Raw genomic sequence first — 922,746 nt, forward strand, 5'->3', positions numbered from 1 at the left:
ATAAGCCTGCTGAGCATAAGGCTGGCTTTTTGTGTTGGCAGATAAACAAAGCAAAAGAGTTGTTTAAGATAAAAACAGATAAAAATAGCCTATCATGTTATTTCACAAAAGCATCACTGTATTTTAAATTGATTTTACGTTCTTAACATGAGGTCAACACCATGACGATGAAATCGATCCGTTTTAACAGTGGAGAGCTTGCATGGCAATGCTAGTTTGTATCAATCACCAAAAACAGCGCACTTATCTTGGTTTAGGGGAGGCATTAAACCAAGATGAGCAATGAAAACGACAAACCCAAGCAATTCAAATATCTAATACCAAAAAAACTGTAAAGCCCCTAATACTTGGGGCTTTTTTTATTTTAGTCGGTGATGGTCTGATTAACTGCATCACGAACTTCTTTGGGTTCAATGTGACTAATTTTATGCCCAAAACTACGTAACCACCACACCAGTTGATTGGTAAAAGGGACGGTCGCATGAACCAAGATTTGCCCATTTCCAAGCGGTTCTAAAACCTGATTGGTACTGAGTTTGGTTTCTTCCAAATACAGTGCATCTATTTCAGTTATGGTCAGGGTAAGTGCAACGGTTTTTGTAGGTTTTGAAAAGTCTACACGGAAACCTAATGCACCCGATTCGATGTATTCATCGATATCAAAATTGACTGGGTGTAAGGCACGAGTGGTTAAAACCGTCGCTGATTTGAAACGGTGCAGTGCAAAGGTTTGAATATCAGTTTTGTCGTGGCGGGTACAAATCAGATAAATAATTGCACCTTTTTGAACCAGTGCCAGAGGGTTGAGGGTATAGGTTTTTGCTTCAGCCGCTTGGTTTAAACCTTGATAAACGCATTCCAGTTGTTTGTCTTGGAGCAGTCCTTCATAGATGGCTTGCTGTGCTGTTTTCTCCACAATTGGGGGAATCAGCGGTTGTGTCGCAGGGACAATGCGTACGCGGTTAATCCATTGGCGCACATTGTTTTGAGTAGAGAGGCTACGACGTGCTAAGTCAAACCACGGGTTCATTTCTTCAATTAAGCTGGGAGGAAGAAGATGTTTAAGGTGTTCTTCAACCATCATAAACGTCACCGCCTGAGAGCTGGTCATGTGCGGTAAGCTTTGAATCGGAGCATCAGAACGCCAACGCCAACCTTGAGGTACAGCGCCATTGTTTTCAATCGGAAAGCGTTGAGAGATTTGATTTAAATCACGTTGAATGGTTCGCAAAGTAATATCGATGCCTTCACGTTGTAAAATCTCTTGCAGCTCTCGAGTTCCCATCCATTTTCCAGTGGAAAGACGAGACAAAATTTGCCATTGGCGATAGAGACTATTGGACGTTTCTTTTTCTTGTATAGACATAGTTTAATAAAATATAGGAGTCGAAATTACTTACTTGAATGTGAACACAATAAGAAAACTCATTCGTTTAAGCAAGCTTTGCTTGAAATTTTTCAGTTATATTTTTTGACACAACTTAATGCGAAATAGAATTGAAGCAATGCGTTTTTTATCGATTAATAAACAAAGCATCTTTAGAAATCCATGGCATAGATATTGCTACGTATGGGTTACATATCGATAACAATTGAGAGGTTTGTATGTTTAAAGAAGATAAAGATACAAATGTAAATACGATGTTGGACGGATATAAGCTTAACTCTCCTGTATTAAATCCGATTCACTCTCATGATCGTCTATCGAGCCAGTCTGTTGGATTGTTTCATCAAATGACCTCGAATTTCTTTAATGAAATGACAGATGACCAAGCGATGTCGGGTGAGGTTTGTACGCGTATTGAGCACTGGTTGTCACAGCATAGTGTAGAAGAACTCGAAGAACTGAACCAAATTGCCAAACAGCATTTTTTATATGAAGGTATTACGTTTACTGTATATGGTGAATCTGAGGGCATTGAGCGCACCATTCCTTATGATTTAATTCCACGTGTGATTGCCAAACAACAATGGAATAAAATCTCCCTTGGCTCTGCACAACGTGTGCGAGCTTTAAATCTATTTTTACATGATATTTACCATCAACAAGACATTCTCAAAGCGAAAATTATTCCAGAACTGCAAGTGTTGACGCATGAGGCTTATCAACCGCATATGTATGAGCACCGTTTAAAAGGTCAGATTTATAGCCAAATTAGTGGAATTGATATTATCCGTGATGGGCAGGGAGAGTTTTATGTACTTGAAGATAATTTAAGAACGCCATCGGGCGTATCTTATATGCTTGAAAGTCGTAAGATTAGTGAAAAACTTATGCCTGATTTGATGCAGAAGAACCATATTTTAGGCATAGAACAATACCCACAATTACTCAAAGAAATCTTGGCTGAAAATGCTTATGTCGATCAGCCTTTCATCGTGGTGTTGACACCGGGACGTTTTAATAGTGCCTATTATGAACATGCTTTTTTAGCCCGTGAAATGGATGTGCCTTTGGTGACATCGCGTGATTTGTTTGTAGAGCATGATAAGGTCTATGTCAAAACCATTCGTGGCCGTCAACGAGTAGACGTAATTTACCGCCGTTTGGATGATGCTTATCTTGATCCGCTGTGCTTTATGCCGAATAGCACTTTAGGTGTCGCAGGGTTGATGTCGGCTTATTTGAGTCATAACGTGGTTATTGCGAATGCACCAGGCACAGGGGTTGCGGATGATAAATCGATTTATCCTTATGTCGATAAAATGATTCAGTTTTATTTAGGTGAAAAACCTATCTTAAAAAATGTTCCGACATATCAATGCCGTGACAAGCAAGACTTGGCTTATGTACTGGAGAACCTTGAGCAGTTAGTGGTCAAAGAGGCGCAAGGTTCGGGTGGGTATGGTATGCTGATTGGACCACAAGCCTGTAAAAGCCAAATTGAGCAATTTAGAGATAAGCTCATGGCGACACCGCATTTATATATTGCCCAGCCCACATTAGAACTTTCTGTCAGTCCAACCATGACTGAATCGGGTGTGTCTGAGCGTCATATTGACCTTAGACCGTTTGTGCTCAGTTCACCGTATCGTACCGAAATTGTCCCTGGCGGTTTAACACGTGTTGCGATGAAAGAAGGTTCGTTGGTGGTCAACTCATCCCAAGGAGGAGGAATTAAAGACACTTGGGTCGTGGAAAACTTACATTCATAAAATAAACAAATATGAGGGTAGAACTATGATTTTATTAAGCACCAATGCTGAAAATATTTTTTGGTTAGGGCGTTATTTAACACGTACTCAATATTTGTGTGCTCAGTTTCCGTTTACCCAAGACCAGCCTGCAATGGATTATGCGCATGCATTTTGTTTGCCTGCTTTTGATGCGTGCTCACTGAATGAGCTGATTTTAAACCCAAACAATCCTGCTTCATTTAACCAGCAATTTCAAAGCGCCAAGAGTAATGTTCAAGACTTGCGCGGGATTTTATCTGCAAAGGCATATGCGGAACTGAATCAATTTATTAAAAATGCCACTGAAAACACCGCCTATATTTGTGATGTGGTTGGGGAGTGTCAGGATGTGCTTGAGTCTGAAGCCAGTGATGTCTTTTTATTCTTTAGTTTGGGGCAAATGATTGAGCAGCTTGACCGTCAAATTCGCCTGAAACAAGATGCACAAAATACTTTAGTTGAAATAGAAAACATCGTCATGTTGTTAAAAGAAATGGGCTGGCTAAATTTGGCACAGGCTTGGCTAGAGCTCAAATCACAACCTGATGCGATGAATTTTTATCATTTTAGTGATTATATTCAACAATTGTTTGAGGTTGATGTATGAAACTTATGATCAATCATCAAACGCATTATCAATATAGTGAATTGGCCCTGAATAGCATTCAATATATTAAAATGACACCCACGAATAATTCACACCAAAAGGTATGTCATTGGCATGTGAGTGTGCCAGGAGAGCGTGAAGAAAAACGGGATGCCTTCCAAAATATTTGGATTACCAGTTCGCAACGTGAAGCCTATCAACAGCTGACCATAATGGCGCAGGGCATTGTTGAAATTAATAGCTTGGCAGAACATGGCATCCAAGATCGTCTGAATCCCAATTTATTTTTACAACCGACGCCCAATACTCAGTGCAATGCCGAAATGAAGGCATTTGCACATCAGTATGTGCCTGAGCTGAATCGGGAAAATTTGATGAAACTGTCAGAAGCAGTTTTAGCGCATATTCCCTATGTACCTGCTGAAACCTCGGTACTCACTTCGGCAATCGATGCATTCAATGGTCAGCAAGGCGTATGTCAGGACCATAGTCATGTTTTTATTGCCATGTGTAAGCATCTTGGCTTACCGGTACGTTATGTATCGGGGTATTTGCATGTGCCTGAAACTTCACACCTCGCCAGTCACGCGTGGGCCGAGGTGTATATTGATGATGCATGGTATTGTTTTGATACCAGTAATCAATTGTTCAAACCACAGTCACATATCTATGTAGCTATTGGGCGCGATTATTGGGATGTGGCTCCCGTTCGTGGCGTACGTGAAAAAGGTGGGGTGGAATCGATGCATTCCATGGTACAAGTTTTAAGTTGTTAAGGTTTAGCTGAAAAAGGATGTTCTATGACCTATTGTTGTGCACTTCGTCTGCAAGATGGTTTGGTTTTTATAAGTGATACGCGTACGAATGCAGGTGTAGACCATATATCCGTGTTTAGGAAACTGTATACCTTTGGTGTGGAGGGTGAACGCTTTATTGCGATTCAAACCTCAGGAAACTTAGCAACGACCCAAGCGGTGATTGGGCATTTAAAAAATCATCTGGAGTTAAGCCAAGAACCGAATTTATATAGTGTCAATACCATGTTCGAAGCGGCTGAGTTGGTCGGGCACACTTTGAAAAAAGTCTTGGCGGATATGGCACCAGACACGCAAGAACAGAGTAATTACTACTGTAGCTTATTGGTCGGTGGACAAATTAAAGGGGCAGAAATGCAACTTTATAATATTTATCCGCAGGGGAATTTTATTTGTGCGACCAAAGATACGCCGTATTTTCAAATTGGTGAAAGTAAATATGGAAAGCCGATTCTAGATCGTGCATTACGGTATGACATGCCCTTAGCCGAAGCGGTGAAGTGTAGTTTGATTTCTTTTGATTCAACCTTACGTTCCAATGTTTCTGTCGGTTTGCCCTTAGATGCTTTGGTGTATGCAAGAGATAGTTTACACATTCCAGTGGGTAAGCGGATTGATGAAGAAGATCCGTATTTTTCAAGCATCAGTAAGCAATGGTCGGATACCTTAAGAAAAGGATTACAAGAATTGGCAAAGCCGACGGATGACTATTTAGTATAAACGTGTTAGATGCTAAAAATAATGAAATCAATCAATTGGGGAAGTCTATGCGGCAAATTTGCTATGCAAGTACTTCAACTTCGGATCATGTACAGCTTCTTCAAGATGTTCGGGACATTTTAAGCGAAGCATGTGATTTTAATACAGTACATAATATTTCAGGCGTTCTTTATTATGCTGATCAGCATTATTTCCAGTGCTTAGAAGGGGATGAAGCTGCTTTAGAATTATTAATGTCGAAATTATTGAAAGACCCTAGACATAAAGATATCAAAGTCTTTGAGGCGAAAACGATTCACGCGGCACATTTTAGAGCTTGGGGCATGAAGTATGTGCAACGTATGAGTAGCGTACATACCAAAATGCGTGAGATGGGTTTTGCAAAATTTGAACCGCAGAGTATGAGTCAACAACAAATTGATCAGTTGTTACAAGACCTTTACGATGCCCAGTCTGATGAGAGTTTGTGTTGAAAAAAGCCCAAGTAGAACTTGGGCTTTTTTTGTTAGATTTGCTTACGTATAGGGCGATTACTTAACCGGCAAAGTAGCTCATAACCAATGGTTCCATTGGCTTCCGCAACATCGTCAACTAAGCGGTTTTCACCCCAGAGCTCAACCTTTGTACCGAGTTTGGCGTTTAAACCCGTCACATCGATCGCAATCATGTCCATTGCTACTCGGCCCACAACAGCTACTGCCTGACCATTTATAGCAACATAGTTTTGCTTTGAAAATGCACGTGGATAGCCATCTCCATAACCAATCGAAACAATGGCCAGTTCAGTTTCTTGGTTTGCGACAAAATGTGAACCATAGCCGACACCTTCACCTGCTTGAATGGTATTTAATGCAATAATTTCCGCCGTGAAGGTCATAACTGGCTTTAAGTCTAAGTCGTGTGCATTTTTATCGGCAAAAGGTGATGCACCGTAAAGCATGATGCCAGGACGAACAAAATCAAAATGAAGTTCAGGCCATTTAAAAATAGCAGCTGAGTTACAACATGAGGCTAGAATTGGTGAGCACGCTTCTTTGATGTGTAGGAATTGCGCACGTTGCTGCTCATTGAGTGGGTGATCCGCATCGGCATTGGCAAAGTGCATTGCTAGGACACATGTAAAGCCTTCTGCTTTCAATGTGTTGATGACAGCAATGATTTCAGCAATTTTAAAGCCTAAACGGTTCATACCGCTATTGAGTTTTACCCATACTTTAAGCTTTTGTGCGATATACGTGGTTTTATGTGCGATCAGCCAATCGACTTGTTGTTGCTGATGAACCACACACTCGATATTTTGCTCAATGACGGTTGGCATTTCATCTGCTGAGAAAACACCTTCAATCAGTGTAATCGGTTGTGTAAAGCCGAGATCACGAATCTCTAGTGCTTCTTCTAAACAGGCGACGCCAAAGGCATCGGTTTCACTTAAGGCTGCTAAACAGTCTTTGACTCCGTGTCCATAAGCATTGGCTTTGACCATGCTGACGATTTTCGCGTTTGGGGCAAGTTGTTTGACACGGTTTAAATTATATTGCAGCGCTTGGCTATCAATATAAACTGTTGCTTGACGCACCCTAATTACTCCTACAGGGTCATGGAAGGGCGACGATGAGGTTTTAATTATTCCTCATCATCGTACTGAGCATAAAACTCAGGGGATAAGTTACTAAAGCGGGTGTATTGGCCTTCAAAAGCAAGTCGAACGGTACCAATAGGGCCGTTACGTTGTTTACCAATAATAATTTCGGCAGTGCCCGCTTCTTTGGATTCTTTGTTATAGACTTCATCACGGTAAATAAACATGATCAAGTCGGCGTCCTGCTCGATCGCACCAGATTCACGTAAGTCTGACATCACGGGACGCTTGTTGGGACGGTTCTCGAGGGAACGGTTAAGCTGCGATAGTGCAATTACAGGGCACATCATTTCTTTGGCAAGAGCTTTTAGGCTTCGCGAAATTTCCGAAATCTCACCGACACGGTTATCACCCATACCTGGCACTTTCATCAGCTGTAAGTAATCGACCATAATGCAGCCGAGTTTACCATCGTGCTGTTTGGCAATACGACGTGCACGTGCTCGAACTTCTGTAGGTGGAAGAGCAGAGGAGTCATCGATATAGAGCTTTTTCTCTTGCAGTTGCAAAATGGTGCCCGTCACTTTTGACCATTCATCGCCATCGAGTTTACCCGAACGTAAATGGCCCTGATGGACTTTCCCGTAAGAGGAGATCAAACGCATAGCGATGGAGTCGGCTGGCATCTCCATGGAGTAAACCAAGGCAGGTAGGTCATTATTAAACAGCACGCTTTCAACCAAATTCATGGCAAAGGTGGTTTTACCCATCGATGGACGCGCTGCAACAATAATCAAATCACCTGCTTGCATGCCCGAGGTTTTATTGTCGAGTTCAAGAAAGCCTGTGGTTAAGCCTGTAATGCTGCCTTCCATTTGTGATAATTCATTTAGCTTATCAAAGACATCGGCCACAACTGTATTGATGGCTTTAGGCCCTTGAGCTTTGGCGTTGTTATTGTGTTGTTCTGCCAAAGAGAAAATATTGGTTTCGGCCAAATCTAAAATTTCACTGACGTTACGACCTTTGGTGTCATAGGCATTTTGTAAAATTTCAGAGCTGACCTTAATCATACTGCGCAAAGTCGAAAATTCTTTGATCTTAGTAGCATAAGTTTCCATGTTATAGAAACTAGACGGGGAGTCTGCCATCAATTGCATCAGGTACTCTTCACCACCAACCGCATCGAGTAGGTTTTGTGTGGTGAGCCAGTCATGAACTAAAACCGCATCATAGGGTGAGCTGTCTTTGGAGAGTTGCGCAATGGCGCGAAAAATATATTTATGGCGCGTCGCATAAAAGTCATTTTCAGTCAGTACATCGCCAACTTGTTCAAAGGATTCAGCAACCGTCATTAAAGCGGCAAGTACAGCTTGTTCCAATGCTAAGTTATGCGGAGGTGTACGGAATTCTTTCAGTTGCCCTGACTCATTTGGTTTATTGTCTTGTTTCGATGAGCTCTTTTGAGCAGTGGCATTCGCCTGTGACATATAACGCCCTGATTTTTAATACAGTAAGAGGGATAACTTAAGATAAATTTCACTGTAAATTTGGAAAAAATTACAGCCATTTAACTCTATGCACTTTATCAAAAAATGCAGCTGCTGTGTGCTGAATTCAAGGCTTATGGATAAAACCCATAATATTCAAATTTGGCATTTTGAGGGGCAGGCTGATGAAGTTTTAAGCTGAGCGAAGAAACTACTTTTTCATAGAGATAAAAAAAGAGCATGCAAAAGCATGCTCTTTTTTTTGCAAGAAATTACTCAGATACGATAGTAACGAGAACTTCAGCAACAACATCATGGTGCAATTGGATTGCGATGTTGAATTCGCCAGTGTGACGAAGTGCACCGTTCGGTAAACGAACTTCTGCACGGTCAACTTCAAGACCAGCATTTGTTAACGCGTCAGCGATATCACGAGTACCGATAGAACCGAATAGTTTACCTTCGTCACCAGCTTTCGCAGTGATTACGATGTTAACTTCGTCTAATTGGCTAGCACGTGCTTGAGCTGCAGCTAAAACATCAGCTTCAGCTTTCTCAAGTTCAGCGCGACGAGCTTCAAAAGCAGCAGTGTTAGCTTCAGTAGCTGCTACTGCTTGACCTTGAGGGATAAGGTAGTTGCGGCCGTAACCAGCTTTAACTGAAACTTTATCGCCTAATTTACCAAGGTTTTTAATGCGTTGTAATAAGATAATATCCACAGCTCAACCTCACTTATGATTGTCAGTGTAAGGGATCAAAGACAAGTAGCGAGCTTGTTTAATAGCAAGCGCTAATTGACGTTGGTAACGAGCTTTAGTACCTGTAATACGGCTAGGAACAATCTTGCCGTTTTCAGTGATGTACTGTTTTAAAGTGTCGATATCTTTGTAGTCGATGTACGTAACGTTCTCAGCTGTAAAGCGGCAGAACTTGCGACGACGGTAAAAACGTGCCATTGATGTTCTCCTTATGCTTCAGCAGAGTCTTGAGCTTGTTGTGCTTCTTCACGTTGAGCTTTACGCGCACGTTTTTCTTCAGCACTCTTAGCCAATAGTGACTCTTCAGTGATAGCGTTCTCACGACGGATGATAAGGCTACGAATAATTGCATCGTTGTAACGGAACAATTCTTCTAACTCATCAAGAGTAGTTTGACCACACTCAACATTCATAAGAATGTAGTGAGCTTTGTGGATCTTGTTAATTGGGTAAGCCAATTGACGACGGCCCCAGTCTTCAAGACGGTGAATTTGACCTTCAGCTTCTTTGATGTGAGTTAGGTAGCGTTCTACCATACCAACGACTTGATCGCTTTGATCAGGGTGTACTAAAAGTACGATTTCGTAATGACGCATTGTCAGCTCCTTACGGTTTAAACAGCCCCTAACAAAAAAGTTGTTAGAAGCAAGGAGTCACAACCAAGGTTGTGTCGCATTAGATGCGAAGGGGGAATTTTAGAGACTTTGCTCGCCAAATTCAAGAACTTCTCTTAAAAAGCCCTAATTATTTTGAGGTTTTGAGCGTAAAAGGAAGACGACATAGCCTTTAAAGTTTGTATCATTTTCAAGCTTAGGCAGTCTATGCCACTCACCGTGTTGAACAATGCCAATTTTATAAGGCAGTTTTAGTGCTGAAACTTTTTTTAGATAAGCTGCATAGTTGGGTAATGTAGTTGAACCTTGATAGGTTTGAATGACCAACTCATCGATGGTGTTATTCAGGAGGTTTAAAGTCTCTTGGTTTGTCACATTGGTCCAGTCCATTAAACCCGTGATACTGAGTTGATAGTGCTGCGGTAATTGTTTTCTTAATTGACTTAAGAATAGGGCATATTGGTGGATATGTCTGGTTTTGGCATCGAAATCAATTTGTATGCCTTGAATATGATTCCCTGCATTTTCCCATTGCTGAACGCGTTTTAAAATTTGTGTAAGCTCTTGGCCTTGCCAGTCTAAATGATAATTACGAAAAACCAGCCACACCTTTTGCTGAGGAATTGTTAATACGCTTACGCCTTGCGGTATGAGCTTAGAGTGATGTGTTTGGGAATCTAAACGGATTTCACCTTGTAAAATATAAAGTTCTTTAGCCGCTTTGAGATAAGGGGCAGATGAAATATTGCCCCAAATCCAAAATGCATCATAGTCTTCGGCATTTACCCGACTAGATGTTGAAGCTGACTGACTCGGCTGACAGGCCATGATGCTCAGCATACAGATCAACGTTATAACAACTGAAAAAATCTGCTTCAACATATATGTCTTACCAGTAATACTTTAAAGATTGTGCCCAAGAGGTACTTGGATAGTCACGTTTAATGTGGTCGAACCATTGTTTACGTGTAGATTTTTCAACCTCTGCATCCTGACAGTCATTCATCCCGCTTGGTGAGTAACACATGATTGAGCGATAAAGAGCATAAGCTTTTAAATCGGGTACAGAACTGGATTTGATGATGTCTTTATACACTTGGCCACGGGTAAAAATTGCACCTTGGAAGCTAGCAGTTTCTTTTTCTAAAGCAGTGACATAGCTTATGTTGTAGCCTTGAGGCGAGCGTGCATATTCTCCCAAACAAAGTCGGAGCTTTAAATCTTGAGGTGAATTTTCAAGTTTTTGAGTCAGGCTGAATAAGTCAGGGCATTGCATTTGTGGCGTGATTTTTGTTCCTGCCCAAATGAAATCACTGAAAGGCGGTTGGTTTTTATAATTTTTATATGTTTCTGAGTCATATTTATACTTCGCGGCATCTTGTGGTAGCAGTACAAAGGCTTGATTAAACAGTTTAAAGTTCTGATGCACCAATGATTTTTGCAAAGTTTTATACAAAGCTAAATTTTTTTGATCTGTATTTGATGCTTTGCTCTGTACAATTTGCATTAAGCTTTTTTCATTAGCTTCATTTTCAATAAAGCTTTTTTGCAATGAAGCTTGTTTGATTTTAGCATCTGAACCGATAAAGGCGCTGGCATTTTGCTGTTGGGTATAATGTGGATATAGCATCAGTTCAAATAAGCCACGCTGTTCAATGGATTTTGATTGACTCATCCAACCTTCCCAGTATTGCTGCGCATTTTGAGTTTGTCCGAGTTTCTCTAGAATACGACCTTTTAACAAGATTTGACTGAGTTGAAGGTAACTATTAATTGAAGTAGAGGAATGTTCTGGCAAATATTTTAAAGCTTCGGCTGGTTTGTTCTGCACAAAGAATAAGTGATTGGCTTGTAGGTATTGGAACAGTTCTGGCTGACTCTTAAATAGTGTTTTTTGGTTGTTGAGTTCAGACCAGCTTAAGACTTTATCTTCTGCTGATGTTGCCTGACGCATTTGCATTAAATCTGAAATGGTCAGAAAGAATGGATCTTTTAGATTTTTTGGATTGAATGAGCGGCTTTGAAAAACATGGCGATCTATTTCAAAGACTAGATTATCGAGCTCTAAATTATAGTATTTGGAATCGGGATGATTGATTTGCCATGCGAGTTCGCTGGTCAGGAGTTCGGTATTTCCACTCAGCCAATAACAACGACGTAGTAAACCGCGTGCGCTTGCCGCATATTTTCCCTCAGGGAAGCGTTTGAAGTAGGTAGTGATATGCTCATAGGTATTTTTGAGTAAAGTCTGATTTACTTTATCGATTTTTAAATCACCATATTCACCGATACCCGACTGATAGCTTTCATTGAGGCTGCTACGGATCAACATATATTGCGATGTTTCTTTGATCCAAGACTGATCAACCGTAGTTAATACTGAGTAAATTTTAGTAGCTGTGGAAAAGTTACTATTATAAAAGGCAATGGTTGCATTTAAATAAGACGCATACTGACGTGCTTGTATAGACCAGTTTGGATTGACTTGGATGAGGGCAAGATCACGGTCACAGGCCGAGATATTTTGTCTTTCTTGAATCAGTAAATCTTTTTCCACTTTGCTGAGATTTTTGTCGGCTTTCACCTGTTGGGTAAATTGATCCGCACCATTGTCTAGACTACTGCAATGTTCTTGGTAAGGAGTCTTTTGATTGTTTGGTTTTAATCGGGCATTCGGTCGTTTATTGGTTGCGCTTTCAAACAATGTTTTAGCCGCAAATGGTACGTTGCTATATTCAGTTTCCCAAAGCGGACTATTTGGCTGATTAAAATTCAATTTGGCCAAGCCCATGTCGCTCAGGAGTAGGAGCATATTGGTTTGATTGTCATTGGCGGGCGTGAGCGCAGGCAAATTGTCACAGGCTGTATAGGCATTGGTTTGAATGTTGGTCGATGGGTAGCAAGTAACATCAAAACCAGAAAAACTGTGCGTGCTATAAGCAAGAGTGATAGGGAATAGACTAATAAAAATAGATTTTTTAAAAAATTGTGATGGCATTTTCATTGCAGAGCATGAGTTATTGTTGTGTCTGCTATGGTAACAATTTAAAGACTAGACTTAAATATTGAATAAGTTGAAATAAAAAAAAGATAGAGAGAACTCTATCTTTTTAAAACAGCGGCAAATGTGGAGCAGGTGAGACATAGCTAAAACTAAAACTAAAACTTAATGCAGTAATTAAAATCACTGAATATAAGAAATAGCGTTTTGCCCAAACCTGATCATTTTCAGCTTTAAAACCAATGATTGATAAATATACCCAATAAGCACAGAGTGCGTTAAAGGTGATAAGAAAAAACATATTGGTATAGCCAAAACAATACAAACCATTTAACACCGCAGCAAACAGCAAGACATAAATCAAGCTTTCAACTTTCGTGCGAAAAATTGAACGTGCTACAGGTAAAATTGGAATGCCTGCATTTTTATAGTCGTCAAAGCGGTATACCGCAATTCCCCATGAATGAGGCATTTGCCAAAGTGCATATGCTAAGAAAAGCAACAGTGCGGCAACATCAAATTCATTGGTCACAGCTGTATAGCCGATCACTGGTGGACTAGCACCAGAAATACTTCCAATCACGGTTTGGTGAATGGATGTGCGTTTGCTCCATAGACTATAAAAAATCACATAAACCACAAAACCAAGTACAGCAAAGCCAAAGGCATAAGCATTAACAAAGAACCAGAGTAGGGCGAAACCTAATATTCCAAGCGCAGCAGAAAATGCCAAAGCAACGGAAGGCCTGATGGTTTTTTTAACTAATGCACGGTTCATCGTCCGTTCCATCTTTTGATCAATATCTTGATCAATGACGTTATTGACGACACAGCCAGAAGCAACAACCAGTGTTGTACCGAGTAGAGTGATGAGAAGGAGGAGGAAATCTACAGACCCCTGAGCGGCTAAAAAGAAGCCGCCCAGAGTGGTAACGAAGTTACCAAAGAGAATTCCTGGTTTAGTCAGGAATAAATACTTTTTCAACATGACGATCAGTTTAGATCATCATGTTGTAGTGTAAGTAGTTCATAATCCATACAGAGCCGACTAGAAGTACAGCAATACAAAGTACTGTATAGATAAATGCAATCACGTTCCAACGTTGCTCTGAAGATGAGTTCATGTGCAAGAAGTAAACTAATTGAACTAGAACCTGAGCAACCGCTGTAATTGCGATAACCGCCATAACAATACCGCGACCAAAACCACCAGCCATTACCATACCGAATGGAATTACGGTCAGGATAACTGAAAGGATAAAGCCGATCGTGTATTGCTTGGTGTTACCGTGTGAAGCACCAGCTGAGTTATGATCGTGACTCATTATAGAACTCCCATCAAGTAAACTACGCTGAATACACAGATCCAAACGATGTCAAGGAAGTGCCAGAACAAGCTTAGGCAAGCAAGACGACGAGTGTTTGGAAGAGTCAAACCATTTTTCTTGATCTGAATCATCAAAATGATCATCCATACCAAACCTGAAGTTACGTGAATACCGTGCGTACCTACTAAAGTAAAGAACGACGATAAAAACGCACTTACGCTTGGACCGTGGCCAGCATGAACTAAGTGATTAAACTCATATAGTTCCATGCCGATGAATGAAGCACCGAATAACCAAGTGATCGCTAACCAAGTTAAAACTTGGTTGACGTTCTTTTTGTATGCAGCAAGAACCGCAAAACCAAAAGTTACAGAAGAGATCAAGAGAGCGAAAGTTTCAGTTAAAACGAAACCTAAAGACTCACCGAATAATTCTTTTGCACTTGGTGTGCCCATAGGCACATGGCTACTTAAAACAGCGAATGCAATGAAGAGTGTACCGAATAGGATCAAGTCACTCATCAAATAAGTCCAAAAACCAAAGACGGTGATGTCAGTATCATCGTGGTGATGATGCTCATCGTGTCCGTGGTTTTCGTGATGAAGTACGTCAGCCATTGTCTTAGTCCTTCTTCAAATGTTTTTCAAGAATCGCGTAACGTTCATTTTCAATACGCTCAACTTCAGCAGCAGGAACATAGTAGTCCACTTTCTTCGTGAACGAAGACGCGATGAAGCTGATAATAGAAGCGATGAACATCACAACAACTAACCACCAGATATGCCAGATTAAACCAAAGCCCATAACAGTAATGAACATGGCAATCACAACACCAGCAGCACGATTCGTTGGCATATGAATGTCTTCGTATGAAGTAGGTTTCGCATATGCTACGCCATTCTCTTTGTCATTCCAGAACGTATCAATACCATTGATTGTTGGAAGATGAGCAAAGTTGTAGAACGGAGCAGGAGACGAAGTCGCCCATTCAAGTGTACGACCATCCCATGGATCGCCTGTAAGGTCGAGGTTGTCGTTGCGTTGTAAGTAACCAACAACAATCTGCATAACGAAACATGCAATACCAATCGCGACTAACACAGAACCGAAGAATGCAATAGCAATGTACGGATCCCATTCAGGGTTGTCATATGTATTCAAACGACGAGTCATACCCATGAAACCAAGGATATAAAGTGGCATGAATGCAAAGTAGAAACCGAAGAACCAGAACCAGAACGCAGCTTTACCCCATGCTTCATTGAGCTTCCAACCAAACATTTTCGGCCAGTAGAAGATGATGCCGGCAAACATACCAAACACCACACCACCGATAATTACGTTATGGAAGTGAGCAATCAAGAACAATGAGTTGTGTACAAGGAAGTCCGCAGGTGGAACCGCCATTAATACACCAGTTAAACCGCCAATACCGAATGTTACAAGGAAGCCAAGCGTCCATAACATAGGAGTAGTGAAGGTGATACGACCCTTATACATCGTGAATAACCAAGAGAAGATTTTCACACCTGTAGGAATCGCAATAACCATGGTCATGATACCGAAGAACGCATTCACGTTCGCACCAGCACCCATGGTGAAGAAGTGGTGAAGCCATACTACGAACGCAAGTACTGTGATCGCAATTGTTGCATACACCATTGATTTGTAACCGAACAACGTTTTACGAGAGAACGTTGATACAACTTCAGAGTAAATACCAAATGCTGGTAATACTAAGATGTAAACTTCTGGGTGACCCCATGTCCAAATCAAGTTTACATACAACATTGGGCTACCACCCATGTCATTTGTAAAGAAGTGGAAACCGAAGTAACGGTCAAGCGTTAACATCGCAATTGTTGCTGTTAACACTGGGAATGACGCAATGATCAATACAGCTGTACACAAAGATGTCCAAGTAAAGATCGGCATGTCCATAAGTGACATACCAGGCGCGCGCATTTTAATGATGGTAACGAAGAAGTTAACACCCGTTAATAGCGTACCTAAACCTGAAATCTGAAGTGCCCAGATATAGTAGTCCACACCCACGCCTGGAGAGTATTCGATACCTGAAAGAGGAGGATAAGCCATCCAACCTGTTGCAGCGAATTCACCAATTGCAAGAGATGCCATCATTAAGCCCGCAGCACCAGCAAATAACCAGAAGCTTAGAGAGTTTAATAATGGGAAGGCAACGTCACGTGCACCAATTTGAAGTGGTACAGAGATGTTCATTAAGCCAACAACTAGACCCATTGCTACGAAGAAGATCATGATTACACCGTGTGCGGTGAAGATCTGATCGTAGTGTTCTGGGTGTAAATAACCTTCACCGCCACCTTTTGCAAGGAACAGTTGAAGACGCATCATAATCGCATCGGCGAAACCACGCAAAAGCATGATGATCGATACGAAAAGATACATGATACCAATTTTTTTATGGTCGACTGATGTGAACCATTCGTTCCACAAGTAGCCCCATTTTTTAAAGTAGGTAATACCAGCAACAACTGCGATACCACCTAAGATCATCATTGCAACTGTGACCAGTACAATTGGATCGTGCGGAATAACGTCCGGACCTAACTTACCTAAGAAGCTCATGTCTTATTCCCCTACAACTGATGAAGCAGGTTCAACAGCGGCATGTGCTTCAGATGAAGCAGCCCCGTGAGCACCCGCAGTCGCTGAGTGATCAGCACCGTGATAGTTGCTCATATATTTGCTGATGACTGACTTAAACAAGCCTTCCTCTACAGAAGAGTAGTAAGTCACAGGGTGTGGCTTAGTTGGATAAGGCTTCATTGCCTCAGCAGCAGCCTTCTCTTCAGGAGTTTTTGCTTTTGAAATCAAAACTTCAATTTGGTGTTTACCACGGTTACCGTCACGTAAAGACTCAAATTCAGCTTGATCTAAAATTGTTTTTTGTACAGCTTTAGGATTAATGCTTGTACCGTTACCTGCTTTAACTGCAGCAACCCATTCAGCGAATTGAGCGTCAGTTACAGAGTGAGCACGGAAGCGCATTTGCGAGAAGCCGTAGCCTGAATAGTTCGAAGAGAAACCGCGGTAGCCTTCAGCTGGGCTAGTTCCATCTGCTAACAAATTCAAGTGCGTTTGCATGCCTGCCATTGCATAAATTTGACCACCTAACGCAGGGATGAAGAACGAGTTCATCGTGAAGTTAGAGGTAATTTTAAGTGCAACTGGAGTTTTTTCAGGGAAACGAATTTCGTTAACCGTCGCAATGTTAAGATCAGGGTAAATGAAGATCCATTTAAACTGTTCTGCAATGACTTGAATATTTACAGGTGCTTTATCAGATTCGATCGGGCGGTAAGGGTCATACTTGTGTGAACCCCACCAAGTTAACCAAGCCAGAATACCAATAATAATGACAGGAATACCCCAAACTACAATTTCAATTGCAGTAGAGTGTGCCCATGTAGGTTTATAGTCTGCATCTTTATTCGACGCGCGATATTTCCAACCAAACCATAATGCCATTATGACTGATGGAATAACCACCAATAGCATTAAATAGATCGCAGTCATCATTAAGTCAGATTGACCTTGTGCAACTGGACCTTTTGAGTTTAGAAGTACCATATCACCACCACACCCAGTTAAGAGCGCGGCGATCGCAGATAAAGACAATACAGCTAAAATCGTTTGTCTCATTTTACAACCTCGGTGAAGAGTCCCATTCCCTAATAAAATTGGGATAGCGATTAAAGTGTCGCATGATTGAAAAGTTTCTTTTTAAGTCTAAAAACACTTCTCAATCATAAGACACCGCTACGTTGTAGGGCATTATGCCTCATATCGACAAACTAAGCTATACGTAAAGATGCTTTAAATGACTGTTATAAAAACCGATTTTTTCACTCGGAATTTTATAATTTCTTTGTGGATTTATTTTGAATATCAATAAACTGCGGAAAACTGAGGTGAGCCAAACCTCAGCTTAAATATGGTCAAATTACTGCTTAATGACCTTGGTTTTCGCTAGTTTATCGTGCAAAGTTTGACGCTTTGCAGTTAAACCAAAGACGTGATCGGCGATGGTAATAAACGGCATGAACAGCATATTGAGCACAATAAAGACAACACTGCGCAATGTGAATACACGCAAAAGGCTGACTTTTTCGTTCGTTTCTACGTCTACAATTTTAATTTTGGTGATTTTTTTACCAATGCTTTGGCCACTTTTGGCTAAGAAAAAGGCCTGTATGCCGAGCATAATCAGCAGGTAAATTCCCATGGTGGTCCATGCTTCAGTAGGAATCAAACTGAACAGTTGTGCTTGCAGTTCACTGGCCTGAGTGGCTGTAGTAGCCGCTTGCATTTTTTGCTGAATTTCAGTCAGTTCACCAAACTGGTTGGCTTGTAAAAAGAACGAGGGAATCGCAGCGGCAGGGAGCCAAAGAAGTAAATCAATGACTTTGGCTAAGACACGTGTGCCTATTGATGCCAGTTCAGGTTGAGCAACTTTCGCCACTTTGCGGTTTGGCTGTGAAAATTGATTTGGCGTATGCATTAGCTCAGGAATAGGGGGCTGAGGCTGATACCCTACAGGTTCATACGCCAGTTTTCCTTGGGTGAGTTCACCTAAAGCTTTCCATTCAGGCATACCCTGATGCCAAACTAAATCCGTCAATAAAACTTGTTGGCTTGCGAGCATCTGATTCAACTGCTCTAAGGTATATGGACCGGCTTGTTGATTATTTCGTGCCAAGTAAATCTGCATATAAACTTAATCTCAAAATATAAGTTGGGATATTCAAATAATAAATGTATTTGTTTTTAGATTAAAAACAAATAAAAAATCTATGGTAAAACATGCGGATAGTCTAGAGAATTTCAAGCTGAAATTAACCAAAACTACACAAAATCCAGGACAGTGTAGCAAGGATTATGCTGCTTCTTCTAGCTTTATCGTAATGCGATTTCTTCTCAATCAAGATGTTGATGCATGAATGCCAGACTTAGTCTAAGTTTTTGTATAAAAAAGTTTGTTTCAATGCGGATACGTTGAAAGAGTGGGTATAAAAAAAGACCCACAAAAGGGTCTTTTTTTTAGGATCAAAAAGTTAAACTTTTTCTTCTGCAAGGAAGAACCAAGTGTCTAATACTGAGTCAGGGTTAAGTGATACAGACTCGATACCTTGTTCCATAAGCCATTGCGCAAGATCTGGATGATCTGATGGGCCTTGACCACAGATACCGACGTATTTACCTGCTTTACGGCATGCATGAATTGCCATAGAAAGAAGCGCTTTTACTGCTGGATCACGTTCATCAAATAGGTGAGAAACAATTCCAGAGTCACGGTCTAGACCAAGCGTTAACTGGGTTAAGTCGTTTGAACCGATAGAGAAGCCATCGAAGTGTTCAAGGAACTGTTCAGCCAATAATGCGTTTGTTGGTAACTCACACATCATGATCACTTTCAGACCATTTTCACCACGTTTCAAACCATTTAACGCCAATAATTCAATTACACGTTTCGCTTCATGTACAGTACGTACGAAAGGAATCATGATTTGAATATTGGTTAAGCCCATTTCGTCACGTGCTTTTTTCAACGCGCGGCATTCTAATTCGAAGCAGTCACGGAAGTTGTCAGACACATAACGGCTTGCACCACGGAAGCCCAACATTGGGTTTTCTTCTTCAGGTTCGTATAACTTACCACCGATCAAGTTTGCGTATTCATTTGACTTAAAGTCAGACATACGAACGATCACAGGTTTGTCTGCAAATGCTGCAGCAAGGGTAGAAATACCTTCAACCAGTTTTTCAACATAGAATTCGATTGGCGATGCATAACCCGCTGTACGCGCCATCACCGCAGCACGTGTTTCACGTGGCAAGCTGTCAATGTTCAACAATGCTTTAGGGTGGACACCGATCATACGGTTAATGATGAACTCAAGACGTGCAAGACCAATCCCTTCATTTGGAATTTGTGCAAAGTCAAATGCGCGGTCAGGGTTACCGACGTTCATCATTACTTTGAACGGAAGCTCTGGCATTGATTCGATTGAATTGGTTTGAATCTCGAAATCTAAAGAACCTTCGTAGATGAAACCTGTATCACCTTCAGCACATGAAACAGTTACATCTTGGCCGTCTACTAGAACTTCAGTTGCATTACCACAACCGACGATTGCTGGAACACCCAATTCACGCGCAATAATCGCTGCGTGACAAGTACGACCACCACGGTTAGTGACAATTGCAGCGGCACGCTTCATTACTGGTTCCCAGTCTGGGTCAGTCATGTCAGATACAAGCACGTCACCGTCTTGTACTTTGTCCATTTCTTTAATAGACGTAACAATACGTACTTTACCAGAACCGATACGTTGACCGATTGAACGACCTTCACAAATCACAGTGCCTTTTTGTTTTAAAAGGTAGCGTTCCATGGTGCCGACGTTTTCACGGCTCTTCACTGTTTCAGGGCGCGCTTGAACGATATAAATTTGACCGTCATCGCCATCTTTTGCCCACTCGATGTCCATTGGAGAACCATAATGGTTTTCAATAATCAGCGCTTGTTTTGCAAGTTCTTGTAGTTCGTGGTCGTTTAATGCGAATTGTTGACGCTCTTGTTTTTCAACATCAACCACAACAACTGATTTACCTGCAGAAGCTTCTTCACCATAAATCATTTTTTGGTGTTTAGAACCCAGATTACGACGGAGTACAGCGTGCTTGCCTGCATTTAAAAGAGGTTTAGAAAGGTAGAATTCGTCAGGGTTTACAGCACCTTGAACAACCATTTCACCCAAACCATAAGATGCAGTGATGAAGACTACGTCACGGAAACCTGATTCAGTGTCGAGTGTAAACATTACACCTGCTGCACCAGTTTCAGAGCGAACCATACGCTGAATACCAGCAGATAAAGCCACAACATCATGCGCAAAGTTTTGGTGTACGCGGTAAGAGATTGCACGGTCGTTATACAGTGATGCAAAGACTTCTTTGATCGCGATCAATACGTTGTCGATACCGCGAATGTTTAAGAAGGTTTCTTGTTGACCTGCAAAAGAAGCATCTGGTAAATCTTCTGCTGTCGCTGAAGAACGAACGGCAACCGCGATATCTGGGTTGCCGTTTGAAAGCTCTGCAAATGCTTTACGAACTTCTTGTTCGAGTTCTGCCGTAAGTGGGGTATCTACAATCCATTGGCGAATTTTCGCGCCTGTTTCAGCAAGAGCATTTACATCATCAACATTGAGGACTTTTAACTCTGCATTGATTTTAGCGTTTAGGCCACTTTGCTCGAGAAATTCACGATATGCTTGAGCTGTAGTAGCAAAGCCACCTGGTACAGATACACCTGCATTTGATAGGTGGCTGATCATTTCACCTAAAGATGAGTTTTTCCCACCTACAAGTTCAACGTCGTGTTTCCCTAATTTTTCTAGACCAATTACGCGCGCTTCCAAAGTTGTTACTCCACTTTTGCAGTATTTAATCACTATCTTGGCATCAGATTATAACAAATCTACTTAGCTTTTTGATTTTACTAAGCGACAGTCATGTAAGATCGGTTTACTATAAAGATTATATAGCACTAAGACAAATTTTTGAGGAGAATTTTAATGTCAGGAAGTAAACAATTTAAGCGGAGTGTTTTTTTTGTATCTGATGGTACTGCGATTACCGCTGAAACCCTTGGGCACTCGCTATTGGCGCAGTTTCCAAATGTTGACTTTGACATTCATATTATTCCTTATATTAGCTCTGAAGAAGCTGCTACAAATGTCGTTGCTGAGATCAATTTAAGGGCACAACAAGACGGACAAAAGCCACTGGTTTTTGACACTTTAGTCGACCCGTACGTGCGTGACATTATTAATACTGCAAATGCTATAAATCTTGATGTATTTGAAGGGCTTATTAGTAAATTATCTGAAGAGTTGGGAACACCGCCTACAACTTTAGTCGGACAGACCCATGCGGTGACCGATTCGGAGTCTTATAAAGCACGTATTGATGCGGTGCATTTTGCTTTAGATAACGATGACGGTGCACGTACACGCCATTATGACAAGGCCGATCTGATTCTGATTGGGGTGTCACGTTCGGGTAAAACACCGACGTCAATTTATTTGTCATTACAGTTTGGTATTCGTGTTGCAAACTATCCTTTAACGGAAGAAGACTTAGATGACAACCGTTTACCTGCGGTACTTCGCGCGCATAAACAGAAGCTTTTTGGTTTGATGATTGATGCTGAACGTCTGGTTGCTATTCGCTCTGAACGTAAAGCCAATAGCCGTTATGCAAGCTTCAGCCAGTGCCAAATGGAGCTTCGCGCAATTGAAGGGATTTATATCTCTGAAGGGATTAAATACTTAAATGTCTCGGAAATGTCGATTGAAGAAATTTCAACTCGTGTACTCCAAATGACGGGTTTAAAACGTCGCATTGGTTGATATTGTCATTACATTATAAAGCGTCATATTGATGATGCTTTATAATGTTGATCAATATAAAAATACAGATTAGACCAAATGAAAATAATATCAAAATGTCTGTTGGGTTTATGTTGTTTTGTTCATTTTAATATGGCTTTATATGCGCAAAATATATCAATTCAACAGGCTGAGCAGGCGCTTGATCAAAAATACACAGCGCTAGATTTTTATGCGGTGAATCAACAGATCGAAAATGATGTGGTTGATTTAATCCGTGAAAATGCAGAAAGTTATGCTTATTCTTTCCCCAAATTGGCTGAAAATCTTAGACTAAAGATTAATGCCTCACCGGACCAACTGCTTAAATTCTATACCTTTGATGTAGGTGGTGGCGGTACTATGGGTGAATTTTCATCCTATGTGCAGATGAAATCGAGCAAGTCCACTAAACTTCAGCCTTTAGAAACAGGCTATATTTTAAAGATTGACCAAGTAAAATTGGGTGCACAGCCGATTTATCTGATTCAAAGTTATTACAAAGGCGATAGTTGTCACGGTCTTTATCAAATTCAAGCCTTTAAAATGCATGCCCAAGCTTTGAGAGCAACACCAGTTTTCCAGACCAAAAACCAGCAACTAAGTTCGATTGAAGTAGATTATGACTGTCACTATGACGAGGAGCGGCGCGGTTCATATATTCGTGTTTCAAAAGACTTAAACAAGATTGATATCACTTTATTAGATCAAAACAGCCGCCCGACTGGAAAATACTTACGTTATCAGCGTTCAAATACAGGCTATCAGTATACAGGTGTGACGAAATAAACAACGGGTAAGTGGGTAAAACTTACCCTATACGGTTAATGGCTATAGGTGGTAATGATCACATCGACGGGATATTCGGCGCCATCTAAACTTTGAATGTCATGTTCTCGGATTTTGACGATTGGCCAAGTGATTAGCTTACAGTTGTCGCGCTGTAAGGCGTGATAATAATGATCGGACTTGAAAAATTTAAGTTTATCGGCAGCGGAGTTAGGTTTGAGTTGGTGTCTAAGCCATGGGTCTTGAACTTGGGTTTCTAAAAAGCGTAGGGCCAGTAGGCATTTGATCCGTGTATTAAATAGACGTCGGTTCTTAATAACCAACGGATGTTGGATTAAGCGTTGAATTCCGCGTTCCGTTTTCGGCAAGATGAATTGCGGTGCGTTTTGAAAAACATAGACCGATTGAGCGACCTGACAAATCGATTCGAGGGCAGTTACTGTATGCTGGTTTGTACCAATAATTGCGACACGTTGTTCAGTAAAAGTATGTTGTTTAATTTCTGAAGCAGCAATCAGTTGCCCTTTAAAATGCTGAAAATATTCGGGATGATTTTGAAATAAACCAGATACGTTGTCTGTTGAATGTAAATTGACCATGCTCGATCCTTAATTGTTTTTTATCGTCTTTCCTTAATTTATTATTTTTAGTGCTTTTGCTCTAAAAAGGCAAAGTGATAAATTGTCTGAGCAGTCACGCTAACTTTAGTCTAGACATAGCAGCAGTTTTTGCAGGGTTTTAAGGATTTTTTAGATATCGGCTGAGATTTTAGTTATTCATTTATGTATGTCGCCTTATGGGTATGCATTAATACGCATAAGGCGATTCACTTCATTTGTACTTAACTGTTTTTGATCTGCATGAGACGTTCAAAGTTTTCTAAACGTTTGTCCGTGTCATAGATGTCACAGGTGAAAATAAACTCATCAACATCATATTCCAAAAGAAGCTGTTTCAAGCCTTCTTTCACCGTGCCATTGGAGCCGATTTGCGCCATGGCATAAAAACTGTCTACTGACATTTTTTCCGCAGGTGACCATAGAACGTCCATGCTGGCAATTGGTGCTTTTAACTTTAAACTTTGACCGCGCATGAGACCTAAAACTCGTTGGTAGGCACTGGTCGCTAGATATTCAGCTTCAGCATCGGTTTCAGCAACGACCGTCGGGACACCCATAGATACATAAGGTTTCGATAAGTATTCAGAGGGTTCAAAGTTTTCACGGTAAAGCTGAATCGCTTGTTTCAGCATACGTGGTGCAAAGTGTGATGCGAAAGAGTAGGGAAGTCCGAGTTTTGCTGCCAGTTGTGCACTAAATAAACTTGAACCGAGTAGCCATACAGGCACATGTGTCCCTTGCCCCGGAGTTGCAATGATGCGCTGATTTGGCTCAGCGTCTTTAAAGTAATGCAAAATTTCTAAGACATCTTGTGGGAACTGATCTTCAGTTTCTTGACGGCCACGGCGAAGTGCGCGCATGGTCATTTGGTCTGTACCTGGTGCTCGACCTAAGCCTAATTCGATCCGGTTTGGATAGAGTGTCGCAAGCGTACCGAATTGCTCCGCTACGATCAGTGGTGCATGGTTTGGGAGCATGATACCGCCAGAACCCACTTTTAAGGTTGAGGTATTCGCGAGTAAATAGCCGAGTAGCACCGCAGTTGCAGAGCTGGCAATACCATCCATATTATGATGTTCTGCAAGCCAAAGTCGGCTATAGCCTAAACGCTCAGCTTGTTGGGCCAACTTTAAGCTATGCTGTAGGGTGAGTTGTACAGTTTGATCTTCGCGGACAGGAGCTAATTCTAAAATAGAAAATTGAGTCTCGGACAACGTGCGCATTCTACTTCTCAGTTTTGTTTTATATATCGAAATAATACGATATAACTGTTATTTTGTATATCGATTTTATACGATATTCTGGTCGTATTGTATAAGGTGTTGATTTAAAAATGAAACAAAATTTATATTCAACATCGCTGAACAGCACCAGCCACACATGCGTTTAAAACCAAAGTGGTAAGCTGCCGCATTCAGTAGAAACGATGCAGTGTCTTTTTTGAGTGTAGTTGTCAGATAAATAAAAAAGCACCCGAAGGTGCTATTTTATTTGAAAATGTTTTATGCGGTACTTAGCGTTTACCGTTTTTATACCAGCCCAAGTGACGGCCATTGTCACCACGATAGTCACGACCATTATATTTATAATTGCTATTACGGTAGCCGCGGCTGTCATAACGACGATCATAACGGTCGTCGTAACGGCGGTCATATTCATCATCATAACGACGGTCTTCAGAGACTTTTTTACCTAGAACTGCACCACCCGCTGAACCGAGACCTGCACCAATATACCCACCATTGGTACCGCCCATGTTTTTACCTACGGTATAACCACCAGCACCACCGAGTGCTCCACCAATGATTGCACCATTACGGTCACGTTTGTTGGCTGAAGCAGCTGCACCTGCACCACCACCAATGGCAGAACCAATCATCGCGCCTGTTTGCCCACCCATTTGGTTACCAATCGCGGCACCGACAACACCACCTAACGCAGACGTCAGTGCAGTATTGGTCGTATTACCCGCATATGTCGTGGTCATCGTTAATGCAGAAGCTGCAATTACGGTACTCATTAAAATTGATTTAATTTTCATTTTTAAACTCCTAAGAGCATGTCTATTTTGTCTTGATTTCACTTTAGCGAAACAAGTGGGAAGAATAATGAAGAGAAATTTTATCGAAACCGTTGCTTTGGTAAGTGCTGTGTAACGACTCTTCGTATTTTCTACCAGTTTGGCTGATGTGTTGTTGCGTCTAAATCTGTGCCATAAAAAAGCACCCGAAGGTGCTTTCAATGACATCTTTACGATGCAGCTAATTAATGGTGTTTATGTTTTTTCTTCCATTTTTTACCATGGTAAGAGTCATACTGTTTATCTTTTGAGATTTTGTTGCCGAGTGCTGCACCGCCCGCTGCACCTAATGCAGAACCCACATAGCCACCATTGGTGCCGCCCATGCTTTTACCTACGGTATAGCCCGCACCACCACCGATCGCACCACCAATAGCAGATTCAGTACGATGACGTTTGTCACTTGCAACTGCTGCACCACCTGCACCACCGAGTGCTGCACCGATGGTTGCACCAGTTGTGCCGCCCATGTTTTTACCAATTGCTGTCCCTGCAACACTACCTAAAGCACTGGCTGCTGCAACGCGAGTTGTGCTGTCTGCATACGCAGTTGCAGTAAACATAGATGCCGTTGCTAATGTTGCTGACATTAAGAGTGTATTAAGTTTCATGTGTTTCTCCATGTCCAACATTGGTTGAACTGTCTTACTTTTTTCGATGTGGCTAATGTAACAAAAAGATTCCAGTTAATTGTGGAGAGTTAAAACTAAATTGAAACCCGTTGGTTTCTTGTTTGTATCAGTTTTATTACAAATGTGAATAAGCAGAATGAAATTTATCCAAAATCATGCAAATGTGGATAAACCTAGGAGTGATGCAGTTCACACTCTGAATTTTGAGCTGAAATGACCTATTTAAAAGATGTATATGAAATAAGCTGTTTTGCATTTTTTAAGCGTTAGAAAGTGCATAAACACGCTTTAAAAGTGTATCAATCCACTGCGGCGTATAAAGTAAACGTCGCTCAGGATTGAATAAAGATGTTCTTTGCGTGATAGAGCCGTTAAACTAAGCGCAAATTTTTTGGTGCTGTGAAACTGTATTGCAGCCTTTATATTGAGATATTTTCCTAATGAAAGAATCGTTACGTTTACGATTAGATCAACTTTCTGACCGTCACGAAGAATTAACAGCATTACTTGCAGATGTAGAAGTCATTTCGGATAACAAACGCTTTCGTCAGTTGTCACGTGAACATAGTGATTTAAGTGAAATCACAGAAGTTTGGACCAAGTACAAACAAGCAGAAGCTGATATTGAAACGGCTGAAGCGATGCTGTCAGATCCTGATTTTAAGGAAATGGCTGTTGAAGAAATTAAAGAAAATAAAGCTATTATTGCGTCTTTAGAAGCTGATTTAAATATCTTAATGATTCCGAAAGATCCAAATGATGCGAACTCTGCATATTTGGAAATTCGAGCGGGAACAGGTGGTGATGAAGCCGCTATTTTCTCGGGTGACTTATACCGCATGTATACCAAGTACGCTGAATCACAAGGCTGGCGTATTGAAGTGTTGTCTGAAAATGAAGGCGAACACGGTGGTTATAAAGAAATCATTTGTTTGGTGAATGGTGAAGGCGTTTACGGTCGCTTGAAGTTTGAAAGTGGCGCGCACCGTGTACAACGTGTACCTGCAACGGAGTCTCAGGGTCGTGTACATACTTCGGCGTGTACCGTTGCGATTTTGCCTGAAATTGATGTCGATACAACGGTCGAGATTAATGCATCAGACTTACGTATTGATACCTACCGTGCCTCAGGTGCGGGTGGTCAGCACATCAACAAAACCGATTCTGCTGTGCGTATTACCCACATTCCAACAGGAACGGTGGTGGAATGTCAGGAAGAGCGTTCGCAGCATAAAAACAAAGCCAAAGCGATGGCTTTGCTTGCTTCACGTTTGGAAAATGCAAAACGTGCAGCAGCTGATGCAGCAACTTCTGAAATGCGCCGTGACTTGGTCGGCTCGGGTGATCGTTCAGAGCGTATCCGTACCTATAACTACCCGCAAGGTCGTATGACCGATCACCGTATTAACTTAACTTTATACAAGTTAGACGCGGTTATGGAAGGCGATTTAACTGAACTATTAGATAGCTTACATCGTGAATATCAAGCAGATCAGCTTGCGATGCTTGCACAGCAGAATGGTGGATAATGAATATTGCCCAAGCTTTGGCTTTACGTGGTGAAGCCGAGAGTTACGAACGTCAAGAGAACGCATGGTTGCTGGAACACATCACCAAAATTGATTCTTTTGATTTGTTTATGAAAAAAGATCAAGTGCTGACCGATGAACAAGAGCAAGCCTATGTTGCTGCCTTGGCGCGAATTGAAGCAGGTGAACCTTTGGCCTATGTGACAGGTTCACAGCCGTTTTGGACATTGGATCTGATTGTCACTCCTGACACCTTAGTGCCACGTCCAGATACCGAAGTATTGGTTGAAACTGTACTACGTTTAGACTTACCTGAAGATGCCCGCATTGTCGATTTAGGTACGGGGACGGGTGCGGTTGCGCTTTCATTGGCCACTGAACGGGACACGTGGGACATCACGGCTACCGATATTTATGAGCCAACTTTAGCTGTTGCGCAGCAAAATGCAGAAAAGCATGACTTAAATGATGTGACTTTTGTGTGTGGCAGTTGGTTTGCACCGCTAAATCGAAAGTTTTTTGATGTGATTGTCTCGAACCCACCGTACATCGATGCCGATGACGCCCACATGCAAGACTTAGCAACTGAGCCTGAACGTGCCCTAGTTGCGGCAGATCATGGTTTGGCTGATTTAAAAGTCATTATCCAGCAAGGTAAAAAGCATTTAACTCTTGATGGCTGGGTGGTACTTGAGCATGGTTATGATCAAGCTGACGCTGTACAGAAAATCTTTAAAGAAGCGGGCTATAAACAAGTCCGTACGGTGAAAGATTATGGTGGAAATGACCGCGTCACTTTAGGGCAGTGGACACAATAATTTCATTGTTCCCTCCAAAATAAAAGCGCATTCGATGCGCTTTTATTTTTTCTACCTTATGTTCCAAATACGTCACGCCAACGTAGTAGCCAAGTCTCGATGGCTTTCATGATGCTATCACTGAATTTTCCGAGCACGGCTAAAAGAATAATCGCTAAGATCACAATATCAGGACGTGAAGTTTCTCGGCCATCACTCAGTAAGTAGCCTATGCCTTGTGTCGCTGCAATGAGTTCTGCTGCAATCATAAACATCCATGCCAAACTTAAACTGTTGCGCAGTCCCGTTAAGATCCCCGGAGATGCCGCAGGCAAAATAATCTGTTGCACTTGCTGCCAGTACTTCAGTCGATAGACTCGTGCGACTTCGATGAGCTTGCGATCAACCCCTTTAATCGCTGCGACAGTGTTGGTATAGGTCGGAAAAAATGCGCCAATCGCAATTAGGGTAATTTTCGATGCTTCATCAATTCCCAACCACAGTAAAAGTAGAGGAATCCACGCTAAGCTCGGGATGGATTTAATCGCTGAAAAACTGGGTTCTAAAAACGCTTCAACCTGTTTATTGAGTCCCACCAAAATCGCAAACATTAAAGCCAGAGCACTCCCAATAAGAAATCCTAAAAACACCCGCCATGTACTGGTCCAGACATGCATCCATAAATCTGCCTGCCATAAATCTAGAAAGGTTTGCCATAGACTACTGGGAGCAGGCAATAAATAAGGTTCAATAAAACCAGCACGGACTAGATATTCACAAGCAATCAGTAAGAGCGCTGGAAGGGTGATCGCTTTGAGAACACTCTTCAATTTCAACTGAAATGAGGAACTCTTTTTCACTACAATAGGGCTGAAAGAGCTCGCGACTGACTTGGTCATTATTTGCTTACAACCTTTTGTGGATATTGTGGTTTAAACAACTGAGTCACGACTTGATTAACATTGGTGCCTTTACGAACTAAGTTTTCTTCATTCAAAATACCGCCAGACTTTTGTAATGCGACAATCTGTTTGGCTGACGGAATGTTTTGATCAAAGTTGGTACGGCTTAATTGTAATTTTGCGACATTCAACGGAAGTTTGGACTCGCGTGCCAATAACTCCGCCAGTTTCTCTGGATTGGCTTTTGCCCATTTACGTGCTTGCTCATAAGCTTTAATCACTGCTTCAATGGCTTCGGGACTTTGCTGAGTAAAAGACTCTTTGACACTGAGTACGCTATAACTGTTAAACCCAATATTTCGATACAGCAGTTTTGCGCCAGATTGCACTTGTGCGGATGCCATCAAGGGATCTAAGCCTGCCCAAGCATCGACTTGACCACGTTCTAAAGCTGTTTTGCCATCTGGATGTTGTAAATGAACCAGTTGAACATCACGTTTATTTAGACCCACTGTATCCAGCGCTTGTAAGGTAAACAGAAAAGGGTCTGTGCCTTTGGTCGCGGCAATTTTCTTTCCTTTTAAGTCTTTTAAACTTTTAATTTGGGAGTTTTTAGCAACCACCAAAGCGGTCCATTCGGGTTGGCTTTGGATATAAACGGTGTTTATCGGACTGCCGTTGGCACGACTGAGTACGGCTGCAAGTCCTGCGGTTGAAGCAAAATCGACACTGCCGCTATTTAAATATTCCAACGAGCGGTTACTTCCTTGGCTAAATACCCATTTAATTTCAGTTTTAGGTAAGGCCTTTTCTAAGAGCTTTTGTTCTTTGACTACGAGGCTGGTTGGTGCGTAGTAGGCATAATCAAGTTTGAGCGTGTTTGGAATAGCGGCATTGGCATAAGAACCGATCAGACTTAAAATCAGTGAAGTGCTCAGTAGTTTAAAGTTTTTCATGTTGTATCATTTAAATAAGTTCATTTGTGGGTTCTTTTAACCTTATGGATGCGAAAAATAAAAAAAGAAAAATGGATAACAAAATATTAAATTGAAATAAACGGGTGGTCTTGGTTTAACTATCTGAATTTTAATAACTTGGTTGAGCTATGTGCAGTTTTTGGAGTATAGAATAACTTCCAAAAAGCATAGAATAATTTCTTCTTATATGAAAATTGCATAACTAAATCATTCATTTTGAATGTAAAAAAGCGACTGTAATAGTCGCTTTTTTAAGGGGGGTGCAAGCTTACATTGGATAGTCTTGTAAACTGTCAAACACTTCAACTTGCTCTAAAGCATCAGTTTCAAGTGCAAGACAAAGTGTCACAATTTTCTTTAGATCAGCTAAATATTGTTCATCTTTAAACGATGCACCTAACTGAAGGGCTTGAATACGGTCAGCGCTAATATCCAACGCTTGAGCAGCTTCAATCGCATTAACTTCATTAAAAAATGCAGTAACAGCATGATTTAATTCAAGGTCTGATGCATTGAGAATACCTTGACCCAGTTGCTCTTCAAATTGTGGGGTAGGAGACTGCAAAGCTTGAGTAAAGTTTTGCACCAGACGTTGATCGAGAACATCAATCATTTTAAGCATGTCATAACCTTTAAAAGAAATAAGGTGATTAAACAGGGGGAGTACAGCCGAAAATAAGCATTAAAAATGCTTTAAAAGTGGGTGAAAAGTAATCTATTTTGGAATATTTTGCAAATAGATTCCGATAAATGAAAGATGGATTTGTTAAGTGAATGAAAAGCTTAAATTTATTAAATCGAGTGCCTGTTTACATTTTACACTATTGTTCCAATGGACTCGGATCGATCAAAAAGAAGTATTCAATGTGAAATATTGTGGAGTTTTAATCAAAAAGTTCTTTTATTTTTATTTAAGATGTTGAATTATAATAATTTATTAATATTATCGTTGCAATGGTCTTTATTTTACGCATCACTGATGCGAACTCAAAACATTGTGGAATTGCAATTTATAAGGACATGCTAAAGCAACATGAGGTATATCACCTTGCTTTAGCTGTCTTTGTTTGATGTGGAGAATGATGAACGTTTAAGCCACTAGTTAAAGTGTTTTTGCCTCAGTTGTTCTAGACGGAGTTGATATTGCTGCTGCCATGCACTTTCAGCTAAGTTTTGTTTTTGCTGGTTCATTTCTTGGTTGAGAGCAGCAAGCTCAGATTGATAACTGGCGATCTGTTGTTGTTGTCGAGCGACTTGTTGTTCGCGTTCAGCCAACTGCGCTGCTTCTTTGCCTGAAAAGTAGCTGTTACGAATTTGTTGGGTAATTTCTTGTTGCTGCATTGGGTCGGTGACGCCAATTAAAGCCAATTTAAGGGCTTTATCGTAACTACCACTTTGACCATCAATATTTTTGCTCGGGTTTTTGTATTGTTGCTGTAATTGCGCAAGTTCACTCAGTCGTTGTTGTAAGGTCATGTGCGGTGCTAAGCAAACTGATAGCTGGCAAACTCTTTTTCTTCAGCAAAGCCGAGTTGGGTTTCTTGCTTACCTAAAGTCTGCTCACGTAAGTTCCAAATCTCCTGATAACGCTGTTGCGGTGTCATTTGTGTGGACATGGTTTTAGCTTGCATTTCTTTTTCGTACAGTGGTAGGCGTTCTATCAATTGTTTTAAAGTTTGAGCAAACTGTTGATCTGGATATTCGTCCAATACCTGTTTTAATAATGCCTGACAGTTGGTATCAGGGCAGTTTTGTTGTAACTGGTTTAATAATTGTGTGATATTGCCCGGGTTTTTTTGAAAGTGTTGAATCATTTTTTGGATGGATTCTTGTTGCTGTTGTTGCTGCATTCTTGACTCGTCATTGTTTGCAGCGGCAAGCTTCTCTTGCAAACTGCTGGGTTGAGCAGTCTCTGTAAGGGACGGTGAGGATGCCTGAGTTTGACCCGATGTGGCATATGATGAGCCAAGGCCCAACCATATCACCACACCGATTACCAATACACTCAGCACCAAAGCGATAAGCCCAAAGCGCTTCATTATTCCTCCTTATGGGTTGTATTGGAATTGACCCATTACTGGGAAGTGGTCAGATAAGTCCCAAGTCATAAATACGGGGGCGGCAGCCGAGCGAAGAATACGGACATCATTACGTGCTTGCATAGGCTGACGGTGGTTATTGGATGACACTACATAGTCTAAATATTCTACGGTAGAGCCGCCCGTGAGTCCTGCACCTGCGAGTTTATTCACTCGTGGATCGAAGGTCGATTCGGTATATCCAGTGCTGACTGGTACCGTACCATTCAAGTTGATTTGCATTTGCGCATAATCTTGCGGCCACAGTAGTTTATTGACATTAAAGTCACCGCCCATGAGTACCGCATCAAATAACGGGATATTTTGCTTATCGACCAAAGCGCGGATTTGCTTAAATTGTTGCTGGCGCATATCACGTGCCGCGTCGGTATCAAACGATGCGGTATGCGTGGAGGTCACATGATAGGCTTTGCCATTCTTGAGGATTTCAACATAAATCACGCCTTTATCGGCAAAACAGTCAATCCCTGTACAGCTCGGGTAAATAAAATGATCCGTTTTTACAATAGGATGACGACTTGCAACCAATATGCCGCTGTCATAGATATTGAAACCTGAACCGATTGGAATATAAGTTTGGTACGGATATTCCTGCGCTAATTTGGCCAACATGGCAGTACGACCAGAAGCAAAGGTTTCTTGGAACAAGATCGCGTCGTAGCCTTTTAGGTTTTGCGGCAGTTGTTCTAAACGTGAATCAATTTTACTTGCTACTAAAGGAAGAGCATAAATATTGTAGGTTAAAACTTTAAACTCATCGGCACTACTGGCAACGGGTTCTGGCACGGTATTTTGATGGATAGTGTAGTGGAAGTCGTCATAACCACCAGTGTATTCAGCTTTAAAAGCGGTCTGCGCCGCTTTTCCTGCATAATTGGTGTTGAAACGCTGAATGTTCCGATCGTTAAACCATGGTGCAGAAAAATCACTACCAGATGCAGAGTGTTTAATATCACTGCCAGACCAAGTGCCGGTCATAGATTGCTTCAGGGTGACACTTGAACCACCGCCTGTAATCACGGTATCAAAATTATAAGTTTGACCTGACTTTACCCCAGTATAACGGTTAAAACGCAGTACACGTTTGGTTTCATAAGGTGCAATTTGGGTGGCTTCTTGAGCCCATTGACTCCCTTGAGTTAAGGTGCGTGTACCGTGATGATTAATATTGACGGATACCGTTTCAGGGGTGGTATTGGTCACATAAATGTATGAGTCTGCTATCGCTTGCTGACTGCACAGCAATAATGATAACCATCCGATATTTTTCATTAAGTTTTTATTTAATTGGGTGCTCATGTGTTCCCTCCATGATGTTTTTATTCAATATTGTGTAAAACAATATGACGAGATCACTATGGCAGGTAATTTTTTTAAGTCAGTGACAAAGTGCGACAGCACCCTGATTTTCCGATGAGTGAGCATCAAAAATTCAATTTAATTTATAAGCTCTGTTGACATTTCATTTGGCCAATCAAAACCGAACCCAGAACAATAGAATGTTGAGGTTTCCTTTAACGAGAGAATGGTATGGGTGGGTTATTTGTTATGTGGAAAGAGCATGCGCGTCTCATTGTCACCTATATCAATCGGTCTAAGTTAAGCGTCCTTATTTTGACGATAAGCGCCAGGGCTGACCCCAGTCCACTTTTTAAAAGCACGATGGAAAGCACTCGGATCATGAAAATTGAGTTCAGTGCTAATGTCTTGTAATGATACTTGGCTGTTACTGAGCAGCTCAATCGCCATATCACGGCGTATATCATTTTTGAGCTGTTGATAACTGAAACCTTCACTTTTCAGTCGCCGTTGAATAGTCGCCTCAGACATATTGAAATGATGGGCAATTTCAGACAGTTCAAGCCACTGTATCGGGGGTTCTTGCATTAAATAGCGACGAATTTGGGCACTGGTTGAATGTGGGTTTTTATAACGAGTCAGTAAAATATGTGGGGTTTGTTGAATAAATTGATACCACGATTTACTGTCCTGTTTTATGGGCATTTTTAAATAATTTGCATCGAACTGAATATAATTTTCAGCCATTTGATACTGGATATTTTCACAAAAACGAACTTTGTAATCGATGTCATCTGTAGGTGTATCACATTTGAGTTGAATTTGATTCAAAATCACTCGTTGCCCAACCAGCCAACACATTAGGGCATGAATTAGCATGATGTAAGTTGCGTAACTAAACATGCGCTTGGGCTGTAGTCGTTCATAAATCACAATATAGGCATAATGTTCTTGCACCATGAGCTGACTGCTAAAGTCGTCTAACACCAAATTCATAAACTGCAAAATATGTTGAATGGCTTGGTCTAGCTGGGTGGTGTGTAACAGTGATTTAGATAAAAACTGAAAGCTGCCACGGCGCATAGCATGGCGATCCATCCCAAAAAATTCATCATTCATCACATTGGCCAGTTCAGTCCAGAGCTGTGCATATTGATTGACTGAGACCCGTGCTTTTGTCGCACTTAACAATTCGCTATTGATGCCTGCATTTTTCAAAATATCAGCAACTGCATATCCCTGCTTTTCAGCTTCAAACAATGCTTCGTGTACCAAAGCAATTGAAATGGAATCTTTCTGGGCGTTTGCATGTTCCGATGCAGTCATAGTGGCTTCCATATTTTTAGTGTGCATTTTGAGCATTGTCCAAAACCATCATGGAAGATGCAATATTTGGAAATTGTACTCAAGTGCTTCTGTGTTTACATTTCTTCTTAAGTCGTAGCATTCAATCATACAAGGAAAAATAAATGAAGATTCAAGGAAAGGTTTTTGTCGTCACGGGTGGAGCATCGGGTTTAGGCGCAGCAACAGCACGTCATTTGATTGGGCAAGGTGCGAAAGTCATTTTGGTGGATATGAACCAAGCTTTAGGTGCAGAGCTACAGCATGAGTTGGGTGAAAATGCTCAGTTTAAAAGCCTTGATGTTACTGATGAGCACGCTGTGCAAAGTTTCTTCCAAGAAGTCGAGGTGGAATATGCACAGTTGAATGGTTTGGTGAACTGTGCAGGTGTAGCACCTTCAGCCAAAGTGTTGGGTCGTGATGGTATTCATGAGCTGGCGTTATTCCAAAAAGTATTAAACATCAATGTCTCAGGTACTTTTAATATGCTGCGTTTTGCTGCGCAGTTAATCGCGAAATATGAACTTCAAGCTGGTGAAGAAGAACGCGGAGTGATTGTGAATACAGCTTCGGTTGCAGCCTATGACGGACAAATTGGCCAGACCGCTTATGCAGCCTCTAAGGGCGCTGTGGTTTCAATGACTTTACCGCTGGCACGTGAACTAGCACGTGCGAAAATTCGAGTGATGACCATTGCTCCAGGCATTATGGAAACGCCAATGTTGAAGGCGATGCCGCAAAATGTACAAGATGCGTTGGGTGAAATGGTGCCATTTCCGAAGCGGTTGGCAAAACCTCAAGAGTTTGCTCAGCTTGTGGGGCATATTTTTGAAAATAGTTATTTGAATGGTGAAGTGATTCGTTTAGATGGCGCGATTCGTATGCAGCCTAAATAAGTTAGATTTTTATAGAAAATGATGATCTGTACAGAGCTACAAATTTCTAATCGAATTAAAATAGCGTTGTGTCCGTATTCATTTTCTTTTGAAGGATCAAAAGAAACAAAAATCCTTTTCGAAACTGAAGATACATCCTTGTATCTCAGTTTCGGAGGCGACATCCATGTCGCCGTCACATCTATCCAAATGCTGTAAATAGTAGAAATTTTGAACTGAATATAATTGATATAGAAAAGGATATCTAATGCTTTTAAATGAAGAACAAAAAATGGTTCAGGATATGCTGCGTAGTTATTCGCAGGAAAAACTGAAGCCAACTGCAGCTGAACGTGACAAAACCGCACAGTTTCCTGCGCAAGAACTTAAAGAGCTGGGTGAGTTAGGTGCTTTGGGTATGACTGTTTCACCTGAGTGGGGTGGTGCAGGCTTAGATTATATTTCACTGGTGGTGGCACTTGAGGAGATTGCAGCAGGTGACGGTGCGATTTCGACCATTGTCAGTGTGCAAAACTCACTGCCGTGTGGCATTACCCAGCGTTATGGAACTGATGCGCAAAAGCAGAAATATTTAAGCAAGCTTGCCACAGGTGAGTGGTTGGGGTGCTTTTGTCTCACTGAACCACAAGCAGGATCAGATGCAGGTGCGTTGGAGTGTAAAGCTGTTCGTGAGGGCGATGAGTGGGTGCTGAATGGAACCAAACAATTTATTACCACAGGAAAGCATGCACAAGTCGCTTTGGTTTTTGCAGTCACAGACAAAGCTGCGGGGAAGAAAGGTATTTCTTGCTTTTTAGTCCCAACCGATACCGAAGGCTATATTGTCTCTCGTATAGAAGAAAAGATGGGGCAGCACTGTTCGGATACGGCAACCATTGTTTTGGAGAACTGCCGCATTCCGGCAGATCATTTGCTAGGTGCTGAAGGCGAAGGCTATAAAATTGCGCTTTCAAATTTGGAGTCGGGACGTATCGGTATTGCAGCCCAATCAGTGGGTATGGCTCGTGCCGCTTTAGATGCTGCGGTTGAATATGCCAATGACCGTAAAGCCTTTGGTGTTGAAATTGTACAACATCAGGCAGTTGCTTTTCGTTTAGCCGATATGGCGACGCAAATTGAAGCGGCACGTCAGTTAATTTTCCATGCAGCCGCTTTGAAGGATGCAGGATTGCCATGTTTAAAAGAAGCCTCTATGGCCAAACTGTTTGCCTCAACCATGGCAGAGCGTGTTTGTTCTGATGCTATTCAAATTTATGGTGGCTATGGCTATGTTTCAGATTTTCCTGTTGAACGAATTTATAGGGACGTCCGTGTGAGCCAGATTTATGAAGGGGCATCTGATATCCAGCGTCTTGTCATTGCACGTGAAGTCACCAAGGTTTAAGTCGACTCAGTTTTAGACCTTGGTCGATGTTCAAAGCCTGCACTTTCATTGAGGGATTTGGAAATTGTAGGTGCATTTAAAACATGGTTATCTAGGTACAGCGGTTAAGTACAGTCATTAAATAGAGCAGCTGAGCTGCTCTAGGTTTTCAAATAATATAGAACTGACAATGAGGTCAGTTCAACGCTTAAAACGATAAAGAACATGGACGGCCAAAGTGGATTTGGCCTTAAAAAAATGGATAATACGAGGTTGTCGTGATGAAGACATTAGAACAAGCCCACCAAGAATTTAACTATGAGCAACTGATTCAGGAACAATTGGTCGGCCAACCCAATGCAATAAATGCCTATATTGAGTGCTGTCAGCGTTATGTCGGGTTACAAAAAACAGCACTCATCTGGGAAGGAAAAAATGGTGAGTCAGAGCAATGGAGTTTTGAACAGCTCGATGTTGCCTCAGCACAGTTGGCAAATTATTTTAAAAAGATCGGGATTCAAGTGGGGGACTGTATCGCAGGGCTGTTACCGCGTACGCCTGAACTGCTGATTACGATTTTAGCAACATGGCGGATCGGTGCGATTTATCAGCCTTTGTTTACTGCTTTTGAGTCGAAGGCGATTGAACATCGAGTTTTAACTGCGAACACCAAGTTGATTGTGATCAATGCAGAGCAACGTCCAAAATTAAATCACGTTGAAGTCAAACATATCCTTACAGTAAATGCGGGAACAAACTTAACTAGTAATGAAGCTGATTTTTGGCAAGAGGTCAAACAACAGTCCGATCAGTGTGAAGCTGTTTTGCGTAGCTTTGATGATGATTTCCTGATGATGTTTACCTCAGGCACCACAGGTTTGGCCAAATCAGTGCCTGTCCCTTTAAAAGCGGTTTTGGCTTTTAAGGGCTATATGCAACATGCAGTCGATTTAAGAGAAGATGATTCTTTCTGGAACTTAGCCGATCCGGGCTGGGCTTATGGGTTGTACTACGGCATTACAGGCCCGCTCAGTTTGGGGCATAGCATCATTATGGATGAGCGTACATTTAGCGTCGATCATGCAGTTGAAGTCATTAAAAAGTATCGCGTCAGTAACTTAACGGGTTCGCCTACAGCTTTTCGGATGTTCTTTGGTTTTAAAGAAAAGTTTGATCCTTCCATTAAGACCCATTTACGCGCCGTCAGTAGTGCGGGTGAGCCTTTGACCCCAGAAGTGATTCATTGGTTCAATAATGATCTGAACGTCAACATCTATGACCAATATGGACAAACTGAATTGGGCATGGTGATTGCCAACCATCATGCATTGGAGCATGAGAAAAAAGTCGGGTCGGCAGGCTTTGCCAATCCCGGACACCGCTTTGCTGTACTTGATGCGAATCACCAAGAAGTGAAGTGCGGTGAAATTGGAACATTAGCGATAGACTTTAGCCAGTCACCACTGACATGGTTTAAGGGCTATGGTGGCAATAATCGAAAGTCCTTTGTGGGACAGTATTATTTAACAGGTGATACGGTCAAGCTCAATGAAATTGGTGGTATCGACTTTGTTGGACGTGCTGACGATGTCATTACAACGTCAGGCTATCGAGTCGGACCTTTTGATGTCGAAAGTACTTTGCTTGAGTGTGCGGAAGTACTCGAGTCAGCTGTGATTGGTAAGCCTGATCCAGAGCGTACGGAAGTGGTGAAAGCTTTTGTGGTGCTGAAACCACAGTACCAAGCATCTAAGGAATTGGATGGCAAACTCCAAGCCTATGTGCGCTCACGTTTATCTAAACATACGTATCCGAAAGAAATAGAGTTTGTTGAAAGTTTGCCGAAAACGTCGAGTGGCAAAATTCAACGTAATTTACTGAAACAGCAAGAAGTGGCAAAGATACAAACCTTACAAGCTGCCATTTAATTTACAAATAAAAGGGTCTTAAGGGGAACTCGAATTCGACGTAATTGTTGATCTAACCGATTGAAGAAAATTATCTTGGCGGAGTTTTATCAAATTTTCATCCAATTTCATCATTAGCCTGCGGCTCGCCCTACTTGTGTTTCGGCAAAAGTAGGCAAAACCATGGTCACCTGCAAAACCTGTTCTTTTCTTGGATTTATTAAAAGATATCGAAGAAACATTATCTTGCTTAGATCATGCAGGTTGCAGATGACATTTTCGCGTATCATATTTTTTGTTGAAATCTAGTTCGAGTTAAAGCCAGTCAGTTCTAAATAGGCTGGCTTTTCTTTGATCCATTTATAGTGACCTGTGGGAACACTGCTCTAAACATAGTTAGATGTATAAATAGCCTAAGTAAATTTAACTAGGCAACTACTATGATTCAATCTCTGTAATTTAAAAGTGAAAAAGTTGAGCCATCTAAAGCACATCGCATTTATTGAATTTGTGCATAGCTAACGTTGGTTTCATGGGTATAATTCGCCATCAACATTTTCTTTAGCAAAAGGCTGAATCATGGACGAGTTAGATGAAAGTCTAGAACTCAGTAATGCTGAAATGCATCTCTATAGTCGTCAGATTTTATTGGACGGTTGGGATATAGAGGCACAAGAAAAATTAAAGTTGGCCAATGTACTCATTGTTGGCTGTGGTGGTATTGGTTGTATGACTGCGGAGTTATTGGCACGTGCTGGTGTAGGGCAAATCACTCTGATTGATGCTGATACCATCGAAGTAAGCAATCTTCAAAGACAGATTGCCTATGTAGAAAACAATGTCGGTTTTTATAAAGCAGAGGTTTTGGCCCAGCGTTTAAAGCAGATCAATCCCTACATCCAAGTCCATGCGCATGCCGTAAAACTTGATTCAGCCAATGCAGCCAGTTTAATTGCAGGTCAAGACTTAGTCCTTGATGGTTGTGATAATTTTACGACACGGTATTTGGTCAATCAGCAGTGTAAAGAGGCCAATGTTCCACTCATCAGTGCATCGGCCATTGGTTTTCAAGGGCAACTGTTTATGGTGGAAGGTGAGTCCGCTTGCTATGAATGTCTGTTCCCGAAAGAAGAACATGCGAATGAAAGCCTGCGCTGTGCAGATTCAGGTGTTTTGGCTACCACGCCGAACGTGATGGCCAGTCTTCAAGCGCATCATGCACTTTTATACTTGGGTTTAAATGTCACCGCACTCAAACAACGCCTGTTGCTTTGGGATGGCTTAAGTATGAAACAACGTTTGCTTGCTTTCGAAAAAGATACAGATTGTCCCGTTTGTCAGGCAAGATAAGCCTACAATTTTTTCATTCTTTGATACACTCAATACAATTTATTTTTGACCGATATTATGAAGAACAATATCTTTTTAGATGGACTGCGCTCTGTTGCCCGTGTTGGGGAAACAGCAGTCATTGCAGCACGTGCGGGTATTAAGTACGCGACTGAAAAACCAAGTAATGCCAAACTGATGCGTGAAACCTTTGAGTCTTTGGGTTCAACCTATATCAAGTTGGGTCAGTTTATTGCAAGTACACCTTCACTTTTTCCACGTGAATATGTTGAAGAGTTTCAAGGCTGTTTAGACCAAACTCCATCTTTGCCGTTTAGTTATGTACAAGGGGTTTTGGCGTCTGAGTTTGAAGGCCGAAACCTGTCTGAGATTTTTGCATCGATTGATGAAACGCCGTTAGCTTCAGCGTCTATTGCCCAAGTCCATGCCGCAAAGCTGGTGACGGGCGAAGATGTGGTGATTAAAGTACAAAAGCCGGGTGTAGAAACCATTCTCTATACCGACTTAAATGTTCTGCACTGGGCAACCAAGGTTTTAGAAAAAGCAGTGCCTAAAGTCAAATTTGCATCTCTTGCAGACATTGTGGAAGAAATCAAAACCCGCATGGTTCGAGAAGTCGATTTTATTGAAGAAGCCAGTAATCTGGATGACTTTGTGAACTATCTCAATATCACGCAAAACCATAAGGCGATGGCACCTAAGGTCTATCACCAATATTCGACTCGCCGTGTACTCACCATGCAGCGTCTTTACGGTGTGCCATTAACCGATTTCAATGTGGTGAAACAGCGCTGTAAAGATCCATCCCAAGTCCTGATTACCGCCATGAATACATGGTTTGGTAGTTTGATGATGTGTAATAGCTTCCATGCTGACTTACATGCTGGAAACCTAATGTTGCTTGATGATGGTCGTGTGGGTTTTATTGACTTTGGAATTGTGGGGCAGTTGAAACCTGAAGTGTGGACAGCTTGTATCGCCTTTATGGATGCCTTACAAAAAACGGATTATGTACTCATGGCGGAAAACATGCTGAAAATGGGCATGACCGCGGTACAGATTGATACACAAGTGTTGGCTGCAGATCTTGAGCGTTTATTCAGTGGTGTGTTATTGGCAGATCCGCAAGAATTGCTGAGTTCAAACCCAGCAGATTTGAATGACATCATGATGGATATGGTCGTAGTGGGCGAGCGTCACGGTATTCGCTTCCCACGTGATTTTGCATTGTTATTTAAACAGATGCTGTATTTCGATCGTTTCATGCGCATCCTTGCACCGTATACCGACATCTATGCTGACCAGCGTTTGCAAATGGTGCAAACTATGGATCCAAATGTGTTGTTAAAAAACTAAGTTCTTTTGAAGCACACTCACCAAAAAATCCCTTTCAGTCCTTCTTTTAAAAGAGGGACTGAAAAATGCTTTCCTGTTTAAGCGGTGAGAAACATGGTTTCGTAAGTCAGGGATTAAAATGTCAAAATCTGTTAAAGGTAATAATGTGGACGCAATTATCATTGAAGGCTTAAAGGTTGAAACAGTGGTTGGCTGCTTTAACTGGGAACGTCAGATTATTCAGCCTTTAATGTTGGATATGATTATTCAAACAGATTTGGAACAAGCTTCAAACTCAGATGACTTAGACCATACCTTAAATTATGCTGAAATTTGTGAAATTGCAGCAAAGGTCATTCAAGATGCTAAGCCTGAGCTGATTGAACATGCAGCAAAATTGGTCATCAACGCACTTTTTTCTACCTTTCATGCGATTGAATCGATTAATATTACCATCCGTAAGCCTGCCATTATCGCGCAAGCAAATTCTGTAGGAATTCGTCTTGAACGCCACCGAAACGATTTTCGCCCTAGCTCTGGCGAGTAATAATAATCCAAAGCAACATTTTTTATATGCCTCTGAGCAACTTGCTAAAATTGGGCAACTGCAATTTTCGAATATTTATTTAATTCCATGCCGTGATGGGGTTGGGGCAGATTATTGGAATGCAGCCTGTTTGCTGAAATCGTCTTTGTCTGTTACCGATATTTCAGTATTGCTGAAAAATATGGAAGCTACATCTGGGCGTATTCGTCCATCGCATCAGATTTCACTAGATGTCGATTTGATTGCATGGGGTGAAAACTTAGAACATATGCAGTTCAATCCCAAAAAATTACCTTTAGCTTTAGACGTTAAAATTCCAATGTTTGATGTGTGGAAGGATGCTGCATTTCAGCATCAAACACATGCATTTCCAACGGTGAGCTGCTTGGAAGCCAAGTAACATATCGAAGTGTGATTGACACTTGAACTGGCTTAACATGCTTATAAAATATAATTCGCAGCGAGCTATTTTCATGAAAATACAAATTTTGAGTGCTCTTTCTTTAGCCATGTTTTTAGCGGGCTGTCATTCAACTCCGTCCAAAACGACAGCGACACCTGCTATGGATATAACGAGTGTATCTCAAACGACTGAAAAACAAGGGTTAAAACTAGCTGTTCATGCCTATACCCAAGATCAATCGGATTATCAAACTAGCCTATATGATTTAAACCAAGACGGAATCGATGACGCCGTGGTGCTATTAAGTGGGATGGAGTGGTGTGGTTCAGGTGGCTGTACGTTGCTGGTCTTTAAAGGTCTTGCAGATGGGAGTTTCCAACCGCATAGCAAAATGACTGTTTCATCTACACCGATTTATGCCTTAAGTACCCAAACCCAAGGTTGGCGTGATTTGTCGGTTTATACCCGAGGTTTAGGACAGGTCATACTGAAGTACAATGGGAAAAGCTATCCATCCAACCCATCACTAGCATCAAAATATACGGCGAATTTAAAGCAAGTAGGTAATACTTTATTACTGCCGATATCAGCGGAATAAGCAAATTAGAGTCAATAACAAAGCAGTGGCATAACCACTGCTTTGTTATAAGAGTAAGGCATATTTGCTTAAATAAAATAACTGGTCTTGGTCATGAGTTTTGAAATAGCCGTCATGGTAATTTTGACAGGAATCGGTAAATCGACACCGCCAGCATTCAGGGCTGTATCACGGTGATGCAATTCATCTTCATTCATTTGCACAAGGATATTACGAGAACGGTCATCTTGAGCAGGGAGTTGGCTGATGTGATGCTGTAAGTGCAGGCTCACTTGGCGTTCAGTTTCTGCAACAAAACCTAAGCTATATTTATCACCTGCGATGCCTGCGATTGCACCCATACCAAAGGATAAACCGTACCAAATTGGATTAAGCAGACTGGTATGGCTGTCTAGCTCTTTTAAGCGATCTTCACACCATGCAAGATGGTCTTGTTCTTCAATCGCGGCTTGTTCCATTTCGCGGCGTACATTTGGCAATTTTGCGGTTAATGCTTGCCCATGATAAAGCGCTTGCGCACAGACTTCACCACTATGGTTGACCCGCATTAAACCTGCAACATGACGCGCTTCACTCACTGCGAGTTGAGTTTCGACCGCCTTGCCTGGGTTTTCACGTTGAGCAGACGTTGTGCCTGGAACTAAGCTACGCAGGGCTTGATCAAAAGAATTGATAAATTTATCGATGCCAGTGTAATGACGCATAACTTTAGTCCTCTAACTCAGGTTGTACAGTTTTTAGCATGGGTTTGAGTCGATATAACAACCACAGCGTAAAGCCCGCACTTAATACAGCAGTAATGCTGAAAAGTATTTTAATATCAATCTTCAAAACACTTAAAATGATAATCGAAAATATAGCAGAAGACACCATAAACACCGCATTTAATATGTTGTTTGCGGCAACAACGCGTGCACGGTGTGAACGCGGTGAATAGGCTTGCATCATGGCGTATAGCGGCACAATATAAAAACCACCACTGATGCCGAGCAAGGTCACCGCAAGCATGACATGGTAGTAAATTGCACCGTGGTTAAACATATCCGCGACATTCATCATCGCGCCTGTACGCTCAGGTACAAAAGCTAGACTCAAAGCCAAGTAAAAGGCAAATAGGGTGAGCCCAATCGCACCGATTGGCACCATTTTAATATTCACTTCAGAGCCACCAATTCTACGACACAGCAGGGAGCCGACTCCAATCCCGACAGAAAAGAACGTGAGTAAAAGACTGACGACATTTTCTGATGCATGTAAGTTTTGTTGAGTCAGCTGTGGAATTTGGGTGAGATAGGTTGCACCGTAAAACCAATACCATGAATTTCCCAGTAAAATCATAAAGATTAGGGGGAGGCTTTTGGCATATTTGAGTGTTTGAAAACTGGTTCTAAAGAAATTCCAGTCAATTTTTAAGTCGGGTGAGCTGACTTGTTGTTTTAAGATAAATCGGCTGGAGAGATAACCCAAAACGGCAATAATGACGACAGTCAGGCTGATCCAAATAAGATTGCCTTGAGAAACCGAAATAACTGCGCCACCCAAAATCATCCCGATTAAAATAGCAATGGAGGTGCCCGACTGAAATAGCGCATTGCCTGACATGAGTTCATTCGGTTTTAGAATCTCAGGTAAAATGGCGTATTTAATGGGGCCAAAGAAGGTGGAATGTGTGCCCATCATAAATAGAGCCAAGAGCAGTAGCCATAAATTGCCCAATAAGAAACCCGCGGAACCGATGAGCATAATCACAATTTCTAGAACTTTGATGCCACGAATGAGTTGTGAGCGCTCAAACTTATCGGCAATTTGTCCTGCGGTTGCAGAAAAAATGAAGTAAGGCAAAATAAATAACAGCGCGGCCAAATTATTTAAGGTACTGACATCTGTAGCTTGTTGATTAATCCATCCATAAGTAATGACTAAAAGCAAAGCTTGTTTATAGACATTGTCGTTTAAAGCACCAAAAAATTGGGTAATAAACATGGGAAGAAAACGACGGGTACTTAATAGATGTTCATTGTTTTTCATGCTTTTTGCACTGCATTAAGTTTTATTAAGAAATGTGACTAATTGCTCAAACGTCCAATAAAATCATGTAAGATATTTAAAACCTGAAATTGGGTAAAATAATCAATAGATTTCAGTTCTTTTGTGACAATTCATTAGAGCAAATCCATAACGATTAAATAAATTTAGAGTTTTCTATGCTTGCCAAAACACAATTTAAAAAGTCGACTCTTTCATTGAGTATGAATTCTTTCATACCGTGGCATCATAACAATAAATATTTGTGTCTGAGTATCTTTTTAACGCTTTTGTCACAAGCGGCTTTGGCTGAAACCTCCGTTGCGATTGAACCAAGTAATGCACAAGTCGAGCCACAAACTTCTACGCAACTCACTGAAGACATTAAAAAAGAAGCAATTCGCCAAGGTATGGGCAGCGCGGACGAATTAAAAAAAGTTGAAAATTCTGTAGTTCAGCCAAGTGTTCCGGACAGTATGCAAATGTTGCAACAGCAACAGGCAGCTTTAAAAAATTTACCCGAATTTGCACCGATTGAGTTTGATAGCCTTGAGGACTTGCCAACTGTCCAAGTTGACCAAGGTATGGCCAATGATATTTATCAGATGGCTGAGCAAGCGAAAGCAGAAGCTCAAGCTTACCGAAGTGGTAAAACGACCGAGTTGGTGCTGAGCGATGCAACTCAGCAGGAAATGGCGGAAATTAATCAAGCTCCGGTCAATGTTGATCAACTGATGCAAAGTATTCAAGCAGACAGTAAAATTTCAGTAGAAGCCAACACGGAAGGAAATACTTTAGATTTTGGCATGAGTGCTGAAGAGCAAATTGCCAAAGAACCTAATTTCTTTAAACGCATGCTTTATAAAATTCGACCACCAAGAGAATTGGATACTGCAAAAGTTCCGCGGATCAGTGCGGATGTCGAAATCATTAATGCTAAATATGAAGGCGAGATATCCAATAAAGCGTATCAGGCTGCTTTGGTCAATCTAAAAGAAAATATCAAAGGCAAGGTTTCTAGCTTTACCGAAGAGTCTTTTGAAGACTTTCCTTCTGCACTGCCACAGTTGCGTTCACTTTCCAACCAAGCCGCTCAAGCCGTCGGGTTTTATAATGCTGAGTTTAAGTTTGAAAAAACCAGCAGTAACCGTGTGCGCATTCAAGTGGTACCGAATACACCTGTACGGATTGAAGAACAAAATATCGAATTTAGTGGTGCAGGTCAGTACTTACCGCAGTTCCAAGTGATTAAAGTCTTACCGGAGCAAGACATCGGTGATGTATTGCACCACGGCTTATACGAGTCGACCAAAGCACGAATTAATGAAGCGGCCAGCAATAACGGTTTTTTTGATAGTTACTGGCGTTTACATGATGTGAAAGTTGAGCAGCCGCAAAATACGGCAGACATTAACTTACGTTATGAAACAGGTCAACGTTATAAACTCGGCGGTGTTGAGTTTGTGATGAGTGATCCAAGCAAACCACTGCCTATTGATTTAGATGTTTTACAAAGTTTAGTGACTTGGGAGCCTGGCGCGGACTATACCTTTTGGCGTGTTAATGGTTTGGCCAATAATTTGACCAACTCACGTTACTTCAACTACAGTTTGGTAGATGCTGTTCGACCTGATCCGGTTGAAGGAATCCGTGAGTTACCGCCTGATTTACAGCAGTTGGTCGATGATCAACAACTTTCTCGTCAGGATGTTTTGGTTCAAGAGAAAAAGAAGGTTGCTTCGAATCGTGAAGTGACACAGTCTGTGGTCAGTGAGGCACAGTTTGCCGGTGTCAATGATGCCGAGCAAAATCAAGCACAAGCAGCGCTTCGCACCGCACAAGAAACCAAACAAAGTGAAGAAGAGCGTTTAAAACTTGAAGCTCGGGAAACAAAAGTAATTCCTGTTAAAGTTACTTTAAATGCAGACCAGTTAAATAGTGTAGAAGTCGGGGCAGGTTATGGTAGTGACTCAGGTGCTCGTTTACGTACACAGTATCGCCGTGCGATTGTGAACCAGCGTGGACACTCTTTTGATGCCAACTTAGAACTTTCAGAAATTCGTCAATCTATCGATGGTCGCTATAATATTCCATATAAACATCCACTAAATGATTATATCAGTCTCGTGGGGGGGTATGAGCGTGAAGAACGAGATGACATCGGACAAGGCGTAAACTTGCTTACTGAATCTGCTGTTGCAGGGGCTGACCGTGTCATTAAAAATCCAATGGGAAATTGGCAACATACCTATGGGGTGCGTTACCGTTTAGATCGATTAACGCAAAAGGGTTCGGCGAATGTAGATGATTTGCCGGATGCATTTATTGCAAATAATGACCCTGAGCAAGAGTCGCTTTTATTGGGCTATGAAATTTCTAGAATCGATAGCGATAAGCGTGTAAACCCAAGTAAGGGAATTAAACAAACTTATAAAATTGAACTGGGAAGCGAAAGCTTGCTTTCAGATGCAGATATGGCCATCGTAAATGCGGGTTGGCGTTTTATCTATTCATTGGGTGAAAATGATAATCACCAGTTTGTTGGGCGTGGTGATCTCGGTTATATCTTTACCTCAGACTTTAATAAAGTCCCTTATAACTTACGTTATTTCACGGGTGGAGACCAAGGCATTCGTGGTTTTGACTACAAGAGTTTGTCACCTGTGGTCGATGGTTTTAAAGTGGGTGGTCAAGCCTTAGCTGTCGGCTCCATGGAATACAATTACCAATTTAAAGAAGGCTGGCGTGCAGCAGTATTCAGCGACTTTGGTAATGCTTATGATACAGATTTTAGCAATGACACCGAATACAGTATTGGTCTTGGTGTGCGTTGGGCATCACCGATAGGCCCCATTCGGATTGATGTAGCTTCAGGTATTTCTGATGATAGTCATCCGATACGTGTGCATTTCTTTATTGGCTCATTATTATAATATTTAACACTTTTTTGGGAAGACTATGGCTGAAGTAGAACAGCAGCAAGAACCAACACCACCTGCGCCGCTTATCAAACAGCGACGTATTTTTAGAAGTGTCATTTTGACACTATTGTTGACGCTCATTTTGTTGGTGATATCGCTTGCAGTCATGTTTTCTACTGACAAAGGCAGTAAGTTTTTACTCGACCAAGTTTTACAACGTCAGCAGATTATCCAATATGAGTATGAAGGCGGTAACTTGTGGAAAGGTATTATCCTTAAAAATGTGGTGGTTACCTTAAAGCCTGTCGATGTCAAAATTGACCGTGCTGACGTGATTTTGGGTTGGCGTGCCATCTTAGATAAGGAGATTCATCTACGTGAAGCTGATGTACGCAATTTGCGCATCATTACCAAAGGTGAACCGAGTGATGAACCCTTTAAGTTCAGCGAAATTAAATTACCCTTTGTTTTACGTTTAGATACAGCAGATATTGATCATTTAAATATCCGGACTGCATCCGATGCCCAAGTAGATTTTTATGATGTGCATTTAAATAATGCCCTCTGGTCGGGGACGGAACTTGAGTTTGAAGACTCTCGCATGGACATGGGCTATTTAGCAGTTCGTAATGCAACTGGGAAAATGAAATTCTCAGGGAAATATCCACTTGAGGCGACTGCTATTGCCAACCTACCGTCACTGCGTGATAGTTTAAATGTGCATGATATTGCTGTACACGCAACAGGGGCATTGGATACTATTCAAGCGGGTTTTGCAACGCGGACACCTGACCTGTTGACAGGTTGGGCTATTTTGCACCCTGTACGTAAGCATGTACCGATGCAAGGTCAGCTTAAATTTAATCATTACAACTCACCGCTCCTGACCGATTACAAACTCTATGCTGAAAAAGGCGTTGCTAAATTTTCAGGTGATATAGAACGTTTAAATATCGACTTAAATACAGATCTGAGTGGTAAAGATATTCCAAAAGGTCAATATACAGCCTTGATGCATACCGACTTGGTTCATCAACTTGACATTGATAACCTAAATGCTCAGTTGATGAAAGGTTCGGTCAATCTGGGTGGTGTGGTAAGTTGGAAGGATCATGTCACTTGGGACATACAAGGTCGTTTAGATAAAATCAATCCTAAAGACGATGTACTGCCACAAGTAGTTTCTGACTTTCTACCACCAAGTTTGGATGCAAAAATTGCATCCAAAGGTACGCTTGAAAAGGGTTTACACTTAACTGCAGATCTAGACTTTGATCGTTATGAAGCATGGCATCTCGCACTAGACCAAAACCCAGAGAAAAATAACAAAGTCCAGCCAATGTTGATGGATGTCTCTTGGAAAAATATTGATCGTGCCGTGCCTTATATCGGCTGGTTAAGTAGTGCTTCAGGGGATGTAAAACTGGCGTTGGTTGAAGGTCAGCAAGATATTCATGTTGCTACTGTTGTGAGTCAACACGAAAAAGCGACGTTACCTGCGGGTAATTACCTCGCGCAGTTAAATTTTAAAAATAATAATTTAAATGTGCCGAGTTTTAGTTATGTAGCAGGTAAGGGAAGCTTAAGTGGTAATGCTGTGGTAGAGCTGCCAGATGAGAAACGTCAACTGAAGTGGAAAGCTGCTTTAAACGCGAAAGATTTTAACCCGCAAATGGTAGCAGAAGCTTCACCAGTTAATCTATTGAATGGAAAGCTCCAAGCAAGTGGCTATGCCAAACCGAATCAGCAAATCATTCAGCTACAGGGCATTGATCTGACTGGAAAACTGGTGGGCAATAATGAAACGGTTCACTTAACGGGTCAGTCAACCGCGGCACTCCTGTTTAATGATGAAAAAGCTGGTGGTGCTTTCAAAGGCTATGCAGTGAACTATGATGGCGCTTTAAAAGCCAGCCAGTTTGAAGCGAGTCAGGGTGCGTTAAACCTAAAACTTTCAGGAACGCCTGAGTTTATTAAAGTAACTGAGTTGAAACACAATGGTGTGGCAGGTCAAATTAATGCCAGTGGTTTGGTGCATTTTATTCACGGTATCACTTGGGATGTGAATGCAGCATTCATTCGTTTTAAACCACAATATTTTGCATCTAGTGTTAAAGGCGAATTGTCTGGTGTAGTGAAAACTAAAGGCACATGGTCGGATGCTTTAAAACGCATTAACATTGAGAGCTTAAACCTCGCAGGCATGCTCAATAATAAACCACTGCGTGGTACAGGTAATTTAGCTTTGGTGCTCAACTCCAGTGAAAAGGGCTTTTTACCGCAACAGTTTGAAGCGAATAATCTACTGTTGGCTTATGCCAAAAACCAAGTGCAAGCGACGGGTAATGCGCAAAATTTAAGACTGAATATTAATGCGCCTGCACTGTATGAAATTTATGCGGGTTTACGTGGCCGTGCCTACGGTTATTTAAATATTCAATCTCAACCACGTTTAAGGGCTACGGCAAACTTAGCAGTGGATAATTTTGGCTTTAAAGATCTGATTGATATGCGTAAATTACGCATTGTCGGGCAATTGCCGACATCGGAAACAACGCCATCATTATTGACTGCAAAAATGGAAAGCTTAAGAAGTGGTAATCGTGAAATTCAACAAGGTGAAATTTCACTGGCAGGTATTCGCAAAGCTCATTTATTAAAAGTTTCTGCACAAAACGAAAAGTCGAAATTTTATGTGCAATTGGCAGGTGGTTTTAATGCGCAAAATGATTGGTTAGGTCAGATCCAAAAAGGTGATTTTGACTCTTTACGTGCACGTTTGGTACAGCGCCAAAGTGCAGCCGTGGTCTATAACAGTGCCAAAGCAGATTTGTTGATTGGTGCGCATTGTTGGATGAGTCAACAAAGTCAGTTGTGTTTTGACCAACCGATTCGAGTCAGTAAAACACGTGGCAATATTTCATTCTTGACTCAAAACCTCGACCTAAACGACTTTGCTGCCTTTATGCCTGAAGGATTAGCGATTACAGGTAAGTTAAATGGACATGCTAAAGCGGTTTGGGCACAAGGATCTAAACCAAAAATTGATGCGCGCTTAGTCACCCGTGATGGTGTGATTGGCTTGGCGGCGGATGACCCACAAGATATGGGCTCAACCTTAAAATATGAACAAGTGGCTTTGGTTGCCAAAAGCATCGCAGAAGGATTACAAATCCGTTTGGATGTCAAAACACCTGAAATTGGTGTGGGCTATGCTAATGTGGTTATTGATCCGTATCGGGACAATATGCCTATGCGCGGTGAAATTGCATTTGATCAGGTACAACTTAAAGTCTTTAAACCTTTCATTGCGGATGTACGTTCGATGGGTGGAACAATTTCGTATGCAGGTAAGATTAATGGAACGCTAAAAGCACCACTACTTACAGGCGATGTCCGTCTGAAAGACGGTTCGATTAGTATGATTTCATTGCCAGTCAACTTGACCAATATTCAGCTGTATTCGGCTATACGCCAAGACCAAGCCACCATCAATGGTGCTTTTAACAGTGGTCGTGGTGTGGGCACACTTACAGGGACGGTAGATTGGAAAAATGATCCACGCATTCAGCTTCAGTTGAATGGAGAAAATCTACTGATTCGCCAAGCGCCATTAATTACCGCGCTAGTGACACCGAAAATCACACTGGATGTTTTACCGTTGAGTAAGAAATTAACCTTAAACGGTGAAATTCAAGTTCCTCGTGCGCTTATTTCGATGCCTGAAGCATCTGTACCTGTGGTGAATGTATCGTCTGACGTACGCGTGGTCAGAGAAGGTCAAAACCAATTGGTGATTTTAAATAGCGCAAAACCTTGGGATATTCGTGCTGATCTGATGGTTGGACTAGGTAATCAAGTTGTGTTCCAAGGGTTTAATAGCCGTATTCCATTGTTAGGACGTTTATATCTATCGCAGCGCGGTGCTGAAACCGCAATGCGTGCCAATGGTGCAATTGGGGTAAGTCAGAAAGTTAAAATTGAAGCTTATGGGCAGAGTTTGGATTTAAACCGTGCCATTGCGCGTTTTAACGGTGTGTTGAGCAACCCAACACTGGATGTCGATGCAAATAAAAATGTACAAGGCAGTACGGTGGGTTTCCGTGTGACGGGAACGGCAACGTCACCAAATATTCAAGTCTATAACGATGCAGGGCTGTCTGAGCAAGAGGCTTTGAATGCGTTAATTACAGGCCGCATTAACGAAGGTACAAGCGGTTTAAGTCAAACTGAAGGCTTTAAGTCAGATGTCAATAACACCATTGCTGCCGCAGGGATTAGTTTAGGTTTAGGCGGTACACGTGCCTTTACTAACCAAATTGGACGTACTTTTGGCTTAAGTGGTTTAGCATTGGATGCGCAAGGCACAGGGGATGACACACAAGTCAGCTTGACTGGTTATATTACACCTGACTTATATATCCGTTATGGCGTGGGTGTCTTTACACCAGTCAATAAACTGACTCTACGCTATCAAATGAACAAACGTTTGTACTTAGAAGCGAGTCAGTCATTAGAGCGAGCCATCGACGTCTTCTATAACTGGAAGTTCTAAAGCACTCTTCTGCTAAATAAAGCCTACATCATGTAGGCTTTATTTTTTAGCTGCTTATTTAAGTGTAATTCGACATTTGTTAAAACTTTTTATTTGATAGATGAAGAAAACCTATGAATAACAGACACTAGATACTTAAAATCAATTAAACCATAATGAAAGTAGGTGTATAGTAAATGGACTTGCTAAATTTAGAGTGATGATCCCTATGCCGATCAATTTTGTAATACGCTTTGCAGCGATTTTATTTTCAGTTTTAATTTTAGTGGCGCTTGCTATTCAGTTTTTCTTTGATCCGCACTATACCGTGGTCTTTTGGATCTTTGCTATGCCGTTCATTTTAGGTACTCCAATTCTAGCATCTGTAGTTTTAGCGAAAAATGAAGAACTTGATATTCACTCAGTCAATTAAAAATGACCTGAAAATATAGCCTTTCAGCATACAAAAGTCCGTCAAATGATGGGCTTTTTATGCAATCTTAAATTTTGCAAAACTCGCACAATTTTTTTCAAACATATTTGCTATGTTGATCTTTTATCTAAAGAAATATTTTTTATGAAAAAAATCGTAATGCTTGGATTAATGGTTGCTGCTATTTCGGGTTGTAGTACTGCGCAAAAAAATGAAACTGAAAAGCCAACTTTAGGTATGGCTAATCCTGCCAGTACATACTGTGTTGAACAGGGGGGTAAATTAGAGATTCGAAAAGAGGCCGATGGTGAAGTAGGCTATTGCCATTTGCCGCATGGTCAAGTCATTGATGAATGGGCGCTTTTCCGTGCTAGTCAAAGCAAATGTGTTGCTGAGCAAGCGACAGCCTTGATTGGTCAGTCAAATTTAACTGAAGCACAGATTAAGCAAAAAACCAGTGCGAAGATGGTACGCTTAGTACAACCAGGGCAGCCTGTGAATATGGATTATCGCGAAGACCGTGTGACAGTAACAGTCGATCCGAAAACCAATAAAGTGGTTCAAGCAAGCTGCGGTTAATTGTTCTAAGAATAAAAGCCCAAATTTGGGCTTTTATACTATTTAAAGTGGGTAATGGTTCTTCATTTGAAAAAGTTTGATTATGATAGGGCGAATAGGAGAGTTGTAATGAAAAAGTTATTCGCTTTGGCTGCTGTGATTGCACTGGTGGGTTGTGCTGAAAAAAAACCGTTAACACCAGAAGAGCAATGGCATGGCTATTGTAAAAGTATTGGTAATGCAGCACGTTCAATTATGTTAGACCGTCAAAATGCCATTGAAAAAGATAAAGCGATTGAGCATGCCAATAAAGTTGAAGACGAAATGACTAAGGCATTTGCGTTAGAAATTATTGAAGATGTTTATGCTTTACCTGAGGCTGAAATTAAATCCGATATTGAAGGTGCGCGTGAAAAAATTCGTGTGAAATATACTGAAAAATGTATTGCAACACCGCATACTGAAATGCCAGATTACAAACCGTTCTAAGGAACGGTTTTTTATTTTTTGCATGGAACTTTTTGTGACAAAACTCTAAATCATATATATAGCAAAGCATATAAAAATAAAGAATAATGAACCTAGAATAAAAAAACGAGAGGAGCAGAAAATGGAAGTTGTTGGCTATTTAAATCACGCAGATTTACTCTTGGAAGATGAAAATGGTGTGGCCGTAATTGGCGGTGGTCATTATGTCCTTAGCTTGGGTGACCATGTATACTTCAAACACGCACTTGACCATGAACCTACACGAATTTCAGTACAAATTTCTTTTGCAAGCTCTGCACATCAAAATTTACATGAGGACGAAATTCAGATGAAATTTGAAGGCTGTCGTGAAAGTTTCAAACAATATATTCAAGCGACAACGGTACACTAAGGTTGAATATTTATATTGCGTAAAAAGAGGCAACATAGGTTGCCTTTTTTGTTTTTAAATGGCAGTTCAAAGTTAATGTGAAACATTTCCAAACGATCTGACTATATTGCTGTTTTTATGTTCAATCGATATGAACATCATTTAGTTAGAAAATAATGGGCATCACGAAGAAACACTTGTAGCGCATTAACTTTTAACTGGAATTTTAGTAAAATTAAGCAGTCCATATTATTTACGTAGCTTTATTTAAAGCAGGAATACGCAAATAATTTTTTAAAAAAGAGGAATAACACCGTGCTAGAAGCTTACCGCCAACACGTTGCAGAACGTGCCGCACTCGGAGTCCCACCGAAGCCACTTGACGATGCTCAAACAGCTGCATTAGTTGAATTATTAAAAAACCCACCAGCTGGCGAAGAAGCATTTTTAGTTGATTTACTAGAAAACCGTGTTCCAGCGGGTGTTGACCAAGCTGCATATGTTAAAGCTGCATTCTTAGCTGCTTTGGCTAAAGGCGAGGCGACTTCTCCATTAGTTTCTAAAGAACGTGCGGTTTACTTACTAGGCACTATGCTTGGTGGTTATAACGTTGCTCCTTTAGTTGCTCTTCTTGACGATGCTGCACTTGCTGAATTAGCTGCTGAAGCATTAAAGAAAACGCTTCTAGTATTTGATGCATTCCATGACGTTGCAGACAAAGCAAAAGCGGGTAACGCGAATGCACAAGCGGTTATGCAGTCTTGGGCTGATGCTGAATGGTTCACGACTCGTAAAGACGTTCCGACTGAAATCAAACTGACTGTTTTCAAAGTAACTGGCGAAACTAACACTGACGACTTGTCACCTGCACAAGACGCATGGAGCCGCCCAGACATTCCATTGCACGCAAATGCAATGTTGAAAAACGTACGTGACGGTATCAACCCAGAAGTTCCTGGTGAAGTTGGTCCACTTAACCAAATCAAAGACTTAATCGCGAAAGGCAACCAAGTTGCTTACGTAGGTGACGTTGTTGGTACTGGTTCAAGCCGTAAATCAGCAACTAACTCTGTACTTTGGTTCTTCGGTGACGAAATTGCTCACATCCCGAACAAAAAAGACGGTGGTTACTGCTTAGGTTCTAAAATCGCTCCGATTTTCTTCAACACAATGGAAGATGCTGGCGCGTTGCCAATCGAGATTGATGTTGCCAACATGAACATGGGCGATGAAATCGTTCTTAACATTGATCATGCTGCTGCAAAAGTAACTGCAACTAAAGACGGCGCAGTCATTGCTGAAGCTGAACTTAAAACTCCTGTACTTCTAGACGAAGTACGTGCTGGTGGTCGTATTAACCTGATCGTAGGTCGTGGTTTGACGGCTAAAGCGCGTGAAGCTCTTGGTCTTGCTCCATCGACTTTATTCCGTGCTCCAGTTCAACCTGCTGCTACTGGCAAAGGTTTTACTCAAGCACAGAAAATGGTTGGTCGCGCATGTGGTCTTCCTGAAGGTCAAGGCGTACTTCCAGGTACTTACTGTGAACCTAAAATGACGACTGTTGGTTCGCAAGATACCACTGGTCCAATGACGCGTGACGAATTGAAAGACTTGGCTTGCCTAGGTTTCTCTGCTGATCTAGTTATGCAATCTTTCTGTCACACCGCTGCATATCCAAAACCAGTTGACGTTCAAATGCAACACTCGCTTCCTGATTTCATCATGAACCGTGGTGGTGTATCTCTACGTCCAGGCGACGGTATTATTCACTCTTGGTTAAACCGTATGCTTCTTCCAGATACAGTTGGTACTGGTGGTGACTCACATACACGTTTCCCAATTGGTATTTCATTCCCTGCGGGTTCTGGACTTGTAGCGTTCGCTGCTGCGACTGGTGTTATGCCATTAGACATGCCTGAATCTGTACTTGTTAAATTCAAAGGTAAAATGCAACCTGGTATCACACTACGTGACCTTGTACATGCAATTCCTTACGTTGCGATTCAGCAAGGTGACTTAACTGTAGAGAAGAAAGGTAAGAAAAACATCTTCTCTGGTCGTATCCTTGAGATCGACTTAACAGAAATGGAAACTGACCTTACTGTTGAGCAAGCATTCGAACTTTCTGATGCGTCTGCTGAACGTTCTGCTGCTGGTTGTTCTATCACACTTTCTGAAGAGAAAGTTGCTGAATACCTCAAATCAAACATCACAATGTTGAAGTGGATGATTTCTGAAGGTTATGGCGATGCGCGTACTATGGCTCGTCGTGTCGAGAACATGGAAAAATGGTTAGCGAACCCATCACTTCTTAAAGCTGATGCTGACGCTGAATACACGAAAGTGTATGAAATTGATCTTGCGACAATTACTGAACCAGTTCTTTGCTGCCCGAATGACCCAGATGACGCTAAATTGCTTTCTGACGTTCAAGGCGTGAAAATTGACGAAGTATTCGTTGGTTCATGTATGACGAACATTGGTCACTTCCGCGCAACTGGTAAGTTGTTAGAGAAAGTTCCTGGTGGCGTACTTTCAACTCGTTTGTGGATTGCTCCACCTACGCGTATGGACGAACGTCAATTGATGGAAGAAGGTTTCTACAATACTTATGGTAAAGCTGGCGCGCGTACTGAAATGCCAGGTTGTTCATTATGTATGGGTAACCAAGCACGTGTAGCTCCGAACACAACGTGTGTATCGACTTCTACGCGTAACTTCCCGAACCGTTTAGGTCAAGGTGCGAACGTTTACTTAGCGTCTGCTGAACTTGCATCTGTTGCTGCTGTACTTGGTAAATTACCAACTCCAGAAGAATACCAACAGTATGCAGCTCAAATTGATAGCATGTCTGCTGACATCTACCAATACTTAAGCTTCGACAAAATGGGCGACTATACTGACGCTGCTGCGAATGTTGATACCAAGAAAATTGCTGCTGCTCAGTTGACTTAATTGATTGATAATTAAGATACAGTAGTTTATAAAAGCTTCACTTAGGTGGGGCTTTTTTTATGAAACTAACAAAATTTACAATTAAAAATTTCAGAAGTATTACTGATGGTGGACAAATTAATTTAAAAGATCAATCTGTCTTAGTTGGTAGGAATAATGAAGGTAAAACTACAGTTTTACTTGCTTTGAGGGGCTTTGTTGCACAAACCTATCTCTAAAGGCTTATTCCACAATATAATTCTCAAATGAATAAGCCCACACCTAAAATCTATCGTACAACCAATTGGTCTTCTTATAACAGTGCATTAATAAATCGAGGAAATCTCTCAATTTGGTTTGATCCCAAGACGCAATGGTACGCTCAACCCAAAGGTAAACATGGTCGAAATCAAACTTATTCAGATACAGCCATCCAATGCTGTTTAATGATCAAATCCTTATTTCGTCTTTCTTTACGCATGGTCACTGGCTTTGTGCAAAGTCTCATTCATCTTTGTAGATTAGATTGGACAGCACCAGACTATTCCACCATTTGCAGAAGACAAAAGCATATTGATATTGCAATTAACTATCAAAAAAGCAGTAATGGTCTCCAGCTACTCGTCGATTCTACTGGCTTAAAGTTTCTAGGCGAAGGTGAATGGAAGCGTAAGAAACACCAACCTGAATATCGTCGCCAATGGCGTAAACTTCATATTGGTATAGATGCTGAAACCCTTCAAATACGCGCTATTCAACTCACTACAAATAATGTGAGTGATTCACAAGTGCTTGGTGATTTACTCGATCAGATTCCACAAGATGAGCAGATTGACTCTGTCTATACTGATGGGGCTTATGACACCAAGCAATGCCGTCAAGTAATTGCAGACCGACAAGCACATGCGGTGATTCCGCCAAGAAAAAATGCCAAACCTTGGAAAGATACAAAGACCAGCTCGCTAGAGCGAAATGAATTACTTCGAACAGTTAAACGTTTAGGGAGAACAATATGGAAAAATTGGTCAGGCTATCATCGCAGAAGTCTGATAGAAACCAAGATGCATTGCATCAAATTATTAGGCGATAAACTCCGTGCGAGAAACTTTCAAAGTCAAGTCAATGAGATTCATGCACGTGTGGCCGTATTAAATAAATTTACAGATTTAGGCCGACCTCACACCCAAGTTGCCACTTAAATTTAGATAACTTGGAAGAAGTTTAGCTTTTGAATGTTTGTGCAACAAAGCCTATCTAAAATATCAGAAATATAAAATCTATAGACATTAAAAAGCCCCATGGTTAGGGGCTAGTCGTATGCACATCTAAGGCACATACTGTAAGAGGCTCATCTCATACTGAGTGTATTAAACCACATTTACACAATATTTGCAGCAATCACTCAATCATAATGAGGTCGGATTTATTTTCGAGTTTTAAAGGGCGTAAGGCAAAAATGGAGCGTGTATGACGTACACCTTTCATTGAGTATAAGTTTTTACGCAAAAAGCGTTCATAGTGTTCTGCATTTTTCACGGCAACTTTGAGTAAATAGTCGTAATCGCCAGTTACTAAATGCGCTTCAACCACTTCAGGCATGTAAGCCAGTGCTTCACTAAATTGCTCTAAGATTTCATCATCATGGCGTTCAAGCGTAATTTCAATAAAAAACAGCTCATTAATACCAATGGCTTTTGAATTAATCTTCGCTGTATAGCCTTCAATGATATTGAGATTTTCTAGGCGTTTTACACGTGTCCAGCACGGAGAAGAGGACAACCCAACTTTCTCAGCCAACTGGGTAACGGTCAGGCGGCCGTCTTGGCGAAGTTCAGACAAAATACGGCGGTCAATTTTATCTAAAACGTAGTGAGCGTCATTCATAACGTATTCCTGCGTATAATTTTCTTTATAAACTATTTTATATGAAAATATTTCTCAATAAATACTCAAAATAAGCAACTAAAAGAGAAACACTCTACATCGGTCATAACTACAATAAAGTGATTCAATCAAAGTCATTTGGGAAATTGGCTTTGATTTGCAAACAGCGTCTTTAAAGGGAAGGGTGCCTTTTAACGGCGCTGTTTGCTGACTTATTATTGTATTTTTTGCGTTTTTGATCTTTGTTTAAACCAATACGTTAGAGTTAAGCAGCCAATCCAAAGAGGAATGAGCATCACTGCAATTCGCATATCAGGTGTGAGCCACATCACCACTAAAATACCGAGCATAAATACAATACAGATATAGTTGCTGATAGGGTAAATCAAAGTTGGAAACAAGGTTGATTTTTTCAATGCCAGCATATGTTGCTTGAATTTTAAATGGGTCAACGCCAACATCATCCAGTTAATCACAATGGCTGAAACTACAAGACTCATCAGTAGTTTAAAGGCTATTTCTGGGAAGATATAATTCAAGACGACACACAGTAAGGTCACCAACGCAGAGCATAAAATGGCTGCATAAGGAATACCACGCTGGTTAATTTTCTTTAAAAATTGTGGAGCATTGCCTTGTTCTGCCAGACCTAGCAGCATACGACTCGTGCCATAGCTAGTACCGTTATACACCGATATAGCTGCGGTTAAGACCACAAAATTCAGCACAGTTGCGACGCCCTGACTACCTAAGGAGTCAAAAATCAAGACAAAAGGACTACCGCCTTCTGCGATTTGATTCCATGGAAACAAAGAGAGCAGAACGATGATCGTAAGCACGTAAAACAGCAACACACGATAGACAATTTGATTGACTGCTTTAGGAATAGTTGTGGTTGGATTTTTAGTTTCCGCAGCTGCAATACCAACGAGTTCAATCCCGCCAAAGGAAAACATAATGATGGCCATCGCCATGATTAAGCCAGAAATCCCATTGGGAAAGAAACCGCCTAGAGCCCAGAGGTTTGAAATAGAAGCATGTGCACCACCGTGACCACTTGCCAGTAACCAAGCGCCGTATCCAATCATGCCAATGATCGCGAGAATTTTAATCATGGAGAATAAAAATTCTGTTTCACCAAAGACTTTGACATGCAGCAGGTTGATGGCATTGATCAGTACAAAGAAACCAAGCGCTGAGATCCATGTGGGAATTTCAGGCCACCAATACTGGACATAGAGGCCTATGGCACTTAGTTCCGCCATGCAGACCAAGACATTGAGCACCCAATAGTTCCAACCCGACATAAAGCCCGCAAAAGGGCTCCAAAACTTATAGGCAAAATAACTAAAAGAGCCACTTACTGGTTCTTCAACCACCATTTCACCCAACTGGCGCATCATGAAAAATGCAATTAAGCCCGCCAGTGCGTAGCCTAAAATAACTGAAGGACCAGCCAGTTTAATGGTTTGCGAAATGCCTAAAAATAGACCTGTACCAATAGAGCCGCCTAAAGCAATCAGCTGAATATGGCGGTTGCTCAGCCCATGCTTAAGCTGGGGGTGCTGTTGTGCAGACATGATTCATCCATCTCTAGCACATGCGATAGACATCACATGAACTATGACTTAATAAAAATTCGTGGTGGAAATATAATATTTATTTATCGATTAATGAAATTAAATTTATCAATAGCGTTGGTTTTTATCTGACAGCTGCAATTTTGCGGTGAAAATAAAGCCAGTCAAGCAAGTGCTGCTTGAACTGGCGACAGGCTTGGCTTGATATGTACCGCTTTAAGATGAAAGCTGTGCTGCAATTTCAGGCCATATGTTTTGATGGGAACGCTTAAACATCGCCATATGACCAATGGCTTTGTGGCCATAAGCCTGTGGTTTGAGTTCAATTTGATCTGTTTGTGCATTTGGGTAAAGGCTGAGTAAGCCTTTGACATTCACTTGCGTGGCAATTTCATCATCCGATGCCCAAATGGCTGTGATTGGACAGCGAATATCACGGTGGAAGTCATCTTGTACTGTTTTGCCTAAGGCATTGATTACATAACCTGGTTTGCTGCAAAACTGTGCCCAATCACGTGCCACATCTTTGGGTAGGTTTTCGCCCATGCCAATGGCATTGGTCGGTCCGTAACCTAAGGTATAACGTGCAATAGGAAAGATCAGTTTAAACATCACAGGAGCCAGCAATTTGGTACGACCTTTCAAATCTTTTACGTGGCCTGTTGATCCTGCAACAGCAACGACTTTTGCGACTTTTTCATAGTTTGGATTAATACCTAAAAGTTGCCCACCTGCACTATGACCGAGCAAGATCACTTGTGTCGCTTGGGTCTTATTCAATAACACCTCCATCGCCGCTGGGATATCCAATTGTCCCCATTGCACGATGCTGGCTTTCGACTTTTTAAGTGGTTCATGCAGAGACTCACCAATGCCGCGAAAATCAAAAACCAAAACGGCATAGCCTTGTTCGGCAAGCCATGATGCAAAATGGTGGTAAAACTGTTGAGTAATACCTGTGGCAGGGCAGATTAAAATAGGTAGGGCTTGTTGTGTACCTTGGGCTGCATAAAAGCGTCCACTGAGTGAATAATGGTCAGAGCAGGTAATAGCTAAAGTTTCGTAATTTTGCATAATCGGTTAAGCATAGAATTTTTTCTACTCTACCTAAGTTCCAAAAAGAAACTTGTCTAATCTATGACTTTGAAGTCAAGTAGATCTGTATAGAATAGAGTGAAAATAAAAAAGGAAAACACATGCAGTTTGTTGAATTAGATATGTCGGTAAAATTTTCACTTTTGTTTAGTGGGATTTTTCTGTTTGTTGGGATGCTGACAGGGGTATGGAAATATGCGCAAATTCGCCATTCGCCACAGTTTCGCGCGCACTATTATGTTGATATCGCACACCGCAGCAGTTTGTTATATGCACCTGCAAGTTTAATTGTTGCGGTAATGGCCGCAATTTCTGTCTGGCCTGAACCTGTGAATATGCTGTTTGTGGGAGTCAATTTATTCTTTTTTAGTTTCTCTATACTGAGCTATATTGTGCATGGGCTATTGCAAGACACCAATAACCAATTTCGTAGTCCGCATGTTTTAGGTAAATGGACTTTACCTAAATCAATTATGTTGATGGCAATGATGGCATTGGTTGTGGGGGAAATTGTGGCGACGTTAGGCTTGTTGTGGGGAATGTTTTTAGGTTTATTTTAAGTTGTTCTTATAGTTTTTCTAATTTTTATACTTTTACAAAGGTGGATGACTAATCATCCACCTGTTTGCTAGTCAATTGACTGTGTGGCCTTTCGGAATTTTTGATCGACGACTGCCCATAAATAAAAGGCAAATGATACGACGATAGCGTAAGCAAAATATTCAGCTTTAAGGTTACCTTGAATTAAGCCATGCATGATCATAATGACCATCAGGGCAATGGTGGTACTTAAATACGTCACCATATTCTTGTTTGCCTTCAGAGCGTTAATGAAGACTTGCTTGTTGAAATGTAATGATAACATCTCCATCCCTCCTTGAGTTTTTGACTAAAAACCAATGTGTTTAGTCGGATTAGTTCTTAATGTTGTACTGCTAAAACTTGCGTTGATCAAGAGCAAAAACAACTATTTTTCAGAGAAATTATGCTATACCAATCAGAAAATATGTATGTAGCATTTTTTTAGTGAATAAATAGTATTTCGTTACGGTATAAGAGGACAAATAAATGATGCATGTAAGCTTATACATAGATTGTATAAAGCAATATTGATACCATGAATGGCTTGCTAGGACAGGCTTTAAAGAATTTTTTATTTTCTAATATTAAATTTATAAGAGATATGAAGGTGTTGATATACGACTTTAGCGGTGTATATAAAATGTGTCAGTATGTACAAAACCTGATGTAGAAAGAAATGAAACAATATGTGTCCATTTGGATAAAATGTGACAAATATTGATCATGCTTAAAATCAGGTTTGGGTAAAACCAGACTTTAACAACATCAGTTTTTGCTTACTTTTTCACTTTGTCGATTACAATGGCAATTACAAAAACCACTAATGATGGAATAAGCCATGCAAGGTTTTGTTCTGCAAGAGGTAAGTGAGTCAGCGCATAAGGCAGTTCAAAGTTTGCAACTTTTAAACCGTCTAGAATACCAAAGACCAAAGACACTGCTGTAACAGGTGCAATCACTCGGCGAGGATGATTAAAGAATTTCCAGCCAAAGCTCAGCATAATCACCACAATTGCAGGTGGATAAATTGCACTTAAAACAGGCACAGAAAAGGCGATGAGTTTGGTTAAACCTAAGTTTGAAATAATGAAAGAGAAACCAATCAGAATGAAGACCCAAACTTTATAGCCAATTTTAGTGATTGAACTAAAATATTCAGCACAAGCACAGGTCAGGCCAATGGCAGTGACCATACACGCAATAAAAATCATGGCAGAAAGGAAGATAGAACCTAAGTCACCAAATGCATGTTGAACATATGCATGCAGGATCACTGCACCATTGCTCGCATTTGCTGCGACTTCATGGCTTCCAAGGCCAAGTTTAAATAAGCTGAGATAAACTACAGTTAAACCAATACCAGAAATGATACTCGCAATAACCGCATAACGTGTAATCAGTTTAGGATTGCTTACACCGCGTGAACGAATGGCTTGAATAATCACAATACCAAAAACCAAAGCACCTAAAGTGTCCATGGTTAAATAACCATTTACAAAACCTTCAGAAACAGGGCTGTCGATATAATTGTTGATGGCTGGCGGAACGAAACCCGTTGGAATCATCATCGCCGCAATGCCAAGGATGGTCAAAGATAAAATCTTTAGTGGCGAGAGTACATAGCCAACCGTGTCTAAAATCTTGTTTGGATACAGTGAAATGAGGGTGACTACACTAAAGTAGATTGCACTGTAGATCAGCAAGCTGCTGCTTGATGTTCCAAGATAAGATGAAAAACCAATTTCATAAGAAACGGTTGCAGTACGTGGTGTCGCAAAGAGTGGTCCGACAGTTAGGTAACACGTAATGGTTAAAATGAGACTGGCTATTTTACCCAAAGGTGAACTTAAAATTTGAATCGAACCTTCGACACGTGACAGCGCAATAATGGTGATTACAGGTAAGCCTACAGCAGTGATCAAGAAACCAAAAGCTGCTAGCCATACATGCTCACCCGCTTGTTGAGCCACAATCGGTGGAAAGATAATGTTGCCCGCACCAATGAAGAGTGCGAAAGTCATGAAACCCAAAGCAACAATATCCCGAGTACGCAGACTTGTCATAAAAGGGAGATCGAGTTGAACAAAGGGGACGATTTTAGTGCATAAGTGTTTTTTTGGCTAATTTATTTCATGGGTAGTATTAAATTTTTTTATAAGATGAAAAGTGAATATATCAACTTGTAAAAAATAGGTTGATATATGTGATTGATTATCCATTTTAAAATAGAAAAATTATAAATATTAAAAGCTTGAGGCGCTATTTTTCCTAAATTAAAAGTTGTAGTGCAAATGCTTTAAAATTACACAAATTTTTTAAAGGCTGGTTGTTGGAGGCCACCCTAAGATTTAAGTTTGAACAAAAATATTGAGAAAAGGTCTATACTTGCGACTTCATAATTGAGGATATTTCAATGCGTGGCTTAAATGTGAGCATAAAAACTGAGCAAGATGTAGAAAAACTTCGTATATCTGGTCGTTTGGCTGCCGAAGTTTTAGCGATGATTGGTGAACATGTAAAGCCGGGTGTTACGACTGAATATCTGGATGATATTTGTCATGACTTCATTGTAAATACCTTAAAAGTGACGCCTGCCAATATTGGTTATCATGGCTATACCAAAACCACTTGTATTTCTCCAAATGAAGTGGTCTGTCACGGTATTCCATCGCCGAATGTTGTACTTAAAGATGGCGATATTATTAATATTGATGTGGCGATTATTAAAGATGGCTACTTTGGTGATACCAGTCGTATGTACTATGTGGGTACAGTGAAACCGGAAGCCAAAAAGCTAGTCGATACGACTTATGAGGCGATGGTTGCAGGTATTCATGCTGTGAAGCAAGGTGCGACGCTTGGTGATATTGGTTATGCCATTCAAACTGTTGCGCACCGTGAAGGTTATAGTGTGGTACGCGAGTATTGTGGTCATGGTATTGGCAAAGTTTATCACGAACAGCCAAGCGTATTGCACTATGGTCAACCAGGTAAGGGGATGCAGCTTAAAGCGGGCATGGTGTTTACGATTGAGCCGATGATTAATATGGGCAAAGCGCATGTCAAAGAGCTCAAGGACGGTTGGACAGTCGTGACTGCTGATAAGTCTTTAACTGCGCAGTGGGAGCATATGGTACTCGTGACTGAAACCGGTTTTGAGTTACTATCACCTTGGCCTGAAGGTACGGGCACTTATCCAGAAATTTAAGTTGATGTTTTGTAGGTGATTAAATTTTAGACTTTGGTCTAGCTTTGTGACTTAAAAGCTAAATTAAGTCTTAAAAGCAATCACTGATATTTCTGAACCCCTTTATTTATCGTATTTTTGCTATTTTTTGATTAAAACTTATACATGTAAGCTATTGGTCTAGACTTCATTTTGTCACTAAAATTGTTTCCAAGATACTCGCTGTAGTTTCTTATTTTGAAAGTTTATGAGCTTATCCACCTCGGTTAAGCTCTTTTTTTTGCCTCATGGATTTGCTCAATGTGATTGAGCATGCGTGGGGTTTAAAGTGATTTATTTGAGCTAAGGTGTTCAATTAAATAGTCAATAAACACGCGGACAGCAGGCAATAAACCACGACGTGAAGGATACACCGCATGAAAAATACCGTGTGGTGCTTTCCAGTCGGGTAGGACACGAACCAGCTCACCACTTTTCACCATATCTTGTACGATGCTGTCTGGAAGTAAGGCAATGCCGCAGTTCTTACGGACCAGTTGAGCCAACATACTCAAATCAGAGCCCATCACTACAGGATTGACGCGTATTTTCTTTTGTTGCTGCGCATCATTATGCACGATGATATGTTGATCTAAATGCTCATCAACCATACTCAGTATATGATGTTGGCTTAAATCTTCAGGTTGTTTCAGTTTGCCAAATTCATTTAAGTAGGCTTGGCTGGCAAATAAATGCTGCTCGATATTTTCAAATTTACGAATTACCAAACTTGGATCATCGTCTAGATTGGAGCGGACGCGAAGGGCAATATCAAAACCTTCGTTGATAATATCCACACGGCGATTGGTTACCATCATTTGCACTTTAATTTCGGGATAGGTTTTTAAGAAACTTGGTAAAATGCGTGCAATTTCGTTTTGTGCAATCGATACTGGCAGGCTGAGTTTAATGACGCCACGCGGTTGTAAACTGAGATGATCGACCAAATCGTGTGCGGCTTGTGCAGCATTCATCATCACTTGCGCATGACGGTAAATATTCATACCAATATCGGTCACTGCGAAATGGCGAGAGCTGCGTTGAATTAGGCGTACACCCAAGCGCTCTTCGAGGTTATACACGCGTCGACTGAGCTTGGATTTAGGAATATCTGTTGCGCGTTCGGCTGCGCTAAAACCACCATGTTCAACCACTTGAGCAAAACAATAAAAATCATCTAAATCGCTTAACATTCACCATGTCCATTTGTGCAACGATAGGCTTAATTAAAAAGTGATCGTTGCAGTTTGTCAATTTTGAAATTGTAGAGATTTAATTGAAAATACTCAGCTATTTTAAGGGTTTCGCTGAGTTTTCGCTTGTTTGAGTATTTCAAGCACCACTTTATATTCTTCAAGTCGTGCAAAGTCGTGTGCTGTTGGATTGTTTATGCGCGTAAGGTTCATATTATCGAGTACATCAACATATTTCACTTGGGTTGCAAGAGGGTTTAATACAGTGCGCTTAGCCGCTTCCAAACGTGATTCACCTGTTTGTTTGGTCAGTGCTTGTATGGATTGAATGATCTCGGCACTAAAGCCAAGCGCTTTTAAGTCTTCAGCAGTCGTTGCGGTGTCTTCCAAAATGTCATGCAACACCGCAATGATTTGTAGGGTGGGATTGGAAAATTGCAACATGAGGCGAAGTGGATGCAAGATGTAAGGTTGTCCGCCCTTATCGAGTTGCCCCGCATGTTGGGTTGCAGCCAGTGCAATGGCTTTTTCTAAAGTCGACATGATTATTCTAGGTACTTTATCCTATGCTAAACTTCGCAGCATCTTTGTTTAAAAACTAAATTATGACTTATCAATTGATCCCACTAGACTGTGAAGCGACAGATCCCGTAGCGTGTCCACACTGCCAACAACAGGTAATTGATTGGTCTCAGGAACAATACGTTCAGCCTTGTGAGCATACCTTATTTATTGCGATGGACATTGGTTTTGAATATATCACAGATGAATTTGAAGCGACCATGCAGCGCAGTGTTGATGATCTCCATGCACATGATGATCAAGTGATTATGTTTGAAGAGTTAACTCAAGCCAGTTACCCAAAATTTATCATGTTAAAAGCACCACTTGGTGTTGAAGGCTATTCACGCTATTTAGGCTTTACGGCTTAATAAATAAAAGCGCCATTGCGGCGCTTTTATTTGAATCTGTCTTAGTTTTCTAAAGCTTCTTCTTCACTTTCATCATCTGCGGTATCCATACCTAGCTCTTTAAGTTTACGCGTAAGGGTGTTACGCCCCCAACCGAGTAACTCAGCCGCATGCCGTTTACGGCCACGGGTTTGTTGCAGCGCAGCAATGATCAATGTACGTTCGAACATTGGGGTTGCGATATCGAGGATTTTCATCTCGCCATTTTTCAGCTTTTGCACAGCCCATTGACCCAACAACTCATCCCAATGGTGGACTGCAATCCGATCTAAGTTTTGCGCGGCTTGCGCATCTTCACCTGAGCGGGTAATTGGAATTTGCTTCAGCTCTGATGGTAAGTCTTCAGGATAAACTTCACGTCCTGTAATCATGACCGTTAACCAGCGGCAAGTGTTCTCGAGCTGACGTACGTTTCCTTGCCAAGGCAGCTGTTGCATATATTCTTGCGTTTCAGGACGAAGGATTTTAGGGCTTACACCTAATTCTTTGCCTGCACGTGCCAAGAAGTGTTGCGCTAACATTGGGATGTCTTCGCTACGATGCGCCAGTTTTGGAATGTGAATGCGAATCACGTTCAGACGGTGATATAAGTCTTCACGGAAGCGACCATCATGTACCAATTTTTCTAAGTCTTGGTGCGTTGCCGCGACAATACGTACATCTACTTTTACTGGGATATGCCCACCAACACGGTAAAACTCGCCATCAGCCAAGACACGCAGTAAACGCGTTTGTGTTTCAAAAGGCATATCGCCAATTTCATCTAAAAACAGCGTTCCACCATTGGCCTGTTCAAAGCGACCTTGGCGCTGGGTATTGGCGCCAGTAAATGCACCTTTCTCATGACCAAAAAGCTCTGTTTCAATTAGGTCTTTGGGAATCGCGGCCATGTTGAGTGCAATAAAAGGTTTGCTGCTCCGTGGTGAGTGGCGGTGTAGCGCATGCGCAACTAACTCTTTACCTGTACCAGATTCACCATTAATTAACACTGTAATGTGTGATTGAGACAAACGACCAATCGCGCGGAAGACTTCCTGCATAGCAGGAGACTCGCCAATGATTTCGGTCGATTGAATCGGTGGTACCGTTTTTGCCGATTCTTGCTGCTGCATTTTGGTGATGTGCAAAATCGCACGATTCACTAAAGCTAAGGCTTCATCAATATCAAAAGGCTTGGGTAAATACTCAAATGCGCCTGTTTGATAACTTGAAACAGCAGACTCTAGGTCAGAGTGAGCCGTCATAATAATGACAGGTAGATCAGGATAGTTGGCTTTAACTTTCGCTAAAAAAGTTAAGCCATCTATGCCGGGCATACGAATATCGGTCAAGATCACATCGGGTGCATCTAAACTGAGTTGGTCTAAAGCAGATTGAGCTTCTTCAAAACTTGTGACGTCAAAACCTTCTTCTTTGAACGTTTTTTCCAGCACCCAGCGCATGGCGCGATCGTCATCAATTACCCATATTTTATTTCGCGACATGGTTTAACTCCCAAGGTATATATAAGCTAAAAGTTGTTTTTCCGGGAACAGATTGGCATTCAATCATTCCGTTATGTTGATGCATAATATTTTGCGCAATACTTAAACCCAGTCCTGTGCCTTTAGCACGACCCGTGACCAGTGGGTAAAACACGGATTCTAAAATTTCTTCTGGAACGCCCGGACCATTGTCTTCGATATCAATCCGTACCACAGAGCGTTGCAGTACACCATTGATGGTCACTAAACGTTGAATACGGGTGCGTAACATTAGTTCAGGTTGGTGGTCGACAAAGAACTCTTTATTTTCAGTCATGGCTTGCACTGCATTGACGCTAATGTTCAGCATAACTTGTATCAGTTGATCACGATCGGCCATCACTTCAGGTAATGACAAATCATAATCACGGGTGATCTTAATTTTCTTTTTGGTTTGGTTGGTAATGAGTGAGCGAACACGCTCTAAAGGCTCATGTACATTGACCAACTCATAACTTGGGAGCTGACGTGAACCAAGCATGGTGTCTGCTAAATTACGTAAGCGATCGACTTCACTAATAATAATGTCGGTGAACTCGCTATATTGAGGATCATTGAGGCTACGTGCTAAAAGTTGTGTAGCACCGCGAATTCCGCCTAGCGGATTTTTAATTTCATGTGCAACACCGCGAATCAGTTGGCGTGCAACCTGATGTTGTTGTAAGAAGTTTTCTTCCTTGGAAATTTTGAGCATCCGATCAATCGGATTGATCTCAATTAAAAGCAAAGGATGATAGGGTTTATTTGAATTCAACTGTGACACGGTATAGTCAACATGAATATCTTTAAAGTTGACCTTAATGATGGCTTCACGACGGGTGTAGTGTTGTCCCGAATTTAGAGTATTGAGAAGTGCTTCTTCTGTATTGAACTCATCATTGGGTGCATGGAGTAAATTAAGCGCAGGTTGGCCAGAGGCACGTAAAAGACTGATATCAAATAATGCTTCGCAAGAGGAATTTAAGTAAAAAATATTTAATTTACTGTCGACCAATAGAATCGCAGTGGTCAAATTGTCCACTAAAAGGCGATAGTCGATAGAAATAGGGTGATCCATTAGCGAATGTATCCTGTATTAAAATAGCGCAATGGCATCTTGATAAAGCATTAACCGTTCCAAATAGCGGACTGAATTGATGCAAATAAAGCAAAATGCACGCCAACTTTGATTTTGTATAGTGAAATGAGCACACTTTTTTTGCAGAATGCGCTGTAAATGAACGATTAGCTAAAGATATAGCGGATTCTAAAAATCAAGTAAACTGAAAGTGACTTAAAATGGTGCGTTATACTGATTCTACTACAGTGATGGTTTTATTTTGGTGCATTAAACAAAGAGTGTGGAATCGATCTGTTTTTATAAACAGAAAAGACATACAATACGCGCATTCTAGTGGAGCGCAGATTCATGAAATCCCCCAAAGTCGGTTTTGTTTCTTTAGGTTGTCCTAAGGCATTGGTTGATTCCGAACGAATTTTAACTCAGTTGAAGACTGAAGGTTATGATGTAGCATCAGATTATGATGGTGCGGATTTAGTTGTTGTAAATACCTGTGGTTTTATTGAATCTGCAGTGCAAGAGTCTTTAGATGCCATTGGCGAAGCCATGAGTGCGAACGGTCGTGTAATCGTTACGGGCTGCCTAGGTAAAGACGAAGACAAAATTCGCCAAATGCACCCAAATGTCTTAAAAGTGACAGGGGCGGCTGCATATCAAGAAGTGATGGAAGCTGTGCACCAATACGTGCCTGAGCCACCAAAACACAACCCATTTATTGACCTTGTTCCAGAACAAGGGATTCGTTTAACGCCGAAGCATTATGCGTACTTAAAAATCTCAGAAGGATGCAACCATCGTTGTACCTTCTGCATTATTCCAAGTATGCGTGGTGACTTAGTGTCTCGCCCAGTCGGTTCTGTTTTAGAAGAAGCGGCTGCGCTTAAACGTGCCGGTGTAAAAGAAGTACTCGTTATCTCCCAAGATACTTCTGCTTACGGCCTCGATACCAAATACAAATTAGACTTTTGGAATGGTCAACCTGTTAAGACGAAGTTCTATGACATGTGTGAGGCCTTAGGTCAACTCGGTATTTGGGTGCGTTTGCACTATGTATATCCATATCCACATGTGGATGCAGTGATTGACTTGATGGCACAAGGCAAAATTTTGCCTTATTTGGATATTCCATTCCAACATGCCAGCCCAAAAGTTCTAAAACTGATGAAACGACCTGCGCATAGTGAAAATACACTTGAGCGTTTAAAGCTGTGGCGTGAAAAATGTCCTGAATTGGTGATTCGTTCAACCTTCGTTGTGGGTTTCCCTGGTGAAACTGAAGAAGATTTTGAAATCTTGCTTGAGTGGCTAAAAGAAGCACAACTTGATCGCGTAGGCTGCTTTACCTATTCACCTGTTGAAGGTGCGACAGCAAACGACTTACCAGATCACGTGCCAGAAGAGATTAAGCAACAGCGTTATGAGCGCTTTATGGAAGTGCAACAGGCGATTTCTGCTGCAAAACTTCAAAAGCGTGTTGGTCAGAAAATGACGGTGCTGGTCGATGAGCTTGATGAAGAATTCCCAGTTGCGATTGCACGTTCATACGCAGATGCTCCTGAAATTGATGGCAATGTCTTTGTGGAAGATATTGATAAAAGCCAGATTAAATCAGGCGATTTGTTAGAAGTCGAAATTACCGATGCAGATGAATATGATCTGTATGCACAGTTGATTTCGATTAAATCGAATTAAGACACAAATAAAATTTTAAAATTTAGATATTGGAGTTATTGCGATGTTGGATTCTAAAAAACCACGTTTTGAACGCATCTTACTGAAACTTTCTGGCGAAGCATTGGCTGGAAATAAAGATATGGGTATTGATGCTCAAGTCCTTGATCAAATGTCTTTGGCAATTGCGCACTTAGTGGGTTTGGGTGTGCAAGTCGGGATTGTTGTGGGTGGTGGTAACTTATATCGCGGTAGTCAATTGCAAAAAGATGGTTTGGTTGGTCGTGTAACGGGTGACCAAATGGGTATGCTTGCAACCGTGATGAATGGCTTGGCATTACGTGATGCTTTGGTACGCCGTAACATCAAAACGCGTTTGATGTCAGCATTGCCAATCGGTGCTGTGGTTGAATCATACTCAAGCCGTGATGCGATTCGTCACCTAACACAAGGTGAAGTTTGTGTGTTTGTCGCAGGTACAGGTAACCCGTTCTTTACCACAGATACAGCAGCATGCTTACGTGGTATCGAGATTGAAGCCAACCTGATCCTAAAAGCAACGAAAGTTGATGGTGTCTACAACAAAGACCCAAGCAAATATGATGATGCCGTTAAATATGACACCTTAACTTTTGACCAAGTGTTAGATGAGAAATTGGGTGTGATGGATTTAACAGCGATTTGCTTATGTCGTGACCACAATGTACCACTTCAAGTCTTTGACATGAATAAAGCAGGTTCATTGCTTTCAGTGGTTATGGGCGAAAAAGAGGGTACTCACGTAACGAACTAATGTACGTGACCTCGAAAGCTCTTTATACTACACGCTATTTTAGAATTTATATCTTTTCGAATTAAGTAAGGAAGATCACATGATTAACGATCTTAAAAAAGACGCAGAAGACCGTATGAACAAGTCACTTGACTCGTTAGAACACGGTTTTGCCAAGGTTCGTACAGGACGTGCGCATCCATCTATCTTAAACGGGGTAATGGTTCCTTACTATGGCTCAGATGTGCCATTAAACCAAGTGGCAAACGTGGGTGTTGAAGACTCGCGTACATTGTTGGTTCAGCCATTTGAGCGTACGATGGTTGCAGCAATTGATAAAGCGATTCGTGAGTCAGATTTGGGTTTAAACCCAATTACAGCTGATGCGATTCGTGTTCCAATGGCTGCATTGACGGAAGAAACACGCCGTGACATGCAAAAAGTTGCGCGTAACGAAGCTGAAAATGCAAAAGTTGCAGTACGTAATATTCGCCGTGATGTACTGGGCGACATCAAAGCATTGTTGAAAGAAAAAGAAATTTCTGAAGATGATGAGCGTCGTGCATCTGATGATATTCAAAAAATCACAGATAAGTTTGTTGCTGAAATCGACAAACGTCTTGCGAATAAAGAAGCTGAGTTGTTGAAGGTCTAATTTGTATAATGACCGATTCAGAAGATAAGCTTACTCTTCCAAAACATGTTGCCATCATCATGGATGGCAACAATCGTTTTGCCAAAAAAAATGCAATGCAAAAGGGCGACGGTCACCGTGAAGGAAAAAATGTCCTTGACCCGATTGTAGAGCATTGTCGAAAAAAAAATATTCAAGCATTAACCGTTTTTGCTTTTTCGAGTGAAAATTGGAAGCGCCCTCAAGCTGAAGTTGATTTGCTCATGAAACTGTTGGAAGACACGATTCATGAACAGCTGCCTCGTATGCATCAATATCAAATGTCCTTACGTTTTATTGGTGATCGTTCTAAATTATCTCCGCAATTGCGTGACTTAATGTTGCATGCTGAACAAGACACTGCTAATTTCGACAAGATGACTTTGACCATCGCAATTAGTTACGGTGGGATGTGGGATATGGCGCATGCGGCTAAGCAGATTGCACTTGCTGTTCAATCTCAAGCGTTAGATCCTGAGCAAATTGATGAACATATTTTTGGCCAATACGTTAGTTTGAGTGATTTACCCGCTGTGGATCTATTGATTCGTACAGGCGGGGATTTTCGTTTATCGAACTTTATGTTGTGGCAAGCAGCTTATGCAGAGCTTTACTTCACTCCAACTCTTTGGCCAGAGTTCAGTGTAGAAGAGTTTGATGACGCCTTGGCTGTATTTGGTGGGCGTGAACGTCGTTTCGGGAAAACGACGGAACAAATTCTACAAGATAAAATTGAGAACTAATAAATGTTAGAGCGGATTATAACCGCATTGGTTTTGGTGGCCGTTGTACTGAGTTGTATGTTTGCAACCCAGTCACACTATCCAATGTTTGTGCTGATGATTATTGCGGCAGGGGTTGCAGGCTATGAGTGGTTTAAACTCATGCCCCGTACAACAAAAAATGTTAATAAACCTCTAGCATGGGGTTTTGGTTTACTCAGTGCTGGCCTTGCTACACTTGCTTTATACTTTAATGATATTGCGCTTCTACTTTGGGCTGCCTCTATCCTATGTTGGCTGCTCAGCCTGTATTGGGTTAAATCCTATCCAAATTATGATGCTTGGTATAATTCAACCCTTAAGGTGGTTGGTATTGTTCTGATATCTTCAGCTGTGACCGCTATTTTTGCACTCTGGAAGATGTCTCCATGGTGGCTAATGTACCTGTTTTTATTGGTTTGGGGTGCTGACAGCGGAGCATATTTTGTTGGGCGTAAACTAGGTAAGCGTAAACTTGCACCTGAAGTGAGTCCAAATAAATCGTTGGAAGGGCTTTATGGTGGTGTGATTACGGCCATGATCATCGTGGTTGCTGTTGAAATCCTCTATTTAGACTTAACATACGCGCAGCATTTATTATTTCTTATTTTATCTGTAGTGACTGTATTTAGCTCAGTTTTAGGTGATTTGTTTGAGTCTATGATTAAACGTCGTGCTGTAATTAAAGACTCAGGTCGTATTTTGCCGGGGCATGGTGGAGTACTGGATCGCATTGACTCGCTACTGGCTGCTGCACCTATCTTTGCTGCGGGTGTATATGTGTTAAAACTTATTGGCGTAGATTTGTAAATGTCTCAATCTGTTTGTATTTTGGGTGTTACGGGTTCGATTGGGCAGAGCACCTTAAAAATATTGCAACAACATGCTGAACGCTATTCTGTGTTTGCTGTTACGGCACATAGTCGGATGCAAGAACTTGTTGATATTTGTCAGCAGTTTCAACCTAAAATTGCAGTTGTACCTCAAGTTAAAGTGGATGAACTGCGCCAGCTCCTAGTCGCAGCCAATTTACAAAACATTGAAATTTTGGCGGATGAGGCAGGCCTCATCGCGGTTGCTGAACATCCAGAAGTGGATGTGGTGATGGCGGCGATTGTGGGCGCTGCAGGTTTAATGCCGACGTTAGCTGCGGTAAAAGCAGGAAAGCGTGTTCTTTTGGCAAATAAAGAAGCGCTGGTGATGTCGGGTGACATCATGATGCAAGCTGCTCATGATCATCAGGCTCTTTTACTTCCTGTAGATTCTGAGCATAATGCAATCTTCCAATGCTTGCCGCAGACCTATTTACAAGCTGAGCGTCACGGACAGCCGAAACTCGGCGTCTCTGGTATTCTTCTGACCGCATCCGGTGGGCCATTTCTAAAACATAGTTTAGATGAATTACACAATGTAACGCCTGCACAGGCGTGCAAACACCCGAATTGGTCCATGGGACAGAAGATTTCGGTTGATTCGGCGACCCTTATGAACAAAGGGTTAGAGCTAATTGAAGCTTGTCATCTTTTTTCAATCGAAGAACATTTTGTTACAGTAGTTGTGCATCCGCAGAGTATTATTCATTCCATGGTGCAATATGTGGATGGTTCAACATTGGCGCAAATGGGAAATCCTGATATGTGTACGCCGATTGCACATGCTTTGGCATGGCCTGAGCGTATTCAAACCCATGTTCCAGCTTTAGATTTATTTAAAAATCATCAGTTGGATTTTCAAGCGCCAGATACGCATAGATTCCCTGCATTAAGCTTGGCACGTCAAGCGATGAAAACTGGGGGTACAGCCCCTGCGATTTTAAATGCTGCCAATGAAATTGCGGTTGCTGCATTTTTAAATCAACAGGTGGGGTTTATGGATATTCCTGCTATTGTTGAACACACTTTGAATACCATCCCACATCAAGCAGCAACACAACTTGATGTTATTTTAGAAGCCGATCGAAACGCACGTCATGTTGCTCAGCAATATGTGGTGAATATAGGAATTTAAGCATGAGCGCCTTGTTTATGATTGTTGCGGCAATTTTGCTTTTAGGCCCACTTATTGCAATACATGAGTTTGGGCACTATTTTGTTGCGCGTAAATTGGGCGTAAAAGTTTTAGTTTATTCCATTGGTTTTGGACCAACGGTTTTAAAGTGGACGTCTAAAAAGTCTGGTATTCAATATCAGCTTTCAGCATTGCCCTTAGGGGGGTATGTCAAAATGCTGGATGAGCGTGAAGGCGATGTTGCTGAAGAGGATGTGCCCAAAGCATTTAATCGTCAATCACCTTGGAAGCGTATCGCAATTGTTGCGGCTGGCCCATTGATTAACTTGGTATTTGCAATCTTTCTGTTTTGGATTTTGTTTTTGCCTGCACAAGAGCAGTTGAATACACGTGTGGGTAAAGTGCTACCTAATACATCTGCAGCACAAGTTCAAATGCAAGTGGGCGATAAAATTACCGCTGTTGATGGCTTAACGACACCCACTTGGGAAAAGTTGAATTTTGCCTTGGTTGATCGTGTAGGTGAAACGGGATCAATCCAAATTCAGGCCGAACGTGCGGGACAAGTTAAGACATTTAGTTTGCCTATTCAAAACTTCTTGAAAGATCAAACACAGTCTCCGCTTGATGTTCTGGGTTTTACGCCTTATCGACCTAAAATTCCTGCGGTCGTGACTAAGTTGAGCGAAGATGGCGCAGCCATTCGTCAGGGTATGCAACAAGGTGACAAAATTGTCGCGATTGATGGCATCAAGATGAATGATTGGTTTGATGTGGTACAAGTGGTTCAAGCTTCACCTGAGAAATTGTTAAAAATTGATGTGCTTCGCCAAAATCAATTGGTACAACTTGAAGTGATGCCACAAGGTAAACGCGACAATATGGGCAAGGTTTCTGGTGTCTTAGGTGTACAAAGTGACCCTGGGAAAATCAGTATTCCTACAGAATATAAACAAACGATACAATATAATCCTGCCGAAGCCTTCATGATGGCGGTGGATAAAACCGGTCAACTGTCGAGTATGATTTTGAACTCGATTGTGAAAATGGTGCGCGGTTTGATTGGTCTAGACAACCTATCAGGACCGATCACGATTGCCAAAGTCGCAGGACAAAGTGCGGAAATGGGTTGGCAAACTTTTATCTCATTTATGGCACTGATGAGTGTAAGTTTAGGGATATTAAATTTATTGCCTATTCCTATGCTTGATGGTGGACATTTGGTCTATTATTTTATAGAACTAATACGTGGTAAACCTGTTTCTGAACAAATACAATTGGTTGGTTTAAAAATTGGTATGGTATTGCTCGGAAGTATGATGCTTTTGGCACTATTCAATGATTTTATGCGTTTGTAAAAAAGCGTAGATACGGAATTAAATTTTACATCGGAAAAAACTGGCATGCAGCACACACATTTATTTATGCCTTTGGCGCTCATCAGTGCTATGGCAACAGTACAACAAGTATATGCAGCAGAAGATTATATAGTACGTGATATTAAGGTTGATGGACTTGTTCGTTTAACGCCAGCAAATGTCTATGGAATGATTCCGTTGAATAGTGGGGATCGTGTGAGCGATGCAGCACTTGCCAATGCCATTCGTAGTTTATATGCAACAGGTTTGTTTGATGACATTAAAACAGAAAAGCAGGGTGATACGCTGGTTTTCAAAGTTGTCGAACGCCCACTAATTTCTAAAGTTGAATTTAAAGGTAATAAACTCATTCCTAAAGAGGCCTTAGAAGAAGGCTTGAAGAAGATGGGGATTACCGAAGGTGAAGTGCTGAAAAAATCAGCGCTACAAATGGTTGAGTCTGAGCTTGAACAGCAGTACATGCAGCAAGGTCGTTATGATGCTGATGTAAAAGTTGTGACAACAGCGAAGCCGAACAACCGTGTAGACCTTACTATTGAGTTTGTTGAAGGTAAGGCTGCAAAAGTTGTAGATATCAATATTATTGGTAATACCGTATTTAAAGAAAGCGAAATTGAACAAGCGTTTGCGGTAAAAGAAAGTGGTTGGACGTCCATTATTTCACGTAGTGACCGTTATGCACGTGAAAAGATGGCTGCAAGCTTAGAGTCTTTACGTGCGCTTTATTTAAACAAAGGCTATATCAACTTTAATATTAATCACTCAAGCTTAAATTTAAGTGAAGATAAAAAGAATATTTTTGTTGAAGTTTCAGTGGATGAAGGCGAACAGTTTAAATTTGGCGAAACCAAATTTTTGGGCGATGCTTTATACACCCCAGCAGAGCTGAAAGCTTTACAAATTTATAAAGATGGCGATATCTATTCACAAGAAAAAGTGAATGCGGTTAAGCAGTTGCTTCTGCGTAAATACGGTAATGCAGGTTATTACTATGCAGAAGTGAACGTCGTACCTCAGATTGATAAAGAAACTCATCTGGTGGATTTAAATTATTATGTGAATCCAGGCCAGCAAGTGACTGTGCGTCGTATTAACTTTACTGGCAACACGAAAACTGCGGATGAAGTATTACGTCGTGAAATGCGCCAAATGGAAGGTGCGCTGGCAAGTAATGAGAAAATTGATTTATCGAAAGTTCGTTTAGAGCGTACAGGTTTCTTTAAAACTGTAGATATCAAGCCTGCACGTGTTCCGAACACAGCCGATCAGGTTGATTTAAACATTAATGTTGAAGAGCAGCACTCAGGTACCAGTACCTTAGCAGTTGGTTTCTCGCAAAGCGGTGGTGTAACCTTCCAAGCGGGTTTAAGTCAAACCAATTTCATGGGTACAGGTAACTCAGTTGCAATTGATTTATCCCGCTCAGAAACGCAAGACTATTATAACCTAAGTGTGACGGATCCATACTTTACGATTGATGGTGTACGTCGTGGTTATAACATGTACTACCGTAAAACCAAGTTGGATGAAGACTATAACGTCAACAACTATGTGACGGATAGTTTTGGTGGGGGTATCAATTTCGGTTATCCAATTGATGAAAACCAAAGCGTCAGTGCGGGTTTAAACATCGACCAAACTGAAGTAACCACAGGTCCATATGTATCGACCTATGTACGTGATTACTTGCTGGCGCATGGTGGTAAAGCTACTGCAACATCTACTTATTGTTTAGATGAAAATATTCCAGTAGGAGAGACTTGTGCTAATCCATCGGCACCGTTTGGTTCTGAGTTTACTGGAGACTTCTTAACGTATAACTTAAACTTGGGTTGGTCATATAACACCTTAAACCGTCCAGTATTCCCTACATCAGGGATGTCGCACCGTGTGAATGGCGAAATTGCATTGCCAGGCAGTGATGTTGAATATCAAAAACTGACTTATGATGCTCAGGCGTACTTCCCACTTGCGAAAGACTTTGTGTTACGAGGCTACGGTAAGTTGGGCTATGGTAATGACTTACCATTCTATAAAAACTTCTATGCAGGTGGTTTTGGTTCGGTACGTGGTTATGATAACAGTACCTTAGGTCCAAAATACCCAGGTGTGACTTATAGTGAATCAAGATCTAAAGATTATGATTTTGAGGAAGTAGGTGGTAACGCACTGATCCAATTTGGTACAGAATTGGCTTTACCTTTACCATTTAAAGGGGACTGGACGCGTCAGGTTCGCCCAGTTATCTTTGCTGAAGGTGCGCAAGTATTTGATACACAGTGTGATGTTCCATCTGGTCAATTATATATGACTGGAAGTAAAACTGATGCTGGTGTGGATGCGAAGCAATACTGTAAAGACAACTTCGGTTTCGAGCTTGATAACATGCGCTATAGCGTGGGTGTAGGCTTTACTTGGATTACGATGATTGGTCCATTGTCTCTCAGCTATGCATATCCATTGAATGATAAAGAAGGCGACGAGACAAAGAACATTCAATTTGAAATCGGTCGTACCTTCTAAGGTCGACCTTTTCTCTACATGAAAGATATAAATATGAAAAAACTTCTTACAGCTTTAACACTTACAGCATTAACTTCTACAGTGGTGAATGCTGCTGGCTATGGTGTGGTGGATCTTGAGCGTGTTGTTGAAAATAGCACCTATTTAAAACAACAAAATTCGAGTTTTCAACAAAAAATTCAACCGCAAAGCACCAAGCTTGATCAACTCAGTAAAGAGCTTCAAGACTTACAACAGCGTTTACAAACAGGTGATAAGCTGAGCGCTGCGGATAAGCAAAAAATGGTGACTCAGTACCAAACCAAAATGAATGAGTTCAATACTTTACAACAAACCATGCAAAGCAGTGTGCAAAGCTCTATTCAGCAAGTACGTACTGTATTTGATGGTCGTGTAAAGCAAGTTGCTGAACAATTGCGTAAAGAAAATCAATTAGATGTTGTTTTGAATAAAAACTCAGCACTTGCCTATGACGCTAAGTATGATTTAACTGATAAAATGATTCAAAAGGTTAACGCAATTAAGTAATCAATGAATCCTCAACAGTACCGCTTAGAAGATCTTGCTCGTTTAGTCCAAGGTGAGTGTGTAGGTCAAGCTGATTTAATCCTTAAGGGATTAGCAAGTCTAGATTCGGCAGAATCTAGACATCTTGCATTTGTAAATGGTGAAAAGTATTTAGAGCAAGCACTGCAGTCTAAAGCTGGTGCATTCATTGTTACAGCTGATCTGAAAGATCTCTTGGTTGAACATCAAAACTTTATTGTTGTTGCCAATCCTTATTTAGCCTTTGCGATTTTGACCCATGCTTTTGAGGTTAAACACACTGAGCAGGGCATTGAAAGCACTGCACAGATACATCCTTCTGCAATCATCTCAGATACTGCTTATATTGGTCATTATGTAGTCATTGGTGAAAATTGCGTTGTTGGCGATGATACGATTATCCATTCCCATGTCAGCATACATGATGGTGTTGAAATTGGCCGCGGTGGTTTAATTGAATCACATGTAAATCTGATGTCATGCAAAATTGGTGATCGTGTCCGTATTCATGCCAATACTGTGATTGGTAGTGAAGGTTTTGGTTTTGCCCCTTATCAAGGGAAATGGCATCGAATTGCTCAATTGGGTTCGGTCATCATCGGTAATGATGTACGGATTGGTTCAAATTGTAGTATTGATCGCGGTGCATTGGATGACACAATTTTGGAAGATGGTGTCATTATTGATAACCTTGTGCAAATCGCCCATAACGCTAAAATTGGTGCCAATTCTGCTTTTGCTGCCAATACCGCAATTGCGGGTAGTACAACCATTGGCAAAAATTGCATCGTAGGTGGTGGGTCTGCAATTGCAGGGCACCTAAATATTGTTGATAATGTCACTTTAACTGGAATGTCAATGGTCACAAATAATATTTCTGTGGCTGGAACGTATTCTTCAGGAATTGGACTGTTTGAAAATCAAAAGTGGAAACGCACCGTTGTTCGTTTAAGACAATTAGCAGATGTGCCATTGACCCAAATGGTAAAAAAACTTGATCATATGCAGGCTCAAATCGAGTCCCTTGAATCAACAATTAAATTGCGTAAATAGAAATATGATGACTGAGTCGAATTCTACTAGTTTCACGAAACCTGAATTGCCAATGACGATTCAAACTATTCGTGAGTACTTACCCCACCGCTATCCTTTTTTATTGGTCGATCGTGTTGTTGATGTGACTGAAAATGGAATTGTGGCGTATAAAAATGTGTCTATTAATGAAGAGTTCCTTCAAGGCCATTTCCCTAATTATCCAATTATGCCTGGTGTTTTGATTGTCGAAGCATTAGCACAAGTTTCAGGTATTCTTGGTTTCATCATGAACAATGAGAAACCAAGTGAAGGTTCTTTGTTCTTGTTCGCTGGTGCAGAGAAAGTTCGCTTTAAAAAGCAAGTCGTTGCAGGCGACCAATTGGTGTTAAAATCAGAATTGGTCATGCAGAAACGTGGTATTTACAAATATAATTGTATTGCCACCGTTGACGGTGTAGTAGCAGCATCTGCGGAAATTATGGTTTCGCATCAGAAAATAGAGCAATCATGAGCAATAACGAATTTATTCACCCAACAGCAATCATCGATGCATCTGCCGTGATTGCAGCAGATGCAAAGATTGGACCGTATTGTATTATTGGTCCAAATGTCACTATTGGTGCAGGTACGCAGTTACATTCGCATGTGGTGGTCGGTGGTTATACACGTATTGGAGAACACAATGAAATTTTCCAATTCGCAAGTGTGGGTGAGGTCTGCCAAGATCTAAAATATGCAGGCGAAGAAACCTGGTTAGAAATTGGTGACCATAATAAAATTCGTGAACATTGTAGTTTACACCGTGGCACGGTTCAGGATCACGGTATAACCAAGATTGGTAGCCATAATTTATTGATGGTGAATACGCATATTGCGCACGACTGCGTGGTCGGTGATCATAATATTTTTGCAAACAATGTCGGCGTGGCTGGTCATGTTCACGTAGGTGACTATGTGATTGTCGGCGGTAACTCGGGTATACACCAATTCTGTAAGATTGATTCTTATAGCATGATTGGTGGTGCATCATTGATTGTAAAAGATGTCCCTGCTTATGTGATGGTTTCTGGTAATCCTGCACATGCTTTTGCGATGAATGTTGAAGGCATGCGTCGTAAAGGTTGGTCTAAAAATGTGATTCAAGGTTTACGTACTGCATTTAAACTGATCTATAAAGAAGGTTTAACGACAGAGCAGGCTTTAGAACGTATCCGTGCAGAAATTTTGCCTGAAGTTGCTGAAGCACAGTTGCTCATTGACTCGTTAGAACAGTCAGAGCGTGGCATTGTGCGTTAAGCTTATTCCAAAGATAAAAAAGACACTTCGCGTGTCTTTTTTTATATCTATAGGAAAATTATTTCTTAAAGAAAGAGGCTTCTTCAGACTTAGGATATTGCTTAAGGAGTTTGGCTTTGTATTGGTTGGCCTGAGTCGAGTTTTTATCCACTTCTTTTGCAATATTATAGAGTTGATAGACTGCTCGAGGCGCACGCGAAGAGTTTGGGTATTGGTTTGCCACAATCCCGTAGTTCTTTTTCGCTTCTGCATAGTTGGTAGGTTCAATCGCTAAATTAAATTCCGCTAACCAGAAATATGCATTGCTGATGTAAACACTGTTGGGGTTGTTTTTAATAAAATTTTGCATGGGTGCAATCGCTTTCTTCGCACCACCTTGCTTATAGGCATCCAATGCGACAGTATACGCGGCTTTTTCTAGCTCAGATGGCTCTGATGTGTTTTGCGTACTGACCACTACAGGTGCTTTGTTTACTGCGACCGTGGTTGTGCTACTGCTGGCGTTGGTGATTGTGGTGTTACTGGGAGGAGTATCCTGTTGGTTATCCTCCGTTGTCTTGCTCGCTTCAGGGTCTACTTTTTGTTGAAGTAACTCTAAGCGTTGATCTAGGTCAGCGTAACGGTTTTCCAACTCATGTTTGAGTTGAGCGATCTCGTTGTCTTGCTCTTCAAGTTTACCGCGTAAGCTACGCAAATCATTTTCTAATTGTTGGTTCTTTTGCATGATTTGCCAATTAATATTGGTTGCTGTTGCACTCGCACCTGTGTCTACTGCGACGCTGGTTGGATTGACACTATTGTTCGTTGCTTGACTTAAGCCGCGAGATTCAATTGGAATATTGGCGAAAACAGGCGTTGTGCAAAGTAGGGTGAGGGCACATAGGCTATGCTTCTTTAGCATCATAAAATATCCGTGTTATAAGGCTTTGATGGGGAAAACATCAAACGAAATTCATTTACCCCATTAAAAACGGCAACGTTATGAATTGCAATAAGCTTTTACATTGTTGTCGTATATTTAGGTAAATGAATGTAGCCTAGTCGTTACCAATAATTGAGCGATTTTTCTTAAGTTTGTTTTATAAATAGTCAATTGAATGAAATGCTTATTGAAAAGTCGTTTATAGGCTTGCAACTTAGGGAAAAATCTCTATACTCTGTTCTTGCAATGGTAGCCCTGCCGGTTACTTCGCAATTGTACTCTACGAACCCCGCCAGGACCGGAAGGTAGCAACGGTAGTAGAAATATGATGTGCCGAAGGTTTGCTGGTAGGGTTGCCACCATATTTATAAATATATAAGAATAAAAATGAAAGATTACTATGGCATTGATGCAGGTCTAGTCGTAAGTATTGAATCACTCTAAGAAAGTGAAAAGTATTCTGCTTTTTCTTCTATTTTTTACAATGACCACTATTTTTATCTATTTCTCAATTCTATATTTTATTTCAAATGGTTTTTTAAATTATATTGCCATAGGCTTTGTTGTATCTTGTCTCTGTGTTTTATTCTGCATTTTTTATTTGTTGCTTGAAAGCATAAATACCGAAATTGTTTTTAATGAAGATCATCTTCTCTATCGTAAAGTTTTCACTGTTAAAAAAGTGCTATATAGTGAAATAAAAGGCTATGAAATTTTATCTTTTAGAAAAAGAAGTCGTTTGCTACTGATTGATCAGCATCATCAAATCGTTAATATTAGTTCAGATTTTGAGTCATATAAAAGAATTTGTAATATGTTCATGGCACATTTTGAAGATATTGAGGTTGTTAATAAACGAGAACAAGAACAAAATTTTATACAATAACATACAAAAAATATTTCCAGTGAACAGCAACACAAATATTTAAAATATGCATTAAGATTTAGAAAAATTTTAGATGTATTGACGGTTATTATTTTCTTTTTAGCCCCTATATTTGATTGGTCAGATCTTTTATTTCATGGTATGGCTTTGGTTTATCTATACCTTAGTTATCCAAAGCATCATAATTTTTATATTATTTATATGCAAAAGGCTAAAATCTCTACAGAAGTGCTGTCTTTTCTGATTATGCTTGTATGCAATTATTTATTTCTTAGGGGTATTATCCAGCATTACGATTTAGCTTTTTTATTTTATTCATTGATATGCATGAGCTTTCTATTATCCGCTCTATATATTGTATTTAAAAAGAAGTTTGCTCAGAAAATGAAGCGGCAAATGATCATGGTGATCGCACTTGCTATACCTGTTGTTGGTATTTATTCTGCGAGTTTGGTGCGTATTGTGAATAGCATAAATGATAATAGTATTTTAAGTTCTCAAGATGTGCAGATCGTAAATAAGGAGAAGAGCGAGGGTGTTTGGAGAGTAGGCGCGCGTCGTCATTCGCTTTCGCATTATTATTTAGATGTGCAGATGCCTAATGACAGGAACCAGAGGGTCGAGGTCAGATCGGGTGTGTACAATCATGCCAATATTGATGGCACCTATACCATGATCTTGCATCAAGGGAATTTAGGCATCACTTGGTCAGCTTATGAGCTGCAGTAAATCAGATTTTTAGCATTTAAGGTTTAATAGATGATAAGTCTGTTTACGTTTTCTTGATATAGCTAGATGATAGATCAATCATGTGTAGGGTAGTGCAGGTAAATAGCCGTTTAATCTTTAATTTTTCTCGAAATCGCTTTCATAATCGCATCCATTTCAAAGCCACGATACATTAAAAAACGGATTTGTTTGGCTTTTAGTTTTGGATCTGTTGCGACCTCAGTTCCATACTTTCTAACTTTGAGTTGATAGGCTTGTTCGACCCAATCTGTTTCTTTCAGTTCTTCTAAAATTAAACCAGTGTCAATCTTTTTGGTTTTTAGCGCCATTTTAATGCGATTAGGGCCTTTGCCTTTACGCTTTTGGCTCGATAAAGTGATCTCAGCTACTCGTTGATCACTCTGATAGTTTTGTGCTGAAAGCTCTTCAACCAGTGTAATCACTTCTTCACGGTGCATTGCCCATGTGGCCAATTTTTCAATCAATTCTGCTTTTGAATATTCCTTACGTGTTAATACAGCAAAGGCATAAGAACGTAGACGGGAACCTGTTAAACCTGTGGGTTTGGGCTGATTCTCTTCATCAAAATCTAAAGCATCATCAGTTTCTTGTGTTACCTGCGTGTGGCCGTATTGAGTAGCAGGGGATTCCTCCTCACCAAATTGTTGTTTGAGAGCATCATAGTCAAGGAGTTTGGGGAATTTTGAATTAGGCATAATCGGCTATGAAATAGATCTGAATAAACAAAACGCCCCGTAGGGCGTTTCTTAGTGTAAGCCTAAATGTCGTGTAATAACATTTAATCTTTTTAGATACTTTTAATAATTAAGCATCTAAAAAGTCTGGCTCTTCTTCATTCTCTTCTACAGGCGCAGCATTTGCAGTCGTCAGTAGTTTTTCTCGAATGATTTTCTCAATGGTTTCAGCCAACTGAGGGTTTTCTTCAAGGTGACGGATCACATTGTTTTTACCTTGACCAATTTTATCACCTTGGTATGAATACCAAGCACCTGCTTTTTGTACGATTTCTTGTTGAACAGCCAAGTCTACGAGTTCGCCCAAGTGGTTGACGCCTTTACCATATAAAATTTGGAAGAGCGCTTCACGGAATGGAGGTGCCATTTTGTTTTTGACAACTTTCACTTTGGTTTCAGAACCAACGATTTCATCGCCTTCTTTGACCTGACCTACGCGGCGAATGTCTAAACGCACAGACGCATAGAATTTCAACGCATTACCACCAGTCGTGGTTTCAGGGCTACCAAACATTACACCAATTTTCATACGAATTTGGTTAATGAAAATTACCATACAGTTTGAACGTTTTGCATTACCTGTAATTTTACGTAATGCTTGGCTCATTAAACGCGCTTGGAGGCCCATGTGCGAGTCGCCCATTTCGCCTTCAATTTCAGCACGTGGTGTCAATGCTGCAACAGAATCGACAACGATGAGGTCAATAGCACCAGAGCGAACCAGCATGTCTGCAATTTCAAGTGCTTGCTCACCATGGTCAGGCTGAGAAACCAGTAGATTGTCAATATCAACGCCAAGTTTACGCGCATACTGTGGGTCTAAAGCGTGTTCTGCATCGATAAATGCACATGTACCACCTGCTTTTTGACATTCGGCAATCGCTTGTAAAGTCATGGTTGTTTTACCTGAAGATTCAGGACCATAAATCTCAACGATACGACCCTTCGGTAAGCCGCCTATGCCTAGAGCAATATCAAGTGTCAAAGAACCCGTTGATACCGCTTCAACAGCTTGTACGGTGTTATCGCCAAGACGCATTACTGTGTTTTTACCAAACTGCTTTTCAATTTGGCTTAGCGCAGCATTGAGCGCCTTGCTTTTATTATCATCCATCTTACAACCTCAAAACGATGTCACGGATATTTACTGAATATGCTCAGTATAGTGACAGATTTAGTCTGTATCTTCTATAAAAGTCAGATCGTGTGCGACACAATATGACGCATGTCATTCATCATCATTATAAGACCAATATTGGTCAAATTGTTGATCATTTTCTTGTCTAAACTTACTGATATCGCGTCGGTCTTTTTTACTTGGACGATGATCAGGTCGAGCTAGATTATGCAACTTTCTTTGGCTTGCAATCAATTCCCGTCGTGTAATACTGACTTCAGTTTCTTCATATAATTTTTGTGCAACAGGAGCGGGGCCACGCACGTCAGAGAGTTCTTTGATCACTACGGTTTTCTTGTCAATACCTTGTTGTATGGTGAGTTCCATTCCAACCCGAACTTCTCTCGACACTTTGACACGTTCGCCATTGTGGTGAACTTTGCCACCCTCAATTGCATTTTTGGCAATGGAGCGCGTTTTAAAAAAACGTGCTGCCCATAACCATTTGTCAATGCGCATGCCGACAGCATCTTCAGCTAAAGTGGATTTACGCATATTTGGCCGTGACCTCAGCTTGCTCTAAATAAGGAATTAAATCGGTGAGCTGATTTAAGATCGGATAAGGGCCGGATGTCTTGCTTTGACCTAGTGATGAGGGTTGAGCAATGGTAAATAGGTTTTGAATACCATAACTTTCAGCACCTTTTAATACTTTTTCAGTGTCATCGATAAAGTAACACTGTGTGGCTGCAAAAGGATGGCGTTCATGGAGATGTTGCCAAAACTCAGTAAACTCCTTGGCATGACCGAGGGTTTCGCTGCTAATGATGACATCGAAATATGAGGCCAGCTTCGTGTGTTCGAGTTTGAACTTGAGTCCCTCACAGTCCGCATTGGTGGCAAGCCAGCAAGGGTAGCCGTTACTTTTTAAATAGTCGAGAAGTTCAAGACAGCCTTCACGTAGGCTAACTTTATGCTTAAATTCCTGCTGTAAGGCGAGTGTATCTACGCCGACTTTGGCTGTCCAAAAGCGCGTAGAATACCAATTGAGTGTGTGATTATGGGTTTGATAAAACTGAAACAGGGCCTGAGTACTTTGTTCTAAAGAGCACTGGTGTTGTTCAGCATAACGGATAGGAAGCTGATGATTCCAAATAAAATCATCATAGGCAAGATCCAGTAATGTACCGTCCATATCAAAAATGATAATTGGCTTTTCCACTCAAAAAATCTCCAATGTTTCAAAGTTCAGCAATGGCTATAGAAAACAGTTAGCAGCCGATCTAGCCATTTTACTTTATGCAAATATGGCGTAATTATAGCGTATAGCTGCATAAGATGACGGATTTGCATAGCCCATTGTCAAAAATTGAAGAATATGGGATCTCAATTTTTTAAGTAAGAGCATATAAGATGTGTTAATCGCACATTGATCCACAACAATATTGAACTTCAGCATAAGAAATGATTCACCTTATGGAGAAGGAAGAGTTTTTGTAAACATCCGATGAGAACACTTAGAGCTGTCATTATTATCGAAAACCTCTACTGTTGCTGCTGACCTAAATCAGCCATGGATTACAACGGACAGCATCATTGGTTTTGTCAGCTTTTCAGTACTACTTAGCTATTCGGCTCTCATGTCTATTTCATCAAATGTTCATTTTATATTGATACCATAAAAACCACCTGAGGGTAGTTTTTATGTTTGAAGCTAAAGTTAAACCACTTCAGCTGACAGAGAAAGATTCGTTGTATCCAGCGCAATAATGCAATAAAAGTAAGTTTTCTGACAAAAAATGAAAATAAAGTGGTTTTGCTGGTTATTTATACAAGAATCGGTTAAAAAAGATGTGGCGAATGAGAATAAAATAGAGAGGAATGGATGAGTGAGTTAAATTTAGATTTTTTAGATGAAACCTTAGATAAATATGAAGCAAAAGGTAAGAAAAAGGCCATTAAAAAAATCCGTATTGGTTATATGCTCTATGCAAAATTTATGTCGAATAAAAAATTTGCAGAAAATGTAATGAGTTCATCTTTAGATCCAAATAAGCGGACTTATCGCAATACCAAGATTAAAATTACGCATGATGAATATGAGTTAACCTTTTTACGTAATGATGATTAAGTATTCAATTGTGTTAAAAACCCTAAGGTTTCATTTATTTGAAATATTTGGGCTGTAAAGTGTGCGACATAAAGCAATGAAAATATAATGATTAGATGATGTTTGTGCAGTTAAGCCTGTTTATTTGGAGAGAGGTAAACAGGTTTTTTATTATAATAACTTTCTGGTCTGAGTGATTACAGACAAAAAGCCCGATTTGTTTTTATACTGATCGGGCTTTTATTTTTCTATTGAAATGAAAATAGTGAGAAAGATGATTTCTGACATCTTTTGATCATATTGTTCATGGATAATCTTTTTTATTTTGAGTTGCTTCGATATGTCAATTATTACTGCAAATGAACTAGACGATATTCTAAAAGAATTAGTTTCCAAAAATAAAAAGCCTGAAAAGATTATGATTGGTTATAAAGCATATAGCGAGCTTATGAATGATCGAAAGTTTTTGCAAGAAGTCGCTAGCTCGGCTATGGATCCGAATAAAAGAAAGTATCAAAAGATTAAGATCAAAGTCACACAGGATGAATATCAATTAGAAGTGAAGTGTTCAGATAAAAATGAGTAGGTGTACCGTAATTTAAAAAAACTAGAGGAATGCCGCATTTTTTAATTGATGTATTTGAAATACAGGTTTATACTACACTCGAAATTAAAGCGCTGTAGCTTTTCTTGTTTTATATCCCACGCTCCCATGCGTGGGATTTTTTTGCTCGATGATTTTTCCTAAAGAAATCACTTGGATGTATAAGGCTGAAAAGAAGTTAAGCGTAAGCACAAATTAGAAACGGTCAGCTTGAGACTTTCTCTAGTCTCAATATTTAAGGTGTGGGTAAAGGTAAAGTCAGGTTAATTGGACTACTCAACCTAAAGTCAAAAGAAGAATTGGAATTGAGTGATATTTCCTGAGTGTCTTAGGCGTATAATATTTTTAAGGCAGTGTTTAAAAGTGTTCGCGTGTTCTCACTCTGAGGTGACAGCATACCGTTGAATACGAGGCGATCAGCATGCTGCTATCCCAATAGATGAACTTCTCGATCTATAACTTAATGAATAAAAAGGCGGTCTCATGTTTAAGCCCACAACTGCACCTCAAGATGCACTGATATTGCAACTTGTACCGATTGTGACTCAGGCATGTGAGATTTTACGAGCAGAGTATCAAGCTTATGTTGCAGGTGGTGATTTTACAGTTGAACGAAAATTCGATCATTCACCCGTCACGCAAGCGGACTATCGTGTCAATCAATTTATTACCGAAGCTTTAAACAATACCTTTCCTCATTTGCCTGTTCTTTCTGAAGAAGGGCAGCATGCGTATAGACAGCAGTGGCAGTCTTTTTGGATGCTTGATCCTTTAGATGGTACCAAAGAATTTTTGCATCAACGTCCTGAATTCACCATTAATCTCAGTCTTATTGAGGGTGCGTATACAACTTTTGCTGTGCTGGCTATTCCTTGTGAACAGCAAATTTACTTCTGTCCACTACAAGGTCAGCCTTTAAAATACAATATTGAAAAAGACGTATGGTCTGTATATGTTCCAGTTGAAAACTACAGTGCTGTTCAAGTCGGCTTAAGCCAAAGTAGTCAGAGTAAACCGCAGTACCAAGTGTATTTAGAGCAGTTAGAAAAACTTACGCCTATTCAAGAGTATCGAGCAGGGAGTGCATATAAGTTCTGTATGGTGTTGGAAGATCGAGTCGATATTTACCCGCGCTTTCACCCAACGAGTGAGTGGGATACCAGTGCTGGACAGTGTTTATTGGAGCGGATCGGTGGTGGTTTGGTTGATTTTCAGGGACGACCATTCGTATATAACCAAAGATTGAGTTTACTGAATGGCGGTTTTATTGCATATCGAAATAACGATATGAAAAAACTGGCATTACAAGCACTTGAACTAATGCCTTCGTCGGCTTGAGCTAAAAACTGAGCGTGCTATAGTGTTTTTTGAATTATTGAGTTGCTAGTGATTATGGCCTTAGAGTTACTCCCGCCTAGTATGTTGAAGGCAATCGATTTATTGCCAGATGCAAAAACGCCAGTGACGTTGTTTACACGTCATTCCATTCGTGAAGTTGTTACGGGTCAGGGGCTTGCAGGCTATGATTTACAGTTGACGCATCAAGGGCGAGATTTGGCGGAGGCTTGGGGTTCTTATCTGATCGATAATACGGATCGAGTGATACAACACTGTATTTCTAGCCCAATTCAACGTTGTATTGATACCGCTGCGCTAATGATTCAAGGGGCAGATGGACAAACCCTTGAGCCAAATACCCACCGTATTGAAATTATCGAACAAGGTTTATTGGTTGAGCCAGGCAGTTTTGTTTTGGATATTAAGCAAGCTGGGCCTTATTTTCAGCGTCAAGGTGCTCTAGGATTTATTAATAGCTTTGTTAATAATGCCTTACCCGGTATGAAGCATCCGATTCATGGCGTCGTAGATGTATTGGAACTCATATATAACACGCATCCGAACAATCCTTATGGTCTGAGCCTTGCGGTCAGTCATGACACGATTTTAGCCGCGATTTTGGCGGTTATTTCAGGGCGCACGATTGTGACCAAAGAAGACTGGCCGAAAATGATGGAAGGTCTTTTCGTATGGTTTGAGGGAGATGTGTTTTTGGAATCAAAATTGAAATGGATTTGGCGTGGGGAAATGAATGAACTGAATATTCATGAATTTCAAAATCTGTAAGTGCTTTGTTTATTAATAAAAAATCAGCTATAAATCTCGTTCATTCATTTAGGCGTTCGTTTGAAAGTGAAAAAGAATATATGAGATTTATAGATCGATCATTCGTCAACCTTATTAAATGCTATATCGCATAAGTTTAAATTTTGGCTTTGAGTCGATTGGGAAAATCGAGCAAGTCGATACTCAGGCCTGCATCATTTAAAGGCCATAATGAGGTATTCACTGCTACGCTGTGCTGATGAATGCGATTGTATTTATCTGCAGCAATGAGCGTGGCAATCTCATGATTCGAAAGAGTATATGCATTGACAACATCGGCTGGATATTGAGTACGGTCATAAAACTCAGCTTCCGTTTCCCCTTGGTGCAGTGCAAAAATACGTTCAATTGCAGGTAAATAGACGCCATAGCCTAACCACGCGTCAACGCCCTGAGAGGCCTGAATTTCTGCGGTTCCGCGCATATTTGAGATGACTTTGGCGAGTATGTCTTTTTCACCTTTGGCATAAAAATACTCAATATATTGTTGTTCTGTCGGTTGGAATTTTTCAAGTGTTGGAAGAAATTTATTAATCATGCTATTCCCCAGTAGAACATTCTATGTGGTTTCATTATAAGAAAACAGAATACCATAATTTATTTATGGGATTTTAATCATTTTGGATCTAAAAATTAAAATAAGCTACGTGCTTACAAAGAAAATTAATTGAAATATCTATTTTTTAAAAAATTGACTGACAAATTTTGGCACTATATTGGTGCAAATTCAACTGTATAACTCATCATTATTTTTCATAAATTCAAGCCTTGTCACAGAACTATTATTTTTCGGACATTAGTTTCAAGACCGATAAAAAAATATGTCCTGAAGTGACAAATTATGTAAATTGAATATGAATAGAAAATAGTGTTAAATTCTTAAGCATTTGATTTATATAAATTATTAATGATTTTTAATTTTATTTGTGACTATTTTTGGGGAAGATGTGAAAAGTGTGAATGAGTTCTTGTATTGCAAGCTAGGTCTTTGTGTTGTAACGCTGATGCTTGCTGCGTGTTGTGGTGGAGAGAGTGGAACCGAAAACTCTACAACGCCTGTAGTGAAAACCTATGCTGAGCCTACACAGGATGTGGCTGATGTAAATACATTGGGTTATTTTGATTACGATGCAAACTCCAATACGCGTGTGATACGAAATGACTTAACTGGTAACTTCGAAGCAATGCTGCAATTTGGTCAGAGTCATGTGGTTGATCCAAATGGTAATGAAAGTAAAAAAATGCCGCGGCTGACGATGGAAAAAGAAGCGCTATTGTTAGTTACGCCAACTGATAGCATGGGGAAAATTGATGGTCTGAGTGCTGATATTTACATGAATAATCAGTTGCTCCGCACAGTTACATTTAACGATCCAACTCAGATTCCTCAGTCTGATCAAACCAATACCGATGAGCGTGCGCGTGTGCAATATAGTAAGCGTGCGTGGAGTGCTCGACTCAATTGGGATGAAATACGTCCAGGTTTGCGTATTCAGCTCAAAGATTCTCTTGGACGTCAGGGACAAATTACAGAAGATAAAATTGATTTTGCCTCTCCTGGAGAGTTGGTCTTAAATAATATTCGTATCGGCATGTTAACTGCTCCCCCTGTTTCCAATGGTCACTATATGCTGAATGATCCTGTTCGGGCAGGTTCAGATTACTTTCAAACGATTCCAGCTGCTGAAATGACCGTTGCAAAATATGATGATATTCAGTTAGATCGCGTCATGATTGCCGACGGGACGATTTACGATACGGCAAGTGCCAGCCAAGGCGGAGTTTATGAGGGTGACATGCGTGAAAACGTGGGTAAGTCGACATTTAGCGTAGGCATTAATCTAGCAAACTGGGGCATTACCAGTGCTTCGATGGCAAGTCAAAATCAACCACAATTAACCCAAACCGTAGTTGCACACCATAGCCGTGGAAAATATGCCAATGGCGAAAGTAATCATGGTTTAAGTGGTGGTAACGGCATGCTGACGTTGTATGATTCGGTTGGAAACGAGTTTAGTCATGAAATTGGACACCACTATGGACTGGGGCATTATCCTGGGCAGGAGGGTGATAACCAGTTCTGGACTTCACATCATGCGGATAGTGGTTGGAGTTACATTCCGTATCGCAATATGATGCGGGGTAATTTGATTTGGAATAATAAGGATTTATGGGCTACTTCTACAGGAATTGCAAACTTCTTAGCTTTATATCCACATAGCCGAGATGCAATGTCTGGTGGTTATGCATCAAGCTCAGTTTCACGTTATACCCACTATACGGGCTATAGCACTTATTTAAAAATTCAACCGCATTTTAACCGCTATGTGTGGGACAAGACTTCACCTACAGGCTATAAAAAATGGAATGAAGTCACACGGCAGATGGAAGTGGTTCAGCCTACTATGCCAGATTCTGCTGCACCTGTTTGGTATCAACCAAAGCAAAACTATTTACGCCCACGTGTCTTTGGTGAGCCTGTAGTGACCATTTTGGGTGGCTATGACCCTGTTGCAAAGGTTGGGCTACTATATCCTGCAGCACGTTCAAATTGGGGTAATGTCTATGATTTACCCGCTGCAAATACTGCGTTAAATCAGGATACATGTTGGTTAAATGTACAGTATCCAAATACGGTGACTAATATTGCACTGGCTCCAACACGATTAGGTAGTAATGCCAATAAATTACATGTCAATTTAGCGCTTGCAGATTATCCTCAAAAAGTTGATTTATATTGTAAGCAGGCCAATGCTGCTGCCAAATTATTATCGACGACAGTGATTCCCCAATATGCTACGGCTATTACACCTGCAGTTAAGATTGGTAAAGCACAGGGTTATAAAACCTTACGCGATGTAGAGTTGCCTCTACTTGAGCAAGAGCTACTGAATCAAGCGGCGAACAATATTATTGTTTTGTCACCAAATGGTTCAATGCTTTATCTGTCTTATAAATCGTATAAAAATGAGATGAGTTTAGCTGCACAGCAGGTACTTGAGCGTTATGAAGAGCAAGAAACTAGGTGGATGCGTTTAAATCGTTGGGTAAATGTTTATTATGATGATTTGGCCAAAGATGTACCTGCTGCGATTGATGCACTCAATGCTTTTATCAAACAGCTAGGTTTACAACAAGATGACCCACTTGCACAAAGTGGATTGTTGAAAAATAACAAGAATTGCTTGAAAACAGAGCTGGCATCTAACCAAAAAATGGATGTTTACATTAGTGGCCCATCGGCTTGTACTGCTGATGATACTGAGCAGTGGGTTTATGACAGTTTAGGACGTATCCATAGCAAAGCGGCTATGGGGCAATGTTTAACAGGTAATGGAGGAAGTGCTAAAGTCACCTTGACTGACTGTGTGGCGAATAATGCAGCACAAGTGTGGTCAATGGATGCGACGACGTCTGCTATTAAACAATCAGGACAGTGCTTAGATCTAAACTCGGGTAATTTGGTAAATAACCGTCAAATTGCAATTCGATATAGTTGCTCTGGAAATAATAATCAACGATGGACAATGCTGAACCAAAATACAAGCTTGATTCTAGCTGGGGCAACATCAAGAAACATTGGTATTTTAGTGAAAAACCTGAAAACTCAATCTTTGAATTAAACCACTGCTCATCTGGCAAATGGTTAACATGAAATGAAACGAGCTCCCTAAAAGGGGGCTTTTTTTGTAAGTAGATGTTCTCGTGGGTGCGAGAGAAGGCTGCTGGATTCTATTTAGGTTTTAAGCTGTATTTTTAGGTAGCAGATGTATTAGAAAAGGTATAGGCGTTAGAAAGTTCAAAAAATAGATACAAAAAAAGCCCTTTAAAAAGGGCTTTTTTTAATGCATAAATTAGTTAGCTAAAGCTTTAACTTGTGCATTTAAACGGCTCTTATGACGAGCAGCTTTGTTCTTATGGATGATGCCTTTATCAGCCATACGGTCGATTACTGGTACAGCAGTTTTGTATGCTTCAGAAGCAACTGCGTAATCACCAGCAGCGATAGCAGCTACTGTACGTTTGATGTAAGTACGAACCATAGAACGTAAGCTTGCGTTGTGTTTGCGTGCTTTAACGTTTTGACGAGCACGTTTTTTAGCTTGAGCAGAGTTTGCCACTCGTGCACTCCTTGAAATAGATTGGTCTGGGCGGGCTGAAATTCAAACTGAAAACCACATCAGAAGAACAATCACCAGCCCGTAAACAAGTGGCATATTTTGATTAATATACGCAGTGAAGTCAAGTCTTGACATGCTTTGACTATATTTAAGATACATAAAAATTCTAAAGAAAAGGTAAGATTAGCCATCTGCATGGGAGTTTGTATAAAAATGACACAAAATATAGAACAAGCCATTGTGATTGGAGCGACGGGTTTGGTGGGCTTAAACCTGATTCAACAATTACAACAACTGCCAAGTTGTAGCAAAATTTTGGCTGTGGTCAGAAAGCATAATGTGCAGCTCGATCACTATGACAAAGTTCAGCAACTGGAGCTGGATGATTTTTTATTACTCAACCATGAGGATGTTCAGGGCTACAGTCATGCTTTTAGTTGTTTGGGGACGACTTTAAAGAAAGCTGGCTCAAAAGAGCAGTTTTATGCCATCGACTATGTGGTGAATGCACATTTTGCGGAATTGTTTGTTTTGACCAAAACGCATTATGTGTTGATCAGTGCCTTGGGTGCGCAAGCCAATTCAAAAATTTTCTATAATCGCGTCAAAGGTGAGCTTGAAGAGACCATTCGTGGACTCGATTTATATAAGGTCAGTATTTTGCAGCCATCCTTACTCATCGGACAGCGTAATGAAGATCGCATGCTGGAAGATATATTTCAAAAGACCTATACCAAATTATCGCATTTTATACCAAAGCATTTTAAATATAAGCCAGTGACAGCAGAACAAGTGGCTCATACTATGGTCGAGGCTGCCCAAACGCAGACCGAGAAATTTGAAATATATGATAATTTACGCATACAAAAGACAAAATGAGGGGAAGTGTGGTGACGACAGCATTTGTGACATGCGATTTATTGGATGATCATCCTGAACTTGATTTACAAGTGGTCAGCCCATCGATGGATGGTAAGTTCTTTAAGAGCTATGGTGCGCGTAAAACTTTTGGTGGTGAGGTGGTTACGGTTAAATGCTTTGAAGATAACTCTCGGGTGAAAGAGCTGTTAGCAACAGATGGTACGGGTAAAGTATTGGTTGTGGATGGTGGCGCTTCGATGCGCTGTGCCTTGATGGGAGACTTAATTGCAGAGTCAGCAGTCAAAAATCACTGGAATGGTGTGGTGATTTATGGCTGTGTCCGTGATGTAGATGCCATTGCTGAACTAGATTTAGGTGTGCATGCTTTAGCCGCCATTCCACAAAAAAGTAATCGTAAGGGTGTAGGAGAAGTTGATATCAGCCTGCATTTTGGTGGTGTCACCATTCAATCAGGTGATTATCTCTATGCGGATAATAACGGCATTGTCATTGCAAAAGAAAAACTGGTCGATGAATAAGTACCAACCAGACTCATAACAACATCAACAAAAGATATGGACGTGTAATATGGTGAAGCATCAAATTAAAGTGATTCAGGCTCTTTTTTCTGGGCTTGCGCAAGGTGGACGTGGTGTAACAGGAACGCCGCATCCTAAACAACCTGAGCAACCTTTAAAGCTCTATGAGTTTGAAGGCTCGCCATATTGTCGTCGTGTGCGTGAAGTATTGACTTTGTTGAACTTGGATTATGAAGTGTATCCATGTCCTAAGGGTGGAACTAAATATCGCCCTTTGGTGAAACAGTTGGGTGGGAAAACCCAATTTCCTTTTTTACTTGATGAAAATACAGACACCAAGCTGTACGAATCTGAAGATATTATTCACTACTTATTTGAACAGTATGGCCGCAGTGGTAAAACACCGAAAAAGTATGCACATTATCCAAAAACACCTTATGTTGCTTATGTTGGGACATTGGTAAATGGAGCGAGTGGAGTGTGGATCAATAAGAACATTAAAGATCGCGTAGCGCCAGAACAGCTGTTACAACTTTGGGGATTTGAAGCCAGTCCTTATACTCGGATTGTCCGTGGTTTGCTGACCGAGTTGGAGCTGCCTTTTAAGTTTCATAATGTGCCTAAAGAACGTTGGCAAGATCAAGGCCCAGCAGTACTGCGTTTGAAGCCGGGCAAGTATGTACCTTTGGCAGGTGGAAAGCGTGAGCAAGTTATGCAGGTGATGGGGCGTGATATTCAAGTGCCATATTTGGTTGATCCGAACACTGAAACGGCTTTGTTTGAGTCGGCGGATATTGTTGCTTATCTCAAGCAGACCTATGCAGCATAAGAAAAAGGCACCTCTTAGAGATGCCTTTTTTAATTCCTAAACATTGGTGTTTTATCGGGTTGTTATGATTTTTTGTCATTACAATGGAATGATGAATTGTATTTATCTTCAGCTGTTATAAAAATATTCATTATTTGGTTGATAATACGACACACATTCAAACATCCGTAGCATTGAGGAAACGTGTAATTTCTTGAGAGAATTTGAGTGGTTCACTCAATAAAGGCGTATGCCCGGATTTTTTAAAGACCACTGTTTTTGCATGCGGTACGCTTGAGGCAATCAGCTTTTGTCCTTGAGCAGGATAAAGTTTTGAGTCTTCACCAATAAAAAATGTAGCCGGTCGGTCAAGCTGACGGAGGGCACTGCGATAGTCTTCTTGATGATCAAGATAATTTTGCATATACCAAGCCATATAGTCTAAACGCTGGATCGGGAGCATGAATTTTTGCAAGTATGGCTGTTGAAATGCTTTTTGAAATAAGGCCGCAGTTCGAGATGGCGTGGCTTGTAGTTGAATAAAAGCCAACCATTGCTTAACCAGTTCTGTACGTATAGACGCTGTTAAGTCTGAGACCAAACGATACTGTGCATTTTGGGCCAATAGGTCTGCAATGTTTTGTAGGATGACTTTGAAGTCAGCATGCTTTTCAGCAAATAAACCATGTGGCCAGTCTGCATCTACGCTAATCTTGGGAGTTTGGTCAATGTGTAAATAGTTGCTGATATGGTCTTGAAAGCGACCATATTGTATACCATGCATGGCTGTCGTGGCGCCCATAGAGTAGGCAATCACATGGAATGCTGTATCAGCATATTGATTTAGAAAGCAGTTTAAATCTTGCCAGTGGCTGGAAATTGCATCCAGTGTGGGAATTTTGTACTGTGCTGAACCACCAAAACCCCGCCAGTCAGGAATGTAAAAGCGGTACTTTTTACGGTGTTGATATAAAAAAGGCAGCCATTGCCAACTTTGCATCCCTAAGCCAGATAAAACCAGTACAGGTGTGCCTTGTCCAAATTCTCGAACATAGAGTTTTTCGCCATCTGGTATTAAATAATGTGGCATGGTCCATCCTTTGCGTGGCTTATTATTTTTCGAAGTTTTTAAGTGCTGGAATCATGGTCTCTAGCCACTCAATCCAACCACATTCTAAATTAATTCCAAGTTGTAAAATCATTCTATGTATGTATAAGGTACGATCATTTTCTTCAGCATGACCAAAGTCTTTGGCAAAAATGCTTTGGTAAATTTGTAGTTTTTCTTTGTGTAAGATGAGATGTCGTTCAAGTTCAGGCAAAACTGTATTGCCACCAAGCTGAGCTTCAACACGCAGCCTCACCATTAGTTCTTCGCGGAGCTGAGCAGGTGGGCTCTGCTTTACCAGCCAGTCGGCAAGTTCTGTACGTCCAAGCTGTTCTGCCTGATAGGTTTTTTTACGCGAGGTTGCACCATCATCTTCTATTGTTGAAATCCAGCCTTTGCTCTGCATAGCGCTGAGTTCTCTATATATCTGTTGATGTGTCGCATTCCAAAAGAAGCCCATTGAACGGTCAAAACGACGCGCTAACTCAATACCTGTGCTTGGTTTTTCAATCAAACTGGTCAATAAAACATGAGCTAATGACATTTCGGTAATATTTCGCAATTAAAATGGACGTAGAGTCATTATGCAACATGTTGCATAAAAAACAAATCTCGATTATAAAGATAAACATTATGCAACTTGTTGCATTAAATAATTTGATCTAACCTTGTATTTAAAATACCAGCCAGCGAAAGCACGCCAAGGAGTACACATGTCTAATTACCCGCATTTACTTGCGCCTTTAGATTTAGGCTTTACCACATTAAAAAACCGCGTATTAATGGGATCTATGCACGTTGGACTTGAAGAAGTTGAAGGTGGTTATGATCGCATGGCGGCATTTTATGCAGAGCGTGTCGCTGGCGGTGTAGGGCTAATCGTAACAGGGGGTATTTCACCGAATGATCATGGTGTGACTTTTCACGGTGGTTCTAAGTTAGATACTTTAGAAGAAGCGGAAAAGCATAAAGTCATCACACAAGCCGTACATGATGCGGGTGGTAAAATTGCATTACAGATTTTACATACTGGTCGTTATTCTTATCAGGCTGAAAACGTTGCACCTTCTGCAATTCAAGCACCGATTAACCCTGTAAAACCACATGCTCTTACTTCTGCTGAAGTGAATCAGACTATTGCGGACTTTGTGAATTGTGCAAAATTGTCACAAGTTGCTGGCTATGATGGTGTTGAAATCATGGGTTCAGAAGGCTACTTAATTAATGAGTTCATCGCGGCACGTACCAACCATCGTGATGATGAATGGGGCGGAAGCTATGAAAACCGTATTCGTTTCCCGATTGAAATCGTAAAACGCACTCGTGCGGAAGTTGGTGAAAACTTTATTATTATTTACCGTCTTTCAATGTTGGATTTGGTTGAAGGTGGTTCGACTTTAGAAGAAGTGATTCAGCTTGCCAAAGAAATTGAAAAGGCGGGTGCAACCATTATCAACACAGGTATTGGTTGGCATGAAGCACGTATTCCAACGATTGCAACCAAAGTGCCACGTGCGGCATTTACATGGGTGACCAAGAAGCTAAAAGGTTCGGTTCAGATTCCTTTGGTGACATCTAACCGTATTAATACACCAGAAATGGCTGAACATGTTTTGGCTCAGGGTGATGCGGATATGGTGTCGATGGCACGTCCAATGCTTGCAGATGCTGAGTTTGTACTCAAAGCAGAACAAGGTCGTAGTGATGAAATCAATACCTGTATTGGTTGTAACCAAGCCTGTTTAGATCAAATTTTCTCCATGCAAATTGCGACGTGTTTAGTCAACCCGCGTGCATGCTATGAAACTGAACTGATTTTTAAAGAAAGTGCGGCTAAGAAAAATATTGCGGTGATTGGTGCTGGGCCTGCAGGTTTGAGTTTTGCGACTTATGCTGCTGACCGTGGGCATCAAGTAACTGTTTTTGATACAGCTAGTCAGATTGGTGGTCAGTTTAATATTGCGAAGACTATTCCTGGTAAAGAAGAGTTTTACGAAACACTGCGTTATTTCAAACGTAAAATTGAATTACAACCGAATATCAAATTGGTACTGAATCATACCGCAACTTATGAGGAACTGAGCGCTGAAAACTATGATGACATCGTGGTTGCAACAGGCGTTACTCCACGTGAGCTGACTATAGAAGGGATTGATCACCCGAAAGTGTTGAGCTATATCGAAGTTCTACGTGAGCGTAAGCCTGTTGGTAAAAAAGTCGCGATTATTGGTGCGGGCGGTATTGGTTTCGATACGGCAGAATACTTAAGCCATGAAGGTGAAAGCGGTAGTTTAAACCCACAAAAATTCTATGATGAGTGGGGCATCGACACTAGTTATGCACATGTCGGTGGCTTAAAACAGCCAGTCTTGGAGCAGTCAGATCGTGAAATTTACCTTCTACAGCGTAAAGCGAAGGCAGTCGGTGCAAGCTTAGGTAAAACCACGGGTTGGATTCACCGTACAGGGCTAAAACATCGCGATGTAAAAATGATTGCAGGTGCAAGCTACGATAAAATTGATGATCAAGGTCTCCACATTACAGTGAATGATCAGCCAACGGTTTTAGAGGTAGATCACGTGATTATCTGTGCAGGACAAGAGCCTTATACTGCAATGTACGACCAATTAAAAGCCGATGGTAAAAATGTGCATTTGATTGGTGGTGCGAAAGAAGCAGGTGAGTTGGATGCGAAGCGTGCGATTCGTCAAGGCGCTGAACTGGCTGCGACCATTTAATCGATAACAATCATTTATCCGCTTAAAATTTGTAATAAAGCTCCCTCTCCTATACGGAGAGGGGTTGGGAGAGGTGTTTTCTAAAATCTTATCTTTTCCCTCGAGTTGCCTTTTCCTTGAAACGTAAGTGATGCAAGAGAAGGTGCCTTTATTGCATTGTATTTGAGTGAATTCACTTTCATAAGGACATAAGAATGAGTTTAGCAATAACAAAACAAGCCTTGGTACGCTGGCATGATATGGTCACGACACGTGATATGAGCATCTTAAATGAGCTTTTAGCAGAAGATGTCGTGTTCCGTTCACCGGTGGCGTTTAATCCTTATCCGGGTAAGCAAGTGGTTTTTTTTATTTTAAGTAATGTGATTCAGGTTTTTGAAAACTTTACTTACCATCGTGAATTTTTTACAGAAGATGATTTAAGTGTCGTCCTTGAGTTTTCTGCCAATGTCGGCGAAAAAAAGCTCAAAGGGATTGACATGATTCGTTTTAATGAGCAAGGTCAAATTGTAGATTTTGAAGTGATGATCCGTCCTAAATCGGGGCTAGAGGCCTTAGCTGTACAAATGGGACAGCGAATGGCAGCTTTTGCACCTCAAGCTGGATGATAAAGGTGTGACTTGTTATTTATAGTTAGGCACGAAAATTGATGCATCACCAAGAAAGATAGGAAAAAGAAGGTACTGATATGAATGCTGTGTTCAGTTTGCTAAACCAATTAAGCCAAACGGCGTGGGATCGAGTGACTGGTGCGGAACAACCGAAGCTCTATATTAACCCGAAAGGGCAAATTCAAGTGACTGTTGGGGCGCTTACACAGCTTCAAGAGAAGTACCGACCAACGCCGTGGTTATCCAACACGCATGCCCATCTTTTGTATTTTGATGTGATTCGAAAGCGTCAGATTCAATTGGAATATGATCATTTTGATCAGTTAGAGATGCAAGACGGTGGGGTCACTGGCATCATGTGGTTTGGTTATGACTTACCTGAAGCGACGCCAACGGTTGTGGTTATGCATACGATTACAGGCTCTCCTGAAAGTATGCGTGAGGTGGTGCGTGACTTAAATCGCTATACGGGTTGGCGTGTTGCACTGTGCTTACGCCGTGGACATGCAGACCTTCCAATGCCTGTACCCAAAATGAATCTTTTCGGTTCAACCGATGATTTACGTGAACAAATTGCGTTTATTCAAAGCACATTTCCAAGTTCAACGTTGTATGCGGTAGGCTCTTCTGCGGGAACGGGGCTTTTGGTGCGTTACTTAGGTGAAGAAGGGAGTCAAACCCCTTTTAAGGCGGCCTTTGCCCTGTGTCCGGGCTATAACACTGAGTTGGGTTTTGTAAATGTGCATCCCTTTTACAGTAAAGTCATGACCAAGAAACTGTTTAAGAAATTTATTTTTCCTTACCAGCAAACGTGGCAACAAACAGCGTCTGTATCGCAAGTCTTAATGACCAAAACCTTGGCTGAGTTTGAGTCGAGTTATTATGAAATGGCGGGTTATGTGGACTATGATAGTTATAACCAAGCCACAAACCCAATCTATGTATTTGAAAATGTCACCATTCCATTGCTGATTTTAAATGCAGAGGATGATCCCGTCTGTCACATTAAAAATTTTGAACCGTATAAAGACATGATCCGTCAAATGCCGAATATTGCGGTAGTGACCACCAAAAAAGGCAGCCATTGTGGCTTCTATGAAGGGGCACTTAATACAGAGTCTTGGGCAACCAAGCTGATTGCGGATTTTTTGAAACTGGAACAACAAAAACACTAAGTATAAAAAAGACCTACAGCTGTGTAGGTCTTTTTTTGATTGGTTCAGTCGTGTAAGGCTTAAACCGCTTCACAGGCTTTCTTGCTAAGACCGAACTTCATTTGCAGTAAGACCAAGATCAAGGCCATAAAGCTGAGTGCGGCACCTGCATACGAAACCGCTGCATAGCTGAGTTGCATACTCAGTACTGTTGCACCTGCAAAGGCACCTAAGGCATTGCCTAAGTTAAAGGCACCAATGTTAACTGAAGAGGCAAGCCCAGGCGCATCTGCTGCGACCGACATGACGCGCATTTGCAGTGGCGGTACTACCGCAAATGCCGCCGCACCCCAAATCACCAAGCCAATCGCTGCACCAACGGTTGTTTGTGCTAATACTGGGAAAACAAGCATCATCACCATCAAAAGTACAAGGAAGCCAATCAGGGTTTTCTCTAGGGATAGATCGGCAAACTTTCCACCCAAATGATTACCAATGGAGAAACCAATTCCGATTAACACCAACATCAAGGTGATGGTTTGCGGTGATGCCTGCATAAATACGTGTAGGCTCGGAGCAATGTAGGTATATAACGCAAACATTGCGCCCGCGCTCATGACTGTGGTTAATAAAGCAAGGACGACAGGCGCACGTGTTAAAACGCGCAATTCTTTTGCTACATTCGGTTTAACCACATCGTGATCTTGCGGGAGCGCTTTCCATAGCGCCAACATGGTCATAATGCCTAAGATTGAAATAGCAGCAAAGGCCATGCGCCAACTGGTATTTTGACTGAGCCACGTCGCAAGTGGCACACCGCCAATATTGGCAATGGTGAGCCCCATAAACATCATGGCGACCGCACTGGCTTGTTTGTCTTTAGGCACAACACTGGCTGCCACCACCGAACCTAAGCCAAAGAATGCACCATGGTTTAAACTGGTAATTAAACGTGCACTCATTAAGCTCATATAATCAGGTGCAACGGTTGCCAACACATTCCCAATCGTGAAAATAGCCATCAATAGGATTAAAGCTGTTTTCTTAGGAAAGCGTGCCAGCCATAAGGTCATGAGCGGAGCCCCAATCATGACACCTACTGCATAGGCACTAATCAGTAGTCCGGCTTGTGGAATTGAAACGGACAAATCGTTGGCAATTTCAGGCAAAAATCCCATGGGTGAAAACTCGGTGGTTCCAATGGCAAAAGCACCCACCGCAAGCGCCAAAAGTGGAAAATTAATTTTCATAGCGATGCTCAATCCCAAATCGGTGCTAATCCTTCAGGATTAACTTCACGTTGATTTCGGTCTAATTGCGTAATTGCCATCATTTCTTCACTCGACAGTTGAATCTCTTGTGCCTTTAAGTTGGACATCAAGTGTTCACGTTTGGTTGAAGATGGTATGACTGCAAAACCACGTTGTAAGGCCCAAGCTAGGCTAATTTGTGCCATCGATACTTGATGTTGCTGCGCGATGTGCATTAAAACAGGATCATTCAAAACCTTACCGTAAGCCAGTGTCATATATGAAGTGACATCAATGTTTTGCGCTTGGAGAAAATCAACCAACTTATGGTTTTGTAGGTAAGGACTGAGTTCAATTTGGTTGGTTGCGATGTTTTCTAGCCCAATACTCTCAATCGCCTGTTGAGTCAGCTCAATATTAAAGTTAGAAATACCAATGTGTTCGGTCAAACCTTGTTGTTTCGCTTCCAATAAGTTCTGCATGAGTTCTGTAATGTTTACACCTGTACTTGGGGCAGGCCAGTGGATCAAGGTTAGATTCACTGCATCGGTTTTTAGTTTATGCAAACTTTCTTTTAAGCTTGGAATCAATTTTTCTGCTGAATAATTTTCCGTCCAGATTTTTGTGGTGAGAAACAGATCTTGACGATTGATACCACTGAGTTCAATGGCTTGACCAACTTCGGCTTCATTACCGTAGATTTGAGCAGTATCGACCGCACGATAACCGACTTCTAGTGCAGTTTTCACAGACTCAATGACAGTGTCACCTGTTAAACGGAAAGTGCCTAGGCCGAATTGAGGAACGATATTCATTTTTTGCTTGATAACTTGTTTCATGGAATGAGGCTATTTTGTAGAAAAAAGACTTGCTTAAAAACTGGGTAATTTGCAAAATATTATTGACTATTAATCAATAATTACACATGAAATCAACCATAGAAGAATTAACGGCTTTTGTGAGCATTGTTGATAGTGGCTCTATCGTCAAAGCTGCGCAGCAGTTGGGTCAAACCACATCGGGTGTCAGCCGTGCCTTGCAACGTTTAGAGTCAAAGTTGAATGTGACGTTGCTGGAACGAACGACACGGAAGCTCAAGCTGACCTATGAAGGACAGCAATTTTTGGCAAAGGCGCGTAAAATTTTACTTGATCTGACCGAAGCTGAAGAAAGTCTGCAAAATAATGATGCTGAGTCATCTGGTTTAATCCGGATTGATTCGGCAACGCCTTTTGTACTGCATGTGATTGTGCCGCTGATTGAAGAGTTTATGCAGCGCTATCCAAAAATTGATATAGAAATTACCAATCACGATCAGGTTATAGACTTACTTGAACATAAAACCGATGTCGCGATTCGGTTTGGTGAGTTGGCGGATTCAAGCTTACATGCCAAGCTGCTTTGCAAAAGTCGTTTATATATTGTGGCAAGTCCGATTTATGCACAAAAACATGGTCTACCTAAAAATGCAGCAGAATTAAGCTCACATACTTTGCTTGGTTTTAGTCAGCCTGCACATTTAAATACGTGGCCTATTCAGTTGGAGGATGAACCTTTAACTATTCAGGCCAAAATTAAATGCTCAAATGGTGAAACGGTTCGTCAGTTGGCATTGCAAGGAGCAGGGATTGCGTGTTTGTCACGTTTTATGGTCGAGCAAGATATTCAAGATGGGCGGTTTATTGCTTTGTTGGAAGACCAAATTCAGATCAAAGAGCAGAAAATACATGCAGTCTACTATCAACAGAACTATGTGCCAAAGCGTATTCGTTTATTTATTGATTTTCTTGTAGAAAAATTAAAAGACTACTTATAAATCAGCAATAAAAAACCCGATATCAATCGGGTTTTTTTTAATCATCTAAATAGTGATAATTAGTTTTCTAAAGCTGGTGTCGCTGCTGCAATGGCTGCTGCAACGGCATCGTCTTCAGTTTGTGCATTTGGGTTTGTATTACTTGGACGTGCTTGCGTTGGTTTTTCTTCAGCTTTTGGTGCTTCTGCTTTAGGTGCAGGCTGAGCTGCTGGAGCAGGTGCTGGCGTTTCACGACGGATCTCGGTAGTTGTATTCGGTGTTTCTTCGCGAATCACTTCAACTTGCGCTGGAATCTCAGGCTCAGACGCTGCTAAAGGTTGAAGTTCAACAGTTTGTTGTTGCTCTGTAGTAACGACTTCAACTTGTTCTTGTTCATCTTCTTTAGGTGCTTCTTTCTTTACACATGCTGTTAATAGTAAGCCTGCTGCAATGGCACCACAAATTAAAAGTTTTTTATTCATAATTACATAAAATCGAGTGTTTGAAGGATCGTGCCATTATAACAGCAAAATGCAAGATGAAAATCCTATGAACTTAGCTTAATTTTATCTGCCAAATGCTGATAGAATATCCAATTGTTTATTGTTCTATGAATTGATGCGGATTGACTTTGCTTTATTGGTACAAGGTAAAGTAAAATTGCGCAACATTGCAGGCCGAATTAGGCTCGATTGTACGAGAAACCCAATGACCCATTTTATTTTCGTGACTGGTGGTGTAGTTTCATCACTAGGTAAAGGTATTTCAGCTGCTTCAGTTGCTGCGCTTTTAGAAGCCCGTGGATTAAAAGTAACCATGGTAAAAATGGATCCATACATTAATGTCGATCCAGGGACTATGAGCCCGTTCCAACATGGTGAAGTTTTTGTCACAGAGGATGGTGCAGAAACCGATTTAGACTTGGGTTATTACGAACGTTTCTTGCGTCGTGCGAAAATGACCAAGTTAAATAACTTTACTTCTGGTCGCGTATACCAAGACGTTTTAAATAAAGAACGCCGTGGTGACTACCTTGGTGGAACTGTTCAAGTTATTCCACATATTACAGACAACATCAAAGAACGTGTACTTCGCGCAGGCGAAGGTTATGACGTTGCGATTGTTGAAATTGGCGGCACAGTAGGTGACATTGAATCTCTCCCATTCATGGAATCTGTACGTCAACTTATGGTTGAACTAGGTCATAAGCGCACTATGCTTATGCACTTAACTTTACTTCCATATATCAAATCTGCGGCAGAGTTGAAAACTAAACCAACTCAGCACTCGGTAAAAGAATTGTTATCGATTGGTATTCAACCAGACATTTTAATTTGTCGCACTGAATATGATGTTGATGCAGACACGACCCGCAAAATTGCCTTGTTCACAAACGTTGAAGCACGTGCAGTTGTGGTGTGTAAAGATGCGCGCAGCATTTACCAAATTCCACGTACGTTCTATGAACAAAATGTTGATGACCTGATCTGTGAACGTTTTGGTTTCAATGATTTGCCTGAAGCTGATTTAACAGATTGGGACAATGTTGTAGAAGCACTACTAAACCCTGAATACACGGTACGTGTTGCAATGGTGGGTAAGTATGTTGAACTTCCAGATGCGTATAAGTCTGTGAATGAAGCGCTTTTACATGCGGGCATTCAAAATCGCGTTAAAGTTCAAATTGACTATGTCAATGCTGAAGAACTTGAAAGCCAAGATGTCAATGAAGTATTGAAAGATATGGATGCAATCTTGGTACCGGGTGGTTTTGGTGAACGTGGTACTGAAGGGAAAATGCAAGCGATTAAATTCGCACGTGAAAACGGTGTTCCATTCTTGGGTATTTGTTTAGGTATGCAGTTGGCTGTGATCGAATATGCACGTAATGTCGTGGGTATTAGTGACGCGAGTTCGACTGAATTCAACCGTTCGACTAAGTCTCCATTGATTGGTCTAATCACTGAATGGTTAGATGAGCGTGGTGAAGTTCAACAGCGTAATGTAGACTCTGATCTTGGCGGTACGATGCGTCTTGGTGCTCAAAAATCAGAATTGGTTGAAGGGACTAAAACACGTGAAGTGTATGGTTCAGCAGATATTATTGAACGTCACCGTCACCGTTATGAGATGAATAACCGTTTTATTCCAGCGCTTGAAGAAGCTGGCATGAAAATTTCGGGCTATTCACCTGTACAGCACTTAGTAGAAACAGTTGAAATTCCTCAACATCCTTGGTTTATTGCTGTACAATTCCACCCGGAATTTACAAGTTCACCACGTGATGGACACCCATTATTTGCTAGTTTTATTGATGCTGCAAAAGCACAGTACAAAAAAGCGAAGTAATTTGGGTTAAGCAATAAACTAGGAAGTTTAAATGTCACAATTAAAACCACAAGAAATTGTACGTTTAGGCGATATACAAATGGCAAACCACTTGCCATTTGTACTATTCGGCGGCATGAACGTACTTGAGTCTAAAGATTTGGCTTTTGAAATTGCAGAGACTTATGTCGATATCTGCAAGCGTTTGGAGATTCCTTACGTATTTAAAGCCAGTTTTGATAAAGCCAACCGTTCAAGCTTGAACTCGTTTCGAGGGCCGGGCCTAGAAAAAGGGATTGAGTGGTTAGCTGACATTAAAAAACATTTTAATGTACCCATTATTACTGATGTACATGAACCTTACCAAGCTGCACCTGTAGCGGAAGTTGCGGATATTATTCAACTTCCTGCTTTTCTAAGTCGTCAGACGGATTTGGTTGAAGCGATGGCCAAAACGGATGCCATCATTAACATCAAAAAAGCACAATTCCTTGCACCTCATGAAATGCGCCATATTTTGCATAAGTGTTTAGAGGCAGGGAATGACAAGCTCATTATTTGTGAACGTGGTTCGGCATTTGGTTACAACAATTTGGTTGTAGACATGTTGGGCTTCGACATCATGAAAGAAATGAATGTTCCTGTGTTTTTTGATGTGACCCATGCGCTTCAAACTCCGGGTGGTCGTGCGGATTCTGCGGGCGGTCGCCGTGCGCAAATCACGACACTTGCTCGCGCGGGAATGGCAACAGGTCTAGCAGGTTTATTCTTGGAAGCGCATCCAGACCCAGAAAAAGCCAAGTGTGATGGACCATGCGCGTTGCGTATGTCTCAGCTTGAGCCTTTCTTGGCGCAGCTAAAAGAATTGGATACCTTGGTTAAAGGCTTCCAAAAGCTAGATACACACTAAATTATAAACTCATTGATGCCATCTAAAGCATCTCGTTATTAATCAACTGAGGAATTGTTCATGAGCCAAATCGTTGACATTCGTGCACGTGAAATTTTGGACTCTCGTGGTAACCCAACCATCGAAGCAGACGTAATCTTAGCATCTGGCGTAGTTGGCCGTGCATGTGCACCATCTGGTGCTTCAACTGGTTCTCGTGAAGCTTTAGAACTTCGTGATGGCGACAAAGCACGCTATTTGGGTAAAGGTGTTAAAACTGCGGTTAACAACGTAAACACGATTATCCGTGATGCTTTAGTGGGCAAATCAGTATTTGAACAAAAAGACATCGATAACACCATGATTGCGCTTGATGGTACTGAAAACAAAGAAAAATTGGGTGCGAATGCAACTTTAGCGGTATCACTAGCTGCTGCACGTGCTGCTGCTGATGAAAAGAAAATTCCTCTATTTCAATACATTGCAGACTTACGCGGTCAAACCATTTTGACTATGCCTGTACCAATGATGAACATCATCAATGGTGGTTCGCATGCAGACAACAACGTAGACATTCAAGAGTTTATGATTGAGCCTGTAGGCTTCACCTCATTCTCTGAAGCATTACGTGCGGGTGCTGAAATCTTCCATTCTCTTAAGTCAGTTTTAAACAAAAAAGGTTTAAACACTGCTGTAGGTGATGAAGGTGGTTTTGCACCGAACTTACGTTCAAACGAAGAAGCAATCACAGTTATTCTTGAAGCGATTGGCCAAACGGGTTACAAAGCGGGTTCTGATATTATGCTTGCGCTTGACTGTGCATCTTCAGAATTTTACAAAAATGGTCAGTACATCCTTGCTGGTGAAGGCAATAAAGCATTCACAAGCAACCAGTTCTCTGACTATTTAGCTGGACTTGTAAACCAATATCCAATTATCTCTATTGAAGATGGTCTAGATGAGTCAGATTGGGAAGGTTGGTCTTACTTGACATCAATCCTTGGTGACAAAATCCAGTTGGTGGGTGATGACTTGTTCGTTACAAACCCGAAAATTCTTCAACGTGGTATTAATGAGAAAGTAGGTAACTCTATCTTAATTAAGTACAACCAAATTGGTACGTTGACTGAAACTCTAGATGCAATCTATCTTGCGAAAGAAAATGGTTACTCTACAGTGATTTCACACCGTTCTGGCGAAACTGAAGATTCTACTATTGCGGATCTTGCGGTGGGTACTGCGGCTGGTCAAATTAAGACAGGTTCACTGTGCCGTTCTGACCGTGTTGCGAAATACAACCAATTGCTTCGTATTGAAGAATTGACAAATGCTGCTTACCGCGGTAAAGCTGAGTTTAAAGGTTTAAACTAAGCGACTGATGTCAATGTTCAATGTATTCGACTCGTTGATGAGTAAAGTACTACTAGGCCTTGCGATCATTTTGATCGCAGGGTTTCAGTATTTATACTGGTTTGGTGAGGGTGGTTATCAAGACCATTTACAACTCACACAAAAAATCCAACAACAAACTGAAATTAATAACGACTTAAAAGAACGTAATCGTGTCTTGGCGGCAGAAGTGTATGATTTGAAAAATGGTATTGAAGCCATTGAAGAGCATGCGCGTCTAGATTTGGGTTTAATCAAACCCCGAGAAACGTTTATTCAAATGAGTACCATCAGTACTCAATATAAGCCTGTTTATATTAATCCTAACGCCCAAATTGATTTGCGAACCAATGAAGACGATGAGCCTGAAACCCCTCCAGCTACCCCATAAATTGTGGGCTATTATTCCTGCTGCTGGCTCGGGTAGTCGCTTTTCTAAAACTGAACTAAAACAATATCAAATGATTGGACAAAAGACCGTACTTGAACATACGGTTTCACGCCTTAATCAATTGCCATTGCAGGGCTATGTTTTGGTGATTGGTTCAGATGATGATGTCGCTCAAAGTTTGCCTTTTACCAACATGGAAAAAGCACATTTTTGTGAAGGTGGTGCTGAGCGTGTAGACTCAGTGCTTAATGCGCTCAATTATCTTTCCACAATCGCTGATGCGGACGACTGGGTCTTTGTCCATGATGCAGCTCGTCCATGTGTCACGCAGGATTGTTTGGTGAGACTGGTTGATACTGCTATTCAGTCCAATACAGGGGCAATTTTAGCTATTCCTGTTAGAGATACTTTAAAGCGTGTGATCTCAGCGCAAGATATTCAAGAAACCGTTGATCGTTCAGAGCTTTGGCAGGCACAAACCCCACAGATTGCTAAACTGGGGATACTAAAAAAAGCAATTGAACATGCGCTAGAGGCACAAGCTTTAATTACTGATGAAGCAAGTGCTTTAGAGTTTGTTGGTGAAAAAGTTCAAGTCGTACAAGGGCGCTCCGATAATATTAAAATTACCTATCCAGATGACCTTGAGCTTGCGCGCCTGATTTTGGCGGCACAATAAGAATTATTTAGATTTATTGAGCTAAAACTACAGAAATATGGGTTTGAATGATGTTATCTAAAACACTTTGAACTTATAATTTGCTCTGTCTTTAGCTCATTCAATTTACGCAAATGATACCATCACAGCAGTATCGTTTTTTACGTCAGTCTTTACGTGACGGTAGAAGCATTAAACATGACTCATCTCGCTGGGCTAAATTACATTTAGATCCATGGCTTTTATGCTTTCTGATTTTAAATGCCGTGTTGGGATTGTTGGTCATTTATAGTGCGTCAGCACAAGATATGGGTATGGTGTTTCGCCAAGCCACGAGTTTTGCTGTGGGCTTCATTGTGATGATGATCTGTGCGCAAATCCCACCCAAAGTCTATCAGGCCATTAGTCCTTATTTTTTCATCTTCGCTGTGATTTTAATGGTATTGGTCTTGGTGGTGGGCGAAACCCGCATGGGAGCCAGACGTTGGATTAGTCTACCCGGTATTGGTAGCATGCAGCCTTCTGAGTTTATGAAGTTTGCCATGCCTTTGATGATGGCGTGGTACTTTGCAGGCCGCGCATTCCCGCCTAAGTTTATGCATATTGTGATTTCGTTGGGTATCATGATGTTGCCGTTTTTATTGGCAGCTTTACAGCCCGACTTAAACCTAGGTCTCTTGATTCCTGGTGTGTGCGTCATTTTCCTCAGCGGTATCTCTTGGCGGCTCATTGCTTTGGCCTGTGGAGCATTGGCTGTTGTCGCTCCCTTACTTTGGATGTTCTTTTTGCAAGAGTACCAAAAAAAGCGAGTACTCACTTTATTTGACCCAGAGTCGGATGCATTGGGTGCCGGTTGGAATATTATCCAATCCAAAATTGCCATTGGTTCAGGTGGTTTAATGGGGAAGGGTTTCACGGAAGGCACGCAGTCACATTTAGGGTATTTGCCTGAGCACCATACCGACTTCATTATGTCGACGTATGCGGAAGAGTTTGGCTTTATTGGGGTGTTCTTGCTGTTTAGTTTGTTTGCGGCCATTATCATTCGTTGTTTGATTATTGGTATGAACAGCTTCCATAATTTTGGGCGTTTATACGCGGGTGCTGTGGGCTTAACATTCTTCTTCTTTGTGTTGTTAAACTCGGGGATGGTAAGTGGGATTTTACCTGTAACAGGTGATCCATTGCCACTGATGAGTTATGGTGGAACCGCGGTGATTACCATGCTGGCGAGCATGGGCATTGTGATGTCGATTCATACTCATCGCTAAAGTTTAAAAGAATCAAGCCAGCGGTATTGCTGGCTTTTTTGTGTTTAAAATAAGAGAAAAACTCTAACGTTTTTTTGATCTTTATAAAGCACCATATTGTTGCCATGTTTCGCCTGTATGCAGGCTGTCATAATAGTTTTGCAGAGTGTTTAAGTCATGGTGTTGCGTATAAGCTAGTACTAAAAACCCAAAAATTAAAGCTGCCTTCAATCGGTTTAAACGCGAATGTTGCTGTGAAAAATAGCCTAAGCTAAGTAAGGTGAGTATGACTGAGGGAAGAATGGCAATACTCTCAGGCTGAGAAAGAAACCTCCAATGATTGAAATAAACCAGACTTAAAATGAGTCCAATCAATCCCATATAGTTATAGATCTTTTTATTTACCGATGCTTTAAAAACATTAATGGTTTGAAATATTAAAATTAGACTACTGAAAAGGTATGCGCTTTTTCCACCAATAATCACACCATAGATTGCATTGAATAGGCAATAAGCCAACAACACGGATAGTACGAAAGAATAGAGTTTGGTATAGAGAATGTGTGAAAAGGGGAGAATCTGTTTCATAATTTGCTCTATTGAAAACTCACATCGTATTAAAAGAGAATTTGAAGCTTAACATGCTATTCATTTTTTGCCACTGTGGCATGTTTTTTTAGTGTTGGAGATGGCTTGAATAAATGTCGCGTACGAGTAGAACTTAGACCGCAGATTATTAAACACAGCGTCCCGCCAATAAGTACTGCTGGCACTACCGAAAAATAGCGCATCATTAGGCTGGTGTGTAAGGCACCGAGTTGATTGCCTGAAGTGACTAAGATGCCATTTAAAGCGGCTACACGTCCTAATAGTACTTTTGGGGGGAGTTGCTGTAATAAAGTTTGTCGAATGACCATGCTGATACTATCAAAGACGCCAATCAAAACAAGGAGGATGACTGAGAGCCAAACATGGGAGGATAGTGCGAAAGCTAAAGTACACAAAGCAATTGCAAAACTACTATAGAGCATGTTTCTCCATGCATTTTGCATTGGAGAATAACAGGTCAACATCAACATCATGATACAGGCGCCAATGGCTGGGGCCGCTCTGAGTATACCTAAGCCTTCAACGCCTAGATGAAGGATATCGTGTGCAAAAATAGGCAGTAAGATAATGACACTACAAAAAAGCATAGCGCTGAGATCCAGCAACATACTCCAAAACATCAGTGGATGTTTAAAGATAAATAAATAGGCCTCTTTTAAGCTTTTGCTTAAATGTTGTTTATGCGTGCTAGGGAAGTCACGAGTGCTTAATCCGAATAAGCAGATGCTACCCACGCAACACAAGAAAAAAACAATCAAGAGGGTTTTTTCAAGCCCAAGTTGGCCGAGTAAAAGTCCTGCGCATAAGGGCGCTAAAATGCCGCCCATTTGCCAAATGAGGGCAGTCCATGTGGCTGCATTGCTATAGGCTGACTTTGGGGTTAGAAAAGGGCGTAATGAATTAAAAGATGGGCTGTAAATACCTCTAAGTATGCCTAAGCAAAAAATGAGGCTATAAATGCCGCATAAAAGTGTATTTTGTTGAATGTGCTGTTGTTGGTACTGAGAAAAAAGAACAATAAATAATAATGGAATTAAAGTGCTACAGCTAAAACTCCACTGCACAATTTTTTGTCGGTTATAGCGGTCAGCCCAGTCGCCACTAATCAGGGAGAGGCAAATAAAGGGAAGTAACTCAATTAATGCAATCATGCCAAGGCTGAGTGGATTTTGAGTGAGTTGGTAGACGCTGTAGGCAATGACGACTTCTTGAATCATGATGGCTAGAATTAAGCACAACTGATTGATACTCAGAAGTGAAAAATCACGTGAACGAAAAGCCAAAAAAGCGTCGGAATGGAAAAGCGACATAAACAGAATGGTTTCAAATATGAATTAAAAAAAGGATGGCGCAAAGTCCATCCTTTTTAGGGTTTAAAGCAAATTACTGTGCTTTTGCTACCGCAACAGTTTCGTCATTTGCAGCCTTAGCCATAGGTGTATATTTCAAACCCAAGGTTGTACTGGTGTATTGGCGAACTTGATCAAGAAGAACAGGATTGGTGCTGAGTTCTTGTTGGTACGATTTTACAATTTCATGTAATTTCGGATTCCATTTACCTTCTACTTGTTGTGGGAATGCTTTCTCAAGCAAGCTCAACATAATATAAGGAGAAGTTGAAGCACCTGGTGAAGCACCTAATAGGGCAGTCACAGCACCGTCTTGAGATGCAAAAATCTCGGTACCAAATTGCAAGCTTGCAGGTTTGCCTGGTTCTTTCTTGATGATTTGAACACGTTGACCACCTTGATTCATGCGCCAGTCTTCTGGTTTTGCATCAGGGTAGTATTTTTTCAATTCATTGAAACGGTCGGCATCGGTCATCATTACTTGGCTAACTAAGTATTTCACCAAATCAAGATTTTCTATACCCACAGCAGTCATTGGTAAAACGTTGTTCTTAGTGGTTGATTTCAATAAATCAAGCTGAGAACCTTGTTTTAAGAACTTGTTTGAATAAGTCGCAAATGGGCCAAATAATACATATTTTTTACCGTCGATATAACGTGTATCAATATGTGGAACAGACATTGGAGGCGCGCCTAATTCAGCACGACCATAAACTTTTGCAGTATGACCTTCAGTGACTTTCGGGTTGTCGGTCATTAAGAACACGCCACCTACAGGGAAGCCAGCATATTGCTTCGCTTCTGGTAAGCCTGTCATTTGTAAAAGCTTAACCGCTGCACCGCCTGCACCAATAAAGACAAAGCGCGTTTTCACGTGATCTGTTTTACCTGTAGTAAGGTTTTTAAATGCAACCGTCCAAGTTTTATCATCGTTTTGGCTAATGCCAGTCACTTCAGTCGATGTTTGTAGTTTGAAGTTAGATTGTTTTTTAAGGTGATCGACCAATTGAGTGGTGATCGAGCCATAGTTCACATCCGAACCGACATCCATGCGTGTTGCAGCTACTTTCTGTGCAGCATCACGGCCATTCATTACCAATGGTGCCCATTGTTTAATTTCAGCAGGATTCTCAGAGAATTTCATGCCATAGAACATTGGGTTTTTAACCATTGCAGCATAACGTTTTTCTAGGAAATTTACGTTATCGCCCCAAACAAAGGCAATGTGTGGTACAGGATTGATAAAGCTATTTGGTTGACCTAAAACGCCTTCTTTCACCTGATAAGACCAGAACTGTTTTGCAACTTCAAATTGTTCCGCAACGTTCACCGCTTTAGAAATGTCCATTTTTCCATCTTTTTCAGAGGTATAGTTCATTTCCATAAAGCCAGAGTGGCCTGTACCAGCATTGTTGAAGCCGTTTGAGCTTTCTTGTGCAACATTGTCTAGGCGTTCATACATGCGAATTTGCCAGTTTGGCTCAAGCTCGCTTAGATATGTGCCTAAAGTTGCACTCATGATCCCACCGCCGACTAAGACTGCGTCAACAACAGGCTCATTGCTGGTGGTTTGAATTTTTTTAGACGTGACGGGTCTAAATAAGAAAATTACGACTGCAATAATAAGCAGTACGATCAATACCAAAAGGTATTTTAAAAATTTGTTCATGCGATTATGACCTTGGGGAGCAGGTTTTGGATCGCTTTATAGCGAATAGAATAAAAATAAGAAGAATGATAGAGCTACTTATAAATGATCAGCTTGGTATAGTTGAAGTAATACTTAAAAGCTGAAAAGCGCACAAAAAATATAACTTTTGAGCCTATCACACAGTCCTGATTTATGAATATTTTAGACTAAATATGTATTGACTTAGTAATTTTTATTGTAAATGGGTTGGATTTAACTATAAATATGAGTGATGTGTAATATTAATCATTGTTTTTATTGGTTTTTATTTTTGTTAAGATTTGATAATTAAGATGCTGATGTTGAATATATATACAGGCATTCAATTTTTTAAAAGCTAAAATGTATAAATTGGATTCTAATAGAAATAGCATTGTCTGTACAAAACGCAGCACTGTTGTTTAAGAAAAAATGAACAATCACCTGACTTTATTATTTTAAAGCTAATTAAAGTCAGGTGCTGAGCTATTAAAACTTATTCAGTTTCAGCTTGATAAAAAGGTGCATGAGAACGAGGTAGGGCTGTGCGGCCACGGATTTGATCCGCGATTTTTTCAGCCATCATAATGGTGGTTGCATTTAAGTTACCTGTGATAATCAGCGGCATAATCGATGCATCCACCACACGTAAACTTTGCAGGCCATGCACACGACCTTGTCCATCGACTACCGCCATATCATCTTCACCCATTTTACAACTACAGGATGGATGATAAGCCGTTTCAGCGTGATTACGTACAAATTCGTCTAATTCAGCATCGCTACTCACATCTTTTCCAGGGCTAATTTCTTCGCCACGGTAAGGATCAAGTGCAGGTTGCTGCATAATTTCACGAGTAATACGGATGGCATCGCGAAATTCTTGCCAGTCTTGTTCTGTCGACATGTAGTTAAATAAAATACTTGGATGGTCGAAAGGGTTTTTAGATGTCACATGTACTCGACCGCGTGAAGGTGAGCGCATCGAACCGACATGGGCTTGGAAGCCATGCTCTTTGACGGCATTGCTGCCATTATAGTTAATTGCAACAGGCAAGAAGTGGTATTGAATATTTGGCCAAGCAAACTCTTTGGAGGATCGAATAAAGCCACCTGCTTCAAACTGGTTGCTTGCTCCAATCCCTGTTCCGTTAAACAACCACTCTGCACCAATTGCAGGTTGATTTTGCCATTTTAAAGCAGGGTAGAGAGAAACAGGTTGTTTGCACTTATATTGTAAGTACATTTCTAAATGGTCTTGCAGGTTTTCACCAACACCCGGTAAGTCGTGCACGACTGGAATGTCGAGAGACTGAAGTAAAGTACTTGAACCAACACCCGAACGTTGCAAAATTTGCGGTGATGCAATCGCTCCAGCACAGAGCAGAACTTCCTTATCGGCATAGACCTGAAGCAAGTTGTTTTGATTAGCACCTTGAATATATTCAACACCAATTGCTTGTTTGCCATTGAACAAAATTTGATTGGTCATGGCGTGGGTAATAATAGTTAGATTCGCGCGACCTTTGGCCATATCCAAATAGCCACGTGCGGTGCTTGAACGTCGACCTTTAGGGGTTACGGTTCGATCCATTGGACCGAAACCTTCTTGTTGATAACCATTTAAGTCATCGGTGCGTGGATAGCCTGCTTGCACACCAGCTTCAACCATGGCGTGGAATAAAAAATTATTGTTTGCTTTAGGTGTGGCAACAGAAACAGGGCCAGCATCGCCATGATAGTCATTGCCACCAATATCACGGGTTTCGGCTTTTTTGTAATAAGGTAGACAGTCTGCATAACTCCAATCTTCAAGGCCTTTAAGGGTTGCCCACTGTTCTAAATCCATGGCATTTCCACGGATATAACACATGCCATTAATGAGGGATGAACCGCCTAAGCCTTTGCCGCGACCACATTCCATACGGCGGTTGTTCATGTGGGGTTCAGGGTCGGTTAAATATGCCCAGTTATAACGACGCCCTTGCAGAGGATAAGCCAAAGCTGCAGGCATTTGAGTGCGAAAGTCGAGGCGATAATCAGGTCCGCCTGCTTCGAGTAACAGTACCGAAACATCGGGGTCTTCAGTTAAGCGAGCAGCTAGTACATTACCTGCTGAGCCTGCGCCAATAATAATATAATCGTAGTGTTGAGAATGCATAATGATCCTTTTTCTATGGCAGGACCACGTTGCATGAGAACGTGGCCACATGTTGAGTTGAGGATGAAAGAAGAATAAATAAAAATGGAGTAAGGATTTAGATAGTTAAAATTCAGATTTTAAAAAATACTTTGGTATTGACCCAGTTCGACTTGAACCGATTTGATGCGAGTATAGTGTTCAAGTGTGGTGATGCCATTTTCACGTCCGACCCCTGACTGTTTATAACCACCTACAGGCATTTCAGCAGGGGATTCGCCCCATGTATTGATCCAACAAATACCTGCCTCAAGTTGATGAATAATGCGATGTGCTTGGGAAATATCTTGTGTGACCACACCTGCGGCTAAACCATAACTGGTGTTGTTGGCACGTTGAATGGCTTCTTCAATATTGTCATAGCTTAAAATGCTCATAACCGGACCAAAGATTTCATCTTGCACAATGTGCATGTCGTCATGACAGTCGGTGAACACGGTTGGTAATACATATGCGCCCTGAGCAAGTGCTGCTTCGGTGGCACGTTGTCCACCAATCAATAAGGTCGCACCTTGTTGTTTGCCTGACTCAATATAAGACAAGACTTTTTCCATATGCGGAAAGCTGACTAAAGGTCCAAAGTTGGTTTCAGCCTGCATCGGGTCACCTATGCGGATACGTTTTACACGCTCAATCACTGCTTGTTCAAATGCAGCCTTGAGGGTTTGTGGTACAAACACACGGGTGCCATTGGTACATACTTGACCTGAGCTAAAGAAGTTCGCCATCACCGCAATATCGGCTGCGCGATCAAGGTTGGCATCGGCACAAATAATCAGAGGTGATTTGCCACCGAGCTCCATGGTAACTTCTTTGAGACTAGAAGCCGCAGCACTGGCCATGACCTTTTTACCCGTTGCCACACCACCTGTGAATGAAATTTTTTGAATATCTGGGTGTTCAGTCAACCATTGACCCACTTCAGCACCAAAACCTTGTACCACGTTGAAAACCCCAGCAGGTACGCCTGCTTCAGTATAGATCTCTGCCAACTTTAAGGCGGTAAGAGGGGTCACTTCGCTAGGTTTAAAAATCATGGCATTCCCAGCAGCGAGGGCCGGAGCTGATTTCCAAAGTGCTATTTGGATTGGATAATTCCAAGCACCAATGCCTGCCACCACACCTAAAGGTTCACGGCGCGTGTAGAAAAAACTACTTTCACGTAGCGGCACTTGTTCACCTTGAATGGCAGTTGCAAGTCCCGCGTAGTACTCTAAAACGTCTGCACCAGTGACAATATCGACGGTAGAGGTTTCACTGAACGCTTTACCTGTATCCAGTGTTTCTAGGCGTGCTAATTCGTCATTACGAGCGCGTAAAATATCGACGGCACGACGTAAAATACGGACACGTTCGACCGCTGTTTTGGCAGCCCATTCACGCTGCCCTTGTACAGCACTTTGCACAGCTGAATCGACATCAGCTTTGGATGCTTTTTGAATGGTGGCAATGACTTGACCTGTGGCAGGATTAATACTGTCAAAGGTTTGACCACTGGTGGCATTGAAATATTGTCCGTGAATATAAAGCGAGTGAAGCTGTACATCATTCATTTTGTTGTTCCTGCCGTATCTGTTGAATTAAGCGAAGTTGCATATCGACATAGTCGTATGCAATAGAACGTGCCAAATCACGATCAAATGCTTGATGACCACTTAAACTTCCACGTAACCATAAGCCATCAATCAGTGCTGCTAGCCCTTTAGCGGCTTGGCTTGCTTGGGCCTTTGGCATGAGCTGCAAGAAATGAAACTTCAAATTTGAATAAAGCCGTTGGTCATTAATTCGTTGCAGTCGACCTAAGTCGGGTAGGTGCATACTGGCAGACCAGAAATCGAGCCAAACCCGCATAGCAGTGTTGTTGACCTGGCTGATGTCAAAGTTGGCATCAATAATGGCTTTGAGCGAATGTTCTGGACTGGGCTGCACCACCTTTGCCTTATAGCTTGCCGTGGTCTCGGCTAAGACATTGAGCATTTGACGCATGCAACTGTGAATGAGGCCTTGTTTATCGCCAAAATAATGACTCACAATGCCCGTAGAAAGCTGTGCTTTTTTCGCAATTTGAGCAATGGTGGTGTTGGATAAGCCCACTTCATAAATGACTGCATAGGCAGCATTAATGATTTCTTCACGGCGCTCATGCTCAGGTTTTACTCTACGTTTATTCATGACAATCCAGAACAATTTGCCTTAAATTTAAAGGCGTTAGATTCAATAACTTACATGGAAAGCATCATAGCATTTTTTTATGATACTTTTTATTGATTGAACGTTCAATCAATAAAAAGTACACTTATGGTTAAATTCAAAGCAAAATATTGCTAAATTGCTTTGAGTATTCGACATAACTTTTTATTTATCAAAAGGATGTGTCATAAGGGTTTAATCTCAGGACATCTTTCAGAAAAGTGAGCTGATGAGCTATAGGCTTACGGTTTTATACTTTTTTTGAGCTGAGAAAACTCTTATAGTCATGTTGAAGGGAGATATGTGAAGGATTCCTATCAAAATATCGATGAACAAGGGTGGCTCACATTTTAAGCCTGTGTAGCAAATGCACCTCATAAATGATTTAGACCTTCAGGTTTAAAGAAGATAGCGTTTTTATTCCTGATAAAAATACTGTCGTTTTTCGTTAGTCGATTTTTAAGCTCTCGACCACGAGAAGTTTAAAAATTGGCTTTTGTCTTTTTTTATTTACTTTCTTGAGGATTGTATGGCAACAGATAATCCAAGAGCAGTTGATGATCAAACATTAGCGCCTAAAGACCGTTTAAATGGTGTGGTCTTTTATATTTCAGCTCTCATTATTTTAATTTTTTCTATTACCACCATTTTGTTTAATGACTTTGCTAACCGAACCTTAAATATAGTCTTGGCGTGGGTGAGTTCAACTTTTAGCTGGTATTACTTACTCGCAGCGACTTTGTATATGGTCTTTGTGATTTTCATTGCCTGTTCTCGCTATGGCAACATTAAATTAGGCCCCAAACATTCCAAGCCAGAATTTAGCCTTTTAAGTTGGTCTGCAATGCTGTTCTCAGCTGGGATCGGCATCGATTTGATGTTTTTCTCGGTAGCGGAACCTTTATCCCACTATATGCATCCACCCGTGGGTGAGGGGCAGACCCTAGAGGCTGCACGTCAAGGCATGGTGTGGACCCTGTTTCACTATGGTCTAACTGGGTGGTGTATGTATGCCTTGATTGGCATGGCATTGGGATATTTTAGTTATCGCTATAATCTACCACTGACTATTCGCTCTGCTTTATATCCGATCTTTGGCAATAAGATTCATGGGCCGATCGGTCATAGTGTCGATACGGCAGCGGTCATCGGTACTATCTTTGGTATTGCGACAACCTGCGGGATTGGGGTAGTACAGCTGAACTATGGCTTGCATGTGTTGTTCGATTTACCTGAAAACCTCTGGATGCAAACCGCATTAATTGTGGTCGCGGTGGCAATGACCATTATTTCAGTGACTTCAGGGGTGAATAAGGGACTGCGAGTTCTCTCCGAGATCAATATTTATGTTTCTGTCGGGTTGATGCTGTTTATTTTGTTTTTAGGCAATACCGAATTTTTACTGAATGCTTTTGTGCAAAATATTGGGGACTACATTAACCGTTTTCCAAGTATGACTTTGGAAAGTTTTGCCTTTCAACAACCGAAAGAATGGATGAACAGTTGGACATTGTTCTTTTGGGCATGGTGGGTGGCTTGGTCACCATTTGTAGGTTTGTTTTTAGCACGGATTTCACGTGGTCGAACCATTCGTGAGTTTGTTAGCGGAACGCTCATTATTCCTTTATTTTTCACACTCACGTGGTTATCAATATTTGGAAATAGTGCACTACATAGTGTGATTTTTGATGGTAATTTAGCCCTTGCACAAAGTGTCATTGCCAACCCAGCGCATGGTTTTTATGACTTACTGGCTCAGTATCCGTGGTTTCCGTTTATTGCAGGTGTAGCCACAATTACTGGTTTACTCTTTTATGTGACCTCAGCGGACTCTGGTGCACTGGTATTGGGTAATTTCACTACTCAATTTACCAATGTCGATCATGATGCACCGCGATGGTTGAGTGTATTCTGGGCCATAGCGATTGGTTTATTGACCCTTGCAATGTTGATGGCTAACGGAGTAACGGCACTACAAAATGCCACGATTATTATGGGGTTGCCGTTTAGTTTTGTGATGTTCTTGGTGATGGCAGGTTTGTATAAATCACTGCGGTTAGAAGACTATCGACAAGCCAGTAGCAGTTTAAATGCTGCACCCGTGGTGGGCAATGTCGACATCCTCAACTGGAAAAAGCGTTTGTCCCGAGTCATGCACCATCCAGGAACAACTGATACTCGGCGTATGCTCGATGATATTTGCCGACCTGCGGTGATGGCGGTTGCAGAGGAAATGCAAAAACGCGGTATCGATATCAGTGTTCAAGAAAGTGCGCTTGAAGAAGACCCAAATCTGTATCATTTAGATTTGATGATTCATTTGGAAGAAGAACAAAACTTTGTCTATCAAATTTGGCCAGTACGCTATATCGCCCCGACCTTTAGTGAGCGTGGCAAACTGGGTAAACGCTTCTACTACCGTCTTGAAACCTATTTGTATGAAGGTTCTCAAGGCAACGACCTTGTTGGTTATACCAAAGAGCAAGTGATTAATGATGTGCTGGATCGTTATGAGCGTCACATGACCTTCTTACATATCAATCGAATCAGTCCAGGGAATCGTCCCTTATTTCCAGACCCTCAAGGATAATTAGGAGGAACCATGTTGACCTCATATTTACATGCTTTTGCTTTGTTTTTCTCATTGCTGAATCCGTTTTTAATGAGTATTTACATGATTGGCATGATTCGGAACTCCGAAGCTAAAGTGTTTAATAAGGCCTTGATTCAGGGCTGTCTCATTGCTTTTATAGTATTTATGCTGTTTGCATGGGGTGGAGAAGCGATTTTTAGTAAATATTTAAATGTACGCTTTGAAGCCTTTCAAATATTTGGTGGTCTGATCTTCTTGGTGATTGGTTATCGTTACGTGTTTCAGGGAGCAGATACCATTGGTGAAATGCGTGGTGCGCCTGAGCATTTGGCAGGAACCATTGCGATGCCTTTTATGATTGGTCCAGGAACCATCAGTGCTGCTGTGGTGACAGGTATGGCACTGCCAATCAGTGGTGCGGCCATGATTATTTTCCTGACTTTGGCGTTGACCTGTGGCTTGATGATTTTAATGAAATTTGCGCATGACCATTTACGTTATAAGCATGCCAAATATATTGACCGTTATGTTGATATTGTCGGGCGACTGTCGGCCTTACTGATTGGGACTATTGCGGTAGATATGATTATTAATGGCATTATTGGCGTCATGGCTGAAATGTAGAATCCAAGAAAAACGAACTATAAAAAAGCCCTCAGTCAATGAGGGCTTTTTTATTTAACTGAAGAACCAGGTGTAATAACCCCAGATCATCAGTGGCCACGATAGAAACGGGCTAAACAGCCATTTCCAAATCCAGTGGCGTGGCACGAAGCCAACACCGTGGATAAAGCCACCTGAGATACCAATCATGATATACATCAGTGCACTGTGGCTATAGTGACCATTGTCATCCAACATAGCAGCAGGATGCACTAACAACACCGCTGCAAGTGGAAAGGCCAATAGGCAGGAAATTAGCATCGCAAATTTGTTCGGCTTTTTATCTACAGTTTGGTTTTCCATAGCAACGTCTGTCATGGTTTATTCCTCATCAAGGTCTTGATGATGTTCGATATACAGAGCACTGAGTACACCTGCAAAGCAAGCCATCAAAATGCCGAGAATCCATGCAAAATACCACATAATTTGATCTCCTTAGACACAGCCTTAGTAAAGGCTGTGTGAATTCTCTTTAATGTGTGTGTTGGTAATAACACCCCACATTTTGTAGTAACACCAAGTGGTATAGCACAAAATGAGTGGGACAAAGATACATGCCGCAACTGTCATTACAGTTAACGTCGTTTTACTTGAAACTGCATCCCACATGGTCAAGCTTGCAACAGGTTGAATGCTTGATGGCATTAAGAATGGGAACAGCGCAAAACCAGCAGTTAAAATTGCACCCACGACCGCTAAACTCGAACCTAAGAAGCTAAAGCCCGCTTTGTTTTTGCCTGCTGCAAGCACCACAATTAAACCACCTAAGATACCAGCGATAGGCGCAATCATGGTCATTGGGTAAGTCGAGTAGTTGTTCATCCAGCCATGGTTGGCATTGGTCAACACTTCTTTTGCCAATGGGTTAGCAACACCGTTGGTGTCAAATGGAGTGACTAAGGTATAACCTTCGATTCCACCAAAGTACAACCAAGCACCAGCACCTAAGAAACAGATGAGATAAACAATGCCCATAAGTTTCGTTGCTTGTGCTGAGCGTCTGCGTAAGTCACCATCGGTACGAAGCATGAGCCATGCACCGCCGTGTGCACACAGCATTGATAAACTAACTAGGCCGCAGACTAAAGCAAATGGGTTAAGCAGGGCGAAAAAGCTTCCTGTATAAGTTGAACGGACAGTGTCATCTAAACTAAACGGCACGCCTAAGAACATGTTCCCAAAAGCCACACCGAAGACCAGTGCAGGCACAGCACCACCAATTGCTAAACCCCAGTCCCATGACGTACGCCATTTGGTATTTTGTAGTTTAGAGCGGTAGTCAAAACCTACAGGTCGTAAGAATAGGGCAAACAATACTAAAAGTAGCGCCCAATACATGCCTGAGAATGCTGTTGCATAAACCATTGGCCATGCGGCAAACAATGCACCGCCAGCAGTAATGAACCAAACTTGGTTACCGTCCCAGTGCGGAGCAATGGTGTTGATAGCCGCACGGCGTTCTTCATCTGTTTTGCCCACAAATGGCATGATCGCCATAGAGCCCATATCGAAGCCATCGGTGAGGGCAAAGCCAATCAGCAAGACGCCGACTAAAACCCACCAAATGATTTTGAGTAATTCATATTCGATCATGCTTGAGTCTCCTCATTACGAGCTGCTTCAAGTTTTTCAAAATGGTATTTACCAGTGTGAAGCGAACTTGGACCAAGACGTGAGAATTTGATCATTAAATACATTTCAATAATCAAAAGAACGGTATAGAACGCAGCTAAGGCAGCGATAGAACCCCACACATCACCTGTGCTTAAGCTCGATGCTGACAAGTGTGTAGGTAGAACTTCACCAATCGTCCACGGCTGACGACCTACTTCTGCAACATACCAACCTGTTTGTGCAGCAATCCATGGCAGAGGCAGAGCGAAAAGCGCAAACTTCAGTAACCATGGTTTGTTTTCTGCATTGCGTTTTGCCACAGCAAAGGTTGCTAGAGCAAATAACAACAGCATAAGGAAACCAGATACAACCATGGCACGGAATGCCCAGAATAAGCTTGGTACGTGTGGAATCGTGTCTTTTGCAGCAGATTTAATTTGATCTTCAGATGCATCAACTACATTTGGTGTGTATTTTTTCAGCAGTAAGCCATAGCCCAAGTCTTTTTGAGTTTCAGCAAAGGCAGCTTTTAGCTCTGGAGAAGTATCACCCGCGCGTAGTTTTTCCAGTTGTGAGTAAGCCACCATACCGTTACGAATACGATCTTCGTGTTGAACGATCAAATCTTTAATGCCAGTCACTTCTTTGTCTAAAGAACGTGTTGCAATAAGACCCATCACATATGGAATTTTCACTGCATAATCTGTAGTCATAGTTTCTTTATTTGGAATACCAAACAAAGTAAAGGGTGCCGGTGCAGGGTGAGTATCCCATTCTGCTTCAATGGCTGCAAGTTTAGTTTTTTGAACATCACCCAGTTCATAACCTGACTCATCGCCCAGTAAAATCACTGAAAGTGTTGAAGCTAAACCAAAAATTGCGGCAATGGCAAATGAACGACGCGCAAACGGAATATCGCGTTTTTTCAGTAAGTAGTAGCTTGAAATAGCCAGAACGAAAATAGCACCTGTCACATAACCCGCAGACACGGTATGTACAAATTTTACCTGTGCAACTGGGTTAAAAATGAGAGCACCAAAATCTACCAGTTCCATGCGCATGGTTTCATAGTTAAATACAGAACCGACAGGGTTTTGCATCCAACCATTTGCAACCAAAATCCATAAGGCAGACATATTAGAACCGAGTGCAACCAGCCATGTCACACATAAGTGCTGCACTTTGGATAAGCGATCCCATCCAAAGAAGAACAGACCGATGAATGTCGATTCTAAGAAGAATGCCATTAATCCTTCAATGGCTAATGGAGCACCGAAAATATCCCCCACATAGTGTGAGTAATATGCCCAGTTAGTCCCGAACTGGAACTCCATGGTTAAGCCAGTAGTGACCCCTAAAGCGAAGTTAATACCGAAGAGTTTCCCCCAAAACTTGGTCATGTCTTTATAAATTTCTTTACCTGAAATCACATAGGTGGTTTCCATAATGGCAAGAATAAAGGCAAGCCCCAGTGTAAGTGGAACAAAAATAAAGTGATACATCGCGGTCATAGCGAACTGGAACCGCGAAAGATCGACCACGCTTTCAGATATCATCAACGTGTCTCCTTGATTGGGGATGGATTGCCTGCAATACGCTCAGCAACTTGATTGTCAAAATTTTTAGGAATAGTCGGGGCGTCAAACCAGATGTTCTTAATGACCATTAAAATAATCACCTTAATGATTAAAATGGCCACAATCTCTCTGGTGACTTTTTGATTGAGATTTTTGGGGACTAAGCTCATTTCACAAAGCCTATTTTTTTAACTTGCTTTATATTATTAAACAAAAACATACAAAAGATAAATAGTCTTTAAACTTAAATAGAAAATATATTATTAAGTCTTTTAAATACATATACTTAAAATAATGATGTGATGAAAAATAAACTAATATTTTTGTATTTTAAAGTTGACCAAATTACTTATGTTTATATTTAAATACCTGACTAAAATACTTGTATATATTTATTTTAAATCCGACTAAAACGCTTATATTTAACGTTCATCGTTATTTTATTGATAATTCGTCTTAAGATAATAAAAGTGATAGGGCTTTTAAATGATGGATTTTAACGAATATGAATCATGGATGATTTGATCTGTCGCATACATCACAAGGAAATTAGGAATTGAAAGTCGAATTAATATTTAAAAAGTCTTTTATTGTGTCATATGAGCTTGAAGGCAGAGGCGGAGAGTAAAATTCTCATTCTGATCTTATTTTGCGCAAATATTTTTAAATTGTAGAAAGCTGGATTGTGAATGAAAGATTACTTTAAAAAGATTGAGCAAGAAGATGAGGCAAGGGTTCGATTTAAACAGCGCGTTGTGAGGCGTTTGTTGGAGGCTGACGCTGTATCAATATCTTGGTAGGGGTAGTAGCCATGGCAAAGGATAAACATGCTCATACAGACGTACAGCGTTGAAATGGGATTTGATTGAGTGTTTGTTTAGCGCGTACTTTCGCCGCTAAAAAGTTGATTGGATTTTGAAATTTTCTTTGCTATGTAATGCGACTTTTTTAGACGAATGAGAATAATTTGTGATTGAAATTCAAGTTCACCAAACTCAGGTTCAACTTGCACATAGTGGAGTTGACCATATTCATCGCGAACGCGTGCTTGAGCCGAAAAACCAGGACGTGCATTCCCGCTGGAGATGGTTGCCAGACGGCCCAGTAAGTTGGTTTGCTTTTTATCTGGTCTTGGTTTAATGACTTGATCCAAACAGTGGATCATAAAAACGGTAAAGAAAATTGCAATAATCAGCGCAGGGAAAATCAGGTAGTAAGCCGAAGTAAAGGCCTGTTCTTTGGCGTAGATGCAGAACTGAAGGAAATAACCTGCAACACTAAAATTAAGTAAGAGAAAAACTACAATCAGTACTTTAGAAAACTTAACGTCCAGCAGCGGAGATTCAGTCAGTTTTTGTGGCGAGAGCCTTTTAAGGAAATGACTTGGGCGAGATTTAAAAAAGTAGCCTAAGGTTTCCACCATGCTGAGTATGACTAAAGTCAATAAGCTGAAATGAAAGAGCATCAAATCAGGGTGATGTAGCAACTCATACATGGTGAACGTCCAATTTCATTATTCTTCTGTGAGATAAATCCCACCGTCAGAATGCACGGTAATCGCTACTTTTTCAAGTGCTTCGCCTTGGCAGGGGCCAGAAATGCATTCACCTGTTTCCACCATAAACAACGCACCATGGGTCGAACATTCAATAAATTCTTGGTCGCGGTCTAAGAACTGGTTTTCCAAAAATTCAAGTTCAACTTGCAAATGTGGGCAAATGTTTTGGTAAGCAAAGAAAGCACCGTCACGTTGGGTGATAAAAATCGTATCCCCTTTAGGTGTTTCAAAAGAACGCGCTTCGCGTTCTGGGATGTCTTCCGTCATGCAAATTTTTTGCATCATGCACATTCCTTTTGCAGTTGTTGGAACAATTCAGCGTAATCTGCCACAGCTAAACGAGGGCCAAACTGAGACACCACTTCACTTGAAATCAAAATTGCAAGTTGCGCAGCTATATGCAAGCCTAAGCCAGCATTCACAGCATAGAGGAAGGCACCAGCAAAGGCATCACCTGCGCCATTGGCATCAATAGCGTGTACTTTACGACCCGCGACATTAAATGTTTCCTGTGCATTTGAAATAAGTGCACCTTCAGCGGAAAGCGTAATCACCACATGCTGGCTCATTGTTTTAAGTTTTGCTAAAGCCGCCTCAACTGTTTCGGTTTCGGTGTACATCATGGCTTCTTGCTGGTTACAGAACAATAAGTCCACACCATCCGCTATCATTTCGTCTAGACCATGACGCGCGTATTGCACCATCGCAGGGTCAGATAGGGTTAATGCAATTTTAACGCCATGAGCTTTGGCAATTTCACGCGCTTGTTTAACCGCTAAACGTGCGCTATCGCTGGTTGAAAGATAACCTTCGATATAGAGCCATTTCGCTGTTTTTAAGGGTTCAAAGTCAATCTGTTGTTCAGTTAACTCGGCCGTGATCCCCAAATAGGTATGCATAGTCCGTTCAGAGTCTTCGCTGACTAGAACCATACACGTGCCTGTTAGGCCTTCACTGATTGATTTTTCAGTGTTTTTAATGCCTGCTTCGTGCAAACCGTTGAGGTAAGTTTGTCCTAGCTCATCATTACCCACGCGGCATGCGTAAAATGCTGAACCACCCAAGGCACTAAAGGCAACGGTGGTGTTGGCTGCTGAACCACCTGAAGCTTGACCTTTATAGCTTTGTGTTTCTTTTAATTTTTTATAAAGATCTGCTTGTGTTTCACCATCAGTTAACTGCATAGTGCCTTTTTGCAAATGTTGTTGAATAAGGAAGTCGTCAGAGACTTTAAATTCTTGGTCGATTAGTGCATTACCAATTGCAAAAAGATCAACAGTTGCCATGTCTTTTTTCGTCACGTATTGAAAATAAAGCGACATTTTACACCAATGCTCAAGATTGCTGTAGTTTGTTGAGGAAAATTCATTTTATTTACGTGGCAAATGTAGTGAAATGGCTTTGCTCATATTCAAGGAAGTTTAGATGGAAATTTTAATTCAAGCGGCAGAACAATTACCTCCTCAAATACAAGCTTTGGCACAACTCGCAGCAAAAGAAGGATATGAACCGTTAACCCGCTTGATCGAAGAATATCAAAGCGGAAAAAATCGTTTTGATCAAAAGGGTGAAGTGTTGTTATTGGCCTACGATCAAGACCAATTGATTGCCTGTGGCGGTTTAAATCAGCAATGGGGTGAAAATGAAATCGAGGCGCGTATTGGGCGCGTACGCCGTTTTTATGTACATCCTAAATACCGTAAGAGCGGTGTGGGTCGTCAGTTGTTGGCGCATCTAGAAAAATGTGCGCGTCCAAACTTTTCTGCACTGTGTTTAAATACCGCAGATTTGTCCGCAGCCAGTTTTTATCAAAAGCAAAACTATGTTTTTGTGGAAAATCACCCGAACTATAATTATTTTAAATATCTCATCTAGTTTTACTTTCTGAGAACGCTTCCCTCAAAAAGACTGAAATTTGGAAAGCAGTGACATGCTTTTCAAATTTCCAGCAAATTACTCAGGTTTTCAGCGTGAAATCTTTTGACAACTACAGCTATAATGCAGGCAGTGTATTAATTATTGTTAGGAGATCACATGACTGTAGATGTCACTGAAACCATTTCTCAAACTGTACATCCTGCGTTTCAGTTGGTACGTCAACACCATGTTGAAGCTTTAGACATTTTAGTGTCTGAATATAAACATAAAGTCACTGGGGCAGTGCATTATCACTTGGCCACCAATCATGATGAAAATGTATTCTTGGTTGCATTTCGCACCCAACCTATGGATTCAAAAGGCGAAGCGCATATTTTAGAGCACACAGCACTGTGTGGTTCGGAAAAATTTCCTGTTCGTGATCCGTTCTTCTTAATGATTCGTCGTTCACTGAATACTTTTATGAACGCCTTTACTGCGGCGGATTGGACAGCGTATCCATTTGCGACTCAGAATAAAAAAGATTTCCAAAATTTACTTGAAGTGTATTTAGATGCTGCTTTTGCAGCCAATTTGAATCCGCTGGATTTTGCCCAAGAAGGGATCCGCATTGAGCTTGAAAACGGTGAGCCTGTTTATAAAGGTGTGGTTTTCAACGAAATGAAAGGGGCAATGAGTTCGCCTTCAGACCAGTTGTATCATCAGTTAGCGCACCACTTATTCCCTGAAACCACTTATCACTACAACTCTGGTGGCGACCCTAAAGATATTCCAGACTTGACTTACCCTGAGTTAGTGGATTTCTACAAGTCGCATTATCACCCAAGTAACGCAGTTTTCATGACCTTTGGTAATGAGCCTGCTTACAATCTACAAGAGCAGTTTGAAACTTTAGCCTTGGCCAAGTTTTCAAAAGGTGAAACGCTCTTTTCTAAAGAAGAGCGCCGTTTGACTGCGCCGCTAGAAGTGACTGAAACCTATGCGGTAGATGCAGAAGATTTAAAAGACAAAACTTATCACATCATTTCGTGGTTATTGCCTAAAGCCAGTGAGATCAAACTACACTTAGGTATGCGCCTTGTCGAAGGTGTATTGTTAGAAGATTCGGCTTCTCCGTTACGTCATTACCTTGAGACCTGTGGTTATGCACAGTCTACTGGCCCGATTATGGGAGTAGATGATTCAAATTATGAAATGACTTTCTACTGTGGCGTACAGGGTTCAAACCCTGAACATACAGCTGAGTTTAAAGCAGGCGTGTTTAAGGTTTTAGAAGACGTCGCTTCAAAACCTGTTGATCAGAACATGGTCGATGCGATTTTACATCAAATTGAATTGCACCAACGTGAAATCAATGGCGATGGCATGCCTTATGGTCTAAGCCTGATTTTAAATGGTTTGGGTAGTGCGATTCACCACAGCGACCCAGTCACTGTATGGGATGTAGACTCAGCCATTGCTGCGGTGAAAGAAGAACTGAAAGATCCAATGTGGTTGTCAAACTTAATCAAAACTTATTTGATTGATAACCCGCACCGTGTACAAATGACTTTGGTGCCTGATGCCAATAAATCTGCAGTAGAAGCGGCGGCAGAAAAAGCACGTTTAGCCGAAATTGGTGCGCAGCTAACAGACGCTGAAAAAGCAGAAATTGAAGCACAAACTGAATCACTTAAAGTCCGTCAAGATACCCCAGATGACCTTAATCTTTTGCCGAAAGTGGGCTTGGAAGATGTGCCTGCTGAACTGCAAATTGTACAAGGGCAGTTGCGCGAGATTATCTCAAATCGTATCGATTATCCGTTGAATCTTTATCATGCAGGTACGAATGGTATTTACTACAACCAAGTCCTGATCCAGATTCCGCAAGATGTAGTGCAGTCACCTTACTTTAACTTGCTGTCCATTTTGATGGGTGAAGTTGGTGCAGGTCAGTATGACTATCTAGAACTACAACAACTGCAGACTGCGGTGAGTGGTGGTTTAGGTATGGGCGCTTCTTTACGTTCGCAAGTGAATGATAAAAATCAAATCAGTGCATGGTTAACGCTGACCACAAAATCGTTGGTGAGTAATTTTGACAGTATTGCTTTGTTGAAATTGGCGTTTGAACAACTCCGTTTTGACGAAAAAGATCGCATTATCGAGTTATTGCAACAACGCAAAACACGTTGGGCATCCCGTCTTTCAGGTTCGGGTCACAGTTATGCGATGCAAATTGCGGGACGTAACCACAGTGCCTTGGCAAAACGTGATTATCACAACACGGGCTTGGGTGCATTAAACTGGTTAGGCGATCTGGTCAGCCGTATTGAAAATGATGCAACAGCTTATGATGATTTGATTAATGAATTAAAAGCGATTCATTTAAAACTTTTACAAGCACCAAAACAGTTCTTACTGGTTTGTGAAGAACATCAGTCAGACCGTTTGGTTGAAGAAGTTCAAAATGTGTGGGACAAATTAGCTATTCCTGAACACACTGTGTGTTTGAAAACGGCTGAGCAGATCGATAGCGATGCCGATGAAGCATGGCTAATTCAAGCCAATGTTCAATTCTGCTCATCAGCTTATCAAGCCGTTGAGGTGTCACATCCAGATGCTGCCCCGCTGATGGTGCTGGCAGCGTACTTACGTAATGGTTTCTTACACAGTGCAATTCGTGAAAAAGGTGGGGCTTATGGTGGTGGCGCAAGCTATGACGGCAATGCATGTTCATTCCGCTTCTATAGCTATCGTGACCCGCGTTTGGCTGAAACCTTCAATGACTTTGAAGCCAGTGTGCAATGGTTGCTCAATACTGAGCAAAAACCCCATCAGCTTGAAGAAGCAATTTTAGGTTTGATTGCGGGTATGGACAAACCAGGTTCACCAGCGGGTGAAGCGATTACGGCATGTTATGCACTTTTACATGCACGTACACCAGCCTTCCGTAAGCAGTTACGCAGCCGTCTTTTGGCTGTGGGTTTAGAGGACTTGCAACGTGTGGCGGTACAATACTTGCTTGAACAAAAACCAACGAAAGCCGTGGTTGCACCTATGGCGAAGCGTGATACTTTAATTGAGTTAGGTTTTAGTATTCAACAAGTTCAGTAAAACAATAAGAGGGTCGTATGGCGTTCAAATCATTTGAGCGTTCAACTTTAGTACTGAGCATGACTGTGCTCAGTACTTTGGGTGTCGCTAAAACACATGCACAAATTTCCGAAATACCTGCAGCTCCTGCAACAGCCGAGGCATGTGTTGCATTGGCATCGAATGCAGACCGTTTGGCTTGTTATGATGCATTATTTAAAATTCCTGAAGCGGTAAAACCACATATTGTTTCTGAGCAACGTGCAGCCATGGAAATTGCACCAGAACCTGAAAATATCACAGGGAAAATTGCACAAAGTGTAAGCTCTGTCTTTGCTTCGGAAGGCCCTAAAATATCCCCAAATTTATCTTTAATGGATAGTCGTTGGGAGCTTTCACCAGAAAGCAAACTGGGAACTTGGAATATTCGTGCCTATCAGCCTGTGTATTTAATGCCTGGTTTTTGGACGACAGATAAAAATGAATATCCACAAAGTCCAAATCCGACCAATACGGTGGATGAAGATCAGAACCTAAAGTCAATGGAAGCGAAATTCCAATTGTCTTTAAAAACTAAAGCTGTGGAAAACCTATTTGGGGACAATGGTGATGTTTGGTTGGGTTATACCCAGTCTTCTCGTTGGCAGCTTTATAATAGTGATGAATCACGTCCGTTCCGTGAAACGAACTATGAGCCTGAAGCCAGTTTGGTTTTCCGCACCAATTATGAATTGTTGGGTTTAAATGGTCGCTTACTGGGATTAACTTTCAACCACCAGTCTAATGGTCGTTCCGATCCGCTGTCGCGTAGTTGGAACCGTGTCATGTTGAATGTGGGTTTTGAAAGAGACAACTTTGCGCTCATGCTGCGCCCTTGGTACCGTCTAGATGAAGATGCAGGTGATGATAATAACCCTGACATTAAGGATTATGTCGGACGGGGTGACTTAACAGCATTCTACCGTTGGAATGAACATGACTTTTCACTCATGCTACGCCATAGTTTAAAAGGTGGTGATGATTCACGTGGTGCTGCACAGTTTGACTGGGCTTTTCCTATTTCAGGGAAGTTGCGTGGCCATTTCCAGTTGTTTGATGGTTATGGCGAAAGCTTAATTGATTATAACCACCGAGCAGCTTATGTGGGCTTGGGCGTGTCCTTAATGAATTGGTACTAATTTAAAAACATAAAAAAACCACGTTTGATACGTGGTTTTTTTATGTTTAAGTGTTAGGTGTTTTAACCAATTTGAATATCGGCCGTTGGGTGTTTTAGGCGGCTCTTTTTCGGCGTCGCAATCAGGTAGGCCAGAGTTAAAGGACCTAAACGACCTGCAAACATCAAGAGCATCAGGATAAATAAACTTGCAGGTTGAAGTTCACCCGTGATGCCACGTGACAAACCGACAGTACAAGCAGCGGAAATAGCTTCAAATAACAAATCCATAAACTGATGATTAGGTTCGATTAAAGATAAACTAAAGATGCCTAAGAAAATAAGTGCTGCGGTAATAGAGACGACAGCCATCGCCTTAAAAGAGGTTTTTTGAGAAACAGAGTGATTGAACACACGAATTTCATCTTCGCGTCGAAGGAAGCTAATCACGCTGAGTAAAACAATAATAAAAGTACCTACTTTAATCCCGCCTGCGGTACTCATCGAGCCGCCCCCAATGAACATCAGTAACATGGTCACGAGGGTCGAGGCATCTTTCATTTGTGCCAAATCAAGACTGTTAAAGCCTGATGAACGAGGCACGGTGGCATGGAACCATGCATTTAAAGCTTGGTCACCTAAGCTCATTGGCGCTAAGGTGAGGGGATTGTTCGATTCAATTGCCCATAAAAGAACAAAAGCTATCAGGTTCAAGCCTGCAATGGTGGATAAAATCAGTTTGCTATTGGTACTTAAGCCTTTCCAGCGCTTGCTGCGCTTAATGTCCATTAACACCACAAAACCTGTCCCACCAATGATATATAGCATACTGATGGTAAAGGTAATGAGATACTGACCCGAGAAGTTCATTAGACTGTTGGGAAACAGTGAAAAGCCACCATTGTTAAATGCGGATACACTATAAAAAGCCGCATAAAACAGAGCTTGATTGAAATTGTAATCTTCTAACCATGCGATGGTCAAAATAACCGTGCCGATCGCCTCAAAAAATAAGGAATATAGCAGTACACCTTTAATGGTGAAGGATACTTTGGATAAGCTGGTTTGACCAATGGTCTCTTGCGCCATGATTTGTTGCTTTAAACCGAGTTTGGTCGACAGACTCAGTGCGGCTAAAATTGCAAAAGTCATAAAGCCTAAGCCACCAATTTGAATCAGTAGCATGATGATGATTTTACCTGTTACGGTAAAAGTTTCACCGACATTCACCACAGACAGTCCCGTAATGGTGACTGCTGAGCTGGCGGTGAACAAAGAGTTAATCCAACTGAGTTCACCGTAGTGTGAAATGGGTAACTTTAATAATAGAGTCCCAATAATAATAAAGCTCAAAAAACCCAAAGCCAGCAGGCTGGGCGGGCTTAAATTAATGGTGCTGTTTTTTGGGGTTTGCCATTCTTTGACTTTTTTCATGATTTGAACCGTGCTGAAAGACGACGTAATGTTTCAACTAAACCTTCAACAACTAGAATATCACCCACTTGTAAAATTAAATTGGGGTCAATGCTGTACAAAATGTCTTTGCCACGTTTATGGAGTAATGTTTTCAAATCAGGTGCTTGATCCATCAGTTGGCGGAAGCGAGTCCCTTGTAGTTTTTCATCAATTTCAATTTTGACGATATAGTGATTATCTTCAAGCGCCATATAGCGACTGACCATGGGATAGCATAAAGACTGCGCAATCCGCACGCCCATGTCTTCTTCAGGGTGAATAATTTTACTAATCCCTAAATGGCTTAAAATCATATGGTGTGACTTTGATTTGGCTTTGACCCAAATTTTTTCAACCCCAATATTTTTGAGGTGCAGCACACACAAAATACTGGCTTCAATATTTTCACCAATTGCGACCACCACGGCATCGCAGTTTTTAATATTTAATTCATCGAGGACATGTTCATCTGTTGCGTCGGCGATGACAGCATGGGTCACCTGCTCAGAAATATTTTCAACATATTTTTTTTCACTATCGATACCAATGACATCATGTCCCAGTTCAATGAGTTGAGTTGCAACTGTGGCTCCAAAGCTTCCTAAACCAATCACTGCAAATTGTGCCATGTCATCTTTCCTTTAAATTTTTTTATACGTCGATTGTTAACGAATGTTGTGCCAAATTTCACAAGATGTCATCTTTATACAGACACGCTATTTTCGATCAACCGCGCTTTGCCTTATACCAATATATCACTCATCCAAAGGAGTATATAAATGCGGAAGACACTGTATGAATCCCTGAGGGTCGCGTTTCCAGAATTGAATGATACCGCAATTCCAGAAGAACAAGATGAGTTCGAGCACTTTGTACGTTGGTTGAATAGCTATTATTCAAACATTCAAAAAATAGAACTCGATGATTTTCGACAAAATGGTATTGATGAATGCCATCGACTTCAACAATTAGGTATTGACTTAGACGAGCTGAAAAACCAAATTAATGATGATATGGCGTCTTTTTATCAAATGTATGACAGTGAGGAAGAAGAAACCTCAGACATGCATGGTTATGATTTTGAATTTAGTTTTGATGTTATTTTTAATCACATTAAAATTTTTATTGAGCCTTATGAACTCAGTTTACTGGTTATCGAGCGGGAAAACCCTTATTGGCTATTGGTACCGCATAATGATGAGCTGATCGATAGAATTATTGTTACGTATAACCACACGTTTGGTGATGAAGAGCCGATGCAGCTCATAGAATAAAACCGCCTCGAAGGGCGGTTTTATGTATGTATTGAATCTTTTATTTTAAGAACCGTTGATAACCTAGGTTATTGGTAATTTCTTCATATGGATACGAAATACTTTCTAAGGTTTCAATCAAACCATCTGGATTTTGTTTAGCATCACTTGCTTCTAAACCAACGAGGACACGACCTTCAGCCGCGCCGTGGTTACGGTAGTGGAACAGGGTAATGTTATGGGTAGGGCCAAGGCGCTCGAGGAACATTAACAGTGCACCTGGACGTTCAGGGAACTCAACACGGAACAGACGCTCATTTTCAAGGTCTGCATGCCCACCAATCAGATAGCGAATATGCAATTTTGCCACTTCATCATCAGACAAGTCATCGACATCGAACTGAGTTTTGAGTGCTTCAAAAATATCGTGACGCTCTTTTTCGCCGCCTTTTAAGCTAATCCCGACAAAGACTTGTGCTGCACTGGCATCGCTCGCACGGTAGTTAAACTCGGTGATATTACGGCCCTGTAGCGCTCGGCAGAAATTCAGGAATGAACCTTTTTTCTCTGGAATGGTCACAGCAAAAATAGCTTCTTTACGTTCACCCAATTCAGTACGTTCTGCAATATAGCGTAAACGGTCAAAGTTCATGTTTGCACCACATACAATTGAGACGATGTTTTGCCCAATCAGCTCGTGTTTTTCAACATATTTTTTGATTCCTGCCAAGGCCATTGCACCTGATGGTTCAACAATGCTACGACATTCATCATAGGTGTCTTTAATTGCAGCACAAATTTCATCGGTATTGACTAAAACCACTTCACGTTCAACGATCGGGCCTGAGTTATCCGACTTTTGTAGTTGAATCACTTCAAATGGTTTTTCACCAATTTGTGCTACAGCTGTGCCATCAGCAAATAGACCGACTTGAGGCAGTACTACACGTTCACCCGCCTCAAATGCGGCTTTTAAACAAGCAGATTCGTCATATTCAACAGGAATGACTTTGACATGTGGTGCAACATCGCCTAAGTAGGCTGCTACGCCAGCAATTAAACCGCCGCCACCAACAGCGACGAAGACATAGTTGACATCACGCCATTGGCGCAAAATTTCATTGCCAATCGTGCCTTGACCTGCCATAACCAGTTCATCGTCATAGGGTGGAATAAAGCTCATACCGTCTTCTACGGCACGTTGAATTGCGTATTTGTTTGCAACGTCAAAAGAGTCGCCGTGGAGAACCACTTCACCGCCTAAACGCTTGACTGCCTGAACCTTAATATCTGGCGTAGTTTTCGGCATCACAATAATGGCGCGAATCCCGAGTTTTTTACCTGACAGTGCTACACCTTGGGCATGGTTGCCAGCAGATGCAGTAATTACGCCACGTTCAAGTTGAGCTCTAGGGAGTTGGCTAATGCGGTTATAGGCACCGCGCAGCTTAAATGAAAAGACTGGTTGTAAGTCTTCACGTTTAAAACGAATGTTGTTATTGAGTTTCTCACTAATTCGAGGTGCCGCTTCGAGTGGAGTTTCGATTGCAACATCGTAGACTGTTGCTTGTAATATTTGTCGAACCAAACGAGACAGCATGTTAATTTCCCATTTAACAGTTTAAAATAGAGGATCATTGTAACAAACCCCTGTACATTTGGGCTGTAAAATCAGCAACAAATGTCAAAAAATAGTTGAGCCAAATTATGAGTCTGTATGCTACCCAAGATGAAAAAAAGCAAGCTGCTGCAAAAGCTGCCTTAAAGCACTTACCTAAAGGTGGCATTTTAGGGGTGGGTACAGGCAGCACCGTCAATTTCTTAATTGAACTTTTACCTGAGCTTCAGCTTGAAGCGGCTGTGGCAAGTTCAAAAGCAACGGCTGAGCGCTTAAAAAAATTAGGCATTGAAGTGGTTGATATGAACTCTGTGGGCGGTTTAGATGCCTATGTAGATGGTGCAGATGAAATTGACCGTCATATGCATATGATTAAAGGTGGTGGGGCTGCACTTACTCGCGAGAAAATTGTAGCTTCAATTGCGAGAAAATTTGTTTGTATCGTTGATGACTCTAAGTGGGTCGATCAATTAGGCCGTGACTTCCCACTTCCGATTGAAGTGATTCCTATGGCACGTTCGGCTGTGGCACGTAAAATTGTAGCGCTCGGTGGTGATCCTGCTTACCGTGAAGGCGTGGTGACGGATAACGGTAATGTGATTTTAGATGTTTATAACCTGAATATTTTAAATGCGCTTGAGCTTGAAAAAACCATTAACGACATTCCAGGTGTGGTGTGTAATGGTATTTTTGCAATCAATAAAGCAGATGTGGCAGTTGTTGCAACAGACAGTGGTATTGAAGAGCGTACCGCGGTTTAATTTTAAATCTTCCCTGAGCTCTTCTTTGAAAAAGAGGGGCTAAAAGCAAAAACATTTTTATCTTATGTTTTTCTCCCTCCTTTCAAAAGGAGGGTCGGGAGGATGATTCAATAAAAGAATAATATTAATGACCTTAGCAGACCTACCTGAAATTCAAATCACCCATCATGCACGTGCGACCCGGTTACGACTTCGTGTTGAACCAACTCAAATTCGTTTAACCGTGCCTAAATTTTGTAGCAAACGGCAAATTCAGGATTTTTTAAATCAATCTGAACAATGGATGGTTGAAACTTGGCAGAAGCAACAAGCCAGTCTGCTACAGATAGATCAAACCCTTCCCACAGAATTACGGTTATTTAATCGCCAAAATGCTTTAACGGTGAGCTATCAAACACAAAAAAATGCGTATATTTTGGATGAGCACAATCACCAGCTTTGGATCAGTGACCGTCAGCCTGAAAGTTATTTAAAATCTTTTGTGATTGTATATGCCAAACAGCACTTGCCTATTTATTTGCAACAGATTAGTCATGAAACTGGTTTAAAATTTGCACAATGTTCAATTCGTCAGCCCAAAACACGTTGGGGGAGTTGTAGTGCCAAACACGACATTATGCTTAACAGTGCTTTAGTGTTGTTTCCTGAAGCCATTACGCGTTATGTCTGTGTGCATGAACTCGCACATACGCAACATTTTGATCATAGTGCACGCTTTTGGGCGGAAGTTGCCAAATATGATGCTGCTTTTCAACAGCATCGAAAAACTTTAAAAACAATCGCATTGCCGCATTGGTGGGCAGGCGTTTAAAGTTAATTTTACGTACAAAATTGAAAAATAATTTCTTCTGATTGATTGAGGGTGAGTCAAAAAATGCTCTAAACTTCATGATCTAAGGTAAACATTCCTCAATTTCAGTCCAAAGACCTCAAATGTGAATTTTACAGATATCCACTATTTTATATTAATCGTTCCAGCTTGCCTGATTTTAATGGGAAGCTTACTTTTAATATGTCATTTTGCTTTTAGGGCTCCCTCATATTTATTGTGGCTCGGGCTTGGATATATTGTGCCTTCGTTTTCTGTGGCCGCGCAAAGTTTTATGTCGAATAAGCAGTTGGCTTTGTCGGCACCCATTTTAGGCAGTATGTATTTGTTTGGCGCATGGGCCAGCGCTTATGCCATGGGCTTAAGAAAGAACGCGAATGCACGTCCATATTGGTGTCTGGCCTTGGTCGTGATGGCTTTACTTTCACTCAGTTATTATTCCTACGTAGATGATCAACTGTGGATCAGAATGCTGATTTTAAACATTTCAATTGCATTGGTTGAGTCTTTGGTTTTGTTTTCAATGTTTAAACATTATCAAGGGATTGATTTGCTCAATAAAATAGTCGACTTTTCCTACTTGTTTATTGTGCTGTATAACTTTGTTCGCGGAATCATTATTTTTCTCTTTTTAAGAAATATCGAAGCAGACATGCTGGCAAATTCAGTTTGGTGGCTGATGATGCTTGCTGCGAGCATTATCTTAAGTATGTGGTTTGCAATAGTGCTGCTCGGAACCTTGGTGCGCGATATTATCCATCAACTTAATGATGAGCGACTAAGAGATCCGCTAACGCATTTATTCAATCGACGTGGTTTTAACGAAGCGGCTAAACGGAAGTTGCATCAGCTCTCTAAACAGTCTTATTTCTTGCTCATGTGTGATATTGATCATTTTAAGAAAATAAATGATACCTATGGGCATTTGGTGGGTGATCAAATTTTACAACAAGTCGGTCAAATTATTGGGCAAAACGTCCGTGCGCACGACTTAGTGGGGCGTTTTGGTGGAGAGGAGTTCATTGTCTTATTGCAAATTGATGACGCCACGCTGGCTTATAATATTGCCAATCGTATTCGTTTAGGTATTGCCGATGCACGACTATCCTCCAAAAGTATTGCCGTGACAGCAAGTTTCGGACTGGCTGCGGTACATCAGCCTAACTTAAAATATGCCATACATACTGCCGATCAATTGTTATATCAGGCGAAACATTCGGGACGAAATCAGATTGGTTTTGAGCCTGCACAGAGTATATTGGATGTGTCTCATTAGGTGTCGATAGCACTAAAAACGCATAAATTCCAAGTAAAACAGTTTAGAAAGCAGAAACTTCCTGTCATACTAGGCAGTTACGAAATGGACAGTTTAAGTTTGAGGTAATACACGTGATTTCAGTTGGTATTGTCGGCGGTACAGGTTATACAGGCGTTGAATTGTTGCGTCTTTTACTACGACACCCAAATGTGCAAGTAAGCGTATTAACATCGCGTACAGAAGACGGTCGCCGTGTAGATGATATGTTCCCAAGCCTACGTGGACATACCGAACTCAAATATTCAGATTTGAATATTGATGAACTGAAAAAATGTGATGTGGTGTTCTTTGCGACACCGCATGGCGTTGCCATGAAGCATGCCGAAGAGTTGGTGGCTGCAAATACTAAAGTGATTGACCTTGCCGCAGACTTTCGTTTACAAGACTTAGAACAGTTTGAAAAATGGTATGGTATGCAGCATGCGTGCCCTGAACTACTGAAAGACTCGGTTTATGGTTTGTCAGAATTAAACCGTGAGCAGATTAAACAAGCCAATGTCATTGGTAACCCTGGTTGTTATCCAACAACAGTACAACTGGGTTTAGCGCCGTTATTTAAGCAAAACGACACATTAGTTAAACCTGAAAGCATTATTATTGATGCAAAATCGGGTGTGTCTGGTGCAGGCCGTAAAGCCAGCCTTGGGATGATCTATTCTGAAAATGCAGATAATTTCAAAGCTTATGGCGTTGCAGGTCACCGTCATCATCCTGAAATTGTGGAAGCGTTGGAAAATATTTCAGGCTTAAAAGAGGTGTTTAACCACATTTTATTTGTCCCGCATTTGGTGCCAATGATTCGTGGCATGCTGAGCACGATTTATGTGGACTTAACCGATGCAGGTGAAGCTGCTGATGTGCAAAGTTTATATGAACAGTTTTATGCCAATGAAGCTTTTGTCGATGTGATGCCTGCGGGAAGTTCACCAGAGACACGTTCTGTGCGGGGTGCAAATCAACTACGTATTGCGCTGTATAAACCACAACCGAAAAAATTAGTGGTCATTTCAGTACAAGACAATTTGGTTAAAGGTGCAGCAGGTCAGGCCGTTCAAAACATGAACTTAATGTTTGGATTTACTGAAACAGCGGGCCTAGACGGAATTGGTTTATTACCATAAAAAACGTTTTAAAACTTCACACACATTTAGATTTCGATTTAAATGTGTGTTTTGAATTGAATCAAAATAAGAGATGACGATGCCGAACACTGACACAAATATGACGTCACAACAGCCTGAACCTGCAAAGCCGTTTTTACAGACCAATAAGCCCTTGGCAATTGGTGCTGCAATATTGATGCTTGCAAGTGGGGGATTGGGCTATACCGTCGGACATCGTCAGGGTTTAACGGTGGTAGGTTTTGATGCAGATGCTGAGCAACTGGTCGAAGTGGTACAAAAGCAAAAGACCAGTCTGGATGCTTTAAATAAAAACTATAACGCTGCTGTTCAGGAGCGTGACGTTGCTGTGACCAATTCAAATGAGCTGTATTTGTCGTTGCAAAAAGCGCTAGATCAACAAGCGCAATCTGAAACCACTGCGGTGATTTACCGTGAGGTTTTGCGTCAACGCGGTGGTATTCCACTGGCTGTGCAGCATATTGCGATTAAACCTTTGCCTGAAAATGCATTTGAATATCAACTCGACTTGGTTCAAGTCAGTCCATCTAAACGTGCAGCTTCAGGTACAGTTGAACTCCGACTCATTCGTGGTACAGAGGTTTTAGTTGTGCCTCTTGAAGACAAAAACTTTAACTTTGAAAACTATGAGCGTTTAACAGGGCGTTGGACAATGCCTAAAGGCTTTACGCCTCAGTTTATCGAAGTCCGTTTAACAGGTAGCACACCAGTGACACGACGCTTTAGTTGGTCACGTGGTGAAGCCGTAGAAAGTCAATCAGCATTTGTCTCTGAAATTCCTCAGGCTGAGGCGAATGCACAATAATTGTGAATTGTAAGTTTATGGGTATCTCTAAGCGTTCAACGTGTTTAAATGAAATCAAGCAGTCTTTTCATGAATCTGGCTATGTCGATTGGCATATCAGCCCGCGCTTGAGCAATGATGAACCGCATGAAGAAGAAAATGGGGATGTCGCTGTCCAAACCGCGCCACCAGAACTTAAGCGTCCGCCACTCTATGCTGTCGTTTTAATGAACGATGACTACACCCCAATGGACTTTGTTATTGAAATTTTACAACAATACTTTGCTTTGAATCTTGACCAAGCCACTCAAGTAATGCTAACTGTACATTATGAAGGAAAAGGTGTTGCAGGCGTTTACCCGAGAGACATCGCGGAAACAAAAGCAAACCAAGTCAATAATTACGCTCGGTCTCAAGGTCATCCTTTACTTTGTCAGATTGAGCCGAAAGATTAAGGGGGTTCCATGCTCAGTCGTCAATTAGAAGTATCCTTACGTTTGGCTGTTAGTATGGCTCGACAAAAGAGACATGAATTCCTAACCGTTGAACATTTATTATTGGCTTTACTCGATAATGATTCGGCCGTAAATGCATTGAAAGCCTGCGGTGCAGATATTATTGTGCTTCGCAAAGAGCTTGAAGAATATGTAGAGCAGCACACTCCTAAGCTGGGCGAAAACAGTGACCAAGCTCCGCATCCAACTGAAAGTTTTGACCGTATCTTACAACGTGCAATTTTTCATGTGCAATCAAGCGGTGGTGATCGTACAGTTGAAGGCGCAGACATTTTAGTGGCGATGTACTCTGAGCGTGACTCTTTTGCAGTCTACCTCTTGAAACGCCATCAAATTAACCGTTTAACTCTGACACAATACTTGGCCCACGGCACACGTAAAGACGAAGTGCAAGTGGAAGAAGAAATTGAAGATCTCGATGGTGAATCGACCAGTTCAAGCAACGCAGGCCCTTTAGAGCTGTATACAACCAACTTAAATGTTGAGGCACAAAAGGGCAAAACGGATCCTTTAATTGGTCGTGAAAAAGAAATTGAACGTGCTGCGCAAATTTTGTGCCGTCGTCGTAAAAACAACCCGTTATTGGTCGGTGATCCTGGCGTCGGTAAAACATCGATTGCTGAAGGCTTAGCTTGGCTCATTGTTAATGGTAAAGCACCGAAACCATTGGCAAATGCTCAAGTGTATAGTTTGGACATTGGTGCTTTGGTAGCAGGAACCAAATACCGGGGTGACTTTGAAAAACGTTTAAAACAGCTTTTGAACGCGTTGAAAAAGAAACCAGAAGCAGTTTTGTTTATTGATGAAATCCACATGATTATTGGTGCGGGCTCAAGTATGGGCAGTACGATGGATGCATCAAACTTGATTAAACCCGCTTTGGCCAATGGCTCATTGCGCTGCATTGGTTCAACCACATTCCAAGAATACCGCCAAGTCTTTGAAAAAGATCATGCATTGTCACGCCGTTTCCAAAAAATTGATGTCAATGAGCCATCTATTTCAGAAACGATTGATATTCTACGTGGTTTGAAGAGCAAGTTTGAGGATTTCCATCATGTTAAATATGATGACAAAGCTTTAATTTCTGCGGTTGAGTTGTCTGCGAAGTTCATTAATGACCGATTCTTGCCGGATAAAGCCATTGATGTCATTGATGAAGCAGGGGCACAACGTCGTCTGAAAGCTGAACAAGATGACACCTTGATTACCGTGGAAAATATTGAAGATATCGTGTCGAAAATTGCTCGCATTCCACCAAAAACAGTATCTAAAGATGACAAGACCGTTCTTGAAAATCTTGAACGTGATTTAAAACGTGTGGTCTTTGGCCAAGATGAAGCCATCGAAGCTTTAGGCTCAGCAATTAAACTGTCGCGTGCAGGCTTAAAATCACCAGATAAACCTGTGGGTAGTTTTGTTTTTGCAGGCCCAACGGGGGTAGGTAAAACAGAAGTCACCAAGCAGCTTGCGAAATTACTGGGTGTTGAGCTGGTTCGCTTCGATATGTCAGAGTATATGGAACGCCATGCGGTTTCACGTTTGATCGGTGCGCCTCCAGGTTATGTCGGCTTTGATCAAGGTGGTCTGTTGACCGATGCGATTCATAAAAATCCGCACTGTGTATTATTGCTAGATGAGATTGAAAAAGCGCATCCAGACGTGTTCAACTTATTGCTACAAATCATGGATCATGGTTCATTGACCGATAACAATGGTCGTAAATCAGACTTCCGTAATGTGGTGTTGGTCCTGACCACAAATATTGGCGCGGAAAGTATTTCTCGCGTGAGTATTGGTTTTATGGATCAAGACAATAGCAATGATAACCAAGATGCGATGAAAAAAGCATTTTCTCCAGAGTTCCGTAACCGTTTAGACAGCGTGATTCAGTTTAAAGCTTTACCAACGACAGTAATTGAAAATGTAGTGGATAAATTCTTAACTGAACTCCAAGCGCAACTGGATGAGAAAAAAGTCATTCTAGAAGTGGATCAAAGTGCACGTGAGTGGATGGCTGAAAATGGCTATGACCGTTTAATGGGCGCTCGCCCAATGCAACGACTCATCCAAGAGCATTTGAAAAAGCCACTGGCTGAAATGATTCTATTTGGTGAGCTTGCAGAACATGGTGGTAATGTTGCGGTCTCTGTGAAGAACGAAAATGGTAAAGCGGTTGGCTTAAAACTTGAAGTTTTTGAAGACCAAACGGCTGAACCTGCTTAAAGATCGCTACATAATAAAAAACCCGTGTTTGCACGGGTTTTTTATTGAAAAAGTATTTAACAGTTAGAAGTCATAAAAGTAGGTTGCATGGACATTCAATTGACGAAAGTCTTAAGTACATTTGTACTATTTTTGGTAACCGCTGTGATGGAAATATTAGGCTGTTATTTCCCTTATTTGATTTTAAATCAGGGAAGAAGTCATTGGTTGTGGATTCCTACAGCTTTAGCGCTAGGCGCTTTTGTGTGGTTGTTGACTTTACATCCGGCTGCGTCAGGACGTATTTATGCCGCTTATGGCGGAATTTATATTTTTACCGCATTGCTATGGTTGCGTTATGTCGATCAAGTTTATTTGTCCCGTTGGGATATAATGGGCGGGGCAGTGGTATTGATTGGTGCGGCCATGATTATCTTACAACCGCAAGGATTGGTTCGCTAAAGTAGGGAACCAATCGCTAAAAAGGTACTATTTGATGCCACAATCTTTTTGCTTTAATTCTAAATCGTAGCTATTTTTCTCAGAGCTGAGCTGTAATTTGACAATGTAGGGGTTATGGCGTTGATATTGATGCTCGAAGAAAGTATTACAGTTTTGCACAACATTCTTTTTAATCACTTTTTGAACTTCTTTTGTGCCTAAATCTTGTTCAAACTGCGCGAAATCAGGGGTAATGATCAAACCCTTAAGCTCGGTACGGTCTGCATATAGATTAAATTGTTCAATGATGGTGTTGTTATCAATTTCAATTGGGAGAGTTCGTGAGTCTTCTGCGGTTAATACAGTTAAAATCTCGTTCAGAGTTTCAGGCTGTTTAATTTTAAAATTTTGATCAATAATTTGTTTGGACTGTAAGTAGTCATCAAACTCTGAGGCTTGAACCTGAAAAAAAGTAGAGCTTAGGATTGTAGCAAGGCACAGGCCTGTTTTTTTGAAATGCATGGAAAGTGTCGCTTATAAAAATTATGTTCTGATTATAGCTTTGCCCGTATAAAAAAAGCACCCTTAGGTGCTTTTCGTTGGGAAAATTAATCAATCTTTCTTGGTATTTTCATTGATTAAAAACTCAACCAATGCTTTTTGTGCATGTAAGCGGTTTTCAGCTTCATCCCAAACCACGGCATTTTTATGGTCGAGCATCTTTTCAGAAATTTCTTCGCCGCGATGTGCTGGTAAACAATGCATAAATAAACAATCAGGATGAGCAAGATCCATAAGACGTTCATTCACTTGATAGTCTGCAAACGCAGCTTCACGAATTTTTTGCTCTTCTTCTTGGCCCATGCTTGCCCATACATCGGTCACGATAAGGTCTGCATTTACGGCAGCATCTTCAGCTGAGTTCACCAGTTCTGCACAATGTGCAAATTCACTTAAAAATTCTGCTTTGGGTTCATAACCTTTAGGCGCAGCAATTTTTAACTTAAAGCCCCACATATGCGCAGCTTCAATATATGAATTACACATATTGTTGCCATCACCAATCCACGCTACCGTTTTGCCTGCAATAGGCCCACGGTGTTCAACAAAAGTTTGAACATCTGCAAGTAGTTGGCAAGGGTGGTGATCATCGGTTAAAGCATTAATCACAGGAACTTTTGAATAAGAGGCAAAACGTTCAACAATGTCATGTCCAAAAGTACGGATCATCACAATATCCAACATGCTTGAAATCACGCGTGCTGAATCTTCAATCGGTTCACCACGACCCAATTGGGTGTCTCGTGGAGAGAGGAAAATTGCACTGCCACCAAACTGGCTCATGCCTGCTTCGAACGATACACGGGTACGGGTGCTCGATTTTTCAAAAATCATACCCATGACTTTACCAACAAACGGTTGGAATACTTCGCTGTTGTGCTGTTTACGCTTTAGTTCGATACCGCGTTGCACAACTTGGTTCAGTTCTAAAGTAGATAAATCGCGTAAGGTAAGAAAGTGACGTAGAGCCATTGTTACTCCACAATAATTGCTGAAAACCGAAATAGGTACAGAACAACAATTAGTTGTTGGTTGGTGAAAAGAAAAAAGAGAGTCGATTAATATACTATATGCAAAGGAAATTGCAAAAAAACTAGACTTTTTGATGACCTGCTAAGAAGCGATCTACACAATAATGAACATATTCTAGATTTTCTTGTTCATTTTCTTCAACATAGATGTTCATGAGTACTCGCCACTCTAATTCGCGCACAATGCCAAAAAAAAGCTGCGCAGAATAATTCGGATGTTCACATCGAATAATACCTATTTCATCTGCTTTGGTTAAAACACAAGCCACAGCATCTTCAATATGTTTAGGCCCTTGTTTGTGAATATGAAAGGCCAACTGCGGATTACGTTGTACTTGTTCCATAATGAGTCTTAAAAAAGAGGCATTTTCTGGAAGCACAAGATGTGTTTGAATATTTAAAATGGTTTGTATTAAATAAACGCGCAAATTGTCCTTAGTGAAATCAAAAGGCATACAAATATCTTTAAAAAACAGCTCACGACGGTAGTCACAAATGGCTGTAAAAAGACCGTCTTTATTTCCAAAATATTTGTAAATCGATGCTTTTGAACCACCCGCATGGTTGACAATATCATCAAGTGAAACCGCATCGTAGCCATGTTGCAAAAACAACTCGTTTGCACTTAATAAAAATGCAAGACAGCGTTCATGACCTCGTTTTGTGTGAGGTATGTCACGTGTAAGGGGTTCTAGTTGAACTGAGTCGTGCATATAACTAACAACAGCCTAATAAATGTGGATCTCTAGTTGCTATCATAGCAAAAATATGTACACATTGTTGTTTTGGGGCTTATCTGTTTACCACTAAACCTCAGTGCGTGGAAGAAAATTACATAATAAAAGCGTGAACCATGGGACTAAAGTTTTAGAGTTTTCATTCTAAAATGTCATAGCCAATTCAGTCATTATGGCTATACTCAAAACTCGAAAATTAAAGTAAATGCCGTGGAAAGGACGATGACAGAACAAAAATCTGCAGGCTTAAGATTTAGACAAGCACTAGAAGTGGAAAAACCATTACAAATTATCGGTACAGTCAATGCTTATGCAGCAATGATGGCGAAACAGGTGGGCTACAAGGCCATCTACCTTTCGGGTGCTGGTGTAGCCAACTACTCTTATGGATTGCCTGACTTAGGCATGACCAGTCTGGATAATGTTTTGGAAGATGTACGCCGCATTACCGAACGTGTAGATACACCATTACTGGTCGATATCGACACCGGTTGGGGTGGGGCATTTAACATTGCCCGCACTGTGAAACAAATGATTGCCGCAGGTGCAGCCGCAGTTCACATCGAAGACCAAGTAGCACAAAAACGCTGTGGCCACCGTCCCAACAAAGAAATCGTCACCCAACAAGAAATGGTCGACCGGGTAAAAGCCGCAGTTGATGCCAAAACTGATGCAAACTTTGTGGTGATGGCACGTACCGATGCCCTACAAAAAGAAGGCCTACAAGCGGTGATTGACCGTGCTTGTGCTTGTGTAGAAGCCGGTGCTGATGCGATCTTTGCTGAAGCAATGACTGACATTACCATGTACAAAACCGTCTGTGATGCAGTCGGTGTTCCAGTACTGGCCAACATTACCGAATTTGGCGATACCCCGTACTACACCAAAGAACAACTGGCAGAACAAGGCATCTCGATGGTGCTGTACCCACTGTCACCCACCCGTGCCATGCAAAAGGCAGCACTGGAAGTCATGCATGCCATTCGTAACGACGGAACCCAAGTCAACGTCCTCGACAAAATGCAACAGCGCAAAGAACTCTACGAATTTCTGGATTACCACACCTTTGAAAACACATTAGACAAGCTGTTTAAACAGGAGAATTAAAAATGGCTGAAGGAAAAGTCCTCACAGGCGCAGGATTGCGCGGACAAGTCGCAGGAAAGACAGCACTATCAACCGTAGGCAAAAGCGGAGCAGGTCTAACCTACCGTGGTTATGACGTCCAAGACCTCGCTGAAAACTGCCAGTTTGAAGAAGTGGCTTACCTGATCTTCTTTGGTGAACTACCAACAGCAGAACAGCTCACCGCTTACAAAGCTAAACTCAAATCACTGCGTCAATTGCCACAAGCACTCAAAGAAGTCTTAGAGCGTATCCCAGCAGACTCACACCCAATGGATGTGATGCGCACAGGCGTATCAATGCTGGGCAACCTAGAAACAGAACAATCTTTTGCCGAACAACAAGATGTTGCAGACCGTATTCTCGCAACCCTTCCAGCGATCATTTGCTACTGGTACCGTTTTAGCCATGATGGCGTACGCATTGAAGAAAATACCAATGACGATTCAATCGGTGCTCAATTCCTACACCTACTTCGTGGTGAAAAACCAAATGAACTGCATGAACAAGTGATGAATGTCTCACTGATCCTCTATGCAGAGCATGAATTCAACGCATCGACTTTCACCGCACGTGTATGCGCATCCACCTTATCCGATATGCATTCATGCATTACCGGTGCAATTGGTTCACTGCGTGGTCCACTACATGGTGGAGCAAACGAAGCAGCGATGGAAATGATTGAAAACTGGACGTCACCTGAAGAGGCTGAGCGAGAAATGCTGGGCAAATTGGAACGTAAAGAAAAGATCATGGGCTTTGGTCATGCAATCTACAAAGACAATGATCCACGTAACGGCATCATTAAAATCTGGTCAGAGCGCTTAGCCAAAGATGTGGGTGATACGGTACTGTATCCAGTTTCAGTACGTTGTGAAGAAGTGATGTGGCGTGAGAAGAAATTATTCTGTAACGCAGACTTCTTCCATGCATCGGCTTACCATTTCATGGATATTGCGACCAAACTCTTCACACCAATCTTTGTGATGAGCCGTGTGACAGGTTGGGCGGCGCATGTGATGGAACAACGTGCGGACAACCGTATTATTCGCCCAAGTGCGGACTATACTGGGCCTGAGCTGCGTAAAGTGGTGCCAATTGAAGAACGTTCAGCGGCTTAAATTGAAAAATTTGTAATAAAGCCTCTTCGGAGGCTTTTTTTATATGTAATTTTTTTGTTGATTTTTCTCACGGGTTAATTCATATTAATATTTAATTTTAATGAAATAATAGATAATTAAAAGAATAGAATTGCTATAATCGCGACCGTTTATTTCTTCATTTTTATTGTAATTTACTTTATGAAACATAAGTTTTTGTGTGCATCAGCACTGTTTTTGGGGTTGTCTCATTCTGCTTTCGCCATGCCATTTGATCCACTTATTGGAACATGGAAAGTGATTGATGATCGGACAGGGTATTATATTTCAGATATTGTGATTCGTAAGAATTCTAAAACATCACAATATAGCGCAGTGGTGACCAAGTACTATCCTTTGGCTGGAGCGCCTGTGAGTGATGTATGTAGTAAGTGTCAGGGTGGACTCAAGGATAAACCGATTTTTGGTATGCAAGTGCTGAATGGCTTAATGGGTGATGCAACAGGTCAAAAATTCGCAAAAGGCCAATGGCTGAATCCTCAAGATGGCCGTGTGTATAACATCAATACTGCGCAGTTAAATGCAGGTAAAGATCAGATGAAGGTACAAGCCTCAGCAAAAGATGCGAAAGGTTTGAGCAGCATGACATGGAAAAAGCTTTAAGTCTTTTGATTGTGTCGATAAAGCCATTGCACTTTCATAGTGCGGTGGCTTTTTTATGGATAAAAAAGCTGGAAGGGTATTTGCTAGATTTGCTTAATCCGTATAAAAAGGAAAAATCATCTTTCTTAGTGAGTATTCAAATAAAATTTTGTCTATACAATGAAGAGAGATGATTAAGAATTACTTAATTAATAATGATTATTATTATCATGTGTTAAGATTCAGTATTTCATGGCTGTGTATACGAAAAATGACTCATCTTTATAGAAAGATTTTTACTTCTCTGCTTTCGCGAATTTTTAGCTCGTTGTTGATCTTGGGTGCCAGTTTAAGTATTTATGCGAAACCTGAAATGAAACCTTTACCTGCCAATATTGCAGAAATCGGTTCGGCTTATTACAGCTTTAAAGTCAAAGAGTTTGCAACTACAGATCCAAATAAAACTTATAGCGTTTGGTTGGGTATTCCAAAGACAGTACAGAAGACGAAGGATGCTTATGCATCGGTCTTTATGCTGGATGGGAACGCTGCGATGTCCTATCTGAATGAAGAAATACTTAAGTCTTTGTATGAAAATGATGCCCCTGTATTGGTTGCTATTGGTTATAAAACCAATTTGCCATTTGCCACAGCTCTTCGTTCACTTGACTATACTCCAGCAGATTTATTAACTGGAAAACCCGCCCAAGATCCACGAAATCCAGAGCGAATGAGCGGGGGAAGTGCTGATTTTAGAAATGTGATTTTGAAGGACATCGCTCCTTGGGTTGAGCAGAATGTAAAGCTGGATGCGCAAAAAAGAGCGTTATGGGGGCATTCCTATGGAGGGCTTTTTGTGCTTGATAGCTTGCTCGATGGTCGTTATTTCAGCCATTTCTTTGCTGCAAGTCCATCACTTTCTTGGGCGGATGAGCGCATGATGCAAAAAATTAGAGCTGTAAAATTAGTCAAAGAGCCACAAAAACATGTATGGCTGATGGAAGGTGATCTTTTAATACATACTGGAGCACAGCAAAGCGCTAATTTTGATGCAAATGGCATCAATAAAAATAGAGAAATTTTGTCTATATTCGATCAGCAGGGCATAGAGTCTAAATTTTTAATCTATCCAAATCTAAAGCATGGTGAGGTCTTTAAAGCGTCTTTATTAGACGTGCTTTCAAATAAATTGTATTGATGGTATTTAAACTATCCGAACATAAAGAAAAGCCTGACCATATGATCAGGCTTTTTATTTTAAACAACGTTAAACAGGATTTTGTTCCAGTAGTACTTGGCCATATTGAGCACGGAGTTCACGTTTTAGCATTTTACCCGTACCGCTCAGTGGAATACTGTCGACAAAGATCACACGGTCAGGGATCTGCCATTTCGCAATTTTGTCCGTATAGTAGTCTAAGACACCTTGTTCAGTGACCGTGCTATCGGGTTTCTTCACAGCGATGACAATAGGACGCTCATCCCATTTTGGATGTTCAGCTGCAATAACGGCTGCCATAAGAATGTCTGAATGTCCCATCGCAAGGTTCTCAAGTTCAACCGATGAAATCCATTCGCCGCCAGACTTAATTAAATCTTTAGAGCGGTCACTGATGCATAAGAAGCCGTCTTCATCTAAGGTTGCAATATCACCTGTGTCAAACCAGCCATCGGTCGTGAGGGCAGATTCATCTTTACCAAAGTAACTGTCAATAATCCAGTGGCCCTTAATTTGTAGATTTCCAATCTGCTCACCATCGCGGACAATTTCATGGTTGCCTTTTTCTTCATCGGTAAGACGTAAATCTACGCCAAAAGGCGGACGGCCTTGAGAAAGACGTAGCTTGAAACGCTCTTGTTCAGAGAGCTGTTGATGTTTGGCTTTAAGTTGGTTGGCAGAGCCTAAAGGACTGGTTTCGGTCATGCCCCATGCATGGATGGTGTCACAGTTATAGTCATTTTTAAAGGCCGCTAACATGGATGGTGGGCAGGCTGAACCACCGACAACGTTACGGTTCATACTTGCTAGCTGGCTGCCTGTTTGTTTGGCTGCTGCCAGTAAACCTTGCCAAATGGTTGGTACACCCAAAGCCACAGTGACTTTATATGTGTCAATCATATTCACTAAACTTGGCCCATCTAAGCCTGGCCCTGGTAATACAACCGTACAACCGACCATAGCTGCTGCATAAGGTGTACCCCAAGCATTAACATGGAACATTGGCACTACAGGCAACATAATGTCATTTGCAGACAGATTGAGAGAATCGGGTAGGCTGATAGCAAAACTATGCAATATGGTAGAGCGGTGGCTATATAGTACACCTTTTGGATTTCCAGTTGTGCCTGAGGTATAGCACAAAGAGCTTGCAGTTTGCTCATCAAAGCTTGGCCAAGTGAACTGTTCAGACTCTTTACTGACCAAGTCATCATAAAATTTCACATCGGCAATTTTTTCTGTAATAGCCTCATCTGCGGCATCTAGGCAAATAAAGTGTTCTACATGGGGTAAGTGTGCTTTTACTGCAGCAATAAGTGGCGCAAAGGTTTTATCAAATAACACCACGCGGTCTTGGGCATCATTGATAATAAAAATCAGTTGTTCTGGAAATAAACGTGGGTTGATAGTATGGCAAATATAACCACTGCCAGAGATCGCATACCAAGATTCTAGGTGACGATGGTTGTTCCATGCGATGGTCGCCACGCGGTCACTTTGCGAAAGCCCTAAATCTTTGAGTACATTGGCAAATCGCTTAGAATTGGCTGCGACGTTGGCCCAGTTGGTTTCAGTGATACTGCCGTCTGTATTTTTAGAAATAATGGCTGTATCCGCATGGTAGCGTTCTGCGTGATCAATAAGATTGCTAATTAATAGCGGTTGAAACATCATACGTCCAAGCATGTATAAATATCCTTATCGTTGCTTTTTTATCAAACTCTTTTTTGGTTGCTCGAAACATCTGTTTTGAGCATTGATTGTATTTTTATCCTAGCTTGATCCAAATTTAAATCAAGCATTGTTTCATTCTCAGCCGCATTTTTAAAAGCGATGTGAAGCAGAACAATAAGTAAATAAAAAGCATCATTTAAAAAAGCAAATGACCATTTATCACTTTATGCTGTTATTCGACAAAAGGCACTTGAAATTTATAAAAAGTATGTTTAAAACTGTGTATAGCTCATGAGATATGAGTTGTGGGTATTTCAGGAAGATATACCTATTTTAAGAAGCGAATTTTTAAAAAATCATTTACAGGAGTTAAAAATGCTTCAGTTGTTTAAAAAATTATTTTGCATCCACGTTTATGAATATGAACAAATGACTGAAATAGGGGAGCATATGGAATGCCGAAAGTGTGGTGATTCTAAAACCGACTAATCATCTTAAGGAAAAGTGAGCGTAGGCTCACTTTTTAATGCCTGTATTTTTTTATGGCTTAGTTCGACTGAATTGACGCAGAACGGCTTACAATAGCCGAATAACAGTGTTTAGCGTATACAGATAATGACTAAAAATTTTCAAGCACAAACTTATATTGTCGATGATAATCTGAGTGATACCTTAAGCTGGCTGTGTCACCATCAAGAATGTTTCGAATCTTTTCACTATGACGCGATTCGCCAAACGTTAACTGTCCGTCATGCCAATGGTGAAGATGAGATATTCCAAGGTGATTATCTGAATGCCAGTTATGGTATTTTAATTACTGCGCATAATTTTGCTCAGTCGCCTGAAGGTTAAATAGATAGACATTAAAAAAGCCCCATACTGAATAAGGGGCTTTTTTTGTGCTTAGCAAATCTTGGGAATTAGCTTGCCATGGCATCTAGACTAAGGTCTGCCACCGTTGGTTTTGGCTTTTCTGCCACTAAACCTAATTTGGTGAACAGTTGACGGTCTTTACCTTCACCTGCATTTGGTGTGGTTAATAGTTTCTCACCAGAGAACAACGAATTTGCACCCGCCATAAATGCAAGTGCTTGGTCTGAGTCAGAAAGTGCTTCACGACCCGCAGATAGGCGGATATAGCTGTGCGGCATGATAATGCGCGCAACAGCAATGGTACGAATCCATTCCGTCACATCGAGTTTTTCAACATCTGCCAGTGGTGTGCCTTCAATTGGAACCAACATGTTGATTGGCACAGATTCTGGGTGAATTGGCATCGTTGCAAGTTCTTGCAATAAACCAATACGGTCTTCTTTCTTTTCACCTAGACCAACAATACCACCGCTACACACTTTCATGCCTGCTTGACGGACATATTCTAAGGTATTTAAACGGTCGTCAAAGGTACGTGTACTAATAATATGTGAATAATACTCGCGTGAAGTGTCGAGGTTATGGTTGTAATAATCTAAACCTGCATCTTTTAAACGTCCAGCTTGAGACTCATTCAGCATCCCTAAAGTCATGCAAGTCTCTAAACCAAGTGCTTTCACCTCTTTAACCATTTCTAGTACATAAGGCATGTCACGTTCATGTGGGTTACGCCAAGCCGCGCCCATACAAAAACGGGATGAGCCTGAGGCTAAAGCTTCTTTAGCTTCTGAAATCACTTTGTCTACAGCAATTCGCTTTTCGGCTTCAAGTTTTGAGTCATAACGTGCTGACTGAGAGCAGTACTTACAGTCTTCAGGACATTTTCCTGTTTTAATTGACAATAAAGTACTGACTTGAATGGTGTTGGCTTGGAAATGTTGGCGATGTACGGTCTGCGCTTGAAAGACGAGATCAAGAAAGGGCTGATCATACAAAGCTTCGATTTCTTCACGCGTCCAATCATTGCGTAGGTTCATAATGGCGATCCATTTTTAATTCTAACTTGTATACATCATACATTTAACGTGCCAACTTAAAAGGCATTATTGCTCAGTTTTGATAGTATCTCCCGATTATATTTTTAATTTTATCTTTTTATGAGATTGTAAAAATAGTTGCAAAGTTGAGCATTTTTTCGGAAATTTGGCCGCAAAATTCTATTTATTTAGATTTTTAGTTACACTGAAAATGCAGCTAAATAGATAAAATAAATAAAATTATGCAAGCAAATGGCTATTTGATTGAACTTTTATTGATTGAGTCTGTTTGAAGTAAGTTTTAGTGCTTTTTCATCAGTTGCTCTTGGATGGCCCAGTCAATATGGACTTGCACAATATCGTTAAGCTCTGGGCGAGAAGCTTGTAATTGCTGCAATATTTCATCTGAAAATGGTGCATTACCTAGACCAATCGCGACGTTACGCATAAAGCTTTGGTAGCCTGTACGACGTAGGGGACTCCCTTCTGTATTTGCCATAAAGGTGTTTTCATCCCATTGCCAAAGGTCAATTAGTTGAATGTCATCCAAACCATGACGTGGGTTAAAATCATCAATTGGTGTGGTTTTGGCAAAGCTATTCCACGGGCAAATGAGCTGGCAATCATCGCAACCAAACACACGGTTACCAATACCGCGGCGCAGCTCTAGAGGAATAATGCCTTGAAACTCAATAGTTAAATAGGCAATGCATTTACGCGCATCTAATAAATAAGGCTCAACAATGGCTTGGGTAGGGCAAATATCAATACACGCGCTACATGAACCACAGTGTTTGGTGGTGGCTTGGTCAAAAGGTAGCTCTAAAGAGGTAAACAGCTCACCCAAAACAAAAAATGAGCCTGATGTTTTATGAATGAGTAAGGTGTGTTTACCGACCCATCCCATCCCTGCATTTTCAGCCAATGATTTTTCAAAAATGGGTGCTGAGTCTGCAAATGGGCGAGATTCAAAATCACCAACTTTGGCTTTGATTTTCTGAGAAAGGGTCTTTAAACGCCCACGCATGACTTTGTGATAGTCACGTCCGCGTGCATAACGCGCAATGATGGCGCTATTTGGTGCAAAAGGCACAAGACGTGGTTCAGGAACGGCAACCAAATAATCCATACGCACACAAATAATGCTTTTGGTGCCCGGAACAAGCAAGGTTGGATCTGCGCGTTTTTCTAAGTTTTCAGCAAGAAAATGCATGTCACCATGATAACCAAGTTCTAAATATTTTTTAAAACGCGGCAATTCAGCTTGAGCATCTGGTTTGGCGATGACACAATCAGAAAACCCCAAAGCCAGTGCTTCAGCTTTAATCCAAGCCTTAAGCTGCTCTTGATCATATTGATCTACAGGGATTTTTGAGGAAGATGTGGATGTTGTCATAACCAAGAACAAAGGAAAAATCATGCATCAGCAAGTGTACCACAGCAGCGAGATTCAAGCATGGGAAGGGCGTTGGTTCGCGCAGCAAAATAGTGCTTATGGGTTGATGCAACAAGTCGCATGGGCAACAACTGAACAGATGCTGCCTAGGCTTAAACAGGACCAGGTCAAAAGCGTTGCGGTGTGTTGTGGTCAAGGCAACAATGCAGGTGACGGTTACTTGATTGCATCGTATCTAGCCGCGCAAGGTTATGACGTTGAAATTTATGTAGCAGCTTTGGGAGAGTCTACTTCACTGCAACAAGCACATGCAGCAGCTGTGCAACAGGGGATAATGATTCATACCGGTTTTGCTTTTCAACATTCATATGATGCCTATATTGATGCTTTGTTTGGCATTGGGTTAAACCGTGAACTCAGTTCAGACTGGCAAGCGGTCATTCGACAGATCAATAGACAAACAGGCTTAAAAATTGCGGTTGATATTCCAAGTGGTTTACAGGCCAACACGGGGCAAGTTTTACCTTGTGCAGTTGTCGCCGATTATACCTTTACGGCTCTGGGCTTGAAGGCTGGTTTATTTACTGGGCAGGGTAAAGCTTATGCAGGAGTCGTTGAGCTTATTTCGGTACTTCCCGTAGACAGTGCTTTAAAACCTTTAGCTTCACTTGCTCCACAGTATGTGCAGCTTGTACCACGTCAAGCCTTTGGACATAAAGGAAGTTATGGGCATGTACTGGTGATTGGGGGAGATGCGCAGATGGGTGGTGCGGTGATGTTAGCCGCTGAAGCTGCCTTTCACGCGGGTGCTGGCAAGGTGACGGTGGTGTGTGATGCAAAACACCATACTGCGATTTTATCCCGTGCACCCAATATTATGCTGCGCGATATTAACCAAATGTCGCTCCAAGAGCGTGAAGCGTTGGTGGCACATGTGGATGCAGTTAGTTTTGGTATGGGCTTGGGAAGAGACTCGTGGGCTCAGCAGCAGTTTGATGCATGGTTTCCACTCATTCAGACCAATGGTTTACAGGTGGTGTTGGATGCGGATGCTTTATGGTTTTTGGCTGAGAAGCCAGTAAAGCTTGGTAAACAGGTGTACGCAACACCGCATCCTGGTGAGGCCGCAACTTTACTCGGTATCAGTACCTCAGCGGTGGAGTTCGACCGTATTGCAGCTATTTATGCCTTACAAGAAAAATATGCAGGGCAATGGGTGCTGAAAGGTTCGGGAAGCTTGATTTTAGATACGCAACTTTGGATTTGTACCGCAGGTAATCCTGGGATGGGGACAGGTGGTATGGGAGATGTATTGGCAGGCATGATTGCCAGTTTAAAAGCACAGTTGCAAGATGACATTGCGTTACATCAAATTGTGACCTTACATGCCCAAGCAGGCGATCTTTTGGCTCAACAAGGTGAGCGTGGTTTACAAGCGCAGCAAATGAGTCAGGCTATTTATACGGTCGTGAACCGAGAGCATACAGTATGAAAGCAGTAAAACTGACCATATCGGGAAAAGTTCAGGGTGTTGGATATCGATGCTGGTTTGCACAACAGGCTGTTGTTTTAGGTTTAAAGGGTTATGTACAGAATCTGGCTTCAGGTGCAGTTGAAGCGCTGCTTTTGGGTGATGATGGTATGGTTGCCGAACTGGTGAATCGCGCTAAAGTCGGGCCAACTCATGCGGTAGTCACGGATGTGTTCATCGTAGAACTGGCTTCAGAACAGCAAACATTTACAGATTTTCAAATACGTCGCGAATGACCAAGTATGCAAAAAATAAAAAAAAGGGCGAAAGTTTAACTTTCGCCCTTTTTTAAGATGTTAAATCTTAGTGGTGGTGACCACCAGCACCGTGCGCATGGCCGTGCTGTAATTCTTCTTCAGTTGCATCGCGGATTTCTACGATTTCAACTTCGAAAGTTAAGTCTTGACCAGCAAGTGGGAAGTTCGCATCAACAATTACGTTTTCGCCTTCAACTGCTTTTACAGTTACGATTTGAACGCCATCATCAGTTTGAGCTTGGAACTGCATACCCGCTTGGATGTTGTCTACGCCTTGGAACATTTGCGCTGGAACTTCTTGAACGAGTTCAGGGTTGTATTCGCCATAACCTTCAGCAGCAGGAACAGTAACAGTGAATTTTTCACCTACAGTTTTGCCTAGCAATGCATTTTCTAAACCTGGGATGATGTTACCTGCGCCGTGCAAATATGCAAGTGGTTCACCTTGTGATTGGTCTAGCGTTTCGCCTTCAGCGTTAGTCAATTTGTAGTTGAAAGAAACCACGTGATCATTTGCGATAGCAGTCATGTTTTTCGTCCATTCATTTAGAATTTAAGGGGTATATCATAAAGTGAAAAGCAGCTTTTGTAGACTAAATTTAGCAAAAAAACTGCATTTTCCACGTTCTTATGGCGTTTTTTTATTAGTGGGGACGCATTTTTGGATTTCAATGCAATTTTATTTTCGGACCGACTTTTTTATTCATCAGGTCTTTTGCGGTCATCAGCCCAGCTTGGGTATAGCCATGTAAGGTGGCCTGATGGAGTCGATATAAAGAAACATACATGGTTTTTGCCAGCACGCCTTGTACATTAACTTGGCCCAGTAGCTCGCCGACAGCTTTGTATTGACTGAGGGAAACCAAAGAGCCTTTGTCAGAAAATTTAAACATCGGCAAAGACTGACCACGAATGCGCACTTTAAGCGCTCGAACCAAAAAGGCCGCTTGTTGACTGGCCACTTGAGCGCGTGGGCCAAGGACTGGTTCATCGGCCGCAGGTTGGCAGTGGGCGCAATCACCAAAGGCAAAAATGTTGGGGTCGGAACGGGTTTGCAAAGTTGCATAGACTTTAAGACGGCCAATCGTATCTTTTTGAAAGCCTTCAAGCGCGTTTAAAACGACAGGCGCTTTGATGCCCGCTGCCCAAACTTTAAGATCGGCATCGATTTGTGAGCCATTGGCAAAATAGACATGGTCTTTATCTAACTTGGCAACACGGTGATGGGTGAGGACTTCAACGCCAAGCTTTTCCAATTGAGTATGTGTGTGTGTTGCCATTTTAGTGGATAGGGCGGGAAGAATACGATCCGCTGCTTCAATCAAGGTCACTTTGACTTTATTTGGGTCAATTTTATTGAGACCGTATTTAAAAAAAGTACTTTTCGCATGGACCAATTCGGCTGCAAGCTCGACTCCTGTGGCACCTGCACCAATAATCGCAATATTGAGTGCGCGTGTTTCGGGGCGGTTTTGTGCATCCAAATACAAATGTAGAAGGTCTTGCTGGAAAATTTCAGCTTGCTGGCGACTGTCGAGGAAGTGGCAGTAATGTTTAGCGCCTTCGGTCGCAAAGTCGTTAGAAGTCGAGCCGACGGCTAGGACTAAGGTGTCGTAGTTGAGTTCAAACTGTGTGGTTTCAGTGCTTTGTTTGGCATATTGGCGTGCTTCAAGTTTTACTTGTTTATGTTCTTGGTCTAAGCCGACAAAACGACCTAAAACAAACTCATAGTGATGTTTAGACGCATGTGCAAAATAATTAATTTCTTCAACACTTGGATTGAGTGTACCTGCCGCAATTTCGTGGAGTAAGGGTTTCCAGATGTGAGTGAGGTTTTGATCGACGAGGGTGATTTTCACCCACTTGGATTTTGCGAAGCTGTCACCGAGTTGCGTTGCTAACTCTAGACCACCAGCACCACCGCCAATAATAACAATATGGTGTGGCACTTGTTCTGTTTGTACAGCCATATGAAGCAACCTATTTATTATTAAAAAAAGAAGATGACATTGAATATGCCATCTTCTTGATTTATTGATAATTAGATTGTCTTACAAGTTACATAAAGTATAAAACTCGGGATACTGCTCGAACTTAACCGAGTGTATAGGTTTTTACTTTAGGTTCATCGCTTGATAAAAATGGAAACAAGCTTTTGAACCAAAACATTAGTCGCTGGAAAATATTGGCTTCTTCAATTTGTACATCTTCTTCAATGGTAAACGTTTGAATGAGCTGATTGTTTTGATAGACCTGCACTTTCGCCAGTTGCATCACTTCAGCCAGCGGAGCGGTCAGCTTGTTTTGCAACACTTCAATATTGAAATGCGTTTTTGTAGACTCTAATGGATCAATGCGTTGAAGAGTGCCATTGCCTGTATTGAGCATAATGCGTTGGTTGGTCTGGTCGAAGGCATGTAAGTCAATGGCATAGGGTTGCTCGTACAATGATGTGGTCACAATTTTCGGTTGCTTACTTTCCACTTTGAACATTTTCAATGTCGATTTGACTACAGGCAGTTCTGCGATAATTTGCTTATCTTTCAGCGCAACTTCGTTACGAGTATAGGTATAAGACAAATTCATGAGGTTATGTGCAACTTCAGCACGCTTAGCTGCACTTTCTGTACCCAAAACAATGACCACCAAGCGACGGTTTGGATTATCTGGATTCATGGTCGGGCGGTTTGCTGTCAGCGCTAAATTGTATCCCGCTGCTTTGGTATAACCTGTTTTTAAGCCATCAACTGTCGGGTCTTTTTTTAACAGAATATTGGTTGCACGGTGAAAGTGTTGGTTGTAGCTAAAACTTTGCTGTTTTGAATAGTATAAATAGTCTGGCGTTTCATTCACCAAGGCTTGGCCTAATAGCGCTAAATCATGTGCAGTCGAATAGTGCTCTGGCATGGTGATACCCGCAGGGTTTTGAAAATGCGTTTCAGTCATTCCCAGTGCTTTGGCTTCTTGGTTCATTCGTGCAACAAAGTTTGGAATATCACCAGAGATGCGTTCCGCTAAAGTCACTGCTGCGTCGTTGGCAGACATGACCACTAAACCCGCTAAAAGCTGATCCACAGAAATCTGTTCACCTTGTTTTAAGTACATTTGGGACTCATCCCACATCACCGTACTGACCACAGGTGTTGCGGTAAGAATTTCGCTCTTATTGAGCTTCCCTGCATTAATTTCTTTGAGTGCAATATAAGCCACCATCATTTTGGTGAGCGAAGCGGGCGCACGTTGAACATGACTATTATGCTCTGCAATGACTTGCCCCGATTGGCTGTCAAAAACTGTCCAAGCTTGAGCTTCAACTGTTTCAGGAACAATGTTGAGCAATGCCGCTTGAGTGAAACTTGAACATAAGGCGAAGAGTGTAGCGATGAAGTAGATGACAGCTTTCAATGAAATTCCCTAACCAAGCCATTCCGTGACTTTTAAACCTAAAACAGCTGCAAATGCTATGCCTTTTTTTCCTCAATGACCAGTCAAAAATGCAGACAAATGTGACTGCGACGCAAAACTGGCGTAAATAATGCTAAGCTAAGTTATAACTCATTTCATTTTATTTTGTATCGCCCATTATGTTGCATTATCAGATCGAATTTGACGATTATCGTCAGCACCTTATACACGTGACTTTACGCTTTGTAGCAGACCCAACACAGGTACTTTCATTACCAACTTGGATTCCGGGTAGTTACCTCATTCGCGAGTTTTCAAAGCATATAGAGTCGGTTCGTGCTTATGATGAAGAAGGGCGTTTGTTAGAAATTCAAAAATTTGAAAAGAATAAATGGCGTCTTTTTAATACTGACCATGAATTGATTACGGTTGAGTATGATGTCTATGCCTATGATCTGTCGGTGCGCGGTGCGTATGTAGATCAAACCCGTTTATATGTAAACCCCGCATGTGCTTGCTTAGGTTTAGAGGGTCAAGAGGACAAAGCAGTTGAAGTTGAACTGTTCCTTCCTGATGAGCTAAAACACTTCCAATTGGCTACCGGTATGGCTTCTAAAAGCCTCGTTAAAGGTCGTTTTACTTTAAAAGCCAAAAACTATGCCGAGTTGATTGATGCACCATTTGAGTTGGCAGAGCAGACTCGTTTTGGTTTTGAAGCCAATGGCATCCCACACGAGTTTGTGGTGTCAGGTAAACATGCCATGAATGCTGCACGTATGCAGCAAGACATTGAAAAAATCTGTGCAACAGAAATTTCAATGTTTGGCTCAGCACCATTTTCAAACTACACCTTTATGACGATGGCAACAGCAAATAGCTATGGTGGTTTGGAGCATCCAAATTCAACCAGTTTGATTAGTCCACGTGAAGACTTACCAAAAGCCAATGAGCCTGAAGAGCCGTCTGAAGACTATCAACGTTTCTTAGGTTTATGTAGTCATGAATACTTCCACTCATGGTTGGTTAAATTCATTCGTCCTGAAAACTTTGTCAATTACGATCTAAATAAAGAAGGCTATACTTCTTTGCTTTGGATTTTTGAAGGTTTCACGTCTTATTATGATGACTTGATTTTGATACGTAGTGGTGTGATTTCCCAAGCCTCATATATCAAACTACTCAAAACTCAGATTGATCGTTATTTGCAAAATCCAGGTCGTTTTGTACAGTCTGTGTCTGAGTCTAGCTTCGATGCATGGGTGAAATTTTACCGTCAAGATGAAAACTCGAACAATGCAGGCACCAGCTATTACAACAAAGGTTGTTTGGTTGCCCTATGTTTAGACTTAGGTTTGCGCTTACGTGGTTCAAGCCTAGACGCGCTTATGCGTAAACTTTATGAGAACGCGCAAAAGGGCATACAAGTACATGAGCGTACGATTGTTGAGTTGTGTAATGAGCTGACGGGTGATAACTGGATTGAGCAAATCAATCACTTAATTAACACCACAGATGAGTTGCCGCTGGATCAACTTTTCCCTGAGTTTGGTTTAAGTTATAGCCTGAAAAATGATAAGTCATTGCCGTTAGGTTTAAAGCTTGTAGATAAGCCAGAAGGCGTGTTGGTGCAAAGCGCACGTCGTGATGGTGCTGCTGCTCAAGCTGGCCTTTCTGCCCATGATGTGATCATTGCGATTGATGGTCTCAAAGCAACGATGAAACTGGTAGAAAAGTATGCCAAACAAGAAGGCTCGTATAGCATATTGGCATTCCGCCGTGATGAGTTGATGAGCTTTGACGTAAAAGCTGCTGGCTCAGAGCTGACTGAAGTGGAATTGAAAGTCGAAGATCAAGCGAAAGCAGAGAAGTGGTTCAAGGCTTAGTCCCTAGGCCACTTTATTTGATTCTGTACAGACAAAAACCGATGCTTAGGCATCGGTTTTTTATGCGCTTATTTATGTGCATTAACTACCACGGTAAGTGGAATAGCCATATGGGCTAATTAATAGCGGAATATGGTAATGATCTAATGAGCCATCAATTACAAACACCACGGGCACTTCAGGAAAGAATGAGCGCTGATTTTTTTGGCGAAACCAATCACCTGTTTTAAAGGTAACTTTGTATACACCTTTTTGTAAGGCCGCATCTTTGGGATATAAATCATTGATTCGACCTTGGTCATCGGTCGTGCTTGAGCTGATTTCTGTCCATTTATCATTTTGTTGGGCTTCAAGTGTCACTTTGACATTGGCAGAAGGGAGACCATTTTCCAAATTCAGCACATGGACGCTCAATGGATTTTGAGCAAAACACCAAGAAGAAAAACCAAGTCCAATGAGCGGAAGCAGCATTTTTAGCATTAAATTGACCCTTACCGTTGCAGGAAAAAGATTCAGTTTAACCAACCATATAAAAATCATAGGTTTAAAAATGTAAAAATGGAGGAGTACGCGTAGAGGGATTATGTATCAATATTTAAGCTTCTGCATGATGAATGGCTCTGCCGATTTAAATTTAGTGCTGAAAAAAGTCATTCTGATGCATGTAGGGCTACAAGACTGTAAAACGATTTGAAGACTGTATTATGTGAAAAGTATCTGTTGTTGTGGCTTAAATGAGGTAAATAACACATTTCGCTAAAAAATTTGTATATTTGCTAAGCAAAAGCTAAAGCCTTGTGGAAAGGCGTGATTTTGAAAAACGAAGGCTGTAGTGGTATTTTCTGGCGAAATGTCGTTATCACTGGATATTACGTTGACTGTAAAGCCCTGAGGGACGATACTTTCAGGGTTTTATTCAAGCACATCGGTTCGCAGGGGTTGAGCCAGAAGCTCATCACCCTAAAAAACTCAATCTAACGCAAGGGGCTATATATGGCTGGTGGAAAGTCAACCATCATTTACACACTGACCGACGAGGCGCCATTGCTAGCGACTTATTCGCTACTGCCGATCATTGAGACCTTTACTAAACCTGCTGGTGTAGAGATCGTTAAAACTGATATCTCTGTTGCCGCACGTGTTCTCGCAGAATTCTCTGAATACCTAAAAGAAGAGCAAAAAGTCCCAGACAATCTTGCAGAACTAGGTCGTCTTACCCAAGATCCAGATACTAATATCATCAAACTCCCGAATATTAGTGCCTCTGTTGCTCAGTTAACAGCATGTATCAAAGAGCTTCAATCAAAAGGCTACGCGATTCCTGACTATCCTGAAAACCCAACCACTGAAGACGAAAAAGCGCTTAAAGCACGCTATGGCAAATGTCTTGGTTCAGCTGTAAACCCTGTATTGCGTGAAGGTAACTCTGACCGTCGTGCACCAGCTGCAGTGAAAAACTATGCGAAAAAACACCCGCACTCTATGAGCGAGTGGAAGCAATGGTCTCAAACTCACGTTTCTCACATGGATGAAGGCGACTTCTACCACGGTGAAAAGTCGATGACTTTAGACCGTGCACGTAATGTGAAAATGGAACTCATCACCAAGTCTGGTGAAACGATTGTTCTGAAGTCAAAAGTTGCACTTCAAGACGGCGAAATCATCGACTCAATGTTCATGAGCAAGAAAGCGCTTTGCGATTTCTATGAAAAAGAACTTGATGATTGTAAAGAAGCGGGCATTTTGTTCTCTTTACACGTTAAAGCAACCATGATGAAAGTTTCACACCCGATCGTTTTCGGTCACTGTGTGAAAATTTACTACAAAGATGCTTTTGAAAAACACGGTAAATTGTTCGATGAGCTAGGCATTAACGTAAACAACGGTATGGTTGGTCTTTACGAGAAGATCGCAACTTTACCGACATCTTTACGTGAAGAAATCATCGAAGACTTACATGCTTGCCAAGAACACCGTCCTGCACTTGCAATGGTTGATTCGGCGAAAGGCATCACAAACTTCCATTCACCAAACGACGTAATTGTAGATGCTTCAATGCCTGCAATGATCCGTGGTGGCGGTAAAATGTGGGGCGCTGACGGCAAACCTTATGACTGTAAAGCAGTAATGCCTGAGTCAACTTTTGCGCGTATCTACCAAGAAATGATCAATTTCTGTAAGTGGAACGGTAACTTCGATCCACGTACGATGGGTACTGTGCCTAACGTTGGTTTGATGGCGCAAAAAGCTGAAGAATACGGTTCGCACGACAAAACTTTCGAAATGTCTGAAGCGGGTGTTGCAAACATCACTGACCTAGAAACTGGCGAAGTGTTGATGACTCAAAATGTTGAGGAAGGCGACATCTGGCGTATGTGTCAGGTGAAAGATGCACCGATTCAAGATTGGGTAAAACTTGCAGTAAACCGTGCTCGTAACTCGGGTATGCCAGCAATCTTCTGGTTAGACCCATACCGTCCGCACGAAAATGAAGTGATCAAGAAAGTACAAAAATACTTGAAAGACCACGACACTGCTGGTTTAGATATTCAGATCATGTCTCAAGTACGTGCAATGCGTTATACACTTGAACGTGTAGCGCGTGGCCTAGATACGATTTCTGTAACGGGTAACATCCTACGTGACTACCTGACTGACTTGTTCCCAATTATGGAACTTGGTACTTCAGCGAAAATGTTGTCTATCGTTCCGTTAATGGCGGGCGGTGGTATGTACGAAACTGGTGCGGGTGGTTCAGCGCCTAAACACGTACAACAGCTTGTTGAAGAAAACCACTTACGTTGGGATTCTTTAGGTGAGTTCTTGGCGCTTGCTGTTTCTTTAGAAGAGCTAGGCATTAAAGAAGATAACGCTCAGGCGAAACTTCTTGCGAAGACTTTAGACCAAGCGACTGGAAAATTACTTGATAACGACAAGTCTCCATCACGTCGTACTGGCGAGTTAGATAACCGTGGCAGCCACTTCTATTTAGCGAAGTTCTGGGCTGAAGCGCTTACTGCACAAGATGAAGATGCTGAGTTGAAAGCGAAGTTTGCTCCACTTGCGAAAGTACTTGCTGAAAACGAAGACAAGATCATTGCTGAACTTGCTCAAGTTCAAGGTCAAGCTGCTGACATCGGTGGTTACTATGCTGTAGATACAGCTAAAGTAAATGCTGTAATGCGTCCAAGCGAGACTTTGAATGCTGCACTTGAAGCGATCTAAGTCAAAACTAAATCGGTAAATTTACCGATGAAGTGAAAAAAGCCGATGCATATGCGTCGGCTTTTTTTCATAAATATATAATTAACCTGAGTTCGATATAAAAAAGAGTAGAAAAAAAGCCCTGAATTTATAACATATAGTCAAATCATTATAAAACCAATACAATGGTGCAATGAGTTATTCAGAACATTTTAGACGTAAAATTTTAGCTAAGCTTGAGGAAGGTTATTCTATTCGAGCGGTAGCTACACAATTTGAAATTAATAAAAATACCATTGTTGAATGGAAGAAACGTATAGAGATTAAAAAAACTCGTGTACGTAAACCTTCTAAAATTAACGATGATGCTTTACGTGAAGATGTTGAAAAGTATCCTGATGCTTATCAATATGAACGTGCTGCACGTTTTAATTGTGGTGTTTCATCTATTGGTGCTGCATTAAAGCGCTTAAATATTACAGTTAAAAAAAGACGTTAAGCCATCCTAAAGCAGATACAAAGCTCAGGGATAAATTTATTCAGCAAGTGAATGAATTAGAAAAAAACCATCCGATTATTTATCTGGATGAAAGTGGTTTTAAGTCACATGATTACAGACCTCATGGCTACTCACGAAAAGGAGTACCCTGTTTAGGGCAATATAATTGGCAATTAAAGAATCAGACCAATGCTATTGGAGCAATCCATAAAGGGTATTTATTTTCAGTCGGTTTATTTGACTGCAAAATCAATTCAGATGTTTTTCATTTTTGGATTGAGCAATTCCTCATACCAGCATTACCTGAAAATAGTGTAGTGGTTATGGATAATGCAGCATTTCATAAAAGAGCAGATATTCAGGAGTTATTGGAACAACAAGGGCATAAAATTCTTTGGCTTCCTGCATACAGCCCTGATTTAAATCCTATAGAACAGATGTGGGCATGGGTTAAACGTAAGCGTAAAGAATGGTTGATCGATTCAGTCGATGAGTTATTTCAAGTTTTTTTCGAATCCTGTATGAATAATAAAGTAGTTTGACTATAATAATTTGATGCAATGCATCTTAGTTTCAACCAAACTTCGCCGATGATAGCCTGACCATTTTTTCCATAGTGTCCTGCCTAAACGTTTAATTGTTCGAAGTAATTCATTTCGCTCTAGCGAGCTACTCTTTGTATCTTTCCATTGTTTCGCATTTTTTCTAGGTGGAATCACCGCATGCCCTTGCCGATCTGCAATGACCTGACGGCATTGCTTGGTGTCATAAGCTCCATCGGTATAAACAGAGTTAATCTGCTCATCTTGTGGAATCTGATTAAGTAAATCACCAAGCACCTGTGAATCACTGACATTATTGGTTGTAAGCTGAACTGCTCGTATTTGTAGGGTTTTAGCATCTATACCAATATGAAGTTTACGCCATTGGCGACGATATTCAGGTCCATGTTTCTTGCGTTTCCATTCGCCCTCACCTAGAAACTTCATGCCTGTAGAGTCCATGAGTAGATGCAGCCCATCGCTACTTTTTTGGTAGCTGATTACAATATCAATATGCTTTTGTCTTCTACAAAGCGTGGTGTAATCTGGAGCTATCCAATTTAATCCGCAAAGTTTAATCAGACTTTGCACAAAGCCAGTGACCATACGTAAAGACAGACGGAATAAGGATTTAATCATTAAGCAGCATTGGATGGCTGCGTCGGAGTAGGTTTGATTTCGCCCTTGTTTGCCTTTTGATGGCGCATACCATTGCGTAGCAGGATCAAACCAAATGGCAATATTTCCGCGACTCATGAGTGCTCGGTTATATGCGGGCCAATTGGTTATGCGGTAGATTTTGTGTGTAGGCTTCTTCATTTGAAAATTATATCGCTGAAAAACCCTTTACAGATAGGTTTGTGCAACAAAGCCCTTTTCAACAACAATGGCCAATTTTGGCACATGCCAATGGTGATGCCGCGATTGATCAATACCTTAATGTGATTGCCAATGCGCGCCTCACAGCGACGAGATGTGATTATTCATGCGCAAACCATGCGAGAGGATCAACTGGATCGGGCGAAACAGCTTCACCTGATTCCCTCATTTTTTTCTTTACATACTTACTACTGGGGTGACTGGCATGTAGCACAAACCTTAGGGGAAAAGCGTGCTGAACACATCTCACCAACAGGTTCGGCCTTAAGAAAAGGCATGATTTTCACCGAGCATCATGATGCCCCTGTTATCCCACCGAAAAGCATGATGGTGCTGGATGCAACCGTTAATCGCACCACGCGAACAGGCAAAGTTTTGGGTGAGGCACAAAAAGTCAGCCCGTATATCGCACTTAAAACGATGACGGACTGGGCTGCATATCAGTATTTTGAAGAAGATATCAAAGGCACATTAAGTACTGGGAAATACGGTGACTTTGTTGTTTTAAGTGACAATCCAATCACAATTGATCCGTCTAAGATCAAAGACATCAACGTTCTTGCAACCTATAAGCAAGGACAGTTGGTTTATCAAAGATAAAGTTGTTTAGCGGCTTGTAAACTTGCGACTGAAAAGGTCATGAGATGTTTGACTAAAAGCGCCGGTTCAAGCTTGGAGACATTTTTAAGTGGGCTTGGCCCATTTGCATCTGCCAAAATCAGCATCATACAGGGCGCGACTGTACTGAGTACACAAGGCAAAAGTGCAGGGTGATTTTCATCGATACCTGAAACTTGGCTAATAATTTTTTTAACCAAAAGAAACTTTCGCGCACCATCATTTTGCATAAACGTGTATAGGTGGGTGGTCGGTGAAAAAAGTTCACGAACAAACACTTTGCTATGCCAGACATCGGTTTCAACCAGCTTACCGATTAGGCTTTCAAAAAAAGCTTCCAGTTTTTCAGTAGGCGTTTTAGAGCTGTTAAGCAAGGTCAAGAGTTCTTGTTCATCAATATAATGCGTATGTGCTTCGGCAAGTACGGCACGATATAGGCCATCACGACCATCGAAGTGATAGTTAATGGCAGCCAAATCGACTTCGGCCAGCTTGGCAATCGCTTTACTCGTGGTTTTTGCAAAACCATCCTGAGCAATTAGGCGGCCAGCAGCATCCAAAATTTTCGATTTGGTTAAATCACCATCTCTACGTCCAGCTCTAGACATTATTTACTCTGCATCAAAATTTAGACTTGAAGTATATCTTTCTTAACTGAATTGTTATAGTTTAAATTAAATTTAAACTTGTATTAAAACTAAGCGAAGGTTTGGTGTACATGAACAAAAGTAAGTTCATACTGCTGGTTGGGGTGTTGCTCATTGCTATAGCGGCTGCATTTTTGTGGCTCAGTCGAGAAAAAGATGATCCCGATCATCTGGTGCTATATGGCAATGTTGATATTCGACAAGTCTCGCTGGCATTTGAAACGGCTGGGCGTATTCAAAGCTTATCTGTTCAAGAAGGCGATCGCGTTCAAAAAGGTCAGGTTCTTGCAGAACTGAATACGGACTCGCTGACTATACAAGCACAGCAAGCCCAAGCACAGTTACAAGTTCAACAGCAAACCTTAAATGAGCAAGCTGCGGGCAATCGACCTGAAGAGATTACCCAAGCGAAAGCGAAAGTACAGTCTGCCCAAGCCCAATTTGAAAATGCCGATAAACAATACCAGCGTTTAAATGTCTTAAATCGGAGTACTGCGGGTCAAGCAGTGAGTAAGCAAGAGGTTGATGCTGCAAAAAGCAATATGAAAATGGCGGAAGCGGCCGTAGGTGAAACCAAAGCCAACCTAGAGCTACTTTTGAAAGGTGCACGCACAGAAGATCGTGAAGCGGCTAAAGCACAATATGATTCGACCAAGGCCAATCTTGATTTGATTGATTATCAAATTACACAAAGTCAGCTGCTGGCACCTGTTAATGGCGTAATTCGTGCACGTTTACAAGAAGTTGGTGACATGACGACTTCAAACAAGTCCGTCTATACCATTGCCCTGATCCATCCTAAATGGGTGCGTGTTTATGCCAGTGAAATGGATCTTGGACATATCAACATGGGTGCAGCAGCACAAGTCATTCGTGACTCACAACCGAATCAGCCCATCACAGGAAAAATTGGTTATATCTCATCTGTCGCGGAATTTACCCCGAAAACGGTACAGACCGAAGATATTCGCACGACTTTGGTTTATGAAGTCCGAATTTATGTCGATGACCCGAATGACCAGTTGAAGATGGGACAACCTGTGACAGTGAACATAGCCAAATCATCGCGTCCAACTGCCAAGAATAATCCTTAAGGCAGGGGAGTATGTCGATGTCAGTAGAGAGCATTGTGATTGCCACGGATTTAAATAAAACCTTTAAGGCAGAACAAAAAGGTTTGGATGATGTGCAGGCTTTGCAAGGCATAAATATGCAGATCAAAACAGGAAAACTGACGGCTTTGGTCGGGCCTGATGGTGCTGGTAAAACCACATTTTTAAGATTGATCGCAGGTTTATATAAGCCAACCACTGGAAGCTTAAAAGTCTTAGGAATGGATGTCGCCAAAGATCCACAATCTGTGCAAGATCGTATCAGCTACATGCCGCAAAAGTTTGGTTTGTACGAAGACCTCAGTATTCAAGAAAATTTAGAGTTGTATGCGGATTTGCATGGCGTGCCAATGGACGTTCGCAAGGAACGTTTTGCACGTTTGCTCAAGATTACCGACTTGGCGCGCTTTACTGAACGTCCCGCAGGAAAACTCTCTGGAGGCATGAAGCAGAAGTTAGGTTTGGCCTGCACTTTAGTCCGTTCACCTGAACTATTGCTGTTGGATGAACCAAGTGTCGGTGTCGATCCACTCTCACGCCGTGATCTGTGGATCATCATTGAACAATTGGTGAGGGAGGAGAACTTAAGTGTCATCCTCAGTACTGCGTATATGGATGAAGCTGAACGCTGTCATCATGTTTATGTCATGTTGGATGGACAAGTCTTAAAGCAAGGTACACCCGACGAACTGACGGCTCAGGCACAGGGACAAACATGGCAAGTAAAACCCAGTCCTGACATGAAGGCACGGGTATTACAAGCACATTTACTCGATAATCAACATTATATTGCCGATGCAGTTCCCAAAGGAGATGTAGTGCGTTTTATTACGCGAACTGAAAGCCCATCACTCCCAGCAGATCTTTTGCCCAAAGGCGTTGTTGCAGAACCGAGAGCAGCAGATCTAGAAGATGCATTTATGTTGCTTTTACATGAGGCGAAACATATTCAAAAAACGGTATTGGCACAGGAAAATTTAGCTTTAGACCCTTCAATAACTTTGATAGAAAACTCTGATCCACCACAAGTGAAAACAGAGCAGAATGTAAAACAGCAGCTCGAAAAACCTGTGATTGTGGTGAAGGATTTGGTACGCACTTTTGGCGACTTTACCGCCGTAGCCAGTACCTCGTTTGATGTATCTCGAGGCGAAATTTTTGGTTTACTTGGCCCCAATGGTGCAGGTAAGACCACGACGTTTCGTATGCTCTGTGGTTTACTGCCCGCCAGTAGTGGTGTGTTGGAAGTGGCAGGCATGAATTTGCGTACAGCTCGTGCGCAGGCAAGGGCAAAAATTGGTTATGTATCGCAGAAGTTTGCCCTGTATGGCAATTTGAGTGTGCTGGATAATTTAAAGTTTTTTGGTGGGGCGTATGGCTTATCGGGCAAACAGTTAAAGCAGCAAATTGATAAAGCATTGCTTCAGTTTGAACTTAAACCACATGCTAAAAGCGGTGATCTACCAAATGGTTTTAAACAGCGTTTGTCGATGGCAGCAGCACTGTTACATCAGCCTGAAATTGTATTTTTGGATGAACCAACCAGTGGTATTGATCCGTTAGCAAGGCGCTCTTTTTGGTACACCATTGGAGAGTTGGCGAACCAAGGCATGACCATTATTGTGACTACACACTTTATGGAAGAAGCTGAATACTGTGATCGGATTGCGATTCAAGATGCAGGGAAATTGTTGGCGATTGGTACACCTCAACAGATTCGTGGGATGGCACAGTTAGAGGATGTAAACGATATGAATAGTGCTTTTATTGCCATCGTTGAACAGTCCCGTGCAGACATGCAGGCTCACTGAGGAACGTCAAATGAATCATTTCTCAGCTTTCTGGACACGACTGTTTGCCTTAACACGTAAAGAATCCAAACAGCTGCTTCGTGATAAAAGTAGTATGGCGATTGGTTTCATTCTACCGATTATTTTAATTTTGTTGTTTGGTTATGGACTGTCTTTCGACTTAACCAACGGACGCGTTGGGGTGGTGGAGCAACAGCCCACGCCACAGAGTCAGCAACTGATCAGTGGGCTAAACGGCTCTAAATACATTACCGTCAAGTATTATACAAGCTTTAGCCAAGCTGAAGCCGCAATGGGCAATGCTGAAATTGATGCTATCGTTAATATACCCAGCAACTTTGCGGAGCAATATGCAAAGGGGACTGGTACTGTTCAAGTCATTACCAATGGCCGTGCCACCAGTATTGCTTCGGCTTTGCAGGGTTATATTACCAGTGCGCTTAATACCACCAGTTTGATACAAGCAGACCGAACAAATGCAGCTTCGGTGGGTGGCATTATCAGGGTTGAACAACGTATGTGGTTTAACGAGTCTGCAAATAGCACATGGTTTTTAGTACCGGGTTTAATTGTCTTAATTTTGACCTTGGTCGGAGCATTTTTAACAGGTTTGCTTATTGCACGTGAGCGCGAGCGCGGCACTTTAGAAGCATTATATGTTACGCCCGTACGTCCTCTAGAAATTGTACTTTCAAAACTGGCGCCCTATATCGTGATTGGGATGATCGATATTGTGATGTGCTTAGTTGCAGCACATGTTCTGTTTGATGTACCCATTCGCGCATCACTGCTCTCTGTCATGAGCGCTTCTTTTTTATATTTAATGGTGTCGTTACTGCTGGGTCTGATGATTTCAGGCCTATCAAAAAGTCAGTTTCAAGCCAGTCAAATGGCACTCCTTGCCAGCTTCATGCCCGCTTTGATGCTTTCAGGTTTTGTGTTCGATACACGGAACTTACCGCTAATTGTGCAAATCATCAGCAATGTTTTACCTGCAACGCACTATATGACTTTGATTAAAACATTATTACTCGGTGGTGATGATTGGTCTTTGTGGTTCAAAGAATGTGGCATTTTATTGATTTATATCGTGCTATTCACGGTAATGACCGCGCGTACACTGAAAAAGCGCTTGGGCTAACGAAAGGAAGAATGGTGTTATGGCAACGTTAATGCACTGGTTTGGTTATCTTTGGGTACTGATTCGAAAAGAGTTTTTAGCCATTTTAGTCGATCCTGCCAATCGAGTGACCTTAATCGCGCCTGTATTTATCCAAGCGGTCTTGTTTGGTTATGCCGCAAGTTATGATGTCAATCATGTTGATTATGCTGTGCTGGATCAAAGCCGAAGCCAAAGCTCACACCAATTCCTAGCACATTTAGATGGTTCAGGAATTTTTAAACGAACGTCAGATTTGCAGAATAATCAGCAAATCCAACAGGTGATTAATGATCGAACAGCCTTGGCAGTCATCACCATTCCTGCTGATTTTGAGGATAAGCTAAATAATCAAGAGTCTTCGCCGATTCAAGTGATTTTAGATGGGCGAAACTCATCAACTGCAAGTATGGCGGGCTCCTACATCAGCAGTGTGGTGGGGCAGGTCAATCAAGAGCGTTTGGGAACCAACTCCGCGATCACGGTACAAGCGCGAACATGGTATAACCCGAATGTCGAGTCGAGATGGGGCATCATGCCATCTCTGATTGCAACTTTAAGTATGATGCAGACACTGTTACTTTCGGCACTTTCAGTAGCACGCGAGCGTGAACAAGGGACTTTTGATCAGCTCTTGGTTACACCTTATACCCCGACGCAGATTATGATTGGGAAGGCCATGCCGCCGATTATTATTGGAGTTATTCAATCTTCCATCATTTTGGCAATTATTCTGTTCTGGTTCCAGATCCCGATGAATGGCTCCTTGACCTTACTTTATTTTGGATTATTTGCCTTTAATATTGCCGTTGTGGGGGTGGGACTATCGATTTCAGCGATTGCACTGAATATGCAACAAGCCATGCTGTATACTTTCTTTTTGATCATGCCTTTGACACTTTTATCTGGTTTACTAACTCCTGTACAAAATATGCCTGAAGTATTGAATTGGCTGACTTATGCCAACCCGCTACGCTTTGGAATAGATTTGGTACAACGGGTGTATTTGGAAGGTGCGAGTTTTGCGCAAGTGAAATGGGACTTTGTACCGATGTTGGTATTAGCCATAATTACCTTGCCTTTGGCTGCGTGGTTATTTAGAAATCGTTTGTCATAAGAGAGTGATATCTCTTATGTCTCATTTATGGATACAGACTGTGATTCGGCGTTTGACGTTAAATAATGCAATCAATATCGGTTCATGATTAAAAAAAACGATTTTTGCATTGTATTTCTGGCTTAAGCTTTTTATTATTGCCCGCTTGTTTTCGCGATCAGCTTGGAATGGAACCTTGAGTAATTTTCTAACCGAACACCTGATTCATCGAGATGAAGACTTTATGGTCATCCATAAGCCTGCAGGTATACTCACCGTTCCGGGGAAGACAGAAGACTTACAAGATTGTATGATCAATCGTTTAGTCAAACTAGAACCTAAAACTCTACTAATCCACCGTCTTGATCGCGATACCTCGGGTATCTTGGTTTTTGGTCTCAGCCGTTGGGGACAAAAATCCATTTCTCGTCAGTTTCAAGAACGCCAAACCGATAAAACCTATCAAGCGATTGTGGCTGGTCATTTAGATGGTCAGGGCACTGTTGATGTGCCTGTGATTTATGATCCATCCCGTCCGCCGTTACATATTGCAGAGCTCAGTCATAACAAGCCTGCTGTGACTGAGTGGAAAGCCTTAGAACATTTTGAAATACAGGGTCAGCCCGTGACTCGTGTGGCGCTCACCCCTATTACAGGACGCTCGCACCAGCTTCGTGTGCACATGCAGTTTTTAGGTCATCCTATCGTCGGAGATACGCTCTATGCTGCGCCTGACCAGCAAGATTTGATGCCGCGTTTGTGTTTACATGCAGAGCGTTTGAGTTTTCATCATCCCCAAACCAATGAACGTATCGAATTTATTTGTCCAGTACCATTTTAAGTACGTGGAATCATCAAATTTGCTCACTTTTTTAGTGAGCTTCATGTCAAAATATATTGCTTAAAGGTGTATAATTTTGCTCAAATATCAAACAATGTTTGAGCATTAAATTTGCAGTCCTAACTTGTAGATAAAGGTGGAAAAATTGCAGCAGTTTGCTATTGGTCAACGTTGGTTATCAGATACTGAAACGGAACTAGGTCTAGGAGTTCTTATTGATGTAGATGAGCGATCTGTCAGCATCTTATTTCCTAAAAGTGATGAAACACGTGTATATGCACGGAATAATGCACCTTTATCACGTATCATTTTTAACGTGAACGATGAATTACAAGATCAAGAAGGCACCAAGTGGACGGTTGAATCACATGAAGACCGTCATGGTGTAGTGCGTTATAACGTTGTTCGTCGCTTAGAAGATGGCACGGAAGAGCGTAAATCACTGAATGAGACTCGCATTGGTGCTCAAATTCAGCTGTCTAAACCGCTTGATCGCTTATTGGCAAGTCAAATTGACTATAAAGAATGGTACGACTTACGTATTGAAGCGATGCTGATGCAAGCCAATATGAAATCGAGCCCTTTACGCGGTATGGTTGGTTCACGTGTCGGTCTGATTCCTCATCAGTTGTATATTGCACACGAAGTGGGTCAACGTTTTGCACCCCGTGTCCTTTTAGCCGATGAAGTCGGCTTAGGTAAAACCATTGAAGCTGGATTAATTATTCATCAACAACTTAAAACGGGCCGTTCAGAACGCATCCTAATTTTGGTGCCTGATTCACTGCAATATCAGTGGATGATTGAAATGCGTCGTCGTTTCAATTTGAACTTCTCATTATTTGATTTAACCCGTACGGCTTCAATCAAAGAACATGATCCTGAACTTAATCCATTCCTGACTGAACAATGCATTATTGCGTCAATTGATTTGATGATTGACCATGATGACTTGCGTGAACAAGCTTTAGAAGCGGGTTTTGACCTGTTAGTGGTCGATGAAGCACATCACTTGATGTGGAATGAAGAAGACGGTGGTAATGACCGCTATGACTTGATCGAAGAGTTAGCAGAAAAAACACCAGGTGTTTTACTGTTAACGGCAACTCCAGAACAGCTGGGTGTGGAAAGTCACTTTGCGCGTTTACGTTTACTTGACCCACAGCGTTTTAGTTCGCTGGATCGTTTCTTGGATGAAGAAACCCAATATCAACAAACTGCAAAAATTGCTGAAGTACTGATGTCAGATATGCCACTTGAAGAAGGGCATTTGGCTGCATTGGAAGGTTTGCTAGGGCATCGCATTGAAGATGCACCCGAACAACGTTTCCGTGCCATTCATGAGCTTTTAGACCGTCATGGTACAGGGCGTATTTTGTTCCGTAATACCCGTGAGGCCATTCAAGGCTTCCCAGGTCGTGACTGTCAACCTGCACCTTTGCCTGCACCAGAAAACTGGTCTAAAGACGGTAAATTGCGTGAACAAATGTGGCCAGAAGAAGCGCAGCTTGACGGTGCGTGGATGGAAGCTGACCCGCGTGTCATGTGGCTCATGGAAAAACTACGTACAGACTTAAAACATAAAAAAGTGTTGCTTATTGCACGTACTGGTCCCGTGGTTGAAGCACTTGAAAACGTACTCCGTTTACATGCGGGTATTCGTACTGCAATGTTCCATGAAGGCATGAGTTTGCTTGAGCGTGACCAAGCGTCGGCTTACTTTGCTGAAGAATCTTATGGCGCACAAATTTTACTGTGCTCTGAAATTGGTTCTGAAGGTCGTAACTTCCAATTTGCATCAGATTTGATTTTATTTGATTTGCCTGCAAACCCTGATGTACTTGAACAACGTATTGGCCGTTTAGACCGTATTGGTCAAGAAAATCGGATTCAAATTCATGTGCCGTATTTGATTGGTACAGCGCAAGAACGTATGTTCCGTTGGTATAACGAAGCATTAAATATTTTCAGTAATATCTCGCCAACTGCGCAAACTTTACAAGAAAACTTTATTGTTGAATTGAAAGATTGTTTACTGACAGATAAAGGTCAGCAGTTTGATGACTTACTCGAAGCGGTCAGCGTACAACGTGAAGCCTTAGAAGCAGAGTTGCAATCAGGTCGTGACCGTTTGCTTGAATACAACTCATGCCGTCCAATTGTGGCGCAAGAAATCGTGCAAGCGCTTGAAGAATATGATGACAATACCACTTTGCCAATGTTTATGAAGCGCTTTATGGCGTCGACAAATATTGATTTTGACGAGCAAAGCAACGGTACAGTCATCATTAAACCAACCGATCAAATGCAAGTTCAAGGTTTAACCTTGGACGAAGAAGGCATGACTGCGACCTTCTATCGCGATCAAGCTCAGATACGTGAAGATGCTCAGTATTTAACCCTTGAGCATCCGTTTACTGAAAGCGTAATGGAAATGATCAACACTCAAGGTTTTGGTAGTACCAACGTTGCAGTGTTGAAGTCAGCTGCTTTACCACAAGGTTCGGTATTGTTGGAAGTGTGGTTTAAGGTCGATGTGGTTGCACCGAAAGCATTGAATTTGCCTTCAAGCTTACCGCAGCAGCTGGTTCGCGTTTTGTTAAGTGAAAAGGGTCAAGACCTGTCGCAGAAAATTGCGCCTGAAATCTTAAAACCGTACTTGCATCATTTGGATGGTAATAGCTGTCGCCAAGTCGTGAAAGCACGCCGTGAAGTGATCGAGCAGCGTTATGTACAAGCATTGGAGCTTGCGCGTGCGGCTTTACCAAGCTTTGTGCAACAGGCGAAAGAAGTTTATGGTAGCAAGTGGCAATACGAAATTGACCGCCTGACTTACTTAAAGCAGTTTAATCCGAGTATTCGTGAAGATGAAATTTCACGCCTACAAAAACTGCAAAAAGAAGGTCTCGGTTTGCTCGATGGCCTATCGGTTACACCAGAAGCAATTCAAGTGATGGTTGTGGTTAAACCATAATTGGAATTGCTGTATGAAAAGCACCTTCGGGTGCTTTTTTAATGAATTTTAAAAAAGGGATGTCTAAGTTGTATTTGAAAAGTAATTCATTGAAATTTTAAGCGCTTGCTTATGCTAGAATTTTCGCCATTAAAACTCTAACGTTTCGAACAATAAATTATGTCTAAAGCTCTAGTAACAATGGGTTCAAAAACAACACATGGTGGCATCGTCACTGAGTGTGAAAATAGTTTTGTGATCAATGGCATTGCTGTGCATTTAAATGGAATGAAGCACTTTTGTCCTAAGTGTCGAATGGTGGTTTCTGCGATTGCAGCAGATCAGAGTACAACGGTCTTGGGGCGTGCTGTGGTGATTGCAGGAGACAAAACCAACTGTGGCGCTACTTTTTTAGCTAATCAGAACTTAACTGTTTCTGCAAAGTGATCTCAGATCTATCCCAGAATATTTTTAAAAATTGGCCGAAGTGATCAAAGTCCATGACTTAGGATTCATCCTGCGCCATTTCGTTTAGTTTGAAAAACGATTATGGTAAATAGGCTATAAAACAATAGATTTGAATGACATGAGCAAATCAGCCTTACACTTTACCCATGCAAACGGCATTCCCTCGGGCAGCTATCAAAAATTTTTCCAGTTTTTGAATAAAGATTTTGATGTCAAAGCGATCCCGATGATTGGCCTAGATCCGCACTATCCTGTGGAATACCGTTGGGAAGCGTTGGTGGACCAAGTTATTTCAGATATTGAACAGCAGTTTCCACGGCAACAAGTGATTGGTTTAGGGCATTCTTTTGGCTCTTTACTTACACTTATGGCGGCTTATAAAAAACCACAGTTGTTTTCGCAAGTGATTATCATGGACCCACCGTTTGTGATTGGTTCTAAGGCCTTTTTATTTGAAGCGTTACAAAAGCTGGGATCAAAGTCCATTGAAAAACTCACCCCAGCCGCGGTGACCGTCAAGCGTCGTGATCATTGGGAGAGTGTTGAACAGGCCAGTCAGGCGCTCAGACCGAATCGTATTTTTAAAGACTTTGATGAACAGTGTTTTGCAGACTTTATAGCGTGTGGTTTAAAAAGTGATCCGACTCGAAATGGGGTGACGCTAACCATTCCGAAACATACTGAAGCTGAGATCTTCAGGACAGTGCCTGCATGGTGGTGGCGTACCCCACGCAAAGCACCTGCTATGCCGATTCATGTGTTGACTGCAAAAGATAGCCATTTCTATAAGCAAGGTTTACCCCAAGGGATGAAAAAAACCTATGCGATCGACTATAGTGTGCTTGAAGGTGGGCATATGTTTCCGCTAGAACAACCGAAACAGACCGCAGAATTTGTGCACCAGCTCATTAAAGAGCAACAGCGAAACAAATAAGAAGATATTTCAGCGAATCTGTTGGGTGTAATCACAGATTAGCGAATCATCGCTTCATCCAAATGACGTGAACCTTCCAAAATCATGCGAATCATGATCATGGTTTGTTCAGCCATTTTTTTACGCTCTACGCTTGGCATATCAATCACTTTGGCACCCATATTGAAAACCAATTGGGTGATTGCCATGGACACCAATTCAGGGTGGAAGAGTTTGCTATTATTTAAACGTTCTAAACGAATTAAATCATCTTTGAGTTCTTGTTGGAAATAATTTAACTGTCTTTCGACCGCATTTTTATAAGATGCCGAACCCGTATATGCTTCGCGTAAAAGCAGGCTTAAGTTGCCATCATCAGCATCTAGTTGTTCAATAAAAACTTCGACTGAGCTACGAATAATACTTTCTTGGCGAATGGCCTTAATCCGTGCTTCATGCAAAATTTGGCGTAGCACAACACCTGCACGTTCAATCAACTCAATAGCAAGTTCATCGGTATCTTTAAAATGACGATAAAAACTATTCGGCGCAATGCCTGCTTCACGTGCAACTTCGCGCAAACTTAAGGATGCAATACTTTTTTCAGGACCAATCAAATTTAAAGCAGCTTGAAACAGTTCATCTTTTGTAATCGTTGCTTTTCGACCAACACTACGTGCAAGCACTGGTGCATGTTTTTTTGAAGCTTCATGCTCTGTGTTGGTTGTATGGGTTTGAATGGTGGTCGGTGTCATATTTATCAAGCAATTAAATCAATCGGTTCATTATAGCCCCACTGGTCGGCATTGTGAAACTAAACGAAACAATCAGAGTATATATACAAATATATATACATGTGTATAATAATTAAAAATCTATGGCGTGGTCCTTTACTATGCAGATCCTTGAAAAAACTAAATCTCCTTTAACTGAGTATGCTGAGAGTGTTATAGACCGACACACTGCTAACTTTTGGCTTCAAAAAATCAACCCACTTTGGTCGATACACCAAGCTTTGGGTAAAGTGGTAAAAAAAGAGCAAGTTGCACACGATATGGTGAGTTTGACGCTGCAAACCAACCGTCATTTTCAAATGGGGCAAGCGGGGCAACACCATCCTGTATATGTCGTGGTTCAAGGCGTACGTTATGAACGTACCTATAGTTTGACCCAAATTGATGCGCAACATGTCTTACTGAATGTAAAAATGGTAGACCAAGGTAAGGCAAGTCATTGGCTATGTGAGCAGGCTCAAATCGGCGATGTTTTAGAGTTCGGCCAGCCTTATGGCGATATGCAATTGACTGTAAATGATCAACAGTTAATTTTACTTGCTGCGGGCAGTGGTATTACCCCCATGCTGAGTTTACTGAAACGTTTGGAGAAGACAGGGAAGCTTAAAAAGCAGCCTGTACATTTGATGTATTGGGTGAAAAAGCATACTGATGCAGCTTTCAAAGCATATTTTGAACCGTTGGCAGCGCAATACTCAAACTTCACATTCAGCATGTTTTATACCCAAGAGTCAGATGAAGGTGAGCGTTTAAATCAAAACCATATGTCTGGGCTGGATCAGATTGAAAATGCAACGGTATATGCATGCGGCCCTTCAGGTTTTGTGGCTACGGTTGAGCAGCTTTTTGCTCATGCCAACACCTTAAAAACTGAAGCGTTTAGCATGAGTCCATTTGCAAATGATGATGTTGGTTTCGTGAATATTACCTTAACAAAGTCGAAAAAGATTTTAAGCATTCCAAAAGGTCAATCCATTCTTGCAAGTTTAGAACAGCAAAATGTGAAACCTCAACATGGCTGCCGTATGGGAATCTGTAATAAATGTGCCTGTAACAAAGTGGAAGGTTCGACCAAAAACTTGGTCAATGGTGCACAAAATTCTGAGCCTGGAAATTTTCTAAAAATCTGTGTCAATACGGCACAAACCGATCTTATTGTCGATTTATAAGGGGAATAAATACAATGAATATGCCTGTTAAAGTTGAATATTTTAAAAACCCGAAGAATCGTGAGTTAACGACATTTGAGTTAGATGAACTTGCACGTGAGCTAGATGCCATCAAGCAAGAAGTACTGGATGATATTGGCGAGAAAGATGCGCAATATATTCGTCGAGTCTATGCAGCGGTGCGTTATGCATCTATCGCAGGTCGTGCATGTTTATTTGCAGGTTGGTTTCCACCTGCATGGGTGCTGGGCACGGGTTTACTGAGTTTTGCCAAAATCATGGAAAACATGGAATTAGGTCATAACGTGATGCACGGTCAATATGACTGGATGAATGACCCTAAGTTTAATGGTCAAAACTATGAGTGGGACATCGTAGGTACAGCAGACAATTGGCGTCAGACTCATAACTACAAGCATCATACCTATACCAATATTAAAGGGATGGATGATGACATTGGCTATGGTCTGCTTCGATTATTCCCAGAACAACGTTGGAAACCGGGCTTTTTATTGCAACCGATTTATAGCATTCCATTTTGTTTGTTGTTCCAATGGGGCGTTGCGATCCAAAACTTGGAATTAGGCAAATACTTCAAGGGGCGTAAAAGCAAAGCGCAGACTTTAGCCGAATGGAAACCTATGCAGCGCAAAATTGGTAAACAATTGTTTAAAGATTATGTGTTTTTCCCACTCATTGCAGGACCTGCGGCGTTGCCTGTCTTTACAGGGAATTTGGTTGCAAATGGTATCCGTAATATGTGGACATTTAGTGTAATTTTCTGTGGTCACTTCACCAAAGATGTCGAAGTTTTCCCGAAAAAAGTACTGGAAAATGAAAGCCGTGGTCACTGGTACATGCGCCAAATTCGTGGTTCGTCGAATTTAACCGGTTCAGAAGCATTCCATATTTTGACAGGGCACTTAAGTCATCAAATTGAGCATCACTTATATCCAGATGTACCTGCGCGTCGTTACCGTAAAATGGCACCGAAAGTACAAGCGGTGTGTGAAAAGTATGGCATTAACTATAACAATGCCAGTCTAGTAAAACAGTATGGTAGCGTCATCAAACGTATTGTGAAATATGCGTTTCCCTTTAAAAAGTAAGTAAAAAAGCCACTTCATTTGAAGTGGCTTTTTTTGTTATTTACTAAATTGACGTAATGTCTTTACCAGATGATGGTAATCACCTTGTTTGGCGATATTGAGCACATGTTCAATTTCGTGTTTTAACCATTTTTGTTTTGAAGCATTAAAAGCGAACTGCGCCAATAATACAAAGGGACTTTCACCGAATTTGATCGAAAGACCTTTGACATACTTGGGTGGAGATAACTGTTCCATACTGATGCCTTTTTATAATTTAAGTGGAATGGTTCTCAAAATATTTTTATTAGGCAAAATTTATCATAAATATATTTTTTGGTAAATAAAACACACTGAATTTTAATAATAAATATTTTTAAAAATTTAATATGGCTAATTATTAATCTATTCTTAATAATTAGCTTATTTGGCGATGATTTGATGTTTCTGACAAGTCGGGAAGACTTAGATCTGTCCCTACCAAATAGCTAAAATCAGCCAAAGACAGCATTTGTTTATCTTCAATACTGTTTCCATAAGCATAAACGGCATGGTAACTGTCTAGCTCATATTTTTCTTGGATACGTTGAGCTTTGTACTCACAACTACAGTCCGCAGTCAGATAACGCCCTGTATAGCGTTGCTGGTCTTGTTCAACTTGGGTACAGATCAGATCGATTGAGAGGATTTCACACACATATTTTAAATAGATATCAATCGAGGCAGAGACCAAAACGACATCATCACCTAAACTTTGGTGTTGCTTCAGTTGGCTATAGAGTGCTGGGTTGAGTCCTTTGATTAAAAGTTCTGCATAGCGTTTTGCATAAGCGTCAATTTCGCTCACTTCAGCTTGCTTAAACATCGCATGGAAGAGTTTAGAGCGCATATGATGGGCAGGATAAAAACCTAAATAATAACTTTGAATATAAGGCAGGACTTTGAAGCCTTGTAGGGCAATATGTCGTTTTGAATGTACGTAGAAGATGAACCCCGTAAAACTGTCTTTGTCATACAAGGTGCCATCAAAGTCAAATAAGGCTAGATTTTTATGCGCTTTGCACGTTGCATGCATGTTTGATAACGTCCATTGACACGAGTGGCAAACCAATTGGTATTGTAGTCACGGCTGAGCTTTGGACCAGAAATGACGACTTCTGGCATCATGGCATAGAAAGGTTCTTTTTTAGTGACTTCTTGATAAAGCTTAGCCACAGCGCGATAGGTTGCTGTATCTTCAAATTTCTTCTCTTTCTCTTTTTTCAGGTCAGAGCGAATTTGACGTGGAGTAACCAAAATATTGTGCTGAGCGAAAACGCTGATGAGTTCACGTTCTGATTGACTCTTTGCAGATTTAGGTGAGCCATCTTTGCCATAAAGCAACAAGTCACCGTCTAAATCAAGTTCAGCTTCAGTTAAGTCATTTAACATACTTTGGAAAGCTGCATTTCGACTTGAGTACATACCTGAGTTATAGTCGGCAAAACGGTAGAGCGGTTTGTCATAGTCAGCAGGGTACATCATCAGTCGGTGAATGCCATAGTACAGACCACCATATTGGCTATAAAGGTCTGTACGTAGGTCAGCCATGCTGCCACCTTCACGTTTATTATCTTTGGCATAACCGATATGCACTTGCATTGAACCCAACGTGGTAATCGGGTTCATTTTTTCGCCTACGTCCTGACCGACAAGTTTGGCTGCACCTGTGAGTGCACTGACGTGATAGTGCTTTGACATATAGTCAAAAATTTCACGGTACAGTTCATCCAGTTCGCGTTCTGTTTTAACGCGGCGCATTTGGCTTAAATAGTTATCTTCAGGGCTTGGCTGCTCTTTTAAAACCTGTTGGAAATAGCCTGCAATGGTGCCACCAATGGCATCGCCGAGCTTATCTTTAAATTTTTCATCTAAGCGATCTTGGACTTCTTTAACCGCTTTTTCACCTAAACCATAAACTTGTGGATCTGCAACAAAGTTAGACTCTTGATCAACCACGGCAATGATCGAACACATATTTTCTTTGTTTTGCGGAATACCAAACTGCTCTGAAATGTCATAAATATCTTCAGCCCATGAACGGCGGTCATTTACGCGTCCGGGAATGATGCGTGCGATTTGTTCAGCATTGAGCTTAGGCTCATCATCTGTCCACCATGAACGATCACCGCAAGCAGTTAAGCCTATAGATATGGCCAAGACACTCAGTGTTTTTAAACCAGAAGAAAGAAACAGCTTTTTATTCATAAACAGAGAACACATGATAAAAGGTGAGCCGAAACAGCAGGTGCAGTATACTATGTCGGTCGAAAAAGTGATGAATTTATATGTATATTGGTCGGTATCAACTGTCAAATCATTTGATTGTTGTTCCGATGGCAAGTGGGTTGGGTTATTAAGAAGAATGAATAGTATTCAGTCTGTTATCGGTTTTATTGTGGTGCAAAATTTGTGCAATGGATTGAGGGGAGCATAACTCATGACGCTTCCATTTCTTTGAAGTTTTTTTTAATAAATCAAACAGAAAATAGTTCAATGAATAGACTGTAATGACATTCTAAAAACAAATTTAAATTAATATTTGAAAAATAAAGTAAAAGGGTTAAGATCTAAAATTAGATCAAAAAATATACTTGAAATAATAATGAGGGGAATATGGAAAATTTTATTAATAGACTAAGAAGCCATATTGAGCATGTGAAAAAAGTAGGGGGCCACTGTACTACAGAAGAAACAACTAAACAGGCTTTAATCCTTCCTCTATTAGATATTTTAGGTTTTAGCCCTTATGACCCGACCAAGGTGCTTGCAGAATTTGCAGCTGATTTTCCAGGTGTGAAATCTACAGAAAGAGTTGATTATGCCCTTTACTGTAATGGGCAACCTGTAATGTTTATTGAAGCAAAACCTTATGTTGCTAATTTAACGAATCATGCTCCGCAGCTATCTAGATATTTTAATAGTAGTTTAGGAGTGACGATTGGCGCGATCACAAATGGTAAAGAATGGAGATTTTTTACTGATTTAATTAATCCAAATGTGATGGATGATAAGCCATTTTTAACAGTTGATTTTACGAAGAATAAAGCCGAGGATTTGACACAGCTAGCTGAGTTTAAACATGATAATTTTCATGTAGAAAAGCTACGCTTTTTTGCTGAAGAAAATCAATATATCCAGCAGTTTAAAACTGTAATAAAAAGAAGTATTAATGAAGTTGATATTGATTTTGTTCGCTATGTGGCTCAACAAGCAAGTATTCCTCGTCAATTAAACACTAAATTTTTAGAGTCAATTCAGCCTTTTGTAAAACAAGCTGTTGAGCAGTCAATTAGTGATACCGTTGTTAAAGGACTATCTTCGCCTACAATTATTACTGCCCAGCCAGTTGAACAAAAAGTAGAAGTAGAGGAGACTATTGAGATTGTGTCTGAAAGCTCAGCGCTAGCTGACATTGTTAACTCTGAAAATGAAAGAATTGTGACTACTGTTGATGAACAGGAATTAAGTCGTATTGTGACAGAGCTCTTTCCTGAAGTTGAGTTGGTTGCTAAAGACACAGAAAGCTATTTTAGCGTGCTGTTTCAGAATAAAAATAATCGCTGGTTATTTAGATATGATGTAAATCGTAAGAGACCAACCATTCAGTTTGCAGTAGCAATTGATGACTATCGAAAAAAAGAGTTAGAGCGGGCAGGATTGGAAGTGCAAAATAACGGTCAAGTTTTTTTAGATAAACCTGAACACATATATAGAGCCGTAGGCATTTTAAAAGATTGCTTGGATTACTGTAGTAACGATGACAACTTTAAAAGAGCATCTAATTCCTAATAGAAAAAGCCACTTTATAAGTGGCTTTTTCATAGCACAGGGCTTTGTTGCACAAAGATTTCATAACTATATGATTTTAAAAGTTTTGATTATTTTTTGATCCAAAATTAAATTTATTTAAATCAGATGCTTACATATTTATGCAACAAAGCCATAGCACAGTAAAACTTCATACTTGAGAGATAGGATAGATCTTATTTTGTCATTACAAGTCATCCTTGGACGTGACCGTCGTGCAAAGATATCAAAATGATGTTTCTAATTTTCGATGAACTATGAATAAGAGTTATGGAGTACAGCCAAAGGCTCGATAACAATCCTCAAAAGCTTATCAAAGAGTAGGCTTTTTTATTTGTGCTATAGTTTAATTGTTACTTAGCAGGCAGAACAATATGAATATCTGTATTGGTGGTGACTTGGATGGTCAAGTAGTGATTTTAAATAAGATGCGATTTAATGCAAAAGAGATAGATCAAAATAAATCATCGAGCTATATCAAGCAAAAGTACGTTAAGGGCGATCAAGTCTTTAATTTTTGGCGACATGCAGAAATGAAAATATGGGATGTTACTCATCAAGTTGAGTTGATTTTAGGAAAGAAAAATTAGCTAGAAGTGGGCAAATAAGCTTTATTCGCTTTTAGTGAAGATTTTCTTATCAATATGGATGAAAAAGCATTTCATATGGGGTTGGGTGGTAGCAATAAAATAATATGTTAAGGTCTATCTATTGCGCGCTAAAAAGCTTATAGTGATAGTGTATTAGAATTATTTATTTTATTGTATTTACTAAAGTTATTTCGCAATTGATTCAACTCTGCGGTTTATCCGATGTATATGATTTAAAAGATTAATTCTTATATTTTTCAAAATTTAAGAGAATATTTATGTCAAACATTACAACTGGTACCGTTAAGTGGTTTAATGAAACTAAAGGCTTTGGTTTTATTTCTAGCGATACTGGAGAAGACGTTTTTGCACACTTTAGCGAAATCCAATCAAACGGTTTCAAAGTGTTGAATGAAGGTCAACGTGTTCAGTTTACGATTGTAGCTGGCAAAAAAGGCCCTCAAGCAAGCTCTATCACAGTAATCTAAGAATATTGTGAATTAAAAAACCCGCTTCAGTTAGCGGGTTTTTTAATGGCAGCTTGTTTACTACTCAGTTGTTAAGGCGTCGTACGCTCACTATCTTTAAGCGGTGAATGGCTTATTTAAAAAATATATGAACAAATATTAATTTATCTATAAGAAATCTTTTGAAGGACTGATTAAGAATAGTAGAAAAATCCCTAGATAAAGGGATTTCAATGCCAAGTAATCAATATGAGAATAGGAATGAGGTGAAATTGTGATATTTGCTATGACACCGTAAAAGACTCTAGGAACGAGTTTAGTGATGAAAGTGTAAAAGCTGACTCGGAAAAATGGAGTGATCTATGAGTATTGTTGAATTACATGAAGTGAAGTGCCACTTACACTATGCCGATGATAGCAATGATGTTTCATTAAAAAGCTTTATTGTTGCTGGTGACGCTATAATTAAAAACTACATTACAGATAATTTTGGATCGGAATATCCATCTGCCATTAAACAAGCTGCTTTATTATTAATCGAATACTGGGAACAGCACAGAAAAGATGGGGGTGAGGTGTCTGTGAATGGTAACTACCTTCCGATACCCGTGCTCTCTTTGCTTAATCTATATCGTAAGCCCACTGTTTGATAGGTGATGTAGATAATTGTATATATCTTTAGGTAGGTATATTTGAAATTATGATAATTGCAATTGAGAATTATTTGCATTTATTGGGTTTGTGCGTTAGAATCAATTTCAAGAATAAAATTTGACAATGATGTTTCATTAACCCAGCTCTATTGATTCTCCAGAGGCTGGGTTTTTTATCTGCTTTAACAAAAAATAAAATTAGGTTAAATTATACCGATTGTTAAAATAAATATGAGAAGAATAGACCATGAACAAAAAATTTGAATTACATGTACTCAGCCAAATCTATGACTTTCTAATTGAAAGAGAAGGATTCACTGCTCTGAATCTTCATTTTAAAGTTATGGAATTCTTTAGGGAGTTACATGTAGGAGATAAGAGGGATTTTGTTGTTTTGGCACCGAATAAAATTTCAGGTAATTTCGGTGAGGTTACTCATATTCATTTATTAAATATTCCACATTTCCATGAAAAGGACAAATTCATTCATTGGGCACATAAAGCTCTAAATCGCTAAGCGTCTCATCTGTAAAGAAAGAGAATGGGGTTGTTTCATAAATTAAACATTGAAATCTTTAGATTTTGATAAGTTATATTTTTAAATCGGGCTAGGCAAAAATGATGAAAATATTTGCAATAGTAAGTTTAGTTTTAATGCTGGGATTAACGGCATGCCAAAAAAGAGATACAGATACGAAAGAGCAGGATAAAACTACAACGCCACATTCCATGGATAAAGATCAGTAAGAAAAAGCTCGCCAAATGGTGGGCTTTTTCAAGAGTTAAAATGGTATAGTAGCGCTGTCATTTAAGTACTTTTTTCTATGTCTGAAACCTATAAATACATTTACACCCAAATTAGTACATTTGGATCATTACCTACACATAAAGTTCTTATAAGTAGTGTAGGAAGGAAGACAAAATTAGTTTTCGCTGATAATACTTTTGTTTATAGTACTGTTTCTAATTGGGCTTTAAGTCATTCGGGTCTTGATTCTAGGAAATCAATATGGTCTGAAGAGCCTAAATCATTTTTAGACAGTGAAAAAACAAGATTAAGCATCTATAGAGCCTCACATCCTGCTTTTATCACTGAAGCAAGCATTGGTTAAGCACTAGAATTTGTATGTTGCTCATGTAATAACTGCTTATATTACAAATAAAGTTTGCTTTGTGGGTGCTTAGGGCGTATAAAGCTAACTCGTTGATGCGGGATGGAGCAGTCTGGTAGCTCGTCGGGCTCATAACCCGAAGGTCGTTGGTTCAAATCCAGCTCCCGCTACCAACGAAAAAGATTCAAAGTTTATAGCCTAGTCTTCACAGATTAGGCTTTTTTTATGGCTGGTTAATTTTATACATAGCGGTTTTTAAGAACGTGCTTTTATACAAGTTACTGGAATGGTGTGTAAGCAGTGAAAGCACAGTATTTCTAGAAAATATCAGAGTTGTAAGTGACGTAAAACAGGTTTAAGTTTTATTCTGATTCTAAAGGCATAATGGGTTTTCCAAATAAACCAATATTTTTATCCCCCCATTGTTTTAATGCAACCAAAATAGGTGCTAAAGAAGTGCCTAGTGTTGATAATCGGTATTCTACTTTAGGAGGAACAACGGCATAAACCTTTCGTAGAATCAGTTGATCCTCTTCAAGTTCACGTAATTGTCTAGTGAGCATTTTTTGAGTGACATTTGGAATTTTCTTCCTCAGTTCATTAAACCTTAAAACATCATCTTCTAATAAATGCCATAAGATAATACTCTTCCATTTACCATCAAGTAAGCCTATGGCAGCTTCAACAGAACATCCTGGTGTGCAATCAAAACGCGAATTTTTTAGCTTACCCATTTCAATAGTATCCTTTTGGTAACTATAAGACGAATTTGTCTGTATAACTTAAAAAACAATATTAAGTAAACTCAAATAACAAAACAAGAGGACAAGTGAATGAAGGCTATTTCTTATATTGACGGCATGGATCATGGATTTCAAAATCCATTGGTAGATATTGAAAAAGCGATGCCGAACTTAAAAGATCGGGATTTGTTGGTTAGAATCAAAGCGATCTCGGTTAATCCTGTCGATACTAAGGTTAGACGAAATCCTGTCGTAGCAGGCAATACGCGTATTTTGGGGTGGGATGCAGTGGGTGAGATTGTTGAAGTCGGTTCTGGCGTGCAACACTTTAAAGTCGGAGATCAGGTCTGGTATGCGGGTGATTTAACTCGGGATGGGAGTAATGCTGAATATCAAGCAGTCGATGAGCGTATTGTTAGTTTAAAACCTCAAAGTCTTAGTGATGCTGAAGCTGCTGCACTGCCATTAACCGCTATTACAGCGTGGGAAATGTTATTTGATCGTTTCAATGTTGATTTAGACAAATCTGATAATATTTTAGTGATTGGAGGGGCTGGCGGCGTAGGGTCTATTGCAATTCAATTACTCAAAGCTAAGACAAATTTAAAAGTTATTGCTACAGCATCTAGGGAAGAGACTAAAGCATGGGTTAAGTCTTTAGGGGCTGACTATGTCATCGATCATACCGAAGATTTAAATACGCAAATCAAAGCATTGGGCTTAGATGCACCTCAATATATTTTTTCAACCAATCAAACAGAAACGTATCTTACTCAAATCTCTAAGCTTATTGCTCCACAAGGAAAGTTTGGCTTAATCGATGATCCGAAATCACTAGATATCGGTGAGTTTAAGTCTAAGTCGGTTTCTGTACATTGGGAGTTCATGTTTACACGTTCAATGTTCAATACAACAGATATTGAACAACAATCTCAGCTATTACATCAGGTTGCAGAACTGGTAGATAACCACAGAATTAAAACCACGCTGAATCAGACTTTAGGTAAAATTAATGCGCAAAATTTAAAACTTGCTCATGAGCTGATTGAATCTGGTCGAGCGAAAGGAAAAATTGTTTTGGAAGGCTTTTAATTAGTTTTAAGCTCAGCTTAAATAAGTGGGTTGATTCTTAAGTTAAATACTTGAAATTATACATATAGGATCAATATTCTGAGCAAGGCCATTCTCGGGTTCAGCGCACTAGGGTGGCTTTCCTCTTTTTGAAATCAGTTTCGTTCTTACACATATAACAAAGAGCCTTTAGAATAATTTTTTCAATCCACTAATAGTTATGTTATAGCATTTCTTTTTTCATGGGGTGAAGAATGAAACACACAACTTTGATTTAATATATTATCCTCAGCATAAGTCTAGATAGAGCGCCGTGTGGCGCTTTATCTTTATTTGAGTTAAATCAAAACAGTGCTTTGCGAGTATTAAAAATCTTAGATGCGGGGGATTTCGCATAATTGTGATTATTTGAACACCCAAGAGCTATTTCACTGTTCCTGCTTTTTGCATTTCTTGGTAAAGCTGATCAAGATAATGTTGTTGTTGGACGTTATCTTTAAAGTATCGTTGGTAATTCACACTACAACTATCTACATCGGCGATATTATTGAGATTGAATGTCCAATCATCCGTATTTTTAACACGAATGCCTAAGTCATCACGGCTTTGTTGCACAAAGATTTGAAATGCAAAGCGCCCCTAATTGAGCTAAATTTAAGGCGTAACCTGGGTAAGTGGTCGACCTAATTCCGTAAATCTGTTAAGGACTGCTACACGTGCATGGATTTCATTCACTTGGCTATCAAAACTCCTTGCACTGAGTTTATCTCCTAATAATTTGATGCAATGCATCTTAGTTTCAACCAAACTTCGCCGATGATAGCCTGACCATTTTTTCCATAGTGTCCTGCCTAAACGTTTAATTGTTCGAAGTAATTCATTTCGCTCTAGCGAGCTACTCTTTGTATCTTTCCATTGTTTCGCATTTTTTCTAGGTGGAATCACCGCATGCCCTTGCCGATCTGCAATGACCTGACGGCATTGCTTGGTGTCATAAGCTCCATCGGTATAAACAGAGTCAATCCGCTCATCTTGTGGAATCTGATTAAGTAAATCACCAAGCACCTGTGAATCACTGACATTATTGGTTGTAAGCTGAACTGCTCGTATTTGTAGGGTTTTAGCATCTATACCAATATGAAGTTTACGCCATTGGCGACGATATTCAGGTCCATGTTTCTTGCGTTTCCATTCGCCCTCACCTAGAAACTTCATGCCTGTAGAGTCCATGAGTAGATGCAGCCCATCGCTACTTTTTTGGTAGCTGATTACAATATCAATATGCTTTTGTCTTCTACAAAGCGTGGTGTAATCTGGAGCTATCCAATTTAATCCGCAAAGTTTAATCAGACTTTGCACAAAGCCAGTGACCATACGTAAAGACAGACGGAATAAGGATTTAATCATTAAGCAGCATTGGATGGCTGCGTCGGAGTAGGTTTGATTTCGCCCTTGTTTGCCTTTTGATGGCGCATACCATTGCGTAGCAGGATCAAACCAAATGGCAATATTTCCGCGACTCATGAGTGCTCGGTTATATGCGGGCCAATTGGTTGTGCGGTAGATTTTGTGTGTAGGCTTCTTCATTTGAAAATTATATCGCTGAAAAACCCTTTACAGATAGGTTTGTGCAACAAAGCCTTTCTGAGTTAAAATATTTGTGAATAAAACCAATGGGTACACCAGCCCAATTCATTGATTGATCTTCTGGAAAGGAAATCCTGATGAGTTTTTTTTCGTTCAGTAATGAATCTTGTTGGCCTGATTTAAAATGTTGTTCTTCATATTCTAGTTTTGTGCCTATAGGTACATTGATCTTTTTCACGATCATTGGTTGTGTCGTGATGTAATAGGGATAATTAGGCCTACCATTGCCGCCTGTAGGGTTCATATTGCCAACACATGCTCCCAAATTTGAGAGTAGGGCGATGCAAAAGATTAATCTAACTTTATTATTCATTATTGATCCTAAGAAACTGTATTTAAAGGCTATTTTATTTATCTAGAATACACACATAGTACACCTTATGCGAAACGTTTGAAATTTCACCTCTAGCCTCAATATTTTGGTTCAAGCTATTCTAAGGCTCAGCACACGACTAGGGCTTTTTTTAGATGCTACACTACTATTTTTAAGGACGTTTCAATTGATTGCAGGAAACACCTAATATAATTAAAATTTATGACAGCTATAAATAACTTGAATATTTATTTTTTTCATGTATACTTGGCCTAACTAGAAAAAAGTAATGTTTAGTAAATCTTCTTTAAGTATCGCAGTTTTAGTCATAATCCTCCGTTGTTTCAGATATTAAGCTCCACTTTTATTATTTTCAAAGTTACATCTAGTCATTTATTTTTGACTAAAATTATTAAAATTCAGCAGGATATATTATGTCTACTACAGTTACCGGTACAGTTAAATGGTTTAATGAAACTAAAGGCTTTGGTTTCATTCAACAAGAATCTGGTCCAGATGTTTTTGCTCACTTTCGCGAAATCGCTAGTTCAGGCTTCAAAACATTGCATGAAGGCCAACAAGTGTCATTCAGCATAGAGCAAGGTCAAAAAGGCCCAAATGCTGTAAATATTGTTGCTTTATAAGAAGCATTAAATATAAAAAAGCACTGAACAGTGCTTTTTTAATGACTAAAAATTATTAATTAAATATTTATTCCTTGGTGGAATATATGAAAAAAACTGGTGAAAATTGAAAAAACTTAATACCTTAATTGCTAAATCTTCAAATGGTACTGAAATTATAGTCTCGCTAATTCCTCTGAATAAAATGCAAAATACCCGTGATGGATTGAAATCTATTGAAGTGGGTAAGCGTGTGCTGCTTCAGTCTGGAATCGAAGTAGACTTAAATTTAGATGGTAGAACATTCTATACCGCTTTAAATCAATTATTTAAATTTAACTATAAAGTTGCCTAACTAAATATTTGATTATATTGTTTTTTAAATGAATTAATATTATAGGTATAGAAAAAATGTTAAAGAAAAATGTTACTGTCAAAGATCAATTCGGTACTGAATACTCTATTCAGGCAACTGTAGATAAAAACTCTTGCAGCACAATGTTGCATTCAAATTTAAGATATATTACTGTTGATGGCGAAGACATTCGTCCTGGTTTTGAAATGTTCTTCCAAAGTCTAAATAGCGGTAAAATTTTCAAGTTGATCTGAACGTTATTAGTTTTAATTTGGTCGTGACGACTAATACTACAATATCCTAAACAACCCAAATCATTCCTTCTCAAATCTATTTAAATTATAGAACAGTTATTTTAGATAATTTGCAGAGGCTATGTCACACAGAACACGTTTATTAATAAATAGTTTAATGACATAGCTAAAATGTCTTTTTAGCAAAAATATTTTGTAAAAATATGGATTTAGGCACTTTTACTATATGAAGGCTATTGATTTATGGATTGTTAGCTTGTCCACGAGGAATTCTTAATCTCCAAATTTCTTCCAATAATTGGTTTTTCAAAGCAGCCCTTTGCCTATTATTCGTTATATTGCTAGCTCAATTCGCTCCTAAATGAGTTCCAAAAGCGTCTTCCGCAAATAAGTATTTATAAACCAAATCCATAGCTGGTTTCTGCCGTATGACAATAATAGCTATATCATATTTGAGCTCTTTGAAAGTAAGTATAGAAATACTAGCGTATGACGATCAACACCTGTTTGAACTGAAGGCTGCTTTTTCGTATTAAAGATAGAATTTACTGCATTAAAAAATATAATAAAAAGTTTTACATTGAAATTAATAATAATTATCATTCTCAAAAATATTTTACAAAAGAGGAATAAAAATGCGCTTGTCTCACTTTAGTCTTTGTTTGCTCACTACGGCTATTTGTACTCAACTTTATGCAAACGATATGACTTCAGCATTAACTGAAGCAAAAAAAACAGAGACTAAACTTCCAACTATCGTGATGACAGCAACACGTACACCCAAAACTATTGCTGAAATTGCAGGAACTGTCCAAACCATTTCTGCTGATGAAATTGCTCAACAGGCGGGTACTGGTCGTAAAGTTGCAGATATTCTGGCTCAACTTGTACCATCTTTAGCACCAAGTAGTGGAACAAGTAGTAATTATGGTCAAACCATGCGTGGTCGTAATGTACTTGTGATGATTGATGGGGTATCACAAACAGGTTCTCGTGATGTGTCGCGTCAGTTAAATAGTATTAGCCCAAATATGATTGATCACATTGAAGTGGTTTCTGGTGCGACCAGTATTCATGGTTCAGGTGCGACAGGCGGGATTATTAATATTATTACTAAACGTGCTGATAAATCAGAACCAGGCAGTTTTCAAACCAAATTGGGTGTGACATCGGCAGATAACTTCCGAGGTGATAGTTTGGCTTATCAAGTTGGACAAACAGCTTCATTTGCAAATGACAAAGTTGATGGTTTTTTTGGCTTAGACTATACCAATCGTGGCTCACAATTTGATGGTAATGGGGATCGTATTTCATTAAGTCCTTGGCAGGGCAGCACCATGGATACTGATACTATTGATGTGAATGGTCGTTTAAACTTTAATTTAACTGACAACCAAAGTTTAAGTTTTGGTGCTCAGTACTATAAAGATGAACAAGATACAGAATATGGGCCTGATTATTCTTATTTACTCACAAAAACAGATCCATCTTACAAAGCGGTCAAAGGTTGGAGCTTAGATAATCAGCCTTTTACTGAACGTTATGCTTTTAATACGCAGTACCAAAATCAGGATTTTTTAGGTCAAGTTCTGAATGTTGAGGCATACTATCGAAATGAGAAGTCACGCTTCGTACCTTATGGTTATTCAGCTGACGGTGTTAGTGTAAAGCAAAGTCAATCCAATGTGGATTACGCAGGTATTCGTTCAACTTTACAGTCTGATCTTGTAGTTGCTGACCGTGATTTAAAACTAACTTATGGTTTAGACTATGACTGGGAAAAAGATCATCAGTGGGCGGACTACTACACGCCAAGCAATAATGGTTTAGTTTATACCCCAACTGGAGAAAAACAAGGCTCAGGACCAGATACTGAAATTCAGAATATTGGTACATTTGTGCAAGGGGACTATGCCGTAACTGATCAGCTTAATATTCAAGCTGGGGTACGTTACCAATATGTTCAGGCAGACACAGACAGCTATTTAACTGCACGTAAGCCATATACATTAATGGCGGCAGACTCTACAGATTCAGACAAATTTCTGTTTAATCTAGGTGCTGTTTATAAGCTAAATGATGTACAACAAATTTATGCTAACTTCTCTCAAGGCTATAGTTATCCAGATGTACAACGCGTATTGCGTGACGTTGCAGCATATACTTTAACCACGTCTGGTATCGCTCCAATCACTGTGAATAGCTATGAACTAGGCTGGCGCTTAAATCAAGACACAGGCTTAAATTTGGGCTTAACAGGTTTCTATAATAACTCTGATAAAGTCGTTCAATTTAACTCGAATCGTTCTGTAAATGTTGTCGACACAGATCAGCGAGTTTATGGTGCGGAGGCAACAGTAAGTTACCCATTTATGGAAAATTATAAGGTGGGTGGAACTTTGGGGTATACAAGAGGCCAGTATAAGGATGTGGCCAATAACTGGCATGAGTTAAATGCTTTTGCAGTTTCACCAATGAAAGGCACATTGTTTGCAGAATGGAATAATGAAGATGGCTATGGTGTACGTGCTCAAATGCTTGCAATCAAAGGAACTGACAAAGCCTATAAAGATGACCTAGAGTTAAAAGCAGCTGGATTGAGTGATAGTAACAGTGCAGCAGAGATTAAAGGTTATACGACTATGGATGTATTAGCACATTTTCCAGTAGCGAAAGGCCGTATGGACTTTGGTGTTTATAATCTATGGGGTAATCAATATAAAACTGTATTCGCCCAACAAGCAGCAGTGACCAATGCTAACTCATTGTTAGCGATCCCAGCGGAAGGTCGTACTTTTGCACTAAGTTATACCATTAATTACTAATGGTGCCTGAAGCATGTTATGTAGAACTTTTTAATTCTATCTAAAAGAATCGGGATAACATTTTTAGTTAAATTCCTAAGATTTAACATATAGCATCAACATTTTATGCAAGGCCATTCTAGAGCTCATGGAACTAGAATGGCCTTCATGTAATTTTACTCATCTGAATTATTTGTATGATTAATACCTCAAACTAACTTCTCGTCGAATTACACGCGACGAGAAGGCAACTTACAAGACCTGATTGTAAACTTCGAATCTACAAATTTTTAGGGGACTTGAGAGAATACGCATGATCTGTCCTCATAACCTATAAATGTAGAACATGCGCATAAACACTCAATTATTTTGTGTAAATATTCTATTTGTGCAGAATATATAAATGATAATTAGTATACAATGATTCTCATTTGCAAATGGTAACTTGTGGTATGCAGTATTTCCCACCTAATAAAATTTGGCTTATCGTTCTTTCAACTCCTTTATTTAGTTCATATCTTTATGCAGCAGCATCTGAGCCAGTAGCAAGTTTAGCTCCTATAGTGGTGCAGGCTGAAGACGGGGAGGATGCTACGGAAAACAGTAAAAAATATAAAAAGAGTAAGTCTTCTCAAGCAACCAAAATGAATATTGCATTGAAGGAAACACCTCAGACAGTGACTGTTTTTACACAGCAAAGAATGCAGGATCAAGGCTTAGCGACTGTTGCAGACGTGATGCAACAAGTACCCGGAGTAAGTATTGGATATAACGATAGCGAACGCCCAAATTACAACATTCGTGGGTTTGCAGTCGATAATATTCAAATTGATGGTATTGCATCATCTTATTCAGGTGTTAGTGGTTCCGTAATTGCCATGCCTGTGTTTGATACAGCAATTTATGATCACATTGAAGTTTTAAAGGGGGTAAACGGCCTAAACACTGGGCTGGGTGAGCCTTCTGCATCAATTAATATGGTCCATAAAAAACCAACACAAGAGTTTAATGCACAGCTTGGAGCAAGTTACGATACTTTCGATGGGCGAAGATTTACTGGAGATATTAGTGGCGGGCTGTTAGCTGATGACAAACTTAACGCACGTTTGATTGTTGCAACATCTGACGGTGGAACAGGGAAACATTATTATGAAAAGAATACAACAACGATTTCAGGATCATTAACGTCTAAACTCACTGATCAAACTCAACTTACTTTGGGTATTGATCACCAAGATGATGACCCTCATGGTCTTGGTGGCGGTGTACCAATTTTTTATAGCGATGGGAGTCAAACTAACTTTTCATCAGAAGATAACTTTGGTTCGATGAACTGGGTGAGATGGCAACGTGAATTACAAAATAGTTATGTATATTTAGACCATAATTTTAATGACAGATGGAAGGCTAAACTTTCATTCAGTCGACAGGATCTGGATGCATTTGCTAAAACATCATATGCATACAATGGAAATTTAAACAAAGATGGCACGGGTTTAAGTTATTCACATTGGGCATCTGAAGGGGATTTGAATCAAAATACATATGATTTAACAGTCAATGGACTATTCGACTTATTTAACCGAGAACATCAAGTGGTCTTTGGTTTTAATGGTTGGGATAGAGAAGCTAATGAATATGGACTCACTTACCCTATTTACTCAGCAGGAAATACAATTAATGATATTGAACATTTCTACGGAAATGCATCTCCTGATTTCAAACCAGAAAGAACGGGTGTAGACAAAACAACAGACACCAAAATGTTTGGAACTTTTATTAATACACGATGGAACATCGCAGACAAGTTCAAGATTTTCACCGGTGGACGTATGTCTGACTGGGAGACTATAGTCAAATCATTATAAAACTAATACAATGGTGCAATGAGTTATTCAGAACATTTTAGACGTAAAATTTTAGCTAAGCTTGAGGAAGGTTATTCTATTCGAGCGGTAGCTGCACAATTTGAAATTAATAAAAATACCATTGTTGAATGGAAGAAACGTATAGAGATTAAAAAAACTCGTGTACGTAAACCTTCTAAAATTAACGATGATGCTTTACGTGAAGATGTTGAAAAGTATCCTGATGCTTATCAATATGAACGTGCTGCACGTTTTAATTGTGGTGTTTCATCTATTGGTGCTGCATTAAAGCGCTTAAATATTACAGTTAAAAAAAGACGTTAAGCCATCCTAAAGCAGATACAAAGCTTAGGGATAAATTTATTCTGCAAGTGAATGAATTAGAAAAAAACCATCCGATTATTTATCTGGATGAAAGTGGTTTTAAGTCACATGATTATAGACCTCATGGCTACTCACGAAAAGGAGTACCCTGTTTATGGCAATATAATTGGCAATTAAAGAATCAGACCAATGCCATTGGAGCAATCCATGAGGGTAAGTTATTTTCAGTCGGTTTATTTGACTGCAAAATCAATTCAGATGTTTTTCATTTTTGGATTGAGCAATTCCTCATACCAGCATTACCAGAAAATAGTGTAGTGGTTATGGATAATGCAGCATTTCATAAAAGAGCAGATATTCAGGAGTTATTGGAACAACAAGGGCATAAAATTCTTTGGCTTCCTGCATACAGCCCTGATTTAAATCCTATAGAACAGATGTGGGCATGGGTTAAACGTAAGCGTAAAGAATGGTTGATCGACTCAGTCGATGAGTTATTTCGAGTTTTTTTCGAATCCTGTATGAATAATAAAGTAGTTTGACTATAAAACCCGTAACTTCAATCAAGGCCAACTCATCAGTACGACTTCAAAGCAAAAGCAATCTAGTATTTTTGTGCCTTATGTGGCTGCTACGTATAACATTTTTCCAACTAGCACTATTTATGCAAGTTATACCGAAATCTTTAAACCACAGTCGAGTTTAGATGCTAATGATAATTTCTTGGATCCTGTTACTGGCAGTAATACAGAGCTAGGTTTAAAAAATAGCTTCTTTGATGATCATCTAGACGTCAATGCGGCAGTTTTCTATGCTCAAAAAGACAATGTCGCTGAACAAATTGCTGGTACTGGATTAAATGGCATTGAAGCGCGTTATAGAGCTGTGAAAGGTGCTAAAACGAAAGGCTTTGAAGTTGAAGCATTAGGTCAACTTACGGATGCATGGACGCTTACATTTGGATATGCATACAATGACACAGAGGATGCGAAAGGCAAAAAAATTAATATCGCAAATCCAAAGCAGACAGCTAAATTCAATACAAACTACCAGTTTAGTGGTGATCTTTCTGGATTGAGAGTTGGTGGGAGTCTAAACTGGTATGGTTCAAGCTATGATTATATCAATATGGGAACACGAGCTCAGCCTAACCTAATAAAAGCGGAACAAAAAGATTATGTTGTAGCAAGCTTGTATGGTGCTTATGATCTTAATGAGAAAACCCGCGTGTCGCTAAATATTAATAATTTATTTGATGAGCAGTACTACACCCGCATCATTGCAAACTACAAAACTGGCTATATGGGAGACGGCAGGTCTGCTGTAGTTGCGTTAAATTATAAATTTTAAAATGTATGAAGTCGCATTTTTTAATCAAGGTTAGAAAATGCGACTTTTAGGATCTAGAGTTTTAATATCGAGCTTAGAAAGTTTTAACTGGGGCAATTTATCGATTTATAAGGGGTTTAGCTTAAAGTACTGAGTGTGGAAATATACAGTTACGACCATTTGCTTTAGCAAGATATAATTGCTCGTCTGCTCTTCGTAGAACACTTGTTTTAAGCTCTTTCCTTTTCCAAGTCACTACTCCAAAGGACATAGTCACTTCTTCAATCCTCGGAAACTTACAAGATTCAATGACTGTGCGTAGTCGATCAGCCATTTTCAAAGCTGAATCTAGTTTGATACTTGGTAATACGATTAATATTTCGTCTCCTCCCCAACGAATGAGAGTGTCCTTGCTACGCAAATTTTTGGAGAGCTCATGCATGATTTGTTGTAAGACCTTATCTCCTAATGCATGACCATGAGTATCATTAATGGTTTTAAAGTAATCGATATCAGCCAATAACACGCAGCAAGAGTTATCTTCATTGCACATGTCTTTTTGAATGGTATCTAGAAGATGTTCACCATATCGACGATTAAAAATGCTCGTCAAACTGTCGTAATTGGCCCACTCTTCAAGTTGACTCTTGATCTCGATATGATGATTAATATTTCTACCGATACTCACATTGTGTGTAATTGTGCCATTACGGTCTTTTAGAGGGGATGAAACGAGCTCTAAGAAATGCTTTTCATATACGTGGTCTTTATTTTCAATATCCTGATTTTTTATTCTTTGTAGTTCTATCAGCTTTTGATCATGTGGATATAATTTTGTGATAGGTTCATCTTTTAAATCTGCTAGGGTGTAGCCCGAGAGTTCCTCTGCGGCATGATTCATAAATTTAATTTTAGCTTGATCATCCGTGATCACTATCGTATCGGGTGTTGTATTGATTGCTGCAACCAGCATCGCTTGATATTTAAGACTTTCGTTTTTTTCCGTGATATCTCGTTGAACGGATACAAAATGGGTGATTTCACCTGTTTCAGTTTTAATCGGGGAGATGTTCCACTCTACATCGTACGGTGTTTTATCTTTGCGATAATTAATCGTATGGTTATGGAAAAATAGTCCATTAGATATGCAATCTTTTAATTCCTGAATCACGGTTAGATCTGTCTCAGGCCCTTGTAAGATACGGGGCGATTGTCCAATAACTCTTCTTCGCTATAACCTGTCATTTCACAAAATGCTGGATTGCAGAAAAGGATGTGTGGGCCATTATTCTCAAAGCAGGCATTTGTAATGACAATCGCATTAAATGATTGCTGAATAGCCATAGTCATTAAACTATTGAATTCAGTCGCTGTTAATTTTTTGTGTTCAGAATATTGAGGCATATTGGAGTGAATCACTATGTTTCTTTATTGTTTTCCCTGTTCTTCTTAATATCATAAATTAGACTTTAAATTAATGAATAATGCTGGTTTATGATTTATACAATATAATCAATAGTCTATAAAATTATTTATATGGTTACCTTTGCCATGTACTGGAAGATGTAATTATCGATGAATTTATGGAACACTCTAAAGGATATTAGGGCTATCTACATACATCATAATAAATTAAAGGTAGCAGAGCATAGTGTTTAGAAAAGATGATGTAGCACAAATGTTCAACCAGAAGTTTTACAAAGGATGTAAGGAATACTTGAAGCGATGAAGGATGTTGTATTTAAAAGTACTCTAATCTTCAAGATGTTGGAAATAGTGGATAGGCAGGCAATTTATTTTTAAGGTTTAAGTCAAGCCTAGCCTGAATAAAAAGCAGAGCATTCTATTTTTCTTTACATTTTTCGTTTAAGCTTTTTTTTAACAGCTCCGTTTTATAAAAATATTTAAAACTTAGGAAAAGCGATGAAGAATAACTATCCAAAACCTATAATAATCATGCATTGGATTACCTTTGCTTTAGTTGCAATGGTATATCTGACTGCAGGTGATCCCACAATAACAGACTGGAAAGGCCAGATTCATGTTGCAGGTGGGATTTTAATATTTATTTTATTTTTCTTGAGATTGAGTTTTGTTTTTCTGTATAGAAAAAGTATTCCTAAAACTGAAATAATTAATTCTTACCAGATAATGTTATTTAAAACGGTCAGATTTTTCCTTTACTTAAGCTTATGTATTGTTCCAATTGCGGGGTGGATGACATTATCGAGTTTTACTGATAATTTCAAAGTTTTATCGTTAAATTTACCGCTTTTGAGCACTGTTTGGGGGAGTGACTCTATTGCAGATGCGCATCAATTTTTAGGGAATCTCTTTATTGTACTCGTGGGTTTACATGCCTGCGCGGCATTGATTCACCACTTCATTTTCAAAGATAATGTCTTAAAAAGTATGCTTTTTAAAAAATGATGTGATTTAGAGGTTATCTGATGGTTACCTCTTAGATTCGTCTGGCTTTTTTATATTATGAGTATTTCATAGTCACAGAACACATGATAAAAGATGAGCCGAAAGTGTAGATGCAGTATACTGGGCCGGTCGAAAAAGTGATGAATTCATATGTATATTGGTCCGTATCAATTGTCAAATAATTTGATTGTGGCTCCTATGGTAGGTGGGACAGATAGTTTTTGAATAATTATAATAAACAATAATTTAGGACATTTTGAGTGATGCAAGGTGCAAATGCGGTGCAACCACTCATGATTTTAATCAATAATTTAGCGTTTTAGCTATGCATTGCTGTCCAATCTTTTTTACCCTCTTGCTGAATGCTTGTCAACCATAATGCAACATCGCTCAGGTGGGCGCACCAAGGTGAATATTTACCATCTGGCTTAAAGACAGGAAAAGGTAAATCCCATTTATTTGCACGCTTATTTGCTTGAACCAGTGATAGATGAGGTAAGTAGTCAGGAAGCAATTCTTCGATGGCTACCACTGGCTTTCGGTACTTCATTTGGAGCAACAAAAGCGTGTCAAAAGGGTCTTCTATTTTTTTGCTGCTCCCATTTATGGCATCTCCTTTATTCCGTCTATGGACTGCCACCACTCTCCTAGGCAAATTTAGTCCATCCTATAACATTACTTTTGTTTTCAGCATTGTTCACCATCATAATTAATCGTGAATACAGTCTATATTCGATTTTTGTGGTTTTTGTAGGGCGTAGTCTTTTTTATTCTTATGGGATGGGGGTATACGGGAGAAATTTCGAAAGAGTGGTGGAAGATGTATACAGATATTTGGACTATCTTTATGGCCGTATTTCCAGACTTATGTTATGGGCTATTTCTGATTAGCTTAAAAGATAAGAAGTCAAAAAATATTAAATAGGACTAAACATTATTGATGACTAAAAACCTATACTACTTTTCACTATTTCTAGATAACTGACTTACTAAAGTTCTTGAAAATGTGGTATATAGTTGCTTATTATTTTGTTTTTCAATAACCATTAATATGAAAAAGACAGACCAATTAATTCAAAAAAATATTGATTTTGAGAAAAAAACAATCAATACCGCTGAGAAGTTTGCAACTATAGGTGTTAAGGCATTAGGTATATTACTTATATTCATGGGCATTCTTTTTTGTATAACACTTGTGGGGATCCCTCTCGGTATAATATTGATTACTCTTTGAACCGTACCGACTATATCGGAGACAGTTTATTTAAGTTATGCAACACAATCTAAGGTGTTGATTTTATCATAGTACATATTTTCAAACTCAAATGGTGAAACATAGCCAATAGAACTATGTAGCCGCTTTTTGTTAAACCAGTCTACCCAATTCAATGTAGCTAATTCAACATCAGCTAAGCCTAACCAATCAGATTTCAAATATTCAATCACCTCCGTTTTATATAAACCATTCACTGTTTCAGCCAGTGCATTATCATACGAGTCTCCCGTTGTTCCTACAGAGGCTCTTAAGTTCGCAGTTTCCAATCGCTGAGTATAGCGGATTGAAAGATACTGCACCCCTCGGTCACTATGATGAATCACATTCTTAGGCATACCCCGACTATTGAGTGCATGCTCAAGGGCATGAAGTACCATATCGGTATTCATTCGGGTGGAAACTTTCCAACCAACGATTGCTCGTGAGAACACATCAATGATAAATGCCGTATATACCCACCCAGAATGAGTCTGAATATAGGTAAAGTCAGCGACCCAAAGGTTGTTGGGATGTTGAGCTGTGAAATCACGCTTAACTAAATCATCAGCTCTTTTTTGCTGATCATCATGATGTGTCGTACGCTTATTCTTACCACGCCATACACCTTGTATTTCAAGTTGTTTCATCAAGCGTGTTACCGTGCAGAGGGCAATAGAATATCCTTCTTGTTTAAGTTGTTGCCAAACTTTACGAATGCCATAACGCCCATGGCTCTCTTGCCAAATTAACTTAATTTGCTCAGCATAATGTTGATCGTGTAAATCTCGTTTCGAACGCTTTTCAGGGTTCTGTACTAGATCAAGCTGGCGATAGTAAGTGGATGAGGCAATTGGCAATATTTGACAAATCGCTTCAACACCATACAGGGCTTTATGATCACGAATGAAATCAACCATTATTTGTGTGGGCGGCCTAACTCCGCCTGTGCGAAAAAAGCAGCTGCCTTACGAAGAATTTCATTGGCTCGTTGTAGCTCTTTGTTTTCACGTTCTAGTTGTTTGATACGCTGTTGATCTGACAGAAGTTGCACTACGGCTGGATTCTGTAGTTGTTTATGTTTTTGATGCCAAGCACGCAAAGTTTCAGGGGTACAACCGATTTTAGGAGCAATAGCTGTAATTGCAGCCCAAGTAGAAGGATAATCTTGTTCAGATTCAAGCAGCAAACGTACTGCTCGTTCTTTGATTTCTGCGGTGTATTTTAATCTTGTCATAGCGACATTCTCTCAAGAAAATGTGTCTCCTACAATCTCGGTACGGTTCACTTGGATTTTTGAAATTAAAATTTGCAGTTAAAGGAATAAGGTCTGTTTTTGAGAATGAAAGATTAAAACAAGAGATAAGAGAGTCTCATTTGGAAGATAGAAAAAATTAATATTAAGAATAAAGATAGATAAGTTGCTAACCTTCATCTTATTGCCAAATTCGATGGGTAATACTTCTAGCTAACCTCACAGAGAGAAATGGCTTTGTTGCACAAAGATTTAAAAGTTAAGATTTCCCATATCCACACAAATTTAAGTGACAACTCGGGTATGTGGTCTGCCTAAGTCCGTAAATTTATTTAATACTGCCACACGTGCATGAATCTCATTGACTTGGCTTTGAAAGTTTCTCGCACTGAGTTTATCCCCCAATAATTTAATGCAATGCATCTTGGTTTCAACTAAACTTCGGCGATGATAGCCTGACCATTTCTTCCAAATAGTTCTTCCTAAATGCTTAACTGTTCGAAGCAACTCATTGCGTTCTAGCGAGCCTATTTTTTTATCTTTCCATGGCTTCGCATTTTTTCTTGGTGGAATCACTGCTTGTGCTTGCCGATCCGCAATGGCCTGTCTGCACTGCTTGGTATCATAAGCTCCATCGGTATATACGGAATGCAGTTGTTCATCTTGTGGAATCTGATCGAGTAAATCACTAAGCATCTGTGAATCACTCACATTGTTGGTTGTGAGTTGAACTGCCCGTATTTGAAGTGTTTCAGCATCAATGCCAATATGAAGCTTGCGCCATTGTCGACGATATTCAGGCTGATGTTTTTTACGCTTCCATTCACCTTCACCTAAAAACTTCAAGCCCGTGGAATCGACGAGTAGATGCAGTCCATTACAACTCTTTTCATAGCTAATTTGAATATCAATATGCTTTTGTCTTCTACAAATGGTGGAATAATCTGGAGCTGTCCAATCTAGACCACACAGATGAATGAGACTTTGAACAAAGCCAGTGACCATACGCAAAGATAATCGAAATAAAGATTTGATCATCAAACAACACTGAATAGCTACATCAGAATAGGTTTGATTTCGACCTTGTTTACTTTTTGGTTGAGCATACCATTGCGTAGTAGGATCAAACCAAATGGCAATATTTCCACGATTAATGAGTGCTCGGTTATATGAAGACCAATTGGTTGTACGATAAATTTTAGGTGTAGGCTTATTCATTTGAAAATTATATTGTGGAATAAGCCTTTAGAGATAGGTTTGTGCAACAAAGCCCAGAGAAATTAGAAAAAATGAAATTCCGAGTGTTTTTAAATCGGTTTTATTATCAAAAAGTGAAAATTGTGCTTAAAAAGCAGCCGACTTGTTTCTAAGTCGGCTTTTTGCTATTTTTGAGGATAGTTAAATCTTTTTAACTGCATGAAAAAACAAAAAAAATTCAAAATAAGTTTCGTATAAGCACCATTATGTTAAATAGACTCAAAATTAGAAGAAATTTCCTTAAATTCTAGGATTGAATTTTGAGTATTTGGTACATGGCCAATAATGTATTCATTCTTCGCTTGAAAAAAGAAATCAAAGCTCTGACTCATCAGTAAATCTTGCTGGCTTTGCTTTTGGTAAATCGGAGCTAGACGGTTGATATAGTAATTGATCCATTCTGCTTGATTAGAAAATGCTGCGTAGTCCTTTAAATCAGTATAAAGATTCTGGAGATCTGTGGAAATCAATTCAATATTGGGGTCAAACATCCATACCGTGATATCCATCGGTTCAATAGCTGTGAATGTATAAGGTTGTGCGTTATCAAAACGCTCTATCTTATAAAGTTGGGCTCCATTTTCACTATAGCTGCTACAAAGGATTTTGGTATTCTCGACCTGATAATGATACCTCCCTATTTCTAACTCCTTGATTTGTCTTGATATCTCTAAGCATTGAGGTAGTTTGTGAATATTTGAATGAGCTACTTTTTTGAAAAGGGCTATGGAACGATGAATTACAGAGCTTTCCCCTGTCCCAGTAATCACTCCATTATCCCAAGCATGAAGTTTTAATGTATGATGTTCGTTAAAACTGTCTATTTCTTCTTCATTTATGACAACCTCTTTTTTATCTGCCGTAATAACGATGCTATCCTTCAGCTGAAGGGAAATGATGAAAGTCATATCTAAATTAAAAAACATTGAAGTATTCGTTTTTTATATTAAGCCAATTTTGAGCTTAATTTCTTTGATTAACTAATTAAATAATATAGGTCAACTTATGGCGGGCGGTTCGCAAATCATTATTAATAAAAATGGTATTACAGTCATTACGCCAGGAAAGTTTGAGGCAAAAGCTGGACAGCACCTTTTTAAAAGTGGGGCCGAAGTAGGAGTAAATATTAAGGGGCTACCAGCTTACGAGCCTTATAACGAAAAATTTCAAATGTTATTACCTTCTGGTGAGCCATTTAAAAGTGCTGATTATAAAATTTCCAATGGTTCTGATGAACTGACAGCCATAGCGGATAATAAAGGTCGATCTAAACGAATAAACTCTTTACAAGAAGAAAGCTTAAAGCTTGATTTAAATTGGATGAAGTTAGACATTGAACCGAATGAAGGTGATGAATAGTGGGAAGTTTGGATTGGGAAAGTAATACAAATACAACAGAAAATAGTTGTAAATCAGCACAGTGTGATTGTTTAACTTTTTGGGAAGTTCAACAACAAGAAGCTATGATGCGTGTTTCTAATTTACAAGATAAAAGAAAAAATTTATATAAATTAGAACCAGGATACGAGGCTAGGGCAAGACGCATTGCTTCAGTCTATGCCAAAATTTATCTTGAACAAGAAAATCATGGAAAAAAAGATTTAATTGGTCGTTATTATTGGATGGGCTTGGGTGCATTTGCTTCCAAAACAGTGGCTGCCATATTTAAACATGGATTGACAGCATGGGGATATAAATGGATTCCATTAGGTGTAATTCGTGATCCTGTACATACTTTTGCAAAAGGTAACTTATGGTTATTTATGGATATTGCACCGTGGCATTATGCTTGGAGCATGTCTTCAGCATCTTTTCGTCAGTGTAGAGCGCAGCGTAATGTATCAAACTTTACGCATATCAAAGAAGAAGTTAGAAATGTGCCTTGGTCAAGTTGTTTACCGATTATTAAACACTTACAAAGTACGCCTGAAATAACACGAGCTTTTGGGTATTTGCCAAAAATTGAAAATGTATTTAAAAAAAAGAATGAATCAAGACAAAATAGATTTAGATTGTCTAGGAGTAATCTTTTTGATCACCTTCTGGAGATAGCAGTACAAGAGCAAAGAAATATTTTACAAGAGTTGGTATGGAAAGACTGGAAGGTACAAGCTCAAGCAACTGTACAAAGTTTTACACGCTTACCTGATAGTACTTTAGTACTATCGAGCGATTATTTCGTTGAGAGCGTTAAGCCTGTTAGAAAATCGAAAAGTATTTTGCCGAGTTCTTATAATATAAAAAGCATGGAAGAAAGAGAATATCAGGGGCGACATGCAGGTGTACTCGGTAATTTACCCGAAACAGTATACAGTGAACCCTTAGCAAACACTAAAGTCGAAAATTATGATAGCCGTATGGAGTGGATTCAGAAAGCAGCAGAAAAATACCATCGTTTGATGCTTAGTGACAAAGGACGTCAATTCTTGGAAAAAGAGTTGGGGGTTATTGCAGAATGGGGCAAGAGTAAGGCAGATTTTACTGTTGGCAAGGATAGTAATGATGGAAAAATTTAACTATTTCAATTTTGTCCTCGCCTTAACTTTCGGATGGCTACTTTTAGGATGCCAACCAAACACAAAAAATACAGAGAAAAAAGCCATGAATCAACAGCCTTATATTTTACACTTTGGTCAACAAGGTTTTAAAGATTTTGCTCAATATAATGAAGGACAGGTTGATCAACATCCTTCTGGTGCTGGTTTTCGAGAATTAGATTTTACACCACCCAACTTAGGTAAGATTAAAGTTGAAAATGGTGAAAATATTTTAGTCATAGAGCATGTTTTCTCGGTTTTAGGTACGTCTTTTCATAAAGAAGATGGCATTCAAGGCCTTGATATTAATGCAGGATTAAATAAAGAGGAATTTGTTAATCCAGAACAAGCCTACCAAGCCTATGTTGATCTAATGAAACGAATAAATCAGGCAGGGTGGAAAAATTATTTTTATCGTTTTTCTGCACGAATAGCAAAAGAAGACAATATTCGATATTTAATGGAAGGACATGATGTAATTGACCCAAGTTACATCTTCACTTATGACGAATGGCGAAAAATAATTAGTACAACTGGTGGAAACTCGATCGGCTATCGGTTATATGCCAATGGTATCCTTTTGGATCTAAGCATAAAACAAACCCTAAAAACTGAAGACGGTAAAGAGCAATATATAGTTCGTTATGCTTTAAATACAATTCGCTATGATGAAAGAAATTCAATGGATGATTCAGAGAATAATATTGATACTTATAAAATGACATCAAAAGAGTTAGAGCAAGCATTTAAAAATGAGTTGATAAGAAATAAAAAATCAAGAGAAATTGATGAAAAAGAAGCCATGGCACAGGGCTATCATATCAATGAGAACTATATTGATCCTGATGTTTGGCAGTATGTGAAATAATTAAGTTAAGAATTCCTAAAATTAATATAATACACCTCATACGAAATGCGTGAAGCTTTACGTTGGGCATTACTTAAACCAAGGTTGAATGTCACGGTTTGTATGAGGTGTGTGAATTGAGAAAGCCTTTAGGTGAGGGCTTTCGTATAAGCTCAATTATGTTAAATAGATGATCGAAAGGCCAATGAATCTGGTCTTGCCAAATAAATTTTGAAGGATAACTTTGTACAATAAAGGGCTTTGTTGCACAAACCTATCTGTAAAGGGTTTTTCAGCGATATAATTTTCAAATGAAGAAGCCTACACACAAAATCTACCGCACAACCAATTGGCCCGCATATAACCGAGCACTCATGAGTCGCGGAAATATTGCCATTTGGTTTGATCCTGCTACGCAATGGTATGCGCCATCAAAAGGCAAACAAGGGCGAAATCAAACCTACTCCGACGCAGCCATCCAATGCTGCTTAATGATTAAATCCTTATTCCGTCTGTCTTTACGTATGGTCACTGGCTTTGTGCAAAGTCTGATTAAACTTTGCGGATTAAATTGGATAGCTCCAGATTACACCACGCTTTGTAGAAGACAAAAGCATATTGATATTGTAATCAGCTACCAAAAAAGTAGCGATGGGCTGCATCTACTCATGGACTCTACAGGCATGAAGTTTCTAGGTGAGGGCGAATGGAAACGCAAGAAACATGGACCTGAATATCGTCGCCAATGGCGTAAACTTCATATTGGTATAGATGCTAAAACCCTGCAAATACGAGCAGTTCAGCTTACAACCAATAATGTCAGTGATTCACAGGTGCTTGGTGATTTACTTAATCAGATTCCACAAGATGAGCGGATTGACTCTGTTTATACCGATGGAGCTTATGACACCAAGCAATGCCGTCAGGTCATTGCAGATCGGCAAGGGCATGCGGTGATTCCACCTAGAAAAAATGCGAAACAATGGAAAGATACAAAGAGTAGCTCGCTAGAGCGAAATGAATTACTTCGAACAATTAAACGTTTAGGCAGGACACTATGGAAAAAATGGTCAGGCTATCATCGGCGAAGTTTGGTTGAAACTAAGATGCATTGCATCAAATTATTAGGAGATAAACTCAGTGCAAGGAGTTTTGATAGCCAAGTGAATGAGATCCATGCACGTGTAGCAGTCCTTAACAGATTTACGGAATTAGGTCGACCACTTACCCAAGTTACGCCTTAAATTTGGCTCAATTAGGGGCGCTTTGCATTTCAAATCTTTGTGCAACAAAGCCCCTTCGTGATGTGATTTAAATTTAACAATTTGGGCTTTAATTCTCCTATCAAATTCGCTATTTGATGTCTTTTCACCCAACTTATTGTGTGAAATATAATCAATATCAAAATCCTCCCATCCTAAATCATTTTTAGGAAAGTAAAGTGTTTGTTTAGCTTGTGCTAAATTTGATATTGAAAAAAATACGACTAGAATCGTTATGAATTTACTAATCTTGAGCATTATTTCCTCTTGTTGTAGTTGTTTTTTCAATATGGTAATGATCATCAAAATAATAATTATCTGAAATGTCCAGCCATGCATTTAATTCTTGATCAAACTCTAATACACGATTTTTATAAAGTAGAATCACCTTATTTTGCTTAAAGCTAAAATGAGAAGACTCAGCTGGAAGTTCAAACCAATTGACATCGCCATTTTCCACAAACCAATCTTCCCATGCAATTTGAATTTCAGAAATATAGAATTCCTGCTTGTCTGTGTTCCATAAAAAAGGGTGAGGGGTTTGTAATTTTTTTACATGCTTTCGAATAAAAAATTTGCTTTGTTTATGATGCTCAATAAATTGATTAAGCTGAGTGTAAATAAATGTGAAAGGTACTTTAATTTCGCTATTCTGGCTTAAGTCGTGCGCTTCGAATACATCCATCTCTGAAAGATTACGTTGTTTCTTATTCCATTCTCTATAATGATTACCATAGTCAGATTCAGCATTTGCCATAGCTTCAGCAAAATCTAATCTATATTCACCTCGTTTTTTGAGATTCACATACCTTTATAATGTGTTCCAAGACTCATGAAGAGTAATGGTTTGAAGTTTTGGAATAGAAAATCCATCTTCAGCATATCGCGTTGCAGCCTTGTGCCTTAAGTCATGAAAGCGTAACCCCTCAATACCAAGATGAGAGCATGCTCTTGTAAAGTAAGTTGAAACCGTAGCTGTATTTATTGGTACAAGTAATGCTTCACTACGCCCAAGGCCTAACATTCTTAATCTGGTTTCTTTATCCAAGAATTTATTTACTAAATCGATTGCTTTAGTTTCAAGGTGCGCGTACTTATGGTTACCCTCAGACCCTTCGGGGGGGTAGCATCTCGAACCAACCATTGTGTATTGTGACGATCGTAATCAGCTAATCGCAAAGAACAAATTTCATCTTCCTGAAGTCCTGAGTAGATTGCAAACCAAATGATCAGATGCATAGGTACAGATTTAGTTTATGCTTCCAGTTTTTGTAAAAATGCGTTGTTAATGCCTGAAGCTCTTCAAAGGTTGGTAATCGGTCACGAGTCTTAGACTTAGTGACGATTCTTGATTTTCGTAAACCTGTTAGCGCTTTGTCATATTCAACAACGTCTTCTTCTAAAGGCGCACCCCAAACATGTTCAACATGGATCAACACTGCCTTAATATGGCTTAAATCTTTTAATGCTGTGGAAGGAGCAACCCCTTCAGTACCTTTTAAAGGATCACCTTTACGTCGAGTAATTGCAAAATCAGCAAAATCTTGGCGAGTTAATGAATAGATATTTTTCTCTGAAATCTCTAAACTAGCGATGTTATTTAGTGACCATGTTTTTGTTCGAGCAAAATTATCTGCCTCTTCAAGGTATCTCTTAATAAAGTCAGCCAAAGTTGCATGCTTTAACTTCTCTTGAGGATTGAGCATCTTTTTTGGATTCAGCTCTATTTCAGCTTCAGTACGTTTAATCCATTCGTCTGCTAATGATTTTTTGCTAAAAGTTTTTGAGACTTTATAAATAGGGTAGCTTTCTCGTTGCACACGTACTTGAGCACGATAACGTATAGTTCCATCTTTTATTGACGTTTAGTAACCGTACCCATGTGATTTGCACCATAACTTTTAAGCGGTGCAAATAGGAAGCTGCTAGAAGTCAATAAAAAGCGATTCAAAGAAGTTAAACGAGGTTAAAGAAATTGAGTCAAAACAATGTAATTAAAGAATTGTTTGATAAACCAATAGGTAAGAAACTTTGGGTCGCTCCGATGGCAGGCGTAACAGATCGTCCATTTCGCACACTCTGTAAATACTTTGGTGCAGGCCATGCTGTCAGTGAAATGATGACATCAGATCAAACATTACGGATGAGTAAAAAAAGCTTATATCGTGCTAACTTTGATGGTGAATTGGCACCGATTTCAGCACAAATTGCAGGATCAGATCCCAAAGAGTTAGCGGAAGCTGCACGATATCAGGTTTCAAATGGTGCTCAAATTGTGGACATCAATATGGGGTGCCCTGCCAAGAAAGTCTGTAATAAGCTGGCGGGTTCTGCACTTTTAAAAGACGAAGACTTGGTGGCTCGAATTTTGGATGAAGTTGTTGCTGCAGTTGATGTACCTGTAACACTTAAAACGCGTTTGGGTTTTTTGAATGGCCATGAAAATATCTTGCGTGTAGCGAAACGAGCGGAAGAGGCGGGTATTGCTGCGTTAGCATTGCATGGGCGGACCCGTGAAGACATGTATTTGAATACGGCTCGTTATGATTTGATTAAAGAAGTAAAACAGCTGATTCGTATACCAGTGGTTGCCAATGGGGATATTGATAGTCCAGAAAAAGCCAAATACGTGCTCGATTATACTGGTGCAGATGCAATTATGATTGGTCGCGCTGCGCAAGGGCGTCCATGGATTTTTCGTGAAATCGCACATTATTTGGAGACAGGTGAACATTTGACAGCGCCAAGCATTCAAGAAGTAAAAGAAATTCTACTTGGACATCTTGCTGAACTGTACACATTTTACGGGGAATACTCTGGCTGCCGAATTGCACGTAAACATATTGCTTGGTACACCAAAGGTTTACGTTCAAGTAATGAATTTCGCCAGAACATGTACAAAGTGGAAAGTACAACTGAACAATTTAAAGTGGTCGCTGACTACTTTGACCAATTACTCATACATGGTGAAACCATGAATGACGTACAGGTTGAACAGGTCAATTTGTTAGAAACCAAATAAACAAAGCTCCACGTATGGAGCTTTGAGTGAATAATGAGACTTAATAACTGACTTGTTGCATTTCAACCAACAATTGGTTAATTAAGTCAGGTGCTTCCATGGCACGAATTTGCGAAACATTCGTACCTGCCCAAAATGCACCAAAGCCTTGATCGCCTTGTTTACTTGCTGCGGCATGTAATTGTTTTCCAAGATCATAACAGTAGGGATATGCAGCAACAGCAGGGCGGTTCGGTAGATCAATCTGGGTATGCCAGTGACCCAGTAAGCCGCGAGCTGGGCGACCTGAAATACTGGCACTTATTTGTGTGATGTGCTCATGGAAAAGTGCATGACGGTAGGCATCATTGGCATTCGACGTTTTGCATTGTACGAAAGCTGTTCCCAACTGTACCGCACTCGCGCCGAGGCTTAACATCTGCTGAGCCTGTGTACCATTCATAATGCCACCCGCAGCAATAATAGGGCACCGACAGTGCTGCGTCAGAAGTTGTACGAGGTCGATCGTACGTATTGCACTATCAAAATGTTCATTAAAAATCCCGCGGTGTCCACCTGCTTCTATGCCTTGAGCAATAATAAAATCAATCCCTGCTGCTTCAATGGCCCGTGCTTCCGCTAAGTTGGTTGCAGAAACCATGGTTAAAATGCCAGCGTCTTTTAGCGCCTGTATTTGGTGCGGATGCGGAACACCGAAGTGAAAACTGACGGCTTTAGGGCGAGTTTCAAGTACGACATTTAAAAAGTCATCATTGTCCAAAAAGCTAGGATAAATACAGTGCAGTTGCGTGGGTGGTTCTGCATCGTATTGTTCAAAATTAGGTCTTACAAAATCAATCCATGTTTGTGCGATAGCTGGATCAAGTTCGACACTTTGATGACAGAAAAAATTAACTTGAAAAGGTTGTTCGGTCAGTGCTTGGGTTTTTAAAATTTGGCTACGTGCGGTTTCTGCGGTGTTTGCACCTAATCCAAGTGAGCCTAGCCCGCCTTGATTTGAAACCTCCGCCGCAAGCTCTGGTGTAGAAACACCAGCCATCGGTGCAAGGAAGATAGGATGTTTAATTTCAAGACGTTCTAATAATAAAGACATGTACTTGCTCCTTTAACATATAGACACTTTGCCCAAGCACTGCAAAATTGGCAAATAATATTCAGTATTTTCTCGAAAAATATCTAAATCAATCACGTTTATTTTTCGGTTTTTAGCGACAAGCCATGTCGTTGGGTATGTGTATTGGCAATGCTTTTAGTCTGAAATTTTTTATACTTTTATTTTAGATTTTACCGAGGATCGTCATGACCGATCGTATCCGTGAAAAGCTACAGATTCTAGCTGATGCAGCTAAATATGACGTGTCCTGTTCGTCCAGTGGTAGCAATCGTAAAAACAAAAAACAAGGTTTGGGAAATACAGGGAACGGTATCTGTCATAGTTATACAGAAGATGGTCGTTGTGTTTCATTACTTAAAATTCTATTTTCAAATGTCTGTATTTTTGATTGTTCCTACTGTGTTTCTAGACGCTCTAACGATGTCAAGCGAGCCGCTTTTACTGTACAAGAAGTGGTGGATTTAACCATCAACTTTTACCGCCGCAATTATATTGAAGGTTTATTTCTCAGTTCAGGTATTTTTAAATCAGCTGATTTCACTATGGAGCGAATGCTACAAGTGGTGAAAAAGTTACGCCTTGAAGAAAATTTTAATGGTTATATTCACCTAAAAACGATACCAGGTGCCTCCCAAGAAATTATTACCGAGGCGGGCTTATATGTAGACCGCATGAGTATTAACTTGGAAATGCCAACGGAAGTTGGTTTAAAACAGTTTGCACCTGAGAAATCACATGCAGAAGTACAAAAGGACTTAGGCATTGTACGCGATCGCTTAATTCAGTTGACGGATGAGCGGCGTGTGATTCAGCATGTACCGAAGTTTGTACCAGCGGGACAAACCACTCAGATGGTGGTGGGCGCACATCAAGAAACAGACAAAGATATTATTTTAATGGCAGATCATCATTACAAAGTGTATCAGCTCAAACGGGTGTATTTTTCAGGCTATATCCCAATCAATGAACAGGAAAAAATGCTTCCTGTTGTGGGTTCTGCTCCGCCATTATTAAGAGAAAATCGGCTGTACCAGTCGGATTGGCTCATGCGTTTCTATGGTTTTGATGCGCAGGAAATCGTGAATGATCAGCATCCGAATTTAGATTTGGACATCGACCCGAAGCTAAGTTGGGCATTACGTAACCCTGAGCATTTTCCTGTTGATATTCAACATGCAGATTATCGTATGATTTTACGTGTCCCGGGTATAGGTGTTCAATCGGCTAAAAAAATTGTGCAAGCTCGTCGTTTTGGGCAGATTCATATCGATCAACTAAAGCATATGGGCATTGCTTACAATCGGGCACAGTATTTTATTCGCTGTGCAGATACGCCAAAGTTTAAAAAAGAACAACAAGCGAACCAGATTCGGCAGCACATTTTGCAATCGGGGCAATCCAAATATCAAAAACAGCTTTCGCCTCAACTGGGCTTCGGTTTTTAGTATGTCGATATATCGCTTTGATCGAACCATGACTGGACTACTGAGTTGTGTATATAGAAGCTTTCAGTTTAAAGATTTTGACGTCAAGCTTTCATCTAACAATTCCCAAGCCAGCTTGTTTGATGAGTGTATTGAGGTTGCTTCAAATGACGAACACGCAGAGCGAGTTTGGCGCGGGTTAAAGCAAAAAATTACGGCTGAGAGTCTACGATCTTTTTATTATTGCTTTCTGTCTGAGCAGGAACAGGTACATCAACATCTTTTTAATTTCTGTAGCTATGTATTTAAAAATACACATGCGGTAGATCGTAACTATGCGCATGCGGATGTATTGGCTGTTTCGCAGTGGGCCAAACAAGTGGGCAGGGAAAAGCATCGTATGGAAGCTTTTGTCCGCTTTAAAAAATGTCAGGATGGATTGTTTTTAAGTCTGGTACAGCCGGATTTTAATGTTTTACCGCTGATAGAACGGCATTTTAGAAACCGATATCAAGATCAAAGATGGTTGATTTATGATGAAAAAAGGAATTTCGGACTTTATTATGATTTGACAGCCGTCCATCAGGTGGAAATGGATGTGGATCAAATTGATCTTGCACACAAAGTCGGACGCAGTCAGTCCTTTAGTGTTGAATTAGATGATGATGAGCTGCTGTATGACCAGTTATGGAAAGATTATTTTAAAAGTATCAACATCGAGGCAAGAGCAAATATCAAACTACATGTGCAATATGTTCCTAAACGCTACTGGCGTTATATGAATGAAAAAACAATCTAGCGAGATGTAAGTAAGGCATTGACTCATCATTTTCTATGATGTTTTGGGCTGTTATGGGAAGGAGAACAGACGTTAAGCAATTCATGCTAATTAAAAAATAAGCTGTTGCACCTGTAGAATGGAACTTCAGTCATCAGTAATAGTGCATCTGAGTAGTGGCTCAGAGAAAAATGTGCAAGCTTAAAGTTGATGATAAATGATGCTGTAAATAGTAAAAAGCCCATTCAATCCATGGACTTTTTACTATTTAAATAGGTAGATTGTTAACGCTTATCCTGTTGTTAACGTTAAACATGCACATTAAATAGGGAACCAATCCAACTGGCAAACAGCATCGCGAAAATCCCCCATAGCGTCACGCGAAATGCACCTGTCCACATGGAAGTCCCAGAAAAGTAACTTGATAAAGCGCCTAAACCGAACAACGATAGTACCCCTGTAAGAGCAACTGACTGAGTCAGATAACCTTGAGGGCTTAATAGAATGGCCAGCATGGGAAACAGAGCACCTAGTGAAAAGGCGAGGGCAGAAGAACCCGCAGCTTCAAGTGGCTTGGCACTGGTATTTTCATGGATGCCTATTTCATCACGGGCATGTGCAGACAGTGCATCATGTGCGCTGAGTTGCACTGCGACTTCATGCGCCAGTTCAGGCTCTAGTCCACGTTGTATATAAATTTGAGTCAGTTCTTTGAGTTCTAAGTGCGGGTTTTTATCCAGTTCTCTGGCTTCATGTTTTAAGTCGGCTTCTTCAATATCTGATTGTGACTTCACCGAAATATACTCACCCGCAGCCATAGAGCTCGCACCTGAAATAAGCCCTGCAATACACGTGATGAGTAAGGTATGGCTGGTTGCGCCACTGGCTGCCATCCCCATAATCAAACTGGTCACTGAAATGATGCCGTCATTGGCACCCAAGACCGCTGCACGTAGCCAACCAGTACGATGAATTAAATGAGGTTCAACATGGTGAGAATAGGACATGACGATAGATCATCCTCAAATTTTAAAGTTATGATTTATTTAATAATGCATGTTTCATCTACTATAACACAGCCCATAAAAAAGCCTCCGAGTGGGAGGCTTTTTTAAGCTTAGAAATATTATTGCGCTTTTTCTTTTACATCAGCAGCGCCTTGTTCTACTGCACCAGCAACATGAGCTGTTGCTTCTTTAGAGGCATTTTTAACATCTTCAGCAGCAGCTTCTGTTTTCGCAGCAGCTTCGTCAGCGGCAGCGCCAATTTTTGCAGATGCTTTATCTGCAGCTTTTTGAGTGTCAGATACGGCTTCACTCGTCGCGCTATTAATATCATGACCTGCTTGTTCAGCAGCATTTTCAAGGTGTTCACCTGTCGTTGCACCTGTTTCAGGTGCTTTTTCTTTTGAACAACCCACTAAAACAACAGCAGCAGCAAGACCTAAAGCAATAAGTAATTTATTCATTTTCATATCCTTTTCGTTTTATACCCAAAAGTAGGGGTTGGGCAAAATATAATCTACTTTGAATGTAAAACAGACTGCATTATTGTTAAAAAAATGTAATTTTTTATAAAAAACAGCGTGATAAAAGGCCTATAATTGACAAGGAGTTATAGGCCCTCAAATGTTTTAACTATAGGCGAGGTTACAGCCCAGAACGAATAATATAATCAAAAGCAGACAGAGCTGCTTTTGCACCTTCACCTGTGGCAATGATGATTTGCTTGTAAGGTACTGTCGTACAGTCACCTGCGGCAAATACACCTTTGACATTGGTTTCGTTGCGATCGTTAATCACAATCTCACCACGGTTTGAAAGCTCAACCGTTGTTTCTTTTAAGAAATCGGTGTTTGGTAATAAACCAATTTGTACAAAGATTCCTGCAAGCTCTACCGTATGTTCTACATCAGTTGCACGGTCTTTATATTTCAATGCTGTCACTTGCTGACCATCACCCACAACTTCAGTCGAGAGTGCATTTAGGATCTCTGTGGTATTAGGTAAGCTATGCAATTTGTCTTGCAACACTTGGTCAGCACGTAATTTGCTATCAAACTCAACCAAATTCACATGTTCAACAATCCCCGCAAGATCAATCGCAGCTTCGACACCTGAGTTACCCCCACCAATTACTGCAACACGTTTGCCTTTAAACAGTGGACCATCACAGTGTGGGCAGTAGGCAACACCACGAGTACGATATTCTGCTTCGCCTGGCACATTCATTTCTCTCCAACGTGCACCTGTTGAAAGAATTACCGTTTTAGATTCAAGCTTCGCACCATTTTCTAAGGTGACTTCAACTAAGCCATTCGCGGTCTCATCTGCACCTTTGATGTGAGAAACACGTTGTAAGTTCATAATGTCCACACCATACTCACGTACATGTGCTTCCATTTCAGCAGCAAACTTCGGCCCTTGGGTCTTTTGAATCGAGGTATAGTTTTCAATGTCCATGGTATCCATGACTTGACCACCCATACGTTCAGCCACAATCCCGGTTTTAATGCCTTTACGCGCAGCATAAATGGCTGAGGTATTTCCCGCAGGACCACCACCAATCACTAAAACATCAAAAGCATCTTTGGCATTGAGTTTTTCAGCTTCTTTGGCAGCGGAATTGGTATCCAGTTTGGCAACAATCTCTTCCAAGGTCATACGGCCTTGACCGATATGGTTATTGTCTTGGAACACCATTGGTACAGCCATGATTTTGCGTTCTTCAACTTCGTCTTGGAAGAATGCCCCATCAATCATGGTGGCTGTCGTACCCGGATTGTAAATAGCAATCAGGTTCAACGCTTGTACGACGTCTGGGCAGTTATGACAGCTTAAAGAGACAAATACGTCAAAGTCAGACTGGATGCCCAAACCTTTGATTGAAGCTAAAACTTCATCCGATACTTTAGGTGCATAACCTGAGGTTTGTAACAATGCCAAAATCAAAGAGGTGAACTCATGTCCCATCGGTAAACCCGCAAAGAACACACGAGGCTCTTCACCGGCTTTTGCCACACCAAAGCTAGGTGCACGTGAGTTTTGACCATCAAAACGTGCAGTCACCAGTGGGGACAGTGCTGCAACCTCTTCAACCAATTCTTTAATTTTGTCTGATTTCTCAGAACCATTCAAAGTCGCAACCAATTCAATCGGAGCTTCAAGGCGTTCAAGAAGTGTTTTTAATTGAGCTGAAGTATTTTGATCTAACATTGTTAAGCTCTCCAAAGCAGTCTATAAATTTATTTGATAGAAGAATCATAGAGTAAACCTAAAAACAGATAAAACAGTTTGTTTTTATTCTAGTAATCGGTTTTATAGATTTTAAGATATTTTCTTCAATCATTTCATAAAGCTATATGGGGGATTTAAATGATTCTTCAAGTGATTTGCAGTTTAAGCCGTATAAATTAGGTATGATCGAGACAGTTAAAAAATAGGGAAGCAAGTGATGCAACTACAGCGTGGTATCTATCAGCATTATAAAGGGCAACTGTATCAAGTTTTACATGTGGCGACGCATAGTGAAACCGAAGAAAAACTGGTGGTTTATCAGTGTTTATATGGTGATTATTCGATTTGGGTACGTCCACTTGTCATGTTTACTGAAACGGTAATGCTAGAAGATGATCGTGAAGTTGAGCGCTTTAAACTGATTCAAGAAGTATAAAAAAAAATAGCAAAGAACTACAAAGGGGAATTTGATGATGCATGCAGAATTTTTGAGTAAAGTATCGGCCTTATATCATCGCTTTCAAGAACATGATAGTGAGCAAACAGATCGTATTGCACGCTTTCGCAATATTGAGCCTGAGTCTGCACAATTTTTGGCGCAACTGGTTCATATTCAGCAGCCTGAGCAGATATTAGAAATAGGTACATCCACAGGTTACTCAACCTTATGGTTAGCTTATGCAGCACAGCAAGTGAATGCTCGATTAACCACTTTGGAAATTGATGCTGACAGAAGTCAACAAGCCGCTAGTCATCTTGCGGATTTCAATTTATCCAATGGCGTTGAGTTTTGGGTCGGTGATGCAGCTAAATATTTGAAGCAGTCGCAAGCCATCTTTGATTTTATATTGCTGGATGCAGAGCGTGATGCTTATATCGACTATTGGCCAGATTTGAAACGATTGATATGTGCTAAGCGTGGCGTTTTGGTGGTTGATAATGTTCTATCGCATGCAGATCAAGTCACGGACTTTATCGCGCTTATTCAGCAGGACGAACAGTTTAGTTTGTCTACACTGGCGATTGGTGCGGGCTTGTTGGTGGTGACGTGCGATCATGAAAAACAATCAGGATAAATCCTGATTGTTTGAGCTTCAAAAATTAATGAATACTTAAGCGCGTAAAGTGCAAATCATATTCTAAATATTTATGAACAAAGGCTGTTTTATTATTACATCGAACTAAGTTGTTATAAATAAATTCAGGCACAGGGTGGTACAGCTCGCCTGAACCATCGGCATAGAAAATTTTTAAATAGCGTGTGGAAGCGTTGTATTTCCAAGATGTTACCGCAATTGTCCCCATAAGCGACTCCCCATCATGTACATGGAATCACAGCAATGTGGCTGCTTAATTTAAACTTATGCCAAACTTAAAAAGTGAAGTATTACAGTTTTGTAAATAAAAAAACCGTACATAAAGTACGGCTTTTTTTAAGTGATCAATTAACGCATTTTCGCAAGGAAACGACCTACTCGGGTAATGGCTTCACGTAGTTCATTTTCAGCAGGTAAGAACACCACACGGAAGTGATCTGGTGTTGGCCAGTTAAAGCCTGTGCCTTGAACCAGAAGTACTTTTTCCGCACGAAGTAGATCAAGCATCAGTTTTTCATCATCCTGAACGGGATAGATTTCTGGGTCCAATTTCGGGAAGCAATACATTGCACCTTCAGGCTTAACACAAGATACACCCGGAATATCATTCAACATTTGCCAAGCAATATTACGCTGTTCGTATAAACGACCGCCTGGACGAATTAAATCATTGATTGACTGGTAGCCGCCTAAAGCAGTTTGAATGGCATACTGTGCTTGGTGGTTGGCACACAAACGCATAGAAGCGAGCATATCTAAACCTTCAATATAGTCGACTGCACGAGACTTATCGCCTGTGATGGCCATCCAGCCTGAACGGTAACCCGCAATACGGTATGCTTTAGATAAGCCATTGAAAGAGATACAGAGTTGGTCACCCGCTAATGCTGCGACAGAAACATGCTCAATACCGTCATAAACGATTTTGTCGTAAATTTCATCTGCAAACAAAATCAAATCATGCTTTTTAGCCAATGCGACAATTTGCTCAAGTACATGACGTGGATAAACTGCACCTGTTGGGTTGTTTGGATTGATAATCACGATACCGCGGGTACGTGGTGTGATTTTACTCTCCATATCAGCAATGTCGGGATACCAAAAGTTTTCTTCATCACATTTATAATGAATAGCTGTACCGCCTGAAAGATTTACCGCAGCCGTCCAAAGGGGATAGTCAGGCATCGGCACGAGCATCTCGTCACCATCATCTAACAAGCCTTGCATGGCCATCACGATTAATTCAGAGACACCATTTCCGATATACACGTCATTAACGTGCATATCTAAAATGCCTTTTTGTTGGTAGTACTGACAGATGGCTTTACGCGCAGGGAAAATCCCTTTTGAGTCGGTATAGCCCACTGCATTTGGCAGGTTTAAAGCTACATCATTAATAATCTCTTGAGGAGCCTCAAAACCAAACGGTGCAGGGTTACCAATATTGAGTTTGATAATCTTATGGCCGGCTTCTTCCATTTCATTGGCCGCTCGTAACACTGGTCCACGGATGTCGTAGCATACATGCTCGAGCTTAGACGATTTTTTTATTTCGCGTGGGGTTTGGAGAGTGTTCGGCATTTTGATGTTCTCGGAAAGAGTGGAGGTCACTTTTGCATAACGGTATAAATAGCTTTTAAATGTTTCAGTTGTCACTAGATCGAGATCATGTTCATCTCTGAGTAAAGCAACAATTTTTTCATGCGTAAAACCCACCTGTTGATATTGTTTAATCACAGGTAGTAGATGTTTAAAAATAACGCTCTTTTTTTGCGACATTTTTTAATCCTGAGCAAGAATGTCAATAAGACTAACATTAAATTTGCTCACAAAAAAGCATTTAAGAAAATAAATTGCTTACCGTTTTTATTAATTGCTTTCTTTTTGCTTTTATTGGAATTATAGGTCTTTTGTAAATTGTGAACTAAACACTAGAAATTTTAAGTTGAATCACGTAAATATAGGATTATCCTATTTTAAATAGCAAGATAGAAAGGGACGTAATCATGGGAAAACTCAATAAAACAGACCGAGAATGGCAAAGAGAGTTATCACCTGACGAATTTCGCATTACGCGACAAAAGGGGACGGAACCAGCCTTTACGGGGAAATATTGGAATACTAAACAAGCCGGCACTTATGTATGCCGTTGCTGTGGTACGCCATTATTTAATTCTGAAAATAAATATGACAGTGGTTGCGGCTGGCCAAGTTTTTATAAGCCACTCAATACGACTGTGATAGAAGAGCATCAAGATACAACACATGGCATGGTGCGTACAGAAATTGTATGTCATCACTGTGATGCTCATTTAGGCCATGTTTTTACAGATGGACCTGAGCCTACAGGTTTACGTTACTGTGTAAACTCGGCTTCATTAGAACTAGAAACACAAGAAAAAAGTGATGAGGATACTTATCCATGACCAACATTTATCAGTTTGAAGCGGAATTGTTAGATGGAAAAAATAAATCCTTTGCTGACTATGAGGGCGAAGTGCTGCTCATCGTCAATACGGCCAGTAAATGTGGTTTTACACCACAATTTGCTGGACTAGAAAAAATTTATGAGCAATATCATGCACAAGGGTTTGAGGTGTTGGGCTTTCCTTGTAATCAGTTTGGGGGGCAAGATCCGGGTAGCAACGAACAAATAGGAACGTATTGTCAGAAAAACTATGGGGTGACTTTTCCCATGTTTTCCAAAGTCGATGTTAAAGGCCCTGAAGCCCACGCCATATTCCGTTATTTAACCAATAACAGCAAAGGGATTCTCGGCAGCGGCATTAAGTGGAATTTTACCAAATTTTTGATTGGTAAAGATGGCAAAGTAATTAATCGTTATGCGCCAACCACCAAGCCTGAAGCGATTCAGGCAGATATTGAAAAAGCATTACAACAATAATCTGTTGATGTGTTGTCAGTGATGAAAGAGCAAGGCGCTTCAGTTGAATTTTGGAGTGATCCGCGCATGCCTTATGTGGAAACACGTCGGGCATGTGCAAGTCGTGCTTGTTATAAAGCTCATAGTCATCCGACATTTTCAATTGGAGCAGTGGATCAAGGCAACAGTATTTTCACTAGCCACTTCGGTGGAACGCAACAAATAGACGCTCGTACTTTGGTATTGGTTCCTGCACATGTAGAACATGCGTGTAATCCTGTTCCAGATCAGGCTTGGAGCTACCAAATGATGCATTTAGATGCACATTGGTTGAATCAGTTATTACAAGAAACTGCACATAAAGATGCTTATCAAGACATACCGCAGTTCAAACCCGTGCTGTATAAACAGCCTAAGATGTATCATGACTTCAGTTGTCTTAACAGTCAATTATTTGATACTGCACTGTCTTATTGGGAAAAAGAACAAAGCTTAATCACAACACTTACTGAGCTTTTATTTCCATATATTCAGCTAGAATTTCTTGCTCCTCAACACTATGCACAGCAAGAGTTTAAGCAGCTTTTATCGATGATTCAGGATGCTGATGTGTTTTTATCATTAGAGCAAATGTCGCAAGAAGTCCAGTTGAGTCGGTATGCCATTATTCGGCTATTTAAATCGTCTTTAGGTATGACGCCGCACGCTTATCAATTGAATTATAAAATTAATGATGCACGTACCTTTTTAAAACAAGGTATGGATATAGCGCAACTGAGTTATACGCTGGGCTTTAGTGACCAAAGTCATTTTCATCGTGTTTTTAAAAATTTAACGGGCACTACGCCTAAGCTCTATCAAAAGCAACATCGCGCAATTTTATCCAAGAGTTGATCTTCATCCATCGTTAGGCTTGTCTCACTTTTAAAGAGAGATAAGTGATGGAGTTTTTTATTGTTATTGCTGTGACGCATTTTGTGGCTTTGCTTTCTCCTGGCCCTGATTTTTTCCTGATTCTGATGACGGCATTAAACAGTGGTCAAAGAAGGGCTCGATATACAGTTTTCGGTATAGTGGCTGGGAATGCTTTTATTCTAGCGCTGATTTTTACTTTACTGGGGTGGCTTGGGCATATTCATGCTTTTGTTCTGATGTTGCTACAAGGATTAGGTGTTGCGTATTTGTTGTATTTGTCTATGCAGTGTTTCCGCTATAAGCATCATGAAAATGTTGAAGTTCAAGCGCATGACTCCACGCCTCATCAAAATAGAATTCTATGTTTTACTCAAGGTTTACAGTCAAGTTTGCTGAATCCTAAAAATATGATGTTCTATAGTAGTTTGATATTGCTGGTTTATGCAAAATTTGATTTTTATACTTTGCTTTTAATGAGTCTCTGGATGGTGACTGTGGTTCTGATATGGAATCTGTTGGTGCTTAAGTTATTGAGTTGGAAGTGCTGGAATCATTTTTTAACTCAGCGCCTCAATTGGCTTTATAAGATGTCAGGGACTTGTTTTCTTGGGTTTGCAATCATGCTCATGGTATCTGGATGATTAAAAATAAGGGACATAGATTAGGCCTCTTATTTTTTAGAATTGATTAAAAGAAAACCTCCGTTATGGGAGGTTTTCTTTTTAGATGAGCTTATTTATAAAATTGCTTTAAGGCGAGCAATGACTTGTTCACACTGTGCAAGATCTGCAACTAGCGCAAGACGTACATGGTTTTCGCCTGGGTTACCTTGCTCAGTATCGCGTGACAAATAACGTCCAGGAAGCACTTTGACATGTGCTTTTTCCATGAGCATTTTTGCAAAAGTTTCGTCATTATCTACTTTCAACCAGTAGTAAAAGCCCGCATCTGGTTTTTGTAAGGGCAGTACATGGCCCAATTCCTTTTGAAATAAATCAAATTTTGCACGATATTGCACACGATTTTCTTCAACATGCGCTTCGTCATCCCATGCCGCTATCGAAGCCAGTTGGTGCTGTACAGGCATCGCTGCACCATGGTAGGTACGGTATTGTAAATAAGGCTTGAGTAAAGCTGTATCACCAGCGACAAAGCCAGAACGCATACCCGGTAAGTTTGAGCGTTTAGACAATGAGTGGAATACGACACAGTTTTTGTAGTCGTCTCGACCTATTTCAGCACAAACTTCGAGTAGGCCCACAGGTGCAGTATCAAACCAAAGCTCTGAATAGCATTCATCCGATGCAATGACAAAACCATATTGGTCTGAAAGTGCGATTAATTTTTTGAATTGTTCTTTTGATAACACCGCACCAGTTGGATTGCCCGGTGTACAGACAAATAACAGAGCTGTTTTCTCCCAGACTTCAGCAGGCACAGCATCAAAGTCACCGAGATAACCATTTTCTTCGGTGCAATTTACAAAATACGGTTTTGCCCCAGCAAGTAAAGCGGCACCTTCATAAATTTGGTAGAACGGATTAGGCATAACCACATAAGGCGCGTTTTCACGATTCACTAATGCTTGAACAAAAGAAAAGATTGCTTCACGAGTGCCAGAAACAGGCAATATATTGTTTTCTGCACTAATCTGATTGAGCCGAAAACGACGGGTTAGCCAGTTTGCAATACTGGTGCGTAACTCGGGTACACCTTTACTGTTTGGGTAGGTCGATAAATGCTGAAAATTATCGATAATGGCTTGTTTCACAAACTCGGGTGCAGGATGCTTAGGCTCACCAATCGAGAGTGGAATGAGGGGTAAGTCTGCGGGAGTAATATCCTGAAATAGTTTATTCAACTTTTCAAAAGGATAAGGATGTAAAAGGGATAAACTCGAGTTCATGAAACAAAATACCAGTGTGTATTGTTAATGTTGACCACAGACCTGACTAGAGGCTTCATCTAAGGCTGATTTTAGTTGTGCAGCAAAAGTTTCAGCTTCAGTTTCGGTCATGGGTTGACCATCTTTTTTGGTGACAAAGAAAATATCTTCGGCACGCTCACCTAGGGTGGCAATTTTAGCAGAGTGAATATCTAGACCTTGCATCATAAACAGCCCGCCCACTTTGGCAAGTAAACCAGGATGGTCAAGTGTTGCAATTTCAACCATGTTTTGTTGCAGTGCTTCATTCAGCGTAATATCAACGGTGTTTTCTATGTCGAAATGGCGTAGCTGACGTGGAATGCGACGTTGCATGAGCCCTGGATATTTATCTGAATTGGCTAAGGCATCTTTTAACGCTGACAGCACTTTGGCTTCACGTTCAGGGTCGGTTAGCAGCGTACCAAAACGGTCAAGAACGACATAAGTGTCTAAGCTAAATGCTTTGGTCGCGGTAATAATACGCGCATCTTGTACGTCCAAATTCATACGATCGAGAATAGCAACCGTTGTTGCAAACAGATTGGGCTGATCTTGGGTATAAATAAAGATTTGTACCGCATCTTGAGCAAATTTACGCTGTGCACGCATCAAAACCAGCGGTTCAGGGTTGTCACCGTGCTGTAAAATAGCACGTGTGTGCCAAGCAATTTCATCAGCAGATTCTTTGAGGAAATACTCATCCCCCAGTTCTTGCCAGACTTTTTCGACATCATCTAGTGCAAACTCTTCGACCAGTTGTTCGCTGGCAGAAAACTTAGTGTCCTCGATGAGCATTTGATAGTCCACAGGACGGCCTAAACCTGAGCGAATCACGTCACGTGCATGGGTATAGAGCTGACGCATGAGAGATGCGCGCCACGTATTCCAAAGTGAAGGATTGGTTGCATTGATATCCGAAACTGTCAACGTATATAGATAATCGAGATGTTCCATGTCGCCCATTTTCTCAGCAAAAGCTTTAACCACATCGGGGTCAGAAATGTCTTTCTTTTGAGAAGTGACAGACATGAGTAAATGGTTTTGGATGAGCCATGCTACGAGATTGCATTCACGTTCGGTAAAACCATGACTACGACAGAATTCGATCGCATCGGTTGCACCTAGCTCACTATGGTCTCCGCCACGGCCTTTAGCAATATCATGGAAAATGGCAGCCAAATAGACAATGTCCCGACGTGCTAGACGTTGGAACACCGAACTGACGACAGGGAAGTCTTTGGCAAACTCAGGCTCTTTGAAACGGTTTAAGTTGCGCAGTAATAATAAAGTATGTGCATCAACGGTATAGATATGGAACAAGTCATACTGCATCAACCCCATAATCTGCCCAAACGCAGGAATATAGTTGCCTAAAACGCCATAACGTTTCATTGCCACCATGGTTTCGTATAAGCGATGCGGCGAGCGAATGATGGCCATAAACAGGGCTTGATGCGCTGGATTATCTCTGTATTTTTGGTCAATGCGTTTAGCCGCCAAAATTAACAGCCGTAGCGTACGCGCGCGAATGCCTGTAATTTCAGGTCGATTAGCCAATATATAGAAAATTTCTAAAATAGCACTTGGGTTTTCAGAGAAAATCTTATGGTTTTGAACTGCTAGTTTGCCGTCAACCAGTTTAAAATTTTCATTGATTTCTTCAATGTTACGCTCATAGTTCGGTAGGCGTGGGGTAATCACAGATTCATTGAAATAAGCCAACAGCATTTCATTCAGCGTGGTGACTTGTTGAGCGCTTCGATAATAACGTTTCATGAATTGTTCAATTGGGTAATTCGGTGATTTACCTTCTTCACGCACATAGCCAAACTTTGCGGCAATGTCACGTTGATAGTCGAACAGTAAACGGTTTTCATCACGTTTAGTGAGGCGGTGTAGGTGATGACGAATTTCCCAGAGGAAGCTTTCGGCTTCTTCTAATACACCTAACTCAAACTCCGAAATGAAGCCTAAATGCACCAAGTCATAAATACGGTTGACGCGGAAATGCCGTTTAGCAATCCAACCAACTTGGTTAATGTCCCGAATGCCACCCGGCGCATTTTTAATATCGGGTTCTAGATTACTTTCCGTAAAGTTATGCTGTGCATAGCGTTTGGCCTGTTCTTCCATTTTTGCATCATAGAAGGTTTTGTCTGTCCATGTTTGTGAAACAATGCGTCGTGGCCATTTGGCTAAGTGTTCATTGCCTGTAATTAAACGGGACTCAATGAGGGCAGTAGCAACAGTTAAGTCGGAGGTTGCTTGTTCAACACAGTTGGCAATGGTACGTACACTAATGCCGGGCTTGAAATTGCCGACATCCCAAAGTGAGGAAATAAAGACAGAAATGAGCTTTTCTTGTTCTTCGCTAAACTCATCCTCAGACAAAATCATGATGTCTACATCTGAGTAAGGTAGCATCTCTCGGCGACCGTAACCACCGACAGCAAATAAACTTAAGTCTGTCTGATCGAGTTTTGCATATTTCCATAGGAAAATAAGCGCTTCATCGGTCATATTTGAACGCGTTAAAATGACATCGCGGATGGATTGGCCATGATCAAAACTTTCTTGTAATTGATTTTCGACATCACTACGCCATTGATTAATCGCTTTGATGTCGTGATTGCTGCTGACATAGTTAAGCAGTGGAGAAGTATTGATCATGAACCGTATCCGTATATTTTAACAACGCTTAATTTTGATGAACGCTAACCAGTCCAGCAGCTTGTACTGCTAGTTCACGCGCTTGGTCAGTTGTTTCAGCACGTGCTGTCGCAACGCCCATACGGCGACGTGTAAAGCCTTCTGGTTTTCCAAAAATGCGCAAATCAGTATTTGGGTTTGCCAAAGCAAGATTTAAGCCAGAAAAAGATAAGTTATTATCATCTACGCCTGCATAGATCACGGCACTCGCAGCAACGCTATGACGTGCTGTATTGACAGGCAGACCCAAAATCGCACGTGCATGTAGTTCAAATTCACTTTGGAACTGAGAGGCAAGCGTCACAAGACCTGTGTCATGTGGGCGTGGTGATACTTCACTAAACCACACTTTATCGCCTTTGACAAAGAGTTCTACACCGAAAATACCACAGCCACCCAATGCGATGGTGACTTTATTGGCAATACGCTTTGCTTCGTCGAGGGCCACTGGCGACATGGCTTGAGGCTGCCAGCTTTCCACATAGTCGCCCGCGTCTTGGCGGTGACCAATTGGGTCGCAGTACGAAGTTTCAATTTCACCTGTTTCTGGGTTTTTTGAACGTACTGTTAATAGCGTAATTTCAAAATCAAAATCAATTTGAGATTCTACAATGACAGTCCCTTGATTTACACGACCACCTGTTTGAGCATATTCCCACGCAGCATCTACTTCTGAGAATTCTTTTACGCGGGATTGACCTTTACCAGAAGAGGACATGACTGGTTTAACAAAGTTTGGATAACCAATGTCATCACATGCAGCACGGAAAGATTCTAAAGTATCTGCAAAACGGTAAGCCGATGTCGGTAAGCCCAGTTCTTCCGCAGCTAAACGACGGATGCCTTCACGGTTCATGGTTAAATTGACCGCTTTTGCAGAGGGGATGACTGTGGCAATATTTTCTTGTTCGATTTCAACCAATACTTGTGTCGCAATGGCTTCAATTTCAGGGATAATTAAATTCGGCTTAACGTCCTGAATGAGTTGTTTAAGCGCAGTCGCATCTGCCATATTTAAGGTATAGGCATAGTGTGCCACTTGCATTGCAGGAGCATGATCGTAACGGTCAGCAGCATGAACTTCTACACCTAAACGTTGTAAAGAAATCACAACTTCTTTCCCAAGCTCTCCAGAACCTAATAGCAGAACTTTAAATGCTGAAGGCTGAAGTGGAGTACCAATAGTAACGCTCATGTAAATCATCCATGCTTGATTTTATGGGCTTTTAGCATAGCAGAACTCTTAAAAGTGTTCAGGGTTCATTCACATAAATTAATGATATTGTCCAACAATTTTTTTTATAAAGCGGTGTATTCCAAAGTCAAAATTTTCATGCAAAATGTTGCTAAACAAAATTTTCCAATCAAGCTGGAAATGACTTGCATAGCTGAGCGCTTCAAATAGCACATCAGGTTTTGATGGATGCAAAATATGGGTTAAAAAGGCATAGGAATATAGGTATAAACCAAACCATAGCTCAGTGCTGCGGTGAGTGTAGCGGGGACAATTTGCTTAAACTTGAAATAAAGTCCGGCTAATACGACGAAGCCGACTAACATGGCAAAGCTTTTATTGGGTGTATCTAATAGTGGTGGCAAAGTTGCAACCACAAGCATTGAACTAATCGCCGCAATACCAATCGAACCCAATGCAATCTTTAACCATAAAGCACCGCGCTTTTGTGAACCTTGTTGGAACTTTTGAATGACGAAGAATGGGCCAAAGCGTGAAGCAAAATTTGCAATACCCACTACAATGCCGACCAAGATAATTTCAATATTCATGCTTGATCTCCCATATGTTCAGGGTCTGGTTTTTTCAGTACATAGTGTTTAAACAAACCTGCAAATATACCTGAACTGATACCAATAAAAATCGCAGCAGATAAGTCAATAAAATAGCAGGCAATGGCAGATACAAGAATAGTCACAGCCACCACAAAAGTGTGTTTCTTTTCAAATGCCGCCAATAAGAAACTTAAGAACAGTGCAGGTAATAGAAAGTCTAGAGCGGCTTGTAAAAACTGGGGTAAATGACTGACTTGGTCTGCAAACATTCCACCTAGAAAAGAACCTGTAGCCCATGCGAGCCAACTAAACAGACTTAAACCGAGCATCCAAGACTCAGACCACTCTTGACGGCGTTGTGACAGTTTAATCATACCTGAGGCAAAGACTTCGTCGGTTAGCCCCCATGACCAAATAGCGGTTTTCTTTAAGTTCAGTTTATCTTGAATTAAGTTTTGTAGTGCAGGGCCATAGAGTAAGTGACGAATATCTAAGGCAATCACAGTGAGGGCAGTCATCCAAATAGATGTTCCACTACCCAATAGGGCAACCACTAAAAACTGACTGGCCCCTGCATACATTGAGCAGGATAAAAATAAAGCCTCCCATGCATTAAAGCCAAACTGGGTTGCAGATACACCAAAGGCAAAAGAAACAGGCAGATAGGTAAAGATAATCGCTTGGCTATCCTTAGCCCCTTGCCAAAAGCCAGCAGCTTGTGCAGGAGTGGGATTAAGTTCGGACACAACACACCTTGAAGAAGACTTTATCAATAGGTCAAAATTGATTGTGTATTGTAACTGAATTCACTAGCATAGTGCCCAATTGTTTGTTGAGGCGTTTAACCATGTTGAAGCTCGAATTACGTACTTTAGGGCTGACTGCAATCATTGTAAGCAGTTTACTTTTGCAAGCTTGTGGGCAGTCAGAACAAGCTCCTGAACAAAAAGTAGAAATTAAGGCTGCGCCAAAAATTACCAATGACGCTACGGAATATGCCCAGCGTGCTTGGGTGTTTATCAATGAAGTAGATGGCTTGGTCTATAACAAGCAACTGGATCAGATTGAAGCTAAAGTCCGTCATCCTGCACGTAAACTCAGTACAGACTGGCGTATTAATGTCAAAATGACAGACTCGGTGACTGAGGGGAAATACGCCCTGTGTCGTAAAGCCTTGACCAGTTTAGAAGTGTGGGCACGTGAGACCTTAGATGGTTCTTCGAGTGTTGCACAGAAACAGAGCGATTATGAGCGTGATAAAGCACAATGTCGGAGCGCAATTGATAATCCAAGTTTAGGCAATACAGACCCTAAAATGTGGGGGTCTAAGACCGATATAGTGTGACCAAAAGCGAGTTTTTAAAACTCGCTTTTTTATGGTTGCAGCTTTAATAACATAATAAAAATAGTAAAAACTTCCTATACAGTAAAATATAGGAATTGAGTCGAATTTTAAGGGTTAATTTAAAAAATTAGTTGTTTTGATGTTTACATTAATTATTGGTCAAATGCTGCCACAGCAGTCCAATGTCGTTGAGAAAAATAGTCAAGACGTTAGGCCGTGTAGCAATATTTTTATACATCTTTTTTATATGAATTGCGCTCTTAAGGCGCACGCTTGATTGTCTATTCTGAGCTATGTGCCATTTTATGCAGCATTGCAGGATCTAAAATCTTAATCTTTTTAAAAGCAATTGCCAGTATTCCTTGTTTTTCTAAGTTTTGAAGTTCTTGGTTGATGGTTTGGCGTGAACACATCAGCATTTGAGCCAGTTGCTCCTGTGACAAATGGATTTCATCATTGGTAATCGACAGATGGTTGCCATAACCGCTTAAAATAAACAGTAAGCGTTGAGCCAGTCGTTGACTGATATTTTGACTTTGGATTGCGATTAGTTCTAAAAAGGCGAGACGTAACTTCTGTGAAGCAAGCTGTGCAATATGAAACCAAAATTCTGGGGTAGCTTGGATAAACGCCTCAACATCGCGTTTAGGCAGATGGAGCAGGGTGCTTTTTTGAATAGCAATCGCATCGTGCGAACGCGGTTGCTGATCTATTAATGAAATTTCTCCAAACCACATAATCGGTTCTGCGATTGCTGCAACTGCTTCTTTACCTTCAATGTCGACATGACCTAAGCGAATTGCGCCGTTCAAGACTGCATAGATGCCATCAAATAAATCTCCAGAGTGAAAAACAGCTTGGTCTTTTGCAACCTCAATATATTTGGCATGTTGCACAATATACTGTTGATAGGCGTGTGGTAGTTTGGCGAACCAATTGTTATTGAGTAATTGTTGTTGATGTTGAACTTCCAGCATTCCGCGTCCTTTCGTGATTGATCGAGCAACTTGTCAGGTCGACGACAACTTGATGGGCTGTTTTCCTTTAAAGTTATTCTATATCGTGATCAATATCATGCAATAAGGAAATACAGTATGAGTAAATTAGAAAAATTATTAAGTCAGTATGCAGCTTATCATCTTGATCATAAAAATATCGTGACCCACTTTGTGGGTATTCCGCTGATTGTGTTTTCAATTATGTGCTTAACCGCGAGAGCTGGCATGACTGTGGGCAGTTTTGAAATTACCTTGGCGATGGTTTTGATCTTAGCGAGTATTGTTTACTACCTGAGCTTAGATCGAATTTTTGGTGTGATCATGCTAGCGATCTACGCCATGGCTTATCAATTGGCTTATAAAATTGCACAGTTTGATTTGGGACTTTGGTTAAGTCTCAGTATTGGTATTTTTGTTGTTGGCTGGGTGTTCCAGTTTGTCGGGCACTTCTATGAGAAGAAAAAACCGGCCTTTATGGATGATGTGATTGGCCTCGCCATCGGTCCATTATTTGTTTTGGCGGAAATGGTATTTATGCTTGGTTTTAGAAAAGACATTGAACAACGCATGTTAGATGAAGCGCGCAAACAGCGTGCTGCAATGGATAATAAACATGTCTCTGTGACATCACATTAACTGAATTATTTTATCGAGAAAAAAGCCAGTGAATTTCACTGGCTTTTTTTATGCTGTTTTAAGATGTCTTCGCGACTTTATGTGTATCTGGTTGAGCTTTGGGTGTATTCGGGTTTGGAGCATGAGCATCTTTATGGGATTTATGGGTCATAGCATTGGCTTTCATTGAATCATGTTTCACCATTTTATCTTGCTTCATGGCTTGATCGTGTTTGGCCGTTTTGGCTTGTTTCATTGCCTGATCATGTTTCGTCACGTTCATGGTTGCGACGCACTTACCACCTTTATGATTTGCACCTGTACCACCCGACAGTGTTGCTCCTTGTGGGCATGCAAATGCTGTAGCGCTAAGCGTTGTGAATAAACCTGCTGCAATAAATGTGCTGATCTTTTTCATTTTCGTTTGTTCAATGAAGGCATTAGTGCCTGTGATTAAATTAGCGATAATGTAAAAGAATAGAAGTTAGAATATTGTGTGAGATCCAAACGGATCAGGTGTTCATATGTTATTTAATGCTATTTTTAAGCTTGATTTAAGCTTATAAAAAAACCCGATTGGTATCGGGTTTTTTTATACTCGGAACGACTTATACGTTAAAGCGGAAGTGTAGAACATCACCGTCTTGAACGATGTACGTTTTACCTTCTAAACGCCATTTACCTGCTTCTTTCGCGCCTGCTTCACCGTTGTATTGAACGAAGTCGTTATAAGCAACACATTCAGCACGGATAAAGCCTTTTTCGAAGTCAGTGTGGATCACGCCGGCCGCTTGTGGTGCGGTTGCACCCACTTTAACGGTCCAAGCACGAACTTCTTGTACACCCGCCGTGAAGTAAGTCTGTAAACCTAAAAGACCATAGCCCGCGCGAATTACCACGTTTAGACCCGGCTCTTCCATGCCTAAAGCTTCAAGGAACTCAGCACGGTCTTCATCTTCAAGCAGTGAAATTTCAGCTTCGATTTGGTTGCAAAGCGGAACCACGATTGCATTTTCTTCAGCTGCCAGTTTTTTCACAGCATCTAAATGTGGGTTGTTTTCAAAACCATCTTCAGCAACGTTCGCAATATACATGGTTGGTTTTAAAGTCATTAAACCAAAACCACGAACCAGTTTACGTTCGTCGTCGTCTAGGTCAGCTGCGCGAGCAGGTTTACCTTCATCAAGTAAAGGTAAAATTTTGTCTAAAACCGCTTTGGTTGCGAGCGCTTCTTTGTCGCCACCTTTTGCAGATTTTGCTAAACGAGTCACTGCTTTTGTCACAGTTTCTAAGTCAGCAAGTGCAAGTTCCGTGTTGATGGTTGCGATGTCATCAAGCGGGTCAATTTTACCGTTAACGTGAATGACGTTTTCATCTTCAAAACAGCGTACAACGTGAGCAATCGCATCCGTTTCACGGATATTTGCAAGGAATTGGTTCCCCAAGCCTTCTCCTTTAGATGCACCAGCAACTAAACCTGCGATGTCTACAAATTCCATCGTCGTTGGAATCACACGCTGAGGTTTTACAATCGCGGTAAGTTTGTCTAAACGTGGATCTGGCACAGGAACGATGCCTGTGTTTGGTTCAATGGTACAGAATGGGAAGTTTTCAGCAGCAATAGCAGCTTTAGTCAATGCATTGAAAAGTGTAGATTTACCAACGTTCGGCAAGCCGACAATACCGCAATTAAAACCCATGAAATAACTCACAACGTGTTATATAAAAATTGCCAGTGATTTTACATGAAAGCCATGACAAAGTCAGGTCTCAGGGGAGAAGAATCAAAGTTGTAAATCATGTTGTGGGCAGAACTTCCTCATTTAGGCCCTATGTACGAGCCTTTTAAGCCTTTTCTTTTAATAAAGGAACTAGATTTAAGAGGTCAGTTGCATGTAGATTATTGTCTATGCAAGGACTAGAGTCTTTCAATTGAGCTGCACCATATTCAAAGGGGCGTTCAATATAAGCTGTCCGTAGTCCACAGCCACGCGCTGCGGCAAGGTCATCTTGATGGGTGGCCACCATCATCACTTGACTCGGTGCGACATTGAGAAAGTCTGCGACACCTAAATAGGTTTTGGGAGAAGGTTTGTAGGCTTTGAAATTTTCAGCAGAGAAAATAGTGTCCCAAGGCAATTTTGCGTACTTTGCCAGATCGACCAATAAGCGAATGTTGCCATTTGAAAGGGTGCAAATAATATAATCTTGTTTTAATTGATTGAGTGCTGCGACTGTATCTGGCCAAGGGTTGAGACGATGCCAAATAAAGTTTAAATCCATTTTTTGAGCTTCGGTCAGTGTGGAGATTTGATATTTCGCTAAAAGCTCATCCAAAATGAGACGGTGAATATCATCAATGGAGGTCCACGGCTGCTGACCTGATAAAACCTGATCCATTGCAGGTCGATAGCCTGCTCGCCAGTCTAATGCAAATTGGTTAGCATCGATGTTCAAGGCTAGACGTTCCAATTCTTGAACGATTGAAGAATGCCAGTCCACGACAGTTCCAAAGATGTCGAAAGCGAGTACTTTAATTTTAGGGGAATGATGCATATTGAGGTGGTTATTCTTATTTAGTCTTGAGGATACGTTATAGCTTATTCATTTCTATCTGTATATTGAGAGCTATATTTTCTATGTGAATTTGAAAGAAAAAAATGTTGATTCAGTTGATTAGATTGCTGTCATAAAGCAAAGGTGATTATAACTGGGTAGTGAATTTCATATTGAAATACCCTCCTTAGAAAAAGGAGGGGCTAAAAAACTTAAGTGGACAGTATAGTGCTCTACTTTATGTGGAGATGGGATTAAACTTTCCTCTTATCGAGTTGAGTTGCCAGATTGTCTCCAATCGCTTGCACACACATCACCAAAATCACGAGCACGACAATCACGGCCAACATGATCTGCATATCAAAACGCTGATAACCATAACGATAGGCGATATCACCTAAACCGCCAGCACCAATTGCGCCTGCAATGGCAGAGGAGTTAATCATGGTCACAATGGTTACGGTAAAACCTGCGACAATTCCAGGAAGAGCTTCAGGTAACAACACATGCCAAATGATTTGAGTACGGTTACAGCCGATGGCTTGCGCAGCCTCAATCAACCCTTGATCTACTTCGCGTAAACTGACTTCTGCAATTCGTGCAAAAAAGGGTGTTGCTGCTAAGGTTAAAGGGACAACTGCTGCCCAAACACCATAACTGGTGCCTACAATCCAACGGGTGAGTGGAATGAGGGCCACCATCAAAATCAGGAAGGGAACGGAACGAGTGATATTTACCAACCAGCCTAAGCTATGGTTAATACTTTTGGAAGGATAAATGCCATGCTCAGAGGTGCTGACTAGAACCACTGCCATTGGAAGACCAATGAGCAAGGCAAAAAATGCGGATGCGCCGACCATGATCAAGGTATCGATGGTGCCTGTCAGTAATAAATCAATGAGTTGGTCGTGCATAGCCAAGTACCTCTACATGTGTCACATGCGCTTTTAGTTTTTGTAGTAGCGATTGAATTTCTAAGTTCTGTGTAGGAACAGCAATAACCAATGTTCCTATTAAATGGTTCTGGATGGTGTCGACCTGACTTTGATATAAATGCAAAGTTTGTGGAAAGTGTTCTAAAATTTGTTTTAGGTCAGGAGGATGATGCGCATCTGACGTCGAGCGAATTTTGAAAATGGCATGTGTATCGAGCTGCGTAGGTTCAGCATTTAAACGAAAAGGCAAATCGAGTTGTTCTAGATTTAGTAGTTCTTGCGTAATGCCTTGTTGGGGTTGAGAGAACACCGACCAAACTTCGCCTGATTCCACAATTTCACCACCATCAATGACCACGACCTGATCGCAGATTTCCCGAATCACTTGCATTTCATGGGTAATCAATACAATGGTGATACCCAGCTTTTGATTAATCTCTTTGAGTAGGGACAGCACTACAGAGGTGCTTTCTGGATCAAGTGCAGATGTCGCTTCATCACAGAGTAAAATTTCAGGATGGTGGACCAATGCACGGGCAATGCCCACGCGTTGCTTTTGACCGCCAGACAGTTGTGATGGGTAATGTTGAGTTTTATCGCTTAGCCCAACCAACTGGAGAACTTCGTTGACACGTTGTTCGATGTCTTGTTTAGGATAATTGGCAACTTTGAGGGGCAGTGCGACATTTTCATAGACCGTTTTGGCAGACATTAAATTGAAATGCTGGAAAATCATACCAATGCGTTGGCGGAGCTGAATCAGCTCAGCATGGCTCAATGCGGCCAAGTCTTGCTGATGAATATGAATATGACCTTCACTGATACTTTCTAAACCATTTAAGGTGCGGAGCAGGGAGGATTTACCTGCACCACTTTTACCAATAATGCCAAACACTTTTCCTGTCGGGATGTCGAGGTCAATATTTTTGAGAGCATGCACGCTATGACCTTGTACAGCATAGTGTTTGTTTAAATTACGAATTTTGATATGTGGAATTGAAAAATCCACATGAGAACCAAAGCTGACCATTCTTTTTCTCCTTATTTCCAGCCTTCAAACCACAGACCTTGGCCAAAATCACGATCTAAAATCTCTTGAACGTGTTTTGAGTTTTGGAATGCTTGCACAAAAGTCGCAAGTTTTTGGTTTTGGTCTGGATAGTCTTTACGTGTCACAAATAAGATGGCGTATTTCTTGTCTATCGGGTCAAGAAAAAGGGCATGATGCGGATCTGTGACCTTGGCCATTTTTAAATAATGCGGGAAGCCAAAAATTAAATCGGCATCATTAAACGCATGGGCAGTTTGTGGGCCTTCTACTTCAATAAACTGAAGTTGTTTAGGATTGCTCACAATATCTTTTACGGTAGACAGTTCATTGTTGAGGTCTTTGAGCTGAATCAAACCCGCACGATGCAGTAAAATTAGGGCACGCGCCGAATTCACTGGGTCATTGGGGATGACCACACGTGCTTGAGTTGGTAGTGCATCTAAGGACTTATATTTTTTAGAATACAGTCCGACATGACTTCCTGTTCCTGTGGCGAAAGCGTGCAAATCATAATTTGTTTCGCGAATTGCATTGCTCAGAAAGACACTTTGCTGAAAAAAGTTGGCATCAATGTCACCATTTTGCACAGCAACATTTGGCGCATGGCAGTCCGAGAATTCAACCAGTTTGACTTGAATGCCTTGCTTTTTTACATCATCTGCCACGCTTTGCAGCAGTTCGGCATAAGGTGGGCTAATACCAATTGTTAAGACATCATCTTGTGCATGGCTTTTGCTATAGCGGTAACCCGCTAGAGCAAAAATTGCCACGATGACGCTTAAGCCAATCAGCCATTTTTTTCGATTTTGAGTGAAAGATTGCGTCATGGCTTATACTCACTTCCAACCTGGGAACCAAAGTTTTTCACCAATTTCACTATTCAAAGTCTGTTTAACTTTGTCTGATGTTTGATAAATCTTGATAAATTTTTCAAGTTGCGCTGCTTTCTCTGGATGTTGCTGTTGGTAGTCGTCACGCACCACAAATAAAATCGAATACAGGGTGTTGGTGTTGTCATCTAAGATCAGTGCATCATTTGGGTCGATGGTTTTTGCAAGACGTAAATAATGTGGATAGCTAAAGACCAAGTCAGCATCATCAACGGCTCGGGCAGTTTGTGGACCTTCAACTTCAATAAACTGGAGCTTTTTAGGATTGCTGACAATATCTTGCAGGTTAGATAGATGATTGTTTGGGTCTTTTAAGCTAATTAATTTAGCCTGTTGTAACAGTAAAAGCGCACGACCTTGGTTCACAGGATCATTTGGAATAACTGTACGTGCATTTTCAGGAATCGCAGCAATCGAGTCATACTTTTTTGAATATAAACCGACGTGTGTGGTGACGCCTTTATCCAGTGCTTTGAGTTTAAATTGAGTTTCTTTGATGGCGTTATCTAAGAAGGGCTGATGCTGAAAATAGTTGGCATCAATATCACCATGGTTGAGTGTGATATTCGGGGTATTCCAATCCGAAAACTCGACCAGTTTGACATTAATGCCTTGTTGTTTCGCCTCTTCCACAGCCACCTTTAATGGACTGGCAAAGGGTGGGCTGATCCCAATCACCAGTTCAGAGTTACTCGATTTTTTATGATAAGACCACGCCACCAGTGCAATGACGATGGCAGCGACAATTACCCCAATAACGGTAAATTTTGTTTTTGCAGTTTGAGCCATGATATTTCTCGTATTTTAAAATTTATGCGGTTTGTTTTTGCGGTGTTTTAGGATGAGAGCACGAGCTTTGACATCGATACTGCTGTACAGGGTGGTTTGCGGCCAGTCGGTCACCTTGAGCGAATAATTTGTGGCGTAAACTACCTGTTTCATAGGCGGTTTTATAACGGCTACGCTCTTGTAACTCTGGGATGACCCAACGAATAAAGTCTTGATGTGACTCTGGGGCAACGGTTCGTGTGAGATTAAAGCCATCTACGCCAGTTTCATCTAAGAGCTGAATGAGTTTTTCTGCTACAGTTTTTCCACTCCCGACAATCAGTGGATAGCGTCCACCGAGTACATGCTGGGCTTTTAAATCCGCTCGCGTAACTTTTTGCTCTTTAAATTTGTTATTGACCGAGGCAATGCTATTGGTTTGTTTATAAGGAATCGCTTCATCATCTGCAAACTGTGATAAATCTATTCCAACTGAACTTGAAAAATGTGCCAAACCTGCTTCTGGACTGGCATAGCGAATATATTCGGCGAGTTTTTCTTGTGCGAGTTCATCCGTTTCTGCAGTCACTACACTAATGCCAACAAAGAGTTTAATGGCTTGTTCATCACGCCCATGGCTTAATGCAAGCGCACGAATCTTATCGACTTGCTGTTTCAGTTTTTCAGGCGTGTCAGCACCAATAAACATGGCTTCAGCATGTTGAGTTGCGAAGGCTAAGCCTTTACTTGAAGCGCCCGCTTGATAAAGTACAGGTGTCCGCTGTATAGATGGGGAAACCTGAAAAATGCCCTGACTTTGGAAGAATTTGCCTTGATGCTGTATGGCATGAACTTTTGAAGGATCGGTAAAGACACGGTTTAATTTATCTTTTTGTATGGCATCGTCTTCCCAAGAACCTTCCCAAAATTTATAGCAAAGTTCGAGAAACTCTTCAGCTTGTTCATAACGTAAGTCGTGATCTTTTAAACCTTTTTGACCAATTAATCGTTCTGCGCTGTCTAAGTAACCCGTGACAATGTTCCAACCAATACGACCGTGGGTTAAATGATCGAGGCTCGCAAAGCGTCGTGCAAACTGATAAGGCGACTCATAGCTCAGATTTACAGTGACACCAAAACCTAAGTGCTGTGTAACGGCAGCCATAGCAGAAACGAGTGTACTTGGGTCATGGCTTGGAAGCTGAATCGACTCTTTTAGGGTTAAATCAAGACCATTTTGATAAACGTCGTAGACACCCGTAATGTCGGCGATAAACAAACCATCAAATAAACCTTGCTCTAAGGTCTGCGCCAAATCTGTCCAATAGCTGAGCTCATTAAAGCGATGTGACTCATCGCGTGGATGTGTCCACAAACCGTGATTGATATGACCTACGCTGTTCATATCAAAAGCATTCAGGATGATTCGCTTCGCCTTGTTATTTTGAGATGATAGTGTCATTACAATGTCCCTCTGCGTGGCGGAAGTACACCGTTAAGAAGATAATTGGCAATGAAGTAATATTTCCAACGTGACGCATCATGTAGCGTGTGAACACGGGCATTACGCCAAAAACGGTCTAAGCCATCTTCACGCTGACTACCACGACTGCCTGCTAGTTCAATTAATTTCGAAGCGGCTTTTAAAGCGGTTTCTGTGCTGTGTGCACGAACTTTCGCTACATCGAGTGATGCTTTAGCAATGTTCTCTATGGTTGGATGGGTACGTGCTGCATCGATTGAGCGAGCCGCTTGTTTGAGTAGGACTTCACTGGCACGTACATCGGCAATTACTCGTCCCAGTTCAAACTGTGTTAGAGGATCATTGGTTGCCTGTTCAACAGCAGAGTCAATCCATGGACGAGCCTGACGCACACGAACCAGTGTTTCCTCAAAAGCAGCACGCGCGATGCCTGTTTCAATGGCAGCATGCATAATTTGAGCAAAAGGCCCAACTAGAGTTGGTCTAGAAAAAGCGGTATCGAAAGGAACAATATCTTCAGCATCTACAGCGACATGATTGATTTTGACTGTACCGCTGCCTGTGGTACGTTGACCAAAACCCGACCAATCATCAATTAATTCTAGCCCTGTACTACTACGCGGGATAAAGACCAGAAACTCTTTGTCATCGGCATCTTTGACTAAGGTGGGGATGCGGTCTGCAAACAGACTGCCTGTGCAATAAAACTTTTCACCATTGACCACATAGCCTTGTTCAGTTTGGCTGAGTGCAGTTTGTTTTTGCGTTGCATTTTTAGTTTTGAACTCAGCCAAGGCATTACCAAAGCGTGCACCTTTTAGCACTTCTGCATAGAGTTTACGCTTTTGTTGTTCAGTGCCGTTGTTACGTAAAACCTCTAAGGCATAGAAATGGTTCTGGGGAATTTGTCCAATCGAACCATCTACACCACTCATCAGTGCGATAATTTGCGCGACCGTATAGCTTGAAACATCTGCGCCCCCGAATTCCTTCGGAACAGTAATAGCCCAAAGCCCAGATTGGCTATAGGCTTCGATTTCCTCAAAAGGCAAAATTCGTTCAGCATCACGTTGGATGGCCTGATGTTTAAACTGCTCAGCCAAATTTTTGGCAATCTCTAAGGCTTCGGCATCGCTTTGAATAATATGTGCATACGCTGCATTTTTGGATTGAAGTGGAAGAATAGGTTGAAATGAAGTCATAATGTTCTCCTTAAATCCAGGCGTGGCGAGCAGGGAAAGTGTTGTTCAAATAGTAGTTACCCAGTGCATGCAGCTTCCAGCGGATCGGGTCGTGTAAGGTATGCACACGTGCATTGCGCCAATGTTGATCTAAATTATGTTGGCTTAGGCTCGAACGACTGCCGCCAAGCTCTAGGAGTTTTTCAGAAATTTGTAGTGCCGCGTCATTGGCATAGACCTTAGCTTCGGCGACTAAGATAGAGGCTTTAGCTGCTTGTTCGGCACTGACAACGCTCAGTTGGTCGAGCTCATCTAAATATTCAGCAGCTTCATCGAGCAGTAGGATAGCGGCATCCAACAGGACAGCGGATTTGCCGACTTCTTGTAAGGTGTAATGTTCAAAACTGGCTTTCTCAACTTGCGCATCGACAATTGGTCGGGCTTTTTTCACTGCTGACAAAGTGTCTTCAAATGCGGCTTCTGCAATACCGACATCAATTGCAACTTGCATTAACTGCGAGAAAGCACCACGATAATTAACGTCTTCAGCCAGTTTCCGCTCATCAAAAATAAGTAGTGGATCGACTTCAACCCGTTGTAATTTTACTGTGCCACTTGAAGTTGTACGCTGACCAAAACCGTTCCAGTTATCGATGACTTCAACACCTAGTGCTGTGGCATCAACAAGCGTCAGTACCACATATCCTTCAGGGTGAATGGCTTTAATAGCTAACCAATGGGCAAAGCTACTGCCTGTAGAGTAGAACTTTTCACCATCGACATAGTAATGACCATTTTCAATGCTTAATGTTGTACTCAGCGTTTTAGTGTCTTTAGTATTTCGTTCGGGGCCGCCATTGGCAAGGCGTTTGCCGTTTAATATTTCATTAAAAATAAACTGTTTTTGTTGTTCGTTGCCCAAGATATCAATCATGTTGAGCAGCGTAATTTGGTTTTGTGGAATTTGACCGACACTTGAGTCGGCTTTATTAATAATGCGAAAAACCTGAGCTAAGGTTTTGTTGGAAACAAATGCGCCTCCAAAAGCTTGAGGAATACGAATACCACCTAATCCTTTTTGGCTAAATAACTCGACTTCAGCGAAAGGAAGTTGACGGTTCTGATCACGTTGATCCCGACCTTCTAAGGCAAAGTCAGCGACATGATAGGCTGCATTAATTGCGTCCTGATCATTTTGTATCACGTGAATATTTTTAGAGAGTGTATGAGACATAAAAGCACCTTTACTTAATGCCTATACGCTACTTGGGATTGCTTGAATGATTAAATGAAGGATTTTGAATTACTTAGCAGCTAAAAATTTAAATATAAAATATGCTAAGTTTAATCATTTAGATGATATGTTAAGAATTTGAAAAATAAGGAATAACTAATTTAACTGAGGACTGAATGGGATGATCAAAGTCTTACTTATCAAGATTTGAGATATTGTAGAGAAAAAAACGTATAAATTTGATAAAGGCTGTTGAACATTTGCTAGCAGTTTTGAGTAAAAAGTACATTGTAAATCCTAAATACAGTGACTAAAGTATCCAACTGAAATAGATGGCTTTTCTGAAAAGCCAAAATAGAAAAATAAATGTGGAGCATTTATGAGAACTTTATACCAGTTTCCTTTATCTCATTTTTGTGAGAAAGCTCGCTGGTTGCTCGATCATAAAGAGCTAGATTTTGTCGCACAAAATGTGGTGCCTGGGGTTCATCGGGCTTTTGCACAGTTAAAGACTGGTCAAAATAAACTGCCTATTTTGCGTGATCAGGACAAATGGGTCGCTGATACTACCGAGATTGCGTTATATCTTGATGAGCGTTATCCAGAACATCGACTGTTACGTAATGAAGCACAGCTTCGTAAAGAGGCTTTAGATGTTAATGCGTTAGCTAATGATTTGGGATTGCATGTCCGTCGTTGGGGGTTGGCCCATGCATTGTCCGATAACGATCAATCATTACAGATTATGTTGGGCGAAAAGGGGTATTTACGTAAATTTGAAAAATACACCAAACCTTTAATAAAAACTTTGATGTCGAAAGGCTATGAGTTGAATGCAGAGAAAATAGAGCATTCCAAAGCTGAAATGCAGCGGTTAATTGAAGTATTAAATGAGAAGTTAATTGCTAATCATGGACGCTACTTTGTCGGGGATCGTTTAGGTTTGGCGGATATTGCTGTGTGTTCGATGTTAGCGCCTGTGCTGGAAATTAAAGGGACACCTTGGGAGAAAGACCATGAGGAAAGTCTATCTGAAGAATTTAGTGCTTATAAAACTTATTTAACCAATTTACCTTTGGGGCAGTATGTTTTAAGAGTCTATCAAACCGAGCGCAATGCTCGAGTCGACTGGCGCGGCGTTTAAATAAGCTCAAGCCAAACAAGGCAAAGGTGGTATGTGATACATACAGCCTTTGCCTTTCTTGTATTTTCAATATCATTATTTTGAGAAACTGAATAGAAATTTTCTCAGTCTATTTAACACGTTGTAAAAGATCATGGCACTCTTTGTCTAAAAAAGCTGATATCTTTTTATTAATCTGAAAATATATGAAAAAAACTGCAAATAAGCTTTATCTTTCATTTGAAATGCTTAATATGAAATAAACACCTATAAACATAAGTTGTCATGAGAGTTAAATAATGGAATTAGATCGTTTTGATAAGCAAATTTTAGAAATTTTAAGTAATGAAGATATCAATCTAAACGAATTATCAGAGCGTATTAATCTATCGGTCAGTTCAGTACATCGTCGTATTAAGCACCTCATTGATAACGATATTATGACCAAAGTTAAGCGTGATATTAACTATCAAAAGCTCGGTTTTAGTCTACATGTTTTGCTACAAGTATCTTTGAGCAAGCACGATACCGATACTTTTTCCAAGTTTTTAGAAGAGCTAGAAAATATTCCTGAAGTGACCAATGCCTTTTTAGTGACAGGGCAGTCGGCAGACTTTATTGTTGAAGTTGTGGCAAGAGATATGGAAAACTATAGTGATATTTTACTCAAACGCATTGGTAAAATCGAACATGTGGTGGCACTGCACTCAAGCTTTGTTATTAAAGAGTATAACGTTTTTAACTGTAGTGGCTTGTTGAGCAAAGTCTAAGTCACGCTGAACTTGTATGAGTCTAATGAGTATTAGGCTTCCTACTTTCAAAAGTTTGCATAATATCAGCGACAATAAGAGCACATGAGCTGTGTATGTTAGAGGTGCTACAGCAGGATGATGTTACTATTCAATTGGTCGTGAAAAACGCTCGGTGGTAAAGTTTTCTGATCTTTCGTGATCGCTTGTTGAAAAATCAGAATTTAGTTATGGCTTAAAATCAATTAAAACACGACAGCCAGCATTTAAGCATGGATAAATATCATTGTAAAAAAGCAAAATTTATTGAAAGGGTATTCAATCAGACATAAAAAATGCGCTCCCAAAACTATATTCGAGAACGCATTTTTTAAAGCAGTAGATTAAGCGTCTAATTCTGCCAATACTGCGTCAGAGAATTCAACGTTGGTATATACGTTTTGTACATCATCTAAATCTTCAAGCATATCAATCATTTTCATAATCTTTTTGGCTTGATCGATATCGGTGATTTCGGCTTTAGTTGAAGGGCTCATGACCACTTCAGCATTGTCCGATTTTAAACCTGCAGCAGTTAAAGCATCTTGTACATCACCAAAAGATTCAGGTGTAGTAATGACTAAGATTTCATCTTCATCGACTTCGATATCTTCAGCACCTGCTTCAAGTGCCACGTCCATGATTTTATCTTCTAAAGACACATCTTCAAAAGTGATCTCACCACGTTTTGTGAACAAGAAAGCAACTGAACCGTTTGTGCCTAAGTTGCCATCTGTTTTTGAGAAACAGTGACGGACATCCGGTACAGTACGGTTTAAGTTGTCAGTCATGGTTTCCACAATAACTGCAACACCACCAACACCATAACCTTCGTAAGTAATTTCTTTTAAATCATCGTTATCTTCGCCACCAGCACCACGTTGGATTGCACGGTTGATAACGTCACGTGTCATATTTACAGAAAGTGCTTTTTCTACAACTGCACGAAGACGTGGGTTGCTTGCAGCATCACCACCGCCAAGCTTTGCAGCAGTTGTTAATTCACGAATAAATTTGGTAAAAAGTTTACCACGGCTAGCATCTTGTTTTGCTTTACGATGCTTAATATTGGCCCACTTGGAATGACCCGCCATGCGAAATATGCTCCTTGTAGATTGGCTTTGTGCCTATCAAATTGTGCAAATTCTACCATAAGCACTTTTTTATGCGAAAGTAGGTGTTTTTCTGAAAATCGCCTGAACAAACAAAAAAAGAATTAAAATTGTTTGAAATAAAGCCAGTTATTTAAAATTTACCTTGTGAGGCAGTTCACTTTAAAAATTAACTGTTGGGAAACACCCACAGAGACCTAAAAGAATAGCGTCTTCACATTCTTTTAGGTTAATTAAACGACCTTATTGTGCAGCAGTTTTAGGTTCTGGAATCTCAATATCTAAACCAACATGCTCTTTATAAAGTGCTTTAATAAGCGTTAAGTCATGATCTAGGTCTGTTGGGTAGATTTTTCCAAAAATACCGCCTTGCTTGGTTTTTGAGTTCGCGTACATGAGTACAATAGGGACATTTGCTGCTTTAGCAATATGCCAAAACCCAGTACGAATAGGTTTACGTACTTCACCTGTTTTGGCACGTGTTGCTTCAGGCGCAATCACTAAATTGAATTTTTTATTTTGGGTAAAGTGTTCAACCATTTGAGACACAATGTCTTTATTTGACTTGCGATCAACTGCAATACCGCCAAGGGCTTCGAGCACTAGCTTCATTGGCCCTTTGAATAATTCTTTTTTAATCAGGGTATGAATTTTCATATCATAGATTTGAAAAATTGCCAGTGACAAGACAGCATCCATCATAGAAGTATGTTCAAATCCAATAATGACTTGCTTGTCTTCCAAAACATTTGGTTCTACATGATATTTCCAGCCTGCGAGTTTAAAAGCAGACTCACCAATGAATTTTTTTAACATGACCATAAAAATACAAGTGTTTTTTAAAGAGGCTAATGTCTGCTTGTTTGCGGTTTGAGTCAAGTCCTACTTGATTGCACTTACCACTTTTATGAATCGGCTTGAATCCTAAGTAGTTGAATAAGGAGAGGGCAAGAATTGAACACTAAGATGTTTTAAATCTAATCAAATAGAAAATAAATATGGTGAAAATGAAAATACCACTATTCATAATCGAAATGAAAGATTAGACTTTGGTCTAAGATTAAAGTGTGCATTTTCACACTTTAACTTTGGTTTAACAAAGTTCAGGATTGTTAAAATGGCTTATCTTTCGACTTTTTTATGTGCAATCGTTCTCTTTTCTTTGGTGGTTATTTGGTCAATTGTTGAGTTTTTCATTGAGTCACGAAAAAAAGAAAAAGCCGGTATTTAGTTTTTATCCAATTTAATTAAATTTTATTATTGTAGTGTTTATAAGTGCTTTTGAGTCTTAGTATGTAACTCAAACATCGTGAAAGACCTGATATGTCAGTTTGATGATGTAAATTTCCCTGATTGTTTGGATAGTGTACAACCATGTATGAAAAAGCTTGTCTTTTGAAAAAATCTTCGCTAGTATTCATTTCGCCTGAACTTGTTGATATATAACAAATTCAGCATATTAGGGCCTATAGCTCAGTTGGTTAGAGCAGCGGACTCATAATCCGTTGGTCGACAGTTCAAGTCTGTCTGGGCCCACCATATAAAACAACCACTTAGGTGCATTAATCCTAAGTGGTTTTTTTGTTTTTAGATTCTGGTAAGCAAATGGTAAGCAGCTTAAATCAACATTATTTTTAACAGGCTTTGTTGTATAAAGACTTTAAAGATAGAATTTACTGTAATTACTCAAATTCAAGTGAAAACGTGGGTATGGGGGCGATCTAATTCTGTAAATTTATTTAAGACGGCTATACGTGCATTAATCTCATTGATCTGACTGTCAAAATTCCTTGTGCTGAGTTTATCGCCTAATAATTTGATGCAATGCATCTCGGTTTCGACCAAGTTATCGCCGTTGATGCCATAGACCACTTTTTCCAAATGCTTATCACTAGACGCTTGACCATTTCAATAATTTATTCCTCTCTATATATTTCGTTCACTTGCCTTTCCAAAACTTTAAACTTTTCCTTAGTAGAATCACCGTATGTGTTTTTAGGTCTAAAATCACGTGTTGGGAGTGTTTAATGTCATAAGCCTGTCTGTATAGGCAGAGTCGATATCTATAGGAATTTGAGCAAGTAAGTTTCTAAATGCTTGTGAATCACTGACATCGTTGGCAGTTACTGTACAGTACTTGTTTCCAGGATTTTAGCATCTATATCGATATGTAGCTTAAGCCACTGCCGCTGATATTAAGGCTGATGCTTCGTACGTTTCCAATTGCTTTTACTTAAAAATTTCAAGTCAGTACAATCGACAATTAGATGCAGTCCATTGCTGCTTTTTTAATAGTTAATTGCAATATCAATATGCTTTTGTTTTCTACATAGGGTGGAGTATCTTGCGTTGAAAAATTCAAGCTAGATAGCCTAATAAGCTTTGAACCAAACCCAATTGAGATATTCCCTAAACCGATTCAGAGGAGATTATAAGAGTGTCAATTGCTTGTATGATAAATTTTAGGTGTGAGCTTATTCATTGTAAGCGTCCGCTGAACACACCTTATGAATTCATCCTATAAGCCTTAATTTAGTCCCCACTTAAAAACAAGTGGGGACTAAAATTTATGACTACAAATCACCAGACATCCATCGCATCTCTTGCGAAAAAACGAAGAACATACAGTGCTGAATTTAAACAGCAGATCGTTCAGGCTTGTAAAGCACCGGACGTTTCAATTGCTTCGGTCGCTTTGCAACATGGATTGAATACAAATCTTGTATCCAAATGGATTCGCTTAATTGATGCTAAGCCAGGGAATGATCGCTCACCACTACCGAATAAACCTGCATTTATTGCCTTATCTTGCTCTGCACCATTAGATCCTACTCCTACTGACATGTTAACGGTTCAAATTACTTTACCCCACTCAAAAGCAGAAATTGGCTTGAAATGGCAAGTATCAGAAATATCTGCTTTAGCAGAATTACTCAAGGCACTTGCAACATGATCCGCATTGATGAAATCTGGCTTTCTACCCAACCTCTGGATATGCGAGCAGGGATGGATACTGTCATGGCTCAGGTGGTGAGAGCCTTTGGCTACATTAAACCGCATTGTGCTTACCTGTTCTGTAATAAACGTGGCCATCGCATGAAAGTGCTGGTACATGATGGACTGGGCATCTGGCTGTGTGCCCGGCGGTTGGAACAGGGAAAATTTCACTGGGCTAAAGTTCACCAGGGTGAAAGCGTAGCCCTCAGCCCAGAACAGTTACAGGCACTGATCCAGGGTTTGCCTTGGCAGCGCATTGGACGACAGCAGGTGGTGACGATGCTCTAAACTAGCTTGGTCCATTCTGCTATTCTCCAAACGTTCTATTTCATTCTTCTCATGACCTCAGGCATACTGCGGTCATGAATACACTGCCTGATTTAAGCCAACTGACCCATGAACAACTGCTGGAATTTACCAGACAGTTGGCGCTGCAGCATCAGTCTCTAGCACAATCAAACCAGCAATTAGATGCCAGAGTTCAACATCTTGAAGTCACCAATCAGCAATTAGATACCAAAGTTCAGCATCTTTCCATTCTCAATCAAAAATACGAGCATGAACTGGCGCTGTTTAAACAGCACAAATTCGGCAGTAAAAACGAACATCTCACTGCAAAACAAATCCATCTCTGGGATGAAGCGGTCGAAGAAGATATTGCCGCGGTTGATCTAGAACTGGAACGGCTAAATGCAGATAAAACCAATGCAGCGACACACAAAGCCACAGTCAACAAACCTAAACGTCGACTGCTGCCAGATCATCTACACACCATTCGTATTGAGCATGAACCTGCATCAACCCAATGCAGTTGTGGCTGCCAACTCCGTCGTATCGGCGAAGATGTCAGTGAAAAACTGCATTTCAGACCGGCACAGTTCTATAAGGAACAGCATGTGCGTGGCAAATGGGTCTGTGATCAGTGTGACACCCTGACTCAGCAAGCGATGCCCGCCTATGTGATTGATAAAGGCATTGCTTCACCTGAACTGCTCAGCCATGTGCTGGTATCGAAGTATGCCGATCATTTGCCGCTGTACCGTCAGCGCCTGATCTATCAGCGGGCGGGCATTGATCTGTCCAGATCTACTTTATCTGACTGGATAGGTCGCTGCGGTGTAGAACTGGAACCTCTGGCCAATGCCTTAAAAGAGGTGGTACTACAACAGCAGGTGCTGCATGCAGATGAAACACCGGTCACCATCATGCGGATGGGTGAGAATGATAAAAAACCGAAGAAAGGTTATGTCTGGGCCTATGCCACTACACAGTACAATCCAGTTCAGGCGGTGATCTATGACTTTCAGGATAGTCGTTCAGGCCAGCATGCTGCAGAGTTCTTGAAAGGCTGGCAGGGTTATCTGGTCTGTGATGATTACAGTGGTTATAAAGCACGCTTTAAATCAGGCGATGTCATTGAGGTGGGCTGCATGGCGCATGCACGTCGTAAATTCCATGAACTGCATGTGACCGGGAAAAGTCAGATCGCTGAACAGGCATTACTGATGATTCAGAGACTGTATGCGATAGAAGCAGAGCTCAGGAAAAAGACCGATGGTACAGCGGAAGACCGCCGCGAATACCGACAACAGCATAGTCAACCAGTGATGCAACAACTATATGAATGGCTCAACCAACATCATCTGACAGTGCCATCGAGTTCTCCCACCGCCAAGGCCATCAATTACACTCTGAAGCGTTGGCCAGCTTTAAGCCGCTATCTGGATGATGGCAATCTACCTATTTGCAATAATTGGGTCGAGAATCAGATGCGTCCCTGGGCGTTGGGGCGCAAGAACTGGCTGTTTGCAGGTTCGCTGCGCAGTGGTCAGCGAGCGGCAAACATCATGACATTAATCCAGTCAGCAAAGCTGAATGGGCTGGATCCGTATGCCTATTTAAGTGATGTGCTGAAAAGGCTGCCGACACATAAAGTGACCCAGATTGAAGAATTGCTGCCACATCGTTGGAAACCTGAACCGAATTAAAAAATAGCTATGGGGTTCAGCGCACGCTTACTATTCATTTGGAAATAGTATTGTTGAATAAGCTCCCAGAATGAGTTTATGCGATAAAGCCACTCTATCCTAGAATCTGTTTATATAGATTTACAAGGTTCTCATCTATGCAAGGAATTAAATGATTGATTTTAGGGTGAGCAATAAGATCAGCTTCAGTTCTTTTAGATTTTTCTCGAATTTCAATAGTCCAATTCCTATCTCTGTATTGTCGCCAATTTAATTTAATTTTAAGAGGACGATTATAGCCCTTTAACTCCATAATGAATATCTGATCACATATTTCATCGAATAAAAATATGTGTGAGCGCTCAAGATAATCATGTCTTTTTAGCAGCAATTCCAAAGTATTTATAATAAATGAACAGCAATCATTTACTAGACTTGTACTGCCAATACTATAACCCCATTGATGTAATAAATATAATGCACACAGGCTATCTAAAGATCCATATTGAGCTAATTTTTCTAAATCAGATTTATTAAAATCTTTTATATGTCCATTTATTATTAAATTTTCAAATATATAATTAGGAAGATTATTTAACTCTATTAAAATTAACTTTTCTTCTGTAGTTCGATATTTTAAATTTTTCCATATTGAGTGATTGATGATATTGGATGAGCCAATACATTTCGAATCAATAATATCAATCCATTCTTGCTGTGGGGTAGATAATCCAAACTTATATTTTTTAAATAAATTTGATTCATGACTTTTTTCAGTATCTTTACATAATAACTTTGCTAAACCGAAATCATTCTTAATTTTCCCAAAAGCTATTAATTGATTATGAAAGAAATCATACCAACTCAATGTTTTAGCGAAATCTATCCTAGTTCTTAGTGGGCGTCCCATATATCTCTCTTTTTTATTTAAGCTCATAAATATCTTAACCCAAATTCTGGTAAAGAAAAAATAGATTTTAAGACAATTTCATTACCAATTTATTTATGTTTTTATAAGTTGAAATCAACTGGAATTACAAAATATGGTACTTAAGCACAAACAAAAGCCCATTACAGATGATCGGCTTTTGTTAACAACTAAGGAAACAGCTAGGTTGCTGGGATATGCAGAACAAACATTGCGTAAATGGGCACTGTATGAAAATGGACCAATAAATCCTATTAGACATGGTCGTAGTCTTCGATGGAGTAAAGCAGAAGTCTACAAATTTGCTTGCTCACAAGAAGACTAAATTTGAAGATGATATGAGCTAGTTGCTCATATCTATTCATTAGACTGCTAGGCGAGTTAGGTAATGTAATAACGAATTATCTACAAGCCAGCAGAAAGTTTATTTGGGTTGTATAAATTTTATTTAAAGAGAACAATTACTTGAAGCTTTTAATTTGTGATTGATTGGGTGGGGTTAGAAGGCTTTAAAGCTTAACTCTGAATAATTTTCACTTTTGAAAAAATTCAATGCTTTCAGACTGTATGAGCACAAACTTCAAAGCTATCATCCTGCAGGTAAAAAAGTTAATCACAAATATACTTATAAATAATTGTCCTACGTTAAAGGATCAATAGTGTTAAAAATGCCAGTAGATGAAAATAAAATAGAATCTAGATTAAGAAGTCTTTCTGAAAGTATTGCTCTTATGCATATCGATTTTGCAGGATTTTTTGAGGAGTATAGCCTTAAAGAATCAATAGACAGTATAATGTTAAATTATGAAAGTGGTTCTTATACTAGTGCGATAAAATCATGTTCAGAACAATCATTTTTAATAAAAAATAATAAATTAATTGATCTATATAAAGCTGAATATGGTAAATCCTATTTTTCAAATTTAATCATTGAAAGCAAAATTGTATTTGAGTTGAATGTTGTTATTTCATATATTGCTCATAATTTACAAAAAAAAGGTTATAGTGAAAGCCATATTTCAACACTTTACTATTACTTTTATTTGTTACTAAAATTGATTTCACCGAAAAATTGTGAATATCGTGATGAAGATGGTTTTAGTGAGATTTTGGAATCGATTAATATATTTTTAATAAAATCATGTGAATCAATAGTTGATGATTTAGATGAAAAATTTGTTTCAGATTATAATAAAAAATTTAATAAATTATTTTTCTCGGTTACTAATATTGATAAAATAACTATAGTAAAAAAGATTTTTGAATATTTAAAAATATTCATTGTAAAAATAAAAAATATCGAAAATTTAAAAAACAATAAGAAAAGCACAAAGGCTAAATCAAAATTCAAAAGAATTAAAGTTAGTGACCCTAGTCCACAAGAGGCTATAAGTATTTGTGTTCCAGAAGGATCTTATGATTCTATTGAGGATGAAATATCTGAAGACGATACTCAAACAATCCTTAATGTTAAAGCTGATAGTGTTGCTGGTAGAGTAAGTGGGTATGTACAATCAGATAAAAAAATAGCTGAAATTATAATCAGGAGAAATTATCCTACAGTATCAAATCCTTCGTTTTTAGAACAAATTCTATTACGAAAAGTATTTCAGGTACTGATAGATAAATTTCAAGCTCAGCCAGACTCACAAGAAAGTGCTATTGCTGCAATGTTCTTAATGTCGTTATTTACTGGGGTGTCAGCGACACATTTTCTTAATATAGACCTTCTCTTAGAAGATCAGCGAATTTCTAAAGCTAAGGATGCAGATGGTTATCTTTTTAGATATTACGTTGGTTTAGATAATACTGAAAAAAGTAAGAATAGAACGCTAATCAACCAACTTTGTCTTACTACAGCACAGAATTGGGATATTCATGTTCCAGCTTCGTGGGTAGACACTATTTTAAATCATCAAAATTTGTTAATAGTGGATTTGAATTTGAAAATTAAAGACTGGTTCTCCAGATATTGTTTAGGTGTAATAAATATTGGTTCTATAGCGCAGCAACTACATTTCCATATGGCACGCATTGATCCTAAAGGCCTTTTGAAAGAATTTATTAAAAATAAAAAAATTCATCATGAACCTGAATTAGCCTATGCTGTTTTCAATGCCATTGAAATGAATAAATATTATCAAAAATATCTTGAGAACGTCACTGACGTACAATTCCAGTCTAGTGATGATTCTAGCTCCGATAAAGCAATAGATTATCCTGTCATTTGGGAGCGAAACGAAAGAAAAATTGGGAGTAGGAAACTATGGAATACAAAAGATGCTCGGAATTTTATTCATAGATTAAAAAGTGATTTGGAGTCAACTCTCAATAATGAAAAAAAATCGCTTTATGAAAAGGTGAATAGTTATGCCATATGGATGTGGACAATTTGTTTATTAACTCTTGGTATCCGCCCTAATTCAGGTGCTCCAGGACCATTGAAGTATTACGATGCAACAAATGGCTTTTATTACGTTCATGATAAAAAAAGCGAAAGTCGTCCTTTTGGTCGTTATATACCGATAACCAGTTTTTTGAAAGAAGAAATATCGAAATACCAAAATTTCTTAATGGAACAGGGTTTAGCTAATAAGGTTGAAAAAGATACAGATTTATCCCTCATTTATATCATGGATAAAAGGAAAAAATTGCAGGAAATCACGGCAGATTTCGTCCAATGTAATTTAGAGTCAATGAATTTTTATTTGTATAAAAATTGGGCTAGACATTTTTTAATCAATTCTGTGAAGTTACCGATAGATATTCAAAAGACATTGTATGCACACGATAGTCTAGATCTTGGATTTAGTTATGGGTCTTCACTTAGTTTTTATGCATATAAAACGAAAATTCTCAATGCTGTTGACGGAATGTTGATTGAGCTTGGCTTGGTGATAAAAGTATGAGTAAATTATCATTAGAACTTCAGACTGACTTAAAAAATAAAGCAATAAATTTATGTTGTGATATCACTAAGTTATTTGATGAATTTAATTCTAAAAAGCGAAAAACTGATAAGTCATGGCGTAATCTTAATGTTAATACTCAAAAATTAATTGGAGTTATGCAACATGAACTTAACGCTCAACTTAAGTTAATGAGTGAAATACAGTTAAAAAATGAATATTTAACGTATTGGCGCGAATTGTGGTTTGTAGAAAAAACAAAAATTATTGATAAATATTATGATATTACGAAAGTGGTAGATTTATCGATACCTGATTATTTTATATCTAATAGTGCAAAAAAGGAAATTAATGCTACTCCACACAAATTAATAGAGGGTTCGCAATTAAATAATTTTAAGAATCAATTAGAGAAATTTTGGATAGAAAAAGAAGTTTTTAACTATGATTCAGAATATTTTAAAGATATAGAAAGTAAAGAAAATTTATCTACTAATCATTGTCTGTTGAGGATTCTATTTGCTCAGTTGACATTAAGTTTAATTTTTCACTCAAATTGTCCATTTGAAAATCATCTAGTTAGTATAGTTAAAACAGTCTTTAAAAACTTTACTGAATATGGTGTATGTGATCTCAGCCCTATTGATGGATTAGAATATATTTATGATGTTAAGGACGCATCAAAATTACAAGCAAATGGTTTTTTATTGAGTTATCTAATTCCAAATAAAAGATATGCAAATTTGTTTTTGGATGGGAATACGTACCAGAGTTGTCAGGTCAGTCTTGAACCTATTACATTGATTATTTTGAATAGATTAGTTGCCGAGATACCTAAAACACATTATTTGAGTTTAGATCAAATTTTAGGATTTGATATAAATGATACTAATAAATTTAAAAATTGGATGTTAAATGAGTTAAGAAAAATTTCTCAGAATAATGAAGTTGTTAAAAAATTTAAAGCTAAAGGGTTTATGGCATTTAACCATATTGATTATATTGCATGGAATAAGAGAAAGGTATCAATAGATGGGTTTTTATCCGCATTAAATGTAGGGAAGTATGCTACGTCAGCAATTTCAATAAATTACTTAAATCAGCTAGAGCAAAGATTAAAAATTCCTTTAGAGGAGTTAAGGATTCAATATGTCCAAAACAAACTAATTAAGAGTGAAAAAGTAAATCAGTTATCTTTTCAAGCCATTAAGTGTACGGATAATTTTTCTAATACTATGCCCAAAGAAGTAAAGAGAATTTTAAGGATAGGATCTAAAAGCAATGATCAAAAACGGTTCAAAAGATCTTTAAAATTTAATTTGGCAAAGGTAAGAAATGAATATGATTTAGAGTTTATTAAGGGCGAAAGTGATCCAGATATAGCATCATTAAGTGTTCAAATTTGTTTGCTAAGTTGGTTTGAAATGAATTTGACAAATGGTATTAAATTATCTTCTCTTCAAACCTACAAGTCGGTGTTTTCAGTAGAGCTTTATTGCTATGCTGTTGAACATTCAATTAATTTATTAGATGCAGATCAAAGTGATTTTGAAGATATGTATGAGTACATATTAAGCGTGAAGATAAAAAATGATAAAAATACCACACTTGAGGAAACTAACTTAGAGAGTTATGAAAAAAAGCATGATACATATTCAGCTGCTTTAAAGCAGCTTAAGGCATTTCATAAACATATTTCTAGTGTGTTCAATGCTCCAAATTTGGATGATTGGTTTTCATATTATAAAACAGAGAATACTCAAGTTTGTCGTAGCGGATATATATCAAAAGATATGTTTAAATACATTATTGATAAATTATTGCCTAACTCAAAAAGACTTTTTAACCTAAAGATGGATTGTCATGACTTACGAATGGTAAGAATGATATGTATTTTGGGATATCGTTGTGGTCTGAGAATAAGTGAAATTTTAGGGCTTAAACTAAGTGACTTAACGACGTTAAGCTTAGAAAAACATGAAAATAATTCTAATAAAATTGAATATTGGTTATTTGATGAAAAAATAGAGTTTTTGAAAATACAAATTAGAAATAATTATGATCGACAGCTTAAAACTAGAAATGCACAACGTGCTTTGTGTTTAAGTGAATTACTGACTGAAGAAGAATTGCTAGAATTTTGTCATCTGCTCAAAATGATAGTTATAAATAAAAAAGAAAATCGTATTTGTTTAGGTGCTAACCGGTTCATCTTTGAAAAAAATGGTGCTGGACTTATTAAAGCAAGTTCAGTTAGACAAGTATTCAAATGTTGTTTGGATTTAATTTTTGGTGATGAACAATATAATTTCTCTTTTCATACATTGAGACACAGTGCAGCGAATAATCTTGCTATTGTGTTGAAGGGTAGTGATCAACTCAGAATAGCTTGGACAGATTATTCAGATAATCATGTTAAAAATATTCGAAACTATATTTTAGCTGAATCGACTTCTTTGGAAGATAGAGCCGATGTTTGGAAACATTTGGCTTATATGTTAGGTCATTCATCGATAGAAATGACAGCAAACCACTATTTGCATGTTGGAATGATTTTGTATGCCGATGCATGTAATCGACAAGAAAATTACATACCTAGAAAGTTGTTACAGCATTTGCTACCTAAGCATACTAAAGCGGGAGTAGGTCGTAGTAAAAAGTTTATTATTGATATTAATATTTTGAATTACAGAAAAATATTATGTGATTATTTGAGAAATAGGGTAGGTTATAAAAATGAATTGACCCCTGATTATAAAATGAATGGTCACCAGTCACACTTTTTGGGAGGGGATCATACATTGAGCTTAGACCAAGATGTTTTTTTAGAAGAGCTAAATACAATACAAAATCCTATAGTTTTTAGTTCAGACTCCGAACTAAGAAAATTTTTTTTAGAATATATAGAATTGATATATAGCAATCGGTATTACACCCAAAAACGTGGGAATCATAAAAGATCCTCTGAAGAATTATTGGAGTTTCTTGCAGAATATGCTCAGCATGATAATTATCAAGCAATGCGTTTGATAAAACAGGCTTATGGTAAAGCTCAAGATCAAATAAGATTTCAGGATCAACTGACTCGGTTATCAAATCTTTTTCTCGATCATGTTTTGATTGTAGATGCTAAAATTAAATTTTATATTAGAGATGAAATAAGTTATGCAAATTATTTGGAGTTTTTAGTAAATCTAAAGGCAATTGTAGGTAATGATTTTTTTCGCAATATCTATTATAGAGAGCATGAATGGGAAGAATTTAGTAAAGTGATGAAGATTCGGAAAAATAAAAAATATGAAGTACTAGTTTTAAAGAATATTAATCCTAAAGCTAAGTATATGCAGATATTGATTTCTATTCTTTTTTATAGTTTGTCTTTGAAGATTGTAAATAAACATTTAGATACAGTTACTTAAGCTGCATATTGAGCAAGTATTTTTATATGTTGTACTTTAAATAAAAATATTTATACGTGCGTTAAATAATTTAACAGGTTTAAGAGTGCGATTTCAAAAAATGGAGGCGGACTAAATGAAGCATACGTATATAGATGTAGATCATTGTATTCAAGAAGCTTTACAAGGGAATATTGTCCACTTAAACGATAATTTATATTTTTTAAGTGCTGAAACAGCCTTACAGCAAGTCCTTATACCTGAGCATGTTTGCTGTACAGCACCATACTGGATCATTGGATATGAGTTGCCTAAACCGATTCAAAATAAACAGGAATTAGAGTCATTATTTGCATGGCATAACTTTTTTGTTAAATTTGCTAGCAATGCTGATGAATTTAAAGAGTTTAACCCTAGGGGCGAGTAATGAAACTTTATAGTGTCAGCCCTTATAGTTTTTAAATTCATCTTCATGAGTACATGATAACTTCAGTATTGACTGAATATTAAAGGATTATTTGTGAGTCGAAGTGTAAAGAGGCAACTCAGTTTCTTTTTAATCGTACTTTGCGGAGTAATTGCCTATAATTATGTGGCTACTCGTCAAATAGAACATACGGTGGTGAATTCTAGCGTTCAAGAGCGAGAGCGAGCATTTATGCAAAAACGAGCTGAATACATAAAAAATCACGGTGAGACCAGTATGGCTGATCAAGAAATTAAGCAAGAATTGGCATTCAGAAGAGCACATTTTTTAATTAATAGTTCGTCTTCGTATCAGAGTGCTAAAGAGCAAGATCTTGAAAAATTTGTAAAGTGAGGTACATATTATGGTAGATCAAATTATTTCTAAAGATAATGCGAAAATATTCGCTGAATCCGCAGCAAAAAATTAGTAAGATGAAATAATAAAGTGTGACGATCTCAGGTCTATACTAAACGCAACTAATCAACCTCCTATGAAAATCGTCAGAACTGGTAAAAATGTCATGGAGTTTTTAGAGGATTGATTTTTAAGACATTGTTTTATTTTTATTTGATCGCTGTGATTTTAATGAAGTATTGCGGGATCATTACTCAATTTTAATTTATGTCATAATTTATTAATCTTAATTTCAGATAAAAATCAAGGAAAAAATTAATGTCGAGAAAGGTAATAATGACTACAAATGAAAGACATCTTCAAGCATTAAATCAAATGCGTGCTAGCTACCGTGGTGTACAGCTTTTAAGGCAAGATAGAACTAGATTTATGCAAGATGGGTCTATTGTTCAATCCAGCTTTTCTTCCACAAGCGATAGTAGGTATCCTGCATGTGATGAACTATCAATGGAAACGGATGAGAGTGATGTGTTGAAAGAAACTGCTGAAGCTATGTACGCATCTACAGGTGATACAATTTGGTTAAGCTTTTAAATATAAAATTCAAGCGCTTTATATCGTTTCAATGAGCAGAGTTCAAAATTGCTTGAGTACGTCGTCAATTGATATTTCCTCTTCCACATAGAAAATACCATTTTGATCTGCTTTCATTTTTTTAATAGTCATACCTTCAAGCTTGGCAATCTCGATTAAATCGTCAAGTATTTGATCTGCAATTTTATTTTTCCAATCATTTTCTGGGTCTAAAGGATTCGACATGAGTTTCTCCTAGTTCATGGTGTAGAAGCTAAATCAACAGTTCTATAGGATGTATGATATTAGAGTTGGTTTAAATTGCTTCAATACGAGTATGACTACTTAAACTTCGATGATCAAATTTTCTCTAAACCCATTTTTACCTTGCTCTGGCGGATAACCCAATGGATTGATCACTAATCTACATCCATCGACTACAGTATCCACTGATGTATGCGTATGTCCTGCAATCCATAATTTAAAGCCTTTTATATCTAAGTCATTAATAAAATAGGGATTGAGTGCTGCTGCAACAGGATGCGTACCCCAATATGGATCAAGACAAGCTGTTCGGCGACAATTAGGATGACCGGTTGACGACAATTATCTTGGCCGGTTGGGTGTCACAATAGGTACCTTGTTTTCTGTTCGGAGTTCAAGGTGCCTGGACAACATATCACCCACCGACAAGAGGAGCTGTATATGCAGCATCGCCAACAAGGCATGACTCAAGAAATCGCTGCTGCGAAGTCTGCCATTTCCCCCCGCACTGCCCGACGTATTGAGCAGTCCAACACCTTACCCCGCGCTAAAGCTGATAGAGATTGGCGCACCCGCTAAGATCCACTGGAAGCCGTATGGGAAACCGATCTAGTTGTTCTTTTAAACGCTAAACCAGAGCTTACGCCTATTACTTTGCTGGAGCATTTGCAGGCGCTCTATCCAAACCAATATGACCAGCGAATTCTGAGAACATTGCAGCGTCGGGTTAAGAAATGGAAAGCACTACATGGCCCGGAGAAAGATGTCATCTTCCGCCAGCAAGCTCAACCCGGTTTACAGGGCTTCTCTGATTTTACTCATCCTGATAGCCCGATCACCATTAAGCAGCAACCCTTTGCTCATTTGCTGTATCAGTTCCGCCTCGCTTATAGCGGCTGGCGTTCCATCACTGTGGTTCAGGGTGGTGAGAGCTATTCTGCCTTATCTACCGGTTTACAGCGTGCGCTGACGCAGGCTGGTGGCTGTCCGGTGGAGCATCGCACCGATAGCCTCAGTGCCGCCAGGAACAATACGCAAAATGTCTGGACAGATGCCTATCAGGACTTGTGCGAGCATTACAACATGACGCCAACGCGCAATAACCTGGGGCAATCGCATGAGAACGGCGTAGTGGAGTGCGCTAATGGCTCATTTAAACGCCGTCTGGCGCAGCACCTGCTACTTCGCGGCCACAGTGACTTTGACAGTATCGAAGCCTACCAGGCCTTTATTGATCAAATCGTCGGCAAGCTAAACCAGCGCTCACGCAGCCGCTTTTTAGAAGAACAGCAAACCCTGCAAGCCTTACCGGAATATGATGCTGTTGATTACACCTTGCTGAGCATTAAAGTCACCCGTAGTGCCACCATTGAAGTGCGCCGGGTGGTGTACAGCGTGCCATCACGACTGATTGGCGAACGCCTGCAAGTACGGCTGTATCATAACAAACTGGTGCTCTATGTGGGCCAGCAAGTGGCGCTGACCTTGCCACGAATTTACCCGGCCCTCGGCCAAAGCCGTGCACGTTGTATCAACTACCGGCATATTATCCGCTCACTGGCCGCTAAACCGCAGGCGTTTCGTTACTCGCAACTGCGGGATGATATCTTACCTGACGACAATTACCGGCAGTTGTGGCAGTTAGTGGATGATGCGTTACCAGCACAGGATGCCTGTAAATGGATAGTCACGGTGTTATGGCTGGCGAGCGAATACGATAGCGAACAAGAGCTGGGAGAGACCTTGTTGCAAGAGGCCAGAGCCGGTCTGTTTGAAAGTGCCAAAACCATTCAGGAGCGCTTTTACACCCCGCAAAGCGCACCAGACATTAAGACAAAGCAACATAACCTGCAAAGTTATGATGCACTGCTAACGTCATTAAAGGCACAGGCGAAACACGATGTGGAGGTGCCATTTTGACTTCCTCCGTTGCATTACTGCTCAAAGAATTAAGGCTGCCGGCGTTCGTCAGGCACTATGAAAAACTCTGGCAAACCGCGGTAGAAAAAGGCTGGTCGCACAGTGACTACCTTGCGGCATTATGCGAATACGAGCTCGCAGAGCGCTTTACACGGCGCACACAAAGCTGGGTACGCGAAGGGAGGCTGGCACCGGGAAAAACCTTAAGCACTCTGGATAACAGCGTGCTCAGCCGGACAAATCAAGCGCTCATCGCCAAGTTGCACCAAGACCTGTCCTGGGCACATCACGCCGATAATATCCTGCTGATTGGCCCCAGTGGCACCGGCAAAACACACATAGCCAATGCATTGGGTTACCGGCTGATTGAGCAAGGCATACGCTGCAAACTGTTTCCAGCCATTGGCTTGGTACAACAGTTACAACAAGCCAAGCGCGAACTGGATCTGATGAGCGAGATGAGCAAGCTGGATAAGTATCAGGTGATCATCATTGATGACATTGGTTATGTGAAAAAAACCGATGCAGAAACCCAGGTACTGTTTGAATTTATCGCGCATCGATATGAAAGCGGTAGCCTGATCATCACAGCCAATCACCCGTTTAGTGCATGGGATCAGATCTTCCCAGACAGCATGATGACGGTAGCGGCCATAGATCGGCTGATCCACCACGCGACAATTATAGAATTAGAAGGAGAAAGCTATCGAAAACAACATCAGTTAAAACAAGCTGGAAGTAGGAAAAATGAGAAAACCTAACCGGCCATCATAATTGACGCGAACCGGCCAAGATAGTTGACGCCGAACAACAAGCTAAATGAGGCGGGAAGTGAGTAATGACAATCACATTATCTTGATCCTTAAATTTCATAATATTTTCATGATATTTTTTAAATAATTCTATGTAGTCATTAGCAGTTATCGTTCGATGATCACTGTCAATCATGATTTGATCGAAATCATAAATCGATTGTTCAGCATCTTTTTGGGACTGTAAAAGTACCTCAGGAGATGTAAGTGGTGAATTGGAGCGAAAGTTCGTAAACAGCGTGCCACCTACAAATATTTTATCTTGAATTTTGATATGGTTGTCATCAAGTAGTGCATTTTTTGGGTAGTTTTCTTTCAAGAAATTCACGACTGAACTGTAGTTAGAGCTGTAGTAATCATGATTACCTAAAACAAAGATAAATTTTTTATTCAGAGATTTACATTTTTCGGCAAACTCAATTGCACCACTTAAGCGATTAGAAAAATCGCCAGCGTGAATAATGACATCAGCTTGCTCTGATATTGAATATTTAGAATTGTGAGTATCCGATAAAATTTGCAGTTTCAATCTACTTCCTTTATTAAATCACGCTGCTTAAATATATAGAGTTTCATTGCGATCAGTTTACATCAACTAAATATTAGAAATTATAAGATACTCATCTGTATCTTTAAGCCTATAAAAATATAGGTAATTATTTTTGAATCAATTGATTAAATATTAATCATAAAATTTGACCAATTGAATTTATGCACATAAGATAAAGATGTTACAGCAAATTCTGTGACCAGGCGTGGAAACCTGTTACTCAACGAACTAGAGAGTCGCTTTTAGTGGCTCTTTTGTGTCTACATGGCGCTTTTATGGTAAGCCAGGTAGGGCAGTCTTTGACTGGCCGTTTCGTTGAGCGGTATTTCCACACCCTATTTGGTTTGCCTCCATCTCGTGGAAAGGATGTTGGCAAACGACAATCTATCAACGAGGTTTAAAATGCGTCTTTATACTATTTCTATCTGTTTTTTCTCTAGCAAAAAGATACTTCTGAATTAATGAATATTTAATTCATTAATCGCTAACTTTAATTTTAATTACTTCTAATTTCGTAATCTTACGAGATATAGAGAAGTATTGCCTAGAGAAAATAAAATGGCCCGTACTAAGCTTTTAACCAATATTATTCAAAGAAAAATGATGGTGCCTGACGAAATGTCGCACTCAAATCTGCACCATAACTTTGAAATATCACTTTATGACTTCGCCAACCATGAGATTCTAGAAAAACTATATAAAGCAGACAATCAACGCTCCACAGAGTGCTGGAGCCCTGCTGAAATTCAGGAGTTTATTCTAAACTGTTTGAATGATCGTAATGTCAATTTATGCGTTCGCTATTGGAAAGATGCTGCTGGTAATATTTATATCATCGATGGTGGGCACAGGATTTCAATTATCTATGCTTGGATCAAAAGATACTTTATTGATGAGCAAGTAATAGGAGCCCCAAAATTCACGGCACCACAAAAACGAGATATTCGTCAGATTCGTAATCGATTAGGTGGATTAGCTGATTTTCAAGAGTTATGTAGCGATTCTGATTTTCAGCAAAAATTAAAATCAACCAAAATTAATTTTATTGAAGTGATTGGGACACCTGAGGAAGCTCGAAAAGCCTTTTGTTCAATCAATTCGGATACGAAACGATTAGATCCAGATGAAGAATATCATTTACAAAATAGGGGAAGTGATGCTTTTTATGTGATTTATGCGTGTTGTTATATAAACGATAATAAATCCAACTTGGCTGAACTGAATTACGAGCGGATAAATGAAGTGATCACTTTGGGTGAGCAAATTCATGATCATCTTTTTAAGATAATACTTTTAGAGCCAGATTTAACACACGGTAAAAAAATCGGCTTGGTCAATGAACTCCTGAATATCATGTTTGGTGATACTAGCCAGAATACTGTGAATATAGACCAAGGTCAGCGTGTAGAAAATTTAATGCTAAAACTTAGAGTTGTGCTGTGTCGTATCGCAACACCACCAATTAGTATTCGGATTCCAAGTTTGGGCTTACACCCAAAACTATATTTTTATAAAGATAATCGTTTTCAAGTGACATCCTTTTTGGCCTGGTTCTCTATCGTCTGTGAAATTGAACAAGACTGTTTTGAAATACAGAATAAAAAGTTAGATTTTATTGGATTTACTCGAGCACGCCGTGGTGTTGAAAGTTTAATTGAAAAAATTCCTGTGGCCATCAAAGAAACTGTCGGTAAGTTTGGTAGCGGGATCAGATCACATGAGCGATTGAAGAACGTGTATCAAGCCTTTATCTGTATTGGACTCAATATGGATTTAGATTTTGAAGATGAAGTTTGTTTGAACACCGTCATTCTTTCGATGAGTCAATCATTTGATTATATTAATTTTAATGATTTTTACCTTGAACGTTTTGATGGTGATTATGATGAGAGCGTTGTGGATGATGTTGTGAGCTTTGTGAAATCAGTAAGACTAACAAAGAAGAAAAAACCTCTAAATTTTTCACTCGCGACCAAAAGAAATCTTTATCAACGTGAGGAAAGGAAAACATGGAGCTATTGCGAAGTATGTGATAGCGCTTTATACCTTGAATCGACTGAAGTAGATCATCGAGAATCGAAAGCAGAAGGTGGTTACGGTGTTTTAGAAAATGGAGCAATTATTCATCCGATATGTAATCGTTTTAAGTCAGATCGTGCTTTGGAAGAAGTAAGAGCAGATTTATTTGACTAAAAAGATAAGGGAGCAAATGCTCCCTTATTTTTTTGTTTTTTAGTAGACTGGGGTTAGTATTTAGCCTAAGCAACCAATATGAAAACAATAGACTATTACAACCAATACGCAGATCAATTTTTACAAGCCACGTTGTATGTGGATATGGAAAGCCTATACCAACCATTTTTAGCTGAGTTGCCAGATTCAGCACGCATCCTGGATTTAGGCTGTGGCTCAGGGCGTGACACTTTGGCTTTTAAAAATAAAGGCTATCAAGTTGATGCTATCGACTATTCTGAAGTATTGGTCGAACGAGCGAGCCAACTGACTGGTATCGCTGTTCAGCAGCTAAGTTTTTATGAGCTTGATATGCACGATGTTTATGATGGGGTATGGGCATGTGCCTCTTTACTACATTGTGCTCGTAACAGTCTCCCTGATGTTTTAAAACGTATTCATGCTGCATTACGCCGTGGCGGTGTGTGCTATATGTCTTTTAAATATGGAACAGCAGATAGAGTAAAAGGCGGTAGGGCGTTTACTGACTTAAATGAAGAGCAGGCTCAGGAATTGTTAGACCAGTTGAATGGGGTTAGGGTATTAAAACAGTGGATTACAGTAGATCAGCGACCTGATCGACAAGAAAAATGGCTGAATGTACTTTGGAAAAAACATGCCTGATTTTATTCTTACAGCTCAAAAAAATTGAAATTCCTAAAAAATATCAAACTGGTTCTATAGTCGGAGAGTTTTAGTGGTCATTATAAATTTGCACTATTGATTATTCTCAAACGATTAGCTATTGAAAAATGGCAGGACACAAGGATTACATAACTGATTGGGTGTGGCATTCGAATCATGAAAGACCACACCAAGCTAACAAAGGAAGATCACCTTTAATGGCTGCTTAACCTCTACTTATAACCTCGGTTATTTATAGGCTACCGAGGATTCCATGGTTTTTAATCCGCGTCTGTTTATGAAGTCATTTTACTGTACAAGTTTCCAAGTTATATAGAAAATTATGGTTATCAATATGATTTAATTACCCCCATAATATCAAGATATGTGTGGCGATTTAAGAAATCTCTAAATAACTTATATTTACATTCTTAATTAAAAAAAATATGATCAAAGTTCAGACAGAGGATTTTGATATTTAATAAATATAAAAATATCTCTTAGTGCCAACTTTGTCATGGATAAAACTTAATGCAATTAAATAACAACGGTTCTAGTACTGAACTCAGTACACTCGCACCTAAAATAATTCTTTCCCCTTTATTAAAAGCTATGGTGGGGACTCTGAAAAACCATCAATCAGATCATTTCTTCAATTATTATGGGCCTTCTCATAATTTGCATTTTGATGCCACCGCTTTTGTGTCTGCAGTATTTAAGCAGATCGGGACTAAAAACGATTCAAAGCCAATTTATAACATCATCAAAGATATTCAATTATTACCTGAAGATTCAAAACTCAGAATAAGCACTTTATTTGATAAGGAATCTGAAGCTAAAACTGCCCAGACCTATCGTGATTTAGACCAAGTGATGTCTGAAATTGTTCAGCAAGTACTTCAAAATGCTCCGACAGGTATGGCACTGAATTCTCTCAACCAATTCTTAGGCGATCTCAAATATTCTGATCCAGTGATTGCCAAAAATTCTCAGTATCCTATGCAAGTCAAAGGACAATCCAAAGTAGCTTCTTTGCAATATACAAACGACTTAAAAGCAAAAGATGGCGAATTACGACTTTTCACTGTCACTGAAGAAATCAGCAAACCTCAATGGGTGAAAGAGGTTTGTGAGGCAATCAAAGCCATTGTGAAGCAGTCCTACTCAGCTAGTGAAAAGATGCCATTAGAGGTTGCTGAACGTATGCAGGAAATTCTTGATGATGAATGTTCTGCTGAAAATAATGATATCCAAAATCTACTTCATTTCGTAGAAATCAAAGCACTATCACGAGCTCGTATCCGAAATTGCTTCAAAATTATGGAGATCATTGCGGATCACATTGAGAAGACTGAGCGTAACGATTTCAAGCGTGAGTCCGCTGTTTCTTATATCCGTAAAGCGATTGCTTTCTTTGAGATTTTTGGTAATCGAATTGCTCCATGGAATGAGGAAACAACGGAAAGCATTAAGGACTATAGTATTGACTTTAGTGCTATCTATGGCGCTGTAGGTAAAGTTGATTTTAATGGTTTGCTGGCCTATGTTGGAGCAACAGATGCTTTGCCAATCTGGGTAAAACCAAAAATTGAAATGAATGATATTCGTCATGAGGATAAGGACGGGCTATCTCTAAAACGTGAAGTCACTTATGCCTTTCGGGTGAATGGGGAGTTTGTTAAAGAGGAAAAAGTAAGTTCATTTAATTCTAAGTTGCAGATCAATTATAAGACAAGCAAAGGCAACCGTTCGGGTACAGATACCATGCTGACTGCTTATGAAGCTCGTCTGCATACTATCAATAAAGCATTGCTGCTGAAGGATATTGTGGATGATAAAGGTCAGCCGATTTCTGAAGAGCGATTAAGCAAAGAGTGCTCAGATCGCGTTGCTCAAGTAGAGATGTTCCAGCTCATTATGATGTACTTCGTCCTATCCGGGGCAGATATGAAGATTTCAGATTTTGAAGGGGCATTCAATAAACTGGTTGATGCATTCAAGAATCCTCAAAAAATCCGACTTAACCTTACTCGTATCTTAGACGAAAAGCTCAATACCGAAAAAATGCATGAGCGAATGGAGGCGATCACGTCTACGATCACTACAGCGCTCAAAGCGAATCTGGATTCCATCATTAGTGAGATGGAAAAGGATAGTAGTCTTAAAACTGTACTCTACATCCTTCCAAGTATTGTGAATCTAGATGTATTCAAGAGTTCAATTGGTGAAGATGCTGAACAGTTCTTTAGTATATTTAAGGGTAAAGAATCGAACTTTTACAGCTACATCTCGATGGTGGATGCTAGCCGTAAAAAGTTGGCGAAAATGAGCCAAGACGAAATCATTCGAAAGAATGATTATGCTCGTAAAGCCCTAAGCGAGATTGAGTTTAATTCCACACTGAAAATTCGAACGTTGGTACCGATTGAGAATCCTAATACCGACCTAGATCAATTTGATGTCGCTCGTAATCTGAATATTCCTTGTTTACCAGTATTGATGGTGCCGACCAACAAGAAGGTCAGCGACAATGGGCTGCCACATTTTTATCATCCTGAGAGCTTAAGTTATGACAACTTGTTATCTAAATACAAGGTCATGATTCATTATTCATCTAAGCTATTTCGATTGAGTGACCTAAAAGGCGGCCATGCTCAATTATGTTTGGATGAAAAAGAAAATGCTTTGATCATCAGTACGTCATGTTTTTCGATTGCGATTCATCTATTCCTTAAACATCTGGTTAAAGAAGTAAAAAATCAACTGGGTATTGAAGAGCGCTTATATGTACCTCTAATGCGAATTGACTCAGTTGATGAACATGAGAATGAAGAAAAAGCCCAATTTCAAAGGAAATCAAAAAAGATCCAAAAAGGTGGGTTTAATCCTGAGTGTAAACGAGCGTATGCCACCGCTTATACCCTTGAGAAGTTGCTGAACAATGATGATGCTATTGTGAAGGTACAGGGCCTTAAGTATCAACCAGATCCTATGCCTTATGATAATCAAAATGGTGAGCGAGTTTGTGCCCCGGTGAACCTCGCAATGGATAAAACCGTGACTTACCGTATTCAGGCTGCAATTGAAGCACTGTCAGGATATTCAGAAATCATCATCCCATTTGAGGGCACTAAGGATAAAATTGCCTGTATTAGCTATAACTCTCGACCTGAGAATGATGTGGAATTTAAGTATCAGCATCAGAAGGATTTGCTACTGCTTAAACCAGATTATGGCTACATCTGCTACGTCTATACACTTGAGCGTATCAACGATAAACAGGGGCGCTTATCACTACAGAAGGTCAGTCATGCCCCAGTTGCTGAAGACCATCTGAGAACAAGTAAGGCGATGCACCGTATCATCGAAAAACTGCGGTCAGATGGTTTTGAAGATGTTGTATTGCTTTCACACCATTTTGCACAGCGTAAGATCGGTAAGACTGAAACCAGCAACTTGATTCATGAAAGTGAAAGCGCTTTGGATCAACTTGATCAATTGTTCCCGGATATGAATTTCTATCCATTCCAGTCTGATACGATCCCAGCACTGAGCTTAAAAACCAGTGATAACAGTCGTGTCTATGAGGTACCGCACCATCAGTACCATACGGCGATTATCAATCAAAAAGAATATAAACAATCCTTGTCCGTATATAGCTTTGCGACTAAACGTACTGTGGGTGTTCGTACTCAGAATGGTATTTGTTCGTATTTCTATATGCTAACCAGTCAGGAGCATTCGATTCATAACGATAAGCGAATCAGATTGCACAGTAAAATTATTGATGTGAATGATTCCAATGAAATGAAATCAATTCGCTCTGTATTGCGTGGTCTGCATTACTTTGAGTCTGAACGTCCTACAGCTGGCAAAAACTTCACTCCGGTACTTGAGCCTTCCCATATTCGTGGCACCACTGGCATTCAAGAGCTTGGTGAAGTCATCGTGTCGAGTCGTCTAAATAAAGGCGAAGTCGTCATGAGTCTGCCAGCCTTAATCGGCAAGCTCGAAGAATACGTTATTCTGAAGAATGAAGACTTGATTGATCCAATCGAGCCGATTCCAGAGGGAGCTGAAGAAATTTTAGCGACTGATGTGGAGTAAGCGTCGTGGTGAACAATGAAGCCAAAGTTTGGGGCGAGGTTTATGAGATCGCTGTTAAACGTGGTTCGATTATGGCTTTGCTTGATGCAAAGCTATTATCAGCCAGCCATCCTGTAGTAGCAGAATGGAATAGTAAACAGATTGCTGATGTCTTTCAGGAAATGAAGGAAGCGCTATATAGCGATGTCATTAATGCCGCTATCCATGAAAATATCGAAAGCTATTTTCAGCAATTGATAAAAACTGGATTCGGGCATGGTTATACCAATACTCGTGAGTTTCTAAGAAAGATCAAGCCAAAAGGTATTGCAAGGGCTAAAACGGCGAATGCAAGACCAAATTGGAGCTTATCTGGCATTTGGTGTCCACTGACAATGCCAAATGATATAACCCAGACCATTGTAGATGACTACACAACTGAGGAAGAACATATTGCTATTAAAGCCTTCAAGGAGAAGGCGTTGGAAACATGGAATCAACAATTCAGTCTTACCCACGCTAAAATGTTTGGTAAGGGTATGTTTGGTCGTGCTGATTTCCTGGCGGTAATCAAAGTCAAATCCAACTATCATGTGCTGGTTCAGGAATATTCATTATTTTACGTTTTAGGTGAACCAGAACAATTCAACGCCAAGGATTCTTGTACCTATTTGCAAGAGTACAAGCGTTACATCAAACATTTTGAATCCCAAAGTGTTTTCTCATACGTGAATGCAGAAGCTCAAGAGATCCCATTTAAGTTCTCAAAAAAACTACGTGAATACTTGAGAGCCTATGTTCGTAAGGAAAAAGTCCTATTTAAGATGGCGCAAGGCTGCTCGTATGCAACCACTTTTGTTGATTCTTTTAAATGGAAGTTTGAACAAGATGACATGCCAAATATTCGTCTGAGTGTGATGGCGATTACCAGCCGGGGAAGTGAATACATTTCTGCTGAATTTGCGGATAAAGATAAATCCCCAGAGCTGGAAATTATGTATCAGCTGGGCAAGGAGTATCAGGATAACGTTCTGAGTCTGGACGATATGGATGAACGTACGAAACTGCAAGTTGAGATTCTGAATTATCTGGTGAATGAACCTGTCAAAAACATCTCGGAAATCGTGTCCAAAAATATTAGCGATATTTCCTACGGTCAGGATCTTACTTTCACTATTACCGAAAGGCTTAAGGATTTTGTGAATCCTAACCAGCCACTGGCTTTAGAGTGGGTTTTTGACTTGATAGATCGGCAAGTCGATGACGAAGACCATAACCAAAAACTTAAAGAGATGGTGCTGGCTGAGTTTAAAACAATTCGTAAGGGAAGAATTGAGAATAAAACTTCATTCACCTTACGTGATTTGCATAAATGCGCCGTAGTACTGGCACTGAAGGAAAGTAAACAAGGTCGGGTGAATTTCATCTGTTTGACTGGTACGCCGGGGATTGGGAAAACATCGAGCGTTAAGACTTTGCTGGCAGATTTGGAAGGCTTTTTTTTCTTTTATACCAGTCCGCGAGTGTTGATTAACGATGATGTGGTGGGTGATTTATCTAAAATCTCAGCCACGATTACCAGTAACAGTGATGTGGTGACACAGGCACAGCAAATCTATTCGAAGATTCACAACAAGGATTGTAAGGTGAATGCTCGTGGTGCCGCTATTGTGGGTGGTGTTGAAAATCTGAAGATAGATCATGGCTCAAGTGTTCTATTGTTCAAACAAGATGAATACCGGAAGCTCAAAGACCTGGAACAGAATGCAAATGCCAATAGACGCTATGCCAATACCTCAGAATCTAAAATTACGGCAACCAATAAGAAGTTTGCTAGAGTGTTTGATTCATTAGGGGAAGCGACCCAGCAATTGCTTGGGTTCCATCCAGAGCTCAATAAGCTGACGATGACTGTAGCAAGTCAGGCATTCATGCCATATAACACCACCCCAGCTGGACCACGAAACCCAAGGGAAACCCAAAATAAAATTGTGGCAGCTTCCAGTTTGGATGGGTTGGAAAAAATGTTCCAATACAAAATCGATAAGAAGCCGACAGAGGCCAAAATCGAACGTAGAGAGTTTGCCAAAAAGTTCCCTAACATTGTGGTGATGTTTGATGAAATTACAGGGGATTCAGGCACACGTACTTTTATCAATGAGATGCTGAAATTCCTTTCCAAAAACTTCATTGAACCGTTTCAAGGTAATTCACCATTTACGGTGACTGTGATTCTTGCTGATGCATCCCTCAGTAATGTGAATGCAATCCAGAACTACATGAAGAAACAGGATCAGTTACCAGCAAAAATGTTCATCTCTCCATCTTTGGGTAATTTCCCATTCAAGATGCAGACTGCAGATCTGGATGATGGTAACTGTGTTCGCTCTAGTATCCATATCATGGCGAACTGTTACCCGGCAAGTGATCTTAAAATCCAATATATGCTCAAGCAATACGCCGTAGTCCCTGAAACAGATGATTTTGGCTTGGATAAGAACCTGACTCATTTATTTCGCCAGAAAGCTGGGGAAAGGACTCAACAGACTGCTATCGAGCTTATCCAAAAGAATCTTGAAGATGGTAAAAAGCAAGTTATCTACTTTGCTCAGGATAAAAATGCATTGGCCGCACTCAGAGATGCATTAGTCGATGAAGGAGTGGTTGAACGCTCCAAGATTGGCATTTTTGATAGCCAGTTAATGGGATACCACCGTTCAGAGTTGCTGGATCGCAAAGAGAAATTGCAAGTCGTACTGATTACTTCGACTGCGGCTAGGGGGATTTCATTCCCAAACTGTGATTCAATCATTGCTGCCATGCCTCGTTTCGCAATTGAAGCCTCTTTAATGGAAATCGCCCAGCTTGTTTACCGGGGACGTGGTGGATATTTGGATAAAGAGAAAAATGAGTGGGTCAACGGCGATGAACGTGATCGTCTGCTGACGATTCTGGTAGAAGATTTCTACTTGGTATCTAATGATGAAACTCAGACAGAGCTTGAATATAAAGTTAAGAGCTCACTGGATATGCTCTCAATTTTCATGCTTATTCGTGGGACTTTATACACTCGTATCACTGGGGATGCTGGCTTCAAAAAAACTCAAATTGCCATGATCCCAATTGGTGAGGTGAAGAATAAGGCCAGTGATAAACCGGGGCTGGCTTCTTTGATCAGGGATTTTATGAAGGACGTGAATAGTGTTCTTTATAAGATTGCTGCAACCGAGGGTGAATTGGTTGGAAGGCTTAAGGCTGTAGTAGAGAAGGCCCAAACGGTTTACTCAGCAAATAAGCTCAGTTCTACCTATAGCACTAAGACCAACAAATACCGAAGTTTTTACACGCCGACATTAACGCCTGAGTTAAAAGAACTTCAGTTCTACGAGAAATGGTGCCGGGACCATCATTCGCTTAAGTCTAGACTACTCACCATTAGCGATCAGGAAGATGCTTTGACCATTCCTGAAAATATCTATATCTGTGGTCCTGTGATTATGGAAGATCGCTCGAACTTCGGTAACAAGGAGTCGTTTGATATTGCCAATGACAATTTCTCACAGGATTCATTAAGGACATTCCTGAATGAGTTGATCGCCGTGCAGATGAGATTCCCTCAGTTGAATGCCTATAAGAACATTCAAAAGCATATCAGAGAGATCACAAATATGATTTCTGCTGTTCTTGAATCAGAAACAGATAGCTACACGAAAGAAGTTGAACAACAGGGCATGATGCGTAAGCTCTGGGTGACGTACCCGATAGCAGCAAATGAGCTGGTTAAACTTCAAGACAAGAGCTTTGATAAAGACTGGTTTGATGCATTGAGCTTTGAGCTGAGAGTGAGGAATGCAGAGTTTCCGGTAATGCCAGAATATCGGGATCATCCATTTCGGGGTACTCAGCAATTATCGGGACATCCTGTGTTTGAAAGGTTATTCGAGCAGACGAATTTCATGCTTTGTCGGGAATTAAACTTGGTGAATACTTTGACTATGTTTAATGAATGATCCAAATTATATTATCTATTTAGTAGAGGATTAATGTGCATATACCTACTGCACAAGAACAACTTAAATTTCTAAAAAATATTCAGCTGATTTTACAGTCGGGTAGTTTTAGTAGCACCTATAAATTTGCATTGCTGATTAGCCTAAGCCGATTAGCTATTGAAAAAGGTGAAGATTCAGGTGAGAGTCTATTACTCGAATATACGGATATCGCTGAGAAGTTTATCGAGCTGTATTGGAAGCAAGCAGTACCCTATACCTTTAATGATGAAGGGCAGCTGATTTTAAATCAGAATAATGGTAAGCAAGCAGCGATTGTAAATCGAATCATTGGGCTTCGTCAGAGTTACTCATCCCTTGGACTGTTAAGACGAGATTCATTTGTGTGGTTAAAGCTCGTTAAAGATGTGGCTCGTACTGTAAAAGACATGCCAGTCCGTTATCTACAAAACATAAATGGTCAAAATTTTGAGTTTTTATATCAGCTTGATCGGTGTGGAAAGCAACTTATTCTTCTACCGCAAGTCATGTTTTGCTTACGACAGTTCAGTGAAATCATCGAAGAGCTTTGCCAGAAACGTTGGATTGACTATATCCGTAAGAACAGCAGCAATGCATCTATTTTGAATCAGTTGCCGAATCTTGAACAATTCATGTTTGAGCCGAGTAGAAACCAGTTGAATGCGGTAGCAAATGTATTGGTCGACCTACAAGACTATAAATGCTTCTACTGCAATAAACCGATGCGCAATGGCAATTACGCCGTTGATCATTTCATTCCATGGTCTATGTATCCATCTGACACAGGGCACAACTTTGTACTTGCTGATTCAAGTTGTAATTCTAAGAAAAGTAATTTACTGGCATCAGATGAGTTTTTGCATAAGTGGCAAGAGCGTAATGAAGAACAGGATTTGATTATTGTGGATCGAATTTCTGTGTTGGGATTTCTGACCGATAAAGAACGCTCACATAAGGTGGCTGAGTGGGCGTACGTTCAAGCAAAAAATAATGGATATATTTACTTCAGCTCATAATTGAAGTTGTTAAGTTAAGGTTACTGCTTACTCGACATTTCAATATTTAAGCTATCGATTAAGAAGTTTTCTTGCTTTAATTAAAAAAAGTTTTAATAAAACTATTTACAAAGTGGTTTGCGAGAGCTACTATTTGCTTAAGGAAATTTAAAAATAGTTTTGTTAAAACTATATTTGGAGTAATTGTGAAACTAAATGAAATATGTTCAAGTATTACAGTTGGAATCAATAAATTCAATGATACTCATGAAGAGAATTTAATCCAAGTCAGTTTATTGACAGGTCAAAGCCTAAACGATAAAGGTTCTCTGGATGTAAATACTCGTACAAAGAAAACAGTATTTGTCGATGAGGAGCTTATTGAAAAAAAGAAATTAAAAGAAGGTGACATTGTTTTTTTATCAAAGGGCACAAATCTACGAGCTTCAATTGTGACTGCGGAACAGGAAAAATTAAATTTATTTGCTCCTGCAACATGTCTAGTCATCAAGGTAGATTCGGAAGTTGCTTTACCAGAATTTTTAACTGTTTTCTTAAACAGTGAATATGGTCAAGCAGTACTCAATAGTCTGAATAAAGGTACGACGATTATGAATATTCCTGTGAGTAGTCTAAAGGATATTGAAATTTCAGTACCAGACTTAGGCATACAGCATAAATTGGCAGAAGTATTTCACAAAAATAATCAAGTCTTGCATGCAATAGAGCAACTGAAAGTTCAACAAATTAAAGCAACCAATGCCGCTTTTCAAAAGTTGATGGCCTAAATAGGAAATTAAAAATGAAAAATACAGTCGAATATTTAGATGCCTTATCGACTATGACAGGCACGATGACACGTAGTGATGCATTAGAGCTATTTACTTTGATTGCTTATCTTGTAAAACAGCATAAAGATGAAAGTGAAAATATTCTGTTATCCACACAAGATAACATCTCAACTTTTATTTCTGATTTTGTAGCGGAAAAAGAATTACACTGGTTTTCAAAGGATGTAATTCGTTGGAACGCCAATCAGCTTGTGAATATTGTTCAGGTGTTTTTAAGCCTGCGGGAAGAGTGTCCGAATAATCAAAATTATGGTGAAAAAGCTTTTGAAGTATTAAAAGCTTTTGCACTTAATTCAAATAAAAATTGGGACATGTTTAATATTGATTCACAAAATATCCTCAATGTTTTTAAAGTGGTCGTTGGCTCAGTAGAGGATAAAAAACTTTACGATGGGGCATGTGGTCTAGGATTATTAGCACACGAGCTTAATACTCAAAAGCCCATATTACGTGATATCAATGAAGCAACGGTAGGGATGGCAAAACTGCTTTATGCGTTAAGTGAGAAAGAGGCAGATATTCAGCAGTCAGATTCATTAAGTGATGGTACTTCAAGCCTTGGGGTCGATGTGGTAGTTAGTACGCCACCGATTAACATGAGGGTGTCTGAATCCTTTGTAGCTGGACAAAATTATTTAAAAGAATTGTTTATTGCTGCTCGTATTCCTAGTAGTGCATCTGAAAGTTTATGGATTCAGCAAGCTCTGTACAACCTAAATGCACATGGTAAAGCATATCTTCAGATTATCCCTGGCTGGCTATTCAGAGGTGGGTATGATGCAGAACTTCGAGAAAAATTGGTTCAATTGAACTGGGTGGAGGCTGTTGTTTTACTACCGGCTGGTATGTTGGCTGATTCAAATATTGAAATGAGTTTACTTATTTTGAATAAAGCCAAAGTTAAAGAGACCATTCGTTTAGTCGATGCTCGAAGTTTTGGTGAGCGTCAGCGTAGAAAGCTTCATTTAAGCCTGAATGATGCAGAGAAAATAAAGGAACTGCTCTCGGTTGATCAAGAGACTGAGTGGTCAAAAGATGTCAGTATCCAACAGGTCAAAGCCAATAAATATAGCTTACACTGTGCCGAATATTTTGATGTCCATATTGAAGTTGAGCAGTTAGATCTTGAGCGTGAGCTCGCATTACTGCAAGAAAAGCAAATGCAATATTTGAAAGTTAAAGATGAATTTAATCAGCTCTTAAACAACATTTGAATGAGTAATCTTACTTAAATAAATGTTACTCATATGTGTGATTCATAGACATCATTTCAATATAATAGGTGTCTATGAATCACACAACTTCCGGGAGGTTAAATCACCTATTACATCCGACAGCTGTTCCCCTTTAACACGTTGAATCAAGCGTGCATTCATTCCTAATGAAATCGGTTTTTCCACATCTAAAACTGGGTGATCTCCAATAAATAACATTTCTGACATTACACAGTCGAAATGTGCCTTAATCACCTCGTAAATTTGCTGCTCAGGCTTTATCGCTGCGACTTCTGATCCTAGACAGTATTGTGGACAGTCGGTCCCTCTAAACTCTTAAAATATTTCTGTTCAAAGGCTTCTGGGCTTAACCAGCCGTTTGCGGAATGCCTTCTGACCCGATTGTAATAAATCTCAATATAGTCAAACAAGACAGCATTCGCCTCTTTTCGAGTGGCAAACACACTGCCATGTATCACATGACCTTTCAATGTATGAAAGAAGCTTTCGGTCACTGCATTATCCCAACAGTTCCCCCTGCGTGACATACTTTGAATACAGTTATTCGTTAATAATAGCGCCCTAAAATCACGACTACAGTACTGTGAGCCTTGATCCGAATGCACCATGACACCCGTTGGATAACCCTGACGAGCCATTGCATAATTAAATGCATCACACACCAATTGACGGTCTATTCGATGGCTGGTTTGCCAACCCACAATACGACGACTAAATAGATCCAGCATCACACATAAATACAGCCAACCTTGCGTGGTACGGATGTAGGTGATATCCGTTGTCCAAACCTTGTTAGGCTGAATGACTGTAAATTGACGCTCCAACAGATTTGGTGCTGTAGGCAAACGATGGTTTGAATCTGTCGTATGCTTGTATCTACGTGCAATCCTGCTACGTAAACCAAGCTTTTTAAGCATTCTTCCAACGGTTCGTTCACTCATGCTGTAACCTAAATCATGCATGTCATGTGCCAATGAAGGTGCACCCAATCGTGCATGATGCTGCCAATATACGGCTTTTAAATCATTATATTTTTGCGCTGTATTGGCCTGGCGTTTTCGCCAGGCATAATAGCCTGAAGTGCTGACACCCAGGCATTTACAGACAGAAGATACAGTGACTCCATTCACAGCTAGATCTTGAATTACCGTGTACTTTTCTTGGCATGATCTGTCAGAAAGTACACATGCGCTTTTTTTAAGATGTCATTGGCTTCCCTGAGCTGTTTGACTTCTTTCTCTAATTCTAGGATCCGCTGTTGTTCTGGTGAAAGTTGACGTTTGCTTGAACCTGCCGGATTGGTTTCACGAATCCATTTATCTAATGTTGAATAACCCACACCTAATTTCTGGGCGATTGCAGCTACAGACTCGTGTGAGTTTGAAAGTGCATAATCAATTGCTTGCTGTTTAAATTCAGGACTAAAACGTTTGGCCATTTCTTGTATCTCCAAAGTTAACGTTACGTTATCTTTAGAGGGAAGTACTGTCCATTATTTTGGCTAGGATCATTCATAACTAAAAACAACGACATCAAATAGGCTAGGCAAAAGTGTTTTAAGTCGTTCACCGTAAGGCAGTGCTAAATTGGAACAAAGCGCAATTTTAAAACCATGTTTTTTTTAAATTTGTAGCGTAGGTATCGTATCTTCAAAGAGTTCAATCGTATTTAACTTAAATTGAAGATCATCATTGATCTCATTTAAAAGATGTTTAGGAATTACTTGTCCAAAATGCAGAGCTAATTGTGCAATATCGACAGCTTTTGACATGATGATACTTGCATCGTTAGGGCTTGGTTTTCTCCCATTAGTTTTTAGCCATTTCATTAATTTACGATATGGTGATCGGCTTGTACCAATTTTTACAAGCGTACCAAAAGCATCAAATATTATTATCTTAGGTTCAATCTTCATACTAGACCTCTTTCATAAATCATTTTTTGCTCAGTTCCAAGTTGTAAATTCCAGCGATTAAATTGAATCTCAAACCAAGCCTTTTACCTCTATTTCGATAACGCTCAGCAAGGATTTTGAAGGTTTTCAGGCTGCCAAATACATTCTCAATTCCGATTCTTCTTTTATTGATTTCTTGATTATAGATTTTCAATTCAGGATCCAATTTACAGTGTCTTTTGGCTTTTAATGGCAACAGGCTATTCGGATACAACACATAAATCCCCTGATAGCCTTTATCTGCAAGGATAAAAGCCCCAAAAGGAATCTGGTTTAAATTGCGTTTGAACAACTCGAAATCATGCACTGCACCGCGACTGGTACATAAACTCAGAATTTGCTGAGTTTTGTAGTGAATCATGGCCTGTACTTTAAAGGTATGGGTCTTTTTCTTGCCGCTATAGCTTTTCTTCTGTTTTTTTAGGCCTTTGGATTGGAATTTCCGTGGCATCCACGATCACAACATTCCAGTCGATGCCTTCGCCCTCGGGTAAATCTTTGGGTAAATTAAACAGATTGGACCGAATCAGGCAGTCTTCAACATGACGGACAATTCTTGAGGCTGTGGGCTCTGAAACCCCGTAACTCGTCGCAACGTGAAATAAGGTTCGGTATTCCCGCCAATAGCTCAGACAGAGCAGAACCTGATCCTCCAGGCTTAACTTGGGCGGTCTGCCTTTGGCAGGGACATGCTTTTGCAATTGCTCAACCATCAAATAGAAAGTTGACCATGAGATGCCTGTGTATCGCTTGAACTGAGGATCAGAAAGCTTGTTTGAATCGATGTATTTCATCCGCAGATTATGCACGAATGCTAAGAAATCTGGAGTGCAAATATTAACCAAAAAGAAGATCGTTTTTTGATTTATGAAAGAGATCTACTATTTCAAAATCAACTTTTTAGATTATTCAGTTTAATATTTTTTACCTAAGAATAAACATCTGCGAAGGTCAAATGATGTCGTATCCCATTATTTCCCCATAGCATTTCTCATTCAAATCCAACACAATAGATATCAAAGAGATTCGGGAGTCTTCTAAGTGATTACAGGCGAAATTAAAAGCAAAATTGACCAAGTTTGGAATGCATTTATGAATGGTGGTATTTCCAATCTCGTAGCTACTCAACACTTTAATTGATATAAATTTTTTTACTAATTTATGGTACTTAAAATTTTAATCCATGAACAAAATTTTTAGTGAATTGACAAAATTATAAGTATTTTTTTTGCAAAATATTATTGGGTAAAATAGGTAAAATAATGGGAAATGCAGATTTAGTTAGAGCAAGTAGAGATGGTGATTATTTTCATTATTTATGGGCTGCTAGAAAAGCTCTTCTTCTTTTAAATCCACTATCAGGATTAGACGTTCTAACTATTGAAGGTCCCAGTAAGTCTGAGTTTCAAAAAGAAATTGAGGAGGGTGAAGAAATTGTAGATGTAGGTGAATACTATGGATCAAACAAGTTTTCAGAAGCCTCTAAGATTATTTACTCTCAACTCAAACACACTACTGTACATGAGGAAGATAGATTTCAACCAAGTGACTTAGAGAAAACTCTAAAAGGTTTTGCAAAAAGATATCAAAAATTTTTAACTATTGAAAATAAACAGGAGGTTTTAAAAAAATTAGAATTCCATTTCATTTCTAATAGAGCAATAAGTAAAGACTTTTACAAGTCAATTTGCGAACTACAAGAAATTGGAAAAGTTACTAAACCAACTAATTTGGAAAAATTAGAGCTGTACACTAATTTAAAGGGCAAAGATTTAGAAGATTTTATTAAGCTAGTAAAATTTCCATCACAAGAGCCCAACTATATAGCTCAGAGGGAGATTCTTGCTCAAGATATTGCCTACTATCTACCTGGAGATGATGTTAATGCTCCTAATGAATTAAAAGAACTAATCCATCGCAAAGCACTTAGTGAAAACAAAGACACACCTGAAATTACACGATACGATGTACTCCGGGCACTTAAAACAAATCCAGATGATTTATTCCCTGTAAAAAACTTAATCAAACAGTTAGAAAATATCGTAGATAGACCTATCGTAAGAACACTAATAGATACTATTAATGAATCACATAGTCAAAAATTTATTATTCAGGCTGAAGGTGGTGTAGGTAAATCAATATTAAGTACACAAATACACAACTATATCCCTTCTGGATCATTGTCGATTGTCTATGACTGCTTTGGTAATGGTGACTACAGACAATCTTCATCAGCGAGACATACACATAAAATCGCGTTAGTTCAAATTGCAAATGAATTAGCTGGATTAGGCTTATGTCATCCACTAATACCAACAACCAGTGCTGGTCCTAGCGAGTATATAAAGGCATTTTTGTTTAGATTAAAGCAGGTTTCTGAAAGGTTCTCTAATGAAAATAAGCAGCTATTCATTGTTATTGATGCTGCAGATAACTCACAAATGGCAGCAGATGAATTTAATTATGGTCGATCTTTTATAACTGATTTATTGCAAGAAACCCTACCGCAAAATATTAAAATAATTGCTTTAGCGAGACCTTATAGAGTTGGGCTTTTAATGCCTAAACAAGATATCGAAATTCTTTATTTAGAAGGCTTTAGTGAAAATGAAACAAAACAACATCTATTAAACTATTATCCTGATGTTTCGACACAAGACGTGATCGAATTTCATCGGCTTACCAGTGGCAATCCACGAGTCCAAAGTATTGCTTTAGAACAAAATTTGACTTTGCATGAGATTCTTTCATTTTTCGGTGGAACGCCTAAAAGCGTAGAAGACACAATTAAGGATTTGTTAAATAAGGCAATTTCCATTTTTAAAGAACAAAACTATTCCGAATCAGCAGAAATTGATTTACTCCTTACTTCAATTGCTATTTTACGTCCATTAATTCCCCTGCAGATTTTATCTGACTTAACGAATATCAGAGCTGATCAAATAAGAAGTATTATTTCTGATATAGGTGGCCATCCAATTCGTCTTAGTGACAATAATATTCAATTTGTTGATGAGCCAACTGAATCTTGGTTCCGTGAAATTTACAAGCCAAAAGATATTAATATACTGAATGAGTTTATTCAGAAGCTTAAACCTCTCTCTGTAAATTCTGTATATGCTGCAACTGTACTACCTCAAATCTTGATGGATGCAGGTAAGTTTGAGGAATTAGTTGAACTCTCTTTAAATTCTGAAATGTTACCAAGTGATTCACCCTTAGAAAAAAGAAAGGTCGAATTACAACGTCTGCAATTTGCAATTAAAGCTGGTCTAAAACTTGGTAAATATACAGAGGTTGCTAAATTATCATTAAAAGCTGGTGGAGAAGTTGCCGCAGAGGCTAGGCAACACCAATTACTTGAAGAAAATATAGACTTAGTTGGTACAACTTTTAGTGATCATCAAATTTTAGATTTAATCTCTGAAAAAATATTTAAAGGAGGTTCATGGCATGGCTCGAAATATATTACTGAGGCTAAACTTCTCTCATATCGAGAAGAGTTCCATGGAGAATCACGTAGTAAGCTTCGTATTGCAAATCAATGGTTAACTAGTTGGTTTAAACTTCCAAAAAAACAACGACACAATCAAAATGTAGAATATAAAGAACTCAGTGATTATTTTATTACTCTAATAACTTTAGAAGGTGTTGACTATGCAATTAATTGGCTACGTAGATGGCGTCCAAAAGGTGTAAGTTATAAAGTAGCTAAACTTGCAACTAACGAGTTGATTAAACTTAATAAACATGAAGTTATACAACAAATATTAGATAAATCAGGTAATAACCTATTTTTTACTTTAGGTACTCTACAGATACTTAAATTAAAGAACTGCGTTATCCATTCTGAGAATTTTTCACGAATTTTAAAACTACTGAGTTACGATAAAGTAAAACTGGATATTGGTATAACTCCCATTCTTTGTTTTTTAGAAGTAGCTTTTAAGCAAGAACTTTGTTCAGCTACTGAGGCATATCAAATTTTATCAAAATATTTGCCTTCTCAAATACCATATGAGATTACAGATCGTTTTGGAAACTCAGATAGAATCATTTACATGAAAGCTTATGCTTTACATAAAGCCATAGGTATCTACACAATTTCCGAGCTTTGCGTTAAATTGAAGAGCATGCTCTTCAATTTAACATCTCTGGTCTGGATCAGCGTCTTGTCAAACGTTATAACAGCCTTGTAAAACTCAATATGAATCCTCTTGCTTCACTTGCTCCCGCAATCAAAGACCTGGCCTCTACCCAAAAGTCGAGTTTCTCAACTACACAGGCTGTTTGGCGATTCCTGAATAATAATAAAATCTCTTTTAGTCAATTAAACCAGCCGATTAAGCTTCTTGCATGCGAACAGATCAAGACATCACCGCATCAGTATGCATTAATCGTTCATGACTGGTCTCAACTGCAGTATGTGAAGCACAGTCATAAGGTTCGGCGTCTTCAAAGAACAGAGGCGAATTCAGGCTATGAATTGCAAAGCAGTTTACTTGTCGATGCGTCATCAGGGCTCCCAATTGCGCCATTAGCTCAGACGCTAACAGATGCATCCGGCTGTTATTCCACATTCAGTGAACAATACAGCGAGCGCAAGTCCCATTTGGACTCACTCGCAGAACAAATCAAAACGATTGAACAGTATCCGATTGAGAAAACAAAAGTCCATATCATTGACCGTGAAGGAGACTCGATTGCCCACTTGAGGGAAATCAGCAGCCATGGTTTCAAATGGTTGATTCGGGCCAAAGAAAGCCATCGGATTGAGCATCAAGGGGAAACCTACAAAGTTGCAGAAGTCGCAGAAAAAGTAGTAACTCAGCAAGTTAAGCCGATTGCTTATAAAGGAAACAGGCATATGCTGCATGTTGGAGAAACCGATATTCGGATAACGCGTGCAGCAAAACCGAAGAGAAAAGATGATTTAGGCCAACGGGTTGCTCCCCAGCCAGGCAAGGCAGTTACAGCCAGATTAATTGTTGCTGTGGTGAAAGATGCTCAAGGTAAAACAGTCGCGAGATGGTCGCTGATCAGCAATGTTTCTTCAGAGATTGATGCGGTAGAATTAACCACCTGGTATTACTGGCGCTGGACAATTGAGTGCTATTTCAAGCTTCTGAAGCAGGCAGGCCATGACGTTGAATCATGGCTTCAGACCACACCTGCAGCGATTTTAAGACGGCTCCTGATCAGCAGTATGGCGTGTGTACTGACTTGGCGAATACAGCGTTCTGAAGATGAACAAAATCAGAAAATTCGTATATTTCTGGCCCGTCTTTCAGGCCGACAGCAGAAGAGAGGTAAGTTGGAAAGTGCACCTGCAATATTGGCAGGACTTTCGATTTTACTGAACACTCTTCAACTGCTCTCAGAATATTCAATAGATGAACTGAATGAAATCGCAACAATTGCATTAGGTACATCAAGATGTGTAGATACCTATGACATAAAGCATGGGATAATAAGACATTAGAACTACTTGATTTAGTACCAGAGAGATTAAAAGATGAGTTTATAAAGGATACGTCTTATAGCCCATCAGAAGAAATCACCACGCTAAAACGAGATGTTGCAGCAGTTTTGCCATGGTACAAATTGTATGCTCGTTCAATCACACAGAAGATTTGCATTAAGGAACTCGATCAACTAATAGCACAAGCGAAATTAGACTCTCAGAAAGCTCAAGGATATTCATATCGGGAATATGGTAATCATCTAGAAAATGAAATTGCAAAAGTTTGGTTTGATATTTTAATTTTAAATAATCATCTTAACCAAGAAACATATCTAGAGATAGAAAGTCATTTTCGGGAAAAAATTTATCCCAATACACGTAATCATTTCACGCTTATTTTGGCTTTGCAAGAACCATGTGAATTAGAAGAGTGCTGCTATCAAAATATAGAAAAAAACTTAAAAAATCTTGAAACTAGTGATGATCATGCAGAAACATTGGTGAGTGACTATATGTCTATTGCTCAATCAATTTTCCCTCTAGATCAAGAAGAAGCTACTGCAATATTAAATAAAGCAATTAAGGTAAGTAGTAAACTAGGCGAAGAAAATCTACAACGATGGAATGCATTACTTTGCTATGGCGTAAGAGCTGGACAGGAGCAAGATAATAGAAAACCACAGCTATGCTATCGTTTTAGTCAATGTGCTGAATTGACATATAAATATGTGTATAGAGATAAACATTTTCCATGGGATTATACAGTTGATGCAATTTATGATTTAGATCCTAATTCAGCATTTGCTATTGCTAGCCGTTGGCGTGATCGTAGATTTGGAGATGAAGATCGAATATTGGGCAATTTGGTGGATAAGTTACTTAAAGAACAACTTTTATCACCATTGATACCACTGGCTTTCAAAGCGATGGGGGCTACATATGACTTAGAGAATCTAGTAAGCTCTATTAAATCATTAGCTTTAAGTGATGAACTCAAAAGAAAGGTTTTACAAAGCTTCTATCTTTATATTGTTGTACCTCATCCATCAGAAAAACATATTAGTCGCCTTAGAGATTTGGTCGAAGCATTTCATATAACAGTTCAAACTGTTCAGGATTTTTGCTTATCCCTCAGTAATTCAGAAGTTTATGTTCAACTAGAAGAAGCAACTGACTCATCAACCTACGACCAAGAAAAGTTTGATTGGGATATGTTTTTTGAAAATTATACTGATTCAAATCGAAGTGTAGACTTTGATTCAGCTTCTAATGATTTTCAGAAATTGGAAAAGAAGTATTGGATTAGAAAAGCCTTCTATTTACAGCTTTTAAAAAGAATAAGTGCTCCACAAGCGATACCACTGATTAATTGGTGGTTCGATGATCCTAGAAATGGAATGTATGATTTAGATGATCTTCTAAAAGCTATACCATCTCGCTTTAAAAGAAGAATATCATTTTTAGCAGTTTTAGATTCGAGAATAAAACAATTTTTGAGAACACATCATGCTGATTTTTATATAGATACTTATGGAAGTAATCTGAAATTACATATTTTAAGTGACTTAACAGGAAAACCTAAGACTGATTATATTCAATCTCTCTTAGAGGGTATGAGTGAAAGCTCTATTACTCTAGAAAGTGAAAGCTTATTTAGGATTGCTCATTTACTTACACCTATGATTGCACCAAATCAATCCTGTGAGGTTTTAGAGTATGGTTTAGACTTATTGGAAAGCGATTTGAGATCAGATATCGCTGATGGGCAATGGCGTGAGGAATTAGCACCGCCAGAGAACATAATAGAATCTATCTCAGGTTACATTTGGTCTAGCCTAGCATCTCCTTTCAATACTGTTAAATGGCAAGCAGCTCATGCCGTTAAGTTACTTTGTGATTTTGAGCAAAGAGAATTATTGTCTAATCTAATTAACTTTGTGGGTGATAAAAATTACCGGAGTTTTTATGATCACAAATTTGAATTTTATCAATACTCTGCTACTCAATGGTTACTTAATGCTTTATTAAAGGTGTCATATAACCCTAATAACTTTTTGGCTGAATATGTTGACATATTTAAGCAGCTGGTAGATAAAAATCGACCACATTTGATGATTCGACTTCTTGCTTCAAAAATTCTTCTAAATTTATTTAATTCAAAACTTATAACGCTAAATGAAGAAGAAATTAAAGTTTACGAAGGCGTTGATCAATCGGCTTTTAGTAAATTAGAAAGAGATGCTATTGATCTTTCAAAATATGCAGCTGTAGCTAAAGATGAAATTGATTCATTCGGTATTGATTTTGGTCCTTACTGGCTTGATCCATTGGGTGAAATGTTTGGTTTACACCCTACACATATATACTTTGAAACAACCCAAACATTAAAAAATGAAATTGGATTTACAGATAAGCGTAAAGCCAATGATGCACGTCATAAAATGGAAATTTATGATTGGAAGCAAACGAGTCATGATCATGGTTCAAGTCCTAAAGTTGAAGATTTAGATTTCTATTTGTCTTACCATGCAATGATGATCACGGCAGATAAACTACTTCAAACGCGTCCATTACTTGAAAGTGAATATTCATGGAGAGAGTTTGATGATTGGATTAAACGACATGATTTATCCTCTCTCGAACCGTATTGGTTAAGTGATTATAGAGATCCATCTCCTCGAATAACGACAGAATGGCCCAAAGAAGATAGAAAACAATCTTTGAACTGGTCTTATAGTTGTTCTTCCGTTGATTATAATGATGCTATTTATCACAGCGATTTAGAACTTTGTTTATGGGGTGTATGGTCTGAAGTACATAACTATGATCAAGCAAAAGACATTCGTATCCGCTCAAGTTTAGTGAATCCAAAAACATCTGAGGCTCTTTGGAGAAGTTTACAAAGTGCCGAGTCAAGCTACTCTTATCATTTACCTAGTGCTAATAATGAACAGTTTGAAATTGATGAAGATAATTTCAAATTAAAAGGATGGATTACTGAGACAGAAATTGATCTATCAAATTTTGATGATGATTTATGGGGCGCTTCATTAAGATATGAGATGACCCAACCATCTAAAGAGATTATTGCTTTAATGAACCTATCCTCCGATTCATTAGGAAAAAATTGGTTTCATGAAAATGAAAAAGTTATGAATCTTAAAATTTGGGGGCAGTATAAAAATGAACACTATGAGTACTCCAATGGTTATAAGCTAAAAGTAGATAGAAAATTTATTCTTGAACTTCTTGAGAAACTTGATATGGATATGATTATTTCTGTAGATATTGATCGTAGATATAAATATGGTAGTTATCAATCAAAACAAGATTCAAAGAGACTAGATGAGTATTTACCAAGCAGTAAAAGAATTTATTTAATGAAAAAGAATGGAGATATGTATGTCTACTGAAAATCTGATCGGACTAGGGAAAAGACTAGTAGAAGAATTTAAGTTAGAGGATAAAACCGATACATTATCTCAATGGATGCTTCACTATTTAGCAGAATTATTTGAACGATATAACGTACCTATTTCTCCTGAAGAAAAGCGTATAGCAGCTTTAGAAATAAAAGATACTATTTTCAAGTTATGGGATTTTCGACATCAACAGTCCCATTCTCAGAGTAGTTTCAAAAATACAGAGTCTTTAATTTCAACATTAAAGAAATTGAATTTAGATAATGATGATGTTTTCTACTCAGGATTAAGGGATTTTAGAAATGCAGAAAATACTTTAGATCAGAGTAATCCTGACTATTGGTACAGGTATGCACTAAAGTTCGATAAAGCATCACGTTTCTTGATAAGAAATTGTATACTCAAAGGTTATGCTATCACTGAAGCTGATAATAAAGAAATTGCTGATCTTATTAAAGAGTTTGATACATTAGACTTATATGAGAATTTATTAAGTCAGTTTTATAATGATCAATCTAGCGAAGATAAAGAAATTAGAAATATTAAAAATAACATTTCTAAAATAGAGGAGTTGATGGATGCTTTAGCTTTGTTAAAAAATGATTATGAGGAAAAGCTAAAATTCTATCCTGAAGCTGTCCAAGTTAGACAAGAATAGGTGTCCAACTTCTATTGACTTTCTGTGTCCAAGTAAATAGGAATATGCACTTAGTTCAATTGTCACCACCTTTAAATGAAATTAGCGCGTTAACTGTTTATTTTATCGCTAGGATCAATCCATAAGCCTTGAAGTTAAAGAATTATAGGGCTTTGTTGTAAAAAAATACCCAAATATATGATTTTATTATATTTATTTTTTAAATTTTCGCAAACCCCTTGAAAATCAGTATCTTGCAAAATATTTATGCAACAAAGCCATTCTGAATTAGACTTATGTACAAAAGATTTTTCTTAATAAAAATAACGTGAACTGATATGCTACGTTGAAGGGGTAGCTTTTTATAAAAGCATAATAAAATACAGATAGTTGCAAAAATATGATGAATTTGGCTGAGTCTCAGTTTGATTTCTTAAAGGATGTAGATCCTTTGATGCATGCTTTATTGGTCAGTGCAGAAGCGGCATATTACACAGCACCAGCACATACACTTGTACAGACCCGAAAATTTGCTGAAACGCTAGTAAATAAAGTAGCTCAAGCAAATCAGCTTGAAGTGCCTGAGCAGGCGGATTTTCTCTCCCGTATTCGTTTAGTGGAAAATAGACTCAAGCTAAAAGCGGACTTTATCTCTGTTTTACATACCTTGCGTGTTAACGGTAATAAAGGTGCACATGAAGCTGAAACTGATCATAGTGATGCTTTGACTTCACTAAGGTTGTCGTATCGAATGGCACAGTGGTTATATATTCTGACCACTCAAAAAACCAAATTGTTCCCTGAGTTTGAAGCACCTGTCGACCCAACGCTTGAAGCACGGCGCATGCGTTTTGAATTGATGGAGCTACAGCAGCAGTTGCGTACGGCACAGGACAAGCAAACTGTTCACTCAGATATTCAACATAAATTGGCAGAACTAGAAGCAGAGAATCTACAGCTTAAGCACCAGCAGCAAGTAGAAGAACAAACCCTACAGGCTCAACTCGCTGCCTATGAAGCAAAAGTAAAAGAGCTGGAACAGCAGGCAACCATGCCTACTTTAGAGACACCTATTGAAGATGAGCAATTGGATATAGCCAATGCTTCATTTGAATTGTCCGAGGCTGAAACACGAGAGCTCATTGACCGTCAGCTTCAGCTCGCAGGTTGGCAGGCAGATACACAGCTTTTAAGGTATAGCAACGGCGTTCGCCCGCAAAAAGGTTTAAACCTTGCAATAGCAGAATATCCGACGTTACTGGATGGTGAAGAGGGTTTTGCGGATTATGTACTTTTTGAAGGCTTGATGCCTGTTGCAGTGGTCGAGGCAAAAAAGCAGAACAAAACCGTCAGTCAGTATATTCGTCAGGCGGAGCGTTACTCACAAGGCTTTCAATTTGCGTCTGATTTAGACAAGCCATACAAGAATACGCCGTGGACATCTGAGGAGAAGGTCTACCACATTCCTTTTGTGTATGCATGTAATGGTCAAAAGCAGTCTAAGCGTTTAGCTGATGAGGGCGGAATCTGGTTCCGTGATGTACGACATCCATCCAATATTTCTAAGGTATTACAAGGTTTCCATTCCCCAGAAGGGTTGAAGTGGAAACTTGAGCAGGATATTGAACGTGCAGATGAATATTTAGAACAGACCGAGATCCTGCCATTCAATGATCGTTCCTATCAGCGTGAAGGAATTAAAGCGGTTGAGCAAGCAATTGCCAAAGACAAGCAACGTATTTTACTGGCTATGGCAACAGGCACAGGTAAAACGCGTTTAGCGACTGGCCTAATGTATCGATTAATCAAAAGCCAGCGTTTTAAGCATATATTGTTCCTAGTTGATCGTTCTACTTTAGGCACACAGGCATTTGATGCATTTGGTGCTGAAGTCATTGAGCAAGGCCAAACCTTGGCACAAATCTATACTGTTGCCGATTTAGGTGTAGATACTACTGAACGTCCTGAAGTTCAAGTTGCTACAGTGCAAAGCTTGGTACATCGTCTGTTTAACAGTGATGCACCACTGCCAATCGATTTTTATGACTGTATCATCATTGATGAAGCACACCGTGGTTATACCCTGGATAAGGAAATGACTGAAGGTGAGGAAACGATTCGTGATGAAGCACAGTATCTGTCTACCTATAAGCGTGTAATCGACTATTTTGATGCCACCCTGATAGGTTTGACTGCAACACCTGCACTACATACAACAGAGATTTTTGGTAAGCCTGTCTTCACCTACAGTTTTACTCGTGCTGTAGAAGAAGGGTATCTAGTTAACTATGATAAACCGATTCGCTACATCACCAAACTTAGTCAGGCAGGTATTGAAATACCTAAAGGGACAAGCGTTCAGGTGATGACTAATGCCACCGGACAAAAGACCACGGCGCTGATACCCGATGATATGGATTTTGATGTCGCAGACTTTAACCGTCGTGTGATCAATGAAAACTTCAATAAAGTTATTTGTCAGGCATTGGTTGAAGACCTCAATCCACTCGGTGATGAAAAGACCATGATTTTCTGTGTGACGGATCGTCATGCGGATCAGGTGGTAGCATTGTTAAATGAGCTTTTCAAAGAGAAATATGGGAAAGACTGGAATAATGATGCTGTGGTGAAAATTACAGGCAATGCAGATCAGCCAAGCAAACTGGTAGAGAGTTATAAAAAGAATAAGTTTCCGAATATCGCCGTCACCGTAGATTTGCTTACCACGGGTATTGATGTACCTAAAATCTGTAATCTGGTGTTTATGCGTAAAGTTCGTTCACGTGTGCTGTTTGAACAGATGCTCGGTCGTGCAACTCGGTTATGTCCTGATATTGGTAAAACAGAATTCCGTATATACGACGCCGTAGATATTTTTTCGACCTTGCAAGCGGTGAATACCATGCAACCGATTGTCGTGCGTCCAAATATCAGCATTGATCAGTTGATTCGTGAGTTAAGTGATCCTGAATTGATGCAGAAAGCTAAAGCAATCAATGTTCCTTGTATTGATGAAGTCAAGCGTACGCAAGCGGATATCGTTCTCGATGAATTTATTCAGAAAGTGACCCGTATTTTAGGTAAGGCTGAGAAGTTTAAGCATCATCCTGATCAAGGCAAATTGCGTGAAGCACTTGGAAAAATCAAAGAAAACTTCGGGGTTGAGTCCTTTAAGCTACCTCAGATGCTGCGTGCTAAAGGTATTGATGATCTTGGTACTTGGCTACAGCAAAACAGTGCGATTTTAGAAGCACGTTTGGCTGAGGTTCGTAGTGCTCTCGGCACCTTGGATTTACCGATTATCTCGGATGAGAAAGATGAACTGATTGAACGTGTCGTAGATACGGCACATCAACAGCCTGAAGATTATCTGGAATATTTCGATAGCTTCGTTAAAACAGCCGTGAATCACAATGCCGCTATCAAAGCGGTTGTTACACGACCATCAGATCTGACTCGTGAGCAGTTGCGAGAACTGGAAAACTTGTTGACTAGCAAGGGCTTTACCCAAAGCAAGCTAACCCAGGCACTAGGTGGCAATGAGTCCAATCAGACTTATGCATCACAGATCATCTCTATGATTCGCCGTTCAACATTGGGTGAAGAAATCTCATCGGTGGAGGAGCGTTATCAGCGGGGCCTGAACAAGATTCTACAGCAGCGTGCATGGACGGAAGATCAAAAGCAATGGTTGGCACGTTTAACCCTGTTTATTGCCAAAGAGGTGGTGGTTGACAAGAATATGATTCACCATCAATTCGCCAAAGATGGTGGTGTAAAACGCCTGAGCAAGTTGCTTGATAGTGACGTTGAAAAACTGGTCGATGATATCCATGACGGGTTGTGGCAGGCCTCTTAACTGCTACAATTCACCTGTAATAAAATTTCTATATTTTTCACATTTTCTGATGAAGTGCAGCACATGACACAAAATGATATTGTCCAAAAACTCTGGAATCTTTGCGACGTATTAAAAGATGACGGGATTAACTATAGCGATTATGTGTCTGAACTGGTGATGCTGCTCTTTGTCAAAATGGTCGATGAGCTGGATGACGAGTTTTCTACGCTTGCCAAGATTTATCCTGAACAATATAAATGGACGCACTTTAAAGATCATAACGGCATTGAGCTATTAAACTTCTATAAGCAAATGCTCTTGGACTTGTCTCAAAATCAAAATGAGTTGATTGCATCAATCTATGCCAATGCTCAAACCCGCTTGCGTGAACCACGCCATTTACAGCAGTTGATCAATGAGTTTGACAAACTGGACTGGTTCAGCATTAAAGCGGATGGACTAGGTGATTTGTATGAGGGCTTGCTTGAGAAGAATGCGACCGAAACCAAGTCAGGTGCAGGTCAGTACTTTACTCCGCGCCCACTCATCAATAGTATCGTGCGTTGTATGCAACCCAAACCAAGTGAAGTGATTCAAGATCCTGCATGTGGTACAGCAGGCTTCCTGATTGCTGCGGATGCGTATATACGACAGCACCATGATTTATATGCACTGACTGAACAAGAAACTCAATTCTATACTTTAGATGCTTTTGTTGGTGTAGAGCTTGTACCGAATACGCGCCGTTTAGCACAAATGAACTGTTTGTTGCATGATATTGGTGGTGAGCAGGGGGCAATTAAACTGGGTAACTCGCTTGGTCCTGTAGGGCAGGCTTTGCCAAAAGCTGATGTGATTTTAGCCAATCCTCCATTTGGTACGTCTAAAGGTGGTGAAGCAAGTATTACCCGTGATGATTTGCCATTTAACACTTCAAATAAGCAATTGGCATTCTTGCAGCATATTTATAAGAACTTAAAACCAGGTGGTCGTGCCGCCGTGGTCTTACCTGATAACGTGCTGTTTGAAGCTGGACAGGGTACAGCAATTCGTCAGGACCTGATGAATAAGTGTAATGTACATACCATTTTGCGTTTACCAACAGGGATTTTCTATGCGCAAGGTGTAAAAACCAATGTGCTATTTTTCACTAAAGGGACAGAAGCGAATCCGCTTCAAGATGAAAATTGCACCTCAGAAACTTGGGTATATGACCTGCGTACCAATATGCCAAGTTTTGGTAAGCGTACGCCATTTACCGAAAGTCATTTAAAAGGTTTTGAAGCTGTTTATGGCACAGACCCTAAAGGTTTATCAGCTCGTACAGAGGGTGAGTGGTCACTTACAGAAGAAAGCCAAGAGCAGACTTTAGAAAATAGTCGTTGGCGTAAGTTTAGCCGTGAATGGATTAAAGAGCAGAAGGGCGATTCTTTAGATATTTCATGGTTAAAAGACAATGACGCCGTGGATGCAGCGAACTTACCTGAACCGCATGTGTTGGCAAGTGAAGCAATGTCTGAACTGACTCAGGCTTTGGTTGAGTTAGATGCCTTAATGAAAGCATTAGGTCAAACTGATGAAGCCAATACACAAAAACAGCTATTAGCAGATGCACTAGGTTTGAACGCTGAGGAACAGGCATGAGTTTAGATAATTTGCCTGTTGAGTGGTCTGTTACTGGTTTAGAAAGCTTATCTGAATTTATTATTGGTGGTGATTGGGGGAAAGATCTCTCATTTGCTGACGAGAGTTATATTGACGCTTTCTGTATAAGAGGTTCAGAGTTTAAAAATTGGAAAACCGATAAAGGTAAAACAGCTGTACCAAGGAAATTAAAAATATCTAGTTTAAATACAAGGAGATTAAAGGTAGGTGATATCCTCGTAGAAATTTCAGGAGGAGGGCCTGATCAGCCTGTTGGTCGTACAGTTTATATTGAAGAATTGGTATTTAATAATCTTGATTCTGAAGATATTGTTTGTACAAATTTTTTGAGACTATTCCGTCCAATTAGTTCTATAAATGCTAAGTATTTAAATTTTTATTTAAGTTTTTTCTATAAGACACCTGAAATTGTAAACTATCAATCAGGTAGTAATAATCTGAGAAATCTTCAATTCAAAGATTATTTGAAATTAGAAATACCAATGGCACCTTTAGCCGAACAACAAGAAATCGTTCGTCAGCTTGATATGATGCTTGCGCAAGTCGAGCAAATTAAAGCCCGTTTGGATGTGATTCCTGCCATTCTTAAAAAATTCCGTCAGTCGGTTTTGGCGGATGCGGTGAGTGGAAAGTTGACAGAGGAATGGCGTGAGCAGAATAATTTACCTTTAGCTAATATTGAAAAGCTTGAACGGGTAGTGGATAGTTCGTTTTATGGTCCTAGATTCAGTAAAGATGATTATACAGATGATCTGCAAAATGGTATTCCTACCATTCGAACAACAGATATGTCTGATGGGAAAATTATAGTCACACCTACCACACCAAGGATTATTGTTCCACCTGAAAAAATTGAGCAGTTTAAGGTTAAGCCTTCTGATCTTCTGATCACAAGGACCGGTAGCATTGGTGTTATGGCATTGGTACGAGAGGAATATTTAGCTATTCCAAGTGCCTATTTAATCAGATTTAGATTTAAGCAAAATTTAGTTTCTTCAGATTATATTTACTATGCTTTAACATCGCCAAACGGTCAAAACCAAATGGGATTAAGTACTACTGCCATTACACAACCAAATATTAATGCAAACTCAATTCGAGCTCTTGAAATATATTTACCTTCTATAGAAGAGCAAAAAGAGATTGTTAAAAGAGTGGATACTTTATTTGGCTACGCTGCAAGAATTGAAGAAACTATCCAATCAGCTCAAAAACGAGTGAATTTACTGACTCAATCTATTTTAGCCAAAGCCTTTAGTGGTGAATTGACAGCAGAGTGGCGTGAACAGCATCAAGACCTCATTACAGGGGTAAATAGTGCAGAAGCCTTGCTTGCTAAAATTCAGGCAGAACGGGAAGCGAGTAAGCCTGTGAAAAAAACACGGGCAAAAAAAGAAGCTTAAAAATTGAAATGTGCTCATTCGTGGGCACGTTTTTTTGTCGTATATTGGATTAAAATAAGGGGAAAATATAATGCAACCACTAAAAAAAACATATAAACCAGCATATTTGGATTATGTATATAAAGAATTGCTTATCTTTAAAGATTTAGAAGAACTACCACCTGCTTTTCATGCAGTAGTAAAAGCGAATCTTGCATTTAAAACTAAACTAGAAAACTTTAAACAATTTATTGATTGTTTAAGTGGAGATCGTTGTTTTTCACTATGGATATGGGAAACAGAACAGTTGCTTCAAAAGTCCGGAGATTGTTTGCGAGATTTTGCACATAATGGCATCACAGAACAACAATTTGTTGAAGAACATATTGCTTTGGCAGATCGAATGCTAGAGTTGGCCAATGCTCGGGTTTACGAAGGGCATTGGGAATATGCTGGATCAAGAGAAGCAGACCAGCAATTTCATGATCTGACTGAGTTATGTCGTCGCATTTGGTCCAAAGAAAGTAAGGCTTGGATAACATTGGCAAGGGTATGGAAAAGTTGTAACCCCCAACAGGGGTGTGATTGACAGGCTCTAATAAGCGATCAAAACAATTAGCCATTCCATTATCCTGATGACTGCCGCTGCTTAATTATGTGTAATTAATCTACCCATTTGATTAGCTTATAGATCACCGATCATTAATGACGATGATCTAAAAACGAAAATAAGGCTTAAAAAATCCTAGCGATCAAATGAGTGCTGAAAATAAAAAGGTCTCTTCCTTTCTAAACTTTTCAATCGCTTGATCGAGTTGACTAAACTGCTGTTCATTGAGTGTGAGATATTGAATATTTTGATTGGTATTGAATTTTTCCCAAACATTTGGTTGCATGTTTAAGCGCTGATGGTGATCTAGCTTCAAACGTACAGTTGTTCCAGTGTTTAAAGGCAACTCAATATGTATATCATCCACTTTCCACACGTGTTCAATATCCTCGACAGAAAATACCGTTAAATCTTCTAAGAATGGAACAAAGCTGAGTGGAAAATAAATATTGGTCGGTGAGTTTTTAAATAATGGGCCAATTTGATTTACGCTGAAATTGGCAAACCCACAGCCAATCTCAGTGAGATAGAACTCAAGATGAGGATTGCTTTTGGCATATTGCTTAAAGTTATTGATATAGTTTTGAATAAGCTTTAAATCCAATACTTCCCCATTTTTAGCAATGGTTGGAATGCCATAAGACTGGCCTTGTCTTCCTTCGCCTTGACCTAGTTTTGCACCAAAATGATGTAAAGCCGTTTGTGCATATCCAGAGTAATGCTTACCTAACTCATGACAGCCAAATACTAAGATTTGATCTTCGGAAAAGTTATAGTCTTTAATTTTTTGATAATACTGATAAATCATAAAAAGCCTACTTGAAAAACGTTTCGTTGAAGAATGCATGTATATGTATGAGTCAAATCCAATCCAGATCTGAAAAGTACATAAATATCTAGCGAATAAGTGAAGTAAAGTGTTTAAAAGATTTGTTTAATTCTCCATTAAATGTTAACACAGAATGACTTCAACTGAAGGGCAGTAGGTTCAATAAACAATAGTTGGGCGACAACTAATGTCGCAAAGATGCTCGATAGGTTTGCTAATTGAATATATAAACCGTAGAGTAAGTTGTGAAATTAATCCTTATAAACCAAATAACTATAATTCGCTTAACGTGAGGAAAATATGGGTGTACATCAAACTGAAAAAACAGTTCAAGATTTAGATCTTATCAATCAACTGATATTGGGCGATACCTCTAATGAAAAAGCAGGAATCTATATTCTTCCAGTCTTCACTAATAAAGTTGAAATTGCAGCTGCTTTATTTGGTTTAAAATATGCGTTTGAACAGCTGAGTCTGCATTATTCAAATGCTAATGGAAAAGAAAATGGGAAATTGTTTTTTTGGGTGAAACAACCTAGGGATTGTGAGGATTCAGTCTTTAATCAAAATATTCTAAAAATTTGTCACTACTTCCAAATCACATCGAAATGTCTAGTCAGCATTCAAGATGATGACGCCAATATTAGACTTTACGTCAAAGAAGAAGCTTCACAAACAACCGTTAAAGTAAAAGATGCCGCAGAATGGTTAATGACTTTATACTGGGAGAAATTTCAAAATGAATCTCTAGAAACATTTGTTATCACTCCGGCAAATGAATATGTAGCCGTAGCTGAACCACAAACCAATATGGGCAGAATGGCAAGGAAGTTGAAAGCTGATCAGCTTGTAAAAGAATTAGATTTAACCCAAATAAATTTGCCTAATGAGACGACATAAATTGACGTAATAGCTATGATTGAACTTTATTTATTTGCTGTAATTGATTAATATAATTGAATAAAATTTGATTAAATATAAAGGGAATATCATATCGCTACTTTAGAAAAAGCAATTTCCTTCGCAACTGAACGGCATTTGGGGCAAATAGATAAAGCAGGGCAACCCTACATCCATCACCCCTTGCGTGTCATGCAAAATGCACAACATCCTGATGCCAAAATTGTCGCTGTTCTGCATGATATTTTGGAAGATACAGCAACATCGGTAACTGATTTAAGATCACTAGGGTTTAATGAAAAAATTATTCATGCAGTTTTAGCCGTCACAAAACAAGATGGTGAAAGTCGTTTTCAGGCAGTGCAAAGAACAGTAAGAAATCCGATTGCTTGCGAAGTTAAACTTGCTGATCTGAGCGACAATATGGATTTATCGCGCCTTCCCAAAATATCTATCAAAGATTTGATTCGCTATAAACAATATCAAAAGGTTCAGAAAATACTAAAAGAGGCTTATGCAATTCATCAGCATATAAATACTTTAGATCTGGATGCTGAATATCCGGAGTTTGAATACGGCTGTATGCAGTTTAATTTTCAATATTTATTGAATGCTCTATTTGATCAATTGCATCCGATGGGTGGAAACCAAATTGGTAGTCCTCAGGAGTGGTGGATTTTATTCGAAGATGCTAGTGAATATTTTGCCTATTGTAAGCGTAAAAAATTAAGACCTTCTGCAAAACACTTTATTCAATTATTTAATTCAACTGATCGTGATTTTTTCGGCAGTTCATTCCAAACAGCACAAACTCAAGATATTTTGATGGGGATATACACTAATCATATTCATCATCATTTTACGAAGGATATCGTATGATTTTGAAAGAAGACTTAATGATTGATGGATTACACTACATACTCAAATTTGATCATTACAGTTTTTCCTTTTCTTTAAATAGACCACCCCGTGCCCGAGTTCAGATCAATTACCGTAAACATCCAGAATTAGCCTTATTTAGAGATGAACCCATATATGAGGATCTCAACTTGAAGTTACCTGCCTTGAAAGTTTTTAATGCGATTAGTCAGAGAGTTGAGGAGCTAATTTATAAACATGGTATTCATTATTGGTCTTTTAGTGCGACCTCAACTAAAAAAGCCAATGTCTACGAAAAACTTTTAAGGCGATGGATGAGTCGTAACACCATGGCCTTTAAATATGATCGTGTGGGAAATGATTTTTATGTATATGTAGAGAATAATTTTAATGATTAATACCGCTAAAATAGCGGATAATTTAATGCAGATACTTATTTGTCAGTTTGAGTAGATGTGGATGGTGTGAAATTAAAATATAGGGAAGTTGTAAGTGTATTTATGTCGTATATACAAAAAAATGAGAGAGCATTCTTGATTAAAAGAAAGTAAAGCTTGGGTAGCCTTGCTAAGACTGGGCAGAATTTAAAACCGAGTGAAATCATTTATTAAAGCGTAAAGAAATAGATTTTGAGTTTGGGGGAAATGATGAATTTTTGGGTTGCTGGTGCTGATTGGGATGGTGAAGATAAAACACCTGAGTTTATTGAAAAAGGCATTTGGCAGAATGGCTATACAGATAAATATCTGGATCGCGTAAATGCTATTCAAGCAGGGGATCGAATTGCAATAAAAGCAATTTATGGCCAAAAATATAATATGCCGTTTAATAATTACGGTTGTCTTGTAAGCTGCATGAAAGTCAAAGCCATTGGTACCGTAAAGAAAAACTTAAATGATGGACGCACCTTAGAAGTCGAATGGGAGCAACAATTTGAACCTGAAAAAATAATTTACTTTTATACTTATCGTCAAACAATCACCCGTATAAAAAGAAAAGATGTCCAAGACTGTATCTTTTCAGGCCATACTCAGGATTTAACTGAACTTGAAAACCTTTATAAAAAACGATCAGAGAGTAGAAAAGAAAAGCTAACGGATGAATTTATTCTAAAGCAGTTTAAAAATGTTCCGAATTTTAATCACATTGAACAAAATACTGAGCATCGAAAGCTTTTTCTAGAGTTAGCAAGATATATCCATGAAACACCTATGGATTGGTGGGTTGCACCTTCAGAGCGGCCTCCGGTTAGATTCGGCACAAACAATAAATTCAATGGGCGAAATAGTACAGTGAGCTATGTGGCTGCTGTTGGTTTCGATCAAGATGGCACATTCTATATTCCAAATGAAAATGAATCAGAGTTTTCAATAGATGAGTTAGGAACAATTCGATTAACGGCCTCCAAATTAGAAGAACTCAAAAGCATGTCCTTGAACAAAATGGAAACTGATCGAGATCCTTTTGTGGGTTACTGGCCGGAAAACTATAACAATATTGATATAATAGAGACTAACATGAATCCATCAGAACAGATAAAACAGCCCCTAAACCGTATTTTATTTGGTGCAGCGGGTACAGGTAAAACTTACCATACGATTAACCATGCCTTATCCATTATTGAAAACAAACCTCTCGAAATTTTAGAACAAGAAGATCGCACGGCGCTAAAATTACGTTTTGATCAGTACAAAGAACAATGTCAAATTAAGTTTGTCACTTTCCATCAAAGTTTTAGTTATGAAGATTTTGTGGAAGGGATTCGGGCTGAAACGGATGATAATGGGCAGTTAAGCTATGATGTAAAAGCAGGCGTATTTAAAGAGATTTGTGAAGATGCCCAAATAGAAATTGATGCTAAGCAAAATAATGTATCAGCACCGATTGAAGCAAGCATCAATAGTGCGATTGATCAACTCATTACTCAGGCTAAAACAGAGGAAATGATTTTTCATACTAAACGTGGTGCGGAAATTAAAGTATCAAGTAATTCAGCAGGTACGTTATTCGCTCTTACATCTACAGGAAGTAATATCACTTTATCTATTAGGCATATTCGTAACTATTTGAAGACACAAAGTGACATTATTGTTGATCAAAAAAGTTATGAATGGGCTATCGCTAATTCATTACGTTCAGAAGTTGAATATGCAAAGTCTATTGAAAAGGTAAAACCTTATGTACTCATCATTGATGAAATTAACCGAGGTAACATTTCCCGTATCTTTGGTGAATTGATTACGCTAATTGAAGATTCAAAACGCCAAGGCGCAGACGATGCATTGTCGGTGACACTTCCATATTCTAAAGATGACTTCTCTGTACCTGATAATGTTTACATTATTGGTACCATGAATTCGTCTGACAGATCTTTAACAGGTTTAGATATTGCCTTGCGCCGTCGCTTTACTTTTATCGAAATGCCACCAAAGCCTGAGTTTCTAACTGGCGTTGAGGTTATGGGTTTGGATATTAGAAAGTTATTAGAAGTCATCAATCAGCGTATTGAGGTGTTATTAGACCGAGATCACTGTATTGGGCATGCCAACTTTATGACTTTGCAGAAAGATCCATCTCTTACTAACTTAGCGCAAATATTTAAGCAAAAAATCATTCCTCAGCTTCAAGAGTATTTCTTTGATGATTGGTCTAAGATCAATATGGTGCTCAATGCAAATGGCATGCTGCGATCGAATGGTATAGATAAATCAGTATTATTCCCAAATGTAGCACATGAATCGGAGAGCTATTTTGAGGAGCAGAAAACATGGGAAGTCGTCGATGATGTATTTAATTCAATAGAGAGCTTTACTAAGATTATTAAGCACTAATTGGGGATCGTGATGCCTGATTTTACCGTCCGAGAATATGCCTTCATTAGCATTGCTTATGAAGGCTGTCCTGATCCAACTTTAGACCATGCTTATATATCTGGGAAAGCATTTGAGCATCTATGTGGGCTCTCAGCATCATTTTCAAAGCACGGTGCGAAAGTATTTGAGTTGGCAGGGCGAAGAAAGCTTAAGCTTGATCAATATGTGGGAGTGATAGAAACCCCATGTGGTACACGGATTGAAATCCTCCCTAAACATGTGGAGCTTAATGGCACTGATGATCAAGATATTATTCAGCAAGAACGTAAACTGCTTCAGAAAATGCTGAGTGTTTCACTACATTTACCATATAGAGAAGCAGGAAGTGCCAATTTAAACCGCTTTAAACAACCTTTGCATGAATGGATTATGACGCAGTTCCTTGCCTCGTTTGAGCGTTTGGTACAACGTGGTTTACGTTTTGATTATAACCGTGTGCAAGAGGAACAAAATTTTTTACGTGGACAATTACAGCATGTGAAATATATGCGTCAGCCACTTACAAAGAAACATATCTTTCCGATTGAGCATGATGTTTATGAGGTGAATCGACCTGAAAATAGATTGATACGTACAGCCTTAGAAGTGGTGTGTAAAAAGAGCAAAGACGCAAGTAATTGGAAATTGGCGCAAGAGCTGAGACTTATGACCAATGAGATCCCTCGATGCCAAAAGATTAAGCAGGATTTTAGACAATGGCAGTCAGGACGTTTACTCGCTTTGTATGCTGAGATTAAACCTTGGACGGAGTTAATCTTAGGTGAATATATGCCTGTATCTACTCAGGGGGAGTGGCGTGGCATGAGTTTACTCTTCCCAATGGAGAAGCTATTTGAGCACTATGTTGCTTATCATCTACGCCGTAACTTACCTGAATATACTGTGAAGACACAGTATGCGACGGAGCATATTTGTCAGCATCAAGAACGTCGTATTTTTAAGCTTAAGCCTGATATTTTCATTGAATGTCTGAATGCAAAACCGATTGTGATGGATACCAAGTGGAAGTTGATTGATCAAAGTGATCGAGCTGGGCGTTATGGTTTGAAAGATAGTGATATTCAGCAAATGTTTGCTTATAGCCACTATTACCTCAAGCATGACAGTGATGTTGTACTTGTCTATCCATATCGGAAGGACAAGTTCACGCAGCCATTGGATGACTTTAAGTTTAGGCTTCCCTCTAGTGCAAAACTACGTGTAGTACCTTTCAATGTAGATGATCCAAAAAACTTCAAAATTATTTAGTCTTTTATCTTGTGAGGTCAGTCCCATATTTGGGACTAAAATCTACTTTTTAGCTAGATCAGTCCCAGTTTAGGTACTTTTCGTTTGGCAGAAATAGGCAAGTATTTATGGGTAATGTAGTTTTATTCATTAAGTTCTTTTAGTCTTTGTAAAACCTGTTCCGAAAATGGTAGCCAATAGTTCCAAGATTTATATTTAGGATTATAGGAGCCAATCCCTTCACGTTTCCATTCTTTGAGCATTGCAATGATTTCAGGGTTATATGCGCTATTCACTGAAACCATACCACTCGCAAAATGGCGAACATTAAGATGCATGCCTTTCACTTTAAATTTATAGTCCTGCCAATTCGGACTGGTGTTCTGTAGTTCAGACGTTATGGGTAGAGTGGTTGTGATTTTGTAGGAAGTAGATGTTATTTGTTGCCCAGTGGATTGTTTTTGAGGAAATGGGTAAATCCATCTTCTATTGTCCAGGTTCTCGAGGATTTGCTGTGTGGCTTCTGTACTTGGAATTGCAATATCACTGTTAAGAAGTGGTGATAAATCGATTTCAATACATTTTGATTTAAATGCCTCAATGCGTTTTAGTTTTTCAGCATCAATAAAATGAGTGACTGCGATCTCAATTAAAATAGGTTCGCCATCAAAATAACCAATAAGGTCAGGGCGAATTAAACCGAGAGAAAATTCAGGTAATAATTTTTCGAAGGTCCACCATGCAGCTTCACTATCTGAATCAGGTAGGGCAGGAAGCATAAGTCCCATAGATTCAAGAATAACTTCTTTGGCATATTTATGGAGTACAGATTCAGGGTTAATCGTACAGCTTTCTTTATTGCTTGCGTGTGCAAAATGATGTTCTTTAATTTCCCCTTTACGAGCGATCACAGCTTCACCACATTCAAAGCAAGTGCATTGGCATGCGAGTCCACGTTCAACCTGCTCAATATTAACCAATTTATTATTTTCGTTTAATGCAATATACATCGTCATGATTAAAATCCTTTAGGAAGTTGATTTACTCATTCACTATGCTTGTGATCTAATTGTCCTAACACCGTATAAAGGGGAAATACGGGTAAAATGGGGGTTTAAGTGTCTGAATTAAAATTAAAAGTTTTTGTTGTGTTAGATGATATTTTAAAGAAGGACTTAGCAGATAACAGAGCATACGATTGCTTAAAAGTAATCTGTAGCGCATCGATTGATGCTTTAAATACTCAAAATGAAGAGCTAATAACGTATACCAGGTATCAACTAAAACTCATTCTTGATGGTCAGCAATCTGTTGCATCGATGGATTCAAAAGATCTAGGGAAGTGGATGAGTGACAAAAAATTAAGTGCATTCCTTGATCGTGTCATCACAAAACATACTAAAAAATTCAAAGAGATTGGTTATATTCCTGTTGTAAAAACCAACGATACAATTGGAGGAAAAGGAAATGAGCGCCGTTATTGGTTGGATATTACAGAATACGCTCAGACCCAAAATGAAGAAGATCAAAAGCTTGATGAGAATGAAATTTCTTATGAGCGGGTTGATCCTTCTGAAATTAAATTGTCTTGGTTTTACCGATTTATATTTAAAAAAGGAGAGATTAGAAATAAAAGCTTTAGAGGTTTGATGATGCTGATCGTTCTTTTAGGCGGTTTTATTTCGTGGGCTTTATATGTTTGTGCATTTTCATTGGTTTTAGTACGTGAAGGACAAAACTTCACGACACTTGATTTGTTGTTTATAGCCTGTTTAATTGGATTTTCTTACCTATCATTCAAATATTGGTTCACTCCGTTATGGAATTTACCAGAGCATCGAGTCATTAAGGCACCTATGACGTTTATTTCACTTAATGAGGATCATGCTGATATTGAGATGTATCGTGATAGAGAGCGTAATCAATTAACACGTATAACTCGGTTTAAAGGGATATGTCCGATTTGTTCAGCAGAGGTTGTACTTAGAATTGGTCAACCTGATCATAATTTGCCATTAGTTGGACGTTGTGTAGAAAGTCCTTTTGCGCATGTGTATAGCTTTGATCGGGTGTTAATGAGTGGAAAGCTGTTAAGTCGGTAATCATATTGAAATTAAGGGGGGATCATTTAAGACAATGAGCTATTCTCCTATTTTGACAATCAATACAAATCAAACGAATCATATATATGTGGTTGGTGAGTTGCATGGCTGTTATAGCCTTTTGATGCAAGAACTCCAAAATATTAATTTTGATTTTCAAAATGATGTGCTTATTTGTACAGGTGATCTTGTAGATCGAGGCGCAGAAAATTTAGTCTGTATCTCCTTATTGGATGAAGCTTGGTTTTATACCGTGCGTGGTAATCATGAAGAAATGTGTATCAAGTCAGCTCATGATCCTAAAATAAAAGAGATTCACGCACGTAATGGAGGTGAATGGTTTTATCAGTTATCTCAAATACAGCGGCTAGAAATTATTGAACGTTTTAAGCAATTGCCTTTAGTGATCGAAGTCCAATTGAAAAATAAAAAGATTGGTGTTGTACATCCGCTAAACCTTGCCAATCTGCTTTTAAATATTCAATCACCTCTGTTTTGTATAAGCCATTCACTGTTTCAGCCAAAGCATTATCGTATGAATCACCAGTTGTACCGACTGACGCTCGTAAATTTGCTGCTTCTATGCATCAATCGAGCAACTGTACAACGTGCGATAACATAACCTTCACGTTTCAATTGTTGCCAGACCTTACGCACACCATATCGACCAGAACTTTCTTTCCAAATTCGTTTAATTTGTTAAGCATGATGCAAGTCATGTAAATCTCGTTTCGCTCGATGTTCTGGATTATCAAAGAGATCTAAAATTCGATAATAGGTCGAAGCCGCGATCGGTAAAATCCTGCAAATCGCCTCAACACCATATAACGCCTTATTGTTATGGATAAAATCCACCATTATTTGTGTGGGCGGTCGAGCTCCGCCTGGGCGAAAAAAGCGGCTGCTTTACGTAGAATTTCGTTAGCACGTTGCAGTTCTTTATTTTCGCGTTCCAGTTGTTTGATACGTTCTTGGTCTGAAAGCTGCTGTACTTTAACTGGATTTTGTTTATCTAAATATTTTTGATACCAAACACGTAGTGTTTCAGGAGTACAGCCAATCTTAGGAGCAATTGCTGTGATTGCAGACCAATACGATGGATAGTCTCTCAGAATATTGACTCTCCGACAAACACGGTACGGTTCACTATCGGGATGTTGAGCAGATAAGAAAAGTTGGGTTCAGCGGATGCTTACTTTAAAATCAGGAACAGCCCGTCTAGCTGCTATTTATTTTGATTACCAGGAAAGTGTGGAGTGGCATAAAAAGCAACTTGAATTGAGATAGTTTTATAAATTGTGTCCTAACTAAAGATTACAGTAGTAATCTTTAGTTGTGTGATTCATAGACATCATTTCAATTTAATGCTCTACATGGCTTTGTTGCACAAATACCTAACACTATAATTTTATTATGTTTATTTTTATTGAAATTCAACAAAAACATTAAAAATCAGTAGCTTCAAAAATATTTATGCAATAAAGCCTAAGGAAGTTACCATACTTTTTTATATGTTTAACTTCCTAAGCCCCTTATTTAATTATTTTATGTTGTTCGGACAAGTTTACGTGAAGTGATGTGTGATTGAATTTTTTTCCCTAATAAATGCACCATCAAACCCAGCATAACAATACAAGAACCCAGCCACTGCAAAGTATTTAATTGTTCATCGGCTTTGTTGCATAAATATGTAAGCATCTGATTTAAATAAATTTAATTTTGGATCAAAAAATAATCAAAACTTTTAAAATCATATAGTTATGAAATCTTTGTGCAACAAAGCCCATTGGGTTGAACAAGGGGCATGTATTTATCTCTGTGGTAGTTTAAATATGGCCCAAGGTATTGATGATGCTTTAGTAGAAATTTTAGGTGCTAAACAAATTAATGCCTTACGTAAGGCCGGTCACTACCGACGAGATGTGTATTAATGCTTAGCTAGATTGGCATAAATTCTATTTCTACAATCCTCCATCGATGGGGGGATTTTTTTATGGCCATCTGAATAATTATCGGCAATCACATATTTTTTAATAATTAAGATGTCTTGCACGAAGCAAATTTCAAAATAATTAGATAGACACGGCAAAAATAAAACGCTTGGCAAAATAAGATTGGCATGAATAGTGCATTATTTTAATGCAAATCATTCATTTAATGCTGAATTTAGCATCAATTTAGTTCACGAATCACGATAAAAGAAATTGAGATTGGGTATTTATGAAAATCTATACGGAAAGACTTGAGGGTAATGTCGTACAAGAAAATGTTGAGATAGTTGAACTGACATTTGATACACGACAAAAGAGCCGTTTTCGTGCAACTTTAGCTAACGGGCACGATATTGGTGCAGATTTACCCCGTACCGGCATTTTAAGGCACGGTTCATATATCGCAACTCAAGAGGGTGATGTACTGCGTGTCGATGCCAAAGCAGAAAAACTCATGAAAGTAGAAGCACCAAGCAGCTTTGATTTATTAAAAGCAGCGTATCACTTAGGTAATCGTCACGTCCCTTTAATGCTCACACCAACGGCGCTGTATTTTGAGCCAGATCATGTATTGGCTGAAATGATAATTGGACTTGGTTTAACGGTATATGAAACCATGCATCCATTTGAGCCTGAAAGCGGTGCTTATGCACAGCATCAGCATGATCACAGATTAAGCCCAATTAAGGCTTTGCATCATGTTCACACCTAATGCTTCACAGCTTTTAAGTCTGTTGACTTTGTCCTCAACGGCACTACCAATTGGGGCGTACTGTTATTCTCAAGGGGTAGAAAGTGCGATTGATCAGAGCTTAATTTTTGATGAAACCTCGAGCATTACTTATTTTGAAGAAGTGCTTGAAATGCTTTTGGTACGGTTTGAGCTGCCCGTTTTGAAACGCCTAATAATATCTTTTGATCAGCCTGAGCAGTTTGAATACTGGGCGCAGTTATATAGAGCAAGTCGAGAAAGCAAAGAGTTATTGGCTGAATCACAGCAATTGGCATTTTCATTAAATGCGTGGATTCGTGATGTGCTGAAAAAGCCTGTGAAATTAAAAAAGCAGATCGGTTTCGTACCCATCTATGCGCATCTTTGTGGGCAACTCGAACTTGATGTTGCAGAGGTTTTGACTGCTTATACCTTTACCGTACTTGAAAATCAGGTGTTGGCTGCCGTGAAAACTGTACCACTTGGACAGATGAGTGGACAACGGATTTTATGGCATGTGCATGGGCTGATTCCAGAGGCAATTGAACGTGCTTTAGCACTGCAAGATGCTGAACTCAGTAGCGCCTTACCTAATTACGCCATGCTCAGTATGGCACACGAAACACAATATTCACGATTATTTAGATCTTAAAAATAAAGGACATTTCACATGACAGAACGTAGCCCATTACGCGTAGGTATTGGCGGTCCAGTTGGTTCAGGTAAAACAGCGCTTACTTTAAATTTATGTCAGGCACTGCGTGAAAAATACAATATGGCGGTGGTGACCAATGATATTTATACCAAAGAAGATTCCAACTTTTTAACACGCCATGAAGCTATGTCACCTGAGCGTATTGTTGGTGTAGAAACAGGTGGTTGCCCGCATACCGCAATTCGTGAGGACGCCTCCATTAACCTAGCGGCTATTGATGACCTGTGCGAAAAATTTGATGGCCTTGAACTGATCATTATTGAAAGTGGCGGTGATAATTTGGCAGCAACATTTAGCCCGGAACTTTCAGATTTAACCCTGTATGTAATTGATGTGGCGGGTGGGGAGAAAATTCCGCGTAAAGGTGGCCCCGGTATTACCAAATCTGATTTGTTAATCATAAACAAAACCGACCTTGCACCAATGGTTGGAGCAAATTTAGATGTGATGGATCAAGACGCGAAACGTATGCGCGGTGAAAAACCTTTTCTATTTTCCAATATGAAAACTAAAGATGGCTTAAATGACATCATCAGCTTTATTGAGAAACAAGGTTTGTTTAAAGCATAAGGGGCATCCACTATGAAGTTATTATTGCAAAGAATTACCTTCACATCGTTGGCATTCTTTCCCTTGGTAGCAATGGCGCATCCAGGCCATGAGCATAGCCATAATAGTTTTATCAGCGGTTTTGTGCATCCATTTACAGGGCTTGATCATCTAATGATGGCGTTAGCATTTGGCGTATTGATTTGGACTGCACACCAGCGCTGGAAATGGGCCGGATTATTCGGTTTATCTGCCGCAATGATTGTCGGTTTTATGATCGGTGCACAATTCAACTTAGCAACAGCAATTGCTGAAAACGGCATTATTGCGTCGTTAATTGTATTGGCTGTTGCTCTTTGGACCAAAACCAATAAAGCCGTTCCTTTTATTGCTGCACTTTTGGCCGGTTTTCATGGCATCGCACATGGTACGGAACTTGGCCAAAGCGGTCAGGCAGTTTTACTGGTCGTTGGTATGGTTACAGCGATGGCATCTATATACGTATTCGGTTTGCTCGTCGGCGCATTTATTCAAAAATATGTGCCTTATGGTAAGCAAATGATTGGTGCTTTGACAGCTATTGTTGCTGTAATTGGTTTAGCTTGATGCCTCATTCATCTCAAATAATAGGGAGATGCAAATGAATGATCTGGTATTAAGCGAAACAAAATTTATATCGACACAACAGCAGCATAACAGCCAACTGTGGTATGCCTGTTTGGAACTTGGTTTTGCCTATCAAGTACAGTCAAATCGAACCGTATTACAGCATCGCAAGCATCATGGGCCTGTACGCGTTCAGAAGATGTTGTGGCCTGAAAAAACTGGTATTTGCCATGCAATTATTGTGCATCCACCAGCAGGAATTGCTGGCGGAGACCATCTGACTTTTGATATGAAAGTTGAGGCGAATGCGCATGCGTTAGTTACCACGCCCGGTGCAGGAAAATGGTACAAAACCAATGGCAAGCAAGCCTATCAGCATATTCATATACATGTCGCAGCACAGGCGACATTTGAATGGTTACCGCAAGAAACCATGCTTTTTGATGGTGCCAATGCAGACTCTGAAACACATATTCATCTAGATGAAATGGCCAGTTTTATTGGGTGGGATATGTTGGTCATCGGTCGACAAGCACGTGGTGAAATTTTTCAGCAAGGGCAATACCAAAGCAAATTTAGGCTGTATCGTGCAGACAAATTATTGGTTGCAGATAGTTTAAATTTTAAGGGGCAGGATCGGTGGCTTACATCCTGTTTAGGTATGAATGGACATGCTGTGATGGGAAGTTTCTGGGCAGTAGCACCATCGCGTTTAAGGCAAACAACATTACTGGCTGAACATATCGAATTAATCCGTGAATTGATTATGCGGATGAATCTAGCGGTGACTTTAACCCTGTTAGATGATGTGATTTGTGCACGTTATTTAGGCGATGATGTACGTGAATGCCATGATGCTTTTGCAGCAGTCCGTGCCCGTTTAAGACGCTATTGGTATGACCTAGCAGAAGAATTCCCACGGATTTGGCGCACTTAAGTTTTGCCATCATTGGAAAGTAGATAGGTCTAGCAAGATTAATAGATTAAGTGTTCATTTTACCTTTGGGTTAGGACACTAAAAATCAAAACGTGCGAGAGCGAAAGAAGAATTTGCACGCATTTTGCATTCTACATTTTAGAAGATTAGGAAATTGTTATGGAACTTAATCCAACTGAAAAAGATAAATTATTAATTTTTACCGCAGGCCTTGTTGCTGAGCGTCGTAAAGCGCGTGGATTAAAATTGAATTATCCAGAATCAATTGCATTTATTTCAGCAGCACTGCTTGAGGGCGCACGCGATGGCATGTCCGTGAGCGAGTTAATGCATTACGGCACAACCTTGTTAAGTCGTGAAGATGTCATGGATGGTGTCGCGGAAATGATTGCAGAAGTGCAGGTCGAAGCTACTTTTCCAGATGGTTCAAAGTTAGTCACAGTTCATCAACCCATTGTCTAATAAAAATAAGGAGTAAGCCATGATTCCTGGTGAAATTATTACGCCTGATTCAGACATTGAAATGAATGTCGGACGAGAAACACTGAAAATGCGTGTTGCTAATGCAGGCGATCGACCAATTCAAGTCGGTTCTCATTTTCACTTTGCTGAAGCCAATGATGCTTTGCAATTTAATCGAGAGCAAGCTAGAGGCTATCGACTCAACATCGCTGCTGGAACAGCAGTTCGTTTTGAACCGGGCCAAAGTCGAGATATCGAATTGGTTGCACTTGCAGGTAAACGTGAGGTGTATGGGTTTGCAGGGCGTGTTATGGGTAAATTGGATTAACTATTTTTATGCTCAAGTGTCTTGTTGAACAATTAAATTATTGTTAGTAATAAGTTCAATAAGTACATGAAAAAGCATAAGAGAATTAAATGTTAATAATGAAAATACGCCCAGCAACTGTTGATGATGTTGAAGCCATCGCTGCTGTTATTGAACCTTTTGTCGATTATGTTGTCGTGACTGAAGAAGGACGTGAACGCTTTAAACCTGATATGTTGAAAAACATCTTCCAACAACCACTTATTCATTATTTTGTGGCAGAAATTAATGAAGAAATCGTTGGGAATTTGGCGTATATCGCTCCATCTCATGTCATGCATTATTTCTTAAAAGCTGAATATCACGGTCAAGGTTATGGTCGACAAATGTGGGACTTTTTAGAGCAAGAAATACTTAAAAATGATCCCGATATAATCACAATAAATTCAAGTCATTATGCACTCGATATTTATAAAAAATATGGATTTGAAGTGGTCGGTGCGCTAACGGAGAAATGGGGTATTCAATTTATTCCGATGCAAAAGCTGCTAAAGCCAAAAAATCTAGAATAGGAAATATATTAATGAAAATGTCTCGCCGTGCTTATGCGGAAATGTTTGGCCCTACAGTAGGTGATAGAGTTCGCTTAGCTGATACAGAATTGTTTATTCAAGTTGAACAAGACCTCACGACTTATGGTGAAGAAGTTAAATTTGGCGGTGGCAAGGTCATTCGCGATGGTATGGGACAGTCACAATTATTGTCTGATGAGGTCGCTGATACCGTCATTACCAATGCTTTAATTGTCGATTGGTGGGGTATTGTCAAAGCCGATGTTGGACTTAAAAATGGTCGTATCTGGAAAATAGGTAAAGCAGGTAACCCTGATATTCAACCTGACATTACAATTCCTTTAGGTGCAGCAACTGAAGTCATCGCAGGTGAAGGACAAATCTTAACGGCGGGAGGGATTGATACTCACATTCATTGGATTTGCCCACAACAAGTTGAAACAGCACTAATGTCAGGCACAACTACAATGATTGGTGGTGGTACAGGCCCCGCCGCAGGAACATCTGCAACCACAGTAACTCCAGGCCCATGGCATATTGCGACCATGCTACAAGCTATTGATGATTTACCTATGAATATTGGTCTGTTAGGTAAAGGCAACTTGAGTCAGCCAGAACCAATCGCTGAACAAATCAAAGCCGGTGTGGTGGGTTTAAAATTACATGAAGACTGGGGATCGACGCCAGCCGCGATTGATAACTGTCTAAGTGTGGCGGATCAATACGATGTACAAGTTGCCATTCACACAGACACACTAAATGAAAGTGGCTTTCTAGAAGAAACCTTAGCAGCATTTAATAACCGGACCATCCACACTTACCATACTGAGGGTGCGGGCGGTGGTCACGCACCAGATATTTTAAAAGCAATTGGTCAACCCAATGTTTTACCATCTTCAACCAATCCCACACGTCCATATACCGTCAATACCATTGATGAACATTTAGATATGTTGATGGTTTGCCACCATTTAGACCCTGCAATTTCTGAAGATGTTGCTTTTGCTGAAAGTCGGATTCGCCGTGAAACTATTGCTGCAGAAGATATCTTGCAGGATATGGGCGCAATTGCCATGATGTCTTCCGACTCGCAAGCGATGGGGCGTGTGGGTGAAGTAATATTACGTACTTGGCAGACAGCACATAAAATGAAAGTGCAACGCGGCCCACTCGAAGGTGATAATCAAAATCACGATAACAATCGTGTGAAGCGCTATATTGCTAAATATACGATTAATCCTGCCATTACCCATGGATTAAGCCATGAAGTTGGTTCGATTGAAGTGGGTAAATTAGCCGATATTGTTTTATGGAAGCCTGCATTTTTTGGTGTTAAGCCCTCGATGATTATTAAAGGCGGAATGATTGCAGCTGCGCCGATGGGTGATATTAATGCTTCAATTCCAACGCCACAGCCTGTGCATTATCGTCCGATGTTTGGCGCTTACCCTCGTGGCGTACATAACACCTGCATTACCTTTTTATCGCAAGTGGCAATAGAGCAAGGCGTACATGAACAATTGGCTTTAAAGAAGTTGATTAGTCCTTGTAAAGCCACGCGTAATATCTCGAAAGCAGATATGAAGTTAAATACTTATTGTCCTGTAATGGAGGTTGACCCTGAGATTTATGAAGTACGTGCAGATGGTGTGCATTTGACTTGTGAGCCTGCGGAAGTGTTACCAATGGCGCAGCGTTACTTCTTATTTTAATCATTTCCAAAACACTATTTCACAAAGCCTTTCTGAATATGAAAGGCTTCTCTTTTTTAAATTTTAGTATTTTTGAAAAGTAAATAATCTTTAAAATAGGCTTTGTTGCATAAATATGTAAGCATCTGATTTAAATAAATTTAATTTTGGATCAAAAAATAATCAAAACTTTTAAAATCATATAGTTATGAAATCGTTGTGCAACAAAGCCATTCTAAAGTAAAAATATTAATAATTTTTTTATGTTTTGTATTCATTAGACAGTCCAAAGAAAAAATATTTTTTAGATATTAAATTTATAAAGTTAGATGCTCAATATACACGCGTCATCAGTTGTCGTTCCTTTAGAAAGGAAATAAAACTTGTATACTAAGTTTTGGCGCACTAATTGCTTAATTCATTCTATTTTTTGACTGTTTGATATAACAAATTAGGAAGTGGATGTGACAGCAACATATTTACGTGGGCAAGATCTGATAGACCAGATTCAACAACAAGACTATTCCAGAGATCTGATTGGCTATCATGGAGAACCACCCAAAGTGGAATGGCCAAATGGTGCTCGTGTCGCGGTTCAGTTTGTATTGAACTATGAAGAAGGCGGTGAAAACCATGTAGAACATGGTGATGCAGGTTCAGAACAGTTTTTGTCAGATATTATTGGCGCGGCCAGTTTTCCAGACAAACACATGTCGATGGATTCCATGTACGAATATGGCTCACGAGCGGGCTTTTGGCGCATTCACCAAGAGTTTAAAAAACGCCAACTCCCCATGACCATTTTCGGTGTGGGTATGGCTTTGGCACGCAATCCTTACATTGTGGAAGCGATTAAAGCAGCCAATTATGATGTCGTATCGCATGGTCAACGTTGGTTGCATTATCAAGATATGCCAATCGAACAAGAACGCCAACATATGGATCAAGCTATTAGCGTGCTTGAAACGCTATTTGGTAAAACACCAATCGGTTGGTATACCGGACGTGATAGCCCGAATACTCGAAAATTACTTGCTGAATTTCCTCAGATTCAATATGACTGTGACTATTATGGCGATGACTTACCATTTTGGAGCACAGTGACGAATGTAGATGGTGCAACACGTCCGCATTTAATCATTCCATATACACTTGAAAGTAATGATATGAAGTTTTGCTCGCCGGGTGGTTTTAATAGTGGTGAGCAATTTTATCAATACCTTAAAGATGCCTTTGATGTGTTATATGCCGAAGGTGAAACTGCGCCAAAAATGCTATCTATTGGTATGCACTGTCGTATTTTAGGGCGACCAGGACGCTTTAAAGCACTACAAAGATTCTTAGATTATGTGCAATCGCATGAAAAAGTATGGGTTTGTCGTCGTGCCGATATTGCAGAACATTGGATAAAACACCATGCACCGTAATAAAAAAAATAAAGAAGAAAGAGAGGCTTAGCGCCTCTTTTTTTGTGCCTATAAAAAGCAATTTGTCTAAGAAATAAGGGATTGGCATTGATATTGCAAAACATGTTTTGAACGAACATTAAATATTTTTAGGCGATTTAATAGTGCAACTTGTTGAATTTAATCAAGCATCCGAAGCCGATGTAAAAACATTTTTAAAGCACTGTGTGCAAATTGAAAGCTGGGCGAATGAGCTGCTCAGTCAGCGTCCGTATGCATCATTAGACAGTATTTTGGAATACGCGGCTCAAGCTGCTCGTACATGGTCGTGGGAAGAAATTAAATCTGCTTTAGATAATCACCCGCGTATTGGTGAAAAAAAAGCCCAAGCTGAACTTTCTGAATTAGAAAAGAATTTTTCCAACCGTGAACAATCCGCTATTTCAGCCGATGAAGAAACACAAATGGCATTGCTCAAAGGCAACATCGCTTATGAAAAAAAGTACGGCTATATCTTCTTAATTAAAGCTTCAGGCTTAAGCAGTGAAAATGTATTACAAGCATTGCAGTACCGTCTGCTGAATGATCCAGAAACTGAAAAGCGTATTGTCCATCATCAATTGGCTGAAATTGCCTTATTAAGATTAAAACAGGAGCTAAGTGCATGATCAGCTCACATATTTTAGATACAAATCTGGGGAAACCTGCTGCCAATGTCTTGATTAAATTATTCAATGCAGACGGTATGTTACTTGGTGAAGGGCAAACCAATGCAGATGGCCGTGTGACCGACTTTGGTTTAAGCGAATTTTCTACGGGTAGCTATAGCTTAGAGTTTGCCACAGCGGACTATTTTGAAAGTCTTAATACCGAAACTTTTTTCCCAAAAGCAGTGATTCATTTCTTAGTAAAAGATGCCTCACAGCATTTTCATATTCCTTTGTTGATTAGCCCTTTTGCCTATTCAACATATCGCGGTAGCTAAAAACAGCATCATAAAACGGATCGGGGGATATAAAAATGACAGAACAAAATCAAACAGTTTCACCAGAACATGAATATTTAGGTGCAGGGAAAAGCCTAGCTTATGGCTTACAACATGTATTGACGATGTATGGCGGTATTATTGCGCCGCCACTGATTATTGGTACAGCCGCAGGACTTGAACCTGCACAAATTGGTTTATTAATTGCAGCAGCATTATTTGTCGGTGGTTTAGCCACGATTTTACAAACGGTCGGTGTGAAATACATCGGTGCAAAATTACCCCTAGTTCAAGGCGTATCCTTTGCTGGTGTGGCAACGATGATTGCCATAGTCACTGCAGGTGGTGGGCTTTCGGCAGTATATGGTGCGGTTATTGTTGCTTCATTAATCGGTTTCTTTTTAGCACCATATTTTTCAAAAATTATTCGTTTTTTCCCGCCAATCGTGACCGGCTGCGTGATTACCGTGATTGGTTTGTCATTGCTACCTGTCGCAGTACGTTGGATGATGGGTGGAAATAGCAAAGCGCCTGATTGGGGCAGTGCTGAAAATATTAGTTTGGCTTTTCTAACTTTAGCCATTGTCATTGTGCTGAATATTACTCGAAACGCTACAATTCGTCGTTTATCCATCTTATTAGCAATTGTGCTAGGTACAGTGCTGGCATATGCGATGGGCTTTGGCGATTTCTCAAAAGTCGCAAATGGCAATTGGATTCAATTCCCAAGTTTCTTTGCCTTTGGTATGCCAACATTTGAACTGAGTGCCATTATTGCCATGCTAATTGTGACATTGGTGATTATGACTGAAACTACAGCTGATATTATCGCTGTTGGTGAAATTGTCGGTACCAAAGTCGACGCTGAACGTATTACCAATGGGCTACGTGCCGATATGCTTTCAAGTGCAGCAGCACCAATATTTGGCTCATTCATGCAAAGTGCCTTTGCACAAAATGTAGGCTTGGTCGCGATTACTGGTGTAAAAAGCCGTTTTGTTGTTGCAGCGGGTGGCTTAATTTTAGTTGTATTGGGTATTTTACCAATTATGGGCCGTTTGATTGCTGCAATTCCTGTACCGGTATTGGGTGGCGCAGGTTTGGTATTGTTCGGTACAGTGGCTGCAAGTGGTATTCGTACTTTAGCTAAAATTGATTATAGTGAGCAAAAGAACCTAATCATTGTTGCTACAGCAATTGCCGCAGGTATGATTCCAATTATTGATCACTCATTCTATGCGAACTTCCCAAAATGGGTACAAACCCTGTTCCATTCAGGTATTAGTTCAACGTGCCTCATGGCCATCGTATTAAATATTGTGTTTAACCATCTAAACTTTTTTAAAAGTAAAGAAGTGAATAAAACCAGCAATATTGTTATAGATAGTCATCACTAAGCTATTCAAAATAAATAAAAAAAGCTCACATTAATGTGGGTTTTTTTTATTAAAAAATCTAATATTGGCTTTGTTTTTGCTAAATAAATTACTCAAAACGTATTTATCGCTAGGAAAAACAATTTAATGAAATTTATGCCTCTTTCAGCTGCAATTCTATGCACTATTTCAGCCAACTCTATCTTTGCAGCCCCAATCTGGCAAGACTTCAGCATTACCGGTCTATATGGCACCGACTATCAGCTCATTGCAAAAGAAGACAAACAAACCACTGTGACATTTGAATACGCGTCAAAGCTTAAATATGGTGATTTCTTCATTTTTGCCGACCGTACACATAATGACGTCGGCGATCAAACCTATTTTGAAGCATCACCACGATTGAGTTTAGGCGCTGTAACGGGTAAAGAACTTAAATTTGGCCCTGTAAAAGATGTATTGCTTGCAACCACTTGGGAAGCGGGTAGCAACATGGATAATTTTCTCTATGGTATTGGCTTAGACTTTGATGTGCCATATTTTCAATATGCAAAATTAAATTTATATAAAGTGAATAATGATACTAAAGCTGATGACTATCAAATGACGCTTACCTATGCCATACCTTTTAAAATTGGCTCAGAATCTTTCTTAGCAGATGCTTTTCTGGATTGGTCAACTGCGGAAAAAGGCTCAGCCAGTGAGATGAACTGGACCAGTCAATATAAATGGAATGTGGGGCAACATATTTCCCCAGATACACGCCTGTATGTAGGCGTTGAGCATTCAGTTTGGAATAATAAATATAATATTAAAGGTAAAGATGAAAATAACGTCAGTGCGCTAGTGAAATATCACTTCTAATTGATTCGTTAAAACCGTACATCGTTACACAACATACTGCACAAGACTTAAAAGCCCCACGGATGGGGCTTTTAATTTCTGAGACAATTTTAAATTGAGGTTTCAATTTCAATGATAGTTTAAATTTATGCCACGATATTGAGTACTTCATTAAACTGATAAACATCACAATTATGTCCAATACCAATACGATCAACCACGGCAAAGTTACTTGGCGCCTCTAAAGTTAATAGAGGGTGATGCCATGTACCTGCATGGTAGTTAACACCTTGTGTACCATCTGAAATAAAAGCACAGAGTTTTGAAATATCAGGCGTTTGATCATCCAATGCAGGTGCCACCACAATTAAAAAAGCCTGACCTTGCATCGGGATAAAAGCTTGTGAGCCATTCGGATGTCGCTCAAGCATCGAAACCGAAAAAGGAATTTCTGTCTGTTTAATATTACGAAAAATACTAATACCTGCATGTGCTTCACCGAAGATTTCAGTGGTTACAAGGGCATGATAACGCTCGGTATGTGCATCATTGATATGAAAAAAATCCTGTCCTCCGCAGCAAATCACCTCACCAAAAGGGGCAAAGTTTTCAATGCTCAGGGGCTGTAGCTGAATTGTTTGAACCATGTGTAATTCTTTTATTGTCTATATCAAGTGTAGGAGAAGAAGGATAAAACCACAGTACTTATCCTTCTCGATGTAGAAAGTATTCAAGCTTTCAATTTAGCTTTTGGTTTTACCCCACAAACGAATACGGCTGATACCACCATCTGGAATCATATTAATGCGAATATGCGAGATCTTTTCATGTTGCAAAATTTCGTTTACAAAGCTATGAATATGATCCATTTGCATGTCTTGTGCTTCAAGCAAAAATGGCCAGAACATACTTTGTGGAATTAATTGTGGATCAGTTGCATCTTTAACATATACGGCTTGAATAGAGACTTGGGCTGGAAAGTTGCCTTTAAAGTGTGCCGTATCGATATCAATTTTTTCAATTGCACCAGTTTGACCCAAAGCCAAAATACACCAATCAAAGCCCGGTGCACGACGACGTTTGGTTTCCCAACCATCACCCATATTAATTCCGCGACCTGGGTTAATCAGATTACGTGGATGACCAAAATGTGCATCGCTATAAGCAATTACACGTCCACCATTTTCTAAAGCAACTAAATCAATTGTTGCAGTGTGATCTTGTTGTTGAACGCTCACTTCACCATACACTTTAAAACGAGCAACACCACCATCAGGAAAAATATTTAAACGCACATGAGTAAAAACTTGGTCAGCTGTAATCGGCAAAACATGATGCTGACTTGGGCCAAGTACGTTGTTCTCTAATATGTTCAACCATTCAGCTTGAGCAAGATCGCCATCAGGGGCGTAGCAGGCTTCAACTGAAGCTGAAGCAGGGTAATTCCCAGTGAAGAAGGTAGTGTCAATATCTAAAGCCTTAATATGCCCAGCTACGCCCAATTGAATAATTGCCCAGTCATAACCTGTGTGACGTTTACGGCGCGTTTCCCAACCATCCATCCATTTACCATGGTCATCGAATTTATCTTCAACAAAAATTGGCGCGTCAAATTGAAGCATACGTTTTGCTTCTGCGAAAAATTCATCTGAACATTCAATAATTTTTGCACCAATACGGTCATCTGCCAAATTGGTAAGTGTCTGTAATTGTGCAGGAATATCAAAATCGGGTGCTAATAAAGTCGCCATATATTAAATCCATTCGCTATTTTCTTTCAAAATTCATGCTTTGCGCTATCGTGCTACAAAAAATTTAACAAACGATAAAAACAAGCATTTACACGCGTTTAGATGCACAGCGTGTGCCAACTTTAGATTTTTTTCAGGGCGCTTTATAAAAAATGGCACGCTTTTAGCATTTTATGACTTAGAAACTTATAAAACACAGGGGAATTATAGATGGAAATTACAATTATTGGTGCAGGTATGGCGGGTCTAACTACAGGCATCGCACTAAAAAAATTCGGACACCAAGTAACCATCTATGAACAGGCAGAACAAATTTTACCGGTGGGTGCTGCTATTTCGTTATGGTCTAACGGTGTGAAATGTCTAAATTATTTGGGTTTGACAGAGCAAGTTGAAAAGCTTGGCGGCAAAATGGATAACCTTGCTTATATTGATGGTCTGACGGGCGATGTGATGACCCAGTTTAGCCTTTATCCATTGATTGAAGAAGTCGGGCAACGACCATATCCGGTATCACGTGCGGAACTTCAGAATATGTTAATGGATGAATTTGGTCGTGAAGATATTCATCTAGCTAAGAAAATGATTTCTTTTGTTGAAGAAGGAGAGCGTGTAAAAATTCAATTTGCAGATGGTAGCGAAATAGAATCTGATCTATTGGTGGGTGCAGACGGTACACACTCAATTACTCGTGCCTATGTTTTAGGTGAGCAAGTTGAGCGACGCTATGCAGGCTATGTCAATTGGAATGGTCTCGTTGATGTCTCAGACGATTATGCCGCAGCAGATCAATGGACAACGTTTGTAGGTGAAGGCAAACGTGTTTCACTGATGCCAGTGGCGAATAATCGTTTCTATTTCTTTTTTGATGTGCCGTTAGCTGTTGGTCTTGAAAATGATCGTAGCCAATACAAAGCTTTATTCAAACAATACTTTAAAGGATGGTGTGAGCCTGTCCAAAAGTTAATTGATGCAGTCGATGTGCAAAAGACCAATCGTGTAGAAATTCACGATATCGAACCATTTGCCAATTTTTACAAAGGTCGAGTGGTGATTGTAGGTGATGCAGCGCACAGTACAACACCTGATATTGGTCAAGGCGGCTGCCAAGCGATGGAAGATGCTATCTATTTGGCACGTTCATTGCAAATTAATACCTTAGGTTTACAAGATTCTTTACGTCGCTATCAGAACAAGCGTAATGAACGTGCCAATGAGTTGGTACTTCGTGCCCGTAAGCGCTGTGATGTGACACATATGAAAGATGAAGCGGTGACCCGAGAGTGGTATGAAGAGTTACGTAAAGAACAAGGCAATCATATTATGAAGGGAATTATTAGTAACATTGTCGGTAATCCACTCGACTAAGCTGTAAGACACAAAAAGAAATGTAAAACTAAAAGGTTAGCTTTCAGCAGCCAGTGTGAATATTCACACTGGCTTTTTTTAGCTATTTAGAAACATTAGATTGAAGAGCAAAGGATTAAATGTTTAAGGAAGTTGCTTTAATTGCAATTTGATTTCTTCCGTAAGCGTCCGCTGAACACACCTTATGAATTCATCCTATAAGCCTTAATTTAGTCCCCACTTAAAAACAAGTGGGGACTAAAATTTATGACTACAAATCACCAGACATCCATCGCATCTCTTGCGAAAAAACGAAGAACATACAGTGCTGAATTTAAACAGCAGATCGTTCAGGCTTGTAAAGCACCGGACGTTTCAATTGCTTCGGTCGCTTTGCAACATGGATTGAATACAAATCTTGTATCCAAATGGATTCGCTTAATTGATGCTAAGCCAGGGAATGATCGCTCACCACTACCGAATAAACCTGCATTTATTGCCTTATCTTGCTCTGCACCATTAGATCCTACTCCTACTGACATGTTAACGGTTCAAATTACTTTACCCCACTCAAAAGCAGAAATTGGCTTGAAATGGCAAGTATCAGAAATATCTGCTTTAGCAGAATTACTCAAGGCACTTGCAACATGATCCGCATTGATGAAATCTGGCTTTCTACCCAACCTCTGGATATGCGAGCAGGGATGGATACTGTCATGGCTCAGGTGGTGAGAGCCTTTGGCTACATTAAACCGCATTGTGCTTACCTGTTCTGTAATAAACGTGGCCATCGCATGAAAGTGCTGGTACATGATGGACTGGGCATCTGGCTGTGTGCCCGGCGGTTGGAACAGGGAAAATTTCACTGGGCTAAAGTTCACCAGGGTGAAAGCGTAGCCCTCAGCCCAGAACAGTTACAGGCACTGATCCAGGGTTTGCCTTGGCAGCGCATTGGACGACAGCAGGTGGTGACGATGCTCTAAACTAGCTTGGTCCATTCTGCTATTCTCCAAACGTTCTATTTCATTCTTCTCATGACCTCAGGCATACTGCGGTCATGAATACACTGCCTGATTTAAGCCAACTGACCCATGAACAACTGCTGGAATTTACCAGACAGTTGGCGCTGCAGCATCAGTCTCTAGCACAATCAAACCAGCAATTAGATGCCAGAGTTCAACATCTTGAAGTCACCAATCAGCAATTAGATACCAAAGTTCAGCATCTTTCCATTCTCAATCAAAAATACGAGCATGAACTGGCGCTGTTTAAACAGCACAAATTCGGCAGTAAAAACGAACATCTCACTGCAAAACAAATCCATCTCTGGGATGAAGCGGTCGAAGAAGATATTGCCGCGGTTGATCTAGAACTGGAACGGCTAAATGCAGATAAAACCAATGCAGCGACACACAAAGCCACAGTCAACAAACCTAAACGTCGACTGCTGCCAGATCATCTACACACCATTCGTATTGAGCATGAACCTGCATCAACCCAATGCAGTTGTGGCTGCCAACTCCGTCGTATCGGCGAAGATGTCAGTGAAAAACTGCATTTCAGACCGGCACAGTTCTATAAGGAACAGCATGTGCGTGGCAAATGGGTCTGTGATCAGTGTGACACCCTGACTCAGCAAGCGATGCCCGCCTATGTGATTGATAAAGGCATTGCTTCACCTGAACTGCTCAGCCATGTGCTGGTATCGAAGTATGCCGATCATTTGCCGCTGTACCGTCAGCGCCTGATCTATCAGCGGGCGGGCATTGATCTGTCCAGATCTACTTTATCTGACTGGATAGGTCGCTGCGGTGTAGAACTGGAACCTCTGGCCAATGCCTTAAAAGAGGTGGTACTACAACAGCAGGTGCTGCATGCAGATGAAACACCGGTCACCATCATGCGGATGGGTGAGAATGATAAAAAACCGAAGAAAGGTTATGTCTGGGCCTATGCCACTACACAGTACAATCCAGTTCAGGCGGTGATCTATGACTTTCAGGATAGTCGTTCAGGCCAGCATGCTGCAGAGTTCTTGAAAGGCTGGCAGGGTTATCTGGTCTGTGATGATTACAGTGGTTATAAAGCACGCTTTAAATCAGGCGATGTCATTGAGGTGGGCTGCATGGCGCATGCACGTCGTAAATTCCATGAACTGCATGTGACCGGGAAAAGTCAGATCGCTGAACAGGCATTACTGATGATTCAGAGACTGTATGCGATAGAAGCAGAGCTCAGGAAAAAGACCGATGGTACAGCGGAAGACCGCCGCGAATACCGACAACAGCATAGTCAACCAGTGATGCAACAACTATATGAATGGCTCAACCAACATCATCTGACAGTGCCATCGAGTTCTCCCACCGCCAAGGCCATCAATTACACTCTGAAGCGTTGGCCAGCTTTAAGCCGCTATCTGGATGATGGCAATCTACCTATTTGCAATAATTGGGTCGAGAATCAGATGCGTCCCTGGGCGTTGGGGCGCAAGAACTGGCTGTTTGCAGGTTCGCTGCGCAGTGGTCAGCGAGCGGCAAACATCATGACATTAATCCAGTCAGCAAAGCTGAATGGGCTGGATCCGTATGCCTATTTAAGTGATGTGCTGAAAAGGCTGCCGACACATAAAGTGACCCAGATTGAAGAATTGCTGCCACATCGTTGGAAACCTGAACCGAATTAAAAAATAGCTATGGGGTTCAGCGCACGCTTACTTTCTTCCATTTTTTCGACCAATAAATTTACCATTATTTGTGAAAGACGAGATGTTTGACGTTTTGAAGCGACGCACAGTGCAATGGTTAAACGATGCATACCTTTTTCACGAATGGGCTTAAATACGATCTTTTTTGAGTTTAAAAGTGGTAATGCATCCATATATGACATTAAGCCAATGCCTAATTGTTGTTGAATTAATGATGTTATCATTCTAATGTCATTACATTCTATCTTTTGTATAGGATTAAATTTGTGATGTTTATAGAGTGTATGTACATAATCACTGATGACTAAGGGCTCACTTGGCATGATATGACGCTCATTTAAAGTGTCAGATAAATAGATTTTATCCATGCCGGCTAAGGTGTGATGTGGTGATAAAACATAGCCTAAAGGAATTTCAATAAAGGATAAGATTTCTAATTGATTGTGACTTTTAGGATTTAAGATAATGCCAAAATCTAATTCTGCATCAATGATTTTTCTCGATATTTCTTCACTGCTATTCATACTGATATTGAGATTAATCCATGGATAGCTTTCAGCCATGCGTTGAATACAATCCACGACAAAACCATCATTTAGGGCAGAAATAAAACCCATTTCAATATTGCCGCGACTTAATCCTTGAATTTCATCAAATCGAATTCGAGTCAGCTGATATTCTTTTTGCCATTTAAGCAAATCAGCATAAAGTAATTCACCTGCTAACGTTAGCTTCAGCCCCTGCGGTAAACGCTCAAATAAAGCAACGCCTAACTCTTCTTCAGCAAGAACAATTTGCCGATGCACTGCAGAGACTGAAATAAAAAGCTGTTCTGCGGCTTTACGTAAACTGCCAGTACGGGCAACAGCCATAAAATATTCAGAAAATCGGGAAAAGGTAATCGACATACAGCTATTCAATCTCACGGGCAGTTTACAAAGTACTTATCCATGCTTAAGCGATTTTCATGCCATAACTTTTGATTTTTTCAATTCATTCTGCTTTTGTGTTCTAAAAAGCAGAACATTGTATGCAAATCATTCTAATAGACAGAAATGCTATCCAAACGTATTTTTGACTTAGAAAAGAACGAATTAGCCCTAGTTACATGGCATAAAAGTTCTGCAAATAATGCGAATGTAGAGATTTAAAAATGAATGCGATTCCTGTACTGAATTTATTTACCCAACCACAATGCAGTTCATTTGATGCAAACGATTGGAATATTTTAGCGCAGCATTGGTACCCAGTTGCACGTACACAGGACGTTTCAGAACAACCGCAACAAGTACAATTACTTGATGTGAAAATGGCATTGTATAAAACTGAAAGTGGAAAAATTCATCTCGTGCGTGATATTTGCCCGCATCGTGGTGTGCCATTAACCAAAGGCTGGGTGAAAGGCGAAGAAATTATTTGCCCATACCACGGCCTACATTATAACGGTGAAGGAAAGTGTGTAAAAATTCCTGCACAGCCGGAACTTACACAAATTTCAGATCGTTTTTCACTGACCAAATTTCCAGTTGTAGAAAAATATGGACTTATTTGGACCAGTTTATTTAACCGCGATGTATCGAAAGCCAATTTTCCAGATTTAGACACGTGGGACAGTGAAGAACATCAGTCAATTCTCCCTCCATTTGTCGATATTGCTGGATCAAGTGGCCGTCAGCTTGAAGGCTTTATTGATGTTGCGCACTTTGCATGGGTACATAACCAAAGTTTTGCTGATCGTGAAAATCCTAAAGTACAAAAATATTCGACCGTTCGAACGGATTATGGCTTACATACAGAGTATGTGAGTGATGTCAGTAACTATCCGCATGGCTTACAACATTTAGCACCAGATGATTTTTTATGGAAACGTACTTTCGATGTCTATCCACCATTTTCAGCTATTTTGACTATCGACTTTCCTGAAAATGGCTTACTTAAAATTTTAAATGCGTGCTGTCCAGTTTCGCACAATAAAACGCGATTATTCGTTCCCTTAACTCGTAACTTTGATACTACAGGAGACTTACAGGCAGTTTATGATTTCAATGCACAAATCTTCGCTGAAGATCAGGACATGGTGGAAAGCCAAAAACCAGAAGAACTTCCTTTAGATATTTCAATGGAGGCACATTTTGAGGCAGATCGTTCATCAACCACTTACCGCCGAATTTTGGCAGAGTGGGGATTGAGCAAACGCTATACAGTTTAAAATGGCTTTGTTGCACAAAGATTTAAAAGATAACACTCTGCTCATTTGAACAGAATTCAAGTGACAACTTGGGTATGAGGACGACCTAATTCTGTAAATTTGTTCAATACGGCTATGCGTGCATGAATCTCATTCACCTGACTAGAAAAACTCCTTGCTGTTAATTTATCACCTAATAGTTTGATGCAATGCATCTTGGTTTCAACTAAACTTCGACGATGATAACCAGACCATTTTTTCCAAAGCGTTCTTCCTAAACGTTTAACTGTTTTCAGTAACTCATTCCGCTCTAAAGATCTCAATTTCTGATCTTTCCATGGTTTTGCATTTTTTCTTGGCGGAATGAGCGCATGTGCATCTCGATCTAGAATGACTTGTCTGCAGTGCTTCGTGTCATAAGCACCATCGGTATAGACCGAATCAATTCGTTCATCTAAGGGAATTTGAGCAAGTAAATCACCGAGTACTTGCGAATCGCTTACATTATTTGTAGTAAGCTGTACTGCACGTATTTGCAAGGTTTCAGCATCGATGCCAATATGAAGCTTACGCCATTGGCGACGATATTCAGGTCCATGTTTCTTACGTTTCCACTCACCTTCACCTAGAAACTTTAAGCCAGTTGAGTCGACGAGTAGATGTAGCCCATCACTACTTTTTTGATAGCTAATCGCAATATCAATATGTTTTTGTCTTCGACAAAGCGTACTGTAATCTGGTGCGGTCCAATTTAATCCACAAAGTTTAATCAGACTTTGAACAAAACCTGTGACCATGCGTAAAGAGAGTCTAAATAAAGATTTGATCATTTTGAAATTATAGGACTGAATAAACCTTATAGGCTAGGTTTGTGCAACAAAGCCCTGTGTATCTGATATTTATGCATCTTTCAATTTCTGAAGATACTATTCATCCAATATCCGCTGTTTTCGATTGAGAACAGCATTCAAAATCACAGCACAAAAAGCCGTTAGCAAAATTGGGCTGTTTAACAGAGGTGAAAGATAAGATGGTAGTTGTGAGAAAATAGTAGGTGAGAATACAGGCAACATACCTATGCCGGCACTGACTGCAATGATGTAGAGATTATTCACATTTTGAAAGTCGACACGCTGCAGTACTTTGATACCATTAGATGTCACCATCCCAAACATAAACAATGCGGCTCCACCTAGAACACATGAGGGTATAGACGCAACAAAGTAAGCTATTTTAGGAAATAGACCTAAAAGGATTAAAAACACACCAGCTAAAGCACATACACTGCGATTCTTAACACCTGTGATCGCTAGCAAACCGATGTTCTGAGCATAGGATGTATACGGGAAGATATTAAAAATCCCACCAATCATTGTGCCAAGGCTGTCAGCTCTAAAACCGCGAGTCAATTTTTCCTGATCCACCTCTTCTTCAACAATTTCACCTACAGCCATGAACATCCCAGCTGTTTCAATGAAAATAACCAGCATGACTACGCACATAGTCAAGACAGCCCAAAAGTTAAACTCTGGAATACCGAAGTGAAATGGCATCACCCAACCTAACCATGGGCTTTCATCTATCTTGTCTAAAGAGATGAGGCCAGAAAATGCAGCGATGATATAACCAATTCCCATCCCGATTAGAACTGAAATGTTGCCCAAAAAGCCTTTAACATAACGGCTGATGATAATAATGCTTAATAGAACACAGGCAGCGATAGATAAGTACAATGGATTTCCAAAGTCTTTTACCCCATATCCGCCAGCGGACCATGTGCCTGCAATACCAATGAGAGATAGACCAATCACAAGAATTTGAGTTCCTGTCACCACAGGAGGGAAGAATCGTATTAACTTTCCAATAAATGGTGAAATCAGGAAGCCAAAGATCCCTGCGATAATGATTGCCCCAAATACACTTAGTAGTCCCATATCTGGATTAGTCCCAATTGCAATCATTGGGCCTACTGCAGTAAAGGTAACTCCCATCATAATGGGAAAGCGAATACCTACATTTTTAAAACCAATAGTTTGAATGAGGGTGGCAATGCCACAAACAAATAGATCTGCAGTAATTAAGAAAGCAATTTCTGCAGTGCTTAACCCTAAAGCTCCTCCAACAATTAGGGGAATTGAAACAGCACCTGCATACATTACCAAGACGTGCTGGATACTGAGAAAAATCATGGAGCTTGGTTTTAAGTTATTGGCTGTGATTGTGTTAGTCATATATGTTTTTCTCCTTCAGCCTAAAAGGTATATTTGACGATGAAACTAGTAGCATTTTGATTAGTTTTAAAATATGGAGTGTCTTCGATTAAGAATTTGTTTTTCCAATAGTCGTATTCAATACCTGCTGCTAATTTTTTTGGGCTTAAGCCTAGATGAGGGCTAAGGTCATATTTGATTTGTGGGTTAAAGTGAAAGTCGGAAGAGTTATTACCTTTGGAATTGACTACCCAATCAATGTATCCATCAAAAATGATTGATGATTTAAGAAATGGGACGGTATATGACCAGGAAGGAGTGATTTGCCATTGTCCACTTGGGGTGTTTCCATCGTCTGGAATGCGATAGTAAAAATTAAGGGTGAAATAATCAAAGCCTTTGATATCTAGGTCAAAACCTGGACCAACTAAATAAGTCCACATATCGTCATAGCCAGGCTGATCTTGAATACTTAAGTCAAAACTCGTAGCTATTAGGACATCTTTCACTGGCCCAAAGCTCAAATTCGTATTGGTTAGTTTTCCTATTGAAAAGCGTGGGGCTATTTCTGTATAGACAGTATTATGTCCTTGGGAAGCAGTCTTTTCACCGTCAAACCAATAAGTGTCGACGAATAGAAAGAGATCTCCCCATCTCCAACTGCTCGCATGTTCAAAAGTAATCGTTTCATGTGTATCCGGCTCTACTTCGAAACCTTTACCATAAAGTGCAGAAATACTATTGGATTGCCAATATAACCAAGGTTTTTCTGCAAAAGAGTAAGTGCTGACTGCACAGGTACTTAATAGTAATGAAGTGATAATTTTTTTCATTTGAATGTCCCCGATATTTAAACGTCAGCACGATGTTTGTAAGTAGCATCAAAGCGTGACTGTAGATATTCCATGCTAGTAATTGGTGAATATTTAGGTGGATTGGATTCGCTGTAACAGTTAGGCAGGCAACGGATTACAGTTTTTGGGCTCGGCTGGATGAAGAATGGGAAAGAAAAACGTTGTTTGCCTTTAGGACTTGAAACACGATGTGGTGTAGATTTGTAGATGTCATTGGACCAACGGGCCATCATGTCGCCGATATTGATAACATAAGTATCAGGAATAGGCGGAGCATCGATCCAATTCCCATTCACATCCTGAACCTGCAATCCCCCTACATCGTCTTGAGCAAGAATAGTCACGCAGCCATAATCAGTGTGTGCTCCAGCATTGAAACTCTCTGATTGCGTATTGTCTAATGCAGGTGGGTAATGAATGAGGCGGAGTGCACACAGACTTTCTTGTAGGCAGTAATCAAAATAATTTTGTGGAAGACCAATGGCATGAGACATGGCATTTAGAAGAACTTTTCCTAAGTCCAACATCTCTTCAAAGTAGCCATCCATTACAGTTTTCCAGTCCTCGATATTCGGATATACATTAGGACCACGTAATGGTTCTTTATTGATTACATCAGGATGATCTGCTTCTAGGTGAACACCCATGTCATATACTTCTTTAAAGTCATTGGGCAGGTCAGGATTAAGTTGTTCAACACCCAATGCACCATATCCTCTGTGAGAGGCTTTGTGTTTTTGGATGTCTATTTCTAGTTTTTCAAGCAGTGGTTTACTAAAAAACTCTTTAGCTAAACTTTGAACTTCTGCAAGGTGATTCGGTTTATAACCACTGATATAGAAGAACCCCCATTCACGACATGCTTGGTCAATTTGGTTGCATATATCTGCATAATCAGGATGGTTAACGTCATAAAGAGGTGCAATGTCGATAACTGGTAATTTTTTCATGGGAAACTCCTTATTATTAGATATATGTTTTTTTGAACATGTCACGATAATGCTGTTCAACACTGATTGGTGGATATAGCGGTTCTGAGTTTTCCTCCAAACACTCTCGAATACATTCAATCTGATACTGGTGATTACCGCTGTAGAAGAATGGAACAGAATATCGTTCCCCACCTGAGATGTTGATGACGCGATGGAGGGTGGATCTATATGTATTGTTCGTCCACATAGAGATTAGGTCACCTAGGTTAACGACATAACTATCTTCAATTGGCTCTGCCCAAATCCATTGCTTTTGAGTTTGATCCCACACTTGTAAACCGCGGTTATGATCCTGAAGTAATAGGGTTAACCCTCCAAAATCAGTATGTGCCCCGCATCCTTTTTCATTTGGTTGAGCATTAGAGGGTTGTGGAGGATAGTGCAATAAACGCAAGGTGACTAAATCTGCATCCTTGCAGAACTCTGAGAAATAATCTTCTTCCAGACCTAGTGACGAACCGATAGCATGCATGAGCCTTTCTGAGACTTTGATCATTTCTAGTTGGTATTCCTCCATAACCTCTTTGAATCCATCAATATCTGGCCATTGGTTTGGGCCTTGGTTAAAAGCTTTATGGATGACAACAGGATCTGAAGCTGAGCGTTCCTTCCCGATATAAAAGCCTTCCTTGATATCAGGTGGAGAATCAGGTTCAAGGGTTTGTGCTCTTAATTGTTCATAACCTCGGTTTGCTTCAGAAAGCTCGATGGTCCATTGCATTTTCTGTTCTAGGGGAAGACTGAAAAATAATTTGGAATATTCAAAAACCTTATCTTGTAATGCTTTAGAAACTCCATGTCCCGTAATGTAAAAAAAACCTTTATCTAAGCATGCTTTCCGAATATTTGAAGCAATGTTTTGGTGCGTTTGTATGTCATTATCCAAAAGTCCAGAAATATCGATGATGGGTATAGAGGTAATGTTTTGATTGTTTTCCAGCGCAGTCATGTAGCAATCTCTCAAAAATAATGTTTTCTTTTTTTTATAAAATAATCATGAGACCGCATAGCAATGAATATCGATCAAGCTGATGCCAAAAAGAGAGCTATTCTTAATTAATTAAATAAAAACAATTGCTTAAACTTTTTTAATGAGTGATGATGCTGAAAAAGCAACGGGATGCACTGAAAATAATGCTTTAGGTCCAAAAAATGGCTGCTACTTAATGGCAAGTTTTTTGCTTCTATTTCAATAGCTCATTCAAATTTATAAATGGATTGGGGCTTTAAAATTGGAATAGGATGTGATGTTAAAATGAGTACACGTGGTCTTCGCTTTCACTCAGCAGCAATTCATTATTTTGATGCTGTACGCCGGTGCGGTTCAATCAGGGAAGCAGCCAGACAATTAAATGTCGTATCTTCTGCTGTAAACAGGCAAATTTTAAAACTCGAAGATGAAATTGGAGCACCATTATTCAATCGGGTGCCTTCGGGTATGGTGCTTACTCATGCAGGTGAGTTGTTTTCAAGACATATCAGTTTAGTACTGAGAGATACTAAGCGATTGCAGAATGAATTGGATGCACTGAAAGGGCTTTATAAAGGTCATGTTGAAATTGCGAGTGTTGAAACACTAGCGATTAATTTCCTGCCAGAGATTATTGAAAAATTCCAGGTCAAATATCCTAATATAACTGTAGGGGTTACAATTTTAGGCTCAAAAGATATCCCTAATGAAATCATTGAAAATCGGGTGGATCTAGGCTTGGCTTTTGCCTTGCCAAAGCATAATGATTTGCACCAAATAGCAATATCCCATTTTAAATTAGGTGCAATTGTATCGACTGACCATCCGCTGGCTTCTCAAAAGACGGTGTCATTCCATCAGTGCCTCGACTATGATGTGATTATGCCAAAACCTAATTTGTCTATTTATCAACAGTTGGCGCCATTATTTGCGGGTGCACAACATGCTATTCCAAATTTTAAAATGCAAACGAGTTCTTTGGAATTAATGAAACAGTTAATACTCAGGAATAAGGGAATTGGTTTTCAGACATTCTTTGGGTTGGAAAATGAAATAATTAATAATCGCCTTCGCTATATTCCGCTTAATGATAACAATGGTATCTACTGTGATTTAGGTCTGTATGCACGTAAAGGTCATTATCTTTCTACAGCAACAGACGCTCTCTCCAGGCTTATTACAGATGAAATCCTACAAAGAGGCGAAGCTGGACAATAAACATAACCTGAAAAGTACAACTAAAAAGCTAAGCCCTTATCGAAATCCCTCAATAAAGGCTTAGCTTTGTTTATTTTGGATAAGCAGCATCCACGCCTTTAACGAAATAATTCATACTCATCAATTGCGTATTTGAGAGATGTTTACCTTTTCCCAAAAGTAATGTTCCATCTTGTTTGTAAAGTGGTCCACTAAACACAATATATTGACCGTTACGAATTTTATCTCGGACTGCCAAAACCTTCATTTTTTCATTGTTAGAGACCATTGGACCAAAACCTGCTATATCGATGGCACCTTCCTTGACACCATACCATGTCGATCCCGACTTCCATATTTTGTTATGCACTTGCTGCAAAACAGGAGTATAGATTTTTTCCCAATATAACACTGATGCAGCTAGGTGACCTTTAGGAGCAAACTTACTCATATCTGAGTTCCAGCCAAAGCCAAATTTCCCTTTTTCCTGAGCAGCTTTAACTACAGCGGGTGAGTTGGTGACTTGTGATAATATATCAGCATTTTGCGATATTAATGCAAGTGCAGCCTCATGCTCTTTTCCTGAATCAAACCAAATGTTAATCCAGACTATCTTGGTCTTAATTTTTGGATTTACAGATTGAGCCCCAAGTGTATAGGCATTGATGTCTCTAATGACTTCAGGAATTGGGAATGGTGCTACAACACCCAAACATTACTTTTAGTCTTATAGCCTGCCAATACCCCTTGCAAGTAAGAGCCTTCATAGGTTCGGATATCATAGACTCCCACATTTTTTGCAGTTTTATATCCGTTCGCATGCATAAAAATGGTGTTCGGGAACTGTTTAGCTACCTTTTCAATGGCATTCATATACCCGAAGGTAGTAGCAAATATAACCTTATTTCCTTGTTGTGCGAGTCTCCGAAATGTACGTTCAGAGTCGGCATTATCTAGAATATTCTCGATATAAGAGGTCTTAAATTTACCCTGTAAGGACTTTTCTGCTTTCAGACGACCTATATCGTGTGAATAAGACCAACCATAATCGTTTTTATGAGCGACATAGACAAAAGCCGCTTGATCAGCGGCCAATGCTGGATTGGCCCCACTGATGAGTAAAAGTCCTAAAAGACTGGCATTTACGAAAATATTTTTTAAATTAAGTAGGTTATTCATGCTGATTCTCTTTGAAGAGTATCAGTTGAATTTTGTTTTGCCATAAATATTGCCAGTCGCTCCTCATAAATCTCACGAATATAATGGGCAACACTGCAACTGTCGGCAAACATGTTGTATTTCCAATTTAAACCATACGACTCTAAATTGATATTATCAACAGTCATAAGTTGAACTTTAGAATTTGGATTGTTCAAGTAGCTATCAATGATTTTACGAATGACTTCTTTGGTTGGTGCAAGCTTATATGCATGCCAGAAGTCTGTATGCCATTCACCTTCCGTAGGTTGATTAAATGGATACTGAATTCCTCGGCCAGGACGATTTGTTCCTAAGCCATTATATGGTCCTGTTTCAAATGCTAACCAGTTAACTGGATTATTCGGGACTGCAGGACGGATCTGCCCCCATGTAACTAAATTTCGATTCAGCCAATCATCTGCAAAACTATCATTATTAAAAGGATCTAACTTTCTGATAGCTTCAGGATCATCACGCATTTGTGATACAGCAAGCTCAATTTCATTTTCAATTTTAAAAATACAATGGCTGTAATCCATTGCAAACTCAAACGGCACACCTTCTTTTTCTATAAGATCTGCCACCGGAATTACTCGACGATAATCTTCAGACCAGTTATCAACGTGGCACTCTAAGGTAACCGTTATTCCTTTACTTTGAGCGTAGGTGTAGAAATCGATATAAGTTTTAGCAACTTCTTCGTTCGTTACATAATGACCATCTGCATGTTTTGCCCAAATCATCATGTTGTGGAATTTGGCCCCTACAGCGGCACTACGATTAATATCCTGTTTGAATGCTTCCTCATCCTTGCCAATGACATATAAGCCACAACCAGAATAAATAGGGATATTTGTTTTCTGACTTGCCTTGATGTAAGCATCTATTTGACTATCTTCAAGAGGGATACGATCCAGAAAATCAAAGACCTCCGCAGCTTTTAGCATTTCGAACTGTTCGAGAATAGTAGGCTCATTCAGGCTTACTGGTCGTTCTTTTGATGAGTTTTGAATGCCTAAACCAGCACAACCTAGAGGAAACATTTTTTTCATAATTTTGATACCAACTGTTGAATAAATTAAACGGCTTCTTTTTTCGATGCGTAAGTTTTTTGATACATATAGGCTAGGTACTCACCTACAGTCATTTCTTTAGGTTCAGCCTTAAATTGATCACCTAAATTTTGCAGCGTTTTGATTTTGTATTCGTAATCCAAGTCAAAGAAGGTTGGAACCGAATAACGTGAGACACCTGCTTTACTATTGAAAACACGGTGCATATTTGAGAGGTAGAGTCCATTAGTCATGAATTGGACTAAATCACCGAGGTTTACGATAAAAGTATCTGGTATGTGAGGTGCACGTATCCATTCACCCTCACTATTGCGTACTTCTAGTCCACCTACTTCATCTTGCAATAAGAGCGTCAGTAACCCCCAATCAGTGTGCGCACCGCACCCTAGCTGATTGTTTACAATTTTTTCAGATTGAGGAGGATAGTGAAGCATACGGGTAATAATGACAGTTTCATCATAGCCTGCCTCGAAGTAGTTTTCTTCAAGCCCAAGAGAAAGTGCCAATAGGCCAGCTAGATGCTTACCCAGTTTTAAAGTCTGTTGAATATAGGTTTCGGTCTGGGTCTTCATTTCAGGAAGATCTTCAGGCCACTGATTCTGCCCATGTTGTGGATAGCTTTTTTGGACATATGGGTGACTTGAATCTAGATTTTTCCCTGACATGAACCCTTCTTTTAAGTCAGGAGGAGAGCCTTCATCAAGTGTTTGAGCTGCCATTGGTTCATAACCACGAAGGCATTTGGAGTTTTTGAAATCAACTTCTAGTTTCTTTTCAATCGGAAGGTCAAAAAACTGTTTTGCAATGTCTAATTGTTTTTGGAGAACTTCAGAAGCGATACCATGATTTTTAATATAGAAGAAACCTGTTGTTCTGCATGCTTTATGGATTTCCCACGCAACAGATTTCCGGTTTTCCAGGTTATCGGAAAAACTGTCGCTTAAGTCGATTACTGGAATACTTTTAGCCGTAGAAGGTGGTGTGTATGTCAACATTTTTGTGGCTCTTTGAACTTTGTTGTTATCAACTTAATGACAATTTAATTCCGTGCATAGCAGAGAATCTCGCTCAACTCGTTGCCAAAAAGGCAACACTAAATAAAGTCAGAGTAGTAATAGGAGTCCAAGTAATTCAGCATCAATTAAGAATTGTGATGAGTTATAAAATGCTAGTTATTCGTTAAGTTTAGATAAGAAGAATAATAATAAGAAAAGTGTTCTAAAAATTAGAAATACCATTCCTAAAGTCTTTAATAGACAGATAGAAAAGAAAAAGTCATGATGCAGCAATGCTAAGAAGTTTGAATTAATCAATAACTTATAAGAGGGGCAGCGCTAAAATGAATGCAATACCAGTTCTCAATTTATTCACTCATCCACAATGTAGTCAATTTGACCCAAATGACTGGAATATTCTAGCGCAGCATTGGTATCCGGTAGTTCAAATCCAGGATGTAACGACTCAACCGCAGCAAGTTCAGCTTCTTGATGTCAAAATGGCTATTTATAAAACTGAAAGTGGAGAAATTCATCTGGTAAGAGATATCTGTCCACATCGAGGAGTGCCATTAAGTAAAGGATGGGTAGAAGGTGAAAATATTGTTTGTCCCTATCATGGGCTCAACTATAACGCACAAGGTAAGTGCGTAAAAATCCCTGCTCAACCAGAACTTACCCAAATTTCAGATCGGTTCACCTTAACTAAATTCCCTGTAGTTGAGAAATATGGACTAGTTTGGACCAGCTTATTTAGCCGTGATGAAAGTGAAGCTAATTTTCCAGTTCTTGAAACTTGGGATTCAGATGAACATCAATCAATACTCCCACCATTTGTTGATATAGCAGGTTCTAGTGGTCGTCAGCTTGAAGGTTTTATCGATGTGGCACATTTTGCCTGGGTGCATAACAAGGCATTCGCTGATCGTGATAATCCAGTAGTGCCAAAATATGAAACTGAAAGAACAGATTATGGACTTAAAACGATTTATATCTCTACAGTAAGTAACTTTCCTCATAGTTTGAGACATTTAGAGCCAGAGAAATTCTTATGGAAACGAGAATTTGATGTATATCCTCCATTCTCGGCAACACTTACTGTCTATTTTCCTAACAATGGGATTTTAAAAATTTTGAATGCTTGTTGTCCTGTTTCGCATAATCAAACCAGGCTATTTGTTCCGTTGACACGTAATTTTGATACGACGGGTGACCTACAGGCTGTATATGACTTCAATGCACAAATTTTTGCAGAGGATCAGGATATTGTTGAGAGTCAAAAACCGGAAGAACTTCCATTAGATGTTTCAATGGAGGCGCACTTTGCAGCAGACAAATCTTCAACGACATATAGACGGATATTGGCAGAATGGGGATTAAGTAAAAGATATGTGGTCTAGGGATATAAGATAACCTGATTCTCACGATTGGTTGAAATATAAGGGAAATAGTTTCCCTTATATTTTTAGAGATTGATTTCGCAGAAATACTAATATAAAAGTGACTAACCATTTATCGTAATTTCATTGTCTTAGCTTCTTCTAATTAATAAACTTGATTTTGTTACAATATCAAGTTTATACAGGGAGAGACATAGATGGTAAACCAGTATGGTGGAAGTAGAGAAGGGGCAGGACGTAAAGCTCTTTATGATGAACCTACAAAAGTTTTGCGTGTTCCAGAATCTCGTGTAGTTGAAATCAAGAACTATCTCGCAAACTCAAAGAAAGCCAAGTTCGACGATGTAGCTTCTATTACCTTGGTCAATCCAAGTACCGTTATGCATATCCCCTTGAACCGTACCGGGTTTGTCGGAGACTTTTTTATTTAAGTTAGGCCACCTGACCTAACGGGTTAATCTTATCATAGTACATTGCTTCAAACTCAAAAGGCGATACATAACCCAGTGCACTGTGTACACGCTTTTTATTGAACCAATCTACCCAGTTTAGTGTCGCAAGTTGTACATCTGCTAAACCTTGCCAATCTGCTTTTAAATATTCAATCACCTCTGTTTTGTATAAGCCATTCACCGTTTCAGCCAGAGCATTATCGTATGAATCACCAGTTGTACCGACTGATGCTCGTAAATTTGCAGCTTCTAAACGATTGGTATAGCGAATAGAAAGATATTGAACACCTCTATCCGGGTTTGTCGGAGACTTTTTTATTTAAGTTAGGCCACCTGACCTAACGGGTTAATCTTATCATAGTACATTGCTTCAAACTCAAAAGGCGATACATAACCCAGTGCACTGTGTACACGCTTTTATTGAACCAATCTACCCAGTTTAGTGTCGCAAGTTGTACATCCGCTAAACCTTGCCAATCTGCTTTTAAATATTCAATCACCTCTGTTTTGTATAAGCCATTCACCGTTTCAGCCAAAGCATTATCGTATGAATCACCAGTCGTACCGACTGATGCTCGTAAATTTGCTGCTTCTAAACGATTGGTATAGCGAATAGAAAGATATTGCACACCTCTGTCGGAATGATGAATCACATTCTTTGGCATGCCTCGATCGTGCAATGCTTGCTCAAGTGCATCGAGCACCATATCTGTATTCATCCGTGTAGATACTTTCCATCCAACAATTGCTCGTGAGAACACATCAATAATAAAGGCGGTATAGACCCAGCCTGAGTGAGTTTGAATATACGTAAAGTCACTTACCCACAGTTGGTCAGGATGATCAGCATTATTTAAATCAAGTTGCCATGTCACTGAATACTCGTCCTAGAAAAGCGTTAGATTGGCTTACACCATTAGAGAAGTTTGCTCAGCTTGTTGATTATCATAAGGCTTTTGAAACTGTCGCACCTCATGTTTGAATTCGCCCTGGATTTTAGACAATAGTGTAAATTGGTAAATCGCTGAGCTAAAGTGTTGTAGTCCAAACTCGATATGACAGTTACCCATTTTATAATGTGTCTGTCAGATTAAATTTGAACTAAATTATTCTCAGCCCAAATCCGCTTCCAATCAAATAATGATTCAAGTGGCGTGCGGCCACTGCTGAATCTAATTCACAGTACCTAAAACAGGTATCAACTTCGGTCCAGCCATTCTCGCTTTGCTAATGATCTCCACCAGTTCAGCATAAGTCAGTTCAAACTTATCCTCGCTATCAAAAACATAAACCATGTTCTTTCCTTCATGTTCAACTGGAGTAGGTGGTACAAAACGTTTCGGGATAAGAAGCTGTGCGAGTTGTTCATCAGTTAATTTAAATAAGTGCATGTTTTTATCCTACTCTTGGTAAGTCTGACCATTTGGTTAAATACGATGGTGATCTAAGCTTTTGATTCATGTGCCATGAGGCTTCTTGATTGTTGGCAATTCCCAATGTGACGAGATTCTTCCCAAACCTTTCACTGATGGCTTCGATTGCATCTGAAAGTTTTTCGCGTTCATGCCTATGTGAATAGTCCGTGAATAGATCGGGTACAAATTTGGATTTATCTGTAATTTCGAGCAGCACGATTCCCGCCTTTTTATACTTAAAACCCTTCTTAAATATCTTATCGATACCCTTCATTGCTGCCTTGGTGATGAGTAATAAGTCGTCTGTATGCTCATGCATCTGAACCACGATATATGGCGAGTAGCGCTCGGACTTATCAAAGCGACTGGTTTGGATATAGACCCCAATCATTTTGCAGATTGAGCCATCTTCCCGCATTCGCTTTACGGCTCGAGCAACATAAAGCCGGACAGATGCTTTGATGTCATCCATTTCATAGACTGGGTTCCCATATGAACGACTGCTGATGATTTGCTTCTTCGCTACCGCATCATCACTCAGGTCAATACAAGAAAGGCCTTGTAGCTCAAGCACCGTCTTTTCCATCACGATACTGAACTGCTTTTTGATTTCTTTAGGATTGGCATTGATCAGATCTAGAACAGATTGAATACCCATGGCATTGAGCTTCTTGCAGTTCTGCCTGCCAACGCCCCAAACTTCGGATACATTCACTTGTGCGAGTAGCATCTCTGTAGAGCACGGGTCCATATGGGCCAGATTACAGACCCCATTGAAGAACTTGTTCTTTTTGGCGAGATGATTGGCAATCTTGGCTTCAGTTTTTGAGCGGCCGATTCCAATGCAGCAGGGTAGTCCTAACCAACGCCAAGCTTTAACTCTCATATCTTGCGCATAATCGGTCAGGTCAAATAGATGCTCATAAGCTGTGAGCTTTAGGAAACATTCATCAATGGAATAGACCTCTTGGTCTCCTGATGCAACATAGTCCCCAAGCAGCTCCATAAAGCGCTTGGACATTTCGCCATATAAGGAGAAATTACTTGATAGCACCTGAATGTCATGTTGCTTGATCAGGTCCTGAATTTGGAATACAGGAACACCCATCTTGATGCCGAGATCTTTCGCTTCCTGACTTCTGGCCACGGCACAGCCGTCATTGTTACTGAGCACAATAGTAGGGCGATCATTCAAGGCAGGATTAAACACACGTTCACACGAGACGTAGCAATTATTCACGTCGACTAACGCGAATATTTCATTTTCACTTTGCATGGTTATTCTTCTTTTTATGAGCGGTGATAAATACGTTTTAAATTAAAAGTCACCACACCCCAGATTGAGATGGTCTGACTGTCATCAGGGATGATGTGATTGTAGTTAGGATTTTCAGCCTTCAACCAAAGTTCTGGAAGCGGATAATCTTCATCGCCAAATATCTCTTTGGTTTCGGACTTTGACATCTTATTGGTGATCATCAGCCGCTTAATTGTCGAGGCATTGTTATCAATCAGGGCAATAACAATATCGTAATGCTTGGCTTCAATACTGCGATCAATAATGATTGGATCATTAATCTCTAGGCCAGCATCAAGCATGGATTCACTGTCTACATAAGCAATGAACGTAGAAATCGGGTTGTGAATCAGGAACTCATTCAGATCGAGCGCTTTGTCTTGCTCATCCTTGGTACTAAAGGCTGGACCTGCAGGGATGCGCTCTAGAGAGACGGGAATTGAGACTTTGGATTTGGGTAGAACTGCAGTAAGCCCTAACTGCGCAACCAGTTCATTTTGAACAGCGATTTGTTCAAGCACGGTATTGATGGTAGGGCTTGGCTTACCCTCTGGACCCATGAGCTCTTGTAAAGATGACCATGCGTCGTCAGAGAAGTAGATAGGCAACTTCTTAGACATGTGATACTCCTACGCTACGAGGCGTGTTTGGAAGTAGAATTTGTCTAAATAGGATATTACTAACAACGTTTGAAAATCAAATTTAAAAAGTTGTGGATAAACAAGGATGCGTCAGAATAAGACGTTTTGTTTCTGCTTATCGCGTGGAAAAGTGATGAATTCATCGGGCATTTGAAAAAAATATTCATGCGCGTGTTCATGATCTGCAGTCAGCCAGTCTTTTCTGTACTGCTCTGGAATAACGATGATGGAGCGTTTTTCATCCTTCGGTGCATGGAATTGCTTCATGAAGGGGTGATGATCCGAATTGATGGTCAACATTGAAAAGGAACGTACCTTATTGCCATCAATCACCACATCATCATAGATCCCTGCAACAGTGAAAGGCTGATCATCTTTACGCTTGATGGTGTACCAGTATGGCTTGCCATTGATGTATTTGGGTTCGTAGAACTCTTGCACAGGGACTAGGCAGAACTTGCTGTATTTCCATGCGTGTCGAAAGCTGGGCTTATCAGCTACAGACTCGGTACGTGCATTATAAGTGTGGCTGCTAAATTTCAATTCTTTCGCCCAACTCGGAAGTAATCCAAACTTTGCGATATCAAGTTCCAAATGTTCTGAGCCATTCAAGATGATTGGAGCGTGATAAGAAGGAAAGACATGATCCTTAAGTTCAAGATCGAACTGGCTAGTATCGACACCCAAAAGCATCAAATTTCTTTTACTTGGAAATGGCTTTGTTGCACAAACCTATCTCTAAAGGCTTATTCCACAATATAATTCTCAAATGAATAAGCCCACACCTAAAATCTATCGTACAACCAATTGGTCTTCTTATAACAGTGCATTAATAAATCGAGGAAATCTCTCAATTTGGTTTGATCCCAAGACGCAATGGTACGCTCAACCCAAAGGTAAAATGGTCGAAATCAAACTTATTCAGATACAGCCATCCAATGCTGTTTAATGATCAAATCCTTATTTCGTCTTTCTTTACGCATGGTCACTGGCTTTGTGCAAAGTCTCATTCATCTTTGTAGATTAGATTGGACAGCACCAGACTATTCCACCATCTGCAGAAGACAAAAGCATATTGATATTGCAATTAACTATCAAAAAAGCAGTAATGGTCTCCAGCTACTCGTCGATTCTACTGGCTTAAAGTTTCTAGGCGAAGGTGAATGGAAGCGTAAGAAACACCAACCTGAATATCGTCGCCAATGGCGTAAACTTCATATTGGTATAGATGCTGAAACCCTTCAAATACGCGCTATTCAACTCACTACAAATAATGTGAGTGATTCACAAGTGCTTGGTGATTTACTCGATCAGATTCCACAAGATGAGCAGATTGACTCTGTCTATACTGATGGGGCTTATGACACCAAGCAATGCCGTCAAGTAATTGCAGACCGACAAGCACATGCGGTGATTCCGCCAAGAAAAAATGCGAAACCTTGGAAAGATACAAAGACCAGCTCGCTAGAGCGAAATGAATTACTTCGAACAGTTAAACGTTTAGGAAGAACAATATGGAAAAATTGGTCAGGCTATCATCGCAGAAGTCTGATAGAAACCAAGATGCATTGCATCAAATTATTAGGCGATAAACTCCGTGCGAGAAACTTTCAAAGCCAAGTCAATGAGATTCATGCACGTGTGGCCGTATTAAATAAATTTACAGATTTAGGCCGACCTCACACCCAAGTTGCCACTTAAATTTAGATAACTTGGAAGAAGTTTAGCTTTTGAATGTTTGTGCAACAAAGCCCCAAAAAAGTAAAATCAAATTTTCCGATATTATTAACTTATTGTTCCTTAAATGTCTCATTCAAAGCCTGTTGAACTGCATCCACACGTGTTTTACAGGCTTTGTATGCAACCATAGACTCTTCAACGATTTTCATTAAATTGTCGATGTCTGGTTCTTCCTGCGACTCCAATAGCTCCGCATTCTTTTTAAGGACTTCATAGCCTTCCTTGAAAGAGAGTTCTTTTTTAATCATTACTAATTACCTTCGTTACATTTGCTTGAATGGTGCCATCCTGTAATTCTACTTGGACTTTATCACCTGAAATCTGTTGAATAGAGCGAATAGCTTTTCCTTCATTACGAACAATTCCGTAGCCTTTAGCCATCACGTTTCTTGGATTCTGAATTAAGGTTTCACGCAGCAGTGATTCGACTTGATTCGTTGCCAGTTTGATCTGTTGCTGGGCTAAGTAATGTAGGGTGCTTCTCATCAAATCTACGCTCTTATTTGCTTCATTGATTTGCCCATGCGCAAGCGTCTTAATCATCCTCATGTATTGATCATTTTGGCTTTGGTACGCTGTGATTTGATGTTGGGATAATAGCTTAATGGTTTGGAATGAATCTAAGACATCCTGAGTCCGATCAGCAATTAGATTACGAATCCCACCAATTACCTTACTAGGTGTGTCAAATGAACGGTTTGCAACTTCATCTAGTATCGTACGATCTTTTTCGTGACCAATACCGACCCAAATTGGAACAGTTCGTTTGGCCAACAATGCTGCCAGTTCATAATCATTTAAATAGGCAAGGTCGTTTACAGCACCACCGCCGCGGATAATCACAATGAGATCAGGTGGTGTATTGAAATCGGTAGCCCATTGTCTGAGGCCATTACTGAGAGAGGTGATAATGCTTTGCGCAGCTGTGTTCCCTTGGAATGTTGCTGAGTAGTACTTGAAATGACATACACCAGATTTTTCTAAAGCATCAGCATCTTTTTTGAAGTCACCTAGACCTGCAGCATTTTCAGGAGCAATTACCAGGACATTCTGAATATCAAAAGGGGTAGGGATGAGCTTGTTCTTGTTTAAAAGGCCTTCAGAGGTAAGTCTTTCTAAAATTTGTTGATAGCGCCGTGCAATGTCTCCAAGCGTATAGCTTGAATCAATATCTTCAACATTCACTGAAAAGCCATACTGAGGATCAAACTTGGCTCTGACTTTTACCAAGACATTTAAATCCTTTGAAAGCTCTACACCGCTTTCTCTTTCAAACTTAAGCACCATTTTCTGAGCTATAAATTTCCAGATGGTGCCTTTACAACTCGCTATAACTTTGTCGGTACTTTCATCCTTTTCAGCTAACTCAAGATAGTAATGTCCGCCCTTAATATTTAGATTACGGATCTCAGCTTTCACCCATACAGGCTCATTGAAAGTAATTTGAATTACTTCCTGTACTGTGGATAGATAATCACTAAGAGAAAACTGAGGTTCAGACATTAGGTCAATTATTTTAAGTGCTTAGATGAATAGTATTAAAGCAAAGCTATAAGTGCAAATTGAGAATATGCTCACTTGACCTTGATCAAGGTATATGGCATATTTCTTCTATAGTGGACGTACATATGGAAATTCACTTAATTACCGTAAAAAGCTCATCATTTGATGGGCTTTTTTTGTTACTAGATAATTTGATATAAAAAATGTGAATGAGATCTCAATATAAACCAAGTATATTATTTGATATTAAGTTCTCCATGGTAGTTAATATCAGTTTATACCTGCACCTTCCCCAAGTTGCAGGTTTTTTTTCTTCATTTTTTATTCGATTAATGATTTAATTATTTTGTTGTAAATAAAAACAACGATTCCTTGTTTCGGCGCAAAAGACCAAGGGGAAAGCCTTACAGAAATGTAGGGCTTTTTTAATAGACTTCCGTCATAAATCAAAAAACGTACAATTTATTTGATCTTAAATTAATCAGCAAAATTATTTAATCCAAGGGATAATCCTTGGATGAAATTCAAAGATATTCAAAAATTATCAGACGTTAAGTTTCGTAGGCTTACCGGTGTTAGTTGGGCTACATTTAACCTCATGTTGGCCGAGCTAAATAAGGAGTTACCTTGTCATATTGGTAAAGGACGACCGCATAAATTACCGTTGGAAGATCGTTTGCTCTTATGTATAGAATATTGGAGAGAATATCGAACATTTTTCCATCTTGGTATGAGTTACGGTGTATCTGAAACGAGTGCAATTCGTATCACACGCGTTATTGAAGATACCTTAATCCGTTCTGGAAAATTTAACTTGCCAAAACAACTTCCTAATCGAGATGAAGTGGATTGGGAAGTTGTTGTGATTGATGCAACTGAAATATTAGTTCAACGTCCAAAAAAAACAGAAGAAATGGTATAGCGGTAAAAAAAAGCGACATACGTTTAAATTTCAGCTATCTATGCACTATACAACAGGTGAAATACTGAGTGTATGTGGAAGTCATGGAAGCATGCATGATTTTAAAATATTTAAAAAAAGCATGAGGAAATTAAAATTTAAGCCTTTTTTTATCGTTGATAAGGGGTATTTAGAGATAAAGAAATTGGGTTTTGGATGCCTCATGCCATCTAAAGCAAAGAAAACTGAAAAACTAGATTCTGAATTAAAAAAGTTAAATAAAGAGATTGGTCGTAGACGAATTCAAGTAGAGCCTGTATTTGGAAGGATGAAATGTTTTAAGATTTTATCTTGTGTATATAGAAATCGTCGTAAACGATTAAACCTGTGGTTTAATTTACTTGCTGGCATATAGAATTTAGATTGGGTGAAAGATAAACAATTAAATTGGTTGAAAAATGATTTATGAAGGAAGTCTAATAGCAGCTTAACTTAAATCGTATTGGTATAAATTTTAATTTTTTATCAGATGCTTAGTCGATAAAGTGCGTTCAAATAATTGCGCTTTTTTGTTGTGATATATTTTAATCATTACTTACAACAAGAAGAATAGAAATGAATATTTGTATCGGTGGTGATTTAGACGGCAGGGTAATAGTGCTTGATAAACCATGTTTTAATGCTAAAAAAGTAAACAAGACAAAAGCAGCAAACTACATTAAGCAAATGTATGTCATACATGGTGACGTCTATTATTTTTGGCTTGATGCTGAGCTTAAATTGTTGGAAGTTACTCAACGTATAGAGATCTTACTGGCAAAGACTAAGCGAAAATCTATTTAACTGTCCCTGATAGTAAGTTTTTTATTGTCTTTATCCGTAAAAGAAATTAGTTTAAATTGAACCAATTGTTAAAATAATTATGAGAACGGAAAAAATGAATAGAAAATTTGAACTACATGTGGTTAGCCAGATCTATGACTTTTTAGTTGAAAGAGAGGCGTTTACCTCACTAAACCTTGATCGGAAAGTTACGGAGTTTTTTCGGGAAGTACATGTAGGACGAGAAGAAGATTTTACAATTCTTGAATCAAATAAAATCTCAGGAAACTTTGGTGAAGTTTCCTATATCAATTTATTGAATGTCCCTAATTTCAACGATAAAGATAAATTTCTGAAATGGGCACATAAAGTTTTAAATTTATAAGTTGTAATAAATCAGTGTAATTTAATAGGAATTATTTCATTGTTTAACAAATTCAATTACATAAATAATAATGTGGTTACATTATGAACAGTAATTCATCAGAAGGCGGTTAGATAAATACAAATCACAGTGATATGTTTGAATCAAAAGTTCTACATGGATGGAATTAAAGATGAAATTCTTAACTTTGGTGAGCATAGGTGCGGTAGCAAGTTTCTGTTTATTGTTAAAGAGTCACACTACTGAAAATTCATTTCATTCAAACTTCGATAAAGTTGTTCGAAATGCTGTCTTACATGGATTCATATAAATATAGATGCCTAAGATATATAGCTTTTAAGTACTTAAAGGAGAAATAAGATGATCAGATTATTAATGTGTATATTTGGCTTTCATGGTGCTAGAGAGATTGATTACACCAATGACCAAAAAGAAATTTGTGTATGCCGAGAGTGCTTGAAGAAAGTCAAGAGTCCTTATAAACAGGTATAATTTCTTTTGGCGGTGTTTCAAAAAGTATGCTGAAAAAAACAATATGGCTTTTGATAAAATAGAGGTATGAAAATAACGCTACAAATCAAATGTCCTACCTGTCTAAGTAACAATATAAAGAGAAATGGCATCAAAGTAGATGGGAAACAAAACCATCAGTGCAAAGATTGCAAACGTCAGTTTATTGGTGATCATGCATTAAGCTATCAAGGGTGTAACTCAGGTATTACCGGCAAGATATTACATTTAATGGTCAGAGGAAGCGGTGTAAGAGATATTGCTGAAGTCGAGCGTATCAGCATTGGCAAGGTATTACGAACCTTAAGTGAATCGATCTATCAGATTCAGCCTAAACAAAGCCACTACGAATGTCTTGAAGTCGATGAACTTTGGACTTTTGTAGGGAATAAGCAAAATAAACAATGGCTTATTTATGCCTACCATCGAGAATCTGGAGAAATTATTGCTTATGTTTGGGGTAAGCGGGATTTAGCAACGGTTCAACGTCTTAAAGCTAGACTTAAAAAGCTTGGGGTTCAATATGCTCGAATTACGAGTGATCACTGGGATAGTTTTATCACAGCATTTCAATGTTGCAAGCAAGTGATCGGTAAGTTTTTTACCGTCGGTATTGAAGGTAACAATTGTAGAATTCGTCATCGAATTAGGCGTGGATTTAGGAGAAGTTGCAACTTTTCTAAAAAGCTCGAAAATCATTTTAAAGCCTTTGATTTGACTTTCTTTTACCTTAATAACGGATTTGTTTAACGCCAGCATACTTTTTGAAACACCACCCAATACTTTTGCCAATAGCAGATCGTGATAAACCTAAATGCTTCGCTGCATGAGTATAACTGCCATATTTGACTGAAGCTACAAAAGCTGAAATATCCCCAATTCTATTGATTTCCATGGCTTTATCCCAATGTGATTATTCATTTGATGGTAAGGTATTGAATATCCATTAATATTTAATACCTAATTTCTTTAATTTTGAAATCAGTGTCGTTGGATTAATACCTAACTGCTTAGCTGCACCTTCATCACCAAAAATTTTACCCTCACATTGTTTGATTGCAAGTTGGAGGTTTGTCATTTCTAACTGTTTAAGCTGTTGTATTGTCAGGACTTGCTCGATTGCTACGGCTTGATTGTGCTGTATGGTTTGAGAGGGTTCTTGTTCGAGCAAATATTGGAAAGAAACAGCACCGTGTTTGGCAGTGATTAATGCACGTTCCAACACATTCTGTAATTCACGAATATTACCGGGCCAGTCATAGTGTTGCAGTTCGAGGATATGCTTTTGTGAAAAAGGTAAATAAGGCACTTTACGATTTTCACTGATCAGCTTGGTAAAGTGCGAGACCAGTAAAGGAATGTCCTGTTTACGCTCGCGTAATGCAGGAGAATGGATCGGGAAAACATTCAGACGGAAATATAAGTCTTCACGGAAGTTTTTAAGCTTCACTTCTTCTTTTAATTTTCGATTGGTGGCTGCAATAATCCTGACATCAACGTGTCGTGTTTTCTCTTCCCCAATTCTTTCAAAAGTCCCTTCCTGCAATACGCGGAGCAACTTGCTTTGTAATTCGAGTGGAATTTCGCCAATCTCATCTAAAAATAAAGTTCCTTGATCAGCAAGTTCAAAGCGTCCAGCTCGATCACGAACTGCACCTGTAAAAGCCCCTTTTACATGTCCGAAGAATTCACTTTCAAATAATTCAGAGGGGATCGCCGCACAGTTCACACGAATGAGCGGATGCTGTTTGCGGTGACTTGACTGGTGGATAGCGCGTGCAATCAGCTCTTTGCCTGTTCCTGATTCTCCATAGATCATGACATTGGCATCAGTGGGTGCAACCACTTTAATTTTTTCAATGATTTGCAGGATGGCTGGGCTATTGCCCACGATTTCATGATATTGATTTTCTTGTAAAATTTCTTCTTGTAGATATTCATTTTGTTGCTCTAGGCGACTTTTTAAATCTTGTAATTCTTCAAGTGCATGAGTGAGTTGTTTTTCTGTATTTAAACGGTCAGTAATATCTCGGAAAACCACCACAGCACCAATGATTTCACTGTCACGGATAATCGGCGTACTGGTAAATTCAACTGGAAAATAGCTGCCATCATGTCGCCAGAAAACTTCTTGGATGCCTTCATGAACAATTCCATCTTGTACGGCAGCATAGATGGGACATTCTTCTACAGGGTAATGTTCTCCAGTTTCATGGGTATGATGGTGGATTTTATGAATATTTTTACCCAATACAGCATCGGACTCCAAACCTAACATTTTTGCGCCGACAGGATTGATAAAGGTACATAATCCTTGCTTATTAATACTATAGATTCCATCACCAACTGAGCTAAGAAGTAGATGCTTGCCTGTATCTGAGTCAATAAAAAGTTCCTGTAAGGCTTGCCATTCTTTTAGTCCTGCACGGATGACTTTGTCTGCATCTTTATTAAGTTGGCGTAATTCTAGATCTTTGACATCGACCAATGACCAAATAAGTAAATTTTTATTTTTATAAGGCAGACGAATGGCAGTGACATCCAATTGTATTTTTTCACCCTCTTTATCAAAAGCATATAGCTCATTATTCCAAGCATAACCCTTACTGAGTGCTTCATCTGTAAACGCCATAAGATGTGGCAATTGATTGATGTGTCCAAAAACAGAAGTGACTGTTTTTGCAATCAATTCATGTCGTTCATAGCGTAATAATTGAGACGCGCTAATATTAAAATCAATAAAGCGATTTTGATGTGGGTCGATCACGATTAATGCTTGAGATGTATGCTCAAAAGCAAGTGGACGAATCGAATCTTCAAAAGATGCCCAATCAGAAATAAAGTCAATATTATTCATGCTATGAAAAATCGTAATCTTAACTATGAACTTTCATAATACTACGAAAAATCGTAGATATTCAACACATTCTTATTTTTATAAATCGCTATTGAATAAATAATAAAAATATATTTTTCAAGAATATAAGAATTTTAAAACAGCATTTTAATCATGTTGGCATGGCTCTCGCAATAACACGTATAGACCAAAACAGTTGGTTGAATCGAAACCGTAGATATGAGGAACGGCTATGCCTAAAGTAGATATTGAACAATACAAAGATGGTGATTTTCTTGTCGATTATGAAGAAAAAGTATTTGAGGATGTAAAAGCTCAGCCGGGTGAAAAAGCATTGGTGACTTTCCACACCGTTGCCTTTGAAGGTTCTATTGGCTTGGTCAATGTCTTACAAGCAAAACGATTATTACGCAAAGGTTTTGAAACCAAAATTTTGCTCTACGGTCCAGGTGTTCAGTTGGGGGTACAACGTGGTTTTCCAACATTGGGAGCAGAAGCATTCCCGGGACATTTGGCGGTCAATAATCAATTAAAAGCTTTTATGGCAGAAGGCGGTGAAGTCTATGCATGTCGTTTCGCCTTGCAAGCACTTTATGGACAGACTGAAAAAGCTTTAATGGAGGGAATTCGTCCGATTAATCCTCTTGATGTGATGGATCTCAAACTTTTGATGCGTCGTGACAATGCATTAATTATTGATACGTGGACCGTTTAAGTCTTTAAGAAAAAAGGGGAATAAGTCATGAGCCAAATTATTAAAGCGGCGGCAGTTCAATGTAGCCCTGTGTTGTATAGCCAAGCGGGTACAGTCAAGAAAATCTGTGACACGATTTTGGAGTTGGGGCAGCAAGGTGTGCAATTTGCCGTATTTCCTGAAACTGTTGTGCCTTATTACCCTTATTTTTCTTTTGTGCAACCACCGTTTGCTATGGGTAAAGAACATTTAAAGCTATTGCATGAATCGGTTGTCGTGCCATCGGCAGCAACAACTTTGATTGGAGAGGCATGCAAAGAAGCGAACATGGTGGTTTCTATTGGTATTAATGAGCGTGCAGGCGGCACGATTTATAACGCTCAATTGTTGTTTGATGCGGATGGTTCGATTATTCAGCATCGTCGTAAGATTACCCCAACGTATCATGAACGTATGGTGTGGGGACAAGGCGATGGCAGTGGGTTGCGTGCGATTGATTCTGCTGTCGGGCGTATTGGGTCACTGGCATGCTGGGAGCATTATAACCCTTTGGCTCGGTTTGCTTTGATGGCGGATGGTGAGCAAATTCATGCAGCGATGTTTCCGGGTTCACTCGTGGGGCAGATTTTTGCAGATCAGATCAGTGCCACCATTCAGCACCACGCTTTAGAGTCGGGCTGTTTTGTGGTGAATGCCACAGCATGGCTTGATCCAGAGCAACAACAACAAATTATGCAAGACACTGGTTGTGAACTGGGTCCAATTTCTGGGGGATGTTTTACGGCCATTGTTTCTCCAGAAGGTAAATTTTTGTCTGAACCGATCACACAAGGCGAAGGCTATGTGATTGCCGATTTAGATTTTGCCTTAATCGAAAAACGTAAACGGATGATGGATTCTGTTGGGCATTATAGTCGTCCAGAATTACTTAGTTTATTGATTGATCGTCGTCCTACCTCAGTTTTGCATGAGTTAAAGCTAGAGAATCCATCGAATAACAGCATCGAAAAAGTTTCTGAATTTGCCGAAGTACAAGCATAGACACCCCGTTTACAAAATAACAGGAGAAGATCATGTCTGCGATTGAATTACTCAGTGATTTGCAATGTAACGGGTTGAAATGGGAAGGTGAGGTTGGACTTTCTCGCAAAGGTGGCGCTGGTCCAAGCGATCATAAAGCCATGACCTTGAGTGGTCAGACGCTCATGATCCCGGTGTTAAACCTTGCCTCACAGGATTCTCCTTATACGGGTAAAAAAGATGCTGCAACAGGTGAGGTGATTGTCTTTAAAAACCGCATGCCTGTTGCAACGCTCACTACGCCAACGCGACCACGATTTTATGATTTAAGCACAGCAGAGGGCATTCCGTATGAACAGATTGCCACGCTGCATAGCCATGATGTGTTGGCAACAACGGTGTTGCAACATTGTATTCGCATGAATGATAAAGCAACGGCATGTCAGTTTTGTTCGATTGATCAGTCTTTAAAAGATGGGCGCTCCATTGTTCGCAAGCGCCCCGACCAATTGGCTGAAGTGGCGAAGGCAGCCGTAGAACTGGATGGGGTGACTCAGATGGTGCTGACCACAGGAACACCGAATACGCCTGATCGCGGTGCAGCCATTTTATATGATTCAGTTGTTGCGATTAATGCGAAAGTTGATTTACCGATTCAAGTGCAGTGTGAACCGCCTGATGATTTTGCTTGGTTTCGAAAATTAAAAGATGCAGGAGCGGTATCCATCGGGATGCATCTAGAAGCCGTAAGTGATCGGGTACGCAAGCAAATTATGCCAGGTAAGGCAGAAGTATCACTTGCGTTCTATTTTTCTGCTTTTGAAGCAGCAGTGAAAGTCTTTGGACGAGGGCAAGTCAGTACTTATATCTTGGCTGGTTTAGGAGATACCGAACAAGAAATTATCAGCATGACGAAACGTCTAGCAAAAATAGGGGTTTATCCCTTTGTAGTTCCTTTTGTGCCGATACAGGGAACGGCTTTAGAGCATCACCCCAAACCTGATTCAGCATTTATGCAAATGCTTTATCCCCAAATTGGCACGCAGCTTCGCCAGTATGGTTTGAATTCACAGGATACGCAGGCAGGTTGTGCAAAATGTGGGGCTTGTTCTTCACTCAGAGCTTATGAATAAGGAGTTGATGATGAAATTATCTAACTATGCATGGTTGATTGAGCTCAATGAAGAGCTGAAGCAATTTGTCACGGATGACATCATTATCAAAGTTGTAGCAGAAGATTGGGAGCGTCGCCAATATTTTCAATTGCGTGAAGCAACGTTCCGTGATGAGCAGAAAATTTTAAAAGAAGATCGTGATGAACATGATTTCAAAGCTCTAGCGATTGTGGCGATTGGACAAATATTTGGGGAACATGATCGTGTCATTGGTGCTGTTCGTATTTTCCCTGAAGCTGAACAGACATGGTGGGGCGGGCGTTTGTGTGTTGATCCTGTATACCGTCATCAACATGCAATTGGTAAAGCGTTGATTAATGCAGCCGTATCCACTGCCAAAAATTTAGGCTGTACCACATTCCTTGCGACGGTTCAGCAACAGAACGAACGTTATTTTCAAAAGTTGTGTTGGGACACTGTACATGAGCTGAATGTTGCAAATCTTCCGCATGTGCTCATGCAGGCTCAAGTTGAAAATTACCCATTACAACATGTGGTGATGCAAGCTTATAGCTATAGGGAGGTCTGCTGATGAGACTTTCAGAACTACTACCACAACTGCAAATCACGCCAGCAATGCAGTCTAAGCAAGATATTCATGCGATTAAATCGCAGTTGAATCTGAACATTCACACTCTACAAGATTTATATGCATTACCTGCGGATGATGCTGCTGCGATGCAATTCGGTGAACAATATTTATTGCATGCTTGCGAAGGAATGCTACCAAGTTTTGTGGCTAAGCACCCTTATTTTGCAGGATGGTCTGCGGTGATGGCAAATGTGAGCGACATTGCTGCAATGGGTGGGCGAGCTTTAACTGTGGTGAATAGTTATTGGCATACCGATACACAAAGTGGTCAACAGTTATTCGCTGGTATGCAAGCAGCTTGTGATGCCTATGGCGTAAAGCTTGTGGGTGGACACACCAATATTCATACAGATTTTCAACCTACGCTCTCCGTTGCCATACAAGGATTGGCGAATCATTTGCTCTCGGTCTTTCATGTTCAAGCGGGGCAGAAAATCTTAATTGCGCTGAATATGCAGGGCAAATTCCATGATCAAACCACCTATTGGAAATGTTTTGAACATGTTCCTGCTGCGGTTTTAAGAACACAGTTGGAAGTATTGCCCGAAATTGCAGAACAGCATCTCGCGTATGCGGCACGCGACATCAGTAATGCAGGAATCTTAGGCAGTTTGTTAATGCTACTTGAGGCAACGGGATCAGGAGCGAATCTTTGGCTAGATAAGATTCCGAAACCGCAACATACAGATTGGTTGAAATGGCTTCAAATTTTCCCAAGTTATGGCTTCTTACTGACTGCCGATAGCAAACAATGTGAGGACATCATTGAATTATTTGCTTCACAAGATATTGATTGTGCGGTGATTGGTGAGGTCACAAATTCTGGCAAGGTACAGATTCAGCAGCAGAATGAGCAACAGATTTTTTGGGATTTTCAAAAACAGGCTTTTACTGGGCTGAATTATCAAAAAGTCCTTGCACAAGCTCCATTTTCCCATTTTTCCCTACATGTACAGCAACAGGAGCCAACATTATGCCAAGTGTAAATTTTACCGTGAAATGGCCAAATGGTGAGCTGATTCAATATTACTCTCCATCCACGGTGATTTATGAATATCTATCTAAAGGACATTCATATCCAGCAATACAGTTTTTAACGTTGGCTGAAGATGGGTTATCTGCTGCATCAGAACGAGTACGAGTACGTTATGGCTTTGCATGTAGTTCAGCCATGGACAGCCTATCCACGATTAAGCGCCAAGCTAACTTATTCGCCTTAAAAGACGAAGACCAAATTGAAATTACTGAAATGCACAATGAATAAGGGGAAAAAGATGCTTAATATGCAAATTCAAGATTTACAACCAAATTATGACGTCGTGATTGTTGGTGGTGGTCAGGCAGGGTTATGTATCAGTCATTATTTAAAAAAAGCAGGGATTGATCATGTGATTCTAGAAAAAGAATCAGAGTTGACCCATAGCTGGCGTAGTAAACGGTGGGATAATTTCACTTTGGTTACCCCCAATTGGCAATGTTTGCTTCCAGAGCATCCATATAACGGTAATGATCCTGACGGATTTATGAAAAAAAATGAAATTGTTGAGTATCTCGACGACTTCATTGAAAAATTGAATCCACCAGTTTTATTAAATGTTCAGGTTAACCATGTTGCAAAAATTGCACCTCAACACTTTGAAATTGAAACCAGTTTAGGCACAACTACTGCTAAACAATTAGTTGTAGCGGCTGGTGGGTATCACACCCCAATTTATCCAAAACTAAGTGATCAAGTACCTGAACAAGTGTTGGTAATGCATTCAGAACAATATTTTAATGTGGAACAGTTACCTGAAGGTAATGTTTTGGTTGTCGGTTCAGGACAATCAGGTGCCCAAATTGCAGAAGATCTACATTTGGCAGGTAAAAAGGTCTATCTTTCTACGGGAGATGCACCACGCTGTGCGCGTTTTTATCGTGGTAAAGACGTAGTGAAGTGGCTTTATGAAATGGGTTATTACGAAACAACTGTCAAAGATCACCGATATAGTGAAGAGGTTCGTAACAGCACTAATCATTATGTGACTGGGCGAGATGGTGGTCGTGATATTGATCTACGTAAATTTGCATTAGAAGGTATGCGATTGCTTGGACGATTTGAGGACTATAAGGAAGGTCAGTTTGTCTTCCGTCCAGATTTAATCCAGAACTTAGACATGGCAGATGCAACTTACAATCGTATTAATGCCTCTATTGATGACTATATAGAGAAAAATAATATTGTGACTGAAGAGCCAGCATCTGTATATCAGCCACTTTGGCAGCCAGAACAGGAAATTACCCATATTGATTTAGTTGAAGAGAACATCACTTCGATCATTTGGTGTATCGGATTTAGACCAGACTATTCTTGGATTGATTTAGACATATTCCAGACAAATGGATATCCAAAACATGATCGCGGTATTACCGTTGACCCTGAAGTAAGCTTTATTGGTTTACCTTGGTTAAACACATGGGGTTCAGGACGTTTTATGGATGTTGCTAAAGATGCTGAGTTTATTGCTGATCATCTCATTCAACAATTAAATGTTGCACCTCTGCATATATCCTCAACATTATCATCATTGGCTTAATTATCAGGTAGCTGAATAGTCTCAACTTCGGCTGCATCAAATCTCCAATATTGTTAAAAAACATAGGATAGCCAAAATGAATCAACAACCTTTTGTAATTAATACTAATACTGCACCATGGGAATTTCTTCATGTTCCATTTTTAAATAGTGAACTTCCCGTTAAAACCTGCTTAGCATGTCCTGATACAGGAATGATGATTTGGAAACGGCTTTGTTGCACAATGATTTGAAATGCAAAGCGCCCTAATTAAGCCAAATTTAAGGCGTAACTTAGGTAAGTGGTCGACCTAATTACGTGTCGAGGTATTTCAATTAATGCCATTTCGCACTTGTTGCAAAATCCAATCCTCATATTCTTGTAGCGTTTCTCGTAGCATATCCATAGGTCGTACGATATAGTGTCTTTCAACTAATGCACTTGGTTTATGACCTGAGATCTGGGCTAAAGATCCTTCATTGATTTTTGCCCATATAGCTAATGTTTTATATGACCTTCTCAATCCATGGGGTGTAAGTTCAATATTTAGTTTTTTACATATTTTCTCTAAGCTATCGTAAGGATTGACAATATGACCACATTTAGCACCCTTACTGCTAAATATGAATTTAGAATCAGAATTTTTCCTTAGTTCTAAAAATAGGCTTTCAACATATGCCGTCAGAGGAATTAGGCGACCTTCATCTTCAATTTTATCTCTAACTTTTGCTGTTTTCCATCGAAAATCGACATCAGTCCATTTTAATGAAAGTAGCTCATTCTTTCGGCAACCAGTGATTAAACTACATATTAAAAAAATCGCAATTTTTCTACTAGTTAACTTATTTACCTCTTCAAACCATGGTTTTAGATGTTGTTTCATCAAACAATCATTTTTGGCTTTGGGAGAAGGGACTTTATCTTTAACTTTTTTAGAGTTGTATGATTTTAGAGGAACTAAGTTTTCATAATCCTCATGTTCCTCACACCAATTTAGGAAAGCTCGTGTAAGTCGGTATGCTTTAGCTGATGTTGTTGGACGGAAGTCATTGTGATCAAGCCAATCGCAAAATACACCTGCAGTCAATTCAGAAAGTTTATACTCAAACAGTTGAAAAATAGGTTGACTAGTATAAACACTATTATTTTCAGGATCGTAACCACCTCTAGATAATTCGATGTGATCCTGATAACTTCTTGGTCGCCAATTAGGTTGTCTTGCTTTTAAGTATTCAAACCATACATCTTTAAATTTAATAGTTTTGCGTTTTTCTTGTTTTAACAGTTCTTTATTATCAGCTAAAGCTTTCTTGCGCTCGATCAATGGATCAATCCCTTTATGGCACATAATAGCTAATTCTTGTGCATACTTACGAGCGTCATCTAATTTCCATACATCAACGTCACCAATTTTGATACGGCGATTTTGGAGTCCAATACGCCCTTGGAAAATATAGCTTTTATTATTTTTAGGTGTAACTTTAACACCAAATCCAGGTGTTTTCTCATCCCAAAAAAAAGTTGGCTTATCTTTGTCTGAGCAATCAATTCTATCAATAGCAGGTTTTGTTAACTTCATTCTAGTAAGCGTCTGGTAAGCAAGTAGTAAGCAAAATCAATATATATTAATCAACAAAAAGAGTGAATAATAAAATTTTAAAATTATATAAATATCTGATAGTATTGATTTTATATCTGAGGATTGTTGATTTTTAATTGCTATGTTAACGGACTCATAATCCGTTGGTCGACAGTTCAAGTCTGTCTGGGCCCACCAGTTTTTTGTAATCATATGCACAGCTTTGCAATGATTTAATATATAAACCCATGAATTATAATGATTCATGGGTTTTTTATTTTTGCTTTTTGCACAACTATGTTTAGTTATGCACAGCTTTATTTACCCCTCTTGTGTATCCAATCTTGTATCCGATACTCTGTTTGCATTACTCGGATACAAGAGATTTTGCTATGAAAAGAGCCGCTTTAGATAACATCAAACAAATCAAAGATACCCATCTTCTTAATCTTGAACCTGAGGGTAAGGAGTATCGTATTTCATGTGATGCTGGGCTTTATTTTCGTGTATCACCAAAAGGGAAAAAAACTTGGCAAGTCCGCTTTAAGGATGAGGCAGGGAAGTGGAAATGGCACAGTATTGGAAGTTATCCGCAGTTATCGCTTGTAGCAGCTAAACTTGAAGCTTCAACTATTTTTCTTAAGTTACAGCAAAATGAAAAAGTATTAACAAAAAAAGAAATTGAATTGCAAAAGATTGAGGAGCAACAACTTAATTTAAAAAGCTTGATGTATGACTGGCTTGATACTAAGAAAACAACTTGGGCTGCAATAACAATAAAGAAAGAAACTCAATCAATTGAAAAACGTATCTTATCTGTTTTTGGTGAATTGGATTTCACCAAAATTTCACCTCAACAATGGCTGACATTTTTTCAGGATATGCTTAGAAGTGAAAGTATTTACAATCGTGTAGAGAAATTAGTTTCACATTGTCGCAATGCCTATGATCTTGCAAAGTTTCATGGACAAATAGAGTCGAACCCTTTGGATGGCATTTTGAAGTATCTTGATAAAGGTAGTAAAGGGAATATGAAGCATGTCAGTCTTCAGGAACTGCCTGAGTTGGTGCAGTCTATTCGAAGCTATAGAAATTCGCATACAGCAATTGCTTTAGAGTTACTCGTTATTCTTTTCCCGCGACCACAAGAATTGCGCTATGCAAAATGGCAAGATTTTGACTTTGAGAAAAAAATCTGGATAAAGCCTGCCGAAACAATGAAATGTGGTATTACCCATGTTGTACCTTTACCAAAACAGGCAATAGAACGGCTTTGTTGCACAAAGATTTGAAATGCAAAGCGCCCCTAATTGAGCCAAATTTAAGGCGTAACTTGGGTAAGTGGTCGACCTAATTCCGTAAATCTGTTAAGGACTGCTACACGTGCATGGATCTCATTCACTTGGCTATCAAAACTCCTTGCACTGAGTTTATCTCCTAATAATTTGATGCAATGCATCTTAGTTTCAACCAAACTTCGCCGATGATAGCCTGACCATTTTTTCCATAGTGTCCTGCCTAAACGTTTAATTGTTCGAAGTAATTCATTTCGCTCTAGCGAGCTACTCTTTGTATCTTTCCATGGTTTCGCATTTTTTCTAGGTGGAATCACCGCATGCGCTTGCCGATCTGCAATGACCTGACGGCATTGCTTGGTGTCATAAGCTCCATCGGTATAAACAGAGTCAATCCGCTCATCTTGTGGAATCTGATTAAGTAAATCACCAAGCACCTGTGAATCACTGACATTATTGGTTGTAAGCTGAACTGCTCGTATTTGCAGGGTTTTAGCATCTATACCAATATGAAGTTTACGCCATTGGCGACGATATTCAGGTCCATGTTTCTTGCGTTTCCATTCGCCCTCACCTAGAAACTTCATGCCTGTAGAGTCCATGAGTAGATGCAGCCCATCGCTACTTTTTTGGTAGCTGATTACAATATCAATATGCTTTTGTCTTCTACAAAGCGTGGTGTAATCTGGAGCTATCCAATTTAATCCGCAAAGTTTAATCAGACTTTGCACAAAGCCAGTGACCATACGTAAAGACAGACGGAATAAGGATTTAATCATTAAGCAGCATTGGATGGCTGCGTCGGAGTAGGTTTGATTTCGCCCTTGTTTGCCTTTTGATGGCGCATACCATTGCGTAGCAGGATCAAACCAAATGGCAATATTTCCGCGACTCATGAGTGCTCGGTTATATGCGGGCCAATTGGTTGTGCGGTAGATTTTGTGTGTAGGCTTCTTCATTTGAAAATTATATCGCTGAAAAACCCTTTACAGATAGGTTTGTGCAACAAAGCCAATGTGTTGCATAAATTAAAATAAAAGTTTTACTTATATTATTAAAATCAAATATTTAAATTATTTATGAGGCTCATTCTAAAATGTTATAGATTTGATGATTTGTCATCAAATGATAAGCCATTGTCGCCCTATGTATATCGAATTGGCGACCATCCCTCTATGTTGGATACAACAATGCGCCGCATTGATTAAAAAGCATCAGGCTTAAATAGGTGTATCCATGGAAAAAATATTTACACAGGCAACGGTCCTCATTATTCCGGGTTTGCGCGATCACGTTGCTGCACATTGGCAAACATTGCTTGAGTCGAAACTCGTAAAAGTTCGCGCCGTCCCGCCAGCAGAAACGGACAAATTGAATTGTGCAAACCGCGTTGCTCGCATTGAAGCAGAGCTGAAAAAAATTGAAGGGCCGGTTATTTTGGTGGCACATAGCGCAGGTGTGTTGATGACTGTGCATTGGGCTGCGTTGCATCAGCATGATATCCAAGGGGCGTTGCTGGTTACACCGCCCGACTTGGCAGAAAGCTGGCCTGAGCATTATCCAAGTCCTGAGATTCTTAGAAACGAAGGATGGAGCCCATTACCGACGCAAAAACTGCCATTTCCAAGCATTGTGGTGGCGAGTACCAATGACCATTTAGCGCAGTATCAAGCCGTTGCAGCAATGGCAGAAACATGGGGCAGTCAGTTGGTCAATGCAGGTGCTGTAGGGCATTTGAACCCAGCAGCAGGTTTTGGCGATTGGCCGCAGGCGGAACAATTGATCTTGCAGTTGGATACTTTGTCTATAGAGCAAGTTTCCTAGTCGAGAGACAGACTTCACCTTTGAATTTCAATCTCGAAAACTCAATCCATGCAAATGACCTAAAGACTAATTTGCATGACCAAAAGACAAATTTGAACATTTTAAAACAGTTAATTTAAATCCCGAGCCAAAGGATGGCTTTACAGAATAAATAGAGATATGGAGAGAAGATGTTGAATTTAGTGAAACGTTATTTGTGGCATATGAAGGTGTAATCGCCAGTAATTTTTAGCGTTTGTATGGAAATAAAACACAGTATTTAAAAATAAATCATATCGATATGGAGATGATATGGTCGGTCAATTTGTGTCTTTAAACAGACAAAATCATCATATTTCATTGATGAAAAAAACGGTTCTTTGTTTAAGCCTTGCTTTAGTGATCTCGGAAGTTTCAGCAGCGAGTTTTGATCTCAATGAGGAATGGAAGCTTGAAACCAAAACCGTTCTTAGCTTTGGGACAAACTGGAGTACCCAAGAGGCGTCTAGTTCACTGGTCTATAAACCTGATGCAAACCATATTGGAAAAGAAGGCCATAGCATTGATATCAATGGTGATGACGGTCGCGTGAACTTTAATGAAGGCGATGTGATTTCACAAGTGGTGAAAGGTTTTACCGAGCTGAACTTAAAAGGAAAACAGCAGGGTGCAGTGGTCAGTGCGAAGTATTGGTATGACCATGCTTATGAAACAGGTGAAGGCGATTTAAAAGCTTTTGATGATTCAGCGTGGCCCCGACTGGCGAAATTTAAGGGCATCGACCTGTGGGATGCCTATGTTTGGAAAAACTTTGCTTTAGATAATGGGCAAAGTGCCAATATTAAACTGGGCAAACATACCTTACAGTGGGGCAAGTCACAATTCTTCCAAAATGGACTCAATAGTGTCAGTGCTTTTGATTATGCTGCGATGAATCGCCCCGGTGGTGATGCACGAGAGCGTGTGATTCCAACCGAAATGTTTTCCTTTGAAGCTGGGATCAATGAACATTTAAAATTTGAAGGTTTCTATCAATTTAAGTTTAGACCGTCTGTGGTCGATGGTTGTGGGACATTCTTTGCAATTTCAGACTTTGTGCCAGAAAACGGTGGGCCAATCGTCATTACCGTGATGCCGGGCGATAAACTTACCGATACGGCTTTAGATGCCAAATCTTATATTCCACGTAGTGAAAGCCGTTATGCCAAAGACAGCGGACAGTATGGTTTTTCCTTAAAGCAAACGTTGCCCAAGTTGAAGGACATGCAATCTACAAAGACAATGACCCACGTAATGGCATCATTAAAATTTGGTCAGAGCGCTTAGCGAAAGATGTCGGTGACACGGTACTGTATCCAGTATCAGTACGTTGTGAAGAAGTGATGTGGCGTGAGAAGAAATTATTCTGTAATGCAGACTTCTTCCATGCATCGGCATACCACTTCATGGATATCGCGACCAAACTATTCACACCAATCTTCGTGATGAGCCGTGTCACAGGTTGGGCTGCTCATGTGATGGAACAACGTGCAGACAACCGTATCATTCGCCCAAGTGCGGACTATACGGGGCCTGAACTGCGTAAAGTGGTGCCGATTGAGGAGCGTTCAGCGGCTTAATATGAAGCTCTGATACATTATAAAAAAGCCTCTTCGGAGTAATGCCAGTCAGTAAAGGGTTTTAGAAGTAAAGCCCTTAGCTTTTTAGTTATGCACGACGGAGTCTTATATTTTTAAATCATATACTTGGAGCTCATCTATTACTTTGGATAAGCCCAAAGTAATCAAAAGCATTTGTCATCCGCAAAACTCGCCAAATCCATTTTATTGATTAATTAATCGCAGAAAACTTACTTTTTTAAAATAGTTTTGCCTCGAACAGTTGCGGATGACGTTTCCGTGTATCGAATAACATTATGAATTTAAAAATAAAATCCCAGTCAGTTTCTTCACTGACTGTCATTACCTCTTCTGAGGCTTTATTTTTTAGGCATCAATAAAACAGGATCTTCAATGTTATAACCTGTTTCAAAAGGAATCCCGAGATATTGAGCAGTCACTAACGCTTTTTGTTGATTAGGAACTTTATAACTTTGTGAAATGCGCAGCCCATTTTTATAGTCCACCGCCTTGTGTATGGGACTTTTCAAATTGTTGTATTTCACTTGATATTGATAGCTAAACTTCGGGATGGAGATTTTAGGATCATACCAAGAGGGTTCTTTTGAAGTCTTTTTACTAATGACTCGAATTTTAACCTGCTTGGGTGGAATTGGCGTTAAAGCTTTGAGTCGTTTTTTTATTTTTGCAATGTCACGGTCAAACTTTTGACTGTCTTGATCATAGTCAATTTTTTGAGTTTTTGGATTGATATATAAAGATTTTACTTCAATCAGTTTGGAGGGAGTTTTGCTGTTAAGTTGATAATAATACAATTGTGGCAAACGACCACGACCATCTAAATAATGTCGCATCACATAAATTTTTTGATCAGCTTGGTCGAGTCCTAAAACTTCAATATTTTGTGGTCCACCTACAGTTGCAAAACTGTGGCTTGAAAAAAGTAAGGTGCTGAAAACTAGCGGATGGATTATTTTCATCATCACGAGGCGCTTCACATTTTTATTGATTATGGTTCAGTTTAAGGGTTCTAAATGTAGAAAAATCAAATTTAGTGTAAAGATTTAAGTATTTTGAATACGTTCAATGACCATTTGAGCGACGTTTTTCGTAAGTTGATCAAGTCGCTCGAGTGCACTGCCTAGCAGTAAATAATGGTAAGTACTTAAACTGTTTTGATAATGAATGGTAATATAAAAGGTGCCTTCTGGTTTTTCAGGCGTTGCACTTCCACCAGGTTTGAGCAACCCTGTACAGGAGACAATAATATCGGCATGACGAAATAGTCGATGCCCGTGAAGTGCCATAGCTTCAGTGACTTCAATTGACTCCGCTGTATATTGCTGAATAAGTGCAGGATCAATCTTTAAAATTTCACATTTGATGCTGGGGTCATAACTGACCAGTCCACCGAGTAAAATGTCTGCTCCGCTATGTTTATAAATCGAAAACTGACTGGATAGATAACCTGAACTGGCACTTTCGATAAAAGCAATGGTCAATTTTTTTTGTTCTAGGAGGTTGCAGCATTGCTTGAGTACTTGCACGACTTTAGCCTCCCGATGTTCATTATTTTGATCTGTTTGACAGCTTAGTCATAAATACGGTAAACACCGACAAAACGATTACATGCTTTACTTTCACTTTTTACAGAAAGAATGGCTTTTTGAAAGTTGAACTGGTAGTGGCAGTTGTTTTCATTATCCGTAATGTCTTGCTTTTGATCGGGTGTAGTGTAGGCCAAAAATGAAATGGTTTGGGTTTCTATGCGGTTATTGGGGCTACGATATGCAACGCCTTCGATCTTAATTTTATCTTTGGATAGCTGATGCACTTGTAGGTGCACAGGTTGTTTGGCAATGGCCCCATGTTCAAACTTTAAATAGTGTTGCGTCAAACTTTGATTTAATGATGTGTAGAAGTTCAGATCATCAATTCTAAAATCGATCTGCTGTTGATAGCATGCTAAGGATTTACACTGCTGTAGGCGGTTTAACCATAGCTGATGGGTATCGACCAATAAACGCTGAGGGGCGTCACTGATTAAAAAAGCAGTCATTGATTGCGTGTCTAATTTTTGTCGAATGTCTTTGAATTGATCGCTACAGATCTTTTTAAAGCTAGACGAAGTCGGATCATCACAGTCAATGACTTGAGCATAACTAAAGCTGGTACAAAGACAACTTAGACACACTAAAATACTAAATTTTTTCATAAGTTTTATGTCGGTTTTCAACAGCATGATCGCTTATACTTTCACTATGTTGCGCTGCTTGTAACTATAGCGAAAGAGAAAGCGTGAATACAAGATTTCAATCATTTATTTCTTAAAGGAAACTGAGCATGGTTGCACATATTCGAATTGGACAGGGACTTGATGTACATGCTTTTGAAGAGGGTGAATTTGTCACACTGGCAGGTATTCAAATTCCACATACACACGGCTTAAAAGCACATTCAGATGGTGATGTGGTTTTGCATGCTTTAACAGATGCATTATTGGGTGCGTTGGCTTTAGGGGATATTGGTCAGCATTTTCCCGATACCGATCCTCGCTTTAAAGGAGCAGACAGTCGAGTATTACTCAAACATGTCTATCAGCTCATTCTAGATCGTGGTTATCAGTTAAATAATGCAGACATTACTGTGGCATGCGAACGACCGAAGTTGGCACCGCATAATTTAGCGATGCGCCAAAGCATTGCAGACGTTCTTGATGTTGAAATCACGCAGATTAGCATCAAAGCAACGACCACGGAAAAACTGGGCTTTACGGGTCGTCAGGAAGGTATTTTATCTACAGCTACAGTGCTGATTTCTCACGCAAAATGATCAGGATTGATCATAGCCAGCTTTAATTCTTGTGTTGCTTTACGACCTTGAAGTTGTAAGGCAACAGCATGCGCCAAACCTGTCCATGTGTCATTCGGTTCCCAAATTTGATGCATGGCTTCATGTGCGGTTGGCATATCGATATTCATATAATATTGACGATATAAATACATCAAACTACTGACGCGATAATTTTCTGAACAATGAACCCAAATGGTTTGTTCTTGCACCAAATGATCAATCATATCTAAGACCAATAAGCATTGATCATCAGATGGTGTATCCCATGAAATCGGTACATGTATATAGTTCAAACCGAGCTCTAAACAGATTTGATCTTCATTCGCTAAATAGTTATTGCTATTACTGAGCGCAAGATTGATGACCGTGTTTACACCATACTCTTTAATTTGCTGTAATTGCTCAGCAGTCGGTTGTCCAGAAGTAAACAAATGCTCGTGGATAAATTGAAAATTAAGTGTTTGGGTTAAGTGTGTTTCAATAGCGTTCATAATTATTTCTTAATCTTAGAATGAAAAACGCCATCCGAAGATGGCGTTTTAAAAACTTAACGGTTCGGTAAAACGTCTTTGAGTGCTTCGTGCATCTCTAGTAATACCTTTTCTGTGGTATCCCAGTCAATACAACCATCGGTTACTGACTTGCCGTATTCAAGATCGCATAGGTTTTCAGGAATTTCCTGACGACCACCTTTCAGGTGACTTTCAACCATAATGCCGATAATAGATTTATTTCCATCAATAATTTGTTCGGTAATATTTTTCAGAACAAGCGGTTGAAGGAACGGGTCTTTATTCGAGTTTGCATGACTGGTGTCAATCATGATTTTGGTGCTGACTTTCGCTTTAGCCAATGCTGCTTCTGCTTCTGCTACAGAACCAGCATCGTAGTTTGGCTTACCGTTACCACCACGAAGTACCACGTGTGCATACGGGTTACCTGAAGTACGAATCACAGAGACTTGGCCTTGGTTGTTTAGGCCTAAGAAGTGGTGTCCATGTTTAACAGACTGCATTGCATTCGTTGCAACAGTTAAACCGCCGTCTGTACCATTTTTGAAACCTACAGGTGAAGATAAACCTGAAGACATTTCACGGTGTGTTTGGCTTTCAGTGGTACGTGCACCAATCGCTGACCAAGAGATTAAGTCTTGGTAGTACTGTGGTGAGTTTGGATCGAGTGCTTCAGTCGCACATGGCAAGCCTTTTTCATTTAACTCAACCAAAAGTTTACGACCAATGCGTAAACCTTTTTCAATGTTGAATGAGTCATTCATGTCAGGGTCATTGATCAGACCTTTCCAACCCACTGTGGTACGTGGTTTTTCAAAATAAACACGCATTACGATATAGATTGAGTCTTTAATTTTATCGCTTAAAACTTTTAAACGGTCTGCGTATTCGTGAGCAGCAACTGGGTCATGAATTGAACATGGGCCAATCACAACAAAAATGCGTTTGTCTTTACCATCTAAAATATTGCGAATCGTTTCACGACCGTGAAGTACAGTTTGATATGCAGACTCAGTGAGAGGCAATTCAGTTTTTAATTCCGCTGGGGTAACTAGCGGATGAATGCTTTGTAAATTCACGTCATCGATGTCGTTTTGGGTAATAGAGTTTGACTGTAGAGTATTCATTGCCGTCACTGGTTCGATCGTATTAAGTTGCTTTATAAGCTGAATATAACACGGTTTAGCTGATAAAAGGTTATAAAAAAGTCGAATGAATCTTTGAAAAAAAAGTGATGAATCTTAGGTTTATTTTAAATCAGAATGCCTACACTGAGGCATTCTTAACTGTTGAAATTTGAATGACTTGAGCGGTTTCAGCTGGCTTCACTGGTTTGACTTTGATCGGATTCAACATGAAGTTGACACCCAGCGCAAACAGAGTAATACCCAACACTTTACGGATGATTTTTTCAGGAAGGCGTGAACTAATCAGTGTTCCAATAATAATTGCTGGAATAGACCCCACCAATAACCACATAAGGAGGTGGAAGTCGACGTTGCCTGAAGTCATATGACCCATACCTGCAACGAACGTAAGTAACACCGCATGCACAACATCAGAACCAATAATACGAATCATCGGTAGGTTGGGGAACATAATCACCAAAGCCATGATTCCGAAAGCACCTGCACCAACTGATGATAGTGTCACGAAGACCCCAAGAACCACACCCATCATCACAATGTACTTACGTTTATTGCTGGTTTGAAGCTGAACTTTTTCTAAGTTTTCAGTCATGTCTGGGAGTTCATCTTTACGTAATTTGTTGAAAAATTTTTCAATTTGATTACGGAAGACAATGGATAAACCTGTAATGGTCAACATGAAGCCTAAAACCATGGTGAGCACGGCTTTATAGTGGGTAGATTGGCTCAAATAGTTGTCGAGTACCCAGTGTGTTGCAAAGGAAGCAGGAATACTGCCAATTGCAAGCCAAAGCACAATCGGCCACACAATATTTAGCTTTTTGGCATGTACAAATGAACCACAGAATTTTGAAATTGCGGCATAGAGCAAGTCTGTACCAATGGCAATGTGAGGTTCAATTCTGAAAAGGCTAATGAGGATCGGTGTCATTAAAGAACCGCCACCCACACCAGTAATTCCCACACAAAAACCGACTAAAACACCTGCGAGAATAAATTCGAGTGGACCAAACATTGTTATATGCCAAAATATCAAAAAACGTGCATATCTTATGACGTTTTCATATAAGTCGTTGTCTTGATTGTTGATTTACTTATTCTAAAAAGAGATATAGGAGTTATTATTTGAGCTGTATCCGTGCTTTTATTTTTAAGCCTGCAATTGTCAGCAACCACCATAGATTGAGACTTATGAGTGTTCGTAGAACATAAAGAGGGGCTAGCTGATGCTTTTTCCATTGCTCAAAATCCGCTGCGGTCGAGCTATAGGCCATATCTAAGTGCTGCTGACATGGATTAGCTAATGTGATCTGTTGAATAAACACCTCCTTTTTGGTGTTTTTTAGATTCCAAAAAATGCGCTCCAAATAGTAAACCTCGACCTGCTTTGCCGTAAATTGGTGACGATGTGATGACTGGTCACATAGTGTTTGAACAGGTTCTCCCATCAATGCGCAGTTTGCGATCCATAAATGATGCTGTTGTTTAAATTTCAACGTGCTGATTCGTCCTTTACCAACTTCAACGGTGATTTCATCAAAGGTTTTACTCTGAATCTGAGTGGGGATCCAGCTGCTTGGGAAACAAATAAATACAAGCAAATTGAAAATGAGGGAAATAAAAAGTGTCCAGCCAAAATGATGCTTCGACCAACTGCAGAGCTGTTGAAAGGGGGTGATGATTTCTTGTTGTAACCAATCTAAAGCTGAGTGCAATGTTTGTCCCGTGAAAAAAGGTTTAAAAGTGCTTATTATTGAGCGTGTTATAACTAAAAAATCACGATGCTTCAACTTAAATGATTTTGATTAGGCTCTAAAATTCTGTTGCAATGGTTCTGGTTCATATATTTACACACCTTTTTATTTGGCTCATGAACCAAATATAAAGGCATGTGAGTTGAAATGTAAGTGATTATTTGGATTGAGTTTTTTTTGGTTTTAAATCGTTGATGTTCAGAATCAGTATAAAAAGTATCGGGGTTGCAAATACAAATAAACTGACACTTCCCACACCGCGGCCCGTGAATTGAATCAATAAAATTAATGTCGCGGCCAGTACACCAAAAGCCAGATATCGGCAGATTTGATAATGTTCTGCACACTTGGCCCAACGTGACTTTTGAGTTTTTGGACGTTGCTTATCGCTCACCAGAAATAATACATAGCACGCGAAAGTGATGAGAAGTCCTGCAATCAAGTAGATCATGAATTGGGCTCCTGAACTGCAGTATTGGCATATTTTTTCTGAATTTTTTGTACTGCTTTTTGTTGAATGGGCTGGATTTTTTGATGTAAAAAAATAGCCAATATCGCAAGGATGATGATCATAAGATCAACTCGCAAGAATAACCAATATTCATGTAAGTCATGTACATATTGGTGGCTGATTAAATAGTAAAGATTGAAAATAGGCAAAGATACAGCCAGTAAAATGAAGACCTTCAATTGAGTTTTCCAAAGGTGTTGCTGTGGAGTGAGCAATGCAATGACTAAACTAAGTAACCAAGTGCCGAAAAATGCGTAAATTTCGTAGTTGGGTTGACCAGCTTCTAACTGAAGTAAACGGTTTGCACAAAGATAACTGAGCATAGCAATCGGCAAGCCAATGATGGCAGCCGTATTTAGGCGGTTAACCACATAATGTCCAAAGTGGAAACTTTGTTTTTTATTTTGTAGCTGACGTTTTAAGCTCCAGAGTAAAAGCCCAGACGCAATCATGGCACACCCTAAAAGCCCTGAGAAGAATAACGAAAAGCGTAATAAGGGCTGCGCAAAGTGTGCCATATGTAAACCATAGACTCCATTATTGAGCGTGGCAATTGCACTCTTATTTCGAGTGTCTCCAAGCAGGGCACCAGATTCGCCGTTAAAGCTGAGTTGGGCTTTGTTTCGTGTGATGCTTCGGTCAGTTGACTCAACCAAGTTCACCTGAGCGATATTGGTATTGGGGTGTTTGACCGTAATATTGTCAATTTCTGTTTTACCCCAACGCTGCTCAGATTGTTGTATGAAGTATTCAATTGGTCGCATCGTAGCAGGTGTCGGTTTAGCCTCAGAGCTGATACTAATATTTCTAATTTCATCAAAATACTGGAACGGTTGCTCTGGATAGAGTTTCTTCATGCCATTGGGAAGAATGAGATAAAAGAAAATGGCTAAACCAGTGAATGTAATGGTCAGGAAAAAGGGCAAAGCAATGACAGAGGTGACATTGTGAAAGTCTAGATACGAGCGTTGCCCCTTGAAGGCTCTTAGGGTAAAGAATTCGGTGAATATCTTTTTGTGTGTGATGACGCCTGAAATGAGGATGATCAACATTAAGAAGGCCGCAATCGTGACTAATAGCCTACCGATAAAATAGGGCACACCATACAGCTGATAGTGAAAGCCATAGAAAAACTCACCTCCTTGGGTTGCTGACAAGGTGACTTCTTTACCTGTGTTCGCATCCAAAGTCTTATTTTCGTAGCCACCATCGGCCTTTTGCCAGTAGATTTTATTAACAGGTGAACTAGGACTAGCTACGTCGATATACCAACTTTGCGCATCTGCGGCATTTTTTTGTAAGTATTGATATGCCGATTTCATCGCAGTGTCTTGTTTGACTTGCATGGTGGCAAATTGAGGTTGCATCCACAAATTTATTTCATGACGGTAATAGGTCGCAGCACCTGTTAAAAAAATGGCAAATAATAACCATCCCAGTGTTAGTCCAAGCCAAGAGTGTAGCCATGCCATTGACTGGCGAACAGATTTTTGCATGGTTTAACCTACGAACTTCAGCAATAGAAAAAAGCAAAGGGAAAGAGAAATAGTTGAAGCGCTTAACTTTTTCAGGGATTGAACACAAAAGCTCAAAATGACAAAAATGATAAAGAAAATAAGAGATAGAAAAGCCGCCAAATAAATGGATTCTGCTTTAGCTAAGTGAGGGTAAAAACTAAGGGTAAGCAGTTCTGATAACATGAATGTACATAAATAGCCTAAGCCAAATGCGATCAAAAACCGGAACATAACGGCTATAGGGTATTTAAGCTGACTTAGGGACATAAAGATCACATGAATGAAGTCATAAAGGGGGCTTAACGTTGTACTCACTAAGCATTGAACCTAAATTTAATATTTAAGCAAAACACAATCATTTCTATTATGCGTATGAGCAATCTACGTAGCCCAAATACTGGGATTAAGCAGCGTGAGTTGAGCAACAGAGTACATCTGAATTAACGATAATGATTCTCAGTAATTTTATGTTCTAATAGGCATCTTATGCAATATTTAAATGATCGAAAATTGAAATTAACTCGACTTTTTTTGTGCTCTTCATATGAATCAAATAGGTCACTCATTTTATATCTAGACCATAAAATAGAAAGACTCGACCAATACCCATCCCAAAAGACGCTATGTTATGATGCATGGGTTGAGAAATAAGGAATAATGCTTTGCAAAATCGGAAACTTAAAATTGGAATCGTAGTGGGTGAAGTATCAGGTGATACTTTAGGTGCTAAACTTATTCGCAGTTTTCGTGAGCAAGGAATTGATGCAGAATTTGAGGGTATTGGTGGCCCGCAAATGATTGCAGAGGGTTTCAAGAGCTTTTATCCGATGGATATTTTGTCTGTCATGGGGCTGGTTGAGGTTCTTAAAGACATTAAAAAGCTTTTTGCTGTACGTGATGGACTGGTAGAGAAGTGGACAGCCCATCCTGTCGATGTATTTATTGGCATCGATGCGCCAGACTTTAATCTGCGCCTTTCAAAAAGTTTAAAACAAAAACAATTGCCAATAAAAACCGTGCAGTATGTTAGTCCTTCCGTTTGGGCATGGCGTCAGGGACGGGTTCATGGCATCAAAGCTTCAATTGATTTGGTATTGTGTTTATTTCCGTTTGAAAAAGCATTTTATAAAAAATGGGATGTTCCTGCTGCGTTTGTAGGACACCCCTTGGCGAGCCAATTGCCTTTGGAAAACCCAATTTTACAAGCCAAAGAAGAACTGGGTTTAGATCTGACCCAAAAGCATATTGCCTTATTGCCGGGAAGCCGACGTGGTGAAATTGAAAAGCTCGGTCCACTGGTTTTAGATGCTGCAAAATTGCTCTACGCCAAATATCCAAACTATCGCTTTGTGATACCAGCAATCAATGATGCACGTAAGCAACAAATCGAAGCTTTGCTTACTCAGTATCCAAAAGCATTGGTCGATCAAATTGACTTGCTTGAAAACTCAGGCACCGAGTCGAAGATTGGCCGCCAAGTTATGAATGCCGCTAATATTGTAGCTTTGGCTTCAGGTACAGCAACTTTAGAAGCTATGCTGTTACACCGACCAATGGTGACCTTCTATAAGTTGAACTGGCTCACCTATCATGTGGTGAAATTCTTGATCAAGATTCAATATTATTCATTGCCGAATATTATTGCGGGCAAGAAAGTGATACAAGAATTAATTCAAAAAGATGCAACAGCTGAGAAATTGGCGGCTGAAATTGAAAAATTAATGAATATTGAAACCGCACAGATTCAGGCTATGCAGCACATTACCATGCATAAACAGTTACTTGCAGGTAATAGTGAAAACCCTGTTGAGGCGATTTTAAATATTTTAGATTAATTCTCTTTAAGACATCGTGATAGTGCAGTGAGAAACAACCCAAACGTATTTGGGTTGTTTCTTTTTATTTTAAGGTTTTAGTCCAACAGCCTTGGCACGTGCAGCGTGTAACTTTTTATAACTGTCGATTAAACGTAAGTGACGGTCTAAACCTTCAAGCTTCATACTGGTTTCTGTTAAACCATAGAAACGAATACGACCTTCAACTGTGCCTATTACCGCATCCATACGTTCATCACCGAACATACGGCGGAAGTTGGCTTCATATTCTTCCAGTTCCATGTCGTCATCCAGCATTACTTCGAGCACGACATTCATACACTGGTAGAACAGACCACGTTCAACGGTGTTGGTGTTGTATTGTAAGAATGCTTCAACCAAGTCTTTAGCTTCCTCAAACTGCTCTAATGCAAGATAGATGAGTAGTTTAAGTTCAAGCAGAGTCAATTGACCCCATTCGGTATTGTCATCAAACTCAATCCCGATCAAAGTCTTGATTTCAGTATAGTCGTCTAGCTCACATTCTTCTAAACGTTCAACCAGTACTTCGAGCTGATCGTCGTCTAAACGGTGTAAGTTGAGGATATCTTCACGATAAAGCAGTGCTTTGTTGGTGTTGTCCCAAACCAAGTCTTCAACCAAGTAAATTTCTGAGTAACCCGGTACCAAGATACGGCACGCCGTGGCACCTAAATGTTGGTAAATGGCCATATAGACTTCTTTGCCCATATTTTCCAAAATACCGAACAGTGCATCAGCTTCATCAGCATTTGAGTTTTGGCCTTGATTGGTAAAGTCCCACTCGACAAAGTCATAGTCCGATTTGGCACTAAAGAAACGCCATGACACCACACCACTTGAGTCAATGAAGTGCTCAACAAAGTTATTGGGTTCAGTGACCGCATTTGAGCTAAATGTTGGGCGAGGTAAGTCGTTCAGACCTTCAAAGCTACGGCCTTGAAGTAGCTCAGTTAAGCTGCGCTCAAGCGCAACTTCAAAGCTTGGGTGTGCGCCGAAAGAGGCGAATACACCACCTGTACGCGGGTTCATTAACGTCACACACATTACAGGGTATTGACCGCCTAGAGAAGCATCCTTCACCAGTACAGGGAAACCTTGCTCTTCTAAACCTTGGATGCCCGCTAAAATGCTAGGATATTTCGCTAAAACCTCTTGAGGTACATCTGGCAGGGTCAGTTCACCTTCCAAAATTTCACGTTTTACCGCACGCTCAAAAATTTCAGATAAGCACTGTACTTGTGCCTCAGCTAAGGTGTTTCCTGCACTCATGCCGTTACTAAGGTACAAGTTTTCAATCAAGTTTGATGGGAAGTAAACCACCTCAGCATCAGACTGGCGAACAAAAGGTAAAGCGCAAATACCGCGCTCAGTTTTCCCTGAGTTGGTGTCGTATAAATGCGTACCTAGCAGTTCTTCTTCAGGGTCATAAATTTCAAGGGTGTACTCATCCAGTACACCTTCAGGCATTTCACCATTTGGACCTGGCATGAACCATTTTTCATCTGGATAATGCACAAACTCGGCATTGGCAATGTCTTCACCCCAGAACTGGTCGTTATAGAAGAAGTTACAGTTCAGACGTTCAATGAACTCACCCAGCGCAGAAGCTAAAGCACTTTCTTTGCTTGACCCTTTACCGTTGGTAAAACACATTGGCGATTGAGCATCACGAATATGTAAAGACCACACATTTGGTACAATGTTACGCCAAGAAGCAATCTCAATTTTCATGCCTAGACCAGCCAAAATACCTGACATATTGGCAATGGTTTCTTCTAAAGGCAGATCCTTACCTGCAATGATGGTGCTGGTTTCAGAAGCAAGGCTTGGAATAAGTAGGGCTTGTGCATCGGCATCAATGCTTTCTACTTCTTCAATAATAAACTCAGGACCTGTTTGAATCACTTTTTTAACAGTACAACGGTCGATAGAGCGCAAAATACCTTGGCGATCTTTTTCTGAAATATCCGCTGGTAGCTCAACTTGAATTTTGAAGATTTGTTTATAGCGGTTTTCAGGGTCAACAATGTTGTTTTGTGACAAACGAATGTTGTCGGTTGGAATGTCACGTGCCAAACAATACACTTTGACAAAGTAAGCTGCACAAAGCGCAGAAGATGCTAAAAAGTAGTCAAATGGACCGGGTGCAGAGCCATCACCTTTGTAGCGAATCGGTTGATCGGCAATGACTGTAAAATCATCGAACTTCGCTTCTTGGCGAAGATTATCGAGATAATTAACCTTGATTTCCATGCTGGCACCTAAATTTTCTTATATGTCAGCATGGACATACAAGAGATAAAATATTGAAAAATAAGCCGAATCACGGATGGAAATTGGACTTAAAAAAGTGTGGCTAGAGCGAAAAAGAACAAACAAGCAGTGGTTTGAAGCCATCTCTAGCAAGGATGCGGGATATTATAGTGTGATTTTCACAAGATGCTAATCTTTGTCTGCAAGTTCAGGGTATTTATCTTGATGGACAAAGACATAAGCTTAGAGAAGATTGCTATTAAACCATTAAGGACGGGCACTTTAAGTTGGGTTTGGATTATTTCTATATTGGCTTGGGCTCATTTGATACTGTCGTTTAAAGCTTTGGCTAAAAGCCGTTTCTGAGTTGTATCCGACCCTATGTGCTATTTGCTGAATGCTACCTTGTCCATTACGCAGGTATTGGGCGGCTAAACGCAGACGGTGTTGTTGCAAATAAGCCAAAGGGCTAGTACCTAAAATTTGGCTAAACAATGTGGCAAATTTAGAACGTGACATACAACACTGTTCTGCAAGGGACTCAACGGTCCAAGGCTGTGCGGGTTCCGCATGAATTTTTGCAAGTGCATTGGAGAGTTCAGTGTGAGACAAAGCACTCAGCCAATTGTTCGAGTCTTGCAGCGCATCAATATAATCACGTACACATTCAATTAATAAAATACTTACCAAATGATCCAAAATTTTGTCACGACCCGGGCGTATGCGTTGCACTTCTAGAGCGAGAAATTGCAGTCCAATTTGCAACCATTCAGGAACCGTGCTGAGATCTTTGTGCTGAAGGTGAATAAACGCGGGTAAGGCCTGTACTAAAGGACGCGCCATAATGGGGTCCATATGTGCATGTAAGGCCAAGATCACAGTTTTTTGTTGTGTCGCATCACTGCCAAAAGAGACTTCTTTGTGTTGGTTTTGGGCAAATGAGTCAGAAATATCGAATACTTCTAACAGTTGGTCGGTAGTTGAGGAGCGACACTCATGACTTGGCCCCGAAGGGAGTAAGATCAAGTCTCCGACTTCAGCAACAATAATTTGTTTAGCATCTAAACAAATAGTGAGTTGTCCTTGAAGTACCGCATAGGCCATCATGGTTGATTGTTCAGTATAGCGAAAAGCCCACTCACCATGAGGTTTAAGGTAGAGGTACTCAGATTGGTTGAGGTGTATATCTTCAAAAATTTTACTTAAAGCATCCATACTTTACGATTTCTAGTCTTTATATCTTAGGCTTAATATTTGATTTAGGGTCAATTTAAGTCATTTCAGGCCAAGGACGATTACGCTGTTTTCTTGGACGTTAGCAACTGTTCTTTATGTCCCATTTCTAGAAATATAAAGGCATAACAAGAAAATTGGAAGAATGGTAATGAATGCATCAGTGAAAATGACGAATGCTAGCGTGGTCGTCAAAAATGCAGCAGGGATCGATAAAAAGCGTTTTGGTTGGTTATTGAGTCCTGGGCTTCCTGTGATTGGCATGGGCATTTTAGCGGGCTATCATTTTGGTCCGAAACCCACTAAGAAAATCTTCGCTTTGGGTGGGCCGCTGTTACTGCATGTCATTATTCCTGCGGTAGATGGTCTGGTCGGTGCAGATGAAAATAATCCTTCGGATGATGAAATTAAGGTCTTGGTAAATGACCCGTACTATGACCGTATTGTGAAATTGTTCATTCCGCTACAAATGGCAGCCAATTTGTTTGCAGGTTATGTGGTGACTCGCCAAAATGTATCGATGCTCGACCAAATATTATTGGGTGTTTCCATGGGGGCAATTAATGGAGTAGCAGTGAATACAGCACATGAGCTGTGTCACCGTCCTAAAAAATCAGATCATTATTGGTCGCATATGACTTTAGCTCCGTTGGTCTACAACCATTTCCGCATTGAGCATCCTTATGGGCACCATAAACGTGCTGCGACGCCAGAAGATCCTGCTTCATCGAAAATGGGGGAGACTTTTTATGAGTTTTGGCCGCGTACCGTTTTTGGTGGATTGAAGTCAGCAGTTGAAATTGAACATAAACGCCTAAAACGAAAAGGACTGTCTTTCTTCTCCAAAGAAAATGAACTGTTTCATGGATGGGCGATGAGTGCTGGTTTTCATGCAGTCATGTTGAAATTGTTTGGTAAAAAAGTGACGCCATATCTGGTGACACAAGCATTTTATGGTGTGAGTCTGTTTGAAATTATTAATTATATTGAACACTATGGTTTAAAGCGTAGTCAAAAGGAAGATGGCAGCTATGCGCGAACCATGCCTGAACACAGCTGGAATAATAACAACATTGTGACTAACTTATTCTTATACCAGTTACAACGCCATTCAGATCATCATGCCTATCCAACCCGCCCATTTCAGGCCTTAAGACATTTTGATGAAGCCCCAGAGCTACCGAGTGGTTATGCCACCATGTTAATTCCAGCGTTAATTCCAAAGCTGTGGTTTAAAATGATGGATCAACGAGTGTTTGATCACTACGAAGGTGATTTGACCAAAGCCAATATTTTGCCAAAGCGCCGTGCTCAAATCTTTAAGAAATTTGGATTAAGTGCTGACTAAACTGGGATATTTCAGAGATAACAAGCTGCATACATAGTTGACATCGGACTTACAGTCATTGATTCGTTGAGTGCCTGTAAGTTCGATGCTCATGATAGGCGTACCGCTAAACTTTCTTTTTGAATAGGCATATAATGCCGAGTATGTAGTGAAAATATTGAACAGAAATGACACCTGCAACCAAACTTTTAAAAGCCAATAAAATCGATTTTTCTATTCATGAATATGAACATGATGCTAATGCAAAAAGCTTCGGGCTCGAAGCCGCAGAAAAATTAAATCTACGTGTCGAAGAGGTGTTTAAAACACTGTTGGTGACCGACGAAAAAAACTATTTTGTTGCGATTCTTCCTGTACACCATCAGTTAAATTTGAAAAAAGTTGCACAGGCAGTGGGGGCAAAAAAACTAAAAATGTCCGACCCTAAAGATGCAGAACGACTGACCGGTTATTTGGTCGGTGGGATTAGTCCTGTTGGACAGAAAAAAAGGTTAAAAACCGTGATTGACCAAAGCGCAGTACAGTTGGAAAAATTATATGTCAGTGGGGGGAAGCGCGGCTTAGATATCGGTTTAAAACCTCAGGATTTAGCAAAAGTACTTTCAGCCACTTTTGCAGATGTACTGGATGAATAAAGAGCAGTGGCGTCTTCGCTGCTTCACCCCTATTTGATTTAAGCCTTGAACTCTTTTGAGTATTAATTTGAGCACAAATGAAAGCCCATTCAGGTGACTGAATGGGCTTTTCCTTATGAAATATAGGGAAATTTTATAGTTCGAATCAATTATAAATTCATAAACTATCATTTAAAGCTATGGTGTAATTTCGTATAGGCTTTATTAGAAAAACTGATTAAATTTTTAAAAGTATTAAAAAACAATAATATATGTTGGTTTAGTGCGTATTTTTTCAAAAGTAAACAAAATTGCAAAGATAAATGATAATAATTACCATTAACATGCTTTTTGCAGCGTTGGCCAACGTGAACACCTTTAAGAAACATAATTACATGAAATGAGCTTGGAATAAGCTTTAAAAAGAGGAAATGGTCAGATGAAAGAGCTAGCCAATCGCTTGGCGATGCAGCATCTTGTCAATGCATACTCACAAGAAACAGGCAAGGCGAGCTTGTTTGAGAAGTATCAACAAAATTCAACTCAACTCGCGTTTAGCCAAGGTTTGACGCTGTTATCTTTGCCGCTTAGTTTAATCCAAGCACAGCTTTTTGTTCCATTAAGCTATGTCAGTCGTGTTGGGCGACATCGTATTGCGGCTTTACCGCAAATTTTTCAAAAAGGCCAAAAGCTTAACTTTAGCGCAGTAGCCATGGTTAGTTTGCTACTAGAAGAGTTAGTGCAACAATCCGAAGGCCATGTCGATGCAGCATCCTTGGTTGAACGTTGGATTCAAAGTCGTGATGCATTACAACAGTTTTTAAATATTCGGGCAGAAGATTTTGATGCGCTCGTACAGGTTGAGCAAGGTTTCATAGAGTCTGAACAGGCTTTGATTTTAGGTCATAGCATGCATCCTGCACCGAAAAGCCGAACAGGTTTTGTCCATGAGGACTGGCAAAAATATTCACCAGAAGCTTGTGGTCAGACCCAGCTGTATTATTGGCTGGTGGCACCGGAATATATTGCAGAAGGAACAGCGCTTGAGCAGGATTTTTCAATACAACTTAAACAAGAAATCAAATGGCATTTGTCTGAATCGGAACTTGAGACTTTAGCTACATATGCACATTACAAGCTGCTACCACTGCATCCATGGCAAGCCCGCTATTTACAAAGCAAAGTATGGTTTAAAAGTTTAAAGGCTAAACTAAAAATCATCGATTTGGGCGAAAAAGCATGGATATTTTCACCAACCACTTCTGTACGTACTTTGGCGAGTTTTAACGCGCCGTGGATGCTGAAACCATCGCTTTCAGTGATGATTACCAACTCTATCCGCGTCAATTTAGCAAAAGAATGTCACCGCGGTGAAATGACGCATCGGCTTTGGCACAGTGAGTTAGGGCAAAGTATTTTAAAACAATGTCCAAGCCTAAAAGCGGTGAATGATCCGGCGTGGATTGCTCTTCAGTTGGATGGTGAAATCATCGATGAAACGATTTGTATTGTGCGTGATCAGCCTTTTATTCCCGAACAGCAAGTCACGTGTATTGCTTCATTGTGTCAGGATCATCCCGTAGAAGAACGTAATCGTTTTAATGCATTATTTGATCAAATTGCTTCTCAACAAAAGTTAAATGATAAAGCACAAATCGCTCATGATTGGTTTAAGATCTTTTTAAACATCAGTCTGAGCCCACTCATGTACGTCTACCATCGTTATGGTATGGCCTTTGAGTCACATCAGCAAAATGTCTTGGTTGAATTGAAAGATGGCTGGCCACAGTGGCTATGGCTACGGGACAATCAAGGTTTTTATTATATCGAAGAACTCGCAGATGAAATTTTACAACAATTTCCAGAACTGAATGATAAAGCCCATGCGGTAGGTTCAAAGGCTTTTGTCGATGAGCGCTTTAGTTATTATTTCTTTGGCAATACCTTGTTTGGCATCATCAATGCCATCGGTGCAACAGGTTTTGTCAGTGAGCAAGATTTACTGTCTATATTACAGCAACACCTCTTTGACCTGTTGAAGCAATATTCAGAGAGTAGTTTGATTCAAAGTCTGTTGTATCAACCGACGCTGCCTTATAAGGGTAACTTACTGACCCGTTTATATGAACTGGATGAATTGATTGCACCCGTTGAAAATCAATCTGTCTATATTCCGTTAGCCAATCCGCTCTATATCAAACAAGAGGATGCTCTCTATGCTTGATTTTATTGCGATTGGCCTTGGGCCATTTAACTTAAGCCTAGCCAGTTTATTGCATGAAAAGACAGAATTGCACTATCTATTTTTTGAAAAAAAAGTGCAGTTCGACTGGCATGCAGGTATGCAACTTCCCAATACGGTCTTGCAAGTTCCATTCATGGCGGATTTGGTGTCGATGGTCGATCCGACCAGTCCGTTAAGTTTTTTGAATTACCTAAAATCACAGCAGCGCTTATATAAGTTCTACTTCCTTGAGCAGCCTCATATTCCGCGCCGTGAATATAACCATTATTGCCAATGGGTGGCAGATCAACTGGGTCATATACAGTACCAATCGACGGTGAAGGCCATTTATGCCAAAAGCGAAGGTTTTGAGGTGGTGGTTGAGCAAGGCGGGCGTTTTATTCGTTACTTGTGTCGAAACTTGGTGATTGGTTCGGGAAACCAGCCTTATCTACCTGAATGTCTGCGTAAGTTACAACAGCAAGTCCCTGAAAAATGTATTCATTCGGCAGATTACTTAACCCATAAAAAAGACAAGCTCAAAGGTAATGTCGTAGTTTTAGGTTCAGGTCAGTCTTCTGCTGAAGTCTTTTTAGATTTGTTCGATCAGCAGTATCAACATGACTGTGTAGCAACGGCTAACTTTAAGTTGCATTGGCTGACGCGTTCCAATGGCTTTTTCCCGATGGAATATGCACCTTTGGGCTTGGAACATTTTAGTCCGAACTATACCCAACATTTTTATAGACTTTCAGAAACACAAAAAGCAGCGCAGTTGAAAGATCAAAGCTTGCTGTACAAAGGTATTAGTGCCAAAACCATACGTGAGATTTACCAAAAACTTTACCACCGTAGTATTGCCTCGGCTACACAAGCAACACATTTGCATGCACAAATCCAGTTGCTTGATGCTGAGTTAGTGGAAAGTCAGCAGATTCGCTTGAGCCTTGAACATACCGTAACCGAGCAACGTTTTTATATAGATGCTGATTTTGTAGTGGCATCTACAGGTTATTACAGCCCAGAGTTTTCATTTTTTAAATACTTAAAACCCTTGATTGCAACAGATCAAGCGGGGCGTTGGAAGGTGAGCCAAGACTATCGTTTGCAGCATACAGCAATGGGGGAAATTTATGTGCAAAACCAAGAAATGCACAGCCATGGTGTAGGTACACCAGATTTAGGTTTAGGCGCTTTTCGTGCTGCGACCATTGCCAATCAACTACTAGGTTATCAGCTGTATGAGCTGGACAGTAATGAAAAGACCTTTCAGCATTTCAGCGCTGAGCAGAACCCTGAAATGTATGTGCAGCATGACACATCCACTACACGAACAGCAGCTTTAACACCATCGAGTCCTAAATCAAAAAATATTGAGCAGCGCAAAATACAAACAGGGTCACATCCCTCTATGCAGCCTTATACATTCGAGAAAATCATATGAGCTTTGCACAACTTCAAGTGAATCAGAAACAGTGGCGTTTGGCAGGACAGCGCTTAATTGAAATGGCGATTGCTGAATTTTTATATGAAGAAATTATTCAAGTGACCCATTTAAAGGATAATCGTTATCAGCTCATGTTGGATGGTCAAACCTATACTTTTAAAGCACAAAACTATTTATTGGGACATTGGCAGATTGAGGAGGGTTCAGTACGTGAGTTGAGCGTGGCTGAAGACCTGCCTGCATGGAACTTACATACTTTTATTCGTGCGTTTTCAAATCAAACCGAAGTGAAGCCTTTTACCAAGGCATATCTCATCAAAGAAATGAACAATACGTGGTTAGCTGAGGCGCATTTATTTGATGAAAGTCGTTTAAGCAGTGAAGCAGTATTGACCGCATCGCATCATGAAATTGAAGGCATGCTCCGTGGTCATCCGTGGTTGATTATGAGCAAAGGTCGTATGGGTTTTGGTTATGACGACTACTTAAGTGCAGCTCCTGAACTTTCGCCAACGGTAAAAGTGCTGTGGCTCGCGGTGCATCGTGATTTGGCAGAGTTCCGTTCCACCGAGGAGTGGCAAGCAGGGAGACTTTATCAACATGAGTTAAGTGCAGAAGAACTCGCAAATTTTGAACAAAAATTACATGAGAGAGGTTGCTCTTGTCGTGATTATTTCCTCATTCCAGTACATGCATGGCAGTGGCATCAATGGTTAGTGCCAACCTATGCCAATGAAATCGTGGATCGGCGCATTATTGAACTAGGCGTTGGGCAAGATGACTATGTACCTATGCAGTCGATTCGCACGCTTTGCAACATCAGTCAGCCTGAGCGTCATTATGTCAAATTACCTGTCAGTATCTTCAATACTGCGGTGTATCGTGGGTTGCCGTCTAAACGAAACTTAGCAGCTCCAGCCGTCACAGCTTGGTTAAAGCAGATTCAATCTCAAGATTCAGACTTGAAACAGTCAGGCGTTGCATTCTTAGGTGAAGTGGCAACTTTGACCATTCATCAGCCTTGTTTTGATCAGATTGAAGGTGCGCCGTATCAGTTTAAAGAACTGTTTGGCTGTTTGTGGCGTGAAAGTGTAGATCCAGTGATTGGAACAGGTGAACAGGCACTTTCTCAAGCGGCTTTATTACATCGAGACATCAACGGACAGTCGATATTAGCCGTGTTGATTCAGGCGTCGGGTTTGAGTCCATTACAGTGGTTAAAACGCTTTGCGGAAGTCTCTGTTACTCCACTCTTAATCTGCTTGTACAAATATGGCTTGGCTTTTTCTCCACATGGGGAAAATACCATGCTTATTCATGCCAATGGCGTACCGCAGAAAATGGTGCTGAAAGACTTTATTGATGATGTCAATTTGGTTGATGAAGACTTTCCAGAATTGGCCAGTTTACCTATCGAAGGGCAAATTTTACTGCGTCATCCTGCGCATGAACTCAGTCATTTTATTTTCACTGGGCTGTTTATGGTGCATTACCGTTATATCTGTAATGTATTCCTACAAGACTACCCTGAGCATAGCGAAGTTGAATTTTGGCAAACCATTTCATCTGTCATTGATGCTTTTCATCAGGCACATCCAGAGTTGGCAGAACGCATCGAAAAATTTGCCATGTTTAGAGCCGAATTTGAAAAAATTTGTTTAAACCGAGTGCGTCTATTTACCACCAGTTACAACGACGAAGCAGAACGTCCTGTCCCGGTATTTTTAGATCCAATTGCCAATCCTGTCAGCCCTGAAACCTTAAAACGATGGTCAGCGCAGGTATCTAAATCAACTGACGATACAACCACAAAGCGTATTGCATCATAAAAAACCAAAAAATTTAGCAGGCTACCATATGAAAACACTTTCACAGCAACTTCCCGATTTCTACGAATACTATGAGAATGAGACGCAATTTTACTTGCGCCAAGTACAGTATCCGCAGGACTTAGCACTGTTACATAAATGGATGCATGAGCCTCATGTTATTCCACAGTGGCAGCTGAATAAGTCTGAAGTTGATCTCGCGGTGTATTTTGAAAAAATGCTGGCCGATGACCATCACCGTTTGTTGATCGTTGGGGTGGATGGACAGGATGTGGGCTATACCGAAATCTATGAAGGCAAGCGTGACCGTCTAGGACGTTATTACGATGGTGATGATTTAGACCTCGGTTGGCATTTATTGTTTGGTGAAAAGTCGGCTTTCGGCAAAGGCTACTTGCGTCCAGTGATGCGGCTATTAGGTTTTTATATTTTTGAAAATGCACCTTCCGACAAAATTGTCGGGGAGCCTGACCACACCGTTAAACCTTATGCCGCAGTAGTGGAAGAAATGTGCTATGAGGCGCAGCGCTTGATCCCGATGCCTGAAAAAACGGCCATGTTGTATTACTGCTTTAAACAAAAATTCTATGAAAAATTTGGAGGGTATTTAACTGATTCAAATGCATTTATGCAAAACCATAACCCACTCAATAGGACTGAGGAACTTACATGAGCTATAGCTCAGAACATATACAAATCATGGACATGCGCTTTTCAGCGCATGTCACTGTTGCCGAATTTGAACAATGGCTCAGTCAAGTTGAACGTTTTTTCTTAAAGAAACAGCACTTTGTTTTGGTCATGCAAACCGATATCGGTACGGAATTTCCTGAGGAATATCGCCAACTACAAGCAGCTTGGTACAAAAAGTATAAACAACTTTTTTTTCAATACTGCTTGGGTCTGGTTCGAATTGCACAAGACCCAACCGACCAACAACGACTGAATACACCTTCGCTGCATGCTGCATGGCGGGTGCCTTACTACGTCACACTTGATCATTCTGATGCACTGCAATGGGCAGTGCAGAGGTGGATATGCAAAACCTAAATACACAAAGAGCAACACGCCAAATCTCAGCTTTGAGCTTAGCCGTTGTCATTGTTTTATATCTGGCACATGCCTTACCTTTGTATTTTTACAATGTGGCATTGCCCGCTATTTTACGACATCAGGGGGTAGACTTACGTTGGATTGGAATGCTGTCGCTGCTTTATATTCCATGGGCGTTTAAGTTCTTATGGGCACCACTCATTGACCGGCTTTATATCAAAAAGTTAGGTAAAAGAAAAACATGGCTGCTCTTTACACAAGTAGCACTGGTACTTGGGGTATTGGCCTTGGCATTTACCCAGTTCTCTTATGGACTGGTGGTGTTTGTTGTGATTGGCTTGTGGATTTCAAGCTTTGCGGCGACACAAGACATTGCCATAGATGGTTATACCGTAGAAACCTTTTCAGCATCTGAGTACCGCCTGGGTAGTATGGCTCAGAGTATAGGGGTCGCTTTGGGGAGTATGTTGGGGGGCGCAGCTACACTGTGGCTATACCAGTACTATGGCTGGGAAAGCGCATTGGTGTGTTTAGCGCTCATGACCGCTTTAACGATGTTTGCTGTTTTTTATATTCAAGAAAATGCAAACGAACAGACAAATATTGCCAAACAATCGCCTAGCTTAGTCCGTGCTTTCAAACGTCCCGAAATTTTATCTGCCTTAGCACTGATCCTGTGTTATCGCGTGGTGGAAGCACCAGCAATGGCGATGCTCAATCCAATGCTGATTGATCAGAAATGGACACTTGCCCAAATTGGGGTGTTGATGTCTGTGATTGGCGCAGGTGTGGGTTTGCTCGCTGCTGTGAGTGCCGCATTTTTATTGAAAAAAATTCAGGCTACACAGTTGCTCATTTGGGCGGGGTGGTGTCGAACGGCGTTGTATGGGGTGATTGGTGCAGCCATTATTTTGGGCTGGTTAAACCAGTGGCATTTGCTCTTGGGGGGATTTGTCATTGTCATGCTTGCGATTCGTTATGTCGCGATGACTTCGTTATATGCCTATTTCATGCAAAGCAGTTCCAAAGAACAGGCAGGCACTGATTTCACTATTTTAGTGTGCTTTGAGCTACTGGTTTATTTCATCGGGGGAGCGGCATCGGGCTTTTTAGCCAAATCACTTGGCTATGGCCGTTTTTATGTGGTGTTGGCGGTTGCGTCTGTAGTCAGTGTACTACTGAGCCAATACATCATTGCACGTCATCAAAAAACTCAACAAAAACTGTTGAATCAAGAAATTTAATAAAAGGACAAAGAAATGAACCGTTTTATGTTACCTATGCAGTTGACTTGTTTAACACTGGCTGTATGTACACAGTTATATGCTCAAGATAACGTTCTAACAAATTCAGCAAGTCAGACAAGCGGTGTTGAAGCCCAACAAAAAGAAACCACACAACTTGCACCGATTGTGGTGACAGCAACCCGCTCTGCAAAGAGTATTGCGGATATTGCGGGGACAGTTTACAGCATTGACCAAGCTGAAATTGAAAAACAGGCCAATGCTGGCAAGAGCATTGCCGATATTTTGGGAACACTGGTTCCATCTCTTACACCGAGTAGCGGAACAACCTCAAACTATGGCATGACCATGCGTGGTCGTGTGGTGCAGTACATGATTGATGGCGTGCCTCAGACAGGTTCTCGTGATAGTTCACGTCAGTTGAATAGTATCAGCCCAAATTCGATTGAACGTATCGAAGTGGTATCTGGTGCAAGTAGTATCTATGGTGCAGGTGCGACAGGCGGTATTATCAATATCATTACCAAAAAAGGTAGTGATGATGCACTGAGCTTTGAATCTAAACTCGGTGTGACGTCGGGTGATAATATCCGTAGCGATGCTATGGCATATGAAGCATTCCAATCGGTTGCCTTTAATCAAGGTGATATGAGTGGTTATTTGGGTGCGAGTTATAACAAACGTGGCGAATTTCAAGATAGCCACGGTGAGCGTATCGGACCTGAAGTTGCACAGACTGATCGTCAAGACACAGAAACTGTCGATGTGAATGGTCGCCTAAGTTGGCAATTTACTGACAATCAAAAGCTAAGCTTTGGTGCGCAATATTATAATGATGAGCAAGATAGTGAGTATGGTCCTGATTATGGTACAGGCTTAGCCGTTCTATTTGGTGCGGAGCCGACTTTAAATGCTGTAAAAGGTTTAGATCTCGATACTCAGCCAAGAACCAAACGTTCGAACTTCAATCTGCAATATGAGCATCAAGATTTATTAGGGCAGATATTAAATGCAGAAGCTTATTATCGTTCAGAAACAGGACGTTTTTATCCAAGTGCAAATTATCTAGCGCATGCTGCAATTCCAAGTGGTGGCACATATATCGTAACGCAATCGGAAACGGATATTGATGTATGGGGCGCTCGACTAGCTTTACAAAAAGCCTTTGATCTTGGTAGTCGTAGTCTGAACCTAACTTATGGTATGGATTATGATTTTGAGCAGGGTTCTCAGACTGCACAACAATATAATCTTGGAACCTTTATGGCGAGTAATGGTTTGACACTCGATCCACAAAATGAATATGTCTTTGGTCCTGATGTCGATACGTCGAAATTTGGTCTTTTCTTACAAACTCAATTCGATGTTACGGATCGCTTAAATCTACAAGCTGGTATTCGTCATGAGCGTATTGATAGTGAAGTTCAGGACTCGATTCCTTACAGTGAAGCGATGGTTGCAGATGCTATTCCAACATATACACCAATTGCTTTAAATGGTGGTACGATCAAACATGATGCAACATTATTTAATCTTGGTGCTGTATATCATTTGACGGATGCTCAACAAGTTTTTGCAAACTTTTCTCAAGGATCAAGTTTACCTGATATTCAACGTATGCTTCGTGATGTACCTGCAAGTTTTACTGTGAATAGTCAAACTATTGATCCAATTAAAGTTAATAACTATGAGCTGGGCTGGCGTGTACAAGCTGCAAATGGTTTAAATGCGAGTGTCACCACTTTCTATAATGACTCAGATAAAAGTTTAAAGTTTGGCCGTCCCAACTACACGATTGAAGTACTAGATACCGATGAGCGCGTTTATGGTATTGAAGGAAATCTGTCATATCGACTACAGCCAAATTGGACAGTGGGTGGAACCATGGCTTATACCCGCGGACAATTTAAAAATACCGCAGGGAAGTGGCAAGAGCTAGATGCAATCCGTGTTGCACCACTGAAAGGTACAGCATTCTCTGAGTGGCAGTTTAACAACGATATGAGCCTGCGTGTTCAAGCTCTTGCTATTGGTGGTACTGATAAAGCCAAAAAAGATGCTGTAAAGTACGGTTCAACGGTTCCTGCTGAAATCAAAGGTTTCGCAACAATGGACGTCATAGCCAATGCCAAAGCAGGTCCAGGTACGGTCGGATTTGGTGTATATAACGTTTGGAATACGGACTACAAATCAGTCTATAGTCAAGCTGTGGAGTCAGTTTATGGTGCTATTTCAAGCTTACCTGCCCAAGGCCGAACCTATGGTTTGAGCTATACATTAAAATATTAATTGCACAACCAGAGGTAGCTTTCAGCTACCTCTTTGCTTTGTAATCTCGCTTTAAGAAATGGTTTAAATAATAAAATGAATAGCAATAACAAAATCTTTATTGCAGGCAGCCTTGCCAATGGCGCTTGTTTTTCGATGATTTTACCTTTACTTGCACCGTTTATTCGGCAACTGGGGCTGACTGAACTGCAAGGTGGAGCATTGGTTTCGGCTGGTGCTTTGGTGATGGCCATTTCAGCTATTTATATTTCCAAACAAACTCAAAAATTCAGCATTTATCAATTGTTAAGTATCGGTTTTATCGGTATGGCGATCACTTGGGGCTTATTTGCGGCGGTACTCAGTTATGGGCTGAGTTATGCCATTTCATTTGCTGCTTTGTTTAGTTTATTGATATTGACCCGTGCCAGTACTGGCTTTTTTATGGCGATGCCACAAATTGCGCTGCAGAGTTATGTCATGACGGCTTTTCACAGTGAACAGGAACGTAGCCAGAATATGGCGAAGTTTGGCGCGCTGAACAGTTTAGGCGTGGTGATAGGTCCTTTAGCGACGACATTATTGCTGACATGGAGCATGTTGACACCATTGTGGGGTGCAGTGGCTATTCTAACGGCTATGGCGGCTTGGATTGTACTAGGCTTTCAAGGGAAGCAAGCGTCACAGACACAAGAACGGGACGAAACCACAGCGAAATTACAAGACGTGTCTACAGAAAAGCTGCAATGGTCAAAGTTAGGGATTTGGTTATTGCTGGGCTTTAGCCTATATGTCGCTATTGTCACCCTGAATTTAACCGCTGGTTTTTATATCCAAGATCGATTTCATTTTGATACCTACCAAAGTGCAGTGTATTTTTCTCAGTGTTCATTGATTGTGGGGATAGCGCTCGTTTTGATGCAATTGGCGATTTCAAAATGGTTTAAGTGGTCGATTAAACAATTGCTTTGGGTCGGTCTTGTGACGATGGTTTTGGGTTTATTACTTTCACTGAGTGCCAGTCAGATTTGGACTTTCCAAGCAGCTTATATTTTTTACGGAATCGCCGTGGCCTGTTTAATCCCAGCTTTTACCACGGGGGCAGCCCAAACCGCACCAACCACGCTACAAACTACAATTGCTAGTTTATGCACAGCTACGCAAGCACTGAGTTTCGTTTTTGCACCGTTGTTAAGTACAGGCTTATATCAGTGGAATCAGCATTTACCCTATTATTTTTTATTGGCATTGATGACGGGGCTGATGCTGTACTTTAGCTTTAAACACATACAAGTAAACAAGGATCTCAGTAGTGTGGTATGAGATCCTTTATTGATGATGTTTAACCAAGAAGATAAACGACAGCGTGAATTAAACTTGGGCCAAACAGCACCATGAAAATACCTGCCAAAACCATACTGAGGCAGGCCGCGACGCCTTCTTCTTTATGACGTTTGAAAGCAGTGCTGGTACCAAAACCATGTGCGGCACTACCCAATGATGCACCTTGAGCAAATTTAGAATCCAATTTTAGAACAAGCAATACGCTGTTAGCCAAGAGTCCACCAACGATACCTGTAATCACAGTGAATAAAATCACCAGCTCGACTGAGCCTCCGACGGCTTGCGTGACTTCCATGGCAAAAGGGGTAGAGATAGAGCGGCTCATCAGACTGTAACTGGTCACAGCATCAAAATGGAACAAACGTGCCAAGTAAAAAGAGCTGACTACGCCAACCAACATACCCACGATAATGCCTAAAGCAATCGAAAAAGCATGCTGCTGAATGACTTTGCGATATTCATAGATCGGGATGGCAAACGCGACCGTTGCAGGGCCTAACATCCAGACTAACCATTTGCTGTAGTACATATAGTTGTCATATTGGATGTTGAAAAACACCAGACACAAAATAATCAGACAGGGAATAAAAACCGCTGGTGAGAGCAATACATAAGGATGTTTTTGATAAAACTTTTTACCCCAAAGATAGGCCAGTACAGTCCCGATAAAACAGATCAAGGCAACGAAATGAATATGCATGATTGTTCCTTAAATGTGACTTTTCAACTGATGTGACTGCTTGGGCTTTTTTTGAAACTTGGCTTCAAGCTTAAAGCCCAAGAAAACACAGTAGGCAGTGCAGGTCATCACGCAAATGGTTCCAAGGACAATAGAGAAAACCAGTTGCCAACCTTGGGTAAGAAAAAGATGTTTGTATTTGATTAAGCCAATAATACAGGGGATAAAAAACAACAACAGTTCAGCTAAAAGCAAATCCGAACCTGACTTAATCCAGTCCAGCTTAAATACACCCGCTAACAGAGAAATAAGTAAAAGCGTTAGACCCACGACCCCACCTGATATCGGTAAAGACAGGGCGACTTGTATCAGCGTTCCGATATACCAAAGCCCAATCAGTAAACCTATTTGAAGAGTAGAACGATAAGGCAATTTGAACGAACGCATCGGAAGGCCACAGAGTATAAGTTGTTGGTGTTATTTTAAGTTTGACCTGATCGTGTAATTATGAATAATAAAATAATAATTATGCTTAATTGGAATAATTTTGGATTTTAAAGCGCTAAAAATATTTGTGCAACTGGTGAAAAGTCACAGTTTTAGTCTTGCTGCGGAGGAGCTATCGGTGACTCAACCTACTATTAGTAAATCTTTAAAACAATTAGAAGACGAGATAGGACTGCCTCTATTTCATAAAGGTGAAGCAGGGCGAAAGCGAGAAGTCAAACTGACCTATATGGGAGAACAAGTCTATCTGCATGCCCTGCAGATTTTGCAGCAGGAGCAACAGATCTTTGAAGCAGCAGATCAAATTCGTGGGCTGAAACAAGGTGTGCTGAGGTTGGGTTTGCCACCTTTAGGCTCAGTATTGTTGAGTTCCTTAATCGTTAAATTTCACAAATTATATCCCAACATTGAATTGAACTTTTTAGAAGTCGGTGCGACAGGCATTGAAGAAGCCATTTTGGCCAAAAAAATTGACGTTGGGATTTTATTGGGCGAGTTAAAACCCAGTATTCAAGGTATTCAAATTATCGATTCACCGTTGTGTTTGCTTTCCAACTACGATTCACAGTGGAGAAAGCGCGATGTGGTGCAGTTTGCTGAACTTCAAGAAGAATCCTTTCTACTATATGCAGACACCTTTACTTTAAATCATGTGATTCTAGATGCTGCGATGGCGGCTGGTTTTGAACCCAAAGTGTTATGCAAAAGTAGCCAGTGGGACTTTATTGCCAAAATGGTCGAGTCAGGTGTCGGCATTGCTTTATTGCCGCAAATTTATTGTGAGCAGTTAGATCGCGCAAAATTCAGTGTCAGTTTAGTGAAACAACCCAGCTTGCGTTGGAACTTAAATATGGCATGGAATTCAACCGTAGTGATGAATCCCGCAACTCGTGCATGGTTATCGATCATTGATGAATATAAAGATCAAATTCATTTTTAGATATTTCATCTTCAGACACGCTTTATTAAAAAATGATCACTCTGGTTACGTTTTGATTACCTAGTATTACCTTATGTTTACAAAAAAATGTCTAAATACCAATTTATTGATTAATAAGTAAACAAAAATGTTTCATAAAATCAGATCAAAGTCTCTGTGCCCGATTTTTGTATAGTCTAAGTGCAAACATAAAAACGGAGGCTAAATGTTTAAATTTAAGAATGATATTGTGCACGGTGCGCTTTTTGACATGGATGGAACAATGTTTGATACCGAGCGTTTACGGTTTCAAACCTTGCAACAGGCATCCAAAGAGCTAATTGGGGTCGAGTTTTCAGATGCCTACCTTATGGCATGTTTAGGCTTAAGCGCTCGAAGTGCGGAAGCCTTGGCGCAAAAGCAATATGGACAGGAAGTTCCCTATGCAGAGATTCGTAAGCGAGCAGATGAATTAGAATTAGATACAGTGCGCCAATATGGTGTGCCGATTAAAAAAGGTTTGGTACAAGTTCTAGAACGCTTACGTAAAGCAGGATTACGTATGGCCGTGGCGACGTCTAGTCGAAGAGCGATTGCTGAAGAGTATTTAATCAATGCCAATGTTTATAAGTTTTTTGATGTTTTGGTCTGTGGTGATGAGGTTGAAAAGGGGAAACCACATCCTGAAATTTTTTTAAGTGCAGCGCAAAAACTAAACCTTGAACCTGCGCAGTGTTTTATGTTTGAAGACTCTGAAAATGGTATCCGTTCGGCACATGATGCTGGGGGTATCTGTGTACTGTTCAAAGATATTAAGGAACCCAATGCAAGCATGTTGGCACATGCCAATTATTATTTTGAAAATATGTATGATTATCTAACGGAATTAGATATCTATAGCTCGCATCTGGAAATGCCTAATTTACAAGAAAGCTTTCCTCAAACTTTAAATCAACTAACTGTGGGGATTCATGGATTTGGCGCCATTGGCGGAGGCTATATTGCACAAATCTTGTCGCATTGGGATGGCTATACGCGTCCTAAAAAAATCTATGCGTCTACACGCAACAGTTTATACCGTTCAGCTGTAAACGCTTTTGGGGCGTATTGTATTCGCTATGGGCAAGTGTCTTATGATGAGCGTATTGAAAATATGCATATTATCGATGCTGAAGACTTACAGCAGATGCATGCCATGTACGTCGAGTCGAGTTTAATTGCGATTTGTTTAGCTGAAAATGCATTAGCCAGTGAAGCTGCAACCATTGCACAGGGCCTCTATGCACGCTATCTGGCGCAAGATGAGCAAGTTAAAACTCCACTGACGCTGTTAATTATCTTAAATAAAATTGGTGCTAAGCAGTTGGTTCTAGAGCAGGTACGTAAAGCATTGGTAGAGTTAACAAACCATGCTGTTGCTGACTTTATTTTAGAGCAACACTATTTCTGCGATACGGTAGTAAACCGTATGGTATCTAAGTTGAGCGATAAAAACCTTTATCGTCAACTGTGCATTAAATACAACATTTTTAAGCAATATCAACTTGATGATGAGAGTAATCAAATTGAAGTTGAAGATGTCAGTAAACTGAGTGCAGAGCAAGAGCGCCGTGCCAGTGAATATGTAGAAGATTTAAGACAAAATTTCCAACCGAGTCATATTTTACAGCATATGGATTTAATCCTTTTCAATGCTGAAATGGATATGCCGATCTATGTGGAAAACAAAAGTCCCTTACTCAGTAAAATGCGTCAAATGATCTTGGTAGATCAAATTTCAGATATTCAGCTTATTAAAAACCGTTTATGGAATGGTGTACATGCCATGACTGCGTGGTATGCGAGCCTACTCGGGCATCAGACTATTGGTGTAGCGATGGGCGACCCGCGAGTGCAGTATTACGTTGAAAAACTGCTTGCAGAAGTGATGCAAGGTCTGGCGCATTACCTGCCAAAACGCAAAAATGATTTAACGCGCTTAGCACGAAGTTTTGATCAATCTTGTCAGTATGCCTATAAAGACCCATGTAGTCGGGTTGGGCGTGATCCACTGCGTAAGTTGAGTGCTTTTGAACGTGTATTTTCATCGGTCGCGTACAATGTTTCAAACGGATTTTCTTTTGAAGCGCTATTAAGTGGTGCGATCTTTGGCTATTTGTATTTGATGGAAGAAGAGAACCAGCCAACAGATGTGTTGTTAGGGCATCTGAAGCAGCAACTTCAACAAATGAACCTGTCAAAAGCGCACAAAAAAGCGCTGTTTTATGTCATTCAAAAACGTCTCAATGAATATCAAAAAGGTGAGCTGGGAATGGAAGATTTTATGATCCCTGACCAACCCCAAAATACTGAAATGAGCTGTGCTTAGGTCTTCATGAAGTTCAGATATCTTTGAGCCGTCTTAAATGTTAAATCAACATAAGAAAAGCTGGGTAAAAAGAGCTTTTCTTATGGTCTTAAATCTTTTAACGTTAGAACTAAGAGAGACTTGGTTTTTTTACAATGAAATGGGATGAGATCGGGGAAGAACCGTGTTCAATTGCACGAACGCTGTCGGTGATTGGCGATCGGTGGACGATGTTGATTTTACGAAATGCATTCTTGGGTGCACGCCGTTTTGAAAGTTTTCAACAAAACTTAGGTGTCACTCGTCATGTGCTTTCTGAGCGTTTAAAGCGTTTGGTTGAACATGATATTTTGGAGAAAAGACCCTATACAGATCGCCAAGAGCGCTTTGAATATTGTCTGACTGAAAAAGGTTTGGCTTTATACCCAGTGCTGATGTCCATGGCAACATGGGCCGATCAATGGATGGACGAGGGCTTAGGTCGTCCCGTACAATTTATCCATAAAACCTGTGGGCATAGCATTCAGCCACATTTGGTTTGTAACGAATGTGGTGATGCCATACATGCCAAAGACATCAAAGCGATACCGACACAGGTTTATGTCGATGCTTTAGCTGCTCAATCAGACGTTAAACAAGCTTAAGTTTATAAACAGTTTGCAGGTTTTGGCACGCCTGCCAAACGACTCAGATGGCGCGCTACAAGCCCAGTATTAAACTTTTCTTGCAGTATGGCATTATTGATGTCTGCACTGACTGTTTTCATTAAAAACTTAATCAGCGGACGTGTTGCAGGTGAGTGTCCAAACTGTTGGTAAAATTGACGCACTGCTATGAGGATTTCAAAGTGCCAATCGGTCAATTCAAGCTCTAAAGATTTTGCTAAATCTTTTGCAACCTCTTGATTCCAAATGGTGTAATCAACCAAATGACCATCTTGGTCTAATTCTAAATTCATCTAAACACTCAAAACTATTTCAAACTGATACAACGACTATGGTTTAAGCATAGCTCAGCAAACCTAGCATAGCTGATGGTTTCTAGGTTACTCGGATGGGCAGCAGCGATATTTTCAGCATCCTGCTCAAGCACAAATATACAAGGCAACTGTTGAATAAAAGTATGCTCTATATACAGGGCTGCATCTCCCATTAAAACCACATCATCCCCTGATTGATACAGGTTTTGTAATTTACTCAGCGCTAGCTCTGTCGCAGAAAATGGAGACTGCACGAGATAAAGTGTTTTGCTCATAGCTGGCTCCTTACCAATACAATACATGGTCAAACTGTTGTATTAAATTGGCATTAAGTTCAATACATTCTATTTCTTGCTCGGTTTGTTGAACAAAGGCAGAAGCTTGATTTTTGGTTTCAATCCAAATTGGGCTCAGGTCATAAAACTCAAAGCTATCAACCATGTTTGAAGCCAGTTTAAATGCATGTTTTAAGGGTTCAAATGACTGAGAATTGTTTAATAAGCTGAGCGCAGCATCTTGTAATAGGACTTTGACTTCACAGCCAAAAGTCGCGAGAACCATCGTTGCAGACAGGCTTTCATGCACTTGCAAAGAGTTCAAATTGGCTTGGGTTAAAATAACCAGTACAGATTTCACACAATATACCTTTTAAAAGCAACAAATTCTTGAAAACTTAGCACTTAGAATTGAATTAAGCGCTCCGCAGACTGAACGGCATCGGCTAGTTCCCCTAGGCCTACCAAGTCAAAACCTGTAGCAAGATTATGCTGTGCTAACTGATGACGCTGTGCATTTTCGGCATCGGTAATTCCTCGGGCCAAAGCTGCACTTACACAAACGGGTAGGCGAATGGCGAGTTTTTGCCACTCAGAACATAGATTCCGTTGGTCGTCAGGTACCCATTGCAGGGCATTGGCAACTTGAACAGCATCTTGGTAGAAAAACACTCGAAAGGGTTCATTTTTCCCATGCAGTGCTTGCGCTAAACCTAGAGCATGCCATGCATGAATTGAACTCGGTGCGGAGGTAATTAGTAATAAAGTACTCATCAAACTTCACTAGAGGAATGTCCAAATCTTGCTTGGTACATTCGGACTTCATAATAAAAAGGTAGTATACAATGATTTTAGTGACTGGTGGTTTAGGCTTTATAGGCTCTCATATTGCTTTGAGCTTTATGGCGCATGGGCAAGAGGTCATTATTGTAGACAATTTATCCAATGCGAACTTACAAACTCTTGAACGATTAGAATTTATTAGTGGCATGTACGTGCCTTTTGTCAAAATTGATATACGAAATACGCCTGCTTTAAACAAAGTTTTTGAGCAGTATTCCATCGATGCGGTAGTGCATGCTGCAAGTTTTAAATCGCTTGAAGAATCTGTACTGAAGCCTTTGGAATACTATAATGACAATGTCAGTTGTATCATGAGTTTACTGCGTGCCATGCAGCGCACAGGTGTACGCACTTTGGTTCATCTTTCCAGTCTTGCGGTCTATGGTGAATCCAGCCTACATTTAAAAGAAGATTTGGAGCTGAATTTCGGCTATCCAAACCCGTATATCAAATCGCAGCAAATGGTCGAAGAAATTATTCGAGATACAGCAAAAACGGATAATGAATGGAAAATTGCAATTTTAAGTATGGGCAATGTTGCTGGTGCATTTGAAAATGCGATGCTCGGAGAACTGTTCCCACCTTTACCGAAAAATATTATTCCACTGTTGATGCAAGTCGCTGCAAAACAGCGTGATCACATTGAACTCAGAAAAAGTGCACAAACCACAGATCATACCGTAGAGCGTAGTTTTTTACATATCCTCGATGCCTGTGATGCGATTGCGGCTTCGCTACAATGGTTAAGTACTCAACAGTTTGCTTGTGAAGCCTTTAATATCGCAGGTCAAAGTGTATCGATACAGCAGTTGGTTGAAAAAGTTGAAAATGTAACACAAAGTGATATTGCTACAGTCGATGTTGTGGATTCGCATATCGTGGAATTAGATCAGGTCGCAGCAGAGTGTAGTAAAGCGAAAAACGTTTTACACTGGCAAGCGAAACGCAGTTTAGAACAAACCCTTGAAGATGGATGGCGTTTCTACCAACAAAGTTTAGATGGCCGTTAATTAATTTAATGATAACAATTATCATTTACATATTTTTGCTTAATCATTAAGATAAGGAAAACAAGCGCAAAATAATCATTTTGCAATTCACTTAAAAAGGAAGAGGTTAAAATGCAAACACGTATTGAACATGACACGATGGGCGAAGTTGAAGTACCGAGCGAAGCACTTTGGGGTGCTCAAACTCAGCGTAGTTTGCAAAACTTTAAAATTGGCAGTGAACGTTTACCACGACCAATGATTCGTGCCATGGGCTTGGTGAAAAAAGCAGCAGCACAGACCAATGCTGAACTTAACCAAATTCCACAAGAACTGGCGCAATACATCGTCGGTGCTGCGGATGAAGTGATTGCAGGGCAGTGGGATAGTCAGTTTCCTTTGGTGGTATGGCAAACTGGTTCAGGCACACAAAGCAACATGAACTGTAATGAAGTGATTGCCAATATCGCCAATCAGAAACTCGGGAATCCTTTAGGCGCACAAAAACCTGTACACCCGAATGATCACGTGAATCGTGCTCAGTCGACCAATGACTCGTTCCCAACGGCGATTCATGTCGCAGCAAGCATTCAGATCAATGAATTACTGATTCCTGCAGTTACCCAGCTTCGACATACTTTAGAGGCAAAGTCTCAAGCATTTGCTGACATCGTCAAAATTGGCCGAACTCATTTACAAGATGCGACACCCTTAACCTTAGGCCAAGAATTTAGCGGTTATGTTTCTCAGCTCGATCACGGCTTAAAGCGTTTACAACAAGCACTTTCAGGTTTGTATGAACTACCTTTAGGTGGAACAGCTGTAGGAACAGGACTGAACGCTCATCCTGATTATGCAGAAAAATCAGCGGAGCAACTGGCACAGTTGACTGGACTACCTTTTGTGACTGCACCAAATAAATTTGAAGCATTGGCTGGGCGTGATGCAGCAGTGTTTGCCTCGGGTGCATTAAAAACGCTTGCGGTAAGTTTGAATAAGATTGCCAATGACATTCGCTGGTTGGCAAGTGGCCCGCGTTGTGGTTTTGGCGAGTTACGTATTCCAGAAAATGAGCCAGGCTCAAGTATTATGCCGGGGAAAGTGAATCCGACTCAAAGTGAAGCGATGACCATGGTGGTGGCTCAAGTCTTGGGCAATGACACCACGATTAATGTTGCGGGCGCATCGGGTAACTTTGAGTTGAATGTATTCATGCCAGTGATTGCGTTTAATTTATTGCAGTCGATTCAGCTTTTGGGTGACGCATGTAATAGTTTTAATGATCACTGTGCAGTGGGTATTGAACCAAACCGTGAAAAAATTGATCACTTCTTACATGACTCATTGATGTTAGTTACGGCTTTAAACCCAGTGATTGGCTATGAAAATGCAGCGAAAGTTGCCAAAACAGCCTACAAAGAAGGGAAAACGTTAAAACAGGTGGCCGTAGAGTTGAACTTAGTCACGGCTGAGCAGTTTGATGAAGTAGTACGTCCAGAGCAAATGATTTCACCAAATGTAAAATAGCCCTTGGTCCAGATGCTCAACTAAAGAGCAAATGAACATCAGCGGTTTTTATCTTTGGGCGAAGTCGGTACAATGGTCGACTAAAGATAAACTGCTGATGAGTTACCATGCTTGATATTTATTTGACAGATGTTCAGAAAAACGTGCAATTTAACGATTATCCGGGTGAACATCCTGTTAAATTTGTTTTAAATTTCAAAAAGATTTTCCCAAGTGTTATGGAGTTATTACTTCCTGTACTACCTGAAAATGAAAATCTTGAAGAAATGACATGGGAATCAACTACGGCTGACTTTGAACTTTTCAAACTGTTGTTGAGTGGTTGGGGCGTGATTGAATTACGCTTAAACGCGATCAAACAGTTTAAAGATAAAGATTTTGCCGATGCTCTAGTGAAACGTGCACAACAAAAGCGCAAAGACTTTGCAAAAGCACAGCAACAGTTGAAAACAGTTGAACTCGATTATTTATTTATGCATGAGATTCATGCATTGATCGATGCAGAATTGGTTGAACTGGGTGAAAAGTTCTATTTACCCGTTCTTCGTGACTTATGGAAAAATAAAATTCCAACTCAAGTCTTAGAAGCCAAATTTTAAGTCATTCAAAAAATCCTCCAAATGGAGGATTTTTTATATCGATAGCAAAACTATGTATTTGCGAGAACAAGAAAGTATTTAAACTGCATCTAAAGCACTAAATTTTATTATTTGGTCAAATGTTGGAATTAATATTGCTTGATACATTGGGTCATCATTCACACTATAGCCGTAAGGATTTCATAATATGTCAAATCAGTTCATCGACTTAATCACAAAGCGTCGTACCATTTATGCCATTGGTAAAAAGGTCGAGCACAGCCCTGAATTTTTAACTGATTTGATTCAAACTGCCATTAAACAAAGCCCATCATCGTTCAATTCACAGTCATCTCGGGCGGTAATTTTATTTAATGCGGAACATGAAAAGTTTTGGACTTTTGTGGCTGAAAAACTGAAGTCTTACGCTAAAGATGAAAAAAGTGCGGCTAAAACAACGGCAAAAATGGCCAGTTTTGCAGCAGGTGTGGGAACAGTTTTATTTTTTGAAGATTTAGAGGTAATTCAGAACCTACAAGAGCAATTTCCATCTTATGCTGAAAATTTCCCAGTATGGGCAGAGCATTCAACTGCAATAGCGCAGTTTGCAACTTGGACTGCATTACATACTTTAGGTTTAGGTGCATCTTTACAGCATTACAATCCAATTGTAGATGAAGAAGTCCATGCTGAGTGGAATGTGCCTGCAAGTTGGAAACTGCGAGCACAACTGGTCTTTGGTTCAGTTGAGGGCGAAGCTAAAGAAAAAGGCTTTGTGGATGATGCTGTACGCTTTAAAGTCTTCAAATAATCAATGAAAAAGCCGCTTTATATGGAGCGGCTTTTTTTAGGCTTAGTTTTACAGATTGGTTACTTCTTCATTTTGCGGTAGTCACTCGGGCGAATAGGGCGGGTTCCGCGCCATAAACCTTTCTTGTGCTTTTTCGCATGGCTTGGCTTTGTTGCACAAAGATTTGAAATGCAAAGCGCCCCTAATTGAGCCAAATTTAAGGCGTAACTTGGGTAAGTGGTCGACCTAATTCCGTAAATCTGTTAAGGACTGCTACACGTGCATGGATCTCATTCACTTGGCTATCAAAACTCCTTGCACTGAGTTTATCTCCTAATAATTTGATGCAATGCATCTTAGTTTCAACCAAACTTCGCCGATGATAGCCTGACCATTTTTTCCATAGTGTCCTGCCTAAACGTTTAATTGTTCGAAGTAATTCATTTCGCTCTAGCGAGCTACTCTTTGTATCTTTCCATGGTTTCGCATTTTTTCTAGGTGGAATCACCGCATGCGCTTGCCGATCTGCAATGACCTGACGGCATTGCTTGGTGTCATAAGCTCCATCGGTATAAACAGAGTCAATCCGCTCATCTTGTGGAATCTGATTAAGTAAATCACCAAGCACCTGTGAATCACTGACATTATTGGTTGTAAGCTGAACTGCTCGTATTTGCAGGGTTTTAGCATCTATACCAATATGAAGTTTACGCCATTGGCGACGATATTCAGGTCCATGTTTCTTGCGTTTCCATTCGCCCTCACCTAGAAACTTCATGCCTGTAGAGTCCATGAGTAGATGCAGCCCATCGCTACTTTTTTGGTAGCTGATTACAATATCAATATGCTTTTGTCTTCTACAAAGCGTGGTGTAATCTGGAGCTATCCAATTTAATCCGCAAAGTTTAATCAGACTTTGCACAAAGCCAGTGACCATACGTAAAGACAGACGGAATAAGGATTTAATCATTAAGCAGCATTGGATGGCTGCGTCGGAGTAGGTTTGATTTCGCCCTTGTTTGCCTTTTGATGGCGCATACCATTGCGTAGCAGGATCAAACCAAATGGCAATATTTCCGCGACTCATGAGTGCTCGGTTATATGCGGGCCAATTGGTTGTGCGGTAGATTTTGTGTGTAGGCTTCTTCATTTGAAAATTATATCGCTGAAAAACCCTTTACAGATAGGTTTGTGCAACAAAGCCATTAAAAGGTAAGAAATATTTAGCGGCACATTTATATCCAGATGACACAGTTGAAGTTACGACATCTAATAACTGGCCAAATCCAACTGAAAAAGGTAGTAAATGGCTAAATCAATTGAAAAAATAATAGATAGTGAGCGTAGCTAATGTTTACGAAAACGATTATAAAACGGACAGCAGAAACCAATAGTGATGTTTCCAATACTCCACCTACTGCAAAACAAGATTGTTCAGATGTAGTCCATATTTCAGTTTTTTTTGATGGTACAGGCAATAACAAAGATGCCGATGAGGAAAAAAAGAAGTGGTCTAACCCTGCTCGATTATGGCGTAGTGCTAATCAATATGTTGTAGATAGTAGAATAAATAATTCAACTTCTAATTATGCAATCTATGTATCAGGCGTAGGCACACGTTTTAATGGCGAGTTAAATATATTTCAACGTGCACTCGCTATGATGCAAGACCATAGTGGTTTTGGCCTTGGTGTGGGGACAGGTGGTACCCGACGCCTAGATTATGGCGAAGATCAGCTGAATGATGCTTTAAAGCAAGTCATGATTATAAATGCAAAAAAATCAGAAATAGACACAGGTAAATATGCCAGTGAAAAAAAAAGTGTATAGTTTTGCAGAGGTCGATAATAGTTTAAAGCAACATCGCCTCATTAAAAAATTAATATTTCTACATTCGGCTTCTCTCGTGGAGCAGCTCTAGCCCGTGCATTTACGAATCAATTTATGTGGCAATGCGAATCTGATTGTAACGGTTTAAGTTACGGCACTGGAAAATACCCCATAGAATTTAAATTTATGGGTATCTTTGATACCGTTGCTTCATTTGGCCTACCCGCGACCAACTTAAATAATAATTTAACCTTTGATGGTCGGGATATGGTCATTGATGAACGCATCAAAATGTGTGTGCACCATGTAGCAGGAAATGAGCTGCGCTTTGCTTTCCCCGTGGATTTAATTCATAAAGAAAATGGTCAAATTTCCAATCCAAATTGGAAAGAACTTGTTTATCCAGGCATGCATTCCGATGTGGGTGGTGGCTATACACCTGGCAGCCAGAATGTAAATGATAACTTTGCCCGTATCCCATTGAAAGATATGTTGGAAGATGCTGTCAGTGCAGGTGTTCGAATGTTTGACTATAACCAATTAAAAGAAAAATATGGGGCATTATTTACTGAACAGTTTGAAATTCAAAACGAAACACAGCGTTTGTATGATGCAGTAAAAGCACTAATACCATCTACAGGAAAAGTTCAAGATCAAATTGCTGCCGCTATGAAAGTTTATTATAGTGCGTATGGAACATTGGCGAGAAGCAAGACAGCCTCTGTCAGTCAAAATGTACGTAAAGATAATAAATTTCGTGAAATATTACCGATCGGCCCATCAGATATGGCAACTGAAATCAGCCGCTTAGAAAAATTACAAAACCTAACAGCACCTAATAAATCTGGTGGAATAAATATTTTTAGAATATTGTCACCTGTTTCAAAAGCATATGAGTTTTTCTTAGACGTAGAAGATTGGGAGTTCGCGAGTTGGCATAAAGAATCAACACCAGAAATTATGAGCTTTTATCAAAACTATATTCATGACTCTAAGTACGGTTTTATGAGTAATGCTGAACCTTTTAGTTATTTCCGTCAAAGAACGGTATATGAGTCCCGTCGTAGTGGAAAGGGCGAAGAGGTAGATCAAAAAACTGCAGAAGATAAAGCAGTATGCGCTGTGGTAAATAGGGAAGTACAACACGAAGAATTTTTTGATGCATTTGAACGAGCTAAACAAGAAGATTTACCGTTAGCTATGTAAAAAAGAATAAACTCTTGGTACGGTCGCTAAGTTCTAAACGGCTTTAATTCCTTATAGGTGCTATTAAGAAATTAACATTTATTCCATATTTTAAGCATCTTAAGATGAGATGCTTATTGTTTACTTTCAAATTGAGTGTTCCTACAAATGGTTATGGTGTATATAACAAAGATACAGAATTAGAAAAAACAAGGAGTAATTTGTAAGACTGGTGCGTTGGTTGTTTAGAGGTTCCAAATGACAGTCAATACAGGAACTAAGTTAGAACTTCGATTTTTTTTAAATTTTATAAAATAGCCTAAGCAAAAATTTTATAAATTTCGTTCCTAAAAAAAAGGTGTCTTTTATTTTCAGTTAAATTTTTATGCCAATAAATTCCAATATTCATCTGCGGCAGTTTCACAGGAACATCAAAAATATTGAGCAGAGGGGAAACATGCAAATGGCTCAAAATATTTTGAGGAATCGTTAAAATTGCATTTGGATATTGCTCTAAAATTTGTAGCGCAGTGGAATAGTGCTGACAACGCAAAAAAACCTGCCTAGACAGTTGCTTACGATTTAAATGAACATCTTCAACCAAAACACCAGTACGCCGCGAAGATACACCAATATGTGGTGCAGCCAAATACAATTCAGCATTGATTTGCTGGAGCTGAGTACAAGCCACAAACTGGTCTTTGACCAAGCTCTCAAATTGAATTTTATCGCCAAAGTTTTGTTCCAAATCAATTACAAAATCAATTTGCTGAGAAACTAAATCAGCATCTACTGTTTTACGGTCAAGCTTGCTACTCATGAACTGAATACTTAGTCCAAGTTTCTGAAAGTGAGCAACTAACTTTGGGAAAACAATTGGTTCGATTTCATCATGAATCGCAATTTTTAGGCTTTGAACCATGTTGGGGTCGAAGCTTTGCTGCTGCATGGAAATACTTTGAATTGCAATTAAAGCATTTTTAATAATTAGGTAATTTTGTTCTGCAAAAGGTGTTGGAAGCATTTGGCTGCCAGAGCGAACAAATAAATCATCCTTTAAATGGCTACGTAGACGCTGCAAGGCATGACTAGCAGCAGACTGCGTAATCGACAAGATTTGAGCTGCTTTAGAAATACTTTTTTGCTCATAAATTGCAATAAAAAGCGGGTATAAATTGATATCGATGCGATGAAAAAGCCCCATATCAATGGGTGACTTACTATGAATACTGTTCATGCTGATCTATAAAATAAAATCATTTTGTTCATATTAGTTTTCAGGTTATGTTGATGTAAAGCGAAAATATCAAAATAGATCGAAGGAAGCAGCCATGTTTGAACTTTCAGCACGTGCTCAAGATTATGTAGAACGTACCAAACAATTTATTCAAAACGAAATTGAGCCGATCGAAACTGACTTTTGGCATGAGGTACATGAACTGAACCAAGGTGGCGACTGGACCAAATGGCAGTGGCCTGTACAACTTGAAACGCTCAAAGCCAAAGCAAAAGCTGCGGGTTTATGGAATATGTTTTTGCCATGTCCTGAATTGGGCCAAGGTCTATCGGTTCAAGAGTACGCTCATATTGCAGAACTCACAGGTCGCAGTCTTCTTGCGCCGACCGTATTTAACTGTAATGCGCCTGACAGTGGCAATATGGAAGTATTGTGGCGTTATGGCTCTGAAACTCAAAAGCAAGAGTGGCTTACGCAGCTTTTAGATGGAAAAATTCGTTCTGTTTTCTGTATGACAGAACCAGCTGTTGCTTCATCCGATGCGACCAATATGCAAGCAACAGCCGTGATCGAAGGCGATGAGATTGTGCTAAATGGCCGTAAATGGTGGTCTTCAGGCTTAGGTGACCCCAATGCCAAAATAATTATTTTTATGGCACATACACCAGATGAAACTAAAGATCGCCACCATCAACACTCGATGGTTTTAGTGCCTGTTGAAACGGCTGGAGTCAAAATAGAACGAATGTTACCAGTCTTTGGTGACTACGATGCACCCCATGGTCACGGCGAAATTAGCTTTAGTAATGTTCGTGTTCCTGTTTCCAACTTTATTGGTGGTGCAGGTCAAGGTTTTGAAATTGCCCAAGGTCGTTTAGGCCCGGGTCGTATTCATCACTGTATGCGCTGCATTGGTGCTGCGGAAAAATCTTTAGAGTTGATGATCGATCGTGGTATGAGTCGTACTGCATTTGGCAAAGAAATTTTAAAATTAGGTGGAAACCTAGAGCGCGTGGCTGATGCACGTGTTGCAATTGATCAAGCACGTTTATTAACCTTGTATGCTGCGTATAAAATGGATACTTTAGGGAATATGGCAGCGTTAACCGAAATCTCTGCGATTAAAGTCGTTGCGCCAAGTGTGCTTGAAAAAGTGGTCGATATGGCGATTCAAATTCACGGCGGAGCAGGTGTGTCGCGTGATACGCCTTTGACAGGTTTCTTCGCTCAAGCACGTTCACTGCGATTGGCTGATGGGCCAGATGAAGTCCATAAAGGCATGATTGCAAAACTAGAACTGGCAAAACGCGGCTATAGTACGCGTCGTAAAAAATAATAGAGGAGAAGATCATCTCTTTAATTCATCGTGTTGAAATAAGAATAGATGATCTTCTAAGTTATAAAGAAAAGATTGATAGTTTGGGAAAAAAGAATGTCAGCGATTGATGTAGGTGGAACAGTTCGGGCGGGTGAAGAACTGGATGCTATAGCCGTAGAAAACTGGCTCAAAGCACAAGGTGTCGATCTACAAGGGCAGGTTGAAGTAACGCAATATTCAGGCGGTGCATCTAACTGGACGTATAGATTGAAATACGACAATGTCGATCTAATTCTACGCCGCCCACCCAAAGGTACCAAAGCTAAATCTGCACATGACATGGCACGTGAATATCGAGTGCAAAAGAATTTAACCCCTTTCTATCCTGTACTTCCCGAAATGGTTGCATTGTGTCAGGACGAAACTGTTCTTGGCTGTGACTTCTACGTGATGAAACGCGTAGAAGGCATTATTCCACGGGCCAATTTACCGAGAGAGTTAGATTTTAAAGAACCCCAAGTTCGTGAGTTATGTATCAATGTGATTGATAAACTGATCGAACTTCATCAAGTCCCATACCAAGGCACAGAACTTGAGAACCTTGGTAAAGGTGAGGGTTACTGTCGTCGTCAAGTGGAAGGTTGGGACGCTCGTTTTGAAAAAGCCAAAACCATTAATGTCCCTTCATTTAAATATGTGCGAAAGTGGCTGAAAGATAATATTCCAGCAGACTCAAAAACCTGTGTGATTCATAACGATTGGCGTTTTGATAATGTCATTTTAGATCCGAATCATCCGACACAAATTATTGGTGTCTTGGATTGGGAAATGGCAACGCTTGGTGATCCACTCATGGACTTAGGTTCGGCTTTGGCATATTGGGTTGAAGAGTCGGATAGTGCACTTTTTAAAGCGACACGTCGTCAACCGACAAATCTTAAAGGCATGTTCACACGTAAAGAAGTGGTCGATTATTATTTAGAAAAAACAGGTTTAGAAGTAGAAAATTGGACCTTTTATGAAGTCTTTGGTATTTTCCGTTTAGCCGTGATTGCCCAGCAAATTTATTATCGCTATCACCACAAACAGACCAATAACCCTGCCTTCAAAGATTTTTGGATTTTGATTCATGCTCTCCATATTCGTGCACTTAAATTGATTGGTTTACAAAAAATTGAAGCCAATGAAGTCGCTCAAAAATACATTGTCAAAATGAAGGAAATATTAGGCAAATGACCACTATTTATTTCATTCGCCACGGGCAAGCATCCTTTGGTGCAGAAAGTTATGATCAACTCTCTCCCAATGGTGAGCTCCAAGCTAAAATTTTGGGTCAATATTTTGATCAGATCTTAAAAGAAGCGCCTATGGTGGTGTCAGGCTCCATGCAGCGACATCAGCAAACGGCATGTATTTCTTTGGTTGAATGCTTTCCTGAGGTGGATGTCTTAACAGATTCTGCATGGAATGAGTTCAATCATCAGCAAGTCTTTGCTCATTACGAACCGCGTTTTAACGAGCCACATTTACTAAAAGCCGATGTGGCTAAAGAGTCGAACCCACGTGCATATTTGGCCAAGATATTTGAAGGGGCAATTGAACGCTGGACAGGTGGCGACTATCACCATGAATACGATGAATCATGGCCTGAGTTTAAAAGTCGAATTGAAGTCGCTTTACAAGATTTGTGTGATGAATTGGCTCAAAGCAAACCGCGCTATGCTGTGGTGTTTACTTCAGGCGGTGTAATTTCAGTGGTTGCAGGTAAGCTGTTAGGTTTAAGTCCAAATAAAACTTTTGCGCTAAATTGGGCTATTGCCAATAGCAGCATGACCACACTACGACTGGTGGGCAATGAACCGCAGCTTTTAAGTCTCAATGAACATCATTTTATTAAAGCCGAAAACTCAAACTTACTGACATGGATCTAAAGACAGGATTAAGACATGGCTAAAACAATTTTAATTACAGGGGCAAGTTCTGGCATTGGTGCAGGTATGGCGCGCGAATTTGCACAAAAAGGCTATAACTTGGCAATTTGTGCAAGACGCATAGATCGCCTTGAAAGCCTAAAACAGGAACTTGAGAGCAAGTACGGCATAAAAGTCATCCCTAAAGTTTTAGATGTGACCAATTACGATCAAGTATTTGAAGTTTTTCGTGCATTTAAACAAGAGTTTGGTCATTTAGACCGTGTGATTGTGAATGCTGGAATTGGAGATGGGCGTCGAATTGGCAAAGGCAGTTTTGCAATTAATAAAGCTACAGTTGAAACCAACTTTATTTCAGCTCTAGCGCAGTGTGAAGCTGCAGTTGAAATTTTCCGTGAGCAAAATGCAGGGCATTTGGTTGTTATCTCGTCTATGAGTGCAGTCCGCGGTATGCCAAAACATTTGACAGCATACGGTGCAAGTAAAGCGGGTGTTGCACATTTGGCCGAAGGTATTCGTGCAGAACTTCTCAATACCCCAATCAAAGTCACCACGATTTTCCCTGGCTATATTCGTACAGAAATCAATGAGGGTGCCAAACCTCTACCTTTTGAGGTGGATGAAAAAACAGGTTCGCGACTGTTGGCAGCAGAAATTGAAAAAGCCCCTGTAAAAGCCTATGTTCCTAAATGGCCATGGCTACCACTCGGTTTAGCAATGAAAATTTTACCGCTGAAATTGGTCAATAAACTGGGTTAATGATTGAAATAAAAAGGCTGTAAATCAGCCTTTTTATTTTTAACTATGTGAGTGCCTTCTAAACACACGTTGCTATTTCCAGATGATCATTTGAGTGCATTCATGAGTTGGTCATAAACTCGAGGTAGCATTGAAGAAAAAAGGTGATCAAGATGTCCACACAATTCGACTTTGTTTCAGTTAGAAAAAAGCCCAATGTTCATTTTGGTGGGCGCTCAATCAGTCATGTCATTCAATGTGAAGATGGTTCACAAAAGACCCTTGGCGTTATTTTACCTACAGATCAACCACTAACTTTTGAAACGCATGTCGCGGAGCATATTGAAATTGTTTCAGGTCAATGCCAAGTTAAAATTGGGCTACAGACTGAAATGAGGTTGTATCATGCAGGTGAAAGTTTTGATGTTCCTGCCAACAGTCGCTTTAGTATGATGGCAAGTGAAGTCGTAGATTATATTTGTCACTTAGAAAAATAGCCGAAGACAAAGACTTAAAATGGCTACAACAACATTAATTCTTGATTTCTGAAGAATATTTAAGTCAGTGTATAGACGCAATTCAAAGTATACTATTTTCATCTCTCAGCTAGCTTAGACCCAGTCACTGAATATGCGATTAAAAATTTATACGCTGGCTTTGATTCCAGTCATTCTTTTTCAGGGCTATGCCGTCAAAAAAAATACACCAAGATTGGCTGAACCCAAAGGAGAGCGCATTGGACAAAAGGGCGTGGGTAAGTCGCTTGCTTTGCTCATTTTGGGGGATTCAGCAGCGGCAGGTGTTGGTGTAAATGCTCAAGATGATGCGTTATTGGGTTCAATTTTAAAAGAACTGTCAACTGAATTTAGTATTCAATTTTATTTACACGCAACGACGGGATTCACCACAGATCAGGTCATTCAGTCCATCCAAATGCTTGAGACACAGCATTTTGATGTAATCATTACTTCTGTGGGCGTAAATGACATTACAAAATTCACATCGCCGCAGGCTTGGATCACAAAACAGAAGCAGCTTTATCACATACTCAAACATAAGTTTAGTCCACAACTAACGATTGCATCTGGTGTCCCCCCGATGGATCAGTTTCCCGCACTTCCAAACCCACTTGCATGGTTGTTCGGTCAATATGCTAAAGCGATGAACTTAGAATTAGGCCAATTTGTCGCACAGCAAAATCAGATGGAGTGGATAGAGTACGATCTCAAGAAGTTTTTGGCTTTAAACTTCGTTATGGCCGAAGACGGTTTCCACCCTAGCAAAGAAATTTATCAATTTTGGGGTAAACAAGTGGCTGAAAAAATACGCCAATCTTTTTAAAATGCAATAAAGACAAATTTTTTATAGCTTATGACACATTCAGTTGAAATCGAAAAACATCCACTTAAACCGTTCCTCCCAGCTAATGCCAAATTATTGATGCTGGGCAGCTTTCCGCCGCCCAAGACCCGCTGGAAAATGGACTTTTACTATCCAAATTTTCAAAATGATATGTGGAAAATATTTGGCCTGTGTTTTTTCCAAGATAAAAATTATTTTCTCAATATCGAGCAGAAGACATTTAAAGAACAACAGATCCGTACATTTTTAAATGAACGGGGCATTGCGATTTTTGATACGGCCTATGAAGTGATTCGCCAAAAAGGCAATGCTTCGGATAAGTTTTTGCACATTATTACCCCAACCAATGTGCAACATTTACTTGAAAAAATGCCCAAATGTCATAGTGTGATGACCACTGGCGATAAAGCTACTGATACGCTCATGCTGTCTATGCCCACAGGTACGTTAAAACCACAAATTGGCATGAAGTCCGAGACACATTTTGCTGGGCGAGACCTGAGGCTTTATCGGATGCCATCTTCTTCTCGTGCCTATCCTTTGGCTTTAGAGAAAAAAGCCGAGGCTTATTACAACTTATTTTCTGAAATAGGCTTACTTTAGGTAACTATTTGGATTATCCACATGACTGAATGTTCCAGCCATTCGTAGATAGTGGTCTGCTTTAGTCTTCGTACTCAACATAGTCCCAGAGATTAAGCCGCGCTTTAATCTGTTTACGTAGTTGTGGCAGCATAGGAAATAATGTTCCATCAATCCATAGGCTGAGTGCACCTGCCGAAAGTGGTTGTTGCGATTCATCGATCAATTGTGCACCTTTCACCAAAACAAAAGTCTCTTCGCTTGCAGCTGTTTCGATCCCTTTAAACTGAACCAAAAGTTTATGGCCTGTATCTTGGATTAGCCACCCCAGTTCGATTTGGATATTTTGATTGGATTTTAAAACGACTTGCCCTTCAACCATGTCATTGTCACTCAAACAGTCATGTTCAACACGCACTTTACTTAGAAACCATTCTTGTCGAGCAAGATCTTCTAGTGTTTTGTAAGGGGTTAAAATATTACTGAGATTAAACTGACGACTTAAATCAAAAAATTGCATTACTAAACTTTGTAAAGGGGAGATAAAAAAGATGGGCTGCATGTTAAATCAAAGTGTGTACTGAGTAAAACCTTTCAAGCCCTTGAATGAATTTAGGTATCAGATCCAATTATTCTGTACGAGTCTTATATTCAAAGTTGTTCATTAAGAAGAGCAATAGATAAAGCATTTTTAAGCTGAGCCTAAAAAACAAAGCACTCAGCACAAACGGAAAGCTATCGTACGTTAGAGAATATTTATGATGTCACTCATATGTAATTACATCATCCATTCAATGGGTAGGTATGACACGGCTTTCATCATAAAACGCTGAAATTTTGTAGTTTCGGGTTCTTTTTGATGTTCAATGACACTTCCATCTTTTTGATGTTCAAGCCAAATGATATCGCCTTGAGGATTAAGCTTTAACTCATATGCAATATGCGGGAGAAATTCATCTAACTTGTGTGAGATTGCATTTTGCAATTGATCTGACTCTATCACTAAGCCCACTTCTGTATTTAAATGGGCTGAGCGTGGGTCAAAGTTAAACGAACCGACAAAGACTTTTCCGTCTATATCAAAAAATTTGGCATGGAGCCGTGAGGAACTTCGACCTTTAGCTGGAATCACATGACCAGTTGCCACTTCATACCAGGTGTATTTCTCTCGTTCGATATAGGGTTTAAACTCATACAGTTTGACGCCATTTTCGAGCAAGCCACGGCGATATTTTTTATAAAATGCATGCACAATGGCAACATCATTAGCCAATAACGAATTGGTTAAGACCCGAACTCGAGTTCCATTTTTTGCCAAATTGGAAAGGTAGTCAGCACCTGCTGTGGTTGGAACAAAATATGCGGAGACCAACTCCATATGCTTTTCAGGCTTGCCCATCAAATCGAACATTTGTTTGACAATGATTTCATCAGGCTTTGCTTCACCACGAATTTTATTGGGAGAATCGGCAATGAAATAAGCCTTTGCCCAGTTAACAGGATGTTTAGTTAGCTCTGAATCGACTTGTATCCGAGCCAAATCAATTTTCTGTTCAATCACATTTTTATCTAAGGCATCCGCTTCATAGTGCTGTTTTAATTGAGCCAGTTCTTCTTTTGTTCCACGACCCACTAATTGGGGAATTGTATAACTGAGATCATCATTCCAGAAATTTAGAAATACGCTATTGGCATGTTCTACAGCTTGCCCATAAAACAAAATGTCCAAATCGGTAAATTGGAATTTTTCACTGGCATCAAAGTATTCACTGCTGATATTACGACCACCAGTTACCGCAATTGCACCATCAGCAATGATCAGTTTGTTATGCATACGATGGTTAATGTGATTGAAGCGAAAAGCATAATCAATCACACGTAAATGACGGTATTTGTAAGGATTGAATAATTTGATTTCAAAATTGGGGTGAGCACTCAGTTTTTTGAGAGTTTCATCAAGTGCAGTGCCATTTTGGTCATCAATCAATAAGCGTACTTTCACACCACGATCTGCAGCATTTAACAGTTCATGCAACATCATATGGCCTATAAAGTCATCTCCCCAAATATAGTATTGGACATCTAGACTGTGCTTCGCCTCTCGTATCAAATGTAAGCGTGAGGCAATACTCATAAATGCTTCGTCTAGAGCTAAATAGGCCGTAAGTCCCTGTTTTTGCTGTACAGACGCATCTTGACCATTAAGCCAATGCTCTGCATATATCTCTACAGGGTCTGAAGGCTTAGCTTGATTGGGGGCGAGTTGACATCCCGCCAATGTTAAAACGGTGCTCAACAAAATCAGCGGTCGACAATGAGTTCGTATCGGCATATTTATTTTAAAGACCTAATTTTTATACGTTATACATTTCACATGTTATAGGTTGAAACAGAGAATAAAAAGCGGTTGCTGTAGCGCATCTGTTAAAGACCTGTTAAGGATAGCGAAAATGAAATCACGTGCAGCTGTTGCCTTTGGACCTGGACATGCTCTTGAAATTGATGTTGCTCCACCACAAAAAGGTGAGGTTTTAGTCAAGATTACCCATACAGGTGTATGCCATACCGACGCATTTACTTTATTTGGTGATGATCCTGAAGGTATTTTTCCAGCAGTTTTAGGCCATGAAGGTGCGGGTATCGTAGTTCAGGTCGTTGAAGGTGTAACCAGCGTTCAGCCGGGTGATCATGTTATTCCTCTGTATACGGCTGAGTGTGGCGAGTGTTTATTCTGTCAGTCAGGCAAGACCAATCTATGTGTTGCAGTCCGTGCGACGCAGGGCAAAGGTCTGATGCCAGATGGTACAACGCGTTTTTCTTATAATGGGCAACCGATTTATCACTATATGGGCTGTTCAACCTTTTCTGAATATACCGTTGTCGCAGAAGTGTCTTTGGCTAAAATCAATCCAGATGCTAACCCTGAACACGTCTGTTTATTGGGTTGCGGCGTGACTACTGGTTTAGGTGCAGTCAAAAATACAGCCAAAGTGCAAGAGGGAGATACCGTTGCAGTCTTTGGTTTAGGTGGTATTGGTCTCGCTGTTGTACAAGGTGCAAAAAAAGCCAAAGCCAGCCGTATTATTGCGGTTGATACGAACCCTGACAAATATAAATTAGCAGCAGAATTCGAGGCAACTGATTTTGTAAATCCGAAAGATCATGACCGTCCTGTACAGGAAGTCATTGTTGAAATGACCGGTTGGGGGGTTGATCACTCATTTGAATGTATTGGTAACACCAATGTCATGCGCTCAGCACTTGAATGTGCACACCGTGGTTGGGGCCAGTCGGTGATTATTGGTGTGGCAGGTGCAGGCCAAGAAATTTCAACGCGCCCATTCCAACTGGTTACTGGCCGTACATGGAAAGGGACGGCTTTTGGTGGTGTAAAAGGTCGTTCACAACTGCCAGGTATGGTTGAAGAAGCAATGACTGGCGACATTCGTTTAGCTCCATTTGTTACGCATACCATGGGTCTCGACAAAATCAATGAAGCCTTTGACTTAATGCATGATGGAAAATCAATCCGTACTGTGATTCATTTTGAAGACTAATTCGCTGTAAGATGTTTAAAAAACCAAGCTGCGGCTTGGTTTTTTTGTTTTTGATTAGAAGAAAAGTGAATTGGCAGAACTGTTCATTTTGTTAGACAAAAATGATAAAAAATGTCAATTCGTTAGATTTTGTCCTTTTATGACATAGTCGAAAATAGGTTCTCACCTTATCTTAATGTCTCAATAATGCACACTTGTATAAAAATAAACTAAAGCAGAGGGTGACTATGGGAAAGCATGTTGAATACCGTCCCGAATGGGTACGCGAAGATTTCATCGATTTTCTGACTGAAAAAGTAAATCCGCTATGGGCATGGAAAAAAGCCAAAGCGCGGATTGTTGCAAAGCATCACTTGTCAGATGACTTTGTGTACATGCAGTTACAGCCAAATCATCATTTTAAAGCAACCGACTATCAAGCTGGGCAAAGTATCTTAGTGACAGTACTCATTGCTGGTGTACGTTGGCAGCGCAGCTATTCAATTGTCGAGATTATAGAAAATGGCAATCTTGTGATTGCTGTTAAACAACAGGGCAAAGTCTCAAATGCACTCACTCAACAGCCTGTAAAAAGTGTAGTTGAAATTTCCAAACCGCAGGGCGAATTTGTTTTAAAAAGTCAGCCTCACTCTGCACTGATGATTGCCTCGGGAAGTGGTATTACCGCAATTTACGCATTGATTAAGGCTGCATTAAAACGCCCACAAACAGTTTCCAATATCGATTTAATTTACTTTACGCGGGATGATGCCTTTCATGCAGAACTGCAACAACTTACTGAACATTATCCGCAGTTTAAATACCATCATGTCAATACACGGACTCATAAACAACATCTGAGCCAAGAGTTGCTTAGCCAAAAGATTGAAGGTTTTGAACAACGTGAATGCTATGCTTGTGGTGCTGCCAATATGATGCAAAGCCTGACAGAAATTTATCAGGCTCTAGACTTAGTTGACTATCTGCATACCGAATACTTTCAAATTGTTGTCGATCACACCCAAAGCGCTCAAGTGGTCACGTTTCAACGTTCGCAGCAACAGTTTCAAGCCCAAAGCAATTTATTAGACAGTGCAGAACAAGCGGGTTTACGTCCCGCACATGGCTGTCGTATGGGCATTTGTAATACTTGTTCATGTACAAAAGTTCAGGGTGTGGTGCGGAATCTGCTCACAGGCGAGCTTGATCAAAACAATAACACACAAATTAAATTATGCATTTCACAGGCTGTCAGTCCTGTTGTGATCAACCTTTAAGAAGGTATAGATATGAATCTTCCCGTTTATTTTAGTGAAAGCAGTAAATCCAAATATTTAAGTCCTACACAAGTCGAAGAGTTTGGTGTGAAAGTTGAAGCGATCCGTCGTGAAGTGATGGAGAGCCTCAATGAAAAAGATGCTCAGTATATTTACAAAATCCGAAATTTTGTGCGTTATAGCGAAATAAGCGCACGTGCAATGCTGATGTTTGCAGGATGGTTACCTCCAGTATGGCTTTTGGGCACAGGTTTATTAGGGGTATCTAAAATCGTAGAAAATATGGAGCTTGGGCATAATGTCATGCATGGTCAGTTTGACTGGTTAAATGACCCGAGTCTCAATGGGGCAAATTATGACTGGGACACTATGGCCACAGGCCCCGACTGGAAACATACGCATAATTATATTCACCATACCTACACCAATATTGTTGGTATGGATCATGATGTCGGCTATGGCTTAGTCCGTGTGAGCGATGCACAGGTCTGGGAACCTCGCTTTTTGTTGAATCTACCTTTAGCTGCACAATTGATGGTGTTTTTTGAGTGGTATGTTGGTATACAAAATCTGCATATAGAGGATGTGGTGGCCTATAAAACAAAAACATGGCGCGAAGTTTGGGCAGAGTCATATGATTTTAGGCAGAAAATGAAACGCCAAGTGATTAAGGACTATGTCTTTTTCCCCATCATTGCCGGGCCAAATGCACTGCCAGTTTTTGCAGGAAATGCGGTAGCCAATGTTATTCGTAGTTTATGGGCATCTGCGGTGATTTTTAATGGTCACTTTACCGAAGACGCTGAAAACTTTGAAATGGACAATATCGACAATGAAACACGGGCCAAGTGGTATCTGCGTCAAATTCAAGGCTCAAGTAATTTTAGTGGGACACAGGGCTTGCATATATTAAGCGGGAACTTGAGTCATCAAATCGAACATCATCTTTTCCCAGACATGCCTGCCAATCGCTACGCACAAGTAGCACCCAAAATTAAAGCACTGTGTGCAGAGTATGGGATTCATTACAATGAAGCGAGCTTTATCAAACAGTTTTCATCTGTTTGGGTGAAATTGGCTAAATACTCACTGCCAAATGAGTGTTATGAAAAAAGTGACCCTACACAGTCTTTTCTGAAACACAATTTGAGTTTATTGAAGAAAAAAATCTTTAAATCATAGCTCACAAGTATGTACCAGAGCAGAAACATTATTGGATAATATTGAACCATTAGGTTTCTGCTTTTTTGCACAAAAGTAGGGCGTGAAACCCCTCTATATGATGTCTTTGTGTAAGTAGGATTAAATGTGATTATTATGTGAATAGTCGCTATTTACTTAAAATAAATTATTGTTATTATTAGTTTTTCACTGAAAGTTGTTTAGCTTTGCAATGTTGCTCAAATGAATGCTCATTTGCTATTGAAAACGGCTCTCAGTTATTTGTGTAATAGTTGCAATTTTTCATTGGTATACGCTTATATAAGTTGTATATGATGCATATTGTGATGGTAATCACGCAGTGTCATTATACTTATATTTACTTTTTTGTTTTTTCATTGTTTTTCATGACTTTGCTTGATTTCTTTTTTAAACAATATGTCTGGTTATGGACTAAACCAGCAAGTTTAAGTTGCAGATAATTATTATGTCTCGAACCCATTCACAGCCTAAGAATAAATCTAAAAATATTGCTTATGATCAACAGGCAGGAAAGAGTTCTACTTCAAAAAAAGACCACCATCTGATTGATATTATTCCTCAGCTTTTTTGGATTCATAATGACGTCTGCAAATATATAAATTTACCCTTACGCCAGTATGTGGGAGGAATGGATTTATCCGCAGATAGCTTCAATTTGGTCGAATATATTCATCCAGAAGATGTGCCAGCATTAGATGAATTTTTACATCAACCGATAATTGCCGAGCTCACATTTGAAAAAACCTGTCGGATTCGTAATCATCAGGGCCAGTATCATTGGTTCTTAGTCCAAGGTGAAATGGATCGCTCTACGGCTGGATTTCAACTGAGTTGCACTGATATTCATCAGGGCATGAAAATTTATATCGAGTCTTTGGCGCTGTTACGTGCCCATTCGGATATGTTAAATGCCAGCGTAGACTGCATTATTGTGGTTGAGCCAGATGGTACGGTCACCCATATGAATAAGTCGGCATGTGTCATGTTATTGGGAAGTGTAGATGCTAAGGACTTTGGTATGTCTTGGGTCGAACTTTTGCCTCCTGCGGTGCGTAAAAAAGCCAAAAAAGCATTGCATGACGCAGGCCAAGGCCAAATTTCCCGTTTTAACGGCATGAGTTTATCGGACGGTAAAGTTTATTATTGGGATAATGTTCTGACACCTGTACTTGATGTTGACGGAGAGACCCAGAGTATTTTATGTGTTTCACGTGATATCACGCTACAATATCTGACAGAACAAAAATTAAAACAAGGCAGTGAACGTGATGAGTTAACCGGTTTAAATAACCGACGTGCGTTTAAAGAAAAAATCAGAAAACTGTATAGTAGTGCACGTGATAAAAAACAAAAGTTAGCCGTCATGTTGATGGATTTAGATCACTTTAAAACCATCAATGACACACTCGGTTATGCCGCAGGTGACCACCTTTTAAGAATTTTATCGAAACGTTTAAAACAAATTTTAGAAGGGCGTGCTTTCTTGGCACGTCTTGGTGGGGATGAGTTTGGTGTGATTATTCCGCATGTGCAGGATATAGGTGAGCTCAATCAAATTGCCCAGCAGATTTTGCAACAACTCGAGATTCCCATCACATTTTCGGGGAACTACATCAATGGTGGCATGAGTATTGGATGTGGCCTCTATCCAGATGATGCCAATGACCTCAGTGAGCTACTCAAGTGTGCCGACACAGCACTCAATGATGTTAAAGCACAAGGCCGCGGTGGTATGCGCATGTTTGATCAGGATATGTCTAATGCTGTACGGGAACAATCTGAACAACTCAATTGCGCGCATCAAATTATCCGTAATGTTGCAATTGAAGCTTTCTTTCAACCGAAAGTGTGTTTAGATTCAGAGAAAATTGTTGGTTATGAAGCGCTATTACGCTGGCGTGATGATCAAAATAACATTCAAAGCCCTGCACGAATTGCAGCAGCTTTTAATGATTATGAGTTATCTAGCCGTATTGGTGAGATTATGCAGCATCAGGTCTTCAAGCAGATTACTGAATGGCGGGCAAAAGGCTTACAGATTGTACCTATTTCAATTAATGCAGCACCTGTTGAGTTTATGCGTGATAATTTTGCAGAGATCTTCTTAAAACGTCTCAAAGCCTACCGCATCCCCTCGAAATTTGTTGAAATCGAGGTCACTGAATATCATTTGGCTGAACGCGGCTATGAATACGTGGTTCGTGCCTTAAAAAAACTCAAAGCAAATGGTGTGCGAATAGCATTGGATGATTTTGGTACAGGGCATTCTTCTCTTACTCATTTACGTGACTATCCTGTTGATATTATTAAAGTTGACTGCTCTTTTGTGCAACATTTAAGCGATGATAAATCGATTTATGCTATTGTCGAAGGGTTAGCCAAGCTTGGTCCGATTTTATCGATGGATATCGTTGCTGAAGGGATTGAAACTGAAACACAATTGCAGCTTTTAAGAGATATGGGCTGCCATATTGGGCAAGGTTATCTGTTTAGTCCGCCTGTTTGTGCTCAGCAGGCAGAAATGCAGTTGCTAAAACTACACTAGGCATGGCTTCAATAGCGACTGTTCTCATGAACTCAAACATGATTAAGCCATTGAGTTAAAGGCGAAGGCAGTAGCTTAAACAGGATAGAACTGAATTTTTTGTATAAAAAAGTGTTGTAAAAGCAAAAAAATCAGCGTATTTTAAATTTCAGATAACATATTTTTGAAGATATAAAAATGTTAAAGCAACCTGTAATCTCTAACGCAAATTATTACTTCTGGCAATTTAGATAATTGCCTGAACGCGTTCGGGCTTCAAAAGGTTGCCCACCTAGTTAATACCTGATCGGCAACCCTGGTCAGGTTTTTTTATATCTGCTGTTTTAATAAATTTTGGAGTACTTCATGAAAACAACTAACTATTCATACTTTAGCAACTTTTATTGGTTTTACTTTAGTCAATTTATGACTTTAGCCCAGCAATCCATTAGACCCATAACGCTCAAATAAAAGATCGGACTGAAGACCACAGTCCAAAGGATACAAACCAATGAATGCTCTAAATACTGCACTACAAAGTACTCAAACGACAGTTCAAGAAACACTTTTAAGTTTACCGCAGCAACTCAAAGCCCAGTTGCCACTTTCAGCACCATTAAAACTACAAATTGCTGAACAGCGTCAAACCATTCAAAATATATTAGAAGGCAAAGACCATCGTTTAATGGTCATTACTGGCCCATGTTCCATTCATGACCCTATTGCGGTTTTAGAATACGCTGAAAAATTAAAACAACTACAAGCCAAAGTTTCAGATCAGATTTTCTTCGTAATGCGTGCTTATATTGAAAAACCACGGACTACGGTGGGCTGGAAAGGTTTTTTATACGATCCTTTACTTGATGGATCTTCCAATATGCAGTTGGGATTAGAGCAGTCTCGAGCATTGTATTTAGCGATTATTGAAATGGGTTTGCCGATTGCTACAGAAATTTTAAGCCCGATGGCGACTGCTTATTTCGACGATCTGTTGGCATGGGGAGCTATTGGTGCGCGTACCAGCGAGTCGCAGATTCATCGTGAAATTTCGAGTCATATGCCATTCAGCATTGGTTTCAAAAATGGCACAGATGGTTCAATTCAAATTGCTCTGGATGCGATTCAGTCTGCATCAAACCCTCACCAGTTCATGGGAATTGGGCAGCAAGGCATGGCATGTATGCTTCAGTCCCAAGGAAATCCGAAGCCACACTTGATTTTACGTGGTGCAAACTCGGGGCCTAACTATGCTTTAGCCGATATTCGTCATATGCAAGATAAAGTCAAAGGTGAATTACCTGCTTTGGTGATTGACTGTAGTCATGGTAACAGTAGTAAAAATCCACTCAATCAACCTAATGTATTGCGTCGAATTGTTGCAGAACGTATGCAAAGCAATGTGTGTGGTGTCATGCTTGAAAGTCATTTGGTTGATGGTAATCAGAAAATTTCAGATGACATGGTCTATGGTCAGTCTGTTACCGATGGCTGTTTAGGCTGGGAAAAAACCGAGCAAGTCCTTTTAGAGGTTGCCGACACATTACGCAGCCACGCTGTTCAACGGAGTGCTTAATCAACGCAGCCAAAAAGACCTTTCAATGAAAGGTCTTTTTTTTGTGATCCAGTTCAATAAATGAAGATAATAAATTGAAAAATAAGCTAAAAGTTATTTATCAAACGATAAATTAGGTTGAGCTAGAGCATAAACTTATGCAAAATCAGAAGCCTGAAACAACACGATAAAAAATTGTATTTTGAATAAAAGAAATGCTTTTTAAAGTCAGCTATTTGCACTAATTTTAGAGAACACTATGTATTCTGCAGAACTTTTAGAAGAAGCCCGTCGGATGATGTTTCACATGCTCAGCAAAGTGGTTGAGTATGGTGGTTCAGACTTATTTATATCTGCAGACTTTCCGCCAAGTATTAAGCATCAGGGCCTTATGAAGCCATTGGGTCAACAAAATTTGCCATCTGATCAGACTAAGCTCTTTGCATATAGCTTAATGAACGAAAAGCAACGATTAGAGTTCGAAACTGAGCTGGAGTGTAATTTTGCAATTAGCGTTCCCAATGTTTCGCGTTTTCGTGTCAATGTTTTTCAGCAGCAACTGCATGTGGGGATGGTGATTCGTACGATTACCGCGGAAATTCCTAACTTCACCAAGTTACAACTTCCAACGTCTTTAAAAGACGTGATTATGGAAAAACGTGGTTTAGTATTGGTCGTTGGGGGTACCGGCTCGGGTAAATCTACGTCTTTGGCGGCCATGATTGATCATCGAAATGAAAACTCGGCAGGGCACATTATTACGGTTGAAGACCCAGTGGAATATGTTCACAAGCATAAGAAGTCGATGATTACTCATCGAGAAGTAGGTGTGGACTGTCACTCTTGGCACAATGCTTTGAAAAATACTTTGCGCCAAGCGCCCGATGTCATTTTAATTGGTGAGATTCGTGACACAGAGACTATGGAGCATGCCATAGCTTTTGCGGAAACAGGTCATTTATGCCTTGGGACACTGCATGCCAATAATGCAAATCAGGCTTTAGATCGAATTATTAACTTTTTCCCAGATGAACGTCGCAATCAACTTTTGATGGACTTATCCTCCAATATGAAGGCGATTATTTCACAGCGCTTGGTACGAACTGAAGATGGGCGTGGTCGCCGAGCAGCAGTAGAAATCATGCTTAATACACCCTTGATGTCAGACTTGATACTTAAAGGGAATTTCCACGAACTTAAAGAAGTGATGTCGAAGTCACGAGAGTTAGGCATGCAGACTTTTGATCAGGCTTTGTTTGATTTATACAATCAAGGTGCAATTGCTTATGAAGAGGCGCTACGAAATGCAGACTCGGTCAATGAATTACGTCTACAGATTAAATTAAAGAGTAGTCGTGCTAACCCACAGTTAAACTCATGTAGTGCTTTGTCTTTTGATCAAGCGGTTGCCGAAAAGGCCAAAGAAGCTGAAGAAGAGAAAGACGACGCTTAATTTTTGAGTCCGTATGTTCATTACTATGGGCATACGGACTGATGTTTTAAGCGGTTTTCTTTCTATTCGTAATAAAGGCATAGAAAAATAAACTTAAAACGGTTGTCAGTGCACAGAATAAATAGGTAAAGCTATAACCTTGCTTAGAAATGAGTACGCCCAACAATATAGAACCAAGTGCAATACCCAAGTCATACATGGTAAAGAATGTAGAGGTCGCATGGCCAATCCGATGCTTTTCCGCACCTTGAATAGCTAAAGTTTGTAGACAAGGCTGTGCAGAACCAAAGCCCATGCCAACGCATACTGCCGCAACCAATAAACCCGTCAGAGATTGAATCTGACTGAGAATCACAAGCCCTAAGCTAAATAATATAATCGCTGGGTAAATCACATAATTTGCCCCACGACGGTCATAAACTTTGCCTGTAATTGGGCGTAGACTCATCATGGAAATCGCAAAGACGATAAAAAACAAGCTCGCGTAGTTCAGTAGATGTTTAGACTCTGCATAAGTTGAAATGAACGACATGATACTGGCATAGGAAAAAGAAACCATCATGCCCATAATTGAAATATTCAAGGCATTAGTTTCAACAAAGTCATGGATACTGAGCTTGCGCTTCACGGCAGGTGTCAATTTTTGAGTGGTCTGCTGAATTGGGATAAAGAAGCAAAACAAGAAACCGAGACAGACACTAAACGCTAAAATTCCTGCGACCATTGGATAGGATACGGACTGGATCAGTGTTAAACCGAGGAATGGCCCAAGTACAATCCCTAGATTAATGGACATGACAAAATAGCCCATGCCTTCGCCTTTACGTTTTTCTGGAATAAATTCATTGACAATAGGTACGGCAACTGTGGTGACGATGCTGAACCAAATGCCATGTAGAAAACGAATCAGTAGTAACAGTTGTAAATTATCAGCAAACAAATAAGCCAAGGAAAACAAACAAAATAGGGCTTCCGCGATAAAAAGCGTTTTCTTATTTCCCAATTTTTCAATAATGAGTCCGCTAAAAGGGCGAACTGCGATAGACGATGCCATGAACAAAGTCATGGCTAAGCCTGCTTGTGCAAGGCTTCCACCCAAATCATTCAAAATATAGATTGGGAGGATTGAGGTCTGTGCAAAGTAAAAGATGAACAAAAACAGATTGTTCGCTAAGCAAAGAATAAAAGACTTATTCCATAGCGATGATGTATTAAGAGCAGACATGCAGAACCTTTGGTTCGAAGAAAAGGCCACAGGGCGTGAGCTGTTGCTATTATTTTATGCAGAAGCTAGGTCACGGCTGTGAAATTAGAATAACCAAATTATAAGATAATGCACGTGAAAAGTATAATTATAGTAATAAATGCTGGTATTTAAGCGAGTTGAACTGAAAAATATTAAGTTAATTTATCAAAATAAGAGGATAGTTGCAAAAAATCAGTCCGCAGACTGATTTTTTGAGCCGTAAATATGAATACTAGGCTTATAGACCTGCTTCATAGGCTGTGCTTGAAAGGAGTTGTTCTACATCTGCGATATTGTCTGGTTTGATTTTATAAATCCAACCTTTGCCATAGGGGTCATCATTGACGAAGTCAGGATCATCTTCCAGATTGGCATTGATTTCTATTACGGTGCCAGAAACTGGTGCATGAATATCAGAAGCTGTTTTTACAGATTCAACCACACCCGCTTGTTCGCCCGCAGTGATTTGTTGACCAACTTCTGGTGTTTCAACATAGACTAAATCGCCTAAAGCATCCTGTGCATGGTCTGAAATACCAGTTACAACAAGATCACCTTCAATACGCACCCATTCATGTGTACTTGCATACTTCAATTCTGAAGGATGATTCATGAATAACTCCTTAAAATACAAAAATCATTTTTCGCATGATTTATACATGCTTTTCTATCAAAACAAAAGATCTATAAATACGGATCTTTACGCCAATTACTCGGGCTGCGTCCACTCCAACGCTTAAAGGCTCGGCTGAAATTTGCCACATCACTATATCCCAGTTCATCCGCAATTTGCTCTAAGCTATAGTCTGTACGTGACAAAAGTGACGTGGCATGACGGTAACGCACTTCATCCACAATGGTGGAAAAAGATGTGCTTTCAGCAGCCAGTTGGCGTTTCAGTGTTCGATCAGACATGTGTAAGAGGTCAGCCACATGCTCGATGCTTAAATAGTGTTGTTCTGAGCGCGTTAAAATGTCACGAACACGCATCGATAATCTTCGGCGTTCGCCCATGGCTGAGAGCTCAGCTTCACATTGATTAATGGCTATTTGGCTTGCAAGTGGGTCAGCATTGACCATTTTAAAGCCTAGATAATGCTTATCAAAACTCAAAAGTAAATGTGGTTGATCAAAGCGAACACTATGGTTAGGCAGCTTTGCACGATAGCGATCAAAGCCTTCAGGTTCTGGAAAATCAAAATCAATTTCCCCAGCCAGATTTTCAATGCCAGTGAGCGCTTTACTCATAGAAACAATGCCAAAAATAATACTGATCGCAATATCGGTACGCAACGGTTCTATATCGACATCACAGCGTAATTGTAAAGTCGCTTTTTCGCCAAAGGTGGAAAAGAAAAGCTGCAAAAAAGGCATGCGCAGTTGAATAAAGCGGTTAGCAAGTACCAAGGCTTCGCCAATATCATGAGTTGTCATAATGGCATAGCCAATGAAGCCATGAATTGAAATACGCATTTGTGTGCCCAGATGATAGCCAAGCGTGGGCTCACCAGTGAGACGGCTGGCCAACTTCACAAGTTCATTGGCGGTATGAACGGGTATGCGAAAGTCAGGCTCTGCGAGTTGTTCGCTTGTCAGTTGAAAAGGGGAAAATAGGGTCTCTGCGTTATAGCCCCAACGAGACACAACATCTAACAACAATAAGCCATAAACACCAGGAATTCCTTGATCTTGGCGAAGTGAAACTGTTTTCATGCGCGATCCATTGCATTTTTCTTTCTTTTCTGACTGAAGTTATATTGGCATGAATATTTCAAATTCATGGAGCATATTGTTGGACAATATGTTCCGAGCCTATAGCAATTCAGTATCCTTTTCATTTTTGATTTAGTGGAACGATATTATAAATATCATAAATTTCTGAGCAAAAATATAAGACTCTCGATAAAAATCAGCACTTAGTAAATGATGCTAAAAATTAAGTAAAATCTTTTCAAAATCAGCACGCTAAAATCATTGATGATAATGATCTATGCGTGCTGAAAATGGAAAGTAAAATTAGGCTTCTTTCTTTTTAATCGGATGTTGTTCCGTTAAAAATCCGCCTGTTTGACGCTGCCAAAGGTGCGCATAGATACCATTTTTTTGAATCAGTTCTTCATGTGTCCCTTGTTCTGCAATACGACCTTCATCAAGCACGATCAAACGATCCATTTGAGCAATGGTTGAAAGACGGTGAGCAATCGCAATCACCGTTTTATCTTGCATTAAGTCATCAAGGCTAGATTGAATTGCAGCTTCAACTTCTGAGTCTAGGGCACTGGTGGCTTCATCTAAAATTAAGATTGGGGCATCTTTCAAGAACACACGAGCAATGGCGATTCGCTGGCGTTGGCCACCTGAAAGTTTCACCCCACGTTCACCAACATAGGCTTCATAACCTGATTTACCACGTAAGTCAGTCAGCTGAGGAATAAACTCTTCGGCTTTGGCTTTACGTACCGCTGCATACATTTCTTCATCACTGGCATTGGGACGGCCATATTTGATATTTTCTGCGACACTACGGTGTAGCAGGGAGGTGTCTTGAGTCACTAATGCAATATTACGACGTAAACTGTCTTGGGTGACATCTTCGATATTCTGTCCATCAATTAAAATTTCACCTTGTTTCAATTGATAAAAATGTAGCAATAGTTGAATCAGTGTTGATTTTCCTGCACCAGAGCGACCCACGATCCCAATTTTTTCACCAGCTCGGATGCGTAGGTTTAAATTGTCGATGACATTTTTACTGTTATACGCAAAAGTTACGTCTTTAAATTCGATCATGCCTTGTTTAACTTCAAGGTCTTTGGCATCAGGTTTGTCTTGAATCGTGATCGAACGACCGAGGGTTTTCATGCCATCTTGAATGGTGCCGACACTTTCAAAAAGTGCTGAGGTTTGCCACATTATAAATTCAGCAATACTGCTCAGTTTTAAAATCATAGCCGTTGCAGCAGCAATAACACCAAGTTCAACTCGCCCATTCATCCATAGCCAAACTGCAGTGCCCAATACGCCCGCGTACAGCACTATATTTAAAAACAGGATGCTGATTTCATACTTAGCACCTAAACGCATTTGTTTATAAACGGTGACCATGAACTCTTGCATCGAGGCTTTGGCATATAAGCTTTCTCGTCCTGCATGGGCAAAAAGCTTCACTGTTTGAATATTGGTATAAGCATCGGTAACACGGCCAGTCATCACAGCTCGGGCATCAGCCTGTTCATTTGAAACTTTGCTCAAACGTGGAATGAAGTAATATGCTGCGCAGATAAACAACGCCAACCAGATCAGTAAAGGTAATATTAGGAGCGGGGAGATAGCGGCAAGCACGAGATTGACTGTGACAAAATAAATCAGCACATAAGCCAACATGTCACCCAAAATAACCCAGAACTCACGTATTGCCAGTGCAGTTTGCATGACTTTTGCGGAGAGTCTTCCTGCAAAATCATTGTGAAAAAAGTCGAGGCTTTGCTTCAGCAGTAAATTATGAAAGCGCCAGCGCAGACGCATCGGAAAAGTGCTAAATAATATTTGATGTTTAATAATCGACTGTAAACTGGCAAATAAAATATTGGCCAATAAAATACAGAATAAAAGGACTAAATTTGAACCATGTTCTGCTAAAAATGTTTCTGGCTGGCTTTTACTGAGCCAGTTCACTAAGTCACCAATTTTGGCATAAAACAAAGCTTCAAAGCTGGCAGCCCCAGCCGTGAATAAAACCAAGATCAGCAAATAGCCACGCACACCTTTAGCGGCCTGCCATACAAACGGAAAGAACGTGGTCGGTAAAGGTTGGTTTAAACCTTCTTCTGGATAGGGATCAACACGTTTTTCAAACCATTTGAACATGAATAAAACCTTCTAAAAATAAGTCATTTATGAGGTAATGACTTGTTTTATAAATAAGTAGAATTTGAAAATTTTAGCATGAAAAGACCTCAGTGGTCTGTGTAAATTGAGAGAGACTAAACGTTGCTGTAGTAGTATTGATAGCAAGAAATGTAGATGAATAGATATAAAAGTCTGATATAGAGAAGAGTGATAAAAGGGAATCCAATCGAATGAATCCCCCAAGATGCTTAAAGCATTAGTTTGCTTGAGCTTCTGATGTCGCAACCGCATCAGATGCCGCAGCTTCTGAAGCAGGTGCTGCATTTTCAGTTGCAACAGCAGCTTGAGTGGTTTCTACAACTTGAGTTTCTGCTGCAAAAGAAGATGTCGCTGCTACAGCTAAAAGGGCAGCACATAAAGATTTATTTAAAGTACTCATTTTAGAAAGTCTTACAAAGTGAAAAGGAGTGGCTAATTTAATGAAGAGAAAAGGTTGATATTGTGATATTGCGGTATATTTCATGTAAATAATCACATAATTAATTTACATAATACACAACGTAAATAACACAGTTGTTGAAAAACTAATGTTATGTATTTCCAGAATCTTTATTCTAGAGTTGATGATTCAGAACATATGTTGAAACGCTTATTCTGCGTTTTTAAGACCTTGGTATGCCAAAACTGGAGTAGTTTTAGCATACCCAAGTGAAAAAAATTACGGGTTTGATAGTGCGATTTGCATGTCATATCCCGATGGAGCTTGGTAAACTTTGAGACCAAATTCGGGAAGAATGGCAATTAAATGATCGAAAATATCCGACTGAATCGCTTCATAATCTTTCCATGCAATTTGATTGCTAAATGCATAAATTTCCAGTGGCAAGCCTTTTTCAGTCGGTTGTAACTGACGTACGATTAAAGATTGGTGTTTTGAAATGTTTGGATGCTGATTGAGGTATAACTCAACATACGCACGGAAGGTCCCGATATTGGTTAAACGTCGCTGATTACAAGGAGATGTATTGCTCAGTTTTTGATTAAACTCAACCAGCTCTGTGCTTTTGTGATCCAAATATTGGTCTAATAATAAAAACTCTTTAAGTTTACTTTGCTCTGCTTCAGACATAAAGTGAACGCTACTTTGGTCAATATAAAGTGAGCGTTTGATACGACGTACGCCTGCTTGTGACATACCCCGCCAGTTTTTAAAAGTATCTGTGACCAATTTGTTGGTTGGGATCGTGGTAAAGGTTTTATCAAAGTTCTGTACAGTGATGGTATGTAATGACATATCAATGACATCACCGTCTGCATTCAGAGATGGCATTTCAATCCAATCTCCAATGCGAACCATGTCGTAGGATGAAATCTGAACAGAAGCCACCAAAGACAAAATGGTGTTTTGGAAGACCAACATCAGCACTGCCGCCATAGCACCGAAGCCCGCCAGCAAGGTGAAGACATCTTTTTTCAGGAAAGTCCCTAAGATCATCAAGCCACAAACGATGAAAATAATCAGTTTGATTAGCTGTAGATAGCCTTTGATAGGCTTATTTCTAGACTTTGGATTACGTTGATAAACCAAATTGAATATATTCAGTAATTCACCAATCGCGAGCGCAATGGTTAAGAAAATAAAGGCCTGTGCCGCCATTTGGACAAAGGTGACCATTTTCGCAGACAGGTGAGGAACGGTAACGATACCATTCATAATGACGATTGCTGGGACTATGTTCGCAATTCGACGAATCACACTATGCTGCGACATGATGTCGTGATTGGCAAATTTTAGCTTAGTGATGAGATGCCGAATACCACGAACGACAACATGCTTGGCAATAATATACGCCAGTATAGTCACTAGAATGAGTATGCAGAATCCTGTCAACATTTCGATCCAAGGATACTGGTCTGACCAGTCTTTTAAACTCTGTATAAAATGAAAATTATCCAAAATGCGATCTTCTTATGATTAAAACACTGTAAATAGTGTAATCAGCTATACGAATTAAGCAAATTGTGTCACTAAGTTTATACATGTTTTCAACGACTTGTTTATTTACTCTCGTAGATTTGTTTTTTAAATCGATATTTGAATGTCATGAAGCATAAATTGTTGATGGTCGGGATATGTCAGAGCAGTGGAATGGTAAATTAGTTTTATAATGAACTAGGAAACAACGAAGCTTCCAATATGGAAGCTTCTGATGGTTCAAATTACCACATGAGATCATCAGGGATCACGTATGCAGCGTATGGATCTTCCTCATCTGTGACTGCTTCATTTTTCTCTGAGGTATTTACGATAATAAAGCCTTCAAGTTTGGCATTAATACGATCAGCTAAAGCTTTAGGTAAGAAGGCATAACTTTCATGATCACGTGCAATCACGAGGCTACCAGCCACCAAGGCATTATAAATTTGTTGATTGATATATTGTTTTTTGATTTTACCATCGTCAATAAACTGATAGGCCACGTCACCATCGGTATCACGGATTTTATGCTGCGTGATCATTTGAATGATCGTCGCTTTGAGCTCTTTTTCTTGCAATATCGCTTTCTTCTCAAGTTCGATGGCTTGATCTTTGGCCTGTTTTTGCTGTTTGTCTTGTGCAATTTTTGCCTTGATCTCAGCTTCACTGCTTTGACCTGTTCTTTGCTCATGCACTGCTTGTTTAGAAAGTTTTTTGGCCTTTTTGTTGTCAACTAAACCGGCTTTGAGTAACTGAGCCTGTAATGCATTTTTTACCATAGCGAATTCCACAACTGCGTTTAAAAACGACGATAACGAAAGTAAATGATCCAATATACAACACTAAGGATCAAGCTTAATGCTGTTGGAACTAAAAAAGAATTGAGTTTTAAATAGGGATACATCCAACTTGCACAGAGTCCGCCGATCAAAAAGCCACTTAAAATCAAAAGATGTAAAACTACGCGCCGACGTTCAACCACGAGTCCGCGCACACGATAACCAAGCGCTAAACCGAGGTCGGTAAGGACACCCGATAAATGTGTAGTGCGAATGATGGTGCCTTTATAATGGCTCACCATGGCATTTTGCACACCCATTGCGACACAGGCCCAGAGTAAAGCATAGCGTGGAAAATAAGGCAGAAAGAACCAACACAGAAAAATAAAAAAAGCCACTAACGTGAGTGGTACGCCATAGCGGCGTCCCAATCGAAAGTGACTATTTCCCAGAATTACACCGCTATAAAATGAACCGATGACATAGCAGGCAGTTACTAATAGCAAATATAAAATGCTTTCGGGTTGCCAATGTACAAGCGACATCGCCAAAACACTTACATTACCAGTCATATGGGAAACAGACTGGTGTAAAACAGTCACCAGTCCTAAGACATTAATCATTCCTGCATTGACTGCAAGAAAGAATGCCCCCAGTTGAATCCAAAGTGGTAAGTGTTGAAATGGCATAACTTCAAAAAAGAAATAATATACTGATTCTACAATATATTATTTTGAAGCGCGGTCAACTGCTGCAGTAAATAATACGTCAGTTGATGAGTTCAATGCGGTTTCAGTAGAGTCTTGTAGTACGCTAATCACCATACCAATTGCAACCACTTGCATTGAAATATCAGATGAAATACCAAATAGGCCACACGCAACAGGGATCAACAGCAAAGAACCACCTGCAACACCAGAAGCACCACAAGCTGAAACTGTTGCAAGCACAGATAAAATCATCATGGTGGTAAAGTCAACATTAAGACCTAGTGTATTGACTGCTGCCAGTGTAAGCACCGTAATCGTCACTGAGGCGCCGGCCATGTTAATGGTCGCACCGAGTGGAATGGCTACACTCGCTGTAGATTCAGCAACACCCAAACGTTTTGCAAGATCTAAGTTCACAGGAATGTTCGCAGCAGAACTACGCGTGAAGAAAGCAGTGATACCACTTTCACGTAAACATTGAAATACCAATGGATACGGATTGCTACGTGTTACCACAGCAACCATAAGTGGGTTGATGACTAAGGCAACGAAAGCCATTGTACCGAGTAAGACTGCCAATAAATGTGCATAGCTTGCTAATGTACTTAAACCTGTTTCTGCAAACGTTACTGCTACTAGACCGAAAATACCAATAGGCGCAAAGTTAATCACCAAACGAATCACGCTATTTACTGCGTGTGCAGTATCATTGAGTAAGTCTTTGGTTGAGTCTTTTGCATGACGAAACGCAGCACCTAAGGCTACAGCCCATGCTAAAATACCAATGAAGTTTGCTTCACTAATGGCTGTTACAGGGTTAGCAATAAAGCTAAGGAGTAGGTTCTTAAAGATTTCAATCAAGCTACTTGGCGGTTGTAAGTCAGTATTTGCAGGTAAGTTTAAGAACAAAGTACTTGGGAAAGCGATGCTGACTGCAACTGCTGCAAAAGCCGCTAGTAACATACCCACAGCATACATGATGATGATAGGACGCAGATTCGCACTATGACCCACTTTAAAGTTTGCAATAGAAGCAAGAACCAAGACAAATACAAGTACAGGCGCGACAGATTTTAACGCTTTAATAAATAAGTCGCCTAGCAGGCTCAAATAAGGAGCAACACCCGGGAAAACGAGGGCTACACCAATACCCAAAATAATGGCAATGATAATTCGAGTAACTAGACTCATTCGCGCTAAAACAGAAAACATAGAGGCGCCTTGTTGAAATTACGAGGACAAAATACGGATTTTAAGTGCGCCATTTTATACCTAATTTGCTAACTGACTGAAAAATATTTAGATATAAAAATTAAGTTATTGTAATTCCAGTTTTTATTATTCATTTTAATTCATTAAAATGACATATTTAACGGATTTTTATCATAAATGCCTGCTTGATATTTCTCACTAAATAGAAAAAGTGCAAGCAGACATTCGGTCTCTTATGAAGTTTTAAGCAGCTGAGGTGAAAGGGTCTGAATGGCTTGATAGTGAGTTAAAAAGACATTCCCACTCAAATGTTTCAATAGTTTTGAGCTTTGCAGTCGATCCATCACAGGGCCTTTAACTTCGGACAAATGCAGTTGAATGTTTTGCTTGGCCAATTCTAGATTAATATCTTCCAGCATTTCTAGAGCACTCAAGTCGATACTACTCACACTGGAACAATTAATCACGACATGAGCTAACTCAGGTTGTTGGCTCACAGCATTGATCAGCTCGCCTTTCAATATATTGGCATTTAAGAAGGTTAGGCTTTCATCTATACGCATCGATAGCACTTGTGCCGTTGTTTGGACTTGATGTCGTTCAACATTGCGAAAATGTTGCGTCCCCTCGACCAAGCCAATCACAGCAATATGTGGCCGGCTAATCCGCCAAAGCAACAAAATAAAGGTTGAGATCATGCCAATGATCAGGCCGGTTGAAATATCGATACAGACAACACCAAAAAAGGTAATCCACATCGCGATACCATCTGCTTTGGAATACTTCCATGCTTCGATGAAGGGTTTAAAGTCCACAAGTTTCCATATGGAGACGATAATCGTTGCAGCCAAAATGGCTAAAGGAAGGTCCTGAAAGAAACCGGTAAAGTATAAGCTCACTACAATAATCAACAGCGAAGAGAGCACACCCGCCATAGGGGTCTGAGCGCCTGCATCTGCATTAACGACAGTACGAGAAAGGCTGCCTGTTACAGGAAAGGCCGAACTGAAACCTGCACTGATATTGGCTAACCCCAAAGCAATAAGTTCTTGGTTGCTGTTGAGTTGGCTTCGGTTTTGTAAAGCAGTGGCTTGAGCAATGGAAAGTGATTCAACAAAACTGATCATCGCGACCATGGTTGCACCTGGCAAAAGTTGCAGAACTAAAGTCCAGTTCCAATACGGCATATCGAGTGGAGGCATACCAGATGGAATGATTCCGACCGTTTTGATTCCAAGCGTTTGCAGTTGGAAAAAATAGACCAAGGCAATTGAGGCAACCACTAAAAATAAGGGAATGGTACGCGAAAGTAATACGGTCGATCCGAACCAACCTTTTAAGGCATTAGTATTCAGTAACTTTGGTGCATAAATTAAAAATACGATTGCACACAGTCCAAACAACAGCGTACCTATGTGAGTTAAACTGATGTATTGCCAAACACTTACCACAAACTCGGGGATATTATTGGCTTTTAAGGGCAGATCGACAATAAACTTCAACTGACCCAAAGCAATCAGCAAAGCAGATGCAATAATGAAACTTTGGATGACGGGGTGGCTAATCAGTTGGATGAGGAAACCAAACCGAAATAAACCCAACAGCAGGGAAATGATACCGACCATTAGGGCTAATAAACATGCCGCTTGTATATAAACTGGTGAACCAACTTCAAACATCGAGTTCAAAGTCGCAAAGGTCATCATCGAAATGATGGCAACAGGACCAATAGAAAGTGTGGGACTGCCACCAACGATGGCATAAATAATCATTGGGATAATGCTGGCATATAGCCCAGTGATTGGCGGTAAGCCTGCCAACATGGCATAGGCCATGCCTTGAGGAACCAACATGGCAATGACGATAAAAGATGCAAGTAAATCTGACTTAAACGTAGGCGTGTCATAGTTCTTGAGCCATTGCCATGCGGGTAGATAACGGCTTAGACGACGATTCCAATCAGACATAAAAAAATCTAAATCACAAATTTAGATATATTATGCATAAAAAATGCTAAGAAGTCTTAGCATTCATTTTCATAGCACAGAAAATATAGCAGTGATTTGGTTTAAAGGCGTGGTTTTGGGCAGTACAAGCTATACAAAGTATTTAAAACTTCAATCATGCGTTCATCTTTAATGGAGTAATAAATTTGCTTACCATCACGGCGCGTATTTACCACATCACTTTTACGTAGCATCATTAATTGTTGCGAAAGAGTCGGCTGTTTGATGTCGGTAATTTCTTCAATTTGAGAAACATTAAGTTCTTGTTGCGACAAATGACACAAAATTAATAAACGATCAGTATTGGCTAGAGATTTTAAAATACTCACAACAACTTCAGCAGAGTCGCGCATAGACGTTATTTCAAGCCCTGTGTTCATTTAAAACCTACTCATAAAACAAAAACAACTGTACACTTAGTATAAAACCAAGCCGTTCATAATGCTGTGTTTTCAAGTCCAATATGCATGGCTTTTAGTGAAATGAAATATTAGTTTAAGTTATATATACTTTATTTTTACATCAAAATTAGTTATCTGAAATTTAGCTTAAGTTCCAGATATTTATATAATTTAAGCAAAAATTTGCATTAAAAATAGTTTTCTTTATGACTTTTTATAATAAGCTTTGAATGTTTTATCATATAGTGTGTTTTAAAATCATAATTACACAGATATTTTAAGATAGCATTATAAAAATAAAAAATATATACATTTATTAAAAGCATAATTATTGCTGAATAATATTTTTGAACAAAAAGCAAACTTTGAGATGAATGCACAAATTTTTCTATTCCGTATAGAAGATGCTGATTATGTGGTTTTATCGTCTAGCTTTTTGGGAAAAGCGGCTGTTTTCTTCAAGTAAAAGCATGGGAAAACTCATGCTTTTTCTGTTTAAGTGATTTATTTATCAAATAAAAACATAAGCCCGACCAAATGTCAGTTTGCATTTAAAAATCAGGGTATGATAATGAGTGGATCATTAAAAACAACATAGGAAACATTGGTATGAGTACTGACTCAGCTTTTCCAACGCCTAATAATTTAGGGATAGCGGTTTATAGTAATAATGCAGAAGCGATTGGTAACACACCATTGGTTCGTATTAACCGAATTATACAAAGTCCAGCCACCGTTTTAGCCAAAGTTGAAAGCCGTAACCCTGCATTTTCAGTAAAATGTCGTATTGGGGCTGCGCTGATTGCGGATGCGGAAGCACGCGGTGTGCTGAAAGCGGGAATGCATATTGTCGAACCAACCAGTGGCAATACAGGCATTGCTTTGGCATTTGTTGCTGCTGCAAAAGGTTATGCGTTAACCCTGACTATGCCATCAAGCATGAGTATCGAACGCCGCAAGGTGATGAAAGCTTTGGGCGCGAACTTGGTTCTCACCGACCCTGCAAAAGGCATGCGTGGTGCGGTAGAAGAAGCACAGCGTTTGTTGGATAAAAATCCAGAAACCTATTTTTTGCCACAACAGTTTGAAAACCCAGCAAACCCAGCTATTCATGAAGCAACTACTGGCCCAGAAATTTGGGATGCAACAGGTGGTAAAGTTGATATTTTAGTTGCAGGTGTGGGGACAGGTGGTACGATTTCAGGGATTTCAAGTTATTTTGAAAAAGTAAAAAAACAAGCCCTGTATTCAGTTGCGGTAGAACCTGCTGAATCGCCGATTATTGGTCAAACCAAACGTGGCGAAGCTTTGACGCCTGGACCACATAAGATACAGGGTATTGGCGCTAACTTTATTCCTAAAAACTTAGACCTTGATTTGGTCGATGAAGTGATGCCAATTGATGCAGCAACAGCAATTGATTGGGCGCGTAAAACAGCAAGTCAAGAAGGTATTTTGGTGGGTATTTCAAGTGGTGCCGCGATGGCAGCAGCAGCTGAACTTGCAGCACGCCCTGAAAATGCAGGTAAAACCATTGTAGTGATTTTACCTGACGGTGGTGAACGTTATTTATCTTCAGTTTTGTTTGAAGATATTTCCGTAGACTAATTAAATATATGAAAAAAAGCTAAACATAAAATGTTTAGCTTTTTTTATGCCGTTTAGAAGTTTTAAAGGGCTGCGTGTGAAATTTTATCGGGTGTCATGAGGGCTTGGTTGACATATAGTTTAATCAGACGCTCACGTGAACCGATTGATTTTTGATAATGCGTTGAATTGAGTAACAATGACGCACCGTAGGTCACTGTCCATACATAAGATAAATAGTCACGAATGGACATTGCGCTGTCTAAAGACTTTAAGTAGTCAGAGGTCATGTCTTTAATTTCGATAATACGTTGTTCACGTATTTGGTAGAGCTTCTCAAAAAGTTCTTTGAGTTTACGTTCATTATTGGTTAAACGTTCTTCAATAACGTGCAGTAAAATCGTACGGTTCGAGTTCAACATATTATAAAGCATGTATTCGGAAACATACGTTTTAATATCATTATTATGCTTTTGAGAAATCTCTAGCAGGCGAGTTTCATTCAAGATAATCAGCTCTAAATAAAGTTGATTTTTACTTTTGAAATGCTTGTAGATTGTACCCTTTGCAATATCGAGTTCCGTTGCTAATTCGCTTAAGGTGATGTCTTGATTATTGTCTAATAATAAAGTCTCAGCCATGGCTAAAATTTTCTCTTTGCGTAATAGAAAATTTTGTTGGCGTACTGAAGTCATTGGCTTATTCCAGTGTATTTCATGAGAACTATAGAGAGGCTATTGAACTTGGTTGAAAATGAAAATGCAACTAAGGTCTTGGATATTACTACAATCGTTTTAAAAATATCCACTTGTTCAACAATAGAAATAAATACAGGTGCATTTTCGCATTTCGTTGTCAATAAATTTGATCTCTAGAGATCAAATTTGGGCCATTGCATTCCTTTTTCGTGATTTTTACACTATTGTCAGTATAGCCACTGTGTTCTTAGAGACGAGAACCTTTAGTGCTAAAGCCTCGAATGCAGTGCGGGTTGATAAATAGATCATCTGTCGTATGGATCGATGTCTTATTCACGTGTGTTTATTTTAATGTCTTTATAGATGACTCGCTTTGAGACGGTAGCACTATGAAAAACATTAAAATAAGATCTGAAACGATTAACCCTTTTGTAATATGAAAAAATAGATAGGGAATGTTTTTAAGTCTCTTAATTGGGCTAAAAGCAAATAAAACGCAAAAAAGGATGAAATAGAAAATGATTGTTATTGTAGACGGTGTACGTACAGCAATGGGTGGTTTTCAAGGTTCACTGTCGAGCTGTACCGCGCCTGAACTTGGTGCGGTGACAATTAGAGAAGTGTTAAACCGTTCTGGCCTACAACCAACCGATGTGGATGAAGTGATCTTTGGTTGCGTACTTCCAGCAGGTTTAAAACAAGGCCCTGCACGTCAAGCAATGCGTATGGCGGGTCTACCTGACTCAACGGGTGCAACAACCATCAATAAAATTTGCGGCTCTGGTATGAAAGCCGTCATGCAAGCGGCTGATGCGATTAAAGCGGGCTCAGCTGAAATTGTGGTGGCCGGTGGTATGGAGTCGATGTCAAATGCGCCGTACTTACTTGAAAAAGCACGCGCGGGCTACCGTATGGGACATGGTAAAACCACTGATCACATGTTCCAAGAAGGTTTAGAAGATGCTGAAACAGGTCTGTCGATGGGTGTACTTGCTCAAGAAATGGCAGATAAAAAAGGCTATACCCGTGAGCAGCAAGATCAGTATGCCATTGGTTCTTTAAATAAAGCCGTTGCTGCGATTCAAGGTGGTTTCTTTAAAGATGAAATCGTGCCTGTGACGGTGAGTAGCCGTAAAGGCGATGTTGTGGTTGATCAGGATGAACAGCCGCTCAATGCCAAAGTGGATAAAATTCCAACTTTACGTCCGGCATTTAAAAAAGACGGCACGATTACCGCGGCAAATTCGAGCTCTATTTCGGATGGTGCTTCGGCATTGGTTGTAACTTCATCCGAAGTTGCTGATGCACGTGGTCTTAAGCCATTGGCAAAAGTTGTGGCTTATGCAAGTAATTCCCAGCATCCATCTGAGTTCACCATTGCCCCTGTAGGTGCCATTGAGAAAGTTTTAGCCAAAGCAGGCTGGTCTGCGAGTGATGTGGATCTGTGGGAAGTCAATGAAGCATTTGCGATGGTCACAATGCTTGCAATTGATGGTTTTCATTTAGACCCTGCAAAAGTTAATGTGAATGGTGGTGCTTGTGCACTTGGTCATCCATTGGGTTCATCTGGTTCACGTATTATCGTGACTTTACTGCATGCCTTGAAACGTACTGGTGGGAAGAAGGGTGTAGCTGCTTTATGTATTGGTGGTGGTGAGGCGACTGCTATTGCCGTCGAGCTGCTGGACTAAAACTGTAAATATTCTTAGCTATGCCTGTGAAGAAAATGATTTAAATAGCTATAATTGGCATGGTTGATTTCATCAAAGGTTCGATTGATTCGGGCCTTTTTTATTTTGTAAAATACATGCAGATCATGCGTCATAACTTTTCAGGGAAAGCATCAATTGTTCAGAACAGCTAAAGGTATAATTAATGTGCTTTTATAGTCAAATCATTATAAAACCAATACAATGGTGCAATGAGTTATTCAGAACATTTTAGACGTAAAATTTTAGCTAAGCTTGAGGAAGGTTATTCTATTCGAGCGGTAGCTACACAATTTGAAATTAATAAAAATACCATTGTTGAATGGAAGAAACGTATAGAGATTAAAAAAACTCGTGTACGTAAACCTTCTAAAATTAACGATGATGCTTTACGTGAAGATGTTGAAAAGTATCCTGATGCTTATCAATATGAACGTGCTGCACGTTTTAATTGTGGTGTTTCATCTATTGGTGCTGCATTAAAGCGCTTAAATATTACAGTTAAAAAAAGACGTTAAGCCATCCTAAAGCAGATACAAAGCTCAGGGATAAATTTATTCAGCAAGTGAATGAATTAGAAAAAAACCATCCGATTATTTATCTGGATGAAAGTGGTTTTAAGTCACATGATTACAGACCTCATGGCTACTCACGAAAAGGAGTACCCTGTTTAGGGCAATATAATTGGCAATTAAAGAATCAGACCAATGCTATTGGAGCAATCCATAAAGGGTATTTATTTTCAGTCGGTTTATTTGACTGCAAAATCAATTCAGATGTTTTTCATTTTTGGATTGAGCAATTCCTCATACCAGCATTACCTGAAAATAGTGTAGTGGTTATGGATAATGCAGCATTTCATAAAAGAGCAGATATTCAGGAGTTATTGGAACAACAAGGGCATAAAATTCTTTGGCTTCCTGCATACAGCCCTGATTTAAATCCTATAGAACAGATGTGGGCATGGGTTAAACGTAAGCGTAAAGAATGGTTGATCGATTCAGTCGATGAGTTATTTCAAGTTTTTTTCGAATCCTGTATGAATAATAAAGTAGTTTGACTATATTGCTGAAATGTCTGATATTAGACCTAGATGCTTGTAAAAGTAAGTTTTGAGCATTGGATCATCGCTATAATGGGTAGATGATGGATCGTCTACCATCACATGCATATAAGGAACATTTTTTTCGTGTTTGAACTGGACTGTAAATTACTCAGTATCTTTTTTTACGTTTATAAGTTTAAAAGTGTGTCACTGGCGGCTGATCATTTAGAAATGAGTCAACCGACGGTGAGTAACATTCTGAATAAAATTCGCCAACATTATAATGATCCGCTATTTTTGCGGATTGGCAATGAAATGGTGCCAACTGAGCTGTCGAAACAGTTATTTCCATTGGTCAGTGAGGCTTTAAACAAGGTTGAAATCATCAATAACTTTACGATTGATTTTGACCAAGCCACTTCGCAGCAACAGTTTAGTTTGGCCATGACCGATGTTTCGCATTTGGTGCTGTTGCCGAAAATTTCGCAATACTTAAAGAAACATGCGCCGCATATTCGTTTGAATATCCGTCCGATCACCTCTGAAACCAGTTATCAAATGGCAAATGGTGAGATTGATTTGGCGCTGGGTTTTTTACCTCAACTGGAAAATGGCTTTTATCAACAGCAACTGTTCGAGCAGTATTATGTGGTGATTGCTGCCAAAGATCATCCGCGTTTGACAGGTGACAGTATCAGCACAGCGCAGTACTTGGCTGAGTCACATATCGATATTGATGCAGGCATGGGACATTACCATATTGAAAATGAACTGCTTAATTTAGAACTAAAACGTGACATTTTAATGCGTTTACCGAGCTATTTAGGGGTAGGTTTGGTGGTACAAGAAACCGACGCGATTGCGACAGTGCCGTATTATTTGAGTGAAGTGCTGCTTTCACGTGGCAATTTAAAAATCTTTAATGCACCAATTGCCTTCCCAAGTTATGGGGTGAAACAGTATTGGCATATGTCTTGTCATCACAAAACCAGTCATCAGTGGCTGCGTCACATGTTCCATGAAATTTTAATGAAGTAATTCTTAAAATTTGATGCTTTTTAGTGCGCATAGCGAAAATATGCGTGCTTGAAATCTAAAGTGCCCATTTATTGCTCATAAATAGTATTACGAAGTTTAAAAATCGTAATACTAAATTGGCACAGCCTTTGCATCGTCTAATCTGAAAGAGTGATCTAGGGTTCCGATACATATCTATTTTATGTATGTCTGCGACCGAGAGTTCACGGTTCGAAAGAACTACACGGAGGGATAAAAGCCCGGGAGGTAAACAGTTACGATTTAGGCAGAAGCGCATGAGCACAATAACTTATCACGACGATAACGCACTATGGACTGAACTTTTACCGGGTGGGCATCACTGGTCTGGGCGTATTCAACGCAGCACAGTGTTACAGTTCAAAGCATTGGGAGCACAAGCCAACGTTTCACTTTTCTGTGTCAACAGTGAAGACAAGCTCGAACGTTTTAATATGCCCGATAGCTTAAAGGCACAACATACGGCATTTCTAAGTACAGGGCATGTGTTGTATTCAGACTTAGGTCGGGTCATGGCTTCAATCATTCAAGACGATCATGGTTGGAATGATGCTTTGTGTGGTCCGAGTCGCACAGAACAAATTCAAAAACAATTCGGCACTCAAACTTTCCAAGATGCACGAAATGAGATGTATCGAAGTGGACGCGACAGCCTATTACTTGAAATGACCAAGTATTCATTAGGTCAAGCCGACCTGTCAGCTACGGTCAACCTATTCTCTAAAGTTCGCCCTGATGATGTAGGCAACTTATCTTATATCGATGTCGATAATACCCATCAAACTATTGAATTGCGTTTTGAGATGGACTGTCTGGTGTTTTTATCTGCTGCGCCACATGGTTTAAGCCAAGCAGCAAAGTATCAGCCTGCCGATATTCAAATGGGCTTATTCAAAGCTTCAGCTTTAACAGCACATGATGTCTGTCGTGACTCATGCCCACAAAACCAACGCGGTTTTCAAAACAACGCGCGTTATTACGCATTCGATGCTGTTTAAGCCCGAGGAGAATACGCATGACCAGTTTACAAGCATTTGATCAAACCGTTTTAAATGAAGTCTGTCCAGCGGGTGAGGCATGGATGTGTGAAGTCCAGAAAGGGCAATGTTTCCGCATTATTGACCTCGAAGGCAACCAAGCAGTCGATACTTTATTAATTTCTGCGAACAATCCTGAAGAACGTTACAGCGCAACCGATACTCTAGCCATTAATCAGCAGATTTATCTCGAAAAAGGCACAGCTCTATATACCAACTATGGTAACAAAATCGCCACGATCCATGATGATAACTGTGGTCGCCATGACACCTTAGGCGGTGCTTGTTCATGTGAGAGTAACACCGTACGTTATGCACACGACACATTTCCGATGCACAGTTGCCGTAATAACTTTATGACAGCTTTAGCTTTGCACCCTATCGCAAAAAAGTATGGACTAAATGTTCGTCATATTGGGCCGAATATTAACTTCTTTATGAATGTACCCGTGAGTAGTGATGGGCATCTCAAGTTTGACGATGGAATATCGGCGCCGGGTAAATATGTTGAAATTCAAGCGGAGATGGATCTTATCGTGCTGATTTCTAACTGCCCGCAGCTGAACAATCCATGTAATGCCTATAACCCGACCAAAATTCAAATGATTGTACGTGAAGGCAAGGAGTAATCTGCATGTTTAAAAAAGTTCTCATTGCCAACCGTGGTGCAATAGCCTGCCGAGTAATTCGTACATTAAAGAAGTTAGGCATTCAGTCGGTTGCGGTTTATTCAGAAGCAGACCGTGATTCCTTGCATGTGACTTTGGCTGATGAAGCGGTATTTATTGGTGATAGCCCAGCCAGTCAAAGTTATTTAAATATTGAAAAAATCTTACAGGTCGCGAAAGAAGCAGGTGCTGAAGCTATTCATCCGGGCTATGGTTTCCTGTCTGAAAATGCGGAGTTTTGTGATTTGTGTGAGTCACAGGGCATTGTGTTTTTAGGGCCAAATTCTGCACAAATGTGTAGTTTTGGCTTAAAGCATACTGCACGTGAACTTGCAATTCAGGCGAACGTGCCATTGTTACCGGGGAGCCAACTTTTAGCAGATGAAGCGGAAGCACTGGTAGAGGCGAATCGTATAGGCTATCCCGTAATGCTGAAAAGTACCGCGGGTGGTGGCGGTATTGGTATGCGTTTGGTGTGGAACGAAACAGAGCTTAAAGATGCTTATGCAACGGTATCTTATTTGGCCCAAGCTAACTTTAAAGATGCAGGCTTGTATTTAGAAAAGTTTGTGGAAAATGCGCGTCATATTGAAGTCCAAATTTTTGGTGATGGCCAAGGTTTGGTTTTGGCTTTGGGAGAGCGGGACTGTTCAGTACAGCGACGTAACCAGAAAGTAATCGAGGAGACCCCAGCACCGCATTTAAATGATGAACAACGTGATTATATTCAGGGTATTGCGGTTCAACTGATGCAGTCAGTAAATTACCGTTCGGCAGGTACGGTTGAATTTGTGATGGATACTGACACCCAGCAATTCTATTTCTTAGAGGTGAATACACGTCTGCAAGTTGAACATGGTGTGACTGAACAAGTGTTTGGTGTAGACCTTGTGGAATGGATGGTCACTTTAGGTAGCGGTGACTGGACTGCACCAACAGATACACTTGCACCTAAAGGCCATTCGATCCAAGTCCGTTTATATGCCGAAGATCCAATTAAGAACTTTCAACCCAGTGCTGGCTTACTGACCTATGTCGAGTTTGACCCGCAGGCCCGTAATGAAACATGGGTGGAAACAGGTTCAAATGTGTCTTCCTTTTATGATCCAATGATTGCCAAAATCATTGTGACTCACGAAAACCGTGAAAGTGCAATTCAGGCCATGAGCGATACTTTGGCAAAAACCTCAGTGGCAGGAATTGAAACTAATCTTGAGTATTTACAGAATATTATTGACTGTGAAGTGTTTAAAGCAGGGACACAGACTACACGTTTCTTAAATACTTTTGAGTGGAAAACCCAAAAAGTTGAGGTATTACAGTCCGGTATTCAAACGTCAATACAAGATGTCAATGGTCGTTTGGGTTACTGGGATGTTGGAGTGCCACCATCGGGTGCGATTGATCCACTATCGTTAAATGTTGCTAATCAACTATTGGGGAATCCATTTAATACCGCAGGGCTAGAATGTACATTACAAGGCCCAACTTTAAAATTTCATTGTGACAGCCAAATCGTGATTACGGGTGGCGACATGCTTGCGACATTGGATGGTGTCGATGTTGCCATGTGGCAGACCCTTAATGTTAAAAAAGGGCAAATTCTTAAAACAGGTAAAATCACCACAGGTTGTCGCAGTTATATTGGCATTAAAGGCGGATTTAATGTACCTAGATACTTAGGCTCGCAAGCAACTTTTACTTTAGGTCAGTTTGGTGGTCATGCAGGACGCAATTTACTTATTGGTGATATGTTGCCTATTACGGCTTATAGCTCGGTAGAAACTGTTGCACTCAGTGCAGCAGAGGTGCCAAGCTTTAGTCAGGCTTGGAACATTGCAGTGATGTATGGACCGCATGGTGCGCCAGACTTTTTCACCAAACGAGATATTGAGCGCTTCTTTGAGAAAGAATTTGAAATTCACTTTAACTCAAGTCGTACAGGCATTCGTTTAGTCGGTGAAAAACCTGAATGGGCACGTACCGATGGTGGTGAGGCAGGGCTGCATCCTTCGAATATTCATGATAATGCTTATGCCATTGGCGCGATTGACTTCACTGGAGATATGCCAATTATTTTAGGACCCGATGGTCCAAGTTTAGGCGGCTTTGTTTGTCCTGCGGTGGTGGTTAGCTCAGAACTATGGAAAATTGGTCAACTTAAAGCGGGCGATAAAGTTAAATTTATCCCAATTTCTTATGATCAAGCACAAGTATTAAATCAAAAATATAGCGCAGCGTTAACAGCGGATACGACTGAAAATGTAGAATTTGCTCCAAGCTTTCATGCTGAAATGGAGACCTTATCAGATGCCGTTTTAGCGACATTAAAAGGTGAGAACGCTAGACCTGATGTGACTTATCGTCCTGCAGGTAATAGCTATCTGTTGGTTGAATATGGAGAGTTGGTTTTAGATCTCAATTTACGCTTCCGTATTCATGCTTTAATGCAATGGGTTAAAGACCAAAGTATCGAAGGGATTATAGACTTAACACCGGGTATTCGTTCGCTGCAAATTCATTTTGATTCATTGGTGCTAGATCAAAAACATTTATTATGCCTTTTACAGCAAGCAGAAAGTGAATTGCCTGATGTGACCGCAATGGAAGTGCCTTCGCGCACAGTCTATTTGCCTTTGGCTTGGGAGGACTCACAAACTCAGTTGGCGACTGAACGTTATATGCAAACAGTCCGTCCAGATGCGCCGTGGTGTCCTGACAATATTGAGTTTATTCGTCGTATCAATGGTCTAGAGTCAAAGCAAGCAGTGAAGGATATCGTATTCAGCACCAATTATTTGGTGATGGGTTTGGGGGATGTGTACTTGGGTGCACCTGTGGCAACGCCGCTGGACCCACGTCATCGTTTAGTAACTACCAAATATAATCCTGCACGCACTTGGACGCCTGAAAATGCAGTCGGTATTGGTGGCGCATATATGTGTGTCTATGGTATGGAAGGCCCGGGCGGTTATCAGTTTGTTGGACGTACAACCCAAATGTGGAGTCGTTACCGCAAAAATCCTGACTTTGAACAGGATAAGCCATGGCTACTGCGCTTCTTTGATCAAATTAAATTTTACGAAGTGTCTGAAACAGAACTGATGCAAATGCGGGAAGACTTTAAAGCGGGGCGCTTAAAGCTTCGTGTAGAAGATGGGGTTTTAAATTTAAAAGAATATAATAACTTCCTCATTGAAAATGCAGCATCCATTTCAAATTTTAAAGCAGTACAGCAAACGAACTTTGAAGATGAACGCCGTCGTTGGCATGAGGCAGGTTTGGCTGAACATGTTTCTGAAAGTCTAGATGCGGTTTTAGACGACAGTGAAATTCAAATTCCTGAAGGTGGCTGTGCAGTCGAGTCGCATATGCCGGGTTCTATTTGGAAAATTGAATGTACCTCTGGAGACATTGTGGAAGAAGGGGCAACTTTGGCCGTGATTGAAGCCATGAAAATTGAAATTCCCATTATTGCACCTGAGCGGATGAAGGTTGAAGCCATTACCATTGAAAAAGGGCAAACGGTAAAAACAGGTCAGGTGCTGTTTACACTGGCACCTGTAGCCTAAATTCAAATATCACGACATACAAAAAAGACTGCTTAGGCGGTCTTTTTTCGATTCTGAAAGTAGGATTTATCTAGTGCTGACAATAAATCGTTTTGTTAAGTCGAGATTGCAATGCATAGCAAAAAATAGATTGTTATGAAATGGTTATAAAATGATGTTTTGAATCAAAATATGCTAATTTAGTGGGACGCTTAAAAACATTATGGCTTGTATGAAAAAAACATTACTCGGCATGTTATTCATGTTAACTTCATCAGTGCTTATGGCAAATACGCCAAGTCAGCCTGAGGATACTCAAGCATCAAATCAAAATAATATTCGTGTAACGACACGCCCTGAAATTGTGGGCTTATGGGGAATGGAAATTCCAAATAATCGTAAATGCGTTGAATACTATAATTTTAAAAGTAATAGTGATGTTGTGATTAAAAGTGGGGAAGAATGGTCTACGGGAATTTATGATTACCAGCCATCAACCGATAAAAATGTGCAACTGCCTGCTTTAATTTTACAGGTCAAATTTGACAATAACCAAGTAGATTGTTCTGGGTCACAAGAAGATCAGACTGGTGAAATGTCTCAGTATTTTGTGAAATGGCAAAGTCCATCGACCATTAATTTTTGTGCCAATGATAAAGCACAGCAATGCTTTGCAACGCTACGTCGCGTACTACCTTAATTAATTGTTTTATAAATAAAAAACCGCGATTTATCGCGGTTTTTTATTTAAGGATCAAGACAATTACTTATCTTGATTGTCTTCAATTTGCTTTAACAGGTGCTTTTCAAGGTAGTGAATATCCATTGCTTGTTCACAGAATTTTTCATCTTGAAGAATCAAATCTTTATGCAATGGAATATTGGTTTTAATACCGGTCAAAATCATTTCATCAAGCGCTTGGCGCATGCGTGCAAGTGATGTTTTACGATCCTTACCGTGTGCGATCAGCTTCGCAATCATCGAGTCATAGTATGGCGGAATGCTATAGCCTTGATAGATATGTGAATCAAGACGAATACCTGCACCACCTGGCACATAAAAATTCTCAATTTTACCCGGTGAAGGTAAGAAAGTCGTTGGATCTTCAGCATTGATACGGCATTCAATCGCATGGCCTTTGACTTCAACTTGATCTTGTTCAATTTCAAGACCTAAGCCACCAGCAATGCGGAGCTGTTGTTCAATAATGTCGATACCTGTCACCATTTCAGTTACAGGGTGTTCAACTTGAACACGTGTATTCATCTCAATAAAGAAGAATTCACCATCTTCAAACAAGAACTCGAATGTACCTGCACCGCGGTACTGCATTAATTTACAAGCATTTACGCAAGCTTCTAAAATGTCAGCACGTGCTTGTTCAGGTAAGTTTGGCGCTGGCGCTTCTTCTAGCACTTTCTGATGGCGGCGCTGTAAAGAGCAGTCGCGGTCATAGAGGTGAATCGCGTGGCCATTACCGTCGGCAAGAACTTGGACTTCAACGTGACGAGGTGTTTGTAGGAAACGTTCCATATACACCGTGTCATCGCCAAACCACATTTCAGCATCACGCTGTGCGGCTTGAACGGATTCAAGCAGAGTATCGACACGTTCTACAATACGCATACCACGACCACCACCACCAGAAGCAGCTTTCACGATCAATGGGAAACCAATTTCTTTAGCTTCAGCCAGCGCATTTTGCGGTGTAACCGCATTTGCAGAACCCGGTACGGTTGGAACACCTGCTTTACGCATTGCTGTAATCGCAGAAACTTTGTTACCCATCAAACGGATGTGTTCAGGGCGCGGTCCAATAAAAATGAAACCAGAATTTTCTACAATTTCAGCAAATTCAGCATTTTCTGATAAGAAGCCATAACCTGGGTGAATAGCATCTGCACCTGAAATTTCAGCTGCTGTAATAATGGCAGGAATGTTCAAGTAGCTTTCACTGCTCGCACCTGGTCCAATACATACTGCTTCGTCTACAAAACGTAGGTGCATTAAGTCTTTGTCGGCATCTGAATAGATCCCTACAGTCTTAATTCCTAAAGTTTTGCAGGCACGGGTGATGCGCAAGGCAATTTCACCACGGTTTGCAATTAAAACTTTTTGCAACATTATAAGTCCCCGTCTATTACGCGCGGTAGCGGAATAATGGTTGACCGAATTGGATCACTTCGCCGTTTTTCACTAAAATTTCTTCAACCACGCCGCTTTGCGTTGCTTCAATCGGGTTCATGATTTTCATTGCTTCGATAATACCAAGTGTTTCACCAGCAGTGATGGTTTGACCGACTTTAACAAATGGCGCTTCACCTGGGCTTGGTGCCGCGTAAAACACACCAACCATTGGAGATGTTTCTACAGCACCACGTGGTGTTTTAGCCGCTGGTGCTTGAGCAACAGGAGCTGCCATAGCAACAGCAGCACCAGCTGCAACAACTGGACTGCGACGAGTCAACGCAATCGATTGATCGCCTTCTTTAACTTCAATCGCTTGTAAGTCAGATTCAATCATCAGGTCGATGAGTTTCTTGATTTTACGAATATCCATGTGACAGTATTCCTAATTATGATTGCGTAGAGGGTTGAATTTTAGTGAGAGCGTAATTGAGCGCAGCGCTATAACCTTGAGCACCTAAGCCACAAATAACGCCAACGGCTTTATCTGATAAATATGAATGATGTCTAAACGCTTCGCGCGCATGAACATTTGATAAATGAACTTCAATAAATGGGATGGCTACACCAAGCAAGGCATCACGAAGAGCAACAGAGGTGTGCGTGAGTGCAGCAGGGTTAATAATAATAAATTGGACGCCATCCGCTTGGGCTTGATGAATACGGTCGACAATGGCGCCTTCCCAATTACTTTGGAAAGTATCGAGAGAAATTGAAGCATTTTCAGCTTGTGCAATGAGTTGCTGATTGATGTCGTTCAGCGTTAGAGAACCATAGACCTCTGGTTCGCGCATTCCTAGCAAATTTAGATTCGGTCCATGAATAACCAAAATGGTCGAACTCATTTAGCTTGCTCCATTTATAAATTGCAATAAATCTTTGCAAGATGGCTGCAAAGTTTGCGTATTATGGCATAAAGTTCTACATTTTTTTTATAGTTTGTTTGAATTGACGTAGATGCTTAGTGCCAAACTTCGGCAATATAATGTAAATTTTGCAAGGAATTGACAATGTTAAAAGATTACAAATTTTCGGATTATTACTCTTTTTTACATTGTAAGCCAAATTGACCAAAAGCAGCATATTTGTTTCCGTTTTATGCCACAGGTACAACTCGAGTCCTGAAAAGAGGTCAACTCAGACTTCTTAGTCGGTAGCTCACTCTACATCAGATCTAGATCATTTCTTATGTAACTAAACTGTATATCAAAATAAAGCTGAAGTTTGATATGGTTTGTATCTGTACATGATCTGATCAATTTATTCCAGCTCTTTTGGTTGGCTTGACGACCATGATCAATTCAGTTGCTAAGCTTTACTGGATCAATATTGAACTTGAAGAATATCACTTTCATCAATTAAAACATCAACTTGTTACGTTAAAATGTAGATGGACGTTTTTGTCTGTTGTTAACGTCTATCTAGCTGATGCCATGATCTTTTAGAAAAAAACTGAAAAACTTGAAACAGTAAGAGGAAAATCCAGGTTTCTAAGGGTGCTTTTCAGCATCCTCTTGGTTGAGAAATTTTGCCGTTAAATAAGCAAAAGACTGTAGAAAAATTGCTGAGTAGCAGAATGTATTGAAAAAATATCCTCCTATTGCGTCAGGGCTTTTGCTGTGCGAGAAAATTTATAAAAGAAAAGAATTGGCTATTTTGCTCATTTTAACTGGGTAGATTCGGCTTTACATGATGGGATCTAGTGAGTTTAGGATTGGCAATAAGTGAAATTCTGAAGATATGATTTTGAAACCATAATAATTTCAGTTTGTTTTATATACAATTTTTGAGTTTTGATGATTTTAAGAGGAAAAATAGAATGAGCCAAAGCCAGCATATTTCTAATGCTGAGTTTTACGCATTCCTATCTCTTTCTTTAAATAGGTAAGAAAAAAAACAGCCCATGTTGGGCTGTTATTGGATCAGATCTAGAGCATTAAGCAATAAAGTCTAAGATGGCCTGATTGAAGGCTTTGGGCTGTTCGATATTTGAAATATGAGAGGCATCGATTTCAAATAGGGCACTACTTCGGATGTGATTCACCATGTACTGTGCATCTGAGACTGTTGTTACTGGGTCTTTACGCCCAGCAATCACAAGTAAAGGTACATGAATACTTTCGAGTTTTTCACGTAAATCCGCTTTAGCCAAAGCTTCACAGCAACTCGCATAACCTTCTGGGCTGCCAGCACCTAAGTCGTTTGAAAGCGCTGCTACAATTACTGCGTTGCTTTGGATAAAGGGTTCGGTAAACCAACGGCTCGCAGCCGTTGATGCAATTGGTTCTAAACCTTGGGTACGTACTAACGATGCGCGATCATTCCATGCCTGTTCATTGCCAATTTTAGCTGAGGTATTACATACAATGGCACGGTGAAAACGTTCAGGTTTATGAATGACTAACCACTGACCTGTGAGTCCGCCCATTGAGATACCGCAAAAAATGGCTTTCTCAATGTTTAAATGGTCCAATAAATGTATCAGGTCTAGACCAAGTTGTTCAATATCATAAGGCCCTTGAGGTGCGGAAGACTGACCATGCCCGCGAGTGTCATAGCAAATCACAAAATAGTTTTTCTGGAAAAAAGTAATTTGTGGTTTCCACATGTTGAAGTTTGTGCCTAGCGAGTTTGAAAAAACGATCGCGGGATTTTTGGGGTCACCAAAGGTCTGATAGTGAATTTCGGCATTGTTTGAAGTAAACCTTGGCATATGCTTTTCCTTAATTCATTAAAATTTTGAGTGTTTCCACTGTTGTTATCAACAAAAAGTGTTATGAGCAGAAACACCACGTCAGATCTGAAGGAGGATTAAACGCGCTGAATAATCATTGCAATGCCTTGACCAACCCCAATACACATCGAACACAAGGCATATGTCCCACCCGTTTGTTCTAACTGGTTTAAAGCCGTGGTGACTAAACGTGCACCCGATGCACCCAGTGGATGACCAATCGCAATTGCACCACCGTTTGGATTCACTTGTGTGGTGTCATCTGCCAGACCTAGGTCACGGGTAACGGCCAGTGCTTGTGCAGCAAAAGCTTCATTCAGCTCAATCACATCCATCTGCTCTAATGTCAGATTGGCTTGTTTGAGGAGCTTCTTGATGGCAGGTGCTGGAGCAAAGCCCATGATGCGTGGTTCAACCCCCACTGCTGTTGAAGCAATGATTTTGGCACGCGGTTTAAGCTGGTATTGCTGAATCGCTGCTTCTGAAGCAATCAGTACAGCAGCCGCACCGTCATTGATGCCTGATGCATTCCCCGCAGTGACGGTGCCTTCAGCTGTGACGACTGGCTTGAGTTTGGCTAAACCTTCTAAGGTGGTCGATGCACGTGGATGTTCATCCGTGTCGACCACAATCGGATCACCCTTACGCTGAGCAATACTCACCGGGATGATCTCATGTTTAAAAAAGCCTTGAGCTTGCGCGGTTGCGGTGCGCTGTTGACTCGCCAAGGCAAACTGGTCTTGATATGCGCGATCAATATTAAATTGTTGTGCTACGTTCTCCGCGGTTTGCGGCATGGTGTCTACACCATACATCGCTTTGAGCTTAGGATTGATAAAACGCCAGCCCATGGTGGTGTCTTCAATCTTCTGGCTACGGCCATATGCGGTTTCTGATTTACCCATGACAAAAGGTGCACGAGACATACTTTCCACGCCACCTGCAATGATTAAGTCTGCTTCACCTGCTTTAATCGCACGGGCTGCCATGGCAATCGCATCTAAAGATGAACCACATAAACGGTTCACAGTCGTGGCTGGAACTTCGACAGGTAAGCCTGCAAGCAGTGCAGACATACGACCCACATTACGGTTGTCTTCACCGGCTTGGTTGGCGCAGCCATAGATCACGTCATCGACTTGGGTCCAATCAACACTTGGATTACGTTGCATTAAGGCTTGAATTGGCACTGCACCCAAGTCATCGGCACGGATCGGAGCGAGTCCACCTGCATAACGGCCGAATGGGGTACGAATGGCATCGATAATATATGCGTCTTTCATGTTTAATCTTGTCCTTTGAAACGGGACTCTGCTGATAGATAACCTGTATCTAGTCACGACGGAGTCTTACCGTGTTCAGTCAAATACCAGTAGCTCGTTCTCGTCACTTTTTTAAAAAAGTGACCAAAAACTTTGTCATCAACAAAACCTGTTCACTCACAGCAATTTTCTACTGCTGTTGCAAAAACAATATTTTTAAAGCGCTCGACAGGTTGTTGATGACTATAAGCTCTAGCAAATTTTTCTGAAATTTACTGTGTCGCATCCACTAAAGTTGCACCTGTCATTGCCTGCAATTCTGCAAAGCTTAGACCGTCGACTTTCTCAATCACTTTTAAGCCGTCTGCGGTGACATCAATCACACACAGGTCGGTGTAAATACGATCCACACATTTCAAACCTGTTGCTGGATAGCTCAGTTCAGCTACGATCTTCGGTTCACCTTGTTTGGTCACATGGTCGGTCGTGATAAAGACTTTTTTAGCACCAACAGCTAAGTCCATTGCACCACCGACCGCGGGAATCGCATCGGGCGCACCGGTATGCCAATTGGCCAAGTCACCATTGGCTGCCACTTGAAAGGCGCCCAGAACGGCAATATCTAAGTGACCACCACGCATCATGGCAAAAGAATCCCCATGATGGAAAAAGCTGCCGCCTTGCAGCATGGTCACATATTCTTTACCTGCATTGATCAGTTCAGGGTCTTCTTGACCTTTTTCAGGTGGTGGACCAAAAGCCAATAACCCATTTTCAGAATGCAAGAAAACGTCTTTGTCACTTGGCAGGTAACTGGCAATCTTGGTCGGTAAGCCAATCCCAAGATTGACATACGCACCATCGGGAATATCTTGTGCCACACGTTCTGCAATTTGGTTACGGCTGAGTTTTTGATAGCTCATGATGCTCTCCCGATTACACAGCAACGGGTTCAGGTTGAACCTGTACCACGTGTTGAACAAAAATACCTGCGGTGATGATGTGTTCAGGGTCTAAAGCTCCTAAATCCACCACTTCAGAGACTTGTGCAATGGTCACGTTGGCTGCCATTGCCATAATCGGACCAAAGTTACGTGCAGATTTACGATAGACCAGATTGCCCCAACGGTCGCCTTGTTGGGCTTTAATCAAAGCAAAGTCGGCTTTGATTGGGTATTCCAGTACATAATCTTTACCGTCGATGTGACGGGTTTCTTTGCCTTCAGCCAATAAGGTACCGTAACCAGTTGGGGTGATAACTGCACCAAGTCCCATACCTGCGGCTTGAATACGACAGGCCAAGTTGCCTTGAGGCACCAGTTCTAACTCAATTTTTCCTGCACGATAGAGTTCATCGAAGACCCAAGAGTCAGACTGACGTGGAAACGAACAGATGACTTTTTTCACGGCACCTGCTTTGAGGAGCTTGGCTAAACCATAGTCGCCATTACCAGCATTGTTGCTGACGATGGTAAGGTCTTTAATGCCGAGTTGAATTAAGCCATCAATCAGTTCAGCAGGTTGCCCTGCGGTACCAAAACCACCGATCATGATGGTTGAGCCATCCTTTATTTGCGAAAGTGCTTCTGTTATAGAAGCTGAACTTTTATCAATCATAATATTGTCCTAGGTACAGCGTACCTATTAACTTTTGGAACTTGGATTGGAGCTTGGAGTTGAAGCTAAAGCTGAAACATCAGGGCTGCATTTGGTTAAAATTAGATACGCAGTTAAACCAATGACGATGCCCCAAAAAACGGAACTTAGACCCAAAAAGTGCATACCTGAAGCTGTAGCTAAAAAAGTAATGAGGGCAGAATCTCGTTGAGATTCATCTTTCATGGCTACAGCGATATTGGTTGAAATGGCACCCAATAAAGCCAAGCCAGCCAAAGCGGCAACAAGCTCTTTTGGCAGCAAGCTAAAGAGCAGAACGATACTGCCTGCAAACAAACCACCTAAAATATAGAAAATACCGTTAGCAACGCCTGCGATATAACGTTTTTCTTTTAACTCATGCGCATCTTTGCCCATACACAATGCAGCCGTAATGGACGCCAAAACAATGGTGATACCGCCGACACATGCAACAGCTAAAGACACAATACTGGTGGTGGTGATAATCGGTTTGGCAGGTATGTCATAGCCACTCAGTTTCATGATGGCCATGCCCGGTAAAAACTGTCCCGTCAGACTGACTAAAATCAGAGGCAGGGCAAGGTTTAAGGTGGAGTGCCAAGTCCATTCAGGGCTGATGAACTGAGGAATAGCAAGTTGGACATCTAAACTCACCGCATTCATTTCACCAAGCCCAAAGCTCAAGGCTACACCTGAAAGCAGTACCCAAAGCATGCTATAGCGCGGTGAAATTCGTTTTGCGACTAAAAAGACAAACAGCATGCTAAATACAATAATAGGCATACTGTTAGTGGCACTAAACAGACCTAAACCAAACTGAAATAGAATACCTGCCATCATCCCAGCAGCCACCGACTGCGGAATCCATTTCAATAATTTATCAAAGTAACCACTGATCCCGATCAGGAAAATCACCACGGCTGAGGTGATATAAGCGGCTACAGCTTCATTCAGGCTAATATTCGGGAACAGGGTGACCAATAAAGCCGTACCTGGTGCAGACCATGCTGTAATCACAGGGACTTTGAACTTAATGGAAAGAAAGATTCCTGCCACGGCTGCTCCAATAGAAATACCCCAAATCCATGAAATCATCATGGTCGGGGAAACCTGAGCTTGTTGTGCAGCCTGAAAGAAGATAATGAGTGGTCCTGAATAGGAAATCAGCACCGCCAAAAATCCTGCGACAGTGGCTGAAATAGACCAATCTTCTTTCAAAGTTTTAAACAGGGTAGCCATTCATTTGCCTCCATGCAGACATGATCCTGTATATAAAAGTAATGTAACGATCAATTAGCCTTGATCGCCACCGCCGACAGGAACAACTGTACCTGTCATATATGACGAATCATCTGAAGCAAGGAATACAATCGCATTCACTTGTTCCTGAATCGTGCCATAACGGTTCATAAAACTACGATCAATAGTTTGATCGACCACTTGTTGCATCCACGACTTTTCATTTTCAGACAGTGGATTTGTATTACGTGGCACTTTACGCGGCGGTGCTTCTGTTCCACCCGTAGCAACAGCATTCACTCGGATCCCATCTTTGGCATGCTCAAAAGCAAGTGATGCAGTAAGGGCATTAACCCCACCTTTGGATGCCGAATAGGGCACGCGGTTAATGCCACGAGTCGCAATAGAAGACACATTTACAATCGTACCTTTCTGATTTTTAATCATTTCAGGTAAAACAGCACGACAACACCACAGCGTTGGAAATAATGAACGATTTACTTCTTTGATGATTTCTTCTTCAGAAAACTCTTCAAAAGGTTTCATCCAAATTGCACCGCCGACGTTGTTGATGAGTACATCGACACGACCATAGACCTCAAGTGCTTTTTCAACAACACTTTGTGCACCTGCGAAGGTTTCAAGGTCGGCTTTGACTATTATTGCATCACCTTGTTTCGCATCAATTTCTGCTAATGTTTCATCGACATAGTCAGATAAGTCGGCTAAGACAACTTGCGCACCTTCATCCGCCACTTGGAGTGCAACACCGCGACCAATGCCTTGAGCAGCACCAGTCACAATCACAACTTTGTTTAAAAACCTTTGACGATCAGACATGATAAGTGGCCCCAATCAGTTTGCAGAGAATTTTTCAAACAGGAAGTTTGCAGGTTTAACGCCTTCGCTATCTAACCAACCACGAACAGCATCAACCATAGGGACAGGACCACAGAGGTAGACATCAACATCACCGCCATTGAGCCATTCATTGTCAATGTGCCCAGTCACATAACCTTTACGCTCATGTGCAGAGTCTGGACTTGCAACCACGGTACGGTATTCAAACCATGGAAGTTTAGCTTGGAGGGCATTAAGCTGTTCTAAAGCAACTAAGTCGAAGTCATTGGTGACACCAAACACCAAACGAACAGGGTGTTCAGCGCCTTTTTCTTCTAAAATCTGCAGCATAGACATAAAAGGGGCAATACCTGTACCACCCGCAAGCATAACAACAGGACGAACCACATTACGCAGGTAAAAGCTACCAAATGGACCAGTAAAAGTCATTTTGTCGCCCGCTTTGGCAGCATTACTTAAAAAGCTACTCATTTTGCCATTCGGCACATTACGTACCACAAAGCCAGTTAAACGGTTGCCTGGTTTCGAGCTAAATGAATAGGAACGAGTTTCTGCTGTCTCTGGAATTCCGACGTTGACATATTGACCAGCAAGGAAGTGAATGTCAGGTTGACCTTCATCAAGTTGAATATCAAAAGTAATGGTCGATTCTGATAAGTTTTCAACAGCGACTAAAGTGCCTTGATACTGGTGAATTTCGGTTTTGCAGACTTCAGATGAAGCTTGAATTTGGAATACGGCATCCGAGCTTGGACGGCATTGGCAAGCCAAAATATAGCCTTGTTCCGCTTCTTCGGGCGTTAACGCATCTTCAATATACGTCTCTTCAGGCATGTCATAACTACCAGATTCGCAAAAAGCGCGGCAAGTCCCACATGCACCATCACGGCAGTCTAGCGGAATGTTAATTTTTTGGCGGTAAGCGGCATCTGATAAAGACTCACCTTGAGTCACGGTAATAAAATGCGTTACGCCATCTTCAAATTGAAGTGCAACATTGTGGTTTGACATGGCTGAATATCCTTTAAAAACGTTGAAACTTGGAACTCTCAGCCAAAACTCCATTTGGCTGAAAGCATACTAAGGATGTGTGGCTAAAATTTAGAGGTGATAAACATCAATCACTTGGTTGATGTAATCGTTTTTCAGTACCACGTATTTACTTAAAATTTGTGGTTTTTCACCTGAAAAGTCGATTTCATAACGCGACATACCAAAGTAGCTATAACTGGTTTTGTAGCGGAAGCTCAGCGTATTCCAGTTAAAACGGACGGTAACTTTATCGCCATCACGCTCAATCACTTCGATATTATTCACATTGTGACAAGTACGTGTGTCTGGCATGGTCGCAGAAGAGCGTTCAGTTTTAATACGGAACACACGGTCTTCTAAACCTTGGCGGTCTGGATAGTAAATCAGAGAAATTTCAGACTGCGGATCTGTCGTCAAGGTATCGTCGTTATCCCATGCAGGCATCCAAAATGATGCAGAAGGGGCATAACATGCAAGCCAATCATCCCATTGCTCATCATCTAAAAAGCGCGCTTCTTGATACAGAAACTGACTGACTTGTTCGATGCTAACGGTGTTGAGTGTTGTAGGAGCATTCATGCAACTTCTCCTTGTTCATTTGCAGTTTCAACAGCCAGTGCTTTTTCATTGGCAATTGCAATTTTCATCATGTCTAACCAGTGTTGGTGCTGGGCAAGGTAGAGCCCTTCATCCTCAGTTTTGATACCTGAAAGTTTTGGTTTTAGACCAATTTCATTGGCAGCATCATCTGGGCCATGAATCCAATGCTTTGAACCGCGGCACATATCATTCCATTCCAGTTCAATGCCTGCGTAGCCCGCTTGGCATGCACGGAATTCTTCTAAATCATCTGGTGTAGCCATGCCTGAGGCATTGAAGAAGTCTTCGTACTGGCGAATACGACGCGTACGTGCTTCCGCGTTTTCGCCTACAGGGGCAATACAGTAAATCGTGACTTCAGTTTTATTGACTGAAATTGGGCGAAGTACGCGAATTTGTGAACCGAATTGATCCATCAAATAGACATTTGGATAAAGACAAAGGTTGCGTGAGCGCTCAATCATCCACTTCGACATTGCTTCGCCAAATTTTTCAGAGTATTCGTCGGCTTTCGGGAAGTTTGGGCGGTCTTCTGGATTTGCCCACTGTGTCCAAAGCAGCATGTGACCATTGTCAAAACCGTATGAACCACCGCCTTGTTTGCCCCAAGCGCCTGCGCTCATGGCACGGATGTTGTCACCCGCTTGTTTTTCTTTACGTTGTTGAGTGGTCGCTGCATAGTTCCAGTGCACCGCAGAAACGTGATAGCCATCTGCGCCATTTTCTGCAGTTAGTTTCCAGTTGCCTTCATAAGTGTAGGTAGACGCGCCACGTAAAACTTCAAGACCTTGTTCAGACTGATCCACAATCATGTCAATGATTTTGCTGGTTTCGCCTAAGTATTCCTCTAAAGAGGGAACATCCGGATTTAAGCTACCAAACAAGAAACCTTTATAGTTGCCAAAACGTGCAACTTTTTTCAGATCATGTGAACCCTCATGGTTAAAACAGTCTGAATAACCTGCATCTGCTGGATCTTTAACTTTTAAAAGTTTGCCAGAGTTGTTAAATGTCCAACCGTGGAAAGGACATGTATAGGTTGCTTTGTTGCCACGTTTATTACGACAAAGCTGTGCACCACGGTGTGAACAGGCATTGATCATGGCATTGAGTTCACCATTACGGTTACGTGCAATCAGAATAGGCTGACGGCCAATATACGTCGTGTAATAGTCATTGTTATTTGGAATTTGGCTTTCGTGTGCCAAGTAAACCCAGTTACCCTCGAAGATATACTTCATTTCTAGGTCAAAAAGGGCTTGATCAGTAAACACTGAACGATGAAGTTTGAATTCGCCTGTTTCAAAGTTGTCGACAAGTAATTCGTCGATACGATCGAGATGGCTAGTATTAATAACTGGGATACGTGGCATGTCCGTTCTCCGACTTTCCAAAAGTGAGGAAGTCCCCGAAATGCGACTTTGCAGTGGCTATTTCGGTTCCAAGGGTAATTAAGCGCTAGCGCGACGACGTTCAACTTCAGTTGATGGTGCAGCCGCTTGATCTTTCACCAGTTCAACATTGAATTGAATGTGTTTGAATGGACCTGTTAAACCGCGGCGTGCAATTTCAGCTTCATCGGTAATATCGACAGCGGTAGCCACCAAGCCTTCACGTGTTGCAAATGCAAAGTCATCCCACAGGTATTGGTCACCCTCAATGTTGAATTGGGTGGTTAACTTACGGTAGCCTGGCGCAGATACGAAGTAATGTACGTGCGAAGGGCGGTTACCGTGACGGCCTAACTTGTTCAATACAAATTGAGTTGTCCCTTCTGGTGGGCAACCATAACCGACAGGCATCGTGGTGAGAGCAACGTATTTGCCATCTTGGTCACTCATGATTGAACGACGTAGATTGAAGTCTGATTGTGACTTATCGAAGAAAGAGTAGTTGCCTAAGCTATTGGCATGCCACACTTCAACTTTTGCACCTTCAATAATCTGACCATCAGTGTCAGTCACTGTCCCTTCAATAATTAAAGTCGGAATTTTGCCTTCTTCAGAACCATCATCCATACGCGCAAAACCAACCGATTCAGGTGCGCCAGCCACGTATAAAGGACCTTCGATGGTACGTGGTGTTCCGCCTGTAATGCCTGCTTTGGCATCTGCTTCATCTGCACGTAAGTCGAGGTAGTGTTCAAGACCAAGACCAGCCGCAAGTAAACCAAGTTCATTGGCTTGGCCTGCATCCGTAAAGTATTCAAGACCTTTCCAAACTTCAGTTTGGCTCAAATCTAAGTCTTCAATCGCTTGGAATAAGTCACCCAATAAACGAACCACAATTTGTTGAGTACGGGCGTCTACAGAACCTGTTGCTGTATCCACATTCATTGTTTTGACTAATGCATCAATCTGTTGACGATTCATACTATTGCTCCTTAAGTATGTTTGCTGTGTGGTGGCTAGCTTTATGAATAGGTTGAAAAGCTTAGCTGCCACGTTCCTTGTTAATTTCTTTCACTAGATCATTCATTAGGTTCCAGTGATTAAATTGCATAAAATCTTTTTTCAATTAACGATCATCTTCGCGAATAGACGATGGATGTCGGTTTAAAGGCATCACTTCAATATTCATATACGGGTACAGGGGTAAACCTTGCAAAATGTTGTGTAGCTCTTCATTGCTGTCTACATCAAAAATGCTGATGTTTGAGTACTGACCTGTAATACGCCAAATATGTCGCCATTTGCCTTGAGCTTGTAGCTCTTGCGAATATGCTTTTTCGACTGCTTTAATTTCACTGGCAGTTTCAGCAGGCATATCCAGTGGAATGTTTACATCCATACGTACGTGAAAAAGCATGTATAACTCCTAAACGGTTAAGACGTCGCTTAAGCGCGGCGTAGCTGATCAATCTTGTTTTCATCCAATTCAATACCGAGTCCTTTGCCTTGGGGTAAATGCAAAGCGAAGTTAGTGTATTGAAGTGGGGTTTTTAAAATATCTTGGGTTAACAGCAGTGGGCCGAATAGCTCGGTGCCATAAGCTAAATTTTCAAAGGTCGAGAACAAATGTGCCGAAGCAATCGTGCCGACTGCACCTTCAAGCATGGTGCCGCCGTATAAGTCAATTCCTGCTAAGTTGGCAATCTTCGCGACTTCATGACCTTCGATTAGTCCACCAGACTGGGCCACTTTAACTGCAAAAACGGAGGCCGCATTGGTTTTGGCTAAACGGTAAGCTGAGCTCGGCCCCATAAGCGATTCATCCGCCATGATGGCAAGATCAAAACGTCGTGTTAAACGCTGCATTGCATCAATGTTGTCGATTGCACAGGGTTGTTCAATCAGGTCAACACCACCATTTTGTAGGAGTTGAATACCCTTAATCGCATCTAGCTCAGACCATGCACGATTCACATCGACACGGATAGAAATGTCTGAACCCAGCGCTTGTTTAATCGCAAGAACATGTTCAACATCTTCTTCTACACGGCGTGAACCAATTTTAAGTTTGAAAATATTGTGGCGTTTTGCCTCAATCATTTTTTGAGCTTCAGCAATATCTTTTTCAGTATCACCAGATGCCAATACCCAGAGCACAGATAAGCTGTCACGCAAACGCCCGCCCAATACTTCAGACAGGGGTAAATCTAAACGTTGTGCTTGGATATCTAGCAGGGCGGTTTGAATTGCGCATTTGGCAAAACGGTTACCATTAATGTTCTTTTTCAAAGCACGCATGGTTTGTGCGATGTTTGGAGCTTTAAGGGATTTCAATAAAGGTGCAAAATAAGTTTCAATATTGGTCTTAATGCTTTCTGGACTTTCTTCACCGTAGCCCAGTCCACCAATTGTTGTCGCTTCACCCCAACCGACAAAGCCATCTTCAGTGCTGATTTTCACCAAGACAAGCGTTTGCGTTTGCATAGTCGCTACCGCCATTTTGTGTGGGCGAATAGTGGGGATTTCGACGAGTAAGGTTTCTATAGATTTATACATCTTAACTCTGCGCAGCCTTGCGTTGTGTACCTGATGTGATATACCTTAAAAGAATAAATATGAACTGTCGAAGATCAAATTAGCATTTTAATATATCTTAAAGGTATAAATAGTCATGGAATTGAGACACCTTCGCTACTACGTAGCTGTTGTAGAAGAGCAGAGTTTTACCAAAGCTGCTGAAAGATTATTCATTGCACAGCCTCCTTTAAGCCGCCAGATACAAAATCTAGAGGCTGAATTGGGGGTGCAATTATTTGAACGTGGCAGCCGCCCACTCAAGACCACAGAAGCAGGGCAATTCTTCTATCAACACGCTGTTAAACTTTTGTCTAATGCCGAAGAAGTCAAAGCCATGACACAGCGTGTAGGTTGGGTTGAAAAAACGGTGACCATGGGCTTTGTGGGATCGTTGTTATATGGGTTATTGCCTAAAATTGTGTATTTATTTCGCCAACAGCAGCCACATTTAAAAATTGAATTGATTGAAATGAGTACCAAAGACCAAATTCAGGCCTTAAAAGAAGGGCGGATTGATGTTGGTTTTGGACGTTTACGCATTTCGGATCCTGCTGTACGTCGGGTTTTACTGCGTGAAGAACCGTTGATGTTAGCGGCACATTCTAGTCATCCTTTGACAGCGCAAAAACAAGGCATTTACCTGTCGGATTTGGTCGATCAAAACTTATTTCTTTATCCAAGTCATCCCAAGCCAAACTTTTCTACCCAAGTCCAAGGGTTGTTTTCAGAATACGGGCTGGAACCTAAACATTTAAAAGAAGTTCGTGAAATACAGTTGGCACTGGGGTTAGTTGCCGCTGGAGAAGGAATTTGTGTAGTTCCAGAAAGTGCACGAACCATTCAACTGCCGCATTTGAACTATATTCCAATCTTAGATGATGCAGCGACTAGCCCCATTTTCCTGGCTATTCGTTCCATGGATGAAAGCGAGGACATTCGTTCATTATTTGATTGTATTTATCAGGTCTATGACCTTGAAGCGATCAAATATGACCGTGCATTTATCTAAGCTTGGGGATTTAAATTCCACGATACTTTTAACGTCTACATTTTAAATAGAGCCATTACAGCCATCCTTGGGGATGGCTTTTTTATAGTCATTTTCGCTTGGTTTTGCTTATTTTCTGTCTCTTACTGAAATTATGGCTGATATAAGCTATTTATTTAAAACAATAAAAACCTTAACCGACCTTAAAGGTATAAATATAGAGTTATTCGGTTTTGGACAAGAAAGCTACTTTTGCTGCAATGTGCACAGCAACAAACATTCGCAAGCAGGAGGCTTAAAGTGAATACAAATCCAGTTAACATCAACACGGTGGTCGATGAAGCCAAATTTACGCCCTTTCATTGGAGTGTACTCATTTGGTGTCTACTGATTATTATTTTTGACGGTTATGATTTAGTCATCTATGGCGTGGCACTGCCACTTCTGATGCAAGAGTGGGGACTCAGTGCAGTACAAGCAGGATTACTTGCGAGTACAGCATTGTTTGGCATGATGTTCGGTGCAATGAGCTTTGGTACGTTGTCTGACAAATTGGGCCGTAAAAAGACCATTATGATTTGTGTGGCTATTTTTAGTGGCTTCACTTTTCTAGGCGCATTTGCAAGCAATCCTATCGAGTTTGGAATTTTACGTTTTCTTGCGGGACTTGGCATTGGTGGGGTGATGCCAAACGTGGTCGCACTCATGACTGAATATGCTCCGAAGCGTATTCGTAGCACACTCGTGGCGGTTATGTTCAGTGGTTATGCTATTGGTGGCATGACATCAGCTTTATTGGGTGCATGGTTGGTAACAGACTATGGTTGGAAAATCATGTTCTATATCGCAATCATTCCATTTCTGGCTTTACCGATTCTTTGGAAGTTTTTACCTGAGTCGTTGATGTTCCTGACTAAAAAAGGCGAAACTGAAAAAGTCCGTGAAATTGTGCAAAAAATTGCACCTGAGCAAGCGATTCAGCCTGAAACGACATTTAAGCTCAACGAACCTGTTGCAGGTGATGATGCTCCATTAAAAGCATTATTCCAACAAGGCCGTACCTTTAGCACCATGATGTTTTGGGTGGCATTCTTTATGTGCCTGCTCATGGTCTATGCGCTTGGAAGCTGGTTACCAAAACTGATGATTCAAGCGGGCTATTCGCTTGGTGCAAGTATGATTTTCTTATTTGCTTTAAATATTGGCGGTATGGTTGGAGCGATTGGCGGTGGTGCGCTCGCAGACCGTTTCCACTTAAAACCAGTTTTAACGACGATGTTCACCTTGGGTGCTATTGCACTGATTCTACTCGGTTTCAACAGTCCACAAATGGTGCTGTACGGTTTAATTGCGATTGCAGGCGCAGCAACTATTGGTTCACAAATTCTACTGTATACCTTTGTCGCACAGTTCTATCCAACTGCTGTGCGCTCTACAGGTATGGGCTGGGCTTCAGGCATTGGACGCATTGGCGCAATTGTTGGGCCTGTACTGACAGGTGCATTGTTAACTTTTGAGTTGCCACATCAAATGAATTTTCTCGTGATTGCGATACCTGGTGTGATTGCAGCTTTGGCAGTGTTTATGGTCAACTTAAAAGTATCCGTAGATGGTGAAAAAACCAAATCAAAACAAGTGTTTGATGCAGTCAAATCGACAGCCAATTAAATAATACTGAACCCATGAGTCTAGTGCATTAGTAGTAGGCTCATTTCAAAAACTGTATGAACTGTTAAAATCAATTTGCTTTTTATAAGTTGTTTTTTAACGCGATTTTTAATGCGATAAAAAGTTTCATTTTAAAGTATTAAAAAAAATGCATTGCGTTAGAAAACAGCGATGAAAAATAGAGCTAAATATTAAAGAGTAAAAGTCAGGACAGACTTAAATACACAGGACCCGTGTTAAATGAAACAATTTAAGAAGAATGCTTTAGTTGTCACTTTATCGATGTTAAGTAGTGCAGCATTACATGCACAAACCAATACCACGGCAGAGATTGAGCAACTTAGAAATGAAATTAATGCGTTAAAACAAATGCTTCAACAGAATACTCAGCAACAACAGCAGCAAGCTGTTCAATTGAGCGCTGTTGAACGTCAAGTGTTGACGACGCCAAAAACGGTTGAAAAAACGGGTTTAGGTTTGACCAAAGGTGGGGCAGAGTTCAACTTATACGGTAATGTCCGCGCGGACGCATCGTATCAGACTGAAGGTGGCGCTCGTGATATGCCCTATAACCAAATCAATAGCGTGCCTTTAGAAGGAAATGCTGAAAATAGCGATCGTTTAAGATCAACCCTTTCAGCAACGCGATTAGGTTTGGACTTTAAAGCGCCAATAGCCGATCAGAACTTAAATGCAAAAATTGAGGTCGACTTTTTAGGCGGTGCAAACCTTGATAATTTACGTATTCGTCATGCGTATTTAAACTATGGTAACTGGTTAATTGGTCAAACGTGGTCAAACTTTGCCACACCAGACTACATCCCTGAAACGATTGATGCTTTGGCTTATGTGGGTGCTTCAATTAAACGTACTCCTCAAGTGCGTTATACCCATAAATTCACGCCAAATACTAACTTAGTCGCGGCAGTGGAAGACCCGAAAGATGCCAGCATGAGCCAACGTATGCCTGCATTTACAGGACGACTGAATCATAAGTTCAATGATGCACTTTCAGTCAGTGGGCGTGCAATGGCACATGAAAAACGCATTCAAAATCAAGAAGAGTGGGCGTATGGCGTAGGCGTTGGTGCCAAATTTGATATCACCCCAGTAACTTCTGTAAAAGCCGACTACTACCATGTCAAAGGTGATAGCAGCTTTGTATCCTTTACTAACCCTGGCGTAGTTGCAACAGGCACAAGTATTGAACAAAGTGAGTTTGACTCAATTACTGTCGGTTTAACACAGAAGTTTAATGACAAATTACGTGGTACTTTGGCTTATGGTTATATGACTTTTGATAAAAATCAGGACTACCTTGATGCTGTAGCTGATGATACCAAAATCAATAAAAACTTATGGCAAGCATGGGGTAATTTATTCTATAGCCCAGTTCAGCCTGTTAGCCTTGGCGTAGAGTATGTCTACGGTGAGCGTGAAGCGTTTGCACCTGCGGCAAATGGTAGTAAAAAAGGTCAAGACAACCGTGTGAACTTGGTTGCGATTTATAACTTCTAAAACTTGAAGTGAAATTTCACAAAGAAACCGAAGGATAACTCCTTCGGTTTTTTATGCCTTGCTGTTTAATTTACTCGATACTCAGTTTTGAGGAAATGTTGCGCATGTAATGCAATAGTCGAAGTTTCATCAGAACTTAAGTTATTTGTCACATAAGAATAAGTCATGAAAATAAAGCACATGTGCTGCCATCAAAGGGTTACATTAGGTGAGGTAAGTAACTGTATATAGAGTACTTGATGACAATAACATGGATTCTTTTTACGCTTATGGCCGCTTTCATGCAGGCTTGGCGCAACGCTTTTCAAAAGCAACTCAGTACTACTGTAGATGTTTATGGAGTGACTCTAGCACGATTCATCTTTGCTTTACCTTTAGCACTGCTTTACATCAGTTGTCTTTACCATTTCCAACCTGTGACAGATTCCGTCCATTTCAATCTCCGTTTTGCTATCTATGTGCTTATTGCGGCGTTGAGCCAAATTGCAGCAACAGCCTTGATGGTTCAGCTTTTTAAGCAAAAAAATTATGCGATTGGAGTGGGTCTTGCTAAAAGTGAGGCAGTACTTGCCGCGATTATCGCCGTGGTCTTTTTATCCGATCATTTAAGCCTTTTAGGCTGGTTCGGGGTTGCTGTCGGAGGCTTAGCAGTATTTTTAATGTCCAAAGGGCGGGACTTTTCTGATTTTTCCGTACAAACCTTATGTATAGGTATCGGTAGTGGTTTATGTTTTGCCATTACCTCGCTCTTGGTACGTGAGGCCAGTTTAGAACTAGATAATTTACCGTTTATTCACCGTGCAGCTTGGGTGCTCTTAATGGTGATTGCGACACAGTGCTGTTTACTTTTAATGTATTTGGGAATATTTCGCCGTGCAACATTATGGGCCATGTGGCAGCGTATTGGACTTACATTTCGTGTCAGCTTATGTAGTTTTTTGGCGTCACTGGGTTGGTTTAGTGCCATGAGTATGCAGTCAGTGCCCATTGTAAAAACTTTGGGGCAGGTTGAGATTATTTTTAGTATGTTGATTTCAGCCTACTTCTTTAAAGAAAAGTTGGCACGTGCTGAACATCTCGGTATTGTATTAGTGGTGATTGCAGCGTTTTTAGTGATTTGGGCCTAGAGTCTGATCTTTATACAGCCCCTGTCATTCATTTGTAATGACATTAACCATCCAGAATGTAATTTAACTGCCGTTTTACTAGTCTTCAACTCAAAAAATAGAGACTAAACCCATGTCTAGGTTTAATCTCCAAAGTGTGTTTTTCTCGTGAGATTTAATTCTGTAGCCAAAATTTAGATGTTGATATTAGTGCAACAAGCTTCAGATTTTTACTGAAGAAGGTAGTTTTGATCTGCACCGACAAAGAAAATTACACCTATACAAAAAAGCCCACAGTAAATCGCAAACCAAATAATCATGTTTTTAAATGCTTTATCTGAAATTGAACTATCTGCATATTTTGCTGGTTTTTTTGAGTCTAGATCTTTCATGGTTACTGCACTCAACTGAGGTGATGAGTACATTATGTAAAGCAAACGACTGATGAAACAGATACAAAAACAAGATTAAAAAAATATAACAGATGAAGCAGAATTGCTCGGGACTGTTATAGTCTAAAGCCTGTGTGAGACAGTATGTAGATATCAGTAACTTGTTTTCAGAGTCCTATCACTTAAAAATACAAGAAAATTAAAAATAATCTTATATTCAAAATATCACTTATGAATTTTATACATACTGAATCATTAGAAATGATCATTTCATTCATGACTATAATTTTTGTAGATTAACTAAAATAGACCTTGTCTGCATAGAACCAAAGTACTTGAACCTTCACCATGACGTTTAAGTGTAAAACGATATTTAGAGAACACTATATTTAGAGAGCATTATGAAAAATTTTGAAAATAAAGTGGCTGCGATCACAGGCGCAGGTTCAGGCATTGGGCAGCAGTTAGCGATTCAACTGGCAAGGCAAGGTGCACATTTAGCACTCAGTGATCTCAATGAACAGGGTTTGGCGGAAACCTTAAACCACGTCAAAGATTATCCTATTTCAGTCACGCTCACAAAACTAGATGTTTCAGACCGTAAGGCTGTAGAGGATTGGGCAAAGCAGTGTCAGCAGGATTTCGGACAGGTCAATTTAGTTTTTAATAATGCAGGAGTCGCGTTAGCGAGTACTGTTGAAGGTCTGAGCTATGAAGATGCCGAGTGGATTTTCAACATCAACTTTTGGGGTGTGGTGTATGGAACCAAAGCTTTTTTACCCTATTTAAAACAAAGTGGCTCTGGGCATATTGTGAATATTTCAAGTTTATTTGGACTCACTGCTCAGCCTACTCAGAGTGCCTATAATGCGACAAAGTTTGCTGTCCGTGGTTTTACCGAGGCACTGCGTCAAGAGTTAGATTTGCAAGACTGTGGCGTCAGCGCAACTTGTGTTCATCCGGGGGGTATACGTACCAATATCGCCAATAGTGCTCGAATGAGTGACAGTATTCGTGCGCTGGGTATGAACCCTGAGCGTGCCAGTCGTTCTTTCAATAAAATGCTTAAAACTCCACCAGATGTGGCAGCACAGGCCATTTTAAAGGCTGTAAAAAAAGACCAGCGCCGTGTCTTAATTGGAACAGATGCCAAAATTATCGATCTGGTACAGCGTATTACACCAACAGGCTATACGCAGGCCATGAGCTTTTTGACAGGGAAAAAACGCCGTAAATAAAGACGTATTCACATGAAAGATGATTTTATTGTTTTAACCGAGTATACTAAATCGAGTAATTTTTAAATTAAAAAAAGCTTCGATTTCAATGCTAAAGCATTCCGTTAAATAAAATGATAAGGAGTCCTACATGAGTGGTTCTCATAACCATGATCACAGTCATGTTGAAGTGACTGCAAAAAATGCCAAGAAATTAACCATCGCACTTGCCCTGACGTTTACCTTCTTAATTGTAGAAGTGGTCGCAGGATTTATCACGCAAAGCTTGGCCTTACTGTCCGATGCAGCGCATATGTTTACCGATGCCGCTGCTTTAGCGATTGCTTTAGCAGCCATCAAAATTGGGCAAAAACCTGCCGATGATAAACGTACTTTTGGCTATCAACGGTTTGAAATCTTGGCAGCTTTGTTTAATGCCATGATGTTGTTTGTGGTAGCCATTTACATTTTATATGAAGCCTATCAGCGTTTTAGTCAGCCACCTGAAATTCAAAGCTTGGGTATGTTGGTTGTTGCGGTTCTGGGTTTAATCATTAACCTGATTTCAATGAAGATTTTGGTGTCGAGCAGTCAAGACAGCTTAAATGTGAAAGGGGCTTATCTTGAAGTGCTCAGTGATGCCTTGGGCTCTGTGGGTGTGATCATTGGCGCACTGGTGATTTATTTCACAGGTTGGATGTGGGTAGATACCGTTATTGCGGTGTTGATTGGCTTTTGGGTCTTACCTAGAACTTGGGTGCTACTGAAACAAAGTATCAATATTTTGCTCGAAGGTGTACCAAGTGAAATTGATATCGAATCTTTACGCAATGATTTGCTGGCTTTAGAGGGTGTACAAGGTATTCACCAGCTTAAAGTTTGGGCCATTACCTCTAAGAATGTGCATTTAACAGCGCATTTGATTGCACCTGATGTAGATCAGAGAGCTTTATACCACCAAGCTGTGGAGTTATTGGGGCATGAGCATGGGATTACGCAAGTGACTTTGCAGATTGAAGAAGATGAATGCCATCCACACCAACATGAACATAGTCATTAAAAAAGACTTGACCTTAGACTTAGTCTAGGCTTTACAATAGCGTCACTTTATTTCAGTACGACATTATGCGTTCTACCACGTGGATTAGCGTCTTAGTTGCTTTATTCATGTTCCAAAGTCTTTGGAACGTGGCGGCAGCTTTTTGCGTCCATGAAGAACAAAAAACTCAAGTCGTGACGCAACAAAATTTTCATTTTGGGCATCATCAAACCACCTTGTGTGTGTCTGATGATAAGGCACACCAGCAAAGCAGTGCCGATAGCCATACTCAAACGGCAAATGATCAGTTTGAATTGGGTGAAGACCATCAAGACCATCAAGATCATTTGCCTTCAATGGCACATTTGATTATTCCGAAAGAAATAAACTATCAAATGCCGCTCGCGTTTGAAGTTCGTGAGCGTCCGCAGTTTTTTTGGCACAATGCCTATCAAGCCCCTGATTTATTGGGGCAACATCCTCCTCCTGAACTTTCCCCGCTAATGGTGGGGTAGCCTAAAACATTTCCCACCACTTCTTCTAAAAATTAGTGGGAAAAAACATGTCGAATCAATTTAAGGCGTTTATACGCCAAGCCCTTGCTGTGGGCATAACAACAGCCGCAATGCAATGGAGTTTTGCCGAACCGATCAAGACTTTGGATGAAGCTTTAGCAAAAGTAGAGCGCTATCAAAACCAAAGTGAAATTGGACAACAGCGTCAAAGCATTTCAGAGCTGAACATCAAAAACAGTGGCCTATGGCAAAATCCTAGCTTAAATATCAATCAAGATGGTTTGGGTTCAAATACCAATCAAGAGCTCAGTATTGCCATCAGTCAGCCCTTAGATGTTTTTGGACAGCGTAAGCTTAATCAAAAACTCGCAGAAACAGCGCAGCAACAAGGACAGTTACAACAACAACTGTGGACAGCACAAAGCCAATTGGTGGTGAAATTTGCATGGTCTCAGTTGGCTTTGGCACAAGTTGAAAAATCGCTGTACGCAGCACAACTCAAAGTGAGTCAAAACAATTTAGACAGTGCCAAAAAACGTTATCAGGCGGGCAGTATTGCTTTGGTTGACTATGAACGTGCGCAAATCGAAAGTTTGGATATGCAGCGCTTATACCAACAAGCGGTACTGTCAGAACAAGTAGCACAGCGTCAACTCTCAAACCTTTGGGGCGAAACCAAAGCCGATATTCAACTCAATGCGACCTCAATGCCATGGCCAGATCAAAGCGATGCCACAGTACAGCGCTATATTGCTGAAGGTTGGTTGGAAAAGCTATATGCACTGAACATTCAACAGTCCAATTTAAACATTGAAAGTTTAAAAGTGCAGGCACGTCCCAATCCGACCTTAAATGTCGGCATGAAACGGAGCCAAGCACCGAATGAAAGTAGCGATACCACATTAGGTGTCGGCGTGGATATTCCGCTGAATATTTTTAACCGTCAGCAATACAGCATTCCGATGGCCCAGCGTCAGCAAAGCCTGTTGAATCAGCAGCAACAGCGTGAGTTAAAACAGCAAATTTTAGATATCGCCAATGCCATGCATGAACTCAAAGGACTAAATAAACAGTTTAGTTCGATGAGTCAACAAACGTCTTTGGCAGAACAAGTGCAAGTCCGCACGCTGCAAGGTTTTAAAGCGGGAAAGCTGTCCATTACCGACATTCAACAAGCCAACTTACAGCTGCAAAGCATACGCCTTGGGCAGTTGCAGTTATTACGTCAAGCTTGGCAGACTGCATTGAGCGCAGAAGCACTCAGCCTCGGTACTAGCTATGAGCAGATCAGTAGTTCAGATGCTTATAGCCAAATCAGTAAAAATTCAATCGCACAAATACAAGACCTCATCCTTGGCGGAGCACAATAATATGCAACTAAAAAACCAATTTGGAAAAATATCACAGCCATTGATGATTGGGCTTTTGCTCCTCATTACATTTCTCATCGCTGTTGGAATTTGGTTTAGCTCGAAAGATACAACCACTGATGAACATGCGCATGAAGAATCTGAACATTCGGATGAGCCCGAGGCCGAAAAAGGACATGCCGAGGAAGGTGAAATTCAACTGACGGCACAGCAACTGACAGAGCAAGGCATTCAAATCGCTTCAGCTCAACAAGGTGTGGTGTCTCAAGTTACCGTTCTACCCGGAAAGCTTGTGGTCAATACCGATCAGCAAGCACACATTTCGCCAAACTTTGGTGGGCATGTGGAACAGGTGAATGTTGAACTTGGTCAAAACGTACAAAAAGGACAAACCTTAGCTGTACTGTCTGTCCCTGAACTGATTGATCAACAAGCCAATTTGCGGATGGCTCAAGCCAGTTTGGATTTGGCACGTCAAGATTATCAACGTGAACAGCAGTTATGGTCACAGGGCATTTCTGCCAAGCAAGACTACCAACGGGCAGAAAATGCTTACCGACAAGCGCAGATTACTGTGCAATCGGTGCAAAGCCGTTTAAACGCCCTAGGGGCAACAGGTGGGGTAAATGGTCGTTTTGCCATTAAAGCACCCATTTCAGGTGTGATTAGCCAAAAAGATATCGTAGTGGGTGAAAACGTACAATTGGCCGATCAACTTTTTGTGATTGAACAATTTAAAGAGTTATGGCTTGAGTTTAATCTGCCTGCTCAGTACTCAGGTCAGTTACAAGCCAATCAGAGTCTGACATTTAAGCCGAATGCTTCTGAACAAAAATATGAAGCCATTATCCAAAGCTTAACCTCTCAAGCCGATGCACAAACAGGACGCTTGGTGGTACGTGCTAAATTAAAAAGCCAAGCGGCTGAACTACGTCCAAATGTTTTAGTGAATATCTTTTTAGACAATACCAGTTCAAAAACAGCACTTCGCGTCCATAAAAGTGCTATTCAAAACATTGAAGGTCAAACTTCGGTATTTGTGGTCGACGCTGAACAAAAAGGACAAGTGCATTTGAAAGCGCAGCCCGTTCAACTTGGGCAAGCTTCAAATGATGTTCAATGGGTGGAAGTGATTTCAGGCCTAACAGCAGGACAACGCTATGTCAGTCAAGGCAGCTTTGTTCTTAAGTCTGAATTAGAAAAAGGCGAGGCTGATCATGCACACTAATCATGATTTACCCAAGCCTGAGGGTTTGTTTGAACGAATTATTCAGTTCTCTATTCAAAATGCAATTTGGGTCATGCTCTTTGTCTGTACATGGATTGCGGTCGGGGTTTATAGCTATCAAAAACTGCCGATCGATGCAGTGCCCGATATTACCAATACGCAAGTACAAATTAATACCCAAGCCAATGGTTTTACCGCATTGGAGGTTGAGCAGCGGATTACCTATCCAATTGAAACTGCAATGGCGGGTATTCCAGATTTACAGCTGACTCGATCTATTTCACGCTATGGTTTGTCCCAAGTCACTATTGTATTTGAGGATGGCACAGACATCTATTGGGCACGTCAGCAGATTAATCAACGGGTGCAAGAGGTCAAAGCGGACTTACCTAGCGATGTTTCCCCAACCATGTCACCAGTTTCGACGGGTTTAGGTGAAATTTATCAATGGGTCATTAAAGCTGAACCGAATGCCAAAAAAGTGGATGGTACGGCTTATAGCGCGATGGACTTGCGGGAGATCCAAGATTGGATCGTTCGTCCACAATTGCAACGTGTTGCGGGGGTTGCCGAGGTCAACAGTATTGGCGGGTTTAATAAAACCTATGTGGTTGCTCCCGACTTAAACCGTATGCAACAGTTGAATATTTCCTTAAGCCAACTACAAACTGCTTTACAGGAAAATAATGAAAACCGTGGCGCTGGTTATATTGAGGAAAATGGTCAGCAGCTCACAGTGCGTGTTCCGGGGACACTCAACAGTCTTGCAGACATTGAAAATACAACGGTTGCCAGCCCAAATGGGAACCCCATTCGTGTCGCGGATATTGCGCAGGTTTCAATTGATCATGACCTCCGAACAGGAGGAGCAACCTATAACGGCGAAGAAACTGTACTCGGCATCGCTATGATGATGATGGGGGAAAATAGTCGAACGGTGTCTAAAGCTGTAGATGCCAAAATTCAGGAGGTGCAAAGTAGTTTACCGCAAGGTGTCACAATAGAAACGGTTTATGATCGCACGACTTTGGTGGAAAAAGCCATTAAAACGGTGCAAAAGAACTTGGTTGAAGGCGCAATCTTAGTGATTGTGATCCTCTTTTTATTCTTGGGTAATATTCGTGCGGCGTTAATTACGGCCTGTGTTATTCCACTGTCTATGCTATTTACTTTAACGGGTATGGCACAGCAGAACATCAGTGCCAACCTAATGAGTTTAGGGGCATTGGATTTCGGCATTATTGTCGATGGCGCAGTGGTGATTGTTGAAAACTGTATTCGGCGTTTAGCCCATGCACAGCAGTTACTCAAACGCCCGTTAACTCAGTCGGAACGTTTTAAAGAAGTGTTTTTGGCAGCGCGCCAAGCCCGTCGCCCACTCATTTTTGGTCAGCTGATTATTTTGGTGGTGTATTTACCGATTTTTGCACTGACTGGTGTAGAAGCAAAAATGTTCCACCCAATGGCTTTGACGGTTGTACTTGCACTCGTTGCGGCCATTATTTTGTCGATCAGCTTTGTGCCTGCGGCTGTCGCACTTTTTGTTAAAGGGGACATTAAAGAAACTGAAAGCCGTTGGATGCTGTGGCTAAAGGAGCGATATGAGCGGGTATTGGACTGTGCCTATCAGTATAAAGCGGTGGTTTTAACCTTTGCACTGTGCTTGTTGATGTTGACAGGATTACTTGCAACGCGTATCGGCAGTGAGTTTGCACCGCAACTGAGTGAAGGTGACTTTGCTGTACAGCAACTGCGCTCACCAAGCACAGGCTTAGAAGAATCACTTCGTATTCAGGAAAATACAGAAAAGCTACTTTTGAAAAAATTCCCTGAAATACACGCTATTTTTGCGCGGACAGGCACTGCAGAAGTGGCGACCGATGTAATGCCTCCAAATATTTCTGATGGTTACGTCATGCTGAAACCCCGTGATGCATGGCCAAATCAAAAAGAAACACTGGATGAATTGCGTAGCCGCATGCAGGCCTATTTAGCAACATTGCCCGGTAACAACAGTGAGTTTTCTCAACCAATTGAACTGCGTTTCAATGAGTTAATATCGGGTGTACGTAGCGATGTCGGTGTCAAAATCTTTGGCGATGATATGCAAGTATTAAATGCGGAAGCTGAAAAAATCAGTAAATTGATTCAACAAGTTTCAGGCAGTACCGCCGTTAAAGTTGAACAAACATCGGGTTTACCTTTGCTCAATGTGGAAATTGATAAAAGCTTGGCAGCCCAATATGGCCTAAGTGTCAAAACTATACAAGACTATGTGTCAGCCAGCATTGGTGGGCAAAATGTTGGTGAAATTTTACAGGGCGACCGCCGTTTTGACTTTGTCATTCGGCTCAGTGAGCAAGATCGTAGTGTCAATGGGATTGCGCAACTGCCAATACATCTTCCAAATGGTGGCAGTATTTTACTCACCGATATTGCCACTGTAAAAATGATGGATGGCATCAATCAAGTCAGCCGTGAAAATGGCAAACGTCGTGTGATTGTCACGGCGAATGTGGAAGGGCGCGATTTAGGTTCTTTTGTCACAGAGGTACAAAATCAGCTTAAGCAGTATCCTCTACCAAGTGGATACTGGATTGAGTATGGGGGTCAGTTTGAAAATTTGGCCTCGGCACAGGCTCGAATGCAGATTGTGATTCCACTGGCATTATTGACGATCTTTATTTTGCTGATGGCTGTTTTCCATAACATCAAAGAAAGCTTGCTGGTGTTCACGGGTGTTCCATTTGCCCTAACTGGTGGTGTGCTTTTCTTGTGGTTAAGAGACATTCCTTTGTCAATGTCGGCGGGCATTGGTTTCATTGCCTTGTCTGGCGTTGCCGTTTTAAATGGTTTGGTCATGCTGACCTTCATTAAAGAGTTAAGAGGGCAATACCGCTTACATGAAGCCGTTTGGCAGGGAGCGATTTTGCGATTAAGGCCTGTTTTAATGACCGCTTGTGTGGCGTCCTTAGGTTTTGTGCCGATGGCGCTTGCCACAGGCACAGGAGCAGAGGTTCAACGTCCACTGGCGACCGTGGTGATTGGTGGAATTATTTCTTCGACGTTATTGACCTTGGTGCTATTGCCAGTGTTGTATCGTTGGATGAATGCAAAAAAAGAAACGAAAGTTTAATCCCTTAATCAGTTGAAGCATGGGGAGGCAAAATAGTCTCCTCATACTTTTTTATAATACTTGATATCAGTCTGATCACTTTTGGGAGTTAAAATGGCAAAACTGTTATAGTCTGTTATATTTTTTTCACAAAGAACTGTATCTGTCCTTTCGTATAGGACACCTTAGAATAATGAATATAGATAGAGCGTTGAGGTATTGAAAATGAACTTTTTACTGAAGAAAAATAGAGCTTGGTTTGTATTCTTTATCATTACTTTATATTCGTTTCTTGGATTTTTTCTTGGATTTATCATTTGGGAATACTTTTTGAAGTAAGTACATAGTAACGCTAAAGAAAACTAAGGCAGCTAATACTTCAGAAACTAATCAGAATCTTATTTTTCTAACACCAGACTTGACTCCTAACGAAACAAGTCTGGTTGTATAAACCTTAAAACTTCCATTGCACCGAGACAGATGCATTTAAAGGATCGCCGGGTTGAATCCACATATCACTATAACTTGCAACATAGTACGTTTCGTCTAAGAGATTGTGCACATTGAACTGATAACGTAGCTGATCTGTTGGCGCATAATAAGCATTTAGATTCAACAAAGTATACTCAGGTAAGTTGAAGCCGTTATCTGTACTGTGTCCACTACGTTTGCCCACATAGATTGCCGTTGCACCGAGTCCAACTTTGTCTGCATTGGCAAGGGTCCATTCATAGTTGCTACTGATAGAGCCGCTGTGCCTCGGCACATTGCTGAGTCGTGATCCTTTAGCAAGAATTTGGTCTTTTTCAACTTGGGCGTCTGTGTAGCTATAATTGGCACGTATAGAGAATTGATCATTGAGCTGTGTCTCTAGATCGAGCTCTAGCCCCTTACTTGAGACTTCTCCAGCGGTAATTTGATAGTTACTATCTGCTGGATCTGTGGTTAAGACATTCTCTTTATCCATTTTAAAGAGGGCTAAGCTCAACAAACTCTGTGGGGTAATCCGATATTTCCCACCAATCTCATAGCTTTTTCCTTTTTCAGGGTTAAACATATCGCCATTTCGGTCCATGCCACTGTTGAGCGCAAAGGATTCTCCATAGTTGGCATACCATGACCAACGATCATTCAGTCGATAGTTTAAACCCAAGCGTGGACTGGTTTGTTGTAAATCCTTTTTACTGGATGTACCTGCAAGTTTATTTTGAAAGTCTTGGGTGACGTGATCAAAGCGCGCACCAAACAGCACACTCCATTGATCATTGAGGAAAATTTGATCTTGTAGATTCAGTGCAAAATAGCGTTGCTGTTCTTCGGTGTTAATGAAAAGTGGAAGCTCGGGTAAGTATTGTCCATAAATAGGATCATAGATATCAATGCTATTTGGCACGCTACTACTGTGGTTTCGACGCAGTTGTAATTGACGATACTTCATCTGCCCAAGTTCTGTGCTCAAAAGTACTTCATGACGGGCCCAGTCTTGTTGGATCGTCCCAAGAACTTCTGTTTGAAAGAGAAAGTCATCACTTTTATTGTCACGGTAGCGACGCTGGCGCTCTAATGTCTGCCCATCACTTTGAATACGACGAGGTTCACTGGAAAAGCCTTTGAGCTGAGTATCTTTCACACTAAGAGCATTATTCATTTTCCAGTCATCATTAAACTGATGTGCAAGTCGAAGCTGATAGAAATGATCTTTTTGAATATGATCACCATCATCAGGTTCGCCTGTAAATGTTTTGGGGTCCATCACAAATTGTTTTTGATAACTACTTACACCACGGTCGAAGGTTCCATCTTGTCGGGTAAATTCACTGTCAAAATCTAATTGGGTTGAATCTGAAATTTTCCATGTGAGTTGGGGGGAGAAAAACCAACGCTCACTCTGCACATGATCACGAAAACTTTGATTATCTTCATGTGCGACCGCAATACGATAAGCCACAGCATCACTGATTGGGGCAGTATGTTCAAAACTAGCACGGTATTTTTCTAAACTATTGGCACGTAAATTCACTTCTGAAGAACGTTCCCATTCAGGCTTTTTAGTGTTGATATTCAGTAGACCGCCAGCTTCCCCGCGGCCATAGAGCGCAGCCATTGGACCTTTTAAAAAGTCGAGAGATTCAATATTCACCATATCTCGCGGAGCGCTGAGACCACGGTTGACACTCAGACCATTTCTGATGATTTGTGCCCCAATATTGGGGTCTGTACTAAAACCTCTAAATGAAAAGTTATCCCAAAAGCCGCCACCATAATTGGTTTGACTATAGACCCCACTCACTTGTGTGAGTGCATCGTCAATACGTTGCACATCTTGTTGCTGAATTAACGCTTTGGAAAACACACTTCGACTAAATGGCACGTCTAAAATGTCATGTGAAAACTTAGTCATTGCGGTGCTTTGTTGAAGGTTTTCACCCTCAGTTTCGGCTTGCAATTGGATGGTCTGGAGTACTTCTGTTGAAGTTTCGGCCCAAGTGAAAGAACTCAGTAGGCTTAAATATAAACTAGAAGATAGAATGGAGAATTTATTCATCATGAAGGAGAGTAGTTTAGATTTTGTATTGTTATGTTATAACATTTTAATAAATTTGTATTTAAAAAATCATTTTAAAAACGAAAAATGGCTTAAAAAATTGAAATAAATCAACCTAAGCTTTTAGGTTCCAATCCACAAAACACTGTTTCAAGTCAGCTAAAGTCCCAATACCATATGCTGTATCAAATACGACTGAAGATATGGAACGCAGATCAAAGTTATAATTTAAAAGCAAGCGGTTAAACTATAAACTCAATTTCTAAACCTACACACTCAAAGCTATCTCCCAATAATTTAAAAAAAGCTGAGATATGTTGAATAATGTGCTTGTTCATTCTACAAAAATTGTGAATACTCATGCCGCAAAATTCAGGCTGTAAATTTATCTTTTGGGGTTAGCAACGACAGTGAAAACGTATCCATTTTCTCGTTTACAAAAAGCATTATTGGCGGTTGGTTCATTTTCATGTCTAGGTCTGAACTCGGTATGGGTACATGCGGCAGAAGAGAGTGATGTGGAGCAACTCGCAACCATTACAACCACGGCTCAAACTGAACAACTGGCTTATTATCAACCCAAAGTTAATTTGTCTGGGTTTGGTCAGCAAAACCTTGCAGCCATTCCAGCATCTATTCACACCGTGACTGCTGAACTGATCGCAGATCAACATGCTAAAACACTAAGCGATGTGGTAAAGAACGATGCGTCCGTTGGGGATGGCTATGCACCCATTGGTTACTATGCAAACTTTGTGATGCGTGGATTTAGCTTAAATGCGGGATCCAGTTATTTATTGAACGGTAATTTGCTACGCGGTGAGCAAAATGTAGCGCTTGAAAATAAAGAGCAAGTCGAAATACTCAAAGGCATGAGCGCGATTCAAAGTGGGATGTCGACCCCAGGTGGAGTCGTGAATTATGTAAGTAAACGCCCCAAAGATGTCCAATCTTTAACTCTTGAAGCAGATAGTCATGGCGGTAGTCGTGTGGCAACAGACTTTGGTGGATGGCTTGGAGACAATCAACAGTTTGGTTATCGTGTGAATGCAGCGTATGAAGACATTCATCCCTATGTTGAACATGCTGACGGTATACGTTTGTTTGGTTCCTTGGCTTTAGACTGGAAAATTTCAGATCGTTCAAAACTTGAATTTGATCTTGAATCACAGCGTCAAAAACAGCGTTCGGTACCGGGCTATCAGCTATTGGGCGGTGAAACTATACCGACAGGAGTGGAATGGGATCGTTTGCTAGGCTATCAAAGCTGGAGTAAACCTGTCACTAATGAAAGTCTAAATACGAGTCTTAAATATAGTTATCAAATCAATGATAACTGGAGTAGCAATCTGTCGGCTTCACAAAGCCGTGTGGTCGTAGATGATTACTCAGCTTTTGCCTATACCTTTGATACTGATGGTAACTATGACATTTATGATTTCCGCAGCCCAGATGATAGCTATCTGACCAATCAATTTAAAACGGGCTTAAACGGAGCATTCAACACTGGAGCATGGCAACATAGCCTGAGTTTAGAGTTATCACATGCTTACAAACGTCATACTCAGTATGAATCTACTTATAGTATGGTGAATGTTGGCGCTGGAAATATTTATAATGATCCTATTACTCACACACCGAATGACAGAGATTTAGGTAATCATTACAAATCATTGGATAGTCAACAAACAGCTCTCAATGTGTTGGATCAAATTGAATTTAATGATACTTGGTCAGTTTTGCTAGGCGGTAAGCTTTTACATTTAAATGAAAGTGCCTATGCTGCGAATGGCAACAGTCTTCGTGATACCGACTTCAATCGCTTCTTGCCACAGCTTGCGTTGATGTATCAGCCTTGGCAGAACACTCATCTGTATGCTTCTTATGCCAAAGGAATCAGCGACGGCAGTCAAGCGCCATGGTCTGCCTATGGTAATCCGGATAAAGGCATCGTAGGAAATGCCTTTGAAACTTTAGCACCAAGACGCTCAACTCAATATGAGTTAGGTCTTAAACAGCAATGGCAAGAGCTACTGTTTACTGCCGCATTGTTTGACTTAACACAAGACCATCAATATACCAACTTAGACAATTACTATGTCACCGATGGTGAACAGCATAATCTAGGTTTGGAATTGGGCTTGCAAGGTCGCATTGCTGAAAATCTAGATATGACATCGACTTTGGCTCTGACCCGTTCACGTTTGGAAGATATACAGGTAGATGCTTATAAAGGACATCAAACTCAAAACGTACCGACGGTTCGTTTTGCCAGTCATGTGTCTTATCAAATGCCTCAAGTAGAAGGTTTACGTTTACTCGCAGGTATGCAATACAGCAGCAGTAAATATGCCAACAAAACGGGGACGGTTAAAGTTTCAGGCTATACCGTATTCGATGCGGGTGCAGCTTATAACTTCCGTGCTTATGGTTATGACAATATGCTTCGCTTGAATGTGGACAACCTGTTCAATAAAAAATACTGGCGAGATGCAGGAAGCTTTTTCGGGGATGACTATTTATTTCTGGGTACACCACGTACAGCACAATTTTCATGGACTGTGAACTTCTAGAGGCTTTGTTGCACAAAGATTTCATAACTATATGATTTTAAAAGTTTTGATTATTTTTTGATCCAAAATTAAATTTATTTAAATCAGATGCTTACATATTTATGCAACAAAGCCTTTCTAAACCAATATGGTTTTCCTTCAACTAAGGTTCCAAGCGCACCCCATTGGCTCATAAATGCATTAGTATGGATATTAATTGTTTTTGAAACATCTCGTGCTGCAAAAATGTCATCATTCATGAGCACAAAAGTTCCTTTACCTTTTGCACTATCATCAGCAGCAACCGCAACCGCACTATAAAGATTCAACGGGCCATCTGCAGAAAGTGCGGTACTTGGACGCATTGACCCAACCAATACAATTGGCTTGTCTGAATGAATCACTAAATTTAAAAAGAAAGCTGTTTCTTCTAGGGTGTCTGTTCCATGTGTAATCACAACACCATTCACATCAGGCTTTTTAAGTAAGTCATTGACTTGACGTGCAAGGGATAATAATTCTTTATCCGTAATAGTTTCTGATGCAACTTGCATTGCCTGCACACCAGTTACATTGGCAAGGTTTTGAATCTGGGGAACTGCATTTAATAATGCATCTACAGGAACTTTTGCCGCAGTATAGGTTGCACTATTGGTAGAGCTTGCACCAGCACCTGCAATCGTTCCACCAGTAGCGACAACAACGACATTATTTTTGGCAAATGCTACACATGGGAGTAATAGGCTTAAACTGAGTGTCAAAGCTGAAATCGTTTTTTTCATAGGTCATCCTTTTTGAGTCATTTTATTCTTAGCATTATTCATACCATAGTAAAATTACTGGAAAAAGATAGGATTGTATAGATGTAGAAATTGTGTTTTATGTCGATCACAGTTCTTAAAGGCTTTGTTGCATAAATATGTAAGCATCTGATTTAAATAAATTTAATTTTGGATCAAAAAATAATCAAAACTTTTAAAATCATATAGTTATGAAATCTTTGTGCAACAAAGCCGTTTAGAAATACAGCGAAACGTCATAATAAGAGCTCAGAATTTAATATTGAAAACATTAAAGGTGATAGCTTACCGCTGGTACAAATTGTTTATGGTTCAGGCAATATGTTGCCAGATGCATACACGGCTTATGCGAAAGCAGGGGCAAAAGCTATTATTCATGCAGGTACAGGGAATGGCTCGGTAGCCAATTATATTGTCCCAACTTTAACTGACTTACAAAAACAAGGTGTACAAATTATTCGTTCATCTCGCGTGCCTCAAGGTTTTGTTCTTAGAAATGCAGAACAACCAGATGACAAATATGGTTGGGTCGTCGCACATGATCTTAACCCGCAAAAAGCTAAATTACTTGCTGCACTTGCTTTAACAAAAACCAAAGATGCAAAGGAAATTCAACGCATTTTCTGGGATTACTAATATCAATAACTGCGAACTTGCATAGCAACTTTTTCACCTAAGCACCTTAAAAATTTAAGGTGCTTTTTACCGTCTATAAATAGATCAAACTCATCGATTCTATATCGAATAAATATTTAACAAATCAATAGCAATCTATATTCACTATCCTTTTCGATAGGCGCTCTATGTATACAGGGCAAGACCTTTTGCGTTGGATGATCTACTGCCAGTCGCCAAAGATGTCCTAAGCCTAAATTCACAGGTTTAGCATTCGGTTTAGGCTGATAATGCAGATCAAAGAAATACTCTTCTAGGAAAGTTTCAAATTCAGTTTCTGGGCCATCATGTAGTTCTTTGAGTTTTTCTCTGATTTCAGGAATCAAAATCTTTTGCTCTACCTGATCATTGGCCACGATATCACTTGCAGCGCCGTGGTAGGTGCATAAGAAAGTATCTGTTTCAATCGGTGAGCGGTCAATATGAAACGAATATACATCTGTTGAAATAAAATCTAGCTCGTCATCACGCTCATAATATTTTAGTAAATTAAGCGAAGGGGATGCGCCAAAATCAGTTAAAAGCAGTATATCGCTTAAAATAATTTCCCGTGCAAAATCACCATGTTCTGAAAGTTGCAATGCTAAAAGATCTTCAACGGAAACTTCTGTAATATTTTCTTTTAACTCTAGTTTAGCCACAATTTCTTTAAAATCTCCAACCAAATTTCTATGCCAGCAAAGGGCATTCATATCGCCGTGAAAATTTGAATTGATAAGTTCAGAGAAAGAGGAAACTACACTAATTTGGGCGTTGTCAGAAAACGGATTTTTCATAGCAGATGTAAGTATTAAAGCATGTTCAATATTATACGTTTAGTTTGATCATAGGAATGCTGAATAATTCATGACATAGATTGGTTTTTTAAAATTTAAAGTTAGCGAGAGTTAGCAATTATTAAGCATTTCATCAGGAATTGATGATTAGGATAATCGGCACCGTGAATTATAATTTTTAAATTTACGGTGCTGATTTGTGGCAACAACGGCGTTGTGTTAGCTACCGTCTTTAGATATTCTATTTAAGAAGAATGACTTAATACTTGAGAAAAATATGGCCCAAAAAATACTAGATCGCTTTTCTTCATTAGTAAATGAAGGTAATTCAATTTATCAAAAATTTGAGAGTAGTGGATCTGGTTATAATGCAGAACTAAATTCAGATTTTATTGAATGGCAAATGAAATCTAAAAATATTTTAAGTATTACTTGTGGTGAAGAATCACATTATTTATCTCAGTTTAAAACAAATCTTAAAGCAGGAATGGCTGATACCAATAAATCAATATTAAATCGTGTAATTCCAATTTTAAGAGCTGCTGAAGACGATTTAAAAAATGGTTTTTTAATTACTATCAAACAGCTAGTTCAATCTGAAGTATTTGATAGTGAGTTAGATCAAGCTAAACACTTTTTTGATTCTGGCTATTTGGTAGCTGCTGCGGTTACGGCAGGTGTGGTATTAGAAACGTCAATTAAAGAACTTTGTAAAAACAATGGTATAGATATTTATCTACCTGATTCGACTAAGTCTAAAAAATTGGATGTGCTTAATGCTGCATTAAAAAATGCAGATGTTTATAATATTCTTCAACAAAAAAAGATTACAGCATTAGCAGATGTGAGAAATAATGCTGCTCATGGAAATGTTGATCAATTTTCAAAAGAAGATGTAATAGATATGATTAGAGATATTGAAAGATTCTTACTAACGTATTCATCATAAAAAGAACCTCCGCTATCTAATTGTGAATTCTAATTTCAAATCAGAAAATAAATATTAAGTAGCTGAACATGATTAATACAACCCCAGTTTGATCCTGCATCAGCTACTTAATTAGATAAAGCTCTTTCCTTTATTCATGATCTTTACCAAGACTCAATGCAAGCTCATCCCAACGTTGAATCGCTGTGTCCATTGCTTGCATTTTGACATGACCAAAACCACGTACATCTGCTGGTAATTGAGCGATTTGTTCAGCAACAGATAAGTCATAATTTTCAGGTTCAGAACTGATGGCTTTGACAAATGCGATATAACGATCACGCCAAGCCTGTTCTTTTTGACGTTCTTGCTGTAAAGCAAATGGATCAAGGAACGTTTCTCGAAGCCATTGTAGGCGAGCAAGAATCATCATCGGAATACGCATCCAATATCCGAAAGCACGTTTGCGTATGCTGCCATGAGCACCCAAAGCTGGTGGTGCTAAGTGATAGGTTAAACGTAAACCTTGACCAAACTGGGTTTCAATCGATTGTTTAAAGCTTTTTCCTGTGAGTAAGCGTGCAACTTCATATTCATCTTTATACGCCATGACTCTATATAATTGTGTCGCAATGGTTCCAGTTAATTCTTCGGGTAAAACTTTGGTAGCTTGTTCCATCAGAGTTCGATACTGAGCTGCATAATCTTGATTCCAATACTCAACCAAACGAGCAGAGCGATCTTGAATGAGTTCAGCCAGCGTGGTTGGTTTATTCGTCGTTGGTATCGTTGCAATAATGCGTTTGGCTAAGTCAGGATCACTCATCAGATGACAACCGATACGGAAAGCTTCAAGGTTTTTTTCAGTAGCCGTATCATTTAAATGGATTGCCTTTTCAAGACTTTCACGTTTCAACGGAATTTGACCTGCTTGCCAAGCCATGCCAAGTAAGATTTGATTTGCAAAGATTGCATCACCTAAAACCTGTGTGGCAATACGTGTTACAGGTAAAGAAGTGAGTTTTCCTTGAGTCGTTCGACCACGAAGTCGGTGAATCAAATCTGTAATTGGCGCATACCAAACACGAGATTGAAGGAAATCAGAAGTAGGGGAACTATCTTCATTGACGATGATAACAGCATCAGATTTTAGACGAGAAAGTGCCGCATTACTGCCTGCAACAATCGCATCTGCACCGATTAAAACATCACATTGTCCCGCAGGGATTTTAGTTGCGGAGATTTGCTCATCACAAGAAAAGTCTTTGTTACAACTGCTTTGATTAATTTGACGTTTGGTTCCTAATACCGTTTCAACGGGTTCAATCGATAAACAGTTCGATTGTTTAGAACAGTCACCGCAACCTTCACAAATCTCACTATTGATAAAAATGCGTTCAGCAACATCAGGATAAGCATTGCGTTTACGACGACGACGTTTTTCACTGGCACAGGTTTGAACATAAATTAACGCCGTAACCCCAGAAATTTCACGTAATTTGCGTTGCACATCGTCTAGCTCATTTCTGTGGTAAATCTCGACATGAGCAGCAATACCTTCTTCGGCATGAATCAGCCTAGGTTCATCCGTGACGATGACTTGTTTTGTGATGCCTTCCGCATCAAGTTGTCGGGTTAACTGTGCCACGCTGAGATGACCATCGACATGCTGTCCTCCCGTCATTGCCACTGCGTCGTTATAGAGAATTTTGTAGGTCATATTGAGTTTTGCTGCGATCGCTTGACGTATAGCAAGATAACCTGAATGGAAATAGGTTCCATCGCCTAGATTGGCAAAAATATGCTTTTCATTGGTGAAATGAGAAGCGCCCGCCCAACTCACACCTTCACCCCCCATTTGCGAGAATGTTTCTGTTCCATGATTTTGTAAAACAGCAATAAAATGACAACCGATTCCACCTAATGCACGACTACCTTCGGGTAATACTGTGGATGAGTTGTGAGGGCAACCACTACAAAAGAATGGTTTACGTTCTGCAATATCCAGAACACGCCGTGACTCGTACTCTGCTTTTTGTAATAACTCAACTCTATTTTCAATCTGTGTTTTTAAGCTTTCTGGAAGATCTAATTTTAAGAATCGAGCTGCCAACATTTTTGCAATCGGTTCAGGTTGGAACTCATAGTGACCAATCAAAGGCGCTTCATCAATCGATGTACTCCATTCACCTTTGCCATCACAAGCTTTACCGATGATACGAGGGCGTTTGCCATCTGGAAGTGCATAGAGTTCATCTTTAATTTGAGCTTCAAGAATAGGGCGTTTTTCTTCTACAACAATCAGCTCTTCTAAACCTTCGGCAAATTCACGCAGACCTTGCGGTTCTAAAGGCCAAATTAATGCTACTTGATACACTCGCAGTCCGAGCTGTTGCGATGTTTCATCTTCAATTCCGAGAATACGTAACGCTTCAATCGTATCTAAATAACCTTTACCACTTGCTGCAATGCCAATACGCGCATCAGGACAATGCCATGTCACCTGATTTAGTTGATTTTCACGTGCATAAGCCAATACAGCGGGTAAGCGATATTGATAAAGACGTTCTTCTTGTTGAATGCCGTGATCAGGCCAACGAATGTTGACACCATCTTCAGGCATTTGAATATTTTGGGGTAAAACAGGAGTAACTCGATCTAAATCCACATGAACAGAAGCCGAGGTTTCGACAATTTCACTGACCAACTTCATCGACGTCCATACACCCGAAAAGCGTGACATGGCGACCGCATGTACACCTAAATCAAGAACTTGCTGTATTGAAGTCGGGTAAAAAATTGGAATGCCACAACCAATCATCACGTGTTCTGACTGGTGTGGAATACTTGACGATTTACAAGAGTGGTCATCACCAAAGAAGGCAACCACACCACCTTGAACCGTACCGACTATATCGGAGACAGTTTATTTAAGTTATGCAACACAATCTAAGGTGTTGATTTTATCATAGTACATATTTTCAAACTCAAATGGTGAAACATAGCCAATAGAACTATGTAGCCGCTTTTTGTTAAACCAGTCTACCCAATTCAATGTAGCTAATTCAACATCAGCTAAGCCTAACCAATCAGATTTCAAATATTCAATCACCTCCGTTTTATATAAACCATTCACTGTTTCAGCCAGTGCATTATCATACGAGTCTCCCGTTGTTCCTACAGAGGCTCTTAAGTTCGCAGTTTCCAATCGCTGAGTATAGCGGATTGAAAGATACTGCACCCCTCGGTCACTATGATGAATCACATTCTTAGGCATACCCCGACTATTGAGTGCATGCTCAAGGGCATGAAGTACCATATCGGTATTCATTCGGGTGGAAACTTTCCAACCAACGATTGCTCGTGAGAACACATCAATGATAAATGCCGTATATACCCACCCAGAATGAGTCTGAATATAGGTAAAGTCAGCGACCCAAAGGTTGTTGGGATGTTGAGCTGTGAAATCACGCTTAACTAAATCATCAGCTCTTTTTTGCTGATCATCATGATGTGTCGTACGCTTATTCTTACCACGCCATACACCTTGTATTTCAAGTTGTTTCATCAAGCGTGTTACCGTGCAGAGGGCAATAGAATATCCTTCTTGTTTAAGTTGTTGCCAAACTTTACGAATGCCATAACGCCCATGGCTCTCTTGCCAAATTAACTTAATTTGCTCAGCATAATGTTGATCGTGTAAATCTCGTTTCGAACGCTTTTCAGGGTTCTGTACTAGATCAAGCTGGCGATAGTAAGTGGATGAGGCAATTGGCAATATTTGACAAATCGCTTCAACACCATACAGGGCTTTATGATCACGAATGAAATCAACCATTATTTGTGTGGGCGGCCTAACTCCGCCTGTGCGAAAAAAGCAGCTGCCTTACGAAGAATTTCATTGGCTCGTTGTAGCTCTTTGTTTTCACGTTCTAGTTGTTTGATACGCTGTTGATCTGACAGAAGTTGCACTACGGCTGGATTCTGTAGTTGTTTATGTTTTTGATGCCAAGCACGCAAAGTTTCAGGGGTACAACCGATTTTAGGAGCAATAGCTGTAATTGCAGCCCAAGTAGAAGGATAATCTTGTTCAGATTCAAGCAGCAAACGTACTGCTCGTTCTTTGATTTCTGCGGTGTATTTTAATCTTGTCATAGCGACATTCTCTCAAGAAAATGTGTCTCCTACAATCTCGGTACGGTTCAAAAGGTCGTGTACTAGTTTCTAAATGGACAGTAATTTCAGGATAGATCTGATTAAAGGTTTGTAACTTTGGTAACAACCAGCGTGTAGCAAATGTAGGCACCACTCCTAGTTTTAAAGTACCTCCTTGTCCTTTGTGCGCAATAACATCTAGTGTGGTCTGTTCTAATCCCTTTAGATAGGGCGTAATACTTTTGAAATATTGTTGGCCTACATATGTTAATTCTACGCCATGGCGTGTTCGGGTAAATAAGGGAACATCTAAATAGTTTTCTAGTTGTTGTATTTGTCTCGAAACAGCACTTTGAGTTAAAAACAGTTATTGGGATGCATGCGTATAGCTAGCATGACGTGCTGCCGATTCAAAACATAAAAGTGCTTGCAAAGAAGGAATTTTGCGGCGCATAGATCATCCTTGAAAATATTAAGATATCAATAAATTACATATCATTATGTTATGACTATACAACTTAAGTGTAAAAACCTTCAATCATCCTGATAATTTAAGTTTAAGAATTTTAAATTAAATAAAGTATGCGGAAAACGCATAACTGCATGCATATTTATTGTTTGAAAGAAAGACGATTCACGCATACAGTCAATCCAAGAATAATACAACACATGGACTTAAAGGTTGGTGAGGACACTATGAATCAAATGGTAAATTCTAAAAAAGTAAGTAAATCAAATTTTAACTGGCAAGACCTGTTTCTGATAGAACAGCAACTCACAGAAGTGGAGCGCATGATTCGTGATGCAGCAGCTGCTTACTGTCAAGACAAGCTGATGCCAAGGGTATTAGAGCAGTTCCGCCATGAAAAAACTGATCCAGCTATTTTCCGTGAAATGGGTGAATTAGGGTTGCTGGGTCCAACCATTCCTGAACAGTACGGTGGTGCTGGTTTAAATTATGTCAGCTATGGCCTGATTGCACGTGAAGTCGAGCGAGTCGACTCAGGTTATCGTTCAATGGCCAGCGTACAAAGTTCACTGGTCATGGTGCCGATTCATGAATTTGGTTCTGAAGAGCAAAAACAGAAGTATTTACCAAAATTAGCCACAGGGGAGTTTATTGGCTGTTTCGGCTTGACTGAACCAGATCATGGTTCGGATCCGGGCAGCATGATTACCCGTGCTAAAAAAGTCGAAGGCGGTTATCGCTTAACTGGCGCAAAAATGTGGATTACCAATAGTCCGATAGCAGATGTATTCGTGGTCTGGGCCAAGGAAGTATCCGCTGAGGGTAATGTCGGTGACATTCGCGGATTTATCATGGAAAAAGGCTGGGAAGGGCTTTCAGCACCTGCGATTCATGGCAAGGTCGGCTTGCGTGCATCGATCACTGGTGAAATTGTGATGGATAACGTGTTTGTACCGGAAGAGAATGCATTTCCAGAAGTCCGTGGCTTAAAAGGTCCATTTACCTGTCTGAACAGTGCGCGTTACGGGATTGCTTGGGGGGCCATGGGCGCAGCAGAATATCAATACACCATGGATCGTAAACAGTTTGGCCGGCCACTTGCTGCCAATCAGTTGATCCAGAAAAAACTGGCCGATATGCAAACTGAAATTGCACTCGGCTTACAGGTGGCTTTACGCTTTGGTCGTATGAAAGATGAAGGTATCGCATCAGTCGAAGGTACGTCTTTAATTAAGCGTAACAACTGTGGTAAAGCTCTAGATATTGCACGTCTGGCACGTGACATGATGGGTGGTAACGGGATCTCTGATGAATTTGGCGTAGCACGCCATCTGGTTAATCTGGAAGTAGTTAATACCTATGAAGGTACCCATGATGTTCATGCGTTAATTTTAGGACGCTCACAAACTGGAATTGCCGCATTCGGTAACTAATTTAGTTCTTCAATTCAGGATGTCTATTCATAGGCATCCTTGAGACTTTTTTGTCTCAAAAAAATCAATAATTAACTTAAATTAAAGGATTCATCGTGAAACATTCTTGTAAATCTGTGCGTTTGCAAGCTTAAAGTTCAAATGGAACGATAGAAAAATAATAAAGAACCTAAGGCAAATGTAGAGAAATAATAGGACTGCCGATGACTCATTTGGGAAAATGAGGGATATGGAAATGAATAATGATATACAGGCTGGAGCAGGAACGCTCAGCAGAAAATTACCATCCAATATAGGTACAGTGCACCGCATTCATAAAAACACCTGGAAAATTGCATTTGTTTTTGCATTTATTTCTCTGGTAATTGATGGTGTAGATATCATGCTGTTGTCATTCAGTTTGACCAGTTTAAAGGCTGAGTTTGGTCTAACTTCATTTCAAGCCGGTATGCTAGGAAGTTCATCACTAGCGGGAATGGCGCTTGGTGGAATTACGGGTGGATGGGCATGTGACAAATTCGGTCGTGTCAAAACTATCGCCTGGTCTGTGGTTTTCTTTTCAATTATGACCTGTATTCTGGGCTTCACTCAAAGTTATGAGCAGTTCATGATTTTGCGGTTTATTGGCGCATTTGGATTAGGTTCGTTATACATGGCGTGTAATACACTGATGGCTGAATATGTACCAACAAAGTATCGCACCACCGTTTTAGGCACATTACAGACAGGTCAAACCATTGGTTATATCGTGGCGACGTTGTTGGCGGGCGCAATTATTCCTGATCATGGCTGGCGTATGTTGTTTTATGTCACGATTGTTCCAGCAGCATTTGCACTTATTTTCATGCGTTTTGTACCTGAACCTGCATCTTGGCAAGAAGCAAAAATAGAACAATTTAAACGCAAAGAATTGAAAATTGAACCTACAGCTGAAGCAATCATTGCAAAGGCTCCCTCTGAAAGTGTGTATAAACGTATTTTTGGCCATACTCAGCACCGCAAAATGTTTTTGCTGTGGATGACCACGGCTGCCTTCTTACAGTTTGGCTACTATGGTGTCAATAACTGGATGCCAACCTATTTAGAAACAGAACTGAATATGAACTTCAAAGCTTTAACAGGCTACATGGTGGGTGCATATACAGCAATGATTCTAGGGAAAATTATTGCAGGTTATGCGGCAGATAAATTGGGTCGCCGGGTAACTTTTGTCTTTGGTACAGTTGCGACAGCTGCATTTTTACCAGTGATTATTTTCTACAATACACCAAACAATATTGCTTATTTATTAATTACCTTTGGTTTCCTCTATGGAATTCCATACGGTGTAAATGCAACCTATATGGCGGAAACCTTCGCGACCGATGTTCGTGGTACAGCCATTGGCGGTGCGTATAACATGGGACGTTTAGGCGCTGCGATTGCACCTGCTACCATCGGGATTATTGCGGCAGGCGGTTCATTCACTATGGCATTTATTGTAATGGGTACAGCCTACTTTATTGCGGGTGTTATTCCAGGCTTGTTTATCCGTGAACGGCAGTATGATCCACAGCAATCTTCATTAGTGATGGTCACAAATGCGGAAGAAAAAACATCGAATAGTGTGGAAGTAATCAACAAAACCATTACCGCTAAATAATAAAAATGGCCAGCAGCTTCCTCTGCTGGCTTCTGGAGTAGAACATGGGTGCATTACAAGGAATACGGGTACTGGATTTAAGCCGCGTACTAGCAGGTCCATGGTGTGGACAGATTTTGGCAGATCTAGGTGCTGAAGTGATTAAAATTGAACGCCCAAAAGTGGGAGATGACACCCGTATGTGGGGACCACCGTGGATGCTGGATAATGAGGGTGCTGCCACCCGTGAATCGGGCTATTACCAGTGTACCAACCGCAACAAATATTCAGTTGCTATCGATATTGCAACTGAACAAGGGCAGGAACTGATTCGTGAAATTGCTAAAACTGCCGATGTAGTGATTGAAAACTATAAAGCAGGCTCATTGGAAAAATACGGTTTAGATTATGCATCTTTAAATCAGCTTAATCCAAACTTGGTCTATTGCTCGATTACCGGATTCGGTCAAACTGGACCGCGTGCAGAAGAGCCGGGGTATGACTTTATTATTCAAGGTATGTCCGGATTAATGAGTATTACGGGTGAAAAGGATGAATCACCCAGTGGAGGTGCACAAAAAGTCGGTGTAGCTGTGGTCGATATTCAAACGGGGCTGTATGCAACCGTTGCCATTCAGGCGGCTTTACTTGCTCGCCAACACACTGGTTGTGGGCAATATATCGATTTATCCTTATTAGACGTACAGGTGGCTACACTGGCCAATCAGGGCATGAATTATTTAACTTCTGGTGTTGCTCCAAAGCGCATGGGGAATAATCATCCGAATATTGTTCCTTATCAAACATTTAAAGCCAAAGATAAAGAGTTTATTATCGCCTGTGGCAATGATAAGCAATTTAAAGATTTATGCATTGCCATTGAGCTTCCTAAATTATTAGAAGATAAAAAGTTCCAACATAATCAGGATCGGGTTAAGCATCGTGATGAATTGATTCCATTGCTGTCAGAGTACTTCTTGACTAAAAATGCACAAGATTGGGTAGCGGCAATTCATGCAGTAAAAGTGCCAGTCGGGGTGATTAACTTGATAGAAGATGCACTGCATGAACCACAAATTCAGTTTCGGAATATGGTGGTGGATGTTGCACATCCGTTGAATGATCAATTTAAAATGATTGGTTCACCGATAAAGTTATCTAATACACCGATTGAATATAAGCATGCTGCGCCACAGTTGGGTGAACATATGCTAAAGATTTTATTACAGTATAAAACTCGAGAAGAACTCGCTTCTTTACAAGCTAAAGGTGTTATTGATAGTTCAATAAATATTTTAAATGACGATTCGGTTACTTGAATGTGTATTCAATAGATAAATGTAGCCAATTAAATTTGGCTGCTCCAATTCGTACTCTAATGGAGAACGCTGACCGTTAAAACCTTGTCTGCATTTTGAATTGTAGAACAGCTCATTATATTCAAAGATATCTGTCCTCGCTTCAGACCTAGTTGTGTAAATTTTCTTTTTAATTCGTTCCCGCTTTAATAACTGGAAGAAACTTTCTGCGACATTAACTGCTTCAATTTTGAACTCTTCTGGGTATCTTTTACTGCTCATAAGCACCTTGTTTATTAGTCATTTTATCTAACTTCAAGGTGTCTATAAAATTGTTAACTATTCAGTTCATTCACCATTGAAGCCAAGAATGGTTACTTCACAGAATCGCTCGCCAGCAACGTGGCTTCATTTTTCACCATGGATCGCGCTCGTATAAACCATTACCAGATCAAGTCTACTATTAGAGATCTTAAGGCACATGTTTTGTGTACTGTCTGATGTGGACGAGCTCTATATTTGTAGTATTGGAAGAAGCTGCAGCTATTGATCGAGCAAATATTTGCTCATTAAATTTAAATTACCGTAAAAATGCGCAAATATATTCTCATTTTTTTTATTTTATGATATTTTTGAGAAAATATTTGCTCATTCATATCTATGGAAAAATTAACGATCCAAGCTCTTCTCGATACAGAATGGCTAGATATAGCAGAACTCAAGATATTAGAGCCACATAAAGGTTCTGCAAGTGCGAGTGAGTTATCCTACGAATTAGAATATGCCATTTCTTATCTAGATAAGAGAGATGAACATGCCTGTAGCTTAGCACTTCCTGTTCAGATTCTTATTCAACATGAATCGAAAGTCTGGTTTAGTTTTTTAGATGATATTGTTCCATCTGGTGCTGCTCGACGTTATTTAGTGCAATATCTAGGTCTGCAAAAACTTTCGCCAGCAGAACAAGATTTTACTTTATTAGAAAAGGGCACAATTGCTCCTGTAGGGAATCTAAGAGTTAAGGAATCAGTTCCACCAATCAATCCAGAATCAACATTACACTTACGCAAGTTCACTACTGGTGATGTTACAGAACGAAATATTGATTTTCTCGAATACGCACAACAAATGGGTGCAATTAGTGGCGGTGCAACTGGTGCAGGAGGTGAGGCTCCAAAACTACTAATTCGCGTGTCAAAGGATCAGCAAGTTTGGATTGATACTTATCAAAATTCTTTTGATGAACCAGATCAGCATTATCTAGTTAAATTCCCTCGAAATAAGCGTAGTGCAATAGATTGTGACATATTGAGAGCAGAATATCATTTTTATCATGTCCTGAATGAACTTGGATTTACAACAATTGAAACTTCTCAGATGAAGCTGATTGAGGGTCAGAAATACCCTTCGTTATGGCTGCCGAGATTTGACACAGAGTGGCGTAATCAACAATGGCATAGATTCGGGCTTGAGTCAGTATATTCCGTATTGAATAAAACATCAGGGAGCCATTTGAATCATTTTGAGGTCATAGACGCGCTTTGTACCTTATTAGAATCGGTAGATAAAAACTTTGATTCTTCGCAATTCGTTTGTGAGTGGTTACAAAGGGATTTGCTGAATATCATTTTTGGTAACTCAGATAATCACGGCCGTAATACGTCATTCTTAAAAAAATCAGGACGAATACTTCTTGCTCCAATTTACGACTTTGCCCCAATGAAAGCCGATCCAGAAGTTGTGACGAGATCAACAACATGGGGAAGTCCGTATGAAGAAGGAGGGGAATACCGCTGGGAAAGTATTAGCCAAAATCTTGCACATTGGTGTGAACCACAAATATCTTTAAGTACATTGAAAACATTGGCGAGCAAACTTATTGGTCTCAAACAGCAATTAATCAATAGAGGTGTTCCCCAAACGATTATAGATATGCCAGGTCTAGGATATGACTTTATTGAAGCCAAATTGAGTCGATGGGAGCTATTATGAAAAAGGAAAATCAGCCACTTGACCGTCAGCAATTGCTCATTGATTTATATACGCAATATTTATTCGGTAAAATTACCTTGGGGCAACTGCTGAACCACTTGCGCAAAAATGTATTGGGGCTATCTCAAGAAAAATATGCAGCAATGGTTGGAATCAGTCGGCGTACTTTAACCGACATTGAACAGGACAAAGGTCAACTGACTCAGGTCGTGTTAGATAAGGTGTTTAAACCACTTGGCTTAAAAGCAGGACTTGTGCCTACGCATGAACATATTGTTAGTAAAATTATAAAGCCATCCGAGTGAATGATCATTCCAGAAAGAATTTCAGATGAGACTAAAAGAGTTTGAAAAAAATGATATAGCAGAAGCTGCTATGAAAGTTTTTTGGCAAAGAGGCTACGCTGGAACAAGTATTCAAGACTTAGTAGAGGGCACTGGCCTAGGACGTGGCAGCCTTTATAATGCTTTTGGACGTAAATACGGATTATATGAATTTGCTTTAAAACTTTATTATGAGATTACTGCTAGCAATATGGCCATACTATCTGAAGATGGAACTGTTAGAGAACTAATACGCCGTTTACTCATTAAAATTGTCTAAGAGCTTAATGATACTGAAAATATGGGCTGCAGGAATATTCTTTTATTCCTGTCGTTGCAGCTAAACTACTCGCAGTTGGTCAAGAAGACCTTTATTTTTACTGGCAATAAGTGGCTTATTAATCTTCAATACCAACTGCGTTATCTTCCAGCTATATTGTTGTGCTGGTTGCTCGTTTCATTGCGGGGATGTCGGCGGGAATTACTTGGGGAGTGCTCGCAGGATATGCTCGAAGCATGATATCTGCCAACTTACAGGGTCGAGCGCTAGCCATAGTTGGAGTAGAACAGCCTATTGCCTTATGTCTTGGAGGGTCTTTAGGTACTTGGTTAAGCAGTATGTTTCGTTGGCGAGGTATCTTTTGGATTATTTCTTTACTCGCTTTTAACATGTAAATCTAAAAATCTTATTCCTAAAAGAAGGCTTGCGTTAGTTTAGACTCAGACGCATATTTCTAACTTTGCCATTGTGCTGTTGAGATGGCATTAAGGCAGAGAGTAAGTGAAATAAAAAAGCCCCTACTAAGAAGGGCTTTTTAAGATTGGGCTATGTGACTGAATAAAAAAAATTATTCTCGATCTAAATAAATTTTACCCAAATCAATTTTTTTATAATGCTCAAAATTAGCTTTTTCTTCTGGAACTTGCTTATTGAAATGTTCTGAGTAATCTATTGTTTTATTGTGATAATTTTTAAAACTAATATAAACTAATGGCGGAAGGTTAGTGTAATCATCCAGACTTGGTTCAATAAAAAAATATTCTTTTGTTAGTGGCTTAATAGTAAAACCACCATCATTACTTATTTTTATTGTTGTTGATTTCTCATCTGGTAAATAGAAACTAATATACCCATTTACATTGTGTAGAGGTTCTTTAGTTTTACTGTCATAAAGATAACCAGTTACTTCTGGGGTCAAATATAATATCTTTCTAGTACAGCCTGAAGCAAGTGAGAACGAAATTATAAGAAAAAAGAATATTATATATTTTTTCATTTTTTAGAAATTCCTGAAATAAATAACAATCCCATAGTATCTTTTTCGTTCGCAACCATGCGCGTGTCCCAACCAGATATGGTAAGTAGATTACCCTTTGCGTATTTCATTAGGTCGATTTCACCTGTTTTTGGATATATGGTTCCAACTTTAGGATTCTGATCATAACCTGATGATCCATGATGCGTAACTGATTCATTAAAGCCTGCATAAGTTTCTACAATTGCATGACCAGTCTCATGAGCTATTGTCTCTTTAAACTTTTTATCAGACAAAGAATATTCATAAAAAGACCACCCACTATCAAATTTTAAGTACCCTGTCATATAGGCTGTTTTTCTGGAAAGTGCCCAATTAGAGCTACGGAACATCGGATCATTTGGGTTCACATTAGTTACAAATGGCTTTGTTGCACAAACCTATCTGTAAAGGGTTTTTCAGCGATATAATTTTCAAATGAAGAAGCCTACACACAAAATCTACCGCACAACCAATTGGCCCGCATATAACCGAGCACTTATGAGTCGCGGAAATATTGCCATTTGGTTTGATCCTGCTACGCAATGGTATGCGCCATCAAAAGGCAAACAAGGGCGAAATCAAACCTACTCCGACGCAGCCATCCAATGCTGCTTAATGATTAAATCCTTATTCCGTCTGTCTTTACGTATGGTCACTGGCTTTGTGCAAAGTCTGATTAAACTTTGCGGATTAAATTGGACCGCACCAGATTACAGTACGCTTTGTAGAAGACAAAAGCATATTGATATTGCAATCAGCTACCAAAAACGTAGCGATGGGCTGCATCTACTCGTAGACTCTACAGGCATGAAGTTTCTAGGTGAGGGCGAATGGAAACGCAAGAAACATGGAGCTGAATATCGTCGCCAATGGCGTAAACTACATATTGGTATAGATGCCAAAACCCTACAAATACGCGCTATTCAGCTCACAACCAATAATGTCAGTGATTCACAGGTGCTTGGTGATTTACTTAATCAGATTCCACAAGATGAGCAGATTGACTCTGTTTATACCGATGGAGCTTATGACACCAAGCAATGCCGTCAGGTCATTGCAGATCGGCAAGGGCATGCGGTGATTCCACCTAGAAAAAATGCGAAACAATGGAAAGATACAAAGAGTAGCTCGCTAGAGCGAAATGAATTACTTCGAACAATTAAACGTTTAGGCAGGACACTATGGAAAAAATGGTCAGGCTATCATCGGCGAAGTTTGGTTGAAACTAAGATGCATTGCATCAAATTATTAGGAGATAAACTCAGTGCAAGGAGTTTTGATAGCCAAGTGAATGAGATCCATGCACGTGTAGCAGTCCTTAACAGATTTACGGAATTAGGTCGACCACTTACCCAAGTTACGCCTTAAATTTGGCTCAATTAGGGGCGCTTTGCATTTCAAATCTTTGTGCAACAAAGCCCTTTGTATTGTTGCCCAACAATTTAGACCTGCCGTTATTTTAATGTCTTTTTTAGCCGCTGCTTTTATTGTTACTAACACTGGTAGACGTGCGGAAACAGGGGATTGATATGAGTTTGCAAAGTTTACTTGTAAAAGTTTCAGATATTGCCCTTTCTAAGGGTGGCCGCACCGTCATGTCAAGTTTAGGCGTAAGTTTAGTTTCTTCTGCTGTATCACTAAATTTATTTCAGCAATATATCAGTTATTTACAATCATCATCTAGCGGTCTTGGTGATGTGGCAGGAATTTTGGGATTAGCAGGCGTTGATTATGGTCTATCGATCATTATTTCCTCTGTTGTTGTCAAGATTACATTAAAAGCTAAAAATGTTTCATTAGGGAAATCATCATGATCTATTTAATCGTTGGTCAACCTCGTTCCGGTAAATCCCAAAAAGCTGTTGCTTTAGCATTTGAATTTATTGAAAAAAATGATTTTATAAAACAAAAAATTGATCAAGGCCGTGAGCTTGCTGACGGTGACCTAATTCGTCCGATTTATTCTGATATTGACGAGCACGCTTTAAGATCAGATGGCAAAATTAAAGTCGCTCCACCTGACTGGCGTGATGTTGAAGATAATTCTATTATTTTTTATGACGAGGTTCATTTTAGAGATGAATTTTTAGATCAGAATAAATATATGTCTCAAAATCCAATGATCAAAGAGTTGTCAATTCATGGACATAGAAATATTGATATTTATTTAATGACACAAGACCCTAGACGCCTAGAAAAATCTATACGTGCATTGATCTCTAAAATGTATTTGGTTAAACGTCCTGCAAACAATCCAAATTTTGCAAATGTCTATACATTCGATAGATGGCTTGGTGATCCGTGGGCTGCTTCAAAAAATCCTGATAATGTTCATGATACTAAAATCTTTAAATATAAGAAAAAGTATCAAGATGCTTATAAATCAGCTTCGGCTCATACATCAATTAGCTTTAAATTACAGAATAAGTTCATCGTCGCAATTATTTCAATTATTTGTATGATTGGTTTGGCTGTATTTTTATTTAAAATTAGTGGTATGGGTGGCATTGTTTCAAATGCTATGGATGCAGGAAAAATTAAAGAACAAACAAAAGTTGATGATAAAGCGATTATGGCAAGTGCTTACGGTCATTCTGAAAGCTCTCCAGTAGCAACTGTTGATTGTAGACAAGCGGTTAATGTTGATTTGCCTCAATGTAAGAATTTTTATAATGATTTGTCTAAAAATCAAGGTTCAATGTCTACCGGAGATAAAGGACAAATTATCGTCTCATATAATCCAAATGAACCTTTCAACAATGAATATATTCAGAAATCTATTACTTATGAAGTTACTTCAAAACCTGTATTTTCAGGTTGTGCTAAATTTAATGGTGAGTACATTGCATATACACAGCAGGGAACACGTTTAAAAGTCTCTCAGGCTGATTGCAGACGTCTCATTAATGATGGTGATCGTCCATTTAATTACTTTGCAGAAGAAAAAGCTCAAGTACAGCCGACATCCGCAACATCAGATGAAAACTATAAAAAGTCATACCTAGAAAACATTGCTCGTTTAGATGCTGAACGCTATGCAAAAGCCCAAGATGCTGTTGTTAAATCTGAGCAAATCCCATTGGGTACACCAACACCAAGAGATATTTCAGGGGCTAATTCACTGTGAAACAAGAATATATTGATGAGGCTCTAAAGGTTGCAGATTCTTTCTATCAATTGGGTTTCGCTCAAGGTTTAGCCTTTGGTTTATTTGTAGCGTTTCTTGTTTATATTAAAGTCTCTGATAATCTCTGAGCGATCAGGAACTTTCGCATATTTGATTGATTGCTTTGATTTTAGGGTTATAGGTAACTTATTGATTTCTAGGCTTTTAATGAATCTGCCTTTTCTTTGTAAGCTACTGATTTCATAGACTAATATTTGATTTCCACGCTTAATGACGTGCTTTTCAAGTAATGCATCCTTGGCAATTTTATAAAGTAAGTTAGTGTTTGATACGTATCTGTTTTTATTAAGTAGATTCTCAAGCATGACAAATTCAAGTAATTTAAATTTAGCTCGAATTTTATCCTTAACTAGCGCAGTCTGTTAAGTATAAAATTGAGCATATAGGCATAAATAAGATGCCGGTAAAGATTGCTACTGGAGACAACAATGGAATTCACATTGCAAGAATTAGAGGATATTTATGAAACGTATTGTTCTCATGGAATCTTAGATACACCAGTGATTTATAAAATTCTTCAAACCTACACACATTGTCCACTTTGTAATCATTTGATTTTAAATACTGAATATCAAAACCATTTTGATACTCATGAGTAGGCACATATACAAAACGGTCAACTATGACAGAAACAAGGGCACACTCACCAGAGCCGACTATGAGTACATGCGCGATCTACTGGAGACCGTGCTAGAGCAACTGCAAAATTCAGAATTAGACAACGATAAAGAAATAGATCAGCTTAAACAATTTTTTATAAAGCTAGATCATCACATTGATATGTTGCGTGCGTAGATTTCGGCATAACGTATATTATGTTCATTAGCGTACTCGGCATTGTGAATATAATTTTACTGAGATTCACAATGTCGAGCTGTAGCACCAACTGAGGTTGCGTAGGCTACAGTCTTGGATATGCTAATTGTCTTATGTTTACCTAAAATCTAGTTTATAAATTATTTTTACAATATATTTATTAATTTCAATATTTTGAATAAAAGTAATAGGAATTTATTAAAAATGAGTTCATGAACTCGTAGAATTTTTAAGTACATTTATATAAAAGGCTAAGTTCTCCCAGCAAAGAAATAGATGCCGTTTAGATAAAATTTTCAATCAAATAATCTTATTGTTGATATTTCTAGTCACATAGTCTATTTTCATTATATGAATTATTCTTCTTTACCCAAAAGACCACGTGGTCGACCAACCAAACACGGTTGTAACTATGCAGACACTAAAGAAGTTTTAATCCGCCGAGGTATCGAGTTACTGACCGAACGTGGAATGAATGCTATGAGCTTGGACGATCTCATGAAATCAGTCCAAGTTCCTAAAGGGTCTTTCTACCATTATTTTGTAAATAAAGAGGCTTTTATTTTAGAAGTCTTAGATGCTTATGAGCTTTATTTTGTGAAGCGATTGAATAAGTTTTTAAGTCAAACTGATCTTTCCCCACTAGAAAAGCTGCAAAATTTTGTAAAAGATGCGGGTGAAAAAATGCAAAAATATGATTTTAAACGAGGTTGTATTTTAGGTAACTTAGGACAAGAAGTGTCGTATTTGCCACAAGAAATCATTGCCCGAATCGAAAGTATCTTTAAGGTATGGGAGAAATTAGTTTCTGATTGCCTACATCAGTCAAATTCACAATATAGCCTAGCTGATTGCGATGAAGCTGCTTATCAGTTTTGGATTGGGTGGGAAGGTGCAGTTCTAAGAGCACGTTTGGTCAAATCAACAAGTCCCTTAGATGCATTTTATCGCTTGTTTACTTTAGCTGTAAAACAACAAAATCACGTAAAAAGTTAATTAAAAAAATAAATGCAGACGTCTGTATTTATTTTTTTAATTAATTCTAGACAAGCAGTCTAATTAAATAGAGAGGAAGTTCTATGTACAAAGGTATTGTAATTACTAAAGATGAAGCAGGTTACACATCACAAATTACTGAGATTGCATCAAAGCCTTTACAAGAAGGAGAGGTTAGAGTCGAAGTCAAATATTCAACACTCAATTATAAAGATGCTTTAGCCATTACTGGGCGTTCACCAGTGGTGCGTAGTTTTCCTTTGACCCCAGGCATCGATTTTTCGGGTGTTGTGATTGAATCAAAACATCCAGCATGGAAAGAAAGAGATGAAGTTCTACTAAATGGTTGGGGAGTGGGTGAAAAGTATTTTGGAGGGCTAGCCGAGCAAGTCACTGTTTCTGGTGATTGGCTCATACAAAAACCTTCTGCTTTTTCTTTTAAAGATACGATGGTTATTGGTACAGCAGGTTATACCGCAATGTTGTGTGTCATGGCTTTACAAAAGCATGGTATTAAACCAAGTGATGGAAAAATTTTAGTGACAGGTGCAAATGGTGGAGTAGGTAGTATTGCCATTATTATTTTGAATTATCTTGGTTATGAGATTACAGCTTCAACTGGTCGACCTCAAGAGTCAGAATATTTAACCTATCTAGGTGCGAGTGAAATTATTGATCGTATTGAATTATCTTCCCCAGGAAAGCCATTAAACAAAGAAGTTTGGGCTGGCGTGATTGATACTGTTGGAAGCCATACTTTAGCCAATGCATGTGCTAGTACAAAATATCGTGGTGCAGTTGCTGCGTGTGGTTTGGCAGGCGGAATGGATTTTCCAGCAACAGTTGCTCCATTTATTCTAAGAGGGATTACCTTATATGGAATTGATAGCGTGATGGCACCAATCGAATTAAGAAAAGAAGCATGGGAACGTTTGGCTACAGAATTAGATCAAATAAAATTAGAAACAGTAACGACTGAAATTCAGTTAACAGATGCTTTAAATATTTCAAATGAAATTTTAGATGGAAAAATTCGAGGTAGAGTTGTTGTACAGATATAGTTCAACAAAATGAGTTGTGGGACTGTTCTAAATTTTGTGTAAGTACTTAATTTTCATTTATCCTACTGAGGATAATAAAAAGAGGTACTTCACATGGATGAAGCTACAATCAAAAGTATGACAGCTGAATTAGCTAAAGGTTTAAAAACTCCTGAAGATTTAAACCAAATGACAGCCATATTTAAATGTATTAGTTTAGCAATGAATTGTTTTACGATTCAGTTCGATAATCGATTAAAAGATCATTTATAAAAAATGGGACTTACACAAAATAATTTACAGGCTCGTAGAAACATGAAAATACATTCTTTTGGTGAACACAATAACATTACTTTATCTAATAATTGTATTGAAGTTCGAGGTGCACGTGAGCATAACCTTAAGGATGTAGATGTTTCTATCCCAAGAAATGCACTTGTTGTTTTCTCAGGTGTATCGGGTTCAGGAAAATCATCACTTGCTTTTGGAACTATTTTTGCTGAAGCACAAAGAAGATATTTCGAATCTGTTGCACCTTATGCAAGACGCTTAATAGATCAGGCCGGAGTACCAGATGTTGATGCTATTGATGGTCTACCACCAGCAGTAGCATTGCAACAACAACGTGGTGCAAGTAATACCCGTTCTTCTGTTGGAAGTGTAACAACTTTATCAAGTCTCGTGCGAATGATTTATTCGCGTGCTGGTGCATATCCTGCCGATCAGCCAATGTTATATGCCGAGGACTTTTCACCGAACACTCCTCAAGGTGCTTGTCCTACCTGTCATGGTTTAGGTCACATTTATGAAGTTACAGAATCGACAATGGTTCCTGACCCAACACTCAGTATTCGTGAGAGAGCTATCGCATCATGGCCACCTGCTTGGCACGGGCAAAACTTACGCGATATCCTAGTAACCCTAGGGTATGATGTTGATCGACCATGGAAAGATTTACCGCAATCGGATAGAGACTGGATTTTATTTACTGAAGAAACCCCAACAGTTCCTGTCTATGCTGGTTTAAGCCCCGCTGAGACTCAATCTGCACTTAAACGTAAACTAGAACCCAGCTATATGGGCACTTTCACTGGTGCTCGTCGCTATGTCCTTCATACTTTTGCTAATACCCAAAGTACGTTGATGAAAAAACGTGTTTCACGTTTTATGGAAGGAAAAATATGCCCTTCCTGTCATGGTAAACGCCTTAAACCAGAAGCCTTATCTATTACCTTTGCTGGAGTAGATATTGGTGAGTTTATGCAACTTTCTTTGGATAAGTTAACTTGCCTGCTTGAGCCCATTGTTCTTGGCAATTTCGACGCTCATGATGCTGGAGAAAAGACTAATAATAAAGTAACCCAACTTGATAGATCTGAACGAGCAACAACAGGTAGAGCTGTGCATTCTGTATCTCCAGATGTAAGACGTACGTCAGCACTTTCAGATGAAAAGAAAATTGCTGCCCAGCGTTTAGCAAATGGTGTGGTGGGGCGTTTAAATCAATTACGCCAGTTAGGTCTTGGTTATCTAACATTAGATAGAGCCACACCGACTCTTTCAGCGGGAGAGTTACAACGTTTGCGTTTAGCAACACAATTAAGTTCTATGCTATTTGGTGTAGTTTATGTACTGGATGAACCGTCTGCTGGATTACATCCTTCAGATAGTCAGTCATTATATGATTCTCTCGATAAATTAAGAGACGCTGGAAACTCCGTATTTGTTGTAGAGCATGATTTAGAGCTCATGCGTCGTGCTCAATGGTTAGTGGATGTTGGACCAGATGCAGGAGAGCAAGGTGGTAATATTTTATATAGTGGAGTACCTCAGGGTTTAAGTGAGATTTCAGCTTCACGTACTGCAAGTTATTTATTTAATAAAATCCCAGTTACTCAAAGTTATGGACGTACACCCTCTGGTTGGCTTGAACTTAACAATATTTACCGACATAACCTGCATAATGTTGATGCTCGTATACCTCTTGGTGTACTTACAGCAGTTACAGGTATTTCAGGTTCAGGTAAATCTAGTCTCGTTTCTCAAGCTTTACCCGAGTTAGTACTTTCATATTTAGGCAATGAATCTGAAACTGAAAACAATAATGAAAATAATCCTTTAAATGAAGGAATGTTGGTTACCGAGGTTACACAGGGTTCTCTGGCTGGTGATGTGGAGGCTATACAGCGTCTGGTACAGGTTGATCAAAAACCAATTGGCCGTACTCCACGTTCTAATCTGGCAACTTATACGGGTTTATTTGATCATGTTAGAAAGTTATTTGCTGGGACTCCTGAAGCTCGCCAAGCTCATTATGATGCTGGACGTTTTTCGTTTAATGTGGCTAAAGGGCGATGTGAAACTTGTGAAGGTGAAGGCTTTGTCAGTGTAGAATTATTGTTTATGCCAAGTGTATATGCCCCTTGTCCGACATGTCATGGTGCTCGATATAATGATGACACTCTGAAAATTCGCTGGAATGGACGTAATATTGCTGAAGTATTAGGAATGACCGTCAATGAAGCACGTGATTTTTTTGATGGAGAGGTCTCGATTGCTCGTTCACTACAATTATTAAAGGAAATTGGCCTTGGTTATTTACGTTTAGGGCAACCAGCGACTGAACTATCTGGTGGAGAAGCGCAACGTATTAAATTGGCGACCGAGCTGCAACGCAATCAGCGTGGAAATACACTGTATATACTTGATGAGCCAACTACAGGTTTGCATCCATCAGATGTAGATCGATTGTTAGTTCAATTGCAGCGATTAGTCGATGCGGGTAATACCGTGGTTATGATTGAGCATGATATGCGTGCCGTTGCACAAGCAGATTGGGTGATTGATGTGGGACCAGGTGCTGGAAATGCTGGTGGGAATATTGTTGTGGCAGGAACACCAAAACAAATAACAGAAAATCAAGATAGCCGTACTGCTCCATATTTAGTTAATGAGTTAGTGAGTCGTGATACTAAACGTTGATATTGCGAGTGAGTAGAATAAAGACTTAAATTAAAATCCTGTAAAATCAATCAGATATTTTTTTGTTTTAGGTGGTGTGTGTGCATGAAATCTAAAAGTTTTTTTTCAACTAAGGGCTTTGTTGCACAACCCTATCTGTAACGTTTTTTTCAGCGATATAATTTTCAAATGAAGAAGCCTACACACAAAATCTACCGCACAACCAATTGGCCCGCATATAACCGAGCACTCATGAGTCGAGGAAATATTGCCATTTGGTTTGATCCTGCTACGCAATGATATGCTCCATCAAAAGGCAAACAAGGGCGAAATCAAATCTACTCCGACGCAGCCATCCAATGCTGCTTAATGATTAAATCTTTATTTGTCTGTCTTTACGTATGGTTACTGGCTTTGTGCAAAGTCTGATTAAACTTTGCGGATTAAATTGGACACCACCAGATTACACCACGCTTTGTAGAAGACAAAAGCATATTGATATTGCAATCAGTTACCAAAAAAGTAGCGATGGGCTGCATCTACTCATGGACTCTACAGGGATGAAGTTTCTAGGTGAGGGCGAATGGAAACGCAAGAAACATGGACCTGAATATCGTCGCCAATGGCGTAAACTACATATTGGGGCGAATTCAAACATGAGGTGCGACAGTTTCAAAAGTCTTATGATAATCAATAAGCTGAGCAAATTTCTCTAATGGTGTAAGCCAATCTAACGCTTTTCTAGGACGAATATTCAGTGACATGGCAACTTGATTTAAATAATGCTGATCTGCCTGGTTTAAATCAATCCCTTTAGGTAAATATTGCCTAATTAAACCATTCATATTTTCGCATGTGCCTTTTTGCCAGGGGGAATGTGGGTCACAGAAATATACATCTATGTCTAAATCTTCTTCGAGTATTTTATGTTCTGACATCTCATGTCCACAGTCATAGGTCAACGTTTTACGCAGTTCTGCAGGTAAATATTTCAGAGCTTCAGCTAAAGCCTTGCGCACTGATTCTGCCTTTGCATCAGGTAATGTTGCCAAGATACAGAGCCGTGTATTTCGTTCAGTAGGTGTTGCTATCGAACTTTTATTGTCTTTACCTTTAATTAAATCAGCTTCCCAATGACCCGGTATTTTTCTTTCTTGAACTTCGGCTGGGCGCTCATGAATAGTTTTAATATCCTGTAATATAGAATCTTTTTTAGGTTCACCGTTAGCTTTTCGCTTTTTATTTTCATGACGCAGACAGGATAATAAGTCTTTTTTCAACTCACCCTTTGGTAATGCTCGTATCGTTGAATAAATCGTTGTATGGCTTACATTCATTGTTTGATCCAAATCAGGAAATGTCTTTAAACGCTTTGCTATTTGCTGAGGAGACCATAAACAACGGATCGCTTCAACAATAAATTTCCAGAGGATTGAATCGATTTTGAGTTTTCTGTGACCACGTCTACGTCTAGCGAAGGTGTTATCAGAAGCATATCGAGCTTGATAAACGTCATTGATGCTATTTCTTTTAAGCTCACGATAGATCGTACTAGGATGTCTTTTAATGAGTTCAGCAAATTTTCTGGCTGAAAAGCCTTCTTTTCTTGACTCAAGCATTAATGCAGTACGATCTTCAAAGTTAAGATGATGGTATGACAATTTTATATACTCCATAAACCCTTTAAATTAATTAGGTGGTTTATGTCGCACTTCAAGTTTTACTCTGCCATGTATTGAAATCAAATGACATCCAAATCAGCATGGATGGTAAAGGTCGATGGGTTGATAATGTGATGGTTGAACGATTATGGCGGAGCGTTAAATATGAAGAGGTGTATCTCAAAGCCTACAGCAATGTTTTGGATGCGAAGAAGCAATTAAACGCATATTTTGAATTTTATAATTTGAAACGACCTCATTCGAGTCTGGACAAAATGACTCCAGATGAGTTTTACTATGACCAGCTACCACAACAAAATAAGGTAGCTTAACTAGAGCAGAGTATCACTTATAAATAAGCTTTTAGTTGTTCAAACATGTGGGACCACCTCTATTTAAAAAAAGGAAAGAAGATGAAAATTAAGTTTTTAACAGTTTCATTGATGCTTATTCTGCCATTTTCTGTTTTTGCAGCAAATACTGTAGTAGAAAAAGCGGTCATTGAATCAAATAATACATATAAGGCGAAGTATAACTTAGAGGATATGACTGAGTTTAATCAGGCTCAAAAGGGCTTTATTGCCAAGCCAACAGGTCAAATTAAAAGTGAGAAAGGCAATGTTATCTGGGATTTTGATGCATTTAGTTTTTTACAAGATCAAGCACCAAATACCGTTAATCCCACTCTATGGCGACAAGCAAAATTAAACAACAATGTTGGGCTATTTAAAGTAACAGATCGAGTTTGGCAAATTCGTGGTTTTGATTTGGCAAATATGACCATCATTCAGGGTGATACTGGCTGGATTATTGTGGATACATTAACCTCTAAAGAAACGGCTGAAGCAGCACTTAAATTTGCTAGACAGCATTTAGGTGAGCAAAAAATTTCAGCCATTATCTTTACCCATAGCCATATCGATCATTTTGGTGGTGCATTAGGCGTTCTTTCTAGCGAAGAAATTAACGCTAGAAAAACTCCAATTATTGCGCCAAAAGGCTTTATGGAAGAAGCGACCAGTGAAAATGTGATGGCAGGTTCAGCCATGATACGTCGTGCGACTTATATGTATGGAACTTTTCTACCTAAAAATGCGGAAGGATTGGTGGATACAGGTTTAGGTAAGGCTGTTGCTGTGGGAAAAATGGGCATCCTTGAGCCTACACAACTGATCACTCAACCAGAACAGAAAATGACGGTTGATGGCTTGGATTTTGTGTTTTATAACGTGCCGGGTTCAGAAGCACCAGCAGAATTAACGTTCTCTATCCCATCATTGAAACTTTATAACGGCGCAGAAATTCTATCTCATACCATGCATAATCTTTATACCCTTCGGGGTGCTAAAGTCCGTGATGCCTTAAAATGGGTGGGCTATCTAGACCAAGCAATGCAGCATGCCAAAGCATCCGATGTATTGATTGCACAGCATCATTGGCCTGTCTGGGGCAATGACAATATTCAAGATTTTATTAAAACCCAGCGAGATGTTTATAAGTTCACGCATGATCAGACGGTGAGATATATGAACTCTGGTTTTAATGGCGCTGAAATTGCCGAAAAAATTAAGCTTCCAGCGGCACTTGATCAAAAACTATATGCTCATGGCTATTATGGAACCCTAAAACATAATGTAAAAGCAGTATACCAATATTATATGGGATGGTTCGATGCCCATCCTTCCAATTTAGATCCATTACCCCCTAAAGCTGTTGCAAAAAAATATATTGAGTTAGCAGGTGGGGAGAACAATGCATTGAAAAATGCGCGGGATGCCTACGCTCAAGCTGACTATAGATGGGCTGCCGAGATTTTAAAACATATTGTGTTGAATAACCCTCAAAACCAACAAGCAAAAGACTTATTGGCGAATACTTATCGTCAATTGGGCTATGCTGCTGAGGCTTCAACTTGGCGTAATTTCTTTTTGGTGGGCGCTCAAGAGCTACAAAATAATGTACCCCTACAAAATACTTCTGATCCGAGTGATTTATTGATTCATACACCAACTGAAAGATTTCTTGAAGCTATGGCGACAAATTTAGATGTGGAAAATTTAAAAAATGAAAACCAGTGTATCAATCTGGTTTTGTCGGATACCAAAGAGCATTTTTCATTATGGGTTGAAAACTCAGTCATGCAGTTTAAGCGTTATGATGAAAGTAAAGATTTGGCATTGGATTGCCCTACATTAACCTTAACCAAGCCCTTATATCTAAAAATGATTACAGGTCAAATAGAAGGGGTAAAAGTCCTGCTTTCTAAAGACAGTAAAGTCAAAGGTAATCCACTGAAAATTGGAAAATTCTTTGCAATGTTTAAACGTCCAGATTCAATTTTCCCGATTGTGACTCGACCAAATGGCTAAGCTCAAATAAGTAAAGTCGAAACTTAAATTAATAGATCCAAAGAAATGGGTGAAATTATCAACTTGGTTCTCCCAATCTTATAACAGGAATACAAGAAATTATTTCTTGTATTCCTCTTTAAAATTAAAAGTAAGCTATATGTATTTTAACTCTATTGATACTTTATTAAATGGTTTTTGAATTTTTATACTTTATTTTCGATGGAGATATTTTTATTAGTAGCTTGTTTAAAAAAGATTTGTTTATTTTTCTATTAATTGCTTCTAAATAATAACTTCAATATTTTTGTGGTTAAAAGGCAAGGGGGTATTATGATGTGTTTTTTATTGAAAATAAGCTTTTATATTAGGGCGAATTCAAACATGAGGTGCGACAGTTTGAAAAGTCTTATGATAATCAACAAGCTGAGCAAATTTCTCTAATGGTGTAAGCCAATCTAACGCTTTTCTAGGACGAATATTCAGTGACATGGCAACTTGATTTAAATAATGCTGATCTGCCTGGTTTAAATCAATCCCTTTAGGTAAATATTGCCTAATTAAACCATTCATATTTTCGCATGTGCCTTTTTGCCAGGGGGAATGTGGGTCACAGAAATATACATCTATGTCTAAATCTTCTTCGAGTATTTTATGTTCTGACATCTCATGTCCACAGTCATAGGTCAACGTTTTACGCAGTTCTGCAGGTAAATATTTCAGAGCTTCAGCTAAAGCCTTGCGCACTGATTCTGCCTTTGCATCAGGTAATGTTGCCAAGATACAGAGCCGTGTATTTCGTTCAGTAGGTGTTGCTATCGAACTTTTATTGTCTTTACCTTTAATTAAATCGGCTTCCCAATGACCCGGTATTTTTCTTTCTTGAACTTAGGCTGGGCGCTTATGAATAGTTTTAATATCCTGTAATATAAAATCTTTTTTAGATTCACCGTTAGCTTTTCGCTTTTTATTTTCATGACGCAGACAGGATAATAAGTCTTTTTTCAACTCACCCTTTGGTAATGCTCGTATCGTTGAATAAATCGTTGTATGGCTTACATTCATTGTTTGATCCAAATCAGGAAATGTCTTTAAACGCTTTGCTATTTGCTGAGGAGAACCATAAACAACGGATCGCTTCAACAATAAATTTCCAGAGGATTGAATCGATTTTGAGTTTTCTGTGACCACGTCTACGTCTAGCAAAGGTGTTATCAGAAGCATATCGAGTTTGATAAACGTCATTGATGCTATTTCTTTTAAGCTCACGATAGATCGTACTAGGATGTCTTTTAATGAGTTCAGCAAATTTTCTGGCTGAAAAGCCTTCTTTTCTTGACTCAAGCATTAATGCAGTACGATCTTCAAAGTTAAGATGATGGTATGACAATTTTATATACTCCATAAACCTTTTAAATTAATTAGGTGGTTTATGTCGCACTTCAAGTTTTACTCTGCCCTCAGGAAATCCTGTTTGATAACGCTAAAACGATCATGATTGAACGGGATGCCTATCAGGAGGGGCAGCAAAAATGGAATCCCAAACTGCTCGACTGCGCCAAGAAGTACAGCTTTCGTCCTCGCGTATGTAAGTCCTATCGTGCACAGACCAAAGGCAAAGTTGAACGCTTTAATGGATACCTCAAATCAAGCTTTATTGTGCCATTGAAAGCAAGCCTGAAGACTTCGGGTTTACTGTTAGATGTTGATGTTGCCAATGCCCACATTGGCTGGTGGCTGCAACAGGAGCAGCAAAGATTTACGCCATTACCGCAATCAGATACGGGTTCTGGCACTATACCTGTTGCAGCGGCACAGCATGTAATGCCCTACGAGAGTTTGCCGCATCCGTTATCGGTATATGAGCAGTTGCTAGGAGTTTCCTGATGAATCTGCAATACGACCGTATAGAGCAGCTTTGCCAGAAGCTCAGTCTGCATACAATTGCGTCACAATGGTCTCATCATGCGCAACAAACATTAGGTCAGGATGGAAGTTATGCCGACTTTGTTGAAGCCATGCTGATGCATGAATATGCTGCCAGGCAACAGCGCAGTCAGCAGGTACTGATGAAACTCTCAGGCCTGCCTCAAGTCAAAACCCTGGAAGGTTACGATTTTAATTATGGACTGGGTGCTCCCAAATCACAGGTGGTCGAGTTGTTCAACCTGAGCTTTATCCCGAGAGCAGAAAATGTGGTGTTTCTTGGTGCTAGCGGTGTAGGGAAAACGCATTTATCCATGGCATTAGGCTATAAGGCCATCATGAACAATGTCAAAACCAAGTTTATTACCGCCGCCGATCTCATGCTGCAACTCAGTACAGCCTATCAGCAAGGTAAATTGAAAACTTATATGCAACGCGTGATACTCGCCCCGAAATTACTGATTATCGATGAAATTGGTTATTTACCCTTTGGACGTGAAGAAGCGAATCTATTCTTTAACGTGATTGCCAAGGGTTATGAAAAAGCCAGTACGATATTGACGAGTAACTTACCCTTTAGCCAATGGTCCAAATCCTTTGCAGATGATGTCACGTTGACCGCTGCGATGTTAGATCGGTTATTGCATCACTGTCATGTGGTACAAATATCGGGTGAGAGTTATCGTTTGAAGATAAAAAAGAATAGGGATTCAACCTCAGGTTGAAACTTAATACGAAATCAAGGGGGTCAATTTTACTTTGCCATTTGTAAGGTAAAAGGGGGGGGCAATTTTAGAATGCCGTTGACAACGGCAAAGCTGTAGTAATGGCATAGATACACCTTGCAGCGACAAACTAGGTGTCAAAGCTGGGTAAGTGAATTACTAGACTTCACTGTATTTAGTTCTCAATTTTAAATTTTATTAAAGGAAGTATGAAAATCATACTTCCTTTTCAATCTGCTTCACAATAAAACTTTAGAGTTGAAGCAACAGATCAAATCTAAATCAGATTTGAAAAATAATTACGGTGGATACTGTCCTGTGGTAATAACTCTAATAAACGCTGTACCGCATCAATTCGGTCATGTGTTTGCCCAATAATTCTTAATAATTGATCGATATCCTTTATTTGATAGATCAACTGGCTTAAACGGGCATCAAAACAATGTCTCCAAGTGCTGAGTAAAGGGCTTTCTGATTTAGAGAGAAAGCTACCTTTATATAGCGAGAATGTACTGGAAATAAGATTTGCATTTAATGATTGTTCAGCACTTAAAAAATCACATTGGACTTCACAGCTAAGCCTATAAATCCGAGACTCAATTGAATGAGGTAATAGGCTACGAAGTTGTGAAAGCTCAGCCTTTAGGGTTTTTAAGCTGACACTACGCTCACCATAAAGGGCATAGTGTAACTCTTCTAAACCAATGCCATGGGGGTGCAAAGCTAAAATGCAAAGTATTTCAATTTGACGGTGACTCAAGTTCAAGGTATGCCCATTAAATTGAACCCAAGGCGAGCCTAGCGCCTTAATGTATAAAAAATTCTGCTGTTCAAACTTTATGGCTCGTTGTATTAAATCCGCACAGCGTTCAACTGCAAGCAGCCCCAAAGGAGTATGTTTTTTATATTTTGTGGAAAGGTTAATAATGCCATGAAATTGCCCTGATGTCGGATCCCAGATCGGCGCGGCATAACAAACCCAATCTCGAACACTGTCCATTTGGTTTTCATGAGAATAGACACAACTTGATATTTGGCTGTTTAAAGTCATACCTATCGCATTGGTCCCAACAGCCTGTGTAGACCAATGCCCACCCTCAATAAAATGAACCTGTTCGGCAGAAGAAAGCATTACAGAACTACTCCATGTCCATAAGAGAGTACCTTGATGATCTGTGAGACCAATCGCCATATCTGAATCATCAGCTATTTTGAGTAAGTCGGCATAATTATGTTGGATAGAGCGGCGAAATAAAGACGTTTTATCTTCTGGAGGTAAGGCTAAAACAGGAGCGGCATGAACAGTATGTTGATTAATTAAATGGGTTGTTTGCAGATTTTTTGCAGATGCGGTATTGAACAGGTTCATATCATATTCCTTTATGATCAGACTGTAATATTTTTAAATTTTAGAAATGAGTTTCCAAATTTATAGTCATTTACGTCATTTCTTCTTGCTTCAATTTTAAATGCTTTTATCTTTGCTTGGTTAAATCATATCTTTTGGCTTTACCAGTCCTTGAGTTACTTTAAAAGTGTTCTTATGAGCTGAAAATGGCTATTTCCATCTGAAATGTTAATAAACGTAAATAGGATGAAAATTCATTCGCTCATGTAAGGGCTAGGCACAGCTTCACCATGATACTGACGGTCTGCAAAATAACTTGATCGTACTAATGGCGCACTCCAAATATTTTTAAACGCTAAGCGCTCTCCATGTGTTTGATAATGCTTAAACTCTTGCAACGTAACAAAACGATGAATTGGCGCATGAGATTTAGATGGCTGTAAGTATTGACCGATTGTGACATAGTCCACTTGATAATCTTTCAAATCATTTAATAACACAATAACCTCAGCCTCGACTTCTCCTAAACCTACCATCAAACCACATTTCGTTGGAATTTCAGAACAGTAGTGTTTAAATTTTTTGAGTAAATCCAATGAGTGCTTATAGTCAGCGCCTGGTCGCATGGCTTTATACAGACGTGGAACGGTTTCAATATTATGATTAAAAACATCGGGTGGGTTTTGGCTCAGAATCTTCAGGGCAATATCTGCACGACCACGAAAATCAGGAACCAAAATTTCTATCAGAGTTTCTGGACTGGTTTGACGAATTTCTCGAATGCAATCTGCAAAATGCTGTGCGCCACCATCTTTTAAGTCGTCTCGATCAACAGAAGTAATCACGACATACTTTAAGTTTAGATTCTTGACTGTTTCAGCCAGATGCTTTGGCTCATTAGGATCTAGGATATTAGGACGACCATGTGCGACATCACAGAATGGACAGCGGCGAGTACAAATATCTCCCATGATCATAAACGTTGCAGTCCCTCCGCTAAAGCATTGTGGCAAATTAGGGCAGGCCGCTTCTTCACAAACCGTATGTAGTTTCTGTTGTCGTAATAAATCCTTAATGATTTGAACTTCCTCAGGTTGACTAATTTTAGTCCGAATCCATTCTGGCTTTTTCGGTGTCGTTTCTGTTGGAACAACTTTAATTGGAATACGCGCCATTTTTTCAGCGCCACGTAGCTTTTTTCCAGTTAATACTGTGTTATTTAAATCCATTACAAACACTCCATCGTTTAAAATAATTAATATAGATCCCGATATTAAATAAGCTCTTTTAGGTGCTTTAATAATATTAAAACAGTGCAAAAAACTTATCATATAAAATAAAGGTTGGTTAAAGGTTTGTTTTCATATGTGATTGAACCATTGTAAAATTTTAAAAAATTTTTAAGTTCATAACCTTTTGTTTTTAATATTTTTCCCATCTCTTAATGCATTATATTTTTTTAGTCTAATATGAAATTAAATAAAAATATATTTATATAAATATACGGTTTAAAAATCCAACCATTAATTTTTGGATTTTCTTTTAAGCGTAGTTAATAAGGAACAAAGATATGCAATTAACGGAAGAGCAATTGCTAGCAGCATACAAAAGAATGCGCGACATTCGTGAATTTGAGGATCGACTTCACGATGAAAATAATACAGGTGATATTCCCGGTTTCATCCATTTATATAGCGGTGAGGAAGCTATTGCCGTAGGGATCTGTGAAAATTTAACAGACAAGGACTTCATTACATCAACGCATCGTGGTCATGGACATTGTATTGCTAAGGGCTGTGACATTCACGCCATGATGTTAGAAATTTTTGGCAAAGATGATGGTTTGTGTCGTGGTAAAGGCGGCTCAATGCACATTGCGGACTTAGATAAAGGCATGCTCGGTGCAAACGGTATTGTGGGTGGTGGTCCACCTTTGGCTATTGGGGCAGCTTTAAGTGCTAAAACACTGAAAAATGGTGGGATTGGTCTATCATTTACCGGTGATGGCGGGTCAAATCAGGGCTTAACTTTTGAAGCCATTAATATGGCTGTCGTGTTAAAGCTCCCTGTCATTTTTGTTTTTGAAAATAACGGTTTTGGTGAAGGTACTGCACATGACTATGCCGTAGGCAGTAAAGACATTGCAGGTCGAGCGGCAGGTTTTGGCTTACCTGCTGAAAAAGTAGATGGAACAGACTTTTTTGCTGTGTATGAAGTTGCACAAAAAGCCATTGAACGTGCCCGCTGTGGTGAAGGTCCGAGTGTGATTGAAACGGTAACCAACCGTTTTTATGGACATTTTGAAGGTGATCCGGGGCTTATTCGTTCCAAAGAAGAACTGGATTATGTCAAAGAACATAAAGACCCATTGAAAATATTCCGTGAAAAAGTCAAGGATAAAATTGACGAAGCCAAACTGGATGCGATTGATGCCCAGTCTAAAGCCAATGTAGACGATGCCGTTGCAAAAGCACGCGCAGCTAAGTACCCAGAAGTCTCTCAGTTACTTACTGATGTTTACGTCTCTTACTAAAGGAATAGTAGAAAAATGCCAAATAAAAGTTATCGAAACGCGATTAAAGAAGCAATTGAATTAGAAATGCGCCGAGATCCGAGTGTCATTGTGGTCGGTGAAGATGTTCGTGGTGGGCATGGTGGCAAAAATACCGATGACAATAAACTGGAAGGTTTTGGCGGTGTACTTGGTGTAACCAAAGGCTTATGGACTGAATTTGGTTCTGAGCGAGTCATTGACACCCCGATTACAGAATCGGCGATTATTGGTATGGCGGCAGGTGCTGCTGCAACGGGTTTAAGACCTGTGGCAGATTTAATGTTCATGGATTTTTACGGCGTGTGTTATGACATGCTGTATAACCAAGCGGCTAAATTCCGCTATATGTTTGGTGGCAAAGCCAAAGCGCCACTCGTTGTACGAGGCATGATCGGTGCAGGTTTTTCCGCAGCAGCGCAGCATTCTCAGTCGCCATATAACGTGTTTGCCTCAGTGCCTGGTTTAAAAGTGGTGGTGCCTTCAAGTGCCTATGATGTGAAAGGGTTGTTGATTCAAGCCATTCGAGATGATGACCCAGTAGTATTTTGTGAGCACAAATTGTTGTATGACATTAAGGGCGAAGTGCCAGATGAAGCCTACACTATTCCTTTTGGTGTCGCAAATTACACCCGTGAAGGCACTGATATTACCATTATTGCCTTAAGCTTGATGGTGCATCGTGCCAATGAAGTTGCGGATAAGCTCGCAAAAGAAGGCATTTCGGTTGAAGTGGTTGACCCTCGAACCATTTCTCCATTAGACGAAGATGGCATTTTAGAATCAGTGGCGTCAACAGGTCGCGTAGTGATTGTAGATGAATCTGCGGCGCGTTGCGGTTTCGGACATGATGTGGCTGCACTCATTGCACAGAAAGGCTTTCATTATCTTAAAGCACCAATCGAGTTAGTCACTCCACCACATTCACCCGTACCATTTTCACCAGTATTAGAAAAAGAATGGCTACCCAGTGTAGAACGCATCGAACAGGCTGTACGTAAGACGTTGGAGGCTTAGGATGAGCGAAATTAAAACTTTAGAAATCCCAAAATGGGGTTTGTCCATGGAAGAGGGTACGATTGCCCAATGGCTGATTGAGGAAGGTACGCAATTTAGTAAAGGACAGGAAATTTGTGAAATTGAAACCACAAAAATCGTCAATGTTCTTGAAGCACCTTTTGATGGCTTGCTACGCAAAATTATTGCTAAAGATGGTGACACTCTGGTTGTAGGTGGAGTTATTGCAATTTGTGCAGACGCTCAAGTTTCAGATACAGAAGTTGAAGCATTTGCACAGTCCTTAGGTGGAACACCTGCTGTAACAGAAAATAAAGCGGTAGCAGCGGTTCCTGAAAAAGTATCTGTAGCTCAAGTTGAAACCAAAGTGCAAGCTGCTCCTAAACAGAACAGTGTTGGTAATGGATCAAAAGCGGTGACTCAGGGCGGATATTCTATTCCTGCTGCGTTACAAGGCTACCAACAAAGCGATGATATTTTTGCAACGCCACATGCCTTGAAATTGGCTGAAAAGCATAATGTAAACTTGTCTCAGATTACGGGTTCTGGACGTGAAGGTCGTATTAGTGTTCAAGATATTCAGACCGCAGTTCAAGCTGCTGGTGGTTCTTGGCCAGATGTGCGTCATCAAGCCAGTACCAAAGCCGCGAAATCTAAAGCAGATGATAGTGATGTTCTAGCGACACCTGTTGCCCGCCGTTTGGCAAGACAATGGGGCATTAATTTGCATGATTGTCGTGCATCGGGTTCACGTGGACGAGTCTGTAAGGAAGATGTTGAAGCTGTATATCAACGTGAAAACCCTGTACAAGCTCAACATGCTGATCATGCGCATCCAGCAGAGTCCGCAAAATTCACTACTGTAGCTATGAATGGTATGCGTAAAGCAATTGCTTCGCGCTTACAGGCTGCGAAACGCAATGCACCACATTTTCGCTTAACGATAGACTTAAATGTTGAGTCGGTTCAGGCTTTGCGTCAGCAAATTAACAGTACCGTACCGCAAGTCAAGCTGTCCATTAACGATATGCTGATTAAAGCTGCTGCTGCCGCACTGATCAAAGTTCCACAGGTCAATGTTCAGTTTGATGAAGAAAATCAGCAGATTTTACAGTTTGAACAGGCTGATATTTCGGTTGCTGTGGCCATCGAAAATGGACTGATCACGCCAATTATTAAATCAGCGAACCTTAAATCTTTGGCGCAAATTTCCAATGATATGCGCGATCTGGCGACACGTGCCAAAACTGGAAAACTAGCACCTGATGAGTTTCAAGGTGGCAGTTTCAGTATTTCCAATTTGGGAATGCTGGGTATTCAACAGTTTGATGCCATTATTAACCCACCTCAAGGTGCAATTCTGGCCTTAGGTGCAGCAGAGAAACGTGCTGTCATCGAAAATGATGAGATTGTTGTTCGTGAAATGGTGACTGCAACATTGTCTTGTGATCATCGTGTCATTGATGGTGCGTTGGGTGCTCAATTCTTATCGGCATTGAAGCAGTTTGTCGAAAACCCTGCATTAATTTTGGTGTAGGAGGAATAGCCATGTCAGATACACAATTTGATCTTGTGGTTATTGGTGCTGGTCCTGGAGGATATGTCGCTGCGATTCGCGCAGCGCAACTGGGATTAAAAACAGCAATTGTTGAAAAACAACACTTAGGCGGAGTGTGTCTTAATTGGGGATGCATTCCAACCAAGGCATTATTGAGCGGGGCTGCGCTTGCGCAGCAGTTCAAACATGCAGAGCAGTTTGGCTTTACTCTTAACGCGGTTGATTTTGACATTCAAAAACTGGTCCATCATAGCAGACAGGTTTCTGAGCAACTGGTACAAGGTATCGGTCAATTATTGAAAAAGAATCAAATCACTGTTTTTAATGCAGCAGCCCAATTTATTGCCAAAGAGCATTTAGAGCTTACAGATGCGAATGGTCAAAAACAGCAGATTTCTGCACTGCATATTATTGTCGCAACAGGTGCACGTGCGGCCAATTTGCCTCATATTCCTGTAGATGGCCATCAGGTCTGGAGTTATAAAGAGGCTTTAGTTCCAGACCAATTACCAAAATCTTTACTGGTCATTGGTTCGGGTGCTATAGGCAGTGAGTTTGCAAGCCTATACCAAGACTTAGGCTGCCAAGTCACCTTGGTTGATATTGCAAAGCAGATTCTCCCTAGCGAAGACATTGAAGTTGCGAAGTATGTACAAAAGCAATTTGAACAGCAGGGTATGCAGGTTTTAACCGAAGCGACTGTAAAAAAAATAGAAACTGATCAGGCTCAAGTACATTGTCATATTGAAACTGCCACAGGTGTGCAAATAATTACTGTTGAAAAGGTGCTTTCAGCTATTGGCGTGAAACCGAATGCTGAAAATCTTGGCCTAGAAGCTTTGGGAATTGAATTTGAGAATGGTTTTATTAAAGTCGACTCATGGTGTAAAACCAATGTAGTGGGCATTTATGCAATTGGTGATGTCGCAGGCGCACCTTGTTTGGCACACAAAGCCAGTCATGAAGCCATTCTTTGTGTGGAGAAAATTGCAGGCCTAAGTCATGTATATGCTTTAGATCGTACACAAATTCCGGGCTGTATCTTTACCCATCCGCAAGTGGCCAGTATTGGTTTGACAGAACAGAAAGCGAAAGCTGCGGGCTTGAATATCAATGTGGGTAAGTTTCCTTTACAAGCGAATGGTAAAGCATTGGCTTTGGGCGATAGCGCAGGATTTGTTAAAACCATTTTTAGTCAGGAAACAGGTGAATTGTTGGGTGCTCACATGGTTGGACATGAAGTCACCGAACACATTCAAGGGTTTGCCATCGCGAAATACCTAGAAGCTACAGATGAAAGCTTAGCGCAGGTCATTTTCCCTCATCCTACTTTGTCTGAGGCGATGCATGAGTCGGTCTTGTCGGCGATGCAACGTGCAATCCATATTTAAGGAGTCGCAACATGCCTAGAGGTTTAAACAATAAAGTTGCATTAATTACGGGTGCGGCACAAGGTATTGGACGCGGTATTGCCTTACGTTTAGCACAAGAAGGTGTTCATATTGGATTGGTCGATCTTCACCAAGAAAAGTTAAATACTGTTCAACAAGAGGTTGAAGCCTTTGGCGTAAAAGCCACCACATTTATTGCGGATATTTCAGATCCAATACAAATCAGTGACGCTATTAATCATGCAGAATCGACACTTAATGGTTTTGATATCATGATTAATAATGCAGGTATTGCACAAGTCAAAGCTTTGGCAGAAGTAACGCCGAGTGAATTTAACCAAATTATGAACATCAATGTCGGTGGTGTACTTTGGGGGATTCAAGCCGCAGCAAATAAATTTAAACAACGCCAACAGGCTGGAAAAATTATTAATGCATGCTCAATCGCAGGTCATGAAGGTTTTGCTTTACTCGGTGTTTATTCGGCAACTAAATTTGCAGTTCGTGCATTGACGCAAGCTGCGGCTAAAGAATATGCCAGTGCTAAAATTACTGTAAATAGCTATTGTCCGGGTGTTGTTGGGACAGACATGTGGGTCGAAATAGATCAGCGGTTCTCTGAAATTACAGGTGCACCAATTGGTCAAACGTATAAAAAATATGTAGATGGTATTGCTTTAGGACGTGCTGAAACACCAGATGACGTGGCTGCATTAGTTGCATTTTTAGCCAGCGAGGATGCAAACTATATTACAGGTCAGTCTATTTTGACAGATGGTGGAATGGTTTACCGTTAATATCAACATAAGGAATACACAATGAAAGCAGCTCGTTTTTATGATCGAGGGGATATTCGAATTGAAGATATCCCTGAACCGAAAGTACTTCCAGGCACAGTTGGAATTCAAGTTGCATGGTGCGGTATTTGCGGTACAGATTTACATGAATTCATGGAAGGCCCTATTTTTATTCCACCTTGTGGTCATCCACATCCAATTTCGGGAGAATCTGCACCTGTAACAATGGGACATGAATTTTCAGGCGTAGTTTATGCAGTTGGTGAGGGTGTAGACGATATCCAAATTGGACAACATGTCGTAGTTGAACCCTATATTATTGCGGATGATGTCCCGACTGGCCCGAATGATAAGTATCATTTATCAAAAAATATGAACTTTATTGGTTTAGGCGGACGTGGCGGCGGTCTTTCTGAAAAAATTGCAGTTCAACGACGTTGGGTACATCCTATTTCAAATGATATTCCCTTAGATCAGGCCGCATTGATAGAACCTTTATCTGTCGGTCATCATGCCTATGTCAGAAGTGGTGCAAAAGCTGGCGATATAGCACTGGTTGGTGGAGCAGGCCCTATAGGCTTACTTTTATCAGCCATTTTAAAGGCTAAAGGTCTCACGGTCATCATTACTGAATTGAGTGCAAAGCGTAAAGAAAAAGCGATAGAAGCGGGTGTTGCAGATTATGTGCTAGATCCATCTAAGGTTGATGTGGTCGCTGAAGTGATGAAAATTACGGAAGACCGTGGTGTTGATGTCGCTTTTGAATGTAGTAGTGTTAATAAAGTCATGGATACACTGGTGGCGGCGATGAAACCAACTGGTGTGGTCGTTATCGTTTCGATTTGGAGCCATCCTGCCACAATTAATGTGCATAGTGTGGTCATGAAAGAGCTCGATATTCGTGGAACGATTGCTTATGTCAATGACCATCAGGAAACCATCCGTTTAGTCGAGCAAGGTAAGATTAATCTAGAACCTTTTATTACCCAACGTATTGCATTAGATGATCTTGTTTCTAAAGGCTTTGAAACGCTGATTCATAATAATGAGTCTGCTGTAAAAATTATTGTTCATCCGTAGTAAAGCCTAATTTGAACGACTAATTTGAATAAGCTAGAAATAAACTCTATGTAGCTATTTCTAATATCTTTATCGATAGAGAATGAGTCTGTACGTACAGATTCATTCTTAAATTTACAGTGTTGAATGCCAGTATGATTATGATCATACAGCCTAGTAAAGATAGAAAATAAGTTTTTAAATAAACCATAGGGGTATAGACTAGATTTTTCTAGGAGAGTGGTGTTAGTCCACCACTAATTAAAAGATGCCTACAAAATCAGTGTCTATTCAATAAGTTTAGTTTACTATTTGGTAAAAAATATTATGCTAAGGTTGGGGTTTTGAAAGCTACGATTTCTGTTTGGCTTTTTGGCGTAAGGCATACAAATATAAGCTTTCTACTTTTTCACGTGCCCATGGTGTGGTACGTAAAAATCGTAATGATGACTTAACACTTGGATCTATGCAAAAACATCTAATTTCAATTTTACGACTTAAGCCTTCAAAGCCACCGTAGTAATCTAATAATTCATCCAAAATGTCAGCAAGTTTTTTGCCGTGTAGAGGGTCATTGGAGGCGTTCATAATAGATCAACCATATTTTGGGAGACCATCATTATAACCTGAGCTAGTTGAAAAATGAGAGGATTGGAATTTAAACATAATTAACATTGATGTGTGCTGAAATAGCAGGAGACATTCACTTGTGAGATTCTAGTCAGCCGACTTGTAAAAATCTTCTGCCATTTGATTTGGTGTCTTAAAATGTAGACCTTTCTTTTTATAGAATAAGACCTTAAAGAAAACCTATTTAACTGAAGCAAACATAAAAGTGCATTACTAATTTGACAGATAATAAAACCTGATTTAATCTATATCAGAAATAATGAACAAATTAGTAGGTCTTATTTATTTAACTTATGTTCACCAAAAGTCTAGTTCATAAATAAAACACAAGATATATCTATAAAATTTAATAATTTATAAAACATTTTAATTTTCATTGAAAAATAGGTTCATGAACCTATTGGAAAATTTCAATTTTTGCAAAATAACGAGTAGAAGTGCTTCCTCAAAATTCACATAGTTCGATTAGACTTTGTAGAAAGCCAGCGAATGGGTATCAGCACTAAATCGTGATATTTCTTCGATTGATCAGGGCTAGATGTGAGGATAATAAATAGTTGTTCTATAAATTTTAGGGATGGACTTAATCATTTTGATAATTGTAGTACTAATAAGCTCTTATAAATTGTCTTGATTTCATTCTCACTAACCATATGAGCAATATAAGAACAAGTATTTAAGTAACCCGAATCCTGCTTAAGCCGATGATTCCTTAATTTGAATTGTTGGCTTATTTCGATGGGTTAATTGATATGCACATAGTGAGGCGTAAATTCCACTCAGAAATCCATGAAGACTACGTGCTTTACTCGTCACTAAATTGTATTGCCCCTTCAATAAGCTGAATAATGTTTCTATTTTATTGCGTTGTCTTAGGTGATATTCATCTGATGCACAGAGTTGAATAGCCTGCATATTCTTCCGATGATAAGTGGCTTTGTTGTATAAACATTCTTCAAGATACTGATTTTTAAGGATTTGTTTAAATTTTAATCCAAAAATAAATTAAACAAAATCATAGTCTTAGATATTTATGCAACAAAGCCCCATTAGAGCTAAACTCCATTTACTAATGTCATATTTAAATCTAATGGTATGAAAGTACTATCAAATATACTGTTTAAATTACAGCGATTTCATTCTTGCTTCCATTATTTCGAATTTGAAGTCTTGGAACCATTGAATTATTTAAGTAATCATAAATAACCATTTCAGGATGATGCAGATCAAATGCTTGTCCAAACCATATACAAGCAGCATTGGATGCACATGGTAAGACATGAATTTTGGTAATTCCTTTATCTGTTAGACTATGAAATAACGCATGAATATCTTGCATGAAACTTAGTCCTCGTTCAGGATTTCTTATTGCTCCATTCCCCATATATTCTGGTTTAGCAGTAATATTAATTACCGGATGTCCTAATTCAACAGCCTTATTTTTAGAGGTTTCTGGATCAGCAGTGAGATTCAATCTAATAGTAATTTCAGTACAATCTTCTATTTCACTGAAATTATTAATTTCATACGCTTTGGTTGTACATATAAGATCAGGCCACATCCAACAACTTCCATCCCTATACATAAGCATAGGTATAAATTTCCCTTTATTTCCTAATTTACTTCCTAATGCTATTAGGCATGGCATAGGGCCGAAGCCAAAAATAGCTACTCTCTTATCATCAAATTTAGTTTCCCTAAGTAATTGTTCTGTTTGAACTTCAAATTCTTCTAAAAAATACTTTTTATAGAACTCATCAGCTGAAGCTCTTAAATGAGCTGGTAATGGTTCATGAATTAGTGTCTTATCTTTATGCAAAATAGATTTTAATGGGAGAAGGCAGCTTGCAATATCACGTCGTGAAGGAGACTGAGGAATATTGCGATTCACGGGCCAGAAAAATAAATACACTGGCATAGGAGTAAAGCTTAAAGAATCTAATAAATCTTCGCATTGTGCTATGAAATTACTTCTCATTTGCGAGAGTCTTGAAGCTGTATATTCTGCGCCAGCAACTTTATCAATTAACCTATGATGTTTTTCACATAATAATAAAATATTCGTTGGATCATCTGATAGTTGATATGAGAAGAAGGGGATACCGCGAGTAGAATTTTCTGATGCTGCAACATTATGAGCTAAAACGCCATATGTACCTTCAAATCCAGTTATTTCATCTATGTTTAATTTTGCACCACATCCTTTAAACATACATCGGCCATGACTTGAGAGATAAATCTGGTTTTTATCTTTTTCAGATAAATCGTTACCCCTACCTGTAAGATGCTCAAAATCAAAAATTCTTTTTATGAAATATTCTAATTGGTTTACAGGGTTTGGTTTTTGTTTAGGAATCTTTCTAGGAACAAAATCTACATCTTTAACTTCGCTCTCTTGAGAGGAGGTTAAATTCCATGTTTCTTTTAACTTTTCAAAATCATGTAGAGTGTGGGCATCAATTATGTGACCTTGAAGAAAGCGTGCATAAATGGAAATTTTTTTGGCAAGCAATCTTCGGACAAAAGTTAAAGTATCATCATAATTGAGAATTATACGGAAAAAACTTTCAGGGCTTTTATTTTTCAATAAGACAAAAATTATATTTTTACGTTCTTCATCAACTAATACACCTAATGAATCTATACAAATATGCTTTAAAATTTCTTCTATATATTTATTTGCATTTGATAAATCATCTATTGCTGATAAAGAAGTCTGTAAACTTAGGGATGGGTCTAGTTGCATTTTCAATTTAACTCAATATAACCTAACAGTTTGATTTTAAAATTTTTTCTACCAATCCAGATTCCAGTTTTTACTCTTCCGATTATTAAATATAAAACTGGGTCATTAAGATTGGTAATGCCATTTAGAACAGTATCTATATCCCTTAAATCGGTTGGAGAGGGTGTTGGTACATCTTCAGGATGTGTATGCCATAGGCCTTGAAAATTATAGAATTTTTTAGATTCGTTCCAAGCTTGTATTAAAGCATATTGGTGGGACTTTGACCTAAAGAAAGACATACGTGTTTGACAGTCTCCTTCCATAGGAGAGGTAAAGCTTTCAATGATTTTAGCTTTAGTTTCTATGTCTGTTCTTCCAATTAGAATGCCACCCGATTCTGGAGAATCTGATTCTAATTGTATAAATTGCTTTAAACTCTTTAAAACATTTGCTTGAATAATAAAGACTTGGCCTGTAGGTGTGTCACATTTAATCCTCCATTGAGTTATGTATTGCAACATGGGCATACTTCTTTATAAATTTCTTTTAAATTCAATATATTAATTCCATTTGAATTATTTACTGAATTATAAAAAGGGGTAGTAATTATTCCATTTTTATTTGCATTCTGATTGTCGCCAGAAATAGAAACAAATCCTAATTGTTGATTCAGGACATATTCAGAAATATAGCTTGCTAGCTTCATGCAATTTAAAGAAGAGAAGGGGGTAAATGCACCAGCACACCCTGTAATATTTTTAGCAATTAGCTGTCCAGATTGTACATATTTATACATAGGGGTAAGACTTTTATTTGATTTTTCATCAAAATATAAGCAGTTTAAACATCCTACATATTTATTATTGAAAGAAATAAAATGTCCACCTAAATCATAAGGTTCTAACCAGCCTATTATTACTTGAATGTTTGCACTTATTTCATAAATAGTTTTTACGAGAGAAATCTCAGTAGGAGTATGGCCAATTGCTATGATGATAGTATCAATATCTTCAGTAATTTTTGATTTTATCCAGCTTTCACCATGGCTTACGAATGGAAAAATAGTTAATCCGGGCCTTTCTATTAAAAACTTATTAGCTAAAGAAGTAGATTTATAGGTATTAACATACTGCAAACCTAAAGAATGACGATAAATATTATCTGTTTTTAAAAGCTCTGGATCTATGAAAGAAAATTTATTTACGCCTGTTTGAGCTAATATCTCTGCAATCTTTGAGCCTAAAGCCCCACATCCGATAATCGCTATATGTCTTGTTTTTTTCTCTTGCCCCGTTCTATTTAATAAATAATCTATCCACGCTCTTTGTGTTAAAGAGACTTTAAAGCCTTTGAAGGATACTTTTTCTTTGAAAGAATACCAAATGGCATAATAAAAAATCACATAAGCAAATCCATGTTCATTTGGAATTCCCACTAGGGCATAATGATTGCCTTGTTTTAACAAAGATCGTTTGTTCTCATTAGAGAGGGTATTAACAATTTTTAGAAAATAGTCCTCATTAAAATAATCTCCTATATCTGGTATGGGGAAAACAGAAGCATCTTCTAATAATATCTTATGAATTTTTACTTTTGTGAGCTGGTTGTGGTTTATGTAAGAACTATCGCCATCATCAATATGCTCTAATATTTGATGATTCCCTTTTGATGATTTTCTTAACCAACCATATAAATTAAATGTAGAAGTAGGGTCGCAATGTAATATTACATCCTCATTTATATTTTGAGTGCTGCCTAAATATCCTTCTAGTTCGTTATACAAGCTTACTCGGTTGTTTAATTGAAAATTAATAAAAGATTGCTTGAGTATATCTATAGCCCTTTCAAAGAATTCAGTAATAATTTCTTTATGTCTATAGCCTTCAAAGTTTTCACCTTGATGATCCGTAGTACAAATTTCCCCACTTTGACTCACATGATCTAAGGCAGACATTGGTCGTGTCAATATTCTAAAAATGGGAGGTATCGTCCAATTAGCTCTATTTTGAAAAATTAGACCAAGGCAAACCTGTTGTGTATTAATGAGAAAATCAAATTTTAGATTAACCCAATCCTTAGTAATAGAAGTGACATGGATATTTTGAGCTCCATGTTCACTTAATAGCTTTTCAATATTGTCTAACTTTGGGTTATCAAAAAACATTGAGTTTTCCTAAGCAGATTTTCCTTCTTGAGTGTAATAAGTTTGTACTACTGGTTCGGACACTTCTTGTATTTCAGGGATAGGGAATTGACTTCCAAAAGTTTTATTTAAAATTTTGCAAGCTTCTACTGTATCAGTTTCCTCATTTACAGCTTCTAAAGATGATTTTAAATCTTCAAGTTTTGATTTTAAGTGCTCCATTTGTTTTCGGGTCAATTTTTCGAGTAAGTCTACACCTTGATGTGCAGGTAAATTAATTACGAGTCTGAAGTAATACTCGTTATTTTCTGGATCAATGCTAAAGGTAGTGAATTGATCTAATACATTATTTACTATAGAAAGTAATACCTTATTATCATTCTCATAATCTTCAGCTGTTATATGCTCATATACAGCTGTAGTGATAGCAATACTCTTAAAAAAATCTAGACCTTTCTCATTTCGCCATTGTTTCAAGTAGCGAGTACATCGTCTAAACTGATGACGTAAATCTGAATCATCTTCAAATTTTCCCAAAATTGTATCGGTAAGTTCAGTAGGATTTGAAATATCCCAAGTCTTAAGGTCTTCAGAGGAGAATTCCTTACCTCGAGCTAGATACATATTGCCTTTGTCGTCTTCAGCGTAGATGGGCAGATCTACATGATAATCGGGACTACCATTTTTGAGATAAGTGACAGTTACGCAAGGTCGTTTGATCGTTACAGTTCTATTTGAATGAGTTAAAGCATCTCTAACAATTTTTTTAATTTCTACTGAGCCATATTCCTCTTTGTCACAATCTAATAAAACTCCTACATCAATATCATAATCTCCATTCTTAGGCTTAATCCCTGTGCCCAAGGCATAACTACCTTGATTAAAGTATTCAAAAAATTGAGGACCATTTGGATCCTTTTTGAGTTCATCTTTTAAGGTGCTAATCAAAAGGTCACGTTTTTCACGTAATGTACTTTCTTCGTCATAACGACCTAATCGAATATTTGTGTGGAACTTAGCATAGTGTTTTTGTGGATTCGCCATATTGTTGTATTCCTGTAGTGCTTTTGTTGTTATGGGGATCTTCTATATTAAATACAAGTTAAGACATTAAAAAAAATGGAATTTTTAAAGGGAAAATTTAATCAAAAAATATTTAAACAAACGATGAGATGTATCAATCTCCAATTTTTAGCATTCCTTCCCAACTAAAATAGTTTTGAGTCAAATTCTTTCTGGACATCGCCCATACACGACCATGCATCTTGCAAGGTCCAATTACGGCATCGCCACCACAGAGTAAAAAGAATGTTCAAAATAAACAGTCTAAAAATTCTGAATAGCCTTTTAGAACAGAGAGTTAAGGCACACAATTTAAAATAGTCAGTGAGCCTATCAAAATCCTCATGTATGAAACCTAAGAAGTTCCACATTTTTCTGGGTATACAAGCCTAAATTTTATGGAAAGAATTCATATGCTGCTCCTTTAGCTAAAAGAGTATTCAGCTTACGATTCGTGGTTATTTTCAACAGTGCCTTCTGGTAAGGGTCGGCACCTGCACATCAAAAAAATCTCCCCCCTGAGTACGGCTGTTTCTATCGGGGGCAGAATATTCATTCTGTTACTTTAGACTATACCCTAAAATTACATTTTAAAAGTTCTTAAAAACATGTACCATTTAAATGTTTTTTAATCATAAGTAACATGTAACTTTGGTATTAAAGATTTATAATTTACGAAATTGTTCATTTTTATCCAATTGGGGCGTAAAAAGTGAAAGGCCAAAAAGTAGGCTATGTGCGAGTGAGTTCGGTCGAGCAAAATACGGGACGTCAACTTGAGGGAATTGAAGTCGACCGGATTTTTGTTGACCGTGCTTCAGGTAAAAATACCGACCGACCGAAATTTCAGGAAATGTTGAATTATGTCCGGGAAGGAGACCGGGTGATAGTACATTCCATGGATCGTTTTGCGCGAAGCTTAAAAGATTTGGTGACTGAAGTGGATAAACTGGTCAAACGAGGGATTGCCATCCAGTTTGTAAAAGAAAATATTACTTTTACGGCCCAATCCACCCCGATGGATAATTTGATGCTGCAACTGATGGGTGCTTTTGCACAGTTCGAACGTGAGATCATTTTAGAACGGCAAAAGGAAGGAATTAAACTAGCCTCTACTCAAGGAAAGTACAAAGGCCGGGTACATAAATTAAAACCCGACCAAGCTGAAGCTTTACGGCAGGCATGGAAGGAGGGGAAGTACCCTTCAAAAATGGCATTAGGCCAGGCATTTGGAATTAGTCGCCAGGCGGTATACCGCTATTTAAAAGACAGTGAGTAACTCATTGAAATTTGCGAATAGACTTAGTTTCACGATGAAAATCGTGAAACATTGATTAAATAATAAGTGCAGAAAGCAAAGAATCACAAAGTTTCCGGCCTATAAATTTTTGATTTAGCAATAATTAAATCCCTTACAATTCAAATTTTTCAGCAACGACTTATCTTTGTTAAAATAGTATTAATTTATTTTTTTTAGGACAAACCTTAACCAAATTACAAATTTGTAATTTGGTTGTCATTTAGGTGTATATATCTAGGAATTAGTATATGAAGAAATTATTTTTTGGTCCAAGATATGATTAGATTCAATAATATATATATGAAGATTGTTTTAGTTATTTTTACTATAGTTTTTTCAACCAGTAGTTTTGCTGATGGGGACTTCGTTTCTTAGAGAAAAATTTAGAAATAATTAACAATGAAAAAAGCAAAGGGTGTGAAGAGAATTAATTCAAAATTATAATGAAGCACATATAACTAGGAAAACTAAAAATTAGTTATTTTTAGTATGGTGTAACTAAGATTAATTAATTTTTTTAAATCGAATGATAAATATATTTATTGTTTTTAATTAATTAGATCTCTTGCGAAAGTAAAAACCACCTCAATATAAATTTCATGAGATATCAGAAATTAAATCGTTTTTCAGATTCTGAATTCAAACGCTTGGTTGGCGTACCTCGACAAGTTTTTACTGAAATGGTAGAGGTTTTAGAAAAAGCAGAATCACTCAAAAAGAAATCAGGTCGTCCTCATACTTTAGATATAGAGGATCAGTTGTTATTAACTCTCAATTACTTACGGAACTACAGCACTCAACTGGAATTAGCGGCAAATTACCATATCGCTGAAAGTAATGTGAATCGAACCATTAAAAAGGTTGAAGATGCATTGATGAAATCAAGACGTTTTACTCTGCCAAAACGAAGCATTACCACAGCAGACGAACACTTTAACTGGGTCATTATTGATGCGACAGAATGTTCAATAGAACGTCCGAAAAAAAAATCAGAGTAAGTTCTACAGTGGTAAAAAGAAGAAACATACGCTAAAAGCACAAGTGATCTATCATCCGAACAGCAAACAAATCATAGGGCTAGATATATCGAATGGCAGTCAGCATGATATTAAATTGGCAAGAAAAACGGTTAAGAAATTCAAACATTGTGAATATGTTATGACCGATTTAGGGTACTACGGATTAGAGCAAGATGGCTTTAAATTATTGATGCCAATAAAGAAAAAGAAGAATTTACCCTTATTTGATGTTGAGAAAAGGTACAATAAAATGATTGGAAAAATACGAGTTGTGATCGAACACATTAATAGTCAATTGAAAACATTTAGAATATTAAGTGAACGCTATCGAAATAGACGGAAAAGATTCGGTTTACGCATTAACTTAATTGCTGCACTCGTAAACCGGATAAACTTGCAATAATGACTTTCGCAAGAGATCTATTCTTTACCATTTTTAAATAATCCGAAAAGACTATTTTAAACTTTAGGGTTACATATGCTCCTATACATAGGCAGGAATAAATATGCAACTTAGTATATTTGCAACAATAGTACTGGAAAGATTCATGTAATAATGCTTAAAACTCTCTAATTAGTTAGGGAGGCATTGGAATTGGAGAAAAAAGTAAAGTGCCCACTAGCAAATGTGGTTATTGGAGGGATTATCTCATCAACCCTTCTTATGTTGGTTTTATTACCAATATTGTCCCGGTGGATAAATGAAAAGAAAGCTTCTTGACCAATTATAGTAAGCAATTTTTAGCAGAAATATTGAGGCTTACTCAAGTCTCTCAGCTAATCGTAAATAGAATAAGGAAACTATTGTATGTCAGAAGATCATTCTCAGAGCCACGCGGCTGTTACTGAAGAGAATAGTAAGAAGTTAATATTTACTGTAGGTTTGACCACTACGTTTTAATCGTAGAAATTATAACCGTTTTTATTACTCAAAGTTTAACTTTTGTGATTATCTAAAAACACATAGCGGTCGAATGGCCATATTAACTGACTTAAAATCAGTCGCATACTTTAATGTAGCGGTTCTGATAGCACAAAAGTTCGCAGCATGAAAACGGAACCGGCATAATTGATTTATAGTGAACCCATACACTAAGCATAATGATTTAGAGGACGATAATCCCAATGAAAAAATTCCTTTTAGGAGCTGTTGCCGCATCTGTTTTGGCCTTTTCAGGTAGTGCTATGGCCAATTTTGTGGCAGGTCAGGACTATCAGGTGGTCGCAAAACCAGTCAAAGTCGAAAAACCGGGCAAAATTGAGGTACGTGAATTCTTCTGGTATGGCTGTGGTCACTGTTTCACGTTGGAACCGCATATGCAGGACTGGTTGAAAAAATTACCCAAAGATATCCGTTTTGTACGTACACCTGCTGCAATGAACCCGCTTTGGGAACAGGCTGCACGTGCTTATTATGTTTCAGAAGCCCTGGGTGTGCGTCAAAAAGCACATTTACAGTTATTCCATGATATTCATGACAAGCAGCGTCCAATTTTAGAACAGGCACAATTGGCCAAGTTCTATACCCGTTATGGTATTTCTGAAGAGAAATTTAACACGACTTATAAATCATTCCCGATTTCGTCAAAAATTGCTCAGGCAAAAAATTTGACTGCTCAATATCAGTTAAGCGGTGTACCAGCGGTGACCGTGAATGGTAAATATATTGTGCAGGGCAATGATGCCAAAGTAATTCAGGTGGTGAATTACCTGATTGAAAAAGAGCGTAAAGCCAAATAAGACGCGATTGATTATCTCTAAAAAAAACCTGCATCGAATCTGCAGGTTTTTTTATTTAAACTTAAATAATTGCAAGGGGGGCTTTAAAACGTTTTAATCGTAAAGCATTTCCTAGTACAAATATTGACGAGAGAGCCATTGCACCAGCAGCAAATACAGGAGAAAGTAGCAGTCCAAATTGCGGATAAAGTACACCTGCTGCAATAGGAATCAGAGCTGCATTGTAAACAAATGCCCAAAATAAATTTTCACGAATATTGGTTATAGTCGCTTTGCTTAAAGCGATAGCATTTGGCACTCCTTTCAGGTTGCCAGACATCAAAACCACATCAGCAGCTTCAATAGCTACGTCTGTACCTGTACCTATTGCTAAACCAATATCTGCTTCTGCAAGTGCAGGGGCATCATTAATGCCATCTCCAACATATGCGAGTTTACCATATTGATTTTTTAATTTTTTAACGGCCTCTATTTTACCTTCTGGTAAGACTTCTGCAATAACCTCATCAATACCTAGTTTTTTTGCAATCGCTTGAGCTGTATGACGGTTATCACCTGTAATCATGGCAACCTTTAAACCTAACTGATGTAACGCTTCAATTGCAGCAAATGTTGATTCTTTAATTGGATCTGCTACAGCAATAATGGCAGCAAGTTTCTGGTCAATCGCAACATAGAGAGGGGTTTTTCCTTCTTCTCCCAAACGATCCGAAAATTGAGAAAAAACATTAGGATTCAAACCTAGTTTTTCCATATATCGATCTGCACCAATATGAACCAAATGTTCAGACACCGTTGCTTCTATTCCATAGCCCGTGACTGACTTGAAATCAGCAACAGGAGACAGGATTAATTCCTTATCTATAGCGGCTTGTACAATTGCTCGAGCAATAGGATGCTCAGACTTTGATTCAACGGCTGCCATAAGTGAAAGTACGGCATTGTATTCAAACCCTTCTAAGACATGCAGATCGGTTAAAATTGGTTTCCCTTCAGTCAGGGTCCCTGTTTTATCAACAGCAACCACTTTAGTTTCTTTGAGCAGCTGTAAAGCTTCACCTTTACGGAATAAAACACCCATTTCAGCACCACGCCCAGTTCCCACCATGATTGATGTAGGCGTTGCAAGTCCCATTGCACAAGGACATGCAATAATGAGTACCGCAACTGCATTAACTAAGCTAAACGTTAGGGCTGGCTCAGGGCCGAAGATAAACCAAGTAATAAAAGTTAAAAGAGAGAGACCCATTACTACAGGTACAAACCACATGGTAATTTTATCAACCAATGCCTGAATCGGCAGCTTGGAACCCTGTGCCTGTTCAACCATTCGGATGATTTGAGAAAGCACTGATGAACTACCAACAGAGGTGGCTTTGATATTTAAGCTGCCACTTTGGTTAATTGTTCCTCCTACCACAGTAGAGCCTATCGTTTTTTCAACGGGCATAGGCTCGCCAGTAATCATGGATTCATCAATAAAACTTTGGCCGTGAATAACTTCACCATCGACAGGGATACGCTCACCTGGTCTAATCTCTACAATCGTTCCTGTTTGAACTTCGGCAATCGGAACTTCTATCACCTGATTATTGAGCTGTATTCTGGCAACTTTAGGCTGCATTCCAACTAGATGTTGAATTGCTAAAGACGTTCGGCCTTTTGCCTTGGCTTCAAAAAATCTACCTAATAGAATTAAAGTGATAATAACCGCTGCAGCTTCATAATAAACATTGACCGTGCCTTGTGGCAGGACACTTGGAAAGAAAGTAGCAACCACTGAATAAAGATAAGCAGCCAATGTTCCTACAGCCACCAAGGAATTCATGTCTGGTGCTAAGCGGAATAAACTTGGGATGCCCTTTTTGAAGAAGCGTCGGCCTGGAAAAATTAATGCTACTGTGGTCAAGAAAAATTGCATTAACCAGCTATTTTGTTGGCCAATGTTATCCATCATAAACGTATGAAAGGCGGGAATCAGGTGTGATCCCATTTCTAAAATAAAAACGGGTAGAGTTAATAAGACTGACAAAATTAAATCTTTTTTAAGTTTTTCTAATTCAATATTCTTTTTATCTTGAAAGCTTTCCGTAGTTTGATGAACTGACTTTGCTTCAAACCCTGCTTTGGTGACAGCCTGAATTAACGAGTCACGAGTGACAGATGAGCTTGCCTGAATAGTCGCTTTTTCAGTAGCCAGATTTACATGTGCTGATTCCACACCCTCAACAGATTTTAAGGCTTTTTCTACTCGACCTACACAAGAAGCACATGTCATCCCCTCAATCGTAAGCTCTATTGGTTGCAGCGCTTCCACTTCGTAGCCTGCTTTTTCTACGGCTTTAATTAAAGTAGCGCGATCAAGTGGTTGATGCGCATAAATGACTGCTTTTTCGGTAGCCAGATTTACATGAGCCGATTCAACACCCTCAACAGATTTTAAAGCTTTTTCCACACGGCCTACACAAGAAGCACATGTCATCCCCTCAATCTCTAATGTTTCACTGTAGTGTGGCGTATCAGTCATTTCGGTACTCATATACGATCTCTATCATTTAGATATGCTGAGTTCTATATGCGAAGATCAGCTCGAACCAAGATTATGGGGAATTCAGGGGCTACTTTTATTGCAAGCAAGTACAGATTTTATCTGTACGATGAGGAAAATAAGAGAGAGTAAAAGTGGTAAGGAATTCCCACTGTTACTCTAACAGAGATTAAGCAGGATCAGCTGTAAATCCACGCTCACTGAGAGTTGCAATGACTTTATCCTGACTCACTGTTGTGTTGATTTCAACGATACGGTTTTGTAAATCAATATCGAGTGAGGCATTCGAGTCGAGCTCTTTAATTGCGGTAGTAATGCCGCGTGCACAACCACCACAAGTCATATTAGCGATGTGAAATTTCATATGTTGCTCCTTTTTAACAAAACATTTGTTTAAAACATTAGAACAGTAACTCTAAACTTTCACCATACAACCAGCCTTTTTCTGAATCAGTTACTCGCTGTAACTTGGTCTGTTTACAACCTTACAGTTTTCTTCAGAGTATTCCAAAGAAGAGTGTTCTAATGACTACAGTAAAAGTACTTAACCAACATTAATGTGACTTTAAAATGACATTTTTGTCATCTACGATCACTCTGAAATTTATAAGATTAGTTATTTCAATCAATGGTAGTGAACTGAATAGATGAGACCGTTATGGGTTGAAGATAAGCTAAAAACCGGTGACTACCTTTATGTATAATGCCTCATGATGCGATTTTACTGTTCTGATTGTCGTAAGTTGACAGTCCAGTAGAAACTTTATTGCTCAGCTACAAAAGATAAATGCAGTAATGTTAAATTTCCTCAATTCCCTTATTTTGAAATTCTCTTATTCAATACCCACGACAGTGGTTATATAGCCTGTTGTTAATAGAATTGATAGACCTAATAACATCTCAAATAAAATGGCATGACTAAGGTGTTTAGCGAATTTAGGATGTTGAAGACGCGGGGTGAAATACCATTTGTTGAAGGCAGCTAAAAGTAGAATACTTATAACAAAAAACATTTTAACCATGAAACCATAGCCATATGCAGTATTGATTAAGGTATTAAAATCTTTAATTAAAAGAAGAGCTACACTAGCGCCACAGGCGATTAATATCCCAACAATGAAAGCAGCAATACGTCCAAATACATGCATGCGATCTTTTAAAGGTAAACCACTTATTTCCCGGCTGGTTTTCCATAACGGATATAAAGACCCCATCCATAACGACATAACTAGAATATGGATTGATAATAAAATTTGAGCAAGTAAGGTTAAATTAGCGACATGTCCGAGCTGGGAAAAACTAAAAATAATCGGGATAAGTAAAATACAAAATATTGAACTTTCAATTATAGAAAAATGACCTTTGTTCCTGTTAAGTTTAACCACCATGAGAAGAAGTAAAAGAGCAAAACTAATAGAACGAAGAACGTATATATACCCCGTCGGAGTATTAACCAATATATTAATATACGTGGGGTCCACCATACCTGTAATACCAGTATTGGCAAAACTACCAATCAGAATAAAAAATCCCAAGGTACTGGAAATTAGGCCTAATCCAGCGCCAATTGTAATATATTTAAGAATCGATTCTTTTAGTTCAAGATATTGTCTAAGTAAAAAATAGCAAAAGGCTCCACCAACGACAAAAGCTACACTTAAATATAAAATAACCTTAGTTAACCAAGTGGCCCACATCCAATATTCAGAAATCATTATTTTTGTCCATTCTAGAACAACATGCCAGCACCTCACTGACATGTTGAAAGGTAATCAATTCTTATTTAGTTGATTTGATAGTGAAACTATATTCACCATTCATGTTGTGACCATCTTTCCCCATTGTTGTCCAGACAACGGTATATTTACCTTTTTTCAGTTTCGGAAGAGCGACATCAAAGGATTTCTTTAAGTCATGAGTAACTTTATATTTTAAAGGAACATCTCTTCGCTGAGCATCCAGTAACTTAATATTCATCAACATAACCTCTGCACCAAAGTTAAGGGTCAAGTTCTTTGGTTGACTAAGGATAGATGCATTTTCCGCAGGAATCGCACTCACTAAACTCACATGAGCGAACGTAGTTGTAGTAGCCACAATCATCGTTGCAGCTACTACAACATTACGTAGAGCAGTCATTTTATTTTGAAATAATTTCATTTACGTTTCCTCTTGATTCGTTAGTTCATTAGAGATGACTTTATAAAATCTATATTTAATGAGACCACATCATCTCCTCTTATATTTCAATTATTAGTGAGAGACAGAAACATAGCGATGACTTCAAAATTACATTTTTGTCATTTTTAAATTTTAAAATCTTTAACTATGGTAATCTTATTGAAAAATAATGATCATTTAACAAACAAATTATGTAGGTGGTTGATTTATGAAATGTAGTAATCATTTTGTCTAAGAAAATAGTAGCTATTTAATTTTTTATATTTTAGTTTAAATATAAACATGTTATGTTTAATTTGATCTAATATAAATTTGTGGGCTAAGCACATGACTCAAACACGTCCAAGAATGACCAAATTATTTGAACAGCTTGGTTTAGCTTCTACTGAAGAAGCAATTGCAAAATTCATAGAGAGCCATCAGCTAGCTGGAGATGTTTTTTTAACACAAGCAATTTTTTGGACTGATGCTCAACGTCATTTTTTAGAAGAAAAACTACACTCTGATGGTGAATGGACGACAGTGATTGATCAATTAAATGAGTCTTTACATGAAAATTCAGTAAAATAATTTTCCGTTAGTATTAAGGATCTACATTCTTCCCTGCATTGAATACAACTCATTCATACAGTAGTACTGTTTTGGAGATGGAATCTCTATTATATAAGTAGTAGATTCCTTACTCTGAAATTTGGATTATAAACCCTAATATTAAAAATAATCTTCTTTACCATCTATCTAATAAATATACCAATAAGTTTAATAATTAAATTATCCACCCTTTTTTCTATAAAAAACTATTTTGATCAACTGTATTTTTTCTTTAAAGGAATAACAGTGTAAATTACATTAAGAATGTGTCTCTAACTAGCCTTGGAGTCATCTAATCATTTCATTTTTATTTTTTTAAGCACATAAAATCATAACAACTTTAATAGTTTTAAAAGATTAATATTAAATAAAATTTTTGTCATCTCAGCATAGACTATATATTTCGAGAAGATCTCAAAATTACATTTTTGTCATTTTTAAAAATAATTAATTAATAGTGCTAAAATTTTTAAGAGAGACAGAGAATAACCAAAAATTTCATCAGTTTAGTAGTCAAATTCCTAGACTCTGTTCAGTACTAAAACATAGCTTTTACTTCCAAATTATTTAAAGGAAAAAATTATGATGAAATTCAAAAACATTTTTTTGGGCTTATGTATCGCAGCCGCGTCATTGAATACATTTGCACAGCAATCCGATGAACACAAAGATCACCACCCTGAAAAAACAGCACCATCTGCAGTAACAATTAAGCAAACAGTTACCAGCACCACTGCTACAGATAAAATGGCTGCAATGGACCAGCACATGAAAGCAATGCAAGCCATGCATGCAAAGATGATGGCTGCAAAAAACCCTCAAGAACGTCAAAAACTTATGGCTGAGCACATGAAACTCATGCAAGGAGGTATGAGCATGATGAAACAGATGAGCGGCCAAAGCATGAATGCAAATATGGCTGACCGTCAGCAGATGATGGAAAAACGTATGGACATGATGCAATCCATGATGCAGATGATGATGGACTGTATGCCTCCCTCCACAACTACCCATGAATTAGAGAGGGAAGCACCATGAACCATCAACCTCAAGAACATAATTCAGTACCTAACTTTTGGTCTACACGTTATGCCATCGGCCTATTCGTGATTGGTGGTGTGGCAGCCTATTTTCTCTTAACCGAGCATTTGGCCCATGTCGTTGGTGTTTTACCCTTTTTACTCCTTTTAGCATGCCCACTCATGCATATTTTTATGCATGGTGGTCATGGACATCACCATCATCAACAGAAAAATCCAGACACATCAGATAATAAAAAATCACGCGAACCAGGAGACCCCTCATGAATCATGCGGAATCAGCCTATGGTCTGTGGTGGCTCGTCATCATAAATTCGGCAATTTTCATTATGTTTGCCTTCAGTTTTTTTAAACCCGCCACAGCGCGAGATTGGCGTACTTTTGGCGCTTTCTCTGCTTTCATCATTGCATTGTTTGTCGAGATGTATGGTTTCCCTTTAACAATTTATCTGTTGTCAGGCTGGCTACAAACTCGCTTTCCTGAACTTGACTTGCTGTCGCATAACTCAGGTCACTTATGGTCAACGCTACTAGGCGAAAAGGGTGATCCACATTTTGGCATTCTGCACATCGCGAGTTATATTTTTTTGGGCTATGGTTTCTATTTACTGTCATCAGCATGGAACGTGTTGTACCACGCACAACGTCATCACCAATTGGCAGTAACCGGACCCTATGCGCGCATACGTCACCCCCAATACGTGGCTTTTATCTTGATCTTGCTGGGGTTTTTATTGCAATGGCCAACTTTACTGACACTGATTATGTTTCCAATCTTACTCTTAATGTACAGCCGCTTGGCAATTAAGGAAGAGGCTGAAATGAGTAAACAGTTTGGCGCTGTCTATGACAGCTATGCTCAACAGACTCCGAGATTTATTCCAAAATTCGGCCATAAAACCACTTTTCCATAAGAGAATTATTTATGTCAGATCAAAAAAATCATAACCAGGACCATATGGCACAGGCTACAACAGACGTACTGAAAGACCCAGTCTGTGGTATGACCGTCACTGAAGAATCGAAATACCATGAGGAATTTAAGGGGAAAACTTACTTTTTTTGCAGTGATAAATGTCAATCAAAGTTTCATAGCAGCCCGGTGCAATATATCGCTAAACCCGCAACGACGACTGCCGATGCACATACACAGCATCATCAGACTACTCAATCCGTTAATGATGCAAGCACAACAGGCACGACCATCTATACTTGCCCAATGCATCCAGAAATTAGACAGGATCATCCTGGAAACTGTCCTAAATGCGGAATGACACTGGAACCACTCATTCCCGAGTTAGAGGAAGATGAGAATCCTGAGTTACGTGATTTCCGTCGACGCTTCTGGTGGACACTGCCACTCACCATAGTCGTGACTTTTTTGGCAATGTTTGGCCATCAACTGAACCTGTTCGACATGGCAGTTCAGAGCTGGATTGAATTAGTGTTGTCACTCCCGATTGTACTGTGGGCAGGTTGGCCATTTTTTTCCCGTGGTTGGCAATCGGTTGTGAATCGCAGCCCAAACATGTGGACCCTGATCGGTCTAGGTACAGGGGCTGCTTTTATTTACAGTGTGGTTGCGACCATTGCACCACAAATCTTTCCAGACTCATTTATCTCCATGGGTCGTGTCGCTGTTTACTTTGAAGCTTCAGCGGTCATCATTTCTTTGACCCTACTGGGGCAAATACTGGAATTAAAAGCACGTTCGCAAACTTCTGCTGCAATTAAGTCACTCCTCGGACTTGCTCCTAAAACAGCTCGCCGAATCCTGCCTGATGGAACTGAAGAAGATGTTCCTCTAACGCATGTCCATGTAGGAGATTTACTCAGAATTCGCCCAGGTGAAAAAGTGCCTGTGGATGGTGTAATCACTGAAGGAAGTAGTTCAGTGGATGAATCGATGCTGACAGGTGAACCTTTACCTATCACTAAACGTATCGGCGATAAAGTCATTGGAGCTACCCTGAATACCAATGGTTCATTGATCATGCGTTCAGAGAAAATTGGTTCAAGTACCATGTTATCCCAGATCGTACAGATGGTGGCGCAAGCTCAACGATCGAGAGCACCAATGCAACGTATGGCTGATCAGGTAGCAGGTTGGTTCGTCATGGCTGTAGTGACCATTGCCTTGCTTACCTTCTTTGGATGGGGATTGTTCGGCCCAGAAGAGTCGAGCTGGGTTTATGCATTAATCAATGCTGTGGCAGTACTCATTATTGCCTGTCCTTGTGCACTAGGCTTGGCAACTCCAATGTCTATCATGGTTGCAACGGGTCAAGGTGCTACTCATGGTGTGTTGTTCCGCGATGCAGCAGCCATTGAGAATCTGCGCAAGATTGACACACTAATCATCGATAAAACAGGTACGTTGACCGAAGGACGCCCTGTATTCGATCGTGTGGTTGCCGCATCAGGTTTCGATGAATCTGAAGTATTACGTTTAGCCGCCAGTCTTGATCAAGGCAGTGAACACCCGCTAGCCGAAGCGATTGTAAATGCAGCACACGAACGTGGCCTGTCTCTTGAAACACCAGATAATTTTGAATCAGGCTCAGGGATTGGTGTTCGAGGTCAAGTGGGCGATCGTCAGTTAGCTTTGGGCAACACAGCACTGATGGAGCAATTAGGTATCTCGGTACAATCTCTGATTCCGCAAGCCGAAGAGCTGCGTTCAGAAGGTGCAAGTGTGATGCATCTAGCCATCAATGGTGAATTGGCCGGCCTGCTTGCAGTATCCGATCCCATCAAAAAAAGTACCCCTGAAGCACTTGCCACCCTGAAGGAAGCTGGACTACGTATCGTGATGGCAACAGGAGATGGTCTCACCACTGCCCGTTCAGTCGCAGCACGTCTGGGTATTGATGAGGTACATGGTGAAGTTAAACCCGCAGATAAACTAGAACTGGTCAGCAAATTGCAGAAGGAAGGTCGCATCGTGGCAATGGCCGGCGATGGAATCAATGATGCACCAGCACTAGCCAAGGCTGATGTCGGTATCGCTATGGGGACCGGAACTGATGTCGCAATGAATAGTGCTCAAGTTACGCTGGTCAAGGGGGATTTACGCGGTATCGCGGTTGCCCGTTCCCTTTCGGAAGCTACTGTTGGCAACATGAAACAGAACCTCATGTTTGCTTTCCTTTACAATGCCTTGGGTATCCCAATCGCAGCTGGCGTACTCTATCCATTTACCGGTTGGTTATTGTCACCCATGATTGCGGCCTTGGCGATGAGTTTTAGTTCAGCTTCAGTCATCACGAATGCCCTTCGCCTGCGAAATAAAAAGTTATGATAGAGAGTTCTTTTCTTCCACCAGATGTACCAGGTCTTATTGCAGCACTTGCCATCGGCCTGCTCATTGGTTTAGAACGAGGATGGCACGATCGTGAATTGCCCGAGGGCAGCCGAGTAGCAGGCCTACGTACCTTCACATTGACAGGATTGCTCGGAGGAGTGCTCGGTCATTTACAACCAAACTTCGGGCCTTGGCCGCTGGTCGCGGCCGTATTAGGGCTTTCCTTATTATTAACAGTGTCCTACGCGCGTACCGCAAAACTTTCCGGTAATCTAAGCGCTACCACGACGATCGCGATGCTGTTGACATTAGTTTTAGGTGCATATGCATCCCATGGTAATGTTACTTTAGCATTAACCGCGGCTGTAATCGTCGCTGTATTTTTGGATCTCAAGCCAACCTTACACGGTTGGCTACGCTTGATAGAGCATCGTGAATTAACCGCATCCCTGCAGTTGCTGGTACTTTCTGTCGTTATATTACCCTACTTACCCAATACGGGTCTGGGACCTTTTGCTGCATTAAATCCTTACCAGTTATGGTGGGCAGTGATCCTGATTGCCGGACTCTCTCTGGCAGGTCATTTTGCCATGCGGCTTACCGGTTCAGAAAGAGGCATATTCTGGACAGGTCTATTGGGTGGTTTGGCATCTTCTACAGCTGCAACTGTCGCACTGGCACGCTATACACGCCAGCACCCCGTCATGGTCAGTGCTGCTATTTCTGGAACATTGGCTGCCTGTGGCATCATGTTTTTTCGTATGGTTGTGCTGATAGGCGTCATTGAGCCAGCATTGCTAAGCACTTTTGGTGGTGCAATGATGATTGCGGGAATCCTTCTGCTGGGTATGGCATTGTGGAGACAACGCCAAATTACCAGCGCTGAAAACAACGATCGAACAATAGAAGCAATGGCTCCTTTTGATCTTGGGACAGCATTCAGCTTCGCTGCTTTCCTGGCTGTCATGGCAGTCTTGGTCCCGGCAGCAAAACAATGGTTGGGCACCAGCGGCATCTTCGTATTATCGACTATTTCTGGGCTAGCAGACGTAGATGCTATTTTAGTCTCACTTGCCCGCCTGCATAGTACTGAAGGCTTAACAACAAATGTGGCTGCTGTCGCGCTAGGGCTGGCCACACTGAGCAACATGTTAAGCAAAGCGACAATTGCATGGATGACAGGGGGGGCACAGTTTGGCCGAGCTATCATATTTGGCTACACAATTGCCATGATAGGTGCTGGCGTAGCTCTGGCTCTCAGTTTGAGCTTTATGTAAGGTCAACTCGGGTAAATGGAAGATGTTCAAAAAATGAGTTAAAATGATTCCCCTTGCATGGATTCACTTTGAAAAACAATGGTAAAAATGATTCGACCATTGAGGGATTCAGCCTGGATGGTCGCCCCAAGCATATCAAGAATAGATTTTGTTATGGCAAGCCCTAAGCCGGTTCCTTCTTCTGTTCTTTGTCTAGACGCATCTGTTCGATAAAAACGATCAAATAATCTGGATAGTTGTTCAGGAGAGAGTTCAGAGCCTTCATTTTCAATTGAAAATATTGTGTTATCTAAATTCTGTTGAAGTTTTATGCGTATTGTAGAATTCTTATTTCCATATTTAACTGCATTAGATAATAGATTGCTGAGTGCTCGACGTAACATAGCAGGATCACCTTTGACATTTCCAGATCCTGTTTGTTGAAGCGTCATATTTTTTTCGGCAGCTAGCGCATCATAGAAATCAAATAAGGCTGTAACTTCTTTAACCAGGTCAATATTCTGTAAGTTCTGTAATTTTAGGCCATGTTCTGCTTTTGCCAAGAAAAGCATATCGGATACCATTCGAGCCAAACGTTCTAATTCTTCTAAATTAGAAAATAGTACTTCTTGATAGGTACTGGTATCTCGTTTACGGGCAAGACATACTTGAGTTTGAGTCATTAAGTTATTAATCGGTGTTCTAATTTCATGCGCTAAATCAGATGAAAAATCGGAAAGCCTTTCTAAAGCTGATTCTAGTCTGTCGAGCATATCATTGAAGGCAATTGCTAATGATTTTAGTTCTGTTGGTGTGTGCTCAACTTCTAAACGTTCTGAAAGATGTTGGGCAGAAATGCCTTCTGCGACCTTAGCCATTTTTTGCACGGGTCTTAAACCTCTCCAGGTTGCAAACCAGCCTAAAAACATTAAACAAATCGTACCGGCTAAACCAATGTAAAAAAGTTGACGCTTAAAATCATTTAAAAAATGTAGATGTTCAGATGTATCGATCCCCACAATAATTCGTACAGATTGTATTTCAGAATTTCTATTTATACCTGTAGTGTAGATCATGCCACGATAGGTCTTATTTTGAACTTGCCATTTAATCCAAGAGTTATTTGCAGACTTGGTTAAGTGTTGAGTATTAATTGTTGAAGGTGCTGAACTAAATAAAACTTTACCTGTCGGTCGTTCTATTTGAACCATAAGATCATGGTGTCCAACTAAAGCGTCTCTCAAATACAGATTAAGTTCTGGAGAGTTTTTAGGATTCTGTTGGATAAGATTCTGAATCAGCTGGATTTTACCTTCTAATTGGGTACGGTCTTGAGTCTCAAAATGATGTATTACCAATTTATTTATGAATAAGCCCATAATAATTAGAATGAAAATAGTAGATAATGAGAAAATAATACCGATCCGAAAACTGATCGCTTTGAATAAGTTATTATTCATCCTCTACCTCTAGTACATACCCCATTCCTCGAATATTCTGAATTAATTTGGGGGTAAAGTTACTATCAACTTTACTTCTTAATCTTTTAATAGCGACTTCAACGACATTCGTATCACTATCAAAATTCATATCCCAAATTTGAGAAGCAATCAGCGCTCTTGGTAAAATTTCACCTCGTCTACGCATGAAAAGCTCCATAAGCGCGAATTCTTTTGCCGTCAGATCAATGCGTTGACCTGCTCGTGTTACCCGACGTTTTCTCAAATCGAGTTCTAAATCAGCAATCTTAATAATATTATTATCTTCTCTTTGTTGCCCTCGTCTAAGGAGAGTTTTGATTCGAGCAAGAAGCTCTGCAAAAGCAAAAGGCTTTACTAAATAATCATCAGCGCCTAACTCTAAACCTTTTACTCGATCTTCGATTTGATCTCGGGCGGTAAGAAAAAGAATGGGCATTGTTTTACCGCTGCTACGAATATCATTGATAATATTCCAACCATTTAGTCCAGGTAACATCACGTCTAAAATAATTAAGTCATACTCTTCAGAAAGAGCTTGATGTTTACCCGTTAACCCATCTGTAACCCAGTCCGTAATATAGCCAGCTTCGGATAAACCTTGCTTGAGATAATCACCAGTTTTTTGTTCATCTTCAACTAATAGTATTCTCATTTCCGAATCCTAAGTCATTCATTAAAACTATAATAACGTTATAAAACATCTGATCGAGATAGATTACAAAAATGTCATTTTCAAGTCACTTAGATGTTCAATGCTTCACTTTATTGTAGTAGCAAGAAATTAACTTTTAGAGAAACTTATGAAAACTGTAGTGCGTCGTAGTCTAACAATTTTAATGTGTGCTGGAACTTTAATTGCTGGTACTCAATCTTGGGCAAAAGATGTATCAACCTCAAGTGCCACTAAAACGGTAAAAGCACAGGAACCTTGTACAAAACCTTGTAAAATGGAAAAAGATGACAAGACTCAGCAAGATCATAGTCAACATCAGTCTCCTAACTCATCTGACATGTCAAAAATGGATCATTCTATGATGAATATGGACCATTCTAAAATGGATCATTCAAAGATGAATATGCCTAGTAGCAATAAATAATTTTATAAATAGCGAGAAAGAAGTATTAAAGTTTATACTAAATATTTGCTTTATTACTTCAATCTTGATCTTTCTAAAGGTGAGATAGAATGTCAAAAAAGTTAAGTCATATACTCTTAATTGGAGTTGGTTTATTTTCATCAACTTGGGTAATGGCGGCAGTTAAAGAATATGATTTAACAATCGCTGAACAAACTGTAAATATCACAGGAAAACCAGTTGAGAGAATTACTGTAAATGGTAAATTCGTTGCACCACTTCTTGAATTTGAAGAAGGTGATGAGGCCGTTATCCGTGTTCACAATAAGTTAAAAAATCAGGACTCTTCAATCCATTGGCATGGCTTATTATTACCTGGAATTATGGATGGTGTACCTGGATTTAACAAATTTAATGGCATTGCCCCTAATAAAACTTATGAATATAAGTTTAAAGTCCGCCAAAATGGTACTTATTGGTATCATTCACATAGTAAAGGACAAGAACAAGACGGTTTATATGGTGCTTTTGTTATTTATCCTAAAGATAAAACTCCACTAACAGCTGCTGAAAAAACCGATAAAGATTACGTTGTTTTGCTTTCTGATTTTCATAATTCGACAAGTGATCAAATTATGAAAAATATTAAAAAAGAAGCAGACTACTATCAGAACCGCCGCGAAACAGTATTCGATGTATTAAAACAAGTTAAACGTGATGGGCTAAAAGCGACTTGGCAAGACCGTTCTATGTGGAATCAGATGCGAATGCTGAAAACAGATATGTCCGATGTGACTGGTTATACATTTTTAATGAATGGCAAGACACCTCAGCAAAATTGGACGGGTAACTTCAAAGCTGGTGAAAAAGTTCGCCTTCGTTTTATTAATGCTTCCGCTATGTCATTCTTTGATGTACGCATTCCAAACCTAAAAATGACTGTAGTCAGTGCTGATGGTCAACCTGTAAAGCCCGTTCCTGTAGATGAGTTCCGTATTGGTACTGCTGAAACTTATGACGTAATTGTGGAACCAAAACAAGCACATTACCAAATTGAAGCTGAATCTATTGATCGTACCGGTTTTTCAGTGGGAACATTACATGAAGAAAGCAGCCCAGCAGTCAAACAAATTGAGATGCCTAAGCCTCGTCCTCGTTCTTTATTGACTATGGAAGATATGGGAATGAATCATGATATGTCTTCTATGAAAGGTATGGATCATGATATGTCTTCAATGAAAGATATGAATCATGATATGTCTTCTATGAAAGGCATGAATCACGATATGTCTTCTATGAAAGGTATGGATCATGATATGTCTTCAATGAAAGATATGAATCATGATATGTCTTCTATGAAAGGCATGAATCACGATATGTCTTCTATGAAAGGTATGGATCATGATATGTCTTCTATGAAAGGTATGAATCATGATATGCCGATGAATAGCGCTACTGTTAAGGCGGCTTCAGACAAGAATGATAATACCGTATTTGGATGGGCAAATGCTTCAACACCTGAAGGTAATAAAGCATTGCAATATAGTGATTTGCAATCGTTAGATCCTCAAAAAGACACTCGTGCAGCTGAACGTGAAATAGAGATCCGTCTTGGTGGAAACATGGAGCGTTATATTTGGACAATAAATGGTAAAAAATTTAATGAAGCCGACCCACTAGTGGTGAAGTATGGTGAACGTATTCGCTTAAAATTTGTCAATGACAGTATGATGGCTCACCCAATGCACTTACATGGCATGTTTATGCAGCTTGAGAATGGTCAGGATCCAAGCAATATGCCAAACAAACATACGGTAATTGTTCCACCTGGGAAAACGATAACCACTCTACTCACAGCTGATGAGTTAGGTGAGTGGGCTATTCATTGTCACCTGCTTTACCATATGAGTGCAGGAATGATGAATAAACTAATTGTCGCCCAAGTAGACAAAGATAGTGTTTCAAAAAATATTGTTGCTCAGCCCCCAATAAGTGAGAAGGGAGTAAATCCACATGCAAATCACTAAGAATTTCTTCTCAAAAACAGTCTTATCAATTGCATTAGTAAGTATATCAAACTTAACTTTTGCTAATAGCAGCACTTCGGAACAAGAAAGTAATATTACAAATGGTATGAGAGTCTTATTACAGGAGTCTGGTGGCTTAAGATATAGCCCCCAAGAATTGTATCCAGAATATTATTCAATGGAAAATGCAAATGGGGGAGATAATATTATTCTGACCGCAAGAAAGAGATCAGCCCCATCTCATGATGATCATCTTAAAGAACATGGCGGACAAATTTATCAAACGACAAAATTTGAAAATGAATGGATGGTTGATGAAGACGGTAAGGGCAACCTAGGAACAAAGTTTGAAACTTTGATTGGGACAGATGAAAATCGTCTATTTATTGAAGCCAATTCGGAAAAGTCAGAAAGTAATGATCCAAAATATGCTGTATCAGCACTTTATAGCCGTAACGTAGCCCCATTTTGGGATGTACAAGCTGGGGTAAGATATAGTGAAGATAAAAATAACAGCAGCAGCGATCGAGTGGATGGGGTTATTGGTATATTAGGTCTAGCTCCTTATTTCTTTGAAACACAAGCATATCTTTATGGCGGTGAGAATAATTTTTGGGGAGCAAGTTTTGAATTAGAACGTGATTTGCTTTTAACTCAGAAACTTATTACTCAACCTTATATCGAAGCAGATGTAATATTTAGCGATGATTCTAACTATGCTGCAAAATCAGGTTTATCAGAACTAAAAACGGGGATCAAAACCCGATATGAAATTACTAAGCGAATTAAACCTTTTATTGACGTTGCTTACCAATATGAAAAAGGACAGAAAGCCACTTCTATGCAAGAGGCTACGGATTCTGAAAAAGGCTGGAAATATGGTGCAGGCATCGAATTAGTTTTTTAAAATAGTATGATTTGGATTCATGAATGGTAGCTTCGGCTACTATTCATGAATTATTACTATTTATTTTCGAATCTGTAAAATTAAAAAAGCTTAATTTTTGGTCTATTTTTATGCAGTGGTTAAAAACATGCTTATCGCTGTTTTTATCGTTTGCTATTCTTTTAGTAGGATCGGCTGCTACTACTTCGTCTGTACATCATCGGTGTTTAATGCCATCTGAATAGATGCATGTGGCATAGCCGTCTTCATCGATTTGAATCCTAAAGTGGCCCTAATGATCCGCTTTAGCTTGCCATGATTACATTCGATCACGTTATTTTTATACTTAACCTGCCTGTGCTCAAGATCTGGTGGACATTTTCTTTCCCATTTTAACCGTGACAAAGCACCTCCATATGTGTGCTTTATGAACCGTACCGGGTTTGTCGGAGACTCAATATTCTGAGAGACTATTCCGATGAAAAAACCAACCTATACCCCCGAAATTAGAGAAAGAGCGGTTCAATTACTAATTGAATCTGAAAAAGATTATCCTTCTACTTGGGCTGCAATCACAGCAATTGCGCCTAAGATTGGTTGTACTCCTGAAACACTTCGTGCCTGGCATCAAAAGCATTTAGATCAGCAAAATCCTATTAAAGTACAACAGATATCTGATCAAGAAAAAATGAAGCAAATGGAACGTGAAATTAAAGAATTAAAGCGTGCCAATGAAATTCTACGTAAAGCAGCCGCTTTTTTCGCCCAGGCGGAGCTCGACCGCCCACACAAATAATGGTGGATTTCATCCATAACAATAAGACTTATATGGTGTTGATGCGATTTGTAGGATTTTACCGATCGCAGCTTCAACCTATTACCGAACTTTAGATCTCGCTGACAATCCAGAACATCGAGCGAAACGAGATCTACATGATGAGCATCATGCTGAACAAATTAAACGAATTTGGAAGGAAAGTTCAGGTCGATATGGTGTACGTAAAGTTTGGCAAAAATTGAAACGTGAAGGCTATGTTATTGCACGTTGTACAGTTGCTCGATTGATGCAGAAGCTAGATATACAAGGTGTTTGGCGTGGTAAGAACAAACAAACTACCCGCAACCGAGATGATCAAAAACGAGCAGATGATTTAGTGAAACGTAATTTTAGTGCTGATCGACCTGACCAATTATGGGTCAGTGACTTTACGTATATTCAAACTCATTCAGGCTGGGTCTATACCGCCTTTATTATTGATGTGTTCTCACGAGCAATTGTTGGATGGAAAGTATCTACACGGAGGAATACAGATATGGTGCTCGATGCACTTGAGCAAGCATTGCACGATCGAGGCATGCCAAAGAATGTGATTCATCATTCCGACAGGGGTGGGTGTGCAATATCTTTCGATTCGCTATACCAATCGTTTAGAAGCAGCAAATTTACGAGCATCAGTCGGTACAACTGGTGATTCATACGATAATGCTTTGGCTGAAACGGTGAATGGCTTATACAAAACAGAGGTGATTGAATATTTAAAAGCAGATTGGCAAGGTTTAGCAGATGTACAACTTGCGACACTAAACTGGGTAGATTGGTTCAATAAAAAGCGTGTACACAGTGCACTGGGTTATGTGTCGCCTTTTGAGTTTGAAGCAATGTACTATGATAAGATTAACCCGTTAGGTCAGGTGGCTTAACTTAAATAAAAAAGTCTCCGACAAACCCGGTACGGTTCATTATCTGTATCTATCACTTGTGGGGCCTTCCTTTGCCAGAAGATGCGGATACTGAGCATCCAAAAGTAAAAGAACTGCATGAGCTTCTTGCATGGTCTGAAGGTATGGTCTGGTGTTCACCTGAACGTCATGGTTCTATGAGTTCCATTTTTAAATCACAAATAGACTGGATTCCACTTGCAGGAGGAGCAATCCGTGCTACCCAAGGTAAAACCCTTGCCTTGATGCAAGTCAGTGGTGGATCACAGTCATTTAACAGCCTGAACCAGATGCGTATTTTGGGGCGGTGGATGCGGATGATCACCATTCCAAATCAGTCTTCAATTCCGAAAGCTTTCTTGGAATTCGAAGAAGATGGACGAATGAAGCCTTCAGCTTTCTATGACCGGATTGTGGATGTCATGGAAGAGTTATTTAAGTTCACTCTACTGACTCGTGGTCAAAGCAAATACCTGACTGATCGTTATTCTGAACGCAAGGAATCGGCTGAAGAGTTGTCCAAGCGTGTAAATCAGCGCAGTTTATAAATGCTGGATGGTATTAAATACTGCGTCTCATTGCCAGGTCAGTAACACTTTTATGCTGTACCGATGAAGTGCTGTTAAAGGTACAATGAATATTGTAAAAACCCAGTCTTCATGATTGGGTTTTTACATTAAAGAAGTCAGAGATAAATAAGGAAAAGGTGAAGGCTTTGAACCAGAAACAGACTGAAACTGATGTGATCATTATCGGTGGTGGGCAGGCCGCTTTATCTACCGCTTATTTTTTAAAGCGCAAGAAAATCCCATTCATTATATTGGATGAGCAAAATCAAGCGGGGGGTGCCTGGCTGCATACCTGGGAGTCATTGCGTCTTTTTTCTCCTAATACCTGGAGTTCTCTATCCGGTTGGATGATGCCCATCACTGAACAGACCTATCCAACACGAAATGAGGTGATCCAGTATTTATCGGCTTATGAACAGAGATATCAATTTTCGATTGTTCGTCCAGTACATGTCGATCGTGTGGAATCGAAGGGAAAGTATTTAGACGTATATGCTGGAGAAAAGTTTTGGCGAGCCAAGGTGGTGGTCAGTGCAACAGGGACATGGCGCCAGCCGTTTATTCCTGATTATCCGGGACAGGAAAACTTTCAAGGCACGCAGTTACATTCAGCCCATTACCTGAATGCAGATCCATTTAAAGATAAGAAAGTCATCGTGGTGGGTGGGGGGAATTCGGGCGCGCAAATACTCGCTGAGGTTTCACAAGTTGCTGAAACCATTTGGGTCACAAAAACTCCGCCTCAATTTTTACCTGATGATGTCGATGGTCGAGTACTGTTTTTAAGAGCAACTGAGCGTTTAAAAGTACAACAAGAAGGAAGAAAAGTTGACCAGCCAATAGGTGGCCTAGGTGATATTGTGATGATCGATAGTGTCAAAGAGGCAAGGAATAGAGGAGTCTTACATAGCCGTCCACCTTTTCAATCTTTAGCTACAGATGCAGTTATTTGGCCAGATGGAAAAAAAGAGAAAATTGATGTGATTATTTGGTGTACTGGATTTAAGGCTTCATTAAATCATCTAAAAAGTATAGATATAGTAGAGCGAGATAACTTTGTAGAAGTTCAAAATGGAAGGTCTATTAAGTTACCTAACTTGTGGTTAGTTGGATATGGAGATTGGACAGGTATGGCATCTGCAACATTAATTGGCGTTTCTAGAACAGCGAGAGCTACAGTAGATGAGATCTTCACTTATCTACAAGAAATTAATACTAAAAAATTTTCAGAATAATTATCCATATCGAGTATAAGAATTTTAGAATCGGTTTTGTGTCTAAGCTACTGGGAGCATTCCAATATTTTGATTATTATTTCACTAAAAGTGTCTACAAGATCATGCTATTCATTAAGCCATAATTTTTGATATTTAAACCTAATTTCATGAATTGCACTAAAAAGAGGGAACTCTTTCATAATTTATAATTAAATTAGAAGTTTTCTTAGGAAGCTGTTTAATATTATTGATATCTATACAGTTTTTCTTGTAAAAGCGCTTCATTTATAGTGAGTATTTCAATAAAATAAGGGAGCTAGCTCCCTTATTTTATTCATTTGCTAATTAAAAATTACTCGCAACTTGATATGTGATGAATGAAAAGATGTAGGCTAATGCAAACAAATAAGTTGCCATAATGATGGGCTGTTTCCAGCTGCCAGTTTCTCGTCTAATTGTTGCTAACGTAGCAAGACAATGGGGAGCAAAAATAAACCATACCAATAATGATAAACCTGTGGCTAACCCCCATCCATCCGGGCCTGAAATTTGACTTAACAGACTTTGAGTTACTGTATCTTCATCACCTGACATCGCATAAATCACCCCAAGAGCAGCAATTACAACTTCCCTTGCTGCCATAGCAGGAATGAGTGCAATACATATTTCCCATGTAAACCCAATAGGCGCAAATATAGGATGAATTAAATGCCCTAACTGACCAGCTAAACTATAGTTAATGGCCGGCATGCTTGCATTATCTGGTGGTTGAGGGAACGTGACTAGCACCCATAACAAGATAGACAGTGCGACGATAATGCCACCAACTCGTTTTAAGAAAATAGTTGCCCTATCATATAAGCCTAATGCAATATTTCTAATATCTGGAATTCGGTATGTGGGAAGTTCAAAAATAAAAATACTTTCAGTTTTATCTTTTCGAACCAATTTCAGAAACACTGAAACTAATAACGCTGAGACTATTCCCGACATATAAAGACCAAAAAGGACTAATCCTTGCAGACTTAACCAGCCGTAGATTAATTGGTTCGGAATAAATGCCGCGATCAATAAAGCATATACTGGCAATCTTGCTGAACAGGTCATCAAGGGTGCAATCATAATTGTTGCTAATCGGTCCCGTTCAGAGCTGATACTTCTGGTTGCCATAATTCCGGGAATCGCACAAGCAAAACTAGATAGCAGAGGAATAAATGAACGGCCGCTAAGCCCGGCTTTAGACATTAATTTATCTAAAAGAAATGCTGCCCGGGGTAAATAGCCTGACTCTTCAAGCATTAAAATGAAGAAGAATAAAATCAAAATCTGAGGCATATATGCAAGCACGCTACCTGCGCCAGCAATTACCCCATCCACCACCAAGCTTTTTAATAGAGGATGTTGGATTAGTGGTCCAATAAAATCACTGAGCCATGCGATAAAATTTTCAATGAATTCAATAAAAGGCGTTGCCCATATAAATACCGCTTGGAACATCACAAACATGGTTAAAGTTAAGATTACTAAACCCAATACAGGATGTAGAAAAATTTTATCTAGAAATGCGGTTCTTTTATCACCACTGTCATTATTTAAAATAACTTGTTTGGTGATTTGTTTGACCTGTTCAAAATGACTTAATTCAGAATGATAAGGAGTAATAAAAAGATTTTTTTGATCTAATTGATTAATTAAATCTTGAATTCCTTTTGTTTTAACTGCGACAGCTTCAACTACAGGGATACCTAACAGTTGAGACAGTTTATCCTTATCAATGGAAATACCACGCTTTTTGACCTCATCCATCATATTTAATACAAGAATCATAGGGCGATTTAGAGCACGAACTTCGAGAACCAAGCTCAAATGTAAGCTTAAATTTGTGGCATCTACAACGCATATAAAAATATCGGGTAGAATTTCACCTTTTAGCTCGCCCAAACAAACTGCCCTGGTGACTTCTTCATCTAAACTACTAGGTTTTAAACTGTAAGTTCCGGGTAAGTCCAATACTCGTATTGCATCACCAGAAGGTAATTTAAAAGAACCTTCTTTTCTTTCTACGGTAACCCCAGCATAGTTGGCAACTTTTTGTCGCGTACCAGTAAGCGTATTAAATAAAGAGGTTTTTCCGCAATTTGGATTACCGACTAATGCAATGTTCTTAATCTTCATTGGATACTAACTCTACAAAAATTCTTTCAGCTTCATTCTTTCTTAATGCGAATCTTGAAGTTTCAATTTGAACTAAAACAGGATCTCCGCCAAAAACACCTTTAGCGAGTACTTGTAGAGTTTCACCCTCTCTAAAACCTAATAGTTGGAGCCGTTCCAATACGGGATCAGTGGTATGACTGTATTGATTACCTTTTTTGAGATCTCTAATTTTGACGATCTGATTTTGTTTAACTTGAAATAGATTCATTTTCGATACTCTTACTTCAAAGCCAAAATCTTTCGAGCACCATTAAGCACGAATAAAGAAACCAGGATGCCAATGATTAAGTCTGGGTAAGCTGATCCCGTCCACGCCACGAGTACACCGGCAAATATAACGCCCATATTTACGACAACGTCATTCGCCGAGAAAATCCAACTGGCTTTCATATGTGCGCCATCTTCTCGATGACCAGAAATAAGATATAAGCATGTCACGTTAGCTATAAGTGCGAGCAGGCCAATAACAATCATGAGCGTTGATTCTGGCTCGCTTCCAAACATGAATCGTCTAATGACATCAATAATCACGATGACAGCAAGTAATAACTGAATCCAACCTGCGAAATGGGCTGCTTTTATTTGATATTTCGCAGCTTTTCCGACGGCATATAGCGCAATACCATAAACGGCTGCATCGGCAAACATATCTAGAGAATCAGCAATCAATCCTGTAGACGCAGCAATAATTCCGCTGATGAATTCTATAAAGAACAGTAGAGCATTAATGCCTAATAACAGTTTAAGTACTTTAGCTTGTCTCACAGGATCAGGTTCATTAGGTATATCGCCTGTAGAAAGCTGTGTTTCATCAAGTTTCGCCCCAAAACCCAGTCCTTCAAGTTTGGCCGTAATTTGCTGACTCCCTTCATTATGGAAGACTTTCAGTTTTCGATTGGGAAGATCAAAAGTAAGACCTTTAACTGCTTCAATATCTGCAAGAGCCATACGGACCATTTGCTCTTCAGCAGAGCAATCCATTTTAGGAATGGTATAGGTACTTGTTTGCTTAGCCTGTTGATTGCTTATATAAGTTTCAGTCTTCACAAGCTTTGCACCAAAACCCAAAGCTTCAAGTTTGGTGGTTATATTTTCATCTTTTTGATTATGTAGAACCTTTAAAGAACGGTTAGGTAAATCAAAGATGAGTTTTTGAACACCATCAATTGAAGATAGCGCCATACGAACCATCTGTTCTTCCGCAGAACAATCCATTTTGGGAACTAAGTATTCACTCATGTAGTGCGAATCTTTTAAAACGTTTTCAGTGCTTAAATTTTCTTTGGGATCAGAACCACAACAGGATTGAGCGGTATCTTCACAACTGTTTGAAGTGTTACAGCAAGGAGATGAAGATTTTTCTTCTTCCTCTTCACCACAACAGCTAGGCGTATTATCACAATTCTTTGAATTGCTTGCTTCTGCAATTGATGGATGATTTTCTTGTTGAGATTTCTTATCTTCGCATGGTGTTTCTTTACTACATCCACAGCCACTCATAGTTATACCCATTAAAAAAATTTATAAACTTTGAATATTAGAATCCCTATAGTTACTATAGAGTCAAGATTTTTTGGAAATACCAACTCAATGCATTTAAAAATTGGTGAACTCTCTAAAAAAACCTCATGTTCAGTATTAACAATTAGGTTTTATGAAAAGGAAGGTTTAATTCCAGAACCAGAAAGAACGGAAGGAAATTACCGCCTTTACGATGTAGGCTATGTTGAGCGAATTAAATTTATTTTGAATTGCCGAACTTTAAATATGAGTTTGAATGAAATTCGTCAATTACTTACCTATAAAGACAAACCTGAGAAAAATTGTTCAGGGGTGAATGAATTAATTGACTTACATGTCAGTGCTATCAGAGAAAATATAATCAAGCAACAAAAGCTTATTGAACAACTATCTGATTTAAGAGGTACTTGTGATGGTTTATGTACAATTGACCAATGTGGAGTTTTAAAAAATCTAGCTTGATTATCTAGACCTATGCTTTTTTCAAAAAATCGGCACTGTTGCAAATAACCACGAATGGTAAGCTGAAGACTGTTTTAGCTAAAGGTGCAGCATATGAATCCTTTCCATGGTCGGCATTTTCAGGGCGAAATCATTCTTTGGGCTGTGCGCTGGTATTGTAAATATGGCATTAGCTATCGTGAACTGCAGGAAATGCTGGCCGAACGGGGTGTGAATGTTGATCACACGACTATTTACCGTTGGGTTCAACGTTATGCTCCTGAAATAGAAAAACGTTTACGCTGGTATTGGCGTAATCCTACAGATCTGAGCTCGTGGCATATTGATGAAACCTATGTAAAAGTGAATGGACGATGGTCTTATCTGTATCGTGCAGTCGATCAACGTGGCGATACCATTGATTTTTATCTTTCTTCTAGACGTAATACCAAATCAGCATATTGTTTTCTTGGAAAAATTTTAAATAATGTGAAGAAGTGGCAAATTCCACAAGTGATCAACACGGATAAAGCACCCACATATGGACGTGCTTTATCACGGTTAAAACGGGAAGGTAAATGTCCACCAGACCTTGAGCACAGGCAGATTAAGTATAAAAATAACGTGATTGAATGTGATCATGGCAAGCTAAAGCGGATCATCAGGGCCACATTAGGATTCAAATCTATGAAGACGGCTTATGCCACAATTAAAGGTATTGAAGTCATGCGTGCACTACGTAAAGGACAAGCATCGTCATTTTATTATGGTCAGCCTCAGGGTGAAGTGTGTCTAATCAACAGGGTTTTCGGTCTCTAAGTACTTTTTAAAGGGAACATCATCGACTCAAATCTCTATTTGCAACAGTGCCAATGGGGCTTTGTACTATCTATATCGGCAAGATCATGTGAATGCGAATGAGTATTTAGCAGCATTGGAGAAACTGGCCAGACAGTTTGTATTCTCTCGTTTCTTGAAATCAGGAGACGGGGCAGACTACTTTAAGATGATATATGCTGATCATAATGAAGTAGTGATTCCTAGCGAAATTGATTCTTCAAAATTAAGTTTCGGAAATATTGAAAACAATTTTGTATTCAACTACCTGGATTATTTAATCTGGTGCGATCAGTTGCGCTCAGAACAACCAGATGAAGTGATTAAACAGTTTGAATTTACGTTCCGTAGTTCTGTTGAGCATTTTTATCCTCAGCACCCTATGGATGGTCATATCTACCTTCCGAGAGAATATTTAGATCGCTTTGGTAATTTATGTTTGATTAGTCATAGTAAAAATTCACGGTTAAGTAATTACCAGCCAAATGCCAAGCGTGAACACTTTACGGTTTCGATTGCAGACAAAAAGATTGATACCCTTAAGCTGTATCGCATGATCCGGTTACTTGAGAAAGATGGTACCTGGGGGGGAGCTCAAATAGAGCAACATGAAGAAGAAATGCTGACCTTATTAATAATGGACAGTGAAAAAGGAAATAACAATGAGTAATGTAGGTCAGCGCGAGCGCATTACACAAAATCGTATTGTGCAGTTTTTTCAGAAAGAACTTGGCTATCGCTATTTAGGGGACTGGCAGGATCGAGAGAACAATAAAAATATTGAGATTGATATCCTGACCACTTGGCTAAAAAAACGTGGAGTGATTGATGCACTCATCAACCGTGCGATTCGTCAGTTAGATGCAGCTGCCGCATTAGGTGAAGGGAAGAAACTCTATTATGCCAACAAAGATGTTTATCGTTTACTGCGCTATGGTGTGAAAGATAAAGAGGGTGCAGGTGAACTTAATCAAACCGTATGGCTGATTGATTGGAACAATCCAGAAGAAAATGATTTTGCGATTGCTGAAGAGGTATCGATTAAGGGGGAGAATAAGAAACGTCCCGATATCGTGCTCTACGTGAATGGCATCGCTTTAGGAGTACTTGAGCTGAAGCGTTCCTCTGTTTCAGTGTCTGAAGGTATCCGTCAGAATCTGGATAATCAGAAGAAAGATTTCATCCGTAATTTCTTTACGACTATGCAGTTAGTAATGGCTGGGAATGATACCCAGGGACTTCGCTATGGCATGATAGAAACTGCTGAAAAATATTTTTTAGAGTGGAAAGAAGAGGTTAGTAATCCTTATAGTCATCGACTAGATTTTCATTTAAGTCGTATTTGTAACAAGCAGCGTTTTTTACAAATTATCCATGACTTTATTGTGTTTGATGCGGGTATTAAGAAAACCTGCCGTCATAACCAGTTCTTTGGCATTGAAGCTGCAAAACGTCATGTGGCGAAACGCGAAGGTGGAATCATTTGGCATACGCAGGGATCAGGCAAAAGCCTGACGATGGTGTGGTTAGCCAAATGGATACGTGAGAATGTAAGAGACAGTCGTGTTCTGATTGTGACAGATCGTACTGAATTGGATGAACAGATTGAAAAGGTCTTCACTGGCGTAGAAGAAGAGATCTACCGGACGAAAAGTGGTGCGGATTTAGTCTCAACCTTAAACATGTCCAATCCGTGGTTGATTTGCTCTTTGGTGCATAAATTTGGTCGCCAGTCTGATTCGGAAAATGATGCTGCAACTGATGAGTTTATTGAAGAGTTAAAGCAGTCATTGCCTAAAGATTTTAAAGCAAAGGGCGATTTGTTTGTGTTTGTTGATGAATGTCACCGTACACAATCTGGAAAACTACATGAGGCAATGAAGTCGATTTTACCAGAAGCCATGTTTGTTGGTTTTACTGGTACGCCTTTGATGAAAAAGGATAAGAAGAAATCTATTGAGGTGTTTGGCTCTTATATTCATACCTATAAATTTGATGAAGCCGTTGCTGATGGCGTGGTCTTGGATCTGCGCTATGAAGCAAGGGATATTGACCAGAATATTACTTCACAGAAAAAAGTAGATGAGTGGTTTGAAGCAAAGACAAGGGGGCTATCACGGCTTGCCAAGATCCAGCTTAAACAGAAGTGGGGCACCATGCAAAAGGTGCTTTCCAGCAAATCCCGGTTACAGCAGATCGTGAACGACATTTTACTCGATATGGATACCAAGCCACGTTTGATGGATGGTTATGGTAATGCTATGTTGGTGTGCTCTAGCGTCTATCAAGCATGTAAGGCCTATGAAATGTTTAGTCAGACTGATCTGGCAGGCAAAGTCGCGATTGTTACCAGTTTTCAGCCAACAGCAGCGAGTATCAAAGGCGAAGAAACGGGCGAGGGACTGACAGAGAAGCTGTTTAAGTACGACATTTACCGTAGGATGCTAGCAGACTACTTCGAGCAACCTGAAGAGCAGGCAGCGAGTCGGGTCGAAGAGTTTGAAAAAGAAGTTAAAAACTGCTTTATCAAAGAGCCAGGACAAATGCGTTTGTTGATTGTGGTGGATAAACTTTTAACAGGGTTTGACGCACCATCGGCTACCTATTTGTATATTGATAAGCAGATGGCCGACCATAACCTGTTTCAGGCGATTTGTCGTGTAAATCGCCTTGATGGCGATGATAAAGAGTATGGCTATATTGTCGACTATAAAGATTTATTCAGATCCATCGATAAAGCAATCTCTGATTACACTCAGGGGGCTTTTGATGGCTATGATAAGGAAGACGTTGCTGGGTTACTGAAGGATCGCTTAGAACAGGCGAGACTGGATTTAGACAATGCATTAGAAATGGTCAGAGCATTATGTGAACCTGTGAAATTTCCACGTAACAGCCAAGATTATATTCATTACTTCTGTGGCGAATCGGGTAGTAATCAGGATGAGCTTAGTGAAAAAGAATCACTACGTCTGACTCTTTATCAAAATGTCGCCAAATTGCTACGTGCTTTTGCCAATATTGCCAATGAAATGCCAGATGCTGGCTATTCCGTGGAAGATATTGAAAAAGTCCGTGATGAGGTTGCTCATTATGAGAAGGTTCGGGATGAGGTGAAATTGGCCAGTGGTGATTTGGTTGAGCTGAAGCGTTTTGAGCCTGCAATGCGGCATTTGTTGGATATGTATATCCGTGCCGATGACAGCGAAGTGCTGATGGATTTTGAAGATATTGGCCTGATTGAGCTGATTGTCGAAAAGGGTAACGATGGCATCGACAAGTTACCGGAAGATATCCGAAGAAATCCTGAAGCCATGGCTGAAACCATCGAAAATAATGTACGCAAAACCATTATTGATGAGAATCCGGTCAACCCGAAATACTACGAACATATGTCGGTATTGTTGGATGAGTTGATTGAATTTCGCCGACAAAAAGCCATTGAGTACCAGGAATACCTTGAACAGATTCGAAATTTGGCTCGTAAGGTCATTTATCCTGATCAGGGGGGATCGAATTATCCATCTTCAATAGATACCGGCGCTAAACGAGCAATCTTTGATAACTTTGGTAAAGATGAAGTCTTGGCCATTAAGATTGACACTGCGATTCGTTATACCAAAAAAGCGGAGTGGGTCGGGGATCGTTTTAAAGAGCGTGAAATCGCTAATGCTGTGCGTCAAGAGACTCAAGGATACGACATTGATATCCAGAAGGTAATGGAGCTGGCGATGGCTCAGAGGGAATATCAATAGTGGTATTGCTTCAAATTGGGGAGCTGGAAATCCAGCTTCACCGTAAGGCTATTAAAAACCTGCATCTTAGTGTTTTGCCACCAGAAGGCTGTGTACGTGTCTCTGCACCTTTAACAATGACTGACACTGCGATCCGAATGGCGGTGATTAGTCGTATTCCATGGATTAAGAAGCAGCGATCCGCATTCATCAACCAATCTCGACAATCTGCGAGAGAAATGGTAAATGGCGAGTGCCATTATGTTTGGGGGCGAAAATATAGACTGAATATCATTCAGACGAGTGGGCAGCATAAAGTTGAATTAGGAAATACAAATAGGCTCGACATGTATGTTCGATCTGGAACATCCATGCAAAACAAGAATAAGCTTATAGAAGCCTTCTATCGTCAGCAATTGCAGGAAAGACTTAATCAACTTTATTCATCATTGATGCCAAGAATAGGAGTTACTCCTGATTTTATCGGAATCCGAAAAATGAAAACCCGTTGGGGAAGTTCCAATCCATCTTCAAAACGAATCTGGATTAATTTAGAGCTGGCCAAAAAACCAGTTGAATGCTTGGAGTTTATTCTTGTCCATGAGTTGGCACATTTGATCGAGCGTCACCACAATGAGCGTTTTGTGATGTATATGGATCAGTTTCTTCCTCAATGGCGTGAGCGAAAGGCTTTGTTGAATAGTTTGCCATTAGGACATGGTTTATCTTATTGATGATTAAACATAAGAGTTTTGATATTCAATAAGGGCATGAAAATACAAATTGTATTTTGATCAGACTTCTTCGAAAATTTTTTCCAAAGAATTAAAATTTTCATCTAGAACCTGAATTGAATAGCCACCAAAATTCTAGACACACATAACCATCTTTTGATGGGCCTTTTCATAATCTAATGGAGAACGCTGACCATTGGAACCATGTCTGCGTTTTGAGTTATAGAACATCTCTATATATTCAAAGATATCCGACCTTGCTTCAGTTCTTGTCACATAGATTTTCTTCTTGATCCTCTCTCGCTTTAACAGCTGAAAGAAGCTCTCAGCAACAGCATTATCATGGCAGTTTCCACGCCGGCTCATACTGCTTTCAAGGTTGTGATGCTTGAGAAATGTCTGCCATTCATGACTGGTGTATTGGCTACCTTGATCAGAATGAATCAGGACTTTGTTCTTTGGGCTTCTTCGCCACAAAGCCATCAGTAGAGCATCTAAAACCAGATCTGTTGTGATTCTCGACTTCATAGACCAGCCAACGACTAGCCGTGAGAATAGGTCGATTACTACTGCAAGATACAGCCATCCTTCATGAGTGCGAATATAAGTGATGTCAGTCACCCACAACTGGTTGGGCTGGGTGGGGTTAAACTGTCTGTCTAAAGTATTTCGAGCCACAATCGATGGAGTACTAACATTAGCTCTAGGTTTGCGATAGCCACGCTGTGACTTGAGACCATTCGCCTTCATGAGTCGATGTACTCGATTGATACCGCAACTTTCGCCAACGTCTTTCAAATCACAATGAATCTTGCGATAACCGTAGACTCCGCCAGATTCCAACCAGAACTGTTTAATTAATCCTGAAAGCTGTTGCCGCTTCCTCGCAGTTATACTGGTAGGTTTCTTTAACCAGGCGTAATAACCACTGTGATGAACATCTAACGTTGAACATAAACGACGAACAGACCATATATGTTGGTTGTCCCGAATAAAGGCGTAACTCATTTGGACTGGCTTGCGAAGCGGCGTGAAAGCAGTGCTTTCACTTTAATATGTCCCTTTCTTCAGTGACCCTTTGCAGCTCTTTTTTTAATTTCGCTAATTCTGTAGTTGGATCACTAGATTCTGTTGTCTTGGGCTGCTGTGGATCATAACGTTTGATCCAAGCATACAGACTATGTGTAGTGGTTCCTAAACGTGTAGCAACTTCAGCCACACTATGACCTTTCTCAGTGACTTGTTTTACTGCTTCAATTTTGAATTCTTCAGGGTATCGTTTACTGCTCATAAGCACCTCGTTAATTAGCCATTTTATCTAACTAAAAGGTGTCTACAAAATCGGTGGCTATTCATTGTTTTTATATTGATGTTGGTTCATTTTACACTAAAAAGTTATTCGTTAAGAAAATTTCATAAGCTTTCGTGAAATCGAAAGGGGATTGTTGGCTGCTCAATTTCAAAATGATTAAATAATCAATTGGTGATTTAGAGCGTAAACTTCGAATCGCTGAAAAGTTTAGATATAAAGGTGGCATAGTGGGTGTTGCAGAGAGTGAATTTTTGTTGACAGCTCACGACTTTAATAGTCGAAAAATGGCATATTAAGATGAGAGCAAGAATAGGGTTAAATAGATAAACTAAGACCCTATTTTTTGAATATTTTGGGTTGATAAACTCATAAATTAAGGTCTAATAAATTTTTATTCATGCTACTAATTATAAGACTTTTTCAATCGAGTGCGTAACATCAGTTTATAACTAACATTCATAATGACTAAATATTTAATCATATAAAGTTAATTTTAGAACTAATGATAATTTTTATCATCCTAATGACATTAAATATTAAAAATGATAAAGTAAACTCATATTAGGAAAATTCTGAAATGGTGAAGCGATGAAATTTGGAGCATTGAAAACACCAGAAGCGATGGGGCGTGAATTAGGTGATCGACTAAAACAAGCACGACTTAATTTAGATCTTACTCAAGAAGAAGTCGGCTTATCGGCAGGCGTGAGTCGCTACACTATAAAAAATTTAGAACAAGGGCGAGGTAATATTCAGGATTTGATGGCTGTTTTAATTGCTTTGGAAAGCACTGATCAATTAGACCACTTAATGCCACCGCAACAGATATCGCCTATAGAATTATTGAAGCTAAGAGGTCGGATGAGAAAGAGAGCATCTGGTTCACACAACAAAACAGTATCGAACAAGAAAATTGACAAGACAAATAGAAGAGAAGAAGATTTAGGATGGTAGATAAAGTTGATGTAATTAAAGTTGTATACAAAGAATTAGATGTTGGAGCTTTAAGTTTTGATCCCACGACAGGTCAAAGCGCGTTTATATATATGCCAGAATTTGTTAGTGCTGGTATAGAGTTATCGCCTTTAACGATGCCTTTGCGGGAAAATTACATATATAACTTTAATGCTTTAAATCCTGAAACTTTCAAAGGATTACCTGGAATGCTAGCTGATTCGCTTCCAGATGATTTTGGTAATCGTATCTTAAATACTTGGCTAGCTTCAAAAGGACGTGCAGCAAATAGCATTACCCCAATTGAACGACTTCGTTATACAGGGAAGCGTGGTATGGGGGCATTAGAGTTTTTACCTGCTGAAGCTCGTGGAGAATTAAATGCAAATGAATCTGTTCAAATAGATGAACTTGTAGCTATTGCACAGGAAGTTTTATCGGCACGTAACGAATTTGATGCCGAACTAAGATCAGATGGCTCTGATGACCAGGAAGCGATGTTGTCACTCTTAAGCGTAGGAACGAGTGCAGGTGGAGCGAGACCTAAAGCAGTTTTAGCATTCAATGAGGATTTTACAAAAGCCAGATCAGGGCAGGCGAATGTTCCAAGGGGTTACACACACTACTTAATGAAATTTGATGGTGTAACCGAGAGGAATACCAACAAAGAGACATTTGGTGATCCTTTAGGGTATGGTGCAATGGAATATGTCTATTATCAAATGGCTACTGCCTGTGGTATTGATATGATGCCTTGTTATCTACTGCATGAAGGTGATAGACAACATTTCGTAACTCAAAGATATGACAGAATCGGGAATGAAAAGCTGCATGTGCAAACTTTAAATGCAATGGCTCATGTCGATTATAAGATGCCTGGATCATTTTCTTATGAAGAACTATTTCTTGTACTTCGCGAGCTTAAAATGACTGCAGTTGAAGCTGAACAACTATTAAAGCGAATGATCTTCAATATTGTGGCACGTAATCACGATGATCATGCCAAAAACTTCTCATTTATCCTTCGAGATCAGAAATGGGAGTTGGCACCTGCTTATGACTTAGCATTTAGTTATAAACCAGGTTCAATCTGGGTAGAGTCTCATTGGATGTCACTAAATGGTAAGCGCAGAGATTATGTATTAGAAGATATTCTTTCTGTAGAATCTTTAAGCCGAAAATTTACTCCTAAATATGTGCTAGAGGTTTTAAATCATACTATAGAGATTGTGTCAGGATGGAAGGATCTAGCTAAAGCTTCAAATGTTCCTGAAAAACTAATTGCTGAAGTATCCGAAAATTTGAGACTGAAGTTCTAATTTTAAAAATAGAACTCATGCACAAGAATTCTATTGTATTAGATTTCAACCCCATAAAGATTAAATATTTTATCATTATTACTACAATCATACATTAATGATCATATTATTAATCATTATAGGAGTTTATTATTAACAGATATTATGTCCAGCTCCTTCAAATTTTATAAGAAGACATCCTTTATTTAATAATCATTCAAGTGCTTGGTCGCTGTTGCATTACTTACTTGTGCTAGTGTTAATATTTGGAGATTTTACTGGATGATTATTATGACCACTTAATCTATTAATACCTTGCTCAGAATATCGTTTCAACCATTTGCGTAACGTTGGCCTAAAATTGCCACATATCCGACAAACTAGGCCAGCACCATTGGTCTCTTCAAATAATAACCCATACGAGTCGTTGTTGAATTTCTCTGTTCGTAAATACCAATTATATTGAAATGATGACTATGAATCACACAAATAATCATATCGTTATATGAACTCAAGTAACTGATGTAAAGTATTGGTTTCAATCTGATGTTTTTTCAATTGATGCTCTAAAGAATTTCTAAAATTAAGGATCTCTCTTTCAAGTTCAGGTAATGAAACCAGAAGCTCTGCAGCATATTCAATTTGTGATGCCAATTCTGTTATTTTAAGATCTAACTCTTCAGTTAATGAAACTAGGATATGTTTTTTATCAACTTTAACTGATGTTTTTTTTATGTTTTTGAGTTTTTCTGTTTGACTATATAAAAATAATTTCTTCATGTAGTTTGCACGTTCAACGGCTAAATAACCGTGCTTTCTTAATAAATGAAGACTGGTATATGTCTGACTTCTCAGTTTTTTTCTTTCATGATTAGCAAGTCCTGGAGTTTCAAGCATACTCCAAAAGTCTTTAGCCTCCCAATCGACAATTTCGCAAAAATTTAAAATTTCTAAAAACTCTTCACCAAGCGGTAACTGGAAATCAAACATAAATTAATTCAAATTAAATCAAAAAGAGGATTATAAGCCGTGGGTATATAATCCTCAAATAGTGATATTTCTATTTTTTGTACAGACAAATTAGAATGTCAGAAATATCTTCAAAAATAGGTAATATTATCCGAAAGAAGAGAGTAGAGAAGGACATAACGCAAGAGATGCTCGCTTTACAGTGTAATATTGATCGTAGTTACATGGGACGCATTGAACGTGGAGAGGTGAATCTCACTGTTGAAAAGCTATATATGATAGCTAAGGTATTAGAAGTGGATGTAAAGCAACTACTCCCCTAAACAATATTTTATCTTTTAAACAAATATCTTGCCAAAATGTGTTCAATCTCAACGTTAGACTTTACTTTTACTTCTTCGACGATTCTAATCAGCAATTCTGTATTTTTGTGTAACTGCTTTTCTAAAGTTTCAACCTGATATTGCAAATCCTTATTTGAATTACTCAGAGCTTGTCTAGTTTTTCTGTTTACAAACAATTGTTGATCTTTTGTTTTAAGATTTAAGGGCGAAATTTGTTCAGCAATATACCGGCTAATTAAGCTTTTACGTTTCAAGTTGCTTAGAGTACTTAAACCTCCTGAAATATGTTTTTTAGCTACAAGTCTATCGTGGACAGATTTATTTGAAATAGGGGATTTATCGTAACCCTCTACTAACATAAGTTGTAGTTCATTTTCTATTACTTGATCCAATTCCTTACCACGTAACATTTTCTAAGCCTTACTTGATTCAATTTTTTGCTGTTCGATAGCAAATAATTCAGATAGTGTACGAGGTAATTTTATACTTTCATCAATATAATCAAATATACGAATAGGTGTTAAGTCATTGCGTATAGACAAGGCTCTCTCTTTGATTACATTTAAATTTGAGATTTTATTTTTTATCTCACTTAACATATGGGTATAAGACTTATCATGCTGGACTATGGAAAGAGTTTTATGATAATTCACGATTAAACTATTAATCATAGATTCTAAGTTGTCTAGTTCTCCTTTTCTATGCGTAATAGTGAAATTTCCACATTTATCACCTGACTGACATGCCATACGTTTTGGGCAATCGTGTACGGCAACATCACGCATACAGCCTCCAAATGGTAAAGGATGTAAGTAAGCATGTCTTTCGACTAAGGAGTCTGCTTTTGAAAGATCTGAATGACTTAATTCATTAAAAGCTTCAGCAATATCAGAAAATATATCTTCAAAAAAAGAGTTTTTAATGTGCTCTGAGATCTCTTGTTTATTATCAAAAGATTGTAAATTCATTTTTAAATTACTATCTAAATCTAGGTCTTTTGAAAAATACATATAACCATCATGCTTAATTGACTCTACAGGATTAGAATGCAGATAATTTTCTTTGTGGTCTAAATGTATCAATTCATGCTTGTCCAACAAGGTAGCTGCAATTTTTCTATGTTTAATTGCTACATGTTGATAGTATTGATTTTGCTTAATATCTATTCGCCCCATAAGCAAAGCTTGTAGATGCTCAGATAGTCCGGATAAAGCAAGAAACGTGTTAATATTATGCCTTGGAATATGTGTAGACAATTTTGAATATTCTGTATCATTTTCCTTGAGATAATACTTCTCAAAGACTGATAAATTCTGACCACCCCCTAAGAAATTATTTATTATAGTACAGGTGAATGGAATTACATTTGATTTATGGCTAAATTTTCTACTAAGATTCAATGACTTGTATTCATGAAGAAAAAGTAAATCCTCGTATAAAATTTCCTCGTTAAATTCATTTCCATTAAGAATATGTACAAATGGTAAATCAGATTTAAAATTGGGCGTCAAAGACTTTATGTAATCACTAATATCTTTCTTTAGATAATGATTTTCCAACTTATTACCACGCTTGACAATTTTGTGAACCTGGATTTTTTTGATTGAGGGCAATAGGATTGATCGATAATTAGTTCTATGTTTATATTCATTAATATTTCTCATTCTAAATATAGTATCGATCAAATCTTCTAAAACAACTGTATCTCCTGAAATTTCATCTATTTCTAATGGAAGAAAATCAATAATTTTCTTGGATTTTATATATTGAATTTGTGCACGATATTCTTTAGTCAGTTGTTCTACTGACTCGAAAATTATTTCTGCTAATTTACCAGCAGTAGGCTCTAGCCAGTGAATACGTTCTCCAGCACCTTTAGCACCATGATATCGAATTCCTATGGAATATTGCTGAACACCATCTAAACTCAAGTGTTCTTGTGTAATGGGATCTATAATTTTCTTTTTTATTAGCGCATTTCTTTTTAATAATATAGCTTCAGTTGAACGAAAGCCCGTAATGATCAATAATAATAGAAAATTAAGTGCTATTTTTTCACTGGTTGTTTGGCATAAACGACTAAGAGCAACAATATTAATAAAAGTTTGAACTGAGACCAATTTATCACTTTCAACATCATCTTCATCTAGCTCTAGTTGTTCAATTAAAGCTTTCGTTTTTTTTGCATTTGGGGTCCTATTTTTCTTATTGATGTACTTTAAATCATGTACAAATTCAAGCTGTGACTCTGTAAAACCATAATGATTGATCATCTTTTGTATACGTATGAAACTTCCCGCATGGTCTGGAAGATTTGTTTTACTTGAGTTTTCAAATAAGCAATCAAAAGCGATATTTAAAATCTTGGTTGTTAATGAACATGCATGGTGATTTTGAGTATGTTGAACTAATGCGCTATACCAACGTTTAAGAACTAACATTTCTGCATACAATTTTTGTGGCGAAGCCCTCTTATTGGATTGACGATAACTTAAAACAATTACAGATTTCATAAAGATTTGAAATTCTTCATCTATCTCAACATCATCAATTCCTTTTAGTCTTTTTATTACCCCAAAATTTAGATATGTTTTTCCTGATCTTGATATTAACCATCCAGATCCATTAGAGCCTCCAACCCATATTGATTCATTCCAAGTATTTTTAAACGTCGGTTGAATATTTTCTAAGAAATATTCTTTTTGTTCACTTATAAACGGCTTTGTTGCATAAATATGTAAGCATCTGATTTAAATAAATTTAATTTTGGATCAAAAAATAATCAAAACTTTTAAAATCATATAGTTATGAAATCTTTGTGCAACAAAGCCCTTATAAACTCAAGATAATTTTTAGAAATCACGATCTGACTCCTTAAAAGCATTACAGCGTAATATCACTGATTCAATTTCAAACTTTGTAGTTTCATGAATCTTAATGACTGGATTCCTAGATAGACCAATCCCATCAGATAATTTAATCAATGAATTGATTTCGTTTTGGATACTATGAAGAACTTTTCCATGATCAGCATCGATAAAAGGGTGGAAATACATGCAGCCATAGCAATTCCTCACAGGTTGAAATAGACAATTATCTTTATAGGAGCAACCACCAATATCGTAGTAAATTTCTGCCCCTATGTTGCCTAAAACTTTTTTGCGGGACCAATCTTTGGTATAGACCAGTCGACCAGTTAATAGCATGGCAATCATTTGTTGATATAAAGAGTTTCTTCCTAATGCCTTAGCTCTAATTCGTGCCATTTCAGGTGTAGAAAAAATATAATGTCTAGCTGTTACTACCGATGAGTGCCCTAAAATATAAGCAATTTCTTCTGCAGTAGCTCCACTTATTGCGAGGCTGTAACCAACATGATGTCTAAAATCTAAGCAAGAATATTTCTGTTGAATCATCTCACCAGATAGAACTGCTTCTTTATATTGCTTCGGAGAAAAATCAAATAATTGTTTATTAATCGCTTGTTGGCAAAACAGAGAGGCTTTGTCGCCCATATCAAATAACTTTTGATTATCATTGAGGTTATATCTTTTGATGTAAGCTATAACAATTTCAGCAACTTCTTCAGGTAACTTAATAGTGATTTTTTCATGAACATAACGAGCTTGCTTTGCATAAGGAATAAGGATGCTATAACGACAAAAATTATCACTTTTACGGATAGTATCCTGCTTTAAATCGCTAACAGATAGCTTAGCCAATTGAACGGGTCTAAGTCCTGATACATAAACCAAACCTAGCATTGCTGAATTTAAAAGCTCTTCATTAGTGATGCTCTCATCTTGATCAACCAAATTACTATTAATCTTAGAAAATCCTTGTTGAATCATAGGTTTAAGAGGGTAGTCAATCCGATCCTCGTATTCTTGATAATATAATTCTGAGTTAAATGATTTAGGGCGTTCCAAGAAATCAAGCTCATACTCTTTATCAATATTAAATCCAGAAAAATTTTCCAAAAAAAGCAATTTAACCAAAAATTTTAAATGATAATAAAAACCATTTTTATCATTTTTCGATAAATAATTTAATAATGTTTTAAAGCTATTAAAATTGAATTTAAGTTTATTATTTTTAAAATATTTTAAAAAATATTTAAATGAGTTAAACTTATAATGAAGACCGGCTTTGTTGCATAAATATGTAAGCATCTGATTTAAATAAATTTAATTTTGGATCAAAAAATAATCAAAACTTTTAAAATCATATAGTTATGAAATCTTTGTGCAACAAAGCCTAACTTAAGTAGTTATAGTGATTTGGACTTACTCAAAAAAATTCAAAAATCTAGCTGCCAAAATCTTAGAGCAGCCATTTGCAGCATCCTTTATGAGCGTGGTTATACAACTGCTGAAATCACGTTATTAACCAACGAATAGCTTTAATGTAAAAGCCCCCATAAATCTATGAGGGCTTTTTACTTTGATCACTTGATAGTGATTATGACTGTTTTAATATGATTGGCTTCTAGCTCTGTGACTTCAAAGTGTGCTCCTTGATAATCTAGAGTTGAACCAACTTCTACCACACCATTACATTTATCAAGAATCAGTCCTGCAACACTGATATAGCTAGCATCTTCTTCAACTAGATCTAATCCGGATACAAGCTCAAGTTGAACCGTACCGGGTTTGTCGGAGAGTCAATATTCTGAGAGACTATCCCGATGACAAAATTAAAATATACCCCTGAAATCAGAGAAAGAGCGGTTCAATTATTGATTGAATCTGAAAAAGATTATCCTTCTACTTGGGCTGCAATCACAGCAATTGCGCCTAAGATCGGTTGTACTCCTGAAACACTTCGTGCCTGGCATCAAAAGCATTTAGATCAGCAAAATCCTATTAAAGTACAACAGATATCTGATCAAGAAAAAATGAAGCAAATGGAACGCGAAATTAAAGAATTAAAGCGTGCCAATGAAATTCTACGTAAAGCAGCCGCTTTTTTCGCCCAGGCGGAGCTCGACCGCCCACACAAATAATGGTGGATTTTATCCATAACAATAAAGATCGATATGGTGTTGAAGCGATTTGTAGGATTTTACCGATTGCAGCTTCAACCTATTACCGAACTTTAGATCTCGCTGACAATCCAGAACATCGAGCGAAACGAGATCTACATGATGAGCATCATGCTGAACAAATTAAACGAATTTGGAAGGAAAGTTCAGGTCGATATGGTGTACGTAAAGTCTGGCAAAAATTAAAACGTGAGGGTTATGTTATTGCACGTTGTACAGTTGCTCGATTGATGCAAAAGCTAGGTATACAAGGTGTTTGGCGTGGTAAGAATAAACAAACCACCCGTAACCGAGATGACCAAAAACGGGCAGATGATTTAGTGAAACGTAATTTTAATGCTGATCATCCAAACCAACTATGGGTGGGTGACTTTATCTATATTCAAACTCATTCAGGCTGGGTATATACCGCATTTGTTATTGATGTGTTCTCACGAGCAATTGTTGGATGGAAAGTATCTACACGGATGAATACAGATATGGTGCTCGATGCATTGGAGCAAGCATTGCACGATCGAGGCATGCCAAAGAATGTGATTCATCATTCCGATAGAGGTGTTCAATATCTTTCTATTCGCTATACCAATCGTTTAGAAGCAGCAAATTTACGAGCATCAGTCGGTACGAGAGGTGATTCATACGATAATGCTCTGGCTGAAACGGTGAATGGCTTATACAAAACAGAGGTGATTGAATATTTAAAAGCAGATTGGCAAGGTTTAGCAGATGTACAACTTGCGACATTAAACTGGGTAGATTGGTTCAATAAAAAGCGTGTACACAGTGCACTGGGTTATGTATCGCCTTTTGAGTTTGAAGCAATGTACTATGATAAGATTAATCCGTTAGGTCAGGTGGCCTAACTTAAATAAAAAAGTCTCCGACAAACCCGGTACGGTTCAAGTTGATACAAATCAAGCATGCCAGATGCTTTCCATCTGTTATCGTCCAGTTCGATTAAATCAAGTTGTTCATCAGCATCAGGGAACTCACCTGCAATTGCTTCAAACACATCCAAAGGGGAAATTAAGCCTTGTATGTTCCCAAACTCATCATTAACTAAGACTAATGAGCCTTTAGATGTTCTTAGAGTATTAATTGCATTAATAACTTTCATTTTTTCAAAAATGAAAATTGGACGATAGCGTTTAAGAAGCGTTTTAAGTTGTTCTTCATCATCTAGTACTTCTAATATTTCTTTAGCACGAACTACACTCAAGACCTTATCTAAGCTACCTCGACACACTGGGAACAAACTGTGTGGAACAGACAGTATCTGCTCACGAATCTTCTCAGGTGTTTCATTAATATTTATCCAAGAGATTTGACTGCGAGGAGTCATAATCGTTGCTACAGATCGTTCAGCCAGTGTTAATACACCACCAATCATGTAACGCTCTTCATCCGCAAATGCTTCTTGGGCTTCAGCATGATGGGCACTATCTGAGATAGTTTCCATTTTTCCACCCATCATTCTTAAAATTGAGTCTGCAGTACGATGGCGTAATGGAATTTTGGATTCGTGCTTTCTAGCATTACGCTGAGAGAACTGATTAAACGCTTCAATTAAGATCGCGACACCAATACCTGCATAAATATAGCCCTTAGGAATATGGAAACCAAAGCCTTCTGCTATCAAACTGATACCAATTAAGAGTAAGAAACTTAAACAAAGGATGATTACTGTTGGATGACGATTTACAAAACGAGTCAAAGGTTTAGAAGCAACTAACATAACAACCATAGCTACAATCATAGCTACCATCATCACATAAATATTATCAACCATCCCAATCGCAGTAATAACAGAATCAAGAGAGAAAACCGCATCCAATACTACGATTTGTGCAACAACTGCTGTGAAGCTTGCATACACAACATTCGTAGTCACTTGAACTTCAGTATGGCCTTCCATCCTTTCATGCAGCTCACTGACTGCTTTATAAAGCAGGAATAAACCACCAAGTAAAAGAATTAAATCACGTCCGGAGAATGTCCAATCAAAGATTGTAATCAGAGGTTTTGTTAAAGTGACTAACCAAGAAATTGCAAATAACAAGCCTAATCGCATTAAGAGTGCAAGGGAAAGTCCTATTACACGGGCTTTATCACGTTGCTCTGGAGGAAGCTTATCGGCCAAAATAGCAATAAAGACCAGATTATCAATACCAAGAACAATTTCTAGAACGATCAGCGTTAATAAGCCAATCCAAATTCCAGGGTCTAACAAAAACTCCATCAGTTTGTACCTCTAATGAGTCTATTAGGAATTTTGCTTTTTCTTGAGTTGATACTCGGCGAAGGGTCCATAAAATTAACCTGTTCAATTTATCTAAAATTATTATGCATGATCTTTAAGTTTAGAGTTTAAATTTTTATAAGTAATCTAAAATGTGTATAGAAGTAAAAATGTGTTCTGAGTAAGAAGCAGGTCAAGCTATTAGGCAAAGTAAAAAATGCTTTCACTTTGTATAATCAATTGTTGTTTTACTGAAATTAATCAGTCAAAGATTTACATTTGAAACTCGATTCAGTATTCTTTCGCTAATCATTAAGTGATTCGATCATATGCTAGCCAATAAGTTATCAAAACTTATTCTCGTATTTGTCCTGTTTTTGTTTGCTATAACAACGACGGGGATTTATACGTGGGCGCCAGTTTTTGCTAAAAATATTGATCATCATCATGAATTGAATATTTTTGTTGAAGCTGAAGATTCAAGTCAATGGTCTTTGGTTCATCATGAAGATGACCAAAAATCGTCTATAGACGATACTAAAAATCATAATTGGAAAAGCTATGATGAACCACAGTTTCATCATTCAATAAAACCAGATCAAGCCGAGAATCACTTTACGATTGATCCCATATTTATTTTAAGTTTTATTTTTCCTCTTATATTACTTTTTCTGGGGCTATTTGAAAGGCCAATTCGTGTATACGATTTTAGGAAAAGAATATTCTATTTATTTAATTCCTATACATTTACAAAAGATCTAATTGTTCTAAGAAATTGATTCACCTATACAAAAAATAATTTCCATTTTTTTTGTATAGGTAAAGTCATGTCTAAAAAATATCAGATATTCCTTGCCTGTGGTTTAGTAGCAACAGCGACTCAATTATTTGCAGAATCTAATTACGCACAGCTACAACAACAGGTAATTTTAAACGATTCAATTTTGAAGAGTTTACAAAAGTCTCAGCAAGCATATGAAATTAATCAAAAATATGCAGGTAGATTGTCTAATCCAACGTTTAATGTTGAATTAGATAATCTTGGTAATTCGGATTTGAAACAACTAGATGGACCAACAACAATGATTGGTCTATCGCAGGACATTCCTCTCAATAATAAACTTGCTTTACGTAAACAATTGGCGGGTTTTCAGGGCAATAGTAATCAATTTGAAATTGTTAAACGCCAAGCTGAACTAAAAGCCGATTTACGTTTATGTATGTCAAATTGGTATATAGCGTCAAAACGTGCAGAGATTTATTCCACTGAAAGTAAATTGAATGCACGCCAAGCGAATGTATTAAATGAGAAATTAAAATTTGGACGGGTGATTCCATCAGATGTGCAACTGAGTTCAGCTTTATCCTCTGAGGCTAAATTACGTCACCAAAATGAACTTAAAAAAGTTCAATTCCAAAAAAATCTCTGTGGAAAATTTGTCACTGCACTTCCTGAAGCTGCAATTGAAGTTCCTTTGAGTATTAATTTTTCAGATAGAGTCAGTTTATCTGAGCAAGAAGCATCGATTAAAAAGCAATTAGCCCAAACGCAATTTGATCTCGCGAAAAAAGAGGCTGTACCAGACATCACATTTGGGGTGGGTGTACGTAACTATCAAGAAACCAGTGATAAAGTATTTTTGGTATCAACCTCTATTCCATTATCGGTTTTCAACCGTAATAAGGGAAACATTGCACTTGCCCAAGCAGAACAAACAAATGCTGAAGCACTTTCTGAATTGATCACGCGTAATTCTAAAATTGATCTAGAAAATAAAGCTATAGAAATCTCTAACTTGATTGATTCAATTAAACAATTTGATCAAACCGTTTTACCTGCGACCAAAGAAAGTTTACGTATCGCTGAAATGGCTTATCAAGCAGGGAAAATTTCATTGTTGGAATTTAACAGCATTAAACAGATATGGTTGGATAAACATCTTGCCCGTTTTGATTTGTGGTTGGCTTTGCAAAATCAAATTGCAGAAGTTGAACGAAATTATGTAACCAATTTAAATCAAGAATAAGGGTGAATGATGATGAACAAACCAACAAATAAAATTGTGGCTACAGGTGCAATAGCTTTACTGATCGTACTGTGTGCATTGGCTTGGTATAAAACAAGCAATAAATCACAAACTTCATCAGCACATGGGGAAGCGACTGAAGAGAAAGTTGCAGTCGCTGGTGATGAGAAAGGTCCACATGGGGGGCGTTTATATCGTGATGGCGATTTTTCAGCCGAAGTAAAAATCTTTGAAGAAGGAGTTGAGCCACACTTACGAGTGTATGGCTATTTCCAAGATAAACCATTAAAACCAAATGAAATTAATGCCAATATCTTTATTAAGCGTTTAGATGCAGAACAAACTATTACTTTTAAGCCTGAAAGTGATTACCTAATTGGTAATGAAATTGTTTATGAACCACATTCATTCTTGATGGTCATTAATGTTGATTATCAAGGTAAAAAACATAGTTGGAAGTGGGATACCAAAGAAGGCCGTGTCACCATGCTTGATAGCAGTATCAAAAGCAGTGGTTTGGAACTTCTTAAAGTTGAACCAATGATGTTTGAAAATGCACTGGAACTCAAAGGTGAGCTTAAGTTCCCTGATAATTTTGAAAGTTTTATCACACCAAAAGCGAGTGGGACTTTAGTTAAAACGTATAGCACGATTGGTGACAAAGTGAGTCAAGGTGATCTTTTAGCGACAGTACAAAGCCAAGACCTCATCCGTTTAAATGCTGAGCGTTCTATAGCGATGGATACATTGCAATTTTCTCGCAAAAAGATGGAACAAGAACGTACATTATTCCAAAAAAGAGTTTCACCTGAAATTGATTATATTAACGCTCAACGCGAGTTTGAAGATGCGCAAATTCGTGCCAATGAGCTGAACAGCTTAATCCGTTCATATGGTGGTTCTGGTAATGGTACGATTGAAGTCAGAGCGGCAATGTCGGGTACGATTCTACAGGTACTTGGTGCTGTTGGTTCCAATGTTACTCCTGCATCACCGCTATTCAAAATAGCCAATACCTCACAGTTGTTAGCCATAGTCAATGTTCCTGCTGACAAACTAAATGAGATCAATCCAGACAATAAAGTAACTGTTAAGCCTCAAACTCAAACAGGCACAGAGGAAGCTTTAGGGCGTATCAAATACATCAGTGATGTGATTGATCCGAAAACACGAACTGCACAAGTCTTTATTGAAATCTCGAACCAATTCAAATGGCGCTCAGGGCAGTTAATTACGGCTCAAATATTTGAAAAGCAAACGATGAAGCAGATGGTTGTCCGTGAAGATGCCTTACAGACCTTCCGTGATTGGGATGTCGTATTTATTCGAGTGGGTAATGACTTTGAAGCACGTCCTCTAGAGTTAGGCGATAAATTTAATGGTTACGTTGAGGTTAAATCTGGCCTGAAAGCAGGACAAGTTTATGCAGCAGGTAACTCATATTTACTGAAAGCAGAGCTAGGTAAATCTGGCGCTACTCATGATCACTAAGGGGTAGCGATTATGTTTGATCAAATTGTAAAACTCTCGATTAAGAATCGTTGGCTGGTACTCATCATCTTCTTATTTGTCGGAGCATTTGGCGTTTATAACTATTTTAAACTGCCCATCGATGCTGTACCCGACATTACTAACGTACAAGTTCAAATTAACAGTGAAGCACAGGGTCTATCTCCACTGGAGATGGAGTCACAGGTCACTTACCCAATTGAAACGGCTTTGGCAGGGATTCCAAATCTAGACTACACACGTTCTGTATCAAGATATGGTTTGTCTCAGGTCACAGCTATTTTCAAGGAAGGCACGGACATTTATTTTGCTCGTCAAATTGTCAATGAGAAACTTCAAGGTGTTACTCCAAACCTTCCGAGTGGAATATCGACTTCAATGGGACCTGTTTCTACAGGTCTTGGCGAAATCTTTATGTACACGGTGGAAAATGCGAAAAATAATCAGAACCCACTTTCACCGACTGATCTCCGGACATTACAAGATTGGGTCATTAAGCCCCAGTTGCGGAATGTTGAAGGTGTAAATGAAATCAATACAATTGGTGGATATTTAAAGCAGTTTGTTGTACAGCCTGACTATGCTTACTTGCGCAGCATTGGACTAGATCAACAAGATGTTTTGGATGCCATTTCAAAGAACAGCATGAATAAAGGTTCAGGTTATATTGAGAAGAATGGCGAACAGTATTTAATTCGTTCTGATTCTCAAATTAGCTCTATTGAGCAAATTCAGAATATTCCGATCACCACAAGTAGTGGTTATATTTTACGACTTAAAGATGTTGCTAAAATTTCAATAGGTCACGAGCTGCGTACAGGAGCAGCAACCAAGGATGGTCAGGAAATTGTTCTTGGTACAGCCTTTATGTTGATTGGTGAAAACTCTCGAAATGTTGCACATGCAGTAGATCAAAAATTACAGCAAGTTCAAAAGTCTCTACCTGAAGGCGTTGAAGCGAAAGCTGTGTATAACCGTACTACATTGGTTGATGCCACCATTGAAACAGTGAAAAAGAATTTACTAGAAGGGGCCATTCTTGTCATTGTTGTTTTGTTTGTTTTTCTTGGGCATTTCCGTGCTGCGCTTATTACAGCGATGGTTATTCCTTTATCTATGCTCATGACCATTACAGGTATGGTGAATCAGAAAATCAGTGCAAACTTGATGAGCTTGGGGGCTTTAGACTTCGGGATTATTGTTGATGGTGCGGTTGTTATTGTGGAAGCTTCACTTGCTAAATTAGCTATGAAGCAAAAACAGCTGGGACGAATACTGACGAGACAAGAGCGTTTTACGACTGTTTTTGAAGCGACTAAAGAATCAAGAAAAGCCATTCTGTATGGTCAACTTATTATTATTTTGGTGTATTTGCCAGTAATGACCTTAACAGGTGTTGAAGGCAAAATGTTTACCCCTATGGCTGCAACAGTGGTGATGGCATTGGTTGCAGCAATGATCCTGTCGGTAACATTTGTACCAGCAATGGTTGCTCTAGTTACCGCAGGTAAAATCAAAGATGAAGAATCTAAAATTATTCATTTTATTAAAAAGCTTTATAACCCAGTTTTAGATTGGTCGCTTAATCATCGCTACTTATTAGTTGTATTTGTTGCGGTGTTTTTTGTATTTAGTGCAAGCCTTTCAACACGTTTAGGCTCTGAATTTATCCCATCCTTGGATGAAGGTGATGTTGCACTACATGCTCTTCGTATTCCGGGTACATCTCTGACTCAAGCAATAGAAATGCAATATGCACTTGAGAAAGAAATTAAAAAGATTCCTGAAGTTCAAACCATCTTTGCCAAAGTAGGTACTGCGGAAATTGCAACCGACCCTGTTCCACCTAATGTGGCAGATAACTTCATCATGTTAAAACCACGTAACGAATGGCCGAATCCTGATAAGGAAAAATCTGCTGTCGTTGCTGAAATTGAGCGTGTTTCTAAAGGTGTGTATGGAAATAACTACGAGTTTACTCAGCCAATTCAAATGCGTTTCAATGAGCTTATTTCAGGTGTTCGTACTGATGTTGCGGTCAAAATCTATGGGGATGATTTAGAGCAGCTATTGGAATTAGGTAATCGTGTTTCGGATGTGTTGGAAGGGGTAAATGGCACGGCTGATTTGAAAGTTGAACAGATGTCTGGTTTACCCATGGTATCCGTTGAACTCAAAAAAGACATGATCGCCAACTACGGTTTAGACGCTGAAGATGTACAGGAGCAGGTTTCAAGCCTTATTACAGGACAAACAGCAGGTAAGGTTTTTGAGGGTGACCGTAAGTTCGATATTGTGGTTCGTATGGATCAAAACTCAGTTACTGACTTAGAAAAAATCTATCAAATTCCTTTCAACTTACCTGATGGCTCAAGTGTACTGATGTCAGAATTAATTGAGTTGAAGAATATTCAAGGTCCAAACCAGATTTCTCGTGAGAATGGTAAACGTCGAATTGTAATCACAGCGAATGTACGCGGTACAGATATTGGAAGTTACATCGCGGAAGCTCAGTCAAAGTTAGATTCCGAATTTCAATTACCTGAAGGCTATTGGCTCACTTGGGGCGGTACATTTGAGCAAATGGAGTCTGCTACAAATAGGCTCTTAATTGTAGTTCCAATTGCTTTGATTCTAATTTTTGCCATGATCTATATGGCACTCGGTAATTTTAGAAATAGTGTGTTGGTATTTACAGGCGTTCCTTTTGCTTTAACAGGCGGTGTAATCGCATTAGCTTTGAGAGACATACCATTTTCAATATCTGCTGCGGTTGGCTTTATTGCACTATCAGGTGTAGCTGTATTGAATGGCTTAGTCCTTGTATCTGCGATTCAGCGCTTAACAAGCCAAGGAGAAGAGCTTGTTGAAGCAGTAAAGCATGGTGCACTAGAACGACTTAGACCTGTACTCATCACAGCATTGGTTGCCTCTTTAGGTTTCATTCCAATGGCATTTAATGTCGGGATTGGTTCTGAAGTACAACGACCTATTGCAACCGTGGTGATTGGTGGAATCATTTCCTCTACGTTGCTGACTTTGATTATCTTGCCGACACTTTATATTTGGTTTAACCAAAAACGTCGAAAGAAATCAGAAGATTTTGCTGAACAGCAAGAAGCCTAGAAGAACTTTTGATGACTAGCATGATGCGAGATAAAAAGTTTAAATTTTTGAGGGTGTGGCTAGCCTGCATCATCAGTCTTGCACTATGCCTGCATTTTAATGAGCATGTGACTGAAATAAGTCTTCAAGAGCATGACTATGTGGATGCAATTCACTCTCACCATCATGAAGTAAATCAGCAGTATTCACATAGTCATCAAGATAATCTTTATGAACATTTTGTTGGCTATGAAGCTATCAAAGCAATTGCAGTCATTTTACTTCTGTTAAGTATTCGGATTTTTGACCGAACTAAAAATTATATTTTTTTAATGGCAAGCCGTATTTTCAAACCACCAAAAACTTCAATGAGTTCTCAATTCATTATTTATTTTGGAGTTTGATTTATATGCAAATTATTGATTCACATTTTGTGAAGTTAAAAAACTACTTAAAGCTCTTTATTGCTCTAAGTATATTACTTGTTAGTCCTGCACTTTTTGCACATGGCGTAGCAGAAGGTGATAAGGGCTATATTCAAGAAATTTATGGTGTCCATGTGATTCCATTCATTTATTTGGGGGCCAAACACATGGTCACTGGATATGACCATTTATTATTTCTCGTTGGTATTATTTTCTTCTTATACCGTATGAAAGATATTGGTTTATATGTCAGCTTATTTGCCATTGGTCATTCAATTACCATGCTCATAGGTGTGTATTACAACATTTCAATGAATGCCTACATTATTGATGCAATCATTGGTTTTTCTATTGTTTATAAAGCTTTAGATAATTTAGGTGCTTATCAACGTTGGTTCGGTTTTCAGCCCAATACAAAAATTGCCACACTGATTTTTGGTTTGATTCATGGTTTTGGTTTAGCTGTGAAAATTCAAGAATATGAAGTGCCAGATGATGGTCTGCTTGCGAATTTGATCTCATTCAACATTGGTGTCGAATTAGGGCAATTCATGGCATTAGCTATCATTTTATTGCTGATGACGATGTGGAGAAAAACGCCTTATTTCTTCAAAACAGCATATCAAAGTAATGTCTTTTTAATGTTCTTTGGTTTTTTACTTGTTGGCTATCAACTTACCGGCTTCATTATTCAATAAGGATCTAAATTATGTATAACGCTGAAATTCCAAAAGATGTTGAACTACCATCTTCAAAAAAACTACTTAAATCAACGGCTATTGCAGCTGTAAGTGCTATCGTTGTTTTAGTGACCTGTGTGATGCCTGCTGAGTATGCGATTGACCCTACAGGGATTGGTAAAGTACTTGGATTAAGCAAAATGGGTGAGATCAAACAATCCTTAGCGGAAGAATCAGAAAATGGGATAGGAGAAGCTCAAGTGGCTTCAATTCCAAATCAAGTTAAACAGGAAACTGAAAATTTAAGTAGTGCATTACCATTGGGTTCATCTTCAAAAATGCCGATGCCTCCAATTGCCAAAGAAACAATTTCACTTGAGTTAAAACCAAATCAGGCAACGGAAGTGAAGCTAAGTATGCCTAAAGATGCGAGTGTAGCCTTTGATTGGAAGTCTTCAGGTGGTGGCTTAAACTACGACACACATGGTGATGCTGTAAATGCACCAAAAGGTTTCTATCATGGCTATGGTAAAGGGAAAAATGAAACCGCTCAACAGGGAACATTAACTGCTGCATTCGATGGTAAGCATGGCTGGTTCTGGCGCAATCGTACTGAAAATACAATCACTGTGACTCTAAATGTAGAAGGTCAATTTAGTGAAATGAAAAAAGTCTTTTAATTTTTAAAATTCCAGATGAGGTTTAGACCTCATTTGGAACCTGTTCTGCATAACAATTAGGTTCTAAATAAAGGAGTCCCTAAAATGCTAGAAGTATTAAAAAATACAACATATAGGCATTTGTTCTTAGCTCAAGTCATTGCTTTGATTGGTACGGGACTCATTACGATTGCGTTAGCTTTGCAGGCATATGATATTGCCAAGGGTGAAGCAGCTCAGGTACTTGGGATAGCGCTGGCAATCAAAATGATTGCATATATTGGTGTTGCACCTATTGCTTCAGCATTTGCGGAACGACTACCACGTAAAAAAGTTTTAGTAGTTTTAGATATCATTCGTGCTTTAACAGCATTATGTCTGCCTTTTGTCACTCAGATTTGGCAAATTTATGTCTTAATTTTTATTTTACAATCTGCATCTGCTGCCTTTACACCAACATTTCAAGCCATGATTCCTGACGTATTGCCTGAAGAAAAAGAATATACAAATGCGTTGTCACTTTCACGTTTAGCCTATGATTTAGAAAATATCATTAGCCCAATGTTGGCTGGATTTCTTCTGACCTATATTAGCTATCACAATTTGTTTTTAGGAACAGTAATTGGTTTTATTGGCTCAGCTCTATTTGTTGTCAGTGCAAAACTACCTATTGCTAAAGTACCTGAGTTTAAAGGTATCTACAGCCGTATAAAGCAAGGGACAAAAATTTATTTTAATACACCGCGTCTAAAAGCACTTTTGGCACTAAATCTGGCAATTGCATCAGCCAGTGCAGTCGTTATCGTAAATACAGTCGTTCTTGTTCAAACGACCTTTGGCTTGACGGAAAAAGCGACGACATGGGCATTTGGTTTATTTGGTTTGGGTTCAATGTTGGCAGCCTTCATATTGCCTATAGTCTTAGAAAAGTTAAATGATCGCTCTGTCATGTTAACTGGTACGGCAATTTTGGTAGCTGGCCTGTTCTGCGGATATTTAATATCTTCTTATAGAGGGCTTTTAGTTTTGTGGTTTATTTTAGGGACAGGATATTCTGTATCACAAACGCCTACAGGTCGTTTAATTCGTAAATCTGCATCGAGTGAAAATAGGACTTCATTGTTCGCTGCCCAATTTGCATTTTCTCATGCTTGTTGGCTGATTACTTATCCATTGGTAGGATGGTTAAGTACTAATGTGGGAACATTATTTACTTTTGTCCCTATGGCAATCATAGCTTTAATCGCAATGTCTTTTGCTTTTTTCATTTGGCCAAAACAGGATGACTTGATTTTAGTTCATTCACATGATGATTTACCTGCGGATCATGAGCACTTAGTGAATCACAAGCATGGTAAAAGGCATGAACATGAATATGTGATTGATGAATATCATCAGAAATGGCCTAAATAGATGATTGCTTATCTATTCTTGTTTTTGAGTGCCTTTGGAGCGGCTACGCTACTTCCTTTACAGTCTGAATCTGATCTAGCAGGATTATTGGTACTCGGTGAATATTCTATTGTTTTACTCATCCTAGTAGCTACAGTGGGAAATGTCCTTGGTTCTTGTCTAAATTGGTGGTTTGGTATGAAACTGGAACTTTTAAAGAATAAAAAGTGGTTTCCTATTTCAGAAAGCAAATTACTACGAGCCCAAAATTTATATATGCAATACGGATCAGCAATATTATTTCTAAGTTGGGTTCCGATCATTGGCGATCCTATTACCTTAGTCAGTGGTGTATTAAAAGAGAAGTTCATTAAATTTTTATCAATTGTTATTTGTGCAAAATTATTAAGATATATTTTTATTTATTTGCTTTATCTTGGTATTTTTTAAGTAAATTTTGAACATTTTGTTTAAATAATGTACAGTTTAACTTCTTTATATCTTGAATATTAATTTAAAGAGGGTGTTATGAGCAAAATTTTATTTTTTTCTTTATTGATACTTACAGTGACAAATGTAAATGCCCATTCAGGCGGTACAAATTCACAGGGTTGCCATACCAATAGCAAAACAGGTGATCATCACTGTCATTAACAAAGAGTGAGTTGAGCACAGTTTTTAAGTGATATAACAAACTGTGCTCTTTTTTATGTATAACGTTTAATTAGGGCTAAGAAGTCATTCAAATCTTCTTCATTTATTTTTTCTAAATCACTAAGTACATGCTCTCTAAGATGAAGCTCAATTAGTTCATTCATTAAACCTGTTATTGCTCCTTTTACGGCGGCAATTTGTTGTAGAACTTCGATACAAGAAATATTTTCAGATAATAAGTTCTGCTCTATGGCATTGGTTTGACCTTGTATCCGTTTTATACGGTTCATGATTTTTTTGTTTTGATTTAAGTGAGACATAGCTTTTACTCATAAAAAATATATACTGTGGGGGAGTATCTATTGTGGCACATTCAAATGCAATATTTAAGTAATGTAAAAAGTAACCATACCCATCAATTTGATGAGGGGAATCCTTTAGCACAAAAGAAAATTTTGATAGCAACCATTTTAACTGGCGTGATGATGGTCTTTGAAATTTTTGGGGGATGGTTTTTTAATTCAATGGCTTTGTTAGCAGATGGGTGGCATATGAGTTCACATATGCTGGCGTTAGGCTTAGCATATTTTGCGTATAGAATGGCTCGGAAATATTCACAAGATCAGCGTTTTTGCTTTGGCACTTGGAAAATTGAAATTTTAGCCGGTTACTCAAGCGCTATTCTATTGATGGTCGTTGCTGTATTTATGGGGATTCAGTCTGTTGAGCGTTTAATGAATCCAGTTAATATTCACTACAATGAAGCAATTTCAATTGCTGTAATTGGATTGATTGTAAATTTCGTATGTGCATGGTTGCTGCATGACAGTAGTCATCACCATCATCACGGTCATAAGCATGACCACCATCATCATGACCATGCTCACAATCATGATAATCATGACTTAAATCAAAAGGCTGCTTTTTTACATGTTGTGGCTGATGCAGTGACTTCTATATTGGCAATTATTGCATTGTTTGCCGGTAAGTTTTTTGGTTGGGACTTTCTGGATGCTGTATTGGGTATTGTAGGTGCCATCTTGGTCGCACACTGGTCTTGGGGATTAATTCGTGAAACAGGTAAAACCTTACTTGATGCTGAAATGGAACATCCTGTAGTTGGTGAAATTATTGAAGTCATTGAAGAATTAGATGCGCAGGCTGTTATTACTGATATTCATGTTTGGAAGGTAGGAAAAGGTAAATTTTCTTGTATTCTTTCATTAGATTCTGATAGCAATAAGCTGACAGCCGATAGTGTCAGAAAAGGGCTCTCTATACACGAAGAAATCGTTCATGTTTCCGTAGAGATAAATCGAATAACTCAGTTTCAAGTTGCTATATAACTTACTCAAATTAAGCAGGTCAAACAACCTGCTTAATTTTTATTACGAGAAACTTATTTATATGAATTGTTCAAAATTTATTTCAATACCTTATTACCTGAAAGCACTGTTAGCATTACATCTCGCAGCTTCATTAACGAGAGTCATAAAGCTAATTCAATCGAGGTTCTGTTTGGATGAACATGCAATGACTGGGCTGCGAATAAGAAAGTCGGTATTCTGTTCATCATTTTTAGATATTTTGTTTGAGGGAAGTTATTTCTACGCTAATTCAAATGGCTGATGTTCTAGAATATATAAAGAGAGAAGTAATAATTAGTTGAATTTTCCTTTATTTTACAATTAATTGTAAAAACAATAATAAGTGAGGAAATTATGGTTTTTTAGTCTAAAGAGTAAATGTTGTTATTGTAGTGCTAGTATCGATACAATTTTTATCATGTGATTTTACTATATGCAAAATCAGGTAGCCGAAAAGGCTGGTGTCCCCATATTAACGTTAGCTGCATTAGGTGTGGTTTTTGGAGATATTGGTACGAGCCCACTTTATGCGTTAAAAGAAAGCTTCCATGCAACACATGGTATGCCTATCAATGAAATTAATATTTTGGGAATTCTCTCTTTAATATTTTGGACTATTACCCTGATTGTCTCGCTTAAATATGTCATGGTGATCATGCGAGCCGATAATAATGGTGAGGGGGGAATCATGGCATTGTTAGCTTTGAATCTTCGTCAAAAGGGGCTCTCGAATAGAACAAAAATAATTATTACTACTTTAGGATTTATTGGAGCATCTTTATTTTTTGGGGATGGAATCATCACCCCTGCAATGTCAGTGTTATCTGCGGTTGAGGGTTTGTCTATTGCTACACCTACACTTGCAAAATACATTGTCCCTATCAGTATCGGAATTTTAACAGCTTTGTTTTTAGTACAAAGGCATGGCACGGCTATAATGGGGAAGTTTTTCGGTCCTATCACTTTATTGTGGTTTTTAGCCATCGGTGGATTAGGGGGGATGAGTATTATTCAAAGCCCTTCAATTTTGGCCTTTTTGAGCCCGCATTGGGGAATTTCTTTTATCCTCACTAACCCGCTAATTTCTTTTTTTGTGATGGGGGCTGTGGTATTGACCGTGACAGGCGGTGAGGCCCTTTATGCTGACATGGGACATTTTGGTGTTGCACCAATTCGGTTCGGTTGGTTCCTTATCGTACTGCCTTGTTTAATTCTGAATTATGCAGGACAAGGTGCTCTATTACTTCGAGATCCTACTGCTATTTCTAATCCATTTTATTTATTAGTTCCGTCATTGTTACTCTATCCAATGATTGTACTTGCTACTGCTGCCGCGGTTATCGCATCACAAGCATTAATCAGTGGTGTATTTTCAATGGCAAAACAAGCAATCCAGTTAGGGTATTTACCTCGTTTAACGATACAGCATACTTCTGAATCAGAAATGGGCCAAATTTATATTCCTTTTTTAAATTGGCTTTTATTTATTTCTATTATTGCAGTTGTTCTATTGTTTAAAAGTAGTAGCAATTTAGCAGGAGCCTATGGTCTAGCTGTTACTGTGACTATGTTCTGTGACACTCTTCTGGTTGGTTTTTTAGCTTATAGTTATTGGAAATGGAAGACTTGGAAACTTATTCTATTTATTGTTCCATTCGTTGTAATTGATTTGGTACTCTTAAGTTCAAACCTATTAAAATTCTTTATTGGTGGGTGGATGCCTGTAGTGGTTGCCCTTATTGTTTTCACATTAATGATGATCTGGAAGAGAGGTAGGGGGGAGCTTCAGACAAAACTTCAGAGCGATACACTACCTTTAGATATGTTCATTCAACATGTAGATGATTCGGTTAATAAAGTTACTGGAACTGCCGTCTTCCTCACGGGTACACCAAATGTTGTTCCCCATGCACTTTTGCATAATTTAAAGCACAATAAAATTCTGCATGAACGAAATGTATTGGTTACAGTTGATGTCCAAGATATACCGTATGTTTCTAAGGATGATAGGTTTCTTGTTGAACAGTTAGAGCTAGACTTCTTTCGGATTAAATTGAATTATGGTTTTAAAGAACAACCCAATTTACCTATAGAGCTTGAAGCTGTTTTTGATGCTTATCATATTGAGTTTAATCTAATGGAAATCAGCTTCTTCGTTTCACGTGAACGAATTATTTCTAAACAGAATAAGCTCTTAGATAAATGGAGAGAACAAATATTTTCGAGTATGCATAAGAATACTAGTCCTATCAGTGATTTTTACCAGATTCCATCGAATCGTGTGGTAGAGATCGGTAGTCAAATAGAAATATAAAGATATAAAAAACAGTCGAAGCTTATACTTCGACTGTTTAAATTACATAGAAAGAAAGTTAAAGCAAATTAAACCAATTAATGCAGAAGCTGCAAGGACGTACATCACTTTGAGCTGGAAATGAAATAAGCCAACCAAAGCTACAAGTGCAATTAACGCAGCAACAATATCGAAAGAGCCGTTAAATCCTGTTGGCCAAAGTACATGATAAGCAAAAAATAGGGCAAGGTTAAGAATCACACCAACAACTGCGGCTGTAATAGCCGTTAACGGAGCTGTAAATTTGAGCTCATTATGTGTTGATTCGATAATTGGTGCACCAGCTAAAATAAAAACAAAGGAAAACAGGAAAGTAAACCAAGTGACTATGCTTGCTCCAATGGTGCCCGCCAAGAATAAATGATCTGAGCCTAAGAGTGCTTGATTGAATGCTCCTAAAAAGCCAACAAATGCGACCACCATAATTAAAGGGCCGGGCGTGCTTTCACCTAGAGCTAAGCCATCTATCATTTGAGTCGGACTTAACCAACCGTAATAGCTTACAGCACCCTGATAAACATAAGGCAATACTGCATAGGCACCACCAAAGGTGAGCAGGGCTGCTTTCGTAAAGAACCAAGCCATTTGGGTGTAAGTATGATCCCACCCCAGCGTTAAGCTTAGGCTCAGGATTGGAATAAACCACAGTAGACCACCAATTAGCAGAATACTGCCCAATCGTTTCCAGCTAAAGATCGCATGTTCAGGTGTAGGAGTATCATCATCAATTAAAGCACGACCATAATCTTTTTTACTCTGCTGGTGTGCGTTTCCACTAGAAAATAGGCTTGGATATTTTTTACTGGTTAGATAACCAATGATTGCGGCAGAGAGCACAATTAAAGGAAAGGGTAAGTTGAAGAAAAATATAGCAATAAATGAAAGGGCTGCAATCAGCCATAAAAATTTATTTTTAAGTGATCGACTGCCGATTCGATGTGTTGCATGAAAAACAATGGCAACAACAGCAGGTTTAATACCGTAAAAGAGCCCTGCAATAATGGGTACATCACCAAATTTTACATAAACCCATGAAAGACCAATCAAAATAAATAGTGAGGGTAGTACAAAAAGAATCCCTGCAACTAAACCACCCACGGTTCTATGCATTAACCAACCGATATAAGTTGCTAATTGTTGTGCTTCAGGGCCCGGTAAGAGCATACAATAGTTCAGTGCATGCAAGAATCGCTTCTCTGAAATCCAACGCTTTTGTTCAACCAGTTCTTGGTGCATGACCGCAATTTGACCTGCGGGCCCCCCAAAACTAATGAACCCCAATTTAAGCCAGAATAGGAATGCTTGCCAAAATGAAACTGACTGTATCTCTTGTTCTGGTTGTATAACAAGTTCTTGTTCCATGATTATTCTCTTGATAGGTTGGCATATAAGCCATCGAAAATGTAATTCGATAATGCAAATAATTGGTCATCGTCACTTATCTGACTTCGAATTCCTTGAATAACTTTTTCAATACCGATCGCTTCTGGAGGCTCAATTCCTCCTACATCAAGGTAATGAACAATTTCAGCGATTTTCTTTAATGCGGGTGTTTCTAGATCAAAACTATGTAAAAGAACTTCGAAGGTCACCCAATGATTGACATGACTGAAAGTTGCATCATCAAAATCGAATCCAAATGCATCTTCGGGGCAATCAGTTGGGGTTTCTAACCAAATGAATGTTGGTGAGGTATCTATAAAGGTTTTGATTAGCCATGCAGAGGCTAGACGATCAATCCAAGGTCTTTTACGTGTTGCCCAAATTCTGTTTTGATAATTACCTTTATCCAGATGTTGAATATGAGCTTGTATAGCTTTAGGTTCATTGACTTCACCGAGACGTGCAATAGTGAGTTCCAATAAGGAAAGTTCATTAAGAACTTGTACTTGAGTCTCATCTGGATAATAGTCAATGTCTACAAGTGCATCGATGCTTTTTCTTAATTTACGAATCTGTTTGAGTAGTTCTTTCTTATCATCTTTAGTTTGACGATCTCTTATTTCCGTGAGTTGTTTATAGAGGGTTTCGTACTCTTCTTTTCGACTGAAAATAGGTGCGAGTTCAAGATTTAAAGGTGGCTCTGCGTAAAACATATAAGCAGTTCCTTGTTCAGAAACAACATCATTAGCAATAGAGGTAAACTTCTCACTATGATTAATAGGGAGTATGTAGACCCCATCTCTAAGGGTCGCGGCACCACTTGCTTTCAAAGATCGCCAGACTCTCATCCGAGTGCTTGTGTTCTGTGTAGGCAGAGATGTTATGAGTAAAGAAATAGACATGTAGTATACTCAACATATTTGTAGAATATATTACTAATAAATTTTTAAACTTCAAAGACGAATAAATGATTTCCTATAGTAGGAAAAATATTAAGAAAATATTTATCCAGATTTCTAGGATTTATAGATGTTGAGCATAAAATTGATTTTGTTTAATTAACGAATGGCTTTGTTGCACAAACCTATCTGTAAAGGCTTTTTCAGCGATATAATTTTCAAATGAAGAAGCCTACACACAAAATCTACCGCACAACCAATTGGCCCGCATATAACCGAGCACTCATGAGTCGCGGAAATATTGCCATTTGGTTTGATCCTGCTACGCAATGGTATGCGCCATCAAAAGGCAAACAAGGGCGAAATCAAACCTACTCCGACGCAGCCATCCAATGCTGCTTAATGATTAAATCCTTATTCCGTCTGTCTTTACGTATGGTCACTGGCTTTGTGCAAAGTCTGATTAAACTTTGCGGATTAAATTGGATAGCTCCAGATTACACCACGCTTTGTAGAAGACAAAAGCATATTGATATTGTAATCAGCTACCAAAAAAGTAGCGATGGGCTGCATCTACTCATGGACTCTACAGGCATGAAGTTTCTAGGTGAGGGCGAATGGAAACGCAAGAAACATGGACCTGAATATCGTCGCCAATGGCGTAAACTTCATATTGGTATAGATGCTAAAACCCTACAAATACGAGCAGTTCAGCTTACAACCAATAATGTCAGTGATTCACAGGTGCTTGGTGATTTACTTAATCAGATTCCACAAGATGAGCGGATTGACTCTGTTTATACCGATGGAGCTTATGACACCAAGCAATGCCGTCAGGTCATTGCAGATCGGCAAGGGCATGCGGTGATTCCACCTAGAAAAAATGCGAAACCATGGAAAGATACAAAGAGTAGCTCGCTAGAGCGAAATGAATTACTTCGAACAATTAAACGTTTAGGCAGGACACTATGGAAAAAATGGTCAGGCTATCATCGGCGAAGTTTGGTTGAAACTAAGATGCATTGCATCAAATTATTAGGAGATAAACTCAGTGCAAGGAGTTTTGATAGCCAAGTGAATGAGATCCATGCACGTGTAGCAGTCCTTAACAGATTTACGGAATTAGGTCGACCACTTACCCAAGTTACGCCTTAAATTTGGCTCAATTAGGGGCGCTTTGCATTTCAAATCTTTGTGCAACAAAGCCTCTTTAAATTGCGCATAAGTATTGAGAACAGCATCTTTAGTTGGTCCAAGTACACATTCCAAACGTCTTAATACCGTAAAGGGCAAAATGATTTTACCGAACTCTGTATGCGGAAAATCCCCCCAAAGATCATTCGCATTGTTCCAAATAAAACTTGCCAGTGTCGATTTAGTATTGTTTGGTGCAGATGCCATTTTATTTTCAACCTTATTTTGCAATAGTTAAATATTATGCAATAAACGTAAATTTTCCAACCTTGAAATGCAATATTTAAAAAATTCAAATCTGACTACTTTTTTATTTCATAATAAAGACTTAATGTTAAAATTTATCACAGGATAATCATTAGGCTTGGTGTGAGATGCCAAATAAGCAAGAAAAAATGACAGCATTTGGACAGTTTCGTATCTTAAAAATTGGAACAAAGTATATTCAAGCTGAACTGATCGGTAGTGTAAAAAATTATCAAGCCCAACTTGTCAAAAATACCGTACTATCAGATATAGAAATAGGTGCAACCATTTTTCTGCGAGTAAATGATCAATCTACCCAAAACAGATACGGCACTAAAGTTCAGTTTGAACCAATTGAGCTTTTAACTGACCAAGCTGAAATTGAGAAATACATTTTGGCTGACAGGAAGCGAGTAGCAGAAATTTATATTCAAGCAGCACAAGAAAATTTGGATAAAGGTTGGTATAGCGGTGATGCCATAGATAAGGCACTATTTTTTAGCGCAAGCCATCCAACTTATAAACCAATCAATATTGAGCTACGCCACAGACGACTCAAAAATATCATTCATGCTTGTTGTAATTATCAGCACAAAACAACAGAACACTTCATTAATTTGTGTCGAGCAACTATAGATATGTACAAAGATGAACAACGATTGAGTGATTTGGAATTGAACCAGTTTGAGCAAAGCATCATTAAGATACAATCCGATTTGAATTCATCAGAAGAAAATGCTCAACAAAAAGCAAATGAATATTTGAGTCAACTTAAAGAATTGTTAAAAAGCTAAATTCACTTTCAACCTTATAATGCAAATTTTAAAATTGATTAGTTCAAGTAGTTCAACCTTAGATTGCAAAAATTAGAGTTTGGTAAGTTAAAAAATAAGGCGAGATTTAAAAAAATCCCACCTTAAAATGCAAATAGCCTTATTTTTATGGTCTAGAGCGAAGAGTTTTAATCGATGGTACCCAAAGAAAGACAAATTTCGCCTATTCTTGGACTGCCACCACTCTCCTAGACAAATATCATCTATTCTTTTTGCATAGGAGAGAACATTATGAGTCGACAACGATACAGCCCAGAATTTAAAGATGAAGCTATTAAATTGATTACAGAACGTGGATATTCTGTCACTGATGTAGCAGAACGTTTAGGTGTATCTGAGCACAATATTTATAAATGGCTAAAGGTCGTACAGCCTTTACGCAACACCCCCTGATGAACATGAACTAATCGAAGCAAAGAAAAAAATCCTTCACCTTAAAAGTCAGCTTAAACAGACTGAAGAGGAACGAGAAATCTTAAAAAAAGGCCGCAAGGTACTTTGCAAGCTTGCCCGAGTAAAGTATCAGTTTATCCTTGAATTGTGTGATTCATAGAGATCGTTTCAATTTAGCGATCTCTAAATCCACCTCTAATATTAATTATTAAAAAACAAATGCCTCACACATGAGCACATTGAAATTACTTAATTCACAGCACCAAGTACAGGTATCAACTTCGGTCCAGCCATTCTCGCTTTGCTAATGATATCCACCAGCTCATAATAAGTCAGTTCAAACTTATCATCACTATCAAAAACATAAACCATGTTCTTGCCTTCATATTCTTGCGGAGTAGGTGGTACAAATCGTTTCGGGATTAGGAGTTGAGTAATTTGTTCGTCAGTTAATTTAAATAAGTGCATGTTTTTATCCTACTCTAGGTAAGTCAGACCATTTTGTTAAATACGATGGTGATCTAAGGTTTTGATTCATGTGCCATGAGGCTTCTTGATTGTTGGCAATGCCTAGCGTAACGAGATTCTTCCCAAACCGTTCACTGATGGCTTCAATAACATCTGAAAGTTGTTCGCGCTCTTGCTTATGCGAATAGTCCGTGAATAGATCAGGCACAAATTTGGATTTATCCTTAATTTCTAAAAGTACGATTCCTGCCTTTTTATACTTAAAACCCTTCTTAAATATCTGATCGATACCTTTCATTGCAGCCTTGGTGATAAGTAACCAGTCGTCTGTATACTCATGCATCTGAACTACGGTGTATGGGGTGTAACGCTCAGTCTTATCAAATCGACTGGTTTGAATATAAACCCCAATCATCTTGCATATTGAGCCATCATCACGCATTCGCTTTACTGCTCTGGCTACATAGAGTCGCACCGAAGCCTTTAGATCATCCACTTCATACACAGGGCTGCCATATGAACGGCTGCTGATAATCTGCTTTTTGGCTACTGCATCATCAGTCAGGTCGATACAAGACAAACCCTGTAACTCAAGTACTGTCTTTTCCATGACGATGCTGAATTGCTTTTTAATTTCTTTAGGATTGGCGTTAATCAGATCTAGAACAGACTGGATGCCCATAGCATTGAGTTTCTTGCAGTTCTGCCTGCCGACTCCCCAAACATCAGATACATCGACTTGCGCCAGTAAAGTCTCAGCAGAGCACTGGTCCATATGAACTAAATTACACACGCCACCAAAATACTTGTTCTTCTTGGCTAAATGATTGGCAATCTTGGCTTCAGTTTTAGAGCGACCGATTCCAATACAGCAGGGTAGGCCTAACCATTGGAATGTTTTAATTCTCATATCTTGCGCATATTCTGTCAGGTCAAATAAGTGCTCATACGCTGTGAGCTTTAGGAAGCATTCGTCAATTGAATAGACTTCTTGCTCTCCAGGTGCAACATAACTCCCGAGAAGCTCCATAAAGCGTCTGGACATTTCACCATACAGAGAGAAATTACTCGAGAGAACCTGAATGTTATGTTGTTTGATCAAATCCTGAATCTGAAATACAGGAACCCCCATCTTTATACCTAAGTCTTTTGCTTCTTGGCTTCTTGCCACGGCACAGCCATCGTTGTTGCTGAGCACAATGGTTGGGCGATCATTTAGGGCAGGGTTAAACACACGTTCACACGAGACGTAGCAATTATTCACGTCAACTAACGCGAATATTTCATTTTCACTTTTCATTTTTATTCTTCTTTTTATGAACGGTGATGAATACGTTTTAAATTAAAAGTCACTACACCCCAAATAGATATTGTCTGACTGTCGTTGGGAATGATGTGATTGTATCTAGGATTCTCAGCTTTTAACCAAAGGTCTGGAAGAGGGTAGTCTTCATCTCCGAAAATCTCTTTGATTTCAGACTTAGACATCTTGCTTGTAATCATTAACCGCTTAATTGTCGAAGAACTATTATCAATTAATGCAATTACGATATCGTAGTGCTTTGCTTCTATACTGCGATCAACAATGATCGGATCATTAATCTCAAAACCTGCATCAAGCATCGATTCACTGTCTACGTAAGCGATAAATGTAGAAATAGGGTTATGAATAAGGAACTCATTCAGATCGAGTGCTTTATCTTGTTCATCCTTGGTACTAAATGCAGGACCAGCAGGAATGCGCTCTAAAGAGACTGGAATTGAGACTTTGGATTTGGGTAGTACTGCGGTTAACCCTAATTTCTCAACAAGTTCATTTTGAACAGCGATTTGTTCTAGAACTGTATTGATGGTAGGGCTTGGCTTACCCTCTGGACCCATGAGCTCTTGCAAAGATGACCATGCGTCATCAGAGAAGTAGATGGGCAACTTCTTAGACATGTGATACTCCTACGCTACAGTGGCGTGTTTGGAAGTAGAATTTGTCTAAATATGATATTACTAACAGAGATTAAAATTCAAATTTAAAAGTTGTGGATAAACAAGGAGACGTCAAAATAAGTCGTTTTGTTTCTGCTCATCGCGTGGAAAAGTGACGAATTCATCAGACATGTGAAAGAAATATTCATGCGCATGCTCATGATCTGCAGTTAGCCAATCTTTTCTATATTGCTCTGGAATGACGATGATTGATCGTTTTTCATTCTTAGGTGCGTGGAATTGGTTCATGAAAGGGTGATGGTCTGAATTAATGGTTAACATTGAAAATGAGCGTACTTTATTCCCATTTATCACAGCGTCATCATAGATACCAGCAACTGTAAAAGGCTGATTATCTTTGCACTTGATGGTATAACAGTGTGGCTTGCCATTGATGTATTTCGGTTCATAGAACTCTTGAACTGGCACCAGACAAAACTTGCTGTACTTCCATGCATGTCGAAAACTAGGTTTATCACCAACTGTTTCTGTACGAGCGTTATAGGTATGACTGCTGAACTTCAACTCTTTCGCCCAGCTTGGTAGCAATCCAAACTGATAATCGTAGATTGCTTCTCTAAAAATCATGTACCAATAGTTGATGGTATTACGGTTCAAGTTAAGCAATTAGGAAGGAGGCAAGATGAGCTAGCATTTTGCCTCCGCCAGACCGAAGTCAGAGTTGCATCATGAACTATACTCATCTTATTCAAGAAGAAAGATATAAGATTCAAAACTTTTGTAAGTCTTTAATAAATCGTAGAACTTCTAACTTCTGCTCATTACTTAAAGCATGACTAACTTGTATTATTTCTGCCGATAAATCGTTTTCTACATAAAAATATGCTGTTGGTAAATCTAAAATTTCTGCAATTTTGGAAGCCATTAAAAAATCAGGAACATGTTTTCCACGTTCATACTGATTCATACGCGCACTAGCAGAAGATTCATCAATTCCAGCCAAGATCCCCAAGCGCTCTTGTGAAAGTTTTTTTGCTTTGCGCGCTATACGTAATCGTAAGGCAAAAACATTTAAATTATGTGTTGACATTATACATAAGCACCCACCTTAAAACTAAGATTTTCTTAGTTTCAACTTGAGTTATTACTAAGGATTCCTTAGTATTGTGAAATCAAGTAGTCTACATTGCATTGCTCGATGGTAACTTTTGAACAAGCTTGCCAGATCTGCGTTGATCTCAAGTGCTTATTTTTGATCCTCTACCAATTAGTTATGAATCTATATACAGTTCAAAACTAAGGTCATCAACTCTCTTTTGCTTTAATTGTGCTTATACATGTCAAAATATACTCTACCTTTTTACAGTGATTTTTTTCACATTTTACTGAATTATGAAATCATCGAATGGCGAGCGAATGACTTTATAAAGGCTATTTTTAATGATAGACAATTTGTTAAACTCTCTGAAAAGCAAAGTATTTATAGAGGATTAAATATACTAGTAAAATGCAATTTTCTTTTAACAGTGAGAGATGAGGATAACCGTAATATTTTTAGATACAGCGAATCCTCTTATTTAAAATCCTATCGAAATGTTGAAAAAGTAAAGAAAGTCAAAGAAGCATTAATTGAGGAACAAAAGAGTTTGGAAAATGCACTCGAAAGACGTAAAATCGAGAAAGTTTTCATTGAAAATATCATTACTAAAAACCCAGATCTACAATGTTTTTTCGACAAATATGAGAATGTTATATCTAAAGAGTTAAAGGAATTAGAAAATAAGAATAGTTTTATAGTGAATATTTTCAATGATATTGAAAAAGATCAACTTGAATCATTCTAATGAGGGAGAACTACAAGTGGCTTTGTTGCACAAAGATTTAAAAGACAGTACTCTGCTCATTTGAATAGAACTCAAGTGACAACTTGGGTATGAGGCCGACCTAATTTGTATTAGTTCAGACTTGATCGTACATTCTTCTTGAAAAAGAGAAAGTTACCCGTTTTGATAAAGGTGTCGAAATCTTAATCAAACAAAGGTAACTTTCTTATGTTGCATACTAACAATCAAATCATTAAACACAAAGTAGGTCTGCTCAATTTAGCTGAAGAGCTTCAGAATGTATCCAGAGCATGCAAAGTGATGGGTGTTTCAAGAGATACATTTTATCGCTATCAAGAGTTAGTGAAGTCTGGTGATATTGACGCACTGATCAATAAATCCCGTCGAGTACCAAATTTAAAAAACCGTGTAGATGATGCTACTGAACAGGCTGTTATTGATTTCGCAATTCAATATCCCGCATATGGTCAGCACCGTACTAGTAATGAATTACGCAAGAAGGGTGTATTCGTTTCAGGGAGTGGGGTTCGCTCTATATGGCTTCGTCATGATTTAGAAAACTTTAAGAAGCGTTTAAAAGCACTTGAGGCTAAAGTGGCACAGGATGGTATTGAATTAAATGATCAGCAGATTGCGGCACTTGAACGTAAGCATGAGGATGACGTTGCTTGTGGTGAAATCGAAACAGCTCATCCAGGCTATTTAGGCGCGCAAGACACCTTTTATGTCGGGAATCTCAAAGGTGTTGGACGAATCTACCAACAAACATTCATCGACACTTATAGTAAGGTCGTTCATTGCAAGCTCTATACAACAAAAACACCGATTACAGCGGCTGATTTACTCAATGATCGTGTGTTGCCATTCTATCAATCTCAGGACTTACCAATGCTTCGCATCCTCACAGACAGAGGTACTGAGTATTGCGGTAAGGTAGAACAACATGACTATGAGTTGTATCTGGCAGTTAATGATATTGATCACACGAAGACAAAAGCAGCTTCCCCGCAAACAAATGGTATATGTGAGCGTTTCCATAAGACGATTTTGCAGGAGTTCTATCAAATTACGTTTAGGAAGAAGCTTTATAGCTCATTGGAAGAATTACAAGTTGATCTAGACGATTGGCTGAAATTCTATAATACTGAACGGACTCATCAAGGAAAAATGTGCTGTGGTCGTACACCACTTGAAACTTTACTTGATGGAAAACGGATTTGGGCTGAGAAAAATTTAGCTCAAATTTAACCTGACAGGCACAATAAAAAATGGGTAACTGTCAGATCAGGTTTGAGCTAGTACACCTAATTCTGCAAATTTATTCAATACAGCTATGCGTGCATGGATATCATTTACCTGACTAGAAAAACTCCTTGCCGTTAATTTATCGCCTAATAATTTGATGCAATGCATCTTGGTTTCAACCAAACTTCGACGGTGATAACCAGACCATTTTTTCCAAAGCGTTCTTCCTAAACGTTTCACTGTTTTTAACAATTCATTCCTCTCTAAAGATCTCAATTTCTGATCTTTCCATGGTTTTGCATTTTTTCTTGGCGGAATGACTGCATGTGCATCTCGATCTAAAATGACTTGTCTACAGTGCTTCGTATCATAAGCACCATCGGTATAGACTGAATCAATTTGTTCATCTAAAGGAATTTGAGCAAGTAAATCACCGAGTACTTGCGAATCACTCACATTATTTGTTGTGAGTTGTACTGCACGTATTTGAAGGGTTTCAGCATCGATCCCAATATGAAGCTTACGCCATTGGCGACGATATTCAGGTCCATGTTTCTTACGTTTCCATTCACCTTCACCTAGAAACTTTAAGCCAGTTGAGTCTACGAGTAGATGTAATCCATCACTACTTTTTTGATAGCTAATTGCAATATCAATATGTTTTTGTCTTCGACAAAGCGTACTGTAATCTGGCGCAGTCCAATTTAATCCACACAGTTTAATTAGACTTTGAACAAAACCTGTGACCATGCGTAAAGAAAGTCTGAATAAAGATTTGATCATTAAACAGCATTGAATAGCAGGGCAGAGTAAGTTTGATTTCGACCTTGCTTGCCTTGTGGTTGTGCATACCATTGAGTGTTTGGATCAAACCAAATGGAAATATTACCTCGGTTAATGAGGGCACGATTATAGGAAGACCAGTTAGTTGTACGATAGGTTTTAGGCGTAGGTTTATTCATTTTGAAATTATAATGCTGAAAAAACCTTCTAAGCTAGGTTTGTGCAACAAAGCCACTACAAGTTATAAATTGCGTGATTCACAGCCGCATAACTGAGAGCCTGCTAGAGTTCAAGCGGGCTTCACTGGAAGCTTACATCAGCCAAGAACAGTTAACACTATTAACTGCAATTGACCGTAGCTATTTATGGCGAATTGAAAGTGGAGAAGTCAATATTACTGTTGAAAACTCTATCAAATATCTAAAATGCTAAATGTTAACCCCAAAATACTACTCCCTTGATAGATACTTTTTGAGTAGGTAGGGGGCCAATAGATGATCAATCTTCAAATTAGTCCTTAGTTTTACTTCTTCAATGATATCTATAAGTGTTTCCGTATTCTGATGAAGCTGAGACTCTAAGTCTTCAATTTGTGTACGTAGATTTTTATTAGTATCGGAAAGAGCCTGTCTTGTCTTTTTATTCACATAAAGTTGCTGTTCTTTTGCTTTTAAGTTTAATGGCGAAATTTGTTCTGATAAATATAAGCTGATGAGTTTCTTCCTTTCAACAGAACTTAAGGTACTTAATCCGCCAGATATATACCTCTTAAAAGTTAAGCGGTTATGTAGAGCTTTGTGCGAAATAGGCGATTTCTCAAAACCCTCAACTAACATCATTTGCAATTCTTGCTCTATTACTTCATCTAATTGTTTACCACGTAACATTTCAGGATTCCTTAGACTCAATTTTTTGTTGCTCTATGGCAAATAGTTCACTTAATGTTGTTGGTAATTTAGTGATCGTATCTCCATAAGGAAAAACAGGAATAGGTATTAATTTATTTTGCCTATCAAGTGCTTTTTCTTTTAAATCCCTTAAATAATGAATTTTTTGACGGAACTGTGCAAGCATTTCAGTATATGTAGAATCATGAGCTACGATTTGTTCTATATATTCAAACTCAACCAACAAATTATTCAAAGTGTGTTGCAGAACTTCTAATTCACCTTTTCGGCCAGTTAGAGCAAAGTTTCCACATTGATCGCCAGATTGACAGGCAAGACGTTTAGGACAATCATGCACAGCAACCTCACGCATACAGCCGCCAAAAGGTAAGGGATGTAAACAGGCATGCCGTTGAACTAATGAGTTAGCTAATGTTTGATCTTCTTTAATCAATTCATTAAATGATTCAGCAATATCTTGAAAATACTCATCAAAAAATGAGTCCTTTAAATAATTAGATACTTCAATTTTTGAGTCAAAAGTCTGTAAATTCATCTTTAAATTATTTTCTAGATCTAACTGTTCTGAAAAGAACATTAAACCATCTTGCTTAATAGCATCTATTGGGGAATCAGTTTTCTGTGCTTGATTAACTACGCTTGGAGACATCAGATCATATTTTTCTAGCATACTAGCCGCAACTTTACGTTGCTTTAACGCTAAGTGGTGATAATATTGATTTTGTTTAATATCCACACGCCCCATTAGCATTGCCTGCAAATGCTCGGCTAAGCCACTAAGGGCAAGAAAAGTATTTATGTTATGTCGTGGAATATGGCTGGTTAATCTTGAATGTTCTGATTCTGTTTCTAATAAATTATATTTTTGAAACACTGACTTAGATGAATTAACTGACCTAGCACCTAAAAAATTATTAATCATTATCACACTGAATGGAACCACAAGTGATTTAAAGATAAAATCTTTCCCCATATTAATAGATCTATATTCATGTATAAAAAGCAAATCTTCGTAAGCGATCTTTTCAATTTTACCTTCATAATTAAACACATAATCAATTGGATTTTCTAAATTTGATTTGATTAATGATTTTAGGTGTGCATCAATATCCTTTTTTAAATAATATCTTTTGTTATTTACACCATTTTTTTCAGACCTTAGAATAGAAACTTTATTAAGATTAAGTGTAACAGTCGCTCTTTGTCCAGCCCGACCTGATTTATATTCTTTCAAACTAAAAATAGTATTAATTAAATCATCAATCTCAAGATAATCTTCCATTATATCATCTATGGATTTAGGAAAATAATCTTTACAGCCTTTCGATCTTATGTAATTTAGATGACTTCGATATTCAGATGTAAGTTCCAACACAGATTTAAAAATACTCTCAACTAGTTTTACAGATGATGGCTCAACCCAGTGGATTCTATAACCAGCACCTTTGGCACCGTGATATTGAATACCTAAGGTATATTGCTTAATACCATCTAAAGTTAAGTGTTTTTGGGTGACAGGATCAAGTATAGGTTTTTTAATTAAAGCATCTGTTTTTAGAAGAATAACTTCTGTCGAACGTAAACCAGTGATTATAAGCAATAACAACAGATTGAGAACTATCTTTTCACCATTCGTTTTACACAAACTTATTAGCGAAACAATATTAATAAATGTCTGAATAGAAATCAGCTTTTCTTTATTAAGATCATCTTCATCAAGCTCTAACTGATCTATCAAAGCTTTTGTTTTTTTTGCATTCGGTGTTCTATTTATAGAATTTATGTATAAATATTTTTGAGAAAATTCTAATGGTTGTTCAGTAAAACCATAATGATTTAGCATTTGCTGTAATCTAAGATATGTTCCAGCATGGTCAGGAAGGTTAGCTTTATTTGAGTTTTCAGCTAGTATTTTAAAAGAATTTTCTAAAGTTAATGTTGATAAGAAGCAGGGATGAGTATTCTCGGGATTCGTTCTAAATAATTCACTAAACCAACGCTTAATAATAAGCACCTCTGCATATAATTTTTGCGGAGAAGTTTTTGAATTAGCCTTTCTATAACTAAGAACCATTACAGCTTTAATAAATTCTTGATACTTTATGTTTATAGGAATGTCATTTATTCCTTTCATTCTTCTCGTTGCCTGAAATGAAAAACGTGTTTTTCCACTACGTGAAAGCAACCATCCTGAACCAATAACCCCTCCAGCCCATTCAGGATCAGTCCATTCCCATTTGAAATTTGGTTTAATATTTTCTTTAAAGAAAATCTTCTGTTCATCAATAAAAGCATTATATTTTTCAAAATTCATAAATATCACCCTTGTGTGTTTCACAACGAGCAATTACGGATTCAATTTCAAATTTAGTGGACTCATGGACTCGAATAAGTGGATTTCTGGAAATACCTATACCATCTGACAGTTTGATCAAATCATTAATTTCATTTTGGATACTTTCTAGCACATTCCTGTGATTAGCATCTATAAAGGGATGGAAATACATACAACCATAACAATTGCGAACAGGTTGAAATAGACATTTGTCTTCATATGAACACCCACCTATATCATAATGAATTTTACTACCAATATTTCCTAATACTTTTTTTCCATGCCAATCTTTCTTATAAATCAACCTTCCAGTGAGAAGCATAGCTATCATTTGTTTGTACAAGGAATTATTTCCAAGTGCTTGAGCTCTAATTTGAGCTAGCTCTGGTGTAGAGAAAATATAATGCCTAGCTGTTACCACTGAAGAATGACCTAAGATATATGCAATTTCCTCAGCAGAAGATCCTGCCATTGCCAAACTATAGCCGACATGATGCCTAAAATCAGAAAAAGAATATTTTTGTTTTATCATGTCACCTGCAAGTACAGCTTCTCTGTAGGCTTTAGGAGCAAAATCAAATAATTGTGTATTAATCACTTTTGAGCAAAAGCATGCAGAATTTTCTCCTAAATCAAATAACTTATCTTTTAGATTTAAGTTATATCTTTCGATATAAGTAATGATGATTTTAGCAACTTCTTCTGGTAATTTAATTGCTATCTTTTCATGTACATATCTAGCTTGTTTAGCATATGGGATTAATATGCTATAACGATGGAATTGATCTATCGTACGTGTGGTATCTATTTTTATATCTTCAACAGCTAGCTTAGCTAATTGGACAGGTCTAAGCCCAGTTACATACACCAAACCAAGTATTGATGAGTAAAGTAGTGTTTGTTTATCAATGTGTTTAAAATCATCTTTAATTACTTGGTTTAATTTGATAAAACCTTGTTGAATCATTGAAATAAGTGGGTAATCAATAGAATCTTCATATTCTTGATAGAATAAATTTGAATTAAAAGATTTAGGTCTAGGAATAAACTCCAGTTCATAATCATCTTCTATATCAAAGTTGGGAAAATCTTCTAAAATTAGTAGTTTCAATAAAAATTTTATATGTGCATAAGTATTTTGATGATTTTCTAGAGGTGCAATTTCTATCAATAATTTTTTTAAGTTTGCGTAACTAAATTCTAATTCATTATTTTTTAGATGATTTATTAGAAAATTAAAAGTATGAAACTTTATACTCAAATGGGATGGCGTATTTTTTTGAATAAATGAAATCAGAAAAAATTTAAGTAAAGTAGTTTCATTTTCAGAAAGTTTAGAAAAATCAATATTCTCGGTCTGGCCTGAATAATAAAATTTCCAAATAGTATTTGCTGAATTGATAAAATTATCATCAAATTTATCTGTAATTAAAAATCTAACAATTTTTGGTATTTTTTTACTCATACCTTGAAGAGCAATCGTCTGGTGATCATTAAAGATTGATATGAAATGCTGCTCATGAAAATCATCAAAAAGTTCAAATTGCTTCATTTTTTATAATTCCCATAATTCTTGCGATATACGCTGCAAATTTATAAGATTGGCACTATCGACAATAAATCGTTTTGCATAGTAGCTTGGCATTATGCTGTTAGCACTCCAACCACCTAAGACACGTAGATTTTCTTGTGCTTTTTGCATAATTTCATCATTGCTTTGAGTTAGCGGAGATGCACTTTCGTTTCGATACTTTTTTATAGCAAAAGCCAAAGTGATATAAGCCCATGTATGACGACATACATGAGGGGTAAACTTTTGAATCGATTCTATATTTATATCATCAAAATATATAGGATGTAAGGTCCTAAAAACTTGCTCTATCACCTTAAAAATCGCATTAATAGACGAATAGCTCAGCGGGGAGTAGGGCGGTTTCAGTGATGTAAACAAGATATCTGAATCATTAAGATTCCTTATCTTTTCCATATACAACATCAAAAACTTATAATCCATGCTATCTAGTTTTATAACCCTGTAAGATTGCTCATTTTTTATGCTAGGCTTTCTCTGTCTGGAATCATGTTCATCATCCGTATTGGTTACTATGAGACTATATGAATCAGAATTGATTGATTTTTTTATCGATCTTTTTGTGAGTAGCATTAATTCACCCACCCGCAAACCGTAGTTCATCATAAGATGCACAATCAGAAAGTTTCGAAGTTGATGTGATTTTGTTGAGAATGGATTGTCTTTATTAATATTAGCCGCCTGATCTGGACGAATAATTTTATAAAGCATAACCACCATTTCATTGGTTAAACTTTTAAAATTATGATTAATATTACTTTTTACAGTTAAACTACGTTTAGAAAATTTACTAAAAATCTTTTTTTTGTTCATTAAGAACAAATCTATCTTTTTCCTACGATTTGTTAGCTCTTTGATTTTAATATCTTGATAGCGTATGTTCCAGTATCCATCTAAAAGATACCCGAAGTACTTAAACACTGACCGCAAACGCTGTGTAATGGTCATATAGTTAGTCTCAATATTTGATCGAAGTCGAATCAAATTTGTTTCTAATTTTTTATTATTTTCTAAGAAAACAATAAAGTTATCGATTTCATTCAAAAAAATCTCAGGTTCATATTTGGAGGAAAAAAATGATTCACAGAACAAAGTTGAATATTTCTGATACCAAAATTCATACCAAAACTTAAGTGCCAACATGTCTGATTGTTGTGTGGCAATACTTTGAAATCGCAGGACAGTTGTAGAATAGAGTAAAGGATAGAGACAAGGTACTGTAGCTGAAGTATCAAACAGTAGAACTATGTGATTTTGATTTGAATAATTTTTTGAAATTTTAATTGTTTTTACGACAAACATTCTAACTACCAAGAACTTTATGAAGTAAATAAAATATAAACATAAGTGAACTCAATGTGAAATATTATTTTATATAAGTGATTGATTTTAGGTTAAGCATAGAGATCTATGAACTTAACGTATCATGTACTCAATTTAACATAATATACATTATACGCAATATAAGTTATTTATAAAAAGCTACACTTGATGATGTAGCTTTTTATAAATAACTTAGATCACATCAAATTCAATTCGACGGTTTTTCTTACGACCATCTGCAGTTGCATTATCAGCAACAGGTTTGTTTGAGCCCAATCCTTCGACACTTAAGCGTTCTGCTGCAATACTTTTATTGATCAAATAATTTTTCACAGCTACAGCACGTTCTTTACTTAAAGCAAGATTCTTTGCGACGTCACCTGAACTATCTGTATGTCCGATAATTTTGACCTTTTTCCCTCCAACCTTATTTAGCGCCACCGCCATTTCATCTAAGATCTGAGTCCCACTCACAGCCAAAACTGCACTGCCAGATTCAAATTCTATAATTCTGTTTTTAAGCGCTTCATCTATGATTTGCTGTTCAGCCTGATTGACAGAAAGCTGCGCATTCAAGCGATATGGTGGCGTTACTAAACTTTGGAATAAGTTTGTTGTTGGCTGAACTTCATTTGAACTCGATATTTTTCCATTAAGTTCCATTTGCGTACCACGTACAGAAAGTTTACCTTGGTAAACTTTTTTTAACTCTGGAACCACCATATTCGCAACAGATTCACTCCAACCATTTGGAGCGCTAACTGCTTTAACCTTTATTTTATCAATCACTTGGTCAGCGCCATAAACACTATACATCTTGTTTAAAATGATTTGCTTACTGGCATCATTTGGAACAACACCTTCAACAATAATCGGTTCAGCCCAGACATTCACGCTCAAAACCAACATTAAAGTCAGCAGCCATTTATTCGACTTAAATCTATGATTTATTTTCATATTTTACTAATCTATAAAAGTTTTTTTAAAAAGTTTCACAGCTTGTATTAAGCTCAATTGCCGCTCACACAAAGCTTGCTCCAGAGTTGCCAAACCGGCATTTTGCTCTAAATATGCATCAATCCAATTGGCTTGAACCAATGAAACCCAGTGATCTGAATCTAACTTTTGCGTGAAAATTTCACTTAAGGTCATAATATCTGCCCCTTGAAAGCCAAAAAGCAGTACAGGTTTTTCGCTATGTAAAATCCCTATCAGAAGCTCAGCATTTTGATTTTGAATAAAAAAACTAATTAGATTGACCCAAAAAGCCGCAATTTCATAGCAGTAGCTAGAGTTATTAATAGGTAAAATCAACACCTTAGTTAAGCGACTAGTACCATATTGAATAACGGGTTGTAACAATAACCCGAGTCCAATCATGCTTTGTGCAAGCTCGTAACTGCTCATTCTCAGTAATTGAGCAAATGAATGTATCGTATGGTGTTCATAAAATGCCGAAACTTCGCTGTTATTAAAAACCTGTATCTCATTATTTAATTTAGATAATTTATCAAGCACGATATTGGGGTCACGTATCGAACGTATCACACGATTCTTTTGGAATAAATCGATTAAAGTTTGCTTATAGCGATATGGCGCATAAATAATATTATCAAAACTATTTTCAACCTCTAATAAGTGGCTCAAAACCATTGGAAATTGACGACCAGAACTATCGTGACTGGCTATCAAATTTGCCACAAGAAAATTATTTTCTTGTGGATTGGCAATAAAAAAGTCTAATGAAGGTAGATTTTCATACGCTTGACTAAATCCCTCTGATTGCATGGCATGTTCTAATGCTTCAGTAATCCACTGATCAATCAGTTGAATTAAGGCATACTGGCCGCGTGTTTTTAAGAAATCACCACGTGCAGGACATTTTCCATAATATAAAGCTAAGGTCCGCAGTTCATCCATCGCAATACTCCTTACAACCTAGCCACTTTCGAGAAATCATAAACGAGGCTCCTGTATACCTGGTGTTGGAGCTTTAGGACTTGCAGCTGTTGCTGAAGGTGTGGTTTGCGCTGCCACCACACGTACGGATTTATTGGTAACAATTTGATCGACCAGTTGCATACCATTGTAACTGCGCTGCCCGCCTACTCCACCATTGGCGTCCCCGCTGATTAAACGGAAATTGACTTTTACTGCAAGCTCTGGATTTTGCTGATTTCTCCAAATCATTTCATAGCTTCCGCCACGTTGCGTTCGCTCAGCACCGTCAATTAAACGATTAATGCCATATTCACCAGGCGCCTCAAAAATCGTATGCGTTTTCCCATCTAAATCAATGGCTGTAATACGTGCACCTGGAATTGCTCCGGCATTTGGCCATACAAAATTCACCCATTGTTGAATGCCGTTTTCATAAAGCATTCTTTGTCCATCAATATCAATGGTATAGGATAAAAACTTAGGATTTTCAATTGGGTAAAATTGAAAATTGGATTGCGCCGTAGCAGCAGGTGCAGACGAAGCTTGATTTAACGCTCCTGTTGCCATGCCATTACTTGGCGCAACATAGCTTTGAAAATTCATTACAAATTGTGGATTTAAACTAATCCCTAAATCTTTCCATGTCTTAGAAGTCAAGGTATAACCACGACGAATAACCAGTGGATCAAGATACTCTTTGACATAACGCGCAATACTGCCATTTTCGCCAAGAATCTGGCTAATTTCATTGCTGGTTGCTTGCAGTGTCGCTGAAGAGTTAAAAGGATATTTTTTACTCAGGTTCGTATTGAAAGGTTGGTAGACTTGCATAACCCATAGCTTATTCATCTCATCTTGTGCTGGAAGAATTAAACTTTCAAATGATTGTGTCAGTGGCGATATCAACAGTTTTTGGAGCAGTTTCTGATCAACCTCAGACAGGCCCACAGACATTTTTTCATCGACCAGCTTCTGTGTTGTATTAAAGACAGAATTTTGCTCATTAATGGTCGACTTAACCAAATTCATCGCAGATGGTCCAATATCCCCTGAGCTTTTCAAGTCATTGAATTTACTTCGGACTTGAGCTAAAGATTGCATGTATTCATCAAGCAAAGACTTATTTTGTTGGTCATCACGCTTACGCACCAACTGATAAAACATCTGGAATTCTTTAGAAATCGGGCCTTGCGCTTGATTCATGACTTTGGCATCAAGCTGAGTTTCATCTCGTCTTAATACTTTGCGTTTAAACCAAGCCACAAAACCTGTTTGCGGCGCTGCCAGCTCCGCCATTACGACTGGATTGTCCCAACTGGTTTCTTTCGCAACACGATCAAAAACACTTCGAATGGGTGAGTTTTCAGGCTCGCCTAAAACTTGAACGAAACTCGCCTGTTGTCCATAATCCTTAGCTTTTGCATAATGTATCGCACCTAAAAATTTCCGCCACTCCGCAATATATTCTTTTTTATAGAGTTCTGTGAGTTGTTTACGAATTTGATCTGGACTACCACTAAATGACAAGTCATCTGATTGTGTACTGTTAAGTACCCAGTCTTTGGTATCCGTAGGACGTTTTGCAACTTCATCGATGGCCTGTTCAACATATTCTGACCATGCCGCATGTGTAAACATACCCGGTAAAGCATAACTCCCTAAAATTGCATTTTGATTGGCATCGCCAAGCATTTGCTTTATGGTTAATGCTGGATAACGGACAGCCGCACGCATTTTTAATTCATTATAAACACGGTCTCGTGCAGGCATTCCACGAACAACAGACAGAAGAACTTGACGCGTTTGATCCACCACCAAGCTGTCTGAGCTGAGTACTGGAAATTTAGGGTCACCAGCTAAAGTCATGCTATATGACAAAATTTGCTCTGCCTTCTGGATCATTTCTCCGCGCGGCATTTGCCCACGATTATTATCTAACCATGAACGCCAGAAGCGTGTGACTTGATCACTTAAATGGCTTGCATCCATATATTGAGTATTACCCATCATTAAATAGGCTTTTAAAGCATTGTATGCATCTTGTGGATTTGCATCATTAGGCTCTAAATATTGCTGAGTTTTCGCAATAGGTGTCAGCTCTACATTTGCATGGTTTGTACGCAATTTCTCTTCATTGCTTTTCACCCGCTGTAGATATTGGGCAATATTTTGTTGTGTTGGAATCAAGACGATTTGCTCAACACCCTTTAAATATTCTGTTTTTAGCTTCTCCTGCAGCTCATCTCCCTGATATAGACCAAAACCCAGCTTTAAAGGACGATCTTCTTCAAATTGGTCCAACTGCTGCATACGTTCCTGTAAAATCAAGAGTGCACTCAGTTGTGTAGACAACTCTTGACCCGATTGCTTTTCAAGTAAAACGACTTTGTCTAAATCGGCTTGTACGTCTGCAATCAATTGTTGATTATTCCGATAAGACCACACCCATAGACTTAAAATGATGGCTACACCAAATAAAGCGGCAACAAAGGCAATATAACGCTGACGCTTTCGGCTAGGGTTAATATGTTGTTTGACGAGGTTCTTGTCTTTCAGAATAATGTCTGAAAATAAACCTTTTAAAAAATAGCCATGGTTTTGTGAAACTGAGCGCGTCGGAATGCCATTTTCATTGTCTAAACCTTTTTGCAATAAAAAGTCTTGAGCAATTTGCTCGGTCATTGGACTTTCAATAATGCCTTCTTGAAGTGCGCTGGTGAAATAAAAGCCACGAAAAACAGGTTTAAATTGGTAAGGGTTATCTTCAAACAGCGTGCCAATAAATGTCTTTAACGCAGGCTTTAAGCTCTTAAACTCTAAAGGAAATGTCATGACACTTGGAGAAATATTCTGCGAATGTCGGCGGCTGAGATGTGTCGTACTGACGCCTTTTAAACCGTCATATAAAATTGAATAGTGTTTTTCAAACAGTTCAACAGCATTATTGGCCCCATCGGTTGTATAAGGCAGTGTTGCCCCCCAAACCTGATCAAACTCACCGACTTCATAACATTCAAAAAACTCAGTAAAGCCTGCAATCAGATCCATTTTAGAGAAGACCAAATAAACAGGCGAAAAAACTTCTAGGCGCTCAGTGAGATCTTGAATCCGGGCACGTAAATTCTTTGCCAATTTGATCGACTTTTCTGGACTGTTACTCACCAACTCAGCAATACTGACAATCACGATCAAGCCATTGATTGGTGCTTTTGAGCGGTTTTTTTTCAAAATATTTAAAAAACCTAGCCACTCAAAATGATCTTCTGCATAAACAGAATAACGACCTGCAGTATCTAATAACACGCCTTCTGTTGAAAAAAACCAGTCGCAATGACGTGTTCCGCTGAGTCCAGCAGAAACTGATTTTTGATGAGTTTCTTCAAAAGGAAATTTTAAACCTGAGTTATAAATGGCCGAACTTTTACCCGCAGCAGGATTACCAATTACCATATACCATGGCAACTCGTAGAGTGCAGCATTGCCCTTTTTATCTCCCAGTTTTGATTTTCGAATCAACTGAATAGATTCTTTCATTTGTTGCTGAATCAAATGAAGTTCATCTTTGTTTTTTTGTTTGCCATATTCTGCATTGGTGTCATGTGCAATGGTAGCCCGCAGCGTCAGAATTCTTTAGCCAGCAATAAAAATACGACTTTGGCGCGTGGTTACCAAAGTTACCACCAATTTGGATTGGCGGCGGATGTCGCATTTAAGCGGGATGGAAAAGTCGTTATTTCTGAACGAGATCCATGGGCGATGCGTGGCTATCAGCTCTATGGTGAAGTTGCAGAATCTGTAGGTTTAACTTGGGGCGGGCGTTGGAAGTCGATCCAAGACTATGGCCATACCGAATTTCGAATGCCTAATTTAAAGAAAACTGCGGAAATGGCTGAAAAGCTGACCTCTGAAGGACAACTTTCAGCTGCGAATTTGAGTTAATCAGGTTGAAGGCTGACTCAAATATTGAGTGATGATTTGCAAAACTTGCGCAGTTTTCTCTGCATGTAACCAGTGTCCAGCATCTGCCACCGTCTGAATCTGGGCTTGAGAAAACTGCGATTGGATAGCTTCTATATATTCTGGCTTTGCTACATAAGGTGAGTTTCCACCACGTATAAACAATGCAGACTTATGCCATGTTTCTATATTTTCCCATGACAGAATTTGGGCATAGTTCTGATACAGTGCATCTACATTAAACAACCACTTCCCTTTGCTAAAAGATTTCAAGAGAAACTGAATCACCATTTCCTCTTTGAGATATTCACGCATGATTTCTATGGCTTGTTGACGTGTTTCAATATCTGCTTTTTGTACTGCAATGAGCGCTTTAAAAATTTGCTCATGATGATTTTCTTTATAAGCAATAGGCGTAATATCCAACACCACCAGTTGATCTAGTCGATCTCCTGCGAGTTCGGTCACTTTCATCACCAGCTTCCCCCCCATCGAATGCCCGATCAAAGAAAAGTATTCGATGTTGAGTTCATCTAAAGTTTCAATTAGATCAGCTGCCATAACCTCATAATTCATCACATTTGAATGTGACGATAACCCATGATTACGTACATCTACCTGTAATACATGGTGGCTTGAATAAAACTCCCGTGCCAACATCCCTAAATTGCTTAAACTGCCAAATAAACCATGGACAAAGACCAATGTTTTTGTAGGCGGCTGCTCATTTTGATGAAATTGATGATTTAGGATCATATGAAACTTACTTTATTTGATTGCTATAGATATTGAATTTTTAATGGAAATAAATCAAATGACTTTTTATATTGAGCTCAATTTTGCTTAGGCTATTTTGAGTAAAATATTTGCTTAGGCTAAATTTAAAGGCATGATGTACATATCTGTTTAATATCAGATTAGATTTTTGAATCAGATTTTATGCAAGTGAAAAGATGCCGAATGCCTTAAGTCTTGCTACTTTTCTATTTTAAAAATAATTCAGCGGAATTTTTAAGTAAGAAATACCATTGTCTTCTGGTTGAGGGAACTTGCCTGCAAACATATTGATTTGAATCGCTGGCAATATCAGTTTTGGCATGCTTAACGTTGCATCACGGCGATTTCGCATCTCGACAAAATCGCCCCTTTGCGTTGTAGTATTGATATGAATGTTTTCATGCTTTTGCGAATAAACCGATGTCTCATATTTGTATTGATCACGACTTTCGGGTAAGTAATCATGGCATAAGAACATCCGCGTTTGATCTGGCAATGTGTACAAAGTCTTCACTGAATCAAATAAAGCCGCCGCACTCCCTTTTGGAAAATCACAACGTGCCGTCCCATAGTCAGGCATAAACAACGTGTCCCCCACAAAAACAGTATCACCAATGACATAACTGAGACACGCAGGTGTATGCCCTGGTGTCGGAATATTATATGCTTTTATGTTACCTATCAAAAATGTCTCATGATCTGCAAAAAGATAATCAAATGACTGCGTAGCGTTTAAACTTTTAATATCTAAGTGATAAATTTCACCAAAAGTTTGTTGTACGATCTCGATCTTATGACTAATTGCAATTTTTCCACCTAGTTTTTGCTTTAAATACTGTGCAGCACTTAAATGATCTGCATGCACATGTGTTTCTAAAATCCAGTCTACGCTTAGGCTATTTTCCTGAATATAAGCAATGATTAAATCGGCCTGCTCTGTTTTGGTCGTTGCCGATGCTGCATCATAGTCCAATACACTATCAATCACGGCGCAGCGCTGAGTGTCGGGATCACTCACCACATAACTAAACGTGTTGCTCGCTGTATCAAAAAATGCTTTTACTTGAGCAATTTGCATCATGGCATTTTCTCCATTACTTTACGATGTAGCAGTACACCAACGAACATCGCAATTATAAAATAGATCGCTTGATAATAACCCAGTCCAATCAAAGTAAAGCTCGGCGCAGGACAAATTCCCGCAATTCCCCAGCCTATACCAAATAGCAGACTTCCGAAGATCAGTTTTCTGTCGATTTTCGTATTTTTAGGAAGTTGTATGGCTTCACCATAAACCGTTTTTGGATCTGGCTGACGTACAGCTTTTTGAAAAGGAATAAATGCAACCGCAATTGCACCCATCATCACAAAAGCTAAACTGGCATCCCAGTGCCCAAAAATATCTAAAAAGCCAATCACCTTCGCAGGATTCGACATTCCTGAAAGCATGAGCCCAATTGAAAATAATCCACCCCAAATGAATGCCCAAACATTTTTCATTTTTAGATTGCTCCAAGCATATGACGGACAACATACACAGTGATAAAGCCTGCGAACATAAAACCCATTGTAGCGATGATTGAACGTTTGGATAAACGACTGATACCACAAATACCATGCCCGCTGGTACATCCAGAACCTAATCGCGTTCCAAAACCTACCAATACGCCCGCAATGATTAACATGAGAGGTGTAGCTTCAATATAGATTTGTGGCTGAACAAAAGAGGCACATATAAACGGAACAATAAACAGTCCCAATAAGAACCACAGTGCAGGCGTATTTATAATCCCTTTTAAATTTAAAACTTGAGAGACCAGACCACTGATTCCTGCAATTCGTCCATTGGTATATAAATATCCAACGGCGGAGATGCCGAGTAATATTCCACCTATAAAAGACCACGCAAAATCATGCATTGGTAAGCACCCTAAAACAATATATATTTTCATAATATATTTAATTAAAAAATAATCAAGCCCCCTTTGTATCTATCGATGCTATGCACGTCTATGACCACTGTTTACGGGGCCTTGCATCTAGATTTAGATATTTGAATGGTTACTATCTGTTCGTTCTCGAAGCTTTTAGTCTTTTAGATAACACCTTAAAGCATTTCTTTTACATAGTTATTCTTCACAATAACGTAAAAAGCTTGAATATATCCCCGAGAGATTTTGTATTCAGGCCTTTTTTAGATTAGAAATACTTAACTTCTCTCGTTTTATTTCATTGTAGTTTTCATTTAAAGAAACTGAATAGAATTAGGGCACATCTCTACATCATGAGTATTATTCTGGGTTTATAAAACACATTCGCGACTTTTGAATATTTTTTTATGCGGGCAGACACATGAAAAGTGATGAAATAGCCAGCTCTTTTTCTGAGCAGATTATTGGAATTCTGATAATACGCGCTCTGCAAACCATATTGGGAGCTTAGACACGGCGGCATTCATCTTTAGGGTTTCAGCTACTTCTATTTCTGCAAGAAAAGACGCTTGTATACCGTCAGAAGAGTTATCAAACAAGTAAGCACGATCACAGCACTCTATGGCTTGCATGAGCAGATCCATACTACGGTAGTAACGTTCAATAATTTTCTGCTCAGGAACAGGATGGCCACCCACACTGACACGATACTTGACTCGGGCAATATTGATTTGTGGATCGACTGTTGAGACATAATATAGATAGGTTTTATAGCCCTGACGTTTCGCTTCCCGAAGAAATTCAACTTTAGAGATATGTGACATTACCGTCTCAAAAGTAAAACTGACTTTTAAGCGCAGAAACTCAAACCGAATATAATCAATAATGCGTGCACAGAGATAAGAATCAATTTCTTCGGTTTTAAACTCAATCTTCCATTCATCTAGCACAATTGGTTCATGCGCAAGTAAGGCCACGAACTGTCCCGCTTGAGGACGCTTCTTACTTTTTAGAAAAGTGACCAACTCTGAAGCTTTTAAGAAAGGATGATAATGCAATAAATCAATGCGTTGACTCTGTCTTAAATTTTGTTCCAGTTCATCTGCATTTAAATATGCCCCAATATGTTGGGGCAAGAGGTAATCTTTAACAGTGCTTTTACCAGAACCATTCGGCCCTGCAAACATTCTTATTCTAGGTTGTCGAGGTGGCATATCAATCTATACTGTCGCGTGTTTCTTTTTACGTGTCAAGGTCGGTAAAACACCTACATCGACATAAGCATGACTTAAGTCTTGTAAAACAGTTTCATTGCCATGAATATCGCGTTCAACCAACTGTTCAGCTTTTGCGTAAACCACAGACGAACGAGTGATTGCTTTTTGAAAAGCATCATGAAAAGCATGAATGGCAAGTTTAGGAATCATATCATCCTCATATTTGCCTACTTTAATGTCGGTATAAGCTGCCATACACCAACTCCTACTCAAACGATGGTTGATTTTTATTTATCTTAACACAATCGAGAACATTGTCTATTTATACAGCATCCTGAAACAATAAATTAGATCTTAATATCCACACTAATTCCATGCTGTCTTATTGGGTTACTTTACTTTTACTCGTCTCGTATCTTCAACATTTAAAGCTTTCGCCGTTGGGCAGAAGGCACTTTCATTCATCCCTGCATCGGTCAGGCTTTTTTCTTGCTGCTCAAGATAACGGTTGGCCACCATCAACATTACAGGCGCTGTACTTAACTCAATATTGGCTTTAGATAGCGCAGCAATTTGATGATATGTATCCATACGCTGACAAAATGCGGTTTTCATTTCTGTTGCTGTCGCTGGATTATCTTTTGCATCTAAAACGGTTTTAGTTGAATTCACAGTTGCTGTATATTCAGCCATCTTCTGATCATACTGTGTCTGAGTTAGCTTCGTTGTTTCTGCATAACTCAGGGTTGATAGAAACGATGATAAAAATAACGAAAGGCTAAGCAACGTCCATGTTTGTTTTTTCATGTATTAAGACTCATCGCCTTCTTTCCATACGTCTTCATAGTCATCACCATCAATCATAAAACGATAACCTTCACTTAAAGCCAAATATGGAAGTACATCAGGCAAGATATCTTGTAACTCACGTACAGTCATAGTTGTAAAAAAGTCTTGGCCTTCACCCAATTCACCACCATAGATGAACCAAGCAACATTCTCTTCAGTTTCTGGCTTTTTACGTAAACCGACAATGGGTTCTTGATTTAAAGTCTGCACAGCAACAGCAACGACATCATCACCTTTTACTTCAACATAAGCCGAGTCAAATTCTTCACACAGTAGTTTCTGTTCTGCAATCAATTCATTCAATGCAGATTGTTGTGACTTTTGTGCCATGCGATGCTGCCCCCTTTTGAGCGTCAATCTATCGATAGCGCATTTTAAAACATATTTAGGTCAAAGGCTGTTTTTATTTAAACAATTAGCACACAGGTGAACACTCAATATCACTACAAATTTGGCATCCATTTTGCTTAACAGTATTACGTTTTATAAAAAAAGTAATATCGGGGCTAAGCAACTATGGGTTATGTCGCACGAGAACTCAGTCCTCAAAGCAAAGTATTGCTGGGCTTTGGATCATTTCTAATACCAATCCTCATTTGGTGTGCTGTGAGTTATTTGCCCTTTATTTGGCATCCTCAAGTACAAATCACCAACTCTGGCAGTGTCTCTTTTTTACAAATCGGTAGCCGTGTAGACAAAAGTGTGTTCTATGCAGAAGCGCAAAATGCCGTCAATACAGGCACTGAACCGCCGCAAGGTAATTTGGTCAATCCTATTTATTTACCAGCACCCCACCAAGTTGCGACAGCCTTAGTGACGGCATTTACGACACCACCCACTCAAGCCGATGCACCATGGTTTCATCAAAGTCTTTGGCACAGTATCAAGATTGTATTTAGTGCTTTCTTTATTGCATCACTCGTTGGTATTCCATTGGGGATTTTATGTGGTTTTTCCAACAAAATTTCCCAGCTCACTGAACCCTTTGTTGAGTTCTTTCGCTACTTACCTGCGCCTGCCTTTGGTGCATTGGCTGTTGCCATATTAGGCATTAATGATGCACCAAAAATTGCCATCATCGTGATTGGGACGCTGTTTCAGCAAATTCTGATTATTGCCAATACTACGCGTATGGTGGACCGCGGGCTGATTGAAGCGGGTTATACCCTAGGGACGAATAAAGCAAAAAGTCTGTTTCACGTGGTCATTCCAGCGGCGTTACCCGATATTTACCGTGATTTACGTGTTTTGCTGGGCTGGGCGTGGACCTACTTAATTGTCTCTGAACTAATTGGCACCACCACAGGGATCACTTGGTTTATTACCCAGCAAGCACGCTACCAGAACTTTGACAATGTCTATGCTGCGATTTTAATTATTGGCGTGATTGGCTTGATCTGTGATGTGATTTTAATGAAGCTCGGACAACATCTGTTTAAATGGAAAGCGGGAGCAAAATAATGATAACCACAGATATAAGAACGCCAGAATTCAATGCTCGTCAATATTTTGATCACATTTATCAACGTCCTGTCATTTTAGAGGCCAAACAACTTAGTCAAGTTTTTCAGCATGGTAAAAACTCACGCACGATTTTAAATCAGCTCAATTTGAAAATTCATAAGCGAGAGTTTATTTGTGTGATTGGCCCGTCTGGTTGTGGAAAATCGACCTTTAGTCGTGTTGTTGCGGGTCTAGACCCATATAGCAGTGGCGAACTATTGGTAGATGGACAGCCCATTTCAGGCCCTAGCCCAGAGCGAGGCATGGTGTTTCAAGGCTATACCTTATTTCCTTGGAAATCGGTTAAAGAAAATGTGATGTTTGGTCCACTGATGAAAGGTGCAAGTCATGCCTCAGCCGAAGCATCTGCACGAGAATGGATCAATATTATTGGCTTAGAGAAGTATGAAAACCAATATCCGCATCAACTGTCTGGCGGGATGAAGCAACGTGTTGCGATTGCCCGTGCTTTAGTCAATGAACCAAAAATTTTACTGATGGATGAACCATTCGGTGCGCTTGACCCGCATACCCGTCAGAAAATGCAAAAACACCTAATGGACTTATGGCAAAACATTGATATCACCATCATCTTTGTAACCCATGATATGGATGAGGCTATTTTACTGGCTGATCGTATCGTAGCGCTTAAAGCCAATCCTGGAGAAATTAAAGAAATTATTGAAGTAGATTTACCCCGTCCACGAAACACTGAACTAATGTCCAGCCCTGCCTTTAAGCAACTTCGAGAGCGAGTCGATTTCTTAGTACACGCACAAGAAGAAGAACTTGACCCAGCACTGGAGGATTTACCCAAAATTCCACGTATGACCCAAGTCAGTACGCACAAGTAACTCATTGATCTAGCCTGAGGGACGACCCTTAGGTTTTATGCACTGTTGGACGGCCAACACGAGGATTTTACCATGCAAGATAAATATGTCCTTCCACTGGTGGATATCAGCCTTTTAAATAGCCCAAATCTAGATGACCGTATGCAAGTTGCTCAAGCGCTTGATCAGGCTTGTAAAGAAGTTGGTTTTCTCTACCTCAAAGGTGATCAATTTCAACCTGCATTATTTGCACAGTTATGTGACATCGCGAAGCACTATTTTGCCCAAGATGACGCACTCAAAATGCAAAACTATATTGGAAAATCGGTAAATCATAGTGGCTATGTGCCTATAGGTGAGGAACAGTTTTCGAGTAACAGCTACGATTTAAAAGAATCTTATGATGTGAATTATGACTATCAAGGGTCTGCATTAAATTATCCCTTACTTGGCCCGACGCAATGGCCAGATAATCCCACCTTTAAACGCCATGTCTCACAGTACTATCAGCACTTAAAAGCCATTGGTCATCAACTGTTTCGCTGTTTTGCGCTAGCTTTAGAGCAAAAAGAAGACTTTTTTGATGTGCATATTCAACATGCACCCAGTCAATTACGCCTCATTCACTATCCATTTAACCCTCAAGCGACAGATGCAGAAGGCATCGGGGCACATACCGACTATGAGTGCTTTACTTTATTATTACCGACAGCACCCGGTTTACAAGTTCTCACTAAGCAAGGTGAATGGATTGATATTCCTCTGCTTGAAAAGACCTTGGTGATGAACATTGGTGACATGATGGAAATATTGTCCAATGGCAAATATTTAGCCACCAAACATCGGGTCAAAAAAGTCCAACAAGAACGCTACTCCTTCCCTTTATTTTTTTCTTGTGACTATGACTATGTCATCCAACCGATTAATACAAATGAACCACCTAAATATGCGCCACTGGCAGGTGGAGAACATTTGTTTAATCAAACGGCTCAAACCTTTCATTATTTAAAACAACGTGTAGCCAGTGGTGAGTTGGTCTTAAAGAATGCCGTTCCGCTTTATTCTTTTGGTCTGACTGAGTCAAACATGGAGTACACCCCATGAATTTATTTGAAACTTTAAGTCAATTAAAACCTATCACAGCTGCTTCAGGCAATGTACCAACCTATTTAATGGGCGCATTTCGGCGTAAGAGTATTAGCTTTTACAATGGCCTGACAGATGAAAATACGATTGTGTATTGGTTTCAGTCCAAGAGTTTCACCATTGACCTACGTCTTAAATCAGTAACAGATACACCTATCGTAGAGCGTCAAGCATGGGTCGGTTATACGCATTGGGATGCACAAAATGCATCACTGTCATGGGAGCTAAGTAGTAATTATCAAAACCATACCCAGTGGCCCGAGCCTGCAACCCTGCATAGCATTGGCAATTGTATTTTGGAGTTCTCACCGAGTAATGCCTATGTTGAAGACTGGCGTCAACAAGCCAGTACGGGTTTATTTTTAGGACTACGCTTAGTCAAAGCCGTACATGTTGCCACGCAGCAAGAAATTTCACTCGATGGCGGTCTCATCATCTGCGGTGAGCATATGGCATATGCACAGTCACGTTTACCCCAGATTCAACAGAATGTAGACGCGTTAGGGGTTCTTTCTTATGTGGAGCAAAGTCCTTCTGACTTAAATCAAATTGAAAGCTATGAAGTATCAGTTTCAACTCAGGATCAGCTCATTCAATATTCAAGCTGCACTCAAGCGACTCAACAACAACTCATTCTAGACGGTTTTGAAGTCTTTGATACTGAAACCCTCATACAGCATAAATTGATCGGTGGCGAAGCATATCAGCTGGTGTTCGTCGTGGATGTGTATGAACCTGAATACACTTTTCAAAATGTAACATCTACCACGGCGGACAGTCAGCATTGGCTGAAACAAGAACAACATCACCTCATGCATCATGCAACTGTGGTTGCGTAAGGGAGCTTTAATAAGCTATGGCTTTTCTCTATTTATTAATCGCCGTGATTGCAGAAGTCCTCGCGACTTCTGCATTAAAAGCGACCAATGGTTTCACTGCACCTTTACCTATTGTTTTAACTATTGTTGGTTATGCAATTGCACTCTTTTTCTTAGGTCTAACGTTTAAATCCATCCCTATGGGACTAGCTTACGCTCTGTGGTCAGGTGCGGGCATTATTCTTATTTCTACAGTCGGTTGGATTTACTTTAAACAGCAGCTCGACTTTGCGGCGGTTGTTGGTTTAAGTTTTATGATTATCGGCATCGTGATTATTCATGTGTTTTCTAAAAGTACGCATTTATAAATACATGCCTTAAAATCTACTCTTTATTTAACATTAGATCTTTCTTTGCTTTTTAAACACACTCATACAAAAAAGCCCAAGTTAACTTGGGCTTTTAGTTTCTACGGAGTCTTACTTTAACTCTTCAACCAAAGCTGGATAAATTGCACCCTCAACATCCATTTCTTTTTTATAAATGCCATTTTCAACGTTGAATTTGTTTACGTGGTAGCTTGAGCCATAAATCGAGTCAAAACCTGAACCTTTCTTAAAGACGGTTTTATTGGCTGCCAAATCGAGTAAATGCGTCCCGCCAATAAATTGTTCATATTGTTTCGGATTGACGCCAACACGGTTAGACATAATTTTCACGGCGTCTTCATGTGTTGCAGGGTCATTAATATATTTGACTGTTTTATCCCACACTTGGATCATCTTTTTCCAATCTTCTTTATTGGCAGAAAGATGGCTCATATTCACGGTCAGCGTGTCATAAATTAAACCAGGCTTATCTTTAGAACTATAAATAATTTTAGACCCTGCAACAGACTTCAAAGCTTGATTGGCTACAGGTTGCCAGACCGCAATTGCAGTAATGTCTGGACTTGCAAAAACTTGCGGAAGCTCATTGGTCATAGAATTGACCAATTTAATGTCACTGGTCTTAATTTTTGCATCTGTTAGTGCTGTACTTAGCAATAGATGGTCAACCAAGCCTTTTTCAGTAGCAATACTTTTGCCTTTTAAATCGGCAATGCTGTTAATTCCATCTTTTGCGATAATCACGTCATTACCTGCGGAATAGTCTGTCGCCATAATCATGACACCTTGAGTGCCCCCAGAGGCTGTGACTAGATTATCTCCATTGGTCACCAGTACTGCATCTAGCTGATTGGCTGCAAAAGCAGAAAGCGATGATGAATAATCAAACCATTTAAACTCAACATTCAACCCTGCTTCTTTGAGCCAACCTTTTTCAATTGCCACTTGCCATGCAACAAAACCCGGCCAATCACTATAACCAATCATGATGGTTTTGGTGCCTGTGCTCTCAGATGCACTGTTTTTTGTTTCAGGAATTTTGGCGGTGTTATCACAACCTGCCAATAAAATAGTCGAAACAATAGATACTGATAAGAACGCTTTTTTAATCATGATACAATTTTCCCGATGCTGTAAATGTTTAAACTTGCTATGTATGGAGTGAGTCATTGAGGACGGTGAACATGGTCACGATTTCAACGCTCTCTGTTTTTCATTTTGTGGAATCGGCGGCATCACCGCATCCATCAGTTCCAAATGCCCTTTGATCACACCTTTCAAAGCAATGAATTGCTGGCTCAGCGCTTTTAACTCTGTAGTTACGCCCTGCAAAATCATCACTTCTAGAATTTTTTGCTCATCTAACTGAATATGCAGTGAACTGACCACTTGCTCTAAAAATTGTTGCTGCAAGTCCAGCAATTGGACTCTAAGTGGCGTGACACTGGCGTCATAGAGCAAGGTAAATGTCCCCACCATCACGGCGTTACGTTGCTCCTGATCCGCAATTAAATGTTTATTGATCATGTCGACAATGGCTTGAGAACGACTTTCGTAGTGCTGATCAACAATTTTCTGATCCAATGCATCGACAGTTAGTTCGGGCACAGTGATGCTAATCCGTGCCAATTTATGTTTCGGCACATGCTTATCCTTTTTCGGATGAATCTTGCTTGATATAAATGCCCGCTCTAGCGCTTAAGATGGCGACCACGAATTGTTTAAATACGGTGAAGAATGCATTTAAGTCATCTTTGAATTGTTTAGACATTTGCTACTCCTTTCGGTATTACCAAAAAAGGTTTTTGTAATACCTAGAACTAAGCAGAATACATGCCAATTTTTTTGATTAGACTGACAGCAAAAGCGCATTAAAAAGTTTATTTTTTGTGCAAAATGTATTTCTATTTTTAAAATTGATACATCAAAGTGCATTTCGGGCTATTCAGCTTGACTTTTCATCCGTCAAAGACCCAATGTTTACGTCCTTATAGACAGAATACCTTCTGAAAATGAGATCTTATGTCCTCACAGCTTTTAGTTTTCTCTCACTTATACGCAAAAAAAATCGCCAGATGGCGATTTTTTTTTATTGATAAACTTTTTGGAACTCACCCAAAATTGGAGCTGAGACGCCATCTTTATACACATATCGAGAGATAATACCTTGATCTGTATAAATATTCATCTTGATCGAATCTGTACCTTTTAACTTACTCATCAAATTTACAGGCGCTAAAATATAATTGGTCGAACGGTTGGTGCCTAACACATGATCATGCTCAGTTGGCCCTGTGACAGCAAAAGTTTGAAAGTCTTTCTCATTTGTAAACTCAACTTTATGAATCTCATATTTATTGTAAGTACTGCTCAAATGAATTTTTAACTTAAGCAGTTCTTTGTTCGATTCATTCCAGCTCACAGTGACCACTGGACAAAGCTCATTCTGCGCACAAATGAGTAAACCTGTGGTCCCTACATTTTGACGACTCGGGTCTGTAGAGCTTGTTGCACAACCTGAAAGCAACATCGCCCCCAAACTCATGAGTAGCCATTTTTTTGGCGATACGTTCGTTATCATTATATTTACTCCCAGAAACTTAAAAGGCTTTGAAATTCTAAAATGAAGCTTTGATTTTTCCCAGTCCCTATTTTTGACGAATCTGCACCTAAATCAAGCTTTATCGTTCATTTAGGTTATAAATTTTAAAATTTATATCTCTTTATACAAATATGAAAGAAAAGAACCTGCTGAAAAGCTCGCTACTAACCAAGCACATGTATTCTTTCTAATATGCTCTCAATGAATACTCAACTTTGCAAGCCAATCAAAACAGATGACAGAACATGACGAAGGGAACCGACATCCTTTATACTGGTTCTAAAAGCTCACCAAAGACATAGCCGCCGATGAAATTCTTTAGTTGCGCATCCTGTCAAAACCAAGTCTTTTTTGCCAACTCACAATGTGTGAGCTGCCAAACTACACTCGGTTATATTGCATCGGAAAAAGATATGGGAAGCTTTGAACAACATAGCCCTGTTCTTTGGTTAGCACTAAATGAAAAATACCAGACGAAGCGCTATAAGCCTTGTTATAACTATCAGCATCATCAAGTCTGTAATTGGGTTATTCCCGCAGAGAGCAACGACATCTACTGTGAGTCTTGTGTACTCACATATACCATTCCTACTCTCGACAACCCTGATCATATCGTCTATTGGTCACGGCTCGAACATGCTAAACGGCGTTTTCTGTATTTAATGCAACGCCTGAATCTTATGCCAAGGCCCAAATATAACGATGATGATCGCTACGGACTCCGTTTTAATTTTCTCATGCCTGAACCAGAGCACCCTGTGCTGACAGGACATGCTAATGGCGTCATTACACTCAATGCCAGTGAAGCAGATGTCATCTATAGGGAAACGACCCGTATTAAAATGGGTGAAAACTACCGTACGCTTTTGGGGCATTTCCGTCATGAAAGTGGTCATTATTATTTTGACCTCATTAAATCGCTACATCCTGAGCTGGTCGACGAGTTCCGTCAGTATTTTGGAGATGAGCGTCAAGATTATAATGCAGCACTACAACGCCACTATGAAGATGGCGCACCGCAAAACTGGGACAAGTTTTATGTCAGCTCTTATGCCAGCACACATCCTTGGGAAGACTGGGCAGAAACGTGGGCACACTATTTACACATGATGGACACATTGGAAACCGCTTACTATGCAGGATTAATTGTGCGTAATAATCGAAAAGATACGCATGACTTAACCTTTTACGAAAATCCAATCGGCGCTCAAGATTTTGATTTACTCCTCAAACAATGGATGACACTAACTTTTAATTTAAATGCGTTAAATCGCAGTATGGGTTTAGAAGATGCTTATCCATTTACGCTCTCAGGACCAGTCCTCGATAAATTACGATTTATACATAAACATGTTTTGGGCAAAGCCTTTGCTCGCCAAATTGCTTGAGCTGAATATAAGCGTTCTTAAGTTATGTCTAGGGACACAAAAGATCGGACCGAATTTGGATGTAACTCGTTAGAAATTATCTTAAAATGAAAGACATCTTTAGCCTATATAGATAACGTCCGTGCTAAAAACTATGCTTTTAACGAGACATCATACTTTCACGCGACCAATCATTTTAGGGCTAACGATTGTTTTACTGCCGGCCTGCCAGTTGGTCAAAGTCAAAGAAAATAACATCCATCAAGCTATTCGTAGCAAGTCTGAAAATATCTTAACCCATGACCAATTGAGTGCGGAAACCACCAGCTTACTCAAATTACTCAGCCTGACGCCACAGCAATGCAGCGCTGAATTTGAAACATGCTTGAAGCGCTTAAACACACAAACAGATATTGCTGCAGATGAACGCTATGCCGCTTTAAGTGAACTGTATTTGGCTCAAGCTTTCGAGTTTTCAAAACAACGCAACTGTGTCCAAGAACAGCCTCACAGTAAAAATAATCACTGCTTAGAACAGAGCCTTGGGGCCTTCGACCAGAGTTTACGTTATAGCTATGTGTATTTATTTAAAATGCAAGAAAGCCCAAGTACCCGTGTTTTTGATCAAAGACAAATGCATGTCCGCACTTTTTACAATGTCGCTTTGTCACGTTTAATTACCACGGCGTACCGTACACAACCTTTTTATCAAGTTCCCACGCAACTCAACGTCCAACAACGTCAATATATTGTAAATTTAGAACACTATCCTGAACTGAAAAGTAAAACCATTGATCGAGTTCAATCCAGTTATAATTTAAACTTCTCGGGTTTTTATCAAGTCAACCGTCAAGACGGTTTGGGCGCAGAGTTCGTGGTTGTGACTGAAGCGGACCCTATTCATAAAAATGATTTTATTCTTGACCCGATATCGTTTTATCAAAATCAAACCAATCCCAATATCCATCCTGCACGCTATTTGTCCGTAACCGCAACGGCACAGCCATTAAACTCTGAAAGCAGCATTGAAGATGTACTTAATGGCAAAGCCATTTTTGAGATTGAGTTATTTAATCCTTATACGCAAAAGTATGTAGACATACATCAACAAAAATATATCCTCACGGCGAATTATTCTGTGCCTTTTGCTTATTGGCTGGCAGAAAATAAACTGGGCTCTACAGGCTACTTAACCTTGCTCGATAAAACTGAGCACTTGCGTATGCCACATGTCTATATGCTTGAACCCTACCAACCGAATAAAAAAGTGATTGTACTTATTCATGGTCTCGCCAGCAGCCCTGAAACTTGGGTCAATCTGACCAATAACATTTTGGGGGATAAAGTTTTACGAGAAAACTTTCAGGTATGGCAGGTGTTTTATTCAACCAATATGCCGATTGTTGAAAGCCGCTATCAGATTCATGCACTACTTAAACAAGCCTTTGCACAAGTTCAACCTAACTCTCGCTCAGCCAGTAACGCCGTGCTGATTGGACATAGTATGGGCGGCGTTATTAGTCGCTTACTGATTAGTGAGCACGATATTTCTGAGCAAGTGATTCCACTGTTAAACTATGAGCAATACACCCGATTACAACAATACCCCGTAATCAAAGAACGTTTTCAATTTCACTCTGATTTACCCATTGGACGTGCAATTTTTATTGCCGCGCCTCACCGTGGCAGTGAACTATCTGACCGCTGGTACATGGAATTGGTGAAGAAAATGGTGAAGTTGCCGATTACTTTCTTTAACCAAGTGGATATACAACTCAATGGTAGCTCTAGCACCAAAGGCATGGTGCAATCTGGCCCAGACGACTTAAGTCCAAAGTCACGCTTTATGGCTTTGACCAGTAACATCATGCCGGTATCCACAGTTCCTTATCATTCTATTATTGGTAATCACCGTCAGACCAATGACATACATGACATAAGCGATGGTATTGTGCCCTATTCCAGTTCACATTTAGAACAGGCTGTCTCTGAAAAAATCATTAAAGGCAATCACTCTGTGCATGAGGAAGCAGAAACATTATTAGAATTACGGCGTATTTTGAGGTTACACCTTGAGCAAACTCGGGCTCAATGATCAACAGTACTAAAAATGTTCTACTACTTGGCGATTTTTATCCGAATACTCTAACTCAGCTAAATGAGCATCGAAAACTTGAAAAACAGCGGTTGTAAAATCTCAGGTACGGAAAGGTTTTGATATACTTGCTTTATCTAAAAAATACATACATTTATCTGCTCGGAAACATTATGCACATTAAAAATCAAGTTGTACTGGTCACAGGTGGCGCACGCGGTTTAGGTCTTGCGATTACACACGCCTTAATCAATGAAGGTGCTCGTGTAGTCGTGAACTATTTGAACAGCCAAGCAGCAGCACAAACCTTAGCTCAGCAGTATCCCGAACAGGTTTTTATCTACCAAGCAGATGTTACAGACAATGCTCAAGTCAAAAGTATGTTTGACGCAAGCTTTCAGCATTTTGGACAGCATATCAACGCCGTGATTAATAATGCGCTGATTCAGTTCGAGTTTAATGGCGAGGCCCGCCCAAAAGTTCATGAGCTCCGCTGGGAAACTATGCAACAACAATTTGAGGGTGCAGTTAAAGCCGCTTTGAATACTACCCAAGCAGCGCTTGAAGGTATGAAACAAGGTCAGTTTGGGCGCATTGTAAACATCGGAACCAATCTGGTGCAGAACCCTGTGGTGCCTTATCATGACTACACCACGGCGAAGGCTGCACTGTTGGCATTTACCCGTACCTCAGCGCATGAACTTGGTCAATACGGCATTAATATCAATATGCTCTCTGGCGGTTTACTACAAACCACCGATGCCAGTAAAAGTACACCCAATGAAGTTTTTGATTACATCGCGAGTGCAACACCACTGCGTCGTGTAGTTACACCTGAGGAATTTGCTTCAGCCATTTTAATGTTCTTATCGCCATATTCTTGTGCTGTGACAGGTCAAAACTTGATTGTGGATGGTGGTTTAGTCAAAGGCTAATGAGCTTTAATCCCTAAACTCTGAATAAGCATGATTTAAACAATCCATTTTAAAATTCTTGAAGCTTCATCGACTTGAAGCTTTGTTTTAGGTTCAAGTCTTCTTCAGAATCTGCTCACCCTAGCAAGGAATACAGTACGATGCTTTCTTTTCCCATTCGGCACCGACTGGCTGGCTTTTACTTTTTTTATTATTCCATTGTGGGCACGTTCATGCCGTTTTGGAGCCTGTATCTCGAAGATCAAGGCTTTAACTACAGTGAAATCGGTATCCTTTCCTCAATTGCGATCATTACCCGTTTTTTTGCTCCTTTTATTTGGGGCTGGATTGCAGATAAATCAGGGAAACGGATGCTCTTGGTCAGAGTCGCAACGTGGATGGAAGCCTGTATTTGGTTCATGATTTTTATCATTCCAAACTCCTTTCAGGCGATCGCCCTGCTTATGCTGATCTTTAGCTTCTTCCAAAACGCCATTCTGGCTCAGTTTGAAGGCGTAACTCTATTTTGGCTCGCGGAACAACGCAGTGCTTTATATGGAAAAGTTCGAAAATGGGGCTCGGTCGGTTTTATTGTCGGAGTTTTTGGTATCGGAGCCTTATTAGAAATTTTGCCCATCTCTATGCTGCCAGTTTTATTGCTGTGCATTTCTTTTTTGGCCTTTATTTGGTCATTTAGCATAAAAGAACCGACCACTGCACCCCATTCACAAGGGCAACTCGAGCCATTGTTACCTATTTTAAAAAAACCCGTTGTAGCGGCATTTTTCGGTATCGAGTTTATTCTGCTTTTTTCGCATGCGCCCTTTTATAGTTTTTATAGCAACTTCTTAAAACAAGCTGGTTACTCAACCACAGAAATTGGTTTTTTGTGGGCTGTCGGTGTCATGGCAGAAATTATTATGTTTGCCATTGCTCACGTTTTTTTCAAACGTTTTTCATGGCGACTCATGGTGTCTATTTGTCTGATCCTCACGGCGCTACGCTGGTTTATGGTCGGTTCTTTTCCACAAACCTTCGCGATCCAGTTCTTCGCACAAACCATCCATGCCTTTAGCTTTGGTTTATTTCATCTCATCGCCATGCGTATCATTTTCCAAAACTTTAGTTTAGGACAACAAGGACGTGGTCAAGCCCTGTATAGCACCATGTGGGGACTGGGTGTAGCATCTGGAAGTATTCTTGCAGGACATTATTGGCACAGCCTGTCAGGCGAACTTATTTTTATTTTGGCAGGCTGTGCTGTGCTACTGGGTTTAGGTTTTGTTCGGTACTTACCCAAAGAAGTTCAAGCTTAAAAAGTTCTCTTCTGATCTGTCCGCATAAACTACAACAATTTAATTAATCAGCTTTCTAAACCTTGATTTCACTATATTTATGAAACCATGGCTGGGCTTGTTCAAGCTGACTAGCCAACTGTAATAACAGATCTTCACGGGCAAAAGGTGCAATTAACTGTGAACCAAGCGGAAGATTGTCAGCATTCCAATACAAAGGTACAGACATCGCAGGTAAGCCAGTGATGTTAGCTAACTGAGTAAAAGGCACCCAACGCAAATTATCTTTCACAATTTTATCGACCAGTTTTCCTTGCGCCAGCAAATGTGCTTTGCCGACTTTTAGTAAGCTTTTTAAAATTGGTTTTTGCCATGATGGGGTAGAAATTTGCCCATTTTTGGGTGCGACTGAAGCTGTAGCAGGAGTCAGATAAAGATCATAATGATCAAAGAATTGGTTCATTTTGGTGACATACACACCCCAATTATTCAGATTATGAATATATTCTAGCGCAGTCGTTTTCGCACCAAAGGCAGCCAAAGCTAAAGAATCCAGCTCAAAATCTCCTGCTGTGGTCGGAACGTGTTGCTTGATCTGCTCTAACATATAAGAAAATTGACTAAACCACGTCGTGATAAAGTCTCTGGCCAAAGACATACCATCTATCTCAGGTTGTGCTTCGACCACTGTATGCCCTAAAGACTCCAACAAACGTGCAGTATGGTGTACAGCATCAATTGCATCTTTAGACACTGTGGTTCCGATAGGCGACTGAGTATTAAATGCAATTTTAAGTTTTTTTACAGGCTGCTGTAGACAGGCCAAATAGCTTTGGCTGGGTAGTTCAATTTTAAATAATGAACTATGCTCTGCACCCTGCGTTGCATCTAACATCGCTGCACTGTCTCTTACACTTTTACTCAATACATGCTGTATCGCAGCGCCGTGCATTGCCTCACTCATATCTGGACCCCACGGCGTACGTCCACGACTCGGTTTTAAACCAAATAAACCGCAATACGATGCAGGAATTCGAATTGATCCACCGCCGTCACCAGCACCCGCAATGGGAACAATTCCTGCGGCCACCGCAGAAGCGGAACCACCCGATGAGCCACCACTGTTATGTTTTAAATTCCAAGGATTATGACAGGCTCCCCAAGCATCTGATTCTGTAATGCCTTTGATACCAAACTCAGGGGTATTAGTACGGCCAAAAGTTAAAATGCCTGTGTTTTCCCAACGGTTTACAATTTCTGCATTGTGTTCTGCAATATGGCCCGTACGTTTAAATGCTTGGCATCCGTAAGAAGTTGGATAACCTGCATATTCTTGAAATAAATCTTTTACTAAAAATGGCACCCCAGCAAATGGGCCAGACAATGCATTTTGCGCTCTGTTCTTGGCATAATCATGCATCGGAATAATAATCGCATTTAAAGCAGGATTGGTTTGTTGGCTACGCTCAATTGCAATTTGTAATAATTCGGCGGGATGGATTTGTTTTTGTGCAACCAACTCAGCCAAACCCAGCCCATCATAACGAAGGTATTCAGAAAAATTCATTTTTATCCAAGTATCTATAGTTTTTATTGTTTTATACTTTTACTAAATTTTAACCTATGAGGCAAGTTGTACTTGATTGCGTCCTAAAGTTTTGGCTTGATATAGCGCCCGATCAGCACGATTTAACAAGCTCTGTAGACTATTTTGCGTTGGTAAAACTTGATGCACCACACCAAGACTCACCGTCATACTCAAAACAGCATGTGCCACTTGGGTTTTTGAAGTAGCAACAGCACGGCAGATACGTTCTGCAATGATTTGCGATTCAATTTCAGTGGTATTATTTAACACCACCACAAATTCTTCACCGCCCATACGCGCAAATAAATCCTGTTCACGCAAATTACTTTTCACCGTCGTGGCAAAGCTTTGTAGCAATACATCACCAATATATTGACCATATTGATCGTTCATTTTCTTAAAGTGATCAATATCCAGCACAATGATACTCATCGATTTAACCAGATTTTCCTTCAATAAGTTTTCAGTTTGAGTGAAGAAAAAACGGCGATTTCCCACATGAGTTAAGGGATCATGGTTGGCCAGATAGAGCACTTCTTTATACAGATCATGACGATTACGACTCACAATACATAAAAGCAAAGGTGCAATCATCAACATGCACAGCCCTATACGCACCGAAATAGAAGTGGCCAAGAAGTTGTCTGCTGTACGTGAAATATAATAGGTCGTTAAACTATGATACGTCACAAAACAAACCAAACTGTTAATGATACTCACATAAAATAAGTTGTAACTCAAAGCCGCCCAAATCAGCCCTGCTAAAGGGAAAAGTAAGGCACCAGGACCAAAGAACAGATGAGTACATGCCACAGAAATTAAAACTGAGAGTAAGGGTAAAACATCGACAAACTGGGTTTCACACTGTCTACGGTTATTCCAAAGATACTTTAATTTCTTCGCTGCCGGAAAGGTTAAAATGAGGGGTAAAAGTGAAATACAATTTAGTACTTCCCCTGTCCACCAAATATAAAAATCAGCCCACAAGTCTTGCGTGCTCATAAAGGTGTGTGGCATATACGGAACGACCGCAACGGCAAATATCGCACTGGAAAAACATCCAAGAAAAGCACAAACCAAGAAAAGATAAAGAAAATTTAAGCCTTTGTTATATGCACGATAGTCAATTTGTAAATAATGGATAAAAAATAACGAAACGCCTACCGTCATAAAATTGGCGATCGTTAAAGCCAAAGTCAGCTCAAGATGATTCCCTGTGACTAAGTCTGCCGACATATAACCAATAAATGCGCCCAACCAACCACCAGCATTTCTGAGTGGCTTAAACCGTAAAAATAAGCCGATCAGTACAGCATTAGCTGGCCAAAAATAAGCGAAATATGCAATCGGTCGAGTGAAAATACCAAACAAGCAGCAGACAAAAATCACCGCAGCAACAATCAAACATGCTCGGCCATGCTGTTTAAAATTCAACGATACTTCTGTGAGCTTAACTGCGTACAAAATATTCCCTCATTTTTACATGAGTTATGATTAAACATCATGTTTTCTACTGTCCATTTGCTTGCAAAGGATGCATTGATGAAAACCATCACAGATTGACAATATTTACTAAATAAACTCTATCGATTGTTCGTTATGGTTTCAATATGATTTTTTGATTTATATCCTGAATCTAGATATTTACGATTAAATGCTGATATCACTCTCACCCATAAAAAAAGCCTCCACATCGGGAGGCTTTTTGATCTTTGGACTTATTTTGCTTCAGACGCTGCCACTGGTGCTGATGCACCTGCTGCTTCAGACTCTAAAGGTGCAGCATCAATCATCTCTGGACTAACTTCAATATTGGTTACTGGTGTTTCAGCCGCTGAACTTTCCACTGGCGTTTGTTCAGTCTCTTGTTTTTTGTCACTACACGCAGCAAGCGACAGCATTGTTGCAGAAGCTAAAACCACCAAAGCCATTTTCATGTTAATCATTATTCACCTTCACATTAGTCATCAATTGCTTGAAACAATACTACTTATTTTTGCTCAAGTTTAAAGTATTCATTTGTGAGCAATCTTTTGAAATTAAGGCAGAATTATAACATCATTAAACAGAAATAATAAAAACAAGCTCGAAGCAAACTTGTTTTTATCTATCCAAGAATACACTCGAATTAAACAGGATACGCTGTCGCGACTTCCTGACTAATCATTGCCGCAGTTGCTGCAGATAGCGTCCAACCTAAGTGCCCATGTCCTGTATTAAAGAACACACGTTCTAGCTTTCCACGGCGAACTACAGGCATCATATTCGGCATCATGGGGCGAAGACCTGCCCAAGGGACCGCATGCTCTGTCGAAACTTTAAAGTTACGATTGGTCCAGTCAACAAGAGGTTGAATCCGATCTGCACGGATATCACGGTTATAGCCATTAAACTCAGCAGTGCCAGCGACACGGAAACGATCTTTACCTAAACGTGAAGTTACAATTTTCGCGCTTTCATCCAGCAAGCTCACCCACGGCGCATTTTGCTGACTCTCTTCGTCATTTAACATCACAGTAATCGAATATCCCTTTACAGGATAAACATTGACGCGTTCTTGAACCAATTCAGCCAATTGATAGCTACCCACACCTGCACAAACCACAACAGCATCGGCAGCCAATATCTCCACTTCATTTGGAAGCAGTTCAACATTTTCTGAACTTGGTTGTAACTTCACTTCAACACCTGAGCTTAAGTGCTGAATATCTGTCACATCCATACCAAAACGATACTTCACACCTAACTTTTTGGTGACTTCAGCCAAACCTGTGGTGTACTTATGAATATCACCCGTCGCATCACCTTCACAATAAAATCCAGCATAATAGTCGCCGGTCAATGTCGGCTCAATTTGCTTAATTTCTTCATTGCTTACGCCACAACGTTCAAGGCCACCTTTATTGAGTAAATCATTAACTCGAATAGCAACGTCATAATCTTGTTTATTATGATAAAAATGCAAAATACCACGTTTTTCTAAATTGAAGTCGATTGACTCTTTATCCGCAATTTCGAACAAGCGTTGTCGAGCCAATAAAGCCAAACGTACTGTTTCGTGGGTATTGGCCTCATAATGTTTAATATTGCCCAGAAACTCCATCAGCCATGCATATTTATGCACACTAAACGCAGGATTGAGCAATAAAGGGGCAGATTTTTGAGACATCCATTTCATGCCTTTCAGCACTGTCGATTTTTGGTTCCAAACTTCCGCATTACATGCAGACAGTTGTCCACCATTTGCAAAAGAAGTTTCCATGGCTGGAAATAAATGACGATCAACAACGGTCACTTGATAACCCAATTGACTTAATTCATATGCAGTAGTTACGCCTGTAATTCCAGCACCAATGACAACGACATGACACATAGACACCTCCTTTTTATTGTTTGATGTCAACCCCATCTGTCATGTGTACCTGAGAGCTTCGACCTAAAACATCCCATGATATTTTAAACCATCCCCTTCGGTGAGTGATTGAACACTTCTCTCCAGAGTTTTTTCATTATTACAGTCCTTTTGCCTGAGAGTTTCCGGGGTCGTTGCTCCTTCGGCGAATGCAGAACATTTCTCTCCTGCAATAATGCTTATTATTCTATGAGCAATTTATATACCATGTAATCATCCGGTTGGAAACTGCTCTTAAAGTATTATCTTTCGTTTATTTTTATAGAGCACAACCTCAGCTTAGGGCAAGCGTTGCACTATACTGATCAAAATTGCGCTGTTACTGCTTTAAAATAGGACATATCTATCGCGCACATCTGAGCTATGCTGAGGTCATCTAAACATCTTTGAGCATAGGTACGGTCTATACTCTTCGGATGTTTCATTTTATTTTTTCTCAACCTTAAAAGAATGAATAAGTTGTTCTGCATCTTGATAAATTTCTTGCCAATGTGGCAGTAACTCACTATGAAATTTTATAGTGATATAACTCGTATTAAACCCATAATTGGGCTGATGTGTATTAAATTCACATTTTGTTGCCCCATCCTTAAAATAAAGGCACTTAATGGTTAGGCTTACCCCTTTACCTTTACGCTCCTGCCAATACACCTTTTTTCCAACACCATCATCACTTTTTACCTCTATTTCGTAGAGTCCCAAATCTGAATTAAATGTTTTTGTTTCATCTATCCATACTTCACTTACCTCTTCTCCACCAGAAGACATTCCTTTTCTTAAGTATAGTTTTAAAAGCAAAAACTCATTAAAAAAGTCTTTACTTCCCTGCTCCTCTTTCCAAACGGAACGTTGGTTTAATGCAATTGTGATATCATTTTTAAACTCAGAACCTAATCTAAAGCCTTCTCTAGATGCTGTCATTTCGGGCCATCTCACTTTCAAAGCAATATGTTGAATTTGATCACCACAACCTTTGGCCTCGTGTTCTTCTTTTATATTTTTCCCCCAATAATTCACACCTTGATAAGTCACTCTGCCAAAAAGTAAATACTGCTTATCAATGAGCATGTGCTGATCACCAAATTTTCCACAAGCATATAAGCGCGCTTTAACTTTTTCAGGGTCATGCATACTGTCGTAGCCGTATATCAACAATGAAATAACCAAAACTGTGAGTAATGATAAAAATATAATGGTGCCTCGTCTGACTGTGCTTATTTTTTTATTCATATCCCCCTTCCTTTTTTCTTTTAAAAATGAACTCTCTAAATTTTCTTACTCAGTAAGACCGAATGAAGATTCATCAACGTTTGGCCTACTTTGGCACTTAATAGGTAAGATGCCGTTTTCTGAGTATCGTGATAACCATAACGTGCATAATATGCCAACAGCTCTTTTCTTATATTTAAGATTAGCTTTCATACGTAAATAAAAAAAGTCAGACCGAAGTCTGACTTTAATATGTATTCTCTTAAATATAAAGAGAATTTTCTAGTATTCAATCGGTGCAAATGGTGCAACGACGTCTGCATTTTGAGCACGATGACGCAGAAAGTGATCCATTAAAACAATCGCAAGCATTGCTTCTGCAATCGGAGCCGCACGCACACCCACGCAAGGGTCATGACGACCTTTGGTTAATACATCCGTGTCTTCACGATTAATATTGATCGTTTTACCCGATGTGGTAATAGATGCTGTTGGTTTAAGCGCAATTGCAACACGAATAGTTTGACCACTCGAAATACCGCCCAAGATACCCCCTGCATGGTTCGCAAGGAAGCCATCAGTGGTTAACTCATCTCGGCTTTCATGTCCAAACTGACCCGCAACGGCAAAACCATCACCAACTTCAACGCCTTTGACCGCGTTAATAGACATCATAGCATGGGCAATGTCAGCATCTAGACGGTCAAAGACAGGCTCGCCCCAACCGACAGGTACTTTTTCAGCCAAAATTTCAAGCTTTGCGCCGCAACTGGTACCTTGTTCACGCAATGAAGTCACCAGTGCTTCAAAACGCGGTACGGCATCGACATCGCCACAGAAAAATGGATTATTAGGTACTTCATTCCAATCCAATTTTTCCGCAATTTCAGTCCCAATTTGGGTTACATGACCACGAATTAAAATACCAAACTTTTCAGCCAAGTATTTTTTCGCAATTGCACCCGCAGCCACACGCATAGCTGTTTCACGCGCACTTGAACGGCCACCACCACGATAATCACGGAAACCATACTTTTGTGTATAAGTATAATCTGCATGTCCCGGACGGAAGCTTTGTGCAATATTGCCGTAATCTTTGGATTTTTGATCGGTGTTACGGATCAATAAACCAATTGGTGTGCCTGTTGTTTTACCTTCAAACACACCTGAAATGATTTCAACTTCATCAGGTTCTTTGCGCTGCGTCGCAAATTTAGAAGTGCCCGGCTTACGACGGTCTAAATCTTTTTGTAAATCGTCTGCTGTAAGCTCAAGGCCCGGTGGAACACCATCCACAATCGCCATTAAGCCTACACCATGAGATTCACCACAAGTCGTTACACGGAAGAGTTGCCCTATACTATTACCTGCCATGTCTAACGACTCCTTTTATGCTTGAACAGATTGAATGAATAAATCACGGAATTGACGGCATTGAGCAGCGGTCAATGCAAAGATTCCTGTACCGCCTTTTTGGAACTGTAACCAGTAAAAATCAACAGTATTAAAGTTTTGGCGCATTGCCCATTCAGAATTACCCACTTCAATCACGATGAGACCATCTTCAGTTAAGTAATCTGGCGCTTGAGCTAACATTTTACGAACCAAATCTAAGCCATCTTGACCTGCTGCCAGAGCCAATTCTGGTTCATGGTGGAATTCTTCAGGTAAATCTGCCATGTCTTCAGCGTCCACATAAGGTGGGTTCGACACGATAAGATCATATTGATTTTCAGCAGGAATTTTGGAGAACAGGTCAGACTCAAGTAAAGCCACTTGATACTGTTTGTCGTGGTGTTCCGAGTTAATTTGAGCCACTTCTAAAGCTTCTTTAGAAATATCTGTTGCATCTACTTCGGCATCTGGGTACGCATAAGCCAGAGCAATCGCGATACAACCTGAGCCCGTACACATATCTAAAATACGTTGTGGCGTTTTTGGATTCGGGTTTTCTGGCAAGTTATTGACTGCTTCACCCATTTGTCCATTTTCACCTAAGCAATAAGGTGCAAAACGGTTTTGAATCAATTCTGCAATCGGTGAACGTGGAATCAGTACACGTTCATCGACATAATATGGCTTGCCATCAAAATATGCCAAATTAAGCAAATATGAAGTCGGTACTTTTTCATTAATACGACGTTCTAATAAGCTTAAAACTTCTGTCTTTTCGCTTGGTAGTAGCTTCGACTCTAAGATTTCAGCATCCGCATTCCAATCTAAAGATAAAGTTTGTAAAACCAAAGCTGAGCTTTCAGCAAAATAGTCTTCTGTACCTTGACCTAAATGTGCATCGTATTGACGTAATGCTGTCACTCCAAAACGGATAAAATCACGAATTGTGCTTAAGTTTTCAGCGGCTTCCTGTATATGTTCAGGGCTAATAGTCGGGCGATCCACTAAAGGCGTCTCCAAGGTCATAATAAAAACGCCTTATGATACCCTGTTTTTCTATGATTTATAATGTTTTGATGCACAGCAAACACATTTTCATACGCTTTGCTCTTATTTGCTTATACGGCCTGTACGTGCTTCATACATATCTGCACGGGTTTGCGTCATTTGCATCAGACACGAAATACGCTGTAATTCAGTCTTTTCATTTTTCACGATAGGTTTGTTATTACAAATCTGATCACGCTGCGCCAGCCATTGCTGATGAGACTGTTTAACCAGTCCTTGCTCTTCTGCAGGAGCCTTCGCTAAATACGGCTTAAATACTTTCTTTAAGCGTTTCTTTTGTACTTTATATTCTTTACTCATGCATGCATCAATTTCACTCAAGACATTGCCAGTTTGCTTCATGCATGCTTCATATTTTTTAGTTGGGCCCATTGCATAGGCTGAACCACTGAATAATCCCACAACAAGCAACGCACTGAATATTTGTTTCAATTCCTTTCCCCAAAGCAAATTTTCTTCATTGATTTTTTAATCTAATCATTCACAGCATCTGCGTGCTGCAGCGCTTTAATATAACATCCTATTTTGTATGAACATACTAGCCCTCTATAAAATTTCCACCGCACAGCTTTTTACATGAAGTCACAGGCTTTGCATTGAAACCTGATCAAACAGCCTTATTATAAGGTGAGTTCTTCTGCCAATATTCCCCAAATTTATGAGTTATAAACACAACAATTTAATGGCGATGCGTGAACGCTATTGGAATGACACCGAAAACAATCATGTCGCCACTGAAAAAGCCTATTTCCAAAAGCTGTTACAGCAACAAGGGATCTATGAATGTGCAACTATTGAAGATGCTCGATACTTCTTTTTTAGCCTACCGAGCATCATCATTGTTAAAGGTTATGCACATGGGTTTATGCACCAACCGGTACAAGAAATGATCCTGCAACACATACAAATGCATAAAGATGAATTGATTCAGAAAAATACGCTTAAAGTAAAATTTCGCATGTAACAATCCCGATTAGGCTTTATTTAGATGGTTGCTTAACACTTATGGCCTTTTTTAACTCTAGATTCAGCAAGTTGAACTTTTTTAATACGTGAATACACGATATTATCCGTTACAATCTAAAATGCTGCCCTTGCTGATGAAAGGATTTTACTGAATTATGTCAGATCACAACGATAAGCTTAAACAACTGAAAACCTCCTCTATGGATCGTCGTTTATCGATTGCCAAAGCTTCGTTGCTTGCTGGAACACGTTGGGCTGCTTCTAATGCGACAACTATGTTTTCTAGCGAAGAAGAAAAAGAAAAGAAACGCAAAAAAGCAATGAAAGAACAGGCCGATTATCTTGTTTCTGAAATAGGTAAACTTAAAGGTTCTATCGTCAAAATTGGCCAAATGATGGCGCTTTATGGTGAACACTTTCTACCTGAAGAAATCACGCAAGCCTTAAATACTTTAAATAATCAAACAGTCGCTTTAGCGTGGCCTGCGATAAAACAGCAACTGCACAGCCAGTTGGGTTCTAAACTGGATGATTTGACCATCGATCATGAGCCACTGGGCACTGCATCACTGGCACAAGTCCACCGTGCAACGCGCAAGTCTGATGGTTTAGAGATGGTATTGAAAATTCAATATCCAGGCGTTGCTGAAGCCATTGACTCAGACATGAGCCTGTTTAAAAACATGCTTAAACTGACACGTATGGTGCCGCAAACACGCGAGTTCGACCAATGGTTCGATGAAGTTCGTGAGATGATGCACCGTGAAGTCAATTATAAAATTGAGGCTGCTACCACACGCCGCTTTGCTACTCGCTTAAAAGAAGACCCTCGCTACATCGTGCCACAAATTATAGATGGCTACTGCACAGACCAAGTATTGTGTATGACATTTGAACGTGGTGTGCCGATTAACAGCCCTGTCATGCTGTCTCTTCCGCAAGAACGTCGCAACAAACTTGGCGAAGCATCACTTGAAATTGCGGTACGCGAGATTTTTGAATGGGGTGAAATGCAGACCGACCCGAACTTTGGTAATTACCTCGTTCGCTTAGGTAATGGTAATGACATCTTGGACAAAATCGTTTTGCTTGATTTTGGCGCAATCCGACAGTTTGATGAACACTTACTCGGTGTTGCACGTAAGCTCATTCACGCTGGGTTTAATCATAGTAGTGAAGAAATGGTTCAAGCAATGACAGGCTATGAGTTTTTCGACTCTATCCCTCAAAGCATTAAACCCGATATGGCTAAAGTCTTCTTACTTGCAACTGAAGCATTCAGCAGCCCAAGCAATAACCCTGACTTACCTGCTGGTGTTATGGATGAACACTTTGCTTATGACTGGAAAGCAAGCCAACTTCATAGCCGTGTAATGCAGCAAGCTTCTAAGTCGATGGCATCTCGTTATTTCAGTGTTCCACCCAAAGAGTTTATGTTTATTAGTCGTAAATTTATTGGTGCTTATACCTTTATGACTGTGATTGAAGCGAAAACCAATGTTCGTGCAATGGTGAAAAAATTTATCTAAAGGCTCATTGACCAAAATGACATTGCTTCACTTTGGTCAATTGATCAATCATTTCAATTCCAAATGATTCAATAAAGAACTTAAAAAACAAAATATTAGAATAATTTAAAATACACCACATACCGTTTATCTTTGACAATACATCATGTCAGTCATGACATAGTTATTCGTGTGTCGCTATGTCAGCATAAAACCACAGAATAATTCTGCTGGATGAAAATAATGACAAATATGGTAAATAAAGCGCAGGGATTTGGCTTATCACTGATCACAAAAATGGCAAGTAGCGATGTACTTGACCAATTAAAACTTAGAAAATTTATCGAGAAATCGCTTTATCAAGGCTCAAAAGCTGGCTATAAGACTCTATCAAAAACACAAAAAGCCTTTAAAGCAAATAAAGATCTACATAAACAGCGGCTTAACAATCAAGAAAAATCATTATTTGATCTGAGCTATTCAGAAGATCAGCAAATGGCCATCGACAACATGTCACAGTTTGCCGCCGATATACTTTACCCATTAGCCGCAAGTGCCGATCAAAATGAAACTTTTCCAACAGAACTTTGGCAATATATTGAAGAGCTAGGTCTGAACTTTTATGCTTTGCCTGAGGCGCTTGGTGGTGTCGCTGCTGAGAAAAATATTCTGAGTAATGTACTTATTGCAGAGCATCTGGCCAAAGGTGATTTTAGTTTAGCCGCGGGTATGCTCTCTACCTTTAGTGTGATTAATGCCATTACACAATGGGGTTCTGAGCAAGTACAAGCTTTATATTTAAATAGTTTTGCGCAAGACAGTAGCATTCGCGCTAGCTTTGCAATTCAAGAAGTTACGCCTGCTTTTAATCCTTACCAGTTAAAAACCAAAGCCATTTCACGTGATGGTCAATATTTTATTCAAGGTGAAAAGACACTAGTACTATTGGCTGAAAGTGCAGATATTTTCCTTGTCAGTGCTGAACTTAATGGCCAAGCTGAAGTTTTTATTCTCAGACGGGATGAAAGTATTCAGTTTAAAAAATCTCCCGCTATGGGGCTCAAAGCAACCGAAACAGCAACTTTAATTTTTAATCAAACCCCTGCTTTACGCTTAGGTGATGAAGATTTCAACTACACGGCATTTTTAGACCTCGGCAATTTAATGTGGTGTGCAATGGCGGTTGGCACATGTGAAGCGGTCAAAAAATATTGTATTGAATATGCCAATGAACGCACCGCCTTTGGTGAACCAATTTCTCACCGTCAAAGTGTTGCATTTATGATTGCCGATATGGCCATTGAAATTGATGCCATGCGTATGCTCATTCTAAATGCCGCAAGTCTCGCTGAATCTGGGCAGACATTTCACCGTGAAGCCTATTTAGCACGTTTATTTTGTGCCGAAAAAGCCATGAAAATTGGCACCGATGGTGTACAGATTTTAGGTGGGCACGGATTCACCAAAGAACATCCTGTTGAGCGTTGGTATCGTGATTTACGTGCAACAGCAATTGTTCACTCTGGTCTACATGCATAATAAAAAGGAAAACTGGCATGAATTTACAAAACCCTAAAAAATTTAAATTACTGATTGATCAAGCCCACCAAGTGGCCATCAATGTACTTCGTCCCATCTCCCGAAAATACGACAAAGCTGAACACAGCTATCCTAAAGAACTGGATATGCTGGCATCTTTAGTCGATGGTATGAATGAGGGTGGTGAAGGTATGAATGCGGGGGCTGCTGTCGGCAAGCGAGGTACAAATGAACAAGGCAATAAAAATGGAGTGAATCTCTCTACCGCTTTAAGTGTAATTGAAATGTGTTATGGAGACACAGCTTTACTCCTATCGATGCCCCGCCAAGGTCTAGGAAATTCAGCGATAGCAGCTGTTGCCAATGAAGAGCAGTTAGAGCGTTTCAAAAACACATGGGCAGCCATGGCAATCACTGAACCGAACTGTGGCTCGGACTCTGCCGCTATTCGCACCTCGGCAATAAAAGATGGTGAAGATTACATCTTAAATGGTGAAAAGATTTTCGTGACTTCAGGTGACCGTGCCGACGCTATCGTCGTTTGGGCAACTCTGGATAAAAAATTAGGCCGTTCAGCGATCAAATCTTTTGTGATTCCTAAAGGGACTCCTGGCATGACAGTAGAACGTTTAGAACATAAACTAGGAATCAAAGCCTCTGATACCGCAGTTATTCGTTTAATCGACTGCCGAGTGCCTGCCAATAACCTATTGGGAAATGCGGAAATTGACATTGCTAAAGGCTTTGCTGGCGTGATGGAAACTTTTGATAATACCCGTCCGCTCGTTGCAGCGATGGCTATAGGCTGTGCCAAGGCCTCACTAGAACGGATTAAAGAGATCTTCAACGATTATTTGGATCCTCAATATATAACGCCATACTTACAAACGACTCATATTGCGAGCCAAATTTATCGCATGGAAGCCGAATGGGAAGCGGCTCGTTTACTGGCCTTAAAAGCTGCATGGATGGCAGATAACAAAAAGCCAAACTCAAAAGAAGCCTCTATCTCCAAAGCCAAAGCTGGTCGAATTTGTAATGAAATTACCCTTAAGTGCGTCGAACTTGCATCAACAGTCGGTTACAACGAAGATGAGCTTTTAGAAAAATGGGCAAGAGATTCTAAAATTCTAGATATTTTTGAAGGTACGCAACAGATTCAGCAACTCATCATCGCACGCCGTGAACTCGGCAAGTCATCAAGCGAATTGAAATAATATAAAACGTCCCATTCGGACATGTTGAAGCCATGGTTTCTCTAAATAAAGAATCATGCTTTCACATTGAAAGTAATGTAAAATAAGAAATCGTTGGACTTAAATTCATGCTAACTAACAACGCCTGAACTTATTTATTGCGCTTCAAAAAACGTATCGCTATCACAGAACTTAGATTTATTGAGCAAATTTAATATTAGATAAAAGCCTTTAATTTTCTATATATGCCTATTCTATTTTTTTAATAATATTGATGAGTATCATCATAAAAAAATAGCCGATGCTGTTTTCTGTTGCGTGTAAATCACTCTTTTTTGAAATTTAAAAGTTTTTTATCAACGTCAGTCATGTCTTTACATTAGGTCTTACATCTTCCTAATTTCCACCCTAATATTTGGAGAATAGCCAGTCTTACAAATTTAGATGCCTAGAAGCTACTTAGGCTATTTATTATAAGCAAGAGGAATTTCTTTGACTGGTCCATACGATCAGGTATGGTAAATTTAAATACTCTGTATTTATGTGACAAAACTGTCTTTGCAAGTGGTTCTACTCACCGCATAAAAATATAGACTTTTGATTAATCACATCTATTTCGCTTAAATAAAGTACGGATTTAACAAAACCATAAAATAGTACCTTCTGTCTCAACTTGACTGTAATTGCACAGCTCAATATGATCTTCTCAGACATTATACCAATGGATATACAGTTTGCTGAATTATCAACGATACTTGCCAACATCTCATATTAAAGCTAAATCTGTTTTAATTTTAACAATAACTTTAATATTTACTGGTTGTGCATCACTAGGTGGCGGTTCGGTTGAAAAGCGTTCAGCAAAATTAGCCAATGGCATTCAAAAGGCATACGCTGTTGAGCCCAATACAGCACTACGTATTGCACCCATGATTGTACAAAGTGCCGATCGCTATAATGTCGATCCATTACTAGTTGCAGCCGTCATAAGACAAGAGTCTAGCTATAGAAATTATGCTGTTTCCCCTGCTGGTGCTATTGGACTTACTCAAGTTATTCCACGCTATTGGCAACAAACCTGCCCTGGCGATTTATTTGAAGAGATTAATAATATTAATTGTGGCACCTATATTCTCGCTAACTATAACCAAAAAGCAGAAAGTTGGCCCAAAGCTTTGGCTTATTATAATGTCGGTCCAACAGGCTACCATTCCAGCTGGAAGATGAAGCGTCAAGGTAAGAAATATGCCAAACAGGTTAAAGCACATCAAGAAAACTTAAAAGATGCTCTATAACCTCTTTTAAATAAGACATAAAAACCAGAAAATGCTGGCTTTTTACCATTTATGCCCTTATAGATAAGCTATTTCACTCGTTCTCTATCTCTTTTTTTATTATCTAACATTATTCAACCTTCCTTGCATAAAAAAATCCCCCTCAGCCTTAAGCGGAGGGGGATTTGAATTAATGAGCTGGCGATGACTTACTCTCACATGGATAACTCCACACTACCATCAGCGCTAAGAGGTTTCACTTCTGAGTTCGGGAAGGGATCAGGTGGTTCACTCTTGCTATTGTCGCCAGCACAACTGTTTATGACTATTCGTTGGGTCTTATTTACACATTGTGTATGCCTAACTTTCATCAAATGAGTTATTAACAGGTATATTTGAGTTGGATATTTTATCTAGCTTTATAACTAAATCAAGTTGTTTGCAGTGATTTGAACCACAACACCAACTGTTTGGGTGTTGTATAGTCAAGCCTCACGAGCAATTAGTATTGGTCAGCTTCACATATCACTATGCTTCCACATCCAACCTATCAACGTCGTAGTCTTCAACGGCTCTTTAGAGGACATAAAGTCCTAGGGAAATCTTATCTTGAGGTAGGCTTCCCGCTTAGATGCTTTCAGCGGTTATCCCTTCCGAACATAGCTACCCGGCGATGCGACTGGCGTCACAACCGGTACACCAGAGGTTCGTCCACTCTGGTCCTCTCGTACTAGGAGCAGATCCTCTCAAATTTCCAACGCCCACGGTAGATAGGGACCGAACTGTCTCACGACGTTCTAAACCCAGCTCGCGTACCTCTTTAAATGGCGAACAGCCATACCCTTGGGACCTGCTTCAGCCCCAGGATGAGATGAGCCGACATCGAGGTGCCAAACACCGCCGTCGATATGAACTCTTGGGCGGTATCAGCCTGTTATCCCCAGAGTACCTTTTATCCGTTGAGCGATGGCCCTTCCATACAGAACCACCGGATCACTAAGACCTACTTTCGTACCTGCTCGACTTGTGGGTCTCGCAGTTAAGCGCGCTTTTGCCTTTATACTCTACGCGTGATTTCCGACCACGCTGAGCGCACCTTCGTACTCCTCCGTTACTCTTTAGGAGGAGACCGCCCCAGTCAAACTACCCACCAGACATGGTCCTCGTCCCGGATAACGGGACAGAGTTAGAACCTCAATATTACCAGGGTGGTATTTCAAGATTGGCTCCACCGAAACTAGCGTCTCGGTTTCAAAGCCTCCCACCTATCCTACACAAGTAAGATCAAAGTTCAATGTCAAGCTGCAGTAAAGGTTCACGGGGTCTTTCCGTCTAGCCGCGGGTACACCGCATCTTCACGGCGAATTCGATTTCACTGAGTCTCTGCTGGAGACAGCGCCCCCATCATTATGCCATTCGTGCAGGTCGGAACTTACCCGACAAGGAATTTCGCTACCTTAGGACCGTTATAGTTACGGCCGCCGTTTACTGGGGCTTCGATCAAGAGCTTCGCTTACGCTAACCCCATCAATTAACCTTCCAGCACCGGGCAGGCATCACACCCTATACGTCCACTTTCGTGTTTGCAGAGTGCTATGTTTTTAATAAACAGTTGCAGGGGCCTGGTTTCTGTGGCTGCCAATAGCTCAAGGAGTAAATCCTATCACCGTCGGCAGCGTACCTTCTCCCGAAGTTACGGTACCATTTTGCCTAGTTCCTTCAGCAGAGTTCTCTCAAGCGCTTTGGTCTACTCGACCTGACCACCTGTGTCGGTTTCGGGTACGATTCCTATGTAACTGAAGCTTAGAGACTTTTCCTGGAAGCATGGTATCAGCCACTTCACTGTACAAGTACAGCTTGCTATCAGTTCTCAGCATAGAGTACCCCGGATTTGCCTAAGATACATGCCTACAACCTTCCACCTGGACAACCAACGCCAGGCTGACTTAACCTTCTCCGTCCTCTCATCGCATTACATAGAAGTATTGGAATATTAACCAATTTCCCATCGACTACGCCTCTCGGCCTCGCCTTAGGGGTCGACTCACCCAGCCCCGATTAACGTTGGACTGGAACCCTTGGTCTTTCAGCGTGCGAGTTTTTCACTCGCATTGTCGTTACTCACGTCAGCATTCGCACTTCTGATACCTCCAGCATACTTCTCAATACACCTTCATCGGCTTACAGAACGCTCCCCTACCACTTGCAATAAATTGCAAATCCGCAGCTTCGGCATATAGTTTTAGCCCCGTTACATCTTCCGCGCAGGCCGACTCGACTAGTGAGCTATTACGCTTTCTTTAAAGGGTGGCTGCTTCTAAGCCAACCTCCTAGCTGTCTATGCCTTCCCACATCGTTTCCCACTTAACTATAATTTTGGGGCCTTAGCTGGCGGTCTGGATTGTTTTCCTCTTGACTACGGACGTTAGCACCCGCAGTCTGTCTCCCGGATAGTACTCATTGGTATTCGGAGTTTGCATCGGTTTGGTAAGTCGGGATGACCCCCTAGCCGAAACAGTGCTCTACCCCCAATGGTATTCGTCCGAGGCGCTACCTAAATAGCTTTCGGGGAGAACCAGCTATCACCGAGTTTGATTAGCCTTTCACCCCTATCCACAAGTCATCCCCTGGCTTTTCAACGACAGTGGGTTCGGTCCTCCAGTTAGTGTTACCCAACCTTCAACCTGCTCATGGATAGATCACCCGGTTTCGGGTCTACACCCAGCAACTAAACGCCCTATTAAGACTCGATTTCTCTACGGCTCCCCTATGCGGTTAACCTCGCTACTGAATGTAAGTCGCTGACCCATTATACAAAAGGTACGCAGTCACCGAACAAGTCGGCTCCCACTGCTTGTATGCATGCGGTTTCAGGATCTATTTCACTCCCCTCACAGGGGTTCTTTTCGCCTTTCCCTCACGGTACTGGTTCACTATCGGTCAGTCAGGAGTATTTAGCCTTGGAGGATGGTCCCCCCATATTCAGACAAGGTTTCACGTGCCCCGCCCTACTCGACATCATCATATCAGCCCTTTCGTGTACAGGACTATCACCCACTATGGTTGCACTTCCCAGAGCATTCCACTAAAACTGATATGACTTAATGGGCTTTTCCCCGTTCGCTCGCCGCTACTGAGGGAATCTCAATTGATTTCTTTTCCTAAGGGTACTGAGATGTTTCACTTCCCCTCGTTCGCCTCGTATGACTATGTATTCATCATACGATACCTGCCTTATGACAGGTGGGTTTCCCCATTCAGAAATCTCCGGATCACAGGATATTTGCCGCCTCCCCGGAGCTTATCGCAGGCTATTACGTCTTTCATCGCCTCTGACTGCCAAGGCATCCACCACATGCACTTAATTACTTGACTATACAACCCCAAACAGTCGATCGTTCCTACAAGTGAGAACGTTCAACATTACAGTTTGAAGTACTGTGCACTTAAGCACCGTACAGCTTCAATTCAATTCACATACCAAAACGCTTGATTCAGTTAATTTCGCTAGTAACTCATTTCTTCAACCTTCATCAATCAGTAATAAATCACTGTTAATGTCGATCTTAAAAACGAGTATGAACAAATTATTTCAACTCAAATATATTCTGTTAATGATTTTTCCAGCCTTCGTCAGGTCAGGAAACTGTGATAAATCACAGAAGTTAATAAGTTATCTACTTACTAATTTCTGTAATCCAACCTATCTGCGCGAAGCATAGCTTCTTGCTTAAATTTCAAGGAAAAGCCTTAAAGCAGTGCTTTAAGTTTTCTTGTCTTGAAATTTGGTGGAGACTAGGAGAGTCGAACTCCTGACCTCCTGCGTGCAAAGCAGGCGCTCTACCAACTAAGCTAAGTCCCCAGCTTATCAATAAGTCAATGTCTCTGTTTTTCTGTATTCAGCATTTAATAATGCTTGTTAGTCAGATTTGGTGGGTCTGACAAGACTTGAACTTGTGACCCCACGCTTATCAAGCGTGTGCTCTAACCAACTGAGCTACAGACCCTCAGATACATCGTCATGAAGAACAACTTGTTGTGGATTCTTACCAATCGTCAATCTTTCGTTAAGGAGGTGATCCAGCCGCAGGTTCCCCTACGGCTACCTTGTTACGACTTCACCCCAGTCATCGGCCACACCGTGGTAAGCGTCCTCCTTGCGGTTAGACTACCTACTTCTGGTGCAACAAATTCCCATGGTGTGACGGGCGGTGTGTACAAGGCCCGGGAACGTATTCACCGCGGCATTCTGATCCGCGATTACTAGCGATTCCGACTTCATGGAGTCGAGTTGCAGACTCCAATCCGGACTACGATCGGCTTTTTGAGATTAGCATCCTATCGCTAGGTAGCAACCCTTTGTACCGACCATTGTAGCACGTGTGTAGCCCTGGTCGTAAGGGCCATGATGACTTGACGTCGTCCCCGCCTTCCTCCAGTTTGTCACTGGCAGTATCCTTAAAGTTCCCGGCTTAACCCGCTGGCAAATAAGGAAAAGGGTTGCGCTCGTTGCGGGACTTAACCCAACATCTCACGACACGAGCTGACGACAGCCATGCAGCACCTGTATGTAAGTTCCCGAAGGCACCAATCCATCTCTGGAAAGTTCTTACTATGTCAAGACCAGGTAAGGTTCTTCGCGTTGCATCGAATTAAACCACATGCTCCACCGCTTGTGCGGGCCCCCGTCAATTCATTTGAGTTTTAGTCTTGCGACCGTACTCCCCAGGCGGTCTACTTATCGCGTTAGCTGCGCCACTAAAGCCTCAAAGGCCCCAACGGCTAGTAGACATCGTTTACGGCATGGACTACCAGGGTATCTAATCCTGTTTGCTCCCCATGCTTTCGTACCTCAGCGTCAGTATTAGGCCAGATGGCTGCCTTCGCCATCGGTATTCCTCCAGATCTCTACGCATTTCACCGCTACACCTGGAATTCTACCATCCTCTCCCATACTCTAGCTTCCCAGTATCGAATGCAATTCCTAAGTTAAGCTCAGGGATTTCACATCCGACTTAAGAAGCCGCCTACGCACGCTTTACGCCCAGTAAATCCGATTAACGCTCGCACCCTCTGTATTACCGCGGCTGCTGGCACAGAGTTAGCCGGTGCTTATTCTGCGAGTAACGTCCACTATCCTAGAGTATTAATCTAAGTAGCCTCCTCCTCGCTTAAAGTGCTTTACAACCAAAAGGCCTTCTTCACACACGCGGCATGGCTGGATCAGGCTTTCGCCCATTGTCCAATATTCCCCACTGCTGCCTCCCGTAGGAGTCTGGGCCGTGTCTCAGTCCCAGTGTGGCGGATCATCCTCTCAGACCCGCTACAGATCGTCGCCTTGGTAGGCCTTTACCCCACCAACTAGCTAATCTGACTTAGGCTCATCTATTAGCGCAAGGTCCGAAGATCCCCTGCTTTCCCCCGTAGGGCGTATGCGGTATTAGCATTCCTTTCGGAATGTTGTCCCCCACTAATAGGCAGATTCCTAAGCATTACTCACCCGTCCGCCGCTAGGTCAGGTAGCAAGCTACCTTTCCCCGCTCGACTTGCATGTGTTAAGCCTGCCGCCAGCGTTCAATCTGAGCCATGATCAAACTCTTCAGTTAAAAATCATTAGTAGCTTATGGCTACAAATCTTGGCTCATCAATTTTCTGACAAATATTTCTCAAATAAACTTCGAGTAATTTTTACCATTCAATCAATGAAATATTTTCGATCGATCAATCAGTAAAAATCCACACAAGTTGTTCTTCATAATCTCTTAATGATCTTCTTACTGATTCGTCATCAGCAAGACCTTCGCTTTAAGTTATTCACTACATTGCGTTGGTGTCTGCGTATTCTATACAGTTTTATTTGCAGCACAAGAGCATTTAAATAAATAATTTAAAAAAACCATTCGACTGGTTATTTTTAAAGCAAAAAATACGTTTTAGGTTAAATTATGGTCAACATTATCAAGTTATCCACCATATAAATGCGCTATCTAAATAAAAAAAACAGCTAACGCTGTTTTTTTTAGAATGTACCAGCTACTGTGCTTGTTCAGCAAGCCAAGCCATAAACGCTTGGCGTTCAGATTTAGATGCACTTTTCCAAGTATTAATTAATTGTTGAGCATTGCCAGAACTTGTTAAATCTTTTTGTTTATCTGTCCCAGCTTTCGCAACAACAGCTTGTGACGTATAGACCGGTGCAGGTTGTACCACTGTCGTTGCTTTTTGAGTTAGATCGGTTGGTGCATCGCTAAATAAATTTTGAAGAATGCCTGCATTTTGAGTTTTACTGCCCTTTTGCTCAACCAGTAACTGATTTTTGGCATTGTATAGACCAAAGATCGGCTGCTTAGCATAAGCTTTGGCATCATCATGGTTTTGCGGAGGATTGATCAGTGCCAAACGGTAAGACTGTTGGTCTTGTAAAATTGGGGTCTTAATATTTACAATCCCTGAGCGAACGATATCGTGGGAGCCAATACCCGGATGCTCTTCAAAAAACTGGGTATAGCGAACACTGATAATATTTTCACCAGCATCAATATTATATTTATTGTCAGAACTGAATAAACGACTCTTAACCTCTTGCCCATTTAAGCCTTCAATTTTTATTTCCTCTGGAGCAGTAATAGTCACCGCTGAAAATACTGAAGTACTCAACATCAATGCTGCTGTTGCAAGGGTTATGCGTAAGGTCATTTTTACACTCTATCGATGGTTTATTAAAGTTTAGTTGCACTATGCAGTGTATAAATGACAATTTTATGACAATTTCTGAGCTTAGAACCAATTCGCAACTACAATATATATTGCTAAGCTTTGATATTTTAAAGATAAATCCTTAAACAAAAAAAGAGCAGATCTACTCTGCTCTTTTTCATTTTAATGACTAGCGATTAATTGAATGTTTTAAAGCGATCCGCTTCCGCCATAAATGTTTTTTCACCCGCAGGCGCTTCAATCGAACCAAAAACAAGTTGTGCACGAAGTTTCCAATTCGCAGGGATATCGAAGATCTCTGCAATCTCAGCATCTACGATTGGATTGTAATGCTGTAATGACGCACCAATATTTTGTTCAGATAACGCAGTCCATACGGCAAATTGAGCAATTGCAGAAGAATGTTCAGACCAAACTGGGAAATTATCTGCATAAAGCGCAAATTGTTCCTGCAATGATTTTACAACATCTTGGTCTTCATAAAATAAAACCGTACCATAGCCTGCAGCAAAGCTATTAATTTTTGCATTTGTGCCTTCAAAAGCAGCGTCTGGAACAATTTTACGTAAAGTTTCACGCACCACATTCCAAAACTGTAAATGCGACTCACCAAACAAAGTCACAATACGAGAAGTCTGTGAGTTAAATGCAGAAGGACTGTGATTTACCGCTTCTTTAATTACAGATTCAATTTGTTCTGGTGTTAATGCTACATTTTTACCAACAGCATAAATGGTACGACGTTGTTTGATGTGGTCTAAAAATGACATATTATTTTCCTCAGCGATCTCACGATCTTGTTATATGTGATTCATATTCATCATAGCTATAATTTCAAATTTGAACATGCTTAATTCAGCGACATAGTGTCTTAAAAATAGAACAATATGCCATAACATTACAAAACTTGATCTAGAAATCACTAAAGATTATTCCGTGTCATTATGCATAGATCATAAAGCGCTCTTCATCTTTATAATGTTCTTTTTCAGCGGCTTTTTCCTCTATCGAACCAAAGACCAATTGCGCACGTAACAGCCAATGTTTTGGAATCTCAAAAACCTTGGAGATATCAGCATCAATACTCGGGTTATAATGTTGTAATGACGCACCCAAACCTGCATCTGCTAAACAAGTCCATACAGCATATTGGGCCATACCTGAAACTTGCTCTGACCAAACTGGAAATTCTGCCGCATCAAAAGGAATTTTCTTTTGTAATTTTTGAATGATCTGCTGATCTTCATAGAATAGAACTGTACCAAATCCTGCCGAGCATTGATCAACCTTCAGTTCTACACCAGCAAAAATATGCGCGGGGACTAACTTGCGCTGCACTTCTTTTACGACATTCCAAAAGTGATGATGTGAATCGCCCATTAAAATCACAATACAAGTACTTTGTGAATTATGTGCCGAAGGACAACTTCGCACAGCCTCTTGGATCAATTCAGCTAAATACACCTGACTTAAATGTACACGCTTCCCTAAAACATAAATACTACGTCACTTTTTTAGTTGATCGATACAATGTGGTTTGTTTTAGGTCTTCTTCGTGATTTTTTTTTAAATTTTAAATCTTTGGTTAAATCCGTTGTTAGAACTTGTCCAATTTTATGTAATAAAGCCATACCGTGTTCCCCAAAATGTACAGTGATGCCTATTGTATTAGGTGCTAGTGTAATCTCAGGAGAATCACTTATATTCATTACGTGATTTCTAAATGCTTGTTTTTAAAACAAACAAATTGAATCAAAAAATAAACTCCGCATTTAGCGGAGTTTATGTGACTGATCTAACACTTTAAAATTGTGCTGTTCAATCTTATTTCTCTGTTTCGAACAAAGCAGCAACAAAGGATTTTGCAGAGAAAGGACGTAAGTCGTCAATTTTCTCACCGACACCAATGAAGCGAATTGGAACATGCGTACGACTGGCAATATTAAATAGTACACCACCTTTCGCAGTACCATCGAGCTTGGTAATCGTCAGGCCTGTCAAGCCAACTGCCTCATCAAACATTTCTACTTGATTAATCGCATTTTGACCTGTTCCTGCATCGACCACCAACATAACTTCGTGTGGCGCGGTCGCATCGATTTTTTGCATAACACGTTTTACTTTGGTCAACTCTTGCATGAGATGACCTTTGTTATGTAAACGACCTGCGGTATCTGCGATCAAAACATCAACACCTTTCGCGCGTGCACTTTCAAACGCATCGAAAATGACAGAAGCGCTATCAGCACCATGGCCTTGGGCTACTACGGCAATATTATTACGTTCACCCCAAATTTGAAGCTGCTCAGTCGCTGCCGCACGGAAAGTATCTCCCGCAGCAAGCATCACTTTCTTGCCTTCACCTTGTAAACGTTTTGCCAATTTACCAATGGTTGTGGTTTTACCCACACCGTTTACACCCACCACCAAAATTACATAAGGTGTTTTATTCGGATCGATATGTAAAGGTTTCACACGTGGTGCTAGTAAAGCCACCAACTCTTCCTGAAGTGCTTTATATAGTGAGTGCGAGTAAATTAAATCGCCACGTGCAGTACGTTCAGTTAAGTTGGTAATAATGGTTTTCGTTGCATCTACACCGATGTCGGCTACTAGAAGCTGTTCTTCAACTTCTTCAAGCAGTTCGTCATCAATTTCCTTACCACCGATCAAAATATTGACCATACCATCGGCAAGGTTTTTACGGGTTTTGGTTAACCCTTCTTTCATGCGACTAAAGAAACCGCCTTTTGCAGATGCATCTGCTTCTTCTGCACTTGTTTCAGCAACCACAACTGGACTAACAACTGTTTGCTCTTTTGTTTCAACGATTGGCACATTGACCACAGGTAAACTTGGTAGTGTGACATCGTCATCCCCGATATCAGCATCAATCAAAAATTTGTTCTGCTCATTAGATTGCTGTTGCATGCCGAATCCTTGAAAAGCACTGCGTTAAAAAAGACGGATTCTACCATAAAAGATAGGCTTTCGCTTAGCAACAATACTTTATGTAAACACTTAACAAATCAATACTTCTGGCGCTTGATCTACTTCGCATTTTTCTTAAGAATGGTTATTTATTGAAATGCTTTAACTTCACTTCAACCTGAGCCCAAATTTTATATGCATCACTTATTAGTCACGCATTCTTATAAAAAAAGTTTAGTTGCACTGGGTTTAACTCTACTTTGTTTACCTATAACTACCCATGCACAAATACGCAGTGAACTTACCCGCAGTAGTTTTGAAAACACTTTAAGCAATGGCTTGCAGGTGATTATCCGTGAAGATCACCGCTCCCCAATGGTCATGACCCAAATTTGGTACAAAGTCGGCAGTACCGATGAGTCTGGAAATATAACGGGTATTTCGCATGTGCTGGAACATATGATGTTTAAAGGCACATCCAAAGTCCCCAATGACGAATTCAGTCGCTTAAGTCGAATCTATGGCGGTACAGTAAATGCCGCAACATTTACCAATTACACCAATTACTATCAGCTTTATCCTAAAACTTACCTCCCAATGGCTTTAGAGCTTGAAGCAGATCGTATGCGCAATCTCTTACTACGGAAACAAGACTTTGACCCTGAAATTAAAGTCGTGATGGAGGAGCGACGCCTACGTACCGATGACAACCCCCGCTCACTCGCTTTCGAACGCTTCAAATGGATTTCTTATCCCACGAGTCACTATCGTCAACCCGTCATTGGGCACATGAAACACTTGCAAAATATAAGTCTAGATGACGTGAAGCAGTGGTATCAAAAATGGTATAGCCCAAACAATGCGATCTTGGTGATTGTGGGTGATGTCAATGCAGAATCTGCCTTAAGACAAGTTCAAAAATATTTTGGCGACATCAAAAGCCATCCAACACCTGTACGCAATGATGTGACTGAGTTTGAGAACATTGGCTACCGTCACATGGAGCAAAATACCAATGTTGAGGTGCCAAATTTATATATGGCTTGGAATGTGAAATCACTTGCAACAGCAAGCAATCCAGAAGATGTTTATGCACTCACACTTATTCGAAGCTTATTAGATAGCGGGATCAGCTCTCGATTACAACAGCGCCTTGTACGCGACAAAAAATTAGCGACCGCACTGAGTGTCAGTTATGACCCTTATAACCGTGGAGACAGTCTATTTAGTATCTCCGCACTTCCAGTCACTGGCGTGGAACTTCCTGAGCTACAAAAAGCCATTGAATATGAAATTGAGCGACTCAAAACAGAACTTGTTCAACCACAAGAGCTTGAACGGATTAGCACACGCTTTGTTGCAAACTTAATTTATGGTCAAGATGACATAGTCGGGCAAGCAAAGATGATTGGAAACTTAGCCGTGAATGGCTTGAATTATCGACTAATGGATCAGCTTCCACAGCATTTTGAAGCGGTTACACCTGAAGATATTCAGCAAGTTGCTAAAACTGCTTTTGTACGAGATAACTTAAGTACGTTGTACCTTCAACCAGAAAAGAAGGCCACAAAATAATGAAAAAACAAAAGACCATCTTTCACCTGTTATTTATTACCATGTCTACCTTTTGCACTACCAATGTAATTGCAGATGTAAGTACAAGTAGTATTAGCAATGATGACCCACGTACATTACAGTCTATTGCTTCTCTACAAAGCTTAAAACAGGTTCAAACCAGCGACCTTCATACAGCACCACATGTACACGAACTTAAGAACAAATACAAAGTTCGAAGTCTATTTGTTGAGTCACCCGCCTTACCTATGGTGGATATTCAACTTACCTTTAATGCAGGCTCTGCACGAGATGTAGAAGTAGAAAAAGGCCTATATGGTGTTGCCAATATGGCAGCACAACTCATCGATGAAGGCACTACGCAACATGATGCAGTTGAAATCGCGAATGCCTTTGAACAAGTCGGGGCTCGTTTTAGTGTAGCTGCACACCGTGACATGTTTGTGGTTCGACTGCGTTCGTTGTCTGACCCTAAAAAACTAGATGCTGCGGTAAGTACGATGCTTGAAGTATTAAAAGACTCTACTTTTAAAAATAACAGTATTAGTTTGATGGTGAGCAATACTCAAGTAGGTCAGAAGCAATTGAAAGAGAGCCCGAGTCGATTGATGAGCATTCGTTTCTATCGTGCGCTCTACGGTTCACACCCTTATGCGGAACCGATTACGGGAACCAATGGCAGTATTAAAAAAATTACGACTCAGCACTTAAAAAAATTCAGAGATGAATTTCTGGTTAGTCAAAATATGAATATTGCACTGACAGGCCAACTCAGTGTTAAACAAGCGCAGAAACTGGCTGAACGAATAAGTGCAGCCCTTCCGCAAGGTAAAGAAGCAAAGCCACTTGCTGTACCACAAGATAAACCTAACTTTGATATTCAACATATTGTATTTAATTCAACTCAAGCCCACGTCACCATGGGACATCTATCAACCACGCGGGATGATCCTGATCGTTTGGCGCTCGAACTGGCTAACCGTATGTTGGGTGGGGGTGGATTTAGCTCCATTTTAATGAAAGAACTACGCGTTAAACGTGGATACACCTATGGAGCAAACAGTGCTTTTACATTTAGTCAAGCGGCTGGAAGTTTTAGTCTAAGTTATTCAACCCAGCAAGATCAGCTCATGGACAGCATACAAGTGGCGCATAAAGCCCTAGTTGACTTTGTCCATCAACCAATTGATGCACAGCAGTTAGAAGAAACTAAAGCCGGTATGTTACGCAGCCTACCTAACAGCTATAGCAGCAATGCAAACATCAATGCACAACTCGGCTCTATAGGGTTTTATCAGCAAGATGCGAATTATTTAGCAGACTACCCAAAACGTTTAGCTACAATCACGCCTTTAGATGTTCAAAATGCGATACGTAAACATATTCACCCTGAGAGTCTTACCCTTGTGATTGTCAGTAACGCCTTAGATAAAGAGCAACTTCGACATATTTTAGAATTGAATCTTGATCCGAACATTAAGCAAAGCATACCGCATCCTGATCAAATTCCTGCGATTATTGAACCTCCGGAGCCAATGCCGGAAGCTGCTTCGCCCGATTCTGTTCAAACTGATGAGCCTGCATTAATCTAAAGTAATCAATATAGGAAATCTGGTTTTCCAAAACCAGATCTTGTGCCATCTCTTGTGTTTCTGGGAAAGTCGCTTGATGAGATAAGCGACTTACATTTTCAAATTGGCTTGGAGAAATGGGTCGAGATAAGGCAATACTCGATAAAATGACAATAAGCATAATGATCGATGCCATCAGACCATTATAAATTTGTACAAGCGTAATCTGTGATTTTAATTTAAGAATTTTTTGGATCGCAATGTGCATAACCTACCTCTAGTGAAACTAGTGTAAGTAGCGAATTGCATAATCACAAGTTGAAATGCTGAAAAATGCCCCCCATTAATGCTAAAGAGGACATAATTTCAGCAAGTCAGATTGTTTGTAAAGCAAAAGTCTAACCAACAATGCTACGAATAACTGCAAAATAGAGCACCAAGGCAATTACCCCCAATGCAATCATAATGGCGAAAGCCCCAACACCATTTTCTGCATCTGCAGGGTGTGCAGGATCGTCATCGGCAATACGTCTTAGCTCCCCATTGTATGTTTCATAAAAATCAGCCCGTTGATTTTCATCAAGCTGACGTGTGAAATCATAAACTCGTTTACGTTGTGCCAAACAAAAATCCCCAAGATGAATTTCTTGATGGAAAACTGCTTCATCTAATAGCGTTCGGTGATATTGCGCCAACGCTACAATTTGAGAAACAGTTGGAGGCATATCAAAATCAAAACCGTCTAATGTATTTGTCATGTTATTCTCCTTATAAAATACAGTTTCCTGTTTTATTATCATATTCAATCTTTTGATTGTTCATTGTTTAATCATGTAAACAAAATAAGATGAAGAATACTCGACAATATATTTGACAATTCCAGCAATTTGTAATAAATATTTAACATTAGCGTGATATTTATATCTAAAGGTAAAATTACCTTTAAGTGATCATAATTAGAATAAGGAGCTTAATATGATTCAACAAATCTCTCATCATGACTTAGAACATGCGTATGCGGATGCAGTAAACACCATTCAATCACAAATGAACTTCGTAGAAGCAGTACAACAGTTAGAAAGCGTTGCACGCGCTGGCCACGGTAAAGCAGCACTGTTTTTGGCAGAACTTTATTATCAAGGTTTCCGCGTAGAGCGCGACTCGCTTAAAGCACAATACTGGCAACAGCTTGCCACCATGAAAGCATAATAAAACGTCACCTAGGTGGCGTTTTTTTTAAGCCTAACATTTTGATATGACATATTTATTTACATAGTTATGCAAAGCTTACACTGAACTTTCATCTTAATTATTTAAAATAGCGTCATGTTCCTTAATGACATAACGCTATGTACAAAATTTTGAAACTACAACCGATTTCAAATCATTTATATTTAAAAATCAATATTCTAAGAGGCATGATGTACTGCGGTATTCTTTGGGGGCTTTACAACGCTGAACAGCAAGGCTGGGCGATGACCTCAGATCACGATGACTATGTTTTCCCCTTTTGGCTCAATGGTTTACACGCACACCAATATGCTCAATTGCACTGGCCAAACTATATTCCTAAAAAAATCACGCCGCAGGATTTCCAAAGCGCATTATTGCCTACTCTGTCACGCTTAAAAGTCACCCCTGCGCTATGTAATGGCACAAAGCGCATGAAGCTCAGTACGTCTCAAATGCGTCACTTTTTCTTCAATGACCATATTCTAGCACCAGCTTAAGGCCCATTAAGAACAATAAAGCTCAATTAACTTGTTATTTTATTGAGAGCTATGACTGTAAAGTATTTGCTTTTTTTTTAAATCGCGCTAATTTAAATATAAAACAATAACCACAACCGAGGATATGCCCTATGACCAATGTTGCTCAAGTATTAAAAGATAAAGTACATCAAGCAATCTACACCATCAGCCCTGAAGCCACCGTTTTTGAAGCAATTTCACTTATGGCAGATAAAGGCATTGGTGCACTTGTGGTCACACACGAAGAACGCGTTGTAGGTATATTGTCCGAACGTGACTACATGCGCAAAGTCATGTTGATGGAACGTACTTCAAAGCAAACCACAGTCAATGAAATTATGACAGCAAAAGTACTGACGGTCACAACAGCAGTTACGGTTGAAGAATGTTTAGACCTTATGACAGATCGCCATCTACGTCACTTGCCCGTGGTTGAACAAGATAAATTATTGGGACTCATTTCTATTGGTGACTTGGTGAAAGCGGCAATGGATGATCAAAAGAAACTGATTGAGCAACTACAACAGTATATTTCAGGTTAAGTTTTAATGGTGAGGTGTTCAATAATGAACGTATACTCAGCATTGGCTACTAATGATAAAAAATAAAGTTGAAACCATATAAAAATCCCTGCACTAAGCAGGGATTTTTATATAACTATGAAAGGCTTAAAACTTAGTTCAGACCTAATTTTGCAGCGACATAGTCTGCATCTTTGTCGCCACGACCAGATACATTCACCACAATTTTAATATCTTTGGCCAACTTTGGAGCTTCACGAAGCACCCACGCCACGGCATGTGAACTTTCAAGCGCAGGTACAATTCCTTCAACTCGCGACAACCGCATAAACGCATCCAAGCACTCTTGATCAGTCGCTGTAGTGTATTCAACACGACCTAAATCTTTCAGCAGACTGTGCTGAGGCCCGACGCCAGGATAATCTAGACCTGAAGCAATCGAGTGTACTGGTAACGGTTCACCTTGATCATTTTCAAGTACATAACACGCCATACCATGAATTTGACTTGGTTTACCTAAAGTTAAGGTTGCCGAGTGCATGTCGGTATCAAGACCATGACCAGCAGGCTCTACACCAATTAGTTTCACATCTGCATCGTTTAAAAATGCGGTGAAAGCACCCATAGCATTTGAACCACCACCCACACATGCAACCACATAATCTGGGTTCGCACCAAAGCGCTCATAGGTTTGTTCTTTAATTTCTTTACCAATAATCGACTGGAAGTCGCGCACCATCATTGGAAATGGATGTGGCCCAACAACCGAACCAATAGCATAGATATAATTGGTTGGATCTTTTAAATACTCTTCAAAAGCACTGTCCACAGCATCTTTCAATGTTGCAGTACCACGTGTCACTGAAATGAGTGTTGCTCCAAGGATTTTCATTTTGACGACATTGGGATGTTCTTTTTCAATATCCACCTGCCCCATATGAATTTCACACGGAATCCCGACCAAAGCACAGGCGGTTGCTAGTGCAACGCCGTGTTGGCCCGCACCCGTTTCTGCAATCACTTTGGTTTTACCCATATATTTTGCAAGCAGCGCTTCACCCAAACAGTGATTAATTTTATGTGCGCCTGTGTGGTTTAAGTCTTCACGTTTAAGATAAATCTGTGCCCCGCCCAACTGTTCAGATAACCGTTTTGCATAAAACAACGGACTTGGACGACCAACATAGTGCGCAAACAGTTCAGCAAGTTCAGTTTGAAATTCTTCTGTTACACGAATTTGCTCGTAAGCGACTTTAATGTCATCCATTGCCGCTTTTAAGTGAGGCGGGATAAACTGACCACCATAGCTCCCAAAAAAGCCCGCGTCATTAGGCAAAGCAATACCATTAATTTGATGATCCATTTTTATGATCCTTATTCTTAAAATGTGCTTTCTTTCCAGCTTTATCGTGCTAAATACTTAGTCATATCCTCAACGCCTTTGAGGGTCATTGGGTACATATGGTCTTCAAAAATTTGCTTAATCAAACCAATCGTATGGGTGTAATGCCAATAACGATCTTCTTCTGGGTTCAACCATGCTGTTTTTTCAAAATGGTTGCGTAAACGCTGTAGCCAGACATTGCCTGCTTCATCATTCATATATTCAACCGAACCACCCACAGAATTGAGTTCATAAGGTGCCATAGAGGCATCTCCAACCACAATTACACGATAGTCGCGTCCATAGGTATTGAATAAATCCCATGTATTCATACGGGTGCTTGAGCGACGCACATTGTCTTTCCAAACATAGTCATATAAACAGTTATGGAAATAGAAATACTCTAAGGTTTTAAACTCAGTTTTCGCCGCACTAAACAGTTTTTCGCATTGTGCAATATGTGAATCCATCGATCCACCCACATCAAACAACATCAGCACCTTAATACGATTACGACGTTCAGGCACGAGCTGCACATCAAGTATGCCTTGCTTCGCTGTTTCGCGAATTGTACCATCGATGTCTAACTCTTCAGCCGCACCTTGTCTGGCAAATTTACGTAAACGACGCAATGCCATTTGCATTTGGCGCGTTCCGAGAATTTGATCATCATCCAAATTCTGATATTTACGTTGTTCCCAAACTTTTACAGCAGAACGTTTACGTCCTGGCCCACCAATACGCACCCCTTCAGGATGATCACCATAAGCACCAAATGGAGACGTTCCTCCAGTGCCGATCATCTTGTTTCCACCCTGATGTTTCTTATGCTGCTCGCGTAAACGTTCTTCCAGCATTTTCATGAGTTCTTCTAATGAACCTGCTTTCTTTAATTCTTCACGCTGCTCAGGGCTTAGATGCTTTTCTAAGAGTTCTAAATCGAACCAGTCTTTCGGTAACTTTTGAACTTTATTGAGTAAATCATCTAAATCAAAAGTTGAAATCCCATCAAAATAGTCCTTCATGCCTCGGTCAAATTTGTCAAAGAAGCGTTCATCTTTCACCATAATCGTTTTGGCGAGTTGATAGAACTCTTCTTGATCGGCAAAGACCAGACCTGAAGCAACAGCTTCATTCAGATCGATCAGTTCACGCGTCGAGACGGGAACACCGTATTTGCGTAAGGTATAAAACAAGCGCACAAACATGCGTGTTTCTCCTTTAACGACGAGACATGAAGGCTAAACGTTCAAGCAACTGTACATCTTGTTCGTTTTTAATGAGTGCGCCATATAAAGGTGGAATGGCTTTAGACTTATCATGATTACGCAGTACATCTTCTGGCATATCATCGGCCATCAGCAAGCTTAACCAGTCAATCAATTCAGAAGTTGATGGTGGTTTTTTTAGACCCGGAACTTGACGTAATTTGAAGAAAACTTGTAATGCTTCATTGACCAATGCAGTTGAAATTTGCGGAAAATGAACATCAATAATTTCACGCATGGTTGCGTCGTCTGGAAATTCAATATAGTGGAAGAAACAACGACGTAAGAATGCATCTGGAAGTTCTTTTTCATTATTTGAAGTAATAATCACAATAGGACGTTGTGATGCAGTAATGGTTTCGCCTGTCTCATATACATAGAAAGACATCTTATCCAATTCATGCAACAAGTCATTTGGAAACTCAATGTCTGCCTTATCAATTTCATCAATCAATAAAACACAACGCTCTTCACTGGTGAACGCTTCCCACAATTTACCCGGTTTAATATAGTTTTTAATGTCATAAACACGGTCGTCACCCAGTTGGCTGTCACGTAGACGTGAAACCGCGTCATACTCATATAAACCTTGCTGGGCTTTTGTGGTTGACTTAATGTGCCAAGTCAACAATTTTAAGCCTAAGCTTTCAGCCACTTGTTCAGCCAGTAAAGTTTTACCCGTACCTGGCTCACCTTTGACCAATAAAGGCTTTTGTAAGCTACGTGCAGCTTTTACAGCAAGTTTTAAACTATCGGTAGCGATGTACTGATCTGTACCCGTAAATTGTTGTGTTTCAACAGACATGATTAAACCTTATTTTTATTAATTACAGCGGTGAATGATTGTTATTGACAACTACTTTGGTTTTATTAGCCACATATTTTGACCAAAAGAAACCGATCACAAGCCCCACACCCATGACAAAGAGAATCAGTGACAAATTTGACCAAATGAGTGCTGATTCTTTCGTTAACACACCGAAAAGCAAGCCAAAAATAGCGGGTGCAATCGATGAGTTTGGACCTTCGGAAACCGTTGGTGTCAATAAAATGGCAAAGATCATCATCCATGTGATGCCACCCAACAGCTTCGGCAGGCGTGTAGCAATGGAATACCAACACCACAAAATTAGCAAACTGCCCAAAAGGTAAACTGTGACAGCAATACTGTCTTCAGGAATTGAATCGAGCATTGAAAGAAAACTATCCACGGTGCAACTCCTGAATTATGCTTTATGCGCCACGAAGGCCTTCTGGTGCCGCAGCGTTCGGATTGATTAATCCTTCTGGCGGCATTTGTAGGAAGAAGCCCTGAGTTTGAATCGAATCAATGACATGCAATACATTTACACGGGCCAATTTACGCGCTTCACTCAGCTCTAATGACATCACAAAAGTCGCTCGACCAAATGCAACACGAACAGCTTCAGGTAAAACATTCAATGGGCTAAAATCTTCAGCGGCTTGATCAGCTTCAGTTGGGCAAGCAATATAAAGATACATTTCATCTTTTTTGCTTGATTTATAAATAGAACATTGCATATCTAAAACAGCACTCAAATAACTCAAGCCACAGGATACATCAAATAAAAGCAGCTGACATTAGTCATGATTAACGCATCAGTCGTGATTTTGTATAAATATTCAAACTTCAGACCAATTGACTAATTATTAATCCATCACTTTCATTTGCGTCGAAAGATAGCTTTCATCACGGCGTAGGAGTTGAATTAAAGGTTGGGTTAACAAATCATAGCGCCAACCTAATAAATAATCAGGCAAGTCTTGCTCATCATTATGAAAAACCACATGTTGATGCAGTGCGTTCATCCACTTTTTGCGCATCAACACTTCTTTAGGAATACTGGTTTCATTGACCACATTTTGAATTAAGTGATCAATCTTCTCCCCCACATCTTTTGAAGAATGACGGATGGGACGTGCCATACGTAGCGGCCAATCTGCTTGCTCAGGCAAGAACTTCACCAAATCTAAAATGGTTTTGCCGTGCTCGCGGACAACGTTTTGACGTATGTCTTTTACACCCGATAACTGAAAAGCATTTTTTGGATTTTTCTCAACCAAATCAATCATGCTTGAGTTTTTCAAAATGAAACTACGTGGTGTATTTAGAGCTTTCACCATGTGTTCACGCCATACAGCCAACTGCTGCAACTGCATTAACTGACGACGTGAATGTCGATAGTTACCAATATCTTGATAGAGTAAATGCAAAGGCGTTTCTGTCGCGATTTCTTGCGTCAGATGCTGACAGTCCTCAAGTGCAAAATGTAAGAGTGACTTTGAATCTAGTTCTTGTTTAACTTTTTCAGACAGATTCATCAAGTACAGCACATCGTTTGCCGCATAGCTGAGTTGTGCAGGGCTTAATGGACGCGCCAACCAGTTTGAGCGGGTTTCCCCTTTGTCGATATCGACATCCAACATTTGTTTCAGTGCATTTTGATAGCTGACTTGTAGACCATGTCCTAAAAAAGACATGCCCACTTGGGTATCAAATACATTGTTTAAGGTTTTATGCTGTGCATAGTGATAAATCAGGTCGATATCTTCACTACAAGCATGAAAGACATTTTGTTGTGCGCGAAAAAGTTTATTCCAAAATTCAGATAAATCGAGTGTCGTACCATCGAGTAAATAGACATTGTTTTCGACATTGATTTGAAATACGCCTAACTTCGGCCATAAGGTATCGACTTTGATGAATTCTGTATCGAGTCCATAGACTTCGTTACGATCCATTTTTTCTAAGACTGGTGTTAAGTCTTGTTGCTGCTGAATAAACTGAAACATATCCTACTGCGTCTAATGCTAGATGCTCTTTGGGCTATCTTACCTGAATAAGATCATTTAGCTATCAAGATTTCTAAGGGTTTTTTAATTATTTGCCGTTTTTTGTGATTTTTTTATACAACTAGATTCAAATTAATATTTTTTTTTATCTTACTCAAGATTTCAATCTTGTAGCTCAACTAAAAAATGAAACAAGTATCGAAATACTTATTTCATTCGCATTCTATTATGTACAGCTTGGCTTAAGGTATGGCTATCGACATATTCAAGTTCACCACCCTGTGGTACGCCTTGTGCAATACGCGTCATTTGGATCGGTAAATGTTTCGTTGCCTCAACCAAATAATGCGCTGTGGCCTGACCTTCTACCGTTGCATTGGTCGCCAAAATCACTTCTGTTACTTTACCATCGCCTAAACGCTGGATTAGATAAGGAATGCCGATCTCTTCAGGCCCAACACCATCAAGTGGGGATAAATGCCCACCCAATACATGATACTTACCACGGAAACTGCCACTTTGCTCAATCGCCATCACATCTGCTGGAGACTCAACCACACAAAGGAGTTGATCGTCACGTTCATGCGAGATGCAAATATCACAAACTTCGTTTTCAGTCAGTGAGTGACACAAACTGCATTCGTGAATATAGCTGGTGGCTTCGTTCAAAGCATGTGCAAGACCCACAGCCCCTTCACGATTTTTCATAATCAGATGAAGCGCCATGCGCTGAGCCGATTTTGGCCCAACACTTGGCAAAATACGTAAAGCTTGTACCAATTGATCAAAACGATCGCTAAACACTATACGTATTCCTTAATTAGAATAAACCAGCTAGACCTGGTGGTAAGCCTGCACCTGAGTTCGCAGCTTTCATGCGTTCTTCAGTGATTGCTTCTGCTTGACGTGCAGCATCATTCATTGCCGCAGCAATTAAGTCTTCAATCATATCTGCATCATCTTGCAATAATTCAGGATTGATTTCGATACGTTTTACCACATTGCGGCAAGTCATCGTCACTTTAACCAAACCACCACCAGCTTCAGCATGCACTTCAGTTTGCGCAAGCTCTTCTTTAGCTTTTTTAATGTTGCTTTCCATGTCTTTTTGCATGCGTTGAGCTTGCTGCATTAACATATTAATGTTCATTAAAATCTCCGAACATAAAATTAAAAAATTAGATTAAGTCTAAACCACGTGTGATATCGCGAATAATATCATCAATATCTTCTAAACCAACAGAAACACGAATTAAACCTTCACGAATTCCTGCGGCTTGTTTCGCTTCTGGTGAAAGTTTGCCATGGGTAGTCGTTGCAGGATGGGTAATGGTCGATTTGGCATCGCCCAAGTTGCCTGTAATTGAAATAAACTGAGTATTGTCAATAACAGTCCATGCCCCTTCGCGCTCGCCTTTCACTTCAAAAGAAACGATCCCACCAAAGCCTGTTTGTTGCTTCGCTGCAAGCTCATGCCCAATATGCTCTGGTAAACCTGCGTAATACACTTTTTCGACTTTCGGGTGTGTATTTAAGAATTCTGCCAGTTTCTGCGCACTTGCTGAATGCTCGCGCATACGTAAACGTAAAGTCTCTAAGCCTTTTAAGAATACCCATGCATTGAAAGGACTCATTGAAGGCCCTGTGGTACGTACATAACCAAACACTTCTTCGAGTAGTTTATGACTACCCACTACTGCTCCACCGAGAGCACGACCTTGACCATCCAAATACTTCGTCGCTGAATAAATCACCAAGTCCGCACCAAACTCAATTGGGCGCTGTAATACTGGCGTACAGAAACTATTATCAATTGCTAAAAGTGCGCCATTGGCATGTGCGATATCAGCAAGTGCTTGAACGTCTGCCACTTCAGCCAAAGGATTCGACGGAGACTCAACAAAGAGCAATTTAGTTTCAGGCTTAACGGCATTTTTCCATGCATCTAAATCTGTTAAATCGACAAAGTCGACAGTTACACCAAACTTAGCCACATATTTTTCAAACAAAGATACGGTCGAACCAAATACCGCACGTGAACAAATCACATGATCGCCCAGTTTTAAAAATGACATTGCCACGGCCATAATTGCGGCCATACCTGAACTGGTTGCCACTGCCCGCTCTGCACCTTCTAAAGCTGCAAGGCGTTTTTCAAACATTGCAACAGTTGGGTTGGTAAAACGCGAGTAGATGTTCCCTGGCTCTTGACCTGAAAATTTTGCTGCGGCCTCTGCTGCATTTTCATAGACAAATGATGAAGTTAGAAAGATAGGTTCGCCATGTTCTCCCTCGAAACTACGCGTATGCCCAGTACGAATGGCTAAGGTATCTAATTGGTATTCAAATTCGTCTTGTAGGCTCATGGCTCTGGTTCAGTCGACAGACTGCCTTTGTAAAGAATTGCCAACATTTTGAGCGTCTAGGCTATTTAAGGTCAAGGTAAAATACGCGAATATTGATTAAACTTCGATCAAACTTTCTGCTTATTTGAGATCTAAGACCTATATGCACGCTTTAAAAACTAAAATTTCAACGCATCAAAATAAATTAAAGAATCTTTCTACGCGCATTTTTAATGGAAAGTCACTCATTTTGTCACAAAGCACACCTTATGAAGTGATTGAAACATTTGATCTGACCCAAATTCGCTATTACGCACCTGAAGTGCGTAAGTATAAAGAACCCTTGGTTTTTGTGGTCCCGCTAGCCATCAATATGTCTATTTACGACCTTTACCCTTATCGCTCACTGGTGAAGTACTTCCAACAGCAAGGCTTTGCCGTATATGTGATTGATTGGGGGAAATTAAATATTCATAACCGTCATTTTAACTTTCTGACGTTTATTGATCATTATATTCCACTCTGTATACAAAGCATTTTAAAACATAGTGATAGCGAGCAAATTTCTCTGCATGGTTGGAGTATGGCTGGCATTTTCGTGACCTTGTATACCGCCCTGCATCAACCCAATTTTGTGAAAAATTTAATGGTTTTAGGGAGCCCAATTGACAGTTATAAATCTGGGCGAAATGGCCAGTTCTTTGCATATCTCAATCGAATCATTTCAAAAAGCAAAACATTACAACAGCAAATTTATCAGGGCAAAATACCGAAGCGTCTACTTCACACCCCAGGTGTTTTAAATACGATTGGTTTTAAAATGGTTGACCCTATAGGCTGGTTTCAAAGCCACAAAAACTTGTTACTCAATTTGGACGACAACGAAGCTTTATATGAACACGCCACCATTGGTAGTTTTCTTAACCGTATGATTGATTATCCCGGTGGCATCAACCAAGACATGTTGTTTAATGTTTGGCTACGTAATCCACTCAAAACAGGAGTAATCACATTAAATAAGAAAAGCATAGCTTTAAAAAATATACAGTGCTCATTGCTTGTTGCCGCAGGCACAACAGACCAATTAGTTACTACAGAAGCCGCTAAACCACTCACCCAATTGACAAGTAGCACCGATGTCACGTTTACTCTTATCCCAGGAGGACATTTAGGACTGATGTCGAGTAAGCGTAGTGCCGATGAATTTTGGCCACAACTGGCTCAGTGGTTAAGTGAACGTTCAAGTAAAATTTAAATACTAAGGTTTGACATGATTCAGACAGTTGCATTTATCGGTCTAGGCGCCATGGGTTATCGCATGGCATCACACTTACCGAAACACTTTGAACACGTGTGGGTATGGAATCGTAATTTTGATAAAGCAAAACAACATGCAGAAGCCTATGGCACACAGGCGGTGGAACTTGCGCAAGCCGTTCAGGCCGATGTGGTCTTCTCTTGCCTTCCAACCAGTCAAGATATTGAAGACTTACTTGCACAAGTTGAGCTTAAAGCAGGCAGTATTTGGGTCGATTGCACCAGCGGTGTACCGTCCTCTGCAAAAAAAGTAGCTGAACTGCTTAAACAGCAAGGTGTCGACTTTTTAGATGCACCTGTGAGTGGTCAAACCATTGGCGCTGATAATGCAACCCTTACGGTTATGATCGGTGGTGATGCCGCAGCTTTTGAACGCGCACTACCAGCTATTCAAGCGTTTGGTAAACTGATTAAACATGTAGGGGAATCAGGTGCTGGTTTTGCAGTTAAAGCCGTAAATAATATGCTTTTGGCGGTGAACCTCTGTGCTGTTGCCGAAGGTTTTACCACACTAAAGGCTCATGGCGTAAACTTAAACGAAGCATTAGATTGCATTAATGCATCGAGTGGTAAAAGTGGCGTAACTGAAACTGTTTTGCCTCAGCGCATCCTCAACCGCAGCTTCCCGCTTACGTTTGCACTCCCTCTATTGGCAAAAGATACGGGCATTGCCGTTGATTTAGTCCGCGAAGCAAAACTGTCTGCACCTGTGATTGGACTGGCTCAAAGTTTAATTCAAACTGCCAGTGACTTATCTGAAGTAGACAGCGATTTTTCTTCTGCGGTTAAACTGTATGAGTCATGGAGCAAAATTACTTTAGAGTAATGCTTATCATAGTCAGTCATACTTTAATCATAAGTTAAGCTATTCCGATGGCCGAACAAAAAGCCTCATAAAGAGGCTTTTTGTATATTTCTAATTTTATTGACGTTTTGATTCATTAAGTGTCTGACTACATATTTAAAAGCCATACGCTGTATCGGACTAAGTTCTTGTTGATACATATTATAAAAATCATCTGGGCTATCAAATAAACCGAAATCTTGATTAATCCCCTTGTCTTGAATAAAAGTATCATTCAAATTCCAATCAATAGCTGGATTTTCAAAATTCTCGGTAAATACCCCAAAACCACAAAAGGTTGTTGTTTGATGCTTATTTATACTTTGTAATTTTTCTAGATAGAGTCGATCAAGAATTACACCCTCCAAAATATACCATTGTCCATTCACATGAACTTCGACCCAACTATGTAAAATATTCTTGGGCGATAACTGATACCAAATGCCTTTGATTGCGCCTTTTTGTAGGGCTTTATCGATGGTAAACCCGTGTATCCGAGTGGCTACCCCCACCGCTCGAAGTAACGCCATCAATAACGTTGCTTTGGTATTACACTGACCATAACCGTCGCTTAAGACTTGAGATGCCTGTATCATATCTCCCGTGTTATAGCCAAATTGAACCTCATCACGAACGAAGTTATAAATATTCCTCACCTTATTAACTTCATCAAGATCTCTCCATTTGCGTTGTTCAATCAAATTTTGAATCGATGGATGGTGATAATCTAAAATCGGTGTCTGTTCTAATAGCCTTTGCATACTCAGCTCTCCAATAATGAATAACTTAAAAAATTCATTGCTAATCGTATAAAAATGCCTGAAATAGCATTTGAAATGAGGCGAACATTAAAGGTTAAAAATGCTGACGTACCGAAGCACTGTGACCCTCTCAATGAAATTTAAAAGTGTTAGAGCCTAAAAAAGTTGTAGAAATAGGCTAAATTACATAAAAAACTGAAATATCCATTTCTATCTGGTATTTAAAAAGCTATTGATATATATAAATTTTATGTATTATATGCAGCAATTATGAAGTAAAATTACAATTGAGTAAGAACTCACCATTGAATAAACAGAACAAACCCCTATAAAGTAATAGCGTGACTACATACAATGTTACAAACTGAGGAAATTCTCATGAAAAAGTTGACTGTAGCTGTTTTTGCCAGTCTTGCAACATTAATCGGGGCGCAAAGTTTTGCGGCATCACCTGAGCAAGAGTGTCAAAAATTAAAAGATGATCATGATGTCATTTATGCATCTAAAGGTTTCTGTTTTAAGGACCCTGAAGCGAAAGCAAAATTTGGCAATGATAATTGCTACACCACTAAACCGAAATTCTCTGAAAAAGAGCAACAACGTCTTGACGCGATTAAAGAACGTCAAAAAGAATTAAACTGTAAGTAAATCAGTTTAAGCGAAACTTAAGGAATAGACATGGCTTACGATGAGCAAAACATTTTTGCACGGATTTTACGTGGTGAACTTCCAGCCATAAAAGTATATGAAGATGACCAAGTTCTTGCATTCATGGATATTATGCCTCAAGCAGACGGTCATACTTTAGTCATACCCAAAACACCTGCGGTAACTTTACTCGATCTCCCTGCCGATGCTGCTGCCTACACCATTCAAGTGGTACAAAAAGTAGCAAAAGCCATTGAAGTCGGTTTGGATGCCAAAGGGATTGTTCTCATGCAACTGTCTGGAGCGGCTGCTGGGCAAACCGTTCCCCATGTACATTTCCATTTAATTCCAACCTCGGTTCATCAACTTGGGAAACATGCTGCACAAATGGGCGATCAAGAAAAAATTAAAGCCCAAGCGGAAAAAATTAAAGCAGCACTTTAAATATTTCAAAAGTGTCATACAAAATGAATGGAGCAGCTGCTCCATTTTTTATTTAAATAAAATTCAAATACTTAAAAATAAATCACAATTATTAGACCTCTTGCGAAAATATAGTTTTATCTAATTTTTGAATTGACTAAAACCTCATAAAATATAGCTTTCGGGTGATTAAAATGTCACTAACGCAAGAAGTCTATTTATTACATTTTATTACCTGTCATCAAATTGTAATTTTTTCTTCACTTCAATGTCACAAAGTTTACAGATACTGCTTAGCAAGTTGGTGAGCTTGTGTAACTTTTTGTACACAAGCTAACTAAATAAGAAAGCAAGGCGAATGCCATTTTTAAAAGTGTTCTGGAGAAATCTCAATGAAAAAATTGCTTCTTGCTGCTACTGTAGCAACTTTAGCCATGAATGCAGCGCAAGCAGCACCAACATTGTATGGTAAGCTCAGTGTGACTTTGGACAATATTGACAACAACGGCTTTAAAGATGAAAGCGTAACAAAAGTAAATTCAAATGCTTCACGTATTGGTGTTAAGGGCGAAGAAAAATTAACTGACAATTTATCAGCAGTTTATTTAGCCGAATGGGAAATTTGGGCAGATGGCGATGATGTTTTTAAAAACCGTAACCGTTTTGTCGGTATTAAATCTAACGGCGTTGCAACTTTAAAAGTTGGTCAATACGATTCTTACTTCAAAACTGCAGCTGGTAATAACCAAGATATTTTTAACGATCACAATGAACTTGACATGACTAAAGTTCTTGTTGGTGAAGATCGCTTAACTAACGTAATTGGTTTTGAGACTGATAAAAAATTACTGGGTGGCTTAGCATTTAACATCATGTTCCAACAAGGTGAAGAATCAGAAGCTGCAGACAGCACTGCTAAAGGTAAAGAAGGCAGCCGTGATGGTTTCGGTGATGGTGTTTCAGCATCTCTTACGTATGAAAACAAAGATATGGGCTTAGCTGCTGCAGTTGCTGCAAACCGTGCGATCGCTTCAAAATTCAATGCTTACTCAGATTTAACTGGTATTTATACCGATGCTGTGCGTGTAACAGGTTCTTTAGACTTGGGCGCAATGGGTGCTAGTGGTTTAGTATTGGGTGCTTTATGGCAAACTGCCCAACCAACTGATGATACTGTTACTGTAACGAAAGGTACTCCTGCTGTTGTAACTTCTTATAAAGGCTTACAAGAAGATGCGTTTGGTGTAACAGCGGCATACAAAATTGGTGCTACCCCTGTGAAGTTAAAAGCACAATATATTTCTGCAACAACTGAATCAGACGGTCGTGATGATCGTAAACAAGATCTTTACGGTGTAGGTGCTGACTACCAAATCAACAAACAAGCTCGTTTCTACGGTATTGTTGCTCAGCAAAAACGTGACTGGTTAACTAAAGATGATAAGAAAACCAATATTGGTTTAGGTATGGAATATAACTTCTAATTTGAAGTTCAGTTCTAAATAATAAACAAAAGGGCGATATGCCCTTTTGTTTTATCCATTTTATTTCTTTAAGAAACCACTGAGCAAGTTTAAAACCTGTTGAATATCATTATTGGCTTCCTGTGGATTAGTGTTTCCACCTTGTGGAGTTAAGGAATCAATCACTTGGGGCAAGACTGAAGCAATTGCGCCATAAATTGCTGACTTTGGTGTTTGGGTTTGCTGGGCAACCTGTTCTACATCGGCATCATCAAATAAGCTTTGTACTTGATCAGGCTGAACTTGCGCATTTTCACCCGGGCCTGTAGACACCCAATCATCCACCTGACTGGTTAAGCCCTGTCCTTTAAGTTTATCCAAAGCGCCTTGTAAACCGCCTTGCTTTTGAATCCATGCCAACACCAAAGGCAAAACTGCAATCAATAAACTTTTTCCACCGCCTGCGAATCCTGAGTTCTGCGAGTTTGGCGCCTGCTGCGACTGCCCACCAGTCAAACCACCCAACACCGAGCCTAAAATATCACCCAGACCACCCTGTTGTGTTTGGCCCGTACTACCCGCTCCGAGTTGCCCAAGCACCGAACCCAAAATCCCACCCAAACCACTTTGCTGATTTGACTGTTGCTGACCGCCCATGGCCTGCTTTGCCAAAATTTCTATAATATTATTAAGGTTCGTCATCACTTTATCCTTTCTAGGTTTTTAAACAGCATACGGTGTTTAAAAAAACCCTATAGAGATAAATTGTTAATTTTTGCTATGAATGGAAAAATACAGTCGCAGTCGAATCACCAACGGAATTTATTCCAGTTTTCAGGATTCGCCCAAAACTTTGAATTAAACCAGTCAGGCACATGCTTATAGGTCAAAATATTAAATTGCCATAAAGCAAAGTCTTTACCATGCGTCGTTTTATCGATTAGTTGAGTAAAACCTAAAGCACGAAGTAGTTGTTCATCCTGCAATTGACTCACCACCACAATACGCTTTGCCATCAAATCTCTTAAACGCACCAATAGTTGTGATTTTTGTTGTGAGCTTATATTTTGCATTTCTGCCGTGTCAAAAAGCACAAAACCTAAATCATAGCGCTGGGTAAAAGGCAGACTTAAAAAGTCAGATACGCTAAAATATTGCCATTGAATAGATTGATGATGATTTGGGCTGAGATCCTGCCCAATGCACAATGCAGTTGAAATAGGCTGTTCTTTAGATAAATCGTCTAGCATAGAAGTAATGACGTTCAGTTCAGCCATAACCGCATCCTTAATATTGAGTGAGTAATTCTGTATGGAACTTCAAGGCATTTGCCATAAAATGCATGCAGGTCTTAAGGACCTTAGTGTAACTGATCAACATACACACAAGGCAAATGTTGAATATAAATTTATCCTAGATCGTTCAGAAGTTGACCTTCCTTTTAACTTGGGTCAAGAAATCGAGATTGAATGGACTGGTAAAATCTTCTGTGTTTCATGTGGTACGAAGACTTCTAAATCGTTTTCACAAGGCCATTGCTTCAAGTGCTTTAAAACCAAAGCCTCTTGTGACATGTGTATTATGAAACCTGAAACCTGTCACTACCACTTAGGCACCTGCCGAGAAGACAGCTTCGCGCATGAAGTTTGTTTCCAGCCACATATTGTTTATTTAGCCAACTCAAGTGCCCTAAAAGTTGGGATTACACGGATTAGCCAAATGCCAACCCGTTGGCTCGATCAAGGTGCAACCCAAGCCCTTCCAATTATGAAAGTCGGTTCGCGTCGTCTTTCAGGCCAGCTCGAAATTATGTTTGGTACACAAGTGGCAGACAAAACCGATTGGCGCAAATTACTCAAAGGCGAAGCTGAACCACTCGACTTGATTGAAGTTCGCGAACAACTCATCGAAGAGTTTGCACCTAAAATCCAAACCATTCGTGAGGAATTTAGTCAAAATCTTGAATTCAATGAAACGGTTGAGCTTTTGGAAACTGAACTGCCACGCGAGTTTGTTTATCCAGTTGAGCAATATCCTGAGAAAATCAAATCCCACAATTTAGATAAAACTCCCGTGATTCGCGGCAAGTTACAAGGGATTAAAGGTCAGTATCTGATTTTAGATACAGGCGTGATTAATATTCGTAAATATTCAGGTTATGAGCTCAAAATTCGTGCCTAAGCTTGTTTATCCTTAAATAAAATTTGTTTATCTACACACATAAAAAAACCTGCACGAATGCAGGTTTTTTTATGTCATGCGATTATTTAATTTTTGCATGTGCTTTTAAGTATTGTACATAATCTTCAGCTTCTTGCTGACCACGAAGTTGTTGATACAGCTTCGAAAGCTCGGCTAACTGCTCATCCGTCAATGCACTAGACGTCGTCTTGTTTACGTTTGATACCGCGACCACCACCATTTCTGTTGGCAATAATGCTGTTGTTACAGACCATTGTCCCGCTTTTGGTGCCGCTTGGCTAAACGCCGCACGCTCAACTGCACGTGGTAAGCCTTGTGAACGAATAAACACTTGCGGCGCAGTAAAGGTCAAACCGCTCTTGGCAACAACTGATGCTGCTGGTTGAGTTTTAAAGTCTTTTAAACTTTGAGCAATTTTGGCTTTAGCAGCATCATAAGCTTTTTGTTCAACCAATTTTGCTTTCACACGTGGTGTTGCTTCTTGAAGCGTTTGGACACCTGCCGCATGATAATCACGTACTTTTGCCCAAACCACATCCCCATTTGGAAGTTGAATGCTACTGGTCGCGTTACGATCACCATTTTTAACGTCATCGTTAAACAGTTTCACTTTTACCGCAGCATTACTTAATACATGATGCTGTGTAGATAAGGTCATGCCTTTTACAGTTTGAACTTGTACACCTTTAACTTCTTGAGACACCACGTCTAAAGCATCTGAGTCTACAACCAGTTCATTTAAACTGTTTACAGTATCAGAGAATGCATTGGCTGTTTTATTCTTCTGAACTTCCGCAGTCAAACGTGCTTTTTCATTTTCAAAAGATGGCAACTTCACAGCTGGCGCATCAGTTTCAATGACATGGTAACCAAATTCAGTTTTGATAGGCGCTGACACTTGACCTGATTTAAGCGATGCTACAGCTTGGTCAAAAGCATCACCAAAAGTGCCTTTGTTATAAACTGCTAAAGTACCACCATTCGCTTTAGATGCAGTATCTTCAGAATATTGAGCCGCAGCTGCTGCAAAGCTTGTTCCTGCTTTAATTTTTGCCACAACCTCTTCTGCACGTTTTTTCGCTTCAGCATCTGTCCGTGCATCCGTCGTAATCAGAATATGTTTAACCAAAGGCGCAACATTATCTTTTTGTGCTTCAACAAACTGTGTATAGGCTTGCTGCAACTCCGCATCTGTAACAGGTGAAGCAGCAGCAGGAACATTGGCTGGTGTTAACAACACATAGTCAACATCTACACTTGCCACTTGTTTAAACATAGCTGGGTGTTGTTTGTAATAGTTTTCAATCTCTTGTGCTGAAACCTTGACGTTCTTTTTATATTCATCAAGATTTACATTGGCAAACTGCACAGTACGCTGTTCTGTTTGTAAGTTAGCAATTTGTTGAATATCTAGTTTACTCACCAATGCATAATCAACAAAAGTCGAACGCATCATTTTTAATGCATGGTCTTGACGTAAGTTTGCAACGAGCGCATCACTACTCATACCCACAGACTGCAAATAGCTTGAATAACGTGTTTCTGAAAATTTTCCATTTTCTTGAAAACTTGGCTGTTGAGCAATCATCTGTTCAATTTGAGTATCACTGAGTGAAATGCCCAGCTTTTCAGCCTGTTGCAATAACAAAGTATTAGCAATCAGTTGGTCCATCGCTTTATCTTTAATAAAGCTTTGGTTGAGTAAAGTTTCATCCCCATTGGCATAAGCTAAGAATTGTTCTTTAAAGGAAGCGGTTAAGGTCTCTAATTCCTTTTCAGAAATATCTTGGCCATTGACTGATTTCACAGCGTCTTTTGATCCGCTACTAAAATATCCTTCAATACCTACAAGTGCTAAAGGGGTCAAAAACAAAATGAGCAAAGCCTTGCCCAACCAACCCTTAATAACTTTACGAAAAGATTCCATAAGTATTCCAATATTTTATTTGCCCGAGATTTTAACTGAAAAGCAGCAATGAATGAATGTGTTATCGACACATTTTCTAATGTTTAATAAAAAACGCGCCGAAAAGGCGCGTTTAGTATTTATTTAAAAGATTAAGCAACAGAATCTTTTAAACCTTTACCAGCTTTGAAGCTTGGTACTTTGCTTGCTTTAATTTCTAAAGTAGCACCAGTTTGTGGGTTACGGCCAGTACGTGCAGCACGTTCTTTCACGTTGAAAGTACCAAAACCAACAAGTGTAACTGTATCACCAGACTTAAGCGCTTCAGTGATTGAAGCAATTGTAGCGTCTAAGGCCTTACCAGCATCAGTCTTAGACAATCCCCCTTTCTCTGCAATTGCATCAATTAATTCTGATTTATTCATGTGGATCGCGTCCTCTTAATATCGTTTATTTAAGGTCCAAAAATTTAGTATAAATTACCGTAACGCCTTTATAGCAATGCTTTAGGTGAAAACGCAATACTCTGTATATGCTTTTTTGGAAAATAAATCACAAAAAAACGTTGAAAAAGGTACAAAAGCACAACCAGATCACTTTTTATTCACTTTTTCGTTTAACTTCTTATTTTCTTCAATCAAAACATCGATTTTATCATTCAGTTGAAGAATCAGGTTTTCTAAGTACTGAATGTCTTTAACCGTGACCAATCCAATCCTGTTTAAGGAGTGATTTACCCCGCGATCTACAATCTTCTCAACCTTGTCTTTAGTATCCGTCACCGATTCACGCGCTTTTTCAGATACCTTTTCAACCGTTTGGTCAGCAATCTCAGTGGTTTTAGATTCTAACTCTTCGCCGACTTGGACCAAGGAGTCAAATAATTTATTCCCCTCTTCCTCTGCACGTGAAAAAGCACCCAAACCAGCTAACCAGATTTGCTTGGTATACTTTCTAAAATCCAAACTATTTTTACGGTGAAAATGATGCTTAGTTTTTGTTTTTTTTAGTGTTTCATCTTCTTGCGAAATATCATCTAACTCTATATCTGCTTTTTCCATTAGCACCATCTCCTGCATGATTTATGTGCAAAAACATCCAAAAAATCTTATAGATTGCACTATACTAGCAAATATTAGACTTGATCGATTTGTAAAACTGTTCTACAAAGCATCTTTATTACATTTTTATTTTTAAGTCTGAAGTTTTTGCGAGCAGGATGCTCATTTCAGGTCAGGATTTAGGTTACTACTTATGAGTGATTCTCAAAAAGAATACAATCAAACACATATGCTACTCACTATGGTGATGATTGTTCTTGAGACGATCTTTTCTCTTATTTTAAAACACGACCGCGTGGTTGCACTTCACTGTAAAAAGTTTGTTGAGCAAAATATTGCGATTAAAATAAATAGCTACCTGCCTTATTTTGACTTCTATATCACCTTTACCACTCAAGGTGTTTTATTTGATGCCAAAGCACCTGAAAAACCGGTCGACCTAGATGTACGCACCACATTGATGGATTTAATTAAAATTTTCGTCTTTGGAAACCGTCGTAGTATTAAAACCATGCGTATTGATGGTGACATCACCTTAAAAGATGAGTTCCGAGATTTAATTTTACATTTTAGTGCACCTAAAGTTCTTGCCGATTGGAAAAACTGGTTAACTGAACCAACTGATCCGCAAAATGTGGTTGCATCTAAAAAGCGCATTGCACCACTTTTAGAGAAAATTGAAGAACAACGTTCTAAAATCAACACTCTACAGGTTGAAGTGAAACAATACAAAAATCGTATCCGCCGTATCGAGCAACGTCAAAAACGTATAAATGTCACATTTTTTGTGTTTTCTATACTTTTGATTAGCTTATTGGTATATAATATTTGGCTTGCATAACTACATAATATTTCAAGCAAATTAAATACGCACAATCCCTATTAAAAAAACTTGACTATTTTAGTCAGGATTCTTAAAATCGGCACATCTAGTCTAATCATGTGTATCGAATCATGCGCTTAACAACTCGCGGACGCTACGCAGTGACTGCTCTACTTGATTTAGCTTTGCAGCCAACTGAACAAACGATCACGCTTGCAGAAATTGCAGCTCGTCAAACTATCTCTGTTGCTTACCTTGAGCAGTTATTTGCGAAATTAAAGCGCCACGGCTTAGTTTCTAGTATTCGTGGTGCCAACGGTGGTTACCACTTAGCTCGTCGCGCTGATGAAATCACGGTATTAGCAGTTATTGAAGCTGTAAACGAAACAGTTGATGCCACTCGCTGTGACCATAAAGGCAACTGCCAAAATGGCGCAATGTGCTTAACTCACGATTTATGGCAAGAACTCTCCCATCACATTGCCGACTATCTCGCTAAAATCACTCTTGCTGACCTTGTAGCACGTGACAACGTTCAAAAAGTTGCCATTCGCCAAAATACAGCACCTTCAGATTCAGCCCTTTTATCGGTAACAGGTATTTGACATGAAACGTCCAATTTATCTTGATTATGCAGCAACAACTCCTGTAGACCCGCAAGTCGCTGAACGCATGATGGAATGTCTGACATTTGACGGCACATTTGGCAACCCAGCATCTCGTTCTCATGCTTACGGTTGGCAGGCAGAAGAAAAAGTAGAATATGCACGTGAACAAGTTGCGAACTTGATCAAAGCAGATCCACGCGAAATCGTTTGGACTTCAGGTGCAACTGAATCAGACAACTTAGCTCTTAAAGGCGTAGCACAATTCTATGCGTCTAAAGGCAAGCACATTATTACAAGTAAAATTGAACACAAAGCTATTTTAGACACTTGCCGTGAGCTTGAGTCTGAAGGTTTTGAAATCACTTACCTTGAGCCACTTCCAAACACGGGTTTAATTACCCCTGAAATGGTTGAAGCAGCTATTCGTCCAGACACTATTCTTGTTTCACTTATGATGGTAAACAACGAAATTGGTTCTGTGACTGATGTTGCGGCAATTGGTGAAATTACTCGTGCACACAAGATCTTCTTCCATGTCGATGCGGCGCAAGCTGCAGGTAAAGTTGAAATTGACCTTTCAACTATGAAAGTTGACCTTATGAGCTTCTCTGCTCATAAAATTTATGGCCCTAAAGGTATTGGCGCACTCTATGTACGTCGTACTCCACGTGTTCGTTTAAAAGCGCAAATGCATGGTGGCGGTCATGAACGCGGTATGCGTTCTGGTACACTTGCAACACACCAAATCGTTGGTATGGGTGAAGCATTTGAACTTGCAGGTAAAAACTTAGCTTCTGAACAAGCACGCATTCGCGTACTTCGTGACAAGCTTTGGAATGGCTTACAAGACTTAGAACAAATTTTCTTAAACGGCCACCCAACACAAAACGTTGCGAACTACTTAAACGTAAGTTTCAACTTTGTTGAAGGTGAATCGTTAATGATGTCGCTGAAAGACGCTGCTGTATCTTCGGGTTCAGCTTGTACTTCAGCAACATTAGAACCTTCTTATGTATTACGTGCACTAGGTTTGTCTGACGAACTTGCGCACAGTTCAATTCGTTTCAGTTTTGGTAAATACACCACTGAAGCAGACATTGACCATGTACTTACAGTGACGCGTACTGCGGTCGAGAAACTTCGTGAACTTTCTCCACTTTGGGACATGTACAAAGACGGTATCGACCTTTCTACAGTTGAGTGGGCTGAACACTAATTTTTACCATTGAAGTCATTCACATACTGGATGGCTTCATTGAAAAATCAAGTTTTGACCCCATATTTAATATTAACGCTGACCCCGAGGTTTGGAGACGCATCATGGCTTATAGCGAAAAAGTAATTGACCATTACGAAAACCCTCGTAATGTAGGTGTATTAGACAAAAATGCTGAAAACGTAGGTACAGGTATGGTCGGAGCACCTGCATGTGGCGACGTTATGCGTTTACAGATTCAAGTAGATGACAACGGTGTGATTGAAGAAGCACGTTTCAAAACTTATGGTTGTGGCTCTGCTATTGCATCAAGCTCTTTAGTGACTGAATGGCTAAAAGGCAAAACTTTAGATCAAGCTCAAGCGATCAAAAACATTGATATCGCAACTGAACTTGCTCTTCCTCCAGTAAAAGTACACTGTTCTGTACTGGCTGAAGATGCTATTAAAGCTGCTGTTGAAGACTACCGCAGCAAAAAATCTAAAGCTTAATTGCTTCGCATTTTAAAGAAAGATTAGGGAGTTTTCATGATCAACTTAACTGAAAATGCTGCAACTCATATCAGCAATTATTTAAAAAATCGCGGTAAGGGTGAAGGTATTCGCGTTGGCGTGAAAACTTCAGGCTGTTCTGGTTTGGCTTATGTGCTTGAATTTGTCGATTCAATTGATGCACATGACACCACCTTTGAGCAGTTTGGGGTGAAAGTATTTGTAGACCCAAAAAGCTTGGTTTATCTCGATGGTATGGAGATGGACTACGTAAAAAATGGTTTAAACGAAGGCTTTGAGTTTAACAACCCAAACAAAAAAGGCGAATGTGGCTGTGGTGAATCTTTCACCGTATAACAGTTCATTAACTTGCTTTTCAACATTAAAACAGTGTGTATCACACTGTTTTAATTGTATTTACATAGAGTGTTTTTGCTTTCGCAATGACCCCCAATTTAGCGCGGAATCCCTCTCCTATGAATCATTTTGAGTTGTTTAACCTCCCAGTAGCACTCGATATTGATTTAGCAACCTTAAAATCAGAATTTTTAAAGTTGCAGCAACAATATCACCCAGATAAAGCTCTCGATAAAGATCAAGCCCTCATAAAATCAAGTGAGATCAATCAAGCATTCAAAGTTTTATCTCAGGTCGATAGCCGTGCAGGATATTTATTAGGATTAAAAAAACAAGATTATCATCTTGATCAATCCATCAATGATTTTGAATTTCTCCAGTCTGCCCTAGAAATCCGTGAACAACTTGATGAAGCTCGTTCAGCAGATGAATTACAATCACTCAAATTAGACGTTCAACAATGGATTGATGGTTTAGTCCGCGAATTCAAAATTGATTTTGAAGAGGAAGATTGGGCTGAGGCACGTGATGATGTCCGCAAACTTCGCTTCTTTGTAAAAGTCATGCATGACATAGATAAAGCTGAAGATCGTTTTGAAGATGACGATAGCTTTGATTTAGATGATGAATTTTAACTTATTTTTAATTTTTGACGCTCAAAGGATGTAACACATGGCTCTCTTGCAAATTGCAGAACCTGGACAATCAAGTGCGCCACATGAACACCGTATTGCCATTGGTATCGACTTAGGTACAACTCACTCTCTAGTTGCAACTGTACTTTCAGGCAAAGCAAAAGTTTTGCATGATGAACAAGGTCGTGTCTTACTCCCATCGATCGCGCATTATGGTGTAAGCCAAACCCAATATGGCGACGAAGCAAAACCATTTTTGACTGCTGATCCTAAAAACACCATCGTTTCAGTCAAACGCTTTATGGGACGCTCTAAAACTGACATTAAGTTTCAACACCCCTACACTTTAGTGGGGGAAGATAATCAAATGCCAGCTTTTGAAACCGCTCAGGGTCGCAAAACCCCTGTCGAAGTGTCCGCTGAAATTTTAAAGCAACTGAAAGATCGTGCTGAAGCGAGCTTAAAAAATGAAGTCAATGGTGCAGTGATTACCGTTCCTGCATACTTCGATGAAGCTCAGCGTCAAGCGACACGTGATGCTGCACAACTTGCGGGTTTAAACGTATTACGTCTTTTAAATGAGCCTACTGCTGCTGCAGTTGCCTATGGTCTCGACCAAGAAACCAATCTTGCGCATGATCACAACTATGTGATTTATGACTTGGGTGGCGGTACCTTTGACGTTTCAATTTTACGCTTTTCACAAGGCGTGTTTGAAGTGTTAGCAACGGGTGGCCATACCGCATTAGGTGGTGATGATCTTGACCGTTTAATCGTAAAATGGGCGAAAAAAGAACTCAATATCGACCAATTCGATGACACTGAATATGCACACGTTTTAGTTGCTGCACGTAAAGCCAAAGAAGCTTTAACCGATGCAGAAAGCGCTCATTTACAAGTCCTAGAGCACAGTTTGACTCTTGATCGCACGACATTTGAAAGCATTATCAAAGTTGCTTTAGATAAAACAATTAGTGTCTGCAAACGCGTCCTCCGTGATGCGAAGCTTGAACTCAGTGACATTCAGAATGTGGTTTTGGTCGGTGGCTCAACTCGCTCTTATGCTGTACAAAACGCTGTACGTGATGTATTTGCTCAAGAGCCATTGTGTACCATCAACCCAGACGAAGTTGTTGCTATTGGTGCATCGATTACAGCCAATCAGCTGATTGGAAACACAGCTGATGGCGCATTACTGCTTGATGTAACTCCGCTTTCTCTCGGTCTAGAAACCATGGGCGGCTTGGTTGAGCGTCTTATTTCACGTAATACCGCAATTCCAGTCGCACGTCGCCAAGAGTTCACCACCTACCAAGATGGCCAAACAGCGATGTTGATTCATGTGGTTCAAGGTGAGCGCGATTTGGTTGAGCATTGCCGTAGCTTAGGTCGTTTTGTCCTTCGCGGTATTCCACCAATGACTGCGGGCCAAGCTCGTATTGAAGTGACCTTCCAAGTGGATGCCGATGGCCTACTGACGGTTTCAGCTAAAGAAACAACCTCTGGCGTACATGCACAAATTGACATCAAACCATCATATGGTTTGGCTGATAGCGACATGGAACGCTTACTGCTCGATGGTTACAAGTTTGCTGAAGAAGATAAAAATCTTCGTCACTTACAAGAAACCAAAGTTGAAGCAAAACGCGAACTCGAAGCTTTAGAGCAAGCCCTAAAAGCAGATGCTCACCTGCTCACGAATGAACAACAAGTTGCATTAAATGCGGCCAAAACTTCATTAGAAGCAACACTTGAAACAACAGAAATCAAAGCAATTGAATCTGCTGTTGAACAGCTTAAAATACACAGTGATGCTTTTGCAGCAGCACGTATGAATCAGCATATCGATGCAGCGCTGAAAGGCACAAAACTCGACGACTGGTCAAACTCAAACTAATTTATAGGTAAAGACTATGCCACGTATTAAAGTTCTCCCACATGCGCAAATCTGCCCAGAAGGTGCTGAGTTTGAAGTTGAACAGAATGCGAATCTATGTGAAAGCTTACTGAAAAATGGAATCAAGATTGAACATGCGTGCGATATGTCCGCTGCATGTACAACCTGCCACGTTGTGGTACGTAAAGGCTTCGACAGCTTAGAAGAAATGAATGATATTGAAGCCGACCTTCTAGATCGTGCTTGGGGCTTAGAACCTGACTCTCGCTTGTCTTGCCAAGTGAAATTAGTGGATGAAGACTTGGAAGTTGAAATTCCCAAATACACGATTAACCACGCGTCTGAAAATCACTAATTTTCAAAGTGTAAAAAAGCCACTCATTGTAGTGGCTTTTTTTACGCCTCTCATTTTTATATCTCATACCATTAAATTAATGATACTCATTTTTCTGAACAGGCTCTATTACTTCATCTTCAAGATTGAGTTTGACGATACCTTGCGAGTTGGTCATCTTCTGTTGGGTTTGAATGCGTTGAATCATTTTTTCTAAGACTTGAATTAGCTGCGGATATTCAAAATTCTGTACTTCATCTAAGTTCAGCAGTAAATGAAATCCTTTATATTCATAATCAAACCAGCGTTGATAATCTGATTTTTGCGAAGTATATTTTTCAACGACTTGCCACGTCTTTACAGCACCTTTAATTCCCTTAAGGAAAATTGGCGCTTTCGGTGCACAAAGATAATCATTTTTTACTAAATTATGTGTATCGTCCGAAATTAAGATTTCATCCACTTGTGCTGCACTTTGTAAACGTGCAGCAAGGTTTGCATCACGACCAACAATGGTATAAGCCATACGGTGCGATGCACCATAGTTCCCTACGTGGCAATACCCTGTAGAAATCCCCATACGAATATGCAATGGCGGATACCCCATTTTCACCCAACGCTCGCGCAGAATTTTCATTTGCTGACGCATCGCCATAGCCATTTCCAAACAGTTTTGAGCATCACGCTCTACACCTTCAGAATTAGGGTCACCAAAGAACACTAAAATTGCATCCCCCATGAATTTATCCACAGTACCTTCATATTGCTTCGCAATCTCGGTCATGTGTTTTAAATAATCATTGAGTAGGAATGCTAAATCATCCGGAATTAAGCTTTCAGAAAGCTCTGTAAAGCCCTGAATATCTGAAAAGAAAACTGTCAGTTTCTTACGCTTGTATTCAATTTTCGCTTCAGACTCACCCTTCATAATCGATTGCCACAACTGAACTGGTGCATAGCGACTCAGTTGATTGGCAAACTCCATATAACGGTTCATCTGATCAAAATAGTGATTTTTGCGGCGGTATATGTCTTGCATTTGGTTGCGCTGATAATAGCTACCCACGCCAAAATAAGTGGTGAGGCACAAAAAGCCCAATACGATCAGTTCGGTACTAGTAGCCTCGAAATACTCACCAAAACCAAAGACAAAGATAATAGAGATATAAAAGACAACCACCCCAATCAGGCTGGCCAAAGACACCATCAAAAAAGAAATTTTATTGCTAATAGCCGTATAAAGCATAGCAAAAATGGTTAAAAATGTGAGTACGATACTGAGATGTACAGCGGCTAAAATGATCGCTGTAATGACAATATCTATAACAAACATCACACCGCGTTGCATCGTATTATTGAAGCGATAACCTAACCACCTAGAAAATGGCGGTGTGATCAATAACACAATGAGCAACAGCAGCGGCACGTAAATCTGATATTTGGTATCTGCCATCGTATAATGATAGACGATGGTTATTAAAGACAGCATGCCATATCCCATCGCACGATGGAAATACACAAATTGTTTAGGCTCTTTAGATAACCAATGATCTAATGGCACTGCTCGTTCCCCATTATGCACACGATCAAATCATCCCTGATTTGATTTCTCACGTGTATTAGTCCATACGCCAATCGAATGGCATATCACCTTGGCCACGTAGTGCAAGCATTAAAGTTTGACGCATATGCGCAAGCACTTCATTGCTATAAGGAACAGCGGGAGTACCCCAAACTGGTTTTGGCCATGCGACATCGTTTTGATAACGTACAACATGGTGAAAATGGAGCTGCGGAACCATATTACCTAAAGCAGCAACATTCATTTTGTCAGCACGGAATACACGAGCCAATTGGCTTGATAACCAGCTTGACTCACGTAAAAACTGTTCTTGGTCGGCTTGACTGAGCTCATATAACTCAGTGATGCCTGGCACGCGTGGAATTAAAATTAGCCACGGGAATTGCATATCATTCATTAAGCGACATGTTGAAAGTGGAAAGTCGCCTACAAAAAACGTATCTTGAGCAAGTTGTGGATGCAAACTAAACATATCTTTATAAATGATGCAAATTAGAATAATGGCTAATACTATCACATCCAATCAGAGGTGAATATTGTAAGCAATGTGTTTCAACACAAATAAACTACGTTTTACTTTGAACCACATCACATTTATTACTTTAATAAATTTCATCAAAAAATCAAGTCTTTCTTTTTATAGCGCAAGTGCGCAAGAAAGACCAGATATCTGTATGAAATCACAGCAAATTAAAACTAAATTTTAATGCAACTCTTTCAACAAACTTTCCAATAAGTCATTGATAAATTGAATCCGTTTTTCATATTCCTCTAGTATGACCATGACCTTTAAGCGCTGACCACCTTCCATCCTAAAAAAGGTCGGGTGTTTTTGCATCATCTGAATAATACTAATTGCCTGAACAGGAGTATCTGGTGAAAATTCAATCGTACCACCATTGGCAGCGATATCGATTTTGGTAATACCCAATATTTCTGCTTTCAAACGCATCTGATGCACAGCAAAAAGCTGTTTCACAGGTTGTGGTGGTATCCCAAAACGGTCAATCAACTCCATACGAATGTTATCAAGTTTTTCCTGACTGTCCGTATTACTAATGCGCTTATAAAACAATAAACGCTGATGGACATCTCCCAGATATTCATCTGGAATCAAAGCCGGCATATGTAAATTGATTTCTGCGGTCAGTGAGAGTGGCGCATCGAAGTTCGGGGTTTTGCCTTTTTGAATGGCTTTGGTCGCCTTTTCAAGCATCTCCATATACAAACTATAGCCAATGGCTTGCATGGATCCACTTTGTTGCTCGCCGAGTAGCTCACCCGCTCCGCGAATTTCCAAGTCCTCCGTAGCTAACATAAAGCCCGCACCTAATGTCGATGCCCGCTGAATCGCATCCAGACGTTTTTCAGCATCGCCTTTCAACCCTTTGATGGATGGCACCAACAGATAGGCATAGGCTTGGTGATGCGAGCGCCCTACACGCCCACGCAGTTGATGCAACTGCGCTAAACCCAGCTTATCTGCCCGTTCAATTAGAATGGTATTGGCATTCGGAACGTCAATCCCTGTTTCAATAATGGTTGAGCAGACCAGCACGTTATATTCTTTATGGTAGAACTGTTGCATCACTTGTTCTAACTCGCGTTCACGCATTTGACCATGTGCAACAGCTACACGTGCCTCAGGGACCAGCTCTCGAAGACTCTCCGCTGCACGCTCAATGGTTTCTACTTCATTATGCAGGAAATAAACTTGTCCACCACGCAGTAACTCACGCAATATGGCTTCTTTAACTGAATCACCCGTATGTTCTTGCACAAAAGTTTTTACCGCTAAACGTCGTGCAGGTGGTGTGGCAATAATGGATAGATCGCGCATACCACTAAAGGCCATGTTTAAAGTTCGTGGAATTGGAGTTGCGGTCAGAGTCAACATGTCCACATCTGCACGCATCGCTTTAATCCGCTCTTTATCGCGTACACCAAAGCGGTGCTCCTCATCCACAATCATCAAGCCTAAGTTTTTAAACTGGACACTTTCTTGTAGAATTTTATGCGTACCAATCACGATGTCGACTTTACCCTCAGCTAACTCTTCAATCGTTTTGGTATGTGATTTACTGCTGCCAAAACGTGATAAAACTTCGATACGAATAGGCCAGTCTGCAAAACGGTCTTTAAACGACTCATAATGCTGTTGGGCCAGCAACGTCGTCGGCACCAAAACGGCCACTTGTTTATTATTCTGTACCGCTAAAAATGCTGCGCGCATCGCAACTTCGGTTTTACCAAAGCCCACATCGCCACAGACCAAGCGATCCATCGGTTTAGCCAATTGCATATCATACAAAGTCGCTTCAATGGCATTGGCTTGATCGAGTGTTTCTTCATAGGCAAAGCCACTGGCAAACTGCATATATTGACCTTGATCCAACTCAAAACCAAAACCTGGTTTGGCTTGACGACGGGCTTGGATATGCAATAACTCCGCTGCTACATCATGGATTTGCTCTAATGCTTTACGTTTTGCTTTACTCCAAGCATCAGTACCCAACTTATGCAAGGGTGCCAAGTCTGGGTCACCGCCACTATAACGGCTAATCAAATGTAAATTGGTGACAGGAACATAGACTTTGGCCGCATCGGCATAATCGAGCTGCAAGAACTCATAGTCTTGATCATCAATACTTAAAGTGACTAAGCCCGCATAACGTCCCACACCATAGTCGATATGCACCACCGGCGCACCCATACTCAGTTCAGTCAAACTTCGAATGAGAAACTCTTCCGAAACCTCTTGCTGGCGTTTACGACGACGTTGTACAACCCGATGCTCATACAACTGATTTTCAGAAATGATGCTAATGCTGTCTTTTAATACCAAGCCACGCTCTAATGGTGCACTGGTAATTGCAATGGCATGCAAGGATTTTTGAAATTCAGCAAAATTCTCAACATTAGGAATCTCTCCCAATGTGGCACGCAATGCATCTTTTAAAGTTTCACGACGCCCCGCGCTTTCAGCAACCAGTAATACCGGATGGTTAGCAGCATCAATATACTGTTTAACCGCATGAAAAGGCTTTTCATTTTTAGGATCGACCGCTAAACGTGGTGGAAGTTCAGTGTTTAAATTGGTCACACCCGCTTTTAGATCAAAAGCCTCGACTGAAGCAATAATGCGGGGAAAGGTATTGAGCTGTTCTAAAACTTGATTGGTCGAAATAAAAAGATGGTTAGGGGCTAAAATTGGCTGATCAACATTATGGCGACGGTCTTCATAACGTCGATCGATTTCTTTCCAAAAACTATCTAAACCATCATCAACTTGTTTATCTGTAATGACAATGGAGTGACTTGGTAAATACGAAAGCAGTGTACTTTGGGTTTCCATCTGCGCTGCACTGAAAAAGAGCGGGAAATAGAACTCAATTCCTGGTGATGCAATCCCTTCTAACACATCCTGATAAATTGGATTTTTCTTTGGATTTGCCGTCGGAAACATTTCTGCATAGCGATCACGAAATATGCTGCGTGCCTCTTTCAGCGGAAACTCTTTAGCTGGTAATACGGAAAACTGTTTTAAGTTTTGCGTAGTGCGCTGTGTTTCAGGATCAAAAAATTTGAGGGTTTCAATTTCATCATCAAACAAATCTATGCGAATTGGTGCAGCTTGACCTGAGGCATATATATCCATAATGCTACCCCGAACCGCAAATTCACCATGGTCATATACTGTGTCGACCAAATGATAGCCTGCTTGAATCAAACGCTTCTTTTGCTGTTCCAATTCAAACTTTTGACCAACGTGAATATCAAAGTGTTCTCCCAACACCCACGAAGTCGGCGCTACACGCTGCGCCAAGGTCGAAGCAGAAATCAGTAAGACGCCTGTTTGCGGCATATTGGATAAAATTGCGAGACGCTCAGACACAATATCCTGATGAGGAGATAAACGATCATAAGGCAGAATTTCCCAGTCTGGGAAAATGGTCGGTCGAATACCGTAAAATTCAAATTCACTTTCGAGTTGTGCTAAGTGTTGATTATTTTTTGCCACAACCACAAAGAGCTTTTTATTTTGTGAACTTAACGTATGAATGAATAATGCAGCTGAAGAGCCGAGCAAATTTCCCAGCCAACGTTTTTCGCCTGCTTTTAGTTGTTGCACATTCAGTTGGGAGATTTCTTCTTGGAACATGGACATGGCTTTAGCGTTTAAAAACATGCGTCATATACTAGCATGATGTCCTCTCGCTGCATGTTATTTTTCACGACAAGAACAACATCAATCTAGCGCTAAGTCCTTTTTACAACTCAAATTTATGGCTTTCAAAAGACTTATTTTTTGTCACGTATAAACTGGTAGTAATAGTCATTAAGTAGCTTAATCATTTGCTTTAGCTCAGTTAAGTTTTCTAGATTATTACCTAAACGTGCGACAAATCGTTCATTGGCAATTTCTAAGTCGATTTTCTCATTGATTAGCATAGCACTATAAAAAAGTGCATTAAGATCATCAAACTCACTAATTCTACGATTTGAAAAATAGACCAAACGTTCAGCATGTATGGCATTTAGCACAATACCTTCAATGATAAAGCCTTTTTCATCATCATATTCAATCTGATGCTGCTGCAAAAAAAGTTGTTCTGGCGCATCTTTCTTTAATTTAAATAATTGGCTTAATTTACTCAGCATAGACATCTAATCATGGTTTTTCACTCAAGCTTATTGTAGTTCTAACTGCTACCTTTTGTTAGTTTGTATCGGCTAAAAAGTATAAAAGCAGCGCATTGACTACTTTTATACCTATATATAGTTATAAATGTTCTAGCTAAATTATGCTAAAGATACAACCTTAGGCGTCACCTCAGCAGCCAAGTTTCAAATGAGAAAATGTGATCTAAGGGTTATTAAGTCAACAACCCTTTATCCAATACCACTTGCTGAATTGTTTTGTTTTTCCGCAATGCATTGTTTACCCATTTCATCACATTTCGCATGACCTAAAATTGGATCAAACAAAGTCACCATACCAGCACTACGCATGACTGCATCAAAGCAAACGTTTTGATTAGCTTGAATACATTTGGTATTTAAGGCTGCAATACCATTAATAAGTGACTAAAACGCAGCGCCGTTGGATAGACATCATTGGTCGATTGAGATTGATTGACAAGGTCATTTGGTTGAATAACCTCGTATTTACCTTAAGAAAGGAATACATGCTTTAATGCAAGATTGGCCAGCACTTCGTTGCTATCCATTTAATTGAAGTGCCCACTCCACCTTTATAGGCATCTATGGTTAGATGCAAGGGAAAAGCGTGTAACCAACTTTCAGATGGTTGGCTCAATTGATCACATACCACCGCAATGGTCTGCACAATTTCAGGAGAGATTTTGCCAAATGTGCAGTTAATTTATACCGACTCTATTTTCACTTGTGCCAAAGCAAGCAGAAAATGCCATTGAATTCCTATTTTCTAATTAGAAATTTGAAAGTTTTCCAATGCTCTCAAAGCAAAAACGCCCTAACAGAATTAGGTTAATGGTGAAATATTCGTCTTTTTCACCTATTTCATGACTGTAAATACATTTCATAAATGAAACATTTTATATGGAAATGTGCCTACTCTGCAGGTAATGTAATTTTTCGTAAGCAATAAAAAATCATAAATTATAACTAGCTTGCTGATTTTACGAAATAAAAGCTTAGAATCTCATTTACCCTATAGAAAAGAATAATAATTGACCAATAAATAACATATTTTCAACAACTTATTGTTTAATTTTAAAAAACAATTAATAATTACACAAAATATACAAAAACACATCACAACTGTTACAGAGTGTAATTTTATTTTTATGCTTGAATCGCCGTCTCAAACAAAGCGATTAAAAAATCTCCCAAGTCGGATTTTGCCAAGGAATGCCTATGAGTCAAATTAACCCCACCCTCGTCACATTTTTAGTTTATATCATTGCCATGGTTGGCATCGGTTTGTATGCATACAAGTCCACAAACAACTTTGATGATTACATCTTAGGTGGTCGTAGCTTAGGAAGTGTAGTTACTGCGCTTTCTGCAGGTGCATCAGACATGAGTGGCTGGTTACTGATGGGCTTACCGGGTGCAATTTATTTGTCTGGTTTGTCTGAAGCGTGGATTGCCGTAGGCCTAATCATTGGTGCATGGCTCAACTGGCTATTGGTTGCAGGACGTTTACGTGTGCATACTGAAGTCCAAAACAATGCCCTCACCCTACCTGATTATTTCACAGGTCGTTTCGCAGATCACAAACGTATCTTACGTATGATCTCAGCTGTCGTTATTTTAGTATTCTTCGCGATTTACTGTGCTTCAGGCATGGTCGCAGGCGCGCGCCTATTTGAAAGTATCTTTGGTTGGAACTACACCACTGCACTGTGGATTAGCGCAATTGCAACCATCAGTTATGTGTGTATCGGCGGCTTCCTTGCAATTAGCTGGACAGACACCTTCCAAGCAGGTCTAATGATTTTTGCTCTGCTACTTACCCCAATCATGACTTACCTTGCGATTGATGGTAATGCTGCACAGTTCACAGTCTTACTTGAAACGGCTCGCCCACAAGCGATGCATATTGTTTCTGAACTCAGCACTGTTGCCATCCTGTCATCATTGGCATGGGGCTTAGGCTATTTTGGTCAGCCACACATTTTAGTGCGCTTCATGGCTGCGGATTCTGTGAAAACGATTCCTGCTGCGCGTCGCATTGGTATGACATGGATGATTTTATGTCTAGGTGGTGCGGTAGGTGCTGGTTTTATTGCCATCGCGTACTTCCAACAACACCCAGAACTGGCGGCTGTGGTTTCTCAAAACCCTGAAACTGTGTTCATGGAACTGACTAAACTCTTATTCAACCCTTGGATTGCGGGTATCATTTTAGCTGCAATTTTAGCTGCGGTGATGAGTACATTAAGCTGTCAGTTACTGGTTTGTTCTACAACATTGACAGAAGACATGTACAAAGCCTTCATCCATAAAACCGCTTCTCAAAAAGAATTGGTTTGGGTGGGTCGCTTCATGGTTATTGCTGTTGCTGTTCTTGCAATTTGTTTAGCAAGCAACCCTGACAGTAAAGTTCTAGGCCTTGTCGCTTATGCATGGGCAGGTTTTGGTGCGGCATTTGGTCCACTGATTATCTTGTCTTTGTTCTGGAAGCGCATGACCTTGAATGGTGCTATTGCAGGTATTATTGTTGGTGCAGTAACCGTGATTGTGTGGAAAAATGCATTAGGACACTTAGGTCTATATGAAATTATTCCAGGTTTCATCTTCTCTTGGATCAGCATTGTAGTGGTAAGCTTAATGGGTAAAGCCCCTGAAGCTGAAGTAGTACAACGCTTTGAACAAGCAGACAGTATGTACAAACAAGCGATGGCTGAAATGAAAGAAGAATCTACACAACGTTAATCGAACGTGTAGACCAAAAAAAGGGGCTTTTAAGCCCCTTTTTTTGCATCTCATGCACTCAATTATTTCGACAACGGTTTGTACTTAAGTTGAATACGTGAGCTTTCTTTGATGACTTCCATCACTGGATAACTGCGCGTTTCTTTAACACCCGGCAGTTGCCACAAGACTTGACCTGAGATTTTTCGGAACTCATCCATACTGGCACAGCGAATCTTCACCACAAAATCAAAGCCCCCACTGGTCATATGACATTCCACAATTTCATCATGCTGTAGCACGGCATGGCGAAAATCTTCCAAGACATGTGGCGTGGTTTTATCCAAAAGGATCTCCACAAAAACCACAAAACTGGCATTAAGCATGTTTGGATTTAAGCGTGCTTCATAACTCAGAATAAAACCCTCCTTGGTTAATTTCTGTACTCGAGCCAAAGCAGCCGTCGCTGATAAGTTCACCTCTTCGGCAAGTTTAATATTCGATATTTTTCCATCTCTTTGAAGAATATCCAATATTTTGATATCTGTTCGGTCCAAGCTAAAAATTGGGCTCGTCATCTGAATTAATCTCTAAATAGCATACAAATTATAGTGAGTTATTCGGCATTCTTTCTGTAATCATAAATTAATTACTATAGATCTCTCAACACATTATTGTATGCACAGGATGTAGGCATGAATATGATGGAAAGCAATACGCATTTCAACGACGCTCAAACTCAATTTGAATATATTACCGAATTCAAAGAAAAAAGTGAGCTTGAAGTTGAAATCAATACCGCTTGGCGACGTGCCGAAACTGACTGTGTTCAAAACTTATTAGACCACAGCAAAATCTCTGACGAGATGAATCAACGCATTCATGAACTTGCTTTTGATTTGGCTCATACTTTACGTGAACGTAAAAGCGGCAGCGGTAAAGCAGGTATTGTACAGGGTCTCTTACAAGAATTTGCACTGTCTTCTCAAGAAGGCATCGCGCTGATGTGTTTAGCTGAAGCATTGCTTCGTATTCCAGACATGGCGACACGTGACCTATTGATTAAAGACAAAATCAACCAAGGCAACTGGAAAGAACACGTTGGTCAAAGTAACCTGATGTTTGTCAATGCGGCTGCATGGGGCCTCATGTTGACTGGCAAACTGATGGAAACGCCAAAGCAAAATAGCTTATCAGGCACTTTAACAGGCTTATTGGCACGTAGTGGTCGTGGCATCATCCGTAAAGCAGTTGATGTAGCTATGCGTATGATGGGCGAACAGTTTGTGACTGGCGAAACCATTGGTGAAGCATTACAACACGCTGAACGTCTTGAAGAAAAAGGCTTCCGTTATTCATACGACATGTTGGGTGAAGCAGCACTGACCGATCATGATGCTGATCGTTATATGAAAGACTATACCGATGCCATTCATGCCATTGGTCAAGCGTCAAAAGACAAAGATGTTTACGACGGTCCGGGTATTTCAATTAAATTATCTGCTCTACACCCTCGCTACCAACGTGCGCAAGTTGCACGTATGCATGAAGAGTTGTACGGTAAAGTCTTTACGCTTGCTAAATTAGCACGCGGCTATAACATCGGTTTAAATATTGATGCTGAAGAATCTGAGCGTTTAGAAATTTCTTTAGAAATGCTTGAACGTCTATGCTTTGAACCAGAACTCAAAGACTGGAAAGGCATTGGTTTCGTTATCCAAGCGTATCAAAAACGTTGTTTCTACGTGGTAGACTACATCGTAGACTTGGCTAAACGTAGCGAAAAGCGCTTAATGATCCGTTTAGTGAAAGGCGCGTACTGGGACAGCGAAATTAAGAAAGCACAAATTGAAGGGATGACTGACTACCCTGTATTTACCCGTAAAGTACATACAGACTTGTCGTATATCGCTTGTGCGAAGAAATTATTGGCTGCACCAGAACAAATCTACCCACAGTTTGCAACACACAATGCGCAAACCTTGGCAACTATTTATGAAATGGCTAACCCAGAGAAATACTATGTGGGTCAGTATGAGTTCCAATGCTTACACGGCATGGGCGAGCCACTGTATGAACAAGTAGTCGGCGAAAAACTAGATAAAAAACTAGGTGTACCTTGCCGTATTTATGCACCTGTGGGCAACCATGAAACACTATTGGCTTATCTTGTACGTCGTTTACTTGAAAATGGTGCAAACACCTCTTTTGTAAACCGTATTGCAGACAAGTCACTCGCAATTGATGATTTGATTGAAAACCCAACTCAAACCATTTTAAGCAGTGCAAAACGTGAAAATATCGTGGGTCAAAAGCACCTTTCGATTCCACTTCCTGCTGAACTTTATGGCCAACTGCGTGCAAATTCTAAAGGTTTAGACCTTGCAAATGACTCTGCATTAGCTCAGTTGAACCAAACAGCTCAACAGTTTGCTAAGCATCAATGGTCTGCTGCCCCAATGGGTGAACACATTCAGACCAATGACGCCGTTGCTCCGCAAAGCATCATCAACCCAGCACGTCACTCAGATGTTGTCGGTTATGTACAAGAAGCAACAACTGAACAAGTTGAGCAAGCATTAAACAATGCCCAGGCTGTTCAAGACATTTGGGCACGTACGGCTAAAGACACCCGTGCGAGTTACCTACTTCGCGCTGCTGACTTAATGGAAGCTCGCTTAGAAGAACTGATGGTTTTACTTTGCCGTGAAAGTGGTAAAACGTATGCCAATGCCATTGCAGAAGTTCGTGAAGCTGTAGATTTCTTACGCTACTATGCAACGCAAATGATTGATCTAGATGCAAACGCAGAAGTTGAGCCTTTAGGCACGATGCTATGCATTAGTCCATGGAACTTCCCATTGGCCATCTTCACAGGTCAAGTCGCTGCTGCATTGGTTGCAGGTAATACAGTGATTGCTAAACCAGCTGAACAAACGCCATTGATCGCAGCGCAAGCAATTCAGATCTTATGGCAAGCCGGTGTGCCTCAAGCGGCTGTACAGCTGATGCCGGGTCGCGGTGAAACTGTGGGTGCACAACTCAGTGCATCCGAGCAAGTTCAAGGCATCATGTTCACAGGTTCAACTGAAGTTGCTAAGATTTTGCAAAAAACTGTGGCGAAGCGTCTAAGCAAAAATGGTGAAAGCATTCCATTGATTGCTGAAACAGGCGGTCAAAATGCCATGATCGTTGACTCATCAGCATTGACTGAACAAGTTGTACTTGATGTCGTCAGTTCAGCTTATGACAGCGCAGGTCAACGTTGTTCTGCTCTTCGCGTACTGTGTGTACAAGAAGACAATGCCGATGCTGTGATTCAAATGCTTAAAGGCGCAATGCAGCAACTTCAAGTGGGCAACCCATATCTACTTAAAACAGATATTGGTCCAGTCATTGATGCTGAAGCGCAAGAAAACATTCAAAAGCACATCGACAAAATGCGCCAAAAAGGTCATCGCGTACACCAGTTGATGCGTAATGATGCTCAAGACACTGAGATAAATGCAGGCACGTTCATTACACCAACACTAATTGAGTTGCCAAATCTAAATGATTTAGAGCGCGAAGTGTTTGGTCCTGTGCTGCACGTGATTCGCTTTAACCAAGGTTCACTCAAACAGTTACTTGAGCACATCAACAGCAAAGGCTATGGCCTGACGATGGGTCTACATACCCGTATTGATGAGACCATTCAAACTGTAATGACCCATGCTGAAGTAGGTAACCTCTACATCAACCGCAACATTGTGGGTGCAGTTGTCGGTGTACAACCTTTTGGTGGTGAAGGTTTATCAGGCACTGGCCCTAAAGCGGGTGGTCCAATTTATCTATATCGCCTAATGCAAAACTGTTCTGCGAAAAAGTTGAATAAACCTTTTGCTACAGGTGCTGATTTAAACCCTCAGGTTGAGTTCAGCAACTCTGCATTGTTCCTTGAGTGGGCAGCTAAAACCTTCCCAGCAGTGAAATTGGCAAAAATTGAGAACTTCTGTTCAGGCCATCATTACGAGCTACAAGGTCCGACTGGTGAAAGCAACCAATACATGGTGATTCCGCGTCATGCAGTGTTGTCATTAGCAGAACAAGAAGCGGATCAACTACAACAGTTGAATGCGATTTTTGCAGTTGGTAGCCGTCCAGCAGTGCTTGCAGATAACAGCTTTGTGTTAAAACACATGCCAAGTATGCCTAAAGCATTGGCTCAAGCCTTCCATGTTATCAAAGACATCAAAACTGATGTTTTTGATGCGGTATTGCACCATGGTACAACGGCGCAGCTTTTAGCGTTGCAACAGCAGATTGCTGAGCGTCAAGGTGCGATTGTGGGTATTACTCATCTTAGCCCATCACAAACAGCCATTCCTTTAGAACGTTTTGTGATTGAGCGCGCTATTAGTGTTAACACTGCAGCTGCTGGTGGTAATGCAAGTCTCATGACTTTGAACTAAGCCCAATTTAAACCTGTAGTCCTCATCGGGACTGCAGGTTTATTACTATGTTTCCTCTATTGCCAAGTCAACATCTCCTGGTCTGTTTACTTGGCATTTTTTATGCGACTCGGTTTGACTTAATCTACTCAAAAATTTCCGATATAGCAAAGTATCAAACCATCTGTAGCATGAATAAACCCCACGCTTTTGCTGAATATCTTTAGGCTAATTCAGCAAACTTTGTTACCATCTCTTTTTTCTATATGTTTGCGATTTTTACTGCATATGACTTCTTCTTATCAACAACAACTTGACGCCAAAATTGAACGAATTACAGCTCAATTTGCTGAATTCACTCCACCTTCGCTTGAAGTTTTTCAATCTCCTGAAAAAAACTTTCGCATGCGTGCAGAATTCCGTATTTGGCATACCGAAGATGATATGTTTTATGCCATGTTTGAACGCGATGAAGACAATCAGAAAAAAGTCATTCGTATTGATGACTTCCCAATCGCTGATGCCAGTATTAATCAACTCATGCCTGTTTTATTGGCAGAATTAAAAAGCAATGATCTCCTCTCAAAACGCTTATTTGAAGTGCATTTCTTAGCGACCTTAAAAGGTCAAATGCTGGTTTCACTGATTTATCGCTGTCCACTCGATGAACAATGGCAGGTTTTAGCCAAACAACTTTCAGAAAAATTAAATATTAAGTTGATTGGCCGTAGCCGTGGTCAAAAAGTGGTACTCACCGATGAATTTGTGGTGGAAGAACTACAAGTTTTTGAGCGTAAATATCAGTACAAACAAATTGAAAGCAGCTTTACGCAGCCCAATGCGCAAGTCTGCCAAAAAATGCTCAAATGGGCCTGCAATGCTGCACAGCAATCAAATAAAGATTTGTTAGAACTTTACTGTGGCAATGGTAACTTCACCCTACCGCTTTCCACCCGTTTTAACCGTGTTTTAGCCACTGAGCTGGCTAAGTCTTCAGTGTATGCAGCACAGTGGAACATCGAACAAAACCACATCGATAATATTCAAGTCGCGCGTTTATCGGCAGAAGACTTCACACAAGCCTATAACGGCGAACGCGAATTCCGTCGCTTACAAGAAGCAAATATTGATATGAGCAGCTATGAGTTCGATACCGTGTTTGTTGACCCACCGCGTGCGGGTATTGATGATGAAACCTTGAAATTGATTCAGCGTTTTGAACGGATCATCTATATTTCGTGTAATCCTGACACCTTGCATGACAACTTAAAAACACTCAGCCAAACCCATAAAATTTCACAGTTTGCGCTGTTTGACCAATTCCCCTATACCCACCATGTTGAATCTGGGGTTTTGCTGGAAAAAATTTAAACAATTTGTTGCAACTTAAACCGTATAAAAAAGAAGCTCGAATGAGCTTCTTTTTTAATTTTCATGAAAAAAGATAAGCTTATATAAAATGCAAGTATTTCAACTGTCATAATAACGTTAATACCTTGCGCTATAATCGGAATTTTTCGACATCGATCGCTGCTTTTATCTCTCACGCTGACTTGCATTATTTTACAGATTGGTTATATTTCACCCTATGTTAGGTTGTAAATGAAGTCTATATGAGTTTTTGGCAAAAGCTGTTTTCGAATGAACAGCAAAACGAGCATAAAAATCAAATTGCTTGTGTTGAAAATGACTGCTCTTGTAAAACCAATGAACAGCTCATCGAAAAGCTTAAAACAGCGACCGATGAAGACGTGATTGTTGGGATTAAAAAAGTATTAGCTTCTCGTGGCTATGGCCGTAAGGAGTTAAATGAACTTCAGCATCGACCTCTACAGTAGTAGAGTCACTGAATATTCATCAAAAAGGCATTTAGATTGATCTAAGTGCCTTTTTTAATGTCTGTAAATCATTCGCCTTATAAAAAACCAAGATATATGAAGCACAGCACACTTTGCACGTTTAAATATTATACAAAGCCTGAATTTTTTGTTACCTTACAGGCTCAATATAAAAATCAATAATAGATCTCTTGCGAAAGTAAAAACCACCTCAATATAAATTTCATGAGATATCAGAAATTAAATCGTTTTTCAGATTCTGAATTCAAACGCTTGGTTGGCGTACCTCGACAAGTTTTTACTGAAATGGTAGAGGTTTTAGAAAAAGCAGAATCACTCAAAAAGAAATCAGGTCGTCCTCATACTTTAGATATAGAGGATCAGTTGTTATTAACTCTCAATTACTTACGGAACTACAGCACTCAACTGGAATTAGCGGCAAATTACCATATCGCTGAAAGTAATGTGAATCGAACCATTAAAAAGGTTGAAGATGCATTGATGAAATCAAGACGTTTTACTCTGCCAAAACGAAGCATTACCACAGCAGACGAACACTTTAACTGGGTCATTATTGATGCGACAGAATGTTCAATAGAACGTCCGAAAAAAAAATCAGAGTAAGTTCTACAGTGGTAAAAAGAAGAAACATACGCTAAAAGCACAAGTGATCTATCATCCGAACAGCAAACAAATCATAGGGCTAGATATATCGAATGGCAGTCAGCATGATATTAAATTGGCAAGAAAAACGGTTAAGAAATTCAAACATTGTGAATATGTTATGACCGATTTAGGGTACTACGGATTAGAGCAAGATGGCTTTAAATTATTGATGCCAATAAAGAAAAAGAAGAATTTACCCTTATTTGATGTTGAGAAAAGGTACAATAAAATGATTGGAAAAATACGAGTTGTGATCGAACACATTAATAGTCAATTGAAAACATTTAGAATATTAAGTGAACGCTATCGAAATAGACGGAAAAGATTCGGTTTACGCATTAACTTAATTGCTGCACTCGTAAACCGGATAAACTTGCAATAATGACTTTCGCAAGAGATCTAATTTTTGAAATTAAAAGGTTAAGTAATGAAAAAACTACTCATAATCAGCACATGTATTACCCTTTTATCTTTAACAGCATGTAGCAAGATGCCGAAAGCTTGTGTTGAGTCTTGGGAAAAAATGGAAAAACTTGCCGAGCAGATGGGTTTGCCTGAAGAACAACTCAAAGAACAAAAAAAGAAATTTGAAGAAGACGTGAAAGCGATGAACACTGAAGAAGCAACACGCATGTGCAGTACCCAAAATTCACTTTTAGGTCTAGTGGATCAATAAACACTACTTCATCTTAAAAGAAGATGCTTGCATCCTTTTTTAATGCGATCACAAAAGCTAGATACTCCTTTCCAATCGGTCTCTTTTATTTCTATCATCGTAAACTCAAATAACCGAAACCCACTAAACAGTCGCTAATTCCCAGCAGAAGCTTTAAAATACAGATAAAAGACAACTGTAATGAATTAGCACGTATTAGGCATGCAACAACAAAAAGTCCACTACCCCTTGGGGGCTCATCTTATAGTCAAACATTTTGGCTATACGCATCACGGCATATATGCTGGGCGTGGACGTGTGATTCATTATTCAGGTTTTGCGCATCTTTTTAAAAAGCATCCGATTGAAATCACCTCCATCGAGAACTTTAGCCACGGACGCAAAATTACAGTGAATCAGTACCAAGACCCCAAATATAAAGGCCGTAAAGTGGTTCGCCGTATGCGCTCACGCATGCATGAAAACAACTACCATCTTATTATCAATAACTGTGAACACTTGTGTACGTGGGCCATTACAGGCATTGAAAGTAGCCCCCAAGTCATCAAAATGATGAACCGGCTCACCACCATTGGCTATGTAAGCTCAATGATGAGTTTCATGAACAGCCTAATGTTAACGCTCACCACCACCTGTTTTGCCTTGGTGCTTTATATCAAAAAGAAATTACGTGATAAGGCCAAACAACAGCTTGGCAACTATTTTGAGTTTAAAGAGGAACGCTCTAAAAAAGATCACTGATGTGAACGTAACTGAAAAGGCGGGAATTTATCTTCCACCAAGTTGAGCTGGATATCGTATTCAAGCCATGCCTTGGCACCATCTAGCACTGTAGTAAAGCCACCTGTTGCATCCATCACATAATGAATCAACTCATTACCCTGTAACTCAATATCATAGTTTCGAATGATCACATAGGTATTCATGCTGTCGATTTTTTCAAATACAAAATCCACTTTAGTTTTAGGCGTGCCCCATTCGATGCAGATCAGCTCATTTTCAACGACTTGTAGGACATGCGTCGAGTGCGTAATTTGGTATTTATCCCATGTCCAATCGACCATTGCACCTTTTTCTAAATAGCCTGAAGACTGACTAAACCAAAACTTGGTGGTTATAAGTGGATCAACAAAAGCGTTAAACACAATATTGACAGAACGCCGAATCAACATCTGAGTTTCGATCACGGTAGTCATTGTTATATCCCTATCACTTTTAAACTTAGTGATAGCACATCTCAACAAACCAATCATATCGAAAATTTGTTATGGCTCAGGCAATCCACTCATTTTCTGTTATGGATTTGTTCACTGCTTTAACTTAAATTGGCTCTATGCGCACTCACTGGTTCTGGCAAGGACTCATTTAAAGAACTCAGCATTTCACGCTCTATGCCTCGCACAATAGCATCTAAAGGCAAGTCATTCTCCTGAAGCCCGAAGGGTTCTTCTAACTCTGCACTTAGCGCATCTAAACCCAATAAGAGATAGGCAATTAAGGCCACGATCACCGGTGACCAAAAACCAAGACTGGAACTTAAACTAAAAGGTAAAATGAGACAGAAAGAGTACACGGCACGGTGTAACAAAACCGAATAAGAAAATGGCAGAGGTGTAGATGAAATACGATCACAACCAGCGTGAATATCTCCCATTGCCACCATATGCTTAGTCAGCATACTGTAAATAATATCGCTAATCTCACCACGCTTATACAACACCGCCAGATCTTTCTGCGTAAGCTCTAATAGATATTGCGGTGGATTAATATGCGTAGCCAATACCTCCCACTGCTCTACTGTCAGTTGTACTTTGGCTTGATAGTGGTCATAGGTATGACTTTGCTGCCGTAAACGATCTCGAAGCAAATGACTAAATAACATCACGCGATACATCAAAACTGTACGCTCTGCATCATTTAAGACATAACTATCACGAATCATATGCCGTGCGTTGGCAATCATTGCGCCCCATAGCTTACGCCCTTCCCACCAGCGGTCATAACACGCTGTATTTCGAAAGCTTAAGAAAATCGAAAGAATCACACCAAATACAGTAAACCCAATGACAGGCACTGCAGGAGCTGTCACGTAATGTTGAGTCGCTAGATAAACCAAAAGAGTTGAAATTAAAACACCGACCATCAGTGCCGGAAACACTTTCGGCAAAATGGTGCCACGCCAAGCAAAGAGTAATGCAAAGCTATTGGTTTTATCTCGAACGATCACAGTATATTCCTATTGGTTTCGCTACGAAAAGGCTCAACCGAAGTTGAGCCTTATATCTATCCAAATCAAGCAAACAGCGCTTATTTAGGCTTAAAGCTGTCTTTTAAGTCTAAAATACGGTTAAACACAGGTTTCTCTGCTGTATGGTCGTATTGATCTGCAACAAAATAACCTTCACGCTCAAATTGGAAACGGTCTTCAGGCTGTGCTTGCGCCAATGCAGGCTCAATCACCGCGTTTACAATTTTCAATGAATCAGGATTCAAGTTCGCTAAGAAATCATCGCCCACTTCAGGGTCCGACTCTGTAAACAGGCGATCATAAATACGCACTTCAGCAGGAATGCCTTTAGTCGCAGATACCCAGTGAATCACCCCTTTAACTTTACGACCTTCTGGATTTTTGCCCAAAGTTTCAGGGTCGATTGAACATTTCAACTCAACCACTTTACCGTTTTCATCTTTAATCACTTCATCACACTTAATGACATAAGCATGACGTAGACGAACTTCACCACCCGGAATTAAACGCTTGAAGCCTTTTGGTGGTTCTTCTTCAAAGTCTTTACGGTCAATGTAAATTTCAGAGGTTAACGGAATTACACGCTCACCCATGTCTACATTTGGATGACGTGAATGAGTTAAATCTATATCGTTAGGCAAATTTGTGAGTGTGACTTTGAGTGGATTCAATACTGCCATACCACGAGCAGCTGTATTTTCCAAAGACTGACGGATGCAGTATTCAAGCATTGCAACATCAACAATACCATCTGACTTCGACACACCAACACGCTTACAGAAGTCACGTAGGCCTTCTGGGGTAAAACCACGACGACGCATACCTACAACGGTTGGCATACGTGGGTCATCCCATCCATTGACATAACCACCTTCAACCAATTTACGTAATTTACGCTTAGAGGTAATGGTGTAGTCAATATTTAAACGGCTAGACTCATACTGACGTGGTACTGCTTCCGAGTGAACTTTCTCAACCACCCAGTCATAAAACGGACGGTGGTCTTGGAATTCCAAAGTACATAATGAGTGAGTAATGCCTTCAATTGCATCGGATAATGGATGTGCATAGTCGTACATTGGGTACATTTTCCATTTATCACCTGTTTGGTGATGCTCTGAATGGAGTACACGGTACAAAATAGGGTCACGCATATGCACATTTGGAGATGCCATATCAATCTTGGCACGCAGAACAGCTTCACCTTCTGCAAACTCGCCATTGTTCATTTTTTCAAAACGTGCAAGGTTTTCTTCAACTGAAGTATCGCGGTAAGGCGAGTTTTTACCTGGCTCAATAAAGTTACCACGGTTCAAACGAATTTCTTCAGGCGACTGCAAATCAACATAAGCATCACCCTGTTTAATCAGTTGAATCGCCCATGCATGGAGTTGATCGAAATAGCTTGATGCATAGCGCGGTTCGCCATTCCACTCAAAACCTAACCATTTAACGTCATTGGCGATCCCATCTACATATTCTTGTTCTTCAGCATCTGGGTTGGTGTCATCAAAACGTAGGTTGCAAAAACCATCAAACTCGTTGGCAATACCAAAGTTTAAGCAAATCGCTTTCACGTGACCAATATGTAAATAACCATTCGGCTCTGGCGGGAAACGCGTGACTACTTTTTGCGTACGACCTTCAGCCAAATCATCGGTAATCACTTGGCGAATAAAGTCTAAGCCTGGCTGTTGTTCTTGCTGCGCTGCGACAGAGGCATTGTTACTTGGTGTCGGGTTATTTGGCAGTGTTGAAACAACATCATTCGGCTTCATAGTTTAAAAATCACTTTGATGAAAAAAATTAAGGAAAAATAGGGTCCTGCTATACGAGCATAATTCTAACTGATCTATCAGTCGATTTATGAATATTTTACAGCCCCTTAAACGATATTTGATCTATTTTACAAAGAAAATAACGTTTTTACTTGCCTTGTAGTTTACAGTTTGCTTATGCTTCTCACAACCAAAAAACCCATGGCTTTGATGTCCATGATTAGGAGATTACACAATGAGTTTTCCTCAAGTCGAATTAAACACCAATAAAGGTCGTATTGTTCTTGAACTTAACAACGAAAAAGCACCAATTACTGTTGCTAACTTCTTAGAATACGTACGTGACGGTTTCTATGACGGCGTAATTTTCCACCGCGTGATCGATGGCTTCATGATCCAAGGTGGTGGTATGGATGAAAACTTCAAAGAAAAAGCAACACGTGATGCAATTGAAAACGAAGCTGATAACGGCTTAACCAATGACCTTGGTACAATTGCAATGGCGCGTACACAAGCACCTCACTCTGCATCTGCGCAGTTCTTTATTAACGTGGGTAACAACTCTTTCCTTAACCACTCTGGCAAAAATGCACAAGGTTGGGGTTATGCAGTTTTCGGTAAAGTAACTGAAGGTCTAGACGTAGTAAACGAAATTAAAGGCGTTCGTACTGGCAACCGTGGCTACCACGCTGACGTTCCACTAGAAAACGTTGTGATTGAATCTGCTAAGATCATTTCTGAGTAATTTTTAAATCCTCCCCAGCCCTCCTTTGATAAAGGAGGGAGCTAGACTCTCATTCGAATATGAGATTACCCTCCCTTTTTAAAGGGAGGTCGGGAGGGATTTTTAAAAGGAAACTTCCGTGACCTATTTGTTTATCGCTGATTTACACTTGTCACCAGATCACCCTCGACTCGTTCGGGGGTTTTTAGATTTATTAGATGCTTATAAAAACAAGAATACCCAGCTCTATATTTTAGGCGACTGGTTCAATGCATGGATTGGTGATGACTACACAGTCCCTTGGCTAGATGAAATCATTCGCGCCTTAAAAAAGTTTTCAAATGCAGGCAATCACATCTATTTCTTAGCAGGTAACCGTGATTTTGCCCTAGGACAACAGTTCCTCGACCAATTTAATGGTCAACTGTTAGCCGAAGTATGCACACTCAATCTTTCAGATCACACCATTCGTATTGAACACGGTGATCTACTTTGCACGGACGACGTATCCTATCAGCGCTTTCGTAAAATTATTCGTAATCCACTTCTGCTGAAGTTTCTAAAAAGTACGCCGCTTGGCTTTAGACAAAAATTGGCCAATGGGTTTCGTAAAAAAAGCCGTCAAGCGCAACAGTTTAAAAGCTATGAAGTCATGGATGTGAATCAAGATGCTGTTCAAGCAGCATTAAGCAATGTTGATTTACTAGTTCACGGACATACCCACCGCGCAAATATTCATGATGTCGATGGGAAAAAGAGAATTGTACTTGGTGACTGGAAAGAAGATTCCGCTCAGATTTTAGAAATTAATGCGAATGATCATCTACAAAATTTGGTATTAAAAAAATGGCAGTATTAATGCCATTTTTTGACTATACCAATCAATATTACACATAATGCTTAACTCAAGTACTTATCGCCTTAGTTCAACTCATTTAGACGATACAATTGATTAACACCGGTATAAAAGCTCAAACCATCTAAGTTCATTGGAAGAGTTTCGCCAGATTCAAGTTGAATCATATGCCCCACTTCAACCCAAATTAAACCGTGATTTGTATTTTGTTGACGTTTAAGTGGCACCAATTTTACATTGATTTCACTACCATTTACGGCTGTAGCAACACGCCATGTATTTAAAGTTGTCAAAATTTTAACTCACTAAGTGAGCTTTTTGTGATGGAACAAAGAGATTAATAAAACGGGTTTTGAATAATAATTCTGTAGTTACAATGATGATATTCAAGTCATATGCTTGAACTCAGATAGATCACAATCAGCTATATCATAGAAAAGCAGGAACAATACCTACTCGTAGTCTGCATTATACTAGGTTGTCAAGATTTAAGCAAAAGTAGCCCATTTTTTAATAGTATGACTTTTTTATTATTTTATCTGTTTGAAATAAAAAACTTTTCATGTAAATACTTTATTCACCACCACCAAATACTAGGACTTGTTCTTCTATTTTGTGTTGAGCTATCCGCACTTTGAAAGCATGCATAGACATCCTGACCTATATACTAATTAAATACATCCTCACAAAAGTGCCAAAACCATGTCATGTCATGTCATGTCATGTCATCCTATTACTTAGGGCTAGATCTATTTATAGCTATCATCACAGGCGCTTAAATGCGTATTCCGCTGGTACACATATTCAACTAAAATCTAAGTCTGTTCGGATTGTAACGTGATCACAAGTCTCCTTTCATCGGTTAGAATGAGACATCAACAATAAATTGAGTGTGATTATGGATCTGCTAAATATTTCAAAAAGTCGTTATACCACCAAAGCTTATGACCCAAATAGAAAGATCCCTCATGAACAGTTTACTCGATTATTAGAAATTCTCCGCTTAACGCCATCGTCTATCAATATCCAGCCTTGGCACTTCTTCATTGCAGAAAACACAAACGCCAAAGAGCGGATTGCAAAAGCACTAGTAGGTAAATACTCATACAATGCACCCAAAGTGCTAGATTCATCACATACGATTTTATTTTGCACCAAAGCCGATATTTCTGAGCAACATTTGGAAAATTTATTGCATCAAGATGACCTACATGGTCGTTTTAAAGATGAGGCAACTAAGCAGGGCCAAAAAGACAGCCGTTCAGGTTATGTCAACTATTACCGCAATAAAAAAGGTGATGTGCAGCGTTGGGCTGAGAACCAAACCTTTATTGCTTTAGGTCAAATTCTATTGGCTGCTGGTATTGAAAAAATTGATGCGACACCAATTGGTGGTTTTGATGAATCCATTATTAGTGAAGAGCTGGGTTTAGCCGAACAAGGTCTAATCCCTTCTGTATTGCTTACACTAGGCTATCGTAGTGATGCCGACTTTAATGCAAAATTGCCAAAGTCTCGTTTAAGCAAAGAAGATATTTTCACGCAGCTGTAATGCTATTTGTATATAAAAGGGACTTTAGTCCCTTTTATATTTTGGGCCTGAAAATTGCATTATCATGTTTAATGTCAAAACAAAAATAGTGAGGTTGCTGATGTCTGTTAAGCCCAATATGCCGATGGAATTTGAATGTGCACACTGTAATAAAATCTATTTAGGTCAGTATCAACATATCATGCGCCCTCACTATCCCGATTGCCCCAGTTGTGAGCAACCAGGGCTGTTATTAGGAATTGCAGTAATTGAAGATCTGCTCAAACACCCTTTTTCCTTTGTGCAGAACTATTTTAAACAGACATTGCGTAAGCTAAACAAGCCACGCTTGTGATACCCAACACCAATCCGATGACTGTTGGGAGTTTGAGCTTCTCTTTAAAGAAAAGCAGCCCACTGAATACACCTAGCAGCACCACCATAATATTCATACCCGCAAAGACCATCGCAGGGCTGTCCTTAAGTAGCAGATGAGCTTTGACATACAGTGCGATATTGGCAAAGTTCAACACGCCAAGACATAAACCTGCCATGACGTTCTTGGTTAAGCCGATATTTTTCGTGGTCACAGCAACATAACCGACTGACAATAAAAACGCACAAATAAACATCAGGTTTAACGCAACGGAAAACTGCACACCCAGCCCTGTTGTATATTTGAGTAAGACATCAATCAGCGCATAACCAAACCAGATTAGTGCTAAATACCACACAGCCTGTTTTTGACCCTCTCCACCACCAGAGGCATTGGTAAATAAAATGCACATCACGGCGGCAAGCCCCAAGACTACCCCGACAATTTTGAGCTGATTAAACTGTTCTTGAAAAATAAAATAAGCCGCCAATAAAGATAAAATCACAGACAAACGCTGTGCGATTTCTGTTTTGACAATGCCTGCATATTGTAAAGATTTAGCTAAAAATAAAAATACACTCGGCAACAAGACACCAAGCGCGACAATCAGCCACCACGGAGTATTTGAAATAGAAACGTGGCTTAGATCAGGTTTAAACCAGAAGTAACACAGTAAACTGGCTGAAGCATAGTTCCAGCTAATCATCTGGATCGGATCAAATCCTTTGTTTTTACCCCATTTTAAAAGAATGGAGACCACCACACTACAACAGGCCGCAGCAAATATCAGTTCCATAGCACACTCTTATTATTGTCGCCTCGAATATAAACACACATAGAAAAGCCCACATCAGGGTGGGCTTTTCCAATATAAATTATTCAAAAAGAATTATTTATAACGATCAACCATTTTCTCTAAAGAAATTGGACGAATCTTGTCGGCATTGCCCGCTGTACCAAATGCTTCATAACGGTCAACACAAATTTGTTTCATTGCGTCTACAGTTTTCGCGAAGAATTTACGAGGGTCAAATTCACTTGGTTGTTCAGCCATCATACGACGCATTGCACCAGTCGATGCTAAACGCAAGTCTGTATCGATGTTGATTTTACGAACACCGTGCTTGATTGCTTCAACCAATTGCTCAACAGGAACACCATAAGTTTCTTTGATGTCGCCGCCGTACTGGTTAATGATCGCTAACCATTCTTGAGGAACAGAGCTTGAACCGTGCATCACAAGGTGGGTATTTGGAAGCGCCGCATGAATTTCTTTAATACGATCAATCGCCAAAATATCGCCTGTAGGTGGACGCGTAAATTTGTACGCACCGTGAGAAGTACCCACTGCAATTGCAAGTGCATCCACATTGGTATCTGCAACAAACTGGCGCGCTTCTTCAACTGACGTGAGAAGCTGAGAGTGGTCAAGTACGCCTTCTGCGCCCACACCATCTTCTTCACCCGCCAGACCAGTTTCAAGGCTACCTAAACAACCGATTTCACCTTCAACTGAAACACCGCATGCATGCGCCATTTGTACTGTACGACGTGTTACATCAACGTTGTATTCATACGTTGTTGGTGTTTTACCGTCTGCACCCAATGAACCATCCATCATCACAGATGAGAAGCCCAATTGAATTGAACGTTGGCAAACGTCTGGATCTGTACCATGGTCTTGATGCATTACCACTGGAATGTGTGGCCATTCTTCAATTGCAGCCAAAATAAGATGACGTAAGAATGGAGCACCTGCATATTTACGCGCACCCGCTGATGCTTGTACGATAACAGGTGAATTTGTCGCATCTGCTGCAAGCATGATTGCGCGCATTTGTTCTAAGTTGTTTACGTTGAATGCTGGTACGCCGTAAGCATGTTCGCCGGCGTGATCCAAGAGCTGGCGCAATGAAATAAGAGCCATAATGTCCTCCCAGTTGATGCGACATATTCTACATGCTCAAAGGTTTCAATTCAGCAACAAATAACACTATTTAAAAAAAATCCCCGCAATTGCAGGGACTTTTTACAAAATTCGTGTGTATTTAGTGTGCTGTAGCCGCCGAAGCCTCTACCGCAGGATCCGCTGTTGCAGCATCTGCTGGTGCATTTGCAACTTCAGCTGGAATGTCTTTGTTCTTTTCATCCAACTCTGGCTGATCAATCGCATCAATTGCCGCTTGTTGTTCAGCCGTTACAGCTTCTTCAACTGCTGCTGTTTCAGATGCCGCAGCGGTTTGCTCTGGTGCTTCATTTTTCTTACAAGCAGTCAGTGCCAATGGTGCTAACAAAAGTGCAGCAAGGGTCATTTTTAAATTCATAATGTTTTCCTAGAACAGATGATTTAATGCCCTATAGTTTATTTCAGCATTATTTCATTTTCATGACTGAATGATGAATAGATTTGTTAAGCCCATAAAAAAAGGTTGACCGAAGTCAACCTTTTTACAACAGCATGAGCACACAATAATTATTGTGCACGCTCTATGAGCGCTGCAACTGCTGGAAGTGTTTTACCTTCGACAAACTCAAGGAAAGCACCACCACCAGTTGAGATATAACCGATTTTGTCAGCAACTTCGTATTTATCTATAGCAGCTAAAGTGTCACCACCACCTGCAATAGAGAAGCCAGCAGATTCAGCAATTGCTAAAGATAATGTTTTAGTGCCTTCGCCAAATTGATCAACCTCAAATACGCCCACTGGGCCATTCCAAAGAATCGTTTTTGACGTTTTTAAAATGTCTGCAAATGCTTTTGCTGTTTCTGGACCTACATCCAAAATCATGTCATTGTCAGTCACATCTTCAACTTTTTTCACGACTGCTTTAGCAGCAGCCAATGAACCCAAGAAATCTGCAAAATCGATTTCAGAAGCATCAGCTACTACAACATCCGTTGGAAGCGGTACAGAAACTTTTGCCGCAATTGCTTTTGCTGTATCAATCAAATCATTTTCACACAATGATTTACCAACATTGAAGCCTGCTGCTGCCAAGAACGTATTGGCAATACCTCCACCCACGATCAATTGATCACAAATATCAGAAAGTGATGTCAACACATCTAACTTAGTCGATACTTTAGAGCCTGCAACAATCGCAACCATTGGTTTTTCAGGTGTTTGTAATGCACGACCAAGTGCATCTAACTCAGCCGCCAATAAAGGACCAGCAGCTGCAACTTTCGCTAAACGTGCCACGCCTTCAGTTGATGCTTCTGCACGGTGTGCTGTGCCGAATGCATCCATCACAAATACATCACAAAGTGCTGCGTATTTTGCAGCAAGTTCTGGGTTATTTTTCTTTTCACCTGCGTTAAAACGACAGTTTTCAAGGAGTACCACTTGACCTGCTGCAACTTCAACACCGTCAAGGTAGTCCGTCACTAATTGAACGTCTTGACCCAATGCTTCAGTCAAATACGCAGCAACAGGTGCTAGTGATTGTTCTGGTTTTGGCTCACCTTCAACTGGACGACCAAGGTGAGAATAAACCATTAGGGCTGCGCCTTGTGCTAACGCTGCTTTAATTGTTGGTAAAGCGGCACGTAAACGTGCATCGCTTGTAATCACACCATTTTTAACAGGAACGTTTAAATCTTCGCGAATAAGAACACGTTTACCCGTTAAATCGAGGTCAGTCATACGCTGAAAATTCATGTAGAGCTCTCTTTCTATATATAAAAATCGCGTCGATTTTAAATGATTATGCAGAAAAAGGTTAGCTTCTTTTGCAGAAAAGCAAACGAAAGGCAAAGTTTTGCTATCATAGTGAAAAGTCTCACTAGATTTAGCATTTATGTCTATTCATCCTGATCCAAATCTAAACCGTTTAAACGTTTTGGGTGAACCTTTAGCCAGCTGTTGTTATTCCCCGATCACGGGATATTTCCGTAATGGCTTTTGTCATACAGCACCTTCCGATTTGGGACAACACACGATCTGTGTCGAAATGACCTCTGAGTTTTTAAATTTTTCTCAGCGAGTGGGTAATGATCTTATTACCCCTGTGCCTGAAGTTGACTTTCCAGGTCTACAACCTGGTGATTTTTGGTGTATCTGTGTGACCCGTTGGGCAGAAGCTTATCAGGCCGGTTTTGCGCCTCCTGTTAAAGTTCAAGCTTGCCATCAAGCTGTACTGTCTTACGTACCCCTAAATGTGCTTATGGAATATGCTGTCGAATGAATACTTCAGAAATTATCTTGGCATCAAGCAGTCAAACTCGTAAAGACCTCATGAATCGTTTACGTCTAGACTACCGCTGCGTTGTCCCTGATATAGACGAATCGCCTCGTGGTGAAATCCATGCCGATGATTTAGCCAAACGATTGGCTTATGAAAAAGCGCACGTCATTGCGTCACAGAACCCTGAAGCAATCGTGATTGGCTCAGATCAAGTAGCATGGCGTGAAGGTGCACCCGATATTTTTATTGGTAAGCCATTGAGTACTGAAAAAGCCATTAAACAACTACAAGCCAATTCGGATAAAATTGTGTACTTTAGTACCGCACTCAGCGTGCAGCAACACTCAACTGGCTTTGAACGTAGTCTAGTTGAACACTATAAAGTCAAATTCCGTAAACTGGGCCTACATGAAATCCAGCGTTATGTTGAAGTTGAACAGCCACTGATGTGTGCAGGAAGCTTCAAGTGTGAAAGCCTTGGTATCAGCTTATTTGAACAAATGATGGGGCAAGATCAAACCACGTTGATGGGTATGCCTATGATTCAGTTATGCAATATTCTGCGTGAATTAAAAGTACTTGTGCCTTAATTCTGTAGAAGTATTCTTAGATGCTTCCCCAATAAATTGAACAGCAGCAGGTGTTGCTGTTCGTTTCTGAGCATTAAATTTAACAACAGCATAAATATTAATATATGACCAATCGCTCAAAGATTTTTAGACGAATTTACTGAGAGATAAGCTTGAATGAGTCGTTTAAAATACATTCGAATTAATAGACTACGGTACAGCGTAATCAGCATAAAAAGAATAAGAAATGAAAATAGACCAATATTATTAGGGTCAAAGCTACTCACACTTTCCCTCTGTCTAAAGAGATATTTGACAAATAACAATGCCAATACCAAATAGCCATACCACATTTTATTATATAGCGGATGATCTTCAGCGAGACTTTTGGCCTGTCTAAAAAGTAAGATATGCTGATATTGCGGCACCTTAGCCAAATCTTTTGTTTCGTATATCCTATCGATTGAGGATGATTTTTTCGCTAATTTGGACTGACTTTTCTCTCTTTCTTTTTGCAATATCTCATTCGCCATTTTCTCGGCATCTTCTTTACTTAACATTATTTTTCTTCACTATATTTTAGACCTATTATGCTGTAAAAATTTTGATGCCTACAATCATAGCGACTGAGACAAACTTAATTTATTTAAATCAACCAAGCGCATTTAAATAAATCTAACGATACTTGCACATAGACCTTCGATCATAAGACAATAGTCACAATATTGTTTTAAATTTGCTTAGGCTATTTTCATGTCCCAATCTCTTGATGTTCTTGGCGGTATTACAGCTGAACAATTCCTTGCCGAATATTGGCAAAAAAAGCCATTATTGGTCCGCAACGCGCTGCCTGAAATTATCAATATTTTAGAACCTAGCGATATTATGGAACTGGCTTTAGATGAAAATGTCACAGCTCGTCTCATCAAACAAAAAGACCGTGACCCAAATCAGTGGTCGGTCAAATCTTCACCGCTGTTAAAAGCTGATTTCCAAAAGATGCCAAAACTCTGGACTTTATTGGTTCAAGCCGTAGACCACTACTCTTTTGACTTAGCAGCACTGTGGAAAAAATTTCCTTTTATTCCGCAGTGGCGCCGTGATGACATCATGGTGTCTTATGCACCTAAGGGTGGCTCTGTCGGAAAGCATTTTGACTTTTACGATGTCTTTTTAGTTCAAGGTTATGGTCATCGTCGTTGGCAGTTGGGTCAAATGTGCGATGCTGAATCTGAGATTGTTGCAGGCCAACCTTTAAAATTACTGCCTGAAATTGACGTACATTTTGACGAAGTATTAGCACCAGGTGATCTACTTTATGTACCACCAGGTTTATCACATTTTGGTGTAGCCGAAGATGACTGCCTGACTTTCTCTTTTGGCTTCCGTATGCCAAACGTCACCGACATGGTAGACCGTGTAGGCGACAAACTGTCTGATAACGCGCTATTGCGTAATCCTTTGCTCGATATTGTTCGTGACCAAAAAAGCCCGATCGGCCAATTAACACAAAACGAATTGGATTATTTAAAAGCAGAAATTTTGGCGCAACTACAAAATTCAACTTTGCTTGAAGATGCCATTATGACCTTGATGTCAGAGCCAAAGTACCCTGAAAATATTCCTGATGCTGAAGAAATTGGCACAGGAGATTTAGAAGGTATTTTAGACCAAGGCTATCAGCTGATCTTAGAACCCGCTTCTCGCCTACTTTATACCAACAATGAAGATGAATTCTTATTTTGGGCAAACGGTGAAGGGCTATGCATTTCGGAGCAATTTGCACCATTACTCAAGAATTTAGCAGATGGTGAAGCACTGTTACTTGATGAAAGCTTATATGATGCCGATATTCTAGAAGACATTGCGATGCTGATGAACGAATCCGTCTTAATGCTACTCCCACCTGACGAAGCTTAAGCAAACCAAGTGCTGGGTAGTCTAATCTACTCAGCACTTTCTCCCTCACCAAACCTTAAACTGGCAATAATTTTGGTACAGCCTTTTTCAGATTCGATATTGAGCTCAGCACCAATTTTTTCTAAACGCATTTTCATACTGCGCATACCAATGCCCATCCCGTGGTTAAGCACACACTCCACATTAAAACCTACGCCATCATCCTGAATAATCATGACCAAGTGAGTTGTACTTGGATAATACATTTTTACATCAATATGCCGTGCTTGACTGTGCTTCATAATATTAGTCAAACTTTCTTCAAGAACACGAATTAAAGTCAAACATTGTAGTGCTGTCGGTTGTATTTCCCATGCCTCTGGAATGCTCCAAGTCGCCTCAATATCCAACTCATCCATGATCTGACTAAACCGATGCCGAACAGGAGCAATCCATAACACAGGATTATCTGGCGTTTTGTTATTGGTTAAAGAACCACTATCAATAATTTGTCTTAAATCATCTCGAAGCAATTTGAGGATGGATAAAAATTGTTGATTCGACATGGTGCTGGAGCTCTGATCCACTAAAATCATGGAACGAACCAAAGATGCACCCAAACCATCGTGCAAATCATGCGCTAAATGAATACGCTCTTGTAGGCGGACATTTTCAAGCTCTAATTGATGTCGAGCATATAAACTAGAGGACAGATTACTGGTCACAAAGCTCACTCGTTGCTCAAGTTCACTATTAAATCTTTGTATTTTTTTAATATTTTTATCTAATCGTGTTGCGAGAATAATCACAATAAAAAAAGTGATCACCGGTGAGGTATACGGCGACAAAGGCTGATGGTCATTAATATGTCCATCAAAAAGTAGTGAAATATCGTAAAGCATGACGATAAGAATCACACTTAAACAAACCGCCAACAAAATAAAATCACGGCGCTTGGTTTTATAAGCGCGATAAATCACAAAGCAGAATGATGCGATAAATAATGCAATACATAACAAGAAAATCACAGCAAATACGATATTGACCATCAAACTTGGGATAAACAAGATGGTGACAATACACACTGCAGCAACTAAAAATAAGGTTTTCTCTAATTCAGCAAACTTTGTTTTCACAAAGCGCAGTAAGTAAATGGAAAAGCAAACATTGTATAAAACAAAAAAAGTCAGGTTAGTTTTCATGACCCACAAGGAGTTTGGATATGGAAACACTTCTCGGTTGATGACATTCCAAATAAACAATACCCAAAACAAACAGCTAACAGAAAACCACAGAAATGTCGTTTCATTGCGTCTAAAAAACCAAATGACAAAGCACACCAAGCCTAAGGTGGTGGAAATGACTAAGTTGACTTGAAACAGCGCCCTTTTATTCCAAATTCGTTTTTGTTGTTTATCATATGCTGTTGTGATGTCAGAAAATTCTAAATTACCTAAACCCGGACTTTCATAACTATTACCAACCACATAGACCCAAATGTCATTGTTTTTTTGTTTTAAGCTTTCGACAGGAAGGATCCAAAAACGCGGAGTATTCCAACTTTTTGATAGGGGTTCAACTAAATGCTTATCTTTCCAAAGCAGGTTTCGATTAAAAAAAACAGCGCCTGCGCTACTCATGCCTTCCACAGAAAATGCTAAAGGCTGCTTCAGTTCATTACTGTCGTTACAACTCCAATGCCAATTAAAATGGTACCAAACGCCACCATCGTAATGTGGCCAGCGTTCTGTCCACACGTCAGGGTTTTTGACCTCTACCCATCCAGTCTTCGGAACAACATCGACAGAACTAGTTTTCACCGCAGAAATTTTATCGACATTCACTTTACAAGTTGGACTAACAGCAAAGTTGGTTTGCGCATAACTGGCAAAACTAAGCACACACAAACACAGTGTGACAAAAATGCTCAGCCAGCCATTTCTCATAAAATACCTAAAGAACGCGCAGTGCTGACAGCTTTGGTTCTTTTTGAAACAGAAAGCTTGCGGTAAATATGCTTAATATGGCTTTCAACGGTATAGCGCGAAACAAATAATTGCTCAGCAATTTCGCGGTTACTCAGGCCTTGTGCCACCAAGTTGAGAATTTCAGTTTCTCGATTGGTCAGTTGGTCATAGTCCTGACCATCCAACTGCTCTACACGCTCAGTTTGGGGGGTATTTGAGGTTGAGATTTGATTTAAAATTTCGCGAGCAATAAAGGGATCAATCGGCGCTCCGCCGCGCAAAATACTCCGTATCGACATCAATACTTCAGCATCATCACGTTCTTTCAGTACATAGCCATTCGCTCCTGCCTTAATCGAGGCAAATAAACTTTGCTGTGTACTCCATGCCGAAATCACCAAAATTAAGGCGCTTTCGTCTATCTCTCTAAGTTTTTCAATTAAGGTAATACCATTTCCATCGGGCAACCCTAAATCAACTAAGGCTAAAGAAATCGGCTGTGATGCAATGATTTGCATGGATTCAGCTAAATTTTTAGCAAAAATCAGCATATCTTGACTATAGCCTAGCTCCGACAGGATCAGATCTAGGCGCGAGCGAATCATGGCTTCATCTTCCACGATTAAAACAGGTGCAGGCAAAACAGTTTCCTTATTTTTCACTGAAGCTTCCCCTTTTTCTTATCATTCTTCAACCACACTATACCGATGCAAGCTTGGCCTAACCTATCCCTAGAAGTAAGTAATTTATAATTTTTTCTTTTGAACAATAAGTGCTTATTCATATTCATTTTATATACTTTAAATTCTGAAAGATATCAATCTGTATAAAATATATCCATAATTTTCATATTGGATTGCTCCTGCGAATAATAACGGGCTTAACAACAATTTATTACTTGTAGATGAAATAGAGACTTGGCACATTAGGTCTAAACAATCAGGAAGGATGCCCAGCCATATGTCTAGCCCTGCTCAATCCATACGTCATAAATTACTCAATACTTTTTTTTCACGGCACTCCATTTGGCTACTGTGTATTTTTATTTTCTTGAGCATTTCTTTTTTTCATTATAGCCACCCCCCTATCTATATTAATTATTTTATTTCGGACACTTTACTGAACAGTATTTGGCTGATAACTGGTTTACTGAGTCTTGTTGGCTTGCATGATGTTTTACAAAATAAACATTCGATCTTAAAGAACTACCCGATTATGGGGCACTTTCGTTTTATTTTTGAAGATTTTCGCCCTGAAATTCGCCAGTATTTTATTGAGGCCGATCAAGACGCACTGCCTTTTTCACGGATGCAACGCAGTTTGGTCTATCAACGTGCAAAAAACCAAAATGCAGATAAACCATTCGGTTCCATTATCGATGTCTATGCAGACAACTACCGCTTCATGACTCATTCACTAAGCCCATGCACACCTGCTGACCCTAAAACCTTCCGTATTCTGGTGGGCAATTCGCAATGTTCACAACCTTATAGTGCTTCTATTTTCAATATTTCAGCCATGAGTTTTGGCAGCCTGAGTGCCAATGCCATTCGCGCTTTAAACAAAGGAGCGCAAATGGGCGGTTTTTACCATGATACTGGCGAAGGCAGTTTAAGTCCGTACCATCTTGAATATGGAGGCGATATTGTTTGGGAGTTAGGCAGTGGGTATTTTGGCTGCCGTACTCTAGATGGGCAATTTGACCCTGAAAAATTTGCCGTTCAAGCCAAACGACCTCAAGTCAAAATGATCGAAATCAAGCTCTCTCAGGGAGCAAAACCAGGCCATGGCGGGATTCTACCGAAAGATAAAATTTCTGAAGAGATTGCCGAAATACGGGGCGTCAGTCGTGATCATGACTGTGTTTCTCCTTCAAGTCACTCTGCCTTCAAAACACCTATTCAGATGATGCATTTTATTCAAAAACTGCGTGAGCTATCTGAAGGTAAACCAGTCGGATTTAAGCTGTGTATTGGCCAGCCTTGGCAGTTTATGAGCATTGTCAAAGCCATGCTACATACTCAAATTATTCCCGATTTTATTGTGGTAGATGGTTCCGAGGGCGGGACTGGTGCAGCACCTATCGAACTGATAGACAATATGGGCGTACCACTACGTGAAGGCTTACTTTTTGTACACAATACACTGGTCGGTGCTGGTTTACGTGACCAGATCAAAATTGGTGCCAGTGGCAAATTGGTTAGTGCCTTTGATATTGCCAGTACCATGGCAATTGGTGCAGATTGGGTCAATTCTGCACGAGGGTTTATGTTCGCGGTGGGCTGCATTCAAGCGCAAAGTTGTCATACCAACCAATGCCCTGTCGGTGTTGCGACACAAGACAAAGAGCGTCAAAAAGCAATCCATGTGCCCACCAAAGCCGAACGTGTACTTCATTTTCATGACAACACATTAAAGGCACTTTCAGAAATGATTGCTTCAGCGGGCTTAAAACATCCAGCAGAAATTAAAGCACGCCATTTAGCACAGCGTATTAATGACCGAGAAATTCGAAACTATGCGCAGCTGCATTTTTGGTTAAAAGATGGTGAACTGCTGTCTTGTGAAAATAAAGATGAAGAGAACTTCTATTTCCGTATGTGGAATATGTCCAAATTAGAACATTTCTAAATAAAAAGGAGGCTCTATCAGCCTCCTTTTTATTTTCGATAAGAGAAATCACAGAATGTTAGTAATATCCACTCGATGAACCCTGCGCATGTAAAAAAGCTGGAATTAGACCTGTTAATGCCGCACGAATATCTGAACGTTCATTGATCAATTGATGTGAACCTTCCTCCAACATCAATAAAGTCTGTAAGCGAAACTTTTCACGAATAAACTCAATGTTATAACGCCAGTCTACCGTCTGATCCAGCGCACCTTGGGCTAACCAGACAGGAATGCGACAGGCTGGGCGCTGCTCCATTTCCAACATCCATTTGGACATAGCCAAAATCCAATCCATACCCATCATACGAGGTTGTAGCGGATCTTTTAAACGAACAAAGCGTAAGAACTCAGGGTTATGGTTATTCCGCCTAAAATGACGCGGCACTTGACGTTTAATCCGTCGAATAATGCCTAATCCAACCGAGTTATGCCACCAAGCGGATTTTGCAGGTCGAATGAGTGGCGACAACAACAAAACACGTTGCACATAAGGGTTTTCACGGCGTTCGGCAAACTCAAGCAAATGATGCATCAAAATTGCACCACCAGTGCTCTGCCCTATGCCTAGCCACGGTTGCGGTAGCTGTTCTGCATGTTTGACATAGCGCACCACAGCATGTAACACATCTTGATAATGATCAAAATTTTGAATATTCGCAGGTGATCCATCACTGAGTCCATGCCCCGGAAGATCATAGGTCAGTACACTAAAGCCTTGGTCAAGCAACTCTTTAATAATGGGTTGATAAATTCCGCTATGCTCTAAATAACCATGCAACAGGCAGACTGAACCTTTAATTTTTTCAATTTTAGGTGCAAAAACTTGGACATGCAGCTTAAACAAAGGCATTTGAACATAACCTTGCCAGTGATCACAGTCCAATGCGTCTAAACCGTATAAACGACGATAAGACACCATCTCTACCGATGCCTCATACGGCTGGTTTAGATTCAAAGGCATTAATAGCTGTGGTGTCGTCTCACGACTCGGCACAGGAAGTTCAAGCTGTTTGAGTACAGAAGGATTTAAAAAAGGAAGTTCAGGCATTATGGAATCTCCCTACAGTCACTCGAACCAAACAGTACATCGCGTATCGTTGCGAGCATTTCATAATTGGCACGGCGACTATGATCATAATTTTGTTCACTTGGACGCCATTGGGTTAATTGGGTCGGCATAGGTGCCTCTATCGGCTGTGTTTCGATACCATTTAAAGCAAATAAACGGCGTGTACGTGGCATATGATATTGATCTGTAATTAAAATCACTCTAGGTGCACCACCTTTTTTCTGCAACAGCAAAGAGCTAAAGCGCGAGTTTTCGCAGGTGTTCATACTACGATCTTCCAATAGTTTCGCATCGACTCCACGTGCCTTTAACCATTTTTGCATATACGGGGCTTCGACACCGCTAAGCACAATGGGCAACTTAAACTGCTGTTCGACCTGCAATGTGGTTTCAAGACGTAATCGCGTATATTCATTCACCACAATATCTTTACGATTTTTGTCTAAAGTTAATCCACCACCCAAAACAACTATGGCATTCGGCATGTTTAATGCCGCTTTTCTCTCTTCATTTTGTGCATGTATTTGTGCGATGTCCTGATAGATTTGTTCATCTATCGGCTCTTCCTCTACAGTCTCAACTTTATGTGTTTTTAAAAAGTCGAGATAATGTTCCATCAAGGCTTTATTTTCTTTGCTATTCAGCTCTAGCAGTTCTTTGACATTTTCAGTCGGGTCAACCTCAGAACTTGCCGTCTCAACCACCAAAGGAATTTGAGGCTTTTGCTCTTTTTCTTGCTCTTCACGCTGTTCAGACATAATTAACTGTTGTAGTGCTTTATAACGTACCTGAATCGTGGTTAGGTTTTGCGAATTATGTTCTTTGATTTGCTCTTCCATCAACTGTAAGTACGCTTGGCGGGCAATCCACAAATCAGAACCCGGTTCTAAGCTTTCTTGCTCACTGAGTGCTGCCATTTTTTGACTTTGTGCTGCAACTTCATTGACATCTACAGGGACAAAGGCATTCAATGTCGCCACAATCAGCTTAGAATAAAAAGGTGTATAAATAAAAATCATTAAACAGCCGAAAAATGCAAACAGCACCGAAGTGATTTGCATTAAACGCACCATTTTATGGGTTTTACTCATACTTTTAACGATCCTCATGAGATTGGATGAGACCCGCCGAATTAAATAGCACAGGCTCAGGTTCCAACAAAACTTTAAATTTATTATACACATCCTGCTGTACTGCACGGTATGTGCTCTGTACATCGTTCAAATCTGCATTGGCATAATTCACTAAAACCAAGGCTTGTTTGGCAAACATCCCGACCACACCAAGCTGCTTACCTTTCCAGCCCGATTGATCTATCAGCCAACCTGCTGCAATTTTAACATCACCATTCAACTGCGGATAATGTGGCAATTTTTCAAATTGTTGGGCTAAAAGGTCATAAGCTTGCTGACTAATAATTGGATTCTTAAAAAAACTGCCTACGTTTGGAAATTCTTTCGGATCAGGCAATTTACTTTGACGAATCTGAATCACTTGTTGTTGTAAATTAAAAGCTGTTAGCTCATCACCCACGGCTTGTTTTAAGTCACCATAGCTAATTTTCAAATCTTCTTTTTTCAACAACTTGAAAGTCACATGCGTAATCACATAGCGAGTTGGATCATCTTTAAAAATACTATGACGATAACTAAATGCACAGTCTTTGGCTTGAATATCGCTAAACGTTTTCAACTGTCGGTCATAGACTTGTACACTTTCAATGAACTCGCCGGCCTCTACACCATAAGCGCCAATATTTTGTACAGGAGATGCGCCCACGAGCCCTGGAATCAACGCCAAATTCTGCAAGCCAAATAAATGATGTTCTGTCGTCCAAAGCACAAAGTCATGCCAAACTTGTCCCGCGCCGACTCGTATAGTTTTGGTATTCACATCTTCAGACAAGTTTTCTACGCCTAGAATGTTCATATGCACAACTAGAGCATCAATTTGTGCAGGAAGCAGCATATTACTTCCACCAGATAAAATCATGACATTCAAAGCGTGTTGCTGTGCATAATCCAATGCTTCAACAAGCTCATCTGGACTGTGAATTTGAACATAATGAGAGGCTATCGCATTTAAGCTTAACGTATTAAAAGGTTTAAGCTGTTTTTGTGTTTCTATTTGCATGCACGAACCTTAATTACTGTTCAAAGTGTTGTTCAAAAATACTGACCCACGCTTGGCTGCTCGACTCACATTGGTCAAGAACACGTTCAAAACCATCAAAACCACCATAGTAAGGATCAGGTAATGCTTGCTGCGGATACTGCGCGTCATGTTCAGACATCAGTGCAACTTTAGCGCGGAGAGGTTGAGCACCAAATTCAGTTTGCGCTGTTTGATACAACGCTTGAATATCGTCAAAATTACGATGATCCATCGCCAAAATTAAATCGAAATGGACAAAATCACTGGTCTGTAACTGTCGTGCACGTAAGCTGGATAAATCATAGCCCCGTTTTAAAGCATGTTCTTGACTACGCAAGTCAGGTGCTTTGTTGGGATGGTAATTACTGGTTCCCGCCGAATCGATTTCGATATTGAGCTGATGTGCATCACAAAAATGTCTGAGAACCACTTCTGCCGTGGGAGAACGACAAATATTTCCTAAACAGACACATAACACCTTATAGGGCGCTGTGAATGACATAACCACCTCGAAACAGCTTTATTTTCAAGTGTCTTATGTTAAGTTATTTAGAGGATGAATCCTATAGAAGTACAAAACAATATTGTTGGATAAGATATAAAAAAGGATGCTGTTATGAACCAATTTCAATTTCAAACTGTGCCGAATATTATTTCTGGCTTAGGCAGCATTCAGCAACTCAGAGGCATTTTAACAGCACGTCCTTATCAGCATCTGTTATTGGTTACAGATGCAGGCATGTTAAAGCATCAGCTCCATCTTCCCATCTTAGAAATATTAGAAGATCTCTCTCTGACTTACAGTATTTACAGTGAGGTTGAAGCAGATCCGAGTGAGCAAATTGTTTTAAATGCGGTTGATTATGCCAAACAGCAAAAGGTAGATGTCGTTTTAGGCTTTGGTGGTGGCAGCTCTATGGATGTTGCAAAAATTATTGCCATCCTCAGCCATCCTGCACAGCAGCAGAAGTTAGCCGATCTTTATGGGGTGAATAATGCCCAAGCACCTCGTCTACCCTTAATTTTAGTCCCTACCACTGCAGGGACAGGCTCTGAAGTCACACCAATTTCGATTGTCACCACAGGTGAAACGACAAAGACTGGAATCGTAGCACCCGTTCTTTTTGCCGATGTGGCGATCTTGGATGCGACATTTACTGAAAATCTGCCGCGTCATATTAGTGCTGCCACAGGCATTGATGCGATGGTACATGCGATTGAAGCTTATACCTCTAAAATCAAGAAAAACCCCTATGCCGACATGTTAGCAAAACATGCTTTAAAACTGCTGAATCAGAACCTCAGTTTAGTGCTAGAAGATGGTCGAAATTTAGAAGCTCGACAAAATATGTTAGTCGGTTCGATGTTGGCAGGACAAGCCTTTGCCAATGCCCCTGTCGGTGCTGTTCATGCGCTTGCTTATCCATTGGGTGGGCATTTTCACATTTCTCATGGACATAGCAATGCCTTAGTGCTGACAGAGGTTTTAAAGTTTAACCTCCCCCAAGCCAAGCAACATTATGCGGAACTGATCTGCTGGCTCGATCCAAAAAGTACAGGCTGTACCGATGGTCTTTCTGATCTTTTCGTTGATCATATGCAAAACCATTTAGACCGCAGTGGTTTAACCTTAAAACTCAAGGCATTGAATGTTTCTGAACACAGTCTAGATCAGCTTGCAACCGATGCCATGTTACAAACACGCCTACTACAAAACAACCCAAGAGAACTAGAGTGGCAACAGGCACGGGAAATTTATCAAGCCATTTACAGCTAAGCCATATAATTAGCTTAGGCTATTTATAAGACGATTTTAAGGATGATATCGATGAGACAAGCTGCAAAGACACGTGACCAATTTCATTATTTTCTACCGATTCAAACACGTTGGTCAGACAATGACCTCTATGGCCATGTCAACAACGTCACCTACTATAGTTATTTTGATACTGCCGCAAATGCCTTACTGATTGAAAAAGCAAATTTTGATATTCACCAATCCCCTATTATTGGTTTAGTGGTCGACTCAGCATGCAGTTTCTTACATGAGTTGTCTTATCCTGAGATTATTGATATTGGTGTGACTATTTCTAGAATAGGAAACTCTTCACTCACTTACGAACTTGCCATTTTCAAATTTGGTCAAGAAACTGCTTCAGCTCAAGGACATTTTGTTCATGTCTTTGTAGACCGTGAAACACGCAAAAGCACCCCGATTCCATCTGAAATGCGGAGTGCTTTGCGCCACTACTTAAGCCATGGCATTACTTAAGTTGGATATTCTGCAATTCACCATCAAAAGTTTGTACAAGGCCTTTGACCGTATCTTCGTTTTGCAGTAATTCATGCGCACGTTGAAATGCTCTTTGCTTGCGCTGCGCCTGCATGGTGTAAGGGGTAATCGTTTCAACTTCTGCATATTTCACATCAAAACGCGTCTGAGGCCATTCAGCTTTGAGCGCATCTTCCAAGACATGACGTAATTGGGTGAGGAGTTGCTCATAACGCTGCGGAATCATAAACACAGACTCGGCATTAATTTGCCCAGCCATTAAACCTTGCTGAGCCAACTCTTGTACCGCGGGTGATAAGCCACTGCTTCTGAACCAGTACTCCCACTTCTCCACAGTCCACTCACCGACTAACTGCTGCGTTTGAAGTTGTAAAATATCTTGTGGCATTAAATCGGCTGATGCAGTTGAAACCTGTTCAAGTTGAACGGGCTCTACAATAGCAGCAACAGTTTGCAGGCTTTCATTTTCTACAACTTGGGTGTCCTGTACGCTATCTGCTGAAAGCACTTCATTTGCTAAATCAGAAGACTCCGCTTGCACAGCAGGTTCAGCTATTGCTACGACATCTTCAAGGGAAGCATCATTTTGACTTTCTAGGTCTAGCGGTACAATTTCATCAAATAAGAAATCATCACTATTTGGCTCATCGTCATTGCTTCGAGCATTAAATTCGTCTGCTTCATCTAAATCGAACAACACTTCATCGCTTGAAGGGTCGAATACGATTTGATCAGATTGCTGAGATGAGTCCACTGGTGGTTTATTATCTTCGGCGCTTTCTGAAAGATCGACATCATCAAGTTCAGGTTTAAACTCAGGTTCTGCATTCTGAGTTATTGCAGCGTCTTCAAATGCCGCATCAACATCTACAGTTTGAGCATCTTGCTGCAAAGCCGTTTCTGGAGCAGCACTCGGTATTGCCGTTTGTTGTACAGATTCAACTACAGCACTATTGGCATGAGCCACCAACACTTCATTTGGTTGTAATGGACGGAACGCCAACATGCGCAGCACTGACATTTCAAAGCCTTGCTCTTGGGTGACTGCTAGCTGTAATTCAGCACGCCCTTTACATGCAATTTGGTAATAAAGTTGCAAGTCTTGCGCAGCAATTTGCTGAGACAATTGCATGATTTTTTTATTAATTTCAGCACTATATTTGAGACTAAGTTCAGGCAAATATTGTAATAGCGCCAACTCATGTAAAGTCGAAATCAGCTGATCCAAAACTAAAGATACATCCAGTGCTTGCTGGCGGAATTGCATCAGCAACTCACTCACCCGTTGTTTTTGGTTTTGATGTATCGCAAGTATCAAATCATAAATAATAGTACGATCGATTAAACCCAACATTTCTTTGACATCTTGGTGCTGGATGGCTCCCTGACCGTAAGCAATCGCTTGGTCTGTCAAAGAAAGTGCATCTCGTAATGAGCCTTGGGCAGACTCTGCAATTTGCCAAATCGCATCTTGTTCAGCTTGGATGCTTTCTTTATTTAAAATATTCCCCAGATGCTCGGTAATTTCATCTACAGCCAACGGGCGTAGTGTAAATTGCAAACAACGCGAAATCACAGTAATTGGGAGCTTTTGAGGATCTGTGGTTGCAAAAAGGAATTTCACATGTTCAGGTGGTTCTTCCAATGTTTTGAGTAAAGCATTAAAAGAATGCGTAGACAGCATATGTACTTCATCGATTAAATAGACCTTAAAACGACCTTGTGTTGGCGCATAAGGAACATTGTCTAAAAGTTCTCGCGTATCTTCAACTTTAGTACGTGATGCCGCATCGATTTCAATCAAGTCAATAAAACGGCCTTCATTCACGGCGGTACAGGTTGGGCAAACTTCGCACGGCGTCGAAGTCACACCTGTTTCACAGTTCAAGCACTTCGCCAAAATACGGGCAATGGTGGTTTTTCCGACCCCACGCGTTCCTGTAAATAAATAAGCATGGTGCAAACGTCCGCGCTCCAAAGCACTGGTTAGCGCTCGAGAGACGTGGTTTTGACCCACTAGCTCATTAAAATTACGAGGACGATATTTCCGTGCAAGTACTTGATACATGTATGCTCCTTTTTATAGGCCTAAGCATACTGTTTTTTTGTCAAAGAGTGAATGAATTACTTCACCCCCTTCTCGCATTTCTAAGCTATAAAGCTGATTTAGATCAATAATTCAAAAACCATTAGCTCCATTTTTATCCCACTCCCTATCTCAAGCTATTTATGTATTTAGATTATGGATTTGAAATAAAGTGAGAGCTTTGGAAAAGCAAAAAGATGTAAATATTAAAATGAATTTCTAAAATACAGATATTTAGAAAATTAAGCTGGTTTCACCAAAACAAAATCACTCTGCATTTGGTATTTTTTTCCAGTCACATCTTCACGTATTTCTAGAACACGATCTTCTAAATCGACATAAAGTAAGTTTCGCGTTGTCACATTCACCAACTCTACCTTGTGCTGATCTTGAGCATTAAAACGAAGTGGTCCAGTCAAAGTTTCGATTTCATTATGGCCACTCAAACTTTCTCGTTTTAGGGTGTAGGTCATGTTTTCATGCAGCTCAAGTGCAACTGCCATACCCGGACAGTCTTCACAACGGGACAAACACCCCATACACGGCGTTGTCCCCTGATAACTCCCAACCCACGCAGGAATAATCTGCTTTTGTTCTGCCACTTGGAGTTTAGACTGATCATGTTGCGTTTGATTCGCCTCGGAACAACCTAAGAGTAATCCTGTAGCAACCAGCGGGATAAGAATGGGAGCCTTCATGTCACAAATATTCAAAACCTAAACCGCGACGAACATAACATATTTTAGACGATGACTAAATCTCAGCCCCGTCAAAACCAGCCTTTTTTGCCTTTTAAAACCGCATCTGCGCAGCGTAAACTTTCTTGGCTCAAAGCCCAAAGTCGATAATCCCCAGTCAAAGAACCTGTAGCAAAGTTATGTGTATAAGCAAAACTCAAGCCTCGCTCACCATCGCCCCAAGCCCCTGAACCATTAAAGCCCATATGACCAAAACCCTGCTCTGCAGTTTTTCCTAAGGTTAATATACGGTGATAACCCAAGCGCCAATGCATAGGTATCGGCATCACCCGATCTCGATCGGTATATTGCACTCGACTCAACTCAGAAAACACATCAGGACGAATCAACTGCTGACCTTTCCAAATTCCTTTTTGAGATAGCATCGCATACACTTTGGCTAAACTATTGGCTGTAAATACACCATTTGCTGCGGGAATGATCGCCTGAATCGCATCATCCTGATAAAAGCTGACCTTTTTCATACCTTTGGGAATCATGCCATCTTGAAAGTCTTGTGGATCTTGCCCTGACCACTGCATCGCTTTATCAAGCAATGAAACTTTACGCACTTTCGTTGGACTTTTTTGATTTGGTTGGATAGATACAGGACGGACAATGGGTCGTGCGATACGTTTTAATTCAGCACTGGGTGCACCAAAGTAAGCCCCATCTAGCTCAAGTGGCTCAACTAAATAGGTTTGGAAGAGTTTAGTTAAAGGTTTCCCCGTTGCTTTTTCTAAAGCACCACCGACCAGCCAACCAAATGACAAAGGTTGATAGGCAGCATCTTCACTAATTGCAAAGCGTGGTTGCGCCCTTTCAAATACGTCTAACATATGTGCCCAATCCAACATCTCTGTTGCATCGGCAATGTTATTACGAATATCAAATAATCCACTTTGATGACTCAGCACGTGTCTTAGCGTCATCTTCCCTTTGCCATTTTGGGCAAATTCAGGCCAATAATCCGCAATCGGTTGGTCGTAGCTCAGTACACCCTGACTGACTAAAATATGTGCCAAGGTTGCGAGCACGCCTTTGCCCGTCGAATAACACACCGACATAGTATTGGCCTGCCAAGGAGAATCTACCGCTGCCAAACCCGTATAGATATCGACAACTTTTTCACCCTGAAAATATAAAACACAGGCTGCACCGCCATATGCTGAACGAGCATCCTGTAAACGGCTAAACAGATGGGCAACACTTTGAAAACGTGGGTCAACATAGCCTTGATAATGGTTCGGATTCGCTTGTAAATATTGTTTTAAAATTTTCATTTACACATCCTTGTATTTTAAGCTGGCATAAAAAAGCCCAGTGTAATCTAAACTGGGCTTTTAAAAATTATAGTGCTTTCACCTGTCCCGTCACATGCGGTTTTTGATTCTTACTATTTCGAATTAAGAAAGCGGTATTTGCACCTTCTGTCGCGGTCATAAAATCGACTGTTGACGGTAAATACATCGGCAGTTTAAACCAAACATCCGCTTCATAAGCATCAGGCAATGTAATCGAAGCCAACGCTCGGGCCTTACTCCACATGCCGTGCGCAATGGCCTGTTTGAAACCAAAAGCTTTTGCTGTCACTGCATGAATGTGGATGAGGTTGAAGTCGCCCGAGGTCATTGCATAACGACGACCTGTGTTTTCAGAGACTGCCCAGACTGCATTCGGCTGATAATCTGGAGTCGTTGCTTCAACTAATTTTGGTGCTGTTTTACCATCGGTCTTTTGACGTGCTAAATACGTGGTTAAGGCTTCAACCACCACTTCATTGCCAACTTTCACCGTGGTAATGAAATCGAACTGAACACCTTTATCATGTGGCTCAAGCGCGCCATATTTACATGATAAAGTAAGGGTTTCATTGACGCCAACTTTACGCATTTGTTTAACTTGATTGCGAATATGCACCAAACCTAGCACAGGAAATGGAAACGGCTCTTGCCCCATCATGTGCATTTGTAGGCTTTGCGATAATACGGCCAAATAAATCGCAGGAATATAACCATTATTTTTAAAGCCACACACTTGGTTATAAGCTTTCAAATGCTTTTGATCGACGTTAAAAGAATCCACCACATACTCAACCTGCGGTAAGACTTTTTCACCTTTTGGCTTTTTAAAGATCAAACCTTGAATGACTTTCGGATAAGCCATATATGGTTTTGGAAGTTGACTAAAATGGCGAGTCTTCATACTGAACCTTTGAGAAGTTTTTATTTCAATATTTTTGAAAGCTCCTTCTCCCTCAGGGAGAAGGTTAGGATGAGGGAAAAATACCATCCCACTTATAATATAAAGAATTTATCCCCCTCTAAAGGAGAGATAAATTCAAGCTTTTAAATTAAGCACCCAACAAGCTTTGACCACAAACACGTACCACGTTGCCGTTTAAACCAGTCGATGCTGTCGCTGCAAATAAAGCAATGGTTTCAGCAACATCTACAGGTAAACCACCTTGGCTCATCGAGTTCATACGACGACCCGCTTCACGGATTGCAAATGGAATTGCAGCGGTCATTTGCGTTTCAATGAAACCTGGCGCAACCGCATTGATGGTAATGCCATTCGTCAAAGTTGGAGCAGTAAATTTAACTACACCAATTACACCTGCTTTCGACACAGCATAGTTGGTTTGACCTAGGTTACCTGCAATACCTGAAATAGATGATACACAAACAATACGACCATTGGCATTTAAACCCTCGTTCGCAAGTAAATAATCATTTACACGTTCAATTGCAGACAGGTTAATGTTAATCACCAAGTCCCAAAGCTCAGGCTTCATATTTGCCAACGTTTTGTCGCGGGTAATACCTGCGTTATGCACGATGATGTCTAAACCACCTTGAGCAGCTGCCGCAGCTTTAATTTTTTCACCTGCATCGTTTGCTGTGATATCAATTGCCAGTGTTGAACCACCGATCTCATCTGCAACACGGTCAAGATCTGCTTGTTGCTGTGGCACATCTAAACAAATCACATGCGCACCATCACGTGCCAAGACATGTGCAATCGCTTCACCAATACCACGGCTCGCACCTGTCACTACAGCAGTTTTACCTGCCAATGGTTTAGCCCAGTCGACATCTACAACAGCAGCTTTAGAAACACGAATCACTTGACCAGAAACATAAGCAGAACGTGGAGATGCTGCAAAACGTAAAGTTGACTCAAGATTTGCCTCTGCACCTGCATCCACATAAATCAAATGTGCTGCAACACCCTTTTTAAACTCTTTACCGACAGACTTCACGAAGCCTTCAAGCGCGCGCTGTGCAATCGCTTTTTTCACACTACCCGCAGTTTCAGGTGTCGTACCTATCACAATCACACGACCAGAAGCAGCCACTTGACGTGCGATAGGGTTAAAGAAGTTATATAACTCATTGAGTTGCTCTGATGACTCAATACCAGATGCATCAAAAATAACAACTTTGAATTTAGACTCTTTGTCGCCTGCATTAAATGCACTTAAGTTTAAGCCCACTTTAGCCGCAGCTTGCTGTAAATGTGCATTGTTACCTGCATAGCTATTGGCATGAACATTTGCCAACACTTGCGCAATTGCACCAGACAATGAACTGTTTGCTGCTGCACCCAGTAAAACAGCACCTTTAATAACAGGCGTTGCTGACTCAAAACGGTCTAAAAAAGTTGGTGCAGGTAAACCCAAATTTTTAATGACAAATTTACCAATTGGAGATTTTGCAAAAGTTTGGTATTGATCAGTCATGTTTTTTATCTCTCATACAAATTAATTGTTGATGGATTCAAAGATATCCTTTTAACTTCAAAGTGATGTCTAGAGTCTTATATTTCAATAGTTCCATCGGTTTCTATAGAATCATACTTGAGTTATAGAGGATATGTCTTGACCTGAAAGCCTATTGCAATGTCATTCTAGTCAATTCAGCCCTTTTTATAATATGCTAATGTACACCCTAAGAATAGATTAACATGCTTGGAAAAGCCTTATGAGCAAAACAACTCAAGAAAATCCAGCAGTGGAAAATTCTGCTACGGAAACTGTGTCAAATACATCAAAAAGTACATCTCGTAGAACTAAAAGTACTGGCACAACAACCCAATCAGTAAATAACACGACTAAGCCGACTCGCACTCGTGCTGCGTCAACTCGTAGTAAAAGCCCCGCTTCTTCTACAAATGCTTCAAAACCAAAAACTCAAACTGCTGTTCAACAGGATCAAACCATGAGTCAAAACACTGTTCGCCGCGTGGCTATTATCGGTGGTAACCGTATTCCTTTCGCTCGCTCAAATGGCGCATATTTCACCGCTTCGAATACAGATATGTTCACAGCAGCGTTAAACGGTCTTGTTGAACGTTTTAATCTTCAAGGTCAACGCCTTGGTGAAGTGGTTGCTGGTGCGGTACTTAAACACAGCCGTGACTTTAACATGACCCGTGAATGTGTACTAAACACTGCACTTGCACCAGAAACACCTGCTTACGATATTCAGCAAGCATGTGGCACTGGCTTACAAGCAGCTTTCTTAGTTGCCAACAAAATCGCACTGGGCCAAATTGAAGTGGGTGTGGCTGGTGGTGTCGATACGACGTCTGATGCACCAATTGCGTTTGGTGATGGTTTACGTAAAGCATTGCTTGAACTCAACATTGCAAAAACGGGTAAAGACCGTTTAAAAGCTTTAACTAAAATCAACCTAAAAGACTTGATGGATGCGCCAAAAAATGGTGAGCCACGCACAGGTCTTTCTATGGGTGATCACCAAGCTATTACTGCGCTTGAATGGGGTATTGCACGTGAAGCACAAGACGAACTTGCTGCATCTTCACACCAAAAAATGGCTGCGGCTTACGAAGAAGGTTTCTTCGATGACCTCATCACACCATTCTTAGGTTTAGAGCGTGACAACAACTTACGTGCTGACTCTACGGTTGAAAAACTTGCTAAGCTCAAACCAGCTTTTGGTAAAGGCGATGCGCGTACCATGACTGCGGGTAACTCAACCCCACTTACAGATGGCGCGTCTTGTGTGCTTTTAGCATCAGAAGAATGGGCAAAAGTAAACGGTCACGAAGTGCTTGCTTACTTAACCTTCCAAGAAACGGCTGCTGTTGATTTCGTTGAGAAAAAAGAAGGCCTATTGATGGCACCTGCTTATGCAGTTCCACGTATGCTTGAACGTGCTGGCATTAAGCTTCAAGACTTCGACTACTACGAAATTCATGAAGCATTTGCATCGCAAGTTCTTTCAACGTTGAAAGCTTGGGAAGATCCAAAATTCTGTAAAGACCGTTTAGGTTTAGATGCTCCACTCGGTTCAATTGACCGCACTAAACTCAACGTAAAAGGTTCTTCACTTGCAGCAGGTCACCCATTTGCTGCAACTGGTGGTCGTATCATTGCTACTGCTGCGAAGCTGATCAACCAAAAAGGTTCAGGTCGCGTACTGGTTTCAATTTGTGCTGCTGGCGGCCAAGGTGTAACAGCGATTATTGAAAAATAATTAACTGTTTTCACTTTTGAAAAAAAGACCCTTGAAAGTTGTACTTCCAAGGGTCTTTGCATTTTTATAGATGAAATAAAAATTATGGTTAGAAAAAGCATTCCTAAATGCTTTTTCGCTGATTAGATTAAAAACGATAACCTACGCCAAGGTAAGTAATTAAAGGATCGATATCGATTTTAGTAGAAGAATGAATTAAACGATTTCCTGTATTCCTATCTATAACATCGATCGTAGTTTTATTATTTAATTTTGAATATGAAACAGATGCCACGCCGTACCAATTAGAAGTTATGTCATATGTTGCGCCAAGACTTACGATTGGAGCAAAGGCATCTTCAGATTTTACTTTTACATAATGCTACCAAAATGTGCATACATGATGCCTAAGCCAACATATGGGCGGAATTTATTTATCCCAGACTTACCAAACTGATATTGTGCTTCAAATGCAGGAGTCCAAGCACGGACTGTCGCAACTTTAGACTTACTTCCTAAATTTGTAATTGGAATATCTTGTGCTACTTGTGCTAAAGGCAAATCAAGACCTATACCTGTATGGCCTATACCTGACATAGGCGCTAATATTTCTCCTTTTCCTTTAATATCGACTTTTGGCGATATTCCTCCAATCAGCTGTAATGAAACATTATCATTTACATAATAATTCATCATTAAACCGAGCGTATCTGCATCTTGAACTTCAAGGCCGCTCCCCCCAGCTGTCCATTGCTCTAAACCGTATAAGTCTGCACTACCTGACAAAGCATCTTTTAAATAGACCTCATCTGTGCCATTCACATTTTTTAACTCAAAGAACTGGCTCAATTCAGGTTCGTTCGGATTTTCTTTATACATATCTCCAAGCATATTAAGAATACTTTTCATAGCATCTGCATTTACATCCGAAGGATCAATTGAATTAACAACAGCATTCAATGAGACCGATCCAATATTTGCATTCCTACCATTTGCAATTGGAGTCGAAATATTAAATGGATTGGTCTTTCCTTGAGGCATAGCATGTAACCACCCCGCAGAAACAGAAAACCGTTTAAAACTTCCACCTGTAGCTGAAAAGCCTGACTGTGTAACACTCAGTAAAGCTATAGATACAACTAAAGCGCCTATTTTCATCGTCTAACTCCTTGTACGATATATTTTTTATTAAGTTTTATAAAAACACTTCTTTGTTTTTATATTTAGAAGTTATGTAATAAATGGAGTTATTTGTATGATCAAATTGTGATCAATTTTCATCTTTTGTTAAAATATAAAGTATTTAATATCAATAAAGGCCTTACTTTATCAGATAAGGCCTTTATGACTAATTAATGGATTTTTTAATTAATTAGATCTCTTGCGAAAGTAAAAACCACCTCAATATAAATTTCATGAGATATCAGAAATTAAATCGTTTTTCAGATTCTGAATTCAAACGCTTGGTTGGCGTACCTCGACAAGTTTTTACTGAAATGGTAGAGGTTTTAGAAAAAGCAGAATCACTCAAAAAGAAATCAGGTCGTCCTCATACTTTAGATATAGAGGATCAGTTGTTATTAACTCTCAATTACTTACGGAACTACAGCACTCAACTGGAATTAGCGGCAAATTACCATATCGCTGAAAGTAATGTGAATCGAACCATTAAAAAGGTTGAAGATGCATTGATGAAATCAAGACGTTTTACTCTGCCAAAACGAAGCATTACCACAGCAGACGAACACTTTAACTGGGTCATTATTGATGCGACAGAATGTTCAATAGAACGTCCGAAAAAAAAATCAGAGTAAGTTCTACAGTGGTAAAAAGAAGAAACATACGCTAAAAGCACAAGTGATCTATCATCCGAACAGCAAACAAATCATAGGGCTAGATATATCGAATGGCAGTCAGCATGATATTAAATTGGCAAGAAAAACGGTTAAGAAATTCAAACATTGTGAATATGTTATGACCGATTTAGGGTACTACGGATTAGAGCAAGATGGCTTTAAATTATTGATGCCAATAAAGAAAAAGAAGAATTTACCCTTATTTGATGTTGAGAAAAGGTACAATAAAATGATTGGAAAAATACGAGTTGTGATCGAACACATTAATAGTCAATTGAAAACATTTAGAATATTAAGTGAACGCTATCGAAATAGACGGAAAAGATTCGGTTTACGCATTAACTTAATTGCTGCACTCGTAAACCGGATAAACTTGCAATAATGACTTTCGCAAGAGATCTATTATTAATGATATTTTGGTTTGTAGCCTAACTGTTCTTCTAGGCAGTCATAACACCACTGGAAAATAAAGGTATAAACCAAAATACACATGGTTAAACTAAAGTCGAGCACGATAGCTTGCCAAATACTCATTTGCATTGCATATGCCACCATTGGGATGGTTGCAAGCATCAAACCACCTTCAAAACCAATCGCGTGAAGAACACGCACGCCGATGGTTCTTTTTAGCTTTCTTTTCGCTTCAAACTTTTCAAAAAAATGGTTAAACACCATATTCCATATGACCGAAGTGACAGCCATGGCAATACCGAGTACACCGGTGACTTCTAAAGGCATATGGAATATGAAACTTAAGGCAACAGCAATGATCACCAATAGGATGATTTCATAGCTGAGCGCATGAATAATCCTTCTTTTGGAAATCAACATTTTTAATTACTCTTTCATGATTGGATGTTGGCTATTTTATTTTTATAATATTGATTAATCGAGTTAGGTTCTTTCAATAAAACTGAAAGATGGAAAATTATGAATATCAATCAAGAGCAACTGATTATTTTTAAAACTGTGATTGAGTCAGGCTCATTTTCAGCTGCTGCACGCAAGTTAGGGAAAGTACCATCGGCCGTGAGTATGTCAATTGCTAACTTGGAAATAGACTTAAATTTACAACTCTTTTTACGTGAAGGACGTGAGCCCACAGCAACTGCGCAAGCCCTGACCTTGTATGAAAAGACCGAGCAACTGTTGACCGAAATGAATCAATGGAAACAGCATGCCTATGCCCTAAGCCACGGTTTGGAGTCCTCGCTCAACATTGTAGTGGTATCTGAGCTTCTACATATGCAATGGATCGACTACATCGCAATATTAGAAGCCGAATTTCCCAGTCTACAAATCAATATTTTTTCTGCACCTCAAGAAGATGCGCAGAAAATGTTACTCAACGGCACAGCACAACTGGCGCTGATGTTTGAACGTGAGCAACTGGAAAGCAGCGAACAGTTTGTAGAATTAAAACTCGAAACTTTAGTTCCCGTCGCCAATAAAGATTTTATTCTGGCGCAATTTCCACAAGTCAGCTTTGAACAAATTCAACATAGCCGTCAAATCGTGGTTGCCAGTCGCGATAAAAGCATTAAGCCAGAATTGCTATATTCCAAACAGTATTGGCGGACAGACAACCATCACTCAGCTTGCGCCTTAATCATGCAAAACTTTGGTTGGGGTGTTTTACCCTTAGAAATGTTGAATGAAAATCCGCAGCTCAAAAAGCAGCTCAAAATATTAGATCTGCTAGATTTCACACCGAAGTTTGAATATTTTGTGGACTTGGTCTGGAGTCGTGAAAGTGAATTGGGCGCGGCTGCGCGTTTTTTAATCCAATACATCCGAAATCAGCGTAAAAAAGTATAATAACTGCTGTTAAAACGTCCGAATCTACTTGGGTTAAAAGCAGTTTGTGTTATAAATATTTTACGGGTAATAACTTTAAGAACTAACGATCAATGACACAAACAGCATTAAACCAATTAAAAAGCTTAACCACCATTGTTGCCGACAGTAGCGATTTAGCGGCGATTAACCAATTTCGCCCGCTCGATGCAACCACCAATCCATCTCTAATTACAGCAGCTGCAAGTCAACCTGAAAATAAAGAGTTGATTGAAGATGCTTTCGCTCAAGCCAAAGCTGAAGGCTTTGAAGATGACTTACTTATTGAACGCACAATCGACATTCTTACCGTCAAATTTGGTGTTGAAATTCTCAAATTGATTGAGGGTCGTGTTTCCACAGAAGTAGATGCAGCGCTGTCTTATGATACCAATGCCACCATCGAAAAAGCCAAAGAGCTGCTGGCGCTATATAAAAACTACGGCGTAGATCAAGATCGTATTTTAATTAAAATCGCTTCGACATGGGCAGGTATTCAAGCAGCGAAAGTGCTAGAAGCTGAAGGCATTCGTACCAACTTAACGCTTTTGTTTGGTGTGCATCAAGCACATGCTTGTGCGGAAGCGAATGTCACTTTAATTTCACCTTTTGTTGGGCGTATTTTAGATTGGTACAAAAAGGCCGAAGGCGTGGACAGTTATCCCGTTGAAAAAGACCCTGGCGTACTTTCTGTGAAGCAAATTTACCAGTTCTATAAAGCACATGGGGTTAAAACAGAAATTATGGGCGCAAGCTTCCGTAGTATTGACCAAGTGTTGGGACTAGCTGGCTGTGACCTGCTGACTGTTGCACCTAATTTATTGGCTGCACTTGAACAAGACACGCGTGAAGTCAAAGCACAACTGTCTGCAAGTGATATTGCTTCAACGGCTGCGCCACTTAACTCGCTTAGTGAAACTGAATTTAGAGATCAAATTGAACATGATCTCATGGCAACACAACTGCTACAAGGGGGGATTGATGGATTTATTAAAGCCCGTCAACAGCTGAACACACTGTTACGTCAGTCTTTTGGTTTAGATGAAGAAATTTCAGCTTAACTTGATTTTTCTACTTTTAAAAGCCGATTTTGTTATCATGCAACATCGGCTTTTTTATTGAGAATACGTTGTGTTTGGTATTATCGACATCGGTACTTATATCATCGGTACAATTCTAATTGTGATTTTGCCAGGCCCAAATTCTCTTTATGTGATGTCCATTGCCTCACGATTTGGTATTAAGACAGGTTACTGGGGTGCATTAGGTGTTTTCACAGGCGATTTGATCCTCATTCTATGTACCGTGCTGGGTGCAGCATCTCTTTTACATGCTTTTCCTTGGCTGTTTATTTTATTAAAAATTGTAGGCGCACTTTATCTGTCATATTTAGGTATAAAGCTCTTGATTGCAGGAGTCAAAACCTGGAACTCTAGCCCACAACAGCTTGCAGCAAGTACAGATCAGAGTACGTTGCAAACCTTACATCCTTTTCGTTCAGCGCTGACCATTAGCCTTTTAAACCCAAAAGCTATTTTGTTTTATCTGTCTTTTTTTGTTCAGTTTGTCGACCCAAATTATGCTTACCCAGCACTGAGCTTTGCCTTACTTTCCATTATTCTACAAATCATCAGTATGGCCTATCTTAGTATCCTGATTTTTTCAGGTATTAAGCTGGCGAGCTATTTCAATCGTCAGTTTAAAGTTGCAGCCGTTGCGGTGGCGACCGTCGGTCTGCTGTTTTGTGGCTTCGGCTTAAAACTGGCACTTTCTACACTGTAATTTTCGTGAATAATCTCATTATTTTCGATAAAAAATCCATAGTGTGCTGTTTTATTTTTCAAGAACCAGCGTATGATCCTCGAACAATAGTAATTTTCACTCATTCAGATTATGTTTTGATCTTCATGCAAAAATTATTTCAAGATTTCTCAGTTCCAGCTGTATTCGCAGGTTTTATTACCTTCCTCATTGGCATTAGTGTGTCTTCAGTCTTGGTCATTCAATCCGCACAAGTCTTAGATGCAAATACCGCGCAAATCAACTCATGGTTTTGGGCTTTAGGTCTGGGTATTGGTTTGAGTGGCCTGCTTTTATCTTGGAAACTTAAATATCCTGTATCGACCTCATGGTCTACAGCGGCACTGGCCTTAATTATTGCGACAGGCAGTGGTTATAGTTTACATGAAGCAATTGGCGCATTTTTGGTCTGTGGTTTAGTTACTGCCATTTTGGGCTTTTTCGGTATCTTTGAAAAAGTACTGACGTATATCCCGCAAAGCCTAACCAGTGCCATGCTGGCAGGTGTGTTATTGAAGTTTGGTATTTCATTGTTCGCCAGTATGCAAGACCATTGGGGTTTTATTTTATCCATGCTGGCGGCTTATATTGTTTCTAAGCGACTTACCCCACGTTATTGCATTGTCATTACAGTCATTGCAGGCTTATTACTCTGTCCGTTGTTCTTAGACTTCCATACTGCTCAAATCACATGGAGCCTAGCGCAACCTGTTTGGATGGCACCTGAGTTCAGCATGTCCGCTCTTTTAGGTTTAGCGCTGCCTTTGTTTGTGATCAATATGGCATCGCAATACTTACCGGGTATTGCCATGATTAAAAGCTATGGCTATAACCCACATGTCAATCAACTGATTGGTTGGACGGGTACCGCTCAAGCCTTACTCGCACCTTTTGGCTGTTATAGTGTCAATACCGCAGCAATTAGTGCAGCCGTCAGTTTAGATGAACAAGTTCACCCTGATCCATCAAAACGTTATATTGCGGGCATGAGCTGCGGTTTCTTCTACATCTTAATGGGACTATTCGCAGCCACCCTGACCAGTCTTTTGCTGTCTTTCCCTGCGATTTTTATTACAGCCTTGGCTGGTATTGCTTTGTTTGGCACGATTAGTCATAACATCGCGATTGCATTTGAAGCGGTATCAGACCGTGAAGCTGCCCTCATGACGTTCTTATTCAGCGCATCTGGGGTACAGTTCTTTGGCATTGGTTCTGCCTTTTGGGGACTACTCTTTGGTTTTGCAGTTATGCTTATATTTAAGTTAAGGGCCAAAAAAGTTTAAGCCTTCATATAAAAAGCATCCATCGATGGGTGCTTTTTTATTTCGCAGATTCAAATCCCAAGTGCGACACATTTGTAGTTAGTTGAAAAAGTTAGGTGTATTCGTAGAATCATTGGACTTTTTCAACTCGCAATTGGAAAGCACACAATGAAGAAATACACCCAACTTTCTCAAGATGAAAGATACGAAATTTATGCTACTTTGAAAAGTAAAAGTTCAATCGCTACCCTTGCTCGGGAGTTAGGGCGTTCACGATCAACCATCTACCGTGAATTAAAAAGAAATACTGGACAACGTGGATATAGAGCTCAACAGGCAGCTAAATTTGCAAGTCAAAGACGGTACCGTCCTTCATCACCCATGACAGCGTTTGCCTTCGCTTATATTGATTATTTGATTGGCTTGGACTGGTCACCAGAACAAATTTCAGGTGCTTTAACACAACGCTGTTGGCTGGATGTACCTTCACATGAGTGGATTTACCAGTACATTTATCAAGATAAATCAAAAGGCGGTAAACTCCATCTACACTTAAGGCATCAGAAGAAATATCGAAAACGAGGTTACAAAAACACGGATCGTAGGGGTCAAATCATTGATAAAACAAGTATTCATTGCCGAGACCAGGTCATTGATCAACGACAACGTTTAGGAGATTTCGAAGGTGACACGGTGATTGGTAAACATCATAAAGGTGCTTTATTAACTCTCGTTGATCGAAAGAGCCTGTACGTACATATTGTTCATTTAGGGTCAACGAGAGCATCCTCTCAAACGATTACTTGTGCATTAGATCGTTTACAGATGAGCCATGCTTATAGTGTGACATTTGATAATGGCAAGGAATTTTCCGAACACAAAAGAATTACTGATGCTGGCATAGATACGTATTTTGCTGATCCTTACAAGTCTATTCAGCGAGCTAGAAATGAAAATACGAATGGTTTAATCCGGCAATATCTGCCAAAATCGTCATCGTTTGATGACGTGTCAAACGAACAAATAGAGCAGATAGAATTTGCACTCAACCATCGTCCTAGAAAAACACTAGGTTGGCATACACCGAGTGAAGTTATGGCTGGTTTTTATACTGTTGCACTTGCCGCTTGAATCCGCCTTTTTAAATATTGCTAACTTGAAAAATTAATGCTGATAACTTCGTTGAATCAATTCTTGCTTAAGTTGCATGGTCTCAGACAAATTTTCCACCTCGGTAAATGCTGTGAGCCAAATGCCATCTGCAGCATAGCGCAAAATTTTTAGCTCCAAATCATTGTCTGTATCCTGATGTCGCGCTAAACGTTTTTCTAGCCACTCAATCCAATACTCATTAAAGGTCCGATCCGTCAGCATAATCATCGAAATAGCTGACCAAGAATGCTCCAAGCCTAGCACCTGCTTTTCCAAAGTAATCTCGATATAGGCTCGGGTAAAGCAACCATAACAATCACGGTCTTGGCTAATCAACTCATCAATAACACGATCTAATTGTTCAAGCTGTTCCACAACCATCGCTTCAAGTAGCTTTTGTTTGTTTGGAAAATGATGAAAAACACAACCCTTACTCACACCAACCAAATCAGCCACTGCTTGTATGGAGACCCCAATCACGCCTTTTTCAGCAGCCAAACAGATCGCATGTTGTAGGATACTTTGGCGAACCTGTTCTGGTGCCTTTTTACGTGGACTTGCTTGTTGCATCGAACTTAATGCCCTGTTGAATTTGAAAATAAGTTAATCACAACTACACCAGAAACAATCAGTGCAATACCGATCATTGCTGCGAAACCTAGACTTTGTCGGAAAACAAAGTAACCAATCAGAGCGGTTAAAACAATACCAACACCCGCCCAAATCGCATAAGCGATACCCAATGGAATCACTTTAATCACTTGAGACAATAAATAAAATGCCAACGAAAATAAAACCACCACCGCCAGTGAAGGCAATAGCTTGGTAAAACCTTCCGACTTTACCAAAAAAGTCGAACCAATTACTTCAGAAATAATTGCCATCGCCAGCAAAGCATAAGCCATTAATATAGGATTCATCAGGAACTCAATAATAAACATACCGAACGGTCGGTATGTTTTTAAAATAGCAAAAACTAAACAAGGCTTTCTGCATACTTTTTTATTTTGTTTCAGTCGGCCTTGGGGTTTGCTTTATAAAATCAATGGTTCGATCAAAGGTGATCTGACTCGCTTGTTTGCTCATCATGAACTGATATTCATGCACCAAAAACTCCTTAGAGTCTGGATAAAAAGCCTCCGTGACTGCAACCTGATGCTGCTTCAACACCTCGACGAAAGGTAAAGACTGGCTCTTGGTTAAAAAGTCTTTATTTCCCCCACTGATAAAGACAGGTGGATACTGTGGCGTAATATGCTCACTGGTTGAAATTGACTTTAAAAAAGCTGCATCCTCTTTACGCTCTCCTGTATACGCTTGAACCAAGTTATAAACGCCCCATTCAATGAGCCTGAGTTCCTCAGGAGCGGTGTTCACAAAGCGATATAAGTCATAAATACCACAATGCAAAATTAGCCCTTTAAGCTGTTTCGGCTGAATGCTCGGCTTAAAATTGGATGCTTGAGCAAATGCGGGATTCGTCAAAAGTGCAGCATAATGACTGGCAATATTGGCTCCAGCAGAGTCTCCTGCTAAATACAGTTGGTTCGGGTTAATATGATACTGAGCAGCATTCAATTGTAAGAAATTCAGTGCATGATCGACTTGCTGTAACTGAGTGGGATAAATAGCCTCAGGTGCAAACTGATACTCTACCGAGACCACGTTAAAGCCTTGATTAGCTAGAAGTTTGAAATAACCTCGCGCATGCTCTTTTGACCCCGAAACCCACCCGCCGCCATGAATCCAAACCACCGTGGGCACTGTGTTTAATTGTTCAATATTTTGGGGTTGATAGATATCAACATTCAGCTCAGGGCTAGCTTGATATGGAATATTATTATGTACGATGACATCGGGAGGCGCAAAGCGATCTAGCATTTTCATTTGAATAGTGGTTGCTGTATTGAATGTTCCCGCAATCAGTTTGGTATTCTTTTCTACACTTTGACACGCACTCAATAGCACAATCATGAAAGCAGTAATAAGTACTTTTATTATTGATTGAAAAATCATACTGTTCGGCCCCACCCTTTTTTCAAATGATTCTAATACAATCTCTATCACATCGCATGATTAAACAGGTCTCATTTCAGCCTCATTTAAACACTAGAAGCACCTTTTAAAGAATATTGCTTTAAATCTGAAACTTGAGTTTTTCACTCAAGATTTTGGACACGTAAATCGGCTTTTTTTTGAATTATTTTCTTTAAATTTCATGAATTTTCAATTTTTAGCCCGATCAAAATTGAACATTTAATGGCAGTGTGTTATCAATAAATTAAGAACTAAATCTTATACAAAAAGGAGTCCCTCTGATGGCTTACCAACATATTTTAGTCCCTGTTGACGGTTCACAAATTTCTTTTTCTGCGGTTAAACAAGCGGCTGAAATTGCCAAAGTTTTTGGCAGTCAACTCACATTGATTAGCTTAGTTGCTGAAGACCCTCTCAAAGATGCTGATTTTTACTATACTTCTCCAATCATGAAAGACTATTTCATACAAGCCTATAACAATGCTGAGAAAGCCCTTCAGGATGCAGTTCAAATTGCACAAGAACAAGGTGTGACAGCTCAGTCTAAAATCATCAAAGGTGAAGTCTCTGAAGATGCTGTGGTCGAAGCGGCTGCTTCACTAAAAAATGACTTGATTGTGATGGGTTCACATGGCCGTAAAGGCTTTCAAAAATTCCTATTAGGCAGCTTTGCTCAAGATGTTCTCAAGTCTACTGAGCTCCCAGTTCTCATTGTTAAAGCTTAATCAACCATAACGCGTCTTTATGTGAGCTGATTTCGCATGTACTGCAAAATGATCCGCAAAAAGACGTACCCTTAAGGAGAAAATAATGAGCTACAAACACATTTTGGTTGCCGTCGATGAATCCCCGATGTCTTATGCTGCTGTTGAACAAGCACTTGAGTTGGCCAAAGATTTAAAGAGTCGTGTGACACTCATGAGCGTGATTGCAGTCGATCCATTTGTCGGAGTCGACTTCTATAAAGTTGCACCAGCCATCACTGACTATTTCCTACATGCTGAAAAAGTCGCTCAAGATCGTTTAGCCGAAGTAAAGCTCTCATTTGACCGTGATGAAATTGAGGTGGATATCAAAGTGATCCGCGGCATCTCTCCTTCTGAAGGTATTATTCATGTGGCCGATGAAGTCGGTGCAGACCTGATTTTGATGGGCTCACATGGCCGTACAGGCTTTAAAAAGATGATGTTAGGTAGTGTGGCGCAAAATGTTCTCACACAGTCTCCGATACCTGTGCTGATCGTAAAAGTTTAAGTATTGTTTTAAACAAAAAAGACTGCCGAAGCAGTCTTTTTTTGTTTAGCAGAACTCGTTCACTTCATTAGCTTTTACTAATCTGCTGATGCAAATTTTGCAAATAATGCTCTGCTGCCGACTGTTGCATAAAAGTTTTTTGAAATAACCCCGAAGCCTGATGGTTATGCGGGCTATACTCAACATTGACTTGAAATGTTCCCAATTCAGCACTTTTCGCAATACGAATAGCAATAATATGAACGGTATTTAAATAAAACCCATCTTCAATTTTAACTAACATATCTGTTTACACTCTACATGTTTGTCTGCCCAATAGCCTGTATACAGAAGCCGAAAAAAATACAGAATATTGAGCTAATCATCTGTTATGCCATAACATTATACCCATAAAATGCGATTCATTTCACACTATTCACATAAATGTTCATTATTTAGAAAAATACCAATGTGAGCTCTTCATGCCGTAATTCTTCAGTTTGCATAAAAAAAGCCAGTCTACTGACTGGCTTTTTTTATGCATAGATCAGTTAAATACTTAACATACCACTCAAAGTCTCACTGACATTTTTAGATTTCACTTGTGGTTTTAACCCCTCAAGCTTTGCTTTCACTTCGCTACGCTGTGGCTCTGCCAATGTGTACCAACGTGACAAAACCTGAAGTAAACGAGAGCCAACAATTGGGTTTTTCTCATCTAAATATTTTGCCAGTCCAATGAAATGATCCACACCAAAACTCCATGTGTTCACTGGGTTTGCATTTAAGCCACCACTCACAGAACGAATACGGTTCGGCACGCCCAAATCATAATCGACATGAGAAGTGAGGTATTGAATGGTTTCCGTCGTAGCACAAGGATGTGCCGCTTGAAGTGTGAACCACTGATCTAGTGACAAAGCCTCATCTTTAAAACGTTGATAAAAATCATGTAAAGCAGCTTCTGCTTGCGGTGCATCGTTCCACACCAAGACACGTAATGCGCCTAAACGTTCAGACATATTGCCTGTGGCTTCATATTGCTGATATGCCAGTTCAAAAGCGGTTTCATCACCTTGACGTGCCATCATGCTGAGCATGATGTTTTTTAGCGCACGGACTCCCATGGCTTGTGAGAACTCTTTTTGCAAATCTGGGTCTAAAGCCAAATAAGTGTCTTTACAGAACTCACCTAACTCACGTGCCAGTTTGTCAATTAAAGCATTACGCTGTTCTTGAATCTTCGCTGGTTCGTAGTCGGTGTCAATGCGGCTACCCAAATAACCTTCGCTTGGTACATCAAATAAACGTGATGCCAAGAGTGGATCTTGTTCAACAAGATCTGGCAGCGTGTTTTTAATGGCTTGAATATAAATATGCGCATCATGACCATTGAGTAAAATACGCTCAAGCAGTGTTTGCGTTGCTTGCCATTGGTTAAAACCATTTGTTTCGTATTGAATCAGGAACGCCAACTCTTCATCGGTATAGTTAAATTCTAAGTTGACGGGCGCAGAAAAATTACGCAGTAATGACACGACAGGTTTCGTGCTTAAACCGCTAAACACAATGCTGGCTTGGTCTTGGTCAAAAAGATATACACCGTCTTTGACTGCATTTTCAAATAAACTGTCTGAGTTTAAAACCAATTGCTCACCTGTTGCAGCATCGAACAGTGCTAAAGCGACAGGAATTGGAACAGCTTTTAGGTTCGGATACTTAGGATGTGCTTTTAAACTTTGCTTAAAGTTTAAGGTATAAGTTTGTGCAGCAGCATCATAATGCCCCTCAGCTTCCAATTTTGGTGTACCCGGTTGGTTATACCATGTTAAGAAGTTGGATAAATCTACGCCTGAACCTGCGGTTAAAGCAGCTACCCAGTCTTCAACGGTCACAGCTTGACCATCATGGCGTTCAAAGTATTCATCAGTTCCTTTACGGAATTTTTCTTTGCCTAATAAGGTTGCCATCATGCGGTTAATTTCCGCACCTTTTTCATAGACCGTTGCAGTATAGAAGTTATTGATTTCCACAAAGTGGTCTGGACGCGGCGGATGAGACAATGGGCCTGAATCTTCTGGGAACTGATGTGCTTTGAGTACCGCAACGTCGTCAATACGTTGAACCGCAGCAGACTGTAAATCTTCTGAGAAAGATTGATCACGGAAAACCGTTAAGCCTTCTTTTAAACACAATTGGAACCAATCACGGCAAGTAATGCGGTTACCTGTCCAGTTATGGAAGTATTCATGAGCAATGACCGACTGTACACGCATGATCGCGGCATCTGTCGTGTATTCTTCATCCGCCAAAACACATGACGTATTAAAGATGTTTAGACCTTTATTTTCCATCGCCCCCATGTTGAAAGCACTGGTAGCCACAATCATATAGTTGTCTAAATCATAGGGACGACCATAGTGTTCTTCATCCCAACGCATTGAATGCTTTAAGGCTTCCATTGCAATATGACATTTCGGAATATCTTTTTCTTCGGCATAAATTTCTAAAGCTACATCACGGCCTTCCGAGGTCACATAACAGTCTTTTAAAACAGCCAAATCACCAATCACACAAGCAAACAAATACGCTGGTTTTTTGGTTGGATCTTGCCAAATGGTATAGTGACGACCTTCGCCTGCCTCGCCCGCTTCAATCAAGTTACCATTGGCAAGGAGCACTGGATATTTTTTATCGGCTTCTACACGTGTGGTGAAAACTGAAAGGACATCAGGACGGTCTGGGTAAAAGGTAATTTTACGGAATCCTTCAGGCTCATTTTGGGTAACAAACAAATCTGATGCGGCTTGGTATAAGCCTTCCAGTTGTGTATTTGACTCAGGATGAATGATCACCGATGTCTCAAGTTTGATCTGATTTGGTGCATTACGAATCACCAACTGCTCTGCATCAAGCGCATATTGCTCTTGGCTAAGTTGCTGACCATTCAGGACTACACTTTTCAACTCTAAATCACGACCGAGTAAAACCAAATCACCCTCAGTTTGGCGCGTCAGCTCCAGCACAGCATCAACTTGGCTATGCTCATCATAGACCTGAATATCGAGGTGAATGCTATCTACTAAAAAAGATGGTTTTTGGTAGTCTTTTAAATAGACGGTTTGATCTGCTTCAATAATTGGATTTGCCGCAATATTCATGTCATGTCCTAATGCTATTGGTCTACAGCTTTATATTGTGTATGTTTTGATCATACGACAAGTTTGCCGTACTGTCTGTGTATGTTGAATGATATTTATATGGGCACGTTGAACAGGCTTTTCAATTCTATTGTTCTTATCCCGCGCATATGACTGCACCAAGTGAATAATAAACAAACAACTCCTCACATCGTGCCGTGCTTGTCTAGCAATATTTGCACCAGCCTTTACACTTAAACAGTGCCATTAGCTCTCTACCATTCAAACGCTGAGAAACTTAAAGACATCAATAAAATATAAAGCCAGCTCTTTTCAAATATCTAACTTAATTTTCAAATCGGCTACATTTTGTGCACAGTTTTTGCTTGTATCTAAATATGCATAACGCATGATAAAACTTAAGCAAAACAAATAGAGGTGTGAGATGTACTTAAAAGACCATATCGTCCGCGTCGAAAATATAAAAATGCTGCAAGCAATGCATGCTGCAAAAATTGATCATAAAGTCATTGCCCTGTTCATGAGCTGTGAAGGGTTGCCATTACAAGCACACGATGTCAGCAGCATTCTAAATCACTACGACACACTAGGGAGTAAAAAGTTGCCGAGCAAAAAAGTTCAAGCCATGATTGAAGCTAAAAAACTAGGTATGGAAGATGACTCTCTACCTTGCCCCGTTTAAATTCTACTAGTCCAAAAAATACGGTGCATGCCGTATTTTTTTACCCTATATTCGCCACTGCGTTGCTTCACCCGTCTAGCGTTTACAAAGCACTTCTGCTTATTCAATTACACTGCAATTTACAACGCCTTTCTGAAATTTTAGCGTGTATAATTTGAGAAAATCCTGAGTTTCAAATTCATCTTATGTCGCTTCAAATTTTGCACAAACAACTTGATGAGAGCACGCCTTGTCCACTTTGTCAGGCGGCCATGTTTTGGGTGGATGCTGAACAATACGACAAAGAAATTAACTTTCATGAATGTAGCCACTGCCAACATCGTGTTTTTAGCAATTCCAATCTAAATTGCCACTGCGACAGTTGTTTAGCCCAGCGCAAAAAAATATTGAAAGAAACTCGTCAGCAAGAACAGCGCAAAACTAAAAATCAAAAAGACATTTATGAGTTTGAGCTGGGCCAGCTCAGTTTTATGCATAAATTATTTTTATTGGCTCTATTAGATGACTACGCACAAGAACATACACAACATCAAGAATTTATTGATTGGGAACAGATCAAATATTTTAGCATCACCCCCAATTATCTGTTTCAAAATAGTCTCGTCAAACAATTGGTAAAAGAACAAATCCTCGTTGCCAAAGATTTTGCCAGTGAAGCCCATCAGTATTATATTAATGTACGTTTGGACGGCTATTCTGAACCTAGCCTATTTAGTGTTACGCAGCAATTACGTTATTGGTTTTATGAAAATCTTAGCCTTGGTGTGCCTTTTAAGACCGCGGATGAAGTCAAAAATGCCTTGTACCAATTGCTCTATCAGGAAATTATCCAATTTATGCAGTTTTACTGCCGTACTTGGGGCATTCAAATTGCGGGAAATAACAGTTTCCAAGTGTTTTGTTATCGTTTACTCGATGTACTCGCAGTCGGACAAATTTATTATTTAATCCAAACTGCATTGGAGTATTTATATCAACGGAAAGCCTTACAACCCAGAAATGAAAACTTTATTAACACCAACTTGTTGAAAAAAACTTTACAACAATACCGTGAACGCAGTGTGGCTGAAAAATGGGAAACTTCAACGCTGCCTCGACCGCATAACCTACCATTCAGCAAAATGAGCGAAGTCTTATTTTTCCGCTTTTTAGGCTATGACGAAGCCATTTTCTTCCAGCCTGTCTCTCGTTCATGGCAAAAAATTGAACCACGTTTGAGTTTCTACTCACAAAAACGCTGTATGTACTGCGGTTCAAATGAGCTCACCGTAGATTATGATGCCGACCAATATGTGACTTTATTTTGTCGCAAATGTAAGCATCAAGACCACTATTTCACCAAATAAGGGCATCCACTATGACCCAGCTTTTAGACCTGTCCTTGCTTAACACAAAACAATCGATTCAAGACCAAACCGATGTCTTGGTGGCATATGTTGCTGAAGCTTGGACTGCCCTGCAAACGCAACAACCTTTGGTACAATGTATCACCAACAGTGTTGCTGCCAATTATGCAGCCAACATTTTATTGGCTGCGGGCGCCTCACCTGCCATGATTGATAATCCCTTTGAAGCGGAAAGTTTCACCCGTATTAGTGCAGCGCTCAGTATTAACCTAGGTACGCCAACCTCTGAACAAATGCAAGCCATGCAAATCTCGGCACAAACCGCGCAGCAGCAAAACATTCCGTGGGTATTAGACCCTGTGGGATATGGACCATTTTTAAAATGGCGCTCTGAAATGGTAGATCAGCTTTTAGCTTTTCAACCTACCGCTATTCGTGGCAATGCATCGGAAATCAGCACACTTGCAGGGAACCAGATCGAAACCAAAGGCGTTGACAGTACGGCAAGCAGTGCCGATGTTTACCATCAAGCAAAAACACTTTTAGCGCAGGCTGAAGTCATTGCTATTTCTGGTGAGTCTGACTATATTCTCTCAAAACAACTTGATGCTGTGATCCAAGTCAATGGTGGTTCGCATTTACAACCTAAAGTTACTGCTACGGGTTGCGCCCTTGGTGCATTGATCGCAGCCTATAGCGCAGTCACTAATCCTGTCATTGCAGCGCTGTCTGCCCATGTCCACTTTGCCATTGCTGGGCAACTTGCTTATACCCGAAGCCAAAGCACAGGAAGTTTTAATGTAGCGTTTATGGATCACATTCATCAAATGAAAGCTGAAACCATTTATGAATATGCGGATATACAGCTTATCCGTACCTCAGCCTAAATAAAGTATGGCGAGAGTTTCTGCTTAAGCAACTTCTCGCCCTAAAAACACGTTCATCGCCGCTTCTAGCAGAGTCAACACATCTAATTTACAGATACACATCAAGCCCATACCAATAAAATAATCAGGCGTATGTTGCATATAAAAGTTGATATGACGACTGGCTCGATTTCGAAGTCGAATCAATTGTTCAGGCGTGGTCTGTGGAAGTACACATGGATGCACAAACACATCATCACTGCGCTGTTGCACATTCGCATGACGGTCTTGCATTAGATCAAGTACCTGTAAGTAATCCTCAGGCATTGGCACTTCTGCACGCGGATAAAAGCGTTTTGAACGTGAAGCAAACAGCCGATATACTTTTGGCTGCATCAAACTCGAAACAAACCATAACTGACGCGTAGGATATTTTAAACGATAACCTAAGGTCACTCGAATTGCAGATGAAAGTGTTCTGTTTTGATTTCGGTAGTCAGGTAAAAAAGCGGCACGCGAGCTAAGAATATATAAGGGTTGATGCGCTGTCTTAAGCTTCAAGATGGCAATAATATTTTGCCCAACTATTTTTCCGCGATGATAAAAACGAATAATTGGTAATGCCACTACATCAGGGTTATACAACAATTGATGCAGTTCTGCTGGGATTGCATTTGGGAAAATTTGTCGATCAAAAGTTTCAAGCTCTTCAAATAGAATTTGTTTTTTTCTACTGAAAGCTTTTTAAATCAATGACCTTTTCCAAAAGTTGCATGAAGTGTTTCCATTCTTATTTTAATCATTTGTTTTACTGCTATAGTCTAAATGCAATGCTTTGATGACCACAGGGATAGAAAAAACTGTCTTCACCAAACAGGTAATTTCAAGGACCAAATACGACAGCCCAATTGCGAGCATAGAATAACTGCTTTTTATTTAGGTGCATAGCGCTTATTTTATAAGCAGAAAAATGCCAGCACGAGGCTGACATTTTTCTCACAATCTAGTTTTGCAATGATTAAGCAGTACGATAGGTGATATTGACTGTCTTAATTCGATTTGAATCCAACTCAAGCACTTCAAAGTGAACACCACGGTAGTCCAGTTGAGTTCCAACGTGTACATCACCATGAGTTTTATCTAGGATTAAACCGGCAACACTAATATAGCCCGCATCTTCTTCAACCAAATCGATCATGCCAAGTTCTAGTTCAAGCTGATATAAATCCAGCATGCCTGTCGCCTTCCACGTCTGATCATCAACCTTCACCAAATCAAGTTGCTCATCGGCATCGGGGAATTCACCAGCAATCGCTTCAAATACGTCAAGCGGTGAAACAAGGCCCTGCACATTACCAAACTCATCGCTCACCAAGACCAATGAACCTTTAGACGTTCTTAGCGTATTTATCGCATCAATGACTTTCATTTTTTCAAAAATGTAAATTGGACGATGACGTTTGATCAGGTCTTTCAATTGCTCTTCATCATCTAAGACATCGAGCAATTCTTTGGCGCGCGCAATACTGATCACTTTATCCAAGCCACCGCGGCACACTGGAAATAAACTGTGCGGTACAGACAGTACCTGTTCACGAATTTTCTCAGGTGAATCATCAAGATTGACCCATGAAATTTGACTACGTGGTGTCATGATCGACGCGACTGACCGTTCAGCCAATGTCAGTACACCACCAATCATATAACGTTCTTCATCCGCAAAAGTTTCTTGCGCTTGAAGCTGATCAGGGTCTTCAGCTTGGAGCTTGCCACCCATGAGTTTTAAAATAGAATCCGCAGTACGATGACGCAGAGGAATTTTCGCTTCATGTTTTGCCGCATTGCGCTCACCAAATTGGTTAAAGGCTTCAATTGCAATGGCAACACCAATACCCGAATAGATATAACCTTTAGGAATGTGGAAGCCAAAACCTTCCGCAATCAGGCTGATACCAATCAACAGTAAGAAGCTTAAACACAAGATGACCACAGTCGGATGACGGTTTACAAAAGTCATTAATGGTTTCGACGCCAACAGCATGACCACCATTGCAACGACCATAGCCACCATCATCACATTAATGTTGTCGACCATACCAATCGCGGTAATCACCGAATCTAGTGAGAACACCGCATCAAGGATCACAATCTGTGCCACAACTGCGGTGAAACCTGCGTAGACCACATTGGTGGTCAGCTTAACTTCTGGCTTACCTTCAATTTTTTCATGCAATTCGGTAACGGCTTTATACACTAGGAATAAGCCACCAAATAAAAGAATCAAATCTCGCCCAGAGAATGTCCAATCCAATACAGTAATCAGCGGTCGAGTCAATGTAACTAACCAAGTGATGATAAACAGCAAGCCCAGACGCATTAAAAGTGCAAGCGACAGACCAATGACACGCGCTTTATCACGTTGCTCAGGAGGAAGTTTTTCGGCCAAAATGGCAATAAAGACTAGGTTATCAATACCTAAAACTATTTCTAATATAATAAGCGTAAGTAAACTTACCCATATTCCCGGATCTAATAAAAATTCCATTATTTTATTACTCCAGAATTATGTTTCTGTTTTAAAAGCATAGACCTGCACGGCGACGGATCCATATTTGTGACCTGTTCAACTAAAGATGAAATAATTATGCCTGAGATGTGTGGCTTGTAATAATTTTTTTATGGTTTTTAACAAAATTTTAATATTCGACCACTTATTATGCAAAAAATACATAAAAATATCGAAATCTCTGTTCGAAATTTTGTCACTTAATGCCAATTGTCGCATTCCATAAAGATTAGACTCGGCGGTCATTTTTTAGTTTTTCTAATAAAACACATCTTAAATAAAACCCAAATTATTGTTTTTATTTAATTATTTATTTTAATAATAGTTAAAAAATATCAATTCACTACAATTATGATTTTAATAAATGACACTTTTTGTTAAAAACACTAGTTCACAAATCCATTTTTTTCACTAAAATGAAACACGGCCAGCATTGTTGTAAAAGTGGTCAATTACCCAAACCAAGGATGCACGGATTGACAATCCGATCAAAGTAATCGAAGACAGGATTCATCGCTATGAACAATGAAAAAGCATTGACCTTCAATAAGACGTCAAAAATGCTTGCCAATACTAGCTATGAAGGCGCATATCTGCATTTGGACTCCTCATTTGATCAGCATCAAGTTAAAGTTGTGGTTTCGCATAATAACCTAAAGTTTGACATGCACTTGCCTATCGTTCTACAGGACGGTGTTCCCATGGCTAAACTCTCTTTGGATTCTCACCAGAATGCTGAAGTCGAAGATGAAGTTGTACAATTTGCACAAAGTATTGTGAGCTTCCATCAAGATAAAGACGGCTATACCCTGTCTCTTCTAAACAGCCACGCTTAACTTTTCTTGATTACTGGCAAAGGTTACCCTTAACAGATTTCCTTTATGAGGATAAATCCAGTAATTTTGTATTGATAAGTGTATGAGTGTTCACATAAAATGTGTTCAAATGATCTATAAAATAAAAATACGATTCACGGGGAATCCGTCACATGACCAAAAAGTACAGCAAGTTCCTACCAGGTTCTGAAGATTTTTCTTTAGAAAGTTTTCCATTTTACTGGGTAACTCAAGTACATGCACAGTATGTACTCAATGTCGATCACGCTTTAAAAAAGTATGGTTTAGATAACTCACGTCGTCGTATTTTACTGGCTCTAGATTCAAAGCCACATGCCAGTGTTTCTGATTTATCTGACATGGTGGTCTCTAAAATGTCGACAACCACCAAAATTGTTTATCGCTTAAAGGATGAAGGATTGGTTGAAACTTATTCTTGTGAAGACGATGCTCGTATCACCCGCGTCCTTCTCACCGAAAAAGGTGTTGAAATGACGAATAAGATCAATGATCTCACCAGTGTTGTACTTGAGCAATCATTTGAAGGCTTAACACCTTTGCAAATTGAAAAAATGATGGAAAGCTTAAAACACGTGTTTAAAAATTTAGCTCGCTAAACCGTTTAAAAGTCGAAAAAGTTGAGTTGGGGACTCTCTTTTTCGACTTTTATTTTCGGCACATGTGAACATTCAAACTCTTCAACAGGAAAGCCTTGTACAAAGGATTGAATATTCGGTGATTTCCAGCTGAGCCACTCCTCTAAGCGTTTATGTGGAATCACGATCACTGAGCGCTTCACATCACCCGGCTCATGAAACTCCCGCATCATTGGATGGTCTATGGCATCCATTGTAAGCATGGTGGCTGAACGTACTACCTCGCCTGCTATACGACAGATTTCATAAAGTGCAGCAACAAATATCACTTGCCCATCCTGTCGTCTAACACCCCATCTCTGCGGCTTTTGCTCTATATATTTGGACTCATAAAATTCAAAAACGGGAATCACCCCAAACTGATATTTTGAAGTCGCTTCAATAAAACTGGCCTTTTGCAGAAGTGTCTCACTTCGAGCATTATAAGTTTTGCTTGCAATACTCTTATCTTCTGCCCATTTCGGTATTAAACCAAAATGTACCTTACGCCACTCAAGACCTATATTTGATTTGAACAATAAAGGCAGCTCATAACCAGGATAGACTTCTTCGACATAATCAAACGGAATTTCAGGTAGACCAAACTGTTGTACTTGAGCAAGGGTTAGAGGTTTAAAATTAGCGCACATGGATTTTCATCCAACTTGATGGTTAACAATAGTATGACGAGCTTTATATAATGAATTGTATAAGGCTTTTATCCGCAGCGTCTAGCTGAAATACTTGTTTAGCCCTATGCTTAAACCCATTCATAGCTCTAAGCAAGCGCCAATCTATAGATCACTATTACCCAAAATTAAATCAGTCTTATTGTTTTCCTCCATAGACATAGTGCGACTTATTTCAGCCAATAAAAAAGCCTCCGAAGAGGCTTTTTTAGCTTTACAGATTAATCTCCTGTATAACCTTTTAACTTCAAGCGTGCAGCATGTAGAAGTGGTTCTGTATAACCTGATGGCTGCTCACCACCTTTAAACACAAGGTCATAGGCTGCTTTGTATGCATAACCATCGAAGCTTGGCGCCATAGGGGTGTAAAGTGGATCGTTTGCGTTTTGCTCATCTACGATTTTCGCCATACGCTGCATCACTTCTTCAACTTGCGCAGCAGATACGATGCCATGACGTAACCAGTTTGCAACGTGTTGAGATGAAATACGTAAAGTTGCACGGTCTTCCATTAAACCCACGTTATTGATGTCTGGAACTTTCGAACAACCTACACCCAAGTCAACCCAACGCACAACATAACCCAAGATCCCTTGAAGGTTATTTTCAAGCTCTTTGGTTTTCTCTTCTTCAGTCCAGTTGGTATCTGTCGCTAAAGGTGGTGTTAACAAATCATCTAATGATAAAGGCTCTGTATTCAATAATTCTTTTTGACGCTCAGACACGTTGCATTGGTGATAGTGAATCGCATGAATGACAGCACCAGATGGAGAAGGAACCCATGCACAGCTTGCGCCCGCTTCTGGATGTTCAATCTTGGTTTTGTACATGTCTAAAAGCATATCTGGTTTTGGCCACATGCCTTTACCAATTTGTGCTTTACCACGTAAGCCCGCTTGAAGACCGATCATCACATTACGATTTTCATATGCTGGGAACCAAATTTGTGATTTCACTTCACCCTTACGAACAAATGGACCTGCTTCCATAAAGGTATGGATTTCATCTCCTGTACGGTCCATGAAACCAGTGTTAATGAAGATGGTACGGTCTTTTGCTTGCGCAATACAGTTTTTCAAGTTTACAGATGTACGACGTTCTTCATCCATAATACCGATTTTTAACGTTTTCTCAGGTAAACCTAATGCTTGCTCTGCACGTTCAAATAATTCAACTGCAAAAGCAACTTCTTCAGGACCATGCATTTTTGGCTTAACGATGTACATAGAACCTTTACGGGAGTTCTTGTTTTCGTTTTCACCTTTAATGTCTGCAAAAGACAAAAGCGGAGTGATTAATGCATCCATGATACCTTCGTAAATTTCAGCACCATCTACCAAGATCGCAGGGTTGGTCATGAGGTGACCCACGTTACGAAGAAGCATCAATGAACGGCCATGAAGTTTCGTTTCACCACCAATCAAGTTTTTGTGCGTACGGTCTTTATTCAAAGTACGCGTAACGGTTTTACCATTTTTCTCGATAGACTCTGAAAGTGTACCTTTCATCAAACCTAACCAGTTACGGTAGCCTTCAACTTTCTCTTCTGCATCTACGGCAGCGATCGAATCTTCTAAATCCTGAATAGTCGTTACAGCAGCTTCAAGAACTAAATCTTTTACGCCAGCAGCATCTGTTTTACCAATTGGGCTGTTTGCATCAATTTCAATTACAACGTGTAAACCGTTGTTTAAAAGTACGATTTCTGTTGGTGCAGCTTCATCACCATTGAAACCGACAAATTGTGCTTCTTTAGCCAAAGTCGATGTCGAACCGTCTTTTAACGTCACAACCAACTTTTTGCCTTCAACTGCATATTTTATTGCTTCAGCATGCGAACCATTCGCTAATGGGAAGGTTTCATTTAAGAAGTTTTTAGCAAATGCAATAACTTTGTCGCCACGTACAGGGTTATAGCCTTTACCTTTTTCCGCGCCACCGTCTTCAGGGATCACGTCAAAACCGTAAAGTGCGTCGTATAAAGAGCCCCAACGCGCGTTTGCAGCATTTAAGCAGTAACGTGCATTACGCACAGGTACTACCAATTGCGCACCAGCCAATAATGCGATTTCTTCATCTACATTTTCTGTGCTGATTTGGAAATCTTCTACTTCTGGTACTAAGTAGCCAATTTCAGTAAGGAAAGCTTTGTAAGCTCCAAGTTCAAATTTGTTGTTGCGGTGCCATTCATCGATCTTCGCTTGAATGTCGTCACGCTTAGCCAATAGTGCTTTGTTCTTTGGGCTAAGATCGACAACGACTTGTTCAAAGTTTTTCCAGTAAGTTTCACTGTCCAAACCTGAACCTGGAAGTGCTTCATTTTCGATGAAATCGTAAAGTTCTTTAGCAATCGCTAACTTGCCTTTTTGAATACGTGCAGTCATTGTCTTTCCTGATATTGCTACTTTTTATACAAGAGATTCTAGTATACCGATTTAAACTTGGCTGAATAGTAATATCACCGTGCGAAATAGTGATCATTTTTTATTTAATAAAGTATACAAACTACCAAATAAAATACTGCTCAAGGCACAAGCATTATCAATTTACAAAATGCTCTTTAGTAGTTTATTAAGTTTTTGAAATGCCGAAATTAGACTTAAGTGCAGTTTTGTATATTTTTTACACTTAAAACCAATATTCTCCCTATTTTCAATCCTGATTAAGCCATGATTATTCAAAAAAGTCGATAAATTAATCGATGAAAATGCACATAAAAAAAGCACCCTTTTGGGTGCTTATATTTTTAAATTTCTTCTTGTTGTTTACTTGCTTCAGCTTGTATTTGTCGATGTGCTTCATTCAAGTAATCATCTGATTGCATTTCCAATAAACGTGAACGCGTGCGTTCAATTTCAAAGGCTAATTTATCACCAGAGTACAAATCAATAATTGTATCTTCTGAGGTTAAAATCAGTTTTACCCCACGGTCATAAAACTCATCGACCAGATAAATAAAACGACGTGTCCCTTCAGAAAGATAATCAGTCAAATGCGGAACATTACTCACCAATACAGTATTATAAATATTTGCAATTTCGATAAAGTCAGCAGGACTACGTGGTTTTAAACACAGCTCTGAATACTCACACCATAAAACATCTTCAGTATGCCCGACCGTTTCTACAATACGATTATTAATAATAATCGGCTCATCTGAAATGGTTTGAGTTTGTGTCAAGGCGCTAAAACGCTGTGCGATCCAACGTTGATGCTCATGTGTTAAAGGAGATTTAAAGAGTTGCGCTTGTTTTAAAACACGTAAACGGTAGTCCACGCCTGCATCTACATTTAAAATCACACACTGCTGTTTCACCATTTCAATGGTTGGAATGAAACGATCGCGGTGAATGCCGTTTTTATATAAACCATCTGGCACAATGTTTGAGGTTGCCACCAAGGTAATGCCACGTGCAAAAAGCTTTTGGAACAAATCACTAAGAATCATGGCATCCGTCACATTTGAGACGAAGAACTCATCGAAACAAATAACCACTGCTTCTTTATAAATTTGATCCGCAACCGCATCTAAAGGGTTACGCTGACCTGAAAGCTTGTTGAGCTCACGATGTACATGTTGCATAAAATGGTGAAAGTGCATCCGTGTTTTACGACGAAATGGAATTGAGTCATAAAACTGATCCATCAGCCATGTTTTACCACGGCCTACACCGCCCCACATATATACACCACGTGGAGAAGTTTGACGGCGGAAACGACGGAATGCTTTTTTAGATGCCTTAAAACGTTGAATTAATTCATGCCAAACGCGATCCAACTCATGAACGGCCTGAGCTTGTGCCTCATCAGACATGAACTGTCCGGATGCTAAGGCTTGCGCATAGCGCTCTGCAGGAGATAAAGGACTGAATGCGGTAGGTGAATTAAAATCTGACATATCATTTAATACTGTTTTTAGGCTATATCAATTATAGCGGAGTGGAAAAGTTAATATATAACACTTTGGCATAATTATGCTTAGGCTATTTCCCATATTGTCGTGGACTGTAACCAAACCACCGTTTAAATGCATGATTAAAGGCTGCAGGCTCCGAGTAACCCAATAACTCTGCAATCATTTCAATGGAATATTCCTGATATTCCATTAAATGTAGTGCACGATCTTTCATTAATTGCTCACGAATTTGTTTATAACTGCTATTTAACTGTTGCAACTGATGTCTTAAGGTTCGCTCTGGCAAATTCAAAGCTTGCGCGGTTTCAGCCATGGTCGGCAGTAAACCTCGTTGCAACTCCAAATAATCTTGTACACGTTGAATCAGACTCGGCTGCTCTGCTGTTTCTTCCAAACGCTGCAATTCCGCCTGACATTTGCCTGCATAAACGTTAAATGTCATCAAATCTGCTGAAGGAATCGGCACATTTAAAACCCATTCATCAAACCAAAATTCAGCTTGCTGCGTACCAAAACTCACTTGCTGACCATAAACCTGCTGATAGAGCACCAGTTTTTTCGCATCTTCAGGTCGTGCAACAGGTAAAGTAATTCGAATCTCAGGCATTTCCAGCCCAATCATCTTATAAATATCTTGTAAAAACTTATATGTTCCCGCTATTTCAGAATGTGCACGCAACTGACCCACAGGTGTTTGCAAGTCTCTCGGTAGATAACACAGTGCGACTTGATCATTTTGTTTTTTCAAACCCAATAAGCCACTCAAATGCGTCAAACTCTGATAGCGAATACCCTGTTCTAACGCGGTATGTGTCGTTGGACTGGTCATCAATAACATCAGTAAGGGGCCATATCCTGCCAAAACATAATGCTGACCAATAAACAAGCCTTGCTCAGGCTCAATATCCTCTGCAATGATTTTCAAAATATCCCACTCTAGAGCAGGATGAATGATCGCATTCGGATCAAGCGACTCCACACGTAAGCCAATGCTTTGTAACTTTTGATCGACTGCGACTCCTGCTTTACGCATTCCTTGAATCAAATACATCAAGCCAAGTACAGAACGTTTCATAATCAATTAAAAGCAAAATATTGGCCTATGTTTTACTACAGCCACCTAGCGCACAACAATTGCCGAATCTATCAATTTTCTTGTCAGGGCTATCATAGACCTTCTGGATAGTTGCTCTACAATAAAGTAAAACAAAAAGGAAAAAACAAATGCAGGCAGCAAATTCAACAACCCCTCAGGTAAAAATCGCCATTATTGGTGCAGGCTTTGGTGGTTTAGCGATGGCTATTCGTCTTTTACAAAACAATATTCGTGATTTTGTAATTTTAGAAAAAGCCAGTGAAATAGGGGGAACATGGCGTGAAAACCAATATCCGGGTGCTGCTTGTGATGTACAGTCACATCTCTATTCTTTGTCTTTTTCACCCAAGACCGACTGGTCTAAACGTTATGCTGAAGCACCTGAAATTTATCAATACATGCAAACACTTACCGCTGAACATCAATTGCAGCCTTATATCCGCTTTAACACCGAAGTGTGTGCTGCACATTACTTAGACAATCAGTGTTTATGGCAACTCACCCTTAATCAAAATGAAACTCTGACCGCTCAATTTGTTATTTTCGCATCTGGTCCACTGCATGTACCGCAAATTCCGTGTATTTCGGGTATCGAGAAATTTAAAGGCAAAGTTTTCCATTCATCACAGTGGGATCATAACTATGACCTCAGCAATAAAAATGTTGCCTCTATTGGCACTGGGGGTAGCGCGATTCAATATATTCCTGAAATTGCAGAAAAAGTGAAGCAACTATACGTACTACAAAGGACAGCTGCATGGGTTATTCCTCGGGATGAACGTCGTTATTTACCGATTGAGAAAACACTGTTTAATCGATTTGATTGGTTTCGAAAAATTCATCGAGCTCGTCTGTATTGGACAAATGAATCTCGTGTAGTTCCCATTATGAAACCAAAGGTCATGAAATATGCACAAAAACTAGCAGAAGCGTATATTCACCATCAAGTCAAAGACCCTGAAACCGCAGATAAGCTGATTCCCAACTATATTATGGGTTGTAAACGCATCTTGGTCTCCAACAAGTATTACCCAAGCTTTAACCGTAAAAATGTTGAATTGGTTACCGATGATATTTTGGAGTTAACTGAGGACAGTATCATCACCAAAGATGGAAAAAAGCGTCCTATTGATTGCCTCATCTATGGCACAGGTTTTGTGACTGACCCACGTATTTATCTTAAATCCTTTAGCTGTACAGGGCTGAATCATGTTGAGCTTACAGACGCGTGGAAAGATGGAGCCGAAAGCTTCTATGGGATTAGCACCAAAGGCTTCCCAAACTTATTTCAGCTTTTAGGGCCCAATACAGTCTTAGGTCATAACTCGGTTATTTTTATGATTGAGTCACAAGTAAATTACATTCTACAGCTCATCGAGATGGCACAAAAAATCCAATCTCAAGCAATCGTTGTGAAAGCAGATATTCAAGACCAATTTAATCAGCATTTACAAAGTCAATTTACAGATACCATTTGGCAATCTGGCTGTGTCAGCTGGTATCAACAAGCGGACGGGAAAAATTTCTCTTTATGGCCAAGCTATACATGGAAATATTGGCTAAAAACACGAAAAGCCAATCCAGCAGACTATCGTTTTTTAAATTCTAAGCAAGATAGTCAAGCAATAAGTTAAGATCGCGGTCATAATAAGTTAGTATTTTTTCACACTTTATTTGACATGCAATCGTTTTGGTTGATTTTTCAGCTTCTTATTTGTTTAGCACTTGGATTTGTTTTGGCGCGTCGTTTACCCAAATGGCTTGAACGACTTGCCTTTCAAATCCTCCCCTATTTTACTTATATTCTCTTAATCGCAATTGCGATTGAGTTTTCAACGACTTTGCATAACATTGCCCAACCTTGGCAGATACTCAATCATGCAGCGCTTTTAGCAGTGATGACCAGTATCGGTGCTTTTGTCTGTTGTTACATATTATTTAAACTTTTGGGCTACCAACCGAGTCATGGCAAAGTGTCCATGAGCCTTGTGAGCAAATCATTAATCAATATCAGTTATGCATTTATCGCACTGGCCTTGGGTTATGGCTTTGCAGAGCTATCTTCAAGTTTCGGCTATACCCTTCATATCAGCACATGGAACTTGTTACTGGTTTTTATGTTCCTGATCGGGCTTGATTTAGCCTATTCCCCACTAGATCGCTCATGGTTGAACTGGCAAATACTGCTCGTACCACTTGGTTGTATTCTGGGTTCAATTATCGGGGCGTTTGTAACGGCCTATTTTGTGCCGAGCATTCAACTAAAAGACCTGATTATGTTGTCTCAAGGTTATGGTTTCTACTCTATGACTGGCATTGTGGTCACGGAGTTAAAGAATGCACATTTAGGCAGTATTGCACTGATGAATGATTTGTTCAGAGAAATCTTTGCGATTATGTTTATGTACATTATTGGCTGGCGTTACCCTCGCTCTGCAATTTCATCTGCAGGAGCTACAGCAATGGATGTTACACTACCGATGGTCAAACAAGCCTGTGGGAATGACTTTATTCCACATGCCATGGTGAGCGGTTTCATCCTGTCAGTTTTGGCACCGATTGTTGTCAGTGTATTGGCTGCTCTGTAAAGTATAGCACTCTATTCAATGCAGTCTTTTTATTTTGCTGTTGCCACTTCGCTCACCAACAATTCTTTTAAGATTTAATCCATAAAAAAAGCCTTTCGAAAGAAAGGCTTTTTAAATTTCTAGTCGCTTAAAGCGTCGCTAAAATATCTTTGAGCATCTGACACGGATTTGCAGACTGCGTAATTGGTCGACCAATCACTAGATGTGTTGCACCGTCTAACATTGCTTGTTTTGGCGTTACGATACGTTTTTGGTCATCCGCACTTGAACCCTCAGGGCGAATGCCCGGCGTCACCAAGGCAAACTCTGAACCTAAAGTCTCACGCAGCATTTTTGCTTCTTGCGCTGAACATACCACACCATCTAAACCACTGTCTTTAGTCAGTTTTGCTAGACGCTTGACTTGTTCAAATGGTTCAATATCCAGACCAATATCGGCTAAATCTTCACGGCCCATTGAAGTTAACACCGTTACTGCAATCAGTTGAGTATTATAATTGCCAGCCTTTAAGCGCTCAACACAGGTTTCCATCATTTTACGGCCACCTGAAGCATGGACATTTACCATCCAAACCCCCATATCTGCAGCAGCACATACCGCTTGCGCAGTCGTATTTGGAATATCGTGAAATTTTAGATCTAGAAAGACTTCAAAGCCTTCACCATGTAAAGCTTTAACAATAGATGAGCCTTCATGGGTAAATAATTCTTTACCGACTTTTACACGGCATAATTGAGGGTCTAATTGCCCAGCAATTGTCATTGCGTCATAATGACTTTTTGCATCTAAGGCAACAATAATACTCATGGGGAGACCCTTCAAACTCACAAAATTATGGCATTATACGGATTAAGCCTAAAACGACCAAGACTATTTTTCTAAAAACCATTTAAAATTCAAACTAAGTTATTTATTCATATACTTTTTATATAGTTATCAATATTTTAAAGCACAATAAAAAACGCCTTTGGCTATATATCCAAAGGCGTTTAAATCAAACTTGCTTCAATACTTCCTAAGATAAAAATCTTACTTCATATTGTGGCTTAAAGCGGTGTAGATGGACGATCATTAGGATTGATGTCTAACACCGTTTTTTCATGTCTTGTATGTGCTGCAGCTTCAGCAGCAGCCAACTGAGCGGATTGAATCTGCTCTTTACGAAGGTGATCAATGTCTTTACGTAGTCGCTTAATTTCCCAACCTTTCTGGAATACACGAAATACCTGAACACCAATTAACAAACCCAACACAATCCCTAAAGCCATTGTCAATAATAACAATAGACCTAAACGCATTGCTGGAACCTGTATAAACAACAGATCAACGGTTAGCTCAGTTCCGTTTTGTAGTACCAAAGCTAGGCAGTAGCCAAACAGTACAATTAATAATGCGAATAATACGTAACGCATAAGCACCCCAATAAATTTTATTCGCCTGCAGTCTCATTTACTGCATCACGTAATGCTTTACCTGGTTTGAAGTGTGGAACAGCTTTAGCAGCCACTTCTACTGACTTACCCGTTTTAGGATTACGCCCAACACGAGGTTCACGGTGATGGAGTGCAAAACTACCAAAACCACGAATTTCAATACGATTATCAGAAGACAAAGATTCAATCATTTGATCAATCATAATCTTAACAGCTTCTTCCACTAATGGCTCTGCTAAGTGCGGGTTTTTAAGAGAAATACGCTCTATTAAGTCAGACTTATTAAGTGCTTCAGTAGTCATCTGCGACCTCTTTAATTATCAAGCTACCTTGTAGATAGATTGATAATAACCTGTTTAAATACAAAACGGTAGCGTAATAAGTGAATACTACGCTACCGTTTATTGTATTTGTGTAAAAAGTATTAGTTAACTTACATTAACAATACAATTCAAACATCTACTTAGTTGCCCATTTGAGCTTTGATCAAATCACCAATAGTCTTAGGACCATTGTCTTGACCAGTAGTTGCTGTCTTCAAGTTAGCAACTGCTTCTTTCTCTTCAGCTTCGTCTTTCGCTTTGATAGACAAGTTGATAGAGCGAGATTTACGATCTACGTTGATGATTTTCGCTTCAACTTCTTGACCAACTTCAAGGAACTTAGTTGCATCTTCAACGCGGTCGCGGTTGATTTCAGATGCTTTAAGAGTCGCTTCAACTTCGTCAGCTAACTTAAGTGTTGCGCCACGAGCGTCAACAGCAGTTACAGTACCTTTTACAAGCGCACCGCGTTCGTTAGCAGCTAAGAAATCGTTGAACGGATCGCTGTTCATTTGCTTGATACCAAGGCTGATACGGTTGCCTTCAGCGTCTACAGACAAGATAACCGCTTCAACTGTGTCACCTTTCTTGTAACGACGGATAGCTTCTTCGCCTTGTTCGTTCCAAGAAATATCAGACAAGTGAACTAGACCATCGATACCGCCTGGTAAACCGATGAAGATACCGAAGTCAGTGATTGACTTGATAGTACCTGAAACTTTTTCACCTTTGTCGTGGTTCTTAGCAAACTCTTCCCATGGGTTAGCACGAGTTTGTTTGATACCAAGAGAGATACGACGACGCTCTTCGTCAACTTCAAGAACCATAACATCAACTTCATCACCAATCTGAACAACTTTAGATGGGTGGATGTTTTTGTTAGTGTGATCCATTTCAGAAACGTGTACTAAACCTTCAACGCCTTCAGCGATTTCTGCGAAACAGCCGTAGTCAGTTAAGTTAGTTACGCGAGCTTTAACGATTGAACCTTTAGGGTAACGGTTCATGATCGCTAACCATGGATCTTCGCCTAATTGCTTAAGACCTAAAGATACGCGGTTACGTTCTTTGTCAAACTTAAGTACTTTAACAGTAACTTCTTGACCAACTTCAACAACTTCTGATGGGTGCTTGATACGCTTCCAAGCCATGTCAGTGATGTGAAGAAGACCATCAATACCGCCAAGGTCAACGAATGCACCGTAGTCAGTAAGATTTTTGATAGTACCAGTAACTGTTTGACCTTCTTCAAGCTGAGCAAGAAGAGCTTCACGGTCAGCTGAAGATTCAGCTTCCATAACAGCACGACGAGATACAACAACGTTGTTACGTTTAGCATCAAGTTTGATTACTTTAAATTCTAACTCTTTACCTTCTAAGTGAGTAGTATCACGAATAGGACGAGTATCAACTAAAGAACCTGGAAGGAACGCACGAACTGGACCGATGTCAACAGTGAAACCGCCTTTAACTTTACCAGAGATAACACCAGTAACGATTTCGCCGTCTTCAAAGATTTTTTCAAGTTTAGTCCAAGTTTCAGCACGTTTCGCTTTTTCACGTGATAAAACTGTTTGACCCATGCCGTTGTCAAGCGCTTCAACAACAACATCAACAGTGTCGCCAACTTGAACTTCAAGTTCGCGTTGTTCATTTAAGAATTCAGCGCGGTCAACAATACCTTCTGATTTAAGGCCAGTGTCAACTGTTACCCAATCAGAATCGATGTTTACTACAACGCCTTGGATGACAGCACCCTTTTCAACGTTGATGTTTAATTCGCTTTCTTCAAAGAGGGCTGCAAAAGATTCGGTCATGATATACCTGATAAAGTCAGCGGTCTTGGATCAGACAAGGCCGGTTTAGTTAAGCGTCTACATAGTCCATTTTGAACTGATCAAGCTATGCTTCTGCTGAATATAAAAATTCGTTAGTTTGCTAATTGCTTATCGATATAAGCCGTCATAAGCTGAAATACCTCATCAATGTTCAATTCAGAACTATCAATGATGTAGGCATCAGCTGCTGGTTTGAGTGGAGCAACTTTGCGCTCCATGTCACGTTTATCACGTGCCTCAATATTAGCTAAAATATCGTTTATTTTAGCATCCAGCCCCATACCCTGCAACTGCTTTACTCTGCGTTCAGCACGAGATTGGGCTGAAGCGGTTAAATAAATCTTGGCTTGAGCCTCTGGAAAGATAGATGTGGCCATGTCTCGACCATCTGCAACCAAGCCCGGTGCTTGTGCAAAAGCATGCTGGCGATCGACCAGTGCAGCTCTAAGCTCAGGAATTGTTGCAACTTTTGATGCAAACTCCCCAACCCGTTCAGTTCGAATGGTTTGACTAACATCCTCACCATTGAGCAAGACTTGTGTGCCTTGTGCGGAACTTAAAAATTGTATGTCTAAATGTTTAGCAATTTCGACACATTGACTCAGTTCGCTTGACAAAGCATCTAACAAATCTTGTTGATGCAATGACAGGCCCAACAAGCGATATAACGCTCCCGAATCAAGTAAATGAAATTGATAATGAGCTGCTATTTTCGCAGCCAGTGTGCCCTTACCCGAACCACTTGGACCATCAATTGTGATTATTTGAACTGTCATTGCTTACCCAAAGTTTGTTATACAGATTTAGCGAGTTTCGAAAAACCTAGTTTAATCGCAGATTTAAGCTGTGCAAGGATTAATTTACTTACAAAAGGTGCACGTGCCTGTAATTCAATCGTATAGGTCACTAAAGTTTTATTCGAGTCAATCGGCTCAAACTCAATAATACCCAAATGATGTTTGATGAGTGGATTTTTAATAATCTTGTATTCAATACGCTCATTCACATTCATTAATGTAATTTGCTCTTTCAACGGTTTAATTGGACCAAAACCCATACGACGTACAGAACCAAGTCCATCCGGACGTTCTGGATCTGCTGAATCTTTCACTCGCACCACTTGAACTGGTGCAAAAGCGACGTTATAGGTTGAGTGTTTAGAAAGTAAATCAAATACCTGCTCTACGGGTGCATTAAATTCTTTTTTAATCTGAATATTATTCATGGTGGTTCCAACGCCTTATTTGACAATAATTATTGTCATTTCATTTTACATGAAATTATTATTTTACGAATTCATTCATCCCTTTTCTTGTAGACGGGATAGTCGCTTTTGTTCGCGGCGCATTTTAAAAAAGTGACTGAGCTGCTGTGAGCATTGCTCATGTAAACAACCCGACTCAACCAAGAACTGATGATTATAATAGCCCGTTTCAAATAATTTACGTGCACTTATAAGAGAGCCCGCTTTCGGCTCTGTCGCACCAAATACTACTTTTGAAACGCGTGCATGCACCAAAGCACCTACACACATGGTACAAGGCTCAAGCGTCACATACATGACCGCATCATCAGGTAAACGATAATTTTGTGTATTTTGGCAAGCATCGCGAAGTGCTTGAACCTCAGCATGCGCGGTAGGGTCATTTAGCGTAATAGGCGCATTAAAGCCCGAACCAATAATTTTATTTTGACTTACAATCACTGCTCCAACAGGGACTTCACCTTTTGACGCTGCAATAGCAGCCTGATCTAAAGCAAGCTGCATCCATTCACTATCTGTTTTTAAAACATCAGTCATAAAGATTAGATTACATCGTAATGTTTAAGGAGTTCATTCCAGCTTTCAATGCTCGTTGTTGGTGGATTACTAGCGAAAATACCCTTCAAGCTGTTACTAGCCCCTTGTTTCCATGCTGGCGACAAGTCTTTATCCACTAAACGTGCACGCACACCCTCAACAAAGTCTGCATGACGAATTTTCCAGTCAGAAATTTGTGTCTCAAGCTCAAACACTTCATTCCATGAATGAACCTGCTTCCCCCACTGCCATAACAGCCATGTTAATGCTGCAGTTGTAGGCGAACCTTTTTGCAAGTTCTCACTGGCTTGACGAAGCCAATCGCTACGCGCATCACTTAAACCAACAATAGCATCATAATCATGCTCAAAGTTCACACCACGACATACACTATGAATCACATCCAACGAGTTTTGTAGTGGGCCTGGACCTACTGGGCGGTGCATACTATTTAAGGTATCATCAATCGCTCTAAAATCACCTGCTGGATAATGACTCCAGTCAATATTAATGACTTTCTCAAGCACCGTATTACGCTGTGCATCACAGATATGTGTTGCCCAACCAATACTATATGCGCCCGCAGCCGTCATGATTGAACCCGTTAAGCCCGTGAACAAACCAATTGCCCCACGATCCGCTAAGAAACGCGTTGCACCCACATCTGGGTACAAACCAATATTAATTTCAGGCATCGCTAAACGTGAATGCGGTGTCACCAAACGGAATGGCGCTGCCATAAACAGACCTAAACCACCACCCATGACATAACCTTCACCCCAGACCAAGACAGGCTTAGCATAGTTGTGTAGTAACAAATCTAAAGCATATTCTTGCTCAAAGAACTGATTGGCTGTTTCAACTTCATCGTTAATCACCAATTGACGAAGTTTACGTACATCACCACCCGCACAGAATGCTTTTGGTGTGGTTGAATCCAACCAAATGGCTTTTACTGCGTCATCGCTATGAAAATCTTGAAATACTTCAAATAAAGCTGAAACAATCGTTTCATCTAAAGCGTGAAGTGATTTTGGTCTATTCAGACGAACAATGCGCCAACCATTTTTTGCTTCTTCTACAATCAAATCTGGATGGTAGTTTTTAGAAACGGGAGAATATGTCATGCGTCCAGCTGCCAATCTATAGGCTCAATGCCATGTTGTTTAAGATAATTATTGGATTTTGAAAAAACTTTACAACCGAAGAATCCACCACGGTTTGCTGCCAAAGGTGACGGATGCGCCGCCTTTAACACCAAATGCTTTTCTTGATCAATCCGTTGTCCTTTCCGCTGCGCATATGCTCCCCAAAGAATAAAAACAATATGCTCACGCTGTTCATTTAAAACATCAATCACATGATCGGTAAAGTCTTCCCAACCTTGTTTTTGATGTGATGTAGGTTGACCAGCTTCAACGGTTAATACACTGTTCAACAGCAAAACGCCTTGCTGCGCCCAACGAGTTAAATCCCCATGTTTAGGAATATCAATTCCTAAATCTTTATTTAACTCATGGAAAATATTACGTAAAGATGGTGGTAAAGCAAGCCCCTTTTGCACAGAGAAACTGAGCCCATGTGCCTGATTCGGCCCATGATATGGGTCTTGTCCGAGTATTACCACTTTTACATTCGCCAAAGGCGTCGTATTAAATGCATTAAAAATCAGCGCATTTGGCGGATAAATCACTTTATTCGCTTTTATTTCTGTAACAAGAAACTGCTTTAACGCATCCATCTTAGTACTAAGCAAAAAGTCACTTAATCCATGTTTCCAACTGGCATCCAGCTGAATTTTATCAAGCTTGGTTTGCTGTTGTTCTGTTAAAGACATACTTGCGCCTTATTCCCTTACTGTATATTCCGTGACAAATTTCACAGTTTGACTTGCAATTCTACATTCGGATTGTGAAATTGGATACCTTCTTTTAATTTGGTATACATTTCAGTGTCCGCCCATTCCGCTTGGATTTGTTCTGAAAACTCGATCTGGCTTAAATCTAAAAGCCCCATCTGAGTATTTTCAATATCTTCAATAAAACTCTGTGCATAGCCCGTATCGGTCTCATGCACAATCACCGAGTACACTTCTACATCGCCTTCACCGTTTTGAGTCACGGTAGACGTGAGTACTTGTTGTGCAAGATAAAAGAAAATACGTGAAAATTGTTCAGCCGATGGCGAAACAGGCAGTGACACCCAACGCGCACTAAATGTTTTACATGCTTGGATATATTCTGGATCATCGTTTTGCCAAAAACAAATCGCATGATCAAAAGAGTCATAAAGGTCTTTAATCACCCCTTTCAGCAAGCCAAAGTCATAAACCATTTGACCATGATCTAATTTCGACGCTTTGAGGAGTAATTCAACTTTATAGCTGTGACCATGAATGGAGCGTTTACAACGATCCGATGTACAGTTACGTACAATATGGGCATTTTCAAACTTAAATAACTTACGAATTAACATATGCCGTAATGCAATCAAACTTTCTAAGAATTGACTTTAATTATAAAGCAAAAGTAAACCTATGCTCATTTATTTTATTATTCAATCCAATTGGTAAATCATATCAGTCTTATATCCACCATTTAAAACGGTGACATGCTCCGATAAGCCACATATACCATTTGATCTTTTCGCACCAAATCACTACTAAACTGACGCTTACGCTCATTCAACAAGATTTCAATTCTGGCTTTAAAATAGTTCGATTGAACTCCGAGAAAATCATTAACAGTAGCCCGCTGAGCTTCGTCCACTTGTTTAAACGGATCGACCTCCCACAGTTCATTAGCATTGGAAAAATACTCCAAATTGGCCTGTCTTTGCTTTTGTAAATTTTGAATAGCAGATACATCCAACTTAGGATCAATGCTGGCCAACACCAGCGCAGGTGCAGTATTTACATTCACCTTTAATTCATTACTCGGTAAAGCACTCACATAAGGTGCAATCAGTTGATAGTTACGCCCCTCAAACCCACGCACCAACTTCAACTGTTCAACATTATAAAAAGCACGATTTGATGTCAGATAACCCTGAGCTAAACTTTGATAATAAGCAGATTCAGCACCCATCGGCCCACTGACTTCATCATCTTCATCTTGCCAATCAATCACTGCTTCTGAAAGTTGCGCAGGCAACCCCACACGTACCAACAGCTTTTCAAACCAAAGTTTTGCAGCCTCATTCGGCTTTTTATCCGACTTAACTAAAGCATTTAAATTAAATTTACCCGATTCATCTTCTAAACGCCCAGAAACAAAACCATCTTCCACTGGAAAAGCAGGCATGGGCTTCGCCCAGGTTTCTTGTAGATGATCGACTTCTGCTGCATTTTGAGCATCATCCACCAACAACTCAGAAAAAAAAGCTTCAGCACTTTTTGCGTATAACAGAGCTTGGTTTTGTCGCATTAAATAAGCCGTACTCTCTGCGGTATTACGCTGATGTTTCGCAATCGTAGCCGCAAGGATAGTTGCTAAAGCCACCATCACCAAAATGGTGATCAATGCAATGCCATGCTGAGAGCGCTTCAAAACATCCACCTATTTACAACGAATACATTTAAGGAAAAATGGTTTTGCATAGAGTCCGTGAGTTTCATATCCTGCAACTTAATTTTTTTGTTTTAAAAAGTCTGTATTTAATAAACTAAACACCCATTCATAACTCACCTCATTGACAGTGAGGTTTATTTTTAAACCGCGCGGTAGTATTTTTGCCTGAGTCACATCATTTTCACTCAATGCCACCTCAGGCCATTGTGCCATTTCATTGGGATTGAGTAACATAATTTGAAATTGATCAACTGAATCAAGTAGAACACTGGTTTCAGGTTGATCATTACCTGTTTGATTTAAATTTTTATATTTATAACGGTACAGTTTTTTTTCATCTGCTTTATAAATATATTCAACTCGCTCTTCAGGCGGTATGCCTTGCATTAAAGGATCAGTCACGCCAGCTTTACTAAAGGTTAACTGACCATTTTGCAACATGACTGCGGGTTGAACCTGCCCCGCAACATTGGCAGTAATTGGTACAATTTGCACCGTGTCACGTAACACTTGTTGATATGCTTCTTGTAGTTGACCTAAGCGCTGTTCATGTTGGGTATTACGCTCTTTAATCTTGATCAGATAATCAAAAACCTTCCAACCCAAAGCTGAAAGCACAGCAAAAATCGCGATTGCCACCAATAACTCAACCAAAGTAAAGCCTGAGCGTTTTGTCATGGTTGGCTTCCATCACGATGGTTAAAAAAAACTAAACTCGTAACACCCGAATCTACTTTTCCAGTTTCAGTATTCACCAAGCTCACCTGTACATTGACGCGTTGCACATTAGTACTAATCGTTGCTTGCGCTGATTTATCAATTTGCCAAGTTTCACCTTGTTGGGTGATTTGTTTAGAGGCCGTGCCTTGTAGCCAATCACGATTGATTTCCATCATCGAAATTTCATTCAAGGCAACAAATTGTGCCTTGGTACGCAAGATGGCATGGGCTGTAGACTGAGTATATTGCATACCCACTTTGGTTAAAGCGACCGCTGCCGAAGCAAAAATAGCCAGCGCCACCATCACTTCCAGTAACGTAAATCCTGAGACACGGTTAACTCGAGCAAGGCCAAAAGCTATGCTTGAGGTACGAGAATTAATGAAATAGCATTTCATTCGAGCGCAAGCCGGCAGACTATTCTTTAAATCTTTAGCTCGCATTTATTTTACCCAAATGATCAATTTCAATTTCTGCACCCACGGGCTCATTGGCATAATAAAATTGAATACGAACAGGTTTGGCTTCGCCATTCCCCAACCAAATCAGTTTAGGTGCATTCTCTTGGGTTAAATCATCGTTTTGGGCTTGGGAAACATCATAGTCTAAGGATTGCACAGCAAAAGAAACATTTTTAGCTAACATTTGCTGCGGGAACTCATTATATTTTTGCCATTTTTGATGATTCAACATTACATTATTTTGTTGTTCTGCTTGCATGATGAGTTGTGGGTTTTTATATTCAACGACAGCATAAGAAAAATCAGCCACATCAGTCGCAGGATAGATTTCTAATGCCAAAACACGTGCTTGATCATTTGCCTCACGTGCAATTTTCTGTACATCCATGATAAAAAAATCACGGGCTTGCGCAGCTTTACGTTGGTCAACTCCATTGATATTTAACATCACCAATGATGCCAGAATGGCCATAATAACAATAACCACCATCAATTCAACCAGTGTAAATCCTTGAATCCTTGAAGGTGGTTTCTGTTTCATACATCCTATCCGCTAAGCAAGATATCCCGCTGCGCCCGTTTGTTTAGGCATCGCCAGAGCTTGGTCGATGTAGGCCACGCGCAAAGTATCGCGCGACCCCAAATATCGTTGATAAAAACTAGAGTTCAAAATCGCTGCGGCACCGTGCGTCAAAGACCAAATAGATGCTAAATAGTCACGTACTGTCATTTGACTCTCTATCGACTCCAAATACCGCTCGGTCATACGAATAATTAAACGCAGACGTTGCTTCCGAATTTGATAAAGTTCAGTAAACAACTGATAGATCCCAACACCTGTGGTGGATAATCGCTCTTCTATTTGGTGAAATAGCACCGTGCGTTCAGGATGATGCAAATGGTGTAACATAAAAAAAGCCAGATGTTCAGGGAACTGCTTATCTGTATCTTTAATCATTTCAAGCAACATCTGCTCATTACGAATAATGAGCAACATATACAGTTCATCTTTACTTTGAAAATGTTTATAAAGCGTACCTTTTGCTAGATCTAATTCCGCAGCCAATGCATCAAGGGTCATTCCTGCTTCGCCATTTTCTAAAAGTAACTGTTCAGCCACTTGGAAAATTAACGCTTCTCTTGCTCGAAACTGAGCCTGACGATCCATTTTCACCCTAGTACTCTCTTATACACTTTTATCGTTTCAATTTATTTACTTCATGTTGAGAAGGTTTTCAAAGTTCTGTGTTGTGATGAACGCCATCTCTTCTAAGGACTTATCATATACATCTGCCAAGGCTTTGGCTACATAAGGTACGTACTTTGGCTCATTAGACTTTCCTCTATATGGCATCGGGGCTAAATAAGGACTATCCGTCTCAATCAACAAACGATCTAAAGGAACTTGCTTCGCCACATCACGTAAATCTTGCGCATTTTTAAAAGATACAATTCCTGAAAATGATACATAATAACCACAGTCTAAGACAGCTTTGGCCGTTTCCCAGTCTTCTGTAAAACAATGCAAAATTCCATGCGTTGATTTTTCAGCACGGATAATATCAACAGTATCGTGCTTGGCAGAACGGGTATGCACAACAACTGGTTTTTTTACGGCTTGTGAAGCATGAATATGTCGTGCAAAACAGTCTTTTTGCTCAGCGATGAAATCTGTACTATGAAAATAATCGAGCCCAGTCTCACCAATTGCCCAAACTTTTTCAGGCTGTGCCAACTCAATTAAATAGTCTGTGGTTGCACGAGCCATGGTTTCAGGATCTTCACAAGGATGTACCCCGACGCTATAGCCCACATCGTCATGCCGTGCCGCAATTTTTGCTAGCTCAATATGATCATCAAGATCAACCGAGATACTCATAAAGCGATGAACGCCCGCTGCACGTGCTTGCGCTAATGCTAAATCTAAATCCCCATCATAAGGGGTTAAATCTAGCATGGTTAAATGGCAGTGTGTATCTACAAACACAGGCGTTTCCTACTTCATATACTTAATTACATAGTGTAACTAGTTCGCCCTTCAGACTTAATACCTGCAAGCAACTTTTCCGCTTCTGATTTGTAATAAACCCCTTTCTCCCCAGAAAGTTGAATACCAAATCCTTGGAGTTTGATTCCATTTTGCTTTTGCGAAATCCAAATCACTTTACCTGTGAGAGGAATTTTCTGTGCTTGCTCTGGCAATGTTGCCAAAACAAAGACTTCCTCTCCCATTTTTACGGGTTGTTTGGATGGAATAAATAAACCACCACCAACCACAAAGGGCATGTAGCTTGCATATAACGTTGCTTTATCTGGAATATTGGCTTGAATAATCCCGCCCATACGTGGTTGCATAAAATTCCCCTGTTTTAAACATCCATCAACCGAATACACAATTGGTCGAGCACTAAATTAGTTTGTACGTTTTGTTCAATATATTGTTTTGACTGTTGCAACTCAGCATAAATTGAAAACAAAGTTTCAAGTGAATACCGTTCTGCCAGCACATTAAAATCCAAATCAGTGTTTTTTAACTGCTGATTTAGCTTGACACAAATCAAATCTGACAACAAGTACTCAAACATTTGACTAAAATCACTAAATGTCAGCGCTTTATTCCACTTGGTCGCAATTGCCGTCGGCATATTTTTATCTATCACCAACTTTTGCCAATCTTTTAAAAATTCAGCACGTTGGGGAATCCATTCACTCTCGGACAATGTAATTGCCTGCAACGGCATATGATTGGACAAGTTCATCAACAAATGTTGCTGTGCCAAATCGCTATGGGACAAATGCTGATTTAAAAATTGCTCTGCTTGCTGTTCATTTATGCGATCCAAAGCAAAATGTTGCAAACGACTGCGAATGGTTGCAGGCAGTTTTAAATAATGATCTGCCAATAAAATGATAACAACACGATCACCTGGTTCTTCAAGCGTTTTCAATAAAGCATTGGCTGAAGCTGTATTTAAAGCTTCGGCTGGTTCAATAATGATGACGCGCCAACCGTCTACCGTTTGCTGCACAAAAGGCAGCAGATCACGAATTTTCTCAATTTTGATCTTAGCATTTTGTTTCTTATTGTCTTCATCGGTAGTGATGTGCACATAATTGGGGTGTGTATCCGCCTTTAACCACTGACAACTTCCACACTCCCCACAGGCCAAATGATTTGGCTGCCGCTTAGCACATAAGACCCAAGCAAGAAACTGCTCAGCAAAAGTCTCTTTACCACAACCTTTTTTACCATAAAACAATAAGCCATGACCGATATGAGGAAAGCGTGTGGTTAAAGTTTCCCAAACATTTTGATGCCACGGATAAATCTGCTCAGGCAGCGTTTGCTTCATGTAGATGACCTAAGTTCTATTATGCAAAATGAGCCACATCCATGGCATTTAAACGATCTAAATCCTCTTGTGTATCCACACCCGGTGGTAAGTTTGCCTCTGCGATATCAATGGCAATACGGTGCCCATTCTCCAAAACACGCAGTTGCTCTAGGCTTTCGAGCTTTTCGAGTGTACCCATATCCCATGTCACATACTCTTGGAGCAATTTCACGCGGTAAGCATACAAGCCCAAATGACGGAAGGCTTGTTTATGCAACGCTTGTTCCACTTGTTTTGCAGCATCTCGGTCATATGGAATAGTGGCACGACTAAAGTAAAGTGCTTGTTTGTACTTCGACATCACCACTTTAACAATGCTGTCACGTTTAAATTCATCTAAATGCTGAATTGGTTCACACAAGGTCGACATTGAACACTCAGCTTGTGACTCTAAAAGTTGCGCGACTTGCTTAACCAAAGCCGCCGGCAATAAAGGCTCATCACCTTGAACATTCACAATGATATCTTCGCTGGCCCAGCCCTTAATTTTCGCCACTTCACTAAGGCGGTCTGTTCCCGAAGGATGATCCGCTGAGGTCAACACTACATCCACGCCTTCAGCCATGCAAAGATCATAAATTCGCTGATCATCCGTTGCAACGCAGAGATCATCAAAACCTTCCACTTTCTTCGCCTGATCAACGACCCGTAAAATCATTTCACGACCATGAATTTTAAGAAGTGGTTTTCCAGATAAACGTGTGCTCGCAAAACGCGCAGGAATAACAATATGCTTCATAATAGACCTTAAGAAATTTCAATACCTACAGCGGCGAGCTGTTGATGTAAGGTGTCATAACACGCCGTCGATAACACCGCATCGACAGGAACAACCCAAATATCGCGGGCAAAACTAGGGTTTTGTTTGAGCAACGCTAAAATTTTCACTGCATCTTTTTCAGTGGTAATAATGGGATTGGCATCATCAAAAACCAAATCCTCTAACTCATACTCATAATGATCGGCAAACTCATGACACTGGAACTGCTGTACTCCCATACGCTCTAAAGTACGATAAAAACGCTGCGGAAACCCGATCCCCACGACCGCATAAAAATCATCTTGCGGATTGAATGCTTTCGCTTCAGTACTGTTCAACAAATAAGGCTCTGCAACTTCTAAGTGCATGTGCATACTACGTGTAGGATGATCTGCATGTTCGATCACTATGCCTTGATCCAATCTAGACTTTGGTTCTCGTAAATAACCTTCGGGCAATAACTTTTCATTGCCTAGTCCACGATTATTATCTAGAACAATCCACTCAATTTGGCGATTTAATGCCCAATGCTGAAGCCCATCATCACTAATAATCAAATCAATGGGATAGTGAGATAAAAGCAGTTCAATACTTTCTTGGCGGTTGGGACCCACTGCCATCGGCACATCAGTAGATTGCACAATGAGTGTTGGTTCATCACCTACATTTTCAGGTAATGAGTTCAGATCCACCATAGTCGGAAATGGGCCCTTGGCACCATAACCACGACTGATCACACCCACTCGAATATTCTTACTTTGCAGATAACTCACTAAGTGAATGAGCAGAGGAGTTTTACCACTCCCACCCACGGTAATATTACCAATCACCATGACAGGTACAGGAGCCGTATACGCTTTTTTAATATTGCACCGATACAACTTACGGTTTAAAAGAAAACCACCTCGATATAACCAAGACAGCGGACGAAGCACAATTAACCACTTTGCCTGTGAGTTCCAAGCATCCTGAATAAACTGTGCACCTGACATGACTTAGTTTTCCTCAAAATTACGCTGATGGAGTTGATAATAAGCACCCTGCTTTGCAATAAGTTCAGCATGTGTACCTTGCTCTACTATACGCCCTTTATCCATCACCACAATGCGGTCTGCATTCTCAATGGTAGATAGACGATGTGCAATTACGATCGTGGTACGATCTCGCATTGCAGCATCGAAAGCACGCTGGATAAAGTACTCTGATTCATTATCAAGCGCGCTGGTAGCTTCATCTAATATCAGCACAGGCGCATTTTTCAAAATCGCACGAGCAATGGCTATACGTTGGCGTTGACCGCCTGATAAATTGAGACCTTGTGCCCCCAACTTGGTGTTGTAGCCTTGTGGTAAAGCCATAATAAAGTCATGTGCATAAGCTGCTTTTGCCGCTGCAATTACCTCTTCATCAGAGGCATTTTCAAGCTGCCCATAGGCAATATTGTCACGCACAGTGCGGTTAAATAAAACCACTTGCTGATTGACCATTGCCACTTGGGTACGCAGACTATTGATTTCAATATCGTGAATATCAATACCATCAAAGAGGATTTGACCCGAGGTCGTATCTTGAAAACGCACCAGTAAATTCACCAGAGACGTTTTACCAGCACCAGAACGCCCCACTAAAGCAATCGTCTCACCTTCTTTGACACTCAGATTAAAATCATGCAGCGCTTGATAACCATCCACATAAACTAAGTTCACATCTTTAAAGTCGATATTACCTTTCAGTACTGGAGTTAAAGTCCCAGTATTTTTTTCTTCAGGCAAATCTAAAATTTCAAAGACGGAATGTGCTGCCGCCATACCCCGTTGAATTTTTTCATTCACATCAGTCAATGCTTTAATTGGCCGACTCAACATACCTGCTGCAGTAATATACGCCACAAATTGACCCGCGCTGGTATCTTGTAGAATTTCTGGGCGTAGTGCGATCCACATCACAATACTCAGAGCAACGGACATAATCAACTGTACAATTGGACTATTGAGCTGTTGCACAACCACCATTTTCAAACCGCGTCGTAAATTCTCCAATGAGGTATCTTTAAAACGTTGTTGCTCATACCCTTGACCACCAAAACCTTTCACCACTAAGTGACCATTGACTGTCTCTTGTACCACGTGATTGACATCCCCCATGGTGTCTTGGACTTGAATAGAGAGCTTACGCATACGCTTTGCTGCTTTACGAATAAGCAACCCAATCAGTGGCGCAAAAATCAAAATACACAAAGTCAAACGCCAGTTGCTATATATAAGGTAACCGAGCAATGCAAGAGTGATTAGACCTTGCTGAACAATAGTTCTTAATGACTCTGTAGATGCGGCTGTAAGCTGCTCCACGTTATACATAATTTTCGCAGTGATATGACCACTGTTATTGTCCAGATAATACTGCGAAGGAAGACGCAATAATTTGGCAAAGACTTCTTGGCGAATATTAAAGACCAAGTTTCTGGAAATGACCGCTGTAAAGTAGCCGCCCATGAACAAACCCAGCCCACGGAAGAACATTACCACAACAACCAAAATTGGGAACAATGTCGTAAAACCTTGATCACGGTGTTGAATCGCTTCAATAATTTTTTCAAGTAATTTAGCGACAGAAACTTCTGTCGCCGCATTCATAGCAAAACCAATCACCACAAGAATCGCTACGCCCCAATACGGTTTTAAATAGCTCAGTAGACGTAGATAAACTTTTAAATCGTGTTTCACTAATAACCTCGAGAAGGCACTTTGGTACTAATATTGATATTTACAAATCCCAACTGACCTGCCACATCCATCACACGGATCACATCCTGATGGGTTGCTTTTGCATCCGCAGCAATCACAAACATTAGATCACGACGGTCATTGGAAATCTGTTTAATTGCGGTATTTAATTCTGAAACATCTTTCGATGCAATAGACTGACCATTAATTGAATAATGCCCTGTGGAATCTACCACCACTTCGATTTTATGATCAAATGTTTTCGGTGGAACACCTTGCGCATCAGGTAAGGTTAAATTCATACGACTAAATTGATTGAAGGTGGTGGTCAGCAATAAAAACACCAAAATAAATAATAAGCAATCAATCATTGGTGTAAGGTTAATATGAACATCTTCAACTTGTGAACGTTTGAATTTCATACTTCACCTTAGCTCGCTTGCTTCACAACAACATCATCATGGTTTTCAAGCACAGTTTCTGTTTGCTTATAAAATAAAGCCGCATGAAATAAAGTCGATTGCTGTTCTAATTCAGCAACATACTCTTGAACTAACCGCTGAAAATAACGATAAGCAAATAATGCGGGAATCGCAATGAACATTCCTGCCGCAGTTGTAATCAGTGCTTTAGAAATCCCCGGAATCATCAGTGTTGGATTACTACTATTCCCAATATCAATCATTAAAAATGACTCGATAATCCCAAGTACCGTTCCCAATAATCCTAAAAGAGGCGCGACAGCACTCAATGTTCCCAAAAAATTGATGTTTTTTTCAAGATAACCAATTTCCTGAGAGGCTGTTGCTTCCATCTGTGCACGTGCAAACTGTTCACCTTGTGCCTTACTTTGGTAACCAGCTTCCAAAATACGACCCAATGTCGTTGCCTGTAAATCCTGATTTTGTTTAAGTTTAGGCAAAACCATTTGTACGCTTTGCGCTGGGTTTAATAGCAAATCTTTCGGTAAAATAGTAGTTTTCTTCAAGCGAATAAAACGCTCTAAGCTAATCGCAACAGTAAAGATCGAACAGAGCACAAGGGGCAGCATAAGCCACCCACCTGCTTTTACCAATTCCCACATAACACTTCCCCAAGTATTTAGAAATAGAAAATAAAATTATTCAGCTAAGCAAATATTCAAAATACCATCCAACTCGTCGAGTGAATGATAATGAATCGTGAGCTTGCCTTTCCCTTGTTTATTATGATCAATTTTGACATTTGCACTAAAACGATCTGTTAAGCGCTGTGTCAATTGTTGAAGATCTGGTGCAATTTCCGTTTTGGATTTTTCTTGTTTAGGCGCATTGAGATCACGAACATATTGTTCAGTTTGGCGAACAGATAAGCTTTTCTCTATCACCAATTCTGCGACTTTCAGTTGATCTTTCCCTTTCAAAGTCAAAATGGCACGAGCATGTCCCATGTCTAGTAAACCTTGCTGCATAAAGTCTTTAACTTGCTCAGCTAGACTTAATAAACGTAGCAAATTACTTACTGTGGTACGCGCTTTGCCTACCGTATCCGCAATTTCTTGATGACTTAAACCAAACTCTTCATGAAAACGTTGTAATGCCATCGCTTGATCAATCGGATTAAGGTCTTGACGTTGGATGTTCTCAATCAACGCCAGTGCAATTGCAACTTGGTCTGTTAAATCACGAACAATGGCTGGGACTTGCGTTAAGCCAGCAAGTTGGGCCGCACGCCAACGACGCTCACCCGCAATAATTTCATAGGGGTGCTTTTCATTATCAATTGGACGAATCACAATCGGCTGCATCACACCGTGTTTTTCAATCGATGCCGCTAACTCTTGTAAGTCTTGCTCATTAATAAAACGACGTGGCTGATATTCACCACGTTGTAATAAATGCACATCAATTTGTTTTAGCTGACCGTGATCAAGAGCTTGTGCTTCAAGTTGTAATTTCTCTTTTTGAATGGAACCGAGTAAGGCATCTAAACCACGACCTTTTGCCAGTCCACGTTTTTTAACGGTCATGCGTTACTTCCTTTTTTCACTTTGCTTTTCTTAATCATTTCAGCTGCTAAATGTAAATAAGCAACTGCGCCCTTCGAGCTTTTTTCAAAATAAATCACAGGCAAACCATGCGCAGGTGCTTCAGCTAGACGCACATTACGTGGAATGACCGTGTCATAGAGTTTTTTGCCAAAGTATTGTTCTAATTCTTCAGACACATCACGCGTCAGTGCATTACGTGCATCATACATGGTGCGTAAAACACCAATAATTTTTAACTCAGGATTTAATGCTTGTTGAATACGATCAATGGTCTGTGTTAAATCTGCCAAACCTTCCAAAGCATAGTATTCACACTGCATTGGAATCATCACACCATCCACCGCTGCCAGTGCATTAACCGTGATCAAGCTTAAACTTGGCGCACAGTCCACAATGATGTAATCATATGCTTGTTCAATTTCTTGCAACGCATCACGCAGAATAAACTCACGCCCTTCTTGTTCAGCAATCGCAAGCTCAACTCCTGCCAAATCACGGTTTGCACCCAAGACCTTATAACCCACTTCCGCCTTGGTAATTGCAGTTTCTATAGGTACTTCACCCAGTAAAACATCGGTCACTGAATACAGTAAGTCATTTTTTTGAATGCCAGACCCCATGGTCGCATTGCCTTGCGAGTCCATATCAACCAATAAAACACGCTTTTTAAGTACTGCTAAAGATGCAGCCAAATTTACTGCGGTTGTGGTTTTACCTACACCACCTTTTTGGTTCGCAATCGCAATAATTTGTGCCATGACCCGCCTAATCCTTTGAATTTTTTTAGATACGTTTTAATAAAAGTAAGTGTCGTTGTTCGTCCAAACGTGGAACTTTTAACGCAATAATGTCACAACTAAATTCGTTTTTGAACGCTTCAACTTCTTCATGCGGAATCAAGCCTTTCATAGACCCAATAATGCTGTCTTGGTGCATATAAGGCTTCGATGCATTGATAAAATCGGTTAAAGAGGCAAATGCACGACTAGTAATCACATCAAACTGACCCAAATCATGGATGCTATCTTCATTCTCAACACGCGTTTGAACTGCAATTACATTGGTTAATTTTAAGTCTGCGATAAACTGTTTTAAAAAACGAATTTTTTTACCATTGGAATCGAGCAAAACACATTGGCGCTCAGGTTGGCATAGAGCAATAATCATGCCCGGCATACCACCGCCTGTACCAATATCTAGCAAACGACCTTTCGGCAAATCTTTTAAAATACTTAAACTATCTAATAAATGCTTCACCAGCATTTCTTTAGGATCGCGAATCGCTGTTAAATTGTAAGCTTTGTTCCACAGCACAAGTGCGTCTTGATACTTCAGCAATAAATTTAATGCTTCTTCACTCAAATCTAAGCCAAGCTTTTGACTACCTTGCTTTAAGTCTTGAAAAAATGGATGCATAAAGAAGACATCTCAATAAAATTAAACTGAAGTATACCGATTTCTCAGCCGTGGAACAGTAGCTAACGCTTAGTGATTATGCACTTAAACGTACATACCTTGACGAATCTGTAGATCTAGATCACTTAATCGCTCAGGTGTGCCAACATCCACCCATGCGGCTTGCATTTTCCCGGCAGAAACTTTTCCAGCAGACATCGCTTCTTTTAGCAATGGAGCCAGTGGACGCTTACCTGCTTCTAAACCCTTAAACATCTGTGGGTGAATAACCGCAACACCACTATAAGTCAGTGCTTCACCTGACTGCTCTTGTTCAAAGGTATAAGCACGCCCTTGATTTAAGATAAAGTCGCCTTTGGGATGTTGTGTCGGATTGGTTACAAATATCAGATGCGCAAAATCTTCTCCCAAATCGACATTGAGCAATGATGCAAAATCAAAAGTGGTCCAAACATCGCCATTCACTAAAATAAACGGTTCTGTCCCCAACAGTGGTAGAGCATTAATAATACCACCCGCTGTTTCAAGCCCTTCTTCTTCACGCGTCCAACGAATAGTCACTCCAAACTGCGAACCATCGCCAAGTGCACCAATCAACACATCGGCCAACCATGCAGAATTAATCACAATTTCTGTGACCCCAATTTGCTTGAGTTTTTCAATATGCCAAACGATCAGTGGTTTGCCACCCACTTCAAGCAGAGGTTTCGGTTTATAGAGTGTTAAAGGACGCATGCGGTTGCCAAGCCCCGCTGCCAAAATCATTGCTTTCATGCTGCAACAACCTCGTATTTGCCATATTTTGCTTCAAATTTCGGCATCACTTTATCGCAAATAAATTGCATGAAAGGTTGTAGTTCTGCATAAGGTTTGCTTTCTTCAAGTAAATACCACATCACACGTGGTAAATCTTTCAAATAACCTGATTTTCCGTCACGTTCAAATAAACGCACAAAAATACCCAGAATCTTGATATGACGTTGAATCGCCATCAAGTCAGCATCTTGTTTAAATTGTTCAAAGTCACGACCTTCTTTTGCCGATGCAGGTAACAAGTCATAAAACACTTTAAACCAACGATAAACGCGCTCAGGATTCCATTGCACATACGCATCACGTGTAATTGAGATCAGATCATAAGTATCTGCACCAATCACAGCATCCTGAAAGTCAATCACCCCCTGCTCTTGCTCATCTGCCAAAAGCATGAGATTACGACTATGGAAATCACGATGTACAATCACTTGAGGTTGAGCCAAAGCAGCATTGGCTAAAATTGCAAATGTACGTTTAATCAGCGCAGACTCATCATCAGTGGGTTGAATCTGTAAACTTGGCAATAACCAATCTGTCAATAGCGACATTTCAGTGATTAACTTTTCATAAGAATAAGCCGGGAAATGACCTTCACCATCAATAGATTGCAATTGAATCAACTGCTTAAAACTTTGCTCATAATGCGCATCGACAGTCTTATCATCGAGCTGTGTAGACAGTAGCACATCGCCAAAATCCTCAAGCAATAAGAAGCCTTGCTCCAAATCTTTCGCCACAATATGTGGTACACGAACACCGTTCGTATCAAAAAATTCATCAATCGTCACAAAAGGCACACAATCTTCTTTTTCTGGTGGTGCATCCATCAGCATAAATGTTTTATTATTCAACTTGATTCGTGCATAACGACGGAAACTTGCATCGCCTGCTAAAAAGTTAATTTCAAATTGATCTGAACCAAGTACAGATGAAATCCATGTTTGTATCAATTGTTCACGTTGTGTATTCATTTGCGATAAATTCTAATACAGGCTGAGTTTTTAAAGTGCTAAGTGTAGCCACTTATCAACTTTTTCTCTATGATGCGACAATAATTAATTGCGTTTTAAGCATACTTGGTAAATGAGACACATGAAGCATCAGTTTAAATTTAATCCTTTAGCGACTGCGATATTTACCCTTCTTTGTGGTAGCTCAATCACAAGCTATGCTGCAACACCAACCACGTCTATTTCAGACGAACAACAATCGCTAAAACAAGCACTACAAGAAAGCTATCCTGGGCAAAAGTTTTTCGAACAATACTACGTTGATAAGTCATCTCCTGAAGCTCAACAGCGCCAAGGTCGTTACTTAAGCTCCGCGTATTGCCAAGGCACATGGTTAACCCCTGTAAGCCCTGAAACCAAAGCTGCTGACGCAGCCAATGCGACATCTACCATTACAGCGGACTATGGTCACTACAACCCACAAGGTGACTCTGTTCTTGAAGGTAATGTCCTGATTGATCAAGAAGGTCGTCAAATTCGTGCCGATAAAATCACCATTGACCAGACTCAGACTTTTGCCAATGCTGAAGGACGCGTGCAAATGGCGCAAAGTGGTTTATTAGCGCAAAGCGACCAAATCAATTACAACCTAAAAACTCAACAAGGCGATCTGAAAAACAGTTTCTATATTTCAGAAGAACAACATGCGCATGGGCGGGCTGAACAAATCCTACGTGAGTCACAAACGACCACCACGCTAAAAAATGCAACTTATAGCACCTGCCCACCAGAGCAATCGCCAACATGGAAAATCCAAGCAGACGAAATTAAGTTAAATCAAGAAACTGGCCGTGGTGAAACACGCGGCACAAAACTTTATGTTAAAGATGTACCCGTTCTCGCAGTTCCTTATTTCAACTTCCCGATTGATGACCGTCGTACTACCGGTATTTTGACACCAAGTTTTGGCTTCACCAATGATGGTGGTGTAGAGCTTGCAGTACCTGTTTATCTCAACTTAGCACCTAACTACGACGCGACTGTTACGCCACGCTATATCAGCGACCGCGGCCCAATGTTTGAGGGTGAGTTCCGCTATCTAACCGAAAACTTTGGTTCAGGTCAAATTTGGGGGGGTTACTTAGCTTCTGACCGAAAATATGACGATGAAGACCGTAAAGATTTGCACTTTTTACATAACTGGCAAATCAATGAACAGTTCTCAACCAACCTTGAATATAACTATGCGTCAGACAAAGACTACTTTACTGACTTAAGCAATAACCCAAACACTAAGACAGACTTAAACCTGCGTCGTGCGTGGGAGTTAAACTATAAGAATGGAATTCCTGGTCTAAAAGCCCAACTAAAAGTTGAAGACTTCCAAACACTAGACGAAACCACACCCTACGTTGACCGTCCGTATGCGCGTTTACCACAGTTCTTACTCAACTATAAAGCGGGTAATGCACTGGGCTTAGAATACGAGTTCAACAACGATACGGCTTACTTTAAAAAGGACTTTGGGACTATCGACGGCGATACCAACGATAGCTTTGAACCAAGCGGCACCCGTGTCTATAATGACTTTTCTGTACGCTATAACTACCGTACACCGTGGGCTTTCGCCATTCCTGAAGTATCTATTCGCAATGTAAACACATTCTACGATCAAGATACCATCAATGAGTTTGACAACACCAACCGCTCATCGAATGACAAATCTTATGTTGTGCCACAGGTGACTTTTGATGCAGGTTTAACTTTTGAAAAAGAAGGCACTTTCTTACAGACGTTAAGCCCACGCATGTTCTATGCCTACGCACCCTATAAAAATCAAGATGGCGCACCAAACTTTGACTCTGCAACAGCATCGATCAACTATGATCAGTTATTTAGTGCAAATCGCTTCTATGGCCATGACCGTCTAGAAGACAATAACTTCTTGTCACTGGGCTTAAGCTATAGCTTATTTGATACGGTGGGTCTAGAGCGCTTAAAAGCCAGTGTAGGCCAAAGCTATTATTTCGAAGACCGCCGCGTAACGCTTGACCAAACAGCAGACGTCTTTGACAGAGAAAATCACTCTGGTCCGATTGTCAGCGTATCTAGCCAGCTCTCACAAAACTTTACCCTCGGTGCAAACTCAGCATGGATGGAAAATGGTGATAATGCGCAACGCGACTTACAACTTTACTTTACGGGCGATAAAGGCAACCTCTATAACGTTGGTTATTTCTACCGTAAAGAAATTGCAGACCGTCAAGAACATTACGACCAAGTGGTTGCATCTTTTGTACAACCAATCCATAACAACTGGCGTATTATGGGCCACGCTCAATATGACTTAGACAACAATGTCGCTCGTGAATACCTCCTTGGTGTCAATTACGAGTCTTGCTGTTGGGGGATCTCCGTTTATGGTCGCGAGTACTATAACGACTTGGATGACGTCAATGCTGCAGGTGTAGAACCTAAACGTGCAATTATGGCCGAAATTACACTTAAAGGCTTAGGCGGACTCAACAGTAAACTTTCATCCTTACTAGAAAATCGTATTCTAGGCTTTAACAATATTAATCAGACTTGGACAGACCGTTAATGAAGACAAAACAGTTCAAACAATTTTTTAAAGCGAGTGCTTTGGCTTTAGCTCTCGCAACCGCTATTCCAACTTTTGTACATGCGTCGGATGAAGTTGTTGCTGTAGTCGATAACAGTGTCATTTTGAAGAGTGACTTAGAAGCAAGCATGGCTGAGCTCAAACATCAACTTGAGAGCCAAAAGAAACAAGTCCCACCAGAGCAATATTTGGCACAACAAGCATTAGAGCAACTGATTATTCGTCAGACTCAGCTTGAACAAGTGAAGCGTTACAACATTCAACCTGATGAAAAAAGCTTGAATGAAGCGGTTTTAAATGTTGCAAAACAATCTGGTAGCACAAGCCTAGAAGCATTCCAACAAAAGCTCGATAAAATGGCACCAGGAACTTATGCTTCTTTGCGTAGTCGCGTTGCTGAAGATTTAGCCATCAATCGTTTGCGCCAGCAAATCGTTACCTCTCGTATCCAAATTTCAGACCAAGACGTTAAAAACTTCTTAAATACCCCACAAGGTCAAGCAGCACTCGGTAACCAAGTGCATGTGCTACATGTGCGTGTTTCAGGTGACAATGCTGACGCTGTGGCTAAGCAAGTTAAAACGGTACTAGCAAACGACAACGATGTCGCTGCAATTGCTAAAAAGTTCAGTACTGCTGGCACCAAAGTTGAAGGTGCAGATATGGGCTTTAGAGCACTTTCTGACATCCCTAGCGAGCTTGCAGCACGTGTGAGTCCACTCCAAGTGGGACAAACCACAGATTTAATTACAGTACGAGATGGTGTACATCTTTTAAAATTAGTTGAACGCAAAGGGGCTGAGCAAAAAGCGATTGTACCTCAATACAAAGCACGCCATATTTTGATCCAACCGTCTGAAGTGGTTAGCCCTGAAAATGCTAAACAAATGATCGAAAGCTTGTATAACCGCGTACAAAAAGGTGAAGACTTTGCCGTTTTGGCTTCCACCTACTCCAATGACACAGGTTCAGCACGTGATGGCGGGAGTTTGGGTTGGGTCAGCCCAGGTGTGATGGTTCCTCAGTTTGAAGAAACCATGAAAAATACACCGGTAGGTCAAACCAGTAAACCTTTTCAAACTCAGTTTGGCTGGCATATTCTTCAAGTGACTGAAACACGTCAACAAGACATGACTGCTGAATACCAAGAACGTATGGCACGTCAAATTTTAGGTGAGCGTCAATTTGATGCAGAGCTTGATAGCTGGTTACGCGAAACACGCAACAGAGCTTATGTCGAAATTAAAGATCCTAACTTAGACCGTAAGAACAACAAGTCATAAGTTTGAACACATAAAAAGACCAGCATTCATGCTGGTCTTTTTTCGCTTGGACGAAAACTAAAAATTTGGCATAAAAAAAGCCTCTCATGTGAGAGGCTTTTTTAACAATCAATTAACGATTATTTTCGTCATCTTGAGTGTCTTCAAATTTTGATTCGCCATCAAAACCAGTCGATTGGCCACTGAAGCCACCTTGACCACCGAAGCCACCTTGACTACCGAAGCCACCTTGACCACCGAAACCACCTTGACCACCGAAGCCACCTTGACCACCGAAGCCACCTTGTTGACCACCAAAGCCGCCTTGTTGACCACCGAAGCCGCCTTGTTGACCGCCGAAGCCGCCTTGTTGACCGCCAAAGCCGCCTTGTTGACCGCCAAAGCTACCTTGTTGACCAGCACCAGCAGGTGCACCAGCAGGACGTGGATTACGTGCAGGAACAACTGTAGAAATTGCATGCTTGTAAACCATTTGGCTTACTGTATTTTTTAATAAAACAACATATTGGTCGAACGATTCAATATGACCTTGTAACTTAATACCGTTTACAAGGAAGATAGAGACAGGAATACGTTCTTTACGGAGAGAATTTAAGAACGGATCTTGCAAAGTTTGACCTTTAGACATGTTATAACTCCAAAAAAATTTAAAAATCAGCGCAAAAAACTATCTTTATTTTTCAATTAAAAATTATAAAAAAGATAGTAGCTAAATTTTGCTTTATCCGTAGCAGTTTCGCAAGTCTTCTTGTGCCTGCGTGATAGTAGAATACGTTGTAAATTTATGTGCCTCTTGCAAAGATCTTAACCAAGTGTATTGACGTTTGGCAAGTTGTCGTGTCGCAAAAAGTGATTTATCCTCCATTTCACGTTGTTTTTCGACAGTTTTATCTCCTTTCTGTAAAAATTCGAGTGCTTGTCGATACCCAACTGAGCGCATAGAGGGTAAATTTTCATCTAAATCGTATTTTTTCATAAGTTCTTCCACTTCATTCAAAAATCCGATGTCCCACATAATTTTCAATCGTTGTGCAATTCTTTGGTGCAATTCGGCACGGTCTGGCATCAAAGCATAATTATGAAAATTATAGCGATAAGGCACGTTTTTAGGTTGTTCAGCTTGAAGTTTAGTAATAGGCTGCCCTGTCAATTTGTAAACTTCTAAAGCCCGAATAATACGTTGTTTATCACTCACTTTAAATTTTTCGCCCGCCAGTGGATCCACACTACATAATTCAGCATAGACCGCAGACCAACCCTCACTTTCACCTTTAGCTTCTATTTCAGCACGAACAGCATAATCTGCGCTCGGTAAATTGCTTGAAAGACCTTCTAAAAGTGCCTTGAAATAGAGCATAGTTCCACCCACCAAAATCGGGGTTTTACCTCGTGCATGCATATCATCAATTAGACCACATGCATCTTCAACAAAGTTTGCAGCCGAGTAGACTTCTAATGGGCTAATAATATCGATAAGGTGATGTGGATATTGCAGTAACTCTTCTTTGGTCGGCTTTGCTGTACCAATATCCATATCCTTAAAGACCAATGCTGAATCTACAGATATCAGTTCAAAATTCCCTTGCTCATAGAGCTGACATGCCAAAGCAGTTTTACCACTTGCAGTTGGCCCCATTAAATTGATGACCGGCAATTGTGTTGACATGTACAACTACTCTCCTCGAGCAAAAAGCTTATCTAGTTGAGCCAATGGAAACGCACGCCAAGTTGGGCGACCATGGTTACATTGGCTGGCAAATTCAGTTTGTTCCATTTGACGAAGCAAAGCATTCATTTCAGAAAGACCCAAAATGCGATGGGCGCGAACAGCACCATGACAGGCCATACCCGCTAGAATTTGATCACGCTTTTGCAGTAAGCCCTGCGCTTCATCATTTGGATCCAAATCGTTCAGTAATTCAGGTACCAGCGCCTCAAAATTGGCTTTATGTAAAATCGCAGGCACACCACGAACAATCACCTGCTCATCGCCATATTGATCAATTTCAAGACCTAAACGCGCCAATTGATCTTTGAGCTCTTCCACTCGTGTCGCTTGCATTCGCGTGATATTAATCACTTTGGGAATAAGTAACTGCTGAGAAGTCCAAAACTCTGGTTTATCCCATGCTGACTTCATTTGCTGTAGCAGAATACGCTCATGCGCTGCATGCATATCAACAATAATCAGCCCTTCTGTATTTTGAGCCAGCACATAAATACCATGCAATTGTGCAATTGCAATTCCCAATGGATGTTCGTCGACTTTAGGGCTTTGCACTGTAAAATCAGCCAAAGGCTGAGCTTGATCAACAGCAGATGATGTATCACGTAGAGGTGCTAAATAGCTTTGCAAAGCATTATTGAGCTGTTGTGAGCCCTGATAGCGTGAAGGTTGCGCCGAATAATGGACGCCTTGCGGTTGATTTGAACTAAAGTCAGTAAGCACATCCGATGGAGCTTGCTCACCAGTTTGTGCAGACTCAACATGACGATGCAACTGCAAAGGCTCTTGATAGCGAGGCTGCACAGGCATCGAAGCTTGATTTTCTGCAACCTTCATGGCATCAGATAAATCTGCGGTTGCCGTTTGAAACTGCGATAAAGTATCTTTAGCATAGTGACGTACAAATTCATGTACTTCACGTTGATTTAAAAAGCGAATTTCATGTTTAGTCGGATGTACATTGACATCAATATTTTCAGGGTCGACTTCCAGAAAAAGCAAATATCCCGCATGCTGATGTCCATGCAAAATACCATCATAAGCCATACGCAGCGCATGAGAGATGGTTTTATCTTTAACAATTCGACCATTCACATAAACATACTGCAAGTCAGCCTGAGCCCGCGCATCAGAGGGATGTCCCAACCAACCTGTTAAACGCATGTTGATGCTATCTGCATCCATCCAATAAGCATTTTCAGTAAATGCGCGCCCTAGCAACTGCTGTACGCGCTGAAAACGTAGCTCACCACTATCTGCAATCGGCAAGTTTAGTTTGATGCTTTGATTATGTTCAAGCACAAAACGAATATCGAAATGCGTCAGCGCTAAACGTCGAACGATTTCCTCAATATGACCAAACTCAGTGCCAGGCTTTTTGAGAAATTTTCGACGCGCAGGCACATTAAAAAATAAATCTTGTACCCGAATATGCGTCCCTTTAGGTGCAGCTACCGCCTGAATCTCTTGATGGTCAAATGCAGTTCCATTGACTTCAACTTGATAGCCAATACCATCATCCGCTTGACTACTGGTCAAGGTTAAACGCGAAACCGCTGCAATAGAAGCCAAAGCCTCTCCACGAAAGCCTAAACTGACAATTGCATGTAAATCTTCAGCGGTTTGGATTTTACTGGTCGCATGGCGCATCACCGCCAAAGGGAGATCTTCAGCGTGAATCCCTCGACCATTGTCCATGATTTCAATTAAAGTACTGCCGCCTTGCTCTACCCGAATAATCAGCTCTGTCGCACCTGCATCAATCGAGTTTTCAAGTAACTCTTTGACCACAGACGCTGGACGCTCAATGACTTCACCTGCTGCAATTTGGTTGGCTAAAGCAGGATTCAAGGTATGAATACGGCGTATCTTTAAATCATCACGCATTGTTTAATTGGCTCTCTAAAGCTTGTAATAATTCTACTGAATGAAAACTTAAGGTAGCAGACCGTGTCAGTTCATCTTCAGATTTTTGAATATCAATAATTAAGTCTGCCTCAGGGATCTCATCGCCCCCTTTAGACGGCCATTCAAACAAAAACAATGCATTGGGCGTTTCCAAATAGTCACGGATACCCATTAACTCCAGCTCATACGGATCGTTTAAACGATACAAGTCAAAATGGAAAATATCACGCCCTTGAACTTGATACGGCTCAACTAAGGTATAAGTTGGGCTTTTCACGGAACCTTGATGGCCTAAATGCTGTAAATAATGGCGTGTTAGCGTAGTTTTACCTGCCCCCAAATCCCCAATTAAATACACTACACCCGTCGTAAAATGCTGTGCCAAAATTTGCGCTAAATTTTGGGTATCTTGTTCATTATTGAGCGTTAAATTAAATGAATACTGCATAATACTCACGACAAGTGACAAAAGAACAATTATGATAGCACTGGACTCACAAAATGCCCAAGCCACAAGCTTGAAATCTCGTATTTAACTGCACCAACCGATTAGATATTGCCTGCACATCATGTTCAACATAAAACCTGCTGAATTTTGCCCTCCCATGCTCAATGGCGTGAGCGCAAGTAAAGTGTTTCTGCCTAAAATGACGCCCGCACCACACACCGTATTGGCTTATTTATCTGACCAATTTCCGCATATTGAAGCAACTGAGTGGCAGCAACGCTTTCATGATGATTTGGTCTATGATGCTGTAGGTAATATCCTCCATACAGATTCGGCATATCTTGAAAATCAGCATGTGTTTTATTACCGTTTTTTAGCGCACGAAATTGAAGTGCCATTTCAGCATGACATTTTATTTGAAAACGATCATTTATTAGTGGTGGATAAACCGCACTTTTTGACCATCAGTCCAACGGGGCAATATGTCCAACAAACCCTATTGGTGCGCCTGAAAAAACAAACAGGTATTGAGCATTTAACGCCCATCCACCGCCTTGACCGTGAAACCGCTGGCTTAGTGATGTTTTCCAAATGTATTCACAGTCGAGGGCTGTATCAGCAAATGTTTGCAGATCGACAGGTTCAAAAAACCTACCATGCGATTGCACCGTTTAACCGTGAACTCAACTTTCCACGCATAGTAAAACTACATATGCAAAAAGGTGAACCGTTCTATACCATGCAAGTCCTAGACAAAGCACCGAACAGTGAAACCGAGATCTTGCTTCTAGAGCATGATGCAACATGGGCAAAATATGAGCTTAAACCCGAGACAGGCAAGCAACATCAACTCCGTGTACACCTCAATTTCTTAGGCCTGCCGATTAAAAATGATCCGTTCTATCCTAAAGTTGTACATAAAGCCGACGATGATTTTAGTCAGCCTTTACAGCTCTTAGCCAAGCATCTTTCATTTAAAGACCCAATAACTCAACAGCTTATGCAGTTTAGCTCCAATCTTGAATTGACATTGTAATCTGCTTGTCATTACAAAATAATTTAAAATTCCATTGTATGAATATTGAAATTACAATGGAATTGATTAAAATAACTTCTACCCTTAAGTCGTTAAAATTATTTAAAAAATCATGAGAAAAACAGAAGTCTATCAAATTCGACTCGATTCCCAAGAAAAGAAACAAGCTTTTGCAGTGTTTAAACAACTGGGAATTACGCCTGCGCAAGCCGTTCGTTTATTCTTCAAACAAGTGGTTTTAACCAAATCCATCCCTTTCTCAATCGAAAACCAGAACATCAATATTGAACAACTGATTAAGCTACGTAAACTCAAGCAAGAACAAAAAGCGGTTGAACACATCACCAGTGCAGACTCAACTGCAACCAATGATTTATTTGCAGATGATGAACATATTGATCTTTTTGAGGAATTAGCTGCAATCTTGGGAGAAAGTGACAAAACTTAACAGTGTTGCATTTCTAAACAAATTTTAGAAATATCCCTTTCAAAACTTAGGTATGCTTCATGTAAACACTATAAATACAGCATGGAGTAATACATGATCGTTAGACGTGCCACTTTAGAAGACTTAGAAAAACTTGCTGTATTATTTGATGAATATCGCCAATTTTATGGTGCATCTTCCAACTTAACACTTTCCCAAAAGTTCCTTAAACTTCGCCTTGAAAACGAACAAAGCGTCATCTTCATTCATGTCAAAGACGATGTGATTACTGGTTTTGTGCTGCTGTATTTAGGTTTCTCTTCTGTGGCCTGTGCAACTTATTATATTTTAGATGATGTTTATGTTTCTCCACCGCATCGTCGCCATGGCTCAGCAAAACAATTGATCGATACCGCGATTTTGTTTGCGCGACACGAAAAAGCCATTCGTATTACGCTTGAAACGCAAAAGAATAATTATCAATCCCACAGCTTATATGAAGCCATGGGCTTTGTAGCGGATAATGAGTTTAAGACCTATCATTGCTTTCTATAGTATTCAGCGTCTAAAGACCTTCACTCTCAAGATCATTGCGTGCCTTGGCTAAAGCCACTTGTTCAGCATTTAAATAGATCCAACGTCCCTCGGCTAAATCTGGTATCCCCGTTAAGTCGAGCGCTCCAATTTGCTGACGATGCAAGCTCTCAACTTTATTCCCCACTGCCGCAAGCATACGTTTCACTTGATGATATACCCCCTGATGCACAGTCATTTGCAGTTCGCATTCGGCTAAGCGTTTTACATCTGTTGCAGCAAAACTCCCTTTTTCATTTCGCAGCTCCACCCCTTGCTCCAGCTGTTGGACTTGTTCATCTGTAACAGGGTCGGCCGTTTGCATCCGATACACTTTTGCCACATGCTTTTTAGGGTGTGTCAGCGCTTGTAAAAACTGACCATCATCGGTGAGTAACAATAAACCTGTGGTGTCTTGATCTAGACGACCTACACATTGAATACCACGATTCAAGAGCACATCGTCAAACAAATCAAAAACACTAAAATGATGCGTCGCCTGATGTGAACATTCATAGCCTTGAGGTTTATTTAAGGCGATATAGACTTTTTCGCGGTATTCAAAGCTCTTCCCATGTACCTTGTAGTTCAAAGCATCCAATTTGAGTTTATGTTTAGGGTCAGTAATGATCTGCCCATCAATTTCAATGGCTGCATTTTTAATCAACTGTTGGCAATGCTTTCGCGAACCAAATCCTTGCGACTGCAACATTTTTTCCAACAGCATCAGCACACCACATTTTTAAATAAAGGCTCATTTTATACTTAAATACAGGAACATCAATCAAAGGACTCAGCTCATTCGGCAGAGTGGCTAAAAAAACGTTACAATGCACATGTTTTTTTGACCAGTCTCCCTCTATGCCGAACTTAGATTTGAACCTGATCGTCCTCCTGATCCTACTGGCTTGCGGTATTTTTAGTCACAATTCTGCAGTAACCATTGCTGCGGCAGTACTCATTATTTTGCGGATGACACCACTGAGTGAATACTTCCCACTCATCCAACAACATGGATTGAATATCGGGATCATCATTTTAACCATTGCAGTTTTAGTGCCTATTGCAAGTGGTAGAATTAGCGGTGAAAGTATTTTTAAATCTTTTTTAAGTATCAAATCGTTACTTGCTATCGCTATTGGCGTTTTGGTAGCATGGCTAGGTGGGCGCGGCGTAAAACTGATGTCAAACCAACCCGATGTTGTTGCAGGCTTGCTGGTCGGAACCGTTGCAGGAGTGGCTTTACTACGTGGCGTTCCAGTCGGCCCACTCATTGCGGCTGGTTTACTTACCCTAATCATTGGTACAGGACAGCCCTAGCCTAGCGAATACAAAAAAAATCCAAATTCTCAAGCTAGGTCGAATTAATCTGTATTTGCTGCCTTTAAATTTGACTTCTTTTTATAGAATGTCCACTCAATATAGCGCTATGAATAAATATTCATCGTGCAGAACCTTCAGAGTTCATATGAATATTACGCTTGCTTAGTTCACTTATAACTTTTTCGAACAACCAAATTTTCATGTGATAAAGAACGTATAATACTTTTCATTTTCTCCTCTATTTATGTCCTCTCAAGAAAATAGCATCTCTCCCACAAGCCACTTATCTGTCATTATTTTGACATTAGCACTCGGTGGTTTTTGTATTGGTACGACTGAATTCGTTGCGATGGGACTCATCCAAGAGATCTCACAAAGTTTCAATCTCAGCATTCCTGTCACAGGGCATTTTATTAGTGCCTATGCTTTAGGTGTGACTATTGGCGCACCTGTGATTGCCATTTTGGCCGCAAAGGTTCCGCGTAAAACGCTCTTAATTGGTCTCATGCTATTTTATGGTATCGCCAATGCCAGTACAGCTCTCGCAAACAGCTATGAGTCTATGCTGATATCACGTTTTATTGCAGGTTTCCCTCACGGCGCTTACTTTGGTATTGCCGCTTTGGTGGTTGCAGAATTTGCAGGAAAACAAAAACGTGCTTCGGCAATCGCCATGCTCATGATGGGGCTGAATGTCGCGACCGTGATTGGTGTGCCTTTTGCGACATGGCTGGGTCAGCTGTATGGTTGGCGGGCAGGTTTTGAGTTTTCTGCATCTATCGCATTTTTAACCGTGGTCGCAATTTGTTTTGGCCTACCCAAAATGCAACTGGATCACACAGCCAGCATTCAAAATGAACTGCGTGGACTTAAAAATACACAAATGTGGCTCACACTTGCTGTCGGTGCAATTGGATTTGGTGGGCTGTTTTCTGTCTATAGTTATGTATCGCCTATTTTGACTGAATATACCCATGCCAGCATTCAAGTCATTCCATTTGCACTGGCATGTATTGGGCTCGGGTTGGTCATTGGTGGTGTCGTCGCAGGACACTTTGCCGATAAAAACTTAAACAAGGCGATTATTTGGGTCTTAGTTTCCAATGCCTGCTCTTATGTACTTTGTGCCCTGTCTATGGATCACCTTGCCACTGCTTTTATTGCACTCTTCTTGGTCAGCTTCAGTATTGCAGGCTTGGGGCCTTTACTACAAACCCGCTTAATGGATGTCGCTGGTAATGCACAAGGCTTAGCAGCTTCACTGAATCACTCTGCATTTAATATTGCCAATGCTTTTGGTGCCTTCCTGGGCGGCTGGTTAATTAGCCAAGGTTTTGGTTGGTTAGCTCCAATCTGGGTCGGAGTTTTACTAAGTTTGGGTGGGCTGATGATTTTATTGTTGGCTTTTCAGCATGAGAAAAAGTCGATATCCGCATGTAAAAATGATGCAAACCAGACTTGTTAACCCCCTATAAATGACTTTTATATAAAAACAATAAGCGTGCATAAAAATTCAATCGTATTGTTATGCACGCTTTTACAATCCATCATTTAGATTAATATCAAGCCGTTAAGAATCTTACTGGCATTTTTTTAAATTCTAGGTTTTATTCGATACGCGATAACGTCATCCGCATTAAGAAGTTAAATACGAAACTCCTGAACTGACTGGCATAATCATTCAGGTAGTTTCTTCCCGCAGTGTGGACAATAGGCATATTGCTCACGCTCTTGCCTTAAAGATTCTTCTTTTTGTTCACGAATGAGCTGTAAAATAATATCGTCTGTTTGCTCTTTGGTCAGCCCAACTTCTTTACGAACTTCTTCAATTTTTTCTGTCTCTAAGACAAAATCAATATCGCTATTTTGGATTAATTCTCGAAATCTAAGTTCAAGTTTTTCTTTACGTTGCTCCAGTTCATTGGCTAAACCATTCGCCAAAATACCGGCAGGCAACGCGGCCAAACCTACCCCTAAAATGGTAATAATCGCACCAAGAAAACGTCCTAACGGCGTAATAGGTGTCACATCGCCATAACCCACGGTGGTCAGTGTAACTACGGCCCACCACATTGAAGCTGGAATGGAGCTGAAAACTTCAGGTTGTGCCTGACTTTCAATCAAATACACCCCTGCAGCCGCCATAATGATCATAATCATTAAGATGAAAATAACCGCTTGAAATGAGCCTTTTTCGCGCTCAATGACACGTAATAAAATTTGTAGAGACACAAAGTAGCGGGTGAGCTTGAGAAGTCGAAGCAAACGAACAATTCTTAAGAATCGTAAGTCGAACTGAACAAAGAAGTTTAAATACGCAGGTAGAATAGCCAAAAGGTCGATAATCGCTCCACCACTTTTGACCCAATTTAGGCGGTTTTTCCAATCCGACTCAAAACTATTAGCTTCAGCAACTGACCAAAAACGTAAGAGATATTCAATCGTAAAAACGATGATCGAGAAGATTTCAAAATAATAAAAAAAGTCTTGATACAACACATAGTACTTCTGTACCGACTCCAACAGCACAGCAGCAGCATTACTCATAATCAGTACAATGAGGAAATAGTTCAGCCCTCGGCTTAAGGGTGTCTCATAGTCTTCATTATGTAAATTGTTATAAACAAATTTGCGTAACATGTACCAAGCTGTCAATTTCATTACGATTCTAAGTTATTCTTATCCCTTAAAATTCAGTTTAACCGAACTTAACAGCAAAGTAAGTAAGAAATTTCTGCACGAAATGCCCTAGTTTTAAGATGTTATTCAATATATAACAGTGCTAAGCGAACTTGGTCATAGCCCATACGTGGATTGGTCAGTTCCACAATAGGACGAAGCTTGATCACACCATCTTCGCTAAAGTGTTCTGTTTGCTGACGCTTCATTAAGCGTTTATAAATTTTCCGCACTTGCTCAACTACTTCTTCTCCAGGATGTGCCACGGAAATATCCAAGCCCTGCTCTTTATGCAACTTTGCCAAATGGTTGATAATGGTTGCTGCCGTTAAACCGCGCTCTTGTGCGATATCTGCAATTTCATAACCACCTTCAAACAACTCACGTGTTTCATCGAGTGTTGCAGAAGCATAGTTGGCTTTACCTGCATTACGGGCAATTTTCTTTTCATTACGTTCAATCTCAATTTCATTGAGCGTTCCACCGCAGTGACGAATAAAGGCCTTGTGCTGTGGTTCAAGATCAATGGCCTCAAAATGTGTTTCGGCTTCATCGGACAGTTCTTGGAAGCGGCGGTCTGCCTTAATGGCAAGACTATCTAACTCCAACGCTTGTTCATTAAAACCTAACAACCTTAAACCTTCCAAAGTCTTTAAGCGCGACAAAGCCACATAGCCCTGTCCTTTTTCAAAAGTATGACTAAGATTAATTTCTGCTGCCGCTAAAGTCATCCCTTGTGACTTGTGAATAGTGATAGCCCATGCCAAACGCAATGGAATTTGCTGAAAACTGGCAATGGTTTTGCCTGCATCATTGTCCACTGACCAAGTTTCAGGCTCAACCACCAGTACCGTACCATCAGTCAGTTTGACCTTCGGCAAGATCCCAAAGTCATCATCTTCTTCAAAGCCCACTACTTCGCCTAAGCTACCGTTGATATAGCCCACATCGAAGTTGTTCTTTACAAACATCACTTTGGCATTTTTCTTGAGGGTTAGGTTTTCAGGTGCACGCACAGAAGACTTTAAGGTTTCAATAAGCTTGTCATTGCCATCACACACCGCTTCAAACTGGCGACCTTCATTTTCAATTTCATTCAAATGTTTGAAATTGATGGTGTCCACATCCATATTATGCGTATATAAACGTGTAAAGATTTCCCCAATATCTTGCTGACGTGTGGCTTGTAAAGCCTGCAAGTGCTCAGAGTTAATACTCTGACTGCGAATAGCATTTAGAATATCATTGAGATAATCATTGCCCTGACGGTGCTGCTCGGTCAAATAGCACACACGAAACTTGGCTTCCACCCAAGCATCAGACATAAAACAGAATTTATCGCGATTGCGTTCTTCATTTTTACCGACTGGCGGTAACTGGAAGAAATCACCGGCAACAATCACTTGAATCCCGCCAAACGGCTCTTCACTTTCTTTAAAGAACTTAAGGACTTTATTGACCAAATTGAGTTGCTTAGCATGTAACATCGAAATTTCATCGATGATTAAGACTTGGGCATTTTCTAAATGCTCTTTTAAGTATTTACGTTCTTTCATGCGTTTGAGTTCATCTTCCCCCAACGCATCTTTAATTCCAATGCCAGCCCAAGTATGAATTGTCATCCCATTCATATGCGTTGCGGCAATACCTGTAGAAGCTGTAATCGCCACAGGCACTTTACGAGCTTTTAAATAGTTAATGTATTGGTTCAGCGTATAGGTTTTTCCTGCACCAGCGGAACCGGTTAAAAAGACATTTTCGCCCGCTTTTAAGAGTTTGAGTGCAGTTTCTTGCTTCATAAGACCTATACCATTAATGAACGGCTATAGCCTACCGAGTTTTTGCTAAAAAGTTAAGCAGATCTCGTCACACAGTAAATGATGTGCGACAAATTAGGTCCATTGTTGTTTAATTTTTAAGAGCTGGGTTATTGGGTTTGATTCAGCATGGCAATGAATTGTTCAGCGACGACAACATCATCGGGTAGTGCTTTTTGGTTATTTGGATATTCAAGCTGATCAAATAACAGTTGTCCTGCAATATAGTGACAACCGAGCGTCAAATGCCGCTGTGCGTCGGTATGACTCATATGAAATGCAGCATATTCACGTACAATGATTCGCTCAGCAAAACTGGCTGCTAAGCAATGTTGAAAGCGACGTGACTCAGCAATGATGCGATCAATATCTTTAAGCTCCTCAAACACCCAACTCTCAATAAAATAATAAGCTTCATGGCTGATCGGTTGCCATGAGACATAACCAAGCTTTCGTTTCAGTTCCGCAAGTAACTCTTGGCTATGCAACTGATCATGCCACTGCACAGCCTGATGAAATAGGCTCTTCCATGTGACATTTTTTAAAACCTCCTTTTGCGTCTCAAAATGTTCAGGCAAATAATCGCGCACATAAGCATCAAACACCGAAACTCGTAAAGGAGGCCGATTTAAATAAAACGACTGTCTAAAGCTTTCAATATGCAATTTATGTTGCTTTAACTGAAGATAAAAATCACGGTGTTGTTGCTTGTCTTCGCTAAAATAAACCACTAAGTCTTCAGGAAGTTTCTGCGCAATTTTATCTAGATGCTGAATATAGGCCTGCATTACACGACTTAATTTTGTGTAGACCCGTTTCCCCCATTCGGGCTGTTGTTCGACCACACGGCGCAGCAGTTCGAGCCATTCATCTAAATACAAAATAGACGGGCTGATCGCTATCCGCTGATCATCCATATCTTGGCGTCTATTTTTTAAGACCACATGCTGGTTGGCCTCCAGCTCAAACCAGTGCTGTTGTAAGGCATACTCATAGCAACTTTGTATAAATAAGCGAGCCGCAACATGTTGGAAGTACTTTAAAGTCGTGACAATAATCTCAGGATGATAAGACTGAGTATCGAGATAACTTAAAGCCGTTACGGCAACGCGTATACTACTGTGCTGAATATTTTGACTAACCCAGTCTGTCACCACCGCTTTTTGTTTGAATAACCAATTTACGGTACGGCTTTCATCAAAAATCGGGAGCTTGGCGACCTTCTTTTGCCATGTCTTGGTCTCAGTTTTTAAAAAATGCCGCTTTGCCAACAAATCACGCGATGTCCAAAAATCTCGATGCATAAGCCGCACAAAGCCAAGCATATTGGGCTGCTCTTTAGCATGCGGATATAACAAGTGAATGTCATGCGTATGATCCACCAACTCTTGTAAAGAAAACCGTTCAGGAAATGCCGTTTGTACAATGCGATAAACATACGGATCTAAGAGTTGACTAGCACTACAACACAGCTCGTCATAACTACTCATCAAAGACTGTAGCGGTAAAATATCTTCCGCCTGATCTACATCTAAGTTGCATAAGCGCTGCAACTCGGCCAGCAAACTTCGCTCAGAAGCTGGATCAGCTGTATTGAATTCAACTTGCTGGCATAACTGTTGAAAGAGTTCTGATTGTGTTTCCCGTATTTCAGGCAAAATCATGTGCACGCGACTCGGTCCATCGAACAAAACAAACACTTGTTGAAGAATCAGCTGACGCAGCTGTTTAACTTTATTGCGCAAATACAAAGAATGTTGTGGGGACTGATCACCCACTAAAAACACAATGTCGTGTAAACAAAATTCTTCGAGCGCTTCTGCATAGTGTCCTTGATAAATAAACTGCGGGACACACAGCTCCGCCTGTTCAGCTGGCGCATAAAACTGAATATGAAAACAATGATTTAAAATTTGGATCCGTTGTGTTTTTACGTCGACACTTAAAACGTTTTGCACATTGAGTGTGGAAAGAAAAGCGAATTGCTCGTGATAAAGCTGCTGAATACTCGGAAAAACTTGTCTTAACTGTATAGCAAGACTTTGATATTGCTTAAGCTTATCATTTTGCTCCACGGCTGGCCCTCTTTGAACTTGGCTATTTTCACCACAACTTCAAAACCAATATAAACAAATCCTGAACCACAGGCTATGCCTTTTATCGATAGCCATTCTGTTCGGTGAAGCCATTTCTCCTCATTCCCTTACTCATGGTAGGTATTTGGTAGGTACACAAGTTTTTTGAATCATTCAATACTCTAAAAACGGTAATGAGCACCGATAACAACATAAATAATGGTAGAAGGAATCGCACCATGGCTTTTAAAAATATTGCAGATCAAACGAACGGTTTTTATATCCCTTGTGTTTCACTTTTTGGCCCAGGCTGTGCCAAAGAAATTGGTGGTAAAGCACAAAACCTCGGTGCAAAGAAAGCACTAATTGTGACTGACGCAGGTTTATTTAAATTTGGCGTAGCCGACACCATTGCAGGATATCTCAAAGATGCAGGTGTTGATAGCCACATCTTCCCAGGTGCAGAACCGAACCCAACTGACATCAATGTCCACAACGGCGTGACTGCGTATAACGAACAAGGTTGTGACTTTATTGTGTCCTTAGGTGGTGGTTCTTCGCATGACTGCGCTAAAGGTATTGGACTTGTGACTGCGGGCGGCGGTCATATTCGTGACTACGAAGGGATCGATAAAAGTACGGTTCCAATGACCCCTCTTATTGCCATCAACACCACGGCAGGTACAGCGTCAGAAATGACACGCTTCTGTATTATTACCAATACAGATACCCATGTAAAAATGGCAATTGTAGACTGGCGCTGCACTCCACTAATTGCAATTGATGACCCTAAACTGATGATTGCAAAACCTGCAAGCTTAACAGCAGCAACAGGTATGGATGCTTTAACCCATGCAGTAGAAGCTTATGTTTCAACAGCCGCAAACCCAATCACTGATGCCTGTGCTGAAAAAGCTATTTCAATGATTAGCGAATGGTTAAGTCCAGCAGTTGCGAACGGCGAAAACTTAGAAGCACGTGATGCCATGAGTTATGCACAATATTTAGCAGGTATGGCATTTAATAATGCATCTCTAGGTTATGTCCATGCAATGGCACATCAACTCGGCGGCTTCTATAACCTACCTCACGGCGTATGTAATGCAGTCCTACTTCCACACGTCTGTGAGTTCAACTTAATTGCCTGCCCTGACCGTTATGCACGAATTGCTGAACTGATGGGAGTTAACACCACAGGTTTAACTGTGACAGAAGCTGGATATGCTGCAATTGACGCAATTCGTGAACTATCTGCATCGATTGGTATTCCATCGAGCTTGTCTGAACTGGGTGTGAAAGAGCAAGATTTGGGTGTTATGTCTGAAAATGCGCAAAAAGATGCCTGCATGCTGACGAACCCACGTAAAGCAAACCATGCTCAAGTGGTCGACATCTTCAAAGCTGCACTCACATCTAGTGCTTCAGTGGTCGATTTTAAAGCAGCGGTCTAAGTTCTCTTCTTAACTTTTTGTTTGCTTTGACAATTTAAGTGGAATGAAACAGACGTCCATACTGTTTCATTCAGGTAAGCCTAATCCTTGCTTACCTGTGCACTTAAATTGTCTTTTTTTATTTGTGGTTGACAAAGTTTTGCACTTCATCAAGGATAAGAAAACTCATGACAATAACAACCAGAGCAAATTATGTCAGCAACTCAGACTCATCCTGCGTATACAACTGATGTCCTCGGTGAAGGCTATGAACAATTAAAACTCAGTTTTCCAGACGATTATGAAGGTGCTGTATGCGCAACCCTCGTACGCAAAAAAGCACCGCAAAATACTCAAAAAGCTGTGCTGTATATCCATGGTTTTATTGACTACTTTTTCCAAACCGAAATGGCTGAACAATTTAATCAGCATGGTTATGATTTTTATGCGCTCGATTTAAGAAAATATGGTCGTTCTCACTTGAGCCATCAAAAATATTATAACGTCCGTGATCTCAACGAATATGATGCTGAGATTACCCAAGCCTTAGAGACCATTGGCAATGAAGGCCATACTGCGGTGCTGCTTGCAGGACACTCTACCGGTGGCTTAATCACGACTTTATACGCTGCGCACAATCCTAAGCATCCGCTGATCAAAGCACTTTGGGCCAATAGCCCTTTTTATGATTTTAATATGCATCCCATTAAGCGCAAACTTGGCGTGCCGCAGCTCAGTCGACTCGCAAAGCATTTTCCTGACCTCAAGTTTCCAAGTGAACTGAATAAATGGTATGTACCGAGCCTACATCAAAATGAGCATGGTGAATGGAACTTTGATTTGAAGTGGAAACAACCACGCTATTCTATGGTTCGGATCAGCTTTGTACGTGCAATCCATGAAGCACAGAAAGAAATTCATCGTGGTGGTTTGAAGCTCTCCGTCCCTGCACTCATCATGCATTCACATCAAACGCTTAACCCAAAGAAATGGGGCGTAGCCGCGCAAACCAGTGATGTGATTTTAGATGTTAAAGACATTGAAAAGCAGGCTAAAAATTTACAAGGTGACGTCAGTGTCGTGACCATTCAAAATGGTTTACACGACTTAGTCCTCTCTGCACCTGAAGTTCGTGCTGAAGTTTATGCTGAGCTGTTCCAGTGGCTCGAGCAAAAAATAGTGTAACTACACCTTTCCAAAACAATTCATAATTTTTAAATTTTATATTTCTCAAGTAGCTGATGCGCAGGATGTCCATCCGGAGTCAGCTCAATGAGTCGCTCAACGGCATCAATCGCCTCTGGGTAACGTGCGACATGTTTAAACAACATATCGGTTTCATTGGCTTTAAAAATCGCACTGCTTAAACGTGACTCCAAGCAGTCGCGCCATGCACATAGAAATGGACTTTCTGTTTTAGGCAGTAAAACACCTGAACACAGCTTCAATGCGGTCTCAATATAGGCAGCATCTAAGGCCTGCTCGGCTTGTAAAAAATCGGCCTCAATATGCGCCAAAATTCGATAGGGACGAGATCCCAACATGCCACCAAGCAAGTCACGCAGTTGTGACATTTCGGCCTTAAGTGTTCCCACACTCACCTTGCGCTCACCATATAAGGCCTGATGCAAAGTATCTAAAGTCATACCCTGTGGGCACAACGCCAAGATGGTCAAAATTTCAATTTGTCGCGGTGTGAGGACCATCACTTTGCCATTAAAATGTACTTGTGGTACACCAAAAGCACGGATATATAATTGTTGGCGCTGATATTCTAACAGTGCCGTTTGGATGATAGATGCACAGCGCTCTGCTGCGAGTAGACCAAGGCTATTATGATTTTTCCATGTGGTGGATAAATCAATCACCCCAAGGACGTGTTTTGAGTAAGGGTCAATGATTGGTGCAGCATAACAGACCCAATCATGGATGGAGCTCATGTAGTGTTCATTTGAAAAGACACAACTGGACTGTTGAGTTTTTAAGGACAAGGCCAATGCATTGGTCCCCACCAATTCCTCTCGCCACTGTCCACCTTCAACAAAATGTACACTTTCTGCCGCATTACGCATTTGTCTACTGGACGCACTCCAAATAATGGTACTACCAATATCGCCTACAGCCACCACCATAGACGACTGTTGTGCAATATGTCTCAGTTCATCTGCACAATAACTCAAAGCATGTTGCAACGCTGAACCTTGTGACATGGAACCCTCAGAAATGGGCGCAGCAAAGCGATCTTTTGGAATTTCTGCGGAGTTAGAGCGCTGCCATGAACTTGCAATACTTTTTCCCAATTGTTCAGCTTGTACCGTCGAAATACTGCTACTGGTTCTAAGCTTTTCTATTTCTTGTCTTTTCTGTATTAAATGTTGCATTGCCATCATTCCTTATACTCAAAACAATTCCTGATATACGTCCACTGTATTACTTGGTTGTAAACATTTGTCAAAGCCGTGTAAACCTCCTTCCTTCCAACCTTTTTCCAACCTTATATTAGTTATGCTACTTAAATATTGTACAGATGTACCTTATACCAAAGCTGTAGATGCTTTTAAAAAATCAATAAGCAAAGGAACTTCAATATGCGCTATGTAGACCCTAACCAATCTGGTTCTAAAGTAGAATTTAAAGCACAGTATGACAACTTTATTGGTGGCGAGTGGGTTGCTCCAGTAAAAGGTGAATACTTTGAAAATATCTCTCCTGTCGACGGTAAAGTTTTTACAAAAGTCCCTCGCTCATCTGTAGAAGACATCGAACTTGCACTTGATGCTGCGCATAAAGCCAAAGAACAATGGAACAAATCTTCTCCTACTACACGTTCAAATTTACTCCTTAAAATTGCAGATCGTCTAGAACAAAATCTAGAAAAATTGGCTGTGGCTGAAACATGGGATAACGGTAAACCGATTCGTGAAACACTTGCAGCGGACATTCCTTTAGCCATTGACCATTTCCGCTATTTCGCAGGTTGTATCCGTGCGCAAGAAGGTGGCATTTCTGAAATTGATGAAGATACCATTGCCTATCACTTCCATGAACCATTAGGCGTGGTAGGACAAATCATTCCATGGAACTTCCCAATTTTGATGGCAACATGGAAAATTGCTCCTGCTTTGGCTGCGGGTAACTGTATTGTACTTAAACCTGCAGAACAAACCCCTGCGAGCATTTTGGTTTTAATTGAACTCATTCAAGATTTATTGCCTGCAGGCGTACTAAACGTAGTCAATGGTTACGGCGTAGAAGTTGGTCGCCCATTGGCAACCAATCCACGTATTGCCAAAATTGCATTCACAGGTTCGACTCAGGTCGGTCAATTGATCATGCAATACGCCACTGAAAACATCATTCCAGTGACTTTGGAGCTTGGTGGTAAATCTCCAAATATTTTCTTTGAAGATGTTATGGCGCAAGATGACGACTACCTAGACAAAGCACTCGAAGGCTTTGCTATGTTTGCGCTTAACCAAGGTGAAATCTGTACGTGCCCATCGCGCGCTTTAGTTCAAGAAAGCATTGCAGATAAATTCCTTGAAATGGCAGTTGAACGTGTAAAACGCATTAAAACGGGTCACCCGCTCGATACAGAAACGATGATTGGTGCGCAAGCTTCACTTGAACAACAAGAGAAAATCTTGGGTTGTATCGCAACAGGTCGCGGTGAAGGTGCACAAGTACTAACAGGTGGTAGTGAGCGTAATGAAGTGGGTTCTGGTTTCTATATTGAACCAACCATTTTCAAAGGCACCAATGACATGAAAATTTTCCAAGAAGAAATTTTTGGGCCTGTACTTTCAGTGGCAACATTCAAAGACTTTGACGATGCAATTAAAATTGCCAACGACACTATTTATGGTTTAGGCGCTGGTGTATGGTCACGTTCAGCACATACCTCTTACCGCGCAGGTCGTGCAATTCAATCGGGTCGCGTTTGGACCAACTGTTACCACATCTACCCTGCACATGCCGCTTTCGGTGGCTATAAAAAGTCAGGGATTGGTCGTGAAAACCACAAGATGATGTTAGAACATTATCAACAAACTAAAAACTTACTTGTGAGCTATGCAACCAAGCCTATGGGCTTCTTCTAAGCACTTAGCTTATTCGTATACAGTTCTCTATGTGTTTAGGGTGATTCGTTACCCTAAACATTTCTCCATCAAACATCAAACATCAAACATCAAACATCAAACATCAAACATCAAACATCAAACATCAAACATCAAACATCAAACATCAAACATCAAACATCAAACATCAAACATCAAACATCAAACATCAAAACAATAATTCAAAACTGTGTCATATAAATATTAGACAGGACGTCTAGTCGCTTGGTACTGAAATTGCATAAATATTGCATCCATCAAGCCATCTATAAAACTTAAGATATGGAGCTTCACATGACCGATTCTCCCATTAACAGCTCAACGACTCCGCTCTCTACTTCAACAGTAAGCACATCTGACGACTATTTTGAAAAAAGGCAACTGAAACAAGGTGCTGTAGGCTGGCTATTATTAGTCGGTTTAGGCGTAGCGTATGTCATTTCAGGCGACTTTGCTGGCTGGAACTTCGGTCTTGCTCAAGGTGGCTGGGGCGGTATGTTTATCGCAACGGTTGTCGTAGCCATCATGTATTTATGCATGTGCCTGTCGATGTCTGAAATGGCCACCATGCTGCCCACTGCGGGCGGTGGCTATAGCTTTGCGCGTACCGCATTTGGTCCATTTGGCGGCTATCTCACTGGCACGGCGATTTTAATTGAATATGCCATCGCCCCTGCAGCCATCGCATGCTTTATTGGTGCCTACTGCGAGTCCTTATTTGGTGTCGGTGGATGGATCATTTATCTCATCTGCTATCTGGTTTTTATGGGTATTCATCTTAAAGGTGCAGGTGAAGCCCTCAAGATCATGTTTGTCATTACCGCCATTGCAGCCGTCGCTCTTTTTGTCTTTATCATCGCAATGGCACCACATTTTAATAGCGCCAACTTATTTAACATTGCACCAACTGAAAATATCGGAGCAAGTAGCTTCCTACCGATGGGTTATATCGGCATTTGGGCTGCGGTGCCCTATGCGATTTGGTTCTTTTTAGCAGTGGAAGGTGTACCACTGGCAGCAGAAGAAGCCAAAGATCCATCCAAATCATTACCGCGTGGTTTGATCGGTTCAATGCTGATTTTAGCCGCTTTTGCCCTACTTATTCTGTTCTTAGGTGCTGGTGCTGCTGGCGCAGAACAACTTAAAGAATCAGGCGCACCCTTAGTTGATGCACTGGTAGCAGTCTATGGTCAAAACAGCTGGTTAGGCAGTTTTGTTAACTTTGTCGGTCTAGCAGGTTTAATTGCAAGTTTCTTCTCCATCATCTATGCCTATTCACGTCAAATTTTCGCCTTATCCCGTGGGGGGTATTTACCGACCTCGTTATCACTGACCAATAAAAACAAAGCGCCCTATTTAGCGATTATTATTCCCGGCATCATTGGTTTTTTATTGTCCCTAACAGGTGAAGGTGATCTGCTCATCCTGATGGCGGTATTTGGTGCGACTATTTCTTATGTCTTGATGATGCTTTCTCACATTAAACTGCGCATCAGCCGTCCAGAGTTGCATCGTCCCTATAAAACCCCAGGTGGGATTGTCACCTCATCAATTGCTTTGATTTTAGCCAGTATTGCGGTGATAGCTGGTTTTGTGGTGGATCCTAAAGTTTGGTTTATGGCTGCCACTATTTATGCGGTCTTTATTGCCTACTTTATTTTCCATAGTCGTCATCGACTCGTTCAAGGTACGCCTGAAGAAGAATTTGAAAGTATTCGCAAGGCCGAACAAGACTTATAGAAGGACCTATGACATGGCTTATAAAACGTTGATTGGACATCAGCACTATGTGTTTAATGATTTAAAAACTTTAATGGCGAAAGCAACCCCGCTGCGCTCAGGTGATCAACTTGCAGGTGTTGCAGCGGAAAATGCCACGGAACGTGTTGCTGCACAAATGGCACTGGCCGATGTTCCATTGAAGCAGTTTTTAACTGAAGTGCTGATCAGCTATGAACAGGATGAAATAACCCGCCTGATTATCGATGAGCACCGTAGTGATTTATTTGCACCAATTTCACATTTTACCGTAGGAGACTTTCGTAACTGGCTACTCAGTGAAGATGCGACTACGCAGAAATTACAACAACTTGCGCTCGGTTTAACCCCTGAAATGGTGGCTGCGGTGAGTAAAATTATGCGCAATCAAGACCTCATCTTGGTGGCAAGTAAATGTGAAGTCATCACCCAATTTCGCAACACCATTGGTTTAAAAGGTCATCTCTCGACCCGTTTACAACCGAATCATCCGACCGATGATCTCTTGGGTATATCGGCCAGTATTTTGGATGGCTTGATGTATGGCAATGGTGATGCTGTCATTGGGATTAATCCTGCAACCGATAACCTACAAAATTTATCGGAGCTGCTCAAACTACTCGATCATGTGATCCAAGAGCATCACATTCCAACCCAGTCTTGTGTACTGACGCATATCAGTTCGGGGATTCAACTGGCTGAAAAAAATGTGCCGATTGATTTGATGTTTCAATCGATTGCAGGCACACAGCGTGCCAATGAAGGTTTCGGCATTAACCTCGAATTAGTGCGTGAAGGCTATGAAGCGACACTGGCTCTCAAGCGTGGGACTGTGGGACAAAATGTGATGTATTTTGAAACAGGTCAAGGCAGTGCTTTATCTAGTAATGCACATCACGGTGTAGATCAACAAACCTTAGAAGTCCGTGCCTATGCTGTGGCTCGTAAATTTAACCCACTACTGGTAAATACTGTGGTTGGGTTTATTGGCCCAGAGTATTTATACAATGGTAAACAAATTATCCGTGCAGGCTTGGAAGACCATTTTTGTGGCAAGCTCCTAGGCTTACCTATGGGCTGCGACATTTGCTATACCAACCATGCCGATGCCGACCAAAATGACATGGATGTACTACTCACCCTTTTCGGTGCAGCAGGTTTGAACTTTATTATGGGCATTCCGGGTTCGGATGACGTCATGCTGAACTATCAAACCACGTCATTTCATGATGCGCTGTATTTAAGGCAACTTTTAGGCTTAAAAGCCGCACCTGAGTTTGATCTGTGGTTGGCGGAACAAGGCATCTTTAAACAACAGCAGCAGCACATTCTCTGGCCGGAACATATCCCGCCACAATTTGAAAAACTTTTGCATATATAAGGAGCAACTTATGTCACTTGTTCCTCTAGAAAACTATCAATCTGAACAGCATCAGGATGTTTGGGAAAATTTAAAGAAATTTACCGATGCTCGTATCGCCATTGGTCGTGCTGGTTGTAGCATCCCAACCCATGAACTGCTGAAATTTCAACTGGCGCATGCGGAAGCACAAGATGCGGTACATCAAGCTTTAGATGTCGAACACTTAGTTGCGAGTTTTAATACACTAGGTTTGGATAGTCTGACGGTACACAGTCAAACTGAAAACAAACAAGAATACTTAAAACGTCCTGACTTAGGTCGCCTGTTAAGTCCAGCTTCACAACATGGCTTAGAGGTTTTTAAAGCCAGCAACCCGCAAAACTATGATGTCTGCATTGTGATTGGTGATGGACTATCTGCACGGGCGATTGAAGAAAATGCAGTGCCTTTTATTCAGCACCTTATCCCGCAGCTGCAAGCGAAACACTGGAGCATTGCACCGATGGTGATTGCTACTGGAAGCCGAGTCGCTTTGGGTGATCCAGTTGCAGAGTGCCTACAGGCGACTATGCTCGTGATGCTGATTGGCGAAAGGCCCGGTCTGAGTTCACCTGATAGTATGGGCATTTACTATACATGGAAAGCAGCCTCAGGCACTTTGGATGCTAAACGCAACTGTATTTCAAATGTTCGACCTGCAGGCTTAAGCATTCCTGTTGCAGTACAACGACTAATGTCTTTGATGCGTGGCTCTAAGAAACTCGGCTACTCAGGTGTAGACTTAAAAGATGAACATGAAATGGTCAGTCTAGACACGGAACATACGCCTAAACGATTATTTTAATTTGAAGCAGATCAGCCGTGATTTTACGGCTGATCTTAAATAGCATGTTATGTTGATTTAGTTTTTTTAGCTTGCTTTATTCAGCGCTTGTTCTACAAAATGTAGGCGATCTTGGCCCCAATACATTTCATCACCCACAAAGAATGTCGGTGCGCCGAAAATGCCACGTTGAATGGCCTGTTCTGTTTCAGTGATCAGTTTTTGTTTCACCACATCCGACTGAACCATACTCATAATATCTTCTACAGAAAAGCCACTTGGTTCTAGCACTTCTGCCAAGACAGTAGGTTCATTCAGATTTTGTGGTGTACCAAACATCGCATCGAATAAAAGTTTTAAAACTTGCTCAAACTTTTCTAGATGCAACAATTGAACGCCTGTCAAAATGCGCATTAGGGTTAAAGTGTTCATTGGAAAATGCGGATTCATTTGCATTGGGATATGGTAATACTCCGCCCAGCGCTGCATATCTAAGATTGAATAAACCCCTTTGACAGGAATCTCTATCGGACTACGATTACCTGTTGCTTTAAACACCCCGCCTAATAAAATAGGCTTATACACAATCTGAATCTCTTGCTGCTCTGCTATTTGCAGTAAACGATAGTAGGCCAAATAGCTATATGGGCTGCCCAAATCAAAATAAAATTCTACGCTTTTCATGCTTTGTCCTTTTACCACGTTTCCATCCAAGGTCTTAAATCTAACTCATGCGTCCATGCATCGCGCGGTTGCTGCGACAAATGCCAATAATTTTCTGCAATATGCACGGGATTTAATATGCCATCCTGTTCTTTGCGCGCGTACATCTCAGGAAAAGTGTCTTTAATAAAATCGGTATCAATTGCCCCATCCACCACCACGTGTGCCACATGAATATTTTTCGGGCCAAGCTCACGTGCCATACTTTGCGCTAAAGCACGCAGTGCATGTTTCGCCCCTGCAAAAGCGGCAAAGTTTGCTGCACCTCTTATGCCTGCGGTTGCACCCGTGAAAATAATGCTCCCATGTTCACGCACGAGCATACGCTTCGCCACTTCACGCCCTGTCAAGAACGCGCCGAAACATGCCATTTCCCAAATTTTAAAATACTTACGTGCAGTTTCTTCTAAAATACTACATGGCACATTCGCCCCAATGTTAAACACTAAAACATCGATTTCACCAATATTGGCTTCAATTTCTTCTACCAAAGCGATGACTTGATCTTCTTTACGTGCATCCGACGCAAAGCCATATGCAAGGCCACCTTCAGCTTCTATCTCTGCAATTAAGGGCTGGAGTTTTTCGGCATTTCTTCGCGTCATGCAGGTGATGTATCCACCACGTGCAAACCGTTTCGCAATTTCACCCCCTGTAGCATCTCCTGCGCCAATCACTAACGCGACTTTCTTTTTAGCATCAGTCTTTTGCAACTGCTGTTCTGGCTGTAATTCATCCATAAATACACTCCCTTCATAAAATAACGATCGTTATCATAACGATCACTATGTTATAGTTTTTAGCGTCAGTCAATTTTATTTTGATGAAACTCCTATGCGCTATAAAACAGGCTATAAAGAAGAAAAACGTCAAGAACTGCTTAAAATCAGTGCTCAACTGGCCAAGAAGCAAGGCTTTGCCAATACTGGTGTCGACGGTTTTATGAAAGCGGCTCAAATGACCAGCGGTGCTTTTTATTCGCATTTTTCATCAAAACATGAATTATTTGAAGCACTGATCCAGTCCGAGTTGCAACACAGCTTTCAAGCATGGCAAGCCAATCCGCATGACAACCTCGAAGAGTGGATTGACTTCGAAATTGAACGTTATTTAGCGCTGTCTCATGTGCAACGCCCAGATCAAGGCTGTGTTATTCCCTCTCTTGCAGCCGAGGTAGCACGTAGTAGTGAAACAACAAAACTGTGTTTTCAACAGGAAATGCTTCGTGGTCACGCACTCTTTACACAACATCTAGGCAGTGAAACACAAGCTTGGGCGGTACTGTGTCAACTGGTCGGCGCAATCGTCATGGCACGCAGCATGGCGGATGAACATCTACAACGAGAAATTTTAAGCTCAAGCAAATGGATGATTAAAAACATGCTACAGCTCAAGTAAAATCTTGGATTGAATTTATAGTTTTTCTACATATTTTCTGATTTATTGCCTTCAACTTCTACGCATTTCCCTGTACATTTTTAAACTCCTTTAACCCCTGTGAACGAGCCAACTATGACGACACTACCCGATACCATTTACGCGATTCAGCATCTTGCTTTTGAAGATTTGGGCGCATGGGAAGATGTGTTATATCAATTGGGTTATCGGGTACGATATTTTGAAGCCGGCAAAGATGATTTAGCTAAAGCATTGAACTACACAGGTCTAACCGTCATTTTAGGTGGACCGATTGGGGTATATGAAACTGAAGATTACCCTTTCTTACAACAAGAAATAGACTTACTCAAAGTTCGTTTAGAAAAGAATTTACCCACTTTAGGGATTTGCTTAGGTGCACAATTAATTGCACATGCACTCGGTGCAAAAGTATATGCAGGTCATAGCAAAGAAATTGGCTGGAGTCAGTTACAGCTCAATATCGTTGAACATAACCCTCTACAAACACTGGTAGGAACTGAAGTGCTACATTGGCATGGCGACACCTTTGAACTTCCTGCTCAAGCTGAACTGTTGGCCAGCTCAGAAGTTTATCCCAACCAAGCTTTTCGTGTAGGCAAAAATATTCTAGGCTTACAGTTCCATCCTGAAGTCGCAGCGGATGGTTTAGAAAAATGGCTAATTGGGCATACTGCTGAACTTCGTCAAGCGAACATCAACATTCCAGCACTGCGTGCAGACAACCAACGCTTTGCAGCTCACCTAGAACATGTCTCTGGACAAGTTTTGGCAGCGTATTTAAAAGCACTGGTTTAATAATTCAGCCATAATCCGCTCAATGCGTATTTTGCTCTAAATTTTAAGTTCACAGCAGCCACAAAAAAGCACCTCTATGAGGTGCTTTTTTGGTAGATATCGCTTATTTTGCAACAGCTTTAGGCTGTGGAACTGATGCTTCAGTGGTGATATTCACAGTGATTTTATCACCCACGTTTGGCACGTATGCGCCTACACCAAAAGCAGAACGGTCAAATGAAGTGGTTGCATTGAAACCAATTGACTGTGCTTTGGTCATTGGGTGCTCACCTTGCTTATTCAACACGGCATCTAAAACGACAGGCTTTGTCACATTTTTAATGGTTAAATCACCTGTGATTTTGTATTTGTTTGCACCAACCGCTTGTACTTTTGTACTCTTGAAAGTGATCTTTGGATATTTTGCTGCATCAAAGAAATCCCCGCCTTGCAAGTGCTCATCTAAAGCTTTTACGTTGGTGTTTAAGCTAGATAAAGGAATCGTTACATTCACCGATGAATTTGCAGGTTTTGCATTATCAACATTAATTACACCCTGAATGTCGCTGAAGTTAGCAGATGGAGTTGAAAAACCAAAGTGGCTCCATGTGAAAACTGTTGCTGTATGTGTAGGGTCAATTTGATATGCCACAGGTTTCGCCATAGCAGTAGTCGCAGTTGCAACAGCCAAACCGATTGTTAAAGCTTTAAAGTTCATGTTTTTATCTCACATTGGAATACTGCTTAGTCTATAGAGTTCTACAACGAATACATCTATAAAGATAAAACGATATGTTGCAACTTTAGAACGATATAATTGTTTTTAAATGTAGCGACTTACCTACACCTGATATTGAATAAAACCCGTCTTCTTCACGACTTTATTATAAAGTTGTTGTGCGACCAAATTGTCCTGATGGGTGAGCCAATAAACCCGATCACAGGCTCGCTTTTCGGTATGCATTTTGACGTGTTCGATTAAAGCTCTTGCAATTCCTAGCCCATGATAGTCCTCATGGGTAAACACATCTTGTAAGTATGCGTACTATCATGCTCTATCACATCCACAATGCCTACAAGCCGACCTGCTATATAAGTGCAGCAAACCATACATATATAGTCAAACTACTTTATTATCCATACATTATTATAAGAAAACTCTAAATAATTCATCGACTTATTTGTATTTGTTTTATAATGATTTGACTATATTCACGCTTAGAATCAGTCAGTTTATGCCACGTGTTTTCAGATATCTGTTCCAATAAATCAACCTGATAAAATGCCTGATAAGCTTGCCATAGTGTAACCCAGATCGACTGATCGATTTCTGTCAGTGGCACAATTTGAATATTTCGTACTTCCATTTGGCTCTCAAAGTACTATTTATTTTTGTAAGGCTTATATTTAAGCTAAAATCACCACAAAGAAAAAGCCTTATTGAATCGCTTCAATAAGACTTCTTTTAGACGTGACAACCATCATAGTTTTTCAATCAGAATCCGATCAATTAACTTCATACCTGTCTGCTTTTCATGGTTTTTACGACGGATCTTAATTTGCTTATCTTCTGCTAAATCTTGCAATAACAGTTCAACAGCAACCATCGCTTCCAAAGGTAGATCTGGTCCAATCCACTTCTGTTCGCCCGCATCCATCAATACAACTTCATCATGAATTTGATCGTACAAGCTCATATCATCACCTAAAATTTATGCAGCTAGTTCAGCAGCAGCTTGCATATTATATACACCATTCAAAATAAAAGACGCCCCTAAACTGGAGCGTCCTTCAAACAGTCAATTTTTAAAAATTAAGCTGTCAATTCTTTTACCGCAGCAACAACTGCTTCAGTGGTAATACCGAAGTATTGGTATAAGTCTTTCGCAGGTGCAGATTCACCATAAGTCGTCATACCAATTACACGACCGTCTAAACCTACAAACTTCCACCAGTAGTCTACATGTGCTGCTTCAACAGCAACACGTGCACGAATGTTTGATGGAAGAACCGCTTCACGGTATGCTGCATCTTGCTTCACAAATTCTTCTGCACATGGCATAGACACGACACGCACACCTTCAAGTTGTGCGTGCGCCTCCATCGCTAAAGATACTTCAGAACCTGTCGCAATAATAATCGCTTTTAATTCGCCTTTTTCTTCAGCCAATACATAACCACCTTTCGCTACATTTGCAATTTGTGCATCTGTACGTGTTTGGAATGGTAGGTTTTGACGAGAGAAGATCAACGCAGTTGGGCCTTCTGAGCGTACAAGTGCAGATTTCCAAGACACAGCGGCTTCAACTGTATCACATGGACGCCAAGTATTTAAGTTTGGTGTACCACGTAAAGACGCAATTTGCTCTACAGGTTGGTGCGTTGGACCATCTTCACCCAAACCAATTGAGTCATGTGTATATACATGGATTACACGTTGTTTCATCAATGCAGACATACGTACTGCATTACGCGCATATTCCATAAACATGAGGAATGTTGCAACATAAGGAATGAAACCACCGTGAAGTGCAACACCGTTTGCAATTGCAGTCATACCAAACTCACGTACGCCATAGTGTACGTAGTTACCTGCAGGATTGTCCTGAACGCCTTGGCAACCTTTCCAAAGTGTTAAGTTAGAACCAGCCAAGTCCGCAGAACCGCCTAATAGTTCAGGCAATAATGGACCAAATGCTTGTAATGTGTTTTGGCTTGCTTTACGCGTAGCAATGGTTTCCGCTTTTGCATTGGTGTCAGCAATAAACGCATCTGCTTGAGCAAGGAATTCAGCTGGCAATTCACCTGAAAGGCGACGTTTCAATTCAGCTGCTTCAGTTGGATATTTTGCTGCATATTGAGCAAATAATTCATTCCAAGCTGCTTCAGAAGCCGTCCCTTTTGCTTTTGCATCCCATGCTGCATAAACGTCAGCAGGAATTTCAAATGGACCTTCAGTCCAGCCCAATGCTTCACGTGTTAATGCGATTTCGTCATTACCTAACGGCGCACCGTGACAGTCTTCTTTACCTTGCTTATTTGGCGAACCTAGACCAATAATCGTTTTACAGATGATGATCGTTGGTTTTTTCGTTTCAGCTTTTGCTTGCAAAGTCGCAGCACGTAATGCATCTGCATCATGACCATCAGCTTTAAGTACTTGCCAACCATAAGCCAAGAAACGTTGCTCTGTATCGTCAGAGAACCAACCTTCTACTTCACCATCAATCGAAATACCGTTGTCGTCATAGTAAGCAATCAGTTTACCTAGACCTAGTGTGCCTGCAAGTGAACATGCTTCGTGAGAAACACCTTCCATTAAACAGCCATCACCTAAGAAACAGTAAGTGAAATGATCAACAACGCTCATCTCATCTTTGTTGAACTGCGCTGCTAAGGTTTTTTCAGCTAGAGCAAAACCAACTGCGTTTGCAATCCCCTGACCAAGCGGGCCAGTTGTCGTTTCAATACCTGGTGCATAACCTAATTCTGGGTGACCCGGCGTTTTAGAGTGCAGTTGACGGAATGCTTTTAAATCTTCAATTGATAAATCATAGCCCGTAAGGTGCAATAACGCATATTGCAGCATAGAGCCATGACCATTTGATAGTACAAAACGGTCACGGTTCGCCCATTGAGGGTTAGTCGGGTTATGGTTAAAAAACTCACGCCATACCACATCAGCGATATCAGCCATCCCCATTGGCGCACCTGGATGTCCAGAGTTTGCTTTTTGCACAGCATCCATTGCCAATACACGAATTGCGTTTGCAATACGACGTTCGTTAAGCGGGGTTGTCATAGGTCAGAGTCCAAACAAATGATTTAAAGAGTAAGATGAATAGAATTCAAAGATAGGTGTATTGTCTTAAAAAAAGAGGAATGGGTAAAGCCTAATGGACAATATTTCGCTATTTATTCATCATCAATGTCTAATAAATGCGGGCATTGCCTAAAATCACAACAATTTCACTCAGAAATGTCTCTCTCGCTTTTCTCCAGTTCAAATCCTACACGATAGAATCATCAGCTTTTAAAAACAAAGCTCAGCCACCCTATTCACTAATCAGAACAAACCGTTATCCTTGAGGATCAAACACATCACAAGATACATTTGTATTTTTTACATACAATTAAACATTCATGGTGAATTTTATTCACCTTTTTAAATTATTCATGAATTACTACAGATTATCGATTATTTTCTGATGCTTATTTTGAGCATTTTTATTTACCCACTTAACACCCAAGCCAAAAAAGACTCAAACAAACTATTGTTTTACAATTAGATATAACCAAAGCACAAAATCTCATGATACGCACCCATAAACTTTGAATCAGAACCCGTTACTTTGTCATTTCGAACTAAAAATAAACGCTATATCAATTTTTTAGATGCTTATATCAGATAAAAAGTCGTTGAATTGAAATAAATTCAGTCATTTTGGTCGTGTAGAACTGGCTCAAACGGCTAAGTCGATGTACCATATTGCGTCTTTTAAATTAACTGTGATAGGACTTATGCGCGAGTACGCTGTATTTACCTCGGAATCTGTAAGCGAAGGCCATCCAGATAAAATGGCTGACCAAATCAGTGATGCTATCTTGGATGCGATCTTAAAAGAAGACCCATATGCGCGGGTTGCTTGTGAAACGCTTGTAAAAACGGGTGCGGTAGTACTTGCAGGTGAAATCACAACAACTGCAAATGTGGACTTTGAAGCGATTGTTCGTCAAACCGTAAATGGTATTGGTTACCACCATTCTGACCTTGGTTTTGATGGTTCAACATGTGCCGTGATCAACATGATTGGTAAACAGTCACCAGAGATTGCTCAAGGTGTAGACCGTCAAAAGCCTGAAGATCAAGGTGCAGGTGACCAAGGCTTAATGTTTGGTTATGCAAGCCGTGAAACTGACGTGCTTATGCCTGCTCCAATTTCATATGCACACCGTTTAATGGAAAAGCAAGCTGAGCTACGTCGTAGTGGCGCTTTACCATGGTTACGTCCAGATGCAAAAAGCCAAGTGACTTTTGCTTATGAAAATGGCATGCCTGTTCGTTTAGACGCAGTCGTATTATCTACCCAGCACGATCCTGAAATTTCTCAAAGCAACTTAAAAGAAGCTGTGATTGAAGAAATCGTGAAAAAAGTGATCCCTGCTGAAATGTTCCATGCAGACACCAAATTCCACATTAATCCAACAGGAATGTTTGTGATTGGTGGTCCAGTGGGTGACTGTGGTTTAACAGGTCGTAAAATCATTGTAGACACTTACGGTGGCATGGCACGTCACGGTGGTGGTGCTTTCTCTGGTAAAGATCCATCTAAGGTTGACCGTTCTGCTGCTTACGCAGGTCGTTATGTTGCGAAAAACATCGTAGCTGCGGGCCTTGCTGACAAATGTGAAATTCAAGTGTCTTATGCCATTGGTGTGGCTGAGCCAACATCTATTTCGATCAATACCTTCAATACAGCAAAAGTATCTGAAGAGTTGATCATTGCATTAGTCCGTGAACACTTCGACTTACGTCCATACGGGATCACTCGTATGCTTGACCTCATTCAACCGATGTATAAGCAAACTGCTGCTTATGGTCACTTCGGTCGTGAAGGTTCAGATACAGCATTTACGTGGGAAAAAACCGACAAAGTGGAAGCACTTAAAGCTTCAGCTGGTCTATAAGTTTGATCCTAAAAGAAACCCGCTTAATGCGGGTTTTTTTATTTGAACTGATGGAAAATAGCCCATCAGTTAAGTCGTGAAGTCATTGAACCTCACTACTTGGGTTTGTTGTCATGATTGAGCACATCAAAGAGCGAAGTCACGGCAGCGGGTTCGCTGTTTCGGTCGGCCAAATAGACTTGTACAGATTTAACAATAATCGCTGCTGCAAGACATGCAACAATACAGAAAATCCAAAATCCAAAAGGACTTCGAATATTATGTGATCCACAGTTTGGACAGTCTTTATCTGTTGATGCGACAACTGTTTCACAACATGCGCAGTGGTATTGATAGAGCATGGCTTTACCCCCCTTGTTTTTGTCCTTTCTTGTTTTTATTGTCCATCACCCTGCCTCACAGAATGTTAGATTCATTTATCTTATGTGAGTATTTGTTGAGACTCAAGCGCCATTCACCTGAAGTGATGTCAGCAACGGCTTACACTGAAAGATTAATCAATTGATTTAACGCATATTCCTCTTTATAACACCGAATCATGACAATTTCATTTTGTAACATAATAGTTTTTGACGTATTCCAAAGTATTTGCTCGAAACCCTTTAGTTTTCTCGCGATTGTTTATTAAAATAAGATGCAACGATGAGGAAGAAAGAATGGTTCTGTTGATTAAAAAAGGCGGTTTACGCGAACGTGCCAACCGCAGCCGTAGCTATAAAGGTTCAGAAAATACCGAAGCGACATTACAGCCCAACCGCTATGCGCAAAGTAAAAAAGATGAGGCGTCCACCTTGGAACAAGCTCCATCATCTAAAGAACTTAAAAATGACTTAAATGTAGATTGCGAGAGCATCATACCAAAGCCATAAAGCAAAAATCAGGAACAACCCGCCAGAAAAAATGTCAATATAACTTCCTGAACGCTGATATGCCGCCTTAATTTTAGGTAATGACAAAAGCAGCATCAACAGTGCAAAAGTCATAAAAGTTTGGATTGGAATAATCACCGCAAGTTGCATTTTTAAATAGGGACTTGCGCTAGAACTCAGTGCCAATGAAAACACACTACTGAAATAAATCAGCGTTTTCGGGTTAGACAAGTTAGTCAGCAAACCTGACATGAAATAATGGTTGGCCTTTGGTGGAGGCAGTTTTTGACCATCATCTAGCAAGGCTTCTTGCTGCATTGCGCTGAGGCCTGCTTTCAACATAAGCCAACCCATACGTGCAAGGAACACCCCACCAACCACCATCAATACTTGTTGAATCCACGGCATTTTGTCGATGAGTACGGTAAAACCTAACAAGGTTAAAACCACCCAAACGACGATGCCAACAGAAATACCTAAGATAGTTTTTAAAGTATTTTTTTGTGTGGTCGAAGCTGAACTTTTGGCAATCAGCAAAACATCAGGACCAGGACTTAGCTGCGCAACAAAATGCAATGCGCAAATCGTGAAAAGCAATGACATAAAAAAGCGGCATAAATTTTAAAAAATAATTATATCGTTTGTTATATTTATTTTAAATCATAAGCACTTAAAACATTTTCATAAAGATAAAAAAAGCCGAGTTAGAACTCGGCTTTAAAATTAGGTATGAAATTATTTATTCACATCTTTCATTTCAATTTTTTTCGCATCTGGCGTGACTTCTCGTGCTTCGCCATCAATAATACTCGAGTCACGATAAGCTGAACCGCCCTGCTGTTGCTGCATTTCTTGCATCTGGCGCATGATATCTGCAAATGGGTTTTGACCTTGAGCACCACCGCCCATGCCATTCATATCCCCCATCATGCCACCCATCATTTTTTCCATCATCGCTTGCTGACGTTTCATCATCACGTTCATCAGTGCACCTGTCATGGCTTTTTGCACCGCAGGAATAAGCAATAACACGGCAACCACATCTGTCACCAAGCCAGGAATCAATAAAAGAAAACCCGCAATGATTTTTGGCAGATTGTTTGTTAATGCAGGATCTGCACCCATCTGGCCCGCTTGCATTTGCTGCATTTGTGGCATTAAACCTGTTGAATACTTACGAATCAGGCTCATACCAATAAAGAAAGCGGCAATAAACCAGAAGAACACGTACCACATGCTACCAACGAGGTCGCCCACGCCGATCCATACGAAGACTTCGAGAATGACACCAGCTAATATAAAAAGAAATAATTTCATGAAAATTAATCTAATCTCAACAAAATGAATAAGGTGCAAGAATCAAGTGCTCAATCTACATCAAGCTTTTTTGATACGCTTATGTAACAATATGGGCATATTATTTTTTTTAAAGGGCAAGCATGTCATTAATTATTGGTATTGACCCCGGTTCTCGCCTCACAGGCTACGGTATTATTCAAAAAGAAGGTCAAAAACTAATTTTTGTCGATGCTGGCACCATTCGTACCGAAGCTGCTGATATGCCTGAACGGCTAAAACGTATTTTTGCAGGTATTGATCGTATTGTAAAATTTCATGGCCCAACCGAAGCCGCAGTTGAGCAAGTGTTTATGGCACAAAACCCTGACTCCGCACTGAAGCTAGGGCAAGCACGCGGGGCTGCTATTGCTGCACTGGTCAACCTTGACCTACAAGTTGCAGAATACACCGCACGCCAGATTAAACAGTCGGTGGTCGGTTATGGCGCTGCGGACAAAGAACAAGTACAAATGATGGTGATGAAGCTCCTAAACCTGAGCATCAAACCACAGCAAGATGCAGCCGATGCTCTCGCTGCTGCTATTTGTCATGCACATGCTTCAGGCAGTATGACCAAGCTTGCTGTACTCAATGCTCTTGGCGGTATGGCGCGCGGACGCAGCCGTAGTAGCTCTCGTCGACGCTAAGTGTTAAGTGTTAAGTGTTAAGTGACATAGTCTTTAAAGTCTTTACGCATTTCACGTATCGATGGTGCTTTGGGATAAGTTGCTATCAGCATTCTTCCCGAAATGCGTAAATTTTTCTTTTGAGCAGGATCGATACGAATAAAGACCAATTCTTCTGGCTCATTGCGGTGGTTGATCTCACAAATCATAATGGTGTAGTTTTTTTCAATCACTTTATAACGACTAAATGCCTGCTGTACGATTTGCTTAAAATTTTTCTGTCCACCTGATGGTGCAAGTTGGGTATAAATCACCAACAGTATGCATGCACCAACTACCAAGGCCACCAGTAAGTATTTATCCATTCTTCGGCTTTGTTGCATAAATATGTAAGCATCTGATTTAAATAAATTTAATTTTGGATCAAAAAATAATCAAAACTTTTAAAATCATATAGTTATGAAATCTTTGTGCAACAAAGCCGAATCGATCTCTTAAATTTGTGACCTGAATCACAATTATAAAATTAACATATCTCAGCTTTATTGAGGCTGTATTTAAACGTATTGATAAGTTTAATGAACTATAAATTCAGTAGTTACCAACATTAAGTAGCGCTTAATTTTCATATTGAATTCCACAGTTAAAATGCTATAAAAAAAGCCCATCAAATGAGATGGGCTTTTTTAGTAAGTACAAATACTTACTTCATGCTTGCAAAAACTTCTTTCGCTGCTTGCAGGGTAAATTCAATATCTTCATCAGAATGAGCAGCTGAAATAAAGCCAGCCTCAAATGCAGATGGTGCAAGGTTCACACCACGGTCTAACATGCCATGAAAGAACTTACGGAATGCATCGATATCACACTTCAGCATCGAGTCGAAGCTGGTAATGTCTTCTTGATCGGTAAAGTACAAACCAAACATACCGCCTACTTGTTGCGTTTTAAAAGCAATACCCGCTTCATCAGCCGCGCCTTGTAAACCCACAAGCAGTTTTTCTAGCTGCGCTGTCAATTTTTCATAAAAACCATCTTGGCGCAGGTGTTTAAACATCTCAATCCCTGCACGCATTGCAAGTGGATTCCCCGACAGTGTTCCAGCTTGGTAAACTTTACCCAGTGGAGCAATACACTCCATCACTTCTCGTTTCCCACCAAAAGCACCAACGGGTAAGCCTGCACCAATAATTTTACCCAAGGTGGTTAAATCAGGAGTCACACCATAGTGAGCTTGTGCACCACCCAATCCAACACGGAAACCAGTCATCACTTCATCAATGATAAAAACAGAACCATGTTCATCACATACATCACGAATCGCTTGTAAGAAGCCTTCGATTGGTTTGACTAGGTTCATGTTCCCTGCCACAGGCTCCACAATCACCCCTGCAATCTCCGAACCAAACTTTGCAAAGCACTCTTTTAAAGTGGCTATATCGTTATACGGAAGTGTGAGTGTATGTTTGGCAAAGTCGGCAGGAACACCGGCTGAAGTCGCTTCACCTTCGCCGCTGGTTAGCAAGCCAGAGCCTGCTTTTACTAGCAGTGAGTCTGAGTGACCGTGGTAACAACCTTCAAATTTTACAATCTTGTCACGACCTGTATAACCACGTGCAAGACGAATGGCGGTCATGGTTGCTTCAGTACCTGAGTTGGTCATACGAACCAGCTCAATTGACGGCATAATTTCGCAAATAATGTCGGCTAAAGTCGTTTCATGTACGGTAGGTGCACCGAAGCTTAAACCATCCACTGCAGCATTTTGAACTGCTTTAATAATTGCAGGATGAGCATGACCTAAAATCATTGGTCCCCATGAGCCCACATAGTCTACATAGCGCTTACCATCCACATCGTACAAGTATGCACCTTGCGCCTTTTCAATAAAGACAGGCGTTCCGCCTACGCTATTAAATGCACGTACAGGTGAGTTCACACCACCCGGAATATGTTTGCTTGCTTGTTTAAACAATTGTTCTTGCTTTGGAGATAAGCTCATGAAGTTACTCAACTCAAAAAATAAAAAAACATCTAAAAATACTTAAGCTTTAGATGCAAATAAATCAGCCCACTGTTCTATACGATCAGGAATCGCAGACATTGATAGCCCTAATATATCACTAATCACCGCGCAAAGGTCGGCACCGGCCTCGATCACTTCACCTGAATTTTCAACTGTTAAGCCACCAATAGCACAAATCGGCACATTCAATTTGGCTTTGGCTTCTTTTAAAGTCTGCAAGCCAATATTGCCAGCTTCTGGCTTGGTCTCAGTTGCATAAATTGCACCAAAAGCCACGTATGTTGCACCTTCAGCAATCGCCTTTTCAGCCAGCTCAATCGAGTTCAAACACGTACGACCAATCACCGCATCTTTTGGCAGGCGTGCGAAAGCTTCAGCAACTTCGCCATCTCCTTGCCCTAAATGCACGCCAACACCGTATTTCACTGCCATTTCTAAGTCATCGTTAATCACAAAAGGAACACCATACTCAGCGCACATAGCTTTCATATACTCGACTTCGTAATCCTGTTCTTCTTTAGGTACTTTTTTACGGCGATACTGCAAAATGGCAACTTCACGTGTTGCCATTGCACCTTCTAATTTAGCCAAAAGTAGCTCTAAAGGATCATCATTTGTAATTAAATATAAACCGCGCATTTAACTCTACCTTTGGGTTATGTCGTTCTATTATAAAGCCAAAGGCGACTAATGCTTTAATGAATTGGAACTGAAAATGCGTTGCTTTGCACAAAAATCCCGCGACTAAGCTCAGGCTATATAAAAATACCTATTTTCAGTGATAGTCGCCCCACCGCTTTCGCAGTTTAATGGATACAGAAAGCAACAAGAATAAAATAAAAATAACAACTTTATAACAAGAATAAGAGACACGCAGCGATCTGATACGGCTTTTTAGCTTTTTAAACCAGTGGTGTTTGAACAACATCATAAAAGCTAAAAAGCCGCATATTTTTACTTAACGTCCATATAAAAAAAGCCTAGAGAAGGTCACTCTAGGCTTGGAAAACTAAAAGCACTTTAAGGTTCAAAGCACTTATATATTATTTGGTGAAAATATAAACAACGATCTCATTATTAGAACATTAACTCATACTTTGCAACTGTTAATTTCAAACTTTTAATAAAACTTTCATGATGAAGTCACAAAGTGCTTCACTAACTTGGAATTTTATCCAAAGCACGATCTTGTAAGCTTAAATTTCCACGTAAAACATCGGAAAACATGCGCCAGTCAGAAATAAAACTATACAAAGGCTGTTTAAAACTAGCTGGCTTATTTTTTTCAAAAACAAAATGACCCACCCACGCACAGGCATAGCCAGAGACTAAGCCGTATATAAAATAACGCGGCTTGCGTTTAAGTATGGCTTTAGAGAAAAAGTACAGTCCAATTGAACTGCCCGCAACGTGTAGCCGACGACTCATGATGTTGCGGTGCTCTGTTAGATAAAAACGATAAAACTGGTGATAGGCCTTAATCGGCAATTGAAAATTAGGTTCAGCGTCGTGTTCCTGTTTCGGTTCAACCTGAGCATTCATCTGTCATCATCCTGATGTTTTTCTATCAACATAACTGAAAATATGCAATCTGCAAAGTGCAATCGCCTCTGGGAGCGCGTCCACTAAAAACAGAATTGTTTTTTGATCAATCTCGCACTGCAACTTTGTTTTATTGTGTCGTCAAGTCTTACATACTGTCTCTTTTTCGCTACAATCCAGTGGTCCATTGGTGTGCCTTTAGCGCACATAAAAACAAACTACAGATCATGCATCTCAATACATAAAGGCTTGGCATTGACCTAGCCCCTCAAATTAGGAATTTTTCATGGTTGAAATTGAATTAAAATTTCAGATTAGCGAAGCACGACGTACCGCCCTTCTTAAAGCTTTAGATCCTAAAAAATCTGAAACGATTCAACTTCAAGCCAAGTATTTTGACACGCCTGATCGCCTCTTGGCTCAACACGGCGCTGCTTTGCGTCAGCGTCTTGAAGGTACTCGCTGGATCCAAACACTCAAAGCCGCAGGTAAAAGTCATTTACACCGTTTTGAACATAATCATAATTTGGGTGAGTTAGAGTCATCTCCTGAACTGGACTTAAGCATTTATCAAGCTATTCCAGAGGCTCAGCAAATTTTAACCCAAGCTTTAGGCTCAGATGCAGCTGCGTTAAAGCTCACCTTTGAAACGGACATCCAACGTACCTATCGCGTCATTGAATTTGAAGACGCTGAAATTGAAGTCTGTTTGGATGTAGGAGTGGTTCGTGCATCTGGTCGAGAACAGACCATCCATGAGGTAGAATTCGAACTCAAATCTGGCTCTGTTCAGTCACTTTTGGCCTTTAGTTTTGAATGGGTGAAAAAGTATCAACTATGGTTAGATGTCCGCAGCAAAGCCGAAATGGGTAACTTACTGGCGCTTGAGCAAACAGTGAGTCCAGCACGTTTTGAAAAAGAGTTTGTCTTATCGAAAAAAGAAAGTGCAGCACATAACCTGAGTTTGTTGATTGGCCAGCAAATGCAGCATTTACTGCCGAATATTGCTGCAATTTCAGCAGGTGTTGCTGAGCAAAGCCATATTGATCAAGCACAAACTGCTTTAGAGCACTTACAACTAACCTTAGCTTTGTTTAAGGACTGGAATAGCAATATTTCTGATAAATGGGCGATGCAACTTGCCGCATTCAAACATCAGTTTGATCATTTACAACATTTGCAGCATATGCAAAGTACCCTAGGCGCTTTTCTTCAGAATCCAACCACTACAGAAAATCTTGCCAAAGACATCCTATATGCTCAAGAAAAGCTTGGAAATTTAGTTAAATCGACCCAAAACGTCCATCATTATCTTGAGTTATTAACCTTTAGTTTAAGTTCACATTATCAGGTGCAAAAGCAGGATTTAAAAACCTATGCGCACAATACCCTGCAAAACCAATATCGACAGCTACAGGAAAGCTTAAATGCTGCGGATATTAGTCACTTTGAAAGCTTAGATGTATTGGCGCAGAAAATTAAGGAATTGAAGTTTAGCTTTCCTATTTTAACGTCAATTTATGATGTGAAAAATTTGCAGAAATACAGTAAAGCGTTGAATGATGCCCAACAAGCTGCACATGAATATCAAATCTTGGCGACTTCAGCTGCATACATTCAACAGACCGAACTTGAAGCCAGTGATTGGTTTGTTTTGGGTTGGCTCACGGCAAAGCTTGAAGTTTATGCCGATAAACTTTTAGAAGCGACAGAACAGTTCTTAGTTAGCCGTAAATTCTTAAAATAACGCTCTGTATCCCATAGCAGTCATGTTAAATACATGACTGCTATCGACTCTCCATGAGGCTTGATAAGCCCCAAAACCACGATAGACAATCGTGGTTGGTGGCATGGATGTCACCAATTTATCTGTGATAAAAAAACATTATCAGAACAATACAGGCTTTCTATCACTTTTCATCTTTAAGAAGATATAGCTATGCACCCCTACTTAACGTCGAGTTATAGTCACTTCACGGCGACAATCCATACTTATTAACCCTGCATGTTTCTCAACCACGATCTTATTTTAAAAGTGACATCTAGCCCACTATTTCTGCTCTTTTAGCTTATACCTATTCAAAACTGGTCTTTTTTTGCTCAATTTAGCATATAGTAAAACGTAGATTGTCATGAGTCAGGGCTATGCAAGAGATTGAATTTAAGTTTCAAGTTCCAGTTAAGAAGCGTAAGGCCTTGCAAAAAACCTTTACACTGCTCAAGGCTGAGCCGATTCATTTGGCAGCCCAATACTTTGATACAGTCGATCAAACGCTTGCTAAGCATTGCATAGAGATTCGACGGCGTCTGGAAAATGATGCATGGAAACAAACCTTCAAAGCAGTGAACAGCGCAAAAGCATTGAGTCGCTTTGAACTTGAATTTGATATTTCACTACCTGAAACGACTACACTCGACTTAGATAACTATGAAGCTTATCCTGCTGCCTATAAAAAATTAAAACGCGCTTTGGGGCTTCCACTTCCAACCCTTGAATTGCTCTTTGAAACCAAGATCCAACGTTTACGCGTTTTGCAGGATGTTGGAAACAGTACAGTTGAAATTGCTCTCGATATTGGAAAAATTTTTAAAGAACAAAGCAGTGTTGATATTTTCGAGATCGAATTTGAATTAAAACAAGGATCGATAGAAGATTTAATCGCATTTATACGACCTTGGATTCAAAAGTATAAACTGTCGCTCGACACACACAGTAAATCTGACTATGGCCTTCTAGCTGTTCGTCAGAAAAGTTGCTTTCCTGCACAGTATCAAACACTTCTTGTACTGAACAAAACCTCAAGCGAAGCTGAAACGCTACAAAGCATAGTGGCCAATTGCTTACAGCACTTACTTCCCAATGCCAGTTCAATTGCTCGACAGCAGTACTCCAGTGAGCATGTGCACCAAGCCCGCGTGGCAATCCGCCGTTTACGTACCGCACTGAAAAGTTTTGCTGCATGGTCGGAGGACATTCAACCACACTGGAAAAAGGAACTCACCACTATTTTTCAAGCCTTAGGTGGAACACGTGACATCGATGCGCTAAACGAAGACTTACTCCCTCAACTGATTGAGGCAGGTTATCCTTTAGACCATCTTGCCCCAAGTATAGATGCTATTTCTGATGTCTGCGCCCTATTCCAACGAGCAGAAACGACGCAACTTTGGCTTGAATTAATTTTATTTACAGAGCAAGAACTAGATTCGCCTTCAAAAGCCAAACTGAAAAAGCATGCACTCAAAGTTATACATGCTTTACACGATAAAATATGTGCACATGCCGAGCACTTTAGCCAGCTTGAAGATGAGGAAAAACACCGTATTCGTAAACAACTCAAACAACTGCGTTATAGCATTGAGTTTGTGACGTCTTTACTCGATGCAAAAGCATTAAAAACCTATTTAAAAAAACTCAAAGCAGTTCAGGAAAGCCTAGGGCACTATAATGATTTGGTGGTTGCAGATGCCTTATTTCAACAAGCCCCTGAACCAGAAGCCGCTTATAGTTTTGCTACAGGATGGATCGCCGCGGAAAAAAATAGAATGCTGAAATTGGTTGAACAAGAGCTTAGGCTGTTCAGTCAAACCAAAAAGCTGAAATAGTCTTTTAAATTAAAATATAGATCAGCAGCGAAAAGTTCTTCTATAGGTGAATTCCCTGTCTACACCTAAGTTAACGATACTTTCCGTACACCTTCCACGTATTGTTATCTGCTAAGGGGGCGTTATAGCTATCACTGCGCTGCTTACGTGGTTTGTCTCGTGCATCGACCAATTCAAAGTGTGCTTCGGTACTTAACACGATACCATTTACATAAAATCGGGTACGGGTATATTCACTCTGCCCATGCTGAAACACATAGGTTCTGAGGTCAATAAATTCCCTATGCGCAACCAAGGCGGCGTTATCATCGCTGTCCAACCAAGCGCGCATGGCTTGGACTTGCTCTGGCTCAAACTGCCCACATTTTTCGATTAAGCTTGCAATACCGCGAAAACTTTTAGATTCTTTGGCGCGGGTTTTATTAATCCGAATACGATCGACGTGAAAATAAAACAGCGGTAAGTTCAAATGACTAGGTAAATGAATTGCATCCAACACTTCATCTTCCATAAAAGGTTGGAACAAGTCTTGTGCCCGCTCAATCAAACCCATCCACTGACGGTAGTAGTCCTCAACTTCCGCTTTCGTGCCATAGTAGATCGGTAAGCCTTCGACATTGGCTAAATTTTGTGGTGGCCAAATGTTTTGACGCAATAAAGCAATATCACTTTTTAAACTTTGTACCGCAATCGCGTCTTGCATGGATATTCTCTATTTTATTGCTTAGGCTATTTTTAGATTAAGGCAAAGGTTTAGTTTCTGCAAGGCTTTGCCTATAATGCAGTCTGAGTTATTTATGTATTTTAGGACAAGTTCATGGTTCAGAAGATTGAAGCAACAGATGTAACCGAAGAAGAAGCGTTGAATGCTGCTTTTTTTGAACGTGCAGATGAATTTATTAAGCAAGCAAACGATTTTTGTCGCACTGAAAAAGGTTCACAAGTGAAACCTGCTGAAATACGTGGCCAAGTGAGTGCTGCGATGTTGTTTGGTACAGCCCGTTTTAACACGTGGGTGGCAGCCAACAACTTTAAAGATGGCGATGAAATGCGTGATGCCAAAGAGCAAGTGATGTCTTATATTTTGCAACAGTTCCAAATGATGCTTGAAGACAACTATGACGAATATTGTGAACAGTTTGAAAACTACCTTCGTTTCCGTCATAACGAAGAATTTCATGCCAACAAGCATGACCACAAACACGATCACTGATCAATCCAAGCCTGCCTTGCGCAGGCTTTTTTTATTTCGTCGTATTTGAAACGAAATACAATGTTGCAACACCTCAATTTACAGTAAGGTAATCGCTAAGGAATATGACTTAGGGAAGAACATGCAGCATTTGGACTTTGCACTCATCGATCCGCACATCCATCAGTGGGACCCCTATAACACGCCACATGCAGCGGCTTTGGCAGTCAAATTATTGGGTAAGCATCCTAAGCTTTTGGACAAAATGGTTCGTTTGGTGAAACCTAAAGATCTGATTGAAACCCTAGGCCTAACCCGTCATATCACACGTCCTTATTTGCCCCAAGACTATAAACTCGATACTGGCCCATACACAGTAGAGCAAGTGGTACATGTTGAAGCCAGTTGGCATCACAGCAAAGGTAAAGGTGTGGTTGAGGAAACTCAGTTTATCGAGTCTTTAGCTTTTGGGGCAGATACGGTCAAATTGGGTGGCATTGTCGCAACAGCTGACCCACGTGATCGTAACTTTAAAAAAATCCTAAAATTACACCATAAAGCTTCACCACACTTTCGTGGTATTCGTAAAATGGCGTCTTTTCATGAAGACAAAGCAATCCATTCGTGGACAGATGAGCCACACTTATATCGCAATAAAAAATTTCTCAAAGGCTTCGAAGTGCTGTCCCAATACAACTTGAGTTTTGATGCTTGGGTTTATTCCACACAGCTTGAAGATGTGATTTATCTGGCCAAGCAGTTCCCTGAAACTTCCATTGTGCTAGACCATCTAGGTACACCCGCAGGTTTATTTGGTCCAATTGGTGCAAATACAGGGATGACACAAACAGCGCGGGAAAATATTTTCTTTCGTTGGAAAGACGACTTAGCTGAACTTGCAAGCTATCCAAATGTCTATACCAAAATGTCGGGGCTTTTCATGCCTGTATTAGGACATCGTTTTCATAAAGAAGGCCGACTGGCTTCCAAACAAGAAGTCTTTGACCTTGCACATCCCATGATTACACATGCCCTTGCCTGTTTTGGAACCTATCGGGTAATGTTTGCCTCGAACTTTCCTATGGATTCGGTCAATACATCGTTAGTGAATATTATCGATGCCTTTAGCGATGTCGTCGCTGCCTATGAGCCTGATGCTTTAGAGCGCGTATTCCATCACAATGCCAAACAGTTTTATCGGCTTTAATTGAAAATTAATTCACAAAACCTATGACAAAAAGAACCCCTCAATTTTGAGGGGTTCTTTTTAGCTGAGAACTGAAATCTTTACTTTTTCAACGCTGGCTGCGCTTTGCCATATTGGTCAGCCATCACTTCAACCAACTGATCCAGCTTAATATACTTCTGAATCACTGCATCAACATCAGCTCTACTGATTTTGGCCAATGCTAAATCACGCTGCTCACGATCCAGTAAAGTACGATTACGTTTCATTTGAGGAATCAGCATGCGATGGATATTGCGACTATCTTCAAGTGCAGTCACACGCTTTTTCAAAATATCGGCCTTGGCAGCTTCCACTTCCTGTTCAGTAACGCCTTTTGCCAGTAACTCATTCAACACTTTATAGACCGCCTGAGACACTTGAGCCGATTTACCTGCGCTATAGTTTGCATCAATCGTCAGCGCTCCTGACTCCGTCCAGTCATCCAGCGAAATGCTGCTGCCAAAACCATAGACCAAGGCATTCTTTTCACGTAGCTCTTGCGCCAAACGAGAAGATAATTGCGACTCACCTAAAATGTGCTCGAGTACCTGTAAGGCTGGTGCATCTGGGTGGTATGTGCCCACGGGGAACGTCATAATGCTCTGATAGCTACCAAACTCACGCTGCTCTGACAGTGCATGTACACGCTGCGCTTTATATGCAGTAAAGTCAGAAGTAATTCGCTGATAAGGCGCTGCCGAATTCCAGTTTGCAAAAGCCTGATTTAAAGTCTTTTTCATCTTTTTCGTATCAATCACGCCCGTTACCGAAATTTGTGCATGATTCATCGCAAAAAACTGCTGATACAGCTGTTTAACCTGAGCTTGTGTTGCGGCCTGATACTGCTTCTTGACATATTCAGGCTCGAAGTGATGTCGAATATCCCCAATTGGATAAGTTTCAAGTAACCGAGCAATGGTTAAAGCCGCTACAGTTTCAGGCTCAGTATACGGTCGATCTAGACTTGCTAAGCTTTGTGACTTAATCAAATTAAACTGGCTTTGTTCAAAAGTTGGATTTTTAAGTACATCGATCACGAAGTTAAAAAATTCATCAAACTTTTCTTTCTTCGCCACGATTGAGATATTGATGCCGTTACCATTACTTGCTGCACTTGCACCACCGCCTGCGTCGATCGAGTGGTCAGCAATATCTTGCAAACTATATTGAGTTGACGCTCTGAGCAGTAAATAAGAAGTCAGGTCTAATAACTCTGCTTTATTAAACAAACTTTCTGCTGTACCAAAGTCAATCGAAATGGTGGCATAGGTCTTATCGTCACGCGTAGTACTTGGGTACAGCGCATATTGCATGCCATTTTTTAACTTGCCACGCTGAATTTGTTTTTCAGCACTTTCTAAATATTGCTTTGAACTTTTTACATATCCAGCCACTTCTGCTTTATACGCACTGACATCTTTCAATGGTTCTTCAGCCACGGTTTGCTGATCTAAAGTTTTTGTAGGCGTGGCTGCTGCCGCATGTTCAAGTGCTTTTTTCTGATCTTCTGGGGTCGGTAAAATAGTGCCTGAAATCCGATGCTCTGGGATCAAAAAGTCATCTAAACGTTGGTTCACATCAGTAACGCTGAGCTGTTGTAATTGTTGCTGATCTTTAAAGTATTGTGTCCAATCACCATTGGCAGAAACCACATAGTCACTGAGCATGCCACCGACTGCTGTTGCACTGCTGAACATGCTTTCTTGTGCATTTTTAATCATACTCTTCACACGGTTGAGCTCAACCTCATTGAAGCTTGGTGTTTTTTCTACACCAGTAACCAAAGCTGACTCGACTTTCTTTACATCATGGTTGGGTGCATAAACTGCACCCATAAACACCATATTGAAATCTTGGTCTAACCATGTGGTTGACTGAACTGCTGTCGCCGTTCCTGTTTCTACAATGCTTTGGTACAAATGCCCACTGGGTTGCATGGTGTATAAATACGGTGACACCGCCAGCGCAGTCTTAATGTTCTCGTTTTTACCATTCAGGTAGATATTATATTTGGCGAAATTACTGCCTTTTTTCACCACAAACTGGCGATCTTTAATCTTACTGGCATCTAAGACAGGCACTTTAACTTTCGCAGGCACAGCGCGCGTTTTAATCGCACTAAACTTTTCATCAATCTGCTTCAGTACAGCTGCTTGGTCAAACTTACCTGAAATGACAAATACCGCATTATTCGGTGCATACCAGTCACGATAAAACTTATTCAGTTCAGCCATTTTGATTGACTGTAACTCATTTAGATCACCAATCGGTAAACGCCCTAAATATTGATTACCATAAGCAGACTTCCACATCTGATCCATGAGTACCGAAAAAGGCTGATCCATACGGACTTCACGCTCGCGTTTTACAATCGCGATTTCAGACGGTACATATTTTTCTTGGAGCACCAAGCCGTCCATACGCTCAGCTTCAAGATGAATCAGCTCATTAATCGCATTTTGTTCAGGACGAACCACATTAATATATTTGGTTGAATAATAGTCCGTGCTGGCATTATTCATTAAACCGTACTGATCTAAACGGCGCTGAAACTCGTCCCCTGGAACATTTTTAGTTCCCTTGAACGCTAAATGTTCCAGTAGGTGCGCCAAACCGCCCTTACCTTTGGGATCGTTCAATGAACCAGTCAAATAGACCATATTCATATACACTTTATTTTCTTTATCGTTTGGCGCAAGAATAATACGTAAACCGTTATCTAATTTATATTCTTCAATTTTCTGTTCCGATTTTACCAATACGGGTTGTGCCCATACTGTGCCCCCAAAGCCAAGTAGCAATACCGACAAACTCAATGTTTTAAAACGCATTAACATTATTTTTCCAAATAATTCGACAAAATATGAATGATTCTCAACATCATAGAGGAAAGTGAAATTATTTTTATAGTAATTTGGTGAAAAATAGCATTTTAATCAATGCTTATTTTTCACCAGTAGTTTTAATTTAAGAGAATTACAACTTAATCTAAGTAAAGTTCAGCCGTCATATATAACTTGGCATAGCCTGAGATTTGGATCCGTGTTTCAGACTGAAGATCGCAGTAAAGCAATCCTCCACGGCTCGATGCCTGATAGGCAATCAATGAGGTTTTACCCAACTTCTCCGCCCACAAGGGCGCAAGACCTGTATGCATGGAGCCTGTCACAGGGTCTTCATTGATGCCTTTATGCGGTGCGAAATAACGCGCGATATAGTCATAGTCTTGCGACGTTGAAGTCAGGGTAACATCCAAGTTTTCAGCGGTAATAGCAGTACTGACTTTGTGCTTTTCTGCCATTTGACGAATTTTATCCAAGTTCGGTTTGGCATCCTTAACGGCCTGCTCAGACTCACACACTAAAATATAAGCCTGTGGATTTAAATAGACTTCTTTAATTTCACAATCGACCAATTCATGAATTTCCGCAGGATAGTCTTCTAACTTATGCGGTGCACGAATTGGAAAATTCATATGAATCTTGCCATCAACATCTTGATCAATGATAAAAACACCCAAGTCTTTCACATGAAACTGGATACGTTTGGCATCGGTATAATCCCGAAACAGGACGAAACTACTGGCTAAAGTCGCGTGCCCACAAAAGTCCACTTCAACCTGAGGAGTGAACCAGCGAATTTCATAGTTTTCAGCATCAATCACTTTCACAAAAGCCGTTTCTGCCAAATTATTTTCCAAGGCAATATTCTGCATCAAATCTACTGCTAACCATTCATCACGCACAATCACAGCGGCAGGATTACCTTTGAATAATTCAGTTGTAAAGGCATCGACTTGATACATTTTCATCGTTTTTCTCCTAAATTGAAGCTTTATTCTGCAAAAAACTGAGTAAAAAAGTAGATACAGTTTTTAGTCATTTATGGATACACGCCCAATAAAAAGAAGCCTAATCATGAAGATAGGCTTCTTTTCAGTTCATAAGCTATATATTTCTCAGCTTAAACTTCTTTTAAGTCCACATTGTCTTGCTCAAAAATACGCTTATCCGTTTGACCTAAGACTTGACTGGTCACGACACCTGCGGTCATAGAACCATTCACATTCAAAGCTGTACGCCCCATATCAATTAAAGGCTCAATTGATATGAGCAGTGCAACCAAAGTCACAGGCAAGCCCAGCATCGGTAGGACAATCAGTGCTGCAAATGTTGCTCCACCACCTACACCAGCCACCCCAATCGAGCTCAAGGTCACGACACAAACCAAAGTCAAAATCCAGAGTGGATCGAGTGGATTAATGCCCACTGTCGGTGCAACCATAACGGCCAACATCGCAGGATACAGCCCCGCACAGCCATTTTGCCCAATGGTCGTACCAAATGATGCTGAAAAGCTGGCAATTGACTCAGGTACGCCCAGACGTCGTGTTTGTGCTTCAATATTTAAAGGAATACTCGCAGCACTTGAACGGCTGGTAAATGCAAAGGTCAGCACAGGCCAAACCTTTTTAAAGAACTGAATTGGGTTCATACCTGTGAGTGCCAAAATCACGGCGTGCACGATAAACATAATCGCCAAGCCGATATAAGACGCAACCAAGAAGCCACCTAAGTTTAAGATGTCCGCCATTTTAGAATTGGCCACAATATTGGTCATAAGTGCGAACACACCATAAGGAGTGAGCATCATAATTAGACGCACCAACTTCATGACCCACGCTTGCAAGATGTCAATTGCAGACAACAGCTTTTGCCCTTTTTCAGCATCCGCTTTCATTAGGTTCAAGCCTGCAATGCCTAAAAACACTGCAAAAATGACTACACTGATAATTGAGGTTGGATGTGCCCCTGTCAGCTCGGCAAAAGGATTGCTCGGAATAAATGACAGAAATAAATCAGGCACTTGCAAGTCAGCCACTTGCCCGACATAGTCAGTTTGAATCGTATTTAAACGTTCAGTTTCTTGTGTCCCTTGCACTAAACCTGCCGCAGTTAAGCCAAACAGATTGGTCACCACCACACCGACAAATGCAGCAATTGCTGTGGTAAATAACAAAGTTCCAATACTGATAAAACTAATTTTACCCAATGAACCCGCATCGTGTAGCTTAATCACAGCGCCTAAAATGGAAACAAATACCAAAGGCATCACCACCATTTGTAGTAGTTTGACATAGCCTTTACCGACCAAATTAAACCACTGTACCGACTCTTGCAGTACAGGCGAATGCGTACCATAAAACCCATGTAAAGCGAGACCAAAAACAATACCGAGACAGAGACCTGCCAGTACTTTCTTCGCTAAACTCCAATCGGTTTTACGGGTTCGGCCCAGTAAAAAAAGCAATGCAATAAAAATGATGACATTGACGATTAAGGGGATATTCATATTGTTTCCCTAAATGATGCTGTCATAATTATAAATCAAAATTTAAACGGGCTTACCGTTTTGCGCCATATTCCACGCTGAATGTACAAATTTAGACTGAATTGGCAGTTTTAGAATGTGGTATAAAGCATTTAAACGGCTGTTAAAGTGTTCTTTTATATGAATCAATCTCTGCTTAATCCTCACATTCTGCCCGTCCCTTTAGAAAAAACATATCGGCTACTCAACCACGGCCCAACCGTGCTGGTTTCCAGTCAAGATGATGAAAGCACCGATGTCATGGCCGCGGCTTGGGCATGCGCCCTAGAGTTTAGCCCAGCCAAAGTGACGGTCGTACTCGATAAATCGACAAAAACCCGCAGTATTATTGAAAAATCGGGTTTGTTTGCGCTGCAAGTCCCTACACTTAAACAGCTGAAAATGGTCTACGCACTGGGCATGATCAGTCAATATGATGCTCCTGAAAAGTTACGTCAGTGTGGGGTCGAACTTTTTCAGTTTGGTCACAGCCCAATTCCAGTGGTTGAAGGCTGTAGTGCTTGGATTCTGTGTGAACTCATTCCTGAACCACATAATCAACAGCAACATGACTTGTTTATTGGCAAAGTCATTGCCGCTTATGCAGATGATCGTGTTTTTAGAGATGGGCATTGGTACTACCATGAAGCCGCAGATGAATGGAAAAGCATCCACCATGTTGCAGGCGGACACTTTTATACCATTGGTGATGCAGTGGATATCAATCAACTCAAAGATACTGATTAAATTGACTGCGCCTTTACTCCGCTCGACTAAAGGCGGACATCACCCGATTGTTTTATTGTAAATTTCATCTTATAGTTCAAGTGTATTTTTTAAACAAATAGTCAAATTATGATGAACAGGACGTTCTCAAGCACCGTACAACTGAGTCTCTTTCTCTGCCTGAGTATGTGCTTGGGAATTGGCATCTTACGTTTTTCTTATACCGCTCTGCTGCCGTCCACACGCGAAGCCTATGAGTGGTCACACAATTTCGCCAGCTTACTCGGTAGTGCCAATCTGCTGGGCTATCTGATCGGCGCATTTTGGGCGATGAAGTTGCCACAAAATGCAAAAATGCCGATCTATATCATTTTTGCTGCGCTCTTTGGTTCAATCAGCCTGTTTGCCTGTGCATTTGCGCATTTTAATGAAGTCTGGTATTTGGTGTGGCGCATCATTTCAGGTATCGGCGGTGGTTTGCTGATGATTCTATCGCCCAGTATTGTGGCACAGTGCAGTGAGTTACAGCACCGTTTTAAAATTAATCTCATTGGATTTAGCGGAATAGGAATTGGTGTATTGGCAGCCACGCTGTTTATGCCGTATTTAGACCGTATTGCAATCAGTAGCGCATGGTTCATTCTCTGTGGCTTTGCATTTGTCATTACATGGTTATTATGGATACTTGTTCACCCTTTCCAAAAACAACTGCACAGTATCCCTACAAGCCAGCCCCAGACTTATACAGTGAATAAAATTTACTATAGCTTACTCATTGTTTATGCCTGCAGCGCCTTTGCGTATATTCCCCATTCTTTGTTTTGGATTGATTATTTAAGCCATGTGTTAACGCTAAATTTATATTGGATCAATTTTAACTGGATTTTATATGGCTTAGGCAGCGCTTTGGGTGCAGCGACAGCTTATGCTTTAGCGCGTAAATTTGGCAACTTTCTGGCTTTAAAGATTTTATACAGTGTCTATATTGCGGCAGTTTTTATTGCGGTTCTGAGTTTCTCGCCTGTATTTACGCTCCTGTCTTCATTTCTCACAGGCCTACTGAACCCTGCGGTGGTCTTTCTCACCTCCTACACCATCTTACAACTCTACGGCTTGGCCTATAAAAAACTGTGGAGTATGGCGACACTCAGCTTTGCAACGGTACAGCTGGTTGGTGGCCTAAGTTTTAGTACCTTGCAGCATTTGGGTTGGTCATATCACTTTCAGTTTATGCTTGCTGCGGGAGTACTCGGTTTAGGAACACTGCAACTATTTTATTTTACTCGTAGGACATCCACCTCCAATCCAACAACTAAAAAAGAGGCCTTTTAAGCCTTCGCATTGAAGAGAAACAAAAAAGAATTAACCTACTTGCGTTAGTCGGGCGCGTTATAGAGGGTCATCCATGTTAAATACGTAGTGATATTTTTAACTTACTCCTAAATATTACAAACGTAAGGTGTAAGAATAAGAAAAGAACCTAATTGATATACCCTCTATGACCAATACAATGAACGCATTCAAACTTTTACAGCTTTAGATGAAAGCTCTGTTATTCAATGCATTTAAAGTTAAATACGGATAAGGATTTACGGCTCCTTTTCCAGTCCTATAAATTCCATAGTGCAAATGTGGTGGCGTATTCTTGGCATTGCCAGTGTTTCCGACATAACCCAACACCTCTCCTACTTCAACCCAATCACCCGTTTGAATATTAGGCGCATAAGCATCTAAATGTGCATAGTAGTGACGGCTTAAGTTTGGTCCCATTACCCATACTACTTGTCCACCTAGACTATTGAGGCCGACATCCAAGACAATGCCTGATGTAGCGCTTAAGACAGGTGTACCACGTTTAGCGAAGATATCAATACCTTGATGTTTTCGGCCCTGACCACGTGCAGCCCCCCCCCAAGTGTCCTGTATCTGCTTATGGCTTACACCTTGTACAGGCACATTTAAGATTTTCTCTAAAGGTGTCTTATATAATTGCCAAGGCTCTAGACTAGCAGATTTACACTTAATTTTACCTAATGAGGTTCCACAGCTCAGTTGCTAACTCATTAGGTTCCCTCATCCAACGCCATTCAGTTTCTTTAAGATGATAATCAAAGTACTCTTTTGATATGCCGTTAAACTTTGCTAGCCTTCGTTTACAAAAGCTCCAAAATGATTCTATTCCATTTATATGGCATTGTCCTCTAGCAAACTCATTTGCTCCGTGATTTACCCTAAAATGCTTTGAATAACCCACATCAACAAGACCATTATAGCCACGCCATCCATCACTATAAATCACACTCTCAAGTGAAACTTTACCAATGATAACCTCTTGTAAAGTCTTCATTTTACAGTCAGGTACGATTTCAGTATAGACGCGCCCATTACGTTCGAATATTCCAAACACTGGCTATTTTAGAGTCCCACGACCACGCTTTAACTTTCCATGAAACCCACGTTGCCTTTTCGCTCCAAAATAGCTTTCATCTACTTCTATTGAACCAACAAACTTAGCTCTTAAATCTGTTTGATGATCATAGATAGTTTCTCTAAAAAGCATGTACCAATAATTAATCGTATTACGATTTAAATTGAGTAATAAGGCTGTTTTGGAAGCAGGAATATCAACACAAAAGCATTGAATAATTTTTTTAATCTTGTAGTGACTTAATTTACTGTTTTCTATCATTATTCTAGACTAACATAATTATTCTGCTAGTCTAGAGCCATTGCCAATATAAATATGGATAACTCAAACCTGCTGCTTCACCCGAAGCGGGTGGCTGACATCCACTCATCAGCAGACTTGTACTTAAAATAGCTCCACTCAGAACTAAACGAGACATGATTCAACTACTCAGCTAATTTTTAGATATTAAAATAAGATAAAGTTACCTTTTCATACTAAATGCCTCATATATTGAAAGATATCTTATATATGTAACGGCAAAGCCCTCATATAAAATGAGGGCTTTGCTTCGAATAAACCACGTAAAACTACTTACACTTCTTCAGTTTTTTCTCTAAGGCTTTCAGCTTAGACTGATGCTTAGAGATTTTTTTTAAACGTGCTTTGATCTTCTGTTTTAATGTTTTCACAACATTATTCGACATAGGGGCCTCCTTTGGTTCAACTCCCTTTGATCGATTCTTCCTTGAAATACCTTTAACATTCGTTCATGAAATAGCAATACGCCTAGCGTTGATGCTGATTTGGGTTCGGTTAGTTTTGATTAGGCTGTTTTTGCGGATTTTGCTGTTCTTGTGGCTGGTTCGGCTGTTGCTGTTGTTGCTGCTGATCTTGCTGTTCTTGGGGTTGATTCGGCTGTTGTTGACGTTGTTGCTGATTATTTTGTTGTTGATTAGCCATGAGACTACTCCTTTTTCATCATTTGCCGTAGTTGACAAGTCCCACCTTACAGTAATAGGGAGAAAACCCAAGCCATAAGCTGTATCAAGGTGATTCAATGTAATTACATATATAAATTATGGTTAAGAATCAACTCCCCCTTATTATTCAGCCTTACCTATACTCACTCAAAACACTGATCCCTTAACCTAGCCTTACATTGTAATCATATTTCCACAGCTATTCTCAAGCCAACAAAAGAGAACCCGCAGTATATGCGGGTTTCTATCATTTTTAGCTTAAGGCTTATTCCATATTCGCAATAATAGCCTCACCAAACTCCGAACAACGCAATAAGGTCGCATTCGGCATTAATCGCTCAAAATCATAAGTGACTGTTTTCGCCTCAATTGCCCCTGAAATGCCTTTAATAATCAAATCTGCCGCCTCTACCCAGCCCATATCCCGTAGCATCATTTCAGCAGAAAGAATAATGGAGCCTGGATTGACTTTATCTTGACCGGCATATTTTGGCGCTGTTCCGTGCGTGGCTTCATAAACAGAAATCGCCCCACCAATATTCGCACCCGGCGCAATACCAATCCCTCCAACTTCTGCAGCCAGTGCATCAGAAATATAGTCACCATTCAGGTTTAAAGTCGCAATCACTGAATAGTCCGCAGGACGCATTAAAATCTGCTGCAAGAATGCATCGGCAATCACATCTTTAATGATGATGTCTTTACCATTTTTTGGATTTTTAATTTTTACCCATGGCCCGCCATCAATGAGCTCACCACCGAAACGGTCCATCGCAAGTTCATAACCCCACTCTTTAAACGCTCCTTCGGTATATTTCATGATGTTGCCTTTGTGAACCAAGGTCACACTCGGCTTATCATTATCAATGGCAAATTGAATGGCTTTACGCACAAGACGCTGCGTTCCCTCTTTCGATACAGGCTTAATCCCGATACCACAGTTATCTTCAAAGCGGATTTTAGTCACGCCCATTTCTTCTTTGAGAAACTTAATTACTTTCTTTGCCTCGGGAGAATCGGCTTTCCACTCAATTCCTGCATAAATATCTTCTGAGTTTTCACGGAAAATGACCATGTCAGTCAGTTCAGGGTGCTGAACAGGTGATGGTACCCCTTCAAACCAACGTACAGGGCGTACACAGACATACAAATCTAATTCTTGGCGTAGCGCCACGTTCAAAGAACGAATGCCCCCGCCGACGGGTGTTGTTAAGGGGCCTTTAATTGAAACCACAAACTCGCGTAGCGCATCAAAAGTTTCTTCTGGCATATAAGAGCCATAAATTTTATTGGCTTTTTCACCGCAGTAGACTTCCATCCACTCAATCGAGCGTTTACCACCATATGCTTTTTGTACTGCAGCATCTACTACAGTTTTCATGGCTGGTGTAATGTCGACACCAATACCATCGCCTTCAATAAAAGGAATAATCGGTTGATTTGGAACATTTAATGATAAATCTGCGTTTACGGTAATTTTACTACCATCCGCAGGAACGATGATCTTCTGATAACCCATTTTGCAGGTGCTCCCTTTTATTATAATTGGCAAATTTAAAAAATAATTGCCGATAGACAATACTTTCCACTCTTCTTATCGCATAATAGCTTAATCGAATTCCGCTGTTTTTGAGATTTATACGAGAAATAACTACATTTCTCTATTAAATAAATCTTGATATTTCTTATTTTATGTAATTACAGAAGTTATTGACTATGAAAATCGTCATCCTGAATAATGCTGATAATATGAGTCTGTATCAATCCGTTACAATCTAATGAAAACCACTAAAACCCTTACAAAACAAAACTTACACTCTATTTTAGTCTTTTTTATTCTATTTTAATCCTCAATAAAAACGGGTATCTTAACGGGTAACATATTTCTATTAACAAGATACCCGTATGCTCACCGATGCAAAAGTCAGAACTTTAAAATCACTAGAAAAATCTTACCGAATACTTGATGCTGAACGTTTATATATTGAAGTGCGCCCGACTGGTAAAAAAATTTGGCGATTCAAATTTGTCTTACATGGAAAAGAAGGGACTATTAGTTTTGGCGAATACCCTGCAGTATCACTTCAGGATGCTCGTAAGCTTAAAGACGAGGCTAAAGCTAAACTTGCTAAAGGCTTGAACCCTGTTGAAGAAAAGAAAAAAGATAGAATTGAAAAAGAATTGGCTGTTAACAATACATTTAAGGCCATTGCTCAAGAATATGTTCAAGAGAGAATGAAGTACAAATCAGAGGACTATATCGGCCGTTTTAATAATTCTATGGAAAAGGATGTCTACAAAGCCATTGGCAATAAGCCAATCAATGACGTTAGCTCTGCAGATATCTTATCCATTATGAAGAACACTGTTCAACGTGTATTAAGTCAAGGGAAGCATGGCACTGGTGAGTCTGCTGCTAACCTTAATCGTAGATTCATTGGTTTAGTTATGCGCTATGCAATTGTGACTTTACGCGCTGATAACGATCCCACCTACGCGGTAAGGGAGGCCATTGAATCCCCTGAGGTAGAACATGCTCGACCACTTGAAAAGCATGAGAAGAATGCACTACGACAAAATATTGATAGTTATGGAGGTTCTACAACCGTTAAGAATGCATGTTTGGCAATGCTTTACTCTATGCTCAGGACTGTTGAAATAAGAAAAATGGAATGGAGTTTTGTAGATTTTGAAGAGAAGATTATCAAATTTCCTAAAGCCTCTAGACGATTAAAGCAAGAACGAATAATGAAGAAAAATCGAGTTCATATCGTTCCCATTTCCAATCAATTACTTAATATTTTGAATGAACAATATGCTTTTACTAAAGATCAAAAATATGTATTCCCTTCCCCGCAAAAAAGAGACTGCATGATCTCTAGAACTACTCTAAACAAAATGCTTACATATATTGGCTTAAATCAAGTAACAGCTCATGACTTTAGGGCTACAGCCTCAACTGAATTAAATGGCCTTGGCTATAATACTGACTGGATTGAAACACAACTAGCCCATGCCGAAGTAAATAAGACCCGCGCTTCATATAACCATGCGAAATATTTGACTGATCGTAGAAAGATGCTTCAGGATTGGGCAAATATTGTAGATAGCTGGAGCACATGAATTATTGCATATTCCTATATAAACCTACCATCTATTCTTGGCTTTGTTGCACAAAGATTTCATAACTATATGATTTTAAAAGTTTTGATAATTTTATGATCTAAAATTAAATTTATTTAAATCAGATGCTTACATATTTATGCAACAAAGCCATTAATTACTCGTTTGTTACGTAAACGAAACTTCCAGTAAATATTGTAAATTCATAATTACACTAAAATTTAACCAGTTTACATATTCTATCCATATTGTGATGTAGTTATATCTTGCAATAAAAAACCACCCGAAGGTGGTTTAACTAAACATCATGGACATCTGTCCAAACTCATAAATGAGTAATGTGAGACCAAATGCTGAGGCTGAAAATACGAGTACTTCTTGCGAGGTCATATCCATCTCCTTCTATTGTTCTATTTAATGCTCTAGTCATTAAGAATGCATTTGACTCTAAATGCAAACAATTATCACAAATTCTAGGGATAGACATGTAAGAGATTTTATAAAAGTAACTGTGACGTTAATTAAGTGTATAAAGTTGTATAACAACATCCATAAGAGAAAAAAACCTCCGCGAATAATAGATATCGAACGGGGTCTTTTATGTCTGATCCGTTTTAAAAAAATAGAGGCTTAGAACTCTCTTAAGATGGATTGCTTAAAAATTTACGCATCTGTCTATGTCTTCTAGTGAGACCTAGTACCTCTTTACGCTTAATAATTTCATCTTCAGTAAAAGGCAGATGATTGATAAGCTGCTCAATCACCATAAAACTATTTTCAATTAAGAAACTATCTTGCTCGGTTGTCCAATTTGAGGTTATATGCTCAGATTTTTTAGACTGTCTTTTCATAAAAAGAAATTATACCTGTTTATAAGGACTCTTGACTTTCTTCAAGCACTCTCGGCATACACAAATTTCTTTTTGGTCATTGGTGTAATCAATCTCTCTAGCACCATGAAGGCCAAATATACACATTAATAATCTGATCATCTTATTTCTCCTTTAAGTACTTAAAAGCTATATATCTTAGGCATCTATATTTATATGAATCCCTGTAAGACAGCATTTCGAACAACTTTATCGAAGTTTGAATGAAATGAATTTTCAGTAGTGTGACTCTTTAACAATAAACAGAAACTTGCTACCGCACCTATGCTCACCAAAGTTAAGAATTTCATCTTTAATTCCATCCATGTAGAACTTTTGATTCAAACATATCACTGTGATTTGTATTTATCTAACCGCCTTCTGATGAATTACTGTTCATAATGTAACCACATTATTATTTATGTAATTGAATTTGTTAAACAATGAAACAATTCCTATTAAATTACACTGATTTATTACAACTTATAAATTTAAAGCTTTATGTGCCCATTTCAGAAATTTATCTTTATCGTTGAAATTAGGGACATTCAATAAATTGATATAGGAAACTTCACCAAAGTTTCCTGAGATTTTATTTGATTCAAGAATTGTAAAATCTTCTTCTCGTCCTACATGTACTTCCCGAAAAAACTCCGTAACTTTCCGATCAAGGTTTAGTGAGGTAAACGCCTCTCTTTCAACTAAAAAGTCATAGATCTGGCTAACCACATGTAGTTCAAATTTTCTATTCATTTTTTCCGTTCTCATAATTATTTTAACAATTGGTTCAATTTAAACTAATTTCTTTTACGGATAAAGACAATAAAAAACTTACTATCAGGGACAGTTAAATAGATTTTCGCTTAGTCTTTGCCAGTAAGATCTCTATACGTTGAGTAACTTCCAACAATTTAAGCTCAGCATCACGCCAAAAATAATAGACGTCACCATGTATGACATACATTTGCTTAATGTAGTTTTCTGCTTTTGTCTTGTTTACTTTTTTAGCATTAAAACATGGTTTATCAAGCACTATTACCCTGCCATCTAAATCACCACCGATACAAATATTCATTTCTATTCTTCTTGTTGTAAGTAATGATTAAAATATATCAGAACAAAAAAGCGCAATTATTTGAACGCACTTTATCGACTAAGCATCTGATAAAAAATTAAAATTTATACCAATACGATTAAGTTAAGCTCCTATTAAAAAAGCCCTACATTTCTGTAAGGCTTTCCCCTTGGTCTTTTGCGCCGAAACAAGGAATCGTTGTTTTTATTTACAACAAAATAATTAAATCATTAATCGAATAAAAAATGAAGAAAAAAAAACCTGCAACTTGGGGAAGGTGCAGGTATAAACTGATATTAACTACCATGGAGAACTTAATACCAAATAATATACTTGGTTTATATTGAGATCTCATTCGCATTTTATACCAAATTATCTAGTAACAAAAAAAGCCCATCAAATGATGAGCTTTTTACGGTAATTAAGTGAATTTCTATATGTACGTCCACTATAGAAGAAATATGCCATATACCTTGATCAAGGTCAAGTGAGCATATTCTCAATTTGCACTTATAGCTTTGCTTTAATACTATTCATCTAACCACTTAAAATAATTGACCTAATGTCTGAACCTCAGTTTTCTCTTAGTGATTATCTATCCACAGTACAGGAAGTAATTCAAATTACTTTCAATGAGCCTGTATGGGTGAAAGCTGAGATCCGTAATCTAAATATTAAGGGCGGACATTACTATCTTGAGTTAGCTGAAAAGGATGAAAGTACCGACAAAGTTATAGCGAGTTGTAAAGGAACCATCTGGAAATTTATAGCTCAGAAAATGGTGCTTAAGTTTGAAAGAGAAAGCGGTGTAGAGCTTTCAAAGGATTTAAATGTCTTGTTAAAAGTTAGAGCCAAGTTTGATCCTCAGTATGGCTTTTCGGTGAATGTTGAAGATATTGATTCAAGCTATACGCTTGGAGACATTGCACGGCACTATCAACAAATTTTAGAAAGACTTACCTCTGAAGGCCTATTAAATAAAAACAAGCTCGTCCCTACTCCTTTTGATATTCAGAATGTCCTGGTAATTGCTCCTGAAAATGCTGCAGGTCTAGGTGACTTCAAAAAAGATGCTGATGCTTTAGAAAAATCTGATGTATGTCATTTCAAGTACTACTCAGCAACATTCCAAGGGAACACAGCTGCGCAAAGTATTATCACCTCTCTAAGTAATGGCCTCAGACAATGGGCTACCGATTTCAATACACCACCTGATCTCATTGTGATTATTCGCGGCGGTGGTGCTGTAAACGACCTTGCCTATTTAAATGATTATGAACTAGCAGCATTGTTGGCCAAACGAACCGTTCCGATTTGGGTCGGCATTGGTCACGAGAAAGACCGTACGATATTGGATGAAGTTGCAAACCGTTCTTTTGATACACCAAGTAAGGTAATTAGTGGCATTCGTAATCTAATTGCTGAACGGACTCAGGATGTCTTAGATTTATTCCAAACCATTAAGCTATTATCCCAACATCAAATCACGGCGTACCAAAGCCAAAATGATCAATACATGAGAGTGATTAAGACGCTTGCGCATGGACAGATTAATGAAGCAAATAAGAGCGTAGATTTGATGCTAAGCACCCTACATTATTTAGCCCAGCAACAGATCAAACTGGCAACTAATCAAGTCGAATCACTGCTGCGGGAAACCCTAATTCAGAATCCAAGAACCGTGATGGCTAAAGGCTACGGAATTGTTCGTAGTGAAGGAAAAGCTATTCGCTCTATTCAACAGATTTCAGGTGATAGCATCCAGGTCGAATTACAGGATGGCACCATTCAAGCAAATGTAACGAAGGTAATTAGTAATGAGTAAAAAAGAACTCTCTTTCAAGGAAGGCTATGGAGTCCTTAAAAAGAATGCCGAGCTATTGGAGTCACAGGAAGAGCCAGACATCGACAATTTAATGAAAATCGTTGAAGAGTCTATGGTGGCATACAAAGCCTGTAAAACACGTGTTGATGCTGTACAACAAGCTTTGAATGAGACATTTAAGGAATAATAAGTTAATAATATGGGAAAATTTTATTTTACTTTTTGGTCTACATTAGATGGAATAAGGATTTGATCATTAAACAATATTGAATAGCGGTGTCAGAGTAAGTTTGATTTCGACCATGCTTGCCTTGTGATTGTGCATACACTAGGTCTTTGGATCGAACCAAATGGCAATATTCCCACGATTAATGAGAGCTCGGTTATATGCGGGCCAATTGGTTGTGCGGTAGATTTTGTGTGTAGGCTTCTTCATTTGAAAATTATATTGCTGAAGAAGCCTTCAAGAATAGGTTTATGCAATAAAGCGACTTCAACTTATACATCTTTGTGTAGCAAAGCTATAATAAATATAAAAAATGAATTCTTATTAAAAATGTAAGAAATATTTACCATGTATTCTAAGCATTACTGATGTAAATTACGTTCTACTTGTGTTTGCTTATTGACAACTTAAGTATTATAAAAAAAATATCAACCTATAATAAAATATAATTGAAATATGAGATACTAAAATTGAGAAATATAATAGATGAATCAATTTCACAATTAGAATACTTGAACTCTTTATTAAGAGACAAGCTTAACTCAAATTACAATAAGCCATGTCTATTCTTAGATATAGATGGAACTTTATCTGATTTTCAATTAGATCCTACTAACAGTTATATTCCGACTAAGACTTTAAATATTTTAAGACAAATTATTTCAAATAAAATTCCTGTTATAGCTGTGACAGGACGAGACATTGATTCTGCACGTAAATTATTTGAATCCCTTGATCTTCCAATTGCTGCATTGCATGGATTAGAAATATATCTTGGAAATGAAAAAGAATTACGTACACCAAAGGGTTTCTTAGAAATTTCACATATTCACAAAATTTTAGCTCGAGCATGTATCGCCTATCCAAGTTTACTGATTGAAAACAAGAAATCATCAATTGCGTTGCATTATAGGAAAGCTCCAGAGCTAGAAGATATAGCAAAAAAAATAATGTTAGAAGCTCAAAAGATATTCCCCAACCTAAGATTAATTCAAGGGAAATTCGTTTATGAATTAATACCCGCTCAAGCCAATAAAGGCTTGGCAATCAAGGAAGTTTTAGCTCATTTAAACCAGTATGAGGTTTACACACCAATTTTCATTGGTGATGACTTTACGGACGAAGATGGTTTTTATTTTGTGAATCAGTTGGAAGATGGCATCTCAATCAAAGTCGGTCAAGGGCTTACCCATGCCAAATACCAGCTTAAAGACACAAAGCAAGTATATGATTTTTTAGAATTATTTTTAGACCATATTCGAAACCATGATAACAATTTTAAGGGTAACAACAACTTAGATGGAGAGAAAACATGTCTAAATTAATTATTTTATCGAATCGAGTCAGTATTCCCAACGGGCAAAAAACTACCGCAGGTGGGCTTGCAGTCGCTATACAAGATGCATTAGATGATATTGGTGGTGTATGGCTCGGATGGAATGGCGAACGAGTTCATAAGCAAGAGGAAGTACATTTTAATATTTTTCGGAAGGATAAAGTTGATTATGTCACCTGCCCTTTAACAAATTCTCAATATTCAGATTATTATGCAGGGTTTGCCAACAATTCACTTTGGCCTGCCATGCATTATCGTTCAGACCTGATTGAGTTTAAAACATCAGAATACGAAGGATATCAAAAAGTAAATTCTTTATTCGCTCAAAAACTTGCCGAAATTGCAGATCCAGACGATACCATTTGGGTTCATGATTATCATTTTTTAAGTGTGGCGAAATATTGCCGTGAACTCGGTATGCAGAATAAAATTGGATTTTTCCTGCACATTCCTTTTGCACCTTTATTTATCTGGCAAAAAATTCCATGTGCTCAACAATTGATTGAGGATCTATGCCAATACGATGTGGTGGGTCTACAAACAGATAAAGATCAAAAAGTGTGTATGCAAGTATGCACATCTTTATTGAACGCACAGAAAATTCAACAAACTTTATTAAGCTACCATCAACGTTTAACCATAATTAAATGCTATCCAATTGGTGTAAATCCAACAGCGATTCAAAAAGCGGCTCATAAGTTTATTGATGTACAAGACTTCCTTACCCGTCCAGTAGAGCTGAATGCTGCAAAAACCATTATCGGCGTAGATCGGATTGATTATTCAAAAGGTTTACTGGAACGCTTTTTGTCCTATGCAGAGTTCTTAGAGAAATATCCTGAGTATCAGCAGCATATTCAACATTTACAAATTGCTTGCCCATGTCGTTTGGAAGTTCCAGCTTATCAACGTTTATTTGAGCGTTTCAAGATTAAGATCGAGATGATTAATCAGGAATTTGCAAAGGAAGAGTGGCAACCCGTGGAATGTATTTATGATGCAATAAAACATCATCATTTGATGCAAATCTATCGTCAAGCCGATGTGTGCTGGATCAGTTCAATACGAGACGGGATGAATCTGGTCGCGAAAGAATATATTGCCGCGCAAAATCCATCAAATCCTGGTGTACTTATTCTATCCAAATATGCAGGTGCAGCGGAACAGATGTCTGAAGCACTTCTGGTTGATCCCACCGACAAAATGGCGATGGTCAATGCCTTAAAAAAAGCACTGGAAATGCCACGACGTGAACGTATTTCACGTTACAAACAACTGATGAAAGGTTTAAAAGATTTTGATATTAATGAGTGGCGCAATGCATTTCTTAACGACTTACAGAACAAAACCGCTATGCAGGATTTCAGATTCCTGGGAATGCGTAACGTTAACCCTATTTATCAAAATTTATAGTACTTTGATTTGTAAGGAACTGGCAGTATCCAGATATTGCCAGTTCAATTCACTATGAGGCTTATTTCACATAAGTAAACCGATTTAAAGCCACAATCAATAATAATAGACCCGATAGTGCCATAAACACTGTACTTAGGCCAATCAGCTCACTCACCATTCCAATGAAAGCAGGTCCAACCAGAATACCCGTATAAGCCATGGTCGAAACACAAGACAATGCAACTGCGCTCGGCATCACCGTCTGACGTCCAGCACGGGAAAACATGATCGGGACGATGTTAGAACAACCTGTCCCAACCAGTGTATAACCCACTAAAACCAGCCACCAATAAGGCGCGATACTGACCAAAGCTAAACCTAAAGTTGCACAAATCGCGCTATAGGTTAAAAGCTTTTTTTCACCAAAATAACGGATCAGATAATCCCCCGTAAAACGTCCTGTGGTCATGGCAATCGCGAAGAAGGTATACGCCAATCCCGCAAAAGCGGCATTAACTCCATATTGTTGCGTTAAATAAATACCACTCCAGTCCATCGCCGCACCTTCCGTCATGAAAATGATGAAGCAGGCAATACCAATTAATATAATCAAAGGTTGTGGCAGACGCTGTCGTATCGACTTTTTCACTTTCGATGACGCTTCAAGAAGGGTGTTTTCTACAGCTTTTATGTTGTATGGCACTGAAAGAAAAACAATAATTACCAACAGTAAACTCACAGCAAATGCGCTCATAACAGACGAAATACTTAAAGCAAGCAATGCAGTAATCGTCAGTACCCCAGCTAATCCGCCTAGACTCGCCATACCATGAAAGCCAGACATCAATGATTTTAAGCTATTTTTCTCAACCACTACGGCCTGAATATTGAGTGCAACACCCAGACTTCCTGCTGCTGTACCAAATAAGAATAAGGTGATCGCCATCATTAACGGCGAGGTCCATAAGCTTAGGCTTGGCAATAAAACGGCAAGCAAGAGTAAAGCGAAACCGATCGGCACACGACAACCAATACGCTGAACAATTTTACCTGTCGCAGGCATAGCTAGCATTGCACCTAAGCCGCTGCATAATAGCAACAAACCAAAATCGGCATGATTAAAATGCAAACGTTGCTGGGCAAAAGGAATCAGCGGCGCCCATGCAGCCGTGGCGAAACCAAGACCGAAAAAGCTAAAACGAGTTGAAAGACGTTGAGCACTTAATTGAATTTCAGGATCAATAAGAGCAGTTCTGGAAAAAAGGATCATTTAATACCATCCACACAAATTAACTCAGAGCGTCCATCTCGGATAAATCGCCATAGAAAAACCCCTGCTAATCTATAGAGAAGTTCTATAAATCCACAGAGGCTTTTATGGCGAAATTATACACAAAACCAAGCTAAAAATAGTATTTTTTGCAAGAAATAAAATCGCTACATATCAATCATTTATCTTCATTTATTTAAATAAAATTAAAGCGTTTATTTTTAACACTTTTTATTCTTAGCTTTTCAATTAAACAAGGCAAAGATATGAATTTACTTAAGTTTTGAAGAAATGACTGAATTAAGCAGTTCATTTATAAAGCTGAATAATATATTTCACTCGGTATAGCTGTGGATTAGCTTTCTCCACCAAATCAGATCAATTTTATAAATGTTTTAAAAAGTACGATAAACCTTCAGGTGCACGTCCATTTAATCTACTGCTAGTGGTGACGCGAACCAAATTACTCCAAGTGATTTTGCAACATTGCTTAATAAATTTTTCAATTAATGAGACATCCTCATGACAAGGAATAGGTTCAAAGCCTCCCGCCTTAATATAGGCTTCGGCACTAAAGCTTAAATTCGCCCCATGTATATGTTGATGATTCATCATGTCCTGATAATGCGTCAGATATTTTTGCTGTTGTTGTATTGATAAGTGACTAAGATCATCCAGTATAACGATTCCACAAATGGCATCTGTTGGTTGATGTCGCATTTGGCATAGTAACCAATCAGGATCTACAATTGTATCAGCATCCGTGCAAGCGACCCATGTAACTCCTTGATCGATTAGCTGCCTAATGCCAAGGTCTCTGGCCTTGCCCACACAAGCAAAATTACATTCAAGCCAATTCATCTGATGTGACTTTACAATCATGAGGGACTGGTCAGTACAACTGTCTAAAACCACTAGAATCTCGACCTGACCGTGACCTATATGCTGTATAGCGTGTTTAATTGACTGCAAACAAGCGGATAAATTTTGTTCCTCATTATGGGCTGGGATAACAATACCTATTTTCATACTAAGCCCTGTTGTTTTGCCAAAGATGAAGGATTTACCGTCCAGATATCAATGATGAAATCTGGATCATTCAAACTTAAATAATGAGTGAACAACAAAGATTGTTTTAAACAATGATGGACTTGATAAGCATCTAGTTCAAAATCCTGAATGGCGTGACGCCAGTGACAACACAGAATTTCACCTTGTGGCGTTAAACTGTCTTGGAGCTGATCGATCAGTTCATGCAGTTCATTGCGTGATAAGTAATAGGCCACTTCACTGATGACAATCAGATCAAATTTCTGTTCAGGAAAATATTCAGGAATTTTTTGGTGTTGAACGCTCACATGCTTCAAATTCTCTAAACGTTTAGAGGCCCAATGAACAGCATGTTCAGAAAAATCTAGACATAAAAGCTGATCAGCGCGTTTGGCTAAATGTACACTTAAATGGCCATTGGAACAGCCGATTTCCAACACTGATGAATAATGCTGTTGAGTAAGCAATGCCAAACAAATCTGCCTTTTACGAGCTTCATACCAATGTAAATCATAGCCCCAAGGGTCGTTATTGTGATGATATAAGGCTTCGAAATATTGACTAGAATCATTCACAAAGATAAACCTCCCAAGGCATTAACAAACGTTCGATGATTGCTGGAGATAAAATCGCAGAATTGCCTGTACTTTCATCAGCTTCAATCTGACTCTTAAACTGCATGATGGCCCGACGTTTTTTGATTAATTGAGCCTGAGTTAAGTTGTAAGCTCTAGCCTTTTGCCAGTTGATACGCGGATCTAGTGGTAGCGCCCAATGCCAAGCCCAGATCAGCACGTGTAAATATGACATGTCATGAGCTAGAGCAAATGCCTGTACAGTTTTTCCTACCGCTTCATGATCTGGATGCCCATCCTGTGCATAGCTACAAATTAAAATATCTTCCGCTTTAACCAACTTGTCTAATTCTTGCCACAGATGTTCCCTGTGCAAATGAATCTGCCCATCTGGTAAATTTAGTGCAATACGTTGAACATATTCAGAAATATCTAGACGCTGTAAGGCCGCCAAGCTTTCTTGTGGGCGAATTTGATCTAATTGATCTGGGCTGTATTTGGTTGAATGTGGATGGCTTTGTGTCCCATTACTTACGGCCACGATCACCAACTGACAATTCAACATAATTAATTGTTGCATCAAGCCGCCACACCCCAGTATCTCATCATCTGGATGGGGTGCAACAATCAAGATTCTTTTAGACTGAAATTTTTTAAAATTGAGTAGAGAAAGCGGCTGCTGCTCAAATGCATGCAGCCATTGTTCTCGGGAGGTCCCTTGCCCTTCAATAATACGATCTTCGACTAAAGGATGTTTTAGAGCTGCCATGATATTTGCTCCTGTAAACATCGTTCAGCAATTTGCTCATCATCGAATGCCGCATGACTTTGCCGAATAAATACAGGTAAATCAGCCATTAGGCTGGCAAAAGTTGCTTGTTCACAAAAAGGCCGTGCTCCAAGCGCTTTTCCTACCCCTTCAATAACCTCCAAACAGCTTTGTTCTGCCTGCGCACGCAAGATCCGTACATCCCGTTCATGGCTAAGCTTGGGTTGGCTATCAATCAGTTGCGCGATATATTGGAAATATTGTCGGGTTACAGCAAGTCGAGTTACCAACCGCCCTAAATACATTTTCTTAAAAGGATTAGGGGCTTTAAGGCAACTTTGTTGTAGCTCATCCACTAACCGCACCGCGGCACCGTACCAGCAAGCTGCAACACCCGCAGCACCATGCCAGAAACCAACCCGATCAAGGTAGTCATTGGGGTGACCAATGAGTTTGACTGCTATCTCTTGAAAATTGACTCTTGCGGTCTGTGTTCCCTTCATGCCTATAGCTTGCCAGTGAGCCAGATCAATGGTGATCAAGGATTGGTTGAGGTCAATAATGCAGAGCTGAGATTGCCCCTGTTGATCTTTAAAACTGATTAATGCTTTATGAATAAATTCAGCGCCTGAACACCACGGCTTAATTCCATTACAAAGCCCATTTTCGACCTGTAACGGCACGGGTCCACCATCGGCAGCCCAAACAGCCCATGTCTCCTCATTGATTTCATGTTGATAACCGAGTTCATGCAAAATACTTAAAGCATCAAAATGGGACTCAAAAAGCTTTGCTAAACTTAGGTCAAAGCCAGCTATCTGGGCAAAAATTTGCCAGCGTTGATAGGTTTGTCCCGAAGCAGGGTCAGGCAATCGTCCAACAGAATGAATCAACTGTTTCAACACAATTGGACGTTGAGTTAGCTTTTCTTCAGCTGAATACTGCTCAAAGCGATTTAATATGTCTAAAGTTGAGCTTTTTATAAATATTTTTCTATTCATTCTTAAAATGTTAATTCAAATGAGTTTATTTAAACAATAATTGAAATAATCTGTTTAGTTAAATAGATAAATTGTAATGAAAAGATAATTATTCGTAATTATTTAACTATTTATTTCTTTTTGTTTCATTGTTAACTAAATAGTAGGTTTAAGTGAATCTATAAAATCATCATGTAAGGATTATTTAAAATCCAACAATTATGAGGAAATAAGCAGTAGCTTAAAGGCTTCTGTGTTGTAATGTTTATAAAAGAGGTTTAAGAAATGAGTACTTTAAATATTCAAGATATTAAAAAACATTCAGATGTAATTGCTTCTTGTGGTACCAAAGTCGGAACAGTTGATCATCTCGAAGGTGATAGCCAACTCAAACTGACGCGTGATGAAAATGATCAGCATCATCTGATCCCAACGGCATGGATTGGTGAGGTCAAAGATGACAAAGTAGTTCTGATTAAAAATTCAGAAGAAGTTAAGCAACAATGGCAAGCTATTTAAATTATCGTAAAATAAAGAGTACGGCTAGAATTTGATCGTACTCTTTATTTCTTTGTAAGTAATTTCAAAAAAGCCCTAAGCCTTCGCAATGTCCGTTTGAATCAAAGGTGTTTCATTTCATACGTGTAAAAAATAGCGAGATGCAATCTATTTGTCATAGACTACATCTATTCTGTATAAATTAATAAGTTAGCCTACTCTTATTTAAAATTACTGCCTAAGAATGGGAAAATATATTCAACTACTTTTTGCGTAGCCCATAAACCAATCTCTTGGTGATGTTGATGTGGAGCTAAATATGGCATCAATTTGCTAATTTTATGTCCAGTATTTGTAGATATCTGAATTTGCTGCTGTAACAGCAATAATTCCTTTTCTGACAAATAACTAAAATCATTTAGTTCTATAAAGTTTTTTATATATTCTGTATTTACTGGGTTAATGCGTCTACTTGAATTAGCACCAGCAATCCAATCATAAATAAAAGCTTTTTCTGCAGCAGAGAAAACTCCAAACATTTTCCCATCTTCATCATTGATCATTTTCCAAAATCGGCTATGTTCAGGATCTTCGTTAAGCTTAATCCATCCTATTTTTATTAGCTCAAGAATGAATTCCTCAACCTGATCTTCTTCTGATAGCCATGAATTTACAGACTTATTCTTAAACTTGCATTTCTCATTATGCATGTGCTTTCCAACCAAAGCTTTGCTCTTGAAAATGTCCAGAACCACTCGCTCAGTATTTAGGTTCTTTATTATTTGAACTGAGCTAATTCCCCGATTATTCAATAAAAAGCCTATCTTTAATTTACGAATAAATTCGGATTGATTTGGGTAACGTTTGGCTAAACATTTGATCGCATTTGTAGCTAATTGAGCATGTCCATTATCAAAGTTATCAATTGTAATGTGTAGGTTAAAATATTTGGAATCAATACCTAACTCTTTAAGTTCATAATTTGTAATCAGTAAATGAAGTGGTAGTTGTTCGTATCCAAAATTAAAACCTGCAATCTCGGGTATAAAATCTGATGGAGCATAAGCTAAAGCCAATTGTATTGCTGACTGGTGATAGTATTCATCAGGTAAATTCATTGAAAATTGATGAAGACCAAGTGATAGAAGTAATTTATTGAAAATTTTTACATGGTTACTTTGACTAGAACCTAACCCCAACTCCTCAACATATATCTGTATAAAGTCTCTAAAAGCTGGATCATTCCAGTACTGCGTAAAGCTATAAAGCCAAGCACCGTCTACACGTTTGGTCGGTGCTACTTTGTATAAAAATTCATAAGCTTTACTTGTAGTTCCAAAAAACTCCCTTGCACTCCCATTTTCACGCCTTTCTAAGTACTCTTTGTAATGCAAGCATTGCGTTTTATTATGTTTCTGCATCCAGACTGCCAATTGATCAACATTAGTAGGAAAATCAGAGAAATCACTATCCAAATGAAGTATTTCGTTTTCTAGGAAATGATAAGCTTTCAACTCTTTTTCAGAACGTGACATTGATGGATCTAAGAAAAATTGTGTTATTTCAAAATATTTCTGATGGGCATCGGTTATTAAATTTAAAATTCTCTCTTTTACTGCAGTAGGCATTATAATTCTCTCGCGGTAAATAACTTATACCAACATAATTGACACTTGTACTTAATTAATTAACAACTTTGAAAAGAAACGTTAACAAATGTAATCCTTTAGTTTATTTAGTTTTAAAATACAAAAATTTAAGTAAATAATTATAATATTTGAAATAAAGAAACATTTCACTATATGTGATTTCAATCACATTCATTAAAATTAAAAAAATATGGTGCTTAAAATTAGTGAAAAAGCATTTTATCTAATTTATAAAATTGTTAACTGTATTTATTGAAAGTACAAGCACTGCTATTATTTCTGTCGTTATTCTGTTGATATCCTACACGGATTTTTCTTTTTTTTAAAATTAAAAAAAATCAATAAATTACAAACACAACTCCAATCAAAAAGATATAAATATGAATTAAGAATAAAATTAAACATTGTTAGCCTTTTGTAAAAAACAAAATATATATTTCCATTTATTATCAATACCTAAACTTTTAAAACAAACACAATTTAACTCAAAAATTAAAATGTAACACCTCTGATGTTTTTTAAAACACAAATTATGATATTAATAATAAATCTACTGATCAATTAATGTAGATTAATTCTAATCTTATGAGGTTCAGTAAAATGACTAATCAAAATCAACAGCAGAAAAATCAGCAACAGCAGCAGCCAAATCAACCGCAAAAAAAGCCAGATCAGCAACAACAGCAACCAGACCAACCGCAAAAAAATCCGAATCAGCAAAAACAACCGAACCAAAACCAGAAAAATGACCAACACGCTCAACAGAAATAATAGTTTTTCATGTTGAATAATATTATTAAATTCTTAAACTCATTCATTAATTAAATCCAACTAAGAATTTTTTTTGAATTCTTAGTTGGATAGAATTGGAGTTCATTATGACTATCAATGACCATCAAGACGAAAACCCAATCAAGCATGATTGGCGTACAGATTATTCAAACCGCCCATATTACGGCGATATCCAACGAGAACTTCCTGATGTAGATTATGACCGTGATCTTCGTTCAGCCTATGAATTAGGTCAGCATGCCCGAAATGAGCGTGGTACTGATGCACGATTTGAGGATTCAGAAAGTGATCTAAAAGTAAAATGGGAAGAACTAAAGGCTGAATCACGCTTAAAGTGGGAACAAGCCAAACATGCGATTAAAGATGCATGGGACAAAATGTAAGCCAATATAATGATAATGAGCCTTTTAGGCTCATTATCAGCACATCTAAATAATAATTAAATAGGTGTAAAATGGACTTTATAAAAATACTATTAGCTGATACTACATTTACTTTTGCAGCAGAAATTGTACTTCGTAGTGTCTTGATGTACTTCCTGATTATCTTAGTTTTAAGATTTTCTGGTAAACGTGGTGTTAGGCAACTTTCCATCTTTGAAATCGCAATTATTCTTAGTTTAGGATCTGCTGCTGGCGATGCTATGTTCTATGAAGAAGTTCCGATCATACATGCTGTCATCGTTTTTGCAGTAATTATGGCTTTATATCGCTTAACAACTTATTTAATGATGAAATCCGATGCTATTGAGACCGTATTGGAAGGTCGACCTATATACATCGTCAAAAATGGTTTACTGATTGTTGAGGATATTAAGCAAGAAAAGTATTCATACGATGAGTTCTTTGCTGAAATGCGCCAAAAAAAAATAGAGCATCTCGGACAAGTTAAAATAGCACTGCTTGAGACTGATGGCTGCCTAAGCGTGATCCCATATTCTAAAGAAAATATAAAATGGGGCCTTCCTCTGTTTCCCGATGAATACCAAATCGCAGATCATCATAATGTCGATCACTTTTATTCTTGTATGTTGTGTGGTCAAACCCAACGTTTAAATCATTTAAATGAAGAATGCCCTCGCTGTCAAAATACAAAATGGGCTAAATCCTGTTTGTATTGTGAGGAATATCAAAATTAATAAGCTTTTGTTTTGACTTAGATTAATTCAATATTATTTAAAATGAATAGTTTAAGCGAACAAAAAATACACATTTCTTTACCTTACTCAAAGCGTAAATACTTAAAGTTTATATGGGTATCTTTGATCCAAAAAAGAGTTTTCTTGCAAGTAACTCATATTCGATTGTAGATAACCTATTAAATTGTATAAGCACAAAATATCCGTCAACAAATAAGCCATTAACTTACGTGAAAATAAATACTTATTTTCATAAAACTTTATAAAGCAAATGTATAAGAGAATGTGATATGAAAGAACCAAATACACCAAAAATCGACCAGCTTTCTGAGGAAGCATACGTGGATCCTATAGGTAAAACTCTTACCACTTCTTTAGGTGTTCCCGTAGCTGATAATCAAAATAGTCTAAAAATTAATGAGAAAGGCCCTACTCTTCTCGAGGACTTTCTTCTAAGGGATAAACTTATTCATTTTGATCGTGAGCGTATTCCAGAACGTGTTGTACATGCTCGAGGGGTCGGTGCTCATGGTTACTTTCAAGCTTATACCGGTAATGAAAAATGGACTAAAGCTAAGTTCCTAACGGACACAAATAATCGAACTCCTATCTTTGTCCGTATTTCTACAGTTCAAGGTGGGCGAGGTTCGGCTGATGTCGTTCGAGATGTACGAGGTTTTTCTATAAAATTTTATACTGAAGAAGGAAATTATGATTTGGTGGGGAATAATATCCCTGTCTTCTTCATTCAGGATGCTATTAAATTTCCGGACTTTGTTCATGCAGTAAAACCAGAAGATGCCAATGAAGTTCCAACTGGTCAATCTGCCCATGATACTTTCTGGGATTTTATTTCTTTAAACACCGAAGCATCACATATGACTACTTGGATAATGTCTGATAGAGCAATTCCAAGAAATCTACGCTCTATACAAGGTTTTGGTGTTCATACATTTAGATTGATTAATAAGAATAATGAAGCATTCTTAGTGAAATTCCATTGGACTCCAAAGCAAGGGGTAGCTCAAGTCGTCTGGGATGAAGCCTTAAAAATTAATGGCAAAGATCCCGATTTTCACAGACGTGATCTGTGGGATGCTATTGAGCGTGGCAATTACCCGGAATGGGAATTAGGCGCACAAATTTTCTCTGAAGAAGATGCAAAACAATGGGACTTTGATGTCTTAGATGCTACAAAATTAATCCCAGAAGAACTTGTACCTGTCACTCCACTAGGTAAATTTGTTTTAAACAAAAATACAGATGATTTTTTCGCAGAAACAGAACAAGTTGCTTTTAGTCCTGCAAATATTGTCTCAGGTATAGATTTTAGTAACGATCCCCTTTTACAAGGACGGCTATTTAGCTATACGGATACTCACTTACACAGACTAGGTACGGTAAATTTTAATCAAATTCCAATTAACAAACCCGTTTGTCCTTTTCATACGAATAGACGAGGTGGTTATGCTAATCACGAAGTTTATAAAGGAAAGGCAAATTATGAACCTAATTCTGTTGATGAAAATTGGCCAAGAGAATCACCTAATGACAGTGGTGCCTTCAAGACACATCCTGAAGAAGTACAAGGCAGCAAACTAAGAGTTCGACCAGAAAGTTTCGCTGATCATTTCTCGCAAGCCACAATGCACTACCATAGTTTGGAAAAACATGAACAACAGCATATTAAGGATGCATATTCTTTTGAATTATCTAAGGTTAAATCGGAAGATATCCGCAGACGTGTAGTTTACGCTGTCTTAGCTAATATTGACTTGGACTTAGCTGAATATGTTGCGAAAGAGCTAGGTATTAAAACTCCCCCTAAACAGCAAGATAGTCTGCACCAACCCGTAATTGCATCTTCGAAAAGATTAAGTACCTCATCTTTTCCTGCATCTGATATTAAACAGCGAAAAATTGCCTTGCTCGTTCATAACGGTGTAAATGCGTCATCAATAGATGATATTAAAATATGGGCTGAAGCCGAAAAAGCTATTGTGGAAACTTTAGCACCGAACGCAGCCCCTGTTAAATCTTGTGATGGCAATGAAATACCAGTAGATGGAAGACAAAATGGCGAGCCTTCAGTGACTTATGATGCCGTAATCGTGATTGATGGGAATAATTTAGAAGTATTTAAGGCTGATGGAGTTTCTAAACATTATGTATTAGAGACATATAAGCATCTCAAGCCCATTGTTTTCCTGGGTGATAAATGCGCTTTAATAGATGAGTTTCAGCTCACTAAGGATGCAGCTCTATTCTCTACTCAAAATTTTAAAGAGATCCAAGATCAATTCAAACAAGCTATTCAAAATCACCGTTTGTGGGATAGAGAAAAAGTTGTCGCAGCTATTCCAGCATGAATTTATTTGAGATTAAAAGTAGTGTAAGCATTTGATTTCAAAAAGCCCTCGACGAGGGCTTTTTGATCTACTTCTGCTCTTTAAGCGGGTTCTCGGGCTCTTCATTAGGTTTTTTTTGGGGATCCGGATTCTGATAGGTTTTCTGATCACCCTTGTCATCGTTTGATTCTTTTTGAGGATTGGACTCTTGCGTTTGTTTATTAGTCATAGCGATTCCATCACCAGTATAGCTTATATAAATAAATATGACTTGTAGAGCTGAGTATCAATTATAGATATGTAAAACTCACTGTTTTTAGGTTTAATACTGCAAATTCTTATGTGAGCACTGCGTTGACGATACTAAATTGTTTTGAAATCATTTTATTCTTAGTTGGGTTACTATTTGAGCGATGATCATGAAGAATAAACAGGGATAAGTCTATGTGCGCAAACTTCGAAGCGATAAGAAAGAATCGTGCATTCCTGATAGATCTCCCTGAACCTGATCAATTGCAATTTCCTGAAGACATATTTCCTAACTATCCCTCTCCTTTGATCTTTTCCAATGACGGCAAGATCGAATGGCGATCGGTTAATTTTGGAATGATTCCTAAGTGGGCCAAGGAAAAGAATTTCGGCAAGTACACATACAATGCCCGGACTGAAACGGTCGCTGAAAAACCCAGTTTTAGGGAGGCTTGGCATAAGTCTCAATTTGGTTTAATCCCTGTCGAAACCATCTTTGAGCCTAAATACATTGACGGGAAATCTCACTGGTATGGGATTGCACGTGAGGATGGCATGCCCTTTACTGTGGCGGCCATATACGAGAATGCTGTCATCGATGGGGAGCAAATCCGATCAATGAGCATGCTCACCATCAATGCCGATAAACACCCCTTTATGAAGCAATTCCATAAACCTAAAGATGAGAAGCGCTCGATCATCGTAATCCCTGACGAATACCGCGAAGAATGGCTGAATTGCAGCTTTAAAGAGGCGCATGAGTTCTTCTTTGAAATGCAGGATGAGTACATCACCTTCCCTAAATCCCACTTATCCGAAAATGGTGCTCAACCTAATTTAATTTGAAGGTGCCTTGATTATCCACAGCTTTTAAATTTGAAATTTAATTCAGCGCAGACTATTCTAAAAAAAGAGTTCAGTTCCAAACACGCCTCGTAGCGTAGGAGTCAAACATGTCAAAGAAACTACCGATCTATTTCTCGGATGACGTCTGGTCATTCCTTCAAACACTCATGGGTCCCGATGGTGCTCCTAGTCCTACAGTCAATGCTGTCTTTGAAAAAATACAAAAAAAGCATGAGCTAGGCTCTAAGTTTGATCTTAAAGAAATTTCAGTCAAAACCCGCCTCGAAATTCCGTCTGCACTGGAACGTTTTTCAGCTGGTCCTGCTTTTGGTACCAAAGACCATATCGATAAGTCGATCGACTTAAATGACTTTCTTATCTTCAACCCCATATCCACTTTTATGGGACGGGTTGATAGTGAGTCTATGCTTTACGCTGGTTTTGAAATCGATGACCCTTTCTTGGTCGATAAGAGCATTACAGCACAGCATAGAGATATCGTTTTAGCCCTCATCGATGAGCGTGAAATAACACTTAAGCGGTTAATGATGACCGCTAAGATGTCAAAACAAGAAATCAAAGAAATGTTTGGGGATGAAGACTATGAACTTCCCCCTATTTGGCTGAGAGCTGAAAATCCAGCTTACGAGCATATTATTCCTAAAGACAGCCAGTCTATCTCTATCCAAGGGGTTGTGACTTTCAACCTCAAGCAATTTTATAGACGCTCGACCAGCAAATAAGAAGTATAAAAAATGAAAGCTGAAAATCGTATATTCGCGTTAGTGGACGTGAATAACTGCTACGTCAGTTGTGAGCGTATTTTTAATCCGTCCCTTAATAATCGTCCGGTCATTGTTCTCTCGAGTAATGATGGTTGTGCCGTGGCGCGCTCCCAAGAAGCCAAAGACATTGGTATTAAAATGGGTGTGCCGGTATTCCAGATTCAAGACATCATCAAGAAGCATGATGTTCAGGTGTTCTCCAGCAACTTTGCCCTATATGGGGCCATGTCTCGTCGTTTTATGACTTTACTGGGGATGTATGTTGCACCAGGAGAGCAAGAGATTTATTCAGTTGATGAATGCTTCTTGGATCTCACCAGCTATGAGCACTTATTTGATTTAACCGACTATGCCCAAGACATTCGCAAGACTGCTTGGCAGTGGCTCACTTTACCCTGCTGTGTGGGCATTGGACGTTCAAAGACTGAAGCCAAAATTGCCAATCATCTAGCCAAGAAGAATAAGTTCTTTAATGGAGTGTGCAATCTGGTCGATATGGATCCCTGCTCAACTGAAGCCATGCTTGCACAGATCGATGTTGGCGAGGTTTGGGGAGTTGGTCGCCAGAACAGTAAAAAGCTCAATACAATGAATATCCGTACCGTTTTGGATTTAGTTCAAGCGCATCCAGCAGAGATTAAAAAGCAGTTCAGTATTGTTATGGAAAAGACTGTACGCGAGTTGAATGGGATCTCATGCATCGATCTAGAGAGTGATGCGCCTGCTAAAAAGCAAATCATCAGTAGCCAATCTTATGGCCAACCGATTTACGACATTGAAAATATCAAATCCTCAGTGCGTTTATATGTGCAAAGAGCTGTCTCAAGGCTTCGGGATGATATGTCCCTATGCAAAATGATTGGGGTGTTTATTCAAACTGGTCGCTTTGATAAATGTGCAAAATACACACCTTACGTGATTATGCAGCTACATGAACACAGCGATGATGTATTAGAGATTACCCGCATAGCAATGCAGGCCATTGATGAAATATTCAAACCCGGATTTAAGTATAAAAAGGCAGGCATCATCCTGATGGAGATCATACCTAAAACCAAATTCTCCCCTGACCTATTTACCGATTATTCGCTACAGATTAAGCGAGCCAAGCTCTCCGACACCTTAGATCACATCACCCACAAGTATGGCAAGAACACGCTGTCGTTGGGCTTGTGTGGGCGAAAAGAAGAACACTGGCAAATGAATCAAGAACGCAAATCCCCAAACTATTTAACCGAATGGAATGAACTCTTTAGAGTGAGATAAGACTATGCATTTATTTAAACTTTCAAATGAACAATTGGCGCAGATTTTAATTCCTAAGCGGTTCGTGCCGCCTACTCCTGAAGAATTCAAAGACAAGAATATGGTCTATGTCTTTGACAGTGAGGATAAGTTTGAGCTGACTTATGATGAGCTGGTTGAGATTATTGGTAAGGCTAGACAGGCTGGACCTAGAATGATTCCAGTGTTGGGAACAGTAAACTAAAACAATCGGCAGGAATACGGGTTTTAGAGAAATTGAACAATTGAAGTAGGTCAAAAATGAGAGATGAATTAAAAGAAATTTTTATTCGTGGGTGCAACGAGAAAATTGAGAAAAAAGGAGAAAATGTCGGTCTATCCTTTTATGCTTTCTTCAAGAATAAAAATGATAATCCAGAACTAATAATGGAGGCTGCTCACTGGTGGATTATGAAACACAAATTAGATCACTTCGAGAAAGCAGTTAAAGTTAGGCAACTTGTTTTAGGTGAGTCAAAGTAATAAAAAACAATGATAGAGCGCTTAACTCTATCATTGTTTGATATAGGATATTGATTATTACAATAAAAATTATAAACAAAGTACAATATTAAAATCTTAGTCTTTAGCTAACATAATCTTCAGTTGATATTACTTGAGCATATGCAAATTCAAAAGCGGCCATTAATGTTGCATGGACATGACCAGCAGGTACTTTAACGCCATTAAATTCCAAGTCTAGTGTTGCACAAGCATCATGTATCACTTTTACCTTATAACCAAAATCAGAAGCAGCACGAACAGCAGCATCAACACACATATGCGTCATAGCACCAATCACGACTAACTCAGTCACTTGATTGCTATCTAAAATTTCTTTGAGATTCGTATTTAAGAACGCATTGATGTGATTTTTAATGATTACAGCTTCATCTTCTTGAGGCTTAACTGTGTCCTGAAATTCAATACTATTTGAGCTAGGTTCAAATATAGGAGATTCAGCATCAGCAATATGTTGCACATGAATCACTTGAGTACCCAGTTGACGGGCTTTCGCAATTACTTTCACTGCATTAGCAGCAGCTTGTTCAATATTTACCAATGGTAATTTACCTGTAGGTAGATATTCATTTTGTAAGTCGATAACTAATAAAGCTGATTTTGACATACCTATTCCTTTACTTAACTAATATTTGTTTTGTTCTACTTATGTTTTAAAGAAGTGGAATGCTTCCACTTCTTTAAGTCACTTTAGAAAGAAAGCGTTTCACCATCGATAGGAATTAAAACCTTATCTTGGATTCCTTTGTCCTTTACATAATCTGCAAGCTCAGCACGTGTTACCGACATGTGGTTAATTGCATCCATGTGAACAGCAACCACTTTAGCATTTGGTGCTTTCTGAGTTGCATGATAAGTATCTTCTTTGCCCATAATAATGGATTCTTTAAAGCCATCAACCAAGGCGTTACCTGTATTCAAGACAATCACATCAGGTTTAAATGTTTGAATCGCTTGATCAACTTCAGAACGCCAGATGGTATCTCCTGCCACATAAACAGTTTCATGGCCAGCAGCTTCAAATACCACACCCATTGCTTCACCTAATCCAGCTTTAAGCTTAGGAATACGGTACATGGCATCAGTACCGTGTTGACCACCAGTTTTAGTGAGCTTAATCCCTTCAAAGGTCGCTTGAGTTAATACACGAACATCTTTGAAGCCTTGTGACTGAATGATTTTCTGGTCTTCTTTATTCTGTACAAACAACGGCATGTTTTTCGGAATAGTCGCTTGTGCTGCATCATCCCAATGATCTAGATGGGTATGGGTCACGATTACCGCATCTACACCTTCTAAAATCGTTTCGGGCTTGATAGGCAAATCGACTAATGGGTTCCGTAAATAGTTACGATGAGTATCAGGAAAACCTTCATAGAATCCTTTTTTAGCAAACATTGGGTCAATTAAAAAAGTCGTATCAGCATAGGTTACTTTAATCGTTGCATTGCGAATTTCTTGTATATGCGTAACTTTAGAAGTATCTCGCTGAACCACCTTATCATTCGCATATAAATGGACTGAAGCCATTGCCAGAGAGAGTGCAATAACAGAGCTACTTAAAATTTTATTCATGTTCCAGATCCAATCATTTAGTCATACTCGAATCATGATAGGAAAAATTAAGCAATAAAATTGTCCTTAAGGACAATCATCGAAACTATTGGGACAACATGCTATATTTATTATTTTAGAGAGGTAGATTGAATGGCTATACCAGTGATTGGATTGTTCGTATATCCCAATATAAATCCATTTCACTTCTCTATCCCCCATATCATTTTCAATATCAAGATTGAAGATAAACGCTTATTTGATCTGAGAATTTTTTCTATAGATGGCCAACCCGTAAAAACAGAACAGTCTATGATGATTATCCCTGATGGGGGGATCGAACTTATTAAACAATTGGATCTTATTATTATTCCTGGATGGGATGATTTTAATCACAAACCTGAAAAAGTACTTATCGATGCCCTAAATTGTGCATATCAAGCTGGAATTAGAATTGTAGGGTTATGCTATGGAACTTATGCATTGGCATATGCAGGGCTGCTTGACCATAAAAAAGCAGCTACGCACTGGATGGCTGAACAAGATTTTAGTGAACGATTTCCACAGGTTCAGCTTGATAATGACGCCCTGTATGTAGAGGACCAAAGGATCGTAACCTCTGCTGGAACAGGCGCAGCGTTAGACTGCTGCTTGTACTTGGTACGTGAAATCTATAATGCACGAATTGCGAATAAAGTCTCTAGAGTAATGGTGATCCCGCCTCACCGTGAAGGTGGGCAAGCTCAGTTTATTGAACAGCCAGTCGCAGAATCGAGCCAAGATGCACAAATTAATGTATTACTTGATTTTTTAAGAAAGAATTTAGCTTTACAACATAATATTGAAAGCCTCGCTGAACGGACACATATGACACGCAGGACGTTCACACGGCATTTTAAGAAAGCGACAGGCATGACCCTAGTCGATTGGCTGAATACTGAAAGAATCAGATTAAGTTGTGAACTTTTAGAAACGACAAACTTGTCTATCGAAAAGATAACCGAGCTTTCAGGTTTTAATAATACCGTGTCATTTAGAAAAAATTTTCGTGAAAAATATGGCACCAGCCCTCAGGCATGGAGAAAAGCATTTGGGATCAAAAAAAAAAGATAATCATCCCCACTTTCTATAAAAGAGTTATTCGAAACAGCCCTCACAGAAGGACTATTCCAATTCACACACTGCACAAAGACAGTGACTGTACCTTTATCAAAATCGAATCCGCTGTTCAGGCTGAGAGCAGGATGCACAGCATGAATGTTTTGATCATGATAGAAACAAAGGGCTTTGTTGCACAAACCTATCTGTAAAGGGTTTTTCAGCGATATAATTTTCAAATGAAGAAGCCTACACACAAAATCTACCGCACAACCAATTGGCCCGCATATAACCGAGCACTCATGAGTCGCGGAAATATTGCCATTTGGTTTGATCCTGCTACGCAATGGTATGCGCCATCAAAAGGCAAACAAGGGCGAAATCAAACCTACTCCGACGCAGCCATCCAATGCTGCTTAATGATTAAATCCTTATTCCGTCTGTCTTTACGTATGGTCACTGGCTTTGTGCAAAGTCTGATTAAACTTTGCGGATTAAATTGGATAGCTCCAGATTACACCACGCTTTGTAGAAGACAAAAGCATATTGATATTGTAATCAGCTACCAAAAAAGTAGCGATGGGCTGCATCTACTCATGGACTCTACAGGCATGAAGTTTCTAGGTGAGGGCGAATGGAAACGCAAGAAACATGGACCTGAATATCGTCGCCAATGGCGTAAACTTCATATTGGTATAGATGCTAAAACCCTACAAATACGAGCAGTTCAGCTTACAACCAATAATGTCAGTGATTCACAGGTGCTTGGTGATTTACTTAATCAGATTCCACAAGATGAGCAGATTAACTCTGTTTATACCGATGGAGCTTATGACACCAAGCAATGCCGTCAGGTCATTGCAGATCGGCAAGCGCATGCGGTGATTCCACCTAGAAAAAATGCGAAACCATGGAAAGATACAAAGAGTAGCTCGCTAGAGCGAAATGAATTACTTCGAACAATTAAACGTTTAGGCAGGACACTATGGAAAAAATGGTCAGGCTATCATCGTCGAAGTTTGGTTGAAACTAAGATGCATTGCATCAAATTATTAGGAGATAAACTCAGTGCAAGGAGTTTTGATAGCCAAGTGAATGAGATCCATGCACGTGTAGCAGTCCTTAACAGATTTACGGAATTAGGTCGACCACTTACCCAAGTTACGCCTTAAATTTGGCTCAATTAGGGGCGCTTTGCATTTCAAATCTTTGTGCAACAAAGCCGTTTTTTCATTGTTCCTCCTAGGTAACATTACCTAGAAGGGATCCTCTGCGAAATAGTACATCGTCTTTAACCCTGTGAATTAAAATTTAGTATGTAAAAATATCACCAAGTAGTATGAAATAAACTACTACAAGGTAGTATAACTAAAATCAATGTATACAATATGTGAGACCATTATTTACTAAATACTGTCTTGTTTATTGGGCTCAGGAAAAATATGAGGAATTCAAAACATTCTTAGCATTAAATCCTGAAGCAGGAGATGTAGAGCCTAATACAGGTGACAGTCCAAGAATAGACCATTTTTGTCTAGGAAAGTGGTGGCAGTCCAATTTTCATAATCACTCATCAACCTTTTGATCCATTGCGACAAATAGGCTGAAAGTAACTTTGCATAATCTTCAGGTGATAACTCATTTTTTATTGCTTTGTACTGGCTTATAATCGAATCTAAAAATATAACAGTTAAATTAGTTTTACCAATTCCAACTGTATAACACCCTTTCCGTTCAAGGGTATCTGAATCAAATCTTACGAAAATCCCATAATTATCACCAACAGCTATGCTTATTGCCCTTCTGCTTCTTCAAACACACCTTTTTTTGTTCAAAAGCATAGGTTTGATCGGCTGATCTGTTAACTGAGCAATATCCAATAGATCACAAACCATCTGTTGTCCGAACTGTTCACGTCGAGCAGCTTCAACGATTTCCTGCATGTTTTGAAATTCTTCAAAGCTTAGAATAACAGCTTCGGGCGTATTGTTCCTGCAAACAAAAACAGGTTTATGGCTATCTTTGACAACTTGAACAATTTTACTCCAAGATTTGCGAACATCAGTCGCACCATTAATAAAAGTTAACCCCTTCATATCTAAGAGCTCATACTATATGGTAAGAATTGCATCATATTTTCCCTATAATTTGACCATCTTTCAAGCATGCAATATCAATATTAACTATGTAATTTAATTCTTGATCGCCTACTTGGAACAGGAATGATAGGTAGGGTGCAAATAGGAATAGTTCGTAGGCTTACACAGAAATAGGCTATTTCGGCAAATCGGCTGAAAGTAACTTTGCATACTCCTCAGGTGATAACTGATCTTTGATCGCTTTGATGATCTTATCATCCACAACATTTGGTCCTAAATAATACAGAGCTGAGATCGCCATACCGACCTTTTGCAAAGGGTATTGAAGCAGTCGTTGATCATCCGTGTGATTCAGTACCACATCTACACCCGCCAGTTTGAATCGTCTTGAACGGCCATTTGTATGTAAGACATAATATAGAGGCACTTGAGTACTTAACCCTAAACGATTGGCACAATAGCCTCCATCATATTGAAACGTCTCACCGGTTAATCGAGTGATCCCGGCTAACACTTTGGAGAGATCAGGGGGTAAGGCTCTCGGCGGATTAAAAAGATTGGAGAATTTAACTTTATAGTAAATATTGGGTACAACTAAACTAACCTCCCCCTAATCCAGATAATGCGATAAAAAGCTTAAAAACTGCTTTTTGGAAAGAGAAACTCTGAAATCTTGAACGGAAAACACGGAGCCTGCTGCTAAGTTTTTCAATTCAGCTTCTACTAAAAGTCTTTTAATATTGTCATCCATAGGCACAATTCATCATCTTGATATACTTATTTCAGACCAAATCGTTCTAATGCAGCTTCGTTAAAATCCTCATTAAACATCTGCTTCACCCGATGTTCTCTTTTTAACGTTGCGACAGTAGCGAAGAAACATGCCTCACATAAATACAGTTCATACTGTTCTCCATCATGCTTCGACCCACTGCCCCAATTGGCAGACAGTATCCCATGGTTCAGTTGCGTGGATTCCATGCAAACGTCACATAAAATATCTGCGGGTTGTTCTAGGTCTTTGTGTTGTTCTAGATCTTCGTGTTCTTTGCTTTCCATATTTGCATCCTCTTTTTTGTTCCCTGTGATTATTTCAGTGCCAGATCCAAAGCAATCAGGATCTCACCCTCTTGGCATTCACTGGGTGGAGGTAAAATCCGACCCTCTTCACGATAGAAGTCCACACTGGTAAACAGCGCATCTTTGGCCATCTGTAGCGCATCCTCGAAATTGTCACCACAAGTCATTGCCTCAGGAATATCTCGAAAAGAGACGTTATAAGCTTGCCCTTCTTGTTCGAATTTTGCTGGATAAAACACTGGACTACACACCATGATTGAATTCCTTTAAATACTGATCGAACTATTCATTTCTTGTTTTAAAGCCCCTACCTCAGCAAGGGCCTGTCTTGATCACTATTCCGATCTTGTTATCTAAAATAATAACCCAGCGTATCGTCTTTTGAGTCTCCCCACCCTGTCCAGATCTCAGTCAGCTGGACATAATCCTGATTGATGCTTTTGACTTTGTATAAAAAGCTACGGGGTGGAGAGGTCTCATTGAGACGTACTTTTTCAATTAAGATAAAGGTCTTGTCATCTAACCATCTGACTCTAAGATGTAGGGGATCCTGACATTGCCCCAGTTCTGCATACATCGCCGCATCTTTGCCATTTTTGGAGAAGGACAAGCCCGCACATTGGACATCCGGGATGTCCATCACCAGACGTTTTCCGATCAGGCTTTCTTTGGCGCCCGCACAGGCCAAGCTTGAAAGGCTGAGACATAAGCCCGCTAAAAATATTTTTTTCATGATGCTACTCGTTATTTATTCAGTTGAAGCGGTGTAAGACATATTGTCAATAAAGCCACACTGTAATATGTGCTGTGATGGATTCACGGGATGGTCATACAGACTGATATAGGCAATCATGCTGCTCAGATCAGAAGCATCCCGTTTATAGTGCTGGGTATAGATGTAAATCTGTTTAGGGCTGTAACGCTTTCCGTTTTGAAAGACCTCCCCGTTAAACACTTTTAAATGCGGATACTGTTGAAAGACCTGTTGGGTCTTAGTACGTTTCTCATTGTCATGTGCTGAGGCTTGATCCCACTGCTGTTTAAAGCGTTTAAATTGCTGCCCGCTATAGTGACTGAGCTGAATTTTTAAACCTTTCTCTAACTTTCGCTTGGTTTGGGCCATGTCATCATTGCGATAAATCGAGGTACTTGCCCCAGCCACACTGACCTGCATCAAAGCCTCAATCCGTTGAATCGGATTGCGTTGATCGTTGGGCAAATAGACCTCGATTTCAGGACAATCCTCACAGTAGTTTTCATCGTCTGGATCATCCACAACAGTTGATTTTTGCTGGGTGTATTGCTGCTTAAATTGTTGTTGCAGCGTCGTTAGATCAGAGGCTGCGGTATACGTCCAATCTCCCGTGGCCAGTTGATTGCTAAAAGACTGTTCTTGCTTGGCCCAATCCAAACAGTTTAAGCCCTGCTCTAAAGTCACTGGCTGAGCGGTCGCAGTCTGTAATACCAACAATGAAGCGTTGGTGAGTAAAAATGGTCTCAGCTTAAATCTCATTGGATGATTCTCCTGCTGACCGTTGTTCTCCTGATAAGCGCTGTTCACCAAACTGATCATCAACCTTAAACCAGTAGGTATAGTCCTCAGCTTTTCCATCTACCAACACGTTCTGCACCTGAACGTCATAGATCACGTTGTATTGCATTGCGTTAAAATGAAATTGCAGATTATTGGCCAATAAACCATAGCTGATATTGTCATACTGGATGTTGCTGATCGTTTGGATGTGCTGATTGTCTCGTCTAGTCACGGTCAGCTTCACCTGTGAAAAATCCACCGTATTGTTGGCATAGGCATTTTGAGGATTGACTAATATCGACAGGGATAAAGGTTCAGTTTTTGCAAAGAATTTCTTCGGATAGGTATGATACGGATAGGCAATTACCCCTTTCGGTATCGTGGTGCTTAGGGTTTGCGATGCATAGGGATAGACCACTTTCATGGCAGCGCCTAAGATGGTCGGTACGCTTTTAGCCTCGTTATTGGAGACTTCGCCATAGGCGGTTTTAGTCAGGAATGGACTCAAGATATGACGTCGATGTCCAATGCTGCTCGAGTTTTTTTCAATCAACCAATTGATCAGATGGGTATCTGCACCGTAGCTGGCTAAAGGCTGATAAGCTTGAACAAAGTTCAAGTTCGATGTTGAAGCCCCTTGATAGCCAATGTCACTAAAGCAGCGCCAAGTACGATCTGGATAATGTGAGGTTTTTTCATTCACCGCCAGTAACATAGAGGCTTGCATCATCTGGTCTTCATAGACTTGGTCATAGCGAACTTTCGGCAGATGGTGTAAGGCACGAATCTCATTCAGGGTATTGATAAACAGCTGCCGCTCCGCCTCACTGGGTCTCCCTGCCTGACAGGCATTCAGATCTTTATGCCCCTCTGCATCCGCCTCAATGACATCCACCACCATTGTACTATTCACAGGCAGAAGCTGTGATGTTCCCGCCTGTATCAGTGTTAAAGTACATTTGCCCACATCAAGGGCTTTGAGCTCGCCTTGTTCAAAGTCACAAATATTCGGACTCTGACTGCTAAAACTGAGGTCTAGATCTTGATCCGTCTTCAGGTTCAACTGATAGGCCTGACCTTTGAGAAAGCGATGGAGCTGTAAGGGCTCAAAGCGTTGTGCCGTCTTGTTTTTACAGATCCCTTCTTGCAGATATTGCTTTTCAGAACAGATCACAGGTTGAGGTGAAGTACCACCATCGTTTGCCCCATCTGTTCCACCACTATTGGAACCAGTGTTTCCGCCTGACCCACCACCACATCCAACCATCGCCATACTGATGGCCAGCATCAAGATGCTGGTTCTAATGGATGGTGTCCCCTTTTTTATGCGTTTCATCATTTTACACTCCCTCTTATTCTTGGTTTTTATTGGTAATGATCAGCCGACAGCAGTTGGCGGATTTCACTGGCCATTTTGGGGCTACGCCAAGGAAACAACACTTTAAGGCAGTAGTGCGGTTTGAATGGGTCGCGTGTTCCAATATTGACTTGGTATTCTCTTTTGACTGGGCTGCGATGTTCGTGATGGCGGATATGCGTTCCCGTCATCGAATTGCTGGTGATTGTGCTGGAATAAGAGACTTTGTCTTCAACTAAGTTGAAGTGGCCGACTGAGGTAATATAATTAAATGGGTATTTCACTAAACGCTGTTCAGGTTCATCAAACAGGATGATGGTTTTATCCTGACTGTTAATCCAGACCCCACGATTGTGATAATTAAACTGTTCACCTTGACGGGTCAGTTGCTCCGTCATACCTGCAAAGTAGGTGCTGCCATAGGTATACAAGAAATAAACAATCACAAACCATAACAGCCAGATGCCAAAGAATAGAGAGCCAAACCAGCCAAAGGAAAACACTTTAGCCAGAATTAAAAAGATGACGATCGGCACCACGATGCACTTTACAAAGACTTTAGATTTTGGTGGGCGATTTTCGATTGGAATGATTTTTGGTTGAGTGAATTCAGACATCATTGTTCCCCGCATGTTCAATGCAATTGACAATCACAAGGGGATATAAAAATAAGTATTTTTTTATAGGCGTGATTGAGCCATCCACCTTAGAGATTGTTCGTGTAAAAATGTTTTTTAATACAGCTTAAAAATTAAAATCAGTGCGGTATGCATTGTTGAATGACACAACAAGGTTGAACGGGTGCGGAGGCACAATAAAGAATAGATGGGTACAGCATGAGAAGCTCCTTGAATCTTATGAAGCTCTGCCGATTACTGCTAAATAATGGTGGCAGAGCAAAAGAGGGTTAGCAGACTGGGATCCAAGGAACCAGCACGTCAAAGACGTCCCCCTCCTGCCCTACCATAGAAAAAAAGGGGGACGAGAAGGTCCACAAAAAATAGACAGGCTATTTTCTGTGCTGGATCAACGGTCTGCTAAAACCGACTGGCAATGTAGGCCAGCGAGCTCATATTAGATTTATCCAGCGCTTTAGTCAATTTCGCGATACGATAAAATTCACATGGTCGGCTTGAATAAATTCAGTTAAGTTATTGATTTCACCCATAAGCTCAAATTAAAACCATCGCTGGGCTCATTTTGATGCTATGGATCGGTCTAAAATGAACTGCTCTTCTGTAATAAAATAAATGAATAAAATGATTGAATAGATCTTCGCAAAACATTCACTTTTTTTAAGTGGATCTGAAGAAAAACTCTGCTGGATCAAACGACACCTTCCTGTTCATCATAGATAGATTCAGCCGTCAAACTTCCCCAATAACTAAAGCTTAATCAATGAATTAATGAAATGTTGCGTTTTGTAAAAATAATCAAATACAACGTTGACAGTTCACAGGATACGCAGATAAGCTTATAGGACACAGCAAAATCTGTGTTCAGGCGTGACAACCTGATATAATCTAGGTGCAAATTAATGTCGCACTCGCGGCTATTTTTTTGCCTACTGTTTCAAGCAGTCGTTATGGCAGCTTGACAGGGCAACCGTAAGGTTGGCTGAGCCTAGATTCAGTATTGTCACCCCTGTTAAGCTGCCACCATCATTGTGACAAGTGATGGCGGTAAGTACTTAAAACTTATCTAGGACCACTGCTATGAACGCTACTATTCATGGTGCATACACTTGCACATCTAAAAAACAAGCCTCTCAACTGATTGTTGAACTTGGCAAAACCATTTCAAATCCCCAGCGTCAAACTTTAACCCAGCTTTATCAAGCACTCGATACTGCAGACTCCTTGCTAACCGAGCTTGAACACGCACAGCAAATTATTCGCCAATGCATGCGCCAAATGAATGATGAACAAATCGCTGAAGTCGCAAAACTCAATCAAAATAATCATACCCCTTCGCTCTGGGCATTCCGTACCCATCAACGTCAAAACCTGATTGAACGTGCTGAGCGTCTTTTGGGAGCACGTTATGTCCAAGCATAATCAGCATATTCTGCTGGCTCCCTCGGACTACCCTTTAATTGCTTCGCCTACGCTTGCAAAAGCGTATGGCGTCGCAGCCGCGACTTTCTTGCAAAAGCTGCATTACTGTTTAGAACACAGCGATGCTCAAGTCCATAAGGGAAAAAAATATTGGTTTCATAGCTATGAACAATGGCAACAAACCCTCGGGTTCTATAGTGTCTCAACCATTAAACGGATCGTCGCTAAATTAAAACAAGCGGAGATTTTAGTGATTAAAAGGCTCTCAAAAAATAAATGGCTCCAAACCAACTTTTATTCAATTAACTATCGAAAATTAAAGCAGTTGATCCAGCCGAATACTGAAACTCAACCGCAATCGTCTACTCAAACGGCAAGGACAACAGATACAAAGTCCGTAAGCAGCGTACATCCTACTGAAGACACGCAAGCTGATACGCTAACACAATCAATTCAACAGGCGTTTCACACTCTCAAAGATCAAGTGCCTGCACCCGCACAGTCATTAAAAAAAGAGAAATGTTCCGTACAGCCAAACCTTGTAATCTCAGAACATACGACGGCACAAGGATTGAGTCAGCCACTCTCGCCTATTGCTTCACATAAGATGCTTAAAAATATGCCGCTGGATTATCGTCATTTTTATCAAGCGCTGTTGCAGCAGCGCGTTGATATTCATTATGCAGATCAGCGCATCCAAAATTTACTCAAACAGCAGAAACACGTGATTCGACATATTGCATATATTAAGCAGTCATTCGATGGTCAAAACCGTTATCAATGGCATCAACTTGAGCAATTGCAAATCGACCGCTATTTAATCAAGTGAGCAAGTTCATCTTATCTAGATTGAACTTGCTTATTAGAAACTATCCTTACACTGAGAATCAAAATAAATTAGAAGCCGAAATCATTAGATTTAGGCTTCTGAGCAATATCATTATTTTCATATTGATACTGATTTCTTCTGGACAATTCAAGCTGATACTCGGCTTGATGCAATTCATATAAATTCGCTTCTCGAATCTCTTTAACTATTTTTATAACCATTTGAATTTTTTCTTGAATATCCGGATCTTTACTATGTAAATAATGGCGAGGTATTTGCGGAACATCTTTTAAATTTGTCCCATTTTTTTGGTTATAATCTTCATTCGATAAACATGAGACTTTATTTTCGACGTGGAACTTAATTCCGTAGATCTCCACTTCTTTAATGGGTGCATATTCTTTTAAAAATTTATTTATGACATTTTCTGTGATTTTTCGATAATGATTAATTTGATGACGACCGAGCCCAATTACATCTGCTGTTAGTTTCTTGGCACCGCCTCTCTCAGGATTCTTTGAACAATGTCTTTGAAAATACAGTTTTGGTGTTCGTTCAATGCCATCATAAATACTTCGTTCAGAATATAATAAATGCAAATGCGGTTGTTCATAACGCCCATCGAGGGTTGAAACATGATTATGAATTGCAAAACTATAGGGCATCTGATAATGACCACAGAATTCATGTATGAGTTGATTCGACAATTCTATACGTTGTAAACAATCAAGTTCTTTTGACAAAGCCACGGTAATATGCGTAGATGTCCTCCCCTTCATACTTTCATATTGATCTGCTGCATTCCAAAATACTTCGGGGCTCTCAGCTGCCCATTTTGGCATATTGGCTGATGCTGTATATTCAAGCTCTTCAACATCTTGTTTATGTGTTGAGAAATATAATGTTCGCGTAATGTAGTGATAGCCAAGTTCAGATGAATGCTTGAATTTATCTCTACGCATATTTTTATGCTGAGTTTTTAACATTTTCACATTATGGCGTAAATCAAAATAATACATATACAAACCTAAGTTCAAATAAAGAAAATGGATCATATAAAATTATTCAAAAATTTTATTCGTTTGATGCAGAAAATGAAAAATAATGCGATTTTTTATAGAAAATATATCAGCATCATAAATATACGTACTTTTAACGTGTAACACCCCCCAGTTTTAACGTGTAACAACAGAAATTTTAACGTGTAACACCGATCAAACTTTAAGCAAAATAACATGTAACAGCCCCAATTTTTAACGTGTAACAGACGTTTGTGTTATTTTTAACCATCTCAAGTGCTTTTTCGAATATTCAATAAATAATATCTTTTAAATACAATAACTTAAAAAACTAAAAGTGCTCCGCAGGACGAGATGTAGTGTTCATTTTGATTCGCTGCAAGCGAATTGAAATGAACACGGAGACGAGATAAAAATCTTTTTTTTGCATTCGCAAAAAATGATTTTTATCCCTCACCACTAACAGTAAAACTAACAGCAAACTAAAAGTGACTAGCAGCGAGCAGAAAAAAAAGCAGAACTTTTTTTTGAATATTTAAACTTTTCTCAAGTTTTAAAATTGACATGTGATATACATTTTTTATTTTTTTAGTGAGAAAATATCAAGATGAGTCGTACAGCATTAACAACACAAGATCACATTTATTCAATAGAATATTTTGCAATGAATAATCCCGCTTTCGAAAAAACACATTATGATGTCATTCAATTAATCGAACAAAAAAAATTAGGAGAACTTAGTGATAAAGAAAAATATTTGCTCAAGAAAACCTATCAATATATAAATAGAAGAATCAAATACAATGAAACACTTACGCTTATCTTAGAAAAAGATGATCATCATATTACAAAAATAGAACGGGATATTTTAGATTACAGCTATATCAAAGAAGTTGTTCCACCAGTGCTTGAACATTATTTTTTAGCTGAAAAAATGTTAGACAATTATATGTCAAAACTACCTGACAATATAAAAATAAAAATTCATCAAAACATCTTAGACACGGATGATGCTTTAAAAAAGCAACAAAATATTAAAAAGAGAAATAGGGATAATCATCAAAAATTTTTTATTGGTGGGACATTATTGTCGCTTCTTAAATTAAATAATAATGATGATGATGATCCAATCGATATATTATTTGAGATCATGAAACTCTATTTAATGCATGATTATTTTGATAGAAAATCATTTAACACTGAAGAGATAAATGAATTTAATATTTCAGAAACTGGAAGAGAATTTAACAACAAAAAGAATTCAATTTTACTCAAATTAAATAATCCATTCTTAATTTACGATGAGTAAATTAAAAAAATTAACAGAAAAAGCAGTATGCGTTAATAGCCGACCTTTTTTTAAGGTCGGCTTAGCAGTGTACGTTTCTATAAAATCAGCACTCTTATCTCATAAAATTAATTTTATAATAAATCACTTTACAAAACATGATTACACATTTTATCAACTCCCAGATGAACAAACTTAAGATTATTTTACTGATATAATAAATTAAAAAATAAACCTTTTTTTTGTTTTTTTAAACTTTTCTCATCTTTTTTTTAAATATTTTGATAATGTGCATATTCGGTTTTTCATTTAATTACCAGCTCACCCTGAAAATGAAAAATTTCCAAAACCTCAAGATATTGATGGTTGAAATTTTTATTCAAAATTTACCAATTTACGGGAGGATCGATGAACTTCAAAATTCGGTTTGAATTATCTGAATATGTAAAAAAAGCACAAGCTAATGGTAGCTGCGCTTTTTCTGGTAACAGTACGAAAAATTCACTTAGATTTATATTTAAAAAGCACAATTTAAAAGCTAATACAGTTTACCCGTCATTTGATGAAGAATACATGAATCACCAAGAGTCTTATCCTCTAGATATGAAGGTGGTGGGATGAGCACAGAGGATGCAAGATGATTGAGATTGATCGCAGAATTCGAGCTAAAGAATTTATGCAACTCCTATCCATTGGAAAAGATAAATTCTATAACATGATTAATACTGGGGATATTCAGCAACCAATTAGACTTTCTGATAAAGATGTTTTTTGGTATTCCTCGTACGTTAAGAATAAAGTTGAGGAGCATAAGCCTAAATCTGATATAGTACCCCACAATTAGTGGTCATTTTATTCCTAATTTCTCCGCTATCTCTCCCAGAGCGGGTACTTAAACGGGTAAGTAGGAAACCACATCAAAATTAATTTATATATTTTAGTAGGTTATAATGAAAATCGTCATCCTGAATAAGCCCTATGACGTCCTCTCCCAGTTCCGTAAAGATGAAGCACATATGACGATGTCTGACTTTGTCAGTGACTCAACTTTACGTTTGGCTGGTCGTTTGGATATGGACTCTGAAGGCTTGGTATTTTTAACCGACCATGGTGGTTTGAACCAATACATCACCAACCCTGCCAATAAAAAATTTAAAACATATTTGGTTCAGGTCGATGGTGATGTCACTGAAGAAGCCCTTGAGCAGTTGCGTAAAGGTGTGGAATTAAAAGATGGTATGACTTTACCTGCTGAAGCATCTAAAGTTGAACAACCTGAGTGGTTATGGGATCGTGATCCCCCTGTACGTTTCCGTGCGTCTGTGCCGACTTCTTGGGTCGAAATTTCCATTTGTGAAGGCCGTAACCGTCAAGTACGTCGTATGACTGCTGCTGTAGGTTTTCCTACTTTACGTTTAATCCGTACTAAAATTGGTGCAATTGATTTGGTTCAAATGGGTTTACAGCCAGGCGAAACCAAAGAAATCGAGCCACTTTTATACCCTGACTTTCAGAACATTCCTGCGGAAGAACCTTACCGTTCACGCTCTTATGTGAAAAAACCGGGTGGTACAGGTGGTAAGCCTATGGTTCGTAAGAACAAAGATGGCTCTGTGAAAAAGTCTGGTACGAAGCGTATTTGGCAAATGGATGATAGTGAGAAACCAAAGCGTAAAACCAATGGTACTACTCGTCCAAATACGAAAGCACCACGTGGTCGCGGACGTAATAATGGTCGTTAAAAATTAAGTATTTTAAAGCCCACGAAAGTGGGCTTTTTATTATAAATTTATTTCTTTATATAGCTCATCAATTTGTGTCAAAGTCCAATACCGCTTATTTGTGGCTTTGTTGCACAAACCTATCTGTAAAGGGTTTTTCAGCGATATAATTTTCAAATGAAGAAGCCTACACACAAAATCTACCGCACAACCAATTGGCCCGCATATAACCGAGCACTCATGAGTCGCGGAAATATTGCCATTTGGTTTGATCCTGCTTAATGATTAAATCCTTATTCCGTCTGTCTTTACGTATGGTCACTGGCTTTGTGCAAAGTCTGATTAAACTTTGCGGATTAAATTGGATAGCTCCAGATTACACCACGCTTTGTAGAAGACAAAAGCATATTGATATTGTAATCAGCTACCAAAAAAGTAGCGATGGGCTGCATCTACTCATGGACTCTACAGGCATGAAGTTTCTAGGTGAGGGCGAATGGAAACGCAAGAAACATGGACCTGAATATCGTCGCCAATGGCGTAAACTTCATATTGGTATAGATGCTAAAACCCTACAAATACGAGCAGTTCAGCTTACAACCAATAATGTCAGTGATTCACAGGTGCTTGGTGATTTACTTAATCAGATTCCACAAGATGAGCAGATTAACTCTGTTTATACCGATGGAGCTTATGACACCAAGCAATGCCGTCAGGTCATTGCAGATCGGCAAGGGCATGCGGTGATTCCACCTAGAAAAAATGCGAAACAATGGAAAGATACAAAGAGTAGCTCGCTAGAGCGAAATGAATTACTTCGAACAATTAAACGTTTAGGCAGGACACTATGGAAAAAATGGTCAGGCTATCATCGGCGAAGTTTGGTTGAAACTAAGATGCATTGCATCAAATTATTAGGAGATAAACTCAGTGCAAGGAGTTTTGATAGCCAAGTGAATGAAATCCATGCACGTGTAGCAGTCCTTAACAGATTTACGGAATTAGGTCGACCACTTACCCAAGTTACGCCTTAAATTTAGCTCAATTAGGGGCGCTTTGCATTTCCAATCTTTGTGCAACGAAGCCTATCACATTGCGAGTGATTCACATCACTTGCACAGCGGCTTTGTTCGTAAGCTAGAAGCAACTTTAAGACAGCGCGTGAGTAATGGCACTGGTGTGATTCTTGAGATTAATAGCAATGCTGATTTGTATTATCACATGCTGAGCAGCTATATCGCAGAGCATGACCGGTTTAGTGTGGTTCAAAGCTTAAAGGAGGTGTCTTAGATGGGGATTTTTCAAATTACTGTACAAGGTGAAGCACCTCAACTATTTGTAGGTTCTGAAGTTGGCGGTGCAAAGATCGTATCGATCAAGGATGTAAGCCCAAAACTGGTATCAGCTGCTGAACTAGCTCAATACTACGGTATAAGTGTTGATGCTGTCCGTGACCGCTGTACAGAGATCAACAAAGGTACTCGCGGTAAATGTCTTTACGATCCAGAGCAAGCAAATTTGATTTTGACGGCGAAGCCTGTGGCCAAGCGTGGGCGTGCGAGGAAAAATTAGTGACTATGAAATATAAAAAGGGCTTAAAGGCCCTTTTTAATTATTGCAGTTCCATCTTAACGAACCTGTTCCATTCATCAATAGCTTTAGAAGCAGCCTCTTGATGATTTTGACTTTCACGGTTTTGTTTTTCAACAAAATCTGAAATGCACCGTTTATATCTATTAACACTATCAAGATATTGTTGTACTTCCCATTCATTATTAAATTTGTATGGCTTAGATGGTTTTGTACAATAAGCACTTGGTGCAAACATGTCTGCATAAGAAAGACTTGTAAAAAGAATAGAACCTGCCAGCAAGCCCAGTTTAATAAGTTTCATTATTTTCTCTTAGATATTGACCCCATAGTGGATATTATCAGGTATTTAACTCAAGCATCCATCATATCCGCAATATCTTCAACATCCGGGTTGTAATAAGTATTCACCAGGACTTTAATATTTTTATGGCCTGTAACCTTGGCCAGCACTTCTACCGGTAATTTCTGGTTATTTACAAACCGAGTAATGGCCTCATGGCGTGTATCATGGAAATGAATATCTGCCAGCCCTACTTTTTCTTTACGACGTTCCCACATTAACCGAAAAGCATTCTCAGACTGAGGAATCAACTTATCCCCTCCATGATTGATTAGATCTAGAAGTGCCAAAGCCTTTTTAGTCAGAGGAACATTACGAGCATCACCATTTTTAGTTTTAGGTAAATGAACATGCCGATCATAAATTTCTGACATTGTGATACCTAGAATTTCACCACGGCGCATTGCTGTTTCCAATGCAAATAGAAAAGCCCAGGCAACATAATGCTCTGGCAATGTCGGTGTCTGCCCTTCACGATAATTCAATCCCTCTAAAATGAGCTGAATTTCTTCATCACGAATACGTCGATTACCCGCTTTAGGTTTGGCCGGTTTCTTAATACCCATCCATGGATTGGCTTCCAATAAGAAAAGCTCTTTAACTGCATAGCTAAAAACTGATGAGTACATCGCAATTTCTCGCAGTACTGTATTTGCTCCAACTTGTTTTAAGCGCTTATTGCGCCAGATAGTTAAATGCTGTGGTGTGATGTCATGAATCGACATATCTGCCAGTGCACCAAACTTTTCATCAAACGGCGCTAATTGCTCTTTGACGTATTTGGATCCACGAAGCTTTCGCCCATGCTCATCATAATATTTATGAAAAAGTGTTTTGAATGGATAGTGCTGTTTTACGCCCAGATCTTCAGAGAGTTTATTTGCTTTTGCCTCAAGCATCTTTTGCGCAGCCCATTGCTCGCATTCTTTTACGGTATCTCTGGTTGCTGAATATGTAGTTCCAGCAATCATTATTTTAATTCTGTAGCTTTCACCGCGCTTGACCGCTTTAGGCATTTTCATGATCTATAACTCTATATTCTTGGTCTAATCTTGGTCTAAATTTAACTGCATTATCGGCAAAAAGTAGCGATTTTACGGATAGTGCTGTTAAGGGTAGACTTTATTCAAGACAACAAAAAAGGGTTTTAAGCTATTGTTTTCGCTTAAAACCCTTATAACATAACGTTTAGAATCTTGGTAGGTATATCCAATATCGAACAAAAATATAAACATTTGATTTAATACAATTATTTATAAAACAAACAACAATGATACACACAGTGATACAAAAAAATATCAACTAATTAATTATTCATACTAGTACGCCATGTTGATCATCTAAAAGTTAACCTCAAGCAAACTAACGATATCATGCTATAAAATTTTATTTGTCTTAAAAATTCATGAAGTCGAACCAAGCCATTCCCCAGATGTTGAAAACCGAAGCCAGATATTTTCTTTTTTATGAACCCAATAGCCTATCCATTCATTATTCAGATCAAAGATGTTGATAAAATTATTACGAACAACTACCAAGAAACTCACAAAATTTGATTGCTCATCAAACACTAGGTGTACACGATCATTTGCTTTAACTGTGTAAGCAACTGGATCTAAATTCATAGACCAAAGAAATAATCCATTAATATTAGAAGCTACATTGGGATTAAGTGAAGAAGTAACTTTTGGATTAATACTACTTGTCACTTTCGGGTTGATACTAGATGTCACTTTCGGATTAATACTACTTGTCACTTTCGGGTTGATACTAGATGTCACTTTCGGATTAATACTACTTGTCACTTTCGGGTTGATACTAGATGTCACCCGAGGATTGATACTAGATGTCACTCGAGGGTTGATACTAGATGTCACTCGGGGATTAATACTACTAGTAATTCTTGGGTTTCTACTTGTTGGAATATTCACAAAAGTCTCCTATTTTTTTAAAATTTAATGTTTTTTGAATAAGATAAAATATTAGATCTTAGTTTTACCAAATGCATATTAATATGTCACCAGTATATGTTACTCCACATAAATACCATCAAAAAAACAAAAACTTACCTAAAATATATTTTTTAAGGCAATTCATCATTTTTAATGTTCATTAGTAACCAGCATAAGTAATTAATTTAAAACTAAAACCATTATCTCATTCTTAATATTTAAGAAAATACATTTATTACGTCATGTATAAAATAAACAATGTATACAAGCTATTAGAATATGAAACCTATAGCAAATTTGATGCTTAGTCCTAGACTCTATTAATTTCATCACCTAAAAATTTAGTGATAAATATCGTAATAGAAAATATTTGACTGATTAAAAAAACAAAAAATGTATCAATAAACACCATTACAAATCTAGGTGTAGATGTACTATGTATTGCTCCTATTGAGTAGTCTAAAGCTTTTATTTCTAACAAATAGCTAATACTAGTGCTAAAAACTATTAACAATAGTGATGTGATTGCAAGATATGAAAGTCCTCTTGTTAGTAATAATCTAATAGGAAATATCCGTTCGACTCCATTTAAATATCCTTTTAAACGAGCATCATTAACACTATCAAGCTTACCTACACGAGACTTTTGCTCTTTAGCATTTACAGAGACCACTTCTTTGGATTGTATAGATACAACCGCAGCTAAGGCAGCTATATAAAATCCTGGTAAAATTTGAAACAAGCTTATGATTTTTTCAAATGCTTTACTTTGAAAAAAAATCACCTGCTTATTGAAATCAAAAAACCAAAGATTAATCATTAAATATATCAATGATATAGATAAAGGGATGAGCCAATCTATTCTAAATTTAACGTTAGTCTTTCCATCTCTTAACCATGAGATACCAAAATATGAATTTTTCATTCTACTCGTCTAATTCATCATCGCCCATATCATTAGAATCAAACTCTAAATCTACTGCTCCATTAACATTCAAAGATCTTAGCTTAAAACATAGATTATCATCATACATATTTTCTTCGGTAAGAATTTGTACTCTCTCAAAACCATTTAACCAATGTTTCTTAGTCCCAAATGATTCCAACGTTGAAGATTCAGGTCTGATTTCAATAGTTTTATTCCTCTTACCATCTTTCAGTATAAGTTTAAATACAGTGATAGACTCTTTAGCTTTAACTGGTCCATAAACTTCAGATAACTTTCGAAGATTATCTATACAGTCTTGAGCACTTTTTAATGTCCTCGTGATGATTGATGGCTTAAATACAATTTGTTGCTTAGTAGCTGTAACAAAATCAGCTTCAGGAGCCACTGAGAACAAGTCTTTATGCTCTAAAACCAATTCTACAAATTTTCCACTAGATAATTTATCTACTACATCTTCTTCAGGAACAGGCTCTATCTTAGCCTCATATTCAATATAAAATGGAGTATCAAGTGTTGATGGATAAATTTCAGAAAAAAATGGGTTTTTCTTATCCTGCATACTTATTAGTTTTAGTAACCGTTTAAAAAGTAAGCTAGCTTGTACAGCCGTAGTATTCTGCCCTGCTTCTAAGTGTAATCGCCCAAAATAAGCATCTTTTTTACCAATAAAAACTGCATGACATAACTTTTCATGACCTTCATTTTCTTCAAAATTGAATGTTTTTCGCGATCGATCTTCACTATTTTTATTAATCACAGGCAAGGCTTCAGTGTCAGTACAACTGAATAAAAGATCAATAACAATATTATTGCTATCTACTGGATCCTCAATAAATCTCATACTCTCTAATGCATGAACAAATCTTTTTTTATTTCTAGCCCACACTTTTGTGTGGTATTCGTATTGTGAAATCAATCTAAAAATTTCATAAGGAGTCCTTAACGTCACAGGATCTCCAGTTAATTCACCATTCCTACGCCCATTAGATTTAGAAGTGAAATTTATGTTATGGAATTCAACACAAATATCTTGCTTAACCAATTTACTTGGAATACCAATCAGCTTTTCTTTTGAGTTCAAGTGAATATTAGTATCTTGCATTTTTTCATAATAAGTAATAAAAGACTTTCCCAATATAATGGAATCTTATACTTAATGGAATACGATTGATTGGCAATAAAAACCAAACAAGTAATTCAAGTGCTAAAATCAAAAAATCATCATTAAACTATACTCAAAAGATAACAAAATTAAATGATAAAAATATTATCATTAAACTATTAAAATAAATTAAATGATAGTATTATCATAATACTTTATTAAATATAGACAAATGATAAATGACTATTAGAATTTATGTACGTGCTAGTACTAAAGACCAAGATGCAGAAAGAGCTTTAGATGATTTACGAATGTTTGCTAAATCCATTAAAGGTGATGTAAACGAATATATTGAGAATGAATCAGGTACAAAGTTAGATAGACCGATTTTAAATCAACTATTAGATGAGTCAAAGCACGGCGATACTTTACTAGTTGAGAGTGTCGACCGCCTATCTAGACTTTCCCAAACTGACTTTGATGTTTTAAAAGGACGCATAAAAGAAAAGGGCTTAAAGCTCGTTGTATCTGATCTACCGACTACACACATGCTAATTAGTTCAAACGATACCATTACAAGCTCTATTCTAAATCTAGTAAACAACATGCTTATAGATTTGCTGGCTACTATGGCTAGATTAGACAATGACAAGCGTAGAGAACGTATTAAACAAGGCTTAGAAAGAAGTGGATACAAACCATGTGGCAAAAAAGCGGACATCGCAAAACATGCTAGAATTAAAGAGTTAAATAATAAAGGTTTAACGAAAGAAGAAATTGCTAAAGCTGTAGGTTGTGGCATCGCTACAGTATATAGGGTACTTAAAAACTAGTATAACTCAAGTTAAAAATCAACCTTGAAGCCCAAACAACCAACTGATATTATTAAAAATAATTAATAATCCTCAATAATAGAACATTAATTATCTAACATCAGGAATACTTATGAAATTATCAAGTTTGATAAAATTTACCATTTTCAATGTAGCTATTACATCATCCTTTACGCTTTATGCGAACCCAGTAAATACTTATGTAGGTATTCCAAAACAAGATACTCAATTTGCGCAGTTCTTAGAAAAAAACAAAAATAAGAATGTATTCTTAAATTTAACAATTAAAAATCCTAATGAGTTCGATGATATTAGCTCAGGATATAGAGGCGTTAGCCCAACTTTTTATGTAGCTTCGTTAGGTAAACAAGCTTATGAAGTTTATATCGAATGTGACAAAATTAATAACTCTCAAGCAGAAGATACTATTGGTAAATGCTCACCATTTGTTATTTGGAATGAAAGAACTGGGAATTTAAAGGGAAAATTTACGATAAAAGATCAGGGTAAAAATAAAATGGGAAGTCGACTATTCTATCTTATTGCTGAAAAAAGCAATCAAATGACCGTCGTGGTGAAAGAACATTTAGGAATGAGTGAATCTGGTGATGGTTACTCATTTTCAACTAAAGATGGCAACGAGTTTTTTATATATAATGCTGGCGGAGCCTCATCTCTTAAAGGCGAATCCAATATTATTGAAAATGCTACGATTTGCTTAAAATTTAGCCCTAATAATGGTGACATTACGTCAATTTCCAAAGGTAAATGTCAGTAATACTTATAAAACACGAAAAAGCAAGATTTCATCAATCTTGCTTTTTAATAAAGTGGCTATTATAAATAAAACTATTTTCGAATATATTCAGGAAACGCTTTTAATAAATCAGTACAAATTACTGATTCACCTATTTCTGACTCATTTCGATCAAACTCCGCCATACCAAATTTCAACACTTCTAAACCTCTTTCTTGACCTAATTCATGCTCAAAACATTTCTTCGAGTCATCAATGAGTTCTTGATTGTATTGACTATATCCACATTGAAACTGTGCCCTGCTTAATAAGCCATGCAGAGAAACAACTTGTTCACAATATGTTGGTTGTTCTCCGTTTGTAGGCTTTAATGCATCTTTTGCGAAAACAGTACTGCCCCCAAAAAGCAAACTTAGAGTTACTAAAATAATTTTTTTCAATTAACTACACTCCATATAAAAAACAAGCAACTAATTCATCTTTATGCTTAATTTTGAGGGCTAAACATATAACTGCCAAAATTTGTCTTTACTTCTATTTCTTGAACCATTTGAGCATCACAACCACCTATTGATAGTGCAACATATTCACCAAATTTTAAGCTTGATGGAAGTTGCTTTTCTCGCGCATAGCTAGAAAGACCACATTGATTCCCTCTATTTAAAACTATATCGTATACAACAACTTCCTCATCAGCTCGACCTTGAACTACAATGTCATATGCAACCTTATCGTACAGAGATGTATTAAATTCATTAACACCAAATCTTACAGCGATTGGTTGACCATCGCCCTGTTGATTAACTGTATTAACATCGCTTTCTTCATTCGTCCCTTCATCTCTAAAATCTGCGCTATTTTCCCATTCCGAACGCTCTTCATCAACTTTCCCTGAAACACTGCCTATGGAATTCTCATTCAAAACATTTTCAGATTTCTCGCTATTTTCGATCATAGATTTATTTGTAAGGTCATACTTATTTAAAAATTTTCCACCAACGACCATTACAAAAACAATCGTCGATAACATCGTAAACCATGACTTAAAACTTCCCCCTACTTCATTCTTAACATATCCCGTCTTGATAAAGCTTTTCATATCGTCACTGAATAATAATATGAGTACATAAATATCAATTAATATTGAATACAAATATAGAAGAAATTGGAATGTAGAATAACTTTCAGTGAATAAAGATAATCCATATGAAGCTATTCCAATAATAATTAAAAATATTAATATAATTCTTGCTAGTTTTTTACGCTTGTTTAGAAAGTAAATTAATATTAGGAATAACACACTAATGAAAATTTCTGCTATCAGTATGACAAGTATTGATTGATCTTGAACTAAATTAGCCCCAACAGCAGCATCTAGAATAGATATAAGAAAGGAAAAAAATATTGATACAAAACTCAGCGTTAATATTTTCTGAATGAATAATGGACTATTCTTAAACATTTCACCCTCATAATTTAGATAAATACAAAATTTAATTCAACTTGATAATTTTTATAAAGAAAAACGAACTATAACAATATTTTACAGAATAAAAAACACCAACAAAACTTAACTAAAGTTTATATTTTTACGTAACTTATATCAATAGTTACGTGACTTTCAACTGAATTTACTATTTTGGAGAGATGAAAAATGATGATGAAAAAGCCTTGTTTGCAAAACGCTTAGTACTAGCTATGCAATCTAAAGGTTATGAAGCTAAAGCTTCTATATTAGAAAGAGAGTTTAATTTGAACTACTCTGGCAAACCCATGACCTTACACGGCGTTCGTAAATGGCTGATCGGTGAGGCAATTCCTTCTGGAGATAAATTACTCGCATTAGCAAAATGGTTAGAGATACCACCTGAAGAGTTAATCCTCAATAAAAATATTCAAACGGCTATTCAACAACGTGATGCTCGATGGAAACAAGAACTCGGCTATAAAGATAAAGAGGTATTTGAAGCATACACTCAACTTTCATCATCGCATAAAAAAATTATAAGAGACATGATCATCGCTTTATTAGATAATAAATAATATACAAATATTTATAACCACACAAAAGAAGCAAGATTTTCTTGATCTTACTTCTTAAAGTATAAGTATAAAAACTGCATATTAATAATTATAATATTTTATGAATTCTCAATTTTGTTTTGCCACCAGAGCTCTATTGCACTTACATCAAAATAAACAGCTGCTTGCCTAGTCGTGCCGTCTTTTATCGGTCGTGGAAACGTTTCATCTTCAATCATTAATTTTCTTAATTTATCAGCTTTTATTGATAATAAATAACATACATCTTTTTTTGTGATTCTTATTTTTTTCATTTTATTATTCTCAAAAATTATTAATATCAATATTATAGCTATCTAAAAAATGTTTTCTTTTTCTACTTATAGTTGATTTAGAGTATGAATCTATGTCGCCGTTAATCAAACAATTGTAAAATTTTCTATCACTTTTATTTGTTATATTACTTTTTGCATCTTTAAAAATAATCTTTGGAATATAAATTTTCTCAAGTTTATTACTAAAAAATTTATCAATATAATTTAAATCAAGCCATTGATGACCGAAGAGCAAGTCCCATGTGCGTAACTGCTTTGAGCGAATTCTTATCTCTTGACGAATCATAAGATCAGCTAACGCTTTTAATTCTAAGCTTGTCTTAGATCTATTAGGCTTATCTCTAATTTCTTGACCTTTGTAATAATTACACATAGACCAACGCTTAGAAGTAAAACCGAAATAGATACCGCTCTCAAATATTGTTTTTTTCTGCTTCGGATAAGTCGATAGAGCTTTAAGGGTAGACAAATATTGAATAGCATTTTGCTTACTTTCAAAAATTATATCTCTTTTTATATCGACATTATATATTCTAAAGCGACCGAGACGAATAGTTTCTAATTGATCATCTGTTGGATTTACTAGTTCAAGTTTTTTCAATTTATCAATAGTTAATAAAACTAAATCTATTAAACTTTCACAACCAGTCACATTGTGACCGTATAACCACTTGTAAAAATTGCCGGTAATTTTTAGTTTAGATTTATTATCTTTTGATGATAATGATTGTAATTTAATAACACTATCAAATTCAGAAATTATTTTCTTTGGTCTGTACTTTATTACAAATTCATCAAAACTATAGTTTTCATCACTTATTATTTGATAGCAAGATGCTACTTTTTCTGGTTCATGATCAATATCAATTACAATTTCAATATAATCTATTTCTATTTTATTTTTTTTCATGATTTATTCTCACTATTAAATGTTAAAAAATAGTGATAGGGATTTGATTTTTAATTTATTTAAAATTTAAAAAAATAAGATAAGGTATCATAATGACACAATTGTACTATTAATATAATTATAATTAGTTCTTTATAAACTACAATTTACTTCATATACATTCAATGCTCTTAATACTTTAATTTAACTCACTATCACTTCGATGTGGCGTATAATAAATTCGAATTATATTTTTGTCAAATTTTACAAAAATAACAATAACTTAAAAGCTTAACATTAAATTAAAAAATTTAAATTTAATAACAAAGTTATGATACCCCCTTTCAAGATATCAACAAAGTTTAATTAGAGGAAAAAATTTAAAATCAACCTCAACAATGTGCGTACAATTATTAATCACGCCAAATGATCATTCAAAGTATTTTTTATCTTCAATATAATACCATCCTCTTGCACTAGATAATTTTCAGGAAAACGTAAAGCTACAAGTTTATTAGAAAATTCTCTCTAATGTTGACGATCTTCATATCGCTTACCAACTGAATAATCTATGCAAAAAACATTTTTTTTTAGCCCCAATCCAATGAAGAGGGTCTATATGCTGAAAAAGATCACGCTTTTTCTCTCTCTTGTTAAAGTTACGCCAATAATGTCCAACTACAACAGGAATATCACTTTCATATTGATCCCACCATTTCAAACGTTTGACCATTCTCCATTGATCACCAACAAAAAACATGTCATCTGCAAACGCTTCTGTTCCTGAAGTAACTACTTTAACTGGATTATTCATCTGCTCAACAACATGTTTAAGAGCTAGATTTTTGAGAAACGGGACTTTAGAGTAAATATCCTTTAATTGAAACTCATAACCTAATTCTTCTTTTCTAGCCTTTTGAGCAATGCCTGACTTTGTTAAATGTTCTTCAATTTGTTTTGTGAATAGATCATATGCTTCTTTTACTGATTTTGATTTGTCTTTCATCAATGAAGTAATAGATGCATTATCCCAACATGCATGAACTACCCTTATTTTTTCAGACTCTAAAACAAGTGGTAAAGTACTTAAAAAGTGAATTATCATTTCCCTGTCATGTAAAGATGCTTCTTTAGAATTAATTTTTTTGTCATCATCTTCATGCGGTGAACCAAAAAACTAACCGTTTCCTTCACGTTTTGAATGAATTAGTATATTTAATTCATGATTCCCTAATACACATTGAGCATTACCATTGTCTACTAAATGCTTAACTAACTTTATAACAGCAACACTATCAAGCCCTCTATCACATAAATCACCGACAAAAATTAATTTTCTATTTTCATTATGATTTCCATCTCTATCATAACCAAGTATTTGTATTAAATTTTGTAATGCATCTATTTCGCCGTGAATATCACCAATAATATCTATAGGTGCATCATAAACTCTTTGTATAAATAGATTTTTCATTTGTAATACTTATTCCAAATTTTGTCATTTACCAATCAAAAACATACGCTCCATTAAAAATAAGTTCATAACATGATTTTTGATAGTCAATCATATTTAAAACTACTTTACCAAACCCTTCAAAAAAGCTAGTAAATTCACTCTCATTATCTAATAAAAAAATTTTAGGAAACCAATAATAAATTAACTCTTGATTAATTTTTGTAATATCAGGATAAAATAAACCATATGCAGACCAATTTTTTATTGCTTGTTCCAACACTACAGTATTTTCATCTATATTTTCTGCCATAATTAAATCAGGATTAAATGCTTCAATTATCTCGTCATAATCATTGTCTAATCCCACTTTACATTCTTTAAATATAGACTGATTTGAATTCAACTCTAATAAAGATAATAACTTCACGAACCTTTTCTCTCTTTATTATGAAAAGATGATACAGGCTGTACATTATTCAAACTACCACTTACTGTAGTATGCTAATAAACTTACATTTTCTTTAATCAAATTTTTAGTACAATTTCATCAATATAATCTGCCCACCATTGCATCATTTCAACACGCTCTTCAAAATGAGAACCTTTATCATAGATACCTTTAACACCCTTTTTCTTGTGTGCTAAACATGCTTCAACAACCTGTTCTTTATCGCTAAATTTATTATTTAGTGAAGTACTCGCAATGTGCCTAAAACCATGCGGATTTTGTCGACCTTTATAGCCCATTCGATTCAAAGCCATATTAAATGTATTATCTGATATTGGCTCACTTAGGCTATTTCTACCTGCAAACAAAAAATCAGACTCCATCTGATAATTTTCTAGCTCTTTCAATAATTCAATTGCTTGTCTAGATAATGGAACACAATGAGTCACTCCTTTTTTCATAATCTCAGCAGGCTTAATCCAAATAGCTTTCTCTAAATCAAATTGAGACCATGTCGCAAATCTCAATTCAACTGGGCGAGGAAATAATAAAACCATTAATTCCAAACCAATTGCTAATTTACGTTGATGATGATTCCTGATGTCGACAATTAATTGTGGGAATTCACTCATCTCTACAAATTTCATATTACCGCCAACTTTTTTATCTAAATGCTTAGTCATTCCTTCAATTGGATTGAAATGTATTTTTGCTTGAAATTTTGCCCAATCATATGCATTGCGACAGTATGATGTTAACTTTTCAACTTGAGTATGAATTCTTAAGTTACGTTGTAACCCTTGGAAGAAATCAAACCATTCTTTCGGTGTAATTTCAGAGAAATCTCTCTCTCCAAACTCTGGAATGATATGTCTATTGATAGATTTTTGTGCCTTATCAAATGTTTCTTTACCCCAAGAAGCTTTTTTAGTATCGAGCCATTCACTCATTAAAATATTAAATTTTCTATGAGCAATTTCTTGCTTCATTTTTTTTATGTGTTTGCGTGTTTCTAAAATTTCTCCGTTCGCTAATTTCTCTAATAATTCACTAGCTTTACGTCTAGCTGTTGCACCACTTACACTTGGATATGCACCCAATCCTTTCCACGACCAGACTCCCTTTTCATTTTGATATCTTAATTGCCAAGACTTTTTGCCTGTCTTTTGAACCATAAAATAAAGCGAACGAGTATCAATTTCTCTATAATCTCTGTCTTCGGGTTCTAAATTAGCCAAAGTAGTATCAGACAGTGGTCTTTTTTTAATAGCATCTCTCTTCATTATCTCTTGTATCATGAGTTAGACTTAATTAAATGATACACTATGTGATACACAATTTACAGTAGTATAGCTCTTCATATACCGTTATAAAAAGCAATAAAAAAGCCCTAAACTATTGTAGTTTAGAGCTTTTTTAATTATACATCGAAATGTAACGACATATAAATTTAATATATTGGTAGGTATATCCAGACTCGAACTGGAGACCTCTACGATGTCAACGTAGCGCTCTAACCAACTGAGCTATACACCTGAAGTAAAAGCATAATATTCACTTTTAAAAAGTATGACAAGCGCTATTTCTTGTTTTTTAAAGCAGATGCACAAGTTTTAAGCATCCGTTTAAATTGTTGAATATTTTTTGAATTCAACCTATTGGAATAACGCATTTGTTGATAATAATCAGCCGCCTGATGAAATAAAACTTGCTGTTCGGGTTTAACTTCTCGAGCTAAGCGCAACAACCATTGATTTACAGTTTCAGCATCTTGCTTACGCTTCTCTGCTGTTAGGCTTCGAGAAAAAGATTGAACGACCATGTCATATTCAGAAGTTTGAGCACGTTTACGCCAAAATATAACCCACCAGTACAGTAAAACTAATCCACTGATGCTAATCATAATCAGCAATACCAATGAATAACTGGATTGGAGTCCTAGCTTCTGTAACCAACCTCGTTGAGCCTCTGCATTATAGCCAACCACCTTACTTTGCCATTGGTAGCTTGCGTAATCGCTCCAAATGCGTATTTTGTTTAATACCGAATAGCGCTGTACATGCCATCGACTTCTATCACCCCAAACACTGGCATCTTGGCTCATTAAATCTTGCATACCCTGTTCAATACGCTGTGGTGCAATCATGGCTGTTGGGTCATAGCGGTTCCAGCGTCCATCCACAAAGACTTCCGTCCATGCATGCGCATCTAACTGTCGAACTTCCCAACTTTTTGCATCTGGTGAAGGCTGACCACCTTGATACCCAACTACAATACGCGCTGGAATTCCCGCATAACGCATCAGCATCACGAAGCTAGAAGCATAATGTTCACAAAAACCTTGTTTGGATTGAAACAAAAACTCATCAATACGATGCTGTCCCAACAAGCCTGGCTGCAAGGTATAGCTAAAGCCATTGTTGCGATACCATTGCAAAACATTTTGGATATAACGTTTCGGGTTCTCATCACTTTGCTTAAACAGCTGCTGTGCCAATTGTTGCGCTTTCAAGTCCATGTGCTCAGGCGCTTTTAAGTTTGTGCTTCGTTGTATCTTAGATAATTCACTTTGGGAAAATTGAACATTTCCCATCCATTGCAATGCAATAAGTTCCACATGCTGCACTTGACGATAAGCCTGAATACTCCAATCCTGACGTAGCTGATAACGTAGCTCTAAGGGTTGTGAATATTCCAATGCCATAATCCACGGAATCGCGACATCAGCGGGTAAATATTGATAGTTCCATTTTTTGGATGTAGAGATATGCGTTAATGTATCATCTGAAATACTTTGTTGATTAATAAAACTACTGGTCCACTTTTTCCCATCATATTGATCTAAGACCATCGCGCGCCAATAAAGCTCTGAACGATTTGGGAGCTTAGTAACATCACCGATAATACGAAAAGCCAAATGGCTGGACTGGGATAATTGCGCAATATCTCCAGGTGAAATACTGTCACTCATCCCTGTCACAGCCTTATTTTCAGGAATTGGAATATGCCAAAGTGGGGGTAAACGCGGAAAAAAGATAAACAACAGCACAAAAAAAGGCAGTGCAAGACCTACAAATTTAATGACGTGTTTTGCATCTTGCCTTAATGCCATACGATTCGAGTTTTCAGATGCAAAAGCATGGGTTTGCACTCGATACAGCCCCAACAAACAACTCAATAAACAGAGTAAAACCATCACTGCCGTCATAAATGACTGACTATGTAAAAACATACTCGCCGCAACAAATAAAGCAAAGTTAAACAAAATGATCGCATCACGCTGCGTTTTTGTTTCTAAGGCTTTCGCAAAGAGAAATATGCTTAAAACAGCTACGCCCGCTTCTACCCCTAAAAAGCTTTGATAGCTCCAAAAAGTGACCGCTAGAGCAACAAGGGTCAAAATGTAAATTGCCCATTTCGGAAAATAGTTGCCCGTAGATTTCATGAAATACCATAGACAACCGATACAAATGGCGAAAATGACACTCAATAGCACAGGACTAAAACTTAGTTGTGTGATCCAAATCAAACTCAGTGTCAGTACAATGGCAATACGAATAGAAGAATGCATACTGTGCTCGCTATGCCTGCGCCAAAAGTAATTTGGCTTGAAGGTATTGTTCTCGTCCTATCCCTTTGGCTAGTTCAGTATGAGGTAAATACAGGGCATAGGCATACTGCAACTGCTCACATTGTTCAACCAAGCCCATCATTAAGCTTAATTTTTCTTCATGTGAAGGACTCGGCATATGTGCATAGTGGATGTCTAAACTGTGTTGATCCTGATGTTGTTCAAAGACTTTAATAAATAAACCTTGTCCTTGTGCCACTTGTTTCCATGAAACCGCCTGTAAAGAGTCACCCTCTTTAAAATTTCGCAATTCTCGGAATTCATCCATGTCCGGTTCAAAACTGTGCTGTTGCTGTTTATTTTCTGCCGCTAAAGACTTAGTTTTAGGCGCGATCCACACAGGTGCTTGGATAAAAAAATAACTCCATGCACGAACGAGGCCAAATGGATAAGTCGAATATATTTTAATCTCTGGAAAACTAAACTGTCCGCGCGCTTTTGGAAAAAAATTTAAATCGAACACCTGATGGGTATCTTGAATAAACAACTGTTCTATATGATCAGCATAAGCGAGCCAAAGATATCGAGGCTGTGAATGATGTTGTTTGAAATGCATTTGTAATTGCAATGCACTCTCAACCTGCCCTATTTCAGGCAATACAAGGTCAATACTTAACCCATGTAGCTGTTTAAAGGTCAAATAAAAACTCATACATAGCACAGCACTGATTAAAAAACAAAACGCTAAAATTAAGTTATTGGCATAATTCACCCCAGCAATAAAGGTGATTAAAATCAGCACCACATACAAATATCCTTGCTGATAAATAAACACCAGTACATCTTTTTGGGTCAGTTGTTTTTCAGCTTTAAATTGAAAGCGTTTATTTATCCAGTTTTGCCACAGCATGCGTCAGCTTATCCTATCAGTGAACTTTGACTTGCTTCATCAGTTGCTCAGTTTCAGCTTCACCCAGCCCTATTCGATGCGCGGTCACTGCGACAAATACAGCCTGTACATCATCCGGTGTAACAAATGCACGGGCTTTAACCAGAGCATAGGCTTGTGCTGCTTTCTTCAAAGCCAGTACGCCACGTGTAGATAACCCATGTCGACCTTTACGAGTTTCAACCGCCAAATCTAAAATATAGTCCAAGACTTCTTCAGATAAATAAATCTGTGGCACCAAAGCTTGTAAGGCGAGAATGTCTTGTTCGGAGAATACTGTCATCAACTGCTGAATCAAGTCATGACGAGATTGTTGCTGCAATAAAGCCTTTTCTGCCTGACGGGATGGATAACCCAAAGATAACCGCATAAGAAAACGGTCGAGCTGTGACTCTGGTAGTGCATAGGTTCCACTTTGAAAAAGTGGGTTTTGCGTTGCAATCACCCAAAAAGGTTGCGGTAGTACATAACGACTTGCATCGATTGTCACCACACCCTCTTCCATCGCCTCTAAAAGCGCACTCTGCGTTTTCGGACTACAGCGGTTAATTTCATCTGCGAGTAAAATTTGAGTAAAAATTGGCCCTTGCTTAAACTCAAACAGATGTTCTTTTTGGTTAAACATATTCACCCCAATCACATCGCTTGCCAGCATGTCATTGGTAAACTGAATCCGTTTAAATTGAAGACCTGCCAAATGGGCCAAGCTACTGGCCAATGTGGTTTTGCCTAAACCGGGCAAGTCTTCAAATAAGATATGCCCACCTGCTAACAGGCTACATAAGGCCAATTGGGTTTGTTGATTTTTATCTAAAACGATTTGATTAACTTGATTGAGAAATTCTTGGATTTTTGGATAAAAAACACTTAACTGCGATTCATCGAGCATGCCATGTTGCTGCGTTTCTACCGTTTTTTCTTTTCCCCAAAGCACCTTATTCTCCCCAATCAAAATATAAATCAAGGTTTAACATACAGGTTTTTCAACCATACTCAAAGGTGATCCTTATAAATCTTCAATGATTTGCGTATGTATAACCTCCCTCGCCTCAAGCTATTGTTTCGCTGCAGATTTCAACTGATCTTTTAAAGCATCTGCGCTCATTGAAAATGATGGTGATGATTTCTCTGATTGCTTAATCAATGCTATGAGTCGTGCATTGATTGGCGCCTGTCTACCAGATTGCTCTGCGAGTTTTAGAACCTCACCATTAATCCAATCGACCTCTGTGGGACGACCTGCAATTAAATCATCTTGCATAGATGACCGAGCCAATGGATCGATTGCCAACATTTTACGACTTAATAATTTATATAATGGATTGGGTAAACTTAGCAATTTTGGAATCAAATGGGTCGGAACTACGGTTAACTTTGCAGGTTTAATCTGAGCACAATCAAGCAGTTCTAAAGCTTCCTGCTGCGCCATTGCCACACATTGGCGATATTTACGAATCGACAATTGTTCCTTTAACGGTTTTTTTGACAGTGCATTAATTGAATTATTTAAATTAAGTAAAAGCTTGGCCCACTGCACAGCCAGCATGTCTTTTTCAAAAACAATCTCTAAACCTGCTTTTTGAAATGCATTTTCAAGCAATTTTTGATTTGGATATTGCTTAACACTTAATGCACCAGAGGTACCTTGATGATAATGCCCAGCTTCTTGCGTGGCGACGTTAAAAGGAACCATCCCCTCTAAAATCATCGGCCCTTGCAAAACCCTTTTTAAAATAGGGACATTACTTAAACCATTTTGAAAGCTGATGATCAGCGGTGTTTTAACCCCTAAATATTCTTTGAGTTCATGCGCAACTTGTTCGGTTGCCGCCGATTTCACACAAATAAAAATAACATCGGCATCCACAACCTGAGTCGGATCGGTCGTTAGTTTTAGTTGATGAGGTGCAAGTTTGATCTTTTTGCCTAAATAATCGGTTAAGACTAAACCCCATTGGGAAAGATCTGCATGAATACGTGGCCGCGTAATAAAAGTAACATCCTTACCTACAACAACCAAACTTCCACCTAAATAACACCCAATGCTTCCAGCACCATAAATATATATTTTCATTCAATTTCCCTTTGCAAACATTCCAGTATTTTAAGAACTATAACAATCAAAAGCTGTCAAATATACGACATGAACCTTTTATACCTCACACTCCGTGTTCGTTATGATTTAATCTACGATGCAACAACTTGCTTCATGCAAAAAAGTACACTGTCGAATCTAACACGTGCAACCGCATGTGATTGAATATTTTCACTCGATTTTTCACAAAAAAAACGGCACCGAAGTGCCGTCTTTCAATTGATTCATTACATTAACAAGGGCACTTTTTCATGCCATTCGTTGCAGATGGATAACGCGCATCGACACAGTGACGATAAAAAGTTTTAGCATCCATCGCTTCTAAATCAGGATGGTGCTTTTTCATATGCTCCAAATAGTTTGGATAATCAGGCACTCCCACCATCAAGCGGAAACTTTGCTGCAAACGTTGCCACAGCGTCGCAATTCGAGACCAATTTTTAGGGTTCAGAATCAAATCTTTCTGCGACATCACGGTCATTTTAATGATTTTATAAATCATCGTTTTTCCACTTTTAGCAAATTTTAGATTCATCTGACTCTCCTTAATGTCCAGCTTTTGATGGCTGAATGTCTTCAGGATCACGATAAATGGCTTCTGCTTCATGCACAGTCGGAACTGGGCTTGCCAATGCACGACGAATCACTCTAATCGCAGCAAAGAGCATCACGATCGCCACAATCATAAAGAATCCACAGAGTGCAGCATTGATCTGATTTGACATTGCAACGGTCTGCATTTCAGCAACCGTTTTTGCTGGTGCTAAAATTTCATTGTTTGCAATTGCATTGTTAAAGCGTTCAGCTTGTGCCAAGAAACCAATTTTTGGGTTTTCGTGGAAAATTTTCTGCCAGCCTGCTGTCATACATGTTACCAACAAGAATATGGTCGGGATAATCGTGACCCATACATACTTCTCTTTCTTCATTTTGAAGAGGATAACCGTACCTAATATCAATGCCATTGCCGCAAGCATTTGGTTACCCACACCAAACAGTGGCCATAAGCTATTGATCCCCCCGAGCGGATCGACGACACCTTGGTAAACGAAGAAGCCCCAACCCGAAACCGCAACCGCTGTACCCAACAAGTTTCCGAAGAAGTTATGTGAGTTTTTCACCGCAGGAATCACAATACCCACTGTATCTTGCACCATGAAACGACATGCACGCGTACCCGCATCAACTGCCGTTAAAATAAATAGTGCTTCGAATAAAATGGCAAAGTGATACCAAAACGCCATCATTTCACGGCTATTGAAAATTTCCGTAATGATGTGAGCCATACCAATAGCAAAAGTTGGCGCACCGCCAGTACGTGAAAGGATGGTACTTTCACCCACTTCTTGAGCCAGTAAAGTTAATGTTTCTGGAGTAACAACAAAACCTAAGTTACGAACAGCTTCAGCTGCGGTGTCTACACTTGTACCCAGTAAAGCGGCTGGTGAGTTAATCGCAAAATATACACCTGGATCAAGCACTGCGGCACAGATCAGAGCCATGATTGCAACAAATGACTCCATGAGCATACCGCCATATCCGATCATTCGAATATCACGTTCATTGTTGACAAGTTTCGGAGTGGTGCCTGACGACACTAATGCGTGGAAACCTGAAATTGCGCCACAGGCAATGGTAATAAATAAGAATGGGAACATTGAACCTGCAAACACAGGGCCAGTACCATCAATAAATTGCGTGAACGCTGGCAGCTTCATTTCTGGCATTGCGAAAATAATACCGACTGCCAAACCTGCAATGACACCAATCTTTAGGAAGGTTGATAAGTAATCGCGTGGCGCAAGCAATAACCACACAGGTAGTGCTGAAGCCACGAAACCATAAATAATCAGCGCCCAAGTCAACTGAGTGCCCGACAGGGTAAAGAACGCACCCCAATATGGATGCTGTGCAATATTTTCACCGTAGACAATGCCGAGCATCATCAAAACGAAACCAATAATAGATACTTCTGCAATTTTACCCGGGCGGATAAAACGCATGTAAATCCCCATAAAGAGCGCAATTGGAATCGTTGCCGCAATACTAAATACGCCCCATGGGCTGTGTGCAAGTGCTTTGACCACAACCAGTGCCAAAACTGCAAGGATAATAATCATTACCCCCAATGCACCAAGCATGACCACAATACCTGCAAAAGTTCCAAGCTCTTGCTTTGCCATTTCACCGAGTGAACGTCCATCACGACGGGTAGAAATAAACAACACCAAAAAGTCTTGTACTGCACCTGCAAGCACTACACCGACAAGTAACCAAATCGTGCCAGGTAAATAGCCCATTTGCGCTGCTAAAATAGGCCCTACTAATGGACCTGCACCTGCAATCGCTGCAAAGTGATGTCCAAATAGAACACTTTTGTTGGTTGGAACATAGTCCAGACCATCATTCAAACGATGCGCGGGAGTTAAGCGACGTTCATCAAGCTCAAAAACTTTATTTGCAATAAATAAACTATAGAAGCGATAAGCAATACTATAAATACAGCCCGCAGCAAGTACGAGCCAGATGGCATTGACATGCTCACCACGACTGAGTGCCAATATCCCAAAAGAGACTGCACCGACGATGGCTACCAGTAGCCAGATGATTTTTGAAGTCAGGGTTGACTTCGGCCGAACAGATTCCATTTCAATCCCTCATATTTGTTGCATTCAATCAGCGTCTTTAATTATTCGAGGTACTGCTGTTTTCCTTTGCGACTTTACTCTGCATCTCCTTGTTTTGATCTAATACTTTGGCATAAAAAAAGGGATGATTTTCATCATCCCTTCCGATAATAGTCTATTTTTAAACTATTATGCACGTTCTAAATAATCGCCAGTACGAGTATCTACACGAACGCTTTCTTCTTGCTGTACAAATAATGGAACACGTACTACAGCACCTGTTTCCAATTTTGCAGGTTTACCACCACCGCCAGAAGTATCACCACGTACACCCGGATCAGTTTCAACAATTTTCAAAACTACGAAGTTTGGTGGGTTTACTGTTAACGGCACGCCATTGAACAACATAATGGTACATTTTTCATTTGAATCATCTTTTAACCATTTTGCAGCATCGCCCATTGCTGTTTTGTCAGCAGCGATCTGTTCAAATGATACAGGATCCATAAAGTTCCACATTTCGCCGTCGTTGTACAAGTATTCCATTTCTACTTCTACAATGTCAGCCGCTTCTAAAGAATCGCCAGATTTAAATGTTTTTTCTAAAACTTTACCAGAACGTAAATTACGTAGTTTTACGCGGTTAAATGCTTGACCTTTACCTGGCTTTACATATTCATTTTCCATGATTGAACATGGGTTACCATCAAGCATAACCTTAAGGCCTGACTTGAAATCATTCGTAGAATAATAGGCCATGACTGGCGCACTCCAAACTAACTAACTTAAATATTTATGTCTTTATCTTAGACACCAAAGCTTTGAAAAGCTGGGCTGTAAAGATAGGGCATCTTTTTTGATGCCTCGTATTGTAAATGAGCAAGGTGTTATGAAGCAATGAAAATCCACTGCCTATAAGCCTAAGATCTTGATAAAATAGCCCCGTTCCGCGTGTTTTTGTGTATTGAAAAAGCCTTTTTAGACCGCGCACATCCGAACAACTCGTTTCGACATCACCCGATTTGATGACCTAACTTTCTTTTGACCTAGTATTTGACCCCTTATTGCATGACTCATTATTTGTACCAAGAGCAAAATTGGCAAGCTCAACTCAGTGATTTAATTACTGACCCTTTAGAATTACTTAACATTCTAGAGCTTTCTCCTGAGCAACTGCTGTCAGGCGCACTGCTTGCATCAACCCAATTTAAACTCCGTGTTCCCCGTGCTTTTGTGACAAGAATGCAAAAAGGTAATCCGCTTGATCCTTTACTCCTTCAAGTCCTGCCCCATCATCTTGAGCTTGAAGAACATCCCGACTTCGTGACCGACCCCTTGGGTGAGGAAAAGGCCAACCAACAACCCGGTGTTTTGCACAAATATAAAACTCGTTTCTTACTTACGCTGACAGGGGCATGTGCCGTTCATTGTCGTTACTGTTTTCGCCGACATTTCCCCTATCAAGAGAACCTGCCAAAGTCAGAAGATTGGATCAATATTCAACACTATATTCAGTCGCAACCTGACATTAATGAAGTCATTTTGAGTGGCGGAGACCCCTTAACACTGTCCAATCGTAAAATAAAATTATGGATTGAACGCTTAGAAAGTATTCCCCAACTTAAATTTTTGAGAATTCACTCACGAGTTCCTATCGTAATGCCTAACCGTGTCGATGATGAGCTAATTTCCATCTTAAAAAACAGTAGGCTGCGCATTATTCTAGTGGTACACTCAAATCATGCATCGGAATTGGATGATCTTACCTGCCGTCAATTACAGCAATTAGTCGCAGAAAAAATCACCGTTTTCAATCAGGCGGTTTTGTTGAAAGGGGTCAATGATCACGTTCAAATTTTGACAGATTTGAGCTACCGTTTATTCGATGCAGGTGTATTGCCATACTATTTACATGTTTTAGATAAAGTAAAAGGGGCTCACCATTTTGATTTAAACCCGCAAGACATTGATTTTCTATATCAAGGATTATTGGCGAATCTACCCGGCTATCTGGTTCCCAAGCTGGTCAGGGAAATTGCGGGAGAAAAGAATAAGACACCACTTTTCGGGGTTTCAACTTTTTGAGTTAAATAATAACGATGATGACGACGAGTACTTCAGATATCTTCCAAAAACCAACCGAATTAAAGTTGGATAAGCTTAGTTTCTGCCCAAGCACAGTCAAAGGCTTACAAGAATGGTTGGCAAACTTATCCATTTTACAATTGGGTGATTCTTCTCGTTCCTTATTTCAAGCATTACTTGAGGTTTCCGAGCTTCAAGTCAGCGAAACACTTCGCTTTGATTTGGTTCAAGTACTGCATCCAAATTTGGAAAATGTGCTTACCAGCTTAGAAAAACATTTTTTTAATCAGGGCCTCATCACCACTGATCGAAATGACCATATTATTGAGCTTGCCTTATTAATGCGTAGTCATTTTGCTAAAGTCTATATCGACATTGCAAAACGTGTTTCTCAGCAAATCACTCAAAATAAGTTTTCTCTATTTGCTTTTAATCAAAAAAAGAACCTACAAACGGCTCGAACCGTATCGAGTTATTATGCTTTACAACAACTGTCACTGTTGTTGTACCAACAACACTTGCTCTATAGTTCCCCTATTCCGGGTCAGTGGCTAGCGGCTCATCAGCTCTTAGATTCTGCTATCCAAAATAACTTCTATTTGACCAACATTAATCAAATACAAGGTACACAGCATCAACTCAACAATATTAGCCAAGCCTATGCGCAGCTCATTCTATTGGATATTTTTAATACCCATCAAATCCGTCCAGGTGAGATTCAAGGGCTATTTTTGTGTAGTTTTGATTGGGCGAAACTGATTCAAATATTACCTAAAGAAACCACCTTATCTCGCTATATTGTCGATGCATCAAAAGACTATCCACCGACCTATAATTCTCAAAAAAACAGTCATATTCAACCCAATATTTTTATCTCGACGCAAGCCCTGCTTGATCATCTCTCAGAGATGCAAACTAAACGCGCTGAGCCACTGTCTCGCGATGAGAAGATTTTCCTTACCCCTGCTCTGCATTTTCACATTCATAACTTATTGACCAATAACATTGAACGTAAGCATGAACGATATGAATACTCGGCCCAATTACAAATTTGTTTTGGCCTGTCAGTCGCACATTTCTATTTGTCTAAAGGCAAGAACTTTAATGAAACTTTAGAGCTAGAAGGTAACTACAACTTTCAGAATGAAAGTCACGTGATCAACTCCATGAACAGTAATATTCCTGTGGAGACGAGTTCTGCTCGTATGATTGATCGTGAGTCGAAACAAATCTACCCTGCCGAAGTTTTAGATATTAGCGTGAATGGTTACCGTATTCGTTGGACTGGACCAACACCTGCACATTTAAAAACAGGTGAGTTTATTTTGGTCCAAGAAAATGCGCATAGCCAATGGCGCGGTGGTGTGATTCGCTGGATTAAACAATCAAGTGAAAAAAGCTTGGAACTAGGGTTAGAAATCTTAGCGCAAGATCTTTTCCCATGTGCCGTAATGGTAAAAACAGACCGAACCACTCAGAACTATCAACCTGCGTTATTGGTACAAACGTCCCAGCTTGATGAAGTACAGACTAGTCTTATTGTCCCAGGTTCGAATATGTACCGAGAAAAACAAACCATTCACTTACGCCTAGGTGATGAAGATCTTAAAATTTATTTAGTAAAAGCACATTTAATTACACAAAGTTTTATTCGTTTTGATTATGAATTGTTGAATGACCAACAAGAACCATTGGTTCAAAGTTTTATTCAAAAGCAAATGAATGCTATTAAGAATCACGATTTATGGGAAGCATTGAAGTGAGAAATCCATTATTATCTAAAAAGTTAAAACGTACGGAAACACGTTTACTCATTATTGATGATAATCAGATCCGTTATAACCAAATTCGTGACCTTTTAACTTCTAGCGATCATCAAGTTCATGCCACTTTACTGGATGACTTACAAAACTTTGAAAAACAGCTTCATCTGCCTTGGGATGTGGTGATTTTTGGTCGCGCTTATGACCTAAAGTATGAACAAGCACTGACTTTGATTCGCAACTCTAACCAAGTCAATTTACCACTGATTTTATTAAAGCCAGATGAATATCAATCAACCCAATACGCAAGTTTTATTCGTAAAGGGGTCTATGATATTTTGGACTTAGAAGAAGCGGATAACTTTTACTTAGGTCTACTGCGTGCGCTGTCATTAAGTCGCTTATTGCAAAGTCAACAACAACTCATGAATGAGCTTGAAACAGCGCAAAGCCAAGCACAGACTTTAGTTGAAGAAAGCAATAAAGCCATTGCTTTAATTCAAGAAGGGATTCATGTTTCAGCCAATGCTGAATACTTACAACTGTTCGGCCTAAGCTCTGAAGATGATATTATTGGTCAACCTCTGCTTGATATTCTCCAGCCGAAAGATGTAAACGATTTCAAAATCCGTTTTAAGAAAATTTCACAAGGTCAGTTTGATTTAGGTGCTTTTGAAGTTGCTACTCTTAATAATAATGCCCATACTAAAAATCCTTTAAAGGTTGAATTTTTAGCTGCACCTGAAGAGGATGCGCTCCAACTGACGATTGAAGTCGAATCTGAACGCACCACTGCTCCATCGGTCAACACTGAAAAGCATGCGATACAACCTAATACGTATCAACAAATTAACCGTGCTATGACCAAACAGCCTTCTGATCAGAATGCTTTGGTTAGCTTTGCACTCAGCTCTTGTCCAGATGAAATTTTTAAAGCCAACTGGGCAACTACGCGTGATTATTTTAACAATATTTACAGCTTTTTAAATGAACAGACTCATATTCCTCTGTTTAAGGCGGGTGGGCAAACCATCGTTGGTTTATTCCAAGCAGAATCACAGGCCAAACTCGAATCTAAGCTGATTGCGTTAAATGCGCTCACCAAACCACAACTCATTACCGTAGAAAACAATAGCTATCCCGTAAATTTGCGCATTGGCTATACTTTATTGAAAGGTGAAATTTCAAATCAAGATCAGTTTGAAAACTTATTGTGCTCAGCCTTTAAAACCGCTTTACCGACCAATCAAGACGATTGCGAAATTGAGCAAAAAGCCAGTATTGATATGCCTGTGATTGAGTTGATCAACCCTACTGTCAGCGATACTTTAGACACTCAAAAAAAAGCAAATGAGCCTACGGTACTTAAAGCTTTACATCTTGCATTAGAGCGTGGTGAGATTCATCTTAAATATCAACAGCTTTATGACAAAGAAGACACCAATTTATATACCTATGAGGTTACCAGTGGCTTTATTTATGGTAATACGTGGAAAGATATATCAAGCCTCAAAGAGTTAAGTGAAGATCACGAACTGTCTATTAAACTTGACCGTTGGATTTTAGTTGAGTCGTGTAAACAACTACACAATTTTATCACTCAGTATCCTGAAGCAAAGTTGATTGTAAACTTAAACAAAGCCGTACTCTTGAATGACCGCTCTTTCCCAGAATTTATCGCCAAACTGATTACCATTGTACGCAGTAAGTTAAGTCATCCAATTATCCTTCAGTTCTCTGAGGATGATATCAGCCAAAACATTGCTGAAGCGCAAAAATACATTGCCCAGCTTCGCCAATATGGTGCTGAAGTTTCGATTCGCGACTTTGGTAATAGTATTTATAGTGAATCTATCTTACGTCAGCTCGATATCAACAATCTCACCTTACATGAAAACTTAACTCGCATGCTCAGTAGCGACGCTAACACGGAAGAGTTGCAAGAAAAAGTTGCGGTATATCATCAATTGAAAAACATTCAAATTATGCTGCGTGATCTGAATGATATGACTTCGTTTGCCAATGCATGGAATGTCGATGCCCGCTTTATTCAAGGCGATTATTTCCAGAAGAAACTCGATCATCTGATTGATGTGCAGGATCAGTAAAGCTTTGACCTTGGATACTGACCTCTAAATTTCAAGGCCCCTATACGGGGTCTTTTTATTATATGGTCTAACTAGCAGCCCCATGACTCTGTATTCAAATATCATAGGCATAAAAAAACGGGCAAATGCCCGTTTTTTTCTTTTGCTATTAGTCGCGTTTGATAGAACGTGACATGCCAGCAAAACGCTGTTTGAACTTGTCGATACGACCTCCAGTGTCAACGTTCTTTTGCTTACCAGTGTAGAATGGGTGGCAAGCTGAACATACGTCCAGGTAAACAGTTTCTTTACCAAGTGCTGAACGAGTTTCAATTACGTTACCGCAAGAACATGTAGCAACTAAAGTTTGGTATTTTGGGTGAATATCGGCGCGCATCGTCGATTACTCCATAAAAATTAAAGAAGGTTTTGCTGTCATCGCAATTGATCACTCTCAAAATTGAGGAAAGGGCCACTTAATTAAATTAAGTTGCAGATCAACACCATAACAGACCATTCTTTTGGCCCACCGAGACGGATACCGTCAGGGCTAAGCACAACAAGTGGCAAATATTATACGAGATATAGTATCAGATAGCCAATTATTCTTTCGTTTCAATTTCAGATTGCTTGGCCCAATAGTTAGCAATAATCCCACACACCATCAGCTGTATTTGATGAAAAATCATAATCGGTAAAACAATCATCCCCAAAGGTTGTCCAATAAAAAGAATCTGTGCCATCGGAACACCACTAGCCAAAGTCTTTTTAGAGCCACAGAAAAAAATGGTTTTCTGATCGGCACGATTAAAGCCTAACCAACGTGGTAAAAACAACCCAAGCAACATAATAATCGTCAATAAGACCGAACAGACAATGATCAATAAGATTAAAGTACCAACACTCACCTCTTGCCATAGACCGGCCACCACAGCACCGCTGAAAGCACCGTACACCACCATTAATATCGAACCCTGATCGAATGCTTTGACGATGCTTGGCATTTTTTGCATATACGGAAAGACATATGGTCGAAGTAGCTGTCCAAGGACAAAGGGAACCAACAGCAATAAGGTGATTTGAAGAATAGACGAGGTTGGATCAAAACCATGCTCTGATTGCCCCAAAATGAAAAAGACCACCATCACAGGGGTAATAAACATCCCGATCAAATTCGAGAATGAAGCACTACATACCGCCCCAGCCACATTGCCTTGCGCGACCGAAGTAAACGCAATTGAAGACTGTACTGTCGATGGCAAAAAGCACATAAACAAAAAGCCCCAATACAACTCCTGCCCAAGTAGTGGTACCAATACAGGTTTAGCAAGCAAACCTAAAACGGGAAAAAGGATGAAGGTAAATGCAAAAACCAACGCGTGGAGTTTCCAATGCATCATGCCCTGAATCACGGCTTCACGGGATAGTTTAGCCCCATGCAAAAAGAATAATATTGCAATCGCGACCGTCGTCAGTACACCAAAAACACTGGCAGCTTGACCTGAAACAGGGACAAAGCTGGCTAAGAGCACCATAACAAATAGCAATAACGTAAACCGATCGAGTGCCAATAATTTCAACATACCAACATCCTGTCATTCCTCTAAAAATGAAAAAGCCCAGTGACTAATTTACCTTTGGGTAAATTCATCTTACTGAGCTATATAAATAAAGCTAGCTTTTACAGAATATGTTCAATATTTTTTTAATTAATACTGTGCATACACGCTGCATATGACCGAATAACGGTTTAGTTATTACGTGCATTATTATCTTGTTGAATCAGTTCAATTTTATAGCCATCTGGATCTTCTACAAAGGCAATAACCGTTACGCCACCCTTCATTGGTCCGGCTTCACGCACGACATTACCACCGCGCGCTTTGATTTCCTCACAAGCTTTATATGCATCGTCTACTGCAATCGCTATATGACCATAAGCATTGCCCAGTTCATAACTGTCCGTATCCCAGTTATGTGTCAGCTCTAAAACCGTATGATTTTCTTCATCACCATAACCCACAAATGCCAAAGTAAAACGACCTTCTTCATAATCACGCTTACGAAGTAAAGTCATACCAAGCACTTCAGTATAGAATGCCAAAGATTGTTCTAAATTGCCTACACGTAGCATGGTATGTAGCATGCGCATTGGAATTTCCTCATGATTTATTCTCAGCCACCCAATATAGGCAATGCCGCTCTATATTTCAAACCTCAACCATAAAAAAAGCAGCCACAAGGGCTACTTTTTTCATTCGAAATAAATCGATGCTTTAACTTTGCTCAGCGGCATGCTCACGTAGAAGTTTCGCCACCCAGACCACTAAGATTAAAATTGGGATCCCAATGAGTGTGGTCAGCAAGAAGAAATTTGGATAGCCAATATTGGACACAATTGTCCCTGAATATCCACCTAGTATTTTAGGTGTCAACGTCATCAATGAACTAAAAATCGCATACTGAACCGCAGTAAAAGATACGCTGGTCAAACTTGATAGAAATGCAATAAATGCAGCACCAGCTAAACCTGATGCCAAGTTATCGACAATAATCGCAAAATACAGCCAGTTTGAACTATATTCTTTAATCACCTTCCCTTTAACTTCTAACTGCCCATCAACTGCTTTATTCAAATTAATCGGTTGAAGATCAACATCTAGAGTTGCAGATTTCTCAGCTTCAGGATCCACCTGATAATTCAGTGCAGTGTGTTGTTGCGCACGCTCATTTTGCATCAATACGGCATTCAGCTTTTTAGAGTTTGAATCAAGAAGCAGTTGAGCAGGGATTGCTGCGCTAAACACACCTTCTTTGTCTAGCTTTGCATCAAAACTTTGACCATCTAAGCTCAATTTAATACTTTGGTTTTCAGCCAGTGTAGCAAGGTATTGACCTCGTACCACGATACTTCCTTCAGACTCTCGTTGATCAATCACATTATCAGCCGTGATCGGAAGCAACAGCAATGCCGTAGATGCACCCGTTTGACTAATGTAAGGCAATGTGACCGAGACAGGCTGTGAAGTATCATTTTGAAAACTGGCCGTTGCAGTTAGACGTTCATTTGCCTGAAGCTGCTCAACAGGAACCTTAATTGCCCATGCACCTGTCTCATCCGCTTGAGTTTTGAAACTTTGCTCACCAACATTGATCACAACATCATTTAAAGGTTGTCCTGATTTGACCAAACCAATAAAAATAAGATTAGTTGAACTAGCTAAAATTGCACCGACAAACATCAACTTCATGATGTTCATGCGCTGTGCCAGTAGCCCTCCTAAAAAGCCACCAACCAAACTAAAAATCACCCCATAAACTTTCACTGCTTCAGCAATCTGCTCTTTGGTAAAGTTTAAGTCTTGATAAAACACATTGGAGATCACACCTGCAATGATGTCGGAAATACGGTAAAAACCAATCAACAATAGCAATACTAACGCCAATTTCACGCCATAACGCTTAAAAAAGTCAGCAACAGGATTCACCCATGTTTCATAGGCCATTTGCTTATTCACAGCGCCCATTTTGACAAGGCTTGAACCCACCATAAATGCAACCGCACCAGAGCCAATAAAACGTAAAGCTTCAAAACAAAACAATGCAAAACTATCTTTGATCGTCCAGAGCTGAATTAGCATTTCTGTGAGCTTGCCTGAGTAAACATAACTCAGCACAAAACTCATCACAGATACAAAGAAAACCGCCACTAAACGATAATAATCTACGCGTTTATATTCTTTACGTACCCGATCAACTTGTGGCTCACGTATGCATAAAGTGGTTGCGATCCCGACCAACATGACCGCCGCCATTGCCAAATAGGTCCACTTCCATGCCTCATAAATATAGTTGCCCTTAGCTGTACCCAAATAAGCCGCTAAAAATAACGCACCCGCACCTGCAACGATCATCCCGATGCGGTAGCCTGCGTTATAGGTTGAAGCCAACACCGTTTGCATTTGCGTTTCTGCCAGTTCAATACGATAGGCATCAATCACAATATCTTGTGTCGCAGCAGAAAAACCTAAAAGCACTGCACCCGCAGCCATTTGGTAAAGATAGCTCTGACCAAGAGACGGATCTGAAAAAGCCATGATAGAAATGGCACAGATAATTAAGAGTTGTGCGATCAATAACCACGCACGCCGACGACCCAATAATTTGGTCAGCACTGGTACAGGTAATTCATCGACCAAAGGGGCCCAAACAAATTTGAATGAATAACCCAGAGCAGCCCAACTAAAAAAAGTCACAGCGCTCTTATCGATACCTGCCTCACCTAACCATAAAGATAAGCTCGAGAAAATTAACAGGATTGGGATACCTGCTGAGAAACCCAAAAACAGCATGATCAACGCACGGCGATCTAAAAATGCAGTAAAGGCGGATTTCCATCCTGAAGATTGTGTTGTCATTACGTTTTTGTTGTCTTAAAACCAATGCTGCTATTCAAACCCTTAATACAATTTGTTTCAACCTGATTTATAAAATCAATGTTCTATTTTTGTCGACAAACACTGCGACTTTGCTTGATCTTTTGCATTAAACCTGTATACCTTTAAGTTTCTAACGCAATCTTTAGTTTCGGATTTCAAAGTGACCCAAAAACACGATCAAATGAGCTCTTCTATATCTGTACCACCCGCATTAAATAGTCAAGAAAATCCAGAAAACAACCTTAGTTCAGCATTTGACCAACCCGAAATTCAAACGACCTTAGCAAAGACACAACTTCAAGCAGAGCAACTGACGCACACACCTGCTCTGGATAAGATTCCAGCCTCAACGCGTCGTATTAAACCGCTCAATAATTTTTTAGGGCAAGACCGCGCACGTGCTTCAGTTGAAGCAGGCATTTCCTTACCTTACTCTGGCTATAACATCTTTGCCGTAGGAACAGCTGGCTTGGGCAAGCGCACCATGGTCAAGCGTTTACTCCAGCAACACGCCAAAAATATGCCGACACCGAACGATTGGGTTTACGTTTATAATTTTAAAAGCCCACGTCAACCGATTGCTTTAGAATTACCTGCGGGTCAGGCGGTAAAATTTCAA

At 39.7% G+C, this 922,746-nt stretch carries 845 protein-coding genes, 5 tRNA genes, 3 rRNA genes, 1 other RNA gene, 55 pseudogenes, 2 riboswitches and 5 other annotated features (1 of these 916 running past the window's edge); of the genes and pseudogenes, 459 read left to right on the forward strand and 450 right to left on the reverse strand.

Annotation, left to right across the window (positions count from 1 at the left end; genetic code table 11):
* Positions 1 to 364 precede the first annotated feature (364 nt).
* Positions 365 to 1,366, reverse strand: coding sequence for a helix-turn-helix transcriptional regulator (locus AC4MC0_RS05960; protein WP_335998957.1), 1,002 nt, complete (start codon positions 1,364 to 1,366; stop codon positions 365 to 367).
* A gap of 239 nt (positions 1,367 to 1,605) precedes the next feature.
* Between AC4MC0_RS05960 and AC4MC0_RS05965 the strand changes: the two genes are divergently transcribed.
* Genes AC4MC0_RS05965 through AC4MC0_RS05985 form a run of 5 tightly spaced genes read left to right on the forward strand, consistent with a single transcriptional unit; the run spans position 1,606 to position 5,792 of the window.
* Positions 1,606 to 3,156 (forward strand): circularly permuted type 2 ATP-grasp protein, encoded by a 1,551-nt coding sequence (locus AC4MC0_RS05965; protein WP_491887363.1) that lies wholly within the window; start codon positions 1,606 to 1,608, stop codon positions 3,154 to 3,156.
* A 25-nt stretch (positions 3,157 to 3,181) separates the two neighbouring features.
* Entirely contained in the window at positions 3,182 to 3,784 is a 603-nt protein-coding gene (locus AC4MC0_RS05970; protein ID WP_004982053.1) for an alpha-E domain-containing protein, read from the forward strand.
* Positions 3,781 to 4,560 carry a transglutaminase family protein gene (locus tag AC4MC0_RS05975; protein WP_126037082.1) on the forward strand — a complete coding sequence of 260 codons (780 nt, stop codon included), beginning with the start codon at positions 3,781 to 3,783 and terminating at the stop codon, positions 4,558 to 4,560. Before AC4MC0_RS05970 ends, AC4MC0_RS05975 begins: the two co-directional genes overlap by 4 nt.
* 24 nt (positions 4,561 to 4,584) lie before the next feature.
* The gene (locus tag AC4MC0_RS05980; RefSeq protein WP_058869871.1) at positions 4,585 to 5,319 is read left to right on the forward strand and encodes a proteasome-type protease; all 735 of its coding nucleotides are present in this window, start codon (positions 4,585 to 4,587) and stop codon (positions 5,317 to 5,319) included.
* A gap of 47 nt (positions 5,320 to 5,366) precedes the next feature.
* Complete coding sequence (locus tag AC4MC0_RS05985) at positions 5,367 to 5,792, forward strand: BLUF domain-containing protein (RefSeq protein ID WP_039890155.1); 426 nt, start codon at positions 5,367 to 5,369, stop codon at positions 5,790 to 5,792.
* 32 nt (positions 5,793 to 5,824) lie between these two features.
* On the opposite strand, the gene alr is transcribed toward AC4MC0_RS05985, so the two are convergent.
* From alr to ppsA, 14 genes are all read right to left on the reverse strand, one after another.
* On the reverse strand, positions 5,825 to 6,895 hold the full coding sequence (gene alr / locus AC4MC0_RS05990; protein WP_279681397.1) for an alanine racemase: 1,071 nt from the start codon (positions 6,893 to 6,895) through the stop codon (positions 5,825 to 5,827).
* Between the two features lie 47 nt (positions 6,896 to 6,942).
* Positions 6,943 to 8,388, reverse strand: coding sequence for a replicative DNA helicase (gene dnaB, locus AC4MC0_RS05995; protein ID WP_004696432.1), 1,446 nt, complete (start codon positions 8,386 to 8,388; stop codon positions 6,943 to 6,945).
* Positions 8,389 to 8,660: 272 nt separating this feature from the next.
* Positions 8,661 to 9,107 carry a 50S ribosomal protein L9 gene (gene rplI, locus AC4MC0_RS06000; RefSeq protein ID WP_004696433.1) on the reverse strand — a complete coding sequence of 149 codons (447 nt, stop codon included), beginning with the start codon at positions 9,105 to 9,107 and terminating at the stop codon, positions 8,661 to 8,663.
* A 9-nt stretch (positions 9,108 to 9,116) separates the two neighbouring features.
* A complete protein-coding gene (gene rpsR, locus AC4MC0_RS06005; RefSeq protein WP_004278792.1) occupies positions 9,117 to 9,344 on the reverse strand; it encodes a 30S ribosomal protein S18 in 228 nt (75 codons plus the stop codon).
* A gap of 11 nt (positions 9,345 to 9,355) precedes the next feature.
* Entirely contained in the window at positions 9,356 to 9,742 is a 387-nt protein-coding gene (gene rpsF, locus AC4MC0_RS06010) for a 30S ribosomal protein S6 (RefSeq protein WP_004696436.1), read from the reverse strand.
* Between the two features lie 144 nt (positions 9,743 to 9,886).
* The gene (locus AC4MC0_RS06015) at positions 9,887 to 10,642 is read right to left on the reverse strand and encodes a DUF3142 domain-containing protein (RefSeq protein WP_491887364.1); all 756 of its coding nucleotides are present in this window, start codon (positions 10,640 to 10,642) and stop codon (positions 9,887 to 9,889) included.
* Positions 10,643 to 10,649: 7 nt separating this feature from the next.
* Positions 10,650 to 12,764 carry a PA5441 family protein gene (locus tag AC4MC0_RS06020; RefSeq protein ID WP_491887365.1) on the reverse strand — a complete coding sequence of 705 codons (2,115 nt, stop codon included), beginning with the start codon at positions 12,762 to 12,764 and terminating at the stop codon, positions 10,650 to 10,652.
* 106 nt (positions 12,765 to 12,870) lie between these two features.
* Complete coding sequence (cyoE, locus tag AC4MC0_RS06025; protein ID WP_419381317.1) at positions 12,871 to 13,749, reverse strand: heme o synthase; 879 nt, start codon at positions 13,747 to 13,749, stop codon at positions 12,871 to 12,873.
* A gap of 10 nt (positions 13,750 to 13,759) precedes the next feature.
* The gene (locus tag AC4MC0_RS06030) at positions 13,760 to 14,089 is read right to left on the reverse strand and encodes a cytochrome o ubiquinol oxidase subunit IV (RefSeq protein ID WP_026056475.1); all 330 of its coding nucleotides are present in this window, start codon (positions 14,087 to 14,089) and stop codon (positions 13,760 to 13,762) included.
* Positions 14,086 to 14,706, reverse strand: coding sequence for a cytochrome o ubiquinol oxidase subunit III (gene cyoC / locus AC4MC0_RS06035; protein WP_004696446.1), 621 nt, complete (start codon positions 14,704 to 14,706; stop codon positions 14,086 to 14,088). The genes AC4MC0_RS06030 and cyoC overlap by 4 nt, the downstream gene beginning before the upstream one ends.
* A gap of 4 nt (positions 14,707 to 14,710) precedes the next feature.
* Positions 14,711 to 16,699, reverse strand: coding sequence for a cytochrome o ubiquinol oxidase subunit I (cyoB, locus tag AC4MC0_RS06040; protein WP_176537896.1), 1,989 nt, complete (start codon positions 16,697 to 16,699; stop codon positions 14,711 to 14,713).
* A 3-nt stretch (positions 16,700 to 16,702) separates the two neighbouring features.
* The gene (gene cyoA, locus AC4MC0_RS06045) at positions 16,703 to 17,776 is read right to left on the reverse strand and encodes a ubiquinol oxidase subunit II (protein ID WP_335998926.1); all 1,074 of its coding nucleotides are present in this window, start codon (positions 17,774 to 17,776) and stop codon (positions 16,703 to 16,705) included.
* A gap of 301 nt (positions 17,777 to 18,077) precedes the next feature.
* The gene (locus tag AC4MC0_RS06050) at positions 18,078 to 18,845 is read right to left on the reverse strand and encodes an RDD family protein (RefSeq protein WP_335998924.1); all 768 of its coding nucleotides are present in this window, start codon (positions 18,843 to 18,845) and stop codon (positions 18,078 to 18,080) included.
* A 343-nt stretch (positions 18,846 to 19,188) separates the two neighbouring features.
* Complete coding sequence (gene ppsA, locus AC4MC0_RS06055; RefSeq protein WP_335998922.1) at positions 19,189 to 21,558, reverse strand: phosphoenolpyruvate synthase; 2,370 nt, start codon at positions 21,556 to 21,558, stop codon at positions 19,189 to 19,191.
* A 156-nt stretch (positions 21,559 to 21,714) separates the two neighbouring features.
* Between ppsA and ppsR the strand changes: the two genes are divergently transcribed.
* Together ppsR and AC4MC0_RS06065 are read left to right on the forward strand one after the other, a co-directional pair.
* Positions 21,715 to 22,551 carry a posphoenolpyruvate synthetase regulatory kinase/phosphorylase PpsR gene (gene ppsR / locus AC4MC0_RS06060; protein ID WP_005400687.1) on the forward strand — a complete coding sequence of 279 codons (837 nt, stop codon included), beginning with the start codon at positions 21,715 to 21,717 and terminating at the stop codon, positions 22,549 to 22,551.
* Between the two features lie 132 nt (positions 22,552 to 22,683).
* Positions 22,684 to 23,358 (forward strand): hypothetical protein, encoded by a 675-nt coding sequence (locus AC4MC0_RS06065; protein ID WP_491887366.1) that lies wholly within the window; start codon positions 22,684 to 22,686, stop codon positions 23,356 to 23,358.
* 35 nt (positions 23,359 to 23,393) lie between these two features.
* Here AC4MC0_RS06065 and AC4MC0_RS06070 read toward each other — a convergent pair whose 3' ends face one another.
* From AC4MC0_RS06070 to AC4MC0_RS06085, 4 genes are all read right to left on the reverse strand, one after another.
* Positions 23,394 to 23,957: an NAD(P)/FAD-dependent oxidoreductase gene (locus AC4MC0_RS06070; protein ID WP_491887367.1), complete on the reverse strand. Its 564-nt coding sequence runs from the start codon at positions 23,955 to 23,957 to the stop codon at positions 23,394 to 23,396.
* A 242-nt stretch (positions 23,958 to 24,199) separates the two neighbouring features.
* Positions 24,200 to 25,201, reverse strand: a complete 1,002-nt coding sequence (locus tag AC4MC0_RS06075; RefSeq protein WP_491887368.1) for an LLM class flavin-dependent oxidoreductase — start codon at positions 25,199 to 25,201, stop codon at positions 24,200 to 24,202.
* A 290-nt stretch (positions 25,202 to 25,491) separates the two neighbouring features.
* Entirely contained in the window at positions 25,492 to 26,019 is a 528-nt protein-coding gene (locus tag AC4MC0_RS06080) for a YMGG-like glycine zipper-containing protein (RefSeq protein WP_004982017.1), read from the reverse strand.
* A 224-nt stretch (positions 26,020 to 26,243) separates the two neighbouring features.
* Positions 26,244 to 26,669 (reverse strand): glycine zipper domain-containing protein, encoded by a 426-nt coding sequence (locus AC4MC0_RS06085; protein WP_004696467.1) that lies wholly within the window; start codon positions 26,667 to 26,669, stop codon positions 26,244 to 26,246.
* 461 nt (positions 26,670 to 27,130) lie between these two features.
* Between AC4MC0_RS06085 and prfA the strand changes: the two genes are divergently transcribed.
* On the forward strand, positions 27,131 to 28,219 hold the full coding sequence (gene prfA, locus AC4MC0_RS06090; RefSeq protein WP_004982013.1) for a peptide chain release factor 1: 1,089 nt from the start codon (positions 27,131 to 27,133) through the stop codon (positions 28,217 to 28,219).
* Positions 28,219 to 29,037, forward strand: a complete 819-nt coding sequence (gene prmC, locus AC4MC0_RS06095; RefSeq protein ID WP_335998912.1) for a peptide chain release factor N(5)-glutamine methyltransferase — start codon at positions 28,219 to 28,221, stop codon at positions 29,035 to 29,037. The genes prfA and prmC overlap by 1 nt, the downstream gene beginning before the upstream one ends.
* Before the next feature lie 56 nt (positions 29,038 to 29,093).
* Here the strand turns inward: prmC and AC4MC0_RS06100 are convergent, their stop codons facing one another.
* The 7 genes from AC4MC0_RS06100 to AC4MC0_RS06130 form a co-directional block, all read right to left on the reverse strand.
* Positions 29,094 to 29,915, reverse strand: coding sequence for an ABC transporter permease (locus AC4MC0_RS06100; protein WP_490753058.1), 822 nt, complete (start codon positions 29,913 to 29,915; stop codon positions 29,094 to 29,096).
* Positions 29,915 to 30,874 carry an aliphatic sulfonate ABC transporter substrate-binding protein gene (locus AC4MC0_RS06105; RefSeq protein WP_491887369.1) on the reverse strand — a complete coding sequence of 320 codons (960 nt, stop codon included), beginning with the start codon at positions 30,872 to 30,874 and terminating at the stop codon, positions 29,915 to 29,917. Before AC4MC0_RS06105 ends, AC4MC0_RS06100 begins: the two co-directional genes overlap by 1 nt.
* A 289-nt stretch (positions 30,875 to 31,163) precedes the next feature.
* Positions 31,164 to 31,517 (reverse strand): hypothetical protein, encoded by a 354-nt coding sequence (locus AC4MC0_RS06110; RefSeq protein WP_026056476.1) that lies wholly within the window; start codon positions 31,515 to 31,517, stop codon positions 31,164 to 31,166.
* 476 nt (positions 31,518 to 31,993) lie between these two features.
* Positions 31,994 to 32,371, reverse strand: a complete 378-nt coding sequence (locus AC4MC0_RS06115) for a hypothetical protein (protein WP_491887370.1) — start codon at positions 32,369 to 32,371, stop codon at positions 31,994 to 31,996.
* Between the two features lie 8 nt (positions 32,372 to 32,379).
* The gene (locus AC4MC0_RS06120) at positions 32,380 to 32,934 is read right to left on the reverse strand and encodes a hypothetical protein (RefSeq protein WP_491887371.1); all 555 of its coding nucleotides are present in this window, start codon (positions 32,932 to 32,934) and stop codon (positions 32,380 to 32,382) included.
* 9 nt (positions 32,935 to 32,943) lie between these two features.
* Positions 32,944 to 34,266, reverse strand: a complete 1,323-nt coding sequence (locus AC4MC0_RS06125; protein WP_491887503.1) for a sphingomyelin phosphodiesterase — start codon at positions 34,264 to 34,266, stop codon at positions 32,944 to 32,946.
* A gap of 327 nt (positions 34,267 to 34,593) precedes the next feature.
* The gene (locus AC4MC0_RS06130) at positions 34,594 to 35,619 is read right to left on the reverse strand and encodes an AraC family transcriptional regulator (RefSeq protein ID WP_491887372.1); all 1,026 of its coding nucleotides are present in this window, start codon (positions 35,617 to 35,619) and stop codon (positions 34,594 to 34,596) included.
* 143 nt (positions 35,620 to 35,762) lie between these two features.
* Here AC4MC0_RS06130 and AC4MC0_RS06135 point away from each other — a divergent pair, with 143 nt between their 5' ends.
* The 8 genes from AC4MC0_RS06135 (at position 35,763) to AC4MC0_RS06170 (ending at position 44,036) form a co-directional block, all read left to right on the forward strand.
* Positions 35,763 to 36,533: a 3-hydroxyacyl-CoA dehydrogenase gene (locus tag AC4MC0_RS06135; protein ID WP_335998899.1), complete on the forward strand. Its 771-nt coding sequence runs from the start codon at positions 35,763 to 35,765 to the stop codon at positions 36,531 to 36,533.
* Positions 36,534 to 36,780: 247 nt separating this feature from the next.
* On the forward strand, positions 36,781 to 37,917 hold the full coding sequence (locus AC4MC0_RS06140) for an acyl-CoA dehydrogenase family protein (RefSeq protein WP_078389332.1): 1,137 nt from the start codon (positions 36,781 to 36,783) through the stop codon (positions 37,915 to 37,917).
* A 260-nt stretch (positions 37,918 to 38,177) separates the two neighbouring features.
* Positions 38,178 to 39,824 carry an AMP-binding protein gene (locus AC4MC0_RS06145; protein WP_335998896.1) on the forward strand — a complete coding sequence of 549 codons (1,647 nt, stop codon included), beginning with the start codon at positions 38,178 to 38,180 and terminating at the stop codon, positions 39,822 to 39,824.
* Between the two features lie 558 nt (positions 39,825 to 40,382).
* Positions 40,383 to 41,153, forward strand: a complete 771-nt coding sequence (locus tag AC4MC0_RS06150) for a HesA/MoeB/ThiF family protein (RefSeq protein WP_335998895.1) — start codon at positions 40,383 to 40,385, stop codon at positions 41,151 to 41,153.
* Between the two features lie 57 nt (positions 41,154 to 41,210).
* Positions 41,211 to 42,509: an ABC1 kinase family protein gene (locus AC4MC0_RS06155; protein WP_279043101.1), complete on the forward strand. Its 1,299-nt coding sequence runs from the start codon at positions 41,211 to 41,213 to the stop codon at positions 42,507 to 42,509.
* A 145-nt stretch (positions 42,510 to 42,654) separates the two neighbouring features.
* The gene (gene folB, locus AC4MC0_RS06160; RefSeq protein WP_010327015.1) at positions 42,655 to 43,035 is read left to right on the forward strand and encodes a dihydroneopterin aldolase; all 381 of its coding nucleotides are present in this window, start codon (positions 42,655 to 42,657) and stop codon (positions 43,033 to 43,035) included.
* Positions 42,992 to 43,435: a 2-amino-4-hydroxy-6-hydroxymethyldihydropteridine diphosphokinase gene (locus tag AC4MC0_RS06165; protein ID WP_491887373.1), complete on the forward strand. Its 444-nt coding sequence runs from the start codon at positions 42,992 to 42,994 to the stop codon at positions 43,433 to 43,435. Before folB ends, AC4MC0_RS06165 begins: the two co-directional genes overlap by 44 nt.
* Positions 43,436 to 43,508: 73 nt before the next feature.
* Positions 43,509 to 44,036: a COG3650 family protein gene (locus tag AC4MC0_RS06170; RefSeq protein ID WP_491887374.1), complete on the forward strand. Its 528-nt coding sequence runs from the start codon at positions 43,509 to 43,511 to the stop codon at positions 44,034 to 44,036.
* A 68-nt stretch (positions 44,037 to 44,104) separates the two neighbouring features.
* On the opposite strand, the gene coq7 is transcribed toward AC4MC0_RS06170, so the two are convergent.
* Complete coding sequence (gene coq7, locus AC4MC0_RS06175; RefSeq protein ID WP_004696505.1) at positions 44,105 to 44,740, reverse strand: 2-polyprenyl-3-methyl-6-methoxy-1,4-benzoquinone monooxygenase; 636 nt, start codon at positions 44,738 to 44,740, stop codon at positions 44,105 to 44,107.
* 4 nt (positions 44,741 to 44,744) lie between these two features.
* Entirely contained in the window at positions 44,745 to 46,064 is a 1,320-nt protein-coding gene (locus AC4MC0_RS06180) for an MFS transporter (RefSeq protein WP_178928211.1), read from the reverse strand.
* A 176-nt stretch (positions 46,065 to 46,240) separates the two neighbouring features.
* On the opposite strand from AC4MC0_RS06180, the gene AC4MC0_RS06185 reads away from it, so the two are divergent.
* The 9 genes from AC4MC0_RS06185 (at position 46,241) to AC4MC0_RS06225 (ending at position 59,499) form a co-directional block, all read left to right on the forward strand.
* Positions 46,241 to 48,994, forward strand: a complete 2,754-nt coding sequence (locus tag AC4MC0_RS06185) for an autotransporter assembly complex protein TamA (RefSeq protein WP_491887375.1) — start codon at positions 46,241 to 46,243, stop codon at positions 48,992 to 48,994.
* A gap of 25 nt (positions 48,995 to 49,019) precedes the next feature.
* Positions 49,020 to 53,537: a translocation/assembly module TamB domain-containing protein gene (locus tag AC4MC0_RS06190; protein WP_491887376.1), complete on the forward strand. Its 4,518-nt coding sequence runs from the start codon at positions 49,020 to 49,022 to the stop codon at positions 53,535 to 53,537.
* Positions 53,538 to 53,745: 208 nt separating this feature from the next.
* A complete protein-coding gene (locus AC4MC0_RS06195) occupies positions 53,746 to 53,949 on the forward strand; it encodes a hypothetical protein (RefSeq protein ID WP_010327009.1) in 204 nt (67 codons plus the stop codon).
* A 144-nt stretch (positions 53,950 to 54,093) separates the two neighbouring features.
* Positions 54,094 to 54,528 (forward strand): I78 family peptidase inhibitor, encoded by a 435-nt coding sequence (locus AC4MC0_RS06200; RefSeq protein ID WP_335998882.1) that lies wholly within the window; start codon positions 54,094 to 54,096, stop codon positions 54,526 to 54,528.
* A 108-nt stretch (positions 54,529 to 54,636) separates the two neighbouring features.
* Complete coding sequence (locus AC4MC0_RS06205) at positions 54,637 to 54,996, forward strand: hypothetical protein (RefSeq protein ID WP_058869841.1); 360 nt, start codon at positions 54,637 to 54,639, stop codon at positions 54,994 to 54,996.
* 121 nt (positions 54,997 to 55,117) lie between these two features.
* Positions 55,118 to 55,387, forward strand: a complete 270-nt coding sequence (locus AC4MC0_RS06210; protein ID WP_004696516.1) for a hypothetical protein — start codon at positions 55,118 to 55,120, stop codon at positions 55,385 to 55,387.
* Between the two features lie 294 nt (positions 55,388 to 55,681).
* Positions 55,682 to 58,321, forward strand: a complete 2,640-nt coding sequence (locus AC4MC0_RS06215) for a bifunctional aconitate hydratase 2/2-methylisocitrate dehydratase (protein WP_234955892.1) — start codon at positions 55,682 to 55,684, stop codon at positions 58,319 to 58,321.
* A gap of 59 nt (positions 58,322 to 58,380) precedes the next feature.
* Positions 58,381 to 58,539 (forward strand): AAA family ATPase, encoded by a 159-nt coding sequence (locus AC4MC0_RS06220; RefSeq protein ID WP_281963249.1) that lies wholly within the window; start codon positions 58,381 to 58,383, stop codon positions 58,537 to 58,539.
* 27 nt (positions 58,540 to 58,566) lie between these two features.
* Positions 58,567 to 59,499 (forward strand): IS5-like element ISAha1 family transposase, encoded by a 933-nt coding sequence (locus tag AC4MC0_RS06225; RefSeq protein ID WP_004637176.1) that lies wholly within the window; start codon positions 58,567 to 58,569, stop codon positions 59,497 to 59,499.
* 199 nt (positions 59,500 to 59,698) lie between these two features.
* On the opposite strand, the gene AC4MC0_RS06230 is transcribed toward AC4MC0_RS06225, so the two are convergent.
* The 3 genes from AC4MC0_RS06230 to AC4MC0_RS06240 all read right to left on the reverse strand — a co-directional run bounded on the left by AC4MC0_RS06230 (position 59,699) and on the right by AC4MC0_RS06240 (position 62,838).
* Positions 59,699 to 60,184, reverse strand: coding sequence for an Lrp/AsnC family transcriptional regulator (locus AC4MC0_RS06230; protein ID WP_004696532.1), 486 nt, complete (start codon positions 60,182 to 60,184; stop codon positions 59,699 to 59,701).
* Positions 60,185 to 60,399: 215 nt separating this feature from the next.
* Positions 60,400 to 61,764: an amino acid permease gene (locus AC4MC0_RS06235; RefSeq protein ID WP_335999069.1), complete on the reverse strand. Its 1,365-nt coding sequence runs from the start codon at positions 61,762 to 61,764 to the stop codon at positions 60,400 to 60,402.
* Between the two features lie 216 nt (positions 61,765 to 61,980).
* Entirely contained in the window at positions 61,981 to 62,838 is an 858-nt protein-coding gene (locus AC4MC0_RS06240) for an alpha/beta hydrolase family protein (protein WP_335999071.1), read from the reverse strand.
* 122 nt (positions 62,839 to 62,960) lie between these two features.
* Between AC4MC0_RS06240 and AC4MC0_RS06245 the strand changes: the two genes are divergently transcribed.
* Positions 62,961 to 63,419, forward strand: a complete 459-nt coding sequence (locus tag AC4MC0_RS06245; protein WP_335999073.1) for a hypothetical protein — start codon at positions 62,961 to 62,963, stop codon at positions 63,417 to 63,419.
* Positions 63,420 to 63,487: 68 nt separating this feature from the next.
* Here the strand turns inward: AC4MC0_RS06245 and AC4MC0_RS06250 are convergent, their stop codons facing one another.
* A complete protein-coding gene (locus AC4MC0_RS06250; RefSeq protein ID WP_004696541.1) occupies positions 63,488 to 63,724 on the reverse strand; it encodes a hypothetical protein in 237 nt (78 codons plus the stop codon).
* Between the two features lie 493 nt (positions 63,725 to 64,217).
* A complete protein-coding gene (gene brnQ / locus AC4MC0_RS06255; RefSeq protein ID WP_279687394.1) occupies positions 64,218 to 65,504 on the reverse strand; it encodes a branched-chain amino acid transport system II carrier protein in 1,287 nt (428 codons plus the stop codon).
* A gap of 350 nt (positions 65,505 to 65,854) precedes the next feature.
* On the opposite strand from brnQ, the gene map reads away from it, so the two are divergent.
* On the forward strand, positions 65,855 to 66,649 hold the full coding sequence (gene map / locus AC4MC0_RS06260) for a type I methionyl aminopeptidase (protein ID WP_114837234.1): 795 nt from the start codon (positions 65,855 to 65,857) through the stop codon (positions 66,647 to 66,649).
* A gap of 302 nt (positions 66,650 to 66,951) precedes the next feature.
* On the opposite strand, the gene AC4MC0_RS06265 is transcribed toward map, so the two are convergent.
* Both AC4MC0_RS06265 and AC4MC0_RS06270 read right to left on the reverse strand, forming a co-directional pair.
* Positions 66,952 to 67,860: a LysR family transcriptional regulator gene (locus AC4MC0_RS06265; protein WP_491887377.1), complete on the reverse strand. Its 909-nt coding sequence runs from the start codon at positions 67,858 to 67,860 to the stop codon at positions 66,952 to 66,954.
* A 102-nt stretch (positions 67,861 to 67,962) separates the two neighbouring features.
* The gene (locus tag AC4MC0_RS06270; RefSeq protein WP_078388764.1) at positions 67,963 to 68,403 is read right to left on the reverse strand and encodes a phosphohydrolase; all 441 of its coding nucleotides are present in this window, start codon (positions 68,401 to 68,403) and stop codon (positions 67,963 to 67,965) included.
* A 62-nt stretch (positions 68,404 to 68,465) separates the two neighbouring features.
* Between AC4MC0_RS06270 and AC4MC0_RS06275 the strand changes: the two genes are divergently transcribed.
* Entirely contained in the window at positions 68,466 to 68,792 is a 327-nt protein-coding gene (locus tag AC4MC0_RS06275; protein WP_004696551.1) for a hypothetical protein, read from the forward strand.
* 41 nt (positions 68,793 to 68,833) lie between these two features.
* Here AC4MC0_RS06275 and glnG read toward each other — a convergent pair whose 3' ends face one another.
* Both glnG and glnL read right to left on the reverse strand, forming a co-directional pair.
* Complete coding sequence (gene glnG, locus AC4MC0_RS06280; RefSeq protein WP_004696552.1) at positions 68,834 to 70,315, reverse strand: nitrogen regulation protein NR(I); 1,482 nt, start codon at positions 70,313 to 70,315, stop codon at positions 68,834 to 68,836.
* The gene (gene glnL, locus AC4MC0_RS06285) at positions 70,302 to 71,411 is read right to left on the reverse strand and encodes a nitrogen regulation protein NR(II) (RefSeq protein WP_004696555.1); all 1,110 of its coding nucleotides are present in this window, start codon (positions 71,409 to 71,411) and stop codon (positions 70,302 to 70,304) included. The genes glnG and glnL overlap by 14 nt, the downstream gene beginning before the upstream one ends.
* Positions 71,412 to 71,762: 351 nt before the next feature.
* Between glnL and rimO the strand changes: the two genes are divergently transcribed.
* From rimO to lpxA, 12 genes are all read left to right on the forward strand, one after another.
* Positions 71,763 to 73,106, forward strand: a complete 1,344-nt coding sequence (rimO, locus tag AC4MC0_RS06290; protein ID WP_004981943.1) for a 30S ribosomal protein S12 methylthiotransferase RimO — start codon at positions 71,763 to 71,765, stop codon at positions 73,104 to 73,106.
* Positions 73,107 to 73,149: 43 nt separating this feature from the next.
* Complete coding sequence (pyrH, locus tag AC4MC0_RS06295) at positions 73,150 to 73,878, forward strand: UMP kinase (RefSeq protein WP_004696558.1); 729 nt, start codon at positions 73,150 to 73,152, stop codon at positions 73,876 to 73,878.
* Positions 73,879 to 73,957: 79 nt separating this feature from the next.
* Positions 73,958 to 74,512: a ribosome recycling factor gene (gene frr, locus AC4MC0_RS06300; RefSeq protein WP_010326990.1), complete on the forward strand. Its 555-nt coding sequence runs from the start codon at positions 73,958 to 73,960 to the stop codon at positions 74,510 to 74,512.
* 8 nt (positions 74,513 to 74,520) lie between these two features.
* The gene (gene uppS, locus AC4MC0_RS06305; protein ID WP_279736179.1) at positions 74,521 to 75,273 is read left to right on the forward strand and encodes a polyprenyl diphosphate synthase; all 753 of its coding nucleotides are present in this window, start codon (positions 74,521 to 74,523) and stop codon (positions 75,271 to 75,273) included.
* A gap of 3 nt (positions 75,274 to 75,276) precedes the next feature.
* Positions 75,277 to 76,101 carry a phosphatidate cytidylyltransferase gene (locus AC4MC0_RS06310; RefSeq protein WP_114837241.1) on the forward strand — a complete coding sequence of 275 codons (825 nt, stop codon included), beginning with the start codon at positions 75,277 to 75,279 and terminating at the stop codon, positions 76,099 to 76,101.
* Positions 76,102 to 77,298, forward strand: coding sequence for a 1-deoxy-D-xylulose-5-phosphate reductoisomerase (ispC, locus tag AC4MC0_RS06315; protein WP_335999093.1), 1,197 nt, complete (start codon positions 76,102 to 76,104; stop codon positions 77,296 to 77,298).
* A 2-nt stretch (positions 77,299 to 77,300) separates the two neighbouring features.
* Positions 77,301 to 78,656 (forward strand): RIP metalloprotease RseP, encoded by a 1,356-nt coding sequence (gene rseP, locus AC4MC0_RS06320; RefSeq protein WP_491882444.1) that lies wholly within the window; start codon positions 77,301 to 77,303, stop codon positions 78,654 to 78,656.
* Positions 78,657 to 78,701: 45 nt separating this feature from the next.
* Positions 78,702 to 81,200: an outer membrane protein assembly factor BamA gene (gene bamA / locus AC4MC0_RS06325; RefSeq protein WP_491887378.1), complete on the forward strand. Its 2,499-nt coding sequence runs from the start codon at positions 78,702 to 78,704 to the stop codon at positions 81,198 to 81,200.
* Between the two features lie 33 nt (positions 81,201 to 81,233).
* Positions 81,234 to 81,728 (forward strand): OmpH/Skp family outer membrane protein, encoded by a 495-nt coding sequence (locus AC4MC0_RS06330; RefSeq protein WP_335999099.1) that lies wholly within the window; start codon positions 81,234 to 81,236, stop codon positions 81,726 to 81,728.
* 3 nt (positions 81,729 to 81,731) lie between these two features.
* Positions 81,732 to 82,799, forward strand: coding sequence for a UDP-3-O-(3-hydroxymyristoyl)glucosamine N-acyltransferase (lpxD, locus tag AC4MC0_RS06335; protein WP_491887379.1), 1,068 nt, complete (start codon positions 81,732 to 81,734; stop codon positions 82,797 to 82,799).
* 7 nt (positions 82,800 to 82,806) lie between these two features.
* On the forward strand, positions 82,807 to 83,292 hold the full coding sequence (gene fabZ, locus AC4MC0_RS06340; protein WP_010326983.1) for a 3-hydroxyacyl-ACP dehydratase FabZ: 486 nt from the start codon (positions 82,807 to 82,809) through the stop codon (positions 83,290 to 83,292).
* Entirely contained in the window at positions 83,289 to 84,077 is a 789-nt protein-coding gene (gene lpxA, locus AC4MC0_RS06345) for an acyl-ACP--UDP-N-acetylglucosamine O-acyltransferase (protein ID WP_125273303.1), read from the forward strand. The genes fabZ and lpxA overlap by 4 nt, the downstream gene beginning before the upstream one ends.
* Positions 84,078 to 84,135: 58 nt before the next feature.
* On the opposite strand, the gene AC4MC0_RS06350 is transcribed toward lpxA, so the two are convergent.
* Positions 84,136 to 84,981, reverse strand: coding sequence for a YbgF trimerization domain-containing protein (locus AC4MC0_RS06350; protein ID WP_491887380.1), 846 nt, complete (start codon positions 84,979 to 84,981; stop codon positions 84,136 to 84,138).
* Positions 84,982 to 85,255: 274 nt separating this feature from the next.
* Between AC4MC0_RS06350 and ffs the strand changes: the two genes are divergently transcribed.
* From ffs to AC4MC0_RS06365, 3 genes are all read left to right on the forward strand, one after another.
* An RNA gene (gene ffs, locus AC4MC0_RS06355) (signal recognition particle sRNA small type) lies at positions 85,256 to 85,352 on the forward strand.
* A 131-nt stretch (positions 85,353 to 85,483) separates the two neighbouring features.
* Positions 85,484 to 85,885, forward strand: coding sequence for a hypothetical protein (locus AC4MC0_RS06360; protein WP_491887381.1), 402 nt, complete (start codon positions 85,484 to 85,486; stop codon positions 85,883 to 85,885).
* A gap of 78 nt (positions 85,886 to 85,963) precedes the next feature.
* Positions 85,964 to 86,614 (forward strand): hypothetical protein, encoded by a 651-nt coding sequence (locus tag AC4MC0_RS06365; RefSeq protein WP_491887382.1) that lies wholly within the window; start codon positions 85,964 to 85,966, stop codon positions 86,612 to 86,614.
* Between the two features lie 110 nt (positions 86,615 to 86,724).
* Here AC4MC0_RS06365 and AC4MC0_RS06370 read toward each other — a convergent pair whose 3' ends face one another.
* From AC4MC0_RS06370 to AC4MC0_RS06385, 4 genes are all read right to left on the reverse strand, one after another.
* Entirely contained in the window at positions 86,725 to 87,330 is a 606-nt protein-coding gene (locus AC4MC0_RS06370) for a regulatory protein RecX (RefSeq protein ID WP_062033105.1), read from the reverse strand.
* Positions 87,331 to 87,439: 109 nt separating this feature from the next.
* Complete coding sequence (recA, locus tag AC4MC0_RS06375; RefSeq protein WP_005401034.1) at positions 87,440 to 88,483, reverse strand: recombinase RecA; 1,044 nt, start codon at positions 88,481 to 88,483, stop codon at positions 87,440 to 87,442.
* Positions 88,484 to 88,597: 114 nt separating this feature from the next.
* Entirely contained in the window at positions 88,598 to 89,041 is a 444-nt protein-coding gene (locus AC4MC0_RS06380; protein ID WP_004696588.1) for an RNA-binding S4 domain-containing protein, read from the reverse strand.
* Positions 89,034 to 89,708: an HAD-IA family hydrolase gene (locus AC4MC0_RS06385; protein ID WP_004696591.1), complete on the reverse strand. Its 675-nt coding sequence runs from the start codon at positions 89,706 to 89,708 to the stop codon at positions 89,034 to 89,036. The genes AC4MC0_RS06380 and AC4MC0_RS06385 overlap by 8 nt, the downstream gene beginning before the upstream one ends.
* Before the next feature lie 663 nt (positions 89,709 to 90,371).
* Here AC4MC0_RS06385 and AC4MC0_RS06390 point away from each other — a divergent pair.
* The 4 genes from AC4MC0_RS06390 to AC4MC0_RS06405 all read left to right on the forward strand — a co-directional run bounded on the left by AC4MC0_RS06390 (position 90,372) and on the right by AC4MC0_RS06405 (position 93,324).
* Complete coding sequence (locus AC4MC0_RS06390) at positions 90,372 to 90,617, forward strand: hypothetical protein (protein ID WP_004696593.1); 246 nt, start codon at positions 90,372 to 90,374, stop codon at positions 90,615 to 90,617.
* Positions 90,618 to 90,936: 319 nt separating this feature from the next.
* The gene (locus tag AC4MC0_RS06395) at positions 90,937 to 91,182 is read left to right on the forward strand and encodes a hypothetical protein (protein WP_491887383.1); all 246 of its coding nucleotides are present in this window, start codon (positions 90,937 to 90,939) and stop codon (positions 91,180 to 91,182) included.
* 501 nt (positions 91,183 to 91,683) lie between these two features.
* Positions 91,684 to 92,538 (forward strand): 3'(2'),5'-bisphosphate nucleotidase CysQ family protein, encoded by an 855-nt coding sequence (locus AC4MC0_RS06400; protein ID WP_491887384.1) that lies wholly within the window; start codon positions 91,684 to 91,686, stop codon positions 92,536 to 92,538.
* 54 nt (positions 92,539 to 92,592) lie between these two features.
* On the forward strand, positions 92,593 to 93,324 hold the full coding sequence (locus AC4MC0_RS06405; protein ID WP_004696597.1) for a histidine phosphatase family protein: 732 nt from the start codon (positions 92,593 to 92,595) through the stop codon (positions 93,322 to 93,324).
* 136 nt (positions 93,325 to 93,460) lie between these two features.
* On the opposite strand, the gene AC4MC0_RS06410 is transcribed toward AC4MC0_RS06405, so the two are convergent.
* Entirely contained in the window at positions 93,461 to 93,901 is a 441-nt protein-coding gene (locus AC4MC0_RS06410; RefSeq protein WP_062033110.1) for a hypothetical protein, read from the reverse strand.
* Between the two features lie 409 nt (positions 93,902 to 94,310).
* Here AC4MC0_RS06410 and AC4MC0_RS06415 point away from each other — a divergent pair, with 409 nt between their 5' ends.
* Entirely contained in the window at positions 94,311 to 96,986 is a 2,676-nt protein-coding gene (locus AC4MC0_RS06415; RefSeq protein ID WP_491887385.1) for a M66 family metalloprotease, read from the forward strand.
* Between the two features lie 231 nt (positions 96,987 to 97,217).
* Here AC4MC0_RS06415 and rpsT read toward each other — a convergent pair whose 3' ends face one another.
* Entirely contained in the window at positions 97,218 to 97,484 is a 267-nt protein-coding gene (rpsT, locus tag AC4MC0_RS06420; protein ID WP_004696602.1) for a 30S ribosomal protein S20, read from the reverse strand.
* A 213-nt stretch (positions 97,485 to 97,697) separates the two neighbouring features.
* Here rpsT and AC4MC0_RS06425 point away from each other — a divergent pair, with 213 nt between their 5' ends.
* From AC4MC0_RS06425 to AC4MC0_RS06435, 3 genes are read left to right on the forward strand one after another with little or no spacing between them, the layout of a single operon-like run.
* Positions 97,698 to 98,363: a Rossmann-fold NAD(P)-binding domain-containing protein gene (locus AC4MC0_RS06425; protein ID WP_491887386.1), complete on the forward strand. Its 666-nt coding sequence runs from the start codon at positions 97,698 to 97,700 to the stop codon at positions 98,361 to 98,363.
* Between the two features lie 8 nt (positions 98,364 to 98,371).
* Entirely contained in the window at positions 98,372 to 98,884 is a 513-nt protein-coding gene (gene rraA / locus AC4MC0_RS06430; protein ID WP_491887387.1) for a ribonuclease E activity regulator RraA, read from the forward strand.
* Between the two features lie 49 nt (positions 98,885 to 98,933).
* Entirely contained in the window at positions 98,934 to 99,713 is a 780-nt protein-coding gene (locus AC4MC0_RS06435; RefSeq protein WP_004981887.1) for a glutathione S-transferase N-terminal domain-containing protein, read from the forward strand.
* Between the two features lie 157 nt (positions 99,714 to 99,870).
* Here AC4MC0_RS06435 and AC4MC0_RS06440 read toward each other — a convergent pair whose 3' ends face one another.
* Positions 99,871 to 100,782 carry an alpha/beta fold hydrolase gene (locus AC4MC0_RS06440; RefSeq protein WP_335999120.1) on the reverse strand — a complete coding sequence of 304 codons (912 nt, stop codon included), beginning with the start codon at positions 100,780 to 100,782 and terminating at the stop codon, positions 99,871 to 99,873.
* A gap of 22 nt (positions 100,783 to 100,804) precedes the next feature.
* The gene (locus tag AC4MC0_RS06445) at positions 100,805 to 101,344 is read right to left on the reverse strand and encodes a PadR family transcriptional regulator (RefSeq protein ID WP_010326972.1); all 540 of its coding nucleotides are present in this window, start codon (positions 101,342 to 101,344) and stop codon (positions 100,805 to 100,807) included.
* Positions 101,345 to 101,513: 169 nt separating this feature from the next.
* On the opposite strand from AC4MC0_RS06445, the gene AC4MC0_RS06450 reads away from it, so the two are divergent.
* The 3 genes from AC4MC0_RS06450 to AC4MC0_RS06460 all read left to right on the forward strand — a co-directional run bounded on the left by AC4MC0_RS06450 (position 101,514) and on the right by AC4MC0_RS06460 (position 105,324).
* Positions 101,514 to 103,538 carry an NADPH-dependent 2,4-dienoyl-CoA reductase gene (locus AC4MC0_RS06450; RefSeq protein ID WP_491887388.1) on the forward strand — a complete coding sequence of 675 codons (2,025 nt, stop codon included), beginning with the start codon at positions 101,514 to 101,516 and terminating at the stop codon, positions 103,536 to 103,538.
* 194 nt (positions 103,539 to 103,732) lie between these two features.
* On the forward strand, positions 103,733 to 104,146 hold the full coding sequence (locus AC4MC0_RS06455; protein WP_335999124.1) for a nuclear transport factor 2 family protein: 414 nt from the start codon (positions 103,733 to 103,735) through the stop codon (positions 104,144 to 104,146).
* 80 nt (positions 104,147 to 104,226) lie between these two features.
* A complete protein-coding gene (locus tag AC4MC0_RS06460; protein ID WP_078424912.1) occupies positions 104,227 to 105,324 on the forward strand; it encodes a YheT family hydrolase in 1,098 nt (365 codons plus the stop codon).
* 59 nt (positions 105,325 to 105,383) lie between these two features.
* On the opposite strand, the gene AC4MC0_RS06465 is transcribed toward AC4MC0_RS06460, so the two are convergent.
* Together AC4MC0_RS06465 and dkgB are read right to left on the reverse strand one after the other, a co-directional pair.
* On the reverse strand, positions 105,384 to 106,553 hold the full coding sequence (locus AC4MC0_RS06465) for an MFS transporter (RefSeq protein ID WP_335999127.1): 1,170 nt from the start codon (positions 106,551 to 106,553) through the stop codon (positions 105,384 to 105,386).
* Positions 106,554 to 106,561: 8 nt separating this feature from the next.
* Complete coding sequence (dkgB, locus tag AC4MC0_RS06470; protein ID WP_335999143.1) at positions 106,562 to 107,368, reverse strand: 2,5-didehydrogluconate reductase DkgB; 807 nt, start codon at positions 107,366 to 107,368, stop codon at positions 106,562 to 106,564.
* Positions 107,369 to 107,478: 110 nt separating this feature from the next.
* On the opposite strand from dkgB, the gene AC4MC0_RS06475 reads away from it, so the two are divergent.
* Positions 107,479 to 108,369: a LysR family transcriptional regulator gene (locus AC4MC0_RS06475; protein ID WP_279736198.1), complete on the forward strand. Its 891-nt coding sequence runs from the start codon at positions 107,479 to 107,481 to the stop codon at positions 108,367 to 108,369.
* A 59-nt stretch (positions 108,370 to 108,428) separates the two neighbouring features.
* Here AC4MC0_RS06475 and AC4MC0_RS06480 read toward each other — a convergent pair whose 3' ends face one another.
* On the reverse strand, positions 108,429 to 108,830 hold the full coding sequence (locus tag AC4MC0_RS06480; RefSeq protein WP_078388789.1) for an internalin: 402 nt from the start codon (positions 108,828 to 108,830) through the stop codon (positions 108,429 to 108,431).
* Positions 108,831 to 109,056: 226 nt separating this feature from the next.
* Between AC4MC0_RS06480 and pyrG the strand changes: the two genes are divergently transcribed.
* The 6 genes from pyrG to rodA all read left to right on the forward strand — a co-directional run bounded on the left by pyrG (position 109,057) and on the right by rodA (position 115,274).
* A complete protein-coding gene (gene pyrG, locus AC4MC0_RS06485; protein ID WP_004696627.1) occupies positions 109,057 to 110,697 on the forward strand; it encodes a CTP synthase in 1,641 nt (546 codons plus the stop codon).
* A gap of 31 nt (positions 110,698 to 110,728) precedes the next feature.
* Positions 110,729 to 111,586, forward strand: a complete 858-nt coding sequence (gene kdsA / locus AC4MC0_RS06490) for a 3-deoxy-8-phosphooctulonate synthase (RefSeq protein ID WP_004981871.1) — start codon at positions 110,729 to 110,731, stop codon at positions 111,584 to 111,586.
* 60 nt (positions 111,587 to 111,646) lie between these two features.
* Positions 111,647 to 112,936 carry a phosphopyruvate hydratase gene (gene eno, locus AC4MC0_RS06495; protein WP_078424917.1) on the forward strand — a complete coding sequence of 430 codons (1,290 nt, stop codon included), beginning with the start codon at positions 111,647 to 111,649 and terminating at the stop codon, positions 112,934 to 112,936.
* Between the two features lie 7 nt (positions 112,937 to 112,943).
* Positions 112,944 to 113,345 (forward strand): septum formation initiator family protein, encoded by a 402-nt coding sequence (locus tag AC4MC0_RS06500; protein ID WP_078388790.1) that lies wholly within the window; start codon positions 112,944 to 112,946, stop codon positions 113,343 to 113,345.
* Entirely contained in the window at positions 113,305 to 114,024 is a 720-nt protein-coding gene (ispD, locus tag AC4MC0_RS06505; protein ID WP_335999136.1) for a 2-C-methyl-D-erythritol 4-phosphate cytidylyltransferase, read from the forward strand. Before AC4MC0_RS06500 ends, ispD begins: the two co-directional genes overlap by 41 nt.
* Before the next feature lie 113 nt (positions 114,025 to 114,137).
* On the forward strand, positions 114,138 to 115,274 hold the full coding sequence (gene rodA, locus AC4MC0_RS06510; RefSeq protein ID WP_005401056.1) for a rod shape-determining protein RodA: 1,137 nt from the start codon (positions 114,138 to 114,140) through the stop codon (positions 115,272 to 115,274).
* An 81-nt stretch (positions 115,275 to 115,355) separates the two neighbouring features.
* Here rodA and AC4MC0_RS06515 read toward each other — a convergent pair whose 3' ends face one another.
* The 6 genes from AC4MC0_RS06515 to betI form a co-directional block, all read right to left on the reverse strand.
* The gene (locus AC4MC0_RS06515) at positions 115,356 to 115,841 is read right to left on the reverse strand and encodes a hypothetical protein (protein WP_335999139.1); all 486 of its coding nucleotides are present in this window, start codon (positions 115,839 to 115,841) and stop codon (positions 115,356 to 115,358) included.
* A gap of 56 nt (positions 115,842 to 115,897) precedes the next feature.
* On the reverse strand, positions 115,898 to 117,172 hold the full coding sequence (locus tag AC4MC0_RS06520; protein ID WP_335999141.1) for an MFS transporter: 1,275 nt from the start codon (positions 117,170 to 117,172) through the stop codon (positions 115,898 to 115,900).
* Between the two features lie 73 nt (positions 117,173 to 117,245).
* Positions 117,246 to 118,880 (reverse strand): malate dehydrogenase (quinone), encoded by a 1,635-nt coding sequence (mqo, locus tag AC4MC0_RS06525; protein ID WP_195728056.1) that lies wholly within the window; start codon positions 118,878 to 118,880, stop codon positions 117,246 to 117,248.
* 496 nt (positions 118,881 to 119,376) lie between these two features.
* Positions 119,377 to 121,041 (reverse strand): choline dehydrogenase, encoded by a 1,665-nt coding sequence (betA, locus tag AC4MC0_RS06530; RefSeq protein WP_491887389.1) that lies wholly within the window; start codon positions 121,039 to 121,041, stop codon positions 119,377 to 119,379.
* 119 nt (positions 121,042 to 121,160) lie between these two features.
* Positions 121,161 to 122,633: a betaine-aldehyde dehydrogenase gene (betB, locus tag AC4MC0_RS06535; protein ID WP_491887390.1), complete on the reverse strand. Its 1,473-nt coding sequence runs from the start codon at positions 122,631 to 122,633 to the stop codon at positions 121,161 to 121,163.
* On the reverse strand, positions 122,626 to 123,252 hold the full coding sequence (gene betI, locus AC4MC0_RS06540; protein WP_005401062.1) for a transcriptional regulator BetI: 627 nt from the start codon (positions 123,250 to 123,252) through the stop codon (positions 122,626 to 122,628). The genes betB and betI overlap by 8 nt, the downstream gene beginning before the upstream one ends.
* A 547-nt stretch (positions 123,253 to 123,799) precedes the next feature.
* On the opposite strand from betI, the gene AC4MC0_RS06545 reads away from it, so the two are divergent.
* Positions 123,800 to 125,860, forward strand: a complete 2,061-nt coding sequence (locus AC4MC0_RS06545) for a choline transporter (protein ID WP_491887391.1) — start codon at positions 123,800 to 123,802, stop codon at positions 125,858 to 125,860.
* Between the two features lie 12 nt (positions 125,861 to 125,872).
* The gene (locus tag AC4MC0_RS06550; RefSeq protein ID WP_004981851.1) at positions 125,873 to 126,487 is read left to right on the forward strand and encodes a MarC family protein; all 615 of its coding nucleotides are present in this window, start codon (positions 125,873 to 125,875) and stop codon (positions 126,485 to 126,487) included.
* Positions 126,488 to 126,541: 54 nt separating this feature from the next.
* Here the strand turns inward: AC4MC0_RS06550 and AC4MC0_RS06555 are convergent, their stop codons facing one another.
* From AC4MC0_RS06555 to AC4MC0_RS06590, 8 genes are all read right to left on the reverse strand, one after another.
* Complete coding sequence (locus AC4MC0_RS06555) at positions 126,542 to 126,844, reverse strand: cyd operon YbgE family protein (protein ID WP_004696655.1); 303 nt, start codon at positions 126,842 to 126,844, stop codon at positions 126,542 to 126,544.
* A gap of 3 nt (positions 126,845 to 126,847) precedes the next feature.
* Complete coding sequence (gene cydX, locus AC4MC0_RS06560) at positions 126,848 to 126,949, reverse strand: cytochrome bd-I oxidase subunit CydX (protein WP_002120988.1); 102 nt, start codon at positions 126,947 to 126,949, stop codon at positions 126,848 to 126,850.
* 24 nt (positions 126,950 to 126,973) lie between these two features.
* Positions 126,974 to 128,119, reverse strand: a complete 1,146-nt coding sequence (cydB, locus tag AC4MC0_RS06565; protein ID WP_491887392.1) for a cytochrome d ubiquinol oxidase subunit II — start codon at positions 128,117 to 128,119, stop codon at positions 126,974 to 126,976.
* The gene (locus tag AC4MC0_RS06570) at positions 128,116 to 129,696 is read right to left on the reverse strand and encodes a cytochrome ubiquinol oxidase subunit I (protein WP_004696658.1); all 1,581 of its coding nucleotides are present in this window, start codon (positions 129,694 to 129,696) and stop codon (positions 128,116 to 128,118) included. Before AC4MC0_RS06570 ends, cydB begins: the two co-directional genes overlap by 4 nt.
* The gene (gene cydP / locus AC4MC0_RS06575; protein ID WP_004696660.1) at positions 129,696 to 129,887 is read right to left on the reverse strand and encodes a cytochrome oxidase putative small subunit CydP; all 192 of its coding nucleotides are present in this window, start codon (positions 129,885 to 129,887) and stop codon (positions 129,696 to 129,698) included. Before cydP ends, AC4MC0_RS06570 begins: the two co-directional genes overlap by 1 nt.
* Before the next feature lie 707 nt (positions 129,888 to 130,594).
* Positions 130,595 to 131,212 carry an OB-fold-containig protein gene (locus tag AC4MC0_RS06580; RefSeq protein ID WP_335999323.1) on the reverse strand — a complete coding sequence of 206 codons (618 nt, stop codon included), beginning with the start codon at positions 131,210 to 131,212 and terminating at the stop codon, positions 130,595 to 130,597.
* 18 nt (positions 131,213 to 131,230) lie between these two features.
* Positions 131,231 to 131,542, reverse strand: a complete 312-nt coding sequence (locus AC4MC0_RS06585) for a Rieske (2Fe-2S) protein (protein WP_010326961.1) — start codon at positions 131,540 to 131,542, stop codon at positions 131,231 to 131,233.
* A 14-nt stretch (positions 131,543 to 131,556) separates the two neighbouring features.
* A complete protein-coding gene (locus tag AC4MC0_RS06590; RefSeq protein WP_491887504.1) occupies positions 131,557 to 132,561 on the reverse strand; it encodes an adenosine kinase in 1,005 nt (334 codons plus the stop codon).
* 139 nt (positions 132,562 to 132,700) lie between these two features.
* On the opposite strand from AC4MC0_RS06590, the gene AC4MC0_RS06595 reads away from it, so the two are divergent.
* From AC4MC0_RS06595 to AC4MC0_RS06605, 3 genes are all read left to right on the forward strand, one after another.
* Positions 132,701 to 133,150: a GNAT family N-acetyltransferase gene (locus AC4MC0_RS06595; RefSeq protein ID WP_004696669.1), complete on the forward strand. Its 450-nt coding sequence runs from the start codon at positions 132,701 to 132,703 to the stop codon at positions 133,148 to 133,150.
* Positions 133,151 to 133,309: 159 nt separating this feature from the next.
* The gene (locus tag AC4MC0_RS06600) at positions 133,310 to 136,249 is read left to right on the forward strand and encodes an insulinase family protein (protein ID WP_491887393.1); all 2,940 of its coding nucleotides are present in this window, start codon (positions 133,310 to 133,312) and stop codon (positions 136,247 to 136,249) included.
* Positions 136,250 to 136,266: 17 nt separating this feature from the next.
* On the forward strand, positions 136,267 to 137,406 hold the full coding sequence (locus AC4MC0_RS06605; RefSeq protein WP_491887394.1) for a phospholipase A: 1,140 nt from the start codon (positions 136,267 to 136,269) through the stop codon (positions 137,404 to 137,406).
* A gap of 62 nt (positions 137,407 to 137,468) precedes the next feature.
* Here AC4MC0_RS06605 and AC4MC0_RS06610 read toward each other — a convergent pair whose 3' ends face one another.
* A complete protein-coding gene (locus tag AC4MC0_RS06610) occupies positions 137,469 to 138,818 on the reverse strand; it encodes a TrkH family potassium uptake protein (RefSeq protein WP_004696676.1) in 1,350 nt (449 codons plus the stop codon).
* A complete protein-coding gene (locus AC4MC0_RS06615; protein ID WP_004696678.1) occupies positions 138,815 to 139,468 on the reverse strand; it encodes a potassium channel family protein in 654 nt (217 codons plus the stop codon). Before AC4MC0_RS06615 ends, AC4MC0_RS06610 begins: the two co-directional genes overlap by 4 nt.
* 150 nt (positions 139,469 to 139,618) lie before the next feature.
* On the opposite strand from AC4MC0_RS06615, the gene AC4MC0_RS06620 reads away from it, so the two are divergent.
* Entirely contained in the window at positions 139,619 to 140,113 is a 495-nt protein-coding gene (locus tag AC4MC0_RS06620; RefSeq protein ID WP_151836130.1) for a hypothetical protein, read from the forward strand.
* Between the two features lie 40 nt (positions 140,114 to 140,153).
* On the opposite strand, the gene ilvA is transcribed toward AC4MC0_RS06620, so the two are convergent.
* A complete protein-coding gene (gene ilvA / locus AC4MC0_RS06625) occupies positions 140,154 to 141,692 on the reverse strand; it encodes a threonine ammonia-lyase, biosynthetic (protein ID WP_491887395.1) in 1,539 nt (512 codons plus the stop codon).
* Positions 141,693 to 141,799: 107 nt separating this feature from the next.
* Between ilvA and rpiA the strand changes: the two genes are divergently transcribed.
* The 8 genes from rpiA (at position 141,800) to AC4MC0_RS06665 (ending at position 149,726) form a co-directional block, all read left to right on the forward strand.
* Entirely contained in the window at positions 141,800 to 142,471 is a 672-nt protein-coding gene (gene rpiA / locus AC4MC0_RS06630; protein WP_491887396.1) for a ribose-5-phosphate isomerase RpiA, read from the forward strand.
* Between the two features lie 127 nt (positions 142,472 to 142,598).
* Entirely contained in the window at positions 142,599 to 143,282 is a 684-nt protein-coding gene (locus AC4MC0_RS06635; RefSeq protein WP_004696687.1) for a YgjP family zinc-dependent metalloprotease, read from the forward strand.
* A gap of 259 nt (positions 143,283 to 143,541) precedes the next feature.
* Positions 143,542 to 144,576, forward strand: coding sequence for a GGDEF domain-containing protein (locus tag AC4MC0_RS06640; protein ID WP_491887397.1), 1,035 nt, complete (start codon positions 143,542 to 143,544; stop codon positions 144,574 to 144,576).
* A gap of 107 nt (positions 144,577 to 144,683) precedes the next feature.
* Positions 144,684 to 145,739, forward strand: coding sequence for an N-acetyl-gamma-glutamyl-phosphate reductase (gene argC, locus AC4MC0_RS06645; RefSeq protein ID WP_171262485.1), 1,056 nt, complete (start codon positions 144,684 to 144,686; stop codon positions 145,737 to 145,739).
* A 79-nt stretch (positions 145,740 to 145,818) separates the two neighbouring features.
* Positions 145,819 to 146,565 carry a DUF6776 family protein gene (locus AC4MC0_RS06650; protein ID WP_078424936.1) on the forward strand — a complete coding sequence of 249 codons (747 nt, stop codon included), beginning with the start codon at positions 145,819 to 145,821 and terminating at the stop codon, positions 146,563 to 146,565.
* A 17-nt stretch (positions 146,566 to 146,582) separates the two neighbouring features.
* Complete coding sequence (clpS, locus tag AC4MC0_RS06655) at positions 146,583 to 146,999, forward strand: ATP-dependent Clp protease adapter ClpS (protein ID WP_004981811.1); 417 nt, start codon at positions 146,583 to 146,585, stop codon at positions 146,997 to 146,999.
* A gap of 9 nt (positions 147,000 to 147,008) precedes the next feature.
* Positions 147,009 to 149,285, forward strand: a complete 2,277-nt coding sequence (gene clpA / locus AC4MC0_RS06660; protein ID WP_491887398.1) for an ATP-dependent Clp protease ATP-binding subunit ClpA — start codon at positions 147,009 to 147,011, stop codon at positions 149,283 to 149,285.
* An 87-nt stretch (positions 149,286 to 149,372) separates the two neighbouring features.
* On the forward strand, positions 149,373 to 149,726 hold the full coding sequence (locus tag AC4MC0_RS06665) for a YnfA family protein (protein WP_005401079.1): 354 nt from the start codon (positions 149,373 to 149,375) through the stop codon (positions 149,724 to 149,726).
* 27 nt (positions 149,727 to 149,753) lie between these two features.
* Here AC4MC0_RS06665 and AC4MC0_RS06670 read toward each other — a convergent pair whose 3' ends face one another.
* The 3 genes from AC4MC0_RS06670 to AC4MC0_RS06680 form a co-directional block, all read right to left on the reverse strand.
* Entirely contained in the window at positions 149,754 to 150,227 is a 474-nt protein-coding gene (locus tag AC4MC0_RS06670) for a hypothetical protein (protein WP_004981805.1), read from the reverse strand.
* 90 nt (positions 150,228 to 150,317) lie between these two features.
* Positions 150,318 to 151,238: an ornithine carbamoyltransferase gene (argF, locus tag AC4MC0_RS06675; RefSeq protein ID WP_010326946.1), complete on the reverse strand. Its 921-nt coding sequence runs from the start codon at positions 151,236 to 151,238 to the stop codon at positions 150,318 to 150,320.
* Between the two features lie 121 nt (positions 151,239 to 151,359).
* On the reverse strand, positions 151,360 to 152,010 hold the full coding sequence (locus AC4MC0_RS06680; RefSeq protein ID WP_005401081.1) for a TetR/AcrR family transcriptional regulator: 651 nt from the start codon (positions 152,008 to 152,010) through the stop codon (positions 151,360 to 151,362).
* Between the two features lie 246 nt (positions 152,011 to 152,256).
* On the opposite strand from AC4MC0_RS06680, the gene prpB reads away from it, so the two are divergent.
* The 4 genes from prpB (at position 152,257) to AC4MC0_RS06700 (ending at position 156,099) form a co-directional block, all read left to right on the forward strand.
* Positions 152,257 to 153,141: a methylisocitrate lyase gene (gene prpB / locus AC4MC0_RS06685; protein WP_062033198.1), complete on the forward strand. Its 885-nt coding sequence runs from the start codon at positions 152,257 to 152,259 to the stop codon at positions 153,139 to 153,141.
* 2 nt (positions 153,142 to 153,143) lie between these two features.
* Entirely contained in the window at positions 153,144 to 154,280 is a 1,137-nt protein-coding gene (gene prpC, locus AC4MC0_RS06690) for a bifunctional 2-methylcitrate synthase/citrate synthase (protein ID WP_224468976.1), read from the forward strand.
* Positions 154,281 to 154,460: 180 nt separating this feature from the next.
* Positions 154,461 to 154,922, forward strand: a complete 462-nt coding sequence (locus tag AC4MC0_RS06695) for a DUF2147 domain-containing protein (protein WP_279746802.1) — start codon at positions 154,461 to 154,463, stop codon at positions 154,920 to 154,922.
* Positions 154,923 to 155,172: 250 nt separating this feature from the next.
* Complete coding sequence (locus AC4MC0_RS06700) at positions 155,173 to 156,099, forward strand: alpha/beta hydrolase (RefSeq protein WP_491887399.1); 927 nt, start codon at positions 155,173 to 155,175, stop codon at positions 156,097 to 156,099.
* 69 nt (positions 156,100 to 156,168) lie between these two features.
* Here AC4MC0_RS06700 and AC4MC0_RS06705 read toward each other — a convergent pair whose 3' ends face one another.
* The gene (locus AC4MC0_RS06705; RefSeq protein WP_279700912.1) at positions 156,169 to 157,806 is read right to left on the reverse strand and encodes a long-chain-fatty-acid--CoA ligase; all 1,638 of its coding nucleotides are present in this window, start codon (positions 157,804 to 157,806) and stop codon (positions 156,169 to 156,171) included.
* Positions 157,807 to 158,409: 603 nt separating this feature from the next.
* Here AC4MC0_RS06705 and AC4MC0_RS06710 point away from each other — a divergent pair.
* Positions 158,410 to 158,646 (forward strand): hypothetical protein, encoded by a 237-nt coding sequence (locus AC4MC0_RS06710; protein ID WP_125273347.1) that lies wholly within the window; start codon positions 158,410 to 158,412, stop codon positions 158,644 to 158,646.
* Between the two features lie 68 nt (positions 158,647 to 158,714).
* Here AC4MC0_RS06710 and bioB read toward each other — a convergent pair whose 3' ends face one another.
* Positions 158,715 to 159,704 carry a biotin synthase BioB gene (gene bioB / locus AC4MC0_RS06715; RefSeq protein ID WP_004981788.1) on the reverse strand — a complete coding sequence of 330 codons (990 nt, stop codon included), beginning with the start codon at positions 159,702 to 159,704 and terminating at the stop codon, positions 158,715 to 158,717.
* Between the two features lie 301 nt (positions 159,705 to 160,005).
* A complete protein-coding gene (queG, locus tag AC4MC0_RS06720; RefSeq protein ID WP_491887400.1) occupies positions 160,006 to 161,100 on the reverse strand; it encodes a tRNA epoxyqueuosine(34) reductase QueG in 1,095 nt (364 codons plus the stop codon).
* A 22-nt stretch (positions 161,101 to 161,122) separates the two neighbouring features.
* Here queG and AC4MC0_RS06725 point away from each other — a divergent pair, with 22 nt between their 5' ends.
* Both AC4MC0_RS06725 and AC4MC0_RS06730 read left to right on the forward strand, forming a co-directional pair.
* Positions 161,123 to 162,592 (forward strand): NAD(P)H-hydrate dehydratase, encoded by a 1,470-nt coding sequence (locus tag AC4MC0_RS06725; protein ID WP_491887401.1) that lies wholly within the window; start codon positions 161,123 to 161,125, stop codon positions 162,590 to 162,592.
* Positions 162,589 to 162,867, forward strand: coding sequence for an acylphosphatase (locus AC4MC0_RS06730; protein ID WP_491887402.1), 279 nt, complete (start codon positions 162,589 to 162,591; stop codon positions 162,865 to 162,867). The genes AC4MC0_RS06725 and AC4MC0_RS06730 overlap by 4 nt, the downstream gene beginning before the upstream one ends.
* Before the next feature lie 67 nt (positions 162,868 to 162,934).
* Here the strand turns inward: AC4MC0_RS06730 and slyD are convergent, their stop codons facing one another.
* The 3 genes from slyD to AC4MC0_RS06745 all read right to left on the reverse strand — a co-directional run bounded on the left by slyD (position 162,935) and on the right by AC4MC0_RS06745 (position 166,293).
* Entirely contained in the window at positions 162,935 to 163,417 is a 483-nt protein-coding gene (gene slyD / locus AC4MC0_RS06735; RefSeq protein WP_004696728.1) for a peptidylprolyl isomerase, read from the reverse strand.
* A 139-nt stretch (positions 163,418 to 163,556) separates the two neighbouring features.
* The gene (locus AC4MC0_RS06740) at positions 163,557 to 164,858 is read right to left on the reverse strand and encodes an NAD(P)/FAD-dependent oxidoreductase (RefSeq protein WP_335999285.1); all 1,302 of its coding nucleotides are present in this window, start codon (positions 164,856 to 164,858) and stop codon (positions 163,557 to 163,559) included.
* A gap of 124 nt (positions 164,859 to 164,982) precedes the next feature.
* Positions 164,983 to 166,293: a D-alanyl-D-alanine carboxypeptidase PBP6B gene (locus AC4MC0_RS06745; protein WP_335999283.1), complete on the reverse strand. Its 1,311-nt coding sequence runs from the start codon at positions 166,291 to 166,293 to the stop codon at positions 164,983 to 164,985.
* A gap of 179 nt (positions 166,294 to 166,472) precedes the next feature.
* Here AC4MC0_RS06745 and AC4MC0_RS06750 point away from each other — a divergent pair, with 179 nt between their 5' ends.
* The gene (locus tag AC4MC0_RS06750) at positions 166,473 to 168,176 is read left to right on the forward strand and encodes a M61 family metallopeptidase (RefSeq protein ID WP_348922477.1); all 1,704 of its coding nucleotides are present in this window, start codon (positions 166,473 to 166,475) and stop codon (positions 168,174 to 168,176) included.
* 81 nt (positions 168,177 to 168,257) lie between these two features.
* On the opposite strand, the gene uraH (AC4MC0_RS06755) is transcribed toward AC4MC0_RS06750, so the two are convergent.
* Complete coding sequence (gene uraH, locus AC4MC0_RS06755; RefSeq protein WP_126036895.1) at positions 168,258 to 168,656, reverse strand: hydroxyisourate hydrolase; 399 nt, start codon at positions 168,654 to 168,656, stop codon at positions 168,258 to 168,260.
* A 513-nt stretch (positions 168,657 to 169,169) separates the two neighbouring features.
* Here uraH (AC4MC0_RS06755) and AC4MC0_RS06760 point away from each other — a divergent pair.
* The 3 genes from AC4MC0_RS06760 to AC4MC0_RS06770 all read left to right on the forward strand — a co-directional run bounded on the left by AC4MC0_RS06760 (position 169,170) and on the right by AC4MC0_RS06770 (position 172,421).
* Positions 169,170 to 171,401: an NADP-dependent isocitrate dehydrogenase gene (locus tag AC4MC0_RS06760; protein ID WP_491887403.1), complete on the forward strand. Its 2,232-nt coding sequence runs from the start codon at positions 169,170 to 169,172 to the stop codon at positions 171,399 to 171,401.
* Between the two features lie 172 nt (positions 171,402 to 171,573).
* Positions 171,574 to 171,879 carry an IS630 transposase-related protein gene (locus AC4MC0_RS06765; protein WP_262471488.1) on the forward strand — a complete coding sequence of 102 codons (306 nt, stop codon included), beginning with the start codon at positions 171,574 to 171,576 and terminating at the stop codon, positions 171,877 to 171,879.
* 47 nt (positions 171,880 to 171,926) lie between these two features.
* A complete protein-coding gene (locus tag AC4MC0_RS06770; protein ID WP_005402039.1) occupies positions 171,927 to 172,421 on the forward strand; it encodes an IS630 family transposase in 495 nt (164 codons plus the stop codon).
* A gap of 3 nt (positions 172,422 to 172,424) precedes the next feature.
* On the opposite strand, the pseudogene AC4MC0_RS06775 reads toward AC4MC0_RS06770, so the two are convergent.
* Positions 172,425 to 173,240 (reverse strand): annotated as a pseudogene (locus AC4MC0_RS06775) (IS5 family transposase); the annotation flags it as partial.
* Positions 173,241 to 173,296: 56 nt separating this feature from the next.
* Here AC4MC0_RS06775 and AC4MC0_RS06780 point away from each other — a divergent pair.
* Positions 173,297 to 173,900 (forward strand): annotated as a pseudogene (locus AC4MC0_RS06780) (amidohydrolase family protein); the annotation flags it as partial.
* Here AC4MC0_RS06780 and AC4MC0_RS06785 read toward each other — a convergent pair.
* Positions 173,891 to 174,526 carry a TetR/AcrR family transcriptional regulator gene (locus tag AC4MC0_RS06785; RefSeq protein WP_491887404.1) on the reverse strand — a complete coding sequence of 212 codons (636 nt, stop codon included), beginning with the start codon at positions 174,524 to 174,526 and terminating at the stop codon, positions 173,891 to 173,893. The pseudogene AC4MC0_RS06780 and the gene AC4MC0_RS06785 sit on opposite strands and share 10 nt — an antisense overlap.
* A 110-nt stretch (positions 174,527 to 174,636) precedes the next feature.
* Between AC4MC0_RS06785 and AC4MC0_RS06790 the strand changes: the two genes are divergently transcribed.
* From AC4MC0_RS06790 to AC4MC0_RS06825, 8 genes are all read left to right on the forward strand, one after another.
* Entirely contained in the window at positions 174,637 to 175,659 is a 1,023-nt protein-coding gene (locus AC4MC0_RS06790; RefSeq protein WP_491887405.1) for an HlyD family secretion protein, read from the forward strand.
* Positions 175,660 to 175,676: 17 nt separating this feature from the next.
* Positions 175,677 to 177,488 (forward strand): ATP-binding cassette domain-containing protein, encoded by a 1,812-nt coding sequence (locus AC4MC0_RS06795; protein WP_491887406.1) that lies wholly within the window; start codon positions 175,677 to 175,679, stop codon positions 177,486 to 177,488.
* Positions 177,489 to 177,498: 10 nt separating this feature from the next.
* Complete coding sequence (locus AC4MC0_RS06800; protein ID WP_336000297.1) at positions 177,499 to 178,629, forward strand: ABC transporter permease; 1,131 nt, start codon at positions 177,499 to 177,501, stop codon at positions 178,627 to 178,629.
* Between the two features lie 19 nt (positions 178,630 to 178,648).
* Complete coding sequence (locus AC4MC0_RS06805; protein ID WP_336000299.1) at positions 178,649 to 179,764, forward strand: ABC transporter permease; 1,116 nt, start codon at positions 178,649 to 178,651, stop codon at positions 179,762 to 179,764.
* A gap of 175 nt (positions 179,765 to 179,939) precedes the next feature.
* Entirely contained in the window at positions 179,940 to 180,584 is a 645-nt protein-coding gene (locus AC4MC0_RS06810; RefSeq protein ID WP_418655275.1) for an RluA family pseudouridine synthase, read from the forward strand.
* 136 nt (positions 180,585 to 180,720) lie between these two features.
* Positions 180,721 to 183,558, forward strand: coding sequence for an RNA polymerase-associated protein RapA (rapA, locus tag AC4MC0_RS06815; RefSeq protein ID WP_491887407.1), 2,838 nt, complete (start codon positions 180,721 to 180,723; stop codon positions 183,556 to 183,558).
* Positions 183,559 to 183,717: 159 nt separating this feature from the next.
* A complete protein-coding gene (locus AC4MC0_RS06820; protein ID WP_004980182.1) occupies positions 183,718 to 183,984 on the forward strand; it encodes a PAAR domain-containing protein in 267 nt (88 codons plus the stop codon).
* Between the two features lie 139 nt (positions 183,985 to 184,123).
* Positions 184,124 to 184,939 carry an alpha/beta fold hydrolase gene (locus AC4MC0_RS06825; RefSeq protein ID WP_336000304.1) on the forward strand — a complete coding sequence of 272 codons (816 nt, stop codon included), beginning with the start codon at positions 184,124 to 184,126 and terminating at the stop codon, positions 184,937 to 184,939.
* A 38-nt stretch (positions 184,940 to 184,977) separates the two neighbouring features.
* Here the strand turns inward: AC4MC0_RS06825 and fabR are convergent, their stop codons facing one another.
* The gene (gene fabR / locus AC4MC0_RS06830; protein ID WP_004693528.1) at positions 184,978 to 185,673 is read right to left on the reverse strand and encodes an HTH-type transcriptional repressor FabR; all 696 of its coding nucleotides are present in this window, start codon (positions 185,671 to 185,673) and stop codon (positions 184,978 to 184,980) included.
* Between the two features lie 140 nt (positions 185,674 to 185,813).
* On the opposite strand from fabR, the gene AC4MC0_RS06835 reads away from it, so the two are divergent.
* Complete coding sequence (locus AC4MC0_RS06835) at positions 185,814 to 186,881, forward strand: ferredoxin reductase (RefSeq protein WP_490768720.1); 1,068 nt, start codon at positions 185,814 to 185,816, stop codon at positions 186,879 to 186,881.
* Positions 186,882 to 186,895: 14 nt separating this feature from the next.
* Positions 186,896 to 187,990 (forward strand): fatty acid desaturase family protein, encoded by a 1,095-nt coding sequence (locus tag AC4MC0_RS06840; protein WP_078389684.1) that lies wholly within the window; start codon positions 186,896 to 186,898, stop codon positions 187,988 to 187,990.
* Positions 187,991 to 188,026: 36 nt separating this feature from the next.
* Here the strand turns inward: AC4MC0_RS06840 and AC4MC0_RS06845 are convergent, their stop codons facing one another.
* The 3 genes from AC4MC0_RS06845 to AC4MC0_RS06855 form a co-directional block, all read right to left on the reverse strand.
* Complete coding sequence (locus AC4MC0_RS06845) at positions 188,027 to 188,227, reverse strand: hypothetical protein (protein WP_004693524.1); 201 nt, start codon at positions 188,225 to 188,227, stop codon at positions 188,027 to 188,029.
* Between the two features lie 160 nt (positions 188,228 to 188,387).
* Positions 188,388 to 189,044, reverse strand: coding sequence for an HAD-IB family hydrolase (locus tag AC4MC0_RS06850; RefSeq protein ID WP_176537769.1), 657 nt, complete (start codon positions 189,042 to 189,044; stop codon positions 188,388 to 188,390).
* Positions 189,011 to 190,216: a DUF1615 family protein gene (locus tag AC4MC0_RS06855; protein ID WP_004980175.1), complete on the reverse strand. Its 1,206-nt coding sequence runs from the start codon at positions 190,214 to 190,216 to the stop codon at positions 189,011 to 189,013. Before AC4MC0_RS06855 ends, AC4MC0_RS06850 begins: the two co-directional genes overlap by 34 nt.
* A gap of 408 nt (positions 190,217 to 190,624) precedes the next feature.
* Between AC4MC0_RS06855 and AC4MC0_RS06860 the strand changes: the two genes are divergently transcribed.
* The 8 genes from AC4MC0_RS06860 to AC4MC0_RS06895 all read left to right on the forward strand — a co-directional run bounded on the left by AC4MC0_RS06860 (position 190,625) and on the right by AC4MC0_RS06895 (position 194,813).
* Positions 190,625 to 191,800 carry a type I restriction endonuclease gene (locus AC4MC0_RS06860; RefSeq protein WP_078426819.1) on the forward strand — a complete coding sequence of 392 codons (1,176 nt, stop codon included), beginning with the start codon at positions 190,625 to 190,627 and terminating at the stop codon, positions 191,798 to 191,800.
* A 392-nt stretch (positions 191,801 to 192,192) separates the two neighbouring features.
* On the forward strand, positions 192,193 to 192,408 hold the full coding sequence (locus AC4MC0_RS06865; RefSeq protein WP_004693517.1) for a hypothetical protein: 216 nt from the start codon (positions 192,193 to 192,195) through the stop codon (positions 192,406 to 192,408).
* Between the two features lie 278 nt (positions 192,409 to 192,686).
* Positions 192,687 to 192,896, forward strand: a complete 210-nt coding sequence (locus tag AC4MC0_RS06870) for a cold-shock protein (RefSeq protein ID WP_004693516.1) — start codon at positions 192,687 to 192,689, stop codon at positions 192,894 to 192,896.
* Positions 192,897 to 193,237: 341 nt separating this feature from the next.
* Positions 193,238 to 193,525 (forward strand): head-tail connector protein, encoded by a 288-nt coding sequence (locus AC4MC0_RS06875; protein WP_279678033.1) that lies wholly within the window; start codon positions 193,238 to 193,240, stop codon positions 193,523 to 193,525.
* 250 nt (positions 193,526 to 193,775) lie between these two features.
* On the forward strand, positions 193,776 to 194,045 hold the full coding sequence (locus AC4MC0_RS06880) for a hypothetical protein (RefSeq protein WP_004693514.1): 270 nt from the start codon (positions 193,776 to 193,778) through the stop codon (positions 194,043 to 194,045).
* Between the two features lie 104 nt (positions 194,046 to 194,149).
* Complete coding sequence (locus tag AC4MC0_RS06885; protein WP_017397253.1) at positions 194,150 to 194,275, forward strand: hypothetical protein; 126 nt, start codon at positions 194,150 to 194,152, stop codon at positions 194,273 to 194,275.
* Positions 194,276 to 194,352: 77 nt separating this feature from the next.
* On the forward strand, positions 194,353 to 194,640 hold the full coding sequence (locus tag AC4MC0_RS06890) for a hypothetical protein (RefSeq protein ID WP_336000315.1): 288 nt from the start codon (positions 194,353 to 194,355) through the stop codon (positions 194,638 to 194,640).
* 96 nt (positions 194,641 to 194,736) lie between these two features.
* Positions 194,737 to 194,813 (forward strand) — tRNA-Met (locus AC4MC0_RS06895).
* Positions 194,814 to 195,002: 189 nt separating this feature from the next.
* Here the strand turns inward: AC4MC0_RS06895 and AC4MC0_RS06900 are convergent.
* The gene (locus tag AC4MC0_RS06900; protein ID WP_336000317.1) at positions 195,003 to 195,374 is read right to left on the reverse strand and encodes a winged helix-turn-helix transcriptional regulator; all 372 of its coding nucleotides are present in this window, start codon (positions 195,372 to 195,374) and stop codon (positions 195,003 to 195,005) included.
* 99 nt (positions 195,375 to 195,473) lie between these two features.
* Between AC4MC0_RS06900 and AC4MC0_RS06905 the strand changes: the two genes are divergently transcribed.
* The gene (locus AC4MC0_RS06905) at positions 195,474 to 196,475 is read left to right on the forward strand and encodes a zinc-binding alcohol dehydrogenase family protein (RefSeq protein ID WP_491887408.1); all 1,002 of its coding nucleotides are present in this window, start codon (positions 195,474 to 195,476) and stop codon (positions 196,473 to 196,475) included.
* Between the two features lie 402 nt (positions 196,476 to 196,877).
* Here AC4MC0_RS06905 and AC4MC0_RS06910 read toward each other — a convergent pair.
* The 3 genes and pseudogenes from AC4MC0_RS06910 to AC4MC0_RS06920 all read right to left on the reverse strand — a co-directional run.
* Positions 196,878 to 197,066, reverse strand: a pseudogene (locus AC4MC0_RS06910) (hypothetical protein); the annotation flags it as partial.
* A 42-nt stretch (positions 197,067 to 197,108) separates the two neighbouring features.
* Entirely contained in the window at positions 197,109 to 198,041 is a 933-nt protein-coding gene (locus AC4MC0_RS06915) for an IS5 family transposase (protein ID WP_114392660.1), read from the reverse strand.
* 16 nt (positions 198,042 to 198,057) lie between these two features.
* A pseudogene (locus AC4MC0_RS06920) lies at positions 198,058 to 198,414 on the reverse strand (hypothetical protein); the annotation flags it as partial.
* 434 nt (positions 198,415 to 198,848) lie between these two features.
* Here AC4MC0_RS06920 and AC4MC0_RS06925 point away from each other — a divergent pair.
* The 8 genes from AC4MC0_RS06925 (at position 198,849) to AC4MC0_RS06960 (ending at position 205,992) form a co-directional block, all read left to right on the forward strand.
* Positions 198,849 to 199,058, forward strand: a complete 210-nt coding sequence (locus AC4MC0_RS06925; protein WP_004693506.1) for a cold-shock protein — start codon at positions 198,849 to 198,851, stop codon at positions 199,056 to 199,058.
* Between the two features lie 106 nt (positions 199,059 to 199,164).
* On the forward strand, positions 199,165 to 199,392 hold the full coding sequence (locus AC4MC0_RS06930; RefSeq protein ID WP_004980159.1) for a hypothetical protein: 228 nt from the start codon (positions 199,165 to 199,167) through the stop codon (positions 199,390 to 199,392).
* 56 nt (positions 199,393 to 199,448) lie between these two features.
* Entirely contained in the window at positions 199,449 to 199,646 is a 198-nt protein-coding gene (locus AC4MC0_RS06935) for a hypothetical protein (protein ID WP_010326560.1), read from the forward strand.
* A gap of 635 nt (positions 199,647 to 200,281) precedes the next feature.
* A complete protein-coding gene (locus AC4MC0_RS06940; protein ID WP_491887409.1) occupies positions 200,282 to 202,471 on the forward strand; it encodes a TonB-dependent receptor in 2,190 nt (729 codons plus the stop codon).
* 431 nt (positions 202,472 to 202,902) lie between these two features.
* A complete protein-coding gene (locus AC4MC0_RS06945; RefSeq protein ID WP_491887410.1) occupies positions 202,903 to 204,318 on the forward strand; it encodes a TonB-dependent siderophore receptor in 1,416 nt (471 codons plus the stop codon).
* An 18-nt stretch (positions 204,319 to 204,336) separates the two neighbouring features.
* Positions 204,337 to 204,642 (forward strand): IS630 transposase-related protein, encoded by a 306-nt coding sequence (locus AC4MC0_RS06950; RefSeq protein WP_000122230.1) that lies wholly within the window; start codon positions 204,337 to 204,339, stop codon positions 204,640 to 204,642.
* A 47-nt stretch (positions 204,643 to 204,689) separates the two neighbouring features.
* Entirely contained in the window at positions 204,690 to 205,184 is a 495-nt protein-coding gene (locus AC4MC0_RS06955; RefSeq protein WP_490747157.1) for an IS630 family transposase, read from the forward strand.
* A 34-nt stretch (positions 205,185 to 205,218) separates the two neighbouring features.
* Positions 205,219 to 205,992: a TonB-dependent siderophore receptor gene (locus AC4MC0_RS06960; RefSeq protein ID WP_491887505.1), complete on the forward strand. Its 774-nt coding sequence runs from the start codon at positions 205,219 to 205,221 to the stop codon at positions 205,990 to 205,992.
* 121 nt (positions 205,993 to 206,113) lie between these two features.
* On the opposite strand, the gene AC4MC0_RS06965 is transcribed toward AC4MC0_RS06960, so the two are convergent.
* Together AC4MC0_RS06965 and AC4MC0_RS06970 are read right to left on the reverse strand one after the other, a co-directional pair.
* Positions 206,114 to 207,142, reverse strand: coding sequence for a sensor domain-containing diguanylate cyclase (locus tag AC4MC0_RS06965; protein ID WP_491887411.1), 1,029 nt, complete (start codon positions 207,140 to 207,142; stop codon positions 206,114 to 206,116).
* Between the two features lie 2 nt (positions 207,143 to 207,144).
* The gene (locus tag AC4MC0_RS06970) at positions 207,145 to 207,315 is read right to left on the reverse strand and encodes a PAS domain-containing protein (RefSeq protein ID WP_491887412.1); all 171 of its coding nucleotides are present in this window, start codon (positions 207,313 to 207,315) and stop codon (positions 207,145 to 207,147) included.
* 579 nt (positions 207,316 to 207,894) lie between these two features.
* On the opposite strand from AC4MC0_RS06970, the gene AC4MC0_RS06975 reads away from it, so the two are divergent.
* Positions 207,895 to 208,401 (forward strand): cytochrome b, encoded by a 507-nt coding sequence (locus tag AC4MC0_RS06975; protein ID WP_336000873.1) that lies wholly within the window; start codon positions 207,895 to 207,897, stop codon positions 208,399 to 208,401.
* A 150-nt stretch (positions 208,402 to 208,551) separates the two neighbouring features.
* Positions 208,552 to 208,617, forward strand: a pseudogene (locus tag AC4MC0_RS06980) (hypothetical protein); the annotation flags it as partial.
* A gap of 103 nt (positions 208,618 to 208,720) precedes the next feature.
* Here the strand turns inward: AC4MC0_RS06980 and AC4MC0_RS06985 are convergent.
* On the reverse strand, positions 208,721 to 208,951 hold the full coding sequence (locus AC4MC0_RS06985) for a pyocin activator PrtN family protein (protein ID WP_491887506.1): 231 nt from the start codon (positions 208,949 to 208,951) through the stop codon (positions 208,721 to 208,723).
* Positions 208,952 to 209,452: 501 nt separating this feature from the next.
* Here AC4MC0_RS06985 and AC4MC0_RS06990 point away from each other — a divergent pair.
* Positions 209,453 to 209,635: a hypothetical protein gene (locus AC4MC0_RS06990; RefSeq protein ID WP_491887413.1), complete on the forward strand. Its 183-nt coding sequence runs from the start codon at positions 209,453 to 209,455 to the stop codon at positions 209,633 to 209,635.
* 35 nt (positions 209,636 to 209,670) lie between these two features.
* On the opposite strand, the gene AC4MC0_RS06995 is transcribed toward AC4MC0_RS06990, so the two are convergent.
* From AC4MC0_RS06995 to AC4MC0_RS07005, 3 genes are all read right to left on the reverse strand, one after another.
* Positions 209,671 to 210,890 (reverse strand): IS3 family transposase gene (locus tag AC4MC0_RS06995; protein WP_491887414.1). Its coding sequence is split into 2 segments (ribosomal slippage): positions 209,671 to 210,614 and positions 210,614 to 210,890, totalling 1,221 coding nucleotides; the frame shifts between segments, so codons are not numbered across the junction.
* Positions 210,499 to 210,615 (reverse strand) — a sequence feature (AL1L pseudoknot). (Overlaps the previous gene by 117 nt.)
* 303 nt (positions 210,891 to 211,193) lie before the next feature.
* Entirely contained in the window at positions 211,194 to 212,126 is a 933-nt protein-coding gene (locus tag AC4MC0_RS07000) for an IS5 family transposase (protein WP_491887415.1), read from the reverse strand.
* 248 nt (positions 212,127 to 212,374) lie between these two features.
* Positions 212,375 to 213,073: a hypothetical protein gene (locus tag AC4MC0_RS07005; RefSeq protein ID WP_491887507.1), complete on the reverse strand. Its 699-nt coding sequence runs from the start codon at positions 213,071 to 213,073 to the stop codon at positions 212,375 to 212,377.
* 97 nt (positions 213,074 to 213,170) lie between these two features.
* Between AC4MC0_RS07005 and AC4MC0_RS07010 the strand changes: the two genes are divergently transcribed.
* The 4 genes from AC4MC0_RS07010 to AC4MC0_RS07025 all read left to right on the forward strand — a co-directional run bounded on the left by AC4MC0_RS07010 (position 213,171) and on the right by AC4MC0_RS07025 (position 216,793).
* The gene (locus AC4MC0_RS07010; protein WP_491887416.1) at positions 213,171 to 213,524 is read left to right on the forward strand and encodes a hypothetical protein; all 354 of its coding nucleotides are present in this window, start codon (positions 213,171 to 213,173) and stop codon (positions 213,522 to 213,524) included.
* Positions 213,521 to 214,681 (forward strand): DUF2515 family protein, encoded by a 1,161-nt coding sequence (locus AC4MC0_RS07015; RefSeq protein WP_491887508.1) that lies wholly within the window; start codon positions 213,521 to 213,523, stop codon positions 214,679 to 214,681. Before AC4MC0_RS07010 ends, AC4MC0_RS07015 begins: the two co-directional genes overlap by 4 nt.
* Positions 214,665 to 215,570 carry a hypothetical protein gene (locus tag AC4MC0_RS07020; protein WP_171253485.1) on the forward strand — a complete coding sequence of 302 codons (906 nt, stop codon included), beginning with the start codon at positions 214,665 to 214,667 and terminating at the stop codon, positions 215,568 to 215,570. The genes AC4MC0_RS07015 and AC4MC0_RS07020 overlap by 17 nt, the downstream gene beginning before the upstream one ends.
* A 290-nt stretch (positions 215,571 to 215,860) precedes the next feature.
* Entirely contained in the window at positions 215,861 to 216,793 is a 933-nt protein-coding gene (locus AC4MC0_RS07025) for an IS5 family transposase (protein ID WP_114392660.1), read from the forward strand.
* Here AC4MC0_RS07025 and AC4MC0_RS07030 read toward each other — a convergent pair.
* The gene (locus AC4MC0_RS07030; protein ID WP_491887417.1) at positions 216,761 to 217,069 is read right to left on the reverse strand and encodes a hypothetical protein; all 309 of its coding nucleotides are present in this window, start codon (positions 217,067 to 217,069) and stop codon (positions 216,761 to 216,763) included. The two genes, AC4MC0_RS07025 and AC4MC0_RS07030, sit on opposite strands and share 33 nt — an antisense overlap.
* Positions 217,056 to 218,693, reverse strand: a pseudogene (locus tag AC4MC0_RS07035) (tyrosine-type recombinase/integrase). Before AC4MC0_RS07035 ends, AC4MC0_RS07030 begins: the two are co-directional and overlap by 14 nt.
* Before the next feature lie 162 nt (positions 218,694 to 218,855).
* Between AC4MC0_RS07035 and dusB the strand changes: the two are divergent.
* Positions 218,856 to 219,833 (forward strand): tRNA dihydrouridine synthase DusB, encoded by a 978-nt coding sequence (gene dusB / locus AC4MC0_RS07040; RefSeq protein ID WP_491887509.1) that lies wholly within the window; start codon positions 218,856 to 218,858, stop codon positions 219,831 to 219,833.
* A 40-nt stretch (positions 219,834 to 219,873) separates the two neighbouring features.
* Here the strand turns inward: dusB and AC4MC0_RS07045 are convergent, their stop codons facing one another.
* A complete protein-coding gene (locus AC4MC0_RS07045; RefSeq protein WP_279683650.1) occupies positions 219,874 to 220,926 on the reverse strand; it encodes an NAD(P)H-dependent flavin oxidoreductase in 1,053 nt (350 codons plus the stop codon).
* A 206-nt stretch (positions 220,927 to 221,132) separates the two neighbouring features.
* Between AC4MC0_RS07045 and AC4MC0_RS07050 the strand changes: the two genes are divergently transcribed.
* Together AC4MC0_RS07050 and AC4MC0_RS07055 are read left to right on the forward strand one after the other, a co-directional pair.
* Positions 221,133 to 222,392, forward strand: a complete 1,260-nt coding sequence (locus AC4MC0_RS07050) for a putative DNA modification/repair radical SAM protein (RefSeq protein WP_004980147.1) — start codon at positions 221,133 to 221,135, stop codon at positions 222,390 to 222,392.
* A gap of 1 nt (position 222,393) precedes the next feature.
* Positions 222,394 to 223,170 (forward strand): TIGR03915 family putative DNA repair protein, encoded by a 777-nt coding sequence (locus AC4MC0_RS07055; protein WP_114837840.1) that lies wholly within the window; start codon positions 222,394 to 222,396, stop codon positions 223,168 to 223,170.
* 287 nt (positions 223,171 to 223,457) lie between these two features.
* On the opposite strand, the gene AC4MC0_RS07060 is transcribed toward AC4MC0_RS07055, so the two are convergent.
* The 3 genes from AC4MC0_RS07060 to ahpF all read right to left on the reverse strand — a co-directional run bounded on the left by AC4MC0_RS07060 (position 223,458) and on the right by ahpF (position 226,364).
* Positions 223,458 to 224,156 carry a VIT1/CCC1 transporter family protein gene (locus AC4MC0_RS07060; protein WP_062032668.1) on the reverse strand — a complete coding sequence of 233 codons (699 nt, stop codon included), beginning with the start codon at positions 224,154 to 224,156 and terminating at the stop codon, positions 223,458 to 223,460.
* Between the two features lie 119 nt (positions 224,157 to 224,275).
* Positions 224,276 to 224,617 carry a hypothetical protein gene (locus tag AC4MC0_RS07065; protein WP_279745921.1) on the reverse strand — a complete coding sequence of 114 codons (342 nt, stop codon included), beginning with the start codon at positions 224,615 to 224,617 and terminating at the stop codon, positions 224,276 to 224,278.
* Positions 224,618 to 224,798: 181 nt separating this feature from the next.
* Entirely contained in the window at positions 224,799 to 226,364 is a 1,566-nt protein-coding gene (gene ahpF / locus AC4MC0_RS07070; RefSeq protein ID WP_491887418.1) for an alkyl hydroperoxide reductase subunit F, read from the reverse strand.
* A gap of 238 nt (positions 226,365 to 226,602) precedes the next feature.
* Between ahpF and AC4MC0_RS07075 the strand changes: the two genes are divergently transcribed.
* Both AC4MC0_RS07075 and AC4MC0_RS07080 read left to right on the forward strand, forming a co-directional pair.
* On the forward strand, positions 226,603 to 226,821 hold the full coding sequence (locus AC4MC0_RS07075; protein WP_010326569.1) for a DUF1653 domain-containing protein: 219 nt from the start codon (positions 226,603 to 226,605) through the stop codon (positions 226,819 to 226,821).
* 34 nt (positions 226,822 to 226,855) lie between these two features.
* The gene (locus tag AC4MC0_RS07080; RefSeq protein WP_335999908.1) at positions 226,856 to 227,461 is read left to right on the forward strand and encodes an O-methyltransferase; all 606 of its coding nucleotides are present in this window, start codon (positions 226,856 to 226,858) and stop codon (positions 227,459 to 227,461) included.
* Between the two features lie 25 nt (positions 227,462 to 227,486).
* Here AC4MC0_RS07080 and AC4MC0_RS07085 read toward each other — a convergent pair whose 3' ends face one another.
* Positions 227,487 to 227,690, reverse strand: coding sequence for a KTSC domain-containing protein (locus tag AC4MC0_RS07085; RefSeq protein ID WP_004980128.1), 204 nt, complete (start codon positions 227,688 to 227,690; stop codon positions 227,487 to 227,489).
* A 140-nt stretch (positions 227,691 to 227,830) separates the two neighbouring features.
* Positions 227,831 to 229,261, reverse strand: a complete 1,431-nt coding sequence (locus AC4MC0_RS07090; protein WP_062032676.1) for a pyridoxal phosphate-dependent aminotransferase — start codon at positions 229,259 to 229,261, stop codon at positions 227,831 to 227,833.
* A gap of 227 nt (positions 229,262 to 229,488) precedes the next feature.
* Here AC4MC0_RS07090 and msrB point away from each other — a divergent pair, with 227 nt between their 5' ends.
* The 4 genes from msrB to AC4MC0_RS07110 are packed head-to-tail and all read left to right on the forward strand — an operon-like array spanning position 229,489 to position 231,922.
* Positions 229,489 to 229,908, forward strand: a complete 420-nt coding sequence (gene msrB, locus AC4MC0_RS07095; protein WP_005399615.1) for a peptide-methionine (R)-S-oxide reductase MsrB — start codon at positions 229,489 to 229,491, stop codon at positions 229,906 to 229,908.
* Complete coding sequence (locus AC4MC0_RS07100) at positions 229,905 to 230,387, forward strand: glutathione peroxidase (protein ID WP_004980122.1); 483 nt, start codon at positions 229,905 to 229,907, stop codon at positions 230,385 to 230,387. The genes msrB and AC4MC0_RS07100 overlap by 4 nt, the downstream gene beginning before the upstream one ends.
* A 21-nt stretch (positions 230,388 to 230,408) precedes the next feature.
* Positions 230,409 to 231,260 carry an AraC family transcriptional regulator gene (locus AC4MC0_RS07105; RefSeq protein WP_491887510.1) on the forward strand — a complete coding sequence of 284 codons (852 nt, stop codon included), beginning with the start codon at positions 230,409 to 230,411 and terminating at the stop codon, positions 231,258 to 231,260.
* Positions 231,261 to 231,307: 47 nt separating this feature from the next.
* Complete coding sequence (locus AC4MC0_RS07110; RefSeq protein ID WP_491887511.1) at positions 231,308 to 231,922, forward strand: LysE family translocator; 615 nt, start codon at positions 231,308 to 231,310, stop codon at positions 231,920 to 231,922.
* A 95-nt stretch (positions 231,923 to 232,017) separates the two neighbouring features.
* Here AC4MC0_RS07110 and dapC read toward each other — a convergent pair whose 3' ends face one another.
* The 5 genes from dapC to AC4MC0_RS07135 form a co-directional block, all read right to left on the reverse strand.
* Positions 232,018 to 233,187: a succinyldiaminopimelate transaminase gene (dapC, locus tag AC4MC0_RS07115; RefSeq protein WP_335999916.1), complete on the reverse strand. Its 1,170-nt coding sequence runs from the start codon at positions 233,185 to 233,187 to the stop codon at positions 232,018 to 232,020.
* A 24-nt stretch (positions 233,188 to 233,211) separates the two neighbouring features.
* A complete protein-coding gene (gene glnD / locus AC4MC0_RS07120) occupies positions 233,212 to 235,878 on the reverse strand; it encodes a [protein-PII] uridylyltransferase (protein ID WP_491887419.1) in 2,667 nt (888 codons plus the stop codon).
* Between the two features lie 28 nt (positions 235,879 to 235,906).
* On the reverse strand, positions 235,907 to 237,121 hold the full coding sequence (gene purT / locus AC4MC0_RS07125) for a formate-dependent phosphoribosylglycinamide formyltransferase (RefSeq protein ID WP_491887420.1): 1,215 nt from the start codon (positions 237,119 to 237,121) through the stop codon (positions 235,907 to 235,909).
* A gap of 233 nt (positions 237,122 to 237,354) precedes the next feature.
* Complete coding sequence (gene ygaH, locus AC4MC0_RS07130; RefSeq protein ID WP_005399608.1) at positions 237,355 to 237,702, reverse strand: L-valine transporter subunit YgaH; 348 nt, start codon at positions 237,700 to 237,702, stop codon at positions 237,355 to 237,357.
* Positions 237,699 to 238,451: an AzlC family ABC transporter permease gene (locus AC4MC0_RS07135; RefSeq protein ID WP_004980104.1), complete on the reverse strand. Its 753-nt coding sequence runs from the start codon at positions 238,449 to 238,451 to the stop codon at positions 237,699 to 237,701. Before AC4MC0_RS07135 ends, ygaH begins: the two co-directional genes overlap by 4 nt.
* A 101-nt stretch (positions 238,452 to 238,552) precedes the next feature.
* Here AC4MC0_RS07135 and AC4MC0_RS07140 point away from each other — a divergent pair, with 101 nt between their 5' ends.
* A complete protein-coding gene (locus AC4MC0_RS07140) occupies positions 238,553 to 239,050 on the forward strand; it encodes a hypothetical protein (RefSeq protein ID WP_491887421.1) in 498 nt (165 codons plus the stop codon).
* Positions 239,051 to 239,331: 281 nt separating this feature from the next.
* Here the strand turns inward: AC4MC0_RS07140 and AC4MC0_RS07145 are convergent, their stop codons facing one another.
* Positions 239,332 to 240,027 (reverse strand): Crp/Fnr family transcriptional regulator, encoded by a 696-nt coding sequence (locus AC4MC0_RS07145; RefSeq protein WP_004980100.1) that lies wholly within the window; start codon positions 240,025 to 240,027, stop codon positions 239,332 to 239,334.
* A 117-nt stretch (positions 240,028 to 240,144) separates the two neighbouring features.
* Here AC4MC0_RS07145 and AC4MC0_RS07150 point away from each other — a divergent pair, with 117 nt between their 5' ends.
* Positions 240,145 to 240,684: an Mpo1 family 2-hydroxy fatty acid dioxygenase gene (locus AC4MC0_RS07150; RefSeq protein WP_279678045.1), complete on the forward strand. Its 540-nt coding sequence runs from the start codon at positions 240,145 to 240,147 to the stop codon at positions 240,682 to 240,684.
* A 58-nt stretch (positions 240,685 to 240,742) separates the two neighbouring features.
* Here AC4MC0_RS07150 and AC4MC0_RS07155 read toward each other — a convergent pair whose 3' ends face one another.
* From AC4MC0_RS07155 to AC4MC0_RS07200, 10 genes are all read right to left on the reverse strand, one after another.
* Positions 240,743 to 241,081, reverse strand: coding sequence for a hypothetical protein (locus AC4MC0_RS07155; protein ID WP_491887422.1), 339 nt, complete (start codon positions 241,079 to 241,081; stop codon positions 240,743 to 240,745).
* A gap of 190 nt (positions 241,082 to 241,271) precedes the next feature.
* Positions 241,272 to 242,363 (reverse strand): redox-regulated ATPase YchF, encoded by a 1,092-nt coding sequence (ychF, locus tag AC4MC0_RS07160; protein WP_004693442.1) that lies wholly within the window; start codon positions 242,361 to 242,363, stop codon positions 241,272 to 241,274.
* A gap of 145 nt (positions 242,364 to 242,508) precedes the next feature.
* The gene (locus AC4MC0_RS07165; RefSeq protein ID WP_491887423.1) at positions 242,509 to 243,219 is read right to left on the reverse strand and encodes a haloacid dehalogenase type II; all 711 of its coding nucleotides are present in this window, start codon (positions 243,217 to 243,219) and stop codon (positions 242,509 to 242,511) included.
* A 254-nt stretch (positions 243,220 to 243,473) separates the two neighbouring features.
* Positions 243,474 to 244,133 carry a methionine ABC transporter permease gene (locus tag AC4MC0_RS07170; RefSeq protein ID WP_058869503.1) on the reverse strand — a complete coding sequence of 220 codons (660 nt, stop codon included), beginning with the start codon at positions 244,131 to 244,133 and terminating at the stop codon, positions 243,474 to 243,476.
* Entirely contained in the window at positions 244,114 to 245,184 is a 1,071-nt protein-coding gene (locus AC4MC0_RS07175) for a methionine ABC transporter ATP-binding protein (RefSeq protein ID WP_125274617.1), read from the reverse strand. The genes AC4MC0_RS07170 and AC4MC0_RS07175 overlap by 20 nt, the downstream gene beginning before the upstream one ends.
* A gap of 11 nt (positions 245,185 to 245,195) precedes the next feature.
* Positions 245,196 to 246,032, reverse strand: coding sequence for a MetQ/NlpA family ABC transporter substrate-binding protein (locus AC4MC0_RS07180; RefSeq protein ID WP_491887424.1), 837 nt, complete (start codon positions 246,030 to 246,032; stop codon positions 245,196 to 245,198).
* A 9-nt stretch (positions 246,033 to 246,041) separates the two neighbouring features.
* The gene (locus tag AC4MC0_RS07185) at positions 246,042 to 246,884 is read right to left on the reverse strand and encodes a MetQ/NlpA family ABC transporter substrate-binding protein (protein WP_125274619.1); all 843 of its coding nucleotides are present in this window, start codon (positions 246,882 to 246,884) and stop codon (positions 246,042 to 246,044) included.
* A gap of 22 nt (positions 246,885 to 246,906) precedes the next feature.
* Positions 246,907 to 248,325, reverse strand: a complete 1,419-nt coding sequence (locus AC4MC0_RS07190; protein WP_335999938.1) for an LLM class flavin-dependent oxidoreductase — start codon at positions 248,323 to 248,325, stop codon at positions 246,907 to 246,909.
* Positions 248,325 to 249,548, reverse strand: a complete 1,224-nt coding sequence (locus AC4MC0_RS07195) for an SfnB family sulfur acquisition oxidoreductase (protein WP_335999940.1) — start codon at positions 249,546 to 249,548, stop codon at positions 248,325 to 248,327. The genes AC4MC0_RS07190 and AC4MC0_RS07195 overlap by 1 nt, the downstream gene beginning before the upstream one ends.
* A 10-nt stretch (positions 249,549 to 249,558) precedes the next feature.
* The gene (locus tag AC4MC0_RS07200; RefSeq protein WP_491887425.1) at positions 249,559 to 250,761 is read right to left on the reverse strand and encodes an SfnB family sulfur acquisition oxidoreductase; all 1,203 of its coding nucleotides are present in this window, start codon (positions 250,759 to 250,761) and stop codon (positions 249,559 to 249,561) included.
* 379 nt (positions 250,762 to 251,140) lie between these two features.
* Between AC4MC0_RS07200 and AC4MC0_RS07205 the strand changes: the two genes are divergently transcribed.
* On the forward strand, positions 251,141 to 251,905 hold the full coding sequence (locus AC4MC0_RS07205; RefSeq protein ID WP_491887426.1) for a glutathione S-transferase family protein: 765 nt from the start codon (positions 251,141 to 251,143) through the stop codon (positions 251,903 to 251,905).
* 278 nt (positions 251,906 to 252,183) lie between these two features.
* Entirely contained in the window at positions 252,184 to 252,654 is a 471-nt protein-coding gene (locus AC4MC0_RS07210) for an Lrp/AsnC family transcriptional regulator (protein WP_004693423.1), read from the forward strand.
* Between the two features lie 362 nt (positions 252,655 to 253,016).
* Here the strand turns inward: AC4MC0_RS07210 and AC4MC0_RS07215 are convergent, their stop codons facing one another.
* Together AC4MC0_RS07215 and AC4MC0_RS07220 are read right to left on the reverse strand one after the other, a co-directional pair.
* Complete coding sequence (locus AC4MC0_RS07215; protein WP_004980080.1) at positions 253,017 to 253,766, reverse strand: YebC/PmpR family DNA-binding transcriptional regulator; 750 nt, start codon at positions 253,764 to 253,766, stop codon at positions 253,017 to 253,019.
* A 261-nt stretch (positions 253,767 to 254,027) separates the two neighbouring features.
* Complete coding sequence (locus AC4MC0_RS07220; RefSeq protein WP_078390142.1) at positions 254,028 to 254,600, reverse strand: 1-acyl-sn-glycerol-3-phosphate acyltransferase; 573 nt, start codon at positions 254,598 to 254,600, stop codon at positions 254,028 to 254,030.
* A 646-nt stretch (positions 254,601 to 255,246) separates the two neighbouring features.
* Here AC4MC0_RS07220 and AC4MC0_RS07225 point away from each other — a divergent pair.
* A tRNA-Ile gene (locus AC4MC0_RS07225) sits at positions 255,247 to 255,323 on the forward strand.
* A gap of 153 nt (positions 255,324 to 255,476) precedes the next feature.
* On the opposite strand, the pseudogene AC4MC0_RS07230 reads toward AC4MC0_RS07225, so the two are convergent.
* A pseudogene (locus tag AC4MC0_RS07230) lies at positions 255,477 to 256,179 on the reverse strand (IS5 family transposase); the annotation flags it as partial.
* 174 nt (positions 256,180 to 256,353) lie between these two features.
* Between AC4MC0_RS07230 and tnpA (AC4MC0_RS07235) the strand changes: the two are divergent.
* The 3 genes from tnpA (AC4MC0_RS07235) to tnpC (AC4MC0_RS07245) all read left to right on the forward strand — a co-directional run bounded on the left by tnpA (AC4MC0_RS07235) (position 256,354) and on the right by tnpC (AC4MC0_RS07245) (position 258,769).
* Positions 256,354 to 256,737: an IS66-like element accessory protein TnpA gene (gene tnpA, locus AC4MC0_RS07235; protein ID WP_004691518.1), complete on the forward strand. Its 384-nt coding sequence runs from the start codon at positions 256,354 to 256,356 to the stop codon at positions 256,735 to 256,737.
* A complete protein-coding gene (gene tnpB / locus AC4MC0_RS07240; RefSeq protein ID WP_225546543.1) occupies positions 256,734 to 257,069 on the forward strand; it encodes an IS66 family insertion sequence element accessory protein TnpB in 336 nt (111 codons plus the stop codon). Before tnpA (AC4MC0_RS07235) ends, tnpB (AC4MC0_RS07240) begins: the two co-directional genes overlap by 4 nt.
* 74 nt (positions 257,070 to 257,143) lie before the next feature.
* On the forward strand, positions 257,144 to 258,769 hold the full coding sequence (tnpC, locus tag AC4MC0_RS07245; RefSeq protein WP_491887264.1) for an IS66 family transposase: 1,626 nt from the start codon (positions 257,144 to 257,146) through the stop codon (positions 258,767 to 258,769).
* 94 nt (positions 258,770 to 258,863) lie between these two features.
* On the opposite strand, the gene AC4MC0_RS07250 is transcribed toward tnpC (AC4MC0_RS07245), so the two are convergent.
* The gene (locus AC4MC0_RS07250; protein ID WP_227555023.1) at positions 258,864 to 259,685 is read right to left on the reverse strand and encodes a hypothetical protein; all 822 of its coding nucleotides are present in this window, start codon (positions 259,683 to 259,685) and stop codon (positions 258,864 to 258,866) included.
* A gap of 106 nt (positions 259,686 to 259,791) precedes the next feature.
* Between AC4MC0_RS07250 and AC4MC0_RS07255 the strand changes: the two genes are divergently transcribed.
* The 6 genes from AC4MC0_RS07255 to AC4MC0_RS07280 all read left to right on the forward strand — a co-directional run bounded on the left by AC4MC0_RS07255 (position 259,792) and on the right by AC4MC0_RS07280 (position 267,400).
* Positions 259,792 to 260,001: a helix-turn-helix domain-containing protein gene (locus tag AC4MC0_RS07255; RefSeq protein WP_125275013.1), complete on the forward strand. Its 210-nt coding sequence runs from the start codon at positions 259,792 to 259,794 to the stop codon at positions 259,999 to 260,001.
* Between the two features lie 334 nt (positions 260,002 to 260,335).
* The gene (locus AC4MC0_RS07260; RefSeq protein ID WP_016167546.1) at positions 260,336 to 262,585 is read left to right on the forward strand and encodes a hypothetical protein; all 2,250 of its coding nucleotides are present in this window, start codon (positions 260,336 to 260,338) and stop codon (positions 262,583 to 262,585) included.
* The gene (locus AC4MC0_RS07265) at positions 262,582 to 266,004 is read left to right on the forward strand and encodes a site-specific integrase (RefSeq protein WP_163120791.1); all 3,423 of its coding nucleotides are present in this window, start codon (positions 262,582 to 262,584) and stop codon (positions 266,002 to 266,004) included. The genes AC4MC0_RS07260 and AC4MC0_RS07265 overlap by 4 nt, the downstream gene beginning before the upstream one ends.
* Before the next feature lie 115 nt (positions 266,005 to 266,119).
* A complete protein-coding gene (locus tag AC4MC0_RS07270) occupies positions 266,120 to 266,410 on the forward strand; it encodes a hypothetical protein (RefSeq protein WP_016167548.1) in 291 nt (96 codons plus the stop codon).
* A 93-nt stretch (positions 266,411 to 266,503) separates the two neighbouring features.
* Positions 266,504 to 266,803: a hypothetical protein gene (locus AC4MC0_RS07275; protein ID WP_005236314.1), complete on the forward strand. Its 300-nt coding sequence runs from the start codon at positions 266,504 to 266,506 to the stop codon at positions 266,801 to 266,803.
* Positions 266,804 to 267,142: 339 nt separating this feature from the next.
* A complete protein-coding gene (locus tag AC4MC0_RS07280; RefSeq protein ID WP_227559269.1) occupies positions 267,143 to 267,400 on the forward strand; it encodes a hypothetical protein in 258 nt (85 codons plus the stop codon).
* A 42-nt stretch (positions 267,401 to 267,442) separates the two neighbouring features.
* On the opposite strand, the gene AC4MC0_RS07285 is transcribed toward AC4MC0_RS07280, so the two are convergent.
* Together AC4MC0_RS07285 and AC4MC0_RS07290 are read right to left on the reverse strand one after the other, a co-directional pair.
* Complete coding sequence (locus AC4MC0_RS07285; RefSeq protein WP_005236300.1) at positions 267,443 to 267,625, reverse strand: hypothetical protein; 183 nt, start codon at positions 267,623 to 267,625, stop codon at positions 267,443 to 267,445.
* A 99-nt stretch (positions 267,626 to 267,724) separates the two neighbouring features.
* Positions 267,725 to 267,985 carry a metallophosphoesterase family protein gene (locus tag AC4MC0_RS07290; RefSeq protein ID WP_026440969.1) on the reverse strand — a complete coding sequence of 87 codons (261 nt, stop codon included), beginning with the start codon at positions 267,983 to 267,985 and terminating at the stop codon, positions 267,725 to 267,727.
* Positions 267,986 to 268,042: 57 nt separating this feature from the next.
* Between AC4MC0_RS07290 and istA the strand changes: the two are divergent.
* Positions 268,043 to 269,563, forward strand: a pseudogene (istA, locus tag AC4MC0_RS07295) (IS21 family transposase).
* On the forward strand, positions 269,560 to 270,324 hold the full coding sequence (gene istB / locus AC4MC0_RS07300; RefSeq protein WP_016167552.1) for an IS21-like element helper ATPase IstB: 765 nt from the start codon (positions 269,560 to 269,562) through the stop codon (positions 270,322 to 270,324). The pseudogene istA and the gene istB (AC4MC0_RS07300) overlap by 4 nt, the downstream one beginning before the upstream one ends.
* 7 nt (positions 270,325 to 270,331) lie before the next feature.
* On the opposite strand, the gene AC4MC0_RS07305 is transcribed toward istB (AC4MC0_RS07300), so the two are convergent.
* Complete coding sequence (locus AC4MC0_RS07305) at positions 270,332 to 270,904, reverse strand: metallophosphoesterase family protein (RefSeq protein WP_228723678.1); 573 nt, start codon at positions 270,902 to 270,904, stop codon at positions 270,332 to 270,334.
* A gap of 579 nt (positions 270,905 to 271,483) precedes the next feature.
* Here AC4MC0_RS07305 and AC4MC0_RS07310 point away from each other — a divergent pair.
* The 7 genes from AC4MC0_RS07310 to AC4MC0_RS07340 all read left to right on the forward strand — a co-directional run bounded on the left by AC4MC0_RS07310 (position 271,484) and on the right by AC4MC0_RS07340 (position 284,958).
* On the forward strand, positions 271,484 to 273,118 hold the full coding sequence (locus AC4MC0_RS07310; RefSeq protein ID WP_176538469.1) for an HNH endonuclease: 1,635 nt from the start codon (positions 271,484 to 271,486) through the stop codon (positions 273,116 to 273,118).
* 78 nt (positions 273,119 to 273,196) lie between these two features.
* A complete protein-coding gene (locus AC4MC0_RS07315) occupies positions 273,197 to 273,781 on the forward strand; it encodes a class I SAM-dependent DNA methyltransferase (protein ID WP_176537736.1) in 585 nt (194 codons plus the stop codon).
* 531 nt (positions 273,782 to 274,312) lie between these two features.
* The gene (locus AC4MC0_RS07320; protein ID WP_176537735.1) at positions 274,313 to 277,888 is read left to right on the forward strand and encodes a hypothetical protein; all 3,576 of its coding nucleotides are present in this window, start codon (positions 274,313 to 274,315) and stop codon (positions 277,886 to 277,888) included.
* Positions 277,889 to 277,893: 5 nt separating this feature from the next.
* Positions 277,894 to 281,877 carry a P-loop NTPase family protein gene (locus AC4MC0_RS07325; RefSeq protein WP_104794878.1) on the forward strand — a complete coding sequence of 1,328 codons (3,984 nt, stop codon included), beginning with the start codon at positions 277,894 to 277,896 and terminating at the stop codon, positions 281,875 to 281,877.
* 35 nt (positions 281,878 to 281,912) lie between these two features.
* A complete protein-coding gene (locus AC4MC0_RS07330; RefSeq protein WP_394803853.1) occupies positions 281,913 to 282,914 on the forward strand; it encodes an HNH endonuclease in 1,002 nt (333 codons plus the stop codon).
* 185 nt (positions 282,915 to 283,099) lie between these two features.
* The gene (locus AC4MC0_RS07335; protein WP_491887427.1) at positions 283,100 to 283,681 is read left to right on the forward strand and encodes a restriction endonuclease subunit S; all 582 of its coding nucleotides are present in this window, start codon (positions 283,100 to 283,102) and stop codon (positions 283,679 to 283,681) included.
* A gap of 14 nt (positions 283,682 to 283,695) precedes the next feature.
* A complete protein-coding gene (locus AC4MC0_RS07340; protein ID WP_104794876.1) occupies positions 283,696 to 284,958 on the forward strand; it encodes an HsdM family class I SAM-dependent methyltransferase in 1,263 nt (420 codons plus the stop codon).
* A gap of 72 nt (positions 284,959 to 285,030) precedes the next feature.
* Here the strand turns inward: AC4MC0_RS07340 and AC4MC0_RS07345 are convergent.
* The 5 genes and pseudogenes from AC4MC0_RS07345 to AC4MC0_RS07365 all read right to left on the reverse strand — a co-directional run.
* Positions 285,031 to 285,252, reverse strand: a pseudogene (locus AC4MC0_RS07345) (HAD family hydrolase); the annotation flags it as partial.
* 5 nt (positions 285,253 to 285,257) lie between these two features.
* Positions 285,258 to 286,417, reverse strand: a protein-coding gene (locus AC4MC0_RS07350) for an IS3 family transposase (RefSeq protein ID WP_104794875.1) whose coding sequence is annotated in 2 segments (ribosomal slippage) — positions 285,258 to 286,183 and positions 286,183 to 286,417 — 1,161 coding nt in all. Because the reading frame shifts where the segments join, the coding sequence is not laid out codon by codon here.
* A gap of 72 nt (positions 286,418 to 286,489) precedes the next feature.
* Positions 286,490 to 286,894: pseudogene (locus tag AC4MC0_RS07355) on the reverse strand (HAD family hydrolase); the annotation flags it as partial.
* Positions 286,895 to 286,913: 19 nt separating this feature from the next.
* Positions 286,914 to 287,384, reverse strand: coding sequence for a transposase family protein (locus tag AC4MC0_RS07360; protein ID WP_104794874.1), 471 nt, complete (start codon positions 287,382 to 287,384; stop codon positions 286,914 to 286,916).
* Positions 287,332 to 287,727: a transposase family protein gene (locus tag AC4MC0_RS07365; protein WP_171327174.1), complete on the reverse strand. Its 396-nt coding sequence runs from the start codon at positions 287,725 to 287,727 to the stop codon at positions 287,332 to 287,334. Before AC4MC0_RS07365 ends, AC4MC0_RS07360 begins: the two co-directional genes overlap by 53 nt.
* Before the next feature lie 468 nt (positions 287,728 to 288,195).
* Between AC4MC0_RS07365 and AC4MC0_RS07370 the strand changes: the two genes are divergently transcribed.
* The 8 genes from AC4MC0_RS07370 to AC4MC0_RS07405 all read left to right on the forward strand — a co-directional run bounded on the left by AC4MC0_RS07370 (position 288,196) and on the right by AC4MC0_RS07405 (position 303,933).
* Complete coding sequence (locus tag AC4MC0_RS07370) at positions 288,196 to 291,132, forward strand: P-loop domain-containing protein (protein ID WP_491887428.1); 2,937 nt, start codon at positions 288,196 to 288,198, stop codon at positions 291,130 to 291,132.
* Between the two features lie 8 nt (positions 291,133 to 291,140).
* On the forward strand, positions 291,141 to 292,415 hold the full coding sequence (locus tag AC4MC0_RS07375) for a transposase (RefSeq protein WP_491887429.1): 1,275 nt from the start codon (positions 291,141 to 291,143) through the stop codon (positions 292,413 to 292,415).
* A 122-nt stretch (positions 292,416 to 292,537) separates the two neighbouring features.
* Positions 292,538 to 295,810, forward strand: coding sequence for a hypothetical protein (locus tag AC4MC0_RS07380; RefSeq protein ID WP_491887430.1), 3,273 nt, complete (start codon positions 292,538 to 292,540; stop codon positions 295,808 to 295,810).
* Positions 295,800 to 296,477, forward strand: coding sequence for a hypothetical protein (locus tag AC4MC0_RS07385; protein WP_004809178.1), 678 nt, complete (start codon positions 295,800 to 295,802; stop codon positions 296,475 to 296,477). The genes AC4MC0_RS07380 and AC4MC0_RS07385 overlap by 11 nt, the downstream gene beginning before the upstream one ends.
* 379 nt (positions 296,478 to 296,856) lie before the next feature.
* Complete coding sequence (hsdR, locus tag AC4MC0_RS07390) at positions 296,857 to 300,315, forward strand: type I restriction-modification system endonuclease (RefSeq protein WP_491887431.1); 3,459 nt, start codon at positions 296,857 to 296,859, stop codon at positions 300,313 to 300,315.
* 63 nt (positions 300,316 to 300,378) lie between these two features.
* Positions 300,379 to 301,941: a class I SAM-dependent DNA methyltransferase gene (locus AC4MC0_RS07395; protein ID WP_491887432.1), complete on the forward strand. Its 1,563-nt coding sequence runs from the start codon at positions 300,379 to 300,381 to the stop codon at positions 301,939 to 301,941.
* Positions 301,938 to 303,365: a restriction endonuclease subunit S gene (locus tag AC4MC0_RS07400; RefSeq protein ID WP_491887433.1), complete on the forward strand. Its 1,428-nt coding sequence runs from the start codon at positions 301,938 to 301,940 to the stop codon at positions 303,363 to 303,365. The genes AC4MC0_RS07395 and AC4MC0_RS07400 overlap by 4 nt, the downstream gene beginning before the upstream one ends.
* A 70-nt stretch (positions 303,366 to 303,435) precedes the next feature.
* Positions 303,436 to 303,933, forward strand: a complete 498-nt coding sequence (locus AC4MC0_RS07405; RefSeq protein WP_491887434.1) for a hypothetical protein — start codon at positions 303,436 to 303,438, stop codon at positions 303,931 to 303,933.
* 163 nt (positions 303,934 to 304,096) lie between these two features.
* On the opposite strand, the gene AC4MC0_RS07410 is transcribed toward AC4MC0_RS07405, so the two are convergent.
* On the reverse strand, positions 304,097 to 304,762 hold the full coding sequence (locus tag AC4MC0_RS07410) for an A1S_2505 family phage non-structural protein (RefSeq protein WP_491887435.1): 666 nt from the start codon (positions 304,760 to 304,762) through the stop codon (positions 304,097 to 304,099).
* Between the two features lie 321 nt (positions 304,763 to 305,083).
* Between AC4MC0_RS07410 and AC4MC0_RS07415 the strand changes: the two genes are divergently transcribed.
* From AC4MC0_RS07415 to AC4MC0_RS07435, 5 genes and pseudogenes are all read left to right on the forward strand, one after another.
* The gene (locus AC4MC0_RS07415; protein ID WP_262579402.1) at positions 305,084 to 305,683 is read left to right on the forward strand and encodes a hypothetical protein; all 600 of its coding nucleotides are present in this window, start codon (positions 305,084 to 305,086) and stop codon (positions 305,681 to 305,683) included.
* A 93-nt stretch (positions 305,684 to 305,776) separates the two neighbouring features.
* Positions 305,777 to 306,187, forward strand: a pseudogene (locus AC4MC0_RS07420) (guanosine-3',5'-bis(diphosphate) 3'-pyrophosphohydrolase); the annotation flags it as partial.
* A gap of 371 nt (positions 306,188 to 306,558) precedes the next feature.
* A complete protein-coding gene (locus AC4MC0_RS07425) occupies positions 306,559 to 306,960 on the forward strand; it encodes a hypothetical protein (RefSeq protein WP_262579404.1) in 402 nt (133 codons plus the stop codon).
* A 249-nt stretch (positions 306,961 to 307,209) separates the two neighbouring features.
* Positions 307,210 to 309,393 carry an McrB family protein gene (locus AC4MC0_RS07430; protein WP_491887436.1) on the forward strand — a complete coding sequence of 728 codons (2,184 nt, stop codon included), beginning with the start codon at positions 307,210 to 307,212 and terminating at the stop codon, positions 309,391 to 309,393.
* 12 nt (positions 309,394 to 309,405) lie between these two features.
* Positions 309,406 to 310,683 (forward strand): McrC family protein, encoded by a 1,278-nt coding sequence (locus tag AC4MC0_RS07435; protein ID WP_104795249.1) that lies wholly within the window; start codon positions 309,406 to 309,408, stop codon positions 310,681 to 310,683.
* Between the two features lie 122 nt (positions 310,684 to 310,805).
* Here AC4MC0_RS07435 and AC4MC0_RS07440 read toward each other — a convergent pair whose 3' ends face one another.
* Positions 310,806 to 311,678 carry a competence protein CoiA family protein gene (locus AC4MC0_RS07440; RefSeq protein ID WP_104795250.1) on the reverse strand — a complete coding sequence of 291 codons (873 nt, stop codon included), beginning with the start codon at positions 311,676 to 311,678 and terminating at the stop codon, positions 310,806 to 310,808.
* 102 nt (positions 311,679 to 311,780) lie between these two features.
* On the opposite strand from AC4MC0_RS07440, the gene AC4MC0_RS07445 reads away from it, so the two are divergent.
* Both AC4MC0_RS07445 and AC4MC0_RS07450 read left to right on the forward strand, forming a co-directional pair.
* Positions 311,781 to 312,764, forward strand: coding sequence for a hypothetical protein (locus AC4MC0_RS07445; RefSeq protein WP_092692085.1), 984 nt, complete (start codon positions 311,781 to 311,783; stop codon positions 312,762 to 312,764).
* 34 nt (positions 312,765 to 312,798) lie between these two features.
* Positions 312,799 to 313,212, forward strand: a pseudogene (locus tag AC4MC0_RS07450) (metallophosphoesterase); the annotation flags it as partial.
* Here AC4MC0_RS07450 and AC4MC0_RS07455 read toward each other — a convergent pair.
* A pseudogene (locus AC4MC0_RS07455) lies at positions 313,205 to 313,873 on the reverse strand (IS3 family transposase); the annotation flags it as partial. The pseudogenes AC4MC0_RS07450 and AC4MC0_RS07455 overlap by 8 nt on opposite strands.
* Positions 313,548 to 313,664: a sequence feature (AL1L pseudoknot), on the reverse strand. Its footprint overlaps the pseudogene before it by 117 nt.
* Positions 313,874 to 314,309: 436 nt before the next feature.
* Positions 314,310 to 314,435, reverse strand: a pseudogene (locus AC4MC0_RS07460) (EamA family transporter); the annotation flags it as partial.
* A gap of 89 nt (positions 314,436 to 314,524) precedes the next feature.
* On the opposite strand from AC4MC0_RS07460, the gene AC4MC0_RS07465 reads away from it, so the two are divergent.
* The 15 genes from AC4MC0_RS07465 (at position 314,525) to AC4MC0_RS07535 (ending at position 325,937) form a co-directional block, all read left to right on the forward strand.
* Positions 314,525 to 314,695: a hypothetical protein gene (locus AC4MC0_RS07465; RefSeq protein WP_473340132.1), complete on the forward strand. Its 171-nt coding sequence runs from the start codon at positions 314,525 to 314,527 to the stop codon at positions 314,693 to 314,695.
* 289 nt (positions 314,696 to 314,984) lie between these two features.
* Entirely contained in the window at positions 314,985 to 315,467 is a 483-nt protein-coding gene (gene ureE, locus AC4MC0_RS07470) for an urease accessory protein UreE (RefSeq protein WP_005090807.1), read from the forward strand.
* The gene (locus AC4MC0_RS07475) at positions 315,454 to 316,119 is read left to right on the forward strand and encodes an urease accessory protein UreF (protein ID WP_004778087.1); all 666 of its coding nucleotides are present in this window, start codon (positions 315,454 to 315,456) and stop codon (positions 316,117 to 316,119) included. Before ureE ends, AC4MC0_RS07475 begins: the two co-directional genes overlap by 14 nt.
* An 18-nt stretch (positions 316,120 to 316,137) precedes the next feature.
* Positions 316,138 to 316,752, forward strand: coding sequence for an urease accessory protein UreG (gene ureG / locus AC4MC0_RS07480; RefSeq protein WP_004778085.1), 615 nt, complete (start codon positions 316,138 to 316,140; stop codon positions 316,750 to 316,752).
* Positions 316,753 to 316,764: 12 nt separating this feature from the next.
* Entirely contained in the window at positions 316,765 to 317,337 is a 573-nt protein-coding gene (locus AC4MC0_RS07485) for a HupE/UreJ family protein (RefSeq protein ID WP_004778083.1), read from the forward strand.
* 34 nt (positions 317,338 to 317,371) lie between these two features.
* Complete coding sequence (locus AC4MC0_RS07490) at positions 317,372 to 318,274, forward strand: urease accessory protein UreD (protein ID WP_004778080.1); 903 nt, start codon at positions 317,372 to 317,374, stop codon at positions 318,272 to 318,274.
* 159 nt (positions 318,275 to 318,433) lie between these two features.
* Positions 318,434 to 318,736 (forward strand): urease subunit gamma, encoded by a 303-nt coding sequence (gene ureA / locus AC4MC0_RS07495; protein WP_004778079.1) that lies wholly within the window; start codon positions 318,434 to 318,436, stop codon positions 318,734 to 318,736.
* 19 nt (positions 318,737 to 318,755) lie between these two features.
* Complete coding sequence (locus tag AC4MC0_RS07500; protein WP_004778077.1) at positions 318,756 to 319,064, forward strand: urease subunit beta; 309 nt, start codon at positions 318,756 to 318,758, stop codon at positions 319,062 to 319,064.
* A gap of 89 nt (positions 319,065 to 319,153) precedes the next feature.
* Entirely contained in the window at positions 319,154 to 319,615 is a 462-nt protein-coding gene (locus tag AC4MC0_RS07505) for a GNAT family N-acetyltransferase (protein WP_004778076.1), read from the forward strand.
* Between the two features lie 11 nt (positions 319,616 to 319,626).
* Positions 319,627 to 321,327, forward strand: a complete 1,701-nt coding sequence (ureC, locus tag AC4MC0_RS07510; protein ID WP_004778074.1) for an urease subunit alpha — start codon at positions 319,627 to 319,629, stop codon at positions 321,325 to 321,327.
* Between the two features lie 443 nt (positions 321,328 to 321,770).
* Positions 321,771 to 322,733 (forward strand): allantoinase PuuE, encoded by a 963-nt coding sequence (puuE, locus tag AC4MC0_RS07515; RefSeq protein ID WP_000127611.1) that lies wholly within the window; start codon positions 321,771 to 321,773, stop codon positions 322,731 to 322,733.
* Positions 322,734 to 322,876: 143 nt separating this feature from the next.
* Positions 322,877 to 323,380, forward strand: a complete 504-nt coding sequence (gene uraD / locus AC4MC0_RS07520) for a 2-oxo-4-hydroxy-4-carboxy-5-ureidoimidazoline decarboxylase (RefSeq protein WP_005265718.1) — start codon at positions 322,877 to 322,879, stop codon at positions 323,378 to 323,380.
* Positions 323,377 to 323,697, forward strand: coding sequence for a hydroxyisourate hydrolase (gene uraH, locus AC4MC0_RS07525; protein WP_000625767.1), 321 nt, complete (start codon positions 323,377 to 323,379; stop codon positions 323,695 to 323,697). The genes uraD and uraH (AC4MC0_RS07525) overlap by 4 nt, the downstream gene beginning before the upstream one ends.
* 35 nt (positions 323,698 to 323,732) lie before the next feature.
* A complete protein-coding gene (locus AC4MC0_RS07530) occupies positions 323,733 to 325,094 on the forward strand; it encodes a nucleobase:cation symporter-2 family protein (protein ID WP_000139429.1) in 1,362 nt (453 codons plus the stop codon).
* A gap of 126 nt (positions 325,095 to 325,220) precedes the next feature.
* Positions 325,221 to 325,937 carry an outer membrane protein OmpK gene (locus AC4MC0_RS07535; protein ID WP_004778009.1) on the forward strand — a complete coding sequence of 239 codons (717 nt, stop codon included), beginning with the start codon at positions 325,221 to 325,223 and terminating at the stop codon, positions 325,935 to 325,937.
* 125 nt (positions 325,938 to 326,062) lie between these two features.
* Here the strand turns inward: AC4MC0_RS07535 and AC4MC0_RS07540 are convergent, their stop codons facing one another.
* Positions 326,063 to 326,563: an ureidoglycolate lyase gene (locus AC4MC0_RS07540; protein WP_000250866.1), complete on the reverse strand. Its 501-nt coding sequence runs from the start codon at positions 326,561 to 326,563 to the stop codon at positions 326,063 to 326,065.
* A 96-nt stretch (positions 326,564 to 326,659) separates the two neighbouring features.
* Positions 326,660 to 327,667 carry an allantoicase gene (gene alc, locus AC4MC0_RS07545; RefSeq protein ID WP_000212598.1) on the reverse strand — a complete coding sequence of 336 codons (1,008 nt, stop codon included), beginning with the start codon at positions 327,665 to 327,667 and terminating at the stop codon, positions 326,660 to 326,662.
* A gap of 210 nt (positions 327,668 to 327,877) precedes the next feature.
* On the opposite strand from alc, the gene hpxO reads away from it, so the two are divergent.
* From hpxO to tnpC (AC4MC0_RS07565), 4 genes are all read left to right on the forward strand, one after another.
* Positions 327,878 to 329,035: an FAD-dependent urate hydroxylase HpxO gene (gene hpxO / locus AC4MC0_RS07550; RefSeq protein ID WP_000406591.1), complete on the forward strand. Its 1,158-nt coding sequence runs from the start codon at positions 327,878 to 327,880 to the stop codon at positions 329,033 to 329,035.
* 246 nt (positions 329,036 to 329,281) lie between these two features.
* The gene (gene tnpA, locus AC4MC0_RS07555) at positions 329,282 to 329,665 is read left to right on the forward strand and encodes an IS66-like element accessory protein TnpA (RefSeq protein WP_004691518.1); all 384 of its coding nucleotides are present in this window, start codon (positions 329,282 to 329,284) and stop codon (positions 329,663 to 329,665) included.
* Positions 329,662 to 329,997 (forward strand): IS66 family insertion sequence element accessory protein TnpB, encoded by a 336-nt coding sequence (tnpB, locus tag AC4MC0_RS07560; protein WP_225546543.1) that lies wholly within the window; start codon positions 329,662 to 329,664, stop codon positions 329,995 to 329,997. The genes tnpA (AC4MC0_RS07555) and tnpB (AC4MC0_RS07560) overlap by 4 nt, the downstream gene beginning before the upstream one ends.
* 74 nt (positions 329,998 to 330,071) lie before the next feature.
* On the forward strand, positions 330,072 to 331,697 hold the full coding sequence (gene tnpC, locus AC4MC0_RS07565; protein WP_491887264.1) for an IS66 family transposase: 1,626 nt from the start codon (positions 330,072 to 330,074) through the stop codon (positions 331,695 to 331,697).
* Here the strand turns inward: tnpC (AC4MC0_RS07565) and AC4MC0_RS07570 are convergent.
* Complete coding sequence (locus tag AC4MC0_RS07570) at positions 331,694 to 332,626, reverse strand: LysR family transcriptional regulator (protein ID WP_491887437.1); 933 nt, start codon at positions 332,624 to 332,626, stop codon at positions 331,694 to 331,696. The two genes, tnpC (AC4MC0_RS07565) and AC4MC0_RS07570, sit on opposite strands and share 4 nt — an antisense overlap.
* Before the next feature lie 245 nt (positions 332,627 to 332,871).
* On the opposite strand from AC4MC0_RS07570, the gene AC4MC0_RS07575 reads away from it, so the two are divergent.
* Positions 332,872 to 333,927, forward strand: a complete 1,056-nt coding sequence (locus AC4MC0_RS07575) for a Rieske 2Fe-2S domain-containing protein (RefSeq protein ID WP_005090794.1) — start codon at positions 332,872 to 332,874, stop codon at positions 333,925 to 333,927.
* A gap of 56 nt (positions 333,928 to 333,983) precedes the next feature.
* On the opposite strand, the pseudogene AC4MC0_RS07580 reads toward AC4MC0_RS07575, so the two are convergent.
* The 5 genes and pseudogenes from AC4MC0_RS07580 to AC4MC0_RS07600 form a co-directional block, all read right to left on the reverse strand.
* Positions 333,984 to 334,736 (reverse strand): annotated as a pseudogene (locus AC4MC0_RS07580) (IS5-like element ISAha2 family transposase); the annotation flags it as partial.
* A 96-nt stretch (positions 334,737 to 334,832) separates the two neighbouring features.
* Positions 334,833 to 336,137 carry a nucleobase:cation symporter-2 family protein gene (locus AC4MC0_RS07585; protein ID WP_000185581.1) on the reverse strand — a complete coding sequence of 435 codons (1,305 nt, stop codon included), beginning with the start codon at positions 336,135 to 336,137 and terminating at the stop codon, positions 334,833 to 334,835.
* 20 nt (positions 336,138 to 336,157) lie between these two features.
* Complete coding sequence (locus AC4MC0_RS07590) at positions 336,158 to 336,949, reverse strand: outer membrane protein OmpK (protein WP_491887438.1); 792 nt, start codon at positions 336,947 to 336,949, stop codon at positions 336,158 to 336,160.
* A gap of 17 nt (positions 336,950 to 336,966) precedes the next feature.
* Positions 336,967 to 337,920, reverse strand: a complete 954-nt coding sequence (locus AC4MC0_RS07595; protein ID WP_005090792.1) for an isopenicillin N synthase family dioxygenase — start codon at positions 337,918 to 337,920, stop codon at positions 336,967 to 336,969.
* Positions 337,921 to 337,936: 16 nt separating this feature from the next.
* On the reverse strand, positions 337,937 to 338,911 hold the full coding sequence (locus AC4MC0_RS07600; RefSeq protein WP_005090791.1) for an isopenicillin N synthase family dioxygenase: 975 nt from the start codon (positions 338,909 to 338,911) through the stop codon (positions 337,937 to 337,939).
* Positions 338,912 to 339,217: 306 nt separating this feature from the next.
* Between AC4MC0_RS07600 and AC4MC0_RS07605 the strand changes: the two genes are divergently transcribed.
* Positions 339,218 to 340,150 carry a LysR family transcriptional regulator gene (locus tag AC4MC0_RS07605; protein ID WP_473340160.1) on the forward strand — a complete coding sequence of 311 codons (933 nt, stop codon included), beginning with the start codon at positions 339,218 to 339,220 and terminating at the stop codon, positions 340,148 to 340,150.
* Positions 340,151 to 340,220: 70 nt separating this feature from the next.
* Here AC4MC0_RS07605 and AC4MC0_RS07610 read toward each other — a convergent pair.
* From AC4MC0_RS07610 to AC4MC0_RS07620, 3 genes and pseudogenes are all read right to left on the reverse strand, one after another.
* A pseudogene (locus AC4MC0_RS07610) lies at positions 340,221 to 341,308 on the reverse strand (BMP family ABC transporter substrate-binding protein).
* Complete coding sequence (locus AC4MC0_RS07615) at positions 341,305 to 342,381, reverse strand: apurinic/apyrimidinic endonuclease family protein (protein WP_000738084.1); 1,077 nt, start codon at positions 342,379 to 342,381, stop codon at positions 341,305 to 341,307. The pseudogene AC4MC0_RS07610 and the gene AC4MC0_RS07615 overlap by 4 nt, the downstream one beginning before the upstream one ends.
* Positions 342,382 to 342,407: 26 nt before the next feature.
* Positions 342,408 to 343,397 (reverse strand): isopenicillin N synthase family dioxygenase, encoded by a 990-nt coding sequence (locus AC4MC0_RS07620; protein WP_005090782.1) that lies wholly within the window; start codon positions 343,395 to 343,397, stop codon positions 342,408 to 342,410.
* 344 nt (positions 343,398 to 343,741) lie between these two features.
* On the opposite strand from AC4MC0_RS07620, the gene AC4MC0_RS07625 reads away from it, so the two are divergent.
* Positions 343,742 to 344,797: a Rieske 2Fe-2S domain-containing protein gene (locus AC4MC0_RS07625; RefSeq protein WP_491887439.1), complete on the forward strand. Its 1,056-nt coding sequence runs from the start codon at positions 343,742 to 343,744 to the stop codon at positions 344,795 to 344,797.
* A gap of 197 nt (positions 344,798 to 344,994) precedes the next feature.
* Complete coding sequence (locus AC4MC0_RS07630; protein WP_005265709.1) at positions 344,995 to 345,228, forward strand: hypothetical protein; 234 nt, start codon at positions 344,995 to 344,997, stop codon at positions 345,226 to 345,228.
* 1 nt (position 345,229) lies between these two features.
* Here the strand turns inward: AC4MC0_RS07630 and AC4MC0_RS07635 are convergent.
* Positions 345,230 to 345,544 (reverse strand): annotated as a pseudogene (locus AC4MC0_RS07635) (integrase core domain-containing protein); the annotation flags it as partial.
* Between the two features lie 29 nt (positions 345,545 to 345,573).
* Positions 345,574 to 346,100: pseudogene (locus AC4MC0_RS07640) on the reverse strand (IS3-like element ISAba29 family transposase); the annotation flags it as partial.
* On the opposite strand from AC4MC0_RS07640, the pseudogene AC4MC0_RS07645 reads away from it, so the two are divergent.
* Positions 346,079 to 346,231: pseudogene (locus tag AC4MC0_RS07645) on the forward strand (IS30 family transposase); the annotation flags it as partial. The pseudogenes AC4MC0_RS07640 and AC4MC0_RS07645 sit on opposite strands and share 22 nt — an antisense overlap.
* Positions 346,232 to 346,421: 190 nt before the next feature.
* Here AC4MC0_RS07645 and AC4MC0_RS07650 read toward each other — a convergent pair.
* From AC4MC0_RS07650 to AC4MC0_RS07665, 4 genes are all read right to left on the reverse strand, one after another.
* A complete protein-coding gene (locus AC4MC0_RS07650) occupies positions 346,422 to 346,640 on the reverse strand; it encodes a hypothetical protein (protein WP_148826182.1) in 219 nt (72 codons plus the stop codon).
* Positions 346,641 to 346,644: 4 nt separating this feature from the next.
* Entirely contained in the window at positions 346,645 to 347,940 is a 1,296-nt protein-coding gene (locus tag AC4MC0_RS07655; RefSeq protein ID WP_148826181.1) for a Y-family DNA polymerase, read from the reverse strand.
* 14 nt (positions 347,941 to 347,954) lie between these two features.
* Positions 347,955 to 348,581, reverse strand: coding sequence for a LexA family protein (locus tag AC4MC0_RS07660; protein ID WP_004986501.1), 627 nt, complete (start codon positions 348,579 to 348,581; stop codon positions 347,955 to 347,957).
* Positions 348,582 to 348,692: 111 nt separating this feature from the next.
* On the reverse strand, positions 348,693 to 349,295 hold the full coding sequence (locus AC4MC0_RS07665; RefSeq protein ID WP_148826180.1) for an SOS response-associated peptidase: 603 nt from the start codon (positions 349,293 to 349,295) through the stop codon (positions 348,693 to 348,695).
* Positions 349,296 to 349,371: 76 nt separating this feature from the next.
* Between AC4MC0_RS07665 and AC4MC0_RS07670 the strand changes: the two are divergent.
* A pseudogene (locus AC4MC0_RS07670) lies at positions 349,372 to 350,303 on the forward strand (IS5-like element ISAha1 family transposase).
* 89 nt (positions 350,304 to 350,392) lie between these two features.
* Here AC4MC0_RS07670 and xseB (AC4MC0_RS07675) read toward each other — a convergent pair.
* Both xseB (AC4MC0_RS07675) and xseA (AC4MC0_RS07680) read right to left on the reverse strand, forming a co-directional pair.
* Positions 350,393 to 350,590 carry an exodeoxyribonuclease VII small subunit gene (xseB, locus tag AC4MC0_RS07675; protein WP_473340186.1) on the reverse strand — a complete coding sequence of 66 codons (198 nt, stop codon included), beginning with the start codon at positions 350,588 to 350,590 and terminating at the stop codon, positions 350,393 to 350,395.
* Complete coding sequence (xseA, locus tag AC4MC0_RS07680) at positions 350,583 to 351,845, reverse strand: exodeoxyribonuclease VII large subunit (protein WP_473340188.1); 1,263 nt, start codon at positions 351,843 to 351,845, stop codon at positions 350,583 to 350,585. Before xseA (AC4MC0_RS07680) ends, xseB (AC4MC0_RS07675) begins: the two co-directional genes overlap by 8 nt.
* Before the next feature lie 517 nt (positions 351,846 to 352,362).
* Between xseA (AC4MC0_RS07680) and AC4MC0_RS07685 the strand changes: the two genes are divergently transcribed.
* The 5 genes and pseudogenes from AC4MC0_RS07685 to AC4MC0_RS07705 all read left to right on the forward strand — a co-directional run bounded on the left by AC4MC0_RS07685 (position 352,363) and on the right by AC4MC0_RS07705 (position 355,213).
* Entirely contained in the window at positions 352,363 to 352,767 is a 405-nt protein-coding gene (locus AC4MC0_RS07685; RefSeq protein ID WP_152872730.1) for a transposase family protein, read from the forward strand.
* 37 nt (positions 352,768 to 352,804) lie between these two features.
* Positions 352,805 to 353,161: pseudogene (locus AC4MC0_RS07690) on the forward strand (transposase family protein); the annotation flags it as partial.
* A gap of 200 nt (positions 353,162 to 353,361) precedes the next feature.
* Positions 353,362 to 353,589 (forward strand): hypothetical protein, encoded by a 228-nt coding sequence (locus tag AC4MC0_RS07695; RefSeq protein ID WP_039889659.1) that lies wholly within the window; start codon positions 353,362 to 353,364, stop codon positions 353,587 to 353,589.
* Positions 353,590 to 353,683: 94 nt separating this feature from the next.
* Positions 353,684 to 353,953 (forward strand): hypothetical protein, encoded by a 270-nt coding sequence (locus tag AC4MC0_RS07700; RefSeq protein ID WP_148826179.1) that lies wholly within the window; start codon positions 353,684 to 353,686, stop codon positions 353,951 to 353,953.
* A gap of 558 nt (positions 353,954 to 354,511) precedes the next feature.
* Positions 354,512 to 355,213 carry an IS1 family transposase gene (locus AC4MC0_RS07705; RefSeq protein ID WP_491887440.1) on the forward strand — a complete coding sequence of 234 codons (702 nt, stop codon included), beginning with the start codon at positions 354,512 to 354,514 and terminating at the stop codon, positions 355,211 to 355,213.
* Here AC4MC0_RS07705 and AC4MC0_RS07710 read toward each other — a convergent pair.
* On the reverse strand, positions 355,194 to 355,358 hold the full coding sequence (locus AC4MC0_RS07710; protein ID WP_491887441.1) for a helix-turn-helix domain-containing protein: 165 nt from the start codon (positions 355,356 to 355,358) through the stop codon (positions 355,194 to 355,196). The genes AC4MC0_RS07705 and AC4MC0_RS07710 overlap by 20 nt on opposite strands.
* A gap of 51 nt (positions 355,359 to 355,409) precedes the next feature.
* Positions 355,410 to 357,320, reverse strand: coding sequence for a sigma 54-interacting transcriptional regulator (locus AC4MC0_RS07715; protein WP_148826175.1), 1,911 nt, complete (start codon positions 357,318 to 357,320; stop codon positions 355,410 to 355,412).
* Between the two features lie 232 nt (positions 357,321 to 357,552).
* On the opposite strand from AC4MC0_RS07715, the gene AC4MC0_RS07720 reads away from it, so the two are divergent.
* The 8 genes from AC4MC0_RS07720 to AC4MC0_RS07755 all read left to right on the forward strand — a co-directional run bounded on the left by AC4MC0_RS07720 (position 357,553) and on the right by AC4MC0_RS07755 (position 363,609).
* The gene (locus AC4MC0_RS07720; RefSeq protein WP_004638761.1) at positions 357,553 to 358,035 is read left to right on the forward strand and encodes an MSMEG_0572/Sll0783 family nitrogen starvation response protein; all 483 of its coding nucleotides are present in this window, start codon (positions 357,553 to 357,555) and stop codon (positions 358,033 to 358,035) included.
* Positions 358,036 to 358,062: 27 nt separating this feature from the next.
* Entirely contained in the window at positions 358,063 to 359,055 is a 993-nt protein-coding gene (locus AC4MC0_RS07725; protein WP_148826174.1) for a Nit6803 family nitrilase, read from the forward strand.
* 32 nt (positions 359,056 to 359,087) lie between these two features.
* The gene (locus tag AC4MC0_RS07730) at positions 359,088 to 360,167 is read left to right on the forward strand and encodes an MSMEG_0568 family radical SAM protein (protein WP_491887442.1); all 1,080 of its coding nucleotides are present in this window, start codon (positions 359,088 to 359,090) and stop codon (positions 360,165 to 360,167) included.
* 10 nt (positions 360,168 to 360,177) lie between these two features.
* Entirely contained in the window at positions 360,178 to 360,741 is a 564-nt protein-coding gene (locus AC4MC0_RS07735; protein ID WP_039889651.1) for an MSMEG_0567/Sll0786 family nitrogen starvation N-acetyltransferase, read from the forward strand.
* Complete coding sequence (locus tag AC4MC0_RS07740; RefSeq protein ID WP_080543900.1) at positions 360,741 to 361,787, forward strand: sll0787 family AIR synthase-like protein; 1,047 nt, start codon at positions 360,741 to 360,743, stop codon at positions 361,785 to 361,787. Before AC4MC0_RS07735 ends, AC4MC0_RS07740 begins: the two co-directional genes overlap by 1 nt.
* Complete coding sequence (locus AC4MC0_RS07745; RefSeq protein WP_004638769.1) at positions 361,775 to 362,065, forward strand: MSMEG_0570 family nitrogen starvation response protein; 291 nt, start codon at positions 361,775 to 361,777, stop codon at positions 362,063 to 362,065. Before AC4MC0_RS07740 ends, AC4MC0_RS07745 begins: the two co-directional genes overlap by 13 nt.
* Before the next feature lie 10 nt (positions 362,066 to 362,075).
* The gene (locus AC4MC0_RS07750) at positions 362,076 to 363,377 is read left to right on the forward strand and encodes an MSMEG_0569 family flavin-dependent oxidoreductase (RefSeq protein WP_005399572.1); all 1,302 of its coding nucleotides are present in this window, start codon (positions 362,076 to 362,078) and stop codon (positions 363,375 to 363,377) included.
* 76 nt (positions 363,378 to 363,453) lie between these two features.
* Complete coding sequence (locus tag AC4MC0_RS07755) at positions 363,454 to 363,609, forward strand: hypothetical protein (protein ID WP_228128199.1); 156 nt, start codon at positions 363,454 to 363,456, stop codon at positions 363,607 to 363,609.
* Between the two features lie 78 nt (positions 363,610 to 363,687).
* Here the strand turns inward: AC4MC0_RS07755 and AC4MC0_RS07760 are convergent, their stop codons facing one another.
* Positions 363,688 to 364,935, reverse strand: a complete 1,248-nt coding sequence (locus AC4MC0_RS07760) for a tyrosine-type recombinase/integrase (RefSeq protein WP_004638774.1) — start codon at positions 364,933 to 364,935, stop codon at positions 363,688 to 363,690.
* Between the two features lie 392 nt (positions 364,936 to 365,327).
* On the opposite strand from AC4MC0_RS07760, the gene AC4MC0_RS07765 reads away from it, so the two are divergent.
* Complete coding sequence (locus AC4MC0_RS07765) at positions 365,328 to 366,227, forward strand: tyrosine-type recombinase/integrase (RefSeq protein ID WP_491887443.1); 900 nt, start codon at positions 365,328 to 365,330, stop codon at positions 366,225 to 366,227.
* A gap of 29 nt (positions 366,228 to 366,256) precedes the next feature.
* Here AC4MC0_RS07765 and AC4MC0_RS07770 read toward each other — a convergent pair whose 3' ends face one another.
* Positions 366,257 to 367,189, reverse strand: a complete 933-nt coding sequence (locus AC4MC0_RS07770; RefSeq protein ID WP_053579251.1) for an IS5-like element ISAba12 family transposase — start codon at positions 367,187 to 367,189, stop codon at positions 366,257 to 366,259.
* Between the two features lie 277 nt (positions 367,190 to 367,466).
* On the opposite strand from AC4MC0_RS07770, the gene AC4MC0_RS07775 reads away from it, so the two are divergent.
* The 3 genes and pseudogenes from AC4MC0_RS07775 to AC4MC0_RS07785 all read left to right on the forward strand — a co-directional run.
* On the forward strand, positions 367,467 to 368,054 hold the full coding sequence (locus AC4MC0_RS07775) for an RBBP9/YdeN family alpha/beta hydrolase (RefSeq protein ID WP_491887444.1): 588 nt from the start codon (positions 367,467 to 367,469) through the stop codon (positions 368,052 to 368,054).
* Positions 368,055 to 368,345: 291 nt separating this feature from the next.
* Positions 368,346 to 369,302, forward strand: a pseudogene (locus AC4MC0_RS07780) (DUF1302 domain-containing protein); the annotation flags it as partial.
* Positions 369,293 to 369,652 (forward strand): annotated as a pseudogene (locus tag AC4MC0_RS07785) (citrate/2-methylcitrate synthase); the annotation flags it as partial. The pseudogenes AC4MC0_RS07780 and AC4MC0_RS07785, both read left to right, overlap by 10 nt.
* Before the next feature lie 359 nt (positions 369,653 to 370,011).
* Here the strand turns inward: AC4MC0_RS07785 and AC4MC0_RS07790 are convergent.
* From AC4MC0_RS07790 to AC4MC0_RS07800, 3 genes are all read right to left on the reverse strand, one after another.
* The gene (locus AC4MC0_RS07790; RefSeq protein ID WP_419283184.1) at positions 370,012 to 370,638 is read right to left on the reverse strand and encodes an aminotransferase; all 627 of its coding nucleotides are present in this window, start codon (positions 370,636 to 370,638) and stop codon (positions 370,012 to 370,014) included.
* A 78-nt stretch (positions 370,639 to 370,716) separates the two neighbouring features.
* Positions 370,717 to 371,199, reverse strand: coding sequence for a CinA family protein (locus tag AC4MC0_RS07795; protein WP_039889870.1), 483 nt, complete (start codon positions 371,197 to 371,199; stop codon positions 370,717 to 370,719).
* A 44-nt stretch (positions 371,200 to 371,243) separates the two neighbouring features.
* The gene (locus tag AC4MC0_RS07800) at positions 371,244 to 371,894 is read right to left on the reverse strand and encodes an A1S_1983 family putative colistin resistance protein (RefSeq protein ID WP_039889644.1); all 651 of its coding nucleotides are present in this window, start codon (positions 371,892 to 371,894) and stop codon (positions 371,244 to 371,246) included.
* 101 nt (positions 371,895 to 371,995) lie between these two features.
* On the opposite strand from AC4MC0_RS07800, the gene ispF reads away from it, so the two are divergent.
* Complete coding sequence (gene ispF / locus AC4MC0_RS07805) at positions 371,996 to 372,484, forward strand: 2-C-methyl-D-erythritol 2,4-cyclodiphosphate synthase (protein WP_004979990.1); 489 nt, start codon at positions 371,996 to 371,998, stop codon at positions 372,482 to 372,484.
* Here ispF and AC4MC0_RS07810 read toward each other — a convergent pair.
* The 6 genes from AC4MC0_RS07810 to AC4MC0_RS07835 all read right to left on the reverse strand — a co-directional run bounded on the left by AC4MC0_RS07810 (position 372,472) and on the right by AC4MC0_RS07835 (position 377,926).
* Positions 372,472 to 372,996: a protein tyrosine phosphatase family protein gene (locus tag AC4MC0_RS07810; protein WP_419283186.1), complete on the reverse strand. Its 525-nt coding sequence runs from the start codon at positions 372,994 to 372,996 to the stop codon at positions 372,472 to 372,474. The two genes, ispF and AC4MC0_RS07810, sit on opposite strands and share 13 nt — an antisense overlap.
* A gap of 56 nt (positions 372,997 to 373,052) precedes the next feature.
* Complete coding sequence (locus AC4MC0_RS07815; protein WP_010326598.1) at positions 373,053 to 374,144, reverse strand: 3-deoxy-7-phosphoheptulonate synthase; 1,092 nt, start codon at positions 374,142 to 374,144, stop codon at positions 373,053 to 373,055.
* Between the two features lie 139 nt (positions 374,145 to 374,283).
* Positions 374,284 to 375,180, reverse strand: coding sequence for a sulfite exporter TauE/SafE family protein (locus AC4MC0_RS07820; protein ID WP_491887445.1), 897 nt, complete (start codon positions 375,178 to 375,180; stop codon positions 374,284 to 374,286).
* A gap of 106 nt (positions 375,181 to 375,286) precedes the next feature.
* Positions 375,287 to 375,880, reverse strand: coding sequence for a hypothetical protein (locus AC4MC0_RS07825; RefSeq protein ID WP_411935272.1), 594 nt, complete (start codon positions 375,878 to 375,880; stop codon positions 375,287 to 375,289).
* Between the two features lie 196 nt (positions 375,881 to 376,076).
* On the reverse strand, positions 376,077 to 376,370 hold the full coding sequence (locus tag AC4MC0_RS07830) for a hypothetical protein (RefSeq protein WP_411935273.1): 294 nt from the start codon (positions 376,368 to 376,370) through the stop codon (positions 376,077 to 376,079).
* Positions 376,367 to 377,926 carry a PepSY-associated TM helix domain-containing protein gene (locus AC4MC0_RS07835; RefSeq protein WP_411935274.1) on the reverse strand — a complete coding sequence of 520 codons (1,560 nt, stop codon included), beginning with the start codon at positions 377,924 to 377,926 and terminating at the stop codon, positions 376,367 to 376,369. The genes AC4MC0_RS07830 and AC4MC0_RS07835 overlap by 4 nt, the downstream gene beginning before the upstream one ends.
* A 683-nt stretch (positions 377,927 to 378,609) precedes the next feature.
* Here AC4MC0_RS07835 and lpxB point away from each other — a divergent pair.
* Positions 378,610 to 379,782: a lipid-A-disaccharide synthase gene (gene lpxB / locus AC4MC0_RS07840; RefSeq protein ID WP_078425638.1), complete on the forward strand. Its 1,173-nt coding sequence runs from the start codon at positions 378,610 to 378,612 to the stop codon at positions 379,780 to 379,782.
* A 69-nt stretch (positions 379,783 to 379,851) separates the two neighbouring features.
* On the opposite strand, the gene AC4MC0_RS07845 is transcribed toward lpxB, so the two are convergent.
* Positions 379,852 to 382,056, reverse strand: a complete 2,205-nt coding sequence (locus tag AC4MC0_RS07845; RefSeq protein WP_279702167.1) for an OsmC domain/YcaO domain-containing protein — start codon at positions 382,054 to 382,056, stop codon at positions 379,852 to 379,854.
* A gap of 282 nt (positions 382,057 to 382,338) precedes the next feature.
* Positions 382,339 to 383,271, reverse strand: coding sequence for a helix-turn-helix transcriptional regulator (locus tag AC4MC0_RS07850; protein WP_491887446.1), 933 nt, complete (start codon positions 383,269 to 383,271; stop codon positions 382,339 to 382,341).
* Between the two features lie 169 nt (positions 383,272 to 383,440).
* Here AC4MC0_RS07850 and AC4MC0_RS07855 point away from each other — a divergent pair, with 169 nt between their 5' ends.
* From AC4MC0_RS07855 to AC4MC0_RS07900, 10 genes are all read left to right on the forward strand, one after another.
* Positions 383,441 to 384,637 carry an alkane 1-monooxygenase gene (locus tag AC4MC0_RS07855; protein ID WP_010326608.1) on the forward strand — a complete coding sequence of 399 codons (1,197 nt, stop codon included), beginning with the start codon at positions 383,441 to 383,443 and terminating at the stop codon, positions 384,635 to 384,637.
* Between the two features lie 167 nt (positions 384,638 to 384,804).
* Positions 384,805 to 385,272, forward strand: coding sequence for a Cys-tRNA(Pro) deacylase (gene ybaK / locus AC4MC0_RS07860; protein ID WP_005399552.1), 468 nt, complete (start codon positions 384,805 to 384,807; stop codon positions 385,270 to 385,272).
* 418 nt (positions 385,273 to 385,690) lie between these two features.
* Positions 385,691 to 387,475 carry an IucA/IucC family protein gene (locus AC4MC0_RS07865; protein ID WP_491887447.1) on the forward strand — a complete coding sequence of 595 codons (1,785 nt, stop codon included), beginning with the start codon at positions 385,691 to 385,693 and terminating at the stop codon, positions 387,473 to 387,475.
* Positions 387,468 to 388,919 (forward strand): lysine N(6)-hydroxylase/L-ornithine N(5)-oxygenase family protein, encoded by a 1,452-nt coding sequence (locus AC4MC0_RS07870; RefSeq protein ID WP_491887448.1) that lies wholly within the window; start codon positions 387,468 to 387,470, stop codon positions 388,917 to 388,919. Before AC4MC0_RS07865 ends, AC4MC0_RS07870 begins: the two co-directional genes overlap by 8 nt.
* Positions 388,916 to 390,751, forward strand: coding sequence for an IucA/IucC family protein (locus tag AC4MC0_RS07875; protein ID WP_491887449.1), 1,836 nt, complete (start codon positions 388,916 to 388,918; stop codon positions 390,749 to 390,751). The genes AC4MC0_RS07870 and AC4MC0_RS07875 overlap by 4 nt, the downstream gene beginning before the upstream one ends.
* A gap of 28 nt (positions 390,752 to 390,779) precedes the next feature.
* Positions 390,780 to 391,424 (forward strand): GNAT family N-acetyltransferase, encoded by a 645-nt coding sequence (locus AC4MC0_RS07880; RefSeq protein ID WP_005399548.1) that lies wholly within the window; start codon positions 390,780 to 390,782, stop codon positions 391,422 to 391,424.
* Positions 391,421 to 391,801 carry a hypothetical protein gene (locus tag AC4MC0_RS07885; protein WP_114837024.1) on the forward strand — a complete coding sequence of 127 codons (381 nt, stop codon included), beginning with the start codon at positions 391,421 to 391,423 and terminating at the stop codon, positions 391,799 to 391,801. Before AC4MC0_RS07880 ends, AC4MC0_RS07885 begins: the two co-directional genes overlap by 4 nt.
* Positions 391,789 to 393,048, forward strand: a complete 1,260-nt coding sequence (locus AC4MC0_RS07890) for an MFS transporter (RefSeq protein WP_491887450.1) — start codon at positions 391,789 to 391,791, stop codon at positions 393,046 to 393,048. The genes AC4MC0_RS07885 and AC4MC0_RS07890 overlap by 13 nt, the downstream gene beginning before the upstream one ends.
* Positions 393,049 to 393,063: 15 nt before the next feature.
* Positions 393,064 to 395,337, forward strand: coding sequence for a TonB-dependent receptor (locus tag AC4MC0_RS07895; protein ID WP_419283211.1), 2,274 nt, complete (start codon positions 393,064 to 393,066; stop codon positions 395,335 to 395,337).
* A gap of 75 nt (positions 395,338 to 395,412) precedes the next feature.
* Positions 395,413 to 396,639, forward strand: coding sequence for an MFS transporter (locus tag AC4MC0_RS07900; RefSeq protein WP_078425628.1), 1,227 nt, complete (start codon positions 395,413 to 395,415; stop codon positions 396,637 to 396,639).
* 19 nt (positions 396,640 to 396,658) lie between these two features.
* Here AC4MC0_RS07900 and AC4MC0_RS07905 read toward each other — a convergent pair whose 3' ends face one another.
* Both AC4MC0_RS07905 and AC4MC0_RS07910 read right to left on the reverse strand, forming a co-directional pair.
* Positions 396,659 to 397,360, reverse strand: a complete 702-nt coding sequence (locus tag AC4MC0_RS07905; RefSeq protein WP_078425627.1) for an LrgB family protein — start codon at positions 397,358 to 397,360, stop codon at positions 396,659 to 396,661.
* A 9-nt stretch (positions 397,361 to 397,369) separates the two neighbouring features.
* Positions 397,370 to 397,786 carry a CidA/LrgA family protein gene (locus AC4MC0_RS07910; RefSeq protein ID WP_491887451.1) on the reverse strand — a complete coding sequence of 139 codons (417 nt, stop codon included), beginning with the start codon at positions 397,784 to 397,786 and terminating at the stop codon, positions 397,370 to 397,372.
* Between the two features lie 100 nt (positions 397,787 to 397,886).
* Between AC4MC0_RS07910 and AC4MC0_RS07915 the strand changes: the two genes are divergently transcribed.
* The 3 genes from AC4MC0_RS07915 (at position 397,887) to AC4MC0_RS07925 (ending at position 401,756) form a co-directional block, all read left to right on the forward strand.
* Entirely contained in the window at positions 397,887 to 398,786 is a 900-nt protein-coding gene (locus AC4MC0_RS07915; RefSeq protein WP_491887452.1) for a LysR family transcriptional regulator, read from the forward strand.
* 205 nt (positions 398,787 to 398,991) lie between these two features.
* A complete protein-coding gene (gene mtlD / locus AC4MC0_RS07920) occupies positions 398,992 to 401,133 on the forward strand; it encodes a bifunctional mannitol-1-phosphate dehydrogenase/phosphatase (protein WP_491887453.1) in 2,142 nt (713 codons plus the stop codon).
* A 134-nt stretch (positions 401,134 to 401,267) separates the two neighbouring features.
* Positions 401,268 to 401,756 carry a winged helix-turn-helix transcriptional regulator gene (locus tag AC4MC0_RS07925; RefSeq protein WP_491887454.1) on the forward strand — a complete coding sequence of 163 codons (489 nt, stop codon included), beginning with the start codon at positions 401,268 to 401,270 and terminating at the stop codon, positions 401,754 to 401,756.
* A gap of 2 nt (positions 401,757 to 401,758) precedes the next feature.
* On the opposite strand, the gene AC4MC0_RS07930 is transcribed toward AC4MC0_RS07925, so the two are convergent.
* From AC4MC0_RS07930 to tusD, 4 genes are read right to left on the reverse strand one after another with little or no spacing between them, the layout of a single operon-like run.
* A complete protein-coding gene (locus AC4MC0_RS07930; protein ID WP_491887455.1) occupies positions 401,759 to 402,070 on the reverse strand; it encodes a TusE/DsrC/DsvC family sulfur relay protein in 312 nt (103 codons plus the stop codon).
* A gap of 14 nt (positions 402,071 to 402,084) precedes the next feature.
* On the reverse strand, positions 402,085 to 402,366 hold the full coding sequence (locus AC4MC0_RS07935; RefSeq protein WP_279678081.1) for a DsrH/TusB family sulfur metabolism protein: 282 nt from the start codon (positions 402,364 to 402,366) through the stop codon (positions 402,085 to 402,087).
* A 10-nt stretch (positions 402,367 to 402,376) separates the two neighbouring features.
* A complete protein-coding gene (locus AC4MC0_RS07940) occupies positions 402,377 to 402,727 on the reverse strand; it encodes a hypothetical protein (RefSeq protein WP_491887456.1) in 351 nt (116 codons plus the stop codon).
* A gap of 44 nt (positions 402,728 to 402,771) precedes the next feature.
* Positions 402,772 to 403,140: a sulfurtransferase complex subunit TusD gene (gene tusD / locus AC4MC0_RS07945; RefSeq protein WP_010326624.1), complete on the reverse strand. Its 369-nt coding sequence runs from the start codon at positions 403,138 to 403,140 to the stop codon at positions 402,772 to 402,774.
* A 71-nt stretch (positions 403,141 to 403,211) separates the two neighbouring features.
* On the opposite strand from tusD, the gene AC4MC0_RS07950 reads away from it, so the two are divergent.
* The 4 genes from AC4MC0_RS07950 to AC4MC0_RS07965 all read left to right on the forward strand — a co-directional run bounded on the left by AC4MC0_RS07950 (position 403,212) and on the right by AC4MC0_RS07965 (position 407,114).
* Positions 403,212 to 404,219, forward strand: a complete 1,008-nt coding sequence (locus AC4MC0_RS07950) for an NAD-dependent epimerase/dehydratase family protein (protein WP_491887457.1) — start codon at positions 403,212 to 403,214, stop codon at positions 404,217 to 404,219.
* A 111-nt stretch (positions 404,220 to 404,330) separates the two neighbouring features.
* Positions 404,331 to 405,725 (forward strand): class II fumarate hydratase, encoded by a 1,395-nt coding sequence (fumC, locus tag AC4MC0_RS07955; protein ID WP_151836389.1) that lies wholly within the window; start codon positions 404,331 to 404,333, stop codon positions 405,723 to 405,725.
* 107 nt (positions 405,726 to 405,832) lie between these two features.
* Positions 405,833 to 406,324, forward strand: a complete 492-nt coding sequence (locus AC4MC0_RS07960) for a hypothetical protein (protein WP_151836388.1) — start codon at positions 405,833 to 405,835, stop codon at positions 406,322 to 406,324.
* A gap of 187 nt (positions 406,325 to 406,511) precedes the next feature.
* Entirely contained in the window at positions 406,512 to 407,114 is a 603-nt protein-coding gene (locus AC4MC0_RS07965; RefSeq protein WP_205668056.1) for a nitroreductase family protein, read from the forward strand.
* Positions 407,115 to 407,310: 196 nt separating this feature from the next.
* Here AC4MC0_RS07965 and AC4MC0_RS07970 read toward each other — a convergent pair whose 3' ends face one another.
* Positions 407,311 to 408,243, reverse strand: coding sequence for an IS5-like element ISAba12 family transposase (locus tag AC4MC0_RS07970; RefSeq protein WP_053579251.1), 933 nt, complete (start codon positions 408,241 to 408,243; stop codon positions 407,311 to 407,313).
* Between the two features lie 200 nt (positions 408,244 to 408,443).
* On the opposite strand from AC4MC0_RS07970, the pseudogene AC4MC0_RS07975 reads away from it, so the two are divergent.
* A pseudogene (locus tag AC4MC0_RS07975) lies at positions 408,444 to 410,129 on the forward strand (T6SS phospholipase effector Tle1-like catalytic domain-containing protein).
* A 298-nt stretch (positions 410,130 to 410,427) separates the two neighbouring features.
* Here the strand turns inward: AC4MC0_RS07975 and AC4MC0_RS07980 are convergent.
* Positions 410,428 to 411,345 carry a LysR family transcriptional regulator gene (locus tag AC4MC0_RS07980; RefSeq protein ID WP_005399530.1) on the reverse strand — a complete coding sequence of 306 codons (918 nt, stop codon included), beginning with the start codon at positions 411,343 to 411,345 and terminating at the stop codon, positions 410,428 to 410,430.
* Positions 411,346 to 411,439: 94 nt separating this feature from the next.
* On the opposite strand from AC4MC0_RS07980, the gene AC4MC0_RS07985 reads away from it, so the two are divergent.
* The 7 genes from AC4MC0_RS07985 (at position 411,440) to AC4MC0_RS08015 (ending at position 417,297) form a co-directional block, all read left to right on the forward strand.
* Complete coding sequence (locus AC4MC0_RS07985; RefSeq protein WP_005399529.1) at positions 411,440 to 412,681, forward strand: acyl-CoA dehydrogenase family protein; 1,242 nt, start codon at positions 411,440 to 411,442, stop codon at positions 412,679 to 412,681.
* A gap of 96 nt (positions 412,682 to 412,777) precedes the next feature.
* Positions 412,778 to 413,899: a phosphotransferase family protein gene (locus AC4MC0_RS07990; protein ID WP_491887458.1), complete on the forward strand. Its 1,122-nt coding sequence runs from the start codon at positions 412,778 to 412,780 to the stop codon at positions 413,897 to 413,899.
* Positions 413,896 to 414,594, forward strand: a complete 699-nt coding sequence (locus AC4MC0_RS07995) for a histidine phosphatase family protein (RefSeq protein WP_491887459.1) — start codon at positions 413,896 to 413,898, stop codon at positions 414,592 to 414,594. Before AC4MC0_RS07990 ends, AC4MC0_RS07995 begins: the two co-directional genes overlap by 4 nt.
* A gap of 15 nt (positions 414,595 to 414,609) precedes the next feature.
* Positions 414,610 to 415,353 carry an SDR family oxidoreductase gene (locus AC4MC0_RS08000; RefSeq protein ID WP_491887460.1) on the forward strand — a complete coding sequence of 248 codons (744 nt, stop codon included), beginning with the start codon at positions 414,610 to 414,612 and terminating at the stop codon, positions 415,351 to 415,353.
* A gap of 152 nt (positions 415,354 to 415,505) precedes the next feature.
* Positions 415,506 to 415,829 (forward strand): pyrimidine/purine nucleoside phosphorylase, encoded by a 324-nt coding sequence (locus AC4MC0_RS08005; protein WP_004693265.1) that lies wholly within the window; start codon positions 415,506 to 415,508, stop codon positions 415,827 to 415,829.
* A 133-nt stretch (positions 415,830 to 415,962) separates the two neighbouring features.
* A complete protein-coding gene (locus AC4MC0_RS08010) occupies positions 415,963 to 416,673 on the forward strand; it encodes an SGNH/GDSL hydrolase family protein (RefSeq protein WP_491887461.1) in 711 nt (236 codons plus the stop codon).
* Between the two features lie 30 nt (positions 416,674 to 416,703).
* A complete protein-coding gene (locus AC4MC0_RS08015; protein WP_201703207.1) occupies positions 416,704 to 417,297 on the forward strand; it encodes a uracil-DNA glycosylase family protein in 594 nt (197 codons plus the stop codon).
* 61 nt (positions 417,298 to 417,358) lie between these two features.
* On the opposite strand, the gene AC4MC0_RS08020 is transcribed toward AC4MC0_RS08015, so the two are convergent.
* Together AC4MC0_RS08020 and AC4MC0_RS08025 are read right to left on the reverse strand one after the other, a co-directional pair.
* Positions 417,359 to 417,796, reverse strand: coding sequence for a hypothetical protein (locus AC4MC0_RS08020; protein ID WP_491887462.1), 438 nt, complete (start codon positions 417,794 to 417,796; stop codon positions 417,359 to 417,361).
* Between the two features lie 258 nt (positions 417,797 to 418,054).
* A complete protein-coding gene (locus AC4MC0_RS08025; RefSeq protein ID WP_491887463.1) occupies positions 418,055 to 419,608 on the reverse strand; it encodes a phospholipase D family protein in 1,554 nt (517 codons plus the stop codon).
* A 118-nt stretch (positions 419,609 to 419,726) separates the two neighbouring features.
* Between AC4MC0_RS08025 and AC4MC0_RS08030 the strand changes: the two genes are divergently transcribed.
* The 4 genes from AC4MC0_RS08030 to AC4MC0_RS08045 all read left to right on the forward strand — a co-directional run bounded on the left by AC4MC0_RS08030 (position 419,727) and on the right by AC4MC0_RS08045 (position 425,837).
* Positions 419,727 to 420,833: an S-(hydroxymethyl)glutathione dehydrogenase/class III alcohol dehydrogenase gene (locus tag AC4MC0_RS08030; RefSeq protein WP_078425606.1), complete on the forward strand. Its 1,107-nt coding sequence runs from the start codon at positions 419,727 to 419,729 to the stop codon at positions 420,831 to 420,833.
* Between the two features lie 227 nt (positions 420,834 to 421,060).
* Complete coding sequence (locus tag AC4MC0_RS08035; RefSeq protein ID WP_491887464.1) at positions 421,061 to 422,089, forward strand: flavin reductase family protein; 1,029 nt, start codon at positions 421,061 to 421,063, stop codon at positions 422,087 to 422,089.
* A gap of 12 nt (positions 422,090 to 422,101) precedes the next feature.
* On the forward strand, positions 422,102 to 423,271 hold the full coding sequence (locus AC4MC0_RS08040) for a fatty acid desaturase family protein (protein WP_491887465.1): 1,170 nt from the start codon (positions 422,102 to 422,104) through the stop codon (positions 423,269 to 423,271).
* 466 nt (positions 423,272 to 423,737) lie between these two features.
* Entirely contained in the window at positions 423,738 to 425,837 is a 2,100-nt protein-coding gene (locus tag AC4MC0_RS08045; RefSeq protein ID WP_491887466.1) for an EAL domain-containing protein, read from the forward strand.
* 398 nt (positions 425,838 to 426,235) lie between these two features.
* On the opposite strand, the gene AC4MC0_RS08050 is transcribed toward AC4MC0_RS08045, so the two are convergent.
* On the reverse strand, positions 426,236 to 426,382 hold the full coding sequence (locus tag AC4MC0_RS08050) for a hypothetical protein (protein WP_171254088.1): 147 nt from the start codon (positions 426,380 to 426,382) through the stop codon (positions 426,236 to 426,238).
* On the opposite strand from AC4MC0_RS08050, the gene AC4MC0_RS08055 reads away from it, so the two are divergent.
* Positions 426,328 to 427,389 (forward strand): 3-deoxy-7-phosphoheptulonate synthase, encoded by a 1,062-nt coding sequence (locus tag AC4MC0_RS08055; protein ID WP_078425603.1) that lies wholly within the window; start codon positions 426,328 to 426,330, stop codon positions 427,387 to 427,389. The genes AC4MC0_RS08050 and AC4MC0_RS08055 overlap by 55 nt on opposite strands.
* A gap of 238 nt (positions 427,390 to 427,627) precedes the next feature.
* Complete coding sequence (locus AC4MC0_RS08060) at positions 427,628 to 428,821, forward strand: PilT/PilU family type 4a pilus ATPase (protein WP_078425602.1); 1,194 nt, start codon at positions 427,628 to 427,630, stop codon at positions 428,819 to 428,821.
* Positions 428,822 to 428,867: 46 nt separating this feature from the next.
* Here the strand turns inward: AC4MC0_RS08060 and AC4MC0_RS08065 are convergent, their stop codons facing one another.
* The 11 genes from AC4MC0_RS08065 to AC4MC0_RS08115 form a co-directional block, all read right to left on the reverse strand.
* Positions 428,868 to 430,046: an MFS transporter gene (locus AC4MC0_RS08065; RefSeq protein WP_491887467.1), complete on the reverse strand. Its 1,179-nt coding sequence runs from the start codon at positions 430,044 to 430,046 to the stop codon at positions 428,868 to 428,870.
* Between the two features lie 259 nt (positions 430,047 to 430,305).
* Entirely contained in the window at positions 430,306 to 430,680 is a 375-nt protein-coding gene (gene gcvH, locus AC4MC0_RS08070; RefSeq protein WP_176537700.1) for a glycine cleavage system protein GcvH, read from the reverse strand.
* A 71-nt stretch (positions 430,681 to 430,751) separates the two neighbouring features.
* Entirely contained in the window at positions 430,752 to 431,780 is a 1,029-nt protein-coding gene (locus AC4MC0_RS08075; protein ID WP_004979806.1) for an AraC family transcriptional regulator, read from the reverse strand.
* A gap of 303 nt (positions 431,781 to 432,083) precedes the next feature.
* On the reverse strand, positions 432,084 to 433,934 hold the full coding sequence (locus tag AC4MC0_RS08080; protein WP_491887468.1) for an ABC transporter ATP-binding protein: 1,851 nt from the start codon (positions 433,932 to 433,934) through the stop codon (positions 432,084 to 432,086).
* Positions 433,935 to 434,172: 238 nt separating this feature from the next.
* Positions 434,173 to 434,439, reverse strand: a complete 267-nt coding sequence (locus tag AC4MC0_RS08085; protein ID WP_184118536.1) for a hypothetical protein — start codon at positions 434,437 to 434,439, stop codon at positions 434,173 to 434,175.
* A gap of 195 nt (positions 434,440 to 434,634) precedes the next feature.
* A complete protein-coding gene (locus AC4MC0_RS08090) occupies positions 434,635 to 435,873 on the reverse strand; it encodes a mechanosensitive ion channel family protein (RefSeq protein WP_419276105.1) in 1,239 nt (412 codons plus the stop codon).
* A gap of 263 nt (positions 435,874 to 436,136) precedes the next feature.
* Positions 436,137 to 436,673: a DUF2058 domain-containing protein gene (locus tag AC4MC0_RS08095; RefSeq protein WP_005399509.1), complete on the reverse strand. Its 537-nt coding sequence runs from the start codon at positions 436,671 to 436,673 to the stop codon at positions 436,137 to 436,139.
* 20 nt (positions 436,674 to 436,693) lie between these two features.
* On the reverse strand, positions 436,694 to 437,362 hold the full coding sequence (locus AC4MC0_RS08100; RefSeq protein ID WP_087013033.1) for a YoaK family protein: 669 nt from the start codon (positions 437,360 to 437,362) through the stop codon (positions 436,694 to 436,696).
* Positions 437,363 to 437,401: 39 nt separating this feature from the next.
* Entirely contained in the window at positions 437,402 to 438,595 is a 1,194-nt protein-coding gene (gene sstT / locus AC4MC0_RS08105) for a serine/threonine transporter SstT (protein WP_087013031.1), read from the reverse strand.
* A gap of 233 nt (positions 438,596 to 438,828) precedes the next feature.
* Complete coding sequence (locus AC4MC0_RS08110; protein ID WP_491887469.1) at positions 438,829 to 440,562, reverse strand: SulP family inorganic anion transporter; 1,734 nt, start codon at positions 440,560 to 440,562, stop codon at positions 438,829 to 438,831.
* Positions 440,563 to 440,663: 101 nt separating this feature from the next.
* Entirely contained in the window at positions 440,664 to 440,981 is a 318-nt protein-coding gene (locus AC4MC0_RS08115) for an ArsR/SmtB family transcription factor (protein ID WP_004693230.1), read from the reverse strand.
* Between the two features lie 630 nt (positions 440,982 to 441,611).
* Between AC4MC0_RS08115 and cysK the strand changes: the two genes are divergently transcribed.
* Positions 441,612 to 442,610, forward strand: coding sequence for a cysteine synthase A (gene cysK, locus AC4MC0_RS08120; protein ID WP_151837005.1), 999 nt, complete (start codon positions 441,612 to 441,614; stop codon positions 442,608 to 442,610).
* Positions 442,611 to 442,672: 62 nt separating this feature from the next.
* Here the strand turns inward: cysK and AC4MC0_RS08125 are convergent, their stop codons facing one another.
* Positions 442,673 to 443,284 carry a TetR/AcrR family transcriptional regulator gene (locus AC4MC0_RS08125; protein ID WP_004693224.1) on the reverse strand — a complete coding sequence of 204 codons (612 nt, stop codon included), beginning with the start codon at positions 443,282 to 443,284 and terminating at the stop codon, positions 442,673 to 442,675.
* A 521-nt stretch (positions 443,285 to 443,805) separates the two neighbouring features.
* On the opposite strand from AC4MC0_RS08125, the gene AC4MC0_RS08130 reads away from it, so the two are divergent.
* The 8 genes from AC4MC0_RS08130 (at position 443,806) to AC4MC0_RS08165 (ending at position 453,053) form a co-directional block, all read left to right on the forward strand.
* Positions 443,806 to 444,978, forward strand: coding sequence for a thiolase family protein (locus tag AC4MC0_RS08130; RefSeq protein ID WP_151837004.1), 1,173 nt, complete (start codon positions 443,806 to 443,808; stop codon positions 444,976 to 444,978).
* Between the two features lie 230 nt (positions 444,979 to 445,208).
* A complete protein-coding gene (locus AC4MC0_RS08135; protein ID WP_262471488.1) occupies positions 445,209 to 445,514 on the forward strand; it encodes an IS630 transposase-related protein in 306 nt (101 codons plus the stop codon).
* A gap of 47 nt (positions 445,515 to 445,561) precedes the next feature.
* Positions 445,562 to 446,056 (forward strand): IS630 family transposase, encoded by a 495-nt coding sequence (locus AC4MC0_RS08140; protein ID WP_005402039.1) that lies wholly within the window; start codon positions 445,562 to 445,564, stop codon positions 446,054 to 446,056.
* A 129-nt stretch (positions 446,057 to 446,185) separates the two neighbouring features.
* Positions 446,186 to 447,079 carry a LysR family transcriptional regulator gene (locus tag AC4MC0_RS08145; RefSeq protein ID WP_004979763.1) on the forward strand — a complete coding sequence of 298 codons (894 nt, stop codon included), beginning with the start codon at positions 446,186 to 446,188 and terminating at the stop codon, positions 447,077 to 447,079.
* 144 nt (positions 447,080 to 447,223) lie between these two features.
* Positions 447,224 to 447,327, forward strand: a riboswitch (guanidine-I (ykkC/yxkD leader).
* A 27-nt stretch (positions 447,328 to 447,354) separates the two neighbouring features.
* Positions 447,355 to 448,095 (forward strand): urea amidolyase associated protein UAAP1, encoded by a 741-nt coding sequence (locus AC4MC0_RS08150; RefSeq protein WP_491887470.1) that lies wholly within the window; start codon positions 447,355 to 447,357, stop codon positions 448,093 to 448,095.
* Positions 448,096 to 448,112: 17 nt separating this feature from the next.
* Complete coding sequence (locus AC4MC0_RS08155) at positions 448,113 to 448,763, forward strand: urea amidolyase associated protein UAAP2 (protein ID WP_419380752.1); 651 nt, start codon at positions 448,113 to 448,115, stop codon at positions 448,761 to 448,763.
* Positions 448,764 to 448,768: 5 nt separating this feature from the next.
* Complete coding sequence (gene uca / locus AC4MC0_RS08160; RefSeq protein ID WP_491887471.1) at positions 448,769 to 452,374, forward strand: urea carboxylase; 3,606 nt, start codon at positions 448,769 to 448,771, stop codon at positions 452,372 to 452,374.
* 211 nt (positions 452,375 to 452,585) lie between these two features.
* Positions 452,586 to 453,053: a hypothetical protein gene (locus AC4MC0_RS08165; RefSeq protein WP_035326445.1), complete on the forward strand. Its 468-nt coding sequence runs from the start codon at positions 452,586 to 452,588 to the stop codon at positions 453,051 to 453,053.
* 63 nt (positions 453,054 to 453,116) lie between these two features.
* Here the strand turns inward: AC4MC0_RS08165 and accC are convergent, their stop codons facing one another.
* The 15 genes from accC to AC4MC0_RS08240 form a co-directional block, all read right to left on the reverse strand.
* Positions 453,117 to 454,478 (reverse strand): acetyl-CoA carboxylase biotin carboxylase subunit, encoded by a 1,362-nt coding sequence (accC, locus tag AC4MC0_RS08170; RefSeq protein ID WP_114836663.1) that lies wholly within the window; start codon positions 454,476 to 454,478, stop codon positions 453,117 to 453,119.
* A 16-nt stretch (positions 454,479 to 454,494) separates the two neighbouring features.
* A complete protein-coding gene (gene accB, locus AC4MC0_RS08175) occupies positions 454,495 to 454,914 on the reverse strand; it encodes an acetyl-CoA carboxylase biotin carboxyl carrier protein (protein WP_062034808.1) in 420 nt (139 codons plus the stop codon).
* A 16-nt stretch (positions 454,915 to 454,930) separates the two neighbouring features.
* Positions 454,931 to 455,386, reverse strand: a complete 456-nt coding sequence (gene aroQ, locus AC4MC0_RS08180) for a type II 3-dehydroquinate dehydratase (protein ID WP_176537683.1) — start codon at positions 455,384 to 455,386, stop codon at positions 454,931 to 454,933.
* A 1,091-nt stretch (positions 455,387 to 456,477) separates the two neighbouring features.
* Complete coding sequence (gene pcaD / locus AC4MC0_RS08185; RefSeq protein ID WP_281962904.1) at positions 456,478 to 457,254, reverse strand: 3-oxoadipate enol-lactonase; 777 nt, start codon at positions 457,252 to 457,254, stop codon at positions 456,478 to 456,480.
* A gap of 98 nt (positions 457,255 to 457,352) precedes the next feature.
* The gene (pcaF, locus tag AC4MC0_RS08190; protein ID WP_491887472.1) at positions 457,353 to 458,558 is read right to left on the reverse strand and encodes a 3-oxoadipyl-CoA thiolase; all 1,206 of its coding nucleotides are present in this window, start codon (positions 458,556 to 458,558) and stop codon (positions 457,353 to 457,355) included.
* Between the two features lie 251 nt (positions 458,559 to 458,809).
* Positions 458,810 to 459,460: a 3-oxoacid CoA-transferase subunit B gene (locus AC4MC0_RS08195; RefSeq protein ID WP_491887473.1), complete on the reverse strand. Its 651-nt coding sequence runs from the start codon at positions 459,458 to 459,460 to the stop codon at positions 458,810 to 458,812.
* Positions 459,461 to 459,473: 13 nt separating this feature from the next.
* Entirely contained in the window at positions 459,474 to 460,154 is a 681-nt protein-coding gene (locus tag AC4MC0_RS08200) for a 3-oxoacid CoA-transferase subunit A (RefSeq protein ID WP_491887474.1), read from the reverse strand.
* 27 nt (positions 460,155 to 460,181) lie between these two features.
* On the reverse strand, positions 460,182 to 461,414 hold the full coding sequence (gene benE / locus AC4MC0_RS08205; RefSeq protein WP_491887475.1) for a benzoate/H(+) symporter BenE: 1,233 nt from the start codon (positions 461,412 to 461,414) through the stop codon (positions 460,182 to 460,184).
* A 54-nt stretch (positions 461,415 to 461,468) separates the two neighbouring features.
* Entirely contained in the window at positions 461,469 to 462,254 is a 786-nt protein-coding gene (gene benD, locus AC4MC0_RS08210) for a benzoate diol dehydrogenase BenD (RefSeq protein ID WP_491887476.1), read from the reverse strand.
* A 15-nt stretch (positions 462,255 to 462,269) separates the two neighbouring features.
* A complete protein-coding gene (benC, locus tag AC4MC0_RS08215; protein WP_491887477.1) occupies positions 462,270 to 463,286 on the reverse strand; it encodes a benzoate 1,2-dioxygenase electron transfer component BenC in 1,017 nt (338 codons plus the stop codon).
* Between the two features lie 90 nt (positions 463,287 to 463,376).
* Positions 463,377 to 463,886: a benzoate 1,2-dioxygenase small subunit gene (gene benB / locus AC4MC0_RS08220; RefSeq protein WP_491887478.1), complete on the reverse strand. Its 510-nt coding sequence runs from the start codon at positions 463,884 to 463,886 to the stop codon at positions 463,377 to 463,379.
* Complete coding sequence (gene benA, locus AC4MC0_RS08225; protein WP_279043317.1) at positions 463,883 to 465,280, reverse strand: benzoate 1,2-dioxygenase large subunit; 1,398 nt, start codon at positions 465,278 to 465,280, stop codon at positions 463,883 to 463,885. Before benA ends, benB begins: the two co-directional genes overlap by 4 nt.
* Before the next feature lie 78 nt (positions 465,281 to 465,358).
* Positions 465,359 to 466,279, reverse strand: coding sequence for a catechol 1,2-dioxygenase (gene catA, locus AC4MC0_RS08230; protein WP_004979728.1), 921 nt, complete (start codon positions 466,277 to 466,279; stop codon positions 465,359 to 465,361).
* Between the two features lie 145 nt (positions 466,280 to 466,424).
* Positions 466,425 to 466,715: a muconolactone Delta-isomerase gene (gene catC / locus AC4MC0_RS08235; protein ID WP_005399484.1), complete on the reverse strand. Its 291-nt coding sequence runs from the start codon at positions 466,713 to 466,715 to the stop codon at positions 466,425 to 466,427.
* Between the two features lie 29 nt (positions 466,716 to 466,744).
* Positions 466,745 to 467,854 (reverse strand): muconate/chloromuconate family cycloisomerase, encoded by a 1,110-nt coding sequence (locus tag AC4MC0_RS08240; RefSeq protein WP_183173346.1) that lies wholly within the window; start codon positions 467,852 to 467,854, stop codon positions 466,745 to 466,747.
* Between the two features lie 115 nt (positions 467,855 to 467,969).
* On the opposite strand from AC4MC0_RS08240, the gene AC4MC0_RS08245 reads away from it, so the two are divergent.
* The 4 genes from AC4MC0_RS08245 (at position 467,970) to AC4MC0_RS08260 (ending at position 473,176) form a co-directional block, all read left to right on the forward strand.
* Positions 467,970 to 468,884 carry a LysR substrate-binding domain-containing protein gene (locus AC4MC0_RS08245; RefSeq protein ID WP_317113104.1) on the forward strand — a complete coding sequence of 305 codons (915 nt, stop codon included), beginning with the start codon at positions 467,970 to 467,972 and terminating at the stop codon, positions 468,882 to 468,884.
* Between the two features lie 279 nt (positions 468,885 to 469,163).
* Complete coding sequence (locus AC4MC0_RS08250; RefSeq protein WP_010326682.1) at positions 469,164 to 470,531, forward strand: MFS transporter; 1,368 nt, start codon at positions 469,164 to 469,166, stop codon at positions 470,529 to 470,531.
* 240 nt (positions 470,532 to 470,771) lie between these two features.
* On the forward strand, positions 470,772 to 472,049 hold the full coding sequence (locus AC4MC0_RS08255) for a DcaP family trimeric outer membrane transporter (RefSeq protein ID WP_491887479.1): 1,278 nt from the start codon (positions 470,772 to 470,774) through the stop codon (positions 472,047 to 472,049).
* A 239-nt stretch (positions 472,050 to 472,288) separates the two neighbouring features.
* Positions 472,289 to 473,176 (forward strand): DMT family transporter, encoded by an 888-nt coding sequence (locus AC4MC0_RS08260; RefSeq protein ID WP_491887480.1) that lies wholly within the window; start codon positions 472,289 to 472,291, stop codon positions 473,174 to 473,176.
* 209 nt (positions 473,177 to 473,385) lie between these two features.
* Here AC4MC0_RS08260 and AC4MC0_RS08265 read toward each other — a convergent pair whose 3' ends face one another.
* Positions 473,386 to 473,547, reverse strand: coding sequence for a hypothetical protein (locus AC4MC0_RS08265; protein WP_004979714.1), 162 nt, complete (start codon positions 473,545 to 473,547; stop codon positions 473,386 to 473,388).
* A 401-nt stretch (positions 473,548 to 473,948) separates the two neighbouring features.
* Between AC4MC0_RS08265 and AC4MC0_RS08270 the strand changes: the two genes are divergently transcribed.
* From AC4MC0_RS08270 to AC4MC0_RS08300, 7 genes are all read left to right on the forward strand, one after another.
* Positions 473,949 to 474,785 carry an SDR family NAD(P)-dependent oxidoreductase gene (locus tag AC4MC0_RS08270; RefSeq protein WP_317113510.1) on the forward strand — a complete coding sequence of 279 codons (837 nt, stop codon included), beginning with the start codon at positions 473,949 to 473,951 and terminating at the stop codon, positions 474,783 to 474,785.
* A 130-nt stretch (positions 474,786 to 474,915) separates the two neighbouring features.
* Positions 474,916 to 475,824 carry a cation diffusion facilitator family transporter gene (locus AC4MC0_RS08275; RefSeq protein ID WP_004693172.1) on the forward strand — a complete coding sequence of 303 codons (909 nt, stop codon included), beginning with the start codon at positions 474,916 to 474,918 and terminating at the stop codon, positions 475,822 to 475,824.
* 65 nt (positions 475,825 to 475,889) lie between these two features.
* On the forward strand, positions 475,890 to 476,318 hold the full coding sequence (locus tag AC4MC0_RS08280; RefSeq protein WP_004693170.1) for a cation efflux protein, CzcI-like: 429 nt from the start codon (positions 475,890 to 475,892) through the stop codon (positions 476,316 to 476,318).
* 47 nt (positions 476,319 to 476,365) lie between these two features.
* Entirely contained in the window at positions 476,366 to 477,688 is a 1,323-nt protein-coding gene (locus AC4MC0_RS08285; protein ID WP_491887481.1) for a TolC family protein, read from the forward strand.
* A 1-nt stretch (position 477,689) separates the two neighbouring features.
* On the forward strand, positions 477,690 to 478,916 hold the full coding sequence (locus AC4MC0_RS08290; RefSeq protein WP_004693166.1) for an efflux RND transporter periplasmic adaptor subunit: 1,227 nt from the start codon (positions 477,690 to 477,692) through the stop codon (positions 478,914 to 478,916).
* The gene (locus tag AC4MC0_RS08295) at positions 478,906 to 482,052 is read left to right on the forward strand and encodes an efflux RND transporter permease subunit (protein ID WP_491887482.1); all 3,147 of its coding nucleotides are present in this window, start codon (positions 478,906 to 478,908) and stop codon (positions 482,050 to 482,052) included. Before AC4MC0_RS08290 ends, AC4MC0_RS08295 begins: the two co-directional genes overlap by 11 nt.
* 204 nt (positions 482,053 to 482,256) lie before the next feature.
* Positions 482,257 to 482,370 carry a hypothetical protein gene (locus AC4MC0_RS08300; RefSeq protein ID WP_010326689.1) on the forward strand — a complete coding sequence of 38 codons (114 nt, stop codon included), beginning with the start codon at positions 482,257 to 482,259 and terminating at the stop codon, positions 482,368 to 482,370.
* 115 nt (positions 482,371 to 482,485) lie between these two features.
* Here AC4MC0_RS08300 and AC4MC0_RS08305 read toward each other — a convergent pair whose 3' ends face one another.
* On the reverse strand, positions 482,486 to 484,579 hold the full coding sequence (locus AC4MC0_RS08305) for a TonB-dependent siderophore receptor (protein ID WP_491887483.1): 2,094 nt from the start codon (positions 484,577 to 484,579) through the stop codon (positions 482,486 to 482,488).
* A 407-nt stretch (positions 484,580 to 484,986) separates the two neighbouring features.
* Between AC4MC0_RS08305 and AC4MC0_RS08310 the strand changes: the two genes are divergently transcribed.
* Positions 484,987 to 487,149 carry a TonB-dependent siderophore receptor gene (locus tag AC4MC0_RS08310; RefSeq protein WP_491887484.1) on the forward strand — a complete coding sequence of 721 codons (2,163 nt, stop codon included), beginning with the start codon at positions 484,987 to 484,989 and terminating at the stop codon, positions 487,147 to 487,149.
* A 107-nt stretch (positions 487,150 to 487,256) separates the two neighbouring features.
* Here AC4MC0_RS08310 and AC4MC0_RS08315 read toward each other — a convergent pair.
* Positions 487,257 to 487,910 (reverse strand): annotated as a pseudogene (locus tag AC4MC0_RS08315) (asparaginase); the annotation flags it as partial.
* A gap of 234 nt (positions 487,911 to 488,144) precedes the next feature.
* Here AC4MC0_RS08315 and AC4MC0_RS08320 point away from each other — a divergent pair.
* Positions 488,145 to 488,564 (forward strand): annotated as a pseudogene (locus AC4MC0_RS08320) (L-asparaginase family protein); the annotation flags it as partial.
* A gap of 116 nt (positions 488,565 to 488,680) precedes the next feature.
* Here AC4MC0_RS08320 and AC4MC0_RS08325 read toward each other — a convergent pair.
* Positions 488,681 to 489,379, reverse strand: a complete 699-nt coding sequence (locus tag AC4MC0_RS08325) for a DUF1826 domain-containing protein (RefSeq protein ID WP_335997058.1) — start codon at positions 489,377 to 489,379, stop codon at positions 488,681 to 488,683.
* Between the two features lie 277 nt (positions 489,380 to 489,656).
* Between AC4MC0_RS08325 and AC4MC0_RS08330 the strand changes: the two genes are divergently transcribed.
* Positions 489,657 to 490,328 (forward strand): DUF4145 domain-containing protein, encoded by a 672-nt coding sequence (locus tag AC4MC0_RS08330; RefSeq protein WP_176537661.1) that lies wholly within the window; start codon positions 489,657 to 489,659, stop codon positions 490,326 to 490,328.
* Between the two features lie 130 nt (positions 490,329 to 490,458).
* Here AC4MC0_RS08330 and AC4MC0_RS08335 read toward each other — a convergent pair.
* From AC4MC0_RS08335 to AC4MC0_RS08345, 3 genes and pseudogenes are all read right to left on the reverse strand, one after another.
* A pseudogene (locus AC4MC0_RS08335) lies at positions 490,459 to 493,215 on the reverse strand (indolepyruvate ferredoxin oxidoreductase family protein); the annotation flags it as partial.
* Positions 493,216 to 493,242: 27 nt separating this feature from the next.
* Positions 493,243 to 494,462 (reverse strand): IS3 family transposase gene (locus AC4MC0_RS08340; protein WP_491887414.1). Its coding sequence is split into 2 segments (ribosomal slippage): positions 493,243 to 494,186 and positions 494,186 to 494,462, totalling 1,221 coding nucleotides; the frame shifts between segments, so codons are not numbered across the junction.
* Positions 494,071 to 494,187 (reverse strand) — a sequence feature (AL1L pseudoknot). Its footprint overlaps the gene before it by 117 nt.
* A 49-nt stretch (positions 494,463 to 494,511) precedes the next feature.
* A pseudogene (locus tag AC4MC0_RS08345) lies at positions 494,512 to 494,916 on the reverse strand (LysR family transcriptional regulator); the annotation flags it as partial.
* A gap of 242 nt (positions 494,917 to 495,158) precedes the next feature.
* Here AC4MC0_RS08345 and AC4MC0_RS08350 point away from each other — a divergent pair.
* The 3 genes from AC4MC0_RS08350 (at position 495,159) to AC4MC0_RS08360 (ending at position 499,304) form a co-directional block, all read left to right on the forward strand.
* Entirely contained in the window at positions 495,159 to 496,364 is a 1,206-nt protein-coding gene (locus AC4MC0_RS08350) for an acyl-CoA dehydrogenase (RefSeq protein ID WP_491887485.1), read from the forward strand.
* A 235-nt stretch (positions 496,365 to 496,599) separates the two neighbouring features.
* Positions 496,600 to 498,006 (forward strand): MFS transporter, encoded by a 1,407-nt coding sequence (locus AC4MC0_RS08355; protein WP_336000563.1) that lies wholly within the window; start codon positions 496,600 to 496,602, stop codon positions 498,004 to 498,006.
* A 44-nt stretch (positions 498,007 to 498,050) separates the two neighbouring features.
* Complete coding sequence (locus AC4MC0_RS08360; protein ID WP_336000561.1) at positions 498,051 to 499,304, forward strand: CaiB/BaiF CoA transferase family protein; 1,254 nt, start codon at positions 498,051 to 498,053, stop codon at positions 499,302 to 499,304.
* Here AC4MC0_RS08360 and AC4MC0_RS08365 read toward each other — a convergent pair.
* Positions 499,281 to 499,517 (reverse strand): annotated as a pseudogene (locus AC4MC0_RS08365) (IS3 family transposase); the annotation flags it as partial. The gene AC4MC0_RS08360 and the pseudogene AC4MC0_RS08365 overlap by 24 nt on opposite strands.
* A gap of 426 nt (positions 499,518 to 499,943) precedes the next feature.
* Between AC4MC0_RS08365 and AC4MC0_RS08370 the strand changes: the two are divergent.
* The 4 genes and pseudogenes from AC4MC0_RS08370 to AC4MC0_RS08385 form a co-directional block, all read left to right on the forward strand.
* Positions 499,944 to 501,275 carry a type II toxin-antitoxin system HipA family toxin gene (locus tag AC4MC0_RS08370; protein WP_234304944.1) on the forward strand — a complete coding sequence of 444 codons (1,332 nt, stop codon included), beginning with the start codon at positions 499,944 to 499,946 and terminating at the stop codon, positions 501,273 to 501,275.
* Positions 501,260 to 501,580 (forward strand): helix-turn-helix domain-containing protein, encoded by a 321-nt coding sequence (locus tag AC4MC0_RS08375; RefSeq protein WP_418655279.1) that lies wholly within the window; start codon positions 501,260 to 501,262, stop codon positions 501,578 to 501,580. The genes AC4MC0_RS08370 and AC4MC0_RS08375 overlap by 16 nt, the downstream gene beginning before the upstream one ends.
* 25 nt (positions 501,581 to 501,605) lie before the next feature.
* Complete coding sequence (locus AC4MC0_RS08380; RefSeq protein ID WP_336000555.1) at positions 501,606 to 501,878, forward strand: TetR/AcrR family transcriptional regulator; 273 nt, start codon at positions 501,606 to 501,608, stop codon at positions 501,876 to 501,878.
* 67 nt (positions 501,879 to 501,945) lie between these two features.
* Positions 501,946 to 502,261 (forward strand): annotated as a pseudogene (locus tag AC4MC0_RS08385) (MFS transporter); the annotation flags it as partial.
* Between the two features lie 185 nt (positions 502,262 to 502,446).
* Here AC4MC0_RS08385 and AC4MC0_RS08390 read toward each other — a convergent pair.
* A complete protein-coding gene (locus AC4MC0_RS08390) occupies positions 502,447 to 502,875 on the reverse strand; it encodes a hypothetical protein (protein WP_279683107.1) in 429 nt (142 codons plus the stop codon).
* Complete coding sequence (locus AC4MC0_RS08395) at positions 502,872 to 503,246, reverse strand: hypothetical protein (protein WP_336000551.1); 375 nt, start codon at positions 503,244 to 503,246, stop codon at positions 502,872 to 502,874. Before AC4MC0_RS08395 ends, AC4MC0_RS08390 begins: the two co-directional genes overlap by 4 nt.
* An 85-nt stretch (positions 503,247 to 503,331) precedes the next feature.
* Between AC4MC0_RS08395 and AC4MC0_RS08400 the strand changes: the two genes are divergently transcribed.
* Genes AC4MC0_RS08400 through AC4MC0_RS08415 form a run of 4 tightly spaced genes read left to right on the forward strand, consistent with a single transcriptional unit; the run spans position 503,332 to position 506,023 of the window.
* Positions 503,332 to 504,264, forward strand: a complete 933-nt coding sequence (locus AC4MC0_RS08400; RefSeq protein WP_336000549.1) for an IS5-like element IS17 family transposase — start codon at positions 503,332 to 503,334, stop codon at positions 504,262 to 504,264.
* Positions 504,265 to 504,301: 37 nt separating this feature from the next.
* Entirely contained in the window at positions 504,302 to 504,424 is a 123-nt protein-coding gene (locus AC4MC0_RS08405; RefSeq protein ID WP_491887512.1) for a virulence factor TspB C-terminal domain-related protein, read from the forward strand.
* A gap of 1 nt (position 504,425) precedes the next feature.
* Positions 504,426 to 504,710 (forward strand): DUF2523 family protein, encoded by a 285-nt coding sequence (locus AC4MC0_RS08410; RefSeq protein WP_336000547.1) that lies wholly within the window; start codon positions 504,426 to 504,428, stop codon positions 504,708 to 504,710.
* Positions 504,707 to 506,023: a zonular occludens toxin domain-containing protein gene (locus AC4MC0_RS08415; RefSeq protein ID WP_336000544.1), complete on the forward strand. Its 1,317-nt coding sequence runs from the start codon at positions 504,707 to 504,709 to the stop codon at positions 506,021 to 506,023. Before AC4MC0_RS08410 ends, AC4MC0_RS08415 begins: the two co-directional genes overlap by 4 nt.
* A gap of 80 nt (positions 506,024 to 506,103) precedes the next feature.
* Here AC4MC0_RS08415 and AC4MC0_RS08420 read toward each other — a convergent pair whose 3' ends face one another.
* Positions 506,104 to 506,388: a hypothetical protein gene (locus AC4MC0_RS08420; protein WP_491887486.1), complete on the reverse strand. Its 285-nt coding sequence runs from the start codon at positions 506,386 to 506,388 to the stop codon at positions 506,104 to 506,106.
* 862 nt (positions 506,389 to 507,250) lie between these two features.
* Here AC4MC0_RS08420 and acuR point away from each other — a divergent pair.
* From acuR to AC4MC0_RS08445, 5 genes and pseudogenes are all read left to right on the forward strand, one after another.
* Complete coding sequence (acuR, locus tag AC4MC0_RS08425) at positions 507,251 to 507,895, forward strand: acrylate utilization transcriptional regulator AcuR (protein WP_078389310.1); 645 nt, start codon at positions 507,251 to 507,253, stop codon at positions 507,893 to 507,895.
* An 83-nt stretch (positions 507,896 to 507,978) separates the two neighbouring features.
* Complete coding sequence (acuI, locus tag AC4MC0_RS08430; protein ID WP_336000540.1) at positions 507,979 to 508,956, forward strand: acrylyl-CoA reductase (NADPH); 978 nt, start codon at positions 507,979 to 507,981, stop codon at positions 508,954 to 508,956.
* Between the two features lie 93 nt (positions 508,957 to 509,049).
* The gene (locus AC4MC0_RS08435; RefSeq protein WP_336000566.1) at positions 509,050 to 509,208 is read left to right on the forward strand and encodes a hypothetical protein; all 159 of its coding nucleotides are present in this window, start codon (positions 509,050 to 509,052) and stop codon (positions 509,206 to 509,208) included.
* 42 nt (positions 509,209 to 509,250) lie between these two features.
* The gene (locus AC4MC0_RS08440) at positions 509,251 to 511,917 is read left to right on the forward strand and encodes an excinuclease ABC subunit UvrA (protein ID WP_336000538.1); all 2,667 of its coding nucleotides are present in this window, start codon (positions 509,251 to 509,253) and stop codon (positions 511,915 to 511,917) included.
* Between the two features lie 168 nt (positions 511,918 to 512,085).
* A pseudogene (locus AC4MC0_RS08445) lies at positions 512,086 to 512,549 on the forward strand (IS5 family transposase); the annotation flags it as partial.
* Here AC4MC0_RS08445 and AC4MC0_RS08450 read toward each other — a convergent pair.
* Positions 512,547 to 513,572 carry an IS30 family transposase gene (locus AC4MC0_RS08450; RefSeq protein ID WP_491887487.1) on the reverse strand — a complete coding sequence of 342 codons (1,026 nt, stop codon included), beginning with the start codon at positions 513,570 to 513,572 and terminating at the stop codon, positions 512,547 to 512,549. The pseudogene AC4MC0_RS08445 and the gene AC4MC0_RS08450 sit on opposite strands and share 3 nt — an antisense overlap.
* A 56-nt stretch (positions 513,573 to 513,628) precedes the next feature.
* On the opposite strand from AC4MC0_RS08450, the pseudogene AC4MC0_RS08455 reads away from it, so the two are divergent.
* Positions 513,629 to 513,889, forward strand: a pseudogene (locus AC4MC0_RS08455) (integrase core domain-containing protein); the annotation flags it as partial.
* A gap of 81 nt (positions 513,890 to 513,970) precedes the next feature.
* The gene (locus AC4MC0_RS08460) at positions 513,971 to 515,926 is read left to right on the forward strand and encodes an alkyl/aryl-sulfatase (RefSeq protein ID WP_000693745.1); all 1,956 of its coding nucleotides are present in this window, start codon (positions 513,971 to 513,973) and stop codon (positions 515,924 to 515,926) included.
* Positions 515,927 to 516,283: 357 nt separating this feature from the next.
* On the opposite strand, the pseudogene AC4MC0_RS08465 reads toward AC4MC0_RS08460, so the two are convergent.
* Positions 516,284 to 517,310, reverse strand: a pseudogene (locus AC4MC0_RS08465) (IS30 family transposase).
* A gap of 53 nt (positions 517,311 to 517,363) precedes the next feature.
* On the opposite strand from AC4MC0_RS08465, the pseudogene AC4MC0_RS08470 reads away from it, so the two are divergent.
* Both AC4MC0_RS08470 and istB (AC4MC0_RS08475) read left to right on the forward strand, forming a co-directional pair.
* Positions 517,364 to 517,792: pseudogene (locus AC4MC0_RS08470) on the forward strand (IS21 family transposase); the annotation flags it as partial.
* Positions 517,792 to 518,556: an IS21-like element helper ATPase IstB gene (istB, locus tag AC4MC0_RS08475; RefSeq protein WP_201706492.1), complete on the forward strand. Its 765-nt coding sequence runs from the start codon at positions 517,792 to 517,794 to the stop codon at positions 518,554 to 518,556. The pseudogene AC4MC0_RS08470 and the gene istB (AC4MC0_RS08475), both read left to right, overlap by 1 nt.
* Positions 518,557 to 518,833: 277 nt before the next feature.
* Here istB (AC4MC0_RS08475) and AC4MC0_RS08480 read toward each other — a convergent pair whose 3' ends face one another.
* Both AC4MC0_RS08480 and lipA read right to left on the reverse strand, forming a co-directional pair.
* Positions 518,834 to 519,925, reverse strand: coding sequence for a transcriptional regulator (locus AC4MC0_RS08480; RefSeq protein WP_336000501.1), 1,092 nt, complete (start codon positions 519,923 to 519,925; stop codon positions 518,834 to 518,836).
* Positions 519,926 to 520,158: 233 nt separating this feature from the next.
* Positions 520,159 to 521,133, reverse strand: coding sequence for a lipoyl synthase (gene lipA, locus AC4MC0_RS08485; protein ID WP_004979608.1), 975 nt, complete (start codon positions 521,131 to 521,133; stop codon positions 520,159 to 520,161).
* A gap of 341 nt (positions 521,134 to 521,474) precedes the next feature.
* Between lipA and AC4MC0_RS08490 the strand changes: the two genes are divergently transcribed.
* Genes AC4MC0_RS08490 through AC4MC0_RS08515 form a run of 6 tightly spaced genes read left to right on the forward strand, consistent with a single transcriptional unit; the run spans position 521,475 to position 528,298 of the window.
* Positions 521,475 to 522,437 (forward strand): thiamine pyrophosphate-dependent dehydrogenase E1 component subunit alpha, encoded by a 963-nt coding sequence (locus tag AC4MC0_RS08490; RefSeq protein WP_004979607.1) that lies wholly within the window; start codon positions 521,475 to 521,477, stop codon positions 522,435 to 522,437.
* Positions 522,438 to 522,452: 15 nt separating this feature from the next.
* The gene (locus AC4MC0_RS08495) at positions 522,453 to 523,472 is read left to right on the forward strand and encodes an alpha-ketoacid dehydrogenase subunit beta (RefSeq protein ID WP_004979604.1); all 1,020 of its coding nucleotides are present in this window, start codon (positions 522,453 to 522,455) and stop codon (positions 523,470 to 523,472) included.
* 1 nt (position 523,473) lies between these two features.
* Positions 523,474 to 525,009: a dihydrolipoamide acetyltransferase family protein gene (locus tag AC4MC0_RS08500; RefSeq protein WP_336000496.1), complete on the forward strand. Its 1,536-nt coding sequence runs from the start codon at positions 523,474 to 523,476 to the stop codon at positions 525,007 to 525,009.
* Positions 525,010 to 525,020: 11 nt separating this feature from the next.
* Positions 525,021 to 526,421 carry a dihydrolipoyl dehydrogenase gene (gene lpdA, locus AC4MC0_RS08505; RefSeq protein WP_126036461.1) on the forward strand — a complete coding sequence of 467 codons (1,401 nt, stop codon included), beginning with the start codon at positions 525,021 to 525,023 and terminating at the stop codon, positions 526,419 to 526,421.
* Positions 526,422 to 526,432: 11 nt separating this feature from the next.
* Complete coding sequence (locus tag AC4MC0_RS08510) at positions 526,433 to 527,218, forward strand: acetoin reductase (protein ID WP_075166716.1); 786 nt, start codon at positions 526,433 to 526,435, stop codon at positions 527,216 to 527,218.
* Positions 527,219 to 527,239: 21 nt separating this feature from the next.
* The gene (locus tag AC4MC0_RS08515; protein WP_004281883.1) at positions 527,240 to 528,298 is read left to right on the forward strand and encodes a 2,3-butanediol dehydrogenase; all 1,059 of its coding nucleotides are present in this window, start codon (positions 527,240 to 527,242) and stop codon (positions 528,296 to 528,298) included.
* A 330-nt stretch (positions 528,299 to 528,628) separates the two neighbouring features.
* Here the strand turns inward: AC4MC0_RS08515 and AC4MC0_RS08520 are convergent, their stop codons facing one another.
* The 6 genes and pseudogenes from AC4MC0_RS08520 to AC4MC0_RS08545 all read right to left on the reverse strand — a co-directional run bounded on the left by AC4MC0_RS08520 (position 528,629) and on the right by AC4MC0_RS08545 (position 534,822).
* Positions 528,629 to 528,865, reverse strand: coding sequence for a VF530 family protein (locus AC4MC0_RS08520; protein ID WP_004979599.1), 237 nt, complete (start codon positions 528,863 to 528,865; stop codon positions 528,629 to 528,631).
* Positions 528,866 to 529,603: 738 nt separating this feature from the next.
* Positions 529,604 to 529,840: pseudogene (locus tag AC4MC0_RS08525) on the reverse strand (IS982 family transposase); the annotation flags it as partial.
* A gap of 187 nt (positions 529,841 to 530,027) precedes the next feature.
* Positions 530,028 to 531,653 carry an SAVED domain-containing protein gene (locus tag AC4MC0_RS08530; RefSeq protein ID WP_035270587.1) on the reverse strand — a complete coding sequence of 542 codons (1,626 nt, stop codon included), beginning with the start codon at positions 531,651 to 531,653 and terminating at the stop codon, positions 530,028 to 530,030.
* A gap of 2 nt (positions 531,654 to 531,655) precedes the next feature.
* Entirely contained in the window at positions 531,656 to 532,156 is a 501-nt protein-coding gene (locus AC4MC0_RS08535; protein ID WP_035270585.1) for a Mov34/MPN/PAD-1 family protein, read from the reverse strand.
* Positions 532,141 to 533,799 carry a ThiF family adenylyltransferase gene (locus AC4MC0_RS08540; protein ID WP_491887488.1) on the reverse strand — a complete coding sequence of 553 codons (1,659 nt, stop codon included), beginning with the start codon at positions 533,797 to 533,799 and terminating at the stop codon, positions 532,141 to 532,143. Before AC4MC0_RS08540 ends, AC4MC0_RS08535 begins: the two co-directional genes overlap by 16 nt.
* Positions 533,800 to 533,808: 9 nt before the next feature.
* A complete protein-coding gene (locus tag AC4MC0_RS08545; protein ID WP_491887489.1) occupies positions 533,809 to 534,822 on the reverse strand; it encodes a cyclic GMP-AMP synthase DncV-like nucleotidyltransferase in 1,014 nt (337 codons plus the stop codon).
* 730 nt (positions 534,823 to 535,552) lie between these two features.
* Here AC4MC0_RS08545 and AC4MC0_RS08550 point away from each other — a divergent pair.
* From AC4MC0_RS08550 to AC4MC0_RS08565, 4 genes and pseudogenes are all read left to right on the forward strand, one after another.
* A complete protein-coding gene (locus tag AC4MC0_RS08550; protein WP_183173324.1) occupies positions 535,553 to 536,119 on the forward strand; it encodes a recombinase family protein in 567 nt (188 codons plus the stop codon).
* 620 nt (positions 536,120 to 536,739) lie between these two features.
* A protein-coding gene (locus AC4MC0_RS08555; protein WP_087554504.1) for an IS5 family transposase occupies positions 536,740 to 537,562 on the forward strand; the annotation gives its coding sequence in 2 pieces (ribosomal slippage) (positions 536,740 to 537,120 and positions 537,122 to 537,562; 822 coding nt in all).
* A gap of 405 nt (positions 537,563 to 537,967) precedes the next feature.
* Positions 537,968 to 538,107: pseudogene (locus AC4MC0_RS08560) on the forward strand (cation diffusion facilitator family transporter); the annotation flags it as partial.
* 177 nt (positions 538,108 to 538,284) lie between these two features.
* Complete coding sequence (locus tag AC4MC0_RS08565; RefSeq protein WP_004668326.1) at positions 538,285 to 538,899, forward strand: thiol:disulfide interchange protein DsbA/DsbL; 615 nt, start codon at positions 538,285 to 538,287, stop codon at positions 538,897 to 538,899.
* Positions 538,900 to 538,960: 61 nt separating this feature from the next.
* Here AC4MC0_RS08565 and AC4MC0_RS08570 read toward each other — a convergent pair whose 3' ends face one another.
* The 4 genes from AC4MC0_RS08570 to AC4MC0_RS08585 form a co-directional block, all read right to left on the reverse strand.
* Positions 538,961 to 541,438, reverse strand: a complete 2,478-nt coding sequence (locus tag AC4MC0_RS08570; protein ID WP_335999578.1) for a heavy metal translocating P-type ATPase — start codon at positions 541,436 to 541,438, stop codon at positions 538,961 to 538,963.
* Positions 541,439 to 541,616: 178 nt separating this feature from the next.
* Positions 541,617 to 541,811, reverse strand: a complete 195-nt coding sequence (locus AC4MC0_RS08575) for a heavy-metal-associated domain-containing protein (RefSeq protein ID WP_004733233.1) — start codon at positions 541,809 to 541,811, stop codon at positions 541,617 to 541,619.
* Positions 541,812 to 542,280: 469 nt separating this feature from the next.
* Positions 542,281 to 543,162 carry a copper resistance D family protein gene (locus AC4MC0_RS08580; protein WP_004733231.1) on the reverse strand — a complete coding sequence of 294 codons (882 nt, stop codon included), beginning with the start codon at positions 543,160 to 543,162 and terminating at the stop codon, positions 542,281 to 542,283.
* Between the two features lie 64 nt (positions 543,163 to 543,226).
* Positions 543,227 to 543,607 carry a copper resistance CopC family protein gene (locus AC4MC0_RS08585; RefSeq protein WP_004681441.1) on the reverse strand — a complete coding sequence of 127 codons (381 nt, stop codon included), beginning with the start codon at positions 543,605 to 543,607 and terminating at the stop codon, positions 543,227 to 543,229.
* Between the two features lie 348 nt (positions 543,608 to 543,955).
* Here AC4MC0_RS08585 and AC4MC0_RS08590 point away from each other — a divergent pair, with 348 nt between their 5' ends.
* The 6 genes from AC4MC0_RS08590 to AC4MC0_RS08615 all read left to right on the forward strand — a co-directional run bounded on the left by AC4MC0_RS08590 (position 543,956) and on the right by AC4MC0_RS08615 (position 549,840).
* Positions 543,956 to 544,198: a DUF2789 family protein gene (locus tag AC4MC0_RS08590; RefSeq protein ID WP_004281876.1), complete on the forward strand. Its 243-nt coding sequence runs from the start codon at positions 543,956 to 543,958 to the stop codon at positions 544,196 to 544,198.
* 603 nt (positions 544,199 to 544,801) lie between these two features.
* A complete protein-coding gene (locus AC4MC0_RS08595) occupies positions 544,802 to 545,257 on the forward strand; it encodes an EMC3/TMCO1 family protein (RefSeq protein WP_062032164.1) in 456 nt (151 codons plus the stop codon).
* Entirely contained in the window at positions 545,254 to 545,526 is a 273-nt protein-coding gene (locus AC4MC0_RS08600) for a DUF2933 domain-containing protein (protein WP_004755892.1), read from the forward strand. Before AC4MC0_RS08595 ends, AC4MC0_RS08600 begins: the two co-directional genes overlap by 4 nt.
* Positions 545,523 to 546,173, forward strand: a complete 651-nt coding sequence (locus AC4MC0_RS08605) for a methyltransferase family protein (RefSeq protein ID WP_335999573.1) — start codon at positions 545,523 to 545,525, stop codon at positions 546,171 to 546,173. The genes AC4MC0_RS08600 and AC4MC0_RS08605 overlap by 4 nt, the downstream gene beginning before the upstream one ends.
* Positions 546,174 to 546,184: 11 nt before the next feature.
* Complete coding sequence (locus AC4MC0_RS08610; protein ID WP_335999571.1) at positions 546,185 to 548,560, forward strand: heavy metal translocating P-type ATPase; 2,376 nt, start codon at positions 546,185 to 546,187, stop codon at positions 548,558 to 548,560.
* Complete coding sequence (locus AC4MC0_RS08615) at positions 548,557 to 549,840, forward strand: MgtC/SapB family protein (protein WP_004663995.1); 1,284 nt, start codon at positions 548,557 to 548,559, stop codon at positions 549,838 to 549,840. Before AC4MC0_RS08610 ends, AC4MC0_RS08615 begins: the two co-directional genes overlap by 4 nt.
* 38 nt (positions 549,841 to 549,878) lie before the next feature.
* Here the strand turns inward: AC4MC0_RS08615 and AC4MC0_RS08620 are convergent, their stop codons facing one another.
* Positions 549,879 to 551,279, reverse strand: a complete 1,401-nt coding sequence (locus AC4MC0_RS08620) for a heavy metal sensor histidine kinase (RefSeq protein WP_335999568.1) — start codon at positions 551,277 to 551,279, stop codon at positions 549,879 to 549,881.
* Positions 551,272 to 551,952, reverse strand: coding sequence for a heavy metal response regulator transcription factor (locus AC4MC0_RS08625; RefSeq protein ID WP_004663993.1), 681 nt, complete (start codon positions 551,950 to 551,952; stop codon positions 551,272 to 551,274). Before AC4MC0_RS08625 ends, AC4MC0_RS08620 begins: the two co-directional genes overlap by 8 nt.
* A gap of 148 nt (positions 551,953 to 552,100) precedes the next feature.
* On the opposite strand from AC4MC0_RS08625, the gene AC4MC0_RS08630 reads away from it, so the two are divergent.
* The 4 genes and pseudogenes from AC4MC0_RS08630 to AC4MC0_RS08645 all read left to right on the forward strand — a co-directional run.
* Positions 552,101 to 552,397: a hypothetical protein gene (locus AC4MC0_RS08630; RefSeq protein WP_004281865.1), complete on the forward strand. Its 297-nt coding sequence runs from the start codon at positions 552,101 to 552,103 to the stop codon at positions 552,395 to 552,397.
* An 89-nt stretch (positions 552,398 to 552,486) separates the two neighbouring features.
* Positions 552,487 to 554,403: a copper resistance system multicopper oxidase gene (locus AC4MC0_RS08635; protein ID WP_491887490.1), complete on the forward strand. Its 1,917-nt coding sequence runs from the start codon at positions 552,487 to 552,489 to the stop codon at positions 554,401 to 554,403.
* Entirely contained in the window at positions 554,390 to 555,310 is a 921-nt protein-coding gene (locus AC4MC0_RS08640; RefSeq protein WP_062032146.1) for a copper resistance protein B, read from the forward strand. The genes AC4MC0_RS08635 and AC4MC0_RS08640 overlap by 14 nt, the downstream gene beginning before the upstream one ends.
* Positions 555,311 to 555,333: 23 nt before the next feature.
* A pseudogene (locus tag AC4MC0_RS08645) lies at positions 555,334 to 555,531 on the forward strand (hypothetical protein); the annotation flags it as partial.
* Between the two features lie 16 nt (positions 555,532 to 555,547).
* Here the strand turns inward: AC4MC0_RS08645 and AC4MC0_RS08650 are convergent.
* Positions 555,548 to 555,709: pseudogene (locus tag AC4MC0_RS08650) on the reverse strand (DDE-type integrase/transposase/recombinase); the annotation flags it as partial.
* A 58-nt stretch (positions 555,710 to 555,767) separates the two neighbouring features.
* Here AC4MC0_RS08650 and AC4MC0_RS08655 point away from each other — a divergent pair.
* From AC4MC0_RS08655 to AC4MC0_RS08665, 3 genes and pseudogenes are all read left to right on the forward strand, one after another.
* Positions 555,768 to 556,990: pseudogene (locus AC4MC0_RS08655) on the forward strand (IS3 family transposase).
* Positions 556,043 to 556,158 (forward strand) — a sequence feature (AL1L pseudoknot). (Overlaps the previous pseudogene by 116 nt.)
* 41 nt (positions 556,991 to 557,031) lie before the next feature.
* Positions 557,032 to 557,556 (forward strand): annotated as a pseudogene (arsH, locus tag AC4MC0_RS08660) (arsenical resistance protein ArsH); the annotation flags it as partial.
* Positions 557,557 to 557,723: 167 nt separating this feature from the next.
* The gene (locus AC4MC0_RS08665; RefSeq protein WP_062032166.1) at positions 557,724 to 558,812 is read left to right on the forward strand and encodes an ArsO family NAD(P)H-dependent flavin-containing monooxygenase; all 1,089 of its coding nucleotides are present in this window, start codon (positions 557,724 to 557,726) and stop codon (positions 558,810 to 558,812) included.
* Between the two features lie 327 nt (positions 558,813 to 559,139).
* On the opposite strand, the gene feoB is transcribed toward AC4MC0_RS08665, so the two are convergent.
* From feoB to AC4MC0_RS08680, 3 genes are read right to left on the reverse strand one after another with little or no spacing between them, the layout of a single operon-like run.
* Complete coding sequence (feoB, locus tag AC4MC0_RS08670) at positions 559,140 to 560,969, reverse strand: ferrous iron transporter B (RefSeq protein WP_335999559.1); 1,830 nt, start codon at positions 560,967 to 560,969, stop codon at positions 559,140 to 559,142.
* On the reverse strand, positions 560,959 to 561,219 hold the full coding sequence (locus AC4MC0_RS08675) for a FeoA family protein (protein ID WP_004665962.1): 261 nt from the start codon (positions 561,217 to 561,219) through the stop codon (positions 560,959 to 560,961). The genes feoB and AC4MC0_RS08675 overlap by 11 nt, the downstream gene beginning before the upstream one ends.
* An 11-nt stretch (positions 561,220 to 561,230) precedes the next feature.
* Positions 561,231 to 562,511: a cation efflux transmembrane domain-containing protein gene (locus AC4MC0_RS08680; RefSeq protein WP_335999557.1), complete on the reverse strand. Its 1,281-nt coding sequence runs from the start codon at positions 562,509 to 562,511 to the stop codon at positions 561,231 to 561,233.
* Between the two features lie 90 nt (positions 562,512 to 562,601).
* On the opposite strand from AC4MC0_RS08680, the gene cadR reads away from it, so the two are divergent.
* The 5 genes from cadR (at position 562,602) to AC4MC0_RS08705 (ending at position 568,278) form a co-directional block, all read left to right on the forward strand.
* The gene (cadR, locus tag AC4MC0_RS08685) at positions 562,602 to 562,994 is read left to right on the forward strand and encodes a Cd(II)/Pb(II)-responsive transcriptional regulator (RefSeq protein ID WP_039624321.1); all 393 of its coding nucleotides are present in this window, start codon (positions 562,602 to 562,604) and stop codon (positions 562,992 to 562,994) included.
* 93 nt (positions 562,995 to 563,087) lie between these two features.
* Positions 563,088 to 563,792: an IS6-like element IS1006 family transposase gene (locus tag AC4MC0_RS08690; RefSeq protein ID WP_001067784.1), complete on the forward strand. Its 705-nt coding sequence runs from the start codon at positions 563,088 to 563,090 to the stop codon at positions 563,790 to 563,792.
* Positions 563,793 to 563,880: 88 nt separating this feature from the next.
* Positions 563,881 to 564,480 (forward strand): HNH endonuclease family protein, encoded by a 600-nt coding sequence (locus tag AC4MC0_RS08695; protein WP_062035445.1) that lies wholly within the window; start codon positions 563,881 to 563,883, stop codon positions 564,478 to 564,480.
* Positions 564,473 to 567,565 carry a type I restriction endonuclease subunit R gene (locus tag AC4MC0_RS08700; RefSeq protein WP_335999553.1) on the forward strand — a complete coding sequence of 1,031 codons (3,093 nt, stop codon included), beginning with the start codon at positions 564,473 to 564,475 and terminating at the stop codon, positions 567,563 to 567,565. Before AC4MC0_RS08695 ends, AC4MC0_RS08700 begins: the two co-directional genes overlap by 8 nt.
* Positions 567,562 to 568,278, forward strand: a complete 717-nt coding sequence (locus AC4MC0_RS08705; RefSeq protein WP_418655271.1) for a M48 family metallopeptidase — start codon at positions 567,562 to 567,564, stop codon at positions 568,276 to 568,278. Before AC4MC0_RS08700 ends, AC4MC0_RS08705 begins: the two co-directional genes overlap by 4 nt.
* Before the next feature lie 135 nt (positions 568,279 to 568,413).
* Here AC4MC0_RS08705 and AC4MC0_RS08710 read toward each other — a convergent pair.
* Positions 568,414 to 569,569, reverse strand: a protein-coding gene (locus tag AC4MC0_RS08710) for an IS3 family transposase (protein ID WP_394804223.1) whose coding sequence is annotated in 2 segments (ribosomal slippage) — positions 568,414 to 569,325 and positions 569,327 to 569,569 — 1,155 coding nt in all. Because the reading frame shifts where the segments join, the coding sequence is not laid out codon by codon here.
* A 609-nt stretch (positions 569,570 to 570,178) separates the two neighbouring features.
* On the opposite strand from AC4MC0_RS08710, the gene AC4MC0_RS08715 reads away from it, so the two are divergent.
* Both AC4MC0_RS08715 and AC4MC0_RS08720 read left to right on the forward strand, forming a co-directional pair.
* Complete coding sequence (locus tag AC4MC0_RS08715; RefSeq protein ID WP_062035453.1) at positions 570,179 to 570,544, forward strand: helix-turn-helix transcriptional regulator; 366 nt, start codon at positions 570,179 to 570,181, stop codon at positions 570,542 to 570,544.
* Positions 570,538 to 571,863, forward strand: coding sequence for a type II toxin-antitoxin system HipA family toxin (locus AC4MC0_RS08720; RefSeq protein WP_062035455.1), 1,326 nt, complete (start codon positions 570,538 to 570,540; stop codon positions 571,861 to 571,863). Before AC4MC0_RS08715 ends, AC4MC0_RS08720 begins: the two co-directional genes overlap by 7 nt.
* Positions 571,864 to 572,343: 480 nt before the next feature.
* Here the strand turns inward: AC4MC0_RS08720 and AC4MC0_RS08725 are convergent, their stop codons facing one another.
* Entirely contained in the window at positions 572,344 to 572,832 is a 489-nt protein-coding gene (locus tag AC4MC0_RS08725) for a hypothetical protein (protein ID WP_491887491.1), read from the reverse strand.
* A 95-nt stretch (positions 572,833 to 572,927) separates the two neighbouring features.
* Between AC4MC0_RS08725 and AC4MC0_RS08730 the strand changes: the two genes are divergently transcribed.
* Positions 572,928 to 573,134 carry a helix-turn-helix domain-containing protein gene (locus tag AC4MC0_RS08730; protein ID WP_062035458.1) on the forward strand — a complete coding sequence of 69 codons (207 nt, stop codon included), beginning with the start codon at positions 572,928 to 572,930 and terminating at the stop codon, positions 573,132 to 573,134.
* Positions 573,135 to 573,142: 8 nt separating this feature from the next.
* On the opposite strand, the gene AC4MC0_RS08735 is transcribed toward AC4MC0_RS08730, so the two are convergent.
* The 4 genes and pseudogenes from AC4MC0_RS08735 to AC4MC0_RS08750 all read right to left on the reverse strand — a co-directional run.
* Positions 573,143 to 573,565, reverse strand: a complete 423-nt coding sequence (locus AC4MC0_RS08735) for a hypothetical protein (protein WP_062035460.1) — start codon at positions 573,563 to 573,565, stop codon at positions 573,143 to 573,145.
* A 3-nt stretch (positions 573,566 to 573,568) separates the two neighbouring features.
* Positions 573,569 to 575,668 carry a hypothetical protein gene (locus tag AC4MC0_RS08740; RefSeq protein WP_491887492.1) on the reverse strand — a complete coding sequence of 700 codons (2,100 nt, stop codon included), beginning with the start codon at positions 575,666 to 575,668 and terminating at the stop codon, positions 573,569 to 573,571.
* Between the two features lie 339 nt (positions 575,669 to 576,007).
* Positions 576,008 to 577,327, reverse strand: coding sequence for a site-specific integrase (locus AC4MC0_RS08745; protein WP_491887493.1), 1,320 nt, complete (start codon positions 577,325 to 577,327; stop codon positions 576,008 to 576,010).
* A 275-nt stretch (positions 577,328 to 577,602) separates the two neighbouring features.
* Positions 577,603 to 577,794 (reverse strand): annotated as a pseudogene (locus tag AC4MC0_RS08750) (HlyC/CorC family transporter associated domain-containing protein); the annotation flags it as partial.
* A gap of 48 nt (positions 577,795 to 577,842) precedes the next feature.
* Here AC4MC0_RS08750 and AC4MC0_RS08755 point away from each other — a divergent pair.
* A protein-coding gene (locus tag AC4MC0_RS08755) for an IS3 family transposase (protein ID WP_491887494.1) occupies positions 577,843 to 579,062 on the forward strand; the annotation gives its coding sequence in 2 pieces (ribosomal slippage) (positions 577,843 to 578,119 and positions 578,119 to 579,062; 1,221 coding nt in all).
* Positions 578,118 to 578,234: a sequence feature (AL1L pseudoknot), on the forward strand. It overlaps the preceding gene by 117 nt.
* Before the next feature lie 35 nt (positions 579,063 to 579,097).
* Here the strand turns inward: AC4MC0_RS08755 and AC4MC0_RS08760 are convergent.
* A pseudogene (locus tag AC4MC0_RS08760) lies at positions 579,098 to 580,438 on the reverse strand (TerC family protein); the annotation flags it as partial.
* Between the two features lie 329 nt (positions 580,439 to 580,767).
* On the opposite strand from AC4MC0_RS08760, the gene AC4MC0_RS08765 reads away from it, so the two are divergent.
* The 10 genes from AC4MC0_RS08765 (at position 580,768) to AC4MC0_RS08810 (ending at position 590,889) form a co-directional block, all read left to right on the forward strand.
* Complete coding sequence (locus AC4MC0_RS08765; protein WP_039889607.1) at positions 580,768 to 581,217, forward strand: hypothetical protein; 450 nt, start codon at positions 580,768 to 580,770, stop codon at positions 581,215 to 581,217.
* 48 nt (positions 581,218 to 581,265) lie between these two features.
* Positions 581,266 to 582,465 (forward strand): TolC family protein, encoded by a 1,200-nt coding sequence (locus AC4MC0_RS08770; RefSeq protein ID WP_005399458.1) that lies wholly within the window; start codon positions 581,266 to 581,268, stop codon positions 582,463 to 582,465.
* 12 nt (positions 582,466 to 582,477) lie between these two features.
* Positions 582,478 to 583,956: an efflux RND transporter periplasmic adaptor subunit gene (locus AC4MC0_RS08775; RefSeq protein ID WP_491887495.1), complete on the forward strand. Its 1,479-nt coding sequence runs from the start codon at positions 582,478 to 582,480 to the stop codon at positions 583,954 to 583,956.
* Positions 583,957 to 583,968: 12 nt separating this feature from the next.
* Positions 583,969 to 587,100, forward strand: a complete 3,132-nt coding sequence (locus AC4MC0_RS08780) for an efflux RND transporter permease subunit (protein WP_236770484.1) — start codon at positions 583,969 to 583,971, stop codon at positions 587,098 to 587,100.
* An 11-nt stretch (positions 587,101 to 587,111) separates the two neighbouring features.
* On the forward strand, positions 587,112 to 587,483 hold the full coding sequence (locus AC4MC0_RS08785; protein WP_005399455.1) for a hypothetical protein: 372 nt from the start codon (positions 587,112 to 587,114) through the stop codon (positions 587,481 to 587,483).
* Between the two features lie 5 nt (positions 587,484 to 587,488).
* Positions 587,489 to 588,202, forward strand: coding sequence for a HupE/UreJ family protein (locus AC4MC0_RS08790; protein ID WP_039889605.1), 714 nt, complete (start codon positions 587,489 to 587,491; stop codon positions 588,200 to 588,202).
* An 11-nt stretch (positions 588,203 to 588,213) separates the two neighbouring features.
* Positions 588,214 to 588,864: a hypothetical protein gene (locus AC4MC0_RS08795; RefSeq protein ID WP_005399453.1), complete on the forward strand. Its 651-nt coding sequence runs from the start codon at positions 588,214 to 588,216 to the stop codon at positions 588,862 to 588,864.
* A gap of 84 nt (positions 588,865 to 588,948) precedes the next feature.
* On the forward strand, positions 588,949 to 590,256 hold the full coding sequence (locus AC4MC0_RS08800; RefSeq protein ID WP_005399452.1) for an MFS transporter: 1,308 nt from the start codon (positions 588,949 to 588,951) through the stop codon (positions 590,254 to 590,256).
* On the forward strand, positions 590,257 to 590,685 hold the full coding sequence (locus AC4MC0_RS08805) for a YqaA family protein (RefSeq protein ID WP_491887496.1): 429 nt from the start codon (positions 590,257 to 590,259) through the stop codon (positions 590,683 to 590,685). It begins immediately after the preceding gene.
* Between the two features lie 78 nt (positions 590,686 to 590,763).
* On the forward strand, positions 590,764 to 590,889 hold the full coding sequence (locus tag AC4MC0_RS08810; RefSeq protein ID WP_101598941.1) for a YHYH domain-containing protein: 126 nt from the start codon (positions 590,764 to 590,766) through the stop codon (positions 590,887 to 590,889).
* A 53-nt stretch (positions 590,890 to 590,942) separates the two neighbouring features.
* Here the strand turns inward: AC4MC0_RS08810 and AC4MC0_RS08815 are convergent, their stop codons facing one another.
* On the reverse strand, positions 590,943 to 591,209 hold the full coding sequence (locus AC4MC0_RS08815) for a metal/formaldehyde-sensitive transcriptional repressor (RefSeq protein WP_005399450.1): 267 nt from the start codon (positions 591,207 to 591,209) through the stop codon (positions 590,943 to 590,945).
* Positions 591,210 to 591,266: 57 nt separating this feature from the next.
* Here AC4MC0_RS08815 and dmeF point away from each other — a divergent pair, with 57 nt between their 5' ends.
* Together dmeF and AC4MC0_RS08825 are read left to right on the forward strand one after the other, a co-directional pair.
* Positions 591,267 to 592,235 (forward strand): CDF family Co(II)/Ni(II) efflux transporter DmeF, encoded by a 969-nt coding sequence (gene dmeF, locus AC4MC0_RS08820; protein WP_126036490.1) that lies wholly within the window; start codon positions 591,267 to 591,269, stop codon positions 592,233 to 592,235.
* A 454-nt stretch (positions 592,236 to 592,689) separates the two neighbouring features.
* Complete coding sequence (locus AC4MC0_RS08825; RefSeq protein ID WP_058951986.1) at positions 592,690 to 594,570, forward strand: potassium transporter Kup; 1,881 nt, start codon at positions 592,690 to 592,692, stop codon at positions 594,568 to 594,570.
* Positions 594,571 to 594,612: 42 nt separating this feature from the next.
* Here the strand turns inward: AC4MC0_RS08825 and chrA are convergent, their stop codons facing one another.
* Positions 594,613 to 595,971, reverse strand: coding sequence for a chromate efflux transporter (gene chrA, locus AC4MC0_RS08830; RefSeq protein WP_005399447.1), 1,359 nt, complete (start codon positions 595,969 to 595,971; stop codon positions 594,613 to 594,615).
* Between the two features lie 2 nt (positions 595,972 to 595,973).
* Entirely contained in the window at positions 595,974 to 596,894 is a 921-nt protein-coding gene (locus AC4MC0_RS08835; RefSeq protein ID WP_005399446.1) for a chromate resistance protein ChrB domain-containing protein, read from the reverse strand.
* A 219-nt stretch (positions 596,895 to 597,113) separates the two neighbouring features.
* Here AC4MC0_RS08835 and AC4MC0_RS08840 point away from each other — a divergent pair, with 219 nt between their 5' ends.
* Positions 597,114 to 598,046 carry an IS5 family transposase gene (locus tag AC4MC0_RS08840; protein WP_081405714.1) on the forward strand — a complete coding sequence of 311 codons (933 nt, stop codon included), beginning with the start codon at positions 597,114 to 597,116 and terminating at the stop codon, positions 598,044 to 598,046.
* On the opposite strand, the gene AC4MC0_RS08845 is transcribed toward AC4MC0_RS08840, so the two are convergent.
* On the reverse strand, positions 598,014 to 598,292 hold the full coding sequence (locus AC4MC0_RS08845) for a type I restriction-modification system subunit M N-terminal domain-containing protein (protein ID WP_171333650.1): 279 nt from the start codon (positions 598,290 to 598,292) through the stop codon (positions 598,014 to 598,016). The genes AC4MC0_RS08840 and AC4MC0_RS08845 overlap by 33 nt on opposite strands.
* Before the next feature lie 167 nt (positions 598,293 to 598,459).
* Between AC4MC0_RS08845 and AC4MC0_RS08850 the strand changes: the two genes are divergently transcribed.
* Positions 598,460 to 599,125 (forward strand): hypothetical protein, encoded by a 666-nt coding sequence (locus tag AC4MC0_RS08850; RefSeq protein ID WP_005399445.1) that lies wholly within the window; start codon positions 598,460 to 598,462, stop codon positions 599,123 to 599,125.
* 270 nt (positions 599,126 to 599,395) lie between these two features.
* Positions 599,396 to 599,537 (forward strand): annotated as a pseudogene (locus AC4MC0_RS08855) (transposase); the annotation flags it as partial.
* Positions 599,538 to 599,806: 269 nt separating this feature from the next.
* On the opposite strand, the gene AC4MC0_RS08860 reads toward AC4MC0_RS08855, so the two are convergent.
* The 5 genes and pseudogenes from AC4MC0_RS08860 to AC4MC0_RS08880 all read right to left on the reverse strand — a co-directional run bounded on the left by AC4MC0_RS08860 (position 599,807) and on the right by AC4MC0_RS08880 (position 603,056).
* Positions 599,807 to 600,025, reverse strand: coding sequence for a hypothetical protein (locus AC4MC0_RS08860; protein ID WP_005399443.1), 219 nt, complete (start codon positions 600,023 to 600,025; stop codon positions 599,807 to 599,809).
* A gap of 4 nt (positions 600,026 to 600,029) precedes the next feature.
* A complete protein-coding gene (locus AC4MC0_RS08865) occupies positions 600,030 to 601,325 on the reverse strand; it encodes a Y-family DNA polymerase (RefSeq protein ID WP_058951983.1) in 1,296 nt (431 codons plus the stop codon).
* A 14-nt stretch (positions 601,326 to 601,339) separates the two neighbouring features.
* Positions 601,340 to 601,966 carry a LexA family protein gene (locus tag AC4MC0_RS08870; RefSeq protein WP_039889600.1) on the reverse strand — a complete coding sequence of 209 codons (627 nt, stop codon included), beginning with the start codon at positions 601,964 to 601,966 and terminating at the stop codon, positions 601,340 to 601,342.
* 111 nt (positions 601,967 to 602,077) lie between these two features.
* Positions 602,078 to 602,632, reverse strand: a pseudogene (locus AC4MC0_RS08875) (SOS response-associated peptidase family protein); the annotation flags it as partial.
* A gap of 103 nt (positions 602,633 to 602,735) precedes the next feature.
* Complete coding sequence (locus AC4MC0_RS08880) at positions 602,736 to 603,056, reverse strand: helix-turn-helix domain-containing protein (protein WP_004692095.1); 321 nt, start codon at positions 603,054 to 603,056, stop codon at positions 602,736 to 602,738.
* A gap of 247 nt (positions 603,057 to 603,303) precedes the next feature.
* On the opposite strand from AC4MC0_RS08880, the gene AC4MC0_RS08885 reads away from it, so the two are divergent.
* Together AC4MC0_RS08885 and AC4MC0_RS08890 are read left to right on the forward strand one after the other, a co-directional pair.
* Complete coding sequence (locus tag AC4MC0_RS08885) at positions 603,304 to 603,810, forward strand: hypothetical protein (RefSeq protein WP_004692097.1); 507 nt, start codon at positions 603,304 to 603,306, stop codon at positions 603,808 to 603,810.
* Positions 603,811 to 604,017: 207 nt separating this feature from the next.
* Entirely contained in the window at positions 604,018 to 605,058 is a 1,041-nt protein-coding gene (locus tag AC4MC0_RS08890) for an IS481 family transposase (protein ID WP_004642076.1), read from the forward strand.
* 36 nt (positions 605,059 to 605,094) lie between these two features.
* Here the strand turns inward: AC4MC0_RS08890 and AC4MC0_RS08895 are convergent.
* The 8 genes and pseudogenes from AC4MC0_RS08895 to tssM all read right to left on the reverse strand — a co-directional run.
* Positions 605,095 to 606,017: pseudogene (locus AC4MC0_RS08895) on the reverse strand (IS5 family transposase).
* Positions 606,018 to 606,287: 270 nt separating this feature from the next.
* On the reverse strand, positions 606,288 to 606,725 hold the full coding sequence (locus AC4MC0_RS08900) for a hypothetical protein (RefSeq protein ID WP_004692100.1): 438 nt from the start codon (positions 606,723 to 606,725) through the stop codon (positions 606,288 to 606,290).
* A gap of 1 nt (position 606,726) precedes the next feature.
* Positions 606,727 to 609,060, reverse strand: coding sequence for a hypothetical protein (locus AC4MC0_RS08905; RefSeq protein ID WP_279746682.1), 2,334 nt, complete (start codon positions 609,058 to 609,060; stop codon positions 606,727 to 606,729).
* On the reverse strand, positions 609,050 to 610,633 hold the full coding sequence (locus tag AC4MC0_RS08910; RefSeq protein ID WP_005399437.1) for a site-specific integrase: 1,584 nt from the start codon (positions 610,631 to 610,633) through the stop codon (positions 609,050 to 609,052). Before AC4MC0_RS08910 ends, AC4MC0_RS08905 begins: the two co-directional genes overlap by 11 nt.
* A 3-nt stretch (positions 610,634 to 610,636) precedes the next feature.
* Positions 610,637 to 611,974 carry a site-specific integrase gene (locus AC4MC0_RS08915; protein ID WP_004693122.1) on the reverse strand — a complete coding sequence of 446 codons (1,338 nt, stop codon included), beginning with the start codon at positions 611,972 to 611,974 and terminating at the stop codon, positions 610,637 to 610,639.
* A 213-nt stretch (positions 611,975 to 612,187) separates the two neighbouring features.
* The gene (locus tag AC4MC0_RS08920; protein ID WP_418655282.1) at positions 612,188 to 612,904 is read right to left on the reverse strand and encodes an OmpA family protein; all 717 of its coding nucleotides are present in this window, start codon (positions 612,902 to 612,904) and stop codon (positions 612,188 to 612,190) included.
* A gap of 54 nt (positions 612,905 to 612,958) precedes the next feature.
* Positions 612,959 to 613,915, reverse strand: a complete 957-nt coding sequence (gene tagF / locus AC4MC0_RS08925; RefSeq protein WP_005399434.1) for a type VI secretion system-associated protein TagF — start codon at positions 613,913 to 613,915, stop codon at positions 612,959 to 612,961.
* Between the two features lie 36 nt (positions 613,916 to 613,951).
* A pseudogene (tssM, locus tag AC4MC0_RS08930) lies at positions 613,952 to 617,542 on the reverse strand (type VI secretion system membrane subunit TssM); the annotation flags it as partial.
* A gap of 3 nt (positions 617,543 to 617,545) precedes the next feature.
* Here tssM and AC4MC0_RS08935 point away from each other — a divergent pair.
* Positions 617,546 to 617,875 (forward strand): annotated as a pseudogene (locus AC4MC0_RS08935) (M15 family metallopeptidase); the annotation flags it as partial.
* On the opposite strand, the gene AC4MC0_RS08940 reads toward AC4MC0_RS08935, so the two are convergent.
* From AC4MC0_RS08940 to AC4MC0_RS08975, 8 genes are all read right to left on the reverse strand, one after another.
* A complete protein-coding gene (locus AC4MC0_RS08940) occupies positions 617,876 to 618,649 on the reverse strand; it encodes an alpha/beta fold hydrolase (RefSeq protein ID WP_336000027.1) in 774 nt (257 codons plus the stop codon).
* A gap of 232 nt (positions 618,650 to 618,881) precedes the next feature.
* The gene (locus tag AC4MC0_RS08945; protein WP_336000028.1) at positions 618,882 to 619,751 is read right to left on the reverse strand and encodes an MBL fold metallo-hydrolase; all 870 of its coding nucleotides are present in this window, start codon (positions 619,749 to 619,751) and stop codon (positions 618,882 to 618,884) included.
* Positions 619,748 to 620,170 (reverse strand): DUF6691 family protein, encoded by a 423-nt coding sequence (locus tag AC4MC0_RS08950; protein WP_078426329.1) that lies wholly within the window; start codon positions 620,168 to 620,170, stop codon positions 619,748 to 619,750. Before AC4MC0_RS08950 ends, AC4MC0_RS08945 begins: the two co-directional genes overlap by 4 nt.
* Positions 620,171 to 620,172: 2 nt before the next feature.
* Positions 620,173 to 620,589: a YeeE/YedE family protein gene (locus AC4MC0_RS08955; RefSeq protein ID WP_078426330.1), complete on the reverse strand. Its 417-nt coding sequence runs from the start codon at positions 620,587 to 620,589 to the stop codon at positions 620,173 to 620,175.
* 473 nt (positions 620,590 to 621,062) lie between these two features.
* Positions 621,063 to 621,788, reverse strand: a complete 726-nt coding sequence (locus AC4MC0_RS08960; RefSeq protein ID WP_336000072.1) for an ATPase — start codon at positions 621,786 to 621,788, stop codon at positions 621,063 to 621,065.
* A 33-nt stretch (positions 621,789 to 621,821) separates the two neighbouring features.
* Positions 621,822 to 622,073, reverse strand: coding sequence for a hypothetical protein (locus AC4MC0_RS08965; RefSeq protein ID WP_205666668.1), 252 nt, complete (start codon positions 622,071 to 622,073; stop codon positions 621,822 to 621,824).
* Between the two features lie 135 nt (positions 622,074 to 622,208).
* A complete protein-coding gene (locus AC4MC0_RS08970; RefSeq protein WP_336000032.1) occupies positions 622,209 to 622,511 on the reverse strand; it encodes a hypothetical protein in 303 nt (100 codons plus the stop codon).
* A gap of 117 nt (positions 622,512 to 622,628) precedes the next feature.
* Positions 622,629 to 622,997 carry an immunity protein Imm33 domain-containing protein gene (locus AC4MC0_RS08975; protein WP_004979554.1) on the reverse strand — a complete coding sequence of 123 codons (369 nt, stop codon included), beginning with the start codon at positions 622,995 to 622,997 and terminating at the stop codon, positions 622,629 to 622,631.
* Positions 622,998 to 623,183: 186 nt separating this feature from the next.
* Here AC4MC0_RS08975 and AC4MC0_RS08980 point away from each other — a divergent pair, with 186 nt between their 5' ends.
* The 5 genes from AC4MC0_RS08980 to AC4MC0_RS09000 all read left to right on the forward strand — a co-directional run bounded on the left by AC4MC0_RS08980 (position 623,184) and on the right by AC4MC0_RS09000 (position 627,335).
* Positions 623,184 to 624,128: an ABC transporter permease gene (locus AC4MC0_RS08980; RefSeq protein ID WP_336000034.1), complete on the forward strand. Its 945-nt coding sequence runs from the start codon at positions 623,184 to 623,186 to the stop codon at positions 624,126 to 624,128.
* On the forward strand, positions 624,128 to 625,024 hold the full coding sequence (locus tag AC4MC0_RS08985) for an ABC transporter ATP-binding protein (protein ID WP_336000036.1): 897 nt from the start codon (positions 624,128 to 624,130) through the stop codon (positions 625,022 to 625,024). Before AC4MC0_RS08980 ends, AC4MC0_RS08985 begins: the two co-directional genes overlap by 1 nt.
* Positions 625,025 to 625,096: 72 nt before the next feature.
* Positions 625,097 to 626,107 carry an isopenicillin N synthase family dioxygenase gene (locus tag AC4MC0_RS08990; protein ID WP_336000038.1) on the forward strand — a complete coding sequence of 337 codons (1,011 nt, stop codon included), beginning with the start codon at positions 625,097 to 625,099 and terminating at the stop codon, positions 626,105 to 626,107.
* The gene (locus tag AC4MC0_RS08995; protein ID WP_336000040.1) at positions 626,104 to 626,988 is read left to right on the forward strand and encodes a hypothetical protein; all 885 of its coding nucleotides are present in this window, start codon (positions 626,104 to 626,106) and stop codon (positions 626,986 to 626,988) included. The genes AC4MC0_RS08990 and AC4MC0_RS08995 overlap by 4 nt, the downstream gene beginning before the upstream one ends.
* A 17-nt stretch (positions 626,989 to 627,005) precedes the next feature.
* The gene (locus AC4MC0_RS09000; protein ID WP_004979541.1) at positions 627,006 to 627,335 is read left to right on the forward strand and encodes a DMT family transporter; all 330 of its coding nucleotides are present in this window, start codon (positions 627,006 to 627,008) and stop codon (positions 627,333 to 627,335) included.
* A 111-nt stretch (positions 627,336 to 627,446) separates the two neighbouring features.
* On the opposite strand, the gene AC4MC0_RS09005 is transcribed toward AC4MC0_RS09000, so the two are convergent.
* The 4 genes from AC4MC0_RS09005 to AC4MC0_RS09020 all read right to left on the reverse strand — a co-directional run bounded on the left by AC4MC0_RS09005 (position 627,447) and on the right by AC4MC0_RS09020 (position 629,937).
* Positions 627,447 to 628,469, reverse strand: a complete 1,023-nt coding sequence (locus AC4MC0_RS09005) for an ABC transporter substrate-binding protein (RefSeq protein WP_336000042.1) — start codon at positions 628,467 to 628,469, stop codon at positions 627,447 to 627,449.
* Between the two features lie 75 nt (positions 628,470 to 628,544).
* On the reverse strand, positions 628,545 to 629,000 hold the full coding sequence (locus AC4MC0_RS09010) for a CopG family ribbon-helix-helix protein (RefSeq protein WP_281963666.1): 456 nt from the start codon (positions 628,998 to 629,000) through the stop codon (positions 628,545 to 628,547).
* A 4-nt stretch (positions 629,001 to 629,004) separates the two neighbouring features.
* Positions 629,005 to 629,127 (reverse strand): hypothetical protein, encoded by a 123-nt coding sequence (locus tag AC4MC0_RS09015; RefSeq protein WP_262471258.1) that lies wholly within the window; start codon positions 629,125 to 629,127, stop codon positions 629,005 to 629,007.
* 318 nt (positions 629,128 to 629,445) lie between these two features.
* Entirely contained in the window at positions 629,446 to 629,937 is a 492-nt protein-coding gene (locus tag AC4MC0_RS09020; RefSeq protein ID WP_114837062.1) for a hypothetical protein, read from the reverse strand.
* A gap of 329 nt (positions 629,938 to 630,266) precedes the next feature.
* Here AC4MC0_RS09020 and AC4MC0_RS09025 point away from each other — a divergent pair, with 329 nt between their 5' ends.
* The 4 genes from AC4MC0_RS09025 (at position 630,267) to AC4MC0_RS09040 (ending at position 635,650) form a co-directional block, all read left to right on the forward strand.
* Positions 630,267 to 631,346, forward strand: a complete 1,080-nt coding sequence (locus AC4MC0_RS09025) for a zinc-binding metallopeptidase family protein (RefSeq protein ID WP_336000047.1) — start codon at positions 630,267 to 630,269, stop codon at positions 631,344 to 631,346.
* Between the two features lie 133 nt (positions 631,347 to 631,479).
* The gene (locus AC4MC0_RS09030; RefSeq protein WP_336000049.1) at positions 631,480 to 633,420 is read left to right on the forward strand and encodes an esterase/lipase family protein; all 1,941 of its coding nucleotides are present in this window, start codon (positions 631,480 to 631,482) and stop codon (positions 633,418 to 633,420) included.
* Positions 633,421 to 633,593: 173 nt separating this feature from the next.
* On the forward strand, positions 633,594 to 634,355 hold the full coding sequence (locus tag AC4MC0_RS09035; protein WP_286406127.1) for a 3-oxoacyl-ACP reductase: 762 nt from the start codon (positions 633,594 to 633,596) through the stop codon (positions 634,353 to 634,355).
* 140 nt (positions 634,356 to 634,495) lie between these two features.
* A complete protein-coding gene (locus AC4MC0_RS09040) occupies positions 634,496 to 635,650 on the forward strand; it encodes an MFS transporter (RefSeq protein WP_336000052.1) in 1,155 nt (384 codons plus the stop codon).
* A gap of 55 nt (positions 635,651 to 635,705) precedes the next feature.
* Here the strand turns inward: AC4MC0_RS09040 and AC4MC0_RS09045 are convergent, their stop codons facing one another.
* The 8 genes from AC4MC0_RS09045 to AC4MC0_RS09080 all read right to left on the reverse strand — a co-directional run bounded on the left by AC4MC0_RS09045 (position 635,706) and on the right by AC4MC0_RS09080 (position 644,733).
* Positions 635,706 to 637,196: an amidase gene (locus AC4MC0_RS09045; protein ID WP_336000054.1), complete on the reverse strand. Its 1,491-nt coding sequence runs from the start codon at positions 637,194 to 637,196 to the stop codon at positions 635,706 to 635,708.
* Positions 637,197 to 637,250: 54 nt separating this feature from the next.
* The gene (locus AC4MC0_RS09050) at positions 637,251 to 638,681 is read right to left on the reverse strand and encodes a GGDEF domain-containing protein (protein ID WP_336000056.1); all 1,431 of its coding nucleotides are present in this window, start codon (positions 638,679 to 638,681) and stop codon (positions 637,251 to 637,253) included.
* 254 nt (positions 638,682 to 638,935) lie between these two features.
* Positions 638,936 to 639,163 (reverse strand): hypothetical protein, encoded by a 228-nt coding sequence (locus tag AC4MC0_RS09055; protein ID WP_078426344.1) that lies wholly within the window; start codon positions 639,161 to 639,163, stop codon positions 638,936 to 638,938.
* A 182-nt stretch (positions 639,164 to 639,345) separates the two neighbouring features.
* Positions 639,346 to 640,590 carry a D-amino acid dehydrogenase gene (locus tag AC4MC0_RS09060; RefSeq protein ID WP_005399403.1) on the reverse strand — a complete coding sequence of 415 codons (1,245 nt, stop codon included), beginning with the start codon at positions 640,588 to 640,590 and terminating at the stop codon, positions 639,346 to 639,348.
* A 132-nt stretch (positions 640,591 to 640,722) separates the two neighbouring features.
* A riboswitch (glycine riboswitch) is annotated at positions 640,723 to 640,809 on the reverse strand.
* Between the two features lie 246 nt (positions 640,810 to 641,055).
* Positions 641,056 to 641,859: a hypothetical protein gene (locus AC4MC0_RS09065; RefSeq protein ID WP_005399402.1), complete on the reverse strand. Its 804-nt coding sequence runs from the start codon at positions 641,857 to 641,859 to the stop codon at positions 641,056 to 641,058.
* 261 nt (positions 641,860 to 642,120) lie between these two features.
* A complete protein-coding gene (gene aroC, locus AC4MC0_RS09070; protein WP_490737884.1) occupies positions 642,121 to 643,212 on the reverse strand; it encodes a chorismate synthase in 1,092 nt (363 codons plus the stop codon).
* Between the two features lie 15 nt (positions 643,213 to 643,227).
* Positions 643,228 to 644,238 (reverse strand): 50S ribosomal protein L3 N(5)-glutamine methyltransferase, encoded by a 1,011-nt coding sequence (gene prmB, locus AC4MC0_RS09075; protein ID WP_010326759.1) that lies wholly within the window; start codon positions 644,236 to 644,238, stop codon positions 643,228 to 643,230.
* 105 nt (positions 644,239 to 644,343) lie between these two features.
* Positions 644,344 to 644,733: a lysozyme inhibitor LprI family protein gene (locus AC4MC0_RS09080; protein WP_228254625.1), complete on the reverse strand. Its 390-nt coding sequence runs from the start codon at positions 644,731 to 644,733 to the stop codon at positions 644,344 to 644,346.
* A gap of 226 nt (positions 644,734 to 644,959) precedes the next feature.
* Here AC4MC0_RS09080 and AC4MC0_RS09085 point away from each other — a divergent pair, with 226 nt between their 5' ends.
* The 5 genes from AC4MC0_RS09085 to AC4MC0_RS09105 all read left to right on the forward strand — a co-directional run bounded on the left by AC4MC0_RS09085 (position 644,960) and on the right by AC4MC0_RS09105 (position 650,805).
* Entirely contained in the window at positions 644,960 to 645,265 is a 306-nt protein-coding gene (locus tag AC4MC0_RS09085) for a hypothetical protein (protein ID WP_004979505.1), read from the forward strand.
* 157 nt (positions 645,266 to 645,422) lie between these two features.
* A complete protein-coding gene (locus tag AC4MC0_RS09090; protein ID WP_058869652.1) occupies positions 645,423 to 646,796 on the forward strand; it encodes an ABC1 kinase family protein in 1,374 nt (457 codons plus the stop codon).
* 231 nt (positions 646,797 to 647,027) lie between these two features.
* Positions 647,028 to 648,314, forward strand: a complete 1,287-nt coding sequence (locus AC4MC0_RS09095; RefSeq protein WP_490738451.1) for an acyl-CoA dehydrogenase family protein — start codon at positions 647,028 to 647,030, stop codon at positions 648,312 to 648,314.
* Between the two features lie 17 nt (positions 648,315 to 648,331).
* A complete protein-coding gene (locus AC4MC0_RS09100) occupies positions 648,332 to 649,531 on the forward strand; it encodes an acyl-CoA dehydrogenase family protein (protein ID WP_490737885.1) in 1,200 nt (399 codons plus the stop codon).
* A gap of 713 nt (positions 649,532 to 650,244) precedes the next feature.
* A complete protein-coding gene (locus tag AC4MC0_RS09105; protein WP_005399395.1) occupies positions 650,245 to 650,805 on the forward strand; it encodes a lytic transglycosylase domain-containing protein in 561 nt (186 codons plus the stop codon).
* Between the two features lie 175 nt (positions 650,806 to 650,980).
* Here AC4MC0_RS09105 and rrf read toward each other — a convergent pair.
* The 9 genes and pseudogenes from rrf to ftsY all read right to left on the reverse strand — a co-directional run bounded on the left by rrf (position 650,981) and on the right by ftsY (position 660,432).
* Positions 650,981 to 651,095: ribosomal RNA gene (gene rrf / locus AC4MC0_RS09110) — 5S ribosomal RNA — on the reverse strand.
* A gap of 170 nt (positions 651,096 to 651,265) precedes the next feature.
* A 23S ribosomal RNA gene (locus AC4MC0_RS09115) occupies positions 651,266 to 654,159 on the reverse strand.
* A gap of 411 nt (positions 654,160 to 654,570) precedes the next feature.
* Positions 654,571 to 654,646 (reverse strand) — tRNA-Ala (locus AC4MC0_RS09120).
* A gap of 68 nt (positions 654,647 to 654,714) precedes the next feature.
* A tRNA-Ile gene (locus AC4MC0_RS09125) sits at positions 654,715 to 654,791 on the reverse strand.
* 61 nt (positions 654,792 to 654,852) lie between these two features.
* A 16S ribosomal RNA gene (locus tag AC4MC0_RS09130) occupies positions 654,853 to 656,390 on the reverse strand.
* Together the 16S, 23S and 5S rRNA genes with 2 tRNA genes alongside form the textbook arrangement of a ribosomal RNA operon.
* Before the next feature lie 427 nt (positions 656,391 to 656,817).
* The gene (locus AC4MC0_RS09135) at positions 656,818 to 657,480 is read right to left on the reverse strand and encodes a DUF2057 family protein (RefSeq protein ID WP_005401243.1); all 663 of its coding nucleotides are present in this window, start codon (positions 657,478 to 657,480) and stop codon (positions 656,818 to 656,820) included.
* A 197-nt stretch (positions 657,481 to 657,677) separates the two neighbouring features.
* Positions 657,678 to 658,271 (reverse strand): nitroreductase family protein, encoded by a 594-nt coding sequence (locus AC4MC0_RS09140; protein ID WP_004984621.1) that lies wholly within the window; start codon positions 658,269 to 658,271, stop codon positions 657,678 to 657,680.
* Between the two features lie 172 nt (positions 658,272 to 658,443).
* Positions 658,444 to 659,132 (reverse strand): annotated as a pseudogene (locus tag AC4MC0_RS09145) (nitroreductase family protein).
* A 193-nt stretch (positions 659,133 to 659,325) separates the two neighbouring features.
* Positions 659,326 to 660,432 carry a signal recognition particle-docking protein FtsY gene (gene ftsY, locus AC4MC0_RS09150; protein WP_126036255.1) on the reverse strand — a complete coding sequence of 369 codons (1,107 nt, stop codon included), beginning with the start codon at positions 660,430 to 660,432 and terminating at the stop codon, positions 659,326 to 659,328.
* A 195-nt stretch (positions 660,433 to 660,627) separates the two neighbouring features.
* Here ftsY and AC4MC0_RS09155 point away from each other — a divergent pair, with 195 nt between their 5' ends.
* Complete coding sequence (locus AC4MC0_RS09155) at positions 660,628 to 662,007, forward strand: M16 family metallopeptidase (protein WP_490737886.1); 1,380 nt, start codon at positions 660,628 to 660,630, stop codon at positions 662,005 to 662,007.
* A complete protein-coding gene (locus AC4MC0_RS09160; protein ID WP_490737887.1) occupies positions 662,007 to 663,599 on the forward strand; it encodes a M16 family metallopeptidase in 1,593 nt (530 codons plus the stop codon). The genes AC4MC0_RS09155 and AC4MC0_RS09160 overlap by 1 nt, the downstream gene beginning before the upstream one ends.
* Positions 663,600 to 663,976: 377 nt before the next feature.
* Here the strand turns inward: AC4MC0_RS09160 and AC4MC0_RS09165 are convergent, their stop codons facing one another.
* Entirely contained in the window at positions 663,977 to 664,336 is a 360-nt protein-coding gene (locus tag AC4MC0_RS09165; RefSeq protein ID WP_004697078.1) for a hypothetical protein, read from the reverse strand.
* Between the two features lie 217 nt (positions 664,337 to 664,553).
* Here AC4MC0_RS09165 and AC4MC0_RS09170 point away from each other — a divergent pair, with 217 nt between their 5' ends.
* The 3 genes from AC4MC0_RS09170 to AC4MC0_RS09180 all read left to right on the forward strand — a co-directional run bounded on the left by AC4MC0_RS09170 (position 664,554) and on the right by AC4MC0_RS09180 (position 665,871).
* A complete protein-coding gene (locus AC4MC0_RS09170; protein ID WP_004697075.1) occupies positions 664,554 to 664,787 on the forward strand; it encodes an SEL1-like repeat protein in 234 nt (77 codons plus the stop codon).
* Positions 664,788 to 664,927: 140 nt separating this feature from the next.
* Positions 664,928 to 665,308, forward strand: coding sequence for a DUF2750 domain-containing protein (locus tag AC4MC0_RS09175; protein WP_005401236.1), 381 nt, complete (start codon positions 664,928 to 664,930; stop codon positions 665,306 to 665,308).
* A 131-nt stretch (positions 665,309 to 665,439) separates the two neighbouring features.
* Positions 665,440 to 665,871: a CBS domain-containing protein gene (locus AC4MC0_RS09180; protein ID WP_005401235.1), complete on the forward strand. Its 432-nt coding sequence runs from the start codon at positions 665,440 to 665,442 to the stop codon at positions 665,869 to 665,871.
* A 133-nt stretch (positions 665,872 to 666,004) separates the two neighbouring features.
* On the opposite strand, the gene trpB is transcribed toward AC4MC0_RS09180, so the two are convergent.
* The 9 genes from trpB to AC4MC0_RS09225 form a co-directional block, all read right to left on the reverse strand.
* Positions 666,005 to 667,213, reverse strand: a complete 1,209-nt coding sequence (gene trpB, locus AC4MC0_RS09185; protein ID WP_490737888.1) for a tryptophan synthase subunit beta — start codon at positions 667,211 to 667,213, stop codon at positions 666,005 to 666,007.
* Between the two features lie 41 nt (positions 667,214 to 667,254).
* The gene (locus AC4MC0_RS09190; protein ID WP_005401232.1) at positions 667,255 to 668,442 is read right to left on the reverse strand and encodes a vWA domain-containing protein; all 1,188 of its coding nucleotides are present in this window, start codon (positions 668,440 to 668,442) and stop codon (positions 667,255 to 667,257) included.
* Positions 668,443 to 668,455: 13 nt separating this feature from the next.
* On the reverse strand, positions 668,456 to 669,307 hold the full coding sequence (locus tag AC4MC0_RS09195; protein ID WP_004697065.1) for an AAA family ATPase: 852 nt from the start codon (positions 669,305 to 669,307) through the stop codon (positions 668,456 to 668,458).
* Positions 669,308 to 669,329: 22 nt separating this feature from the next.
* Entirely contained in the window at positions 669,330 to 669,713 is a 384-nt protein-coding gene (locus AC4MC0_RS09200; protein ID WP_336000658.1) for a hypothetical protein, read from the reverse strand.
* A gap of 22 nt (positions 669,714 to 669,735) precedes the next feature.
* Positions 669,736 to 670,044: a YcgL domain-containing protein gene (locus tag AC4MC0_RS09205; RefSeq protein ID WP_336000662.1), complete on the reverse strand. Its 309-nt coding sequence runs from the start codon at positions 670,042 to 670,044 to the stop codon at positions 669,736 to 669,738.
* 129 nt (positions 670,045 to 670,173) lie between these two features.
* The gene (locus AC4MC0_RS09210) at positions 670,174 to 671,316 is read right to left on the reverse strand and encodes a ribonuclease D (protein ID WP_336956973.1); all 1,143 of its coding nucleotides are present in this window, start codon (positions 671,314 to 671,316) and stop codon (positions 670,174 to 670,176) included.
* Positions 671,317 to 671,523: 207 nt separating this feature from the next.
* Complete coding sequence (gene recR / locus AC4MC0_RS09215) at positions 671,524 to 672,120, reverse strand: recombination mediator RecR (protein ID WP_005401228.1); 597 nt, start codon at positions 672,118 to 672,120, stop codon at positions 671,524 to 671,526.
* 16 nt (positions 672,121 to 672,136) lie between these two features.
* Positions 672,137 to 672,466: a YbaB/EbfC family nucleoid-associated protein gene (locus AC4MC0_RS09220; RefSeq protein WP_004984648.1), complete on the reverse strand. Its 330-nt coding sequence runs from the start codon at positions 672,464 to 672,466 to the stop codon at positions 672,137 to 672,139.
* Positions 672,467 to 672,494: 28 nt separating this feature from the next.
* Positions 672,495 to 673,682, reverse strand: coding sequence for an O-succinylhomoserine sulfhydrylase (locus AC4MC0_RS09225; protein ID WP_004697048.1), 1,188 nt, complete (start codon positions 673,680 to 673,682; stop codon positions 672,495 to 672,497).
* Positions 673,683 to 673,824: 142 nt separating this feature from the next.
* On the opposite strand from AC4MC0_RS09225, the gene AC4MC0_RS09230 reads away from it, so the two are divergent.
* Positions 673,825 to 674,916: an alpha/beta fold hydrolase gene (locus tag AC4MC0_RS09230; protein WP_490737889.1), complete on the forward strand. Its 1,092-nt coding sequence runs from the start codon at positions 673,825 to 673,827 to the stop codon at positions 674,914 to 674,916.
* Between the two features lie 15 nt (positions 674,917 to 674,931).
* Positions 674,932 to 675,804: an NAD(P)-dependent oxidoreductase gene (locus AC4MC0_RS09235; protein WP_490737890.1), complete on the forward strand. Its 873-nt coding sequence runs from the start codon at positions 674,932 to 674,934 to the stop codon at positions 675,802 to 675,804.
* A gap of 65 nt (positions 675,805 to 675,869) precedes the next feature.
* On the opposite strand, the gene AC4MC0_RS09240 is transcribed toward AC4MC0_RS09235, so the two are convergent.
* On the reverse strand, positions 675,870 to 676,583 hold the full coding sequence (locus AC4MC0_RS09240; protein WP_490737891.1) for a transglutaminase-like domain-containing protein: 714 nt from the start codon (positions 676,581 to 676,583) through the stop codon (positions 675,870 to 675,872).
* Positions 676,584 to 676,961: 378 nt separating this feature from the next.
* Here AC4MC0_RS09240 and AC4MC0_RS09245 point away from each other — a divergent pair, with 378 nt between their 5' ends.
* The 3 genes from AC4MC0_RS09245 (at position 676,962) to AC4MC0_RS09255 (ending at position 679,138) form a co-directional block, all read left to right on the forward strand.
* Positions 676,962 to 677,231, forward strand: coding sequence for a YARHG domain-containing protein (locus tag AC4MC0_RS09245; protein ID WP_004697032.1), 270 nt, complete (start codon positions 676,962 to 676,964; stop codon positions 677,229 to 677,231).
* A 30-nt stretch (positions 677,232 to 677,261) separates the two neighbouring features.
* The gene (locus tag AC4MC0_RS09250; RefSeq protein WP_348960036.1) at positions 677,262 to 677,675 is read left to right on the forward strand and encodes an HIT family protein; all 414 of its coding nucleotides are present in this window, start codon (positions 677,262 to 677,264) and stop codon (positions 677,673 to 677,675) included.
* A 371-nt stretch (positions 677,676 to 678,046) separates the two neighbouring features.
* Complete coding sequence (locus tag AC4MC0_RS09255) at positions 678,047 to 679,138, forward strand: porin (protein ID WP_490737892.1); 1,092 nt, start codon at positions 678,047 to 678,049, stop codon at positions 679,136 to 679,138.
* 60 nt (positions 679,139 to 679,198) lie between these two features.
* Here the strand turns inward: AC4MC0_RS09255 and AC4MC0_RS09260 are convergent, their stop codons facing one another.
* Entirely contained in the window at positions 679,199 to 679,819 is a 621-nt protein-coding gene (locus AC4MC0_RS09260) for a YidB family protein (protein WP_279043759.1), read from the reverse strand.
* 107 nt (positions 679,820 to 679,926) lie between these two features.
* Positions 679,927 to 680,394, reverse strand: a complete 468-nt coding sequence (locus AC4MC0_RS09265) for a DUF6231 family protein (RefSeq protein ID WP_279043760.1) — start codon at positions 680,392 to 680,394, stop codon at positions 679,927 to 679,929.
* 34 nt (positions 680,395 to 680,428) lie between these two features.
* Here AC4MC0_RS09265 and AC4MC0_RS09270 point away from each other — a divergent pair, with 34 nt between their 5' ends.
* Entirely contained in the window at positions 680,429 to 681,298 is an 870-nt protein-coding gene (locus AC4MC0_RS09270; RefSeq protein ID WP_062032770.1) for a DUF2797 domain-containing protein, read from the forward strand.
* Between the two features lie 82 nt (positions 681,299 to 681,380).
* On the opposite strand, the gene AC4MC0_RS09275 is transcribed toward AC4MC0_RS09270, so the two are convergent.
* From AC4MC0_RS09275 to AC4MC0_RS09285, 3 genes are all read right to left on the reverse strand, one after another.
* Positions 681,381 to 683,246, reverse strand: coding sequence for a SurA N-terminal domain-containing protein (locus AC4MC0_RS09275; protein WP_490737893.1), 1,866 nt, complete (start codon positions 683,244 to 683,246; stop codon positions 681,381 to 681,383).
* 131 nt (positions 683,247 to 683,377) lie between these two features.
* Complete coding sequence (locus tag AC4MC0_RS09280; RefSeq protein WP_004697018.1) at positions 683,378 to 683,650, reverse strand: HU family DNA-binding protein; 273 nt, start codon at positions 683,648 to 683,650, stop codon at positions 683,378 to 683,380.
* A gap of 168 nt (positions 683,651 to 683,818) precedes the next feature.
* Positions 683,819 to 684,286 carry a phasin family protein gene (locus tag AC4MC0_RS09285; protein ID WP_004984677.1) on the reverse strand — a complete coding sequence of 156 codons (468 nt, stop codon included), beginning with the start codon at positions 684,284 to 684,286 and terminating at the stop codon, positions 683,819 to 683,821.
* Between the two features lie 193 nt (positions 684,287 to 684,479).
* Here AC4MC0_RS09285 and AC4MC0_RS09290 point away from each other — a divergent pair, with 193 nt between their 5' ends.
* The 8 genes from AC4MC0_RS09290 (at position 684,480) to fdx (ending at position 690,668) form a co-directional block, all read left to right on the forward strand.
* Positions 684,480 to 685,127 carry a hypothetical protein gene (locus AC4MC0_RS09290; RefSeq protein WP_005401216.1) on the forward strand — a complete coding sequence of 216 codons (648 nt, stop codon included), beginning with the start codon at positions 684,480 to 684,482 and terminating at the stop codon, positions 685,125 to 685,127.
* 113 nt (positions 685,128 to 685,240) lie between these two features.
* The gene (locus AC4MC0_RS09295) at positions 685,241 to 685,714 is read left to right on the forward strand and encodes an Rrf2 family transcriptional regulator (protein ID WP_004697011.1); all 474 of its coding nucleotides are present in this window, start codon (positions 685,241 to 685,243) and stop codon (positions 685,712 to 685,714) included.
* A 1-nt stretch (position 685,715) separates the two neighbouring features.
* A complete protein-coding gene (locus AC4MC0_RS09300) occupies positions 685,716 to 686,933 on the forward strand; it encodes an IscS subfamily cysteine desulfurase (protein WP_087013624.1) in 1,218 nt (405 codons plus the stop codon).
* Positions 686,934 to 687,037: 104 nt separating this feature from the next.
* Positions 687,038 to 687,424: a Fe-S cluster assembly scaffold IscU gene (gene iscU / locus AC4MC0_RS09305; protein WP_004697007.1), complete on the forward strand. Its 387-nt coding sequence runs from the start codon at positions 687,038 to 687,040 to the stop codon at positions 687,422 to 687,424.
* Positions 687,425 to 687,460: 36 nt separating this feature from the next.
* Positions 687,461 to 687,781, forward strand: a complete 321-nt coding sequence (gene iscA, locus AC4MC0_RS09310; protein WP_004697006.1) for an iron-sulfur cluster assembly protein IscA — start codon at positions 687,461 to 687,463, stop codon at positions 687,779 to 687,781.
* A 119-nt stretch (positions 687,782 to 687,900) separates the two neighbouring features.
* Positions 687,901 to 688,416: a Fe-S protein assembly co-chaperone HscB gene (hscB, locus tag AC4MC0_RS09315; RefSeq protein ID WP_004697004.1), complete on the forward strand. Its 516-nt coding sequence runs from the start codon at positions 687,901 to 687,903 to the stop codon at positions 688,414 to 688,416.
* Positions 688,417 to 688,453: 37 nt separating this feature from the next.
* A complete protein-coding gene (gene hscA / locus AC4MC0_RS09320) occupies positions 688,454 to 690,313 on the forward strand; it encodes a Fe-S protein assembly chaperone HscA (protein WP_490737894.1) in 1,860 nt (619 codons plus the stop codon).
* 16 nt (positions 690,314 to 690,329) lie between these two features.
* On the forward strand, positions 690,330 to 690,668 hold the full coding sequence (gene fdx, locus AC4MC0_RS09325; RefSeq protein ID WP_086209211.1) for an ISC system 2Fe-2S type ferredoxin: 339 nt from the start codon (positions 690,330 to 690,332) through the stop codon (positions 690,666 to 690,668).
* 76 nt (positions 690,669 to 690,744) lie between these two features.
* Here the strand turns inward: fdx and AC4MC0_RS09330 are convergent, their stop codons facing one another.
* The 5 genes and pseudogenes from AC4MC0_RS09330 to aspA form a co-directional block, all read right to left on the reverse strand.
* Complete coding sequence (locus AC4MC0_RS09330; protein WP_234304991.1) at positions 690,745 to 692,208, reverse strand: adenylate/guanylate cyclase domain-containing protein; 1,464 nt, start codon at positions 692,206 to 692,208, stop codon at positions 690,745 to 690,747.
* A 58-nt stretch (positions 692,209 to 692,266) separates the two neighbouring features.
* The gene (locus tag AC4MC0_RS09335; RefSeq protein WP_004696995.1) at positions 692,267 to 692,701 is read right to left on the reverse strand and encodes an HIT domain-containing protein; all 435 of its coding nucleotides are present in this window, start codon (positions 692,699 to 692,701) and stop codon (positions 692,267 to 692,269) included.
* 231 nt (positions 692,702 to 692,932) lie between these two features.
* Positions 692,933 to 696,391: a transcription-repair coupling factor gene (gene mfd, locus AC4MC0_RS09340; RefSeq protein ID WP_490738452.1), complete on the reverse strand. Its 3,459-nt coding sequence runs from the start codon at positions 696,389 to 696,391 to the stop codon at positions 692,933 to 692,935.
* Between the two features lie 140 nt (positions 696,392 to 696,531).
* Complete coding sequence (locus tag AC4MC0_RS09345) at positions 696,532 to 696,897, reverse strand: hypothetical protein (protein ID WP_078426553.1); 366 nt, start codon at positions 696,895 to 696,897, stop codon at positions 696,532 to 696,534.
* Positions 696,898 to 697,109: 212 nt separating this feature from the next.
* Positions 697,110 to 697,314 (reverse strand): annotated as a pseudogene (aspA, locus tag AC4MC0_RS09350) (aspartate ammonia-lyase); the annotation flags it as partial.
* A gap of 816 nt (positions 697,315 to 698,130) precedes the next feature.
* On the opposite strand from aspA, the gene putP reads away from it, so the two are divergent.
* Positions 698,131 to 699,654, forward strand: coding sequence for a sodium/proline symporter PutP (putP, locus tag AC4MC0_RS09355; RefSeq protein ID WP_490737895.1), 1,524 nt, complete (start codon positions 698,131 to 698,133; stop codon positions 699,652 to 699,654).
* 62 nt (positions 699,655 to 699,716) lie between these two features.
* On the opposite strand, the gene AC4MC0_RS09360 is transcribed toward putP, so the two are convergent.
* Positions 699,717 to 700,211, reverse strand: a complete 495-nt coding sequence (locus AC4MC0_RS09360) for an Lrp/AsnC ligand binding domain-containing protein (protein WP_004696989.1) — start codon at positions 700,209 to 700,211, stop codon at positions 699,717 to 699,719.
* 117 nt (positions 700,212 to 700,328) lie between these two features.
* Between AC4MC0_RS09360 and putA the strand changes: the two genes are divergently transcribed.
* The 6 genes from putA (at position 700,329) to AC4MC0_RS09390 (ending at position 707,984) form a co-directional block, all read left to right on the forward strand.
* Entirely contained in the window at positions 700,329 to 704,084 is a 3,756-nt protein-coding gene (putA, locus tag AC4MC0_RS09365; protein ID WP_490737896.1) for a trifunctional transcriptional regulator/proline dehydrogenase/L-glutamate gamma-semialdehyde dehydrogenase, read from the forward strand.
* Positions 704,085 to 704,351: 267 nt separating this feature from the next.
* A complete protein-coding gene (gene trmA, locus AC4MC0_RS09370) occupies positions 704,352 to 705,434 on the forward strand; it encodes a tRNA (uridine(54)-C5)-methyltransferase TrmA (protein WP_078426556.1) in 1,083 nt (360 codons plus the stop codon).
* Between the two features lie 242 nt (positions 705,435 to 705,676).
* Positions 705,677 to 705,901, forward strand: coding sequence for a hypothetical protein (locus tag AC4MC0_RS09375; RefSeq protein WP_004984703.1), 225 nt, complete (start codon positions 705,677 to 705,679; stop codon positions 705,899 to 705,901).
* Positions 705,902 to 706,126: 225 nt separating this feature from the next.
* A protein-coding gene (locus AC4MC0_RS09380) for an IS5 family transposase (RefSeq protein ID WP_087554504.1) occupies positions 706,127 to 706,949 on the forward strand; the annotation gives its coding sequence in 2 pieces (ribosomal slippage) (positions 706,127 to 706,507 and positions 706,509 to 706,949; 822 coding nt in all).
* 45 nt (positions 706,950 to 706,994) lie between these two features.
* A complete protein-coding gene (locus AC4MC0_RS09385; RefSeq protein WP_004696981.1) occupies positions 706,995 to 707,243 on the forward strand; it encodes a hypothetical protein in 249 nt (82 codons plus the stop codon).
* Between the two features lie 201 nt (positions 707,244 to 707,444).
* Positions 707,445 to 707,984 carry a lecithin retinol acyltransferase family protein gene (locus AC4MC0_RS09390; RefSeq protein ID WP_005401206.1) on the forward strand — a complete coding sequence of 180 codons (540 nt, stop codon included), beginning with the start codon at positions 707,445 to 707,447 and terminating at the stop codon, positions 707,982 to 707,984.
* Here the strand turns inward: AC4MC0_RS09390 and AC4MC0_RS09395 are convergent.
* The 3 genes from AC4MC0_RS09395 to AC4MC0_RS09405 form a co-directional block, all read right to left on the reverse strand.
* On the reverse strand, positions 707,978 to 708,439 hold the full coding sequence (locus AC4MC0_RS09395) for an SRPBCC domain-containing protein (protein ID WP_004696977.1): 462 nt from the start codon (positions 708,437 to 708,439) through the stop codon (positions 707,978 to 707,980). The genes AC4MC0_RS09390 and AC4MC0_RS09395 overlap by 7 nt on opposite strands.
* Before the next feature lie 119 nt (positions 708,440 to 708,558).
* A complete protein-coding gene (locus tag AC4MC0_RS09400; protein ID WP_005401205.1) occupies positions 708,559 to 709,470 on the reverse strand; it encodes a bestrophin family protein in 912 nt (303 codons plus the stop codon).
* Between the two features lie 80 nt (positions 709,471 to 709,550).
* Entirely contained in the window at positions 709,551 to 711,269 is a 1,719-nt protein-coding gene (locus AC4MC0_RS09405) for a glutamine--tRNA ligase/YqeY domain fusion protein (protein ID WP_490737897.1), read from the reverse strand.
* 235 nt (positions 711,270 to 711,504) lie between these two features.
* On the opposite strand from AC4MC0_RS09405, the gene AC4MC0_RS09410 reads away from it, so the two are divergent.
* Complete coding sequence (locus AC4MC0_RS09410) at positions 711,505 to 712,014, forward strand: peptidylprolyl isomerase (protein WP_004696971.1); 510 nt, start codon at positions 711,505 to 711,507, stop codon at positions 712,012 to 712,014.
* A 118-nt stretch (positions 712,015 to 712,132) separates the two neighbouring features.
* The gene (locus AC4MC0_RS09415) at positions 712,133 to 712,852 is read left to right on the forward strand and encodes a UDP-2,3-diacylglucosamine diphosphatase (RefSeq protein WP_490737898.1); all 720 of its coding nucleotides are present in this window, start codon (positions 712,133 to 712,135) and stop codon (positions 712,850 to 712,852) included.
* A 62-nt stretch (positions 712,853 to 712,914) separates the two neighbouring features.
* On the opposite strand, the gene AC4MC0_RS09420 is transcribed toward AC4MC0_RS09415, so the two are convergent.
* On the reverse strand, positions 712,915 to 713,142 hold the full coding sequence (locus AC4MC0_RS09420; protein WP_004696967.1) for a hypothetical protein: 228 nt from the start codon (positions 713,140 to 713,142) through the stop codon (positions 712,915 to 712,917).
* A 605-nt stretch (positions 713,143 to 713,747) separates the two neighbouring features.
* On the opposite strand from AC4MC0_RS09420, the gene nfsB reads away from it, so the two are divergent.
* On the forward strand, positions 713,748 to 714,401 hold the full coding sequence (nfsB, locus tag AC4MC0_RS09425) for an oxygen-insensitive NAD(P)H nitroreductase (protein WP_005401202.1): 654 nt from the start codon (positions 713,748 to 713,750) through the stop codon (positions 714,399 to 714,401).
* 293 nt (positions 714,402 to 714,694) lie between these two features.
* Here nfsB and AC4MC0_RS09430 read toward each other — a convergent pair whose 3' ends face one another.
* The 4 genes from AC4MC0_RS09430 to AC4MC0_RS09445 form a co-directional block, all read right to left on the reverse strand.
* Complete coding sequence (locus tag AC4MC0_RS09430) at positions 714,695 to 715,552, reverse strand: EamA family transporter (protein ID WP_005401200.1); 858 nt, start codon at positions 715,550 to 715,552, stop codon at positions 714,695 to 714,697.
* Between the two features lie 93 nt (positions 715,553 to 715,645).
* Positions 715,646 to 716,683, reverse strand: coding sequence for a class II fructose-bisphosphate aldolase (gene fba / locus AC4MC0_RS09435; protein ID WP_004696956.1), 1,038 nt, complete (start codon positions 716,681 to 716,683; stop codon positions 715,646 to 715,648).
* 121 nt (positions 716,684 to 716,804) lie between these two features.
* Entirely contained in the window at positions 716,805 to 717,080 is a 276-nt protein-coding gene (locus tag AC4MC0_RS09440; protein WP_004696954.1) for a hypothetical protein, read from the reverse strand.
* 149 nt (positions 717,081 to 717,229) lie between these two features.
* On the reverse strand, positions 717,230 to 718,420 hold the full coding sequence (locus AC4MC0_RS09445) for a phosphoglycerate kinase (protein WP_058869696.1): 1,191 nt from the start codon (positions 718,418 to 718,420) through the stop codon (positions 717,230 to 717,232).
* Positions 718,421 to 718,559: 139 nt separating this feature from the next.
* Between AC4MC0_RS09445 and AC4MC0_RS09450 the strand changes: the two genes are divergently transcribed.
* Positions 718,560 to 718,946: a DUF2237 family protein gene (locus tag AC4MC0_RS09450; protein ID WP_491887011.1), complete on the forward strand. Its 387-nt coding sequence runs from the start codon at positions 718,560 to 718,562 to the stop codon at positions 718,944 to 718,946.
* The gene (locus AC4MC0_RS09455) at positions 718,943 to 719,536 is read left to right on the forward strand and encodes a Maf family protein (RefSeq protein WP_490737899.1); all 594 of its coding nucleotides are present in this window, start codon (positions 718,943 to 718,945) and stop codon (positions 719,534 to 719,536) included. The genes AC4MC0_RS09450 and AC4MC0_RS09455 overlap by 4 nt, the downstream gene beginning before the upstream one ends.
* A gap of 116 nt (positions 719,537 to 719,652) precedes the next feature.
* Here the strand turns inward: AC4MC0_RS09455 and AC4MC0_RS09460 are convergent, their stop codons facing one another.
* A complete protein-coding gene (locus AC4MC0_RS09460) occupies positions 719,653 to 720,075 on the reverse strand; it encodes a hypothetical protein (RefSeq protein ID WP_114837417.1) in 423 nt (140 codons plus the stop codon).
* A 193-nt stretch (positions 720,076 to 720,268) separates the two neighbouring features.
* Between AC4MC0_RS09460 and AC4MC0_RS09465 the strand changes: the two genes are divergently transcribed.
* On the forward strand, positions 720,269 to 721,435 hold the full coding sequence (locus AC4MC0_RS09465) for a ribosomal protein uL16 3-hydroxylase (RefSeq protein ID WP_490737900.1): 1,167 nt from the start codon (positions 720,269 to 720,271) through the stop codon (positions 721,433 to 721,435).
* A gap of 26 nt (positions 721,436 to 721,461) precedes the next feature.
* Here the strand turns inward: AC4MC0_RS09465 and AC4MC0_RS09470 are convergent, their stop codons facing one another.
* Positions 721,462 to 723,360 (reverse strand): sensor histidine kinase, encoded by a 1,899-nt coding sequence (locus tag AC4MC0_RS09470; protein WP_279691966.1) that lies wholly within the window; start codon positions 723,358 to 723,360, stop codon positions 721,462 to 721,464.
* Entirely contained in the window at positions 723,357 to 724,043 is a 687-nt protein-coding gene (locus tag AC4MC0_RS09475; RefSeq protein WP_078388851.1) for a LuxR C-terminal-related transcriptional regulator, read from the reverse strand. Before AC4MC0_RS09475 ends, AC4MC0_RS09470 begins: the two co-directional genes overlap by 4 nt.
* Before the next feature lie 298 nt (positions 724,044 to 724,341).
* Between AC4MC0_RS09475 and AC4MC0_RS09480 the strand changes: the two genes are divergently transcribed.
* Entirely contained in the window at positions 724,342 to 726,012 is a 1,671-nt protein-coding gene (locus AC4MC0_RS09480) for an FMN-binding glutamate synthase family protein (RefSeq protein ID WP_490737901.1), read from the forward strand.
* 58 nt (positions 726,013 to 726,070) lie between these two features.
* Here the strand turns inward: AC4MC0_RS09480 and AC4MC0_RS09485 are convergent, their stop codons facing one another.
* From AC4MC0_RS09485 to AC4MC0_RS09500, 4 genes are read right to left on the reverse strand one after another with little or no spacing between them, the layout of a single operon-like run.
* A complete protein-coding gene (locus AC4MC0_RS09485; RefSeq protein WP_078425053.1) occupies positions 726,071 to 727,102 on the reverse strand; it encodes an alpha/beta hydrolase in 1,032 nt (343 codons plus the stop codon).
* Positions 727,102 to 728,214: a YdcF family protein gene (locus AC4MC0_RS09490; RefSeq protein ID WP_490737902.1), complete on the reverse strand. Its 1,113-nt coding sequence runs from the start codon at positions 728,212 to 728,214 to the stop codon at positions 727,102 to 727,104. The genes AC4MC0_RS09485 and AC4MC0_RS09490 overlap by 1 nt, the downstream gene beginning before the upstream one ends.
* A gap of 4 nt (positions 728,215 to 728,218) precedes the next feature.
* Complete coding sequence (murB, locus tag AC4MC0_RS09495; protein ID WP_490737903.1) at positions 728,219 to 729,256, reverse strand: UDP-N-acetylmuramate dehydrogenase; 1,038 nt, start codon at positions 729,254 to 729,256, stop codon at positions 728,219 to 728,221.
* Positions 729,257 to 729,269: 13 nt separating this feature from the next.
* Positions 729,270 to 729,779, reverse strand: a complete 510-nt coding sequence (locus tag AC4MC0_RS09500; RefSeq protein ID WP_178927965.1) for a low molecular weight protein-tyrosine-phosphatase — start codon at positions 729,777 to 729,779, stop codon at positions 729,270 to 729,272.
* A gap of 114 nt (positions 729,780 to 729,893) precedes the next feature.
* Here AC4MC0_RS09500 and AC4MC0_RS09505 point away from each other — a divergent pair, with 114 nt between their 5' ends.
* Complete coding sequence (locus tag AC4MC0_RS09505) at positions 729,894 to 731,054, forward strand: iron-containing alcohol dehydrogenase (protein WP_178927966.1); 1,161 nt, start codon at positions 729,894 to 729,896, stop codon at positions 731,052 to 731,054.
* Between the two features lie 51 nt (positions 731,055 to 731,105).
* Entirely contained in the window at positions 731,106 to 731,549 is a 444-nt protein-coding gene (locus AC4MC0_RS09510; RefSeq protein ID WP_178927967.1) for an acyl-CoA thioesterase, read from the forward strand.
* Here the strand turns inward: AC4MC0_RS09510 and dnaX are convergent.
* The 5 genes from dnaX to AC4MC0_RS09535 all read right to left on the reverse strand — a co-directional run bounded on the left by dnaX (position 731,542) and on the right by AC4MC0_RS09535 (position 738,138).
* Positions 731,542 to 733,638, reverse strand: coding sequence for a DNA polymerase III subunit gamma/tau (gene dnaX / locus AC4MC0_RS09515; protein ID WP_490737904.1), 2,097 nt, complete (start codon positions 733,636 to 733,638; stop codon positions 731,542 to 731,544). The genes AC4MC0_RS09510 and dnaX overlap by 8 nt on opposite strands.
* Before the next feature lie 260 nt (positions 733,639 to 733,898).
* Positions 733,899 to 734,354 carry a copper resistance protein NlpE N-terminal domain-containing protein gene (locus tag AC4MC0_RS09520; protein WP_058951900.1) on the reverse strand — a complete coding sequence of 152 codons (456 nt, stop codon included), beginning with the start codon at positions 734,352 to 734,354 and terminating at the stop codon, positions 733,899 to 733,901.
* Positions 734,355 to 734,425: 71 nt separating this feature from the next.
* Entirely contained in the window at positions 734,426 to 735,676 is a 1,251-nt protein-coding gene (locus AC4MC0_RS09525; protein WP_490737905.1) for a serine hydrolase domain-containing protein, read from the reverse strand.
* Positions 735,677 to 735,743: 67 nt separating this feature from the next.
* Positions 735,744 to 736,598 carry a MaoC family dehydratase gene (locus AC4MC0_RS09530; RefSeq protein ID WP_262470382.1) on the reverse strand — a complete coding sequence of 285 codons (855 nt, stop codon included), beginning with the start codon at positions 736,596 to 736,598 and terminating at the stop codon, positions 735,744 to 735,746.
* Positions 736,599 to 736,746: 148 nt separating this feature from the next.
* Positions 736,747 to 738,138, reverse strand: a complete 1,392-nt coding sequence (locus tag AC4MC0_RS09535) for a 3-oxoacyl-ACP reductase (protein WP_490737906.1) — start codon at positions 738,136 to 738,138, stop codon at positions 736,747 to 736,749.
* A 241-nt stretch (positions 738,139 to 738,379) separates the two neighbouring features.
* On the opposite strand from AC4MC0_RS09535, the gene AC4MC0_RS09540 reads away from it, so the two are divergent.
* Entirely contained in the window at positions 738,380 to 739,897 is a 1,518-nt protein-coding gene (locus tag AC4MC0_RS09540; protein WP_490737907.1) for an acetyl-CoA C-acetyltransferase, read from the forward strand.
* A 127-nt stretch (positions 739,898 to 740,024) separates the two neighbouring features.
* Here the strand turns inward: AC4MC0_RS09540 and AC4MC0_RS09545 are convergent.
* A pseudogene (locus AC4MC0_RS09545) lies at positions 740,025 to 741,034 on the reverse strand (OmpW/AlkL family protein).
* Positions 741,035 to 741,291: 257 nt separating this feature from the next.
* On the opposite strand from AC4MC0_RS09545, the gene AC4MC0_RS09550 reads away from it, so the two are divergent.
* A protein-coding gene (locus tag AC4MC0_RS09550; protein WP_087554504.1) for an IS5 family transposase occupies positions 741,292 to 742,114 on the forward strand; the annotation gives its coding sequence in 2 pieces (ribosomal slippage) (positions 741,292 to 741,672 and positions 741,674 to 742,114; 822 coding nt in all).
* Between the two features lie 23 nt (positions 742,115 to 742,137).
* Here AC4MC0_RS09550 and aceI read toward each other — a convergent pair.
* Complete coding sequence (gene aceI / locus AC4MC0_RS09555) at positions 742,138 to 742,563, reverse strand: chlorhexidine efflux PACE transporter AceI (RefSeq protein ID WP_004696918.1); 426 nt, start codon at positions 742,561 to 742,563, stop codon at positions 742,138 to 742,140.
* A gap of 99 nt (positions 742,564 to 742,662) precedes the next feature.
* On the opposite strand from aceI, the gene aceR reads away from it, so the two are divergent.
* The 5 genes from aceR (at position 742,663) to AC4MC0_RS09580 (ending at position 747,761) form a co-directional block, all read left to right on the forward strand.
* On the forward strand, positions 742,663 to 743,550 hold the full coding sequence (gene aceR, locus AC4MC0_RS09560) for an HTH-type transcriptional regulator AceR (RefSeq protein ID WP_325086943.1): 888 nt from the start codon (positions 742,663 to 742,665) through the stop codon (positions 743,548 to 743,550).
* A gap of 92 nt (positions 743,551 to 743,642) precedes the next feature.
* Complete coding sequence (gene tal, locus AC4MC0_RS09565) at positions 743,643 to 744,629, forward strand: transaldolase (RefSeq protein ID WP_279678203.1); 987 nt, start codon at positions 743,643 to 743,645, stop codon at positions 744,627 to 744,629.
* A gap of 70 nt (positions 744,630 to 744,699) precedes the next feature.
* Complete coding sequence (gene leuE, locus AC4MC0_RS09570; protein ID WP_004696909.1) at positions 744,700 to 745,350, forward strand: leucine efflux protein LeuE; 651 nt, start codon at positions 744,700 to 744,702, stop codon at positions 745,348 to 745,350.
* 125 nt (positions 745,351 to 745,475) lie between these two features.
* Entirely contained in the window at positions 745,476 to 746,651 is a 1,176-nt protein-coding gene (locus tag AC4MC0_RS09575; protein ID WP_336000878.1) for a benzoate/H(+) symporter BenE family transporter, read from the forward strand.
* A 147-nt stretch (positions 746,652 to 746,798) separates the two neighbouring features.
* Positions 746,799 to 747,761 (forward strand): IS30 family transposase, encoded by a 963-nt coding sequence (locus AC4MC0_RS09580; RefSeq protein WP_005401265.1) that lies wholly within the window; start codon positions 746,799 to 746,801, stop codon positions 747,759 to 747,761.
* A 33-nt stretch (positions 747,762 to 747,794) separates the two neighbouring features.
* Here the strand turns inward: AC4MC0_RS09580 and AC4MC0_RS09585 are convergent, their stop codons facing one another.
* From AC4MC0_RS09585 to AC4MC0_RS09595, 3 genes are all read right to left on the reverse strand, one after another.
* The gene (locus AC4MC0_RS09585; RefSeq protein WP_490737908.1) at positions 747,795 to 748,352 is read right to left on the reverse strand and encodes a TetR/AcrR family transcriptional regulator; all 558 of its coding nucleotides are present in this window, start codon (positions 748,350 to 748,352) and stop codon (positions 747,795 to 747,797) included.
* Between the two features lie 5 nt (positions 748,353 to 748,357).
* Positions 748,358 to 748,702 (reverse strand): DMT family transporter, encoded by a 345-nt coding sequence (locus tag AC4MC0_RS09590; RefSeq protein ID WP_490737909.1) that lies wholly within the window; start codon positions 748,700 to 748,702, stop codon positions 748,358 to 748,360.
* Between the two features lie 82 nt (positions 748,703 to 748,784).
* Complete coding sequence (locus tag AC4MC0_RS09595) at positions 748,785 to 749,798, reverse strand: alpha/beta hydrolase (protein ID WP_490737910.1); 1,014 nt, start codon at positions 749,796 to 749,798, stop codon at positions 748,785 to 748,787.
* A gap of 302 nt (positions 749,799 to 750,100) precedes the next feature.
* On the opposite strand from AC4MC0_RS09595, the gene AC4MC0_RS09600 reads away from it, so the two are divergent.
* Both AC4MC0_RS09600 and AC4MC0_RS09605 read left to right on the forward strand, forming a co-directional pair.
* The gene (locus AC4MC0_RS09600) at positions 750,101 to 750,544 is read left to right on the forward strand and encodes a universal stress protein (RefSeq protein ID WP_004696902.1); all 444 of its coding nucleotides are present in this window, start codon (positions 750,101 to 750,103) and stop codon (positions 750,542 to 750,544) included.
* A gap of 85 nt (positions 750,545 to 750,629) precedes the next feature.
* Entirely contained in the window at positions 750,630 to 751,073 is a 444-nt protein-coding gene (locus AC4MC0_RS09605; RefSeq protein ID WP_078425036.1) for a universal stress protein, read from the forward strand.
* A 67-nt stretch (positions 751,074 to 751,140) separates the two neighbouring features.
* Here AC4MC0_RS09605 and AC4MC0_RS09610 read toward each other — a convergent pair whose 3' ends face one another.
* Together AC4MC0_RS09610 and pepN are read right to left on the reverse strand one after the other, a co-directional pair.
* Positions 751,141 to 751,356, reverse strand: coding sequence for a hypothetical protein (locus tag AC4MC0_RS09610; RefSeq protein WP_004696898.1), 216 nt, complete (start codon positions 751,354 to 751,356; stop codon positions 751,141 to 751,143).
* A gap of 247 nt (positions 751,357 to 751,603) precedes the next feature.
* Positions 751,604 to 754,213 carry an aminopeptidase N gene (gene pepN / locus AC4MC0_RS09615; RefSeq protein ID WP_078425035.1) on the reverse strand — a complete coding sequence of 870 codons (2,610 nt, stop codon included), beginning with the start codon at positions 754,211 to 754,213 and terminating at the stop codon, positions 751,604 to 751,606.
* A gap of 424 nt (positions 754,214 to 754,637) precedes the next feature.
* On the opposite strand from pepN, the gene AC4MC0_RS09620 reads away from it, so the two are divergent.
* The 3 genes from AC4MC0_RS09620 to thiM all read left to right on the forward strand — a co-directional run bounded on the left by AC4MC0_RS09620 (position 754,638) and on the right by thiM (position 757,128).
* Positions 754,638 to 754,895, forward strand: coding sequence for a hypothetical protein (locus AC4MC0_RS09620; RefSeq protein WP_078425034.1), 258 nt, complete (start codon positions 754,638 to 754,640; stop codon positions 754,893 to 754,895).
* 185 nt (positions 754,896 to 755,080) lie between these two features.
* On the forward strand, positions 755,081 to 756,241 hold the full coding sequence (locus tag AC4MC0_RS09625; protein WP_078425033.1) for a hypothetical protein: 1,161 nt from the start codon (positions 755,081 to 755,083) through the stop codon (positions 756,239 to 756,241).
* 11 nt (positions 756,242 to 756,252) lie between these two features.
* Positions 756,253 to 757,128 (forward strand): hydroxyethylthiazole kinase, encoded by an 876-nt coding sequence (gene thiM / locus AC4MC0_RS09630; protein ID WP_490737911.1) that lies wholly within the window; start codon positions 756,253 to 756,255, stop codon positions 757,126 to 757,128.
* A gap of 24 nt (positions 757,129 to 757,152) precedes the next feature.
* Here the strand turns inward: thiM and AC4MC0_RS09635 are convergent, their stop codons facing one another.
* Together AC4MC0_RS09635 and AC4MC0_RS09640 are read right to left on the reverse strand one after the other, a co-directional pair.
* On the reverse strand, positions 757,153 to 757,734 hold the full coding sequence (locus tag AC4MC0_RS09635) for a hypothetical protein (RefSeq protein ID WP_491887012.1): 582 nt from the start codon (positions 757,732 to 757,734) through the stop codon (positions 757,153 to 757,155).
* A 391-nt stretch (positions 757,735 to 758,125) separates the two neighbouring features.
* Positions 758,126 to 759,652 carry a TerC family protein gene (locus AC4MC0_RS09640; protein ID WP_279744060.1) on the reverse strand — a complete coding sequence of 509 codons (1,527 nt, stop codon included), beginning with the start codon at positions 759,650 to 759,652 and terminating at the stop codon, positions 758,126 to 758,128.
* A 539-nt stretch (positions 759,653 to 760,191) separates the two neighbouring features.
* Between AC4MC0_RS09640 and AC4MC0_RS09645 the strand changes: the two genes are divergently transcribed.
* A complete protein-coding gene (locus AC4MC0_RS09645; protein ID WP_491887013.1) occupies positions 760,192 to 760,509 on the forward strand; it encodes a hypothetical protein in 318 nt (105 codons plus the stop codon).
* Positions 760,510 to 760,661: 152 nt separating this feature from the next.
* Entirely contained in the window at positions 760,662 to 761,126 is a 465-nt protein-coding gene (locus AC4MC0_RS09650) for a MarR family winged helix-turn-helix transcriptional regulator (protein WP_004696885.1), read from the forward strand.
* Between the two features lie 5 nt (positions 761,127 to 761,131).
* Here the strand turns inward: AC4MC0_RS09650 and AC4MC0_RS09655 are convergent, their stop codons facing one another.
* The 4 genes from AC4MC0_RS09655 to AC4MC0_RS09670 all read right to left on the reverse strand — a co-directional run bounded on the left by AC4MC0_RS09655 (position 761,132) and on the right by AC4MC0_RS09670 (position 766,824).
* On the reverse strand, positions 761,132 to 761,794 hold the full coding sequence (locus AC4MC0_RS09655) for an SOS response-associated peptidase family protein (RefSeq protein WP_335998243.1): 663 nt from the start codon (positions 761,792 to 761,794) through the stop codon (positions 761,132 to 761,134).
* A gap of 260 nt (positions 761,795 to 762,054) precedes the next feature.
* On the reverse strand, positions 762,055 to 764,217 hold the full coding sequence (locus AC4MC0_RS09660; RefSeq protein ID WP_178927940.1) for a malate synthase G: 2,163 nt from the start codon (positions 764,215 to 764,217) through the stop codon (positions 762,055 to 762,057).
* 362 nt (positions 764,218 to 764,579) lie between these two features.
* Complete coding sequence (zapE, locus tag AC4MC0_RS09665; RefSeq protein ID WP_490737913.1) at positions 764,580 to 765,731, reverse strand: cell division protein ZapE; 1,152 nt, start codon at positions 765,729 to 765,731, stop codon at positions 764,580 to 764,582.
* An 85-nt stretch (positions 765,732 to 765,816) separates the two neighbouring features.
* Positions 765,817 to 766,824 (reverse strand): AraC family transcriptional regulator, encoded by a 1,008-nt coding sequence (locus AC4MC0_RS09670; protein WP_004696875.1) that lies wholly within the window; start codon positions 766,822 to 766,824, stop codon positions 765,817 to 765,819.
* 149 nt (positions 766,825 to 766,973) lie between these two features.
* Here AC4MC0_RS09670 and AC4MC0_RS09675 point away from each other — a divergent pair, with 149 nt between their 5' ends.
* A complete protein-coding gene (locus AC4MC0_RS09675) occupies positions 766,974 to 768,479 on the forward strand; it encodes a flavin-containing monooxygenase (RefSeq protein WP_490737914.1) in 1,506 nt (501 codons plus the stop codon).
* A 45-nt stretch (positions 768,480 to 768,524) separates the two neighbouring features.
* Entirely contained in the window at positions 768,525 to 769,433 is a 909-nt protein-coding gene (locus AC4MC0_RS09680; protein WP_159151530.1) for a LysO family transporter, read from the forward strand.
* A gap of 127 nt (positions 769,434 to 769,560) precedes the next feature.
* On the opposite strand, the gene pyrF is transcribed toward AC4MC0_RS09680, so the two are convergent.
* From pyrF to AC4MC0_RS09820, 28 genes are all read right to left on the reverse strand, one after another.
* Positions 769,561 to 770,241 (reverse strand): orotidine-5'-phosphate decarboxylase, encoded by a 681-nt coding sequence (gene pyrF / locus AC4MC0_RS09685; RefSeq protein WP_004696869.1) that lies wholly within the window; start codon positions 770,239 to 770,241, stop codon positions 769,561 to 769,563.
* 239 nt (positions 770,242 to 770,480) lie between these two features.
* Positions 770,481 to 770,846 carry a lipopolysaccharide assembly protein LapA domain-containing protein gene (locus tag AC4MC0_RS09690; RefSeq protein ID WP_004696867.1) on the reverse strand — a complete coding sequence of 122 codons (366 nt, stop codon included), beginning with the start codon at positions 770,844 to 770,846 and terminating at the stop codon, positions 770,481 to 770,483.
* Between the two features lie 17 nt (positions 770,847 to 770,863).
* Positions 770,864 to 771,169: an integration host factor subunit beta gene (locus tag AC4MC0_RS09695; RefSeq protein ID WP_114837717.1), complete on the reverse strand. Its 306-nt coding sequence runs from the start codon at positions 771,167 to 771,169 to the stop codon at positions 770,864 to 770,866.
* A 161-nt stretch (positions 771,170 to 771,330) separates the two neighbouring features.
* Complete coding sequence (gene rpsA, locus AC4MC0_RS09700; RefSeq protein ID WP_159151531.1) at positions 771,331 to 773,007, reverse strand: 30S ribosomal protein S1; 1,677 nt, start codon at positions 773,005 to 773,007, stop codon at positions 771,331 to 771,333.
* 113 nt (positions 773,008 to 773,120) lie between these two features.
* Positions 773,121 to 773,804 (reverse strand): (d)CMP kinase, encoded by a 684-nt coding sequence (gene cmk, locus AC4MC0_RS09705; protein ID WP_348929048.1) that lies wholly within the window; start codon positions 773,802 to 773,804, stop codon positions 773,121 to 773,123.
* A 17-nt stretch (positions 773,805 to 773,821) separates the two neighbouring features.
* Positions 773,822 to 774,253, reverse strand: coding sequence for an SRPBCC family protein (locus AC4MC0_RS09710; RefSeq protein WP_490737915.1), 432 nt, complete (start codon positions 774,251 to 774,253; stop codon positions 773,822 to 773,824).
* Positions 774,254 to 774,328: 75 nt separating this feature from the next.
* The gene (gene tadA / locus AC4MC0_RS09715) at positions 774,329 to 774,829 is read right to left on the reverse strand and encodes a tRNA adenosine(34) deaminase TadA (RefSeq protein ID WP_490737916.1); all 501 of its coding nucleotides are present in this window, start codon (positions 774,827 to 774,829) and stop codon (positions 774,329 to 774,331) included.
* Positions 774,830 to 774,834: 5 nt separating this feature from the next.
* Positions 774,835 to 775,956, reverse strand: a complete 1,122-nt coding sequence (locus tag AC4MC0_RS09720) for an enoyl-CoA hydratase/isomerase family protein (RefSeq protein WP_490737917.1) — start codon at positions 775,954 to 775,956, stop codon at positions 774,835 to 774,837.
* Positions 775,953 to 776,666, reverse strand: a complete 714-nt coding sequence (gene ung / locus AC4MC0_RS09725) for a uracil-DNA glycosylase (RefSeq protein ID WP_004696856.1) — start codon at positions 776,664 to 776,666, stop codon at positions 775,953 to 775,955. The genes AC4MC0_RS09720 and ung overlap by 4 nt, the downstream gene beginning before the upstream one ends.
* A gap of 41 nt (positions 776,667 to 776,707) precedes the next feature.
* A complete protein-coding gene (locus tag AC4MC0_RS09730) occupies positions 776,708 to 777,304 on the reverse strand; it encodes a 6-pyruvoyl trahydropterin synthase family protein (RefSeq protein ID WP_278344805.1) in 597 nt (198 codons plus the stop codon).
* Between the two features lie 122 nt (positions 777,305 to 777,426).
* Positions 777,427 to 778,377: a type II secretion system minor pseudopilin GspK gene (gspK, locus tag AC4MC0_RS09735; protein WP_490737918.1), complete on the reverse strand. Its 951-nt coding sequence runs from the start codon at positions 778,375 to 778,377 to the stop codon at positions 777,427 to 777,429.
* A 78-nt stretch (positions 778,378 to 778,455) separates the two neighbouring features.
* A complete protein-coding gene (gspJ, locus tag AC4MC0_RS09740) occupies positions 778,456 to 779,076 on the reverse strand; it encodes a type II secretion system minor pseudopilin GspJ (protein WP_178927931.1) in 621 nt (206 codons plus the stop codon).
* Positions 779,073 to 779,423: a type IV pilus modification PilV family protein gene (locus tag AC4MC0_RS09745; RefSeq protein WP_491887513.1), complete on the reverse strand. Its 351-nt coding sequence runs from the start codon at positions 779,421 to 779,423 to the stop codon at positions 779,073 to 779,075. Before AC4MC0_RS09745 ends, gspJ begins: the two co-directional genes overlap by 4 nt.
* 127 nt (positions 779,424 to 779,550) lie before the next feature.
* A complete protein-coding gene (locus AC4MC0_RS09750) occupies positions 779,551 to 780,120 on the reverse strand; it encodes a type II secretion system protein (RefSeq protein ID WP_078388685.1) in 570 nt (189 codons plus the stop codon).
* A 12-nt stretch (positions 780,121 to 780,132) separates the two neighbouring features.
* A complete protein-coding gene (locus AC4MC0_RS09755; protein WP_114836892.1) occupies positions 780,133 to 780,747 on the reverse strand; it encodes a TetR/AcrR family transcriptional regulator in 615 nt (204 codons plus the stop codon).
* Positions 780,748 to 780,792: 45 nt separating this feature from the next.
* Positions 780,793 to 781,566 carry a TatD family hydrolase gene (locus AC4MC0_RS09760; protein WP_078425022.1) on the reverse strand — a complete coding sequence of 258 codons (774 nt, stop codon included), beginning with the start codon at positions 781,564 to 781,566 and terminating at the stop codon, positions 780,793 to 780,795.
* Positions 781,567 to 781,592: 26 nt separating this feature from the next.
* Positions 781,593 to 781,934, reverse strand: coding sequence for a PilZ domain-containing protein (locus tag AC4MC0_RS09765; RefSeq protein WP_005401154.1), 342 nt, complete (start codon positions 781,932 to 781,934; stop codon positions 781,593 to 781,595).
* Between the two features lie 14 nt (positions 781,935 to 781,948).
* The gene (locus AC4MC0_RS09770) at positions 781,949 to 782,932 is read right to left on the reverse strand and encodes a DNA polymerase III delta subunit-related protein (RefSeq protein ID WP_490737919.1); all 984 of its coding nucleotides are present in this window, start codon (positions 782,930 to 782,932) and stop codon (positions 781,949 to 781,951) included.
* 19 nt (positions 782,933 to 782,951) lie between these two features.
* Positions 782,952 to 783,713, reverse strand: a complete 762-nt coding sequence (gene kdsB / locus AC4MC0_RS09775) for a 3-deoxy-manno-octulosonate cytidylyltransferase (protein ID WP_490737920.1) — start codon at positions 783,711 to 783,713, stop codon at positions 782,952 to 782,954.
* A gap of 8 nt (positions 783,714 to 783,721) precedes the next feature.
* A complete protein-coding gene (lpxK, locus tag AC4MC0_RS09780; protein ID WP_218288436.1) occupies positions 783,722 to 784,726 on the reverse strand; it encodes a tetraacyldisaccharide 4'-kinase in 1,005 nt (334 codons plus the stop codon).
* Between the two features lie 3 nt (positions 784,727 to 784,729).
* Entirely contained in the window at positions 784,730 to 786,457 is a 1,728-nt protein-coding gene (msbA, locus tag AC4MC0_RS09785; RefSeq protein WP_114836896.1) for a lipid A export permease/ATP-binding protein MsbA, read from the reverse strand.
* The gene (locus AC4MC0_RS09790) at positions 786,457 to 786,879 is read right to left on the reverse strand and encodes an ExbD/TolR family protein (protein ID WP_004696832.1); all 423 of its coding nucleotides are present in this window, start codon (positions 786,877 to 786,879) and stop codon (positions 786,457 to 786,459) included. The genes msbA and AC4MC0_RS09790 overlap by 1 nt, the downstream gene beginning before the upstream one ends.
* 8 nt (positions 786,880 to 786,887) lie before the next feature.
* Positions 786,888 to 787,541 carry a MotA/TolQ/ExbB proton channel family protein gene (locus AC4MC0_RS09795; RefSeq protein WP_004696831.1) on the reverse strand — a complete coding sequence of 218 codons (654 nt, stop codon included), beginning with the start codon at positions 787,539 to 787,541 and terminating at the stop codon, positions 786,888 to 786,890.
* A 36-nt stretch (positions 787,542 to 787,577) separates the two neighbouring features.
* Positions 787,578 to 788,465 (reverse strand): ParB/RepB/Spo0J family partition protein, encoded by an 888-nt coding sequence (locus tag AC4MC0_RS09800; protein ID WP_004696828.1) that lies wholly within the window; start codon positions 788,463 to 788,465, stop codon positions 787,578 to 787,580.
* The gene (locus AC4MC0_RS09805; protein WP_004696827.1) at positions 788,462 to 789,244 is read right to left on the reverse strand and encodes a ParA family protein; all 783 of its coding nucleotides are present in this window, start codon (positions 789,242 to 789,244) and stop codon (positions 788,462 to 788,464) included. Before AC4MC0_RS09805 ends, AC4MC0_RS09800 begins: the two co-directional genes overlap by 4 nt.
* A gap of 25 nt (positions 789,245 to 789,269) precedes the next feature.
* Complete coding sequence (rsmG, locus tag AC4MC0_RS09810) at positions 789,270 to 789,902, reverse strand: 16S rRNA (guanine(527)-N(7))-methyltransferase RsmG (RefSeq protein WP_279735810.1); 633 nt, start codon at positions 789,900 to 789,902, stop codon at positions 789,270 to 789,272.
* A gap of 84 nt (positions 789,903 to 789,986) precedes the next feature.
* Positions 789,987 to 790,676: an N-acetylmuramate alpha-1-phosphate uridylyltransferase MurU gene (gene murU / locus AC4MC0_RS09815; protein WP_078425016.1), complete on the reverse strand. Its 690-nt coding sequence runs from the start codon at positions 790,674 to 790,676 to the stop codon at positions 789,987 to 789,989.
* Positions 790,673 to 791,689, reverse strand: coding sequence for an aminoglycoside phosphotransferase family protein (locus tag AC4MC0_RS09820; RefSeq protein WP_078425015.1), 1,017 nt, complete (start codon positions 791,687 to 791,689; stop codon positions 790,673 to 790,675). The genes murU and AC4MC0_RS09820 overlap by 4 nt, the downstream gene beginning before the upstream one ends.
* 121 nt (positions 791,690 to 791,810) lie before the next feature.
* Here AC4MC0_RS09820 and AC4MC0_RS09825 point away from each other — a divergent pair, with 121 nt between their 5' ends.
* Together AC4MC0_RS09825 and AC4MC0_RS09830 are read left to right on the forward strand one after the other, a co-directional pair.
* On the forward strand, positions 791,811 to 794,270 hold the full coding sequence (locus tag AC4MC0_RS09825; RefSeq protein ID WP_490737921.1) for an LPS-assembly protein LptD: 2,460 nt from the start codon (positions 791,811 to 791,813) through the stop codon (positions 794,268 to 794,270).
* Positions 794,270 to 795,574 (forward strand): peptidylprolyl isomerase, encoded by a 1,305-nt coding sequence (locus AC4MC0_RS09830; protein ID WP_004696818.1) that lies wholly within the window; start codon positions 794,270 to 794,272, stop codon positions 795,572 to 795,574. The genes AC4MC0_RS09825 and AC4MC0_RS09830 overlap by 1 nt, the downstream gene beginning before the upstream one ends.
* A 112-nt stretch (positions 795,575 to 795,686) precedes the next feature.
* Here the strand turns inward: AC4MC0_RS09830 and hfq are convergent, their stop codons facing one another.
* From hfq to tsaE, 4 genes are all read right to left on the reverse strand, one after another.
* Positions 795,687 to 796,202, reverse strand: coding sequence for an RNA chaperone Hfq (hfq, locus tag AC4MC0_RS09835; protein ID WP_004984873.1), 516 nt, complete (start codon positions 796,200 to 796,202; stop codon positions 795,687 to 795,689).
* Between the two features lie 93 nt (positions 796,203 to 796,295).
* Positions 796,296 to 797,240 carry a tRNA (adenosine(37)-N6)-dimethylallyltransferase MiaA gene (miaA, locus tag AC4MC0_RS09840; RefSeq protein ID WP_335998209.1) on the reverse strand — a complete coding sequence of 315 codons (945 nt, stop codon included), beginning with the start codon at positions 797,238 to 797,240 and terminating at the stop codon, positions 796,296 to 796,298.
* Between the two features lie 6 nt (positions 797,241 to 797,246).
* Positions 797,247 to 799,187 carry a DNA mismatch repair endonuclease MutL gene (mutL, locus tag AC4MC0_RS09845; RefSeq protein ID WP_490737922.1) on the reverse strand — a complete coding sequence of 647 codons (1,941 nt, stop codon included), beginning with the start codon at positions 799,185 to 799,187 and terminating at the stop codon, positions 797,247 to 797,249.
* Positions 799,180 to 799,656, reverse strand: coding sequence for a tRNA (adenosine(37)-N6)-threonylcarbamoyltransferase complex ATPase subunit type 1 TsaE (gene tsaE, locus AC4MC0_RS09850; RefSeq protein ID WP_490737923.1), 477 nt, complete (start codon positions 799,654 to 799,656; stop codon positions 799,180 to 799,182). Before tsaE ends, mutL begins: the two co-directional genes overlap by 8 nt.
* Positions 799,657 to 799,777: 121 nt before the next feature.
* Here tsaE and AC4MC0_RS09855 point away from each other — a divergent pair, with 121 nt between their 5' ends.
* From AC4MC0_RS09855 to AC4MC0_RS09865, 3 genes are all read left to right on the forward strand, one after another.
* Positions 799,778 to 800,692, forward strand: a complete 915-nt coding sequence (locus tag AC4MC0_RS09855; protein WP_490737924.1) for a pseudouridine synthase — start codon at positions 799,778 to 799,780, stop codon at positions 800,690 to 800,692.
* 112 nt (positions 800,693 to 800,804) lie between these two features.
* Complete coding sequence (locus AC4MC0_RS09860; RefSeq protein ID WP_004984882.1) at positions 800,805 to 801,140, forward strand: type II toxin-antitoxin system RelB/DinJ family antitoxin; 336 nt, start codon at positions 800,805 to 800,807, stop codon at positions 801,138 to 801,140.
* A 93-nt stretch (positions 801,141 to 801,233) separates the two neighbouring features.
* Complete coding sequence (locus tag AC4MC0_RS09865; RefSeq protein WP_151836481.1) at positions 801,234 to 801,674, forward strand: GNAT family N-acetyltransferase; 441 nt, start codon at positions 801,234 to 801,236, stop codon at positions 801,672 to 801,674.
* 10 nt (positions 801,675 to 801,684) lie between these two features.
* Here the strand turns inward: AC4MC0_RS09865 and AC4MC0_RS09870 are convergent, their stop codons facing one another.
* Positions 801,685 to 802,419 carry a pseudouridine synthase gene (locus AC4MC0_RS09870; protein ID WP_490737925.1) on the reverse strand — a complete coding sequence of 245 codons (735 nt, stop codon included), beginning with the start codon at positions 802,417 to 802,419 and terminating at the stop codon, positions 801,685 to 801,687.
* A gap of 134 nt (positions 802,420 to 802,553) precedes the next feature.
* On the opposite strand from AC4MC0_RS09870, the gene AC4MC0_RS09875 reads away from it, so the two are divergent.
* Entirely contained in the window at positions 802,554 to 803,012 is a 459-nt protein-coding gene (locus tag AC4MC0_RS09875) for a DUF441 domain-containing protein (RefSeq protein ID WP_062032888.1), read from the forward strand.
* Between the two features lie 247 nt (positions 803,013 to 803,259).
* Positions 803,260 to 804,480, forward strand: coding sequence for an MFS transporter (locus tag AC4MC0_RS09880; RefSeq protein WP_490737926.1), 1,221 nt, complete (start codon positions 803,260 to 803,262; stop codon positions 804,478 to 804,480).
* Positions 804,481 to 804,692: 212 nt separating this feature from the next.
* Here the strand turns inward: AC4MC0_RS09880 and AC4MC0_RS09885 are convergent, their stop codons facing one another.
* The 3 genes from AC4MC0_RS09885 to AC4MC0_RS09895 all read right to left on the reverse strand — a co-directional run bounded on the left by AC4MC0_RS09885 (position 804,693) and on the right by AC4MC0_RS09895 (position 809,586).
* The gene (locus AC4MC0_RS09885; protein WP_279043788.1) at positions 804,693 to 805,676 is read right to left on the reverse strand and encodes an ion transporter; all 984 of its coding nucleotides are present in this window, start codon (positions 805,674 to 805,676) and stop codon (positions 804,693 to 804,695) included.
* Between the two features lie 101 nt (positions 805,677 to 805,777).
* A complete protein-coding gene (locus AC4MC0_RS09890; protein ID WP_178927914.1) occupies positions 805,778 to 807,493 on the reverse strand; it encodes an AAA family ATPase in 1,716 nt (571 codons plus the stop codon).
* Between the two features lie 128 nt (positions 807,494 to 807,621).
* Positions 807,622 to 809,586, reverse strand: coding sequence for a hypothetical protein (locus AC4MC0_RS09895; protein ID WP_335998194.1), 1,965 nt, complete (start codon positions 809,584 to 809,586; stop codon positions 807,622 to 807,624).
* Between the two features lie 239 nt (positions 809,587 to 809,825).
* On the opposite strand from AC4MC0_RS09895, the gene mdh reads away from it, so the two are divergent.
* Positions 809,826 to 811,037 (forward strand): iron-dependent methanol dehydrogenase, encoded by a 1,212-nt coding sequence (mdh, locus tag AC4MC0_RS09900; protein WP_279740925.1) that lies wholly within the window; start codon positions 809,826 to 809,828, stop codon positions 811,035 to 811,037.
* 192 nt (positions 811,038 to 811,229) lie between these two features.
* Positions 811,230 to 812,201 carry an alpha/beta hydrolase gene (locus AC4MC0_RS09905; RefSeq protein ID WP_490737927.1) on the forward strand — a complete coding sequence of 324 codons (972 nt, stop codon included), beginning with the start codon at positions 811,230 to 811,232 and terminating at the stop codon, positions 812,199 to 812,201.
* Positions 812,202 to 812,230: 29 nt separating this feature from the next.
* On the opposite strand, the gene AC4MC0_RS09910 is transcribed toward AC4MC0_RS09905, so the two are convergent.
* Complete coding sequence (locus tag AC4MC0_RS09910; RefSeq protein ID WP_010326873.1) at positions 812,231 to 813,406, reverse strand: helix-turn-helix domain-containing protein; 1,176 nt, start codon at positions 813,404 to 813,406, stop codon at positions 812,231 to 812,233.
* Positions 813,407 to 813,604: 198 nt separating this feature from the next.
* Between AC4MC0_RS09910 and exaC the strand changes: the two genes are divergently transcribed.
* From exaC to eutC, 4 genes are all read left to right on the forward strand, one after another.
* A complete protein-coding gene (exaC, locus tag AC4MC0_RS09915) occupies positions 813,605 to 815,116 on the forward strand; it encodes an acetaldehyde dehydrogenase ExaC (protein ID WP_078388662.1) in 1,512 nt (503 codons plus the stop codon).
* A gap of 312 nt (positions 815,117 to 815,428) precedes the next feature.
* Positions 815,429 to 816,874, forward strand: coding sequence for an ethanolamine permease (gene eat / locus AC4MC0_RS09920; protein WP_490737928.1), 1,446 nt, complete (start codon positions 815,429 to 815,431; stop codon positions 816,872 to 816,874).
* Between the two features lie 13 nt (positions 816,875 to 816,887).
* A complete protein-coding gene (locus tag AC4MC0_RS09925) occupies positions 816,888 to 818,273 on the forward strand; it encodes an ethanolamine ammonia-lyase subunit EutB (protein ID WP_490737929.1) in 1,386 nt (461 codons plus the stop codon).
* Between the two features lie 10 nt (positions 818,274 to 818,283).
* Entirely contained in the window at positions 818,284 to 819,099 is an 816-nt protein-coding gene (eutC, locus tag AC4MC0_RS09930; protein ID WP_279043782.1) for an ethanolamine ammonia-lyase subunit EutC, read from the forward strand.
* A gap of 66 nt (positions 819,100 to 819,165) precedes the next feature.
* On the opposite strand, the gene AC4MC0_RS09935 is transcribed toward eutC, so the two are convergent.
* Together AC4MC0_RS09935 and AC4MC0_RS09940 are read right to left on the reverse strand one after the other, a co-directional pair.
* Positions 819,166 to 819,762, reverse strand: coding sequence for a 2-hydroxychromene-2-carboxylate isomerase (locus AC4MC0_RS09935; protein ID WP_279043781.1), 597 nt, complete (start codon positions 819,760 to 819,762; stop codon positions 819,166 to 819,168).
* An 11-nt stretch (positions 819,763 to 819,773) separates the two neighbouring features.
* Positions 819,774 to 820,541 (reverse strand): SDR family oxidoreductase, encoded by a 768-nt coding sequence (locus tag AC4MC0_RS09940; RefSeq protein WP_279043780.1) that lies wholly within the window; start codon positions 820,539 to 820,541, stop codon positions 819,774 to 819,776.
* A 94-nt stretch (positions 820,542 to 820,635) separates the two neighbouring features.
* On the opposite strand from AC4MC0_RS09940, the gene AC4MC0_RS09945 reads away from it, so the two are divergent.
* Complete coding sequence (locus tag AC4MC0_RS09945) at positions 820,636 to 821,199, forward strand: TetR/AcrR family transcriptional regulator (RefSeq protein WP_195728038.1); 564 nt, start codon at positions 820,636 to 820,638, stop codon at positions 821,197 to 821,199.
* A gap of 114 nt (positions 821,200 to 821,313) precedes the next feature.
* Positions 821,314 to 822,015 carry a glutamine amidotransferase gene (locus AC4MC0_RS09950; protein WP_279043779.1) on the forward strand — a complete coding sequence of 234 codons (702 nt, stop codon included), beginning with the start codon at positions 821,314 to 821,316 and terminating at the stop codon, positions 822,013 to 822,015.
* A 103-nt stretch (positions 822,016 to 822,118) separates the two neighbouring features.
* Here the strand turns inward: AC4MC0_RS09950 and AC4MC0_RS09955 are convergent, their stop codons facing one another.
* The 4 genes and pseudogenes from AC4MC0_RS09955 to tkt form a co-directional block, all read right to left on the reverse strand.
* Entirely contained in the window at positions 822,119 to 822,712 is a 594-nt protein-coding gene (locus AC4MC0_RS09955; protein ID WP_279043778.1) for a YceI family protein, read from the reverse strand.
* Positions 822,713 to 822,835: 123 nt separating this feature from the next.
* Positions 822,836 to 823,361, reverse strand: a pseudogene (locus AC4MC0_RS09960) (GNAT family N-acetyltransferase).
* Between the two features lie 114 nt (positions 823,362 to 823,475).
* Positions 823,476 to 823,691, reverse strand: a complete 216-nt coding sequence (locus AC4MC0_RS09965; RefSeq protein WP_004696769.1) for a hypothetical protein — start codon at positions 823,689 to 823,691, stop codon at positions 823,476 to 823,478.
* 116 nt (positions 823,692 to 823,807) lie between these two features.
* Positions 823,808 to 825,796, reverse strand: coding sequence for a transketolase (gene tkt, locus AC4MC0_RS09970; protein WP_279045414.1), 1,989 nt, complete (start codon positions 825,794 to 825,796; stop codon positions 823,808 to 823,810).
* A gap of 719 nt (positions 825,797 to 826,515) precedes the next feature.
* On the opposite strand from tkt, the gene metK reads away from it, so the two are divergent.
* Positions 826,516 to 827,682, forward strand: a complete 1,167-nt coding sequence (gene metK, locus AC4MC0_RS09975) for a methionine adenosyltransferase (RefSeq protein ID WP_004984924.1) — start codon at positions 826,516 to 826,518, stop codon at positions 827,680 to 827,682.
* A gap of 95 nt (positions 827,683 to 827,777) precedes the next feature.
* On the opposite strand, the gene AC4MC0_RS09980 is transcribed toward metK, so the two are convergent.
* On the reverse strand, positions 827,778 to 828,023 hold the full coding sequence (locus AC4MC0_RS09980; RefSeq protein ID WP_005401120.1) for a hypothetical protein: 246 nt from the start codon (positions 828,021 to 828,023) through the stop codon (positions 827,778 to 827,780).
* 315 nt (positions 828,024 to 828,338) lie between these two features.
* Here AC4MC0_RS09980 and AC4MC0_RS09985 point away from each other — a divergent pair, with 315 nt between their 5' ends.
* The gene (locus AC4MC0_RS09985; protein ID WP_125274210.1) at positions 828,339 to 828,551 is read left to right on the forward strand and encodes a hypothetical protein; all 213 of its coding nucleotides are present in this window, start codon (positions 828,339 to 828,341) and stop codon (positions 828,549 to 828,551) included.
* Here AC4MC0_RS09985 and AC4MC0_RS09990 read toward each other — a convergent pair.
* Both AC4MC0_RS09990 and AC4MC0_RS09995 read right to left on the reverse strand, forming a co-directional pair.
* On the reverse strand, positions 828,513 to 829,154 hold the full coding sequence (locus tag AC4MC0_RS09990; RefSeq protein WP_125274209.1) for a LysE family transporter: 642 nt from the start codon (positions 829,152 to 829,154) through the stop codon (positions 828,513 to 828,515). The two genes, AC4MC0_RS09985 and AC4MC0_RS09990, sit on opposite strands and share 39 nt — an antisense overlap.
* A 132-nt stretch (positions 829,155 to 829,286) precedes the next feature.
* Complete coding sequence (locus tag AC4MC0_RS09995) at positions 829,287 to 829,868, reverse strand: FxsA family protein (protein WP_419275614.1); 582 nt, start codon at positions 829,866 to 829,868, stop codon at positions 829,287 to 829,289.
* A 122-nt stretch (positions 829,869 to 829,990) separates the two neighbouring features.
* On the opposite strand from AC4MC0_RS09995, the gene ruvC reads away from it, so the two are divergent.
* Positions 829,991 to 830,536, forward strand: coding sequence for a crossover junction endodeoxyribonuclease RuvC (ruvC, locus tag AC4MC0_RS10000; protein ID WP_004696760.1), 546 nt, complete (start codon positions 829,991 to 829,993; stop codon positions 830,534 to 830,536).
* A 17-nt stretch (positions 830,537 to 830,553) separates the two neighbouring features.
* Here ruvC and AC4MC0_RS10005 read toward each other — a convergent pair whose 3' ends face one another.
* The 4 genes from AC4MC0_RS10005 to AC4MC0_RS10020 all read right to left on the reverse strand — a co-directional run bounded on the left by AC4MC0_RS10005 (position 830,554) and on the right by AC4MC0_RS10020 (position 834,083).
* A complete protein-coding gene (locus AC4MC0_RS10005; RefSeq protein WP_490737931.1) occupies positions 830,554 to 830,880 on the reverse strand; it encodes a hypothetical protein in 327 nt (108 codons plus the stop codon).
* Positions 830,881 to 831,218: 338 nt separating this feature from the next.
* Positions 831,219 to 832,517: a glutamate-1-semialdehyde 2,1-aminomutase gene (hemL, locus tag AC4MC0_RS10010; protein WP_279044362.1), complete on the reverse strand. Its 1,299-nt coding sequence runs from the start codon at positions 832,515 to 832,517 to the stop codon at positions 831,219 to 831,221.
* A 42-nt stretch (positions 832,518 to 832,559) separates the two neighbouring features.
* Positions 832,560 to 833,180, reverse strand: coding sequence for a thiamine phosphate synthase (thiE, locus tag AC4MC0_RS10015; RefSeq protein WP_279044361.1), 621 nt, complete (start codon positions 833,178 to 833,180; stop codon positions 832,560 to 832,562).
* 519 nt (positions 833,181 to 833,699) lie between these two features.
* On the reverse strand, positions 833,700 to 834,083 hold the full coding sequence (locus tag AC4MC0_RS10020) for an Mpo1-like protein (protein ID WP_259233806.1): 384 nt from the start codon (positions 834,081 to 834,083) through the stop codon (positions 833,700 to 833,702).
* A gap of 286 nt (positions 834,084 to 834,369) precedes the next feature.
* Between AC4MC0_RS10020 and AC4MC0_RS10025 the strand changes: the two genes are divergently transcribed.
* Together AC4MC0_RS10025 and AC4MC0_RS10030 are read left to right on the forward strand one after the other, a co-directional pair.
* Positions 834,370 to 835,830 (forward strand): CYTH domain-containing protein, encoded by a 1,461-nt coding sequence (locus AC4MC0_RS10025; RefSeq protein ID WP_279044358.1) that lies wholly within the window; start codon positions 834,370 to 834,372, stop codon positions 835,828 to 835,830.
* A gap of 398 nt (positions 835,831 to 836,228) precedes the next feature.
* Positions 836,229 to 837,689 (forward strand): CYTH and CHAD domain-containing protein, encoded by a 1,461-nt coding sequence (locus tag AC4MC0_RS10030; protein WP_279044357.1) that lies wholly within the window; start codon positions 836,229 to 836,231, stop codon positions 837,687 to 837,689.
* A 70-nt stretch (positions 837,690 to 837,759) separates the two neighbouring features.
* Here the strand turns inward: AC4MC0_RS10030 and AC4MC0_RS10035 are convergent, their stop codons facing one another.
* Positions 837,760 to 838,392 carry a hypothetical protein gene (locus tag AC4MC0_RS10035; protein ID WP_178927894.1) on the reverse strand — a complete coding sequence of 211 codons (633 nt, stop codon included), beginning with the start codon at positions 838,390 to 838,392 and terminating at the stop codon, positions 837,760 to 837,762.
* A 114-nt stretch (positions 838,393 to 838,506) separates the two neighbouring features.
* Between AC4MC0_RS10035 and AC4MC0_RS10040 the strand changes: the two genes are divergently transcribed.
* Positions 838,507 to 838,902 carry a DUF3144 domain-containing protein gene (locus AC4MC0_RS10040; protein WP_004696747.1) on the forward strand — a complete coding sequence of 132 codons (396 nt, stop codon included), beginning with the start codon at positions 838,507 to 838,509 and terminating at the stop codon, positions 838,900 to 838,902.
* Positions 838,903 to 839,023: 121 nt separating this feature from the next.
* A complete protein-coding gene (locus AC4MC0_RS10045) occupies positions 839,024 to 840,088 on the forward strand; it encodes an amidohydrolase family protein (protein WP_004696746.1) in 1,065 nt (354 codons plus the stop codon).
* Between the two features lie 80 nt (positions 840,089 to 840,168).
* Here AC4MC0_RS10045 and AC4MC0_RS10050 read toward each other — a convergent pair whose 3' ends face one another.
* From AC4MC0_RS10050 to AC4MC0_RS10060, 3 genes are all read right to left on the reverse strand, one after another.
* Positions 840,169 to 842,946, reverse strand: coding sequence for a M16 family metallopeptidase (locus AC4MC0_RS10050; RefSeq protein ID WP_279044353.1), 2,778 nt, complete (start codon positions 842,944 to 842,946; stop codon positions 840,169 to 840,171).
* A 146-nt stretch (positions 842,947 to 843,092) separates the two neighbouring features.
* Positions 843,093 to 843,920 (reverse strand): PhzF family phenazine biosynthesis protein, encoded by an 828-nt coding sequence (locus AC4MC0_RS10055; protein ID WP_279044352.1) that lies wholly within the window; start codon positions 843,918 to 843,920, stop codon positions 843,093 to 843,095.
* A gap of 152 nt (positions 843,921 to 844,072) precedes the next feature.
* Complete coding sequence (locus tag AC4MC0_RS10060) at positions 844,073 to 845,461, reverse strand: L-cystine transporter (RefSeq protein WP_490737932.1); 1,389 nt, start codon at positions 845,459 to 845,461, stop codon at positions 844,073 to 844,075.
* A 159-nt stretch (positions 845,462 to 845,620) separates the two neighbouring features.
* Here AC4MC0_RS10060 and AC4MC0_RS10065 point away from each other — a divergent pair, with 159 nt between their 5' ends.
* Both AC4MC0_RS10065 and AC4MC0_RS10070 read left to right on the forward strand, forming a co-directional pair.
* A complete protein-coding gene (locus AC4MC0_RS10065) occupies positions 845,621 to 846,226 on the forward strand; it encodes a flavin reductase family protein (protein ID WP_490737933.1) in 606 nt (201 codons plus the stop codon).
* A 108-nt stretch (positions 846,227 to 846,334) separates the two neighbouring features.
* Complete coding sequence (locus tag AC4MC0_RS10070; RefSeq protein ID WP_490737934.1) at positions 846,335 to 847,537, forward strand: YbfB/YjiJ family MFS transporter; 1,203 nt, start codon at positions 846,335 to 846,337, stop codon at positions 847,535 to 847,537.
* A 204-nt stretch (positions 847,538 to 847,741) separates the two neighbouring features.
* On the opposite strand, the gene AC4MC0_RS10075 is transcribed toward AC4MC0_RS10070, so the two are convergent.
* The 5 genes and pseudogenes from AC4MC0_RS10075 to icd form a co-directional block, all read right to left on the reverse strand.
* A complete protein-coding gene (locus AC4MC0_RS10075) occupies positions 847,742 to 848,230 on the reverse strand; it encodes a M23 family metallopeptidase (protein WP_491887514.1) in 489 nt (162 codons plus the stop codon).
* Between the two features lies 1 nt (position 848,231).
* Positions 848,232 to 848,894 (reverse strand): annotated as a pseudogene (locus AC4MC0_RS10080) (IS1595-like element ISAcra1 family transposase).
* Positions 848,895 to 848,925: 31 nt separating this feature from the next.
* A complete protein-coding gene (locus AC4MC0_RS10085; protein WP_279044365.1) occupies positions 848,926 to 849,051 on the reverse strand; it encodes a hypothetical protein in 126 nt (41 codons plus the stop codon).
* Positions 849,052 to 849,428: 377 nt separating this feature from the next.
* Positions 849,429 to 849,575, reverse strand: coding sequence for a hypothetical protein (locus AC4MC0_RS10090; protein WP_279044366.1), 147 nt, complete (start codon positions 849,573 to 849,575; stop codon positions 849,429 to 849,431).
* Positions 849,576 to 849,860: 285 nt separating this feature from the next.
* Complete coding sequence (icd, locus tag AC4MC0_RS10095) at positions 849,861 to 851,114, reverse strand: NADP-dependent isocitrate dehydrogenase (RefSeq protein ID WP_005401098.1); 1,254 nt, start codon at positions 851,112 to 851,114, stop codon at positions 849,861 to 849,863.
* Positions 851,115 to 851,500: 386 nt separating this feature from the next.
* Here icd and AC4MC0_RS10100 point away from each other — a divergent pair, with 386 nt between their 5' ends.
* Positions 851,501 to 852,718 (forward strand): tyrosine-type recombinase/integrase, encoded by a 1,218-nt coding sequence (locus AC4MC0_RS10100; protein ID WP_004984978.1) that lies wholly within the window; start codon positions 851,501 to 851,503, stop codon positions 852,716 to 852,718.
* A 641-nt stretch (positions 852,719 to 853,359) separates the two neighbouring features.
* On the opposite strand, the gene AC4MC0_RS10105 is transcribed toward AC4MC0_RS10100, so the two are convergent.
* From AC4MC0_RS10105 to AC4MC0_RS10115, 3 genes are all read right to left on the reverse strand, one after another.
* Positions 853,360 to 853,569: a hypothetical protein gene (locus AC4MC0_RS10105; RefSeq protein ID WP_004676710.1), complete on the reverse strand. Its 210-nt coding sequence runs from the start codon at positions 853,567 to 853,569 to the stop codon at positions 853,360 to 853,362.
* A 501-nt stretch (positions 853,570 to 854,070) separates the two neighbouring features.
* Entirely contained in the window at positions 854,071 to 854,340 is a 270-nt protein-coding gene (locus AC4MC0_RS10110; RefSeq protein WP_491887515.1) for a hypothetical protein, read from the reverse strand.
* A gap of 94 nt (positions 854,341 to 854,434) precedes the next feature.
* A complete protein-coding gene (locus tag AC4MC0_RS10115) occupies positions 854,435 to 854,662 on the reverse strand; it encodes a hypothetical protein (protein ID WP_005005832.1) in 228 nt (75 codons plus the stop codon).
* A gap of 562 nt (positions 854,663 to 855,224) precedes the next feature.
* On the opposite strand from AC4MC0_RS10115, the gene xseA (AC4MC0_RS10120) reads away from it, so the two are divergent.
* Entirely contained in the window at positions 855,225 to 856,487 is a 1,263-nt protein-coding gene (gene xseA, locus AC4MC0_RS10120; RefSeq protein ID WP_005005834.1) for an exodeoxyribonuclease VII large subunit, read from the forward strand.
* On the forward strand, positions 856,480 to 856,674 hold the full coding sequence (gene xseB, locus AC4MC0_RS10125) for an exodeoxyribonuclease VII small subunit (protein WP_004986572.1): 195 nt from the start codon (positions 856,480 to 856,482) through the stop codon (positions 856,672 to 856,674). The genes xseA (AC4MC0_RS10120) and xseB (AC4MC0_RS10125) overlap by 8 nt, the downstream gene beginning before the upstream one ends.
* A 46-nt stretch (positions 856,675 to 856,720) precedes the next feature.
* Here the strand turns inward: xseB (AC4MC0_RS10125) and AC4MC0_RS10130 are convergent.
* A pseudogene (locus AC4MC0_RS10130) lies at positions 856,721 to 856,923 on the reverse strand (transposase); the annotation flags it as partial.
* A 260-nt stretch (positions 856,924 to 857,183) separates the two neighbouring features.
* Here AC4MC0_RS10130 and otsB point away from each other — a divergent pair.
* Positions 857,184 to 858,038, forward strand: a complete 855-nt coding sequence (otsB, locus tag AC4MC0_RS10135; RefSeq protein WP_005005835.1) for a trehalose-phosphatase — start codon at positions 857,184 to 857,186, stop codon at positions 858,036 to 858,038.
* The gene (locus AC4MC0_RS10140) at positions 858,026 to 859,462 is read left to right on the forward strand and encodes a trehalose-6-phosphate synthase (protein WP_010326898.1); all 1,437 of its coding nucleotides are present in this window, start codon (positions 858,026 to 858,028) and stop codon (positions 859,460 to 859,462) included. The genes otsB and AC4MC0_RS10140 overlap by 13 nt, the downstream gene beginning before the upstream one ends.
* Positions 859,463 to 859,523: 61 nt before the next feature.
* On the opposite strand, the gene AC4MC0_RS10145 is transcribed toward AC4MC0_RS10140, so the two are convergent.
* The 5 genes from AC4MC0_RS10145 to AC4MC0_RS10165 all read right to left on the reverse strand — a co-directional run bounded on the left by AC4MC0_RS10145 (position 859,524) and on the right by AC4MC0_RS10165 (position 864,109).
* On the reverse strand, positions 859,524 to 860,714 hold the full coding sequence (locus AC4MC0_RS10145) for an MFS transporter (protein ID WP_005325067.1): 1,191 nt from the start codon (positions 860,712 to 860,714) through the stop codon (positions 859,524 to 859,526).
* 384 nt (positions 860,715 to 861,098) lie between these two features.
* Positions 861,099 to 861,743: a glycosyltransferase family 2 protein gene (locus AC4MC0_RS10150; protein WP_005325061.1), complete on the reverse strand. Its 645-nt coding sequence runs from the start codon at positions 861,741 to 861,743 to the stop codon at positions 861,099 to 861,101.
* Entirely contained in the window at positions 861,740 to 862,339 is a 600-nt protein-coding gene (locus tag AC4MC0_RS10155; protein WP_005325058.1) for a class I SAM-dependent methyltransferase, read from the reverse strand. The genes AC4MC0_RS10150 and AC4MC0_RS10155 overlap by 4 nt, the downstream gene beginning before the upstream one ends.
* A complete protein-coding gene (locus AC4MC0_RS10160) occupies positions 862,332 to 863,108 on the reverse strand; it encodes a PIG-L deacetylase family protein (protein WP_004985005.1) in 777 nt (258 codons plus the stop codon). Before AC4MC0_RS10160 ends, AC4MC0_RS10155 begins: the two co-directional genes overlap by 8 nt.
* Positions 863,096 to 864,109 (reverse strand): acyl-CoA dehydrogenase family protein, encoded by a 1,014-nt coding sequence (locus AC4MC0_RS10165; RefSeq protein ID WP_004985006.1) that lies wholly within the window; start codon positions 864,107 to 864,109, stop codon positions 863,096 to 863,098. Before AC4MC0_RS10165 ends, AC4MC0_RS10160 begins: the two co-directional genes overlap by 13 nt.
* 264 nt (positions 864,110 to 864,373) lie before the next feature.
* Between AC4MC0_RS10165 and AC4MC0_RS10170 the strand changes: the two genes are divergently transcribed.
* Positions 864,374 to 864,607, forward strand: coding sequence for a DUF2171 domain-containing protein (locus tag AC4MC0_RS10170; RefSeq protein ID WP_004772208.1), 234 nt, complete (start codon positions 864,374 to 864,376; stop codon positions 864,605 to 864,607).
* Positions 864,608 to 864,807: 200 nt separating this feature from the next.
* Here the strand turns inward: AC4MC0_RS10170 and AC4MC0_RS10175 are convergent, their stop codons facing one another.
* Entirely contained in the window at positions 864,808 to 866,214 is a 1,407-nt protein-coding gene (locus AC4MC0_RS10175; protein ID WP_005005848.1) for an iron-containing redox enzyme family protein, read from the reverse strand.
* 621 nt (positions 866,215 to 866,835) lie between these two features.
* Between AC4MC0_RS10175 and AC4MC0_RS10180 the strand changes: the two genes are divergently transcribed.
* The 4 genes from AC4MC0_RS10180 (at position 866,836) to AC4MC0_RS10195 (ending at position 870,534) form a co-directional block, all read left to right on the forward strand.
* A complete protein-coding gene (locus AC4MC0_RS10180) occupies positions 866,836 to 867,006 on the forward strand; it encodes a hypothetical protein (RefSeq protein ID WP_171249066.1) in 171 nt (56 codons plus the stop codon).
* Positions 867,007 to 867,113: 107 nt separating this feature from the next.
* Positions 867,114 to 867,410, forward strand: coding sequence for a hypothetical protein (locus AC4MC0_RS10185; RefSeq protein ID WP_004981674.1), 297 nt, complete (start codon positions 867,114 to 867,116; stop codon positions 867,408 to 867,410).
* Between the two features lie 71 nt (positions 867,411 to 867,481).
* Positions 867,482 to 868,165 carry a DUF421 domain-containing protein gene (locus AC4MC0_RS10190; protein WP_004986536.1) on the forward strand — a complete coding sequence of 228 codons (684 nt, stop codon included), beginning with the start codon at positions 867,482 to 867,484 and terminating at the stop codon, positions 868,163 to 868,165.
* 290 nt (positions 868,166 to 868,455) lie between these two features.
* Positions 868,456 to 870,534, forward strand: coding sequence for a catalase (locus AC4MC0_RS10195; protein WP_010326902.1), 2,079 nt, complete (start codon positions 868,456 to 868,458; stop codon positions 870,532 to 870,534).
* A 67-nt stretch (positions 870,535 to 870,601) separates the two neighbouring features.
* Here AC4MC0_RS10195 and AC4MC0_RS10200 read toward each other — a convergent pair whose 3' ends face one another.
* Positions 870,602 to 870,742, reverse strand: a complete 141-nt coding sequence (locus AC4MC0_RS10200; protein WP_004981682.1) for a hypothetical protein — start codon at positions 870,740 to 870,742, stop codon at positions 870,602 to 870,604.
* Positions 870,743 to 870,957: 215 nt separating this feature from the next.
* Here AC4MC0_RS10200 and AC4MC0_RS10205 point away from each other — a divergent pair, with 215 nt between their 5' ends.
* The 5 genes from AC4MC0_RS10205 to AC4MC0_RS10225 all read left to right on the forward strand — a co-directional run bounded on the left by AC4MC0_RS10205 (position 870,958) and on the right by AC4MC0_RS10225 (position 874,160).
* Complete coding sequence (locus tag AC4MC0_RS10205; protein ID WP_010326903.1) at positions 870,958 to 871,608, forward strand: SOS response-associated peptidase family protein; 651 nt, start codon at positions 870,958 to 870,960, stop codon at positions 871,606 to 871,608.
* Between the two features lie 107 nt (positions 871,609 to 871,715).
* On the forward strand, positions 871,716 to 872,351 hold the full coding sequence (locus tag AC4MC0_RS10210) for a LexA family protein (RefSeq protein ID WP_010326904.1): 636 nt from the start codon (positions 871,716 to 871,718) through the stop codon (positions 872,349 to 872,351).
* Between the two features lie 12 nt (positions 872,352 to 872,363).
* Positions 872,364 to 873,659, forward strand: coding sequence for a Y-family DNA polymerase (locus tag AC4MC0_RS10215; RefSeq protein ID WP_010326905.1), 1,296 nt, complete (start codon positions 872,364 to 872,366; stop codon positions 873,657 to 873,659).
* A 4-nt stretch (positions 873,660 to 873,663) separates the two neighbouring features.
* Complete coding sequence (locus tag AC4MC0_RS10220; RefSeq protein WP_010326906.1) at positions 873,664 to 873,882, forward strand: hypothetical protein; 219 nt, start codon at positions 873,664 to 873,666, stop codon at positions 873,880 to 873,882.
* Between the two features lie 56 nt (positions 873,883 to 873,938).
* Entirely contained in the window at positions 873,939 to 874,160 is a 222-nt protein-coding gene (locus AC4MC0_RS10225) for a DUF6500 family protein (RefSeq protein ID WP_010326907.1), read from the forward strand.
* Positions 874,161 to 874,263: 103 nt separating this feature from the next.
* On the opposite strand, the gene AC4MC0_RS10230 is transcribed toward AC4MC0_RS10225, so the two are convergent.
* Together AC4MC0_RS10230 and AC4MC0_RS10235 are read right to left on the reverse strand one after the other, a co-directional pair.
* Positions 874,264 to 874,806 carry a cysteine hydrolase family protein gene (locus AC4MC0_RS10230; protein ID WP_058951821.1) on the reverse strand — a complete coding sequence of 181 codons (543 nt, stop codon included), beginning with the start codon at positions 874,804 to 874,806 and terminating at the stop codon, positions 874,264 to 874,266.
* Positions 874,807 to 874,889: 83 nt separating this feature from the next.
* A complete protein-coding gene (locus AC4MC0_RS10235; protein WP_010326910.1) occupies positions 874,890 to 875,774 on the reverse strand; it encodes an MBL fold metallo-hydrolase in 885 nt (294 codons plus the stop codon).
* 132 nt (positions 875,775 to 875,906) lie between these two features.
* On the opposite strand from AC4MC0_RS10235, the gene AC4MC0_RS10240 reads away from it, so the two are divergent.
* Together AC4MC0_RS10240 and AC4MC0_RS10245 are read left to right on the forward strand one after the other, a co-directional pair.
* Positions 875,907 to 876,866 (forward strand): GlxA family transcriptional regulator, encoded by a 960-nt coding sequence (locus tag AC4MC0_RS10240; RefSeq protein ID WP_491887014.1) that lies wholly within the window; start codon positions 875,907 to 875,909, stop codon positions 876,864 to 876,866.
* Positions 876,867 to 877,090: 224 nt separating this feature from the next.
* Positions 877,091 to 878,023, forward strand: coding sequence for an IS5-like element ISAba12 family transposase (locus AC4MC0_RS10245; RefSeq protein ID WP_063454701.1), 933 nt, complete (start codon positions 877,091 to 877,093; stop codon positions 878,021 to 878,023).
* A 620-nt stretch (positions 878,024 to 878,643) separates the two neighbouring features.
* Here the strand turns inward: AC4MC0_RS10245 and AC4MC0_RS10250 are convergent.
* The 9 genes and pseudogenes from AC4MC0_RS10250 to AC4MC0_RS10290 all read right to left on the reverse strand — a co-directional run bounded on the left by AC4MC0_RS10250 (position 878,644) and on the right by AC4MC0_RS10290 (position 883,538).
* Positions 878,644 to 878,947, reverse strand: a pseudogene (locus AC4MC0_RS10250) (type II toxin-antitoxin system Phd/YefM family antitoxin).
* Positions 878,948 to 879,125: 178 nt separating this feature from the next.
* Positions 879,126 to 879,533 (reverse strand): DUF6088 family protein, encoded by a 408-nt coding sequence (locus AC4MC0_RS10255; protein ID WP_491887516.1) that lies wholly within the window; start codon positions 879,531 to 879,533, stop codon positions 879,126 to 879,128.
* 27 nt (positions 879,534 to 879,560) lie between these two features.
* Positions 879,561 to 879,701 (reverse strand): hypothetical protein, encoded by a 141-nt coding sequence (locus tag AC4MC0_RS10260; protein WP_227518686.1) that lies wholly within the window; start codon positions 879,699 to 879,701, stop codon positions 879,561 to 879,563.
* 26 nt (positions 879,702 to 879,727) lie between these two features.
* The gene (locus tag AC4MC0_RS10265) at positions 879,728 to 880,009 is read right to left on the reverse strand and encodes a hypothetical protein (RefSeq protein ID WP_078390426.1); all 282 of its coding nucleotides are present in this window, start codon (positions 880,007 to 880,009) and stop codon (positions 879,728 to 879,730) included.
* A gap of 29 nt (positions 880,010 to 880,038) precedes the next feature.
* Positions 880,039 to 880,284 carry a type II toxin-antitoxin system HicB family antitoxin gene (locus tag AC4MC0_RS10270; protein WP_078390425.1) on the reverse strand — a complete coding sequence of 82 codons (246 nt, stop codon included), beginning with the start codon at positions 880,282 to 880,284 and terminating at the stop codon, positions 880,039 to 880,041.
* Positions 880,285 to 880,379: 95 nt separating this feature from the next.
* Positions 880,380 to 880,763 carry a hypothetical protein gene (locus AC4MC0_RS10275; protein WP_078390424.1) on the reverse strand — a complete coding sequence of 128 codons (384 nt, stop codon included), beginning with the start codon at positions 880,761 to 880,763 and terminating at the stop codon, positions 880,380 to 880,382.
* Between the two features lie 15 nt (positions 880,764 to 880,778).
* The gene (locus tag AC4MC0_RS10280; protein WP_491887015.1) at positions 880,779 to 881,543 is read right to left on the reverse strand and encodes a hypothetical protein; all 765 of its coding nucleotides are present in this window, start codon (positions 881,541 to 881,543) and stop codon (positions 880,779 to 880,781) included.
* The gene (locus tag AC4MC0_RS10285) at positions 881,533 to 882,903 is read right to left on the reverse strand and encodes a CAP domain-containing protein (RefSeq protein ID WP_491887016.1); all 1,371 of its coding nucleotides are present in this window, start codon (positions 882,901 to 882,903) and stop codon (positions 881,533 to 881,535) included. Before AC4MC0_RS10285 ends, AC4MC0_RS10280 begins: the two co-directional genes overlap by 11 nt.
* A 26-nt stretch (positions 882,904 to 882,929) precedes the next feature.
* Positions 882,930 to 883,538, reverse strand: coding sequence for a hypothetical protein (locus tag AC4MC0_RS10290; RefSeq protein WP_491887017.1), 609 nt, complete (start codon positions 883,536 to 883,538; stop codon positions 882,930 to 882,932).
* Positions 883,539 to 884,636: 1,098 nt separating this feature from the next.
* Here AC4MC0_RS10290 and AC4MC0_RS10295 point away from each other — a divergent pair.
* Together AC4MC0_RS10295 and AC4MC0_RS10300 are read left to right on the forward strand one after the other, a co-directional pair.
* Entirely contained in the window at positions 884,637 to 884,978 is a 342-nt protein-coding gene (locus AC4MC0_RS10295) for a hypothetical protein (RefSeq protein ID WP_491887018.1), read from the forward strand.
* Positions 884,965 to 885,807, forward strand: coding sequence for a hypothetical protein (locus tag AC4MC0_RS10300; RefSeq protein ID WP_491887019.1), 843 nt, complete (start codon positions 884,965 to 884,967; stop codon positions 885,805 to 885,807). The genes AC4MC0_RS10295 and AC4MC0_RS10300 overlap by 14 nt, the downstream gene beginning before the upstream one ends.
* 68 nt (positions 885,808 to 885,875) lie before the next feature.
* Here AC4MC0_RS10300 and AC4MC0_RS10305 read toward each other — a convergent pair whose 3' ends face one another.
* Positions 885,876 to 886,826, reverse strand: coding sequence for a MobA/MobL family protein (locus tag AC4MC0_RS10305; protein ID WP_491887020.1), 951 nt, complete (start codon positions 886,824 to 886,826; stop codon positions 885,876 to 885,878).
* Between the two features lie 607 nt (positions 886,827 to 887,433).
* Here AC4MC0_RS10305 and AC4MC0_RS10310 point away from each other — a divergent pair.
* The 7 genes and pseudogenes from AC4MC0_RS10310 (at position 887,434) to AC4MC0_RS10340 (ending at position 891,407) form a co-directional block, all read left to right on the forward strand.
* Positions 887,434 to 888,135, forward strand: a complete 702-nt coding sequence (locus AC4MC0_RS10310; RefSeq protein WP_491887021.1) for a hypothetical protein — start codon at positions 887,434 to 887,436, stop codon at positions 888,133 to 888,135.
* Between the two features lie 387 nt (positions 888,136 to 888,522).
* Entirely contained in the window at positions 888,523 to 888,735 is a 213-nt protein-coding gene (locus tag AC4MC0_RS10315; protein ID WP_491887022.1) for a hypothetical protein, read from the forward strand.
* 19 nt (positions 888,736 to 888,754) lie between these two features.
* Positions 888,755 to 888,958, forward strand: coding sequence for a helix-turn-helix transcriptional regulator (locus tag AC4MC0_RS10320; RefSeq protein WP_029575045.1), 204 nt, complete (start codon positions 888,755 to 888,757; stop codon positions 888,956 to 888,958).
* Between the two features lie 106 nt (positions 888,959 to 889,064).
* Positions 889,065 to 889,856: a pseudouridine synthase gene (locus AC4MC0_RS10325; protein ID WP_279045166.1), complete on the forward strand. Its 792-nt coding sequence runs from the start codon at positions 889,065 to 889,067 to the stop codon at positions 889,854 to 889,856.
* A gap of 156 nt (positions 889,857 to 890,012) precedes the next feature.
* Positions 890,013 to 890,869, forward strand: a pseudogene (locus AC4MC0_RS10330) (IS5 family transposase).
* A 22-nt stretch (positions 890,870 to 890,891) separates the two neighbouring features.
* The gene (locus AC4MC0_RS10335) at positions 890,892 to 891,125 is read left to right on the forward strand and encodes a hypothetical protein (protein ID WP_227509206.1); all 234 of its coding nucleotides are present in this window, start codon (positions 890,892 to 890,894) and stop codon (positions 891,123 to 891,125) included.
* Complete coding sequence (locus AC4MC0_RS10340) at positions 891,126 to 891,407, forward strand: hypothetical protein (RefSeq protein ID WP_058869457.1); 282 nt, start codon at positions 891,126 to 891,128, stop codon at positions 891,405 to 891,407. It abuts the gene before it with no gap.
* Positions 891,408 to 891,447: 40 nt separating this feature from the next.
* On the opposite strand, the gene AC4MC0_RS10345 is transcribed toward AC4MC0_RS10340, so the two are convergent.
* The 5 genes from AC4MC0_RS10345 to AC4MC0_RS10365 all read right to left on the reverse strand — a co-directional run bounded on the left by AC4MC0_RS10345 (position 891,448) and on the right by AC4MC0_RS10365 (position 895,771).
* Positions 891,448 to 891,729, reverse strand: a complete 282-nt coding sequence (locus AC4MC0_RS10345; RefSeq protein WP_178927887.1) for a hypothetical protein — start codon at positions 891,727 to 891,729, stop codon at positions 891,448 to 891,450.
* 50 nt (positions 891,730 to 891,779) lie between these two features.
* Positions 891,780 to 892,790, reverse strand: coding sequence for a tyrosine-type recombinase/integrase (locus AC4MC0_RS10350; RefSeq protein WP_279043811.1), 1,011 nt, complete (start codon positions 892,788 to 892,790; stop codon positions 891,780 to 891,782).
* A gap of 381 nt (positions 892,791 to 893,171) precedes the next feature.
* Complete coding sequence (locus tag AC4MC0_RS10355) at positions 893,172 to 893,699, reverse strand: hypothetical protein (protein ID WP_335999044.1); 528 nt, start codon at positions 893,697 to 893,699, stop codon at positions 893,172 to 893,174.
* 331 nt (positions 893,700 to 894,030) lie between these two features.
* Entirely contained in the window at positions 894,031 to 894,645 is a 615-nt protein-coding gene (locus AC4MC0_RS10360; protein ID WP_335999042.1) for a hypothetical protein, read from the reverse strand.
* A 1-nt stretch (position 894,646) separates the two neighbouring features.
* Entirely contained in the window at positions 894,647 to 895,771 is a 1,125-nt protein-coding gene (locus AC4MC0_RS10365; protein ID WP_491887023.1) for a hypothetical protein, read from the reverse strand.
* A 239-nt stretch (positions 895,772 to 896,010) separates the two neighbouring features.
* Between AC4MC0_RS10365 and AC4MC0_RS10370 the strand changes: the two genes are divergently transcribed.
* Positions 896,011 to 896,604, forward strand: a complete 594-nt coding sequence (locus AC4MC0_RS10370; protein WP_125280415.1) for a recombinase family protein — start codon at positions 896,011 to 896,013, stop codon at positions 896,602 to 896,604.
* A gap of 112 nt (positions 896,605 to 896,716) precedes the next feature.
* On the forward strand, positions 896,717 to 897,382 hold the full coding sequence (locus AC4MC0_RS10375; RefSeq protein WP_335999038.1) for a hypothetical protein: 666 nt from the start codon (positions 896,717 to 896,719) through the stop codon (positions 897,380 to 897,382).
* A 71-nt stretch (positions 897,383 to 897,453) separates the two neighbouring features.
* On the opposite strand, the gene AC4MC0_RS10380 is transcribed toward AC4MC0_RS10375, so the two are convergent.
* Together AC4MC0_RS10380 and AC4MC0_RS10385 are read right to left on the reverse strand one after the other, a co-directional pair.
* Positions 897,454 to 897,801 carry a hypothetical protein gene (locus tag AC4MC0_RS10380; RefSeq protein WP_335999036.1) on the reverse strand — a complete coding sequence of 116 codons (348 nt, stop codon included), beginning with the start codon at positions 897,799 to 897,801 and terminating at the stop codon, positions 897,454 to 897,456.
* 47 nt (positions 897,802 to 897,848) lie between these two features.
* The gene (locus AC4MC0_RS10385; protein WP_335999034.1) at positions 897,849 to 898,823 is read right to left on the reverse strand and encodes a hypothetical protein; all 975 of its coding nucleotides are present in this window, start codon (positions 898,821 to 898,823) and stop codon (positions 897,849 to 897,851) included.
* A gap of 185 nt (positions 898,824 to 899,008) precedes the next feature.
* On the opposite strand from AC4MC0_RS10385, the gene AC4MC0_RS10390 reads away from it, so the two are divergent.
* Positions 899,009 to 899,404, forward strand: a complete 396-nt coding sequence (locus AC4MC0_RS10390) for an XRE family transcriptional regulator (protein ID WP_262455367.1) — start codon at positions 899,009 to 899,011, stop codon at positions 899,402 to 899,404.
* A 98-nt stretch (positions 899,405 to 899,502) separates the two neighbouring features.
* On the opposite strand, the gene AC4MC0_RS10395 is transcribed toward AC4MC0_RS10390, so the two are convergent.
* From AC4MC0_RS10395 to efp, 14 genes are all read right to left on the reverse strand, one after another.
* On the reverse strand, positions 899,503 to 899,697 hold the full coding sequence (locus AC4MC0_RS10395) for a helix-turn-helix transcriptional regulator (protein ID WP_121523195.1): 195 nt from the start codon (positions 899,695 to 899,697) through the stop codon (positions 899,503 to 899,505).
* A gap of 10 nt (positions 899,698 to 899,707) precedes the next feature.
* On the reverse strand, positions 899,708 to 900,628 hold the full coding sequence (locus AC4MC0_RS10400) for a phage/plasmid replication protein, II/X family (RefSeq protein WP_491887024.1): 921 nt from the start codon (positions 900,626 to 900,628) through the stop codon (positions 899,708 to 899,710).
* 532 nt (positions 900,629 to 901,160) lie between these two features.
* Entirely contained in the window at positions 901,161 to 901,712 is a 552-nt protein-coding gene (locus AC4MC0_RS10405; RefSeq protein ID WP_491887025.1) for a hypothetical protein, read from the reverse strand.
* A 72-nt stretch (positions 901,713 to 901,784) separates the two neighbouring features.
* Positions 901,785 to 902,081 (reverse strand): metallophosphoesterase, encoded by a 297-nt coding sequence (locus tag AC4MC0_RS10410; protein WP_335999026.1) that lies wholly within the window; start codon positions 902,079 to 902,081, stop codon positions 901,785 to 901,787.
* A gap of 28 nt (positions 902,082 to 902,109) precedes the next feature.
* The gene (locus tag AC4MC0_RS10415) at positions 902,110 to 902,490 is read right to left on the reverse strand and encodes a hypothetical protein (protein ID WP_491887026.1); all 381 of its coding nucleotides are present in this window, start codon (positions 902,488 to 902,490) and stop codon (positions 902,110 to 902,112) included.
* Between the two features lie 98 nt (positions 902,491 to 902,588).
* A complete protein-coding gene (locus tag AC4MC0_RS10420; protein ID WP_335999022.1) occupies positions 902,589 to 903,794 on the reverse strand; it encodes a tyrosine-type recombinase/integrase in 1,206 nt (401 codons plus the stop codon).
* Positions 903,795 to 903,970: 176 nt separating this feature from the next.
* A tRNA-Val gene (locus tag AC4MC0_RS10425) sits at positions 903,971 to 904,047 on the reverse strand.
* A 43-nt stretch (positions 904,048 to 904,090) separates the two neighbouring features.
* Positions 904,091 to 906,082 carry a transglutaminase TgpA family protein gene (locus AC4MC0_RS10430; RefSeq protein WP_490737952.1) on the reverse strand — a complete coding sequence of 664 codons (1,992 nt, stop codon included), beginning with the start codon at positions 906,080 to 906,082 and terminating at the stop codon, positions 904,091 to 904,093.
* Between the two features lie 10 nt (positions 906,083 to 906,092).
* On the reverse strand, positions 906,093 to 906,992 hold the full coding sequence (locus AC4MC0_RS10435) for a DUF58 domain-containing protein (protein ID WP_490737953.1): 900 nt from the start codon (positions 906,990 to 906,992) through the stop codon (positions 906,093 to 906,095).
* 16 nt (positions 906,993 to 907,008) lie between these two features.
* Positions 907,009 to 907,965 carry an AAA family ATPase gene (locus AC4MC0_RS10440; RefSeq protein WP_439328830.1) on the reverse strand — a complete coding sequence of 319 codons (957 nt, stop codon included), beginning with the start codon at positions 907,963 to 907,965 and terminating at the stop codon, positions 907,009 to 907,011.
* A gap of 120 nt (positions 907,966 to 908,085) precedes the next feature.
* On the reverse strand, positions 908,086 to 909,105 hold the full coding sequence (locus AC4MC0_RS10445) for a 2-dehydropantoate 2-reductase (protein ID WP_490737954.1): 1,020 nt from the start codon (positions 909,103 to 909,105) through the stop codon (positions 908,086 to 908,088).
* A 253-nt stretch (positions 909,106 to 909,358) separates the two neighbouring features.
* On the reverse strand, positions 909,359 to 909,661 hold the full coding sequence (locus AC4MC0_RS10450) for a YbdD/YjiX family protein (protein WP_004693572.1): 303 nt from the start codon (positions 909,659 to 909,661) through the stop codon (positions 909,359 to 909,361).
* Positions 909,662 to 909,671: 10 nt separating this feature from the next.
* A complete protein-coding gene (locus AC4MC0_RS10455; protein ID WP_281963620.1) occupies positions 909,672 to 911,774 on the reverse strand; it encodes a carbon starvation CstA family protein in 2,103 nt (700 codons plus the stop codon).
* A gap of 168 nt (positions 911,775 to 911,942) precedes the next feature.
* Complete coding sequence (gene efp, locus AC4MC0_RS10460; protein WP_004693574.1) at positions 911,943 to 912,512, reverse strand: elongation factor P; 570 nt, start codon at positions 912,510 to 912,512, stop codon at positions 911,943 to 911,945.
* A 309-nt stretch (positions 912,513 to 912,821) separates the two neighbouring features.
* Between efp and epmB the strand changes: the two genes are divergently transcribed.
* The 3 genes from epmB to AC4MC0_RS10475 are packed head-to-tail and all read left to right on the forward strand — an operon-like array spanning position 912,822 to position 917,709.
* Complete coding sequence (gene epmB / locus AC4MC0_RS10465) at positions 912,822 to 913,838, forward strand: EF-P beta-lysylation protein EpmB (protein ID WP_411935667.1); 1,017 nt, start codon at positions 912,822 to 912,824, stop codon at positions 913,836 to 913,838.
* Positions 913,839 to 913,855: 17 nt separating this feature from the next.
* On the forward strand, positions 913,856 to 915,601 hold the full coding sequence (locus AC4MC0_RS10470; protein WP_148827089.1) for a cyclic-di-GMP receptor FimW-related protein: 1,746 nt from the start codon (positions 913,856 to 913,858) through the stop codon (positions 915,599 to 915,601).
* Positions 915,583 to 917,709: a sensor domain-containing phosphodiesterase gene (locus tag AC4MC0_RS10475; protein ID WP_491887027.1), complete on the forward strand. Its 2,127-nt coding sequence runs from the start codon at positions 915,583 to 915,585 to the stop codon at positions 917,707 to 917,709. Before AC4MC0_RS10470 ends, AC4MC0_RS10475 begins: the two co-directional genes overlap by 19 nt.
* Positions 917,710 to 917,857: 148 nt before the next feature.
* On the opposite strand, the gene rpmE is transcribed toward AC4MC0_RS10475, so the two are convergent.
* The 4 genes from rpmE to AC4MC0_RS10495 all read right to left on the reverse strand — a co-directional run bounded on the left by rpmE (position 917,858) and on the right by AC4MC0_RS10495 (position 922,106).
* Complete coding sequence (gene rpmE / locus AC4MC0_RS10480; protein ID WP_004693579.1) at positions 917,858 to 918,085, reverse strand: 50S ribosomal protein L31; 228 nt, start codon at positions 918,083 to 918,085, stop codon at positions 917,858 to 917,860.
* A gap of 205 nt (positions 918,086 to 918,290) precedes the next feature.
* A complete protein-coding gene (locus tag AC4MC0_RS10485; protein WP_491887028.1) occupies positions 918,291 to 919,271 on the reverse strand; it encodes a bile acid:sodium symporter family protein in 981 nt (326 codons plus the stop codon).
* Positions 919,272 to 919,438: 167 nt separating this feature from the next.
* Positions 919,439 to 919,840 (reverse strand): lactoylglutathione lyase, encoded by a 402-nt coding sequence (gene gloA / locus AC4MC0_RS10490; RefSeq protein ID WP_004693583.1) that lies wholly within the window; start codon positions 919,838 to 919,840, stop codon positions 919,439 to 919,441.
* Between the two features lie 124 nt (positions 919,841 to 919,964).
* On the reverse strand, positions 919,965 to 922,106 hold the full coding sequence (locus AC4MC0_RS10495) for an AmpG family muropeptide MFS transporter (RefSeq protein WP_490737956.1): 2,142 nt from the start codon (positions 922,104 to 922,106) through the stop codon (positions 919,965 to 919,967).
* Between the two features lie 181 nt (positions 922,107 to 922,287).
* Between AC4MC0_RS10495 and AC4MC0_RS10500 the strand changes: the two genes are divergently transcribed.
* Positions 922,288 to 922,746, forward strand: the 5' end (the start) of a protein-coding gene (locus AC4MC0_RS10500; RefSeq protein ID WP_490737957.1) for a Lon protease family protein. The gene runs 2,175 nt beyond the window's last position; 459 of the gene's 2,634 nt are visible here — the first part of the coding sequence; it begins with the start codon at positions 922,288 to 922,290; the stop codon falls past the right edge of the window.

Source organism: Acinetobacter sp. CAU_H_S139_7, assembly GCF_058599305.1.

Bases quoted from the DNA above. Each gene is read 5' to 3' on its own strand.
- AC4MC0_RS05960 (WP_335998957.1), bottom strand. From the start codon at position 1,366: ATGTCTATACAAGAAAAAGAAACGTCCAATAGTCTCTATCGCCAATGG.
- AC4MC0_RS05965 (WP_491887363.1), top strand. From the start codon at position 1,606: ATGTTTAAAGAAGATAAAGATACAAATGTAAATACGATGTTGGACGGA.
- AC4MC0_RS05970 (WP_004982053.1), top strand. From the start codon at position 3,182: ATGATTTTATTAAGCACCAATGCTGAAAATATTTTTTGGTTAGGGCGT.
- AC4MC0_RS05975 (WP_126037082.1), top strand. From the start codon at position 3,781: ATGAAACTTATGATCAATCATCAAACGCATTATCAATATAGTGAATTG.
- AC4MC0_RS05980 (WP_058869871.1), top strand. From the start codon at position 4,585: ATGACCTATTGTTGTGCACTTCGTCTGCAAGATGGTTTGGTTTTTATA.
- AC4MC0_RS05985 (WP_039890155.1), top strand. From the start codon at position 5,367: ATGCGGCAAATTTGCTATGCAAGTACTTCAACTTCGGATCATGTACAG.
- dnaB (WP_004696432.1), bottom strand. From the start codon at position 8,388: ATGTCACAGGCGAATGCCACTGCTCAAAAGAGCTCATCGAAACAAGAC.
- rpsR (WP_004278792.1), bottom strand. From the start codon at position 9,344: ATGGCACGTTTTTACCGTCGTCGCAAGTTCTGCCGCTTTACAGCTGAG.
- rpsF (WP_004696436.1), bottom strand. From the start codon at position 9,742: ATGCGTCATTACGAAATCGTACTTTTAGTACACCCTGATCAAAGCGAT.
- AC4MC0_RS06015 (WP_491887364.1), bottom strand. From the start codon at position 10,642: ATGTTGAAGCAGATTTTTTCAGTTGTTATAACGTTGATCTGTATGCTG.
- AC4MC0_RS06020 (WP_491887365.1), bottom strand. From the start codon at position 12,764: ATGAAAATGCCATCACAATTTTTTAAAAAATCTATTTTTATTAGTCTA.
- cyoE (WP_419381317.1), bottom strand. From the start codon at position 13,749: ATGTTGAAAAAGTATTTATTCCTGACTAAACCAGGAATTCTCTTTGGT.
- cyoC (WP_004696446.1), bottom strand. From the start codon at position 14,706: ATGGCTGACGTACTTCATCACGAAAACCACGGACACGATGAGCATCAT.
- cyoB (WP_176537896.1), bottom strand. From the start codon at position 16,699: ATGAGCTTCTTAGGTAAGTTAGGTCCGGACGTTATTCCGCACGATCCA.
- cyoA (WP_335998926.1), bottom strand. From the start codon at position 17,776: ATGAGACAAACGATTTTAGCTGTATTGTCTTTATCTGCGATCGCCGCG.
- AC4MC0_RS06050 (WP_335998924.1), bottom strand. From the start codon at position 18,845: ATGCAGATTTACTTGGCACGAAATAATCAACAAGCCGGTCCATATACC.
- ppsR (WP_005400687.1), top strand. From the start codon at position 21,715: ATGTCAGGAAGTAAACAATTTAAGCGGAGTGTTTTTTTTGTATCTGAT.
- AC4MC0_RS06065 (WP_491887366.1), top strand. From the start codon at position 22,684: ATGGCTTTATATGCGCAAAATATATCAATTCAACAGGCTGAGCAGGCG.
- AC4MC0_RS06070 (WP_491887367.1), bottom strand. From the start codon at position 23,957: ATGGTCAATTTACATTCAACAGACAACGTATCTGGTTTATTTCAAAAT.
- AC4MC0_RS06075 (WP_491887368.1), bottom strand. From the start codon at position 25,201: ATGCGCACGTTGTCCGAGACTCAATTTTCTATTTTAGAATTAGCTCCT.
- AC4MC0_RS06080 (WP_004982017.1), bottom strand. From the start codon at position 26,019: ATGAAAATTAAATCAATTTTAATGAGTACCGTAATTGCAGCTTCTGCA.
- AC4MC0_RS06085 (WP_004696467.1), bottom strand. From the start codon at position 26,669: ATGAAACTTAATACACTCTTAATGTCAGCAACATTAGCAACGGCATCT.
- prfA (WP_004982013.1), top strand. From the start codon at position 27,131: ATGAAAGAATCGTTACGTTTACGATTAGATCAACTTTCTGACCGTCAC.
- prmC (WP_335998912.1), top strand. From the start codon at position 28,219: ATGAATATTGCCCAAGCTTTGGCTTTACGTGGTGAAGCCGAGAGTTAC.
- AC4MC0_RS06100 (WP_490753058.1), bottom strand. From the start codon at position 29,915: ATGACCAAGTCAGTCGCGAGCTCTTTCAGCCCTATTGTAGTGAAAAAG.
- AC4MC0_RS06105 (WP_491887369.1), bottom strand. From the start codon at position 30,874: ATGAAAAACTTTAAACTACTGAGCACTTCACTGATTTTAAGTCTGATC.
- AC4MC0_RS06110 (WP_026056476.1), bottom strand. From the start codon at position 31,517: ATGCTTAAAATGATTGATGTTCTCGATCAACGTCTGGTGCAAAACTTT.
- AC4MC0_RS06115 (WP_491887370.1), bottom strand. From the start codon at position 32,371: ATGACCTTACAACAACGACTGAGTGAACTTGCGCAATTACAGCAACAA.
- AC4MC0_RS06120 (WP_491887371.1), bottom strand. From the start codon at position 32,934: ATGAAGCGCTTTGGGCTTATCGCTTTGGTGCTGAGTGTATTGGTAATC.
- AC4MC0_RS06125 (WP_491887503.1), bottom strand. From the start codon at position 34,266: ATGAAAAATATCGGATGGTTATCATTATTGCTGTGCAGTCAGCAAGCG.
- AC4MC0_RS06130 (WP_491887372.1), bottom strand. From the start codon at position 35,619: ATGACTGCATCGGAACATGCAAACGCCCAGAAAGATTCCATTTCAATT.
- AC4MC0_RS06135 (WP_335998899.1), top strand. From the start codon at position 35,763: ATGAAGATTCAAGGAAAGGTTTTTGTCGTCACGGGTGGAGCATCGGGT.
- AC4MC0_RS06140 (WP_078389332.1), top strand. From the start codon at position 36,781: ATGCTTTTAAATGAAGAACAAAAAATGGTTCAGGATATGCTGCGTAGT.
- AC4MC0_RS06145 (WP_335998896.1), top strand. From the start codon at position 38,178: ATGAAGACATTAGAACAAGCCCACCAAGAATTTAACTATGAGCAACTG.
- AC4MC0_RS06150 (WP_335998895.1), top strand. From the start codon at position 40,383: ATGGACGAGTTAGATGAAAGTCTAGAACTCAGTAATGCTGAAATGCAT.
- AC4MC0_RS06155 (WP_279043101.1), top strand. From the start codon at position 41,211: ATGAAGAACAATATCTTTTTAGATGGACTGCGCTCTGTTGCCCGTGTT.
- AC4MC0_RS06170 (WP_491887374.1), top strand. From the start codon at position 43,509: ATGAAAATACAAATTTTGAGTGCTCTTTCTTTAGCCATGTTTTTAGCG.
- coq7 (WP_004696505.1), bottom strand. From the start codon at position 44,740: ATGCGTCATTACACTGGCATCGATAAATTTATCAATTCTTTTGATCAA.
- AC4MC0_RS06180 (WP_178928211.1), bottom strand. From the start codon at position 46,064: ATGAAAAACAATGAACATCTATTAAGTACCCGTCGTTTTCTTCCCATG.
- AC4MC0_RS06185 (WP_491887375.1), top strand. From the start codon at position 46,241: ATGCTTGCCAAAACACAATTTAAAAAGTCGACTCTTTCATTGAGTATG.
- AC4MC0_RS06190 (WP_491887376.1), top strand. From the start codon at position 49,020: ATGGCTGAAGTAGAACAGCAGCAAGAACCAACACCACCTGCGCCGCTT.
- AC4MC0_RS06195 (WP_010327009.1), top strand. From the start codon at position 53,746: ATGCCGATCAATTTTGTAATACGCTTTGCAGCGATTTTATTTTCAGTT.
- AC4MC0_RS06200 (WP_335998882.1), top strand. From the start codon at position 54,094: ATGAAAAAAATCGTAATGCTTGGATTAATGGTTGCTGCTATTTCGGGT.
- AC4MC0_RS06205 (WP_058869841.1), top strand. From the start codon at position 54,637: ATGAAAAAGTTATTCGCTTTGGCTGCTGTGATTGCACTGGTGGGTTGT.
- AC4MC0_RS06210 (WP_004696516.1), top strand. From the start codon at position 55,118: ATGGAAGTTGTTGGCTATTTAAATCACGCAGATTTACTCTTGGAAGAT.
- AC4MC0_RS06220 (WP_281963249.1), top strand. From the start codon at position 58,381: ATGAAACTAACAAAATTTACAATTAAAAATTTCAGAAGTATTACTGAT.
- AC4MC0_RS06225 (WP_004637176.1), top strand. From the start codon at position 58,567: ATGAATAAGCCCACACCTAAAATCTATCGTACAACCAATTGGTCTTCT.
- AC4MC0_RS06230 (WP_004696532.1), bottom strand. From the start codon at position 60,184: ATGAATGACGCTCACTACGTTTTAGATAAAATTGACCGCCGTATTTTG.
- AC4MC0_RS06235 (WP_335999069.1), bottom strand. From the start codon at position 61,764: ATGTCTGCACAACAGCACCCCCAGCTTAAGCATGGGCTGAGCAACCGC.
- AC4MC0_RS06240 (WP_335999071.1), bottom strand. From the start codon at position 62,838: ATGCAAAATTACGAAACTTTAGCTATTACCTGCTCTGACCATTATTCA.
- AC4MC0_RS06245 (WP_335999073.1), top strand. From the start codon at position 62,961: ATGCAGTTTGTTGAATTAGATATGTCGGTAAAATTTTCACTTTTGTTT.
- AC4MC0_RS06250 (WP_004696541.1), bottom strand. From the start codon at position 63,724: ATGTTATCATTACATTTCAACAAGCAAGTCTTCATTAACGCTCTGAAG.
- brnQ (WP_279687394.1), bottom strand. From the start codon at position 65,504: ATGACAAGTCTGCGTACTCGGGATATTGTTGCTTTGGGTTTCATGACT.
- map (WP_114837234.1), top strand. From the start codon at position 65,855: ATGCGTGGCTTAAATGTGAGCATAAAAACTGAGCAAGATGTAGAAAAA.
- AC4MC0_RS06265 (WP_491887377.1), bottom strand. From the start codon at position 67,860: ATGTTAAGCGATTTAGATGATTTTTATTGTTTTGCTCAAGTGGTTGAA.
- AC4MC0_RS06270 (WP_078388764.1), bottom strand. From the start codon at position 68,403: ATGTCGACTTTAGAAAAAGCCATTGCACTGGCTGCAACCCAACATGCG.
- AC4MC0_RS06275 (WP_004696551.1), top strand. From the start codon at position 68,466: ATGACTTATCAATTGATCCCACTAGACTGTGAAGCGACAGATCCCGTA.
- glnG (WP_004696552.1), bottom strand. From the start codon at position 70,315: ATGTCGCGAAATAAAATATGGGTAATTGATGACGATCGCGCCATGCGC.
- glnL (WP_004696555.1), bottom strand. From the start codon at position 71,411: ATGGATCACCCTATTTCTATCGACTATCGCCTTTTAGTGGACAATTTG.
- rimO (WP_004981943.1), top strand. From the start codon at position 71,763: ATGAAATCCCCCAAAGTCGGTTTTGTTTCTTTAGGTTGTCCTAAGGCA.
- pyrH (WP_004696558.1), top strand. From the start codon at position 73,150: ATGTTGGATTCTAAAAAACCACGTTTTGAACGCATCTTACTGAAACTT.
- frr (WP_010326990.1), top strand. From the start codon at position 73,958: ATGATTAACGATCTTAAAAAAGACGCAGAAGACCGTATGAACAAGTCA.
- uppS (WP_279736179.1), top strand. From the start codon at position 74,521: ATGACCGATTCAGAAGATAAGCTTACTCTTCCAAAACATGTTGCCATC.
- AC4MC0_RS06310 (WP_114837241.1), top strand. From the start codon at position 75,277: ATGTTAGAGCGGATTATAACCGCATTGGTTTTGGTGGCCGTTGTACTG.
- ispC (WP_335999093.1), top strand. From the start codon at position 76,102: ATGTCTCAATCTGTTTGTATTTTGGGTGTTACGGGTTCGATTGGGCAG.
- rseP (WP_491882444.1), top strand. From the start codon at position 77,301: ATGAGCGCCTTGTTTATGATTGTTGCGGCAATTTTGCTTTTAGGCCCA.
- bamA (WP_491887378.1), top strand. From the start codon at position 78,702: ATGCAGCACACACATTTATTTATGCCTTTGGCGCTCATCAGTGCTATG.
- AC4MC0_RS06330 (WP_335999099.1), top strand. From the start codon at position 81,234: ATGAAAAAACTTCTTACAGCTTTAACACTTACAGCATTAACTTCTACA.
- lpxD (WP_491887379.1), top strand. From the start codon at position 81,732: ATGAATCCTCAACAGTACCGCTTAGAAGATCTTGCTCGTTTAGTCCAA.
- fabZ (WP_010326983.1), top strand. From the start codon at position 82,807: ATGACTGAGTCGAATTCTACTAGTTTCACGAAACCTGAATTGCCAATG.
- lpxA (WP_125273303.1), top strand. From the start codon at position 83,289: ATGAGCAATAACGAATTTATTCACCCAACAGCAATCATCGATGCATCT.
- AC4MC0_RS06350 (WP_491887380.1), bottom strand. From the start codon at position 84,981: ATGATGCTAAAGAAGCATAGCCTATGTGCCCTCACCCTACTTTGCACA.
- AC4MC0_RS06360 (WP_491887381.1), top strand. From the start codon at position 85,484: ATGACCACTATTTTTATCTATTTCTCAATTCTATATTTTATTTCAAAT.
- AC4MC0_RS06370 (WP_062033105.1), bottom strand. From the start codon at position 87,330: ATGCCTAATTCAAAATTCCCCAAACTCCTTGACTATGATGCTCTCAAA.
- recA (WP_005401034.1), bottom strand. From the start codon at position 88,483: ATGGATGATAATAAAAGCAAGGCGCTCAATGCTGCGCTAAGCCAAATT.
- AC4MC0_RS06380 (WP_004696588.1), bottom strand. From the start codon at position 89,041: ATGCGTAAATCCACTTTAGCTGAAGATGCTGTCGGCATGCGCATTGAC.
- AC4MC0_RS06390 (WP_004696593.1), top strand. From the start codon at position 90,372: ATGAGTGAGTTAAATTTAGATTTTTTAGATGAAACCTTAGATAAATAT.
- AC4MC0_RS06395 (WP_491887383.1), top strand. From the start codon at position 90,937: ATGTCAATTATTACTGCAAATGAACTAGACGATATTCTAAAAGAATTA.
- AC4MC0_RS06400 (WP_491887384.1), top strand. From the start codon at position 91,684: ATGTTTAAGCCCACAACTGCACCTCAAGATGCACTGATATTGCAACTT.
- AC4MC0_RS06405 (WP_004696597.1), top strand. From the start codon at position 92,593: ATGGCCTTAGAGTTACTCCCGCCTAGTATGTTGAAGGCAATCGATTTA.
- AC4MC0_RS06410 (WP_062033110.1), bottom strand. From the start codon at position 93,901: ATGATTAATAAATTTCTTCCAACACTTGAAAAATTCCAACCGACAGAA.
- AC4MC0_RS06425 (WP_491887386.1), top strand. From the start codon at position 97,698: ATGACACAAAATATAGAACAAGCCATTGTGATTGGAGCGACGGGTTTG.
- AC4MC0_RS06435 (WP_004981887.1), top strand. From the start codon at position 98,934: ATGGTGAAGCATCAAATTAAAGTGATTCAGGCTCTTTTTTCTGGGCTT.
- AC4MC0_RS06440 (WP_335999120.1), bottom strand. From the start codon at position 100,782: ATGCCACATTATTTAATACCAGATGGCGAAAAACTCTATGTTCGAGAA.
- AC4MC0_RS06445 (WP_010326972.1), bottom strand. From the start codon at position 101,344: ATGTCATTAGCTCATGTTTTATTGACCAGTTTGATTGAAAAACCAAGC.
- AC4MC0_RS06450 (WP_491887388.1), top strand. From the start codon at position 101,514: ATGTCTAATTACCCGCATTTACTTGCGCCTTTAGATTTAGGCTTTACC.
- AC4MC0_RS06455 (WP_335999124.1), top strand. From the start codon at position 103,733: ATGAGTTTAGCAATAACAAAACAAGCCTTGGTACGCTGGCATGATATG.
- AC4MC0_RS06460 (WP_078424912.1), top strand. From the start codon at position 104,227: ATGAATGCTGTGTTCAGTTTGCTAAACCAATTAAGCCAAACGGCGTGG.
- AC4MC0_RS06465 (WP_335999127.1), bottom strand. From the start codon at position 106,553: ATGAAAATTAATTTTCCACTTTTGGCGCTTGCGGTGGGTGCTTTTGCC.
- dkgB (WP_335999143.1), bottom strand. From the start codon at position 107,368: ATGAATATCGTTCCTCAATTCGGCCTAGGCACTTTCCGTTTAACAGGT.
- AC4MC0_RS06475 (WP_279736198.1), top strand. From the start codon at position 107,479: ATGAAATCAACCATAGAAGAATTAACGGCTTTTGTGAGCATTGTTGAT.
- AC4MC0_RS06480 (WP_078388789.1), bottom strand. From the start codon at position 108,830: ATGAATAAAAAACTTTTAATTTGTGGTGCCATTGCAGCAGGCTTACTA.
- pyrG (WP_004696627.1), top strand. From the start codon at position 109,057: ATGACCCATTTTATTTTCGTGACTGGTGGTGTAGTTTCATCACTAGGT.
- kdsA (WP_004981871.1), top strand. From the start codon at position 110,729: ATGTCACAATTAAAACCACAAGAAATTGTACGTTTAGGCGATATACAA.
- eno (WP_078424917.1), top strand. From the start codon at position 111,647: ATGAGCCAAATCGTTGACATTCGTGCACGTGAAATTTTGGACTCTCGT.
- AC4MC0_RS06500 (WP_078388790.1), top strand. From the start codon at position 112,944: ATGTCAATGTTCAATGTATTCGACTCGTTGATGAGTAAAGTACTACTA.
- ispD (WP_335999136.1), top strand. From the start codon at position 113,305: ATGAAGACGATGAGCCTGAAACCCCTCCAGCTACCCCATAAATTGTGG.
- rodA (WP_005401056.1), top strand. From the start codon at position 114,138: ATGATACCATCACAGCAGTATCGTTTTTTACGTCAGTCTTTACGTGAC.
- AC4MC0_RS06515 (WP_335999139.1), bottom strand. From the start codon at position 115,841: ATGAAACAGATTCTCCCCTTTTCACACATTCTCTATACCAAACTCTAT.
- AC4MC0_RS06520 (WP_335999141.1), bottom strand. From the start codon at position 117,172: ATGTCGCTTTTCCATTCCGACGCTTTTTTGGCTTTTCGTTCACGTGAT.
- mqo (WP_195728056.1), bottom strand. From the start codon at position 118,880: ATGAACAAATTTTTAAAATACCTTTTGGTATTGATCGTACTGCTTATT.
- betA (WP_491887389.1), bottom strand. From the start codon at position 121,041: ATGCATTCTCAACACTACGATTATATTATTATTGGCGCAGGCTCAGCA.
- betB (WP_491887390.1), bottom strand. From the start codon at position 122,633: ATGAATGATGTACAGCTTCACTCGCTTTATATTCACGGACAATATTTC.
- betI (WP_005401062.1), bottom strand. From the start codon at position 123,252: ATGAATAAACGTAGAGTAAAACCTGAGCATGAGCGCCGTGAAGAAATC.
- AC4MC0_RS06545 (WP_491887391.1), top strand. From the start codon at position 123,800: ATGGCAACAGATAATCCAAGAGCAGTTGATGATCAAACATTAGCGCCT.
- AC4MC0_RS06550 (WP_004981851.1), top strand. From the start codon at position 125,873: ATGTTGACCTCATATTTACATGCTTTTGCTTTGTTTTTCTCATTGCTG.
- AC4MC0_RS06555 (WP_004696655.1), bottom strand. From the start codon at position 126,844: ATGACAGACGTTGCTATGGAAAACCAAACTGTAGATAAAAAGCCGAAC.
- cydX (WP_002120988.1), bottom strand. From the start codon at position 126,949: ATGTGGTATTTTGCATGGATTCTCGGCATTTTGATGGCTTGCTTTGCA.
- cydB (WP_491887392.1), bottom strand. From the start codon at position 128,119: ATGATCGAATATGAATTACTCAAAATCATTTGGTGGGTTTTAGTCGGC.
- AC4MC0_RS06570 (WP_004696658.1), bottom strand. From the start codon at position 129,696: ATGATATCTGAAAGCGTGGTCGATCTTTCGCGGTTCCAGTTCGCTATG.
- cydP (WP_004696660.1), bottom strand. From the start codon at position 129,887: ATGAGCTTAGTCCCCAAAAATCTCAATCAAAAAGTCACCAGAGAGATT.
- AC4MC0_RS06580 (WP_335999323.1), bottom strand. From the start codon at position 131,212: ATGTATGAGTTGCTACATCACCCTGATTTGATGCTCTTTCATTTCAGC.
- AC4MC0_RS06585 (WP_010326961.1), bottom strand. From the start codon at position 131,542: ATGACGGAAGACATCCCAGAACGCGAAGCGCGTTCTTTTGAAACACCT.
- AC4MC0_RS06590 (WP_491887504.1), bottom strand. From the start codon at position 132,561: ATGGCAACTGTTGATCTTTTTGCAATTGGTAATGCACTAATCGACCAA.
- AC4MC0_RS06595 (WP_004696669.1), top strand. From the start codon at position 132,701: ATGGAAATTTTAATTCAAGCGGCAGAACAATTACCTCCTCAAATACAA.
- AC4MC0_RS06600 (WP_491887393.1), top strand. From the start codon at position 133,310: ATGACTGTAGATGTCACTGAAACCATTTCTCAAACTGTACATCCTGCG.
- AC4MC0_RS06605 (WP_491887394.1), top strand. From the start codon at position 136,267: ATGGCGTTCAAATCATTTGAGCGTTCAACTTTAGTACTGAGCATGACT.
- AC4MC0_RS06610 (WP_004696676.1), bottom strand. From the start codon at position 138,818: ATGAAAAAAGTCAAAGAATGGCAAACCCCAAAAAACAGCACCATTAAT.
- AC4MC0_RS06615 (WP_004696678.1), bottom strand. From the start codon at position 139,468: ATGGCACAATTTGCAGTGATTGGTTTAGGAAGCTTTGGAGCCACAGTT.
- AC4MC0_RS06620 (WP_151836130.1), top strand. From the start codon at position 139,619: ATGCGGAAGACACTGTATGAATCCCTGAGGGTCGCGTTTCCAGAATTG.
- ilvA (WP_491887395.1), bottom strand. From the start codon at position 141,692: ATGCTGTCTCGTTTGGTTCGACAAATATTACAAGCAACAGTCTACGAT.
- rpiA (WP_491887396.1), top strand. From the start codon at position 141,800: ATGAGTCTGTATGCTACCCAAGATGAAAAAAAGCAAGCTGCTGCAAAA.
- AC4MC0_RS06635 (WP_004696687.1), top strand. From the start codon at position 142,599: ATGACCTTAGCAGACCTACCTGAAATTCAAATCACCCATCATGCACGT.
- AC4MC0_RS06650 (WP_078424936.1), top strand. From the start codon at position 145,819: ATGCCGAACACTGACACAAATATGACGTCACAACAGCCTGAACCTGCA.
- clpS (WP_004981811.1), top strand. From the start codon at position 146,583: ATGGGTATCTCTAAGCGTTCAACGTGTTTAAATGAAATCAAGCAGTCT.
- clpA (WP_491887398.1), top strand. From the start codon at position 147,009: ATGCTCAGTCGTCAATTAGAAGTATCCTTACGTTTGGCTGTTAGTATG.
- AC4MC0_RS06665 (WP_005401079.1), top strand. From the start codon at position 149,373: ATGGACATTCAATTGACGAAAGTCTTAAGTACATTTGTACTATTTTTG.
- AC4MC0_RS06670 (WP_004981805.1), bottom strand. From the start codon at position 150,227: ATGCATTTCAAAAAAACAGGCCTGTGCCTTGCTACAATCCTAAGCTCT.
- argF (WP_010326946.1), bottom strand. From the start codon at position 151,238: ATGGCTCTACGTCACTTTCTTACCTTACGCGATTTATCTACTTTAGAA.
- AC4MC0_RS06680 (WP_005401081.1), bottom strand. From the start codon at position 152,010: ATGCACGACTCAGTTCAACTAGAACCCCTTACACGTGACATACCTCAC.
- prpB (WP_062033198.1), top strand. From the start codon at position 152,257: ATGACAGAACAAAAATCTGCAGGCTTAAGATTTAGACAAGCACTAGAA.
- prpC (WP_224468976.1), top strand. From the start codon at position 153,144: ATGGCTGAAGGAAAAGTCCTCACAGGCGCAGGATTGCGCGGACAAGTC.
- AC4MC0_RS06695 (WP_279746802.1), top strand. From the start codon at position 154,461: ATGAAACATAAGTTTTTGTGTGCATCAGCACTGTTTTTGGGGTTGTCT.
- AC4MC0_RS06700 (WP_491887399.1), top strand. From the start codon at position 155,173: ATGACTCATCTTTATAGAAAGATTTTTACTTCTCTGCTTTCGCGAATT.
- AC4MC0_RS06705 (WP_279700912.1), bottom strand. From the start codon at position 157,806: ATGCTTGGACGTATGATGTTTCAACCGCTATTAATTAGCAATCTTATT.
- AC4MC0_RS06710 (WP_125273347.1), top strand. From the start codon at position 158,410: ATGACTAAAAATTTTCAAGCACAAACTTATATTGTCGATGATAATCTG.
- bioB (WP_004981788.1), bottom strand. From the start codon at position 159,704: ATGAACCTACGCAATGATTGGACGCGTGAAGAAATCGAAGCTTTGTAT.
- queG (WP_491887400.1), bottom strand. From the start codon at position 161,100: ATGACAACATCCACATCTTCCTCAAAAATCCCTGTAGATCAATATGAT.
- AC4MC0_RS06725 (WP_491887401.1), top strand. From the start codon at position 161,123: ATGCATCAGCAAGTGTACCACAGCAGCGAGATTCAAGCATGGGAAGGG.
- AC4MC0_RS06730 (WP_491887402.1), top strand. From the start codon at position 162,589: ATGAAAGCAGTAAAACTGACCATATCGGGAAAAGTTCAGGGTGTTGGA.
- slyD (WP_004696728.1), bottom strand. From the start codon at position 163,417: ATGACTGCTATCGCAAATGATCACGTGGTTTCTTTCAACTACAAATTG.
- AC4MC0_RS06740 (WP_335999285.1), bottom strand. From the start codon at position 164,858: ATGGCTGTACAAACAGAACAAGTGCCACACCATATTGTTATTATTGGC.
- AC4MC0_RS06750 (WP_348922477.1), top strand. From the start codon at position 166,473: ATGTTGCATTATCAGATCGAATTTGACGATTATCGTCAGCACCTTATA.
- uraH (WP_126036895.1), bottom strand. From the start codon at position 168,656: ATGCTAAAAATGCTGCTTCCGCTCATTGGACTTGGTTTTTCTTCTTGG.
- AC4MC0_RS06760 (WP_491887403.1), top strand. From the start codon at position 169,170: ATGGCTGGTGGAAAGTCAACCATCATTTACACACTGACCGACGAGGCG.
- AC4MC0_RS06765 (WP_262471488.1), top strand. From the start codon at position 171,574: ATGAGTTATTCAGAACATTTTAGACGTAAAATTTTAGCTAAGCTTGAG.
- AC4MC0_RS06785 (WP_491887404.1), bottom strand. From the start codon at position 174,526: ATGTCTAGAGCTGGACGTAGAGATGGTGATTTAACCAAATCGAAAATT.
- AC4MC0_RS06790 (WP_491887405.1), top strand. From the start codon at position 174,637: ATGAACAAAAGTAAGTTCATACTGCTGGTTGGGGTGTTGCTCATTGCT.
- AC4MC0_RS06795 (WP_491887406.1), top strand. From the start codon at position 175,677: ATGTCAGTAGAGAGCATTGTGATTGCCACGGATTTAAATAAAACCTTT.
- AC4MC0_RS06800 (WP_336000297.1), top strand. From the start codon at position 177,499: ATGAATCATTTCTCAGCTTTCTGGACACGACTGTTTGCCTTAACACGT.
- AC4MC0_RS06805 (WP_336000299.1), top strand. From the start codon at position 178,649: ATGGCAACGTTAATGCACTGGTTTGGTTATCTTTGGGTACTGATTCGA.
- AC4MC0_RS06820 (WP_004980182.1), top strand. From the start codon at position 183,718: ATGTCTAAAGCTCTAGTAACAATGGGTTCAAAAACAACACATGGTGGC.
- AC4MC0_RS06825 (WP_336000304.1), top strand. From the start codon at position 184,124: ATGAGCAAATCAGCCTTACACTTTACCCATGCAAACGGCATTCCCTCG.
- fabR (WP_004693528.1), bottom strand. From the start codon at position 185,673: ATGACACCGACCACCATTCAAACCCATACAACCAACACAGAGCATGAA.
- AC4MC0_RS06835 (WP_490768720.1), top strand. From the start codon at position 185,814: ATGCAGATCCTTGAAAAAACTAAATCTCCTTTAACTGAGTATGCTGAG.
- AC4MC0_RS06840 (WP_078389684.1), top strand. From the start codon at position 186,896: ATGAATATGCCTGTTAAAGTTGAATATTTTAAAAACCCGAAGAATCGT.
- AC4MC0_RS06845 (WP_004693524.1), bottom strand. From the start codon at position 188,227: ATGGAACAGTTATCTCCACCCAAGTATGTCAAAGGTCTTTCGATCAAA.
- AC4MC0_RS06850 (WP_176537769.1), bottom strand. From the start codon at position 189,044: ATGCATGCAACGTGCAAAGCGCATAAAAATCTAGCCTTATTTGACTTT.
- AC4MC0_RS06855 (WP_004980175.1), bottom strand. From the start codon at position 190,216: ATGAATAAAAAGCTGTTTCTTTCTTCTGGTTTAAAAACACTGAGTGTC.
- AC4MC0_RS06860 (WP_078426819.1), top strand. From the start codon at position 190,625: ATGGAAAATTTTATTAATAGACTAAGAAGCCATATTGAGCATGTGAAA.
- AC4MC0_RS06865 (WP_004693517.1), top strand. From the start codon at position 192,193: ATGAATATCTGTATTGGTGGTGACTTGGATGGTCAAGTAGTGATTTTA.
- AC4MC0_RS06870 (WP_004693516.1), top strand. From the start codon at position 192,687: ATGTCAAACATTACAACTGGTACCGTTAAGTGGTTTAATGAAACTAAA.
- AC4MC0_RS06875 (WP_279678033.1), top strand. From the start codon at position 193,238: ATGAGTATTGTTGAATTACATGAAGTGAAGTGCCACTTACACTATGCC.
- AC4MC0_RS06880 (WP_004693514.1), top strand. From the start codon at position 193,776: ATGAACAAAAAATTTGAATTACATGTACTCAGCCAAATCTATGACTTT.
- AC4MC0_RS06885 (WP_017397253.1), top strand. From the start codon at position 194,150: ATGAAAATATTTGCAATAGTAAGTTTAGTTTTAATGCTGGGATTAACG.
- AC4MC0_RS06890 (WP_336000315.1), top strand. From the start codon at position 194,353: ATGTCTGAAACCTATAAATACATTTACACCCAAATTAGTACATTTGGA.
- AC4MC0_RS06900 (WP_336000317.1), bottom strand. From the start codon at position 195,374: ATGGGTAAGCTAAAAAATTCGCGTTTTGATTGCACACCAGGATGTTCT.
- AC4MC0_RS06905 (WP_491887408.1), top strand. From the start codon at position 195,474: ATGAAGGCTATTTCTTATATTGACGGCATGGATCATGGATTTCAAAAT.
- AC4MC0_RS06915 (WP_114392660.1), bottom strand. From the start codon at position 198,041: ATGAAGAAGCCTACACACAAAATCTACCGCACAACCAATTGGCCCGCA.
- AC4MC0_RS06925 (WP_004693506.1), top strand. From the start codon at position 198,849: ATGTCTACTACAGTTACCGGTACAGTTAAATGGTTTAATGAAACTAAA.
- AC4MC0_RS06935 (WP_010326560.1), top strand. From the start codon at position 199,449: ATGTTAAAGAAAAATGTTACTGTCAAAGATCAATTCGGTACTGAATAC.
- AC4MC0_RS06940 (WP_491887409.1), top strand. From the start codon at position 200,282: ATGCGCTTGTCTCACTTTAGTCTTTGTTTGCTCACTACGGCTATTTGT.
- AC4MC0_RS06945 (WP_491887410.1), top strand. From the start codon at position 202,903: ATGCAGTATTTCCCACCTAATAAAATTTGGCTTATCGTTCTTTCAACT.
- AC4MC0_RS06950 (WP_000122230.1), top strand. From the start codon at position 204,337: ATGAGTTATTCAGAACATTTTAGACGTAAAATTTTAGCTAAGCTTGAG.
- AC4MC0_RS06970 (WP_491887412.1), bottom strand. From the start codon at position 207,315: ATGGCTATTCAGCAATCATTTAATGCGATTGTCATTACAAATGCCTGC.
- AC4MC0_RS06975 (WP_336000873.1), top strand. From the start codon at position 207,895: ATGAAGAATAACTATCCAAAACCTATAATAATCATGCATTGGATTACC.
- AC4MC0_RS06985 (WP_491887506.1), bottom strand. From the start codon at position 208,951: ATGAAGTACCGAAAGCCAGTGGTAGCCATCGAAGAATTGCTTCCTGAC.
- AC4MC0_RS06990 (WP_491887413.1), top strand. From the start codon at position 209,453: ATGAAAAAGACAGACCAATTAATTCAAAAAAATATTGATTTTGAGAAA.
- AC4MC0_RS07000 (WP_491887415.1), bottom strand. From the start codon at position 212,126: ATGAATAAGCCTACACCTAAAATTTATCGTACAACCAATTGGTCTTCA.
- AC4MC0_RS07005 (WP_491887507.1), bottom strand. From the start codon at position 213,073: ATGACTTTCATCATTTCCCTTCAGCTGAAGGATAGCATCGTTATTACG.
- AC4MC0_RS07010 (WP_491887416.1), top strand. From the start codon at position 213,171: ATGGCGGGCGGTTCGCAAATCATTATTAATAAAAATGGTATTACAGTC.
- AC4MC0_RS07020 (WP_171253485.1), top strand. From the start codon at position 214,665: ATGATGGAAAAATTTAACTATTTCAATTTTGTCCTCGCCTTAACTTTC.
- AC4MC0_RS07025 (WP_114392660.1), top strand. From the start codon at position 215,861: ATGAAGAAGCCTACACACAAAATCTACCGCACAACCAATTGGCCCGCA.
- AC4MC0_RS07030 (WP_491887417.1), bottom strand. From the start codon at position 217,069: ATGCTCAAGATTAGTAAATTCATAACGATTCTAGTCGTATTTTTTTCA.
- dusB (WP_491887509.1), top strand. From the start codon at position 218,856: ATGGCAGGCGTAACAGATCGTCCATTTCGCACACTCTGTAAATACTTT.
- AC4MC0_RS07045 (WP_279683650.1), bottom strand. From the start codon at position 220,926: ATGTCTTTATTATTAGAACGTCTTGAAATTAAACATCCTATCTTCCTT.
- AC4MC0_RS07050 (WP_004980147.1), top strand. From the start codon at position 221,133: ATGACCGATCGTATCCGTGAAAAGCTACAGATTCTAGCTGATGCAGCT.
- AC4MC0_RS07055 (WP_114837840.1), top strand. From the start codon at position 222,394: ATGTCGATATATCGCTTTGATCGAACCATGACTGGACTACTGAGTTGT.
- AC4MC0_RS07060 (WP_062032668.1), bottom strand. From the start codon at position 224,156: ATGTCCTATTCTCACCATGTTGAACCTCATTTAATTCATCGTACTGGT.
- AC4MC0_RS07065 (WP_279745921.1), bottom strand. From the start codon at position 224,617: ATGAATAAATTACTTATTGCTTTAGGTCTTGCTGCTGCTGTTGTTTTA.
- ahpF (WP_491887418.1), bottom strand. From the start codon at position 226,364: ATGTTAGATCAAAATACTTCAGCTCAATTAAAAACACTTCTTGAACGC.
- AC4MC0_RS07075 (WP_010326569.1), top strand. From the start codon at position 226,603: ATGCAACTACAGCGTGGTATCTATCAGCATTATAAAGGGCAACTGTAT.
- AC4MC0_RS07080 (WP_335999908.1), top strand. From the start codon at position 226,856: ATGATGCATGCAGAATTTTTGAGTAAAGTATCGGCCTTATATCATCGC.
- AC4MC0_RS07085 (WP_004980128.1), bottom strand. From the start codon at position 227,690: ATGGGGACAATTGCGGTAACATCTTGGAAATACAACGCTTCCACACGC.
- AC4MC0_RS07090 (WP_062032676.1), bottom strand. From the start codon at position 229,261: ATGTCGCAAAAAAAGAGCGTTATTTTTAAACATCTACTACCTGTGATT.
- msrB (WP_005399615.1), top strand. From the start codon at position 229,489: ATGGGAAAACTCAATAAAACAGACCGAGAATGGCAAAGAGAGTTATCA.
- AC4MC0_RS07100 (WP_004980122.1), top strand. From the start codon at position 229,905: ATGACCAACATTTATCAGTTTGAAGCGGAATTGTTAGATGGAAAAAAT.
- AC4MC0_RS07105 (WP_491887510.1), top strand. From the start codon at position 230,409: ATGAAAGAGCAAGGCGCTTCAGTTGAATTTTGGAGTGATCCGCGCATG.
- AC4MC0_RS07110 (WP_491887511.1), top strand. From the start codon at position 231,308: ATGGAGTTTTTTATTGTTATTGCTGTGACGCATTTTGTGGCTTTGCTT.
- dapC (WP_335999916.1), bottom strand. From the start codon at position 233,187: ATGAACTCGAGTTTATCCCTTTTACATCCTTATCCTTTTGAAAAGTTG.
- glnD (WP_491887419.1), bottom strand. From the start codon at position 235,878: ATGATCAATACTTCTCCACTGCTTAACTATGTCAGCAGCAATCACGAC.
- purT (WP_491887420.1), bottom strand. From the start codon at position 237,121: ATGATTTACATGAGCGTTACTATTGGTACTCCACTTCAGCCTTCAGCA.
- ygaH (WP_005399608.1), bottom strand. From the start codon at position 237,702: ATGAATATTGAAATTATCTTGGTCGGCATTGTAGTGGGTATTGCAAAT.
- AC4MC0_RS07140 (WP_491887421.1), top strand. From the start codon at position 238,553: ATGTTGAAGCTCGAATTACGTACTTTAGGGCTGACTGCAATCATTGTA.
- AC4MC0_RS07145 (WP_004980100.1), bottom strand. From the start codon at position 240,027: ATGCTGGAAGTTCAACATCAACAACAATTACTCAATAACAATTGGTTC.
- AC4MC0_RS07150 (WP_279678045.1), top strand. From the start codon at position 240,145: ATGAGTAAATTAGAAAAATTATTAAGTCAGTATGCAGCTTATCATCTT.
- AC4MC0_RS07155 (WP_491887422.1), bottom strand. From the start codon at position 241,081: ATGAAAAAGATCAGCACATTTATTGCAGCAGGTTTATTCACAACGCTT.
- ychF (WP_004693442.1), bottom strand. From the start codon at position 242,363: ATGGGTTTTAATTGCGGTATTGTCGGCTTGCCGAACGTTGGTAAATCT.
- AC4MC0_RS07165 (WP_491887423.1), bottom strand. From the start codon at position 243,219: ATGCATCATTCCCCTAAAATTAAAGTACTCGCTTTCGACATCTTTGGA.
- AC4MC0_RS07170 (WP_058869503.1), bottom strand. From the start codon at position 244,133: ATGCACGACCAACTCATTGATTTATTACTGACAGGCACCATCGATACC.
- AC4MC0_RS07175 (WP_125274617.1), bottom strand. From the start codon at position 245,184: ATGGTCAGCTTTGGTTCTCATGTGGATTTTTCAATTCCACATATCAAA.
- AC4MC0_RS07180 (WP_491887424.1), bottom strand. From the start codon at position 246,032: ATGACGCAATCTTTCACTCAAAATCGAAAAAAATGGCTGATTGGCTTA.
- AC4MC0_RS07185 (WP_125274619.1), bottom strand. From the start codon at position 246,884: ATGGCTCAAACTGCAAAAACAAAATTTACCGTTATTGGGGTAATTGTC.
- AC4MC0_RS07190 (WP_335999938.1), bottom strand. From the start codon at position 248,325: ATGACACTATCATCTCAAAATAACAAGGCGAAGCGAATCATCCTGAAT.
- AC4MC0_RS07195 (WP_335999940.1), bottom strand. From the start codon at position 249,548: ATGACTTCATTTCAACCTATTCTTCCACTTCAATCCAAAAATGCAGCG.
- AC4MC0_RS07200 (WP_491887425.1), bottom strand. From the start codon at position 250,761: ATGTCTCATACACTCTCTAAAAATATTCACGTGATACAAAATGATCAG.
- AC4MC0_RS07205 (WP_491887426.1), top strand. From the start codon at position 251,141: ATGAGAACTTTATACCAGTTTCCTTTATCTCATTTTTGTGAGAAAGCT.
- AC4MC0_RS07210 (WP_004693423.1), top strand. From the start codon at position 252,184: ATGGAATTAGATCGTTTTGATAAGCAAATTTTAGAAATTTTAAGTAAT.
- AC4MC0_RS07215 (WP_004980080.1), bottom strand. From the start codon at position 253,766: ATGGCGGGTCATTCCAAGTGGGCCAATATTAAGCATCGTAAAGCAAAA.
- AC4MC0_RS07220 (WP_078390142.1), bottom strand. From the start codon at position 254,600: ATGTTAAAAAAATTCATTGGTGAGTCTGCTTTTAAACTCGCAGGCTGG.
- tnpA (WP_004691518.1), top strand. From the start codon at position 256,354: ATGACTACAAATCACCAGACATCCATCGCATCTCTTGCGAAAAAACGA.
- tnpB (WP_225546543.1), top strand. From the start codon at position 256,734: ATGATCCGCATTGATGAAATCTGGCTTTCTACCCAACCTCTGGATATG.
- tnpC (WP_491887264.1), top strand. From the start codon at position 257,144: ATGAATACACTGCCTGATTTAAGCCAACTGACCCATGAACAACTGCTG.
- AC4MC0_RS07250 (WP_227555023.1), bottom strand. From the start codon at position 259,685: ATGAGCTTAAATAAAAAAGAGAGATATATGGGACGCCCACTAAGAACT.
- AC4MC0_RS07255 (WP_125275013.1), top strand. From the start codon at position 259,792: ATGGTACTTAAGCACAAACAAAAGCCCATTACAGATGATCGGCTTTTG.
- AC4MC0_RS07265 (WP_163120791.1), top strand. From the start codon at position 262,582: ATGAGTAAATTATCATTAGAACTTCAGACTGACTTAAAAAATAAAGCA.
- AC4MC0_RS07270 (WP_016167548.1), top strand. From the start codon at position 266,120: ATGAAGCATACGTATATAGATGTAGATCATTGTATTCAAGAAGCTTTA.
- AC4MC0_RS07280 (WP_227559269.1), top strand. From the start codon at position 267,143: ATGACTACAAATGAAAGACATCTTCAAGCATTAAATCAAATGCGTGCT.
- AC4MC0_RS07285 (WP_005236300.1), bottom strand. From the start codon at position 267,625: ATGTCGAATCCTTTAGACCCAGAAAATGATTGGAAAAATAAAATTGCA.
- AC4MC0_RS07310 (WP_176538469.1), top strand. From the start codon at position 271,484: ATGGCCCGTACTAAGCTTTTAACCAATATTATTCAAAGAAAAATGATG.
- AC4MC0_RS07315 (WP_176537736.1), top strand. From the start codon at position 273,197: ATGAAAACAATAGACTATTACAACCAATACGCAGATCAATTTTTACAA.
- AC4MC0_RS07320 (WP_176537735.1), top strand. From the start codon at position 274,313: ATGCAATTAAATAACAACGGTTCTAGTACTGAACTCAGTACACTCGCA.
- AC4MC0_RS07340 (WP_104794876.1), top strand. From the start codon at position 283,696: ATGAAAAATACAGTCGAATATTTAGATGCCTTATCGACTATGACAGGC.
- AC4MC0_RS07360 (WP_104794874.1), bottom strand. From the start codon at position 287,384: ATGCCACGGAAATTCCAATCCAAAGGCCTAAAAAAACAGAAGAAAAGC.
- AC4MC0_RS07365 (WP_171327174.1), bottom strand. From the start codon at position 287,727: ATGAAATACATCGATTCAAACAAGCTTTCTGATCCTCAGTTCAAGCGA.
- AC4MC0_RS07370 (WP_491887428.1), top strand. From the start codon at position 288,196: ATGGGAAATGCAGATTTAGTTAGAGCAAGTAGAGATGGTGATTATTTT.
- AC4MC0_RS07375 (WP_491887429.1), top strand. From the start codon at position 291,141: ATGAATCCTCTTGCTTCACTTGCTCCCGCAATCAAAGACCTGGCCTCT.
- AC4MC0_RS07385 (WP_004809178.1), top strand. From the start codon at position 295,800: ATGTCTACTGAAAATCTGATCGGACTAGGGAAAAGACTAGTAGAAGAA.
- hsdR (WP_491887431.1), top strand. From the start codon at position 296,857: ATGATGAATTTGGCTGAGTCTCAGTTTGATTTCTTAAAGGATGTAGAT.
- AC4MC0_RS07395 (WP_491887432.1), top strand. From the start codon at position 300,379: ATGACACAAAATGATATTGTCCAAAAACTCTGGAATCTTTGCGACGTA.
- AC4MC0_RS07400 (WP_491887433.1), top strand. From the start codon at position 301,938: ATGAGTTTAGATAATTTGCCTGTTGAGTGGTCTGTTACTGGTTTAGAA.
- AC4MC0_RS07405 (WP_491887434.1), top strand. From the start codon at position 303,436: ATGCAACCACTAAAAAAAACATATAAACCAGCATATTTGGATTATGTA.
- AC4MC0_RS07410 (WP_491887435.1), bottom strand. From the start codon at position 304,762: ATGATTTATCAGTATTATCAAAAAATTAAAGACTATAACTTTTCCGAA.
- AC4MC0_RS07415 (WP_262579402.1), top strand. From the start codon at position 305,084: ATGGGTGTACATCAAACTGAAAAAACAGTTCAAGATTTAGATCTTATC.
- AC4MC0_RS07425 (WP_262579404.1), top strand. From the start codon at position 306,559: ATGATTTTGAAAGAAGACTTAATGATTGATGGATTACACTACATACTC.
- AC4MC0_RS07430 (WP_491887436.1), top strand. From the start codon at position 307,210: ATGAATTTTTGGGTTGCTGGTGCTGATTGGGATGGTGAAGATAAAACA.
- AC4MC0_RS07435 (WP_104795249.1), top strand. From the start codon at position 309,406: ATGCCTGATTTTACCGTCCGAGAATATGCCTTCATTAGCATTGCTTAT.
- AC4MC0_RS07440 (WP_104795250.1), bottom strand. From the start codon at position 311,678: ATGACGATGTATATTGCATTAAACGAAAATAATAAATTGGTTAATATT.
- AC4MC0_RS07465 (WP_473340132.1), top strand. From the start codon at position 314,525: ATGAAATCTTTGTGCAACAAAGCCCATTGGGTTGAACAAGGGGCATGT.
- ureE (WP_005090807.1), top strand. From the start codon at position 314,985: ATGAAAATCTATACGGAAAGACTTGAGGGTAATGTCGTACAAGAAAAT.
- AC4MC0_RS07475 (WP_004778087.1), top strand. From the start codon at position 315,454: ATGTTCACACCTAATGCTTCACAGCTTTTAAGTCTGTTGACTTTGTCC.
- ureG (WP_004778085.1), top strand. From the start codon at position 316,138: ATGACAGAACGTAGCCCATTACGCGTAGGTATTGGCGGTCCAGTTGGT.
- AC4MC0_RS07485 (WP_004778083.1), top strand. From the start codon at position 316,765: ATGAAGTTATTATTGCAAAGAATTACCTTCACATCGTTGGCATTCTTT.
- AC4MC0_RS07490 (WP_004778080.1), top strand. From the start codon at position 317,372: ATGAATGATCTGGTATTAAGCGAAACAAAATTTATATCGACACAACAG.
- ureA (WP_004778079.1), top strand. From the start codon at position 318,434: ATGGAACTTAATCCAACTGAAAAAGATAAATTATTAATTTTTACCGCA.
- AC4MC0_RS07500 (WP_004778077.1), top strand. From the start codon at position 318,756: ATGATTCCTGGTGAAATTATTACGCCTGATTCAGACATTGAAATGAAT.
- AC4MC0_RS07505 (WP_004778076.1), top strand. From the start codon at position 319,154: ATGTTAATAATGAAAATACGCCCAGCAACTGTTGATGATGTTGAAGCC.
- ureC (WP_004778074.1), top strand. From the start codon at position 319,627: ATGAAAATGTCTCGCCGTGCTTATGCGGAAATGTTTGGCCCTACAGTA.
- uraH (WP_000625767.1), top strand. From the start codon at position 323,377: ATGATCAGCTCACATATTTTAGATACAAATCTGGGGAAACCTGCTGCC.
- AC4MC0_RS07530 (WP_000139429.1), top strand. From the start codon at position 323,733: ATGACAGAACAAAATCAAACAGTTTCACCAGAACATGAATATTTAGGT.
- AC4MC0_RS07535 (WP_004778009.1), top strand. From the start codon at position 325,221: ATGAAATTTATGCCTCTTTCAGCTGCAATTCTATGCACTATTTCAGCC.
- AC4MC0_RS07540 (WP_000250866.1), bottom strand. From the start codon at position 326,563: ATGGTTCAAACAATTCAGCTACAGCCCCTGAGCATTGAAAACTTTGCC.
- alc (WP_000212598.1), bottom strand. From the start codon at position 327,667: ATGGCGACTTTATTAGCACCCGATTTTGATATTCCTGCACAATTACAG.
- hpxO (WP_000406591.1), top strand. From the start codon at position 327,878: ATGGAAATTACAATTATTGGTGCAGGTATGGCGGGTCTAACTACAGGC.
- tnpA (WP_004691518.1), top strand. From the start codon at position 329,282: ATGACTACAAATCACCAGACATCCATCGCATCTCTTGCGAAAAAACGA.
- tnpB (WP_225546543.1), top strand. From the start codon at position 329,662: ATGATCCGCATTGATGAAATCTGGCTTTCTACCCAACCTCTGGATATG.
- tnpC (WP_491887264.1), top strand. From the start codon at position 330,072: ATGAATACACTGCCTGATTTAAGCCAACTGACCCATGAACAACTGCTG.
- AC4MC0_RS07570 (WP_491887437.1), bottom strand. From the start codon at position 332,626: ATGTCGATTACCTTTTCCCGATTTTCTGAATATTTTATGGCTGTTGCC.
- AC4MC0_RS07575 (WP_005090794.1), top strand. From the start codon at position 332,872: ATGAATGCGATTCCTGTACTGAATTTATTTACCCAACCACAATGCAGT.
- AC4MC0_RS07585 (WP_000185581.1), bottom strand. From the start codon at position 336,137: ATGACTAACACAATCACAGCCAATAACTTAAAACCAAGCTCCATGATT.
- AC4MC0_RS07590 (WP_491887438.1), bottom strand. From the start codon at position 336,949: ATGAAAAAAATTATCACTTCATTACTATTAAGTACCTGTGCAGTCAGC.
- AC4MC0_RS07595 (WP_005090792.1), bottom strand. From the start codon at position 337,920: ATGAAAAAATTACCAGTTATCGACATTGCACCTCTTTATGACGTTAAC.
- AC4MC0_RS07600 (WP_005090791.1), bottom strand. From the start codon at position 338,911: ATGACTGCGCTGGAAAACAATCAAAACATTACCTCTATACCCATCATC.
- AC4MC0_RS07605 (WP_473340160.1), top strand. From the start codon at position 339,218: ATGAGTACACGTGGTCTTCGCTTTCACTCAGCAGCAATTCATTATTTT.
- AC4MC0_RS07615 (WP_000738084.1), bottom strand. From the start codon at position 342,381: ATGAAAAAAATGTTTCCTCTAGGTTGTGCTGGTTTAGGCATTCAAAAC.
- AC4MC0_RS07620 (WP_005090782.1), bottom strand. From the start codon at position 343,397: ATGTTGACATACACACCACCTTCTACGGCTAAAAGTATTCCAGTAATC.
- AC4MC0_RS07625 (WP_491887439.1), top strand. From the start codon at position 343,742: ATGAATGCAATACCAGTTCTCAATTTATTCACTCATCCACAATGTAGT.
- AC4MC0_RS07630 (WP_005265709.1), top strand. From the start codon at position 344,995: ATGGTAAACCAGTATGGTGGAAGTAGAGAAGGGGCAGGACGTAAAGCT.
- AC4MC0_RS07650 (WP_148826182.1), bottom strand. From the start codon at position 346,640: ATGCACTTATTTAAATTAACTGATGAACAACTCGCACAGCTTCTTATC.
- AC4MC0_RS07655 (WP_148826181.1), bottom strand. From the start codon at position 347,940: ATGCAAAGTGAAAATGAAATATTCGCGTTAGTCGACGTGAATAATTGC.
- AC4MC0_RS07660 (WP_004986501.1), bottom strand. From the start codon at position 348,581: ATGTCTAAGAAGTTGCCTATCTACTTCTCTGACGACGCATGGTCATCT.
- AC4MC0_RS07665 (WP_148826180.1), bottom strand. From the start codon at position 349,295: ATGCTTTTGGGTGTCGATACTAGCCAGTTCGATCTTGAACTTAAGGAT.
- xseB (WP_473340186.1), bottom strand. From the start codon at position 350,590: ATGATTAAAAAAGAACTCTCTTTCAAGGAAGGCTATGAAGTCCTTAAA.
- xseA (WP_473340188.1), bottom strand. From the start codon at position 351,845: ATGTCTGAACCTCAGTTTTCTCTTAGTGATTATCTATCCACAGTACAG.
- AC4MC0_RS07685 (WP_152872730.1), top strand. From the start codon at position 352,363: ATGAAATTCAAAGATATTCAAAAATTATCAGACGTTAAGTTTCGTAGG.
- AC4MC0_RS07695 (WP_039889659.1), top strand. From the start codon at position 353,362: ATGAATATTTGTATCGGTGGTGATTTAGACGGCAGGGTAATAGTGCTT.
- AC4MC0_RS07700 (WP_148826179.1), top strand. From the start codon at position 353,684: ATGAATAGAAAATTTGAACTACATGTGGTTAGCCAGATCTATGACTTT.
- AC4MC0_RS07705 (WP_491887440.1), top strand. From the start codon at position 354,512: ATGAAAATAACGCTACAAATCAAATGTCCTACCTGTCTAAGTAACAAT.
- AC4MC0_RS07710 (WP_491887441.1), bottom strand. From the start codon at position 355,358: ATGGAAATCAATAGAATTGGGGATATTTCAGCTTTTGTAGCTTCAGTC.
- AC4MC0_RS07715 (WP_148826175.1), bottom strand. From the start codon at position 357,320: ATGAATAATATTGACTTTATTTCTGATTGGGCATCTTTTGAAGATTCG.
- AC4MC0_RS07720 (WP_004638761.1), top strand. From the start codon at position 357,553: ATGCCTAAAGTAGATATTGAACAATACAAAGATGGTGATTTTCTTGTC.
- AC4MC0_RS07725 (WP_148826174.1), top strand. From the start codon at position 358,063: ATGAGCCAAATTATTAAAGCGGCGGCAGTTCAATGTAGCCCTGTGTTG.
- AC4MC0_RS07730 (WP_491887442.1), top strand. From the start codon at position 359,088: ATGTCTGCGATTGAATTACTCAGTGATTTGCAATGTAACGGGTTGAAA.
- AC4MC0_RS07735 (WP_039889651.1), top strand. From the start codon at position 360,178: ATGAAATTATCTAACTATGCATGGTTGATTGAGCTCAATGAAGAGCTG.
- AC4MC0_RS07740 (WP_080543900.1), top strand. From the start codon at position 360,741: ATGAGACTTTCAGAACTACTACCACAACTGCAAATCACGCCAGCAATG.
- AC4MC0_RS07745 (WP_004638769.1), top strand. From the start codon at position 361,775: ATGCCAAGTGTAAATTTTACCGTGAAATGGCCAAATGGTGAGCTGATT.
- AC4MC0_RS07750 (WP_005399572.1), top strand. From the start codon at position 362,076: ATGCTTAATATGCAAATTCAAGATTTACAACCAAATTATGACGTCGTG.
- AC4MC0_RS07755 (WP_228128199.1), top strand. From the start codon at position 363,454: ATGAATCAACAACCTTTTGTAATTAATACTAATACTGCACCATGGGAA.
- AC4MC0_RS07760 (WP_004638774.1), bottom strand. From the start codon at position 364,935: ATGAAGTTAACAAAACCTGCTATTGATAGAATTGATTGCTCAGACAAA.
- AC4MC0_RS07765 (WP_491887443.1), top strand. From the start codon at position 365,328: ATGAAAAGAGCCGCTTTAGATAACATCAAACAAATCAAAGATACCCAT.
- AC4MC0_RS07770 (WP_053579251.1), bottom strand. From the start codon at position 367,189: ATGAAGAAGCCTACACACAAAATCTACCGCACAACCAATTGGCCCGCA.
- AC4MC0_RS07775 (WP_491887444.1), top strand. From the start codon at position 367,467: ATGGAAAAAATATTTACACAGGCAACGGTCCTCATTATTCCGGGTTTG.
- AC4MC0_RS07800 (WP_039889644.1), bottom strand. From the start codon at position 371,894: ATGCTGTTGAAAACCGACATAAAACTTATGAAAAAATTTAGTATTTTA.
- ispF (WP_004979990.1), top strand. From the start codon at position 371,996: ATGGTTGCACATATTCGAATTGGACAGGGACTTGATGTACATGCTTTT.
- AC4MC0_RS07810 (WP_419283186.1), bottom strand. From the start codon at position 372,996: ATGAACGCTATTGAAACACACTTAACCCAAACACTTAATTTTCAATTT.
- AC4MC0_RS07815 (WP_010326598.1), bottom strand. From the start codon at position 374,144: ATGAATACTCTACAGTCAAACTCTATTACCCAAAACGACATCGATGAC.
- AC4MC0_RS07820 (WP_491887445.1), bottom strand. From the start codon at position 375,180: ATGTTTGGTCCACTCGAATTTATTCTCGCAGGTGTTTTAGTCGGTTTT.
- AC4MC0_RS07830 (WP_411935273.1), bottom strand. From the start codon at position 376,370: ATGATCTACTTGATTGCAGGACTTCTCATCACTTTCGCGTGCTATGTA.
- AC4MC0_RS07835 (WP_411935274.1), bottom strand. From the start codon at position 377,926: ATGCAAAAATCTGTTCGCCAGTCAATGGCATGGCTACACTCTTGGCTT.
- AC4MC0_RS07845 (WP_279702167.1), bottom strand. From the start codon at position 382,056: ATGGAAATCAAGGTTAATTATCTCGATAATCTTCGCCAAGAAGCGAAG.
- AC4MC0_RS07850 (WP_491887446.1), bottom strand. From the start codon at position 383,271: ATGGATGCTTTAAGTAAAATTTTTGAAGATATACACCTCAACCAATCT.
- AC4MC0_RS07855 (WP_010326608.1), top strand. From the start codon at position 383,441: ATGAATGCATCAGTGAAAATGACGAATGCTAGCGTGGTCGTCAAAAAT.
- ybaK (WP_005399552.1), top strand. From the start codon at position 384,805: ATGACACCTGCAACCAAACTTTTAAAAGCCAATAAAATCGATTTTTCT.
- AC4MC0_RS07865 (WP_491887447.1), top strand. From the start codon at position 385,691: ATGAAAGAGCTAGCCAATCGCTTGGCGATGCAGCATCTTGTCAATGCA.
- AC4MC0_RS07870 (WP_491887448.1), top strand. From the start codon at position 387,468: ATGCTTGATTTTATTGCGATTGGCCTTGGGCCATTTAACTTAAGCCTA.
- AC4MC0_RS07875 (WP_491887449.1), top strand. From the start codon at position 388,916: ATGAGCTTTGCACAACTTCAAGTGAATCAGAAACAGTGGCGTTTGGCA.
- AC4MC0_RS07880 (WP_005399548.1), top strand. From the start codon at position 390,780: ATGAAAACACTTTCACAGCAACTTCCCGATTTCTACGAATACTATGAG.
- AC4MC0_RS07885 (WP_114837024.1), top strand. From the start codon at position 391,421: ATGAGCTATAGCTCAGAACATATACAAATCATGGACATGCGCTTTTCA.
- AC4MC0_RS07890 (WP_491887450.1), top strand. From the start codon at position 391,789: ATGCAAAACCTAAATACACAAAGAGCAACACGCCAAATCTCAGCTTTG.
- AC4MC0_RS07895 (WP_419283211.1), top strand. From the start codon at position 393,064: ATGAACCGTTTTATGTTACCTATGCAGTTGACTTGTTTAACACTGGCT.
- AC4MC0_RS07900 (WP_078425628.1), top strand. From the start codon at position 395,413: ATGAATAGCAATAACAAAATCTTTATTGCAGGCAGCCTTGCCAATGGC.
- AC4MC0_RS07905 (WP_078425627.1), bottom strand. From the start codon at position 397,360: ATGCATATTCATTTCGTTGCCTTGATCTGTTTTATCGGGACTGTACTG.
- AC4MC0_RS07910 (WP_491887451.1), bottom strand. From the start codon at position 397,786: ATGCGTTCGTTCAAATTGCCTTATCGTTCTACTCTTCAAATAGGTTTA.
- mtlD (WP_491887453.1), top strand. From the start codon at position 398,992: ATGTTTAAATTTAAGAATGATATTGTGCACGGTGCGCTTTTTGACATG.
- AC4MC0_RS07925 (WP_491887454.1), top strand. From the start codon at position 401,268: ATGAAATGGGATGAGATCGGGGAAGAACCGTGTTCAATTGCACGAACG.
- AC4MC0_RS07930 (WP_491887455.1), bottom strand. From the start codon at position 402,070: ATGAATTTAGAATTAGACCAAGATGGTCATTTGGTTGATTACACCATT.
- AC4MC0_RS07935 (WP_279678081.1), bottom strand. From the start codon at position 402,366: ATGAGCAAAACACTTTATCTCGTGCAGTCTCCATTTTCTGCGACAGAG.
- tusD (WP_010326624.1), bottom strand. From the start codon at position 403,140: ATGAGTACTTTATTACTAATTACCTCCGCACCGAGTTCAATTCATGCA.
- AC4MC0_RS07950 (WP_491887457.1), top strand. From the start codon at position 403,212: ATGATTTTAGTGACTGGTGGTTTAGGCTTTATAGGCTCTCATATTGCT.
- fumC (WP_151836389.1), top strand. From the start codon at position 404,331: ATGCAAACACGTATTGAACATGACACGATGGGCGAAGTTGAAGTACCG.
- AC4MC0_RS07960 (WP_151836388.1), top strand. From the start codon at position 405,833: ATGCTTGATATTTATTTGACAGATGTTCAGAAAAACGTGCAATTTAAC.
- AC4MC0_RS07965 (WP_205668056.1), top strand. From the start codon at position 406,512: ATGTCAAATCAGTTCATCGACTTAATCACAAAGCGTCGTACCATTTAT.
- AC4MC0_RS07970 (WP_053579251.1), bottom strand. From the start codon at position 408,243: ATGAAGAAGCCTACACACAAAATCTACCGCACAACCAATTGGCCCGCA.
- AC4MC0_RS07980 (WP_005399530.1), bottom strand. From the start codon at position 411,345: ATGAACAGTATTCATAGTAAGTCACCCATTGATATGGGGCTTTTTCAT.
- AC4MC0_RS07985 (WP_005399529.1), top strand. From the start codon at position 411,440: ATGTTTGAACTTTCAGCACGTGCTCAAGATTATGTAGAACGTACCAAA.
- AC4MC0_RS07990 (WP_491887458.1), top strand. From the start codon at position 412,778: ATGTCAGCGATTGATGTAGGTGGAACAGTTCGGGCGGGTGAAGAACTG.
- AC4MC0_RS07995 (WP_491887459.1), top strand. From the start codon at position 413,896: ATGACCACTATTTATTTCATTCGCCACGGGCAAGCATCCTTTGGTGCA.
- AC4MC0_RS08000 (WP_491887460.1), top strand. From the start codon at position 414,610: ATGGCTAAAACAATTTTAATTACAGGGGCAAGTTCTGGCATTGGTGCA.
- AC4MC0_RS08005 (WP_004693265.1), top strand. From the start codon at position 415,506: ATGTCCACACAATTCGACTTTGTTTCAGTTAGAAAAAAGCCCAATGTT.
- AC4MC0_RS08010 (WP_491887461.1), top strand. From the start codon at position 415,963: ATGCGATTAAAAATTTATACGCTGGCTTTGATTCCAGTCATTCTTTTT.
- AC4MC0_RS08015 (WP_201703207.1), top strand. From the start codon at position 416,704: ATGACACATTCAGTTGAAATCGAAAAACATCCACTTAAACCGTTCCTC.
- AC4MC0_RS08020 (WP_491887462.1), bottom strand. From the start codon at position 417,796: ATGCAATTTTTTGATTTAAGTCGTCAGTTTAATCTCAGTAATATTTTA.
- AC4MC0_RS08025 (WP_491887463.1), bottom strand. From the start codon at position 419,608: ATGCCGATACGAACTCATTGTCGACCGCTGATTTTGTTGAGCACCGTT.
- AC4MC0_RS08030 (WP_078425606.1), top strand. From the start codon at position 419,727: ATGAAATCACGTGCAGCTGTTGCCTTTGGACCTGGACATGCTCTTGAA.
- AC4MC0_RS08035 (WP_491887464.1), top strand. From the start codon at position 421,061: ATGGGAAAGCATGTTGAATACCGTCCCGAATGGGTACGCGAAGATTTC.
- AC4MC0_RS08040 (WP_491887465.1), top strand. From the start codon at position 422,102: ATGAATCTTCCCGTTTATTTTAGTGAAAGCAGTAAATCCAAATATTTA.
- AC4MC0_RS08045 (WP_491887466.1), top strand. From the start codon at position 423,738: ATGTCTCGAACCCATTCACAGCCTAAGAATAAATCTAAAAATATTGCT.
- AC4MC0_RS08055 (WP_078425603.1), top strand. From the start codon at position 426,328: ATGAATGCTCTAAATACTGCACTACAAAGTACTCAAACGACAGTTCAA.
- AC4MC0_RS08060 (WP_078425602.1), top strand. From the start codon at position 427,628: ATGTATTCTGCAGAACTTTTAGAAGAAGCCCGTCGGATGATGTTTCAC.
- AC4MC0_RS08065 (WP_491887467.1), bottom strand. From the start codon at position 430,046: ATGTCTGCTCTTAATACATCATCGCTATGGAATAAGTCTTTTATTCTT.
- gcvH (WP_176537700.1), bottom strand. From the start codon at position 430,680: ATGAATCATCCTTCAGAATTGAAGTATGCAAGTACACATGAATGGGTG.
- AC4MC0_RS08075 (WP_004979806.1), bottom strand. From the start codon at position 431,780: ATGAAAACAGTTTCACTTCGCCAAGATCAAGGAATTCCTGGTGTTTAT.
- AC4MC0_RS08080 (WP_491887468.1), bottom strand. From the start codon at position 433,934: ATGTTCAAATGGTTTGAAAAACGTGTTGATCCCTATCCAGAAGAAGGT.
- AC4MC0_RS08085 (WP_184118536.1), bottom strand. From the start codon at position 434,439: ATGAAATATACCGCAATATCACAATATCAACCTTTTCTCTTCATTAAA.
- AC4MC0_RS08095 (WP_005399509.1), bottom strand. From the start codon at position 436,673: ATGGTAAAAAATGCATTACAGGCTCAGTTACTCAAAGCCGGTTTAGTT.
- AC4MC0_RS08100 (WP_087013033.1), bottom strand. From the start codon at position 437,362: ATGCCATTTCAACACTTACCACTTTGGATTCAACTGGGGGCATTCTTT.
- sstT (WP_087013031.1), bottom strand. From the start codon at position 438,595: ATGTTTTCTGTTTTAGCGCGAATGAGTCTAGTTACTCGAATTATCATT.
- AC4MC0_RS08110 (WP_491887469.1), bottom strand. From the start codon at position 440,562: ATGTCTGATTGGAATCGTCGTCTAAGCCGTTATCTACCCGCATGGCAA.
- AC4MC0_RS08115 (WP_004693230.1), bottom strand. From the start codon at position 440,981: ATGAACACAGGGCTTGAAATAACGTCTATGCGCGACTCTGCTGAAGTT.
- cysK (WP_151837005.1), top strand. From the start codon at position 441,612: ATGAGTACTGACTCAGCTTTTCCAACGCCTAATAATTTAGGGATAGCG.
- AC4MC0_RS08125 (WP_004693224.1), bottom strand. From the start codon at position 443,284: ATGACTTCAGTACGCCAACAAAATTTTCTATTACGCAAAGAGAAAATT.
- AC4MC0_RS08130 (WP_151837004.1), top strand. From the start codon at position 443,806: ATGATTGTTATTGTAGACGGTGTACGTACAGCAATGGGTGGTTTTCAA.
- AC4MC0_RS08135 (WP_262471488.1), top strand. From the start codon at position 445,209: ATGAGTTATTCAGAACATTTTAGACGTAAAATTTTAGCTAAGCTTGAG.
- AC4MC0_RS08150 (WP_491887470.1), top strand. From the start codon at position 447,355: ATGAGCACAATAACTTATCACGACGATAACGCACTATGGACTGAACTT.
- AC4MC0_RS08155 (WP_419380752.1), top strand. From the start codon at position 448,113: ATGACCAGTTTACAAGCATTTGATCAAACCGTTTTAAATGAAGTCTGT.
- uca (WP_491887471.1), top strand. From the start codon at position 448,769: ATGTTTAAAAAAGTTCTCATTGCCAACCGTGGTGCAATAGCCTGCCGA.
- AC4MC0_RS08165 (WP_035326445.1), top strand. From the start codon at position 452,586: ATGAAAAAAACATTACTCGGCATGTTATTCATGTTAACTTCATCAGTG.
- accC (WP_114836663.1), bottom strand. From the start codon at position 454,478: ATGTTGCAAAAAGTTTTAATTGCAAACCGTGGTGAAATTGCCTTGCGC.
- accB (WP_062034808.1), bottom strand. From the start codon at position 454,914: ATGGATATTCGTAAAATCAAGAAACTCATCGACCTGATGATTGAATCT.
- aroQ (WP_176537683.1), bottom strand. From the start codon at position 455,386: ATGAGTTCGACCATTTTGGTTATTCATGGACCGAATCTAAATTTGCTA.
- pcaD (WP_281962904.1), bottom strand. From the start codon at position 457,254: ATGCCAAGGTTTACTTCAAACAATGCCGAAATTCACTATCAGACCTTT.
- pcaF (WP_491887472.1), bottom strand. From the start codon at position 458,558: ATGAAAGACGCATATATTATCGATGCCATTCGTACCCCATTCGGCCGT.
- AC4MC0_RS08195 (WP_491887473.1), bottom strand. From the start codon at position 459,460: ATGAGCTATCAAAAACTCAGCCGTAACCAAATTGCAGAACGTGTGGCA.
- AC4MC0_RS08200 (WP_491887474.1), bottom strand. From the start codon at position 460,154: ATGATTGATAAAAGTTCAGCTTCTATAACAGAAGCACTTTCGCAAATA.
- benE (WP_491887475.1), bottom strand. From the start codon at position 461,414: ATGGCTACCCTGTTTAAAACTTTGAAAGAAGATTGGTCTATTTCAGCC.
- benD (WP_491887476.1), bottom strand. From the start codon at position 462,254: ATGTCTGATCGTCAAAGGTTTTTAAACAAAGTTGTGATTGTGACTGGT.
- benC (WP_491887477.1), bottom strand. From the start codon at position 463,286: ATGTCAAACCACAATGTTGCACTTCAATTTGAAGATGGCGTAACGCAT.
- benB (WP_491887478.1), bottom strand. From the start codon at position 463,886: ATGAATGCTCCTACAACACTCAACACCGTTAGCATCGAACAAGTCAGT.
- benA (WP_279043317.1), bottom strand. From the start codon at position 465,280: ATGCCACGTATCCCAGTTATTAATACTAGCCATCTCGATCGTATCGAC.
- catA (WP_004979728.1), bottom strand. From the start codon at position 466,279: ATGAATCGTCAACAGATTGATGCATTAGTCAAAACAATGAATGTGGAT.
- catC (WP_005399484.1), bottom strand. From the start codon at position 466,715: ATGCTTTTTCACGTACGTATGGATGTAAACATTCCACTGGATATGCCT.
- AC4MC0_RS08240 (WP_183173346.1), bottom strand. From the start codon at position 467,854: ATGTATAAATCTATAGAAACCTTACTCGTCGAAATCCCCACTATTCGC.
- AC4MC0_RS08245 (WP_317113104.1), top strand. From the start codon at position 467,970: ATGGAATTGAGACACCTTCGCTACTACGTAGCTGTTGTAGAAGAGCAG.
- AC4MC0_RS08255 (WP_491887479.1), top strand. From the start codon at position 470,772: ATGAAACAATTTAAGAAGAATGCTTTAGTTGTCACTTTATCGATGTTA.
- AC4MC0_RS08260 (WP_491887480.1), top strand. From the start codon at position 472,289: ATGACAATAACATGGATTCTTTTTACGCTTATGGCCGCTTTCATGCAG.
- AC4MC0_RS08265 (WP_004979714.1), bottom strand. From the start codon at position 473,547: ATGAAAGATCTAGACTCAAAAAAACCAGCAAAATATGCAGATAGTTCA.
- AC4MC0_RS08270 (WP_317113510.1), top strand. From the start codon at position 473,949: ATGAAAAATTTTGAAAATAAAGTGGCTGCGATCACAGGCGCAGGTTCA.
- AC4MC0_RS08275 (WP_004693172.1), top strand. From the start codon at position 474,916: ATGAGTGGTTCTCATAACCATGATCACAGTCATGTTGAAGTGACTGCA.
- AC4MC0_RS08280 (WP_004693170.1), top strand. From the start codon at position 475,890: ATGCGTTCTACCACGTGGATTAGCGTCTTAGTTGCTTTATTCATGTTC.
- AC4MC0_RS08285 (WP_491887481.1), top strand. From the start codon at position 476,366: ATGTCGAATCAATTTAAGGCGTTTATACGCCAAGCCCTTGCTGTGGGC.
- AC4MC0_RS08290 (WP_004693166.1), top strand. From the start codon at position 477,690: ATGCAACTAAAAAACCAATTTGGAAAAATATCACAGCCATTGATGATT.
- AC4MC0_RS08295 (WP_491887482.1), top strand. From the start codon at position 478,906: ATGCACACTAATCATGATTTACCCAAGCCTGAGGGTTTGTTTGAACGA.
- AC4MC0_RS08300 (WP_010326689.1), top strand. From the start codon at position 482,257: ATGAACTTTTTACTGAAGAAAAATAGAGCTTGGTTTGTATTCTTTATC.
- AC4MC0_RS08305 (WP_491887483.1), bottom strand. From the start codon at position 484,579: ATGATGAATAAATTCTCCATTCTATCTTCTAGTTTATATTTAAGCCTA.
- AC4MC0_RS08325 (WP_335997058.1), bottom strand. From the start codon at position 489,379: ATGAAAAATCCGTTTTCTGACAACGCCCAAATTAGTGTAGTTTCCTCT.
- AC4MC0_RS08330 (WP_176537661.1), top strand. From the start codon at position 489,657: ATGGCCCAAAAAATACTAGATCGCTTTTCTTCATTAGTAAATGAAGGT.
- AC4MC0_RS08350 (WP_491887485.1), top strand. From the start codon at position 495,159: ATGAATCAAATGGTAAATTCTAAAAAAGTAAGTAAATCAAATTTTAAC.
- AC4MC0_RS08355 (WP_336000563.1), top strand. From the start codon at position 496,600: ATGAATAATGATATACAGGCTGGAGCAGGAACGCTCAGCAGAAAATTA.
- AC4MC0_RS08360 (WP_336000561.1), top strand. From the start codon at position 498,051: ATGGGTGCATTACAAGGAATACGGGTACTGGATTTAAGCCGCGTACTA.
- AC4MC0_RS08370 (WP_234304944.1), top strand. From the start codon at position 499,944: ATGGAAAAATTAACGATCCAAGCTCTTCTCGATACAGAATGGCTAGAT.
- AC4MC0_RS08375 (WP_418655279.1), top strand. From the start codon at position 501,260: ATGGGAGCTATTATGAAAAAGGAAAATCAGCCACTTGACCGTCAGCAA.
- AC4MC0_RS08380 (WP_336000555.1), top strand. From the start codon at position 501,606: ATGAGACTAAAAGAGTTTGAAAAAAATGATATAGCAGAAGCTGCTATG.
- AC4MC0_RS08390 (WP_279683107.1), bottom strand. From the start codon at position 502,875: ATGAAAAAATATATAATATTCTTTTTTCTTATAATTTCGTTCTCACTT.
- AC4MC0_RS08395 (WP_336000551.1), bottom strand. From the start codon at position 503,246: ATGTTCCGTAGCTCTAATTGGGCACTTTCCAGAAAAACAGCCTATATG.
- AC4MC0_RS08400 (WP_336000549.1), top strand. From the start codon at position 503,332: ATGAAGAAGCCTACACACAAAATCTACCGCACAACCAATTGGCCCGCA.
- AC4MC0_RS08410 (WP_336000547.1), top strand. From the start codon at position 504,426: ATGAGTTTGCAAAGTTTACTTGTAAAAGTTTCAGATATTGCCCTTTCT.
- AC4MC0_RS08415 (WP_336000544.1), top strand. From the start codon at position 504,707: ATGATCTATTTAATCGTTGGTCAACCTCGTTCCGGTAAATCCCAAAAA.
- AC4MC0_RS08420 (WP_491887486.1), bottom strand. From the start codon at position 506,388: ATGCTTGAGAATCTACTTAATAAAAACAGATACGTATCAAACACTAAC.
- acuR (WP_078389310.1), top strand. From the start codon at position 507,251: ATGAATTATTCTTCTTTACCCAAAAGACCACGTGGTCGACCAACCAAA.
- acuI (WP_336000540.1), top strand. From the start codon at position 507,979: ATGTACAAAGGTATTGTAATTACTAAAGATGAAGCAGGTTACACATCA.
- AC4MC0_RS08435 (WP_336000566.1), top strand. From the start codon at position 509,050: ATGGATGAAGCTACAATCAAAAGTATGACAGCTGAATTAGCTAAAGGT.
- AC4MC0_RS08440 (WP_336000538.1), top strand. From the start codon at position 509,251: ATGAAAATACATTCTTTTGGTGAACACAATAACATTACTTTATCTAAT.
- AC4MC0_RS08450 (WP_491887487.1), bottom strand. From the start codon at position 513,572: ATGGAGTATATAAAATTGTCATACCATCATCTTAACTTTGAAGATCGT.
- AC4MC0_RS08460 (WP_000693745.1), top strand. From the start codon at position 513,971: ATGAAAATTAAGTTTTTAACAGTTTCATTGATGCTTATTCTGCCATTT.
- istB (WP_201706492.1), top strand. From the start codon at position 517,792: ATGAATCTGCAATACGACCGTATAGAGCAGCTTTGCCAGAAGCTCAGT.
- AC4MC0_RS08480 (WP_336000501.1), bottom strand. From the start codon at position 519,925: ATGAACCTGTTCAATACCGCATCTGCAAAAAATCTGCAAACAACCCAT.
- lipA (WP_004979608.1), bottom strand. From the start codon at position 521,133: ATGGATTTAAATAACACAGTATTAACTGGAAAAAAGCTACGTGGCGCT.
- AC4MC0_RS08490 (WP_004979607.1), top strand. From the start codon at position 521,475: ATGCAATTAACGGAAGAGCAATTGCTAGCAGCATACAAAAGAATGCGC.
- AC4MC0_RS08495 (WP_004979604.1), top strand. From the start codon at position 522,453: ATGCCAAATAAAAGTTATCGAAACGCGATTAAAGAAGCAATTGAATTA.
- AC4MC0_RS08500 (WP_336000496.1), top strand. From the start codon at position 523,474: ATGAGCGAAATTAAAACTTTAGAAATCCCAAAATGGGGTTTGTCCATG.
- lpdA (WP_126036461.1), top strand. From the start codon at position 525,021: ATGTCAGATACACAATTTGATCTTGTGGTTATTGGTGCTGGTCCTGGA.
- AC4MC0_RS08510 (WP_075166716.1), top strand. From the start codon at position 526,433: ATGCCTAGAGGTTTAAACAATAAAGTTGCATTAATTACGGGTGCGGCA.
- AC4MC0_RS08515 (WP_004281883.1), top strand. From the start codon at position 527,240: ATGAAAGCAGCTCGTTTTTATGATCGAGGGGATATTCGAATTGAAGAT.
- AC4MC0_RS08520 (WP_004979599.1), bottom strand. From the start codon at position 528,865: ATGAACGCCTCCAATGACCCTCTACACGGCAAAAAACTTGCTGACATT.
- AC4MC0_RS08530 (WP_035270587.1), bottom strand. From the start codon at position 531,653: ATGCAACTAGACCCATCCCTAAGTTTACAGACTTCTTTATCAGCAATA.
- AC4MC0_RS08535 (WP_035270585.1), bottom strand. From the start codon at position 532,156: ATGTTGCAATACATAACTCAATGGAGGATTAAATGTGACACACCTACA.
- AC4MC0_RS08540 (WP_491887488.1), bottom strand. From the start codon at position 533,799: ATGTTTTTTGATAACCCAAAGTTAGACAATATTGAAAAGCTATTAAGT.
- AC4MC0_RS08545 (WP_491887489.1), bottom strand. From the start codon at position 534,822: ATGGCGAATCCACAAAAACACTATGCTAAGTTCCACACAAATATTCGA.
- AC4MC0_RS08565 (WP_004668326.1), top strand. From the start codon at position 538,285: ATGAAAAAATTCCTTTTAGGAGCTGTTGCCGCATCTGTTTTGGCCTTT.
- AC4MC0_RS08570 (WP_335999578.1), bottom strand. From the start codon at position 541,438: ATGAGTACCGAAATGACTGATACGCCACACTACAGTGAAACATTAGAG.
- AC4MC0_RS08575 (WP_004733233.1), bottom strand. From the start codon at position 541,811: ATGAAATTTCACATCGCTAATATGACTTGTGGTGGTTGTGCACGCGGC.
- AC4MC0_RS08580 (WP_004733231.1), bottom strand. From the start codon at position 543,162: ATGATTTCTGAATATTGGATGTGGGCCACTTGGTTAACTAAGGTTATT.
- AC4MC0_RS08585 (WP_004681441.1), bottom strand. From the start codon at position 543,607: ATGAAATTATTTCAAAATAAAATGACTGCTCTACGTAATGTTGTAGTA.
- AC4MC0_RS08590 (WP_004281876.1), top strand. From the start codon at position 543,956: ATGACTCAAACACGTCCAAGAATGACCAAATTATTTGAACAGCTTGGT.
- AC4MC0_RS08595 (WP_062032164.1), top strand. From the start codon at position 544,802: ATGATGAAATTCAAAAACATTTTTTTGGGCTTATGTATCGCAGCCGCG.
- AC4MC0_RS08600 (WP_004755892.1), top strand. From the start codon at position 545,254: ATGAACCATCAACCTCAAGAACATAATTCAGTACCTAACTTTTGGTCT.
- AC4MC0_RS08605 (WP_335999573.1), top strand. From the start codon at position 545,523: ATGAATCATGCGGAATCAGCCTATGGTCTGTGGTGGCTCGTCATCATA.
- AC4MC0_RS08610 (WP_335999571.1), top strand. From the start codon at position 546,185: ATGTCAGATCAAAAAAATCATAACCAGGACCATATGGCACAGGCTACA.
- AC4MC0_RS08615 (WP_004663995.1), top strand. From the start codon at position 548,557: ATGATAGAGAGTTCTTTTCTTCCACCAGATGTACCAGGTCTTATTGCA.
- AC4MC0_RS08620 (WP_335999568.1), bottom strand. From the start codon at position 551,279: ATGAATAATAACTTATTCAAAGCGATCAGTTTTCGGATCGGTATTATT.
- AC4MC0_RS08625 (WP_004663993.1), bottom strand. From the start codon at position 551,952: ATGAGAATACTATTAGTTGAAGATGAACAAAAAACTGGTGATTATCTC.
- AC4MC0_RS08630 (WP_004281865.1), top strand. From the start codon at position 552,101: ATGAAAACTGTAGTGCGTCGTAGTCTAACAATTTTAATGTGTGCTGGA.
- AC4MC0_RS08635 (WP_491887490.1), top strand. From the start codon at position 552,487: ATGTCAAAAAAGTTAAGTCATATACTCTTAATTGGAGTTGGTTTATTT.
- AC4MC0_RS08640 (WP_062032146.1), top strand. From the start codon at position 554,390: ATGCAAATCACTAAGAATTTCTTCTCAAAAACAGTCTTATCAATTGCA.
- feoB (WP_335999559.1), bottom strand. From the start codon at position 560,969: ATGAAGATTAAGAACATTGCATTAGTCGGTAATCCAAATTGCGGAAAA.
- AC4MC0_RS08675 (WP_004665962.1), bottom strand. From the start codon at position 561,219: ATGAATCTATTTCAAGTTAAACAAAATCAGATCGTCAAAATTAGAGAT.
- AC4MC0_RS08680 (WP_335999557.1), bottom strand. From the start codon at position 562,511: ATGAGTGGCTGTGGATGTAGTAAAGAAACACCATGCGAAGATAAGAAA.
- cadR (WP_039624321.1), top strand. From the start codon at position 562,602: ATGCATTTAAAAATTGGTGAACTCTCTAAAAAAACCTCATGTTCAGTA.
- AC4MC0_RS08690 (WP_001067784.1), top strand. From the start codon at position 563,088: ATGAATCCTTTCCATGGTCGGCATTTTCAGGGCGAAATCATTCTTTGG.
- AC4MC0_RS08700 (WP_335999553.1), top strand. From the start codon at position 564,473: ATGAGTAATGTAGGTCAGCGCGAGCGCATTACACAAAATCGTATTGTG.
- AC4MC0_RS08715 (WP_062035453.1), top strand. From the start codon at position 570,179: ATGAAATTTGGAGCATTGAAAACACCAGAAGCGATGGGGCGTGAATTA.
- AC4MC0_RS08720 (WP_062035455.1), top strand. From the start codon at position 570,538: ATGGTAGATAAAGTTGATGTAATTAAAGTTGTATACAAAGAATTAGAT.
- AC4MC0_RS08725 (WP_491887491.1), bottom strand. From the start codon at position 572,832: ATGTTTGATTTCCAGTTACCGCTTGGTGAAGAGTTTTTAGAAATTTTA.
- AC4MC0_RS08730 (WP_062035458.1), top strand. From the start codon at position 572,928: ATGTCAGAAATATCTTCAAAAATAGGTAATATTATCCGAAAGAAGAGA.
- AC4MC0_RS08735 (WP_062035460.1), bottom strand. From the start codon at position 573,565: ATGTTACGTGGTAAGGAATTGGATCAAGTAATAGAAAATGAACTACAA.
- AC4MC0_RS08740 (WP_491887492.1), bottom strand. From the start codon at position 575,668: ATGAAATCTGTAATTGTTTTAAGTTATCGTCAATCCAATAAGAGGGCT.
- AC4MC0_RS08745 (WP_491887493.1), bottom strand. From the start codon at position 577,327: ATGCTTACATATTTATGCAACAAAGCCGGTCTTCATTATAAGTTTAAC.
- AC4MC0_RS08765 (WP_039889607.1), top strand. From the start codon at position 580,768: ATGCTAGCCAATAAGTTATCAAAACTTATTCTCGTATTTGTCCTGTTT.
- AC4MC0_RS08770 (WP_005399458.1), top strand. From the start codon at position 581,266: ATGTCTAAAAAATATCAGATATTCCTTGCCTGTGGTTTAGTAGCAACA.
- AC4MC0_RS08775 (WP_491887495.1), top strand. From the start codon at position 582,478: ATGAACAAACCAACAAATAAAATTGTGGCTACAGGTGCAATAGCTTTA.
- AC4MC0_RS08780 (WP_236770484.1), top strand. From the start codon at position 583,969: ATGTTTGATCAAATTGTAAAACTCTCGATTAAGAATCGTTGGCTGGTA.
- AC4MC0_RS08785 (WP_005399455.1), top strand. From the start codon at position 587,112: ATGACTAGCATGATGCGAGATAAAAAGTTTAAATTTTTGAGGGTGTGG.
- AC4MC0_RS08790 (WP_039889605.1), top strand. From the start codon at position 587,489: ATGCAAATTATTGATTCACATTTTGTGAAGTTAAAAAACTACTTAAAG.
- AC4MC0_RS08795 (WP_005399453.1), top strand. From the start codon at position 588,214: ATGTATAACGCTGAAATTCCAAAAGATGTTGAACTACCATCTTCAAAA.
- AC4MC0_RS08800 (WP_005399452.1), top strand. From the start codon at position 588,949: ATGCTAGAAGTATTAAAAAATACAACATATAGGCATTTGTTCTTAGCT.
- AC4MC0_RS08805 (WP_491887496.1), top strand. From the start codon at position 590,257: ATGATTGCTTATCTATTCTTGTTTTTGAGTGCCTTTGGAGCGGCTACG.
- AC4MC0_RS08810 (WP_101598941.1), top strand. From the start codon at position 590,764: ATGAGCAAAATTTTATTTTTTTCTTTATTGATACTTACAGTGACAAAT.
- AC4MC0_RS08815 (WP_005399450.1), bottom strand. From the start codon at position 591,209: ATGTCTCACTTAAATCAAAACAAAAAAATCATGAACCGTATAAAACGG.
- dmeF (WP_126036490.1), top strand. From the start codon at position 591,267: ATGCAATATTTAAGTAATGTAAAAAGTAACCATACCCATCAATTTGAT.
- AC4MC0_RS08825 (WP_058951986.1), top strand. From the start codon at position 592,690: ATGCAAAATCAGGTAGCCGAAAAGGCTGGTGTCCCCATATTAACGTTA.
- chrA (WP_005399447.1), bottom strand. From the start codon at position 595,971: ATGGAACAAGAACTTGTTATACAACCAGAACAAGAGATACAGTCAGTT.
- AC4MC0_RS08835 (WP_005399446.1), bottom strand. From the start codon at position 596,894: ATGTCTATTTCTTTACTCATAACATCTCTGCCTACACAGAACACAAGC.
- AC4MC0_RS08840 (WP_081405714.1), top strand. From the start codon at position 597,114: ATGAAGAAGCCTACACACAAAATCTACCGCACAACCAATTGGCCCGCA.
- AC4MC0_RS08845 (WP_171333650.1), bottom strand. From the start codon at position 598,292: ATGGCATCTGCACCAAACAATACTAAATCGACACTGGCAAGTTTTATT.
- AC4MC0_RS08850 (WP_005399445.1), top strand. From the start codon at position 598,460: ATGCCAAATAAGCAAGAAAAAATGACAGCATTTGGACAGTTTCGTATC.
- AC4MC0_RS08860 (WP_005399443.1), bottom strand. From the start codon at position 600,025: ATGCACTTATTTAAATTAACTGACGAACAAATTACTCAACTCCTAATC.
- AC4MC0_RS08865 (WP_058951983.1), bottom strand. From the start codon at position 601,325: ATGAAAAGTGAAAATGAAATATTCGCGTTAGTTGACGTGAATAATTGC.
- AC4MC0_RS08870 (WP_039889600.1), bottom strand. From the start codon at position 601,966: ATGTCTAAGAAGTTGCCCATCTACTTCTCTGATGACGCATGGTCATCT.
- AC4MC0_RS08880 (WP_004692095.1), bottom strand. From the start codon at position 603,056: ATGTCAACACATAATTTAAATGTTTTTGCCTTACGATTACGTATAGCG.
- AC4MC0_RS08885 (WP_004692097.1), top strand. From the start codon at position 603,304: ATGTCAAAATATACTCTACCTTTTTACAGTGATTTTTTTCACATTTTA.
- AC4MC0_RS08890 (WP_004642076.1), top strand. From the start codon at position 604,018: ATGTTGCATACTAACAATCAAATCATTAAACACAAAGTAGGTCTGCTC.
- AC4MC0_RS08900 (WP_004692100.1), bottom strand. From the start codon at position 606,725: ATGTTACGTGGTAAACAATTAGATGAAGTAATAGAGCAAGAATTGCAA.
- AC4MC0_RS08905 (WP_279746682.1), bottom strand. From the start codon at position 609,060: ATGAATTTTGAAAAATATAATGCTTTTATTGATGAACAGAAGATTTTC.
- AC4MC0_RS08910 (WP_005399437.1), bottom strand. From the start codon at position 610,633: ATGAAGCAATTTGAACTTTTTGATGATTTTCATGAGCAGCATTTCATA.
- AC4MC0_RS08915 (WP_004693122.1), bottom strand. From the start codon at position 611,974: ATGTTTGTCGTAAAAACAATTAAAATTTCAAAAAATTATTCAAATCAA.
- AC4MC0_RS08920 (WP_418655282.1), bottom strand. From the start codon at position 612,904: ATGTTGGTTTTGAGCGTGAATGTCTGGGCTGAACCGATTATTGTTGAA.
- tagF (WP_005399434.1), bottom strand. From the start codon at position 613,915: ATGGATGAACTGCGGACCTTAGCTTTATATTATGGAAAATGTCCTGCA.
- AC4MC0_RS08940 (WP_336000027.1), bottom strand. From the start codon at position 618,649: ATGATCCTAAATCATCAATTTCATCAAAATGAGCAGCCGCCTACAAAA.
- AC4MC0_RS08945 (WP_336000028.1), bottom strand. From the start codon at position 619,751: ATGATGCAAATTGCTCAAGTAAAAGCATTTTTTGATACAGCGAGCAAC.
- AC4MC0_RS08950 (WP_078426329.1), bottom strand. From the start codon at position 620,170: ATGAAAAATGTTTGGGCATTCATTTGGGGTGGATTATTTTCAATTGGG.
- AC4MC0_RS08955 (WP_078426330.1), bottom strand. From the start codon at position 620,589: ATGCATGATTTTGCGTGGTCTTTTATAGGTGGAATATTACTCGGCATC.
- AC4MC0_RS08960 (WP_336000072.1), bottom strand. From the start codon at position 621,788: ATGTTTGCAGGGCCGAATGGTTCTGGTAAAAGCACTGTTAAAGATTAC.
- AC4MC0_RS08965 (WP_205666668.1), bottom strand. From the start codon at position 622,073: ATGGCAGCTTATACCGACATTAAAGTAGGCAAATATGAGGATGATATG.
- AC4MC0_RS08970 (WP_336000032.1), bottom strand. From the start codon at position 622,511: ATGGCTGAATATACAGCAACTGTGAATTCAACTAAAACCGTTTTAGAT.
- AC4MC0_RS08975 (WP_004979554.1), bottom strand. From the start codon at position 622,997: ATGGCACAAAAGTCACAACAATCTGCATTGAATGAATTGATTGCAGAA.
- AC4MC0_RS08980 (WP_336000034.1), top strand. From the start codon at position 623,184: ATGGGTTATGTCGCACGAGAACTCAGTCCTCAAAGCAAAGTATTGCTG.
- AC4MC0_RS08985 (WP_336000036.1), top strand. From the start codon at position 624,128: ATGATAACCACAGATATAAGAACGCCAGAATTCAATGCTCGTCAATAT.
- AC4MC0_RS08990 (WP_336000038.1), top strand. From the start codon at position 625,097: ATGCAAGATAAATATGTCCTTCCACTGGTGGATATCAGCCTTTTAAAT.
- AC4MC0_RS08995 (WP_336000040.1), top strand. From the start codon at position 626,104: ATGAATTTATTTGAAACTTTAAGTCAATTAAAACCTATCACAGCTGCT.
- AC4MC0_RS09000 (WP_004979541.1), top strand. From the start codon at position 627,006: ATGGCTTTTCTCTATTTATTAATCGCCGTGATTGCAGAAGTCCTCGCG.
- AC4MC0_RS09005 (WP_336000042.1), bottom strand. From the start codon at position 628,469: ATGATTAAAAAAGCGTTCTTATCAGTATCTATTGTTTCGACTATTTTA.
- AC4MC0_RS09015 (WP_262471258.1), bottom strand. From the start codon at position 629,127: ATGTCTAAACAATTCAAAGATGACTTAAATGCATTCTTCACCGTATTT.
- AC4MC0_RS09020 (WP_114837062.1), bottom strand. From the start codon at position 629,937: ATGATAACGAACGTATCGCCAAAAAAATGGCTACTCATGAGTTTGGGG.
- AC4MC0_RS09025 (WP_336000047.1), top strand. From the start codon at position 630,267: ATGAAATTCTTTAGTTGCGCATCCTGTCAAAACCAAGTCTTTTTTGCC.
- AC4MC0_RS09030 (WP_336000049.1), top strand. From the start codon at position 631,480: ATGCTTTTAACGAGACATCATACTTTCACGCGACCAATCATTTTAGGG.
- AC4MC0_RS09035 (WP_286406127.1), top strand. From the start codon at position 633,594: ATGCACATTAAAAATCAAGTTGTACTGGTCACAGGTGGCGCACGCGGT.
- AC4MC0_RS09040 (WP_336000052.1), top strand. From the start codon at position 634,496: ATGCTTTCTTTTCCCATTCGGCACCGACTGGCTGGCTTTTACTTTTTT.
- AC4MC0_RS09045 (WP_336000054.1), bottom strand. From the start codon at position 637,196: ATGAATTTTTCTGAATACCTTCGTTATGATGGGCTGGGTTTGGCTGAG.
- AC4MC0_RS09055 (WP_078426344.1), bottom strand. From the start codon at position 639,163: ATGATTAACATGAAAATGGCTTTGGTGGTTTTAGCTTCTGCAACAATG.
- AC4MC0_RS09060 (WP_005399403.1), bottom strand. From the start codon at position 640,590: ATGTGTCATGTCGTTGTCATTGGTGCTGGAATTACAGGCGTAACTACT.
- AC4MC0_RS09065 (WP_005399402.1), bottom strand. From the start codon at position 641,859: ATGAATAAAAAAATAAGCACAGTCAGACGAGGCACCATTATATTTTTA.
- aroC (WP_490737884.1), bottom strand. From the start codon at position 643,212: ATGGCAGGTAATAGTATAGGGCAACTCTTCCGTGTAACGACTTGTGGT.
- AC4MC0_RS09085 (WP_004979505.1), top strand. From the start codon at position 644,960: ATGAGTTATAAACACAACAATTTAATGGCGATGCGTGAACGCTATTGG.
- AC4MC0_RS09090 (WP_058869652.1), top strand. From the start codon at position 645,423: ATGTCAGATCACAACGATAAGCTTAAACAACTGAAAACCTCCTCTATG.
- AC4MC0_RS09095 (WP_490738451.1), top strand. From the start codon at position 647,028: ATGGTAAATAAAGCGCAGGGATTTGGCTTATCACTGATCACAAAAATG.
- AC4MC0_RS09100 (WP_490737885.1), top strand. From the start codon at position 648,332: ATGAATTTACAAAACCCTAAAAAATTTAAATTACTGATTGATCAAGCC.
- AC4MC0_RS09135 (WP_005401243.1), bottom strand. From the start codon at position 657,480: ATGACCTTACGCATAACCCTTGCAACAGCAGCATTGATGTTGAGTACT.
- AC4MC0_RS09140 (WP_004984621.1), bottom strand. From the start codon at position 658,271: ATGTCATTTTTAGACCACATCAAACAACGTCGTACCATTTATGCTGTT.
- ftsY (WP_126036255.1), bottom strand. From the start codon at position 660,432: ATGCAACAGCAATCTAATGAGCAGAACAAATTTTTGATTGATGCTGAT.
- AC4MC0_RS09155 (WP_490737886.1), top strand. From the start codon at position 660,628: ATGCATCACTTATTAGTCACGCATTCTTATAAAAAAAGTTTAGTTGCA.
- AC4MC0_RS09160 (WP_490737887.1), top strand. From the start codon at position 662,007: ATGAAAAAACAAAAGACCATCTTTCACCTGTTATTTATTACCATGTCT.
- AC4MC0_RS09165 (WP_004697078.1), bottom strand. From the start codon at position 664,336: ATGACAAATACATTAGACGGTTTTGATTTTGATATGCCTCCAACTGTT.
- AC4MC0_RS09170 (WP_004697075.1), top strand. From the start codon at position 664,554: ATGATTCAACAAATCTCTCATCATGACTTAGAACATGCGTATGCGGAT.
- AC4MC0_RS09175 (WP_005401236.1), top strand. From the start codon at position 664,928: ATGTACAAAATTTTGAAACTACAACCGATTTCAAATCATTTATATTTA.
- AC4MC0_RS09180 (WP_005401235.1), top strand. From the start codon at position 665,440: ATGACCAATGTTGCTCAAGTATTAAAAGATAAAGTACATCAAGCAATC.
- trpB (WP_490737888.1), bottom strand. From the start codon at position 667,213: ATGGATCATCAAATTAATGGTATTGCTTTGCCTAATGACGCGGGCTTT.
- AC4MC0_RS09190 (WP_005401232.1), bottom strand. From the start codon at position 668,442: ATGTTTGTGCGCTTGTTTTATACCTTACGCAAATACGGTGTTCCCGTC.
- AC4MC0_RS09195 (WP_004697065.1), bottom strand. From the start codon at position 669,307: ATGTCTGTTGAAACACAACAATTTACGGGTACAGATCAGTACATCGCT.
- AC4MC0_RS09205 (WP_336000662.1), bottom strand. From the start codon at position 670,044: ATGCAATGTTCTATTTATAAATCAAGCAAAAAAGATGAAATGTATCTT.
- AC4MC0_RS09210 (WP_336956973.1), bottom strand. From the start codon at position 671,316: ATGTTTCAGTTTATTCAGCAGCAACAAGACTTAACACCAGTCTTAGAA.
- AC4MC0_RS09220 (WP_004984648.1), bottom strand. From the start codon at position 672,466: ATGAACATTAATATGTTAATGCAGCAAGCTCAACGCATGCAAAAAGAC.
- AC4MC0_RS09225 (WP_004697048.1), bottom strand. From the start codon at position 673,682: ATGAGCCTACAAGACGAATTTGAATACCAATTAGATACCTTAGCCATT.
- AC4MC0_RS09230 (WP_490737889.1), top strand. From the start codon at position 673,825: ATGCACGCTTTAAAAACTAAAATTTCAACGCATCAAAATAAATTAAAG.
- AC4MC0_RS09235 (WP_490737890.1), top strand. From the start codon at position 674,932: ATGATTCAGACAGTTGCATTTATCGGTCTAGGCGCCATGGGTTATCGC.
- AC4MC0_RS09240 (WP_490737891.1), bottom strand. From the start codon at position 676,583: ATGCAAAGGCTATTAGAACAGACACCGATTTTAGATTATCACCATCCA.
- AC4MC0_RS09245 (WP_004697032.1), top strand. From the start codon at position 676,962: ATGAAAAAGTTGACTGTAGCTGTTTTTGCCAGTCTTGCAACATTAATC.
- AC4MC0_RS09250 (WP_348960036.1), top strand. From the start codon at position 677,262: ATGGCTTACGATGAGCAAAACATTTTTGCACGGATTTTACGTGGTGAA.
- AC4MC0_RS09255 (WP_490737892.1), top strand. From the start codon at position 678,047: ATGAAAAAATTGCTTCTTGCTGCTACTGTAGCAACTTTAGCCATGAAT.
- AC4MC0_RS09260 (WP_279043759.1), bottom strand. From the start codon at position 679,819: ATGACGAACCTTAATAATATTATAGAAATTTTGGCAAAGCAGGCCATG.
- AC4MC0_RS09265 (WP_279043760.1), bottom strand. From the start codon at position 680,394: ATGGCTGAACTGAACGTCATTACTTCTATGCTAGACGATTTATCTAAA.
- AC4MC0_RS09270 (WP_062032770.1), top strand. From the start codon at position 680,429: ATGGAACTTCAAGGCATTTGCCATAAAATGCATGCAGGTCTTAAGGAC.
- AC4MC0_RS09275 (WP_490737893.1), bottom strand. From the start codon at position 683,246: ATGGAATCTTTTCGTAAAGTTATTAAGGGTTGGTTGGGCAAGGCTTTG.
- AC4MC0_RS09280 (WP_004697018.1), bottom strand. From the start codon at position 683,650: ATGAATAAATCAGAATTAATTGATGCAATTGCAGAGAAAGGGGGATTG.
- AC4MC0_RS09285 (WP_004984677.1), bottom strand. From the start codon at position 684,286: ATGGAAAAAGCAGATATAGAGTTAGATGATATTTCGCAAGAAGATGAA.
- AC4MC0_RS09290 (WP_005401216.1), top strand. From the start codon at position 684,480: ATGAGTGATTCTCAAAAAGAATACAATCAAACACATATGCTACTCACT.
- AC4MC0_RS09295 (WP_004697011.1), top strand. From the start codon at position 685,241: ATGCGCTTAACAACTCGCGGACGCTACGCAGTGACTGCTCTACTTGAT.
- AC4MC0_RS09300 (WP_087013624.1), top strand. From the start codon at position 685,716: ATGAAACGTCCAATTTATCTTGATTATGCAGCAACAACTCCTGTAGAC.
- iscU (WP_004697007.1), top strand. From the start codon at position 687,038: ATGGCTTATAGCGAAAAAGTAATTGACCATTACGAAAACCCTCGTAAT.
- iscA (WP_004697006.1), top strand. From the start codon at position 687,461: ATGATCAACTTAACTGAAAATGCTGCAACTCATATCAGCAATTATTTA.
- hscB (WP_004697004.1), top strand. From the start codon at position 687,901: ATGAATCATTTTGAGTTGTTTAACCTCCCAGTAGCACTCGATATTGAT.
- hscA (WP_490737894.1), top strand. From the start codon at position 688,454: ATGGCTCTCTTGCAAATTGCAGAACCTGGACAATCAAGTGCGCCACAT.
- fdx (WP_086209211.1), top strand. From the start codon at position 690,330: ATGCCACGTATTAAAGTTCTCCCACATGCGCAAATCTGCCCAGAAGGT.
- AC4MC0_RS09335 (WP_004696995.1), bottom strand. From the start codon at position 692,701: ATGTTTAGTTTGCATCCACAACTTGCTCAAGATACGTTTTTTGTAGGC.
- mfd (WP_490738452.1), bottom strand. From the start codon at position 696,391: ATGTTCCAAGAAGAAATCTCCCAACTGAATGTGCAACAACTAAAAGCA.
- AC4MC0_RS09345 (WP_078426553.1), bottom strand. From the start codon at position 696,897: ATGTCTATGCTGAGTAAATTAAGCCAATTATTTAAATTAAAGAAAGAT.
- putP (WP_490737895.1), top strand. From the start codon at position 698,131: ATGAGTCAAATTAACCCCACCCTCGTCACATTTTTAGTTTATATCATT.
- AC4MC0_RS09360 (WP_004696989.1), bottom strand. From the start codon at position 700,211: ATGACGAGCCCAATTTTTAGCTTGGACCGAACAGATATCAAAATATTG.
- putA (WP_490737896.1), top strand. From the start codon at position 700,329: ATGAATATGATGGAAAGCAATACGCATTTCAACGACGCTCAAACTCAA.
- trmA (WP_078426556.1), top strand. From the start codon at position 704,352: ATGACTTCTTCTTATCAACAACAACTTGACGCCAAAATTGAACGAATT.
- AC4MC0_RS09375 (WP_004984703.1), top strand. From the start codon at position 705,677: ATGAGTTTTTGGCAAAAGCTGTTTTCGAATGAACAGCAAAACGAGCAT.
- AC4MC0_RS09385 (WP_004696981.1), top strand. From the start codon at position 706,995: ATGAAAAAACTACTCATAATCAGCACATGTATTACCCTTTTATCTTTA.
- AC4MC0_RS09390 (WP_005401206.1), top strand. From the start codon at position 707,445: ATGCAACAACAAAAAGTCCACTACCCCTTGGGGGCTCATCTTATAGTC.
- AC4MC0_RS09395 (WP_004696977.1), bottom strand. From the start codon at position 708,439: ATGACTACCGTGATCGAAACTCAGATGTTGATTCGGCGTTCTGTCAAT.
- AC4MC0_RS09405 (WP_490737897.1), bottom strand. From the start codon at position 711,269: ATGAAGCCGAATGATGTTGTTTCAACACTGCCAAATAACCCGACACCA.
- AC4MC0_RS09410 (WP_004696971.1), top strand. From the start codon at position 711,505: ATGAGTTTTCCTCAAGTCGAATTAAACACCAATAAAGGTCGTATTGTT.
- nfsB (WP_005401202.1), top strand. From the start codon at position 713,748: ATGGATCTGCTAAATATTTCAAAAAGTCGTTATACCACCAAAGCTTAT.
- AC4MC0_RS09430 (WP_005401200.1), bottom strand. From the start codon at position 715,552: ATGGAACTGATATTTGCTGCGGCCTGTTGTAGTGTGGTGGTCTCCATT.
- fba (WP_004696956.1), bottom strand. From the start codon at position 716,683: ATGGCTCTTATTTCATTGCGCCAGCTCTTGGATCACGCCGGCGAACAT.
- AC4MC0_RS09440 (WP_004696954.1), bottom strand. From the start codon at position 717,080: ATGAATTTAAAAATGACCCTTGCTGCACTTTTGTTAGCACCATTGGCA.
- AC4MC0_RS09445 (WP_058869696.1), bottom strand. From the start codon at position 718,420: ATGAATTTTCAGCGTATGACTGACCTCGATTTAACGGGTAAACGTGTT.
- AC4MC0_RS09450 (WP_491887011.1), top strand. From the start codon at position 718,560: ATGTCTATTCATCCTGATCCAAATCTAAACCGTTTAAACGTTTTGGGT.
- AC4MC0_RS09455 (WP_490737899.1), top strand. From the start codon at position 718,943: ATGAATACTTCAGAAATTATCTTGGCATCAAGCAGTCAAACTCGTAAA.
- AC4MC0_RS09460 (WP_114837417.1), bottom strand. From the start codon at position 720,075: ATGTTAAGTAAAGAAGATGCCGAGAAAATGGCGAATGAGATATTGCAA.
- AC4MC0_RS09465 (WP_490737900.1), top strand. From the start codon at position 720,269: ATGTCCCAATCTCTTGATGTTCTTGGCGGTATTACAGCTGAACAATTC.
- AC4MC0_RS09470 (WP_279691966.1), bottom strand. From the start codon at position 723,360: ATGAGAAATGGCTGGCTGAGCATTTTTGTCACACTGTGTTTGTGTGTG.
- AC4MC0_RS09480 (WP_490737901.1), top strand. From the start codon at position 724,342: ATGTCTAGCCCTGCTCAATCCATACGTCATAAATTACTCAATACTTTT.
- AC4MC0_RS09485 (WP_078425053.1), bottom strand. From the start codon at position 727,102: ATGCCTGAACTTCCTTTTTTAAATCCTTCTGTACTCAAACAGCTTGAA.
- AC4MC0_RS09490 (WP_490737902.1), bottom strand. From the start codon at position 728,214: ATGAGTAAAACCCATAAAATGGTGCGTTTAATGCAAATCACTTCGGTG.
- murB (WP_490737903.1), bottom strand. From the start codon at position 729,256: ATGCAAATAGAAACACAAAAACAGCTTAAACCTTTTAATACGTTAAGC.
- AC4MC0_RS09500 (WP_178927965.1), bottom strand. From the start codon at position 729,779: ATGTCATTCACAGCGCCCTATAAGGTGTTATGTGTCTGTTTAGGAAAT.
- AC4MC0_RS09505 (WP_178927966.1), top strand. From the start codon at position 729,894: ATGAACCAATTTCAATTTCAAACTGTGCCGAATATTATTTCTGGCTTA.
- AC4MC0_RS09510 (WP_178927967.1), top strand. From the start codon at position 731,106: ATGAGACAAGCTGCAAAGACACGTGACCAATTTCATTATTTTCTACCG.
- dnaX (WP_490737904.1), bottom strand. From the start codon at position 733,638: ATGTATCAAGTACTTGCACGGAAATATCGTCCTCGTAATTTTAATGAG.
- AC4MC0_RS09520 (WP_058951900.1), bottom strand. From the start codon at position 734,354: ATGAAGGCTCCCATTCTTATCCCGCTGGTTGCTACAGGATTACTCTTA.
- AC4MC0_RS09525 (WP_490737905.1), bottom strand. From the start codon at position 735,676: ATGAAAATTTTAAAACAATATTTACAAGCGAATCCGAACCATTATCAA.
- AC4MC0_RS09530 (WP_262470382.1), bottom strand. From the start codon at position 736,598: ATGAAGACTCGCCATTTTAGTCAACTTCCAAAACCATATATGGCTTAT.
- AC4MC0_RS09535 (WP_490737906.1), bottom strand. From the start codon at position 738,138: ATGACTGATCAATACCAAACTTTTGCAAAATCTCCAATTGGTAAATTT.
- AC4MC0_RS09540 (WP_490737907.1), top strand. From the start codon at position 738,380: ATGAGCAAAACAACTCAAGAAAATCCAGCAGTGGAAAATTCTGCTACG.
- aceI (WP_004696918.1), bottom strand. From the start codon at position 742,563: ATGTTGATTTCCAAAAGAAGGATTATTCATGCGCTCAGCTATGAAATC.
- aceR (WP_325086943.1), top strand. From the start codon at position 742,663: ATGAATATCAATCAAGAGCAACTGATTATTTTTAAAACTGTGATTGAG.
- tal (WP_279678203.1), top strand. From the start codon at position 743,643: ATGACACAAACAGCATTAAACCAATTAAAAAGCTTAACCACCATTGTT.
- AC4MC0_RS09575 (WP_336000878.1), top strand. From the start codon at position 745,476: ATGCAAAAATTATTTCAAGATTTCTCAGTTCCAGCTGTATTCGCAGGT.
- AC4MC0_RS09580 (WP_005401265.1), top strand. From the start codon at position 746,799: ATGAAGAAATACACCCAACTTTCTCAAGATGAAAGATACGAAATTTAT.
- AC4MC0_RS09585 (WP_490737908.1), bottom strand. From the start codon at position 748,352: ATGCAACAAGCAAGTCCACGTAAAAAGGCACCAGAACAGGTTCGCCAA.
- AC4MC0_RS09590 (WP_490737909.1), bottom strand. From the start codon at position 748,702: ATGAATCCTATATTAATGGCTTATGCTTTGCTGGCGATGGCAATTATT.
- AC4MC0_RS09595 (WP_490737910.1), bottom strand. From the start codon at position 749,798: ATGATTTTTCAATCAATAATAAAAGTACTTATTACTGCTTTCATGATT.
- AC4MC0_RS09600 (WP_004696902.1), top strand. From the start codon at position 750,101: ATGGCTTACCAACATATTTTAGTCCCTGTTGACGGTTCACAAATTTCT.
- AC4MC0_RS09605 (WP_078425036.1), top strand. From the start codon at position 750,630: ATGAGCTACAAACACATTTTGGTTGCCGTCGATGAATCCCCGATGTCT.
- AC4MC0_RS09610 (WP_004696898.1), bottom strand. From the start codon at position 751,356: ATGTTAGTTAAAATTGAAGATGGGTTTTATTTAAATACCGTTCATATT.
- pepN (WP_078425035.1), bottom strand. From the start codon at position 754,213: ATGAATATTGCGGCAAATCCAATTATTGAAGCAGATCAAACCGTCTAT.
- AC4MC0_RS09620 (WP_078425034.1), top strand. From the start codon at position 754,638: ATGTACTTAAAAGACCATATCGTCCGCGTCGAAAATATAAAAATGCTG.
- AC4MC0_RS09625 (WP_078425033.1), top strand. From the start codon at position 755,081: ATGTCGCTTCAAATTTTGCACAAACAACTTGATGAGAGCACGCCTTGT.
- thiM (WP_490737911.1), top strand. From the start codon at position 756,253: ATGACCCAGCTTTTAGACCTGTCCTTGCTTAACACAAAACAATCGATT.
- AC4MC0_RS09640 (WP_279744060.1), bottom strand. From the start codon at position 759,652: ATGGAATTTTTATTAGATCCGGGAATATGGGTAAGTTTACTTACGCTT.
- AC4MC0_RS09645 (WP_491887013.1), top strand. From the start codon at position 760,192: ATGAACAATGAAAAAGCATTGACCTTCAATAAGACGTCAAAAATGCTT.
- AC4MC0_RS09650 (WP_004696885.1), top strand. From the start codon at position 760,662: ATGACCAAAAAGTACAGCAAGTTCCTACCAGGTTCTGAAGATTTTTCT.
- AC4MC0_RS09655 (WP_335998243.1), bottom strand. From the start codon at position 761,794: ATGTGCGCTAATTTTAAACCTCTAACCCTTGCTCAAGTACAACAGTTT.
- AC4MC0_RS09660 (WP_178927940.1), bottom strand. From the start codon at position 764,217: ATGACTGCACGTATTCAAAAAGGCAAGTTAGCGATTGCTAAAGAACTT.
- zapE (WP_490737913.1), bottom strand. From the start codon at position 765,731: ATGTCAGATTTTAATTCACCTACCGCATTCAGTCCTTTATCTCCTGCA.
- AC4MC0_RS09670 (WP_004696875.1), bottom strand. From the start codon at position 766,824: ATGAAACGTTCTGTACTTGGCTTGATGTATTTGATTCAAGGAATGCGT.
- AC4MC0_RS09675 (WP_490737914.1), top strand. From the start codon at position 766,974: ATGCAGGCAGCAAATTCAACAACCCCTCAGGTAAAAATCGCCATTATT.
- AC4MC0_RS09680 (WP_159151530.1), top strand. From the start codon at position 768,525: ATGCAATCGTTTTGGTTGATTTTTCAGCTTCTTATTTGTTTAGCACTT.
- pyrF (WP_004696869.1), bottom strand. From the start codon at position 770,241: ATGAGTATTATTGTTGCCTTAGATGCAAAAAGTCATTATGACGCAATG.
- AC4MC0_RS09690 (WP_004696867.1), bottom strand. From the start codon at position 770,846: ATGCGTTACGTATTATTCGCATTATTAATTGTACTGTTTGGCTACTGC.
- AC4MC0_RS09695 (WP_114837717.1), bottom strand. From the start codon at position 771,169: ATGACTACTGAAGCACTTAATAAGTCTGACTTAATAGAGCGTATTTCT.
- rpsA (WP_159151531.1), bottom strand. From the start codon at position 773,007: ATGACCGAATCTTTTGCAGCCCTCTTTGAAGAAAGCGAATTAAACATC.
- cmk (WP_348929048.1), bottom strand. From the start codon at position 773,804: ATGACAGTTCAAATAATCACAATTGATGGTCCAAGTGGTTCGGGTAAG.
- AC4MC0_RS09710 (WP_490737915.1), bottom strand. From the start codon at position 774,253: ATGAATAATATTCAGATTAAAAAAGAATTTAATGCACCCGTAGAGCAG.
- tadA (WP_490737916.1), bottom strand. From the start codon at position 774,829: ATGACTGATGTTTTAAAAACAGATAGTGAATGGATGCAGCTTGCTTTA.
- AC4MC0_RS09720 (WP_490737917.1), bottom strand. From the start codon at position 775,956: ATGACATATTCTCCCGTTTCTAAAAACTACCATCCAGATTTGATTGTA.
- ung (WP_004696856.1), bottom strand. From the start codon at position 776,666: ATGTCTTTAACAGAACAACAGCAAACCAAGCTTGATAAAATTCAGCTG.
- AC4MC0_RS09730 (WP_278344805.1), bottom strand. From the start codon at position 777,304: ATGTTAATTCGTAAGTTATTTAAGTTTGAAAATGCCCATATTGTACGT.
- gspJ (WP_178927931.1), bottom strand. From the start codon at position 779,076: ATGACAAAACGCTCAGGCTTTACTTTGGTTGAGTTATTGGTGGCAATC.
- AC4MC0_RS09745 (WP_491887513.1), bottom strand. From the start codon at position 779,423: ATGGTGGCGCTGGCTATTTTTGCTTCGGCAGCGGTCGCTTTAACCAAA.
- AC4MC0_RS09750 (WP_078388685.1), bottom strand. From the start codon at position 780,120: ATGAAACAGAAACCACCTTCAAGGATTCAAGGATTTACACTGGTTGAA.
- AC4MC0_RS09755 (WP_114836892.1), bottom strand. From the start codon at position 780,747: ATGGATCGTCAGGCTCAGTTTCGAGCAAGAGAAGCGTTAATTTTCCAA.
- AC4MC0_RS09765 (WP_005401154.1), bottom strand. From the start codon at position 781,934: ATGCAACCACGTATGGGCGGGATTATTCAAGCCAATATTCCAGATAAA.
- AC4MC0_RS09770 (WP_490737919.1), bottom strand. From the start codon at position 782,932: ATGAAGCAAACGCTGCCTGAGCAGATTTATCCGTGGCATCAAAATGTT.
- kdsB (WP_490737920.1), bottom strand. From the start codon at position 783,713: ATGAAGCATATTGTTATTCCTGCGCGTTTTGCGAGCACACGTTTATCT.
- lpxK (WP_218288436.1), bottom strand. From the start codon at position 784,726: ATGTCAGGTGCACAGTTTATTCAGGATGCTTGGAACTCACAGGCAAAG.
- AC4MC0_RS09790 (WP_004696832.1), bottom strand. From the start codon at position 786,879: ATGAAATTCAAACGTTCACAAGTTGAAGATGTTCATATTAACCTTACA.
- AC4MC0_RS09795 (WP_004696831.1), bottom strand. From the start codon at position 787,541: ATGTGGGAATTGGTAAAAGCAGGTGGGTGGCTTATGCTGCCCCTTGTG.
- AC4MC0_RS09800 (WP_004696828.1), bottom strand. From the start codon at position 788,465: ATGACCGTTAAAAAACGTGGACTGGCAAAAGGTCGTGGTTTAGATGCC.
- AC4MC0_RS09805 (WP_004696827.1), bottom strand. From the start codon at position 789,244: ATGGCACAAATTATTGCGATTGCGAACCAAAAAGGTGGTGTAGGTAAA.
- rsmG (WP_279735810.1), bottom strand. From the start codon at position 789,902: ATGCATCCATTTTTTCAAGACTTAAAGCAAGGTAGTCAAAAGCTTGGC.
- murU (WP_078425016.1), bottom strand. From the start codon at position 790,676: ATGAAAGCAATGATTTTGGCAGCGGGGCTTGGCAACCGCATGCGTCCT.
- AC4MC0_RS09820 (WP_078425015.1), bottom strand. From the start codon at position 791,689: ATGAATACACAACGTGAACAATTGATACAAACATGGATTTCATCTGTA.
- AC4MC0_RS09825 (WP_490737921.1), top strand. From the start codon at position 791,811: ATGAAGCATCAGTTTAAATTTAATCCTTTAGCGACTGCGATATTTACC.
- AC4MC0_RS09830 (WP_004696818.1), top strand. From the start codon at position 794,270: ATGAAGACAAAACAGTTCAAACAATTTTTTAAAGCGAGTGCTTTGGCT.
- hfq (WP_004984873.1), bottom strand. From the start codon at position 796,202: ATGTCTAAAGGTCAAACTTTGCAAGATCCGTTCTTAAATTCTCTCCGT.
- miaA (WP_335998209.1), bottom strand. From the start codon at position 797,240: ATGTCAACACAATTGCCGGTCATCAATTTAATGGGGCCAACTGCAAGT.
- mutL (WP_490737922.1), bottom strand. From the start codon at position 799,187: ATGCGTGATGATTTAAAGATACGCCGTATTCATACCTTGAATCCTGCT.
- tsaE (WP_490737923.1), bottom strand. From the start codon at position 799,656: ATGCAGTATTCATTTAATTTAACGCTCAATAATGAACAAGATACCCAA.
- AC4MC0_RS09855 (WP_490737924.1), top strand. From the start codon at position 799,778: ATGTTCAACATAAAACCTGCTGAATTTTGCCCTCCCATGCTCAATGGC.
- AC4MC0_RS09860 (WP_004984882.1), top strand. From the start codon at position 800,805: ATGAGAAAAACAGAAGTCTATCAAATTCGACTCGATTCCCAAGAAAAG.
- AC4MC0_RS09865 (WP_151836481.1), top strand. From the start codon at position 801,234: ATGATCGTTAGACGTGCCACTTTAGAAGACTTAGAAAAACTTGCTGTA.
- AC4MC0_RS09870 (WP_490737925.1), bottom strand. From the start codon at position 802,419: ATGCTGTTGGAAAAAATGTTGCAGTCGCAAGGATTTGGTTCGCGAAAG.
- AC4MC0_RS09875 (WP_062032888.1), top strand. From the start codon at position 802,554: ATGCCGAACTTAGATTTGAACCTGATCGTCCTCCTGATCCTACTGGCT.
- AC4MC0_RS09880 (WP_490737926.1), top strand. From the start codon at position 803,260: ATGTCCTCTCAAGAAAATAGCATCTCTCCCACAAGCCACTTATCTGTC.
- AC4MC0_RS09885 (WP_279043788.1), bottom strand. From the start codon at position 805,676: ATGAAATTGACAGCTTGGTACATGTTACGCAAATTTGTTTATAACAAT.
- AC4MC0_RS09890 (WP_178927914.1), bottom strand. From the start codon at position 807,493: ATGAAGCAAGAAACTGCACTCAAACTCTTAAAAGCGGGCGAAAATGTC.
- mdh (WP_279740925.1), top strand. From the start codon at position 809,826: ATGGCTTTTAAAAATATTGCAGATCAAACGAACGGTTTTTATATCCCT.
- AC4MC0_RS09905 (WP_490737927.1), top strand. From the start codon at position 811,230: ATGTCAGCAACTCAGACTCATCCTGCGTATACAACTGATGTCCTCGGT.
- AC4MC0_RS09910 (WP_010326873.1), bottom strand. From the start codon at position 813,406: ATGATGGCAATGCAACATTTAATACAGAAAAGACAAGAAATAGAAAAG.
- exaC (WP_078388662.1), top strand. From the start codon at position 813,605: ATGCGCTATGTAGACCCTAACCAATCTGGTTCTAAAGTAGAATTTAAA.
- eat (WP_490737928.1), top strand. From the start codon at position 815,429: ATGACCGATTCTCCCATTAACAGCTCAACGACTCCGCTCTCTACTTCA.
- AC4MC0_RS09925 (WP_490737929.1), top strand. From the start codon at position 816,888: ATGGCTTATAAAACGTTGATTGGACATCAGCACTATGTGTTTAATGAT.
- eutC (WP_279043782.1), top strand. From the start codon at position 818,284: ATGTCACTTGTTCCTCTAGAAAACTATCAATCTGAACAGCATCAGGAT.
- AC4MC0_RS09935 (WP_279043781.1), bottom strand. From the start codon at position 819,762: ATGAAAAGCGTAGAATTTTATTTTGATTTGGGCAGCCCATATAGCTAT.
- AC4MC0_RS09940 (WP_279043780.1), bottom strand. From the start codon at position 820,541: ATGGATGAATTACAGCCAGAACAGCAGTTGCAAAAGACTGATGCTAAA.
- AC4MC0_RS09945 (WP_195728038.1), top strand. From the start codon at position 820,636: ATGCGCTATAAAACAGGCTATAAAGAAGAAAAACGTCAAGAACTGCTT.
- AC4MC0_RS09950 (WP_279043779.1), top strand. From the start codon at position 821,314: ATGACGACACTACCCGATACCATTTACGCGATTCAGCATCTTGCTTTT.
- AC4MC0_RS09955 (WP_279043778.1), bottom strand. From the start codon at position 822,712: ATGAACTTTAAAGCTTTAACAATCGGTTTGGCTGTTGCAACTGCGACT.
- AC4MC0_RS09965 (WP_004696769.1), bottom strand. From the start codon at position 823,691: ATGAGCTTGTACGATCAAATTCATGATGAAGTTGTATTGATGGATGCG.
- tkt (WP_279045414.1), bottom strand. From the start codon at position 825,796: ATGACAACCCCGCTTAACGAACGTCGTATTGCAAACGCAATTCGTGTA.
- metK (WP_004984924.1), top strand. From the start codon at position 826,516: ATGCGCGAGTACGCTGTATTTACCTCGGAATCTGTAAGCGAAGGCCAT.
- AC4MC0_RS09980 (WP_005401120.1), bottom strand. From the start codon at position 828,023: ATGCTCTATCAATACCACTGCGCATGTTGTGAAACAGTTGTCGCATCA.
- AC4MC0_RS09985 (WP_125274210.1), top strand. From the start codon at position 828,339: ATGGTTCTGTTGATTAAAAAAGGCGGTTTACGCGAACGTGCCAACCGC.
- AC4MC0_RS09990 (WP_125274209.1), bottom strand. From the start codon at position 829,154: ATGTCATTGCTTTTCACGATTTGCGCATTGCATTTTGTTGCGCAGCTA.
- AC4MC0_RS09995 (WP_419275614.1), bottom strand. From the start codon at position 829,868: ATGAAATTATTTCTTTTTATATTAGCTGGTGTCATTCTCGAAGTCTTC.
- ruvC (WP_004696760.1), top strand. From the start codon at position 829,991: ATGTCATTAATTATTGGTATTGACCCCGGTTCTCGCCTCACAGGCTAC.
- AC4MC0_RS10005 (WP_490737931.1), bottom strand. From the start codon at position 830,880: ATGGATAAATACTTACTGGTGGCCTTGGTAGTTGGTGCATGCATACTG.
- hemL (WP_279044362.1), bottom strand. From the start codon at position 832,517: ATGAGCTTATCTCCAAAGCAAGAACAATTGTTTAAACAAGCAAGCAAA.
- thiE (WP_279044361.1), bottom strand. From the start codon at position 833,180: ATGCGCGGTTTATATTTAATTACAAATGATGATCCTTTAGAGCTACTT.
- AC4MC0_RS10020 (WP_259233806.1), bottom strand. From the start codon at position 834,083: ATGAATGCTCAGGTTGAACCGAAACAGGAACACGACGCTGAACCTAAT.
- AC4MC0_RS10025 (WP_279044358.1), top strand. From the start codon at position 834,370: ATGGTTGAAATTGAATTAAAATTTCAGATTAGCGAAGCACGACGTACC.
- AC4MC0_RS10030 (WP_279044357.1), top strand. From the start codon at position 836,229: ATGCAAGAGATTGAATTTAAGTTTCAAGTTCCAGTTAAGAAGCGTAAG.
- AC4MC0_RS10035 (WP_178927894.1), bottom strand. From the start codon at position 838,392: ATGCAAGACGCGATTGCGGTACAAAGTTTAAAAAGTGATATTGCTTTA.
- AC4MC0_RS10040 (WP_004696747.1), top strand. From the start codon at position 838,507: ATGGTTCAGAAGATTGAAGCAACAGATGTAACCGAAGAAGAAGCGTTG.
- AC4MC0_RS10045 (WP_004696746.1), top strand. From the start codon at position 839,024: ATGCAGCATTTGGACTTTGCACTCATCGATCCGCACATCCATCAGTGG.
- AC4MC0_RS10050 (WP_279044353.1), bottom strand. From the start codon at position 842,946: ATGTTAATGCGTTTTAAAACATTGAGTTTGTCGGTATTGCTACTTGGC.
- AC4MC0_RS10055 (WP_279044352.1), bottom strand. From the start codon at position 843,920: ATGAAAATGTATCAAGTCGATGCCTTTACAACTGAATTATTCAAAGGT.
- AC4MC0_RS10060 (WP_490737932.1), bottom strand. From the start codon at position 845,461: ATGAATATCCCCTTAATCGTCAATGTCATCATTTTTATTGCATTGCTT.
- AC4MC0_RS10065 (WP_490737933.1), top strand. From the start codon at position 845,621: ATGAATCAATCTCTGCTTAATCCTCACATTCTGCCCGTCCCTTTAGAA.
- AC4MC0_RS10070 (WP_490737934.1), top strand. From the start codon at position 846,335: ATGATGAACAGGACGTTCTCAAGCACCGTACAACTGAGTCTCTTTCTC.
- AC4MC0_RS10085 (WP_279044365.1), bottom strand. From the start codon at position 849,051: ATGTCTCGTTTAGTTCTGAGTGGAGCTATTTTAAGTACAAGTCTGCTG.
- AC4MC0_RS10090 (WP_279044366.1), bottom strand. From the start codon at position 849,575: ATGGCTAATCAACAACAAAATAATCAGCAACAACGTCAACAACAGCCG.
- icd (WP_005401098.1), bottom strand. From the start codon at position 851,114: ATGGGTTATCAGAAGATCATCGTTCCTGCGGATGGTAGTAAAATTACC.
- AC4MC0_RS10100 (WP_004984978.1), top strand. From the start codon at position 851,501: ATGCTCACCGATGCAAAAGTCAGAACTTTAAAATCACTAGAAAAATCT.
- AC4MC0_RS10105 (WP_004676710.1), bottom strand. From the start codon at position 853,569: ATGAAAAGACAGTCTAAAAAATCTGAGCATATAACCTCAAATTGGACA.
- AC4MC0_RS10110 (WP_491887515.1), bottom strand. From the start codon at position 854,340: ATGAATAGAAAATTTGAACTACATGTGGTTAGCCAGATCTATGACTTT.
- AC4MC0_RS10115 (WP_005005832.1), bottom strand. From the start codon at position 854,662: ATGAATATTTGTATCGGTGGTGATTTAGATGGCAGGGTAATAGTGCTT.
- xseA (WP_005005834.1), top strand. From the start codon at position 855,225: ATGTCTGAACCTCAGTTTTCTCTTAGTGATTATCTATCCACAGTACAG.
- xseB (WP_004986572.1), top strand. From the start codon at position 856,480: ATGAGTAAAAAAGAACTCTCTTTCAAGGAAGGCTATGGAGTCCTTAAA.
- AC4MC0_RS10140 (WP_010326898.1), top strand. From the start codon at position 858,026: ATGTCTAAATTAATTATTTTATCGAATCGAGTCAGTATTCCCAACGGG.
- AC4MC0_RS10145 (WP_005325067.1), bottom strand. From the start codon at position 860,714: ATGATCCTTTTTTCCAGAACTGCTCTTATTGATCCTGAAATTCAATTA.
- AC4MC0_RS10150 (WP_005325061.1), bottom strand. From the start codon at position 861,743: ATGAAAATAGGTATTGTTATCCCAGCCCATAATGAGGAACAAAATTTA.
- AC4MC0_RS10160 (WP_004985005.1), bottom strand. From the start codon at position 863,108: ATGGCAGCTCTAAAACATCCTTTAGTCGAAGATCGTATTATTGAAGGG.
- AC4MC0_RS10165 (WP_004985006.1), bottom strand. From the start codon at position 864,109: ATGAATAGAAAAATATTTATAAAAAGCTCAACTTTAGACATATTAAAT.
- AC4MC0_RS10170 (WP_004772208.1), top strand. From the start codon at position 864,374: ATGAGTACTTTAAATATTCAAGATATTAAAAAACATTCAGATGTAATT.
- AC4MC0_RS10175 (WP_005005848.1), bottom strand. From the start codon at position 866,214: ATGCCTACTGCAGTAAAAGAGAGAATTTTAAATTTAATAACCGATGCC.
- AC4MC0_RS10180 (WP_171249066.1), top strand. From the start codon at position 866,836: ATGACTAATCAAAATCAACAGCAGAAAAATCAGCAACAGCAGCAGCCA.
- AC4MC0_RS10185 (WP_004981674.1), top strand. From the start codon at position 867,114: ATGACTATCAATGACCATCAAGACGAAAACCCAATCAAGCATGATTGG.
- AC4MC0_RS10190 (WP_004986536.1), top strand. From the start codon at position 867,482: ATGGACTTTATAAAAATACTATTAGCTGATACTACATTTACTTTTGCA.
- AC4MC0_RS10195 (WP_010326902.1), top strand. From the start codon at position 868,456: ATGAAAGAACCAAATACACCAAAAATCGACCAGCTTTCTGAGGAAGCA.
- AC4MC0_RS10200 (WP_004981682.1), bottom strand. From the start codon at position 870,742: ATGACTAATAAACAAACGCAAGAGTCCAATCCTCAAAAAGAATCAAAC.
- AC4MC0_RS10205 (WP_010326903.1), top strand. From the start codon at position 870,958: ATGTGCGCAAACTTCGAAGCGATAAGAAAGAATCGTGCATTCCTGATA.
- AC4MC0_RS10210 (WP_010326904.1), top strand. From the start codon at position 871,716: ATGTCAAAGAAACTACCGATCTATTTCTCGGATGACGTCTGGTCATTC.
- AC4MC0_RS10215 (WP_010326905.1), top strand. From the start codon at position 872,364: ATGAAAGCTGAAAATCGTATATTCGCGTTAGTGGACGTGAATAACTGC.
- AC4MC0_RS10220 (WP_010326906.1), top strand. From the start codon at position 873,664: ATGCATTTATTTAAACTTTCAAATGAACAATTGGCGCAGATTTTAATT.
- AC4MC0_RS10225 (WP_010326907.1), top strand. From the start codon at position 873,939: ATGAGAGATGAATTAAAAGAAATTTTTATTCGTGGGTGCAACGAGAAA.
- AC4MC0_RS10230 (WP_058951821.1), bottom strand. From the start codon at position 874,806: ATGTCAAAATCAGCTTTATTAGTTATCGACTTACAAAATGAATATCTA.
- AC4MC0_RS10235 (WP_010326910.1), bottom strand. From the start codon at position 875,774: ATGAATAAAATTTTAAGTAGCTCTGTTATTGCACTCTCTCTGGCAATG.
- AC4MC0_RS10240 (WP_491887014.1), top strand. From the start codon at position 875,907: ATGGCTATACCAGTGATTGGATTGTTCGTATATCCCAATATAAATCCA.
- AC4MC0_RS10245 (WP_063454701.1), top strand. From the start codon at position 877,091: ATGAAGAAGCCTACACACAAAATCTACCGCACAACCAATTGGCCCGCA.
- AC4MC0_RS10260 (WP_227518686.1), bottom strand. From the start codon at position 879,701: ATGGATGACAATATTAAAAGACTTTTAGTAGAAGCTGAATTGAAAAAC.
- AC4MC0_RS10265 (WP_078390426.1), bottom strand. From the start codon at position 880,009: ATGGAAAGCAAAGAACACGAAGATCTAGAACAACACAAAGACCTAGAA.
- AC4MC0_RS10270 (WP_078390425.1), bottom strand. From the start codon at position 880,284: ATGGTGTGTAGTCCAGTGTTTTATCCAGCAAAATTCGAACAAGAAGGG.
- AC4MC0_RS10275 (WP_078390424.1), bottom strand. From the start codon at position 880,763: ATGAAAAAAATATTTTTAGCGGGCTTATGTCTCAGCCTTTCAAGCTTG.
- AC4MC0_RS10280 (WP_491887015.1), bottom strand. From the start codon at position 881,543: ATGAGATTTAAGCTGAGACCATTTTTACTCACCAACGCTTCATTGTTG.
- AC4MC0_RS10285 (WP_491887016.1), bottom strand. From the start codon at position 882,903: ATGATGAAACGCATAAAAAAGGGGACACCATCCATTAGAACCAGCATC.
- AC4MC0_RS10290 (WP_491887017.1), bottom strand. From the start codon at position 883,538: ATGTCTGAATTCACTCAACCAAAAATCATTCCAATCGAAAATCGCCCA.
- AC4MC0_RS10295 (WP_491887018.1), top strand. From the start codon at position 884,637: ATGAACGCTACTATTCATGGTGCATACACTTGCACATCTAAAAAACAA.
- AC4MC0_RS10300 (WP_491887019.1), top strand. From the start codon at position 884,965: ATGTCCAAGCATAATCAGCATATTCTGCTGGCTCCCTCGGACTACCCT.
- AC4MC0_RS10305 (WP_491887020.1), bottom strand. From the start codon at position 886,826: ATGTATTATTTTGATTTACGCCATAATGTGAAAATGTTAAAAACTCAG.
- AC4MC0_RS10310 (WP_491887021.1), top strand. From the start codon at position 887,434: ATGAGTCGTACAGCATTAACAACACAAGATCACATTTATTCAATAGAA.
- AC4MC0_RS10315 (WP_491887022.1), top strand. From the start codon at position 888,523: ATGAACTTCAAAATTCGGTTTGAATTATCTGAATATGTAAAAAAAGCA.
- AC4MC0_RS10325 (WP_279045166.1), top strand. From the start codon at position 889,065: ATGAAAATCGTCATCCTGAATAAGCCCTATGACGTCCTCTCCCAGTTC.
- AC4MC0_RS10340 (WP_058869457.1), top strand. From the start codon at position 891,126: ATGGGGATTTTTCAAATTACTGTACAAGGTGAAGCACCTCAACTATTT.
- AC4MC0_RS10345 (WP_178927887.1), bottom strand. From the start codon at position 891,729: ATGAAACTTATTAAACTGGGCTTGCTGGCAGGTTCTATTCTTTTTACA.
- AC4MC0_RS10350 (WP_279043811.1), bottom strand. From the start codon at position 892,790: ATGAAAATGCCTAAAGCGGTCAAGCGCGGTGAAAGCTACAGAATTAAA.
- AC4MC0_RS10360 (WP_335999042.1), bottom strand. From the start codon at position 894,645: ATGAAAAATTCATATTTTGGTATCTCATGGTTAAGAGATGGAAAGACT.
- AC4MC0_RS10365 (WP_491887023.1), bottom strand. From the start codon at position 895,771: ATGCAAGATACTAATATTCACTTGAACTCAAAAGAAAAGCTGATTGGT.
- AC4MC0_RS10370 (WP_125280415.1), top strand. From the start codon at position 896,011: ATGACTATTAGAATTTATGTACGTGCTAGTACTAAAGACCAAGATGCA.
- AC4MC0_RS10375 (WP_335999038.1), top strand. From the start codon at position 896,717: ATGAAATTATCAAGTTTGATAAAATTTACCATTTTCAATGTAGCTATT.
- AC4MC0_RS10385 (WP_335999034.1), bottom strand. From the start codon at position 898,823: ATGTTTAAGAATAGTCCATTATTCATTCAGAAAATATTAACGCTGAGT.
- AC4MC0_RS10390 (WP_262455367.1), top strand. From the start codon at position 899,009: ATGAAAAATGATGATGAAAAAGCCTTGTTTGCAAAACGCTTAGTACTA.
- AC4MC0_RS10395 (WP_121523195.1), bottom strand. From the start codon at position 899,697: ATGAAAAAAATAAGAATCACAAAAAAAGATGTATGTTATTTATTATCA.
- AC4MC0_RS10400 (WP_491887024.1), bottom strand. From the start codon at position 900,628: ATGAAAAAAAATAAAATAGAAATAGATTATATTGAAATTGTAATTGAT.
- AC4MC0_RS10405 (WP_491887025.1), bottom strand. From the start codon at position 901,712: ATGATAATTCACTTTTTAAGTACTTTACCACTTGTTTTAGAGTCTGAA.
- AC4MC0_RS10410 (WP_335999026.1), bottom strand. From the start codon at position 902,081: ATGAAAAATCTATTTATACAAAGAGTTTATGATGCACCTATAGATATT.
- AC4MC0_RS10420 (WP_335999022.1), bottom strand. From the start codon at position 903,794: ATGAAGAGAGATGCTATTAAAAAAAGACCACTGTCTGATACTACTTTG.
- AC4MC0_RS10430 (WP_490737952.1), bottom strand. From the start codon at position 906,082: ATGCATTCTTCTATTCGTATTGCCATTGTACTGACACTGAGTTTGATT.
- AC4MC0_RS10435 (WP_490737953.1), bottom strand. From the start codon at position 906,992: ATGCTGTGGCAAAACTGGATAAATAAACGCTTTCAATTTAAAGCTGAA.
- AC4MC0_RS10445 (WP_490737954.1), bottom strand. From the start codon at position 909,105: ATGAAAATATATATTTATGGTGCTGGAAGCATTGGGTGTTATTTAGGT.
- AC4MC0_RS10450 (WP_004693572.1), bottom strand. From the start codon at position 909,661: ATGAATCTAAAATTTGCTAAAAGTGGAAAAACGATGATTTATAAAATC.
- AC4MC0_RS10455 (WP_281963620.1), bottom strand. From the start codon at position 911,774: ATGGAATCTGTTCGGCCGAAGTCAACCCTGACTTCAAAAATCATCTGG.
- efp (WP_004693574.1), bottom strand. From the start codon at position 912,512: ATGGCCTATTATTCTACGAATGATTTCAAGTCAGGCCTTAAGGTTATG.
- epmB (WP_411935667.1), top strand. From the start codon at position 912,822: ATGACTCATTATTTGTACCAAGAGCAAAATTGGCAAGCTCAACTCAGT.
- AC4MC0_RS10470 (WP_148827089.1), top strand. From the start codon at position 913,856: ATGACGACGAGTACTTCAGATATCTTCCAAAAACCAACCGAATTAAAG.
- AC4MC0_RS10475 (WP_491887027.1), top strand. From the start codon at position 915,583: ATGGGAAGCATTGAAGTGAGAAATCCATTATTATCTAAAAAGTTAAAA.
- rpmE (WP_004693579.1), bottom strand. From the start codon at position 918,085: ATGCGCGCCGATATTCACCCAAAATACCAAACTTTAGTTGCTACATGT.
- AC4MC0_RS10485 (WP_491887028.1), bottom strand. From the start codon at position 919,271: ATGTTGAAATTATTGGCACTCGATCGGTTTACGTTATTGCTATTTGTT.
- gloA (WP_004693583.1), bottom strand. From the start codon at position 919,840: ATGCGCATGCTACATACCATGCTACGTGTAGGCAATTTAGAACAATCT.
- AC4MC0_RS10495 (WP_490737956.1), bottom strand. From the start codon at position 922,106: ATGACAACACAATCTTCAGGATGGAAATCCGCCTTTACTGCATTTTTA.